This window comes from Duncaniella sp. B8 (assembly GCF_005304985.1).
GTDB lineage: Bacteria > Bacteroidota > Bacteroidia > Bacteroidales > Muribaculaceae > Duncaniella > Duncaniella muris.
In genome coordinates, this window is sequence record NZ_CP040121.1 from 1,845,488 (window position 1) to 2,768,233 (window position 922,746).

At 51.1% G+C, this 922,746-nt stretch carries 733 protein-coding genes, 17 tRNA genes, 7 rRNA genes, 2 other RNA genes, 16 pseudogenes and 1 riboswitch (2 of these 776 only partly in view); of the genes and pseudogenes, 401 read left to right on the top strand and 374 right to left on the bottom strand.

Annotated elements, in window-relative coordinates; translation table 11 throughout:
• The 3 genes in view from FDZ78_RS07940 to FDZ78_RS07950 are tightly spaced (at most 56 nt apart) and all read left to right on the top strand, a layout consistent with a single transcriptional unit that may run on beyond the window.
• A protein-coding gene (locus FDZ78_RS07940; RefSeq protein ID WP_107032371.1) for an L-serine ammonia-lyase crosses the window boundary here: on the top strand, window positions 1–1,016 show its 3' portion. The gene continues 181 nt to the left of window position 1, outside the view; 1,016 of the gene's 1,197 nt are visible here — the last part of the coding sequence; its start codon lies beyond the left edge, outside the window; it ends in the stop codon at window positions 1,014–1,016.
• A 21-nt stretch (window positions 1,017–1,037) separates the two neighbouring features.
• Window positions 1,038–2,624 (top strand): L-aspartate oxidase, encoded by a 1,587-nt coding sequence (gene nadB, locus FDZ78_RS07945; RefSeq protein WP_107032370.1) that lies wholly within the window; start codon window positions 1,038–1,040, stop codon window positions 2,622–2,624.
• A 56-nt stretch (window positions 2,625–2,680) separates the two neighbouring features.
• Complete coding sequence (locus FDZ78_RS07950) at window positions 2,681–3,352, top strand: DUF4294 domain-containing protein (protein WP_107032369.1); 672 nt, start codon at window positions 2,681–2,683, stop codon at window positions 3,350–3,352.
• 200 nt (window positions 3,353–3,552) lie between these two features.
• Here the strand turns inward: FDZ78_RS07950 and mgtE are convergent, their stop codons facing one another.
• Window positions 3,553–4,917, bottom strand: a complete 1,365-nt coding sequence (gene mgtE, locus FDZ78_RS07955; RefSeq protein WP_123398129.1) for a magnesium transporter — start codon at window positions 4,915–4,917, stop codon at window positions 3,553–3,555.
• An 81-nt stretch (window positions 4,918–4,998) separates the two neighbouring features.
• Window positions 4,999–5,829, bottom strand: a complete 831-nt coding sequence (gene rsmA, locus FDZ78_RS07960; RefSeq protein WP_136408372.1) for a 16S rRNA (adenine(1518)-N(6)/adenine(1519)-N(6))-dimethyltransferase RsmA — start codon at window positions 5,827–5,829, stop codon at window positions 4,999–5,001.
• A gap of 132 nt (window positions 5,830–5,961) precedes the next feature.
• On the opposite strand from rsmA, the gene FDZ78_RS14905 reads away from it, so the two are divergent.
• Both FDZ78_RS14905 and FDZ78_RS07965 read left to right on the top strand, forming a co-directional pair.
• Window positions 5,962–6,084, top strand: coding sequence for a hypothetical protein (locus FDZ78_RS14905; protein ID WP_255201554.1), 123 nt, complete (start codon window positions 5,962–5,964; stop codon window positions 6,082–6,084).
• 315 nt (window positions 6,085–6,399) lie between these two features.
• On the top strand, window positions 6,400–6,585 hold the full coding sequence (locus tag FDZ78_RS07965) for a hypothetical protein (protein ID WP_136408373.1): 186 nt from the start codon (window positions 6,400–6,402) through the stop codon (window positions 6,583–6,585).
• A 608-nt stretch (window positions 6,586–7,193) separates the two neighbouring features.
• On the opposite strand, the gene argC is transcribed toward FDZ78_RS07965, so the two are convergent.
• Entirely contained in the window at window positions 7,194–8,165 is a 972-nt protein-coding gene (argC, locus tag FDZ78_RS07970) for an N-acetyl-gamma-glutamyl-phosphate reductase (RefSeq protein ID WP_123398131.1), read from the bottom strand.
• 63 nt (window positions 8,166–8,228) lie between these two features.
• A complete protein-coding gene (gltX, locus tag FDZ78_RS07975; protein ID WP_123398132.1) occupies window positions 8,229–9,764 on the bottom strand; it encodes a glutamate--tRNA ligase in 1,536 nt (511 codons plus the stop codon).
• Window positions 9,765–9,939: 175 nt separating this feature from the next.
• Here gltX and dcm point away from each other — a divergent pair, with 175 nt between their 5' ends.
• From dcm to FDZ78_RS08035, 12 genes are all read left to right on the top strand, one after another.
• Window positions 9,940–11,217 (top strand): DNA (cytosine-5-)-methyltransferase, encoded by a 1,278-nt coding sequence (gene dcm / locus FDZ78_RS07980; protein ID WP_107032364.1) that lies wholly within the window; start codon window positions 9,940–9,942, stop codon window positions 11,215–11,217.
• On the top strand, window positions 11,201–12,391 hold the full coding sequence (locus FDZ78_RS07985; protein WP_107032363.1) for a type II restriction endonuclease: 1,191 nt from the start codon (window positions 11,201–11,203) through the stop codon (window positions 12,389–12,391). Before dcm ends, FDZ78_RS07985 begins: the two co-directional genes overlap by 17 nt.
• Before the next feature lie 342 nt (window positions 12,392–12,733).
• On the top strand, window positions 12,734–13,372 hold the full coding sequence (locus FDZ78_RS07990; RefSeq protein WP_123398134.1) for a redox-sensing transcriptional repressor Rex: 639 nt from the start codon (window positions 12,734–12,736) through the stop codon (window positions 13,370–13,372).
• A gap of 35 nt (window positions 13,373–13,407) precedes the next feature.
• Window positions 13,408–13,941, top strand: a complete 534-nt coding sequence (locus FDZ78_RS07995; protein ID WP_136408374.1) for a hypothetical protein — start codon at window positions 13,408–13,410, stop codon at window positions 13,939–13,941.
• A 70-nt stretch (window positions 13,942–14,011) separates the two neighbouring features.
• Window positions 14,012–15,664 carry a glycoside hydrolase family 43 protein gene (locus tag FDZ78_RS08000; RefSeq protein ID WP_136408375.1) on the top strand — a complete coding sequence of 551 codons (1,653 nt, stop codon included), beginning with the start codon at window positions 14,012–14,014 and terminating at the stop codon, window positions 15,662–15,664.
• Window positions 15,665–15,718: 54 nt separating this feature from the next.
• Window positions 15,719–17,080, top strand: a complete 1,362-nt coding sequence (locus tag FDZ78_RS08005) for a DarT ssDNA thymidine ADP-ribosyltransferase family protein (protein ID WP_136408376.1) — start codon at window positions 15,719–15,721, stop codon at window positions 17,078–17,080.
• Between the two features lie 3 nt (window positions 17,081–17,083).
• Complete coding sequence (locus FDZ78_RS08010; RefSeq protein WP_136408377.1) at window positions 17,084–17,701, top strand: DUF4433 domain-containing protein; 618 nt, start codon at window positions 17,084–17,086, stop codon at window positions 17,699–17,701.
• Window positions 17,701–18,768 carry a macro domain-containing protein gene (locus FDZ78_RS08015; RefSeq protein ID WP_107032357.1) on the top strand — a complete coding sequence of 356 codons (1,068 nt, stop codon included), beginning with the start codon at window positions 17,701–17,703 and terminating at the stop codon, window positions 18,766–18,768. The genes FDZ78_RS08010 and FDZ78_RS08015 overlap by 1 nt, the downstream gene beginning before the upstream one ends.
• A gap of 238 nt (window positions 18,769–19,006) precedes the next feature.
• Complete coding sequence (locus FDZ78_RS08020; RefSeq protein WP_107032356.1) at window positions 19,007–20,929, top strand: DUF349 domain-containing protein; 1,923 nt, start codon at window positions 19,007–19,009, stop codon at window positions 20,927–20,929.
• A 163-nt stretch (window positions 20,930–21,092) separates the two neighbouring features.
• On the top strand, window positions 21,093–22,502 hold the full coding sequence (locus FDZ78_RS08025; protein WP_107032355.1) for an undecaprenyl-phosphate glucose phosphotransferase: 1,410 nt from the start codon (window positions 21,093–21,095) through the stop codon (window positions 22,500–22,502).
• A 48-nt stretch (window positions 22,503–22,550) separates the two neighbouring features.
• On the top strand, window positions 22,551–24,695 hold the full coding sequence (gene recQ, locus FDZ78_RS08030; RefSeq protein WP_168182002.1) for a DNA helicase RecQ: 2,145 nt from the start codon (window positions 22,551–22,553) through the stop codon (window positions 24,693–24,695).
• A gap of 26 nt (window positions 24,696–24,721) precedes the next feature.
• Complete coding sequence (locus FDZ78_RS08035; RefSeq protein WP_240740365.1) at window positions 24,722–25,288, top strand: NUDIX hydrolase; 567 nt, start codon at window positions 24,722–24,724, stop codon at window positions 25,286–25,288.
• A 153-nt stretch (window positions 25,289–25,441) separates the two neighbouring features.
• Here FDZ78_RS08035 and hflX read toward each other — a convergent pair whose 3' ends face one another.
• Both hflX and FDZ78_RS08045 read right to left on the bottom strand, forming a co-directional pair.
• The gene (gene hflX / locus FDZ78_RS08040) at window positions 25,442–26,674 is read right to left on the bottom strand and encodes a GTPase HflX (RefSeq protein WP_136408378.1); all 1,233 of its coding nucleotides are present in this window, start codon (window positions 26,672–26,674) and stop codon (window positions 25,442–25,444) included.
• 132 nt (window positions 26,675–26,806) lie between these two features.
• A complete protein-coding gene (locus FDZ78_RS08045; protein ID WP_240597733.1) occupies window positions 26,807–27,880 on the bottom strand; it encodes an undecaprenyl/decaprenyl-phosphate alpha-N-acetylglucosaminyl 1-phosphate transferase in 1,074 nt (357 codons plus the stop codon).
• A 377-nt stretch (window positions 27,881–28,257) separates the two neighbouring features.
• Here FDZ78_RS08045 and FDZ78_RS08050 point away from each other — a divergent pair, with 377 nt between their 5' ends.
• On the top strand, window positions 28,258–29,187 hold the full coding sequence (locus tag FDZ78_RS08050) for a hypothetical protein (RefSeq protein ID WP_136408379.1): 930 nt from the start codon (window positions 28,258–28,260) through the stop codon (window positions 29,185–29,187).
• Between the two features lie 257 nt (window positions 29,188–29,444).
• On the opposite strand, the gene FDZ78_RS08055 is transcribed toward FDZ78_RS08050, so the two are convergent.
• The gene (locus tag FDZ78_RS08055; RefSeq protein WP_136408380.1) at window positions 29,445–30,926 is read right to left on the bottom strand and encodes a cell wall metabolism sensor histidine kinase WalK; all 1,482 of its coding nucleotides are present in this window, start codon (window positions 30,924–30,926) and stop codon (window positions 29,445–29,447) included.
• Between the two features lie 44 nt (window positions 30,927–30,970).
• Window positions 30,971–31,696: a response regulator transcription factor gene (locus FDZ78_RS08060; protein ID WP_123398142.1), complete on the bottom strand. Its 726-nt coding sequence runs from the start codon at window positions 31,694–31,696 to the stop codon at window positions 30,971–30,973.
• Between the two features lie 436 nt (window positions 31,697–32,132).
• Between FDZ78_RS08060 and FDZ78_RS14625 the strand changes: the two genes are divergently transcribed.
• A complete protein-coding gene (locus FDZ78_RS14625) occupies window positions 32,133–32,309 on the top strand; it encodes a hypothetical protein (RefSeq protein ID WP_160630155.1) in 177 nt (58 codons plus the stop codon).
• Between the two features lie 64 nt (window positions 32,310–32,373).
• Here the strand turns inward: FDZ78_RS14625 and FDZ78_RS08065 are convergent.
• From FDZ78_RS08065 to FDZ78_RS08080, 4 genes are all read right to left on the bottom strand, one after another.
• Window positions 32,374–32,447: transfer RNA gene (locus FDZ78_RS08065), tRNA-Arg, on the bottom strand.
• A 253-nt stretch (window positions 32,448–32,700) separates the two neighbouring features.
• On the bottom strand, window positions 32,701–33,216 hold the full coding sequence (locus tag FDZ78_RS08070; RefSeq protein ID WP_107032348.1) for a hypothetical protein: 516 nt from the start codon (window positions 33,214–33,216) through the stop codon (window positions 32,701–32,703).
• Window positions 33,217–33,283: 67 nt separating this feature from the next.
• Window positions 33,284–36,655: a type IX secretion system sortase PorU gene (gene porU / locus FDZ78_RS08075; protein ID WP_136408381.1), complete on the bottom strand. Its 3,372-nt coding sequence runs from the start codon at window positions 36,653–36,655 to the stop codon at window positions 33,284–33,286.
• A gap of 59 nt (window positions 36,656–36,714) precedes the next feature.
• Window positions 36,715–37,455, bottom strand: coding sequence for a glycoside hydrolase family 25 protein (locus tag FDZ78_RS08080; protein WP_107032346.1), 741 nt, complete (start codon window positions 37,453–37,455; stop codon window positions 36,715–36,717).
• 143 nt (window positions 37,456–37,598) lie between these two features.
• On the opposite strand from FDZ78_RS08080, the gene FDZ78_RS08085 reads away from it, so the two are divergent.
• Window positions 37,599–38,966 (top strand): glycoside hydrolase family 28 protein, encoded by a 1,368-nt coding sequence (locus FDZ78_RS08085; RefSeq protein WP_136408382.1) that lies wholly within the window; start codon window positions 37,599–37,601, stop codon window positions 38,964–38,966.
• Between the two features lie 279 nt (window positions 38,967–39,245).
• On the opposite strand, the gene FDZ78_RS08090 is transcribed toward FDZ78_RS08085, so the two are convergent.
• From FDZ78_RS08090 to FDZ78_RS08105, 4 genes are all read right to left on the bottom strand, one after another.
• The gene (locus tag FDZ78_RS08090) at window positions 39,246–40,379 is read right to left on the bottom strand and encodes a glycoside hydrolase family 88 protein (protein ID WP_107032344.1); all 1,134 of its coding nucleotides are present in this window, start codon (window positions 40,377–40,379) and stop codon (window positions 39,246–39,248) included.
• Window positions 40,380–40,407: 28 nt separating this feature from the next.
• A complete protein-coding gene (locus FDZ78_RS08095) occupies window positions 40,408–43,212 on the bottom strand; it encodes a glycosyl hydrolase (protein WP_240740366.1) in 2,805 nt (934 codons plus the stop codon).
• A gap of 19 nt (window positions 43,213–43,231) precedes the next feature.
• Complete coding sequence (locus tag FDZ78_RS08100) at window positions 43,232–46,408, bottom strand: DUF4450 domain-containing protein (RefSeq protein WP_136408383.1); 3,177 nt, start codon at window positions 46,406–46,408, stop codon at window positions 43,232–43,234.
• Between the two features lie 126 nt (window positions 46,409–46,534).
• Window positions 46,535–48,640, bottom strand: a complete 2,106-nt coding sequence (locus tag FDZ78_RS08105) for a hypothetical protein (protein ID WP_136408384.1) — start codon at window positions 48,638–48,640, stop codon at window positions 46,535–46,537.
• Between the two features lie 176 nt (window positions 48,641–48,816).
• Between FDZ78_RS08105 and FDZ78_RS08110 the strand changes: the two genes are divergently transcribed.
• Together FDZ78_RS08110 and FDZ78_RS08115 are read left to right on the top strand one after the other, a co-directional pair.
• A complete protein-coding gene (locus tag FDZ78_RS08110; protein WP_107037111.1) occupies window positions 48,817–49,188 on the top strand; it encodes a transposase family protein in 372 nt (123 codons plus the stop codon).
• On the top strand, window positions 49,163–50,128 hold the full coding sequence (locus FDZ78_RS08115; RefSeq protein WP_237613087.1) for a transposase: 966 nt from the start codon (window positions 49,163–49,165) through the stop codon (window positions 50,126–50,128). The genes FDZ78_RS08110 and FDZ78_RS08115 overlap by 26 nt, the downstream gene beginning before the upstream one ends.
• 132 nt (window positions 50,129–50,260) lie before the next feature.
• On the opposite strand, the gene FDZ78_RS08120 is transcribed toward FDZ78_RS08115, so the two are convergent.
• The 7 genes and pseudogenes from FDZ78_RS08120 to FDZ78_RS08150 all read right to left on the bottom strand — a co-directional run bounded on the left by FDZ78_RS08120 (window position 50,261) and on the right by FDZ78_RS08150 (window position 59,858).
• Window positions 50,261–50,611, bottom strand: a complete 351-nt coding sequence (locus FDZ78_RS08120) for a DUF86 domain-containing protein (RefSeq protein WP_136408385.1) — start codon at window positions 50,609–50,611, stop codon at window positions 50,261–50,263.
• A complete protein-coding gene (locus FDZ78_RS08125; protein WP_136408386.1) occupies window positions 50,592–50,903 on the bottom strand; it encodes a nucleotidyltransferase family protein in 312 nt (103 codons plus the stop codon). The genes FDZ78_RS08120 and FDZ78_RS08125 overlap by 20 nt, the downstream gene beginning before the upstream one ends.
• 273 nt (window positions 50,904–51,176) lie before the next feature.
• Window positions 51,177–52,631 (bottom strand): BACON domain-containing protein, encoded by a 1,455-nt coding sequence (locus FDZ78_RS08130; RefSeq protein WP_136408387.1) that lies wholly within the window; start codon window positions 52,629–52,631, stop codon window positions 51,177–51,179.
• Between the two features lie 12 nt (window positions 52,632–52,643).
• A complete protein-coding gene (locus FDZ78_RS08135; protein ID WP_136408388.1) occupies window positions 52,644–53,933 on the bottom strand; it encodes a DUF4302 domain-containing protein in 1,290 nt (429 codons plus the stop codon).
• Window positions 53,934–53,954: 21 nt separating this feature from the next.
• On the bottom strand, window positions 53,955–54,845 hold the full coding sequence (locus FDZ78_RS08140; RefSeq protein ID WP_205746913.1) for a putative zinc-binding metallopeptidase: 891 nt from the start codon (window positions 54,843–54,845) through the stop codon (window positions 53,955–53,957).
• 60 nt (window positions 54,846–54,905) lie between these two features.
• Window positions 54,906–56,498, bottom strand: coding sequence for a RagB/SusD family nutrient uptake outer membrane protein (locus FDZ78_RS08145; RefSeq protein WP_123398149.1), 1,593 nt, complete (start codon window positions 56,496–56,498; stop codon window positions 54,906–54,908).
• Window positions 56,499–56,520: 22 nt separating this feature from the next.
• Window positions 56,521–59,858, bottom strand: a pseudogene (locus FDZ78_RS08150) (SusC/RagA family TonB-linked outer membrane protein).
• Between the two features lie 615 nt (window positions 59,859–60,473).
• Between FDZ78_RS08150 and FDZ78_RS08155 the strand changes: the two are divergent.
• From FDZ78_RS08155 to FDZ78_RS08170, 4 genes are all read left to right on the top strand, one after another.
• The gene (locus FDZ78_RS08155; protein ID WP_136408390.1) at window positions 60,474–60,920 is read left to right on the top strand and encodes a hypothetical protein; all 447 of its coding nucleotides are present in this window, start codon (window positions 60,474–60,476) and stop codon (window positions 60,918–60,920) included.
• A gap of 12 nt (window positions 60,921–60,932) precedes the next feature.
• Entirely contained in the window at window positions 60,933–61,412 is a 480-nt protein-coding gene (locus FDZ78_RS08160; RefSeq protein WP_124075823.1) for a helix-turn-helix domain-containing protein, read from the top strand.
• A complete protein-coding gene (locus FDZ78_RS08165; protein ID WP_123398153.1) occupies window positions 61,412–61,828 on the top strand; it encodes a hypothetical protein in 417 nt (138 codons plus the stop codon). The genes FDZ78_RS08160 and FDZ78_RS08165 overlap by 1 nt, the downstream gene beginning before the upstream one ends.
• Window positions 61,829–61,919: 91 nt before the next feature.
• Window positions 61,920–62,768, top strand: a complete 849-nt coding sequence (locus FDZ78_RS08170) for a rhamnogalacturonan acetylesterase (protein WP_107032333.1) — start codon at window positions 61,920–61,922, stop codon at window positions 62,766–62,768.
• Between the two features lie 141 nt (window positions 62,769–62,909).
• Here the strand turns inward: FDZ78_RS08170 and FDZ78_RS08175 are convergent, their stop codons facing one another.
• The 7 genes from FDZ78_RS08175 to FDZ78_RS08205 form a co-directional block, all read right to left on the bottom strand.
• The gene (locus tag FDZ78_RS08175) at window positions 62,910–63,785 is read right to left on the bottom strand and encodes a nucleoside phosphorylase (protein WP_107032332.1); all 876 of its coding nucleotides are present in this window, start codon (window positions 63,783–63,785) and stop codon (window positions 62,910–62,912) included.
• Window positions 63,786–63,870: 85 nt separating this feature from the next.
• Window positions 63,871–64,974 carry a DNA-processing protein DprA gene (dprA, locus tag FDZ78_RS08180; RefSeq protein WP_136408391.1) on the bottom strand — a complete coding sequence of 368 codons (1,104 nt, stop codon included), beginning with the start codon at window positions 64,972–64,974 and terminating at the stop codon, window positions 63,871–63,873.
• Window positions 64,975–65,037: 63 nt separating this feature from the next.
• Complete coding sequence (locus FDZ78_RS08185; RefSeq protein ID WP_107032330.1) at window positions 65,038–65,436, bottom strand: thioesterase family protein; 399 nt, start codon at window positions 65,434–65,436, stop codon at window positions 65,038–65,040.
• Window positions 65,437–65,463: 27 nt separating this feature from the next.
• The gene (locus FDZ78_RS08190) at window positions 65,464–67,131 is read right to left on the bottom strand and encodes an AMP-binding protein (protein ID WP_136408392.1); all 1,668 of its coding nucleotides are present in this window, start codon (window positions 67,129–67,131) and stop codon (window positions 65,464–65,466) included.
• Window positions 67,132–67,443: 312 nt separating this feature from the next.
• On the bottom strand, window positions 67,444–69,069 hold the full coding sequence (locus FDZ78_RS08195; RefSeq protein WP_136408393.1) for a lipopolysaccharide assembly protein LapB: 1,626 nt from the start codon (window positions 69,067–69,069) through the stop codon (window positions 67,444–67,446).
• 168 nt (window positions 69,070–69,237) lie between these two features.
• Window positions 69,238–70,212, bottom strand: a complete 975-nt coding sequence (locus FDZ78_RS08200) for a PstS family phosphate ABC transporter substrate-binding protein (RefSeq protein ID WP_123398157.1) — start codon at window positions 70,210–70,212, stop codon at window positions 69,238–69,240.
• A gap of 17 nt (window positions 70,213–70,229) precedes the next feature.
• Window positions 70,230–70,478 carry a hypothetical protein gene (locus FDZ78_RS08205; RefSeq protein WP_123398158.1) on the bottom strand — a complete coding sequence of 83 codons (249 nt, stop codon included), beginning with the start codon at window positions 70,476–70,478 and terminating at the stop codon, window positions 70,230–70,232.
• Window positions 70,479–70,770: 292 nt separating this feature from the next.
• On the opposite strand from FDZ78_RS08205, the gene FDZ78_RS08210 reads away from it, so the two are divergent.
• A complete protein-coding gene (locus FDZ78_RS08210; RefSeq protein ID WP_123398159.1) occupies window positions 70,771–72,072 on the top strand; it encodes a replication-associated recombination protein A in 1,302 nt (433 codons plus the stop codon).
• A 40-nt stretch (window positions 72,073–72,112) separates the two neighbouring features.
• On the opposite strand, the gene FDZ78_RS08215 is transcribed toward FDZ78_RS08210, so the two are convergent.
• Genes FDZ78_RS08215 through FDZ78_RS08225 form a run of 3 tightly spaced genes read right to left on the bottom strand, consistent with a single transcriptional unit; the run spans window position 72,113 to window position 77,893 of the window.
• A complete protein-coding gene (locus tag FDZ78_RS08215) occupies window positions 72,113–73,504 on the bottom strand; it encodes a TolC family protein (RefSeq protein WP_136408394.1) in 1,392 nt (463 codons plus the stop codon).
• Complete coding sequence (locus FDZ78_RS08220) at window positions 73,501–76,608, bottom strand: efflux RND transporter permease subunit (protein WP_136408395.1); 3,108 nt, start codon at window positions 76,606–76,608, stop codon at window positions 73,501–73,503. The genes FDZ78_RS08215 and FDZ78_RS08220 overlap by 4 nt, the downstream gene beginning before the upstream one ends.
• Window positions 76,609–76,612: 4 nt before the next feature.
• Window positions 76,613–77,893 carry an efflux RND transporter periplasmic adaptor subunit gene (locus tag FDZ78_RS08225; protein ID WP_123398161.1) on the bottom strand — a complete coding sequence of 427 codons (1,281 nt, stop codon included), beginning with the start codon at window positions 77,891–77,893 and terminating at the stop codon, window positions 76,613–76,615.
• A 591-nt stretch (window positions 77,894–78,484) separates the two neighbouring features.
• Between FDZ78_RS08225 and serC the strand changes: the two genes are divergently transcribed.
• The 11 genes from serC to FDZ78_RS08280 all read left to right on the top strand — a co-directional run bounded on the left by serC (window position 78,485) and on the right by FDZ78_RS08280 (window position 91,617).
• A complete protein-coding gene (serC, locus tag FDZ78_RS08230; protein ID WP_136408396.1) occupies window positions 78,485–79,555 on the top strand; it encodes a 3-phosphoserine/phosphohydroxythreonine transaminase in 1,071 nt (356 codons plus the stop codon).
• Window positions 79,556–79,573: 18 nt separating this feature from the next.
• Window positions 79,574–80,494, top strand: a complete 921-nt coding sequence (locus FDZ78_RS08235; RefSeq protein WP_136408397.1) for an NAD(P)-dependent oxidoreductase — start codon at window positions 79,574–79,576, stop codon at window positions 80,492–80,494.
• A 728-nt stretch (window positions 80,495–81,222) separates the two neighbouring features.
• A 16S ribosomal RNA gene (locus tag FDZ78_RS08240) occupies window positions 81,223–82,755 on the top strand.
• A gap of 163 nt (window positions 82,756–82,918) precedes the next feature.
• A tRNA-Ile gene (locus FDZ78_RS08245) sits at window positions 82,919–82,992 on the top strand.
• A 188-nt stretch (window positions 82,993–83,180) separates the two neighbouring features.
• A 23S ribosomal RNA gene (locus FDZ78_RS08250) occupies window positions 83,181–86,090 on the top strand.
• Between the two features lie 163 nt (window positions 86,091–86,253).
• Window positions 86,254–86,362 (top strand): 5S ribosomal RNA (gene rrf / locus FDZ78_RS08255).
• The 16S, 23S and 5S rRNA genes sit together here with 1 tRNA gene alongside, the layout of an rRNA operon.
• Before the next feature lie 396 nt (window positions 86,363–86,758).
• Entirely contained in the window at window positions 86,759–87,790 is a 1,032-nt protein-coding gene (lpxD, locus tag FDZ78_RS08260; protein ID WP_107033165.1) for a UDP-3-O-(3-hydroxymyristoyl)glucosamine N-acyltransferase, read from the top strand.
• Between the two features lie 8 nt (window positions 87,791–87,798).
• Window positions 87,799–89,181, top strand: a complete 1,383-nt coding sequence (locus tag FDZ78_RS08265; protein ID WP_107033166.1) for a bifunctional UDP-3-O-[3-hydroxymyristoyl] N-acetylglucosamine deacetylase/3-hydroxyacyl-ACP dehydratase — start codon at window positions 87,799–87,801, stop codon at window positions 89,179–89,181.
• 44 nt (window positions 89,182–89,225) lie between these two features.
• Window positions 89,226–90,002: an acyl-ACP--UDP-N-acetylglucosamine O-acyltransferase gene (gene lpxA, locus FDZ78_RS08270; protein ID WP_107033167.1), complete on the top strand. Its 777-nt coding sequence runs from the start codon at window positions 89,226–89,228 to the stop codon at window positions 90,000–90,002.
• Window positions 90,003–90,082: 80 nt separating this feature from the next.
• Window positions 90,083–91,060 carry an endonuclease gene (locus FDZ78_RS08275; protein ID WP_136408398.1) on the top strand — a complete coding sequence of 326 codons (978 nt, stop codon included), beginning with the start codon at window positions 90,083–90,085 and terminating at the stop codon, window positions 91,058–91,060.
• A complete protein-coding gene (locus FDZ78_RS08280) occupies window positions 91,057–91,617 on the top strand; it encodes a hypothetical protein (protein WP_133166560.1) in 561 nt (186 codons plus the stop codon). The genes FDZ78_RS08275 and FDZ78_RS08280 overlap by 4 nt, the downstream gene beginning before the upstream one ends.
• A 70-nt stretch (window positions 91,618–91,687) precedes the next feature.
• On the opposite strand, the gene smpB is transcribed toward FDZ78_RS08280, so the two are convergent.
• The 6 genes from smpB to FDZ78_RS08310 form a co-directional block, all read right to left on the bottom strand.
• Entirely contained in the window at window positions 91,688–92,140 is a 453-nt protein-coding gene (gene smpB, locus FDZ78_RS08285; protein WP_107033170.1) for an SsrA-binding protein SmpB, read from the bottom strand.
• 6 nt (window positions 92,141–92,146) lie between these two features.
• On the bottom strand, window positions 92,147–92,692 hold the full coding sequence (locus tag FDZ78_RS08290; RefSeq protein ID WP_124075928.1) for a hypothetical protein: 546 nt from the start codon (window positions 92,690–92,692) through the stop codon (window positions 92,147–92,149).
• Window positions 92,693–93,633: 941 nt separating this feature from the next.
• A complete protein-coding gene (locus FDZ78_RS08295; protein ID WP_107033172.1) occupies window positions 93,634–94,320 on the bottom strand; it encodes a hypothetical protein in 687 nt (228 codons plus the stop codon).
• A gap of 10 nt (window positions 94,321–94,330) precedes the next feature.
• On the bottom strand, window positions 94,331–94,630 hold the full coding sequence (locus FDZ78_RS08300) for a hypothetical protein (RefSeq protein WP_107033173.1): 300 nt from the start codon (window positions 94,628–94,630) through the stop codon (window positions 94,331–94,333).
• On the bottom strand, window positions 94,627–96,792 hold the full coding sequence (locus FDZ78_RS08305) for a hypothetical protein (protein ID WP_124075927.1): 2,166 nt from the start codon (window positions 96,790–96,792) through the stop codon (window positions 94,627–94,629). The genes FDZ78_RS08300 and FDZ78_RS08305 overlap by 4 nt, the downstream gene beginning before the upstream one ends.
• 486 nt (window positions 96,793–97,278) lie before the next feature.
• A complete protein-coding gene (locus FDZ78_RS08310; protein ID WP_124075926.1) occupies window positions 97,279–98,589 on the bottom strand; it encodes a hypothetical protein in 1,311 nt (436 codons plus the stop codon).
• Window positions 98,590–98,757: 168 nt separating this feature from the next.
• Between FDZ78_RS08310 and FDZ78_RS08315 the strand changes: the two genes are divergently transcribed.
• From FDZ78_RS08315 to FDZ78_RS08325, 3 genes are read left to right on the top strand one after another with little or no spacing between them, the layout of a single operon-like run.
• On the top strand, window positions 98,758–99,264 hold the full coding sequence (locus FDZ78_RS08315; RefSeq protein WP_107033176.1) for an RNA polymerase sigma factor: 507 nt from the start codon (window positions 98,758–98,760) through the stop codon (window positions 99,262–99,264).
• A complete protein-coding gene (locus tag FDZ78_RS08320) occupies window positions 99,261–99,797 on the top strand; it encodes a hypothetical protein (protein WP_107033177.1) in 537 nt (178 codons plus the stop codon). Before FDZ78_RS08315 ends, FDZ78_RS08320 begins: the two co-directional genes overlap by 4 nt.
• Before the next feature lie 59 nt (window positions 99,798–99,856).
• On the top strand, window positions 99,857–100,450 hold the full coding sequence (locus tag FDZ78_RS08325) for a DUF5024 domain-containing protein (protein WP_123398827.1): 594 nt from the start codon (window positions 99,857–99,859) through the stop codon (window positions 100,448–100,450).
• A 101-nt stretch (window positions 100,451–100,551) separates the two neighbouring features.
• Here FDZ78_RS08325 and FDZ78_RS08330 read toward each other — a convergent pair whose 3' ends face one another.
• Window positions 100,552–101,538, bottom strand: a complete 987-nt coding sequence (locus FDZ78_RS08330; RefSeq protein WP_107033179.1) for an ROK family protein — start codon at window positions 101,536–101,538, stop codon at window positions 100,552–100,554.
• A 126-nt stretch (window positions 101,539–101,664) separates the two neighbouring features.
• Between FDZ78_RS08330 and ruvB the strand changes: the two genes are divergently transcribed.
• The 8 genes from ruvB (at window position 101,665) to ffs (ending at window position 110,772) form a co-directional block, all read left to right on the top strand.
• A complete protein-coding gene (gene ruvB / locus FDZ78_RS08335) occupies window positions 101,665–102,681 on the top strand; it encodes a Holliday junction branch migration DNA helicase RuvB (protein ID WP_107033180.1) in 1,017 nt (338 codons plus the stop codon).
• Between the two features lie 88 nt (window positions 102,682–102,769).
• Window positions 102,770–104,260 carry a lipopolysaccharide biosynthesis protein gene (locus FDZ78_RS08340; protein ID WP_172480111.1) on the top strand — a complete coding sequence of 497 codons (1,491 nt, stop codon included), beginning with the start codon at window positions 102,770–102,772 and terminating at the stop codon, window positions 104,258–104,260.
• A gap of 265 nt (window positions 104,261–104,525) precedes the next feature.
• Complete coding sequence (locus FDZ78_RS08345) at window positions 104,526–104,948, top strand: SoxR reducing system RseC family protein (RefSeq protein WP_123398824.1); 423 nt, start codon at window positions 104,526–104,528, stop codon at window positions 104,946–104,948.
• A 47-nt stretch (window positions 104,949–104,995) separates the two neighbouring features.
• Window positions 104,996–105,868, top strand: a complete 873-nt coding sequence (locus FDZ78_RS08350) for an RnfABCDGE type electron transport complex subunit B (protein ID WP_123398823.1) — start codon at window positions 104,996–104,998, stop codon at window positions 105,866–105,868.
• A gap of 4 nt (window positions 105,869–105,872) precedes the next feature.
• The gene (rsxC, locus tag FDZ78_RS08355) at window positions 105,873–107,219 is read left to right on the top strand and encodes an electron transport complex subunit RsxC (RefSeq protein WP_123398822.1); all 1,347 of its coding nucleotides are present in this window, start codon (window positions 105,873–105,875) and stop codon (window positions 107,217–107,219) included.
• A 191-nt stretch (window positions 107,220–107,410) separates the two neighbouring features.
• Complete coding sequence (locus FDZ78_RS08360; RefSeq protein WP_137426195.1) at window positions 107,411–108,607, top strand: pyridoxal phosphate-dependent aminotransferase; 1,197 nt, start codon at window positions 107,411–107,413, stop codon at window positions 108,605–108,607.
• A gap of 71 nt (window positions 108,608–108,678) precedes the next feature.
• Window positions 108,679–109,974, top strand: coding sequence for a tyrosine--tRNA ligase (gene tyrS / locus FDZ78_RS08365; RefSeq protein ID WP_107033186.1), 1,296 nt, complete (start codon window positions 108,679–108,681; stop codon window positions 109,972–109,974).
• Window positions 109,975–110,672: 698 nt separating this feature from the next.
• An RNA gene (gene ffs / locus FDZ78_RS08370) (signal recognition particle sRNA small type) lies at window positions 110,673–110,772 on the top strand.
• Window positions 110,773–110,786: 14 nt separating this feature from the next.
• Here the strand turns inward: ffs and FDZ78_RS08375 are convergent.
• A complete protein-coding gene (locus tag FDZ78_RS08375) occupies window positions 110,787–111,866 on the bottom strand; it encodes a porin (protein WP_123398820.1) in 1,080 nt (359 codons plus the stop codon).
• A gap of 95 nt (window positions 111,867–111,961) precedes the next feature.
• The gene (locus FDZ78_RS08380; RefSeq protein ID WP_136408399.1) at window positions 111,962–112,552 is read right to left on the bottom strand and encodes an RNA polymerase sigma factor; all 591 of its coding nucleotides are present in this window, start codon (window positions 112,550–112,552) and stop codon (window positions 111,962–111,964) included.
• 289 nt (window positions 112,553–112,841) lie between these two features.
• On the opposite strand from FDZ78_RS08380, the gene FDZ78_RS08385 reads away from it, so the two are divergent.
• Entirely contained in the window at window positions 112,842–113,873 is a 1,032-nt protein-coding gene (locus tag FDZ78_RS08385; protein WP_123398818.1) for a hypothetical protein, read from the top strand.
• A 275-nt stretch (window positions 113,874–114,148) separates the two neighbouring features.
• On the opposite strand, the gene FDZ78_RS08390 is transcribed toward FDZ78_RS08385, so the two are convergent.
• The 4 genes from FDZ78_RS08390 to FDZ78_RS08405 are packed head-to-tail and all read right to left on the bottom strand — an operon-like array spanning window position 114,149 to window position 119,235.
• Window positions 114,149–116,326: a M3 family metallopeptidase gene (locus tag FDZ78_RS08390; protein WP_240740367.1), complete on the bottom strand. Its 2,178-nt coding sequence runs from the start codon at window positions 116,324–116,326 to the stop codon at window positions 114,149–114,151.
• 35 nt (window positions 116,327–116,361) lie between these two features.
• Window positions 116,362–117,576 carry an endonuclease/exonuclease/phosphatase family protein gene (locus FDZ78_RS08395; protein WP_123398816.1) on the bottom strand — a complete coding sequence of 405 codons (1,215 nt, stop codon included), beginning with the start codon at window positions 117,574–117,576 and terminating at the stop codon, window positions 116,362–116,364.
• Entirely contained in the window at window positions 117,573–118,514 is a 942-nt protein-coding gene (locus FDZ78_RS08400; RefSeq protein WP_107032384.1) for a rhomboid family intramembrane serine protease, read from the bottom strand. The genes FDZ78_RS08395 and FDZ78_RS08400 overlap by 4 nt, the downstream gene beginning before the upstream one ends.
• Window positions 118,501–119,235, bottom strand: coding sequence for a rhomboid family intramembrane serine protease (locus tag FDZ78_RS08405; protein ID WP_107032439.1), 735 nt, complete (start codon window positions 119,233–119,235; stop codon window positions 118,501–118,503). The genes FDZ78_RS08400 and FDZ78_RS08405 overlap by 14 nt, the downstream gene beginning before the upstream one ends.
• Before the next feature lie 319 nt (window positions 119,236–119,554).
• On the opposite strand from FDZ78_RS08405, the gene FDZ78_RS08410 reads away from it, so the two are divergent.
• The 3 genes from FDZ78_RS08410 (at window position 119,555) to FDZ78_RS08420 (ending at window position 125,236) form a co-directional block, all read left to right on the top strand.
• Window positions 119,555–120,637 (top strand): efflux RND transporter periplasmic adaptor subunit, encoded by a 1,083-nt coding sequence (locus FDZ78_RS08410; RefSeq protein ID WP_123398815.1) that lies wholly within the window; start codon window positions 119,555–119,557, stop codon window positions 120,635–120,637.
• A 41-nt stretch (window positions 120,638–120,678) separates the two neighbouring features.
• On the top strand, window positions 120,679–123,840 hold the full coding sequence (locus FDZ78_RS08415) for an efflux RND transporter permease subunit (RefSeq protein WP_240740368.1): 3,162 nt from the start codon (window positions 120,679–120,681) through the stop codon (window positions 123,838–123,840).
• Between the two features lie 76 nt (window positions 123,841–123,916).
• The gene (locus tag FDZ78_RS08420) at window positions 123,917–125,236 is read left to right on the top strand and encodes a TolC family protein (protein WP_136408402.1); all 1,320 of its coding nucleotides are present in this window, start codon (window positions 123,917–123,919) and stop codon (window positions 125,234–125,236) included.
• Between the two features lie 71 nt (window positions 125,237–125,307).
• Here FDZ78_RS08420 and FDZ78_RS08425 read toward each other — a convergent pair whose 3' ends face one another.
• Complete coding sequence (locus FDZ78_RS08425; protein ID WP_240740261.1) at window positions 125,308–126,273, bottom strand: transposase; 966 nt, start codon at window positions 126,271–126,273, stop codon at window positions 125,308–125,310.
• Window positions 126,248–126,619 (bottom strand): transposase family protein, encoded by a 372-nt coding sequence (locus tag FDZ78_RS08430; RefSeq protein WP_107037111.1) that lies wholly within the window; start codon window positions 126,617–126,619, stop codon window positions 126,248–126,250. Before FDZ78_RS08430 ends, FDZ78_RS08425 begins: the two co-directional genes overlap by 26 nt.
• Window positions 126,620–126,771: 152 nt before the next feature.
• Here FDZ78_RS08430 and FDZ78_RS08435 point away from each other — a divergent pair.
• Window positions 126,772–126,843, top strand: a tRNA-Met gene (locus tag FDZ78_RS08435).
• Window positions 126,844–126,996: 153 nt separating this feature from the next.
• Here the strand turns inward: FDZ78_RS08435 and FDZ78_RS08440 are convergent.
• The 4 genes from FDZ78_RS08440 to FDZ78_RS08455 form a co-directional block, all read right to left on the bottom strand.
• On the bottom strand, window positions 126,997–127,407 hold the full coding sequence (locus FDZ78_RS08440; RefSeq protein ID WP_107032387.1) for a hypothetical protein: 411 nt from the start codon (window positions 127,405–127,407) through the stop codon (window positions 126,997–126,999).
• A gap of 205 nt (window positions 127,408–127,612) precedes the next feature.
• Window positions 127,613–127,810 (bottom strand): type II toxin-antitoxin system HicA family toxin, encoded by a 198-nt coding sequence (locus tag FDZ78_RS08445; protein WP_107032388.1) that lies wholly within the window; start codon window positions 127,808–127,810, stop codon window positions 127,613–127,615.
• A gap of 109 nt (window positions 127,811–127,919) precedes the next feature.
• Window positions 127,920–129,377, bottom strand: a complete 1,458-nt coding sequence (locus FDZ78_RS08450; RefSeq protein ID WP_136408403.1) for a cell wall metabolism sensor histidine kinase WalK — start codon at window positions 129,375–129,377, stop codon at window positions 127,920–127,922.
• A complete protein-coding gene (locus tag FDZ78_RS08455; protein WP_136408404.1) occupies window positions 129,355–130,041 on the bottom strand; it encodes a response regulator transcription factor in 687 nt (228 codons plus the stop codon). Before FDZ78_RS08455 ends, FDZ78_RS08450 begins: the two co-directional genes overlap by 23 nt.
• Window positions 130,042–130,313: 272 nt before the next feature.
• On the opposite strand from FDZ78_RS08455, the gene FDZ78_RS08460 reads away from it, so the two are divergent.
• Entirely contained in the window at window positions 130,314–131,414 is a 1,101-nt protein-coding gene (locus tag FDZ78_RS08460) for an ROK family protein (protein ID WP_136408405.1), read from the top strand.
• Between the two features lie 450 nt (window positions 131,415–131,864).
• Here FDZ78_RS08460 and pyk read toward each other — a convergent pair whose 3' ends face one another.
• The 9 genes from pyk to guaA all read right to left on the bottom strand — a co-directional run bounded on the left by pyk (window position 131,865) and on the right by guaA (window position 144,214).
• Complete coding sequence (pyk, locus tag FDZ78_RS08465; protein ID WP_136408406.1) at window positions 131,865–133,316, bottom strand: pyruvate kinase; 1,452 nt, start codon at window positions 133,314–133,316, stop codon at window positions 131,865–131,867.
• Between the two features lie 550 nt (window positions 133,317–133,866).
• Entirely contained in the window at window positions 133,867–134,283 is a 417-nt protein-coding gene (locus tag FDZ78_RS08470) for a DUF3127 domain-containing protein (RefSeq protein ID WP_136408407.1), read from the bottom strand.
• Between the two features lie 201 nt (window positions 134,284–134,484).
• Window positions 134,485–136,020, bottom strand: coding sequence for a DNA methyltransferase (locus FDZ78_RS08475; protein ID WP_205746914.1), 1,536 nt, complete (start codon window positions 136,018–136,020; stop codon window positions 134,485–134,487).
• On the bottom strand, window positions 136,002–136,958 hold the full coding sequence (locus tag FDZ78_RS08480; protein WP_136408409.1) for an AvaI/BsoBI family type II restriction endonuclease: 957 nt from the start codon (window positions 136,956–136,958) through the stop codon (window positions 136,002–136,004). The genes FDZ78_RS08475 and FDZ78_RS08480 overlap by 19 nt, the downstream gene beginning before the upstream one ends.
• A gap of 131 nt (window positions 136,959–137,089) precedes the next feature.
• Window positions 137,090–137,644, bottom strand: a complete 555-nt coding sequence (locus FDZ78_RS08485; RefSeq protein ID WP_107032395.1) for an HdeD family acid-resistance protein — start codon at window positions 137,642–137,644, stop codon at window positions 137,090–137,092.
• Between the two features lie 170 nt (window positions 137,645–137,814).
• The gene (locus tag FDZ78_RS08490) at window positions 137,815–138,750 is read right to left on the bottom strand and encodes a transporter substrate-binding domain-containing protein (protein ID WP_107032396.1); all 936 of its coding nucleotides are present in this window, start codon (window positions 138,748–138,750) and stop codon (window positions 137,815–137,817) included.
• 75 nt (window positions 138,751–138,825) lie between these two features.
• A complete protein-coding gene (locus tag FDZ78_RS08495) occupies window positions 138,826–140,802 on the bottom strand; it encodes a putative porin (RefSeq protein WP_136408410.1) in 1,977 nt (658 codons plus the stop codon).
• Between the two features lie 274 nt (window positions 140,803–141,076).
• Window positions 141,077–142,414 (bottom strand): YncE family protein, encoded by a 1,338-nt coding sequence (locus tag FDZ78_RS08500; protein WP_124075630.1) that lies wholly within the window; start codon window positions 142,412–142,414, stop codon window positions 141,077–141,079.
• A 276-nt stretch (window positions 142,415–142,690) separates the two neighbouring features.
• Window positions 142,691–144,214, bottom strand: a complete 1,524-nt coding sequence (gene guaA, locus FDZ78_RS08505; protein WP_136408411.1) for a glutamine-hydrolyzing GMP synthase — start codon at window positions 144,212–144,214, stop codon at window positions 142,691–142,693.
• 210 nt (window positions 144,215–144,424) lie between these two features.
• Between guaA and FDZ78_RS08510 the strand changes: the two genes are divergently transcribed.
• The 4 genes from FDZ78_RS08510 to FDZ78_RS08525 all read left to right on the top strand — a co-directional run bounded on the left by FDZ78_RS08510 (window position 144,425) and on the right by FDZ78_RS08525 (window position 146,795).
• Window positions 144,425–144,904 (top strand): HAD family hydrolase, encoded by a 480-nt coding sequence (locus FDZ78_RS08510; protein ID WP_107032400.1) that lies wholly within the window; start codon window positions 144,425–144,427, stop codon window positions 144,902–144,904.
• A 41-nt stretch (window positions 144,905–144,945) separates the two neighbouring features.
• On the top strand, window positions 144,946–145,632 hold the full coding sequence (locus FDZ78_RS08515) for a queuosine precursor transporter (RefSeq protein ID WP_136408412.1): 687 nt from the start codon (window positions 144,946–144,948) through the stop codon (window positions 145,630–145,632).
• Complete coding sequence (locus FDZ78_RS08520) at window positions 145,622–146,338, top strand: YjjG family noncanonical pyrimidine nucleotidase (protein ID WP_168182007.1); 717 nt, start codon at window positions 145,622–145,624, stop codon at window positions 146,336–146,338. Before FDZ78_RS08515 ends, FDZ78_RS08520 begins: the two co-directional genes overlap by 11 nt.
• Window positions 146,339–146,513: 175 nt before the next feature.
• Window positions 146,514–146,795 (top strand): HU family DNA-binding protein, encoded by a 282-nt coding sequence (locus FDZ78_RS08525; RefSeq protein ID WP_107032403.1) that lies wholly within the window; start codon window positions 146,514–146,516, stop codon window positions 146,793–146,795.
• A 29-nt stretch (window positions 146,796–146,824) separates the two neighbouring features.
• Here FDZ78_RS08525 and FDZ78_RS14630 read toward each other — a convergent pair whose 3' ends face one another.
• Window positions 146,825–147,031 (bottom strand): hypothetical protein, encoded by a 207-nt coding sequence (locus FDZ78_RS14630; protein ID WP_162496193.1) that lies wholly within the window; start codon window positions 147,029–147,031, stop codon window positions 146,825–146,827.
• A 26-nt stretch (window positions 147,032–147,057) separates the two neighbouring features.
• Between FDZ78_RS14630 and FDZ78_RS08530 the strand changes: the two genes are divergently transcribed.
• From FDZ78_RS08530 to FDZ78_RS08585, 12 genes are all read left to right on the top strand, one after another.
• Window positions 147,058–148,680 carry an Rne/Rng family ribonuclease gene (locus FDZ78_RS08530; protein WP_107032404.1) on the top strand — a complete coding sequence of 541 codons (1,623 nt, stop codon included), beginning with the start codon at window positions 147,058–147,060 and terminating at the stop codon, window positions 148,678–148,680.
• Window positions 148,681–148,988: 308 nt separating this feature from the next.
• Entirely contained in the window at window positions 148,989–149,408 is a 420-nt protein-coding gene (gene mce / locus FDZ78_RS08535; protein ID WP_107032405.1) for a methylmalonyl-CoA epimerase, read from the top strand.
• A gap of 83 nt (window positions 149,409–149,491) precedes the next feature.
• A complete protein-coding gene (locus FDZ78_RS08540; RefSeq protein ID WP_107032406.1) occupies window positions 149,492–151,045 on the top strand; it encodes an acyl-CoA carboxylase subunit beta in 1,554 nt (517 codons plus the stop codon).
• A 51-nt stretch (window positions 151,046–151,096) separates the two neighbouring features.
• On the top strand, window positions 151,097–152,023 hold the full coding sequence (locus FDZ78_RS08545; protein ID WP_107032407.1) for an OadG family transporter subunit: 927 nt from the start codon (window positions 151,097–151,099) through the stop codon (window positions 152,021–152,023).
• Window positions 152,024–152,072: 49 nt separating this feature from the next.
• A complete protein-coding gene (locus FDZ78_RS08550; RefSeq protein ID WP_107032408.1) occupies window positions 152,073–152,507 on the top strand; it encodes a biotin/lipoyl-containing protein in 435 nt (144 codons plus the stop codon).
• Window positions 152,508–152,569: 62 nt separating this feature from the next.
• Window positions 152,570–153,724: a sodium ion-translocating decarboxylase subunit beta gene (locus FDZ78_RS08555; protein ID WP_136408414.1), complete on the top strand. Its 1,155-nt coding sequence runs from the start codon at window positions 152,570–152,572 to the stop codon at window positions 153,722–153,724.
• Between the two features lie 519 nt (window positions 153,725–154,243).
• Window positions 154,244–154,594: a hypothetical protein gene (locus tag FDZ78_RS08560; RefSeq protein WP_123398805.1), complete on the top strand. Its 351-nt coding sequence runs from the start codon at window positions 154,244–154,246 to the stop codon at window positions 154,592–154,594.
• A gap of 31 nt (window positions 154,595–154,625) precedes the next feature.
• On the top strand, window positions 154,626–155,402 hold the full coding sequence (locus tag FDZ78_RS08565) for a ThiF family adenylyltransferase (RefSeq protein WP_123398804.1): 777 nt from the start codon (window positions 154,626–154,628) through the stop codon (window positions 155,400–155,402).
• Between the two features lie 208 nt (window positions 155,403–155,610).
• Window positions 155,611–156,900 carry a sodium:proton antiporter NhaD gene (nhaD, locus tag FDZ78_RS08570; RefSeq protein WP_123398803.1) on the top strand — a complete coding sequence of 430 codons (1,290 nt, stop codon included), beginning with the start codon at window positions 155,611–155,613 and terminating at the stop codon, window positions 156,898–156,900.
• Between the two features lie 170 nt (window positions 156,901–157,070).
• The gene (rpsU, locus tag FDZ78_RS08575; protein WP_107032413.1) at window positions 157,071–157,262 is read left to right on the top strand and encodes a 30S ribosomal protein S21; all 192 of its coding nucleotides are present in this window, start codon (window positions 157,071–157,073) and stop codon (window positions 157,260–157,262) included.
• A 234-nt stretch (window positions 157,263–157,496) separates the two neighbouring features.
• On the top strand, window positions 157,497–159,530 hold the full coding sequence (locus FDZ78_RS08580; protein WP_136408415.1) for a hypothetical protein: 2,034 nt from the start codon (window positions 157,497–157,499) through the stop codon (window positions 159,528–159,530).
• Window positions 159,531–159,570: 40 nt separating this feature from the next.
• The gene (locus tag FDZ78_RS08585; RefSeq protein WP_136408416.1) at window positions 159,571–160,074 is read left to right on the top strand and encodes a metallophosphoesterase; all 504 of its coding nucleotides are present in this window, start codon (window positions 159,571–159,573) and stop codon (window positions 160,072–160,074) included.
• Window positions 160,075–160,277: 203 nt separating this feature from the next.
• Here FDZ78_RS08585 and FDZ78_RS08590 read toward each other — a convergent pair whose 3' ends face one another.
• Window positions 160,278–160,979 carry an OmpA family protein gene (locus FDZ78_RS08590; protein ID WP_107032416.1) on the bottom strand — a complete coding sequence of 234 codons (702 nt, stop codon included), beginning with the start codon at window positions 160,977–160,979 and terminating at the stop codon, window positions 160,278–160,280.
• A gap of 358 nt (window positions 160,980–161,337) precedes the next feature.
• Here FDZ78_RS08590 and FDZ78_RS08595 point away from each other — a divergent pair, with 358 nt between their 5' ends.
• The 5 genes from FDZ78_RS08595 (at window position 161,338) to rplS (ending at window position 166,764) form a co-directional block, all read left to right on the top strand.
• The gene (locus FDZ78_RS08595; protein WP_168182010.1) at window positions 161,338–162,264 is read left to right on the top strand and encodes a DMT family transporter; all 927 of its coding nucleotides are present in this window, start codon (window positions 161,338–161,340) and stop codon (window positions 162,262–162,264) included.
• Between the two features lie 64 nt (window positions 162,265–162,328).
• Window positions 162,329–165,601 carry a S41 family peptidase gene (locus FDZ78_RS08600; RefSeq protein WP_136408417.1) on the top strand — a complete coding sequence of 1,091 codons (3,273 nt, stop codon included), beginning with the start codon at window positions 162,329–162,331 and terminating at the stop codon, window positions 165,599–165,601.
• A 232-nt stretch (window positions 165,602–165,833) separates the two neighbouring features.
• Window positions 165,834–166,049: a DUF3791 domain-containing protein gene (locus FDZ78_RS08605; RefSeq protein ID WP_107032418.1), complete on the top strand. Its 216-nt coding sequence runs from the start codon at window positions 165,834–165,836 to the stop codon at window positions 166,047–166,049.
• 15 nt (window positions 166,050–166,064) lie between these two features.
• Window positions 166,065–166,298 carry a DUF3791 domain-containing protein gene (locus FDZ78_RS08610; protein WP_168182012.1) on the top strand — a complete coding sequence of 78 codons (234 nt, stop codon included), beginning with the start codon at window positions 166,065–166,067 and terminating at the stop codon, window positions 166,296–166,298.
• A 106-nt stretch (window positions 166,299–166,404) separates the two neighbouring features.
• The gene (gene rplS, locus FDZ78_RS08615) at window positions 166,405–166,764 is read left to right on the top strand and encodes a 50S ribosomal protein L19 (protein ID WP_107032421.1); all 360 of its coding nucleotides are present in this window, start codon (window positions 166,405–166,407) and stop codon (window positions 166,762–166,764) included.
• A gap of 118 nt (window positions 166,765–166,882) precedes the next feature.
• Here rplS and FDZ78_RS14635 read toward each other — a convergent pair whose 3' ends face one another.
• On the bottom strand, window positions 166,883–167,029 hold the full coding sequence (locus tag FDZ78_RS14635) for a hypothetical protein (protein ID WP_160630765.1): 147 nt from the start codon (window positions 167,027–167,029) through the stop codon (window positions 166,883–166,885).
• 293 nt (window positions 167,030–167,322) lie between these two features.
• On the opposite strand from FDZ78_RS14635, the gene FDZ78_RS08620 reads away from it, so the two are divergent.
• The gene (locus FDZ78_RS08620) at window positions 167,323–168,756 is read left to right on the top strand and encodes a hypothetical protein (RefSeq protein ID WP_136408418.1); all 1,434 of its coding nucleotides are present in this window, start codon (window positions 167,323–167,325) and stop codon (window positions 168,754–168,756) included.
• Window positions 168,757–169,947: 1,191 nt separating this feature from the next.
• Here the strand turns inward: FDZ78_RS08620 and tnpA are convergent.
• The 6 genes and pseudogenes from tnpA to FDZ78_RS08650 form a co-directional block, all read right to left on the bottom strand.
• Window positions 169,948–170,394: an IS200/IS605 family transposase gene (gene tnpA / locus FDZ78_RS08625; protein ID WP_136408419.1), complete on the bottom strand. Its 447-nt coding sequence runs from the start codon at window positions 170,392–170,394 to the stop codon at window positions 169,948–169,950.
• A gap of 612 nt (window positions 170,395–171,006) precedes the next feature.
• Window positions 171,007–172,068 (bottom strand): 3-isopropylmalate dehydrogenase, encoded by a 1,062-nt coding sequence (leuB, locus tag FDZ78_RS08630; protein ID WP_136408420.1) that lies wholly within the window; start codon window positions 172,066–172,068, stop codon window positions 171,007–171,009.
• A 29-nt stretch (window positions 172,069–172,097) separates the two neighbouring features.
• Window positions 172,098–173,617: pseudogene (locus FDZ78_RS08635) on the bottom strand (alpha-isopropylmalate synthase regulatory domain-containing protein).
• A 19-nt stretch (window positions 173,618–173,636) separates the two neighbouring features.
• Window positions 173,637–174,224, bottom strand: a complete 588-nt coding sequence (gene leuD / locus FDZ78_RS08640) for a 3-isopropylmalate dehydratase small subunit (RefSeq protein ID WP_136408421.1) — start codon at window positions 174,222–174,224, stop codon at window positions 173,637–173,639.
• Between the two features lie 59 nt (window positions 174,225–174,283).
• The gene (leuC, locus tag FDZ78_RS08645; protein WP_136408422.1) at window positions 174,284–175,681 is read right to left on the bottom strand and encodes a 3-isopropylmalate dehydratase large subunit; all 1,398 of its coding nucleotides are present in this window, start codon (window positions 175,679–175,681) and stop codon (window positions 174,284–174,286) included.
• 86 nt (window positions 175,682–175,767) lie between these two features.
• A complete protein-coding gene (locus FDZ78_RS08650) occupies window positions 175,768–177,264 on the bottom strand; it encodes a 2-isopropylmalate synthase (RefSeq protein WP_123398665.1) in 1,497 nt (498 codons plus the stop codon).
• A gap of 304 nt (window positions 177,265–177,568) precedes the next feature.
• Here FDZ78_RS08650 and FDZ78_RS08655 point away from each other — a divergent pair, with 304 nt between their 5' ends.
• Window positions 177,569–180,151, top strand: a complete 2,583-nt coding sequence (locus FDZ78_RS08655; protein WP_136408423.1) for an outer membrane beta-barrel protein — start codon at window positions 177,569–177,571, stop codon at window positions 180,149–180,151.
• On the opposite strand, the gene FDZ78_RS08660 is transcribed toward FDZ78_RS08655, so the two are convergent.
• The 7 genes from FDZ78_RS08660 to thrS form a co-directional block, all read right to left on the bottom strand.
• Window positions 180,152–180,421 carry a hypothetical protein gene (locus FDZ78_RS08660; RefSeq protein WP_107032428.1) on the bottom strand — a complete coding sequence of 90 codons (270 nt, stop codon included), beginning with the start codon at window positions 180,419–180,421 and terminating at the stop codon, window positions 180,152–180,154. It abuts the gene before it with no gap.
• A complete protein-coding gene (locus tag FDZ78_RS08665) occupies window positions 180,421–181,470 on the bottom strand; it encodes a glycosyltransferase family 2 protein (RefSeq protein ID WP_123398663.1) in 1,050 nt (349 codons plus the stop codon). The genes FDZ78_RS08660 and FDZ78_RS08665 overlap by 1 nt, the downstream gene beginning before the upstream one ends.
• A 164-nt stretch (window positions 181,471–181,634) precedes the next feature.
• On the bottom strand, window positions 181,635–182,780 hold the full coding sequence (locus FDZ78_RS08670) for a glycosyltransferase (protein ID WP_123398662.1): 1,146 nt from the start codon (window positions 182,778–182,780) through the stop codon (window positions 181,635–181,637).
• Between the two features lie 141 nt (window positions 182,781–182,921).
• A complete protein-coding gene (gene rplT / locus FDZ78_RS08675; protein WP_107032431.1) occupies window positions 182,922–183,272 on the bottom strand; it encodes a 50S ribosomal protein L20 in 351 nt (116 codons plus the stop codon).
• 123 nt (window positions 183,273–183,395) lie between these two features.
• Window positions 183,396–183,593, bottom strand: coding sequence for a 50S ribosomal protein L35 (gene rpmI / locus FDZ78_RS08680; protein ID WP_107032432.1), 198 nt, complete (start codon window positions 183,591–183,593; stop codon window positions 183,396–183,398).
• A gap of 88 nt (window positions 183,594–183,681) precedes the next feature.
• The gene (gene infC, locus FDZ78_RS08685; protein ID WP_369699868.1) at window positions 183,682–184,173 is read right to left on the bottom strand and encodes a translation initiation factor IF-3; all 492 of its coding nucleotides are present in this window, start codon (window positions 184,171–184,173) and stop codon (window positions 183,682–183,684) included.
• A gap of 116 nt (window positions 184,174–184,289) precedes the next feature.
• Complete coding sequence (thrS, locus tag FDZ78_RS08690; RefSeq protein WP_107032434.1) at window positions 184,290–186,236, bottom strand: threonine--tRNA ligase; 1,947 nt, start codon at window positions 186,234–186,236, stop codon at window positions 184,290–184,292.
• A 103-nt stretch (window positions 186,237–186,339) separates the two neighbouring features.
• Here thrS and dnaG point away from each other — a divergent pair, with 103 nt between their 5' ends.
• From dnaG to FDZ78_RS08735, 9 genes are all read left to right on the top strand, one after another.
• On the top strand, window positions 186,340–188,544 hold the full coding sequence (gene dnaG / locus FDZ78_RS08695) for a DNA primase (protein WP_136408424.1): 2,205 nt from the start codon (window positions 186,340–186,342) through the stop codon (window positions 188,542–188,544).
• Between the two features lie 574 nt (window positions 188,545–189,118).
• The gene (locus tag FDZ78_RS08700) at window positions 189,119–190,651 is read left to right on the top strand and encodes a DUF6242 domain-containing protein (protein ID WP_136408425.1); all 1,533 of its coding nucleotides are present in this window, start codon (window positions 189,119–189,121) and stop codon (window positions 190,649–190,651) included.
• Window positions 190,652–190,663: 12 nt separating this feature from the next.
• Window positions 190,664–191,362 carry a DUF6089 family protein gene (locus tag FDZ78_RS08705; protein WP_107032437.1) on the top strand — a complete coding sequence of 233 codons (699 nt, stop codon included), beginning with the start codon at window positions 190,664–190,666 and terminating at the stop codon, window positions 191,360–191,362.
• A gap of 84 nt (window positions 191,363–191,446) precedes the next feature.
• Window positions 191,447–192,184 (top strand): isoprenyl transferase, encoded by a 738-nt coding sequence (locus tag FDZ78_RS08710; RefSeq protein WP_123398658.1) that lies wholly within the window; start codon window positions 191,447–191,449, stop codon window positions 192,182–192,184.
• Between the two features lie 48 nt (window positions 192,185–192,232).
• Window positions 192,233–194,848 carry an outer membrane protein assembly factor gene (locus tag FDZ78_RS08715; protein WP_123398657.1) on the top strand — a complete coding sequence of 872 codons (2,616 nt, stop codon included), beginning with the start codon at window positions 192,233–192,235 and terminating at the stop codon, window positions 194,846–194,848.
• Between the two features lie 134 nt (window positions 194,849–194,982).
• Complete coding sequence (locus FDZ78_RS08720; protein WP_107031855.1) at window positions 194,983–195,498, top strand: OmpH family outer membrane protein; 516 nt, start codon at window positions 194,983–194,985, stop codon at window positions 195,496–195,498.
• Between the two features lie 120 nt (window positions 195,499–195,618).
• Window positions 195,619–196,113, top strand: coding sequence for an OmpH family outer membrane protein (locus FDZ78_RS08725; RefSeq protein WP_107031854.1), 495 nt, complete (start codon window positions 195,619–195,621; stop codon window positions 196,111–196,113).
• 120 nt (window positions 196,114–196,233) lie between these two features.
• Window positions 196,234–198,147, top strand: a complete 1,914-nt coding sequence (locus FDZ78_RS08730) for an LptF/LptG family permease (protein WP_123398656.1) — start codon at window positions 196,234–196,236, stop codon at window positions 198,145–198,147.
• A gap of 75 nt (window positions 198,148–198,222) precedes the next feature.
• Window positions 198,223–199,458 carry a bifunctional 3,4-dihydroxy-2-butanone-4-phosphate synthase/GTP cyclohydrolase II gene (locus FDZ78_RS08735; protein ID WP_107031852.1) on the top strand — a complete coding sequence of 412 codons (1,236 nt, stop codon included), beginning with the start codon at window positions 198,223–198,225 and terminating at the stop codon, window positions 199,456–199,458.
• On the opposite strand, the gene FDZ78_RS08740 is transcribed toward FDZ78_RS08735, so the two are convergent.
• Both FDZ78_RS08740 and FDZ78_RS08745 read right to left on the bottom strand, forming a co-directional pair.
• Entirely contained in the window at window positions 199,422–200,132 is a 711-nt protein-coding gene (locus FDZ78_RS08740; protein WP_107031851.1) for a metal ABC transporter ATP-binding protein, read from the bottom strand. The genes FDZ78_RS08735 and FDZ78_RS08740 overlap by 37 nt on opposite strands.
• 49 nt (window positions 200,133–200,181) lie before the next feature.
• Entirely contained in the window at window positions 200,182–201,069 is an 888-nt protein-coding gene (locus tag FDZ78_RS08745; RefSeq protein ID WP_123398655.1) for a metal ABC transporter solute-binding protein, Zn/Mn family, read from the bottom strand.
• Window positions 201,070–201,325: 256 nt separating this feature from the next.
• Between FDZ78_RS08745 and FDZ78_RS08750 the strand changes: the two genes are divergently transcribed.
• The 5 genes from FDZ78_RS08750 to FDZ78_RS08770 all read left to right on the top strand — a co-directional run bounded on the left by FDZ78_RS08750 (window position 201,326) and on the right by FDZ78_RS08770 (window position 206,438).
• Window positions 201,326–202,870, top strand: coding sequence for a glycine--tRNA ligase (locus FDZ78_RS08750; RefSeq protein ID WP_107031849.1), 1,545 nt, complete (start codon window positions 201,326–201,328; stop codon window positions 202,868–202,870).
• Between the two features lie 77 nt (window positions 202,871–202,947).
• On the top strand, window positions 202,948–203,532 hold the full coding sequence (locus FDZ78_RS08755; protein ID WP_172480274.1) for a LemA family protein: 585 nt from the start codon (window positions 202,948–202,950) through the stop codon (window positions 203,530–203,532).
• Window positions 203,533–203,580: 48 nt separating this feature from the next.
• Window positions 203,581–204,135, top strand: a complete 555-nt coding sequence (locus FDZ78_RS08760; protein ID WP_107031848.1) for an FKBP-type peptidyl-prolyl cis-trans isomerase — start codon at window positions 203,581–203,583, stop codon at window positions 204,133–204,135.
• A 37-nt stretch (window positions 204,136–204,172) separates the two neighbouring features.
• The gene (tgt, locus tag FDZ78_RS08765) at window positions 204,173–205,303 is read left to right on the top strand and encodes a tRNA guanosine(34) transglycosylase Tgt (RefSeq protein WP_107031847.1); all 1,131 of its coding nucleotides are present in this window, start codon (window positions 204,173–204,175) and stop codon (window positions 205,301–205,303) included.
• Window positions 205,304–205,367: 64 nt separating this feature from the next.
• On the top strand, window positions 205,368–206,438 hold the full coding sequence (locus FDZ78_RS08770) for an LptF/LptG family permease (protein WP_369699867.1): 1,071 nt from the start codon (window positions 205,368–205,370) through the stop codon (window positions 206,436–206,438).
• 136 nt (window positions 206,439–206,574) lie between these two features.
• Here the strand turns inward: FDZ78_RS08770 and FDZ78_RS08775 are convergent, their stop codons facing one another.
• From FDZ78_RS08775 to sppA, 6 genes are all read right to left on the bottom strand, one after another.
• The gene (locus tag FDZ78_RS08775; RefSeq protein ID WP_124075639.1) at window positions 206,575–207,615 is read right to left on the bottom strand and encodes a hypothetical protein; all 1,041 of its coding nucleotides are present in this window, start codon (window positions 207,613–207,615) and stop codon (window positions 206,575–206,577) included.
• A gap of 101 nt (window positions 207,616–207,716) precedes the next feature.
• Window positions 207,717–208,940 (bottom strand): IS4 family transposase, encoded by a 1,224-nt coding sequence (locus tag FDZ78_RS08780; RefSeq protein ID WP_068960910.1) that lies wholly within the window; start codon window positions 208,938–208,940, stop codon window positions 207,717–207,719.
• Window positions 208,941–209,186: 246 nt separating this feature from the next.
• The gene (gene thiL / locus FDZ78_RS08785) at window positions 209,187–210,242 is read right to left on the bottom strand and encodes a thiamine-phosphate kinase (RefSeq protein WP_123398653.1); all 1,056 of its coding nucleotides are present in this window, start codon (window positions 210,240–210,242) and stop codon (window positions 209,187–209,189) included.
• 21 nt (window positions 210,243–210,263) lie between these two features.
• Complete coding sequence (locus FDZ78_RS08790) at window positions 210,264–211,076, bottom strand: purine-nucleoside phosphorylase (RefSeq protein WP_107031843.1); 813 nt, start codon at window positions 211,074–211,076, stop codon at window positions 210,264–210,266.
• A gap of 76 nt (window positions 211,077–211,152) precedes the next feature.
• Window positions 211,153–212,250, bottom strand: coding sequence for a tetraacyldisaccharide 4'-kinase (gene lpxK, locus FDZ78_RS08795; RefSeq protein ID WP_107031842.1), 1,098 nt, complete (start codon window positions 212,248–212,250; stop codon window positions 211,153–211,155).
• A 26-nt stretch (window positions 212,251–212,276) separates the two neighbouring features.
• Window positions 212,277–214,064: a signal peptide peptidase SppA gene (gene sppA, locus FDZ78_RS08800; protein WP_136408426.1), complete on the bottom strand. Its 1,788-nt coding sequence runs from the start codon at window positions 214,062–214,064 to the stop codon at window positions 212,277–212,279.
• A gap of 420 nt (window positions 214,065–214,484) precedes the next feature.
• On the opposite strand from sppA, the gene FDZ78_RS08805 reads away from it, so the two are divergent.
• The 15 genes from FDZ78_RS08805 (at window position 214,485) to FDZ78_RS08875 (ending at window position 240,237) form a co-directional block, all read left to right on the top strand.
• Window positions 214,485–215,360: an AraC family transcriptional regulator gene (locus tag FDZ78_RS08805; protein WP_107031839.1), complete on the top strand. Its 876-nt coding sequence runs from the start codon at window positions 214,485–214,487 to the stop codon at window positions 215,358–215,360.
• A 65-nt stretch (window positions 215,361–215,425) separates the two neighbouring features.
• A complete protein-coding gene (locus FDZ78_RS08810; RefSeq protein WP_107031838.1) occupies window positions 215,426–216,442 on the top strand; it encodes a glycoside hydrolase family 5 protein in 1,017 nt (338 codons plus the stop codon).
• Between the two features lie 48 nt (window positions 216,443–216,490).
• A complete protein-coding gene (locus tag FDZ78_RS08815) occupies window positions 216,491–217,972 on the top strand; it encodes a sialate O-acetylesterase (RefSeq protein ID WP_136408427.1) in 1,482 nt (493 codons plus the stop codon).
• Window positions 217,973–218,086: 114 nt separating this feature from the next.
• Window positions 218,087–219,415 (top strand): beta-mannosidase, encoded by a 1,329-nt coding sequence (locus FDZ78_RS08820; protein ID WP_136408428.1) that lies wholly within the window; start codon window positions 218,087–218,089, stop codon window positions 219,413–219,415.
• 290 nt (window positions 219,416–219,705) lie between these two features.
• Window positions 219,706–222,882, top strand: coding sequence for a TonB-dependent receptor (locus tag FDZ78_RS08825; protein ID WP_240597679.1), 3,177 nt, complete (start codon window positions 219,706–219,708; stop codon window positions 222,880–222,882).
• Between the two features lie 18 nt (window positions 222,883–222,900).
• Entirely contained in the window at window positions 222,901–224,634 is a 1,734-nt protein-coding gene (locus FDZ78_RS08830; RefSeq protein ID WP_136408429.1) for a RagB/SusD family nutrient uptake outer membrane protein, read from the top strand.
• A 25-nt stretch (window positions 224,635–224,659) separates the two neighbouring features.
• The gene (locus FDZ78_RS08835) at window positions 224,660–225,964 is read left to right on the top strand and encodes a glycan-binding surface protein (RefSeq protein WP_136408430.1); all 1,305 of its coding nucleotides are present in this window, start codon (window positions 224,660–224,662) and stop codon (window positions 225,962–225,964) included.
• 27 nt (window positions 225,965–225,991) lie between these two features.
• Window positions 225,992–228,301 (top strand): hypothetical protein, encoded by a 2,310-nt coding sequence (locus FDZ78_RS08840; RefSeq protein ID WP_136408431.1) that lies wholly within the window; start codon window positions 225,992–225,994, stop codon window positions 228,299–228,301.
• Between the two features lie 77 nt (window positions 228,302–228,378).
• A complete protein-coding gene (locus FDZ78_RS08845; protein ID WP_136408432.1) occupies window positions 228,379–230,103 on the top strand; it encodes a glycosyl hydrolase in 1,725 nt (574 codons plus the stop codon).
• Window positions 230,104–230,315: 212 nt separating this feature from the next.
• The gene (locus FDZ78_RS08850; protein WP_136408433.1) at window positions 230,316–232,754 is read left to right on the top strand and encodes a GH36-type glycosyl hydrolase domain-containing protein; all 2,439 of its coding nucleotides are present in this window, start codon (window positions 230,316–230,318) and stop codon (window positions 232,752–232,754) included.
• A gap of 43 nt (window positions 232,755–232,797) precedes the next feature.
• Window positions 232,798–233,895: a glycoside hydrolase family 26 protein gene (locus tag FDZ78_RS08855; RefSeq protein WP_123398646.1), complete on the top strand. Its 1,098-nt coding sequence runs from the start codon at window positions 232,798–232,800 to the stop codon at window positions 233,893–233,895.
• An 84-nt stretch (window positions 233,896–233,979) separates the two neighbouring features.
• Entirely contained in the window at window positions 233,980–235,149 is a 1,170-nt protein-coding gene (locus FDZ78_RS08860) for a glycosidase (protein WP_123611119.1), read from the top strand.
• 34 nt (window positions 235,150–235,183) lie between these two features.
• Window positions 235,184–236,767 (top strand): MFS transporter, encoded by a 1,584-nt coding sequence (locus FDZ78_RS08865; RefSeq protein WP_370291848.1) that lies wholly within the window; start codon window positions 235,184–235,186, stop codon window positions 236,765–236,767.
• A 79-nt stretch (window positions 236,768–236,846) separates the two neighbouring features.
• A complete protein-coding gene (locus FDZ78_RS08870; protein ID WP_136408434.1) occupies window positions 236,847–238,079 on the top strand; it encodes an AGE family epimerase/isomerase in 1,233 nt (410 codons plus the stop codon).
• 304 nt (window positions 238,080–238,383) lie between these two features.
• Entirely contained in the window at window positions 238,384–240,237 is a 1,854-nt protein-coding gene (locus FDZ78_RS08875) for a U32 family peptidase (RefSeq protein ID WP_136408435.1), read from the top strand.
• A 6-nt stretch (window positions 240,238–240,243) separates the two neighbouring features.
• On the opposite strand, the gene FDZ78_RS08880 is transcribed toward FDZ78_RS08875, so the two are convergent.
• The 5 genes and pseudogenes from FDZ78_RS08880 to FDZ78_RS08900 form a co-directional block, all read right to left on the bottom strand.
• Window positions 240,244–240,618 (bottom strand): DMT family protein, encoded by a 375-nt coding sequence (locus tag FDZ78_RS08880; protein WP_123398642.1) that lies wholly within the window; start codon window positions 240,616–240,618, stop codon window positions 240,244–240,246.
• Window positions 240,619–240,634: 16 nt separating this feature from the next.
• Entirely contained in the window at window positions 240,635–242,167 is a 1,533-nt protein-coding gene (locus FDZ78_RS08885; RefSeq protein WP_136408436.1) for a bifunctional UDP-sugar hydrolase/5'-nucleotidase, read from the bottom strand.
• Between the two features lie 186 nt (window positions 242,168–242,353).
• On the bottom strand, window positions 242,354–242,833 hold the full coding sequence (locus FDZ78_RS14640; RefSeq protein ID WP_168182013.1) for a hypothetical protein: 480 nt from the start codon (window positions 242,831–242,833) through the stop codon (window positions 242,354–242,356).
• Window positions 242,834–243,856: 1,023 nt separating this feature from the next.
• Window positions 243,857–243,952: pseudogene (locus tag FDZ78_RS08895) on the bottom strand (7-carboxy-7-deazaguanine synthase); the annotation flags it as partial.
• 103 nt (window positions 243,953–244,055) lie between these two features.
• Window positions 244,056–245,279: an IS4 family transposase gene (locus FDZ78_RS08900; protein ID WP_124076696.1), complete on the bottom strand. Its 1,224-nt coding sequence runs from the start codon at window positions 245,277–245,279 to the stop codon at window positions 244,056–244,058.
• 557 nt (window positions 245,280–245,836) lie between these two features.
• Between FDZ78_RS08900 and FDZ78_RS08905 the strand changes: the two genes are divergently transcribed.
• From FDZ78_RS08905 to FDZ78_RS08915, 3 genes are read left to right on the top strand one after another with little or no spacing between them, the layout of a single operon-like run.
• On the top strand, window positions 245,837–246,844 hold the full coding sequence (locus FDZ78_RS08905) for a radical SAM protein (protein ID WP_136408438.1): 1,008 nt from the start codon (window positions 245,837–245,839) through the stop codon (window positions 246,842–246,844).
• A gap of 2 nt (window positions 246,845–246,846) precedes the next feature.
• Complete coding sequence (locus FDZ78_RS08910; RefSeq protein ID WP_124076117.1) at window positions 246,847–247,794, top strand: hypothetical protein; 948 nt, start codon at window positions 246,847–246,849, stop codon at window positions 247,792–247,794.
• A 4-nt stretch (window positions 247,795–247,798) separates the two neighbouring features.
• Window positions 247,799–248,206, top strand: coding sequence for a PH domain-containing protein (locus FDZ78_RS08915; protein ID WP_168182016.1), 408 nt, complete (start codon window positions 247,799–247,801; stop codon window positions 248,204–248,206).
• Window positions 248,207–248,212: 6 nt separating this feature from the next.
• Here the strand turns inward: FDZ78_RS08915 and FDZ78_RS08920 are convergent, their stop codons facing one another.
• The 5 genes from FDZ78_RS08920 to FDZ78_RS08940 are packed head-to-tail and all read right to left on the bottom strand — an operon-like array spanning window position 248,213 to window position 252,805.
• Window positions 248,213–248,794 (bottom strand): radical SAM protein, encoded by a 582-nt coding sequence (locus FDZ78_RS08920; protein ID WP_136408440.1) that lies wholly within the window; start codon window positions 248,792–248,794, stop codon window positions 248,213–248,215.
• Window positions 248,795–248,836: 42 nt separating this feature from the next.
• Window positions 248,837–249,172, bottom strand: a complete 336-nt coding sequence (locus tag FDZ78_RS08925; protein ID WP_136408441.1) for a 6-carboxytetrahydropterin synthase — start codon at window positions 249,170–249,172, stop codon at window positions 248,837–248,839.
• A gap of 48 nt (window positions 249,173–249,220) precedes the next feature.
• Window positions 249,221–250,660, bottom strand: coding sequence for a CCA tRNA nucleotidyltransferase (locus tag FDZ78_RS08930; protein WP_136408442.1), 1,440 nt, complete (start codon window positions 250,658–250,660; stop codon window positions 249,221–249,223).
• Window positions 250,661–250,719: 59 nt separating this feature from the next.
• The gene (locus tag FDZ78_RS08935) at window positions 250,720–251,910 is read right to left on the bottom strand and encodes a Xaa-Pro peptidase family protein (RefSeq protein WP_124076119.1); all 1,191 of its coding nucleotides are present in this window, start codon (window positions 251,908–251,910) and stop codon (window positions 250,720–250,722) included.
• 7 nt (window positions 251,911–251,917) lie between these two features.
• Window positions 251,918–252,805 carry an META domain-containing protein gene (locus FDZ78_RS08940; RefSeq protein ID WP_160631765.1) on the bottom strand — a complete coding sequence of 296 codons (888 nt, stop codon included), beginning with the start codon at window positions 252,803–252,805 and terminating at the stop codon, window positions 251,918–251,920.
• A 432-nt stretch (window positions 252,806–253,237) separates the two neighbouring features.
• Between FDZ78_RS08940 and FDZ78_RS08945 the strand changes: the two genes are divergently transcribed.
• The 3 genes from FDZ78_RS08945 (at window position 253,238) to FDZ78_RS08955 (ending at window position 256,047) form a co-directional block, all read left to right on the top strand.
• Window positions 253,238–253,699 carry a dCMP deaminase family protein gene (locus FDZ78_RS08945; protein ID WP_123400389.1) on the top strand — a complete coding sequence of 154 codons (462 nt, stop codon included), beginning with the start codon at window positions 253,238–253,240 and terminating at the stop codon, window positions 253,697–253,699.
• Window positions 253,700–253,840: 141 nt separating this feature from the next.
• The gene (locus FDZ78_RS08950; RefSeq protein ID WP_123400387.1) at window positions 253,841–255,466 is read left to right on the top strand and encodes a S41 family peptidase; all 1,626 of its coding nucleotides are present in this window, start codon (window positions 253,841–253,843) and stop codon (window positions 255,464–255,466) included.
• Between the two features lie 23 nt (window positions 255,467–255,489).
• On the top strand, window positions 255,490–256,047 hold the full coding sequence (locus FDZ78_RS08955; protein WP_123400385.1) for a 5-formyltetrahydrofolate cyclo-ligase: 558 nt from the start codon (window positions 255,490–255,492) through the stop codon (window positions 256,045–256,047).
• 271 nt (window positions 256,048–256,318) lie between these two features.
• Here FDZ78_RS08955 and FDZ78_RS08960 read toward each other — a convergent pair whose 3' ends face one another.
• Together FDZ78_RS08960 and FDZ78_RS08965 are read right to left on the bottom strand one after the other, a co-directional pair.
• Window positions 256,319–257,164, bottom strand: coding sequence for an ATPase (locus FDZ78_RS08960; RefSeq protein ID WP_123400383.1), 846 nt, complete (start codon window positions 257,162–257,164; stop codon window positions 256,319–256,321).
• A 75-nt stretch (window positions 257,165–257,239) separates the two neighbouring features.
• Window positions 257,240–258,559 (bottom strand): exo-beta-N-acetylmuramidase NamZ domain-containing protein, encoded by a 1,320-nt coding sequence (locus FDZ78_RS08965; protein WP_123400391.1) that lies wholly within the window; start codon window positions 258,557–258,559, stop codon window positions 257,240–257,242.
• A gap of 209 nt (window positions 258,560–258,768) precedes the next feature.
• Between FDZ78_RS08965 and FDZ78_RS08970 the strand changes: the two genes are divergently transcribed.
• The 5 genes from FDZ78_RS08970 (at window position 258,769) to FDZ78_RS08995 (ending at window position 264,149) form a co-directional block, all read left to right on the top strand.
• A complete protein-coding gene (locus tag FDZ78_RS08970; protein WP_107031812.1) occupies window positions 258,769–259,797 on the top strand; it encodes a sensor histidine kinase in 1,029 nt (342 codons plus the stop codon).
• Window positions 259,794–260,498, top strand: coding sequence for a LytTR family DNA-binding domain-containing protein (locus tag FDZ78_RS08975; protein WP_123400381.1), 705 nt, complete (start codon window positions 259,794–259,796; stop codon window positions 260,496–260,498). Before FDZ78_RS08970 ends, FDZ78_RS08975 begins: the two co-directional genes overlap by 4 nt.
• Window positions 260,499–261,671: 1,173 nt before the next feature.
• Complete coding sequence (locus tag FDZ78_RS08985; protein ID WP_136408443.1) at window positions 261,672–262,763, top strand: hypothetical protein; 1,092 nt, start codon at window positions 261,672–261,674, stop codon at window positions 262,761–262,763.
• A gap of 55 nt (window positions 262,764–262,818) precedes the next feature.
• Entirely contained in the window at window positions 262,819–263,238 is a 420-nt protein-coding gene (locus FDZ78_RS08990) for a hypothetical protein (protein ID WP_136408444.1), read from the top strand.
• A gap of 8 nt (window positions 263,239–263,246) precedes the next feature.
• A complete protein-coding gene (locus FDZ78_RS08995; RefSeq protein ID WP_137426196.1) occupies window positions 263,247–264,149 on the top strand; it encodes a hypothetical protein in 903 nt (300 codons plus the stop codon).
• 525 nt (window positions 264,150–264,674) lie between these two features.
• On the opposite strand, the gene FDZ78_RS09000 is transcribed toward FDZ78_RS08995, so the two are convergent.
• From FDZ78_RS09000 to FDZ78_RS09015, 4 genes and pseudogenes are all read right to left on the bottom strand, one after another.
• Complete coding sequence (locus tag FDZ78_RS09000) at window positions 264,675–265,628, bottom strand: tRNA-dihydrouridine synthase family protein (protein ID WP_168182018.1); 954 nt, start codon at window positions 265,626–265,628, stop codon at window positions 264,675–264,677.
• 35 nt (window positions 265,629–265,663) lie between these two features.
• Window positions 265,664–266,416: pseudogene (locus FDZ78_RS09005) on the bottom strand (alpha/beta hydrolase); the annotation flags it as partial.
• 103 nt (window positions 266,417–266,519) lie between these two features.
• Window positions 266,520–268,946 carry a glycoside hydrolase family 2 TIM barrel-domain containing protein gene (locus FDZ78_RS09010; RefSeq protein WP_136408447.1) on the bottom strand — a complete coding sequence of 809 codons (2,427 nt, stop codon included), beginning with the start codon at window positions 268,944–268,946 and terminating at the stop codon, window positions 266,520–266,522.
• A gap of 151 nt (window positions 268,947–269,097) precedes the next feature.
• Window positions 269,098–269,406, bottom strand: coding sequence for a pyridoxamine 5'-phosphate oxidase family protein (locus tag FDZ78_RS09015; RefSeq protein WP_168182021.1), 309 nt, complete (start codon window positions 269,404–269,406; stop codon window positions 269,098–269,100).
• 345 nt (window positions 269,407–269,751) lie between these two features.
• On the opposite strand from FDZ78_RS09015, the gene FDZ78_RS14645 reads away from it, so the two are divergent.
• The 3 genes from FDZ78_RS14645 to FDZ78_RS09025 all read left to right on the top strand — a co-directional run bounded on the left by FDZ78_RS14645 (window position 269,752) and on the right by FDZ78_RS09025 (window position 270,388).
• Complete coding sequence (locus tag FDZ78_RS14645) at window positions 269,752–269,898, top strand: hypothetical protein (RefSeq protein WP_160632170.1); 147 nt, start codon at window positions 269,752–269,754, stop codon at window positions 269,896–269,898.
• Window positions 269,858–270,139, top strand: coding sequence for a DMT family transporter (locus FDZ78_RS09020; protein WP_136408449.1), 282 nt, complete (start codon window positions 269,858–269,860; stop codon window positions 270,137–270,139). The genes FDZ78_RS14645 and FDZ78_RS09020 overlap by 41 nt, the downstream gene beginning before the upstream one ends.
• Before the next feature lie 175 nt (window positions 270,140–270,314).
• A tRNA-Met gene (locus tag FDZ78_RS09025) sits at window positions 270,315–270,388 on the top strand.
• Between the two features lie 112 nt (window positions 270,389–270,500).
• On the opposite strand, the gene FDZ78_RS14965 is transcribed toward FDZ78_RS09025, so the two are convergent.
• The 6 genes from FDZ78_RS14965 to FDZ78_RS09045 form a co-directional block, all read right to left on the bottom strand.
• On the bottom strand, window positions 270,501–270,845 hold the full coding sequence (locus FDZ78_RS14965) for a transposase (protein ID WP_370291899.1): 345 nt from the start codon (window positions 270,843–270,845) through the stop codon (window positions 270,501–270,503).
• A gap of 6 nt (window positions 270,846–270,851) precedes the next feature.
• Window positions 270,852–271,157, bottom strand: coding sequence for a transposase (locus FDZ78_RS14970; protein WP_124076737.1), 306 nt, complete (start codon window positions 271,155–271,157; stop codon window positions 270,852–270,854).
• Window positions 271,158–271,160: 3 nt separating this feature from the next.
• A complete protein-coding gene (locus FDZ78_RS14845) occupies window positions 271,161–271,355 on the bottom strand; it encodes a hypothetical protein (protein ID WP_240740370.1) in 195 nt (64 codons plus the stop codon).
• Between the two features lie 117 nt (window positions 271,356–271,472).
• Entirely contained in the window at window positions 271,473–272,696 is a 1,224-nt protein-coding gene (locus FDZ78_RS09035) for an IS4 family transposase (protein ID WP_068960910.1), read from the bottom strand.
• A 252-nt stretch (window positions 272,697–272,948) separates the two neighbouring features.
• Window positions 272,949–273,299: a transposase family protein gene (locus tag FDZ78_RS09040; RefSeq protein WP_107032970.1), complete on the bottom strand. Its 351-nt coding sequence runs from the start codon at window positions 273,297–273,299 to the stop codon at window positions 272,949–272,951.
• Between the two features lie 154 nt (window positions 273,300–273,453).
• A tRNA-Asp gene (locus tag FDZ78_RS09045) sits at window positions 273,454–273,527 on the bottom strand.
• 310 nt (window positions 273,528–273,837) lie between these two features.
• On the opposite strand from FDZ78_RS09045, the gene FDZ78_RS09050 reads away from it, so the two are divergent.
• The gene (locus FDZ78_RS09050; RefSeq protein WP_240740280.1) at window positions 273,838–275,067 is read left to right on the top strand and encodes an ISAs1 family transposase; all 1,230 of its coding nucleotides are present in this window, start codon (window positions 273,838–273,840) and stop codon (window positions 275,065–275,067) included.
• Between the two features lie 175 nt (window positions 275,068–275,242).
• On the opposite strand, the gene FDZ78_RS09055 is transcribed toward FDZ78_RS09050, so the two are convergent.
• The 10 genes from FDZ78_RS09055 to FDZ78_RS09100 all read right to left on the bottom strand — a co-directional run bounded on the left by FDZ78_RS09055 (window position 275,243) and on the right by FDZ78_RS09100 (window position 290,332).
• Window positions 275,243–275,980, bottom strand: a complete 738-nt coding sequence (locus FDZ78_RS09055; protein ID WP_124076006.1) for a DNA alkylation repair protein — start codon at window positions 275,978–275,980, stop codon at window positions 275,243–275,245.
• Window positions 275,981–276,149: 169 nt separating this feature from the next.
• Window positions 276,150–277,052, bottom strand: a complete 903-nt coding sequence (locus FDZ78_RS09060; RefSeq protein WP_124076007.1) for a PHB depolymerase family esterase — start codon at window positions 277,050–277,052, stop codon at window positions 276,150–276,152.
• Entirely contained in the window at window positions 277,049–277,831 is a 783-nt protein-coding gene (locus FDZ78_RS09065) for a glycerophosphodiester phosphodiesterase family protein (protein WP_124076008.1), read from the bottom strand. Before FDZ78_RS09065 ends, FDZ78_RS09060 begins: the two co-directional genes overlap by 4 nt.
• 8 nt (window positions 277,832–277,839) lie before the next feature.
• On the bottom strand, window positions 277,840–280,092 hold the full coding sequence (locus FDZ78_RS09070) for a glycoside hydrolase family 31 protein (RefSeq protein WP_240740371.1): 2,253 nt from the start codon (window positions 280,090–280,092) through the stop codon (window positions 277,840–277,842).
• A gap of 18 nt (window positions 280,093–280,110) precedes the next feature.
• Complete coding sequence (locus tag FDZ78_RS09075) at window positions 280,111–281,649, bottom strand: calcineurin-like phosphoesterase family protein (RefSeq protein WP_137426197.1); 1,539 nt, start codon at window positions 281,647–281,649, stop codon at window positions 280,111–280,113.
• A 66-nt stretch (window positions 281,650–281,715) separates the two neighbouring features.
• Complete coding sequence (locus FDZ78_RS09080) at window positions 281,716–283,368, bottom strand: RagB/SusD family nutrient uptake outer membrane protein (RefSeq protein WP_124076010.1); 1,653 nt, start codon at window positions 283,366–283,368, stop codon at window positions 281,716–281,718.
• A 28-nt stretch (window positions 283,369–283,396) separates the two neighbouring features.
• Window positions 283,397–286,363, bottom strand: a complete 2,967-nt coding sequence (locus FDZ78_RS09085) for a SusC/RagA family TonB-linked outer membrane protein (protein WP_136408450.1) — start codon at window positions 286,361–286,363, stop codon at window positions 283,397–283,399.
• 15 nt (window positions 286,364–286,378) lie between these two features.
• On the bottom strand, window positions 286,379–287,980 hold the full coding sequence (locus FDZ78_RS09090; protein WP_124076011.1) for a BACON domain-containing protein: 1,602 nt from the start codon (window positions 287,978–287,980) through the stop codon (window positions 286,379–286,381).
• 32 nt (window positions 287,981–288,012) lie between these two features.
• Window positions 288,013–288,990, bottom strand: a complete 978-nt coding sequence (locus tag FDZ78_RS09095) for a BACON domain-containing protein (protein ID WP_124076012.1) — start codon at window positions 288,988–288,990, stop codon at window positions 288,013–288,015.
• Window positions 288,991–289,531: 541 nt separating this feature from the next.
• Window positions 289,532–290,332: a DeoR/GlpR family DNA-binding transcription regulator gene (locus FDZ78_RS09100; RefSeq protein WP_107031794.1), complete on the bottom strand. Its 801-nt coding sequence runs from the start codon at window positions 290,330–290,332 to the stop codon at window positions 289,532–289,534.
• Between the two features lie 288 nt (window positions 290,333–290,620).
• Between FDZ78_RS09100 and glpA the strand changes: the two genes are divergently transcribed.
• From glpA to FDZ78_RS09130, 6 genes are read left to right on the top strand one after another with little or no spacing between them, the layout of a single operon-like run.
• Window positions 290,621–292,291, top strand: coding sequence for an anaerobic glycerol-3-phosphate dehydrogenase subunit A (gene glpA, locus FDZ78_RS09105; protein WP_240740372.1), 1,671 nt, complete (start codon window positions 290,621–290,623; stop codon window positions 292,289–292,291).
• 12 nt (window positions 292,292–292,303) lie between these two features.
• Entirely contained in the window at window positions 292,304–293,575 is a 1,272-nt protein-coding gene (glpB, locus tag FDZ78_RS09110; protein WP_136408451.1) for a glycerol-3-phosphate dehydrogenase subunit GlpB, read from the top strand.
• Window positions 293,576–293,595: 20 nt separating this feature from the next.
• On the top strand, window positions 293,596–294,843 hold the full coding sequence (gene glpC / locus FDZ78_RS09115) for an anaerobic glycerol-3-phosphate dehydrogenase subunit GlpC (protein WP_124076014.1): 1,248 nt from the start codon (window positions 293,596–293,598) through the stop codon (window positions 294,841–294,843).
• A 29-nt stretch (window positions 294,844–294,872) separates the two neighbouring features.
• Window positions 294,873–296,408 carry an MFS transporter gene (locus FDZ78_RS09120; protein WP_240740373.1) on the top strand — a complete coding sequence of 512 codons (1,536 nt, stop codon included), beginning with the start codon at window positions 294,873–294,875 and terminating at the stop codon, window positions 296,406–296,408.
• Window positions 296,395–297,285, top strand: coding sequence for an HAD-IIA family hydrolase (locus FDZ78_RS09125; RefSeq protein WP_240740374.1), 891 nt, complete (start codon window positions 296,395–296,397; stop codon window positions 297,283–297,285). The genes FDZ78_RS09120 and FDZ78_RS09125 overlap by 14 nt, the downstream gene beginning before the upstream one ends.
• 39 nt (window positions 297,286–297,324) lie before the next feature.
• The gene (locus FDZ78_RS09130; RefSeq protein WP_123399489.1) at window positions 297,325–299,538 is read left to right on the top strand and encodes an alpha-galactosidase; all 2,214 of its coding nucleotides are present in this window, start codon (window positions 297,325–297,327) and stop codon (window positions 299,536–299,538) included.
• Between the two features lie 306 nt (window positions 299,539–299,844).
• On the opposite strand, the gene FDZ78_RS09135 is transcribed toward FDZ78_RS09130, so the two are convergent.
• Window positions 299,845–300,348 carry an RNA polymerase sigma factor gene (locus FDZ78_RS09135; protein WP_107031790.1) on the bottom strand — a complete coding sequence of 168 codons (504 nt, stop codon included), beginning with the start codon at window positions 300,346–300,348 and terminating at the stop codon, window positions 299,845–299,847.
• A gap of 414 nt (window positions 300,349–300,762) precedes the next feature.
• On the opposite strand from FDZ78_RS09135, the gene FDZ78_RS09140 reads away from it, so the two are divergent.
• Entirely contained in the window at window positions 300,763–301,014 is a 252-nt protein-coding gene (locus FDZ78_RS09140; protein WP_123399491.1) for a GlsB/YeaQ/YmgE family stress response membrane protein, read from the top strand.
• A 105-nt stretch (window positions 301,015–301,119) separates the two neighbouring features.
• On the opposite strand, the gene FDZ78_RS09145 is transcribed toward FDZ78_RS09140, so the two are convergent.
• The gene (locus FDZ78_RS09145; RefSeq protein WP_123399492.1) at window positions 301,120–304,245 is read right to left on the bottom strand and encodes a glycoside hydrolase family 2 TIM barrel-domain containing protein; all 3,126 of its coding nucleotides are present in this window, start codon (window positions 304,243–304,245) and stop codon (window positions 301,120–301,122) included.
• 215 nt (window positions 304,246–304,460) lie between these two features.
• Window positions 304,461–305,411: a LysR family transcriptional regulator gene (locus FDZ78_RS09150; RefSeq protein ID WP_123399502.1), complete on the bottom strand. Its 951-nt coding sequence runs from the start codon at window positions 305,409–305,411 to the stop codon at window positions 304,461–304,463.
• An 87-nt stretch (window positions 305,412–305,498) separates the two neighbouring features.
• Here FDZ78_RS09150 and FDZ78_RS09155 point away from each other — a divergent pair, with 87 nt between their 5' ends.
• Together FDZ78_RS09155 and FDZ78_RS09160 are read left to right on the top strand one after the other, a co-directional pair.
• Entirely contained in the window at window positions 305,499–306,227 is a 729-nt protein-coding gene (locus FDZ78_RS09155; RefSeq protein WP_107031787.1) for a 4Fe-4S binding protein, read from the top strand.
• On the top strand, window positions 306,193–306,378 hold the full coding sequence (locus tag FDZ78_RS09160) for a DUF362 domain-containing protein (protein WP_123399493.1): 186 nt from the start codon (window positions 306,193–306,195) through the stop codon (window positions 306,376–306,378). The genes FDZ78_RS09155 and FDZ78_RS09160 overlap by 35 nt, the downstream gene beginning before the upstream one ends.
• A gap of 403 nt (window positions 306,379–306,781) precedes the next feature.
• Here the strand turns inward: FDZ78_RS09160 and FDZ78_RS09165 are convergent, their stop codons facing one another.
• Complete coding sequence (locus tag FDZ78_RS09165; protein WP_123399494.1) at window positions 306,782–307,993, bottom strand: ATP-binding protein; 1,212 nt, start codon at window positions 307,991–307,993, stop codon at window positions 306,782–306,784.
• A gap of 76 nt (window positions 307,994–308,069) precedes the next feature.
• Between FDZ78_RS09165 and FDZ78_RS09170 the strand changes: the two genes are divergently transcribed.
• From FDZ78_RS09170 to FDZ78_RS09180, 3 genes are all read left to right on the top strand, one after another.
• The gene (locus tag FDZ78_RS09170) at window positions 308,070–308,441 is read left to right on the top strand and encodes a transposase family protein (protein ID WP_136408452.1); all 372 of its coding nucleotides are present in this window, start codon (window positions 308,070–308,072) and stop codon (window positions 308,439–308,441) included.
• The gene (locus FDZ78_RS09175) at window positions 308,416–309,381 is read left to right on the top strand and encodes a transposase (RefSeq protein WP_237613087.1); all 966 of its coding nucleotides are present in this window, start codon (window positions 308,416–308,418) and stop codon (window positions 309,379–309,381) included. Before FDZ78_RS09170 ends, FDZ78_RS09175 begins: the two co-directional genes overlap by 26 nt.
• A gap of 544 nt (window positions 309,382–309,925) precedes the next feature.
• Complete coding sequence (locus FDZ78_RS09180) at window positions 309,926–311,155, top strand: ISAs1 family transposase (RefSeq protein WP_240740280.1); 1,230 nt, start codon at window positions 309,926–309,928, stop codon at window positions 311,153–311,155.
• Window positions 311,156–311,285: 130 nt separating this feature from the next.
• On the opposite strand, the gene FDZ78_RS09185 is transcribed toward FDZ78_RS09180, so the two are convergent.
• The 3 genes from FDZ78_RS09185 to istA (FDZ78_RS09195) form a co-directional block, all read right to left on the bottom strand.
• Window positions 311,286–312,257, bottom strand: coding sequence for an HTH domain-containing protein (locus FDZ78_RS09185; RefSeq protein ID WP_124076716.1), 972 nt, complete (start codon window positions 312,255–312,257; stop codon window positions 311,286–311,288).
• A 172-nt stretch (window positions 312,258–312,429) separates the two neighbouring features.
• Complete coding sequence (gene istB, locus FDZ78_RS09190; RefSeq protein WP_136408453.1) at window positions 312,430–313,215, bottom strand: IS21-like element helper ATPase IstB; 786 nt, start codon at window positions 313,213–313,215, stop codon at window positions 312,430–312,432.
• Entirely contained in the window at window positions 313,199–314,770 is a 1,572-nt protein-coding gene (gene istA, locus FDZ78_RS09195; RefSeq protein WP_255575987.1) for an IS21 family transposase, read from the bottom strand. Before istA (FDZ78_RS09195) ends, istB (FDZ78_RS09190) begins: the two co-directional genes overlap by 17 nt.
• Before the next feature lie 455 nt (window positions 314,771–315,225).
• On the opposite strand from istA (FDZ78_RS09195), the gene FDZ78_RS09200 reads away from it, so the two are divergent.
• From FDZ78_RS09200 to FDZ78_RS09220, 5 genes are all read left to right on the top strand, one after another.
• Complete coding sequence (locus tag FDZ78_RS09200) at window positions 315,226–316,245, top strand: DNA-binding protein (protein WP_124075992.1); 1,020 nt, start codon at window positions 315,226–315,228, stop codon at window positions 316,243–316,245.
• The gene (locus FDZ78_RS09205; protein WP_124076005.1) at window positions 316,238–316,684 is read left to right on the top strand and encodes a Fic family protein; all 447 of its coding nucleotides are present in this window, start codon (window positions 316,238–316,240) and stop codon (window positions 316,682–316,684) included. Before FDZ78_RS09200 ends, FDZ78_RS09205 begins: the two co-directional genes overlap by 8 nt.
• Before the next feature lie 35 nt (window positions 316,685–316,719).
• Window positions 316,720–317,319, top strand: a complete 600-nt coding sequence (locus FDZ78_RS09210; protein ID WP_136408454.1) for a TIR domain-containing protein — start codon at window positions 316,720–316,722, stop codon at window positions 317,317–317,319.
• A gap of 1 nt (window position 317,320) precedes the next feature.
• A complete protein-coding gene (locus FDZ78_RS09215) occupies window positions 317,321–318,538 on the top strand; it encodes a TRAFs-binding domain-containing protein (protein ID WP_136408455.1) in 1,218 nt (405 codons plus the stop codon).
• A 109-nt stretch (window positions 318,539–318,647) separates the two neighbouring features.
• The gene (locus tag FDZ78_RS09220; RefSeq protein ID WP_124075997.1) at window positions 318,648–319,820 is read left to right on the top strand and encodes a hypothetical protein; all 1,173 of its coding nucleotides are present in this window, start codon (window positions 318,648–318,650) and stop codon (window positions 319,818–319,820) included.
• A 112-nt stretch (window positions 319,821–319,932) separates the two neighbouring features.
• On the opposite strand, the gene FDZ78_RS14850 is transcribed toward FDZ78_RS09220, so the two are convergent.
• From FDZ78_RS14850 to FDZ78_RS09235, 4 genes are all read right to left on the bottom strand, one after another.
• The gene (locus tag FDZ78_RS14850) at window positions 319,933–320,124 is read right to left on the bottom strand and encodes a hypothetical protein (RefSeq protein WP_255575940.1); all 192 of its coding nucleotides are present in this window, start codon (window positions 320,122–320,124) and stop codon (window positions 319,933–319,935) included.
• 254 nt (window positions 320,125–320,378) lie between these two features.
• Window positions 320,379–321,434: a CFI-box-CTERM domain-containing protein gene (locus tag FDZ78_RS09225; RefSeq protein WP_124075998.1), complete on the bottom strand. Its 1,056-nt coding sequence runs from the start codon at window positions 321,432–321,434 to the stop codon at window positions 320,379–320,381.
• A gap of 11 nt (window positions 321,435–321,445) precedes the next feature.
• Window positions 321,446–321,790 (bottom strand): hypothetical protein, encoded by a 345-nt coding sequence (locus tag FDZ78_RS09230; protein ID WP_124075999.1) that lies wholly within the window; start codon window positions 321,788–321,790, stop codon window positions 321,446–321,448.
• Between the two features lies 1 nt (window position 321,791).
• Window positions 321,792–322,898 (bottom strand): SPFH domain-containing protein, encoded by a 1,107-nt coding sequence (locus tag FDZ78_RS09235; RefSeq protein WP_124076000.1) that lies wholly within the window; start codon window positions 322,896–322,898, stop codon window positions 321,792–321,794.
• Window positions 322,899–323,293: 395 nt separating this feature from the next.
• On the opposite strand from FDZ78_RS09235, the gene FDZ78_RS09245 reads away from it, so the two are divergent.
• The 31 genes and pseudogenes from FDZ78_RS09245 (at window position 323,294) to FDZ78_RS09405 (ending at window position 356,757) form a co-directional block, all read left to right on the top strand.
• Window positions 323,294–324,577 carry a site-specific integrase gene (locus FDZ78_RS09245; RefSeq protein WP_124076001.1) on the top strand — a complete coding sequence of 428 codons (1,284 nt, stop codon included), beginning with the start codon at window positions 323,294–323,296 and terminating at the stop codon, window positions 324,575–324,577.
• Between the two features lie 65 nt (window positions 324,578–324,642).
• Complete coding sequence (locus FDZ78_RS09250; RefSeq protein WP_124076002.1) at window positions 324,643–325,932, top strand: YhcG family protein; 1,290 nt, start codon at window positions 324,643–324,645, stop codon at window positions 325,930–325,932.
• Between the two features lie 11 nt (window positions 325,933–325,943).
• Entirely contained in the window at window positions 325,944–326,969 is a 1,026-nt protein-coding gene (locus FDZ78_RS09255; RefSeq protein WP_124076003.1) for a hypothetical protein, read from the top strand.
• Between the two features lie 223 nt (window positions 326,970–327,192).
• Window positions 327,193–327,501 carry a DUF3853 family protein gene (locus tag FDZ78_RS09260; protein WP_124076004.1) on the top strand — a complete coding sequence of 103 codons (309 nt, stop codon included), beginning with the start codon at window positions 327,193–327,195 and terminating at the stop codon, window positions 327,499–327,501.
• A gap of 14 nt (window positions 327,502–327,515) precedes the next feature.
• Window positions 327,516–328,592 carry an AAA family ATPase gene (locus FDZ78_RS09265; RefSeq protein WP_123615854.1) on the top strand — a complete coding sequence of 359 codons (1,077 nt, stop codon included), beginning with the start codon at window positions 327,516–327,518 and terminating at the stop codon, window positions 328,590–328,592.
• Between the two features lie 212 nt (window positions 328,593–328,804).
• Window positions 328,805–329,317, top strand: a pseudogene (locus FDZ78_RS09270) (DNA primase); the annotation flags it as partial.
• Window positions 329,318–329,419: 102 nt separating this feature from the next.
• On the top strand, window positions 329,420–330,628 hold the full coding sequence (locus FDZ78_RS09275) for a tyrosine-type recombinase/integrase (RefSeq protein WP_123400575.1): 1,209 nt from the start codon (window positions 329,420–329,422) through the stop codon (window positions 330,626–330,628).
• Window positions 330,621–331,595, top strand: coding sequence for a tyrosine-type recombinase/integrase (locus FDZ78_RS09280; protein ID WP_068960000.1), 975 nt, complete (start codon window positions 330,621–330,623; stop codon window positions 331,593–331,595). The genes FDZ78_RS09275 and FDZ78_RS09280 overlap by 8 nt, the downstream gene beginning before the upstream one ends.
• Window positions 331,579–332,625: a tyrosine-type recombinase/integrase gene (locus tag FDZ78_RS09285; RefSeq protein ID WP_068960001.1), complete on the top strand. Its 1,047-nt coding sequence runs from the start codon at window positions 331,579–331,581 to the stop codon at window positions 332,623–332,625. Before FDZ78_RS09280 ends, FDZ78_RS09285 begins: the two co-directional genes overlap by 17 nt.
• A 111-nt stretch (window positions 332,626–332,736) precedes the next feature.
• Window positions 332,737–333,204: pseudogene (locus tag FDZ78_RS09290) on the top strand (toprim domain-containing protein); the annotation flags it as partial.
• A 210-nt stretch (window positions 333,205–333,414) separates the two neighbouring features.
• A pseudogene (locus FDZ78_RS09295) lies at window positions 333,415–333,936 on the top strand (mobilization protein); the annotation flags it as partial.
• Window positions 333,937–334,049: 113 nt separating this feature from the next.
• Complete coding sequence (locus FDZ78_RS09300) at window positions 334,050–335,273, top strand: IS4 family transposase (RefSeq protein ID WP_068960910.1); 1,224 nt, start codon at window positions 334,050–334,052, stop codon at window positions 335,271–335,273.
• Window positions 335,274–335,360: 87 nt separating this feature from the next.
• Window positions 335,361–335,726: pseudogene (locus FDZ78_RS09305) on the top strand (mobilization protein); the annotation flags it as partial.
• Window positions 335,727–335,923: 197 nt separating this feature from the next.
• On the top strand, window positions 335,924–336,907 hold the full coding sequence (locus FDZ78_RS09310) for an IS30 family transposase (RefSeq protein ID WP_136408456.1): 984 nt from the start codon (window positions 335,924–335,926) through the stop codon (window positions 336,905–336,907).
• 5 nt (window positions 336,908–336,912) lie between these two features.
• Window positions 336,913–337,452: pseudogene (locus FDZ78_RS09315) on the top strand (mobilization protein); the annotation flags it as partial.
• A 414-nt stretch (window positions 337,453–337,866) separates the two neighbouring features.
• Window positions 337,867–339,006, top strand: a complete 1,140-nt coding sequence (locus FDZ78_RS09330) for a DNA alkylation repair protein (protein WP_065538229.1) — start codon at window positions 337,867–337,869, stop codon at window positions 339,004–339,006.
• Window positions 339,007–339,508: 502 nt separating this feature from the next.
• Entirely contained in the window at window positions 339,509–340,468 is a 960-nt protein-coding gene (locus FDZ78_RS09335) for a DUF6043 family protein (RefSeq protein WP_124076267.1), read from the top strand.
• A gap of 181 nt (window positions 340,469–340,649) precedes the next feature.
• Window positions 340,650–340,964, top strand: a complete 315-nt coding sequence (locus tag FDZ78_RS09340; RefSeq protein ID WP_024988675.1) for a helix-turn-helix domain-containing protein — start codon at window positions 340,650–340,652, stop codon at window positions 340,962–340,964.
• A 5-nt stretch (window positions 340,965–340,969) separates the two neighbouring features.
• The gene (locus tag FDZ78_RS09345; protein WP_124076265.1) at window positions 340,970–342,382 is read left to right on the top strand and encodes a DUF3987 domain-containing protein; all 1,413 of its coding nucleotides are present in this window, start codon (window positions 340,970–340,972) and stop codon (window positions 342,380–342,382) included.
• Between the two features lie 560 nt (window positions 342,383–342,942).
• A complete protein-coding gene (locus tag FDZ78_RS09350; RefSeq protein ID WP_107035600.1) occupies window positions 342,943–343,323 on the top strand; it encodes a hypothetical protein in 381 nt (126 codons plus the stop codon).
• The gene (locus FDZ78_RS09355) at window positions 343,320–345,077 is read left to right on the top strand and encodes a relaxase/mobilization nuclease domain-containing protein (RefSeq protein WP_124076263.1); all 1,758 of its coding nucleotides are present in this window, start codon (window positions 343,320–343,322) and stop codon (window positions 345,075–345,077) included. The genes FDZ78_RS09350 and FDZ78_RS09355 overlap by 4 nt, the downstream gene beginning before the upstream one ends.
• A gap of 72 nt (window positions 345,078–345,149) precedes the next feature.
• A 5S ribosomal RNA gene (gene rrf, locus FDZ78_RS09360) occupies window positions 345,150–345,257 on the top strand.
• A 1,023-nt stretch (window positions 345,258–346,280) separates the two neighbouring features.
• Window positions 346,281–347,744 (top strand): phage integrase SAM-like domain-containing protein, encoded by a 1,464-nt coding sequence (locus FDZ78_RS09365; RefSeq protein WP_124076261.1) that lies wholly within the window; start codon window positions 346,281–346,283, stop codon window positions 347,742–347,744.
• 274 nt (window positions 347,745–348,018) lie between these two features.
• On the top strand, window positions 348,019–349,002 hold the full coding sequence (locus FDZ78_RS09370; protein ID WP_124076259.1) for an IS30 family transposase: 984 nt from the start codon (window positions 348,019–348,021) through the stop codon (window positions 349,000–349,002).
• Window positions 349,003–349,137: 135 nt separating this feature from the next.
• Window positions 349,138–349,689, top strand: a complete 552-nt coding sequence (locus FDZ78_RS09375; protein ID WP_124076257.1) for a Panacea domain-containing protein — start codon at window positions 349,138–349,140, stop codon at window positions 349,687–349,689.
• The gene (locus FDZ78_RS09380) at window positions 349,686–350,138 is read left to right on the top strand and encodes a hypothetical protein (RefSeq protein ID WP_124076255.1); all 453 of its coding nucleotides are present in this window, start codon (window positions 349,686–349,688) and stop codon (window positions 350,136–350,138) included. The genes FDZ78_RS09375 and FDZ78_RS09380 overlap by 4 nt, the downstream gene beginning before the upstream one ends.
• A 1,788-nt stretch (window positions 350,139–351,926) precedes the next feature.
• A complete protein-coding gene (locus tag FDZ78_RS09385; protein WP_136408457.1) occupies window positions 351,927–352,256 on the top strand; it encodes an AlpA family transcriptional regulator in 330 nt (109 codons plus the stop codon).
• A 4-nt stretch (window positions 352,257–352,260) separates the two neighbouring features.
• Window positions 352,261–353,478 carry a primase-helicase family protein gene (locus tag FDZ78_RS09390; protein ID WP_240597878.1) on the top strand — a complete coding sequence of 406 codons (1,218 nt, stop codon included), beginning with the start codon at window positions 352,261–352,263 and terminating at the stop codon, window positions 353,476–353,478.
• Between the two features lie 410 nt (window positions 353,479–353,888).
• Window positions 353,889–354,830 (top strand): DUF3408 domain-containing protein, encoded by a 942-nt coding sequence (locus FDZ78_RS09395; protein WP_136408458.1) that lies wholly within the window; start codon window positions 353,889–353,891, stop codon window positions 354,828–354,830.
• Between the two features lie 282 nt (window positions 354,831–355,112).
• Entirely contained in the window at window positions 355,113–356,372 is a 1,260-nt protein-coding gene (locus FDZ78_RS09400; RefSeq protein ID WP_136408459.1) for a site-specific integrase, read from the top strand.
• A gap of 10 nt (window positions 356,373–356,382) precedes the next feature.
• A complete protein-coding gene (locus FDZ78_RS09405; protein WP_136408460.1) occupies window positions 356,383–356,757 on the top strand; it encodes a hypothetical protein in 375 nt (124 codons plus the stop codon).
• Window positions 356,758–357,502: 745 nt separating this feature from the next.
• Here FDZ78_RS09405 and FDZ78_RS09410 read toward each other — a convergent pair.
• Together FDZ78_RS09410 and FDZ78_RS09415 are read right to left on the bottom strand one after the other, a co-directional pair.
• Window positions 357,503–358,345, bottom strand: a complete 843-nt coding sequence (locus FDZ78_RS09410; RefSeq protein ID WP_160631798.1) for a phosphatase PAP2 family protein — start codon at window positions 358,343–358,345, stop codon at window positions 357,503–357,505.
• A gap of 384 nt (window positions 358,346–358,729) precedes the next feature.
• On the bottom strand, window positions 358,730–359,953 hold the full coding sequence (locus tag FDZ78_RS09415; protein ID WP_136408462.1) for an IS4 family transposase: 1,224 nt from the start codon (window positions 359,951–359,953) through the stop codon (window positions 358,730–358,732).
• Window positions 359,954–360,514: 561 nt separating this feature from the next.
• On the opposite strand from FDZ78_RS09415, the gene FDZ78_RS09420 reads away from it, so the two are divergent.
• Both FDZ78_RS09420 and FDZ78_RS09425 read left to right on the top strand, forming a co-directional pair.
• The gene (locus FDZ78_RS09420; protein WP_124076404.1) at window positions 360,515–360,898 is read left to right on the top strand and encodes a hypothetical protein; all 384 of its coding nucleotides are present in this window, start codon (window positions 360,515–360,517) and stop codon (window positions 360,896–360,898) included.
• Window positions 360,899–360,904: 6 nt separating this feature from the next.
• Window positions 360,905–362,290 carry a relaxase/mobilization nuclease domain-containing protein gene (locus FDZ78_RS09425; RefSeq protein ID WP_124076402.1) on the top strand — a complete coding sequence of 462 codons (1,386 nt, stop codon included), beginning with the start codon at window positions 360,905–360,907 and terminating at the stop codon, window positions 362,288–362,290.
• A gap of 46 nt (window positions 362,291–362,336) precedes the next feature.
• Here FDZ78_RS09425 and FDZ78_RS09430 read toward each other — a convergent pair whose 3' ends face one another.
• The 4 genes from FDZ78_RS09430 to FDZ78_RS09445 form a co-directional block, all read right to left on the bottom strand.
• The gene (locus FDZ78_RS09430; RefSeq protein WP_124076400.1) at window positions 362,337–363,023 is read right to left on the bottom strand and encodes an SDR family oxidoreductase; all 687 of its coding nucleotides are present in this window, start codon (window positions 363,021–363,023) and stop codon (window positions 362,337–362,339) included.
• A gap of 4 nt (window positions 363,024–363,027) precedes the next feature.
• Window positions 363,028–365,124: a TonB-dependent receptor gene (locus tag FDZ78_RS09435; protein ID WP_136408463.1), complete on the bottom strand. Its 2,097-nt coding sequence runs from the start codon at window positions 365,122–365,124 to the stop codon at window positions 363,028–363,030.
• A gap of 66 nt (window positions 365,125–365,190) precedes the next feature.
• Complete coding sequence (locus FDZ78_RS09440; RefSeq protein WP_124076113.1) at window positions 365,191–365,769, bottom strand: Crp/Fnr family transcriptional regulator; 579 nt, start codon at window positions 365,767–365,769, stop codon at window positions 365,191–365,193.
• 612 nt (window positions 365,770–366,381) lie between these two features.
• Window positions 366,382–366,454: transfer RNA gene (locus FDZ78_RS09445), tRNA-Phe, on the bottom strand.
• Between the two features lie 658 nt (window positions 366,455–367,112).
• Here FDZ78_RS09445 and FDZ78_RS09450 point away from each other — a divergent pair.
• The 3 genes from FDZ78_RS09450 to FDZ78_RS09460 all read left to right on the top strand — a co-directional run bounded on the left by FDZ78_RS09450 (window position 367,113) and on the right by FDZ78_RS09460 (window position 370,626).
• A complete protein-coding gene (locus FDZ78_RS09450) occupies window positions 367,113–367,964 on the top strand; it encodes a DUF3737 family protein (protein WP_107032316.1) in 852 nt (283 codons plus the stop codon).
• A 77-nt stretch (window positions 367,965–368,041) separates the two neighbouring features.
• Window positions 368,042–369,217: a MalY/PatB family protein gene (locus FDZ78_RS09455; protein WP_136408464.1), complete on the top strand. Its 1,176-nt coding sequence runs from the start codon at window positions 368,042–368,044 to the stop codon at window positions 369,215–369,217.
• An 8-nt stretch (window positions 369,218–369,225) separates the two neighbouring features.
• Window positions 369,226–370,626 (top strand): MATE family efflux transporter, encoded by a 1,401-nt coding sequence (locus FDZ78_RS09460; RefSeq protein WP_240740376.1) that lies wholly within the window; start codon window positions 369,226–369,228, stop codon window positions 370,624–370,626.
• Window positions 370,627–370,770: 144 nt separating this feature from the next.
• Here the strand turns inward: FDZ78_RS09460 and ilvC are convergent, their stop codons facing one another.
• The 8 genes from ilvC to FDZ78_RS09500 all read right to left on the bottom strand — a co-directional run bounded on the left by ilvC (window position 370,771) and on the right by FDZ78_RS09500 (window position 377,641).
• Window positions 370,771–371,814 (bottom strand): ketol-acid reductoisomerase, encoded by a 1,044-nt coding sequence (ilvC, locus tag FDZ78_RS09465; RefSeq protein WP_107032259.1) that lies wholly within the window; start codon window positions 371,812–371,814, stop codon window positions 370,771–370,773.
• A 76-nt stretch (window positions 371,815–371,890) separates the two neighbouring features.
• Window positions 371,891–372,637, bottom strand: coding sequence for an acyl-[acyl-carrier-protein] thioesterase (locus FDZ78_RS09470; protein WP_123399506.1), 747 nt, complete (start codon window positions 372,635–372,637; stop codon window positions 371,891–371,893).
• 94 nt (window positions 372,638–372,731) lie between these two features.
• Window positions 372,732–373,295: an acetolactate synthase small subunit gene (gene ilvN, locus FDZ78_RS09475; protein WP_107032261.1), complete on the bottom strand. Its 564-nt coding sequence runs from the start codon at window positions 373,293–373,295 to the stop codon at window positions 372,732–372,734.
• Between the two features lie 45 nt (window positions 373,296–373,340).
• On the bottom strand, window positions 373,341–375,065 hold the full coding sequence (gene ilvB / locus FDZ78_RS09480; protein WP_123399508.1) for a biosynthetic-type acetolactate synthase large subunit: 1,725 nt from the start codon (window positions 375,063–375,065) through the stop codon (window positions 373,341–373,343).
• Window positions 375,066–375,140: 75 nt separating this feature from the next.
• Window positions 375,141–376,973: a dihydroxy-acid dehydratase gene (gene ilvD / locus FDZ78_RS09485; RefSeq protein WP_136408465.1), complete on the bottom strand. Its 1,833-nt coding sequence runs from the start codon at window positions 376,971–376,973 to the stop codon at window positions 375,141–375,143.
• A gap of 188 nt (window positions 376,974–377,161) precedes the next feature.
• A tRNA-Glu gene (locus FDZ78_RS09490) sits at window positions 377,162–377,233 on the bottom strand.
• A gap of 50 nt (window positions 377,234–377,283) precedes the next feature.
• Window positions 377,284–377,538: a 30S ribosomal protein S20 gene (gene rpsT / locus FDZ78_RS09495; protein ID WP_107032264.1), complete on the bottom strand. Its 255-nt coding sequence runs from the start codon at window positions 377,536–377,538 to the stop codon at window positions 377,284–377,286.
• A gap of 31 nt (window positions 377,539–377,569) precedes the next feature.
• Window positions 377,570–377,641 (bottom strand) — tRNA-Glu (locus FDZ78_RS09500).
• A 190-nt stretch (window positions 377,642–377,831) separates the two neighbouring features.
• Between FDZ78_RS09500 and FDZ78_RS09505 the strand changes: the two genes are divergently transcribed.
• Complete coding sequence (locus FDZ78_RS09505) at window positions 377,832–378,551, top strand: DNA repair protein RecO (protein WP_136408466.1); 720 nt, start codon at window positions 377,832–377,834, stop codon at window positions 378,549–378,551.
• 225 nt (window positions 378,552–378,776) lie between these two features.
• On the opposite strand, the gene FDZ78_RS14650 is transcribed toward FDZ78_RS09505, so the two are convergent.
• Complete coding sequence (locus FDZ78_RS14650) at window positions 378,777–378,926, bottom strand: hypothetical protein (protein ID WP_168182023.1); 150 nt, start codon at window positions 378,924–378,926, stop codon at window positions 378,777–378,779.
• Between the two features lie 186 nt (window positions 378,927–379,112).
• Here FDZ78_RS14650 and FDZ78_RS09510 point away from each other — a divergent pair.
• The 6 genes from FDZ78_RS09510 (at window position 379,113) to FDZ78_RS09535 (ending at window position 383,923) form a co-directional block, all read left to right on the top strand.
• Window positions 379,113–379,185: transfer RNA gene (locus FDZ78_RS09510), tRNA-Pro, on the top strand.
• A gap of 159 nt (window positions 379,186–379,344) precedes the next feature.
• Window positions 379,345–379,950, top strand: coding sequence for a DUF177 domain-containing protein (locus tag FDZ78_RS09515; protein WP_123611126.1), 606 nt, complete (start codon window positions 379,345–379,347; stop codon window positions 379,948–379,950).
• 71 nt (window positions 379,951–380,021) lie between these two features.
• Window positions 380,022–380,207 (top strand): 50S ribosomal protein L32, encoded by a 186-nt coding sequence (gene rpmF / locus FDZ78_RS09520; RefSeq protein WP_107032267.1) that lies wholly within the window; start codon window positions 380,022–380,024, stop codon window positions 380,205–380,207.
• Window positions 380,208–380,336: 129 nt separating this feature from the next.
• On the top strand, window positions 380,337–381,320 hold the full coding sequence (locus FDZ78_RS09525; RefSeq protein ID WP_136408467.1) for a beta-ketoacyl-ACP synthase III: 984 nt from the start codon (window positions 380,337–380,339) through the stop codon (window positions 381,318–381,320).
• Window positions 381,321–381,439: 119 nt separating this feature from the next.
• The gene (gene era, locus FDZ78_RS09530; RefSeq protein WP_136408468.1) at window positions 381,440–382,324 is read left to right on the top strand and encodes a GTPase Era; all 885 of its coding nucleotides are present in this window, start codon (window positions 381,440–381,442) and stop codon (window positions 382,322–382,324) included.
• A gap of 315 nt (window positions 382,325–382,639) precedes the next feature.
• Window positions 382,640–383,923, top strand: a complete 1,284-nt coding sequence (locus FDZ78_RS09535) for a serine dehydratase subunit alpha family protein (protein WP_136408469.1) — start codon at window positions 382,640–382,642, stop codon at window positions 383,921–383,923.
• Window positions 383,924–384,102: 179 nt separating this feature from the next.
• Here the strand turns inward: FDZ78_RS09535 and glgP are convergent, their stop codons facing one another.
• The 3 genes from glgP to FDZ78_RS09550 form a co-directional block, all read right to left on the bottom strand.
• Window positions 384,103–386,661: an alpha-glucan family phosphorylase gene (gene glgP, locus FDZ78_RS09540; RefSeq protein ID WP_136408470.1), complete on the bottom strand. Its 2,559-nt coding sequence runs from the start codon at window positions 386,659–386,661 to the stop codon at window positions 384,103–384,105.
• 37 nt (window positions 386,662–386,698) lie between these two features.
• Window positions 386,699–388,426 carry a glycosyltransferase gene (locus FDZ78_RS09545; RefSeq protein WP_123399516.1) on the bottom strand — a complete coding sequence of 576 codons (1,728 nt, stop codon included), beginning with the start codon at window positions 388,424–388,426 and terminating at the stop codon, window positions 386,699–386,701.
• A gap of 319 nt (window positions 388,427–388,745) precedes the next feature.
• Window positions 388,746–389,591, bottom strand: a complete 846-nt coding sequence (locus tag FDZ78_RS09550; RefSeq protein ID WP_240740377.1) for an alpha/beta hydrolase — start codon at window positions 389,589–389,591, stop codon at window positions 388,746–388,748.
• A gap of 453 nt (window positions 389,592–390,044) precedes the next feature.
• On the opposite strand from FDZ78_RS09550, the gene FDZ78_RS09555 reads away from it, so the two are divergent.
• On the top strand, window positions 390,045–391,484 hold the full coding sequence (locus FDZ78_RS09555) for a glycoside hydrolase family 28 protein (RefSeq protein ID WP_136408471.1): 1,440 nt from the start codon (window positions 390,045–390,047) through the stop codon (window positions 391,482–391,484).
• A 408-nt stretch (window positions 391,485–391,892) separates the two neighbouring features.
• Here the strand turns inward: FDZ78_RS09555 and FDZ78_RS09560 are convergent.
• The 8 genes and pseudogenes from FDZ78_RS09560 to FDZ78_RS09590 form a co-directional block, all read right to left on the bottom strand.
• Window positions 391,893–392,207: pseudogene (locus tag FDZ78_RS09560) on the bottom strand (alpha-L-arabinofuranosidase); the annotation flags it as partial.
• A gap of 215 nt (window positions 392,208–392,422) precedes the next feature.
• A complete protein-coding gene (locus FDZ78_RS09565; protein WP_124075558.1) occupies window positions 392,423–393,691 on the bottom strand; it encodes a SusE domain-containing protein in 1,269 nt (422 codons plus the stop codon).
• Window positions 393,692–393,712: 21 nt separating this feature from the next.
• Window positions 393,713–395,257 carry a RagB/SusD family nutrient uptake outer membrane protein gene (locus FDZ78_RS09570; RefSeq protein WP_107032275.1) on the bottom strand — a complete coding sequence of 515 codons (1,545 nt, stop codon included), beginning with the start codon at window positions 395,255–395,257 and terminating at the stop codon, window positions 393,713–393,715.
• 32 nt (window positions 395,258–395,289) lie between these two features.
• Window positions 395,290–398,187: pseudogene (locus FDZ78_RS09575) on the bottom strand (SusC/RagA family TonB-linked outer membrane protein); the annotation flags it as partial.
• A gap of 12 nt (window positions 398,188–398,199) precedes the next feature.
• Window positions 398,200–398,343, bottom strand: coding sequence for a carboxypeptidase-like regulatory domain-containing protein (locus FDZ78_RS14855; RefSeq protein WP_240740379.1), 144 nt, complete (start codon window positions 398,341–398,343; stop codon window positions 398,200–398,202).
• Window positions 398,344–398,795: 452 nt separating this feature from the next.
• A complete protein-coding gene (locus FDZ78_RS09580) occupies window positions 398,796–399,530 on the bottom strand; it encodes a YgjP-like metallopeptidase domain-containing protein (RefSeq protein WP_123399874.1) in 735 nt (244 codons plus the stop codon).
• A gap of 49 nt (window positions 399,531–399,579) precedes the next feature.
• Window positions 399,580–400,467, bottom strand: coding sequence for an NAD kinase (locus tag FDZ78_RS09585; protein ID WP_107032278.1), 888 nt, complete (start codon window positions 400,465–400,467; stop codon window positions 399,580–399,582).
• Between the two features lie 36 nt (window positions 400,468–400,503).
• On the bottom strand, window positions 400,504–400,893 hold the full coding sequence (locus FDZ78_RS09590) for a hypothetical protein (RefSeq protein WP_107032279.1): 390 nt from the start codon (window positions 400,891–400,893) through the stop codon (window positions 400,504–400,506).
• A gap of 132 nt (window positions 400,894–401,025) precedes the next feature.
• Between FDZ78_RS09590 and FDZ78_RS09595 the strand changes: the two genes are divergently transcribed.
• From FDZ78_RS09595 to FDZ78_RS09610, 4 genes are all read left to right on the top strand, one after another.
• Window positions 401,026–401,742: a pyridoxine 5'-phosphate synthase gene (locus FDZ78_RS09595; protein ID WP_123399876.1), complete on the top strand. Its 717-nt coding sequence runs from the start codon at window positions 401,026–401,028 to the stop codon at window positions 401,740–401,742.
• A gap of 113 nt (window positions 401,743–401,855) precedes the next feature.
• Complete coding sequence (locus FDZ78_RS09600; protein WP_240740394.1) at window positions 401,856–402,521, top strand: MotA/TolQ/ExbB proton channel family protein; 666 nt, start codon at window positions 401,856–401,858, stop codon at window positions 402,519–402,521.
• A 15-nt stretch (window positions 402,522–402,536) separates the two neighbouring features.
• Complete coding sequence (locus FDZ78_RS09605; protein WP_107032282.1) at window positions 402,537–402,989, top strand: biopolymer transporter ExbD; 453 nt, start codon at window positions 402,537–402,539, stop codon at window positions 402,987–402,989.
• Between the two features lie 52 nt (window positions 402,990–403,041).
• Window positions 403,042–403,857 carry a hypothetical protein gene (locus FDZ78_RS09610; RefSeq protein WP_123399880.1) on the top strand — a complete coding sequence of 272 codons (816 nt, stop codon included), beginning with the start codon at window positions 403,042–403,044 and terminating at the stop codon, window positions 403,855–403,857.
• A gap of 155 nt (window positions 403,858–404,012) precedes the next feature.
• Here FDZ78_RS09610 and FDZ78_RS09615 read toward each other — a convergent pair whose 3' ends face one another.
• From FDZ78_RS09615 to FDZ78_RS09625, 3 genes are read right to left on the bottom strand one after another with little or no spacing between them, the layout of a single operon-like run.
• Window positions 404,013–404,591, bottom strand: a complete 579-nt coding sequence (locus FDZ78_RS09615) for an RsmD family RNA methyltransferase (protein WP_136408473.1) — start codon at window positions 404,589–404,591, stop codon at window positions 404,013–404,015.
• A complete protein-coding gene (locus FDZ78_RS09620; RefSeq protein ID WP_107032285.1) occupies window positions 404,582–405,409 on the bottom strand; it encodes a DUF3822 family protein in 828 nt (275 codons plus the stop codon). Before FDZ78_RS09620 ends, FDZ78_RS09615 begins: the two co-directional genes overlap by 10 nt.
• 36 nt (window positions 405,410–405,445) lie before the next feature.
• Window positions 405,446–405,829 carry a DUF805 domain-containing protein gene (locus FDZ78_RS09625; RefSeq protein WP_107032286.1) on the bottom strand — a complete coding sequence of 128 codons (384 nt, stop codon included), beginning with the start codon at window positions 405,827–405,829 and terminating at the stop codon, window positions 405,446–405,448.
• A 209-nt stretch (window positions 405,830–406,038) separates the two neighbouring features.
• Between FDZ78_RS09625 and FDZ78_RS09630 the strand changes: the two genes are divergently transcribed.
• From FDZ78_RS09630 to FDZ78_RS09660, 7 genes are read left to right on the top strand one after another with little or no spacing between them, the layout of a single operon-like run.
• Complete coding sequence (locus FDZ78_RS09630; protein ID WP_107032287.1) at window positions 406,039–406,491, top strand: DUF4494 domain-containing protein; 453 nt, start codon at window positions 406,039–406,041, stop codon at window positions 406,489–406,491.
• Window positions 406,492–406,535: 44 nt separating this feature from the next.
• Complete coding sequence (locus FDZ78_RS09635) at window positions 406,536–407,210, top strand: YggS family pyridoxal phosphate-dependent enzyme (RefSeq protein ID WP_124075559.1); 675 nt, start codon at window positions 406,536–406,538, stop codon at window positions 407,208–407,210.
• Between the two features lie 47 nt (window positions 407,211–407,257).
• Window positions 407,258–408,421, top strand: a complete 1,164-nt coding sequence (neuC, locus tag FDZ78_RS09640; protein ID WP_240740380.1) for a UDP-N-acetylglucosamine 2-epimerase — start codon at window positions 407,258–407,260, stop codon at window positions 408,419–408,421.
• Window positions 408,411–409,106 (top strand): cytidylyltransferase domain-containing protein, encoded by a 696-nt coding sequence (locus FDZ78_RS09645; protein WP_123399886.1) that lies wholly within the window; start codon window positions 408,411–408,413, stop codon window positions 409,104–409,106. Before neuC ends, FDZ78_RS09645 begins: the two co-directional genes overlap by 11 nt.
• Before the next feature lie 5 nt (window positions 409,107–409,111).
• Window positions 409,112–410,161 (top strand): sugar phosphate nucleotidyltransferase, encoded by a 1,050-nt coding sequence (locus tag FDZ78_RS09650; RefSeq protein ID WP_124075560.1) that lies wholly within the window; start codon window positions 409,112–409,114, stop codon window positions 410,159–410,161.
• Between the two features lie 49 nt (window positions 410,162–410,210).
• Entirely contained in the window at window positions 410,211–411,398 is a 1,188-nt protein-coding gene (obgE, locus tag FDZ78_RS09655) for a GTPase ObgE (RefSeq protein WP_136408474.1), read from the top strand.
• 24 nt (window positions 411,399–411,422) lie between these two features.
• A complete protein-coding gene (locus tag FDZ78_RS09660; RefSeq protein WP_160631580.1) occupies window positions 411,423–411,791 on the top strand; it encodes a YraN family protein in 369 nt (122 codons plus the stop codon).
• A 279-nt stretch (window positions 411,792–412,070) separates the two neighbouring features.
• On the opposite strand, the gene hutI is transcribed toward FDZ78_RS09660, so the two are convergent.
• The 6 genes from hutI to FDZ78_RS09690 all read right to left on the bottom strand — a co-directional run bounded on the left by hutI (window position 412,071) and on the right by FDZ78_RS09690 (window position 421,377).
• Window positions 412,071–413,309 (bottom strand): imidazolonepropionase, encoded by a 1,239-nt coding sequence (gene hutI / locus FDZ78_RS09665; RefSeq protein WP_124075562.1) that lies wholly within the window; start codon window positions 413,307–413,309, stop codon window positions 412,071–412,073.
• 8 nt (window positions 413,310–413,317) lie between these two features.
• On the bottom strand, window positions 413,318–414,799 hold the full coding sequence (gene hutH, locus FDZ78_RS09670) for a histidine ammonia-lyase (protein WP_124075563.1): 1,482 nt from the start codon (window positions 414,797–414,799) through the stop codon (window positions 413,318–413,320).
• A 33-nt stretch (window positions 414,800–414,832) separates the two neighbouring features.
• On the bottom strand, window positions 414,833–416,851 hold the full coding sequence (locus FDZ78_RS09675) for a urocanate hydratase (RefSeq protein ID WP_136408475.1): 2,019 nt from the start codon (window positions 416,849–416,851) through the stop codon (window positions 414,833–414,835).
• 49 nt (window positions 416,852–416,900) lie between these two features.
• On the bottom strand, window positions 416,901–418,607 hold the full coding sequence (ftcD, locus tag FDZ78_RS09680; protein ID WP_205746916.1) for a glutamate formimidoyltransferase: 1,707 nt from the start codon (window positions 418,605–418,607) through the stop codon (window positions 416,901–416,903).
• Between the two features lie 141 nt (window positions 418,608–418,748).
• A complete protein-coding gene (locus FDZ78_RS09685) occupies window positions 418,749–419,237 on the bottom strand; it encodes an Lrp/AsnC family transcriptional regulator (protein WP_107032298.1) in 489 nt (162 codons plus the stop codon).
• Between the two features lie 520 nt (window positions 419,238–419,757).
• Complete coding sequence (locus tag FDZ78_RS09690) at window positions 419,758–421,377, bottom strand: tetratricopeptide repeat protein (RefSeq protein WP_124075564.1); 1,620 nt, start codon at window positions 421,375–421,377, stop codon at window positions 419,758–419,760.
• Between the two features lie 633 nt (window positions 421,378–422,010).
• Between FDZ78_RS09690 and FDZ78_RS09695 the strand changes: the two genes are divergently transcribed.
• From FDZ78_RS09695 to FDZ78_RS09745, 11 genes are all read left to right on the top strand, one after another.
• Window positions 422,011–422,277, top strand: coding sequence for a hypothetical protein (locus FDZ78_RS09695; protein ID WP_124075565.1), 267 nt, complete (start codon window positions 422,011–422,013; stop codon window positions 422,275–422,277).
• 303 nt (window positions 422,278–422,580) lie between these two features.
• Entirely contained in the window at window positions 422,581–423,033 is a 453-nt protein-coding gene (locus tag FDZ78_RS09700; protein ID WP_107032299.1) for a GatB/YqeY domain-containing protein, read from the top strand.
• A gap of 33 nt (window positions 423,034–423,066) precedes the next feature.
• Window positions 423,067–424,338 carry a serine--tRNA ligase gene (gene serS, locus FDZ78_RS09705; protein ID WP_123399358.1) on the top strand — a complete coding sequence of 424 codons (1,272 nt, stop codon included), beginning with the start codon at window positions 423,067–423,069 and terminating at the stop codon, window positions 424,336–424,338.
• A gap of 128 nt (window positions 424,339–424,466) precedes the next feature.
• A complete protein-coding gene (gene rbfA / locus FDZ78_RS09710; RefSeq protein ID WP_107032301.1) occupies window positions 424,467–424,802 on the top strand; it encodes a 30S ribosome-binding factor RbfA in 336 nt (111 codons plus the stop codon).
• A gap of 22 nt (window positions 424,803–424,824) precedes the next feature.
• Window positions 424,825–426,054 carry an ABC transporter permease gene (locus FDZ78_RS09715; protein ID WP_123399360.1) on the top strand — a complete coding sequence of 410 codons (1,230 nt, stop codon included), beginning with the start codon at window positions 424,825–424,827 and terminating at the stop codon, window positions 426,052–426,054.
• A 55-nt stretch (window positions 426,055–426,109) separates the two neighbouring features.
• Window positions 426,110–427,201: a mannose-1-phosphate guanylyltransferase gene (locus tag FDZ78_RS09720; RefSeq protein ID WP_123399362.1), complete on the top strand. Its 1,092-nt coding sequence runs from the start codon at window positions 426,110–426,112 to the stop codon at window positions 427,199–427,201.
• A gap of 68 nt (window positions 427,202–427,269) precedes the next feature.
• Window positions 427,270–429,531 carry a bifunctional (p)ppGpp synthetase/guanosine-3',5'-bis(diphosphate) 3'-pyrophosphohydrolase gene (locus FDZ78_RS09725; protein WP_107032304.1) on the top strand — a complete coding sequence of 754 codons (2,262 nt, stop codon included), beginning with the start codon at window positions 427,270–427,272 and terminating at the stop codon, window positions 429,529–429,531.
• Between the two features lie 151 nt (window positions 429,532–429,682).
• The gene (carA, locus tag FDZ78_RS09730) at window positions 429,683–430,753 is read left to right on the top strand and encodes a glutamine-hydrolyzing carbamoyl-phosphate synthase small subunit (RefSeq protein WP_123399363.1); all 1,071 of its coding nucleotides are present in this window, start codon (window positions 429,683–429,685) and stop codon (window positions 430,751–430,753) included.
• 24 nt (window positions 430,754–430,777) lie between these two features.
• Window positions 430,778–434,002, top strand: a complete 3,225-nt coding sequence (gene carB / locus FDZ78_RS09735; protein ID WP_107032306.1) for a carbamoyl-phosphate synthase (glutamine-hydrolyzing) large subunit — start codon at window positions 430,778–430,780, stop codon at window positions 434,000–434,002.
• 177 nt (window positions 434,003–434,179) lie between these two features.
• Window positions 434,180–435,475, top strand: coding sequence for a phosphopyruvate hydratase (gene eno / locus FDZ78_RS09740; protein ID WP_123399365.1), 1,296 nt, complete (start codon window positions 434,180–434,182; stop codon window positions 435,473–435,475).
• A 214-nt stretch (window positions 435,476–435,689) separates the two neighbouring features.
• Window positions 435,690–436,913: an IS4 family transposase gene (locus tag FDZ78_RS09745; RefSeq protein WP_124076696.1), complete on the top strand. Its 1,224-nt coding sequence runs from the start codon at window positions 435,690–435,692 to the stop codon at window positions 436,911–436,913.
• Between the two features lie 308 nt (window positions 436,914–437,221).
• On the opposite strand, the gene bcp is transcribed toward FDZ78_RS09745, so the two are convergent.
• The gene (gene bcp, locus FDZ78_RS09750; RefSeq protein WP_136409171.1) at window positions 437,222–437,692 is read right to left on the bottom strand and encodes a thioredoxin-dependent thiol peroxidase; all 471 of its coding nucleotides are present in this window, start codon (window positions 437,690–437,692) and stop codon (window positions 437,222–437,224) included.
• 321 nt (window positions 437,693–438,013) lie between these two features.
• On the opposite strand from bcp, the gene FDZ78_RS09755 reads away from it, so the two are divergent.
• Entirely contained in the window at window positions 438,014–438,931 is a 918-nt protein-coding gene (locus tag FDZ78_RS09755; protein ID WP_136408477.1) for a glycosyltransferase family A protein, read from the top strand.
• Between the two features lie 21 nt (window positions 438,932–438,952).
• On the opposite strand, the gene FDZ78_RS09760 is transcribed toward FDZ78_RS09755, so the two are convergent.
• The 8 genes from FDZ78_RS09760 to FDZ78_RS09795 form a co-directional block, all read right to left on the bottom strand.
• Window positions 438,953–440,173 carry an aminotransferase class V-fold PLP-dependent enzyme gene (locus tag FDZ78_RS09760; protein WP_123399371.1) on the bottom strand — a complete coding sequence of 407 codons (1,221 nt, stop codon included), beginning with the start codon at window positions 440,171–440,173 and terminating at the stop codon, window positions 438,953–438,955.
• A gap of 77 nt (window positions 440,174–440,250) precedes the next feature.
• Window positions 440,251–441,600, bottom strand: a complete 1,350-nt coding sequence (sufD, locus tag FDZ78_RS09765) for a Fe-S cluster assembly protein SufD (RefSeq protein ID WP_123399373.1) — start codon at window positions 441,598–441,600, stop codon at window positions 440,251–440,253.
• Window positions 441,597–442,361 (bottom strand): Fe-S cluster assembly ATPase SufC, encoded by a 765-nt coding sequence (gene sufC, locus FDZ78_RS09770; protein WP_123399375.1) that lies wholly within the window; start codon window positions 442,359–442,361, stop codon window positions 441,597–441,599. The genes sufD and sufC overlap by 4 nt, the downstream gene beginning before the upstream one ends.
• A 497-nt stretch (window positions 442,362–442,858) precedes the next feature.
• Window positions 442,859–443,824 (bottom strand): transposase, encoded by a 966-nt coding sequence (locus FDZ78_RS09775; protein WP_240740261.1) that lies wholly within the window; start codon window positions 443,822–443,824, stop codon window positions 442,859–442,861.
• Window positions 443,799–444,170 (bottom strand): transposase family protein, encoded by a 372-nt coding sequence (locus FDZ78_RS09780; protein ID WP_107037111.1) that lies wholly within the window; start codon window positions 444,168–444,170, stop codon window positions 443,799–443,801. The genes FDZ78_RS09775 and FDZ78_RS09780 overlap by 26 nt, the downstream gene beginning before the upstream one ends.
• A gap of 308 nt (window positions 444,171–444,478) precedes the next feature.
• Complete coding sequence (locus FDZ78_RS09785) at window positions 444,479–445,750, bottom strand: outer membrane beta-barrel protein (protein ID WP_136408478.1); 1,272 nt, start codon at window positions 445,748–445,750, stop codon at window positions 444,479–444,481.
• Complete coding sequence (locus FDZ78_RS09790; protein ID WP_240740381.1) at window positions 445,747–446,304, bottom strand: RNA polymerase sigma factor; 558 nt, start codon at window positions 446,302–446,304, stop codon at window positions 445,747–445,749. Before FDZ78_RS09790 ends, FDZ78_RS09785 begins: the two co-directional genes overlap by 4 nt.
• A gap of 97 nt (window positions 446,305–446,401) precedes the next feature.
• Window positions 446,402–447,142, bottom strand: coding sequence for a NigD-like protein (locus tag FDZ78_RS09795; RefSeq protein ID WP_136408479.1), 741 nt, complete (start codon window positions 447,140–447,142; stop codon window positions 446,402–446,404).
• 302 nt (window positions 447,143–447,444) lie between these two features.
• Here FDZ78_RS09795 and gluQRS point away from each other — a divergent pair, with 302 nt between their 5' ends.
• Window positions 447,445–448,578, top strand: a complete 1,134-nt coding sequence (gluQRS, locus tag FDZ78_RS09800) for a tRNA glutamyl-Q(34) synthetase GluQRS (protein WP_136408480.1) — start codon at window positions 447,445–447,447, stop codon at window positions 448,576–448,578.
• Window positions 448,579–449,202: 624 nt separating this feature from the next.
• On the opposite strand, the gene recG is transcribed toward gluQRS, so the two are convergent.
• The 3 genes from recG to pnp all read right to left on the bottom strand — a co-directional run bounded on the left by recG (window position 449,203) and on the right by pnp (window position 454,460).
• Window positions 449,203–451,296 carry an ATP-dependent DNA helicase RecG gene (gene recG, locus FDZ78_RS09805; RefSeq protein WP_136408481.1) on the bottom strand — a complete coding sequence of 698 codons (2,094 nt, stop codon included), beginning with the start codon at window positions 451,294–451,296 and terminating at the stop codon, window positions 449,203–449,205.
• Window positions 451,297–451,318: 22 nt separating this feature from the next.
• On the bottom strand, window positions 451,319–452,038 hold the full coding sequence (locus FDZ78_RS09810) for a 2-C-methyl-D-erythritol 4-phosphate cytidylyltransferase (RefSeq protein WP_136408482.1): 720 nt from the start codon (window positions 452,036–452,038) through the stop codon (window positions 451,319–451,321).
• Between the two features lie 154 nt (window positions 452,039–452,192).
• Window positions 452,193–454,460, bottom strand: a complete 2,268-nt coding sequence (pnp, locus tag FDZ78_RS09815) for a polyribonucleotide nucleotidyltransferase (RefSeq protein ID WP_136408483.1) — start codon at window positions 454,458–454,460, stop codon at window positions 452,193–452,195.
• A 126-nt stretch (window positions 454,461–454,586) separates the two neighbouring features.
• Here pnp and FDZ78_RS14655 point away from each other — a divergent pair, with 126 nt between their 5' ends.
• The 5 genes from FDZ78_RS14655 to upp all read left to right on the top strand — a co-directional run bounded on the left by FDZ78_RS14655 (window position 454,587) and on the right by upp (window position 458,159).
• The gene (locus tag FDZ78_RS14655; RefSeq protein ID WP_168182025.1) at window positions 454,587–454,742 is read left to right on the top strand and encodes a hypothetical protein; all 156 of its coding nucleotides are present in this window, start codon (window positions 454,587–454,589) and stop codon (window positions 454,740–454,742) included.
• Between the two features lie 44 nt (window positions 454,743–454,786).
• Window positions 454,787–455,275, top strand: coding sequence for a Cys-tRNA(Pro) deacylase (gene ybaK, locus FDZ78_RS09820; protein WP_107032716.1), 489 nt, complete (start codon window positions 454,787–454,789; stop codon window positions 455,273–455,275).
• Window positions 455,276–455,359: 84 nt separating this feature from the next.
• The gene (gene aroC / locus FDZ78_RS09825; RefSeq protein WP_107032717.1) at window positions 455,360–456,436 is read left to right on the top strand and encodes a chorismate synthase; all 1,077 of its coding nucleotides are present in this window, start codon (window positions 455,360–455,362) and stop codon (window positions 456,434–456,436) included.
• The gene (locus FDZ78_RS09830; RefSeq protein ID WP_136408484.1) at window positions 456,433–457,329 is read left to right on the top strand and encodes a TIGR01212 family radical SAM protein; all 897 of its coding nucleotides are present in this window, start codon (window positions 456,433–456,435) and stop codon (window positions 457,327–457,329) included. Before aroC ends, FDZ78_RS09830 begins: the two co-directional genes overlap by 4 nt.
• 176 nt (window positions 457,330–457,505) lie before the next feature.
• Window positions 457,506–458,159, top strand: coding sequence for a uracil phosphoribosyltransferase (upp, locus tag FDZ78_RS09835; protein WP_107032719.1), 654 nt, complete (start codon window positions 457,506–457,508; stop codon window positions 458,157–458,159).
• Window positions 458,160–458,351: 192 nt separating this feature from the next.
• Here the strand turns inward: upp and metK are convergent, their stop codons facing one another.
• The 9 genes from metK to FDZ78_RS09880 all read right to left on the bottom strand — a co-directional run bounded on the left by metK (window position 458,352) and on the right by FDZ78_RS09880 (window position 470,453).
• Window positions 458,352–459,680 carry a methionine adenosyltransferase gene (gene metK / locus FDZ78_RS09840; RefSeq protein WP_136408485.1) on the bottom strand — a complete coding sequence of 443 codons (1,329 nt, stop codon included), beginning with the start codon at window positions 459,678–459,680 and terminating at the stop codon, window positions 458,352–458,354.
• 409 nt (window positions 459,681–460,089) lie between these two features.
• Window positions 460,090–462,558, bottom strand: a complete 2,469-nt coding sequence (locus FDZ78_RS09845; RefSeq protein ID WP_137426198.1) for a polysaccharide biosynthesis tyrosine autokinase — start codon at window positions 462,556–462,558, stop codon at window positions 460,090–460,092.
• A gap of 167 nt (window positions 462,559–462,725) precedes the next feature.
• Complete coding sequence (locus FDZ78_RS09850) at window positions 462,726–463,532, bottom strand: polysaccharide biosynthesis/export family protein (RefSeq protein ID WP_136408487.1); 807 nt, start codon at window positions 463,530–463,532, stop codon at window positions 462,726–462,728.
• A gap of 261 nt (window positions 463,533–463,793) precedes the next feature.
• Complete coding sequence (locus FDZ78_RS09855) at window positions 463,794–464,285, bottom strand: hypothetical protein (protein WP_107032723.1); 492 nt, start codon at window positions 464,283–464,285, stop codon at window positions 463,794–463,796.
• Window positions 464,286–464,368: 83 nt separating this feature from the next.
• Window positions 464,369–466,957 carry an ATP-dependent chaperone ClpB gene (clpB, locus tag FDZ78_RS09860; RefSeq protein ID WP_123399320.1) on the bottom strand — a complete coding sequence of 863 codons (2,589 nt, stop codon included), beginning with the start codon at window positions 466,955–466,957 and terminating at the stop codon, window positions 464,369–464,371.
• 220 nt (window positions 466,958–467,177) lie between these two features.
• On the bottom strand, window positions 467,178–468,035 hold the full coding sequence (locus FDZ78_RS09865) for an energy transducer TonB (RefSeq protein WP_124075568.1): 858 nt from the start codon (window positions 468,033–468,035) through the stop codon (window positions 467,178–467,180).
• Window positions 468,036–468,085: 50 nt separating this feature from the next.
• Window positions 468,086–468,832 carry a biopolymer transporter ExbD gene (locus FDZ78_RS09870; protein WP_123399324.1) on the bottom strand — a complete coding sequence of 249 codons (747 nt, stop codon included), beginning with the start codon at window positions 468,830–468,832 and terminating at the stop codon, window positions 468,086–468,088.
• Between the two features lie 5 nt (window positions 468,833–468,837).
• On the bottom strand, window positions 468,838–469,554 hold the full coding sequence (locus tag FDZ78_RS09875) for a biopolymer transporter ExbD (RefSeq protein ID WP_107032727.1): 717 nt from the start codon (window positions 469,552–469,554) through the stop codon (window positions 468,838–468,840).
• 74 nt (window positions 469,555–469,628) lie between these two features.
• Window positions 469,629–470,453, bottom strand: coding sequence for a MotA/TolQ/ExbB proton channel family protein (locus FDZ78_RS09880; protein WP_107032728.1), 825 nt, complete (start codon window positions 470,451–470,453; stop codon window positions 469,629–469,631).
• A 360-nt stretch (window positions 470,454–470,813) separates the two neighbouring features.
• Here FDZ78_RS09880 and FDZ78_RS09885 point away from each other — a divergent pair, with 360 nt between their 5' ends.
• The 6 genes from FDZ78_RS09885 to nqrF are packed head-to-tail and all read left to right on the top strand — an operon-like array spanning window position 470,814 to window position 476,784.
• Complete coding sequence (locus FDZ78_RS09885; RefSeq protein ID WP_136408488.1) at window positions 470,814–472,157, top strand: Na(+)-translocating NADH-quinone reductase subunit A; 1,344 nt, start codon at window positions 470,814–470,816, stop codon at window positions 472,155–472,157.
• Between the two features lie 29 nt (window positions 472,158–472,186).
• A complete protein-coding gene (locus FDZ78_RS09890; RefSeq protein ID WP_123399328.1) occupies window positions 472,187–473,395 on the top strand; it encodes an NADH:ubiquinone reductase (Na(+)-transporting) subunit B in 1,209 nt (402 codons plus the stop codon).
• Window positions 473,396–473,440: 45 nt separating this feature from the next.
• The gene (gene nqrC, locus FDZ78_RS09895; protein ID WP_107032731.1) at window positions 473,441–474,157 is read left to right on the top strand and encodes an NADH:ubiquinone reductase (Na(+)-transporting) subunit C; all 717 of its coding nucleotides are present in this window, start codon (window positions 473,441–473,443) and stop codon (window positions 474,155–474,157) included.
• Window positions 474,158–474,189: 32 nt separating this feature from the next.
• Window positions 474,190–474,816, top strand: a complete 627-nt coding sequence (locus FDZ78_RS09900; RefSeq protein ID WP_107032732.1) for an NADH:ubiquinone reductase (Na(+)-transporting) subunit D — start codon at window positions 474,190–474,192, stop codon at window positions 474,814–474,816.
• Window positions 474,817–474,865: 49 nt separating this feature from the next.
• The gene (gene nqrE / locus FDZ78_RS09905) at window positions 474,866–475,483 is read left to right on the top strand and encodes an NADH:ubiquinone reductase (Na(+)-transporting) subunit E (protein ID WP_107032733.1); all 618 of its coding nucleotides are present in this window, start codon (window positions 474,866–474,868) and stop codon (window positions 475,481–475,483) included.
• A gap of 35 nt (window positions 475,484–475,518) precedes the next feature.
• Window positions 475,519–476,784, top strand: coding sequence for an NADH:ubiquinone reductase (Na(+)-transporting) subunit F (gene nqrF, locus FDZ78_RS09910; protein ID WP_107032734.1), 1,266 nt, complete (start codon window positions 475,519–475,521; stop codon window positions 476,782–476,784).
• A 119-nt stretch (window positions 476,785–476,903) separates the two neighbouring features.
• On the opposite strand, the gene FDZ78_RS09915 is transcribed toward nqrF, so the two are convergent.
• On the bottom strand, window positions 476,904–477,488 hold the full coding sequence (locus tag FDZ78_RS09915; RefSeq protein ID WP_136408489.1) for a nitroreductase family protein: 585 nt from the start codon (window positions 477,486–477,488) through the stop codon (window positions 476,904–476,906).
• Window positions 477,489–477,556: 68 nt separating this feature from the next.
• Here FDZ78_RS09915 and FDZ78_RS09920 point away from each other — a divergent pair, with 68 nt between their 5' ends.
• Window positions 477,557–478,837, top strand: a complete 1,281-nt coding sequence (locus tag FDZ78_RS09920; protein ID WP_107032736.1) for an O-acetylhomoserine aminocarboxypropyltransferase/cysteine synthase family protein — start codon at window positions 477,557–477,559, stop codon at window positions 478,835–478,837.
• A 106-nt stretch (window positions 478,838–478,943) separates the two neighbouring features.
• On the opposite strand, the gene FDZ78_RS09925 is transcribed toward FDZ78_RS09920, so the two are convergent.
• From FDZ78_RS09925 to FDZ78_RS09960, 8 genes are all read right to left on the bottom strand, one after another.
• On the bottom strand, window positions 478,944–480,374 hold the full coding sequence (locus FDZ78_RS09925) for a sialate O-acetylesterase (protein WP_136408490.1): 1,431 nt from the start codon (window positions 480,372–480,374) through the stop codon (window positions 478,944–478,946).
• A 5-nt stretch (window positions 480,375–480,379) separates the two neighbouring features.
• A complete protein-coding gene (locus FDZ78_RS09930; RefSeq protein WP_124075570.1) occupies window positions 480,380–481,963 on the bottom strand; it encodes a glycoside hydrolase family 43 protein in 1,584 nt (527 codons plus the stop codon).
• Between the two features lie 219 nt (window positions 481,964–482,182).
• A complete protein-coding gene (locus tag FDZ78_RS09935) occupies window positions 482,183–484,564 on the bottom strand; it encodes a TIM-barrel domain-containing protein (RefSeq protein WP_136408491.1) in 2,382 nt (793 codons plus the stop codon).
• A 204-nt stretch (window positions 484,565–484,768) separates the two neighbouring features.
• Window positions 484,769–486,367, bottom strand: coding sequence for a xylulokinase (locus FDZ78_RS09940; RefSeq protein ID WP_107032740.1), 1,599 nt, complete (start codon window positions 486,365–486,367; stop codon window positions 484,769–484,771).
• Window position 486,368: 1 nt separating this feature from the next.
• Window positions 486,369–487,898 (bottom strand): L-arabinose isomerase, encoded by a 1,530-nt coding sequence (gene araA / locus FDZ78_RS09945; protein ID WP_124075572.1) that lies wholly within the window; start codon window positions 487,896–487,898, stop codon window positions 486,369–486,371.
• A 68-nt stretch (window positions 487,899–487,966) separates the two neighbouring features.
• The gene (locus FDZ78_RS09950; protein WP_123399346.1) at window positions 487,967–488,662 is read right to left on the bottom strand and encodes an L-ribulose-5-phosphate 4-epimerase; all 696 of its coding nucleotides are present in this window, start codon (window positions 488,660–488,662) and stop codon (window positions 487,967–487,969) included.
• Between the two features lie 62 nt (window positions 488,663–488,724).
• Window positions 488,725–490,413: a sodium:solute symporter gene (locus FDZ78_RS09955; protein ID WP_124075573.1), complete on the bottom strand. Its 1,689-nt coding sequence runs from the start codon at window positions 490,411–490,413 to the stop codon at window positions 488,725–488,727.
• Window positions 490,414–490,522: 109 nt separating this feature from the next.
• A complete protein-coding gene (locus tag FDZ78_RS09960) occupies window positions 490,523–491,680 on the bottom strand; it encodes an aldose epimerase family protein (protein ID WP_107032744.1) in 1,158 nt (385 codons plus the stop codon).
• Window positions 491,681–492,033: 353 nt separating this feature from the next.
• On the opposite strand from FDZ78_RS09960, the pseudogene FDZ78_RS09965 reads away from it, so the two are divergent.
• Both FDZ78_RS09965 and FDZ78_RS09970 read left to right on the top strand, forming a co-directional pair.
• A pseudogene (locus tag FDZ78_RS09965) lies at window positions 492,034–492,297 on the top strand (ABC transporter permease); the annotation flags it as partial.
• Between the two features lie 195 nt (window positions 492,298–492,492).
• Window positions 492,493–493,323, top strand: a complete 831-nt coding sequence (locus FDZ78_RS09970; protein ID WP_123400410.1) for a 4Fe-4S binding protein — start codon at window positions 492,493–492,495, stop codon at window positions 493,321–493,323.
• Window positions 493,324–493,354: 31 nt separating this feature from the next.
• On the opposite strand, the gene FDZ78_RS09975 is transcribed toward FDZ78_RS09970, so the two are convergent.
• Together FDZ78_RS09975 and FDZ78_RS09980 are read right to left on the bottom strand one after the other, a co-directional pair.
• On the bottom strand, window positions 493,355–494,716 hold the full coding sequence (locus FDZ78_RS09975) for an MATE family efflux transporter (protein ID WP_124075574.1): 1,362 nt from the start codon (window positions 494,714–494,716) through the stop codon (window positions 493,355–493,357).
• A gap of 173 nt (window positions 494,717–494,889) precedes the next feature.
• Window positions 494,890–495,467, bottom strand: a pseudogene (locus FDZ78_RS09980) (sugar O-acetyltransferase).
• Here FDZ78_RS09980 and FDZ78_RS14975 point away from each other — a divergent pair.
• From FDZ78_RS14975 to FDZ78_RS10020, 8 genes and pseudogenes are all read left to right on the top strand, one after another.
• Window positions 495,454–495,594, top strand: a pseudogene (locus tag FDZ78_RS14975) (phage integrase SAM-like domain-containing protein); the annotation flags it as partial. The pseudogenes FDZ78_RS09980 and FDZ78_RS14975 sit on opposite strands and share 14 nt — an antisense overlap.
• Before the next feature lie 155 nt (window positions 495,595–495,749).
• Window positions 495,750–499,382: an ATP-binding protein gene (locus FDZ78_RS09990; RefSeq protein ID WP_168182027.1), complete on the top strand. Its 3,633-nt coding sequence runs from the start codon at window positions 495,750–495,752 to the stop codon at window positions 499,380–499,382.
• Window positions 499,383–499,435: 53 nt separating this feature from the next.
• Complete coding sequence (locus tag FDZ78_RS09995) at window positions 499,436–499,666, top strand: AraC family transcriptional regulator (RefSeq protein ID WP_136408493.1); 231 nt, start codon at window positions 499,436–499,438, stop codon at window positions 499,664–499,666.
• A gap of 166 nt (window positions 499,667–499,832) precedes the next feature.
• Window positions 499,833–500,678 carry a family 16 glycosylhydrolase gene (locus FDZ78_RS10000; RefSeq protein ID WP_124075577.1) on the top strand — a complete coding sequence of 282 codons (846 nt, stop codon included), beginning with the start codon at window positions 499,833–499,835 and terminating at the stop codon, window positions 500,676–500,678.
• Between the two features lie 78 nt (window positions 500,679–500,756).
• On the top strand, window positions 500,757–503,879 hold the full coding sequence (locus tag FDZ78_RS10005; RefSeq protein ID WP_240740395.1) for a SusC/RagA family TonB-linked outer membrane protein: 3,123 nt from the start codon (window positions 500,757–500,759) through the stop codon (window positions 503,877–503,879).
• Between the two features lie 14 nt (window positions 503,880–503,893).
• Window positions 503,894–505,561, top strand: coding sequence for a SusD/RagB family nutrient-binding outer membrane lipoprotein (locus FDZ78_RS10010; protein ID WP_136408496.1), 1,668 nt, complete (start codon window positions 503,894–503,896; stop codon window positions 505,559–505,561).
• A gap of 20 nt (window positions 505,562–505,581) precedes the next feature.
• Window positions 505,582–506,838, top strand: a complete 1,257-nt coding sequence (locus FDZ78_RS10015; protein WP_123400445.1) for a hypothetical protein — start codon at window positions 505,582–505,584, stop codon at window positions 506,836–506,838.
• Between the two features lies 1 nt (window position 506,839).
• On the top strand, window positions 506,840–509,161 hold the full coding sequence (locus tag FDZ78_RS10020) for a glycoside hydrolase family 3 N-terminal domain-containing protein (RefSeq protein ID WP_240743513.1): 2,322 nt from the start codon (window positions 506,840–506,842) through the stop codon (window positions 509,159–509,161).
• 160 nt (window positions 509,162–509,321) lie between these two features.
• Here FDZ78_RS10020 and FDZ78_RS10025 read toward each other — a convergent pair whose 3' ends face one another.
• The gene (locus tag FDZ78_RS10025; RefSeq protein WP_068960910.1) at window positions 509,322–510,545 is read right to left on the bottom strand and encodes an IS4 family transposase; all 1,224 of its coding nucleotides are present in this window, start codon (window positions 510,543–510,545) and stop codon (window positions 509,322–509,324) included.
• A gap of 204 nt (window positions 510,546–510,749) precedes the next feature.
• Between FDZ78_RS10025 and FDZ78_RS10030 the strand changes: the two genes are divergently transcribed.
• Window positions 510,750–511,121, top strand: coding sequence for a transposase family protein (locus FDZ78_RS10030; protein ID WP_107037111.1), 372 nt, complete (start codon window positions 510,750–510,752; stop codon window positions 511,119–511,121).
• Window positions 511,096–512,061 carry a transposase gene (locus FDZ78_RS10035; protein WP_240740261.1) on the top strand — a complete coding sequence of 322 codons (966 nt, stop codon included), beginning with the start codon at window positions 511,096–511,098 and terminating at the stop codon, window positions 512,059–512,061. The genes FDZ78_RS10030 and FDZ78_RS10035 overlap by 26 nt, the downstream gene beginning before the upstream one ends.
• 508 nt (window positions 512,062–512,569) lie before the next feature.
• Here FDZ78_RS10035 and FDZ78_RS10040 read toward each other — a convergent pair.
• Together FDZ78_RS10040 and FDZ78_RS10045 are read right to left on the bottom strand one after the other, a co-directional pair.
• Window positions 512,570–513,538, bottom strand: a complete 969-nt coding sequence (locus FDZ78_RS10040) for a nucleotidyl transferase AbiEii/AbiGii toxin family protein (RefSeq protein ID WP_124076424.1) — start codon at window positions 513,536–513,538, stop codon at window positions 512,570–512,572.
• Complete coding sequence (locus FDZ78_RS10045; RefSeq protein ID WP_124076427.1) at window positions 513,535–514,266, bottom strand: DUF6088 family protein; 732 nt, start codon at window positions 514,264–514,266, stop codon at window positions 513,535–513,537. Before FDZ78_RS10045 ends, FDZ78_RS10040 begins: the two co-directional genes overlap by 4 nt.
• Before the next feature lie 607 nt (window positions 514,267–514,873).
• On the opposite strand from FDZ78_RS10045, the gene FDZ78_RS10050 reads away from it, so the two are divergent.
• The 4 genes from FDZ78_RS10050 to FDZ78_RS10065 all read left to right on the top strand — a co-directional run bounded on the left by FDZ78_RS10050 (window position 514,874) and on the right by FDZ78_RS10065 (window position 517,437).
• Window positions 514,874–515,086: a hypothetical protein gene (locus FDZ78_RS10050; protein ID WP_124076429.1), complete on the top strand. Its 213-nt coding sequence runs from the start codon at window positions 514,874–514,876 to the stop codon at window positions 515,084–515,086.
• 378 nt (window positions 515,087–515,464) lie between these two features.
• Window positions 515,465–515,677 carry a hypothetical protein gene (locus FDZ78_RS10055; protein WP_124076431.1) on the top strand — a complete coding sequence of 71 codons (213 nt, stop codon included), beginning with the start codon at window positions 515,465–515,467 and terminating at the stop codon, window positions 515,675–515,677.
• A gap of 11 nt (window positions 515,678–515,688) precedes the next feature.
• Window positions 515,689–516,135, top strand: coding sequence for a PcfK-like family protein (locus tag FDZ78_RS10060; protein ID WP_124076434.1), 447 nt, complete (start codon window positions 515,689–515,691; stop codon window positions 516,133–516,135).
• A gap of 12 nt (window positions 516,136–516,147) precedes the next feature.
• Entirely contained in the window at window positions 516,148–517,437 is a 1,290-nt protein-coding gene (locus tag FDZ78_RS10065) for a PcfJ domain-containing protein (RefSeq protein ID WP_124076435.1), read from the top strand.
• Window positions 517,438–517,562: 125 nt separating this feature from the next.
• Here the strand turns inward: FDZ78_RS10065 and FDZ78_RS10070 are convergent, their stop codons facing one another.
• From FDZ78_RS10070 to FDZ78_RS10100, 7 genes are all read right to left on the bottom strand, one after another.
• On the bottom strand, window positions 517,563–518,207 hold the full coding sequence (locus FDZ78_RS10070; protein ID WP_124076437.1) for a DJ-1 family glyoxalase III: 645 nt from the start codon (window positions 518,205–518,207) through the stop codon (window positions 517,563–517,565).
• Between the two features lie 266 nt (window positions 518,208–518,473).
• On the bottom strand, window positions 518,474–519,259 hold the full coding sequence (gene istB / locus FDZ78_RS10075) for an IS21-like element helper ATPase IstB (RefSeq protein WP_136408497.1): 786 nt from the start codon (window positions 519,257–519,259) through the stop codon (window positions 518,474–518,476).
• Window positions 519,243–520,814, bottom strand: coding sequence for an IS21 family transposase (gene istA, locus FDZ78_RS10080; protein WP_255575988.1), 1,572 nt, complete (start codon window positions 520,812–520,814; stop codon window positions 519,243–519,245). The genes istB (FDZ78_RS10075) and istA (FDZ78_RS10080) overlap by 17 nt, the downstream gene beginning before the upstream one ends.
• Before the next feature lie 827 nt (window positions 520,815–521,641).
• Window positions 521,642–522,040, bottom strand: a transfer-messenger RNA (tmRNA) gene (ssrA, locus tag FDZ78_RS10085).
• A gap of 123 nt (window positions 522,041–522,163) precedes the next feature.
• Window positions 522,164–523,255 carry an alpha/beta hydrolase gene (locus tag FDZ78_RS10090; protein WP_160631020.1) on the bottom strand — a complete coding sequence of 364 codons (1,092 nt, stop codon included), beginning with the start codon at window positions 523,253–523,255 and terminating at the stop codon, window positions 522,164–522,166.
• Between the two features lie 113 nt (window positions 523,256–523,368).
• Entirely contained in the window at window positions 523,369–524,076 is a 708-nt protein-coding gene (locus FDZ78_RS10095) for a response regulator transcription factor (protein ID WP_123400548.1), read from the bottom strand.
• 6 nt (window positions 524,077–524,082) lie between these two features.
• Window positions 524,083–525,579, bottom strand: coding sequence for a sensor histidine kinase KdpD (locus FDZ78_RS10100; RefSeq protein ID WP_107033006.1), 1,497 nt, complete (start codon window positions 525,577–525,579; stop codon window positions 524,083–524,085).
• Window positions 525,580–525,950: 371 nt separating this feature from the next.
• On the opposite strand from FDZ78_RS10100, the gene ahpC reads away from it, so the two are divergent.
• A complete protein-coding gene (ahpC, locus tag FDZ78_RS10105) occupies window positions 525,951–526,517 on the top strand; it encodes an alkyl hydroperoxide reductase subunit C (protein ID WP_107033007.1) in 567 nt (188 codons plus the stop codon).
• 199 nt (window positions 526,518–526,716) lie between these two features.
• Here the strand turns inward: ahpC and FDZ78_RS10110 are convergent, their stop codons facing one another.
• The 6 genes from FDZ78_RS10110 to prfA form a co-directional block, all read right to left on the bottom strand.
• Complete coding sequence (locus FDZ78_RS10110; protein WP_124075983.1) at window positions 526,717–528,174, bottom strand: hypothetical protein; 1,458 nt, start codon at window positions 528,172–528,174, stop codon at window positions 526,717–526,719.
• Window positions 528,175–528,260: 86 nt separating this feature from the next.
• A complete protein-coding gene (locus FDZ78_RS10115; protein ID WP_107033009.1) occupies window positions 528,261–528,821 on the bottom strand; it encodes a hypothetical protein in 561 nt (186 codons plus the stop codon).
• Window positions 528,822–529,071: 250 nt separating this feature from the next.
• Window positions 529,072–530,982, bottom strand: coding sequence for a YgiQ family radical SAM protein (locus FDZ78_RS10120; protein ID WP_369809736.1), 1,911 nt, complete (start codon window positions 530,980–530,982; stop codon window positions 529,072–529,074).
• Window positions 530,983–530,996: 14 nt separating this feature from the next.
• Window positions 530,997–533,093, bottom strand: a complete 2,097-nt coding sequence (uvrB, locus tag FDZ78_RS10125; protein WP_124075981.1) for an excinuclease ABC subunit UvrB — start codon at window positions 533,091–533,093, stop codon at window positions 530,997–530,999.
• A gap of 80 nt (window positions 533,094–533,173) precedes the next feature.
• Window positions 533,174–534,004 carry an orotidine-5'-phosphate decarboxylase gene (gene pyrF / locus FDZ78_RS10130; RefSeq protein ID WP_124075980.1) on the bottom strand — a complete coding sequence of 277 codons (831 nt, stop codon included), beginning with the start codon at window positions 534,002–534,004 and terminating at the stop codon, window positions 533,174–533,176.
• 27 nt (window positions 534,005–534,031) lie between these two features.
• Window positions 534,032–535,141, bottom strand: a complete 1,110-nt coding sequence (prfA, locus tag FDZ78_RS10135) for a peptide chain release factor 1 (protein WP_124075979.1) — start codon at window positions 535,139–535,141, stop codon at window positions 534,032–534,034.
• A gap of 245 nt (window positions 535,142–535,386) precedes the next feature.
• Between prfA and thrA the strand changes: the two genes are divergently transcribed.
• The 13 genes and pseudogenes from thrA (at window position 535,387) to FDZ78_RS10195 (ending at window position 555,687) form a co-directional block, all read left to right on the top strand.
• A complete protein-coding gene (gene thrA, locus FDZ78_RS10140) occupies window positions 535,387–537,819 on the top strand; it encodes a bifunctional aspartate kinase/homoserine dehydrogenase I (protein ID WP_124075978.1) in 2,433 nt (810 codons plus the stop codon).
• Window positions 537,820–537,836: 17 nt separating this feature from the next.
• Window positions 537,837–539,093, top strand: a complete 1,257-nt coding sequence (locus tag FDZ78_RS10145; RefSeq protein WP_124075977.1) for a cofactor-independent phosphoglycerate mutase — start codon at window positions 537,837–537,839, stop codon at window positions 539,091–539,093.
• Between the two features lie 6 nt (window positions 539,094–539,099).
• Window positions 539,100–540,404: a threonine synthase gene (gene thrC / locus FDZ78_RS10150; protein WP_124075976.1), complete on the top strand. Its 1,305-nt coding sequence runs from the start codon at window positions 539,100–539,102 to the stop codon at window positions 540,402–540,404.
• Window positions 540,405–540,492: 88 nt separating this feature from the next.
• Window positions 540,493–541,080: a GYF domain-containing protein gene (locus FDZ78_RS10155; RefSeq protein ID WP_107033017.1), complete on the top strand. Its 588-nt coding sequence runs from the start codon at window positions 540,493–540,495 to the stop codon at window positions 541,078–541,080.
• A 249-nt stretch (window positions 541,081–541,329) separates the two neighbouring features.
• Window positions 541,330–543,192 (top strand): methylmalonyl-CoA mutase small subunit, encoded by a 1,863-nt coding sequence (mutA, locus tag FDZ78_RS10160; RefSeq protein WP_123399609.1) that lies wholly within the window; start codon window positions 541,330–541,332, stop codon window positions 543,190–543,192.
• A gap of 27 nt (window positions 543,193–543,219) precedes the next feature.
• Window positions 543,220–545,355, top strand: coding sequence for a methylmalonyl-CoA mutase (gene scpA, locus FDZ78_RS10165; RefSeq protein WP_123399607.1), 2,136 nt, complete (start codon window positions 543,220–543,222; stop codon window positions 545,353–545,355).
• 183 nt (window positions 545,356–545,538) lie between these two features.
• A complete protein-coding gene (locus FDZ78_RS10170; protein ID WP_123399605.1) occupies window positions 545,539–546,711 on the top strand; it encodes an iron-containing alcohol dehydrogenase in 1,173 nt (390 codons plus the stop codon).
• 205 nt (window positions 546,712–546,916) lie between these two features.
• Window positions 546,917–549,265 carry a hypothetical protein gene (locus FDZ78_RS10175; RefSeq protein WP_123611169.1) on the top strand — a complete coding sequence of 783 codons (2,349 nt, stop codon included), beginning with the start codon at window positions 546,917–546,919 and terminating at the stop codon, window positions 549,263–549,265.
• Window positions 549,266–549,473: 208 nt separating this feature from the next.
• Window positions 549,474–550,328 (top strand): annotated as a pseudogene (locus tag FDZ78_RS14860) (polysaccharide lyase family 1 protein); the annotation flags it as partial.
• A gap of 744 nt (window positions 550,329–551,072) precedes the next feature.
• Window positions 551,073–552,338 (top strand): M64 family metallopeptidase, encoded by a 1,266-nt coding sequence (locus FDZ78_RS10180; protein ID WP_240740397.1) that lies wholly within the window; start codon window positions 551,073–551,075, stop codon window positions 552,336–552,338.
• 189 nt (window positions 552,339–552,527) lie between these two features.
• On the top strand, window positions 552,528–552,782 hold the full coding sequence (locus FDZ78_RS10185) for a type B 50S ribosomal protein L31 (protein ID WP_107033022.1): 255 nt from the start codon (window positions 552,528–552,530) through the stop codon (window positions 552,780–552,782).
• 350 nt (window positions 552,783–553,132) lie between these two features.
• Window positions 553,133–554,974 carry a LysM peptidoglycan-binding domain-containing protein gene (locus FDZ78_RS10190; RefSeq protein ID WP_136408499.1) on the top strand — a complete coding sequence of 614 codons (1,842 nt, stop codon included), beginning with the start codon at window positions 553,133–553,135 and terminating at the stop codon, window positions 554,972–554,974.
• Window positions 554,974–555,687: a porin family protein gene (locus tag FDZ78_RS10195; RefSeq protein ID WP_240597811.1), complete on the top strand. Its 714-nt coding sequence runs from the start codon at window positions 554,974–554,976 to the stop codon at window positions 555,685–555,687. The genes FDZ78_RS10190 and FDZ78_RS10195 overlap by 1 nt, the downstream gene beginning before the upstream one ends.
• Before the next feature lie 95 nt (window positions 555,688–555,782).
• Here FDZ78_RS10195 and FDZ78_RS10200 read toward each other — a convergent pair whose 3' ends face one another.
• A complete protein-coding gene (locus FDZ78_RS10200) occupies window positions 555,783–556,628 on the bottom strand; it encodes an SDR family oxidoreductase (protein WP_124075974.1) in 846 nt (281 codons plus the stop codon).
• 425 nt (window positions 556,629–557,053) lie between these two features.
• Between FDZ78_RS10200 and FDZ78_RS10205 the strand changes: the two are divergent.
• Window positions 557,054–557,776: pseudogene (locus FDZ78_RS10205) on the top strand (DUF4372 domain-containing protein); the annotation flags it as partial.
• Window positions 557,777–557,789: 13 nt separating this feature from the next.
• On the opposite strand, the gene FDZ78_RS10210 reads toward FDZ78_RS10205, so the two are convergent.
• Window positions 557,790–558,773: an IS30 family transposase gene (locus tag FDZ78_RS10210; RefSeq protein WP_136408456.1), complete on the bottom strand. Its 984-nt coding sequence runs from the start codon at window positions 558,771–558,773 to the stop codon at window positions 557,790–557,792.
• Between the two features lie 184 nt (window positions 558,774–558,957).
• Between FDZ78_RS10210 and FDZ78_RS10215 the strand changes: the two genes are divergently transcribed.
• On the top strand, window positions 558,958–559,479 hold the full coding sequence (locus tag FDZ78_RS10215) for a transposase (RefSeq protein ID WP_370291879.1): 522 nt from the start codon (window positions 558,958–558,960) through the stop codon (window positions 559,477–559,479).
• Window positions 559,480–559,657: 178 nt separating this feature from the next.
• Here FDZ78_RS10215 and FDZ78_RS10220 read toward each other — a convergent pair whose 3' ends face one another.
• The 6 genes from FDZ78_RS10220 to rplM all read right to left on the bottom strand — a co-directional run bounded on the left by FDZ78_RS10220 (window position 559,658) and on the right by rplM (window position 564,680).
• Entirely contained in the window at window positions 559,658–560,404 is a 747-nt protein-coding gene (locus tag FDZ78_RS10220) for a LytTR family DNA-binding domain-containing protein (RefSeq protein ID WP_136408500.1), read from the bottom strand.
• A gap of 33 nt (window positions 560,405–560,437) precedes the next feature.
• Window positions 560,438–561,526: a sensor histidine kinase gene (locus FDZ78_RS10225; RefSeq protein WP_107033027.1), complete on the bottom strand. Its 1,089-nt coding sequence runs from the start codon at window positions 561,524–561,526 to the stop codon at window positions 560,438–560,440.
• Window positions 561,527–561,825: 299 nt separating this feature from the next.
• A complete protein-coding gene (tsf, locus tag FDZ78_RS10230; protein ID WP_107033028.1) occupies window positions 561,826–562,818 on the bottom strand; it encodes a translation elongation factor Ts in 993 nt (330 codons plus the stop codon).
• Between the two features lie 43 nt (window positions 562,819–562,861).
• Entirely contained in the window at window positions 562,862–563,692 is an 831-nt protein-coding gene (gene rpsB / locus FDZ78_RS10235; RefSeq protein WP_107033029.1) for a 30S ribosomal protein S2, read from the bottom strand.
• 114 nt (window positions 563,693–563,806) lie between these two features.
• Entirely contained in the window at window positions 563,807–564,193 is a 387-nt protein-coding gene (gene rpsI, locus FDZ78_RS10240) for a 30S ribosomal protein S9 (RefSeq protein ID WP_107033030.1), read from the bottom strand.
• A gap of 7 nt (window positions 564,194–564,200) precedes the next feature.
• Window positions 564,201–564,680 carry a 50S ribosomal protein L13 gene (gene rplM / locus FDZ78_RS10245; protein WP_107033031.1) on the bottom strand — a complete coding sequence of 160 codons (480 nt, stop codon included), beginning with the start codon at window positions 564,678–564,680 and terminating at the stop codon, window positions 564,201–564,203.
• Window positions 564,681–565,048: 368 nt separating this feature from the next.
• On the opposite strand from rplM, the gene FDZ78_RS10250 reads away from it, so the two are divergent.
• Window positions 565,049–565,984, top strand: coding sequence for a YitT family protein (locus tag FDZ78_RS10250; RefSeq protein WP_107033032.1), 936 nt, complete (start codon window positions 565,049–565,051; stop codon window positions 565,982–565,984).
• A 234-nt stretch (window positions 565,985–566,218) separates the two neighbouring features.
• Here the strand turns inward: FDZ78_RS10250 and FDZ78_RS10255 are convergent, their stop codons facing one another.
• Entirely contained in the window at window positions 566,219–567,406 is a 1,188-nt protein-coding gene (locus FDZ78_RS10255; RefSeq protein ID WP_107033033.1) for an aminotransferase class I/II-fold pyridoxal phosphate-dependent enzyme, read from the bottom strand.
• Between the two features lie 241 nt (window positions 567,407–567,647).
• Here FDZ78_RS10255 and FDZ78_RS10260 point away from each other — a divergent pair, with 241 nt between their 5' ends.
• Window positions 567,648–568,496 carry a lysophospholipid acyltransferase family protein gene (locus FDZ78_RS10260; RefSeq protein WP_107033034.1) on the top strand — a complete coding sequence of 283 codons (849 nt, stop codon included), beginning with the start codon at window positions 567,648–567,650 and terminating at the stop codon, window positions 568,494–568,496.
• A gap of 49 nt (window positions 568,497–568,545) precedes the next feature.
• Complete coding sequence (locus FDZ78_RS10265) at window positions 568,546–569,811, top strand: sigma-54-dependent Fis family transcriptional regulator (protein WP_107033035.1); 1,266 nt, start codon at window positions 568,546–568,548, stop codon at window positions 569,809–569,811.
• A gap of 89 nt (window positions 569,812–569,900) precedes the next feature.
• Here the strand turns inward: FDZ78_RS10265 and FDZ78_RS10270 are convergent, their stop codons facing one another.
• Entirely contained in the window at window positions 569,901–570,779 is an 879-nt protein-coding gene (locus FDZ78_RS10270) for an N-acetylmuramoyl-L-alanine amidase-like domain-containing protein (RefSeq protein WP_124076283.1), read from the bottom strand.
• 654 nt (window positions 570,780–571,433) lie between these two features.
• Here FDZ78_RS10270 and FDZ78_RS10275 point away from each other — a divergent pair.
• From FDZ78_RS10275 to cysK, 10 genes are all read left to right on the top strand, one after another.
• A 16S ribosomal RNA gene (locus FDZ78_RS10275) occupies window positions 571,434–572,966 on the top strand.
• Between the two features lie 159 nt (window positions 572,967–573,125).
• Window positions 573,126–573,199: transfer RNA gene (locus FDZ78_RS10280), tRNA-Ala, on the top strand.
• A 187-nt stretch (window positions 573,200–573,386) separates the two neighbouring features.
• Window positions 573,387–576,296, top strand: a 23S ribosomal RNA gene (locus tag FDZ78_RS10285).
• A gap of 163 nt (window positions 576,297–576,459) precedes the next feature.
• Window positions 576,460–576,568: ribosomal RNA gene (gene rrf, locus FDZ78_RS10290) — 5S ribosomal RNA — on the top strand.
• 242 nt (window positions 576,569–576,810) lie between these two features.
• Window positions 576,811–578,154, top strand: coding sequence for an adenylosuccinate lyase (purB, locus tag FDZ78_RS10295; protein WP_136408501.1), 1,344 nt, complete (start codon window positions 576,811–576,813; stop codon window positions 578,152–578,154).
• 42 nt (window positions 578,155–578,196) lie between these two features.
• On the top strand, window positions 578,197–578,385 hold the full coding sequence (locus tag FDZ78_RS10300) for a hypothetical protein (protein WP_107032016.1): 189 nt from the start codon (window positions 578,197–578,199) through the stop codon (window positions 578,383–578,385).
• Window positions 578,360–580,297, top strand: coding sequence for a 1-deoxy-D-xylulose-5-phosphate synthase (dxs, locus tag FDZ78_RS10305; protein ID WP_136408502.1), 1,938 nt, complete (start codon window positions 578,360–578,362; stop codon window positions 580,295–580,297). Before FDZ78_RS10300 ends, dxs begins: the two co-directional genes overlap by 26 nt.
• Window positions 580,294–581,628 carry a Trk system potassium transporter TrkA gene (gene trkA, locus FDZ78_RS10310; RefSeq protein ID WP_136408503.1) on the top strand — a complete coding sequence of 445 codons (1,335 nt, stop codon included), beginning with the start codon at window positions 580,294–580,296 and terminating at the stop codon, window positions 581,626–581,628. Before dxs ends, trkA begins: the two co-directional genes overlap by 4 nt.
• A gap of 7 nt (window positions 581,629–581,635) precedes the next feature.
• Entirely contained in the window at window positions 581,636–583,117 is a 1,482-nt protein-coding gene (locus FDZ78_RS10315; RefSeq protein ID WP_136408504.1) for a TrkH family potassium uptake protein, read from the top strand.
• 102 nt (window positions 583,118–583,219) lie between these two features.
• On the top strand, window positions 583,220–584,167 hold the full coding sequence (cysK, locus tag FDZ78_RS10320) for a cysteine synthase A (RefSeq protein ID WP_136408505.1): 948 nt from the start codon (window positions 583,220–583,222) through the stop codon (window positions 584,165–584,167).
• A 110-nt stretch (window positions 584,168–584,277) separates the two neighbouring features.
• Here cysK and FDZ78_RS10325 read toward each other — a convergent pair whose 3' ends face one another.
• Together FDZ78_RS10325 and FDZ78_RS14665 are read right to left on the bottom strand one after the other, a co-directional pair.
• Window positions 584,278–584,892: an OmpH family outer membrane protein gene (locus FDZ78_RS10325; RefSeq protein ID WP_160630581.1), complete on the bottom strand. Its 615-nt coding sequence runs from the start codon at window positions 584,890–584,892 to the stop codon at window positions 584,278–584,280.
• A 40-nt stretch (window positions 584,893–584,932) separates the two neighbouring features.
• Window positions 584,933–585,124, bottom strand: a complete 192-nt coding sequence (locus FDZ78_RS14665) for a hypothetical protein (RefSeq protein WP_160630580.1) — start codon at window positions 585,122–585,124, stop codon at window positions 584,933–584,935.
• Window positions 585,125–585,248: 124 nt separating this feature from the next.
• Between FDZ78_RS14665 and FDZ78_RS10330 the strand changes: the two genes are divergently transcribed.
• Window positions 585,249–586,709, top strand: a complete 1,461-nt coding sequence (locus FDZ78_RS10330) for an aminoacyl-histidine dipeptidase (protein WP_136408507.1) — start codon at window positions 585,249–585,251, stop codon at window positions 586,707–586,709.
• A gap of 283 nt (window positions 586,710–586,992) precedes the next feature.
• Window positions 586,993–587,715, top strand: coding sequence for an N-acetylmuramidase family protein (locus FDZ78_RS10335; protein ID WP_123398306.1), 723 nt, complete (start codon window positions 586,993–586,995; stop codon window positions 587,713–587,715).
• A 249-nt stretch (window positions 587,716–587,964) separates the two neighbouring features.
• Here the strand turns inward: FDZ78_RS10335 and FDZ78_RS10340 are convergent, their stop codons facing one another.
• The 3 genes from FDZ78_RS10340 to FDZ78_RS10350 form a co-directional block, all read right to left on the bottom strand.
• Window positions 587,965–588,720 carry a succinate dehydrogenase/fumarate reductase iron-sulfur subunit gene (locus tag FDZ78_RS10340; RefSeq protein WP_123398307.1) on the bottom strand — a complete coding sequence of 252 codons (756 nt, stop codon included), beginning with the start codon at window positions 588,718–588,720 and terminating at the stop codon, window positions 587,965–587,967.
• Window positions 588,721–588,750: 30 nt separating this feature from the next.
• Window positions 588,751–590,730, bottom strand: coding sequence for a fumarate reductase/succinate dehydrogenase flavoprotein subunit (locus tag FDZ78_RS10345; protein WP_107032022.1), 1,980 nt, complete (start codon window positions 590,728–590,730; stop codon window positions 588,751–588,753).
• An 80-nt stretch (window positions 590,731–590,810) separates the two neighbouring features.
• Window positions 590,811–591,485 (bottom strand): succinate dehydrogenase cytochrome b subunit, encoded by a 675-nt coding sequence (locus tag FDZ78_RS10350; protein ID WP_107032006.1) that lies wholly within the window; start codon window positions 591,483–591,485, stop codon window positions 590,811–590,813.
• Between the two features lie 327 nt (window positions 591,486–591,812).
• Between FDZ78_RS10350 and FDZ78_RS10355 the strand changes: the two genes are divergently transcribed.
• The 5 genes from FDZ78_RS10355 (at window position 591,813) to FDZ78_RS10375 (ending at window position 596,793) form a co-directional block, all read left to right on the top strand.
• Window positions 591,813–592,541 (top strand): lysophospholipid acyltransferase family protein, encoded by a 729-nt coding sequence (locus tag FDZ78_RS10355; protein ID WP_123398357.1) that lies wholly within the window; start codon window positions 591,813–591,815, stop codon window positions 592,539–592,541.
• A gap of 246 nt (window positions 592,542–592,787) precedes the next feature.
• Window positions 592,788–593,063 (top strand): co-chaperone GroES, encoded by a 276-nt coding sequence (locus tag FDZ78_RS10360; RefSeq protein ID WP_107032004.1) that lies wholly within the window; start codon window positions 592,788–592,790, stop codon window positions 593,061–593,063.
• A 35-nt stretch (window positions 593,064–593,098) separates the two neighbouring features.
• Window positions 593,099–594,736, top strand: coding sequence for a chaperonin GroEL (gene groL / locus FDZ78_RS10365; protein ID WP_107032003.1), 1,638 nt, complete (start codon window positions 593,099–593,101; stop codon window positions 594,734–594,736).
• Window positions 594,737–594,882: 146 nt separating this feature from the next.
• Window positions 594,883–595,995 carry a TlpA disulfide reductase family protein gene (locus FDZ78_RS10370; RefSeq protein WP_136408508.1) on the top strand — a complete coding sequence of 371 codons (1,113 nt, stop codon included), beginning with the start codon at window positions 594,883–594,885 and terminating at the stop codon, window positions 595,993–595,995.
• A 30-nt stretch (window positions 595,996–596,025) separates the two neighbouring features.
• Complete coding sequence (locus FDZ78_RS10375; protein WP_136408509.1) at window positions 596,026–596,793, top strand: TIGR02757 family protein; 768 nt, start codon at window positions 596,026–596,028, stop codon at window positions 596,791–596,793.
• Between the two features lie 134 nt (window positions 596,794–596,927).
• Here FDZ78_RS10375 and FDZ78_RS10380 read toward each other — a convergent pair whose 3' ends face one another.
• The 8 genes from FDZ78_RS10380 to ispE all read right to left on the bottom strand — a co-directional run bounded on the left by FDZ78_RS10380 (window position 596,928) and on the right by ispE (window position 608,487).
• Window positions 596,928–597,917 (bottom strand): acyltransferase family protein, encoded by a 990-nt coding sequence (locus tag FDZ78_RS10380; protein WP_107032000.1) that lies wholly within the window; start codon window positions 597,915–597,917, stop codon window positions 596,928–596,930.
• A gap of 185 nt (window positions 597,918–598,102) precedes the next feature.
• Complete coding sequence (locus FDZ78_RS10385) at window positions 598,103–600,781, bottom strand: 4-alpha-glucanotransferase (RefSeq protein WP_136408510.1); 2,679 nt, start codon at window positions 600,779–600,781, stop codon at window positions 598,103–598,105.
• A 250-nt stretch (window positions 600,782–601,031) separates the two neighbouring features.
• Window positions 601,032–603,875, bottom strand: a complete 2,844-nt coding sequence (locus FDZ78_RS10390) for a pitrilysin family protein (RefSeq protein WP_124075770.1) — start codon at window positions 603,873–603,875, stop codon at window positions 601,032–601,034.
• Window positions 603,876–603,979: 104 nt separating this feature from the next.
• Entirely contained in the window at window positions 603,980–604,756 is a 777-nt protein-coding gene (locus tag FDZ78_RS10395; protein WP_124075769.1) for a hypothetical protein, read from the bottom strand.
• On the bottom strand, window positions 604,753–605,535 hold the full coding sequence (gene mazG, locus FDZ78_RS10400) for a nucleoside triphosphate pyrophosphohydrolase (RefSeq protein WP_124075768.1): 783 nt from the start codon (window positions 605,533–605,535) through the stop codon (window positions 604,753–604,755). Before mazG ends, FDZ78_RS10395 begins: the two co-directional genes overlap by 4 nt.
• A gap of 134 nt (window positions 605,536–605,669) precedes the next feature.
• Window positions 605,670–606,830 (bottom strand): molecular chaperone DnaJ, encoded by a 1,161-nt coding sequence (gene dnaJ, locus FDZ78_RS10405; RefSeq protein WP_107031995.1) that lies wholly within the window; start codon window positions 606,828–606,830, stop codon window positions 605,670–605,672.
• A gap of 15 nt (window positions 606,831–606,845) precedes the next feature.
• Complete coding sequence (locus FDZ78_RS10410; protein WP_160630577.1) at window positions 606,846–607,472, bottom strand: nucleotide exchange factor GrpE; 627 nt, start codon at window positions 607,470–607,472, stop codon at window positions 606,846–606,848.
• A gap of 193 nt (window positions 607,473–607,665) precedes the next feature.
• Window positions 607,666–608,487, bottom strand: a complete 822-nt coding sequence (ispE, locus tag FDZ78_RS10415; RefSeq protein ID WP_124075767.1) for a 4-(cytidine 5'-diphospho)-2-C-methyl-D-erythritol kinase — start codon at window positions 608,485–608,487, stop codon at window positions 607,666–607,668.
• Between the two features lie 223 nt (window positions 608,488–608,710).
• Here ispE and dnaB point away from each other — a divergent pair, with 223 nt between their 5' ends.
• Window positions 608,711–610,282, top strand: a complete 1,572-nt coding sequence (dnaB, locus tag FDZ78_RS10420) for a replicative DNA helicase (protein ID WP_107031992.1) — start codon at window positions 608,711–608,713, stop codon at window positions 610,280–610,282.
• 163 nt (window positions 610,283–610,445) lie between these two features.
• A complete protein-coding gene (locus FDZ78_RS10425) occupies window positions 610,446–611,501 on the top strand; it encodes a leucine-rich repeat domain-containing protein (RefSeq protein WP_107031991.1) in 1,056 nt (351 codons plus the stop codon).
• 149 nt (window positions 611,502–611,650) lie between these two features.
• Here FDZ78_RS10425 and FDZ78_RS10430 read toward each other — a convergent pair whose 3' ends face one another.
• The 7 genes from FDZ78_RS10430 to FDZ78_RS10460 form a co-directional block, all read right to left on the bottom strand.
• The gene (locus FDZ78_RS10430; protein WP_123398313.1) at window positions 611,651–612,007 is read right to left on the bottom strand and encodes a GntR family transcriptional regulator; all 357 of its coding nucleotides are present in this window, start codon (window positions 612,005–612,007) and stop codon (window positions 611,651–611,653) included.
• Between the two features lie 8 nt (window positions 612,008–612,015).
• A complete protein-coding gene (locus FDZ78_RS10435; protein ID WP_107031989.1) occupies window positions 612,016–612,813 on the bottom strand; it encodes a hypothetical protein in 798 nt (265 codons plus the stop codon).
• A gap of 5 nt (window positions 612,814–612,818) precedes the next feature.
• A complete protein-coding gene (locus FDZ78_RS10440; protein ID WP_124075766.1) occupies window positions 612,819–613,664 on the bottom strand; it encodes an ABC transporter ATP-binding protein in 846 nt (281 codons plus the stop codon).
• 54 nt (window positions 613,665–613,718) lie between these two features.
• Window positions 613,719–614,945 (bottom strand): transposase, encoded by a 1,227-nt coding sequence (locus FDZ78_RS10445; protein WP_136408189.1) that lies wholly within the window; start codon window positions 614,943–614,945, stop codon window positions 613,719–613,721.
• A gap of 153 nt (window positions 614,946–615,098) precedes the next feature.
• The gene (locus FDZ78_RS10450; RefSeq protein ID WP_240740261.1) at window positions 615,099–616,064 is read right to left on the bottom strand and encodes a transposase; all 966 of its coding nucleotides are present in this window, start codon (window positions 616,062–616,064) and stop codon (window positions 615,099–615,101) included.
• Window positions 616,039–616,410 carry a transposase family protein gene (locus tag FDZ78_RS10455; RefSeq protein ID WP_107037111.1) on the bottom strand — a complete coding sequence of 124 codons (372 nt, stop codon included), beginning with the start codon at window positions 616,408–616,410 and terminating at the stop codon, window positions 616,039–616,041. The genes FDZ78_RS10450 and FDZ78_RS10455 overlap by 26 nt, the downstream gene beginning before the upstream one ends.
• A 111-nt stretch (window positions 616,411–616,521) precedes the next feature.
• Window positions 616,522–617,403, bottom strand: coding sequence for a TraB/GumN family protein (locus FDZ78_RS10460; RefSeq protein WP_168182031.1), 882 nt, complete (start codon window positions 617,401–617,403; stop codon window positions 616,522–616,524).
• A 228-nt stretch (window positions 617,404–617,631) separates the two neighbouring features.
• Between FDZ78_RS10460 and FDZ78_RS10465 the strand changes: the two genes are divergently transcribed.
• Complete coding sequence (locus FDZ78_RS10465) at window positions 617,632–618,291, top strand: YitT family protein (RefSeq protein WP_369699870.1); 660 nt, start codon at window positions 617,632–617,634, stop codon at window positions 618,289–618,291.
• A gap of 43 nt (window positions 618,292–618,334) precedes the next feature.
• Window positions 618,335–618,928 (top strand): Maf family nucleotide pyrophosphatase, encoded by a 594-nt coding sequence (locus FDZ78_RS10470; protein WP_136408512.1) that lies wholly within the window; start codon window positions 618,335–618,337, stop codon window positions 618,926–618,928.
• A 39-nt stretch (window positions 618,929–618,967) separates the two neighbouring features.
• On the opposite strand, the gene FDZ78_RS10475 is transcribed toward FDZ78_RS10470, so the two are convergent.
• Window positions 618,968–620,053: a hypothetical protein gene (locus FDZ78_RS10475; RefSeq protein ID WP_137426199.1), complete on the bottom strand. Its 1,086-nt coding sequence runs from the start codon at window positions 620,051–620,053 to the stop codon at window positions 618,968–618,970.
• A gap of 92 nt (window positions 620,054–620,145) precedes the next feature.
• On the opposite strand from FDZ78_RS10475, the gene FDZ78_RS10480 reads away from it, so the two are divergent.
• Window positions 620,146–621,102: a DMT family transporter gene (locus FDZ78_RS10480; RefSeq protein WP_136408515.1), complete on the top strand. Its 957-nt coding sequence runs from the start codon at window positions 620,146–620,148 to the stop codon at window positions 621,100–621,102.
• 12 nt (window positions 621,103–621,114) lie between these two features.
• Here the strand turns inward: FDZ78_RS10480 and FDZ78_RS10485 are convergent, their stop codons facing one another.
• Window positions 621,115–622,311: an aminopeptidase C gene (locus FDZ78_RS10485; RefSeq protein WP_136408516.1), complete on the bottom strand. Its 1,197-nt coding sequence runs from the start codon at window positions 622,309–622,311 to the stop codon at window positions 621,115–621,117.
• A 158-nt stretch (window positions 622,312–622,469) separates the two neighbouring features.
• Between FDZ78_RS10485 and FDZ78_RS10490 the strand changes: the two genes are divergently transcribed.
• A complete protein-coding gene (locus FDZ78_RS10490; RefSeq protein WP_136408517.1) occupies window positions 622,470–623,087 on the top strand; it encodes an outer membrane beta-barrel protein in 618 nt (205 codons plus the stop codon).
• A gap of 182 nt (window positions 623,088–623,269) precedes the next feature.
• Here the strand turns inward: FDZ78_RS10490 and FDZ78_RS10495 are convergent, their stop codons facing one another.
• The 14 genes from FDZ78_RS10495 to FDZ78_RS10560 all read right to left on the bottom strand — a co-directional run bounded on the left by FDZ78_RS10495 (window position 623,270) and on the right by FDZ78_RS10560 (window position 640,905).
• Window positions 623,270–625,264 (bottom strand): TonB-dependent receptor, encoded by a 1,995-nt coding sequence (locus tag FDZ78_RS10495; RefSeq protein WP_370291902.1) that lies wholly within the window; start codon window positions 625,262–625,264, stop codon window positions 623,270–623,272.
• 65 nt (window positions 625,265–625,329) lie between these two features.
• Complete coding sequence (locus FDZ78_RS10500) at window positions 625,330–626,394, bottom strand: glutaminyl-peptide cyclotransferase (protein ID WP_240740398.1); 1,065 nt, start codon at window positions 626,392–626,394, stop codon at window positions 625,330–625,332.
• 301 nt (window positions 626,395–626,695) lie between these two features.
• Window positions 626,696–628,468, bottom strand: a complete 1,773-nt coding sequence (locus FDZ78_RS10505; protein ID WP_240740384.1) for a PKD-like domain-containing protein — start codon at window positions 628,466–628,468, stop codon at window positions 626,696–626,698.
• Window positions 628,469–628,483: 15 nt separating this feature from the next.
• A complete protein-coding gene (locus tag FDZ78_RS10510; protein WP_136408520.1) occupies window positions 628,484–629,617 on the bottom strand; it encodes a DUF4465 domain-containing protein in 1,134 nt (377 codons plus the stop codon).
• Between the two features lie 222 nt (window positions 629,618–629,839).
• A riboswitch (cobalamin riboswitch) is annotated at window positions 629,840–630,088 on the bottom strand.
• A gap of 94 nt (window positions 630,089–630,182) precedes the next feature.
• Window positions 630,183–632,618 (bottom strand): transglycosylase domain-containing protein, encoded by a 2,436-nt coding sequence (locus FDZ78_RS10515; protein ID WP_123611100.1) that lies wholly within the window; start codon window positions 632,616–632,618, stop codon window positions 630,183–630,185.
• Between the two features lie 325 nt (window positions 632,619–632,943).
• Window positions 632,944–633,258, bottom strand: a complete 315-nt coding sequence (locus FDZ78_RS10520; RefSeq protein WP_107031976.1) for a helix-turn-helix domain-containing protein — start codon at window positions 633,256–633,258, stop codon at window positions 632,944–632,946.
• Window positions 633,255–633,620, bottom strand: coding sequence for a type II toxin-antitoxin system RelE/ParE family toxin (locus FDZ78_RS10525; RefSeq protein WP_124075763.1), 366 nt, complete (start codon window positions 633,618–633,620; stop codon window positions 633,255–633,257). Before FDZ78_RS10525 ends, FDZ78_RS10520 begins: the two co-directional genes overlap by 4 nt.
• Window positions 633,621–633,726: 106 nt before the next feature.
• Entirely contained in the window at window positions 633,727–634,314 is a 588-nt protein-coding gene (locus FDZ78_RS10530) for a DUF4230 domain-containing protein (protein WP_136408521.1), read from the bottom strand.
• A 68-nt stretch (window positions 634,315–634,382) separates the two neighbouring features.
• The gene (locus FDZ78_RS10535) at window positions 634,383–635,012 is read right to left on the bottom strand and encodes a DUF4230 domain-containing protein (protein ID WP_124075761.1); all 630 of its coding nucleotides are present in this window, start codon (window positions 635,010–635,012) and stop codon (window positions 634,383–634,385) included.
• Window positions 635,013–635,119: 107 nt separating this feature from the next.
• Entirely contained in the window at window positions 635,120–636,259 is a 1,140-nt protein-coding gene (gene galK, locus FDZ78_RS10540; RefSeq protein WP_124075760.1) for a galactokinase, read from the bottom strand.
• A gap of 41 nt (window positions 636,260–636,300) precedes the next feature.
• On the bottom strand, window positions 636,301–637,206 hold the full coding sequence (locus FDZ78_RS10545; protein WP_124075759.1) for a sugar phosphate nucleotidyltransferase: 906 nt from the start codon (window positions 637,204–637,206) through the stop codon (window positions 636,301–636,303).
• Between the two features lie 3 nt (window positions 637,207–637,209).
• Window positions 637,210–638,340, bottom strand: a complete 1,131-nt coding sequence (locus FDZ78_RS10550; RefSeq protein ID WP_240743514.1) for an aldose epimerase family protein — start codon at window positions 638,338–638,340, stop codon at window positions 637,210–637,212.
• A 149-nt stretch (window positions 638,341–638,489) separates the two neighbouring features.
• Complete coding sequence (locus FDZ78_RS10555) at window positions 638,490–639,671, bottom strand: MalY/PatB family protein (RefSeq protein ID WP_123398330.1); 1,182 nt, start codon at window positions 639,669–639,671, stop codon at window positions 638,490–638,492.
• Window positions 639,672–639,726: 55 nt separating this feature from the next.
• Window positions 639,727–640,905 carry a PLP-dependent aspartate aminotransferase family protein gene (locus FDZ78_RS10560; RefSeq protein ID WP_124075758.1) on the bottom strand — a complete coding sequence of 393 codons (1,179 nt, stop codon included), beginning with the start codon at window positions 640,903–640,905 and terminating at the stop codon, window positions 639,727–639,729.
• 222 nt (window positions 640,906–641,127) lie between these two features.
• On the opposite strand from FDZ78_RS10560, the gene FDZ78_RS10565 reads away from it, so the two are divergent.
• Window positions 641,128–642,750, top strand: coding sequence for an ABC-F family ATP-binding cassette domain-containing protein (locus tag FDZ78_RS10565; protein ID WP_136408522.1), 1,623 nt, complete (start codon window positions 641,128–641,130; stop codon window positions 642,748–642,750).
• Window positions 642,751–642,968: 218 nt separating this feature from the next.
• Here FDZ78_RS10565 and alaS read toward each other — a convergent pair whose 3' ends face one another.
• On the bottom strand, window positions 642,969–645,590 hold the full coding sequence (gene alaS, locus FDZ78_RS10570; protein ID WP_123398332.1) for an alanine--tRNA ligase: 2,622 nt from the start codon (window positions 645,588–645,590) through the stop codon (window positions 642,969–642,971).
• Window positions 645,591–645,767: 177 nt separating this feature from the next.
• Here alaS and FDZ78_RS10575 point away from each other — a divergent pair, with 177 nt between their 5' ends.
• Entirely contained in the window at window positions 645,768–646,355 is a 588-nt protein-coding gene (locus FDZ78_RS10575) for a hypothetical protein (protein WP_136408523.1), read from the top strand.
• A gap of 71 nt (window positions 646,356–646,426) precedes the next feature.
• Window positions 646,427–646,777: a PAS sensor protein gene (locus FDZ78_RS10580; protein ID WP_205743428.1), complete on the top strand. Its 351-nt coding sequence runs from the start codon at window positions 646,427–646,429 to the stop codon at window positions 646,775–646,777.
• Window positions 646,778–646,783: 6 nt separating this feature from the next.
• Here FDZ78_RS10580 and FDZ78_RS10585 read toward each other — a convergent pair whose 3' ends face one another.
• The gene (locus tag FDZ78_RS10585) at window positions 646,784–647,476 is read right to left on the bottom strand and encodes an SIMPL domain-containing protein (protein ID WP_107031966.1); all 693 of its coding nucleotides are present in this window, start codon (window positions 647,474–647,476) and stop codon (window positions 646,784–646,786) included.
• Window positions 647,477–647,679: 203 nt separating this feature from the next.
• Between FDZ78_RS10585 and mutS the strand changes: the two genes are divergently transcribed.
• Window positions 647,680–650,298, top strand: coding sequence for a DNA mismatch repair protein MutS (gene mutS / locus FDZ78_RS10590; RefSeq protein ID WP_136408524.1), 2,619 nt, complete (start codon window positions 647,680–647,682; stop codon window positions 650,296–650,298).
• Window positions 650,299–650,479: 181 nt separating this feature from the next.
• Here the strand turns inward: mutS and FDZ78_RS10595 are convergent, their stop codons facing one another.
• The 20 genes from FDZ78_RS10595 to FDZ78_RS10690 all read right to left on the bottom strand — a co-directional run bounded on the left by FDZ78_RS10595 (window position 650,480) and on the right by FDZ78_RS10690 (window position 678,373).
• A complete protein-coding gene (locus tag FDZ78_RS10595) occupies window positions 650,480–653,200 on the bottom strand; it encodes a two-component regulator propeller domain-containing protein (RefSeq protein WP_136408525.1) in 2,721 nt (906 codons plus the stop codon).
• A 137-nt stretch (window positions 653,201–653,337) separates the two neighbouring features.
• Window positions 653,338–657,243: a pectinesterase family protein gene (locus FDZ78_RS10600; protein ID WP_136408526.1), complete on the bottom strand. Its 3,906-nt coding sequence runs from the start codon at window positions 657,241–657,243 to the stop codon at window positions 653,338–653,340.
• Between the two features lie 32 nt (window positions 657,244–657,275).
• Window positions 657,276–659,183: a GDSL-type esterase/lipase family protein gene (locus FDZ78_RS10605; RefSeq protein ID WP_107031963.1), complete on the bottom strand. Its 1,908-nt coding sequence runs from the start codon at window positions 659,181–659,183 to the stop codon at window positions 657,276–657,278.
• Between the two features lie 224 nt (window positions 659,184–659,407).
• The gene (locus FDZ78_RS10610) at window positions 659,408–662,260 is read right to left on the bottom strand and encodes a TonB-dependent receptor (RefSeq protein WP_136408527.1); all 2,853 of its coding nucleotides are present in this window, start codon (window positions 662,258–662,260) and stop codon (window positions 659,408–659,410) included.
• A gap of 281 nt (window positions 662,261–662,541) precedes the next feature.
• Window positions 662,542–662,982, bottom strand: a complete 441-nt coding sequence (rplI, locus tag FDZ78_RS10615; RefSeq protein ID WP_123398339.1) for a 50S ribosomal protein L9 — start codon at window positions 662,980–662,982, stop codon at window positions 662,542–662,544.
• A 21-nt stretch (window positions 662,983–663,003) separates the two neighbouring features.
• The gene (rpsR, locus tag FDZ78_RS10620; protein WP_172480316.1) at window positions 663,004–663,273 is read right to left on the bottom strand and encodes a 30S ribosomal protein S18; all 270 of its coding nucleotides are present in this window, start codon (window positions 663,271–663,273) and stop codon (window positions 663,004–663,006) included.
• Entirely contained in the window at window positions 663,274–663,639 is a 366-nt protein-coding gene (gene rpsF / locus FDZ78_RS10625; RefSeq protein ID WP_107031959.1) for a 30S ribosomal protein S6, read from the bottom strand.
• 245 nt (window positions 663,640–663,884) lie between these two features.
• Entirely contained in the window at window positions 663,885–665,042 is a 1,158-nt protein-coding gene (locus FDZ78_RS10630; RefSeq protein ID WP_123398340.1) for a hypothetical protein, read from the bottom strand.
• Between the two features lie 27 nt (window positions 665,043–665,069).
• On the bottom strand, window positions 665,070–665,741 hold the full coding sequence (locus FDZ78_RS10635) for an SH3 domain-containing protein (protein ID WP_123398341.1): 672 nt from the start codon (window positions 665,739–665,741) through the stop codon (window positions 665,070–665,072).
• A gap of 211 nt (window positions 665,742–665,952) precedes the next feature.
• Window positions 665,953–666,345 carry a hypothetical protein gene (locus FDZ78_RS10640; RefSeq protein ID WP_123398342.1) on the bottom strand — a complete coding sequence of 131 codons (393 nt, stop codon included), beginning with the start codon at window positions 666,343–666,345 and terminating at the stop codon, window positions 665,953–665,955.
• 58 nt (window positions 666,346–666,403) lie between these two features.
• Window positions 666,404–667,042, bottom strand: coding sequence for a response regulator transcription factor (locus FDZ78_RS10645; RefSeq protein WP_107031955.1), 639 nt, complete (start codon window positions 667,040–667,042; stop codon window positions 666,404–666,406).
• A gap of 96 nt (window positions 667,043–667,138) precedes the next feature.
• Window positions 667,139–668,932: a tetratricopeptide repeat protein gene (locus tag FDZ78_RS10650; RefSeq protein WP_137426200.1), complete on the bottom strand. Its 1,794-nt coding sequence runs from the start codon at window positions 668,930–668,932 to the stop codon at window positions 667,139–667,141.
• Between the two features lie 2 nt (window positions 668,933–668,934).
• Complete coding sequence (locus tag FDZ78_RS10655; protein WP_136408530.1) at window positions 668,935–671,346, bottom strand: carboxypeptidase-like regulatory domain-containing protein; 2,412 nt, start codon at window positions 671,344–671,346, stop codon at window positions 668,935–668,937.
• 75 nt (window positions 671,347–671,421) lie between these two features.
• A complete protein-coding gene (locus tag FDZ78_RS10660) occupies window positions 671,422–671,736 on the bottom strand; it encodes a hypothetical protein (RefSeq protein WP_136408531.1) in 315 nt (104 codons plus the stop codon).
• Between the two features lie 43 nt (window positions 671,737–671,779).
• On the bottom strand, window positions 671,780–672,571 hold the full coding sequence (locus FDZ78_RS10665) for a DUF4296 domain-containing protein (protein WP_124075791.1): 792 nt from the start codon (window positions 672,569–672,571) through the stop codon (window positions 671,780–671,782).
• A gap of 47 nt (window positions 672,572–672,618) precedes the next feature.
• On the bottom strand, window positions 672,619–673,254 hold the full coding sequence (locus FDZ78_RS10670) for a lipoprotein signal peptidase (RefSeq protein ID WP_123398347.1): 636 nt from the start codon (window positions 673,252–673,254) through the stop codon (window positions 672,619–672,621).
• 42 nt (window positions 673,255–673,296) lie between these two features.
• The gene (locus tag FDZ78_RS10675; protein ID WP_107031949.1) at window positions 673,297–673,680 is read right to left on the bottom strand and encodes a TraR/DksA family transcriptional regulator; all 384 of its coding nucleotides are present in this window, start codon (window positions 673,678–673,680) and stop codon (window positions 673,297–673,299) included.
• A 55-nt stretch (window positions 673,681–673,735) separates the two neighbouring features.
• Window positions 673,736–677,182 (bottom strand): isoleucine--tRNA ligase, encoded by a 3,447-nt coding sequence (ileS, locus tag FDZ78_RS10680; RefSeq protein ID WP_136408532.1) that lies wholly within the window; start codon window positions 677,180–677,182, stop codon window positions 673,736–673,738.
• Between the two features lie 110 nt (window positions 677,183–677,292).
• Window positions 677,293–677,907, bottom strand: coding sequence for a nitroreductase family protein (locus tag FDZ78_RS10685; RefSeq protein ID WP_124075789.1), 615 nt, complete (start codon window positions 677,905–677,907; stop codon window positions 677,293–677,295).
• Between the two features lie 28 nt (window positions 677,908–677,935).
• On the bottom strand, window positions 677,936–678,373 hold the full coding sequence (locus tag FDZ78_RS10690; protein WP_124075788.1) for a TIGR04076 family protein: 438 nt from the start codon (window positions 678,371–678,373) through the stop codon (window positions 677,936–677,938).
• A 255-nt stretch (window positions 678,374–678,628) separates the two neighbouring features.
• On the opposite strand from FDZ78_RS10690, the gene FDZ78_RS10695 reads away from it, so the two are divergent.
• From FDZ78_RS10695 to FDZ78_RS10720, 6 genes are all read left to right on the top strand, one after another.
• The gene (locus FDZ78_RS10695) at window positions 678,629–679,612 is read left to right on the top strand and encodes an IS30 family transposase (RefSeq protein WP_136408456.1); all 984 of its coding nucleotides are present in this window, start codon (window positions 678,629–678,631) and stop codon (window positions 679,610–679,612) included.
• A 109-nt stretch (window positions 679,613–679,721) separates the two neighbouring features.
• Window positions 679,722–679,794: transfer RNA gene (locus FDZ78_RS10700), tRNA-Gly, on the top strand.
• Window positions 679,795–679,930: 136 nt separating this feature from the next.
• Window positions 679,931–681,079 (top strand): glycosyltransferase, encoded by a 1,149-nt coding sequence (locus tag FDZ78_RS10705; protein ID WP_124075787.1) that lies wholly within the window; start codon window positions 679,931–679,933, stop codon window positions 681,077–681,079.
• 14 nt (window positions 681,080–681,093) lie between these two features.
• Window positions 681,094–682,650: a lipopolysaccharide biosynthesis protein gene (locus FDZ78_RS10710; protein ID WP_124075786.1), complete on the top strand. Its 1,557-nt coding sequence runs from the start codon at window positions 681,094–681,096 to the stop codon at window positions 682,648–682,650.
• Between the two features lie 53 nt (window positions 682,651–682,703).
• A complete protein-coding gene (locus FDZ78_RS10715) occupies window positions 682,704–683,474 on the top strand; it encodes an acyltransferase (RefSeq protein WP_124075785.1) in 771 nt (256 codons plus the stop codon).
• Between the two features lie 4 nt (window positions 683,475–683,478).
• Window positions 683,479–684,492 carry a glycosyltransferase family 2 protein gene (locus FDZ78_RS10720; protein WP_168182035.1) on the top strand — a complete coding sequence of 338 codons (1,014 nt, stop codon included), beginning with the start codon at window positions 683,479–683,481 and terminating at the stop codon, window positions 684,490–684,492.
• A 29-nt stretch (window positions 684,493–684,521) separates the two neighbouring features.
• On the opposite strand, the gene FDZ78_RS10725 is transcribed toward FDZ78_RS10720, so the two are convergent.
• On the bottom strand, window positions 684,522–684,950 hold the full coding sequence (locus FDZ78_RS10725) for an MmcQ/YjbR family DNA-binding protein (RefSeq protein ID WP_240597792.1): 429 nt from the start codon (window positions 684,948–684,950) through the stop codon (window positions 684,522–684,524).
• A gap of 65 nt (window positions 684,951–685,015) precedes the next feature.
• On the opposite strand from FDZ78_RS10725, the gene FDZ78_RS10730 reads away from it, so the two are divergent.
• Window positions 685,016–686,371, top strand: a complete 1,356-nt coding sequence (locus tag FDZ78_RS10730) for a sodium-dependent transporter (protein WP_124075783.1) — start codon at window positions 685,016–685,018, stop codon at window positions 686,369–686,371.
• 182 nt (window positions 686,372–686,553) lie between these two features.
• Window positions 686,554–688,602, top strand: coding sequence for an alpha amylase C-terminal domain-containing protein (locus tag FDZ78_RS10735; protein WP_107032908.1), 2,049 nt, complete (start codon window positions 686,554–686,556; stop codon window positions 688,600–688,602).
• 123 nt (window positions 688,603–688,725) lie between these two features.
• Here FDZ78_RS10735 and FDZ78_RS10740 read toward each other — a convergent pair whose 3' ends face one another.
• Window positions 688,726–690,297, bottom strand: a complete 1,572-nt coding sequence (locus tag FDZ78_RS10740) for a glycoside hydrolase family 28 protein (protein ID WP_124075782.1) — start codon at window positions 690,295–690,297, stop codon at window positions 688,726–688,728.
• 302 nt (window positions 690,298–690,599) lie between these two features.
• Here FDZ78_RS10740 and FDZ78_RS10745 point away from each other — a divergent pair, with 302 nt between their 5' ends.
• The 4 genes from FDZ78_RS10745 to FDZ78_RS10760 all read left to right on the top strand — a co-directional run bounded on the left by FDZ78_RS10745 (window position 690,600) and on the right by FDZ78_RS10760 (window position 697,375).
• Window positions 690,600–693,224, top strand: coding sequence for a UvrD-helicase domain-containing protein (locus tag FDZ78_RS10745; protein ID WP_124075781.1), 2,625 nt, complete (start codon window positions 690,600–690,602; stop codon window positions 693,222–693,224).
• Between the two features lie 131 nt (window positions 693,225–693,355).
• Window positions 693,356–694,570 (top strand): AAA family ATPase, encoded by a 1,215-nt coding sequence (locus FDZ78_RS10750; RefSeq protein ID WP_136408534.1) that lies wholly within the window; start codon window positions 693,356–693,358, stop codon window positions 694,568–694,570.
• Window positions 694,570–695,727 carry a YhcH/YjgK/YiaL family protein gene (locus tag FDZ78_RS10755; protein ID WP_136408535.1) on the top strand — a complete coding sequence of 386 codons (1,158 nt, stop codon included), beginning with the start codon at window positions 694,570–694,572 and terminating at the stop codon, window positions 695,725–695,727. The genes FDZ78_RS10750 and FDZ78_RS10755 overlap by 1 nt, the downstream gene beginning before the upstream one ends.
• Window positions 695,728–695,779: 52 nt before the next feature.
• Window positions 695,780–697,375, top strand: coding sequence for a glycosyltransferase family 39 protein (locus FDZ78_RS10760; protein WP_124075780.1), 1,596 nt, complete (start codon window positions 695,780–695,782; stop codon window positions 697,373–697,375).
• A gap of 49 nt (window positions 697,376–697,424) precedes the next feature.
• Here FDZ78_RS10760 and FDZ78_RS10765 read toward each other — a convergent pair whose 3' ends face one another.
• The 3 genes from FDZ78_RS10765 to gap all read right to left on the bottom strand — a co-directional run bounded on the left by FDZ78_RS10765 (window position 697,425) and on the right by gap (window position 701,509).
• Window positions 697,425–698,810 carry a DEAD/DEAH box helicase gene (locus tag FDZ78_RS10765; protein ID WP_124075779.1) on the bottom strand — a complete coding sequence of 462 codons (1,386 nt, stop codon included), beginning with the start codon at window positions 698,808–698,810 and terminating at the stop codon, window positions 697,425–697,427.
• A 153-nt stretch (window positions 698,811–698,963) separates the two neighbouring features.
• Window positions 698,964–700,229, bottom strand: a complete 1,266-nt coding sequence (locus FDZ78_RS10770; protein WP_136408536.1) for a hypothetical protein — start codon at window positions 700,227–700,229, stop codon at window positions 698,964–698,966.
• Window positions 700,230–700,498: 269 nt separating this feature from the next.
• Window positions 700,499–701,509, bottom strand: coding sequence for a type I glyceraldehyde-3-phosphate dehydrogenase (gene gap / locus FDZ78_RS10775; RefSeq protein ID WP_107032914.1), 1,011 nt, complete (start codon window positions 701,507–701,509; stop codon window positions 700,499–700,501).
• Between the two features lie 343 nt (window positions 701,510–701,852).
• Between gap and mscL the strand changes: the two genes are divergently transcribed.
• The gene (gene mscL / locus FDZ78_RS10780; protein ID WP_107032915.1) at window positions 701,853–702,278 is read left to right on the top strand and encodes a large-conductance mechanosensitive channel protein MscL; all 426 of its coding nucleotides are present in this window, start codon (window positions 701,853–701,855) and stop codon (window positions 702,276–702,278) included.
• A 125-nt stretch (window positions 702,279–702,403) separates the two neighbouring features.
• On the opposite strand, the gene FDZ78_RS10785 is transcribed toward mscL, so the two are convergent.
• Window positions 702,404–703,204, bottom strand: a complete 801-nt coding sequence (locus tag FDZ78_RS10785; protein ID WP_124075777.1) for a M48 family metallopeptidase — start codon at window positions 703,202–703,204, stop codon at window positions 702,404–702,406.
• Window positions 703,205–703,400: 196 nt separating this feature from the next.
• Here FDZ78_RS10785 and FDZ78_RS10790 point away from each other — a divergent pair, with 196 nt between their 5' ends.
• Window positions 703,401–703,967: a hypothetical protein gene (locus FDZ78_RS10790; RefSeq protein ID WP_124075776.1), complete on the top strand. Its 567-nt coding sequence runs from the start codon at window positions 703,401–703,403 to the stop codon at window positions 703,965–703,967.
• Between the two features lie 50 nt (window positions 703,968–704,017).
• Here FDZ78_RS10790 and FDZ78_RS10795 read toward each other — a convergent pair whose 3' ends face one another.
• From FDZ78_RS10795 to FDZ78_RS10835, 9 genes are all read right to left on the bottom strand, one after another.
• Window positions 704,018–705,550, bottom strand: a complete 1,533-nt coding sequence (locus tag FDZ78_RS10795; RefSeq protein WP_123399448.1) for a DUF5060 domain-containing protein — start codon at window positions 705,548–705,550, stop codon at window positions 704,018–704,020.
• A gap of 17 nt (window positions 705,551–705,567) precedes the next feature.
• On the bottom strand, window positions 705,568–707,664 hold the full coding sequence (locus FDZ78_RS10800) for a glycoside hydrolase 43 family protein (protein WP_123399466.1): 2,097 nt from the start codon (window positions 707,662–707,664) through the stop codon (window positions 705,568–705,570).
• Between the two features lie 23 nt (window positions 707,665–707,687).
• Complete coding sequence (locus tag FDZ78_RS10805) at window positions 707,688–709,118, bottom strand: glycoside hydrolase family 43 protein (protein WP_136408537.1); 1,431 nt, start codon at window positions 709,116–709,118, stop codon at window positions 707,688–707,690.
• 120 nt (window positions 709,119–709,238) lie between these two features.
• Entirely contained in the window at window positions 709,239–710,771 is a 1,533-nt protein-coding gene (locus tag FDZ78_RS10810; RefSeq protein ID WP_137426201.1) for a cellulase family glycosylhydrolase, read from the bottom strand.
• Between the two features lie 39 nt (window positions 710,772–710,810).
• Window positions 710,811–712,322, bottom strand: a complete 1,512-nt coding sequence (locus FDZ78_RS10815; RefSeq protein WP_136408538.1) for a glycan-binding surface protein — start codon at window positions 712,320–712,322, stop codon at window positions 710,811–710,813.
• Between the two features lie 35 nt (window positions 712,323–712,357).
• Complete coding sequence (locus FDZ78_RS10820; RefSeq protein WP_136408539.1) at window positions 712,358–713,941, bottom strand: RagB/SusD family nutrient uptake outer membrane protein; 1,584 nt, start codon at window positions 713,939–713,941, stop codon at window positions 712,358–712,360.
• Window positions 713,942–713,952: 11 nt separating this feature from the next.
• Window positions 713,953–717,108 carry a TonB-dependent receptor gene (locus FDZ78_RS10825; protein ID WP_136408540.1) on the bottom strand — a complete coding sequence of 1,052 codons (3,156 nt, stop codon included), beginning with the start codon at window positions 717,106–717,108 and terminating at the stop codon, window positions 713,953–713,955.
• Window positions 717,109–717,214: 106 nt separating this feature from the next.
• On the bottom strand, window positions 717,215–718,714 hold the full coding sequence (locus FDZ78_RS10830) for a glycoside hydrolase family 43 protein (RefSeq protein WP_123399460.1): 1,500 nt from the start codon (window positions 718,712–718,714) through the stop codon (window positions 717,215–717,217).
• A gap of 113 nt (window positions 718,715–718,827) precedes the next feature.
• Window positions 718,828–722,643, bottom strand: a complete 3,816-nt coding sequence (locus tag FDZ78_RS10835) for a hybrid sensor histidine kinase/response regulator transcription factor (RefSeq protein ID WP_137426202.1) — start codon at window positions 722,641–722,643, stop codon at window positions 718,828–718,830.
• 30 nt (window positions 722,644–722,673) lie between these two features.
• On the opposite strand from FDZ78_RS10835, the gene FDZ78_RS10840 reads away from it, so the two are divergent.
• Together FDZ78_RS10840 and FDZ78_RS10845 are read left to right on the top strand one after the other, a co-directional pair.
• On the top strand, window positions 722,674–723,045 hold the full coding sequence (locus tag FDZ78_RS10840; protein ID WP_107037111.1) for a transposase family protein: 372 nt from the start codon (window positions 722,674–722,676) through the stop codon (window positions 723,043–723,045).
• Entirely contained in the window at window positions 723,020–723,985 is a 966-nt protein-coding gene (locus FDZ78_RS10845) for a transposase (protein ID WP_240740261.1), read from the top strand. Before FDZ78_RS10840 ends, FDZ78_RS10845 begins: the two co-directional genes overlap by 26 nt.
• A 13-nt stretch (window positions 723,986–723,998) precedes the next feature.
• On the opposite strand, the gene FDZ78_RS10850 is transcribed toward FDZ78_RS10845, so the two are convergent.
• From FDZ78_RS10850 to FDZ78_RS10920, 14 genes are all read right to left on the bottom strand, one after another.
• Window positions 723,999–724,253 (bottom strand): two-component regulator propeller domain-containing protein, encoded by a 255-nt coding sequence (locus FDZ78_RS10850; protein ID WP_168190010.1) that lies wholly within the window; start codon window positions 724,251–724,253, stop codon window positions 723,999–724,001.
• 497 nt (window positions 724,254–724,750) lie between these two features.
• Window positions 724,751–725,179: an RNA polymerase sigma factor gene (locus tag FDZ78_RS10860; RefSeq protein WP_136408542.1), complete on the bottom strand. Its 429-nt coding sequence runs from the start codon at window positions 725,177–725,179 to the stop codon at window positions 724,751–724,753.
• A gap of 329 nt (window positions 725,180–725,508) precedes the next feature.
• Window positions 725,509–726,645: a dTDP-glucose 4,6-dehydratase gene (locus FDZ78_RS10865; RefSeq protein ID WP_136408543.1), complete on the bottom strand. Its 1,137-nt coding sequence runs from the start codon at window positions 726,643–726,645 to the stop codon at window positions 725,509–725,511.
• Window position 726,646: 1 nt separating this feature from the next.
• Entirely contained in the window at window positions 726,647–727,159 is a 513-nt protein-coding gene (locus FDZ78_RS10870) for a hypothetical protein (RefSeq protein ID WP_161553598.1), read from the bottom strand.
• Window positions 727,160–727,356: 197 nt separating this feature from the next.
• Entirely contained in the window at window positions 727,357–728,217 is an 861-nt protein-coding gene (gene rfbD, locus FDZ78_RS10875) for a dTDP-4-dehydrorhamnose reductase (RefSeq protein ID WP_136408544.1), read from the bottom strand.
• Window positions 728,218–728,244: 27 nt separating this feature from the next.
• Window positions 728,245–728,823: a dTDP-4-dehydrorhamnose 3,5-epimerase gene (gene rfbC, locus FDZ78_RS10880; protein ID WP_136408545.1), complete on the bottom strand. Its 579-nt coding sequence runs from the start codon at window positions 728,821–728,823 to the stop codon at window positions 728,245–728,247.
• 16 nt (window positions 728,824–728,839) lie between these two features.
• Entirely contained in the window at window positions 728,840–729,745 is a 906-nt protein-coding gene (rfbA, locus tag FDZ78_RS10885) for a glucose-1-phosphate thymidylyltransferase RfbA (RefSeq protein ID WP_107032932.1), read from the bottom strand.
• A gap of 265 nt (window positions 729,746–730,010) precedes the next feature.
• Window positions 730,011–731,759, bottom strand: a complete 1,749-nt coding sequence (locus tag FDZ78_RS10890) for a RagB/SusD family nutrient uptake outer membrane protein (RefSeq protein ID WP_124075517.1) — start codon at window positions 731,757–731,759, stop codon at window positions 730,011–730,013.
• 4 nt (window positions 731,760–731,763) lie between these two features.
• Complete coding sequence (locus FDZ78_RS10895; RefSeq protein WP_136408546.1) at window positions 731,764–734,910, bottom strand: TonB-dependent receptor; 3,147 nt, start codon at window positions 734,908–734,910, stop codon at window positions 731,764–731,766.
• A gap of 200 nt (window positions 734,911–735,110) precedes the next feature.
• Window positions 735,111–735,194, bottom strand: a tRNA-Leu gene (locus FDZ78_RS10900).
• Between the two features lie 41 nt (window positions 735,195–735,235).
• Window positions 735,236–735,308 (bottom strand) — tRNA-Gly (locus tag FDZ78_RS10905).
• A 77-nt stretch (window positions 735,309–735,385) separates the two neighbouring features.
• Window positions 735,386–735,469: transfer RNA gene (locus FDZ78_RS10910), tRNA-Leu, on the bottom strand.
• 34 nt (window positions 735,470–735,503) lie between these two features.
• A tRNA-Gly gene (locus tag FDZ78_RS10915) sits at window positions 735,504–735,579 on the bottom strand.
• Between the two features lie 44 nt (window positions 735,580–735,623).
• A tRNA-Gly gene (locus FDZ78_RS10920) sits at window positions 735,624–735,696 on the bottom strand.
• Between the two features lie 226 nt (window positions 735,697–735,922).
• Here FDZ78_RS10920 and gpmA point away from each other — a divergent pair.
• Window positions 735,923–736,612 (top strand): 2,3-diphosphoglycerate-dependent phosphoglycerate mutase, encoded by a 690-nt coding sequence (gpmA, locus tag FDZ78_RS10925; protein WP_136408547.1) that lies wholly within the window; start codon window positions 735,923–735,925, stop codon window positions 736,610–736,612.
• A 58-nt stretch (window positions 736,613–736,670) separates the two neighbouring features.
• On the opposite strand, the gene FDZ78_RS10930 is transcribed toward gpmA, so the two are convergent.
• Window positions 736,671–736,744 (bottom strand) — tRNA-His (locus tag FDZ78_RS10930).
• Between the two features lie 422 nt (window positions 736,745–737,166).
• Here FDZ78_RS10930 and FDZ78_RS10935 point away from each other — a divergent pair.
• The 3 genes from FDZ78_RS10935 to FDZ78_RS14910 all read left to right on the top strand — a co-directional run bounded on the left by FDZ78_RS10935 (window position 737,167) and on the right by FDZ78_RS14910 (window position 738,690).
• Window positions 737,167–738,060: an IS1595 family transposase gene (locus FDZ78_RS10935; protein WP_136408548.1), complete on the top strand. Its 894-nt coding sequence runs from the start codon at window positions 737,167–737,169 to the stop codon at window positions 738,058–738,060.
• 14 nt (window positions 738,061–738,074) lie between these two features.
• Window positions 738,075–738,449 carry a hypothetical protein gene (locus tag FDZ78_RS10940; RefSeq protein WP_136408549.1) on the top strand — a complete coding sequence of 125 codons (375 nt, stop codon included), beginning with the start codon at window positions 738,075–738,077 and terminating at the stop codon, window positions 738,447–738,449.
• Window positions 738,450–738,567: 118 nt separating this feature from the next.
• Complete coding sequence (locus FDZ78_RS14910; protein WP_255575943.1) at window positions 738,568–738,690, top strand: hypothetical protein; 123 nt, start codon at window positions 738,568–738,570, stop codon at window positions 738,688–738,690.
• 125 nt (window positions 738,691–738,815) lie between these two features.
• Here FDZ78_RS14910 and FDZ78_RS10950 read toward each other — a convergent pair whose 3' ends face one another.
• Entirely contained in the window at window positions 738,816–739,367 is a 552-nt protein-coding gene (locus FDZ78_RS10950; protein WP_136408551.1) for a hypothetical protein, read from the bottom strand.
• A 30-nt stretch (window positions 739,368–739,397) separates the two neighbouring features.
• Between FDZ78_RS10950 and FDZ78_RS10955 the strand changes: the two genes are divergently transcribed.
• The 6 genes from FDZ78_RS10955 to FDZ78_RS10980 all read left to right on the top strand — a co-directional run bounded on the left by FDZ78_RS10955 (window position 739,398) and on the right by FDZ78_RS10980 (window position 747,733).
• Window positions 739,398–739,769 carry a transposase family protein gene (locus FDZ78_RS10955; protein ID WP_107037111.1) on the top strand — a complete coding sequence of 124 codons (372 nt, stop codon included), beginning with the start codon at window positions 739,398–739,400 and terminating at the stop codon, window positions 739,767–739,769.
• Window positions 739,744–740,709 (top strand): transposase, encoded by a 966-nt coding sequence (locus FDZ78_RS10960; RefSeq protein ID WP_240740261.1) that lies wholly within the window; start codon window positions 739,744–739,746, stop codon window positions 740,707–740,709. Before FDZ78_RS10955 ends, FDZ78_RS10960 begins: the two co-directional genes overlap by 26 nt.
• Window positions 740,710–741,331: 622 nt before the next feature.
• On the top strand, window positions 741,332–741,889 hold the full coding sequence (locus FDZ78_RS10965; protein ID WP_136408552.1) for a hypothetical protein: 558 nt from the start codon (window positions 741,332–741,334) through the stop codon (window positions 741,887–741,889).
• Between the two features lie 74 nt (window positions 741,890–741,963).
• Window positions 741,964–743,751 carry a translation elongation factor 4 gene (gene lepA / locus FDZ78_RS10970; protein WP_123400186.1) on the top strand — a complete coding sequence of 596 codons (1,788 nt, stop codon included), beginning with the start codon at window positions 741,964–741,966 and terminating at the stop codon, window positions 743,749–743,751.
• 289 nt (window positions 743,752–744,040) lie between these two features.
• A complete protein-coding gene (locus FDZ78_RS10975) occupies window positions 744,041–745,822 on the top strand; it encodes a hypothetical protein (RefSeq protein ID WP_136408553.1) in 1,782 nt (593 codons plus the stop codon).
• A 315-nt stretch (window positions 745,823–746,137) separates the two neighbouring features.
• Complete coding sequence (locus FDZ78_RS10980) at window positions 746,138–747,733, top strand: hypothetical protein (RefSeq protein ID WP_124075520.1); 1,596 nt, start codon at window positions 746,138–746,140, stop codon at window positions 747,731–747,733.
• Window positions 747,734–747,842: 109 nt separating this feature from the next.
• Here the strand turns inward: FDZ78_RS10980 and FDZ78_RS10985 are convergent, their stop codons facing one another.
• A complete protein-coding gene (locus FDZ78_RS10985) occupies window positions 747,843–750,455 on the bottom strand; it encodes an ATP-dependent Clp protease ATP-binding subunit (RefSeq protein WP_136409176.1) in 2,613 nt (870 codons plus the stop codon).
• Window positions 750,456–750,705: 250 nt separating this feature from the next.
• Here FDZ78_RS10985 and gyrA point away from each other — a divergent pair, with 250 nt between their 5' ends.
• The 6 genes from gyrA (at window position 750,706) to pgk (ending at window position 759,385) form a co-directional block, all read left to right on the top strand.
• Window positions 750,706–753,330, top strand: coding sequence for a DNA gyrase subunit A (gyrA, locus tag FDZ78_RS10990; RefSeq protein ID WP_107033346.1), 2,625 nt, complete (start codon window positions 750,706–750,708; stop codon window positions 753,328–753,330).
• A gap of 30 nt (window positions 753,331–753,360) precedes the next feature.
• Window positions 753,361–754,587: a lipopolysaccharide assembly protein LapB gene (locus tag FDZ78_RS10995; RefSeq protein ID WP_124075521.1), complete on the top strand. Its 1,227-nt coding sequence runs from the start codon at window positions 753,361–753,363 to the stop codon at window positions 754,585–754,587.
• A 129-nt stretch (window positions 754,588–754,716) separates the two neighbouring features.
• The gene (locus FDZ78_RS11000; protein WP_123398677.1) at window positions 754,717–755,262 is read left to right on the top strand and encodes a DUF1599 domain-containing protein; all 546 of its coding nucleotides are present in this window, start codon (window positions 754,717–754,719) and stop codon (window positions 755,260–755,262) included.
• Complete coding sequence (locus FDZ78_RS11005) at window positions 755,219–756,574, top strand: BT_3928 family protein (protein WP_123398678.1); 1,356 nt, start codon at window positions 755,219–755,221, stop codon at window positions 756,572–756,574. Before FDZ78_RS11000 ends, FDZ78_RS11005 begins: the two co-directional genes overlap by 44 nt.
• 73 nt (window positions 756,575–756,647) lie before the next feature.
• Window positions 756,648–758,018 carry a Na+/H+ antiporter NhaA gene (nhaA, locus tag FDZ78_RS11010; RefSeq protein WP_123611057.1) on the top strand — a complete coding sequence of 457 codons (1,371 nt, stop codon included), beginning with the start codon at window positions 756,648–756,650 and terminating at the stop codon, window positions 758,016–758,018.
• A gap of 113 nt (window positions 758,019–758,131) precedes the next feature.
• Window positions 758,132–759,385, top strand: a complete 1,254-nt coding sequence (pgk, locus tag FDZ78_RS11015; RefSeq protein ID WP_107031501.1) for a phosphoglycerate kinase — start codon at window positions 758,132–758,134, stop codon at window positions 759,383–759,385.
• A gap of 89 nt (window positions 759,386–759,474) precedes the next feature.
• Here pgk and FDZ78_RS11020 read toward each other — a convergent pair whose 3' ends face one another.
• Window positions 759,475–759,888 (bottom strand): secondary thiamine-phosphate synthase enzyme YjbQ, encoded by a 414-nt coding sequence (locus tag FDZ78_RS11020; protein WP_107031502.1) that lies wholly within the window; start codon window positions 759,886–759,888, stop codon window positions 759,475–759,477.
• 145 nt (window positions 759,889–760,033) lie between these two features.
• Here FDZ78_RS11020 and FDZ78_RS11025 point away from each other — a divergent pair, with 145 nt between their 5' ends.
• From FDZ78_RS11025 to FDZ78_RS11040, 4 genes are read left to right on the top strand one after another with little or no spacing between them, the layout of a single operon-like run.
• Window positions 760,034–760,237 (top strand): hypothetical protein, encoded by a 204-nt coding sequence (locus FDZ78_RS11025; RefSeq protein ID WP_107031503.1) that lies wholly within the window; start codon window positions 760,034–760,036, stop codon window positions 760,235–760,237.
• Window positions 760,221–761,048, top strand: a complete 828-nt coding sequence (locus FDZ78_RS11030; protein WP_240597638.1) for a threonine/serine exporter ThrE family protein — start codon at window positions 760,221–760,223, stop codon at window positions 761,046–761,048. Before FDZ78_RS11025 ends, FDZ78_RS11030 begins: the two co-directional genes overlap by 17 nt.
• Before the next feature lie 46 nt (window positions 761,049–761,094).
• On the top strand, window positions 761,095–761,577 hold the full coding sequence (locus FDZ78_RS11035; RefSeq protein WP_107031504.1) for a threonine/serine exporter family protein: 483 nt from the start codon (window positions 761,095–761,097) through the stop codon (window positions 761,575–761,577).
• A 58-nt stretch (window positions 761,578–761,635) separates the two neighbouring features.
• Window positions 761,636–762,538: a LysR substrate-binding domain-containing protein gene (locus tag FDZ78_RS11040; protein ID WP_136408554.1), complete on the top strand. Its 903-nt coding sequence runs from the start codon at window positions 761,636–761,638 to the stop codon at window positions 762,536–762,538.
• A 42-nt stretch (window positions 762,539–762,580) separates the two neighbouring features.
• Here the strand turns inward: FDZ78_RS11040 and FDZ78_RS11045 are convergent, their stop codons facing one another.
• Complete coding sequence (locus FDZ78_RS11045; RefSeq protein ID WP_123611056.1) at window positions 762,581–765,037, bottom strand: S9 family peptidase; 2,457 nt, start codon at window positions 765,035–765,037, stop codon at window positions 762,581–762,583.
• An 87-nt stretch (window positions 765,038–765,124) separates the two neighbouring features.
• Between FDZ78_RS11045 and crcB the strand changes: the two genes are divergently transcribed.
• Window positions 765,125–765,502, top strand: coding sequence for a fluoride efflux transporter CrcB (crcB, locus tag FDZ78_RS11050; protein WP_107031599.1), 378 nt, complete (start codon window positions 765,125–765,127; stop codon window positions 765,500–765,502).
• 55 nt (window positions 765,503–765,557) lie between these two features.
• Here crcB and FDZ78_RS11055 read toward each other — a convergent pair whose 3' ends face one another.
• The 6 genes from FDZ78_RS11055 to menB all read right to left on the bottom strand — a co-directional run bounded on the left by FDZ78_RS11055 (window position 765,558) and on the right by menB (window position 772,159).
• Entirely contained in the window at window positions 765,558–766,961 is a 1,404-nt protein-coding gene (locus tag FDZ78_RS11055; protein WP_123611055.1) for a nodulation protein NfeD, read from the bottom strand.
• Between the two features lie 16 nt (window positions 766,962–766,977).
• Complete coding sequence (locus FDZ78_RS11060) at window positions 766,978–768,060, bottom strand: lysylphosphatidylglycerol synthase transmembrane domain-containing protein (protein WP_123611054.1); 1,083 nt, start codon at window positions 768,058–768,060, stop codon at window positions 766,978–766,980.
• Window positions 768,035–769,222, bottom strand: coding sequence for a glycosyltransferase (locus tag FDZ78_RS11065; RefSeq protein ID WP_137426204.1), 1,188 nt, complete (start codon window positions 769,220–769,222; stop codon window positions 768,035–768,037). The genes FDZ78_RS11060 and FDZ78_RS11065 overlap by 26 nt, the downstream gene beginning before the upstream one ends.
• A 99-nt stretch (window positions 769,223–769,321) precedes the next feature.
• Complete coding sequence (locus FDZ78_RS11070; protein WP_136408558.1) at window positions 769,322–770,284, bottom strand: AMP-binding protein; 963 nt, start codon at window positions 770,282–770,284, stop codon at window positions 769,322–769,324.
• Window positions 770,269–771,255 carry an o-succinylbenzoate synthase gene (locus FDZ78_RS11075; RefSeq protein WP_240743515.1) on the bottom strand — a complete coding sequence of 329 codons (987 nt, stop codon included), beginning with the start codon at window positions 771,253–771,255 and terminating at the stop codon, window positions 770,269–770,271. The genes FDZ78_RS11070 and FDZ78_RS11075 overlap by 16 nt, the downstream gene beginning before the upstream one ends.
• A gap of 82 nt (window positions 771,256–771,337) precedes the next feature.
• On the bottom strand, window positions 771,338–772,159 hold the full coding sequence (gene menB, locus FDZ78_RS11080; protein ID WP_136408560.1) for a 1,4-dihydroxy-2-naphthoyl-CoA synthase: 822 nt from the start codon (window positions 772,157–772,159) through the stop codon (window positions 771,338–771,340).
• Between the two features lie 100 nt (window positions 772,160–772,259).
• On the opposite strand from menB, the gene serB reads away from it, so the two are divergent.
• From serB to FDZ78_RS11095, 3 genes are all read left to right on the top strand, one after another.
• Complete coding sequence (gene serB / locus FDZ78_RS11085; protein WP_123398686.1) at window positions 772,260–773,489, top strand: phosphoserine phosphatase SerB; 1,230 nt, start codon at window positions 772,260–772,262, stop codon at window positions 773,487–773,489.
• A gap of 171 nt (window positions 773,490–773,660) precedes the next feature.
• A complete protein-coding gene (locus FDZ78_RS11090; RefSeq protein WP_136408561.1) occupies window positions 773,661–775,724 on the top strand; it encodes a TonB-dependent siderophore receptor in 2,064 nt (687 codons plus the stop codon).
• Between the two features lie 5 nt (window positions 775,725–775,729).
• A complete protein-coding gene (locus tag FDZ78_RS11095; protein WP_168182043.1) occupies window positions 775,730–776,536 on the top strand; it encodes a DUF4249 family protein in 807 nt (268 codons plus the stop codon).
• 94 nt (window positions 776,537–776,630) lie between these two features.
• On the opposite strand, the gene FDZ78_RS11100 is transcribed toward FDZ78_RS11095, so the two are convergent.
• The 7 genes from FDZ78_RS11100 to FDZ78_RS11130 all read right to left on the bottom strand — a co-directional run bounded on the left by FDZ78_RS11100 (window position 776,631) and on the right by FDZ78_RS11130 (window position 788,237).
• Window positions 776,631–782,312, bottom strand: coding sequence for an alpha-2-macroglobulin family protein (locus tag FDZ78_RS11100; RefSeq protein WP_168182045.1), 5,682 nt, complete (start codon window positions 782,310–782,312; stop codon window positions 776,631–776,633).
• Between the two features lie 121 nt (window positions 782,313–782,433).
• Window positions 782,434–782,904, bottom strand: coding sequence for a hypothetical protein (locus FDZ78_RS11105; RefSeq protein WP_107031517.1), 471 nt, complete (start codon window positions 782,902–782,904; stop codon window positions 782,434–782,436).
• A gap of 35 nt (window positions 782,905–782,939) precedes the next feature.
• Entirely contained in the window at window positions 782,940–783,407 is a 468-nt protein-coding gene (locus FDZ78_RS11110; RefSeq protein WP_107031518.1) for a hypothetical protein, read from the bottom strand.
• A gap of 71 nt (window positions 783,408–783,478) precedes the next feature.
• Window positions 783,479–784,039 carry an RNA polymerase sigma factor gene (locus FDZ78_RS11115; RefSeq protein WP_136408564.1) on the bottom strand — a complete coding sequence of 187 codons (561 nt, stop codon included), beginning with the start codon at window positions 784,037–784,039 and terminating at the stop codon, window positions 783,479–783,481.
• A 216-nt stretch (window positions 784,040–784,255) separates the two neighbouring features.
• Window positions 784,256–784,492, bottom strand: a complete 237-nt coding sequence (locus FDZ78_RS11120) for a hypothetical protein (RefSeq protein ID WP_107031520.1) — start codon at window positions 784,490–784,492, stop codon at window positions 784,256–784,258.
• Between the two features lie 41 nt (window positions 784,493–784,533).
• Window positions 784,534–785,049 carry an outer membrane beta-barrel protein gene (locus FDZ78_RS11125; RefSeq protein WP_136408565.1) on the bottom strand — a complete coding sequence of 172 codons (516 nt, stop codon included), beginning with the start codon at window positions 785,047–785,049 and terminating at the stop codon, window positions 784,534–784,536.
• Between the two features lie 176 nt (window positions 785,050–785,225).
• Entirely contained in the window at window positions 785,226–788,237 is a 3,012-nt protein-coding gene (locus FDZ78_RS11130) for a putative LPS assembly protein LptD (protein WP_136408566.1), read from the bottom strand.
• A gap of 349 nt (window positions 788,238–788,586) precedes the next feature.
• On the opposite strand from FDZ78_RS11130, the gene FDZ78_RS11135 reads away from it, so the two are divergent.
• Genes FDZ78_RS11135 through FDZ78_RS11145 form a run of 3 tightly spaced genes read left to right on the top strand, consistent with a single transcriptional unit; the run spans window position 788,587 to window position 791,463 of the window.
• Complete coding sequence (locus tag FDZ78_RS11135; RefSeq protein WP_107031523.1) at window positions 788,587–789,057, top strand: Lrp/AsnC family transcriptional regulator; 471 nt, start codon at window positions 788,587–788,589, stop codon at window positions 789,055–789,057.
• A 52-nt stretch (window positions 789,058–789,109) separates the two neighbouring features.
• Window positions 789,110–790,438 (top strand): tRNA (N(6)-L-threonylcarbamoyladenosine(37)-C(2))-methylthiotransferase MtaB, encoded by a 1,329-nt coding sequence (mtaB, locus tag FDZ78_RS11140; RefSeq protein WP_136408567.1) that lies wholly within the window; start codon window positions 789,110–789,112, stop codon window positions 790,436–790,438.
• Window positions 790,435–791,463 (top strand): glycosyltransferase family 2 protein, encoded by a 1,029-nt coding sequence (locus FDZ78_RS11145; RefSeq protein ID WP_240740263.1) that lies wholly within the window; start codon window positions 790,435–790,437, stop codon window positions 791,461–791,463. The genes mtaB and FDZ78_RS11145 overlap by 4 nt, the downstream gene beginning before the upstream one ends.
• Here FDZ78_RS11145 and surE read toward each other — a convergent pair.
• Window positions 791,452–792,225 carry a 5'/3'-nucleotidase SurE gene (gene surE, locus FDZ78_RS11150; RefSeq protein ID WP_136408568.1) on the bottom strand — a complete coding sequence of 258 codons (774 nt, stop codon included), beginning with the start codon at window positions 792,223–792,225 and terminating at the stop codon, window positions 791,452–791,454. The genes FDZ78_RS11145 and surE overlap by 12 nt on opposite strands.
• A gap of 141 nt (window positions 792,226–792,366) precedes the next feature.
• Here surE and FDZ78_RS11155 point away from each other — a divergent pair, with 141 nt between their 5' ends.
• Window positions 792,367–792,801 (top strand): DUF4293 family protein, encoded by a 435-nt coding sequence (locus FDZ78_RS11155; protein ID WP_107031526.1) that lies wholly within the window; start codon window positions 792,367–792,369, stop codon window positions 792,799–792,801.
• Between the two features lie 296 nt (window positions 792,802–793,097).
• The gene (locus FDZ78_RS11160; protein ID WP_133166496.1) at window positions 793,098–794,669 is read left to right on the top strand and encodes a DUF6377 domain-containing protein; all 1,572 of its coding nucleotides are present in this window, start codon (window positions 793,098–793,100) and stop codon (window positions 794,667–794,669) included.
• A gap of 1,196 nt (window positions 794,670–795,865) precedes the next feature.
• Here FDZ78_RS11160 and FDZ78_RS11165 read toward each other — a convergent pair.
• Window positions 795,866–797,284, bottom strand: coding sequence for a calycin-like domain-containing protein (locus tag FDZ78_RS11165; protein WP_136408569.1), 1,419 nt, complete (start codon window positions 797,282–797,284; stop codon window positions 795,866–795,868).
• 441 nt (window positions 797,285–797,725) lie between these two features.
• On the opposite strand from FDZ78_RS11165, the gene FDZ78_RS11170 reads away from it, so the two are divergent.
• Both FDZ78_RS11170 and FDZ78_RS11175 read left to right on the top strand, forming a co-directional pair.
• Window positions 797,726–798,877 (top strand): PCMD domain-containing protein, encoded by a 1,152-nt coding sequence (locus FDZ78_RS11170; RefSeq protein WP_136408570.1) that lies wholly within the window; start codon window positions 797,726–797,728, stop codon window positions 798,875–798,877.
• 28 nt (window positions 798,878–798,905) lie between these two features.
• Window positions 798,906–799,682 carry a porin family protein gene (locus FDZ78_RS11175; protein WP_370291905.1) on the top strand — a complete coding sequence of 259 codons (777 nt, stop codon included), beginning with the start codon at window positions 798,906–798,908 and terminating at the stop codon, window positions 799,680–799,682.
• A gap of 139 nt (window positions 799,683–799,821) precedes the next feature.
• On the opposite strand, the gene FDZ78_RS11180 is transcribed toward FDZ78_RS11175, so the two are convergent.
• On the bottom strand, window positions 799,822–802,824 hold the full coding sequence (locus FDZ78_RS11180) for a PEP/pyruvate-binding domain-containing protein (protein WP_107031531.1): 3,003 nt from the start codon (window positions 802,822–802,824) through the stop codon (window positions 799,822–799,824).
• 277 nt (window positions 802,825–803,101) lie between these two features.
• On the opposite strand from FDZ78_RS11180, the gene dapF reads away from it, so the two are divergent.
• The 5 genes from dapF (at window position 803,102) to FDZ78_RS11205 (ending at window position 810,684) form a co-directional block, all read left to right on the top strand.
• Window positions 803,102–803,974 (top strand): diaminopimelate epimerase, encoded by an 873-nt coding sequence (gene dapF / locus FDZ78_RS11185; RefSeq protein ID WP_240597640.1) that lies wholly within the window; start codon window positions 803,102–803,104, stop codon window positions 803,972–803,974.
• A gap of 140 nt (window positions 803,975–804,114) precedes the next feature.
• On the top strand, window positions 804,115–805,350 hold the full coding sequence (locus FDZ78_RS11190) for an LL-diaminopimelate aminotransferase (protein WP_123398700.1): 1,236 nt from the start codon (window positions 804,115–804,117) through the stop codon (window positions 805,348–805,350).
• A gap of 38 nt (window positions 805,351–805,388) precedes the next feature.
• A complete protein-coding gene (locus tag FDZ78_RS11195; protein ID WP_123398701.1) occupies window positions 805,389–807,578 on the top strand; it encodes a glutamine synthetase III in 2,190 nt (729 codons plus the stop codon).
• A 150-nt stretch (window positions 807,579–807,728) separates the two neighbouring features.
• Window positions 807,729–809,618 carry an amidophosphoribosyltransferase gene (locus tag FDZ78_RS11200; RefSeq protein WP_124075530.1) on the top strand — a complete coding sequence of 630 codons (1,890 nt, stop codon included), beginning with the start codon at window positions 807,729–807,731 and terminating at the stop codon, window positions 809,616–809,618.
• Window positions 809,619–809,670: 52 nt separating this feature from the next.
• Complete coding sequence (locus FDZ78_RS11205; RefSeq protein WP_136408571.1) at window positions 809,671–810,684, top strand: hypothetical protein; 1,014 nt, start codon at window positions 809,671–809,673, stop codon at window positions 810,682–810,684.
• Window positions 810,685–810,710: 26 nt separating this feature from the next.
• Here the strand turns inward: FDZ78_RS11205 and FDZ78_RS11210 are convergent, their stop codons facing one another.
• On the bottom strand, window positions 810,711–811,586 hold the full coding sequence (locus tag FDZ78_RS11210) for a DMT family transporter (RefSeq protein ID WP_107031536.1): 876 nt from the start codon (window positions 811,584–811,586) through the stop codon (window positions 810,711–810,713).
• A gap of 126 nt (window positions 811,587–811,712) precedes the next feature.
• Here FDZ78_RS11210 and dnaN point away from each other — a divergent pair, with 126 nt between their 5' ends.
• The 6 genes from dnaN (at window position 811,713) to rlmB (ending at window position 818,320) form a co-directional block, all read left to right on the top strand.
• Window positions 811,713–812,846 (top strand): DNA polymerase III subunit beta, encoded by a 1,134-nt coding sequence (gene dnaN / locus FDZ78_RS11215; protein WP_107031537.1) that lies wholly within the window; start codon window positions 811,713–811,715, stop codon window positions 812,844–812,846.
• Window positions 812,847–812,861: 15 nt separating this feature from the next.
• Entirely contained in the window at window positions 812,862–813,623 is a 762-nt protein-coding gene (locus FDZ78_RS11220; RefSeq protein ID WP_123398704.1) for a 3'-5' exonuclease, read from the top strand.
• On the top strand, window positions 813,620–814,843 hold the full coding sequence (gene coaBC / locus FDZ78_RS11225) for a bifunctional phosphopantothenoylcysteine decarboxylase/phosphopantothenate--cysteine ligase CoaBC (RefSeq protein WP_123398705.1): 1,224 nt from the start codon (window positions 813,620–813,622) through the stop codon (window positions 814,841–814,843). The genes FDZ78_RS11220 and coaBC overlap by 4 nt, the downstream gene beginning before the upstream one ends.
• A gap of 20 nt (window positions 814,844–814,863) precedes the next feature.
• A complete protein-coding gene (locus tag FDZ78_RS11230) occupies window positions 814,864–815,769 on the top strand; it encodes a DUF4835 family protein (protein ID WP_136408572.1) in 906 nt (301 codons plus the stop codon).
• Between the two features lie 88 nt (window positions 815,770–815,857).
• Window positions 815,858–817,519 carry a DNA repair protein RecN gene (recN, locus tag FDZ78_RS11235; protein ID WP_168182048.1) on the top strand — a complete coding sequence of 554 codons (1,662 nt, stop codon included), beginning with the start codon at window positions 815,858–815,860 and terminating at the stop codon, window positions 817,517–817,519.
• Between the two features lie 45 nt (window positions 817,520–817,564).
• Window positions 817,565–818,320, top strand: coding sequence for a 23S rRNA (guanosine(2251)-2'-O)-methyltransferase RlmB (rlmB, locus tag FDZ78_RS11240; RefSeq protein WP_136408574.1), 756 nt, complete (start codon window positions 817,565–817,567; stop codon window positions 818,318–818,320).
• A 60-nt stretch (window positions 818,321–818,380) separates the two neighbouring features.
• Here rlmB and FDZ78_RS11245 read toward each other — a convergent pair whose 3' ends face one another.
• On the bottom strand, window positions 818,381–819,547 hold the full coding sequence (locus FDZ78_RS11245; protein ID WP_136408575.1) for a class I SAM-dependent methyltransferase: 1,167 nt from the start codon (window positions 819,545–819,547) through the stop codon (window positions 818,381–818,383).
• Window positions 819,544–820,242 carry a tRNA (adenosine(37)-N6)-threonylcarbamoyltransferase complex dimerization subunit type 1 TsaB gene (gene tsaB, locus FDZ78_RS11250; RefSeq protein ID WP_107031543.1) on the bottom strand — a complete coding sequence of 233 codons (699 nt, stop codon included), beginning with the start codon at window positions 820,240–820,242 and terminating at the stop codon, window positions 819,544–819,546. Before tsaB ends, FDZ78_RS11245 begins: the two co-directional genes overlap by 4 nt.
• A gap of 133 nt (window positions 820,243–820,375) precedes the next feature.
• Here tsaB and FDZ78_RS11255 point away from each other — a divergent pair, with 133 nt between their 5' ends.
• Genes FDZ78_RS11255 through FDZ78_RS11275 form a run of 5 tightly spaced genes read left to right on the top strand, consistent with a single transcriptional unit; the run spans window position 820,376 to window position 823,532 of the window.
• Window positions 820,376–821,251, top strand: a complete 876-nt coding sequence (locus tag FDZ78_RS11255; RefSeq protein WP_136408576.1) for a YicC/YloC family endoribonuclease — start codon at window positions 820,376–820,378, stop codon at window positions 821,249–821,251.
• A gap of 29 nt (window positions 821,252–821,280) precedes the next feature.
• The gene (gene gmk / locus FDZ78_RS11260) at window positions 821,281–821,865 is read left to right on the top strand and encodes a guanylate kinase (protein ID WP_124075535.1); all 585 of its coding nucleotides are present in this window, start codon (window positions 821,281–821,283) and stop codon (window positions 821,863–821,865) included.
• A gap of 31 nt (window positions 821,866–821,896) precedes the next feature.
• A complete protein-coding gene (nadD, locus tag FDZ78_RS11265) occupies window positions 821,897–822,478 on the top strand; it encodes a nicotinate (nicotinamide) nucleotide adenylyltransferase (RefSeq protein ID WP_123398708.1) in 582 nt (193 codons plus the stop codon).
• Complete coding sequence (locus FDZ78_RS11270; RefSeq protein WP_124075537.1) at window positions 822,462–822,995, top strand: DUF5063 domain-containing protein; 534 nt, start codon at window positions 822,462–822,464, stop codon at window positions 822,993–822,995. Before nadD ends, FDZ78_RS11270 begins: the two co-directional genes overlap by 17 nt.
• A 60-nt stretch (window positions 822,996–823,055) precedes the next feature.
• A complete protein-coding gene (locus tag FDZ78_RS11275) occupies window positions 823,056–823,532 on the top strand; it encodes an RpiB/LacA/LacB family sugar-phosphate isomerase (RefSeq protein ID WP_107031548.1) in 477 nt (158 codons plus the stop codon).
• 128 nt (window positions 823,533–823,660) lie between these two features.
• Here the strand turns inward: FDZ78_RS11275 and rho are convergent, their stop codons facing one another.
• Window positions 823,661–825,838, bottom strand: a complete 2,178-nt coding sequence (rho, locus tag FDZ78_RS11280; RefSeq protein WP_136408577.1) for a transcription termination factor Rho — start codon at window positions 825,836–825,838, stop codon at window positions 823,661–823,663.
• A 581-nt stretch (window positions 825,839–826,419) separates the two neighbouring features.
• On the opposite strand from rho, the gene FDZ78_RS11285 reads away from it, so the two are divergent.
• The 12 genes from FDZ78_RS11285 to FDZ78_RS11340 all read left to right on the top strand — a co-directional run bounded on the left by FDZ78_RS11285 (window position 826,420) and on the right by FDZ78_RS11340 (window position 838,779).
• Window positions 826,420–826,788 (top strand): CidA/LrgA family protein, encoded by a 369-nt coding sequence (locus FDZ78_RS11285; RefSeq protein WP_107031550.1) that lies wholly within the window; start codon window positions 826,420–826,422, stop codon window positions 826,786–826,788.
• Window positions 826,769–827,467, top strand: coding sequence for an LrgB family protein (locus tag FDZ78_RS11290; RefSeq protein ID WP_107031551.1), 699 nt, complete (start codon window positions 826,769–826,771; stop codon window positions 827,465–827,467). The genes FDZ78_RS11285 and FDZ78_RS11290 overlap by 20 nt, the downstream gene beginning before the upstream one ends.
• Window positions 827,468–827,688: 221 nt before the next feature.
• A complete protein-coding gene (locus FDZ78_RS11295) occupies window positions 827,689–829,128 on the top strand; it encodes a transcription antitermination factor NusB (RefSeq protein WP_124075538.1) in 1,440 nt (479 codons plus the stop codon).
• A 50-nt stretch (window positions 829,129–829,178) separates the two neighbouring features.
• Entirely contained in the window at window positions 829,179–829,499 is a 321-nt protein-coding gene (gene yajC, locus FDZ78_RS11300) for a preprotein translocase subunit YajC (RefSeq protein WP_107031553.1), read from the top strand.
• 49 nt (window positions 829,500–829,548) lie between these two features.
• On the top strand, window positions 829,549–830,520 hold the full coding sequence (locus FDZ78_RS11305; protein ID WP_107031554.1) for a hypothetical protein: 972 nt from the start codon (window positions 829,549–829,551) through the stop codon (window positions 830,518–830,520).
• Window positions 830,521–830,533: 13 nt separating this feature from the next.
• Window positions 830,534–831,118, top strand: a complete 585-nt coding sequence (gene coaE, locus FDZ78_RS11310) for a dephospho-CoA kinase (RefSeq protein ID WP_124075539.1) — start codon at window positions 830,534–830,536, stop codon at window positions 831,116–831,118.
• Between the two features lie 217 nt (window positions 831,119–831,335).
• The gene (locus FDZ78_RS11315) at window positions 831,336–832,139 is read left to right on the top strand and encodes a polysaccharide biosynthesis/export family protein (RefSeq protein WP_123399731.1); all 804 of its coding nucleotides are present in this window, start codon (window positions 831,336–831,338) and stop codon (window positions 832,137–832,139) included.
• A 19-nt stretch (window positions 832,140–832,158) separates the two neighbouring features.
• Window positions 832,159–834,480, top strand: coding sequence for a tyrosine-protein kinase family protein (locus FDZ78_RS11320; RefSeq protein ID WP_124075540.1), 2,322 nt, complete (start codon window positions 832,159–832,161; stop codon window positions 834,478–834,480).
• An 18-nt stretch (window positions 834,481–834,498) separates the two neighbouring features.
• Window positions 834,499–835,707, top strand: coding sequence for a hypothetical protein (locus tag FDZ78_RS11325; RefSeq protein ID WP_136408578.1), 1,209 nt, complete (start codon window positions 834,499–834,501; stop codon window positions 835,705–835,707).
• Window positions 835,661–836,620 carry a glycosyltransferase family 2 protein gene (locus FDZ78_RS11330; protein ID WP_107031559.1) on the top strand — a complete coding sequence of 320 codons (960 nt, stop codon included), beginning with the start codon at window positions 835,661–835,663 and terminating at the stop codon, window positions 836,618–836,620. The genes FDZ78_RS11325 and FDZ78_RS11330 overlap by 47 nt, the downstream gene beginning before the upstream one ends.
• Window positions 836,621–836,627: 7 nt before the next feature.
• The gene (locus FDZ78_RS11335; RefSeq protein WP_124075541.1) at window positions 836,628–837,575 is read left to right on the top strand and encodes a glycosyltransferase family 2 protein; all 948 of its coding nucleotides are present in this window, start codon (window positions 836,628–836,630) and stop codon (window positions 837,573–837,575) included.
• A gap of 46 nt (window positions 837,576–837,621) precedes the next feature.
• Entirely contained in the window at window positions 837,622–838,779 is a 1,158-nt protein-coding gene (locus FDZ78_RS11340; RefSeq protein WP_136408579.1) for a glycosyltransferase family 1 protein, read from the top strand.
• Between the two features lie 58 nt (window positions 838,780–838,837).
• On the opposite strand, the gene FDZ78_RS11345 is transcribed toward FDZ78_RS11340, so the two are convergent.
• Window positions 838,838–840,769, bottom strand: coding sequence for a peptidylprolyl isomerase (locus FDZ78_RS11345; protein WP_124075542.1), 1,932 nt, complete (start codon window positions 840,767–840,769; stop codon window positions 838,838–838,840).
• A gap of 181 nt (window positions 840,770–840,950) precedes the next feature.
• A complete protein-coding gene (gene guaB, locus FDZ78_RS11350; protein ID WP_107031563.1) occupies window positions 840,951–842,429 on the bottom strand; it encodes an IMP dehydrogenase in 1,479 nt (492 codons plus the stop codon).
• A 228-nt stretch (window positions 842,430–842,657) separates the two neighbouring features.
• On the opposite strand from guaB, the gene FDZ78_RS11355 reads away from it, so the two are divergent.
• The 3 genes from FDZ78_RS11355 to FDZ78_RS11365 are packed head-to-tail and all read left to right on the top strand — an operon-like array spanning window position 842,658 to window position 845,853.
• On the top strand, window positions 842,658–843,437 hold the full coding sequence (locus FDZ78_RS11355) for a pyrroline-5-carboxylate reductase (protein ID WP_124075543.1): 780 nt from the start codon (window positions 842,658–842,660) through the stop codon (window positions 843,435–843,437).
• 22 nt (window positions 843,438–843,459) lie between these two features.
• Complete coding sequence (proB, locus tag FDZ78_RS11360) at window positions 843,460–844,551, top strand: glutamate 5-kinase (protein WP_107031565.1); 1,092 nt, start codon at window positions 843,460–843,462, stop codon at window positions 844,549–844,551.
• A gap of 48 nt (window positions 844,552–844,599) precedes the next feature.
• Window positions 844,600–845,853 carry a glutamate-5-semialdehyde dehydrogenase gene (locus FDZ78_RS11365; RefSeq protein WP_123399744.1) on the top strand — a complete coding sequence of 418 codons (1,254 nt, stop codon included), beginning with the start codon at window positions 844,600–844,602 and terminating at the stop codon, window positions 845,851–845,853.
• A 141-nt stretch (window positions 845,854–845,994) separates the two neighbouring features.
• Here FDZ78_RS11365 and glmM read toward each other — a convergent pair whose 3' ends face one another.
• From glmM to FDZ78_RS11395, 6 genes are all read right to left on the bottom strand, one after another.
• Window positions 845,995–847,380, bottom strand: coding sequence for a phosphoglucosamine mutase (glmM, locus tag FDZ78_RS11370; RefSeq protein WP_107031567.1), 1,386 nt, complete (start codon window positions 847,378–847,380; stop codon window positions 845,995–845,997).
• An 8-nt stretch (window positions 847,381–847,388) separates the two neighbouring features.
• Window positions 847,389–848,072, bottom strand: coding sequence for a DUF4827 family protein (locus FDZ78_RS11375; RefSeq protein ID WP_107031568.1), 684 nt, complete (start codon window positions 848,070–848,072; stop codon window positions 847,389–847,391).
• Window positions 848,069–849,118 carry a bifunctional oligoribonuclease/PAP phosphatase NrnA gene (locus tag FDZ78_RS11380; RefSeq protein ID WP_123399746.1) on the bottom strand — a complete coding sequence of 350 codons (1,050 nt, stop codon included), beginning with the start codon at window positions 849,116–849,118 and terminating at the stop codon, window positions 848,069–848,071. Before FDZ78_RS11380 ends, FDZ78_RS11375 begins: the two co-directional genes overlap by 4 nt.
• A 61-nt stretch (window positions 849,119–849,179) precedes the next feature.
• A complete protein-coding gene (locus tag FDZ78_RS11385) occupies window positions 849,180–851,342 on the bottom strand; it encodes a HAMP domain-containing sensor histidine kinase (protein ID WP_136408580.1) in 2,163 nt (720 codons plus the stop codon).
• A gap of 57 nt (window positions 851,343–851,399) precedes the next feature.
• On the bottom strand, window positions 851,400–852,074 hold the full coding sequence (locus FDZ78_RS11390; RefSeq protein ID WP_107031571.1) for an HAD family hydrolase: 675 nt from the start codon (window positions 852,072–852,074) through the stop codon (window positions 851,400–851,402).
• 66 nt (window positions 852,075–852,140) lie between these two features.
• Window positions 852,141–854,483 carry a BamA/TamA family outer membrane protein gene (locus FDZ78_RS11395; protein ID WP_240740266.1) on the bottom strand — a complete coding sequence of 781 codons (2,343 nt, stop codon included), beginning with the start codon at window positions 854,481–854,483 and terminating at the stop codon, window positions 852,141–852,143.
• A gap of 368 nt (window positions 854,484–854,851) precedes the next feature.
• Between FDZ78_RS11395 and FDZ78_RS11400 the strand changes: the two genes are divergently transcribed.
• From FDZ78_RS11400 to FDZ78_RS11450, 11 genes are all read left to right on the top strand, one after another.
• Window positions 854,852–856,645: a hypothetical protein gene (locus FDZ78_RS11400; RefSeq protein ID WP_124075544.1), complete on the top strand. Its 1,794-nt coding sequence runs from the start codon at window positions 854,852–854,854 to the stop codon at window positions 856,643–856,645.
• Window positions 856,646–856,677: 32 nt separating this feature from the next.
• On the top strand, window positions 856,678–858,045 hold the full coding sequence (locus FDZ78_RS11405; protein WP_137426205.1) for a DUF5723 family protein: 1,368 nt from the start codon (window positions 856,678–856,680) through the stop codon (window positions 858,043–858,045).
• 208 nt (window positions 858,046–858,253) lie between these two features.
• Window positions 858,254–859,165: a hypothetical protein gene (locus FDZ78_RS11410; RefSeq protein ID WP_124075547.1), complete on the top strand. Its 912-nt coding sequence runs from the start codon at window positions 858,254–858,256 to the stop codon at window positions 859,163–859,165.
• Between the two features lie 8 nt (window positions 859,166–859,173).
• Window positions 859,174–859,890 carry an MgtC/SapB family protein gene (locus tag FDZ78_RS11415; protein WP_123398085.1) on the top strand — a complete coding sequence of 239 codons (717 nt, stop codon included), beginning with the start codon at window positions 859,174–859,176 and terminating at the stop codon, window positions 859,888–859,890.
• Window positions 859,891–859,922: 32 nt separating this feature from the next.
• Window positions 859,923–862,184 (top strand): cation:proton antiporter, encoded by a 2,262-nt coding sequence (locus tag FDZ78_RS11420; RefSeq protein ID WP_123611050.1) that lies wholly within the window; start codon window positions 859,923–859,925, stop codon window positions 862,182–862,184.
• A gap of 150 nt (window positions 862,185–862,334) precedes the next feature.
• Window positions 862,335–862,532 (top strand): YtxH domain-containing protein, encoded by a 198-nt coding sequence (locus FDZ78_RS11425; RefSeq protein ID WP_107031578.1) that lies wholly within the window; start codon window positions 862,335–862,337, stop codon window positions 862,530–862,532.
• Between the two features lie 46 nt (window positions 862,533–862,578).
• Complete coding sequence (locus FDZ78_RS11430) at window positions 862,579–862,776, top strand: YtxH domain-containing protein (protein ID WP_107031579.1); 198 nt, start codon at window positions 862,579–862,581, stop codon at window positions 862,774–862,776.
• A 152-nt stretch (window positions 862,777–862,928) separates the two neighbouring features.
• Complete coding sequence (locus tag FDZ78_RS11435; RefSeq protein WP_107031580.1) at window positions 862,929–863,273, top strand: hypothetical protein; 345 nt, start codon at window positions 862,929–862,931, stop codon at window positions 863,271–863,273.
• Window positions 863,274–863,283: 10 nt separating this feature from the next.
• A complete protein-coding gene (locus FDZ78_RS11440; RefSeq protein WP_136408582.1) occupies window positions 863,284–863,562 on the top strand; it encodes a hypothetical protein in 279 nt (92 codons plus the stop codon).
• Between the two features lie 45 nt (window positions 863,563–863,607).
• Window positions 863,608–864,453: a 50S ribosomal protein L11 methyltransferase gene (prmA, locus tag FDZ78_RS11445; protein ID WP_107031582.1), complete on the top strand. Its 846-nt coding sequence runs from the start codon at window positions 863,608–863,610 to the stop codon at window positions 864,451–864,453.
• Window positions 864,454–864,686: 233 nt separating this feature from the next.
• Window positions 864,687–866,387, top strand: a complete 1,701-nt coding sequence (locus tag FDZ78_RS11450; RefSeq protein ID WP_136408583.1) for a SulP family inorganic anion transporter — start codon at window positions 864,687–864,689, stop codon at window positions 866,385–866,387.
• A 116-nt stretch (window positions 866,388–866,503) separates the two neighbouring features.
• On the opposite strand, the gene hisA is transcribed toward FDZ78_RS11450, so the two are convergent.
• From hisA to hisG, 6 genes are all read right to left on the bottom strand, one after another.
• On the bottom strand, window positions 866,504–867,226 hold the full coding sequence (gene hisA, locus FDZ78_RS11455; protein WP_136408584.1) for a 1-(5-phosphoribosyl)-5-[(5-phosphoribosylamino)methylideneamino]imidazole-4-carboxamide isomerase: 723 nt from the start codon (window positions 867,224–867,226) through the stop codon (window positions 866,504–866,506).
• A 76-nt stretch (window positions 867,227–867,302) separates the two neighbouring features.
• Entirely contained in the window at window positions 867,303–867,890 is a 588-nt protein-coding gene (hisH, locus tag FDZ78_RS11460; RefSeq protein WP_136408585.1) for an imidazole glycerol phosphate synthase subunit HisH, read from the bottom strand.
• Window positions 867,887–868,990 (bottom strand): bifunctional histidinol-phosphatase/imidazoleglycerol-phosphate dehydratase HisB, encoded by a 1,104-nt coding sequence (gene hisB / locus FDZ78_RS11465; protein ID WP_124075549.1) that lies wholly within the window; start codon window positions 868,988–868,990, stop codon window positions 867,887–867,889. Before hisB ends, hisH begins: the two co-directional genes overlap by 4 nt.
• Window positions 868,991–869,033: 43 nt before the next feature.
• On the bottom strand, window positions 869,034–870,065 hold the full coding sequence (gene hisC / locus FDZ78_RS11470) for a histidinol-phosphate transaminase (RefSeq protein ID WP_124075550.1): 1,032 nt from the start codon (window positions 870,063–870,065) through the stop codon (window positions 869,034–869,036).
• Window positions 870,066–870,079: 14 nt separating this feature from the next.
• Entirely contained in the window at window positions 870,080–871,360 is a 1,281-nt protein-coding gene (hisD, locus tag FDZ78_RS11475; RefSeq protein WP_123398077.1) for a histidinol dehydrogenase, read from the bottom strand.
• Between the two features lie 24 nt (window positions 871,361–871,384).
• On the bottom strand, window positions 871,385–872,236 hold the full coding sequence (gene hisG / locus FDZ78_RS11480) for an ATP phosphoribosyltransferase (RefSeq protein ID WP_107031589.1): 852 nt from the start codon (window positions 872,234–872,236) through the stop codon (window positions 871,385–871,387).
• 245 nt (window positions 872,237–872,481) lie between these two features.
• On the opposite strand from hisG, the gene FDZ78_RS11485 reads away from it, so the two are divergent.
• From FDZ78_RS11485 to FDZ78_RS11495, 3 genes are read left to right on the top strand one after another with little or no spacing between them, the layout of a single operon-like run.
• Window positions 872,482–873,237: a glycosyltransferase gene (locus FDZ78_RS11485; protein WP_240743516.1), complete on the top strand. Its 756-nt coding sequence runs from the start codon at window positions 872,482–872,484 to the stop codon at window positions 873,235–873,237.
• A gap of 15 nt (window positions 873,238–873,252) precedes the next feature.
• Window positions 873,253–874,182, top strand: coding sequence for a Stealth CR1 domain-containing protein (locus FDZ78_RS11490; RefSeq protein ID WP_107031603.1), 930 nt, complete (start codon window positions 873,253–873,255; stop codon window positions 874,180–874,182).
• 1 nt (window position 874,183) lies between these two features.
• Window positions 874,184–875,137, top strand: a complete 954-nt coding sequence (locus FDZ78_RS11495) for a stealth family protein (RefSeq protein WP_160630604.1) — start codon at window positions 874,184–874,186, stop codon at window positions 875,135–875,137.
• Between the two features lie 74 nt (window positions 875,138–875,211).
• On the opposite strand, the gene FDZ78_RS11500 is transcribed toward FDZ78_RS11495, so the two are convergent.
• From FDZ78_RS11500 to FDZ78_RS11510, 3 genes are all read right to left on the bottom strand, one after another.
• Entirely contained in the window at window positions 875,212–876,087 is an 876-nt protein-coding gene (locus FDZ78_RS11500) for a glycosyltransferase family 92 protein (protein WP_107031592.1), read from the bottom strand.
• 85 nt (window positions 876,088–876,172) lie between these two features.
• Window positions 876,173–877,165, bottom strand: coding sequence for a stealth family protein (locus tag FDZ78_RS11505; protein WP_136408586.1), 993 nt, complete (start codon window positions 877,163–877,165; stop codon window positions 876,173–876,175).
• 14 nt (window positions 877,166–877,179) lie between these two features.
• Window positions 877,180–878,076, bottom strand: coding sequence for a lysophospholipid acyltransferase family protein (locus FDZ78_RS11510; RefSeq protein ID WP_123398072.1), 897 nt, complete (start codon window positions 878,074–878,076; stop codon window positions 877,180–877,182).
• A 472-nt stretch (window positions 878,077–878,548) separates the two neighbouring features.
• On the opposite strand from FDZ78_RS11510, the gene FDZ78_RS11515 reads away from it, so the two are divergent.
• The 3 genes from FDZ78_RS11515 to FDZ78_RS11525 all read left to right on the top strand — a co-directional run bounded on the left by FDZ78_RS11515 (window position 878,549) and on the right by FDZ78_RS11525 (window position 880,692).
• Window positions 878,549–879,031 carry a rhomboid family intramembrane serine protease gene (locus FDZ78_RS11515; RefSeq protein ID WP_240740268.1) on the top strand — a complete coding sequence of 161 codons (483 nt, stop codon included), beginning with the start codon at window positions 878,549–878,551 and terminating at the stop codon, window positions 879,029–879,031.
• A gap of 42 nt (window positions 879,032–879,073) precedes the next feature.
• Entirely contained in the window at window positions 879,074–879,700 is a 627-nt protein-coding gene (locus FDZ78_RS11520; protein ID WP_107031594.1) for an L-threonylcarbamoyladenylate synthase, read from the top strand.
• 113 nt (window positions 879,701–879,813) lie between these two features.
• A complete protein-coding gene (locus FDZ78_RS11525; RefSeq protein WP_123398071.1) occupies window positions 879,814–880,692 on the top strand; it encodes a hypothetical protein in 879 nt (292 codons plus the stop codon).
• 129 nt (window positions 880,693–880,821) lie between these two features.
• On the opposite strand, the gene FDZ78_RS11530 is transcribed toward FDZ78_RS11525, so the two are convergent.
• The 5 genes from FDZ78_RS11530 to FDZ78_RS11550 all read right to left on the bottom strand — a co-directional run bounded on the left by FDZ78_RS11530 (window position 880,822) and on the right by FDZ78_RS11550 (window position 883,734).
• Window positions 880,822–881,376, bottom strand: a complete 555-nt coding sequence (locus FDZ78_RS11530) for a hypothetical protein (protein ID WP_123398070.1) — start codon at window positions 881,374–881,376, stop codon at window positions 880,822–880,824.
• Window positions 881,377–881,556: 180 nt separating this feature from the next.
• Window positions 881,557–882,366, bottom strand: coding sequence for an inositol monophosphatase family protein (locus tag FDZ78_RS11535; protein WP_107031597.1), 810 nt, complete (start codon window positions 882,364–882,366; stop codon window positions 881,557–881,559).
• A 221-nt stretch (window positions 882,367–882,587) separates the two neighbouring features.
• A complete protein-coding gene (locus FDZ78_RS11540) occupies window positions 882,588–882,935 on the bottom strand; it encodes a hypothetical protein (RefSeq protein ID WP_136408587.1) in 348 nt (115 codons plus the stop codon).
• Between the two features lie 110 nt (window positions 882,936–883,045).
• Window positions 883,046–883,252 (bottom strand): hypothetical protein, encoded by a 207-nt coding sequence (locus FDZ78_RS11545; protein ID WP_136408588.1) that lies wholly within the window; start codon window positions 883,250–883,252, stop codon window positions 883,046–883,048.
• Window positions 883,249–883,734: a helix-turn-helix transcriptional regulator gene (locus tag FDZ78_RS11550; RefSeq protein WP_137426206.1), complete on the bottom strand. Its 486-nt coding sequence runs from the start codon at window positions 883,732–883,734 to the stop codon at window positions 883,249–883,251. The genes FDZ78_RS11545 and FDZ78_RS11550 overlap by 4 nt, the downstream gene beginning before the upstream one ends.
• A gap of 398 nt (window positions 883,735–884,132) precedes the next feature.
• On the opposite strand from FDZ78_RS11550, the gene FDZ78_RS11555 reads away from it, so the two are divergent.
• The 23 genes from FDZ78_RS11555 to FDZ78_RS11665 all read left to right on the top strand — a co-directional run bounded on the left by FDZ78_RS11555 (window position 884,133) and on the right by FDZ78_RS11665 (window position 900,398).
• A complete protein-coding gene (locus FDZ78_RS11555; RefSeq protein ID WP_136408590.1) occupies window positions 884,133–884,369 on the top strand; it encodes a hypothetical protein in 237 nt (78 codons plus the stop codon).
• 11 nt (window positions 884,370–884,380) lie between these two features.
• Window positions 884,381–884,644, top strand: a complete 264-nt coding sequence (locus FDZ78_RS11560; protein WP_136408591.1) for a hypothetical protein — start codon at window positions 884,381–884,383, stop codon at window positions 884,642–884,644.
• A gap of 5 nt (window positions 884,645–884,649) precedes the next feature.
• Window positions 884,650–884,931: a hypothetical protein gene (locus tag FDZ78_RS11565; RefSeq protein ID WP_123398063.1), complete on the top strand. Its 282-nt coding sequence runs from the start codon at window positions 884,650–884,652 to the stop codon at window positions 884,929–884,931.
• Between the two features lie 10 nt (window positions 884,932–884,941).
• The gene (locus tag FDZ78_RS11570; RefSeq protein WP_123398062.1) at window positions 884,942–885,190 is read left to right on the top strand and encodes a hypothetical protein; all 249 of its coding nucleotides are present in this window, start codon (window positions 884,942–884,944) and stop codon (window positions 885,188–885,190) included.
• A 175-nt stretch (window positions 885,191–885,365) separates the two neighbouring features.
• Window positions 885,366–886,325, top strand: a complete 960-nt coding sequence (locus tag FDZ78_RS11575) for a recombinase RecT (RefSeq protein ID WP_240740269.1) — start codon at window positions 885,366–885,368, stop codon at window positions 886,323–886,325.
• 129 nt (window positions 886,326–886,454) lie between these two features.
• Complete coding sequence (locus tag FDZ78_RS11580) at window positions 886,455–887,660, top strand: hypothetical protein (RefSeq protein WP_123611049.1); 1,206 nt, start codon at window positions 886,455–886,457, stop codon at window positions 887,658–887,660.
• 2 nt (window positions 887,661–887,662) lie between these two features.
• The gene (locus tag FDZ78_RS11585) at window positions 887,663–888,325 is read left to right on the top strand and encodes a PD-(D/E)XK nuclease-like domain-containing protein (RefSeq protein ID WP_123611048.1); all 663 of its coding nucleotides are present in this window, start codon (window positions 887,663–887,665) and stop codon (window positions 888,323–888,325) included.
• Complete coding sequence (locus FDZ78_RS11590) at window positions 888,322–889,218, top strand: phosphoadenosine phosphosulfate reductase family protein (RefSeq protein ID WP_136408592.1); 897 nt, start codon at window positions 888,322–888,324, stop codon at window positions 889,216–889,218. Before FDZ78_RS11585 ends, FDZ78_RS11590 begins: the two co-directional genes overlap by 4 nt.
• Before the next feature lie 7 nt (window positions 889,219–889,225).
• Window positions 889,226–890,629 (top strand): DEAD/DEAH box helicase, encoded by a 1,404-nt coding sequence (locus FDZ78_RS11595; protein ID WP_136408593.1) that lies wholly within the window; start codon window positions 889,226–889,228, stop codon window positions 890,627–890,629.
• Entirely contained in the window at window positions 890,622–890,810 is a 189-nt protein-coding gene (locus tag FDZ78_RS14740) for a hypothetical protein (RefSeq protein WP_136408594.1), read from the top strand. The genes FDZ78_RS11595 and FDZ78_RS14740 overlap by 8 nt, the downstream gene beginning before the upstream one ends.
• Window positions 890,797–891,078 (top strand): HU family DNA-binding protein, encoded by a 282-nt coding sequence (locus tag FDZ78_RS11605; RefSeq protein ID WP_136408595.1) that lies wholly within the window; start codon window positions 890,797–890,799, stop codon window positions 891,076–891,078. Before FDZ78_RS14740 ends, FDZ78_RS11605 begins: the two co-directional genes overlap by 14 nt.
• The gene (locus tag FDZ78_RS11610; RefSeq protein WP_136408596.1) at window positions 891,071–891,985 is read left to right on the top strand and encodes an RNA polymerase subunit sigma; all 915 of its coding nucleotides are present in this window, start codon (window positions 891,071–891,073) and stop codon (window positions 891,983–891,985) included. Before FDZ78_RS11605 ends, FDZ78_RS11610 begins: the two co-directional genes overlap by 8 nt.
• Complete coding sequence (locus FDZ78_RS11615) at window positions 891,966–892,343, top strand: DUF1064 domain-containing protein (protein ID WP_338127975.1); 378 nt, start codon at window positions 891,966–891,968, stop codon at window positions 892,341–892,343. The genes FDZ78_RS11610 and FDZ78_RS11615 overlap by 20 nt, the downstream gene beginning before the upstream one ends.
• An 11-nt stretch (window positions 892,344–892,354) precedes the next feature.
• Window positions 892,355–893,161 (top strand): DUF4373 domain-containing protein, encoded by an 807-nt coding sequence (locus tag FDZ78_RS11620; protein WP_136408597.1) that lies wholly within the window; start codon window positions 892,355–892,357, stop codon window positions 893,159–893,161.
• 2 nt (window positions 893,162–893,163) lie between these two features.
• On the top strand, window positions 893,164–894,057 hold the full coding sequence (locus FDZ78_RS11625; protein ID WP_240740270.1) for a hypothetical protein: 894 nt from the start codon (window positions 893,164–893,166) through the stop codon (window positions 894,055–894,057).
• 14 nt (window positions 894,058–894,071) lie between these two features.
• Complete coding sequence (locus FDZ78_RS11630) at window positions 894,072–894,329, top strand: hypothetical protein (RefSeq protein ID WP_136408598.1); 258 nt, start codon at window positions 894,072–894,074, stop codon at window positions 894,327–894,329.
• A gap of 13 nt (window positions 894,330–894,342) precedes the next feature.
• A complete protein-coding gene (locus FDZ78_RS11635) occupies window positions 894,343–894,690 on the top strand; it encodes a hypothetical protein (RefSeq protein WP_136408599.1) in 348 nt (115 codons plus the stop codon).
• 7 nt (window positions 894,691–894,697) lie between these two features.
• Window positions 894,698–894,940, top strand: coding sequence for a hypothetical protein (locus FDZ78_RS11640; RefSeq protein ID WP_136408600.1), 243 nt, complete (start codon window positions 894,698–894,700; stop codon window positions 894,938–894,940).
• A gap of 4 nt (window positions 894,941–894,944) precedes the next feature.
• Entirely contained in the window at window positions 894,945–895,493 is a 549-nt protein-coding gene (locus tag FDZ78_RS11645) for an SAM-dependent methyltransferase (protein WP_240740271.1), read from the top strand.
• A 2-nt stretch (window positions 895,494–895,495) separates the two neighbouring features.
• On the top strand, window positions 895,496–897,091 hold the full coding sequence (locus tag FDZ78_RS11650) for a DNA cytosine methyltransferase (RefSeq protein ID WP_136408601.1): 1,596 nt from the start codon (window positions 895,496–895,498) through the stop codon (window positions 897,089–897,091).
• Window positions 897,092–897,097: 6 nt separating this feature from the next.
• Complete coding sequence (locus FDZ78_RS11655; protein WP_136408602.1) at window positions 897,098–897,298, top strand: hypothetical protein; 201 nt, start codon at window positions 897,098–897,100, stop codon at window positions 897,296–897,298.
• A gap of 38 nt (window positions 897,299–897,336) precedes the next feature.
• Complete coding sequence (locus FDZ78_RS11660; RefSeq protein WP_136408603.1) at window positions 897,337–897,705, top strand: hypothetical protein; 369 nt, start codon at window positions 897,337–897,339, stop codon at window positions 897,703–897,705.
• On the top strand, window positions 897,702–900,398 hold the full coding sequence (locus FDZ78_RS11665) for a hypothetical protein (RefSeq protein ID WP_136408604.1): 2,697 nt from the start codon (window positions 897,702–897,704) through the stop codon (window positions 900,396–900,398). Before FDZ78_RS11660 ends, FDZ78_RS11665 begins: the two co-directional genes overlap by 4 nt.
• 116 nt (window positions 900,399–900,514) lie before the next feature.
• On the opposite strand, the gene FDZ78_RS11670 is transcribed toward FDZ78_RS11665, so the two are convergent.
• From FDZ78_RS11670 to FDZ78_RS11750, 18 genes are all read right to left on the bottom strand, one after another.
• Window positions 900,515–901,072, bottom strand: coding sequence for a hypothetical protein (locus tag FDZ78_RS11670; RefSeq protein WP_123398044.1), 558 nt, complete (start codon window positions 901,070–901,072; stop codon window positions 900,515–900,517).
• A gap of 3 nt (window positions 901,073–901,075) precedes the next feature.
• Entirely contained in the window at window positions 901,076–901,588 is a 513-nt protein-coding gene (locus FDZ78_RS11675; RefSeq protein WP_136408605.1) for a hypothetical protein, read from the bottom strand.
• A 21-nt stretch (window positions 901,589–901,609) separates the two neighbouring features.
• A complete protein-coding gene (locus tag FDZ78_RS11680; protein ID WP_136408606.1) occupies window positions 901,610–902,152 on the bottom strand; it encodes a hypothetical protein in 543 nt (180 codons plus the stop codon).
• Between the two features lies 1 nt (window position 902,153).
• Window positions 902,154–902,744, bottom strand: a complete 591-nt coding sequence (locus tag FDZ78_RS11685; RefSeq protein WP_136408607.1) for a DUF6808 domain-containing protein — start codon at window positions 902,742–902,744, stop codon at window positions 902,154–902,156.
• Window positions 902,745–902,756: 12 nt separating this feature from the next.
• Window positions 902,757–903,002 carry a hypothetical protein gene (locus tag FDZ78_RS11690; protein ID WP_123398040.1) on the bottom strand — a complete coding sequence of 82 codons (246 nt, stop codon included), beginning with the start codon at window positions 903,000–903,002 and terminating at the stop codon, window positions 902,757–902,759.
• On the bottom strand, window positions 902,999–903,598 hold the full coding sequence (locus FDZ78_RS11695) for an N-acetylmuramoyl-L-alanine amidase (protein WP_123398039.1): 600 nt from the start codon (window positions 903,596–903,598) through the stop codon (window positions 902,999–903,001). Before FDZ78_RS11695 ends, FDZ78_RS11690 begins: the two co-directional genes overlap by 4 nt.
• A 12-nt stretch (window positions 903,599–903,610) precedes the next feature.
• Window positions 903,611–904,060 (bottom strand): phage holin family protein, encoded by a 450-nt coding sequence (locus FDZ78_RS11700; protein WP_123398038.1) that lies wholly within the window; start codon window positions 904,058–904,060, stop codon window positions 903,611–903,613.
• Between the two features lie 19 nt (window positions 904,061–904,079).
• On the bottom strand, window positions 904,080–904,400 hold the full coding sequence (locus FDZ78_RS11705; RefSeq protein WP_104404452.1) for a hypothetical protein: 321 nt from the start codon (window positions 904,398–904,400) through the stop codon (window positions 904,080–904,082).
• A 144-nt stretch (window positions 904,401–904,544) separates the two neighbouring features.
• Window positions 904,545–905,018 (bottom strand): hypothetical protein, encoded by a 474-nt coding sequence (locus FDZ78_RS11710; protein WP_123398036.1) that lies wholly within the window; start codon window positions 905,016–905,018, stop codon window positions 904,545–904,547.
• Window positions 905,019–905,067: 49 nt separating this feature from the next.
• Window positions 905,068–906,507, bottom strand: a complete 1,440-nt coding sequence (locus tag FDZ78_RS11715; RefSeq protein ID WP_104404451.1) for an RNA-directed DNA polymerase — start codon at window positions 906,505–906,507, stop codon at window positions 905,068–905,070.
• Window positions 906,508–906,841: 334 nt separating this feature from the next.
• Window positions 906,842–907,144 carry a helix-turn-helix transcriptional regulator gene (locus FDZ78_RS11720; protein ID WP_104404450.1) on the bottom strand — a complete coding sequence of 101 codons (303 nt, stop codon included), beginning with the start codon at window positions 907,142–907,144 and terminating at the stop codon, window positions 906,842–906,844.
• A complete protein-coding gene (locus tag FDZ78_RS11725; RefSeq protein WP_123398033.1) occupies window positions 907,128–907,463 on the bottom strand; it encodes a type II toxin-antitoxin system RelE/ParE family toxin in 336 nt (111 codons plus the stop codon). Before FDZ78_RS11725 ends, FDZ78_RS11720 begins: the two co-directional genes overlap by 17 nt.
• Window positions 907,464–907,617: 154 nt before the next feature.
• On the bottom strand, window positions 907,618–915,960 hold the full coding sequence (locus FDZ78_RS11730) for a hypothetical protein (protein ID WP_137426207.1): 8,343 nt from the start codon (window positions 915,958–915,960) through the stop codon (window positions 907,618–907,620).
• Window positions 915,957–916,592, bottom strand: a complete 636-nt coding sequence (locus FDZ78_RS11735; protein ID WP_123398031.1) for a hypothetical protein — start codon at window positions 916,590–916,592, stop codon at window positions 915,957–915,959. Before FDZ78_RS11735 ends, FDZ78_RS11730 begins: the two co-directional genes overlap by 4 nt.
• A 13-nt stretch (window positions 916,593–916,605) precedes the next feature.
• Window positions 916,606–917,259 (bottom strand): hypothetical protein, encoded by a 654-nt coding sequence (locus tag FDZ78_RS11740; RefSeq protein WP_136408609.1) that lies wholly within the window; start codon window positions 917,257–917,259, stop codon window positions 916,606–916,608.
• A 97-nt stretch (window positions 917,260–917,356) separates the two neighbouring features.
• Window positions 917,357–918,889: a hypothetical protein gene (locus tag FDZ78_RS11745; RefSeq protein ID WP_136408610.1), complete on the bottom strand. Its 1,533-nt coding sequence runs from the start codon at window positions 918,887–918,889 to the stop codon at window positions 917,357–917,359.
• Window positions 918,890–918,916: 27 nt separating this feature from the next.
• Window positions 918,917–919,075 carry a hypothetical protein gene (locus FDZ78_RS14670; protein ID WP_168182050.1) on the bottom strand — a complete coding sequence of 53 codons (159 nt, stop codon included), beginning with the start codon at window positions 919,073–919,075 and terminating at the stop codon, window positions 918,917–918,919.
• A complete protein-coding gene (locus FDZ78_RS11750; protein WP_123398028.1) occupies window positions 919,075–919,815 on the bottom strand; it encodes a hypothetical protein in 741 nt (246 codons plus the stop codon). The genes FDZ78_RS14670 and FDZ78_RS11750 overlap by 1 nt, the downstream gene beginning before the upstream one ends.
• A 132-nt stretch (window positions 919,816–919,947) precedes the next feature.
• Between FDZ78_RS11750 and FDZ78_RS11755 the strand changes: the two genes are divergently transcribed.
• Both FDZ78_RS11755 and FDZ78_RS11760 read left to right on the top strand, forming a co-directional pair.
• Window positions 919,948–920,379 (top strand): hypothetical protein, encoded by a 432-nt coding sequence (locus FDZ78_RS11755; RefSeq protein WP_123398027.1) that lies wholly within the window; start codon window positions 919,948–919,950, stop codon window positions 920,377–920,379.
• The gene (locus FDZ78_RS11760) at window positions 920,354–922,477 is read left to right on the top strand and encodes a terminase (protein WP_136408611.1); all 2,124 of its coding nucleotides are present in this window, start codon (window positions 920,354–920,356) and stop codon (window positions 922,475–922,477) included. Before FDZ78_RS11755 ends, FDZ78_RS11760 begins: the two co-directional genes overlap by 26 nt.
• 1 nt (window position 922,478) lies before the next feature.
• On the opposite strand, the gene FDZ78_RS11765 is transcribed toward FDZ78_RS11760, so the two are convergent.
• Window positions 922,479–922,746 carry the final stretch of a hypothetical protein gene (locus FDZ78_RS11765; protein WP_123398025.1) on the bottom strand. 1,718 nt of this gene lie beyond the right edge of the window, so the window shows 268 of its 1,986 coding nt (coding positions 1,719–1,986); the start codon falls outside the window, past its right edge; the stop codon is at window positions 922,479–922,481.

Below are 922,746 nucleotides of genomic sequence, written 5' to 3' on the forward strand. Positions count from 1 at the left end.
TCGGAGAGCTTCAGAAGACAGCTCCGACCACAATCCTGTGGGAACCCTCGGTGTTCCTTCCCTTCCACCCCAACGGCATGACTTTCGTGGCCCTCGGCGCTGACGGCAGCGAACTGGGCCGCGACACGGTCTACTCGATCGGCGGCGGCGACATTGTCCACGAGGGCGAGGAGCGTCCCGACGCAAAGACCGTCTATCCCCTGAGCCGTATCTCCGACATCCTGGACTGGGCCGACAAGTCGGGCAAGAGCTTCTGGGAATACGTCGACGAATATGAAGACAGCGACGTCTGGGACTATCTGCGTGAGGTCTGGCAGGTGATGAAAGAGGCCGTAGAGCGCGGCATCGACGCCGAAGGGGTGCTCCCCGGAGGCCTCGGAGTGCGCCGCAAGGCCGTCAGCTACTATCTCCACGCCTCAGGCCACAACGACAGCCTGCGCAGCCGCGGCCTGGTTTACGCCTATGCCCTCGCCGTCAGCGAGGAAAACGCATCGGGCGGCAAGATCGTCACCGCACCCACCTGCGGGTCATGCGGAGTGCTCCCGGCTGTCCTCTATCATCTCTCGACCTCGAAAGGCTTCAGCGACAAGCGCATACTCCGCGCCCTTGCCACCGCCGGACTATTCGGGAGCGTGGTCAAGTGCAACGCCTCTGTCTCAGGAGCCGAAGTGGGCTGTCAGGGCGAAGTCGGAGTGGCCTGCGCTATGGCCGCCGCAGCCGCCAGCCAGCTCTTCGGCGGAACCCCCGCCCAGATCGAATATTCGGCCGAGATGGGACTCGAACACCACCTCGGACTCACCTGCGATCCGGTGTGCGGGCTGGTGCAGATACCCTGCATCGAGCGCAACGCCTATGCCGCCGCCCGCGCGCTCGACAGCAACCTCTACGCATCCTTCTCCGACGGCCGCCACTCGGTCAGCTTCGACCGCATTGTCGAGGTGATGAAGCAGACGGGCCATGACCTGCCGTCGATCTACAAAGAGACCGCCCAAGGGGGCCTGGCCGCTATAAAATAGTCTTAAAAAAATTCAGATGGCATGACACGCAAATATGATTTTCTTGTGATCGGCTCAGGCATAGCCGGCATGAGTTTTGCCCTTAAGGTCGCTTCAAAGGGCAAAGTGGCCCTGATATGCAAGACCACTCTCGATGAAGCCAACACGGCCCTCGCCCAGGGCGGAGTGGCTTCGGTCACCAACCTCGAAGTAGACGATTTCGAGAAACACATCAACGACACAATGATAGCCGGCGACTGGCTCAGCGATCCTGAAGCTGTCAGAAAGGTTGTCACCGAGGCTCCCGGACAGATACGTGAGCTTATCAACTGGGGCGTTGACTTCGACAAGAAGGAAGACGGCAGCTTCGACCTCCACCGCGAAGGCGGCCACTCGGAGTTCCGCATCCTCCACCATGCCGACAACACCGGATTCGAGATCCAGGAATCGCTCATCAAGGCTGTCAGGTCGAACCCCGACATCGACATCTTCGAACATCATTTTGCCATCGAGATCATCACCCAGCACCATCTGGGCAAGATAGTGACCCGCCGCACACCTGACATAACATGCTACGGAGCCTACGTGCTCGACACGCAGACAGGCGAGGTCGACACCTTCCTCTCGCGCATCACCCTCATAGCCACCGGCGGTGTAGGTGCCGTCTATCAGACCACCACAAATCCGCTCGTGGCCACCGGCGACGGCATCGCTATGGTCTACCGCGCCAAAGGCACCGTCAAGGACATGGAATTCATCCAGTTCCACCCCACGGCCCTCTATCATCCCGGCGACCGCCCGAACTTCCTGATCACCGAGGCCATGAGAGGCTACGGCGCAGTGCTCCGCAACCTCAAGGGCGAGGAGTTCATGCACAAGTATGACCCCCGCCTCTCGCTCGCCCCGCGCGACATTGTGGCCCGCGCCATCGACTCGGAGATGAAGCTCACCGGCGATGACCACGTGTATCTCGACGTGACCCACAAAGACCCCGAAGAGACCCGCCGCCACTTCCCCAACATCTATGCCAAATGCCTCTCGCTCGGCATCGACATCACCAAAGACTACATACCCGTGGCTCCCGCCGCCCACTATCTCTGCGGAGGCATCAAGGTCGACTCCAACGCCGAGTCGTCGATCAGGCGCCTCTACGCCGTGGGCGAGTGCTCCTGCACAGGCCTGCACGGCGGCAACCGCCTAGCATCCAACTCGCTGATCGAGGCTGTGGTCTATGCCGATGCAGCTGCCAGACACGCCATTGCCAACGCCTCGCACTACGAGTGGCGCACCGATGTGCCCTCCTGGAACGACGAAGGCACACGCCACCCCGAAGAGATGGTGCTCATCACCCAGAGCATCAAGGAAGTAAACCAGATCATGGGCACCTACGTGGGCATAGTCCGCTCCAACCTGCGCCTCGACCGCGCCTGGAACCGCCTCGACATTCTCTATGAGGAGACCGAGAAGCTCTTCAAGCAGTCAAAAGCCTCGCGTGAGATCTGCGAGCTGCGTAATATAATTAATGTTGGCTACCTGATCATGCGCCAGGCCAAGGAGCGCAAGGAGTCACGCGGCCTGCACTACACGGTTGACTATCCGCCCGTGCCACGCGGACAGCACGGAGAGTGATCCCCCCTCTGACATTTCCGACCGCCTGGCTGTTATAAGTTGTTATAATAGGTATAATGATCCTGATCCGAAAGATAATATTCCTCCTCATACTGACGGCTGTGACGGTGGCCGCGCCTTCGGTGGCGCAGGCCGCCGGCGCCGCTCAGGCGCTGCCTGACGGCCCTGAGACCGATGTCGAGGTGGGCGACGGCAGGGTCAAGCCGATCCGCGGCTATTACTTTTTCGACGGCGAGGACGGCGAGCAGACCCTGATGCTGGTGCTCGCCGATGTCACCGTGTTTCCTCCCCTCAAGTTCAAAAACAAGAAGGAGGAGGAGTTCTACTGGAAAACCGTGCGCGATGTCAAAAAGACGCTCCCCTATGCCAAACTCATCTGCGAGACGCTGATCGAGACCTATGAATACATCGAGACATTCCCCACCCAGAAGGAGCGCGAGGAGCATCTGAAACGCATGGAAGGGGAGGTGTTCAAGCAGTATAAGCCTGCCTTGAAGAAGTTTACCAAGTCGCAGGCCCAGATGCTTGTCAAGCTCATAAACCGCGAGACCAACCAGTCGAGCTACAATATTCTGAAAGCATTCCTCGGCAGTTTTCGCGCCGGATTCTGGCAGACCTTCGGCCGTCTCTTCGGCGTGAATCTCAAGACGGATTATAACCCCGACAAGGACCGCAAGGATGCCATAGTGGAGCGCGTGGCCACAATGGTCGAACTCGGCCAGCTCTAACCCGCAGCCCGTGGCCTGTCCGGAGCACACCTGGCGGACATGTTGAGGTCCCGGTCCGTTCGGGTTTGTAAATCGGTGTCCTTGACCGGACACCACATTTGCGTGAATATCTTTACCCCCCGACACCTGCGCGCTGTGCGCTACGGTGTCGGGGGCTACTATTAAATCGGTGTCCTGTCGGACACCCGCCCGTGGGGTGATCAGTGGGCGAAGAAGACGATGAGCCAGGTGGAGATTGACATGTAGATGAGCATGCCGATGATGTCGTTGGTGATGGAGATAAAGGGGCCCGTGGCTATGGCGGGGTCGATTTTCAGTTTCTCAAGCGTGAGGGGCACGAAGGTGCCGAAGACCGAGGCGAACATCACCACACAGAATATCGAGATTGACACGGCGAAGGTGGTGACCTCATGGCCGGCTCCGAGGGTGAAGAAATTGTAGAGGAATACCAGCAGGGCTATGATGCTGCCGTTGAGCAGTCCGACGCCGAGTTCCTTGAGCAGCTGGCGCGAGGATTTCTTGATGTCGAGCGAACCGTTGGCGAGGCCCTGCACCACGATTGCCGATGACTGGGTGCCGACGTTTCCACCCGTTCCGCCGATCAGGGGGATGAAGAGGGCCAGGGCCGGATCGACCACGAATCCACCTTCGAAACGTCCGAGAATCACTGAATTACACAGTCCTCCCACCATGCCGATGAGGAGCCAGGGCAGGCGTGCTTTGGTCTGGGCGAAGAGTTTGTCGTCGCTCTCTACGTCGCCTGACAGACCCGATGCCAGCTGGTAGTCACGTTCGCTTGAGTCACGCACCTTGTCCATGACGTCGTCGACGGTTATGCGTCCAAGCAGACGGCCTATGGAGTCGATGACCGGCATGGCCACAAGGTCATATTTTTCGAAATCGAGGGCCACATCGTCAATCGGCGTGTCGGCCTTCACGGCCACCGGATCGGTCTCCATCACGTGGCGTATTTTCGACACCGAGGGGTGGGTGATGAGTTTTTTCAGCGGGAGGGTGCCGCGCAGACGGTCTTCGTTGTCAACCACATAGACGTAGTAGACCTCGTCCATGTCCTCGGCCTGCATACGCATCTGTTTGATGCATTCGGGCATGCTCCAGTTTTCGTTGACCACTATCATTTCGGTGCCCATGAGGCCGCCGGCAGTGTCTTCGTCATATTTCAGAAGGTCGATGATATCGCCGGCCTGCTCGACGTCGTCGATGTGGCTGAGGATCTTCTCGCGGTCATCCTCGTCGAGCTCCTGGATGATGTCAACGGCATCGTCGGTGTCAAGGTGTTCGATCTGCTTGGCGATGTCGGCCACGTCCATCTTAGAGAGGAGCTTGGCGCGGTCATCCTCGTCGAGTTCCATGAGCACATCGGCCTGCATCTCTTCGTCAAGAAGTTTGAAAAGATATTCGGCTTCTTCGAGGTCGAGATCCTGATAGAGTTCGGCAATGTCGGCCGGGTGGAGATCGGCGAGTTCCTCGCGGGCCGCGGTGTCGGCGCGGTCATGGATTATTTTGCGGAGATGTTCGAGATATTCGGGGGTGAATTCTTTCATGGTGCGAGGCTTTTGGAGTGGTGCTTGTGGGGTAAGACTTCCGTTGGTTTGCTCATTCGGGGCGCCATGTCAGAGGGTCATTCAGTCCTGACGGGCGCATGAGGCGATGAGCCGTGTGAGCTCTATGAACTGCTTGACAGTGAGCTGTTCGGGGCGCATGGAGAGCAGCGGGTCGTCAGGCAACGGCACTCCGGCCGGGAAGAGTCCGCGCAGGGAGTTGCGTAGGGTTTTGCGCCGCTGGCCGAAGGAGGTCTTCACCACGGTTTTGAACAGACGGTCGTCACAGCCGAGGTCGGTCACGCCGTTGCGGGTCATTCTGATGACTCCGCTTTTGACTTTCGGGGGCGGGTTGAACACGTTCTCGCTCACCGTGAAGAGGTATTCCACGTCATACCAGGCCTGTAGCAGTACGCTCAGGATGCCTCTGGCCTTTGTGCCCGGAGCGGCAGCGAAGCGTTCGGCCACTTCGCGCTGGAGCATTCCGGAGCAGCAGACCACCTGGTCGCGGTAGTCGAGCACATGAAAGAAGATCTGTGATGAGATGTTATATGGGTAATTTCCGATCACGCAGAATTTCTGTCCGTCGGGATAGGTCTGCGCCAGATCGAGCCTCAGAAAATCGGCATCGAGGATGCGCCCCGACAGTTCGGGGTAGTTGTAGCGGAGATATTCTATGCTCTCGCCGTCGATTTCGGCCACTTTTACGTCGTGGCCGCCGGCAATGAGATATTTGGTTAGCACGCCCATTCCGGGGCCTACCTCCATCACGGGCAGTCCCTTGAAGTCATCGAGGGTCGAAGCAATGCGGGCGGCAATGCTTTCATCGGTCAGAAAGTGCTGACCGAGAGCTTTTTTCGGGCGCACCGGTGAGCCTGATCCGGCTCCGCCGCGGTTTTTTCTGTTTACTGCCATAGTTTTTCTGCGATACGTGATTTCCAACTGCAAAGATAAGCCTTTTTCGGCGATATTTGCGATATTCAACATCAATTTGCTTATTTTAAGCGGCCGTGAGGCAACCATAGGCGGTGGTGTGTGGTTTTATAGATGAACGTGAATTCAACATCACGCTTCATCAAGGTAGCCTCCCGCCACAGGCCTCAGGCTATAAGCGAAGAGCAGAGCTCGAACCTCAATTCGGCTCTCTCTGCCCCGATTGAAGGTTTCTAAACCGTAGAAACCTTAGAGAGGCGGCACCAAAAGCCCGCCTCCCGACTTTTTATTACCCAGCCCGGCAGTGGAACCAGCGTCCCGCCGGGCTTTTTCGTGCGCCCGCCGGCGGGCCGTCAGGGGCCCGCTTTGCGGACACCCGCCGATCGCGGGGCCATCCGGGGCGGTAAATCGGTGTCCTCGACCGGACACCACATTGGCATGAATGTCTTTTTCCCCCCGACACCTACGCGCTTTGCGCTGCGGTGTCGGGGGCTACGTGTAAACCGGTGTCCTGGCGGACACCCGCTGTCCGCGGTCCGTCCGAAATCCGTCATGTGGACACCCGCTGTCCGCGGTCCGTCCGAAATCCGTCATGCGGACATCCGCCACCCGTGGCCCGTCCGAAATCCGTCATGCGGACATCCGCCACTCGTGGCCCGTCCGGAAGGCGTCATGGCTGACACCCGCTGTCCGGCCGGCCTGGCGTCCGGAGGACGCAGATTTACTCGTAGCCCGTGACACCGCAGCGCAAGGCGCGCAGGTGTCACGGGTTAGCTATTACCCCGGTAAAGGTGTCCGGTCGAGGACACCGATTTACGGCTCCGGACGGCCTGTCTCCGCATTATCGCACTCTTTCGGGAGCCGGGTGTTGTATCTTTGCAGAAGTTCTTTCCGATATGGATTTCAATAACCTTTTAACCTTTCAACCACGTTTTGAAGCTATGAAAACCACTGTTACCGAAAATAATACCAAGGTAAAAAGACAGAAGCGTCAGGCCGAGCCCAAACGGCCTGTGTCACAGAAGTTTTATGACGACATCAGCAATCGCGTCGGCATAGCCACGTCATATCTCTGTGACCACAGAACCCAATATCTTATGATCATGCACATTATCGACGGCTATATGGCCGGCGGCCCGGCTCCGGTCAGGTCAGACGGCATTGACGCGCTGATGACTTTTGCTCTTTTGCGGCCTGAGATTGACAAGGCTATGGCGCGCTCACGCCGTGCACGCGAGTCTGCTGCGCGCCGGCGTGAAGCAAAAGCGGCCGCCCGGACGAGGCAGCCGCTTGATGGTGATGATGTGTCTCAGCAGGCAGAGGTGCCCGTGACAGACGGTGACAGATCAGTAGCCGGTGGCCTTCATGGTGAGACCGGTGGTTTCCTGGAGTCCGAAGAGCAGGTTCATGGTGTGGACCGCGTTGCCGGCGCCTCCCTTGAGGAGGTTGTCGATCACGGCTGTGATGAGCAGCTTGCCTCCGATCTTGTCGAGGTGGATGATGCACTTGTTGGTGTTGACCACGTCTTTCAGGTCAGGAATCTTGGAGGTGATGAACGTGAAGTTGTGGTCGGCGAAGTATTCGCTGTAGATCCTGATGATCTCGGTGAGCTCCAGCGGGCAGTCGAGATAGCTGACTGCCATTATGCCGCGCGAGAATGAACCGCGCATCGGCAGCATGTGGATCTGTGAGTCGAAGCTCTGCTGCATGGCTCTGAGCACCTGAAGTATCTCAGGCATCTGCGGATGGGCAAAGGGGCGGTAGACCACCATGTTGTCGTTGCGCCAGGCATAGTGGGTTGTGGGCCGGCGTTCGGCTCCTTCGCTTGTGGCTCCGGTGACGATGGTGGTGTGGATGTCGGAGTTGAGCAGCAGGTTTTTGGCCAGGGGTATCAGCGAGAGTTCCACGGCCATTGCGAGGCAGCCGGGATTGGCCACATGCTTGGCTCCGCGCACCATCGGCTTGCGGTTCAGTTCTGAAAGACCGTAGACAAAGTCATGCGAGCCGTCCTCGATGCGGTGGTCGCGGGCGAGGTCTATGATCTTGAGGTCTTCCGGTATGGTGTGGGTTTCGATGAACTCACGGGTTTTGCCTGCGGGGCGGCAGCAGAAGAGGACGTCGATGTTTTTCAGGTCGATCGTGTTTGAGAAGCTCATGTCGATCTCGCCGTGAAGTCCCTGGTGGACGTCGACAATGCGCTGTCCGGCCACGGTGCGGGAGTGGACCCACTTCAGTTCGACGTCGGGGTGGTTGAGGAGAATTCTGACCAACTCTCCGGCGGCATAACCGGAACCGCCGATGATTCCTACGCGTATCATGGTTCTGTTTCGATAGATTCTGTGTGAGAGATACTGTGTGTGTGAGGATTGATGTCCGGTTGACTATGCTTCGGGGAGGCTGATGGTCTCGATGCCGCGGGTGATGCGTCTGACGGTCTCTTCGAGGCCCAGCAGTTCGGTGATGTCGAAGATGTGGGGCCCCTTGCATTCGCCCACCAGGGTCAGGCGGAAGGCGTTCATGACGTTGCCGAGATGATAGCCCTTGGCTGCCACCCATTCGAGCACCGGGGGCTCGGCTGCGGCAGAGCTGAAGTCGGGGAGGGCGCGGAGCTGTTCGATGAGTTCGGCGAGCAGCTGCGGTGTTTCAGGCTTCCAGCGCTTCTTGATGTCTTTTTCCGCATAGGTCTCAGGGGCCTTGAAGAAAAATTTCGACTGGTCCCAGAGCTCGGCCACGAAGTTGACACGGCCCTTGACGAGGCTGATGACGCGGGTTATGTAGTCGTCGCCGAAATCGTCGGGGTTCACGCCGTTGGCTTCCAGCACAGGGCGGAAGAGGCGGGTCAGTTCGGCATCGGGAGTGGCCTGGATGTATTCGTGGTTGAACCAGCGGCCCTTGTCGAAGGCAAACTTGGCGCCTGAGCGGGAGCAGTGGTCGAAAGAGAATTTGCTGATAAGTTCGTCCATCGACATGATCTCGGTGTCATCGCCGGGGTTCCAGCCGAGCAGGGCGAGGAAGTTGATGACAGCCTCAGGCAGATAGCCCGACTCGCGGTAGCCCGACGAGATAGCTCCGGTCTTTGGATCGTGCCATTCGAGGGGGAAGACAGGGAAGCCGAGGCGGTCGCCGTCGCGCTTCGAGAGTTTGCCTTTGCCGTCGGGCTTGAGCAGCAGGGGCAGGTGCACGAAGTCGGGGCGCGTGTCGGCCCAGCCGAATGCCTCGTAGAGAAGCACGTGGAGGGGTGCCGAGGGGAGCCATTCCTCACCGCGGATCACGTGGGAGACTTCCATCAGGTGGTCGTCGACAATGTTGGCCAGGTGATAGGTGGGCAGATCGTCGGCGCTCTTGTAGAGCACTTTGTCATCGAGGATCGAAGAATTGATGGTCACCTTTCCGCGGAGCAGGTCGTTGACCTCCACGTCGCGGCCCGGCTCGATTAGGAAGCGGACCACGTAGGGAGTGCCGCCGTCGATCAGGCTTTTCACCTCCTCGGCGGGAAGAGAGAGCGAGTTGCGCATTCCCAGACGGGTCGAGGCGTCATACTGGAAATTGGGGGTTGCGGCACGGGCCGCTTCGAGTTCCTCAGGGGTATCGAAGGCAATGTAGGCCTTGCCGTTGTCGAGGAGCTGCTTCACATACTTGCGGTAGATGTCGCGGCGCTCGCTCTGCTTGTAGGGCCCGAAGTTGCCGCCTTCGCGCACACCTTCGTCAATCTTGATGCCGAGCCAGGCAAGCGATTCGTTGATATAGTCTTCGGCGCCGGGCACAAAACGGTTCGAATCAGTGTCCTCGATGCGGAGAATCATGTCGCCGCCGTGACGGCGTGCAAAAAGATAATTGTAAAGGGCGGTGCGAACGCCGCCGATATGAAGAGGCCCTGTGGGGGAGGGGGCGAATCTCACTCTAACTTTGCGGTCCATATTTGACTGTGGTTTATTTGAGTGGCAAATTTAGTAAAAAACTATGTAAAAAGCGAATTAAAAATGTCAACGAAAGGACTTATAACTACAAGGCTTTTTACGATTTCAATAATTCGGAATTGTAAAGACGAAATAATTTATCTAATTTTGTGAACTATAAGTATTGAATCATCCAATGAGAAAAAATATAGAAAATCTGTTTAAATTTAAATTCCCGGACTTTCCATGCAATAATGAAAAGCTGTCTTGTAACTACTCTAATGAGGACAAGTTAGCAATAATAAGTCATTATGTTCATAGGTTGGATGATACTGTAGATATGGATATTGCGGCTTATTCTGAAAGATGTCTTGATTTATATTACAGACATGCAGATTCAGAACAGAAAGAGGCTGACAATTGTGTGGCTGAACCACAATTGTCTTATGGTCTTTTTAAAGAGTTCTTAGATATACCGTTCCCGGCGCCACGAAATACAGAGTTTACATTTATAGACTTGTTTGCCGGTATGGGAGGTTTCAGATTGGCTATGCAGGCGCACGGAGGGAAATGTGTCTTTTCTTCCGAATGGAATAAATTTGCTCAAAGAACATATTTTGCGAATTTTGGTGAAGTTCCTTTTGGTGATATAACAAAGGAATATGTCAAGGGTTATATTCCTGAAAAATTCGATGTCCTGTGTGCTGGATTTCCATGTCAGCCTTTTTCAATAGCCGGAGTTTCTAAAAAGAATAGTCTTGGACGTGAGACAGGATTCAAGGATAAGGCCCAAGGTACGTTGTTTTTTGATGTGGCTGAAATTATATCACGTCATAGACCAAAGGCTTTTTTTCTTGAAAATGTGAAGAATCTGGTGTCGCATGACAAGGGTAATACCTTTGCGGTTATCAAAGGTACTCTTGAAGAACTGAATTATACTCTCCATTATCTTGTAATGGATGGGCAGGATTATGTTCCGCAACACAGAGAGCGAATAATTATGGTAGGTTTTGATAAATCCGTTTTTCATGGGCAGGAAGACTTTCAATTCCCCCCTGTGGGTAGAGGAGATCACTCTATGACGGAAATATTGGAATCGGCAGTGGATGATAAGTATGTTCTGAGCGATAAGCTTTGGTCATATTTGAAAAATTATGCAGACAAGCATAAAGCAAAGGGCAATGGATTTGGTTTCGGCCTGGTTGATATCAAAGGTATTTCCAGAACTTTGAGTGCCCGTTACTATAAAGACGGCTCGGAAATACTGATTCCTCGTGGAGAGGGGATGAATCCTCGGAGGCTTACTCCTCGTGAATGTGCCAGACTGATGGGTTATCCGGATGAGTATAGACTTGATCAGGTTTCTGATGTCCAAGCGTATAGGCAATGCGGTAATTCGGTCGTTGTTCCGTTGATAACCGCAGTCGCTGAACAAATAATTAAAGTATTGAAGAAAAATGAACAATCTGCTTGAGTCTGCTATAAATGCAATACAGCGTTCGGAGAAGGCATGGTGCCGTTATATAACAGCGAATGATACAGGTCAGACCGGTGGACATCAATCGGGTTTCTATGTGCCGAAATGTGCTGCTCCGTTATTGTTCGATGAATTAGGACGTAAAGGCGAGAACAAAGAAAAGACTGTCAGCATCCTGTGGCAAGATGATTTTTATACTACAAGCCGTATGAAATATTACGGTCAGAGGACAAGAAATGAATACCGTATCACCCGATTCGGGCGCGATTTTCCGTTCCTGAATGACGAATATATAGGGTCATTGCTTATTTTGAGCAAAATGACAGATTCTGATTATGTAGCTTATGTGTTATCCTCAGATGATGATATAGATGGGTTCTATGCTTACTTTAATCTTAGCCCGAATGAAACTAATCAGCTGATAACCGCTGGAGGCACTGATCCGGATAAGAAATTGGAGATGTTTTTTCAGGAACATGTGCGTGAATTGGATGATTTTCCGACAACCTTACAGATGTCTTCGCTGGCTCAATTGAACTTTAATAAGGCTCATTCGATCAGTAAATCCGATTTTATAAAGTCGCCTGATTCATTGCTCCTTTCTTGGCTCGATGCAGAATATAGACTTTTTAGACTTATAGAAGAAAAAATATATTCCGGCAAACTCAAAAACGCATTTGAATCTGTCGATGAATTTGTCAGGATCGCCAATGAAGTATTGAACCGGAGGAAATCCAGAGCGGGAAAATCTCTTGAACATCATTTGTCAGAGTTATTCTCAAAGAACGATCTTGTATTTGAAGAACAGGCTCTGACAGAAGGTAAGAAACGTCCGGATTTTTTATTTCCAAACAGTTCCTGTTATCATAATTTTGAATTTCCTGCCAAAGATCTTGTTGTTCTGGGGGCAAAAACGACATGCAAAGATCGGTGGCGACAGGTTCTCTCGGAAGCGGATAGGGTTGAGGAAAAATATTTGTTTACCTTGCAGCAGGGAATATCCCTTTCGCAGTTGAAAGAAATGTCTGATGCGAAATTGACACTGATTGTGCCTAAGCCGTATATACAAAGCTTCCCAAAAGCATATCAGAACCAATTGAAGGATCTTTCGGAATTTATAGGCATAGTGAAAAGAAGGCAGGATAATATACCGAAACATTATCTGATATAATGTATAGCTGATAAGTAACTATGAAAAATTAATTTATACTATATGCGGGATTTATTCAGAGACGGAATTGAGGACTGAAGAGGGAGTTTATAGACATAAACGACCGATGAAGAACTTGATTCTGACCGGAATAAATCTGCAGAGAGTATAAAAGATCATACATGGGAAATACTAATGTACATTATATCGTTTAATTTTGAAGAGTTACTTATAAAATGCCGTTTGTCAAGTCGAAAGTATTATTTTGATAATAGGTGGAAATGTTGTACTTTTGCGACTGATGGGTCTCCCAAGTGTCAATCTTCATACTAACAACCACGCTAAAACACCCCTCTTAAAGTCATGGAAAACAACGAACCATATGTTCCGGAACCGGCCATCTCGCGCCTGCCCTGGTATCTGGCCTGCGTGTCGCGCCTGAGGGCCCAGGGGGTGGAGTATGTCTCGACCACTGCTATCTCGCAGGAACTCAACGTGGAGTCGTCGCAGATTGCCAAAGACCTTTCATATCTCAGCATCAAGGGCAAGACCCGCATCGGCTATGAGGTCAAGGAGCTGGAGAGGGGGCTCTATGACTTCCTCGGTTTCAGACGCGAGCACAAGGCGGTGATGATGGGAGTGGGCAGTCTCGGCTCGGCTCTGATAGCCGACTCCGGTCTGTCGCGCTACGGTCTTGATATTGTGGCGGGTTTCGATGTGAACCCCGACGTTGTCGGGCGGTCGCTCAACGGCAAGCCTATCTATCCGCTGTCGGAACTGAGCCGACGTGTGGGCGAGTTGGGCGCTGAGATCGCCGTGATCGCCGTGCCGGTGGAGAGCTGTGCGGAGGTGGCCGAGCTGTGTGTGGCCGCCGGCATAAAGGCTCTCTGGAATTTCACCCCGTTCCGCATACGCACGGCGCCTGACGTGGTGGTGCAGAACACTTCGATCTATGCGCATCTGGCCGTGATGTACAACCGTATGCCCCGGCACAAAGACTGATAAATTCCCCCAAAAGCTTACTTCGACTACAGAACATGAAGATAATCCGTGTCATAGCTCTCGATCCGGTGCTCCGGCTTGAATTCCACCCAGACTCCGCGCTGGTGCTCCAGGGGCGTCCGCTGTTCATGCCTGAGGAGGGCGAGGGATGGCAGGCGCAGATCTGCCTGGCGGTCAAGATAAGCCGTCTCGGCAAGAATATTTCAGAAAAGTTCGCTCCGCGCTATTATGACGGCATCAGTTTCGCGATGCGCCTGACGCTGCCGTCGGCTCCTGAACTGGCCTCGGTCATAGCCGGAATGGACTCCGGAATTGTCCACGGACAGTGGATCGCTGCCGCCAAAGCTTCGGCTCCGATGGCTGTCACTGCCGGAGGTGTCGAGATCAGACTCGCCCCGCAGGCTGCGGCTATAGACAGAGCCATCAGCATGATAAGCCGTTACACGACTCTAAAGATCGGCGATCTGATTCTGTTCCCTGCGGCTGACACGATGGTGCCGCTGGAAGCGCCGGGCAGGTTCGGCTTCACGGTTGACGGTGTTGAGATTCTCAGCCAGAAGCTTGTCTGAATTCAACCTCTTAGCCTCTTTTCATTAGCTTTTTCTCCTTCCCCCCCCACACACAAAACCTGATACTCTCATGAAAGCATTTTTCCTGAAAACAGCAGTGGTATTGTTAGCCGGCGCGGCTGTGGCTGCGTGTGACGGCGACCGGGAGGCCCCGGTGGCCGTGTTCAGCGATTTTTCATACAGTGTGACTCTGCCCGACGGCGATGAGGTGGCCTCTCCCGACTGGGCGCCGCTGCTGCCGGGATGCTATCCTGATCCGTCGGTGGTCAGGGTTGGCGATGACTATTATATGGTCAACTCGTCGTTCGCGTTCTATCCCGGAGTGCCTCTGTGGCACAGCACCGATCTGCGCAACTGGGAGCGTCTGGGCTATGTGCTCAATCGCCGCGAGCAGCTCGATCTGCCTGACAGCCTGAGGATTTCGGGCGGAATCTACGCGCCTGACATTTCATATAATCCCCACAACGGAACTTTCTATATGATCACCACCCTTGTGGACAACGGGGGCAATTTCTATGTCACCACCACAGATCCGAAAAAAGGCGAGTGGAGCGACCCGGTGTGGCTTCCGGAGGTGGGAGGCATAGATCCGAGCTTCCTGTTTGACCGTGACGGCAAGGCCTATATAGTCAACAATGACGCACCCGAAGGCGAGGCGCTCTATGAGGGCCACCGCGCCATCCATATCCATGATTTTGACTGGCAGACGGGCAAGGTCACAGGCGAGTCGCAGGTGATTGTCAACGGAGGAGTCAATATTGACGAGAAGCCCGTGTGGATCGAGGGGCCGCATCTTTATAATGTGGACGGAAAATATTTTCTGATGTGTGCCGAGGGTGGCACCGGCCCCGACCACCGCGAGGTGATCTTCGAGTCTGACAGTCCGAAAGGTCCCTTCAGGCCCTGCCGCATAAATCCGATACTGACGCAGAAAGATCTCGATCCGTCAAGACCCGACGCGGTGACCTGCGCGGGCCATGCCGATCTTGTGGAAGACAAGAACGGAAAGTGGTGGGCCGTGTTTCTCGGAGTGCGCCCGTATGGCGCTGACGGCCATGACATAATGGGCCGCGAGACTTTCATCCATCCGGTCAACTGGAAGAAGGGGCAGCCCGTGATCACAGAGCCGGGCGAGGTGCTTGCAGGGCGTAGGCAGAAGGAATTCGAGTCGACGCTGTGGGCTGACGGAACCTTGTCGCCCGTGGCCTTCTTCATCCGCAATCCGCAGAGCGCGTTCTATGGCATCAACGAGGACGGAAGCCTCAGTCTGGTGGCATCGGAAGTGGCGCTCAGAGACAAGAAATCGCCGTCGGCCATCGGAATGTGGGCCACGGAGAGCGCCTTTGACCTAAGTGTGAGCCTTGATGAATTTACTCCCGAAACCTCGGCCGACATAGCCGGACTGCTGCTTTTTCAGGATGACGAATGCAATATAGTGTTCGGCAAGACCATGAACAGTTACGGAGATGTGGTGGTCCGCGTGATAGGCCGCAGCAAGGGCGGTGTCTGCAAGGAAGCGGAGGCCATTCTCTCCGACCCCGCGGCATCTCTGCGCCTGAAGATCAAGGCTGACGGCAAGGGAGTCTATTCTTTTGCCTATGCCGAGGGCGAGGCTGATTTCACTCCGATGGATCTTGAACTCCCGGCCTCGATGCTCAGCACCCGCACCGCAGGCAATTTCACCGGCACCATGATCGGTGTCTATGCCTCCTCAGCAGAGTGACAGCCGGAGTGCGGACCGTCAGCTTAAACATCCAGGCAGAAAATAAAAAATATTATGGCAATACCGCATAAGCATAAAGGCAGATATATTTTCCATTTTACGGATATTCGCAATCTTGATTCGATAATCAAGAACGGATTGTTATGCACCAATCTGAAGAATGAGAAAGAAATCAAGCATAAGAATATTGCCAATCAACGCATTCAGGAGCGCAGAGCGCGGATGGATGTGCCTGTGGGGCCTGGTGGTAAGGTACATGACTATGTGCCGTTCTACTTTTCATCGATCAATCCGATGCTGCTTTCAAAACTGATTCAGAAGAATGTCGACCAGCCAGGTATAATCTATTTCTGCGTCAGTATAGACAGGCTTGAAAAAGAAGACGCTGTTTTTACGGATGCTTCGGCAAACACTGCCGAGGCTCCGGAGTTTTTCGATGACACCTCTGATCTTGACGAACTTGACTGGAAAATAATAGACAGTAAGAGTTGGAAACAAGATTCGGAAGAGGATAAACATAAGAAGATGGCGGAGGCGCTCATTGCTTCAAGAGTCGATATCAGTGAGATCAGCCACATAGTCGTTTATAATGAGCATGTGAAAAAGTATGTGCAGAAGATTTTTGATGATAATGGCGTAAAGGCACCAAAGATCCTTTTTGACGGATATTTTCCATTGGAAAGATATAAATTCTATTACACGAAATTTTTTTTCGGAGACCGAAAGAACGAGACTCTTGTAACCGGGCCTGAGTTCCTCAAAAACAGTTACGAAACTACGCTGAAAAAGATAAAGAAAAAAAGGTCCGGAGGGCGGGGTATGTATCGGTTCGAGACGATTTCCGATCTGATTGTCGCGATTGAAGAGGATTTTTCGGTTTTACCTGAACTAAAGGGCATAATCGGCCTTTATCAGGATTATTCTCCGCATGATGATTTTTTGGAAGATCATACGAAAAAAGTTGTCAGAGCAATGAAGTCTACGGGGTATTATAAAAAGGCTTCCGAGACAAAGAAATCATTGCTTGTGCTTGCTGCTTATCTGCATGACATAGGGAAAGGTCCGAAGAAAAGATGGGACAATGGGAAAATGCTCCGGCCTTATACCGATCATCCGGCCGATGCCGCGGAGATGCTGGTGCGGATTCTGTCAGAGGAAGTCAGGAATCTGACTGATGAGGATGTCCGGGAAATCTGTATGCTTGTGATTTACCATGATATCATAGGCGATTGTCTTGGGAAAGGCCGTGATAAGGAACAGCTCGCCGGTATAGTGACCGGTGAGGATGACTTTGAAATGCTTTGTGCCATCGCGCTTGCCGACACATCGGCGATCGGTGATTTATGGGCCACACAGATCGAATTGAACAAAGCGGCTCTGAAGGCAGAAGTCATGGACCTTAAACGACTCTCGTAAATTATGGGAAAGATATTGAAATACGCTTTTCGCATCACTCATATTGACAATATTCCTCATATTCTGAAGTTTGGGCTTTTACTGGCTGATTCTTCAATGTGTGATGAAAATTTTGTCAGTATCGGAGATCCGCAGGTGATAAATATTCGAAAAATGCTGATGGTCGGAGGGAAGAATCTCCGTGATTATGTCCCGTTTTATTTAGGTCCCCGCACTCCGATGCTCTATGTTATCCAGCACGGTTATAATGGAGTCCGGAGGCAGGATCCTGCCGGAATTGTCTATTGTGTATTGCGTCTTGCAGACCTTATCAGAGACAAGGTGGATTGTTTTTTTACTGATGGTCATGCTCTGAGTGCTCTTACAAAGATTTATGAGAAAGACCGTCTGCCGGAGATCTGCCAGATAATAAATTATGACGACGTGTATGTTTCCCAATGGAACAATGACTCGGATATTGATCTGAAGCGTAGAAAGGAAGCGGAATTGCTGATAAAGGGAGATGTTCCGCCTGACTATATCAGAGGCTATATCGTTTATAATGATGATGCCAAAGAGAAACTGAAGTCATTTGGAATTGCGGAAGAACTGATTGTCGTGGCCCCTAATTATTATTTTTGATGATACATTACGTAAAAGGAAATCTGTTGGAAAGTGAGGCTGATGCCTTGGTCAATACTGTCAATACTGTCGGAGTGATGGGAAAAGGCATTGCTTTGCAGTTTCGGGAAGCGTTTCCGGAAAACTACCGCATCTACCGTAAGGTCTGTCAGAACAAGGAACTTCATGTCGGCGAGATGCTTGTGACAGAGGAGGGAACCTTGATGCAGGGCGTTAAGACGATCGTAAATTTTCCGACAAAAACTCATTGGCGTTATCCATCGGAGTACTCTTATATAGATCTGGGACTCAAAGCTCTTCGCCGGGAAATAGAGGTCCGTGGGATACGTTCGATTGCAATTCCGCCGTTAGGTTCACACAACGGCGGTCTGGACTGGCTTCAAGTAAAGCAGATGATAGAAAGATCACTGGCTGATGTCAATTGTGAAATCTATCTCTATGAGCCGACAGAGGCGATTATTGAAAGGATGAAGTCAGAGCGCGTGAAACTCACTCCGGCCAGAGCTATGCTGCTGATGATGATTGCCGACATGAACAGATACGGCGAATTCGCTTCTGTTTTTGCTGTTGAGAAGCTGGTTTATTTTATGCAGCGTTTCGGGGGTAAGAGCTTTTTCAGAATTGATTTCAAACCCTATATATACGGGCCTTACTCAGGCGGGAAAGTGGCTCATGTACTGTATCACATGAATGGAAGTTATGTGAAAGGGATGGGCGGGATGCAGAGCCGTCCGTTCGATTATATCTGGCTGACTGATGATGCGGAGAAAGAGGCCTCCAGATTCATTGAAGATTATAAAGATGACAGTCTGAAGAATATATGTCAAAGGACAATGGCGTTTTTGCGCAGCTATTATTCAAACTATTCTTTGGAACTGTTGTCAACGGTTGATTACATCTTGCAGAATATACCGGCTCTTAAAGACTGGAAAACCGATGATGAGGATATGGTTGTCGGTCTTATCGGTCAGGAGATCTGCCGCTGGAGTTCCAGAAAAGAATCATTGTTTAATCAGGAATTTCAGAAAAAGGCTTTCTGTTATCTGAAAGAGTCGGAACTGAAATGATCCGGACCGTGGAAACGGATTTGCGGGGTGCGGGGGATAAAAAATCAAGTTTTTTTGGAAAAAAGTTACGATTTTAGAAAATAATCAGTAAATTAGCACACTCAACTGATCAGAAGCTCCTGCGGGGGTTTGAATCAGCACATTAAATCTTTGTACCAATCCCTCTCGCGTGGGTGTCCGGGCGGCTGTGGCCGCAGACCGGAAGCCAGCGAGCTTACTCACATTAATCCAACCCGTTATGGAACTGCGTGACACTTCGATGTCCGGCGAGACATTGAACCAGCCCCTGAATGACGGCGCCGCCACTCCGGCAGCCGAATCCGTGAACATTTCCGAGTCAGTAACAGCCGAATGCCCTGCGACCGCCCAGGAGGCCGCTCCGGCCGAGGAATGCTCTGTGGCCGAAGTTGCCGCAGCCGAGGCCGAGGCCCCGGTGTCAGCAGAGGTTCCGGCAGCCGAACCGGTCACTAAAGAGGGTCTTGTTGAGGCCCTCAGACTTCTTTCGGAAAAGGAGGCCTCAGAGATTGCGGCAGATGAGGTGTCGCGCCTTAAGCAGCAGTTCTATGCCATACGCAACGAGGAGCAGCGCCGCCAGCGCGAGGCTTTTGTTGAGGCCGGCAATCAGGCGGAGGCATTTGAGCCTCAGGCTGATCCGGCTGAGGAGGGCTTCAAGGCTCTGCTTGCGACTGTCAAGGAGAAAAAGGCCGAGCAGCGTGCGGCCGTAGAGGCTCTCCAGCAGGAGAACTACAACCGCAAGAAGGCTATCGTTGACAAGATCACCGAAATGGGTGCCGATGTTGACAATGCCAACCGGTTTTTCCAGCAGGTGCGCGATCTGCAGACAGAGTTCAAGGAGATAGGCGAGGTGCCGGCTCCGCTTTCGGGCGATCTCTGGAAGAGCTATCAGGACGCTGTGGAAAAATATTATGACCAGCTTAAGATCAACAAGGAGCTGCGTGACTATGATTTCAAGAAAAATCTTGGCGAGAAAGAGGCTCTGGTGGCCGAGGCTGAGAAACTTTGCGGCGAGGAGGATGTGATAGCGGCTTTCCGCCGCCTGCAGACGCTCCACGACCAGTGGCGCAACATCGGTCCTGTGCCCAAGGATGTGCGCGAGGAGATCTGGGGCCGCTTCAAGGATCTTTCGGCCGACATCAACAAGCGCTATCAGGCGTTTTTTGAAGAGCGCAAGGCCCGCGAGCGTGAAAACGAGGAGGCCAAGGAGGCTATCTGCCAGAGAGTGGAGGCTTTCGAGTTTGACAAGCTGTCAACTTTCGCAGCCTGGGACGAGATGACCAAAAAGATCATCGAGGCTCAGGAAGATTGGAAGAAGATCGGTTTCGCATCGCGGAAGTCAAACAATCAGCTCTTTGCCCGTTTCCGCGAGAGTTGCGACAAGTTCTTTGCCGCCAAGGCTGAGTTTTTCCGCACCATGAAGGATTCGCTGTCAAAGAATCTCGAACGCAAGATTGCTCTGTGTGAGCGCGCCGAGGCTCTGAAAGACAGCACCGAATGGCGCAAGGCCGCCGATGAGTTCGTGGCCATGCAGAAGGAGTGGAAGACTATCGGCGCTGTGGCCAAGAAGCACTCCGACCAGGTGTGGCACCGCTTCCTTGCAGCCTGTGACTATTTCTTCGAACAGAAAAAGAAAAATACTTCAGGCACACGCCGCACCGAGCGCGCGAACCTCGAACAGAAGAATGAGATCATCGAGAAGCTCAAGGCTGTCAATCCCGACGAGCTCGGCCGCGAGGAGGCTGTCAAGGTTGTCAAAGACCTTCAGGCCGAATGGCAGAGCGTGGGTCATGTGCCTTTCAGCGAGAAAGACGCTGTCTATGAGGCTTACCGTGCGGTGGTAAATGAGCTTTATCAGAAGCTCGACCTTTCGCAGCGCGGATCGCGCATGACTTCGTTCGAGAATTCGATCAAGGAGATCGGCAATGACGAAAACCGTCTTTACCGCGAGCGTGAGCGTCTGATGAGGGCTTATGAGCAGCGCAAGGGCGAGTTGCAGACGTATGAGAACAATATGGGCTTCCTCACAGCCAAGTCGAAAAACGCCGGAACGATGCTCCGCGAGATGGAGCGCCGTGTGCAGCGCCTGAAAGATGATCTGGCTGACCTTGAACAGAAGATCAAGGTCATTGACAGTAAACTGTAATAACCACATACCCCTTTTGCAGGGACGCTTTTCGCAATGCCGAGGTGCCGGAGGCCGAATCTGCCGCCGCCGGTGTCGAGGCCTCTGTGGGGGGCGTCCCTGCGGGGCAAATATCATGAGACCACACTCCGAGGGCCTGCCGCCGGCGAGGCCTTGTTAAAGAATGACTGGACCGGAACCGAAAATCAACAGGCCGACAGGCCGCTACAACCGTTACTATCGAAAGATACTCATAGCCGTGGACTTCGTTATACTCAACGCGGTCTTTTTCGGCGTGACGATGATGAATCCTGACGTGGAGGTGCTTCACGGGCGTCTCGTCTGGCTGCTTCTGAATCTGGCCTATGTGCCTGTGGCGCGCTATCAGGGGCGCATCCACAAGATCAGGGCGCTGCAGATGGACCGCCTGCTGCTGCTGACGCTCCGCGGGGCGCTCTGCCAGGCTCTGCTGTTTATCTTTCTGCTCTATCTGATGGGTCAGGAGCCGTTGCCGCTGATGACTTTCGTGGAGCTCTACGGGCTGTTCACGCCGCTGCTGATGCTGTGGTGGGGCAGCGCGCATTATCTGCTCAAGACATACCGCAGGAGCGGGCGGAGTTTCAGCCGCATAGTGATTGTGGGATGCCGTCCGACTGCCGAGAGGCTTCTGACGGAGATGCGCCTCGATCCGGGTTTCGGCTATCTATGCCAGGGATTTTTCGATATATACTGTCCGCCAGATTTCCGCTATAAGAATCTGTATGCGGGAAATTTAGCTGATCTGGAGGAGTTTGTGATCCGTGAGGCTACTGATGAGATTTTCTATACGCTTTCGGGCGAGAACAGTGAGGCGGTGCAGCTGGTTTCGGGTCTGTGCGAGAAGCTGATGATCAAGTTTCATTATGTGCCGCAGATCTCGCCTTATCTGACCCGCCGTTTCCGCCTTGACGCCATAGGGCAGATGCCTGTGCTTGAGGTGCGCCACAATCCGCTTGAGCGCGGGGTGAACCGGGTGATGAAGCGGACTTTCGATATTGTTTTCTCCGGGCTTTTCCTGCTGTTCTCGCCTTTGATTTTCATTCCGGTGGCCGTTGCGGTGAAGCTGAGTTCGCCGGGTCCTGTGTTTTTCAAGCAGGTGCGCACGGGCTACCGAGGGCGTGATTTTCTGTGCTGGAAGTTCCGCACGATGCATGTCAATAATGACGCGGATACGGTGCAGGCTACCAGAAATGATCCGCGTAAGACGCGCCTTGGGGAGTTTCTGAGGCGCACGAGCATTGATGAGCTTCCGCAGTTTATCAATGTGTTCAAGGGTGATATGTCGATTGTCGGTCCGCGTCCGCATATGCTGAAGCATACGGAGGATTACCGCCGTCTGATAGATCAGTATATGGTGCGTCATCTGATCAAGCCTGGGATCACCGGCTGGGCGCAGGTGCGCGGTTTCCGCGGTCAGACCGAGGAGCTGTGGCAGATGGAGAAGAGGGTGGAGAATGATATCTGGTATATAGAGCACTGGACTTTTATGCTTGACATGAAGATAATTGTGCGCACTGTGATCAATGCTCTGCGCGGCGAGGACGGTGCGTTCTGACAAGACTGATACACACATATACATACAGAAGGATTTTACAGAGTTCCAATGGATAACAGAGAGGAGATCAGGGAGAGGGCCGAGGCTCTGCTGAGAAGATTTTACGGTTACAGCAGTTTCCGTCCGCTGCAGCTTGACATTATCAGTTCGGCTGTGGAGGGGCGCGACAGTGTGGTGCTTATGCCTACGGGCGGCGGTAAGTCGATCTGCTATCAGATTCCGGCTCTGATGTCGGAGGGTGGTATCACGATTGTTGTGTCGCCGCTGATCGCGCTGATGAAGGATCAGGTGACGGCTCTGAGATCAAACGGGATTCCGGCTGCGGCTGTCAATTCGATGCAGACCGATGAGGAGAACCGCCACATTCTGGAGCAGCTTTTCAGCGGGCGCATCAAGATCGTCTATATTTCGCCTGAGCGTCTGCTGATGGAGATCGACCGCTGGTCGAGGGATCTGCCTGTGAGTCTGATCGCTATCGATGAGGCTCACTGCATTTCGCAGTGGGGCCATGATTTCCGTCCGGACTATACGCGGCTGTCGCGGATCAAGGAGCTTTTTCCGCATGTGCCTGTGATGGCGCTGACTGCGACTGCTGACCGCCTGACGCGCGACGATATCGCCACGCAGCTTGCGCTGAGGAATCCGCAGCTGTTCTTAGGGTCGTTTGACAGGCCGAATATTTCGCTGCGCGTGAGGAACAATCCGGGGAAGAAGGAGCGGATTCGCTATATCTCGACTCTCATAGAGCGTTACCGCCATGACGCGGGTATTGTCTATTGCATCAGCCGTAAGGCGGCGGAGTCGATGAACGATGATCTGCGGGCTCTGGGCTACCGTTCGGTGGTCTATCATGCGGGTCTGCCTGTGGCGGAGCGCAATCTGGCTCAGGAGAAGTTTATCAACGGCGATGTGCAGGTGGTGTGTGCCACGGTGGCTTTCGGTATGGGTATCGACAAGAGTAATATCCGCTGGGTGGTTCACAACAATATGCCGCGCAACATTGAGAGCTATTATCAGGAGATCGGGCGTGCGGGCCGCGACGGGGTGAAGGCTGAGGCTGTGATGTTTTATTCCTATTCGGACATAATCACGCTGCAGTCGTTCGTCGACGAGAGCGGGCAGCAGAGCATCAATGCGGAGAAGCTTAAGCGGATGCGTGAGTTTGCGGAGGCTTCGCTGTGCCGGCGCAGGATTCTGCTGAGCTATTTCAACGAGACGATGGATCATGACTGCGGCAATTGCGATGTGTGTCTGAATCCGCCGGAGCGGATGGACGGGACTGTTATTGCCCAGAAGGCTATGAGCGCTATTATCCGGACTGAGGGTCAGGCTGGTTTTTCGATGCTGATCGATATTCTCCGCGGGGCTGCGCGTCAGGATCTGATGCAGCGGGGTTTTCATCTGATCAAGACTTACGGTGCGGGGCGCGATCTGTCATATGCGGAGTGGAACTGTTATCTTTCGCAGCTGATCCAGTTAGGGCTGGTGGATATCGCTTATAATGAGAGCAATCATCTGAAGGTGACGCAATATGGCGCTGAGGTGCTGCGGGAGCGGCGCGAGGTGACTCTTGCGCGGTATAAGGAGCCTGAACGGCGCAAGGGCGGCCGCAGGCGTGTGGCTGTGGAGGAGGAGTTTACGGAGCTGAAGCCTGCGGAGCGTCTGCTTGCGGAGCTGAAGGAGGTTAGGCAGAAGCTGGCGCGGAAGGAGCAGGTGCCGCCTTATATTGTGCTGTCAGACAAGGTGCTGCTTGAGCTGGTGCGTGTGGAGCCTACGGATATGGAGGCTTTCTCGAAGGTGGAGGGTGTAGGCGAGAAGAAAACAATCCGCTATTGGAAGCCGTTTGTAACTGCGATAAGGAAGTTCAAGGGTGTTGCGGAGCCGCTTGGCACTGGGCTTTCGCATGAGGAGACTCTGCTGCTGCTGAATGCGGGCTATGATGTGGGTGAGATCGCGGCGACGAAGGGGATCAAGGAGCGGACGGTCTATGGTCATATCGCGGGGCTGATCCGTGATGACAAGCTGTCGGATTTTTCGTCGGTGATCACCCGCGAGCAGTATCTGCGTGTGATGGCTGTGGCTAAGGAGAGTCCGGAGGAGATGTATACGATTCTTGCTGACGAGATGCCTCCTGGGCTTCCGGGTGTGGCTCTGGCGATCAGCGATTATCTGCTGAGGCAGAAGGATAAGTGATTTATAAATATATAATATATACGATTATGGATTGTAAGAGTAATGATGATTCAATGAAGTGGGAGGTGCTTGAGAGTGAGTATCTCCACCGCCGGCCGTGGCTTACGGTGAGACGCGATAAGGTGCGTCTGCCTGACGGGACTGTGCATCCGGAGTATTATGTGCTTGAGTATCCTACGTGGGTTAATGTGATTGCGCTGACTCCTGAGGGTAAGTTTGTGATGGTGAAGCAGTATCGCCACGGTCTTGGGATTGTGGCTACGGAGCTTTGCGCGGGTGTGGCTGAGGAGGGTGAGGTGCCTCTGGAGGCTGCTCGGCGTGAGCTTCTGGAGGAGACGGGTTTCGGTGGCGGTGAGTGGGAGCTGCTGTCGGTGCTTTGTGCGAATCCGGGGAGCCAGAATAATCTGAGCTATAGTTTTGTGGCCCGTGGTGTGGTGCGGGTTGCGGAGCAGCATCTGGATGAGACGGAGGATGTTAGGGTTGAGATTCTCGATGAGGAGCAGGTGTGGGATATGCTTGTGAATGATGATCTTAAGCAGGCGCTTATGGCGGCGCCGCTCTGGAGGTTTTTTGCGCTTAAGGGGTGGGGATGATATAGGGGCCGTGCGGGTTGGTAAATCGGTGTCCTTTGTCGGACACCATTTTTAGGGAAATTTTTTACCCCCGACACCTTTGCGCTGCGCGCTTCGGTGTCGGGGGCTATGAGTAAACCGATGTCCTGACGGACATCACCGGGGCGTTGTCGGTCAGGTTTCGGGGTATTGGTCTTCGTCGTCGTATTTCTGGAAGAGGAAGTCGTTGTAGGGGAAGCGGGTGAGGTGTATTTCTTTTGCGCGCTGGTAGAGCATGTTTTTGAGTTCGTCGATGTTGGCTCCGGTGCGTGCTGAGATGAAGACGCAGTCGTGGGGCAGACGTGACATCCACATGCGTTTGAGCTCGTCGAGTGAGATGTTTTCGCGTGTCTGCGGTGTGAGGTCGTTTTCGTCTTTGGGTGTGTAGGTGAATGCGTCGATTTTGTTGAATACCATTATCATGGGTTTGTCGGCTCCGTTGCAGACTTCGCGGAGTGTTTTGTCGACAACTTCGATCTGTTCTTCGAAGTTTGGGTGTGAGATGTCTACTACGTGGACGAGGAGGTCGGCTTCGCGGACTTCGTCGAGGGTTGATTTGAATGAGTCGACCAGGTGTGTGGGGAGTTTGCGGATGAATCCTACGGTGTCTGTGAGGAGGAAGGGGAGGTTGTCGATGATTACTTTGCGTACGGTTGTGTCAAGTGTGGCGAAGAGTTTGTTTTCGGCAAATACGTCGCTTTTGCTGAGGAGGTTCATGAGGGTTGATTTGCCGGCGTTGGTGTAGCCTACGAGTGCTACGCGTGTTAGTTTTCCTCGGTTTTTGCGCTGTATGGCTTTCTGTTTGTCGATGTTGCGGAGTTCTTCTTTGAGGAGTGAGATTTTGGTGAGGATGATGCGTCGGTCGGTTTCGATCTGTGTTTCGCCGGGTCCGCGCATACCGATGCCGCCTCGCTGGCGTTCGAGGTGGGTCCACATTCGGGTGAGGCGTGGGAGGAGGTATTGGTATTGTGCGAGTTCTACCTGGGTTTTGGCGTTGGCTGTGCGGGCGCGTTTTGCGAAGATGTCGAGGATGAGGCTTGTGCGGTCGAGGATTTTTACTTTGAGTTCGCGCTCGATGTTGAGGACTTGTTTTGATGAGAGGTCGTCGTCGAAGATGGCCATGCTGATGTCGTTGTCTTCGATGAATGCGCGGATTTCTTCGAGTTTGCCTTTTCCTACGAATGTCCGTGGGTTGGGGTATGGGAGGCGCTGCATGAATGTGTGGACTGTCTCGGCTCCTGCGGTGTCGGCGAGGAAGGCGAGTTCGTCGAGGTATTCGCGCGATTTTGCTTCGTTCTGCTGTTCGGTGATGAGGCCTACCAGCACTGCGCGTTCGTTGATCTGCTCATTGAGTATGTTGTCGATCATGAGATTCGGGGTGTTATGTGTCTTTGTGGAACTGATGATTCCACAAAGATAACAATTTTGCTCTGAAAAAGGGTAATGGCGCGGGCTGGAATAATGTGGCGGCGGGGTGCGGGTGGTGTCTGTGGGGCCGGTTCAGGCGGTGACGTTGCGTTTTTTGATGAGTCTGGAGAGATAGATGTTCGAGAGTCCCCAGAGGAGTATGTCGAGGATGATGATGATGTTTATGTTGACGCTGAGGAGGCTTGACAGCGTTACGTTAATGACGGTGAACATGAGCGATACGCTTACGATGGTTATCATTGCTGCACGGGGTTTCATTCCGGCGGCAAGGATTTTGTGGTGGATGTGGTTTTTGTCGGGGAGGAAAGGGCTGTGGTGCTGGCGGATGCGCAGCATATAGACGCGGATTACGTCGAAGCAGGGTACGATCAGGGGTGAGAAGGCGAGGATGGGTGTGCTGATGGATATTTTGGCTGAGTCGGGGTGGATGAAGAGGATGGTGCCGAGGACGGCGAGGATCAGTCCGATGGTGAGCGATCCGGTGTCGCCCATGAATATTTTTTTGTGTTTGTTTGCGTCGCCGAATACGTTGTAATAGTAGAAGGGTACGAGGACTCCGAGTGTGGCGAAGCTGATGACTGAGAGTGCGTAGTCGCCGAGGAGGTAGAATGAGAATCCGTAGATGACGCATGCTATTGAGCTGAGGCCTGATGCGAGGCCGTCGATGCCGTCGATGAGGTTGATGGCGTTGATTAGGAAGACGATTACGATGAGGGTGAAGGGGTAGCCGAACCAGGGTGATACGCTTTCGATTCCGAGGACTCCGGCGAGGTCTGAGAACCAGACTCCGCTGCTTATCAGGAAGGCTGCGCAGATGATCTGGACTACGAATTTTGCGCGGTATTTGATGCCGATGAGGTCGTCGGCCATTCCGACGAGGTAGAGGAGTTCGAGTGCGATGAAGGTTGAGATGAAGGGGAGTACTGAGTCGGCGAAGGCTTGGGAGATGTTGTCAAATCCGAGCTGGATGTTTGTGACAAGGGCTACTGCGATGGAGGTGAAGATTACGGGCACAAAGGCGATGCCGCCGAGGCGGGGGACGAGTCCTTTGTGGATCTTGCGTTCGTTGACTTCGTCAAAGAGATTGCGGCGGAAGGCAATCAGGAGTATCTGCGGTATAAGAAAACCTGCAAGGAGTACGCACAAAATGAATATGCACAACAAGTTAATTGGCCAATATCCCATAATTCCGGAGCTTGATAAAGAGTATTAAAAGATAAAAGAATGTAGACGATTGAAAAAAGTGAATTTATTTCTATGAATCAGCAATATTTATGACGGGCAACGAGTCTGGTTTCTGGAGGAAATAGAGATGTATGCCTATTCAAACGCAAATTTACATTATTTTTATTTATTTACAAAATAAATGTTCGGTTGTCTGTCGGGCCGGGAGGGGTAGTTTGCTGATATGTGGTGTGTTGGTGGCTGTGATTATGTCCGGGCTGCGAGTGACGGGGCTGAAAATTTGTGGTTTTTTGTGTTTTTGTGTATTTTTGTGGCGACCAACACACACACATCTGCTTATGACCAGCTTTTTTGGAAAATTGAAAGGGCTGCTGCTTTCTTATCCCGACAAAGAGTATATTGACTGGCAGATGTCGGGTCTGAAGCAGTCAGTCAAAGAAAATCATATTGCGCCTCTTCTGATTCAGAATCTTCTTTACCGTTCTGATCCTGGGGTTACTTCGGAGCGTTGCTGCGGAGAGGAGCTTGTCGTGTCGCTTTCGACTTTCGGGCAGCGTATCCACGGTGTGGCTCTTACGGTGGAGTCTATTATGGAGCAGACGGTGAGGCCTAACCGTATTGTGCTCTATCTTGGGCATGAGTTCGAGGGGCCGGGCCGGATTCCGGGTTCGCTGAGGTTGCTTGAGCGGAGGGGGCTTGAAATCAGGTTTGTGCGTGATATCGGGCCTTATACGAAGCTGCTGCCTGCGTTGCGTGATTTTCCGGGGGCTACGGTGATTACGGTGGATGATGATATTCTGTATGATTTCGATTTTGTTTCGACTCTTGTGAACGGGCATCTTGTTTGTCCGGGTGCGGTTGTGGCTCCGCGTTGCCGTGTGATGGAGGTTGCTGCTGATGGTGGTCTGAGGCTGCCGTTTGTGGACTGGGGGCTGGCTGAGAATGGGTGTGAGCCTTCGATGTGGCTTCAGCCTGAGGGTGTGAGGGGTGTGCTTTATCCGCCTGAGTCGCTTGACGGGCGGGTGTTTGATGAGGAGGTTTTTATGGCGCTTTGCCCTACTACGGATGATTTCTGGTTTAAGGCTATGAGTCTGCTGCGGGGTACTCCGGTGATGAAGTGTTATGGCGGTGGCAATAGGGCGAGTCTTGTGAATTCGCGGTCTGATGTGAGCCGTACGCTTCATGAGGTCAATAGCGGGTCTGACGGTTATGACTGTCAGTGGAGGGCGCTTTTCAAGTATTTTGATCTTGGGCGGTTTCTTGGGTGATTGTCGGTCTGTCTTTCCGGTGTGTGCGGGGTTTTTCTGTGTGTGGGCCTTGCGTGATGGTAAATCGGTGTCCTCGCCGGACACCATTTTTAGGGAAATGTTTTATCCCCCCCGACACCTTTGCGCTGCGCGCTTTGGTGTCGGGGCTATGAGTAAACCGATGTCCTGGCGGACATCAGCCGTGCGGGATGTTGGCGGACATCACTGGGGCGGGTGTATGCGGGGGTCTTTCAGTATGAATGCCGTGCGGGGCGGGGTTAGTTTTCTTCGGTCCATTTGGGGAGGGTGAAGATGAATTCGAGGCCTCCGGTGGAGCGGTTGTGGACTGAGATTGTGCCTCCGAGGGAGATTATGGTGCTTTTGACGATGGGGAGGCCGAGACCTGTTCCGCCCATTTTGCGGGAGCGTCCGGTGTCGACCCGGTAGAAGCGTTCGAAGAGGTGGGGGATGTGTTCGGAGCTGACTCCGTTGCCGTTGTCGTAGAAGGAGAATACGTAGAAGCGTTTGTTTTCGGATATCATGCGGAGTCCTATCTCTGTGCCTCCGGAGTGGAGTGCGGCGTTGCGTATGAGTCCGCATATCATGCCTTGAATGAGGTTGTAGTTTCCGGAGACGTTGCATTCGAAGGGTATGTCGAAGGAGAATTCGAGGTTTCCGGAGAGGTTGTTGGCCGGGAGGTCGCTTTCGATCTGGTAGACGAGGTCGTGCATGTCGATTTTTTCGACGGCTATCATGTCGGCTCCGTTTTCGAGGCGTGTCATTGTTGAAACGTCGTTGAGCAGGTCGGTGAGGCGCTCGACGTTCATGAGCATTCTGTCGAGGAAGCGGTTGCGGGTTGCGGTGTCCATTTCGGGGTCGGCTATGATTGATTCGAGGTAGCCTCGGATGATGCCGACCGGGGTTTTGATTTCGTGGTTGATGTTGTTGGTGAGCTGGCGTGTGATTTTGACTTTTTCCTCTATGGCGTTGATGGCTATCTTGCGTTCTTTTTTGATGAGTTCCATTGCTTTGAGGCGTTCGCGGTAGAGCTTGATGATTTCGCGTGAGATTTCGCCGAGTTCGTTGCGGGGAAATTTGTCTTCGCCTGAGAAGCGTCCGCCGGTCGTGGCGCGGTAGGCGAAGTCTTTGAGCAAGACTACGTTGCGCGAGAGGATGCTGGTGAAGTAGTAGGTTACGAGGAGGGTGGTCAGTAGGCAGCCGATTATGACGAGCCATACTGTGGTGTCGACGTCGATTGCGTCATGGACGTTGTCGCTGTATGGCATGGCTGTGCGGACGGTTACGCGCCCGTCTGAGCTTTTTGTCTTTGAGAAGAGATAGCAGTTTCCGTCTTCGTCGCTTCCGACGGTGCGTCCGGCTATGATTTTGCGTTCGCTTCCTTCGGTTGGGCTGTTGTCGAGCCCGTAGCCCCTGAGAGTCAGGCCGTCGTTGTCGATGGGGATGGGTGTTCCGAGAGAGTATTGGAGCTGCCCGTCGAAGTAGACGCTGACTCTGACGCCTTCAAAGACTGATCCTTTGAATAATTTCTGGATGAAGTTGAGGAAGGTGCGGAGGTTTACGTCTTCATCGTAGGCGTTGAGGATGCGGTTGTCGATCATTTCCAGTTCGGAGCCGAATATCTGTGCGCGGTAGTCGGCCTCGCGTTTGTATTGGTAGTATATTATGAGGCCGAATACTATGCAGAGTATGGTTGCGAGCGGCAGAAATAGTCGCCATTGATAACTGAGCTGGTGTTTCATAACAACTGTGAGGCCGGGGGGTGGGTATTGTTGTGAAACGCTCTTTAGTCTTTTTCTTTAAAGCCGTAGCCGAATCCGAGTCTGGTTTCGATGTTGTTGCCGTAGCGGCCGATTTTTTTTCTAAGACGTGTGATGTTTGTGTCGATGGTTCGGTTTGTGACTACGACGTCGTCGGCCCAGACGTGGCGTATGATTTCTTCGCGTGAGTAGATGCGGTTGCGGTGGGTGAGGAAGAAGGCGAGGATCTCAAGTTCGGTTTTTGTAAGGGCTATTTTTTCGCCGTCGAGGCTGCAGATTTTGTCGTTGGGGTCGATGCGCAGGCCCTGGTAGGCGATCTGCGGTTCGAGCGCGCTGTCGCCGGCTATGGTGGCGGCTGCGGCTTCGCGTGCGCGGCGTGCTATCTGGGTGCGGCGGAGGACGGCGTTGACTCTAGCTGTCATTTCGCTGATCTTGAAGGGCTTGGTGATGTAGTCGTCGGCTCCGATGTTGAGGCCCATGACGGTGTCGTCTTCTCCGTTGAGGGCTGAGCAGAAGATGATTGGGGTTTCTTCTGTTGCCGATGAGTTGCGCAGGCGTTTGGCGAAGTCGAATCCGCTCAGCCGCTCCATCATGATGTCGACAATGAAGAGATCGTAGGGCGTGAGGTCCATTTCGAGCGCTTCTTCGGCGCTGAATGCCATGTCGACATGATAGCCTTCTTTCTCAAGGTTATATTTCAGGATTTCGCAGATTGATTCTTCGTCGTCGATTACTAAAAGGCGTGTACTCATTGTCTATGGTCAGGGTCTATGGCGGTTAGTGTAATATATGTATGCGGATGCGGGGCTTGAGGAGGGGGTGGGCCCGCTTTTTAAGATGCTAAGGTACGACATTTTCGGGGAGTGTGGTGTTAATAAGTGTTAAATACAGAGGGTGTGTGAACTTTCCTCCGGCACGGCGGTTATAAAGACATAGTTACTATATTTGCACTGTGTTTTCATGGTATTAGATTTAAGGTTAAAGAGCAAAGAGGCTGTCGTGATGACAGCCTTTTGTTTTTTTGGGGGTGTTACGGTGCCGAGGATGAAAGACATTCAGACAAATTTGCTGCTTAACAAAATCTAAATAGGGTTAAATGCGGAAACTATCGGCGGGGCGGGGGCGTTTTGATTCTGTCAGAAGACGGAGTTTTACTATAGATAATAATAATTAAACACACACCTGACTATGGAATTTCTTAAACATGACCATCCGGAAGAACGTGCGAAATGTCGCCGTCGCCACATCGTCCATTGTATTATTCATGCGACTCTGCAGGTTGCCACTCTTGCTGTGGCTGCCGCAGCTCTCTGTGAGATCGAGAAGTTGCGTGAATCGGTCGGCCATCTGAAGCGTGCCAGGTAGGCCGGGCCGAGAAGATGAAAAAAGCAGCTCCGATACCTGACCCGGTACCGGAGCTGCTTTTTAGTGACTCCTACAGGATTCAAACCTGTAACCTTCTGATCCGTAGTCAGATGCTCTATTCAGTTGAGCTAAGGAGCCGTTTTGTGAGTGCAAAATTAGGCCTTTTATTTTAAACCACCAAATTTTTTCGGAAAAAATATTGAAAAAGTTTTCAACATAGTTATTAACATAGTTGTCAACAAGTTTTGAACACAGCTGTGAATAATGTTGAAAACCTGAGGGGGAGGATATAAAGCAATCGGGCTATCCGTCTGATATACCGTTGGTTGTCGGCGTGGTGACGGATGGCCCGATGTTAATAACTGATGTTGATAAGTCAGTGGGGCGGGTGTTATTTGCCCATGAGTTCCTTGACTTTGTCGGCGCCGGCCTGGGCGGCGTCGGCGGTTTTTTCTTTGGCGCTTTCAACTGCGGAGGCTGCTTTTTCCTTGGTCTGTTCGGCTGCGTCGCTGATGGCTTCTTTAGCTGAGCTGACTTTGTCGCTTACGGCTTTTGAGGTGGAGTCGGCGAGTTCTTTGGCTGATTCTTTGGTTGCTTCGAATGTGGAGTCTGCTTTGGCCTTGAGGTCAAGAGCTGTGAGGCCCAGCACTGCTGATGGATCTTTGGCCTTTACAGCTGGGGTCACATCGCTGAGGAAGGTTTCGGCGGCTGAGTCTTTGCCGTCTTTGATGAGTTTGTCGGCATAGTCTTTGGCCTGCTGGACGTAGATCTTGAGGCTGTCAGGATCGGTGCAGTTCTCGATTTTTGCCTTCAGGGCTTCACCCTTGTCCTGGGCTTTCTTTTCGGCACTGCAGCTGACCATCATGACTGTGGCTACGAGTGCGGCTGATAGAAATAGCTTTTTCATAATCTGGTAAAGTATGAGTTTTACCTTGTTATAAAACCTGAGAGGGGTAAAATGTTCATCGGTCGGATCAGAGCGGGGCTACGGCGATGCGTTTGGTCATTGTGGATGACTGTCCGCCGGTGGTGACGGTGGTCTTGTAGAGGTAGATGCCGCGGGTTACTTTCGATCCGGCGCGGTCGGTGAGGTTCCAGGTGACGGGGGCTGAGGCATACATGTCGGCTCGGCCTGTGGTCTGGGAGTCCCAGAGGAGTTTGCCGTTGAGGTCGTAGACCTCGATGCGGACTGTGAGTGTGGCATCTGGGCGGTTGTGGGTCACGTAGAAGTTTGCCTGGGTGAGGGCTGGGTTGGCGTCGGAGTAGATGTCGAAGATCCTGGGGGCAAGGTCGGGGTTTACAAAGAAGTCGATCGAGGCTGAGGCTGAGTTTCCGGCTGTGTCCCAGATGCGGAGGGTGGCGGTGTGGTTTCCGGCGCTGAGTTCGGGGAGGCGGTAGAAGATGGAGCCTGTGGGAGAGCCGTCGATGTCAGGGGTGTAGCCGTTTGAAATGTCGGTGAGGTTCAGGTCGTTGTCGATGCGTAGGCTCATCTGATGGCCTATGCCGAGGTTTGACATGTTGAGGGCTACGTCGTCTCTGACGCGGGCTATCAGTACGGGGTTGGCGCCTACGACGTCAGACGGGCGGAAGCTTTCGTGGTCGAGGTAGAGCGATTCGATTACGGGGGGCACGTTGTCGGTCTCGGCGTCGTAGTCAAATCCGTAGACGTAGAGGTTGCGGCTCACTCCGGTGGCCTCGGTGCCGTCATCGGCGGCGGCAAATAGTGTCATGGTGGCGGGGCGGTAGTTTTCGGCTACTTCGGAGGGCATGGGTATGGTTATCTCGAAGAGTCCGTCGGTGACTGAGGTGCGGCCTGAGAAGAGGCGTTCGCCTTTTTCGTCGAATGTGACTGATTCGCCGTCATCGCCGCGTCCTTCGGTGGTCTGGCTGTGTTCGGCATCGAAGAGTGTCAGTGATAGCCAGCCGTTGAAGCTGTCGATGCGTTTGCCGGAGGGGTCGCAGATCTCACCTTTGACCACGGGGCGGCCGAGGGCTTTGAGCTCAGGTCGGGATTCGTCGCTGACCTCCGTGCCGTCGACCGAGAGGAGGCGCACGGTGTTGACGGGGGTGGCGAGCCTCAGGGCCGGGTCGCCGAAGAAGACGTAGCGGCGGATGTTTTCATCGACTGTCATGTTTTTGGCCTGACGTACCACTTCTCCCATAGGTATGAAGCGCCCGTCGGAGTCGCGGGTGAGGGCTACTTTGCCGAAGTTGTCGGAGAGTACGCCGTTGCGGGCTATGTAGACGGGGCGCACGGCGCAGAGGCCGCCGATGATGCCGCCGTTGTCAGTGAGCAGCAGTGATTCCATGCCGCAGGTGGCCGATCCGTCAAATTGGGCGAAGGTGCAGGTGGCGGCGTAGAAGAAGGGTGGCTGGCGGAGGTAGAGGCTGTTGAGGTTGGCGGTGGTGAATATGCCGTCGCCTGAGAGGGAGTTGATTGATCCGTGGCCTATGTATGACCATAGTATCACGCCGTCGTCGAGCAGCGAGAAGATGCGGTCAGAGGCTTCTTTGGAGGTGCCGTCGGTGAGCCGGTAGGCGTCGATGAATACTTTGTTGAATGTGAAGCCGCTGCCTGATTCGGTGGATAGCATCCGGGCTTCCATTGTTTTGGTCTGGGTCATGTGGTCGCCGCCGTTGCCATCGTCGGCAAACATCATGATGCGGTTGCGCCATTCGCTTTGGGCGGGTGACGTGACGTATTTTTCAAGCCGCCGCACAAATATTTCGGCCGATTGGGCAGATCGGGCGGGTATGCGGCCCACGGCTATGCTGTTTGTGGCGTTGACAAGGCTTAGACCTGAGTTGTCTTCGAGGAAGGTGAGAATGTCGTCGGAGCAGAAAGAGTTGCTTTCGTTGACGCAGTGTTCCGACTGCCAGATGGGGAGGGTGAGAGCCGGGCTTGATGACATGGCTGGCGTGAGGCGGCGGTGGTCATGGGTGGCGCCGCCCATGAGCAGGACGTATCTGAGAGTAGTGGCGGAGGGAGTGGCTTTTCCGCGGTCGTAGAACATTTTGAGCATGCGGCGCATGGCGTTGACGTCGGCGCAGCCTGAACCGAACTCGTTGAAGACCTGTTCGTCAGTGACTATGAGTACTTTCATGTTGTCAGGAGCGGCGGTGTGGATGGCGGCTATGCGGTTGCTCTGGCCGAGGAGCTGGGGGGGAGAGATTATGATCATGTCAGGCGTCTCGGCGGCATGGATATCCTGGTTGTCGAGATGGCGGACGAGGCGCGGCTGGGGCAAAGAGGAGGTGGAGGTCCAGGCGCAGTAGGTGCGCAGGCCGTTGTAGTCGTTGGTCCAGCCGGAGGTTTTGCCGTCGGCTGTAGCGCGCATGGCTATGGGGCGGCGAGGGTCTGTGACGTCCCAGATGCGTGTCTCGGCCGAGGTGCCTTCGAGGCGGAGCGAGCGGCTGTCAGAGGTGAACACGAGATGGCCTGAGGCTGGGAGGGCCAGGCGGCGGGTGTAGGTGAGGTTGATTTTGTCGAGGTTGGCTATGCGCAGGGCGCCGCTGATGCTGATGCCGATGCCTAAGGAAAGGGAGGTGCCGTTGATGGTGAAGCGTTTGCGCACGCGGCATGTGTCGCCCCAGTTGTCGTTGCTTACGCCTGAGACCTTGTCGCCGGCGGCTTTCGGGAGGGTCTGGCCGTTGGCGGTGAAGGTAAGGTTGATGGGGGTGCTGACAGATTTTCCGTAGAACTCGCATTGCATCCAGATGTCGGTGTTCTCTACTCGGCCCGGAAGCTGGAAGCTGAAGGTGCGCGATGGGGTGAAGCGGAAGTCTTCGCCTAAGAGCTGGTGGCCGCTTTCGGCGGGTGTTGTGCGGTCGAGTTCGTGGTAGAGGCGTTCGGTGAAGGTTGTGGCGGCGTCAGGCTGCGGGGCTGAGCCTTCGGTGGGGATTGAGGGGTCGTCCTGCGGGCGTGAGTCGCTCAGGAAGTAGTAGCCGAGGGTGGAGTAGGGGTTGAGGGAGTGGGTGAAGATGTCGTCGCGCTCGCGGGTCCATGTGACGGGGCCTTCGGCGTAGAACACTATGCCGGCTGAGGTGAGTTCGCTGCGCACGAGCGGGAGGTCATCAATGTAGTTGTCGATGCTGAGGAGGTCGGGGATGCGTTGGCCGCCGTAGCCGTAGACGCGCACGTTTTCAGGGTTGGTGAAGCCTAAGGTGCGCAGTGTTGATGTGGTTATGAGGTGCGGACCAGAGGTCTCGACGCTCATCTTGACCCAGCGGCCCGACGAGAGGACGGACGATGTCGTGTAGGTGTCGGTGCTGAATCCGAGAATCCGGGCCGGAAAGGCACAGAGGAATGTGATGGCGGTAAGTATGCTGAGTAACCGGAGTTTCATCTGCGGGGTTATCTGATTGGTCTATGGGATATCTTTATATAAACGTGGCTGTTAGCCTATTATTGTGTGTCGGCTGCTGCCGATGTCATGCATCCGGAGGCAAACACAGCCCAGTCGGTGCGCGAGCCTTTGAAGGCGTTGATGTCGACCGGGGCGTTGATTCCGTTGATCCAGCCGTTGTGTGTTCCCTGCCAGAGGTGCCATTTCATGTCTTTTGGTTCGTCGACGAGCGAGCAGATCCATAGCGGGTAGCCTTCGAGACGGCCTTTGATGAAGCGGGCGAAGCCGTTTTTGTTGGTGTAGATCATCACGCGGTAGCCGTGGCTTTCAAGATGATCTATCATCTCGGATAGGCGGTTGAGCACCATCGCTGTTGGCTGGCTGTTTGGGTTGGCCCACTCTTCGAGGTCGATGACGAGGGGGAGGTCGAGCTGGCGTCCGCGCACGGAGTTGAGGAAATTGAGCCCTTGCATGTAGCCCGGAGTGTCGAAGCGGAAGAAGTGATATGCGCCTGTTTTCAGCCCTGCTTCGCGGGCAAGCCTGATGTTGTCAATGAATTTCTTGTCTTTGAAAGTGCCTCCTTCGGTGGCTTTTATGATTGCGAAGTCTATGCCTTCGGCTGCCACCTTGCGGAAGTCGATATCGCCGTTGTGGGCGCTGATGTCGATCCCGATGACCTCGAAGCGGTCACGGTCGGGATAGATTTTGGTCGATCTCCTGCCGTAGCCGCAGCCTGTCAGCAGGACTGCGCCAAGGAGCAGCAAGGCGACGAGCGGCGAAAGTAATACTGATTTCTTCATGGCGGCGGATTTGTCAGCAGATACAAATATAGCGCTTTTTTCGTGAAAATACCGAAAACAATCTCTAAATTTGCACTTTCAGAAAGCCGGAGGGTGAAAATCGGCTCTCCTGTCACACCCTCTTATATAGTTTTAACCGGACCATGAAATTGACCAAGAGATCATTTGTAGTTTTTGCAGTAGCGGCAGCCGGATGCCTTATGAGCCGGGCCGCAGTATACAATATAGTGGATTACGGTGCTGTGAGTGACACCACCCGTCTGAGCACTCAGGCCATCCAGCGAGCCATAGACAGTTGCACGGAGGCAGGTGGCGGAACGGTGCTTGTGCCGGCCGGATCGTTTAAGACCGGAAGCATTTTTCTGCGTGACAATGTGACGCTCAATCTTGAAAACGGCGCCACGCTCTATGGCAGTACCGACATAAAGGATTACACACCGGTGACCACCGGCTATGTCTCGCTTCGCACCGTCACTCCGACAATCCAGCTGATCTATGCCGACGGGGTGTCACACGTGGCTGTCACCGGCCAGGGCACCATCGACGGCCGCGGAAGCGCTTTCCCGAAACTGTCGTGGAACGACGAGGGAATCACACGCCCCCATCTGCTGCGTTTCATCTGCTGCTCTGATGTGAGCGTTGAGGGGGTAACACTCAGAAACTCAGGCTGCTGGATGCAGCACTATCTGGCCTGCGACAGGGTGAGGATCGACGGCATCACGGTGTTCAACCGCAACAATTACAACAATGACGCTCTTGACCTCGACGGTTGCCACAATGTGACCGTCAGCAACATGATAGCCGACTCAGACGATGACGGGATCACTCTCAAAAGCACCTCGCCGCGCCTCTGTGAAGACATCACGATCAGCAACTGTGTGATTTCAAGCCACTGCAACGCCATAAAACTCGGCACCGAGACCAATGGCGGTTTCCGCAACATCATAGTCCGGGGCATCACGGTGAAACCGTCGGCCGACCAGTCATCGCAGTTCTTCGGCTTTCCCGGCGGTCACGGCCATTCGGCCATCTCGCTTGAGATTGTAGACGGCGGCACGATGAGCAATGTGGATATAGCCGACATAACCATCCGCGGCACCGAGTCGCCGATCTTCATACGTCTGGCCGACCGCCGCCGTCCCTATTCCAAGGATGTGCCTGTTGAAAATGTAGGTTCGATCAGCGGAGTGCGTCTCCACGACATTCTGATCGACGAGGCCGGTCCCGGCGGAAGCTCGATTACCGGAGTGGAGGGCCATCCGGTCAGAGACATTGAGCTGCGCAACATCACCATACGCCACAAGGGAGGCCAGAAGGCAGTAGCGGCTCCGACTGACGAAAAAATAGCGGAATATCCGGAGTCGACCATGTGGGGCATCCTTCCGGCCCAGGGCTTCTGGCTCAACCACACGCGCGGAGTGATCTTTGACAACGTACGCATCGAAGCCATCACCCCCGATGCCCGCCCGCTCTTCGTCGCCACAGACTCCGAAGGCTTCGTAACCAAGTAGCGAAAGCCGGGGTGATTACCTTCGGTTACGTCAATGGCGTACCTTCGCAGGACTATCTCCATTCGGTTTCCGTAAACTTCATCCATTATCCGGATCTCGGCTGGATTGTCAGCAGTCTTGAAAAATAAGATGACGTTAAGAGGGTGTCTCTGACGTTCTCTGAACGCGATAAAACAACCGCTCCATCCGCAGTGCCGAAGGTGCACAGCGCGGATGGAGCGGTTGTTTTATCGGGAGGGTAGTGAAACACCACTCGCTATGGATGCAATAAGCGGGGGCTTATTTGAGTTTGTAGACTTCGGTTCCGGCCAGAAGGAAGCAGCCGGTCCCGTAGTCGTCGAAGTCGGGCTTGGAATCATAGGCCACGGGCTGACCGTCTTTTGGCTCTTTGCCGGTGCCCTGCACATAGCCGAGGTAGCCGTTGGGGTGAACGGCTTCATTGACCATCGCATTCCAGGCCTTGGTGATGACGGGGAGATATTTGGCGCGATCGAGAATGCCGTTGTTGACACCCCATGCCATGCCGTAGACAAAGAGAGCGGTTCCGGTCAGCTCCTTGCCGCCGAAGTTGCTTTCGTCATGGAGGCTCACGTTCCAGAATCCGTCTTTGCGCTGACATTTCACGGCTGCCTCACACATGGCCTTGAGGTCGGCGATGTAGGCTGCACGGTGGGGATCGTCGGCAGGAATCTCGTCAAGCACACGCACGAGAGCGGCCACAACCCAGCCGTTGCCACGTGACCAGTAGCAGTTCTTGCCGTTGGGTTCCTTGTAGGGGGGCACGAAGTCTTTGTCGCGCCACCAGAGACCTTCTTTTTCGTTGAAAAGACCGCCGGCGAGAGTGTTGCGGCTCCAGCAGTACATGTCCCAGGCTTTTTCGTTGTAGCGCTGGTCGCCGGTCAGTTTGCTCATCTTGGCCAGTACGGGCATACCCATCTGGATAGCGTCGATCCAGGTCCAGTCGTCTACCTGGGGAGTGTTGACGAGCATGTTCATGCAGGCTTTGGTCTTGGTGAGCATACGGGGTTCGGGGGTCAGATTATAGAGGTCGATGTAGGTCTGTGCGGCGCAGTAGTTGTCGGCGTTGCGGGTGGTGGTGTCGTCGCGGCGCATGCCCCAGTCGAAACCGTCGGCCCAATTGTAGGCGTAGTCGTAGTAACGGTTGTCGGGGTAGATCGAATGGAGAGCCATCAGGCCTTCGAAGTAGACGGCGCGGGTCCAGATGTTGGCCTCGTAGACTTTCTTGCGCGAGTAGTAGGGGATTCCGAGCAACGGATCGGGATGTTTTTTGAGATAGTGGTCGTTGACCTTTATGAGGGTCTTGAGGGTCTGTTCGCGGGGAGGAAGCTGTTCGGCCGCCATGCAGGGGAGTCCGAGCAGGATTGCAAGTGCGATGATGATGGATTTCTTCATGGAATTGCAGTGATTGGATTGTTATTGTTTAATTGTTGATTTTTACGGGTATGAGACTCACTGTGGAGTTGAGTCCGGCGGGGACTTCCTCCCAGTCGCCGAACGAGAATGTCTTGGCATTGGTCACCGAGGCGATGTTGGCATCTTTGAAGATGCGCCACTTGATACCGCGGCGCTCGAAGTCGGCTATGCGGTTGGCCTGGTTGTTGGTCACGCGGACTTCGAGGCGGTTCAGCCCAGGCTTGAGCAGACGGCCCACGCTGAGGGTGAAGGGGGCTGACCAGACTTTGCCTGCGTCCTGGCCGTTGACGGTGACTTCGGCGCTGTGGCGCACGTCGCCGAGGTCGAGTATCCAGTCAGAGGCTTCAGCCGGATTGTCGAGGCTGAACTCTACGCTGTAGACAGCGGTGCCGAAGTTTACTTTGGCTTCCTCTGTGGGCAGATCGGTCCATGCGGTGAGGGTGTCAGTGGCGAAGGTGCCGCTGATGGCCGGCTGGCTGTTTTCAAAGACTATGCTCCAGCCGCGGTCGATATTGACTGGCTTGCCGGCAGGCTCGATGTAGCCCCAGGGAGCCATTTCGGGCTTCACGGCGAAGGTTTTCAGCATTATCGACTGACCGGGACGTAGCTGCAGGCGCAGGCTTGTGGTGCCCGGCTCCGACTCATAGGTCTGAGCCAGTCCCGACTCTCCGGTGAGCGGGTCAAAGATGCCCACGGCGGCAGCGGGAGTGGCCAGGGTGACTTTTCCGTCGATGGCGTCGCCTTTGAGGTTGGCGAGGAAGTAGTTGAAACCTCCTGCCTCGTTGCGGCGGCGTATCATGGAGATGTTACGGTCGGAGCGGAGGGTTTCGGGGCGCAGTCCGGAGAGTTTCAGTCCGGAGGCTATGTCAGGAGCGGTGATTATGCGGCCCTTGCCTTCGGAGTGGACGCATGGCACGGAGCCTATTTCAGGAGCGGCCTGCAGAAGGGTCCGGAGTGAGTCGAGGCGCTGGTCGTAGCGGCTGAGACCGGGCACATCAGCGGGCAGAGAGCCGGTGACGATGACCGTGGCTCCTTCCTGAGCGAGTGATAGCAGCTTTTTCAGTGTGGCCGGGTGCATGAAGCGCACGGCGGGCACTATGATAGCGCCGTAGGTGGCATCGCCTGTGCCTTTCAGACGCCCGTCTGTGCTGACGGTGAGAGTCTCGGTCAGGGCGTCGGAAATGTAGTCGGGGTCGTAACCGGCGGCCATGATTTCGGTGACGTGCTGCTTGATGTCGGGCATGCGCTGCTGCATCTTGTGGATGTCAAACATCAGATAGGGATTGCCTCCCTGACGGTGCCAGACATCTTCAAGCGGGAAGTAGAGAAGCACGTCATTGTCGGGAGTTCCGGCTGAAAGGAAAGCCTGGCAGCGGGCTATGTAAGCGAACAGTGCGTCGGCATCGCGCCAGATGCTGTTGGTCGGCGACATGTTGATCGAGGCGTAGAACATCCATCCGGGGAAGGCAGCGCCTTTGGGCGAATAGGGGGCGCCGTGGAAATAGACGTGGTTCACGCCTGAACAGAACATCTGGTCGAGTTCGGGCTTGCAGCGGGCCAGAGTGGTGCGGAAATGTTCGGTGAGCCAGGTGAGAGTCTCGGCCGAAGTGAGTTTCTTGCCGGTGACATGGGCTGCCGAGGATGCGAATTTCAGCACGGCGGGGTCGGAATCGCTCGGACGCGAGGGGCCGTCCTGCACCAGACCGGGTATAGAGAAGTCGGTCTGTCCGAAGGATTCGCATTCAGGGATGTCGACCGCGGCGTAGAGGTCGATGATATTGGCCGGTGATCCGTGACTCTGGTTGCGCACCTGCGCGCCGTGGCGGTGGGAGCGGGCCATCCACACGTCGGTGAAGTTCTCGCGGAGCATTCGGGCGAGGGTGGCGCGGTAGTCGCGCACCACTCGGCTGCGGAGGCTGTCGTGGTTCTCCTGGTCGAGGAATTCGGGCAGGTAGAGTTCGAGCTTGTAGCCGTGGTCGCGTTCGAATTCCTCGAAGATGTTGTCGGCCCAGTCGGAGCCGTAGACTTCATAGGAGTCGTTGAAGAAGCTGTCGGGGTATGGAATGCCTGATGAGGCAAACGCGCGGTCGAAGCGGTCGAGATAGCTGTTGACCGCGATGCTGTCATAGTGGTTCACCACCAGGCCTTCGCCTCCGGGTGCGGCGCGTTTCACTTTCTGGAAAGTGCGTCCACTGAAAATGGCATAGACTTTCCAGTCGCTTTTGGCCTTGGGGGCTTTCCAGTCGAGCAGGGAGTCACGGCGCAGGTGCGAGGTGATGTCGATTCGGCGGTCGCCGTTGACTGCTATGATGCGCTGGAGGGTGGCCACTCCCTGCTGCTTTCGGTCAGAGGGACGGACGGTTATTTTGAGCTTCTTGCCTGGGCTTACGGTCCAGCTTTCGGCCACACGCTTGCGCGCGCTTTGGGCGGCGGTGACTTCCGGGCCTCCGAAGGGCCAGCCGGTGCCGTTGTTCATGTCGATCTGCAGGCCGAGGCGCTTGCCTTCGGCTATGGTATGGCCGAGCATGTTCATCCACTTCGGCGACAGATAGGATATATCATTGGCTTCGTTGCCTTTGACTCCGTAGATAGGGGTGATCTCGACTCCTCCGAGTCCCTGGCGGGCAAACTCTTCGAGGTTGTAGGTGAGACCTTCGGGGTCAACAGCGCTTCCGAGCCACCACCAGCGCACGAAGGGGCGGTTTTCGGTGGTGACCGGATACCAGTCGGTCACTTCTGCGGCGCTCAGGCATCCGGTGCCTGCGCCGAGCAGAAGGCCGAGGGTCAGGAGGGTTTTATTTTTCAGATTCATGTGCGGTCTGTTTAGAGAATCAGGGGCGCTGGAGGGTTATGCCCATAAGGCCGATGACTACGTCGCCTGAGAGGGTTTCGATTTCCAGTGATTCGAGCTTGCGCTTCGGATCGGCGGGGATGTCAAGCACCACGGCGGCGCCGCCGGGGATTGTGCCTACGATGTCGCCGTCGGCTCCGGTGCTTTCAAGCTCCTGGCGTTTGCCAACCTCGCGGGCGAGATCGCGGGCCACGTGGCCGGTCTGCAGATGCATGCGGTAGAGCGGCTTGGTGCCGGGAGCGAGGGCGAAAGCGTGGTTGTCGTTATAGAAATCCTGTTCGATCGGGGCCCAGTTGTGGGGATTTACCAGAGGGGTGACGCTCTCGCTGCCGTCTTTGTAGCGGATGCGGATCTTGCCGTTCTCGATGCCTGACTGCATGTGGTTTGTCGAGCCGGCCATGACGAGATAGAGATGTGAGGCTTTGCCGCTGAGTTTCACGGAGGCGCGGTCGGGATAGTTGTCCCAGAGAGAGGTGTAGATCACGTTTGAGCCTTTGGCTGGTAGGGCGAAGGGGATGCCGAGTTCGGTGACGAGGCGTCCTTTCTCCCGGTCCAGGCGGCTGCGGAGTCCGGAGTCGTCGATCTCGGCGGTGAGTTTCGGGTGACACCATTCGCCGATGCCCTGCGCGGGGATCTGGAGGGTGGTCACCTGCGGACGTGGCGAGAGGTAGCGGTTGCGGAAGATGTCAGTGACGGAGGCGTTGTAGGCCTTGCGCAGGTCTACTGTCTCGCAGCGGGCGGGGTTGATATCGTCGAATCCGGGTGCGGCTACGGCGGTGAATGGCCTGTGGGCTGAGATTTCGGCGGTCCACCATTTCAGCACGCCGTCAGCCATCTCGGTGAATTTCACCGGGCCTTCCTCGCGCACGCGGCCGGTAGGGATGGCGGTCAGCTCGCCGGCGGTCTCGATGACCACTTCAAGCTGCGGTTCATTGCCGGCGTTGATGCGCAGACGCGGGGTGCCTATCGAGCTGTCGACATTTTCCCAGGCTACGGTGCGGCCGTTGACTTTGACTGAGCGCACGCCGTGGACCGGCACTGTGAGCAGCACCTGAGGCGCGAGGCGGTAGCGGTTGTCGATGGTGTAGACCAGGCGGTCGCCGTCGCGGCGGAAGCTGTAGGCTATGTCGGGGAGATTTATCGAGGCTGAGTTCCAGTCGGAGGGGAAACCGGGAATGATCTCCACACGGGGAGTGGCGGCTGTCATGTCAGGGCGGATGCCGAAGAGGCCTTCGGTGAGGGCGCGGCTCCAGACTCCGATGGGGTCGGCGAAGTCGCGGTAAGACTCGCCGCGCACGGCGTCATAGTGGCTGATCTGGCCGAAGTTGAGGGGCGATGCGCCGAGATACATGTTGTCCATCACCACGGCTTTCATCAGCCGGCAGGCTTCCTCGCTGCGTCCGGCCTGCCAGTAGGCGAGGGCGGTGTGCATTACTTCGGCGATGGCCACGTTGTTGATGCTCCAGGAGTAGGGTTTCCAGTTGGTGGTGGAGATGGTGTAGATGTTGTCGACTCCGCTGTCTGAGAGCACGGGGATGTGGGGGATTACGCTGTCGACATAGCAGGTGGCGGCGTAGGCCTGGAAGGGGTCGGCGATCTCGGAGTCGATGGCATGGTAGATGGTCCAGACTGCTGCCGAGGGGTGGAGACGCTGTTTGCCTCCGGCATCCTTGAATTCGGCCCAGTGGCCGCGTTCGGGCATCCAGAGGGTGGCGTCGATGGCTTTGCCGATGGCTTCGGCTTCATCGAGATAGGGGGTCGGGTCTTCGCCGATGATCTGTGACACGCGGGCGGCCATGAGGTTGGCGAAGCGGTTGTAGGCCGAGGAGTGGGTGACGGCGCCGCCACTGTAGTAGAGAGCGTCACTGGCCCAGATGCAGCAGTAGGCGTCATAGAGGTGGTCGCCGTCAGGGTCGAAGTTGAGTTTTTCCCAGGCGAGATGGCGTTTGATCACCGGGAAGAAGCGGCGCATGGCTGCGGTGTCGCCAGTGTGGCGGAAGTGGCGCATGAGGGCATCGATGTAGACGAGATTCATGTCGTAGTGCGACATTTCGCCTTTCTTTCCCGGTCGGCGGCAGATGTAGCCGTTGCTGTACATGGGTGTTCCCCAGCGTTTTTCAGCCCGCGCGAGGTTGAGGGTGCTGTCCTGGCAGGGATGCTGGAGTGTGGCGGGGATGTCGGTAACCTGATTGTCGGCATAGGTGGCGAAATGGGTGAGGGCGCGGTCGTGGCGGCCTATGGCGTTGCCTACGTAGGCACCGCGCCATCCGAGGTGGGGCGTGCGCCATCCAATCGAGCCGTGGAGCCATGCCTGTCCGCTCCAGATGCCGTCAGCGGCCACTGACATGGCGCTGCCTATGGGGTTGAGCCAGGGATCTGGGGTTGAGATGGAGACTGCCGATGCGAGAGCGGCTCTTTCGCTCTCGGCCTGCTTCATCATGGCGGGGATGGAGAAGCCGGCCGGGATGACCGACGAGGGGAGCAGGGCTATGTATTTGCTCTCTCCGGGGGCGAGTACTATCTCGCCTTCGGAGACCGGGAGCTCGCTGATGCGTGAGTCGGCGGCGGGGATGAGCAGCGAGAGCTGTGCGCGCTGCTTGTTGCCGTATTCCACTCTGACGGTGTCGCCGGTGACGGTGAAGATGTTGCCCTTGCAGTATTCGGGTTTGAGGTCGAAGCATGTGGGGTCGTCGACACCGAGGTCGCCCTCGCGGAAGAATTTCTTGTCGGCCACGCCTCCGAAGCGCACGGGCACTGTGACGGCTGAGGCGGTTGTGTTGGTCAGGCGCCAGAGGGCCATGTCGGTGCTGCGCATTACCTGCGCCTCAACCTCGATGCCGCCCTGGGAGTAGTCCATGCGGCCGGGGGTGTAGCGCGCGGTGCAAGGGCCCTGCGGGAGTGTCAGACGGAGGTTGCCGCCCATGCGGGGCAGGTAGATGCCGAATTCTGGCATGTCGCTGCACTCCATGCGGAAACCTGAGTGTGCGCCGTAGAGGGCTCGGTTGAATTTGGTCTGTCCGTCGGTGCAGACAGCCGAGATTCCATCGGGGCGGTAGTGGGTCTTGCGGATCTGTGTATTAGATGCCGCGCCTGCCCTGAGAGGGGCAAGCGTGGCTGTTAGGGCCATGCACAGCATGGCGGCTTTTGTGAACTTCATTTACAAAAGTGATGGTTTTGAAGGGTGCCGTCAGAGAGGCACCCTCCGATTGTGGATTCAGTATAATTCCGGGTTGAAATGCGAAGTCAGGACCGGCGGCTTCAAGCGCCGTGGTCCGGCTTCGGATCAGGGGAGGGGCTTGATGCCTTCCCAGCGCACGTCCCAGGTGCCGTCTTTCGGGAAGCCGGGATTTTCGGTCTCGCAGCCGTCCCAGCCGGCACACATGAGGGCCACTGCGGTGAGCAGGCCGCCGTTGCCGGGCAGATAGCAGCGCAGACGGTTGTCCTGATAGTTGTGGCCGTTGGGGAGATAGGTGTTGGTGCGCTTATCCATGAGCAGGGCGTTGACTGCCTTTTCGGGATGGCCGAGGCGCACGGCGTTCATTGCGGTGGTGGGGTAGTCCCATCCCCAGGTCTTGTCCCAGTTCCAGTTGTCATAAACCCAGTCAAAGGTGTTGTCCATGATGTCGGCTTTCACCAGGGGTGAGTTGGGGAGGATGCCTACGGCGGCGAGCACGGCCATGTGGTCGGAGGTCAGACGGATGTCGCTGTAGGTCTCAGGAGCTGTCTCGGCGGCGAGATAGAGGCTGTCTTTTGCGGCGAGGGGCGAGAGCGATGCTATGATTTCGTCCCATTTCTCCACGCGGGGCTCACCCTTGCGCTCGCGCCACTGCTGGGCGGTGTTGAGGGCGAAGTGCCAGTAGGCCAGTTCGAAGGGGGGATTGACGGTTTCGGCTGCGCGGAGGGTTTCCTGTGCGGGGATGATGCCGCGGAGTATGTAGCGGCCGGTCGAATCCTGTTCGGCGAAGTCGGCCATGAATTCGGCTGTGCCCTGGATGAGGGGATAGTAGCGGTTGACCATCGCGCTGTCGGGGTTGGCGCGGTAGAGGAGTTCGGCCAGATAGATCAGGTGGGGCTGCTGCCAGATGAGGAAAGATCCCACCTTCGAGGGGGCTTCCATGCCTGAGGGATCGGTCATCTTCATCCAGCGGAGACCTTTGAAGCCTTGGCGCTCGGCTATCTCGCGGGCTACTCCCTTGGAGCTTTCATACCAGGGGAGGGTGCGGTTGAGCAGGTCTTCGTGGCCGTAGAGGGCAAACTGTGCCTGGTGCCACCAGATCATTTCCATGTGGAATTTTCCGAACCATGAGTTGTAGGTGAGGCCGGTTTCCTGGGGAGGGGTGGAGCCTGCACACTGGATGGCGAGGAGGTATTGCGAGAGCACCACGCGGCGTTCGAGTTCCTTGGCGCGCGGGTCGGTGCAGTGGCTGAAGTCAACCACTCCGCCCTTGGTCCAGAAGTCTTTCCAGTAGGTCGAGGATGCATCGCGGGTCTGGGCTACGGTTGGGGCTGCGTCCTGCGGCACGTCGGGGAGGAAGGTGGCGGTAACGGTCCACTCGTTGTCGGCCGGGGTGAGCGTGAGCTGGTTGCGGCCGTCCTGACGGAGTGAAGCGTTGCCGCTCCAGGCGAGGTCTATATAATAGGTGGTGGAGTCGAGGCTGTGGCGCAGGAGGGCGCTGTTGGCGTCGGCGCGGACAATGTCTGTGGTGTGGAGCGAGTCGGCGGTCCAGTTGCAGGCATCGTCACAGTGTCCGCCGGTCGGATAGGGGAGGCGGATTGCCAGGGGCAGATGCTTTTCGTCTTTGATCGAGGCGGCGAGCATGTCTTTTTCGGGGTGGACGTAGGTGCGGACAGCCACGGGAGAGCCGTCGACCTTGAAGTCAGAACGGATTTCGCCGGTCCACATGTCGAGGGTCTGGTCGATGTCGGTGATCCGGTCGGGCTGAAGTCCGGCAAAGCCTATTGCTCCGAGGTGGAGGCGGTGGGGGTTGACGCGATACCAGTTTGCGGCATCGTGGGGGCGTCCGGCTTCCTTGAACTGCACTGCGTAGGGTTCTTTGCGGCCGCGTCCGAAGTCATAGTCCTTGAGGGCTTCTTCGGGACGGAGGTTGTCAGGGTTGGCGAAACTGTGCCATCCCCACTGAGCCTGAGTGCCGAGGGGCACACCCTTACTGTAGAGTTCGGGGAATGTCTGGAGGCCGGTGACGTCGACGGTCACGGCGAATTCTCCGTTGCCCACAGAGAGCGAGGCGAGGGTGTCGATGGCGGTGATGTGGGGGTTGTTTCTTTCCACTAAAGCCTGACGGTCAATGGCTGAGGCAGATCCGCAGGAGTAAAGAGCCGAAAGCGGCAACGTGAGAGCCGCTGCATAGAATAAGTTTTTGAAAGTCATCGGTTCCGATACTGTTATGGTAAATTTTAAGGTATTTGGCACAAAGTTACGAATTTACCCGCAGACTGCAAAATTTGGCTTCAGGGTGGGTTTGGGTGGTTTGGGAGGTTTGGGGACTTTGGGGTCAAGCCGAAAGCACGGTGCATGAATTTTGAGAAAAGTGTTAAATTTGTGGCATGAAAACCGCAGATGCAATATGGATGTGCCTGCCCGAGGGCATGGACGAACTATTTGAAATGGTGCGCTTCGAGCGCACGGAACAGTCCTATGACATATGGCTTGACGAAAAGAAGAAACTGTCTGATGAAGACTATCGTAATCCAAATATCGTAGCGCGAGGCTATACGGATTATGTAACAATACAGGACTATCCGATGCGTGGACGGCCTGTATTTCTTCACATGCGCAAGAACAAGTGGTGGGACAGGCAGACCAACGAAATCTTCAGCTACAATCTCGAACTTCCCAACGAGGAAGGAACACGACTCAGCGCCGAGTTCGTGGCTTTTTTAAAAGACGAAGGTGGAGACGACAGCCCTGTCGATTAAACAGATAGCGCAGATGTACTGCGTCAACGGCAAACATTTTGCCGACTTGTACCGCAATAAGATAAGCGGTTACGCCGACTGGTGCGAACAGGAGCTTGGCTGTGGGTTCTATTTCAACGCCGATAATATCGGCCCTTACATGAGTCTTGATGAGACGTGTCTGAGCAACGGGGAGGTATGGACGTTCCTGACCAACAAGGACGGCCACGGAGGCAAGGGAACACTTGCGGCAGCCATTCCCGGAACAAAGAGTGACGAAATTATATCCATACTCATCGGAGCTATGGAGAAATCAATCAGACGCAGGGTCAAGGAAGTGACCTGCGATCTCTCGCCATCAATGATGCTCATAGCCGCAGAAGTGTTCTATAACGCCCATGTAGTCAACGACCGTTTTCATGTCCAACAGGTCTATAATGAGGCCGTTGACGAAATCCGCATTGACATTCGCCGACAGCTCATCGCAGAGGAAAACAACCGCAACAAGTCCGAACCGCCGGTAACGTACTCCAACGGAGAGACCATGCGCCAGATACTGGCCCGCAGCAAACACACTCTGATGATGTCGCAGAACAAATGGACTGACATACAGCGCCATCGTGTCAACATACTGTTCAAATACTATCCAATGTTGAAGGCTGCATACAGCCTTGCGATGGAGCTGCGCAAGATTTTCAACGCTAAAATCTCACCGACAAAAGCCATGGGGAGGATGAACAAGTGGTATGAAAAGGTAATGGCATTGGGTAACAACAACTTCCGCTCGGTAATCAAAACATTCAAGAACCACGCCCCAACAATCCTGAACTATTTCCGTCGTCGTGCGACCAATGCCTCTGCCGAGGCATTCAACTCTAAAGTCAAAATATTTCGCTCACAAATGCGTGGTGTCCGGGACCGCGACTTCTTCATCTTCCGATTAGTCAAACTCTACGCCTAAAAATTTAACACTTCTAATTGCCCAATTTAACATATGCACCGTGCTTTCGGCTTGAGCCGACTTTGGGAGATTTGGAAGGTTTGGGGTTGGGTCAATTGGGCCAATTGGCCTGATTGGAGGGCCTAAGTATGTTTAGTCAGTAAAGGTTTTTAAAATTTCGGTCAAGCTTGATCTCAGGGGCAGAAGGTCTGTTTCAATAGTGGCGAGTATTCTTTCGGCTTTGATCTGATAATATCCATGCACAAGAACGTGCCTCATGCCGATGACTGCTGACCAAGGAATTTCAGGGTGGCTGCTGCGGGTTGATTCTGTTAGCTTATAGGCTGCCTCTCCGATAATTTCCAGACATTTCACCATTCCATAAAACAGAATCGGATCGGAAGTCAGAGCTTCTTCCGGATAGCGTGACTGTGCGGAGTCAATTTTGTCAATGGCTTCAACCATATGTAGAAGCCGTTCGCGGTCACGGATTTTCTCTCTCATAGATCAGGATTTTGTCGCGGTTGACTGACGGGAGGGCATAGGGCATGAGGGTGTCAAGCTCAACAAGGTCTACTGCCCGGTGGAGCATCTTGGTTAGTGCGGAATACATCTGCCCCATTGTGAAAAGTGTTATATTCTGGCTTTTGTCGAATTCAAGCAGTATGTCGACATCGCTTTTATCAGATTCTTCTCCGCGGGAGAATGATCCGAATAGCCATACACGGCTGACCGGCTGTGTCGAGAAGAAGTCTTTCAGGCGTGGAATCAGTGTTGATGCGGTCTCTTTGGTCATAACTGCAAGAGTTTGGCGGTTTTCGCAAAGTTACGAATTTGCCCGCAGACTGCAAAATTTGGCTTCAGGGTGGGTTTGCGAGATTTGGGAGGTTTGGGAGATTTGGGGTTGGCCTGATTAGCCTGATTAGAAGGCCTCAGGGTTCTCAAGAGAAAAAGTCAGCCCCGCCATAACCGGTCGGTCGGGGCGGGGCTTGGGTCAAGTATGGTTGCTGTTTGTCTGTATTGTTGTCAAATCAACGGACCATTTTTTTGTCCGATAGCTGAGATTGTCTCAGCGGGCAAGCATGGTGTCGGAATTAAGTGTTGTTTCGAGTGCAGGTTTTGCAGAGACTATTCTTGCTGCGGCCGTCTTCTTGAGGGGTGTTGCAGCTGTGGTTTCTTCAGTATTTCCGCCTTCTTCCGAAAGAGTCTGCATTCTCATCAGTATGGGTTCTTCCATTTTCTTAATGTAGCCGGCGCTTGAAGCTGATGATGCAGGCTGAGCCTTAAACGCATGTATCTGCATGGCTGACAGGGCGTAGTCAAATGTTTTTGCATCAACAAATGCAGCTGCTGTGATTCCCATGTCTTGTGATTCAAAGTAGGTGAACGAAGCATTCATGCTCGGTTTGGTATCCCAAGTATAGAATATGGCATCTTCTTCAGGATCATAGAATGTATAGCACATATAAGCGAAATATGAGCTCCATTTGCCAAGATAGGCTCCTCCGGCAAGATTAAGGGTCTTGGTTGCGTCATTCCATTTCAACGGTGCCGACAAATTATATGCACCTACAGTGAAGTCGAGTGTGTAAGTGTTGCCGTTGCGTTTCATTGTGGCCGGGAAATAGTAGTTTTTGCCGTCAGAGGGATCAGTGAATATCCACTGGTATTCGCCTGCAATATCCTTGTCAAAATCATACTGAGAAACGGTCAATGAACCGGCAGCTCCTTCGAGACTGTAGGAGAGTGAGCCTGAGCGCATGTGGCCGGAGTTGTTTTCATCAACTGTGATGGTCACTGTCTCGTTGGCGAAGGTTGCGTGGATCCAAGATGACTCAGTATTGAACTGAACAGTGATGTCAGAGGGGAAGTCATAGGTATAGGTTTTGGCATCGTCATTCTGGCTGATTTCAGTAACCTTTACCAAGGGGAAGATGAGAGGTCCTTGATTGACTGTAATGTCATTGGTGAGATTGCCGACAGAGATTGTGACAATGCCGGTGCGTGCCTGCAGTTTGGTGTTGCGGTCAGCCGCGATTGTCAGGATACCGTCAGTCAGAGAGGCCTTGAGCCATTCAGAGTCAGATGTAACAGACACTGGAAGTGTTGCCTCGGCTTTATAAGATTGAGACCAAGCATCGGAATCAATATCAATTGTGCTGACATCGTCATATTTGAAGATGATGCCTGACTGGATAATCGAGATGTTGTCAGTGGCGTTGCCGCATTTGACTGAGATTGATCCGCTTCGGCCTGAGAAGTCGTTGTTCTGGTCAACGGCGATGTCAATGCGGTTGCCATCAACAGAGGCTGTGATCCATTCATTGTTGGCGGTTACTGTCACCAGGCCTTTCGCTTCGAAGGTGATCGAGCCGGTAGAAGCCGAGGCGGGGAAAGATGTCTCATGGCCTGTGATTGTGATGGCCGATTCGGTTGTGATGTCCGGCGCTTCATAATCGCTGCACGCGGTGAAACCCGCGGCAGCAATTATAGCGAACAATACTGATTTATATATCTTTTTCATCTTTTTCCAGATTTAGTTTTTGATAAATGCTTTGACATTTGAAATGTTGTAGTCGCCATTGATCCGATAAGAAGTAGGTGGAATATAATATTTGTCAGCGGATTCAATGATTACGAAACTATTGTTACATTTGCTTGAATAGGGATCATTGTTGGGCATAATCTCATAATGGGTCGGATTCTGGGGATTTTTGATAAAGAAGAATCCGACTGATGATTTTGCATAGAAACTGGATGATGTACCGCCCATGAATAATATCTGTGAATCAGAAGTAACCGCTACCACCTGTCCGCAAAGTTCCATACAGCCTAAGCTCCTGTTGTAAGTGGCGATAAGGTCGTAGTTACGGTTGAGACCTGAGATCGTGATGATTCCGTTGACTTTATCAGGAACGAGGGTGCAATTTACATTTTTGGCTCCGTTGGCATAGCTGAAAGTGAACGAACCTTTAAACTCATCAAAGAACGCATAAGTTTCAGGAAGAACACCGGATAGAGAAATCGAATTACCGTTAGAATCTTCACCGGTAAATGCGCCTGATTTATTAGAATCGTCAAATGTATAATTTAATTCAGAGATTGTGGCTCCATTTACTGTTACGGGATTTTTGAACCGAATTCCGGTAGAAGTTGACAGATAGTACTCACCAGAGGATTGACTATTGTCACCACCCCAGAAAAATTCCATGTAGTGAGCATTAATGTCATTCTTGCAAGTAATGGCATTTGCGCCTACAGAGCCATTAGCCGATGGTAAAACATTAGTATCATAGATTTTTCCTATGGCATGGACAAAGGCATCAGGGTCTTCATTGAGGCGGCGGAGATACATGGTGTTGCCTGTACGGTTGCCACGAAGGGTGATAAGATCTTCGGTTACATTCATGATCATGAATTCGAAGTCTCCGTCTTTCGCTTGGTATTCACCACTTGATGGAGTGGCGAAGAAGTGCATGAGGGTGTTGTAGGAGTCGAACGAGAGTACAGGGCCGTTGTTGGTATTGAGCTTGTAGAAGCTGGTTTCCTCCATGTCTGGTGAGAGTTCGCAACGGACAGATACTTTTTTGTCATCGAACTTCAGAGCATAGATGATTCCGCCGTATGAAAGGTTGCGGTCAGGATAGTAGTCGAAGATCCATCCGTTGTCAGAGCTTGTGAGTACGGCCTTGGTGTTTTCAAGGACAGCCTGCATACGTTCTGACGATGATTCGTCAAAGAAATCTTCCTGATCTTTCAGGCAGGACTGTAACGCAAGAGTCGAGAATGCAAGCAGAGTTGCTATGAATAATTTATTGAGTCGCATAGTTTGAATCGTTTGGGAAGATTAATAAACAGAGAGATCCTGCAGGTCGACAACTCCTGTCATAACTTCATTCTGACGGCGCTGGATTACGTCGCGGAGTTCGTCAAGGTCGATGCCGAAGTTTGAGAGCATGTATTCGCGTACAATATCGAGTTTCTGCTGGATGAGGCCTGATCCGGTTGCTCCGGCCTGGGTCATCCATTTGTCCCAAGTGGCGCTGTCGTTTGTGATATATACTGACATTACTTCAGCAAAGTCTTCAATGTAAGAGTGCTGCGAGTAATCGGTGATGAATCCGCGCGGGAGCCAGTTGGGGGTCTCATTCCACATGTCAGATACATAACCGGTAGATGTTATGGTCTGGAAATCAGATGGAATAGTCCTTGTCTGATTGAGGATGTGGGTGAACTCATGGTGGATTGTCTTGATGTAATAGTGATTGAGCGTTCCGGCATTTTGCAGGTAGGTCGGCAGATAGTTGAGACCGGTAAGGTAGATTTTCAAACCTCCTTCGGCGGTGCCGAGAATGAATGTGCCGTTGTTCTTGTATTCCCATTCACCGACGGTGTAGAACATCTTGGGGAAGTACTGACGGGTGAAGTCAACGCCGGCTACTTCATTATAGGTCTCAACACAGAGGTGTTTGATGAGATGGGCCATAGTGATGGCATCTTCGTAGCGGGCAGGTACGAGATAGTAGTCAAAGTCACCTTCAATGTCCTCGTAGCGGTATTTGAAGTCAATATTGTAGGGCTTGTTGTAATTGGCTTCAATCCATTTGTCGAAATCGTTCTTTTCGGTATTGCCCAAAGTGATAACAGATTTGCCGGTGTCGGGGTCATCATCGGAGCAGGCAGTGAAGCCTAAAGTTACGGCGGAAAGCAGTAAAAGGCTTAATATTCTGGTTTTCATTATTATGATCTTTTAGTAATGATTAGTTTGTTTGGAACTCTTAAGAGAGTTGATAACGAATCAGCGAGGATTGGCTTCAAGACCAGCGTCACGTACGTCAAGGGGGATCTGGAATGCACGGCGCTTGTCATCTTTGGCAAGGAAGTCGGTCTGAACCGAAGGAAGTCCACCGGCATTGAGAGTGCGTCGGGGAATTTCTATTCCGTAGCGCTTGATGTCGAACCAGCGGAAACCGAAATGGAGGGTCTCAACGCGATGGAATGCAAGCATGCACTGGAGCATGGCTTCCTGGGTCGATCCTTCGGCTCCGATTGAGAATGCAGGGTTGAGGTGCTTTTTGAGGGTGCCCTTGATCGGAGATTCTGCGCTATAGCTGTATTCCAGACTGTTAAAATATTCTGTGATGTCGGTCGGAGTCAGAACCGGACAACCGCTGTAGTAGTTTTGAGCCCAAAGAGTCAGATCGGCAGCAGCCTCGTCATAACGGTTGAGCATGATATAGGCCTCTGCACGGTTGAGAAGAGCTTCGTCAGTGGTAAATACAGGAATTACAGAGTGTACAAAACCGGTCTGAGCAACGATGTCAGTGTATTCAAAGAGACATACAACTTTACGCAGAAGAGCCATATCGCTTGATCCGATATATTTGCCATAAATTCTTTTGAAAGATCCGAATTTGTTTTGCAGGGCAAGAAAAGTTTCAGTCGATGCAATATGGTTGTTATGGTTGATGCGACCGCCGGTATATGAACGACCGAACACCCAGCCTATACGAGATGTAGCAGTGGTCATCATGAGATTGCACTGATGTGTCAGCTTAATGTATTCCAGGGCCTGAGGTTCTCCATAGACTCCATTTCCATCTACGGGTAAGGCTGCCTGTGCATCGTTGTCACGCAAAACAGAACGGGGTGATGATCCGAGGCATTTTGTGGCCCAATCGGCTGCATCCTGCCATTTCTCCACAGCAAGATAGAATTTAGTTGCGAAAGCATAGGCTGCTTTCTGGTTGAAGTGATATTTGGGGACGTCAAGGTGAGAATCGGTCACATATTTGAGCCCTTCTGTGAGGTCAGCTTCGATCTTTTCATAGAAGTCGGCAAGATTGCCTCGTTCATATTCCGGACGGAGTTCGGTTTCAGAATGTTCCATGTAGGGGAGACCGAGTTCCTGGGCTGCATTCTGTGTCCAGGGCATGCAGAAGAGCTGCGCGAGCATGAAGTGGTTGTAGGCGCGGCAGAGAAGAGCTTCCGAATAGAGACCCTGAAGAGAAGTGGTCACGGGGCCTCCAAGGCGTTTGATGCCCTCAAGGGCTTCATTGGCTGATGCGATGCAATTGTAGGAGTCTTCCCAATAGCGAGACAGAGACTCGTTTTGGCCGGTTTCCATTTCATCTTTCCATGCAAAGGCATCTTCGAAAAATCGTTCTGAATATGGACTGTTGGGATCGATGTCATCACAATTGTCTGATGATAATTCGCAGACAAGACTGAATTCATGAGTGGGATAGGCCGACACGAGGAGGCTCTTGATCTTGTCTTCGGTGTCGATGGTGGCGCGGTTGTCGGGCATGGTGTCGAGGTAGTCGTCGCATGATGAGAGGGCTACAGTCGGCAGAGCAAGCGCGAATGCGTATTTTATATATTTGTTCATTTTACTGATTCTTTAGAGTGGATTAGAAACCGAGGTTGACTGTCAGAGTGAACTGCTTGGGGGTCGGGGCAGCCACACCGCCGGTGTTGAAGAACTCAGGGTCCTGACCGTTGAGTTTTTTATCGGCGTAGATAAGGAAGAGGTTGGTTGCCTGGAGCTTCAACATGGCGTTGGAGAGACGCAGCGCGTTTGTCACCTTGGCGGGCACCTGATAGGCCAGCGAGATTTCCTTCATGCGGATGAAGTCGCCCTTGGCGATACGTGCATCCGAGTAGTTGTAGGCGTTGTAGGCGTAGTCCAGGTGAGAATCATTCTTGTTCTGGCGCATTGAGGCGATCACAGGGATGTTGGTGCGGTTTTCGTCGCCGGGCACTGTCCAGCGGTTGTTGAATTCCTTCGGAGTGGCGGTCAGGTCGGTGTATTCGTCAGAGAAGACGGGATCGAGACGGATGACGTTGCCGAAAGAATAGGTGATGTAGACGTTGAGGGTGAAATCCTTGTAACGGAAGATGTTGCCGAACGAACCGAGATCAGTGGGGTCGATGCTGCCGGAATACTTCAGGAATTTGAGCTTTTCGGGGTCTGAGGTCTGGAAGTAGATGCCGGTGGTCGAGATGTTGCCGTCCTGGTCAAGGAAAGTGGGGAGACCTTCTTCGTTAAGTCCCATGAAGGGAATTGAGAAGAGCGAGCGCACGGGGTAGCCTTCCTGGGCGAAACCGCTGCCCGAAACGAGCTGCATCACATTCTTTGTGGTCTTGAGGTCAGTGACCTTGTTTTTGTTGTAAGAATAGATGAAGTTGGTGGTCCAGGAGAAGTCCTTGGTCACGATGTTCTTGGTGGTGAGTGAGAGCTCGACACCGTGAGAGCGCATAGAGGCAACGTTGCCGAACTTCTGGATCTCACCGCCGATGCCCTGGGTGTTGGTGACACCGATGAGGTCGAAGTTGTTGCGGCGATACCAGTCGAATTCTACATTGATGCGGTTGTCGATGAAACCGGTTGAGAGACCGAGGTTGAGCTCGTGTTTCTTTTCATATGTGAGTTCGCTGTTGGCGAGAGATGATACGTAGAGTGAGCTTTCGTTTGCACCTGTAGAGGGGCGCCAGGGATTCTTGGATTTGATTATGGCGTAGGCGTTGCTGACAGAGGGACGGTCGCCGGTCAGAGAGTAAGAAGCCTTGAGAGTGAGGTGGCTCCATGTGGGGTTGAAGTTGTGGAACCATTCTTCTTCATGGGCGTTCCATGATCCTGACACGTTCCAGGTGGGGAGCCAGCGGGAAGAGCGGCTCTTGCCGAGTGAGTTGGTGCCTTCGTAGCGGAGGGTGCCGTTGAGGTTGTATTTTCCCTTATAAGAATAGGTGGCGTTGCCGAAGAAGGCTACCGAGCGTTCGCTGGTGTTGGTCAGGGTGTAGTAGTCGGTGTTTTCTTCCTGGCCGCGTTTGAATACCTGGTAGGCATAGTTGGGGATTTCACCCATGCTGTACTGCATGCCCCAGCCGCGGAACCAGGTTGAGTGGCGGTCAACGGAGTTGGTTTCCATACCGGCGTAGAGGTTGACGATGTGGTTTTCAGCGAATACATCGTTGTAGCGGGCTGCGGCACGCATGTCCCACTTGAACATGCTGCGGTCAGCGCGTTCGTAGATACCGCCGTTGGGGAGGATTGAAACGGGGAATGCGTAGGGATCGTCAGGATTTGTGTAAAGAAGCGGGTTTCTATCGCGGATAGCGGCAGTAGGCATCCAGCGGTATGCCAGGGCCTGGTTGGAGTCATCGAGGATGAAGTGTTCCTGCGAGGTAGAGGTGTTCTGCATGCCGCCGAGGAGCGAGAGCTCTACTTTACGGATGGGCTTGTAGGTGAGCACACCGGTAAGGCGGAAGTCACTAACACCGAGCTTCATGTAGTTGTTCTTGAGCTCGTGGAGAATGTTGAATGGAGCGTATGAACGGGTGTAGAATTCGTTGACATCGAGTGTGCGCGAGGTGTTCATCGAGTATGAGTAGGGGTTGATGTCGAAGTCGCGCTTCACTTCGCCAGACACGGCATCGATCTCGCTGCCGAGTGTGCCGGGAGCTTTCTGCTTACGGTAAGAGGCGTTGGAGATGAGGTTGAAAGAAACCTTATCAGAGATATTGAAGTTGGAGTTGAGGTTGGCAGTGTAGCGCTGTACGTCGCTCTGCTTGTACCATCCCGGATCATACATTACTGATGCCGACACATAGTGCTGGGCCTTCTCAGTACCTGAAGAGAGGCTGATGGAGTGGGTTGACATCACAGAGTTTGAGAAGAGCTGGTCAAACCAGTCGGTGTTGCGGTATTCGGCAGCGCGGAGATAGTTTGCCTTGGCCTCATCGGTGTTTTCAAGACCGAAGCGGCCGGTGGCGGGATCGTACTGGTTGATGAGCTGATACATCTTGCCGTAGACACCGCTTGACGATGCGTTGGCGATTTCAGCATAGTTGAGGTAGCCTTTCTGGGCGAGTTCCTGGTAGACGCTCATCTGGTCCTGCGAGTTCATGATGTTGAAGTCGCGGTAGTTGGGCTTGAGGCGCATGGTGAATTCGCCGGTGTAGTTGATGGAGTTGCGACCGGCTTTACCTTTCTTGGTAGTCACAACGATCACGCCAGCCATAGCGCGCGCACCGTAGATAGAGGTTGCGGAGCCGTCCTTGAGGATGTCGAAGCTTTCAATGTCGTCGGCGTTGAGGCCTGCGATAGCTGAAGAGATGAGGGTTTCGGCGTTACCTGAGGAGAGGTCGTCGGCAGAAACATTCATCACGTCTTCCATGATCACACCGTCGACCACCCAGAGGGGCTTGGAGCTACCGTAGATAGATGTGGCACCGCGGACGCGGATCTTGGGGGCGGTACCGAAAGTACCGGATACGTTCTGGACAGAGACACCTGCAGCGCGGCCTTCGAGGCTTCGGCTGATGTCGGCCATGCCGCTGATGCGTGCATCCTGGGCGTCAATCTTAGTGGCCGCACCGGTGAAGAGGCGTTTGTCCATCTTCTGCATACCGGTCACCACTACTTCCTGGAGCTGCTCGGCGTCAGATTCGAGAGAGATTTTCATTTCGGTGCCTTTGACAATGGGCACCTGTTTTGTTTTCATGCCGATGTAGCTCACCACGAGCGTTTTTGCACCGGCCGGGAGCTTCCCGATTGTGAACTTTCCGTCGATGTCGGTCGAGGTTCCAACTTTGGTGCCCTTGACCATGACGCTTGCGCCCACAACGGGCTCATCGTCATCCGCAGAGATGACAATGCCCGTAACCCCCCTATACCAGAGGTTTGCGCGTTTGTCAGCCCGAATCCAACAAGGATCATGACTAACAGCATTAATAGACTTTTCCTCATAATAAGACAGATATAAATGATAATGATAGATTATATGGGGTAGTGATAGATTGTGCAGGATTTGCAGATGTTCGCGATTAGAACACTTTTTAACTAATCGCCTTGATTTAGCCTTGGAGTTGCAAAAATATGAAATTGAAATTTAATAAACAAATTTTATGTCAATTTTTGTTTTGTAAATGGAAAAAGTAAGAAAAAAATGGCTCAAAAGCATCGAAAAAGTGATCGATAAAATGACAAATTGTTAAAATATGGAGTCTGAATTAGCCTAAATATAGTTAAAATCAGCCCTCGTTGACAGCCCGCAGGACCCCTGCAAACCCGTCTGTGCACCCATCTGTGAGCCCATGCAGCCCCATTCCCGCATCTGCTCCTCCCTCCAATTTGATAAACCGACACCGAAAGTCCAGCCCGATCAGAAGCACGTGGTTTAGTTTTAACTAAACTTTTAATGACTATTTTTTGTTTTTCAGACGAAAACAGATTATATTTGCAGGTGAAAACAATTGAGCAGCCATGTGTTGATAAGAATATAATAGATTAATGTGTGGCGGCAATATAACCGGACCACAGTCCGGGAATCTATCAATTAAAAAAAATAATTATGACGAATTAATGGACGAATATCATCTGTGTCCTTTGGATGACATAGGCAACCCGAAGTATGAATTTTATTTTCTGTATAAGAACGGCCGCTGTTTCTGTAAGGAATTCATAGATTCGCTACAGCAAAAGAGCGATATTGACGAACTTGCGGAACTTCTTGCCATAATGGGCAAGGTCGATAACAACAATCTGCCGCAGAGCAAATACAGGCATATCACCGGCGGAAAGCGCGACAGGAAGGATGTCTATGAGTTCAAGACCAAACATCTGAGGCTTTATGCCATAAAGAAGGAGCCTGACTATTATCTGGTGGTTGCCGGGTATAAGAAGGGACAGGATAAGGACATAGCAAAAGTGTTCAGGCATTTTAATTATATTCCTGACAGGATTGCAATCAAGGATGAAAGTGATGAAGTTGAAGCCGGAAAAGATTCCGGTAGTGATGATGTTAAGTAATCATTGATTAAAATGAAATTACTGAATAAGAATAAATATGAGTCATCGGCTTACTGGACACAGCTTGTGCAGCTGATGATATTTGATAATATTAAGCGTTATCTTGATGAAAACCATCTGACTCGGACCGAGTTTGCCGCCCGCCTCGGGGTCTCGAAAGGCTATGTGTCGCAGATTCTCAACGGAGATTTCGACCATAAGCTGTCGAAACTTGTGGAGCTTGCGCTCGCATGCGATATGGTGCCGCGGATCGAGCTTATGCCGAAGGCCTATGCCGAGCAGGTGGTAGAGAATACTTATCTGCAGCCGAAAGACTGGACGCAGAGCAGCGTTTATTTCAGGACAATACCTTCTGTAAAGCCCGAAGCCAAGGCCCCGGCTTCGGCTCAAAGTGTGAAAGTGCTGCCCGTGGTCGGCAAATCGTCAGTCAGAATCGGAAGCTGCGACTGGGGTGTTGCCGAAAATCGAAAATCAACAAATAAGATTGCGTGATGGTACGTTTTAATATGTCAAGGATTGCCGTCAGCCAGTTTGCAATCCTTTCGGAGAGCCTGCCGCAGGGCGAAATGAATATGTTGACTGAAATTTCGTTTCAGTATTCTTCGGAGAGCCGGCAGATAGCATGTGAGGCCGGTTTCAGGTTTACGCATGAGGACAATACGATTCTTGTGCTCAAAGTGCTGTGTGAGTTCCGGATCCATGAATCGGATTGGGCCGGTTTTGTCAGGAAAGACGGAGTCGGGATACCGAAATCGGTGCTTGAAATTCTTGCAGTGCACACGGTCGGAACCTCGCGCGGGATTCTGTTCTGCAAGACGGAGGGTACGGCGTTCAATAGCCTGATGATCCCGCCTCTGAATGTGGCCCGTATGATGGAAGATGAGGCCGCGGTGGTTAAAAGCAAGTGACAGGCTGCTTGAATTTTCCTGAAAATAGGCTAACTTTGCGGTGTGTTTTACTGCGGAACCAGAAAATCAATCAAATCATACCTAAATTATCATGAAACTTATTTCATCACTGTTTATCGCATTAGCTCTTCCGGTGCTTGCCTGGGCGCAGGCTCCGTCTGACACTATCACAGTGTTTATGATCGGTGACTCGACAATGGCCAACAAGCCTCTCGACAAGGAAAACCAGGAACGCGGCTGGGGCCAGATGCTGCCTATCTATCTCGAAGGTGCCATCAAGGTCGACAACCACGCCGTAAACGGCCGCAGCTCGAAGAGCTTCATCGATGAAGGCCGCTGGGACAAGGTGCGCGAGAAGATCCGCCCCGGCGACTATGTGATCATCCAGTTCGGCCACAATGACGAGAAGGCCAAGAGCCTCGACCGCTACACTGTGCCCGGCGGAAGCTTCGATGCCAATCTTAAGAAATTTGTGAGCGAGGCCCGCGAGAAGGGTGCCACACCGATTCTTATGAACTCGATAGTGCGCCGCAATTTCCCGGCCAACGGTATTGCCGCTGCTCAGACCGACGACCGCCAGAAGACCTGGAAGAAGGGTCTGGAGAACTATCCCGCCGAGGGCGACACGCTGGTTGACACTCATGGCGACTACCGCATAGCTCCGCGCAATGTGGCCGAGGAGATGGGCGTGGTGTTCATCGACATGAATTCTCTGACCCATGAGCTCGTGCAGGGCCTCGGCCGCGACAATTCACGCTCGCTGTTCATGTGGATGCCCGTGGGCGGCTATGAGTTCGCTCCTGACGGACGTATCGACAACACTCACCTGAATGTGCTCGGCGGTATCATCGTGTCGCGTCTCGCTGTCAACGCCATTGCCGAGAAAGTGCCCGCGCTCAAGCCCTACATCCGTCGCACGGTCTATAACCTCAACAAGTAATCTCCTCCAGGCCGACAGATTCTTATCTGACACTACCGCCACATTATAATATATAAGAGCGCCGTAGGGGCGAAACTTCAAGTTTCCACCTACGGCGCTCTTACATGTTTATCTATGATATATTATAATGTGGCGGTAGTGTCAGATGCGTTCGAGGACGGTGGCCACGAGATCCTGCACGGCTGTCTTGTAGTTTGGGTTGGCATCGTTGTTCATGCGGTTGGCTATGATGGAGCAGACGGTCATTGCTCTGTGGCCCATGAGGCGTCCGAGGCCCTGGAGAGGAGCCGATTCCATTTCATAGTTGGTCACCTTGCGGCCGTTGTGGCGGAATTCCTCTATGCGGCGGTTGAGATCGGGGTTGGCCAGAGGCAGACGGAGCTCGCGACCCTGCGGACCGTAGAATCCGACAGCCGAGATGGTGTTGCCGCGGACCATGTCGTCACGGCCTATCTGGTTGACAAGCTCTTCATCGGCATTGACCACGTAGGGTTTCGCCCAAAGCGGATTCCAGCCCACTGATTCGCAGAAGGCGTGTTCGAAATCGAGATCTGCCACTTCATTGCGTCCGGCATAGTAGTTGAGCACACCGTCAAAACCGATGGCTTTTTCGGCAATAACCGGGGTGCCGAGCTTGAGCTCGGGCTGGAGGGCTCCTGAAGTGCCGATGCGCACCAGTGTCAGACGGCGTTTTTCGTCTTTGACCTCGCGGGTCTTGAAGTCTACGTTGGCGAGGGCGTCGAGTTCATTGATTACAATGTCGATGTTGTCGGGGCCGATGCCGTGTGAGAGGCACATGATGGGCTTGCCGTTGTAAGTGCCGCCTATAGTGTGGAATTCGCGAGAGGAGACTTCAAAGTCTGTGGTGTCAAAGAACGAAGCTACCATATTGACGCGGGCGGGGTCGCCTACGAGAATTACACGGTCGGTCAGCTGTTCTGGACGCAGGTGCAGGTGAAACACTGAGCCGTCGGGGTTGATGATCAGCTCTGAAGGGGCTATGATTTTCTTTTCCATGATAGATGAAGTTGTTTTTAGGTGTGGGGAAAGAGGTGGTTGATGATTATAAGGTATAAACGTTTGCCGGGCAGGAGTGGTTTGGTCAGCGGAGACGGTAGCGTCCGCCGGGTATTGCCAGGATGAGCGATCTGAATTCGAGGTCTATCAGCATGGCCATGAGTCTTGGCGTCGGTATGTCGATGTGGGCCGTCAGATCATTGAGAGTGGCCTCGCCGCGGTCGGTCAGCAGGTCGATGACAGCTTGCTCTTCAGGGGCGAGTTCCTGAAAGAGCGACGGCTGAATGGGCACGGTTTCGGCTGTGGGCCATCGCATCTGCGATGCGAAGTCTGCGGCGGAGCTTACGAGTCCGGCTACATGATCGGCTATAAGGGCGTTGCAGCCTGCCGAATAGCGGTCGGAGGTGCGGCCCGGAAGGGCGAAGACATCGCGGTTGTAGCCGGCGGCAAGCCGGGCTGTCACCAGTGCGCCTCCTTTTGAGGCCGATTCTGCCACCACGAGGGCGTCGGCCAGACCCGCCACAATGCGGTTGCGGGCAAGGAAGTTTCCTTTGTGGATTGAGGCCGACGAGGGGTAGTCGGTCAGCATTCCGCCACCGCTGCGTATCATCTCTACAGCTGTCGGCCTATGTGCCGGAGGATAGACCGTGTTGAGTCCGTGGGCCACTACGGCTATGGTCGGCAGTCCGGCTTTCAGGGCCGCGCGGTGGGCCGCAATGTCTATCCCGTAGGCCAGACCGCTCACAATCACGGGCTTTTCAGCCATGATATCGGAGAGCTCTCTGACGAAGCGCTCGGTGAAATCGCAGCCGTAGGCCGTGGCGTGGCGGGTGCCGACTATCGAGACCACACGTCGGCTGTTGAGGTCGCAGTCGCCTAGCATGTAGAGCATCAGCGGGGCGTCGTCGCACTGGAGAAGGCGATGCGGATAGTCAGGATTGCGGAAATAGATGGCGCGGATGGAGTTTGACTCTACAAAATCAGCTTCGCTACGGGCTTTTTCAAGAGCTTCGTCTCTGACTTTTTGGCTGAAGAGGCGGTTGGCGAACCCCATGACAGCCGATAGCTGCGACTCAGACAGACGGAAGAATGCTTCTTCCGAGCCTGTGCGGTCGAGTATCGCGTCAGCGAGTTCCGGCGAGAGCGAGCGCAGAGACGAGAATGCTATTTGGCTTACAAGAGGTTCCATCGGGTGAGAAATGTGAGTGAGGGGTGAGAGATTCAGGCTTTGCGGAGCGGAGCCGGTGCGATTTTATGCGAGATATTCGCGGAAAGCCTCGGCGAGAAGATCGCCGCGCGAGAGGCGCCCGTTTTCAAGGCAGACAATTGTCACGAGCGCATGGACTACATGGGAGCTGTTGGTTGCGTTGTAGATGTCCTGCGTGAATACAAACCTGGCGCCCTTACGCTCCATGCTCAGGCGCGATATCATAGTCTCGCCAAGGGTGAGCGACGAGAGATATTCGATTTCGATTTTTCTGACCACCGGGTCGAGACCCTGTTCCTGCATGGCGCGGAAGGTCGTGCCTGCGTGTTCGCAGAAATCGTGGCGTGTTATTTCGAGATAGTGCAGATAGTTGGCATTGTTGACTATGCCCTGCGAGTCTACTTCGTAGTCGCGGACTTTTATGATCTGTTCGTAACTCTTCATGATTGGTTCTTTGGGTCGGGCGCCGGTCTACGCGTTATAGAGATAGCGCTTTATGGATCGTTTGGGAGTTTTTTCGAATTCGTTGGCTATCAGCTGTATGCGGTCTATCCTTTCGTATGGGGCCACTATGCGGTTCAGGTCGGTTCTGACCTGCTCCATGAGAGCCGGCAGCTGTTCGTTGTGAACTTTGTCGCGGTCCATAGCCTCATAGTCGGGATAGACGAGGGCCACGAGGTGTTTGCCGCGCTCCACGATAAGGCTTTCCGACACGTAGGGCATGTTGTTTAGCTTGGCCTCGATCTCTTCAGGATAGATGTTCTGCCCGCTGGCTCCGAGGATCATGGTTTTGTAGCGCCCGCGTATGAAGATGATGCCCCGGTCAGAGATTGTGCCCATGTCGCCGGTGTGTAGCCAGCCTTCTGCATCGATCACGGCCTCGGTAGCTTCCGGATTCTTGTAGTAGCCCTTCATCACGTTTTCGCCACGCACGCAGATTTCGCCCGGCTCGGTTTCCGGATTCCGGCTGCCTGCTATTTTGCTCTCCATAGTCGGCAGTGTGCGGCCCGATGATGAGACGATGAAATTGCGCCAGGGGGTATAGCTGATGAGCGGGCCGCATTCGGTCATGCCGTAGCCCACGGTGAAGGGGAATTTTATTTTGTGGAGAAAGGCTTCTACTTCATGGTTGAGAGGGGCGCCGCCTACTATCACTTCCTCGAACTCACCGCCGAGAGCCTCGACAAGGCTGTTGCGGATCTTGCGGTAGACGAGAGTCTTGAGTCCCGGCAGTTTCAGCGCGCGGCGCACCGAGGGCTTCTCGATGATCGGGCGCAGTTTGTTGCGGTAGATCTTTTCGAGAATGAGCGGGACGCAGATGATCAGATTGGGCCTTACCTCTGCAAAGGCTTTGAGCAGAAGTTTGGGAGTGGGAAGTTTGCCCAGAATGGTGATGTGGGTGCCGACGGCAAGAGGGGTCAGCATGTCGAAGGCACATCCGTAGGCATGGGCGAGAGGTAGAAACGACAGGGCTCTCGATCCGCGGTAGTGCAGTCGGGATGCCACCCCGAAGCGGACGTTGCCCCCAAGGTTGCCGAGAGTGAGCATCACGCCTTTGGAGAAGCCTGTGGTTCCTGAGGTGTAGTTGATTTCGGCAAGGGTGCTCTCGTCGATTTCGGGATAATCAACATCGGCCGTGGTGAAGCCGTGTGGATAGCGTCTGCGCATTTTCTGCGGCAGGCGGGCGAGGAATTTCTCTACCGCATGGTTTGTGACCGGGTGTTCGGCGAGCACGGCGCGGCGGTCGAGCGAGAGGACGGCTTTCACGGCAGGAATTTTTTCAAATTCCATTGAGTCGAAGATGCTTTCATTGATGAAAAGCATGACGCTCTCGGAGTGGTTGATGATATGCTGCGCATCCTGGACGTTGAAATCATGCAACACGGGCACAATGACGGCTCCGTAGGTGAGAGTGGCCATGTAGACCACCACCCAGGCAAACGAGTTCTTACCCATGACGGCAATCTTGTCGCCGCGCTTGATGCCTGCCTCTTCATAGAGCAGATGCAGGGCGGCAATGCGCCTTGCCATGTCGGCATAGGTCATTGTCTGGTCAGAACCGAATTCCGTAAGAGCCGGCAGTTCCCAGTTTTTACGGAAACCGGAGGCGTATATCTGTAAAAGATTCTCCTTGTTCATAAATAAGTTGGCTGTGAAAGGGATGTCAATCATATAACGCTGACAGACAATCCTTTGTTTTTCCCATTTTGCGCCCTTTGGATATTCCGGAGTGCGGATGCGGGACAATCTATTCACAAAGTAACTAAAAATCACCCGAATATGCAAATCGTGGCCAAAGCTGAAGCCGGAGTGGAGCCGGCCCTCCGCCGCGTATGCTTCTCAGATGTTCTGCCCGATGTCCGCAGGCAGGAAAAAGGCGCATAGAGCACGCAGGCCCCGCAGGACCGGTGTACGCTATGCGCCTTATGCTTTTTTCGGAGTCAGTCCGGATTACATCTTGTTGAGATATTCGCGGAGAGCTTCGTTTTCGGGGTCGATTTCAAGGAATTTTTCGAAGTAAGCGCGAGCCTGTTCCTTGTCACCAGCCTTGAGGTAGTAGTTGGCGAGATTGTTGTAGGCGCTCTTGTAAGCGTCGCGGTATTTTTCCTTGTTTTCGGGGTTTTCGTCGTAAGCGGCGAGCATCTGCTGATATGTCTCGACCAGGGCGGGAGTGATCTCGGCTCCGTCACGGACCATCATGAGAGTGGCTTTGTTGCGGTAGAGCGGGCCTTTGTTGGCGGCTGACTCGATAGCCATGTCGACATACTTGATACCGTTGTTGGCGGCTTCGATACGTTCGGGAGAGCCTTCGGGAAGCGATACGCCGAGGTTCTTGTAGCGGTTCGAGAGGATGAAGTAGTCGTTGAGAGAGGCGTCGCCTGCGTCAACGAATTTCTGCATGTATTCAGCGGCCTTCTGATAGTCTTCGAGGGCGGTGTACATTGACGAGATGTTGGCGAGGATCTGTTTGTTCTTCTCAGGATTGAGCTCATAGGCCTTGGTGTAGGCGGCTACAGCATCTTCAGGACGCTTGAGTTCGCCGAGGATGTCACCGTAGGTGGTGTAGTCAGTGGCTGTGAACTTGGCATCGGCGTGAGAGAAGAGTTTCTTAGCGGCTTCTTCAGCACCGGTGAAGTCTTTGAGGGCAGCCTTGTTGAGCATAACCATGCGCTGCATGTATTCGTTGTTGGGGTCTTTTGCAAGCACCTGGTTTGCCACGTCGAGAGATTCCTGATACTTCTTACCGAAGTAGAGGAGACCTGAGTAGCGCTGTTCGTCACCCTGGAAGTGATTGGGGTTCTGGATGTATTTGCCATACTGTTCGGCAGCTTTTGTGAACTGGTTGCCGTCATAGTATTTTTCAGCGAGCTCGCTCTGGGCAAGAGCCGAGTTGGGGAGCTTTTCGTTGAGCTCGACGAGCTTGGCGATAGCGAAGTCAGGGTTTACCTTGTTGTAGAGGTTGGCATACTTGACATAGGCTTCGGGGTTGATGTTGCCTGCTTCTTCGTCATAGACCATAGCCTGTTCGTAGCGGCCGGCTGCGGCACCTACGTCAGTGGTCTTGAGCATGTCGCCCTGGAGAACGTAGATCTGAGCTTCCTTGTTTTTGGAAACTTTCATTGCCTTGTCGATCTGCTTGTCGATTTCCTTGGCGTAGAGAGTGGGGTCTACATTAAAATATGCGCGGGCCACGGCTGCCATGAGCGAGGCGTCTTTCTTGTTGGTCTCAAGAGCTTTCTTGAAGAGGTCAGAGGCTTCTGATTTGTTGCCGTTCTTGAGGGCGATTTCGCCGAGACCTACATAGTTGTAGCCATAGTTGGGGTTTGCTTCCTTGCCTTTGTTGAAGTTGGCGGCCGCAGCGGCGGTGTTGCCTTCACGCATGTCAAGTGAGCCGAGATAGAAGTATGACACGGCTTTGTCTGTAGAAGGATCATTGAGTGTTTTCTCAAGGATGGTCTTTGCCTTCTCGAAACGGTCGGCGTTGTAGTAGTCAACGCCATCCTGATAGCCGCCCTGGGCGAATGCCGTGAGGGCAAACCCTCCAAGAACGAGGGAAAAGATAGTACGGAATTTCATTTTCTGGTTTACTATAGATATTTAATTTTTTTTTGATTGATGTTCGTTGTTGTTTACATCCGGTTCCTGCAAACTGGATAATGATTTTTCAGTTTGAAAGACCGTCAGGCGGGTTCGGGGTGTGTGATGTCATTGATAGACTAACGCAGAAGCCACCTTATTATTGTTTTATTCGAGAGCAACCATGCGCGGGCGCACTGTGGCGGGCAGAATGCCGGTCATCTGTATGAGCTTCTGGCCCTGGAATCCGGTGACGAAGCTGAAGAATCGGTGGGTTATGGTGCCGCCGGGGGCTGTGCTGATCATGTAGACCGAGCGGTAGAGCGGGTAGGAGCCGTCGAAAATATAGGCCTGATAGGGCTTGTAGGCTGCCACCACGTCATTTCCGCGTATTTTCAGCACCTTTACTTCGGAGTTGAAATCGAGCTGGGTGGTGTCGCTTTTCTCTACTGCCTGGGCGAGTTCATCGACTGATTTTTCGCGTCCCTGCATGTCGCTCGAAACCCAGCTGACGCCGATGACGCCCATAGCGTTCTTGTTTTCGGCCACGGCTTTGAACACATCGGGGTTTGTCTTCACTGCTGATACATTCGGTCCGAATGCTTTGCCGTTGAGAATCGAGTCGCGCATGAACTTGACGGTTGACGATCCCTGATGGTCGAAGATTACGTCGATCTCGCCGAGCTTGCAGGGTTCTACCTGATCCCAGCGGCTGACCTCGCCTGAAAGGATCTCTGCGATTTCCTTTTTAGATAGGATCTCCACAGGGTTTTCCGGGTTTACGATTATGGCGAGGGCGTCAACGGCGATCTTTTTCTGGTTGACAATTTTTTTATTGCTGCGGAGGAAGCTGACTTCCTTTTCGGTCAGAGGACGGGTTGTGACGGCGCATTTCACACCCTGCATGGCCATGATGGAGTCGATGCAGGCGTTTTCAGGGAGGTAGTAGGCGAGCACATCTTCTTTAGGGTAGATGTATTCGTAGACGTTGATCTCCTGTTCGAGTATGTTTTCGAATGACTCGTCACATGCAACCTTGGCCATAGGGTCAGGCTGCATGGATGCTTTCTTGCCGCATCCGCTGAAAGCGGCGAGAAGACTCAGGGCCGCAAGGGCGGCCATGCATTTGCTTGATTTGATCATAGGCTGACAAACAGTTTTTATTGATCGTCACGTTCGTTGCCGTAGCCTGGGTCTATGCCCTTGAACTGGCGGTAGGCACGCCACAGACCGTAGACGGTGAACAGGGCGCCGCCGACCCAGCGAACCCATTTCCATGTTGGGAAGAGAATGTCGAAATAGCCGCAGAAGAAGAGAACACCTACGCCTACGTAGATGATAATCATTATGATACCGAAGATGTTGCGCATAGCGGCAGGAGTTCCGGTCGGAGTTCGTTGAGCACTCATAGCTTTATAGTTTTAACGTTAATTCATTCGGTGTCCGGCATTCAGAGATGCGGCCGGATATTAAATTAACAATTGTTGTGTGTGAAAGTTCGAGTGACCCGAAGCGGCGTTGCATGGGTGTCGGTGTGGGACGGCTGCAAACTCACGGTGTAAAATTAATGAAAAAATATTAATTCGCATAGGCTGAGAGGGAATTTTAAAACCTTTAACATTATTATAATAGGTGTAGGTGTGTGGCGGATGCGGATAGAGGTTGCGATATATGGCGGATAATTATTAATTTTGCATTATCATGAACCAGCCACTTGCCGAGCGCCTGCGTCCGCGCTCATTAGATGATTATATAGGTCAGCTCCACCTCGTTGGCGAGGGAGGGGTGGTCCGCCGCATGATTGAATCGGGCAAAGTTTCGTCGTTTATTCTTTGGGGACCTCCCGGAGTGGGCAAGACTACGCTTGCGAGAATTATTGCCAACTCTGTCAATGTGCCTTTCTATACGCTGTCGGCCGTCAGTGCCGGTGTCAAGGAGGTGCGTGAGGTGATAGAGCGCTGTAAGGGCGATGCCATGAACATGTTTTCCGGCGGGCGTCCGATTCTGTTCATCGATGAAATCCACCGCTTCAGCAAGGCGCAGCAGGACAGTCTGCTGGGGGCTGTGGAGAGCGGGGTGGTGACTCTGATCGGGGCCACTACGGAAAATCCGTCGTTTGAGGTGATCAGGCCTCTTCTGTCACGCGCGCAGGTCTACACTCTGCGTCCGCTGGAGGAGGCGGATCTGCGTCATCTGCTTGACCGGGCTGTGGCGGGTGACAGTGCCCTGCAGCTCCACGGTGTGAGCATTGAGGAAACTACGGCTCTGTTCCGTTTTGCCGGAGGCGATGCCCGCAAGCTGCTCAATATAATAGATCTGCTCGAACAGTCGACTCCGCAGGGAGAGCCGGTGGTGATCAATGACAAGGTGGTGACTGAAAGGCTCCAGGAAAATCCGTCGGCCTATGACAAGAACGGAGAAATGCACTATGATATCATCTCGGCCTTTATCAAGAGTATCCGCGGTTCTGACCCGGATGCCGCTCTCTACTGGCTCGCCCGCATGATCAGAGGCGGGGAGGACCCGGAGTTCATAGCGCGCCGGCTGCTGATTCTTGCCGCAGAGGATATAAGCCTGGCCAATCCGAACGCGCTTCTGCTGGCCAATGCTACGTTTGAGGCTGTTCATAAGCTCGGTTTTCCCGAAGGGCAGATTCCGCTGGCCGAGTGTACGGTCTATCTGGCGCTGTCGGCCAAGAGTAATTCCACATATACAGGGCTTCACAATGCCATGAAACTCGTAGAGGAGACCGGAGATCTGCCGGTGCCGCTGCATCTGCGCAATGCGCCGACTTCTCTGATGAAGGATATGGGCTACGGACGCGACTACAAGTATGCCCATAACTATCCGGGCAACTTTGTGGTGCAGCAGTTCATGCCTGACGAGCTTGGCCACAGGCCTTTGTGGCAGCCTTGCGACAATCCGGCCGAGATGCGGTCAGCAGCTTTGCAGAATCAGCGCTGGCAACAGGGTGCCGGCGCTGATCAGGAAGTGAAGCAGTGACAGTGTGCTCCGTATCTGGTGTGTGTTTCTTTTCGCGGGTTCAGATAGCGGCTGAGTCATCGGTGGACCATCCGCCTCCGAGTACTTTATAGAGATTTATGAGCGCGAGATATTCATCGCGGATGGCGTTGCTTACGCCTATCTGTGCGTCGAAGTAGCGGCGCTGTGCGTCAAGCACGTCGATATAGTTGAGTGTGCCGCCGCGATATTGCAGATGTGCGAGCTGGACGTATTTGACCGCCGCGTCGCGGAGCTCGACTTTGAGTGTGCGGGCCTGCTGCACGTGGTGGTAGGTGGCCAGTGCGGTGTTGACTTCTGTGAATGCCTGGATTACGGCTTTTTCATAATCGTAGCGTGACTGGTCATAGACGGCTATGGCTGCCTGGTATTTGCGCTTTTTGCGCCCGAAGTCAAAAATGGAGCCGGTGATGGAGCCTACGGTGTAGGTGAATGGCGATTTGAAGAAGTCTGAGAGGCTTTCGTTTTCGAAGCCTGGTGTGAATCCGAGGCGCAGGCGCGGGAAGCGGTCGGCGTAGCTGACGCCGACATCGGCCATAGCCGCTTTCAGTCTTTGCTCTGCGGCGCGCAGGTCAGGACGGCGCTGAAGCAGTGTGGATGGCACTCCGGCAGGAAGTTTTTCGGGGAGAGAGACATTGAGTGCCAGGTCACCGCGCTCGGAGATCTCACGCGGATATTCTCCTAAAAGGAGTGTGAGCGCATTGCGGGCCACGGCTACCTGGCGTTCGAGGTTCGGGACGAGGGAGGCGGCTGTGGAGTATTCCACTTTGGCCTGCTGATAGACGGTTTCGGAGGTTAGACCGCCATCGAAACGTATTTTGGCCTGTTCGAGTGACTGTTTGCGGGTTGCCATTGTCTGGCGCACGATGGAGAGTTCGTTGTCAAGGGCTATGAGCCTGTAATAGGCCATAGCGACATCGGCAATGATGGTCATGCTCATTGCGCGGTAGTCTTCCACCGACGCTTTGAAGCGGGCGGCTCCGGCGCGTTTGGCCTGCGAGAGTGAGCCCCAGAGGTTGATTTCCCAGTTGACGGGCAGTTTCAGGTCATATTCGGGATCTTTGGTGGTGCCGGCTCCGTTGTAGTTGTTTGTTTCATAGCTTGCGCCGGCCATGCCTCCTATTTCGGGGTAGAAGTTGGCTTTGTCGATGCCGTAGAGCTGGCGCATCTGTTCGACGCGGGCTGCGGCTTTGAGCAGGTCGCGGTTGTTGTCAAGCGCGAGGCGCATCAGGCGGGTCAGGGTGGAGTCTGCATAGAATTCCCACCAGGTCAGATCGGCAATGGATGCGGTGTCTGATTCGAGGCCCGGCATGTAGGCCTCCGGCATGTCGACGTCGGCCGGTACGAGGTTTTTGGTCCCTGAGCAGCTTGCCAGGGCGAGGATGGAGAGTATTATAGGGATCAGTCGTTTCATTTTTTGAGGGAGCGTTTGCGGTTTGTGAATTTGTTGATGGCAACAAAGAAGAACGGAACGAAGACAATGCCGACTGTGATGGCCACAAGCATTCCGAAGAATACTCCGGTGCCGATGTCGCGTCTGGCAGCCGAGCCTGGGCCTGAGGCGAACAGGAGCGGGAGCAGGCCGAGCATGAAGGCGAGAGAGGTCATGACGATCGGGCGGAAGCGGAGACGGGCGGCTGTGAGGGCGGCGTGGACTGCATCGACGCCTTTGTCAACTTCCTCTTTAGCGAATTCGACGATGAGGATGGCGTTTTTGGCCACGAGGCCTACGAGCATCACCAGACCGATCTGGAAGTAGATGTTGTTTTCCAGCCCGCAGATCCAGATTCCCAGGTAGGCTCCCACTCCGGCTATCGGGAGGGAGAGGATGACGGCGAGCGGGACAGACCAGCTTTCATACTGGGCGGCCAGGAAGAGGAACACGAAGAGCAGGGCGAGTCCGAGCACAAGGCCTGTGTTGCCGCTTTCGTGGCGTTCCTGATATGAGAGGCCGCTCCATTCCACTCCGATGTTGTCAGGAAGCTTCTCTCTGACTATTTTTTCGAGAGCGTCCATAGCCTCTCCGGTGCTGTAGCCGTGGGCCGCTTCGCCTGAGATGGTGGCGGAGTTGAACATGTTGAAGCGCCCGATGGTGCCTGGGCCGGTGGTGAAGTGCGAGGTTCCGAGCGATGAAATGGGCACCATTGTATTGTCGGCGCTCTTCACGAAGAAGAGATTCATGTTGTCGCGGCGTGAGCGGTAGGGAGCCTCGGCCTGGATATAGACACGGTAGATGCGGTTAAACATGTTGAAGTCGTTGACATATATCGAGCCGGTGAAGGCTTTCATTGTGGAGAAAATGTCGCTGACGGGGATGCCCTGCATCTTGGCGCGGTCACGGTCTACGTCGAAATAGAGCTGCGGGATGTCGGCTTGCATTGATGTGGATAGGTCGGCAATGGCCGGAGACATGGCGGCGTAGTGGCGGAGGGTGTCGACGGCATGTTGCAGGTCGGTGTATGTGGCGTCGCCTCTGGCTTCAAGCACCATCTCGAAACCGCCTGAACTACCCAGACCGGGTATGATCGAGGGTGAGAAGATGTAGACTTTGCTTTCGGGATATTGCGAGAGGCGTTCGTGGATGCGGCTGCGGACTTCGGCTATGTCTGATGACGAGCGTTCGCCCCAGGGCTTAAGGATTACTGTGAGCTGCGAATGGGCCGGGTTGGTGCCTACACGTGGCGATGATCCGGTCACGTTGAGCACATACTGCACGTCGGGGTCTTGCATCAGATAGTCCATAGCTCTTTCAGTTACTTCGCGGCTGCGCTCTATGGTGGAGCCTTCTGGGAGTTCCAGCTCGACGGTGAAGTAGCCCTGGTCTTCCTGCGACATGAAGCTTCGGGGCATAAGTGCATTCATCATGTAGATGAACACGAGCGCGAGGCCGAAGGCGGCATACATGCGTTTGGGGTGGGAGAGCACACGGGTGATGGTGCGGCCATATGATTTGTTGCCACGGTTCAGCCAGATGTTTATAAGGCGGAATATCCTTGCCTTGCGTCGGCGGGTATCTGTGGGCTTGAGCAGTTTGGCGCACATCACGGGCGAAAGGGTGAGCGCCACGATGGTCGAGATGATCACCGAGACGGCGATCGTGATGGTGAACTGGCGGTAGAGCTGGCCTGTGATGCCGGGCAGGAAGCTGACGGGGACGAAGACGGCGCAGAGCACGAGCGACATGGCTATCAGTGCGCCTCCGAGGTTGCTCATGGCTTTGGCCGTGGCCTCATAGGGCGACAGGCGCTCGGTGTTCATGATGCGGTCAACGTTTTCAACTACTACAATCGCGTCGTCGACCACGATGCCGATGGCGAGGATCAGGCCCAGGAGGGTCAGCATGTTGAGCGAGAAGCCGAACATCAGCATCACTCCGAAGGTGCCGACAAGTGAGATCGGGACGGCAATGACCGGAATGAGTGTGGTGCGCCAGTTCTGCAGCGAGAGGAATACCACGAGGATCACCAGCACCAGCGCTTCGAAGAATGTGCGGTAGACATGATGGATGGATTCCTTTATATATGTGGTCATGTCAAACGGAATGTCGTAGCTGATGCCTTCCGGAAAGTTTTTGGATATGATTTCCATTTCTTTCTTTACGGCCTCGGCCACTTCCATTGCGTTGGAGCCGGGGAGCATGTTGATGTTGAGCACGGCGGCGTTTCCGCCGTTGATTCCGCTCTCGGTCGAGTAGCTTGAGGCTTCGAGCGAAACGCGGGCCACGTCTTTGAGTCTGATCAGCGAGCCGTTGGCTCCGGCGCGCAGAACGATGTCTTCAAATTCCGAGACCGACGAGAGGCGTCCGCGGGCTATGATAGGCATTGTGATGTCTATGTCGGTTGCCGGAGCTTGTCCAAGAGCGCCGGCGGCTGATTCGCGGTTCTGGTCTTTCAAGGCGTTCTGGATGTCCTTGACGGTTAGTCCGAGGTCGGCGAGCTTGTCAGGCGCTACCCAGATCTGCATGGCGTAGTAGCGGCTGCCCACGTTGCTGACACTACCTACTCCGGGTATTCGGCGCAGGGGGTCGAGGATGTTGAGGGTGGTGTAGTTGCTGAGGTAGATTTCGTCGAATTTAGGGTCGTCAGACTGGATGGTTATGGTCATCAGTCGGCTTGCGGTCTCTTTGGAGACGGAGATGCCGTTCTGGACCACTTCGGCCGGCAGGCGTGACTCGGCTTTCTTTACGCGGTTCTGTATGTCGACAGCGGCGAGTTCGGGGTCGGTGTCGATGTCAAATGTCACCAGGGCGGTGAAGCCTCCGGAATTGGAGCTTGACGATGACATGTAGATCATGCCCGGAGTTCCGTTGAGTTCCTGCTCGATAGGGGTTGCCACGGCCTGGGTCATAGTCTGGGCGTCGGCGCCGGGATAGGATGCTGTGATTTTCACCACCGGAGGGACTATCTGCGGGTATTGGTCGACAGGGAGCAGGGTGAGGCCGATGGCTCCCACGATGAAAATGACGATCGAGATTACGATCGAGAAGACCGGGTGGTCGAGGAAGAAATTCTTTTTCATCGGCTTACTCCTCCTTTCCTGCTGCTATGGTTTCTGATTTTTTGTCGGTTGTTTCGTTTTTGTCTTTTTCATCCGGCGGAACGGCCACGGGATTTACTTTGGTGTTGTGGGTGAGTTTGTGATAGCCTTCCACCACGATTTTCTCACCCTTGGCCAGGCCGCGTTCCACTATGGTGTTGTTGCCCACTTCCGGACCGGTCTCGATGAAGCGTTTCTCGGCTACACTGTCGGGGCGGACCACATATACATAAGCTCCGCCTTTCTCGATGATGAGGGCCTTGGAGGGGATTTCGATTGCTTCCTCACGCACGTCGAGAAGCACACGCACTTTGGTGAATTCGCCGGGCAGGAGGCTGTGGTCGGGGTTGGGCATCTCGGCGCGGACGGAGAAGGTGCCGGTCTTGGGGTCGACCTGTGGATCGGCGAAGTCAACGAGGCCTTTGTGGGGATATTCCGAACCGTCGGCAAGGGTGATGGTCACGAAAGAGTTCCATTTGCGGGTGGAGTCGGACACTCCGAGATTTACGTTGCGGTCTTTGCTGCGGAGATAGTCGAGCGCGGTCATTGAGAAGTCGACTCTTACTGTGTCGCTCTTTACCACTGTGGCCAGAAGCGATTTGCCTCCTGAAGGGCCGACCCAGGTGCCTATGTCGGCCACACGTTCGGAAATGTAGCCTGAGATGGGTGACGATACACGGGTGTAGCCCAGCGTCAGTTCGGCTTGGGTGAGGTCGGCTTCGCTGACGGTGACTTCGGCGTTGGCGCTTTCATAGGCGGCTGTGGCGTTGTCGAGATCGAGCTGTGAGGCGGCGTTCTGGGCGTAGAGCGGTTTGATTCGCTCATAGTCGCGTTTGGCCTTCTGGGCCTGTGCGCGGGCTTTGTTGAGCTGTGCGCGGGCTTTATTGGCATTGGCCCGGTAGAGACGCGGGTCGATTATGAACAGAGTCTGTCCTTTTTCTATATATGAGCCTTCTTTGAAGAGCATGCTTTCGAGGTAACCTTCCACACGGGCGTGGATCTCGACGAACTGCTGGGCGCGGATGCGGCCTACGTATTCGCCGTAGATATTTACGTTGCCGGTCTTGACGGTCTCAACTTCAACTATGGGTAGAGGTGACGCCTGATGCTTCGGGCGCATGATAAAGTAGAGTCCTGCGGCTACTATGAGGACTATCAGGGCTATGACAAGCCAGGCTTTCTTGCTGTGGGGGCTGTGTCTTTTGGCTGATTTGAATCCGGTGTTTACTTTCGAACCGATTGATTCGCCGATGTGATGGAGATTCATTTTACCTACTCTGTGTTGAATTAAAATTGCACTGGATGAAAACTAAAACAATATATTAACATTCGTGCCTTAAAAAAGTTCGAAGTGTTAAAAGGATGGAGCCCTTGTTTTTTTGTATCGGGCTGATGTTAGTAAAATTAGTCAATCTCCGGCAGACTGCAAACAGAGTGTTAATAAACGGCATGAATATGTTAATGGACGGCATCCGGCGCTGACCGGATAGCAGGCGGAGCGATTTGAAATTCTGTTAAGAGGTTGTTTAAAACCAGGAGTTAAAATCTGAGTGGAGTATGTTTTAGATAAATCGTTGCAAAAGAGGAAGGGGTATGGCAAGCTATACCCCTTAGGCTCAGAACCATATCTACCTCAAAACTTTCGCTCAGATTTTAACTATTGTTATGAAACACCCTCTTAAATCGGGCAGGGAGAGCCAAAAATGGAGTAATTACGGAAAAATTTCTATATTTTCATGCTCTTAATGTTTGGAGGATTGAAAAATTCACTATATTTGCGGGGTCTAAGTCTGTGAGCGCGCAGCATAGACATAACCAATCACGCCAACTTTCATTTAATCCCCCTCTTTTTTCAGTTATGAAGAAGCATAATTTCTCCGCAGGCCCCTCTATTCTGAGTGAATACACTATCAAGAATACTGCCGATGCGATTCTCAACTTTGCCAACACCGGTCTTTCACTCCTTGAAGTGTCACATCGCGGCAAGGAATTCGTCGCTGTGATGGATGAAGCCCAGCAGCTTGTCAAGGAGCTCCTTGATGTTCCTGAAGGCTATCATGTCCTTTATCTCGGCGGTGGTGCCAGCCTGCAGTTCTGTATGGCTCCGTATAACTTACTGCGCTCAAAGGCCGGCTATCTTGACACCGGCACATGGGCTGCCAATGCCATCAAAGAGGCCCGTCTTTTCGGCGAGGTAGAAGTGCTCGCTTCTTCAAAAGAGGCAAATTACACCTATTATCCCAAAGGCTATGAAGTGCCTGAGGATCTGGATTATTTCCATATCACCACAAACAATACCATCTATGGCACCGAACTGCGCACCGATCCTGATGTGAAAGTGCCTCTGATCGCCGATATGTCATCGGATATTTTCTCCCGTCCGGTAGACGTGTCCAAATATGATCTCATCTATGCAGGCGCGCAGAAAAACCTCGGCCCCGCCGGCGCTACTCTCGTGATTGTCAAGGAAGACGCTCTCGGCAAGGTAGACCGTCAGATCCCGACCATGCTTGACTATCGCACCCATATCAAGAAGGGGTCGATGTTCAACACTCCTCCGGTGCTTCCTGTCTTCTCTTCACTCCAGACTCTCCGCTACTACAAAGAGCTCGGCGGCGTGAAGGAAATGGAAAAACGCGACCTCGCAAAGGCTGCGATCCTTTATGATGCCATCGACTCAAGCAAGATGTTTGTAGGCACTGTGACTGATCCGGATTCGCGCTCGATCATGAACGTAACCTTCGTGATGACTCCCGAATACAAGGAACTCGAAAAAGATTTTGTTGACTTCTGTGCCGCCCGTGGCATTGTCGGCATCAAGGGCCACCGCTCAGTCGGCGGATTCCGCGCTTCGCTCTACAATGCTCTTCCCATCGAAAGCGTGCAGGCTCTCGTCGACGCTATGAAAGAATTTGAAAAGGCTCACTGATCCCCCCTGCTTCAGACTATGAAAGTTCTTATCGCAACTGAGAAGCCCTTTGCAGCAGTGGCTGTAGACGGCATGAGAAAAGTTATCGAAGAGGCCGGTGCGGAACTGGTGCTCCTTGAGAAATATACCTCCAAGCAAGAATTGCTTGACGCGGTGGCTACCGCTGAGGCTCTGATTATCCGCAGTGACAAAGTGGATGCCGAGGTGCTTGCAGCCGCTCCCGCGCTTAAAGTTGTGGTCCGTGCAGGTGCAGGGTATGACAATGTCGACCTTGAGGCGGCTACAGCCCGTGGAGTGTGTGTGCAGAACACCCCCGGCCAGAATTCAAATGCCGTGGCTGAACTCGTGTTCGGACTGGCCGTCATGATGAGCCGCAATATGTTCAACGGCACATCAGGCACTGAGCTTAAGGACAAAACTCTCGGTATCCAGGCATTCGGTCAGGTAGGACGCAATGTGGCCCGTATAGCCCGCGGATTCGAGATGAATGTCTCGGCTCTTGATCCGTATTGCCCTGACAATGTTATGGAAGATGCCGGAGTGACCCCAGTCCATTCGGTCGAGGAGCTCTATCGCCTGAATAAGGTAGTCTCGATCCATATTCCCGCTACTGCTGAGACCCGCAAGTCGATCGGCTATGATCTGATTGCGTCAATGCCTAAGGGTGGGCTTCTGATCAACACAGCCCGTAAGGAGGTGATTGACGAGGAAGGCCTTATCCGAGCCCTTGACGAACGCGCCGATCTCAAATATGCAGCCGACGTGGCTCCCGAACGCGCTGCCGAGATCAAGGAGCGCTTTGGCGACCGAGTGTTCTTCACTCCGAAAAAAATGGGAGCGCAGACCTCCGAAGCCAATATTAACGCCGGTATCGCGGCCGCCCGTCAGGTGATCAGTTTCCTGACCACCGGCGAAGAACGTTTCCGCGTGAATAAATAAGCCCCCGATAAATAAAAATTAGAAATTCCCTTGATGCAGTTTGTCATCCGGCCGACTGCATCAAGGGAATTTTTTTTACAGGTCCTCATTTTTTTAGATTGGCTCTTGAACTTTTTTTAAGCTGAGCCGGATTCGCCGTGAGGCATGGCGGACATGACGGGGAGTGACGTTTTGCCCTTATTATATATAAAATAGGTGTAAAACCGCTTGTAGAAGACTGAAATGGCTGAAGTGTTAAAATTCTGTTAAAATACTGTGAAAAATTTGGAGGGAATTGGGGAAATGTCTACCTTTGCACTCGCTTTTGAGAAGCAAGGCCTGCAGCGGCAGACTGATAGAAGATATAACGCTGGGAATGGTAGATCGGTTCGCCGGTCAAATCTTAAGAAAGGTTAAAATCTTCAGAAAAATTTGCGAGATTCAAATAAAGGTTGTACCTTTGCAAAGTTTTCCACTGACCGCCACGGCGATCGAGAAAGCAACGAGAGAACATTGAAATATTTGCAACATAACGAAGTAGTACAAGAGTCAAATCTTCTACACGATAGAAGAAACGATCTCTGTCAATTTCCAAGATCCGGCGTTTAGGCCGATAGTCAGTCAAGGACAGCGGGGAGCGATCCCTGCGATCTCTGAGGTTTCTGTGAAAGCAAAAGAAATAACAGAACAAACGGTCTGTATTTTAGCTTTGCTTTTTTTATAAAGAAGAAAAGAAAAATATATAGACAACAACGAAGAGTTTGATCCTGGCTCAGGATGAACGCTAGCGACAGGCTTAACACATGCAAGTCGAGGGGCAGCGGGGAGGTAGCAATACTTCCGCCGGCGACCGGCGCACGGGTGAGTAACACGTATGGAACCTGCCCGTAGCAGGGGGATAAGCGGAAGAAATTCCGTCTAATACCGCGTAATAACTCCGAGAGGCATCTCATGGAGTTTAAAGGGTAATACCGGCTACGGATGGCCATGCGGCGCATTAGCTAGTTGGCGGGGTAACGGCCCACCAAGGCGACGATGCGTAGGGGTTCTGAGAGGAAGGTCCCCCACACTGGTACTGAGACACGGACCAGACTCCTACGGGAGGCAGCAGTGAGGAATATTGGTCAATGGGCGCGAGCCTGAACCAGCCAAGTCGCGTGAGGGAAGACGGTCCTATGGATTGTAAACCTCTTTTGTCGGGGAGCAAAAGGCGCCACGTGTGGCGTTCCGAGAGTACCCGAAGAAAAAGCATCGGCTAACTCCGTGCCAGCAGCCGCGGTAATACGGAGGATGCGAGCGTTATCCGGATTTATTGGGTTTAAAGGGTGCGCAGGCGGAAGATCAAGTCAGCGGTAAAATTGAGAGGCTCAACCTCTTCGAGCCGTTGAAACTGGTTTTCTTGAGTGAGCGAGAAGTATGCGGAATGCGTGGTGTAGCGGTGAAATGCATAGATATCACGCAGAACTCCGATTGCGAAGGCAGCATACCGGCGCTCAACTGACGCTCATGCACGAAAGTGTGGGTATCGAACAGGATTAGATACCCTGGTAGTCCACACAGTAAACGATGAATACTAATTGTTCGGGGAGAATGATCCCTGAGTGATACAGCGAAAGCGTTAAGTATTCCACCTGGGGAGTACGCCGGCAACGGTGAAACTCAAAGGAATTGACGGGGGCCCGCACAAGCGGAGGAACATGTGGTTTAATTCGATGATACGCGAGGAACCTTACCCGGGCTCAAACGACACAGGAATACTTTTGAAAGGAGGTAGCTCTACGGAGTCTGTGTCGAGGTGCTGCATGGTTGTCGTCAGCTCGTGCCGTGAGGTGTCGGCTTAAGTGCCATAACGAGCGCAACCCCCATCGCCAGTTACCAGCAAGTCAAGTTGGGGACTCTGGCGAGACTGCCGGCGCAAGCTGTGAGGAAGGCGGGGATGACGTCAAATCAGCACGGCCCTTACGTCCGGGGCGACACACGTGTTACAATGGCAGGTACAGAGAGAAGCAATGCGGCGACGCAAAGCGGAACTTGAAAGCCTGTCTCAGTTCGGATTGGAGTCTGCAACTCGACTCCATGAAGCTGGATTCGCTAGTAATCGCGCATCAGCCATGGCGCGGTGAATACGTTCCCGGGCCTTGTACACACCGCCCGTCAAGCCATGGAAGCCGGGAGTGCCTGAAGTGTGCAACCGCAAGGAGCGCCCTAAGGTAAAACTGGTGACTGGGGCTAAGTCGTAACAAGGTAGCCGTACCGGAAGGTGCGGCTGGAACACCTCCTTTCTGGAGCGGAAATCTCAACGACAACGACACAACGGTCAGACGGACCGAAGGAAACGCCGGAGAGCGGAGCAATCCGCCTCTTGATACTGCTTCACAGTTGCAACTATATATTAATCCCCACACAAGCGGATTCCCAGCAGTCCTTCCTTAAGGGATTAAGCACAGTCCCTTAGCTCAGTTGGTTAGAGCGCTACACTGATAATGTAGAGGTCGGCAGTTCAACTCTGCCAGGGACTACTCAAAAAAGAGGACATTGACATATTGGAAGCGAAGAAGATACAATCTTCAAGCAAACACAACGAGTAAATCAAATCAAGCGAAACACGAGGTAAACAAACTTCGCGTTTCTGAAATCAGACAAAAGACTGAACAATTTCAGAGAGCGAGCCGCGTGATGTTCGAACCGATTGAAAACTAAGGTCATAAAGAAAGGAGAGAAGGGCACATGAAGGATGCCTGGGCTCTCGGAGGCGATGAAGGACGTGATAAGCTGCGATAAGCTGCGGGAAGGAGCAAATATCCCTTGATCCGCAGATTTCCGAATGGGGCAACCCACTGCCCGAACAGGCAGTATCTTCCGAATGGAAGAGGCGAACTTGGGGAACTGAAACATCTCAGTACCCAAAGGAAAAGAAAATAACCCAATGATTGCGCCAGTAGTGGCGAGCGAACGCGCAAGAGCCCAAACCGGCGGTGTTCAGGCACTGACCGGGGTTGTAGGACCGTCAGCAAATGGACAGTTTGAAGTTAGCCGAAGCCTCTGGAAAGGGGCGCCGCAGCGGGTGACAGCCCCGTAGGCGAAAACAGACGACTGACAGAGACGGCACCTGAGTAAGCCGGGACACGAGAAATCCTGGCCGAATCCGCGGGGACCATCCCGTAAGGCTAAATACTACCGAGAGACCGATAGCGAACCAGTACCGTGAGGGAAAGGTGAAAAGAACCTCGAACAGAGGAGTGAAACAGACCCTGAAATCATGTGCCTACAAGCGGTCGGAGCTGCTCAGTGCAGTGACGGCGTGCCTTTTGCATAATGAACCTACGAGTTACCGTCGTTGGCGAGGCTAAGTCCACGGATGGACGGAGCCGAAGCGAAAGCGAGTCAGAATATGGCGCGATATAGTCAGCGGCGGTAGACGCGAAACCAAGTGATCTACCCTTGGGCAGGTTGAAGGTGGGGTAACACCCACTGGAGGACCGAACCGGTAAGCGTTGAAAAGCTTTCGGATGACCTGAGGGTAGGAGTGAAAGGCCAATCAAACTTGGAGATAGCTCGTACTCCCCGAAATGCATTTAGGTGCAGCCTCGGGCGCAGTACCGTGGAGGTAGAGCGACTGATAGGATGCGAGGGCTTCACCGCCTATCAAGTCCTGACAAACTCCGAATGCCACGGCACGATCCCCGGGAGTGAGGGCGCGGGTGCTAAGGTCCGCGTCCGAGAGAGGAACAACTCAGACCACCGTCTAAGGCCCCCAAATCCGGGCTAAGTTGAAGACAATAACGAGGTGGGATTGCAAGGACAGCTAGGATGTTGGCTTGGAAGCAGCCATTCATTTAAAGAGTGCGTAACAGCTCACTAGTCGAGTGATCCCGCATGGATAATAATCGGGCATAAGTCCGGTGCCGAAGACGTGGAATTGACGGTTCATCCGTTGATTGGTAGGGGAGCATTCCGGTAGCCGCAGAAGGTCAGGCGCGAGCCTGGCTGGAGGTCCCGGAAAAGCAAATGTAGGTATAAGTAACGACAAAGGGGGCGAGAAACCCCCTCGCCGCAAGACCAAGGGTTTCTGATCAACGCTAATCGGATCAGAGTCAGTCGGGACCTAAGGCACAGCCGCAAGGCGCAGCCGATGGAAGAAACGGTCAACATTCCGTTACTCCCTTCAGGAGTGACGTGGAGACGGAGAAGTGACACTCCCGCGTGCTGACGGAATAGCACGTTAAACCGCGTAGGTATATCTGAGGCAGGCAAATCCGCCTCAGATGCTGAAACGAGACAGTACGGAGAGCCCCCGTGGCAATCCGACAGCGGAGGTAACCAGGCTCCCAAGAAAATCCGCTAAACTTAATCCTGAAGGGACCCGTACCCCAAACCGACACAGGTGGTCGGGTAGAACATACCAAGGCGCTCGAGAGATTCACGGTTAAGGAACTAGGCAAATTGACCCCGTAACTTCGGGATAAGGGGTCCCCTCCTTCACGGGAGGGGCGCAGAGAATAGGTCCAGGCAACTGTTTAACAAAAACACAGGGCTGTGCAAAATTGAAAGATGAAGAATACAGCCTGACACCTGCCCGGTGCCGGAAGGTTAAGAGGAGATGTCATCGCAAGAGAAGCATTGAATTGAAGCCCCGGTAAACGGCGGCCGTAACTATAACGGTCCTAAGGTAGCGAAATTCCTTGTCGGGTAAGTTCCGACCTGCACGAATGGTGTAATGATCCGGACACTGTCTCAACCGTGAGCTCGGTGAAATTGTAGTATCGGTGAAGATGCCGATTACCCGCAACGGGACGAAAAGACCCCGTGAACCTTTACTGCAGCTTAGCACTGTGACCGGGTGTGCGATGTGTAGGATAGTCAGGAGACAGAGAATCGGTGACGCCAGTCATCGTGGAGTCGACGTTGAAATACTGACCTTTGCACATCTGGTTTCTAACGCGCATCGGCGCGGACACTGCTTGGTGGGTAGTTTGACTGGGGTGGTCGCCTCCAAAAGCGTAACGGAGGCTTCTAAAGGTGCGCTCAGGCCGATTGGTAACCGGCCGCAGAGTGTAATGGCACAAGCGCGCTTGACTGAGAGACAGACAAGTCGAACAGGTAGGAAACTAGAGCATAGTGATCCGGTGGTTCCGCATGGAAGGGCCATCGCTCAAAGGATAAAAGGTACTCCGGGGATAACAGGCTGATCCCTCCCAAGAGCTCATATCGACGGAGTGGTTTGGCACCTCGATGTCGGCTCGTCACATCCCGGGGCTGGAGAAGGTCCCAAGGGTTAGGCTGTTCGCCTATTAAAGTGGCACGCGAGCTGGGTTCAGAACGTCGTGAGACAGTTCGGTCTCTATCTGTTGTGGGCGCAGGAGATTTGCGAGGCCCCGACACTAGTACGAGAGGACCGTGTTGGACCGACCTCCGGTTTACCGGTTGTTCCGCCAGGAGCACCGCCGGGTAGCCGCGTCGGGTAAGGATAAGTGCTGAAAGCATCTAAGCACGAAGCCCCCCTCAAGATAAGATCTCCACATAAGGGCCGTTTAAGACGAAGACGTAGATAGGTCGCAGGTGCAGGTGCGGTAACGTACACAGCCGAGCGATACTAATCGCCCAAACCCTTTCTTGGGAGCAATCCCAAACAAACAAAAACAATTTCAGCCGGCAGAACATCAAAGCAACGGCAAACGATAACAAAGCCTCTGGTTCAGTTCAGAGCGTCTGAAATACAAACTCGCGAGATAGCTGAAGAACATCAGCTTCGCTTCCAGTCACCTCTTTTTTAGCGATACTAAGGTGGCCATAGCGTGAGGGCTCCACCTCTTCCCATTCCGAACAGAGAAGTTAAACCTCACCACGTCGATGATACTACGAAAGTGGGAAAGTAGATAACCGCCCCCTCTAAACCGCGGACCGGATCCTGTCACAGCGACAGCTTCCGGCCCGCTTTTTTTATATACCCCCGAAACCACTCTTCCGCAATCGCCATCCGCAATCACTGTCAGCCGTCACCGTCAGCAATCAGACCCTCCCGTCACCGCCACGGCCCCAGGCTGCCACATCGGCAATCTGCCACGCGCTTTTCGCGCAGTCTGCGGGTGTCTGAGATTTCGGTTTTTGTGGGCTTTTTGGTGGTCCGGACATATTCCGGAGGCTCTGGAGAGGCTATAGTAGTGAAGTATAGCGGGTTTTTGTTTGCTGTTACACAAATTTGTTGTACTTTTGCATGAGAATGGCTTAGTGTGTCCATTCTTTTCCAATACATTAAAGCAAAGTAACTATACACAATCTATACGGATGGAACTTACTGCGTCACAACTTGCCACGCTGGTCAACGGAACTGTCGACGGTGATGAAAATGTGAAAGTGAGCACTTTTGCAAGAATTGAAGAGGGGCATCCCGGTGCGCTCTCTTTTCTGGCAAATCCCAAATATACTCATTTCGTTTATTCTACTGATTCATCGGTTGTGCTTGTCAGGAAAGACTTCGTGGCAGAGCATCCGGTGAAGGCTACCCTCATACGTGTTGAAGATCCTTATGCCACTGTGGCCCGTCTGCTTGAGATGGTGACAGAGATGTCAAAGGTGGAGAAGGTCGGTGTCGAGTCTCCGGTGTTCATTGCCGAGGGTGTCGAAGTGCCGGCTGACGCTTATGTCGGTGCTTTTGCTTACATAGGCAGTGGAGTCAAGCTCGGAGCCGGGGTCAAGATATATCCGCAGGCTTATGTCGGCGACGGCTGTGAGATCGGCGACGGCTCTGTGCTTTATGCCGGAGCCAAGGTCTATCACGGCTGCCGGATAGGCAAGAACTGTATAATCCATGCCGGTGCGGTGATCGGTGCTGACGGTTTCGGCTTCGCCCCTGTGGAAGGCGGATATGAAAAGATTCCCCAGACAGGTAATGTGGAGATCGAGGATGACGTGGAGATCGGCGCCAATACTACGATAGACCGTGCGATGATGGGAGCAACCCGGATCGGACGCGGTGTCAAGCTCGACAATCTTATCCAGATCGCTCACAATTGCGCGGTAGGTCCTCATACTGTCATGGCGGCTCAGGTGGGCATAGCAGGTTCGGCGAAAGTCGGCGCGCAGTGCATGATCGGCGGCCAGGTGGGGCTGGTGGGCCACATCTCGATTGCCGACGGAACGCAGATAGGTGCGCAGAGCGGTGTCAACCGTGCCACCAAGCCCGGCGACCGCATCATGGGCGCTCCGGCCGTAGAGATGGGTGAATATGCCCGCAGTCTTGTGTATGTCAAGAAGCTCGGTTCGCTTTACGAGCGTGTCAAAGAGCTTGAAAAGCAAATCAAAGAAGTAAAAAACTAAAAAAATATATGAATCAGATTACGTTGAAAGGTGAGTTCACACTCACCGGCAAAGGTCTGCATACAGGGCTTGAGATCACAGCCCGTTTCCTTCCGGCGCCTGAAAATCACGGCTATAAGTTCAAGCGCGTCGATCTTGAGGGCGAGCCGGTGATTGACGCTCTTGCAGAAAATGTAGTTGCCACAAACCGCGGCACAGTTATCGCCAAAGGCGAAGCTCGTGTGTCGACCATCGAACATGCGATGGCTGCGCTCTATGCCGCCGGAGTGGACAACGTGCTTATTGAGGTCAATGCTCCTGAACTCCCGATTCTCGACGGCAGCGCGCGTTTTTATTGCGAGGAGATAGCCCGTGTGGGCCTCGCCGAGCAGAATGCCGACAAGGATTTCTACTACATCAAGTCGAAGCTCGAAGTCCGTGACGACACAACCGGATCATCGATTCTTGTGCTCCCCGACGATGAATTTTCGGTTGACGTGAAGATTGACTTTGACTCCGTTGTGCTGAACAACCAGTTCGCATCTTTGGAGCATGTAGAGAACTTCCCTGAAGAAATCGCCGCAAGCCGCACATTTGTGTTCGTGCGCGAGATCGAGCCTCTTGTCAAGGGCAATCTCATCAAGGGCGGTGACCTTGACAACGCGATTGTCATCTACGACAGCCCGATGGAACAGGCCGAGCTCGACCGTCTGGCCGATCTCATGAACGTGCCCCACAAGGATGTCAGCATGTTCGGCTACATCAACAATATACCTCTGACTTCCGAAAACGAACCCGCGCGCCACAAGCTGCTTGACCTTATCGGAGATCTCGCGCTCATCGGCCGTCCGCTGAAGGGCCGTGTGATTGCCACCCGTCCCGGTCATTCGATCAACACCACCTTCGCCAAGCGCATCCGCCGCGAGATCAAACACCAGGAAGTGCAGGCTCCGGTCTACAATCCGGACAAGGAACCGCTGATGGACAACAATCGTATCCGTGAGCTCATACCCCACCGCTATCCCTTCCTCCTGGTCGACAAGATCATAGAGAAAGGCACCAACTATATTGTCGGTGTCAAGAACATCACAGCCAACGAGCCGTTCTTCCAGGGTCACTTCCCGCAGGAACCCGTGCTTCCCGGAGTGCTTCAGGTCGAGGCTATGGCGCAGACCGGCGGCATCCTGGTGCTCAGCGGTCTCGACGAGCCCGAACGCTATTCGACATACTTCATGAAGATCGACAATGTGAAGTTTCGCCAGAAAGTAGTTCCAGGCGACACTCTGGTCTTCCATGTGTCGTTCATGACCGAACTGCGTCGCGGTTGCGCCATGATGAAGGGCTATGCCTTTGTCGGCGAGAAGATAGTCACCGAATGCGAGTTCATGGCTCAGATCATCAAGAATAAATAACAAGAAGTTTAAGTAAACACAGAGTTTCTCTCTATAAAGTAACTATGAAACAACCTTTGGCATATGTCCATCCGGCAGCGAAGATCCATCCGAGTGTAGTGATAGATCCGTTTGTCACTATTGATCAGAATGTCGAGATCGGTGAAGGTACTCGTATCGGTTCGAACGTTACCATCATGGAAGGCGCACGCATCGGCAAGAATTGTACAATTTATCCCGGCGCGGTTATCTCCGGTCCTCCACAGGACCTGAAGTTCCGCGGCGAGGAATCGGTAGCCATTATCGGTGACAACACCACTATCCGTGAGTGTGTGACCATCCACCGCGGCACAGCCTCCAAGGGCAAGACCGTGGTAGGCAGCAACTGCCTGATCATGGCCTACTGCCATGTGGCCCACGACTGTGTGATCGGTGACAACGTAATCATGTCGAATGCCGTACAGTGTGCCGGCGAGGTTGTGATCGATGATTTCGCAGTGATCGGCGGTGGCGCTCTTATCCACCAGTTCTGCCACATCGGTCCGCATGTGATGCTCCAGGGCGGCGCGCTTGTCAACAAGGATATTCCTCCTTATGTAAAGGCCGGCCGCGAACCCATCGCATATGCAGGTGTGAACTCAATCGGTCTTCGCCGTCGCGGCTTCTCCAACGAGACCATCCGCGACATCCAGGAGACCTACCGCTACCTCTACCTGTCGGGCCTGAACAACTCCGACGCTGTTGAGCGCATCGAGGCCGAACTGCCTGCCACCAAGGAACGCGATGAGATCATTCTCTTCGTGCGCAACTCAAAGCGTGGCATCATCCGCGGTTACGTATAAGAAAATCAGGGTGTGCTGCTGAAACTGGAAGGTCTGCTTCAGCAGCACACATTCTTTTTTAATCTAACACTCTCCCTCCTATGAGACTCCTTGTCTCGCTACTACTCATCACAGGCACTTCGGTTCCGTTTCAGACGGATGCCGGGGTGCCTTTTAACGGTCTTGGGGGCGAAGCCCTTATGCGAGGCATCTCTCGCGCTTGCCGCCCGGTGACTCTTGCCACCTTCAAGTCGCTTGATGGCTGTGTGGACGATCCTTTCAACGGTGCTCAGGTCATGATCTTGGACGGAAAGCTGCCCGACGGATATCAGTGGGGCAATCTCGTCTCTGCCCGATGGTGGAGAATGGTGCCGGATCTCTATGGCGATACCGTCAGCCGAGATCTCTACAATCTGCTGCCGCTCGGCAGCGATGTGGTGGAATGGCGCGCTGACAGACCGGTGGGAGAAGTGGTCACACCGTCATATTCCAACGCCCTCTGGAGCGCCGGCCTTGGACTGCTCGGAGGAGAGGAATTCGAGTGCTATTGGCCCCCGGAGGCTCTGAGAGGACGGCTGGCAAGAACTTATTTCTACATGTCGACGCTCTATCATGCCGATCTCTGGGCTCCGGAAGCCTATCTCATGATGAGCTCGGAGACCTGGCCGGGACTGAGCGGCTATGCGGCCGGAATGCTTGTGGACTGGCACAGATCATGGCCTGCCGGAGCTGATGAAATACGGCTTAACGAACTTGGAGAGCGTCTGCAGGGCAACCGCAATCCATTTGTTGATTATCCGGAACTTGCCGAGTATCTTTGGGGTGCGCACAAGGGCGAGAATTTTGAAATAGAAGGTGAGCCAAAGGCTCTCAAAGGCACTTACCGTCTGAGCGAAGAGCGGATAGATCTCTACTCTCCCTATATTCCCTCAGATGCAGTCTGGACTGTTGACGGACTCTCTGTAGACGGTGCCTGGGTGATGGCTTCCGGGCTTGGCCTTGGGATGCACCGCCTGGACTACAGTTCGGCTTCAAGCGGAGAACGCGGACGTCTGACCATTAATATTGTTGAAGGATGAAAGCGCATGGCAGAATTGAATCGGTATTCCTTCTTTGGGCGGGCCGTAGTGTCTGCCGAAGGCTACTGCCGGGCGTCGAAACGTCTTTTCGGAGCCTGTGCTGCCTGCTCGTGGCCATAGTCTTGCTGACAGCCTGCGACAAAGGATCTGACGGAGTTCGGCGCACCGATACTCCGGACCCGCCCGGAAGTGGGGAAGGCCCTGTAGGGCGACCGGATCCAGAACAGGGATGGGATTTTACGGCGGAGACCGCCGACGGCTGTCTGCGCTTCGAGGGCAGTGAGATGCGTCTGCGCATTGACCGTGGCGGAGTGCTGTTCAAGACACTGCCCGACGGACATGGCGCTGTGATTGATCTCGACAGCGGCCGCAGGGTGGAGTATTTTATCGGAGAAGCCGGAAGTGACTCGGTCTGCCGGCAGTCATGGGTGTCGATTGACGGTCAAAAGCTTGAAGGAGCCACCGTCAGGATGAAAAAACAGACCGCCGGGACGGTCTGGTGTCATGTGGATGTGGCCCGTCCGCAGAAGGGCTACATGCTTGTAGGGCTCCGCTAAGCAATGTTGCGGCGCATGGCTGTGACGCGCGCGGTCTGAGGACCGACCCCACAGAAAGCATTTGCGGGCTTTATTTCTGCATTATTCGGGCCATAGTGCGCTTGTCTTCGCGCTCTTTGATAGACTGGCGTTTGTCATATTCCTTCTTGCCGCGGGCTATTCCGATCACGAGCTTGGCAAGTCCGCGATCGTTGATGAAGAGGCGCAGGGGCACGATTGTGAAGCCGCTCTCCTTGCCGCTTTTTTCGATCTTTGCTATCTCCTTGCGGTTGAGCAGCAGTTTGCGGTCGCGGCGGGTGGCATGATTGTTGTAAGTGCCGTAGAAATACTCGGCGATATACATGTTTTTCACCCACACCTCACCGTTGTCCACATAGCAGAAAGTATCGGCCAGCGAGGCTTTGCCCTGTCGGATCGACTTGATCTCTGTGCCGGTCAGCACAAGGCCAGCGGTGAAAGTGTCACCTATGGCATAGTCGAAGGTGGCACGTCGGTTCTTTATGTTAATATCTTTTGAAATCACCTTAGTTTAACCAATTATCAAAGAGAAAAGAAAATAAAAAATATAGGGAGGCATCAGCACTCCGAGTATGGCTATGATCATGAATAAGCCTGTCTTTTCAGCCTTCACACCCATATAGCTTGCCCCTTTCCACTGGATCAGAGCCACATAGAACGGCAGGAAGAAAAGCATCACCGAAGTGATCGGCAATACGTTTATGATCAGCGAGATCAGAGCCACCAGGCCCAGGGTGTAGAGCACGAAAGTGTGGCTGCGGGCCTCGTCATAGCGCTTTTCGAGGGTTGGTTCGGCAAAAAGCGAAAGCGCGAACACACCGAAAAAGTAGCTCACGAAATAGACCAGGAAAGTCACGATCATTCTCATGAACAGAACGAGGAATTCGGCATGATGGTAGACCCCCTGCATGAACACACTGAGTGCCGCTATGGCTATCAGCGGATAGAAACCGCGCGAGGCTATCGACTGCGGATTGTCATCAGCGATAGCAATATCCTCCCAGCCGTTGCCCGGCGAGAGTATCAGTTGAAACAGATATTTGAGATAGCGGCGCATAAAAAATCGTGTTTTTTTGTGACAGACTACAAAATTACACAGAATCGCCGAAAAATCATCTCCTTTAGCCCCTAAAATTGGAAATCATTAATGAGGATGTGGCCGATGTTGTGTGAGGATATGATTGTGATGTGGTAGATGTTGTCTCGCAGGGCTGTTATGGGTCAGACTGCAAAACTCGGTTGAAGTGTTAAAAACTATCCGAGTGTGAAAATGTTTTGAGCCGCGGATTTCGGATGTCGGCACATTCCGGGCCATCCGGGGCGGTAAATCGGTGTCCTCCACCGGACACCACGTTTGTTTGAATATCTTTTTCCCCCCGACACCTGCGCGCTTTGCGCTGCGGTGTCGGGGGCTACTATTAAAACGGTGTCCTGCCGGACACCTGCTAACCACAGCCCCTCCGGAGTCCGTCCTGCCGGACACCCGCGCAGCCCCGTGCCATCCACAGCCCATCCGGAGTCCGCCCTGCCGTCCCCTGCCGTCCCCTGCCATCACCTGCCAGGCTGGAACCTGTCTTGTCTGACTCGCTACTGCCTGCGGATCAGTCCGGGGCACGTAGCGCGTACTGAAACCGGATGGAGATGTCCGTCAGGACATCGGTTTACTCATAGCCCGTGACACCACAGCGCAAAGCGCGCAGGTGTCACGGGTTTGCCATTCCCTCAGCATATGGTGTCCGGTCGAGGACACCGATTTACTGCCCCGGATGGTGTGTCAAAAAAAGATAAAAAGACGAGGTTGCGTCGTTTAGACCTGTTTCACATAAATGTATCCATTTTGTGATGACATAATAATTTGGCTTTGTCGCAAATTTATGATATTTTGCGACAAAGCCATTGTGAAAGTCAAAAGTAATCGATTGGGTATCGATTGATTATGATTGTGCTAAAATGCGAAAGGGATGCATTCCGATTTCGGCTCAGCGTTGTCTCCGAGGGTCAGACAGCGACTTTAAATGTCTTGTCCAATATGCGGACAATGTATATGCCGCCTGCGCCTAAGTCGATTTTGCGCTCCGTTCCTCGGTATATGCATATGCCATAGGAACTGTATATCTCTACAGTCTCATTATCGTCAGCTCCTTCGATATATATTGCCGAATCTTTACCATAGACTTTTATGTTGCTTGGAGTGAGCACGGGGGCGATGCCGGATATTCCGAGCTCGAATGTAGCGGTGATGTTAATGTTTTCTGCCACGGCGGCAATTGAAGCCTTGAACTCTTCAGGCTTAAAGTCGGCGCGGCTACCGTTTACGGTTACTTCCGCAATTCGGAAATTGTCGGCCGGCCGGATTATGATTTCAGCGGCTTCGCCCTCTTCAAATTCGCTTCTGTCTGTCTTCTGTCCGTTGATGGTGGCATTGCCGCGGGAGTTGTCATATTCGACTGATATGGTGAAGCGTTCGCCGGTAGTGGTATTGCTGAAATTTTTCCACACATTGGCTTCGGTATATGCTTTTCTTGATCCGGCCGGTACGAAGAGAGACGCTGTCTTGTATATTTTTGAATCGAAGATATTGTCATTGGTGCATACGGGCGGAGTCACGGCGTGTGAAATGATTTCGGAAAGGGTCTCGCATTTCTCGAATGCCGAAAAGCCGATTTTGGTGATTGTAGCAGGCAATTCGACTGTTTTAAGTGTTCCTCGGACAACTGATATAAGTGTCGCTGTCCTCGAAGCGCACGTAGCGGAGCGATTTGTAATTGTTAAAGGCTGTGTGGCGAATTGCATTGACCGGGTATGTCTTGCCTTCATAGTCGACAGTAGCAGGAATTAAAAGTGAAGTGATGTCACGCGATGTTGCGCCGGTTACCATAGCCTCACCGTTTTTCAAAGTGTAATTGATCCCATCTACAGTGAAGGCCATAGCCTGACCGGCTGTTGACAGCAGCACGGCTGCGGATAGAATCAGTCTGGTAAAAATCTTTTTCATTGGCCGATTCGTTCGAGTTTTGCTGTTATATTGTGTATTGTCGTGTATACTGTGTTCATGGAGCCTTTATTGTCTTGACCGTCGCACGGAGTTTGTGTCTTTCCATCGGAACTGAGCCAGAATTCGGCTCGTTTGGATGTCCAGGAGTAATAATATTTACTATATGCCTGATTTTCGTATGCTTGGCGAAACACATAGTAATAATGATACTGATACCCGATGGATGTATTGATCATGGTGTTGCTGTCGTCTGAGTGGTTATGGGCTTCGTTTATACATAGTGAATACGGATTGTCAGACACATATGCACTTATGCGCAGGCTGGCACGCTCTTCCTTGAATGTAATGGTCGATTCTCCGTCTGTCCGCTCTACATTGTCAATCCATGAATAATACCAGTCGTTGCCCTGTCTTTCCATGCCTTCGATGTTTGTGATCTCAATATCGCCTTCAGCGCCTACGTCGGCTTTGATGATAAATTCTTTTTTGTCGGGCAAGAGTCGTTCATCGGCGGAATTAAGTATTGACAGGCGGTATGTCCGGCTTTCGATTATATCATCTGTTTTAAACAGGTACTCGTTGCCAATGAAGGTTTTGCCGAAAATGCTATAGAAGGGTGCGGCGTAGTATGTCTTTTTGGGCTTGAGACGAGAGAGATATTGTTTTTTATGGATTTTACTTTCATTTTCTTCGGTCGATGTGGGCTTATATCGGCCGACTACTTCGCTGTTTTCGTCAAGGAGGACAAGACCTTCTTCCGCCTGTATGTTTTCGAGGAAAAAGTGCTTTTCGCGGTCATACTCCACGACTTTTTCGGTCTCCGTGGCGCCTTCTCCGACTTTGAAGCCGGAAATGCCGGGGAAGAGATGGATACTATTGTCGTAAAGATCTATTTTGGGGAATGAATATGTGTATTTCCCTAAGTCGCAGCCAAATAGTTTTGCAGCAACGTATATTTCGCTTTCTATCCCTATGTTGTTGCTGACCATCGGATTGATGCGATATAAATCATCTGACGAGAGCGAGGCGCTTGCCGAAAGCGTATATTTCGGAATCAGATTTATCCCTACACCGGTGGTTGCACTGTAGAGCCCCACAATCACTCCGGCTCTGAGTCCGGTGGATATTGAGCCGTCCAGGTCGATTTTTTGAATTCCCCAAGGACTTTCATCGCCGTTGTTTCCATCACCGTTACGGCGCGAGGATCTCCATTGGCCTGACGAATTACTGATTGTGAAGGCTGAACTGAACTCATGAGTCAAGGTCGATTCGAATGTGATAGACCCGGCGGCGGCTGCCTCGAAATATAGATAGAAGGTTACAGGAAAGACAACAGGTACACCTGCCACGAGAGCTTTGAGATTTGTTCTGAGTTGGCCTATGCGGATATCCTTATTAACCTCCGCCTTGCACTCGACTATAGATGAAACATTTAAGCCGAGCGTAGGCTCGATGTCAAAAGTCATTATGGTGCGTCTGCCACGCTCCTTTTGGATTGTCGCACCTATGTATCTGAATCCGTAATATACCTGGCCAAGGAACCTAAGATGGTTCCAGGCTGTGCCGTTGGAGACCGAAAGATCCAAATGCTGCCGTGTGATGAGGTTGCATATGCCGGCTCTGCTTCTGCTACTGCTACACTGATCGTCTGGATCATACTCTTCAAATTCGATCCGATTGCCATCTTGGTCGAAGACCTCTATTTCCGATATTTCGAGAGTGCCGTCGGCGGTTGAAAGGTTGAACTCTTCGGCAAACTGCGACAAGTCGGGCCACGAGCATGTGAGCATGATCGTAGGCGACAGTCTTACAGATCGCACTGTGGCGCCGAATCCGTCAGGGAATATCTCGCATTCGGGTATGACGATGATTGAAGCCTCCTTCGGGATTCTGCCGGCAGGTGTGCTCTGTTTGAGGCTGACATATATGGTGGTTGAATCCGGGCTATAGTCAATTGATTCGATATAGGACGCGAAGTCTTCGCCGAGATTGTGCACCGGGAGCACGTCTGCGCTATCAATGTCTGTTTCAGTGATATCTCCGGGCTTATCTGGTTCAGACGGCTCTTCAGTCGTGTTTTTGTCGCATCCAGCGAGTGCTGTTGTCAGTACAAGGAGAATTAGATACAGAAAATGTCGAGGGAGGGAGCTTGAAATTTTCATATGATCAGATGGCAAGTCATACTCATTCCCTGCAGACCTGAGACTATGTTTTTGATTGGTCCATAAAAATAGAAAAGACGTGGAATGATGTTCGGTTTATCTTAGTGAAGGCATCGCCAAACGCCTGATTCAGAATAAACAGTCCACTCCCACGCCATATCGTATACCGATACCCCTTGTCGGGGAGTGGATATGCGACAAGCAAGGGCGTTTTTGACTGCTTTATCCTCTGAATCTAAAAATTTGGCGAATTTTCACTAAAGGATGAAAGCAAAAACGCTTTTCCGTATGTCTGCGCAGTTTCAGTCGCGCACCGCAAAATTAATGTAAATATTTGAATCTGTCAAACGAAACTTCGTGATCACAGAAAAGTCCTGCTGCAAGGATTTTGCGGCAGGACTTCCAAGTAATTATTACGAAAAATGGCTTAAGAGAATCTTTGAAAGCCGGGGTGGGCTGATGTGTTGGCAGGTTGTATTGCCGGAATCAGAATGAGAACTGGGCGAGGGCTCCTACGCGGTGTCCCCAGCCGTGGGTGCCGTCGAAGTTCATGCGCTCCCCGAAGTTGGCTTCGGCTCCGAAGCTGATGCGGGGTGTGAGATACCAGAACAGATTGACGGCTCCGTAGAGTCCATATTTGTAGTCGCTGCCGGCGGCAGTTCCGTGATGGGGCAGGTAGCGGCCCTGACCGAAGGTGGCTGACATGAAGACCTGAGGAGTGAAGTTGTATTGCAGGCCGGCGAAGTAGCCCCATCCTGGCACGGTGTTGAGCTGTCCGGGTTTTTCGGGGTTGGCCACAAGGTCATATTTGCCAAGGAGAAAGTCGCCGCCGAAGTTTGAATATGAGCGGCCGCCGTTGACTGTGGCATAGACCGTGAGGGGATCCACCGGGCGGAACACGGTGCTGAACTGCAGACCCCAGCCCACTTTCTGGTGGTTGCGCGAATTGATCATGTCGCGGTAGGGTAGGAAACGAGTGATGGCTGAGAGGCGAATGTGTTGTCCGGTGAGCCATTCATACTGCACCATAGCCGCGATGTTGGGCATAAACTGGCTGCGGGCTGCGGTTGAGGTCCCGTCTTCCTGCACGGTCATGTCAGGAGTTTCCACGGAGGCTGCCACATAGATGCCGCTTTTGCGGAAATGATGCATGTAACGGACAAGCACATTTGTTCCGTCCATCTTCATGGTGGGGCCGCTGGCATCTATGGTCGGAGGCACGGCCGCGCCATCGCCGAAAGTGGATGAGGCATAACCGATGGTCCAGTCATTTATGGTGGCATAAGCTTTCTTAAGATGGAAGTCGCGGGTCTGGTAGCCGTTGAAATTGGCTTCTATGTAGAGCTGATAGTCGCCGAGGCGCTTGTTTCGGCCTATGACACGGAAAAACAGGGCGGTGCCGGCCGGACTTGATCCGATACGCTGTCGGTTTAGCTCGTCGCGCTGCGTAGGGATGAAGTAAGGCGAGAAACCGGGAGTGCCGGTGGTACCACCCCAGTCGAAATATCCTCTCATGCGCACCATGCCGCCTATGCCCATAGCCAGCTGTGAGTCGCGGCTCATGAACAGGAAGTAAGGAGCCTGCGGGTCCTGAAAACTGCGGAACTGGTCATAGTAGAAATTTTCTACAAGATTGCGGATCGAGTCGCTTTGCGGAGTCTCGCCCTCGCCGAAGAAAATTGGCTTGTGGTCTTTGACAAGAGCCTCGTGCTGCTCATCGGCCGGTGCGGTAGCCATTGCGCCGAGAGCGCATGCCGCCGAAAGCATGATAGCAGCTGTGCGTGTGATGAAATTCATAAGCTGAAACGGATTTTTGCTTTTTATAACATTCATCACGATTGCAAAGTTCATGCCGGGTTGGGCAAAATAGTGCAGAAATTGAAAAAAATCAAACCGAGATGTAACGTTGACACCAATTTTCCGTCTATATGATAAACGGACCTTTGAAAGGACCCGCAGAGACTGATGGACCGCAGCGAGTTTGAACGGATGGCACCCCGGCTGAGGGAGCGCATTGTCAGCATGGTTGTCGGCATGTCGGCTGAGGCTGACTCCGATATGGCTGACGATGTAGCTCAGGACACTCTTTTGAAACTGTGGATGATGCGGGATAAACTTGACAAGTACAGGAGTATAGACTCTCTGGCCTTTGTGATAGCCCGCAACCGTACGCTCGACCTTCTGCGCAGTTCCTACGGCAGCTCAACTGTCGGGATGGAGCATGTGGGCGACATCTCAGACGGAGTCTCGCCCGAAGAGACAGTGATTGACTCCGAGGAGACGGCGGGCGTGATGGAGATCATTGCATCGCTCCCTTCGGTGCAGCAGGCAGTCATCAGAATGAAGCATATAGAAGGCCTGGAGGTCGGGGAGATTGCCCGGCTCACCGGTTCTACGCCGGGCTCTATCCGGGTAGCCCTTTCAAGAGCCCGTCAGAATATCAGAGATATTTTTATGCAAAGACAGTCATGAAAGAAATAGATCAGAATAATGTCAGCCGCTATGTGGAGCGTTTTCTTGCCGGAGAGACCACCTCTGCGGAAGAGAGGGCGCTGTATGACTATTTCAGTCACGGCCATATTCCGGCTGAACTGGAGAGTTACCGGGAGATGTTTGCCTGGTATGGCTCTCTCAGTCAGGCTCCCGCAGCACCTGAACCCATAAGGCTGCCGAGACTGCGCCGCTGGCAGTGGACAGGAGTGGCCGCCACCGTGGCCCTGTTGCTGGGGCTCGGCTTTGTGTTCAGAATGCAGACCGCAGATCTGCCTGAAGAATACATGGCCTATGAGGGCAGTTACATCATCCGCGATGGCAAGAAGATCACGGACCTTCGTGTTGTCGTCCCTGAAATCCGTCGCAACGACCAGCTCGTCAGCGAGCGTCTGAGCCAGCTCGACCGATCGCTTGAAGAGGCGGAAGATGCTTTTGACAGAGCGCTGATGGAAGATTTTGACATGTCGGACCCTGATGTGGCCGAGGTGGTCAAGGCTTCTCTTAGCTATTGATTACTGCAATTCCTGAAGAGGGGATCATAAGTTACACCATACCTGAAACTCTATCGGATATGAAATTTCTAAGATATATTTTAATGGTCATAGTGATGTTCCCGGCGCTGGGAGCTATGGCCCAGAGCTCGATTGATGCGGCGATAGCCACGCTTCAGAAATCAAAATCTGTGACAAACGAGATTTTCTCGGAGAAACGTGATCCGTCGACCCGCGCGGTCATCCGCTCAAGCCGGATGTTTAACTTCGATGATGACAAGATGGCCGCCAAGATCAGGGACGCCATGAAGAAGGAGCGGTCAAAGGCTGTGGCCTTTCAGATGAAGACCACAAGCGGAGCCGAGGTCTATTCAATCTCTTTCGAAGACAGCAAGCATATGGCTATAAAATATGTGCTCATCAGGCAGCATCGCGGCGGATGGGTGCTGTCGGTCGACAAGGCCCGGCGCTCTTCATCGTCAAAAGACCGCTCTGACAGTGAGATCACTGACACTATCTGGTTTGATTCTATGCCGGCTCCTGGGAACTTTGTCCGCCAGATGACTTTCCGGACCGATGAGCCGGAGGATAGCCTGGTGGTTGACGCAGACGAATGTCATGCGGTAATCATTGTGACCACAGACATGCAGGACCCTGTGAATTCAAGTATTTGAGATTAGATATAGCGAAAGTCAAAGGACACGAAAACGGATTTTCAGCCGTGGTCGTGTCCTTTGATTATTTCCGGGCCGTCATGTCAGGTGACATGCGTGTGTCATGCCTGGGGCACTGCCGGAACCTGGGCCTTGGCTTCCCAGCCGAGGGCGCTTGCGCCAAGCACGGCGGCGTCGGCGTCTTTGAGCTCTGAAAGAAGAATCTGCACCTTGCCTTTGAATGCCGGATACATGTTTTTCTCCATTGACTCGCGCAGCGGACGCAGCAGGAGCTCGCCGGATTTTGCCAGACCTCCGAAGAGGATTATGGCCTGCGGCGATGAGAATACGGTGAATTCGGCAAAAGCCTCGCCGAGAATGTTGCCGGTATATTCGAAGATCTCGTTGGCAAGCTTGTCGCCGGCCACGGCTGCGTCATAGACATCTTTTGAAGTGATGGCTTCGATAGGAATTGTGCGCAGGGCCGAGGGCTCGGTGCGGATTTCAAGGAACTCGCGGGCGGTGCGGGCTACGCCTGAAGCCGAGCAGTAGGCTTCGAGGCAGCCGGTGCGGCCGCAGCCGCAGAGACGGCCGTTGTTGCGCTTCATGATGGTGTGGCCGAGTTCGCCGGCAAAACCGTCATGACCGTAGACGAGCTGACCGTTGATAACTATGCCGCTGCCTACGCCGGTGCCGAGGGTGATCATGATGAAATCCTTCAGACCGCGGGCTGCGCCGTAGGTCATCTCGCCGATTGCAGCGGCGTTGGCATCGTTGGTGATGGCCACGGGTATGCCGAACTTGTCGCTGACCATCTGGGCCAGGGGCAGGGGAGTGGGCCAGGGGATATTGACGAGTTTTTCGATCATGCCGGTGTAGTAGTTGGCGTTGGGTGCGCCTATGCCTATGCCGTGGACTTTGTCAACAGCGTCATTGGCCACAAGCAGCCGGGTCACTTCATTGTAAAGCTCGTCAAGATATGCGTTGACATCGGAATGTTTCAGCGTCTTGATGGAGGAACTGGCGATAACTACGCCACGTGCGTCGACGATGCCGAAAACTGTATTGGTACCGCCTATGTCGATACCCACTACGTAAGGTTTGCTCATTGTGATATAATGTGGGGGATTAAAGGATTAAAGATTTATATTTATAAATTGATTGAAGCACAAAGATAAGACAAATGGCGGATGTTTGGAACAAAATTCATGGAAATTTGCTAATTTTGTCATCTGATGGAAAATGAATTCGACATACATGACCGCGGCAGCGCCGACAAGGAGTATGAAAGAGCCTTGCGTCCGTCATATTTCGACGGCTTCAACGGTCAGGAAAAAGTGGTTGAAAACCTCAAGGTGTTCGTGCAGGCCGCGCGGATGCGGGGAGAGGCGCTTGACCATCTTCTGCTCTTCGGCCCTCCTGGTCTTGGAAAAACAACGCTCGCCGGCATCATTGCCAATGAGCTTGGAGTCAACTTCAAGGTGACTTCCGGGCCGGTGCTTGACAAGCCGGGCGATCTGGCGGGAATACTGACCTCGCTTGAGGAGAACGATGTGCTTTTCATCGACGAGATCCACCGGCTGAGCCGTGTGGTGGAGGAGTATCTCTACTCGGCTATGGAAGATTACCGCATCGACATAATGATTGACAAAGGCCCGGGCGCCCGCTCGGTACAGCTTTCGCTCTCTCCCTTCACCCTCGTTGGCGCCACCACCCGGTCGGGTATGCTGACAGCGCCGATGCGCGCGCGTTTCGGCATAAACTGCCATCTGGAATATTACAGTCATGAGGTGCTCGAACGCATCATACTCCGCTCGGCCGCACTCCTCGGAGTCAGATGCAGTGCCGAGGCGGCCCATGAGATAGCCATGCGCAGCCGCGGCACTCCGCGAATAGCCAATGCGCTCCTGCGGCGTGTGCGTGACTTCGCCCAGGTCAAAGGCAGCGGCGAGATAGATCCGGAGATTGCCCGTTTCGCTCTCGAAGCGCTAAATATTGACCGCTACGGACTCGATGAGATGGACCACAAGCTCCTGCTGACCATGATCCACAAGTTTGAAGGCGGTCCGGTGGGCCTTTCGACCATCGCGACGGCTATCGGCGAGGAGCAGGACACCATTGAGGAGGTCTACGAACCTTTCCTGATAATGGAGGGCTTCCTGCGGCGCACTCCGCGCGGACGCGAAGTGACATCGCTGGCCTATGCCCACCTGCATCTCAACCCGCCCTCGGCTATGGGGACGCTGTTCTGATCCCCTCCTGGAATATAAGAGGTTGTTTTTTAGCAGCCTCTAAAAAATTGTTACAGTCTCAAAAAAATCAAATTACCGCTCTGCAATAATGGCAGGAATCAAGTCACTGGCCAAGGATACGGCCATCTACGGACTGAGCAGCATCATCGGACGTTTTCTCAACTGGTGTCTGGTGCCGCTCTACACCCGCATGTTTCCTTCGGCCGAATACGGCCTTGTCACCTTTATATACTCCATAGTGGCGCTGGCGCTGATCATTCTGACCTACGGAATGGAAACCGGATTTTTCCGCTTTGCCAACCATGAGCGCTACAAGGACCCGATGGAGGTCTACTCAACCTCGCTGATCTCGCTTGCCGTCAGCTCGACGGCTTTCATGGCGCTTGTGCTTGCCGTGCTTGGCCCGGTCAGCGAGGCCATGCACTGCGCAGGAAATGAAACTTACGTTGTCATGATGGCTCTGACAGTGGCCATCGACGCATTCTGCTGCCTGCCGTTCTCATATCTGCGTTTCCGCAAACGCCCCATGCGCTTCGCTCTGCTGCGTCTGGTCAACATCGGACTCAACATCGGACTGAATCTGTTTTTCATACTCATCTGCCCCTGGCTCTGGACCCAGGCTCCCGGCTGGATAGCCTGGTTCTATGATCCTGATTTCGGCATCGGCTACATCTTCCTGGCCAACCTTGTCAGCTCGGCTGTGACCATGCTGTTGCTGCTGCCCGAACTCCGTGGCTTCAGCTGGAAGTTCAATCCGCGCCTATGGCGAGAGATGATAGCCTACTCCGCGCCGCTCCTGGTACTTGGCATTGCCGGCATCATGAACAGTACGCTCTATTCAATCCTCTTCCCGGAACTGTATCCCGATAAGGCCGAGGCCATGTCGCAGCTCGGCATCTATGGGGCCAATATCAAGATTGCCATTGTGATGGTGATGTTTATTCAGGCATTCCGTTTTGCCTACGAGCCATTTATCTTCGCCAAGGCTAAGGACAGAGGCGATGACCGCATGCAGAGCTACCGCGATGCGATGAAATACTTCGTCATCTTCGCTATGGTCATCTTTCTCGGAGTGATGTTCTACCTCGATATTCTGCGCCTGTTCATAGCCGAAAGCTATTTCAGCGGCCTCAAGGTGGTGCCTATAGTCATGATAGCGGAATTCTTCTTCGGGATCTTCTTCAACCTCTCGCTGTGGTATAAGCTCACCGACAAGACGGTCTGGGGCATGTGGTTCTCGCTGCTCGGACTGGCTGTCACTGTGGCGCTAAACGTACTGCTCGTGCCTCGCTTCGGCTATATGGGCTGCGCCTGGGCATCATTTGCCTGCTATGGCACCATGATGCTGGTGAGCTATTTGGCCGGACTTGTCAAATTTCCGATCGGCTACCAGGTTTCGCGCATAGTGTTCTATTTCGTCAGTGCGATAGCGCTGTGGTTTTTCGCCGAACTTATAGCCTTCGGCCACCGGCCCTGGCTCAACATGATCATACGCACCCCACTGCTGCTGGGCTATATTCTGATGGCCATGCGCATCGAGCATATCCGTTTGTCAGATATGCTCCCTCGGCGGCGCTGAAGGATGGCCGGCTCTTTCCGGCTTTTCATTCGTCAGATAGCGTGGCTATGCTTCTTCCTCCCTTGCAACAATTTATCTAAAAGATACACCACTCAGATTTTAACTCTTGTTATGAAACACCCTCTAAACAATTTCTTAGAGGTTGAGTGCCATTTCCATGTCATTTCCGGTCAGCCGGAGCGGGAGATGAAATTTTTGTTTGTCCGAATGGTGAGAAAACGCTAACTTTGCAGACGCATAATATTGCATTTTAACCAAAATCCCGATGAGCAAAGAAGACGTAACACACCGTGGAGTGATCGAATCGGTCGGCCGGAACTCGCTGACCATTCGCACCGAAGAAGCGTGTAAATGTGACGGATGTGCCATCACCGCCCTGTGCAACACCAAAGGTGGCGGCCATGAACTCCTGACCATTGACACTCCGCTTGCTTCGGACTTCAATCCTGGTGAACGGGTGGAGGTTACTGCCAGCTCAGGCTCTACACTGAGGGCCACGTGGTGGGCGCTGATTCTCCCGACGCTGATTTTCGGCGGCTCCGTGGTCGGTCTCCGGCTCGGTTTCCCGGAACTTGGAGGCTGGTCGCTCGCCATAGGTTTCGGCTTTCTGCTGCTCTATGATCTCCTGCTCTACCGCCTCCGCAGGCAATTGGCCCAGAAGATCAGCTGGAAAGTGACCAGGCTATAGTACTGATTAAAATATATCTGTTATACAGGCTCTTATAATTTTTTACCATGAATGTTGTTGTAACTTCCATTATTGTACTTGGGGTTATCGGAATTGTGGGCGCTGCCGTGCTTTACATTGTGGCCAAGCGTTTCCATGTTCAGGAAGATCCCCGTATTGACCAAGTTGAAGCCCTTCTGCCCGGCGCTAACTGTGGCGGTTGCGGACGTAGCGGATGTCGAGACTTCGCGGCCGCATGTGTCGGAGCCGATACGCTCGACGGACTTTCCTGCCCGGCTTCAGGCAGCGCGGTCATGAAACAGATCGGTGAGATTGTCGGACTGGCCGCCGCCGAGACCAAACCCAAAATCGCTGTAATCAAATGTAACGGCACCTGCGACCTGCGTCCGCAGATAGCCCGATTCGAGGGTGCGCCCACCTGCGCCGTGCTTGCCTCGCTCGGCACCGGCGAGTCAGCTTGTCCCAACGGCTGTCTCGGCTGTGGCGACTGTGTTACCGCCTGCCCCTACGGCGCTATGAAGATGAACCTCGAAACCGGTCTGCCGGAGGTGATCGAAGATAAGTGTGTGGGCTGCGGCGCCTGCGTCAAGGCCTGCCCGCGCTCCATAATCGAGCTCCGTTTCAAAGGCCCACGCGGCATGAGGGTCTACGTGGCCTGCTCTAACAAAGAAAAAGGCGCGTTGGCAATGAAAGAATGCAAGGTTGCCTGCATCGGCTGCACGAAGTGTGCCAAAGAGTGCACACACGAGGCCATAACCATCGCCAACAATCTTTCATATATCGACTATGAGAAGTGTAAGCTCTGTCGCAAGTGTGTGGACGTCTGCCCGACCCACGCCATCCATGCCGTGAACTTCCCCGTGAAGAAAGCCGCTCCCACAGCAGAGGTAAAACTGAAAACTGAAGAAACTCCCGCCTGAAACCATGAAACTCCATACGTTTAAAATTGGCGGCATCCATCCCGCCGAAAACAAGATAGCGGCCGGCAAGCCGATTGAAAATATGCCCCTTCCCGCCGAAGTAGTCCTTCCGGTAGCCCAGCACATCGGAGCTCCGGCAAAGCCTGTAGTGAAAAAAGGCGATAAAGTAAAGCGCGGCGACATGGTTGCCGAGGCCGGCGGTTTTGTGTCGGCTCCCGTCCACAGCCCCATTTCAGGCACCGTGGTCAAGATCGACGTCTGCCGCACCCCTCAGGGACTGCCCGTGGAGGCCATCTATATCAAGAGCGATGAGGCCGACCGCGAGGCTGACGCAAAGGCGCTCGAACAGCGCGAGACTCCGGCCCGCAGCGAAGCCGAAATTGCCGCGCTTGACGGCAAAGCCATCATAGACATCATCAAGAATGCCGGCATCGTGGGCCTTGGCGGAGCCACCTTCCCCTGCCACGTGAAACTGTCGCCCCCTCCCGGATCGAAGGCAGAGGTGGTGATCATCAACGCTGCCGAGTGTGAGCCCTGTCTCTCTTGCGACGACATGCTCATGCGCGAGAACCCGCGTGAGATTGTCAAGGGCGTGAGCCTTCTGATGAAAGCCGCAGGCGTAAGCCGCGGAGTCATCGCTATCGAAAACAACAAGCCCGAAGCCATCGAGGCCCTGACCCAGGCGGCTTCTACCGTACCGGGAATCGAAGTGATGCCCATGAAAGTCAAATATCCGCAGGGCGGCGAAAAGCAGCTCATCGAAGCTGTCATCGGGAAGGAAGTGCCCTCCGGCGGTCTGCCTATCGCAACCGGAGCCATAGTCCAAAATGTGGCTACAGCCTATGCCGTTTACCGTGCCGTAGTGCTCAGCGAACCGCTTATGGACCGCGTGCTCACTCTTCATGACGGCAACACAGGACGCAACCTGAGGGTGCCGTTCGGAACTATCCTCGCCACTCTGACCGAAGGCCTGGAGGAACCTGAAAAGATCATCATCGGAGGTCCGATGATGGGTCGTACAGCCTCTACGCTCCAGACTCCGATGATCAAGGGCACCTCAGGCATCCTGCTCGACAAGCGCTATGCCCACCGCCGCCCGGTTGAAAACTGCATTCGCTGCGGCCGCTGCTCCGACGCATGTCCGATGGGACTCGAACCCTTCCTGCTTGCCACTCTCTCTCGTCTCAAGGAGTGGGATGAGGTTGAAGCCAACAAGGTGGCCAACTGCATAGAGTGCGGATCATGCAGCTACGCCTGCCCCGCCTCGCGTCCGGTTGTCGACTTCGTCCGTCTGGGCAAACAGAAAGTCATGGCCGCCATGCGCGCCCGCGCAGCAGCCAAGAAGGCCTGACGCAGTGTCAGCGGCCTCGTATTTCACCCGAAACACCGAGGGCTTCTGGCAATAGTCAATGCCCCTCAGGTATAATGAATGAAAAATGTGCCGGATTTTTTGAATCCGGCACATTTTTTTGCTCGGCTTATTCGGCAAATATCCGTATCTTTGCACAAATATATCAACTTAACCATTAAAACAGATTCGTAATGACCCACATTTCTGACAGAGTGCAGGCGCTCGCACCATCGGCCACACTGGCCATGTCGCAAAAAAGCAACGAGCTCAAGGCTCAGGGTGTCGATGTGATCAATCTTTCAGTCGGCGAACCCGATTTCGAAACCCCGGCCCACATCAAGGATGCCGCAAAACGAGCCATTGACGAGAATTATACATTCTATACCCCTGTGCCGGGCTATATGTCGCTGCGCAAGGCTGTGTCTGAAAAGCTCTCGCGCGAAAACGGTGTCAGCTATGCTCCGGAGCAGATCGTGGTGTCAAACGGTGCCAAGCAGGCCCTCTGCAATGTGATCCTCGCCACCATCAATCCGGCCGACGAGGTTATCATCCCCATGCCCGCATGGGTCAGCTATGTGGAGATGGTGAAACTGGCAGGCGGCACAACTGTCGAAGTTCAGGCCGACATCACCCAGGATTTCAAGATCACCCCCGCCCAGCTCGAAGCAGCCATCACTCCGGCCACTCGCATGATACTCCTCTGCTCGCCCTCGAACCCCACCGGCAGCATCTATTCGCGCGAAGAACTACAGGGCTTGGTTGACGTGCTCGCAAAGCATCCGCAGATTCTTGTGCTGGCCGACGAAATCTATGAACACATCAACTTCACAGGATCTTTCACATCACTGGCATCATTCCCCGAAATCGCTGACCGCACCATCATCATCAACGGTGTCTCCAAAGCTTACGCCATGACCGGCTGGCGTATAGGCTACTGCGCAGCTCCCCAGTGGCTTGCCAAGGCTGTCACCAAACTCCAGGGTCAGTACTCGTCAAACGCATCATCTATCGCGCAGAAAGCCGCCGAGGCTGCCTACACCGGTTCGCAGCAGTGTGTGGCTGAGATGAACAAGGCATTCGAACGTCGCCGCAACCTTGTGGTAGAGCTCGCCTCGCAGATCCCCGGACTGAAAGTCAACTGCCCGCATGGCGCCTTCTATCTCTTCCCCGAAGTCAGCGCATATATCGGCAAGACCACTCCCGAAGGCAACACCATCGGCTCATCGGCCGACTTGGCCATGTATCTCCTTGAAAAAGGCCACGTTGCAACAGTCGACGGCGGCGCTTTCGGCATGGAAGGCTACATCCGTCTGAGCTACGCCACTTCCGACGACAATCTGCGCGAAGCCATGCGCCGCATCGCCGCCACACTCGCCACACTGAAATAATCCATATCCGTTAGAGCTTGTTTTTAAACAGCCTCTTAAATCAAACATACACTAAAACAAACCCATTGTACATGGACTTTATAGAAGAACTCTCATGGCGCGGCATGATCCATCAGATGATGCCCGGCACCGACGAGCAGCTTAAGAAAGAAATGACCACAGCCTACCTCGGCATTGACCCGACGGCTGACTCTCTCCACATCGGCCACCTTGTGGGCGTCATGATGCTCAAACACTTCCAGCGCGCAGGCCACAAGCCCATCGCGCTCGTAGGCGGCGCCACAGGCATGATCGGCGACCCCTCCATGAAGAGCCAGGAGCGCAAGCTTCTCGACGAAGAAACCCTCCGCCACAATCAGGAGGCAATCAAGAACCAGCTTGCCAAATTCCTCGACTTCGACTCCGATGCGCCAAACGCAGCCGAGATGGTCAACAACTATGACTGGATGAAGAATTTCAGTTTCCTTGACTTCATCCGCGACGTAGGCAAGCATATCACCGTCAACTACATGATGGCCAAGGATTCAGTGAAGAAGCGCCTGAGCGGCGAATCACAGCAGGGCATGTCGTTCACCGAATTCTCCTATCAGCTTTGTCAGGGCTATGACTTCCTCCACCTCTACAAGGAGAAAAACTGCCGTCTGCAACTCGGCGGTTCCGACCAGTGGGGCAACATAACCACCGGCACAGAACTTATCCGCCGCACAGCCGGAGGCGAGGCCTACGCACTTACTTGCCCGCTGATCACCAAGGCCGACGGAGGAAAATTCGGCAAGACCGAAAGCGGCAATGTGTGGCTCGATCCGCGCTACACCTCACCCTACAAGTTCTACCAGTTCTGGCTCAACGTTTCTGACGCCGATGCTGAAAAATATATCAAGATATTCACTGAACTGACCCGTGAGGAGGTTGCCGCTCTCGTCGAGGAGCAGGCCCAGAATCCCGGCGCACGTCCGCTGCAGAAGCGTCTGGCCAAGGAAATCACCACAATGGTACACTCGGCAGCTGACTATGAAGCCGCCGTCGAAGCCTCGCAGATTCTCTTCAGCAACCATGCCGGCGAGACCCTCCGCAAGATCGATGAAGCCACTCTGCTTGCAGTGATGGAAGGTGTGCCGCAGTTCGAAGTGCCCCGTTCGGCCATCAGCGAAGGAGTGAAACTTGCCGATCTGCTGACCGAGACAGCCGCCGTCTTCCCCTCGAAGGGCGAGATGCGAAAAATGGTCCAGGGCGGAGGAGTCAGCATCAACAAGGAGAAAATCTCTGATCCCTATGCTCCCGTGACTGCCGACATGCTTCTCAACGACAAATACATCCTCGTGCAGCGCGGCAAGAAGAACTACTTCCTGCTCCACGTGGCAGACTGACAATCCGCCCCTATGAAATGACGTTTTTTTAAGAGGAGTGTTGCATAATCACCTCTAAGCGCCATTCAAGATTATTACTGTCTGCTAAATTATAAAAAGATAAGTCCGGCTTCTTGAAAGAAAAAGAAGTTGGGCTTGCTTTTTATATTATTGCTGTCCGATAAAAGTCTATGCAGGAAATAAAAACCGGTATGATGTAGGGGTCATCGCGACTTTGCATCATACCGTTTAAACAATAGCATTCAATTAAAATAGATTACATGAGCTATCTATAGCTAAGCTTTATTGTCCAAATGTTTTTATCTGTTATTCTCGTATAATTATCTGTATGCAAAATTACAATAACATTATGCGTCTGAACATACCTAAATATGGGTAATTTTCTATTATTTAGGTGTCTGTTCTAATTGAAAACAATTAGTGCGGGCCGATTTCAGGATGTTTCCGGCAGCAGATAGTTGGCGCTGCGTCTTCCTTCTTCGCATCAGCCGGACTGGATGTGGCGTTTTATTCTTGCATCTTTGTCTGGCTTCATTACCGCGCGAATGCGTTGCAGCCTCGCTGATGCTCGGAGAAAGCGCCAGCGAGGCCGTATTTTTGACGTTTTTAGAAAGAATTTTTTGAAGAAATCTGCTCCGCGAGAAAAATATTCAGCCTGGATGCTTGCGGATTCGGGGAAAAGTAGTACCTTTGCAGCCGGGTAAGTCCTACACGACCAGCTCCCTGAGAACTCCGCCAGGTCTTGATCGAAGCAACGGTATCAGGTTGTAGCGGTGCGATGTAGTAAGCTTACCCTTTTTTTTGTGCCCTTTTCAGAACTTTACAACCAGTTCGGCACACACTTTATCTCCGTCGCCTACAGGCACCACGGCATCGTGGTGATAGAAATACTTCTCATAGCTGAGGCGCAGATCGCAGCGCACGAATTTATAAATGTAGCTCAGAGTACCCCCGACTGTCACACGGTTGCGCGCGGCATAGTCAGTGAAAAGTTTCCCTTCGTCATTTCTGTTACCGCTGCTGTAGGCAGTCATTCCGTCGAATCGGGCCTGGACCGAGGCGCGGTTGAATATGCCTGCTTTTACAGGAAAACCGTAGTCGGCAAACACATTGTAGCCGTGAGCAGCCTTGTGGGCCTTGTTGGTGTAGTGCTTGTTGAGATACTCGCCCTCAAGAGTGAGACCGCCGTGGGTCCATGTCACGGAGCCCGTGAGCGAATTGATGCGCACAGAGTCCGGGATAAGAGTCTCGGCACCGGCGGCGATCTTTACCTCGCCGATTGTCCAAAGGGCTTTTCCGGCAAAGGCCATCTCTTTCACCCACACATTATGGTCAGCCATCGAAGTGGGGTTGAACGCTCCGGCTTCAAGGCTGAGGAGCGATGATCCGCTTGTGGGAAAGGTATAGCTCAGCTTGGCTCCGACACCGCGCACGTTGTTCATTATGCCGCCGATAAACGAGTGGTTTGAGAAAAAATATGTGCCCGGTCCGCGGAAACAGTCGGTGCCGAAAGGCAGGCGGAACTGTCCGCCCTGCAGGCGCAGGCGCTTGGTAAAGCTGACACGCCCCCAGGCATCGAGGATCTTCATTTTGCCCTGGTCGCAGAAGTCGGTCTGGATATAATAGTCGATAGGCTGGGCTATCTCTCCGGAAATAGACACGCGGGCATTGCGCACCGCAAAGCGGTTTTCGCCCCCCTTGGTGTCCATCTCCCAGCGGGCGCGGACTGTGCCGTGGATTTTGGGGACAAGATTAACCTTGTCTTTGCTGACTTCGTCAGATTGCGGCTGAGTGCCGGACTGCTGGTTTTCAGCGGCAAGACTTTTCTGAGATGATGCCAGAAAGGCAACGATGGCAAGAGGGAGGCAGAGATGTCTGATGTGTAGTTTCATTAGTCAGTGTGAGGATAGAGTCTGAATGATGCGGGTTTATGAAATTTTTCTTTAGAGAAGTCAGCCTGCACGCGGAATGGGGCCGGCCGCTCCTCTCAGATGGCAAGTGCGATATTGTTTTCGGCAGCGATGCGGCGCATGTTTATGATGGCGTAGCGCATGCGTCCGAGAGCGGTGTTGATGCTGACGGATGTGGCTTCGGCTATTTCCTTAAATGACATGTTGCGGTAGAAGCGCATCACGAGCACCTCGCGCTGCGGATCAGGGAGGGCCATGACAATGCGTCGCAGATCTTCGTCGATCTGGGTGCTCACTATGGCATCCTCGATATTCCCTTCACAGAGGTCGCGGCGGTTGAGCACATCGCTGGTTTCGTCATCGGCCGAGACGGCATTCTCGATTTTTTCCTGGCGGAAGAAGTCGATGATCAGATTGTGGGCTATCCGGGTGAGCCATCCCGAAAATTTGCCGTGCTCGGTATAGCGTCCCTGCTTGATGGTCATGATGGCTTTGACGAATGTCTCCTGGAAGATGTCGTCGGCAATATCCTTGTTTTTTACAATGTGAAAAATGTAGGAATAGACTTTCTGCTGATGGCGTTCAAGCAATACGTCAAAAGCGTTGTTGTTGTCATTGGCATAAGCTGCAACCAGATCACGGTCGGCGAGCTTTGACAGATTTTGCATTGGTTTCTCGTTTGATTGGTTAGAGTAGCAATGTTCTATAGGCGGTAAATTTGATTAAAAAACGTTAAAATAAAGGCGGCATACAATAAACCGGAATTCCTATGGCAAATATATCAAAATTTCATTGACCTCGCAATTGTATTGACATACTTTAACCACTGTTATTCTATGTTTCACACAATAATTCCGATGAATTGGTGTTCTTCTATTTAAGAACTGTCTGAAACAAGGCAAAAACGACGTTAGAATCTGCTATTCCCACCACCACAACCTGAATCTTCACAATATCATGGCTTCTTCCGAACACTGCGGCAAAACAATGGTTGTTCTCAACCAATATAAATCCTATGGCCTGCCAAGTGTGGCAGAGTGGTATGCGGCCAACGGGGGAGAGGTCAGATTGCTTTATATATCAGAGGCTTCGAAGTCCGGTTTTCTTTCAAAGAAAGGTCTGCTGCGTGAATGGACTAAGGCCTTTTTCAAATGGGCTGTGCAGCCGCTGACTTTCAGAAACCGCATTGTCTACTGCACTTCGGCCCAGTTGCCGTTCATGCTCATCTGCCGTCTGGCCGGACTGGCTTTGGGCGACTGCCGCGTCTACTTCCATAATTTTTATCTACATGAACTCGGACGCAAACCGCTGGTGAAACGAATTCTCCGGTTTCTCCTTGCCGACAGCCGTTTTACTATTCTGACCCAGTCAGAGGGGGAGATCGAGTACTACAGAGCCCTTTCGTCAAAAGTTAATCTGAAATTCATACCATTCTGTTCCGATTTCACACCCGTGGCCAAAGAGGATCAACGGACAGCCGGTCTTCCTGATTCATATGTGTTTACCGGAGGATATACGAACCGAGACTATCCTCTGATGTTCAGACTTGCCGGGCGTTTTCCTGACAGACAGTTTGTCTTTGTCGCCTCATCGCTTAACGGCATTGAGTGCCCTCCCTCCCTTGACAATGTAACTCTTCTTTACAATCTCCCGAAAGATCAGTTCGAGTCGATCCTTACGGGTGCCGAGGTTGTTATTGTCCCTCTCAGGGAAGATGTCGGGGCTTCCGGTCAGATGCTTGCCATTTCGGCTGCAAGGAATGCAAAGCCGGTGGTCTATACAGATCTCTCGGTCATCAGTTATTTCTTCTCAGACGGTGCCGGCATTCCTTATCGTCTCGGCGATCTTGACTCTCTGTCCGCCGGGCTGCATGCGTTGTTGTCTGATTCCGGACTGAGAGAGCGCTGTGGACGGAAAGCCCTTGAACGCAGCCGCAATTTTACTATGGATGCCCAGCTGCCGCTGCTGCGTGATGTCATGGGGCTTTGATTATTCATTTGATCATTTCAGAAAAAACAAATCCGGCTGCTCTCACGAGTTACCGGATTTTAACCTATGATTCACTTATTATTTTTTGCTTAAGTCGGATGCATCGTCAGCAGCTCTCCCGGAGCACTGTGGTCCCGGCGGGATTACGTGCCACTTCTGATGCGGGTGCAAAGATATGTCATATTTTTGAAATTAGGGGCTTTCAGACTGAAAAAATCAGTGTCTGAAAGCCCCTGTTAACGTTTTTTACTGAAACGGGCAGTTGTCAGCGGTTGTTATTTGCCGCCGGGAGTCTTGATGTTGCCGCCTTTGGCGCTCTCAGCCTTGGGGGCGAGACCGCGGTTGCGGAGCAGAGCATCTACCGAAGGTTCATGGCCGCGGAAACGCACATAAAGTTCCATCGGATCCTCGCTGCCGCCCTTTTCAAGCACATTTTCTTTGAATGCTTTTGCTGTGGCGGGATCAAAGATACCTTTTTCGCTGAAGAGTTCGAAGCCGTCGGTGTCAAGTACTTCGGCCCAGAGGTAGGTGTAGTAGCCGGAGGCATAGCCGTCGCTGCCGAACACGTGTTTGAAGTAGGGCGAGCGGTAGCGGTAGGCTATCTGCCGGGGCATGTTGAGCTTTTCGGCAACCTGCTTTTCAAAATTGTCCACGTCAATCGTCTCGCCTTCGGCCGGATTGAGCATTCCCCATTCGAGGTCAAGCAGCGATGCGCCGGCAAGTTCGGTGGTGGTGAAGCCCTGGTTATGGGTGGAAGCGGCCTGGAGCTTGTTGATGAGGCTTTCGGGGATCACCTCGCCTGTCTTGTAATGGAAGGCGAATTCCTTGAGCAGTTCGGGTTCCAGAGCCCAGTGTTCGGTGATCTGAGAGGGAAGTTCCACGAAGTCTCGGTCAACGTTTGTGCCTGCCTGGCTGCGGAGTTTGGCGCGGGTGAGCATGCCGTGGAGTCCGTGACCGAATTCGTGGAACATGGTTTCCACTTCATCCACAGTAAGGAGGGCGGGTGTGTCGGCAGTGGGGCGGGTGAAGTTGCCCACGTTGTAGATGATCGGACGGCCAACGGTTCCGTCAGGATCTTCAAACGATCCTTTGAACTCGCTCATCCATGCGCCCTGGCGCTTTGAAGGGCGGGGGAAGTAGTCGGTCATGAAGACTGCCACGTGTTCGCCCTTGAGGTCTTTGACTTCATAGACCTTGACTTCGGGATGATATTTCGGGGCTTCGGGAAGTTCGGTGAATGTCACGCCGTAGAGTCTTTCGGCCAGAGTGAAGATGCCTTTGCGCACATTCTCAAGCGAGAAGTAGGCGCTGACTTCGTTTTCGTCAAGCTCGAATTTTTTCTGACGGAGTTTTTCGGCATAATAATAGTAGTCCCAGGGTGCGATCTCGAATTTGGCGCCTTCGTTGCGCACGTATTCCTGCATTTCGGCTACTTCCTCGCGGGCGCGGGCTGTGGCCGGTTCCCATATTTTCATCAGCAGGCTCTTGGCTGCTTCCGGGGTCTTGGCCATGACGTTGTCAGTCATGTATGACGCATAGTTGTCAAATCCGAGCAGGCGGGCCTTGGCGGCGCGGGTCTTGATGATCTCGCCGATGACAGGGCGGTTGTCATAGGGCGCTTCGGAGGCAAGTTTCATGTAGCCTTCATACATTTTGCGGCGCAGTTCGCGGTCATCGGCATATTTGAGCAGGGGCAGACGGCTGGGGGCGTGGAGCGTGAAGATCCATTTGCCGGCCTTGCCGCGGCTGGCAGCTTCGGTGGCGGCGGTGCCCACGATGCCTGCCGGAAGTCCGGCGAGTTTCGACTCGTCATCCACAAGAAGTTCGAAGCTGTTTGTCGATGCAAGCAGATTGCGGTTGAACTGGAGATAGAGGCGGGTCAGATCGTTGTTGATGTTTTTGAGTTTTTCTTTCTCGTCGGCTGAAAGAAGGGCACCGTTGCGGGTAAAGCTCTTGTAGGAGAGTTCGATGGCGCGTTTCTGCGGACCGTCAAGTCCGAGCTGGTCGCGGCGGTCGTAGAGATATTTGACGCGCTGGAAGAGCTTGTCGTTCATCGAGATCTCATCAGCTGCCGCCGCAGCCATCGGATAGGCTTTTTCAGAGATGGCGGTCATCTGCTCGTTGTTGTCAGTCTCGTCGAGAGAGCCGAACACGAGCATCACGCGCTGGAGCAGGGCGCCGCTCTTTTCCATAGCGAGGATGGTGTTGTCAAAGGTCGGGGTAGCCGGGTTGTTGGCTATTGCCTCGATCTCCTTTTTCTGTTCGGCTATGCCCTGCTCGATTGCGGGGAGATAGTCGTCATAGGTGATCTTGTCGAACGGCGGAATTTCAAACGGGGTGTTGTAAGGAGCCAGAAACGGGTTCTGACGGGTCTGTGCAGTCATATCTGCTGAGGTGCTTAGTGCTGCCGGGAGCAATACGGCTCCGAGGGCGGCTGTTAATAATCGGTTCATGTTTCCGGATGGTATTATATATATTGGTTTATCGGTCAGGGTGCGGATTCAGGCTGAAGCCGGAGGTCCTTGTCGAAGAGGAAGGTGGTCAGCAGCGGGTTGTGGTCGCTTGAGGATATGCCTCCGCGCTCTATGTCAATGGCTTTGAACGGTCCGCGGTAAAGCACATGGTCTATGCGGAAGTAGAAGCGGTCACCGTGATATGTGATGGCCGGCCCGAAGGCGGCGTCGGCATAAGCGTCGTTCATTCCGTCGGCGCTGAGGATGCGGCGCACGGCATAGCAGTCAGGGATGTCATTGAAGTCGCCGGCCACTATGAACGGACCGCCTATCGAGTCGATCACGTTTTTGACTGTGTTGGCCTGGGCGGCCCGGTCTCTGAACGCCACCGCGAGTTTGCTCAGAAGCTGCGATTTCACATCGTTGATCTCACTCCTGAGTTCCTGCTTGCTGTCAGGCACGTTACGGAAAGTCTGTTTGTAGAGGGCCTTGTCGGCATCGGTCAGGCCGATGGATTTCAGGTGGACGTTTATCAGGTGAACTGTCTGCCCTTTTATGTCAAGCCGGAAGCATTCCATCACGTTGTGGTCTTTGGGCGGGATGTGGATTCTGACCGGAGTGACGGGATACTTCGAATATACCGAGAGCTGATTATCGCGGTTGATCACCCGGTAGGGGTAGCGGGCATAGAGCGAGTCGAGCTGGCTCTGCTTCATGTGCCAGTAGTCGCCTGTGGTTACCGCTCCTGATTCCATCATGTTCAGTCTGCCGGGGCAGGTCAGTTCCGGTCCGGCCTCCTGAAGGTTGACAATGTCGGCGTCGGTCGAGAGTATGTAGCTCATAGTGGCGTTTGCCTCCAGCTCCGGGTTTTCGCCACGGAAGTCGCAGTAGTGGAGTATGTTGTATGTCAGCAGGGTGAATGACCGCTCCTTTTCCTGCTCCGAAAGGCTGTGGCCTAAGATGTGGAGTGGCGAGAAGCTGAGTATCGGCTGGATGGAGATGAGCCATCCTCCGGCTATGATCAGAGCGAGCCGCCGGTCGAAGAACAGATCGGCTGTCATCACTATCATCCCCAAGAGGAGCATTGCCGGAAAGGTCATGGCTATCATGGCCATGATCACACGTGTGTCAGGGTTGAAAGTCCCTCCGTAGGCTGCCAGGATGGTGAGCATGGCAACAAACAGATTGATCCCCACGGCTATGGCGAGGACTGTCGATCTGACCGGGCGGTGTGGACGGGGAATTTTCATTTGATCTTACGGCTGACATCGAAAAGGCGCTGACGCTCTTCGGGTGTAAGGGCGGCATAGCCTGATTTTTTTATTTTGTCGAGAATAGAGTCGAGCACTTCGCGGTCTGAGCGGCTGCATGTGGGCTCATGCTGTTTAGCTGTCTTCTGGCCGGAGCCTGCGCCGGCCTGGCGGGTGTTCCGCTCAGGTCTCGCGGAGCGGCTGCGGCTCCAGGCTGCTGAGGTGAGACTGTTCCATAGGTTGGCCATTCGGTCAAAGGCCCGGTTGAACGGAGCCGTGATGTCATGGCCGCGTTTCATGCGCAGGGCATAGAGAGCTCCGACGGCCACCCCGCCGATATGGGCTATCTCTCCCCCGGCATTGTTGCCTGTGACTCCTATGAGCACCAGAAATATGGTGATTATGGCAATCCATTTGATCGACACCGAACCGATAAACAGCAGATTCATTCTGAAATCGGGCATGAGTATGGCTGTGGCGGTGACTATGGCTATCACCGAGGCCGATGAGCCGATGAGCATCCCGTAATGCTGGGCAAACATAGGCAATCCGCAGTAGGCCGCTATAAAGAGCACGGCGCCGCCCAGTCCGCCAAGCAGATAAAGCGCAAGGAGTTGCCGCGGTGTGGCTATCATCATGAAGAGTGTGCCGAACCAGTAGAACCACAGCAGATTGAACACAATGTGCATCAGGTCATACTGCGCGAACATATAGGTAAGCAGCGTCCACGGGCGCGTCAGGAGCACTCCCGGCGAACTTGGCAGCTGCACATAGCCCAGCACGGCGTTGATGAAGTCAGGGTTGCCGGAGAATATGCCTCCGATGGCCGTCAGGCGCAACACCACGAAGACCCCGATGTTGACCCAGATGATCTTCATCAGCATCGTAGAGGTCGAAAACGACCGTCTCAGCTGTCGCAGTGTGTCAGAAACCGCCATGAAAAGTGCCTTTCTTTTTCCAGTAAAGTATTATGAAGAAGCCGAAGATCATGCCTCCGAGATGAGCGAAGTGGGCCACTCCGTCGCTCCTTCCCGCGGCCTCGCTGAGACCGATGAGAATCTCGATCACACCCATGCCTATCACCATCCACTTGGCCTTGATGGGCACCGGAATGAAAAACAGATAGAGCGGAGCGTTCGGGAAGAGCATACCGAAGGCAAGCAGGATGCCATAGATGGCTCCCGATGCGCCGATTGTCACAAACATGTTGAGGTTTCTGGCCAGCCACGCTCTGCCTTCGGCCGTGAACTCGGAGTTGGTCACAAACTCGCGGGCTTCGGCGAAGTCCACGTCAGAAGTCTTGGCGATGAGTCTGACAAAGGTGTCTTCCCAGGTCAGCGCCCAGGTCAGCTCCTGGATCAGGGCCGCACCGACACCGCATGAGATGTAATAAAACAGAAAGCGGGCGCTCCCAAGAGTGCGTTCGAGCGTCATGCCGAACATGAACAGGGAGAACATATTGAAGAAAATATGCGCCAGGCTCCCTGTCGAATGCATGAACATGTATGTGAGCAACTGGGCCGGATTGAAATCCGAAGCCTTGAAATAGTGGAGACCGGCATAGGTCTCCAGGTCCGCGCCGAGATGACGCGGAAGTACGAACATTGCCAGCCAGACAATCAGATTTATGATAATCAGATTCTTTGTAACAGGCGGCATCTGTGAGAAAAATGAGTTTCCTGTCTGCATAGCTGCAAATTTACAAAATATTCCCCGAATATTCACATCACTATGCGGGGAGTAGGGAAATATGCGGAGAGATAGGGGGCGGATTATTTGTAAACAATTGTTTTACGCATAATAGTGTGCCGACCGGCCTGATTAACTGTTTTTAACTAATGTGGCGCTCCCGCAGAAAGGAATATTTACCGGGCGTAAAACAAATGCCGCTGTCAACGTGTTAAAATTGAAATAATTTCATCAATTTTAAGGCAGGCGAGATTCCTGCTGTTTATAAACTTGAATAGCACAAAGGACAATGAATAGACTCCGTTCATCATCAGGCATGGCAAAAGCCGTGGTGTTAGTCTGTGCGGCTCTTCTGACGGGCTGCGGACACTCTGAAAAGGCGCAGGTAGCTCCGCCGGTCAAGGTGACGGTCATGCCTGTGAGCATGACCCGCCCTGACGGCAGACTGTCTTTTTCCGGAACTGTGGAATCAGCGGAAACCTCGATGCTGAGTTTCTCCGTGCCGGGAACCATTACAGATTTCTATGTCGAGGAAGGTCAGCGCGTGGCCAAAGGGCAGGTGCTCGCCAGAGTCAGGAGCGACAGCTATGTGAACGCCGGCAATATCGCCGATGCGGAACTTGCAGAGGCCCGCGACGCATATGCGCGTCTTAAGAAACTTCATGACGCCGATGCTCTTCCTGAGATCAAATGGGTTGAGGTGCAGAACAAGCTGAAGCAGGCTGAGAATGCAGCCGAGATGTCACGGCGCGCCGTCACGGATGCCACTCTTCATGCTCCGGTCAGCGGTGTGGTCAGCCGGAAACTTGCCGGAGTCGGGCAGACGGTCATAGCGGCTGAGCCGGTGCTGGAGCTTGTGACCGTCAGTGATATCCGTATAACCATTTCCGTTCCTGAAAGTGAAATCGGCGCGATTGCCGAAGGCCAGGCCGCCACGGTCGGTTTCAAGAGTCTCGGCATAGACTCGCTCTCCGGCCGCGTGGTGCGTAAATCGGTTGTGGCTGATCCTCTGACACGCGCCTATACGGTCAAAATTGCCATTCCGACGGCTGACGGACGCATCCTGCCGGGCATGGTCGGAGATGTGGCCGTAGCTTCAGTCGCGTCGGCTGATTTGTCGGCCACGGCGGCAGAGGTGCTTCTTCCCTCGCAGTCTGTACTTCTCGACTCTGACAACCGCACGTTTGTCTGGGTGGTTGACGGAGGCAAGGCGGCCCGGCGCTTTGTCAAGGCCGATGCTCTGGCTTCGGGCGGCGTAATAGTGTCGGAAGGCCTTTCGGCCGGCGACAGCGTGATAGTGGCCGGTATGCGGAAAGTTGGAACCGGCTCTCCTGTCAGCGTAGAGATTCAGGGAGCCTACGGGGCCGAATGAGTTTATATTTCCTAATTACAGATACACTCTAAGTTCAGACTATGTCCAGTCAGTCAGATTCTAAAAACACTGTTCCGGCTCCGTTGGCAAAGCCATCGCCGATAGTCGTGGCCGGAATGAAATACAGCAAGGAGATCATTCTGATCACCTGTATTTTCATCGCTTTCGGCATCTATGCACTGAAAGTGATGGATAAAAACGAGTTTCCATCGTTTACAATCCGCGAGGGTGTGGTCGGTGCGGTCTATCCGGGCGCTTCTGTCGAACAGATAGAACAAGAGGTGCTGAAGCCTCTTGAAGACTATGTGTTTTCTTACAATGAGGTCGACAAGACCAAAACCCACTCGCAGATCTCAGGCAATACGGCCATCATCTTCGTAGAGCTTGATGACAATGTGGATGATGCGGACAGCTTCTGGAATGAGTTCAAGATCGGCATGGAGGCCGAGAAACTCAAACTTCCGCCGGGAGTGCTCGGTGTGGAGACTCTCAGTGATTTCGGCGAGACATCGGCGCTGCTGATCACCATGCAGAGCAATGAAAAGACATATCGGGAGCTGAATGACTATATGGATGATCTCAAAGATCGTCTGCGCACCATAGAGAGCGTAGGCACAATGTCGGTCTCCGGCATGCAGACCGAGCAGATTGCGGTCTGTCTCGATCCTGAAAAGCTACAGCACTATGCCATCTCGGAGAAGACCGTAGGAGCTACTCTTCTGGCACAGGGCTTTCAGACCACCGGAGGCTCTCTCCGCAACGGTAGCTATACCCGGCCCGTTTTTGTGGCCCGTCCGGTCAATTCTGTGGCCGATGTCGCCGCTATGGTTGTGTTCTCGGCCCCTGACGGCAGTGTGGTCCGGCTCGGCGATGTGGCCGAGGTCAGAAAGGAATATCCCGATCCTGACAGCTATATCACCAATAATTTCGATAAATGCATACTCTTGAGCGTGAGCATGAAAGACGGTTACAATATCGTAGAGATGGGCAAGGAGGTCGACGCGCAGCTTGAAAAGGCCCGTGCCGACATGCCGGAGTCTGTCACGCTTTTCAAGATAACAGATCAGCCGGTGGTGGTCAACAGTTCGGTCAACTATTTTCTCGTCGAGCTGCTGATAGCCATAATCGCGGTGGTGGTCGTTATCATGATTCTTCTGCCGCTGAAAGTGGCGCTTATCGCTGCGGCGACAATTCCGGTGTCGATCTTTATCTCGCTCGGACTCTTCTATGCCTTTGACATAGAGCTCAACACCGTGACCCTCGCCTGCCTTATAGTGTCGCTGGGCATGATTGTCGACAATTCGGTGGTGATCATTGATGACTATGTCGAGCTGATATCCGAGGGTATGGACCATATGTCGGCCACTCTCCGGTCAGGAACCGAATTTTTCAAAGCCATTTTCTCTGCCACACTCGCCATATCGGTGACTTTCTTCCCCTTCCTTCTGACGGTGACAGGCATGTTCCGTGACTTCCTGACGGATTTCCCCTGGGGCATGACCATAATTCTGTTTGTGTCGCTTCTGATAGCCGAACTTCTCGTGCCATTCATGCAGTTCAGGCTGATCAAGGAGCCGATCTACAAGGAGCAGCAGGAGGCTCTCGCCTCAGGCAAGAAAAAGTTCAGCATTTTCAACTCGATGCAGAAAGGCTATGACCGTCTGATAGGGCTGTGCTTCAGATGGCCTAAAACTACCATCCTTATAGGTGTGATCTGCGTGGCGGCAAGCGCATGGATGTTTGTGGCCACACCTCTGCAGCTCATGCCTATAGCCGAACGCAATCAGTTTGCCGTAGAGATTTTCCTTCCGCAGGGCACCTCCGTGGAGCGCACCACCCAGGTGGCCGACTCGCTTGAGCGAATACTGGCGGCTGATGACAGAGTGGTATCGATAGCCTCTTTCCACGGCTGCTCGTCGCCTCGCTTCCAGGCCACTTACGCTCCGCAGGTCGGAGGCCCGAACTTCGCGCAGTTCATAGTCAACACAAAAAGCAATCAGGCTACCATCGATGTGCTCGACGAGTACACCGGAAAGTATGAAAGCTGGTTTCCCGACGCTTTTGTCCGCTTCAAGCAGCTCAGCTATTCTACAGCCGACTATCCGGTAGAGATCCGTTTCACCGGATCTGACCGCGAGGCTCTGAGCCAGGCCTGCGACTCGCTGTTGCGTGTGGCCCGCCGTGTGCCCGGACTGAGAAACGTGCGATCCTCGCTTGACAATCCTGTGGCCGTCGCCATGGTCACGCCTGACGTGACACGTGCTTCGCGGCTCGGTCTCAACAGTGTGCTCCTTGAAACTACTCTTGCCATGCGTTATAGCTCAGGACTTCCGGTGGCCACGGTCTGGGAAGGCGACTATGGCATACCCGTGGTGCTCAAAACCGGAACTTCTGACCGGTCAACCGCCGAAGATCTTCTCGGCGAGCCTATGCCGGTGATCGGCCTGGGCGATGTGCCTTTGCGCCAGATAGCCGATGTCAGGCCCGAATGGCATCCTGGCATGCTCACACGTTACAGCGGCATCCCATCCGTGTCGCTCATTGCCGAAGTGCAGCGCGGGGTCAACGTGATCGACCGCACGGAAGCTCTGATGGACAGCATAGACCGTTATGAGCTTCCAGCCGGAGTCAGCCTTACACGCGGAGGCGAATGGGACAACACCATGAGCACTCTCCCGCAGATTCTTGGAGGCCTGGCCATCGCTGTGGTCATCATCTTCTTCATCCTCCTGCTGCATTATGCCGCGGCTGACACGGCGCTCCTTCTTCTTGCCTGCCTGCTGCTGTGCATTCCGGGCGCGGCAATCGGACTGCGCATCCAGTCTACGGATCTCTCGCTCACCTGTGTGCTCGGTCTGGTGTCGCTGATGGGCATCCTTGTCAGAAACGCGATAGTGCTTCTCGACTATGCCGAAGAGCTGCGCAATCAGGGCGCGAGTGTCTACGATGCTGTCTTCAATGCTTCCAGCCGACGTATGCGCCCTATCTTCCTGACATCTGCCGCCGCCACTATGGGGGTGCTCCCGATGGTGATGGGCGACAGCGCCCTGTGGAAACCTATGGGGGTGGTGATCTTCTGGGGCACACCTGTCACCATGATATTCATCCTCACCGTGATCCCCGTGGCCTACTGCCTGATGAAAAACCGCGGAAAGGCGGCTGACAAACCTCTCGAAGAGCCTCTTGAAACCCATCTGCTCTAAGAGCTTGCCTAAGAAGCCGCTATTAGCCGGCCTATAAAATACATCTGACAATCTTTCTCAAAATCCATATCAAGCGATGAGACATATCAGATTTGCAATACTACTCGTTTCGCTCGCCGTGGCATCAGGGCTGAAAGCCGCTGAGGCAGACTCGGTCATCACTCTTGACCGCTGTATTGAACTGGCGTTTGCCAATAATATGGCCGTGCGCAATGCCGCCAATGACACCAGGGCGGCCGTAGAGCTTCGCCGCGAAGCGTTCACTAAATATTTTCCGGAGGTATCAGCTACCGGGATGGCTTTCTGGACGCATAATGACATTTTTCAATACAATCTTCTGGACATAATCGAGATCGGATTCATCAACAAGGGCAAGATGGCCGGCGTGCAGGCCATGCAGCCGGTGTTTATGGGCGGACAGATCGTCAACGGCAACAAGCTTGCGGCTGTAGGCGAGGAAGTGGCGAGGCTGCGTCAGCAGCAGACTCTCGACGAGCTGAGGCTGACAACCGAGTCGCTCTACTGGAAACTGGTGACTCTCAAAGCCTCACGCGGAGCTCTTGAAGCCGCAATAGCCACGCTTGACACGCTTGACACCCAGGTGAAGGTGGCTGTGGACGCCGGTGTGGCCATGCGCAACGATCTGCTCAAAGTGCAGCTGAAACGCAACACCTACCGCTCCGAAATGGTCGATCTTGACAATGGCATCAAGCTTGTCAGAATGCTTCTCGGCCAGTATATGGGCAAAGGCGCAGACTGGAATTTCGATGTAGACGACGCTGTGCCTGAGGCTGTGCCTGATTTCCCTGCCGAGCTCTATATGCCCGGTGCTGACGCGCTGCCTCTGACCACCGACTATAAGCTGCTGCAGAAAAACGTCGAGGCCAAAAAACTCGAAAAGCGCATAGAGATAGGCCGGAACCTCCCGCAGGTGGCGCTTGGAGCCGGATGGTTCTATCATGACCTGCTTGAACAGAACCACAACTTCGGTGCGCTGATGGTGGCTGTGAATATTCCTCTCTCCGGATGGTGGGGCGGTTCGCATGCCATCAAACGCAAGTCGCTTGCGCTTGAAAATGCACGCAACGAGCTGACGGATCTCGGTGAAAAACTCGAAATCGGAATGCAGGACAAATGGAACAGCCTCACCGCCGCCCACCGCAAGATGGACATTGCCTGCGAAGGGGTGGGGGAAAGCTCTGAGAATCTGCGGCTCAACCGTCTCTATTATGAGGCCGGAATGTCGACAGTTACTGACGTGCTTGAAGCTGAGGCGAGCCACAAGGAGTCGATTGACAGCTATATAGCGGCTTACGGAGCATTCTGCGTGGCCCGGTCGGCCTATCTGATCGCCACCGGGCGCACCGCCGCCGGCAGTGATTCCGGCGATCTGTGACAGCGGTTTTTTCGGCTCAAGCCGAAAGCACGGTGCATATGTTAAATTGGGCAATTAGAAGTGTTAAATTTTTAGGCGTAGAGTTTGACTAATCGGAAGATGAAGAAGTCGCGGTCCCGGACACCACGCATTTGTGAGCGAAATATTTTGACTTTAGAGTTGAATGCCTCGGCAGAGGCATTGGTCGCACGACGACGGAAATAGTTCAGGATTGTTGGGGCGTGGTTCTTGAATGTTTTGATTACCGAGCGGAAGTTGTTGTTACCCAATGCCATTACCTTTTCATACCACTTGTTCATCCTCCCCATGGCTTTTGTCGGTGAGATTTTAGCGTTGAAAATCTTGCGCAGCTCCATCGCAAGGCTGTATGCAGCCTTCAATATTGGATAGTATTTGAACAGTATGTTGACACGATGGCGCTGTATGTCAGTCCATTTGTTCTGCGACATCATCAGAGTGTGTTTGCTGCGAGCCAGTATCTGGCGCATGGTCTCTCCGTTGGAGTACGTTACCGGCGGTTCGGACTTGTTGCGGTTGTTTTCCTCTGCGATGAGCTGTCGGCGAATGTCAATGCGGATTTCGTCAACGGCCTCATTATAGACCTGTTGGACATGAAAACGGTCGTTGACTACATGGGCGTTATAGAACACTTCTGCGGCTATGAGCATCATTGATGGCGAGAGATCGCAGGTCACTTCCTTGACCCTGCGTCTGATTGATTTCTCCATAGCTCCGATGAGTATGGATATAATTTCGTCACTCTTTGTTCCGGGAATGGCTGCCGCAAGTGTTCCCTTGCCTCCGTGGCCGTCCTTGTTGGTCAGGAACGTCCATACCTCCCCGTTGCTCAGACACGTCTCATCAAGACTCATGTAAGGGCCGATATTATCGGCGTTGAAATAGAACCCACAGCCAAGCTCCTGTTCGCACCAGTCGGCGTAACCGCTTATCTTATTGCGGTACAAGTCGGCAAAATGTTTGCCGTTGACGCAGTACATCTGCGCTATCTGTTTAATCGACAGGGCTGTCGTCTCCACCTTCGTCTTTTAAAAAAGCCACGAACTCGGCGCTGAGTCGTGTTCCTTCCTCGTTGGGAAGTTCGAGATTGTAGCTGAAGATTTCGTTGGTCTGCCTGTCCCACCACTTGTTCTTGCGCATGTGAAGAAATACAGGCCGTCCACGCATCGGATAGTCCTGTATTGTTACATAATCCGTATAGCCTCGCGCTACGATATTTGGATTACGATAGTCTTCATCAGACAGTTTCTTCTTTTCGTCAAGCCATATGTCATAGGACTGTTCCGTGCGCTCGAAGCGCACCATTTCAAATAGTTCGTCCATGCCCTCGGGCAGGCACATCCATATTGCATCTGCGGTTTTCATGCCACAAATTTAACACTTTTCTCAAAATTCATGCACCGTGCTTTCGGCTTGACCCGTTTTTTCTTTGTGTTAACCTTATTTAACTCTGAAATATCGCAAAATATTTGGCAGGATAAATAAAAGTTTCTACCTTTGCACCACGAAAATGACATCGCGGGGTGGAGCAGTGGTAGCTCGTTGGGCTCATAACCCAAAGGTCGCAGGTTCGAGTCCTGCCCCCGCCACTAAGAAGAAAGCCTTGCAACCGGCAGCGGTTGCAAGGCTTTCTCTTGTTCGCCCCCTCGTCTGGGGCGGGGGATAGATCAGAATAATTAAAAGAGGCTGCCTAAACTTGTTAGACAGCCTCTTGTGGTCCAATGACTTTGTTTAGTGTCCAATTAAACAGAGAGCGCGACCAATTCTTTGCCAAGGTGGTTGAGGGCACCTACTATTTTCTCAGCTTGTTTCGGGCGTGGCTTGGAGCGTCCGGCTGCGTAGTGCCAGAGTTGGCGCTGATTTATGCCTGTAATACATTGCAGGGCTGCAAGAGAGAAAATATTCTGATAGTGATTCAGCAGACTCTGCACATCAAATCTGTAACGGATAGCTACATCTTTTTCAGCCAGAATCGGAGGATATTCAGTGCCATCGGCCTGACAGCATTCAACATAAAAATCAATGCTTTCTCGCACATACGGTTCAAAACCGTCGAAATCGCCTTCGTATGCAACGACCCAGCCCGGAATAATGTCGCAAGAGGCACTATATCCTGAGGGGGTCTTCGATGTATTGATAGTCAATGTCTGCATATAAGTAACTCTTCAATATTGAACGATATAATATACATAAGTAGCTCCTAAGGATAATCTTTTAAATTAATTTTTCAGAGTTACTTAATTATAACAATTTATTTTATAAAATAGCGCGGGCATCATGCCCGCGCTATTGTTCCGCACAAAGAGATGGCATTAAAATGAAAGGAAGGGGAAGGGAGTTTTGCTCCCTTTCCCTCAATCAGAACTCTAAGCCTGATTGTTTCTGCACACTGTCAAGTTCTCTGCCGTAGATGTCTGACGACGGTTTTCCATTGAGTGTTACCGTGCCGGGCTTCGTCGGATGTTTTAACTGGCGGTGGCTACCTTTCTGCCTGACGATCATCCAACCGTCGGCAAGCAGCACTTTGAGCACTGCTGAGGTTTTTAATACTCTCATGTCAATGTTCTCTTTAATTGGACACTGCAAAGGTAGTAATTTTACTATTATTCTGCAAGGCGCTTGAATATTTTTTTCAAAAAGATGAAAGCCACCGATATGAAAAGGATCACTCCCGGCGGGGGAGGGGGAGGGTGATGGTGAAGATCAGTCCGCCGGAGGGCCGGTTGGCCACACGGATGGTGCCGCCGTGTTGTAGGACGGCGTTTTTGACAATCGACAGGCCGAGACCGGTTCCGCCCGAAGCCCGCGAACGGCCTTTGTCGATGCGGTAGAATCTCTCGAAGAGGTGGGGCAGATGCGAGGGATCGACTCCGCAGCCGTTGTCGGCCACTGTTATCACAGCCTTTCCGCTGCTGAGCGAGACTGTTTTCAGACTGATGCTGTCACCCCCGCTGTAGGCTATGGCGTTTTCAATCAGATTGTGGAACACTGAGGCGAGCAGATCGGCATTGCCTTCTACGGTCAGCGGTCCGATGATTTCATTGTTGATTCCGATGCCTTTTGCCTCGGCGGCAGGGGTGCAGTCACAGACCACTTCGGCTATGAGCGGCTGCAGATCCACCCGGCTGCGCGAGATCATGCGTCCGCCATCGTCTATGCGCGTAATGATGGCTACGTCGGCAAGGAGGCGCTTGAGTCTTCCGGCGTTGGCCAGGCAGCGTTCGAGGAATTCGCGACGCTTTTCCGGCGCCATGTTCTCATGGGTCAGGAGGGTCTCTATGCAGACGTGGATGGAAGCCACCGGGGTTTTCAGCTCGTGGTTGATATTGTTGGTCAGCTGTTTCTTTATCCGATCCTTTTCTTGCTGCTGGTGCATGGCGGCTGCATGTTCGCGGTCGCGGTCGGCCACGGCCTGCTGCAGGCGGGCATAGAGGCGCACTATGTGGTTTGAGATGTCGCCAAGTTCATCGTGGGGGAAAGGTTCGGTGTCTATGATCTTCTCTCCGCGCTCAGCCTTTGCTGCGAAGCGGTCGAGCCGCAGAATGTTCTGCCCCACGCGGCGTGTGGCCAGGAATCCGAGGAAGCAGAAAAGGAGCGTCAGTCCGCCCATAGCCCAGAGGAAAGTGTGGTCGGCCTCAAGGATGCGGCTGAGAGGCAGGGAGTAGGGCAGTGCGGTGCGCACAATCATTCCGTCGGCGCTGCGTGTGGCCGAGTAGAAGTAGGTCGAGCCGGTGCTTTCGCTGTGGCGGCGCAGTGTGTATCCAGAGCCGTTGCGCATGGCTTCGGTGATTTCCTTGCGGCCGCTGTGGTCTGTGCCGGGGAGATGGTCGAGGGAATTGTCATAGATCACCTTGCCCTGGGAGTCGATGATGCTGACGCGGATGTCGCCGAGCGGGGCAAAGCGGTCAAGGTCGATCTGTTCCACGGTCTTTCCTTCGGCCAGGCCGTCGGAGATGTGGAGGTTGACCAGCTGCAGCTGCGAGTTGAGTTCCGCGGCCTTGAACTCCTTTTCACGACCGTACTGGAAGATGACCATGCTCCCGACGAGCAGCAGCGAGTAGCCCAGTAGCCACACAAAAAGTCGGCGGGCATATGAGAGCCTAATCCATGAATCCGTAGCCATAGCCTGAGCGGGTTTTGATGTGGGAGCCGTAGCGGCCTATCTTCTGGCGGATGCGGGTGATGTTGACGTCGACCACGCGGTCAAGCACCACCACTTCATCGGGCCAGATGTCTTTGATGAGTTCTTCGCGTGAAAAGACGCGGCCTATGTTGCGTAGAAGCCTGAGCAGGATCTCGAATTCTTTCCGAGGGAGTCTGATCTCCTCGCCGTCAACCAGGCAGCGTTTGCATGAGGGGATCACGGTCAGTCCCTCGAATGTCACCTTCTCCTCGGCCTGAGGCTGGGGTGTGGCAGGAGCTGAGCGGCGCAGCACGGTCCGCACTCTGGCTATGACGTTGCGCAGCGAGTAGGGTTTCATTATGTAGTCGTCGGCGCCGGTCTCCAGACCTTCGATCATGTCGTCTTCCGTGTCTTTTGCCGTGCAGAAGATCAGCGGCACAGATGCTGTGGCCGGATTGGCCCTGATGATGCGCGCAAGCTGCAGGCCTGAGATCTCGCCCATCATTATGTCGAGGAGAATCAGGTCATACGAGCCTATGTCAAGGGCAAGCGCTTCTTCGGCGCTTCCGGCGGTGTCTATCTCATAGCCTTCGGCCTCAAGATTGAAGCGCAGGGCCTCGCGCAAGGTCTCTTCGTCATCGACGACCAACAGTCTCTTGCTCATTTGGGATTGTAATTTATGCTTTATGGCATTATAACAACCGGAGGCTGTGAAACGGTCATCTGACAGTGATAGTTCTTTCTGGTTTTGTTTTAGTTCTTCTTTCATGGGTTCCGGATGGATTTCTGATGCAAAGATACACAGAGAAACTGAAGAAAGAGTGCGATAATGCGGGGGAACGTGGCCTTGCCGGGATTTTTTTTGCCAAGAGGCTGTAAAGCTTGCGGTTTTTATTAACTTTGTGGATAACAGACAACACCTAATATATATTATATATGTATATCCATGACAGCAGAACAGTAGTAACCCTTGACGCCGGCGGCACCAATCTGGTGTTCGGAGCTATGAAAGGGTGCGAGTATATCACAGAACCGATCACTTATCCCTCTAATGCCCATGACCTTGACCTCTGTCTCGACACTATGGTGAGCGGTTTTCGCGAGGTGATCGACTCGCTTGACGAGAAGCCGGTTGCCATCAGCTTTGCCTTTCCGGGCCCGGCCGACTATCCCAACGGCATAATCGGTGGTTTTCTGCCGAATTTTCCGTCGTTTCGCGAGGGTGTGGCTCTGGGACCCTTTCTGGAAAATGAATTCGGCATTCCGGTGTTCATCAACAATGATGGCGACCTGTTTGCCTACGGCGAGGCGCTATGCGGAGCTCTGCCTGATATCAACTGCCGCCTTGCGGAAGCCGGAAGCGGCAAGCGCTACCGCAATCTGCTGGGCTATACCTTCGGCACCGGTTTCGGAGTGGGAATGGTGGTCAACGGGCAGCTTAACCGGGGCGATAACTCCTGCGTGGAGACTTTTTGTCTGCCACACAAGACCAAAAATGGTATCATAGTCGAGGAGGGGGTGGCCGTCAGAGCCGTGAAGCGTGTATATGCCGAACTGTCAGGCGATCTCGGCCACAGTTTAGAGCCGAAAGATATCTGCGAGATTGCTGATGGCAAGCGGCCCGGCGATGTGGCGGCGGCCCGCAGGGCTTTTGAGGAATTCGGAGAGACTGCGGGCGATGCGATGGCCATAGCCGCCCAGCTGATCGACGGCATAATAGTGATAGGCGGCGGCATCACGGCAGCCCGTCATCTCATACTGCCTTCGCTGCTGGGAGAGCTGCGCGCGTCTCTGTCGACGATCGGAGGCGACAGTGTGCGCCGTGTGCAGATGGAGGTGTTCAACCTCGACGATCAGGCTGAGTTCGAGGTTTTTGCAAGAGGAAACAGCCGCCGTATCCCTGTCAGAGGCACAGACCGGACGGCTGTCTATGACGATATGAAGCGTATAGGTGTGACATTCTCGCGTCTCGGAGCCTCAAAAGCTATCTCGGCCGGGGCCTATGCCTTTGCTTTGTCGAAGATAGACGGCGAGTGAGCTCCCTCTTTGAGGCATCGTCATCTCCCGTCATGTATTGTATTCATGACGGTAAATCGGTGTCCTCGACCGGACACCATCATTGAAAGATCATCGCTATCCCCCCGACACCTGTGTGCTATCGCACGGTGTCGGGGGCTACGATTAAATCGGTGTCCTGCCGGACACCCGCTATCCCATACCCGGTCGGTGGTTCCGGCGCCATTCTGTAGGCACTTGCCGCCCCATGCCCGGCCGGGGTCCGGTGTCATCCACGGGCCTTGCTGCCATTGGCGGACCTTTCATCGTCGCGGTTAGGCTGGTGGCGTCCGGAGGACGCAGATTTACTCATAGCCCGTGACACCGCAGCGCAGAGCGCAAAGGTGTCACGGGCTACGTGTATTTCTCCGAAAACAGGTGTCCGGTCAAGGACACCGATTTACGGTCGTTCAATGCAGGAGGATGAAGACTTTATGCTTCCTGCCCGGCGGCGCCGTGCTCCATGATGGCCTGTACGGAGTTGATGGCGAGGAAGGTGGCGCCTGTGCCGTTGATTGCGCCGAGGATGGCTATGCGGTCTTCAGGCGTAAGCAGGCCCTGCTCGATGAAGTCATGAAGAGCCACAAGCGGATAGCGCTGCTGCCGGGTATAGTCTTCGTAGTAATATGCCTTGATGCCGTAGGAGATGCTCAGCCAGCGCATGGTGCGGCGGCGGTAGCAGATGGCATAGACGGGACACGCGCCGCGGAACGATGCGATGAACCGGGCTGTGCGTCCGTGGTAGGCATTGGCAATGATGGCTTTTGTGCCGATCTCGCGCTCGGAGACCACGGCCTGGCGGGCCAGGAATGAGGTGACGTGTTCGTCAGCGAGCTGCGGAATATTGTCGCTGGTGATGGTGGCGGTCAGAGAAGCCTCCACATCTTGGGCCACACGGGCCATAGTCGACACGGCTTCGACCGGATAACGGCCGTTGGCAGTTTCGCCTGAGAGCATGAGGCAGTCGGCGCGCTGATAGACGGCGTTGGCTATGTCGCTGACCTCGGCGCGGGTGGGTCGCGGCGAGGTGATCATGGAGTGGAGCATCTGGGTGGCCACGATCACGGGATGGTGTGCGGCTATACATTTGGCTATCATCTCGTGCTGGATCACGGGGATGCGTTCGGCTGCCACTTCGATGCCGAGGTCGCCGCGGGCAATCATGATGCCATAGGAGGCTTCGAGAATGGAGTCGAAGTTGTCGACGCCCTGCTGGTTTTCGATCTTGGAGATGATCTTCATGTCGGAGTCGAGGCGGTCGAGCTCGTCCTGGACGGCTTTGACATCGTCGGCGCTGCGCACAAACGAGTGGGCCACGAAATCGACGCCGAGCTTTGCAGCTGTGGCCAGAGTGGCCTTGTCGCGTTCGGTGAGCGAGGCCAGACGGATGTCGCTGCCGGGAATGTTGACGCTCTTGCGCGAGCCGAGGTTGCCGTCGTTGAGACAGCGGGCGCGTATGATGCCGGTGGCGGCGTCGATGTCGAGAATGAGGAAATCGAGTTCGCCGTCATCGATGAGGAAGTGCATGCCCGGATGCACGTCATTGGCAATGTCGGCATAGTTCAGGCAGATGCGTCCGGCACTTGTCGGTTCCGAGGTGTGACCGCAGAATTCCACTTCCATTCCTTCGCGGAAAGCAATCTTGTCGTTTGGCTCGGTGTTGACTGTTGTGCGTATTTCCGGCCCCTTGGTGTCGATGATGATGCCGATACGGGGTGAGACAGCCCGGCAGTTTTCCACTATCTGTGCCATTCCTTCGGCTCCGAGATGGGCCGAATTCATGCGTACCACGTTCATGCCTGCTTCGAAAAGACTGCGGATAAAATCCACATCGCAGCGGCGGTCGGAAATCGTCGTGATTATTTTAGTGCTCTTTTTTAGCATGTGCCTATTACTTATGATTTATGTGAAATGACTGAATGACAGACCGGTCATCATAACCTCCTTTTTCTCGGCCCGGATGACTCGGCCGCACAGGCCTGACGGTATGAAAATCCTGCCTTGTGCAAATTTTTTGCAAAATTACTCAAATCTATCGGTTAAGCCATGAAACCGTTAAAAATATTTTGCATTCCGAGGCCTGACAAGTCATGTGCGAGTCCTGCCGGTTCCCGGATTCCGTCCGTCCAATACCTTACATGAAAAGATGAGGAATGGGCGTAATTTTATATAATATTAACTAAAAACGCCACTCTTCTCACAAGAGCATGTGAAAAGTCTATTGTATTAAAATACATAATTTTGCAGCAATATCGGCTATGATCTCTTAGAGGGCGTTTCATAACACCTCTCTGACGCCTCTTGTTTCAAGTGTGTTTGATAAAGTTGAAAAAGAGACTGCCGTGTCCGCTCTCCTTTTATAGAGAGTGATGGACGGTAGTCTCCTTCTGATGAGTTATGATTGACGGTATATATCTGTGAGCGATATGTCGGCTTAGAAAGGCAGGTCGTCAGTAGCCGAGGGAGTGAGGTCCGGAGCCGGGGGAGCGGGAACTGCGGCGGGAGCTGTATAGCCCTGAGGCATCTGCTGGGCGGGACCGTAGGCTGCGGGAGCGCCATAGGCTGCAGGAGCGGCTGCTGCGGCAGTGGCATCCTCGGCTTTCCATGCGCGGACTTCTACGAACCAGCGGCCGTTATATTCGCGGCTGTCGATGTCAAAGCTGATTTTCACAAGCTGTCCGACCTGTAGAGGATACTGGTCCACACGGTCACCGAAGAAGTTGAAGAAGACTTTACGGGGGTAGGTTTCCTGTGTCTCAAGCACATATTCGCGTTTCTTCCAGGGGTTTCCTTTTTGAGATGTGCCTCCTACTTCGGGGAGAGCGACGATGATTTTTCCTGTAACTTCCATATTGTGTTTAGAATTTTTCGGGGTGGATTGATGCGGCCGCCCATAGGGGCAGACCGACTACAAAAGTAATCAATTTCCCCCAACCTGCCAAATCCCCGCCTCCTCCATTCCCAAAAACTTTTCAACACACTTTTCAACACACCTCATGGGCAGCCCGTGTCAAAAGGGGAAATGTCGCGGAAGCAAGCGCTCAAAGTGTGCCTATGGTTTTTCCCAAACGGTGATGCTTTTGCGCAGAGCCACACGGCCATACTTTTTCATCTGCTGGCTGCTGTTGCCTTTCTGCTGGCGGAGCACATATATTTTGACCGGACGGAAACCGATCTGCTCGGCTATGGCTGTTGAAATGAAATCTACCGGAATCACTTCTCCTGCATAGCGCACATTGTCATTGACAAAAGCTACTTTCGCACTATGGCGACAGGTGCGAAACAGTTCAAAAAACAGAAATGTCAACTCCGTGAAATATCCTTCGACCATAGGGATTACTCCTTTGTTGTTGATCTCTCCGTTGGCCATTCTCAGTTTCAAGGCTTCTATGACCTCTTTTAAAGGTTCGCATGACTGGAGTATTCCGCATATCCGCTCAAAGTCGGCAGCCCGACCAATGGATGTATAGAAGTCACGCAGATGGCTGACTTTTGATTTGTTTTCGACCGTACATGACAGCAGGTCCTGACGCAGTTGCCTGATTCTGGTGTCAGAAACGCCAAGGTAAGCAAGTTCGAGCGCATATGTGCGGGTATAGTCGTAGCGGTTGCAGTATGGCGGTGATGTGATCACGGCATCAATACTTTCAGAGGCCCTCAGCGGGAGTTTGTATAAAACACTTCCTTCATGGAAATCACAGCTGCATCCTTTGCGGCGTGGCATCGTGTTGCGGATCAACTCAATGTCAGCTATGAACTGGTTGAGTTCGGAGATGATTGCATTTCTGAACGAGGGTATGTCACCTTTGTTGAGCTTTACGACCATAGGGCGCCTGCCGGTTTCCTCGCGTTTCTGTATTGCGCGGATTATTTTGGGCGAGCGGATGTCCCAGCGCAGATATTGACCGTCTTTGGCCGAGTAGCTAATCCGCTCCAGAATGTTTATTGCACACAGCCGGAAGAGGGTTTTGCAGTTGTCTGAAAAGTCTGATGAGGCAATCAGTTCTGTGAAGTAATTCAGTTCGATAGCGTTTTGTTTGGGATAGCCTTCTTCTGTGATGGTGATATATGGAGTTTCCTGACGGTAGTTTCCGGGCAATTCCCGGCTTGCTATAAATTCAATGAGCCGATGAAGCTCGGCTATGTTATAGTCATGGACCGCGCTTTTTGCTTTTATGGCGATGGCTGACATCGGCAGGATGTCATAACCGATGCTGTTGATGTTCTCTGCTGACGCTACCAGAGCGGTGGTGCCGGATCCCATGAAGGGGTCGAGTATCGTGTCGTCAGGCTGGAGTTTGAATTCGCTGATGAGATTTCTGACAAGTTCGGCTGAAAAACCTTCTTTGTATTTCAGCCAACTGTGGATGCTGTCGTTCTTGCTCAGCTGGAAACTGACGCTTTTGCGGTCGAATCGGTCGGTTATATCGGCAAGCGGCCAATATTTTTCTTCCAGACGGAGTCGTTCTGAGTCAGAAGCGAAGCCTTCGGCTGAAAATGACGAGAGTTTCCATCGGTTGTCAGTATCCGTTGCAGTATATTCAGGGAATAGGCTTGAAATCATGTCGGTCAAAGGCTTAGTGTCCATGCGCAGTAAGATGTCAGTTGGCCGTCATCTGTGAGATTTGCGGCAAAACTTAAGGTTGAATCCGAGAGCTGATCCCAGATCTCGGTAGCCATTTTTGCTTCGATGGCGGCTGCTATGAATGATGTGCACACCGGAGCCGGTCTGAATGCAGATCTGATGCGGGAAAGTGCGGAGTTGCCGGTTTTCCAGTGTTCATCGGCTCCGGCCGGGTCTATGCCGCCTTTGAGTTCTCCGAACATCAGGGCTTTTTGTGGATGATTCACAATGCGTCCGGAATCAAAACTTAGGCAGTCGCCATCGAAAAGGCAGATGTCTACATTGTTGTTGACCAATGGTATTTTTGTATTGAAAAACAAGAGGCGGTTCTTGCCGTCGTGGCTCCACTGGATGGCGGCGATTTCAGATGCTGCTGTAAAGTCGGCTTCGTAGCTGCCGCTTGTCCATCCGTTGTTTTTCTTTTGCTGTTTTGACAGCACGTAATATGGGATTTCCCGGATAGCCAGTAATGAAAGCAGTTTCCTGACGAGTTTCATCTGAGCGAGTTCACCGACATAGTTCCTCATGGATCCGCCGAGTGAATCACCTTTGATCAGCAGAAAGCGATATGTAAGTTCTTCTGCAAATTCATTGCCTGCGGGTTCAAGGAAATTCTTTATCAGAGCGCGTATTGCTTCGGTCTTGTCTGCTTCAGTGAAATATTTGAAGGCTTTGTCAGAAAGTCCGGACGCTGTAAGAAGAGCCGGGCGGATGGCATCGATGCCGAGCAGAGCCTGCGGATTTTCTGCTGTCAGGGCATATGCGCGTAGAGTCCTGGCCTGTTCGATGTACGGGCGCCCTTTTTCATTCTTTGCAAGAGCGGCCTCTATGAAGCCGCTGCGGGTCTGGGTGCGGGAGGTGATCAGTTCTTGGGCTGATCTGATGATCAATAGTGGATTCATGGGATTACAAAGATACTTATTTTTTCGTTATGACGCAACCGAGGCCTCCGCTGTGTGGGCGGGGCCTCGGTGATATTGTAGGGTGGAGGAGGGGCTGATTCTGTCAGCGGCATGAGGCGCGCTTCATGCCATCAGCGACGTTCGACGGGTTTCATGTCGTAGGAGAGCATCGCGAGAGTGAAACCCCAGTAGATGAAGGCGAGCGATGTGAGGAAGCTTGTCATTGCCATGTCCTGTACCCAGCCTGCTTCAATGAAGAAGAAGCCGATGAGCATCAGCAGTATGCCGTTGATGAGCTGGAGCCACCAGTAGCGGCGTCCGCTCTGGTTGACTGCGCTGCAAAGGGCGCTGATGCCCCAGAAGATGAAGATGAAGGCAATGAAGTAGGGGAATACTGCTTCGGAGAGTACGATGCTGCGGACCATGAGGAAGCCGATGAACATGTCGATGATGCCTCCGGCAAGCCACCATCCCCAGCCTCTGCCGCGGTCAGGTCCGGAGGAGACGAGGAGCTGGACAATGCCCACAAGGATGAGCAGCCATCCGAAGATCTGGGATGCTACGGCGTAGCCGGCTACGGGCCAGAACCAATAAGCGAAACCGCAGATGACCATTAGGATTCCCGCTGCGAGGATCACCCACCAATAGCGGGTCTGTCCCCAGAATTTTTCAATTAGCGTTTTCATAACGTCTTGTGTTTTTTGTTAATAGTTGAAATTGATTTTGCGATATAGTTTGTGTGTTTGCTTCATAGAAGTGATTGCGCTGAATCGAAAGTGAGGAACAGCGGGATCACTCGCTGTAATGTAATAACGCGCGGCGTTTTGAATTTGTTGAGAAAAAAGTGCTTAAGGACCTATGGCGCGGATGAGGCCGGCATACTGTCGGTCTGCGCGGCTGTGGCGGCGGCTGAGGTCAGATAGCGTTCCACGAGGGTGGAGTATTGTGGTGTGGTCTTGAAGCGGCGTATCTGGGCGTCGAGGGTGTCGGCAAGCGCGGTGTTGTCTTTGTTGACTACCCATGACTGGAACTGGGTGAACGATACTGGTGTGGCCAGGTTGACGTCAGGATAGTCCTCGGCGAGGCGTGTGGCTTTGGCTTCGTTTATGACGGCGCGCGGGATGCGCCCCATTGCGGTCAGCATGAAGAGTTGCTCGGCGCTGTGGATAGAGTCGTGACGCAGGATTATGGTGTCGCCGATCTCATGGCTCAGGTTGCGGAGGCGTTCGGCGATCGGTGTGCCTCCTACTGTCCAGACTTCCTTGCCGGCGAGGTCGAGGCGCGAACGGACGGTGGTGTCGAGGCTTATGAGTACCTGGCGGTCGAGGTAGACGGGTTCGGTGAAGCGGAAGCTGTCGCGCCGCGAGGAGGTAAGCGGATAGTCGGAGATGACCACGTCATAGACGCCGCGTTTCAGCTCGTCGAGTGCCGAGGTGACGGATGATATTGGGTAGAATTTGACATTGTCTCCATAGAGGGTGGCCATCTGTTTCATCATCTCGTAGTTGAAGCCTGCGAGTGAGTCGCCGTAGCGGTAGAGCGACATGGGTGAGTAGTCGATGGCCACGTTGATGGTGTCGCCTTTGGCGCGTGTGTATTCATAGCCGTTGTTTGCTACGGGCGAGGAGCAGCTTTTGACCGAGACGATCACTCCGACGGCTATGAGTATGAGCGAGAGGAGTATGCCTCCGCGGGGGCCGTGGAAGAAGTCTGCGAGGTTGCCGTGGCGTGGGCGGCCGGTGGTTTTATAGTCAGGGTCTGTGGGTGTCATAGGGCCGGTTGTCTGATACATTTATGTATATATAAACAATCGGCCGGCGAAAAAAGGTTGACGGATGAGCCTGTGCTTCGGCTTGTCAGGAGCGGATCAGTTTGAGAAGTCTACTATCACGCCCATCTGGAAGCGGCGCGGGTTGAGCGGATAGTGGGGCATGGAGAAGTAGTTGTTGTCGCCGATGAGGCCTTGGTTGACGTGTGAGAAGAGCACGAAGAAGCGGGCGCGTGAGAGCTTGAGGTTGAGATAGGCTGTCATGAAGGGGTAGTTTCCGCAGTCGATCTCGCGCTGGTTGCAGAAGGCCATTGTGGCGGGCTGGTAGGCGGGGGCCTTGTATTTTGTGTAGTAGTCGCAGTCTACACCGAGCTGGACTTTGAGCACTCTCGCCACTCTGAAGAGCAGATAGAGGTTGGAGTAGACGGCCAGTCTGGGCAGAGGTATGACTGCATCGTTGGTTGATGTCTGATAGATGATGGTATTGTCCCAGTTGAGCGCGCGCCAGCGGAGGTTCTGCTGTGCGCGGATGCTGAACACCTGCACGCTGCCGCTTTCCTGGGTGGGGAGTCCGTCGGCGTTGAAGTAGATGTGGTTCTGGATGTTTTCCACTCCGACGTTGATGTTGGTTCCGGTGTGGGGGATGTCGAGGATGCCGCCGAGGCGGAGGCGCCGGATTTTTCCGAAATCGTTTTTCCAGGCGAAGTGGTTGGAGATGAAGTTGTTCATCAGATATGGCGCCGAGGTGTTGCTGAAAAGGCCATAGGCTTTGACCGATACGGTGTCGCCGAGCAGTCTGAATCGGGTCGATGCGTTGCCATCGATCTTGATTTCGCCTGCTGCGGGACCGATGAGTCCGATGTTGGCGGTGGCCTCGTAGTTGAGCAGATGGCCCTGCTGTTTGGTGAGCTGTGCGCCTACGTAGAGCAGGTTTTCATTGGCCTTGTGGGCGAGGCGCGACTCGAAGGGGTAGGGTGTCAGTGCGGCGGGGCGGTCGTCGCCTGAGATTGCCAGGGTGTCGGGTGTCTGCCAATAATGGCGTATCTCGTGGGTGACGAAGGCGGCGAGACCAGCTTTGGCGTATTTGTTGAAGCCTTCAAGCAGAGAGATGCCTATGGTGTTGCGCAGAGAGTTGTATTTGGTGCGGTCGCAGGTGGCATCGGCGTCAAGATAGTGGTTGGCCCAGTATTCCTTGCCTTCCGAGGAGCTGGTGTTGGTGAAGCGGTGGCGGGAGTCTTTGTAGTCAAGAGTCCAGATGAAGCTCGACACGGGGACGTATTCGCGGGCCACTACGGAGTCGTTTTCGTCGCGGGTCTCTTTCCAGAAGCCCACTTTGTAGCGGTGGTTCATGTAGAACTGCTGTCCGCGCACACGTGAGTGGGCTGCTGACAGATAGGTCGGGATACTTTTGGGGTTGATGGTCGAGACTCCGCCCTGGATTTTGGCCGGATCGGTGATGTAGAGGTCGTCGGTGATGCCGCCGTTTTCCTTGTTGAGGAAGTTGAAGGAGTTGAAGAAGGCCTGCATTTCATAGCGGTCGCCCATGTAGGACCCTGATAGCCCCCAGGAGAAACCTTTGGCGGCCTGATATTCATAACTGCCTTTGGAGTAGGGATAGTGGACGCGGGCACCGATCTGCGCGCGCTTGCTGATATTGCCTGAGAAGAGCATGCGCAGATAGTCCTGGGCTATTTCGCGTCCGCCTCCGGTGTTGTAGCCCAACTGGGTCACGGGGATGCGGGTGTTGAAAAAGCGCATGTTGTCGACGGTCGGAATCCAGAACTGTTTTGCATCGCGGAAAAAGAAGTCGCTCATGGGCTCGCGTTCCATGAAGATCATGTTTTTGCCGACGGAGGCCTGATTGCCTGTGGTGGCGAAGGCAGGGCTGACAGAGGTAGGGACGGCCGTGCGGTAATAGTTGTGCATGAGGGTATCCATCGGGACCCGTTCGCGCAGTCCGAGCGGCTGGATGATGCGCCAGCTGTATGACAGCGAGTCAGACGGTGTGTCATCTTTGCCGAACCCCTGAAGTCCGGCAATGAGTATGGTGAAAATGATGAGGATATGCTTTTTCATAATGTGCCTGCAAAGGTACTTAAAAATCGCGCATAAAAAAAATTATCCGTCATCTCGACGAATAATCTTCTTACCTTAAATCTAATACCATGAAAAACTGATGCAAAGGTATAGACTTTTTGGGATATGTCAAATATTTATGTTTAAAAACATCTTTGTTTTAACTTTATTTTACTATTCGGGTATTGGAATGAGATTTTGTTAACAGGGATTAAGCTTTTGCGGAGATTAAGAGGCCGTTTTTAAACAGCCCCTAAGAACTTTGGAGCGGCGGCTATTTCCGGGTGATGGAAAAAATGTTGACAGCGTTGCCTCCGCGTTTTTTGCGGCCCTGTGAGGTGACGACTATGTATTTTCCGTCGGCTGACCGACCGAGGCCTACTGGGTAGGAGTCGCAGCGGATCGAGGTCTCGAGTTTCATGGTCCGGGCGTTGACTATGTCGATACGGTTGGCGAAGTTGCAGGCAGCATAGACATATCTGCCGTCGGGCGAGACTTCGATGGTGCGCGCGCCGGCACCAACCTTGCATCCTTTCCATCCGTTTGCCTTGATGGCGCGGCGTTTTGCGGCCGAGGCCGAGGCGATGGCGCTGCCGAGGCTGTCGGTGTGAATTTTCCAGACCATGCCGTTGACGTTGCAGGAGGCGAAGAGGTTTTTGCCGTGGAGGGTGAGGTGTCTTACATTATATATATTGTTGATGAAGCCTATGTGTTTCATGGTTTTCAGGTCGACCACGGCTATGGAGCCTGCCATGCAGCCGATGAGCATGTGGCGGTCGCCGGGTAGGAAGACTGTGCCGCGCAGGAGGTAGCCGGAGTTGGAATCGCGGTTCACGGATTCGTTAAGCGGAAAGTCGAGTTTGAGTTTGTTGCCGATAGTGACGGGCGGCAGATGGCTCCAGCGGGCCGGATCGGGCGAGGAGATGTCAATCAGGCCTACGGTGTTGTCGCCCCAGTGGGTGACTGCAAGAAGTCGGCCGGAGTTTGAGACGGAGACCATCTTGGGGAGAGGGCCGGTGTCAAACATGCGGACAATCGAGTCGGTGCGGGTGTCAACCACGGCCATTGCCGAGGGGTCCTGGGCATTGATGTCGAAGGTGCGGCGGTAGTAGGGAATCCAGAGGTATCGGCCGCTGTGGGAGAAGGTCATCTCCACGGGTTTCCCGCTGAAAGATCTGCGGGCGCCGTTGAGATAGTGTTCCCACTTATAGTGAGGCGAAGAGGTCCAGTTGTCGCCCTGTCCGTTTTTGAATGTGTGGCTGATTACTTTCAGCTTGCGCATGCTTCGGGCATCATAGACTATGGTGCGGCAGCCTTCAAGTGAGTTCACATAGAAGCGAGAGCCGTCGGGGTGGAAGGCGGCTGACTTCGGCGAATGGATGTCGGTGTCATAGGTGGAGCGCTGTGAGGCGTTGAACTGCTGCTTTTTGCCGATATTGGTGATGGTGATTGCTCCGTCGCGTGTCGAGGCTTTGTCGCCTATTTCGGAGCGGACCAGGGCTGGTTCGTCGGTCTGCGCTGTGGCCGGAATGAATGTTGCGGCAGTCAGGAGCATGGCTGTAGCCGCGCGCATGATGAGCCGGAGAGGGTGTGTCGGGTGGTGTGATGTCATTTTCCTTTGATGGTTTGTTGAAATGATTGGTCAGGTTGGAATTTGATTTCTATAAGCTGTTTTTAGCAGCCCTTTAAATTGTGTGTCGATGAATCATCGGTGGTTCCGTGTGTCGGATTGCAACGCATGAAAAAATGCGGGCGCTAAGATAATGAAAATTTTGCAGATAGCATCTGTCGGGAATACAAAAAAGCGGTCTGAGCGCACGGGGTGAGGCTCAGACCGCTTGATATGTGTGTGTGGAAGGAAAGGCCTATTCCTTTGCCGGGAAGGCGCTTATTCCCACTCGATTGTGGCCGGCGGTTTGGAGGAGATGTCGTAGCAGACGCGGTTGACGCCGCGGACTTTGTTGATGATGTCGTTGCTGACTTTGGACATGAAGTCGTAGGGGAGGTGGGCCCAGTCGGCGGTCATGGCGTCGGTCGAGGTTACGGCGCGCAGGGCTATGGCACGTTCGTAGGTGCGTTCGTCGCCCATGACTCCTACGCTCTGCACGGGGAGGAGGATGGCTCCTGCCTGCCATACTTTGTCATAGAGATCCCAGTCGCGGAGACCGCGGATGAAGATGTCGTCGGCGTCCTGGAGGATGCGGACTTTCTCAGGGGTGATGTCGCCGAGAATGCGGACGGCGAGGCCGGGGCCGGGGAAGGGGTGACGTTTGATGAGGTGGTCTGGCATGCCGAGCTGACGGCCTACGGCGCGGACTTCGTCTTTGAAGAGCAGACGGAGGGGTTCGCACAGACGGAGGTTCATCTTTTCGGGCAGACCGCCTACGTTGTGGTGGCTCTTGATGGTTGTGCCGGTGATGGAGAGGCTTTCGATGCAGTCGGGGTAGATGGTTCCCTGAGCGAGCCATTTGACGTCTTTGATCTTATGGGCTTCTTCATCAAACACATCGATGAAGCCTTTGCCTATGATCTTGCGCTTGCGTTCGGGTTCGGTGACTCCGGCGAGTTCGCTGAAGAATTTTTCAGAGGCGTCGACGCCGATCACGTTGAGGCCGAGACATTCGTAGTCGTGGAGCACGTCGCGGAATTCGTTTTTGCGCAGCATGCCGTGGTCTACGAAGATGCAGGTGAGGTTCTTGCCGATGGCGCGGTTGAGGAGCACTGCGGCTACCGAGGAGTCGACTCCGCCACTGAGGCCGAGCACCACCTTGTCATCGCCGAGCTGCTCTTTGAGCTGGGCCACTGTAGATTCGATGAATGATTCGGCAGTCCAGTCCTGCTTGCCGCCGCAGATGTCGACCACGAAGTTGCGCAGAAGCTGGGTTCCGTGTTCCGAGTGGTAGACTTCGGGGTGGAACTGCACGCCCCAGGTCTTTTCGCCTTCAACCTGATAGGCGGCTATTGCAACCTTGTCGGTGGAGGCTATGGTGTTGAATGAGTCGGGGATCGCGGTGATGGTGTCGCCGTGGCTCATCCACACCTGTGATCCTGCGGGGATGTTTTTGAACAGAGGGTTGGCGGTGTCGATCTTTGTCAGGTGGGCACGGCCGTATTCGCGTGAAGGAGCGGGTTCCACACTGCCGCCTGAGGTGTAGGCGATGAACTGAGCTCCGTAGCAGATGCCGAGCACCGGCAGGTGTCCGCGCAGGCGCGAGAGTTCGGTGCGGAAGGCTTTTTCATCGTAGACCGAGAAGGGGGAGCCTGAGAGAATCACGCCGATGACCGAGGGGTCGTCGTAGGGGAACTTGTTGTAGGGCAAGATCTCGCAGTATTCGCCGAGCTCGCGCACACGGCGTCCGATGAGCTGTGTGGTCTGCGATCCGAAGTCAAGAATGATTATCTTTTCCTGCATAAAGTGGGAATAAGAGATGGTTGTGGTAATGGATTGATTTCTGAGTGCAAATTTACTCAAAAATCGTGAGATTTTCACCCCGTCGCAATAAAGATGGTGAAATTTTATTAAAGCGCCTCAAAAGTGCTTTAAAATAGGCTCAAATAGTAGTTTAAAGGCGGTTATGTGAGAAAAATTGAGTAATTTTGCGGGCTAATTCAAAATGAGACAATGAACAGAATAAAACTTTTTCTGACCGATGTAGACGGGACGCTGACTGACGGGGGTATGTATTACACCGCCGGGGGTGATGCCATGAAAAAGTTCAACGCGCGCGACGGCATGGGGCTGCTGCTCCTTCAGAAGGCCGGCATAAAGGTGGGGATCATCACCAGCGAGAACACCGGCATTGTCAGAAGCCGTGCCGAAAAGCTCGGTGTGGATTTTCTTGTCCAGGGCCGGCGTGACGGCGGCAAGCTTGAAGCCGCGCTTGAGATCTGTGCCCGGATAGGCATCGGGCTTGACGAGGTGTCATACATAGGCGATGATGTCAATTGCAGCGATCTGCTGCGCGCCGCTGGTGTGGCTGCCTGTCCGGCCGATGCGATGGCTGCCGTCAAGGCTATAGAAGGAATACGGATAATGAATCTTAAAGGAGGAGAGGGCTGTGTGCGGGAGTTTGCCGAAGCGGTCCTTTCCGGGGAATATTGACAGATTGTTTAAAAACAATCTCTAAACCAATACTGAAACAAATGAGCAAAGTAAAAATATCAGTGACTTTCATGCTGCTTGCGGTGACGTTCTGCGTCTGCCTGATAGTCAGCAATCTGATGGAGATAAAGACTGTGGATCTGGGTCCGCTCACCATAACTGCGGGCGTGGTGGTCTTTCCGATCTCCTATATTCTCAATGACTGTATAGTCGAGGTCTATGGCTTCAGCAAGGCGCGTCTTGTCATCTGGCTCGGCTTCGGGATGAATCTTCTTGTCTCGCTGCTGCTGCAGCTCGGCATCTGGCTTCCAGGAGCGCCGTCGTGGCAGGGCCAGGAGGCTATGGAGGTGGTCTTCGGGGCTGTCCCGCGCATCTTCGCGGCCAGTTTCATTGCCTTCCTGTGTGGCTCGATGGTCAATGCTTATGTGATGTCGCGCATGAAGGCTGCCTCTAACGGACGCCGCTTTTCTCTGCGGGCCATCGTGTCGTCGCTGTGGGGCGAGGGGGTTGATTCGGTGATCTTCTTCCCGATGGCTTTCGGCGGCATCCTTGCATGGAATGAAATAGCGATGCTGATCATCACGCAGACCTTCCTGAAGACTTTCTACGAGGTTCTGATCCTGCCGGTGACCATGAGGGTTGTAAAGATGCTGCGCGATCATGAAGGCGGCGATGTGACAGATGATAGCCGGACGTCATACAAATGGTGGAAGATCAATGAAATATGAAGGTGTCAAGTGGGTGTGGTTCGATCTTGACGACACTCTGATTGATTTTCATGCCAATTCGCGGCTGGCCAATGCGATCATCTATCGCGAGGCCGGCCTTGACCGCTATTATGCCACTCCTGAGCAGTGGATCGAGGCATATGAGGGGCACAACCGCCTGCTGTGGGACCGCTACAGCCGAGGGGAGATCACGCAGGGTTTTCTGCGTGTCGACCGTTTCGCCACACCGCTGTCTCCCCGCTGGGCCGGAAGTCGCGAAGATCTTGAAGCCTTCTGCTGGAGGCTCGACAGGGAGTATCTCGACCGGCTTGCCGAGCAGACGGTGATGATTGACGGTGCCGTTGAGCAGCTCTCCCGCCTGCGCGCGCATTATAATATAGGTGTGCTCAGCAACGGGTTCAAGGAAGTGCAGCATCGGAAGCTGGAAAACACCGGACTCGCGCCGCTTGTGGATCTTGTGGTGCTCAGCGATGACGTGGGCTTCAACAAACCTGACCTGCGTATCTTTGCCTATGCCATGAAGCGCGCCGGAGAGATGGATCCGCAGGCCCATCTGATGATCGGCGACAACCTTGCGGCCGATGTAGGCGGGGCTGTCAGGGTGGGCTGGCGTGCAATACACTTCGACCGCACTCAGCCGGGGTTGCGCTGGAGAGGAAGCCATATTGCCATAGCCGATCTGAAGCTGCTTGAGGGGCTTCTGTGAGGCTTTTTCGGCGTTTTTTCGCGCTAAAGTGGTGAGAAAGTGAAATTTAAGCAAAAAATTATAGGAATTATAGTTGATAATCCAAAAAAAGTTCCGATATTTGCACTTGCAAAAAATTGCGCCTTGAAAAAGCGCAACGTCAAAGATATTAACCAATTATAAAATTCATATTGTAATGACTAAAGCTGACATCGTTAACGAGATCTCAAAATCAACCGGAATTGACAAGGCCAACGTGCTCGAAACCATCGAGAAATTCATGGAGACCGTAAAGGAATCTCTCTCTCACGGCGAAAACGTCTATCTTCGCGGCTTCGGTAGCTTCATCACCAAGGTGCGTTCGGAAAAGACTGCCCGTAACATATCAAAGAACACCACTATCATCATCCCCGAACACCGCATCCCCGCTTTCAAGCCCGCCAAGGTGTTTATGGAAGAGGTTAAGGATCTGAAATAATTCTGCCTGCCAGAAAATCCAACTTTTAGTTAAACAAAATAAATACCAACCACATGCCAAGCGGAAAGAAAAGAAAAGGCCACAAGATGGCTACCCACAAGCGTAAAAAACGCCTTCGCAAAAACCGCCACAAGAAGAAATAATTCTTGCGTAGTTGCGTAATGAACACGAAGAACAAACTCTTTTGCCCGGCTCTTGAACAAAGACGCACGCAAAAGGTTTGTTCTTTGCGTCATTTCTCTAATCCGGATAACGCTTATCAATGAAAAGTGAACTGATTGTAGACGTACAGCCCGGTGAGGTTTCGATAGCCTTGCTTGAGGATTCGCGGCTCGTATCCTTGCAGAAGGAGTCGCGCAACATCGCCTACGCTGTCGGAGACATCTATCTTGCCAAAGTCAAGAAACTGATGCCCGGCCTTAACGCCGCCTTCGTCAACGTGGGCTACGAGAAGGACGCTTTTCTTCATTATCTGGATCTCGGTTCTCAATTCTCCACCTACTCGGCCTTTCTGAAGGCCATTCTCGTCGACAAGAAGTCTGACACCACCGTCCCGAAAATCAAGCGCCTGCCCGACATCGACAAACACGGCGCCATCACCGGCGTCCTGGAGCCGGGCCAGGAACTCATGGTTCAGATAGTCAAGGAGCCTATCTCGTCGAAAGGCCCCCGTCTGACCACTGAGATCACTTTCACCGGACGCTACATGGTGCTCATACCATTCGGCGACAAGATCTCCCTTTCGCAGAAAATCAAGACCACGGAAGAAAAACTCCGCCTGCGTCAGCTCATCGAAAGCATCAAGCCGAAAAACTTCGGAGTAATCATCCGCACCTCGGCCGAAGGAAAGAGCGTAAGGGAGCTGCACCACGAGCTCAAAACCCTCCTGCGCTGCTGGGAGGAGACAGTGGCAAAAGCGCAGAAAGCAAGCGCCCCGGCTCTCATTTTTGAAGAGGAAAGCCGCATCGTCGGAATGCTTCGCGACGTATTCAGCCCCACTTTCGAGAGCATTCATGTCAATGACAAGGAAATCTTCAGCCAGATTTCAAAGTATGTCAACCTCATTTCACCGGAGAGCAAAGACATCGTCAAGCTTTATGAGGACGATGTCCCCATCTTCGATCATTTCAGCATCACCCGCCAGATAAAATCGTCGTTCGGAAAGACGGTTTCATTCAAATCAGGCGCCTATGTAATCATCGAACATACCGAGGCACTCCATGTCATTGACGTCAACTCCGGCAACCGCTCGAAAGCCGCGCCTGACCAGGAAAGCAACGCGCTTGAGGTCAACCTGCGGGCCGCCGACGAGATAGCCCGCCAGCTACGCCTGCGCGACATGGGCGGCATCATCGTCATCGACTTCATCGACATGAACAAAGCCGAGCACCGGCAGAAACTCTATGAACACATGCGCGAGGTGATGGCCAATGACCGCGCCCGCCACAACATTCTGCCGCTGAGCAAGTTCGGGCTGATGCAGATCACCCGCCAGAGAGTGCGCCCGGTGCTTGACATAAACACCTCCGAAACCTGCCCGTCGTGTCACGGCAAAGGCGAGGTGCGCCCGTCGCTGCTCTTCACCGATCTGCTGCACGAAAAACTCGACTATCTGGTCAACACGCTTAAGACCAAACACTTTGTGCTCTATGTGCACCCCTTCGTGTCGGCCTATCTGAAGAAAGGTTTCCCGTCGCTCTACCGTCGCTGGCAGCTTGAATTCGGCTTCAACTTCCGGATCGTGCCTGACGAATCGCTCGCCTATCTGCAGTATCGCGTACTTGACCGCGACCGCAACGAAATCGACCTCAAGGAAGAGAAAGACATGGACTCCTCGGCATCGAAATCAAAAGCAAAAACCAAGAACCGAACCCAGGAAGATTAGCATCCAAGCATTTTCCCTGTTCTTACGAACCCTATCAGAAACCTCCCGCCGCAGACTGCAAGGTCTGAGCCGGGAGGTTTTTCGCATCTTCCGGCAGTAGCGGCAGTCAGGGAATGGAGGGTGCTGAGTCCGTGTGTCGGCGTGGTTGGCCTTAAGAACAATTTCGAGGAGATTTTTTGTCGGGATTAAATTTGCTTTACAATTTTTTATGACTAATTTTGCAAGGGCTAAGAACGCCTGTGCGTAATTGGCCCGAAATCAATTTAATCACAACTAATTATAAGCATTAATCTATTATTTTTCATATCATGGATATTTCCCACATCGAGCACGTAGGCATCGCAGTTCCTGATCTGAAGGAAGCCATCGCCTTTTACGAAAACACTCTTGGCCTTAAATGTTTTGCCATTGAAGAAGTTGAAGATCAGAAAGTACGCACCGCCTTCTTCAAGGTAGGCCAGACCAAGATCGAACTTCTTGAAGGAACTTCTCCTGAAAGCGCCATCTCAAAGTTTATCGCCAACAACGGCGGCCGCGGCGGCATCCAGCACATCGCATTCGCCATTGAAGACGGTGTGGCCAACGCTCTGGCAGAAGTCGAAGGCAAAGGCTGCCGTCTGATCGACAAGGCTCCGCGCAAGGGTGCCGAAGGTCTGAACATCGCGTTCCTTCACCCGAAATCAACTTGCGGTACTCTTATCGAACTCTGCGAGGACCCCAACAAGTAACATCCATCTCCCATCCCCGTCAGCAATGACGGAGACAGAAGAAATCTACAACCAAGAACTCCACCCATTTTACTTCGAAACAAATGAGTAACCAGCTTGAAAAAGTAAAAGAGCTTATCGCCCTTCGCGAAGAAGCCCGCTTAGGCGGTGGCGAAAAGGCCATTCAGAAACAGCACGAGAGAGGCAAATACACAGCCCGCGAGCGTATCGCACAGCTTCTCGATGAAGGCTCTTTTGAGGAAATCGACATGTTTGTCCGTCATCGTTGCTACAACTTCGGACAGGAAAAGAAAAGCTATCTCGGCGACGGCGTTGTGACCGGCTACGGCACAATCGACGGCCGACTCGTATATGTATTCGCTCAGGACTTCACCGTGTTCGGCGGATCTCTCAGCGAGACAATGGCCCTCAAGATCTGCAAGATCATGGACATGGCCATGAAGATGGGCGCACCCGTCATAGGTCTCAACGACTCAGGCGGCGCACGTATCCAGGAAGGCATCAACGCCCTCGCAGGCTATGCCGAAATTTTCCAGCGCAACATCCTCGCCTCAGGCGTGATTCCCCAGATCTCCGGCATCCTCGGCCCCTGCGCCGGCGGTGCGGTGTATTCTCCCGCGCTGACTGACTTCACCATCATGACCAAGGGCATCAGCTACATGTTCCTCACCGGCCCGAAGGTGGTCAAGACCGTGACTGGCGAAGACGTGACCCAGGAAGCACTCGGCGGCGCAACCGTGCACTCGCAGAAGAGCGGTGTGGCACACTTCGCAGCCGAAGACGGCGAAGAGACCCTGCGCATCATCCGCAAGCTCTTCAGCTACATCCCCCAGAACAACCTCGAAGAACCGCCGCTGGTTGAATGCAACGACCCCATTGACCGTCTGGAAGACTCTCTGAACGAGATCGTGCCTGACTCGGCCAACCATCCCTATGACATGTATGAGGTCATCAACGCAATCGTCGACAACGGCGAATTCCTTGAAATCCAGCGCGAATACGCAAAAAATATCATCATCGGCTTTGCCCGTTTCAACGGCCAGGCAGTCGGCATAGTTGCCAACCAGCCCAAATATCTCGCCGGTGTGCTTGACAGCAACGCATCTCGCAAGGGTGCCCGCTTTGTCCGCTTCTGCGATGCCTTCAACATTCCTCTGGTGACCCTCGTCGACGTCCCCGGCTTCCTCCCCGGTACCGGTCAGGAATACAACGGCGTGATCCTCCACGGCGCCAAGCTCCTCTATGCCTACGGCGAGGCCACAGTGCCCAAGGTGACAGTCACACTGCGCAAGAGCTACGGCGGCAGCCACATCGTGATGTCATGCAAGCAGCTTCGCGGCGACATGAACTACGCATGGCCCACGGCAGAAATCGCTGTTATGGGTGGCGCAGGCGCTGTTGAAGTGCTCTATGCCAAGGAAGCCAAGGCAGCTGAAGATCCCGCCAAGGTGCTCCGCGAAAAGGAAGACGAATACAACAAGCTCTTCTGCAACCCCTACAACGCTGCCCGCTACGGCTATATCGACGACGTCATCGAACCTCGCAACACCCGCTTCCGCATCATCCGTGCCCTGCAGCAGCTTGCGACCAAGAAGGTTGTCAACCCGGCCAAGAAACACGGCAACATACCTCTCTAAACCGCGAGGGAAGGTCACCCCAAACCGATAAAACAAACATCAGAAAAAGTTATGAAGAAAAGACTTTTAACGCTGTTGCTGGTGACTCTCGCCTGTGTCACGGCAGTGTCGGCCCAAGGTCGCCGCGGTCTGCGCCTCAACGAGGTGATGATCGCCAACGACTCCACAAGTGTGGTGGACGACTTCGGCCGTTACAGTGCCTGGGTCGAGCTTTACAACTCGACTTTCGCACCGCTGGAGATCTCAAGCGTCTTCATCACCAACGACCGCAGCAACAATACTCTCTATCCCGTGCCTTTAGGCGACGTGAATACCGAGATTCCCGCCCGTCAGCATGTGCTGTTCTGGGCCGACGGAGAGCCCAACAAGGGAACTTTCCATCTGAATTTCACCTTCACTCCCGGCGAGGACAACTATCTTGCCATCTATGACGCCAACGGCCTGTCGCTCATCGACGAGATCGTGGTGCCCGGCAACCTGCTCCCCGGACAGTCATATGCCCGCAAGGCTGACGGCGAAGGCGGTATCAACAACCCTGAGGACTGGGAAGTGCGTGACGGCTCTGAAGCCAAGTATATCACGCCTTCAAGCAACAACATCATCAAGAGCACCAACAATAAGGTGGACAGCTTCGCTGAAAACGATCCCCACGGATTTGCGATGGCTGTGATGGCGATGTGCATCGTGTTCTCGGCGCTGCTCGTGCTTTCGATCTGCTTCTACATCATCAGCCGCATCGGAGCCTCTGTGTCGCGCTCGCGCAAGATCAAGGCTCTCAGCTCAGATGACGAAGAACTGGCAGACCACCATCACGAACAGGATTCAGGTGAGGTCATCGCCGCTATCTCGGCAGCTCTCTCCGAGCATCTCGATGCTCATGATCGCGAAAGCACAGTGCTGACCATCAACAAGGTGCGTCGTGCCTATTCGCCCTGGAGCTCGAAGATCTACAATCTGCGCGAACTTCCCCGCAAATAATCGTGTCCACCTCATTAACACTTTCAACCATTGAAACACTATCACGACAATGAAAGAATATAAATATAGAATCAACGGTAACCCATACACCGTCAAAGTCGGCGACATCGACAACAATATCGCCAAGGTGGAGGTCAACGGTGTTCCCTATAAGGTGGAACTCGAAAAGACCGAAAAGCCTGTGACCATCGTAACCGCCCCGCGTCCATCGGCAGCTCCCCGCACAGAGAGCGGCGCCAAGGTGATCGCCAAACCCAAAGCCGCAGCCGCAGGCTACAGCGTCGAGGCTCCTCTGCCCGGTGTGGTAGTTTCGGTCAACGTCAAAGTGGGAGATGTCGTCAAGGCATCTGACACTGTAGTTGTGCTTGAGGCTATGAAAATGGAAAATGCCATCCATGCAGGCCAGGACGGCACAGTTGCCTCGATCGCTGTCTCGGCAGGTGATTCCGTGCTCCAGGGTGCAGCCCTCATTACCCTCGAATAAAAAGAGTGAGTGTAGTCTTACAATCTGATTGAAAACCTCACTTCCAAGTAACAGCATCAATTATGTTTAGCGAATTCTTAACCCAAAACCTTCAGGAGTTCTGGCATCTGACAGGTTTCTACAACGCCACGTGGCAGCATCTGGTGATGCTGGTGGTGGGCTTGTTCTTCATCTGGCTTGCCATTAAGAAGAACTTCGAGCCCATGCTCCTCGTGCCTATAGGTTTCGGTATCCTTATCGGCAATGTGCCCTTCAACACTACCGCCGGTCTGGAAATCGGTATTTATGAAGAAGGCTCCGTGCTCAATATCCTCTACAACGGTGTGAGTGCAGGCTGGTATCCGCCTCTGATCTTCCTCGGCATCGGCGCCATGACCGACTTCTCGGCACTGATCGCCAATCCGAAGCTCATGCTCATCGGCGCTGCCGCGCAGTTCGGTATTTTCGGTGCCTACATGGTGGCTCTTCTTTTAGGCTTTGCTCCTGACCAGGCCGGTGCGCTTGCCATCATCGGCGGTGCCGACGGTCCGACAGCAATCTTCCTTTCGTCGAAACTCGCTCCGAACCTAATGGGCGCCATTGCCGTGTCGGCTTACTCCTATATGGCTCTCGTGCCAGTGATCCAGCCGCCGCTGATGCGCTTGCTGACCACCAAGAACGAGCGTCTGATCAAGATGAAGCCCGCGCGCGCCGTGTCGCAGAACGAAAAGATCATTTTCCCGATCGTGGGTCTGATCCTCACCTGCTTCGTTGTGCCTTCGGGTCTGCCGCTGCTCGGCATGCTCTTCTTCGGCAACCTTCTGCGTGAGTGCGGTGTCACCAACCGTCTGGCCAAGACTGCCAGCAATGCCCTCACCGATATTGTCACCATCCTTCTGGGCATGACAGTCGGCGCATCGACCCAGGCGTCAGAGTTCCTGACTTCGGAAACTATCCGCATCTTCCTTCTTGGCTTCATGGCGTTTATCATCGCCTCGGCCAGCGGTGTGATCTTCGTCAAGCTCTTTAATCTGGTTCTTCCGAAGTCCAAGAAGATCAATCCGCTTATCGGCAACGCCGGCGTTTCGGCCGTTCCGATGTCGGCACGTATTTCAAACAACCTCGGTCTGGAATACGATCCGAGCAACTACCTGCTGATGCACGCTATGGGCCCGAACGTGGCCGGTGTGATCGGTTCGGCTGTGGCAGCCGGTGTGCTTCTCGGATTCCTTGCCTGATGATATCAGGATCTGAATATCCCTTATAAAAACGCAGGGGCATAAATTTTAGCTGAATAAAATGTTATGCCTCTGCGTTTTTCATGATTACTTTCCTGCGATAAGTTATTTGTAATAAGTAACTCTGAAAAATTAATTTATACTATATGCGGAATTTATTCAGAGGCAGAATCGAGGAATGAAGAGGGAGTTTATAGACATAAACGACCGATGAAGAACTTGATTCTGACCGGAATAAAACCGCAGAGAGTATAAAAGATCCTCCATAGGAGATACTAATGTACATTATATCGTTTAATTTTGAAGAGTTACTTAAAAATTGTTCCAGGAATCCGGCCCTGATTGAGAACCATTGTGGCGGCAAGGGTGTTTATAAAATAGAAATTCTCACATCCGTATGCGTTTGATTTCAACTGCAGACCTCTTTTTTCGCCAATGCGGCACAGTGCATAGTGAATCGGCAGGCCTGATTTAAACCGAACAATAAGGTCCGGAACATTTATCCATTCTTTCTGATTTATGGTAACACGAAAACTTATTGATGCTCTCTACCGGAAATATAATCGGCCTCCGGCGTCGACAGACGAGCTTAACTTTTCTCTGCTTTTTGACTATGCGCTGGAAAATCACGGCATAGTCATTGATGAGGATGACCTGTTTATCGGAAGCGTTGATCCGTCATCGCCGTTTGCCAGAATTCCGCTCAGGCACATACACGAGATATTTGAATTTGAAAACCAGATAGCGATCGTGTTGCGCAACTCGATTGTCTTTCTGAGCAAGTCAGACTCTAAAGTGAATGTGCATCTGCGTATGGAAAAACCATCGGTCTGGTCGCGCATCAAAGATTCGTTGCTATATAGAGACTGACCGCCCGGCCGCTATTCTGTAATTACTTGTAATGATAAAGGATTCTTTCAACCGTGTGGCCCTTCTGACAGGGACTGAGGCTTTCGGGACTCTGGCCTCGCGCAGGGTCATAATCTTCGGCGTAGGCGGCGTGGGGAGCTGGACTGCCGAGACTCTGGTGCGCAGCGGTATAGCCCGGCTGACTATTGTCGATGCGGATACAGTGGCCGCCTCTAACATCAACCGTCAGCTGCCGGCCACGTCATCAACGGTAGGCCGTGTGAAAGTCGAGGTGATGAAGCAGCGTCTGCTTGACATCAACCCTGATGCCGAGATTGAAGCCATCCATGATTTTTATAACGCCGAAACCCAGTCGCGCTACGATCTCAGGGACTATGACTATGTCATAGATGCCATTGATTCGCTGGCTGACAAGGCTCTGCTCATTCTGAACGCAACGGCGGCAATGGCCGAGACGGCCAAAAGCTCCCGACCGGTGCACTTCTACTCATCGATGGGAGCGGCTCTCAAGCTTGACCCCTCGCGCATAGCCGTGGCTGAGTTCTGGAAAGTGAAAGGCTGCCCGCTTGCAGCGGCTTTAAGGCGCAAGTTTAAAAAATCGGGTGTTTTTCCGACCCGCAAGTTCCGCTGTGTCTATTCCGACGAACTGGTCGCAAATCATGCTGATGCGGTTATGCTCGCTGACCGGAGCGGGGCCATGACCTACGGAAAAGTGGCAGTCAACGGGGCTTTCATGCACATTACAGCTGTTTTCGGAATCACTCTTGCCTCTCTTGTCATCCGCGATGCCATCGGAAAGACTGTCTGAACGGACTTGAGATGTGCTTGTCAACCAAGCGCTAAGTCTCCTGTGATTAAGGAAATCTTTCATTATTGTAAATTTTGTTTTGATTCTGATAATTCCGACCTTTGCGCCCGAATTGTCAGTACCGACAGGTCACTTGGCCTGCTGTTTTTTGCCTTAAATTCACGTTTTTGAAAAATCAATCATAATCCATGAAATAAAAACTTTAGAAATGGTAACAGCTATTGTCACGTTTTTTATCCTCGGCTATCTGTGCATCGCACTTGAGAGTGTGTTGAAGATCAACAAAGCCGTACCCGCACTGCTTATGTGTGTTATCTGCTGGACTCTCTACGCCTGCGGCGTGGGCGACAGCGCTGACTATTCCGGACGTCTGCTCCATCATCTCGGAGAGACCTGCGAGATTCTCTTCTTCCTTATGGGCGCCATGACCATCGTGGAGATCGTCGATGCCAACGGCGGATTCTACTTCGTTCATGACGCATTGGCCACCAAAAGCAAAAGAGCTCTTCTGTGGCGCATCACAGCCATGACCTTCATCCTCTCGGCCATACTTGACAATCTTACCACCTCGATCGTGATGATCATGGTGCTGCGCAAGCTGATCGAAGACCACAAAGACCGCATGATCTACGGCGGCATCATCATAATCGCGGCCAATGCCGGCGGAGCCTTCTCGCCGATCGGCGACGTTACCACCATTATGCTCTGGATCAAAGGCATGATCTCGACCGGCGGTGTGATCTCTCAGCTCATCATCCCCTCGATTGTCTCGGTTGTCGTCTCGGCTCTCTGCGTCTCGCTCTACCTCAAAGGCGAGGTCGTGGCTCCGAAACAGTCTGAAGCCAATGAAGTCAGGAATTCTCCGGCTGACCGCAAGATCATACTCATCTTCGGTGTGGCCGGCCTGATCTTCGTGCCTATCTTCAGAATGCTCACCGGTCTGCCCCCTTTCATGGGCATACTCCTCGCTCTCGGTGTGCTGTGGCTTGTAAGCGAATGGCGCTCCAACCGTTGCTCTATCCTGGCCGGTGACTCGCATCTGAAAGTGACAACTCTGCTTTCGCGCATTGACCTCGCCACCATACTTTTCTTTCTCGGCATTCTCCTCGCAGTGGCCACCCTCCAGGAAACCGGAGTGCTCACCGCGTTCGGCCAGTGGCTCAATGAAGTCTCCAATGGCAACCACTATCTTGTGACCGGTGTCATCGGCGTGGTCTCAAGCATCGTTGACAACGTGCCCCTCGTGGCCGGCTGCATGGACATGTATGCCATCGCTCCGACCGGCGATTTTGCCTGCGACGGATTGTTCTGGCAGCTGCTTGCCTACTGTGCCGGAGTCGGTGGCTCGATGCTCATCATCGGATCGGCAGCCGGAGTGGTGGTCATGGGCCTCGAAAAAATCAGCTTCGGCTGGTATCTGCGCCGTTTCACCTGGATTGCCTTCGTCGGTTATATCGCAGGTATCGGAGCATATGCCCTCGAAACACTTTTCATGTAATTTTCAGCGGCATTTTCAGCTAAAAAGCTAAAATGTTTTGAAATACGAAAAAGAATTGCTAATTTTGCAACGCAAATCCGTGAGGCGTCCGCCGGGACAGTCTGAAACAGGGCGTTTTTGCGGCCGTCTCACCAATCAATAACTTAAATATCAATAATCAAGAAACCAAAATGATCATCGTACAAGTAAAAGAAGGTGAAAACATCGAAAAGGCACTGAAGAAATTCAAGCGTAAATTTGAAAAGACCGGTATCGTTCGCGAGCTTCGTTCACGTCAGGCTTTCCAGAAGCCCTCTGTGACCAACCGTAAGAAAATGATGAAGGCTGTTTACGTCCAGCAGCTTCGTGCCAACGAAGAATAAGATTTTTCTGATTAGCACTCTACCTTTAGACAATCAACCGAAAGGAGGTCAGGAAAACACCCGAAAATCACCCGAATTTATTTGAAAGAAACATATTCAATGGCGGTGAAGATTGCAGACTGCAACTCTTCATCGCTATTGTTGTGACTTGAAACGTTATATAATATAATACACCTATATTAATATAGGTATTGATATAAGCATTACTCACCTCTGACATTCCGCCTGCTGATTATGTCGCGCATATTTCTACTGTTGGCCTGCCATCTGACACTGCTCCTTGCAGTGTCATGCTCACATGCAGGTGTAGAAAAGAATGCCATATATGACGGCGGCAGTTTCGAACTGTATCCAGACAGCATTGTCCGGGGCCACCGGATCTACACAGCCTCCGGCCTCAGGGCGGCTGAGTCAGGCAGGGCAGGGTGGGGCGATTCGCTTCACAGAACCGTGGCCTACAGTTCGGCCGGACGCATGGCCGATGCACTGTTTGCCGCCGCGCTCGCCGATACTTCGGCATTGACAGTGGCTGATGTCAGGCTGGCAGGGGCCTTTCTGCGGCCAGAGGAGTCAATGGCTGCGCTCAGGGCAGAGGTGGCCGACGGCTGTATCCGCTGCCAGGATTTCCCGAAGATTTCCGACATAGGCTGCTGGGCCATTGCCGCCTGGGAACTGTATTGTGTGACCGGCTCGCGCCAGTGGCTCAAAGAAGCCTATGACATACTGACCGCCTCAATCCGCAAGCAGTGGAAGCAACCCTCCGGAAGAATCGCCCCCCTGGTGTGCGGGCAGGTCGCACGGATTGACAATCCTGCGGACTATTATCCTGACTGGATGACGGCGATGGACCGCTACCAGACACTGGCTCTGGAGGTCAACGTCTCGCAGGCCACGGCCAGTTCTGTAGCGTCGCGTATGGCCGGAGAACTGAATCTCTATGCCGAGCATGAGCATCAGATCCAGTTTGCAGCCTTGCGTTCAGCGATCAATGACCGCCTGTGGATTCCCGACGGGCAGCGCTACGGACAGTATCTCTACGGAGTTTATTATCCGGTGTTGTCAGCCGTGTCTGACAGTCGTGCGAACGCGCTCTGCGTGCTCAACGGCATAGCCACAGCGGAGATGGCCGAGGATCTGGTCAGCGCCATGCCGGTCTATCGTGACGGAGTACCTGATGTCTGTCCGCAGATCAACCCGGCTGCCGGCTCTTGCTCGCCGCTTACCCAGGCTCTTTTCACTCTTGCGGCCGCCAAGGTCCGCAACCCGCAGGCCTTTGTGCTTGGAGTGGCATCGCTTATGAACATGGCTGTTGACGGCAATCTAACTTCCGAGTGGCCGGCAGTGGTCTGCAAAGGCTTTTTCGGTATGGATTTCACTCCTGATGGCATTGACTTCCGACCGATAGTGCCGGTGGCATTCGCAGGAGACAAGACTCTGGGCGGTTTCCGTTATCGCGACGCGGTGTTTGACATCGTTATGCACGGCACGGGCGACCGTATCGCCACCTTTGCCGTCGACTCCGTATCGCTGGAGACCCCACGTCTGCCGGCCTCTCTGGAGGGCCGTCACAGGGTGGACATCACCCTGTCAGGCAACGATCTGCCGGAGTCTGGTGTGAACATCGTCGAGCGCAGAGATCTGCTCCACGTCCCGCAGCTGAGGTGGAGTGATGACGGCAGGACTGTCGAGATAATGGATTTCGACCCTGAGATCCGCTACAGTCTTTTTGTGGATGGAGTAATGACCCAGGTGCTCGGCGCTGAGCGCTATTCGCTCCCTCCGTCTGAGCCTTCAGTCTCCGCGATCATGCCCTCGCTTCCGGGTGGGCTGACCGGATTCTCGCCGCCCGGCCATGTCTATGCTCCGGGTCAGTCGGAAGTCACCGTACTCGCATCGTCAGTCATACCGCGCCGCCCGCCTATGCATCTGATCAGAGACCGCCGGACTGCCGACGGCTATATCGAGCTTGCCGCCCGCCACAACACCCGCATCACCTGCTATGCCAACGTCCCTGCCGCCGGTGACTACTTTCTGACCGTTGGCTACTCCAACGGTTCGCAGCGCGACGCGCTCCGCACTCTCAGCATCAACGGTCGCGATGTGGCCACTCTGGTCTGTCCCTCGTTCCATCATGACGACTGGGTGACCGTCAGACCGTCAAACACCGTGGTGGTCTCCCTGCAGGAAGGCCCCAACAAGATCGCGCTTACCTACATCAGCGGCACCATGCTGCTCAACAGAATAACATTACTGAAAAAGGTCCATTAGCCCGCGCTCCGTGGCTTCAACCGCATAAACAAGATATTTGATGAAAACAATCGGAATCATCTCTGACACCCATTCCTGCTGGGACGACCGCTATGCCGCCCATTTCAAAAACTGCGACGAGATATGGCACTGTGGCGATGTTGGTGACATCGGTGTGATACGCCGCCTCGAAGAGGTGGTGCCCGTGGTCAGGGCCGTGCGCGGCAACATTGACCACGGCGAAGTCTGCCGCAGGTGTCGGGAAGTAGAGTGCTTTCAGATAGAGGGTGTCAATGTCTGGATGACCCATATCGGAGGCTATCCCGGACGCTACGCCCCCGGCGTGAAGCGTCAGCTCATAGAAAACCGCGTCAACCTCATGGTCTGCGGCCATTCCCACATCCTTAAAGTGATGCCCGACGCCGAACTCGGCCTGCTTCACGTCAACCCCGGTGCTGCCGGTTATCACGGATGGCAGAAAGAGCGCACGCTCGTGCGCCTGACCATCGACACCGGTTCGGTTACCGGCCTTGAAGTCATCGAGCTCGGCAAAGTCAAAATCTGATTCCGGTCAGCAATCCGGTGCGGGCCGCCGGAAATGACAGGCCTGCCTGCTCTGATCAGGATGAAAAAAAGCAGAGGAGTCTGTGTCGCGCTGAGGTGACACAGACTCCTCTCTGTTCCGGCATTGACCGCTCCGTTCAGGCGGAGGGAAGCCATATACGGATAATGGAATTGATGATTGCTAATTGTCGAGACGCTTGCGGTTTATTTCAGATTACCGCTGTTGGCCTGGTCGATCATCTCCTTGCTTGCGGTGATGAAGATTTCTACACGGCGGTTCTGCGCGCGTCCTTCGGCAGTAGAGTTTGATGCGATATAGTCCTGCATGGGCAGACCTTCGGCAGAAAGACGGTTGGCCTGCACACCGCTGTTGAGCAGATAGTTGCGCACGGCGTTCGCACGTCCGGTAGCCACACGCTCGTTCACGGCGAGAGTGCCGGTGTCATCGGTGTAGCCGTAGATCTGCACGTTTGTGCCGGGGTTGTTGATGAGCGAAGCGGCAAACTTGCTCAGATCAGTGCGCGCGTTGGCGCTGAGGGTTGTGCCGTTGGTGGGGAAAAGGATTCCGCCGTTAAAAGTCACCTGGATTGCCTGGAGACCGTTTTCGTCAGTTACCTGCTTGATCTCGGCCTGCTTTGCGAGTTCGGCCTCAAGTTCGGCTTGCTGCTTGTCCATCTTCTTTCCGATGAGCACACCTGCGCCTGCGCCTACCGCAGCGCCTATAGCGGTACCGATGGCAGCGCCTTTACCGCCGCCGATGAGAGCTCCGAGGCCTGCTCCGAGAGCTGCACCGCCACCGCCGCCGATGGCTGCGCCCTTGCCCGTATTGGACCATGAAGAACATCCCGTGGAGAGAAGCACGCAGAGTGCCATTGCAGGAATTCCTAATGCTTTTGCGAGTTTCATTGCTTTTAATGTTTTTAAGTTAACGTGTTAAATTCAGACGCAAAAATAGGAAATTCCCTCAACATATCCCAATAAAATCTATAATCGGGACTGTTTTATCACTTTCTTGCGTCTACATTAGATAATACGTCCGGCAGAGCGATAAAGTTTTTTGTCGGGACTGTGTTCTTTGACAAAAAATTCTTAATTTTGTCAGCAGTTATGGTTGACGTAAAATCCTTCCGTCGGCATAACTGACACCGGTCAGCTGACAGCTGCGCGTCTAAAACGAAGGTTAACCTTAAATTTTTCGCCTTGCGCGCTAATATCAGACCTATCACAACACCGGCGCGCGGGTGTCCGATTTTTTGGCTTTCTTATGTCAACGAAGCGTTTTTCAGCCGGAAGCAACCTCATCTATCATGCCGGCGCGGCTGTGGCAGTCATGGGATGGGGTATCTCATTCATTTCAACCAAAGTCCTCATGGACAACGGCCTTTCGCCGATCGAAGTCTACATCTATCGTTTCGCCCTTGCCTATCTGGCCCTGCTGCTCTTCTGCCACAAGCAGATCAGAAGCAACACATGGCGCCATGAATTCATATTCATACTTGCGGGCCTCTTCGGAGGGTCGATCTACTTTATCTCCGAGAACGTCGCCCTGCAGTACACCCTGGTCAGCAACGTCTCGCTAATCACATCTCTCTCTCCGCTTCTCACGGTGTTGCTCATTGGCTTCCTCTACCGCTCGGAACGTCCGGGCAAAGCCACCATTTTCGGATCGGCTATAGCCTTCGTCGGAGTGGGGCTTGTGATTTTCAACAGTAGCTTCGCTCTGAGCATCAACCCCCTCGGCGACCTCCTCGCCCTGCTCGCTGCCCTCTGCTGGGCCGTCTACAGCATCATCATCAAGCAGCTCACACCACTCTACAGCGCACTGTTCATCACCCGCAAGACTTTCTTCTACGGAGTCCTGACAGCCCTTCCCTTCCTGCTCATCGAGCCTCATGTCACCTCTCCCGCCGTGCTCATACAGCCCAAACTGCTGCTCAACATTCTCTTCCTCGCCCTCTTCTGCTCTCTGTTCGCTTATCTGATGTGGGCAGTGATCAACGGCAAGATCGGAGCTGTCAAGGCCTCGAACTATATGTATTTCCAGCCCGTGGTAACCCTCATCTTCTCCTTCCTCATTCTTGGCGAGGAGATCACGCTGATCGGAGTGACCGGCTGCGCCATGATCCTGCTCGGAGTCTGGCTGGCCGACTACCTGCAGAAGCGCGGATCGCGCGCCGCAACGCGCCACTGATCAGCCCCGTGCCTCACTCACAATAATGACAGAAATCAATAACCAATCACGCTATAACTTACTTATGAACAGACGAAACCTCCTCGCCACTCTTCTTGCCGGCGCGGCACTCGGTGCCGGAGCCGTCACCCCGATGTGGCTCCGAGATGTACGCATCTCGCCTGACGGATCGAAAATCGCCTTCACCTACAAAGGTGACATCTTCACAGTCCCTGCCAAGGGCGGAGAAGCCACGCGCCTCACCGCCAATGAAGCCTACGAGGCCATGCCCGTATGGTCGCCCGACGGATCGAAGATCGCCTTCACCAGCGACCGCGAAGGAAATGCCGACATCTACATCATGGACTCCAGAGGCGGCGAAGCCACACGCCTGAGTTTCAACTCTGTGGCTGAAACTCCCTGGGCCTTCACCCCCGACGGCTCAGCCGTGGTCTACTCGGCTTCAATCCAGGACGCTCCCGGATCGCTCCTCTTCCCCTCCTCATGGCAGACCGAGCTCTACAGTGTGCCCGTCAGCGGCGGACGCCCCATGCAGATCCTCTCAACTCCCGCCGAGGCCGTCAGCTATCTCCCTGACGGAAAATCATTCCTCTACATGGACCGCAAGGGACTTGAAGACGAATGGCGCAAGCACCACACCTCGTCAGTCACCCGCGATCTCTGGAAATACGATGCCGCAAGCGGACGCCACACCAACCTCACCGACCGTGCCGGTGAAGACCGCAACCCCGTGGTCAGCCCCGACGGCAAGACCGTATGGTTCCTCAGCGAGCGTGACGGAGGCAGCTTCAACGTCTACTCAGCACCCGTCGACGACCTCTCAAAGGCAAGCCGCCTGACAAACTTCACCACCCATCCCGTCCGCTTCCTCTCGCGCGGAGCCGACGGCACTCTGGCTTTCACCTATGACGGCGAGATCTACACCATGACCCCCGGAGCCAAACCCTCCAAGGTCAGGATCGACATCACGGCCGACCAGTCGGAGCCCCTCCGCATCCGCAACTTCAGCAGCGGTGCATCAGGTGCCGTTCCCTCGCCCGACGGCAAACAGGTGGCCTTCTCTAATCGCGGCGACATCTTCGTGACCTCCGTTGACTATCCCACCACCCGCCAGATCACATCAACCCCCGCCGCTGAAAACTTCATCTCCTGGGGCAGTGACAACCGCACTCTCTACTACACCTCCGACCGCGACGGCCACCTTAATATATATAGCGCCAAGATAGGCCGCGACGAGGACCCCAACTTCCCCAACGCAACCCTCGTTGAAGAGACTGCAATCTTCCCCGCCGGTGACCGCACCGACCGTGCCAACCCCGTGATCTCGCTTGACGGCAAGCAGATGGCCTTCACCATCGACCGCCGCGACATCGCAGTGATGGACCTCGCCTCAAAGAAGGTGCGCAGACTCACCAAGGGCAACATCTGCAACGACCGTGACGGTATGCTCGACTACTCATGGTCACCCGACGGAAAATGGCTCGTGGCCGTGGTCGACATGCACCGCCGCTCACCCTATTTCGACATCGCCATCATCAATGCCGCTGACGGCACAATCACCAACATCACCAACTCGGCCTACATGAACCAGTCGCCCCGCTGGGTGATGGGAGGCGATGCAATCCTCTTCCTCAGCGACCGCTACGGTATGCGCAGCCACGCTTCATGGGGATCGCAGTATGACGTGCTTCTGGCCTTCACAAACCAGGCCGCCTATGACCGCTTCCGCCTCTCGCCCGAAGACTTCCAGCTTCAGAAAGAGCTGAAAGCCTCGCGCGCCAAAGCCGCTGCCAAGCCCGCCGCCAAAGCCGACGGCAAGAAGAAAGCCGACTCAAAGGCCGACAAGGATAAAGCCGCCAAATCAGACAAAGACAAGGATTCAAAGATCATCAACGTCGAGCTCGACGGCATCACAGACCGCATAGTGCGCCTGACCCCATTCTCGGCATCCATGTCTGATGCCTATATCGACGACCAGGGCGAAACCCTCTGGTTCCTCGCCCAGGTTGACAACGGCTACGACCTCTGGAAGAAAGACCTCCGCAAAGGCACCGTGAGCCTCGCCTCCAAGCTCGGCGCACGCCCCACCGGCATGCAACCCGCAGCTGCAGGCAAGACCCTCTTCCTCACCGGCGGCGGAGCCATCCGCAAGATGAGCCTCCCCGGCGGAAAGATTGACGGCGTAAGCTTCTCGGGCACTCAGAAATTCGATGCCGCGGCCGAACGCGAATACATGTATGACTACATGCTCACCGAAGCCGAAAAGCGCTTCTTCGGCACCGACATGAACGGCACCGACTGGAAAGCTATGGGCAAGGCCTACCGCAAGTTCCTCCCCCACATCAGCCACAACGCCGACTTCGCCGAACTCACAAGCGAGATCCTCGGCGAGATCAACGTCTCCCACTCCGGAGGCCGCTACTATCCGCAGGGCGCCCGCGAAGCCACAGCATCGCTCGGCCTGCTCTATGACATGACCTATCCCGGACCCGGCCTCAAGGTGGGCGAAGTGCTCGCAGGCGGCCCATTCGGCCACGCCGACTCCTCGATGAAGCCCGGAGCCGTCATCACCGCCATCAACGGCACCGAGATCGGCTCGAAGACAGACCCCACCGTGATGCTCAACTCTCTGGCAGGCCGCAAGACCCTCGTGGCCTTCACCCTCCCCTCCGGCGAAAAGACCGAGGAAGTGGTGCTCCCCGTCAAAGCCTCGGTGATCAACGGCCTGCTCTATGACCGCTGGGTCAAACGCAACGCCCACCTGGTCGACTCTCTCTCAAACGGCCGTCTCGGCTACGTCCACATCAAGTCAATGAACGATGAAAGCTACCGCACCATCTATGCCGACATCCTCGGCAAATACAATGAGTGTGACGGCATAGTCATCGACACCCGCAACAACGGCGGCGGCCGTCTCCACGAAGACATCGAAGTGCTCTTCAGCGGCAAGAAATACCTCACTCAGGAAATCAAAGGCCAGCCAGTAGGCGAAATGCCCTCGCGCCGCTGGAACAAGCCTTCCATCATGCTCACCTGCGAGGCCAACTACTCCAACGCCCACGGCACCCCCTGGGTCTACCGCCACATGAAACTCGGAAAGGTGGTCGGCATGCCCGTCCCCGGCACCATGAGTTCGGTCAACTGGATCGACATGCAGGACCCCTCGCTCGTGTTCGGCATCCCCGTGATCGGTTTCCGCACCGCCGAAGGCAACTATCTTGAAAACACCCAGCTTGAGCCTGACGTGAAGGTGGCCAATGATCCCGCCCGCATAGTCCGCGGCATCGACGACCAGCTCAAAACCGCCGTCGAGACCCTCCTCAAAGACCTCCGCTGAACCTGACGCAAAACCTCACAATCCAATTAGCCCGATTAGCCCGATTAGCCTAATCGGGCTAATTTTCGTTTCATATTCCATACGAATGCACTCCAATAAAAAGACTCCCGGCTTTTGGATTTATGCGAATTTCATTATATTTGCGTAATAAAACTATTCGGCTAAGTAACTCTGAAAAAGATCATCCATCGGAGCTGCTTATGCACATCTGTTAATTTTGAAGAGTTACTTAATGACATTTGATCAACTGGACTTCACCACATATTGTATAGGCGCACTCTCGGAGAGACTCAAACTCTCACAGCCAACAGTATTCCGAATGCTGAAAGACTCGGATATTCTTGGCAGCTATATTGTGCCCGGCTACGAAGTGCTTCATACATACAGTCCCGAATACATTGCCGACGACCTTGTCAGTCTCATGAAAGAAAGAGGGGTAATACAATGAAAGAATTGTAAACCGATGGATGGACGAAGAATTGTATTGCAAATGAAATATGCCCGCATAATCAGCGGGCTTGCCGCCCGATTGGGGCTGTCGATCGAAAAAGCTATGGAGATATTCTATGGCTCAGCCACATTTCAGCTGATAGAAAAAGGCATTGCCGATCTTCACGCCCGATCGGAAATTTACCTTGTCGATGAACTCATCCTCGAACTCTCGGCCGCAAAAAATCAGTCAAACGCTTGCAGGTAAACAGATTTTCCACTACCTTTGCACCCGAATTCGCAATCTCTGGCAAGGACAAGCAGCCTGCGTATATTGCGAGCAGTGTTAACATTTTTAATATACGTATAGAAAAATGGACTTAATTAAAGTTGCTGAAGAAGCTTTCGCCACAGGCAAGCAGCACCCTGACTTCCAGCCCGGCGACACCATCACCGTCGCTTATCGAATCAAGGAAGGTAACAAGGAACGTATCCAGCAGTATCGCGGTGTCGTTATCCGCATCTCCGGCGACGGCAACAAGCGCCGCTTCACCGTACGCAAAATCTCCGACAACATCGGCGTAGAGCGTATCTTCCCTATCGAATCACCGTTTATCGACTCAATTACCATCAACAAATATGGTAAAGTGCGTCGCGCTAAACTCTACTACCTCCGCTCACTCACCGGCAAAAAGGCCCGTATCAAAGAGCGCCGCGTAGTCAAGAAAGCTTAAAAAAAGTAATACCCGCCCGTCCGGGCGTCCCCCAACTCCATCGCCCGGACACTTCAAAGAACCGCAAGTCGTATCACCGTGAGGCGAGAAAACTTCTGCGGTTCTTTATCTTTTTCCGTCAGAGCGCAGGCATCACAGCCGCAGCCACATCTGTATCACCGAAAATGTCAGCGATAGTCAGCCACAGAAAAAGCAGTATGATCAGAACTACCACTCCGATCACAAGCCACACAGCAGTCCCTGATTTTGATTTTTTCTCACTCATAATATAAATTAGTTAAAACAGAGGTTAGCAAATCTTTCAACCTTTACAACACACGCCCGCCCCCAAAAGTTGCCCCTACGGCAAAAATCGCCAAAAACTCCGAAAGATTGCCCTAAATCAACCCGCTCAGCAAATTTTAACATAATTGTTATATTATATTAAGCGCAGATGCACTAACTTTGCATTATATATCTGCTTAGACTCTCCACCGGAACACGAAATAACATCTCTCATAGATTAATTAATTGTAAATCAATCGCTTATGAAAAAAAACTTTACTCTCACTCGCAATTTTGCTCCTCGGCCTCGGCGCAAATGCTCAAGATGTACTTTCATCCATCGAGTTCAAAAAAAACAGTACAGACTATGACAAGATAGGTAATTATACTGATACCTGGAAATCAACAGATGAAAAATGGGTATTCAAGGGCTTTAATAACAACAAGAACGGCTGGGATTTCATTGCAGGCGGCCGAAAAAATAATGCTTCAGAGCCTTATTTCTACACCGGAGTTTACGCAGCCCCCGTATCGAAGATTGTTATAGGTATAGCAGCCCGTTATAAAGCAAGCGCTATCACTTCAGCAACCTTATATGTTGCAGATACTAACACTTTTGAGAATGCGGTTAAAACTGCGCTCACTCTGCCTACCGGTGCAAATTCAGACTGGACAATCACAATCCCCAATCCGGCAGAAAACAAATATTACAAAGTTGGCCTTGTAATTCCATCTCAAACATCTAACGGTCAGGCTATCTCAATTAATAAGATTACCGTATATAGTAAATCTGATAAGGCTGATGCAGAGTATGCTTTTTCAAAGGCTTCTGTTTGTGCCCCATTAGGATCTTCAATTGATGCACCTGATTTTACTTGTGCAGAAGGTGCTCCTGCCCCTGAATATGTGTCATCGAATACTGACGTGGCAACTGTAAACTCAGCTACTGGCGCCGTGACAATTGTTGGTGTTGGAACTGCTGAAATTTCTGCAAAATCAGAATCAAATGATAAATTCCTTGCAGGATCGGCTTCGTATAAAGTTTATGTAGGACAGCCTGTAAACTCGATTGCTGAAACAATGGCGATCACTGATAAAACAACACTGCTCTATATCAACTATCCCCTGACTGTTGCTTTCAAGAACTTCAACAACACTTTCGCTTGCAATGGCAATGATTTTATCCAGGTCTATGGTAATAATCAGCCTGCCTACACCGCTGGCGATGTGATCCCCGCAGGTTGGATCGGCTGCTATGATCTGTATGGTAAAACTACCCCTGAAATCTTAAATCCTATCGGTATGCCTGAGGCCTCTGAAAATAGCGGCTTCACTCCTGCCAAGGTGTCTGAAATCACAAAAGCTGATGTCAATAAGGTTGTGACAATTGAGAATGTTGTATTTGCAGAAGCTACCCCCTCTACAAAAGACAACTTTACCGGAACTGTTAATGGCTCAGAAGTTTCTATGCGCAACAACTACACTATCGCAGGTGTCGAAGCCGGAACCTATGATGTAACCGGTGTGGTGGCTATCTATAGCGGAAAACCTCAGTTCTATGTAACCGGCTATGAAAAAGCTGTAGATACCGGCATTGCCGACATCGTAGCTGACGAAAACGCCCCCGTGGAATACTTCAACCTCCAGGGCATCCGCGTTGAAAACCCCGAAAACGGTCTTTATATCCGTCGTCAGGGTAACAAAGTCACCAAGGTGATTGTTAAGTAAACAGACTACAAACCGAATCTATAATATCGGACAGCATCCGTCCCTCCGTGGAGAGGGCGGATGCTTTTTTTATTCCCCCCGATGATTGCGGCGGGGATTGGAATAGCGGATGTCCGCCAACGGCACACCGGAGGGGTACGGGACAGCGGGGTGTGCGGAATCTGAATGGGTACGGGACAGCGGGGGCGTGATGGTAAATCGGTGTCCTCGGCCGGACACCAACCGGATGTGTAAATCATGTACCCGTGACACCTGCGCGCTGCGGTGTCACGGGCTACGAGTAAATCAGCGTCCTCCGGACGCCATTAGCTGATGCGTAACGGCGAATGTCCCGGAGGCCATTAGCCGAAGCGTGACAGCGTATGTCCCGGAGGCCATTAGCCGAAGCGTAACGGCATATGTCCCGGAGGCCATTAGCCGAAGCGTGACAGCGTATGTCCCGGACGCCATTAGCCGAAGCGTGACAGCGTATGTTCCGCTGCTTTGATCCGGACGGGTATTGGACAGCGGGTGTCCGCAGGTAGTGTTTCCGGATGGGTACGGGACAGCGGGTGTCCGCCAGGACACCGATTTAATCGTAGCCCCCGACACCGTGCGCAGCACAAGGTGTCGGGGGAATAGATATTAACCAAGAATGAAGGTGTCCGGTCGAGGACACCGATTTACCATCGCGAATTCGGCCCCATCCGGTATGTGAAGACAGCGTATGTTCCGCTGCTTTGATCCGGACGGGTATTGGACAGCGGGTGTCCGCAGGTAGTGTTTCCGGATGGGTACGGGACAGCGGGTGTCCGCCAGGACACCGTTTTACTCGTAGCCCCCGACACCGTGCGCAGCACAAAGTGTCGGGGGGAATAGATATCAACCAAGAATGAAGGTGTCCGGTCGAGGACACCGATTTACCATCGCGAATTCGGCCCCATCCGGTATGTGAAGACAGCGTATGTTCCGCTGCTTTGATCCGGACGGGTATTGGACAGCGGGTGTCCGCAGGTAGTGTTTCCGGATGGGTACGGGACAGCGGGTGTCCGTCAGGACACCGTTTTACTCGTAGCCCCCGACACCGTGCGCAGCACAAGGTGTCGGGGGAATAGATATCAACCAAGAATGAAGGTGTCCGGTCGAGGACACCGATTTACCATCACGAATGCGATCAACAACGGGCGTGGGTTTACCGATGATATTGATAAATCAAAGGGAATCATCAATTCGCTCTGTCGGTATATGGTAATGTTGCAAAATATCTTTATATTCTTCGGCAAACGACCTGCACCCATGATGGTCTTTTTGCGACATTATGTAATTTATCCGGTCTTCACGGCTTTCTGTATCCACCGAAAACGCACCGTATCCCTCCGACCATCTGTCCCAATAAGGGAAATGAGGATTTGTGCGCATGAATTTGCTCGTTTCGGCTTTGACGAGTTTTACATAGTCGGCCACCGATAGTTTCGGAGGAATGTCGCACAGAATGTGAATATGATCCGGCATACCGCCTATGCGCCATATTTTGACACCTCGCTGAGTGGAGAAATCAAAAAGGAATTTATACATTTCGCGTTCGTGGGCGATGGGTATTGACGGGAGGCGTTGGTGTGTGCTGAATATCAGGTGGTAGGTGAGGGAGATGTGGCTCATAATGCCACAAATTTATGGATTAAGATCATAATAACCAAATGTTTTGCCATATAAAGTATAATGGTTCGGGGATTTGAATGGCGGGGTGTGATGGTAAATCGGTGTCCTCGGCCGGACACCAGCCGTTTGTGTAAATCATGTACCCGTGACACCTGCGCGCTGTGCGCTGCGGTGTCACGGGCTACGAGTAAATCAGCGTCCTCCGGACGCCATTAGCTGATGCGTAACGGCGTATGTCCCGGAGGCCATTAGCTGATGCGTAACGGCATATGTCCCGGAGGCCATTAGCCGAAGCGTAACGGCGTATGTCCCGCTGCTTTTATCCGGAATGGGTATTTGGAGGCGGGTGTCCTTTCCGGATGGGTATGGGACAGCGGGTGTCCGTCAGGACACCGTTTTACTCATAGCCCCCGACACCGTGCGCAGCACAAGGTGTCGGGGGAATAGATATTAACCAAGAATGTTGGTGTCCGGTCAAGGACACCGATTTACCATCACGAATTCGGCCCCATCCGGTATGTGTGGATGACGGATTCCCGCCGACGGGATGTGAACCTATGCAGATGATCGGCTGACGGGATGCAAACCCATGCGTTGTATGCCGGGGGATGGTCAGGCCTGGCGGATATAGTCGGCTATCCAGGCACCTACGGCATTGGTGCCGTAGGTGGCGCCGCCGTCAACCTGGATTTCGGGGGTACGGACATTGGCGTCAAGCGATGCATTGACCGCCTTGCGGATCAGCGCTCCCTCTTCCATGAGGTTGAAATACTCGAAAAGCATTGCCACAGAGAGAATCTGGGCCAGAGGGTTGGCGATGTTCATCCCCTTGGCCTGCGGCCATGAGCCGTGGATGGGCTCGAAAACAGGAGTCTTCTCTCCGGTGGAAGCCGAGGGCAGAAGGCCCATTGAACCGGATATGACAGACCCTTCGTCGGTCAGAATGTCGCCGAAGGTGTTTTCGGTCACCATCACATCGAAGAAGGGGGGCTCCTGGATCATGCGCATGGCTGCGTTGTCGACATACATATAGTCAGTGTCTACGTCGGGATACTGCGGTGCGATTTCCTGGGCCACCTTGCGCCAGAGACGCGAAGAGGCGAGCACGTTGGCTTTGTCGACCACGGTCAGATGGCGGCGGCGACGGCGCGCATAGCTGTAGGCCACGTGGAGAATGCGTTCGATCTCCGGGCGGGTGTAGGCATTGGTGTCATAGGCGCGGTCGTTGTCTTCGTATTTCTCGCCGAAATACATTCCGCCGGTGAGCTCGCGGATGCAGATGAAATCGGCACCCTCCACCAGCTCGGCGCGCAGCGGGGATTTGTGGATCAGGCACTGGAAAGTTTCCACGGGGCGGATGTTGGCGAAAAGGCCGAGTTTTTTTCGCATGGCAAGCAGACCCTGTTCGGGGCGCACTTTGGCGTTGGGGTCGTTGTCGAACTTAGGGTCGCCCACAGCCGAGAAGAGCACGGCGTCGGCCCAGAGGCAGGTCTCGAATGTCTCTTCAGGGAAGGGATCGCCCACCTTGTCAATTGCGTCGGCTCCACAGATGGCGTAGCGGTATTCAACCGCGTGGCCGAATTTTTCACACACAGCCGTCATGACGTCCACGCCCTGACGGGAGATTTCCGGGCCGATTCCATCGCCGGGAAGTACTGCTATTTTGAGGTTCATTGTCTGAAGAAGTTTCTGAATGAGTTTTTTTAGTCGGTATTTTTTGTCGGCAGCGTCTCAAGGATGTTGAGCATCTTGACGGTTGCCTGGATTGCGGCCTCGGTCTGGTCGGCGTCGAGTCCGCGGGTCTTGAAGAGGTTGCCCTGGAAATTCCAGGTGATGGTGGTGTGGACCAGAGCGTCGGTCTTGCCGCCGGGGGGATGTTGACCGTATAGTTGGCGAGGGTGGGGAAGGTGCGCCGGAGTTTCTCGTTGTAGATTCGTCTGACGGCGCGCATGAAGGCGTCGAACTGACCGTCGCCCACGGCGCTTTCCTGAAACTCCGCACCGTCTACCACGAGTTTCACTGTGGCCGTAGGGTGCAGGCCCTGCGAGAGGCTGAGCGCGTAGTTGTCGACGCGGACTTTCGAGGGGATGGCCTGGTGTTTGAGCACATCGGCCACTATGAAGGGCAGATCATCCTGGGTTACGATCTCCTTTTTGTCGCCGAGACTGATGATGCGCTCGGTGACCTTCAGAATGTCAGATTCGGACAGTTCAATGCCCAGCGCCTCAAGATTTTTCTTGATATTGGCCTTGCCTGAGGTCTTGCCGAGGGCATACTCGCGTTCGCGGCCGAAGCGTTCGGGCAGAAGGTCGTTGAAGTAGAGCTGGCTCTTGTTGTCGCCGTCGGCGTGGACGCCGGCACACTGGGTGAAGACGCTGTCGCCGATGATCGGCTTGTTCGGTGGCACCATTATTCCGGAGAAGGATTCGACGATGTGGCTGACCTTGTTGATCTTGCTCTCGTCGATGTCAGTTGTGGCTCCGAGCTGGTCATGGATCACGGCCACGGCGCTTGAGAGCGTGGCGTTGCCGGCGCGTTCGCCCAGGCCGTTGATGGTGCAGTGCACCCCTTTGGCACCGCCTTTGACGGCGGCGAAGAGATTGGCCGTGGCCAGGTCATAGTCGTTGTGGGCGTGGAAGTCGAAGTGGAGATCCGGATAGCGCACGGTCATGGTGTGCATGTATGACAGCGTGTCGTAGGGGTTGAGAATGCCCAGTGTGTCAGGGAGCATGAAGCGTCTGACGGGCAGGTCTCTGATGGCGTCCATCAGCGCGAAAACGTAGTCAGGGGAGTGCTTCATGCCGTTTGACCAGTCTTCGAGGTAGATGTTGACGTCGAGTCCGACCTCGCGGGCGCGGGCCACTTCGGCGGCTATCGCCTCGAAGTGCTGTCCGGGAGTCTGCCTGAGTTGCAGGTGGCAGTGTTTTTCCGAGCCTTTGGCCAGGAGGTTGATCACCTTGCCTCCCACGCCGCAGATCCAGCTGACGGAGCGTCCGCCGTCAAGGAATCCGAGCACCTCGATGCGGTCTGTGAAGCCAGTCTCCGCGGCCCATGCGCAGACCTTGCCCACCGCCTCGCGCTCGCCGTCGGAAACTCGCGCCGAGGCTATCTCGATGCGCGGCACATGGAGCTCCTGCAGCAGCAGGCGGGTGATGGCGAGCTTCTCTGATGTGGAGAAGGATACGCCTGAGGTCTGCTCTCCGTCGCGGAGAGTGGTGTCCATTATCTCGATATACATAGGCTCAGCGGGCGGCCTCCCAGGCCTCTATGTCGGCCTTGCGCGAAAGCAGATACTCGATGTCGTCGAGGCCCTCGGCGAGACACTGTTTCTTGTAGGGGTTGATGTCGAAGTTCTCGCTTTTGCCTGTGGCGAGATTGGTGATGGTCTGCGAGGGGAGGTCGACGCGCACCTGGGTCTGCGGGTCTGCGGCTATGGAGTCGAAAAGCTCCGAGAGGAATTCCTCGCTGACCACCACGGGGAGCACGAAGTTGTTGAGCTCGTTGTTTTTGTGGATGTCGGCGAAGAAGCTTGAGACCACAACGCGGAATCCGTAGTCATGGATGGCCCACGCGGCATGTTCGCGGCTCGATCCTGAGCCGAAGTTCTTGCCGGCCACGAGGATGCAGCCTGAGTAGGTGGGGTCGTTAAGCACGAAGTCTTTTATCGGGTTGCCCTCCTTGTCGTAGCGCCAGTCGCGGAAGAGGTTGTCGCCGAAGCCTTCGCGCGAGGTGGCTTTGAGGAAGCGGGCGGGTATGATCTGGTCGGTGTCTATATTCTCCATCGGCAGCGGGACGCAGGTGGAGGTTATGGTGGTGAATTTTTCTTTCATGATGTGCGTTTGGGTGTGGGTGGGGGGAGGGGGAATGGCGGATCTGTTGGGGTGGGGATTTACCGGAGAGTCCGCGGATCGGTCAGCACGCCTGTCACCGCCGAAGCGGCCGCAACGAGCGGTCCGGCGAGTATGGTGCGCGATCCGGGGCCCTGGCGGCCTTCGAAGTTGCGGTTTGAGGTGGAGACAGCGAGTTTGCCTGCCGGCACCTTGTCTTCATTCATAGCCAGACAGGCCGAGCATCCGGGCTGGCGGATCTCGAATCCGGCTTCCTCAAGAATTTTGTCGAGCCCCTCCTCGCGGATCTGCGCGTCGACTTTCCATGATCCGGGCACGAGCCAGGCGGTGATGCCCGGCGCTTTGTGGCGTCCTCTGACAAAGTTGGCGAAGGCGCGGAAGTCTTCGATGCGGCCGTTGGTGCAGCTGCCGAGGAATACGTAGTCCACGGGGGTTCCGGCAAGCACCTGGCCCACTTCGAAGCCCATGTAGTCGAGCGATTTGCGGTAGGAAATTTTTCCTGCTTCGTCTTCGGGATCGGGGGCGGGGATCGGGTCGTTGATGCCGATGCCCATTCCGGGGTTGGTGCCGAAGGTGATGCGCGGCTCGATGTCGGCGGCGTCGAAGTTGATCTCGCGGTCAAAGACGGCGTCGGGGTCGGAGGGGAGGGTGCGCCAGTAGGCTACGGCCTTTTCCCATTCCTCGCCTCCGGGGGCGAACTCGCGGCCCTTTACGTAGGCTATAGTGGTCTCGTCAGGGGCTATCATGCCTCCGCGGGCTCCCATTTCGATAGAGAGGTTGCAGACGGTCATGCGCTCTTCCATAGAGAGACGGCGTATAGTGTCACCGGCATATTCCACGAAATAGCCCGTGGCGCCGCCGGTGGTCATCCGGGCTATGATGTAGAGCGCTATGTCTTTGGCGGTCACACCGGGGCGCAATTCTCCGTTGACGTTGATGCGCATAGTCTTGGGCTTGGGCTGGAGGATGCACTGCGAAGCGAGCACCATCTCCACCTCGCTTGTGCCGATGCCGAAGGCCACGGCTCCGAATGCTCCGTGGGTCGAGGTGTGGCTGTCGCCGCAGACTATGGTGTAGCCCGGCAGGGTGAGGCCGTTTTCCGGACCGATCACGTGGATGATGCCGTTTTTCGGGTGTCCGAGTCCGTAGAGCGTCACGCCGAATTCCTGAGCGTTGCGGGTGAGGGTCTCGACCTGGTTGCGCGACACAGGATCGGCTATCGGTCGGTCCTGGTTGAGGGTGGGGATGTTGTGGTCAGGAGAGCAGTAGGTCTTTTCCGGACGGAACACTTTCAGACCGCGCTTGCGGAGGCCTTCGAAAGCCTGCGGGCTTGTCACCTCGTGGCAGTAATGGCGGTCGATATAGAGTTGAGAGGGTCCGCCTTCGATGTCGTTGACAACGTGTGCGTCCCAGATTTTGTCAAAAAGAGTTTTTCCCATAATGTGGATTCCTGGAGTGTGTGTGGCCGAAGGCTGTCTGGACAATAGCCTCCGGAATGGTGTGGTTGTGTGGGGGGATGATTGTGTTATCTGACGAACTTGTTGATGGCGTCAATGAAGGCCTCTGCGCTGGCTGCCACGATGTCGGTGTTGGCCGAGAAACCGTAGTAGGGCACGCCGTCGTGTTCGACTGTCATGTGGACCTTTCCCACATCGTTGCTGCCCTTGTTGATGGCCTGGATGAGGAATTCCTTGACGAGCATCTTGCGGCGAATGATGATCTTGATGGCGCTGATGGCCGCGTCGACGGGGCCGTTGCCTGAGGCGCAGGCCTCGAATTTCTCGCCGGCTATGTCAAGCCCTACGCTTGCCACCGAGTGGACGCCTACGCCGCTTGTCACCTGGAGGAAGTCGAGCTTGATGCGGTTGAGGGCCTTGCGGTGAGCGCCGGCTATCATGAGCACGTCATCGTCATTGATCTCTTTCTTGCGGTCGGCGAGTTTGAGGAAGGCTTCATAGGCCTTGTCGAGATCAGCTCCTGAGAGTTCGATTCCGAGCACGTGGAGGCGGTGTTTGAGTGCCGCGCGGCCGCTGCGGGCGGTCAGCACGATAGAGTTTTCGTCGATGCCCACGTCTTTGGGGTCGATGATCTCGTAGCTTTCGCGGTTTTTGAGCACACCGTCCTGGTGGATGCCTGAGGAGTGGGCAAAGGCGTTGCGGCCCACAATGGCCTTGTTGGGCTGCACGGGCATGTTCATCAGGCTCGAAACCATGCGGCTGATTCCGGTGATTCTGGTTGCGTTGATGTTGGTGTCGATGCCGAGGTCTTTGTGAGAGCGGAAGGTCATCACCACCTCTTCGAGCGAGGTGTTGCCGGCGCGTTCGCCGATGCCGTTGATGGTCACTTCGGCCTGACGGGCACCGTTGACCACACCGGTTACGGTGTTGGCCGTGGCCATTCCGAGGTCGTTGTGGCAGTGGGTGGCAATGACCACCTTGTCGATGCCCTCCACGTTGTCGATCAGATATTTGATCTTGGCACCGAATTCCGAGGGGAGGCAGTAGCCGGTGGTGTCGGGGATGTTTATGACTGTGGCACCGGCGCGGATAACGGCTTCGACCACGCGGGCGAGATATTCATTGTCGGTGCGTCCGGCGTCTTCGGCGTAAAACTGCACGTCTTCCACGAATTTCTTGGCGAAGGCCACGGCTCCGACAGCGCGTTCGAGAATGTCGTCGCGGGTGGAGTTGAATTTATATTTGATGTGGTAGTCAGAGGTGCCGATACCGGTGTGGATGCGGGGGCGTTTGGCATATTTCAGCGCTTCGGCGGCCACGCGGATGTCGTTTTCGACAGCGCGGGTCAGCGCGCAGATTGTCGGCCATGTGACTGCTTTTGAAATTTCCACTACCGAATTGAAGTCACCGGGACTCGACACCGGGAATCCGGCTTCGATGACGTCGACTCCGAGGGCTTCAAGAGCTTTTGCAACTTCGATTTTCTCAACTGTGTTGAGCTGACATCCGGGCACTTGCTCTCCATCGCGCAGTGTCGTGTCGAAAATAAACAGCCTGTCACTCATAGGGGTCTATAATATAATGTTATGTGTTGTTTTTAATTGGAAACCTGACCTAAAACAATGTTCGTTGATGGGTGTGGACAGATAATTGTCCGCAAAGTTATAAATTATTTATAAAATGGCGCAATAAAATGAAAAAATTAACGAAAATGGCGGTTTTAATGGTATGATTGAAATATTTTGAAGATGATGAACGAAAATTATGCAGATCATCTTTGATATGTGGGGGCAATGGAGTAAATTTGTTGCCGTTCACACCTCTGACATGTTAATCTGCTTAAAAAAATAAGCCAATCCGATTTGCTTTATGAAATTTTTACGGATCATACCGGCCTTAGCTGTGATTCTTTCTTTTGTGTGGCCGGCAGGAGTCTCCGGAGCCGCGCAGAAGGAGGAGCCGGGGTATGTCCGTGAACTGACCGAAGCCGACAGCCTTGCCATAGCCGCTGCCGATTCGATAATGAACAGCATCAGTCTTGACGAGGTTGTGGTGACAGCGCCTCTGAAGGAAATGGAGGTGAGGGGCGATACGACGATCTTCAACGCGGATGCCTACCGTCTGCGTGACGGGGCCTATCTCCAGGAGCTGGTGAGGGTGATCCCAGGAATGGAATATGACAAGGCTTCGGGCCGTCTGACCTATTACGGTACGCTGCTCAACGAGGTGATGGTCAACGGCGAAAAGTTTTTCGGGTCAGACGTCGTGGCCGCTCTCGAAAATCTTTCGGTCGAGCTGATCAGCCAGCTTAAGGTATATGACAAGGCTTCTGACCAGGAGGAGTTTACCGGAGTGAGGACAGGGGGCAAGAATCAAGTGCTTGACATACAAACCAAAAGCGCGTTTGACGGAATGCTGATGGCCGGAGCGTCAGTGGCGCTCGGCAATGAGAACCGCTATGAGGGCCGTCTCCACGGAAATTCCTTCCGGATGGGCGGCGACAATTTCTCATTCAATGCCGATACGGGCAACAGCCATATTCTCAGCGGCCGCCGCGGAAACCGTCAGGATTCAATGCATGGTTCCATCAATAAGACGTTCGGCAAGGGAATAGGGGTCTATCTCATGGGCTCGTATAACCACAGCATTAATGACGATGACCGGACCTCGTACAGAGAGAGCTACATGCTCAGTGGCAACCGCTACAGCTATAATGTGGGCGACGACCGTTGGCGCCGCCACGGTTTCAGTCTGAACGGGACTGTCAACGGCAAGATCAATGACAAGACCTATCTCAGTCTGCAGGGCTCGGTCAACAACAGCGATTCGAGAAGCTCCGCCGGTCAGCGCACGGCGGTTTTCAATACGAATCCGGAGCTGGACATAGGGGCGCCGTTCGATGGACCGGCCTACGATGCCGTGCCAGTGGCCGACAGGGTGAATGACGACCGCTCGTCGTCGGTTTCGAAGAACCGTTCGCGGAACTACAGTGCTTCGCTCAGTATTTCGCGCCATCTCAACAGTGCGGGCAGCACGCTTTCGTTTTCTCTAAGTGCCGGAAGCGGCCGTTCGCGCAACGAAGCATTCAGCCTTTCGGAAATCAGATATTATCAGCTGCTGACCGCTACCGGAGCCGATTCGGTGCTTCTCAGAAATCAGTATAATCATACACCGGGCAACTCGCGGCAGTTCTCGGCCGGATTGTCGTTCAGCCAGACGTTCGGCCAAAAATTTTCACTGAACGCCGGCTACAGTTATGTGATAAACCGTGAGAGCAGCGAGCGTTCCACCTATGATCTCTCTCTTTTCATGGACGCTTTGCCTGACCGGGCTGACACCGTTCTGCCTCCAGGCTATCTGCAGGGCTATGTCGATTCGCTCAGCAATCACAGTTTCAGCCACACCATCGGCCATCAGATCAGCGTTTCGCTGAACTATGGCGATGATCACTGGCGGGTGAACGGGGGGATTAGCGTAACCCCTGAGCGCCGTACTCTCGACCAGAAGACCGGTCTGATAAGCGGCGACACCGTCCGCTCGTCGGTCAGCTTCATGCCTATGCTCAACTTTGGGCTCTATCGCGATAAATTCTCTGTTGATTTTGATTATTCGGGATCTACCGACCAGCCGTCGCTCAGCAGTCTGATGCGCATGACCGACAACAGCAATCCGCTCTATATCACTCACGGGAATCCATCTCTGAAAGCCTCCTACAGGCAGGATTTCCGCCTCTCGGCTCGCCTCCACAAATTTAATCTGGCGGCTGATCTGAGCTATTCGAATGTCTATGACGAACAGACGCAGGCGGTGTTCTATAATCCGGAGACCGGGGTCAGCGAAGTCTGCCCGGTCAATGTCAACGGCAACTGGTCGGCAAGCGCCAATCTGTGGCTGTCACACTCAATAAAGAAATTCCGCCTGCTGTCGCGTATCGGCGGGAGCTACAGCCATCAGGTGGCTCTGCTCAACGAGGGGCAGAGCGTGGCGCCGGAAAAGAGTCTCACCCTGGGGCGTTCGTGCAATTCTCGCATTGACGTGATGTATATGGCTGCCAACACTACGCTGATAGCCGATTTCGGCTGGCGTTTCAGTAATCCGGTCAACCGTCTGCGTGGCAGCCGGAGCTATATGCGCGACTATGATATGGGCCTGAACGGCAACATCCGTTTCCTGAAACGTTTCGATGCCGGAGGCCGGGTGAGATATACCCTGCGCAACAGTTCGATAGCCGCGTCAGGCAACGATGAGCAGACCATCCTTGACCTGAACTGCAGCTGGTCTTTTCTCAAAAATGAGGCAATGAAGCTGGCGTTTGAGTGGAATGATATTCTCAACCGAAAGAAAAGCATCAGCCGCGGCGCCTCGCCCAACGGGGTCTATGAATACCGCTCGCACATCATAGGCTGCTACTTCTTGTTTACCCTCAGCTACGACTTCCGCCATACGCGGTAGTTATTTTGCTTTGTCGAGGAGGCTGATGGCTTTGGTGTAGTCGCGGTAGAAGATCACCAGTCTGACGCCGGTTTTAATCTGCGGGGTGTAGATCTCGACTTCGTTTTCAACCATAGCATGGATGCCGTTGGCTTCAAGATATGCTTTGTCGATGTAGGCTTCGGCTGCGGTGGCGTAGGTCCGAAGTCTGACAAGGTCGTCAGGAGCCGGCGGTTTTGAGTCGCTGAGGAGAGCATTGAGTTTTTCTTTAAGAGAGGTGAGCAGAGACATTATTCGAAAATTAGGGAAATTAATTTTTTAATATAACGACGGAGACGCATACCTTTATATATCGCAGTAACATGGCGGAGAATAAAATTTACATCATTGTCTCTGATAGCATTATAGATATATTCGTTGTTCTCATCGGCAATCAATCTGACATTATGCCATAGCTTGCAGTCGGCAAGCTGTATGGTCATCCAGGCTTTCAGTTCGTCATCGGTTTCTTTAAGATATTCTTTACGTTGAAGTGCGGTACTCAAGAACACATTTTTCAGTTCAATCGCAGTGGTCCTTACGGCGAACTGATTGCAATGTTTCATGGCGATGGCAGTCTTCTGTAATGATTGTTCTTTGAGGTCTTCCCACAGATAGGGATTGAATCTCGATGTGAGACCGCCGGTCCGGTAGTTGTAGCCCGTATAATCTATTATCGAATAGCAGCTGATATGCGGGAACAGATGAAGATTGAACATCAGATCCTCACCCATGCGGAAGCCTGTAGGGGCAACTCCTGATGACTTGATCAGTTTCACCTTATAGAGCTTCGCCCACATCCCGACATCAAGAATGTTGACTCCGAAGAAGGATATGAAATATTTTTCCATGAGTTCCGGCTGCTTTATAACCTGAGGGGTGACAAAGGTCTTCGACTTTCGGCGTATCATACCCATCACCCGATATGATTGCATCTGAACCACGTCAGCTCCGGTTCGAATCATTTCAGTCACTTGGCGTTCAATAGCTTCAGGTTCTATATAGTCATCAGAGTCGACAAATGTGACCATACCTTCAGGATTTGAGCCGAATACATGGGTCAGCCCTGAGAAGCGAGCTTTGTCCACTCCTTCGTTACGGGGTTTGTCGATAAGTAGTATTTTATCCGGAAATTTAAATTTATACTGCTGGCATATTTCTGCCGAATTGTCAGTGGAGCAGTCATTGACCAACACAATCTCTATGTCGGTGTATGTTTGCGATAAGATCGAATCCACGCATTTCCCAAGATAGCCTGAAGCATTATAGACAGGTACTATGACTGATACTTTGCCGTTCATTTTTTTAATTCATTCAGAGGTTGTTTAAAACCAAAAGTTAAAATCTGAGTGGTGTATCTTTTAGATAAATTGTTGCAAATGAGGAAGGAGCATAGCGAGCTATGTGACTGAGATGAAGAGCCATATCCACCTCAAAACTTTCGCTCGGATTTTAACTATTGTTTTTAAACGACCTCTAATTCGTTGAATAATTTGCACCATTGATTGTAGACATCACTCATGCTGAACCGGCTGACCGTTTGCTTGGCGTTCTGACCCATTTTCAAGAGTAGATCCTCGTTTGATATTAATAAATCACAGGCGTTTATAAAGGCATCGGCATCTAAATCCGGGACTATAAAACCGCACTCTTCAGAAATAATGTCATTGAACACTGCGGAATTGTCAAAAACCACCGGGACACAATTGTTTGCCATTGCCTCCAAAAGAACCATCCCGAATCCTTCTGAGTAGGATGGGAGCACAAAAATACTTGCATCTCTGTAATACTTATAAGGATTAGTATTGCCGGTCAGTGTGATATTGGATAGTTTGTAATGTTTAATCTTGCGTTCTAACAGATGACGGTCTATGCCATCGCCGACAATTATCATCTCCCAATCAGGGTGCTTGGTCATAAGGTGTTTCCATAATCGGGGGAGAAATAATACATTTTTTGGTGATTGTGCAATTCTTCCGCACCACATGATGGTTTTTTTCTTCTTTTGTGTTAGGCTGGAGGTTTCATTCAGAAGGTTATCATCAATGGCATTTGGAATTGCTGCCAATCGTCCAATATCTATCTTGTACCTGGATGATATTGCATTTACATAGTTGTCGCATAGAAAAACAAGTTTGTCAATGCCGTTGGTTTCCCTTATATCTGAGTACCGTTTCCTTAGTTTTAAATTTCTCAGAGGAGTATTGATAATGAAAGCTATGTTTAACAAGCTTTGTTTTGGCTTGTAAATATCAATGGATTCAAACAGGGCTCTGACTGTGTGTTTGGCTATAGGATTTATGTGGCAGCATTGGAGTATTTTGATATTTTCTGATATCATTGGATGTGAAAGAAACGACATCCCATATTGGTCAATCAGTATATTAATGCCATTACGAATAAGAAAGTCATTTGCAAATATGGCTTTTTCACTGTTATTTAATTCCGTAGGTATTGTTGCATCAGCTCCATCTCCGAATGAACATAGGTTATATACCCGAATATTATGTGCCCGAAATGCATTTGTGAGATTGTATGTCACTCTTTCGACTCCACCAATTAATGGATTGGGCAGGTTGTGTGTGTAAAAGCAGACTTTGAGATTTTGCATGGTTTGTTTTCGCTGTTTGTAGTGCTGGCAGGATATGAAAAAAATCAGAGACTTCAGGCTTTGTCCGGTTTGGGCGGAGGTGCCGAAGTCTCTGATTTTAATTATGGCTTATGAGATAGCCTTGATGGAGGTTGAGTCTCCTTAGGCGTTCTTCACTTTGTCAACAATAGCTTTGAAAGCAGCGGGATTGTTGAGGGCGAGGTCGGCGAGAACTTTGCGGTTGATCTCGATGCCGGCCTTGTGGATGAGGCCCATGAGCTTTGAGTAAGAAAGATCTTCAAGACGAGCAGCTGCGTTGATACGCTGGATCCAGAGGGCGCGGAAGTTGCGCTTTTTGTCCTTGCGGTCACGGTAAGCGTAGGTGAGACCCTTTTCCCAGGTGTTCTTGGCTACAGTCCACACGTTGCGGCGGCATCCGAAGTAACCACGGGTGAGTTTCAGGATTTTTTTGCGGCGAGCTCTTGAAGCTACATGATTTACTGATCTTGGCATTTTGAAAAATGAGTTGTGAACGTCAGCGGCACATCATTGCACTTAGATTCATTTTTAGGTGGCTGACCGTTCGGTTTAAAAAATTGAATTAGAAATCACGATTTTAAGATAGTGAAAACTTCCTTACTTGAGAGCGAGGAGTGACTTGACGTTTGAAGAGTCGCAGCTGGCCACGAGTGAGAAGTGGGTCAGATTGCGTTTTTGCTTTTTGGTCTTCTTGGTCAAGATGTGGCTCTTGAAAGCGTGTTTTCTCTTGATCTTTCCTGATCCGGTAAGGGCGAACCTCTTTTTGGCACCGGAGTTAGTCTTAATCTTTGGCATTGGTTGTGATTGTTAAATAATGATTTTAATTCGTATGATGACGGTCGGAACCCCTTGCGGGGACCAGGCCGGTCAACGCGGGGTTGGTTTATTTTTTCTTCGGGCTGAGCATGATGATCATGCGCTTGCCTTCGAGCACAGGCATCTGGTCGACTTTGCCATATTCCTCAAGGTCGTTGGCAAAACGGAGCAGCAGTACTTCGCCTTGTTCCTTGAAGAGAATGGAGCGGCCTTTGAAGAACACATAGGCTTTGACCTTTGCGCCTTCCTGGAGGAAGCCGATGGCGTGTTTGAGCTTGAAGTTGTAGTCATGGTCATCGGTCTGGGGTCCGAAACGGATTTCCTTCACAACGACCTTGGTTGCTTTGGCCTTCTGTTCCTTCTGGCGTTTTTTCTGCTGGTAGAGGAACTTCTGGTAGTCAAGCACGCGGCACACCGGCGGTTGGGCGGTGGGAGAGATCTCAATGAGATCGAGCCCAAGCTCATCGGCGATCTTCAGGGCTTCCTGAATGGGGTAGACGCCGTTTTCTACATTGTCGCCGACGAGACGGATCTCGCGGGCGCGGATGTATTCATTGATGGCGTATGGTTCCTCCTTACGAGCGTTGGGGAGGGGACGGCGAGGGCCGTTGTTGGGGCGCGGAGGGCGCGGAGCGAAAGGTTTTTTCTCCATTCAGGGGGTTTAGTGTCTGTTTTTTACTGTTGATTGATCATTTCATTGACTTCGCGAGCCAATTCGGCTGCAAAGGTAGCAATTTTCATCGAACCTTTATCACCTTCGCCCTGTTTTCTTACAGAAATTTCATCATTTTCAGCTTCTTTTTCGCCTACAATGAGCATATAGGGTATTCTTTTGAGCTCGTTGTCGCGGATTTTTTTGCCGATTTTTTCATTTCTGTCGTCAATCTGGGTGCGGATGTCGAGGGCGTTGAGCTGGTCGGCGACCTTGCGGGCGTAGTCGTTGAACTTCTCGGAGATGGGGAGCACTACGGCCTGTTCGGGGGCGAGCCAGAGGGGGAAGCGGCCGGCGGTGTGTTCGAGCAGCACTGCCACGAAGCGTTCCATCGAGCCGAAGGGGGCGCGGTGGATCATCACCGGACGGTGTTTCTGGTTGTCGGAGCCGGTATATTCGAGCTGGAAGCGTTCGGGCAGGTTGTAGTCAACCTGGATGGTGCCGAGCTGCCATTTGCGGCCGAGGGCGTCCTTGACCATGAAGTCGAGTTTCGGGCCGTAGAAGGCTGCTTCGCCGTATTCCTTGCGGGCTTTAAGGCCTTTTTCTTCGCAGGCGTCGATGATGGCCTGTTCGGCGAGGTGCCAGTTTTCGTCGGAGCCGATATATTTTTCCTTGTTGTTGGGGTCGCGGAGCGAGATCTGGGCTTCGAAGTTTTCGAATTTGAGTGCCTTGAAGATGAAGAAGATGATGTCCATCACCTTGAGGAACTCGCCTTTGATCTGGTCAGGGGCGCAGTAGATGTGGGCGTCGTCCTGAGTGAAGCCTCTGACGCGGGTCAGGCCGTGGAGCTCGCCGCTTTGTTCGTAGCGGTAGACGGTGCCGAATTCCGCGAGGCGCAGGGGCAGGTCGCGGTAGCTGCGGGGCAGGGCGCGGAAAATCTCGCAGTGGTGGGGGCAGTTCATCGGTTTGAGCAGGTATTCCTCGCCTTCTTCCGGTGTGTGGATGGGCTGGAAGGAGTCCTTGCCGTATTTTGCGTAGTGGCCTGAGGTGACATAGAGGTTCTTGTTGCCGATATGCGGGGTGATCACCTGCTGGTAGCCGTATTGCTTCTGGATCTTGCGCAGGAACTGTTCGAGGCGGTCGCGCAGGGCGGTTCCTTTGGGGAGCCAGAGTGGCAGGCCGGCGCCTACGTTCTGGGAGAATGCGAAGAGTTCCATCTCTTTGCCGAGTTTGCGGTGGTCGCGTTTCTTGGCTTCTTCGAGGAGCACGAGATATTCGTCGAGCATTTTCTTCTTGGGGAAGGTGATGCCGTAGACTCTGACGAGCTGGTTGCGCTTTTCATCGCCGCGCCAGTAGGCTCCGGCGAGTGAGGTGACTTTCACGGCCTTGATTGGTGCGGTGGTGGCGATGTGCGGACCGCGGCAGAGGTCGGTGAACGATCCCTGGGTGTAGGTGGTGATGTGGCCGTCCTCAAGTTCGCTGATGAGCTCGCATTTGTATTCCTCGCCGCGGTCACCGAAGAGTTTTAGCGCGTCGGCTTTCGATATGTCGGCGCGGACAATCGGGTTTTTCTGCTGGGCGAGTTCGAGCATCCGCTTTTCGATGCGGGGGAAGTCAGCTGATGTTATGGTGTTTTCGCCTGGATCAATGTCGTAGTAGAATCCGTTTTCGATAGCCGGGCCGATGCCGAATTTCACTCCAGGGAACAAATCCTGGAGGGCTTCGGCGAGCAGGTGGGCCGATGAGTGCCAGAAGGCGTGCTTGCCTTCGGGGTCATCCCATTTGAAGAGGCGGATTGAGGCGTCTTCGTTGACAGGGCGGGTGATGTCCCACTCCTTGTCGTTGACAGATGCCGCGAGGATGTCGCGGGCGAGCTGAGGGGAGAGTGACTCGGCAATCTGCAGAGGGGTCACTCCGCTCTCAAACTGCTTTACGCTCCCGTCGGGGAATGTGATGTTGATGTTTGCCATTATTAATTAATGTGGAGGGTTAGGGAGCCATACGGACGACTCCTGTAAATTCAAGTCGCAAAGATAGGAAATATTTCTCAATTTTACTAATTTTGTGCTCGCTATGAGAAAGATTGACAATGCTACAGTGCAGAGGATTCTTGACGCGGCCGACATTGTGGAGGTTGTGAGTGACTTCGTCGCGCTTAAGCGTCGGGGGGCCAACTATGTAGGTCTTTGTCCTTTCCATAACGACCGTTCGCCGTCGTTCTATGTCTCCAAGGCCAAGGGTATGTGTAAGTGTTTCAGCTGCGGCGAGGGCGGCAGTCCGGTGAGCTTCATCATGAAGCTGGAGCAGCTGTCGTTTACCGAGGCTCTGCGCTATCTCGCCAAGAAATACAATATCGAGATCGAGGAGCGCGAGATGACCGACGAGGAGCAACAGGCGGAGACCGATCGCGAGAATATGCTGGCGGTCAATGATTTCGCCATGCGCTATTTCGAGAAGAATCTGAAAGAGACGCAGGAGGGGCGCGATATTGGCCTGTCATATTTCCGCTATCGCGGCATCAGCGACGCTATGGTGGAGCGTTTCCATCTCGGCTATGCCGTGGAGGGGCGCGACGCGCTTTTTGCCACGGCGCTTGAGCGTGGCTACAGCGAGAAATATCTGCTTTCCACCGGCCTGTGTTCGCGCACTGATGACGGCCGTGTGTTTGACCGCTTCCGCGGACGTGTCATCTATCCGATTCTTTCGCTGTCAGGCACGGTGGTCGCTTTCGGAGGCCGTACTCTCAGCAAGGAGAAGAAGATAGCCAAATATGTCAACTCTCCCGAATCTGACATCTACCTCAAGCGCCGAGAGCTCTACGGGCTCTATCAGGCCAAGCAGGCTATAGCCAAGGCTCAGAAGTGCATACTTGTGGAGGGCTATATGGATGTCATCTCCATGCACCAGGCAGGGGTGTGCAATGTGGTGGCTTCTTCGGGTACCGCGCTTACCGTAGAGCAGGTGCGTCTGATAAAACGGTTCACTTCTAACGTCACTCTGATTTATGACAGCGATGCGGCGGGCATAAAGGCCTCGCTGCGAGGCATCGAGCTTCTGCTTCAGGATGGCATGGATATAAAGGTGCTCCTTCTCCCTGAGGGGGATGACCCTGACTCCTTTGCGCAGAGCCACAGCTCAACGGAGGTGGAGGAGTATATCAAGGCTCACGAGACAGACTTTATCAGTTTCATGGCCCGGATTCTGATGGGAGAGGCGGCTGACGATCCGGCCCGGCGCGCACAGGTGATCACGCGGATTGTCAAGACCATAGCTCTGATCCCCGATGAGATTACCCGGCGCGTATATGTGCAGGAGTGCTCGCGTCTGCTTTTCATGGACGAGGATGTGTTGCGGCGTGAGGTCGGCAAGTATTATAATGAATACAGGCTTAAGTCGCGTGAAGACCGCGAGCGCCGGCAGGCATTTGCGGATTATGCCGATGAGCCGGGTCCCGGTCCGGCGTCGGCAGAGGAGCAGACGGCCGCCGGAGTGGCAGGTCAGCAGCCTCAGGCTCAGGTTTCGGCGCAGGGGAAACATGCCAAGTTTCTGCGCACCTATGAGCTGGCTATAGTCCGCCTGGTGGCCAAGTATGGCAACTATGCTTTTGCCGAGGGCATCGACGAGGATGGCAACAATCAGCCTATGACGGTGCTCGAATATATCGAGGCCGATCTTGCTGCCGATGAAATCCGCTTCGAGAACAGTGACATTGCCCATTTTTTGGATATGGCCATTGTGCTTAGCCGGGCCACGTGGAATGAGGATATCGAGCATTGCCGGGTGCAGCTAGAAGAGCGCCGGCGCAGCGAATTCGCTGCGGGAGTTGAAGAGATCAGGCGGAAGGCCACGGATGTGGGGAGCATCTCGGCGATGGAGCGTTCTCTGCAGGAGACTGTCGACGCTGACTATGCCCGCAGGCTCGATGAGTTTGCCGCCACCTATCTCGGTCGGTTGATGTGCTCTTCGCCTGATGATGTGGTGCGTGAGATGGCCTCCGATCTTGTTGTGGAGCGCCATATACTGAGCAAGATGCACACAAAGTATGCCAAAGTCGACACTGAGCAGGATCTGCTGGGCGAGCTTGTGCCGCGCGCTCTCCATGAGCTGAAAGATGCCATTCTGTGGACCCGCCTTCAGGATGTCAGGTCGCTTTTGGCTGCCTGTGGCGGCGATTATGACCGTTCTATCGAGCTGATGAAAGAGATGAAAGAGATCGAGAACTCCCGCTCGGAACTTGCAAAGCTGATAGGCGACCGTGTCATCGTGCCGCGAAAATAGGGTCACGGCGTGGCAAGGCTGCAGATTCGATAAAATATCCGGAGGGTGTTTCATGACGTTTGTCGTGAAGCACCCTCCGGATTAAGGAGTAGAATAAATAAGGAGGATGAGCCTCACGGCCTCTCCCCCTTGTCTAATCTACAATCTTGTAACACACATATATTTATTGAACAGAGAATCCAGTGTCAAAAAAATGATTGCCGGAGTCGTAGAACCTTAAAATATGGCTCCAGATTGTAAATAAATGTGGGTTTACGATTTTTAGTTTAGTAGCTAATATAGTGTAACAAAAAGGATCTGTTTTATTGATGTCGCAAAAATAAAAAACAGAAAGTAAAAATGCAAGCCGCAGGCTAAAAAAAATTCTATGTCAGTGTGTCGATATTTCGGCTTGATCTTCAAAAAATGCTGACAGATAGATTTGTTATGTTTTTTTTACGTTATCCGGACGGTGGTTAACGAAAATGTTGTTAACTTTGCAACTTGTAAAAGTGTCAGGATGAACAATCCGGCTTTTGATTACAAAATGCTAATAATGTGCGTCTTTTTTCGCAGGCGCCGTATGCTCACATTTATGAATAAAAGATTTCCATTATACTCCCTGTTGGCTCTGATGCTGACAGCCATCGTGGCCGGATGTAACAAAGATGACTCCAGCACATTTGTGTCAGAAGGCGATTTCGGCAATTGCTCGGTCACCTCTTTCAGCATCAAGAAGAATGACAAGGTGCTGACCGGACTTGATTCGGTCTTCTTCTCGATAGACCTGGTCGATGCCCGCATCTTCAATGCCGACTCTCTGCCCAAAGGTACTGATGTGAGCAAACTTGTGCTCAATATCGGAACATCTTCGGCCAGTGCCTGCGAGCTGACCTACCGCAAGCTCGGAACTCCGAGAGATACCACCATCAGCTATATCGACAGCCCCGGCGACAGCATCAACTTCTCTGACGGACCGGTGAAACTCTCTGTGACTTCCTATAACGGACAGAACAAGAGAGAATACACCATAGATATCAATGTCCACAAAGTGGAGACCGACACTCTCTTCTGGGCAGAGGGCGCCAAGACCGTGCTGCCTTCGGCAATAAGCCCGTCAGCACAGAAGACCGTGGAATTCGCCGGAAAGGTCTACTGCCTGACAGTCGACGGATCATCGGCAAGTGTGGCTGTGTCGGAAAATCCCTATTATGACAACCGCTGGACTGTCTCGGCCGCTGCGCTTCCGGTGAGCGCCGATATAGAATCATTCACCGCCAGTGACGCGGCGCTCTACATACTTGATGCGACCGGAAACCTCTTCACTTCGACCGATGCTGTGAACTGGCGCCAGACCGGTGAGCGGATGACATACATCTACGGCGGATACACCGACCGCATCCTCGGCGCGCGCAACGATGCCGACGGATGGAAGCACGTGACTTATCCCGCCTCCACAGAAGCCGCAGTTCCTGCCGGATGTCCCGTGAGCGGCACGAGCCAGATGATAACCTACGAGACCAAATGGAGCTCCGAACCGCTTGCCCTCTTCGTGGGCGGACGTGATGCCTCAGGCATGATCACCGGTGCCGCATGGGGCTATGACGGAACTTCATGGGCAAAACTCAGCAACCGTGACATTGACGAGCGCGAGGAAATGACACTCTTCCCCTATTTTACTCCGAGAGTCAACACTTCGACATGGCGCGTGACCGAACGCTCCGCCCTCATCGCTATGGGCGGCCGTTACGAGTCGGCTGAAGGTGAGGTTGTCTCAAAGATGGTCTATGTGTCATATGACCAGGGCATCACTTGGGACGAGGCCGACAGCTATCTTCAGCTACCCGACTATATACCCGCCTTCTCATCGGCCCAGGCTATCGTGGTCAATGACGAGATGTCGGTAGCCACAGCCCGCTCAGCATCCGGCTGGCATAATGCCGGAGGAACCCGCCTCCCGGCCTTTGCCACTCCTGTGCCCTTTGCCGTGAGCCGTGTGTCGGCCCCTGTCACCGAATGGGAATGCCCCTACATCTACCTCTTCGGAGGTGTTGATGCCGATGGCAATCTCCATGACAGCCTTTGGCGCGGTGTGATCCGCCGCTTCACATTCCGCCCCTTATATTAATAATGTGGTGGCATGCGGTCTCTCCTTCTTATTCTGACCCTAATCGCCGGCCTGTCTCTCCCCGGCAGAACAGCAGCTCAGGCGCAAGCGAGCGTCGAGAAATATAAATTTGACATAGGAGCCGGTCTCGGCATGTCGGGCTATCTTGGCGATGCCAATGAAAGCAATCTCTTTGCCAACCCCGGCGTAGGCCTCAACGCCTCGTTCCGTTATCTGATCAACAGCCGCTGGGCGCTGAGAGGACTTCTGACAGCGGCCTCGCTGAGCGGATCGACAGCCGATATGGACAACGTGCTGCCTGAAGGCAAGGTCTATGACTTCAAGTCGTGGATCTACGATCTCGGTGCCCGCGCCGAATTCAACTTCTTCAACTACGGCATAGGAGAATCCTACAAACAGTTGAGCCGCATCTCGCCTTATCTTTCGCTCGGACTCGGAGTGGCCATGTCGCGCAGCGGCGATGACAGTTTTGTGGCCATGACCCTCCCGATGGGATTCGGCGTGAAATTCAAACTGCGTCCGCGGGTCAACCTCGGACTGGAGTTCTGCATGACAAAAGTGTTTGGCGACAATGCCGACAGCCGCGAGCTCAAAGATCTCTACCAGATCAAAAGCTCGTTCATCAAGAACACCGACTGGTATTCGACCCTGATGTTCTCCGTGAGCTATGAATTCGGCGAGCGTTGTGTCACCTGTCACCGCATCGACTGACGGCAGCTCCTGTGTGAAAAACTAATTTTATAAACGATAAATCAGGCTCTGGGCCATGTGTCGCAGAACCACACAATATAAAATATGACAGAAGAAATAGACAAGAGCAGCCTTCCTCGCCACGTAGCCATCATAATGGACGGCAACGGGCGCTGGGCCAAAGCGCGCGGTCTCGACCGAAGCGAAGGCCATGTAGAGGGAGTCAACACGGTGAGACGCATCACCGAAGTTGCCTCTGAACTCGGCATAGGCTATCTCACTCTCTATACATTCTCCACTGAAAACTGGAACCGGCCCAAGGCGGAAGTCGATGCCCTGATGCACCTGATCGTGATTGCCATCGAGCGCGAGACCCCTGATCTGATCAAGAACAACGTGCGTCTTGCCATGATCGGTGACACCTCCCGAATGCCACGCGAGGCCTATGACCGCCTGCAGCAGTGCATCGCCGACACATCGCACTGCACCGGACTGACGCTCACACTCGCCATCAGCTACTCCGCGCGCTGGGAGATCATCCGGGCCTGCCGCCGCTTTGCCGAAGACGTGGCAGTCGGAAAAGCAGCCGCAACCGACATGGACTCAGACCAAGCCTTCGACGCCTATCTCTCGACTGCCGGAATGCCCGACCCCGATCTGCTCATCCGTACCGGGGGCGACCATCGCGTCAGCAACTTCCTGCTGTGGCAGATCGCCTACTCGGAAATATATGTGACCGACACGTTCTGGCCCGACTTCTCACGCGAGGACTTCATCCGGGCCCTGTATGACTTCGGAGGCCGTGAACGCCGTTTCGGCCTGACATCCGAACAAATAAAATAAAGAAACATCCCTCCACCCCACACACATCACAGACGTTGTTTTTTCATCATGCGTTTTAGATTTATCACATTCCTTCTCTTCCTTTCAGCACTGACTGCCAACGTATGCGCCCAGGCGCCTGCGGATACGGTCTATAACCCCGACATCCTTTTCACCGGCCTGCCGAAAACCTACGAGATCGCAGACATCCAGGTCAAGGGTGCCGACAATTATGAAGACTATATCGTCATTGGCTACACCGGGCTCAAAGTCGGAGATCTCATCACCATTCCAAGTGCTGAAATCACCGATGCGTCCAAACGCCTCTGGCGTCAGGGCCTTTTCTCTAAAGTGCAGATCGCGGTCGACAAAGTGATCGGGAACAAGGCTTATCTGACACTCAACCTGCGTCAGCAGCCGAGAATCTCCGAAATCAACTACCACGGGGTGAAAAAAGGTGAGAAGCAGGACCTCGAAGAAGCTCTCCAGCTGATGAAAGGCAACCAGATCACGCAGAACATCGTCAACCGCGCCGAAAGCATCATCAAGAAATACTACTCCAACAAGGGTTTCGGCAACGCGGTAGTGAAGATAAACCTCACCGATGACCTCTCGCACCCCAATGAAGTGATCGTCGACATTAACATCAACAAGAACGACAAAGTCAAAGTCCACAAGATCTATATCGACGGCAACAACGTGCTCTCTGACCGCCAGCTTCAGCGAGTGATGAAGAAGACCAACGAGAAAGGCAAGCTCATCAACCTTTTCCGTCAGAAAAAATTCGTGGAGACAGACTATAAGGACGACCTCAACCGCATCATTCAGAAATACAACGAAAAAGGCTACCGCGACGCCGTCATTCTCTCCGACTCCGTGGTCCCCTATGACGAAAAGACAGTCGACGTATATATCAACCTCGATGAAGGCAAGCGATACTTCGTCAACGATGTGACCTGGGTGGGCAACACCGTCTATCCCACCGAAAATCTTGCGGCGCTCCTCGGCATAGAGAAAGGTGACGTCTACAATCAGACACTCCTGAAAAAGCGCACCACCGATGATGACGACGCCATAGCCAGCGCCTACATGGACAACGGTTATCTCTTCTTTGACATAGTGCCGGTGGAAAAGAACGTGCGCGGCGACTCCATCGACCTCGAAATGCGCATTGTAGAAGGCCCGCAGGCCCGAATCAACAACGTAATCATCAACGGTAACGACCGCCTCTATGAAAAGGTGATCCGCCGTGAGCTCCGTGTCAAGCCAGGCGAACTCTTCAGCAAGAGCGACCTTATGCGTTCGGCTCGTGAAATCGCCCAGACCGGCCACTTCAACCCTGAAAACATGGATATCCGCCCTGAGCCCAATCAGGAAAACGGAACGGTTGACATCCTTTTCAATCTCGAATCGAAATCAAACGACCAGTTTGAATTCTCGATGGGCTGGGGCCAGACAGGTATTATCGGCAAGGTGGCCATCAAGTTCACCAATTTCTCGATCAAGAACCTCTTTTATCCCAACAGCTACAAAGGCCTCGTGCCGCAGGGCGACGGACAGCAGCTCACCATCTCCGCCCAGACCAACGCCCGCTACTACCAGGCCTACAGCATCTCATTCCTCGACCCCTGGTTCGGCGGCAAGCGCCCCAACTCGCTCTCGGTTTCGGCATGGTACAGCCGTCAGACCGGTGTTAACTCCTCGTACTACAACCGCAACTACATGAACAACTACCTCTACAGCTACAGCGGTCTGTACAACACCGGCTACGGTTATGACAATAACTACTCTTACGAAAACGCCTACGACCCCAACAAGTTCCTTCAGATGATCGGCGTCTCCGTAGGCTTTGGCAAGCGTCTTAACTGGCCTGATGACTACTTCACATTCCAGGCTGAACTTGGTTACAGCTGGTATTACCTCAAAAACTGGGAATACCTTTATTATATGCAGAACGGTACGTCAAACGCACTCACCATCGGCCTGACCCTCGCCCGAAACTCGATTGACAATCCGCTCTACACCCGTTCGGGCTCCAACTTCTCTCTCAACCTGCAGCTGACACCTCCCGTCTCGCTCTTCGGCAACAAAAACTGGAAGAAACTCTCTGAAGAGAACACCACAGCTGCAAAGAAAGAACTCTACCGCTGGATCGAATACTGGAAGCTCCGCTTCAAGGCCCGCACCTACACTCCGATCAACGACGTCGAGAGCAAATACACTCTCGTGCTCATGACCAGAGCCGACATCGGTCTGCTCGGCAGCTACAACAAATATCTGAAATCGCCCTTCGAGACATTCTACGTCGGCGGTGACGGCATGTCAGGCTCCTACACCTACGCCCAGGAGACCATCGCGCTCCGCGGCTACGACAACGGTCAGCTCACCCCCTATCAGCTCGGCGGCGGTTATGCCTACACACGCTTCGGCATGGAACTCCACTTCCCCTTCATGCTGCAGCCCACCACCACCATCTATGGTCTGACATTCATCGAAGGCGGCAACGCATGGACATCAGTCAAAAACTTCTCGCCCTTCGAACTCAAGCGAAGCGCCGGAGTCGGTGTCCGCATCTACCTCCCGATGATCGGCATGATGGGTATCGACTGGGCCTACGGTTTCGACAAGGTCTACGGAACCAAGGGCGGATCGCACTTCCACTTCATCCTCGGACAGGAATTCTAAACACATTGAAAAAACAGTCAGGCGGTCTATCCGGCATCGGGTTTTCCGCCTGATTAAAAATTTGTTTAAACTTTTCAACCGCTGGAGTGTCATATATAGTATGAACCCTAACCCCTAAACAGTCAAATCTGCTTATGAAAAAGATATTTCTGACATTGGCACTGGTCCTTGCATGCTTCGCAGGCGCTTCGGCCCAGAAGTTCGCTCTGGTCGACATGGACTACATTCTCTCCAACGTTCCGGCCTACGAGATGGCCAACGAACAGCTCAACCAGATCTCTCAGCGCTGGCAGAAAGAAGTGGAGTCAGTGGCCAGGGAAGCCGAAACTCTCTACAAAAACTACCAGAATGAAATGGTTTTCCTGACCGATGACCAGAAGAAAAAGAAAGAAGAGGCCATCGTGGCCAAGGAAAAACAGGCGGCTGAACTGCGCCAGAAATATTTCGGCCCTGACGGCGAGCTCTACAAGAAGCGCCAGTCGCTCATGAAGCCGATCCAGGACGATGTCTACAACGCCGTCAAGAAAGTCTCCGAAGAGCGTGGCTACCAGTGCATATTCGACCGCGCCTCGGCAGCCGACATAATCTTTGCCTCTCCGCGCATTGATGTCTCCAACGAGGTACTTGAAAAGTTAGGTTATTCCAAATAAAATCCCTATCTTTGCAACGTTTCAGTCGCCCCGGCAGGTTAATTTTATTAAAAATTGCTGAATCCGTCAGGCGCCCATCATCCGAACCGATAAATATAAATTCAACGCACCAATAAAACGATGATTAAAAAATTTTTGCTCGCAATCATGATTGCGCTTCCCATGAGCGTTTTCGCCCAGAAATTCGGCACCGTCAATACCGCAGAGCTCATGGAATCTCTTCCCGAAATGAAGACAGTACAGGAGCAGATGACCGCTGCTTCTAACAAGTATCAGGACGAATTTTCAAAGCTTCAGGAAGAATTCAACAAGAAATATCAGGAATTCAACGCACTTGATGCAAGCACTCCTGAAACCATCAAGGAACGTCGCGTACAGGAAATGCAGGAACTCGACGCCAAGATCCAGAAGTTCCGCGAGACAGCTGACCAGGATCTCCGCCGCCAGCAGCAGCAGCTCATGGCCCCCATCCAGGAAAACGTCATGAAAGCCATCCAGAGCGTAGGCGCCGAAGGCAACTACACCTTCATCTTCGAGAACGGAATGTCGCTCTACACCGGAACCGATGTGACCGACGTCACTCCCCTCGTGAAAGCCCGTCTCGGCATAAAGTAAGCCTCTGTGCAGAAGCTCCTTATTGGATAAACTCATAATCGTCCGCCATGTTCCCCTCACGCAGTATAACCGCAGGGCGCATGGCGGGCGTTAGCCATTAACACCACATCAGTCATTGCTATGTTTCGAATCAAGCGCATGGACATCTTCATCCTGCAGAGCTTCGTGCCTCTGTTCATGATGACGTTCTGCATCTGTCTGTTCATAGTTCTGATGCAATTCCTGTGGCGCTACATTGACGATCTTGTCGGCAAAGGTCTCGGAGTTGATGTCATTGCCGAACTTTTTTTCTACGCGGCGCTCACCATGATCCCGATGGCGCTGCCGCTTGCCATCCTGCTCGCCTCGCTGATGACTTTCGGCAATCTCGGCGAGCAATTTGAGCTTACAGCCATGAAGGCCTCCGGCATATCGCTTCTGCGCACTATGGCCCCGCTCATCGTCCTGATGGTCATGATAGCCACCGGAGCCTTTTTCTTTCAGAACAACGTGCTTCCTGTGGCCCAGACCAAGATGTGGACCCTCCTTTACTCCATGAGGCAGAAATCGCCCGAACTGGAGATACCTGAAGGCGTTTTCTACGATCAGATTCCCGGCTACAACCTTTTTGTCCAGGAGAAAAACCGCGACACCGGTGTGCTCTACGAGATGATGATCTATGACGTCTCGAAAGGCTTTGAAAACTCCTCGATCATTCTGGCCGACTCAGGCAAGATGTCGATCACGCCTGACAAGACCCACCTCTTCCTGCGCCTGTGGAACGGCGAATCGTTTGAAAACATCCGCGATGCCGGTGCCTCAAACATGCGCAATGTCCCCTATCGCCGCGAGTCGTTCAGCCAGAAAGACATCATGCTTAAGTTCGACGCCAATTTCAACCGAATGGACGAGCAGGGCATGCGCAGCCAGTACGTAGGCAAGAACATGACCGAGCTCCAGGCATCTATCGACTCCATGAGCCATCGCGTCGACTCGATCGGCGACATCTACGGCACTGCCCTCCGCGAGTATCCCTACATGGGTCTGCGCCGCTACGACTCCAAGACCGACAACGAGGGCCGCCACTATAAGCTCCGCCGCCCCGACGTGGCGCTCGCCCGGCCCGTGGATGTCGACTCCGTGTTCCGCGGCTCATCTTCAGGCGTACGCATCAACTACCTCTCGCAGGCACTCTCAAAGGCCGAGCGCACTCTGGAGGAATACAAATACAAGAGCCAGACAATGGCCGAAGAACAGAAGCTCATCCGCCGCCATGCCATAGAACTGCAGAAGAAGTTCACCCTCTCGTTTGCCTGCGTGATTTTCTTCTTCATCGGAGCGCCACTCGGTGCCATCATCCGCAAAGGCGGACTGGGCACACCGCTGGTGATCTCGGTGTTTCTCTTCATCTTCTACTACATCATTGACAACATGGGCTACAAATTTGCCCGCGACGGCAAATGGGAAGTCTGGGAAGGCATGTGGCTGAGTGCCGCCGTGCTCCTGCCCCTTGGCATATTCTTCACCTACAAGGCTGTCAATGACTCAGCCGTATTCAACAAAGATGCCTATCTCAACTTCTTCCGCCGCTTCTTCGGAGTCAGCGAGGTGCGCCATGTGGAGATGAAAGAGCTTGTCATGGCTGAAGTCGATCCCAAGGTGGCCGTCGAACGCCTTGCGGCGCTCAAGGACGAGACTGCCGCCTATATCTCTCATAATCCTGAAAAGCAGTCATATGCCGACTACTGGACCCGCGGCTATGACCGTGACAGTCTCCACCGCCTGCGTGACAACATCGAGGTTACTGTGGAATATCTCTCCAACTCGCGTGAGAAGTTAGTGGTGCTCAAACTCATGGACATGCCTATTCTCCGCAGCCTCTGGTTTCAGCAGCCCTCGCGCCGCCCCTGGCTGTCGCGCCTGATGATCGTGCTGTTTCCCGCCGGTGTGCCTGTGTGGCTCTACGGACGCAAGACTCAGACCGACCTGCGCGCGGAGCTTGCCACTGTCAACAAAGTGGCCGATGAACTCATTAAACTTATTGACAAGGATTGACGGAGGTTGCTGAAAACGCTCCCGGAATCCGCCTCCCCCCCTCTGATACAATCATAAATTACCTGAAATAAAATCATGGATAATATAAAGTTAGACCGTATAGAAGACGCGATTGCCGACTTCCGCGAAGGCAAGTTCGTGATAGTTGTCGATGATGAGGATCGCGAGAACGAGGGCGATCTGATAATTGCAGCTGAGAAAGTGACCGCTGATCATGTCAATTTCATGATCACCAACGCCCGCGGAGAACTCTGTTCGCCGCTTTCGCTCTCGCGCTGTCGCGAGCTTGGCCTCAGCCGTCAGGTCGAGGACAACACTTCGATGCTCGGAACACCCTTCACCGTGACGGTTGACTTGCTCCCTGGCTGCACCACCGGAGTCTCGGCTCATGACCGCGCCGCGACAATCCGCGCGCTTGCCGATCCGGCTTCCACTCCTGATATGTTCGGCCGTCCGGGCCACGTCCATCCGCTCTATGCCCAGGATGCCGGAGTGCTCCGACGTTCCGGCCATACGGAAGCCGCCATTGACCTTGCGCGCCTTGCCGGCCTGCAGCCAGCGGCCTCGCTGATAGAGATTCTCAATGAAGACGGTACGATGGCCCGCCTGCCTCAGCTGCGCCGCAAGGCCGACGAGTGGGGACTGAAGCTGGTGTCGATCCGTGATCTCATTGCCTATCGCCTGCAGAAAGAATCGCTGGTGGAGGAGGGTGTGGAGGTCGACATGCCTACAGCCTACGGCCATTTTCGTCTGATACCTTTCCGCCAGAAGAGCAACGGACTGGAGCACATCGCGCTCATTAAGGGCGATGTCAGCGGCTCAGATCCGGTGCTTGTCAGAGTTCACTCCTCATGTGCCACAGGCGACATTTTCGGTTCGATGCGCTGCGACTGCGGAGAGCAGCTCCACAAAGCCATGCAGCTTATCGAAAAAGAAGGCCGCGGAGCCATCGTCTACCTCAATCAGGAAGGCCGCGGCATTGGGCTGATGGAAAAAATCAGAGCCTACAAGCTTCAGGAAGAAGGTCTTGACACCGTAGACGCCAATCTCCATCTCGGCCACAAAGCCGACGAGCGCGACTATGGCGTAGGCGCACAGATTCTCCGCAAGCTCGGCATAGAGAAAATGCGTCTGATCACCAACAACCCTGTCAAGCGTATCGGCCTGGAAGGCTATGGTCTTGAAGTAGTGGAAAATGTGGGCATAGAGATAGCCCCCAACAGATATAACCTGCGCTACATGCTCACCAAGCAGCAGCGCATGGGCCATGCGCTTCACATGGACGATCCGTCATCGTCGTCGCAGTCGTAATGCACCTGATGGTGGCTTGAATGACATTCGGTCAGCCGGTGGTCTATTATCAGATGCCGGTTGGCCATTCCTGCTATTGTCGACATCTCGTGAGAGACGAGCAGCAGGGTAGTGGAGTGTGAGAGTTCGGCCACAAGATCGTAGATATAATGCTCGAAGCGCTTGTCGACATAGCTCAGAGGCTCGTCAAGCACCAATACCCGCGGCCTGGCTATGATGGCCCGGCCTAAAAGCGCGCGCTGGAGCTGTCCGCCTGACAGGTTGCCGATGGTCTGCGACGAATGGTTTTCGAGGCCCATCAGCTTTGTGACCTCGCTGACTCTGCGGCGCATCTCCTCCTTGCCGGGCGATTCGGCTATGAGTCCTGAGGCTATGACCTCCTCCACGCTGATAGGGAAGCGGGAGTCTATCATGTTTTTTTGCGGAAGGTAGCCGATCGAAAGATCATCGACGGCTTTTCCGTGGCGGAAGTAGGTGACGGAGCCGCTTGTGGGCTTGAGAAGGCGCAGCAATATGCGCAGCAGGGTTGTCTTGCCGCCGCCGTTGGGGCCTGTGATGGCTATGAAATCTCCGCGGTGCACATCGAAGTTGATGTCTTCAAGTGCAATCTTGTCATCCCATTTTTTGCAGATATCGCGGAGTGATATGATGATTTCCTTTTCCTTGTTTTCCATGACGGGTGTGAAAATTCTGTGAGAATCATGCAGAAAGACTGGGCGGGTGTCAATCGGCTGTAATGGCGTCTGTTATCGCACACATTTCAGCCTCCCAGTCATAGGAGAGCGGATTGATGCTGACCTTGCGCAGGCCGAGCTGGTCACTGAGCACTTCGGCCTGACGGCTGTCAAGATCTTTCTGGTAGAAGAATATGCTGGCCGAATGGCTGTCAGCGTGGTCAATCGTTTTGCGGAGCATGGTCAGGGAACTTTCCTTGTTCTCGGCGTTTCCTGCAGTGATCTGTTCCAGTCCGTAGTCACGGGCGAAATAGCTGAGCGAGGGGTGCCATACCATGAAATGCTCTCCCGCATGTGATGCGAGACGGCTCTCGAAGTCGCGGTCAAGCGAGTCGAGCCGCTGGGCGAAGCGATCATAGTTGCGACGGTAGTAATCCTCGTTTGAGGGATCTATCTTGACCATCGCGTCGAGCATGTTTCTTACAATTATTTTTGCATTTTTGACAGAAGTCCAGGTGTGTGGGTCGATTTCCTCATGATGCACTCCGCCGTGGCCGTGGCTGTGACTGTGAGTGCCTGTCACCGGGACCACCCCCTCCGAGGTGTTGAATATAGGCAGTTCGGGGTCTTCCTGGCGGATCTTGTCGAGAAGCGCGGCCTCGAAACCGATATTGCCCATGCGCAGAAAGCCGATTGACTTGCGGAGATTCATTATATGGGTCAGCGACGGATCGTAGTTTTCCGGATTGGCGCCGTTGGCTATCAGAGTTCTGATGTCTACCTTGTCGCCGGTGATCTGTTCGAGCATATATTTCTGCGGCTCGATGCTGACGGTGACTATCGGGGTCTCGGCGGGAGCAGCCGAGCAGGCGGTCAGGAGCCATATGAGTCCCCCGATCGCAATGGTCAATATTGATATGTTTATTGTGGTTTTCATGAATCCGGATATGTGTACAGTATATTAAACAATCAGCCCGCATTTTGGTGCAGAGTATAATATTTTTGCAAATATAAGCATTTTTTAGCAGTTAAAGGGCGCCTGTTAAGAATATTTTTCATTTTTGCCGCTTTTGGCGAATATCAGCCCCAAAGCAGCCATTGTCTGCAAGGCATTTTGAACTGAAAATGGGCCTGAGACAGAGAGGAGTCGGAAATTTTTACTATCTTTGCAACTTCTAAAACAATCTCAAAAAATGGCAACACAAGACGAAGTTTTCAAAAAGATAGTAAGCCATGCCAAAGAATATGGCTTCGTGTTTCAGTCAAGCGAAATTTATGACGGTCTCTCGGCGGTCTATGACTACGGCCAGAACGGCGTTGAGCTCAAGAACAACATCAAGCGCTACTGGTGGGATTCGATGACGCTGCTTCATGAGAATATCGTGGGTATCGACTCCGCTATTTTCATGCACCCGACCATCTGGAAAGCTTCGGGCCATGTGGATGCCTTCAATGACCCCCTGATTGACAACCGCGACTCCAAGAAGCGCTACCGCGCCGATGTGCTCATCGAAGAGCAGATCGCCAAGATCGAAGACAAGATCGAAAAGGAAGTGGCCAAAGCCGCCAAACGTTTCGGCGAGTCATTCGACGCAGACATGTTCCGTCAGACCAACGGCCGTGTGCTTGAATATCAGGCCAAGCGCGACGCTCTCCACGAACGTTTTGCAAAGGCTATGAACGACGGCGATCTTGACGAACTCCGCGCAATCATCATCGACGAGGAGATCGTATGCCCCATCTCAGGGACCAAGAACTGGACAGAGGTGCGTCAGTTCAACCTCATGTTCAAAACCGAAATGGGCTCTACTGCTGACGGCGCAATGACCGTTTACCTGCGTCCGGAGACAGCCCAGGGTATCTTTGTCAACTATCTCAACGTGCAGAAGACCGGCCGCATGCGCATCCCCTTCGGTATCGCTCAGATTGGCAAGGCCTTCCGTAACGAGATTGTGGCCCGCCAGTTCATCTTCCGCATGAGAGAGTTCGAACAGATGGAAATGCAGTTTTTCGTGCGCCCCGGCTCGGAAATGGAATGGTTCAAGACCTGGAAAGAATTCCGTCTGCGCTGGCACAAAGCTCTCGGCCTCGGCGATGAAAAATACCGCTACCACGACCACGAAAAGCTGGCCCACTATGCCAACGCCGCCACTGACATCGAATTCCAGATGCCGTTCGGCTTCAAGGAAGTGGAAGGTATCCACTCCCGAACCAACTTCGACCTCTCGCAGCATGAGAAGTTCTCCGGCAAGAAAATCCAGTATTTCGATCCGGAGCTCAATGAAAGCTACACACCCTATGTGATCGAGACCTCTATCGGCGTTGACCGCATGTTTCTCAGCGTGCTCTGCTCAGCCTATGAGGAGCAGGAACTCGAAGGCGGCGACAAGCGAGTGGTGCTCCACCTGCCCGCTCCCCTCGCTCCTGTCAAGTGTGCCGTGATGCCTCTGGTGCGCAAGGACGGTCTGCCTGACAAGGCCCGCGAGATCGTCAACGAACTTAAGTTCGACTTCTCCACGCACTATGAGGAAAAAGACTCGATCGGCAAGCGCTACCGCCGTCAGGATGCCATCGGCACCCCGTTCTGCATCACCGTTGACCACCAGACTCTTGAAGACAACACTGTCACCCTCCGCGAACGTGACTCAATGGAGCAGAAGCGCGTCAGGATTGAAGATCTTCACTCGCTCATCCACTCTCAGGTGTCGCTCAACGCGCTTCTCCGCAAGCTCGCCTGACCAGGAGCTGGCCCAGGCTTGCGAAAACAGATTACACATCCTTTGAAAAAAACAACTCTTTCCCCACTTAATAGATAATGAAAATGAAGTTTCTGAAACATCTGATACTCGCCGTCATGATGATGCCGCTGTTCTCTTCATGCAACTACAACTCGCTTGTAGAGAAAAACCAGCAGGTAGAGCAGTCATGGGCTGAAGTGCAGAACCAGTATCAGCGCCGTTCCGACCTGATTCCCAATCTTGTGGCCACAGTGAAAGGCTATGCCACTCACGAAAGCGAGACCCTTGAGAAGGTGACCCAGGCCCGCGCGGCCGCCACATCGGTCAATATCAATGCCGAGGAACTCAACGAGGAGACTCTCGCCAAGTTTCAGGAGGCACAGAACCAGCTCACAGGCGCGCTGAAATCGCTCCTGGCTGTCAGCGAGGCCTATCCCGATCTGAAAGCTAACGAGAATTTCCGCGATCTGCAGGTGCAGCTTGAAGGCACTGAAAACCGTATAGCGACCGCCCGCGGCCGCTACACCCAGACCGTAGCTGACTACAACACCTCTATAAAGAAGTTTCCCACAAATATCTATGCCGGATGGTTCGGATTCGAACCCCAGCCACAGTTCAAGGCTGACGACGCCGCCCAGCGCGCTCCGGAAGTGAAATTCTAAAGGACCGTTTAGAATAGGTGTTTTATAATAAAAGTCTAAAAAAAATCTATGCGAAAGCTTTTTCAAACCATAGTGTGCGTATTGCTTACAGGCGCAGCCTTTGTGGCCTGCAACGATGACAACACTTGGGAAGACTATTCCGAATGGCGCGAGGCAAACGTGGCGTTCTATGACGAGCAGCGCTTTGCAATGGGGCCTGACGGAAACATATACCAGACGCTGACTCCGGCATGGAACACTTCGGCCAACGTGCTGATCCGTTACCTCAATGACCGCAGCAAGACAGTAGGCAACCTCTCGCCGATGCTGAACTCGACTGTCGACGTGAAATATATAGGACGTCTCTACAATGATGTGCCTTTTGACTCGTCGTATCTTCAGACAGCGTCATACGGCGACAGCCTTTTCCGCACACAGCCCTCAAGCGTGATCCAGGGATGGACCATCGCACTGCTTGACATGCGTGTGGGCGACAGCGCCCGTGTGGTGATCCCCTACAATCTCGGCTACGGTTCGTCAGGTTCGGGTGTCATACCCCCCTATTCAACTCTGGTGTTTGACATGAAGCTGGTCGACATACCTTTCTTTGAGGTGCGTCCCTGATCACCGGCTCTGAATCATTCACAAATCAGAATCAGCAATGGATTTCAAGTTAGAAGCTACCGCTCCCGGCACGGCCGCCCGCGCCGGTCTGATCACTACTGACCACGGCGAGATCCGCACTCCGATTTTCATGCCCGTAGGGACAGTCGGCAGTGTCAAGGCTGTGCATCAGCGCGAACTGCGCGAGGATGTGAAGGCCCAGATCATTCTCGGCAATACATATCATCTCTATCTGCGCCCCGGCATCGAGATTCTCGAAAAGGCCGGCGGTCTGCACAAGTTCAACGGATGGGACCGCCCGATTCTGACCGACAGCGGCGGTTTTCAGGTGTTTTCGCTCTCGGCCAACAGAAAACTGACCGAAGAGGGCGCATGGTTCCGCTCTCACATCGACGGATCGAAGCACCTGTTCACTCCTGAAAAGGTTGTCGACATAGAGCGTTCGATCGGTGCCGACATCATGATGGCGCTTGACGAATGCCCTCCGGGCACAGCCGAGCGCTCATATGCCCGCAAGTCACTTGATCTTACCCACCGCTGGCTTGCCCGCGGATGGAAGCGCTACAAGGAAACTGAAGGCAAGTATGGCTACAGCCAGGCTTATTTCCCGATTGTGCAGGGTGTGACATATCCCGATCTGCGCCGCGAGTCGGCTAAGTTCGTGGCCGATCTCGGAGCCGACGGAAATGCCATTGGTGGTCTTGCCGTAGGCGAGCCGGCCGAGGTGATGTATGAGATGATCGAGGTGGTCAATGACATTCTGCCCGCAGACCGTCCGCGTTATCTGATGGGCGTAGGCACTCCGGCCAATATACTTGAGGCGATTGACCGCGGCGTTGATATGATGGACTGCGTGATGCCTACCCGCAACGGTCGCAACGGCATGCTCTTCACCCGCCACGGCATCATGAACATGCGCAACCGCAAGTGGGCCGATGATTTCTCTCCGCTGCAGGAAGACGGTCCGAGCTATGTCGACACAGCCTACACCAAGGCCTATGTGCGCCATCTCTTCATAGCCGATGAGATTCTCGCCATGCAGATAGCCTCGATCCATAACCTTGCGTTCTATCTTTGGCTCGTTGAAGAAGCCCGCCGCCATATCATGGCCGGTGATTTCAGCAGCTGGAAGCGCGAGATGCTTGAGTGTGTGACCCGCAGGCTTTGACCGTGGCCACACTCTGACAGAGTTTTTTCTCAGCCATGTCTGATTTCTTTGAATATCTGAAGTTTTGAAAATACTTGACTGGTATATAATCCGCAAATTTCTCGGCACTTACGTGTTTGCCATTATGCTCATTCTGGCGATCACGGTGATGTTTGACATCAACGAAAAGCTTGATGCCTTCCTGAAAGCGCCCCTGAAAGCCACGGTGTTTGACTATTTTCTGAACTTCCTGCCTTACTTTGCCAATCAGTTCAGTCCGCTATTCACTTTTATCGCGGTGATTTTCTTCACTTCCAAGCTGGCCGACAATTCCGAGATCATAGCCATGCTGTCGACCGGAATGAGCTATAGGCGTCTGCTGAGACCCTATCTTGTGAGTGCGACTGTCATCGCCGCGGCCACATATATGCTGAGCGCCTATATCATCCCTCCGGCCAATGTCAAGCGAATAGAATATACCAACACCTATGTGAAAAACAAGCGTGTGGATTTCGGTTCGAACATACAGCTGCAGGTGGCCAAAGGCGAGATCGCATACATGCAGTCGTTCAACAATTCACAGAAGACGGGCTACAAGTTCTCGCTCGAATCATTCGAGGACAAGAAGCTTGTTTCGCGTCTGACGGCGCAGACCATCAAGTGGGACACGCTCCACAACTGGACCGTGCGTGACTATATGATCCGCGATTTCGACGGCCAGCGCGAGACGATCCGCCGCGGTTCACGTCTGGATACCATAATTCCAATCGAGCCGCGTGACTTCCTGATATCTAAGAATGACCATGAGACCATGACCTCGCCGGCCTTGCGTGAGTACATCTCGCGCCAGAAGGAGAGGGGAGTGGCCAACATAAAGTCATTCGAGATTGAAAACCACAAGCGCTATGCCATGACGGCGGCTGCGTTTATTCTTACCGTCATCGGCATGTCGCTGTCATCGCGCAAGATCAAGGGGGGCATGGGTGTCAATATCGGCATCGGGCTCGTGTTGAGTTTCAGTTATATCCTGTTCATGACAGTGACCTCGACCTTTGCGATCTCAGGCTACACTTCGCCTATGGTGGCAATGTGGATTCCGAATATACTATATACGATTATCGCTCTTGTATTATATTATAAGGTGTCGCACCAGTAGGAGCCTCGGGGGGCGAGGTTGCTGAAACGCCCCTTGGAATATCGCTCTGAATCCGGTGTCTGAAAAATCAACCGAGGCTCCACGGTGACTGCTGCCGTGGAGCCTCGGTTGATTTTTGGGTGTGTGGGGGGGTGGATCAGAGTCCGTAGGTGAGGGTGGTGAGGTAGCGGAGACGTCCGTTCATTGTATTTGAACCGAAGGAGAGGGTGATGTAACCGTTGTTGCCTCCGAACCATGTGGCTCCGATGGAACCGGGGGTGTTGCTGACCGAGACAGGCATGCCGTAGGTGGCTACAAGTGAATTGTAGACATTGTTGTAGCGGGCAAGGTCGTAGCGTGGAGTTGAATAGTAGAATGACGATGCGTCAAGTCCGTGAGTTCCATAATAGAGGGCTCCATCGGTCCATACGTAGTTCATGGCGCTGACGTTGCGCAGATAGACGATGTCGTTGGTGTATCCGTCGACGTTGTAGCCTGACGAGAGCAGGTAGTCAAGCGAGATGTTGATGGCACTGCCAAATGTAAGGCCGAGAATGCCGCGGATCACAGGGATGCGTCCGGCCGGTCTCCAGCCGCGAGGCGGCATTGGACGGTGGTGTGGACGGGCCATGACAGGGCGGTAGGGGCGATGGGGTGGCGCTACATGGGGTGGCCGTGGCGCGGGATGGTGGCCGATGCCGGGTCGGTGGCCGTTGTTACCGGGACGATGGTTGTTGCCGTTTCCGACGCCGGGACGGTGGCCGTTGTTACCGGGACGATGGTTGTTGCCGTTTCCGATGCCGGGACGGTGGCCGTTGTTACCGGGACGATGGTTGTTGCCGTTTCCGATGCCGGGACGGTGGCCGTTGTTTTCCGGGTGATGGTTGTTGTTGCCGTTTCCGACGTTTGGACGGCCGTTGTTGTCCGGACGGTGGTTGGTGTTGTCCTTGGCCGGGATTATGTTGGGGCGTCGGTTGGAGGGGCGTGAGGAGTTCGGGCGTGTATTGTGAGAGGATGAGTGGCCGCCGCGGTTGTTATTGCTGTTGTTCTTGTGGTTTCCTCGCGGAGAAGATGTGCGCTCGGTACGGTTTCCGCGACCTTCACGGTTTTCACGGCTGCGGCTTTGGGCTTCCATGCATGGAATGGAGAGAATGATGGTCAGCAGTGCGATTGACAGGGTTTGTAAGATTCTTCTCATGACTGTAAAAAAATTATTACTGTCCGCTAAACCATAAAAAGGCGAGTCCAACTTCCTGAACGGCAGAAGTTGGGCTTACTTTTTGTATTTGACAAGCCCCCTCAGCAGTTTTCAGGAACTTCGGGAGGCGATTCCGATGCTTCGGCGAGCATGATTTTCAGGTCTGCATCGGGCTGATTGAGGAACTTTTCGAGATTCAGGTAATACATCAGCACAATTCTGACGATTGTAGCAAGCCCTGAGAAGCTCCAACGTCTTTCGAGTTTGCTTTGAAGTACTGACAGCAGCAGATTTGCGATGAGTGTAACCCATATCTGGATTTTGATGGCGTTGGCGCTCTCGCCATAGAAGTATCTCAAGGGGAAGTTCTGTTTGATCTGCTTGAAAAGAGACTCTATCTGCCATCGGCGGCGGTATATCGCCACGATTGTCTCTGGCGGCATGTCGAAGTCGTTGGTCAGAAGCGATATGAGTTTTGGCTTCCCGTTCTTCTTGATGTCAACGTATGTAATTATTCTGGCGATGTGGTTTATACCGTCTTTACGGAACACCACGACCTGTTCACGGTATTCCATCAGTCCCTGCGGATTCTGATGCATACAGTCTACAAGTACCTCATAACTGAGGTTTTTCTTCATTTTGGTGACATATACAACGCCACGGTCCGTCAGTTCCTCAAATTTGGCATAATTGATATAGGCGCGGTCAAGAGCGACTATCTCGTTGTGGCTGTAATGGCTCGGAGCAAGCATGAAAGAGTCATTGGTGGCCGCCGAAGTGAACTGCACATCGCAGGGAACCCCCTCGTTGGCGTGTATGACAGAGTGTACCTTTATGCCGCCTTTCTTCTTTCCCGTCTTGGGGTGTCGACCAACGCCCTTGAAAATAGCGTTGGAGAACAATGTGATTGTAGTGGAATCGATAATCCTAAGCTGCTTTATCCACTCTTCCGTGCCGTTGCGTCTGCTGTCCGATGAAAGAATGTCTTTGTTGGCTGCATACAGGTCGCGATAGACATCCTCAAAGAACTTCTCTGACCGTCGGGCATTTGCATCCGACAGGGTGCTGCGCTTTGGTACAGTATCAATTCCGACATGGTGCAGTTTGCGAACCTCCGCTGTCATAGATGTCTCTATCTCACGCAATGAGTCGAAGCGCTGGATCACGGCATAGAGCATCGTAAGCAGATGCGTATAGCCGTCAAAGCTCTTTACATACTTCTCTCCGCCGTGTTTTCGGCTGAATTCAACAATTTTTTCACGATTGAGTGATTTTATCAGCTGTCCATATATCGGCTGTCCGAAGAAATTACTACTTTTACTCATGGTTATTCATGGATTGTTTGGCGACACCAAAATAACCATTTAGGGCTGACTCCTGCAATAGGTGTCAGCCCTAATTTTTCAATCGCTCAAAAAAAGTTTAGCGGACAGTAATATAAAAAAATAAATGGTGAGAATGTCGCTATATTGAATTAGAACAATCTCACCATTTAAGGTTTAGGCGGCTTATGATAATAAAAGTTAAAGCCGTGGAGGTTTTCGGAATGTTGACTGTCTGAGGGTGGAGACTTAAGCCTCTTTCTCAGGACTTTCGACCACTGGATCAGTTGCAGCAAGCGGGTTCCATCCCTGGGCACGGAGGGGTATTTCGGTGCCGTCGCGGGTGATCATGGCGCAGCCGAGCGAGGGTTTGGTTATATGGCCTATGAGTTTTACGCCCGGCAGTTTCTCGATCTGGTCATGGCAGTGGAGCGGCACGGTGAACAGAAGTTCATAGTCTTCTCCGCCGTTAAGGGCGGCGGTGACGAGATTCATGCCGAGTTCTTCGGCCATGATGGCAGTCTGATAGTCGATGGGGATGCGGTCTTCGTAGATGCGGCATCCGGCGTCGCTCTGCTTGCAGATGTGGAGCAGTTCGGAACTGAGTCCGTCACTGATGTCCATCATTGCGGTGGGCACGATTCCGGCTTTGGCCAGTTCTTCGATGATGTCGCGCCGAGCTTCGGGTTTGAGTTGTCGCTCTACGAGATACTCCTTGCCTTCGAACTGAGGGATGAAGTCCGGGCGGCCTGCAGAGGCGGTTTTTTCGCGTTCAAGGAGCTGGAGGCCCATGTAGGCGGCTCCGAGATCGCCTGAGACGCAGATCAGGTCTGTGTCTTTGGCTCCGGAGCGGCTGACTATTTTGTCGGCCGGAGCTTCTCCGATACAGGTGATCGAGATGACGAGTCCCTGACGCGAAGAGGTGGTGTCGCCACCTACGAGGTCTACGCCGTAGATCCGGCATGCGAGGCGGATTCCGGCAAAGAGCTCTTCAATGTGCTCTACAGTGAAGCGCTTGGATATGCCGAGTGAAACGGTGATCTGACGCGGTGTGCCGTTCATGGCGTAGACGTCAGAAAAGTTTACGATTGCCGATTTGTAGCCGAGGTGTTTCAGGGGCACATAGGTCAGGTCAAAGTGCACGCCCTCAAGCAGGAGGTCGGTGGTGACCAGTATGTCTGTGTCGTGGTTGCGGATCACGGCGCAGTCGTCGCCCACACCCTTGAGGGTAGACGCATTGACGTTTTCCAGATCCTGGGTCAGGCGGTCGATCAGGCCGAATTCGCCGAGTTGTGAAATCTCCATAATTTCTGTCGGCTGGCTGTGTCAGAAACGGTTGACAAGTTCTTTCATGATCTCAAGGCATTTGGGCTGTGCGATGAGAGCTGCTTGCTGTACTTCTTCGTGAGTCGGCACCTGGGTGACGTCTTTTCCGCCGAGGTCGGTGATTACGGAGAGGCCGAATACTCTCATGCCTGCATGGTTTGCCACGATCACTTCAGGTACGGTCGACATGCCAACGCAGTCGCCGCCGATGATGCGGTAGTATTCATATTCGGCGGGAGTCTCGAAGGTGGGGCCTGTCACTCCGACGTAGACGCCGTGCATGAGGCGGATGTTTTTCTCGGCTGCGATGGTGTCGGCGAGCGAGATGAGTTCCTTGTCATAGGCATTGGTCATGGCCGGGAAGCGGGTGCCGAGTTCGTTGTAGTTTTTGCCTCGGAGGGGATTTTCAGGGAAGAGGTTGATGTGGTCGGTGATGACCATTACGTCGCCGACAACGAATTCCTTGTTCATGCCTCCTGAGGCGTTGCTTACGAATAGGGTGTCGACTCCGAGGGCCTTGAATACGCGCACGGGGAAGGTGACCTGCTTCATGTCATAGCCTTCGTAGTAGTGGAAACGGCCTTGCATGGCGATTACTTTCTTGCCGCCGAGTGTGCCGAAGATGAGGTTGCCGCTGTGGCCTTCGACTGTAGATACGGGGAAGTTGGGGATTTCGGAGTAGGGGATGAACAGTTTGTCGTCCATGTGGTCTACAAGAGCTCCAAGACCTGTGCCGAGTATGATGGCGGTTTTGGGCATATCGGCTACTTTCGAGCGCAGAAAGTCGGCCGTCTGGTTGATTTGTTCTAACATAAGGGGAATGGTATTGATGATTATACTCGATTAACTTTGTTTCTTTTCAGTTGAGTTGCCTGGATGGAAAAAGGGCTCAGGATTTAAACAAACGTGAGTCACGGATGGTTTTTTCTATTCCGGCTGTAAATTCGGTCTCTCCGCGGTCAATGAATTCTACTTTGATGGGTACGTAGAAGATTGACCTTTTGAGGCGGTGGGGGAAATAGGGGTTGTTGAGTATGCGCACGGCATCTTTCTCGGTGGTGACGATGAATTTGTTGTCGGATGGCAGTTCGTCGAAGAGACGGGTGATGTCATCCATGTCAGAGGCCGTGAAATTGTGGTGGTCGGTGAAGCGTTTGAGCTTGACCTTGGCTTTGTGGCGGCGGAGGAAGCGGACAAATGGCTTGGGGTTGGCCACTCCGGTGATGACGAGGATCGCCGTGTCGGCTTTCTGGCAGTCAAGGGCCGGGATGTCAGCGGTCTCTTCAGGGAATATGGGCACGAGATGTCCGTAGTTGTAGCGCGAGAAGTAGAGTTTCTGGAAGGGGAAGAGCTTTAGGTTCTCTTCGAAAAGCCGGTAGTGCATCGGCTTCATGTCGATCGGGCATTTTGTCACTACCACTATGTCGGCCCGGTTGAGAGCGCGGGCCGATTCGCGCAGGCGCCCGTAGGGGAGAATTTTGTCGTTGAATATCGGGCGGTTGTATTCGGTCAGGATGACGGATACCGACGGTTTGACGTAGCGGTGCTGGAAGGCGTCGTCAAGGATAATCATGTTGAGATCGGGGTTGATCTCTCGCATCTGGCGGATGCCTTCTGAGCGTTTTTCGCAGACAGCGACAGTGATGTCCGGGCCGAATTTGCGGTAGATCTGATAGGATTCATCGCCGATGTCCTCAGGGCGTGACTGTGGAGAGGCGAGGACGAAGCCTTTGGTGGCGCGCCGGTAGCCGCGTGAGAGCACACCGATGTTGTATTTCCCCAATAGTGATTCGACTATGTATTCGACGTGGGGAGTCTTTCCGGTGCCTCCCATTGCGAGGTTTCCGACGACTACGATCGGGATGTCAAATTCCTGCTGCTTCAGAACGCCGTAGTCAAACATTTTGTTGCGCACCACCATTCCGATCCCGTAGAGTTTCGAGATCGGATAGAGCAGGAGCATTGATAGAAGTTTGTTGCGGGCCACTGAATAATTGTTTTTTAGAGGTTGTTTCAGAGATTCACTTTTGTGAATTCCATGCGGCACTGGAGCACCGACATGCCTTTGACCTGGCGGATAGCGTCATAGAGTGAGCACATTTCGCCGAGCTCCTGGCGCATGATGGCAGCCTTGATGTCTTCGATTCCGGCTTCAAGGAGCAGGTCATACCATTTGTCTTTGGCCACGGGGTAGGAGTGGACAGTGTATGACTCTACGTTGAGCTGCCTGGCCATTGCCGCCAATGCCGTGTCAAGACCTCCGAGTTCGTCGACCAGGCCGAGTTTCAGGGCTTCGGTTCCGTCCCACACGCGGCCTTCGCCGATTGCCTTTATTGAGTCCTGCGACATGCCGCGGCCTTCGGCGCAACGTGAGGTGAAGAGCTCATATCCTCTGTTGACATAGGCCTGCATGGAGGCTTTCTGCGCTTCGGTCATCGGTTCGAAGATGGTCGGGAAGTTGCTGTTGGCGTTGGTGGTCACGGTTGATACGCCGATGCCGATCTTGTCATTCACGAGCCCGCTTATGTCGGGGATCATTCCGAAGATGCCTATTGATCCGGTTAGTGTGACGGGCTGGGCGAATATGCGGTCGGCTCCGCAGCTGATGTAGTAACCTCCGGAGGCGGCATAGTCAGCCATAGAGACGTAGAAGGGATTGCCGGTCAGCTTCTTGTATTGTTCAAGCGCTTCCCAGATCTGTTCGGATGCGAAGGCGCTTCCTCCGGGCGAGTTCACATACATGATGAGGCCGTCGATGTCGTTATCTTCAGCAAGTTCAAGGATTTCGGGTACCAGCTCCGAGGCTACGATGCCGTTGCCGCTGTTATCGGTAATTTCGCCTGTGGCATAGAGCACGGCAATGTTGGCGCCTTTGCCGCTGCCCACCTTGCCGCTGTCGGCGATTTTGGCATACTGGGCTGTGGTTATGGTTTTTATGTCTTTTATTTTGTCGCATCCGGTGAGGTCGGCGATCTTACGGTCGAATTCGTGGCGGTAGAGGAGTCCGTCGACGATTTTGAGGTCTTTATATGTGGAGGCGTCTTTTGTAAACACAAAATCATCGGCCCATTTGTTGACATCGGCAACGGTGACTCCGCGGGCATCGGCTATGGTGGTGCTGATGTCATTCCAGATGTTTTTGAGGAAGAGTTGCGCCTGTTCGCGGGCGGGTTCGCTCATTTTGTCGAGGAGATAAGGTTCGACGGCGCTTTTGTAGGTGCCGACTTTCACTACCTGCATGTCGACTCCGAGTTTGTCAAGCAGTCTCTTGTAGTAAAGCGATGAAAGGCTGAGGCCGCTGATTTCTACCATTCCGACGGGGTTGATGAAGACACTGTCGGCCACCGATGCCACATAGTAGTCGCCCTGGGCATATGCATCGGCATATGCGTAGATCCATTTCTCAGGGGCATTCTTCTTGAAGTCTTTCAGTGCTTCGATGATGGCGGTAAGCTGAGCGATTCCGGCTGATACGCCGCTGCAGTTCATGACTATGCCTTCAATGCGGTCATCGGAGGCTGCTGCGGAGATGGCACCGGTGATGTCGGCGAGCACCTGGGCGTTTTTTTCAAGTCCTCCACCGCGGATTGCTTCCCGGATGTCGATTTTCGGGGCACGGTCATAGATGGTTCCTGAGAGATCGACGCAGAGCACGGAGTTGTTGCTGACGTTGACTGTGGTGTTGCCGCCTGACGATGCCATAGCGGCTGCTATGACTATGAAAATGCCGATGACAGCAAGGAAGAGGGAGAACCAGATACCTGCAAGCGCACCGAGAAACGAGATGAGGAAATTCTTCATTTTAGTTAGTTGTGATAGATTGATAGCGCTAAAACTCTACAAAAGTACGACATCACGGCGGCAATAACAAATTTTCGGCTATTTAATTAATGTATATATACCTATATTATAGCGATCTGTTGCATTATGGCTGTCTGTGGCGGGCGAGTCCGGAATATGGGGTGAGACCGGCGGAGGGTGCGTTTATGTGCTTGTTTGTGCACGTTTTGCCTCGTAGGTGCTAAAATTATGTTCTCGCATATGAATTATTGATACTTTTTTAACAAATAAGTGTCAAAAATAGTCAAATTGAGCATCTTTGTAACATTTTTATGCAATATAATCAAAATAATGTTTATCTTTGTGATCAAACCTTTAAAAACCTGAATCGGACAAAAGGATTTACCTGCCTTATTGTTATTTCTACATAGAGTCTCGACCATGAACAAGATCATAACCGAAATCACGCCGCTGTCTGAAAAAGATTGCTTCTATCTAATAGACAGATATAAAGACAGATTTACATACCCCATTCACCGCCATGAGGAGTATGAGCTGAACTTTGTTTCAAATTGTGACGGAGCGCGTAGGGTTGTGGGTGATTCCATAGAGAGACTTGGGATGTATGACCTGGTGCTTATCGGCAACGGAATCGAACACGGCTGGGAGCAGCATGAGTGTATGAGTGACAAGATACGTGAGATAACAATACAATTTTCATCGGACCTTTTTGGCTCGTCGTTTCTCGCCAAGACCCAGCTTTCAAGCATCCGCCGGATGCTTGATCTCAGTTCCAACGGCATAGCCTTTACAGTGGAAAGCATCATGAAGGTCTATCATAAACTTGACAATCTGACCAAGATCGAATCAGGTTTTTACCGGATGCTCGAACTGATGTCGATTCTCTATGAACTTGCCGAGGGCGGACATTACCGCAAGCTGTCAAGCTCGTCGTTCGCCTCGCTCAAGCCGACGGGCGACAGCCGTAGGGTGCAGAAAGTGCAGGACCATATCAACAAACATTATAAAGAAGACATACGCCTGAACGACCTGGCAGATCTGGTGGGAATGACTCCCACGGCATTCAGCCGCTTTTTCAAGCTGCGCACCGGGCGCTCGATTTCAGACTATGTGATCGACATCCGTCTGGGCCATGCCTCCCGTCAGCTCGTCGACTCGACCACGTCTGTTGCCGAGATCTGTTATGAGTGCGGTTTCAACAACGTCTCTAACTTCAACCGTATATTCAAAAAGAAGAAAGGCAATTCCCCCAAGGTGTTCCGCGAGATCTATCAGCATCACAAGATGCTTGTCTGAGATCCGGCTCCTTGATATAATGATAAATCAAAGCTCCACAAACCATAAAGAATCACTATTCAAGTATGAAAACATTATTTACTACATTTATTTCCGCAGTAGTGCTCTCCGCTCTGGTGGGTTGCGGAGGCACTGCTGCAAAAAGCGAATCGACAGACAATGACAGCACATCGGCATTTGTCAGCCCCCTCCACGTCAGCGGAACGGCTCTTCTGAACCAGGCAGGCGACACTATGGTGCTCAACGGGCCCTCGCTCGGCTGGCACTGCAACTGGGGCCGATTCTACAATGAAGGGACAGTCCGTGCGCTCAAGGAAAACTGGGGTGCCAACATCACCCGTGCGGCTATCGGCGCACATCCCTCAGGCGACTGTGTCAACGGTTATTCCCTCGATTCTGTAAATGCCGTGAACCTTGCCATGAAAGTGATCGATGCGGCCATTGCAAACGATATGTATATCATCTGCGACTGGCATTCGCACAATAACACACTGGAGGACGCAAAGAAATTCTTCACCGTGATCACAGAAAAGTACGGTGACACCCCTAACATACTGTATGAGATCTGGAACGAGCCGCTCGACATCCCCTGGCAGGAAATCAAGAACTATGCCGAGGAGGTGATTCCCGTGATCCGCAAGAACGCCCCCAATGCGGTGGTGATCGTAGGCACTCCCAAATGGGACCAGGACGTGGACATTGCCGCTGAAGATCCGGTCGATGCTCCGAACCTGCTCTATTCGCTCCACTACTACGCCGGGACCCATAAGGACTGGAACCGCGAGAAGGCTCAGAAGGCTCTTGATGCCGGTCTGCCGCTGATCATTTCGGAATGCGGCTCGATGGACCACACCGGCGATGGCCCGATCGACTATGAATCGTGGCAGCAGTGGATGGATTTCGCCGACCGAAACAATATCTCGGTGCTGATGTGGGACATCGCAGACAAGAACGAAACCTGCTCGATGATCTCGGCTTCGGCCTCTGACAACGGTCTGGAGTGGAAAGAAGAAGATCTCAAAGAGTGGGCAAAGCTCGCCCGCAAGACCGTCGGTGAGCGCAACAGCCGCTATTCAAAATAAGTAAGGAATATATAAAATCAGACAACCGTCAAACCGTCATAAAGCACTATGGGCATTTTGAAAAACCGTCTGGCAAGCGCGATTCTTCTTTCGGCATTTGCCGGCAGCGCGCTCGCAGTAGAGCTCCCCGACATCATCAGTGACAACGCCGTCTTCCAGCAGAACTCGATGGCCAGACTGTGGGGCTGGGCCGATCCGGGCCGTACCGTGACCGTCACTCCTTCATGGAACGGGGGCAAAGCCTACAAGGCCAAGGCCGATGGCAAGACCGGCCGCTGGGAAGTCAGCGTGGCCACCCCGGCGGCATCGTTCACACCGCAAAGCGTAAGTTTCGACGACGGGAAAGCGCCGGCGAAGATCGACAATGTGCTCATCGGCGAAGTCTGGTTCTGCTCCGGCCAGTCGAACATGGAGATGCCCCTGCGCGGATTCTGGTGTCAGCCGGTAGAAGGGGCCGCCCAGGCCATAGCCTACTCAGGCAAATATCCGGGCATAAGAATGGCCACCGTCCCCAAGCGGGGCTCCTATACTCCCGAAGACCGCGTGGAAGGCAAGTGGCAGTTGTCGCGTCCTGAAAACGCACCTGATTTCTCGGCCCTCGCATATTTCTTTGCCACCTCGCTGACCGATATCCTTGATGTGCCCGTCGGCATCATCAGCTGCGCCTACGGCGGCTCTAAGGTGGAGGGCTGGATGCCTAAATGGAAACTTGACGAGTATTCCGACTGGGATGTCGCCAAAGAAAAGACTCAGCCCGACTCAGTGCTTAAGGAATATGAGCGCATCAACGTGATGTACAATGCCATGCTGCACCCCGTGATCGGCTACACGATCAAAGGCTTTCTCTGGAACCAGGGCGAGTCAAACGTAGGCCGCCATAAGGAATATCCCTCTCACCAGCGTGACATGGTCAAGATCTGGCGCGATGAATGGGGCCTCGGAGAGCTGCCATTCTATTTCGTGGAACTTCCGGGCTGGAAATACGGCAACGGCGAGGAAACCGCCGCGGCCCTCTTCCGCGAATGTCAGCACAAAGCCGCCGAGATCACCCCCAACAGCGGCATTGTCTGCACCACAGACCTCATGTATCCCTTCGAACTTGAAGACATCCATGCCCGCCGCAAGCAGGAAATAGGGGAGCGCCTGGCCTTCATGGCCGCAAACCGCACATACGGCATAAAGGGCATACCTTCGACCTATCCCTCGTTCAAAGCTGTCGATCTGCAGGGCGACAAGGCAGTGGTCAGCTTCAACAACGCCGATGCCGGACTAAACCCCAACATGGATCTCCAGGGCTTCGAGGTAGCAGGCGATGACCGCATCTTCTATCCTGCAAAAGCATCGGAAGACTGGAATCTCCACACCGTAACCGTAAGCTCCGACAAGGTCAAAGACATAAAAGCCGTGCGCTACTGCTTCAACAACTTTGCAATCGGAACGCTGAAAGACATGAACGGAATGCCGCTCATCCCCTTCCGTTCCGATGACTGGGACGACGCCCGCCGCGCATGTAACCTTACCGAAAAATAAACCTCTGCAAGAGAACTGTCTCCCCCCTGCAGAAGCGAAAAGATACAAACCGATACAACCTCTAACAATTCCACTGACCCGCAGCCGCTCAGAGGCTGCAAAAATTTAAACCGCATGAAACATTATAGAAGCCTGATGATTTCCGCCCTCCTCTCACTCCTCGGATCTGCATTCTTCTCCTGCTCAGGCGGGACCGGAAACTCATCGGCCTCTGCCGAGGCCGACACCGCATTTGTGACAGTCCGTGACGGACAATTCTACATCGGTGACTCGGCCTACCGCTACGTAGGCACCAACTTCTGGTATGGCGCCATACTTGCCTCGGAAGGACGCGGAGGCAACCGCGAGCGTCTCGCCCGCGAACTCGACAGCCTGCAGCAGCTTGGCGTCAGCAACCTCCGCATCCTTGCCGGCGGCGACGGCCGCGAAGGTCTCGCCTCCCACATAGAACCCGTAATGCAGACAGCGCCCGGAGTCTATAACGACACCCTCCTGCGCGGTCTCGACTACCTCATAGCCGACCTCGAAAAGCGTGGCATGAAAGCCGTCATCTATCTCAACAACGCCTGGGAATGGAGCGGAGGCTTCTCCACCTACCTCGAATGGTCCGGAGCCGGCGAAGCCGTAAACCCCGCCGACGCAGGCTATCCGGCCTACATGGCCTATGCCGCCAACTTCGTGCGCAACGACTCAGCCAAAGCCCTTGCCGCCGCCCACGTGCGCAATATTGTAGGCCGTCAGAACACCGTCACCGGCCGCCCCTACTCGCAGTCACCGGCCATCATGGCCTGGCAGATAGCCAACGAACCGCGCCCCTTCGCCCAGGAAAGCATGCGCCCCTTCGCCGAATGGATCGCCGAGACAGCCGGACTGATCAAAAGCATCGACCCCAACCACCTCGTCTCCATAGGCAGCGAAGGCTCCTGGGGATGCGAAAACTCCATAGACCTTTGGTCGGAAATCCACTCGGACCCCAACGTAGACTATGCCACCATCCATATCTGGCCCTACAACTGGAGCTGGGTGCGCCCCGAAACACTCACTGACAGCGTCGACACAGCCATAGCCAACACCGACGCTTATATCGCCGCCCACCACCACGCCCTCGCAGCCCTCGCCGGCGGCGACCGCTCGAAACTCAAACCCCTCGTGCTTGAAGAATTCGGCTACCCCCGCGACGGCATGGCCATAACCCCCGGATCGCCCGTCACAGGCCGTGACCGCTATTATAAATATGTGTTCAACGAAGTAGCCGACGGCGGCCGCCTCGCAGGCCTCAACTTCTGGGGCTGGGGAGGCACAGCGCGCCCCGCTCATGAAACCTGGCAGCCCGGCGACGACTACACCGGCGACCCCGCCCAGGAAGCCCAGGGCCTCAACTCGGTCTTCGACACCGACTCCACCACCATAGCCATCATCCGTAGCGTCAACGAACGTCTGTAAATCAGCTTATTGTACATAATACACAGAACGGTTTTAACGCAGTTTATGTTAAAATAGTATCATATTTTAACGCAAATATCGATTCTTTGCAAAAAAGTGTTAGTAGGTGATAAAAAAGTGTAAGTCGCATCGCCGACTTTGCACTACATTTGCCATATCGTAGTGAAAAGTAAACCACATATAAACGCATTCATTAACTCTAAAACCAATATCTCTTACCTTAAAATTGCAATATGAAAAGTAAAAATTTTGGCCTTAGAGGTCTGCTGACGGCATTGATGCTATGCATCATGCTCTCCGCCGTCGCCCAGGTCTCAGTTAAAGGTATCGTGCAGGATAAGTCGGGCGAACCGCTTATCGGCGCGACAGTGCAAGAGAAGGGCAACACCGCCAACGGTACCGCCACCGGTATCGACGGCGACTTCGCACTCAAAGTGAAGTCGACAAAGTCCGTTCTCATAGTATCTTACGTGGGAATGAAATCCCAGGAAGTAGCGCTCAACGGGCGCACCGACCTCACCGTCACCCTTGAAGATGACTCAGAACTTCTCGACGAAGTCGTAGTGGTAGGTTACGGTACAATGAAAAAGAGCGACCTCGCCGGCGCGTCAACCTCGCTTGGCGAAAATGCGATCAAAGGCTCTGTCATTACCAATATCGACCAGTCTTTTCAGGGACGTGCTTCCGGTGTATCAGCTGTGACCACATCAGGTGCCCCCGGTTCGTCAAGTTCTATCCGTGTCCGCGGTCAGGCCACCATTAACGCCAACGCAGAGCCACTCTACGTTATTGACGGTGTGATTGTCCAGTCTGCAGGCGGTTCAAGCGGTCATCAGCTGGGTCTTGGAGATGCTCTTGGGAACGGCGATGTCACATCGGTATCTCCTCTTTCCACTATCAACCCCTCAGACATTGTCTCGATGGAAATCCTCAAAGACGCCTCTGCAACCGCCATCTATGGTGCACAGGGCGCCAACGGTGTTGTGCTCATCACCACCAAGCGCGGTAAAGCCGGCGAAGCCAAGTTCACATATGACGGCATGGTCGCATGGCAGCGCCAGAACGAGCGTCTCGACATCATGAATCTGCGTGAATACGCTGAATACTTTAATGATTTTGTCGCTGACGGTCAGGCAAAATCAGACCCTTATCTTTCAGATCCTTCACTGCTCGGAAAAGGTACAAACTGGCAGGATGCAATCTTCCGCACCGCACTCCAGCATCAGCATCAGGTCGGTGTACAGGGAGGTACTGAAAAAGTACAGTATTATATTTCCGGATCATTCATGGATCAGGAAGGAACAATCATCGGCTCTGATTTTTCGCGCTATTCATTCCGTGTAAACCTTGACTCTCAGCTGAAATCATGGCTTAAAGTCGGTTTGTCAGCCAACTATGCCAATACCGATGAAAATCTGAAACTTGCAGATTCTGAAAGCGGTATTGTCAACTATTCGCTTACAACCAATCCGGATATACCTATCTATAATATCGACGGAAGCTATGCGACCATTGTGCGCGAAGGTCAGACCAATCCCAATCCCGTAGCAATCGCGATGCTTGATGAAATCAAACTTGGCCGTCAGAAACTCAACGGCAATTTCTTCTTGGAAATTCAGCCTGTAAAGCAACTCGTGTGGCACTCTGAATTTGGCTATGATATCAACTGGGTAAAAGCACAGACTTACAAACCGGTGATCGACCTCGGTTCCTGGAAGCGCGATGAGAACTCTGCGGCGATGTCGCGTAGTAAATATACTTTCTGGCAGGTAAAGAACTACCTTACATGGAGCGACAAGATCAGTCTGCTCAACTATTCGATAATGCTTGGTCAGGAATGTTGGGAATCCAAATATGAGGATACCCGAATCTCCAATACCCGCCTCCCCAATGACCTTGTACATAATCCATATCTCGGAACCGGAACACAAGCCTTTACAAATGGTTACGGTTCAAGCGCTATGGCTTCATTCTTCACCCGCGAGACTCTTAACTGGGACGGCCGCTATATGCTGACTTATACATATCGTTACGATGGATCTTCAAACTTCGGCCCCAACAACCGTTGGGCCGGATTCCACTCAGTAGCCGGTGCATGGCGTTTCAGCAATGAAAAATTCTTCGCCGGTATATCCGACTGGTTCAACAACGGTAAACTCCGTCTTGGCTGGGGTCAGACCGGTAATGCCGGAAATCAGGGTTATCTGTGGGGTTCTCCTCTCAGCTCACGCATCATGACCGGTCTTGGAGTCAGCTATCGTCCTACTCAGATCGCCAATCCGAATATCAAATGGGAATCTCAGGAACAGTGGAATATCGGTCTTGATCTTTCCTTCCTGAATAATCGCATTGACCTCATTCTCGACCTCTATACCAAGGAATCCAAGGATATGCTCATGCAGCAGCAGCTTCCGACCTATATGGGAACAAACGGAAACGAATCTTCTCAACTTGGAGCACCTTGGGGCAACTACGGCGACATCCGCAATCAGGGTCTTGAAATCACACTTAATACCCGTCCGGTTGAAACCAAGGATTTTTCATGGGGATCGGATTTTGTGATTTCGTTCAACCGGAATAAACTTGTCAAGATCGACGGCAGTGATGCATCGGTCATCATGGGCTATGGCCAGTGGTCTGATGAAGTAGCCCGCTCGGTAGTAGGCAAATCTCTTTACAATTTCTTCGGTTATGTAACCGACGGAGTATATCGCGATCTTGAAGATATTCAGAACTCTCCGAAGCCTGCCGCCTATCCGACAAACGGAGTTTTCAACAGAAATCAGACCGTATGGCCCGGCGACATCAAGTTCAAGGATATCAGCGGTCCTGAGGGCAGGCCCGATGGCATAATTGATGCTTATGACCGTACTGATATTGGCTCTCCCATGCCTAAATTTACTTTCGGCTGGACAAACACATTCAGATATAAGGATTTCGACCTTTCGATTTTCCTCAACGGCTCATATGGCAACAAGGTGATGAACTATATGTCGAAGAATCTTACAAAAATGACTTCTTCGTGGGGAAATCAGCTGGCTGTTGTCAACGACCGGGCCAAGCTCGTGCCCATTGACCCGACCAAGGTTTATCCTGACGGACAGTATTGGTATGATGATATCACCAATGTTCGCGTGGAAAACTACAAGACTAAAATACCGCGTCTTACAACTGGTAATCCTAACGCAAACGACCGCATCTCCGACCGCTATATAGAAGACGGTTCCTATATCAGAATCAAGAACATTACTTTAGGTTATACTTTCCCATCCAGACTGATTCGCAAAATGAGACTCGAAAACCTTAGAGTCTATTGCAATCTGCAGAATCTTCACACCTTTACCAAATATAAAGGTTATGATCCTGAAATCGGTGCAAGCTCGTCATCTGCCAATGTTTATGGACTTGACAATGGTCGTTATCCTTCGCCGACAGTCTATTCATTCGGCTTAAACGTATCATTCTAACTTCTCAGATTCCAAATCATGAAAATATCAAATTTAAAATATTGCATTCCTGTTGCCTTGATGGGACTCGGCTTCTCTTCATGTGAGGATTTCCTTGACCGTCCGAAAGAAGACGGCTATGTTGTAGACCAGTTCTATCAGAGTGATGAAGAATGTGCCCAGGGTGTCAACTATCTTTATTCTATGCCTTGGAACGACATGCTTCAGCAGCTTTATCATATCACGGAAGACCTTGCCGGCAACTGTCACGAAAGCGGTGACAATGCTCCATTCGTTCTCTTCTCTGTTGATGGAAGCCATGCGAAAATCAGATCCTGCTCGGAAGCCCTTTGGCAGACTAATGCGCACTGCAACACCGTCTACGGACTCCTGAAAGGCGCCAACGCTTCCAGCTATGCCAAGGAACGCGCTATGGGTGAGGCTCTGACCCTGAAAGCACTTGCTTATTTCTATATTGTCAGACTTTGGGGCGATGTGCCTTTGGTTCATGACAACGGTTCGGAAATCGGTGCCGGCATCTCGAATACAAAGCCTAAAGTGGACCGTCAGGATATTTACGAATATATTGTGATGACACTTGAAGAGGCTCTTAGACTCCTTGAGGGCAAAAAATATGAACCCGGTCGCATTGACTATTATTCTGCTGAAGGCCTGTTGGCAAAAGTTCTTCTGACCCGTTCAGGCCTTGGTCTGGATGGCAGCCGCAATCAGGATGATCTTGATGCCGCCGCCCGTTATGCAAAAGATGTCATTGACAATTCTGGCCGCAGTCTGCTCTCTAACTATGAGGACAACTTCAAACTTGAATTTAATAAGAATGAGGAAGCCTTGATTACTCTTGCCTGGTATGGTTCGCGCGATCCTTGGACTGCCAACAACTATTTGCAGCAGGAGGTCGGTATGAACGGTTTTGACAGCTACGGACAGTGCTGGGGTGACTGGACAGTTCCTTCTGTCGATCTTCAGGAGGCATTCGGCGTGAGCCCTCTGCGTTCGCCTGAGCAGAACCCCTCTGCCGATACCCGCCGCAAAGCCACTATGATGATGCCTGGTGATGTCTATTCCCAGTTCTGGCGCAATAAAGGTGGTTTTGACTATCTGCGGTTCCTCTATGATGAAGAGTATGCTCCCGGTAAAACATATCAGCTGAACTCCGGAACCGGAGCAAATCAGGTTAAACACCTCTATGGAAACTCGGAGGATCACTATCAGGGCCTCGGCTATTATCCGCAGGAACAGGCCAACGGTCTTGCAACCCATCTGCTCCGTCTTTCGGACATTTATCTCATCTATGCCGAGGCTGTAATAGGCAATAACTCTTCGACTTCCGATGCATCGGCAATTGATGCTTTTTATGCTGTGCGCTCACGCGCCGTCCACGGTGCAATTCGTCCTGCTTCCGTTTCGTTTGATGATGTCTGGAAAGAGCGCCGTCTGGAACTCGCTTTTGAAGGTGACCGTTGGTTTGACTACGTACGTCGCAGCTATTACGATGCCGCAGCTTGCAGCCGTGAGCTTGAAAGCCAGCGCAGATCTACTTATTACGGACTTGATGACCTCTATAAGACATATTATGAAACAGGCCGCTGGGAAGTCACTTCTTCGGTACGCTACGCAGATGAAATGGAACCCAACATTACAGTCGACAAGTCGAAATACACTCTTCCTCTGCCCGAAACCGATATCGTATTCAATCCCTCGCTGATGAAAGATCCGATTCGTGTGGATGTCCGTTCAGAATATTCCTATTAATACCCCCTAACCAGTATATCAAGACATGAAATTAAATAAATATTTATCTTCGATAATCCTGCTGTCTGGAGTCTTGGGCTTCGCCCTCACTTCATGCGAGGATCAGCCTGATAAATTTGAAGCTACGGGTGGAACACCGGTTGTCAAATATGTCCGTATGGCTTCAGTGGAATCGGCTGACTCTCTTATCGAAGCAGCATACATGGAGAGCGTCATCTGTCTTGTCGGTGACAATCTTCGCAGCATCAATGAAATTTATTTCAATGACCAGAAAGCGGTCCTGAACACGAGCTATCTGACAGACCATACCTTTATTGTCGCTATCCCCGGCGGTATTCCTGAGGAAGTGACAAATAAGATCTATATGGTCAACAAGGCCGGAAAGACCACTGAATATGACTTCAAAGTCCTTGTTCCGAAACCGGTAATTACTTCCGTCTCAAATGAGTGGGCAAAACCCGGAGAGGAAATCACAATCTATGGCGACTTCTTCATTGACGATCCTAACGTGCCGTTGTACGCCACTTTCCCCGGCAATGTCAAGGCTGAGGAGGTTTCGAATATTACCAAAAACTCTTTCAACGTCATCGTTCCTGATAATGCTGACCTTGAAGGTTCTATTTCAGTAACATCAATCTATGGAACAGGACAGAGTTCTTTGCACTATCGTGACACTCGTGGCATGCTCTTCGACTGGGACGGTGTCAATGGTCTCGAAATAGGCAACGGTTGGCGTTCGGGCGCAGATGTCCTGCAGACTGGTGCTGTAGATGGAATAGAACCTCTTGACGGCAACTATATCCTTTTCAATAAGGAATCAATGACCAACGCAGATTGGCCTGATGAGGATGCTGTATCGTTCAACTACTGGCCTAATGTGACTGACGGACATCCGGAACTGAGCACAATGCTCGGCGACGATTTTGATCCGACAAACTGGCAGGACTATACTCTTAAGTTTGAAGTCTGCATTCCTTCTTCTAAACCCTGGACCGGTGTCGCTCTGAACTGTATCTTTACTTCTTATGCCGAGGTCAACATGGAGGATAATCCGACCAACTCTTATATCGGCAGTGATGACAACTCGAGAGCTCTCTGGAGCCCCTGGAGCACAACAGGATCTTATGACACCGGTGGCCGTTGGACCACAGTGTCTATCCCGCTCTCAAACTTTGTCTTCACCCGTTATGCGGATACCCCTAAAGTTCCGTTGAGCGCAGAATCATTCTCCGGTCTTACATTTATTGTATATGCCGGCTCGCAGACTTCGGAGCTGACAAGTCAGATCTATATCGCCATTGATAACATCCGCCTTGTTCCGAATAATTAATTCGCTGACTTTAATACACGAATAACAATGAACTTCAAATATAAATTCTCAGCATTGCTAATGGCTGGTGCATTGATGCTGTCAGGTGTCACATTTACATCTTGTGACGATGACAATGACCTCAACACCAACCAATATGTGGGAGGCGTATCTCTTAATGTATTCGGCCCGTGTCCCGTAGCACGTGGAGGCGAACTGCGCTTCCTCGGTTCAGGATTGAAGCAGATTCAGGCAGTCCTGATTCCTGGATCCGGTGAAATAACAGATATAAAGATCATTTCGGACAACGAAATCCGAATTATCGTGCCACAGGATGCAGAACCTGGACTGGTGACTCTTAAGCATGCCAAAGGTTCCATCACTACCAAAACTCCAATCTCTTTCACTGAACCGATATCTATCGAAAGCATCTCTCCGCTTGAAGCAAGGCCGGGTGATGAGATCACCATTGCAGGAGATTACCTCAATCTTATCCACGAAGTGATATTCAGCAAGGATGTTGCCGTAAGTGAAGATGATTTCCTTGCCCAGTCACGTTCCGAAATCAAACTCGTCGTTCCCGCCGAAGCCCAGTCAGGCAAGATCATCCTCAGCGATGCAGCTGAAGAAATGCCTAACTGGATCTACTCTGACGAAGAATTGACAGTTGTCCTCCCGGCCGTTGAAAAAGTCCTTGACCTCACCGACGTCAAGCCCGGCAACACCGTAACCGTAACCGGTACAGACCTCAGCCTCGCAACCCGCATCGTGATGCCTAACGGCGACGACGTTGAGTTCTCCGTCAACGACGAAGGCACCGAACTCACATTCGTCCTCCCCGCCAACGTCTCTGACGGTACCATCCGCATGATCCCCGCATCTGGCGTAGAGGTAGCCGTAGCCACAATCGGTGTCGCAGTGCCTGAGGACGTAGTGGCAGAACCCGCCGCAGACATCTGGGCCGGCGACGTCATCAAACTCAAAGGTCTCAACATGGAGCTGATCACCGACGTGCTCTTCCCCAACGTTGAAGATGCCGTAGCCCCCGAAACACAGTCGGCCACAGAGATCACCCTCGTTGTTCCCGCAGGCGCCCGGTCGGGCAACCTCGTGCTCAACACAGCCTCCGGAGCCACCGTTGAAGTTGAGGTCTCCACCCTCAAGCCTGAGGCCGTAGGCTTCGACCCCGTTCCCGCAGCCCTCGCCGGCACCCTCACCGTCAAGGGACGCAACCTCCAGAACGTAGCCTCGATCACCTTCGCCTCAGCAGCCACTGTAGAAGTGAAGAACCCCACCGCCACTGAATTCTCAGTAATAGTACCCGCCACCCTCGCGGCCGGAGCCAATGACGTGACCCTCACCCTCACCAACGGCGAGACCGTTGAAGTCGGCAGCATAGAACTCTCAGCCCCTGAATGCGCCTATGCGACAGCCCTCCCCGGCGAAGACGTTGAAATCCGCGCAGGCGAGACATTCGTCGTAACCATCGCCAATGCCGACAAACTCACCGGCGTGCAGGTCAACGGCCAGAACGTGCAATACATCCTCAACGGCACATCCCTCATCATCCAGGTGCCCGGATCAGCCGGCAAGAACTCTAACTTTACCCTCCTGTCGTCAAACGGCTCGATCTCATATGACATCGCAGTCATCCCCGCAACTCACGTAGGCATGACAATCTGGTCAGGCATGTGGGAAAACACGGGCTGGGGCGGCAATCAGGATCTCGCCTGGGACGGCTATGACTGGAGCCAGGTGCCCGAAGGCGCAATCCTGACCCTCTACATGACTCCCACCGTAGCCGAAGGCGAATGGTGGTGCGTATCGCTCCGTCACGGCGATGGCTGGGGCAGTCTGCCCGACCCGATCCCCGGCCAGTATGAAAATCCTGAAAACGGAGTCCTCTCAGTAGTCCTTACCAAGGAAGTCCTTGCTGACATCGTTGCCAACGGCGGTCTTATCATCACCGGATCTCAGTTTGTTCTCAACAAGGTAGACATCGAATGGGAAATCTCACTCGAAACCACAATCTGGTCCGGCTCATGGGACTGCGGCGCATGGGGCGGCAACCAGGACCTCGCCTGGGACAACTATGACTGGTCTGCAGTCAAACCCGGTCAGATCCTCCGCTTCTACATGACCCCGACCGTAGCGCCCGGCGAATGGTGGTGCGTCTCAGTCCGTCACGGACAGGGCTGGGGTAACCTCCCGGACGATGTCTACAGCCAGATCGACCAGCCCGAAAACAATCTCCTTGAAGTCACTATGACCCAGGCGATCATTGACGACTTTGTGGCCAACGGCGGTCTCGTCCTCTCAGGTCAGGGCTATATCCTCAACAAAGTAACCATCGAATAATCAACTCCGACTGACAGATCCCCGCCTGCGGGCACCGGCGGTGTCCGCAGGCGGGAATTCCAAAATCAGATACTGAAATGAATAAACTTAAATATTACTTCATCGCTGCGCTCGTCGGAATGTCGCTCTCAGCCTGTAACGACGATGACAACAGCTACAACATGCTTGACGGCCTCGGAATGGTCAACCGCTCGGTGTCGATAGCCGACGGTGTCACAGTCCGCGCCAACACGCTTGACCGGATCACCCTTGACTACAACAACCTTGTAGGAATCAACCTCGACAAGCCTGTCACCCTCAACGGCCAGACCCTCGCACCGGTGGTCAATCCTGAAAACCGAATGCAGGTGATCATCCCCGTGGCCCTGCAGTCATACACAGACTACACCCTCGTGATCCCCGATGGAGCCTTCCACCGCAGCGACGACCCCAAAGTAATGGCCGAAGGAATGACCATCACCTTCAACACCAACACCGGTGTCAACGTCGCAAACCTCGCGCAGTCGCTCATCAACCCCAACGCAACCCCCGAAGCCAAAAAAGTCTACCAGTTACTCCTTGACAACTATGGCAACAAACAGCTCTCAGGAGCTATGGGTGAAGTAGCATGGGGCACTGCCTTCTGCGACCTCATCAAGAACAACTCAGGCAAATTCCCCGCAATCGTCGGCTTCGACTACATCCACCTCGCATCATCGCCCTCCAACTGGATCGACTACGGCGACATCACCCCCGTGCAGACCGTCTGGGATGCCGGCAGTATCCCCGCAGTCTGCTGGCACTGGAACGTCCCGATGGAAGTCTGGGTCGGCCAGTCTGAAATCGGCAACTGGGGCGCGCTTCGACTCGACAAAGCCGAAGTGCCTGACGCTATGACATTCTGGCAGAACGCCGGCGACGGCACCTATATAGTGGTCAAGTTCAAGGACGCAGCCGCCGATGCTCAGGGCTCTCTCAAAGACAGTGACTGGGGCGGACTTATGTCATCGACTGAATACTTCGACCTCACCCCCGATCAGATCGCAGCCGGAGAATACCGCGTGCGCCTCAACAGCGAAGCAGCCGAAAAAGTGCGCAATGGCGGACTCATTGTCTCAGGACAGAACTACACCGTCACCGGAGTCTACTTCGAACTCACCTGCCGCGACACCAAAGAAGTCAAAGGCTTCGACGCCTCCAAAGTCCTCACACCCGGCACCCGCGAAAACACAGTAGCCACCGCCGACGTGGCCAAACTCGCAGGCTATCTCAAACTCCTCCAGGATGCCAACATCCCCGTGCTCTTCCGTCCCTTCCACGAAGCCGCTGGAGCATACCAGTGGACATGGTTCTGGTGGGGCAACTCAGGAGTAGAGGTGACCAAAGAACTCTGGATCTGGCTCCATGACACTCTCACCAATGACTATGGCCTCAACAACCTCATCTGGGTATGGACCGCCAACTATAATTATGGCATGGACCTCGCTGACATCGAGACACTCCAGTCGGAATATCCCGGCGACGCCTATGTCGACATAGTCGGCACTGACATCTACAAAGAAGCAATGTCAGACCAGTCAGCCATCTTCAACCTGATCCAGGAAGCCGTCAACGGCAGTAAGATCATCGCGCTTACCGAAACAGGTAATCTTCTCGACCCCGATTCACAGTTTGAAAACAGCGCCCTCTGGAGCTTCTTCATGGGATGGTATGAGCAGGATGCCAACGGCCCCGGTTTCCTCACATGGAACCTCAACGGCGAGTGGAACACCGTGCTCAACAATCCCCTCGTTCTCAACCAGGGCGATTTTAGCCTGAAATAATCCTCTCGGACTTAATCATAGGAAGAGGGTATCAAAAATGGTACTATACGGCAACATTCCGATACCCTCTTCCTCTTTTTATCCATTTCCCGCGAAACCTTTTTTAGTTACCTTTGCAAGTCTTCAGACTGCATACGTGGTTCTGACAAATTGAACCGCTATTATATCGTTTGATCCTGAAGAGCTGCTTAACTAACTAACCATATAAAGAAATGAAATACGGCTATTTCGACGACATTAACCGCGAATATGTGATCACCGAGCCCAAGACCCCCTGGCCCTGGATAAACTACCTCGGAAACAAAGACTTTTTCTCTCTCATCTCAAACACCGCAGGCGGATATTCCTTCTACAAGGACGCTAAATTCCGTCGTATCACACGTTACCGCTACAACGGTGTCCCGATGGATGCCGGCGGTCGATATTTCTACATCAAAGACGGTGACACCGTCTGGAATCCCGGTTGGAAACCGACCAAAACTCCGCTCGACGCCTACGAGTGTCGCCACGGCATGAACTACACTGTCATCAAAGGCGAGAAAAACGGTCTCGAAGCAAAAGCCCTCTTCTTCGTGCCCCTCGAAACACATGCCGAAATCACAAGGCTCACCCTTACCAACAAAACCGACAGCCCCAAGAGCTTCAAACTCTTTTCATTCATAGAATGGTGTCTGTGGAACGCAGCCACCGACATGGAGAACTTCCAGCGAAACTTCTCCACAGGTGAAGTCGAGATCGACGGCTCCACCATCTATCACAAAACCGAATATAAGGAACGCCGCAACCACTACGCGTTCTACAGCGTCAACACCCCCGTCAACGGCTTCGACACCGACCGCGAGACCTTCATCGGACTTTACAACGGCTTCGACGAGCCTGACGCAGTCATCGAAGGCCGCCCGCGCAACTCCGTGGCCCACGGATGGTCGCCCATAGCATCCCACTATCTTGAAATAACCCTCGCCCCCGGAGAGTCGCGCGACCTCATCTTCATGCTCGGCTACATCGAAAATCCCCAGGACGAGAAATGGGAATCAAAAGGAATCATCAACAAAGCTCCCGCCCGCACCATGATGGCCCGCTTCGACACGACCGAAAAAGTCGACAAAGCCTTCGCCGAACTCCGCACATACTGGGACGAACTTCTCGGCCGCTTCTCAGTCCGTTCGGGCGACGAGCGCCTCGACCGCATGGTCAACATCTGGAACCAATACCAGTGCATGATCACCTTCTGCTTCTCCCGCTCCGCATCATTCTTCGAAAGCGGCATAGGCCGAGGCATGGGCTTCCGCGACTCCAATCAGGACCTCGTGGGCTTCGTCCACCAGATCCCCGCACGTGCCCGAGAGCGCATCATCGACATCGCATCAACCCAGTTCCCCGACGGCGGCTGCTACCACCAGTACCAGCCACTGACCAAGCGCGGCAACAACGACATCGGCGGCGGATTCAACGACGACCCCATGTGGCTCATCTTCGGAACCGTGGCCTACATCAAGGAAACCGGCGACCTTTCCATCCTCTCCGAACCGGTCCCATTCGACAATCAGCCAGGATCAGAAGTCTCGCTGATGGATCACCTTAGAGTATCCTTTGATCACGTCATCAACAACCTCGGCCCCCACGGACTCCCGCTCATCGGCCGCGCCGACTGGAACGACTGTCTCAACCTCAACTGCTTCTCCAATGACCCCAACGAGTCATTCCAGACAACTGAAAACCGATCCGAAGGCTCAAAAGCCGAATCGCTCATGATCGCAGGCCAGTTTGTCATCTACGGCCGCGACTACGAAGAACTCTGCCGCCGCATGGGCCTCGACGCCGAAGCAGACCGCGCACGCACCCATGTCGACGCGATGGTCGAAGCCGTCAAAGCCCACGGATGGGACGGCGAATGGTTCCTCCGCGCCTATGACTACTTCGGACGCAAGGTCGGATCTCATGAAAACAAAGAAGGCAAAATCTTCATCGAATCGCAGGGATGGTGCACAATGGCCGGAATCGGACTTGAGGAAGGCATGCTCGAACAGTCGCTCGACTCAGTGAAGAAATATCTCGACTGCGAACACGGCATCGTGCTCAACAACCCCGCCTTCACCGAATACGTCATGGACTACGGCGAAATCTCCACCTATCCCGCAGGCTACAAGGAAAACGCCGGAATCTTCGCCCACAACAACCCCTGGGTCATCATCGGCGAGACCGTCCTCGGCCGCGGCGACCGCGCCTGGGAATACTATCAGAAAATCTGTCCCGCCTATCTCGAAGACAAGAGCGACCTCCACAAGGTGGAACCCTACGTCTACTGCCAGATGACAGCCGGCAAAGACGCCGCCCGCCCCGGAGAAGCCAAAAACTCATGGCTCACAGGCACAGCCGCCTGGAACTGGTATGCCATCACTCAGTTCATCCTCGGCATACGTCCCGGCTATGACGGACTCGTCGTCGATCCCTGCATCCCCGCCTCCTGGGACGGCTATGAAGTCAGCCGCCGCTTCCGTGGCGCAGGCTATCGCATCTCCGTCACCAACCCCGCCCACGTCAGCCGCGGAGTGAAACAGGTCATAGTCAACGGCACCCCCGTCCGGGGCAACGTGATACCGCTCTGCCCCGAAGGCTCCGACAACAGCGTCCAAGTCATCCTCGGCTGAAACATCACGCCCCCGCTCCCCACAGACAATAGAAACTATCTTTATGAAACACTATCTTCTGCCCCTCGCCGCCGCCTGTCTCCTCACAGCCTGCGGCTCCGGCAAAACAAACTCCGAACAGATGCCCGCTGATTCGCTCACGCCCGTCCAGACGCTCGCAGCCCGCCTCGACTCCGCATCCGCCTCCGGACGCTTCTTCTTCGGCCACCACGACGACACAGCCTACGGCCACCGCTGGGCCTATGCCGCCGACTCCTCCGATGTCAGAAACGTCACCGGCCAGTATCCCGGACTCATGAGCTGGGATCTCGGACTCATCGAACTCGACTCTGCCCGCAACCTCGACGGCGTGCCCTTCGCCTTCATGGCCGAGCAGATCGCAGCACAGCACCGCCGCGGAGGCATCAACGCCATCAGCTGGCACCCCGTCAACCCCTCCTCGCGCGGCAACTCCTGGGATGTCTCCACCGCCCCCCTGCGCCAGTTAGCCTCTGACAAGGCTCTCGCCGACACCCTCGACACCTGGATCAGCCGTGCGGCCCGCTTCATAGCCTCCCTCAAAGACGCCGACGGCAACCCCATTCCGGTAATCTTCCGCCCCTGGCACGAAAACTCCGGCTCATGGTTCTGGTGGGGCAAAGACAGTGCAACTCCTGAGGAATACATCGATTTGTGGAAACGCACCCGCCGGGGCTTCGATGCCGCGGGAGTTGACAACGTTCTCTGGGCCTACTCTCCTGACAAAGACCTCACCCGCGAGGAATACTTCGCCACATATCCCGGCGATGACTACGTCGACATCCTCGGCACCGACATCTACCACTTCGACGGCGAAAAAGGTGTGGAGCAGTACACCGGACGCATCCGCTCGCAGCTCCCCTTCGTGGTCGACGAAGCCCGCAAGCGCGGCAAGATCGCAGCCTTTACCGAAACCGGACTTGAAGGCCTTGAGATAGCCGACTGGTACACCCAAGTGCTTCTTCCGGCCATCGACAGCATCCCCGTGGCCTACGTCTGCGTCTGGCGCAACGCCATCGAGACCGAGAAACCCAACCATTTCTACGTCCCCTACACAGGCCATCCCGCCGAAGCAGACTTCCGGAAATTCCACTCCACACCCCGACCGATATTCGTTGACTGACCCCGGACGCCACTCTCTCCCAGTCCACAGCTCAGTCATACATATAACAAAAACAAAAAACAGTCTCTAAAAGCCTCTAAACAGATGGATCTTTTCAATTATCGTAAAAATCTTGTCCTTGCCCGCTACGAGGAACTCGTCACCCGTCCCAACACCCCGATTCAGGGCAACGGCGTCTACGAGCGCTATGCCAACCCGGTCATCACAGCCGAAATGGTGCCCCCGACATGGAAATACGACTTCAACCCCGCCACCAACCCCTACTTCATGGAGCGCATCGGCTGCAACGCCACTCTCAACTCAGGCGCCATAAAGTGGAACGGCAAATACATCCTCATGGTCCGTGTCGAAGGCAACGACCGCAAATCATTCTTCGCAGTGGCCGAAAGCCCCAACGGCATCGACAACTTCCGCTTCTGGCCTCACCCCGTCACCATGCCTGACACAGAAGATCCTGCCACCAACGTCTATGACATGCGCCTTACCCACCATGAAGACGGCTGGGTCTACGGCCTCTTCTGCGTAGAGCGTCATGATGACTCATGCCCCGGCGATCTCTCGGCAGCCACAGCAGCCTGCGGCATCGCCCGCACCCACGACCTCATCAACTGGGAACGCCTCCCGGATCTGAAATGCAAGTCGCAGCAGCGCAACGTAGTGCTCCACCCTGAATTTGTCAACGGCAAATACGCCCTCTACACCCGCCCGCAGGACGGCTTCATCGACACCGGTAGCGGCGGCGGCATCGGCTGGGCGCTCATCGACGACATCACCAATGCCGAAGTAACCGAAGAGACCATCATTGACCGCCGTTACTACCACACCATCAAGGAAACCAAAAACGGCGAAGGCCCGCACCCCATCAAGACCTCCAAAGGCTGGCTCCATCTTGCCCACGGCGTGCGCGGCTGCGCCTCAGGCCTGCGTTATGTCCTCTACCTCTACATGACCTCGCTTGAAGAGCCCTGGAAGAAAATCGCATCGCCCGGCGGCTACTTCATGGCTCCGGTGGGCGGCGAATATATCGGCGACGTGATGAACGTCCTCTTCACCAACGGCTGGATCGCCGACGAAGACGGCAAAGTATTCATCTACTACGCATCGTCTGACACCCGCATGCACGTTGCCACATCGACCATCGACCGCCTTGTGGACTACTGCCTCAACACCCCTGAAGACGGACTTTCCACCTCGGAATCGGTCCGCACTCTCAACCGCCTGATCGACAGCAATCTTGAGATCCTCGGCGAATAAAACCCACCTGCGAATTGGCCCGATTGACTGACGATTGGGCCAATTCGCATTAAAAGCATTAAAAGGTTGGTTCTTTAACAAGCTCCAAGAAACACAAACTCCAGAAGTCAGCCCCCGCCGGGCCGACGCGAAACCTCTCCACCCCCCACATTTACGTCTTCTTACCTCAAATTCTGATATGGCTCCTTTAAAAGAAAAAATAGGCTACGGCTTCGGTGACATGGCCTCGTCCATGTTCTGGAAAGTCTTCAGCTACTACCTCCCGTTTTTCTATGCCAACGTATTCGGCATAAGTCTTGTAGACACCGGTGTGCTCCTGCTTGTCACCCGCATCTGGGACGCCGTCTCTGACCCCATGATGGGCATCGTCGCCGACCGCACCAAGACCCGCTGGGGCAAATACCGCCCCTACCTGCTGTGGGTGGCCGCCCCCTTCTCAATCTGCGGCATACTCCTGTTCACCACCCCTGACTGGGGCTATGCAGCCAAACTCGTATGGGCCTACGTCACCTACATCCTCATGATGACCGTCTACACCGGCATCAACGTCCCCTATGGAGCCATGCTCGGAGTCATGACCGACGACTCGCAGGAAAAGACCGTCTTCTCATCCTTCCGCATGTTCTTCGCCTACGGAGGCTCCTTCATAGCCCTCTTCGCCTGGGATCCCCTCTGCAAGTTCTTCTCCACCTCGATGGGCATGTCGCTCCAGAGCAGCTGGCAGTTTGCCATGATAGTGATAGCAGCCTGCTGCTTTGTCCTCTTCCTCCTGTGCTTCAACTTCACCCGCGAGCAGCTCACCACCGTCAGCTCGGCCTCACTCGGCAAAGACCTCAAGGCGCTGCTGACCAACAAACCCTGGTGGCTTCTCAACGGAGCCTCGCTCTGCTTCAACCTCTTCAACACCGTGCGCGGTGCCACTGTGGCATTCTTCTTCGCCGACATCATCGGAGGCGAACAGCACATAGCCATCTTCTCACTCTCGCTTCTCTTCTACTCCGGCCTCTTCCTCGGAGTCGGCGAGGTTGCCAACATGGTAGGAGTGGCTCTCGCAGTGCCCGTCACCAACAGATTCGGCAAGAAACCCACCTTCATTCTGGTCGACGCCCTGCTCATCATCTTCAGCGTGATCTTCTTCACCCTCTCGCCTGAGTCAAACGGCGGTCTGCTGATGATGCTCCTGCTCCAGATAGTCATCTCGGTGCTCACAGGCGTGATGGCGCCGCTCGTATGGTCAATGTATGCCGATATCAGCGACTACTCCGAACTGAAAACCCGCTCGGCCTCTACCGGCCTCATCTTCTCCTCGGCCTCTATGGCCCAGAAATTCGGCGGAGCCATCGGCGGCGCGGCAGTCATGTGGCTTCTCAGCGGCTGCGGCTACATCGAACGCACCGATGCCAACCAGGGAATGAGCATAGTCCAGCCCGCAAGCGCCATAGAATGTCTCTGGATGCTCATGACCTTCATCCCTGCCGGAGTTGCCCTCCTCTCCATGCTCATAGTCTGGCTCTATCCGCTCGGCACCAAAGAGATGAAAGATATCGTGGCCCGGCTCAAACTCCAGCGTGAGCAACCTGTTGATGACGATCCCGACCGCTTCGTCGAACCAGTCTGAAACGGCCTATTCTAAGAGGTTATTTTTTTACAACCTCTAAACATCCTCTTATAAAGAACCCCGTATCAACTCTTCAGAAATGAATCAGGAAACTCTAAAAGTCTTCCGTCAGGAACTGCTTGACAACCTGACCTGCAACATACTCCCTTACTGGCTCGACCGGATGACCGATCCGCGCGGAGGCTTCTATGGCCGCCGCGACGGCTCTGACAATCTCGATGCCGACGCTCCCAAGGGCGCCATACTCAATGCCCGCATCCTCTGGTCATTCTCCGCAGCCGCTCTCGCCACCGGAAACCCCGATTATCTCGCGGCGGCCACCCGTGCGCGCAACTACATTGCAGACCGCTTCATTGACCGCGAATTCGGCGGCGCTTTCTGGAGTCTCAACGCCGACGGATCGCCCCTCGACACCAAAAAGCAGTTCTACGCCATCGCCTTCATCATCTACGGTCTCGCGGAATACTATCGCGCCTGCGGTGATGAAGAGTCGCTGCGCCTCGCTACAGAGCTTTTCGACGCCATCGAGACCCATTCGCGCGACCGCGTGAAAAACGGCTATATCGAGGCCACCACCCATGACTGGCAGCCGATAGCCGACATGCGCCTGAGCGACCATGACGCCAACGCCTCCAAGACCATGAACACCCATCTCCACATCCTTGAAGGCTACACCAACCTGCTCCGCGCGCTGAAAGAAAAATGTCCGGCATCGTTGGAGACACGTGTGGCCGATGTAGAGGAAGCCACCGTCAATCTGCTTCAGATCTTCCTTGACCGCATCGAAAATCCCGTCAGCCACCATCTGACTCTCTTCTTTGACGATGACTGGAACATCCAGCCCGGAGCCGAGAGCTACGGACATGACATCGAAGCCTCATGGCTGCTGCTTGAGACAGCCCACGTCATCGGTGACCCGCAGTTGACCGCCAAGACCCTCGACCACACGGCCCATATAGCCCAGGCTGCCCTTCAGGGCCGCTGCGTGGACGGGTCAATGGTCTACGAGCGCCATCCCGCCGGAAACTATGACAACGACAAGCACTGGTGGGTGCAGGCTGAAAACGTCATCGGGCAGCTCTGGCTCGCGCAGTTCCACGGACAGCCCGTGCAGCTCGACCGCGCCCTGCAGTCATGGCGCTACATAGCCGACAATCTTGTGGACCCCGCCGGCGAGTGGCACTGGTCGCGCCGGGCCGACGGTTCAGTCAACACCGCCGATGACAAGGCCGGATTCTGGAAATGTCCCTACCACAATTCACGCATGTGCATCGAAGCCGTCAGATCTCTTGACAGCTTCATAGAGGGATAAGACCCCGTTCCGCTGATGGAAAACTTCATCGGTGGATGATGCCACCCTCCGGCAATAATCACAGCCCTCGCAGCGTTTATTAGAAAGCGCCGCGAGGGTTTTCGCTTTGCTGACAGTCTGACCGTCTGCGTCAGCCGCCACCGTAAAAAACGTGCTCTGCGCCACTCTTCACGAGCCGACGCAGAGCAATCATTATAATCAAAAAGCTAATTCTATTACGTTTTATGTCTTTTTGACTCGACAAAGGCGCTAAGGTTTAATATAAACATTCTGTTTTAACGCTATTTAACACAACGGACTCCATATGGGCAAATCAACTGCAACTCCTCTCGAACTCCTTGCTCCGGCCCGCACGGCCGACACCGCTATTGCCGCCGTCACGGCAGGTGCCGATGCGGTTTACATCGGCGCGTCGAGTCACGGTGCCCGCCGGGCCGCGGCCAATTCCGTGGCCGAGATAGGACGGGCTGCAGAATTCGCCCATAGGTTCGGCGCCCGGATCTATGCCACCGTCAACACGATTGTCTATGACGATGAGATCAGATCAGTCGAAAGGCTTGTCGGTGAGCTCTATCGTGCCGGTGTCGATGCCCTGATAGTCCAGGACATGGCCCTTCTGCGCATGGATCTGCCACCCATCGAGCTTCATGCCAGCACCCAGTGCGACATCCGTGATGTCGCCAAGGCCCGTTTTCTGGCCGATGCTGGCTTCTCACGCCTGGTGCTTGCCCGCGAGCTCTCTCTGAAAGAGATAGCCGAAATTCATGCCGCAGTGCCTCAGACTCCGCTCGAAGCTTTCATCCACGGTGCGCTCTGTGTCAGCTACAGCGGCGACTGCCGTGCAAGTTTCGTCACCACCGGCCGCAGCGCCAACCGCGGAGAGTGTGCCCAGATCTGCCGTCTGCCATTTGACCTTGTCGATGGCTCCGGCCGTCAGCTTGTCAGCGGCCGCCATCTGCTTTCGCTGCGCGATCTGAACCGCTCGTCGGTAATGCCCGAACTGGCCGGGGCCGGAGTCACCTCCTTCAAGATCGAAGGCCGTCTCAAGGACGATGCCTATGTCAAGAATACGGTGGGAGCCTACAGCCGCATTCTCGACCGCCTGGTCAGCGAGAGCGGCGGCCGTTATGTCCGTCAGTCGGCCGGAAGTGTCAGCCTCGGTTTCAGTCCCTCGCTCGAAAAGAGTTTCAACCGCGGATTCACCCCCTATTTCCTCACCGGGCGCGCCCCTGCCAAGGGAATGGCCTCAATGGCAAGCCCTAAGGCCATCGGCCAGAAGATAGGCACAGTCACCGCCTGCAATGCAAAATTCATCACCGCACGCCTCGACGCGCCTCTGGCCAACGGCGACGGTCTCGGATTTTTTACCCCTGCAGGAGCTTTTACCGGCTTCAGGCTAAACCGTGCGGATGGCAACCGTCTTTTCCCGGCCTCGCCCCAGACCATTCCGGCTGGCACTGCGCTCTACCGCAACCGCGACAAGAATTTCGACGATCAGATCACCGCGGCCAAGACGCGCCGGACGCTGGCGGTCGACATGTCGCTCCACCTCCGCCTGCCCGACCGCCTGATGCTTGAGATGACTGACGAGCGCGGAGTCTCGGCCTCGGTAGTGGCCACACTCGACTCACCCTTGCAGACCGCCGTCACCCCGCAGGCCGCCCCGCGCCGCAAGATTCTCGACAAGCTCGGCGCCACCGTCTATCATGCAGGCCGTATAGTAGACCTTGCAGGCGATTATTTCATACCTGCCTCAGCCCTTGCCTCGCTTCGCCGCGACTGCGTGGAGGCTCTGGAGCGCGCCTCACGCATGACCTATTCCTATTCCTACCGGCTCCCTGAGAAGCCTGATGCAGGGCTTCCCCAAGGCTCTGTGCTTACGGTCCATGACAACGTGGCCAACCGCCTTGCCCGCGAGTTCTACAGCGATCACGGAGCATCGGCCATAGGCTCTGCCGTGGAAACCGGCGGAGACAACTCGCAGGCTCCGGTAATGACCACCCGCTATTGCCTGCGGCGCGAGCTCGGAAAGTGTCTTCGCGAACCCTCCGGCAAGGAATGGAAAGGTCCGCTGACCTTGATCAGCGGACCTGTAAGACTCCGGGCCGACTTCGACTGTCAGGCTTGCCGGATGAATCTTTATCACGTAGGAGAGTGAGACTTTTCAGCTGTCCATAAAGACCAGATAGACGGCCGCTATCAGCAGGCAGAATGCCAGAAAGTGATTCCAGTGGAGCGCCTCGCCTTTGAAAAACACTATGGTGAAAATCGAGAACACCACCAGTGAGATAACCTCCTGCATGACCTTCAGCTGAAGCAGCGAGAACTGGCCGCCGTTGCCGGCGAAACCGTAGCGGTTTGCCGGAACCATGAAGAGATATTCAAACAGCGCGATGCCCCATGAGAGCAGGATCACCAGCATCAGCGGGGTCTGCGAGGTTATGACCTTCATTTCCGACAGCTTCAGCTGTCCGTACCAGGCGAAAGTCATGAAAATGTTGCTTATGACAAGCAAGCCCAATGTAAGCCATCCGTTCATTGTCTGAGGGAATTTTTTAGAAACTTGTCATGCGGGCCTTTTTGTCAGGAGCCGACAGCAGTTTGTCGAGTTTCCCGGCCGAGATGTAGTCGATGAGTATTTTATAGAGCACCTCATTGCTCTTGGCGAGAGTCACGCCCTTTTTCAGAGGCTCCATATAGTCATTGCCTGCGGCGAGATAGTCGATCGTGGCAAGGCGGTAGCTGCGTTTCGGGTCAATAGGCTTGCCGTCGATGGTCACGCTGTTGACAGCCTTGGTCGAGGGATCATAGACCGCCTTGACATTGCCGCTCACTCCGTTGCCGTCCTGCGCGGCCATGATGCCGAAGTTGTCTATCAGATCCTGGCCCTTGATCTCGATGACTACTATAGAGTTGTCAAACGGAGCGATGTCAATGATCTCGCCCTGGGTGATGGGGCCGGCGGCAAGTGAGTTGCGGATACCGCCCTTGTTCATGATGGCCAGGTCGACAGGCTTTCCGCAGATTTCCTCTCCGCGGATCTTGACGAAATCGCTCAGCAGATTGAGCATCTCTGTCGACTTGCGTTCGAACTCGAAAGGCGAGTTGCCTATCACCTGCGAGCGCATCGAGTCGACTTTGGCGCGGTAGGGGGCCACGATTGATTCGATCTTCGAGCCAACGCGGCTGTCCAGACGGCTGTCAACGGAGATCAGCTTGGCGCTGACCTCCTTGGTGTCAAGGTTGATGTCGATCTCGCCGAGGTTCACACCGCTTGATCCGGTCTGCAGCACACTGATAGTGTCGCCGGCGGCGTTTGCCACTCTCCAGGCGGGCACTCCGGCGCGCTTGTCGGCCGGGTCAATCACCGTGTGGGAGTGACCGCCGATGATCACGTCGATGTCACGTGAGTTTCTGGCGATGTCAAGGTCGCTGTAGCCGGGCTCGTTGTCATAGCCGATATGGGTCACGGCAATCACCATGTCGGCGCCGTCTTTCTTGAGCCGGGCGGCCTCTTCGTTGGCAGCCTTTACGCCGTCGATGTATTTGACACCGGTGTAGTTCGACTCGGTCACAATTCCCGCCGGATCAAGATTGATGCCGATGAACCCCACGGTCTTGTCGCCGATCTTTTTCATCATCGAGGGTACAAAAAGGCCTTCGAGGGTCGATTCGCTGAAGTCATAGTTGGTGCTGAGGCGCACGGCGTTGAGTTGTTTCCACTCCTTGGCGAGCTGCTCCATGCCTTTGTCAAACTCGTGGTTGCCGAGAATCTGTATGTCATAGCCCATAGCGTTCATGACCTTGCGCTCCACTTCTCCGCCGAAGAGGGTGTAGTAGAGCGAGCCCTGCACTGCATCGCCGGCATCAATCAGCATGACGTTTTCATTAGCGCCGCGCACACTGTCGATCAGCACATCGCGCCGCGACACGCCGCCGAGGTTGTGGCGGTCGGGGTCGATGGCCGAGTGGGTGTCGTTTGTGTGGAGAATCACAAGCCGGTTGGCCGAATCGTCTTTCTTCGTGCAGCTGCTCACGCCGAAGAGGGCCGCTAAGACACACGCTATCAGTAATCTGTTGAGTTTCATATGCTATATTGATATAATATCTAAATTACATTACAAACGGCACTTCGCAAAAGTTTCTCACTCCCGCAAAACGCATCGGCAAAATTAGCAAAAATCCTTGAATACCGGAGGCAAGAGGTTGTTTTTAAACGAGCTCTAAAAATCATCATGGCCGGCGAAAGACTTCGGGGCGCTCCGTAGGGGTGCTTACTGTCGGGCCAGACGGCGGCGCAGCCTGTTTGCCGCACGGCGCACCTCCTGCTCGTAAAGGCGGCGTTCGCGGCGGTTGCGCGGTCTGAACGGCTCCGGTTCTTCGTCCTCGGCATCATCGGAGTCAACATCCTGTTCGGCTGCTGCGGGGGCAGACACTGCCGCAACGGCTGCGGGCTCACGGTGTTTTCGGGCGGCATCGGCCACTCTTTCGGCGGCGCGCTGACGTGCACGGCGTGAACGCTGGAGAGCCTTGTCAATCTCCATGCGCAGCAGGTTGAAAACCAGAATTGTAGCGGCGTCTGAGCCGCCCGGAGGCAGAGTGCCGTCAGCCATATAACGGTCAATGCAGCCCATAGTCGCCTCCGCGGCATCCTCACGGCCTACACTCCTCAGAGAGTCTCTTACGCGGTCTGTGATAGTGGAATAGAAGTTTTTTGATACCGGACAGAGTGGCTTTCGTGTATGTTTTTTCATAGCGCAGTAAATTTTGACTTTTAGTTTACCGCAAAGATAATCACCTCTGTCCCCCGTTTTAGTGCGATAATGCGGGAGAGGGCAAAAAACATAGTCCCCCGTTGCCGTTAACCAGCCTCTCCGAGGCAGAAGTCTCTTTCTCACCAATACCCCAGGCACCGCTCGGCCCTTTGGGCTCTCGCTTACCCTGGGGTTTCGAAAACTCAGTCTCTTCGAGACTTTTATGGAAGCCACCATCTCATCCGAAACTCGCCTTATCGGACACCCGTCGCCTGCGTGGCCGTCCGGACCCCGTCTTGCGGACACGCGCTGACCGTGAGCGGTCCGGGCCCGGTGTTGTCATTCTGAATTGGCGTTGTCTGGTCCTGTCGTTGCCTGCGGGTCCATTCGGAACGGTAAATCGGTGTCCTCGACCGGACACCATATTTGTTTGAATGTCTTTCCTCCCCGACACCTGCGCGCGTTGCGCTTCGGTGTCGGGGGCTACGAGTAAATCGGTGTCCTGGCGGACACCCGCTGCCCGCTGCCCGTCCGTCCCCCGCCTTGCCGCCGTCCTCCGTTGCCTGTGTGACCATCCGGACCCTGTCTTGCCGGGTTTGGCGCTGCCTTTGGATCTGTCCGGGTCACGCTGCGCGTGCTGAGACCGGATGGTGATGTCCGTCAGGACATCGGTTTACTCGTAGCCCGTGACACCGCAGCGCACAGCGCGCAGGTGTCACGGGTTTGCGATCCCCTCCAGCATGTGGTGTCCGGACGAGGACACCGATTTACCGCCCCGGATGGAATGCTAATAATTAAAATATTTTTTAACTTTATGAAATCTTTATAGCTCTTTTCGACCAATTTTAGGCTTTAGTTCAGTCATTATGGAACCCCATAACTCTTTCACAAAATCTAAAAATTGACTCGAAAATATTCTCTAAATCTTAACATAAATCAAAAGTAAACACGACTCTTAAAAGTCGTTGTATCGATCTTGTCAAGGCGATCAATCCTGACGTAACGCTCCGATTATAAAGCTGCCTACTGTATGTCGATCAGCTTGTGGGTCTGTAGCGAGAGCCGCCAGTGGGGATGGGCGAGGATGTAGCTGACGGTCGCGGCCGTGTTCGAGCCGCTAAATATCATTATAAGCTATTACTGTCCGCTAAACCATAAAAGGGTGAGTCCAACTTCTTGAACAGCAGAAGTTGGGCTTACTTTTTGTATTTGACAAGCCCCCTCAGCAGTTTTCGGGATCTTCAGGAGGGGATTCCGAGGCCTCTGCGAGCATGATTTTCAAGTCAGCGTCGGGCTGATTTAGGAACTTTTCGAGATTCAGATAATACATCAGTACAATTCTGACGATTGTAGCCAGTCCAGAAAAGCTCCAACGCCTTTGCAAGGTGCTTTGTAAGACCGAGAGCAACAGATTAGCTATGAGCGTTACCCAAATCTGTATTTTTATGGCATTGGCACTTTCGCCATAGAAGTATCGCAAAGGGAAGTTCTGCTTTATCTGCTTGAAAAGCGACTCAATCTGCCATCGGCGACGGTAGATGGCCACGATTGTCTCCAGAGGCATGTCGAAGTCATTGGTGAGAAGCGATATAAGTTTTGGCTTCTTGCCTTTCTTAATGTCAACGTATGTGATTATTCTTGCAATGTGGTTGATGCCGTCTTTACGGAACACTACGACCTGTTCACGGTACTCCATCAGTCCCTGTGGATTCTGGTGCATACAGTCCACAAGTATTTCATAACTGAGGTTTTTCTTCATTTTGGTTACATATACCACCCCTCGATCCGTCAGTTCCTCGAATTTGGCATAGTTGATATATGCACGGTCAAGTGCTACTATCTCGTTGTGGCTGTAATGGCTCGGTGCAAGCATGAAGGAGTCATTGGTCGCTGCCGAAGTGAACTGCACGTCGCAGTGAACGCCCTCATTGGCATGTATGACCGAGTGTACCTTGATGCCGCCTTTCTTCTTTCCCGTCTTCGGATGACGGCCAACACCCTTGAAAATAGCATTGGAGAACAACGTGATTGTAGTGGAATCGATGATTCTAAGCCGTCTTATCCACTCTTCCGTGCCATTGCGTCGGCTGTCCGAGGAAAGAATGTCTTTATTGGCTGCATACAAGTCGCGGTATACATCTTCAAAGAACTTCTCTGAACGTCTGGCATTTGCATCCGACAAGGTGCTCCGCCTGGGCACAGTGTCAATGCCTACATGATGGAGTTTGCGTACCTCGGCTGTCATAGAAGTCTCTATCTCACGCAATGAATCGAAGCGCTGTATGACAGCATATAGCATCGTAAGCAAATGCGTATAGCCGTCAAAGCTCTTGACATACTTCTCTCCGCCGTGTTTTCGGCTGATTTCAACTATTTTTTCACGATCAAGTGATTTTATCAGCTGACCATATGTCGGCTGTCCGAAGAAATTACTACTTTTACTCATGGTTATTTAAGATAGTTTGGCGACATCAAAATAACCATTTAGGGCTGACTCCTGCAATAGGTGCCAGCCCTAATTTTTCAATCGCTCAAAAAAAGTTTAGCGGACAGTAATAATTATAAGCATGTCTTTTATGTTTGTAGATTGGTATTATTCCCTTGATTGTTAAGGCTATGTCAATTTGATGGTGCCTAAATCGTTGTGACTTTGGTGGATTTCGATGTGGTTGCCATATTTAGAGATATTATTGTCCGCTAAACCATAAATCACGTGACCGTGATTTTATCAACTGACCATATATTGGCTGTCCGAAGAAATTACTACTTTTGGGCATGGTTATTCATGGACTGTTTGGCGATACCCAAATAACCAATTAGAGCTGACTCATGCAAATGGAAATCGACTTTAATCGCTTGTATTAGCAAGAATCAGTCCTAAATTTTTAATTCCTCAAAAAAGTTTAGCGGACAGTAATAATTTAGAGATATAAAGTTTCAAATTATTTGTGAATTATTTGAGTATGTAATATATTTGCAGAAAAATATATCAGTAAAAACACAATGAAAGTAAAAAGTCTCTCTCTGGTTACAACTTATAAATGTACTGCGTCATGTGCAAATTGTTGTTTTGAGTGTAATCCAAATAGGTCTGAAAAAATGCCTTTGAATATTGCAAAAAAATATATTGATGAAGTTATTTCTGTCTTTAATGAGATTGAAGTGGTAGTTCTAACAGGAGGAGAATGTTTTATTGATCTGCCATATTTGATTTCGTTAATAAATTATATTGCGGATAAAGAGTTAATTTGCAGGGTTGTTACAAATGCATTTTGGGCGAAAACTAAAGATGCGGCTATAAGTGTTCTAAAGAGATGTAAGAATGCGGGATTAGCTGAGTTAAATATCAGTACTGGTGATGAGCATCAAATATTTATTCCGTTTGAAAACATAAAAAATGTAATCCATGCAGCAACGGCTTTAGATATATTGACGGTGGTTAATGTCGAGTCGGGTAGTAGACGTAATTTTGGGGTGAATAATATATTGCAAGATGAAGATGTTAAATTAATTTTACATGGAAATAAAAATATTAAACTACATATAGCCCCTGGTTTATGGATGCCTTTTACAGAAGAAAGCCTATCATTATTTCGGAATAAAAAAGAAAATGTACCATATTTTCTTAAAGAAAGATGCCATAATATATTTAATGGGATTACAATATCTCCTGAAGGTAAAATGTTATCTTGTTGTGGATTACCAGTTTTGTATATTCCATACTTTAACTTGGGAGATTTAGAATTTGGTAATTTGTACAACCAGTATATTGCCCAGTTTGATGACTTCTTAAAAATATGGTTGTTTGTATCTGGTCCGTGGAAAATCTTATCTTTTATTGGTGAAAAATTAAATATTGATATCCCTGAGTGTCATGTTATTGCTCATACATGTTTTTATTGTGCATGCATATTTACCAATCCTCTCTATTTAAATGCGGCAAAAAAATATTATGGAGAGGTATATTCAATAGTGATGCTTAAATTTTCCTTTCTTATTAGACAGCTATAAAAATGAAAACGCCGAATAAAAATGTAAAAAGATTAGTAGTGTGGTCGGTCGCAAGTTCTTTAGTAGGAAGTTCTTGTTCAGGATTATATGCTGATCATGATTTAGATCGATTCACGACAGAAGTTAATAATAGAGTAATAGGGAAACAAGCTGCAATAAGTATTCATTTATCGGATGAACAATATGAATCATATGTTTATTATGCGAATATTGTTGATCAAATAATATCAGATCGATCATTTGCAAAAAAAATGATTGAAAATCCATCAAGATATTTGTGTAGTCGCAGTGGAAATAATATTAGTGGTAATATTGATGATATTCTTATATTAGATACTGGTTTACAAAGATTACTTCAGTCATTTGCGGATGATGATATTATGAATGCGATAGATGCAGGTGATGTAAAAGCATACCTATATCAGATGAAAAATAAAGGCTTTTTGTATCAACAAATAGAAGAGAATTATGATGTATTGAACCGAGAAGAAAAAAAATTATTTCTTTTGAGTTTAGGTGTTGAAGATCCCGATGCTATTGTAGATTCTATTGCCGTTGGAGTCTTTGTGGCATTATTCTATTTTGCTGTTGCTGTAATTTCACATGTTGCTGGTATGTATACGGCTTTTGTAGCTGCTAATATGGTTGCGGGATTCACAATTGTTGTAGATATGGCTGCATACACATCTGTTTCTGTCGCAGGATTACATTTAAATTGGGATAAAGAATTTGATATATGGCTTTTATCTTCATCGGATGAAGATGGCGATAAAGTTATAAATCTTAATGAAAATGAATGTCGGGAAGCTATTGATAATGTTATTCAAGTCTATAGTGAAATATTTGCAGATGAAGTTAAGGATATAGACATAGATCGTTTAATTGATACAGTAAGATTAAATGTCAACAAGCAGATTGAATCAGATCTATTGGACTTAAATAATGAATAATTATATGAAATTCAGATCAAAGATTGACCTGTGGGTAGTTGTGGCGCTATTTCTGATCGTGGCGTTGCCGGTCGGGCTTCCGCTTTTCTATGCGTTTTCGTGGATAATGCTTGGGGTTGCCGTCATTACAGGGGCCATTCTTTGGTCTGTGACATTTGGAATAAGTTATGTAGTGACAGATCAAAAACTCCTGATCAGATGTGGCCCGCTCAGATTAGGGCAAGTGGATATAATGAAAATCACCGTGATAGAATCGACCGGCAGCATGTCGGCAGCCCCGGCGGCGTCATCTGACCGGATTGCGGTCTATTACAAAGGGAGCCGTCAGGCTGTGGTGATTTCGCCTGATGACAGGAAGGGATTTATCGATCTTGTCAAGGCGATCAATCCTGACGTAACGCTCCGATTATAAAGCTGCCTACTGTATGTCGATCAGCTTATGGGTCTGTAGCGAGAGCCGCCAGTGGGGATGGGCGAGGATGTAGCTGACGGTTGCAGCCGTGTTCGAACCGCCGTCGTAGCGAGGTGAGCTGCAGGGCTGTAGGAAATAGTGCATGGCCGGAAGCGAGTTGGCTATGGACTCGACATCCTGACCTTCGTAGACCACTTTGAGTTCGTCGATGTTGCGCAGGCGCACGGCTATCTCACCCCCATGGCCCTGCTTCGGCGAACAAGTCACCCAGTCAATCCCTTCGGGCAGAGGATTGGTGCCGTTTGTCTCGATCTGTATGAACCAGCCCTCGTCATGGAGCAGATCGACCAGCATCTGATCGAGTTGCAGCGAGGGTTCGCCTCCGGTGATGATTATGTGGCGTGTGGGATATTGCCCGATTGCCTCTACAATCTGCGCGGGGCTCATCAGAGTGTGTTCCTCGTGGCGGGTGTCGCAGAATCCGCATTTCAGATTGCAGCCGCTCATGCGCAGAAACACCGCGGGAGTGCCCGTGAAGTAGCCCTCGCCCTGAAGCGAATAGAAGATTTCGTTTATCCGGTAGCTCATAGAAATGGAGTAGTGGTAGGGGGAGTGTTGGTGGGGAATGGATTATTCGTCAGTCTCGTAGCTTGCCACGTTGCCCTCGCTTTCCTGCACGTCCACGCGGTAGCAGTGGGGAATCTGCTCGCAGATCCAGCGGGCAATGTTCTCGGCCGTGGGGTTGAAGGGGAGAAGCTCGTTGAAATTGCCGTGGTCGAGATAAGAGGTGATGTGCTTCTTGATGTGGCTGAAATCGGCCACCATCCCGTCGGCGTTGAGCTGGCGCGAACGGCAGTGGACAGTCACAATCCAGTTGTGGCCGTGCAGGCGGCTGCATTTGCTTTCATATGACAGTTCGAGGCGGTGGCAGCCTGCAAGTTCGAATCGCTTGGTGATATAGTACATAAGTAACTCTCTCTGTTTGAAGTAACTCTCTTAAGTAACTCTGAAAAATTATTTCTTGGCGCCGCTGACCGGATAGAGACCCTGCTCGGCGGCAAGACGGAGCATCAGTTCGCGGGCTTCTTCGTGGTCGTTGTGGATCACGCCGTCAAGCACCGCATTTTTGATGGCGCTCTTGATCTGGCCTACCACCGGACCGCCCGAAATGCCGAAGGTCTCCATGATCTCGGTACCGTCGACCGGCGGCTTGAAGTTGCGGATGTGGTCACGCTCGTTGAGGTCTACCATCTTGCGGCGCACAAGCGCGAAATTGTCGAGAATCCGGCGCACTTTCTCCTGGTTTTTGGACGTGATGTCGGCCTCGCAGAGGGTCATCAGATCTTCAATGTCATCGCCCGCGTCGTGGATCAGACGGCGCACAGCCGAATCCGTGACCTCGTCCTCCACCAGTGCTATGGGGCGCATGTGGAGCTCTACGAGTTTGGCCACATATTTCATCTTGGAGTCCTGCGGGAGCCTCATGCGGCGGAAAATGCGCGGCACCATCTTGGCACCGATGAAATTGTGGTTGTGGAAGGTCCAGCCTATTTTTTCGTCCCAGCGCTTGGTGACGGGCTTGGCTATGTCATGCATAAGCGCTCCCCAGCGCAGCCACACGTCGTCGCTCTTCTCGGCCACGTTGTCGAGCACGGCCATAGTGTGGTAGAAATTGTCCTTGTGGCCGCGACCGTTGACCACGTCCACCCCCTTCATGGCCGCCAGTTCTGGGAAGATGATGGCAAGCAGACCTGATTTCAGCAGCAGATCCCAGCCGGTTGACGGGCGGCGGGAGTGCATGATCTTCATCAGCTCGTCGACAATGCGCTCTTTTGAGATGATGCGTATGCGCTCGGCATTGCGGCGTATGGCCTCGAAGGTCTCAGGCAGGATGGTGAAATCGAGCTGAGTGGCGAAGCGGATGGCCCGCATCATGCGCAGAGGATCGTCGCTGAAAGTGACGTCGGGGTCGAGCGGAGTGCGCAGAATACGGCGCTCCATGTCGCCAAGTCCGTCGAAAAGGTCCACGAGCTGCCCGAAGCCGTTGCGGTTGACACACAGAGCCAAAGCGTTGACGGTGAAGTCGCGGCGCGAGAGGTCTTCTTCGAGAGTGCCGTCCTCGACCACCGGCTTGCGCGAGTTGCGGTCATAGCTTTCGCGGCGTGCGCCTACGAATTCGAGTTCCGTGTCGTGGCGCTTGACCTGCGCGGTGCCGAAGTTGCGGAACACGTTGAGGTGAGTGCCCCGGCCGAGGCGCGAGGCCACTATCTCGGCCAGCTCGATGCCGCTTCCCACGGTCACAAAGTCGAAATCCTTTGACGGACGGTCAAGAAACAGATCGCGCACACATCCTCCCACGGCATAGCAGGGGCGGCTGATCGAGTCGGCTGCCTCGCCGATGGAGTGGAAGAGCGGGAGGTCGATTTTTTTTACTATATCTTCTAAAGATTGCATTTTCAGGGGTTGGCTGTGGTGAGTGGGTGGGGAGGGGGAGCTGAGGCAGGCTGTGGCGCTCAGACGTCGAAATAGGAAATCTCCTCAGGGGCCGGGGTCAGGCATTCAATGCCGTCGTCATTGACGGCATAGGTATTCTCGATGCCTACGGCACCTGTGCCCGGAATCACGAATTTCGGTTCGAGGGCTATCACATTGCCTGCGGCGATGATGTCGCGCGAGCGGGGAGCGATCACCGGAAGCTCGTTGATCTCTATGCCGATGCCGTGGCCTATGAAGCCTGCATGCTGGCGGTGGCCCATGAAGTAGGGGTGCAGGCCGCACTCTCTGACCATCTCCTCGGCCTTGGCATAGAGCGCCTTGGCCTCGGCTCCCGGACGCATCATGGCGCAGAGCTCGCGGTGGATGTCGATTGAACACTGATGGGCCTTGAGAGCCAGCGGATCGACATTGCCAAGGGCGAATACACGGGTCATGTCGGTCATGTAGCCGTCAAAATTGCCGTTCATGTCGACCATCACCGTATTGCCCGGCTTGATGGTGTTGCCGTTGGCACCCACCGGCAGCGAGGGGTCCATGCCCTGGCCTCCCATTGCGAAATCGTAGGGCGAGGGGAAGTCGGCATTGTCGCCCACAAGCACGTTGCCCATATAAAGCTCCATCGAGTCTCCACTGATGCGGAACTGGCCGAGGCAACCTTCCAGACGGCTGAGTTTTTCGATCTCCACCTGAAGCTCAAGATCGTTCATGCCCGGCTGATAGAGATGAGGGATGCGGCTGTAGACATGGACATGCTTCACTCCTGAGCGGCGTATCATGTCGATCTCACCGGCAGTCTTCACCGCGCGGGCCTGGCGCATGACCGCAGAGGCGTTTTTAAGCTCGCTCTGCGGAAAGACGCTCTTCAGGCGCATGGCCGTAGAGTAGGGGAGCACATCCAGTTCGAGGCCTATGGCTTCGGGAACGTTCAGCCCCACAGTCTGGCCTATCTCTTCAGGCTTGCGGATATAGACCACACCGTCGCCTTCGAGTTCCACCGGCCGGCGCACAAAATAGATGACCGGACCTTCCAGAGGCAGATAGATGTATCCGGCGTAGACACGTCCGGTCAGATAGTATTTGTTGGCATTGTCAGAAATCAGCATGGCCGGAAGCTGATCGGCAGCCATCCGGACCCTGACCCTGTCAATGCGCATCTGCTGCTCTTCGGGAGTGAGGAGCAGCAGATGGCTGATGTCTATGGGTTTCATTATCGGACTATTCTTCATTGAGCTGGTCGGGAGAGATGCGGATGAGGGTCAGCATCGGCATTCCGTCGGAATCCTTCATGATAGCCTGGTCGGCAGATGCACCTTCAGTGCATGTGGCCACCTCTTCGAGAGCCACGAGGAATGACTGTTCGGTGGCAATGTCAGGGCAGGTCATGCGGGTGGTGGCGAGATCCTTGAACTCTATGCCGTCGCCCTTGTCGAGGTTGATGACCACGGTGCCGTTGAGAATATTGCAGCCGGCATTGCCGTGGATTTTGCATTCGTCAATATCGATCACCACCTTGATGGCTGTCGAGGCAGGAACCGGAGTACCCTTGATGGTAGTCACCTGCCATGCGCCGTTGAGGAACGATAGATTGCGCTTGCGGAGAGTCATGAGAGCCGTGCCTGATTCGGAATTGAGCGAGATGGAGTTGTTGTCGATCACACTGTAGGAAGCCACCTGGTTGATAGCCTGGTTGAAAGCGAATTCATAAGGCGCGTCCGGACAAGCTTTGAGCGAGGTGATAAACTCGCCGTTGGGATTGAGCTTCGTGCCTTTGACAATCCATGAACCGTTGAGGTAATTGCAGCCGTTGAAGCCGATCACCAGAATGGCGGTCTTCGCTTCAGGGATAGCCTTGAAAGTCACTTCGGGATGATTGTCGCCGTTGACCTTCACCTCCTCGCCGTTGATAGTGGTGACAGACCAGCTTCCGAGCAGAGGCTCGATCAGAGTTTCGGCAGATGCCGGTTTCGGCTGTCCGGTTACGGTAGTAGTCTTTACGTTTGCGTTTTCGCTATCCACGGTAGTGCCGTTTTTTTTGAATACATTGCAGCCTGACATAAGCAAAGTTGCTGAAATGGCGGTTGCTAACAGAGAAACAGATTTCATAATCATATATGTTTTTTTGAATTTCGGAAGGACGTTCGGGAACTCCGGCTACAACTTCGGGAGCCCATCGGGTTTTAGAGATTAAACATCCGAAAGCCCGACTTTGTGCGCCCTCCGTGAAGAATTGACAACAGTCAGACGCCACCGCGCCTGATCTAACTACACCACAAAAGTAATCAATTTCCCGCACATAGGCAATCTTTCCCCGCCAACGCCCCCGGCCACCGCGATAATTACATAACCCTTTGCAAAAAAAAAGATCTGTCTGACAAATCCTGGCATCGTTTGCTTTTAAGCGATGATCTGACCGTTTAAAGGATTACGTGGCTATGTTTTGTGCACATTTTTGGGACGGATGTGTTATATTTTGCGATGAAATGTGATTTAATAGAATTATTCTCACTATCTTTGCACTGAATAAATCGACCGATTATGGAACATGACGGCAAGGAACATAACGGCAAGCAGGAGCTGCTCGACAGACGCTATCTGCGCATGGCCCGCATATGGGCCGAGAATTCCTATTGCGAACGGCGGAAAGTCGGGGCGCTGATGGTCAAGGGGCGCACTATTATTTCCGACGGGTTCAACGGAACTCCGGCAGGCTTCGAGAATGTCTGCGAGGACGAGAGCGGTCAGACCAAGACCTATGTGCTCCACGCCGAAGCCAATGCCATCACCAAGGTGGCCCGCTCAAACAACTCTGCCGAGGGTTCGACGCTCTATGTTACCGCTTCTCCCTGTCTGGACTGCGCGAAGCTGATCATCCAGGCCGGAATAAAGAGGGTGGTGTTCAACGAACTCTACCGCATCACCGACGGCATAGATCTGCTGCGCCGTGCAGGGGTGGAATGCTGCCATATATCGGATGCCTGCGAGACTGACGGCGTTTAGAAATTAGCCGCCTGCTCCACGCCGGCCCATACTTAGAGGCCGTTGTTTTTTTGACAACCTCTTATTGCTATTCGTACATTATTACATTGTCTCTGATAAGATAAAAACATCAAAAAGCTAATTTTTTTGTAAAAACCTTCTATGAACAACCGTCTTAAGAAAACATCCGTCTGGATGCCGCTTGCCATTGCAGTGGCTCTCGTGGCCGGAATGTGGATCGGTAAATCTTTTTTCAATAATTCCGCAAGATGGAATTCCAGAAGCAAACTTGACACGATTCTGGAAATAATCGACCGCTCGTATGTCGACGATGTTGACCCCGACAGCCTGCTTGAGGCTTCGTTTGCCGGGCTGCTCTCACATCTCGACCCCCACTCGGTCTATATCCCCGCCGCAGACCTTCAGAACGTCAACGAGGAGCTGAGCGGCTCGTTTTCAGGCATCGGCATATCGTTCAATCTGCTCAACGACAGCATTAATGTGCTTGAGGTGATTTCCGGCGGACCCTCGGAGAAGGCCGGTCTGCTTGCCGGCGACAAGATTGTGAGCATCAACGACACCATTGTGGCCGGACAGAAATGGAGCGATGTCAAGGTGCGCTCTTCGCTGCGCGGGCCTAAGGGAAGTGTGGTGAAGCTCGGCATCAAACGCCACACGTCGAAAAAGATTCTTCCTTTCGAGGTGGTCCGCGGCGACATCCCTGTGACCTCTATCGACGCCGCCTATATGATCGCTCCGAAGACCGGCTATGTCAAGATCAATAAATTCGGGTCGAACACCTACAGCGAATTTCTCACCTCGGTTGTCAACCTTATGGCCGACGGGGCCGAGAAGTTTGTAATAGACCTCCGCGGCAACGGCGGCGGCTTCATGGAGCCCGCCGTGCTGATGGCCAATGAATTCCTGCCTGCCGGCTCGCCGATAGTGAGTATGCGCGGAAAGACCGCTCCCGATGACCGCCCTACGTTCAGCGACGGTTCCGGATCGCTGCTCAACACCGAGCTGGTGGTTCTGATCGACGAGGTCTCGGCAAGCGCGAGCGAGATCTTCGCCGGTGCTATCCAGGACAATGACCGCGGACTGGTGATAGGCCGCCGCTCGTTCGGCAAGGGTCTGGTTCAGAATCAGATCGAACTGCCTGACAGCAGTGCCCTGCGTCTGACCATAGCCCGCTACTACACTCCGTCGGGGCGCTGCATCCAGAAGGCCTACGCTCCGGGAACGGATTATGACCGCGATATCATCAACCGCTACGAACACGGCGAGTTCTACAGCGCCGATTCCATAAAGCTCGACAAGTCGCTTGCCTTCGAGACCATGCACGGACGCACCGTCTATGGCGGCGGGGGCATCATGCCTGACATTTTCGTCCCGAATGACACTGCCGGCATCACGTCGTATTATCTCAACGTAGTCAATGCCGGTCTGATTCAGAAATATACTTTCGACTATACCGACCGAAACCGCGACAGGCTTGAAAAGTCAGGCGATGTGGCTGCTCTTCTGCGCATGCTCCCTGACGATGACACTCTGCTTCAGGACTTTGTCAGCTACTCGCAGAAGGCCGGTGTGGCTCCCCGCTGGTACTACATAAACATTTCCCGTGATCTGCTTGTTAATCAACTGAAAGCCATGATAGTCCGTAATGTGCTTGGCGTAGAGGGCTATTTCAAGGTGTTCAACGAACTTGACCCGACGGTTGTCAGCGGAGTCGAGGCTCTCGCCTCCGGCAAGGCGGCTTTTCCGGTCAAGGAGACAAGATATTAATTGCGAAAGCTTCCACCGGGACTATGAAAAAAGATGACATAAGGCGCAATATAAAGGCCCGCAAGACTCTTCTGAGTGAGGAGGAAAAGCAGGCGGCGGCCGAACAGGTGTTCAGCCTGCTCGAACAGACTGCCGAATTCATGCTGTCAGACAGGATTCTGATGTATCATTCGCTTCCTGACGAATTGTCAACGCGGGCGTTTATCAGAAAGTGGTGCGGACGCAAGCATTTCTATCTTCCGCGAGTCAACGGAGTGAATCTTGAGATTCTTCCCTATGACGAATCGCGCCTGAGCCTCGGTTCGTTCCATATCGAGGAGCCTACGGGGACTGACACTTCTTCGGTCGATGAGATGGAGATGATCGTGGTCCCGGCTGTGGCCTATGACCGCAGCGGCAACCGTGTGGGCCGCGGCAAGGGTTATTACGACCGCCTTCTCGCCGGAAGCCGTGCCCGCAAAGTGGGTGTGGCCTATGATTTTCAGCTCGTTGATGAGATTGAAGCCGATCCGCATGACGTGCAGGTTGACGTGGTCATCACCCAGAACAATCACATTGTTATCAGGAAATACCGCCATTGATTTTCCCTCGGCGATGCCCCCCTTCCATCTGTCCGCCTCCAAGCCCTCCGGCCAAATGACCGAACGGTGAATGGGAGCGGGTGCTGTCGCGTGGATAAAGGGCTGGTAAGGTGTGTTTTATCTTATGGCCGTGTGGCGGGCATGTTTTGCAAACAAGGATGTTTGCAAGCCTCTTCGAGGTATTGGGGGTGGTTACACTGTCTTGGAATAGAGGATGTCACGGTCACGTGGCGGAAGTAAATCAGTGTCCTACGGACGCCTGCGGGTATTTTTATTGGCCGTGGAAGCTGATGAGGGCGTCCATCGGGGCTTGGGTGATGCGGCCTATTGTCAGTCCGCATTCTGCGGCTGCCCGGCGGAGCTGCGGGGCGAAGTGGTGGGCTATGGAGCCGATGAAGTGGACGGGTAGAGCGCGGGCGTTGTCGTAGTCGAGTATGTTCATGCTGAAAAAGCGGGTGAATTCATCTGTGACGAGTCTGCTGATCTCCGGGAGGTCAATATGCTCTTTCAGGAAGGGGGCGAATGAGGCGAGATAGGCGGCCGGGCGCTCTCCTCGGTAGACGTTGCGGATGACTTCGGCTTTGTCTGCTTCCGGGTAGCGGTCGGTGAACAGTGAGATGACGCTCTGTGGCAGGCGGCGTTTGAATATGCCGGTCAGGAGGGCTTTGCCGAGGGAGGCGCCGCTGCCTTCGTCGCCGAGTATGAAGCCCATAGGTGGTGTGTTGGCCGTGATACGGCGGCCGTCATAGAGGCAGGAGTTGGATCCGGTGCCGAGTATGCAGGCTATTCCGGGCTCGGAGCCGCAGAGGGCGCGGGCGGCGGCGAGCATGTCGCTGTCGACGTGGGCTGTCTCTGCTGCAAAGGTCGCTTTCAGCACCGATCCCACTTCATCGCAGCGTTCTCCGATGCATCCGGCACCGTAGAAATATATGGCGCTGCAGCCCGTGGCATCGCCAAGGAGCGCGGGGGCGTCTTCACGTATGATCTCCACGAGGCGGTCGGTGTGACACTGGGCGGCATTGAATCCGCGGGTGCAGAGGCGCAGGCGGCACAGGGAGTCTTTTCCCAGCAGCGCCCATTCTATTTTGGTGCTTCCGGCATCGGCTATGACTGTCATGATCGGTCTATCGGATATAATATGGAGCTACTTGGCGGCTGTTTTTAAACAACCACTTATATAGCTAAGGTGTGATTACTCGTAGAGACGGTAGATTTCGGTGCGGGCGGTGAAGGCTTCCACGTCTTTGTCCCAGTAGTCGGCCATGTCTTTGACCTTGTAATTTTCCTGGAAGAGTTCGCGGACTTTTGGCGATCCGCATACCATGTCAAACATCTTTATGCGGGCCGGTGTGGCTTTCGAGAATGCTTTTTGGCCGGGATACATGGCGGCGAGTTCCTGCATGATGTAGAACTGGATGAGGGTCAGAGGGGCAGCCGCGGCATCGCGGACATAGATTTCCACTCCGTGGAGATTCTCGCCTTTGAAGATGGCGTAGAAGGGCTTGTAGTGGATAGGGCGGAACTCAACGCCGGGTATCTTCAGAGCTGTCAGTCGGTCGGCGAGTTTCTGGGCGTTGATCCATGTAGTGCCGGCGAGTTTGAAGGGGAGGGTGTAGCCCACGCCGATCGATACGTAGTCAAGCTCACCCATGATGCCTGTGGCCGGATAGAGCAGGGCTGTTGTCGGGTCGGGGATATGCGGCGAGGGGAGCACCCAGGGCATTCCGGTGTCGGCGAAGGTCATGGAGCGGTGCCAGCCTTTCATGGGTATGACTGTCAGGTCGGCTTTCATGCCGCTTTTGAGCAGCCCCTCGCCGTTGAGGTAGCGGGCGAGTTCGCCGGGGGTGAGCCCGTAGATGTAGGGGATTGGATATTGGCTGACAAAGGAGAAATTGCCCTGTTCGGCGATGCTTCCTTCCACCTTGTTTCCGCCGAGCGGGTTCGGGCGGTCGAGCACCATGAATTTCTTCCCGTTTTGGGCTGCGGCTTCCATAGCGAGCCCCATAGTGGAGATGAAGGTGTAGCTGCGGGTGCCGATGTCCTGGATGTCATAGACGAGCACATCTACGTTCTGAAGCATCTCAGGGGTTGGCTTTTTGGTTTTACCGTGGAGCGAGTAGACGGGCACTCCGGTTTTCGGATCGGTGTCATTGGCCACGTTGGCTCCGGCCACATGGTCACCTCTGACGCCGTGTTCGGGGGCGAAGAGAGCAGTCAGCCTGACGTTGTGGGCTTCGGCAAGGATGTCGATTGTCGATTTGAGCGAATTGTCAACGCCTGTAGGGTTTGTGATGAGGCCCACTCGCATTCCGTCGAGTTCCTCGAAGCCGTTGCGGCGGAGCACCTCGATGCCTGGCAGCACCGCGGGGCTTTCCGGTTTGTGGCCGGTGACTGCCGGGGAGGTAGCAGCGGCTGTGTCTGAGTCCTGAGAGTCAGCAGTTGCGGAAGAATTGGTATTGCCGCAGCCTATGGCTGCTATGGCGAGCAGAAAAGTTGATAGAAGTCCGGTCATTTTCATAATTATATTATAACGCTTCCACCCGGCATACAGGTTCGGTAAAACCGTGGGAATTCATGCGTGAAGCCTGCAAAAATAAGAAGTTTGGAGGAGATATGCAATAAGAGGTGTTTTTAAACGACCTCTAAAAGGTTTTCCGGACACCCTTTAATTTTCTTTTCGGCCGGCTTTCAGAAGATGGCGAATAGTGTTAAATTTGTGACATGAAATTCTTAAAGAAAAAAGTAGACCGGATCATAGATCTGACTTTCTGTCTGGTATTCATGCCGTTGTTGATTGTGCTGAGCCCGGCTTATTACTGGCTCTCCGACTGGCCGGGGTTTACGTGGCTTCTGATTGCCTGTCTCTACGGCGACTATTTCGCGGTGCGTCTGCTCAACATTCCCAAGCTTTTTGTGGAACGAAAGTACTGGCTTATCGGTGTGATTCTTGTGGTGCTTGTGATAGGCAACTACATACTGACGCAGTACAGGCTTCCGGAGGTGACGTTCAACGCCGAGTCACTGACGGCTCTTTACAATCAGATACGCAACTACAGCAAGGCAATCGGAGTGTGGATGATGTTCTCGCTGGTGATGGGCTATGCGCTGTCCATGTCGTTTATCCAGGAACTTTACCGGCAGCTGATGATCAAGAAGGAGGTGGAGCTGCAGAGGAACACTGCCGAGCTTGCCGTCTATAAGGCCCAGATCAACCCGCATTTCCTTTTCAATACGCTCAACTCGCTCTACAGTATGCTCATCGGCACATCGGAACGCACAGAGACGGCTTTCGTGAAGTTTATCGAACTGGTCAAATATACCTATACCGGGGTAGACCGCGACACTGTGGCGCTGGGCGAGGAGATACGTTATATCCGTAACTATATCGACCTGCAGTCGTTGCGTCTCAACGGCCATACCAAAGTGAAATGGAGCTGCGATGTGGACGACGAGAGCGCGCGCATCCCTCCGATGATCATGATCACGTTTCTTGAAAATGTGTTCAAATACGGAACTTCGACCCACCGCGACTGCCTGATAGACATAAGCCTCACTCTTAAGGAGGGCTTGCTTGAATTCCACACTGAAAATGATATTCTCAAGCGCGTTGAGGAGTTCAGGACCGAGGCTCCGGTGGGTCTGGAGAACTGCCGTGTGCGGCTTGCCTGCCTTTTCCCGGATGCCTGCGAACTGAAGACCGTGGAGAAGGACGGAAAATTTATTGTTGATCTAAAAATCAGACTCTCATGACTAGTCAAAAGCTCAGATGTGTGGCTATCGACGATGAGCCACTGGCCCTGGATATCATCTCCAAATTCTGTGGACGTTTCGGCGGCATAGAGCTGTCGGCCTATTCCGATCCGGCCGAGGGGATCGAGGTCATTAAGAAGGGTGATTTCGATCTGGCGTTTCTCGATGTGGAGATGGAGGGTATCAACGGCCTGGAAATTGCCGCTGCGGTGCCTCCGGAGGCTTGTTTCATATTCACCACGGCCTATCTCGATTATGCTTTCGACGGGTTCAATCTCAACGCCGTAGACTATCTGCACAAGCCTTTTGCCTATGACCGGTTCAAACTTGCGGTGGAGAAGGCTATAAAGAAGCTTGACTATAACGAGCATGTGCAGGCCGACAAGTGTATAGTGGTCAAGCAGGAATACAATAATGTGTCTATTCCGCTGGCTGACATTGCCTATGTCGAGGCTATGGAGGGCTATTCGAAGATTTTCCGCACTGACGGTTCGTGTACGCTCTCGCGCGTGATACTCAAGACAATAGGAGCGATGCTTCCCCAGAAGAAGTTTCTGAGGATTCACCGCTCGTTTATAGTGGCTGTCGACAAGATCCGGAGTTTCAGCCGTCAGAGCGTCACTCTGGCCAGCGGGCAGACCATTCCGGTGGGGCGCCAGTACAGCGCTCTGCTTGCGGAGCGTCTGCAGAATCAGAAGTAGGATGCCTGATCGGATGGGGCGGGCCGGGCTGCCCCTCAGGTCAGAGGAGTCGGCTGTAGTCTTGGTCGGCTACGGGTTCAAGCCAGATGTTTGATGTGTCGCCGCCCGGAATCTCGAATGCGAGGTGGGCGAACCATGAGTCGGCGGCGGCGGTGTCGTCGGCCTAGACTTCTTTTGCGAGGCGGAATGCTGCCCAGACTTTTGGCCATCCGGCGTAGAAGGCTATGTGGCTGATGATTTTTGTGCAAAGTTAGGCTAATCGCGTCTTTTGTATGTTACCAATAGGCAGGACCTTTGTACCATTTTTGTAGATTCCGTCGGCGAGATGATAGGACGATGGTAAATCAGTGTCCTCCGGACACTTTTTGGGGGTGGGTGGTTTTTCCCGTGACACCTGCGCGCTGTGCGCTACGGTGTCACGGGCTACGAGTAAATCTGCGTCCTCCGGACGCGCATTGGTTGATCCGGGTTGATTGGGGGGTCGGGTGTCCGTAGGACACCGATTTAGTCGTAGCCCCCGACACCGTGCGCCAAGCGCAAAGGTGTCGGGGGTAGTGGATGTCAGGCAAGAATGTGGTGTCCGTAAGGACACCGGTTTACGGTTCCGGACGGGATATACGTGGGATGTTTGTGGGTTGTGCATGGGTTATGCGTTGGTTGTGCCGAGGCATTGCCGGGGCTTTTTGGTGCGTTTTTGGATGAAGTTATTGAAATTTCAGAAATTATAATTAATTTTGTGGCCGCAGACCGTATCGCAGAAGCCCGGTCAAGGGTGATGCGGGAGGGTCGGCGTAAAAGATGGCTTGCCATTCGGCTTGCTGAAAACAGCAGGGCTGACGGCTCTGCAATGACATACTGAAAAGCGTTTACTCGACGCTCTTTCTTGGCTTGTTGAAACTTCGCAACTTTCTTCATGGTATAGTCAGGAATGAGACAACAGTAGATGCCTTGTGGATATGTATATTCCACCGAAGCGGGCGCGAGAGTGCAGGCTGTCGGTGTTGTTACACATATTCTGCGTGAGGCTTCTGCGTTGTCCGTTCTACTATACCAGGCAATGCGAAGGCCTCAACAAGCGGAACGGGCAACAAGTACGGCTCTCACGCTTTTTTTTGTTTTATAAACCAATCCTGATAGATACCGGAGAGGGGAGCCTGTGGTGTAATGTTTGTTATGACACGACTCAAATCATTCGTGCAATTGCTGATGGTCTGCATTTTGGCAGTCACTACAGGTTGCAGTGGAGATGGACCGGAATCTGCAACTGACAATCTTGCCGGAAATTGGTATGGCACGCGCTGTTATGTAAACAATGGTGCCGTGAAATATCAGAACATAACTCTTCGCCTGAATTCCGACAAGACAGGTTCAATGGAGTATGAAGGACCGGATTCTTTTTCAGTGGCATATTTTACATGGTCGGCAAGCGGTGGACGTCTTGTGTGCAAAGGTGCGTATGCCAGTACTTCAGGCGATCTATCCGGTGACTATCAGATGGAATGCCGGATAGAAAGCGGCAGGCTGATGCCGACAGGCCAGTTTTCGACGTTCATTCTGACAAAAGATAATTCCGTTATGACCGATGGTGACGGAAATGAGATTGAAAGTCCTGAAACCCAGTTGTACACCCTTCAGAACACATGGGTGTCAACCGATGGGAAAACTGTCATTACGTTCTATCCTGGCGGGGTGTATGATGAATACGTGCTTGACGCGCCGGGGAGCAACTCATACTCTGAATTCAACACGGGGTCTTACTCGTTTGCTCCTCTCAACAAGACACTGACCATCAAGATGACGTTGTGGAATGTCGTGACTCTGAGTGATAAGAGTCTCGTTCTGCAGAGGGGGACTACAAAGATGGAGTTTCGCATGGGGACGCGTTCGGATATGCCGTCAGTTTCAAATCTGAAGTCTAATCTGACATCGGCTTTTGGCTGGACGGACAAAAACGGTAAATATACATTTCGGTTTTTGGCTGACGGAAGCGTGGTATATTTCGAAAATTCGTTCCGGAAATACGGCTCATGGGGTGACATTTCGTTGTGTGCAAGCGGAACTTTTTCTGTATCAGGATCGTACGTGACCTGCAATTTCACTTCTGTTGACTGGGAGTCAGGAACATCAGGAACAGCAAGCTATTTCCCGGATTGGAAATGCGGCAGTCCGGCTACAAAGGTTTACAAGATGGAGATAACGGCTTCTTCCAGCCTGATGGTCACCATGCCTAATTCCACCATTGTATATTTGTCTAAAATCCAATGAAAACGCTGAAGAATTTATCTTTTTTATATTAACCATTTTTTTTAACAAACAAATTATGAAATTTTCAATTAAAAATCAGTTCAAATTTGCAACACTTTTCGTTGTATTGGTATCATGTTTTGCTTTTGCTGCATGCAGTGACAACAAAGACAGTTCAGATGAACCGGGTATTTATGAAGGCAAAACATTTGTGGGCTCCTGGCAGGGATCGGATGGCGATGATACTTTTTTTGTCACACTTTCCGCTGACGGGACCTACACGGATTATCTTGTGGTAGGAGGGCAGAAGGAGTCTAAGGCAAGCGGAAAATATACCGTTACCGGTGATAAACTTTCAGTTCCGTCAAACAGTAACTTTGCGAATGCATGGGGCCAAAGTGTTATAACCATGACTTTCTCAGGCGAAAATAAAATGTCATGGACAAACAGTCTGATGAATAGCTGGGGTGTATCTTTAACCTTCAACCGTAAATAAACAGGATTATGCGAAATTTGCTATTGACTCTGCTTATAGCGACGACTTTTGCTCTGGTTTCATGCTCTGATTCAAAGAATGATGAGCCTGGCGTAGCCGGAGGCTCAGATGAAAAGTTTGTAGGTACCTGGCGTATTGAAACTGTTGATGACAACGGGCGGCCTGTTGTGACTATCGTTGATCTGAATTCAAACAACAGTGCTTCTGTAACGGCCTATACATGCAAAACCAATCCTTGTGTTATGGACTTCAGGGAAACGGATAACGGAACATGGGAATATTCTCCAGATCTTAACTGGTTTAAAATTAGCTATAAAAGCGTATTTGAGGTTGTGGCTTGGGGAATTCATGAAAACGTGACGTTTAATGGCAGCGATCAGTTTTCCGCGAGAAACGTCGGTATAGAAAAGACGTTTGTCTGGAAACGGTCCTCACCTATGGAGGCTAAACGATTCTCAGGACAGTATGGATATTGGAAGGTAAAAAGCTTTTCCGGTATTTTGAGGAGCAGGAGCTTTATAGGTGTTGATCCTGATACTGATGAAGATATATATGGAGAAGACTGGACCTCAAAGGCTGAGTATGGAACAGACCATCTAAATTACCAATATCTTTATCTGTCGCAGACTCCGGTTTCAAATGACAATAAATTTGATTCGTTTATGTCAAACTCCTATAATACAGTATATTTTAATCATGATGAACCGATTTCCGCTCTTTCGGGTGGAGATTTCGGATATGATAACCGATGGGAACCAGGAGCTTCATATGGAGGTTTTGAATGGTTCAAGATAAAATCATCTGATGCAAATGTATTGGTCGTTGATTATCAGAGTGGATGGTATTATAAAGATTTGCTTTATTCGAAAACGGAAGGCACGATCACATATGAACGTGTAACCGTCTATTAATAAAAGTATGAGACGTTATATTCGCATGTGTACAATGAAAGTGCACATGCGATAATTCCCGATTCTTAGGGATAACGGTTTAAAATCAGGGCTGATTCTTGCTTTGGCAGGATCAGTCCTGTTTTTTGTTTGTTATCCAGCCTCTCCGAGGCAGGGGCGGGGGTGGCGGGTGTCCGCAGGACACCGATTTAGTCGTAGCCCCCGACACCGTGCGCAAAGCGCAAAGGTGTCGGGGGTAGTGGATGTCAGGCAAGAATGTGGTGTCCGTCAGGACACCGGTTTACGGTTCCGGACGGGATGTGCACGTCAATTTGTATGCGTTATGATATGACGATGGTAAATCAGTGTCCTTCCGGACACTTTTTTGTGGTGGGTGTTTTTTCCCCGTGACACCTTTGCGCTGTGCGGTGCGGTGTCACGGGCTACGAGTAAATCTGCGTCCTCCGGACGCGCGTTGGTTGATTGGCGGGTCGGATGTGCGTGGGTTGTGTCGAGGCAATTCGGATGCGGGCGGATTGATTCAGGCTATGCCGGGGGGAGGTTTTGGCGGTAGAGGGGGAGGGTTGGGGATTTGAGGAGTTTTTTGATGGTTTTGCGGTCGAAGCTGTCTGCGAAGTAGTCCCAGAGGGGTTTGATTTTCGATAGAATCTGGGTGTCGCCGCTGAGGGTGCGGGTGTAGTGGTCGAGGATGGCTTCGTGGAGGCGGAGCAGGTGGCTGCGGATTTCGGCGAGAGTCCATTCGCTTCCGGAGTTCCATTCGGCTATGAGGGAGGGTCGGCGCAGGAGGCCGCGTCCGAGCATGATGCCTGAGAGCGTGGGGTAGAGCTGACGCAGGTGGTCGATCTGCTGCGGTGTGGTGATCTCGCCGTTGAAGATTATGGGGTGGGGGCAGGCGGCGGCGAGACTTTCGAAGCTGCGGAGATGGAGCTGTCCGCTGTATTGCTGCGAGGCTGTGCGCGGATGGACGGTTAGGTGGCTCAGGGGCATGAGGCTGATGGCCGGCATGAGGCTTTGCCATTCGTCAGGGTCGGTGATGCCGAGGCGCATTTTGACGGAGAATGTGATGTCAGGGAAGTCTGCGGTCATTATGCCGGCTATCTCCCGGAGCAGGTCGGGCTGCCTGAGGAGTCCGGCTCCGCGGCCTTTGCGGACCTGGGGGACGAAGGGGCAGCCGAGGTTGAGGTCCAGATGGCTGTGGCCGGCGCTGCGGACGGCTGATGTCAGGGTGCGGAATTCGGTGGCGTCGCGGAAGATGATCTGGGGGATGAGCCGGTGGTTGGCGTTGAGGGGCGAGGTGATGTCGCGCAGGTCGCGCGGACGGACGCTACCTTTCTCGATGCGCAGAAATGGTGAGAAGTAGGTCAGAGACTCCCCGCCGCCATAGATTTCGGCATGGAAATGGCGGAAGGGAGCCTCTGTGTAGCCCTGAAGCGGTGCGGCCATGAGACGGAAGCCGCCGGTTGGGGGTGTTGCAGGCATTGTGTGAGATCGGGGGGAGACTTGCTTGTGGATCAGAAGCTTTTGAGCCAGGCGCTGAGTTCGTCGAGCACCTGGTCGTGGTAGCTGAAGGAGTCGCGGAAGCCCCATCCGTGGCCGCCGGTGGGGTAGATGTGGATGGCGGCGGGGATGCCGTTGGCCCGGAGGGCGGTGTAGTAGTTGACGGAGTTGGCCGGGGGGACGGCACGGTCGTCGCTGCTGAGGATCAGGAAGGCGCGGGGTGTTTCGGCAGTGACTTGTTTTTCGTTTGAGTATTCTGTTTCAAGAGTTTCATCTGCGTCTTTACCGAGGAGATTGTCATGAGATCCGCGGTGGGTGTAGGCCTTGTCCATTGTGATGACGGGATAGAAGAGAATCTGGAAATCGGGGCGCGATTCGGCCGTGGCGTGGGTGGCTACGGTGGATGCGAGGTGGCCGCCGGCCGATGAGCCCATTATGCCGATCTGCGCGGGGTCGAGGTTCCAGACTCCGGCACTGTCGCGGAGGAGTTTTACTGCGTTGCAGGCGTCGCCGATGGGGAGGCTGCGGTCGCCTTTGGGCATTGTGTAGGCTACGACGGCGTAGGCTATGCCGCGTTCGTTGAAGAATGGTGCCCAGTCATGGCCTTCATGGTTGAGGGCGAGGTGGGAGTAGCCTCCTCCGGGGAGGGCCACTACGGCGCGGCCGGTGGCTTTGGCGGTGTCAGGGAGGTAGACACGCATGTTGGGGGAACTGATTTCGATGACGCGGTTTTCGGCGCTGACGGCTGAGGGGAGTGCGGTGCCGAGCATGATGGCTGAGGCGAGGCCGAGGATATGGGATGAAAGTTTCATGAGCGTGTTAGATATAAACGTGTTAGATATAAATAGGTGTGGGTTGATCTGTTGCCGGTTGTTATTTGCTTGTGAGGCGGATTTTGAGGTCTTTGTATTCAGGCGAGGATGCGGTGAGGGTTACCGGGCCGGGTGTGGCGGTGGAGCGGAGTATCACGGTGGCGGTGCCGTTGTGGAGGCTGCGGGTGTTGCCGGTTGAGAGTTCGTGGCTGCAGAGGTCGCCGTTGATCACTCCGACTATTTCGGCCGGGCCGTCAACGCTGAATGTCAGCGGGGCTGAGGCTTGCGGGTCGCGGTGCTTGTGACTGTCAATGGCTTCGATGCGTACGTGCTGGAGGTCCATGCCGTCGGCTTTCCATGAGGGGTTGTCGGCGGTGGCGGTGAGGCGGGAGGCGCGTCCGCTTGTCTCGATGCGGTGGATGGTTACGGGGCGGCCCTGCCCGTCGCGGTAGGCTATGGCTTCGAGATAGCCGTGGCTGTAGGGGATGTTTTCCCAGACAATGCGGTTGCGGGTTTTGGGGTCGGCTACGGCATTGCGCTTGCGGCCGAGGCTTTTGCCGTTGAGGCGCAGCTCGACTTCATCGGCGTTGGTGAAGGTGTAGAGCGTCAGGCTGCTTCCGGGGGTGCGGTTCCAGTGGTCGGACAGTTTCTGAGTGCCTACCTGGACGTCGTTCCACATGAGCTGCTCGTCACTGTCGATGACTCCGATGTGGACCACCGGTTCTTCCGGCTTGAAAATGCTTCGCAGGAACCAGGCTATGGGTTTTGGCTCGAGCGAGATGTCGAATATGCCCTGGGTCCAGCCCTTGGCGGGCCATCCGGCCGATTCACCGAGATAGTCGATCATGCCCCAGTAGGCCAGACCTACCACGCGGTCGAGGTCCATTTCGTAGAAATTCGGGCCCATGCCGGATGTGTTGGCCTCGCTCTGGTAGAAAATCATTCCTGGAAATCGGCGGCTGTCGCCGGGGAAATACATATATCTGTAATTATAAGAGGCGATGTCGGTGGCCAGGGCCAGAGGGGCGGGGAGGGAGTCGGTGTTGACGTCGCGGTAGCGGGGGTGCATGGCCACGGTCAGGGGTCGGGTGGTGTCGTAGCGCTTTAGAAGGGTTTTCTGCAGGCGGTATGGTGTGACGCCCCAGTCGGCAAAGGGGAGGTTCCAGAGCATCTGGAGCTCGTTGCCGAGACTCCACATGATTACCGAGGGGTGGTTGCGGTCACGTCTGACCCATTCGGGGAGGTCGACGGGCCACTGTTCCATCCATTCCTTGCGGCCTCCGGCGTTCTGGCGCGTCCATTTGTCATAAAGTTCGTCGACCACGAGGATGCCGTAGCGGTCGCAGAGGTCCATGAACTGTTTGCTGTAGGGGTTGTGGGAGCAGCGGATGTGGTTGAACCCGAAGTCCTTGAGCAGTCTGATGCGTTTCTCGATAGCTGCCGGGTAGGCTGCGGCTCCGAGGGCACCGAGCGTGTGGTGGTTGGCGATGCCTTTGAGGAGCAGTTTTTTGCCGTTGAGGCGGAAGCCGAAGTCGGGGGAGTATTCAATGCTGCGGATGCCGAAGGTCTCGGAGATGCGGTCGGCCACTTTCCCGTCAGGGGCGAAGAGGGTGAGGCTTAGGGTGTAGAGGTGAGGCGAGTCGCAGTCCCACAGACGCGGGGAGGCTATGCGCAGGCTGTCGACGCGGTATTCGTTGGTGCGCTGACGGCGGTTGAAGGGGAGGGTCAGGGTGCGTGAGCTGACTGTCTGTCCGTCGGCATCGGTGATCTCTGCGAGCACACGGATTTCCTTGTAGTCCTTGATGGCGTTGGTGAGTTCGGCGTCGATGACCACCGATGCACTGCTGTCGCTGACATCGGGGGTGGTGATGCGGAGGGGATGGCGTGTGAAATGTAGCCTGGGATCTGTGACTATCAGATTGACGTTGCGGTAGAGACCGCCGCCGGTGTACCAGCGGGAGTTTTCGGGTTTGCCGGTGTCGGCTCGCACGGCCACAATGTTGTCGCCGTCGAAGTCGATGAGCGGAGTGATGTCGGCTTCGAATCCGAGATAGCCGTAGTCAGTGCCGCCTACGCGCGATCCGTTGAAGTAGACATCGCCGGTGAGCATTATGCCTTCGAAGTCAAGCAGGACTCTGCGGCCTTTCCATGCGGGGTCGGCCTTGAAGGTCTTGCGATACCATCCGGCGCCCATTTCCTTGAAGGCGCGGGCGCTGAGGCGGCTGCGGGTGTTGGCGGCCGAGTTGGTCATGTCGGCTTTCTCGTCGGCCGCGGGCGCTACCCAGGGCTGTGAGATCTGGAAGTCGTGGGGAAGGCTGACGGGTGTCCACCGGCTGTCGTTGAAAGAGCGGTCGGGCGCTCCGCAGGTGTCACCGGCATGGAATTTCCAGCCGAAATTGAAGTTTTCGACCGTCCGGCCTGAGTCCGCGGCAAATACGGGGGTGGTCAGGGTGAATGCAAGGAGGGCCGAAAGAAGTTTATGTTTCATGGCAAGTTACTGAATGTGATGTTTGTGCAGCCTCATGTGGGGGCCTGGGGTTTCGAGAGCGTAAAGTTACACAAAAAATCACAAACTTACAGCCTCCGGCCATCGGCAATGGAGCCGCGTCCTGAGGAGAGGTGCCCTGCCGGAAGCCACCTCAATCTTTCTGCCGGGTCAGTTCGATTGCTTCCTTGCCGGTGGCTGAGTCAATGTCAATGCGGATTATGCAGACGGTCTTGATGAAGCGGTCTATTTCGGCCGAGGGGTCTATTCCGGGACTGTATTTTTCGGCAAGCAGGCGCAGGGCTGCGATGCGGTCATGGACCGATTCGACGATATGCGCCTGTCCGAAGACTATCACGCTGCGGAAATAGGTGGTGAATTCCTGGGGAATGACATTTTGGGCTAATTTTGCACCGTAGAAAATCAAGAAATCTAAATCAATGAATGCGGCAACTGTAAACACTGTGACCGACAGATCGCGTCTGGCCTATAATCTGCTTAGAGGGTGTTTCATAACAATAGTTAAAATCTGAGCGAAAGATTTGAGATGGATATGGCTTTGAATTGAAGGAGCATAGCGAGCTATGTGACTGAAATGAAGAGCCATAGCCGCTCAAAACTTTCGGAGGCGATTGTATTGTTTTTTTGTAAATAGTATATTCCATTTGTGAAAAATTTTGAGTTACCTGAGCCTTGGTGTCTCTTTTGCTAAATTGTTGAAACTCGTCAGTCGCATAGCTCGCTATGCTTCTTCCTCCCTTGCAACAATTTATCTAAAAGATACACCACTCAGATTTTAACTCTTGTTATGAAACACCCTCTTACCTTTCTTACGGTGACGATATGGGGTCTGACTTTCGTCTCCACCAAGGTGCTGATCACCCACGGGCTGACACCGACATGGATATTTGCCGATGAGTGTCTTCGGTCCGGCTCCGCAGATTCCGTCGGCTGATTCTCTGATGTCGGTGGCCATGAATCTTCTGTTTCTTGGAGTGCTGGCATCATTCCTGTGTTATATATTGTGGACCAGCGAGGTCAAGGTGCTTGGGCCTGAAAAGGCATCGAACTATATTTACTTCAATCCGCTGGTGACCATAATCGCGTCGTCGGTTATATTGGGCGAGCCTATAACGCTGTGGATGCTTGCCGGGGGACTGGCGATCGTTGGCGGTGTGTATCTTACTGCCAGATAGGTGATTTGCGGCTGCCGTAGAGCGTCTTCAGGCGGCAATGAAAGGTGTGGTTGAGAGTGTCCGAAACAGTAAAAATCTGATATTTTGTTAAAAATAGAGCAAAAAAGTTTTGTCATATCAAAAAAACTTTCTACCTTTGTACCCGCAAAAGCGTTGCAACACTATATAAAATCATGGCGAGATAGCTCAGTTGGTTAGAGCGTCGGATTCATAACCCGGAGGTCCCGAGTTCAATTCTCGGTCTCGCTACAGAAAATCGGTCGGAACATCAAGTGATGTTCCGACCGATTTTTGGTTCTGCCGCATGGAGGCCGGAATGTTTTTGGGGTTAGCGGATTTTTCCGGTGGGCGGAAGGGGATGTCAAGAGTATAGTGTGGCCAGTCTGAACATAAAGAACTTTATGTCGCCGACACCCCGGGACTGTGTCCTGAACGCCTTGATTTTTGCATTGAAGGATTCTGCCGAGGCATTTGTGAGCCTTCGCTCGAAATAGTTGATTATTGTGGTGTTGTGGTTCTCGAAAGTCTCCAGGACTTTGTTGAATTCATTGTTCCCGAAGGCCTCCACTTCGTTGTACCATCTGGCGAGATTCAGTCTGGCAACTCCGGCAGAAGTCTTTTCGTTGAATATGTCCACAAGCTTTAGAAACAGTCCGTATGCCTTTTCCAGATCGGGGAATATCCTGAACAATATTCCGGCGCGTATCTTCTGCTACCCGTTCCATTTTGATTTGTGCTTGAGTATGATATGCCGGCTGCGTGCCATTATCTGAGGCATGGTCTCGCCATTCTCCATCCTTTCGGGTTGCCACTGTCCGATCAGTTCGCGTTCTTCTTTTGGGGCTGCATTCTTTCGCCTCCGGCGATGCTCTCTGATTGCCTTGTTCTCGGCATCGAGTACCTCCCAGCGGTGTCGTATCCTCAGCTGGTCAACGGCTTCGGAAATGAGCTGCTGGACATGAAACCGGTCATTGACAAGCGATGCGCCGGGAAACACGTTTCTGACAGTCAGCATCATGGCTCAAGAAAGGTCTGTCGTAACCGTTTTTACCTTAAGGCGCTGCCTCAAAGGAACTTTCCGCAGTATTGCCGACACTGTGTCACTTGACACACCACGGACCATCGCCGCAAGAGCCCCTTTGCCTCCATGCGCGGCCTTGTTGGTCAGTATGGTATAGACATCGCCATTGCTCAGGCAGGTCTCGTCAAGACTCATGTCCGCGCCGAAATTTTCAGGATACAATATTATTACTGTCCGCTAAACCATAAAAAGGCGAGTCCAACTTCCTGAACGGCAGAAGTTGGGCTTACTTTTTGTATTTGACAAGCCCCCTCAGCAGTTTTCAGGAACTTCGGGAGGCGATTCCGATGCTTCGGCGAGCATGATTTTCAGGTCTGCATCGGGCTGATTGAGGAACTTTTCGAGATTCAGGTAATACATCAGCACAATTCTGACGATTGTAGCAAGCCCTGAGAAGCTCCAACGTCTTTCGAGTTTGCTTTGAAGTACTGACAGCAGCAGATTTGCGATGAGTGTAACCCATATCTGGATTTTGATGGCGTTGGCGCTCTCGCCATAGAAGTATCTCAAGGGGAAGTTCTGTTTGATCTGCTTGAAAAGAGACTCTATCTGCCATCGGCGGCGGTATATCGCCACGATTGTCTCTGGCGGCATGTCGAAGTCGTTGGTCAGAAGCGATATGAGTTTTGGCTTCCCGTTCTTCTTGATGTCAACGTATGTAATTATTCTGGCGATGTGGTTTATACCGTCTTTACGGAACACCACGACCTGTTCACGGTATTCCATCAGTCCCTGCGGATTCTGATGCATACAGTCTACAAGTACCTCATAACTGAGGTTTTTCTTCATTTTGGTGACATATACAACGCCACGGTCCGTCAGTTCCTCAAATTTGGCATAATTGATATAGGCGCGGTCAAGAGCGACTATCTCGTTGTGGCTGTAATGGCTCGGAGCAAGCATGAAAGAGTCATTGGTGGCCGCCGAAGTGAACTGCACATCGCAGGGAACCCCCTCGTTGGCGTGTATGACAGAGTGTACCTTTATGCCGCCTTTCTTCTTTCCCGTCTTGGGGTGTCGACCAACGCCCTTGAAAATAGCGTTGGAGAACAATGTGATTGTAGTGGAATCGATAATCCTAAGCTGCTTTATCCACTCTTCCGTGCCGTTGCGTCTGCTGTCCGATGAAAGAATGTCTTTGTTGGCTGCATACAGGTCGCGATAGACATCCTCAAAGAACTTCTCTGACCGTCGGGCATTTGCATCCGACAGGGTGCTGCGCTTTGGTACAGTATCAATTCCGACATGGTGCAGTTTGCGAACCTCCGCTGTCATAGATGTCTCTATCTCACGCAATGAGTCGAAGCGCTGGATCACGGCATAGAGCATCGTAAGCAGATGCGTATAGCCGTCAAAGCTCTTTACATACTTCTCTCCGCCGTGTTTTCGGCTGAATTCAACAATTTTTTCACGATTGAGTGATTTTATCAGCTGTCCATATATCGGCTGTCCGAAGAAATTACTACTTTTACTCATGGTTATTCATGGATTGTTTGGCGACACCAAAATAACCATTTAGGGCTGACTCCTGCAATAGGTGTCAGCCCTAATTTTTCAATCGCTCAAAAAAAGTTTAGCGGACAGTAATAATACAATATGTATTCATCGGCATGGTCAAGCTGGTCCCATGACCGATAGTCGCTGATCACTTCCTTGTATTGCTTGGGCAGTGTCTGTCCGTTCAGACCGTTGCGTTCGGCAAGAGTGGAGATGCTGACGGGAGTGCTCTCAATCTCCCTCTTTTAAAAAAGCGACGAACTCGGCGTTAAGCCTTGTGCCGTCGAATTCGGATACATCCCATTCATAGCTGAATATCTCGCCGGTGGATTTGTCAAGCCACTTGCGCTTCCGCACATGCAGGTATGTGGCACGCCCCCTTATGGGATAATCCTGTATGGTTCGGTAATCACCAAAACCGTAGCAGATTATGTTTTTATTGTACTTGTCTTCGCTAAGTTGTTCATTCTTCTCATCAAGCCAAATGTCGAAACGGCTCTCGCTTTTTTCAAAGCGGTCAATGTCGAAGTTGTCTATCAGGACTTCGGGGAGGATGGATCTGAGTAGTTGGTCTGGTTTCATTTTGCAAAGATAACACTATACTCCGACATCCCCCTTCCGCCCACCGGAAAAATCCGCTGACCCGGATTGGCGCTGATTTTTTGCGGTAGCTACAAAAAAAGAATGAGTAATGATGGCCGAAGCCAAACAATTACTCATTCTCCTCTCTCCTCAGCGGTATGGACGGGACTCGAACCCGCGACCCCCTGCGTGACAGGCAGGTATTCTAACCAGCTGAACTACCACACCAAGTTGAGTCTTGCTTTACGGAGGCTTTCGTTTCGCTCAACATTGTCGTTATTTCCGTTTTGCGAGTGCAAAGTTAAGCGCATTTTTAATTCTGTGCAAATATTTTTGAAAAAAAATGATGAAAAATACACGGCTCTTTCATTTAAGATTTCGTCTCATTCTCGACAAATGTGTTATTTTATAGCGAGAGCAGTACGGGTGGAGAGGCTTTAACCTCTGATTTTCAAGAAAATAAGTGCAATGAAAATTTGGCCAAGTGGCAGATTTTTAGTAACTTTATAGGTGATAATCAAAGAGTTACGCCAAAAAAATGAAGCCACTTGACCAAGTCTGTTCGACTGACGCCTATGCGCCTGATCATACCGCAAAAGTACACAATAAATTTGACACAAGGCGCAGTATCATGGAAGAACTTCGAGCGTTTGCCTCATCCGTGCCGGATTTCCGTAGATTGGACAAAGGCAATTTCCGTCACAGCCTCAACGATATCATCATGCTGATGATACTCGGACGTATGGCCGGATGCATCGGACGAGCCGAGATATTGGAGTTCGGCAGATACAACCTCAACAAATTACACAAAATGGGCCTGTTAAGGAACGGCGTACCATCTGAGGCCACGCTTTGCCGTGTGGAGAACGGCATCAACGATATGGATATGGCCGACAGGATGCAGCAGTTCGCAGACATATTCCTTGAAAGACTTACTTGCGCCAGCCGCATCATTGAAATAATCTGCATTGACGGCAAAGCCGAGCGCGGCACCGTTCAGGAAAACGGGCGAAGCCCGGATATCGTCTCTGCCTATTCGTTCAGCACCGGCATAACAATCGCCACCGAAGCCTGTCAGGAAAAGAGCAACGAGATAAAGGCCATACCGATACTTCTTGATAAAATAGATGTCGCAGGAAAGATTGTCACAGCCGACGCAATGTCTATGCAGAAGGATATTGTCGAGAAAATCAGAAAGAAAGGCGGAGACTTTCTGATAGAACTCAAAGCCAACCAGCCGTCATTGCGATACGGCATTGAGGACAGGCTAGTGGAACACACACCGGTATATTCTTACACCGAAGGTCCCGAACTGGCCCACGGCAGGATAGAGACGAGAACCTACCGCGTATATGACGGACTGGACATTATCGCAGACAAGAAGAAATGGGGCGGAAACATGACCATCATAGAGTATGAATCGTCCACAGTCAAAAAGTCAACAGGAGTACACACCTCAGAAAAACGCCTGTACGTCAGCAGTATGCCTACGCATACTCCGAAGCCAGGAATCTTCGTGCGCAACCATTGGTCAATAGAAAGTATGCACTGGGGGCTGGACTACAATCTTCAGCAGGACAATATAAAACGCAAGTCGACGAGAGCCGCCAGAAACCTCGATACCATACAAAGAATAGTTTACTCGGTGTTCTCAATATGGAAAGGACTTCGCAAGAAACAATCAGATAAGAATAAAGGCATAGCCGAACTGATCAGACATATCTCGATGAGCTTTACCAGACTGATTCGATTTTTAAGTCAAAAGTGAAAAAAATAAGATTTTGATACCAGAATAACTCTTTGATATACAGACATGGAAAAATTACCCGATTCTCAATGAACCGGGTAAGGGAAGATATGCTATTTATTTTAGGTTAAATGAAAGAGCCGTGTGAAAAATAGTGGTTGAGTGATTTTTGTTCTGATATGGATCTAAAATTCGTTTATTTGACGGTGCTTTTTAGGTCGAGATAGTGCTTTCGAAGTGGTGCGGGAAGTTTTTCTATGGCATAGCGCAGCATTGTCCGTGGCATGACGGCGGCATGGCGGTCCAGGAATTGGAGGAGCAATGGTTCGTTTCCGCGTTTGCCCATTTCGCGAAGCATCCATCCGGTTGCCTTGTGGATCAGGTCGTGGGTGTGGGTGAGATAGCGCGTGGCGATCGAGACGGTGGGCAGGGTTATGCCGTTTTTGAGCAGTGTAAATGTGGATACTATGGCTATGCGCTGTTCCCATAGGTTTTCGGAGTGGCTGAGGGTTTCGAGCAGGTCTGTCTGGCCGCTTTGGCAGACGTATTCACCTAGAATTTTTGGGGCCGAGAGGTCGACGAGATCCCAGTTGTTGATTCCGGAGGTGTGTGAGAGATAGAAGTCGATTATCTCACGGCGTGCCGACGGGTCTTTGCGGTTTCGGCGATAGCGCTCAACGAGAACAAGGAGTGCCGACAGACGGTGGTCATGGATGGGGGAGGAGAGCATGGCTTCAACGGCTTCCAGCGGGGCGTCAGACATGAGGCGTGATACTTTCCGGATTGCCGGGACGGTGTTGCCCAGAAAGATGTCACCTTCGCCGTATTGACCGGGGCCGGTTTTGAAGAAGCGTTGCAGGATTTCGCGTTTGCCGGGTGTGATGTCAGAGGCGAGGGCTTCTTTCCAGGTGTCGATAAATTCGGTGATATTCATGGGGATGGGGATAATCAGTTTGTGTTAGCGTCATGCAAAAGTACAAAAGTAGCTCATGAAAATCAAGCTTTTGTTGGAAGAGCCTGATTTTCCGAGCCACTTTCAGAAATTGTTTTTATGAGAGATTATGAGCTGTTCGGTATATATGTATGCTGTGCCCGGAGCAGATTCATCGGCCATCTGGTTTCGGTGGCCCGGTCAGACGGCTGCTGAAGAAGTTCCAGATGATTTCGGCAGTCGGCAAGTCTTTGTCGGCCCAGGAGTGTTTCCCTCCATGAATTTCATAGAGCACCACCTCGCGGCCAGACGGAGCTCCGGAGTGGACAGTGCGGGTGATCAGTCGCTGCGGGTCGCGCATGGAGCAGAGAGAGTCGGTGGTGACTTTCCGGCAGCCGTTATTGCCGGCGATCATGCCGATTGCGTCCGGTACCGCTATGTAGTAGCCCCAGCCTCCGTCATTGGTCAGGTCACCTTCCCAGCGCGAGGTGCGGTCGGCGTTTCCGTGGATCTCAAGGAAATGGACGGGGAGCGACAGTCTGTGGTTCTTGCACAGCCATTCAAAGGCGAGACCGGCTACTGAGGCATAGGCTTTGAAAAGCTCCGGAGCTGTGAAGGCAAGCTGATAGCAGAGGTCGCCGCCGTTTGACATGCCGGCCATGAACACATTGTCGCGGCTGAGCCGGAAGCGAGAGGTGACTTCGTTTATCAGACAGCGGAAAAAGTCGGCTTCGTCCACGCTCATTGACTCCTGCGGCGGATAGCCGACTTTCCAGCCGTCTTTTCCGCGGGAATCCGGAGAGCCGTCCGGGTAGCATACGGCAAATCCGTGGCGTTCGGCTGTGGCGTTCAGATCGTTAAGCCAGCGTCTGGCCGATCCATAGCCGTGGGTGTAGACCACGAGCGGAGCATCCGGGCGCAGGTCTTCAGGAAGATAAATGCTGTAGGTGCGCACGGTGTCGGCATAGGCAAACTCATGCTTTTCCGGCCTGCCGTCACTTGCCGCCGCTGTCGCTGCAAGCCACAGAAGGACGGCGGAAGAGATCAGGCGTGGGAGCAGGCGCATTTTCATCATTTTTGTTTTTTCGCGCGTGATTTCAGCAACGACTGCAGGCGTTCGGGCTCATTGGTGGTAATGAAATCAACACTGTGGTCGATACACCATTTCATGTCGGCTTCGGAGTTTACAGTCCAGACATTGACAAGGAGTCCGAGGTCGTGGCATTCCTTGATCCATTCCGGATGCTTTCTGATGACTTTCATGGCATAGTCGATGCCGGTGCCGCCCATCTGTTTGATCTGGGCGGGCACATAGTCACCGTCGAGATAGTAGACTCCTGTGCCTTTCGGTGCATATCTGATGAAATTTTTGAAGCCGTCGCTTGAGAAGGTTATGTAGTCGACCTTGTCCTGAAGTCCGTATTTTTTTACCAGAGCCAGGATTGCTTTGACGGCAGCTTTTTCGTGTGAGCGGCTGTCGTGGCGCTTCATCTCGCAGACTATGCGTGATGGCAGGTGTGATGCTGTGGCGAGATAGGCTTCGAGAGTCGGGACTTGCTCTCCGTTGGAGAGTTTTTCGGCGAGCACACGTGAAGCCGGCGATGATTCTATGTGAACTCCGTTGATATCCGGATCATGGTTGACCACAAGAACGCTGTCTGCCGTCATCCATACATCGAATTCCGAGGCATAGCAGTTGATTGAGTCGGCTTTGACTATCGAGCGGATTGAATTCTGGGCCGAGCCTTCGGCTTTCCAGTAGCCGCGGTGTGCGATTACTTTCGGAGTGTCAGCCGCCATGCTGCCGGCCGCCACAAGAAGAGCGGCGGCGGCAAGCAGACGTGAGATTTTCATTTTGTACATTATATATTATACTCAATGGTTACGGGTTTGTTTACAGGAGTGGAGGCAACTCTGACCACCGGGCATCCGGCGGCTTCGTCATATTCAACCTTGGCTTTTTTGCCGTTGACCGTCACCTTGGCACCGTCTTTCAGTCCTGGAAGCTGCAGCCTGTAGGAGCGGCGCATGGTCTGGCCGGGATATGAACCTTCGGCGGGTGCCACTGTCACGCAGGCGCGGTTGCCTTTCTGGGTGTAGCGGAGCGCGGTTGTGGAATAGATGCCCTTCTGATAGTCAAGCGATATGCCGTCATCCTCATAGAGGCTGAACACGTTGTCGGCATCTTTGGCCGCGGGGTAGACGCGCATGACGAGCGTTTCGAGCGCGGCTGTGGCCGGACGCGGAGTGTAGGGCTGCATGGGGAGTATCCATCCGCCTCTCACATAGAGCGGGAATTCCTCAAGAGGCTTTTCGATCTGTGCGGTCTGGCCTCCGTCTTTGCGTTCGTGGGTGAAATAGTCATACCAGACTTCGCCTTTGGGGAACCAGACTTTCTGCGCGGCAGTCTTGTCTGCACCGCTGCCGGGTGTCGAGATAGGAGCAGCAAGCAGGATGTCGCCGAAAGTGAACTGCTGGGGCTGGCTGAACGATTCCTTCTGGTCGCCATAGTCGATGAACATCGAGCGGTTGAGCGGCACCATAGTGTTGTGGGTCTGCCAGACGCTCGAATAGATGTAGGGCATCATTTCGGAACGCATGTGGTACATCTTTCTCATAGCTTTTGTCTCGCGGTCGCCACTGATCCAGGGGCGTCGGTCGAGGCGCTTGTCTTTGGTGGAATGGACACGCAGGGCAGCCGACAGAGCGCCGAACTGAGTCCATCTGACAGTCAGTTCCGGGTTCGGGTCACCGCGGAAACCGCCTATGTCATGTGCCCAGTAGTAGCATCCGCCCTGACCGCTGCAAGCAGTGAGTTTAACCTCGAAGGCGAGAAGCTCCCAGTTGGCCTGGGCATCGCCGGAGAACTGGATGGGGTGACGGTGGTCGCCCCATCCGGCCCATCGGCTGTAACCGGCACCACGTTTGCCGTTGCGCTGCGAATCGCGGTAGTAAAGTTCGTTGATCCAGGCGAGGGTTGTGGAGTGATGGCCGCGCACATGCGGGTAGAGATAGTTCTGCTGCCAGTCAAGCCACCAGAAGTCCACGCCCATGTCTTCGCTCGGGCGGTGGGCATAGTCAAAGAATTTGGCCATATAGTTGCTGTCGGCAGTGTTGAACAGAGGCACGGTTCCGTCAGTGACACCGAGAGCCTTGATGAATGCCGGATAGTGTTCCTCGTGGGGGCGCATGCCGTCATGCGGATGGTCGTTGAGCGAGACTGTCACGCCACGGGCATGGCAGGAGTCGATCAGAGCTTTCGGATCGGGAATGAGTTCGCGGTTCCAGGTGTAGCCGTTCCAGTTTAGATGTCCGTTGTGGCCTGTGCCGACGGTTGCGTCGTTGGTGTGCCATCCCATGTCAAACACAATGTTGTCAAGCGGGAAGTCATTTTTGTCATAGCCGCGGATGATGTCGAGGAATTCATCGGAGGTATAGTCCCAGTAGCGGCAATACCAGACACCGTGTATGTATTTGCGGGTCATCGGCACCTTGCCGCTGATAGCGCCAAGGCTTGAGAGGGCGGCCTTGTAATCGTTGCCGTAGACGAAGCAATACTGATCCTGGATGTGCGATTCGGTGTCGCGCGGGCTGATCCATCCGTTGACGAGCAGGTCGGTGCGTTCGTCGTCGATCATATACCATCCGTCCTTGCTCAGGATTCCGTCATTCATCGGAATTTCCTTGGTGACACGGTCAAGAGTCTCCACCGGACCTCCGAGATTGTTTTTGGGGAGGAAGCGATTGGTGAATTTCTTCTCTTTGCCGTCAAGAGTGTAAAACACGTGGAGATTCGAAGTCGAGAAGGGGAAACCGTCATGCTTATACCAGATTCTCAGAGCCGGAGTGGTGATCTCGTAGCAGTTGTCGCCGAGTTCGCGGACAGAGATGTCAGAAGGCGAGAGCATGCTGCTGCGGTCATAGGCAAAGAGGGTGGGAGCGTCAATGAAGCGGGCGTCGGTGGCATATTCCAGGCGCAGGAGCGTCGGGGTGATGATCGAGAGGCGGTTATTGCCGAACACAAGCGGATTGCTTGCGGCAGTGTCGGCAAAGGCCATTAGCCCTGATGAAATCATCAAGGCTAATGAAAGGAATTTTTTTATGGCTTTTCGCATTGTTGGCTGAGGTCAGGGTTAGTTGTTGGTTATGGTCTCGGTGTAGACGTTGCCGAAGCTGTCAGTGGCGCGGAAGCTCACGCTCTGCCAGCCTGGCTGCGGAGTGTAGAGGAACATGTGGTCGTTATTGTTTTCAGGAGCTGATCCGCCGTGGTTTGCGGGGATGACTCCGTCAACAAGACATTTGCGCACATCGGGGTCCCAGCATTTTCCGCCGTTCTGCGAGGGAATTAGTCGGGCGCTCGCCGGCAGAACTGTCCAGGATCCTGCGTCTTCCTTGACTTCGACAGTCCAGTCTTCATGCCAGCAGAAGATGTTGGCAAGGATCTTGTCATAGGGATCTCCTGCATTCTTAGAGGGATTCCATAACACGGCGTCTTCCGGGCGGTAAAGCTTCATCTGGTAGTCGCGGTCACAGCCGTCGCCGATGAAGTATTTGTTGACCAGGGTATTGCCTTTGAAGTCAAGAGCGCCGTAGCCACGTGGCGAGCCATCGTTGCAAAGCGGATACCAGTAGGCTCCCATCACGGCTGCGAAAGTCGTCTCGGTGATGTTTGAGGCTATGGTAGTGGTGTAGTGGTTGTGGCTGTGGCCGGAGAGGATCTGCACTTCCCTGAAGTCCTTGACCAGATCATAGAGAGCCTGGTTGTTGGTGACATGGGTAGAGCTGTTTCGGCGCTTGGTGGGTATGTGGAGGCCGATGATGACGGCTTTGTCCGGATCAACATAGCTGAGATCCTTTTCAAGCCATTCGAGCTGGGCCTCGGTGATGGTGCCCGTGTAGTCGTTACGGCCGTTGACACCACGGTAGAAAACGTCGTCGAGCACTACGAGGTGGCAGTCTCCGATATTAACGGAGTAGTATGTCGGGCCAAGGGCATCGCGGAAATCCTTGTCACTTTCGGTGTCGTTTTTGATTCCTTCGTTGTGATCATGGTTACCTATCACAGAGAAAACCGGCACGGGGATGTTGCGCATCTCTTTCGCATAGGTGTCGAAGTATTCGGGCTTGTTCCAGACTATGTCGCCGAGCGAGATGCCATAGACGTTTGACGGCAGGCTGGAGGCGAATTCGGCCATTCTGGGAATCATTCCCACGAAATCAGTGATGTCTTTTTCGTTGCCGATCTGCGGGTCGGCCATAGTGAAGAGGGTCCATTCTGTTTTCTTTGGGATTGACACCAGACGGAAATCGCGCTGGATGATCGCGGCGTCGGAATAGTCGAGGGTCTTGTAGAACTTCGGGTCGCCGAGCAGGGTGGGGAGCTCGCAGTCGGCAGGCACGGAAATGAACACGTGCTGGCGGCCGGTGGTGTACATCTGGTATTCGCCGTTGGCGTCGGTTGTCATCACATTGATGCCGTCGCTGACAACCACACCCTGGCGGGGCTGTCCGTCAACCGTCACACGGCCCACGAGGTTTTTGCCGAACTGAGTTTTGATGGTAAGGGGATCCGAATCGGCTCCTGGGCGGCGTTCGGCGACAACATCATCGGAGCATGATGCGAGGAGGCTGACTGCCACCATCGCCGAGGCCATATATCTGAAAAGTTTCATAGAGATTGGAAATTAGCAGGTGTTTTTTCTGAAAGAGAGAGGAGAATGAAGGAAATTGCAGTGTGATCAATAACCGGGGTTCTGCTTTAGCAGGGGATTTCCGGCCATAGCCTCAGAGGGCAGCGGGAAACGCTTCTTGGTGTCATCAGTCGGCTTGTGGGCCCACCAGCTTTCGGTGGTGTAGAGTCCGAGGCGGATGAGGTCGGTGCGGCGGCGGCCTTCACCGAGGAATTCAATCTGCCATTCATCGGCCATGCGGTAGACGTCGAGGTTGGTTTCGGTCACGGGATCGGGATCGTTGCCGTTGGCGAAGTTGCGTTTGCGCACCTTGTTGATGAGCTGAGCGGCGCCCTTCTTGTCGCCTGCACGCCATTTGCACTCGGCCAGCATGTAGTAGACCTCGGTGAAGCGCATACAGGGATAGTCGGGGTTCCAGAGAAGATCCTTATCGTCGATGTTCGGGATAGGCATCTTGACCAGACGCACTCCGGATGACTCCGAGCCGTCCATCATGGTGCTGCTGTTGCCGGTGATATTGACGTAGTCCACAAGGACCACAGGCTTTCCGGCCATGTCTTTCTGGCCTATGGCCACTTCGCCGGTGTAGGGGTTCTTCTGCAGCCCTACGCAGAACATGCCTTCATACTCCTTGTTGCCGTGGTAGACGTAGGGTTTCTTGCGCAGGTCGGCATCGTTGTATTTCTCGTAGCTTTTGCCCAGCTTGTAGTCCATGACCGGGCCGCCTTCTTTTTCGCGTGAGGGAGAAAGGATGAATCCGTTGTAGCGCGAAGCCGGGAATGGGCAGTTGAAGTATTTGTCGGCCTGGTGGTTGTAGAAGTAGCGGTAATACCAGTTGAATTCCATCTTTGAGTTCTGTGAGGGCACATACCAGACGGCTTCTGTCGATTTGTCGTTGTCGAAACAGTGGGGGCCGTACCAGGTATTGTCAATGGCGTAGGGACCGTATTCGCCTCTGATCAGGTCTTCGCAGATTGCGGCACAATCGGCATAGCGGTCACCTCCTCCGTAGGCTTCGGCGTTGAAGTATAGTTCGGCGAGCATCATTGCCGCTGCGGCTTTCTTGATATAGCCGTCCTGGGCTTCTCCGAGGCTCGATTTCGGGAGGATGGATGGTATGGCGTTCTTGAAAAGGTCCTCGCAGAATTCAAAAGTCTCCTTGTCGGTAGAGCGGGCGCAGGGAGCGTCGTTGTTGCTGCGGAAAATCGGCAGACCTCCGAAGTAGTCAAGACCGCGCATGTAGTACCATCCGAGGATGGCGTTTAGCTGGTTGATGTGGTCTTTCTTTATTTCGTCAGAGAGGCCGATGGCGTTGTAGTTGACACCAGAGAGGTCTTCTTTGGCTTCGAGAGTACGGGCGATGGCGCTCATGGTTCCGTCCCACACGTTTTTGACATGGCGGTCATCGCCGGTCCAGGTGTGTTCCTGCAGGCGGATGTACTCGCCGTTGTTATAGAAGTCGTTGCCGCGTGTCGGGCAGACCATTTCGTCGGTGGTCAGTTCCTGGAGATACCAGCGTTCGGCGCCGAGATACCATTTCCAGTGGGTGAAGGGGCGGCAGAGAATGGCGTAGGTGTTCTCCGGACAGGTGATGAATGTGTCAGGGGTCACGCTGGAGTAGAATTTCTCGTCAAGGTCGCAGGAGAAGAGAGTGGCGCCTCCGAGCAGTGCCAGAGCTATATGTTTGAAGTTAAATTTCATAGTTCGTCAGTTTTTTATCTACCAATTTTTAGAATGTCAGCTGGAGACCGAATGTCCAGCGGGTGGTCTGCGGGTACATGTTGGTTGCGTTGCGGACATATTCCACGCCGGGATAGAGGCCGTTGATGCTCACTTCGGGGTTGTAGCCTTTGTAGCGTGTCCAGGTGTAGAGATCGCGGGCGGTCACGTAGAAGCGGGCGCGGGTCAGATATTTGTTCCACTTGCCGGTGTTGAGGGTGTAGCCCAGCGACACGGCGTCGATCTTGAGGAAGGAGGCATCGCTCAGGAAGTAGTCAGAGGTGATGCGGGTGTCGTTGATGGCGGCATTGTCGGTGTAGGCTATCTTCAGCACGTTTTCCTGAGAGTTGGTCTGGAGACCGTGGTAGAGGATGATTTCGCTGAACACATCGTAGTCAAGCCATGAGCGCAGATTGATGCCGAGGTCGAAGTTTCGGTAGCGGAAGTTGTTTTCCCATGAGATGATCGCCTTGGGGATCGCATTGCCCACCCAGTGTTTGTTGGCGTCGACGAGGTTGTTGACAGAGCCGTCTTTGGCAGGGACCACATTGTTGTCCTTGTCATAGATGAGCCACTTGCCGTTTTCATCGAGACCGGCATATTTGAAGAGCCAGAACTGACCGATTTTTGAGCCGTTGACGAGCTTCTGCTCATAGCCCATTGACGCGGGCATGGCCGAGGGGAGCATAAACGAGTCGCTGTCGCCGAGGTTCTTGATCTTTGTGGTGTTGTGGGAGATGCGGGCGGTAGAGGTCCATGTGAACTCGCGGCCCTGGAAGGGCACTCCGGTGATTTCGAATTCCCAGCCTGTGTTGGTGAGGCTGCCGATGTTTTTCATCACGGTGGTGTAGACCATCGGGGGGACGGGGGCGGCTACTTCGAAAAGCATGTCGTCCACGCGGCGGTGATACCAGTCGAATTTACCGAAGATGCGGTTGTTGAGCACCGAGTAGTCAAGACCGATGTTGAGCTCCTTCTTTTCTTCCCATTTCAGATCGGGGTTGATGTTTTTGGTTGAGCCGTAGCCGGGCTGCCAGATGCCGTTTGTGGGATACATGTCGTTTGACTTGTAGGTGCGCACTGTGTAGCCGCTTCCGAAGTCGTTGTTACCGGTGACGCCGTAGCCCACACGCAGTTTCAGGTCGTTGATCCAGTCGATTCCCTCCATGAAGTTCTCGCGTGAGATGCGCCATCCTCCGGAGACAGACCAGAAGTTGCCCCATCGGTTGTTTTTGCCGAATTTTGACGAGCCTTCGCGGCGGTAGCTCACGGTTGCCATGTATTTGTCGGCGTAAGAGTAGTTTGCTCGGCCGAAGAACGAGAGCAGGCGCTGGCGAGGATTCTTGTTGGAGGCCATTGATGCCTGGCCGTCGCTGAGGTCTGTGCCTGCGCTCATGTCCCAGGGGCCGATGCCGTCAACGGTGAAGTTGGCGTTTGTCATCTCGAAGCTTTCGGTGCCTTCGTTTTCATAGAAACTGTAGCCGGCCACGGCGTCGACGAAGTGTTCGCCGAATTCGCGCATATAGTTGGCATAGGCTTCAAACGATTTGTTGAGTGACTTGCTGAATTCATGGGTAGCCTTGCCGCGTTTGCTTGAAGTGACGCTTTCGCGGTGTTTCTGGTTGTAGTAGAGGTAATACTGATGCTGGCGCATGTCGAGGCCCATTGTGCCCTGCACGGATAGGCCTTTCATAAGGTTGATCTTGAGGGTTGCGTCGCCGAGGAACCACTGGTCTTTGGCCGAGTAATCTTTATATTCGATGTCTGCTACGGGATTCCAGGAGTTGCCGCCCATGCCTACGCCGTCAACATTGTAGTCAGAGGGGTTTGAGGGGTCCCACAGAGGTATGGTCGGGTTAAGTTCGATGGCTTTCTGGAATGTGTAGGACCCGTTTCGCTTATCGCGGTCGGCCTGGCGGAACTGGGCTTTCATGCTGAGTTCGGCAACGCCGTCCCACATGCGGTAGCGGCCGTTGATGCGGCCGGAATAGTCGGTGCGGCCGTCGCCACGCACTATGCCTTGCTGGTCGGAGTACATGAGCGAGGAGTAGAGCTGGAGGTCTTTGGTGCCGCCGGAGATGGTCAGCACATGGCGCTGGCTGAGGGGATTGTCGCGGGTGAGTTCCTTGTACCAGTCGGTGTCATAGCCGTAGTCCTGGCCGAGGCCGCGTTCGATGTATTCCTGAGAGGAGAGGAGGTCGAGGTGCTTGCGCACGCTTTCGATCGAGAGCTCACACGAGTAGTTGACCTGGGTCTTGCCTTCTTTGGCCTTCTTTGTTGTCACGAGGATCACACCGGCTGCGGCGCGTGTGCCGTAGATGGCTCCGGCTGATGCGTCTTTGAGCACGTCGATTGACTGGATGTCTTCCTGATTTATGGCGCGGAGGTCACCGCCGGGGATACCGTCGATCACTACCAGCGGGCCCTGGCCGGCGTTGACTGAAGCCACGCCGCGGAGCTGATAGCCGTTAGAGGCGTTGGGCGATGCGCTGCCTGTGGTGGTCAGACCTGAGATCTTGCCCTGGAGTGCGGTGGCGATGGTAGCTCCGCCGAGACCCGACATCATGTCGTCGGCGCTGATCGAGGTGATGGCCGAGGTCACGCGCTTTTTCTCCATTGTGCCGTAGCCTACGACGACAACCTCATCAAGCATCTTGTCGTCGGAGTCGAGTACTATATTATAATGTGTCTTTCCGGACTGAACCTTGACATCGGCCGGAAGTTTGCCTACATAGGTCACTTTCATTACCTGGCCGGGCTTGGCGTCGAGCGAGAAGTTGCCGTCGATGTCGGCTGCCGCTGCGAGCTTGGTGCCCTGGACTATGATTGTGGCTCCGGTCAGAGGTTCGCCGTCGGTGTCGGTCACAGTGCCGGTCACCTGCGCGGCCGCGGTCATGAATGCCGCTGAAATCAGACCGAGGAACAAGGTGCAAAACAATCCCTTGAGATTTCTTGCTGTGTTATGTCTGTGTTTCATTGTTGTCTGTCGTTTTTATTTGGTCTCGATTCGGGTTACTTTAAGATCGTCCATGAACCAGCGGTAGTAAGAGGTCTTTCCGTTGTCGGGATAAGTTGCCACTGACTTGAACCCGTTGTTGATGAACGGAGTCGCGCCGATGATGATCCTGGTATTGGCTGTGGCCCCTTTGACGGTCACTTTCATGTCGGTCCATGTCCAGGGGATGGTTTTGTCGGAGTTGTTGAAAGGTTCGAGTTCCTTGCTCTGTGTGGCGCTCACGCCGTCGACGATTTCGCCCTCGCCTTCGATCACAACTGAGACGGTCATCGGGTCGGTGCCGTTTTTGGCTGCGCGGAAAGTGACATCGACGTTGGCATAACGGCCGCCTTCAATGGGAAGGGCTTCTTTGATGGCGATTGCTGTCTGCGCGCCGCCTTTGTTGAATTTCAGATAGCCGTCCATTGCATAGATGACCTTGGCCGAGGCATTGTAGTCGGTGTATTTCCGGTTGAAGAGTGCGAGAACATCGTCAAAACCGTTGGTCTTGAAGTCCCAGGTATAGATATTGCGGGCATCGTTGGGCGCTCCGCCGTTGATGTTGCTTACCTGGTCGGCTCCGCCTTTGACCCAGGAGAAATCATCGTTGTAGTAGACGAAACCTACTGCCTTTGAGTCGGGTTCGGGGCGGTCTGAGAGCTGGAGCACAGGGGCGGTGAGCACAAGACCGTGGGCGGTGGTGATTGTGATGTAGTCTTCACGGGCGGCCTCGGTGTTGACTTCTGCTGTCAGAGTGACTTTGGTTTCTCCCGCATCGCCGCTTGACGGGGTTACGGTCAGCCACTGGGGTTTGGCGGTGAGTGTCCATGATTCAATGCAGCCTACGGTCAGCTCGGTGCTGAGGCCGGCGGCGTCAGAGGCGGCGAAAGTCAGTTTGCTTATGGGTTTGCCGTTTTCGCTGACGGAGAAGACTGTGCCGTCCTGGCGCACTGTGGTGTAGCGGGAAAGAGCACCTGCAGTGACGGTGATCCGGGCTTCGCGTTCGGCTCCGGTCTGATTGAGCGCTGCGGTGAATGAGATTTTTTCCTTACCGGCCTGGCCTGAGGTCTTTGACGGAGTTATCCAGTCGCAGCCGGCAGGCAGTGAGACGGTCCAGTTTGAATTGGTGTCAATGGTGAAGGCAAGAGTCTCGCCTTCGGCGGCATTTCCGAGGGTTGTCACGCTGATTAGTGCGGGCGATACGGCGAGTGTGCCTACCTTCTTGTTCTGGCTTACGGCCAGAAGCTCGGTCTTGTTGCTTCCGGAGAGTTTGATTTCAACGAATCCGGTGCGTGGATCTCCGGTATTCTCATCGGCAGTCACGAAGATCTTGTGGCTTCCGCGTGTGCCTGATTCTCTTGAAAGGTGTATCCACTCGTCTTTCTGGCTCACTTTCCAGCTGCCGCTTGTGTTAAGTGTCAGCGAGGGTTCTTCGCCTTTGTCGGTCAGGCCGTCGTATTCAAGAGTGAATTCGCGGTTGTCGGCTTTGAAATAGGCCGGTATCTTCTCGTCATCATCGTTGCAGCCCGTGAGCGCGAGTCCCAGACCTGACGCGAGGGCGAGTGCCGATGCGAAGATTAAATTTTTATGCAGTTTCATATCTGTTGATTATTCGGTTAATTAAAAGGATGTTATCGTTCGATACGTTCAACCTTGAGGTCGTCCATATACCAGCGGAATGTGCCGCTGTTGTTGATGCCGTCCTTGACATAGGTCTGTTCGCCGATGATGATTTTGGTCTTTGAAGATATGCCCCGGATGTTGACGCTGACATCTGACCAGGTGAGTTTGTCGGCTGACATTGCTACCGGGGTGCTGACAATCCGGGTGCCGGCCTGCGAGCCTCCGTCGATCGAGCCTTCGCCTTCGATGGCTACCACGACTGTGGTTTTGTCGGTGTTGTAGCGGGCGCAACGGAAGCTGACTTTGACGTTTGTCGATTTTTCAGCGGCGATGCCGAGGTTGCGGATTGCTATTGCCGTGATAGTGTTGGTCTTGTCAAATTTGATGTAGCCGTTCATCGTATAGACCGTCTTGGCGTTTGAGTTGAGGTCTTCATAGAGAGACTGGAATGTGGGGAGAGAGCTTGTGAAACCGTTGGCCTCATAATTCCAGGTGTAGATATTGCGGGCATCGCCGATGGTCTGGCTGCCGACATCATCGGTGCCGCCCACACACCAGGCAAAATCGTCATTAAAATATATGTGGCCCACCGGCATGTGGTCGTCACGGTCTTCTTCGAGGTTTTGAACCACGGTGATTGTCTCGCTCAGGTTTGATCCGGAGGTGATGGTTAGCAGACCTTTGCGCACGGCTCCGCTTTCATTCTTTTCGGCGAGAATGCTGACATTGACGGCGCCACGGCCTGTAGGTTTGTCGACCGAAAGCCATTCGGCGTCGCTGGTGACATTGTAGCCTTTGTTGGCGGTGATTGTGAGAGTTGCAGTCGCTCCGGATGAGAGGGTGCCGGTTCTGATCAGCTCCACTCGGTTCTGATCGACCTTCAGACGGGGCACTGCGTCTTCCGCGGTGTCATCAACACCACACGACGAAAATCCGACAAAGCATAGTGCTATCGCCGTGAGCGTTTCAAGGAATGGTTTTTTCATAAGGTTGATTTGGGTTATTTTGTTTTTTGTATTTTATGGTCGGGCATTTTCTCTATGCTGACAATCCGCAGATTTTGTTGTGGCCGGAAAATCCGGCGCAAAAAGGCCGGTTTAGTTTGTCCTGCTTGTCGGAAGTAGATTTTAGGGTTAGATTCAAGTTCGTTTTTGCTGTCGGCTGGAGAGTGCTGGAAGAGGCTTTTTAGTTATTTTGCCTGAGGAACAGTTCACTGGTTTGGTTTTGAATTTTGGTTGAAACGAAAGATTTTAGGTTTCAACTCGCAACAAAAGTATAATATATATGTTAATCTGCAAAATTTTTTTTGCACTTTTTTATCTAAATTTGGCTAAATTGCGTAATGGGTTGCAGAAAAACTTCTGTAAGGGTGTGTAAGTTGTTGTTTTCGGGCTGTGTTTCGGGATGGAATGTTGCCTTTCGTTGCGAAAGCGACGTGTGTTGCTATGGCGCTGATGTGTCAGGTCCGGGGTATGAAGAAGGGAGAGTGTGGAGAATGAGCTGATGGTCCGGCGGGCTGCTTCAGAGTCAGATCTGAGAATCTATGCCCGGCGCGGTGTTTTTGATGTCGATGATTTTCAATTCGATACCGAGATCCTCAATGGCCTGACTGATTGTGGGAGGTATGTTCGAGTCGGTGATAATGGTATCTATATCAGTGATATTGGCTATCTTGCTGAAGCCGCGGCGGCGGAATTTCGACGAGTCGGCCAGAACGATGGTCTTCTGTGCCGTGCGCATCATCACCTTGTTCAGGTCTGCTTCGCGTATATCAGTGGTGGTCAGGCCGAAGTCGAGGTCTATGCCGTCTACTCCAATGAACAGTTTACTGCAGCAGAATTCGCTCAGCGGGGCTTCGGCATGTTTCCCTACCACTGAGAGACTGCTGTGGCGCAGGGTGCCTCCGAGCTGGATCACTTCTATGTTTTCGTTGGTGCCGAGATACTCCGACACTTTCAGAGATGCACTTATCACGGTCAGCCGATGTATCGGCTTGATGCAGCGGGCAAAGGCCAGTACTGTGGAGCCTGAGGCTATTATGATCGAATCGTCCTGAGTGATCATCGATGCGGCTTCGCGGCCAATCAGTTCTTTCTCTTTGCGGGCAAGTTTTTCTTTCTCCAGAATGGAGCGGTTGTTGATATACGGGTTGATCAGTACGGCTTTGCCGTGACTTCTATAGAGCTTGTTCGCACTTTCGAGTTCGGTGAGATCTTTTCGGATCGTAACCGCTGATACGTCCAAGAGTAACGACAGGCTCGAAACCGGTATGGATTCATGGCGGATGAGAGTCTCAAGGATCAGGTTATGGCGTTCTTCTTTTGTCATATATATTAAGGTATAAAGAGATATGTGTTGTGTCAGAGACAAATGTATTAATTATATTTGAAAATTCACATATAATAAGTTAAAAAACTTTCATGAATACGGACCTCTATCCGGAGGTCTGTTAAAAAACAGCTCTATTTTAACATTTGTCATTGCAAAAATATTTTGTTTTTTAATAAAAGATTCTTACTTTTGTTGCGAAATCAAAAATATTATGTTTCGAAAGCAATTCGAAATCTGGCGTAGATTGAATTCTTCTCCTTTAAAACTAATCCGGTTAAACCCCATATGAACATGAACCATTGCAAAGAGCACTATGACATAATAGTGATCGGAGCCGGCGCTACCGGTGCCGGAACAGCCCGCGACTGTGCTATGCGCGGTCTTTCTGTATTGCTGGTAGAACGCTTTGACTTTACAGCCGGCGCTACCGGCCGCAACCACGGGCTGCTTCACAGCGGAGCCCGTTATGCCGTCACCGATCAGGAATCGGCCAGCGAGTGCATAAAGGAGAATATGATTCTGCGGCGTATAGCGCGTCACTGTGTGGAAGAAACCGGAGGCCTGTTTGTCACGCTCCCGGAGGATGATCTGGGCTATCAGAAGAAATTTGTGGAATCATGCCTGCAGGCCGGCATCAACGCCGAGGTCATAGATCCGGCCATAGCCATAGCAATGGAGCCTGCGGTCAACAAAGATATAATAGGTGCGGTCAGAGTGCCTGACGGTGCCATCGACCCATTCCGGCTTACTACGGCCAATGTCATGGACGCGCGTAATCACGGAGCGGATATTCTGACATATCATGAGGTCACGGATCTGCTGATGGAGTCGGGGCATGTCAGCGGAGTGGAGCTGCGCGAACAGCGCACCGGTCAGAAATTCAAGGTCCGCTCCTCGCTTGTGATCAACGCCGGAGGCATATGGGGGCAGCGTATATGCTCGATGGCCGGCATAAAGGTGAACATGTTTCCGGCCAAAGGCGCCCTGCTGATATTCGGCCACAGAGTCAACAACGTGGTCATCAACCGTTGCCGCAAGCCTGCTGATGCGGATATCCTCGTGCCGGGTGACACCATTTCGCTCATCGGCACGACTTCGAGCCGGATTCCGATTGATCAGGTGGACAGAATGGATGTCACCGGTGAAGAGGTAGATGTGCTTCTGCGCGAGGGCATAAAGATTGCCCCCTGTCTGGCCTATACGCGAATTCTCCGCGCCTATGCCGGAGTGAGACCTCTGATAGCGTCTGACGATGATCCGTCGGGCCGCAGCATCAGCCGTGGCATAGTCTGCATGGACCATGCCGTGCGCGACGGAGTCGAAGGCATGATCACTATTTCTGGAGGCAAGCTCATGACCTACCGCCTGATGGCGGAATGGGCCTCCGACATGGCCTGCCGCAAACTTGGAATAGAAGGTCGCTTGTGTCGCACGGCCGAGATCCCACTTCCGGGATCGGAAACTCCGGAGCCGGAGTCCGGAGTCCGAAAGCGCAAATCACATATAATCGAACTGAGCACAGACCAGAAAGCCGCCCAGGGGCGCCACGGCACCATGAGCGCAGAAATCAGCTATAATGCCGATGAGGATGATGTTCTTGTCTGCGAATGCGAGCAGGTGTCAGTAGGGGAGATCAAATATGCCATTAAGAAACTCCATGCCGACAGCCTGATCAATCTCCGCCGCCGCACCCGTATGGGCATGGGCACCTGCCAGGGCGGATTGTGTGCCTGCCGAGCGGCTGCCATACTGAGAGACGAGACCGGAAATCCGCCGGCGGCGCTCGAAGACCTCGCAAGTTTCATCAACGAGCGCTGGAAAGGAATGATGCCGGTGGCATGGGGGCAGACTCTTGTCGAGGCCCAGTTCATGGCCTGGCTATACAGAGGGGTCTGCGGACTTCAGCCTCAAGAAGAAGCCTGCGAGTGTGTGACAAACGAAAATGCCGACCGATAAAAAATAATTCCGATGAAATACGATACCATTATAATAGGAGGAGGTCTCAGCGGCCTCATGGCCGGAGTGAAACTCGCACGGTCAGGCAGCAAAGTCGCAATCATATCTTCCGGGCAGAGTGCTCTGCACTTCTATTCCGGCTCTTTCGGGCTGCTTGGACATGCCGATGGCAAGGAGCTGCTTCATCCGCTTGAGGCTATAGGAACTCTGCCCGCCGGACATCCTTATTCCAAGATTGGAGCGGAGTCGATCCCGGCTCTTGCCGATGATGCCAAACAGATCTTTGCGGATGCCGGGCTGACATTCATCGGCGACTCTTCAAAAAATCATTTCCGCCTTACGCCGCTTGGACTGTGTGAGCCTTCCTGGCTTACGATGGATGACTACGCCACATGCGAGAATCCGTCGGAAACCGGATGGCGCAAGGCAACGATCATAAATTTCAAAGGCTTTCTTGATTTTCTACCCGGCTTTCTTGCCGACGGACTGAAGAAACACAATCTGCCCTGCGATTATGCCGAAATAACGCTTCCGGCCATAGAGCGCCTGCGCAGAAACTCCTCCGAAATGCGCGCTGCGGCTATAGCCAAAGTGCTGAAAGGCCCGGCGCTTGAGATGCTTGCCTCCGAGATCAACCGTGCGGCCGGAAACTCCGATGTGGTATTCATGCCTGCAGTGGTCGGGATTGATTCCGAGCAGCCGGTCAGAGAGTTGCGCTCTATGGTGATACCCAAGTTGCTGTGTGTGCCGGTGTTGCCTATGTCGGTCTGCGGGATGCGCTCGCAGATACGTCTCCGCCGTTATTTCGAACAGCTCGGAGGCACTTATTTCCTTGGCGACAACGTGACCCGCGGTTACATGGAAGGCCCTGCCCTTAAAGAGATAGAAACCGCTAACCTCAGCGGCATGAGCCTGCAGGCCGACAATTTCATTCTCGCTACCGGGAGCTTTTTCAGCCAGGGGCTTGTCGCTGAGCCTGACCGCATCTATGAACCGGTGCTCGGAGCTGATGTCGAGGCTCCGTCAGACCGCAGTCTCTGGTGCGGAAAAAGCATTTTCGACAATCAGCCCTACATGCAGTTCGGGGTGACTACAGACCGTGACTTCCATGTGATGTTCAATGGTGTTCCCGCCGGAAATGTCTATGCAGTGGGTGCCATTCTCGGCGGATCGAACCCCATACGCGAAGGATCGGGTGGTGGGGTGGCCATACTTTCGGCTCTTCAGGTGGCACGAAACATAATTGCAGCCGGCCGGGCAGACAATTCAGAAGCCCAAGCCTAACAGTAAAACCAATTTTCACGATGGAATACCAGATAAAAAATATCAGTCCGAACAATCTCGAACAGTGCATAAAGTGTACGATCTGCACTGTCTACTGCCCGGTGCTCGCCGTAAATCCCGACTATCCGGGGCCGAAGCAGGCCGGGCCTGACGGAGAACGTTACAGACTGAAAAATCCAGAGTTTTATGATGCTGCGTTGAAATATTGTCTCAACTGCAAGCGCTGTGAGGTGGCCTGTCCGTCAAACGTAAAGATCGGTGACATCATCCAGACCGCGCGCATCAGATATGACAAGCGTCAGGTTTCACTGCGTGACCGCATGCTTGCGAGCACCGATTTCATGGGCAAGATGGCGACCTCGATGTCATTCATTGTCAATACGGCTCTCAGGATGCCGCTGACCAAAAGCGTCATGGACTTTACGCTCGGCATCGACCACCACAGAAATTTTCCTACCTACTCTTCAGAGACATTCGAGTCGTGGATGCGCCGCAAGGCTCCTGACCAGTCGAGTTTTCCACGCCGGCTGTCATATTTCCACGGCTGTTTCGTCAACTACAACAATCCGGCGCTCGGCCGCGACTTTGTCAAGCTGATGAATGCCATCGGCTACGGAGTCAGCCTGCTGGAGAAGGAGCGCTGCTGCGGAGTGGCCAAGATCGCCAACAAGATGGTTGACGAAGCCAGGCGCGATGCCCGTCTGAACATCGGGTCGATCCGGAAGGCCGTCAGCCAGGGCCAGCCGGTCATAGCAACCAGTTCGACCTGTGTATTCACCATTCGTGACGAGTATCCTCATCTGCTCGATGTGGACAATGCCGACGTGCGTGACAGCATCCTGCTTGCCACCGCCTTCCTGAACCGTCTTGTGGATGAAGGACGGGTGAAACTTGTGTTCCGGAAAGACTATCGCCGGCGCATCACCTATCACACCCCCTGTCATATGCAGAAACTCGGATGGGCTATTCATTCCGTGTCGCTGCTCAGGAGCATTCCAGGCCTCACTCTTGTGCCGCTTGAATCGTCGTGTTGCGGAATAGCCGGAACCTATGGATTCAAAAAAGAGAACTACGCCTATTCACAGGCCATAGGGCGAGAGCTCTTTGACCGCATCATTGAAGCGGGTGTCGACCTTGTGGCCACCGATTGCGAGACCTGCAAGATGCAGATCGAGATGAGCACCGGGGTTAAGGTGGAAAATCCGGTGACTATCCTCGCCGAAGCCCTTGACGTGGAAGCGACGATGAAAGCCAACGGTGTGAAATGAAAATATAGCCTCTTAATACCAAATCAGATATGTCGACTGAAAACATTTATGCCGGATGGAAACCGGAAGTGGTCAAGCAGTTCAAGTCATGGCAGATGCGCACCATAGTTGTCTCCATGATCGGCTATGCGATCTATTATTTTGTCAGAAAGAATTTCTCGATCGCCATGCCCGGCCTAACGGCGCAATACGGCATCTCAAACACAAGTTTCGGAATTGTGATCGGTGTCGGATCGCTGATCTACGGCCTTTCGCGTTTTGTCAACGGCTTCATTGTCGACCGTTTCAGCGCCCGCGTCATCATGGCCGTCGGCCTGCTGCTTTGTGCCGCCTCCAACTTCATGTTCGGCTTCGGCGTCAACATCAGCTCTTGGATCACAGGCGTGGACAGCGAACCTGATTTCATCAACATGCTGATCATGCTGATGGCAGTGACCATAGTCCTCAACCAGTATTTCCAGGGAGTGGGCTATCCGCCGTGCGCACGTCTGCTCCCGTCATGGATCCACCCCTCGCAACTGGCCACAAAGATGTCTATCTGGAACACCTCTCACTCTATCGGCGCTGCCGCGGCAGTGGTGGTCTGCGGCTATATCATGGGCACTATGGGGCGTGACCTTAGCGGAAATCCTGAGATCATACAGACCATTGCGGCAAACCTCAATCTCGATCCTTCTGACAGCGAGCATATGAAGACCATTCTCAGCTATGCTTCCCACTGGGATGCCTGGAAATGGTGTTTCTGGCTTCCGGCCTGTCTGGCTGTCTGCGGAGCTTTGTGGCTCTATGTCGGCCTTCGTGACGATCCTCGCTCTGTAGGCCTCCCTGAATTGCCCGGCACCCATACCGGAAAGTCAGATGCCAAGGGCGGCAAGACTCCCTCGCGCGGTAAATTCCTCAAAGCTATGGTGTGGACCAACCGGTGGATATGGACTCTCTGCATAGCCAACATCTTTGTCTATGTGATGCGTATGGGCATTCTCGACTGGGGCCCTAAATTCCTGACCGAAGCGCGCAACATGTCAATCGAGGATGCAGCCTGGTCAGTGGGCGCTTTTGAAATCTTCGCTATAATAGGCACCATTTTCGCCGGATGGGCCACAGACCATATTTTTCATGGCAAGGCCCACCGGATGTGTTTTGTGTGCATGGCTTTAGCTGTTGTCTTCATGGGGATCTTCATTATGTTCCCCGGACTGCCGATAATAGTCTCCACGCTATTCCTTGCTATGGCCGGATTCTTTATCTATGGCCCCCAGGCTCTGATAGGCATAGCCTCTGCCAACCATGCTACTAAAGAGGCTTCGGCTACAGCCAACGGCCTGGCCGGAATATTCGGTTATTTCGGATCTTTCGTCTCTGCAATCGGTATCGGCATCGTGGCCGACCGCTGGGGATGGAACATGGTGTTCTATATAATTATCGCCGTAGGCATTCTCGGAGCGCTGACATTCATCTCAATGTGGATGGCTCCCCGCGATGGCTATGCGCGCAGCAACAAATTTTATGAAGAACAGGAGGCTATTGACGGTCTTCACGAAGGAGAAAGCCATGAAAGCAAATGACAGTCTGACCGCCGGATGCGCCAACTGGATCTCACCTCTTGACCGCGAACGCCTTATGGAGGCATGTCGCAAGGTGCGCCATGTGGCCCTTGATATGGACGGTACCATCTATATGGGCGCCACGCTATTTCCGTTCACACTTCCGTTTCTTGAAATGCTCGAAGCCAACGGCATAGGGTATTCGTTTCTGACCAACAATCCGACCCGCAGCATCGCTGACTATCTTGTCAAACTCGAACGGCTCGGAATCAAGACCGGACCGGATAAAATGTACACTACAGCAGTCGCTGCCATTGACTATCTCAAAGCCAATATGTCCGGCGTCAGAAAAATTTTCGCTCTCGGCACCCCCAGCATGCTTGCCGAGTTTGAGGCCGCAGGCTTTGAGATCGCCCCTGTGGAGACCGGCGTGCTGCCTGATGCCCTGGTGGTGGCATTTGACACCACTCTGGAATATCCGCGCCTCTGTCATGCCGCATGGTTAGCTTCGAAGGGAGTCCCATATATAGCCACGAATCCTGACAGAGTCTGTCCGACTGACCAGCCTACTGTGCTCGTGGACTGCGGCTCGCTTTGCAGCGCGATCGAATATGCCACCGGGAGGCTGCCGGATATTGTGATCGGGAAGCCCAACCCCGACATGCTTTCAGGCATACGTCACCGTTACGGCCTTGCCGCCGACGAGATTGCCATGTGTGGCGACCGCATCTACACAGATGTGGCTATGGCCCGTAACGCCGGAGCGCTCGGAGTGCTGGTGCTTTCAGGCGAGACAACACTTGAAACTGCGCTTGCATCCGATCCTATGCCCGACATTACGGCAAAAAGCATTCTCGAATTCGGCGAACTTCTGCTCGAATCCAGAAATAGTCTCTAAGTAACACTTGTAATTAAACAATCTCTTAACATCTGCCATATGAAACACAGAATGATAGGGCGCGTCTCACTCGCTGCTGTCCTGCTTGCAGGACTTCCGTGGAGCGCATATGCCAAAGTGCTGAAACTTGACACTCCGTCGACCTCAATGGTGCTTGATGCCGAAAAAGGGAAAAATCTGAAATTTCTCTATTACGGCGGCCGTATCTCCGACTCTGACGCTGACAATCTCAGGGCGGCCGGAAGCCCCGTGGCCGACGCATATCCCGCCTATGGGCTTGACACTACACGTGAAGCGGCTCTGAGTGCGGTTCATGCCGATGGAAACATGACGCTTGATCTTAAAGTGGAAAGTACGTCGGCCCGCAGGGACGGCGACTCGGAAATCACAACCGTGAAGCTTCGGGATTCCCATTATCCTTTCACTGTCAGTGTCAACTATCGAACATATCCGGCTGAAGATGTCATCGAGACATGGACTGAAATTTCTCATCAGGAGAAAGGCATTGTGACCATCGACCGTTTCGCTTCAGGATGTCTGCCTGTGCGCTATGGCGATGTCTGGCTCTCGCAGCTCTACGGAAGCTGGGGCAATGAAAGCCGGGTTGACTGCTCGCGCCTGACACACGGAATGCGTGTGATCAAAAACCGCGACGGTGTGCGCAACTCCCATACTGCCCACGGCGAGCTGATGCTTTCGCTTGACGGAAAGCCGCGTGAGAATGACGGCCGCGTCATCGGGGCCGCCCTTTGCTACAGCGGAAACTACAAGCTGGTAATTGACACTGACGAGACTGATTATCATCGTTTTTTCGCCGGCATTAATGAGGACAATTCGGAGTATCATCTGAAGAAAGACGAGGTGTTCGTAACCCCGCCGCTGGCCTTTACTTACAGCAACGAGGGCATGAGCGGAGTGAGCCGCCATTTCCACCGCTGGGGCCGTAACCACAGGATTGCCCACGGCAATGAACTCCGCAAGATCTTGCTAAACAGCTGGGAAGGTGTCTATTTCGATGTCGAAGAAACCGGGATGGAAAATATGATGGCTGATATAGCTTCGATGGGCGGCGAACTCTTCGTCATGGACGACGGCTGGTTTGGCGTGAAGCATCCGCGCGACAACGCCACGCAGGGCCTCGGCGACTGGATTGTTGACACCCGCAAGCTGCCCCACGGAATACAGGGGTTGATTGATGCGGCCAAAAGCAAGGGCATAAAGTTCGGCATATGGATAGAGCCTGAGATGACTAACTCCAAAAGCGAACTTTATGAGAAGCATCCTGAATACGTGATCAAGCCCGGCCACCGCGATCACGTCTATGGACGCGGTGGCACCCAGCTTGTGCTTGACCTCTCAAACCCTAAGGTTCAGGATCTGGTGTTTGAGGTAGTCGACACTCTGATGACGAAATATCCTGAAATCGACTATATCAAATGGGACGCCAACATGTCGGTCCGCAGCCACGGTTCGCAATATCTTTCAGCCGATAATCAGAGCCATCTCTACATAGACTATCACAAAGGTCTTGCCAAAGTGCTTGACCGCATCCGCGCCAAGTATCCCGACCTGACCATACAGGCATGTGCAAGCGGTGGCGGTCGTGCAAACTACGGTGTGCTCCCCTGGTTTGACGAATTCTGGGTTAGCGACAACACCGATGCCCTCCAGAGAGTCTACATGCAGTGGGGTGCTTCCTACTTTTTCCCTGCCGTTGCTATGGCTTCGCATATCAGCGCCACTCCTAACCATCAGACTTATCGCTCTATGCCGCTGAAATACCGCATTGACGTGGCTATGAGCGGGCGCCTGGGCATGGAGATACAGCCGCGCGACATGTCGGAGGCTGAAAGGGAGCAGTGTCGCAAGGTGATAGCCGAGTACAAGGAGATACGTCCTGTTGTGCAGCAGGGTGATATCTATCGCCTGCAGTCGCCTTACGAGGGCCTTGGTGTGGCCTCTCTTCTGTATGCCACTCCTGAAAAAGACAAGGCGGTCTATTTCTGGTGGAAGACCGAGGCATTCCGCAATCAGCAGCTTCCGCGCGTGAAGATGGCCGGCCTGGATCCCGACCGGAATTATAAGGTGCGCGAGATAAACCGTATAGACAATAAACCGCTCCGATATGAAGGCAAGGTCTTTTCCGGCCGTTATCTGATGGACAATGGCTTGGAAATGCCGGTAGGCTATAATGTCGACAAGGACAAACGCACCGAATGGGGCTCGAGAGTCCTGCTGCTGACAGCCGAATGACCGGTGTCCCAGAATAGAAAAGTGGATTAGAGTAATAGATATAGAGAAACGGGGTCTTTAACGGCCTCTAAATGACAAGTCCGGCTGCGAAATCGCTTCGCGCCGGACTTTAGTGTGTTCAAATCAATACCTTAAAATTGTTTCCGTATGTGTGTGTTTAAACCAATCTTATTTACCTTTATTTAACCTTGTTTGGAAACAGCTATAGTTGAAACATGAAACTTAATCTCTACAAAATAGTTTTTTATTATGATGACGTCTGGACTTTGAGCCCTGCATTCATCAGGTCAGTCGTCGTCGCGCGCCTTAGCGGTAGTCGGCAAACTGAGTCTGGAGTTTCTTGCGAGCGAAGAAGATACGGCTCTTGATAGTGCCGAGGGGGAGATTCATCTTTTCAGCGATCTCGTTGTATTTGTAGCCGGCTACGTGCATCGAGAAGGGGATGCGGTATTCATCGGGGAAAGCGTTGATCGCATCTGTGATCTCGTTTGCTCCGAAAGATCCTTCGGGGGTTTCGAGGCCTGAATCCTGCGAAAGGTTCAGGTGATAGAGATCTTCAGTCTGGTCGATGACAGTTGCCGAGCGTGCTACGCGACGATAGTTGTTGATAAAAATGTTGCGCATGATGGTGAAAACCCAGCCTTTGAAGTTGGTGTTGTCAACATACTTGCTTTCGTTGTCGAGGGCCTTCAGGGTGGTGTCCTGCAGCAGGTCATAAGCGTTGTCACGGTTGGATGTGAGCATGTACGCAAAGTTGAGAAGGTTGCTCTGAAGGCTCATAAGCTTGTTCTGAAATTCCTGAGTTCCCATAATTGAAGCGTTTTTATTGAGGTAATGGAGAGTTGTTAATTTCGATTGTTTGTCGGTGCTTGTTTTGTTTGACAGTTCAAAATTACTGCCTTGAGACGGAATATTCAGAAATTTAATGTAAAAATATGTTAATTTGATGACAAAGTTGTTACAAATTGGCGTATTTTGTTAGTTTTCAATGATTTATGTGCTAAAAATAAAAATTACAAAAATGTTACAATGTCAGGCGGATTGTAACAATAATCGTGCGCGTGTATATGAAGCGTTTTTCATAGAGGCCACAAATTTAATAAATATATATTATATATAAGGCTTCTGCTTCGGGAAATGAACAGCCTCTCTGTGGTGGGTTGAACCAAAAAGGGGGTGAGCCGTTGGAGAGAATATTGAAAACCTGTTAAAACTATTTCAGCTATGAACTTTTTGTGGTATATAATCATTGGAATTGTGTCCGGTTTCGTCGCCGGCAAGCTTATGAGAGGTGGCGGTTTTGGTGTTATTGTGAATTTGATAGTAGGCATAATCGGCGGTGTGCTTGGCGGTTGGCTTTTCGGACTGCTTGGCATCACGGCCGTAGGGATCATAGGTAATCTGATAACGTCTGTGGTCGGAGCCATCTTCCTTCTGTGGATTGTCGGGCTTCTGAGCCGGGCTGTTGCAAGGTGACTTGAAAATATTTAGGTTAAAATATTTGAATACCACCGTCCCGGTCCGTTTTTTTTGCGGACTGAGACGGTGATATTGTCTGCGGTCTGTTATTTCAGAAGTTGGCTATGGTTGCAGCGGGGCTATGGTGTAGCTGTAGCTATATGACTTGTCTTTCAGTCTGTAAGGCGAGTGCGGTCCGGCTCCCCAGCTGTTGTCTCCGCCGAGTCCGCGTTGGGCGAGGTCTATGTAGAGGAAGACGCGGTCGCGGTGGTGGCGCACGTCTGAATTGTGCATCTGGTGCTTTTTCATTCCTGGATCAAGATCTTCGGGGAGCACATCGAGAGCGCTGACATTGAGCGGCTCATCGCCGTCTATTCTGATTCCGTAGCCTTCTGTATCGGTCAGTGAGGCCCAGCGGACATCAGATTTGTTGCCGGTTTCCTGCGGGCGGATGTAGGGATAGAACTGGTCTGCGACCTTTCCTTCCCAGATGCCGATGAATGAGGCTGTGTTGCGGTCGGAGTAGTTTTCGCCGGGCCCGCGGCCATACCATCTGAAATTGTCCGTCCCGGCATGGAGGTCCAGTCTCATGCCGAAGCGCATCAGCTCAGGGACCTCATTGTCACCGGCTTGCCATGACGAGGTGACTTTGATGCAACCGTCGGGCTCGATGCGATAGGTGACATGATAGTCTGAGCGGACATCAGGAAGGCGGTAGACTGCTCTGACAGTCGGATTGCCATCTTCTGAGGTCATTTCAAACGATTTTAGACTGCGGTTTTTCGCGGCATAGCGCCAGGCATTGGCTTTGTGGGGCATGCTGTTGCCCCAGTCATTGTCAGTCGGGGCACGCCAGAACGAAGGTTCAGGCCCGGCGGCTATAAGCTCGCGCCCATTGACGCTGTAGCCGCTCAGCATTCCGCTGACGGAGTCGAAGCGGACTGTCACGCCGTTTGCACAGCTGACTGTCCAGCGGCCTTTGTCATTGACTGCCTTTGGGGCTGTGAGGTTAGCGGTTATTTTCAGCTGACGGGGATGGGACGGGTTCAGTGCAAACTGTTCGCGGGCTACTTCATGTGCGGCCGGTATGATTTCATCTCCTTTGCGGGTGTAGGCATAGAGGGAGAGGAAGTATTCGTTGCTGTTGTCAGAATCTATTTTTTTGATAGGCAGGCTGAAAGTTTTTGACTGTCCGGCCGGTACATTGGCCGAGATCATGCCGGAGTCTGTCACTACGCCGTTCATCAGCAGTTCCCAGCGGAGATCATAGTCAAGCAGATTGCGTGTGTGAAAGTGGTTTTCGATCGTGATTTTGCCTGATGCGGGGTCGGTGGAGGAGAAACGTATGTCCTGGTAGACTTTTTTGACTTCGGTCAGTCCGGGGTGGGGCGTGCGGTCAGGCTGTACGAGTCCGTTGATGCAGAAATTTTCATCGTGAGTGTGGGTATAGGCACCGAAATCGCCGCCATAGGCCCAGTAGCTGTCGCCGTTCTCGTCTTTGGTGAGAAGGCCCTGATCCACCCAGTCCCAGATGAAACCGCCCTGCATGTGGTCTGACGAGCGGATTATGTCGAAATATTCCTGGAAGTTACCGGTGCTGTTGCCCATTGCATGAGCGTATTCACACATTATGAACGGTCTGCCGGGATTGTTTCGGGCTGCATATTCTTTCATCTGGTAGATGCCTGGATACATGGGGCAGACTATGTCGGTGTTACGGTCTTCACCCGCCTGTTCGAACTGTACGGGGCGCGAACTGTCGCGCTTCTTTATCCAGTCATATGCTGCATGGAAATTCTCGCCGTTGCCGCATTCGTTGCCGAGCGACCAGATGATAACGCTCGGATGGTTTTTGTCGCGCTCCACAAGGGAGATCTCACGGTCGAGAATCGCAGCCTGCCATTCCGGACGTTTAGCCGGATGACAGTCGTCGATCCGGTCCCAGGGAACCGAGCCCATTGCATGGGCCTCGATGTTGGCTTCATCCACGAGATAGATGCCGTAGCGGTCGCAGAGATCATACCACAGCGGCGACTGGGGATAGTGGCTTGTGCGCACGGCGTTGATATTATGGCGCTTCATCGTGCGGATGTCATCCATCATCGTCTCGCGGTCAACCACATGGCCTTGGGTCTGGTGATGCTCATGGAGATTGACTCCGTGGACTTCAAGCGGCTTGCCGTTGACCGTCAGGCGGCTGTCTTTGATCTCGATTTTGCGGAATCCGGTCTTTGCCGATGTTGACTCGATGACACGGCCTGAGCTGTCAGAAAGTGTGAGCACAAGTGTATAGAGATATGGGTCCTCGCAACTCCAAGTTCTGACTTTGCCTATTTTTGCGGTCAGCGCTTCGGTGGTGGTGGCTGATGCTCCGAGATTCAGCCGCCGGGTGTTTTTGTAGACCCGTTTGCCGGCGGCGTCATAAAGCGAGACTTCAAGGCTGGTAGCGGCAGGTGTCTGAGCATAGTTTTTCAACACAGTCTCAAGTTTCAATTCTCCGTTGGTGTAGCTGCGGTCGAGGTCGGCGTTGGCAAAAAAGTCGAAAATGCGCCGGCTGTCTGTAGAATATAGGCAGACATCGCGGTCTATGCCAGACAGGCGCCAGAAGTCCTGGTCTTCGAGATATGATCCGTCGGTCCAGCGATAGACTTCGCAGGCAAGCTCGTTTCGTCCTGGTGTGATATATTCGGTGATGTTGAACTCTGCCGGATTTTTGGTGCTCTGCACATAGCCCGCCTTGTGGCCGTTGATCCACACATACATTCCGGCCGTAGAGCCGCCGAAGTGGAGAAACACCTGGCGACCGTCCCAGCCGGAGGGCAGTTCGAACGAACGGCGGTAGCACCCAACAGGGTTGTCGGAGTGGTCGATGAACGGCGGGTTTTTCGGAAACGGATATGTGACGTTGGTATATATAGGTGTACCGTAACCTTCGGTCTCCCAGTTTGAGGGCACCGGAATGCTGTCCCATCCGGCAGTGCTGAATCCGGGGTCATGGAATCCGACAGGCCGCTTGTCAGGAGTCGGAGAGAATCTGAAAGCCCATTTCCCGTTGAGGCTCATGAAAAAAGGTGATGATTCATAGTTGCCGCCCAGAGCCTTAGCCGGAGAGGCATAGGGGAAGGCGGTCGCACGGGCCGGCTCGCGGCCTGAGGCAAAGATCTGTGGATTTTCCCAGTCATTGGCAGAGGTAAGAGACCATTGCATGGCACAGAGCATGCAGAAGGTGATGATCAGAATGCGTGGCATAAGAGTGATAGGATTGGTGAAGTCACGTATGTGACGATTGTATGTTAAGTTTCTACAAATGTATGAAAATCAAACCGGAATGACAAATTCGATTAATAAACACCCTCTTAATGTTGGAAGTTTCCTGCATCAGCGTAATTATAAACCTATAAAGTTTTGGGCGACATCACTGCCGTTTTAAACAACCTCTTAGTCGATCTCGCACCTGTTGTAATTCAATATAATGTATGGCAATTCTTTGATATTAATGCGATCTTGTTATGCAGATTGCTGTCAATCATTTTGTTAGGAATAATTGACAACATGATTTCAATCAAACTTTTCAACATGCGGTATCTTATAAAATCCTTGCGGATATAGATTGAGACACACCGTCGCGAGACATATTCACCCTCTATCGGTCGTACATTTTCCCGCTGTGCGTCTGTCAGAAATGGAAGGTGCATTTCCGGTATGATTGTGAAGCCTCCGTTTATATCGACAATGCGTATCAGTGTCTCGATGCTTCCAGCCTCATAGATATGACGACCGATACTCCTTGTTTTGCAAAAACTGAATGCGCTCTCGCGCATACATTGTGACTCCTTCATTATCCACATCTTTTCATGCAGCAGATCTGCCGGATTGAATTTAGGCATTTTCAACAGACAATCATTAGCCACATAGACGTGGAACGGCTCGCAATAGAAAGGAATTTCAATAGTTTCCTGAGAGGTATTGCCACTGATTGCGATTCCGATATCAATCTTTCCCAAGCGGAGAGAGTCGATGGTCATATCACCCCTAATCTCGTTGACAGTCAGCCTTACATTTAGATAACGGTCTGTGTATTTTTTGATGAACCACGGCATGAGATAAGGTGCGATGCTGGCCCCGATACCGATTGAAAGCGAACCGGATACTTCGCCTTTCTGCTCCGAGATTGTCTCTGAAATCAACTCGGCCTGACTTAAAATTTTCTCAGCCTGCCTTATCACTGTTTCTCCGATGGCCGTTGGGCGCACACTCTTGTTGCTACGCTCAAAAAGGCGTACTTCGAGTTCATTCTCCAGCTTTAGGAGAAGCGCGCTGAGTGTAGGCTGCGTTACATCAAGTTCCGCAGCGGCTTTTGCGAAATTGCGGTATCGGTCTATCGCTATTATGTATTTCAGCTGTTGAAGAGTCATGATAGATAAATTCAATGCAAAGATAGCTAAAATCTGTTGTTGCTCTATCATAAAGACATTAATTTTGTGCCATATTAAAAAATGATTATGGCACAGAAAAGATTTCACAGATATTTACCGACCAAAGGCTGGTCGCTTTACTGGATACTGTTGGCTTATCTCGCGATAGGTTATTTCTATCCGGCAATAGGATTGTTGGCGTTGGTATGCATGATAGCTCCTGTGGCATTTTCCGTGAGCCGTGGCCGATGGTGGTGTGGCAACGCTTGTCCTAGAGGTAATATGTACGACCGTCTATTGGCGAAATACTCGCCTCATCGCCCTATTCCACCCTTTGTCCGCACATTCGGCTTCCGTCTGTTTATGGTTCTCTTCATATTTACCGTGTTCGGTGTGCAGATGTATTTCGCATGGGGTGATTGGAATGCCATAGGGCGTGTGTTTTGGAATATCATAGCGATAACCACAGTGGTAGGAGTGACCCTCTCGTTCATCTACGCACCACGGACGTGGTGCTCATTCTGCCCTATGGGAACACTTTCATCATGGGTTGCTCCAAAGAAAGCTCCGTATCCTAAGGCGTTCACCAGCGTCTACGTTGACATCTCTTGCCAAATGAAATGCAAAAGTTGCGCAAGGGTATGTCCCATGCAGATTACACCTTACGATAGTCGCGGCTCAGAGACTGGCTATCTTCACGCCGATTGTATCAAATGCGGCAAATGTGTAGCGTCATGCCCACTCAAAATCATGAAAATCAAACCTCAAAACCAAATAACTGATGATAGGAGTCAACCGAAAACTATGTCCGCATGACCATGTGTGTCCATTGATACGTCTTTGCCCGGTGGGTGCCATTGCACAAGGTCCCGACGGCTATCCAGTCATAGACCACGACAAGTGCATTGAATGTGGAAAATGCGTCCGCTCATGTCCAAAGAAGGCAATGGAAAGTAATCAAGAATAAACAGAGGGAGCGATTCGGTATATTTCAGCGGAAAAAGGCACTAAAAAAAGCAGTCAGCAATTAGCTGGCTACTTTTTTTAGTGGTCCAATTGGGATATGTTTTGTGTTATCTATCCTTGGTTGGAAAAGGATAAAAGAAAAACCGCTGAAATGTCTGATTTTCAGCGATTTTCTTAATTTGGTGATTTTTACGAGTGGTCCCACTTCTACTTTGAACTTCAAGGTAACTTATTGTGGGATAGTTTATCCTCGATGTTAAATTTCGAACTTGGCTCGGATGAGGCACCTCTGTACTTCATCATTCTGCAACGCCGTTCTTATCTTCGTTTTTACAAAATTAGTTATTAGTTGCAGCAGTGCCAAATTGGTTATATTAAAAGTTCCTAAAATGAACTGCCATGAGTTATAAGTTATCCGACATCAGGAACTGCCGTAAGGTCATATGTTTTATGCCTTCATAGTTTTGAGGGCGTGACATCGGATTCATGGATATGACATACTTGGGATAGTTGTCCTGTATCTTCATCAGATTTCCAAACTCCCGTTCCATTGTCTTGTCGTCAGCTATGAGATATGCCACCTGTATATAGACCGATGTGCCGCCTTTTTCGGCAACGAAATCGATCTCACCATTGGGAAGTGTTCCGACGCTGATCTTGTATCCGAGATTTTTGAGGTGTAGATAGACGGTGTTTTCTATTACTTTCTCTATGTCGCCGGTACGGTTGGGTCCGGCAAGCATATTGCGCAGCCCCAAGTCCTCAAAGTAGTATTTGTCGTTTGTCTCCAACAGACGCTTTCCATGTATGTCATATCTCGGCACCTTATTGATGATGTAAGCGTTTGAGGCGGCTTTCAGATAATTTATCGCCGACAACGGGGTCAATTCCACTCGCTGTGATTTGAGATATTTAGACAATGACGTGGCTGACACAAGTTGACCTGCGTTGTCGCTGACGTATGACATCAGATTTTCAAATAGTGTCACATTGCGAAGTCCTTCCCGCTGCACCACATCTTTAAGAACAATGGTATTGTAGATGTTCTGGATATATTCCCAGACCATATCCTCATTTTCAAGTCCGAGACGGTACAGGTGAGGAAGACCACCGAAGCCGAGATATTTCAGAAGACTGTCATCTGAATCATCAAGACCGTGAAAGGTCAGGAACTCCCGGAATGAAAGACTCAGGATATGAATCTCAATATATCGACCGCCGAGGTATGTGGATAGCTCTGACGAAAGCATTTTTGCATTACTTCCGGTCACAACAATCTGACATTCCTCATCGGCATTGAGACTACGGAGGACATTCTCAAAACCGTCAATGTCCTGCACCTCGTCAATGAGCAGATAATTATCGGCATCTTCTTTCAGTTTGCCGTCAAGGTATCGCGAGAGATCATCTGCGTTTCTGATGTCGGCATACTTTGTCTTTTCCTTATTGATATATATGATATTGGCATCCGGATTGTCGGCTTCAATCTCCGTGACGAGTTGACGGATTATATAACTCTTGCCAACGCGACGCTGCCCGGTAAGGGCGATTATCATCCCCTTGCCGATAAATCTCTGAATATGCTCAATATACTGTTGCCTTGCTATTATCTTCATGTCGCAAAGATAGCAAATTTTGGGTCAAGCCGAAAGCACGGTGCATGAATTTTGAGAAAAGTGTTAAATTTGTGGCATGAAAATCGCAGATGCAATATGGATGTGCCTGCCCGAGGGCATGGACGAACTATTTGAAATGGTGCGCTTCGAGCGCACGGAACAGTCCTATGACATATGGCTTGACGAAAAGAAGAAACTGTCTGATGAAGACTATCGTAATCCAAATATCGTAGCGCGAGGCTATACGGATTATGTAACAATACAGGACTATCCGATGCGTGGACGGCCTGTATTTCTTCACATGCGCAAGAACAAGTGGTGGGACAGGCAGACCAACGAAATCTTCAGCTACAATCTCGAACTTCCCAACGAGGAAGGAACACGACTCAGCGCCGAGTTCGTGGCTTTTTTAAAAGACGAAGGTGGAGACGACAGCCCTGTCGATTAAACAGATAGCGCAGATGTACTGCGTCAACGGCAAACATTTTGCCGACTTGTACCGCAATAAGATAAGCGGTTACGCCGACTGGTGCGAACAGGAGCTTGGCTGTGGGTTCTATTTCAACGCCGATAATATCGGCCCTTACATGAGTCTTGATGAGACGTGTCTGAGCAACGGGGAGGTATGGACGTTCCTGACCAACAAGGACGGCCACGGAGGCAAGGGAACACTTGCGGCAGCCATTCCCGGAACAAAGAGTGACGAAATTATATCCATACTCATCGGAGCTATGGAGAAATCAATCAGACGCAGGGTCAAGGAAGTGACCTGCGATCTCTCGCCATCAATGATGCTCATAGCCGCAGAAGTGTTCTATAACGCCCATGTAGTCAACGACCGTTTTCATGTCCAACAGGTCTATAATGAGGCCGTTGACGAAATCCGCATTGACATTCGCCGACAGCTCATCGCAGAGGAAAACAACCGCAACAAGTCCGAACCGCCGGTAACGTACTCCAACGGAGAGACCATGCGCCAGATACTGGCCCGCAGCAAACACACTCTGATGATGTCGCAGAACAAATGGACTGACATACAGCGCCATCGTGTCAACATACTGTTCAAATACTATCCAATGTTGAAGGCTGCATACAGCCTTGCGATGGAGCTGCGCAAGATTTTCAACGCTAAAATCTCACCGACAAAAGCCATGGGGAGGATGAACAAGTGGTATGAAAAGGTAATGGCATTGGGTAACAACAACTTCCGCTCGGTAATCAAAACATTCAAGAACCACGCCCCAACAATCCTGAACTATTTCCGTCGTCGTGCGACCAATGCCTCTGCCGAGGCATTCAACTCTAAAGTCAAAATATTTCGCTCACAAATGCGTGGTGTCCGGGACCGCGACTTCTTCATCTTCCGATTAGTCAAACTCTACGCCTAAAAATTTAACACTTCTAATTGCCCAATTTAACATATGCACCGTGCTTTCGGCTTGAGCCGATTTTTGAGGAAGAAGGGCAAAAGAAAAATCGCTGAAATGTCTGATTTTCAGCGATTTTCTTAATTTGATAATTTTTACTTGTGGTCCCACTAGGACAGCGGAGCCACAAATTAAGTATCGTGTTAATCAGACATTTAATCCGAGAGCGTTCAGGGCGCGTTCCCTTTCTCTACTCCTACAGATTTCAATGTTCTTACGCCATGTGGGACATGACTGAGTACAAAATTACTGATTTTTCATCGATTATCCAACAATTCCGGTGTTAAAAATACTTATCAAATTATGACAGTTATCCCTTTTACACGGCTCTTTCATTTAAGATTTCGTCTCATTCTCGACAAATGTGTTATTTTATAGCGAGAGCAGTACGGGTGGAGAGGCTTTAACCTCTGATTTTCAAGAAAATAAGTGCAATGAAAATTTGGCCAAGTGGCAGATTTTTAGTAACTTTATAGGTGATAATCAAAGAGTTACGCCAAAAAAAATGAAGCCACTTGACCAAGTCTGTTCGACTGACGCCTATGCGCCTGATCATACCGCAAAAGTACACAATAAATTTGACACAAGGCGCAGTATCATGGAAGAACTTCGAGCGTTTGCCTCATCCGTGCCGGATTTCCGTAGATTGGACAAAGGCAATTTCCGTCACAGCCTCAACGATATCATCATGCTGATGATACTCGGACGTATGGCCGGATGCATCGGACGAGCCGAGATATTGGAGTTCGGCAGATACAACCTCAACAAATTACACAAAATGGGCCTGTTAAGGAACGGCGTACCATCTGAGGCCACGCTTTGCCGTGTGGAGAACGGCATCAACGATATGGATATGGCCGACAGGATGCAGCAGTTCGCAGACATATTCCTTGAAAGACTTACTTGCGCCAGCCGCATCATTGAAATAATCTGCATTGACGGCAAAGCCGAGCGCGGCACCGTTCAGGAAAACGGGCGAAGCCCGGATATCGTCTCTGCCTATTCGTTCAGCACCGGCATAACAATCGCCACCGAAGCCTGTCAGGAAAAGAGCAACGAGATAAAGGCCATACCGATACTTCTTGATAAAATAGATGTCGCAGGAAAGATTGTCACAGCCGACGCAATGTCTATGCAGAAGGATATTGTCGAGAAAATCAGAAAGAAAGGCGGAGACTTTCTGATAGAACTCAAAGCCAACCAGCCGTCATTGCGATACGGCATTGAGGACAGGCTAGTGGAACACACACCGGTATATTCTTACACCGAAGGTCCCGAACTGGCCCACGGCAGGATAGAGACGAGAACCTACCGCGTATATGACGGACTGGACATTATCGCAGACAAGAAGAAATGGGGCGGAAACATGACCATCATAGAGTATGAATCGTCCACAGTCAAAAAGTCAACAGGAGTACACACCTCAGAAAAACGCCTGTACGTCAGCAGTATGCCTACGCATACTCCGAAGCCAGGAATCTTCGTGCGCAACCATTGGTCAATAGAAAGTATGCACTGGGGGCTGGACTACAATCTTCAGCAGGACAATATAAAACGCAAGTCGACGAGAGCCGCCAGAAACCTCGATACCATACAAAGAATAGTTTACTCGGTGTTCTCAATATGGAAAGGACTTCGCAAGAAACAATCAGATAAGAATAAAGGCATAGCCGAACTGATCAGACATATCTCGATGAGCTTTACCAGACTGATTCGATTTTTAAGTCAAAAGTGAAAAAAATAAGATTTTGATACCAGAATAACTCTTTGATATACAGACATGGAAAAATTACCCGATTCTCAATGAACCGGGTAAGGGAAGATATGCTATTTATTTTAGGTTAAATGAAAGAGCCGTGTCCCTTTTAAGGGAGTTTCCAATGCCCGGTTTTAGGATGTCCTTCCCACGAAATTTTAAGGTCTTTCAAATGCCTCTCAATCGTCTTTTTGGTTACCGAAAGATGCCTTGCCATTTCTTCACGCTTAACATTTGGTCGTTCCTGTATCATTGCAACTATGCAATCATCCAAGTTTTGAGCGACATCTTCACCTCCTTGAGCGACATCATTATCTGTTTGAGCGACATTTTGAGCGACATTCTCTCCTTTTTGAGCGACATTATTATCCGTTTGAGCGACATTTTGAAGGACATCCTGCTTTTCTCCCTTACATTTCTGTATATCACTTACCTCAATAAGCTCATCCGGATTATCATAAAGAAGTTTCATCGCCTCTATGTCGGGCTGGTGTCCCTCAAAACCGAGGGTAAGAATTGTGCGGTCTATGCCGCCTGAGGTAGTCACTTCCAGTTTGGGCGCACAATGATATACACTCTGCCATGTCTTGAATATTCCTTGAAGACCGCTGCCGGCTCGCTCGCCATATTTTACCATCGCAAGCATTTTCATCATTACACCGTTTCGTGGGTCTGATGCGCAGTCCTGTATCGCTTCGGCAAGCGACACACGCATACTGCCGGGATTGGCGAATCTGAAACCGTCGGCTCCTTTCTGTACCACCACACCGCGACGTCCATAGAAATCAGCGTTTGCAAGCATATTTACTGTAGCCTCGCGCACCGTCTTGTGCAATGGGGTGTCCTCATCCAGTTGATTACCTTTGAACATGAAGGGCACTTTCAAATCAGCCTGCAACTTAGGAATGACTCTCAAAAGGAAGTCAAACACGTTGCCGCTCCAGTCTCCGGATTGTGAAGTGATGCGGTCGGTCCAGCGGGCATAGATGCCGTTGGTGCGGTTTTCCTGATAGTCGAGGAAATAGTTGGGGAATACAGCGGTTATCTCATATTCGTACCCAAACATAAGAAGTCCTGCCACAGTGGGATGAAACTTTCCGGTATCCTTATCCTCGCGCACGGCACCGATACGACGCAGGAATGGAAAACCCAGGCTCGGATGACCCCTTAGGCCAAGGTTGAATTAACCCCTGAAAATATTTTGAATTGACCCCTGAAAACGTTCTGGCCGACGGGGTCAATTTTATTTTGTCTTATCTGCTTTTTATAGCTCTGAGCTTACGGACGCTTTCGCCGGTAAGCGTGATTCGATGAGCAGTGTGGACAATGCGATCGAGTATTGCATCTGCCACTGTGGAGTCACCTATTGCTTCGTACCAGTCCAGTTCGGGGAGCTGTGATGTCACGATGATTGATTTGCGACCATGGCGGTCTTCGATGATTTCCGTAAGGTGTGCGCGTTCCTTGGCGTCGAGAGGCACCAGGAAGAGATCGTCGAGGATCAGAAGCTGCGTTTTTTCGAGTTTCTTGAGCTCCGTTTCGATTGTTCCTTTGTTTTTGGCGATTTTCAGGGTCCCCATCAGTTTGGATGCGTTCGCGTACAGTACGCGCATACCGGCCTTGCATGCCTCGTATCCCAATGCTGTTGCCAGATAGCTTTTGCCCGTACCAGAACAGCCTGTGATGAACAGGTTTTCACCTTTACGGATAAAGTCCAGCGATGCGAGACGCTCCATCTGATTACGATCCAGGCCACGCGGAAGGTTATAGTCAATCTGCGCCACCGACGCGTCATCGTATCTGAAGTTTGCGTTTTTCACCAGGCGCTCAATATTGCGTGCGGCCCTGTAGTCCCATTCTCTGGATAACAGCCAGTTCAGAAAGCTGTCAGGTGTCATTGTCTCGGCGAATGTGGCCTGAAGATTTTCGGAAAACGCTGCCGACATGCCGTGTAAGCGCATACGGTGCATCAGATCCAGAGAGATGGAGTTGCGGTCTTTCTCCGCTGTTATTGGCGTGGTTTTATTGTTCGTTTCCATGTTGTTCGTTGTTGTTGGCTGATAGTTTTATGCTTGCGGCAAAATATTCTTTACCGCGTATGTTCCGGTGGGATGGTGTCTGACGGTCATTGCCGTCGGCATCAGCCCCCGGCAAATAATCCGCATCGGCTCCGGACTCAAGTATGTCCACCATGTCGCTGACACTGTAAAGGCGTGCGTCCATTGCCGCGGCGCATCCTGACACAAGCCGTTTCTGTCCATACTTTTTCTCAAGTTTCATGATGCCACGGCAGACTCTGAAGGCAAGTTCCGGATAACGCCTGTCCTCGATGACAGCCCGCAGATAGTGCAATACGATGTTGTCGATCTGTGCCGCACGTGAAAGCAGTTCCGCAATGTCGCTCTCGCAGCTCCCCTTGCGTCCGGGCAGATTGTGTGACGGTTTCGTTGTATATTCATACGGAGTATCGTTGCGGTGATGCGTCGCCACATGGGTAAAGCCATGAAAGATGTCGATCGTGTCAGTGTCGTAGACCAGTTCCACACGTTTGCCTACATATTGCACAGGCACACTGTAGTGATGCTTGTGCAGAGTTACGTAGCTGTTACGCTGTACTGTCGCGACAGCCCGCTGTTTCATCTGATAGCGGTTCGCAGGCAATGGCCGGAGATTGTCCCGCTCCACAGCCTCAAAGAGCTGACGGCGTGATTCCTTTCGACGCGTCAGATTACGCGCGTTGAACTTCTCCAGAGACCTGAGGATTGCTTCGTTAAGCGACTCCAGATTATGGAAAATCTGACCTTCAAGGTCTACGTACACAGACCGATACATCAGTTTTACTGCATTTTCCACCAGGGCCTTGTCCTTTGGATGCCGCACACGGGCAGGCACCACGGCGCAGCCGTAATGCTCGGCAAAGGATTCGAAGTCAGGATTTATGACCGGCTCGTCGCGGCCACTGCGCGTGACGGCAGATTTCAGGTTGTCAGGCACAATCGCACATGGTGCGCCGCCGTAGAAACGTATGGCGTTTTCGCAGGCCTTTATCAGATCTTCCTTCTTCTGCGTCCACACTGCCTCGCAATATGTGTAGTGGCTACATGGAAGTATCGCCACAAACACCTCGACCTTTCGTATCCCGGCTGTTGCCTCATCGACTATTTCCAATCTGTCTCCGGCAAAATCGATATACATCTGGTCGCCGGCGCGGTGCTCCACATGCCCGATGGCATTGGTCTGCAGCATGAACTGCCTGAGTTTCATCCCGAAAGATGCCTTCAGATAGCCATCGGGATGGCCGGTATGATACTCTTCATACAACTTCTTGACCGTCATGCCCTTTCGAGAAAGTCGCGCCGCATAATCGGGCAATAGGGCTTCAAGCCTGACCTGCCGCTCCGACGGTTTACGTTCCCTCGCCCCTGGTATGGCAAATAGTTCCTGTAGCCGCGCATCACTCAGCGACGGCAGCTTCTCAGCGGGTATACCGCTGTCCTGATACATTCTCACATAGCGGCGCACCGTGTTCCGGGATATGTCAAAGGCACTACTGATGCATTTTATGCCCATCCCTGATGCGTGACATAGGAGAATATTCTTTTATCTTGTGTTCATGTTTTCTTTGAATTATATCCCCCGTCGGCCAAAACGGAATTCAAAGATACATATAAAATCCCCTGCTGACATTACGTCGACAGGGGTCATTTTTATTTTGGGCAAAGGGGTCAGTGATATTTTGGCTTCAGGGGTCAATTCAATCTGGTCTAAGGGGTCATCCGAGCCTGGGTTTTCCAACAAGACACAAAAGACCTTTATGGACTATATCAAACTCTCCTCGGACGAAATCGCCGACGAGATTGACGCTATCGCCAACGGCGCAAAATCCGAAGTATTCTGAATATTTTGTGCCCTGACTTATGCTCCGACTTGTGCCCTAATGGTTGATTACGCTCAAGTAGACATTATAAATGGCCATAAATTGGATATTCTTCTAACAATTTCAGTGTGTATATAGCTGGCATTCAGGAATTATTTAGTAATTTTGTAATATGAACGACTTGACAGTATCAAATATCGAGCGGCAGAACGTTTTGAATAACAATTATGCCCTTCAAGCCATCCAAGAGAACTTGGATGTTAATGGTCTGCACTATCGTGGAGAGTTACTCTTTACTACCAAGATGGTTGCTGATTTCTATGAGGTTGATGAACGTACTATTAAACGTTATGTACAAGATCATGGTGATGAACTTCGTGCTAACGGATACTTTTTAAGTCAAGGTAAAGATTTGAAAGATATTAAGATAGAAATTGGTAGTGACATAAATGTCCCTACCAAAACAACTATTCTTTCATTCTTTACTTTCCGCGCATTCCTGAACATAGGAATGCTTCTTACAGAGAGTGAAAAGGCGAAGCAATTACGCACTCGTATGCTTGATATTGTTATTGCTACTATCAACAGTCGTGCTGGAGGAGGTACCAAATACATTAACTGGCGAGATAGAGATTATCTTCCTACGGCAATCAAGAGTGAAAATTATCGCAAGAATTTCACACAAGCTGTGGGAAAGTACGTTGATGGACACCCCAATTATAAGTACGAACAAATAACAGACTTGATATACAAAGCTGTATTCAAGGAGAATGCAAAAGAGTATCGTGAGGTTCTGCGTTTGCAAAACGAGGATAATGTGCGTCATACTCTTTATGCAGAAGTTCTACTTTGTATCTCATCATTTGAGAATGGAGTTGCTCATCAGATAGAGAAACGTTATTCCGAAAATGGCAACAAACAGTTGTCAATAGAGGAAGTCAAGTCGATAATTGATGAATTAGCTGCCGCCCCTATGATGGAGCCTTTCATCAACGATGCCAGAACAAAGATGGCATCCCGTGATGTTGCATTCCGTGACGCATGGCATGGTAATCTCGCGGAGTATCTAAGAGCTGTTACGCCAGACGAGTTCGATAAGTTTATCGGTGATGCTTCAATTAATTTTGACAATATCCTCGAAGTAAACCGCGAAGTCCTTAAACGCCTAAAGCAAGCCGATGATGATGAGTGAGGAATTGAAATACATCAGTTATGATGAGGCTCTGGTGGTTTATGCTAAAACAGTAGCAGCCAGTGGTGGCGGTCTGCAAGGAGTAAAGGACGAAGGCGGTATTCGCAAGGTTCTTGACTTCGTGCAGAATGACTTGTATTATCCGACATTCGTAGAAAAGCTGACATATCTTGTCTTCGGCTTATGCACTGGGCATTATTTCGAAGACTCTAACAAGCGAGTGGCATTGACAATCGGTGTATGGTTTCTCGTGCATAACGGCTACTATTGGCACGCCTACAACTTTATGCAGTGCATGGAGGCAATCATTTACCACGTTGCCGCCGGACGCATTGACAAAGACCTGCTCCAACGCATCATCACCTGTTACATGGCAAACGAGGACTACCCTGAAGACCTCAAACTCGAAATCATCCACGCAATAGATAATAATTCATAAAACATAATAACATATAAAGTAATATGTAAAGTAATATGGGACATAAATGCTACATATCATTTAAAATGGAGGACAAACCCTTCAAGGAAGAAATTCAGAAATGGTGTGATCGAGATAAGGTTGATATGATTGATAAATCCTTAGATACTCCTATCAATTCTGAAAATGAGGATTATATTATGCGTAAAATAAGGGAAGAATACCTGTCTGATTCAACAGTCACTATATTCCTAATAGGAGAACATAGTTTGGAAGATTTAGGATGGGATGAGCAACGTTTTATTAAACGTGAGTTGCAAGCTTCGTTATATAATGGAGAGGGTAATACCAGAAATGGGATATTGGGCGTTGTTTTACCCAATATGTATGATAAAATATTTAAAGGTTCGTACACTTGTTCGACTTGCTCGGGCTGCCACAATTGGGTTGCATTAGAGAATTCAACGGTGATTAAAGAGTTTTGGAAAAACTACTATTTGAATAATCATGGTAAGTGTTCATATAGTGAAGACGATCGCTACTGCGTTTTAGTTAAGTGGTCAGACTTTAAAAAGGATCCTAATATTTATATAGATCAAGCATTTAATAAACGCAGTCATCCGATTGCACAAGAAGTTATTGTAAGACCAAAATGACATGGAAATGAAAGAAAAGAATATATGCTTTGTTATAATGGGATTTGGTAAGAAAAAAGATCCTGATACAAATCGTACAATAGATCTTGATGCTACTTATAAAAAAATAATTCGTCCAGCAGTGGAATCCGCTGGATGCAAGTGCATTCGCGCTGATGAGATCGTAGAATCTGGCATAATAGATAGAAGTATGTATGCTCTATTGTATTATGCTGATATTGTTATTGCTGATATATCTACTTTCAATCCCAATGCTATATATGAATTAGGAGTACGTCATACATTGCGTCCATACTCTACAATAATCATTAAAGAAGATGAAGGTAAGATACCTTTCGATATTGGGCATGATAGGATGATAAGCTACAAGCATTTGGGGAATGAGATTTCAGAGTCTGAATCAAAAAAGTGTATTCCTCAGCTTCGCTCCTTAATAAAAGCTGTGATAGCAGAACCCAAAACAGATAGTCCAATTTATTCCTATCTCCCAAATATAAAACGACCTGAAATTTCTGAAGAAGAGGTATTAGGAATAATTGGGGAATTAAAGGAACATGAAGATTCTATTTTTGCTTTAACAGAGTTAGCAAAGGAAAGCATGGCGGTCGGCGATTTTGTTAAAGCAGAGCGATTATGGGGTAAGCTAAGTACCAAGGCTGAGAATGAGAAGTACTACATCCAGCAACAGGCTTTGTGTCGTTATAAGAGTGGGGCTCCTTCTAAACAACGAGCACTAACAGATGCTCTAACGCTTCTTTCAAAAATAGAGGGTCAAACTGATACTGAAACTCTTGGTATTTTTGGTGCGGTATATAAAAATTTGTGGGAGGAAACAAGTGATATAAGTTATCTTGATTCGGCCCTTCATGCATACAAGAAGGGATGGAGTCTTTATGAAGATTATTATACTGGGGAAAATTATGCGACGTGTAATATTTTAAAGGCAAGTATTACTAAAGAAGATAACATGAAAAACTATCTTCTTATGGAAGCTAAAATTACGTATAACGCAATAATTAAAATTGTTTTGTCCTCTTTGGAGGAACCAGAGCCAGAAGAATTATTGTGGAAATATGCAACATTATCCAATGCGTATTTTGCTTTGGGTAATGAAGAGAAAGCTACATTATATGAGGAAAAATTTATGCAGCAAACGCCTGAGCAATGGCAAATAGACACATTTATGAAGACCAAAGATGTGTTGGCCTCAGTGAATTGATATTTTTGATTCCATATAGGCAATTGCATTAGTTAATACACAAAACTGTAAGAAGGGATTTATATGAACATAGCAATTATATAAATCCCTGATATTATATTGATTACTAATGGGAAAACATCAGAGACGAAAAATAGGAGAGATAAATAGATTTAGAAAACGTTTGAAATTTCCTCTCTCTCGTGTTGCAAGAGTAATGCCCAAAGGGTTTACTGATGCGGAATTCTTAGATTTGTTTAAAACTGCTTATCCTGGATTATGGCTTGAGTTGATGAATTTCTTCAAATCCAATATGGACGAGTATAGAAATAGAATAAACAAAGGGTTGAAGGGAGTTAAACCATTCTATCCAAAAGCTATGGTGTTTTTAGTTGCAAAATCATCATTGGCAAAATCTAGAATAGATAACTTCAACTCGTCCATTGAGCAAGAACACGAAAAAGCAGAAGAACGAGCAAAGATTATTCGTGAAGGAAAAAACAAAGCAAATAAGCTCCAGCAGCTAGAATCGGAGCAAATTCGAAAATTCCAGAAAGTAGCTCCAAAGTATGTAGACAATCTTATAAAATTATATTTTAATCAACGAAAAGAAAATGCTCTTGACATAGATACGCGATATCTAATCATTCTTGAATGTGCAAAGTTTAAATGTAAAAAAACAATAGTTTTTCTACAAAAGATTAATGCGTGTGAAAAGAACAACGAGTTACGAATGCTTGCATATGAATATCTTGTAAGATTTGGTATTAATCCTCGTCTAACTCGCAAGCGTAAGGGAAAGAAAAAACTAACAGCCACTACAGTGCACAAAATAGAAGAGAGTCCCTCTGTCTTACTTCAATTGATTTTTGAAAAACAGCAAATTTTACATAAGAATTTTGATGTGTTTCTATCGCATAGTTATGGCCGCCAATCTGAATTACTCCAGACTAAGGAAATTCTTAATCGACAAGGATTGGTTGTATATGTTGATTGGATAAATGATGCTGAGATGTTACAAAGAGAAAAGCAAAATGATGATACATTTAATGTTCTCTATGAAAGATTAAGACAATCGTCAGCATTATTGTTTATTCAAACTAAATTAAGTGTAACATCTGAGTATTGTATGGATGAGCTGATGTATTTTAAGAAACTTAATCGACCTATGTATTTATATGAAGCTGAGCCGATAGAAAACCAACCTAAAATATTTGAGGGTATGATTAAGGTTGAACTTAAAAATGACAAGTTTCTTACGGAAGACAATAAGGCTATTTTAGCACAGTCCCAGGTCATATGAATAAATTTTATTGAAATAGACAGACCAAATGGAGATCTGATATATCCCTTTCAATAGTATTGCTTTATCAATTAGATAAATTCTGAGGATAGATTCTGTTTCCCCGACTTTTCTAAATCACCCTAATCATTTTAACTATGTTGTATAAATCATCATAACTTGTGACTGCATCGTATTTGACGGTCGAACTTGACAAGGATGCGAAGTGACGACTGGCGCAAGCGATTTTTGATTTCTCTTTCTCGCGCAGATTAACCTCACGCATTGAGCCTTTGGTTTCTGCAATGAAATAAACGTATTTCATATCTCCTTCACGGAAAACGATAGTCTATCAAGATTATAATGCTACGTCAGGGTAGCGTATACCCCAACCTCAAAAGGGCTCAAATGAATGGAAACAGTTTGGCCCAAACGACATCTCGCCTCTTGCGTCCAAACACAACAAGCCCTCCCGGCGGTGTCCGAGAGGGCGATTTAGTTATGCCATTGAATCCGAACGGCAGAGCCCCGAGGCTCCGTTCACGAAAGCGCGGCGGGTTGCCTAAACTCCATTAATAATTAGAATCGGTCGTTGTAGGGAGTAGATTCGACTCCGTTATTTTGGAGATGAGCAACTAGTTTGTCAAGTGGAGCTTGCCACATACGCTTGAACCATTCAGTCCTACCAAACCATTTTACAAGAGTTGGACTGATTGCGTAGTAGGTTCGGATGAACGCACGACCATACCCGGTTTCAGCAAGAGTATAATCGCGGAATCTGCGGAGAGTCCAAACCTCGGGACAGTCATAGGAACCATATACAGCAGTGGCAACATAACATCCACCGGCAGAAGATGTATCGACTTCTCTTGCCTGATAGTCAGGCTTTATTTTTTGAATTTTGCCGATGTACTCCATTATGAGATTTTTATTTGACTCTCTATCGGCTAAGTATTTAACATATTCGCGGTGGAACTCAGTACCCTGCTCCCAAGCGGCAACTGCAAGTTCATTAATTTGTGGGTCATTAGGCCAACAAGTTGTAATGCAATCGCCAAAGGCATACATCATAGTAGCAGTTTCAGCTACGTTATTGATATATTCTTGAGTATATTGATCACGTATTTGGGCATCTATGTCATTGTAATGACTGGTTGCAGCACTATTGAGCATAGCCGCAATACCCAGATAACGACCATAAAGTTCATTAAGGACTGGGATTCTTTCTTCTTCTGAAACGTGTTTATCAACAAGTTCAAAAATAGAAGGGATACTGTTTACCAATGAATTGCCAGCACTCCAGATCTCGGCAATCTTACACTTCATTGCACGATAGTAAACTACATAAAAATTGGCTTCCCAACTCGTCGGGTCTTTTACCAAAATCATATCGTAGTATTTTTCCGCATTTTCAGCGTTCTCCATATCTTTTGCTCGACGAGCAATTTCATAGAGATTTTTCAGTTCCGAAGATGTGTCAATCTTCACAGTACCTTCAACTGCAACGGTGCCCTCGACCATCATTTTCTTGGCTTCCTCGACAGAGTATTTGGTACCACAAGATTGACAGACGAAAACATCATCCTGTTTAAGGAGATTTGTGCTTCCGCACATTTCACAGGTTAATGGTTTCATATATGTTATTGTTATATTGGTTTTTCAGAACGTTTAACTACCGCATATATCAAAAATCTTTCAAATGCCATAAGGCAAAGAATGGCGATGATACCCCAATTATCTTTAAGTTGAGCAGGAGCAAAAAGTCCTATAACAAATTCAATAAGGGTAATTGAGGGGATTACAAATGCCAACGAAGTTGAAAATGCAGATGCAAGCGATTTCTTATTAACTAATTGGGAGAACAAGGCAGCAACGCAGATTATAACCGAGTTTAGCACCATGTTAAATATGGGATAGCAAGACAAAATAAGTCCGGCTATTATGTTTATCGCCAAGAATATGACGAAGAATATTGGAGATGAACGTTTCATATTAAGGCAGAGGTGGAGGTGTTTGTGAATTAACTAAGGATGCTAATGCCGGGATTTGAGCAATCGGCAACCAAGACGGCATTCCTACAGTCCAAGCCAGTGTTGATGCATTAGCAACGCCTTTAGCGATATATGCAGCAATATTTTCAACTGTAAGATTGGAAACTTGTTGTCCGTTGATTGCAAGGTAATACAACGGAGTGGACTGAGGAATTGGTGGAACTTGCGAAGGGTTGGTATTCATATATTGACCGGCAATATTACCAACGGCATTACCAACACCCACACCTGCTCCCAGACCAACACCTAATCCCATCATTTGACCGCCCGCACCCTGGTTGTTGGCAGCTGCTTCAAGGACATTGAAGCTACGTTCCATTTGGTAGACATCGCGCCCGGTAATATTGAGTCGTGCTGCAAGATCTTTGGCATTTTTTAGCTTAATAACACTTTCATCGTTTTGTGGAAACGTGATCGACATTATCGCAAAATCGATGATAGAGACTCCATACTTTCCAAGCAGTTGATTAAGTTGCTCATTTATGGAATCAGACATTGACAGCAGCAAAGTATTTATGTCAAGAATTGAGACTCCATTAATTACTATTTGCTGTGCAAGCAACGTGTTTAAGGCGGATATAATTCTGCCTTTATAAAACTGTTCAATCTGATCTGAACTGAATGAGCCCGTGCTTCCTATCAAAGTTTCAATGAACACTCTGGGATTGGTTACACGAATACCATATTGACCATGAGCGCGAACAGGCGCTATTATGTGATAGCGTGGATCTTCAATTTGAATTGGGTGCGGAGTTCCCCATGGGAGATTGAGCTTGGCAGTTTGATTTACAAACCAGACCTCGGCTTGAAAAGGAGAATCCGAACCGAAAGGAAGATTGATGATTTTATTTAGGATGGGAATATTCTCAGTGTCTAGTTTATAGGTGCCGGCGGTAAACTCATCACAGACCGCACCTCCTTTAACAAAGAAAGCGGTCTGAGCTGGGTGAACCACAAGTTGCGTTCCCATGCGTAAGTCGTCAGATTCGAACTTGTAGCAAAGTTCCCCGTCTGCGGTTTGGTGTTTTACAATGTCTATTATCGCCATATTTGCAAGTATGACATGACCAGAGTCCACTTGATCATTACTAAAACAGAAGCGTGGACTTCTATGCCACGTCTTAAGTGAAGGTCGTAGGAAACCATTAGTGCAGATGTAACAATAGCAGCCCACGCTATACGCGTGAGAACCACTATGCTATCCTTGCACTTATTGAAAAGTTCCTACGTTTTCACCTACAAGATAAGCATAACGCTTCTTATTATCCAAAATGTCTCGGCAGGCTCCAGAACCTACGCTTTCAGAAAATATCATAAAATTGCAAATCACTGATAATCATATATTATCTACAATGAAGAGTAAATCTAAATCTTTCTAAATGCCTTTTGCTATTTCAATTTTTGGGTGTATATTTGGGTGTAGAATTTCAAACGCACCCAATTATGAATATCAAACGTAACATCATTTTTGCATTGGAGAGCCGGAAGAAGAACGGTGTGCCAATCGTAGAGAACGTGCCTATCCGTATGCGTGTCATATACGCAAGCCAACGCATCGAGTTTACAACAGGCTACCGGATTGACGTAGCCAAATGGGATGCCGACAAACAACGGGTAAAGAACGGATGCACCAACAAGCTGAAACAAAGCGCATCCGAAATCAATGCAGACTTGCTGAAATACTATGCCGAAATGCAAAACGTGTTCAAGGAGTTTGAGGTGCAGGAAACCATACCTACCACCCAGCAGCTAAAGGATGCATTCAATCTGCGGATGAAAGACAGCAGTGAAGAACAACAGGAAGAAGTACAGATTAGTTTTGGGGAAGTGTTTGATGAGTTTGTAAAAGAGTGTGGCAACCAGAATAATTGGACGACATCCACCTATGAGAAATTTGCAGCGGTAAGAAATCACCTCAAAGAATTCAAGGAAGATGTAACCTTTGAATACTTCAACGAGTTCGGGCTGAACGAGTATGTTAATTTCTTGCGTGATAAAAAGGACATGAGAAACAGCACTATTGGCAAACAGATGGGGTTTCTCAAATGGTTCCTGCGTTGGAGCTTCAAAAAAGGGCATCATCAGAACATTGCATACGACGCATTCAAGCCCAAATTGAAAACAATCCCTAAAAAGGTAATATTCCTGACATGGGATGAACTGAACAAGCTGAAAGATTATCAAATACCGCATGACAAGCAGTATTTGGAACGTGTCAGGGATGTCTTTCTGTTCTGTTGCTTCACGAGCTTACGATATTCGGATGTCCGTAACTTGAAAAGAAGTGATATTAAGCCCGACCACATTGAAGTCACCACAGTCAAGACTGCGGACAGCCTGATAATCGAACTGAACGACCACAGCAAAGCCATTCTTGAAAAATACAAGGATGTTCATTTCGAGAACCACATGGCATTGCCCGTCATCAGTAATCAGAAGATGAACGATTATCTGAAAGAACTGGGTGAACTGGCGGAAATCAACGAGCCTGTACGGGAAACCTACTACAAGGGAAATGAGCGCATAGATGAAGTCACACCCAAATACGCATTGTTAAGTACCCATGCCGGAAGAAAGACTTTCATCTGTAATGCGTTGGCACTCGGAATTCCGGCGCCGGTGGTTATGAAATGGACTGGACACAGTGATTACAAAGCCATGAAGCCCTACATTGATATAGCGGATGACATCAGAGCAAACGCCATGAACAAGTTTAATCAACTATAAAAGTATCAATTAGTTTCATAGATTACCACCATTGAAGTATATTTGTATTCTGAAAATATCATAAGATGAGCAACAACGGACATAACATAGAAAAGACGAATTTTGATGCATTTATAAATGCTGTCGGTTCGGAAATACAACAGGCGCAAGTACGGCTGATTACCGCTGCCAATGCGCAAATGTTGTTCCATTACTGGAAAATGGGCAACTATATTCTCTATCATCAGCAACTGCACGGATGGGGAAGCAAAACCATCAAACAGTTGGCAAAGGCTATCCGGCTGAATTTCCCTGAAAAGAAAGGCTATTCAGAACGCAACCTTACCTATATGTGTCAGTTTGCAAGAACATATCCATTGAGAGCATTGCAGAATTTCATTGATACGGATGCAAGACTGTCTGTTCCAAACATACAGAATGTAACAAATGAAGTATTAAAACTGAACGACAAGCAATTTGCGCAGGAACTTACTGCGCAAATACAATCCGTTGATTATCAGTCTTTAGAATTTACGCAGGAAACTCCTGCGCAAATTCAGGACGTAGAGAAAACCGTTTCTGCCATTTACAGAATGGGAATTAGGGAGATAGAAAAAATTTTCTTGAACTCCCCTGTCGCCAGAATAAACTGGGCAAGCCAAATGGTTATACTTGATGGCTCGTTACCGTTAGGCATAGGATATTGGTACATGAAACAGTCCGTGGAAATGGGCTGGAGCAGTAATGTTCTTAAAATACAAATTGAGACCAACTTATATAGCAGACAAATCAGCAACAACAAGGTAAACAATTTCACAGCCACGCTTCCTGCACCGCAAAGCGACCTTGCCAATTACCTGTTGAAAGACCCGTACATCTTTGATTTGGCTGGAACGAAGGAAAAGGCGGACGAAAGGGACATAGAAGAACAATTGGTTAAGCACGTCACCCGTTACTTGCTGGAAATGGGCAATGGCTTTGCCTTTGTTGCCCGACAAAAACACTTTCAAATTGGTAACAGCGATTTCTATGCAGACTTGATTCTGTATTCCATCCCCCTGCACGCATACATCGTAGTGGAATTGAAAGCGACCCCATTCAAACCGGAGTATGCGGGGCAACTGAACTTCTACATCAATGTGGTGGATGACAAACTGAGGGGAGAGAATGACAACAAGACTATCGGGTTGTTGCTGTGCAAGGGGAAAGACGAAGTTGTAGCGCAATACGCATTGACAGGCTACGACCAGCCGATAGGCATCAGCGATTACCAACTGAGCAAGGCTATACCTGAAAACTTAAAATCGGCTCTGCCAAGTATAGAAGAAGTGGAGGAAGAACTGACTTCCCTTCTTGATAAAGATAAGAATCCATAAACCAAGCGTATATGGCAGGAGAAATACAGATTATGATTCCCCAATACGGCGAACTCAACCGGATATACAGCGACTTTATAGTCAGCCATACTTTCTCTTTTGACAAGCAGAAATTCATCACGGATTTCTATAAGCAATACAATGACACAAAAGCTTTTGAAGCCGCCATCCTTGAACTGGTGCTTGACAAACAGAAAGAAAAATATACTCTGATTCTCAACAGCCTGAGAACCGAGATAGAGAAAAACATACTCATTTATGAAAAACATCCATTGTTTGATGATGAGATAATTTCTCGTGTGTGCTACAACTTTGCCGACAGATATGACGCTGATATAAAGGCACAATTGGAGGTTACACAAAAATTAAGCAAGCCTTTGAATGAAGCATACAACAGGTATGATTCCATTGGCTACAGGGTACATACGGCAGCAGAAGAAAAGCAAGCCGAAAAGGAGTATGAACGCTGCAAGGCTGAATATGAGAAGGAAAAAGAAGAACTGGACAGGCTTTATGAATTGGAAAGGCAGGCAAGAAAGGAATCTCTCCAATATATTGAGAACTGTTGCGGAGATATTTATAAACTGAGTTTCCATTTTATGGAAATATTGGCAAAATATATTCCCGTAGAAAAAGACAAGCCGGATGAACCGAGCAAGCAAGAGAAACAGCAGGATGCGCCAAAGGAGCAATCCGAATATTTCGATGCAGAATTACTTTCGCTTATTCATAAAGTCTGTGTGGGGGAACAGTTTGAAGATATTGCAACGCAGGACTTCTATGCCAACATGAACCTATCCTCCTGTAAAAAGGAATTAAAAATCAAGGCACGAGAAAAAATACGGGTGTGTTACCTGATATTCCTGATGAGTGAAAGACTGCCCAAACAAGACAGGGATAAATGGAAAAACGAAATGCTGAAACAACTGGATATTGACGAGAACTACTACAAGTCAAAGTACAAGGAACCGGTGTCGGATTTTCCAAGTGACAGTAACCAGAAGTTCGCCAAAGAAATGGACGCAATATTCCGATAATCCGTGATACACCCTGATATTTTACGAAATTACCACTTTTACCACTCAAATTAATTTTTGAGTGGTATTTTTATTATCTGATATTCAGAGAAATAATAAAACATTCCATTTATACCAACCACATCCTTTCCACTCACTCCCCTATCTAATTTTGCATCGTTCGAGAACAGAGATAACAGCCAGTGCGCAGGGCTGATTGTTTAACGGCTAAATAGATTGAACGATGACAAATCTTCAAGAGTTATTATTAAAACCCGTCTGGCAGATGACAGGCGAAGAGTTCATATTCCTGAGCAAGCACGCTTCCGGTCAAACGGAAACGCAACCACGACCCGTTACGGACACAGAAAGAAAATATGTGTACGGAATACTGGGCATAGCCAAACTGTTCGGGTGCAGCCTGCCCACCGCCCACCGCATAAAGAAAAGCGGAAAGATAGACAAAGCCATTACGCAAATAGGGCGCAAGATTATCGTGGATGCGGAACTTGCCCTTGAACTGGCAGGAAAGAAAACCGGAGGACGGAAATAACGGGAGGAATGGCTATGGACTACATGAAAGAGTTTAAGGACATATCGGCAGAAGAAGCCGTAATCCTTTGGCAAGCCTCACGTTTGAGCCTGTCGAAAAGTTATGAGAAAGCACCCGAAATCCTCAAAGTGCATGGTTCTGTCATTGGGACATTGGGCAATTTCAGCGCATCCATCGGCAAAGCCAAAAGTAAAAAGACATTCAATGTTTCGGCTATTGTAGCCGCCGCATTGAAGAATGGCACAGTGTTGCGGTATGTAGCGGAACTCTCCGACGGGAAGCGGAAAGTGCTTTATGTTGATACGGAGCAAAGTCCTTATCATTGCCTGAAAGTCATGAAACGCATTTTACGGATGGCTGACTTGCCTGATGACAGGGATAATGAGAACCTTGAGTTTCTCGCCTTGAGAAAATACACACCTGAACAGCGTATCAGGATTGTCGAACAGGCTATCTATAATACGCCCGACATTGGTCTTGTAATCATAGACGGCATCCGTGACATGGTATATGACATCAACAGCCCCGGCGAATCCACACGCATCATATCCAAACTGATGCAGTGGACGGACGACAGGCAGATACATATCCATACGATACTGCACCAGAACAAAGGGGATGAGAATGCGAGAGGGCATATCGGCACGGAGTTGAACAATAAGGCGGAAACCGTATTGCTGGTGGAAAAAGACAAAAGCAACGGAGATATAAGCAATGTTTCAGCCATGCACATCCGGGCAATGGATTTCGAGCCTTTTGCCTTTCGCATCAACGACAGTGCCTTGCCCGAACTCATAGAGGGTTACAAAACAGAAAGCAGGAAACCGGGAAGACCCGAGGAAGAAAAGTTCGACCCTTACAGGCATATTACCGAGCAGCAGCACCGTATCGCATTGGAAGCCGTTTTCGGGCTGAAAGAGGAATACGGTTACAAGGAACTGGAAGATGCCTTAATCAAAAGCTATACGTCAATAGGTGTAAAGCTGAACCATCAAAAGGCGGTGCCGCTCATCACCATGCTTCGCAACAAACGGATGATAGTGCAGGAGAACGGCAGAAAATACACATTCATGCCCGACTTCCACTATTAGCCCGTTACCTGCAATCGCTTCACTTTATTCTGTGGGTCTATATATTAAGGATAAAGCGAAGTGATGCAAGGAATGGATAAACCGCTTCACTTTATTACCGTACTCTATATATACGACAATTTAGTGAAGTGGTTATACAGACCGTACTTCTTAAAATGGTACGGGCGAAAAGAAAAATAAATCAATTCATTAACTACTCAAACAATTATCTTATGGATATACAGACAGCCAAGCAAATCAGGATAGCGGATTATCTGCACAGTTTGGGATATTCTCCCGTCAAACAACAGGGTATCAACCTATGGTATAAATCACCGCTAAGGGAAGAAACGGAAGCCTCGTTCAAGGTAAATACCGAGCGCAACCAATGGTATGATTTTGCACTCGGCAAAGGCGGCGGCATCATCGAACTGGCTTCACACTTATATGCTACCGACCATATACCTTATATATTGGAACGCATAGCAGAACAGACACCACATATCCGTCCTGATTCTTTCTCTTTTGGCAAGCAGTCATCTTCCGAGCCACGTTTTCAGCAACTGGAGATTGTACCGCTTTCTTCTCCTGCCCTGCTCTCATATTTGCAGGAAAGGGGAATAAATACGGGACTGGCGAAAAGAGAATGCAGAGAAGCTCATTTCACCCATAACAGCAAGCGGTATTTCGCCATCGCCTTTCCTAATGTATCGGGCGGCTATGAGATTCGTTATCCAAACAAGTATAAAATCCAAACTATCATATATAATCAACTGGAATCCAGTGAATATTCTATCATGTTGTTTTGATTTTTATTATATTAATTTCAGTAATCAATATTCATTCATATGAAAGAACAGGATTTAAAATCCAAAGCATCAATTCTGCTTGGACACTTTCATGACAATGGGTACTCAAAGTACACCATTGACCTTTTCCGGCTGGCGATTAATTATGCGTTACGTCTTCGGAGTGTTCATCCCGGCATCTCTTATGAAGACATCTATCGATCCAAAGTAGATGCGGATCCAAATCACCGTCCACTTCACCATTGGCGTAGGCTCTTCGCTACCATCGAACATTTCGATAGAACCGGTATTCTACCGGGCCATGGCAATACACCTCGCGGCGGGGAAAAGAAGTATGACACACTCTCGAAAGAGTTTCAACGCGCAATAGACATCTATCGCCGTGAAGAGCCAAAGTCAGGAAAGAAGGCCACGACAATCAAGCGTGAGGCAAGCCTCGCCACGAACTTCTTCTGTGAGTTGCAGACACAAGGTGTTTTCACATTTAGCGAGGCTTGTGAGAATCACATTCAGACAGCTTTTTCAGGACACTGCTGTGGTTACAGGAAAGTTATCAGAGTGGTGGTCAGGTGCTGTGCTCCATTCTTTGAGGATGGCGTTTGCGAACACTTCATCTCATTGCTTCCCATGACAAGAAGCAAGCGTCGTAACATCGAGTATCTCAAAGCAGAAGAAATTGCCAGTGTAAAGAAAGTTCTGACAGCTCGGGACTCTGATCTGTGCTTGCGGGATAAGGCTATCGGTCTTATTGCCTTATTCACAGGGTTGAGAGGCTGCGACATTCTAGGCCTGAGACTAACTGATATAGACTGGGAGAATGATGTGATACTTGTCAATCAAGAGAAAACCGGTGTCCCACTGAAACTACCTTTACGTCCCATTGTCGGCAATGCAATATACGATTATATCTGCCATGAACGTCCAACCTGCAGCACCGAGGAAATCTTTGTTAGTCAGTATCCTCTGCACTTGCGCTTAGACAACACCTATAATATTGCCGCAAGAATCATGAAAGTCGCAGGCATAAGGCAGAACAAGGGAAGTCGCAAAGGTTTCCACATATTCCGGCATCATGTCGCCACATCTCTCCTGAACGAGGGTGTTCCTCTGCCCGTGGTATCGTCCGTATTGGGCCATTCATCACCTTCCTCGTTGAACCCATATCTGAGCGCGGATTTTCTCCATCTGAAAGAATGCGCTCTCAGCATAGAGCAGTTCCCAGTAAGAAAGGAGGTATTCCATGACTGAATTTGTTTCGGGGATAGCTCCGTTGATAAAGCGGTTTATCGCTTTCAGAGTCGCTTCTGAACACTGGAATGTCACCTCTTATGAAGTCTGCATGCGTCTGTTCGATCGATATTGCCACCACCGATATCCGGGCGAAAGCATTCTGACTCAACAAATGGTTGATGGATGGTGCGCCAAACGGGATACTGAAAGTGGAAAATCGTGCCAGACAAGGGCCTATCCGATAATAGCTTTCGTAAAATATCTCAAATCAAGAGGGTTGACCAACGTAAATCCACCGAAGCTTCCCAAAAAGATGCGTTCGACATACGTCCCTCATGCTTTTTCAGAAGATGAACTACGAAGATTTTTCAATGGATGCGACACTCTGTCCGGCCCTTTGACCAAACAAAACAGAATCCGCAATATATCTATACCGGTATTCTTCAGACTACTATACAGTTCTGGAGTGCGAACTACGGAGGCTCGTCTGCTCAGATGTGAGGATGTCGACCTTGAAACTGGAGTACTCAATATCAGGCTATCTAAGGGATATGACCAGCACTTTGTCGTCCTACACGATAGTATGCTTCAGCTTATGCGGGAATACGACAAGGCGATAGCTGACATATTCCCTGAACGGACTTATTTCTTTCCCGCAAGAAATAACTCTTTTCATGATAATTCATGGGTATCTGACAATTTTCGGAAAATCTGGAAAAATGTAAGTCCATGTCATGCTGTTCCCTACGCGCTGAGACATCATTATGCCACAACCAATATAAACAACTGGATTAACCGCGGCATGGATTTTAACTCAAAGTTGTTATATCTGTCCAAGAGCATGGGGCACAGTGTGATAGAGAGCACTGCCTATTACTACTCCCTCGTGCCCGGACTCTCCGATATTATAGAAGAGAGGACACAAGAATCCTTCGATAACATTGTCCCTGATTTAACCGATGTCAACCATGAAGAAACCGAATAAAGAGGCCGTTGCATTCTCGCGCCATATCAATGACTGGTTGACTGTCTATGTGCCAACCGTCCAATCAAGCAGCGCCCATACAGTGAAGAACCATCATGACGCACTGTCTCTGTTCCTACATTTTATAACTCAGGTAAAAGGTCTTGATGCCAGGACTTTCTCTTTCAAGCTTCTTGAACGTCAGGTCATAGAAGAATGGATACTTTGGCTGAAGAATGACAGAAAAAACTCTTCCGAAACGTGCAACAACCGCCTTGCATCCATCAGGGCATTTATCAAATACCTATCCGAGAAAGATGTCAGCCTGACATATCTGGCCTGCGAGTCTGCTCAAATACCAAGACAGAGGTCAGTCCGTAAGAAAGTCGAGGGATTGAGTAAGAATGCGGTGAAAGCATTGTTGAATGCACCTGATACGAATACTTCAACTGGACGCCGTGATCTCGTGTTTCTCATATTGATGTATGGCACTGCCGCACGAATAGACGAGGTGCTGTCTATGAAGATACAACATCTTCATCTTCATGCCTCCAAGCCATACGCTACGATAATAGGAAAGGGGAATAAGGTCAGAACCCTCTATCTGCTTCCAAAAGTTGTGGCGCATCTTGAAAAATATATAGTGGAGTTCCATCCAACGCAACTAGATCCGGATTCCTATGTATTTTATTCACGGATAAAAGGGACTAGCACCAAGATGACTCAACCTGCTATTGCAAAACGACTTCATAAATATGCGGCAGTAGCTAATGGAGAATGCCCGGAAGTCCCATTGAACCTGCACGCCCATCAAATAAGACATGCGAAAGCCTCTCATTGGCTTGAAGATGGCATGAATATCGTACAGATATCTTTTCTCCTTGGACATGCTGATGTCAAAACTACTATGGTTTATCTTGATATTACAACCGAGCAGGAAGAAAAGGCTCTTGCCACAATTGAGAACGAAAAAGACAGAGAAATACCTAAAAAATGGAAGAAGGCTCCTCAATCTTTTGCTGAACTCTGCGGTCTCCGTGTCATAAAATGAGAAAATAAAATCCAAACCTATATATAGAACTGACTACACAATATAGGTTTTACGGAAGAGGTTTGGATTTTATTCTTGTTTGGATAACGCAACTTATCCAAACGTTTGGATAAACTTCGCAACCGCTATTTCAAGGGCTGTATTGCCCCTAAGGAAATTTCCCACATCAAACAGCCAGAGAAAACAAGGGAAACGTGTTATGTGTTCGAGGGATTCATGGACTACCTCTCCTTTCTGACATTGAGACAGGAGAGCTGCCCGAATTATCCGGAGTTGGACGGACAGGACTACATTGTATTGAACTCCGTATCGAATGTGAGCAAGACCCTCTATCCTTTGGGTAGCTACGAGCGCATCCATTGTTTCTTTGACAATGACTGTGCAGGGATGGAAGCACTCCGGCAAATTCGTATGGAATACGGCAGGGATTTATACATCCGTGACGCTTCGCAGACCTACAGCGAATGCAAGGACTTGAACGAATACCTACAGAAACAGGCTGAAAGAAAAGGGCAAATCCAATCCGTAAAAGAGACGCACACCCAGCCACCGAAAAAGAAGAACGGCTTTCGGTTATAGCCCACTATAACTACACGCTCCGCTTTCGTAGTTGTGGGCTCTCCCGAGGGGATTAGGACTTTGCCCTAATGACCCACTCAGGGCGTTTCACCCCTGAGAACCCCGAGCAAAGAGTGACCCTCTCTTTGCAATCTCCGCTTATGGGTTACCCCTAAGAACCCCGTTACGGAAGCGGACAAAGTAATCTAATGTAAACAAAAAAAAGAAGCTATGGCAACAAAATCAAGCATACACATAAAGCCTTGCAACATCGCATCGAGTGAGGCGCATAACCGAAGGACTGCCGAGTATATACGAAACATCGGGATGTCCAAAATCTATGTTGTGTCCGAACTTTCTGCCGACAACGAACAATGGATAAACCCGAACTTCGGCACTCCCGAACTGCAAACGCACTACGACAATATCAAACGGATGGTCAAGGAAAAGACAGGACGTGCCATGCAGGAAAAAGAGCGGGAACGCAAAGGAAAAAATGGTAAAATAATCAAGGTGGCAGGATGTTCCCCCATTCGTGAGGGTGTACTGCTCATCAGACCGGAAACCACACTGGCTGATGTGCGTGAATTTGGCGAAGAGTGCCAAAGACGCTGGGGCATCACGCCACTCCAAATATTCCTGCATAAGGATGAGGGGCATTGGCTGGGTGGAAAACCTGACACAGAAGACAAGGAGAGTTTCCAAGTGGGTGGAAAATGGTTCAAGCCGAATTATCATGCCCATATTGTTTTTTATTACTGTCCGCTAAACTTTTTTTGAGCGATTGAAAAATTAGGGCTGACACCTATTGCAGGAGTCAGCCCTAAATGGTTATTTTGGTGTCGCCAAACAATCCATGAATAACCATGAGTAAAAGTAGTAATTTCTTCGGACAGCCGATATATGGACAGCTGATAAAATCACTCAATCGTGAAAAAATTGTTGAATTCAGCCGAAAACACGGCGGAGAGAAGTATGTAAAGAGCTTTGACGGCTATACGCATCTGCTTACGATGCTCTATGCCGTGATCCAGCGCTTCGACTCATTGCGTGAGATAGAGACATCTATGACAGCGGAGGTTCGCAAACTGCACCATGTCGGAATTGATACTGTACCAAAGCGCAGCACCCTGTCGGATGCAAATGCCCGACGGTCAGAGAAGTTCTTTGAGGATGTCTATCGCGACCTGTATGCAGCCAACAAAGACATTCTTTCATCGGACAGCAGACGCAACGGCACGGAAGAGTGGATAAAGCAGCTTAGGATTATCGATTCCACTACAATCACATTGTTCTCCAACGCTATTTTCAAGGGCGTTGGTCGACACCCCAAGACGGGAAAGAAGAAAGGCGGCATAAAGGTACACTCTGTCATACACGCCAACGAGGGGGTTCCCTGCGATGTGCAGTTCACTTCGGCGGCCACCAATGACTCTTTCATGCTTGCTCCGAGCCATTACAGCCACAACGAGATAGTCGCTCTTGACCGCGCCTATATCAATTATGCCAAATTTGAGGAACTGACGGACCGTGGCGTTGTATATGTCACCAAAATGAAGAAAAACCTCAGTTATGAGGTACTTGTAGACTGTATGCATCAGAATCCGCAGGGACTGATGGAATACCGTGAACAGGTCGTGGTGTTCCGTAAAGACGGTATAAACCACATCGCCAGAATAATTACATACGTTGACATCAAGAAGAACGGGAAGCCAAAACTCATATCGCTTCTGACCAACGACTTCGACATGCCGCCAGAGACAATCGTGGCGATATACCGCCGCCGATGGCAGATAGAGTCTCTTTTCAAGCAGATCAAACAGAACTTCCCCTTGAGATACTTCTATGGCGAGAGCGCCAACGCCATCAAAATCCAGATATGGGTTACACTCATCGCAAATCTGCTGCTGTCAGTACTTCAAAGCAAACTCGAAAGACGTTGGAGCTTCTCAGGGCTTGCTACAATCGTCAGAATTGTGCTGATGTATTACCTGAATCTCGAAAAGTTCCTCAATCAGCCCGATGCAGACCTGAAAATCATGCTCGCCGAAGCATCGGAATCGCCTCCCGAAGTTCCTGAAAACTGCTGAGGGGGCTTGTCAAATACAAAAAGTAAGCCCAACTTCTGCCGTTCAGGAAGTTGGACTCGCCTTTTTATGGTTTAGCGGACAGTAATAATTGTTTTTGACTGGATGAACCACGATACAGGAAAGAGCCGCAAACTCAATGACGAGGATATGGCAGCAATGCAGACTTTGGCATCAGACATTCTAATGATGGAACGTGGGCAATCAAAAAATGTTACTGGCAAAGAACATCTGGAACGCAATGACTTCATCATTGAAAAACAGAAAGCCGAACTGCAACGCATAGATGCTGCAAAGCGGCATAAAGAACAACAGGTGGAACTTGCCGAACAGGAACTCAAACAGGTAAAATCGGAGATACGCACGGACAAGCTCAAAAGCGTGGCTACCGATGCTGCCACTGTCATAGCAAGCGGAGTGGGTTCTCTTTTCGGCAGCGGGAAAATGAAGAAACTGGTGAAGATTCCAAATCGAAGTGCAAAACTTTGAGCTAGGAATTATTCATTCTCCTCACTCCTTCTGGCGAGGGGATGCCCAAGCGGCGGGGGCGGCCTAAACCGCCCCCAAGAGCGGACAGCAGCAGAACATACTGGCAATACAAAATAAAAAAGGAGACCGAAGTCTCCCTGAGATTAACTAATTTTGTATTGCTAATGTACAGACAATTAACCTCGCAGCAAAGGTCGCAAATTTTCGCCTTACTGCAAAGAAAAACTCCAAGAAAAGAAATCGCCCTCATTGTAGGGTGCAGTCAATCAACACTTTGTCGTGAACTGAAGCGCAATTCCACAACCAAAGGCCACTATCTGTGGGAAAAGGCTCATGCCAAAGCCCTTGAACGCAGAAAGCGCACCACATCCAACAAGAAGCTCGACAGCGTGTTGGTGTGGCGTATAAAACAGATGATTATTGACCACCAATGGTCACCAGAACAAATTCGTGGCGTGTTGGCCAAGGAAGGCGTTTCCGTATCCATACAGACCATTTACAACATTATAAACGCTGATGAAAGCGGAGAACTGCGCCGTCACCGCAGACATCCCGACTTCCGACGACGACCAAAAGGCGAACGCAAACCCACTAAAGCCACCAACATACCAAACCGCACAAGCATACACGACAGACCGGCCGAGGCCGACGGCAAACGCTTTGGCGATTTTGAGATGGATCTTATTGTTGATGCCTACGGGCACGCGATTCTAGTGCTGCTTGAACGCATGACTGGCTTTGTGATGATGGAGAAACTACCTTACGGAAAAAGAGCCAAGCCATTGTCAAAGACTGTCGTGAGAATGCTGTACGCATACCGTAAATATCTTAAAACCATCACTACTGACAACGGCAGCGAGTTCGCGGCACACCTCGACATAACCGCCGGATTACGCATCAAAGGTCTTGATGATGTGACTGTTTACTTTGCCGACAGCTACTGCTCATGGCAGAAAGGAGCGGTCGAAAACATCAACAAACTCATCCGTCAATACATCCCCAAAAAGTCAAATTTCAATGATTTCACTGACCTATACATCAAAAACGTGGCAAAGAAACTGAACTTAAGGCCTCGGAAAAAACTTGGTTTTTCAAACCCGAAAACCGAGTTCTTCAAACAAATCGCTAATTTTGCACTTGCCAGTTGAACCTGCAAATGAAGAAACTGGAGCAATCCAATGACGAATTGCGTCAGGAAATTGCCAAACGGGACAAGGGCATTGATGACTTGAAAGCCCAAATGCAACGTATGCAGGAACAGCACGGCAAGCAGATACGCAATCTTCAAGGAATACACAATCAGGAACTTGAAGCCAAAGACAAGGAAATATCACGGCTGAATACCTTGCTTGAAAAGGCTTTCAAGTGGTTTCCGATGCTCAGGGAGATGTTGAGAATGGAAAAATTGTGTGCTGCCATCGGCTTCACCAAAGAAATGATAGAGAGCCTCCTGACCAAGAAAGAGGCTATCAGGTGCAATGGCAGGATTTATTCCGAAGAACACAGACGGAAGTTTGACATCAAGAATGATATTTTCAAGGTGGAAAAGAATCCAACCGATGATAGCAAACTGATACTGACCATAAACAAGCAGTCGATAGACGAATGGTTCAAAGAACAGTGGAATAAATTACGGCAAAGTTTACGACAGTCAGCGGAAGAGCCAAGAAAAAATAGAGGATTCAAGCTATAATTCCGCTCTATATAATCCAAAACATCAATAAAATAACTAATTTTGCATTCGGATAGGGGCAACTCTTTCCAAGAAATAAGAAAATAAGAAGCGTTATGCTCTCTTGTAAGTCGAGAACGTAGGAAATTCACCAGTGTACTGGGATTGCATAGTGGTTCTCACGCATACAGCATGGGCTGCTACCTCTACATCTGTACACAAGGTTTCCTACGACTTTCGACTTCGAGTGTTGCATCAGTAGTTTGTGCTTCTGCATTTATAAATCGCTCCATCGTGCTATGGAGCATTGTATTATTTTGTAGATGAAGAATATCGAAGCAGATAAAGAACTCATAGCGGCATCGGAATCAAGGATATAAAGGACTATGAAATTGAAATCAACATCGAAAATGGTATAGTAGTAAGATAAAAGTAATGGCAGAATCTTTTAAAAATATGTTTGATAAGCCATTCTTTGGAAGGTTTGTCAACGACTTGTCTCTTGTTCTCCAGAACATGAGTGTAGACAAGTTTGTAACTTTAGTTATGGATGAAGAATGGGAGAACAGAGGTTATAAGCAGCGGATTGCACACATAACTACTGTTCTGCACAAGTTTATGCCAACCGAGTATAAAGAAGCTGTTGCGAAAATCTTTAAATTATTAGACTGTGTAAAAGTTAGACTGCTCGATTTTTCAAAGATAGACGATAAAAATTTCAATTTGCTGACATTAGAATATGGGGTTATTTTGGACCATTATGTGGAGCGATATGGAATAGAGGACTATGAGACATCAGTGAAAGCCATTGAGCGAATTACGCAATTCACGACTTGCGAATTTGTGACCCATGCCTTTATTGTGAAATATCAAGATGAAATGATGAAACAGATGTTGGCTTGGTCAAAACATCCGCACTGGGGGGTAAGGAGGCTTGCATCGGAAGGGTGCAGACCTCGTCTGCCGTGGGCGATGTCATTGCCTAAATTAAAAGAAAATCCAGCTCCCATCATTCCGATTATGGAAAATCTGAAAAACGATCCATCCAGGTTTGTAAGGTTGAGTGTTGCCAATAACCTGAACGATATTTCAAAGGATAATCCACAAATCGTAATTGCTTTGGCTAAAAAATGGAAAGGGCAATCAGAGAATATTGATTGGGTTATCAAGCATGGATGCCGAACATTGCTTAAGCAGGGGAATCACGAGATATTGAACCTGTTTGGACTGAGTTTGAATGACAATATCAGCATAGGTGACTTTAAGATTCTTACAAAAAGAATAAAAATGGGTGATTCTGTTGAATTTTGTTTTAATCTAAACAATTATAATACGGAAAAACGGACAATAAGATTGGAATACGGAATCTATTATCGGAAAATGAATGGAGAGATGACGAGGAAAGTCTATAAAATCAGTGAGAAGGAATACAAAGGAAACTCCATTACGGAAGTCAATAGGAAACATTCGTTTCGCCCCATAACGACAAGAACTTTTTATCCCGGCATTCATCAGATTGCTGTTATATTCAATGGATGTGAATCGGGAAAATGTGAATTTGAACTTGTTGAATGACAGTTTTTAATAGTTGAGATTAATCCGTAAATTCCCCGTTATATCCAAGAAAAAACAAGTGGTTTGCACGTTAAAAGGGAGGTTTTCCACTTACCTTCCCATACTATCAATCTTAAAGAATACAAAAACACCCAATTTTACATTCTTGGGTGTAAAATTGGGTGTTTGCTTTGCAATTTGCTGATTTTCAGCGTTTATTGCGGAGAGACAGGATCTAAATCCTGCCACTTGCAAAATTAATAAAAATTATTGAGGTTGCCAAGTCTTTATGCATCACACATTCAAGTGCGATTGGAAGGCGTGGACAATATGTGCATAAGTTACGTCTATCTCTTACTATTTTTGTCTAATGGAGATGGGATAATGTGGGATTTTGTGGGAAAAGATGAGATTTGTGTCCAAAGAGGGCGATTTAGCAATGGAAATGTGCGAACTTTGTTGTTGCACATTTCGTATAATAGCTTATCGCTATTGTAATTTTGCAGTCTAAACACTTCTGAATATGAATGATAACCGAAATAATTTTGAAACTGAAAGGAGTAAGGAGGATTTGAAGGCGTGGATTGAGAGTCATCCGCATGAGTATGGAGAAGTGGCTATGGAAATGGGTGAGGCTGATCTTTTCAGTGTGTTTCTAATGGCGCAGGCTGCATTTATCTCCTCGCCGGAATTTCAGAAGCGGTTGGAGGATATGGTTGATACCGATAGTGTAGATGTAGGTGAGCTTGTAGAGATTCTGCATCAATCGAGATTTACCGAAAAGATGCTTACTAATCCGAATGGAAACGAGGATTGGGAGAAGTACCGATTACCTTTTGCCGCTTGGCTGAAATATGGACGGTCATCGGAAATGGTTATTGAGAATATTGAGGACGCAATCGCCTTGACCGATAATCAACAAGCCAAATGGCAACTTTCCAAGTTCCTTAAAGATGTGATGAAACGTCTGGTCGGAACTAAACAGCGTTCTCGTGAGGAGTTGAGCGAGTATCTTGATTATCGAAAGAGTTTGGTAAGTGGTAATATCGCTGAATGGGCGTTAAGTGGGATTGATGACACGGAGGAAGATACTCTTTCACCTATCAAGCCAACCCAAACGGAAGAATTTATTGAGGATTTGACAGCTCTTGTTGCGTCTCATGACAAGGATACGGTAACCTATATCGGGAATTGGTTGAAGTATAATGTGCGTGGAATTGATGTGGCGCGTTTATACGTTGCGCTTATTGAGACTGATGAGATCAGGGCGAATCTGACTGTTACGCGCTATATGGATGCTCTGAAGACCTCTTTCCCTAAAGTCAAAATCGTGGGAACGCGACAAGTCCAGAAGGATGTCAATTATCTCCAAAGCTTGTTGCCTCACGGCAAGAGATATGGAAAGGAAGAGCCTGAAAATCGTTTCGCGATTGACAAGATAAAGGTCGAAGTTTTGCTAAAAAATCTTGAAAACATTGACTGAAATAACCTCTTTTCAATTCGTTTGATTCGTTTTATAGTTCGCGAACTTAACGAACCATCAATTCTTTTTAATCCAAGAAATTACGCTATACTTTTGCGTCATCGTTCCATTTCGGAGCGGTGGCGTTTCTGTTTTATGCCGCCAGTAGAAGCGTCGAACAATGTCGGCAATCGAAACAAAAATGCAGGATTTATTAGATATGCTCAATGAGGGTCGGGCCCATGTCAAGGTGGAGATGAACGCCGAAGACCTCAAAGCATTTTCGGAGGACTTGATCCGCCGCGCAAAGGATGAACTCGGCTCGATGGTCGAGGCAGCCAAGAAAGAACGTATGCTCACCAAAGCCGAGGTAAAGGAACTCTTTGGCGTATGCGATGCCACACTCTGGCACTGGGCAAATAAAGGTATCCTCAAACCTGTCAAGACCGGCAACAAGATTATGTACCCGGAATATGAGGTACGCAAAGCCCTCGGACAACGTAACATCAATATCTGAGCATCATGAAAGCGAATGGCTATTACAACCATCCACGCTTTCCGTTGGAAGCCGGATGTGGATTGATCGAGGAGGATAGCATTGCCTTTACCAGCGATTCCGATAAAACTACCGAAACTCCTTCTTTCCCTCTGGAGATATTTCCGAAAGCAATCCGCGACATAATAGAGGCTCTTGAGGAGTATGAGAACTATAATGTCGATTTCTCTTCGGCTTCATTCCTTACAGTATTCGCGGCTGCTATGGGCAATACTTGGTCAGTCCGCTTCATGACAGGATGGGTAAGCCGACCGATAATCTACATGGTGCTTGTCGGCTCGCCGAGCTGTGGCAAGACTCCGCCATTGCAACAGGCGGTCGCACCTCTTCTCAAACTCGACGGAGAGTATGACATGATCTACTGCAAGGAGATGGAAACCTACCGCCGATGGGAACGCATGTCGGCAAAGCAGCGTGAGAAACATTCTCTCCCTGAAGAAATGAAGATGCCTAAGCGAAAATGCCATGTAGTGGTTGACTCCACTGTAGAGGCTCTTATCGGAGCTTTGCGCGACAATCCGCGCGGAGTGCTGATTTACAAGGATGAGATAGACAGCCTCCTCTCCAATTTCAACCGCTACAACAGTTCGGACGAGGGCTACTTTCTCAGTCTGTTCAGCGGTACGCCTTTCAAGTACAGCCGAAAGTCAAACAACGAGCATATCTTCCTCGCCAATCCCTATTGTTCTATTATTGGCACTACACAGCCCAGTCGTCTGGGCGATCAGTTCGGCGGCAAGCGAATGATGAACGGCTTTTCATCTCGATTCCTGAAAGTCTATCCCGAAATTGACAAGATGCCGTCATGGAACGACACCGCCATGCCGGACGGCGTTCTTGAAGAATGGGAACGAATTATCCGAAGGGTGATAACCGTCACTCCTTCAACAGACCAAGAGGGAAAAGCAACCTCAATAGAGCTACTGTTTTCCCAAGAGTCGAAGCTCCGCATAATTCAGTGGAAAGACGAGGTCAATAACAAGGTCTATGCTGAAACGGATTCGGATGCTGTCAGGGCGTTGTGCGGCAAACTGGAAACTTATCTCGTCCGCTTCTGCCTGGTCATACAGATTATGCACTGCATCTGTGGAGAATCGGGCATGGATGAAATTGAACCGAGAACCGCCGAACTCGCCATTAAGCTCACCGAATATTTCAGAAACATGGAGAGCCGGATTGCACCGGAGATTGAACCCGGCATCCTCGACAACCGGTTCACCGAGTTACTCGGAAACCTCAGGGATTCGTTCACCACGGCAGAAGCTGTCCGGGAAGCCCTGCAACTCGGAATCTCGGAATCTTCGGTCAAGAGATTCCTAAGAGACGGAGGCCGAGGATTCGTGAAGAAAAAGTCACACGGTTGCTATCGCAAAATATGACCCATGCGCTGACACTATGAACTTTTGACATTATGACATTTTCGACCGAGGTCGAACTGACTGAGATACCCCGGTTGCTCACGCCTGATTTGGAGTATAAACCTTGCTTTGCAAGATATGCCGCTTGTGTCCACAACGGCTATCCCGCCTCCCCCGAGGTGAGGGTCAATCCCGCTCGAAACTCGCAGTCTTTTATCTAATGATACATTGTCCGTGAACGATGATAGACTGAAAAATGAATGATGAAAAACTGAAAATCTGCGGTTGATATATTATCAAGCAACACATTTATCATGAACCGTGATACTTCGGTTAATCGGTCATCGTCACATTGGATAATCGATACATTGGATAATATGATAATGAGCCATTGGACAATAAGTCATCGGGTAATGGAGCATTGGATAATCAGACAATCGAGACAACCAGATATTATATCATCAAGGTATCAGTTCATCAAATCATCAAGCAATCAGGATTCCAAGTCATATAGTCTTCATTGTATCAGATATTCAATCAACCAATCTATCAAACCATAATATCTTAAAAAGTTAATCTCTATGCCGGATAAAAAATCCATCACTATAAAAATACGTGTCGATGCGCAGACCCACGCAGAAATGCAGTCAAGAGCCGACCGATACACCGACGGTAATCTGAGTGCGTTTGTACGTTGTGCCACACTCAAATATGAAGAGCAGCCGATGGCTGACCGAGACAATCCCCGTATGATTGCTTTGATCAAGTCCGCTATCAAGCTCATCGAAAGAACCGGCACCAACACCAATCAGGTTGCGAAGCACATCAACGAGCAGCAGAAAATGAATCCTTACTCGTTGCGGGCGGCAGATCTTCTTCCCTTCGGTCAGTTTTGCGAGGGTACAGATAAAATCCGACAGATGCTGACATACCTCTATAACATAATAATCACAGGTAAATGATAGTCAAGAAACTCAACGATGTGTCCGGCGGCGGTTTCCCCGGCGCTCGATATAACGAGAAGAAGATTGCCGATGGTGTGGCATCCCTCATGGCGATGGAGAATGTCAGCGAAGCGTTGCGTCACAATGTCGAGACGCTGCACCGCTTCGGCCTTGATGCCTCGGCTGAAGTCGAAAGGTATCTGAAGGAAAACTCTAAGACTTACGGCAACACAAAGACGACTCGTTTCCAGTTCCATGTGTCAGCATCTGTGAAAGGACGCACCATGTCGCCTGAAGAACTCACCGACTTCTCGCGTGAGCTTATGGAGGGCATGGGTTATGCCCGTCAGCCGTATTTTGTTTACGCCCACCACGATACCGGTAATAACCATGTGCATATTCTCTCGACGAGAATGAAGCCTAACGGTTATGCCATTTCTGACCATCAGGACAGGCGCAGGCTTAACGAGTGCGCAAATCGCATACTCTCTCCTGACATCAAGAAAGATATTGACCGAATTCTCGGCTACGACTACGAAACGGAGGGGCAGTTTGCCAATATCGTCAAGACTCATGGTTACAAGATAGAGAAATCGCTCGACGGCTACCGTCTGTTCAAGTGTGGAGGCGACGCCGGGAATATCGCCATCGATGACATCCTCAATCGAATCACCAAAAACAGCCCGAAGCGCAAAGACCGCGCTACGCAGCTTCGCGCTATAATCCGGAAATACAAGGGCGAGATAGCCGAGGGAAAATGTCAAAATGTCGATAATGTCAAAGTGTCAAAAGGTAAGAAGCGAAAGCCAGTAAAAGCAAAACTGAATACCGACATCCGCAAAATACTTGACAACCACGGCAAACCGTTGAGCGAGGAGAACTGCCAGCGCATACAGACTCTCATTGATGTTCTCAAGACAAAGTTTGGTATAGACATCAGTTTCCAGAAGGACAAGGACGGCAGGGTGAGAGGCTACAGTATAATCGACCATGCCGAAAAGATAGCCTTCGACGGCAGCAAGGTGATGAAACTGTCGGAGCTTATTGATTTCGCCATCAAACCACAGAGGAAACCATCGCCGCTTGACGTGTACCGCGACCTGTTCACTGTCGAGGTGGGCAAAGACAGCAGAGGGAACTATATGCTCATCAATGTCAAAGACGGCTCGACGTACCGCAAACCAATCTCTCCGAGACAGTACGCATGGTATAACGGCGTGAAAGACGACGAGCGCGAAGATGTAGGCCTGACAATAGCTGCCACGATATTCTCCGAGGAGATACTGACCGAATATCTCATGCGCTATCCGATACACAACCATCAAGAGAGAATAAAAGGCATGGCCGTTGTCAAACATAGAAACGGCAACTACTGCCTCCGCCTGGCACTGACAGACGGCTATATGCCTTTGATTGAATTAACTCCGGAGGAGGGAGCCAAGTTCCGCTCTCTACATGCCGATGAACAAGCAAGACAAGACTTCCTGATGTCAATAGCCATGCTGCATCTTACTCGAAAGGATGCCGAGGCGGTTAAAGACAGGATAAAACAGAATACCCAATCCAAAGCCGGAGTCCGTATCCTCCCTTCCCGTCCGCAGGACTACTCCCCGGAAATCTCGCAAGTGTTCACATTCAATCTTGCCAACGCACTATCTTCCCTCAATGTCAGTTCCGGCTCATCCGGCTACAAGCGCGAGCACGAAGTCGGCAACCGTTCCCGCTACGATGACATCGACAACCGTCAGTCCGGCACAAGCCTATCAATTTAGATTTTTGCTTATAAGCAACATTTATAGATGTTGGCTAAAAAACATGCTAATTTTTGTAATTTTGTAGTCATAGATGGTATTGATAGAATCATGAATGAACCTCTTACCATTCCGAACAGAGAAGTTAAACATGATTTCGCCGATGGTACTGTGAAAACGGAAGAGTAGGTAATGCCAACGATTCTATCCGAAGGTCAGCCGGAAGTTTGACTAAATTTGTTTAACTACAAGTCGTTTCTTCCTATGATTAACGATTATAAACTTTGGAAGTAGGTGACTGGCTTTGCACGTGAGCTATGCCAGTCACTGAAGGATGTCCTGGACAATGACAAAGTGTAGTGTAGCATTTCGATTGCTTCGGGATTGCTCGACATGGCGTTAGGAACAGGCATCATATTCTCAACGCTAACCTCCATAGGTCTTATGTGCTGGAATGCAATGAGGAGTTACGATGGCTTTGCAAGAGAGCAATGCCATTCGCTGAAGGATGTTTTGGATAATGACAAAGTGTAGTGTGGCATTTCGATTGCTTCGGGATTGCTCGACATGGCGTTAGGAACAGGCATCATATTCTCAACGCTAACCTCCATGGGTCTTATGTGTTGGAATGCAATGAGGAGTTGTGATTGACGGAGCAATCCGTCAAAGTAGAGAAATCGGATTGACGATTGGGTGGGTTGGTGGGAATTTTAAAAAGTAGGTACGTAAAAATATATAGTGACTATCTCAGCGCACCACGCCGATAGGCACTATTATTTTGCGGTAGATTTAATGTAGAGTTTAATAGGGTTTAGAATTAAACGCTACTTTTTAATACTGTTTAATCAAGCCGATTTATCTTGGTTTATAGCGGCTTAGATAGTGACTATTATAGTGACTACACCCTGTGGTGACTAAAAGAAGAATCGCCAACTCTGTGAGAATTAGCGATTTGACTTTTACTTGGGTGGTGCCACCAGAACCTGAGTTTCTGAATGAATACGAATGAATTTGAATGGTTTGTTTAGGCAAAGTGTTGAATAATAGTGCAATATGAACTTTGATGAATTTTGGGGATTTTCAGATTTATTCAAAAAACGTGGTGACCTGCGTGGTGACCCGACTTGACAAATTGCGGTTTGGGTTGTTATATTTGCAGAACCAAAGTGGCTGATTGTGAATAACTGTGAATGCCACCATTCTGAAATTTATAATATCGAAGATATGACAAAATCACCCTCTCCGAAAAAACTGACCCCGTTTCATGTCCGCACCAAGGATTTGAAGAAGGACACCGCGACTCTCTTTATCCGTATCCATACCCGCAAGGTTGATGTGCTGATTTCGACCATGCTTCAGGTTGAGGTTGCCGACTGGCAGAAGGCTACGGCATCGCCCCGCGCATGGCTGGCGCATCAGAAGAAAAATTATCAGCTTCATGCCAAGCTGACACAGATTGAGGGCATAGTCAAGGCTCATCTCGCAAAGGTGAATTTTGACCGCGAGGCTCTCGACATGGATGTGCGCTATATCTCCGAGCCGGAGAAAGTGGATGCTGAACGCCGGGCGATGGAGGAGGCAGCCGAGGCCGAGCGTAAGGCAATAGCCAAACGTGAGGCGGCGAAAGAAAAAGCCCGCAAGAAAGCCGAGGAAAAGAAACGTATCGAGGAGGAGAAGAACCGCCTTATATGGCCGTTCCTCGTTCAGTTTGTCGATGACATCAAGAGCGGGGCTCGCAAGATTGGTAGTGACGACTATGCACCCGGCACCTGCAAGGCATGGAAAAGTTTTATTGGTGTTTATGAAGGCTTCGACCCGTTGCACAAGTTCGGATGGGCTGACATTGACCGTGCTTTTGTGTCACGCTACATCAACTATTTGCAGAAGCATGGCTACATGGCTAAGGTGGTCAACAAGCATCTGACAAACCTGAAGGCTCTTATCAATGCCGCCTTCGTTGACGGCATACACGATAATCAGAGAGCGGCAGCTCTCATTGTCAAGAAGAAGATTGAGGATCGCGACAAGGCTGTCGAGATTTATCTCACCGAGGAGGAATTGCAGGCTCTCTATGAAATGCCGCTGACAGGAAAGAAAGAGCATATCCGCGATGTTTTTCTCATCGGCTGCTATACCTGTCAACGTGTAAGTGATTACAACAACCTCAATGCCGACAACTTTGAGACCACCCGAAAGGGAACGCGCATAATCCGTCTTATCCAGCAGAAGACCAAGACCGAGGTTACCATACCTATTCTCAACGAGAACCTAATCACCATCTGCGAGAAGTACGGTTACAACATTCCGAAAGCCAACGAGCAGGTGCTGAACCGCTACATCAAAGATATTCTCAAAGACCTTTCGGAGCAGTTGCCGTCACTGAAAGAGAAGGTGCCGACCAAGCTCACTATGAAACAGAAGGAGGCGTTGAGAAAAGAGAAGAAGGAACCGGAGACCGACCTCAACGGCAACGTGATTGTGCCGCGCTATGAGTGTGTGACGAGCCACACCGCCCGACGCACGGGCATCACTAATATGTATCTCAGTCACAGGTACACCATTCTCCAGATGATGCACGTCAGCGGCCACAAGACACAAAAGACCTTCATGGACTACATTAAGCTATCTTCCGAGGAGATAGCCGACGAAATCGCCGCCATGTCGAAGAAAGAGAATGACATGTGGTAAACAACAAGCCACTCCAAAAAATCGGCATAAATGTCACTTTTTTGGAGTGGCAATATCCGATGTATGTGGTAAAAATAATGAAGATTCCAAATCGAAGTGCAAAACTTTGAGATGGGCATTAGTCATTCTCCTCTCTCCTTCTGGCGAGGGGATGCCCAAGCGGCGGGGGCGGCCTAAACCGCCCCCAAGAGCGGACAGCAGCAGAACATACTGGCAATACAAAATAAAAAGGGAGACCGAAGTCTCCCTGAGATTAACTAATTTTGTATTGCTTATGTACAGACAATTAACCTCGCAGCAAAGGTCGCAAATTTTCGCCTTACTGCAAAAAAAAACTTCGAGAGAAGAAATTGCCCTCATAGTAGGGTGCAGTCAGTCAACGCTTTGTCGTGAACTGAAGCGCAATTCCACAACCAAAGGCCACTATCTGTGGGAAAAGGCTCATGCCAAAGCCCTTGAACGCAGAAAGCGCACCACATCCAACAAGAAGCTCGACAGCGTGTTGGTGTGGCGTATAAAACAGATGATTATTGACCACCAATGGTCACCAGAACAAATTCGTGGCGTGTTGGCCAAGGAAGGTGTTTCCGTATCCATACAGACCATTTACAACATTATAAACGCTGATGAAAGCGGAGAACTGCGCCGTCACCGCAGACATCCCGACTTCCGACGACGACCAAAAGGCGAACGCAAACCCACTAAAGCCACCAACATACCAAACCGCACAAGCATACACGACAGACCGGCCGAGGCCGACGGCAAACGCTTTGGCGATTTTGAGATGGATCTTATTGTTGATGCCTACGGGCACGCGATTCTAGTGCTGCTTGAACGCATGACTGGCTTTGTGATGATGGAGAAACTACCTTACGGAAAAAGAGCCAAGCCATTGTCAAAGACTGTCGTGAGAATGCTGTACGCATACCGTAAATATCTTAAAACCATCACTACTGACAACGGCAGCGAGTTCGCGGCACACCTCGACATAACCGCCGGATTACGCATCAAAGGTCTTGATGATGTGACTGTTTACTTTGCCGACAGCTACTGCTCATGGCAGAAAGGAGCGGTCGAAAACATCAACAAACTCATCCGTCAATACATCCCCAAAAAGTCAAATTTCAATGATTTCACTGACCTATACATCAAGAATGTCGCAAAGAAACTAAACCTCAGACCACGGAAAAAACTCGGTTTTTCAAACCCGAAAACCGAGTTCTTCAAACAAATCGCTAATTTTGCACTTGCCAGTTGAACCTGCGATGTGGTAAAAATAAGATTTGTAGATTTTTACGCGATTTGGCGGTTTGAAAAATTATTATTATATTTGCAAACTGAAATAAACTGCAATTGCGCATTCTGCGTTAGATAAGCATAAGGACATAAGCCCATGACGAATTACGACAGCAAGAAACTCACAGAGTTAGTTCTGTTTATACTTGGCAAGACTGGTGGCGTTGATTTCTACCATGCTTTCAAGATTCTCTATTTCGCCGAGATGAAGCATCTGGCAAAATGGGGCAGCGGCATTGTGCCTGACGAGTTTTGCGCATTGAAATATGGTCCGGTTCCTACTCAATTATATGATGCGGTCAAGGAACTGAATCACCCGCGTATGATTCTTTCGGAAGAATTATCCGAGGTTATCCAGTTTGCCGGGGAAGATGCTCCGAATGTTCTTCTTCCTAAACGAGAGGCAAATTTGAAGTATCTTTCCAAGTCAGAGATTGAAGCATTGGAACAGTCAATCGAGGAAAACGAATCGTTGACTTTCGGACAGCTCATGAGAAAGTCACATGATGAAGCCTGGGAAGAGGCAAACCGTCGCACCAATGGAACAAATGTTATTTCTCCTGTCTCTATGGCAAGAGTTCTAAATGCCGATGATGCCATGCTTGAATATATTGAAGAGCAAATGCAAATTGAATCAGCTTTGAAATGATGAAAATTTCTGATGCTCTCAATGAGGAAGAGCTTTCACGACTGGCATCTCATACTGTCAAGATTGGAGATGTCTATGAGATGACGATGACTGAGGCAAATGGAATCAAGCCCAAAGCAGGAGACTCTTCAAGAGACAAATATTTCATAGTGCTTGGCTTCGACTCTAATGGTATCGCCTATGGTGGTGTGATAATCAATTCTCAAATAAACAGGAATCTTCCGGCACATCTCAAAATGTACCACATGCCCATAAAACAGTCAAAGTATCCATTTCTCAGGTATGATTCTTTTGTTGATTGCGTCCGGTTGAAGGTTGCCTATCCACAAAAGTTCAATGAGTGGAACTACTTGGGCGAGATTGATGACTATGATGTTGAGTTGATCATCGGTACAGTTAAGGAAAGTCCTGCCGAAAGCGAGGAACGTCTTGCTCAGTTTGGATTGTGAGATAGTTATTACAGCTTTACCTGAAAATACCGAACAGCATCAGATATTTCTTAAATCAAAGATGTTGTAATTCCAAAGAAATAAACTAATTTTGCAAACGATATGACCTTCCACGCTTCCCGTAAGATTAGCGCACCCGGGGAGGTCTTCGAGTTTTATATAAGCCGTGATAGATTAAATGATAGAATAACTGATAGATTAAGATGCCTTAAAAGCGGAGGCTATAATTTGAGCAATGAGCCAATAAATGAGCCATAAAGATTGATACATTGCGACTATTACGACAGTGTAAAATTGTCAAAGATTTGACAAAACCTCATTATAATCCCCCAAAAGCGGGTCGAAAAGTATAGATTTGGGGGATTATAAGCATATTTTAGGAGACAAAGGGGTACTCGAAAGGAAAAAGAAGATACCCAAAACGGAATAACGGGAACCATGCTTGAAATAATTTGGAGAGTACGGCGAGGCAGTATTATCTTTGCAAAGAATTGATAGACAACCATCGGTATACCAGTTGTATATACCGATATACATGTACAACCTTGTGCTATATCCGGCGGAAAATATTTGGAGGGATTGAAAATTCCATTCTATCTTTGCCTCTGAAAAGAAAGTCCGGAGTCAGCGGGGTGTAATGACCGCTCATGCACTACTTTTGGCTATGGATGACTTTTTTCATCGAATCGTGAACTTTTTTGAACAAAGCTTTGTTAGGAAAGTTGCGGTGGCAAATTTCGCGACCATAGCGGAGCGTCAGATTGCTCTGCCGTGACGGTCGCGTCGTTATCCGCCGCAGACATACCCCGCAGCCCAAGAGTGGGCTGACTCTCTATGAGCCGACCCCGAAGGGTCGGACTCCCCACGCACAACACCCGGAGGTGTGTGCCTGAATTTCGCAGCCGGATGCGCAAAGCATTGCGAACAAATCGGTGTGCGGGTACAGACCCGAACCTTACACCGACATCGTTGCCCATGTTCAGGTGTGACACTTGTGGACGCTATCTACACACCTACATCATACACACCCGATAGCCGACAATGTCAGCCGCCGACGGGAGATTGTGCAGATTTGGAAGTCTCGTAAAATTTTGTTATCTTTATGTAACGATTGAAGGCAGCGCAAGCCCGAAGCGACACGTTCAGCTTTATAGACCGGAACAGGAACGATGCTCCCCGACGGATGCCATGCCCGATATTGACACTGTAACGATAATAACGAGGTACCTGATCAGAAGACCGGACTCAGAATCCGGAACCACTATGAAAAGCCTGCTGTTGAATGCGGAACAAACCGCAACGGTTTAACCCGGCAACAACTCGCACTAAGGAAGCGATGCTCAACGGATTAAATGCGCGGAACAATGGCAGAAGAAAAAAGAATGGCACAGCAATAAACTGTCATAGAGCCTATACGAGCTGAATTTTGCGACAGCCACAGCTGTGCCCGTACAGAATCTGTACGTCAAAAACAATCAATTAAAAAGAAGAAAAAATGCGTATGCCTTACCTTATCGCAAAGTAAGACACAACCGCCATTGTATCTGCCCCGTATAAGGAACAGATGCCCTCATGTCGTTGCCTTTTGGCGCGGCGTGGGAAAGGGTGAGCTACGCCCTTTGCCGACCCTGACAGGCCGGCAGCAACAACCGTCGGCTTTAGCGAAACATAGCCGACAGCCCTTTCTATGTCCTTTCGGGGACACGTCACCGCAGCCTCTTTCGTCGCCGGGGCTGTGGGTGATGCAAGTTACTTGGCGATATAACTTTAATTTCATAATCCCCTCAGATGAAATTGAATCTTTTTGACCTTCTTCAGGCGTCGGCACTCGACCCTGACTCCCCCGATATTCTCCTCAACGTCCGCCTCTCTGACCTTCATCAGCTTGTGGTGGACACAATCGAAGCCACCCGCGAGCGTCTGCTCCCCCTCTACATGGAGGCCGAGCAGGACAAATCAATCACCAAGAAAGAGGTTGCCGAGCGGCTCGGCGTCTGCGAGACCACGGTCTATAACATGACCAAAGACGGTAGACTACACCCATTCAAGGTGAACGGAAGCACCCGCTACAGCTTGCGGGAAGTTAACTCTATTATCAACCCCTCTAACGATGACTGAGCCTATGGAAGACGTAACAGTTATACCTCCCGCCGATGACTGCTTTGAGCGCATAGGCACCACCTACTACAAGATTGTCCGCCAGCCCAACGCCGCAGGACAACTCATCGAGCGCAGCATCCCGTGGACAATCGAGGCTATCCGTCAGGACTACGGCAAGGATTTTCTCGCCAACGTCCCCAAATACGACGGTTTCTGCTGTGTCCCTTCCCACTTGGACTATCAGCCTGTTGTGGGCAGTTTCAAGAACAAGTATTCACCACTCAGCCATATCCCTGCCGAGGGAGAATGGTCGTGTATCGAATCGCTCGTGCGCCACATCTTCGGCGATCAGTACGACCTCGGTCTTGACTACCTGCAAATTCTATACACCATGCCGTTGCAGAAGCTCCCGATTCTGCTCTTGGTGTCTGAGGAGCGCAACACAGGCAAATCCACCTTCCTCAATTTTCTCAAACTGCTCTTTGAGGCAAACGTGACCTTCAACACCAACGAGAACTTCCGCAGCCAGTTCAACGACGACTGGAACGGCAAACTCGTCATCGTGGTCGACGAGGTGCTGCTCAACAAGCGCGAGGACTCCGAGCGTCTGAAGAATCTCAGCACCACCTACAACTACAAGATGGAGGCAAAAGGGCGCGACCGCGAGGAGGTGAGCTTCTTCGCCAAGTTCGTACTGTGCTCCAACAACGAGTATCTCCCCGTGGTCATCGACCCCGGCGAGACCCGCTACTGGGTGCGGAAGGTTCCGAGGCTTACCACCGACGACACCACGTTTCTGGAGAAAATCCGCTACGAGATACCGGCCTTTCTCCATGCCCTGACCTATCGGCGGCTGATAACCGCCGAGGAAAGCCGCATGTGGTTCAATCCCGCGCTGCTCGACACCGAGGCATTGCAAAGAATCATCCGCGCCAACCGCAACCGTGTGGAGCTGGAGCTTGCCGAGCTGCTGACCGAGATAATGGACTCGCGCAAAATCGACGAGGTAGACTTCTGCTTCAACGACATCCTGAGCCTATTCGGCTACCGTCAGGTCAAGGCTGACCGTAGCCAGCTCCGAAAGGTGGTGCAGGACTGCTGGAAGCTCAGACCAGCCTCCAACTCGTTCTGCTACACGACCTATACCGTCGGAATGTTCCTCAACGAAGAAACATACGTCGAGACACGCCGATGCGGACGGTACTACACCGTCACCCGGCAGATGTTAGAGAATTTATAATTTTTTCTCGTTGAAATTTGATGAACTGATGAAAATGGAGACAGACTGCTGTTTTTCAGTGCATTTTCTTCTCATCGGTTATTCATCAACACTTCATCAAAGGATGAAAGGCAATGAGAAAAGAAAATGTGTGGCACCGAGAGAAAACGCAATTTCTCTTTTCCATCGCCAAAACATTCTTCTCACCGCCCGAAAAATAGTGATGAAACAATGATGAATATATAATATGCTGATATAGTCATAGATAACTCTCCGATTCATCAGTTTATCAAATTCAGCAATATGCTGCATTCTTGGCTACACTCGGCATAGGTCAAGGGAGCTTGACACTCTGCTCTCGTTTGCACAAGAATTAAACACCTCACCCGGTCGCAGGGACTTTCTCTCGGCGACCACAATTCCAGAATGATATGGCGAAATCAAATCCAGATAGGTTTGCCGAGCCTACGATTATCGGCACAGAGTCCGAGGCGCGTCAATACGTCAATCGGGCGGGTGCGACTCAGACTGCGCCCAAGAGAGAATCAAGAACAACCAAGAAGTTCGATGCTGAGGAATTTCTCCGACAAGAAGAGGAAATTTCCAAAGCAGAGGCTGAACAACTCAGAAGGACTGAGGTTCTCATGAACGAATACTCATTACCGTGGAACATCGATGATGGCAAGCCTCCGTTTCCCAGCATGGAATTAAATCCTTGTGCGGTCAGATGGGAACCTGCAAATCTCGAAGAGTTCATCCGCGAGCATGGCGAGGAGTTCAAGATATTCAAAAATGCCAAGCTGACTAATCAGTCATGCAATCAAAGCTCTGACCAATCAGAGCCTCAGCGAGACAAGGCATCAGAGACTCGAAAGCCGAAAGATATGGTTGAACTGGAACACCAGTGTACCGATACAACGGTTATACCACCGAAAAAAGCAAAGTCATCTTCAAAAAACGAAGCGGAGGAGAGGTCAGAGGTTATGCCGAAAGATACACCGCCAAGCGACTCTGAGAGCGAACACAAGACCGTATCCGAGGATTTGACAACCGGAAAACAGTCTGACATCCCGGTAGAGGAAGAGCAGACCAGCACCGTGGAACAGTCAAAGAAATCGCGCGTCAGTGCCAAAATGGTGGATGCCGATTTCGATGCGTTAAGACACGCCTATCTCCGCATCGTCAGCCTCGGCGAGAAGAAACCGGTGTTTCTTCCTCTCGAACTTCGCGACTCTCTGGAGAAACTCGCACGGGTGAGTGGTGTACCGAATCTCGCACCGTCACATATCGTCATCAACATTCTCAAAGCGTTCTTTGACGATAACCGCGAACTTATCAACCGCAAACTCTCAGGTGAGAAATTAAGAATCTGAAATCTATGTGATTCAGGGTGCGGTGGTATCCATCCACAGGGGTAATGGAGGGGCTAAGCGAGGTTAGTATTTTGCCATATATTCACTGATATTCAAATACATTCATTGCCATTCATTTTCAAATAGTCATATCGCAAAGTATTTCTATGCTTTTGCCTTAATTTGCCCTTATTTTCGCATTTAGTACACAATTAGTACGATTAGATTGTTAATATCTGTTGTGAGCCGTTTTCACGTTTGATTACGCCTCATTACCTTTGCATCAAACAAAGATAATCACCTATGGCTAAAGTAGAAAGCAAGAACAAACAGAACCCGAAACTCGTGCAGTCCGAATTGCAGGACGGTCGGGCAAGCCTTGCGTTGGAGTATTATCTCGGACGCAACGAAACCCCGGTGCTTGATGAAAACGGCAACCATGTCCTCTATACCGAGGGGGCGATGAAAGGAAAACCGAAATATAGAATCAAGCATATCCGCAAACGAGAGGTGCTGAACCTCTATATATGGCTATACCCTCGCAACCAGCAGGAACGCACCCAAAACAAGAATACTCTCGCACTCGCCGAGAAGATACGGTTTGAGCGTGAGCAGGAATTTCTCGAAGACCGTGAGGGATACCGACTGAAAAAGGACGGTGAGAACGACTTTATCAAATACTTCCGCAAACATTGGGAGAACGAGTTGTATTCAAAGCCAGTGAGAACTACCTACAAGACCTCTTACAACCGCTTTATGAGATTCCTTGAGGCTACACCACGCTTCCAACGTTACACATCGTTTCTGCGCATGGAATTGATTACACCCGAAATGGTGACGAGTTTCACAGACTATCTGAAGAAAGTCGCCAAAGGAGAGGGAGCGCATAAGTCATACTATATGTTCCGAACCGTAATTCTCCATGCGATAGAAGAAGGACTGATGAAAAAGAATCCGTGCAAAGGAATCGTAATCCACCGTGACGTGAACACGCTGAAAAAAGAGATACTGACAATGGATGAAATCAAACGCCTTGCCGCCACTCATTACGAGGGTGAGGACACGGCACTGCAACGAGCATTTCTCTTTTGCTGTTTCACCGGCATACGCTGGTGTGACACCGTGAGCCTCACACACGCCAATGTCGATTTCTCGGCAAAGATACTCCGATTCAACCAACAAAAGACCGAGGGGCGTAGCGCACACAGCGGTGTCACAATCCCATTAAGTCCAACGTTGCTGAAACTCATCGGGAATCCTATACAACACACTTCCGAAAAAATATTCAATATCACCTGCTACCGCACAACCGCAATCACACGCTTGCAGAAATGGGTAAAGGCAGCAGGAATCAACAAGACTATCACATGGCATTGCGCCCGCCACAGTTTCGCTGTAAATGTGCTTGGTGCAGGAGCGAACATCAAGACCGTTGCCTCTCTAATGGGACATTCAAGTATCAAGATGACCGAGAAATATCTCCACGTCATTGACCAGCAGAAGCAGGACGCAATCAACAGCCTCGGCGACCTTGACTATGACTGCGAGGCGGTCAGCATGTAGATTTTACACCGTGGCATTTTTGACACTTTGGCACTTTTGGAACTCTCCGACCGACATCGGAGGGTTCTTCTTTTTCGGCGGTCATCATCCTCGGATTTTGGTTTGGTTCAGTATGGGGTGTATATATTGGGCTGATCCAAACCAAGACTATATGGGGCAGCGAAAAGAAAAAACGATGAAATACGCTTGCATTTTCTACATTATCCGCATTTTGGAACTTGAAAATGCAGGAAATGCAGATAGTGTGGCGGTGTCAGTCAACATTTTTCAGGAATTATCCCATTGCACACCTTGCATTCTTGCACACTTTGAAAATGCCAAAGTGTCAAAAATGCCACGGGGTAATATTGAAATAACACAGATACCACACACCCTTATTCCTTGATGAAGCTGACCCTTGATTGTGCAAAAGTGCAAAGAATGCAAGGGGGACAATGAGAAAAATCGGATTTTCGTAATCGGCAAGATACCGTCTGACTACCTCAAAAGGCTCTCTTCCGACGGTCGGATATAATCACTAAATTGCTACAGTCATTGCAGTGGATGTGTTGACTTAAACGAATACTGTCATTACACTGACTATCGTCATTATGACGATGAGAAAAAAAGGAGTGCAAGGATATGTTTCGGGATTCCTTTTTCTCCGAAAAGCCACCGCCGAAACCGCAGTCACTGCCGTGACCGCTCTTTGTTTTTCTCATTGCCATAGGAGGTCGTTTTAGGGTGGAGCGAGTTTATGCTTAGGTATTACCTGTAATCCCAAAACGCTCCACAACCTCATCACCCAGTAATGCCCTCTAACATCAATGATGAAATGACTGAATGACAAAGTGACCAATCATCCGGATGATTAAATGATTCGATGAATTGATGACTGAATGATTAATCATTTAGATGACAAAATGACTGAGTGACTAATCATCTAATCATTCAGTCATTTAATCATTCAGTCATTCCGTAAATCAATATCAAAACCAATGCAAAATACAACCACAACACCGTCGTGGAAATTACACCGACAGGAAATTCCTTAGCTCATTAGGGAATTTTCCGAGCCGCATTGACAAGTCAACGCTGAAAATATCCCGAATGAGCCAAAGGTTAACCTTTGGAAACCGTTGGCATGATTATTAGAAGGTGTATGCCAAGTTAATTGAGAAAGAATGCTCGGCAGGATTATAGACTGGTGATATGACGATGATATCTGAACATGGACTGTCCCATTTAAACCATCTTTGATATAACGGAAGCATCCAATAGCCTATCCTTGCAGATAGGATGCCTACACCTGCTCCCGCAATAACATCGTTTAGCCAATGGCGACCGTTATAAAGGCGCAGGAAAGCAACCCCAACAGCAACGCTATAAGCCCCTATTCCCATACCAAGCCCATATTCTTCTCTCATTAATTCTGCTCCGGTAAACACGGTGGCAGTATGTCCTGAGGGAAACGAATTCCTTGCATTGGAATCCGGTCTTTTTTCTTTGAATGAATATTTACCGATATTTGTAAACGCCGTCATGGTTAAGTAGGCGGTAGCTTCCACCACGACACGCTCTTTAAAACTATGTTTTGATTTGATACCGATTGATCCAAATGTCAGATACGTTATGGCAGGAAGATATTGGACATAATCATCGGCACGGAAGAAATGATTTCCACGCAGATTATCCATTCCATTTTTGATGTTTGTGTCTAACTTTTTGAATGCTCCATTGTATACTCCAAAAGTACCAACAGCTATAAGAACTCCTGGTAAAATTAGTTGTTTAGCATTGAATTTAGAACATTCAGGTTTGTACTGATTGAAAACTAATGTACTGTCAATCGACAAGGTGTTGACAGTCCGCTGTGTATCTTGAAAAATCATATCTGATGATTCTTCAAAATTGGATGTTTGGGCGTACCCAGAGACTTGTGAGGTAAGAAGCCCCAATGTTATCAGACCTCCTACCAATCCATTTTTGTTCATTGGCATATCGTTTGTGCGAATGCCAATGCTCATAAATCAAATTCGACGAATGCAAAAGCATGGGCAATGACTGCCCAGAATGCACCCGTCGGATTGGTGTTATGAACGGCAAGTCACGCCCATGCAATGCACGGACGTTCGCGACTTGTTCCTCATTCATAACACAATGAAATTTCCGACGTTTCATTCTGATTGGAACAAATAGCAAACGCTATTAATTATGTTATCAGAAGCCTCTGCCTCCGTTATTTTCAACTGCAAAGTTACAACTTTTTATGGCTCGTGTCAATAGCTTATTATTACTGTCCGCTAAACCATAAAAAGGCGAGTCCAACTTCCTGAACGGCAGAAGTTGGGCTTACTTTTTGTATTTGACAAGCCCCCTCAGCAGTTTTCAGGAACTTCGGGAGGCGATTCCGATGCTTCGGCGAGCATGATTTTCAGGTCTGCATCGGGCTGATTGAGGAACTTTTCGAGATTCAGGTAATACATCAGCACAATTCTGACGATTGTAGCAAGCCCTGAGAAGCTCCAACGTCTTTCGAGTTTGCTTTGAAGTACTGACAGCAGCAGATTTGCGATGAGTGTAACCCATATCTGGATTTTGATGGCGTTGGCGCTCTCGCCATAGAAGTATCTCAAGGGGAAGTTCTGTTTGATCTGCTTGAAAAGAGACTCTATCTGCCATCGGCGGCGGTATATCGCCACGATTATCTCTGGCGGCATGTCGAAGTCGTTGGTCAGAAGCGATATGAGTTTTGGCTTCCCGTTCTTCTTGATGTCAACGTATGTAATTATTCTGGCGATGTGGTTTATGCCGTCTTTACGGAACACCACGACCTGTTCACGGTATTCCATCAGTCCCTGCGGGTTCTGATGCATACAGTCTACAAGTACCTCATAACTGAGGTTTTTCTTCATTTTGGTGACATATACAACGCCACGGTCCGTCAGTTCCTCGAATTTGGCATAATTGATATAGGCGCGGTCAAGAGCGACTATCTCGTTGTGGCTGTAATGGCTCGGAGCAAGCATGAAAGAGTCATTGGTGGCCGCCGAAGTGAACTGCACATCGCAGGGAACCCCCTCGTTGGCGTGTATGACAGAGTGTACCTTTATGCCGCCTTTCTTCTTTCCCGTCTTGGGGTGTCGACCAACGCCCTTGAAAATAGCGTTGGAGAACAATGTGATTGTAGTGGAATCGATAATCCTAAGCTGCTTTATCCACTCTTCCGTGCCGTTGCGTCTGCTGTCCGATGAAAGAATGTCTTTGTTGGCTGCATACAGGTCGCGATAGACATCCTCAAAGAACTTCTCTGACCGTCGGGCATTTGCATCCGACAGGGTGCTGCGCTTTGGTACAGTATCAATTCCGACATGGTGCAGTTTGCGAACCTCCGCTGTCATAGATGTCTCTATCTCACGCAATGAGTCGAAGCGCTGGATCACGGCATAGAGCATCGTAAGCAGATGCGTATAGCCGTCAAAGCTCTTTACATACTTCTCTCCGCCGTGTTTTCGGCTGAATTCAACAATTTTTTCACGATTGAGTGATTTTATCAGCTGTCCATATATCGGCTGTCCGAAGAAATTACTACTTTTACTCATGGTTATTCATGGATTGTTTGGCGACACCAAAATAACCATTTAGGGCTGACTCCTGCAATAGGTGTCAGCCCTAATTTTTCAATCGCTCAAAAAAAGTTTAGCGGACAGTAATAATAGCTTATGAGAAAATAGGTTTGGTTTAGCCTTAGATATATACATCTATACCGAACCAAACCTATATATGTGCTGGGCAAAAGAGAAATGTCCGTATCAGTTTTTCTTTTCACCAGCCCATATCCCGACACCAACCTTACCACCGAAAGAAGAAAAATAAGGCAAATAAATAAAGTTAACTACCGCAAATTATCTATAAATCGTTTCTATTTGTTTTCAGCCAACTGTCTAAATAGTACAAATTTAGTACAATGGCACATAGTTATAGCATTGATAATCAACACAAATATACCCAAAGCTAAAATTGAGGTTAGATTTTTGTGATACAAAAATCGTCGCAACCATGTTGCTCCCCTCGCCACCCTCCATTACACCGGGTGGAGCGGTACACCGGTGTACCGAATCCGCTTTGCCCCTCCATTTTCAAACCCTCAATCCCCCACGCCAATGAAACCGAAATCCCCGACCCGCAAATCGAATCTCAAGGCAGGACACCGCAACGGCCGTCCCGCCTTGCCGGAAGAAGAACGTCAGTCCTACGTCCGGCACACGCGATACAACGAGGCTGAAAACACCCTCCTGCTTGCCAATGTCAAGCGCACGGGAATGAAAAATGTCAGCGAATATATCCGTTCGGTGACGCTCAATCCCCACATTGTTCCACGCCTCGATGAATCAGAAATGAGAATCGCCCGCAATCTCTCCAGCATGAGCAACAATTTCAACCAGCTCCTGCGTCTCTGCCATCAGCGCGGGCTCGACGCCATGGCCCGCGATGTGCAATACTACCTCAATCGTTTCCGCGAACTCTTCGCAAAATTAAGTTCTTAATTTCCTATGATAGCATATATAATAAGCGGCTCAGGCTTTGGCGGATGTGTCGATTATGTCACCCGCCGCAAGCTCGAAGAAAAGCTCTATAAGGAGCAGTCGAAAGGGCTGAAAGCCGATGAAAGGAAATATGAGAGCAACAAAGGAGAGGATATAATCGACCATCTTTCCAAAGACTGGAAACTCCTGTCTTCCTCCGGCGACATAAGGATATATGAAGGCCGCAAGGCTATGGCTGACGACATCGCCCGACCGTCGCGACAACGTAAGCCTATAAAAGACCCGGTCGGTCATATATCACTCGACTTTCATCCAGACGATGCTCCGAAGATGACGGACAAACTTATGACTGAGGTGGCGCAGGAATATATGAGGCAGATGGGGCTGACCAATACCCCGTACATAGTGGTACGACATTTTGACAAGGCACATCCGCACTGTCATATCGTTTTCAGCAGAGTTGACTATGACGGAAAGATTCTGACGCAGACCACCAACTTCAAGAAGAATGAGCGCGTCTGCAAGGCTCTCAATCTGAAACACCGTCTTACGCAGGGCAAGAGCAAACTTAATACAGATGTTTCAAAACTGAGGGGAAAAGATAAAATCCGTTACCCGCTTGTCCACAATATAGCCGGAGTGTACATCCGTCCGGAGATTCAGGACTGGAACTCGTTTCTCATTGCTCTTAAGCGGCAGGGTATAACGGTCAAGGAAAAGACCGGCCAATCAGGGAAAACGAATCTGTATTACTGCACTGGCAGACATGAATTCTGGTATAAGAAACTCGATCCCTTTTTCAGCCGCGAGAATCTTGAATTGAAATTCAAGGCTCGTCGAGAGAAACAACAAGCGGCAAAGACTCAACCCGGAACCGCACCACAGCCTAAACCGCAACGGCAGTCACAGCCTAAATCAAAGCATCCGGAGCCTATTGTTATCCCGCCATTGCCGGATATAGTATGCGGCGTAAAGATTGACCGACTAAAGCAACAAGCCTATCAGGAAGGCAAGTTCATCAGCATCGGAATCTGTGACCCCGGAGGCGTTGTGCCAATCAACCATTGGATTTGGTACGATTTCGACAAACGAGAACCCGTAATGAGCCGTACATATCCCTACGACCACAAAATTCCGGAAGCCTTCCTGCGACAACTGGCAGCAAAGCAATCCCCCGTATCGTCATCGCCGACTGCCGGAATCCGCCTATCATCGCCTTCTCTCGGTGGAAACATTCCTGAAGAACAAGGTTTCGCTCACGACAGAGGAATGCCGGACGACTTCAAGCACTTCCTTGAAATGCACCCCGGCATGAGCATCGAAGAGGCTTTACACCGTTTCCGTGACGAGCAGAAAGCAAAACTGCGACGAAAAGGGCCAAAACTACACTAATCAAAAAACCACCGAGAGAAAATCACTTCTTTCGGTGGATTTGTGTTTACATCAGATGTTTTAATGCAAAACTTATTATTCGCCATCGGCGAGTGACAATAAGCCTTTTTTGCTTCTTGTCAATTGCCTTGATTATTTTTCGACAGACCTTATCAAGAGGCATTACCCAGAACAGTCCTTCTCCTTTTGCCATACGGGTATCAACCAGTCCGGGACGAATCTCTGTGACAATTATATCCGTTCCTTTGGATTTGTTCTGCAAAGATTTCGTGTAATTTATCTGAAATGCCTTTGATGCGCTATATGATGGGGCAATAGGAGTAGGCTGTAATCCACCAACAGAGGTAATGGTAACAAGATGACCTGATTTCTGCCGTTCAAAGAGCCTGTAAATTGATGCTACGGTATTAGCCCAACCCATTACGTTTACAGAAAGAGTGGATAACTCTGTCTCGACATCCAACTTCGGATTAAGTTCTCCAATTCCTGCGCATATAATAGCCAAATCAATGTGTCGATGTTTGCGAATGATAGATTCCAAAGCGTTATCAAATGAGTCCGTTTGAGAAATATCACACACAACCGGCAGTGTATGTTCAGGACAATTTCGCGCCATATTGTCAAGCAGTTCTTTTCTTCTGCCGACGACGATTACATTATGTCCACTTGAAACATAATGCTCCCAAAGTCTGCGTCCGATGCCGGATGTAGCTCCTATAATTAGAATATTCATATTCCTATTTAATTATCGCGGAGTTCGCGCCTGACTGTTCGCCGACTTCATTGCCGCGCTGCACTTTTTTGCCGTAACCAAAAGTATAAGTCGCAGTTATATTGATACGAAAGTGGGATGATGTACCGATATTTTCTCTATATTCTGTATATAGCGGCGATTCTGTAACTATATCTGCACTGTTCCAACCCTTATTAAAAAAGTTTGCCGCCATTACCCTGACATTCCAGTCGGAATTAGCCCAGCCCACTGTAAGGCTGTGAAAGTTTCTATCTTTGTAAATTTGCGGTGATGAGGTGAACATCTGCTTACCGGATGACTGATAATATGCCTGAAAGTAGAAACTGTTGAGATAATATGTCGCTTGGGCTGTTATAGTGAAGGGATTATACGACTTATTATATATGCCGGTAGATTTGTAGAAAGACTGTTTGGGGCTTGCATAGAGTTGAAGTTTTCCTCCGAGCAGTTTCCAGTTTGCGGCAAGTCCTATTTCCTCTTTGATATAATTGCCACTGTTGTGGTAGTTTCTGATGAGAGCCTGACCGTTATTATATGGCTCATATATTATAATCTGTCGGTCAAAGTATTCCAAAAAATTACTAAAAGCGCTCATGCCGAAAGCGTTTGTCGGCATCCATGTATAGGCAACATTTAGTGTTACATGTCTGCTGTTTTTAAGCAGCGGATTACCGGTTATATACATATATTCATTTTCTTGCAGAATATCTGATGCCTTCTGGTTTATACCCGGGCTATTGGTGGCATATTGGAAATAAGCAGAAAAAGCATTTTTGGAGTTTGGCGAGAAACGAAGGTTGATATGTGTGAACGGATATGTGTCATTATATTTCTCCCCGTTAATGTCACTCCCTTCCCAACAAACTCCGGCATCAGCATAGAGGCTTATCTTTTGGGTCTGAAAATTATAGCATAGCATACCGGCGGCAAACGCATTGTGGAAGCGGTCATAATAGCTGTTTGTCCCGGAATAACGTAGCCGATTGATGTTGTCACCGCCGTTGACTCCAAGCATAGCAGTATGCTTTTGTCCTATGCGCTTTTGCAAATAAGCGTCAACTCTATAGTTGTAAGCGTTCTCACGGGCATTACGGACTATTTCAGGAGAATTTGATGTAGAATACGAAAGATTGTCGTTGCTATGCGTGTAATTGAAACGCGGTGAAATATCTATCGAAAACTGTTTAGGCAATGAGAAAAAGAAAGAGCCTTGATAGGCCAAAGAGTTGTTGCGATTTGGATTGCTCCTGTTGAAAGTATAGTTTTGCTCACTTCCAGGTTGATAGGTAAGATTACCTCGCTGGTCATAAACAGGGATATCTAAATGTGTAAAACCAACTGTATTGCGTATCTGTATTTTCTCCGAGGCGTATGTGGCACGAAAAGTTACAGGATACTGATTCTGCTTGTAATGCGAGTCATCAAGGGTTTCTGTTCGGATTAGCTGATAATCCTTACCGTCAGCATTTTTGAGCGAATAGATTCCTTTTACATTGTTTCCGATATGGTGGTTATTCCAATTGTTGGCTCCAACATAAAGGTCGTAAGTCATTTTCTTGTAAGAGAATTTTGAGAAAATGTTGTTGCGGCTTGAAAAGCCGACAAGGAAGTTTTCGTTTGTTGTCAGCTTTGTGTAACCACCATAAGCATATTCCTGAACAATAATATTAATTACACGCTGAGCACCTCGGAAACGAGGGTCAGTAGGAAATTCAAGATACTCGACTTTTTTCACGTCGGGAGTCCGCAGCCCTTCCATTTCCTCCTTTGATGCTTCGAGGAAATTTATAAAAATAGCCACCTCTCCACCGGCATTGTCAGTAACTGCTTCACTGACGGGATTTATTTGAATTTGAGACATAGCCATCTGACGCAAAAGATCGACTGCATTTTGTGAGGCGTTCTTTTGCTTGCCGGTTGGGATATAGGTTATCGAGGTCGGGGAGGTGCGTTGCATTTGCGCTTCGACAACAACCTCGTCAAGATGCTGTGTTTTGATGCTGTCGGGCGTTTCAGTCTGCGCGATTGCTGCAATCGCAAGAGAGGCGCAAAATATTGATGTGATGATTCGATTTATCATATTAAATCCTATTTGAAGTGCAAATATCGCCAAAATCTCCCGTTTGAAACTGAACAAATGTTCAATTCAGTCATTTTTATCCCCTTTTTCCTGCGATTTTTTTATTCTTAGAAGGTGCTGAGGAGAAATTTGGAGGTATGAAGCTAATTCCTTGAGCTTGATTTTGGAAACGATATCGGGGTATGAAGCTGCGAATTTACAATATCGTTCTGTCGGCGAAAGGACATATAGTTCAAGCAACCGGGTATAACACATTCTGAAAAGGGCATCTGATGCTGTGTAAAGGAAATTTGGCTCTGTTTGACACAACTTTTCCAACGCATATACGAATGGAAGTTGAAGCACTTCAGTCCGCACGGAAGCCACTTGTGATGCTAATGCCGGAATCTTCCTTATGCCATTATTGAAGTCGGTAACAAATTCTCCTGTCATTGCAAGTCCCACTACAGCCTCACTGCCATCAGATTTCAGGCAGGTATATCGACAATAGCCAGATTTTACAAGCGATATATGCCTCTCAGTATCACCCTGATGAAGTAGGTATTCCCCTTTCTCATAAATTACATGCTTACCCTCCCTCTCGCAAAGCTCTATGAGACCGGCGAGATTGACCTGCGACATATAAGAATTGAATATTTCTGCCAATTTATTTCAAAAACGCCGCCGTCAGCTCCAAACGGCTACTATATGATATGAAAAGCGCGAGCCAACTATGCACGTCCAAACTGATGGTCCTGAGAAAACCAATGATGCAGATGTAACAATAGTAGCCCACGCTATGCGCGTGAGAACCACTATGCTATCTCTTGCATCAAAACTAAAAGTTTCTCAGGTTTTCAGTTTGCAAGACGCATAACGCTTCTTATTTTCCAAAATGTCGTGGGCAGACTTACCTCAACCCGACCACAAAGATACGAATTTTTTATGGGAATTTAACGATTTAACGTGGTGACCCAGCAAAATTTTGGCTGAGGTCACCACATTTTTGAGGCCTGAATACGGTTAAAGTCTGTTAAAGTTTGGGCATTCGAGGCTGTGATGTGGGGTTGAATGTGCTTGAATGAATTTGGATGAATTTGAATTGTGCACTGATTATCAGTGTATTATATTGCCGCAAGAAAATATATATGCTTGTCATGACACGCATAACGCGCAATATTACAGCGTATTAGCGTGGGCATGGTGACTTTTGTGGTGACCCGGAAGGGCATATTTGAATAAAAGACCGCTAACTCATTGAGAATTAGCGGTCTTTTGTGGTGCCACCAGGAATCGAACCGGGGACACAAGGATTTTCAGTCCTTTGCTCTACCAACTGAGCTATGGCACCGTTTTTGTTTTGCGTTGCAAAGGTAGGGAGTTTTTTTTATTCCTGCAAATTTTTAATGAGCTTTTTTTGCATTTTTTTAGGCAAATGGGGCGAAATGGGCATTCAAATGGGATAAAATGGGCTTGAAATGGGTAAAAATGACTGAAAATTTGAGCTGAGAGGGTGTCGGATTATGAATTTTAGGTATGGAAGGTATGGTGATTGGCTTCGAGGTGGATGGATATTGGCTGGTATAGATAATAGTTGTATCGGGGATGGATATGGACCGGGTATAGGATAGATAGACCGGGTATAGATGGTAGGTACAAGTATAGATAGGGGCATAGATAATGGATGTATATGTATTAAGGGGGATATGAAAGGGTGTGAGATGGTGTGTGGAGATGGGCGCGGAGGTCGGGGCTGGGCTGATGTGGTAGGTGGGGTGGGATGTTGTGGCTGATGGGTGTGAACGTGGGGGAGGGAAGGTGGGCTGTGGGCGGTGGATTTTATCGGGAATATGGGTTGTGAATTCCGTTTTTAGGGTATGGGGAGTGTGGCGGGGCGGTTGTAATTTTGCAGTGTGGCCGGCGGCGATGTGTGTTGACGAGTGGTGACCGGTCTGTGTTTTCTGACTTTTTAGTAATTTTGCAATGTAAATAAGATGAATAAAGAGATTATGAATGTTATCCGTGATGAGGAATTCGGCGGTGAACGTCCGCTTTTTGCTTCGAAGGGTCTGCGGCTGGAGGGTGTGACTGTCCATGCCGGGGAGTCGGCTTTGAAGTGTTGTTCTGATGTCGTGGCCGAGGGCTGCCGTTTTGAGGGGAAGTATCCTTTCTGGCATGTGGACGGTTTTGAGATCAGTTTGTGTCTGTTCACTCCGGGGGCGCGTGCGGCGTTGTGGTATTCGAGGAATCTTGTGATGACCGATACGCTGGTCGAGGCTCCGAAGATGTTTCGCGAGATGGAGAATCTTTCGCTGACGCGTGTGAAGATTCCGGATGCGCAGGAGACTCTGTGGCATTGCCGCGGGGTGAAGCTGCGTGATGTGGAGGTGGGGAATGCCGATTATCTGTTCATGCATTCCGAGGATATTGATATTGACGGTTATCTGCAGAGGGGGAATTATTCGTTTCAGTATTGCCGGAATGTGGTGATCCGCAATGCGAGGATTGAGTCGAAGGATGCGTTCTGGAATACTGATAATGTGACGGTCTATGATTCGGAGCTTTCCGGTGAGTATCTTGGCTGGCATTCGCGCAATCTGCGTCTGGTGCGTTGCCGGATTTCCGGCACTCAGCCTTTGTGTTATTGCGAGGGGCTTGTGATGGAAGACTGCGAGATGGCGGATGATGCTGATCTGGCGTTTGAGGATTCATCGCTTGAGGCGACGGTGAATTCGTGCATCACGAGTGTGAAGAATCCGCGCACCGGTTCGATAAGGGCTGCGGGGATAGGGGAGACCATTATTGACGGTAATGTGCTTGCTCCTGCCGACTGCCGGATTGTTACTGAGGCCGGTTGCTGATCGGTATGTAAATGGAACTTAGGCGGTGGTGTTTTGTTATTCAGATTATAATATGTATATGATTTGCCGATATGAGTATGGATTTCGATTTTGACAAGGTGGTGCATCGCCGTGGCAGCGGGTGCATGAAATGGGATGAGCGTGACGATGTGTTGCCGCTCTGGGTTGCTGACATGGATTTCCGGACGGCTCCGTGTGTGGTTGAGGCGCTTCGCAGGCGTGTGGACCACGGGGTGTTCGGCTACACTCTGGTCGATGATGATTACTATGGTGCTCTTATCGATTGGTTCAGTTCGCGTCATCTTTATCCGTTCAGGCGTGAGGATGTGATCTATGTGCCGGGTGTGGTTCCTGCCATATCGGCTATCATCAAGGCTCTTGCGCCTGCGGGGTCGGGTGTGATAGTCCAGACTCCGGTCTACAATTGTTTTTTTTCTTCGATCCGCAACAATGGCTGCCGGATTGTGGAGAGTCCTCTGCGTCGGGTCGATCTGCCGGGCGGGGAGTTTACTTATGAGATGGATTTCGAGGGGCTGGAGAGGCTGGCGGCTGATCCCTCAAACGTGCTTATGCTGCTGTGTAATCCTCACAATCCCGCCGGGCGTGTATGGCGCCGGGAGGAGATTGAGCGCGTGGCGGAGATCTGCCGGAGAAACGGTGTGAGAGTGGTCAGCGATGAGATTCACTGTGAGCTGACCATGCCGGGTTACCGTTATGTGCCTTATGGGACGGTTGATCCGTCGGCCGTCGTGTGTCTGTCACCGTCAAAGGCTTTCAATACTGCCGGGCTTCAGATTGCCAACATCATCGTGGCTGATCCCGGAGAGCGTAAGCTGATTGACCGTGCGGTAAATATCAACGAGGTCTGCGATGTCAATCCCTTCGGAGTCGAAGCGCTGAAGGCTGCCTATTCGCCTGAAGGGAGTGAATGGCTCGATGCTCTGAGGGCATATATTTATGAAAATTACTGTCTGTTGCGCGAATATCTCGGACGTCGGCTTCCGCAGTGTGCGGTGGCTCGGCTGGAGGGCACTTATCTGCCGTGGGTCGATATCTCGAAGTTCGGATCTGATGCCGATGAACTTGCCGGCGGCTTGCTTGACAAGGCCGGTGTGTGGGTGAATTCCGGGTCGATGTATGGCGACGGAGCTTATCTGCGCATCAATATTGCCTGTCCTCGCCAGATTCTTGAAGAAGGGCTCGAACGGATATGCGGGTATCTTGAGGGGGCCTGCATGAACAATATAAACTGACCGGCGGCGTGGCAGACATTTCATTGATCAGATCAGGAGCGCCGCTGAGTTTCGGCAGTCAGCTCAGGCTGACACTCCAGTTGTCGTGGCCGGCAATGATGGCCCAGCTGTCGAGCATAATGATGCAGTATATCGATGCGGCGATGGTGGGGCGCCTTGGGGCTGACGATTCAGCGGCCGTGGGGCTTGTCTCCACGAGTCTGTGGCTCTTCTGGGGCATCTGTTCGGCGGTGACTGTTGGTTTTTCCGTGCAGGTGGCCCACCGTATAGGCGCGTCAGACCATGATGGGGCGCGGCGGATACTGCGTCAGTCTATAGTGGCCTGTCTGCTGTTCAGCCTTGCTGTTGTGGCTGTCGGAGCGGCCATAGCGTGGCCTCTGCCCGTCTGGCTTGGAGGGACAGAGGCCGTATGCGGCAAGGCTTCGCTCTATTTTCTTGTTTTTGTACTTGCTCTTCCGCTTCTCACCATGAATTATCTCGGAGGGGCTATGCTCAGGTGTGTCGGGAATATGAAGGTGCCCGGCGGGCTTAACGTGATGATGTGTGTGCTTGACATAATCTTCAACTTTTTCCTGATTTTCCCTACACGTGAAATCGGTCTTGGCTCTGTCAGTCTGACTGTGCCCGGCGCCGGTCTCGGAGTGCTTGGCGCGGCACTTGGCACTGTGTCGGCGGAGATTGTCACAGCGGGGCTGATGATGTGGTTTCTCTGCACACGCGAGAAGACCATCAGGCTCAAGGGGCATCCGGGAAGTTTCAGGCTTACGCGCCAGATCATCGGCAAGGCACTGCGCATATCGGCTCCGATGACGCTTGAACATGCCGTTATCTGCGGAGCGCAGATAGCGGTGACTGTCATAGTGGCTCCGCTTGGCATAATGGCTATAGCGGCCAATGCGTTTGCCGTTACGGCAGAGAGTATATGCTATATGCCCGGCTACGGGATAGGCGATGCCGCCACAACGCTGGTGGGGCAGAGCTATGGCGCGCAGCGCATGGACGTGGCGCGCCGTTTCGGCTATATCACCGTTGGGCTGGGTATGGTGATGATGACGGTGATGGGGGTTATCATGTATGTCTGCGCGCCGTGGGTCATGGAGCTGATGACGCCCGTCGGAGCGATCCAGACGCTTGGCGTAGAGTCGTTGCGCATAGAGGCATTTGCCGAGCCTATGTTTGCGGCGGCGATAGTGAGCTATGGTGTTATGGTCGGGGTTGGTGACACTATAGTGCCGGCCTGCATGAACTTCGGCAGCATCTGGCTTGTGCGTCTGCCATTGGCTGCGCTTTTGGCTCCGACAATGGGGCTTGCGGGGGTATGGACGGCCATGTGCATCGAACTGTGTTTCCGCGGGGCGATCTTTCTCTGGCGTCTGCTTTCAGGTGCGTGGCTTAAGAAGGGGATATGACAGATACGGTTACAGGAGACAGCCTGTCTCAATGATCCGTGGCGGCGACTGCGGTCTGAGGCTGATCGCGGCCGACAGAAAAGCCCCGGTCTGGCGGAAGGCGCGCAGACCGGGGCGATACGATATGGTGACTGATGCGGATGATCAGACGTTTTCGGGACGGAGTGTGCGCACGGTAGCACCGGCACGCCACATTTCGCTTTCGCGGAGAGCCTTGAGTTCTTCTTCAAGTTTCTCGCGGTAGTCGGCCTGGGTGTTGGAGTCGATGGAGCGCTGTGCCTCGCGTCCGGTCTTCACGCTCTCGTAGAGATCGTAGACCACGGGCTTGATGGCATCGTGGAACGGACCCATCCAGTCAAGAGCGCCGCGCTGTGCGGTGGTAGAGCAGTTGGCATACATCCAGTCCATACCCTTTGCTGCGAAGAGGGGCATGAGTGACTGGGTGAGTTCTTCGACGGTTTCGTTGAAGGCTTCAGAGGGAGTGTGGCCGTTTTCACGGAGCACTTCATACTGGGCGAGGAGGAGGCCCTGGATGGCGCCCATGAGTGAGCCGCGTTCGCCGGTGAGGTCGCTGACAGCTTCGCGCTGGAATGTGGTTTCGAAGAGGTAGCCTGAACCGATGCCGATGCCGAGGGCGAGTGTGCGGTCAAGCGCACGGCCAGTGGCGTCCTGGTAGACGGCGAAGCTTGAGTTGGTGCCTTTGCCTTCCTTGAAGAGGATGCGGAGCATTGTGCCTGATCCCTTGGGGGCTACCATGATGACGTCGACGTCAGCGGGAGGAACCACGCCGGTGCGGTCGCTCCAGTTGATGGCGAAGCCGTGGCTGAAATAGAGGGCTTTGCCGGGTGTGAGGTGCTCCTTTATGACAGGCCACTGTGAGATTACGGCTGCGTCGCTGAGAAGGCACATGATGATGGTGCCGCGCTTGCAGGCTTCTTCGATCGAGAAGAGTGTTTCGCCGGGAACCCAGCCGTCGGCCACTGCCTTGTCATAGGTCTTGCCTTCGCGCTGGCCTACTATCACGTTGAAGCCGTTGTCGCGGAGGTCGAGACCCTGGCCGGGGCCCTGGACTCCGTAGCCGATCACGGCGATTGTTTCGTCCTTGAGTACTTCGCGTGCTTTTTCGAGGGGGAATTCTTCGCGGGTGATGACTGTTTCTTCAACGCCGCCGAAATTTAATTTTGCCATAATTGAATAGGTGAATTAGTATATTTTTATGAATTTGTTCCTGAATGAATCTGTGAGGGGGGAGATGAAGGGTCTGTCAGCGCTCGCTGAAATGCAGGCGCGCTATGCAGCAGGGAGTATCGGCCACGGCGATCTGAGCGGTGGCTGTCTCCGGTGACTCCGCATGGGCCATGCGGCTGGCTGTGGCTGTCTCTCCATAGCGGGCTTCATGTTTGAACGCCACTTCGAAGCGGCTTATGCGCATGGAGTCATAGGTCTCAAGCGGCCACAGATCGGTGATAAGGTCGATGTAGCGCCGGGTGGTGACGTGGCGGTTTACATCGATGTCGGAGACGGCGAAACGATAGCTCATCTCGAAGTCTGAGCCAGAGAGCGGCAGGAGTTTTCCGCCGTTGTCAATGCCTGACGGTGCGCCGTCCACCATGTCGAAGCCTTTCCAGATGGGTGTGAGGTCTCCTGGGCGGCGGGTTGACATGTTGACGGCCATCCATGTGGAGTGGGCGCGGATCACGATGCGTCCGGTCTCGGCATCGGTCATTTCGAAATTTCTGTCGGAGAAGAGCCGGTTGACGTTTTCAATCCATGTGGTCATGCGGTATGTGCGGTTGACCGACGGGCTTTCGGCAATGTCGATAGTCAGCCGGCTCAGCACCCAGGATATCCCTTCGCTGATCATACGGTCGAAACCTATGCCGAGCCTGTTGGCATGGGCCGTGGCGGTGTCGATGATCGTGGTGACCAGACGTGACAGCGGCATCTCGCGCTGAGAGTTGACTTCCGCTGCCGTTAAGAAAAATTCTGTGGTATATCTTTTGTCTGCCATATGACTGTTTATGGAGAGAACTTTGGGTGTGTGGTAGGGAGGGGTGACGGAGAGTGCGGCTTTAGAGGTTTAGAGGTTGTCTAAAAACAATCTCTTATTCCTCGGAGGTGTCACACAGGGCCTTGCCTCGCGCTTCCTGCTCTTCGAGATAGCGGGTGAAGTGTTCGGTGGGCGACTTGGTGATGCAGATGCGGCCCGAACGGATGAACTGCAGGATGCCGTATTTGGCAAGCAGCTCGTAGAGGGCCTGGGTCTCGCTCTCGTGGCCGGTTTTTTCGAGTATGGTGTACTCGCGGGTGAGTTCGAGAATGCGGGCGTTGTGCACGCGGATGATGCGCTCGAAATCTTTCTCATCGAGAAGTTTCTGGGTGGGCACCTTGTAGAGGGCCACTTCCTGATAGACGATCTCGTCATCGGTATAGAGGAATGCGCGGAGCACGTCAATGCAGCGTTCAATCTGGCTGATGACTTTCTCCATTGTCTCACGGTCGCTGTTGCAGGTGAAGTTCATCTTGTGGATGCCGTGGACCGAGCTTGCGCTTGACGAAACACTTTCGAGGTTGAGGCCGCGGCGGGTGAAGATGATGGAGATGCGGTTGAGCAGACCCACCTGGTTTTCGGTGAATACGGATATGGTGAACAGTTGTTTCTTTTCCATCCTGTTATAGTGGCTTGCGGTTGAAAGTTGGGCCGACGCGGGTGGTCAGGCCTCGTATTTGTCTGTGGCGTTGATAAGAATGTTGTCAATGGCCGAGCCGGGGGTGACCATCGGGAAGACCATGTCAGTCGGGTCGATATTGACGTTGAGCAGATAGGCTCCGTCGTGGGCGGCCATGCGGGCTATGGCGCTGTCAAGCTCGGCACGGCAGCTGACATTTTCAGCCGGAATGCCGTAGGCGGCGGCGATCGCCACGAAGTCGGGGTTGACCATCGGGGTGGCCGAGAAGCGGTTGTTGTAGAACATGGCCTGCCACTGGCGCACGTTGCCGAGATAGTTGTTGTTGAGAAGTACCATTTTTACCCCTATGCGGTATTCAAGGATGGTTCCGAGTTCCTGCATGGTCATCTGGAAGCCGCCGTCGCCCATGAAGGCGAGCACTTCGCGGGAGGGTTCGGCGAGTTTGGCGCCGATTGCAGCGGGAAGGCAGAAGCCCATTGTGCCGAGGCCGCCGGAGGTGATCATGCTCTTGGGCATGGTGTAGGATGAATAGCGGGCGCTCATCATCTGGTTCTGGCCCACGTCAGTGACCACGATGGCTTTGTTGCCGGTGGCCTCAGACAGTTTTCTGACCACTTCGCCCATGCGCATCGGTGATTCCGGACCAAGGTCTTTCGGATCGGTCTCGCGTTCGATCACTTCGGCCTGTTCCACATTCTCCGGGCGTTCGAAGGTTGTGAGCCATTCCTTGCGGTCGGCTTTATTGATCTGGGGGAGGAGTGCGCGCAGGGCGGTCTTGGCATCGGCGTGGATGGCTATGTGTGCTTTGACGTTTTTATTGAATTCGGCGCTGTCGATGTCGATGTGTATGATCTTGGCCTGTGGTGCATATGATTTGATCACTCCGGTGACGCGGTCGTCGAAGCGCATTCCGACGGCAAGGATCACATCGGCATTGTTGGTAGCGATGTTGGGCCCGATGTTGCCGTGCATTCCGACCATGCCTTTGTTGAGCGGATGTTCTGAAGGTATGGTCGAGAGTCCGAGCAGCGTGGTGGCCACGGGGATGTCGGCTTTCTCGGCGAGAGCAAGCAGATCGGTTTCGGCTTCAGAGAGCATTACGCCGTGACCGGAGAGTATCAGCGGTCTTTCCGAGCGGTTGATGAGTGCTGCGGCCGAGATTATTTCGCCGGGCTGCAGTTCAGGTGCCGGATTGTAGCTGCGGATATAGTTTGTCTTCTTGTAGCTCCAGTCGAGAGTTCCTACCTGGGCGTCGCGTGTGATGTCAAGCACCACGGCTCCAGGGCGGCCGGTGGTGGCGATGTAGAAAGCGCGGGCCATCGCCCAGGGAATTTCTTCCGGGCGTCGGATCTGGTAGGCCCATTTGGTTATAGGCTGAGTGATGCCGATGACGTCGGTTTCCTGAAAGGCATCGGTGCCGAGCGAGGCTACTCCTACCTGGCCGGTAATGACCACTATGGGGGTGCAGTCAATGTTGGCGTCGCCGAGTCCGGTGATGACGTTTGTGGCTGCAGGGCCGGAGGTTACTGTGACGACTCCCACACGGCCTGATGCGCGGGCATAGCCCTGGGCGGCATGGACAGCGCCTTGCTCGTGGCGTGTCAGGATGTGGCGGAGCGAGTCTGTGAAATCATAAAGTTTGTCGTAGAAGGGCATAATCTGGCCGCCCGGATAGCCGAAGATAGTGTCTACTCCTTCGGCAAGCAATGCGCGGCATATTGCCTCGGCTCCTGTGATGCGTTCACTCATACTTATATGGGTCTGAAATTGATAGCGTGTGTTGTGTATGTGGCAGAGAAGAGTGTTATGAGGGGGCTGTGCGGATCAGTCTTCGATGTGGCGCACACCGCCTTTGTCGGCTGATGTCACCATAGAGGCATAGGCGCGGAGCGCAAGCGAGATTTTTCGGTCGCGGTCACGGGCGGTGAATGCTTTGTTGCCGTGGGCTTCCTCTTCCTTGCGGCGGTCAGCGAGCTCGCTGTCGGAGAGGCGTACATTGATGCTGCGGGCCGGGATGTCGATCTCGATTATGTCTCCGTCACGGACGAGTCCGATGTTGCCGCCGTTGGCAGCTTCCGGCGAGATGTGGCCGATCGAGAGGCCGGATGTGCCGCCTGAGAATCGTCCGTCAGTGATGAGCGCGCACTCTTTTCCGAGATGCTTGCTCTTGATATACGAGGTGGGATAGAGCATTTCCTGCATTCCGGGTCCTCCTTTGGGGCCTTCGAAGGTGATGACTACCACATCGCCGCTCTTGACCTGGTCGCGGAGTATGCCGTCGACTGCGGCTTCCTGCGAGGTAAACACTTTGGCGGGGCCGCTGAAACGGAAGATGCTTGGGTCTACGCCGGCGGTCTTTACCACGCAGCCGTCCTGGGCGATGTTGCCTTTGAGCACTGCGAGGCCTCCGTCTTTTACATAGGCATGATCCATGTCGCGGATGCAGCCGTTGGTCCGGTCTGTGTCGAGTTCGCTGTAGTAGCTCATCTGTTTGCCGAGTTCGGTGGTGCGCTTCATGCCGGGGGCGCTTTTCCAGAGTTCATCGGCCTGAGCATCGAAGTTTTTGCCTCCGATAGCGTAGCGGTCCATTGCTTCAGCAAGGGTCATGCCGTCGACACGTTTCACTTCGGGGTCTACGAGTCCGGCATCGGCGAGGATCTTCATGATCGAGAGGATGCCTCCGGCGCGGTTCACGTCCTGGATGTGGTAGTGGGAGTTGGGTGCCACTTTGCAGAGCACCGGGGTCTTGCGCGAGAGCGCGTCGATGTCATCCATCGTGAAGTCGGCGCCTGCTTCATGGGCCACGGCGAGCAGATGGAGCACTGTGTTTGTCGAGCCGCCCATCGCTATGTCGAGGGTCATGGCGTTGAGCATGGCCTGGCGTGTGGCTATATTGCGTGGGAGCACACCGGTGTCACCGTCGCGGTAGTAGGCATATGTGTTGCGCACTATCATCTCGGCCGCTTTCTTGAACAGTTGCAGGCGGTTGATGTGAGTGGCCACTACGGTTCCGTTGCCGGGGAGGGCGAGGCCGATTGCTTCGTTGAGAGAGTTCATGGAGTTGGCGGTGAACATTCCGGAGCATGATCCGCATGTTGGACAGCCTTTGCGCTCAAGTTCGGTCACGGCCTCGTCGCCTACGGTAGAGTCGGCGGCATCGATCATGATGTCGATGAGGTCCACTGCACGACCGTTGACATCGCCTGCTTCCATCGGACCGCCTGACACGAAGATGGCGGGGATGTTGAGGCGCATGGCTGCCATGAGCATTCCGGGGGTCACCTTGTCGCAGTTCGATATGCAGACCATTGCATCGGCCTTGTGGGCGTTGACCATGTATTCGATGGAGTCGGCGATCATGTCGCGCGAGGGGAGGGAATAGAGCATCCCGTCGTGGCCCATAGCGATTCCGTCGTCAATGGCGATGGTGTTGAACTCTGCCGCGAAGCATCCGAGCTTTTCGATTTCCGCTTTGACTGTCTGGCCGATATCGTGGAGATGTGTGTGGCCGGGCACGAACTGTGTGAACGAATTGACTATGGCTATGATCGGTTTGCCGAACTGCTCTTCCTTCATGCCGTTGGCGCGCCAGAGTGCGCGGGCTCCAGCCATTCGGCGTCCTTCTGTGCTTGTCGCGCTATTTAATGGGAAACTCATCGAACCTTGTTGATAATTTATTGAACTTAGCCACAAAAATACGATAATATGTTGTAAAACACAAAAAATGAGTGCTTATTTTCTGTTTAATGTGGCTATTTCCCGATAAAATGCCATTAAAACGGCTCTAAAGGGTATAAAAAAGTAAGATCATCAACGTTTATGTCGATGATCTTACTGAGATCAAGTAGCCCATAGGAGAATCGAACTCCTCTTTCAAGAATGAAAATCTTGCGTCCTAGCCGATAGACGAATGGGCCCTTTCTTAACCAAGATAGCTTGTCAGAATGGTCAAGCCTGCTGTCACCTCTTAGCCGAGCTTGGCGATGTGGTGAGCGAGCTTGCTCTTGAGGTTGGCAGCTTTGTTCTTAGAGATAGACTGCTTTGAAGCAAGGCGGTCGAGCATGGCGCCTACTTTGCGGAATGCTGATTCTGCTTCTGCTTTGTCGGTCAGTTTGCGAAGGCTGCGGACGGCGTTGCGGGCAGTCTTGGCATAGTAACGGTTGCGAAGTCTACGTGATTCGGTCTGACGAATTCTCTTGATTGACGATTTATGATTTGCCATCGGTTAATTTTATTTTCCTGATTAAGTTTAGTAGCCCATAGGAGAATCGAACTCCTCTTTCAAGAATGAAAATCTTGCGTCCTAGCCGATAGACGAATGGGCCTTCCCAAAAGCGATTGCAAAGTTAAGAAGCATTTTCGGAACTTGCAAATATTTTAAGAAATTTTTAGTATTTATTCGCGTTTTTCCTTAATTTTGCATTGAAAATGGCCCGGAAGGGACTTTTTGAGGCCATCCGGAGTGAGCCGGCTGGCTTTTACCACCTTATTAATATATAATATAGAACCGAGGAAGTGAATCTACATTTCATAGCTCTGAAAGCGACAAAACACAGCGACTCCCAGATAATTCTCACGGCTTACAGCCGCGAGCTTGGGCGTGTGGCCTTTGCGTTGCCGGCCGGGACGGGCAAGAGTGCGGCGCGCATGCGGGCGCTGACAATGCCGCTCTCGCTGGTGGAATGTGCGAGTGATCCGCGACCGGGGCGAGAGATTCTTCCGATGCGGCAGGTGGTACAGTCGATTCCCTTGGCCGAGCTGCATTCCGATCCTTTCAAGCAGATGATAGCTATGTTTGTGGCCGAGGTGCTTGCCGCTGTTCTCCAGAGCGGCGGAGCGGATGAAGGAATGTATGAATTCCTTGAGGCTGCTGTCAGGATTCTCGATGGCGCCGACTCGCGCCAGACCGCCAACTTCCATATCTGTTTTCTTTATAATCTCGGTAGGCGGCTCGGCATTGAACCTGATGTCTCGACCTACACGCAGGGCAGTCTGCTTGACATGGAAGACGGCACATGGCGCATGACGGCCCCGCTCCACCGCCGCTATCTCGGAGAGGAAGCTTCGCTCCTGGCCTGGCGTCTTTCGCGGATGACCTTCGCCAATATGCACCGCTTCCGTTTCAACCGCATGGAGCGAAACGCTATTCTTGACGGTATTCTTGAATATTTTTCAATACACTATGTGTCGATGCGTCGTCTGCATTCACTCGATATTCTGCGCTCACTGCTTTGAGTCTCCACTCTTCAAGGGCCTTGCGGTGGGTACGGTGAGTGAGGTAGCGGTTGAGGAGCATCCCGGTGGTTGAAACGAGTACCACGAGTGTCATTATCCCAATCCATAAAATGAGTGAGCGGTCGTCGATCGGAGCCATAGTGGAGGTGTGTTTTAAAGGTTTCAGACATGTTTGTTTTCTTACAACACACTTACCCCTCCGAGTGTTTGACCGTCCCAGGATTCTCATGGCTTTCCGTGGCGCCAGGCGCGTATCACCTGACGCCATCCTGCGGCAGAGCTGTGGATCTCGGCGCCCAGACGTATGACATTGTCAAAGATCATATCGTCTGCGCCGATGAAACCTGAATCTGTGATGGTGTTGGCTGAGGTCATGTCTGAGAGACTCGTGCAGTGGTTTGCAGACTGTTATTAGCCTTTGACGGTATGCAAAATTAGCGAAAAAAATCCGAAGGGACACAAAAATATGCAGTCCGGTGAAAATTTTTTTGGTGGATATTTGGAAAATGCTTACCTTTGTGGTCGCAAAAAGATGCCACGTTACACGCATTTTTAATTGTTCGGGGTGTAGCACAGTTGGCAGCGCGCCACGTTCGGGACGTGGAGGTCGGAAGTTCGAGTCTTCTCACCCCGACAAAATTGCTTCATACAAGGTTGCCGCCCTGCAGAGCAGCAACCTTGTATGGCGTAAAACAACCGCCTGTTGCAGGGAAATGCAAGGTTTTGGAAGTCATTGTTTTGATTTCTGAAACTTTTTGCCTACCTTTGCACAGTTTTTTCAATCAATACAGTCGTGGGAAAATTTTCAGAATTCCGCCTTCCGTTGAAAACCATACCTGAGGGAGTTCAAGAGTTTGAATATCACTTGGGCAAGCAGTTTTTTGTCAACATGGAAAGCGCTGACATACACGATGCCGACCTGCAGGTAAAGCTGACAGTCACCCACAAGCATGACATCTATGATCTTGCTTTCAAAGTGACAGGCACCGTCACCCTGATCTGCGACCGCTGTCTTGACGACCTGATCCAGCCCATCGAGGCCGACTATGAGATAGCCGTCAAGTATGGCGACGACTATTCGGAGACCGATGAACTCCTCATCATCCCCGAAAGCGACAACTGGCTCAACGTGTCGTATATGATCTTCGACACAGCCTCGCTCGCCATACCGGTCAAACACGTGCACCCGCTCGGCAAATGCAACCGCGCCATGAGCGCCCTGCTGCGCAAACACCGGGCAACGAAGATCGACGATGAAGACGCCGAACTCACAGACCAGCTCATGGACGAGATGGACTCGATGGATTCAGCTCCCGATTCGCCTGCCGACGAGCCGCAGCAAACCGACTCACGCTGGGACGCCCTCAAAAAACTGAGCACCGACAGCGCGGAAGACTAAAACAGCAACATAAACAGAAAAACGAGATATTTTCACATTTCATCAGCAAAACAAAAAATAATAAATAAATCATGGCACATCCTAAACGCAAGCAATCAAAGACCCGCACAGCTAAACGCCGTACTCACGACAAGGCTGTAGTTCCCACCCTGGCCCTCTGCCCCAACTGCGGCTCATGGCACCTCTATCACACCGTATGCGGTGAGTGTGGCTACTACCGCGGACGCATCGCCATCGAAAAGACCGCCGCTGTCTAAACGGAAAGGTAACAGAAATCTCGCACGGGATCGCTGACGCGGCCCGTGCGCAGACTTTTGTATCCCTACAGATTCAGACTCCCCAGCCTCGCTCCTCATCCTCAATTCCTATTAAAAAGAAATTTTGTTATGCTTAACGCTCGCATCGCCGGACTCGCGTCCTATGCCCCTGAAGATATCCTCGACAACGAAATGTTGTCGAAGATGGTTGACACCAACGATGAGTGGATCACTACCCGTGTCGGCATAAAGGAACGTCGAATCCTCCGTGAGCCCGGAAAAGGCTCCTCATATCTCGGCATCAAAGCTGTTGAGAAACTCCTCGAATCAACCGGTACAAAGCCTGAAGAAGTAGACCTTCTCATCTGTGCCACCTCAAACCCTGACTATCGTTTCCCCTCCACAGGTTCTATCATAGCTCATCAGCTCGGAATGAAAAACGCATATTCCTATGACCTCCAGGCAGCCTGCGCCGGCTTCCTCGTGGCATTGGAAGACGGCTCTGCCTATATCCGTTCCGGTCTGCGCAAAAAAGTGGTTGTAGTAGCCGCTGAAAAAATGTCGTCAATGACAAACTATCAGGACCGTGCCACCTGCCCCCTCTTCGGTGATGGTGCAGGCGCGATGCTCCTCGAACCCACTGAAGAAAACGTAGGCATTATCGACGGCGTGTTCCACGTCGACGGCGAAGGCCTCGAACACCTCTGGATGCCCGCCGGAGGCTCTGTGCTCCCCGCTTCTCACGAAACAGTCGACGCACAGCAGCACTTCGTCATCCAGGATGGCCGCAACGTCTACAAGAACGCTGTCACCGATATGCTCGACTCTTCTCTTGAAGTGATGGGCCGCAACGATCTGACTGTCGACAACATCGACTGGTTTGTCTCTCACCAGGCCAACCTCCGCATCATCGAGGCCGTAGGCTCGCGTCTCGGCATCGACAATGACAAGGTGCTTGTCAACATCGAGAAATACGGCAACACATCGGCTGCTTCAATCCCCCTCTGCCTTGACGAGCACAAAGACAAACTCAAGAAAGGCGACCGCCTGATTCTCACCGCCTTCGGTGCAGGCTTCACCTGGGGCGCAATGTATATCATCTGGGATCTCTGATCAGGCATCAGCCCGACAGATGAAACTTTTTAATAAAATAGCATCTTTTAAGGTGCTATTTTTGTTTATATTTGCAGCAGGTGATATTGCCTTATACAAACTAAACAACAGAGAAATATATGGAACATAAAGCCGGATTTGTCAATATAGTCGGCAACCCGAATGTAGGAAAGTCAACCCTGATGAACGACCTCGTCGGCGAGCGCATCAGTATCATAACCTCAAAGGCACAGACCACCCGTCACCGCATCATGGGTATCGTCAACACACCTGACTACCAGATAGTATTTTCCGACACCCCCGGAGTGCTTCAGCCGAAATACAAACTGCAGGAAAGCATGCTCAACTTCAGCGAAGGCGCTCTGGTTGACGCTGACGTGCTTGTCTACGTGACCGACGTGGTCGAGGACCCGTCTAAAAACGCCGACTTCCTCGCCAAGGTGGCCAAAGAAAAGATGCCTGTGCTTCTGGTCATCAACAAGATCGACCTTGTGAAAGCCCAGACCGAACTTGAGGAACTCACCCAGCGCTGGCAGCAGATTCTTCCGCAGGCTGAAATCTTCCCCGTCTCGGCGAAGGAACACTTCAACGTCGACAATCTTCTGAAACGTATCGTCGAACTGCTCCCCGTCTCAGCTCCCTACTTCGGAAAAGACGCGCTCACCGATAAACCGGCCCGATTCTTTGTAACCGAGATCATCCGCGAGAAAATCCTCACACTTTATGACAAGGAGATCCCTTACTCGGTGGAAGTCATCGTGGAGAAATTCGAGGAAAAGGAAAACTCAATCCACATCATGGCTGTGATCTACGTAGAACGTGACAGCCAGAAGGGCATCATCATCGGCCATCAGGGAAGCAAGATCAAAAAAGTTGGCATGGAAGCCCGCAAGGACATAGAAAAGTTCTTTGACAAGAGCGTGTTCCTCGAACTCTTTGTGAAAGTCGAACCCAACTGGCGTAACCGCGAGAACAAGCTCCGTTCGTTCGGCTATATGGAATAATCGGCAGCTCCACGTTGGGAGAGTCTATGGCATCTGCCGTACATCCTTTCAGTGGCTGCTTCAGCATTGATTCCGGTGGCGCGAAGTCTGATTTAGGCTTCGCGCCATTGGCGTATAAGGCCCCGCAGGGCGTAAAATTAGCTGTAAATTTACAGATAAGGAAAATATTATGCGCCTGATTGCTTGTAGATGCAGCCCAAATACAGTAACTTTGCTCCTGTTGAACGCAACATTTCGAGGCTGATTGGAATCCTGTTTTATTCCAGGCCGCATTAACCCATTAAATTCTGCTACCTAATTCAAGAAAAACAGTGTATGGTGAACAAGTCTGAAAGAGAGAAAATCATAGCTCTCATCAATCGCGAAGTCGTGCCGGCTATCGGGTGTACCGAGCCGGTAGCAGTGGCTTTGTGTGTGGCCAAGGCCACTGAGATCCTCGGCGCAGTCCCCGCGAAGATCGAAGTGGCCCTGAGTGGCAACATGCTTAAAAATGCAATGGGAGTCGGCATCCCCGGAACAGGAATGATAGGTCTGCCGATAGCTATGGCACTTGGTGCCTTGGTCGGCAAATCATCCTATGGGCTTGAAGTGCTCCGTGATGTCAATGACGAGGCCGTGAAGCGTGGCTGCAAGTTCATTGACGAAGGCCGTATTTCCATCAGCCATGCTGCAGACGCGCCATCGAATCTTCACATAGATGTGGTGGTGCGGGCTGAAAACGGTGACAGCGCACGTGCAGTGATCTCATGCGAGCACACTCACTTCATTCTGCTTCAGCGAAACGGCGAGACAAGCTTTGAAGAAAGCGCTGCCGGCACTGCCGCTGAAACTGCAGAGGATATCGCGCTTGACCTTGCCACAGTCTATGAATTTGCCACAGAGACTCCGCTTGACGAAATCTCCTTCATTCTTGAAGCCAAAAAACTGAACCTGGCAGCCGCGCAGACCGCACTTTCGGGTGACTACGGTCATTCGCTGGGTGCCACAATAAAAAAATCAGGACTGAAATATTACGGCGACACCCCCGTCGCACACATGATCTCATACACCTCCGCGGCTTGCGATGCCCGCATGGGGGGCGCCCCCGTGGCGGTTATGTCTAACTCAGGAAGCGGCAATCAAGGCATTACGGCTACAATGCCCGTGGTGAGCTTCGCCGCTGACATGGAAGCAAGCGAGGAGCAGACCATCCGCGCACTCGTGCTCAGCCATCTCACCAGCATCTACATCAAGCAGAGCCTTGGCCGCCTCTCGGCCCTCTGCGGTTGTGTCGTGGCTTCGACCGGAGCCTCGGCTGCTATAGTCTATCTGATGGGCGGAGGCTATGCCGAAGTCTGTGCGGCAGTCAAGAACATGGTGGCCAACCTCACAGGCATGATCTGCGACGGCGCCAAACCATCATGCGCACTGAAAATCTCATCGGGAGTCTCTACCGCCATGATGTCGGCTATGCTTGCCATGAACGGCAAGTGTGTGACATCCACCGAAGGCATTATCAGCGACGATGTTGATGCCACGATTCATAATCTGACATCAATCGGACGCGAGGCCATGACCGAGACCGACCGTCTGGTGCTGCAGATCATGACTTCAAAATAGAACGCTATATCTATTCTCATACTTATCTGAATGGTCCCTGTTTCAGCGTGGTGTTGAGGCAGGGACACCTTTTTATGCGGCAAGCCAGCGCCAGGAGCTGAAACAGACATAAAGCAAGACATCCGGCCTCCCTGACGGAAGCCGGATGTCTTTCAGATATGAGATGCGGAATCGTCTGATCAGATCCAGCGCACGAATGCGAAGTCCTGACGGTGGGGCAGGAGCGCGTTCGAGGGATACAGACGATATGAATAGCGGAACACACCCGGATCGCGGAGCTTGTCTTCAAGCTGGAAGGTAACGGTGTTTCCTTCCTTGCCCACGACCTTGAAGGGGATAGTGTCGACACGGTGTTCCTGATTGTCATGTACCTTGTCAACAACGAGTTCGAGACCGAGATCATCGGCGAGACCGTTAGCATCGATCTTGACAGTGGTGATAAACTTCTGACCGCTGTGGTTGTTGTTGTTGAGATCTTCGTTGGTGGTGATGTCAAGAACCTGGATTCCATCCCATGCGGCAGCTACTTTTTCTTTCCATGCGGCAAGCTCTTTGGCAAGTTTGTCGCCGTCGGCTGAAAGTTTTTCGAAGCGCTTCGATTCAGGGAGATAGAAGCGGTCGATGTAGTCTTCGATCATGCGCTGCATGGTGTACTGCGGAGCGATGTGACCGATCGAACGCTTGATATACTGAATCCATTCGGGAGAGTAGCCCTTGGAGTTCTTGGCGAAATAGAGAGGTATGATCTCGTTTTCGAGCATCGAGTAGATGGTTGCGGCATCAAGCTTGTCCTGCTGTCCCTGGTCAGTGTAGGTGCGCTTGTCAGTGAGAGCCCAGCCGGCCTTTTCGTCAAGACGGTAGCCTTCATACCACCAGCCGTCGAGCACTGAGAAGTTGAGCACACCGTTCATTTCGGCCTTTTCGCCTGATGTGCCCGATGCTTCGAGCGGACGGGTCGGAGTGTTGAGCCAGATGTCGACACCGGTGACAAGACGCTTCGCAACTACCATGTTGTAGTCTTCAAGGAAGATGATCTTGCCCTGGAACTGCGGCATGCGTGAGATCTCGATGATGCGCTTGATCAGGCCCTGGCCTGCTCCGTCGGCGGGGTGAGCCTTGCCTGAGAAGATGAACTGCACGGGGAACTGCTCGTTGTTGACGATGCGGGCCAGACGGTCGAGGTCAGTGAAGAGAAGGTGAGCGCGCTTGTAGGTGGCAAAGCGGCGGGCGAAGCCGATGATGAGCGCGTTGGGGTTGATCTTTTCAAGGATCTTGATGACAGCCGAGGGATCTCCCTGGTTGGCGAGCCATTTGGCCTTGAAGTCACGCTTCACGAAGTTGATGAACTTGTTTTTCATCGTGGTGCGCATTTCCCAGATCTCTTCGTCTTTGGCCTTGAAGATGCCTTCCCATGCTTTGGGATCGCTCTGGTGATCGAATACCTGCTCGCCGAGCTTTTCGGTGTAGAAAGCCTTCCATTCGCTTGCGGCCCAGGTGGGCATGTGCACACCGTTGGTGACGTAGCCAACATGGCTTTCTTCCCATGAATAGCCTTTCCATACGCCGGCAAACATTTTCTTTGACACCTCGCCGTGGAGCCAGCTTACGCCGTTGGCTTCCTGGCAGGTGTTGAGAGCGAAGACGCTCATTGAGAAGCGGTCCTGGCTGTCGGGGTTCTCGCGGCCCATGTTCATGAGGTCCTGCCAGCTGATGCCCAGACGTGCGGGGAATTCGTTGAGATATTTGTGGGCGAGGCCTTCGTCGAAATAGTCGTGGCCGGCGGGCACCGGAGTGTGTACGGTATAGAGGCTTGACGAGCGGACAAGCTCAAGAGAGGTGTTGAAGTCAAGACCGCTTTCCACGTAGTCAACGAGACGCTGGAGGTTGAGCAGAGCTGCGTGGCCTTCGTTTGCGTGGTAGATAGTGTTGCTGATGCCGAGTTTCTTGAGCGCGAGCACACCGCCGATACCGAGGAGATATTCCTGCTTGATGCGGTTTTCCCAGTCACCGCCATAGAGCTGGTGGGTGATTGAGCGATCATATTCGCTGTTCATGTCGAAGTCGGTGTCAAGCAGATAGAGCTTCATGCGGCCCACGTTCACGCGCCAGATGTGGCTGTAGATGATGCGGCCGGGATAGGGGACCTCGAGGATGAGCGGATGGCCGTTTTCATCGGTCACCTGTTCGATTGGGAGCTGGTTGAAGTTCTGGGGCTCATAGTTGGCTATCTGCTGGCCGTCTACGCTCAGTGACTGGGTGAAATAGCCGTAGCGGTAGAGGAAACCGATTGCGGTCATGTCTACGCAGCTGTCAGAAGCTTCCTTGATATAGTCGCCGGCAAGTACGCCAAGACCGCCGGAGTAGATTTTGAGGCAGTTGCAGAGGCCGTATTCCATAGAGAAGTAGGAAACGGAGGGAATGTCCTTGCGCATCGGTTTGGCCATATAGCTGTTGAACATGGCGAACACGTTCTTGATGCGGTCCATCATGTCAGCATCGTTCATGACTTCTTCCAGACGCTCGGAAGAGAGCTGCTGAAGGAGCATGACGGGATTTTCACCGGTTGCGCGCCACAGGTCGGGATCAAGATCGCGGAAGAGATTCTTGGCCGCGCTGTTCCAGACCCACCAGAGGTTGCGGGAGAGTGTTTCAAGGGGTTTCAATGCCTCAGGAAGTACGGACTTCACAGTGATGTCTCGCCATACGGGGGCATTAGTTTTGCTTACAGGCAGTTTCATATTTTTAGAAAATTGGTTTTTGTTTTTGCCAGGTCTGTCAGTCAGCATCTGAAAGCTTACGACGTGAAGCTTTTTCGATGGCCTGCTGATAGGCTGTGTCGTAATAGCGTATAAATTTCGACCAGGCTGCTTCAGACGCAGTGTTCATTGCGGCCTTGTGGATTTTCTTTGTCTCTTTTTCGCCGGCTTCTGTCAGATATTCAAGAGAGTGGGCTATGTTTTCGACTACGGAGCGATAGTTCGAGTCGCCGCGGCCTATGACATTGACGCCGCATTCGTCGAAATAGTTTTCGAAACTTTCAAGAACCCACTGGCCGAAGCCTGAAAGAGAGGTTGTCACGGTAGGGACTCCGAATGCCACGCTTTCAAGCGGTGTGTAGCCCCAGGGTTCATAATATGAGGGGAACACAGTGGCGTCAGCGCCGGGCAGGAGGTCGTAATAGCTCATGTTGAATATGCCGTCGGTGCCGTTGAGATAGCAGGGGACGTAGATGACTTCGACACGCGGATCGATCTCTGTGAATCCCAGCTGGTGCATGCGGCTGTTGACTGCGTCTGATTCCGGATTGTTGAGCCAGTGGGTGATCACAGGGTCATTAAGCGGGGCTTCATCGTTGGCCAGCGGAGCTTTTTCAAGAGTTGCGAGTCTTTCGGCGAGGTCCGCGCGGGCTTCTTTGGGCCATGCGGGCACCATTACGAATGCTATGATATTGCGGGCAGGCTTGCAGCGCTTCAGTTCGTCGCAGACGTCAAGGAAGAGGTCGAGACCTTTGTTGCGGTATTCGCAACGGCCGCTGGTGATGACTATAAATGAGTTCGGGTCAATCTTTTTGCCGGTAAGGGCCGAAGCTACAGACAGCATTTTGTCGCGGGCAGCTTTGCTGGCAGCCGGCAGTTTAGCGGCAGCCGGCACGAAGTTCTTTTCAAAACCGTTGGGAGTGACCACGTCAGGACGGCGTTCAAGCAACTGCTCGCATTCTCGGGCAGTGATCTCGCTTACGGTAGTGAACGAGTCTGCGGCATGGGCCGCTGCCTTTTCGAGCGAATGTTTGGCCTCCATGTTCAGCTCGCGGGCCATCTGGTCGCCGTTATAGCCGTCAAGATAGTCGTAGAGAGGCTTGTTGTTGCCGCAGATGCTGCGGCCGATGCTTGTGGCGTGGGTTGTGAAAACGGTGCCGACTTTCGGAAGTTTCCAGCGCACATACAGAAGCCCCATGCCGGTGGTCCATTCGTCGAAATGGGCCACTATGCGGGTCTGTTTCTTGCGTCCGCGCTTTCCGACGGGCTGTACCGGCTGGCCGAAGCCTGATTTTATTATAGATTCGATGACTACTCCGGATGCATGGGCGAAAGCGCAGCCTTCGTCATAATCGCCATAGGCATGAAGCGAATCGACGCCGAAGCGCTTCCACATTTCGCCGTAAAATTCGTCTTTTACGGCATACATGCCATCGAATTTTACAAGTACAGCGATCGGTCGTCCGGGAATTTCCCAACGGCCTACTCTTACGCTCACTCCTTCAGGAAGTTTGGCGTTGAGTGCCCAGTCGGAAAGTCCGGTGATTTTGCATTCTGAAAACCAGGGAGAAGGTGTGTCCGTGGTCCATACGTCAGGACCGATGAAGATGGTTTTGTCTTTGAATTGTTTCTGAAGAGTCTTGGCCTTCGTGGACAAGACGGTGTAGATGCCGCCAATCTTGTTGCATACCTCCCAGCTAACTTCGAAGAGGAGATCGACCTGTGGTATGGCAGGTGTTTTGTCCATTCTTAAAAATTACTATGTTGTTTTTCGTTTCAGGCTGCAAAGGTAAGCATTTTTTTCTAAATATCTGCAAGATAGACTAAAAATGGCATAGATTTTGTATTGTGGGCATTGAAAGCACGTTTGAAAGCATGTTCAAGCACATTCAGCTGTACGTTCAGCAAGCTGGTTTTGTAGACTGGTCCTATTGGCTCCCCTGTTCCTAATCTTCAGTCACCATGCTACAGCATGGTGACTGAAGATTAGGAATAGGTTAGCTCAAAAATACATCCACTCCGGCTTCACATTTGTTATTAAACAACCTCTAATACTCACGAGTAGATCACTGCCGGTTCGGGTCAAGACATATCTCGGAGTAAAGCCAATCAGATGCAAGTGAGGCTGCTTGGGCTGTGTTGCCTGTAAAGCTGTGGTCTTCGCCGTCAATGAGCCGGATAGAGGCGTTTTCAAGGTCGTGACGGAATCGCTCTCCATATGTGTATGGCACTATCCGGTCGGCTTTACCGTGTATGATGAACGTAGGGCCGGTGTAGCGGCTTGCAATCTCATAAATGGGTAGTTCGCGGGCGGCTGCAATGTAGTCGCGGCCAAGTTTCAGTCCATTTGGCATTGTTATGTATTCCGGAATATTCCACGGATCATACATGGCTCCCATAGTGTTTCCGCGCAGTGCGTCATCGCGCAATACGGCAGCAGGGGCCATCAGCACAAGTGACCTGATTTCTATGTCGCCAAGTTCTCCGGCGGTCATTGCCGCCACTACTCCGCCTTGAGAGTGTCCGAGCAATGAGATGTTTTTTGCAAAATTCTGAGTCCGGACCCATTTTATCACCGTTTTTGCGTCTTCGATTTCATTTGGCACGGTCATATTCCGGAATTCGCCGTCGCTTTTGCCGTGGCCGTTGAAATCAAATCTGACTACCCCGATGCCTTTTGCCACAAGGTCGGATGAGATGTCATCAAACAATTCTCCGTCCATGCAGCCCATAAAACCATGACAAAGTATGACTATCGGCAATTTTTGGGCTGTCTCTATCTGTGGCAGTTGCAGATGTGTGGCGAGACGCCCTACAGAGCCCTGAATGTAGAAAACGGAATCGGTCTGTGCCGACAGGCCGAGACAACATAAGACTGTGGTTATGATTAATATAATGTGCTTCATCATCATTGTCAGATGTTTTTATTCAGTTGCAGGCGATATTCTTTAGAAGTACCGCGGAAGTGTTTTTGAAGCAGGAGATGCTTCGTGAATTTTTATGACTGAGATCTGTTTTCGGCAAAGATAACAATAATCAGCCATTCTGACAAAGAAGACAAGATTTGCATAGTGAAAACAACTCAATAACAATAACGGTCAGATTATGAACAGATATATCACATCTCTGATAATTGCATTTTCGTCATTGACAGCAATCAATGCCCAGAACATCAATATTACCAATATCCCAAGTTTGACCGGGAGTTTGACAGCAGGATTTTTTTCTAAATTTTTTTCTAAATATCTGCAAGATAGACTAAAAAAGACACAGATTTTGTATTGTGGGCATTTCTGAGTAACTTTGCAGGGAAAATCACATTTCAGTCTGCTAAATTTTTTAATTTACAAATAATGTATATAACCATGAAGAAAACTTTGATGGCGCTGGCATTGGCGCTGGCATTTGTCGGCATGCCTGCAGAAGCGCAGAAAAAGGGCAAGACCCCTGACGAAGCGGCCAAGGCATGGGCCGAACTGTATCCCGAAATAGAGAAATCGATCAAGGCTCCTACTTTCCGTGAGAAAGATTATCCTCTTTTCAAATATGGCAAAAAGTCAAAGACCCAGGGCTATCTCTACACTCAGCTTATCAACAAGGTGATAGACCGCTGTTCGCGTGAAGGCGGTGGCCGAGTGGTGATTCCTGCCGGAACCTGGCTTACAGGCCCTATCACTCTCAAGAGCAATGTCAACCTCCATCTTGAAGAGGGTGCCACTCTGCTGTTCACTTCCGATCTGAAGGAGTATCCTCTGGTGCGCACTCGCTGGGAGGGCATGGACTGCTACAATTATCAGCCTATGATCTATGCCTACGAGCAGGAAAACATTGCTATCACAGGCAAGGGCACAATCGACGGCGGTGCCGAGATCGAGAACTGGTGGCGCATGTGTGGCGCGAAGAGCTACGGCTGGGAAGACGGCAAAGGCATCATCTCGCAGCGCATCGGACGTCCGCTTCTCATGGAGTGGAACGAAAAGGGTGTGCCTGTGGAGGAACGCCGCATGGGCGACGGCTACGGCATGCGTGTGCAGCTCGTCAATCCGGTCAAGTGCAAGAATGTGCTGATCGAGGATGTCACTCTGCTGCGCTCTCCGTTCTGGGTGATCCATCCGCTGCTGTGTGAGAACCTTACGGTGCGTGGCGTGCATATTCAGAATGATGGCCCCAACGGTGACGGCTGTGACCCGGAGTCATGCAAGAACGTGCTGATCGAACGCTGCTATTTCGACACCGGTGATGACTGCATCGCTATCAAGAGCGGACGTAACCGCGACGGCCGTACTGCAAACATTCCGTCAGAAAATATCATTGTGCGCAACTGCAAGATGAAAAACGGCCACGGCGGTGTGGTTGTTGGCAGCGAGATCTCAGGCGGTTTCCGCAACCTTTTTGTGGAAGACTGCGAGATGGATAGCCCTGAACTCGACCGTGTGATCCGCATCAAGACCAACAACTGCCGCGGCGGTGTGATCGAGAACATCTATGTGCGCAACGTGGAAGTGGGCCAGTGCAAGGAAGCCGTGCTGAAGATCAACCTTGTCTACGAGCCGCGCGAGATCTGCCAGCGTGACTTCAACCCGACCGTGCGCAATGTCTTCCTTGACAACGTGAACTGCCGCAAGAGCAAATATGGTGTGCGCATCGACGGTTTCGATGATATCTGCAATGTCTACAATGTAGAGGTCAAGAACTCTGTGTTCGAAGGTGTGACCGACGGAGCTTTCATGCTCAACGGCCAGACTGCCAATGTGCGTTTCTCAAACCTCAAAATCAACAGTGGAGTGCTCAAGCCTCTGAAGTAAACTGTTGACGCATCAATAAGAGGTTGCTTTTTTAACAGCCTCAAAATATAAAACAGCCTCTAAAAATTCCGGACCGGATTTCCAATGATGGAAATCCGGTCCGGTGTCATTTCTGAGTGCCGGGGTTTATCCGGCTATGGGGATGCGGCAGACGGCGAATGTCTTGGCCGGAAGAGTTAAAGTGGCGGTGTTTCCGCTTGCCGGAAGAATGGATTCCACTGGGATAATGCGGTCTGGATTCTCCAGAGTGTTGTCGCAGTCAAGGTCCGGAGTGCCGTCGGAGCGGAGGGGGGCGGAGAGGGTGATGATACGTCCGTCGGCCAGAGAGCGGCCTTTTCTCAGTTTCTGAAAATTCAGGGTGATCTCCTGCGGGCTGTCAGAGGTGTTGGCAATCTTTACAATGTAGCCGCCTTCGTTGGTCAGCCCTGTAGCCTTGTCTTTGTGAGGAGCGGCGGAAAGTCTGACGTAGTGTGGATTGCGGTCAAAGGGTCCGTCGTCAAGCAGGGCGACTGCTCCGAAACTTTCCCAGCCCATAAGGTTCTGAGGAAATTCGAAAGAGCGGTTTTTGACCATTTCGGCGTAGAGGCCGCCGTCAGCGGCATAGTTGATGTCTTCGAAGAAGAGTCCGTACATTGTCGGTTGTATTTCGGCTCCCGGATGGTCGGTGCGGATGATGAATTCTTCGGCTTGTATTGGCAGACCGGATACGATGGCGGTGAGCATTGAGCATACGGTGGTCCCGAATCTGAGTTTCATGGTGCTGGGGAATGATGTTTTGTGGGTTCGTTTCAGGCAAAGATACGAAAAATTCAAAAATATGGCCACCCGGCCTGTTCCCTGAATCGGGAATCAGGCCGGGTGGCGCTGAGATTGAAATAAGGGTGCGTTGTCAGTGGGTGTGGCCGGTGGCCACTTAGGGGCCGTTTTTTAACGTTCTGTTATTCTTCCGGAACGGAGACTGTCATTGTGCCCTCGACCGTGTCAAGGACAAAGGTCAGTTTGCCGCCTTTCCAGTTGAATGTCCAGCAGCCTTCGCCTTCCACATACTGGATGGCAGAGCCGAGAGTCATGCTGACATTGGCGTTTCCGGCAGCTGCTGCATAAGGGGTGGCACCCCAGCCGTTGAGTCCCGGATAGATGCGGAAGTAGACCTCACTTTCAGGGATATCGAAAGTAGCTTTGTAGATGCCTGTGCCACCTCTGTCGACAAGACGCCATGCTTCAAGGGCTTTTTCATTCGTGGCTGACGGTTCGGCCCAGTTGCTGGGGGTTCCGATCAGATAGACATATGTCTCTTTGAGATACTCGCCTTTCTTTGCATAAACCTTAGGGTTCTCTTTGTCTGTAAGGTCGATGGTAAAGGTTACATAGCCACCTTCCCAAGCGGCGTCAGTCATGAAGCATCCCTGGGTATAGGCAACTTCAAGAGAGGTTTCCTCATCGGTAAACTCAATCAGTTCGTTGCCACCGGATGGAGTGCCGAGGCAGACACCATCCCAGCCTGTGAGTTCGGTGTAGAAACGGAAGTACTGTTCGCCGGCAGGAACATTGAGCGAGCCGATATAGATATTTGTGCCTACGCCGGTTTCTTCGATGCTCCATTTTTCATAGGTTGTAGCATTGGCATTGTCCGGTGTAGCCCAATCGGTGTTGGTACCTACAAGATAGCAATAGCCGGGAACCTGCGGGAAGGGATTGTAGGGAGTCACGGAGGGGAGAACCACATTGTTTGACACGCAGTTGCTCGATGCGATCGATGGAATGCGGGCATTCGCGCGTACAGTCACTTTCTGCGGCTGAACGTCAGCATCTTCAAATTCATTGAAAGTATTGATGCCGAGAAGCTGGCAGATGGCGGTTGTCACGTCCTTGTCATCAAGTTCGATTGCAGTCTTGGTGGGCTGCTTGGGGGTGAGTGTGATGTAGTTGGCCTCTGTGCCGGTTTCCTCGTTGGCTTCGATGAATTCGTCGGCGAGGGTGAGGTCTACAGAGTAGGTGGTAACAACTGGGATTCCGTAGTCAGGAGCCACGGCTGTAAGTTCTACAACCTGCCCGGGGGCGAGGACAATGTTGTCGTCTTCTGCCGGAGTTGAAAGGCTGAATACCTTTTCGGCGGGTGCTACGTAGACCGGCTCCTTGTCAGCCTCACAAGAAGTGAGGGAGGCAGCGGCTACTGCAAGTGATGCTAAAATATATAACTTTTTCATTGATAGAATCGTATTATGAGATTAGTAGCCGGGGTTCTGTCCGAGGGTTGAGATGAACTGTGTGGGGATGCAATAGCGGTTGCGGTAGGCCTGGGTGTTGGAGCCGTCGGGAGTGCCGCCTTTCCATGACCATACGTAGTCAGAGCCGGCGAATTTGCCGAAGCGGATGAGGTCGGAACGGCGATGGCCTTCCCAGTAGAGCTCACACATACGTTCCTTAAGGATGTTTTCGGCAGTGAGTGAGCTGACATCACCCAGATTGGCGCGACGGCGAACGCGGTTCATCATTTCAAGACCGTTGCAGCCGGTGGCGTTGTGGAGTTCGCATTCGGCAAGCATGAGATATACGTCGGCCAGACGGAAGAGGGGATAGTCGGTGGGGTTGAACACGGTGTTGCAGTAGGGCTCATCCTGGGCTTCGTTCTTGTAGTCGGTTTCAGGGGTGTAGACATACTTGACGCACATGTAGCCCTGATTCTGGTCGCCGAGGTCTTTGATTTCGGCAGTGTAGTCGCCCTCGTACATCAGACAGCGGTCGTCACCGTCGGCAAATGCCTTGGCGAGTTCTTCGCGCACACGCGGTCCGGCCCATCCTGACACCGACACGCCGAGAGTCTTGAGCAGATCGGAGTCGCCACGGTAGCTGCCTCCTGAGAGGTAGGTGGTGCCGCCGTAGGTTGTGAGGCTGGTTGCATCCTGAGGAATGCCCCATATGATCTCGCCGTTGCCTACATATTTGTCATTAGTGGCACAGAAGAGATATTTGTAAGTAGGAGCGAGATTGTCGATTGTCTTGCGGATCTCGTTGCAGGCGTTGGCGCAGTCCTGCCAGCGGGCTTCGCCGGTGTAGACTTCGGCGTTGAGGTAGAGCTTGGCGAGCAGCATATAGCCGGCCTCGCGCGAGAGGCGTCCGTAGATCTGCTGAGAGGCGGGTACGAGGCTTGGGATGGCATCTTTGAGATCTTCCACCACGGCTTCAAAAAGCTCCTTGCTGTCATAGGTGGGAGGAGTGATGCCTACCTGTGAGTTTTCAGTAGACCAGGGGCCTCTTCCGAAGATGTCGATCATGTGGTAATATGAAAGGGCGCGGATTGTGCGGGCTTCCGCTCCGAGCACTTCGGCAGAGAGGTTGCCTGATTCGGGGAGCAGGCCTGCGTGTTTTTTGAGGTCGCGCAGGAACTGGTTGGAGATGGAGATCTGGTAGTTGAAACGCGAGAAGCATTCATAGAGCCAGTGGTTGTCAGTCGACCATGTAGAGTAAATGAGCTCGCTGAGACCTGCATCGCCCCAGTTCGAGCCGATGAGTGTTTCGTCGGTGCAGAGTTCCTGGAGGTTCCAGAGCTGGCGGGTGTAGACGCCGGCGCCGCCGTCGTCAACGGTGATGCCGCCTTCGAAAACCAGACCTCCGTAGACGCCGGCAAGTTCGTTGTAGAGATCGTCGGCGCTTGTGATCTCGGTTTTTGTTGTGGGGTTTTCCGGTTCTACATCAAGGTCGCCGACGCAGGCTGTGAAAGCAGGCGCAGAGAGGGCGATGGCACCGAAAAGTATATATTTTGAAAATGTCATGATGATTCTTCTTTATATGGGTGATGAACTGTTTAGAATGAAGCCACGATACCAAAAGAGAAGGTCACGGGGTGGGGGTAGACATTGTTGTCGATACCTGAGAAGATTTCCGGGTCAAGGCCTTTGTATTTGGTGATCACGAACGGGTTCTGGCATGCACCGTAGAGACGGAGGCGGAGATTGTTGTTGAGGAGATTGTCCCAGGTGTAGCCGAGAGTGATGTTGTCACAGCGGAGGAACGATGCGTTCTGCACAAAGTAGCTGCTGCAGGCGAGTTCGTTGGTGGTCTTTTCGAACAGATAAGAGGTGTTGTTGAGATTGGCGAGAGGCAGGGTGTTGTTGATCTCTTTCACGGAAGTGGTTGCCTGGGCGTCGTTGTAGACCCAGTTGCCGAGGCTTGAGCGGAGAGTGATGCCGAAGTCCCAGTTCTTGTAGTTGAAGGTGTTTGACCAGTTCATTGTTACTTTTGGGTCTCTGCTGTGGTAGAGGATCTTGTCAGAGGCGTTGATTTCGCCGTCGCCGTTCTGGTCAACGTAGACTCCTTCAAGGGGATTGCCGTCGGCGTCATAGACCTGTTCGTAGACGTAGAAGCTGAACGCGGGGTGGCCTACCTGGTGTTTCTGGATCTTGTTGCCTTTGCCGAGCGAGATGCCTGAATCATCGACCACGGTGTCGGCACCGTCGGCGAGACGGGTGATCTTGTTTTTGTTCCATGCCACGTTGAATGATGATGTCCAGCGGAAATCCTTGGTCACCACGGGGCGGGCTGTGATGTTGAATTCGATACCGGTGTTCTCAAGGTCGCCGAGGTTCATATTGCCGGCGTTGGAGATGTTTGATCCGGCGGGATAGGGCGACTTGGTGAGAAGGTCTTTGGTCTTACGCTTGTAGTAGTCGAGGCTACCGAGGATGCGGTTGTTGAGGAATGCGAAGTCAACGCCTGCGTTCCAGGTGTGGGTCTCTTCCCATTTGATCTCAGTGTTGTAGGCCGAGGGATAGAGAGGATAGGAGCCTGTTTCGGGGTTGCCTGTGATTGAGGGATAGACTGAGCCGCTGCCGGTCCACTGGTTGTAGACGGGGAGATAGGGGAAGTAGTCGTCACCGAGATCCTGCTGGCCGGTCACGCCGTAGCCTGCGCGGAGCTTGAGTTCGTTCATGTAGCCGCGGGCCGGTTCCATGAAGCTTTCTTCAAGAATCTTCCAGCCGAGGGCCACGGAGGGGAAGGTGCCCCAGCGGTGGTCTTTGGAGAAGCGTGAGGTTCCGTCCTGACGCACGGTGGCTGTCACGAGATATTTGTCGAGGAATGTGAAGTTGACACGGCCGAAGAACGAAACGAGCTGATGCGGGTGTATGCTGATTTCGGTCGGGTTGGCCTGGTTGCCGAGGTATTTTTCGTTTTCAGGGTCTACAACCTCATATACGCGGCTGTATTTGCGGTATTTGTTGTGAAACTTCTGCCATGAGTAACCTGCGGTCACGTCGAGGGTCGAGCTGATGTCCTTGAAGTTGTGGTTGTAGTTGAGGTAGAAGTCAAGAAGCAGGTTGGTGCGGGTCTGGAATTCATAGGTGCGTGAAACGCCGCCGTCCTTGATTATGCGTGTTGAGCCGTCTTCACGCACTGAGTAGCCGTCGTTCCAGGCTTTAGGGGTGTTCACAAAGGGGTTGTTGTAGTTTTCACCGTGCTGATAGTCGTAGCCGAGGTTGAGGTTGGCGCGGAGGTCGGTGAGGAAGGGCATCCTGAAGTCGAGCTGGAGGTTGCCGACAGACTGATAGGCCTTGCCTTTTGAGATGGCGCCCTGGTTGTCGGCTATCGGGTTGAGCGGAGCATCGGTGGAGTTGATTGTCTCGCCTGCGTCATCGGGGCCTGCGAGCACACCGCCGTTGACAAATGAGGTCCAGTAGCCGAAGAGGGGAGATCCGTCAGGGTCCTTGATGGGCAGTGTGGGGTTCATGGCTGCTGCCGCACGGAGGGTGTTGGCTCCGTAGGTGTTGGTGATGTATGCGCCTTTGAGGTTGGCGTTGACAGAGAGAAGGTCGTTGAAGAACTTGGGAGTGAGGTTGATTGACGCTGACACGCGGTCCATGTCGGTGTTCTTGACGATACCGTTGTTGTCGGTGTAGGAAACGGCCACACGGTAAGGGAGCCATTTGGCAGTGCCGCCTACGCTGAGGCTGTAGTCAGAAGAGAATGTGGTGCGAGTGAGGGCTTTCTGCCAGTCGGTGTCATAGTCGCGGATCTGTCCGTACTGAGCTGATTCTACTCCGTACTCATCGGCTATGAAGTTGCTGAACTGGCTTGCGCTCATCATGTCGAGATATTTGCGTGTGGTGTTGACATAGCCGTTCATGGTGAAGTTGATCTGCGGCTTGCCTTTTGAGCCGGTCTTGGTGGTGATGATGATGACACCGTTTGAGGCGCGGCTACCGTAGATGGCTGTTGCCGATGCGTCTTTGAGGATGGTCATCGACTCCACGTTTTCAGGCGATACGAGTGCGAGGGGGTTGGATGAACCGGTGATGCCTTTGGTGTCCATAGGCACACCGTCGATTACAATGAGAGGTGCATTTGATGCTGCGAGCGAGGCTCCGCCGCGGATCTGGATGTTGCCGCCTTCGGAGGGGTTGCCTGAAGTGGTGACAACCACACCGGGAGATGCGCCTACCAGAAGGTCTTGGGCTGAAGTGGCGAGGCCGGCTTCGATTTCCGAGGGTTTGATTGTGGCAACCGATCCGGTGGCGTCACTTTTCTTGACAACACCGTAGCCGATAGCTACGACTTCGCCGAGGAGAACTGAGTTGTCAGCTAATGTGATGTTGATTTCAGTGCGTCCGTTGACGGGGACTTCCTGGGTTTCGTAGCCCACGTAAGATACCACGAGGGTGCCGTCTGAGGGGGCGCTGATGGTGAAAAGTCCGTCAAAGTCAGTGGCTGTTCCGAGGGTTTAGCCCTTGACCACTACACTTGCGCCGATCAGAGGCTCTCCCTCTTTGTCAACTACGGAACCTTTGACCGTAATTGTCTGCGCTAAAGCGGGGAAAGCGGCGCAGAGTACCATAAAGGCTACTAACCACGCTTTCCGAGTCATTTGAAAACAAATGTTCTTCATGCACGAATTGTTTTGAAAATTAAGTAATATGATAAATCTCTAAAATTTGTTCTACGGGGTGAGTTCCGGAAGTCAGGAAAGACGCCGTCTCGTTCGCGGTCTGATGCGGGGAGCGATAAAATAAGGGGGGATGGTGATGATTTAAGGCACACTTTTTAGGATTGTAGGTTTCTTTCAATGTGTGTGCACGTCAGATTTCAGTGCCCCGGCGCAGAAAAACGGGGTGCTTTCTAAAAAATTAAAATCAAAATCCTTATTTCAATATCTCTCTACATTTAAATCATTGCATCGGTGGTATTTCCTTTATGCAATGTCCCGGAAAGGGAAGCGAAAACCGACTGTCGGAATTCGGAGACAAATATAAGTAAAAAAATTACCCCCCCCAATTTATTAACCAAAATTAACAGATTTTGTGTTGGCCTTCCTTAATTTCAGCGGTCAACAGGCCAGCTGAACGAGCGCAAACGTCTGAGCAATACGGTTTCACGGCCGTTGCAGTAACTGTCGCAGAGGCGGTGGAAGGCTGGAGTGTGGCCCGGTTCGGTCAGATGGGCGAGTTCGTGGCAGATGATGTAGTTGCGGAGTTCCGGATCAAGAAAGACGCAGAGGTATGACAGGCGGATGCGCCTTTGTGTAGGGAAACAGGTGCCGAGCGTGGATTTGCCGTGGGCTATTTCCCATTTGTCTACTCTCAGTCCGAAGCGCTCGGCCAGCCGACGGGCTTCAGGCAGAAGAATGTGGGGCGCGAGATGCCGTGCGGCTGTGTGCAGGCAGCGTGAGATGGCCTGCTGCAGCTCCGGCTCTTCGGGATTTCTGCCGTCAGGCAGGGTTATGATGAAGCGCAGATCTGATGCCGATGCACCTGCTGCAAGGTTTATGGCGGGGGTTGTCTGTCCGGGATTCCCGCGGGCTATGGTGGCGGTAAAGTTGTGGCAGCCGATTGTCTGTCCTACCGCATAGCGGGGCTTGGGGCGGATCGCTTCAAAGTCTGCCTTGTGCTGCTCGATGGCTCTGACTATCTCATTTTCGGTGGCATAGGCCGGTATGTTGACACGTAGTCTGCCGTTGATCCAGCGTGCTGAGAGCTTGCCTGATCCGGTGCGCTTGATCACTTTGATTTCACCGAGGGTGGGGTGTGATATTCTGAAAGTTGCCAAGTCGGGCATGGTTACTGGGCTTGATGGACAAAATTGGCTTTCGGCCTTTCACTGCATTTCAATCGCGCTTTGAAATGCCCCAGAGGAGTTTGGTGCGCAGGGTGTCAATGAAATTGTGGTCAGGAGTGTGGATGATCTTCGTCACGAATGGCGCTCGGCGCAGACGGAGTTTCACGTCGATCGGCAGGATGAGCGACCGACCGTCGAGGGTGACGCGGTAGGTGTCGGTTCTTGACTCCACCTCTATATCTATAATGTGGCTGTCGGCCACCACAAGCGGGCGCATGGTCAGCGAGTGAGGGGCGATGGGTGAGAGCACCCAGCAGGGGGCGGTGGGCTGTACGATAGGCCCTCCGACTGACAGGTTGTAGGCCGTGGATCCGGTAGGGGTTGAAACTATGAGTCCGTCACCCTGATAAGATGCTACAGGCATGCCGTCGAGGCGGGTGTTGACGGTGATCATCGAGGCTGTGTCCTGGCGCAGGATGGCTATCTCGTTGAGTGCGAACCCCCAGCCTGAGACTCCGGCTTTCATGCCTTCGCCTATGCCTTTGCCTTCAAGCAGAGAGCGTGATTCGACGGTGTACTCGCCGGCGGCGAGTCTGCGGACCATTTCGGGACCTTCGGAAATAGAGTGCTCGGCAAGGAAACCGAGATGGCCGGTGTTGAAACCGAGTATCGGTATTTCTTTGGTGGCCACACGACGGGCGGTGCGCAGAAAAGTGCCGTCGCCTCCGATGCTCAGACAGAAGTCGGCAGAGAAATCGTCATTTTCAAAAACATCGTCGGCTGGAAGCGGGTTGCCGGTTGCCCGCGACATGGCTTCGAAGAAATGGCGGTCGATGCAGATGAAGGCGTTTTCATCTTCGAGAGCTTTCAGCAGAGCGAGGATGTGGGGGATATCTTCGGAGCTTTGGCGGCGTTTGCCGAAAACGGCGACTTTCATAGGCTTGAAATGTGGATGGGGAATGATGGTTGAATGTCAGATCTGGAGATAGCGCATCAGCTCGTCATAGCGGCTGCGCATAAGCGAGTCGTCGTCGGCATAGGCCGAGCCTTCAAGGCCTATGATTTCAAAACCATAGCGTTCGAGCGACCGTGCGGCGGCCTCAGGATCGCGGTGGCTGATGCGGAGCTCGGCCACTATGCGGCTGTCGCTGCGCTCGCTGTCGGCAGTGACGTTGAGATTAAGCAGATGTGCGTCGGCATCCTCGACCGCACGGGCTATTCTTGATGCGCTGTAGTCACCGCGGCGGCAGGTGAGCACCAGAGTGCTGCTCTCTTCCATTTTCGGGAAAAGTCGCTCAAGAGTGGCCTCTGCGCCTGCTGCAAAGGCGAGGTTTTGGACGGATGTGCTGTCTTTTCGGAGCAAAATATTTCTATTTTTTAGTTTTTCTGACTAATTTTGCGGGCAAAATCGGTCGGAATGAGCCACAAAATTACAAATAATCATCTATATAATGAACTGCCCGGACCGACAAAAAGATTACAGAGCTATTAAAAAATGACAAATCTCAGTGTAAATATCAACAAGATCGCCACTTTGCGCAATGCGCGCGGAGAGAATGTGCCCGATCTGCTGAAAGTAGCCGCCGACTGCGAGGCTTTCGGCGCCGACGGTATTACTGTGCATCCGCGCCCTGACGAGCGCCACATACGTCGTGACGATGTCTACCGTCTGCGCCCGCTGGTGAAGACTGAGTTCAATATCGAAGGCTACCCTTCGCCGGAATTCATTGATCTGGTGCTGAAAGTGAAGCCGGAGCAGGTGACTCTGGTGCCTGACGCTCCTGATGCTCTCACGTCAAGCGCCGGATGGAACGTGGGTGCCAATATGGACTTTCTGACTTCCGTGGTCGACCGCCTGCGGGAGGCCGGAATCCGTTCTTCGATCTTCGTAGGCACTGAAACTGATAATATTCAGCTTGCCGCCCGCACCGGCGCTGACCGTGTGGAGCTCTACACCAAGCCTTATGCCGATCTCTATCCGAAAGATCCGGAGGCTGCGGTGGCACCCTTCGTTGAGGCCGCCCAGGCAGCGTTTTCAGCCGGACTCGGAGTCAATGCCGGCCATGATCTGAGCCTTGTCAACCTTGAGTTTTTCCATCGCCACATACCGCGGCTGAGCGAGGTCTCGATAGGCCATGCCCTGATCTGTGACGCTCTCTATCTTGGACTTGAAGAGACAATCCGCCGCTACAAGGACTGTCTGAAAGGCTGACGCGGACTATCACAGTTCTGGCCTGTCCCCACATTTTAAAAGTTAAAATCCCCAAACAATCATCTCCCAATATGTTTCAACAAGAATTCGTAGATACGGTAGCCACTGCTGCCATGAGTTATAATGAAGCGGCACAGGCCCAGGCTGCAGATATGGTACAGGAACTCTCCGTGTGGGATCTGACCATGCGTGGCGGCTGGATCATGATCCCGCTTGCCGTGCTTTCGATTGTGTGTGTCTATATCTTCATCGAGCGTTGTCTCGTGATCAGACGTGCGCAGAAAGAAGACAGCTCGTTCATGGAGCGCATCCGTGAATACATCCATGAGGGAGAGATTGAGAGCGCCCGCCGTCTCTGCCAGAAGACCGACACACCTTATGCACGTCTGATCGGCAAAGGTATCAGCCGCATAGGCCGCCCGATGAACGATGTGCTCGTTACCATAGAGAACACGGGCAATATCGAGATCGCAGCCTTGGAAAAAGGTCTGGCCTGGCTTGCCACAACGGCTGCCGGAGGTCCGATGATCGGCTTCCTCGGAACGGTGATCGGCATGGTCAACGCATTCTATAATCTCGCTTCGGCCGGGAGCAGCGCCAACATCGCTGTGCTCGCCGACGGTATCTACGCCGCTCTCGTGACCACGGTAGCCGGTCTGATAGTGGGTATTATAGCGCTGTTTGCCTACAACTATCTGGTGGCGCGTATCAACAAGGTGATGAATGCCCTTGAGGCCCGCACTATGGAGTTCATGGACCTTCTCAACGAGCCCGCATAAAAAAACTTTAAGCTTATGGCTCTTAAACGTCAAAACACCATGATGGCGGCTTTCTCGATGGCGTCGATGACCGACGTTATCTTCCTGCTGCTCATCTTCTTTATGGTGACTTCCACATTCGTGTTCCCGACCGCTCTTGAGGTCAATCTACCGGAAAGTTCCAAACAGACGGCTCTGAAACCGTCCACTCGCGTCTATATAGACAAGGAGGGAGTCATCTATGCCACGGCCGACCAGTCTGAGCCGGTGGCGATGGATGAGAACACGCTTCTCGGCTTTCTCCAGTCCATGTCAGCCAATGCCGCTGACGGTGGTGACAACTACATAGCGGTCTATGCCGATGAGGAGGTCACCTATGGTGCGCTTGTCAGGGTGCTTGATCTCGGTGCGCAGAACAATCTGAAAATGGTGCTTGCCACCAAGCCCGCCCCTGCATCGGCCCGCCCGTCGGCGCAGCAGGCCAGGTGATCAATATTCCAAATAGTCTCCACACTCAATCCCCCACAATCAATAAACACAGATGTCCACTGACGATTCAGGGCGTTCACGCCGAAATCAGCTGATAGCTCTACTTGCCACGGTGCTGTTTCATGCCGCGGTGGCGGTTGTGTTGCTCACACTCTGTCTCCGCTATTCCGGATCCGAGTCAAACGAGCGCGTGTGGCCTCCGGTTGATTCTTCCGAGGTGCTGTTTGGCGGAGAATATGTGATGGTAGGTGACCGTCAGGAGATGGCTGCCAGCACAAATGAACCCGCCCCGGCTGAAGCAGAGGCTCAGGAAGCTCCTGCCCCGGAGGCAGAGGCGCTTGTCAATTCTGGCGAACCGGCCCAGCCGGCCCCGGTGGTGAGCAGCGAGCGTCCGTCGCCGGCCAAGGTCGAGAAGAAGCCGGCTCCGGAGAAGACCGGTCCGACTAAGGCCGAGATCGAGGCTGCCGAACGGGCCAAGCGTGAGCAGGAAGCCCGTCAGGCTATAGCCAGCAAGGTGCAGTTCGGCCAGAAGAGCACCGGCGGCAATGGATCAGGAAAGGCAGGAAGTGCTGACGGTAATGCAACGGTAGGAGCCGTGAGCGGAAGCCCCGGTTTCAATCTGAAAGGTCGTTCGCTGGCCGACTGGCACACACCTCCGGCCGGACCGCTCGGCACTATAACTGTCCGTGTGACTGTCAACCGTCAGGGCAAGGTGACCTCGGCGTCATATTCGTCAGGTACAGGAGCAGCGGCAGCAAGCCAGTCGACTCGTCAGAGCTGCATAAATGCTGCGAAAATGTCGCAGTTCTCGGTCGATAATGATGCTCCGGTATCACAGACCGGCACCATCACCTATAATTTCAAGTGACGATATTTGCCAATGTGCTGTAAAGGTGGCACACAGGTAGTAGAAATAGAAGCGACACAATTTTCATTTGCCGGATCAAGGCTGAAAACTGTGTCGCTTTTTTACGTTTTGGATGTCTGCTTTGGATAGTAGCTCCGGATTGTGCTGTCAGGAGGCTATTCGGCAGGAGTGTCATCGAAGGTTGCGGCCTCGGACTCTTCCGGGATTTCGAAAATAGAGAAGTTGACAGATCCGTAGGCGCGGTGTTCGGTAAAGTGTGGAAGTGAGGAAAAATCGTACTTTTTGGAGTGCTCTATGATGAAGATACTGCCGGGGTGGAGCAGGTGTGAGCCAAGCACCATTGAAGGAATATCGCCAAAGCCGTCAAGATCGTAGGGGGGATCGGCAAACACGAAGTCAAAGGCCGTCGACGAGTCGCGGATGAAGCGCAGCGCATCGGTGCGCAGAAGATGCAGATTGCGGTCGCCGAGCTCCTGCTTTACTTTTTCGATGAAGCGGGCCTGGGTGGCTGATTTCTCGACCGATGTGACAGAGGCAGCCCCGCGTGATAGCAGTTCGAAGCTGACAGCGCCGGTTCCGGCAAAGAGGTCGAGGCAGCGCAGGCCTTCGATGTCGACCATGTTTTCGATCACGTTGAAAATGTTCTCGCGGGCAAAGTCAGTGGTAGGCCGCGCGGTGATATTGGTCGGGACGTTGAAGCGGCGGCGTCCGTATTTTCCTCGTATTATTCGCATATGGGAGTTACAATAAGATCAAAAGGTGCAATCATGGCGTCTCGGCCCGCCTTGAACATCTGCGGAGGGAATATCACGGGCATGACGCGGGAAATGTAGGTGCGCAGTATCGGGGTGATTGCTTCGCGGACAGTCTGGTCACCGGCAAGCAGCAGCTCGTCGGAGTGCGGGTCGAGACCGAGCCGCTGACGGCAGGCAAGAATATAATAAGCTGCGTTGTCGGGCGTATCGGCCCGGAAAGTGTTGGCCATCAGCAGCCGGTGGCCATCGAGCACAATGACATCGAGTGACTTCTGACGGGCATTCACCACCATCTTCAGATTGTTGCCCTGCGCCCCCTTCGAGGCGAAATAGCGGCTGAGGGCTCCAAGGTGGCTCATGATTCTGATGCGGTGGAATGTGCGGTTGAGAAATCCGCGCAGGTCAGTCTCCAGCCCCATGAGTATGGTCGCGTTTCGGGTTCCGGTTTCATCGGCCTCCATTACGAGGGATGAATTAGGGAAGGCGGCGTTGAAAAGCAGCTGCCGGTCTGATTCGGAACTGCATTCCGACGGAACCACGGTCAGCTCTTCAGTCTCTATGACGCATGTCACCTGCCTGAAGTCGCTCAGAAGTATAGGGTTGTCATAGATGACGCTTTCGATTGCCTGGAGCCTCGAAGACGCATTAGGATCGAGGACAATCCGCCGGTAGATCAGCGAATTGTCCTCGACTATAGAGTAGATTGCCACATGGATCTCATCCCTGCTTATGCGGAGCAGGAGGTTGCATATTTCAGGCTTTTCAATCCGTTGGCTGTCAAAAGATCCGTTTGTCATCAAGTTGATAAAGCAGAGTGTGGAAAGGGGTGTGTATTACTGCTTGACGATGTTGGGAACATCACCCCACTTGTTGGGCACGGGTTCGCTTTCCTTGACGGTGAACACGAGGTAGATGATACCGCCCACCAGAGGAATGAAGTTAATGAGGAGCCACCAGCCCGAACGGCCGATGTCGTGCATGCGTCTTACCGACAGGCCGAGTGCGGGAAGCAGTATGCCGAGATAGACTATTCCGAGAGCGATGGAAGAGAGTGTTTCGCTCCAGCAGAAAATGACGGAGACAGCAATCATCGCGATGAAAATGAAAAGCATGAACCACCAGTATTCAGACCGTGACGCACGACCTTTGAAATTGCAGTAGTTCACAGTGAGTGCGCGCTTTACGGCCTCACCGAAAGGAAGTTGAAGCTGATACATTGTAAGAAGGTATTAATGTTAAGTTTATGTAAATGATATAACCTTGACGGTATAATGCAAAGGTAACAAAAATTCACAAATGAGTCAAATATGGTGAATAAAAATATTCGTGGCGTGAATTCTTTTAGGCCGGAGTGGGAAAGCTCACGGATTTTGACTAATTTTGCATGAATAATGTATAAAGAACAAAATATAAATATCTGACAAAAATGGCAAACTGGTTTGAGACGAAAGTCCGCTACGATAAGACAATGGAAAATGGCTCGATCAAAAAAGTGACTGAAGCCTATATGGTTGATGCTCTCTCGTTCACAGAGGCAGAAGCCCGTATCTCCGAAGAAATCGCTCACTTCACTTCTGATTTTTCGGTGTCGGCTGTAAAGCGCACCAAGATCGCCGAGATTTTCCGTGAAAGAACCGGTGACAAATGGTATCTTGTCAAAGTGGCGTTCATCACGCTTGACGAAAAGACCGCTGTAGAGAAGAAATCTATTTCGCAGATTCTTGTCGCAGCCGACAGCTTCAAGGAGGCCTATGACAACTTCATGGAGGGCATGAAAGGCACAATGGCCGATTTCGAAATCAATACCATCCAGGAGACTCTGATCATGGATGTATATGACGCTGACCTCTCAGGCGACAGCAAGCCTGCCGATGCATAATCCAAGCACAATCATCTTTGAATTCAACCTTTGAAACTTCGCTTATGGCAGGACACGTCACGGAAAATCTTCAAAGACTGCGCGCCACTCTTCCCGACGGAGTGGTCCTTGTGGCCGTCTCAAAATTTCATCCGTCCGAAGCTTTGGCCGAGGCTTACGAGGCCGGCCAGAGGGTGTTCGGCGAGAGCCGTGCGCTTGAGCTTGAAGCAAAGGCGGCTGAATTGCCTGGGGATATAGAGTGGCATTTCATAGGCCATCTTCAGACCAACAAGGTGAAGAAGGTGGTGGCCGCTGCATCGATGATCCACAGCGTGGATTCAGACCGTCTGCTCCGGTCCATCGATGCCGAAGCGCGCAAAGCCGGGCGCTGTCCCGGAGTCCTGCTGCAGCTCCATGTGGCCCGTGAGGAAACAAAATTCGGTTTTACACCTGCCGAACTCCTTGAATTTGTCACTCCCCAGCTTGTTGCTTCGCTTGAAGGAGTTGAATTCAGGGGAGTGATGGGCATGGCCTCCAATGTGGATGACGAAGAGCGCATCCGCGCTGACTTCCGTGAGATCCGCAGGGTTTTCGACAGACTGAAATCTACGGTGTTTGCTTCTTCACCGCGATTTGACACCGTCAGCATGGGCATGAGCCATGACTGGCCGGTGGCAGTGCAGGAGGGGAGCACGATGGTGCGCGTCGGGACTTCGATTTTCGGCGAAAGAGAATATTGAATTCAATAACAGAGAGGGAGAGGAGACATAAGCAGAGCAGTGATACTATGGCAGAAATCAGGAAAATAGCTATTGCGACAGGCACTCGTGCCGACTGGGGGCTTCTCAGCGGGATTGCGCGGGCTCTGGCCGCACGTGCCGACTGTGAGGTCACAATCCTTGCCACCAACATGCACCTTTCCCCGCGCTACGGCAATACGATTTCCGAGATCGTGGCCGACGGCTTTGCCGATCCGGTCAGAGTAGAGATGCCGTTGTCGGCTGATACAGACTGCTCGACAGTCGAAGCTATGGCCGTGTGTATGTCAGGCATGGCCCGTGAACTCTCGCGTCTGCGCCCTGACCTCATAGTCATTCTCGGCGACCGTTTTGAAATGCTCGCCACCGCCACGGCTGCTCTGATGCTGAGAGTGCCGATAGTGCATATTGCCGGCGGCGAAATTTCAGAAGGCGCCATTGACGACAGCATCCGCCATTCGATCACCAAAATGGCATCTCTCCACCTGACGGCCACAGAGCCTTACCGCCGGCGCGTAATAGCGATGGGCGAGGCTCCGGACCGTGTCATCAATACAGGAGCCATCGGCGTCTATAACATTCTTCATGAGCCCCTGCTGACACGCCGGGAACTTGAAGAGTCGATAGACTTCGATCTGACAGACAAGTCTGTTCTGGTCACATATCATCCGGCTACTCTTGACGATGAAGATCCGGCAGTGCGCTGCAAGGCTCTTCTTGATGCTCTTGACCGTTTTGAGGACCACAAGGTGCTGATGACCTATCCGAACAACGATCCGAGAGGCCGCATAATCATTGATCTCATTGAAGCCTATGCCGCCGCGAGGCCCGGCAGGGTCAGAGTAGTGCCCTCGCTCGGCAAGCTGCGCTATCTTTCCGCATTGCGCTGCGTAAGCGCTGTTGCCGGCAACTCATCGAGCGGAATAGTTGAAGTTCCGTCAATGCACATTCCGACTGTGGATATAGGTATGCGTCAGCGCGGCCGGTTGTGCGGTAAGAGCGTGATCCATTGCGGCGACAGCACGCAGGAGATCGCCGACGCTCTTTCATATGCTCTCAGTGACGACGGCCGGCGTCTTGCGCGTGAGGCTGAAAATCCGTATTACTGTCCCGACACTCTTGATGTCATTGTAAAGGCAATCGCCGAGACTCCACTGCAAACCCTTCAGACAAAGAAATTTTATGACCGATAACCAAGCGCTCGTCATCATTCCGGCCCGTGGCGGCAGCAAGGGAATTCCGCGTAAGAACATAAAGGAGTTCTGCGGACGTCCTCTGATCCACTATTCCATTGAGGTGGCCAAGGCCGTCGCGCCTGATACCCATATCATCCTTTCGACTGACGATGACGAGATTCGTCACTGCGCCACTCTTGCCGGCCTGCCGGTCAGCTACCGCCGCCCCGCGGAGCTCGGCGGTGACAAAGTTGGATCGCGTGAGGTGATACTCGATGCGATGGACTGGGCCGACAGCGAGGGGCTTATATATAATAAGGTGGTGCTGCTTCAGCCCACCTCTCCGCTGCGGACTGTCGGTGACGTGGAAGAGTGTCTGAAACTCTATACTCCTGACTGCGATATGGTGGTCAGTGTGGCCGAGGCAGCCTGCAATCCGTATTATGACTGTTTTGAGACACAGCCTGACGGCACACTCCGGGTCTCGAAGGGTGACGGACGGATCACCCGGCGCCAGGATGCCCCGAAAGCATGGCAGTTCAACGGCGCGGTCTATGTGATCAATCCTGAGTCTGTCAGACGGATGGCTCTCGGCGAATTTCCGCGACGCATCCCATATGAGATGCCCCGTTCGAGATCAGTGGATCTTGACACGCCTCTTGACTGGACAATAGCAGAAACAATAATCCGAAACACCCATTGAGAGCCATGCAGATCGACAGACATATAATATCTGAAAATGCCACTCTGTCAGAGGCACTCCGTATGCTCAACGACCTTTCAGGCGGAGTAATGACTCTGATAGCGGTAAATGACGGAAACCGGATGACCGGCACGCTGACCGACGGAGACGTGCGCCGGGCTTTGCTTTCAGGCATCGGACTTGATGCTCCGGTGGCATCTGCCATGTTCCGCAGGTTTCATGCTCTGAAGGAGGACTGTATAGATCCGGCAGAGGTCCGCGCGATCCGCCGTCGGGGCATAAGACTGATTCCGGTGCTTGACAATGAGGGCCGGGTGGTCAGAATGATTGACACATGTCTGACCCGGACTGTGCTTCCGGTGCGCGCTGTGCTGATGGCCGGAGGCAAGGGTGAACGCCTGCGCCCTATGACACTGACAACTCCGAAACCGCTTCTCGAAATCGGAGGCAAGGCAATCATTGACTACAATATAGAAGCTCTGGCCGCAGTCGGTGTGAATGACATCAGCGTGACGGTCAACTATCTCGCCGAACAGCTTGAAGAGCATTTCGCCACTCCGGTTGCCGGTGTCAGTGTGAAATGCGTCAGAGAGACAAAAGCGCTTGGTACCATCGGCTCCGTGGCGCTTGTCGATCTGCCGGAAGAGGGTGAGACGATAGTGATGAACTCAGACCTGCTGACCACAGTGTCATTCGAAGACCTGTATCTCCGGCACACATCCGAACAGGCCGATGTCACGATTGCAGTCGTGTCATACAACGTCACTGTCCCTTATGCTATTCTTGCCACCGAAGGCGAGCGGGTGCTGAGTCTGGAAGAGAAACCTTCATACAGCTATTACGCCAACGCCGGCATATATCTATTCTCCAACCGCCTGCTCAGGCGTCTTGACCGTGAAAGCCGCATGGATGCCCCCGATCTAATCGGGCAGGCCATTGCCGAAGGTCTGAAAGTGACCTATTATCCTATCAACGGCACCTGGATCGACATCGGCTCTCCGGCCGATTTCGCCCACGCCCGCGAGCTGATGGCCCATGTCCGTCAGACTCGTTAAACGATATATCAGAAAGATTGTTAAGTAAATAATAAAATATTCCATCGTCATGGCTGATTCAAACTTCATAGACTATGTAAAAGTCCTCTGCCGATCAGGCAAGGGTGGCGCCGGTTCGCGTCATTTCTACCGAGCAAAATATGTTCCCAAAGGAGGTCCTGACGGGGGTGACGGCGGTCGTGGCGGTCATATAATACTCCGTGGCAACAGCCACATGTGGACCCTGCTGCCCCTCCGCTACCGCCGCCATATATTTGCCGGCAACGGCCAGAGCGGTTCCGGTGGACGCTCGTTTGGCAAGGACGGAGAGGACGTGATTGTCGACGTGCCCTGCGGAACTGTTGTTTTCGATGCCGAAACCGGCGAATTCCTCTGCGAGGTGACATCTGACGGCGAAGAGGTGAAGCTGCTTCGCGGCGGCAGAGGCGGTCTTGGCAACTGGCACTTCAAAAGCGCCACAAACCGCACTCCCCGCTATGCCCAGCCCGGAGAACCGGCTATAGAGAAGAGCATTATCCTTGAACTGAAACTTCTTGCCGATGTAGGTCTTGTCGGTTTCCCGAATGCCGGCAAATCGACCCTGCTGTCATCCATCTCCGCTGCCCGTCCCAAGATTGCCGACTATCCTTTCACCACTATGGAGCCACAGTTGGGCATAGTATCCTATCGTGGCGACAGTTCTTTTGTGATGGCCGATATTCCAGGTATCATCGAAGGTGCGAGCGAGGGCAAGGGCCTTGGACTGCGTTTCCTGCGCCATATAGAGCGCAACGCCGTGCTTCTATTCATGGTGCCCGCTGACGCTGATGACATAAAGGCGCAATACGATATCCTTGTCGGCGAACTCGAACGGTTCAACCCCCAGCTGTCAGACAAGCCACGTGTGCTTGCCGTGTCAAAGAGCGATATGCTTGATGAGGAACTCATGGCTGAGATCGAGGCAACCCTGCCTGAAGGAGTGCCCCACATCTTCATTTCCGCAGTGACAGGCATGGGCCTCACGGAGTTGAAAGATATGCTCTGGCGCGAGATCACTGACGAACGCAACCGCATAGACACGGCACCGATCACTCATAGGCCGCTTGACGGGCATCACCGTGTGCGTGAGGAAGATGAATTCATCTTCGAAAACGTACCTGCTCCGGCTGATGACGAAGAGGAATTCATTGACGACGAGGATTTCGAGGGTGAGGATTACGGCTATGAGATGCTCGACGAAGATGACTATGATGTCTGATCTGTAAAACGTTGACTGAAACCTGTGGCCGGGCATAATGAATTAGGCAGATGGGGTGAGGTGATAGCGCGTGAGCTGCTTCTCACCCAAGGCTATGCCATATGTGGCGAGAACATTCGTATCAGCGGCGTGGAGATTGACTTCATCGCCACGAAAGACGATGTGATCTGCTTTGTCGAGGTGAAGACCCGGTCGACTGACTTTGTGGACCCGGTCGAAGCCATTGACCGGCGTAAGCGCAGCCGCCTTGTCAAAGCCGCTGATTCCTACATGCGCCAGTATGAGATTCCGCTTGAACCGCGTTTTGACATAGTCATCATCATCGGATCGCCGGAGTCATATACAATCGAGCATATACCTGACGCTTTTCTCCCCTCGCTCAACAACCGTTGAACAGGCTTTTTGAAACTTTTTTGTGTGTCTCCGCATTATCGCACTAAACCGGTTTGCAGAGGCACTATTTTTGTGTCAGGTTTTTTCATAGCAAGTATCCAGACACACTCTCAAAAAAGTCTTTATGGCGACAACGGTTTTAAAAGCACTATTTCACTGCATCAGACACAGTAAAAAGACAACGGCATCGGGTTCGGGCGCAATCTGCGGTCCCTGAGTCCGATACCGTTTGAAAATTCAGTAGATTGTATGGATTCAATATCTGTGCGGTCCGCTTTGTCAGGCTTCGACCTCGCGGCCTTTGAGCCACACGCGGCTTATGAGCGGAGTGGCGTAGGCATAGGGGAAGAAGTCGACCGATGACATCGGCTTTGTGAGATAGAAGCTGGCAATCTTGCCGGGGGCAATCGAGCCGTAGTCGCGGCTTTCGTTCATGGCGTAGGCTCCGTTGATGGTAGTGGCGTTTATAGCCTCAGCCGGAGTCATTTTCATTTTGATGCATCCGAGCGACATAACCATGCGCATGTTGCCTGATGGCGATGAGCCGGGATTGTAGTCTGAGGCGAGGGCAACGATGGCTCCGCTGTCAATGGCTTTGCGGGCCGGACCATAGGGCATTCCGAGGAAGAAAGAGGCTCCGGGGAGCATAGTGGCTACGGTCTGACCGGCGGCCAGAATTTCGATTTCCTCTTCTCCGATGCGTTCGAGGTGGTCGACAGACAGAGCCTTGTGGGCCACTCCGACCTGCACTCCGCCTGAGACAGCGAGCTCATTGGCATGGATCTTCGGGCGCAGGCCGTAGCGGGCTCCTGCTTCAAGAATGCGGTCGGTCTCTTCGACAGTGAAGAATCCGGTGTCGCAGAAAACATCTACGAAGTCTGCCAGACCTTCGGCTGCCACGGCGGGAATCATCTCCTTGCAGACAAGATCCACATACTCGCCCTGGCGTCCCGAATAGGCACGTCCTACGGCATGTGCGCCCAGAAACGTCGCCTTTACCTTCAGCGGTGTGCTTTCGGCTATGCGCTTTATGACGCGGAGCATTTTCATCTCGTCGGCGGTGGTCAGGCCGTAGCCGCTTTTGATTTCCACGCATCCGGTGCCCATTGCCATGATCTCGTGCACTCGCGTCATAGCCTGGCGGTAGAGTTCCTTTTCCGGAGTTTCATGAAGCAGATCAGCGGAGTTGAGTATGCCGCCTCCGCGTTTTGCGATCTCCTCGTAGCTCAGACCGTTGATCTTGTCAATAAACTCGCGTTCACGGCTGCCGGCATAGACTATATGGGTGTGGGAGTCGCAGAACGCCGGGAATATATATCCGCCCTTGGCGTCGATACACAGTTCTCCCGGTTCTGCCTCAGGACATGAATCCATTGAGCCGAAAGCGCTGAAGCGGTCTTTTTCGGTGCGGAGCCAGGCGTTTTCGATCAGACCGATAGTGCTCATCTCTTTTCCGCGGAGGAAAAGGGTGTCCCCGCCGTCACTGCCGACGAGGACTCCGATATTGGTGATCAGCATTGTGAGAATCAGGAATTGGTGCGTAGGAATTCAACGGAGGCAGCGATGTAGGGCGACATGACGGTGTCATTGTCAATGAACGGCACGACTTTGCGGTATGCCTTGTGCCAGGCTTCGAGTTCCGGCGATGACTTGAGCGGACGCCGCAGGTCAAGTGCCTGGGCTGCGTTGAAAAGTTCGATGGCAAGCACGCGTTCGGTGTTGTCGACCACACGGCAGAGTTTGGTTGCCGAGTTTCCGCCCATAGAGACGTGGTCTTCCTGCCCCTGCGAGGAGGGGATCGAGTCGCAGCTCGTGGGCCAGCAGTAGCCTTTTGACTGGTTGACAATCGAGGCTGCCGCATACTGCGGAATCATGAATCCGCTGTTGAGGCCGGGGTTGGCCACAAGGAATGGCGGCAGGTTGCGGGCTCCGGAGATCAGACGGTAGATGCGGCGTTCGGAGATGCTGCCGAGCTCGGCTATGGCAAGGGCGAGATAGTCCATCGGCAGGGCTATGGGTTCGCCGTGGAAATTTCCGGCAGAGACTATGATGTCTTCTTCAGGGAAGATAGTGGGATTGTCAGTCGGAGAGTTGATTTCTGTCTCGATCACGTTGCCTGCATAAGCGAGAGCGTCTTTGACTGCTCCGTGGACCTGAGGCATGCAGCGGAATGAATAGGGGTCCTGCACATGCTTTTTGGGCTGGCTGATGAGTTCGCTGCCTTCGAGATGGCTGCGTACGGCACGGGCGGTGGCAAGCTGGCCCGGATGAGGACGCACGGCGTTGACGGAATCGCCGAACGGTTCGATGCGGCCGTCAAATGCATCGAGTGACATTGCGCCGATTTTGTCAGCGAGCGCGCTCAGGCGGCGAGCGCGGAGGATGGCATGGACAGCGTGTGATGACATGAACTGGGTGCCGTTCAGAAGTGCGAGCCCCTCTTTGGACACGAGTCTTACCGGCTGCCATCCTTTTTCGGCAAGTACTTCGGCCGCCGGACGGATCTCACCTTTATATAATACTTCGCCGAGTCCGAGCAGAGGAAGGCACATGTTGGCAAGTGGCGCGAGGTCGCCTGAGGCTCCTAAGGAGCCGAGCTGATAGATGACCGGGAGGATATCGTCATTGAAGAAGTCGACAAGGCGCTGCACTGTTGACAGTTGTACGCCTGAATTGCCGAATGACAGAGACATGATCTTGGTGAGAAGCATGATCTTGACAATCTGCGGGTCGACTTTCTCGCCGCAGCCGCAGGCATGTGACTTTACCAGGTTTTCCTGTAGCTTTGAAAGGTCCTGGCTGTCAATGGATATGTTGCAGAGCGAGCCGAAACCGGTGGTGATGCCGTAGATTGGATGGTCACATTCGCTGATTTTGTCATCGAGATATTGACGGCAGCGGGTTATGCGGCTTACGGCTTCGTCGCTGAGCGCTATTTTCAGTTTGTTTTCGATTATTTCGCCTACGCGCTGGATGGTGAGGCGTTCGGGGCTGATATAATGGATCATGGATGAGTAGTAGATTTGGGTGGGTGGAGATTTTTAGAGTTCACTGAATGCCTGGGCTATGAGGCTGTCATCTGCGATGTTGGGGAGGGTTACTTTCAGCAAGGGGGTGCGTTCCATTTCGCGCTTGATTGCCGAGATAGCACCTTTGTTTCGGGCCCAGCTGCGACGGGCTATGCCGTTGTTGACGTCCCATAGGAGCATTTCGTCAATGTGGCGGCGGGAGTCTTCTGAGCCATCGATCACCATGCCGAATCCTCCGTTGATCACTTCGCCCCAGCCTACACCGCCGCCGTTGTGGATCGAAACCCAGGTGGCTCCGCGGAATGAATCGCCGATGACGTTGTGGACTGCCATGTCGGCTGTGAACTGTGATCCGTCGTAGATATTGGATGTCTCGCGATAAGGAGAGTCGGTGCCTGACACGTCATGATGGTCGCGACCAAGCACTATGGGGGCCGAGATTTCTCCGCGGGCTATCGCGTCATTGAACGCCTGGGCTATCTTGGTGCGGCCTTCAGAGTCGGCGTAGAGAATGCGGGCCTGTGAACCGACCACGAGTCTGTTTGGTCCGGCCTCGCGGATCCAGTGGATGTTGTCGCGGAGCTGGCCTTTGATCTCTTCAGGAGCATCTTTGAGTATCTCTTCGAGTACTTCGGCTGCAATGGCATCGCTCTTGGCGAGGTCTTTGGCTTTGCCTGATGTGCAGACCCAGCGGAATGGTCCGAAGCCATAGTCGAAGAAGCTCGGCCCCATGATGTCCTGGACATATGAGGGGTAGCGGAAGGTGCCGTCGGCTTTCATGATGTCAGCGCCGGCGCGTGATGATTCAAGCAGGAAGGCATTGCCGTAGTCGAAGAAATACATGCCGTTTTCCGTCAGACGGTTGATGGCTGCAACCTGCCTGCGCAATGATTCGCGGACTTTGGATTTGAATTCTTCAGGATTTTCAGCCATCATGGTCTTTGCTTCCTCGAAACTCAGACCTGCCGGGTAGTATCCGCCGGCCCAGGGATTGTGGAGAGAGGTCTGGTCGGAACCGAGGTCAACTCTGACTCCGTCAGCGGCGAGGCGTTCCCAGAGGTCTACCACATTGCCCTGATAGGCGAGCGATACGGCCTCGCGGTTTTTGCGGGCTTCGGCGGTGCGAGTCATGAGATCGTCAAGCGAGGTGTAGACTTCGTCCACCCAGCCCTGGCTGTGGCGGGTCTCTACGGCCTTGGGGTTGACTTCTGCTATGATACTGACAACTCCGGCAATGTTGCCGGCTTTTGGCTGTGCGCCTGACATGCCGCCGAGTCCGGCAGATACGAAAAGCATACCGCCGAGGTCATGCTCGCCTTCTTTGAGACGTTTGCGCCCGGCGTTGAGCACTGTGATGGTGGTGCCGTGGACAATGCCCTGAGGCCCGATGTACATGTAGGAGCCGGCTGTCATCTGGCCGTATTGCGATACGCCCATAGCGTTGAAGCGTTCCCAGTCATCGGGTTTGGAATAGTTGGGGATCACCATGCCGTTTGTGACGATGACGCGCGGAGCGTCGGGGTGGGAGGGGAAAAGACCGAGCGGATGGCCGGAATACATCACCAGTGTCTGCGAGTCGGTCATCTCCGAGAGATATTTCATAGTGAGCAGATACTGTGCCCAGTTCTGGAAAACGGCACCGTTGCCGCCGTAGGTGATCAGTTCGTGGGGATGCTGGGCCACCCGCGGATCGAGATTGTTCTGGATCATCATCATGATCGCGGCGGCCTGACGTGAACGGGCCGGATAATCTTCGATGGGGCGTGCATACATTTCATATGAAGGACGGAAGCGGTACATGTAGATGCGTCCGTAGGTCTCAAGTTCTCCGGCGAATTCGCGAGCCAGTTCGGCATGCAGATGTTCGGGGAAGTAGCGGAGGGCGTTTTTCACGGCCAGCCGCTTTTCAGCCGGCGTGAGTATGTCTTTGCGTCTGGGAGCGTGGTTGACGCTCGTATCATAGGGCTGTGCGGCAGGGAGGCTGTCGGGGATGCCGGCGCCTACGGCAGCACGAAATTCTTCTTTAGTCATGTTGCTGTATGGGGGGTATTGTTCGTGGTATTTTCTTTGCGGAGAGGCATCAGTCGGCCGAGAGCACATCATTGACAAGCTCAAGCACTCTGGCTTCAGCTTCCATTGATTTTGCCGCTATTTCGGCGGCGCGGGCGGTTAGACGGGCAGCTTCCTCGCGGTTTTTGAGCGAAGCGGCATTGATGCGGACATTGAGCTGTGCGCCGAGGACAGCCGAACGTGCGGCCAGTGCGCCTACACCGGCATCGCTGACAGATGCGGGATTGCCTGTGCGGGCCATTGATTCAAGAAGCGGGAATGTCTCGGCTGCGGCTTCCATAGTCGACAGCGGAATGCGGGTGGCATAGAGTGTGGCATCCTCGATTGCGGCTGCGCGGGCTGCTTTTTCCTCATCGGTAGACTTGGGCATCTTGAAGGCATCCATTATGCGGTTGAAAGCCTCTGTGTCTTCATTGACAAGATGCAGAAGCCGCTGCATCAGTTCCTGGCCTTTGTCAGCCTGATCGGAGAATTCTTTCCAGCGGTCGTCCCATCCGGCCTTGTGGCTTGAAAGGTTTGCCACCATAGTGCCGAGAGCAGCGGCGAGCGCACCCATGTAGGCTGAAATGGAGCCTCCGCCGGGAGCGGGAGACTCTGATGCGGTTTCTTCGGCGAAGCCGGTGCATGTCAGATCAGTCAGCTTCTTTCCTTCGCCTTTGGGCGCGATGAGATATTCGATCACCTTTTCTTCAGGACGGAAGGGGCTGAGTTCGTCAAGGCCCATTGACTTGACGGCCATGCGTATGATCTCGCTTTCGGCAATGCCTGTGGAGCGCTGCTGCTTGTGGAGGAAGTAGCGTCCGGCTTCAATGAGAGTGCGTTTCGGGACGAGGCCCACGATTTCAGTGCCTGTCACTCGCAGACCGCGTTCGCCGGCTGCGCGGCAGACTTCGTCAAAGGCTATGTGGAGAGGAGTGGTCGATATGTCGGTGATGTTCATTGACACCTGGGCTATGCCGTATTCGTCAATGAACCATCCGATGGCTTTGGTCGCTTTCAGCGTTCCGGGCTGCATTATCGTGTTTCCGTTTTCGTCTTTCAGCGGTTTGCCGTTTGGCTTGCCGCCTTCGCGGACCGGACGGCCTTTTTCACGGACATCGAATGCGATGGCGTTGGCGCGGCGGGTGGAGGTTGTGTTGAGGTTGAAGTTCACGGCTATGAGAAAGTCGCGGGCGCCGACGGTTGTGGCTCCTGTGCGGGCCGCTTTTTCGTCAAACGGACGGTCGCCGAAATCCGGGCCTTTGCCGGGATGGTTCATCTTTTCAGGGAGTGCTTCATATTCGCCTGCGCGACACACTGCCAGATTGCGGCGTTCGGGAGTGAAGGCTGCGGCCTCATAGCAGTAGGTCGGTATTTCGAGTTCATCGGCTATGCGCTTGGCGAGTTTGCGTGAAAGCTCGGCGCATTCTTCGAGGCTTATGCCGGAAATGGGGATGAGGGGGCAGACATCGGTTGCACCCATGCGCGGATGTGCACCGTGGTGGCTGCGCATGTCGATCAGCTCGGCAGCGCGTCTGACGCCTCTGAATGCGGCTTCGACTACGGCTTCAGGCTCTCCTACGAAAGTGACTACCGTGCGGTTGGTGGCTTCTCCGGGATCTACATCGAGAAGGCTTATGCCTTTGACGCTTTCTATGGCATCGGTAATTGACTTGATGACGGTCTTGTCACGTCCCTCGCTGAAATTGGGGACACATTCGATAATTCGTGTTTCCATGGAAATGGTTAAGTATTTTGGTGGTTTTTAAGGTTGCAAGGAGGAGATGTGCAAATGTAGTGATTTAGTTAGAATATTCCATAGAATAATATCCCAAAATTCGGTGTCCGGACACTATGTTTTATTCTGTGTTTTCCGGAATTATCCGTTGATCAATCCGTTGAGGGGGAGTTCGCGGGTGCTTTTCACTTCATCAAGCACAAAGCAGCTGTTGAGCGAGCCTATGCAGTCGAGGTCACCGAGTATGCGCAGCAGAAAGTCCTGATAGGCATGCATGTTGCGTGTGTAGATTTTCAGCAGGAAATCATAATCACCTGAGATATTGTAGCATTCGGCAATTTCAGGGATGTTTTTGACGGCTTTCATTATGCGCAGTGCGTTTTCCTGGGTGTGCTGTTTCATCTTGAGGTAGCAGAATGCCACGAATCCGCAGTCGATTTTCTCCGCGTCGAGCACTGCTACGTAGCGTTTGATGTATCCGTCACGTTCGAGGCGTTTGACGCGTTCGAAGGTAGGGGTGGGTGAGAGATGTATGGCAGCTGCAAGCTCCTTGTTGGTGAGGCGGCAGTCATGCTGCAGACAGTCAAGTATGTGGAGATCTGTCTTGTCGAGTGATAGTGTCTGGCTCATAGTTGCAGTAATGGAAGTGGAAAAATATTCTGTTTGAAACGTGAAATTGTTGTGCTTGCAGGTATTTTTACCTTGTATCGCTTGCTAAATTAGATATATTTTCTGTATTTTGCAAATATGTTGGGAAAATATTTCAGGTAGCGTAAATTTGCGCAGTTGTTGGCGTTATTCAGCCGTTATGCGGCCATAGAAATTCGCATGATGGCATAGGCGTTCTGCAACACTGAATAGAATAATGAAAACAGAATACTTTACCTTGGCGGGCAGGCATTTGAAAAGTATGAGAATTTTGATGTTTTTTCAAAGGGAACCGCTCATTGCGCATCCTTAATTTAGCATGTTATTTCAATTATTCCAATTTTACACTTAACATATCATTAAGCCTGAATTAATCGACATACTCGCACACATCGGTCGTCAGAGATCGTGAGACTCTCGTCGGTTACGGTCGTGTAAAACAAATGATCGGTTCCCTTTTTTTGCTGTCTCAGCATATTTTCAGACTGCTTCAGGCAGTTGCTTAAAGATAGCTCAGGAACTCCCGTTCGTCAGAGGGATGTGAGCCGGCGATTTTTTGACGCATACGTCGGCGGGTAGTATAAAGAGTGTTGCGGTTTAGATCGAAGAACATCAGTATTACCGGAACTGGTAGTCTCAGGGAAGAGCAAATGAAAATCTGATACTCTTTGTCGGAAAGTCCAGGCATCTGTCTGCGAAAGCGGTTTATGATGCAATTGTTTTCACTGTCAGCCAGATATTCCAGGAAAGTCTGAAAATCCGGATTATTTACGAAATTTTTGATTTCTTGTTCCACATTATGAGCGGTTTTGCTTTTTATGGATTCTTTTTGGTTTGATTCATAGTAAGTCTCGCATAGCAAACGTATTGTGTCAAGATGCTTCCGAGAAATCGAAAACCGTGGCTCATTTCCATCTGATGCTGTTGTCCGGACGTGAACGTCCTCGGATTTAGCACTGTCGTGATTCCGATCGTTTAAGATCGATTCCAGTTCTTCAGCGAGAGCTATGATCTGCTCGTCTTTCTGTTTCTGAATTTTCCGGCTATGGCTCACGAACGCTGCTGCCCCGATGCCGCCGGTGATGATAAGGATTATCAGAATTGTCAGTTTGATCAGATCATTCTGATAGCTGAGTTCCATGACATCAATATCGTTTCTGCTAAATTCGACAGCAGAGCTACAAACTTTCTGACGTGTTATTTCGTCAAGAACCGAATCAGTTTCAGCAAAAGCTTTCTTCAATTGCAGATATGCCTCTTTGGTGTTGCCGGTCTCAAATAGAATCTCAAACGGAATCTCGGCATGTATGCCATATTTTATTTTGGCGGAATCTATAAGCCTGACGGCAGTCTCGTGTCTGCCTGACTGCCACAAGGCATCAATGTATGACCGGTATTGCTGCGGAGTTGCTTTGTTGGGGGATAATTCCATGTATCGGTAGTAACAGTCAGCCGCTTTCGAGAAGTTTTTTAATTTTAAGTGGCTGTCGGCCATCAGACCATGTGCCTGCCGGATAGAAGCCGTGTCTTTTTGGCGGGTAGCATCTGAGAGCACTTCGGTCAATAGTGTCAATGACTCTGCGCAGCGTCCGGCATTGTTAAGTGAGTTTGCCAGTTTTAAAGTCTGGAGTTGAAGACTGACAGTGTCTCCGCTCGTTCTGAATGCCTGACAGGCAAGACTGTCATATGCCGCAGCTTCAGAAAATGCAGACATTTTGTTGTATATTCGGGCTATCTCTGATTGGGCCCGTCCAAGCCATAGATACTGATTCTGAGATTCAGCCAGTTGTCCGGCTTTGATGAGGTCGGTGATTGCATCGGAATATTTGCGCGCGTTTGCGTTGATTATTCCTGAATAGTAGTGACCCAACATCCTTTGAATTGGATTGGATGACTTGTTGGCGTCATAAAAGTCTACCGCAAAGCTTATCAGAGAGTCTGAATTTTCATTAATATGGTTATAGTGTTTTGCTTGAGTAAGATATAGTGCGTATTGAGCCTGCAGATATTCGGATTTTATGTCTGAAGGATTGATCGATAGAAGGATATTCAGCGAGGAATCAGGCTGCTCGTCCATAAGCATACAGGCGCTATCAAGGCTTTTGGCGGTTTCTCTGTCCAAAAGATCTAATTTGAGAAGGGTTGTTGACAATATTGTAAATACTATGATTATAAGCAGTATTTTTTTCATTAAAGAAATGTTTAGATTGTAGAACGCAAAGGTATCCCAAAGGATGAACTGCTACAAATTTATAATATAATACGGAGGATTCCAAATTGTTTCAATTCAGCGACAGGTTCGTTTGTCGATTTTGTATCGGTCTTGAATAGGCTTTCATGATTGTATTGTATCCGTCGTGTTTATTTGGATTGTGTATGGATTTTTTAACTTAATCGTATCTTTATGTTAAATCGTTCGGTTGTTTAGAGACTTACGTAGGCGATAATAGGACATGGTCTGATCTGGTGAACAAAAAACATAAATTGTTCGCGTGTCTAATGGGTTGATAAACAGTGTGTATTCGTTCGATGAACAATGTGAGGTATGTGCTTGCGTGTTACACAAAACGGACCTAATTTTGCCGGTGAAAAGTAAATTCAAACCAAAACTACTATAAAATTTAAAATAATGTTGTCTATGATTGTGCATTACCTTTCATCACCGGCGACAGTCAACAAAATATCGTTCGCATTAGGATGGGTTTTGATTATAACTATGTCTTCCTGGCCCAGCTCACTGGCTATACAGATAACTATGGCGATATTATTCATTCTGTTCGTTATCTCTATGGTTTTGTGTATGGTCACACACGGCAAACTCTTCTTTTTAAACAATGATATCAGTCGGAATAAACTTGTGGATAGTTCGCTGTGGGTGGCGTGGATTTTGGCGTTTGCATTTGCCGGATTTTCGAGCCCGCTGGTTAAGGAGGCGATCTGCAATGCGGCGACTGTGATTCTTGTGGTTGGATTGATTTTCTATCCGTCAGCAGGCAGCACCAAAAATACAGAAGCGGATTGATCCATCCGACAATCCTTCTCATAAGTAACTCTTCAAAATTAAACGATATAATGTACATTAGTATCTCCTATGGAGGATCTTTTATACTCTCTGTGGTTTTATCCCGGTCAGAATCAAGTTCTTCATCGGTCGTTTATGTCTATAAACTCCCTCTAAATTAATTTTTCAGAGTTACTTATAAATTTACCCCCCCTCTTAAAAACGAGACTTCCTTGCCGATTTTGAAAAATGGCAGGGAAGTTGCGTTGTTTAATCAAATTTCTGTGTAACTTTGTAGCTCTAAAAAAGTAATAAGAAAAAGATATGGATTTGTTTGACAAGATCTCAGCCGACATAAAGAGTGCGATGCTTGCCCGCGAAAAGGTGCGTCTGGAGACTCTCCGAGGAATAAAAAAGGAATTTCTTGAAGCCAAGACCGCCAAAGGAGGCGACGGATCGCTCTCAGACGAGCAGGCAACCAAAATTCTGGCAAAGATGGCCAAGCAGCGCCGCGAGACAGCCCAGATATATGACGAACAGAACCGCATCGACCTTCGCGACAACGAACTGGCCGAAGCCGCAGTCATAGAGGAATATCTCCCCAAACAGCTGACTGATGAGGAACTCACAGCCGAACTGAAAAAGATAATCGCCGAAACCGGCGCTGTCTCGGCAAAGGAAATGGGCAAAGTCATGGGCGTGGCCTCGAAAACACTGGCCGGACGCGCCGACGGAAAAGTGATCTCCGCGAAAGTCAGAGAACTCCTCAACAATTGAAAATAAAGTATTTCACCATACATTACAGCAAAAATGCTTACCCTTCAGCAGATCAAAGAGGATCCCGAACGCATTATCGCGCGCCTCGCCGTCAAAGGATTTGACGGAAAACAGGGAGTCAACGATGTTATTGATTTCGATGACGAGCGCCGCTCTCTCCAATATCAGAACGACACTCTGGCAGCCGAACTGAAAAAGTATGCCGATTCGATCGGCCGTCTGATGAAAGAAGGCCGTCGCAACGAGGCTGACGAGGCCAAGAAAAAGGTAGCGGAAATCAAAGCCACACAGAAAGAAGTGGCCGACCGTCTGGCCGTGACCGAGAATGCCATCCGTGACATTCTGCTCGGTATGCCGAATATCCCTTGCGATGCAGTGCCTGAAGGCAAGACCGCAGAGGACAATGTGGTGGAGAAGACCGGTGGCCCGATGCCCGAACTTCCTGCCGATGCGCTCCCGCACTGGGAACTCGCCAAGAAGTACAATATCATCAACTTCGATCTCGGAGTCAAGATCACAGGCCCCGGCTTCCCCGTTTATATCGGCAAGGGCGCGCGTCTGCAGCGAGCTCTCATTCAGTTCTTCCTTGACCGTGCCGGCGATGCCGGATATCTTGAAATCCAGCCGCCCTACGTGGTGAACGAGGCCTCCGGCTACGGAACAGGGCAGCTGCCCGACAAGGAAGGCCAGATGTATTTCATCAACGAAGACAAACTCTACATGATCCCGACCGCCGAGGTGCCGGTGACCAATATCTATCGCGATGTCATCATCCCCGGCGAAGAGCTCCCGAAGAAAAACTGCGCCTACTCGGCATGCTTCCGTCGCGAGGCAGGGTCCTACGGCAAGGATGTCCGCGGTCTCAACCGTCTGCATCAGTTCGACAAGGTAGAGATTGTCCGCATCGAGAAGCCAGAAAACTCTTATGCGGCTCTTGAAGAGATGAAAGACCATGTGCAGGGACTGCTTGAGTCTCTCGGTCTGCCCTGGCACATACTCCGTCTCTGCGGCGGCGACATGAGCTTCACCTCTGCCATCACATTTGACTTTGAAGTCTATTCGGCAGCCCAGGGCCGCTGGCTTGAGGTTTCGTCGGTATCCAATTTCGAGACATATCAGGCAAACCGTCTCAAGTGCCGCTACCGTGGGGAAGACAAGAAAACCCATCTCTGCCATACGCTCAACGGTTCGGCACTCGCCCTTCCGCGCATCATGGCAGCCATCCTTGAAAACAACCAGACACCTCAGGGCATAGTTATCCCCGAATGTCTGCGCAAATACACCGGATTCGATATCATCGACTAAGCCGCCGTCAGGCGCAGTCAATCCTGTCAGATACACTGAATTGACCGCATCTCCCGAAGGATGAGAGGTGCGGTCAATTCAAACATTGAGGCCCGGCAGGTGTTTTAAAGAAATAAAATGAATTTGTTATGGAATCAACACGTCAAGCAAAAATATCACGTCTCCTTCAGAAGGAACTGAGTGAAATCTTCCGTCAGCAGACAGCCAAGACTCACGGCACACTCGTGTCGGTGAGCATAGTGCGTGTCTCGCCGGATCTCAGTGTCGCCAAAGCCTATCTGTCGATTTTTCCATCGGAAAAATCGCAGGAGCTGCTTGAAAGCATACGCGAAAGCGCCAAGACAATCCGTTATGAACTCGCGCAGCGTGTTCGCTTCCAGTTGCGAAAATGTCCGGAACTTTCGTTCTATCTTGACGATTCTCTGGATTATATCGACAACATCGACAAACTTCTGACCAAGTAGACAAACTTCTTACCCAACCCGGATGCCCGCTCTCAGGATTGCCATACGCTATCTTCTGGCCCGCAAAAGCCACACTGCCGTCAACGTCATCTCCTATATCTCGATGGCGGGGATTGCTGTGGCTGCAATGGCGATGATATGCGTGCTCTCCGTATTCAACGGGTTTTCCGATCTTGCATCCGAAAGGCTTTCACTCGTGGATCCTGACATAAGGATCTCGCGGGCTGACGGACGCATGATCTCTGATGCCGATTCGCTTGCCGGAGCTGTCAGACAGACTGCCGGAGTTACCGCAGTGATGCCTGTGCTCCGAGCCCAGGCTCTGGCTGTCTATGGTGATGTGCAGACACCGGTCAATATAGTCGGAGTGCCCGGAGACTATTGCGCAGTGTCAGAGATCGGTTCGCTTGTGATAGACGGCGAGATGGATATGTCAGATGACAGGCTTTTGCCTTGTGCGCTTCTCAGCGTAGGCACAGCCATGCAGCTCGGAGCACGGCCATCGACCGAACATCTGATGTGTCTGACCGTTCCACGGCGCATAGGGCGCATCAATCCGGCCTTTCCGATGGCGGCGTTCTGCACAGACACTCTTCTGGTCAGTGGAGTGTATCAGACAAATCAGGCCGAGCTTGACAATGACATGCTTTTCGTGCCTCTTGCGTCAGCCCGCAGGCTTTTGGACTATTCGGCAGAGGCTTCCTCGCTTGATGTTGGGATTGATCCATCGGCCGATGCCGCGGATGTGGCTGGCAGAGTCGCAGCCGCCCTGGGCCCTGACTACGTTGTGGCTGACCGTCTGCGTCAGCAGTCACATTCGTTCCGTATGATCTCGATTGAAAAGTGGATCACCTTCCTCATGCTTGTGTTTGTGCTTCTGATGGCGTCATTCAATATACTGTCATCACTCTCCATGCTCATCATAGAGAAAGAGGAGAGTCTGCGGATTCTCAGTTCGCTCGGTGCTCCGCTGTCGATGCTGCGCCGGATTTTTCTCTGTCAGGGTGTACTCGTGGCAGTGGCCGGCGGCGCGATAGGCATTCTGACAGGCATGATTCTCTGCCTGCTGCAGCAGCACTTCGGGCTGATAACGCTTGGCGGAGACCATTCACAGATGTCAATAGTAACATATCCCTGCAATCTACGTCTCGGAGATGTGCTTGTCACCTCGGCTGTCGTGCTGGTCATGGGACTTCTTTCTGGTTTTATATCGTCACGCGGAGTCAGGTCCGGCACTCTTCAAATGGCTTAGCGAAAAAAATATATATTATACATTTAAATAAAATAGAATCCCATTCTTCATCACTATGGCAACTCAGAACTCACATCGGTATTGTGTAATAATGTGTGGCGGCGTCGGAAGCCGATTCTGGCCTTATTCCCGTGAGAACTGCCCCAAACAGTTTATAGATTTTCTCGGCACCGGACGTTCGCTCCTTCAGATGTCATATGACCGCATTCTGCCTATCGTCCCGAAAGAAAACATTCTCGTTGTAACAAATGAAAAATATGCGCCGCTGATCCGCGAGCAGCTTCCGGATCTGCTGCCTGAAAATATATTGCTGGAACCTGCGCGCCGCAACACTGCTCCGTGCATCGCCTGGGCTGCTTTCCATATCGCGGCCATTGACCCGGCAGCCTCTATGATCGTGACTCCGAGTGACCATCTGATCACCCGTGAAAATATCTTCGAAGACTGCGTCAGACGCGGATTCGAGTTTGTAGAGAAAAATGACGCTCTTCTGACTCTCGGCATCACACCGGTCCGCCCTGAGACCGGCTACGGTTACATCCAGGTAGGTCAGGAGGCTGAACCAGGCATTCTGAAAGTGAAGACTTTCACAGAGAAACCCAATCTCGAACTGGCTAAAGTCTTCCTTGAGACAGGTGAATTTTTCTGGAATTCCGGCATCTTCCTTTGGCGCGCGTCAACCATAATAGACGCCCTGCGCAAGCATGATTCTGATCTGACAGTCCGTTTCGACCGCGGAGCCTCAGACTTCGGCACCCCCCGTGAGGAAGCCTTCATACGAGAGAATTTCGCATCATTCCCTGCCAACTCGATTGACTATGCGGTTATGGAGAAGGCTGACAATGTATATGTGGAATGTGTCAACTTCGGATGGAACGATCTCGGCACATGGAGCGCCCTTCATGACAACTCGCCCAAGAACGAGCAGAACAACGTGGCTCAGAACTGCAAAGTGCTCGCCTATGACAGCACCGGCAATATTTTCGCAGTCCGTGATTCTGAAAAACTTGTAGTGGCCCACGGTCTTAAAGACTATATCGTGGCCGATGCCGGAGATGTGCTCCTGATCTGCCCGAAGTCAGAAGAACAGCGCATCAAACAGATGGTCAACGATGTGAAAATTGCCTATCTCGACAAATATCTCTGATAGCGGTCTTCATCCAGCCGATCATTTTATCCACAACAAACACTTGCTTAAACTCTCCAGTCTGAACCATGCAGGAATATAATCTCACTCCCGAAGAAGAAGAGCGCTACGTCGAAGCGCAGTTCCGAGATCTTCTTGACGGTTATCTCGCAAGTAACCATCGCAAGAAAGTCGACATAATAGAGCGGGCCTTCCGTTTTGCCAAAGAGGCCCACAAAGGAGTGCGTCGTCGATCAGGCGAGCCTTATATTCTCCACCCGATAGCCGTGGCCAAGATAGCCTCTCAGGAAATCGGTCTGGGCTCCACCTCGATCTGCGCGGCATTGCTGCATGATGTGGTGGAAGACACTGAGTATCGGGTCGAGGATATCGAGCAGCATTTTGGACGTAAGATTGCCCGCATCGTAGAGGGGCTCACCAAGATCTCAGGCGGAATTTTCGGCGACAAAGCTTCGGCCCAGGCCGAAAATTTCCGCAAGCTTCTGCTCACAATGAGCGAGGACATCCGAGTGGTGCTCATAAAGATGGCTGACCGTCTGCACAACATGCGCACCCTCGGCTCAATGGCACCCAACAAGCAATATAAGATTGCCGGGGAGACCTTATATATATATGCGCCGCTTGCCCACCGTCTGGGCCTCTTCGCCATAAAGACCGAACTGGAGGATCTGAGTTTCAAATATGAGCATCCGGCGGAATACGATCGCATCTCCGGACTGATACGCCAGAGCGAGGCCGGACGAGAGATGGTCTATAACGATTTTGCCAGCCCGATTCTGAAACGTCTTGATGCTATGGGGCTCAGTTATGAGGCCAAGGCCCGTCTGAAATCAGTCTACTCGATCTGGCGCAAGATGGACACCAAGCATATTCCCTTCGAGGAAGTCTATGACCTTTACGCCATGCGTATTATATTCGATACGCCTGAGGGAGTGTCGGAGAAAGAGATGTGCTATCGCATCTATGTGGCACTGACAGACCTCTATCGGCCGCACCCGGAGCGCACCCGTGACTGGATCGCCAATCCCAAAGCCAACGGCTATCAGGCTCTTCACGTCACCCTAATGGGGCCTGACGGCAACTGGATCGAAGTGCAGATACGCAGCCGGCGCATGGACGAAATTGCCGAGAAGGGCTTTGCCGCTCACTGGAAATACAAGATCGGCGAGCATGAAGAGGAGAGCGAACTTAATGTCTGGCTCAAAACAATCAAAGACATTCTCGATGATCCGACACCGAGTGCAATAGACTTTCTTGACACTCTTAAACTCAATCTTTTCGCTACCGAGATAGTGGTCTTTACGCCCAAGGGCGAACTGCTGACTCTTCCGGCCGGAGCAACGGTGCTTGACGTCGCCTTCTCGCTTCACTCCGAGCTTGGAATGCACTGCATAGCAGGAAAAGTCAATCACAAACTTGTGCCTCTTTCCCAGAAACTCAACTCCGGCGACCAAGTCGAGGTGCTTACCTCGCAGTCACAGAAGCCCAAAGAGGAGTGGATGAACTTTCTGATGTCGGCGAAGGCCAAGACTCGTCTGCGCAAGGAGCTGAGGAAAGTCCAGCAGCCATATATAGAAAAAGGCAAGGAGATATTTGACGACTTCCTTGTCCAGAATGACATCATTCTGAACAACAGTGTCATGACCAAGATTCTTGGAACCTATCATGTGCAGTCGCGCGAGGAACTATTCCTAAAACTCGGAAACGGAGAGATTTCGATTGACGACTATCTGAACGTCAACACCTCGCGTGGTGCCAGATCGCTTGTGAGCCGTCTGTTCAGGCTCGGTTTCGGCGGTGACAAGAAAGCCGACCGCGCGCGCAAGCTGCTTGCGGCTGCAGATGTCCCAGAAAAAGAATCGGGAAAAGCCAAAATCAACACAAAGGAGACCTATGTGCTTAAATTCAATGAAAAAGAACGTAACTTCTCCTTTGCCGACTGCTGTCGCCCGATACCCGGTGATGAGGTGATGGGCTTTATCAACGATGACGGCGAAGTCGAGGTCCACGCACTGACCTGCCCGCGCGCCCAGGTGCTGAAAGCAAGTTTCGGGCCGCGTATCGTAGCCACCCGCTGGGACAAAGTGGCCGGACACTTCCTCGCAAACATAAGGATAGAAGGCATTGACCGCCACGGAATTCTGCAGGAACTGACCGGCATGATCTCTACCGCGCTCAATATCGACATCAGGCGTCTCAACATCGAAGCGGAAAAAGAAGTGTTCAACTGCGATCTCGGAGTTCTCGTCAGTGACACGCTGGCTGTCGAGGAACTCTGCAAGAGAGTGTTGAAAATACAGGGAGTCCGCAAAGCCGACCGCGTCCGGTGAGAAATCACCATCCTGACAGTGAAAAGAGTTTGTAAAAAGAGCTGAAATTTGCAATAAATCTTCAGCTCCCACTGATAATGTGCTAAAAAAATCGTAACTTTGCAGACGGGTTACAGTGCACCCCGAAGTAACTACATAATTCATCCACCCCATGCGACAGTTTAAGCGCGCCGTCCTGATTCTTGAAGACGGCACAACCTTTGAGGGGAAATCCTTCGGCTATGAGGCTTCGACCTCCGGTGAAGTTGTGTTTAACACCGCTATGACCGGTTATCCGGAGAGTCTGACCGACCCCTCCTACGAAGGACAGATCCTCGTGACCACTTATCCGATTCTCGGTAACTACGGCGTTCCCCCGCGTCGGGAGAGAGACGACGTCAGTGAATATTACGAAAGTGATCATATCCATTGCCGCGCCATTGTGGCCCAGGATTATTCCTATGATCATTCCCACTGGCAGGCCGACCGTTCGTTGGCTCAATGGCTTAAGGAGGAAAAAATTCCCGGTATATACGGCATCGACACCCGTCAGCTGACCAAGCATCTCCGTGAACACGGCTCAATGCTCGGCAAGATTGTGATTGACGGATGTGACGATGTCGATTTTTATGACCCTAACCGTGAAAATCTTGTAGGCAAGGTCAGCTGCCGTGAGGTGGAATATCACGGCGCTGGTGAAAAGACCGTGGTTCTGGTTGACTGCGGTGTCAAGCACAACATCATCCGCTGTCTGACACGCCGAGGAGTGAAAGTGGTCAGAGTGCCCTGGAATTACGATTTTACAACCATTCCTTATGACGGCCTTTTCATCTCCAACGGTCCCGGCAATCCGGATATGGCAGAGGAAACCGTAGGCCTCATCCGCAAGGCTATGGAAATCGGCAAGCCGATCTGCGGCATCTGCATGGGTAACCAGTTGCTCTCAAAAGCCGCAGGCGCTAAAATATATAAACTGAAATACGGCCACCGCAGTCACAACCAGCCGGTGCGCCGCGTCAGCTCGAACCAATGTTTCATCACATCTCAGAACCACGGTTTCGCTGTCGACAACGAAACTCTGCCCGCCGACTGGGAACCGCTCTTCATCAACATGAACGACGGCACCAATGAAGGCATCCGCCACAAGACCAAGCCATTCTTCTCGGCTCAGTTCCACCCGGAAGCAAGTTCAGGACCGAAAGACACAGAGTTTCTGTTTGACGAATTCATCAACCTGCTCTAAGCATCCCCTCATTTATTTTTCATCATGCGTAACGAAAACATCAAGAAAGTATTGCTGCTTGGTAGCGGCGCGTTGAAAATCGGCGAGGCCGGCGAATTCGACTATTCGGGTTCACAGGCTCTCAAGGCCATGAAGGAAGAGGGGATCACCACTGTCCTCATCAATCCGAATATCGCCACCGTCCAGACTTCCGACGGCTTTGCCGACAAGATCTACTTCCTTCCGGTCACCCCTTATTTTGTAGAGAAGGTGATCCGTAAGGAAAAACCTGACGGCATTCTGCTCGCATTCGGCGGTCAGACCGCTCTCAACTGCGGTGTGGAGCTTTACCGCTCAGGCATTCTGGAAAAATATGGTGTGGAAGTGCTCGGCACACCCGTGCAGGCCATCATGGATACGGAAGACCGCGAGCTATTCGTCAAGAAACTTGACGAGATTGAGGTCAAGACCATCAAGAGCGAGGCCGTCAACTCGATCCACGATGCCCGTGTGGCTGCCGAGGCCCTCGGCTATCCTGTGATTGTCCGTGCAGCCTATGCCCTCGGCGGCCTCGGCAGCGGTTTCTGTGACAATGAGGAAGAACTCGTGGCTCTCGTTGAGAAAGCCCTCGCATTCTCTCCGCAGGTCCTTGTGGAAAAGTCGCTCAAAGGCTGGAAGGAAGTGGAATATGAAGTGGTGCGCGACCGTTTTGACAACTGCATCACTGTCTGCAACATGGAAAACTTCGACCCGCTGGGCATCCACACCGGAGAGTCGATCGTTGTGGCACCCTCGCAGACACTTTCAAACGAAGACTATCACTGGCTGCGAAAGCTTGCCATCAAGATCATACGCCATATAGGCATCGTCGGCGAATGTAACGTTCAGTATGCGTTTGACCCGACCTCAATGGACTACCGTGTCATTGAAGTCAACGCGCGTCTGAGCCGTTCGTCGGCTCTCGCATCGAAAGCCACCGGTTATCCGCTGGCATTTGTCGCCGCAAAACTCGGTCTCGGTTACGGACTCTTTGACCTTAAGAACTCTGTCACCAAGGAGACCTCCGCATTTTTCGAACCGGCTCTTGACTATATTGTCTGCAAGATCCCCCGCTGGGACCTCGGCAAGTTCCACGGTGTCCGCCGCGAGATCGGCTCTTCGATGAAGTCAGTAGGCGAGGTTATGGCCATCGGCCGCACCTTCGAGGAAGTCATTCAGAAAGGCCTTCGAATGATCGGGCAGGGTATGCACGGCTTTGTCGGCAACAACCAGCGTGATCTTCCGGAACTCGAACATGCCCTCAAGGAACCGACTGACAAGCGCATCTTCGCCATAGCCCAGGCTCTGTTTAAAGGCTACACCGTGGACCGCATTCACGAACTGACCAAAATCGACAAGTGGTTCCTTTATAAACTTCAGAACATCATCAACACTGCAAGCGAGCTGCGTGAGTTCAATGACCTCGAAGCAATACCCGAAGCACTGCTGCGTCAGGCCAAGGAACAGGGCTTCAGTGACTTCCAGATCGCACGTGAGATCTATCAGGAAAACCTCACAGAGCCTGAGAAAGCGCTCCTTCAGGTGCGTGACCGCCGCAAGCAGCTCGGAATTCTCCCGGTTGTCAAGCAGATCGACACCCTTGCCGCTGAATATCCCGCTCAGACCAACTATCTCTATCTGACCTACAACGGCCGTGAAAACGACGTCCAGTATCTCCACGACCACCGCTCGATAGTAGTGCTCGGTTCCGGAGCCTACCGCATCGGTTCGTCAGTGGAATTTGACTGGTGCTCTGTCAACGCCCTTCTGACTGTCAAGAAAGAAGGCTGGCGCTCGGTGATGATCAACTACAATCCTGAGACAGTCTCCACTGACTATGACATCTGCGACCGTCTCTATTTCGACGAACTGACTTTCGAGCGTGTGATGGACATTCTGGATCTTGAACAGCCCCACGGCACAATTCTTTCCGTAGGCGGCCAGATCCCCAACAACCTCGCAACTCGTCTTGACGCACAGAACATCAACATACTCGGCACCACAGCCCGCAGCATCGACAATGCCGAAGACCGCAACAAGTTCTCGGCCATGCTTGACCGCCTCGGAATCGACCAGCCGCGCTGGCGCGAGCTTACAAGCATGGATGACATCAACGAATTCATTGATGAAGTAGGCTTCCCGGTGCTCGTCCGTCCGAGCTACGTGCTTTCAGGTGCGGCGATGAACGTCTGTCACAATCAGGAACAGCTCACACGCTTCCTGCGCCTGGCAGCCAACGTCTCAAAGCAGCATCCCGTTGTGGTCTCGCAGTTCATCTCATCAGCCAAAGAGATCGAGATGGACGCCGTGGCCCAGAACGGCGAGATCGTGGCCTATGCGATCTCCGAACACATCGAATATGCCGGCGTGCATTCCGGCGACGCAACAATCCAGTTCCCGCCGCAGAAACTCTATGTAGAGACCATGCGCCGCATCCGCAAGATCTCGCGCCAGATAGCCAAGGCTCTTGAGATCTCAGGCCCGTTCAACATTCAGTTCCTTGCAAAGAACAATGATATTAAGGTAATCGAATGTAACCTCCGTGCTTCGCGAAGCTTCCCGTTCGTTTCAAAGGTTCTGAAGATCAACTTCATTGACCTTGCCACCCGCGTGATGCTCGGCCTGCCCGTGGAGAAACCCTCTAAAAACGCATTTGATCTTGACTATGTGGGCATCAAGGCCTCACAGTTCAGCTTCTCGCGTCTGCAGGGAGCCGACCCTGTGCTTGGCGTCGACATGGCCTCTACCGGCGAGGTAGGCTGTATCGGCACCGACTCTGCTGAAGCCCTGATCAAGGCTATGGTCTCAGTGGGCAACCGTATTCCAGCCAAGGCCGTCCTCATGTCTACCGGCACAGCCAAGCAGAAGGCCGATCTTCTCGACGCAGCCCATGAGCTTGCCAACCGCGGCTATACAATTTATGCCACCGGAGGCACCCATGCCTATCTTAATGACAACGGCATACCCGCTATCCGTGTCTACTGGCCGTCACAGCCCGACATGCAGCCCCAGGCCATCGAACTGCTCCATGACCACAAGGTTGACATGGTGGTGAATATTCCGAAGAATTTCTCGACCACAGAGCTTACCAACGGCTACAAGATCCGCCGTGCGGCCATTGACCTTAACATTCCGCTGATGACCAACGCCCGTCTTGCCTCGGCTTATATCGATGCGTTCACCACCCATCCGCTCGACGAAATCGAGATCAAGAGCTGGGACGAATACTGATCAGATGCGCGTTTTAATGAATAAATAGTAAGATAATAAAGTAAAATTTAATCATTGACTTATTGCAAAGCGCATTGATATTTTGTAAATTTGCTGCGCATTTTTACAGGAGACTATCATCAGTTCGCATCCAAAGGCATAAGGTAAAAAAACTCAACTATAATTATTATATAGACTATGAAAATTGAAAAAATTATCGGTCGTGAAGTCCTTGACTCACGTGGCAATCCTACCGTTGAAGTAGACGTAATCCTCGAATCAGGCGCACGTGGCCGCGCTTCTGTTCCCTCCGGTGCATCTACCGGCGTAAACGAAGCTCTTGAGCTCCGTGACGGTGACAAGAACCGCTACCTCGGCAAAGGCGTTCAGAAGGCTGTGGCCAACGTGAACGGTCCTATCGCTGACGCACTCCGCGGCATGAGCGCTCTTGACCAGATCAAGATCGACGAGGCTATGATCGCTCTCGACGGCACTGACACCAAGTCAAATCTCGGCGCAAACGCTATCCTCGGCGTGTCTCTCGCAGTTGCTAAGGCTGCTGCCGATTATCTCGACCTTCCCCTCTACAAATATATCGGTGGCTGCAACAGCTACGTGCTCCCCGTTCCCATGATGAACATCATCAACGGTGGCGCTCACTCTGACGCTCCCATCTGCTTCCAGGAATTCATGATCCGCCCCATCGGCGCATGCTGCTTCAAGGAAGGTATCCGCATGGGCACTGAAGTGTTCCACAGCCTCAAGAAAGTTCTCCATGACCGCGGTCTCTCTACCGCAGTAGGTGACGAAGGTGGTTTCGCTCCCGCCCTCGACGGAACTGAAGACGCTCTCAACGTTATCATCAAGGCTATCGAAACTGCCGGCTATGTTCCCGGCAAGGACGTGACCATCGGTCTCGACGTTGCTTCTTCTGAATTCTACAAGGACGGCGTTTACGACTACACCTGGAAGCAGGGTGCCGACGCTCCCAAATATACTTCAGCACAGCAGGCTGAATACCTCAAGGGCCTCGTTGAGAAATATCCTATCGACTCAATCGAAGACGGTATGGCAGAAGGCGACTGGGAAGGCTGGAAGATCCTCACCGATCTTATCGGCGACCGTTGCCAGCTCGTAGGCGACGACCTCTTCGTTACCAACGTCAAGTATCTCGAAAAGGGTATCGAACTCGGCTGCGCTAACTCTATCCTCGTGAAGGTTAACCAGATCGGTTCACTCACCGAAACCCTCCGCGCCGTAGAACTCGCACAGCGCAACGGCTACACCGCAGTTATCTCTCACCGTTCAGGTGAAACTGAAGATGCCACTATCGCTGACATCGCAGTTGCTACCAACGCCGGACAGATCAAGACCGGTTCTGCAAGCCGTTCTGACCGTATGGCCAAGTACAACCAGCTCCTCCGTATTCAGGAAGAACTCGGCGACGCTGCTCAGTATGGCTACGGCAAGCGCACCAAAATGCCCCAGGCTTAATGGTGTAGCTTGACAGCATACAAATAAAATCAATGCCGGTCTGATTCAGTTCAGGCCGGCATTTTTTTGATTTTATGCTGTCAAAATTTGTTTATTCTGAAATATTACTGTCCGCTAAACTTTTTTTGAGCGATTGAAAAATTAGGGCTGGCACCTATTGCAGGAGTCAGCCCTAAATGGTTATTTTGATGTCGCCAAACTATCTTAAATAACCATGAGTAAAAGTAGTAATTTCTTCGGACAGCCGACATATGGTCAGCTGATAAAATCACTTGATCGTGAAAAAATAGTTGAAATCAGCCGAAAACACGGCGGAGAGAAGTATGTCAAGAGCTTTGACGGCTATACGCATTTGCTTACGATGCTATATGCTGTCATACAGCGCTTCGATTCATTGCGTGAGATAGAGACTTCTATGACAGCCGAGGTACGCAAACTCCATCATGTAGGCATTGACACTGTGCCCAGGCGGAGCACCTTGTCGGATGCAAATGCCAGACGTTCAGAGAAGTTCTTTGAAGATGTATACCGCGACTTGTATGCAGCCAATAAAGACATTCTTTCCTCGGACAGCCGACGCAATGGCACGGAAGAGTGGATAAGACGGCTTAGAATCATCGATTCCACTACAATCACGTTGTTCTCCAATGCTATTTTCAAGGGTGTTGGCCGTCATCCGAAGACGGGAAAGAAGAAAGGCGGCATCAAGGTACACTCGGTCATACATGCCAATGAGGGCGTTCACTGCGACGTGCAGTTCACTTCGGCAGCGACCAATGACTCCTTCATGCTTGCACCGAGCCATTACAGCCACAACGAGATAGTAGCACTTGACCGTGCATATATCAACTATGCCAAATTCGAGGAACTGACGGATCGAGGGGTGGTATATGTAACCAAAATGAAGAAAAACCTCAGTTATGAAATACTTGTGGACTGTATGCACCAGAATCCACAGGGACTGATGGAGTACCGTGAACAGGTCGTAGTGTTCCGTAAAGACGGCATCAACCACATTGCAAGAATAATCACATACGTTGACATTAAGAAAGGCAAGAAGCCAAAACTTATATCGCTTCTCACCAATGACTTCGACATGCCTCTGGAGACAATCGTGGCCATCTACCGTCGCCGATGGCAGATTGAGTCGCTTTTCAAGCAGATAAAGCAGAACTTCCCTTTGCGATACTTCTATGGCGAAAGTGCCAATGCCATAAAAATACAGATTTGGGTAACGCTCATAGCTAATCTGTTGCTCTCGGTCTTACAAAGCACCTTGCAAAGGCGTTGGAGCTTTTCTGGACTGGCTACAATCGTCAGAATTGTACTGATGTATTATCTGAATCTCGAAAAGTTCCTAAATCAGCCCGACGCTGACTTGAAAATCATGCTCGCAGAGGCCTCGGAATCCCCTCCTGAAGATCCCGAAAACTGCTGAGGGGGCTTGTCAAATACAAAAAGTAAGCCCAACTTCTGCTGTTCAAGAAGTTGGACTCACCCTTTTATGGTTTAGCGGACAGTAATAATTCTGAAATATCTACATCGGTCTTCTTCAGGGCATCGCATATTTGAACCACAGTATAGAATTCTTCTTCGTCCATTTGTAAGAAATCCTGAATAATTTCAGACTCGGTGTAATCCGTCTGCTCTCGCTTTCTACAGAGCAAACGGATTCAAAATCAAGAGCAGGGATGATACCGATGAGGCCGGAAGGCCCTATCCGATACTTCATCTGTCGTTATAGCCTCACTGTCCGGCATCTGCCAGGAGCTCCAACAGCTGTTCGCCGGCTTTTTTGGTGTCGACCTTGGTGATGATGTGGGTGATGCGGTGGTCTGTGTCGGTCACGAAAGTTGTTCGGACGGTGCCCATATACTCGCGTCCGGCCATTTTCTTTTTCTGCCATACGCCGAATGACTGGTTTACCTCAGTGGTCGGATCAGAAAGCAGTATGAATGGCAGTGAATACTTGTCGGCAAACTTGGCGTGGCTTGCTACGGAATCCTTGCTGATGCCGATGGTGGTGTAGCCTTTGGTCTCCAGTTCGCTGTTGAAATCTCTGAGCGAACATGCCTCAGCCGTGCAGCCGGGGGTATTGTCTTTCGGGTAAAAATAAATGATCAGAGCTTTACCTTCGAAATCCGAGCTTCTGACTTCATTGCCGGCCTGGTCAAGACCGAGTACTTCGGGAATCTTATCGCCTGTTTCCATATGGATGTTGTTTTCTTGTATGTGTGGATTATCATTAGAGGTTGTTTTTAAACAGCCTCTTGGTGTCAGAGCTGACAAATTTAGTGCAAATTCGTGAAATAGCATCGGATAATATTGTTGAAATTGTGTAAATTTGTGAAATGAATCCTTTTGCCTTATGAGGATCAGCCCGGATTCCGGTTCTGTCCCTATCTTTCGGATAATCCGTATATAAGATGGAATGGCTGTTTCCGCCGGCAGTGGCGAGAGGGAAAGCGCCCGGTTATTGCAAAAATTGCCAGTTTCTTGATTCCTGAAAACTTTTATATCCAAAGAGGACTGTGTGTCATGTCACATATAACAATAGTCATTCCGATCTATAACCGCGCCCATACCATAGTGCGGACCTTGCGCTCGATTGATGCCCAGAATGTGAAGCCAGAAAGAGTCATTGTGGTTGACAATGGCTCGACTGACGATTCTCTTGAGATTGTCTGTGAATGGAGTCGCCGGGAGCATGGCTTTGAGTGTGTGATATGCGAGGAGTCCCGGCTTGGAGCCTGCGCGGCGCGTAACCGCGGGCTGGAGGACGTAGAGACGGAATTCGTGATGTTTTTCGACTCTGATGATGAAATGTCACCATCACATGTGGCTGATTTTAGCAAAGCGATCTCCCGGCATCCAGACATTGATATCTTCGGGCGTACAGCTTCGCTTGTCAATATCGCCGGACAGAGGCATGAGGCTTATTTTACATCCCGCAGCCCTGTTTTCAATCATCTTTTCAGAGGCTGTATGTCGACACAGCGCGTTGTGGTCCGCACATCGCTTGTCCGACGTGTGGGCGGGTGGAATGAAGATCTTTTCGTGTGGAATGATTTTGAACTCGGCGCACGCCTGCTGCTTGCCTCAGATCGTATCTTTCATTTGCCGGGAAAACCCTCGGTAATAGTCCATCAGCAAGCCGATTCGATCACCGGAGTTTCTTTCAGCTCAAAAGCCGGGCAATGGGAAAAAACGCTTGACTGCATGGAACGGTATTTCATTACTTCCGGCCGGTCTGATCTGATTAAATGGCTCGACTGCAGGCGTATGATCCTTGCGGCGCAATATTTCTGTGAAGGCAGGCCTGACCTGGCTGAGATGCTAAAGGCGCAGGTGCTTGACGGAAACCCGTCAGCATGGCGGCTGAGATTGATCTATTGGCACAACCGCCTTTTCCATAGGCTGACATGGTTGTTTGCCAGAGTGCTTTTTGCCTTATAGTTTTTTCTTTCGGTTCGCTCTTTACCGCAGCATTTCGCTGACACGGCTGAGGGCCGCAAGGAAGCGGTCACACTCCTCTATTGTATTGTAGACGGCAAACGATGCACGTACGGTGCCTTCGATGCCGAGAGCCGTCATCAGCGGCTGGGCGCAGTGATGGCCGGTGCGCACTGCTATGCCGAGCTTGTCAAGCAGCATCCCCATGTCGTAGTGGTGCTCGTTGCCTACGAGAAAAGAAATGATAGCACACTTGCCGGGGGCGGTGCCGAAGATCCGTATGCCGGGGATCTCTTCCGTCATGCGGCGGGTGGTATATTCGAGCAGTTCGTGCTCATGCGCGGCAATAGCTTCGATACCTATGCTTTCCATGTAGTCGATAGCCTTGTGAAGCGCGGCAATGCCGATGAAGTCAGGAGTCCCGGCTTCAAACTTGTAGGGCAGTTCTGCAAAAGTGGTCTTCTCGAAGCTTACGCTCTCGATCATCTCGCCGCCGCCCTGATAGGGTGGCATTTTCTCAAGCAGCTCGCGTCTGCCGAAAAGCACTCCGACTCCGGCCGGGCCATACATCTTGTGGGCCGAGAATGCGTAGAAGTCGGCATCAAGATCCTGAACGTCAATTTTCATGTGGGGTGCCGCCTGAGCGCCGTCAATCAGCACCGGAACTCCGTGGCTGTGGGCCTCGGCCACAATCTCTTTTATCGGGTTGACAGTGCCGAGCACGTTTGACGCATGGCAGACACTGACGAAACGGGTGCGCTCGTTGAAGAGCGACCTATAGATATCCATGTCAAGCGATCCGTCAGCCTTGGCGGGGATGACACGGATTTTCAGATCTGTTCTTCTCTGTAGCAACTGCCAGGGCACAATGTTGGAGTGGTGTTCCATCACGGAGAGTATTATCTCATCGCCGTCTTTGAAAAAGGCGCCTCCGTAAGAAGCCGCCACGAGATTGATGGCCTCAGTGGTTCCGCGGGTGAAGATAATCTCTTCGGCAGAAGGTGCGTTGATAAACTCCATGACTTTGCGGCGGGCTGCCTCCTGAAGCTCGGTGGCTTCCATCGAGAGAGTGTGCACTCCGCGGTGAACGTTGGCCTTGGTCTGCGTATAGCCTGACAGAACAGACTTCACCACTTCGTCAGGAGTCTGTGAAGTGGCGGTATTGTCTAAATAGACAAGCGGACGGCCGTAGATCTTGCGGTCGAGAATCGGATAGTCGGCACGTATCTTTTCAATGTCAAGCATAGAGGTTGCAGTTATGGTTGGAGTGTGGGGTGTATTTCGTAAGAGGAAATTGAGTCGGAGCTGTCAGCGGCTGCTGATCAGCATTCTTTCGACCGGCAGCCGGCGCAGTCGCCGAGTGTTCCGGAAAAACGGCGGTCTACAAGATGGAGCAGACGTTCGCGCAGTCCGCTGATATGGACTGTGTCGATGACATCGACCATGAATGCCTGCATGAGCATGGTCCGGGCTTCGCTTTCGGGAATGCCGCGTGAGCGCATGTAGAAAAGCGCATCAGTGTCGAGCTGGCCTGTAGTAGCGCCGTGAGAGCACTTCACATCATCATTGTAGATCTCAAGCTGCGGTTTGCAGTGCATTTTGGCTGTGGTCGATGCCAGAATGTTGCGGTTGCTCTGATAAGCTTCGGTGAATCGGGCTCCTGGGGCAACGAAAATGCTGCCTTCGAATGCGCCTTTTGATTCTTCGTCGAGGACATATTTGAACAGCTGGTTGCTGTGGCAGCGCGGGGCCATGTGGCGGATGTCGGAATCGTTGTCGACGTGCATCTTTCCTGAGCCGATCACCATGCCGGCCAGCATAGTCTCGCAGTGTTCGCCGAGCAGCGAGACCGAAAAGTCGTTTCTGGTGGTGCCGCAGGTGAGGGTAGTGGAGTTGAACGAGAAATGCGATCCGCTTTCCTGACGTACGAAGAGGCGGGAGTAGCGTGATGTCTTTTCTGACGATTCCTCGATGGAACAAACTTCAAGACGCGAACCTTCGCCGAGAATCACTTCCGAAACCTGGGCTGCAAGATATGATTTGTCGCGGTTCTGGGTGTGGTCGCAGACAAGCAGCTGCAGTTCGGCACCTTCTTCCAATACTATGAGTATGCGGCGGAATGCGGCGAGGGGAACCGGCGAAGAGAACACGTTGACCAGCTGCAGAGGCCGTTCGACGCGCACCCCTTTGGGCACGTAGATCATCACTCCGTCCTGGGCGAGGAGGGTGTTGAGTGCAACAGACGGATTCTCTGCCGGAGCCACAGTGTTGTAATATTTCTCTATCAGTGATGGTTTTTCCTCAGCGATGCGTTTGAGAGATCCGAAGATTACTCCCTCCGGCAGCTTTGATTCGAGCTTCGATGTTGGATGAAACGAATCGTTTATGACGAAAGCAAGCAGAGTAGAGAGCGAGGGGACATCGCAGCGAAAACTGGCCGCCACATCGACCGGAATGTTGACACGCGAGATGTTCACGCCATAGTCGGGGGCAAACATCTCTTCTATTGAAGTCTTTTCAAACCCCTCGGTATTCTTGTCGGGGAGGCGTGATGATCTGACTATGTCGAGAGCCTCGCTGCGCGGAGCGTTAAGCGCCGGCGCCGAGTTGCCGCAGATCAGATCTCTGTTTTCTTCAAACAGACTGATGTATTGGGTGAGGGAATTGCTCATATGTCGTTCTCCTCTTTAATCCAGTCGTAGCCCTTTTCTTCAAGTTCGAGAGCCAGTTCAGGACCGCCGGTCTTGACGATGCGCCCTTTATAAAGAATGTGTACGAAATCAGGCTTGATATAGTCGAGCAGACGCTGGTAGTGGGTGATTACGATGGTCGCGTTCTTGTCGGTCTTGAGCTTGTTAACGCCTCCGGCCACGATGCGCAGGGCGTCGATGTCAAGGCCTGAGTCTGTTTCGTCAAGGATTGCCAGACGTGGTTCGAGCACGGCCATCTGGAAGATCTCGTTGCGCTTTTTCTCGCCGCCTGAGAAGCCTTCGTTGACAGAGCGTGAAGCCAGTTTGTTGTCAAGCTCAACTATGGCGCGTTTCTGGCGCATCATCTTCAGGAAGTCACTGGCCGAGAGGGGAGCGTCATTGAGATATTTGCGTTTGGCATTGACTGCCGCGCGCATGAAGTTGACCATTGAGACTCCGGGGATTTCTACCGGATACTGGAAAGACAGAAACAAGCCTTCATGGCTGCGGTCTTCGGGCGAAAGCTCCAGCAGATTGACTCCATGCAGATAAGCCTCGCCTTCGGTGACAGTATAGGCAGGGTTACCTGCCAGCACACCTGACATGGTGCTTTTGCCGGAGCCGTTAGGCCCCATTATGGCATGTACTTCACCTTCGTTTACCGTAAGGTTAAGACCACGTAATATCTCTTTGTCCTCCACCTTGGCGTGGAGATTGCGGACTTCAAGTAGTTTTTTGCTCATCTCAGTAAAAATTGTCAGATGGTTTTCTTGACGGAAATCCGGACTGTCTTTTCAGACAGCAAAAGCCGTCACAATCAGACTGCGAAATTACCAAATTTCTCTCATCTACCCAAACATTTTGAGCGTGACTTTGGTTTGATGCTCTCACTTGTTGCATTGCAGGCTGTTCTAATCGTGACAGATGGTGACGAGATTTTATTGCGAGTATGTGAAAATCCGAATTAAATTTATAAAATAAAGGTTAAATTCGATGATGTAACAAAATTGTGTTGTGATTGTAACAGGATTGTAATATGGCTATCTTAACTTTGTATCGTGAAACAAACAGAGCTTCATTCTCTCACTAAAGCTTGAAGCCTCAAAGATATAAAATCAATACCGAAGCACGAAAATTTACGGTTGCAAAATAGTTTTTTAGTAGACAAAACCAAGAATTTATGGCTCAAGCCGAAAGCACGGTGCATATGTTAAATTGGGCAATTAGAAGTGTTAAATTTTTAGGCGTAGAGTTTGACTAATCGGAAGATGAAGAAGTCGCGGTCCCGGACACCACGCATTTGTGAGCGAAATATTTTGACTTTAGAGTTGAATGCCTCGGCAGAGGCATTGGTCGCACGACGACGGAAATAGTTCAGGATTGTTGGGGCGTGGTTCTTGAATGTTTTGATTACCGAGCGGAAGTTGTTGTTACCCAATGCCATTACCTTTTCATACCACTTGTTCATCCTCCCCATGGCTTTTGTCGGTGAGATTTTAGCGTTGAAAATCTTGCGCAGCTCCATCGCAAGGCTGTATGCAGCCTTCAATATTGGATAGTATTTGAACAGTATGTTGACACGATGGCGCTGTATGTCAGTCCATTTGTTCTGCGACATCATCAGAGTGTGTTTGCTGCGAGCCAGTATCTGGCGCATGGTCTCTCCGTTGGAGTACGTTACCGGCGGTTCGGACTTGTTGCGGTTGTTTTCCTCTGCGATGAGCTGTCGGCGAATGTCAATGCGGATTTCGTCAACGGCCTCATTATAGACCTGTTGGACATGAAAACGGTCGTTGACTACATGGGCGTTATAGAACACTTCTGCGGCTATGAGCATCATTGATGGCGAGAGATCGCAGGTCACTTCCTTGACCCTGCGTCTGATTGATTTCTCCATAGCTCCGATGAGTATGGATATAATTTCGTCACTCTTTGTTCCGGGAATGGCTGCCGCAAGTGTTCCCTTGCCTCCGTGGCCGTCCTTGTTGGTCAGGAACGTCCATACCTCCCCGTTGCTCAGACACGTCTCATCAAGACTCATGTAAGGGCCGATATTATCGGCGTTGAAATAGAACCCACAGCCAAGCTCCTGTTCGCACCAGTCGGCGTAACCGCTTATCTTATTGCGGTACAAGTCGGCAAAATGTTTGCCGTTGACGCAGTACATCTGCGCTATCTGTTTAATCGACAGGGCTGTCGTCTCCACCTTCGTCTTTTAAAAAAGCCACGAACTCGGCGCTGAGTCGTGTTCCTTCCTCGTTGGGAAGTTCGAGATTGTAGCTGAAGATTTCGTTGGTCTGCCTGTCCCACCACTTGTTCTTGCGCATGTGAAGAAATACAGGCCGTCCACGCATCGGATAGTCCTGTATTGTTACATAATCCGTATAGCCTCGCGCTACGATATTTGGATTACGATAGTCTTCATCAGACAGTTTCTTCTTTTCGTCAAGCCATATGTCATAGGACTGTTCCGTGCGCTCGAAGCGCACCATTTCAAATAGTTCGTCCATGCCCTCGGGCAGGCACATCCATATTGCATCTGCGGTTTTCATGCCACAAATTTAACACTTTTCTCAAAATTCATGCACCGTGCTTTCGGCTTGACCCGAATTTATCACATTTTTTACAGAGAGGCTGTCGAGAACGACAGCCTCTTCTGCTTATAAAGGATCAATAAAGGATCAGCTGTAAAGCCAGGTTGAAACGTTAAAAACGATCCGAGTGTGAAATATTTTGGAATAGCGTATTCCGGTTTACCGCCCTGGATGAGCTGTCTCCGCATTATCACACTCTTTCGGGGGAGCTGCCATCCGGCACCCGTCTTCCCGGCTTCTTGAGGATTTGCTTTCGGGAGAGGCTGCTATTTTCCAAGGGTGAGTCTTAGACCGAGATTCAGATTGAAATTCAAAGGACGGTCTTTGTAGATCGAAGAGATGTCGGAGCCGTTGTCGGGATAATAGCTTATGCCGGGCTCTATGAAGATGCCGAGATCAGGAGTTATTGACAGCTGTGCTCCGGCTGCCGCGTTGAGTGACCATTGCAGCCTTTTTTCGTGGATATCGGTGTTTTCTTCAGCTCCAGCCTGGTCGTTGATAAATTTATGGCCGGAGAGTTTGCCGACAACGCATTTTTCGGCAAGTATGCCAGCCGAGGCGTAGAATTCAAGCCGATTCACTGATGCGAGGCGGCACTTCAGATTCAACGGAATGCCAATGTAGTGAAGAGTCTGTTCGCCGGAGAAACTGATGTTTGCCTCTGTAGCGTCCACATCAGAGCGGAGCCTTGAGTATGTCAGGCCGCTTTCCAGACTCAGGCGTGTAGAAATAGGGTAGGCTACGGTCAGCCCGACACGGATCGGCTGGTGGTGCTGCATTTTGGAATTGCGTGTATTCGAACTGCCGGATTCGGGTGCTTGTGATTGCACTACGGGCCCGTCATCAGGATTCTTGGTAGGGTCTGACATAAGACCGCTAAGTGATTTATTGCCGCTGTTGTTTGACGGTCCTGACATTCCGTTACCGATCGAGCCTGAGGTGAATATGCCTACGGAGACCCTTTCCCGAACATTATGGCTGTCTGAGGCAGAGACTGTTGATTCCGCATATTCCGTATTTATCCGGTTGCATGCATTGTCTGCTGACGGCGATGTCTCTGAATTCTCAGCGTTTTCATTGTCTTTCCCGGCCGGATTCTGATTGGCCGGTTCGTCATCAGTCAGCTGTGCGGCGGATGAAGACTGTGATGCTTGACAGACGGCTGCTGTCAGGGCATTGGCCCGGCTGATTCGGTTGCCGATGCTTTGGGGCAAGGTCTGTGCAAGATTCTGCTCTGAATTGACGGGACTGATGAGGGTGTTGTCGGAAACATCTTTTGCGAGTCGGGCCGCGGTCATGTCTACCTTGCTTTCAGGCTTAAAGAAATGCAGGCCTGAGAGCATTATGGCGGTGAGCAGAGTGGCGGCCACAAGCCATGACAGCACAGCGCCGCGTCGGTGACCGTTGCGGTTTATCGGGGTGATCTGCTGACGGTCGGCACGGTGCGTTTCGATCCGTTCCCAGAGTCCTGACGGCTCGTCCAGTTCGAAATCCGTCATCTTGTTGCGTATGTCGTCTAACCAGTTGTCGTTGTTCATGAAGACCGTCTGTTGATGTATTCTCTGATTTTTGATGCGAGCAGTGCTTTGGCTCTGTGGAGTTGCGAGGCCGAAGTGCTTTCCCTGATGCCAAGCATCGAAGCGATTTCCCGATGGCTTTTCCCCTCAATGGCATAGAGGTTGAACACTATCCGGTAGCCGTCGGGCAGCTGGCGTATGAAGTCATGGATTATTGCCGCAGGGATGTCGGCGGTTTCCGGCTGATCATCACCGATGTCGGCATTCTCCTCTGAAATGGGGCTGAAATCAAGGCGCCCGGACCGGCTGATGAATTTCAGCGCCTCATTGACAAGAATCTTTGTCACCCACGCTTTCAGCGAGCCTTCACCTTTGTAGACAAATCTGTCAATCGACCCGAATATTTTAAGAAAACTTTCCTGCAACACATCTTTCGCGTCCTCATCATTCCGGATATAGCGGGAGCATACGGCTGTGAGATGTCTGATATATCTTGAATACATCAGTCTCAAAGCCGCAGGCTCGTTGTTGCCGATGAGCTGCAACAGGTCGTGTTCGTTGTCAGCTGTGTTCAAAACCGCTATATGAAAAAATGTGCGCTAATTGACTGCCGAATTAGCTCTGTGTAAAAATATAACGTGAGGAATGGGCAGATTCTTGCTTTCGGTTCTCTTATCTGAGAACAGAGGCGGAAACAAGGTCTGACAGATCGTCATCGAATATTTTCGGGCGTAGGGCGAGATCGAATTCGGCGGTCTTCATTCCTGAAAACGAATTCCAGCGGAGTTTGATCTTGACAGGCTTATCGCTTGTGGCCGACAGGCTGTTGAGGTTGAACGCGATAAGAGCATCGCCGAAATAGCCTTTGGTGTCGCCTTTGGCATCATGCCGGAGCTCGACTTCAAACGGATCGTCGGGATTTGAACCGGTGAGCAGGTTGAGATGGTGTGGAGTGTGTCCGGGGCCCCAGATTGTGCGGACACGCAGGGTCAGATAGCCGTCTTCAGCCACAGTCACCCAGTCCTTAACTATCTCGATAGGGTCATTCCCATAAGTCTCATCGTTCTTGTCGCCGAGGTCTATGGCGGGCAGCTTGGTACGGATGCTGTCGATGCGGTTGACTGTGACGCCGGTTCCGTCATAAAATGATTTGTCGGGGGTGTAGCAGACAAGTGCGCGGACTTCCTTATTGCCGAAAGGCGACTTATCCATGTTCGATGGAACGAGGGTGGTCTTGTCGTCAAGCACCATTGTAAATCCTCCGTTTGCAGTCGGGCAGACTGTCACGAGGGCTTTGGGGCTCGACGGGCAGATAACGTAGCTGTTGTTGTCATCATCATCAAGACACGACTGCATCATAGGCGCTGAGGCCAGAAGCAGGGCGAGGGGCAGCAGATGTTTTGCTTTCTTCATAATTTATATTGATTGGTTTGTTGGTATTGTCTATATCTATAAATCCGCTTTCTGCTGAATCTTGCATACGCGGAATGATATTTTTCGAAAAAATCACTGAATCTTGTGTATCTTTGTGCTCAAATAGAACTTGCAATGGATATTAAGAGGGTGTTTCATAACAAGAGTTAAAATCTGAGTGGTGTATCTTTTAGATAAATTGTTGCAGGGGAGGAAGAAGCATAGCGAGCTATGCGACTGACGAGCTTCAACAATTTAGCAAAAGATACACCAAGGATCAGGTAACTTAAAAATTTTCACAAATGGAATATACTATTTCCAAAAAGACAATACAATCGCCTCCGAAAGCTTTGAGCGTCTATAGCTCTTCATCTCAGTCACATAGCTCGCTATGCTCCTTCAATTCAGAGCCATATCCATCTCAAATCTTTCGCTCAGATTTTAACTATTGTTATGAAACGCCCTCTAAAGACTCAGATACCGGAATTTCAGCCGCTACGAAGACTCCTGCCGGACGTTTCGCGCCATCGCCTACCGGACGCATGCACCTCGGCAACGTGTTCACGGCTCTGCTTTCATGGCTTTCAGTCAGGAAAGCCGGAGGGCGGTGGATTCTTCGGATAGAAGATCTTGACCCACAGCGCTCCAGAGAAGAATATGCGCGGCAGATTGAAGACGACCTTCTCTGGCTGGGCCTTGAATGGGACGAGGGAGGTCTGGCTGGCAGGGGCGATGCGGCTCCTTACAGGCAGAGCCTCCGCGGAGAAATCTATGAGACTTATCTCAGACGGCTGGAGTCGACCGGCTATACCTATCCATGTGTCTGCACCCGTGCCGATATAATGGCCACCCAGGCTCCACACCAGTCTGACGGGCGTGTGATCTATGGAGGCAGATGCCGTCCGGCCACACTGCCATGTGTTTTGCCTGCTGAAAATGTCACGGCCCGTCATGCTGTCAGACTCTATGTGCCGGAAGATGAAATCTGTTTCTCCGATCGCGTCTATGGCCAGCAGAGAGTTTCTTTGGCTGCCGAATGCGGCGATTTTGTGTTGCGTCGGGCCGATGGGGCCTGGGCCTATCAGCTGGCGGTAGTGGTCGATGACGCGCTGATGGGTGTGACCGAGGTTGTGCGCGGGAATGACCTCTTGCTGTCCGCCGCCCAACAGATTTATCTCTACAGACTGCTCGGATTGCAGTCGCCCTCCTATGCCCACCTTCCGTTGCTCTGCAATCAGGACGGACAGCGCTTGTCGAAGCGCGACAGCTCGCTGAGCATGGATCGGCTGCGCGAGGCTTATAGTCCGGAGCGACTTGTGGGGCACCTTGCGTGGCTTGCCGGATTGCTCCCGCAGCCCCAGGCCTGCCGTCCGGACGATCTTATTGAAGCCTTTGACTGGAATTGCATAAAGCCGCTTTCAGGAATCACAGTCTGACGCCTCAGGCTGTATATGACAAAGGAGGAGTTAAGACAACTGCCTTAACTCCTCCCCTCACGTTTCAACTATTTATTTATGAGAGCCTCAGAACCTGGTTTCACAACCCGATAAAGAGGACGAGGGATGTAAATTTAGATTTTCCTGCTTGTTGTTGCTTCTTTATCTTTACTTACACTATTAAAACAACTGAAACCATGCTTTGAAGTGGTCAGGTGCGCTAAAAGACTTTAAAAAACGTCAAGGGGAGGGCTTAGAGGTTGTTTAAAAACAATAGTTAAAATCTGAGTGGTGTATCTTTTAGATAAATTGTTGCAAATGAGGAAGGAGCATAGCGAGCTATGTGACTGACGAATTTCAACAATTTAGCAAAAGAGACACCAAGGCTCAGGTAACTTAAAAATACTCAAACATGAAATTACTGAAAGAAAAAAGACAATACCCCCGCCTGCGAAAGTTTTGGGCGCCTATGACTCTTCATCTCAGTCACATAGCTCGCTATGCTCCTTCGATTCAGAGCCATATCCACCTCAAAACTTTCGCTCAGATTTTAACTATTGTTTTTAAACAACCTCTTATTTCAGGTGATCTGTTAGAGGGTGTTGTCAGTTTGTACGGCAGTGGTCAGGAAATTCTCGACCAGTCGCGGACGCGGGTTGTAAGATTGGCCAGTTCTACAATAAGGGGGCGGTTTTCCGGGTGGCCGAGTTCGGGGTCTGCGTCAAGAATCTCGCAGGCCGTGTCGCGGGCAAGCTGCACGATTTGCCCGTCCGTAGCAAGATTGGCTATGTGAAGATCAATCGGCATTCCGCTCTGCATGGTACCTTCGATATCGCCGGGACCTCGCATCTGCATGTCGGCTTCGGCTATCGCAAAGCCGTCGGTGGTAGATGTCATGAGTTCAAGACGCTTGCGGGTGTCAGAGGCGATCTTGCGTTTCGACATCAGTATGCAGTAGCTCTGGCCTTCACCACGGCCCACTCGGCCGCGGAGCTGGTGAAGTTGCGAAAGGCCGAAGCGCTCGGCGTTCTCGATGAGCATCGTGGTGGCGTTGGGGACATTGACACCGACTTCGATCACGGTTGTAGCCACAAGTATATGGGCCTCTCCGGATGCGAAAAGCCCCATCTGATACTCTTTTTCCTGCGGTTTCATCTGCCCGTGCACGAAGGCAACCTTATAATCGCGGAAGATGTCGCAGATCGACTCATAGCCCTCTTCAAGCGATTTCAGATCAAGTTTCTCGTTTTCTTTGATGAGCGGATAGACTATATAGATCTGCCGTCCGAGGCGCAGTTGTCGTCCGATGCCCTGATAGGTAGCAAAGCGGTTTTCTTCATAGCGTAGCAGAGTCTGTACAGGCTTTCGGCCTGGAGGCAGTTCGTCGATCACGGAGACATCGAGATCGCCGTAGACGGTCATGGCCAGGGTGCGGGGAATCGGGGTGGCCGTCATCACAAGCACATGGGGTGCGATGACATTTTTGGTCCACAGCCGTGCACGCTGAGCCACACCGAAGCGGTGTTGCTCGTCGATCACAATGAAACCGAGGTTTTTGAACCGCACATTGTCCTCGATCACGGCATGGGTGCCTATGAGTATGTGGAGAGACCCGTCGGTGAGCTGGGAGTGGATCTCCTCGCGCGCTTTCTTGCGGGTAGATCCGGTGAGCAGTTTCACGTTTATGCCCATAGGAGCTACCATTGAGCTGATGGTCTCGAAATGCTGTGTGGCCAGAATTTCGGTCGGTGCCATCAGGCAGGCCTGGGCATCGTTGTCAAGGGCTATGAGCATGCAGAGCAGAGCCACAAGGGTCTTGCCGGAGCCTACATCGCCCTGGAGCAGGCGGTTCATCTGGCGTCCGGTGGCCATGTCGGCGCGGATTTCTTTGATCACACGTTTCTGCGCGCCGGTAAGCGGGAAGGGCAGAAACTTGGAGTAGAAGGTGTTGAAAAAATGTCCGATGCGGGGAAACAGAAAGCCCTTGATGGCCCCGTTGCGGCGCCGGGCGTAGCGCTGAATGTCAAGCTGAAGATAGAAAAGCTCTTCGAATTTCAGACGGAAACGGGCTTGTTCGAGTTGCTGCGGTGTCTGGGGAGAATGGATGGCGGTGAGAGCTTCGTGTAGCCCCATGAGCCGGTGGCGGGTGATGATCTGCGGAGTGAGCGTCTCGGTGACAGTGCGTATCCCTGCCAGAATCTCTGTGGCGGCGTTGGCGAATGTGCGCGATGAGAAACCGCGGTTGCGCAGTTGCTCTGTCAGCGGATAGACACCTCGGAAGCCTCCTTGTGCCGAAGCGTTTTCAGGAGTGTCGACTTCAGGGTGAACCATGCTCCAGCGGCCATTGAAATTGGATGGCTTGCCGAAGAGAATATACTCGGTTGCGGTGTGATAGAGCTGTCTGAGCGATTTTATGCGCTGGAACCATACCACTTCCATCACTCCTGAACCGTCGGAAAAAAGGCCCACAAGGCGCATCTTGGCGCCTTCACCCTGCACATTGAAGCTGACAAAGCGGCCTCTGACCTGAATTGATGGCATGTCTTCACCGGCAAAGTCGATGATGCGGTAGACGGAACGACGGTCTATATAGTGGGTAGGGAAGTGGTACAGAAGATCGTGAAACGTCTTTATGCCGAGATTCTTGTCGAGAAGCTCGGCGCGTTTCGGTCCCATTCCGCGCAGAAATTTTATGTCGGTATGTCTCAGCCTGTCCATGAGTGTCAACAATAGCTTATACTTATAATGTGTCGGACAGCGAAAGATAGAGCTCGACCACAGCCATGTCGCCGGGATTGGTTACTTTGATGTTATGCGGATCGCCGGCCGTTAGCCTCAGATTGCAGAATCCGGCGGCTTCCATTACCGATGCATCGTCAGTGAATTCCGGCCGGAGTTCCTGGCGGTAGGCTTCCGAGAGCTTTGCGGCGGGGAAGATCTGAGGGGTTTGCACCGATCGATAGAGCTTGCGGTCTACGGCTCGGCTTGATCCGTCAGGAGCGGTGATACGTATGGAGTCTGTCACCTGGCAGGCAGGAATCACACCGTCTGCCCCGTTAAGTCCGTCAAGAAGATTCCGGATGAGAGAACTGCTTACCACAGGCCGCGCGGCGTCATGTACACTGATTAATCCGCATGATTCCACGGCGAGTGATTCGATGGCGTTTCTGACGCTGTGGGCGCGGGTCGGGCCGCCGGTCACAATGCTGTGAGGCAGGCTGAAGCCATATTCCCGGCACATTTCCTGCCACTCTACGGTCATGTCACAGCTGAGCACCACTGTCAGTTCCCAGTCTGGAGTGTGGCGGTGGAGGCGTTCGAGGGTGGTCATGAGCAGCGGTCTGCCGTCGAGCAGGCAGAATTGCTTGGGCAGATTGCCTCCGTAGCGCGATCCGCTTCCGGCGGCGACTATAATGTGGACATTCCTTTCGGTTTGTTTGGTTGATGCGGTTACAGCCATGTGGTTCGGGTAAATAAATCCGGCGGATTCCCGTGAAGGGGAACCCGCCGGGGCGTTGATTCAATGGTAATGAATATCGGAGGTTGGTTAACTAAGAGTGTGCAAATTTAATCTATATGATGGATTTAAGATGCTATAATGCACTTTTCAGGTCTTAGTTACGGGGTGCGCCGTGGTTGCCGCCATTGTTTTCGCGGCGTGGGCCACGGTCGCCGTCACGGCGTGGACCGCGATCTCCGTCACGACGGGGACGGTCGCCTTCGCGGCGCAGTCCGCGTTCGCCACGGGGTGCGCGTTCACGCTCTACGTAGCCTTCGGGTTTGGGCTGGAGCGCGCGCATTGACAGGCGGTATTTGCCGGTCTTCTTGTCGATCTCGATGAGTTTCACTTCGAGCTCGTCGCCTTCCTTGAGGCCAGCGGCTTCCATGTTTTCGAGGCGGTCCCATGAGATTTCCGAGATGTGGAGCAGACCGTCGCGGTTGGGCATGAATTCAACGAATGCGCCGAAGTCAAGGATAGAACGCACTTTGCCGTGGTAAACCTTTCCCTCTTCGGGGAGTTCGACGATAGCGTTGATCATATCGAGAGCCTTGTCGATCGAAGCCTTGTTAGAGGCAGCGACTTCGATGTAGCCTCCGTCGGGGATTTCGTCGATGCTTACGGTTGCGCCGCTTGCTTCCTGGATTCCCTGGATGATCTTTCCGCCGGGGCCGATCACTGCACCGATAAGCTCTTTGGGGATGAGCATGGTGACGATGCGGGGCACGTGTGCCTTGTAGTCCTCGCGGGCTGCGGGGATTGTCTCTTCGATCTTGTCGAGGATGTGCAGACGTCCTTCCTTGGCCTGGTTGAGGGCCTTTTCAAGGATTTCGTAGCTCAGGCCGTCGCACTTGATGTCCATCTGGGTGGCGGTGATACCTTCGCGGGTACCGGTCACTTTGAAGTCCATGTCGCCGAGGTGGTCTTCGTCACCGAGAATGTCAGAGAGGACTGCATATTTTGTTCCGTCAGAGATGAGACCCATAGCGATACCGCTGACAGGGCGTTTCATCTTCACACCTGCGTCGAGCAGCGAGAGGGTGCCTGCGCAGACAGTTGCCATTGACGATGATCCGTTTGATTCGAGGATGTCGCTGACAATGCGGCATACATAGGGGAAATCATCGGGGAACATGCGCTTGAGAGCACGGTGGGCGAGATTGCCGTGGCCTACTTCACGACGGCCTACGCCACGCACCGGACGGGCTTCGCCGGTGGAGAAGGGCGGGAAGTTATAGTGGAGGAGGAAGCGTTCGCGGCCCTGGTTGAGAACGTCGTCGAGGATCTTCTCGTCGAGCTTGGTTCCGAGGGTTACTGTGGCGAGCGACTGGGTCTCGCCACGGGTGAACACGGCTGATCCGTGAGGTCCGGGCAGATAGTCTACCTCACACCAGATCGGGCGGATCTCGGTGGTCTTGCGGCCATCGAGACGGATGCCTTCGTCAAGAACGCAGCGGCGCATGGCTTCTTTTTCCACATCGTGGTAGTAGCGCTTGACCATAGCGGTCTTTTCATCGCGTTCTTCTTCGGGGAGTGATTCGAGATATTCTTCGCAGATCTTTTCGAAGCTTTCCTGACGCCAGTGCTTGTCGGCGCAGCCGGCCTTGGCCACTGCATATGCCTTGTCGTAGCACTTGTCATGTACGTCCTTGCGGAGATCTTCGTCATTGGTCTCGTGGCAATATTCGCGTTTTACGGTCGAACCAACTTCCTCGGCAAGTTCCATCTGGGCCTTGCACTGAACCTTGATGGCGTCATGGGCGGCGCGGAGCGCTGCGAGAAGATCTGCTTCTGATACTTCGTTCATTTCGCCTTCCACCATCATGATGTTGTCATAGGTGGCACCGACCATGAGCTCCATGTCGGCTTTCTCAAGCTGTTCGAAAGTGGGGTCGATTACGAATTCGCCGTTTACACGGGCCACTCGGACTTCCGAGATAGGACCGTTGAAGGGTATGTCGCTCACTGCGATGGCTGCCGAAGCGGCGAGGCCGGCAAGAGCGTCGGGCATGTCGACACCGTCGGAAGAATACATTGTAACCTGTACGAAAGTGTCGGCGTGGTAATTGTCAGGGAAAAGTGGGCGGAGCACACGGTCAACCAGACGCGATGTCAGGATCTCGTAGTCGCTTGCGCGGCCTTCACGCTTGAGGAAGCCGCCGGGGAAACGTCCGTTAGAGGAGAATTTTTCTTTATACTCAACTTGGAGGGGCATGAAATCTACGCCCTCTCCGGCCTCTTTGGCCGTTACTACTGTCGCAAGGAGCATAGTGTTGCCCATGCGCAGTTCTACCGCTCCATCGGCCTGCTTTGCAAGTTTGCCGGTCTCCAGGGTGATGGTGCGACCGTCAGGCAGCGCGATGGTTTTTTTGATTGGATTCATAAATTGTTTCTATTTTCAGCTTGATAGTTATATCTTCGTTTTTGCAGCTTATTTGGTTTCAGTTTGCAAAGTTAACAAATATCTTGCAATTAACCTGCTTGATCAGACTGAAATAAGGGCGTGAATATGGGCCAAAACCTCGATTTAGTGTTAAATTTGTCTAATTACCGCTTCTTCCGGTTGAATTTTTCCGAAGCCCCTTTTTTAGGAGCCGTTCGGGGTGATGAAGATTTTTCAGCCGCCGTGGCAGCCCGATTTGGTTTTGATCTTAAAATGGATTAATTTTGTTTTCTTATTGTCGAACACTCTCTAAAACTGAATTTACTGTGGATAAAGTGTCGAAAACAAATGCAGCGCGACTGCTTGACAAGGCTAAGGTTGAATATGAACTGATTCCTTATAAGGTGGATCCTGACAATCTCGCGGCCGAACATGTGGCCGAAGAGCTTGGCGAGGATATAAACTCGGTGTTTAAAACTCTGGTGCTCCACGGTGACCGCTGTGGCTATTTTGTCTGCGTGATTCCCGGAAACATGGAGGTGGATCTGAAGAAGGCCGCGAAAGCCGCCGGGGCTAAGAAGGCGGAGATGATTCCGATGAAAGAACTGTTGCCGCTTACGGGCTATATCCGCGGTGGGTGTTCGCCTGTCGGTATGAAGAAGCCTTTTCCTGTGTTTTTCCATCAGACGGCTCTTGATTTTCAGGCCATCTATGTCTCTGCCGGCCAGCGCGGTCTTCAGCTCAGAATCAGCCCACAGGCACTGATTGATTTCTGCAGGGCCTCGGTGGCTGACGTGGCAGAGAGCAAGGAGTGATAATATATAAATGAATAATAATGTTGCGCAGTCCCTGTGGCTTTCTACGGCGGAATGAGGAGTGCGCCAGGACAATGACAGACTATGAATACAATCGGAAAGATATTTACTTTCACCGGATTCGGTGAAAGTCACGGTGCCGCCATCGGCGGTGTCATCGACGGTATGCCCGCAGGGGTTGAAATAGACCTTGAAAAGGTGCAGCATGAGCTTGACCGCCGCAAACCGGGGCAGTCGGCTGTCACTACAGCCAGGAAAGAGAGCGACACGGTGGAGATTCTTTCCGGGCTGTTCGAGGGACGCACTACCGGCAGTCCGATCGGTTTCATTATCCGCAATGAGAACCAGCATTCGAATGACTATGATCATTTGAAAGACGCGTTCCGCCCGTCGCATGCCGATTTTACATATACAGCCAAATATGGTCTTCGCGATCATCGCGGAGGCGGCCGGTCAAGCGCGCGTGAGACTGCCACAAGGGTTGTGGCCGGAGCTTTTGCGCGGCAGGCTTTGGAGCAGTGGGGCATAACGGTCCGGGCCTATACTTCTCAGGTGGGTCCGCTTGTCCTTGACAAGGATTACGGCGGTATGGATCTGTCTGTAGCTGAAAGCAATCCTGTAAGGTGTCCGGATCCTGAGATGGCTGCCGAGATGGAGGCGCTGATACTGAAGGTGAAAAGCGAAGGTGACACGATAGGCGGTGTGGTCGACTGTGTGGTCAGCGGTGTGCCTGTCGGTATCGGTGATCCTGTGTTCGGGCGTCTTGGCGCGCGTCTTGCCGAGGCTATGATGAGCATAAATGCGACCAAGGGCTTTGAATACGGTATGGGATTCCGTGGCGTAGAGCTTCGGGGCAGTGAAGTGCTTGATCGCTTTGTTGCCGGACCAGACGGCGAGATATCTACTCTTACCAACCATTCGGGAGGCATTCAGGGCGGAATTTCAAACGGCCAGGACATAACTTTCCGTGTGGCTTTCAAACCCGTGGCCACTCTTATGCAGGATGTCTGCACGGTTGACCGTGATGGAAACGAGATCGTGATCAAAGGAAGGGGACGCCATGATCCCTGTGTGGTGCCTCGCGCAGTGCCGGTAGTAGAAGCGATGGCGGCTATTGTTATCCTTGATGCCTGTCTGATGAACCGAGCCTCTCGCCTATGAAGCCTTACAGGGATTTTTCAGATTTTCTGAGAGGGCATTTTGACGGGAAAGTCCAGAAAATCACTGTCAATGCCGGTTTTACCTGTCCGAACCGCGACGGAAGCAAGGGCCGTGGCGGATGCACCTATTGCAACAATCAGTCATTCAATCCCGATTACTGCCGCCCTTCGCTGAGCGTCAGGGAGCAGCTCGAACGCGGCAAGGAGTTTTTTGCCCGGAAGTATCCTCAGATGAAATATCTGGCCTATTTCCAGGCATACACCAATACGCATTCAGATGATATCGACCGGCTGATGGCTCTCTATCGTGAGGCACTTGATGTGGACGGTGTGGCGGGGCTGATCATCGGTACCCGTCCTGACTGTATGCCTCAGGATCTTCTCGACCGTCTTGCCGGGCTTCGGGAATGGGTGATGGTGGAATATGGAGCGGAAAGCGCATGTGACCGCACTCTTGAACTGGTGAACCGTTGTCACACATGGGCCGACACTGTTGATGCTGTCAACCGCACTCACGCAGCAGGACTTCCGTGCGGGCTGCATCTGATCATGGGTCTTCCGGGTGAAGATGAGGCGACGATGCTTGAAACTGTCGACCGCATCAATGAGCTGCCTGTCGACACTGTAAAATTCCATCAGCTTCAACTGGTCAGAGGCACCAGAATGGCTTCAGACGTCGAAGCGGGGCTGTATGACATACCCCGTTTTACGGCAGAGGAGTATATCAGTCTATGCGTCAGGATACTTGACCGGCTGCGCAAGGATATTGCGGTGGAGCGTTTTGTGTCGCAGTCTCCGTCCGACTTGCTTATCTATCCGCGCTGGGGATTGAAAAACTACCAGTTCACAAATCTGCTCCACAACCAGCTTGCCGAAGCGAGGAATATAATATAGCCGGGGGCACCAAATACACCTTGTGTTCTTGTCTGTGACAGGAATTCTCTGTAATTTTGTGTTTATAATATATAGGTGCCTTATAAGTCTTACATTAAAAGATTGTTTCTTGACGACCTCCAAGGAGGCTTTGGGCAATCTCCTGTCAATAAATTAAAAAAGTTAATCAGAATATCATGGAAGTAATCAATTTTGCTGATCAGCCTTCGCTGGTCAGCCAGTATATGAGCGAATTGCGCGATGTCAATGTGCAGAATGATATGTTGCGTTTCCGCCGCAACCTTGAGCGTATAGGCGAGATCATGGCTTTCGAGATTTCGAAGCGTATGCGCTACAAGACAGTCGATGTCACTACACCGCTGGCGGTAGCTCCATGCCAGATTCTCGACGAGCAGGTGGTTCTCGCAACGATTTTCCGTGCGGGAATTCCGTTTCACAAAGGTTTTCTTGATTATTTTGATCATGCTCAGAATGCTTTCGTGTCGGCCTACAGAAAGTATCGCGAGAAGGAAAATTTCGATGTGTTTATTGAATATATCGCTTCTCCGAAGCTCGACGGAAAGACTCTGATAATCGCTGATCCGATGCTTGCCACCGGTGCTTCGATGGAGTTAAGCTATCGCGCTCTGCTCACCAAGGGTGAACCGGCTCATGTGCATGTGGCTTCCATCATTGCCTCGAAAAAGGCTGTCGATTATGTGCGCGAGACTTTCCCGGCTGATAAGACAACTCTGTGGGTAGGTGCGATTGACGATGTGATCAACGAGCATTCCTACATAGTGCCCGGTCTGGGCGATGCAGGCGATCTTGCTTATGGTATAAAGGAATAACAGAGCCAGGGAAGGTTCTCGAATTAAGAGGTTGTTTAAAAACAACCTCTTGATAAGCCTCATGAAAATTTAATAAGCCTCATGGAAAACAAGAGTCTGTGACGTCTGTTTCCCATGAGGCTTAAATGTTATGGCTAATGTAGTCAGTCAGTATTCCGGCGAAGATCCGGCTGAAATACAGATGTCGAATGTTCAATCAATTCCGAAGGCTTTTTTTACGGCCGGAACGGCATCGAGTTTCTCCCATGTGAAGAGTTCGACGGTGCGTGTGAACGGCTTTTCGTATTTTGAGTGGAATGTCTTTGTGACAGTCATCGGCTGGCGTCCCATGTGGCCGTAGCTTGCGGTCTCGCGATAGATAGGGTTGCGCAGTCCGAATCGCTTTTCGATGGCATAGGGGGTCATGTCGAAGCATGGCATCTCTGTCACTATGGCTGCGATCTCGGTGTCGGAGAGTTTTACCTTGGCTGTGCCGTAGGTGTTGATGCAGAGGCTGACAGGCTTGGCTTCGCCGATGGCGTAGGCAACCTGCACGAGGACACGGTCAGCAACTCCTGCGGCCACAAGGTTCTTTGCTATGTGGCGGGCGGCATAGGCTGCCGAGCGGTCTACCTTGGAGGGGTCTTTGCCTGAGAATGCTCCACCGCCGTGTGCTCCGTGGCCTCCGTAGGTATCGACTATGATTTTGCGGCCGGTCAGACCGGTATCTCCGTGGGGACCTCCGATGACGAATTTTCCAGTGGGGTTGACAAGGAGCTTGACATCGTCGCCGATCAGAGCGGCTTCTTCCGGACGGAGCTTGGCCTTGACGCGGGGAATGAGTATGTTGCGGACATCGTCGGTAATTCTCTCCTGCATGGCTCGGTCAGCGGCAGCGCGGGCTGCGTCGGTGTCTTCAATCGGTTGGATGAATTCGTCGTGCTGGGTGGAGATGACTATGGTGTCGACGCGGAGGGGGCGGTTGTTTTCGTCATATTCGACCGTTACCTGGCTTTTTGAGTCGGGGCGCAGATAGGTGTGCTGACGGCCGCGTTTGATGTGAGTCATTTCTTTTTCCTCGCGGCGAATGTCGGCAAGCTCGCGGAGGAGACGGTGGGAGAGGTCGATGGTGAGAGGCATGTAGTCGAGAGTCTCGTTGCAGGCATAGCCGAACATCATGCCCTGGTCACCTGCGCCCTGTGCTTCAAGTTCGCTGCGCTCTACTCCGCGGTTGATGTCGGCGCTCTGTTCGTGAAGGGCTGAGAGCACTCCGCAGGCTTCGCCATCGAATTTGAGGGCGCTGCGGTTGTAGCCGATGTTGCGGATCACATCGCGGGTCACTTCCATGAGGTCTATATAGGCTTCGCTTTTGACTTCGCCTGCTATTACAACCTGGCCGGTGGTGACGAGGGTCTCGCATGCTACTTTTGACTTGGGGTCACGGGCGAGAAACTCGTCGAGTATGGCATCGGAAATCTGGTCTGCGACTTTGTCGGGATGGCCTTCCGAAACTGATTCGGAGGTGAAGAGATAAGTTTTCATATTTTGAAACTGGTAAAAAAATAAAATGTCGAAAACAGCTTTTGTTGCGTGGATAAGACGCGGCTGCTTCAACATTTTCATCCGGTGTAAGTGAATGCCCGGCGGCATTCCGGTGCCGGATTCGTTTATGCTCAAAAGTCAATCCTCTGATTGATGGTGACAGTCTCTTTCAGCGTTCTGCTGCAATGCTTTGGAGGCAGGGGCGTAAATGCGGTTGAAAGAGGTGCAGTTTTAGCATTTTTTGAAGTGGTTGCAAGCAGCCAAATTTGTCCACTTTTTGATTTCGGGTGCAAAGTTAAAAAGAATCCGTCTGACTTGCAAATAAATTTTTGCAAGCCGGACGGATTCCGATATTGCGGTTGATCATTGGGCGGTTATCAATCCGATGTTATCGGCTAAGCCCGTATGATCAGGATTTTTTATCATAGGCCGAGTAATAAGAGGCGCGGTTATAGGGGGCGCCGGATGTCAGAGTGCCGTTAAGGATCACCATGAAATTGTGATAGCGGCGCGAGTCATAGATTCGGTCGATTTCCGGGATCATGCGGCGGTCCAGCAGGCCTGCGCGCAGAATGAAGATGGTGATGTCAGCGAGCGGAGCGATGATCGATGCATCGGCCACGAGTTCGGCCGGCGGACAGTCAAGGAATATATAGTCATACTCCTGACGGTATTTTTCGATCAGCTGTTTCAGCCGGTCGGAGTAGAGCAGTTCCGAGGGGTTGGGGGGAATGGTGCCTACGGGGAGCAGGTAGAGACCCGGACATTCGGTCTGCTGGATGTATTTGTCGCAGTTGTCAGTCGCTCCTGAAATGTAGTCAGTGATGCCTCGTGAGTGGTCCGGGAGGATACGGGAGACGGAGGCGCGACGCAGGTCGAGGTCGATGATCAGTACCTTGCGATTTTTTTCTTTCAGAGCCAGAGCTGCCGCGAGGTTGAGCGAGATGAATGATTTTCCTGAGCCGGGATTGAATGAGGTGACCATTATCACGCGGTTCTGACTGTTGCGTGTCATGAACTCAAGGTTGGCGCGCACCATGCGGAATGATTCGTCGATGATACTGCGGCCGTGATCGCGGACGAGAAGCGAGGGGGCTTCTTCGATCTGTGAGTTTTTGCCGAGAATGTCACGCCAGCGGCGGCGCCAGCGGCGTACGTGCAGGGTGTTGCTGTCAGAAGATTCCGGAATCTCGCCGATCAAAGGAGTGCGGATGCCTTCAAGGTCACCGCGGTTGCGCAGACGGCTGTTCATGCTTTCGTCAATGAACAGAATGAAGCCTGGAATCAGGATGCCGAGCGCGAAGCAGATGAGGAGAATGTTGCGCGAGATTGGTGCGGTTGGGCGGTTGGAGCCCATCGGTGGTGTGATGATGCGGGTGTTGTAGGGCGTGAATGCCAGTGTGAGCTCGTTTTCTTCTCTCTTCTGGAGCAGATAGAGATAGAGGGCTTCCTTGACTTTCTGCTGGCGTTCTACGGACAGGAGATATTTGGCCTGTCCGGGCGATGAGGCTATTTTCCGGCTTGTGGCTCTGTCGCTTCTGATCAGAGAGTTGAGCTGGGTCTGAAGAGCGCGCTCCTGGTTGGTGAGCGATGAGACGAGCGCGCTGCGCATGCTGCGTAGGTTCTTGTCATAGTCCTGGAGCAGAGGGTTGGTATCGCCTGTTGAGTTTGAAAGTTTGTCGCGTTCGAGTTGCAGCTGGTTGAATTCATTGATCTGCGCCTCGATGCCTGGATTTTCAAGTCCGGCGTTTGCGGGGACGAGCTGGCCATTTGTGTCGGGATTCTTGATATAGTCAAGGATGAACTTTGAAATGGCGATCTGAGTGGACACCTGCATCTGCTGTTTGGTGTTCTCATTGGCGTCTTCCATATACATGGCCGAAGCTGCCGCTACGTCGGGCACGAGATGTTCGCCTTTGAAGTCGGCTATGTCGCTGTCGACGTTTCCGAGTTCCTGTTCGATGACGCGCAGACGCTCGGCTATGAACCTGGAGGTCGATTTGGCCATTTTGGCTTTGTCGTCGACCCATTTTTCATTGTAGATGTCTATGAGGGTGTTGAGAAAATCGTCGGCACGCTGGATGCTGACGTCTTTGATCGTGAAGTCAATGACTGTGGAATTGTCATCGGCGAGGTTTTCCGAGAGCCTGGCTTTGTAGGCTTCGATAGCGTCAGAGATGCTGTAGCGGAAGATTTTGATCGTGTTTCCGAATCTTTTGGCGTAAGCGGGACCAGGATTGATTGTGATAGGACCGAATGAGGTGGCCACAGTGTCACCGATATTGACCGTCATTTCGGAAGGGTCACATTCGACTCCGTTGAGCATCATTTTTGAAATGTCGATCTTTCCGTCGTCACGGATGTCGAGTTCCATTGATGCCGATTGTTTTGAGGGGATAGACAGAAAATCGACGGACACAGGGCAGGAGTCGCCATAGAGTGTTATGTTTTTCAGATTATGGCGGTAGATGTAGTCAGTCTGCAGGCCGAGTCTCTGGATCACATCGGCGATTATGGCCGGCGACTGGAAGGCGAGCATCTCGTTGTTGACGTTTGCCGAACTCTGGAAGAGGCCGATGTCGCTGAGTGCGCTTGCCACTCCCTGACTTCCGGATTCGGTGTCTTCGTTGATCATAACGGAGGCTGTCCGGGTGTAGGTTTCGGGAGTGCTCATTATGTAGAGCACTCCAAGACCGAGGAAGATTATAATGGAAATTACGAACCATTTCCATTTGTTCAGGCAGAGAATGAAGAAGTCATGCAGGTTGAAAGAGCTGTCGTCTGTTTCTGGTGCCTGAGGCGATGGAGCCGCTTCCGGCCGGGCGGATGCGGGATTGTATGGATATCCTTCGGGAAACGGGTTGCTGTTCTGAGTCATTTTTTTGACACGTTTTTTAGTAGTAGTGGTCCTTTTATGGAAGAATCTTGAATTGGCGGAGCCTTAGAGGTTGTTTTTTAACAATCTCCTGGTTCTGGCCTTGGCCTTTGGAGAGGATGAATCCGGTTGGAATTTGGCGTGACGGTCTGAAAAAGAGGCCGTCGGCATCACTTGAGTATGATGAGCGAGGTGATTGTTGTGGCCAGAGATGCGAGGGAGATCCAGAATGATGTTGACTGGAAGGTGTTGCCGTTGAGTGTGCTCTGGCGGATTCTGGTTTTGTTGGGATCAATGTAGATTACGTCGTCCTGCTGCACGAAATAGGCCGGGGAGTTGCGCAGTTTCTCTACATCGAGCAGGCTTACGATGTATGTTTCCTGGCGGTCGCCGTAGCTGCGCACGAGTTTGACTTCCTGACGCTTGCCATAGATAGTGAGGTCGCCGGCGAGGCCGAGCGCGTCGAGTATGGTCATGTCATCACGGTCAATGGCGTATGAACCGGGTTTTGCTACTTCGCCCATCACGGTTACGATTCCGTTGGTAAGTTCGACTGTCACCACGGGGTCGCGTACGAGGTCTTTGGAGATAAGCATGCCTTTGATGAGGGCGGCGATTTCAAGGCGTGTCATGCCTTCGACTTTGATTTCGCCAAGGAAAGGAAAGTCAATCGAGCCTTCCGGCGATACGGTGTATGCGCTGAGTCCCTGACTGGTTCCGCGGCTGGATGCCGAGGTGCCGATGTTGCGCGGGACGTAGGGCAGATTGAACATGTCGGTGAGCTGCGCGTCACGTGAGTTCACGACGATTGAAATCTTGTCGGCCGGTTTGATCTTTATTGTCTGGGTGGGGACTGTGTAGATCTGAGCGTCTTTAAGATCTTGAAAATAAGTGATGTCTTTTGGCGTAGAGCATGCGGCCGAGGCCAAGAGAAGAATAATCAGAATTGAGATCTGGTTGAAACGGAGGTGAAGCATAATCAGCTTATGGCTTTGATGCGTGGTGAATTGAATTGTAAACAGGTGTTGAAACTGTAGGGCCGTATTACGGTGCAAAATTAATATTTTTTTTGGTATCAACTGCAACTATCCGGCATAAATGAGAAGACCGGTGTCGGTTGGCTTGTCTGGGGTCTTTATCCGGAGCGTGTAATGGCGGTCACTCCGGCCGTCCTTGTTGAAAGGTCGGGCAGAATGGCCGCCATATCGGATTGATGTCACATAGTGAATCTCATGTGCTTATTTTCCCTGATCAGTGATCTGGGTGTCGGGGGTAAGAGTGCCGCCGCCTTCACCGCCTTGGTCTCCGCCGGGTTCCTGAGTGTCGTTGGGGAGGACGTTGAATTTGAAGCGGGCTACTGCGAATCCGACAGATTTGCCGACCTGGAGCACTGTTGCCTGGACGCCGAGATAGTGTTCGCCTACTTCGAGTTCGGTAGTGTTGATGTTGATGGCGAAAGGCATGATATCAGTACGGCCAACGGGCACACCGTCAAGGAAATATACAACATTGGTGAGCGTAGCTTCTTTGGTGCCTTCTGCCGGGATGGCTTTCAGGGCGTTGATTTCGAGGGTGTTTCCCTGAACTACGCTGACAACTCCGTTTTCCTCGGTGCCTCCTGAATAGTCAATTGCCAGAGATACGTTGGGGAGGTCCTTGTCGTCATCGTCACATGATGTGAAGACGCCGAGTAACGGAAGGACTAAGAGCAGATAAAGAAATTTTTTCATAAGTTGCAGTAAAATAGTTTTGAGTAAAAAATAGGTAGAGTATGATAAATTATTGATAAAGAGCGCCATTGTCGGCGCAAGGATCAGTTCCTGAATACGATGTCAGATCCGTCATGGTCGATTATGATCGGATGTTCGCGGTCTACTTTCTGGGCGAGAATGTCTTTCGATAGCTGGTTGAGCACCAGACGGTGGATCACTCGCTTGACCGGACGGGCTCCGAATTCCGGATCGTAGCCCTCTTCGGCGAGAAATTTCAAGGCCTTCGGGGTGACTTCGAGGGTGATTCCGTTTTTGGCGAGCATCCGCTGGATCGACTTGATCTGCAGGCCTACGATTTCTTCGATTTCCTTCTCGTTGAGCGGCGTGAACATTATGATCTCGTCGATGCGGTTGAGGAATTCCGGACGGATAGTCTGCTTGAGAAGTTCGATCACTTCGCCTTTGGTCTTATCAATGACTTCGCCTCGGTTTTCGGGAGTCATTTTTGCGAAGTTGTCGCGGATGAGAGGCGAGCCCATGTTGGAGGTCATGATGATGATGGTGTTCTTGAAGTTGACCATGCGGCCTTTGTTGTCGGTCAGACGGCCGTCATCAAGTACCTGCAGCAGGATGTTGAACACATCGGGGTGGGCTTTCTCGATTTCGTCGAACAGAACCACGGAGTAGGGCTTGCGCCTTACGGCTTCGGTCAGCTGTCCGCCTTCGTCGTAGCCTACATATCCCGGAGGTGCTCCGACGAGTCGGCTGACGGAGTGTTTCTCCTGATATTCGCTCATGTCGATTCGGGTCATCATGTTTTCATCGTCAAACAGATATTCGGCGAGGGCTTTTGCCAGTTCTGTCTTGCCGACACCGGTGGTGCCGAGGAAGATGAACGAACCGATGGGGCGACGTGGATCGTTGAGGCCTGCGCGTGAGCGGCGTACAGCATCGGCTATGGCTGCGATAGCATCGTTCTGCCCGACAACCCGGTTGTGGAGTTCGGCTTCGAGATGGAGGAGTTTTTCTTTTTCGCTCTGCACCATCTTGTTGACAGGAATTCCTGTCCATCGGGAAACCACATCGGCTATGTCTTCCGAGTCAACCTCTTCTTTAATGAAGGCTTTTTCTCCCTGCATCATTTTCAGCTGTTCCTGAATGGCGGCGTTTTCCTGTTCTTTCTGCTGTACTTTCGAGTAGCGGATTTCTGCCACTTTGGCATAGTCGCCCTCGCGTTCGGCGCGTTCGGCGTCGAAGTTGAGCTGTTCGATGTCTATCTTGTTCTGCTGGATCTTGTTGATCAGGTCTTTCTCGGCCTTCCATTTGGCTGTGAATTCTTTTTCCTGATCGCGCAGATCGGCGAGCGATTTTTCAATTTCCTTGACTTTTTCTTTGTCACCCTCGCGCTTGATGGCCTCGCGCTCAATCTCTTTCTGGGCAATCAGACGGGTGATTTCGTCAAGAGCCTGCGGCACGGAGTCGATCTCAAGACGCAGCTTGGAGGCGGCCTCGTCCACCAGGTCGATGGCTTTGTCGGGAAGGAAGCGGTCGGTTATATAGCGTTCTGACAGGGTTACGGCGGCTATGATCGCTTCGTCGCGGATGCGGACTTTGTGGTGATTTTCGTAGCGTTCCTTCAGGCCGCGGAGGATGGCAATGGCGGCGGCCTCGTCAGGTTCGTTGACCATCACTTTCTGGAAGCGGCGTTCGAGTGCTTTGTCTTTTTCGAAATATTTCTGATATTCGTCAAGAGTCGTGGCTCCGATGGAGCGGAGTTCGCCGCGGGCGAGCGCGGGTTTCAGTATGTTGGCGGCATCCATCGCGCCTTCTCCTTTGCCTGCTCCGACGAGGGTGTGGATCTCGTCAATGAAGAGTATGATCTCGCCGTCGGCTCCGGTGACTTCGTTGACTATGGCTTTGAGTCGCTCTTCGAATTCGCCTTTGTATTTGGCGCCTGCGACGAGGGCTCCCATGTCAAGAGAGTAGATCTGCTTGGTGCGCAGATTTTCCGGAACGTCGCCGCGGACTATGCGCTGGGCAAGGCCTTCGGCTATGGCTGTTTTACCGGTGCCAGGTTCGCCGATGAGCATGGGGTTGTTTTTTGTTCGTCGCGAGAGGATCTGAAGCACACGGCGGATTTCATCGTCGCGGCCTATCACCGGATCGAGCTTGCCTTCACGGGCGCGTTCGTTCAGGTTGATGGCATATTTCGAGAGGGCCTGATAGGTGTCTTCGGCACTTTGGTCAGTAGCTTTTTTGCCTTTGCGGAGTTCTGCGATAGCCGATTCGAGTTCCCGTTGGCTCAATCCGGCGTCCTTGAGAATGGTCGATGCCGGAGAGTTGACTGAGAAGATGGCTAAAAGCAGAGCTTCGAGGGTGACATATTCGTCACCTTGCTTTTTTGCTAAGTCAAGTGCTTTCTGCAGGACGTCGTTTGAACTGCGGCTGAGATAAGGTTCGCCTCCCGACACTTTCGGTTCGGCTGCAATCTTGCTGTCAACTTGTCGCATCAAAGTGGCAGTATTGGCTCCGACTTTGGAAAAGATGAAGTTGATGAGCGATTCGCCTTCAGTCATGACTCCTTTGAGAAGATGCACGGGTTCGATGGCCTGATTACCTGCTCCGCGGGTAATTTCGATAGCCTTCTGAATGGCTTCCTGTGATTTGATAGTGAAATTGTTGAAGTTCATGAGCTATGTTGAAGTAGTGAGTTTTGTCTGTCATGATGGCCCGCAGAGGGGCCTGGGCCTTGGCCGGTGCGTTGTTTGACCGGCTACTATAATAGTTTAACAAAAATCATGCCGATTGGTTGAGTTGTCAGTCAGGATTGAGGCAAAAAACGAGCCGCCGTCTTTACCGCAACAGGTAAAGACGGCGGCTGCCGTTAGTCTGATGAGAATCGAGTCAGGATCAGATACCCTGGAGTTTGAATGTCACGGGGAGGGTGTACCATACGTTCACCGCGTGACCGTTCATCTTGCCGGGGACGAATGCGGGAAGTGACTTCACCACGCGCACAGCTTCCTTGTCAAGATCGGGGTCCTTAGAGCGGAGCACCTTCACTTCACCGACCTTACCGGTCTTGGTGACGACGAACTGTACGACTACGCGTCCCTGAATGTTGTTCTCCTGAGCCATGGCCGGGTAGCGGATGTGCTCGCTCACCCATTTGAGGAGTGCGGCATCGCCACCGGGGAACTGGGGTTTCTGTTCAACCACGGTGAATACCTGGTTGTCATCCACGGGTTCGGGTTTCTTTTCTTCAACGATTACTTCTTCTTTGTGTTCGCGAACCACATTGAGGTCATCGGTACCCTTGTCAAAGTCAGTGGTACCCACGGCAGTGTCAGTGTCCTTGAGTTCGTCCTGAGATTTGATTTCCTCTACTACTTCTTCGTCTTTTGTGATCTGAAGTTCGGTTGCCTTTACGGTGTTGAGGATTTCTTCAGGAAGAGCTTCGGGCTTCTGCTCCTCTACGCGCTGCATTTCTTCTTCTTCGGGCTCATCGTCCTGCTGGTCATCGGCAGTGTAGTCGATCATGGCCTGTTCGATCTGGTCTTCGGGACGTTCTTCAGCTTTCTGAAGCACGGTGTTTGCGAGGAGACCGAGGAGGCCGACCAGGAGGAGCACGATAAGAATAACGAGCATCGCGCGGTTGTGGCGTCCGGCAGAAGCCTTGCGGAGCTCATAGGCTCCGAAGTCTTTGTTCTTGCCTTCGAAAATTATGTCAATCCATTCTTTTGATGAAAGATCTACGTCTTTTGCCATAGTTTCAATAGAAATTTTTCAGGGTTAATTATATATCTGTCATCAAAAGATTACTTCTTCGGGTTCTTCTTGAGGAAGTCAAGAATGAGCGCTGAGTCTACCTGGTTGATGTTGTCAATCTGGTAGCGGGAAATCTGGTTGATCTGCATTTCGTCGAGAGCGCTGATCAGGCTTTCCCATGAAGCTTCAGGAGTGGCCTTGATGATAACCACCGGACGGGTAAGAGTAGAGTCGTTACGGATTTCGCGGGCACGAGCCTGATAGATAGAGTCGTTGACTGCTGAAATCGGAGAGAACTCTTTGGCGCGCCAGCGAGCTTTCTCTTTTTCGATTTTACTCAGAACCTGGAGGTTACGATCGTGGAGGATCTTGCGGATGCCTTGCTGGAGTTTTCCGTCGTTACCGAGGAATTTTTCAGCGTTGAGCTTGTTGTTGTCAATAAGACCGTCGCCGTTAGCGTCAGCGATTTCAGGCATGCCTTCGTAGTAGTAAACCACGTTCATGGGGCGGCCTGCGTCATCTTTCTTGACTTCGCCGTTGGCATTGCGTTCAGTAGTCAGGATGAGGGTGATAGCCTCTGATTCCTTTGCTTTGTTCATCTGCTGTTCCTCAACTTTCTCATTCGAGGGGAGTGAGATGGTGAGGGTCTGAGATTTGATCATTGTGGTACAAAGCATGAAGAATGTAATCAGAAGCATGTTCATGTCCACCATGGGGGTGAAGTCCACGTGGATAGACATCTTTTTCTGGGCGCCTTTTTTCTTCTTGCCGCCGTCTGATTGTTCTATTTGTGCCATAATGATTAGTCTTGCTCAGTTTTTAACGCAGTCTGGATGCTGAAGCGGTTCATCTTGAGGGTCTGCAGGTTGTCGAGCACATCGTGAACAATGTCATAAGAGGTGTCTTTATCGGCCTTGACGGCGATACCTTCACCTTTTTTCATGGCTTTCACGAGGTTTTCGTTGCCTGAGTTGTAGATGGCGCGCATCCATATCTGGAACTCATTGAGGTGTTCCATGTCCTTGTTGTCATTGATAGGAATTCCGACACCTTTCTGAGTCATGTCAGTGATGAATTTGTCCTGATCAGTCTGAGACATTGAAAGGAACTGGGGGAGTACCTGGAAAGGAACACCGAACATATTGATTTTAGAGAATGCTTCGCGCTGTGCCACACTGAGCTGCACCTGATTGCTGGGGTGCTGCTTGTTGTAGAGCGTTACTGCTTCATCAAGAATCGTCTTGCGGAGAGCCTCAGATCCCCATGTGTCTTTGGTTTCGGCGTCAGCGTCACCGGCAATGGAGATGAAGATTTTCCCCTCAGGGCTCACGAGTATCGACGCCAGGTTGGCGGTCGGTACCTTCTGCTCTGATACAGAGGAGGGGGTCAGCACTGTGACCGGCTCCTTCTGAAGGAAGGTAGATGTCAACATGAAGAAAGTAAGCAAGAGCACAGTCACGTCACTCATCGCGGTCATGTCGATGAGGGTGCTTTTTCTCTTCATTTTTACTTTTCCCATATTACGATTATCTAATTGTTATAGGTTAATTTGAATTGGATTAAACCTTGGTTAGTTGAATCTGTAATTAGGGATTAGTGTGTAGCTGTGAATGTCTGCACGATAGAGTAACCGATCTCGTCGATAGCGTAGGTCAGGTTGTCGATCTTGTTGGTGTAGAAGTTGTAAGAGATTACAGCGAATGCACCGGTTGCGATACCGAAGGCGGTGTTGATAAGTGCCTCAGAGATACCGGTTGAAAGTTCGGTTGAGTCAGGAGCACCGGATGCTGCGAGAGCCTGGAATGATTTGATCATACCCATCACAGTACCGAGAAGACCGACGAGAGTACCGAGGGTGGTGAGGGTAGCGACGATCGGGAGGTTCTGCTGAAGAGCGGGCATTTCAAGAGCGGTAGCTTCTTCTACAGTCTTCTGAAGGTTGGCGATCTTCTGTTCTTTGGTGAGGATGGTGTTCTTGTCCATTTCTTCGTAGCTTACGAGAGCTGCGGCAACAACAGCGGCAACTGAACCCTTCTGGTTCTTGCAGAGGTTCTTGGCACCCTGGATGTCATTGGCGGCGAGGCATTTCTTAACGCCGGCAACGAACTTCTGGATAGAGCCTTTGCCCTTTGCAGAAGAGATGGCGATCCAACGTTCAACAGAGAGAACGATTACAGTGAGGAAGAGGGTCTGGAGGATAGGCACGATGAAACCGCCCTTATAGATGGTGCCCCAGAGGTCGATGGGGTGGCCTTCTTCAAAGTGAGATTCGTGACCGAACCAGAAGATGAAAAGACATACTGCTACTACGAAGCAGGCGAGAATAACCAGGAAGGCATTCTTGATTCCGGCTACGTTGCTGCCGGAGTTGTTCTTGGCATTGGCCTTTGCGGGCTGGGTGGGCTTTTGAGCTTCCATAATTTGTAATTACTAAAATTTTAAGTTTATTGGTTTATTGGTTATTAGTTTTGATGATTGAATAGGTTCAGAGATAGTAGAGGCTATATCGGACCTTGGTTATGGCTTCGAATTTAAGGCTCTGTCAATGGTGTTTTGTAAACGATATTGCAAAATTATAAGGAAATTTCGGTGTTTGCAAACGTTTTGCTTCTTTTTTTCAGTGCGGTGCGCTTAAAATGTAAAGGAAAGTTGAGCCGGGATTTCGCTTTTTAATTATTTGTGATTATTTTACTTAAACATGATTAAGAAATATCCAAATCTATTTACTATCTTTGTGCCTTACAATTTCTAATAAAGGTATAATTTATATTTCTAAGGATGAGAAGGACTGTCAGCCTAACTAAAGGCTTAAACCTTAATCTTGAAGGTGGCTTGACCTCTAAGGAGTCCGTCGGAAAGGCCTGTGTGGGCCGTGTGGCCGTAGTGCCTGACGATTTTCCGGGATTTGTGCCTAAACTTGACGTCAAGGAAGGCGATATGGTCAGCATCGGTTCGCCTCTGCTTCACGACAAAAATGATCCGTCGGTCAGACTTGTGGCTCCTGCCGCAGGTGTGGTCGAGGCTGTCGTGCGTGGAGCGCGCCGTAAGATCGAACGAGTGGTAATTGCCGTGGATGCGGCAGAGTGTCAGGCCGAGACCTGCAAGCCTTTTGCAGGCGCCGATGCCGCTACCGTGCGCCGGGCTCTTGCCAAAAGCGGCCTGTGGGCCATGATGCGTCAGCGCCCGTTTGATGTTGTGCCTCATTCGGCAGTGAAGCCGAGGGCGATAATGGTGACCGCAATGGACACTGCTCCGCTGGCTCTTTCGCTTGAAGAGTCGGTCAAAGGAAAGACGGCCGAGCTGAAGGCCGGTATTGACGTGCTGCGGACTCTCTGCAGCGGCCCTATATATATAGGTGTGGAAAAAGGATCTTCGCTGCCTGATTCCGATGGGGTGGAGATGGTGGAATTTCCGCGTCTGCATCCGGCCGGAAATGCCGGAGTCCAGATTGCCAACATTGATCCGGTCAACAAGGGCGAGGTCGTGCTGACTCTCGACATCGTGACGCTTGTCCGGATCGGGTCGCTTGCATTGACCGGCAAGCCTGACTGGACTGTAGAAGTGGCTGTGACCGGAAGCGAGGTTGAGCATCCGCAGGTGGTGACAGCAGTTGCCGGCGCAGAGATGACTGCTCTTGTCGGTGGCAATGTCAAGGATGACGGACGGCATCACCGTGTGATTTCCGGAAATGTGCTGACCGGTGTGCCGGTAGGCGAGGACGGTTTCCTGCGTTATCCCTACCGTCAGGTTACGGTTATTCCCGAAGGTGATGATGCCGACGAGTTCATGGGCTGGGCTTCGATGAGCCCGTCGAAGATGAGTGTAAGCCCGTCGTTCATCGGCCGTTTCCTCAGGCGTAAATTTTCGCCCGACGCACGTCTCAACGGCGGACGCCGCGCCATGATCATGTCAGGAGAATATGACAAGGTATTCCCTATGGATATCCTTCCGGAATATCTGGTCAAAGCTATTCTCGCGAAAGATATTGACCGCATGGAGGCTCTGGGCATCTATGAGGTGGCTCCGGAAGATTTCGCTCTTGCCGAATATGTCGATCCGTCGAAGCTGGAACTTCAGAAAATTGTCCGCGAGGGTCTTGACTATCTCCGAAACGAAGTCTGACGATTGTTTTTAGATTCAACATTTCAACAATGAAAGCGCTAAGAAATTATCTTAACAGGATCAAACCGAATTTCGAGCCTGATGGAAAGCTGCATGCTTTCCGCAGTGTGTTCGACGGGTTTGAGACCTTTCTTTACACCCCGAACTCTACATCCACATCGGGAGTCAATATCCATGACAGCCTTGACTCCAAGCGAGTGATGATCATAGTGGTGCTCGCACTGATGCCCTGCCTGCTTTTCGGCATGTATAACACCGGCTATCAGAACTGGCTGGCAGCCGGCGCGGCATCGTTTCCGTTCTGGCAGATCATGGCCTATGGATTCCTTGCAGTGCTCCCGCGCATTGTGGTGGCCTACGCAGTAGGTCTCGGCATTGAATTCGTGGTTGCCCAATGGCGTCGCGAGGAGATCCAGGAAGGCTTCCTTGTAACCGGCATCCTTATCCCGCTGATATGCCCGATAGAGACTCCGCTGTGGATGCTTGCCGTGGCCACGGCCTTCTCGGTTATCTTTGTCAAGGAGGTGTTTGGCGGCACAGGCTATAATATATTCAATGTGGCCCTCGTGACCCGCGCCGTCCTCTTCTTCGGCTATCCGGCCCAGATGAGCGGCGACAAAGTGTTCGTGTCGACCAACTCTATCTGCGGTCTTGGCTATGACCTGCCAGATGCTTTTTCTGGAGCCACTCCTCTGGGACAGATCGCCTCGTTCAGCGGCGGCGACCTTGAGCTGCTCAACCTTCAGGGCAATGTGATCAGCACCTGGGATGCTTTTCTCGGTCTGATCCCCGGATCATTCGGCGAGACATCCACGCTGGCCATTCTTATCGGAGCTGTCATATTGCTTGCCACCGGCATCGCCTCCTGGCGTATCATGCTGAGCGTGGTGGCCGGCGGGTTGCTGATGGGATGGATTGCAAACGTATTCGCCACCCCGACTTATCCGGCTTCGTTCCTTTCGCCTGCCGACCAGCTTCTGTTCGGCGGTTTCGCCTTTGCGGCTGTCTTCATGGCCACAGATCCGGTGACCGCGGCCAGAACAAATGCCGGCAAGTATTTCTACGGACTCCTTGTGGGCGTGATGGCCATAATCATCCGTACCTACAACAACGGTTATCCCGAAGGCGCCATGTTGGCAGTGCTTCTTGCCAATGCTCTTGCGCCTCTGATTGACCATTGTGTGGTTCAGCTCAATGTGGCCCGTCGCATGCGCCGTCTGCGCCAGAGCGCCGAATGAGGCTCTGAAATTTTGCATTAACGTTCACTTCATCCATTAACAGCAATGAACAAGCAAAGCAATACATACACCATTATATATATAATAGTACTTGTCATCGTCGTCGGGACGGCACTGGCGGCCACAGCGCTCGCACTGCGCCCGCGTCAGCAGGAGAATGTCAACGCCGATAAAATGGCGCAGATTCTTGCGGCAGCCATGATCACGCCTGAAAAAGACAGGATTGTGGCCGACTTTGACCGTTATATCACATCGCAGTTTGTGGTCAACGAGCGCGGCGAGACTCTTGACAATGTCAAGGCTTTCGATGTTGATGTGGCCACGCAGGCAAAACTTGCCCCTGACCGCAGAGAACTCCCGGTCTATGTCTGCACCGTCTCCGAAGGAGTACAGAAATACATTCTTCCGGTCTACGGCGCCGGCCTCTGGGGCCCGATCTGGGGTTATGTGGCCTTCGATTCCGACGGCTCAACAATCTATGGCGCCTATTTTGCCCATCAGGGAGAGACTCCGGGACTTGGAGCTGAAATCGAGAAACCGGCTTTCAGCAGCCAGTTCGCAGGCAAACAGGTGTTCAAAGACGGCCGTTTCCGCCCTATCGCCGTAGTCAAGGCCGGCCAGGCTCCGCTTGACGGTGAAGACTATGTCGACGGAATTTCCGGTGGCACGATCACTTCAAAAGGAGTCGGATCAATGCTCGACAACTGTCTGACCCCCTATAAGAAATTTCTTCAGAACCTTTCGCAGCAGACAGTCAGATGAGATCTGCCGCGATGAAAAAACTTCTATAAGTCATGGCTGACAAAATCAAAGCAAAAGAGGTGCTTTTCAACCCTCTGTCAAAAAATAATCCCGTGGTGGTGCAGATCCTCGGTATCTGCTCTGTCCTTGCGGTCACTGCCAAACTTGAACCGTCAATCGTCATGGGAGTGTCGGTGATCGCCGTTCTGGCATTCGCCAACGTCATCATCTCGCTTCTTCGCAACACCATTCCGACAAACATCCGTATCATCGTGCAGCTCGTAGTGGTTGCCGGACTCGTGGTCATAGTCGATCAGGTGTTGAAAGCCTACGCCTATGATGCCTCCAAACAACTCTCGGTATTCATCGGACTCATCATCACCAACTGTATCCTTATGGGGCGTCTCGAAGCCTTCGCGATGGCCAACAAGCCCTGGCCTTCGTTTCTCGACGGTGTCGGCAACGGCATCGGCTATGCCGTCATCCTCGTCATAGTAGGTTTCTTCCGCGAACTCTTGGGCAGCGGAACTCTTCTGGGCTATCAGGTGATACCGCAGAGCTTCTACAATGCCGGATATGTCAACAACGGTCTGATGATCCTTCCCCCGATGGCTCTGATCCTCGTAGCCTGCATCATCTGGGTGCAGCGTTCCTACAACAAGGATCTCCAGGAGGATTGATCTCCGAGTGTTCGCTAAAAATAGTGTTTACAGTTTAAAACTATCAGAGTTGGAAAATTTAAATATCTTCATACGGTCGATATTCATCGACAATATGATTTTCGCCTATTTCCTCGGCATGTGTTCATTCATTGCCGTTTCGAAGAACGTAAAGACGGCTTTCGGACTTGGCGTGGCCGTGACTTTCATGCTTGTGGTCACTCTGCCGGTCAACTATCTTCTGCAGACCTATGTGCTTAGTGCCGGAGCGCTCTCATGGCTCGGTCCGGAATATGCCGACGTGGATCTAAGCTTCCTTTCGCTCATAATGTTCATCGCCGTCATAGCCTCGATGACACAGCTTGTCGAAATGACGGTAGAGAAATACAGCCCCGCGCTTTACTCGTCGCTCGGCATCTTCCTACCCCTTATCGCAGTGAACTGTGCCATTCTCGGCGGCTCGCTCTTCATGCAGCAGCGTGATTTCCCCTCGGTCTGGACCGCAGTCTGTGCAGGTGGCGGCTGGGGGCTCGGCTGGCTGCTGGCTATCACTGCCATCGCTGCCATACGCGAGCGTCTTGCCACATACTCTAACATTCCGAAACCACTGCGCGGAGTTGGCATCACTTTCATCCTCACCGCACTGATGGGCATAGCCTTCATGAGCTTCCTCGGAATCAAGATCTGATTTACTAACCCTTGTTATTACTGAATTTCACAGATATGCTGACAATACTCTCAGGCGTTTGCATCTTTCTGATCATCACACTTTTTCTTGTGATGATTCTGCTGCTCGCCAAGAAATATCTTGTCCATTCGGGCAAAGTAAAGATCACGATTAACAATGATACCGTTGTGGAAGCCGACTCAGGCAAAGCTCTGCTCTCAACACTCGCTGACGAAAACATCTTCCTCCCCTCGGCCTGTGGCGGAAAAGGAAGTTGCGGACAGTGCAAATGTCAGGTCTTTTCAGGTGGCGGTGACATACTTCCTACTGAAAAGGTGCACTTCTCACGCAAACAGCAGCAGGACCATTGGCGCCTCGGTTGCCAGGTAAAGGTGAAGGAAGATTGCTCTATCGGCATTCCGGCCTCTGCGCTTGACGTCAAGGAATGGGAATGCGAGGTGATCTCAAACCGCAATGTGGCCACCTTCATCAAGGAGTTCATTGTGGCTCTTCCTGAAGGCGCCCACATGGATTTCATCCCCGGTTCATATGCCCAGATAAAGATTCCTACCTTCGATATGGACTATGACAAAGACATTGACAAGGATTCGATCGGTGCCGAATATCTTCCCGCATGGGAAAAATTCGGACTTTTCGGACTGAAATGCCGCAACACGGAGACAACTGTCCGCGCCTATTCGATGGCCAACTATCCGGAAGAAGGCGACCGCATCATGCTGACAGTCCGCATCGCCACTCCACCTTTCAAGCCGAAACCCCAGGTGGGATTCCAGGATGTGATGCCGGGTATCGCTTCGAGCTACATCTTTACCCTCAAGCCCGGTGACAAGGTGCGCATGAGCGGTCCTTACGGCGATTTCCACCCGATTGTCGATTCAAAGGCCGAGATGATGTGGATAGGCGGCGGCGCAGGTATGGCCCCGCTTCGCGCACAGATCATGTGGCTCACCAAGACGCTCCAGACCCGCGACCGCGTGATGAACTATTTCTACGGAGCCCGTGCGCTCAACGAGGTGTTCTATCTCGACGATTTCATGCAGCTTGAAAAGGACTTCCCCAACTTCAAGTTCCATCTCGCTCTTGACCGCCCAGATCCGGCAGCTGATGCCGCAGGAGTGAAATACACCGCCGGATTTGTTCATCAGGTGATCTATGAGACATATCTCAAGGACCATCCAGATCCGGAAGATATCGAATACTATATGTGTGGCCCCGGCCCGATGAGCGCCGCCGTCAACAAGATGCTCGATGATCTTGGCGTTGATCCCGAATCTGTCCACTATGACAACTTCGGAGGCTGACCGCTGAAGATCTCAGGCACTGAAAATACAAGGCCATCGGCAGTATCCATGTCAGGATTCAGCCGATGGCCTTGCATTTTGTGGCGGTCTTGTGAGACGGCGCTGCCGCAGGGTTTGTTTCAGCTGATGATAAGTTCTTCCAAAGGCCGTTTGGGCACGATGTGGACATCTGCGTCATCACGGAAGTAGCGGATGTCTGCCTGGCTTGTACCGTCAGTGGATATGATTTCGACTTTTTCAGCCGGATAGCCTAAAGCAAGCACATATAAAGGCTTGTATCGTTCAGGTATCGCGAGCGATCGTACCACCTCGGCTGCATTGAACGCTTTTATTATGCAACCGTTGATTCCGAGGGCAGAGGCTCCGAGTGTCAGGGCTTCAAGATGAAGCCCGTCGTCACACAGGCAGTTGCCTGCCAGTTCCGTGTCGAGGCATTGCACAAGATAGGCCGTCGGGCGTTCCTCCTCTGACGGACCGGCCCAGTCAGTCAGATAGCCGGCCCATTTCAGAGCCGGAAACAGACACTCCTCAGGTGTGCTGACAAGGCGATAGCGCAGAGGCTGCATGTTGCGGGCCGATGCGCAGTAGCGGGTCAGTTCGACCAATTGCTTCAGAATTTCTGCGCCGACAGACTTTGAACCGTCGAAACGGCGCACGGAGCGGTTGCTTTTCAGAAGATCTCTGAGATTGTCAAAAGTTATCATGGACAAAAGCCGGTTACGGAGTTGCTAAAATTTTATTACCTTTGCAAAAATACTTAATAATAACAATAATGTCAAATAAACTTAACAGCGGTACTATTTGTGTGCAGGGCGGTTGGAAGCCTGAAAACGGGCAGCCCCGTGTCTTGCCGATCATTCAGAGCACAACCTTCAAATATTCAAGTTCCGAACAGATGGCCAGGCTTTTCGACCTTGAGGAAAGCGGTTATTTCTATACACGTCTTGCCAACCCCACAAATGATGCCGTAGCGGCTAAGATTGCGGAACTTGAGGGCGGTGTGGCTGCGATACTGACATCTTCAGGCCAGGCCGCAAACTTCTATGCCGTGTTCAACATCTGTCAGAGCGGCGATCATTTCGTCTGCTCATCGGCAATATATGGAGGCACATTCAACCTTTTTGCCGTGACAATGAAGAAAATGGGCATTGACTGCACTTTCATCAGCCCGAATTCTACGGAAGAGGAAATCGCTGCGGCTTTCCGGCCCAACACAAAGCTGCTTTTCGGCGAGACTATCTCCAATCCGAGCAATGATGTGCTTGACATTGAGAAATTTGCCAAAGTGGCCCATGCCAACGGTGTGCCGCTGATTGTCGACAATACATTCGCCACGCCCATCAACTGCCGCCCGTTTGAGTGGGGCGCGGACATCGTGACACATTCCACTTCTAAATATATGGACGGCCATGCCACAAGCGTAGGCGGAGCCATAGTGGACAGCGGTAACTTTGACTGGGATGCCTATGCCGATAAATTTCCGGGCCTGACCACTCCTGACGAATCATATCACGGACTCACATACACCAAGGCTTTCGGGAAGGGTGCGTTTATCACCAAGGCAACAGCTCAGCTGATGCGTGACCTCGGATCAATTCCTTCGCCCCACAATTCGTTTCTGCTCAACATCGGTCTTGAAACCCTGCATCTTCGTGTGCCCCGTCATTGCGAGAACGCACAGAAGGTGGCCGAATGGCTTGAAAAGCACCCGAAAGTCAGCTGGGTGAACTATGCCGGACTGCCGGGCAACAAGTATTATGAACTCGCCCGGAAGCAGATGCCGCAGGGCACTTGCGGTGTGATCTCGTTCGGACTTAAGGGTTCGCGCGAAGATGCGATAGAGTTCATGGACAAACTCCGGTTTATCGCTATAGTGACCCATGTGGCTGATGCCAGGACCTGTGTCCTGCATCCTGCAAGCCATACCCACCGCCAGCTGACCGACGAGCAGCTGAGAGAAGCCGGCGTAGCTCCGGATCTCGTGCGACTGTCGGTAGGCATCGAGGATATCGACGACATTCTTAATGATCTCGATCAGGCGCTCGCAGACTAACAGGATATAGCAAAGGCCGTAACACATACAAGCTTCATAAAGCGTGTGTTACGGCCTTGTTTTTTAGGATCTGTCCGGCAGATGCAGGAGGGTGGGGCGGCGGAGCTTACTCCCAGTCATCGGTCCGGAACGGAATCAGGGGCAGATAGTTGCCGGCATGTAGATTGCCCGGCATGAAATCGCGCCAGCCGTAGCGGACAGCCACCGGTTGCGGCACCTCTTTGCTTGAAACCACCATTTCGTTTGTCTGCCAGTGGAGCCACACGGAATCGGCCGGGTGGAAGACTTTGTCAGCACCTGCAACCTCAAAGCCCTGTATGTCATAGTTGCGGCAGATGCCGTCACAAGGAGAGTCTATAGCAACCCATGCGGCTCCGTCTTTGAATTTGTGGCTTTTATAGCGTGGACTTTCTACCGGGAACTGCTTTTTGCCGTAAGTCTTGTTAAGCACAAGGTCACAAAGACGCTTGCCTACAGCCGCTTTGTCGGCCGGATGGATGTTGAAACGTTCATAAGGCTTTACGAGATCGTTCGTGCAGATGATTCCGCTGTTCGGAATCCGCTCCACGGCTTTCCGCTGAGCCTCGCGCAGCAGAGGCGCTTTGCCTTGCTCAGAAGGGTCGCCGTATTCATACGGTGCGATCTCAACACTGTAAAACGGAATGTCACCGATGGCTATCCGGTCTCTCCAGTGTTTCACCATAGCCTCAAGCCGTTCGGCATAGGTCTGCCAGGTGGATACGTTGGAGCAACCCTGATACCACAGGATACCTTTATAGGTGTAGTTGCTGATGGGTACAAACATAGCGTTATACATCAGCATCGGGCGCAGGTAGTGGACCATCGGTTCGATGTCTTTCGGATCAAGCGACACATCCTTGTATGTCTCAAGCAGCTCTCTGGGAGTCCAGCTTTCAACTTTGGCACCGCCATAAGCCGCACTGACAATGCCCACAGGCACACCAAGCACATCGCTCATGCGCTTGGCCAGATGCCATGCGAGGGCGCTGAACTCAGCAGCGGTTTCAGGTGTGGGAATAGCCCATGAAGCATTGACAGTGTCAACCGGAGTATAGCTCTGTGTCAGGGGCACGGTGAAAAATCTGACTTTGTCGGCCTGCCGGCGTGAAGACGCAATCTCATCATATCCGCCTTCGGTGCAGCAGCCGGGAAATCCTTTCAGCGGCATCTGCATGTTGGACTGTCCGGAAGCCAGCCAGACTTCACCGACGAGCACGTTGCCGACCGTTATCGGCTCGCCGTCAGAAATCGTGATGGTGTGCTTGTCGAAACTGCCGCCGGGGGTGTCAATGGCCAGGCACCACTGGCCGGTGCGGTCAGTGGTGGTTGAGTAGGGCTTGTTGTTCCATGACGGAGTCACGGTCACAGTCGATCCCGGATCGGCGCTGCCGAATATGCGTGCGCTGGCATTCTGCTGAAGCACCATGTTGTCACTGATCATAGCCGAAGGCCTGACCTTTGCCGAGGCTCCTCCTGCAGTCAGCGCAAGAGCGAGGGCTATTAAAAAAGTTCTCATTTATTCTATTCTGATTTAGGAATGTAGTCGAAATAGTCAAAAATTCCGTCTCCGTGATTATCAGGCGAGACGGCATATAGCCCGATGAATGTGCCGGTGAATCCTCCGGCGGTTTCGGTTGAGAGATAGCGGGTGTTCATCTTCCCGAGCTCCTGAAAGCTCTTGCCTTCGTCAGTTGATGCGGAGAAACTGTAGACAGTCGGGCTTGCGGTAACTCGCAGTATCGCCTTTTTGCAGTCATGCGGGAGTGAGAGTTCCTTTTCGATATGGGTCAGTTCGTTAAGCCGGTATCTGAGCGCGACCGTTTTGCTCCCGTCGGTTTTCTGAGTGACGAACATGTCATAGTGCGACGGCTCGGAGGCGAATACCGTCAGGCCGGCTTCGCTCCCGGCCGATGGATTCTCAAGGCTGACAGCTGTAGTTGCCGTGAAATTGATATGCTCCTGACGGCGTAACAGCATTGTCGGTGATTCGGTCGTGCTATCCGGTCCGGCGGAGGTGCCTTTGAGTTTCAGACTGCCTTTGCCATAGCTGTAGTTGCCGGTCACCGGATTTCTGAGCCACACCCATTCGTGGCCGAGAGTCTTGCTGTCGAAATTGTCGCGCTGCTTTTTGGGAGGGAGCGGTCTGAGCGGCAATGTCGGCACATCCATGTCAAGGCTGATGATTCCGTTGCCGTTGACCACAGGCCAGGCGTTTTCGTCCCATCGTACCGGAGCAAGATAAGTCTCGCGTCCGAGAAGATGGTGCGCGCCGTTCTGCTGGCGGAATCCGAGACATACCAGCCACCATGATCCGTCAGGAGCCTGGACGAAATCGGCATGTCCGGTTCCCTGGATGGGGTTGGCCTGTCCAGCCCGGTTGAAATGAGTGAGTATCGGATTTGCCGGATTGGCTGTGTAAGGCCCGGCTATGTCACGGCTGCGGGCTATGGTCACACTGTGGCCCGGTTCAGTGCCTCCTTCGGCTATCAACAGATAATACCAGCCGTCTTTTTTGTAAATGTGCGGTGCTTCGGGATATCGACCGCCTGTTCCGTCCCATATGTGCCGGCTTTCACTCAGTTGCTCTCCGCTGAGCGGGTTGATCTCACACAGCCATATGCCGTTGTCAGGATTGCTGACCATGTAGCATCGGCCGTCCTCGAAATATAGCGATGGATCAATGCCTCCCTGCCTGAGCCACACCGGATCACTCCAGCCTTTTGCCGGATCGGTGGTGTGCACGAGAAAATTTCCTTTGTCCGAGACATTGGTGGTGATCATATAGAACCGTCCGTTGTCATATCTGATAGTCGGGGCATAGATACCGCCCCAGACAGAGGCGCCTTTGAGATTCAGCTGACTTTCGCGGTCAAGCACATGGCCTGTCTGCTGCCAGTTGACAAGGTCTTTGCTGTGATAGAGGGGCACTCCCGGAAAATAGCAGAATGACGAGTTCACAAGATAAAAATCATCACCGACTGCCACTACTGAAGGGTCGGGATGAAAACCCGGTATCACCGGATTGCGATAGCCATCGGCCCTGGAGCCGAACGGCAGCAGAAGAGAAGCCGACAGTGTCAGCGAGAAGAGTATGCACTGTTTCATGTCTATGATAGGTTATTGACTTTTGGTACATTAGCGGCATAATGCCGATGCAATCGCGAAGTTACGAAAAAAAAGTGATTTTATCGCATCTCGGAGGCATTGAGTTTTGGGCACACGTCAGCACGAGAAGATTGCATGATGTAATCCGTAAAAAAAAGGCCCATGAACTGTGGCGCTTGGCCATTGGTCATGGACTTTTTTTGTGGGGGGGGAGACTGTTTAGCGGATATGTATTGCCAGAGGTTTGTCAACGTTCCATTTGATTTTGAATGTCAGCATGGATTCGCTGCGGTCAAATTTCCATGCTCCGCGTTTCAGCTTGTGTCCGTCAACGCTGACTGATGAAGGGTCGCCGTCAACAAGGTGAATCCGGAATGTCAGATCTTTGACTTTCGGCGCTCCCGGATATGTGCCTTGAGACGAGATGTCAAGATTTATCCCTTCAATGGAGGCTTCGCCGGTGAAATTTATGAGAGAATAAGCACCTTCATCGAGTGAGCCGGGCGATTTGCGGTCATCTTCAAACAGAGTGTATTCCGATTTGCCGAGATACGGATAGTAGTTTATCGTATAACGGTCGGTTCGGTAGTCTTCAGTCGACTGCATGCCATAGTCGGCCTGCGGGATGATGGCACCTGCGCGGACAAAGAGTGGGAGCACTTCAAGTGGCGCGGGATAGGTGACGGTATCTCCGCCGTTGTAAAGTCTGCCTGGATTGTTGTAGTCGACCCAGAGGCCATCGGGGAAGACAATGCTGCGCCGGGTTGCGCCCTGGGTCATGACCGGAGCCACGAGGATGTCGCATCCCCAGAGATATTCATCTGTGATGTCATCGAATCTGTCAGATCCGGAACTATAGAAATTGAGCGGGCGCACAAGGGGCAGACCCTGCGAGGCATTTTCGTAGGCCAGAGTGTAGTTGTATGGCAGCCATCTGTAGCGTTCCTTGATCAGGGGCAGGATTATGTGCTGTTGGTCCGGATAATTGTAAGGTTCTGCCGTAGCCTGGGCATGAGTGCGGAGGATGGGAGAGAAGGTGCCGAGCTGGAGCCACCGCACATACAGTTCGGGATCATAGGGTGCATCCGGGTCGATTGCAAAACCGCCCACATCGTGGCTCATGTAGCCCAGGCCGCTGAGCCCGGAGTTGAGCATGATGGTGATCTGCGGCTGCAGTCCGCCCCAGGAGCGGGATACATCAGTTGACCAGGGGTAGACGCTGTAGCGCTGCAGGCCTGTAGTGCCTCCGCGCATCATGGTCATGAGCCTGCGGTCTGGAAACTCCGAGGCAAACAGGTCAGATATGACTGATGACCAGTCGTTGCCGTAGAGATTATGGTATTCACGGGCGCTGAGTCCGTTGGCGTGTATGCCGGTTTCAGGGTGCACTTCGGGTTCGCCGAGATCGCCCCACCAGCCTCCGACACCTTCAAGGGTAAGAGCCTTGTAGCGCTCGCTCAGCCACGACCTGGTGTCAGGATTAGAGACATCAAACATGCCGCCTTCGCCGACCCAGATTTTGACTTCCTGCGGGCCTCCGGTCGAATCCTTGACCAGGAGGCCTTTCGATGCAAGCTCATTGTAGTTTTCAAGACCGCGTCCGTTGCGGAGAATGTAGGGCTGGGATATGATGACCGTGTTTACACCGTGCTCTTTGAGATCGGAAAGCATTTTCTTATGGTCGGGCCACTGCTGCTGATCCCAGGCCAGACGCCCCATGTCTTCCTCTTTGCCGTACCAGTAGAGGTCGAGCACGATTCCGTCAAGCGGATAACCGGCCCGTTTGAGAGTGTCAACCACACCGAGAGTCTCCTGCTGGGTGTGATAGCCGTATTTTGAAGTTATGTATCCGAGGGCCCAGAACGGGGGCAGTTTCTGCCGGCCGGTAAGCGCTGACAGTTCTCGTGTCACTGAAGCGAGTGATCCGGCGCCGTTGATGAAATAATATGAAATTGGTGACCGTGATTCGCTTGTGTAGACAATCGGATTGGACATGATCATGCTGGCGGCTGCAAAGTCATCGAATACAACTGCATAGCCGTTTGACGAGAGAAACAGCGGCATTGTGATGTTCATCTGACGGATGCGTTCTTCGCCTGCGGTGTAGCCGTAGTTCTGTTTGTTGTACATCACAAGAGTGTCACCCGCAAGGTTGAAACTGTAGCCGCGTTCGCCTGCGCCGTAGAATGAACCTTCGCCTACGGTCGACAGTTCGAGCCGCCTCTGTCCGCCGGCGAGTGTGCGCAGACCGTTGTCACTGACTGATCGTTTCGGGCCGGCGCTGATGTCAACAGAGCCGGTCAGGCTGTCTACCCGGACAACTATTCCGCCGCCGGTTGTCATCACGCAGATGCCCGGAGCCGTGCTTGATGATACAGTCCCGCATTGGCCGTTCAATACCGAAGTGGCGGTTTCCGGCAAAGTTTCTCCGGCATTCCAGTTACTTACTTTGATGATGTTGTCGCTTACGGCGCTTACTCTGACGTGCTGTCCGCCGGGTGTCTGAACGCTGATTTCTTTGGACTGTGCGATGGCGCAGTGTGGAATCACGCCGGCAAGCACAAGCGTGGCAATGGCCGTGATCTGACCTTTGAATTGCATATACTGATGTGTTTTAGACTGATGATAAAATTTTACGCATCACAAATTTACAACAAATCATCAGAAAAAATCAAATGCTGATTCTTAAATTTTCTTTCTCGGAATGGTTTCCGTGTTTTTGGTGAAAAAGCAGAAGGACGGACAGCTGTTGAAAGCTTTCCGTCCTTCTTATGGGATAGTTTTGACAGTTCTTGTGGAGCCGGATTATCGTTTGGCTTCGCAGGCCGCATGTTCAATGGCCAGACCTTGTCTGTATGTTTCGATGTAGCGGTTGAAGCCTTCGACATCGGCCGGATCAGGGGCGATTTCAGAGCCCGCATCACCGAGAAACACCCGGTCGTTGAGGAAGCCTGCAAGCGACAGCCCTTTGTCATTGTTGACAAGATACGATGCAAGAAGCGCTATGCCCCATGCGCCGCCTTCGCCGGCAGTCTCCATTACGGAGATCGGAGAATTGAGTGCCGCTGCGAGTATTCTCTGGCCTACGCCTTTGGTCTTGAACAGACCGCCGTGGCCGGTGATACGGTCTACTTCTACTTTCTCTTCGTTAAAAAGGATGTCATTTCCGATTTTAAGCACAGCCACGGATGCGTAGAGGTTTGCGCGCATGAAATTGGCGAGGTTGAATCTGTCGGCGGCTGAACGGACGAAAAGCGGGCGTCCTTCGGTCAGGCCGGTCACAGGTTCGCCGGAATAGTAGTTGTAGGAAAGCAGTCCGCCGCAGTCGGGGTCTCCGCTAAGGGCATTCTCATAGAGTTTGCCGAACACCTCGTTCATGTCAACGGGCACTCCGAGCAGTTGCTGGTATTCTTTGAAAAGGCTGACCCAGGCATTTAGATCGGATGTGCAGTTGTTGCAGTGGACCATCGCGACGAGGCTTCCGTCAGGTGTGGTCACCATGTCGATCATCTCATAGGGCTTGGAGAGATCTTTCTCAAGAACGATCATTGAGAATGACGAGGTTCCGGCAGACACGTTGCCGGTGCGCTGCAACACGGCGTTGGTTGCTACCATGCCGGTTCCCGCATCGCCTTCCGGCGGGCAGAATGGTGCGCCCGGCTGCAGATGGCCCGACACGTCAAGCCTTCTGGCGCCTTCAGGCGTGAGCTTTCCGGCATCCTGTCCGGCCGAAAGCACTTCAGGAAGTATATCGGTCAGAGTCCAGGGGTAGGCCTTGTCTTTGATGAGCGAGTCGAATTTGCCGACCATTTCAGCCGAATAGTTTCCGGTGGAGGGATCTATGGGTATCATGCCTGAGGCATCGCCTACGCCAAGCACTTTCCTGCCGGTCAGTTTCCAGTGGATATAGCCTGCGAGAGTGGTCAGATAGTCGATGTCTTTCACATGTTCCTCTCCGTTGAGTATAGCCTGATATAGGTGAGAGATGCTCCATCTGAGAGGGATGTTGTAGACAAAGAGTTCCGACAGCCGGGCTGCGGCAGGTCCGGTGTTGGTGTTGCGCCAGGTCCGGAAGGGCACGAGTATTTCGCCGTCGGCTCCGAATGGCATATAGCCGTGCATCATGGCGCTGACGCCGATTGCTGCAAGATGTTCGATCTCTATATCGAAATCTTTGCGCACATTTGCGCGCAGGTCGGCATAGGCGTCCTGCAGGCCATACCAGATAGCTTCTGTGCTGTAGGTCCAAAGCCCGTCGGCGAGCTGGTTTTCCCATTCATGACAGCCTTGGGCTATCGGCTTGTTCTCTCCGTCGATCAGTACGGCTTTGATTCGGGTGGATCCCAGTTCGATTCCGAGGATCGCCTTGCCCTGTTCGATTGTTGTTTTCGGATCAAGTTGCATTTTATCTGTTGAGCATGTAATAGACATCGTTGATGCGCATCTCACGCTTGAAATTCTCGATGGTTGTGTCCTTGTCGATGTGAAGCATTTCGATGCCGGCCATTTCGGCATAGTCTGCCCAGTATTCGGGAGTGACACCGTAGGCGAAACATGAGTGGTGGGTGCCTCCGGCGAGAATCCATGCTGCGGCTCCTGTGGCGAAGTCGGGCATCGGTTTCCAGAGAGCCGATGCTACGGGCAGTTTGGGAAGAGGTTTTGATTTCAGACATTCGACATCGTTGACAATCAGGCGGAAGCGGTTGCCCATGTCAATGACAGTGGCTGTGACGCCGGGCCCCGGCTTTGAGGTGAATACCAGACGTGCGGTCAGAGCCTTGCGGATGCCGATGCCGAGGAAATGCACTTCAAGACGAGGCTTACGCTCTGCTATGAGAGGGCAGATTTCAAGCATATGTGCCTGGAGTATAGAGCTTTCATTGCCATCGAAGTTGAGAGTGTAGTCTTCAAGGAAGGAGCACCCGCCGGGTAGACCCTGGTTCATAACCCACAGGGTGCGGTAGAGGGCTGCTGATTTCCAGTCGCCTTCGGCTCCGAAGCCGTAGCCTTCAGCCATCAGTCGCTGTGATGCGAGGCCGGGTATCTGGTCAAAGCCTTCGAAGTGCGGATCATTTATGTCATCAGTGCCGAGATCGTCAAAGTTGGTAGTGAATGCCTTGGCTCCTTTGTCCTGGAGGCAGGCACGGATTGCGAGTTCGGCGCGGGCGGCATTCCAGACCGATTTGTGTTCAGGAGTTGTGGCGTCAGCGATTTTCGGGTCAAAATCATAGGTGGCGAGGTAGGTATCGAAGAGGGCCTTGGTTTCCTCTTCGGTGACTTTCTTGTGATATTCCATCAGTTCGCTGACGGGACAGTAGTCCACGTGGTAACCCAACTGCATTTCGGCGGCAACCTTGTCACCGTCAGTGACAGCCACGTTGTTCATCTGGTCGCCGAAGCGGATGACTCTCATGTCCTGTGCGTCGGCCCATGCCGCGGCCACTCGTGACCAGACGGCTATGCGTTCCTGGATGGCCTTGTCTTTCCAATAGCCTACAACTACTTTGCGGCGGATGTTCAGACGGGCGCAGATGTGGCCGAATTCGCGGTCGCCGTGGGCGCTCTGGTTGAGGTTCATGAAGTCCATGTCCATAGTCTCCCAGGGGATTTCGGCATTGTACTGTGTGTGGAAATGGAGCAGCGGCTTGCGGAGTTGCTGCAGGCCGTGAATCCACATTTTGGCCGGTGAGAATGTGTGCATCCAGGTGATCACACCGACGCAGCGTGAGTCGTTGTTAGCCGCTTTTATAATCTCTTCCACTTCGCGTGAAGAGTTGGCTGTGCCTTTATAGACCACTTTCATCGGTATCACGCCGGAGGCGTTGAGACCATCGACCATTTCTTTTGAGTGTGCGTCGACTTTTACTACTGCGTCGCCGCCGTATAAGAGCTGTGCTCCGGTGATCCACCAGAGTTCGTTGTTTTCAAATGCCATATCAGTTTGTTTTTTTCTGTCTGTGTTATCTGTATTATTTGAATTGCAAGAATTCGTCTTGCAGTTTTTCAATCCTGTTTGCCCTGTCCGTAATATGCACCGGGGCCGTGCTTGCGGTTGTAGTGCTTCTCGATGAGGAGCGGATTCATGGTCAGCGCCGGATTGATGGTGCGGGCTATGAATGCCATTTTGGCGACCTGTTCGAGCACAACTGCGTTATGGACTGCATCGGCCGGATCTTTGCCCCAGGTAAAAGGTCCGTGGTTTTTTACCAGAACTGCCGGTGTGGCCGTCGGGTCGATGTCGGCGAAGCGTCTGACGATGACGTTGCCGGTTTCCAGTTCATAGTCACCTCTGACTTCTTCGGCTGTCATGTCGGCCGTGCAGGGGATGTCTTTGTGGAAATAGTCGGCATGAGTGGTGCCTATGTTGGGTATGTCAAGGCCGGCCTGTGACCAGGCGGTGGCATAGGTGGAGTGAGTGTGGACAACTCCGCCGATAGCCGGAAAAGCCCGGTAGAGAGCGAGATGGGTGGGGGTATCAGAAGATGGGCGCAGCTTGCCTTCTACGATATTTCCTTCAAGGTCAACCACTACCATATCGTCAGCGGTCATTTTGTCATAGTCGAGCCCGCTCGGCTTGATTGCGACGAGCCCTTTTTCACGGTCTATGCCTGAGACATTGCCCCAGGTGTAGATGACGAGTCCTTGCTTTACCAGTTCGAGATTGGCGTGAAAGACTTTTTCTTTAAGTTCCTGTAACATTTATGAGACGAGTATAGTTTAATATAAACAATCATTCGGCTGGTCAGGTTCAGTCCGCCAGATTACCAGAAGTAATAATAGAAAGCGGCTGTGATGCCGAGAATGATGACGGTGTGGATTACATCCCAGTGGTTCCAGCTTGCGCGGGTTGCGGCCCGCTGTTCCGGAGTTGAGGTGCCGAACACAAGTCCGCGTATCTTTTCCTGGTCAGGCGCTTTGGTTAAGAGGCTGACAATTATCACAACCAGGAGGCAGAACACCAGCATCCATCCGCAGAAGAAGAGCCAGTTGGTGTCGTAGAACAGGTATTGGAAGAGGTTGCTGTCGCTGCCGGGCACTACGGTCGCATTGCTGTAATAGACTTTGGCTCCGAGTCGGGTCAGGCCGATGACGAGACCGGCGATAAGTCCCCACATGCCGCCTTGGGCTGACGCGCGTTTCCAGCAGATGCCCATGAGGAATGCTGCTGCGATGCCGGGGGCGAGCACTGACTGCACGTCCTGAAGATAGAGATATAGCACATCGCCTACGGAGCGCATGACCGGTATCCAGAGAATGCCGAGAGCCACGATGACAACTGTGGCGGCCTGGCCGATGCGCACGAGTTTTTTCGGGTCGGTTTTCGGACGGAAGCGCTGATAGAAGTCGATGGTGAACAGAGCGGCTGAGGAGTTGAAGAGAGATGCGAGTGATGACATAAGCGCAGCGAGAATGCCGCATACAATCAGGCCTTTCACACCGGCCGGAAGGAGTTTTGCCACAAGGGTGGGGAAGGCGGCGTCAGAGTTTGGAAGTCCGTTTTCAGTCAGCGGAAGGAAGTCGCCGAGATTCTGATGGAGTGCGAAGGCGATCATGCCGGGAATGAGAAAGAGGAAGACCGGGAGCAGTTTGAGGTAGGCACCGAAGATTGTGCCTCGGCGGGCTTCACGCTCGTTTTTGCCTGAGAGCACGCGCTGCACTATGAACTGGTCGGTACACCAGTACCAGAAACCGATAACCGCTGAGCCGATAAGGGCGCCGAGCCAGGGATATTGCGGATCGCGGTTGTCGCGTATGAGGTTAGTCATGGTGTCACCGTATTGGTTGACTTCCACCGAGGAACAGATTTCCATCATCTTGTCCCATCCGCCGAGTTCCTTAAGGCCGAGCACGAGGATGATCATTGATCCGAGCAGCAGGATCGGAGTCTGGAGCACGGAGGTGTAGAGCACAGATTTCATGCCCCCGAAGATGGTGTAGAGGGCAGTGATCACGACAAGGCCGATGGCAGCGATCCAGAAAAAGTCTATGCCCCATAGAGTGTCGATGCCGAACACTTGCTGGAATACGAGTCCGCCGGCATAAACCGTCACTGCGACTTTAGTCAGCACGTAGCTGATCAGAGAGATCAGCGAGAGAATGGTTCGGGAGGCCGAGTTGTAGCGGCGTTCAAGAAATTCAGGCATCGTTATGACCATAGAGCGGGAATAGAACGGCACGAAGACCCATCCGAGCAGAAGGATCATCCAGCCCTGGATTTCCCAATGGGCCATTGCCATGCCGCTTGATGCTCCTGATCCGGCCAGGCCTATAAGATGTTCCGATCCGATGTTAGAGGCGAAAATCGAAGCGCCGATGGCAATCCAGGTTGCGTCTTTGCCGCCAAGGAAGTAGTCTTCGGCATTGTTTTGTTTCTGCCGCATCACCCATACGATGATGCCGATGAGCGCTACGAAGAATATAGCGATGACAATCCAGTCTAATAGAGCCATGATTTAATTGATGATTTTTTAGTGTCAGATTCTGAGTTATAAGAGATTGTTTTTAAACAACATTTAAATATAGTAATGGTATAAATATAGTAATAGTATATGTGTAAAATTACTTTTCAATTCCGAAACGGAACACGCAATGGCTGCTGTACGTCTCGCCGGGTCTGAGAATCACTGACGGCCATTGAGGTTTGTTCGGGCTGTCGGGGTAGTGCTGTGATTCAAGGCATATGGCAGCCCTTTTGTTGTAGACTTTGCCGTTTTTGCCTTTGACGGAGCCGTCAAGAAAGTTGCCGGAGTAGACTTGAATACCCGGTTCGTCGGTGAACACATCAAGTCTGATACCTGTTGAAGGGGCGTAGAGGCTGGCGGCGATAATGCTGTCGTTGCCGTTTGTGGTCAGTACCCAGTTATGGTCATAGCCCATACCGTTTGAGATCTGTTCGAAGTCTGTTTCATCAATTTTTTCGCCGATGGCACGCGGGGTGGTGAAATCCATCGGAGTGTCTTTGACAGAAGCTATCTCGCCGGTGGTCATGAATGTTGAGTCGACAGGAGTGTAGTCCGCAGCGTTGATGTAGAGCAGATGGTCTGTGATCGCTTTGTCAGGGTCTCCGCTGAGGTTGAAATAGGAGTGGTTGGTCATGTTGATGACAGTCGGGCGGTCGGTGACAGCGCTGTAGGCTATGTCAAGTGCATTGTCAGGGGTGAGAGTGTAGCAGACTGTCGCTTTCACGTTACCTGGAAAATTGTTGTCACCGTCAGGAGAGTCCATTTCGAGCACGAGAGTGCTGTCATTTGCTGCAATGACGTCATATACCTGATATTGCCATCCTGCTGGACCGCCATGCAGGCAGTGGCCGAAGTTGTTCTGAGGCAGTCTGATGCTGTCGCCGTCAATCACCATTCTTCCCTGATTGATGCGGTTGGCGTAGCGGCCTATCGCAGCTCCGAAGTCAGTCTGATTGTTTTCCGGGAGATATGAGGCGATGCTGTCGAATCCCAGCACGACATCTGTCGGGGTTCCGTCTCTGTCAGGCACAGTCAGCGAGACGATGCGTCCTCCGAAATTGGTGATGCAGACTTCCATGCCGGAATTATTTTTCAGGGTATAAAGTCCGGTAGTCTTGCCGTTGACGGTGGTCACGAAGTTGTCAGGGTCAAGTCCGGATTCTGTAAGATCCGATGTTTTTTTGTTTTCTCCACATGATGTCAGAGTCAAGGCTGCACCGGCAACGATGAATGCTGTGAGATATGTAAATTTCATAAGGTTTGGTTTTAGTTTGTAAAATTAGATTTTTTGCAATAACTTTCAAGCGATCGGTTATATGTTTTGCAGCATATTCACGGCGCAATTTTATAAGGTATGTTAAAACGTTCACGGCATGGCAAAAATACGAAAATGGCAGCAGTCCGATGTGTCATTATGGCTCATATTTATGCACAATATGTTTCGGCCACAATGCCACCGCATTGCTCCCCTACTGCGCGAACACATCTGCATGACGCTTGAGCGCCCCGGCGTTAACAAATATTGGTGAACAGGGTCTTAGCCGTGTGGATGTCCGATAAGAGCCGGTTCGTGGATTTTTTTTGCCTGTTGGTTTAATATTTGACGGAGTTGGAGCCCGTGGCATCGACATCCTCTCGCAGTTCCTGATCGAGGCCGTCATCATAAGCGTGACCGGCGGTGTCATAGGCATATTGGTCGGAGTGCTTGCCTCCTGGCTTGTCACGGTCATAGCCCACTGGCCGGTGTATATTCAGATGTATTCGGTCGGACTTTCTTTTGCCGTGTGTACGATCACCGGGGTCTTCTTCGGCTGGTATCCGGCAAAGAAGGCGTCGAATCTCGACCCGATAGAGGCAATACGTTATGAATAATCCATATTGCTCATACTTTCAACAAACACATAATATATAACAAAGAAGATTAGTTTATGAGCAGAAAAGATGTTAAGTGTTTAACAATGCGTCCGCTAAGATGTGAATCCTGGCGGACGTTTTTTCATTGGAAATGTGTATATTTGCAGTCTCGACCCTATCGGTTGCCGGTATCACATAATATTGCTTCTTGAAATGGAATTACACAATATCGTTTTTTCGCCTACAGAAACATCTCTGAAAATAGCCCGTTCGGTTGCGGACGGCATCAGCGGAACGGCTGCGGCAGGCAGTATTCTCCACAATCTTACTCTTGGGCTTCAGCCTGGCAGCATCAGCCTAAGGCGGTCTGATCTGGCCGTAATCGCAGCACCTGTCTATGGCGGCAGGATGGCTCCGATGGCAAAGGAAAGAATGAAACACATTGTTGCAGATTCAACTCCGTGTGTGCTGATCGCAGTTTATGGCAACCGGGCTTTTGAGAACGCGCTTTCAGATATGGCTGAATTTGTTTCCGGTCTTGGCTTTGTGCCGGTTGCGGCCGGAGCCTTTGTCGGGGAGCATTCCTATTCGCGCCCTGACACCCCGATTGCTGTCGGACGTCCGGACCGGGCAGATCTTGATGAAGCATTCGGATTCGGCAAGGCTGTTGGCGAGACTTTGAAAAGCGGAGGTCTGAGGCCGGTGGATGTGGCGGTGCTGCATGACGAACCGTTGCCGGAAGAGTCTTTGGCTAATTTCAGGGCGTTTGTGAAAGTTTACTCCGAAGGACAGAAAGTGAATCCTGTCAGGCTTGTTCCGCTTATAGATCCGATGCTTTGCAGCGGGTGTGGGAAATGTGTCTCTGTATGTCCGGCTGATGCAGTCAGTGATGACTGCCGTTCGTCAGATCCGGCAAAGTGCATAAAATGCTGTGCCTGTGTCAAGGGTTGCCCGTCTGGAGCGCGAAGTCTTTCGTCGCCGTTTGCGCCGGTGCTTTCAGCAAACTTCAGCAGGCGCAAATCCCCGCAGTGGACAGTCGGATAATAGAATAAATTCTTTTGTTTTCCTGTGATTTCTATGAATGAGCTCCAGGCCGGAGTCTGTTGTACAGATAATACGCGGAAATGCACAGGCTTGTCATGATCTCTGAAACAGAAAGAGCCATCCATATGCCATTTATGCCCAATAGCTTCGGAACAAGAATAAAGGACGGAACAAGGAATATGACACCTCTCAGCAGAGCAAAAATTATTGCCGGAAGAGCTTTTTCGATACTTTGGAAGTAGCCTATTGCCGTCAGATTGAATATGAAGAAGACAAATGCAGTAGAATAGACCGGAAATCCGGCGATCGCTATCAAGGCCGCTTCGGAATGGGTGTCAAGAAAGAGGCCGACCATAAGTTCCGGCAGCAGACTGAAAGAAGCGGTGACTGCCCCGCCGCATATCAGGGCGGTGATGATGGCAAGTTTTTCAGTAGATACCACTCTTGAACGCTCTCCGAGTCCGTAGTTATAGCTGATGATCGGTTGTGCTGACTGTGCGATGGCATTACCGATCATGAATGCGAACGGACAGTAGTAGCAGGCAATGCTGAAGGCTCCGACGCCGTCATTGCCTATATAGCGCATGAATCCCAGATTGCCCATCAGCATCAGAACGCCCATAGTAGCTTCGCCAAGTAGTGCTGAAATACCGATCTTGCACTGGTAACCTATGTTGCGGAGAGTCAGCCGCAGGCTGGTCAGGCTGATTTTCAATTTAGCCGGTCTGAGATCGGATGCGAGAAACACAAGATAGACAAGTACCATGACGCCGCCTGTCATGCAGCTGAGAAATGTGGCGAGTGCCGCACCGCGGACTCCCATGTCAAGCGGAAAGATAAACAGATAGTCGAGGATCACATTCAGCAGGCCGGGCAGGACGTTGCACCACATGGCATATTTCGGCGAACCGTCAAGTCTGACAATAAAAAGGCCTATCGCACACCAGATCTGAAACACACACGTGGCAAATATCCAGGGCATATAGTCCAGGACAAGCGGCATAAGCGATTCGGAGCTACCTAAAAGCAGCGCGGTGTGACGGGGAGATGACAGAGTGGCGATAAGAAACAGCCCTGCGAGGACGGTTGCGACAAGGAGGGCCTGGGTGATGTTCAGTCTTGCGGCTTTGATGTTGCCAGCGGCAAGATGGAGTGAGGAAACAACAGACGCTCCTACGCCAAGCATCAGTCCGATGCCCATCATCACCATTGTCGGCGAAATGCAGATGTTGACGGCAGCCAGTGCGTCGCTCCCACATCCGCGTCCTACGAATATACCGTCCGTTGCGGTCACCGCACAAAGTGCGAGCATTCCAAGCAGCGTAGGCACAAGATAGATTCTGAAGAGGGTGGGGATATGTACATTCCCTAGATCAATGGCATCACGTTTCATAAGATAGAAAAAAGGGGTTATGACTAATGTGAACATAAAAATTGCTGAATAAGAATCGAGGTTTTACCCGGTCATCTTATCCAGCATTATCATAATGCCCTCCGATGAGGATTACAAAACGCATCTTCAGATCAGCAATGCAAAGGTACGAATTTTTTGTCAGAACATGATGCTTAAGGTTGCTGTTCGTCTATTTTCCTGATGACGCGGCATGGATTACCTACGGCTACAGAACCGGCCGTGATGTCTTTTGTCACTACACTTCCGGCTCCGATCACGCAGTTGTCACCTATGGCACTCTCGGCAGTACCGTGACAGATGCTCCGATCCATACGTTGTTGCCGACGGTTATCGGCCGGGCATATTCCAGACCTTTGTTTCTTTCAACCGGGTCAATCGGATGACCGGCGGTGTGGAATCCGCAGTTCGTGGCTATAAAGACATTGTCGCCGAATGTCACCTTGGCTCCGTCAAGGATGACGAGGTTGAAATTGGCGTAGAAGTTTTTGCCTACACTTATGTTGTAGCCATAGTCGCAGAAGAAGGGCTGTTCGATCAGGATTGAGTCTTCCACATGGCCGAGAATGCGGCGCAACAGGCGCTCGCGGCCTATGGTGTCTTTTGGACGCAGGTCATTATAGTCACGGCAAAGTTCCTTGCATTCGAGACGCTCGGCAATGAGCGACGGATCATAATTGGCATCATATATCATGCCGGCAAGCATTTTTTCTTTTTCTAAGTTGTCGGACATTCCGTTTACGGCTATCGACCGTTCCTTCATAGACAAGTATGACATCTACCTGCGTACACAGCGCCGACTCGCCACCTCCGCCGTGGACTTTCATACCACACGGCTGAAGATGATAGTGTCGGAGGCAACGCGTCTGTTTTTGCTATTATGCTATTATTAAAGTTTTTGAGTTGTAAATCCTCTAATGTCGAGAAATTTAGCTAACTTTGCAGTATTATGGGTGATTATACGCCAACTTCGCTAAAGAGCACTAAGAACGGGCTGTTTATTACAGTGGTTGTCATGGTTTTTCTGTTTCTTGCACAGAAAGGCTATGGAAGTCAGCATGTAATTTCAGAAGTTCTGCGTATTGACAACTCGACGGGGCTCAGTAGTCAGAAGGTGTATTCGCTTGCTGAAGATGCGTCAGGAGCTATCTGGATAAGTACCAAGTCGGGGGTTGACAGGTATAATGGTAGGATTCTTAAGAATTACTCTCTTGAAGGCGATTCGTTCTATGGCGATAGAGCTGGTCGTATAATTCAGCTGTATCTCAATGAGGGCGATTTGTATGCCTACGAAAGTACAGGCAAAATTCACAAATATACGCCCGTATATGATTCGTTTATTTTGACGAGCAATCTTTCCGACCTAAGTCATAGCGATGTTGTGCTCAACAAAATGCTGGTGAGCAGTGACAACAGTATATTGTATGCAACCAATGACGGCCTGTTTAAATACGTGTCAGATAAGGATTATCGCCCCATACTGCCCGGCGCGGCTGTCAACGACATCATTATTGCAAAAGGTTATTTGTTTGCAGCAACATCTTCGGGACTTAAAATCATGCGTGACGACCATGCGGTCAAAGATGTTGGTCTGCTGAAAGATACCAAAATACAGAGCCTGTATTTCGATGAGGAAAACGATGCCCTATATATCGGAGCTTTCAACAAGGGCTTATATAAACTTGATTTGTCGGATTTCAGTGTTGCCCAAATCCATGCTACAAACAGCCTGTTGCATAAGCCGATACGTTCTATTGTCAAACTTAGCCCGGAAAGGCTTGCCATAGGTATTGACGGCAGCGGTGTCCTGGCTTATAATGTAAAGGCCAACTCTCTGGCCACGTTTGTCAACACGGAACTCGCCCCGGAGTTTTCATTTACCGGCAACGGCATATATGCACTGTTGAATGACGGCCAAGGCAATCTGTGGATTGGCAGTTATACCGGAGGGGTGACAATGGTGAGTCTGTCGCAGTCGCCCATACAGATAATTACACATATAAAAGACAATCCCAACTCTCTTGTCAACAACAATGTGAATTATATCATAGAGTCGTCAGACGGAAATATATGGTATGCAACTGACCGCGGAATAAGCATTTACAATCCCCGTACCGGAATCTGGAAAAATTCATTATCCGGAATAGTCGTTGTGTCGCTGTGTGAGGACGGCAACGGAAATGTACTGGCCGGTTGTTATGGCGACGGCGTATACCGTATGGATTTGTCGGGAAACATAAAGGGGCACTGGACACAAAGCGATGGAGCCTTGTCATCGAACTATATCTTCGCAATACAGACTGATTGTCATGGCAAGATATGGGTCGGCTCTCCTCACGGCTGCCTCGTAGCCCTTAATAGCGACGGCTCGTTATATCATAGGTTTGAGATAGACGGCGTTATGTCAATCAGTGTCGTTGACGAGAAGCGTATAGGTGTCGCTACCGGCAACGGATTTTATATCATCGATGCCGACACGAACAGCTATAACTGGTACGCCAATTTTCAAGAGCAGTCAGAGCACGACGTAAGTGCATATATAATCCCGATGATGTTCACAAAAGGTACCACAGTATGGCTTGGAACCGAAGGTGGTGGTCTTAACCTGTATGATTATAAGAACAGGAAAATCATACGCGAGATAAAAATGTCAGACGGATTGCCCTCAAATGATATATACGGTCTTGTGCATGATGACAAGGGACGCCTTTGGGCAAGTACAGGCAACGGCCTCGCAATCATAGGCGATTCAACAGTTTCCAGTCTTAACTTTATCAACGGAATTGCCAGAGAATATAACAAGTCCTCGATTTTAAGGACATCTAACGGTGATTTGATTTTCGGCAGTACGGCAGGCGCAGTCAGGCTGTCGCCCGACAAAATCAGTGTAGCTGAATACTCCGCACCATTGAGAATATCCCGATTCACTATTGACGGCATCAGCGAAGAGGAGTCTGCCAAGATTATACCGGAGCTTTTTGAGATGCTGCAAAACCGGAATATAGTGCTCAGTGCCAGTCATAACTCGTTTGATGTTGATTTTGAGGCAATAAACATAGACTATCGCAATGACATCGCTTATCAGCATATCCTTGAAGGGTATGACCACGATTGGAGCGAAATGACCATGGACGGTAACGCCCGCTTCCGGAATGTGCCTCCGGGCAATTATACCCTAAAAATAAAAGCGTTGCGTAAAAGCGACGGACGAGTCATAGATGAAACCTCTATTGACATCACTGTCGAAGAACCGTGGTGGAATACAATATGGGCCAGAATATGCTATCTGGCTATAATAGCCTTTATTATATATTTTATAATTAGGTATAAATGGTATCAATTGCGAAAAGAGCATGACGAAGACAAAATCAGATTTTTCATCAATACAGCCCACGACATCCGCACTCCATTGTCATTGGTCATGTCGCCCATTGAAGAGCTGAAGACACAGGACGGCCTTTCCGAAAAGGCTAAATATCTGCTCGATGTGGCGGGCGCAAATATACGAAAGCTTAATGCTGTCACCGCTCAGCTGCTCGATTTTGAAAAGATTGATTCGAGAAAAGCAAAGGTCAACATCGAGCCGATCAATCTTAATTATCTATTGTCGGAGGAATTGAGTTGTTTCAATAATGTTGGTGAAAAGCGCGGCATCACGCTTCACCTGCAAGTTCCCGATGAGCAGGTAGTGGTTTCAGCTGACAGACATCTGCTTGAACTCATGCTTGATAACCTCATGTCGAATGCCTGCAAATATACCAATCAAGGTGGCAAAGTGGAGGTGTCACTAACCGCAAACAAGTCAAAGGCTGTCATCAGGATTACCGACAATGGTATAGGCATACCTGAGAAAGAGCAGAAAAACATATTCACAAATGTCTATAGAGCCGAGAATGCGAGAGCGTCACAAGAAACAGGCAACGGTTTCGGTCTGCTTCAGGTCAAGCGTATAGTGGAAATGCTCAACGGCAACATAGGCTTTACATCTAAAGAGAATGCAGGAACCACTTTTACAATCTCATTCAAGCGTATCTATGACGAGCCTGTCATTCACTGGAATCCGAATAATCTGAATGAGGCCTTGAATGAAATACGCATACCTTCTCCCGTAGTATCCGCTGTTTCTGAGAGTAAGGATGAGACATTGTTGATTGTCGAGGACAACGATGATCTTAGGAATTATCTGACGGCAACATTCTCGGTTGAATATAATGTCGTGTCAACTATTTCGGCTGAGGATGCCCTAAGATTCCTTGAGAATCACTATCCGGATATTATCATCTCAGACGTAATGATGCCCGGAATACAGGGTGACGAGCTGTGCAGCATGATAAAGAACAACCCTGACACCGCCGACATTCCGGTCATTTTACTTACTGCGAAAACCACTCATGACGCGATTGTGAACGGCATTGAAAAAGGAGCCGATGACTATATCGCCAAGCCGTTCAGCCTTGACATCCTCAAAAGCAAGGTCAGAGGTATGCTCCACAACCGCAAGCGTATCCGTGAATATCTTATGAGGCTTGCATTGATGAGAGCCGAGGGTGACGTAGTCGAAGTGAAGACAATCCCACAAATCGTCGAGGAACCGACACTGACCGAAGGCAATCGGACAAGGCATTTGTTGATAAGGCTGTTGATATAATTATCGCAAATATATCAAACACCGAGTTTGACATTGAATATCTATGCCGAGAGATGGCAATGAGCCGAACACTGTTCTTCGGTCGTCTGAAGTCATTGACAGGGAAAGCTCCTCAGGAATTTATAAGAATCCTGAAACTTGAACGAGCCGCTGAGTTACTTAAGCAAAAGACACCTGTAACAGAAGTGGCTGTGATGACAGGTTTTGCTAATTCTAAGTATTTCAGCACTATCTTTAAAAAACACTTCGGGGTGTCTCCAAGTAAATTTTGTGAACAGAATTGAACGAGGTTTAAGGTGTTTATGTCTGATTTTCTGAATAATAGCATAATATATCAGAAAACAAACCTCAAAATGTCAGTAATCAAACCTTGATAATAACGAACGGTGGTAATTTTGCAAAACCCATATAAGGTCTATGTGGGAGTAAATATACCAACCAATCAATATCATGGTCTTTTTCAATATCAAACATTTGTTTATCTCTGCGTTCGCAGTAGCGACTTTAATAGGGTGTGGCGACTCGGAAGATGAACCGACACCGGCACCGCCAGTAGTTGAACCTGTCGATGATGTGGTGTTCTTTGACGATTTTGATTCATTCAATTCCGCTTACTGGTCAAAAGAGACACACGAAGCCGGATGGACAAATCAAGAGTTACAATCCTATAGTACCAGTCAGGTCAAAGTCGGCAAGGACGAAGGTAAGACTGTACTAATTCTTACAGCCAAGCGCACCGGCAACAAGGTGGTGTCCGGTCGCGTGAACACCAAGAACAAGAAGTATTTCAAGTATGGAAAGGTTGAGGCAAGTATAAAACTGCCTGAGACCGCAAATGGTCTGTGGCCCGCATTTTGGATGATGGGCAACAATAAGCAGGAGTGGCCTGCCTGTGGTGAAATAGATATAATGGAGATGGGAGATGCCCAAGGTATCGCCAACGGGACAAGTACCACGCGAGTAAATACCGCGCTCCATTATGGCCCTGATGTTGCCGGACATGAACAGCAATATTTCGCCGGAGATGCCGGTTCAAATTTGCAAGACGGCAAATATCACACATATACGCTTACTTGGAATGAAAATAAGATTGATGTTTCTGTAGATGATGTCAAATTTCATAGTTTTGACATTACTGGTAATCCATATTTTCAAAATGACTTTTATATTCTGTTTAACCTTGCTGTTGGCGGATCATTCACCGGTATCTATGACATCGAAGGCATTACAGCCTTAAAAGATGGTCAGACGGCATCGATGTATATAGACTGGATTAAAGTAACTAAAATAAACTAATCAATACACATGAAACAGAGAACTTTAACAACCAAGCTCCTGTACGGTTTCCTGCTTGTCGGTGCGGTATCCTTTGCTATGCCGCTTCAGTCGTATGCAGAACCCAGCGCAGCTGCGGCAACGCCATCTCAGAAGATAAAGGTGACTGGTGTCGTTGAAGATGCTGAAGGCCCAGTTATCGGTGCCTCAGTAATTGAGAAAGGAACCAGCAATGGAACAGTTACCGACCTTGACGGTAACTTTACGCTGATGGTATCACCGAATGCAACACTTAAAATCAGCTATGTCGGCAGTGACCCTGTTGAGGTCAAGGCTACAGAGGCGCCAATGAAAATCACGCTGGAGCAGAGTTCGCAAATGCTCAGCGAAGTGGTGGTCACTGCTCTTGGAATCAAGCGCGACCGAAAGGCACTCGGTTACGGTCTTGACGAAGTAAAAGGTGATGCCTTTGAAAAAGCCAAAGAAACTAACGTCATCAACTCTATGGCAGGTCGTGTGGCCGGTCTCGTTGTAAGCCAGACCGCAGGTGGTCCTTCCGGATCAACCCGCGTAATTCTGCGTGGTAGTACTGAAATGACCGGTAATAACCAGCCATTATATGTTGTCGATGGTGTACCTCTTGACAATACAAACTTCGGCAGCGCAGGAACATCAGGCGGATACGACCTTGGTGACGGCATCTCAAGCATCAATCCAGATGATATAGAAAGTATGTCGGTACTTAAAGGTCCGGCCGCTTCCGCTCTCTACGGTAGCCGTGCCAGCCACGGTGTAATTCTCATCATCACCAAGAAAGCCGGTAAAGAAAAATATTCGATAGAGTATAATGGAACACTGACATTTGACAAACAGCTCTCTAAATGGGATAACGTACAGCAGATCTATGGTATGGGCAGCAACGGCACATACAGTATCGACGCAGTTTCAAATACCAATAAGAGCTGGGGACCGAAAGCAGACGGAAGCAACGTCCTTCGCTACTTTGACGGCGTGGAGCGTCCATATCTTATAATACCTGACAATACCTCCGGATTCTTCAGAACCGGTCTTACCGCAAACAACACGGTTACAGTCTCATCCAATTCAGGCAATACAGGCATTCGTTTCACACTGACCGATATGCGCAACAAGGATATTGTCCCCAAGACTCACATGAGCCGTGACATTTTCAATCTGCGTGCCAATACATCTATGGGGAAGGTTGACCTCGACTTTACCGTAAACTATACCCACGAAAATGTAAAGAATCGTCCTGCTCTTGGCGACAGTAAGTCTAACGTCGGCAAGAACCTAATGACCCTTGCAACCACCTACGACCAGCGTTGGTTGCGCACATATCAGGATGCTAACGGAGAGTATTCCAACTGGAACGGTATGGACCCCTATAATGTAAACCCCTATTGGGACGTCTACAAGAATTCCAATGATTCAAAGAAGGACCTGTTTCGTTTACACGCATCTGCTATTTATAATGTAACATCACACCTCAAAATCAAAGGAACAGCGGGAGCTGAACTCAACTGGTTTAATTTCAATGATTTCAAGGCTCCGACAACTCCTGGCTATGAGTCAGGTTACTTACAGCAGAGCCAGTTCAAAAACCAGATGTATAACTTTGAACTCATAGCGACCTATAACAACCGCTGGGGTGACTTTGACTTCACAGGAACTGCCGGTGGAAACATCTATAAGGTCGATAACCGTACAAATATAACCACAGCCCAAGAAATGCAGATTAGGGATGTGGTTGCCCTTATGAGCTTCAACGAAACAAGCCTTCAGGAAAACAGCTACCGCAAGCAGATTAACTCGCTGTTCGCGGCTGTCAATCTCGGATGGAAAAACCTGTTATATCTTGACGCTACTATCCGTGGTGATAAATCGTCGACTCTGCCGACTGGAAATAACACCTATATTTACCCCTCGGTGTCGGGTAGCTTTGTGTTCTCTGAACTGATCAAGCGTGGTGACATTCTGCCATACGGTAAAGTTCGCCTGTCATTCGCACAGGTTGGTAGTGATACAGATCCCTATCAGTTAGGACTGGTATATACAAAATCAAAATTCACATATCCCGGTTACACCATCGGCTTTATTGACAATACCACTATCCCCAATAAGAACCTCAAACCTACCCGGACCAACTCATTTGAAGTGGGTTTTGAAACAAAGTTCCTCAACAACCGTATCGGTCTTGACTTCACATATTACAATCAGATAAGTAAAGACCAGATTATGGGCATGGCAAGTAGCTGGGCCACAGGATACCCCTATCGTCTTATCAATGCCGGTGAAATCCAAAACCAAGGTATCGAAATCGCACTTAACACACGTCCCATTATCATAGGCGATTTCTCTTGGGATTTGGGTATCAACTTCTCTAAGAACAACAATAAAGTGCGTAAGCTTGTAGACGGCATGGATATGTTTGAACTTGAAAAGGCTTCATGGCTTGATGTCCAGGTCGCTGCAAAGGTTGGTGAGAACTTCGGTTCTATCGTAGGCCCCGATTTCCAGAGAAACGAAAACGGAGATATTCTTATTGACCCAGCAACCGGTTTGCCGATGTACGACAAGAGCAATCACGTTCTTGGAAATGCATCTTGGGACTGGACAGGTGGTCTGAGCACAACATTCCATTACAAGAATTTCGGGCTTACCGCACTTTTTGATGTAAAGGTTGGAGCTGATCTGTATTCTATGTCGGCACGTGCTGCTCACGAATCAGGCAAAAGCCTTGCAACACTGGCCGGACGAGAAGAATGGTATAAGTCGGAAGAAGAGCGTCAGGCAGCAGGTATTGCAAAAGGTGCCTCGACATGGACTCCAACCGGAGGTTTTGTCGCACCCGGTGTGATTGACAACGGCGACGGCACTTATCGTCCCAATGACATAAAGGTCAACCCCGAAGACTATTGGATGAGTGTTTGCCGCAATGCCCCTTCGATGTTCATCTATGACAACTCTTACATAAAGTGTCGTGAAATTACACTTACCTATCAATTCCCGAAGAAATGGCTCGGTAAGGTAGTGCAGGATATGTCTATTTCATTTGTGACACGAAACCCGTTCATCGTATGGAAGAACATTCCCGACATCGATCCTGATTCTAACTACAACAACACAACCGGTATGGGACTTGAATATGGTTCGCTGCCTTCACGCAAGAGCTATGGTTTCAACCTGTATGTTAAATTCTAAACGTAAGATTACCAATGAAACTACATAAGATATTCACTCCTGTTTTAGCGGCTCTTGCGCTCATTGCAGGTTCATGTAGCGACAGCTACATGGAGGATCTGAACACAGACCCTTCAAAAGCCGACGGCATTGACCCCAATGCCCAGCTGACCACAGCCCAGCTCCAGACTTACGGCGATCTGGGTATGGTGGAAATCTACCGCAACTACCATTATGCTTTCTCTCAGATGCTGATGGGTTGCTGGAACACGACCAACTATGGCGGCCGCCACACAATCGACAATAACGAAATGTGCCGCATCTGGACTTCGCTATATCCCAACGCAATAAAGAACCTTACTGACGGCATTCATAACAGTGAGAAAGAAGGTCTGACAAACGTAAATGCCGCTCTGCGCATCTATCGCGTCTATATGATGTCCCTTATTACCGATGTGTATGGCGATGCGCCTTTCAGCGAAGCAGGTCTTGGGTATATTGCCGAGAAATTCAACCCTCGATACGACACTCAGGAAGAAATCTACGCAGCTTTCTTCAATGAACTCACCGATGCCTGCGGCGCTCTGTCATTGTCAGGCGATAAGATTACAGGCGATGTAATCTACAACGGAGATGTCAACAAGTGGAAAAAACTTGCCAACAGTCTGCGCCTCCGATTTGCCATGCGTATATCCGATGTCGACCCTGACAAGGCTAAACAGGAATTTGAAGAGGCACTGATGGCTGACGGCGGCGTCTTTACAAGTGCTTCTGATGACGCTCTCATTAAGTATATGGAAGTATCGTTCAGCTTTGGTCAGGATACATATTCCGACTATCGTGGCAATGCCCTTTCCAAACTACTGTTCGGTAATGACCCGGCAAACAACCCGAGCTATCTATGTTCTACATTTTTCAACCAGATGTATAACAGCGGCGACCCTCGCACATTTATCTTTGCCCGATTCTACTATGACGGTCTGATGAGCCTTACAAGCCCCGATAACCGCATTGACCTTACTGAGGAAATTCTTTCAAAAGGTATTCCGATGAATCCGAGAGATCCGGGTGCTTACTCATGGGAACCGTGGCCGGCAGGCTATGACAGCGATATCATGAAAGAGATTGCTGAGAACAATCCTTCAGTCGAAGTAAGTATGACGCGCGAAACCGAGCCCAAGCTTGCCAACAACTTCCTTAAGAGTGATAATCCGGGCGTCGTTATGACCTACGCCGAGGTAAACTTCCTTATGGCTGAGGCCGCCCTTAAAGAAGGCTGGGCAGTCGCCGGCAGTGCTGACGGCTACTACAAAACTGGTGTACGTGCGTCAATGGACTTCCTTACTGACAACTACGGCTGCCGTAAGATTACTGATGAGGAATTCTCTACTTTCATTGCCAACAACGGTATCGGTTACACCAACGAGCAGCGTAAGGCAGCAATTAATACTCAGGCATGGATTCTGCACTTCACCAATCCCTCCGAGGCATGGGCAAACGTGCGCCGTTCAGGTTATCCCCGACTTAAATCTCCGGCTGAATACGGTTTCGGCCAGTTCCTCACCGGAGGACAGGAAATCCCCGTTCGCCTTTGCTATCCGGTTCTTGAATCATCGTATAATAAGACCGGCTATGATGAAGCTTTGGACCGTATGGGCGGAAGCAATAGCTGGTACATACCCATGTGGTGGGACGTTGACTAATAACATAAAAAGAAACTACAATGAATTTCATATATAAGACAATTTTGACTTTGCTGCCGGTAAGCGTCATGCTTGCATCATGCAGCAGCGACGATCCGTTCTCTGTAGCAGGTCCGGATGACGAGCCCCATATTCTGGCACCGACTTTCCCTGACCGAAATAATGGTCAGCTGCCCGTAGTAGCCAACATCAGCCGCGATGCAAATTTCGCCATGGAACTTACCGTGACACCGGCCGACTATGTTGATGTGACATGGTATATCGACGGAGAGCAGACTGCAACCGGAAAGGCTATTGATATGCCTCTCCCCGCAGGTACATACGAGATGAAGGTTGTTGTCACAACCACTCAGGGTAAATCAACTTCACGCGAAGGCATCATCAATGTCAATCCGCTGGATAGTGATCCCTGGGCTTCGGAAGTCTCATTTGAACGCATTGTCGCTCCCGGACAGAACGCGGTACTTTATGGCCGCAATCTCAGCTCGGTGAAATCAATCACTCTCGGTGATTCTGAACCGATTCCTGTTGTCTATTCTACCGAAGACGGCAATGATGTACTCACCTATACCGTTCCAGCAAATGTCGTCAATGGTACTTGCAGACTGGAACTCATTGATGCCGAGGGTATGAACTACGGCGCAAATAAAGTGACTGTGAGCTCTTCCGCTCTCATTACTTCAGGTACAGACCGTATTACTTCTGGCGCTACAACAACGCTTACAGGTATCAATCTCGACAGAGTGGCTTCTCTTGAAATCGGAGGAACCAAGATTTCTGATTTTACCGAAAAAACTTCAACTGCAATCAGCTTCTCTGCCCCGGCTCTCGAAGATGGAGAGTATCCGATGTCGGGCGTTATGAATGATGGTGCCGAAGTTCAGTTCTACAAGAACGGTCAGGTTGAGACCGCCACAACAGTGGTTCTGTCATCTCAGCAGACCTTGTGGTCAGGACACCACTATGTTTCGTGGGATCTTCCCGATGACAGCCCCAACAAGACCTTCAACCTTATCGGCATGGATGTTTTTGCGGGTATCAAACCGGGTGCTGTAATGTCAATTCATTATTCGATAGAACCTACCGCCGAATACCATCAGCTTCGCACAACTACCGTATGGTGGAACGACCTTCCCGGCACAGGAACGATTGAATTCTCAACTGACGGTGTCGCAGAAATCACGCTGACAAAAGAGGCTCTTGACATGATTCAGGAGCAGTCCGGATTCATCTGCGTCGGTCATGGTTACTATGTAGATCTCGTAACACTTCGCTGATATGTTGAAACATCTAATGACATTTTTAACCGTCACTTCAGCAGCCTGTTCTTTACAGGCTGCCGGAGCGGCGATTCCCTCTGACCCTGATCTTGAGGCGGCAGTGGAACGCACATTGTCTAAAATGAGCCTTGACGAGAAAATCGGCCAGATGACCGAGCTTTCCATTGATGTGCTTGGCGACTGGAAAGACGGTGAGTTCTTCCTCGACCCTCAGAAGCTTCACGAGGCTATTGCCGTGTATAAGGTCGGCTCTGTGTTGAACGCCCCCGGCGGACCGACAGCACAGACTCCTGCAAAATGGGAAAAGTTGATTGGTCAGATACAGGAAGTGTCAATGAAAGAAATCGGCATACCTTGTATCTATGGTCTTGACCAGAATCATGGTACAACCTATACTCTCGGTGGAGTGCTTTTCCCTCAGAACATCAACGTAGGTGCGTCGTTTAACCCGACGTTGGCTCGCAGAGCTGCTGAAATTACGGCATACGAGACTCGCGCCGCCAACTGCCCGTGGACATACTCGCCCACTGTCGACCTTACCCGCGACCCTCGCTGGAGCCGTGTATGGGAAAACTACGGAGAGGATCCGCTGGTCAACGCCATCATGGGCGCTCAGCAGGTCAAGGGCTTTCAGGGCGACAACCCGAATAAGATAGGCCGACATAATATAGCCACCTCGGTAAAGCATTATCTCGGCTACGGCGCTCCGCGAACAGGCAAAGACCGCACCCCGGCATATATTTCTCCGTCTGATCTCCGTGAGAAGTTTTTTGAGCCTTATCGTGCCTGCATCGAGGCAGGGGCATTGACTGTAATGGTCAATAGCGGCTCAATCAACGGTCGCCCTGTTCACGCCAATAACGAGCTGCTCACAAAGTGGCTCAAGGAGGACCTTAACTGGGACGGAATGATTGTGACTGACTGGGCAGACATCAACAACCTCTATACCCGCGAATATGTGGCTCACGACAAAAAGGAGGCTATTGAAATGGCTATCAATGCCGGAATCGATATGTCAATGGAGCCATACGACCTCAATTTCTGCACTCTGCTTAAAGAACTCGTAAATGAAGGTCGCGTATCTCAGGAGCGTATTGACGACGCAGCACGTCGTGTCCTGCGCTTGAAATATCGTCTCGGACTGTTTGACACTCCCAATACATATCCCAAAGACTATGCCGACTTCGCCTGCGACCGTCACGAGCAAGTCGCTCTTCAGGCCGCGGAAGAATCGGAGATACTGCTCAAAAACAACGGCGGCATTCTTCCGTTGAAGAAAGGTACAAAGATTCTGCTGACAGGTCCTAATGCCAACTCGATGCGCTGTCTCAATGGCGGCTGGAGCTATTCATGGCAGGGACATCTGACTGACCGTTTCGCCTCGAAATACAACACCATCTACAAGGCATTGGTCAATAAGTTTGGCAAGAAGAATATAGTTCTTGAACAGGGTGTCACTTATCCTGCCGAAGGTGCCTATCACGAGGAAAATGAGCCGGAAATTGAAAAAGCTGTGGCAGCTGCGTCGGGTGTTGATGTCATAGTCGCCTGTATCGGTGAAAACTCCTATTGTGAGACACCGGGAAACTTGTCGGACCTCGCTGTCTCTGAAAACCAGCGCAATCTCGTCAAAGCTCTTGCTGCGACAGGCAAACCGGTTGTATTGATTCTCAACGGTGGTCGTCCGCGTATCATCAGTGATATTGAGCCATTGGCAGATGCGATAGTCAACATTCTGCTTCCCGGTAACTTCGGTGGTGACGCACTTGCCAACATTCTTGCCGGCGACACCAACCCGAGTGGCAAAATGCCCTACACCTATCCACGCCATCAGGCAGAACTCACCACCTACGATTATCGAGTGAGCGAGGAAATGGATAAGATGGAAGGTGCTTATGACTACGATGCGGTGGTATCGGTGCAGTGGCCTTTTGGCTATGGTCTCAGTTACACGACTTTCAAATATGACAATCTCCGCTGCTCACATTCTGAATTCGGTGTCAACGATAATCTCATTTTCACAATCGACGTCACCAATACAGGTAATTGCACCGGTAAGGAAGTCGTTATGCTTTTCAGCCGAGATATAGTAGCATCTCTGACTCCTGACAATCGCCGACTGCGCGCGTTTGAAAAAGTAGAACTCAAACCCGGTGAGACCAAAACAGTAACCCTGCCCATCAAGGCCAGCGACCTCGCCTTCGTGGACTACGACGGCAAGTGGGTCCTGGAGAAGGGAAAGTTCCGTATGCAAGCCGGCACCAGCGTAATGGACATCGCTTGCAACCATACATATAAGTGGACAACCCCCAACAAGTAAAATATTTCCTAAGGTAAAGAAGATTTGAATAGGTATGATATAGGCTTGCAGTGATGGCAGGCCTATATTTTTTTATTACTGTCCGCTAAACCATAAAAAGGCGAGTCCAACTTCCTGAACGGCAGAAGTTGGGCTTACTTTTTGTATTTGACAAGCCCCCTCAGCAGTTTTCAGGAACTTCGGGAGGCGATTCCGATGCTTCGGCGAGCATGATTTTCAGGTCTGCATCGGGCTGATTGAGGAACTTTTCGAGATTCAGGTAATACATCAGCACAATTCTGACGATTGTAGCAAGCCCTGAGAAGCTCCAACGTCTTTCGAGTTTGCTTTGAAGTACTGACAGCAGCAGATTTGCGATGAGTGTAACCCATATCTGGATTTTGATGGCGTTGGCGCTCTCGCCATAGAAGTATCTCAAGGGGAAGTTCTGTTTGATCTGCTTGAAAAGAGACTCTATCTGCCATCGGCGGCGGTATATCGCCACGATTGTCTCTGGCGGCATGTCGAAGTCGTTGGTCAGAAGCGATATGAGTTTTGGCTTCCCGTTCTTCTTGATGTCAACGTATGTAATTATTCTGGCGATGTGGTTTATACCGTCTTTACGGAACACCACGACCTGTTCACGGTATTCCATCAGTCCCTGCGGATTCTGATGCATACAGTCTACAAGTACCTCATAACTGAGGTTTTTCTTCATTTTGGTGACATATACAACGCCACGGTCCGTCAGTTCCTCAAATTTGGCATAATTGATATAGGCGCGGTCAAGAGCGACTATCTCGTTGTGGCTGTAATGGCTCGGAGCAAGCATGAAAGAGTCATTGGTGGCCGCCGAAGTGAACTGCACATCGCAGGGAACCCCCTCGTTGGCGTGTATGACAGAGTGTACCTTTATGCCGCCTTTCTTCTTTCCCGTCTTGGGGTGTCGACCAACGCCCTTGAAAATAGCGTTGGAGAACAATGTGATTGTAGTGGAATCGATAATCCTAAGCTGCTTTATCCACTCTTCCGTGCCGTTGCGTCTGCTGTCCGATGAAAGAATGTCTTTGTTGGCTGCATACAGGTCGCGATAGACATCCTCAAAGAACTTCTCTGACCGTCGGGCATTTGCATCCGACAGGGTGCTGCGCTTTGGTACAGTATCAATTCCGACATGGTGCAGTTTGCGAACCTCCGCTGTCATAGATGTCTCTATCTCACGCAATGAGTCGAAGCGCTGGATCACGGCATAGAGCATCGTAAGCAGATGCGTATAGCCGTCAAAGCTCTTTACATACTTCTCTCCGCCGTGTTTTCGGCTGAATTCAACAATTTTTTCACGATTGAGTGATTTTATCAGCTGTCCATATATCGGCTGTCCGAAGAAATTACTACTTTTACTCATGGTTATTCATGGATTGTTTGGCGACACCAAAATAACCATTTAGGGCTGACTCCTGCAATAGGTGTCAGCCCTAATTTTTCAATCGCTCAAAAAAAGTTTAGCGGACAGTAATAATATTTTTTAATATTAACGTGAGTTCTATGAAAATAGGGTCAAGCCGAAAGCACGGTGCATGAATTTTGAGAAAAGTGTTAAATTTGTGGCATGAAAACCGCAGATGCAATATGGATGTGCCTGCCCGAGGGCATGGACGAACTATTTGAAATGGTGCGCTTCGAGCGCACGGAACAGTCCTATGACATATGGCTTGACGAAAAGAAGAAACTGTCTGATGAAGACTATCGTAATCCAAATATCGTAGCGCGAGGCTATACGGATTATGTAACAATACAGGACTATCCGATGCGTGGACGGCCTGTATTTCTTCACATGCGCAAGAACAAGTGGTGGGACAGGCAGACCAACGAAATCTTCAGCTACAATCTCGAACTTCCCAACGAGGAAGGAACACGACTCAGCGCCGAGTTCGTGGCTTTTTTAAAAGACGAAGGTGGAGACGACAGCCCTGTCGATTAAACAGATAGCGCAGATGTACTGCGTCAACGGCAAACATTTTGCCGACTTGTACCGCAATAAGATAAGCGGTTACGCCGACTGGTGCGAACAGGAGCTTGGCTGTGGGTTCTATTTCAACGCCGATAATATCGGCCCTTACATGAGTCTTGATGAGACGTGTCTGAGCAACGGGGAGGTATGGACGTTCCTGACCAACAAGGACGGCCACGGAGGCAAGGGAACACTTGCGGCAGCCATTCCCGGAACAAAGAGTGACGAAATTATATCCATACTCATCGGAGCTATGGAGAAATCAATCAGACGCAGGGTCAAGGAAGTGACCTGCGATCTCTCGCCATCAATGATGCTCATAGCCGCAGAAGTGTTCTATAACGCCCATGTAGTCAACGACCGTTTTCATGTCCAACAGGTCTATAATGAGGCCGTTGACGAAATCCGCATTGACATTCGCCGACAGCTCATCGCAGAGGAAAACAACCGCAACAAGTCCGAACCGCCGGTAACGTACTCCAACGGAGAGACCATGCGCCAGATACTGGCTCGCAGCAAACACACTCTGATGATGTCGCAGAACAAATGGACTGACATACAGCGCCATCGTGTCAACATACTGTTCAAATACTATCCAATATTGAAGGCTGCATACAGCCTTGCGATGGAGCTGCGCAAGATTTTCAACGCTAAAATCTCACCGACAAAAGCCATGGGGAGGATGAACAAGTGGTATGAAAAGGTAATGGCATTGGGTAACAACAACTTCCGCTCGGTAATCAAAACATTCAAGAACCACGCCCCAACAATCCTGAACTATTTCCGTCGTCGTGCGACCAATGCCTCTGCCGAGGCATTCAACTCTAAAGTCAAAATATTTCGCTCACAAATGCGTGGTGTCCGGGACCGCGACTTCTTCATCTTCCGATTAGTCAAACTCTACGCCTAAAAATTTAACACTTCTAATTGCCCAATTTAACATATGCACCGTGCTTTCGGCTTGAGCCTGAAAATAATCAAAAGAGGCACTATTTAGGCACTAAAAAGATTGTTGAAATCTTAGTGCCTGGTTAGTGCCTAAACTCTGTCCGGGGATGTCCTTTTTGCGTCTTTTTTCGGTCCTGAATCGAAAGGATTAGATAAAAGAAACCCCGGAACTACTTGATAGTCCGAGGTTTGTCTCGTTAAGTCCGAATTAGTTCGGTAGTACATAGTGGAGCTGGAGGAACTTGAACCTTTCACTCCAAATGCAGTTATTTCAATCAGTTACATTCGCTCATTTTTCTTGTGTAACGAGTATGTAACGAATCATTTTATTCATTTTTCCGACGGCTCTCTCGCCGTGGCCGCAAGGCTGGATTGCGAATGCAAATATACTAAAATCCAGGCGTCTTCGCAAGTCCAAGGGTTCGATTTAGAGATTTTTAAGCCTGTCAGGATGACATTCATCACGGCCTTTATCGAACGGCGTCGATGACAACTTTGATGAGTCCTTTCATCGAATCTGCAATTTCATCTGGTCCGGGGATTGTCCGGTATGACAAAACCGACAGTTCAGATTGATATACGGAGGCAATCTTGCTCCATGTCGAATCAAAGTCAGCAATGAGAGGCGAAGACAGGATGGGAGCGTCGCGCCATTTCGGAGGACGGTCAAATTCTCTCTTGTCATGTTCGATAAGTTCCACGAGATTCTGTTTCAAATCTCCTGCAACGTAATCGCTACATTCTTCATCACCGAGGAGAAAATGCAGATCGTAGAAATGTCGTATCTTAGAGATTAGGCCTGCGGTAGGGTCTTCTTCAAGGGAGAATCTCAAAAGTGATACCACTTTTTCACAGAGAGTACGCCGTTTGTCAAGCACATTCAACTCGAATGGCATCATGTCAAGGTCGGCAATCATATCGTTCAGACCTCGGCGCTCCATCATTTCGGTTATAAAAGGTTTGATTTCCCTTCTCTCGTATGGATATGGATTACCGTAGGTGTTGATTTCTACAATCACCTGATTGCTCATTACATTGGACATCCCTCTATTGATGCCATCTAAAACTGACCTGTAAAGATGATATGTCTTACGGAAGCGATTGTTCTTGACCGTATCAGGCTTCTCAACTTCCTCCATGCCTGCGGTGGATTCATGTCCTATCCTTGCCACGAGCTTTTTCTGTTGGTTCTGGCTCAGGCCTTCGCCCAATATGGCGAAGTCGACATCTGATGAAAACCGTGCAATCAAGCCGTATGCTTTTGAAAGCGAAGTCCCGCCTTTCCAAACCGTCTTTTCCGCCGCAGGATTTCTCGACAGATTCTGCAATATTCGGCATATCCAGTAATCCTTCTCGACAAATTCGGGATATATTTCAAGGTCTTGCGCTGTCAATTCTATTGCCTCTCGAAATGACCGCTTGTTTTCATGAAGTTTCATTCAATATTCCATTTTTCTTTGTTGAGTAATTCAGTGGCATTTCCCAGCCCTATTTTATATTTCGTTCCGGGATTAAGCGCGGTACGAAGAACCATGGTGTGACTGCCATATCCCAAATCATCAAGAATTGCTCCGAGAATGGCTTTTACACGGGGTTGGTATTTATCCGATAATCTGATGATTCTCTTAATTTCATTCTCCTGCAATTGTCCGATAGATGATTTCAGCGCCGTTATGGAACGGACAATCTCGGTATCCGGAATTTTCTTTATAAACCTAATCGTGTCAAGAATCTGTAAAAGATAGATATTGTCTTTGGTAATCGCATTGGGCTGATACACGAAGCGAATCGAGTATATGCCTCTTTTTGTGGCATTATGCCTCTTATTTGTGCCTAACATTATCACACTCGCCACCTGTGTAGTCAACGCCATATCATTCCAGATGGAATATCCGGTCAGATAACCAATAGGTCTGCCGTCTTTATCATAAATGAGGTCTTTGACAATCTCTTGCAAATTCGGCTTCAACGTTCCAAAAACAGACTTTTTAGGTTTGTAGAACCGGCCTTTTGAAAGTTTCTGAATCAGCCCTTTGCCGACCATGCGCGACAATTTGACCCGGATGTTTTCCCACCATTCGGCAGGAAGTCCGAGGTCTTCGATGGAGAAAACAGTCCCATCGCCAATTAGATTGACCCTATTCTCTATCTGTTGAGCTACTGTCATGCTCTATCGTTTTAGATTTCAACTGTAAAGGTAATAAAAATGTTCGGTTTTCTGCGCATAAAACCGAACATTTTTTAGTGGAGAGATATTTCATGGTAATGGTGCAATAGATATCAAGCGGACCGTTTAGGTTGGGCGGACTGCCGTGTCTGCGGCGTGATGCCGTCGTAAGGTGACGGTGGACGAGCCATTGACACCTTCCTACCGCATACGCCCATGGACAACGGCGGAAATATCATTCGCGATTGAACCGAAATCTCAAGTGGCGACCAAGATGCAGGTGACCATCGGAACAATCCGGTGCGTGGTGCGAAGTATTCTGATTCACAGGTTCTATCTGGCGCCAGACAGTCGATATTGTAGACAGATTTTGTTCGGTTTTTACACGCAAAGACCGAACATTTTTCAAGTCACAAGACCAGCATTATACCGTCGGAGGGAATCTGTTGGCGTATATGATTTATTTTAGTTCCCATTAGGTGCGGTTTTTCATTGCAAACTAAGCACTAAAATGAATTTTTTCTAAATCAACATTATTTAATGTGGGGCGCGGCAAGAGAGGGAGCGGTCTTCAGGGTTGGTGGCGTGATGCCGTCAAAAGGTGACGGTGGACGAGCCACTGACACCCATTGACCGCATCGCGCCTATTGGCACCGGCGGAACACCGATAACCGGCAACGCCTCTGAGGTAAGCATCGAGGACGCTGCTTTTACCTCTGAGACTCTCTGCCGTTCATCCGTGTTCTTATCGCCGTTGCTGTATAAGGATTTTACGACCGCTCCCTCCTTTGCCGCTTTGACACTGCGACACTCGGCATAGACTGCGGAGAACAGTCTTCTTTCGTCGGCCGTCCTTCACAGACTATGCTGGTCGTGTCGCTCATTTCCATTTCTATTAGGATTATTATTGAGAAATTACTTTCAATAAGATTTCCGAGAGATTATGTAGCTGTATGTTTTCACCGTGCCGGAGTCGTGGCTCCTGTTATTGTCTAATCAACAACGATTTTTACTTGCTTGCCAGTGGGAAACGTGCGGTGCCGGGGATATTCTGATGCTTTTTGACGGAAAAATCTCCAGACCTGCGGCTTGTATTTTTCCGACAAAGGGCGAACATCCCCTCTGTTCACCACACGCCTGGTAGGTGTCAAGCAAGCGAAAACCGATGGTGATATACAAATAAAAAAAAGTCGCAACGATGAAAACAAACAGCCACATAAAAGGTCAAAACGAAGCTCAAAGCCTCAGGTTCAACCAAATAAAAAGGGTTGCAAAGGTGGTGGCAATCATCATCGGAGCAATAATCGGAACTCTGGTGTGGGCGATAGTCAGACCTGTAATCCGAGGAGCGAGCTGGGTAATATCCCTTATAACCGCAATACTGATAATCTATTGGATATTAACTTTCTAAAATATACGACTATGAAATCATCTGAGAATTTTATCGAGGCTATCCGTCAGTATCTTGACAGCCGTGCAGCGAGCGACACCCTTTTCGCTATCCGCTATGCCTCGCCGTCTAAATCCGTAGCCGAGTGCTGTCAGTATATACTCAACGAAGTCAAGCGTCAAGGCGTGTCGGTTCTGACCAACGATGAGGTGTATTCGCTTGCCTGTCATTACTTTGACGGCGATGTCAGCGCAGAGGAAATCGGCAAACCCATCAACTGCAAGGTGGTAATCTCCAAAGACCAACTTACCGAGGAAGACAAAGCCGAACTCAAGGAGCAGGCTATGGAGCAATACCGAAAGGAACAACTCCGAGAAATCAGACGGCAGTCGGCACCAAAGGCTCAACCCAAAGCGACCGCCACCACTCCCAAAGCCGGAGAGGAAATCAATGTTCAACCCAGTCTTTTCGACCTCTAAAATCCCAGTAAGATGAAACCCCGCAATCTCAAAGAAAAACATATAGTGGAACTGAACGGGCGTCTTCGCCCGCTCACCACGTCCCAAATGAATTGGGCACTCAACTCAACAATCAACCATTACGGCTATCGGTTGAAATCCGGAATGTGTACCTATATGAAATGCGGTCACGAGTGGATGGAGACAAGAAACGGCATGTGCCTATGCCCCGAATGTAGCACTCGCATAGAAATCAAGGACACCAAAGAACGTGTTATCCGTGACAAGTCCTATTTCAATGTAATCACCACTATGGAAGACTATCAGGTAGTGAGAATGTTCCTTATGATAGTGGAAATGCGCAAGGGAATGAAGGCTAACCCCGCCTATCTTGAAATCGGCAGTTATTGGATTGACCCGAAGGGCAAGACTACTGTTGTAGGACTTCAGCGCACCCTCGGTCATTATATAGACTATTTCTCCTTCGGTTCTCCATTGGAGATAAGGCGTGATAACGAAGCCTTCCAACGTATATCCGATGAATGGGTTTACCCTCGCATCAAGGTAACTGACACAATCAAACGTAATGGGTTCAAGGGAAGTTGCCACCATATCCACCCCGTGACTTTGTTCCAAGAGTTACTGACCAACCCAAAAGCCGAGACTCTGATGAAAGCCAACGACATTGAGTTGCTCCGATACCTTTGCGCAAGACCAGCCTATAAGTCTGATATTGACAAGTATTGGAACACCATCAAGATAGCCAAGCGCAACGGATACGAGTTCAAGGACGTTAGAATGTGGTTTGACTACATCAAGATGTTGGAGCGTATGGGCAAAGACCTAAATTCCCCCTCGATGATAGCACCCCAAGACCTCAAAACCGCCCATGATGAATATGTGGAAAAGGTCAACCGCCAGAGGGTAAAGGAGCAAAAGGAAGCCAACCGCAAGAAAGCGGAAGCTGACCAAGTCAAGTTTGAGGAACTGAAAGGAAGATACATAGGTTTGTCTATGACTGACGGCACAATCAGACTCCACACACTTGACAGCGTTGCCGAATACTACGATGAAGGTACAAAGCAACACATCTGTGTAGGTGCATCCGGCTACTACCTCAAAGAAGATACGCTTGTGTTCACCGCCACAATGGGAGGCAGAACAATCGCCACAGTAGAAATCTCGCTCAAAGACTTCTCAATCATCCAATGCAGGGCATTTGCCAACGGAGTCTGCGAATATACAGAGCAGATAGCCGGTATCATCAACGACAACAAGGAGATGATTGCAGAAAGAACTGAAAGTCGACGAGTTTCCGCTTAAGATAACAATGACGAATCAAAAAGAGCATAGCCAATGCCATATCAACGATGAAGGTGGCGGAGCAAAGACCTCCGTCACCTTCATTTTGCCAAAAATTTCGGCCGCCAAAAGGCGGCATTGAGGCTTTAGCTATTGCATCCGCAGGTACAATTATCATCGCATTCGCAATTGGCTATCACCATACCTTCTCGGAGTGCCTTCTCCGTATCCGCACCCTTTGTCTTGCGAACAATGGCAAGTGCAAACTCAAGAGTTGTTCCGGGGCCCTTCGATGTTATGAGGTGATCACCTATTACTACCGACTCATCGGAGTATATTCCTCCGTTCTTTTCAAAGTCCTCTTTGAGAAACGGATAACCCGTAGCATTTACTCTGTTGATGATACCGAGCGGACCAAGCACCAGAGCCGGAGCGGCGCAGATAGCGGCGATGTTGCCTCCTTTCTCCCAATGGGCTTTCACAAGTTCGCTCAGCTTTTCGTCAAGGTTTACCGCATCCTCCGATTTGTCTGCACCGGGGAATATGAGCCAGTCTATCCGGTCGGGGGACAAATCGGAAACACTCATGTCTGCAACGATAAGGTTGCCTGTGGCTCCTTTTACAAGTCTGTTCTCTGTCATAGAGACGGTGAATACCTCCATCCCGGCACGTCGCATGACATCGACGGGTGCCAGAGCCTCGATTTCATCGAAGCCTGTTCCAAGCATCACGAACACAGCCTTGCCTGAAGGTTGAGCCGATGCTGGAATGCTGATACTGATTTCAGTCATAATTTGTGGGTTTATTATGTTTGTGTTAACTTTGCAAAGGATAACTACTACCCTTTGGATAGCGCAAAGTTATATATCAAAATATTGCCATGCAAGAGGTTACTTCCAAAGTAGCCACTTACTTCAAACTCACTTTTAGTCAATATCAGACAGATGGAAAACCCAGGCTCGGATGACCCCTTAGACCAAGGTTGAATTGACCCCTGAAAATATTTTGAATTGACCCCTGAAAACGTTCTGGCCGACGGGGTCAATTTTATTTTGTCTTATCGGCTTTTTATAGCTTTAAGCTTACGGACGCTTTCGCCGGTAAGCGTGATTCGATGAGCAGTGTGGACAATGCGATCGAGTATTGCATCTGCCACTGTGGAGTCACCGATTGCTTCGTACCAGTCCAGTTCGGGGAGCTGTGATGTCACGATGATTGATTTGCGACCATGGCGGTCTTCGATGATTTCCGTAAGGTGTGCGCGTTCCTTGGCGTCGAGAGGCACCAGGAAGAGATCGTCGAGGATCAGAAGCTGCGTTTTTTCGAGTTTCTTGAGCTCCGTTTCGATTGTTCCTTTGTTTTTGGCGATTTTCAGGGTCCCCATCAGTTTGGATGCGTTCGCGTACAGTACGCGCATACCGGCCTTGCATGCCTCGTATCCCAGTGCTGTTGCCAGATAGCTTTTGCCCGTACCAGAACAGCCTGTGATGAACAGGTTTTCACCTTTACGGATAAAGTCCAGCGATGCGAGACGCTCCATCTGATTACGATCCAGGCCACGCGGAAGGTTATAGTCAATCTGCGCCACCGACGCGTCGTCGTATCTGAAGTTTGCGTTTTTCACCAGGCGCTCAATATTGCGTGCGGCCCTGTAGTCCCATTCTGTGGATAACAGCCAGTTCAGAAAGCTGTCAGGTGTCATTGTCTCGGCGAATGTGGCCTGAAGACTTTCGGAAAACGCTGCCGACATGCCGTGTAAGCGCATACGGTGCATCAGATCCAGAGAGATGGAGTTGCGGTCTTTCTCCGCTGTTATTGGCGTGGTTTTATTGTTCGTTTCCATGTTGTTCGTTGTTGTTGGCTGATAGTTTTATGCTCGCGGCAAAATATTCTTTACCGCGTATGTTCCGGTGGGATGGTGTCTGACGGTCATTGCCGTCGGCATCAGCCCCCGGCAAATAATCCGCATCGGCTCCGGACTCAAGTATGTCCACCATGTCGCTGACACTGTAAAGGCGTGCGTCCATTGCCGCGGCGCATCCTGACACAAGCCGTTCCTGTCCATACTTTTTCTCAAGTTTCATGATGCCACGGCAGACTCTGAAGGCAAGTTCCGGATAACGCCTGTCCTCGATGACAGCCCGCAGATAGTGCAATACGATGTTGTCGATCTGTGCCGCGCGTGAAAGCAGTTCCGCAATGTCGCTCTCGCAGCTCCCCTTGCGTCCGGGCAGATTGTGTGACGGTTTCGTTGTATATTCATACGGAGTATCGTTGCGGTGATGCGTCGCCACATGGGTAAAGCCATGAAAGATGTCGATCGTGTCAGTGTCGTAGACCAGTTCCACACGTTTGCCTACATATTGCACAGGCACACTATAGTGATGCTTGTGCAGAGTTACGTAGCTGTTACGCTGTACTGTCGCGACAGCCCGCTGTTTCATCTGATAGCGGTTCGCAGGCAATGGCCGGAGATTGTCCCGCTCCACAGCCTCAAAGAGCTGACGGCGTGATTCCTTTCGACGCGTCAGATTACGCGCGTTGAACTTCTCCAGAGACCTGAGGATTGCTTCGTTAAGCGACTCCAGATTATGAAAAATCTGACCTTCAAGGTCTACGTACACGGACCGATACATCAGTTTTACTGCATTTTCCACCAGGGCCTTGTCCTTTGGATGCCGCACACGGGCAGGCACCACGGCGCAGCCGTAATGCTCGGCAAAGGATTCGAAGTCAGGATTTATGACCGGCTCGTCGCGGCCACTGCGCGTGACTGCAGATTTCAGGTTGTCAGGCACAATCGCACATGGTGCGCCGCCGTAGAAACGGATGGCGTTTTCGCAGGCCTTTATCAGATCTTCCTTCTTCTGCGTCCACACTGCCTCGCAATATGTGTAGTGGCTACATGGAAGTATCGCCACAAACACCTCGACCTTTCGTATCCCGGCTGTTGCCTCATCGACTATTTCCAATCTGTCTCCGGCAAAATCGATATACATCTGGTCTCCGGCGCGGTGCTCCACATGCCCGATGGCATTGGTCTGCAGCATGAACTGCCTGAGTTTCATCCCGAAAGATGCCTTCAGATAGCCATCGGGATGGCCGGTATGATACTCTTCATACAACTTCTTGACCGTCATGCCCTTTCGAGAAAGTCGCGCCGCATAATCGGGCAATAGGGCTTCAAGCCTGACCTGCCGCTCCGACGGTTTACGTTCCCTCGCCCCTGGTATGGCAAATAGTTCCTGTAGCCGCGCATCACTCAGCGACGGCAGCTTCTCAGCGGGTATACCGCTGTCCTGATACATTCTCACATAGCGGCGCACCGTGTTCCGGGATATGTCAAAGGCACTACTGATGCATTTTATGCCCATCCCTGATGCGTGACATAGGAGAATATTCTTTTATCTTGTGTTCATGTTTTCTTTGAATTATATCCCCCTTCGGCCAAAACGGAATTCAAAGATACATATAAAATCCCCTGCTGACATTACGTCGACAGGGGTCATTTTTATATTGGGCAAAAGGGTCAGTGATATTTTGGCTTAAGGGGTCAATTCAACCTGGTCTAAGGGGTCATCTGAGCCTGGGTTTTCCATTTAGTCGTTCATATTCCCCGTCCACAGTGATTTTTATTATTATGGCACATTTGCCATCCTTATTCACTTGGTTTCGACGAATCAAGAACAAAACTTTGAAAGTGCTCTTTTTCATCTTACGTTGGATTTAGTGTCATCATTTCCGTTTTTTAGGCGGTGGATGCAATGATAACGAGTGAAACATTAAGATGGATTGGACACTTTTGAGAACAATAAGCGACAAATCAGCGACTTAGGTTGATTTTAACATTGAGGACATTTTCAAGACACTATATAATTCCATACTTTCAAAAGAATTAAATCGGAATATCGGAAATAGTGTCGGACACCCGTTTTAACACCCACAATCCAATGGGTTAAAATGTCGCCTGTTTTCCGACTTTCTTCCGAGTTATGTCTTTGTAAGTATATGGCATTAAGATTATTAGATGCGTTTTAGGCACTATTTAGGCACTAAAAAGATTTTTGAAATCTTAGTGCCTGGTTAGTGCCTAAACTCTGTCCGGGGATGTCCTTTTTGCGTCTTTTTTCGGTCCTGAATCGAAAGGATTAGATAAAAGAAAACCCCGGAACTACTTGATAGTCCGAGGTTTGTCTCGTTAAGTCCGAATTAGTTCGGTAGTACATAGTGGAGCTGGAGGGACTTGAACCCTCGTCCAAACGTGGAACTAATGAGCTTTCTACATGCTTAGTTTCTTCTTGGTTTTCGAGTTGAAACAGGCAAGAAACGACCAATCTCAGCCTTATCCTCTAAGTGTCTCGGCGAGTCGCGAGGCTTTCATCGCCATATTTCCGATTTATCTGCACCACCGGGTCGATCCGTCTCGGAAAAAGGACAATCGGGTGATGTCTCGTTTCGGCAACTGTTGCCGAAATAAAGCTAATCTACTGTGCTTCGATTAGGCAGCGAGAGCGTAGTTGTTTTCGCCATTTGAAATTTTGATGTCCCTGATTAAAGAGCGTAGCCATCATTGCTCTGCATGCTTACACACCACTTCTACACGCTGTCAAAACCGGTCAGCCCCGTTTCGTGGTTGTATGTGTGATCAGAATTCCAGATTGAAAATCCATGTCTTCTGATACTCTAATTTGCAAATTTATGTTGTTTTGCGGTAAAATGCAAGACCGGAGATTGTATTTAATCTTAATTAACTGTTTTGGTCTGGCTGATTCTGTGAGTCAGGAAGCGGGGAGGCGGGCGGAAGTGTGCGGTCGAGCCAGTTGAAAATATAGCGATATAGTGGCTCGCGTATTTGCGGTGCCGACAGCACGAGGTCATGCAGCCCTCCGATGACTTTGACACATGTGACGTCCGGTCCAAGTTCGCGCCCGAATTTCTTGATGTCGCTGACGTCAAGCACTCCGTCGGCGCGGTTGTGGGCCGGTATCCATTCCGAACCGCTGACGCTTTCCGAGGAGTAGAGCAGGAGGATTGGGATGCGGATGTCGGCATGTCCGTCGCGGAGCGCATGTTGTGCTTCCGTGATGGCGCGTACCCATCCGGCGGTGACGGGAGGCGACTGAATCAGTTTCCAGTCGGTGTTGTAGGTCCATTCTCCGTGATGTTCTTTGAGGAGGCTTTCGGCATAGGCTGTTGACGTGCCCTGTGAGATGGGGAAGTCGGGAAACAGTCTGCCGAGCATCCCGACGGCAGGGATGAGCCGTTCTTTCCATCCCTGGTTCCAGTCGAGGAAGGGGCTGTTCAGGATGAGCGCTTTGATGATTTCAGGGTGGCGGCGGCTTTCGAAATAGGCGGTGGTCAGGCCTCCGGTGGAATGGCCCATGAGTATGACTTCGCTGATGCCGTTGTGCTGCATTTCGACGAGTGCGGAGTCTATGTCGGGGAAATAGCTGGCCATGTCGCGTACGTCAAACGGTTTCTGTCCGGCGGTCAGCGAGCGTCCGTAGCGGCGCAGGTCCACGGCATAGAAGTCGTAGCCGTGGCCGACAAAACGGTTACCCATTTCCTGCTGAAAGAAGTAGTCGTTGAAGCCGTGGACATACAGCACTCCGCGGCGCACGTCAGAAGCCGTCGCGGCCGAGTCTCTGTGACAGACTTTGCGTATGATGGTTGAGATCACGGGGCCGGTGTAGTCTGATCCCTGGTCTACATGGCGCATCTCATAACCGTTGCCAAGCAAGTCTGGCTTCCATTTCTCAGATGTCTGTGCGTGGCTGCCTGCGCTGAAAATTGCAAGAGTCAGCAGTAGCAGCGTTGAAAATATTGTGCATTTTTTCATCGTTGTCATGGTCCGGGAGGTTGAAAATTCACCGGACCGGCGCCGTCATAGACTGCTGGCATCGGTCCGGTGATATCAGTGGTATCGAATCCGTTTTTCGGACGAGAATCGGATCAGTTTGAGGTTTCGAGTTCCGGGGCGATGAGCTTGTAGCCTTTGCCGTGGATGTTGATGATCTCGATCGAGGGATCGTCTTTGAGGTGCTTGCGCAGCTTGGTGATGTAGACGTCCATAGAGCGGGCGTTGAAATAGTTGTCATCGATCCAGATGGTCTTGAGTGCGAAGTTGCGTTCAAGGATTTCGTTGACATGTGCGCAGAGGAGGCTGAGGAGTTCCGACTCTTTGGTGGTGAGCTTGGTCACTTTGTCGTCGATCAGCAGCACCTGTTTCTGGGTGTCGAAAGTGAATTTGCCGATCTTGTACATTGTGATCTCCTTGCCCTTCTTGCCTTTGACGCGGCGCAGGATGGCTTCGATGCGGAAGACGAGCTCTTCCATCGAGAACGGTTTGGTGATATAGTCGTCGGCTCCGATCTTGAAGCCTTCGAGGATATCTTCCTTGATTGATTTTGCGGTCAGGAAGATGATGGGGACTTCAGAGTTTACGGTACGTATTTCCTGAGCGAGTGCGAAACCGTCTTTCTTGGGCATCATCACGTCAAGGACGCAAAGGTCATATTTACCTTTGAGGAATGCTTTGTAGCCGCTTTCCCCGTCGGCGAAGAGATCGGCGTTGAAGCCTTTGGCCTGCAGATACTCGCGGAGCAGCATGCCGAGGTTCTCGTCGTCTTCGCAAAGTAGTATGCGCAAACGTTCTTCCATAGTTCTTTAATTTTTAGTTATTGGTAATGTTATTGTAAATTTTGTTCCTACATTGAGTTCGCTCTCCACGCTGATTTCGCCGCCGAGCTCGCCGACCATCTTCTTGACATAGGCGAGGCCGAGGCCGAAGCCTTTGACGTCGTGGCGGTTGCCGGTGGAGACGCGATAAAATTTCTCGAAGATCTTTTTGAGGTCTTCGCGTTTCATGCCTATGCCGTTGTCGCGGATGGTGACTGCTATGCGCTCGTCGCCATGCTGGCTTACATTGCGGGTGCTGACGGTGAGTCGCAGCGGTTCTTCCTCGCGGCGATATTTGACGGCATTGTCGAGAAGGTTGAAAATCACGTTTGTGAAGTGCATTTCATCGACATTGACGGTCGACTCTTCGGCATCGAGCACGGCTTCGATCTTGCCGCCGTATTTCTCGACCTTGAGTTTGAAAGTGCTCGTGATGTTGGCTATAAGCACGTTGGCATCGACGTTCTGAAGGCGCAGGGTGGCTTTCTGGCGCTCGAACATCGACATCTGCAACACTTTCTCTACCTGGAACCTCAGGCGCTTGGTCTCGTCGTTGATCACGGTGGAGATATGGCTGAGCATGGCCGGCGATTTCAGCACGGCTCCGTCGTTGAGCATCTGTGCGGCGAGTGAGATGGTCGAGATCGGAGTCTTGAACTCGTGGGTCATGTTGTTGATGAAGTCGTTTTTCATTTCTGTCAGTTTCTTCTGGCGGAATGCAAGGATGATTGTGCAGAGGAAGGTGACAAGCAGAATGAATGTGAAGATGAACGATGGGATCATGAAGCGGATCGACCCGAAGATGTAGTCGCTCTTGGTCGGGAAATAGACTTTGAGGTAATACATTTTGTTTTTCGGATCGTTGGGGAAGAGGGTCTGAATGAACATCGAGTTCTCGTCACCCGGTGTCGGATGGTAGTTGGCCGAACGGTAGACGATTCCGCCGACGCGGTTGACCACGGCGAATTCAAACGGCAATGTCAGTCCGTTGTTGTCAAGTTCGGATCTAAGATATGATCTGACATCCGCCGAGTCGGCGCGCTCGCTGATAGGGCGGTTGCTCGACCGGGTGATGATGTTGAATATCACCTCGTCAAGCAGTCCTTTCTGATAGAGATATTTTCCGCGCATTATCTCGCGCATAGAGGCGGTGGTGTTGCGCTGGTCTATGTTTCCTTTGAGGGTGAGATCATAGTTGATGCCTTCGGGTGTGGTGAAGTTGTAGTTGATGCCCACCGATCCGTCAGCATTGGTGCGTGGATAGAACTGCGTCTCCATCGTGGCGAGGTCTTCTTCAAGGAAATGTTTGGTCTCGTCTTGTTCGAGGCGGGTGCTGACGGCATAGAGAGAGCGCTTGACCCCCTCGGCAAACTGGTCGTCACGCATTTTCTTCATGTTGTTCATGTACATGATCTGTACATAAAGCAGCCCGATGAAGGTCAGCGCCATTATGATGGTCAGAAACCATATAGTCGATTTTTTCATTCCTTGGTACTCTCTATTATATTAAGGTGGGCCTTGACGGTCACCTCGGTTTTAGTGGATACGCTTACAATGTTAACAACCGTAATGTATAATTGTTGTAAAAATTTTCAAATAAGACAAAAGTCAATTAACATTTTGCGTCAAAATTAACATAAAAATGTGAATTCCGCAATAGATATTCTTGGATTAATCGTGGAATTTATGATTTTTTTAGTCTGAAACAGACGTGGTTATTGAATGCCGGTGAACATTCGGCCTGCCGTGGCGTTATAAGATAGGTGTCTTTAGGAGGCTTGTATTGCCGATTCCATGAAGTCACCGCCAGACTTGAATCTACTCTAAAACAAACCGAATATATCTACTAAAAAACTATGCAGACAATCATCAATCAGCAAATACCCGAATTTTCAGTCGATGCATTTGTCAACGGCGATTTCAAAACCATAACATCAGAGGATCTGAAGGGCAAATGGGCCATTCTGTTCTTCTATCCGGCCGATTTTACATTTGTGTGTCCTACCGAACTTGTCGACATGGCTGAGTCCTACGATAAATTCAAGGAACTCGGTGCCGAAGTCTACAGTGTCAGTACCGACAGTAAGTTTACTCATAAGGCCTGGCATGATTCAAGCGATTCGATCAAGAAGGTCAAGTTCCCGATGCTTTCCGACAAGACCGGAGTGCTCAGCGAGTATTTCGGCGTGATGAATCCTGCCGATTTCATGGCCTACCGAGGCACATTCGTGATCAATCCCGAAGGTAAGATCAAGATTGCGGAGATCCAGGACAACGGCATAGGACGTAATGCCGAGGAACTTCTACGCAAGCTCGAAGCTGCGCAGTTTGTGGCCGAACATGGCGATCAGGTCTGTCCTGCCCGCTGGCGTCCGGGTCAGCAGACCCTCAAGCCCGGCATTGATCTCGTCGGCAAGATCTGAGCCGGATATCATTAAAAGGTTTTTAACGACCTCTAAAAATGAAAGGGCCACGCTGCTGTCATCGTCTTTTATGGGCGGTGTCAGTTGCGTGGCTCTTCCGTTTTGTCCGGAGTGTGAGTCTTCGGATGTGTGTGTTCAGTCGCTGTTGATGGAAAGACGTGAGGTTTAAGATGTTGAGTATGAGAATTTGATTGAATATTTATGACGTGGCATTGAGCTTTTGCAGGAATTCATCGCGGTCTATAATTGCCTCTGATGAGCTGATTCGTGTTATCAGTCGTGTCCGTTTGGTGTAAAACGATTTCAGCTTTATTCCAGTGAACATGCACACCGCTCGCGGAGAGAAGCCCGCATAGATCAGGACTATGAACCGGATGTCATCTTCTTTGAGCAGGGTGGCGCATTGACTGCGCAGGCGGCTGGCTATGGAGTCCATACACTCGTCGACCGAGGCCTCGATCTGACGTAGCTTGAGGGGCGTTTTAAGCCGTTCTATCTCTTTTTCGACCTCCTTTATGATGAAGGCGCGGGTCTTTTCCGAATCGCCTTTTTCGAAAAATTCGTTGCAGAGGAAATTGATGGTCTGCCAGCGCTCACGGAAGAGGTTTTCTATGCGCGTGGTAAGGACGGATGACGATGCATGTCCGCGTGCTATCTCGTTGCTCAGATTGGCGAGCGATTCCATATGCGCTTCGATTTCGGCATTTTTCACTTTCATGCGCAGGCGGTAGTAAGCATAGCCCGCGGCCACAATGACGATAAACAGCAGTGTGACACAGATGAGTATTGTCCGCAGGCTTGAAGCCCGCGAGTGTTGTTCGGTGGCGCGGTCTGACTGGAAATCGCGTTGGGCACCTACAACGGTCTCGGACGCTGTGGGCTGTCGGCCATAGAGCCGTTGTTCGCAAAGGCTGTCGGTGTAGCTTTTCCAAAGTTCCGGCTCTCCGGCATTTCTGTAACATTCGGCTGTGGCCCAGTCGATCAGCTTGTATTCCGATTCGGTTCTCGCTATCGCGCGAGCACTGTCGAGATAGAGGCCGTAGTCTGCCGGCTCTGTCTCGATCTCGGCGGCTATTTCGGGCATGGCGTGGCGATAGCGTTCGGCCTTGGCTTTCATAGTGCTTTTGCTGATGGCGAGATAGGCATAGTCTGCAGCTGTCGGAGTGAAGAAACGGCGGTATTGTTTCAGTTTGCGGCTGTCGAATTCCCGGAGACCGTCGAGCCTTGCAGTGATGCGCATTGATGCCCGCAGGCAGTTGGCTGTCAGAGCCGAATCGCTGCCGGCTATTGACCGGATGCTGTCCAGCAGAAACATTCCGAGGCGCAGGCTGTCGTTGTTGGCGTGGGCTATTGCCACATCCAACAGGGCATAGCGGTGTGCCCTGACGCTGTCGGCCTGTAGATAGTGGTCTGCTGCGTTGAGCCGATGCTCCACCACTTCATGTCCGCCGTAAGTCGCGGCTATTATGTCGGCAAGCAGGTCTTCGGCCTGCCCGCAAAGATAGTGGTCTCCATCTTCGCGGGCAAGTTCCAGAAGCTGCATCGCAGGCGTGACCGCCGCGCTGTATTCCCCTGCCCGATAGAGCGAGTCGGCAGACTCTATAAGTTCCTGCTTTTCACCACCAAGCCTATGAGAACATCCGACAAGGATGACCATTGTTAATAGACTCAGTAGTTTATGGAATAGCAACATAAATATGGGAAATGCAAATTGATATGTGTGCCAAATGGAGTTTATTTAGTCTATTTACGATCTCTGAGAGCAGGTGCATCGGGACGTTCGGAATGATTTTTATTCAGATATTTGTAATATTCATGTGTCCCGTTGCGTGCACTTTCAAATGCTTCTTCCATTAGACTATGATTGATTCTATAAATGGATGATTCAGTTCTTAATGCTATAATGCTGTCAGTGTGATTATTGGTCTGCTGAAAGGAGTCTAATGTCCTATCGTAGCATTCTGCCGAGATGCCGAGATGCAGGGCCTCTGCTTTGCTTAATTTTAGGATAAGATGTTCGTTTTCAACATAGCAATGTTTTAAAATGAGCATTCTTTCTTTCATTTGTGCACGGCCTTCGGGGGTTGATGCTAATTCGTGAAGCCTCTTTTGGTTGATTTCTGCAATTTGAGCGCGGCGTTTTTCCCAGTTTCTTTCAAATTCATCGGCTATGCGCGCTCTGTCGTTCGCTTCGATTGATTCCCGGATTTCGTTGGCCTGATCGTTTTCTTCCGATTGTGTGCAGGATGCCATTCCCGCCGAGAGCAGCAGGGAGAGGATGAGGTGGGTGAGTGTCGCTTTCATGTGATAATGTTTTTGGAGAGGTTAGACATGTGGCGGAATTCGGTCTGCAGCCTCGATCCCGACAATGCAAAGATACGACACGAATTGTGGTTTATGCAAATTTCGAGGGGGTCTGAATATTCTTCAGCCTGTTTTGTCGGGTGTTGAAAATCAGTGCGTTAGTCTGCGTTTTGTCGACGCGATTTTCTTCACCTCTCCGAAAGGGCTTTTTTCGCCCCGGAATCGGGAAGGAAAAAGCAGTCGGTCGGGCCTAATTTCTTTTTGATTTCTGATAGGGATAGGTGGCCTGGCGAGGGAATAGGCGCTGGAGCAGATCGGGACGCCGCAGGCGCTGAAGAGAGCGGATGAGGTCTGGCCGGTAGGCGCGGTCATACCAGAAGAAATATTTTCGCTGTGCCTGCTTTTGCTCAGGGCTGACGGCTGTGAATACTCTTTCGCCTGTGTAAGGATGATAGCCGGTATAGTAGATCTCGGTCGAGAGGGTCATCGGGGTAGGGGTGAAGTCCTGAATCTGTTCGAGATGCAGATTGAGTTCTTTGGTCTCGGCGGCAAGCTCGGCCATGTCGACTTCGCGGCATCCGGGATGGGAGGATATGAAGTAGGGGATCAGCTGCTGTCGGAGCCCGTGGCGCGAGTTTACGCGGTCAAAGAAGCGGCTGAATTCATGATAGAGCTGGAAAGAGGGCTTGCGCATAAGGTTGAGCACAGTGTCGGAGGTGTGTTCCGGCGCCACTTTCAGACGTCCGGAGACGTGGCGGGTGATCAGCTCTTCATTATATGTGCGGTTTGTCTCGTCTATGCGGCGGTCGCCAGTGTGGTGCATGGAAAGATCATAGCGCACGCCGCTGCCGATGAATGATTTCTTTATGCCCGGCAAGCTGTCTATGGCATGGTAGAGGTCGAGCAGCGGCCCGTGGTCGGTGTTGAGGTTCGGGCAGACTTTGGGGTGCAGACACGAGGGCTTCAGACACTTGGCGCAGATGCTTTTGTCTTTGCCACCGAGGCCATACATGTTGGCGCTCGGACCGCCGATGTCGCTCAGATAGCCTTTGAAGTCGGGCATACGGGTGACTTCGCGGGCTTCGCGGAGCACAGACTCCTTGCTTCGTGAGGCTATGAACTTGCCCTGATGGGCTGAGATGGTGCAGAACGAACATCCGCCGAAACATCCGCGGTGGATGTTGACCGAATGGCGTATCATCTCATAGGCCGGAATGCGCTTGTCCTTGTAGCGCGGGTGGGGCAGGCGGGTGTAGGGGAGATCAAACGATGCGTCGATCTCTCCGGTGGTCATTGGCGGATACATCGGGTTGACTTTCACCCAGAAGCCGCCGTCGTGGCGCTGCCAGAGCACACGTCCGTTCATCGAATTGCTCTGCTGCTCGATGTGGCGGAAGTTTTCGGCCTGCAGGCGCTTGTCGCGCAGGCAGTCGGCAAAGGAGTGGAGTATTATGTCATCATCGCCTGCCCGGAAATCGGCATCGGGGATGCGGACCACTGTCTGCGGCAGATCGCGGAGCGAGTCCACGCTCTCTCCGGCTTCCAGACGGCGGGCTATCTCTATGACTGACTTTTCGCCCATGCCATAGTTTATGAGATCGGCCTTGCAGTCGGCGAGCAGCGACGGGCGCAGGCGGTCTTCCCAGTAGTCATAGTGTGAAAGCCGGCGCATCGACGCCTCGATGCCTCCGGCTATTATGGGGGTGTCGGGGAAGAGGTCGCGGAGGATTGCCGAGTAGACTATGGTCGGATAGTCGGGGCGGGCACCGTGGCGTCCGCCGGGAGTATATGCGTCGTCGCTGCGTCTGCGGCGGGCGGCGGTGTAGTGGTTGACCATCGAATCCATTGCTCCGGCCGATACACCGAAGAATAGACGCGGAGCGCCGAATTTACGGAAATCGCGCAGATCGTCCTGCCAGTTGGGCTGGGGGACAAGCGCCACATTGTAGCCGGCGGCCTGGAGCGTGCGCCCTATGACTGCGGCCCCGAAAGAAGGGTGGTCTACGTAGGCATCGCCTGAGAAGATGACCACATCGACGTGGTCCCAGCCGAGAGCCTTCATTTCCTTGACCGAGGTGGGCAGATAGCGGTCGGCGGAGGGATATATCATTCGCTGCTGTGAAGCAGCTGCGGTTTTTATGTTTTTTTTCTGTTCGTTCATTTTGATTCTTCCTTCTACGGTTCAGCTGACATTTTTGCAAGGCGCTCCTCCATAGCGAGGACCTCGTCGCGCAGGCGGGCGGCATCGATGAAGTCCATGCGTCTGGCAGCCTCGACCATTTCGAGACGCTTGGTGGTGATGAGCTTCTGCAGCGCATCGGCGTTGAGGTAGGGGATTACCGGATCGGCAGCGAGATTGACCTTTGTGCTGTATTCCTCGGCATAGGGTATGGATTTTGCCCGTCCGGTCTTTGATGTGCTTTCCCGGCGTGACGGCTGCTTGCCGCGGCTGCTGTCAGCTGTTTCGTCGGCATCGGCTTCAAGGCCGATGATCGAGTTGCGGGCTTTGATGATGGCCTGCGGGGTTATGCCGTGCTCTTCATTGTAGGCAAGCTGCATTGCGCGGCGGCGCGACGTCTCGTCGATGGTCTGCTGCATGGAGTCGGTAATCTTGTCGGCATACATTATGACAGTGCCGTTGAGGTTTCGGGCCGCACGTCCGACAGTCTGCGTCAGAGATCTGTGGCTGCGCAGGAAGCCTTCCTTGTCGGCATCGAGTATGGCCACAAGCGATACTTCCGGCAGGTCGAGGCCTTCGCGGAGGAGGTTCACGCCGACAAGCACATCGAATTCGCCGGCCCGCAGCCCGTCGAGAATCCTGATGCGGTCAAGGGTGTCGACATCGCTGTGGATGTAGGCTGTCTTTATGCGGATCTTTGTCAGATAGTCGTTCAGCTCCTCGGCCATGCGCTTGGTCAGGGTGGTGACCAACACGCGTTCGTCACGCTCGATGCGCAGATTTATCTCATGGAGAAGGTCGTCGATCTGGTTGAGTGACGGGCGCACTTCTATCACGGGGTCGAGCAGACCGGTGGGGCGGATGATCTGTTCCACTACCACGCCTTCGCATTTCTCCAGCTCATAGTCGGCCGGCGTTGCGCTGACGTAGAGCACCTGAGGAGTCAGGCGTTCGAATTCCTCGAATTTCAGCGGACGGTTGTCAAGCGCCGCAGGCAGACGGAAGCCATATTCCACAAGATTCATCTTGCGCGAGAGGTCGCCGCCATACATGGCGCGGCATTGCGGCAGAGTGACGTGGCTCTCGTCAATGATGGTCAGAAAGTCCTGGGGGAAATAGTCGAGGAGACAGAAGGGACGCATGCCCGGCTGACGGCCGTCGAAGTAGCGGCTGTAGTTTTCGATTCCTGAACAGTGGCCCACTTCGCGCAGCATCTCGACGTCGTAGGTGACACGTTCCATCAGACGTTTGGCTTCAAGTTCCTTGGCCTCGCGCATGAAGTAGTTGTATTGCTCGCCGAGGTCAAGTTCGATCTGACCTATTGCCGAGCCCATGCGTTCGGGCGATGTGACAAAGAGATTGGCGGGGTAGATCTGGAATATGTCGTGAGTGCCGAGCGAGACATTGTCAGACGGGTGGAGGGTCTTGATCGACTCGATCTCATCGCCCCAGAAGGTGACGCGCACAATAATTTCTTCATAAGCGAGCCGAATGTCAACGGTGTCGCCTTTGACACGGAATGTGCCACGCGACAGTTCCAGCTCGTTGCGCGAGTAGAGCGAATTGACGAGCGACCGCAGGAATTTGTTGCGTGTGATTTTCTGTCCGACTTTCACAGTCACCACATTGCTGTCGAAGTCTTCGGGGTTGCCCATGCCGTAGAGGCATGACACTGAAGAGACCACAACCACGTCCTTGCGCCCTGACAGGAGTGCCGAGACGGTCGACAGTCGCAGTTTTTCGATCTCGTCGTTGATCATGAGATCTTTTTCTATGTATTTGTCGACAGTGGGTATATAGGCCTCCGGCTGATAGTAATCGTAGTAGGAGACAAAATACTGCACCGAGTTGTTCGGGAAGAATCCTTTGAACTCGCTGTAAAGCTGTGCGGCGAGAGTCTTGTTGTGGCTGAGGATGAGGGTCGGCTTTCCAACCTGCTCGATGACGTTGGCCATCGTGAATGTTTTGCCTGAGCCTGTGACACCGAGAAGCGTCTGGGCTTTCTCACCCGCCCTGATGCCTGCCACGAGCTGTTCGATTGCTTGCGGCTGGTCGCCCGTGGGCTGATATTGTGATGTAAGCTGGAAATCCATGATAAAGGGAATTTTTCGTAACTTACAAAATTACGAAAAATTCCCTTTATATGCAATAAGCTGCCTGTTTTCGGCCCGGATCAGATTACTCCGTAGGTCGAGAGCAGGATTGTCATGTGGTCGCGGAGCTTGCGGGCTTCGGCGGCGGCGGCATCAGCGAAATCTGTGCCTGAAGAGGCATAGATGATGCCGCGCGAAGAGTTGACGAGCAGTCCGCATTCGGGTGTCATGCCCCATTTTGCCACTTCTTCAAGGCTGCCGCCCTGGGCGCCTACGCCGGGAACGAGCAGGAAGCTCTGGGGTGCTACACGGCGCACTTCGGCAAACATTGCGCCCTGAGTTGCACCGACCACGAACATGAGATTCTCAGTGGTACCCCATTTCTGGGCGGTCTCCAGAACGTGTTCGAAGAGGCGTGTGCCTGTCATGTCGGTCAGGAACTGGAAGTCGCGGCTGCCGGGGTTGGAGGTCAGGGCAAGGAGGATCACCCACTTGCCTTCGTAGTCCATGAATGGCTTCACGCTGTCAAATCCCATGTAGGGAGCCACCGTGATGGCATCTACACCCATGTTCTCGAAAAATGCGCGGGCATAGAGCGAGGAGGTGTTGCCGATGTCACCGCGCTTGGCGTCGGCGATGATGAAGTGGTCCGGATAATTGGTGCGCAGGTAGTTGACGGTGCGTTCCAGGGTCTGCCAGCCTTCTGTGCCACGGCTTTCATAGAAAGCGGTATTGGGCTTGTAGGCTACGCAGTAGGGGGCGGTAGCGTCAATAATGGCCTTGTTGAAGGCGAACATCGGGTCTTCCTCCGTCAGAAGATGCTCCGGGATTTTCTTGATGTCAGTGTCGAGTCCAACGCAGAGAAAGGTGCCCTTCTTGCGGATTTGTTCGATGATTTGCTGTCTGTTCATATTTTTGATAGCTTGTTTTGTTTGCGGTTAGAGTTCGGCAGCCTTGAGTTTTTCGGCGTTTTCGGCTATGGTCAGCTGGTCGATCACATCCTGGATCTCCCCGTCCATGAAAGCCTGCAGGTTATAGATGGTGTAGTTGATACGGTGGTCGGTGATGCGTCCCTGCGGGTAGTTGTAGGTGCGGATTTTGGCCGATCGGTCGCCGGTCGAGACGAGGGTTTTGCGCCGTGAGGCTATGTCGTCAATGTATTTCTGGTGCTCTTTGTCGTAGATGAATGTGCGCAGGCGGCTGAGTGCGCGCTCCTTGTTCTTGGGCTGGTCGCGGGTTTCGGTACATTCGATCAGAATCTCTTCGCTCTCGCCGGTATTTGGGTTGCGCCACATGTAGCGCAGGCGCACACCTGATTCGACCTTGTTGACGTTCTGTCCGCCTGCTCCGCCCGAACGGAAGGTGTCCCATTTGATCTCGCCCTCGTTGATTTCCACATCGAAGGCCTCTGCTTCGGGTAGCACAGCTACAGTGGCGGCCGATGTGTGGACACGTCCCTGGGTCTCGGTTGCCGGAACTCGCTGCACACGGTGCACACCGCTCTCGTATTTCAGTGTGCCGTAAACGTTGTCGCCTGTGACTGCAACCACAATCTCCTTGAATCCTCCGGCAGCCCCTTCGCTGAAACTGGTGACAGCCACATTCCAGCCTTTTGACTCGCAGTATTTGACATACATCTTGTAAAGATCACCGGCAAAGATGGCGGCTTCGTCGCCTCCGGTGCCGCCGCGGATTTCGAGAATGGCATTCTTGCCGTCCTCCGGATCGGCCGGAATCAGCAGCAGTTTTATTTCTTCCTCAATGGCCGGTATGGCCTCGGTGGCTTCGTCAAGCTCCTCTTTGGCCATGTCGCGGAGCTCAGGGTCATTTTCAGACGCAAGCACCTCGCGGGCTTCGTCGATGTTGCCTAAAAGCGCGCGGTAACGGCGTGTCACAGCCGTGAGTTTTTCAAGATCCTTATACTCTTTGGTCAGGCGGACATAGCGTTTCATGTCCTGGATCACAGCGGGGTCTGTGATCAGAGTTCCCACTTCCTCGAAGCGGGCCTCGATGCCGTCCAGCCGGGTCAAAAGGGAATTTTCAGCCATATATCAAATGCTTTTGACTGCAAAGGTACGAAAAAATGCCGAAAAGCCCGCAGCGAAACAAATCGTGAAACAAATCGATACGATCTATTTTATTTTATTGCAAAACTGTGGTGGAGAATTGGAAATTTGATTATCTTTGTCATTTGAATAAAAACTAATCCTAATTTTGAGCAAAGCCGATGGCTGACGATCCGTTTGTCTGGATGTGGTCACCGGCGGAAACCATTCAACCACACATTATTATAATGAAAGTATTAAAATTCGGCGGGACATCCGTAGGTTCCGCGAACAGTATTCTTAATCTGAAGAATATTGTTGAAAGTCAGGATTTCCCGGTTGTTGTAGTAGTGAGCGCCCTTGGAGGTGTCACAGATCTTCTCATCAAGACGGCAAGAACAGCGTCAGAAGGCAATGAGGCCTATAAGGATATGTTTCAGGCCATAGTCCGCCGTCATCATGACATGATCAATGATGTGATAACAGACGGACGGGAGGATCTTCTTCTGGAAACAGATGCGTTGCTTGCAGAGCTTTCATCGATATATCATGGGGTGTATCTCATCCGTGATCTCAGCCCCAAGACTCAGGCTACCATAGTCAGCTATGGCGAGCGGCTGAGCAGCCGTATTGTGGCACGCCTGATCACAGACGCAGAGCTGCACGATTCACGGACTTTTATAAAGACAGAGCGCAAGCATGGCCGTTCGCTGCTTGACAGTGAGCTGACACGCAGACTTGTGGTTGAGGAATTCGGACCGAAAACGCTTTGCGGGAAAATACACATAGTGCCGGGTTTCATCAGTTCGGATCGCGATTCAGGCGAAGTGACAAATCTCGGTCGAGGCGGCAGTGATTACACGGCTTCGATCATAGCGGCGGCGCTTGGTGCGGAAGCTCTTGAGATATGGACCGACGTTGACGGATTCATGACCGCAGACCCGCGTGTCATTCCGACGGCCTACACAATCAACGCGCTCAGCTATGTCGAGGCTATGGAACTTTGCAACTTCGGCGCGAAGGTGATCTATCCGCCTACCATATATCCGGTTTGTGTCAACAATATTCCCATCTATGTAAAGAACACGTTCAATCCGCTGCTTCCGGGCACCGTTATCCGCAATGAGATAGAGGATGACCGCAAGCCGATCAAGGGTATATCAAGCATCAGCGGCACCTCGCTCATAACCGTGACAGGTCTGTCGATGGTCGGTGTGATCGGTGTGAACCGCCGCATCTTCACAGCTCTGGCCGACAATGGCATCTCAGTCTTCATGGTCAGCCAGGCTTCATCTGAAAACTCGACTTCGATCGGTGTGCGTGACGAGGATGCCGCTGCCGCCGTAGAGGTTCTTGATAATGAGTTTGCCAAGGAGATCGAAGAGGGGGCCATGTTCCCTATGCACGTTGAAAGCGGTCTGGCTACAGTGGCGATTGTGGGTGAGAACATGAAGCATACTCCAGGTATAGCCGGCAAGCTGTTCGGCACTCTGGGTCGCAGCGGCATCAGCGTAATTGCCTGCGCACAGGGCGCCAGCGAGACAAACATCTCGTTTGTGGTTCATGGAGACTATCTGCGCAAGTCGCTCAACGTGATTCATGACTCATTCTTCCTGAGTGAATACAAGGAACTCAACCTCTTTATATGCGGTGTCGGCACTGTAGGCGGTATGCTGATAGAGCAGATCCGCAGCCAGCAGGAAAAACTTATGCAGACCCACCGTCTGAAACTCAATGTGGTCGGAATCGCCTCAAGTCATAAGGCTGTGTTCAGCCGCGCAGGCATTGATCTGGCAACCTATAGAGAACAGCTTGACGCAAGTCCCGAAAGTTCGTCCGAACGTCTGCGCGACGGAGTTGTGGGTATGAATATCTTCAACAGCGTCTTCGTAGACTGCACCGCAAGCAAGGAGGTGGCCGAACTTTATCAGACATTCCTTGACAACAACATCTCGGTTGTCGCGGCCAACAAGGTTGCGGCATCGAGCAGTTATGAGACTTACCGCAGGCTGAAATCCACAGCTCTTCAGCGCGGTGTGAAATATCTTTTCGAAACGAACGTTGGAGCGGGTTTGCCTATTATCGGTACCATCAACGACCTCGTTTCGTCAGGCGACCGCATTCTGAAAATCGAGGCAGTGCTGAGCGGAACACTCAACTTTATCTTCAATGCCATTTCAGATAAGGTTTCTTTCTCCGAAACAGTGCGTCTGGCCAAAGAACTCGGCTACAGCGAGCCTGATCCGCGTATAGATCTCAGCGGTCAGGACGTGGTGCGCAAGCTGGTGATCCTTACCCGTGAAGCCGGCTACAAGGCTGAGCAGGACGAAGTGGAAAAGCACCTTTTTGTGCCTGACGAGATGTTCATTGGATCGCTTGAAGACTTCTGGAAGAAACTGCCTGAGCTTGATGCCGATTTCGAGGCGCGCCGTCAGGTGCTCGCGGCTGAAGGCAAGCGCTGGAGGTTTGTGGCGAAGATGGAAAACGGAGAGATGAGCGTAGGCCTGCAAGCCGTTGACAGCAGACATCCGTTCTACGGTCTTGAAGGTTCCAACAATATAGTTCTGCTCACCACCGAGCGCTATCATGAATATCCGATGCTCATCCAGGGTTACGGAGCCGGAGCCGAGGTGACAGCGGCAGGCGTGTTTGCCAACATAATGTCAACCGCCAACAACTGATTTCTCATCCTCTCCCTATGAAGCATCTTATCATACTCGGTGACGGGATGTCAGACCATCCCATCGCCCGGTTTGGTGGAAAAACACCTCTCCAACAGGCTTCGACTCCCAATCTTGACCGTCTGGCCCATGAAGGCCGTTGTGGACGGCTTGTGACCATTCCTGACGGCTTTGCTCCAGGCAGCGAAGTGGCGAACACCGCCATCCTCGGCTACGATCTTAATGAAGTCTATGAAGGGCGCGGGCCTCTCGAAGCCGCGAGCATAGGCTATGAAATGGAACCCGGTGACATGGCTATGCGGTGCAATATCGTCAGTCTCGGCCGGGGCGGAGAAATCTGCGCTCATCATGGCGGACATCTGACCACCGAAGAGGGCGCGGAACTCATATGCTATCTTGACCGGCATCTCGGCAGTGAGCGGGTGAAGTTTATCCCCGGCATACAGTATCGTCATCTCCTTATTATAAAAGGTGGCAACAAGAATATCGAATGTGCGCCTCCGCATGATCATCCGGGAGAACAGTGGCGCGAACTGCTGGTCAGTCCGGTGGCAGAAAGCGGTGAAACCAATGTTGAGAACAGCCGCATGACCGCTGAGGAGACTGCCGCTCTTCTCAACGATCTGATACTGCGGTCGCAGGAACTTCTTGCAGACCATCCGCTCAATCAGCGCCACCGCGAGCAGGGCCGTCTGGAAGCCAATTCCATATGGCCCTGGAGTCCGGGCTACAGGCCGAATATGCTGACTCTTCAGCAGATGTATCCTCAGATCCGGACAGGAGCTGTCATCACGGCGGTCGACCTCATCCGTGGCATCGGGCATTATGCCGGACTCAGGAGCATAGTGGTCGAGGGAGCCACAGGCCTTGCCGACACCAATTATGAAGGGAAGACCGCAGCTGCCCTTGAGGCCCTGCGCAGCGATGATTTTGTGTTTCTTCACCTCGAAGCAACCGATGAAGCAGGCCATGACGGCGATGTGGATCTTAAAGTGAAAGCTATAGAATATCTTGACAGCCGGGTTGTCGGCCCGATCATGCAGGGACTTGCATCATGGAATGAGCAGGTCTGCATAGCCTTGCTCCCGGACCATGCGACGCCCGTCGAAAAACGCATTCACATGGCAGAGCCTGTGCCGTTTGTAATCCATACGCCCGGAGCCGAGCCTGACAGCGTCGACCGTTACGATGAAGAAAGCTGCGCGTCAGGCTGCTATGGCCTTTTGCGGCTCAGTGAATTTATGGACCGATTCATGAACCCAGAAAATCAATAATTGCAAATGAAATATTATAGTACTAACCGGGCTACGCCCGTAGTGGATCTGGAAGAAGCAGTGGTCAAGGGACTGGCCGCAGACCGCGGACTTTTCATGCCTGAGACCATCAGACCCCTTCCAAAAGAATTTTTTGACACGATTGACCGGCTCTCGTTTCATGAGATAGCCTGCCGTGTGGCCGAAGCGTTTTTCGGTGAAGACATTCCTAAGGAGGACCTCGACCGTATTGTCTGTGACACCCTGGCTTTTGACTGCCCGGTAGCCGAAGTGGAGGACCGCATCTACAGTCTCGAACTTTTCCACGGCCCCACACTCGCATTCAAAGATGTCGGCGCCCGTTTCATGGCGCGTCTGCTCAGATATTTCATAGGCAAGCGCGGAGCCGAACGCACGGTCAACGTGCTTGTGGCCACAAGCGGTGACACCGGATCGGCCGTGGCCAACGGCTTTCTCGGCGTAGACGGCATCCATGTCTATGTGCTTTACCCCAAAGGGAAAGTCAGCCCGATTCAGGAATGCCAGTTTACAACCCTCGGCCGCAATGTCACGGCAGTCGAGGTCGACGGTGTGTTTGACGACTGCCAGCGTCTTGTCAAAAGCGCCTTCATGGACAGCGAACTTTGTGAGAAGATGACACTGACCTCAGCCAACTCGATCAATGTGGCCCGATTCCTGCCGCAGGCATTCTATTATTTCAATGCCTACGCCCGTATGAAGGCTCTCGGAAAGGCATCGGAGCTCGTGATCAGTGTGCCGAGCGGCAATTTCGGCAATATAACCGCCGGACTTTTCGCTCACCGGATGGGGCTTCCGGTCAAACGCTTCATTGCCGCAAACAATTCCAACGATATATTCTATAACTATCTGCTCACTGGCACATACTCGCCGAAGGCAAGTGTGCAGACCATTGCAAACGCGATGGACGTAGGCGATCCGAGCAACTTTGCCCGCATCCTGGATCTGTATGACAACTCTCATGAGCGGATTTCATCGCTGATCAGCGGATTCGCATATCCTGACAGCCGTATCCGCCTGACCATGCACGACTGCTATGCCGCTACCGGCTATCTGCTTGATCCGCATGGAGCCTGCGGCTATCAGGCGCTGAAAGACGGCCTGCAGCCCGGCGAGACAGGCATATTCCTCGAAACAGCCCATCCGGCCAAATTCAAGGAAACTGTAGACGCGGCCGTCGAAGCTCCCGTAGCCATTCCTGACCGCCTTGCCGCATTCATGAACGGCGAGAAGCAGTCAGTGGACATGAACGCCGACTTCTCTGACTTCAAGGACTTTCTGATGCGACAATGAAGGTATGTTTGGCAGATATGCTATAAAACCTTAAATTTGCATTTGATAGTAAAACAGAAAACAAACCACAATAACAATATCAATCATTATGGCAACCTGGTACGTTTATCAGAATAATGTCCAGACAGGCCCTGTGAGCGAAGATCAGCTTTCAGGCATGGGACTTACGCCGGCCACTCTGGTATGGCGCGAAGGTATGGAGCAATGGCAGCCGGCCGGGCAGGTGCCCGAACTGTCATTCCTGTTTGAAGCTCCTGCAGGTGAAGGATCATCCTTCACAACCACGCCCCCTCCCTCGCCCGGAGCAGAGGCTTATGCCGGAACCAGACAGTATCAGAACGCACCCGGCGGAGCGCAATATCAGGGCGCGCAAGGCGGTCAGCAATATCAGAATGCCCCCGGCGCAGCCTATCCACCCGCAGGTGCTTACATACCCGCCTCCGGCAAGGACAAGACCACAGCCGGAATCCTGGCCATACTCCTTGGTTTCTTCGGTGCGCAGTATTTCTATCTCGGCAAAATCGGAGCCGCGATACTGACTATCGTGCTCTCATTCGTCACCTGTGGTATCTGGAATCTGCTGACATTCGCACAGGGCATTGTCATGCTCACAATGTCTCAGGAACAGTTTGACCGGAAATACGTCTATACCAACAGCACCTTCCCCTTGTTCTGAAAGAGGCCTGCGGTCCACTCTTCGGGCTGCAGACATGTTTAAAAACATAAAATTGTCAAAAACAGACATATGTCATTGCAAATAGCGCCTCCACGGGCGCTGTTTCTGCTTATTTTTCTTTCTATTTTTTTGCTTTTAGGAAGTTTCCAATTATCTTTGCACGAAGATTGTTAACCTCTCAGGTTGCTTTCTAAGAGGTTGTTTAAAAACAACCTCTAAACCCTGAACAGTATATTTAATACCATAATCATGGCAGAAAAGAAAGAAAAATTGTTTGAACAGTTTCCTCCCGTGAGCACCGCAGAGTGGAAAGCCAAGGTGGAAGCTGACCTTAAGGGCGCACCGTTTGACAAGAAACTCGTGTGGCGCACCAACGAAGGCTTCAATGTTCAGCCGATGTATCGTCTGGAGGACATCGAAGATCTCAAGACCACCAATTCGCTTCCCGGTGAATTTCCCTATGTGCGAGGAACACGCACTGACAATGACTGGCTCACCCGCCAGGAAATCATCGCCGAGACTCCCGCCGAAGCAAATGAAAAAGCACTTGATGTCCTGACCAAAGGTGTCACTTCACTCGGTTTCCATGTTGACGAACCGACTGCCGAAACACTTCAGATCCTTCTCAAAGGCATAGATCTCGGCAAGGTAGAGGTAAACTTCACCTGCTGCATCAAAAAGGCTCTTCCTCTGGCAAAGGCACTTGTCGAATATATCAAAGCCAACGGCTGTGCCGAAACATTCAAAGGCTCGATTGATTTCAATCCTTTCCGCAAACCCCTGCGCAAGGGTGTGGCATTCGAGGCTTCGGTTCTCGCTTCAATGTCATGCGAACTGCTTGACGCAGTCAGGGAAGTAGCCGGTCTCCGTGTACTCTCTGTTGACAGCGACATGCTTTCCAATGCCGGAGCTTACATTTTCCAGGAACTCGGCTATGCTCTTTCATGGGGCGCGCAGTGGCTGACACTCCTGACCGAGGCAGGCCGCAGCGCCGATGAAGTGGCGGCCCGCATCAAGTTCAACATGGGCATCTCGTCGAACTTCTTCATGGAACTCGCGAAGTTCCGCGCTGCCCGTATGCTCTGGGCCCAGATTGTCAAGCAGTATGGCGCGTCAGACGAAGCCGCAAAGATGATGGCCCACGCCTCTACCTCACGCTTCAATCAGACTCTTTACGATGCACACGTCAACCTGCTCCGTTCTCAGACCGAGGCCATGTCAGCAGCTCTTGCCGGTGTTGACTCCATCACATCGCTTCCCTTCGATCTTCCCTATAAGACACCCGATGAATTCTCTGAACGAATTGCCCGCAACCAGCAGTTCCTTCTGAAAGAAGAAAGCCATCTTGACAAGGTGATCGACCCTGCCGGCGGCAGCTACTATGTGGAGACCCTCACTGTCTCAATCGCGAAAGAAGCCTGGAAACTCTTCCTTGAAGTAGAAGACAAGGGCGGCTTCCTTGCCTGCTGCAACAATGACGAGGTTCAGAAAGTGATCCGTGAAAGCGCCGAAAAGCGTCACACCGACGTGGCCCGCCGCAAAGAGATACTTCTCGGAACCAACCAGTATCCCAATATCAACGAAATGGCTGCCGACAAGATCGTGGATCTCAAAGGCTCGCTTGCCTGCGCCTGTGGCGGTCAGGGCGACGGATGCGAAACTCCCGCCGGACTCCCCACCAAGCGCGCCGCAAGTGACTTTGAATCACTCCGTCTTGCCACAGAAGCCGCTTCAAACCGTCCGAAAGTGTTCATGCTGACCATCGGAAATCTTGCCATGCGTCTTGCCCGCGCGCAGTTCTCCACCAACTTCTTCGGCTGTGCAGGCTATGAGATCATTGACAACCTTGGCTTTGACACTGTAGAACAGGGCGTTGACGCAGCTCTTGAAAAGGGTGCCGACATCGTGGTGCTCTGCTCAAGCGACGACGAATATGCCGAATTCGCACCCGCTGCATTCAAATATCTCGACGGACGCGCTGAATTCGTAGTTGCCGGCGCACCTGCCTGCACCGACGATCTCAAGGCAATCGGAATCAACGACTTCGTTCATGTGCGTTGCAATGTGCTCGACACACTCCGCGCTTTCAATGACAAACTCCTCAAGAAGTAATACGTCAACCCCCATCAACATTCAGACATGAAACCCAATTTCAAAGAAATAGACATCGTTAACGACGCTTTCGGCGATCTCCGTGTCCCCGAAACTCAGGGGGAAGACTGGATCACCCCGGAACTTATCCCCGTCAAGCCCATCTATACCAAGCAGGATCTTGAAGGACTCGAGCACCTCAACTACGTGTCAGGTATTCCTCCCTTCCTCCGTGGCCCGTACAGCGCCATGTATCCTCTGCGCCCCTGGACCATCCGCCAGTATGCAGGCTTCTCCACCGCAGCTGAGTCAAACGCCTTCTACCGCCGCAACCTTGCAGCCGGTCAGAAGGGTCTGTCAGTGGCCTTTGACCTTGCCACACACCGCGGCTATGACGCAGACCACGAACGTGTGGTAGGTGACGTGGGCAAAGCCGGCGTTTCGATCTGCTCGCTTGAAGACATGAAAGTCCTTTTCGAGGGAATTCCCTTGAACAAGATGTCAGTCTCCATGACAATGAACGGAGCCGTTCTCCCCGTGCTCGCATTCTATATCAACGCAGGTCTCGAACAGGGAGCCAAACTCGAAGAAATGGCCGGTACCATCCAGAACGACATCCTAAAGGAATTCATGGTGCGCAACACCTATATATATCCGCCGGAATTCTCGATGCGAATCATCGCCGACATCTTCGAATACACTTCGCAGAACATGCCCAAGTTCAACTCGATCTCCATCTCCGGCTACCACATGCAGGAAGCCGGTGCGACATGCGACATCGAGCTTGCCTACACTCTTGCCGACGGTCTCGAATATCTCCGTGCCGGTATCAATGCAGGCATCGACATCGACGCCTTCGCTCCGCGTCTGTCATTCTTCTGGGCTATCGGCATGAACTACTTCATGGAAGTGGCCAAGATGCGCGCAGCCCGTCTTCTCTGGGCCAAGATCGTCAAGCAGTTCAATCCGAAGAACCCCAAATCGCTTGCCCTGCGCACCCACTCCCAGACCTCAGGCTGGTCGCTTACCGAGCAGGACCCCTTCAACAACGTGGGCCGTACATGTATCGAGGCAATGGGTGCCGCTCTCGGCCACACCCAGTCGCTCCATACCAACGCGCTTGACGAAGCCATCGCCCTCCCGACCGACTTCTCCGCTCGTATCGCCCGCAACACCCAGATCTACATCCAGGAAGAGACTATGGTCACCAAGCAGGTCGATCCCTGGGGCGGCAGCTACTATGTGGAAGCCCTCACAAACGAGATCGCACACCGTGCCTGGGAACACATCCAGGAAATCGAGAAACTCGGCGGTATGGCCAAGGCCATCGAATCAGGTCTGCCCAAAATGCGTATCGAAGAAGCTTCGGCCCGCACTCAGGCCCGTATCGACTCAGGCCGTCAGACAATCGTTGGTATCAACAAATACCGTCTCGACCACGAAGATCCCATCGACATCCTTGAAATCGACAACACCGAAGTGCGCAAAGACCAGGTGGCCCGTCTCGTCGACCTCAAGGCTCATCGCGACGAAGAGGCAGTCAAGAAATCCCTCGCCGCCATCACCGAGTGTGTCCGCACCAAGGAAGGCAACCTCCTCGACCTTGCTGTCAAGGCTGCCGGTCTGCGCGCCACACTGGGCGAAATCTCCGATGCCTGCGAAGACGTCGTAGGCCGTTACAAAGCAGTAATCAGAACCATTTCAGGCGTGTACTCATCAGAAACCAAGGCTGATCCTGACTTCGTGAAGGCTCAGCAGATGTGCGAAGAATTCGCCAAGCGCGAAGGTCGTCAACCCCGTATCATGATCGCCAAGATGGGCCAGGACGGTCACGACCGCGGTGCCAAGGTGGTAGCCACCGGCTATGCCGACTGCGGTTTTGACGTTGACATGGGCCCGCTGTTCCAGACTCCCGCCGAAGCAGCCCGCCAGGCGGTCGAGAACGACGTCCACATTCTCGGTGTCTCTTCACTTGCAGCAGGTCACAAGACCCTGATTCCGCAGGTGATCGAGGAACTCAAGAAACTCGGCCGCGAGGACATCATGGTGACTGCCGGCGGTGTTATTCCCGCTCAGGACTATGATTTCCTTTACAAGGCAGGTGTCGCCGCAATCTTCGGCCCCGGTACCCGCATTCCGGTTTCGGCAATCAAGATGCTTGAGCTTCTTGAAGGAGAAGAATAATAGAATTTCCCTGATGTTTTCCCTGATTGCTTGAATCACATGGGGAAAAATATCGGCAGGGGGACGCATTTCAGAGCGCCCGCGCAGACGGCCGATTACCGGTCACCTGCTATGGAGGCGCTTTGAAAAGCGTTCCTCTGTCGCGTTTATTGTTTTTAGACAACCTCTAATAATGTATGCCCAATGGATAATTTCACTTTTTGCACCCCTACGCGCTATCTGTTTGGCCGAGGGGTTGAGAATGAAGTGGGACGCCTTTGCAAAAACGCGGAGTGGAAAAACGTCATGATCGTCTATGGCGGCGGCTCTGCGGTGAAGAGCGGACTGCTTGACCGCGTTACTGCATCGCTCGACGCTGAAGGCATTTCTCATATCTCCCTTGGAGGCGTGAAGCCCAATCCGACTGACGATCTGGTCTATGAAGGCATAGACCGTTGTCGCCGGAGTGGGGCAGATGCCTTGCTCGCTGTAGGCGGAGGCTCTGTGATCGACACTGCCAAGGCTATAGCCTGCGGAGTGCCTTATGACGGAGACTTCTGGGACTTCTTTGCCGGAAAAGCCGTAGTCGGACCGGCCTTGCCTCTCGGAGTGGTGCTCACCATTCCCGCCGCAGGCAGCGAGGGGAGCGGAAACTCAGTGATAACCCGTCTTGACGGACTGTTGAAACTCTCGCTCAGGACCGATACAGCTTTGCGGCCGAAATTCGCCTGCCTGAATCCGGAACTGACATTCACTCTTCCGCCCTATCAGACGGCAAGTGGCATCGCCGACATGATGGTCCACATCATGGAGCGTTATTTCTCCCCTACGGAAGATGTAGAGGTGACCGACCGCCTGGCCGAAGGGCTGCTGAAAGCCATAATAGCGGAAGCCCCCAAAGTGATGGCCTGTCCTGACGATTACCAGGCCCGCGCCAACATAATGTGGAGCGGCACTCTCGCCCACAACGGCATCTGCGGATGCGGACGGCGTGAAGACTGGGCCTCTCATTTCATGGAGCATGAGCTGAGCGCCATCTACGGAGTGACTCACGGAGCCGGACTCGCTGTAATAGTGCCTGCATGGCTCGAATATGTGTCACGCATCAAGCCTGCCAAAGTGGCGCAGTTCGGCCGCAGGGTCTTTGACGTGAACGAGCATGACGACACCGCTGCGGCCACCGAGGCAGTCTGCTGCCTGCGCGGATTCTTCAGCTCTATCGGTCTGCCAGTCACCATGAAAGCTCTCGGCATTGAAGCGCCTGATTTTGACCTGTTCGTCAGCAAGCTTCATGAAAACAAAGGCCCGCAGATAGGTGGCTATATCACTCTTGGCAAAGAAGACACCGAGGCTATCTACCGTCTCGCCGCGGAATGAGAGGTCTTTCAATATCCTCCAGACGCATCTGAAAGCAATTCTTAATAAACATCAAAACTGCGGATTTTGATGCGAAAAATGCGGGAAATGGTAGATTTTATTTGATAATGGCCGAAAAATCATCTATCTTTGCATACTGAGAAAGAATGCCTTAAATTAAAACTCTATACCTTATACAACAAATTTACCCCCTTATCTACACAACATGAAAAGATTTGCAATATTCACCTTGGTGGCATTGCTCTGCTCTATGTTCGGATTTGCCGAGACCATAGATCGTCTTGAAGCATTTCCGGGAGCCGAGGGCTATGGCCGCTACACGTCAGGTGGTCGCGGTGGAAAAGTGCTTAAAGTAACAAAACTAACCGATGACGGATCTGAAGGCACATTGCGTTGGGCCTGCAATCAGGCAGGTGCAAGAACAATCGTTTTTGAAGTGTCAGGAAACATTCATCTTGAAAGCGCTCTTGATCTGAAAAACGGAAATGTGACCATCGCAGGCCAGACCGCTCCCGGTGACGGCATCTGCATTACCGACTATCCGTTTTCAATCAAGGCCAATAATGTGATCATCCGTTATATCCGTTTCCGTCTTGGTAACAAAAACGTGACCAAAGATGGTGCAGACGGCTGGGATGGACTTGGAGCCCTTGATCAGCGCGACATCATCATTGACCATTGCTCGGTGAGCTGGAGTATTGATGAATGTCTTTCGTTCAGCGGTACTCATAACACAACAGTCCAGTGGTGTATCGTATCTCAGAGCCTTGTCAATTCAGGCCACAGCAAAGGCAATCACGGATATGGTGGCAACTGGGGTGGCGAATATGGTTCATATCACCACAATCTTCTTGCTCACCACACATCGCGTGCTCCGCGCCTTGGCCCGCGTCCCACCACTCAGCTCAATGAGGTGATGGACATGCGTAACAATGTCATGTTCAACTATTCTGGCGAAAGTTGCTACGGCGGTGAGGGCATGAATGTCAACATTGTCAATAATTACTATAAGCCCGGACCTGGAAATAAGTATGTCAATGGCAGCAACAATAAGAGATTCCGCATTGCCGGAATCGGAATCCGCACTGTGGATTATGTGCTTGACAAAGACAAGATCGCAGCGTCTTATAACAGTCTGATGGGTACCTCTATCAATAAAGGCAATGTAGAAGGCTATTTCAGCAAAGGCAGACCCGGAGTTCAGATTGCAGGACGGTCATATGACATAGCGGATGACAATACTATCAATATAGATGGCAAGATTCTTACTATCACCTGGAATGCCTATAAGCCCGCATTGCACAAGATCGGCACATATTATGTCGATGGAAACAATAACTCGAATTTCGGGCAGGTGGAAGGTGATAACTGGGGTTTTGGCATATATAACCAGATCACCTGGAGCGAATGGGACGGACTTGCTTCGGTAAGCTCTTCTCAGAATAATATCAAAAATGATATGAAGCTTGACCGCCCGATTGAATATGTCTATACCACCACCCATAGTGCTCAAGATGCCTATGCTAAAGTGCTTGATCATGCGGGAGCTTCTCTGAAACGTGACGCTCTTGATAAAATGATCATCGAAGAGGCTCGAAATAATAAAGCAGCTTCTACAGGATCAGGCCTTGACGCAGGTTTTATCAACACTCCTGATGATATAGTATATCCTGCCGGAACCGCACTGGAAGAAAATGGCAAACTTCCGATACTTGCTAATGTGGCTGCGCCTGTAGATACAGACGGCGATGGCATGCCTGACAAGTGGGAGCAGGAAAATGGCCTTGATCCCAATGATCCTTCTGACGGAGCCAAAGCCACGGCATCAGGATTTACTAATCTTGAGATCTATCTGAATTCTTTGGTTGAACATATCACCGCCTCTCAGAACGAGGCCGGCAAGATGCTCAACGGCGATCTGACTTTCGCTGACGATGCTGTCGAGCTCCCGAAATACGAGGCGCCTGTTGTAGAGACTTTCGAATATGAAATCTCAAAATCTACCAGCCATATGATGAGAGACGATCCCCAGCCTTTCCTTTTCAGTGATGGAATCTCAGTCTCTTGTACAGATGCCAGCCGAAAATATTCAAACGGCTCATCTGCAACAGCTGACTATGTGAAGTTTGGCTCAGGAAGCAACAGAACCTGGACAATAAAGCTTCCGGAAGGAAAGGTTGCGACTGAGCTGACCTTTATCGGCTGGGCCAACAATGACAATAATCAGTCATATGTGGCTTCAGTTAATAATGATAAATTTGCTGCTGACGATTATGTTTTTCCGATCAGAAATATCAATGATGCGGCAAAGCACACAATCAATGTCACAGAACCTTCAAATGAAGTCAAAGTCATTTTCGGTGGCTCGGAAGTCGTTATTCAGATAATGATCAAGGCTAAGAAAGCAGACCAGTCAGGTATCGAGGACATCGTCATTGATCCCGCCAAGCCTCAGGGCAACGGTAAGATTTACAATATCATGGGTGTCGAAATCAAGGAGCCGCTGCTCCCCGGAATCTATATCCGTGACGGAAAGAAGTTCATTGTGAAATAATAAGGGGTTGACAATCCCTTGAACATGAAATATTAACTCTCTCGGCAGGGACGCTTTAAAAGGCGTTCCTGCCGAGAATTTTATGAAAGTATATATGATGAAACGGATTCATTTACTGGCAGCCGCCATACTGTTGGCTTCAAGTGGCTATGCCTTGCCTCCTGACGGATTCCCGCGTTCGATGCAGCCTGACCGTCAGCGTAAGGTGATGCAAAAAGAAACGGTGCCCTCCGTATGGATCAGACCTTCGGTAGCCGCTTTTCCAGGTGCAGAGGGTTTTGGCATGTGGACCACCGGCGGCCGTGGGGGGCGGGTGTATCATGTCACGACTCTTGATGACAATGACCGGCCCGGTTCATTCCGCTATGCCTGCAATCAGGCCGGTCCGCGGACAATCGTTTTTGATGTCGACGGCACTATTTTCCTGAAATCGCCCCTGCGGCTTGAAAACCCTGATGTGACGATAGCCGGACAGACTGCTCCCGGTGATGGTGTCTGCATTGCCGACTATCCGTTTCTCATCCAGGCCGACAATGTGATAGTCCGTTTCATGCGTTTTCGTCTCGGCGACCGTGAAGTGGCCCATCACGAAGGTGACGGACTCGGCGGCAGCGGTCATCGCAATGTGATGGTTGACCATTGCTCTGTGAGCTGGAGCATAGACGAGTGCATCTCGGTCTACGGTATGACCGACTTTACCGTGCAGTGGTGCATCGCATCCCACAGTCTTCATAGCAGCGGCCATCAGAAAGGAGCCCACGGCTACGGCGGAAACTGGGGTGGCAGCGGCGCGAGCTATCATCACAACCTTGTGGCAAACCATACGTCGCGCACACCGCGTCTCGGACCGAGCCCGCATACCCAGACTGACGAGCGCATGGATCTGCGTAACAACGTGATCTATAACTACGGTTCAAACGGGTGTTATGGAGGCGAGGGCATGACAGTGAACATAGTCAACAATTATTTCAAACCCGGCAAGACCACAAACACCATGCCTGAGCGCATAGCCGGTCCCGGAATCCGCACCGTGCAGTATTGTCTCAACGGCAGCGGTCTTGCTGAAGACTATAACCGTCTGTTCGGCACAAGCCTGAGCCGCGATGATGTCAAAGGCTTGCGTGATGGCAAGGGGCGCAAGGGTGTGAACCGCGTGAGTGTCGGCGGCCGCGTTTTTGAGATTGACATGGCCGACAACAGTATCGAAGTCGACGGACATAAACTGAAAATCGGTTGGAACGTATGGCGCCCGATGCTTCACAAATGGGGCCGCTTTTATGTGAGCGGCAACGAGAACCACGACATTGCGGCAGTCGGAGCCGACAACTGGGGCGTAGGTGTCAGACGCCAGATAAAACCTGCCGGCTGCGATGGTTATTGGGATAAATCCATAGCAGATGAAATCCGTCTCAATGAGCCTATGGACTTTGAGACGGTGACTACCCATACGGCGCGTGATGCCTATGAACGGGTGCTCGACTGCGCCGGAGCTTCGCTTCGCCGTGATGCCTATGACAGTCTTGTCATCAGTGACGTGCGTGAGGGCAATGCGTCATTCGGGAAAAACGGCATCATTGACACTCAGGATGAGGTTGTCTATGCCGACGGATCGCGCGGCTGGCCTGCCCTGAACAGCGGTGTGGCTCCGGCTGACACTGACGGCGATGGAATTCCCGATGACTGGGAGAGGGCCAACGGTCTTGATCCGGATAATGCTTCTGACGGCAGTCTCATTGGTAAGTCAGGCTACAGTAATATTGAACTCTATATGAATTCTCTGGTTGCCGAAGTAATGGAGGCCGGACTGATGGGAGGAGCACAAAGCGCCCAGATCCGCGAGACATCTTCTTCTGATTTCGGACGTAGGTTTGAAGACCGCACTCTGCGTGTCGACTATCTCTTCACTGCCACTCCGGCCGGTGACAGGGGTGTTTCTCTTGCCGGTCAGTCAGGTATCGACGGATGGGCCGGCCGACGCCATAGAATGTCGGAACTGCCGTTGCTCGGAAACGGCACGGTCACAATGGTCTCGGAGGCAGACGGTGACACGCTCTACCGCACATCCTTCTCATCTCTTTATCATGAATGGCTTACCACCGCAGAGGCTTCAGAAGTGGCCAAGGCTTTCGAGCACACGGTGCTTCTGCCTTATCCGGTCTCACCTGCCCGCATAAGCATCGAGCTGCTTGACAACCGCCATAAGCCTATTGCCTCGATGACCCACAGGCTTGATCCGAAAGATATTCTGATTACAAGGAAAGGCCACGGCTGGGTGGCGGAGCACCGCTATATCCACCGTGGGGGTGATCCGAAGAACGCCATAGATGTGGCTATTCTTGCAGAGGGCTATACAAGAGCGGAGATGGACAGTTTCTATCGTCATGCCCGTACGGCTGTGGATGCCATACTTTCCTACGAACCGTTCAAGTCACAGGCCGACAAGTTCAATTTTGTCGCCGTGGCCACTCCTTCGGCTGACTCAGGAGTCAGTGTGCCCCGTCTGGGCGAATGGAAGTCGACAGCATTCTCTTCGCATTTCAGCACATTCTATTCAGACCGCTATCTGACGAGCCTGCATGTCAGGGATATTCATGACTCTTTGGCCGGAATACCCTATGAACATATCATAATTCTGGCAAACACTCCGGAGTATGGCGGCGGAGGCATATATAACAGCTATACGCTGACCACATCGCGACATGCGAATTTCCGGCCTGTGGTTGTTCATGAATTCGGCCATAGTTTCGGCGGTCTGGCCGATGAATATTTCTACGAGACCGAGGCCAATGACGAGGCCTATCCCGCAGATGTGGAGCCTTGGGAACCGAACATCACCACACTTGTGGATTTTGAAAGCAAGTGGAAAGATCTGATTCCCAAAGGAACGCCGCAGCCCACACCGGTATCGGAAGCGTCGAAATGGCCGGTAGGACTTTATGAAGGAGGGGGGTACTCTTTTCATGGAGTATATCGTCCGGCCGATGACTGCCGCATGCGCACCAACACAGCTCCGGACTTCTGTCCGGCCTGCCGCAGAGCCATGAGCCGCCTGATCGATTTCTACACAGAATAGCAGCCGCCCGATTGAGTCTACAATCCGCAATTGCCTGCAAATTCTTGCACAATAATAATTTCTCGGTTCATAATGGCAGAAAAGTTTTGATAAATAAATTAAAATTCTTACCTTTGCACCGCCATTACGAATCTACGCGTCCTACCAGCGCAACGATAACTTCTGACAACAAAAAAATCACGAAATAAAATGAAAGCAGATCTCCATCCTTCCAACTACCGCGAAGTAGTATTCAAGGACATGTCGAACGATGAAATCTTCATCACTCGTTCCACTGTAGCCTCAAAGGAAACAATCGAAGTTGACGGCGTGACCTATCCCTTGGTTAAGCTTGAAATCACCAGCTCGTCACACCCCTTCTTCACCGGTAAGCAGAAGCTTGTCGATACCGCCGGTCGCGTGGACAAGTTCATGAGCCGTTACGGCAACCGCAAGAAGAAATAATTCATTCTTCACGGATTCAAAGAATCAACCGGCGTCCTGCAGCATTTGTCTGCAGGACGCCGGCTTCTTTATATATATGTGATGTTTTTGAACCGGTCTTGCGTAGCCATCCGGGGCGGTAAATCGGTGTCCGGTCGAGGACACCGATTTACCGCTCCGAATAGGGTGCCTTCGCTTTATCGCTCTCTTTCGGGAGGGCGGGGGTGTATCTTTGCAGAAGTTCTTTCCGATGTGGATCTTAACCCCCCATTTTTTTATTGACTCCAAAAAATTCCGTATAATCGGTGTTAAAAGTAAAGATACATCAAAGAATTTGATGTATCTTTGTGGAAGTTTTTAGCCATAAGCACATGAAATTTCGTAGACTGACCATATCTGCCCTCTGTTCTCTTGCATTGGCTGCAGGCATTACGGCTGACGCCGCAGTGAAAGATCTGCCTGTCAAAGAGATAAACGGACGTTCATATCATTATTATACCGTAGAGAACAAGGAGACCATTTATTCTCTCTGCCATAAGTTCGGCATCAGCAAAGACGAGCTTGTGAAGTTTAACCCCTCAGTGGCCGACGGACTGAAGTCCGGCTCGATGCTGTTCTTCCCGGTTGAAGAGAGCGAGGTGCTGACTCCTGACAATGCCAACCGTCACGGAGTGCGTATGCTGAGCCATACCGTGGCAAAAGGGGAGACTATCTATGGAATCGCTAAAAAATACGGAATAAGCACAGATGCGCTGATCGAGCAGAACCCCATTGTCCGCGAAGGGCTGAAGGCTGGTCAGACTCTTCATCTGACAGCGCCGGTTATCGGCGAAGATAATTCAGCGGCCAGTGCAGTGGCTGTCGGATCAGCCTCGCAAGGCACTACTGTTATTCGCACAGCACCTGAAGGCTATATAGTAAAGAAGAAAGAGACGTTTTATTCTATAGCCAATGCCCACGGGATCACCGTGGAGCAGCTTGAAGCCGCCAATCCGGGTATTACGGTCCTGAAAGAAGGTCAGGTGCTGAGCATTCCGGCCCCGCAGGGAGCAGTAGCGGCAGAGCAGCAGGCATCTCCTTCCGGCCTTATTCCGGTCGGAACTGACGGCACCGTATCCGTTGATGACCTTGCCCGTGCATCCGGTGTCACTCCGGAGGCAAAAGAGGAGCTTTCTGTAGCTGTGGTCTTGCCGTTTATGCTCAAGGAAGAAACACCGTCAAAGAGCGCGCAGCGCTACACTGAATTCTATAAAGGATTTCTGATTGCCGTAGACAGTATGCGCCACAATGGAGTCCCGGTCAAAGTAACTGCCTATGACACTGAAGGGTCTACAGCGAAAGTCCGTCAGCTGACTTCTGACAGCACCTTGAAAGCTCATCGCATGATAATAGCCCCCGATTCGTCAGACCAGCTGGCTATACTCGGTGAATTCGGGCGTGATAACGGCATAAAAGTGCTCAACGCTTTTATAGTCCGCGATGAATGCTATCAGACTAATCCTGCCGTGATGCAGGGAAACATACCTTCGCAGCAAATGATTGACAAAGCCGCCGAAGCAATTGCCGGACGGCTGGCATATTCAACCCCCGTCTTTGTATCTCTGGCAGACGGCGCGAATGCAGACAAATCTGATTTTATCTCGGCGCTCAAATCGCGTATTGAGTCAAAAGGAATTGAGTGGAAGACCATTACAGCCGAGGCGAAACTGACTCCGGCTGATCTTAAAAGCCTGAAGTCTGACGGGAACTATACGTTTATACCACTGTCGGCCCGTCAGAGTGATCTCAACCGCATAATGCCCGCTGTCATAGAGTGGCGCGACGAGGCCGGACTCCCGATGGTCAAGCTTGTCGGCTATCCGGAGTGGGTGACATTCCGCGGCGAGACTCTGCAGAACATGCACAATCTCAACACCACGGTGTATTCGCGTTTCTTTGTCGATGATGACAATGTGCGCACACGTCGCATGGAAGACCGTTTCAAAGGCTGGTATGGAGCCGGAATGGAAAATGCCATACCGCGTCAGGGACTGCTCGGTTTCGATACAGGCATGTTTGTGCTGGATTATCTCAAGAACCCGGTGGCACGCTATGACGGTGTGCAGAACGGCTATTCGTTCACAACCCCGGAAGGAGCCGAGGGACAGTGCAACAATGTGCTCTATCTGATCAACTTCCGCACCGGCGGTTTAATTGAAAAAATCAATCTCTGATGGCAGGTAAGGTATTTCGTATGATTGCCGGACGGGTGCTTGTTGCGCTGGCACTTCTGCTGCCTGTCAGTGTGATGGCCCAGAGAGAATACTCGCCCAACTTTTCGATAGGAGGAAAGGCCGGAGCGACATTGTCGCGCATGTCATTCAGCCCTGAGGTGCATCAGAAGTTCACCCAGGGGCTCACTATGGGGCTTGCCTGCCGCTACACGGAGGAGAAGATCTTCGGTCTGATCGGAGAAATCAACGTGACGCAGCGTGGATGGGCCGAGGATTTTGCCAAGGACGAGGCGCCGGAGTTCAGTTATTCACGCACTCTGACCTATGTCTCTATTCCGGTGATGACACATATCTATTTCGGGTCACAGAAATTTCGCGGTTTTTTCAATCTCGGACCGGAGGTGGGATTTTTGCTCGGCAGTTCGATCGATGCAAATTTCGATTATGACAACTATAAAAATATACCTAATTTCCCGCAAGGCTCTCGAACTAATGAGCAGTTGGCAATGGCTGTAGACCGCAAGTTTGACTACGGTATTGTCGGTGGGGCCGGTATGGAGATTGTGATAAAGCGCCGACACTCCATAATGCTCGAAGGCCGCTACTATTTTGGCCTGGGAAATATCTTCAAGGATTCAAAGCGTGACTTCTTTGCTGCCTCACGTAACAACTCGATCGAGATTTCACTGAAATATATGATTCGTGTGAAATAAGCGACTTCCGGACACAATATATACCACACGACATCCCCCGCACATTCAACCGTGATCTGATTCCGGCGATGTGCGGGGGATGTGGTTATGATGCCTTATGCGGTTACGCTTTTGTCTATCGGATCTTTGACTTCGGCCGGCGGTTCCGGCTGGCTGAGCGACTTTTCGACGGATGCGTCTGTTTTCTCCTGGGCAGGAGTGGCGGGAGCGGAGACATTGACCGGAATGCGCTCCCAGATGCGGTCGGGGAGGAGACTCCAGAGTCTGACTGCAAGATTCCATCTCCAGTCCACGATACACAGCCTACGGCGCTTTATTATAGCGCGGACAATGCTTGCAACTGCATGGTCAAGGCTCATTGTCATCGGGTAGACTCTGTCAGGGTTAAGCAACGGGGTGCGTATCCATCCTGGGCGGATGTCAGTGAATGAAATGTCGAGATTCTGCATCCCGGCGAGCTGGTCGAGAGCGGTCAGATAAGCCTGCTGATATTTTTTGGATGAAGAATAGGATGCGAGCTGTCCGATTCCTTTGGTGCCGGCCACGGATGTCACGGCTGCGATGCGCCCGCGGCCTCCGTGTTCACGGAAATATCTGAAGGCAGTGTCGATCATGCGGGTGAAGCCGACCACGTTAGTCTGTGCGGTGGCCACATCATGGTCTGTCACAAGAGTCTCGTTTTCATATCCGATGCCTGCCACATGAAGATATATGTCCATTCCGCCGAGCCTTCCGATGAGATCACGGAGGTGGGAGGGAGATGCAGCGTCGTCAATGTTGATCCGCGCATAGCGGATGCGGTCAGGAAAGTCTGACTGAAGTTTGCGCATGACTTTCTCATTGCGCCCTGCGGCTCCTACGAGCCAGCCGGCTTTCGCGAAGATTTCTGCCACACGGAGTCCGATTCCGGATGTGGCGCCCATGATTACGATTATCTTCATTTTTTTCTGATTTGCTCAAAAGCGGATAATAGTTTGACAAGTGACTTGTCTGTTTAACACTTGGAGTCATCAGATGGTTTAAAAGCGGTCAGGGCCTGACGTTTGAGTGTGGTTTTAGTTAACTTAGGTTAAAAGATCGGGTGGAGTGTAACTTTGGACATGGTACTTTCGTCTTATAAACAGCACAACGAGAAATCGCGATGGTTTGAATCGCGAGAAGTAAAAGATAGTACGAATGCAATATTAGTTAAAGCTTCTATTTTGTAATTAGTCCGTCTTTATTAGCTTTGGACGGAGAAGGTATAAAGCAATTATTACTGTCCGCTAAACTTTTTTTGAGCGATTGAAAAATTAGGGCTGACACCTATTGCAGGAGTCAGCCCTAAATGGTTATTTTGGTGTCGCCAAACAATCCATGAATAACCATGAGTAAAAGTAGTAATTTCTTCGGACAGCCGATATATGGACAGCTGATAAAATCACTCAATCGTGAAAAAATTGTTGAATTCAGCCGAAAACACGGCGGAGAGAAGTATGTAAAGAGCTTTGACGGCTATACGCATCTGCTTACGATGCTCTATGCCGTGATCCAGCGCTTCGACTCATTGCGTGAGATAGAGACATCTATGACAGCGGAGGTTCGCAAACTGCACCATGTCGGAATTGATACTGTACCAAAGCGCAGCACCCTGTCGGATGCAAATGCCCGACGGTCAGAGAAGTTCTTTGAGGATGTCTATCGCGACCTGTATGCAGCCAACAAAGACATTCTTTCATCGGACAGCAGACGCAACGGCACGGAAGAGTGGATAAAGCAGCTTAGGATTATCGATTCCACTACAATCACATTGTTCTCCAACGCTATTTTCAAGGGCGTTGGTCGACACCCCAAGACGGGAAAGAAGAAAGGCGGCATAAAGGTACACTCTGTCATACACGCCAACGAGGGGGTTCCCTGCGATGTGCAGTTCACTTCGGCGGCCACCAATGACTCTTTCATGCTTGCTCCGAGCCATTACAGCCACAACGAGATAGTCGCTCTTGACCGCGCCTATATCAATTATGCCAAATTTGAGGAACTGACGGACCGTGGCGTTGTATATGTCACCAAAATGAAGAAAAACCTCAGTTATGAGGTACTTGTAGACTGTATGTGCAGGTTCAACTGGCAAGTGCAAAATTAGCGATTTGTTTGAAGAACTCGGTTTTCGGGTTTGAAAAACCAAGTTTTTTCCGAGGCCTTAAGTTCAGTTTCTTTGCCACGTTTTTGATGTATAGGTCAGTGAAATCATTGAAATTTGACTTTTTGGGGATGTATTGACGGATGAGTTTGTTGATGTTTTCGACCGCTCCTTTCTGCCATGAGCAGTAGCTGTCGGCAAAGTAAACAGTCACATCATCAAGACCTTTGATGCGTAATCCGGCGGTTATGTCGAGGTGTGCCGCGAACTCGCTGCCGTTGTCAGTAGTGATGGTTTTAAGATATTTACGGTATGCGTACAGCATTCTCACGACAGTCTTTGACAATGGCTTGGCTCTTTTTCCGTAAGGTAGTTTCTCCATCATCACAAAGCCAGTCATGCGTTCAAGCAGCACTAGAATCGCGTGCCCGTAGGCATCAACAATAAGATCCATCTCAAAATCGCCAAAGCGTTTGCCGTCGGCCTCGGCCGGTCTGTCGTGTATGCTTGTGCGGTTTGGTATGTTGGTGGCTTTAGTGGGTTTGCGTTCGCCTTTTGGTCGTCGTCGGAAGTCGGGATGTCTGCGGTGACGGCGCAGTTCTCCGCTTTCATCAGCGTTTATAATGTTGTAAATGGTCTGTATGGATACGGAAACGCCTTCCTTGGCCAACACGCCACGAATTTGTTCTGGTGACCATTGGTGGTCAATAATCATCTGTTTTATACGCCACACCAACACGCTGTCGAGCTTCTTGTTGGATGTGGTGCGCTTTCTGCGTTCAAGGGCTTTGGCATGAGCCTTTTCCCACAGATAGTGGCCTTTGGTTGTGGAATTGCGCTTCAGTTCACGACAAAGTGTTGATTGACTGCACCCTACAATGAGGGCGATTTCTTTTCTTGGAGTTTTTCTTTGCAGTAAGGCGAAAATTTGCGACCTTTGCTGCGAGGTTAATTGTCTGTACATTAGCAATACAAAATTAGTTAATCTCAGGGAGACTTCGGTCTCCTTTTTTATTTTGTATTGCCAGTATGTTCTGCTGCTGTCCGCTCTTGGGGGCGGTTTAGGCCGCCCCCGCCGCTTGGGCATCCCCTCGCCAGAAGGAGTGAGGAGAATGAATAATTCCTAGCTCAAAGTTTTGCACTTCGATTTGGAATCTTCACTTGTAGACTGTATGCATCAGAATCCGCAGGGACTGATGGAATACCGTGAACAGGTCGTGGTGTTCCGTAAAGACGGTATAAACCACATCGCCAGAATAATTACATACGTTGACATCAAGAAGAACGGGAAGCCAAAACTCATATCGCTTCTGACCAACGACTTCGACATGCCGCCAGAGACAATCGTGGCGATATACCGCCGCCGATGGCAGATAGAGTCTCTTTTCAAGCAGATCAAACAGAACTTCCCCTTGAGATACTTCTATGGCGAGAGCGCCAACGCCATCAAAATCCAGATATGGGTTACACTCATCGCAAATCTGCTGCTGTCAGTACTTCAAAGCAAACTCGAAAGACGTTGGAGCTTCTCAGGGCTTGCTACAATCGTCAGAATTGTGCTGATGTATTACCTGAATCTCGAAAAGTTCCTCAATCAGCCCGATGCAGACCTGAAAATCATGCTCGCCGAAGCATCGGAATCGCCTCCCGAAGTTCCTGAAAACTGCTGAGGGGGCTTGTCAAATACAAAAAGTAAGCCCAACTTCTGCCGTTCAGGAAGTTGGACTCGCCTTTTTATGGTTTAGCGGACAGTAATATAAAGCAATGCAGGGTTGGTCGAGATGACCGGCCCTGCATTGTTTATGGCTGCTTCTGCTCTGCGCCGTAAAGTAGGGGGGAAGGGCGGTTTCAGCCCAAAGTGCGCCTGGATATGAATTCTGCGAAAGTGTCTTTGTAGCTTTCGGATACCGGGATCTGTGTGCGCCCGAAAATGATGCGGTTGCGCTCAATTACTTTGATTCTGGATAGATTTACAATGTATGACCGGTGGACACGCATGAATAAGTCGGAAGGCAGCGTCTGTTCGAGCGCTTTCATACTCAGGAGTGTCATTATGGATTTCTCTGATCCTTCGACGTAGATTTTGACGTAGTCTTTCAAGCCTTCGATATAGAGGATGTCGGCGATGCGGACCTGCACCAGCTTGTATTCGCTTTTGACGATTATATATTCTCCTGCCTTTTCCGGTGAAGAGACCTGCGATTGCAGTTTTGAGGAATCGGACTGGTGTTTCATCTCGTACCAGGCAAGGGCGCGCCTTGCGGCTGCAAGAAATTCCTCGTAGCTGACCGGTTTGAGCAGATAGTCGAGTGCGTTGACCCGGAAACCTTCAACCGCGTAGTCTGAATATGCCGTAGTAAATATGATGCGGGTGTCGGCAGGGATGATCCGGGCAAATTCGATGCCGTTCAGCTGGGGCATCTGTATGTCGAGAAATACGATGTCGATATCGTTGTTGAGAATGGTGTAGATAGCGTCGCGAGGCGATGAAAATTCGCCAGCGATTTCAAGAAACGGTGTCTTTTCGATATATGAACGGATGAGGCCTGATGCCAGGGGCTCGTCGTCGATCACGCAACAGCGAAGGGTCTGCATAGGTCGGTGGTTTATTGAGATGGGAGACTGATTTTATTTGAGAGTTGACGGTATGCTCAGCCAGACCTGATAGAGGCCGTCGGCAGTAGTGACTTTCAGCTCGGCTGCCTGGCCGTAGATCAGGTGTAGCCGACGGCGAAGATTGACCATGCCGATTCCTCCTGACGGGGTGGATGTGTTGTGCTCACGGTTTTTGTCTGATGGGATGTGTCCGTTGGATGTATGGCATTCTATGCGGTTGCCGTCAGCGCGGATGTGGATGGTCAGAGGTATTTCGGGTGTATGGATGCCGTGTTTGAATACGTTCTCAATGAGTGTGATGAACAGCAGGGGGGCAACTCGCATGTCCTGTCTGCCATTACTGTCGATGTCAAGCCTGACATCGAGTTTGATAGCGGAGTTAAGTCTGAGCCGCATGAGGCTGATATAGTTCGTGATAAAGTCAAATTCCTGCTTTATTGAGACTGAGGTGGGATTGTCATAAAGCACGAAACGCAGCAGCCTGCTCAGTTTGTGGACTGCTTCCTGGGCCTTTTCCGGGGAGATGGCTATGAGTGCGTAGATTGAGTTGAGTGTGTTGAATAGAAAGTGGGGGTTGAGCTGGCTTTTCAGGTTTTTCAGTTCCTCTTCATGCTGTGCGCTGATCAGGTCTCTCTGTTTGCGGTCAAGCATAAGCCATTTGTCGCCGAGACGCAGAGCGGTTGCGAGTCCGATGACGAGGATCACCATAACCAGGTCGCGCGACATGATGCTGACCCATTTTGCTATGTAGATTCCTTCTGACAGATGAAGATGTTTGGTCTTCGGTGCTTTTCCTCCGAGAAATTCACGGAAGCGCCACACCAGATAGATGAGGATCATGGCTACAATTATAAGCAGTAGGTTTGATGCCACGAACCTGACAACCCGATGAGGCTTGTCAAGCGACTTTTCAATGATCCAGTAATAATTTATGTAGAAAACAGCGATATACACAAGGGCTTTGGCATAGACCCATAGTCGCAATGGATGGGCCGGAGAGGAGAGTGAGGTCAGCACCTCCGGAAGTATGAACAGTATGGTTATGCAGAGCAGGTGAGTCAGGAATGTGGTGATGCGCTGCCGGGTAAGAATTTCACTCATAGATCACAAAAATAATTATTTTTGACCAAAGTGGCAAAATTATTGGACGTCACAGGATTTTCAATCGACAAAAGTATCGTGAAAGCATCGTGATGACAAACCGGGTCATGAAGTCGCAGAGAGATGTGGTGATAAGGTGATTTAGAGTAACTGTTCAGCGAATCGAACACCCCTCTTATTGTGGAGCGGGGTCTGAGTGAATCGTATAAGCTGCCCCGGAAATGATGAACGGGTGCCGACATTCGGTCAGCACCCGTTCACGGAGTATTGCGTTGTTATGACTTTCTTGGCCGGGAGGATTAGTCCTGGTTGAGGTTTACGCGCTTGAACGCAACAGCGACAAGGCCTTTGCGGGTCTGTTCGAGGAACTGACCTACAGAAAGCTTGCTGTCCTGAACATATTCCTGTTCCATGAGGCAGCTTTCTTTGAAGAACTTGTTGAGACGACCGTTGGCGATGTTCTGGATCATGGCCTCAGGGAGGTTGGCAGCTTTTGCTTCAGCTGTTTCTTTCATGATCTGACGAGCCTTGGTTGCATCTTCTTCAGTGATCCAGCCCTTGGTGATGTTGGATTCGATGTGGTCTTCAGAGTCGAAGTGGTTGGGGTTGAGACCAGCTTTCTTGAGAGCGGCTTCAACGGCCTTCTTGATCTGTTCCTGCTTGGTCTTTTCAACGGCGACGGCGATTTCCTGGTCGATAGTGGCCTGGGGAACGTCTTCGCGGCTGCAGGCAACGGGGTTCATAGATGCGATCTGCATGCAGATTTCGCGGCCTACCTGGGCGTCAACGTCGGGGAGGTTGAAGCCTACGATAGCGGCGAGCTTGTTGTTGAAGTGGTTGTAAGCTGCGGTAGTGGGAGCTTCAACTACTTCATAAGCGCCGATTTCGGTCTTTTCGCCGGTTTTGCCTGACTCTTCGGTCACGAGGTCGGCGACAGTGATGCCGTCAACGGTGATGGCCTTGAGTTCGTCGACAGTCTTGCAGCGGTTTTCAACTGCGATGTCGAGGAGTTTTTTGGCGAGAGAAACGAAGCCTTCGTTCTTGGCAACGAAGTCAGTCTCGCAGTTGAGGGCGAGGATAGCAGCGAAGTTTCCTTCGTTCTTTGAGAGAACGCATCCTTCTGCGGCGTTGCGGTCTTCACGCTTTGCTGCTACAGCCTGACCTTTCTTGCGGAGGATCTCAACGGCTGCTTCGATGTCGCCGTCAGTTTCGGCGAGGGCCTTTTTGCAGTCCATCAAACCGGCGCTTGTGAGGTGGCGCAGTTTGGTGATTTCTGCCATTGTAACTGCCATAGTATAGTGGGAGTTTAGAATGTTTGTGAAAAGAGTGGATTGATTATTCGGCTGCTTCGGCAACTTCGGCAACTTCAGTTTCAGCTACTTCAGCTTCGCCTTCGCCCTTGCGGCTCACGCGGCGACGTTCGCGGCGGGGAGCTGCGTCAGAGTTTTCAGCAGATGCTTTTTCGTCAGCCTTCTCTACTTTGCGTTCCTCAAGACCTTCGCTGATTGATTCGCATACGGTTGAGAGGATGAGGTCGATAGACTTTGATGCGTCATCGTTTGCGGGGATAACGAAGTCTACGTTTGAAGGATCGGAGTTGGTGTCGACGATAGCGAAAACGGGAATACCGAGACGGTTTGCTTCGGCAACGGCGATGTGCTCCTTGCAAACGTCAACTACGAACAGAGCCGAGGGAAGACGGTTGAGGTCAGCGATTGAGCCAAGGTTCTTTTCGAGTTTGGCGCGCTGACGGGTGATCTGGAGTTTTTCGCGCTTCGAGAGGTTGTCGAAAGTGCCGTCTTTTGTCATCTTGTCGATGGCGGTCATTTTCTTCACGGCCTTGCGGATGGTCGGGAAGTTGGTGAGCATACCGCCGGGCCAGCGTTCGATGACGTAGGGCATGTTGACGCTCTGAGCCTTGTCGGCGATGATTTCCTTGGCCTGCTTTTTGGTAGCTACGAAGAGGATCTTCTTGCCGCCCTTGGCGATGTTGCGGAGAGCTGCAGCAGCTTCTTCAAGTTTGGCCTGGGTCTTATAGAGGTCTATGATGTGGATACCGTTGCGCTCCATGAAGATGTAGGGCGCCATTGCAGGATTCCATTTTCTTTTCATGTGGCCAAAATGGCAACCTGCTTCGAGGAGTTGGTCAAAATTGGGTGTTGACATGATTTGTTGTTGGGTTGTTTACGTTCTTTTGACAAATTACAACCGGAGAGTAGGGAACGTGTCCATCTCAGCGGTTTAGATACTAAACACTTGAGGAGAGTCTGAAATTGAATATTAACGCTTGGAGAACTGGAAGCGCTTGCGGGCTTTGGGACGACCGGGCTTCTTGCGTTCAACAACGCGCGGGTCGCGGGTCATGAAGCCTTCTACGCGGAGTGTGTGCTTGTCTTCGGGGTTGATCTTGACGAGAGCGCGGGCAATAGCGAGACGGAGTGCTTCAGCCTGGCCTTTGTAACCGCCGCCGTTGAGGTTGACCTTGATGTCATACTTTTCAACAACGTCAAGTGTTGACAGAGGCTGTTTGACGATGTACTGAAGGATGGAAGAGGGGAAGTACACATCGAGGGCGCGTTTGTTGATGGTGATTTGACCGTTTCCTTCTTTAACGATCACGCGAGCTACGGCTGCTTTACGGCGGCCAACTGCATTAACTGATTCCATTCTTCAATTATTTAATTTTGTTGATGTCGATAACTACGGGATTCTGTGCTTCGTGGGGGTGGTTGGGACCATTGTAAACGTGCATGTTTTCAATGATGGCACGGCCCATGCGGTTTTTGGGGAGCATACCTTTCATCACTTTGGTGAAGAGGGGATGGTAGCCGGGTTTGATGTGCTTGTTCAGAGACTTCTTCATCATGATTTCGGGAGTAGCCGTGCGCTGTCCGCCGGGATAGCCGGTGTATGAGAGGTATTCACGGTCAGTCCATTTCTTGCCGGTGAGGCGAACCTTGTCGGCGTTGATGATGATGACGTTGTCGCCACACTCGATGTTGGGAGAGTAGCTGGGTTTGTTTTTGCCACGGAGAATGAGGGCAACTTTTGCACAAAGACGGCCGAGCACTTGGTCGGTAGCGTCAACAACGACCCAGTTGCGTTCAACGTTTGCTGCGTTGGGGGTAAGGGTCTTATAACTTAAAGTATCCACGTTAAATGTTTAATTAATAGATAGTTACTTTTTGACTGCATCAGGGCTTCGCTTGGCCAAAAGCTTGGTCCTGAAACTGTCTGGTTTATTAATTGGACATAATCGGTGTGCAAAGGTAGTGATTTTGTGTGGATTGACAATCGGGGTTTATGTTTTTTTAACAAACGCTTTATTCTACAGATGACTGATTCTATATTGTGGGGTGTGCCCGACGGGCGATGATAATATAGCGTAAATCGGGTTGATTTTATTTCATATTATTATAATGTGGTATTCCGCCGGTCTGTCCGGTGGAAAATTTGCCTGCAAAATGGTTTGGAGGGAATTATAATTTAAGTTAAATTTGCGCTGTTATAATTCTATTGACAATGACTTTTTCAAAAACGAAACTCTGGATGTCGAGCCGTGATTATATCATGATCACGCTTGCCGCTTTGATTTATGGTTTTGGCTTCTCGGCTTTTATTCTTCCGGAGAAGGTTGTGATAGGTGGTGTCACCGGTCTTGGTACGATTGTCTATTTTCTTACCGGGAATCCTTATCTGATCGGTATCACACAGTATGCCATAAACATAGTGCTGCTTGTGATTGCCTGGAAGGTTGTCGGCCGAGCCTTTGTCTATAAGACTCTTTACGGTGCTACTGCGATTTCGCTGGTGGTCACTCTTATGCCTCCGCTATTCTCGGGCGCATTGGTGCCGGGCCAGCCGTTTATGAATGTGTGTATCGGTTCGGTTCTGTCAGGCATAGCCCTTGGTATTGTTTTCACTCATAACGGCAGTACGGGTGGAACGGATATCGTTGCGGCTATTGTGGCGAAAAAGACTAATGTGACTGTGGGCCGTACTATGCTTTATGTCGATTTTGCGATCATTTCTTCAAGCTATCTGTTTTTCCATGATATAACAAGGGTGGTCTACGGCTTTATTGTGCTGTTTATTCTGACCTACATGCTGGATCTGATTATAAACTCAAACCGTCAGGCGGTTCAGTTTATCATTGTTTCCAAGCACTGGGAGCGGATTGCAAATGCTATAAACAAGTATCCGCGACGCGGTGTGACTGTGCTTGACGGCATGGGCTGGTATTCAAAGCAGCCGGTCAAACTCTTGCTGGTGGTGTGCCGCAAAATGGAGGCTGTGACAGTGTTTCGTGTGGTCAAGGATCTTGATCCGAATGCTTTCATTACCCAGGCTAATGTAAACGGTGCTTACGGCGAGGGGTTTGATCAGCTGAAATTTCGGCCTGATCATGAGCTGAGCCGTAAGCTTGAGGCTGACAAGAGCTGCGGGACGCCGGAATAGATAGCAAAGCATTACTGCCGCGGTATTGGCTATTTGCGGTAGTAGTAACAAATGTTGGTATAACTTTATCTTGGTCTGATTATATTTGTTTATGGATATTTGGATTGTCTATGATTCACTTATTTTTTTGAGTATTTTCTGACCGGTGATGGTATGACGGTATAAAACCACAGCGGCGTAATCTCGGTTGATGATTACGCCGCTGTGGTTTTATGTGTTGCGCTTATCGCTTTTTTACGGAAGCAGGTTGTATTTGCGGAATATTTTTGTTATTGTTTCGAGTGCGCGGTCCACCTGCTCCATTGTGTGTGTGGCCATCAGTGAGAAGCGGATGAGTGTGTCGGTGGGGGCTACGGCAGGCGAAACTACCGGATTGACGAAGATTCCTTCTTCAAGAAGATCGCGTGTGATGGCGAATGTCTTGAAGTCATCGCGGATGAAGAGCGGAATGATGGGAGTCGATGTGTTGCCGATCTCGAATCCCATGTTGCGGAATCCGTCAAGCGCATGGTTTGTGAGTTTCCAGAGGTTTTCCTGGCGTTCGGGCTCGGCTTTCATTATCTCCAGAGCTTTGAGGGCTGCGGCGGTAGATGCCGGGGTGATGCTGGCGGTGAAGATGTAGGAGCGTGAATGGTGGCGCAGGAAGTTGGTGATCTCCTTGTTTGTGGCTATGAAGCCGCCGAGTGATGCGAATGACTTGGAGAATGTGCCCATGATGAGATCTACGTCATCGGCCACTCCGTAGTGGTGGCATACTCCTCGGCCGCCTTCGCCGAACACGCCGATGCCGTGGGCTTCGTCCATCATGACGCTGGCGTTGTATTTCTTCGCAAGTTTTACGATTTCGCGCACATTTGCCACATCGCCTTCCATTGAGAAGACGCTGTCGCTGACGATGAGTTTGACCTTGTCGGGGTCACATCGCTGGAGCTGCTTTTCGAGCGACTCCATGTCGTTGTGCTTGTATTTGAACTGCTGGCTGAATGACAGGCGGCGTCCTTCTATGATCGAGGCATGGTCCTGTTCGTCCCACAGGATGTAGTCTTCGCGTCCGGTAAGGGCTGAGACTACTCCGAGGTTTACTTCGAATCCGGTTGAGTAGACCATTACGTCTTCTTTGCCTATATATTCAGCAAGAGCTGCTTCGAGCTGCTTGTGGAGATCCAGGGTTCCGTTTAGAAACGGAGATCCGGCGCACCCCGTGCCGTATTTGCGGGTGGCTTCGATGGCTGCTTCTTTGATGCGGGGGTCATTGACGAGACCGGTGTAGCAGTTTGATCCGAACATCAATACTTTCTTGCCGTCAATGATTACCTCAGGATCCTGTTCGCTCGAAATGGCGCGGAAGTAGGGGTAAACCCCGGCGGCTTTTGCTTCCTGAGGAGCTGTGTATCTGGATAGTTTTTGTTGTAGTAAGTTCATAAAATAGTAAGAAAACGCTTATGCCGCGATTGTGAATATTTTCTTGGTCTTTTTGCAGTGTGCAAAGGTAGAAAAATTTTCACACTTTTATACAATTGGCGATTGCTTTTGGGTGTTAATTTTGCTAAACGAGGCTTCTCGATGGCTATTTTTCTTGTGTTTTTGGTGCTTATAGGTAACAATGTGTCGGGTTTTACCTATATTTTTCTTAATTTTGCACTTGCTCTAAACTTGAACTATAATGGAACAAACTCAAAATAAGGAAATCAAACGCACGGTTCTTGATTATGATGACATTGTCGGTATGGCTCCTTTTCTGAAGGGGAAGAGGCGTCTGGTCGGCTGGTTGATGAAGCTGCTCTCTGTCGATAAGGTCAACTGGATTCACAGTCATAACTTCGACACTCCGGGGCCGCAGTTCTGCCGCGGTCTGCTTGAAGATCTCAATATAAAGCTGCGTATCGACAATGAAAAGGTGCTCGATAATCTGCCTGAAGGAGCATTCATAACCATAAGCAACCATCCGTTCGGCGCGCTTGACGGAATCACGCTTATTGATATAATCGGTCGTCGCCGCCCGAAATTCAAGGTAATGGTGAATATGATCCTGAATTATATCGTGGCGATGCGTCCCAATTTTATTGCGGTCGACCAGACGGCGAGCGATGATCCGGCCAAGAAGGCAGTGTCGATGAAGGGTATAAAAGAGGCGATAATGCAGGTGCGCAGGGGGGAGCCGATCGGGTTCTTTCCGGCGGGAGCTGTTGGCAATTATAACAAGCATCTTAAGTTTGAGGATCGCGAGTGGCGCGAGTCGATCATCCGTCTTATCCAGCAGCTGAAGGTGCCGGTGATTCCGATTTTCTTTCATGGCTACAATAGCTGGTGGTTCCGTTTCCTTGGTATAGTCTCATGGCAGATCCGCACTCTGAGATTGCCGGCCGAGGTGTTCCGCAGGAAAAACAGCACGATCCATATCTCGGTCGGAGATCCGATTACACCCGAAGAAATCGAAGCTCATTCAGGTTCGATAAAGGAGCTTGGGGATTTCTTGCGTGAGAAAACCTATTGCCTGCAGTCAATCAAATGATGACTGGCTTTGCCTCTGATTGTGTCGTCTAATTTTTGAAGAGTTACTTATGCAGATTAATCTTCAGGAACTGCCTGATGAGATAGTTCAGGCCAAACAGCGCTATGGGATTGTCGGCAATGCGCCCGGCCTTTTGGCTGCGGTGTCGCGGGCCATCCAGGTTGCGCCGATTGATCTTTCGGTTCTTGTGACCGGCGAGAGCGGTACCGGCAAGGAGTTTTTTCCGAAGATAATTCACGGTTTCTCGCCACGGAAACATAACAAATACATAGCTGTCAACTGCGGGGCCATTCCGGAGGGTACGATTGATTCGGAACTTTTCGGTCATGAGAAAGGCTCGTTTACCGGTGCGGTATCTTCGCGAAAAGGATATTTCGAGGAGGCCGATGGCGGCACTATATTTCTCGACGAAGTGGCGGAGTTGCCTCTCACCACTCAGGCGCGACTGCTGAGAGTGCTTGAGAGCGGCGAGTTTCTGAAAGTGGGTTCTTCTACAGTTCAGAAGTCAAACGTGCGCATTGTGGCGGCTACTAATGTTGACATGGCAAAAGCCGTAGCTGATGGTCGCTTCAGAGAGGATCTGTATTATCGATTGTCAACGGTGTCTATTCACATCCCTCCGCTTCGCGACCGTGGGGCGGATATCGCACTTCTGGCGCGTAAGTTTGCTTCGGATTTTTCTGAACGCTATGCGATGCCGGCGGTGGCGCTTGACGAAAGCGCGCGCGGGGTACTGATGAGATATCGCTGGCCCGGCAATGTAAGGCAGCTGAAAAATGTGGTCGAACAGATTGCTTTATTTGAGTCAGGTCGTGAAGTCGGAGCTGACGATGTGATGTCGTTCCTTCCAGCCGGAAGCCTCAATTATGTCCCTGTGGCCTCTTCTGTTGATCCGCATCATGATTATGCTTCTGAACGCGAAGCTCTTTTCGGGATGATATTGCGTCTTCAGCAGCAGATCGAGGCTCTTAATTCGCGGATTGAGGCTCTGGATAATGGCGGATCTGCTTCTCGTGGCACATCATATCAGTCTATCGAAGAGGTTGAACCATCTGAGAGCCTGGTAAGGTCGATAGTGAAGTTTCAGCCCTTTGCCTCGCCATTGAACCGTGACGTTATAGTTGCAGACTCTGTTCCGTCTTTCCGCTCCGGTGGGATGGGAGATGTTGTGCCTGCTACTCTTGAAGAAACCGAGCGTGACACAATCCGTCGGGCTCTTGAACGTAATGGCGGAAAGCGCAAAGACGCTGCCAGAGAACTGAAAATATCCGAGCGTACTCTCTATCGCAAAATCAAGGAGTATGGCATTGAATAGAGATTTGGATGGTATTTGGAAAAAAGCAGGGCCGAAATTTCACTGATGAAATTTCGGCCCTGCTTTTTATATTTATATTATGGTGTTGATTACTGTGTCTGCAGACGCAGTACCCGGATGCCTGTCAGTTGGTGGGCTTTGCGCATGTATTCTGTCAGCGGGAGCTTATCGATGACAACTTTGTCTTCTTTTGATGATGCGTGTAGCAGATGTGGGCCGTCTTTTTCTATTACGAGTATCCCGACATGGCTCACGTCAAGACCGTTTGTCTTTGTGGTGAGTGCCACTATGTCACCTCCTTTGAGTGCGTTGATGATTGGTTTGCTTGAGAGGCGGGCCGATTTGATGTAGGGGAATCGGTGAGATCTGTAGCCAACCTCCATGTTCTTGATTCCTTCAAATGTGGCGGAGTCGCTGAGAGCCGGGTATTTTGAACGGTTGCGCGACATAAAGTCGAGGGTCTTGATCTGAACGTCTGATTGAGGTATTCTGTCGGTTACATCTTTTATATAGCCACGGTGTGTATTTGTTATCACCCAGTCACTGATATAGTGTAGGCGCGAGGCATATCCGTCGGCGTATCCGTTACGATAGCGGATTGTTTCAAGCATGTCCAGAAAGTCAATCCATGAGCAGCGGTGGTTTTCTACCGTTAGCGCCAAGGCTACTACCGTTTCCACGAAAGTGGTACAATCCATTTCTTCCAGATTTACCGTGAGCGCTTCAGGTGATCCTTCGAGTGTTCCGGATTTATATGGAGTGCCTATAAATTCGCGACCGATGAATTCGACTAACTGATTCGGATTGCTGGCGCATAGATCGGTGGCTTTGACTAGGATTCTGGTTATGGTTGTGGTGTCGGTCGCTTCGTTGTGCCATCTCACTTCGCGTGGGTCTGATGCGAGAACATTGGCGGGCAATATAATAAGTAATAATATAAATATAATATAGGTGTAGGCTTTGTTCATGGTTGCGCTTGGCTTTCTTGGTTCTTTTATTGTATTGTTGAGTTGAATGCGGAATTGTGTAGCCCAAAATTACTCAAAAGTTCCGTCTTAGCCAAATTGAGATGTCGTTTTGGAGCGTATTTGTTAAAATAGGGTGGGATAAAACCTCAAAATCGCGCTTAAGTGTTAAAATTCTGTTAAAACACCGTGAAATATTTGGAAGGAATTGGGGAAATGTCTACCTTTGCACTCGCTTTTGAGAAGCAAGGCCTGCAGCGGCAGACTGATAGAAGATATAACGCTGGAAATGGTAGATCGGTTTGCCGGTCAAATCTTAAGAAAGGTTAAAATCTTCAGAAAAGTTTGCGAGATTCAAATAAAGGTTGTACCTTTGCAAAGTTTTCCACTGGCCACCACGGCGATCGAGAAAGCAATGAGAGAACATTGAAAGATTTACAATAGACATGGAAGTAGTACAAGGGTCATTTTTAGGAAATGCACTCTGTCAATTTCAAAGTTAGATCGCAATAGATTGAACGGACATCCACTGACGGACCGGGCAGACATTCGGTTTTTGACGGTTGTTTCTGTGAAAGCAAAAGAAATAACAGAACAAACGGCCTGTATTTTAGCTTTGCTTTTTTTAATAAAGAAGAAAAGAAAAATATATAGACAACAACGAAGAGTTTGATCCTGGCTCAGGATGAACGCTAGCGACAGGCTTAACACATGCAAGTCGAGGGGCAGCGGGGAGGTAGCAATACTTCCGCCGGCGACCGGCGCACGGGTGAGTAACACGTATGGAACCTGCCCGTAGCAGGGGGATAAGCGGAAGAAATTCCGTCTAATACCGCGTAATAACTCCGAGAGGCATCTCATGGAGTTTAAAGGGTAACACCGGCTACGGATGGCCATGCGGCGCATTAGCTAGTTGGCGGGGTAACGGCCCACCAAGGCGACGATGCGTAGGGGTTCTGAGAGGAAGGTCCCCCACACTGGTACTGAGACACGGACCAGACTCCTACGGGAGGCAGCAGTGAGGAATATTGGTCAATGGGCGCGAGCCTGAACCAGCCAAGTCGCGTGAGGGAAGACGGTCCTATGGATTGTAAACCTCTTTTGTCGGGGAGCAAAAGACGCCACGCGTGGCGTTCCGAGAGTACCCGAAGAAAAAGCATCGGCTAACTCCGTGCCAGCAGCCGCGGTAATACGGAGGATGCGAGCGTTATCCGGATTTATTGGGTTTAAAGGGTGCGCAGGCGGAAGATCAAGTCAGCGGTAAAATTGAGAGGCTCAACCTCTTCGAGCCGTTGAAACTGGTTTTCTTGAGTGAGCGAGAAGTATGCGGAATGCGTGGTGTAGCGGTGAAATGCATAGATATCACGCAGAACTCCGATTGCGAAGGCAGCATACCGGCGCTCAACTGACGCTCATGCACGAAAGTGTGGGTATCGAACAGGATTAGATACCCTGGTAGTCCACACAGTAAACGATGAATACTAATTGTTCGGGGAGAATGATCCCTGAGTGATACAGCGAAAGCGTTAAGTATTCCACCTGGGGAGTACGCCGGCAACGGTGAAACTCAAAGGAATTGACGGGGGCCCGCACAAGCGGAGGAACATGTGGTTTAATTCGATGATACGCGAGGAACCTTACCCGGGCTCAAACGACACAGGAATACTTTTGAAAGGAGGTAGCTCTACGGAGCCTGTGTCGAGGTGCTGCATGGTTGTCGTCAGCTCGTGCCGTGAGGTGTCGGCTTAAGTGCCATAACGAGCGCAACCCCCATCGCCAGTTACCAGCAAGTCAAGTTGGGGACTCTGGCGAGACTGCCGGCGCAAGCTGTGAGGAAGGCGGGGATGACGTCAAATCAGCACGGCCCTTACGTCCGGGGCGACACACGTGTTACAATGGCAGGTACAGAGAGAAGCAATGCGGCGACGCAAAGCGGAACTTGAAAGCCTGTCTCAGTTCGGATTGGAGTCTGCAACTCGACTCCATGAAGCTGGATTCGCTAGTAATCGCGCATCAGCCATGGCGCGGTGAATACGTTCCCGGGCCTTGTACACACCGCCCGTCAAGCCATGGAAGCCGGGAGTGCCTGAAGTGTGCAACCGCAAGGAGCGCCCTAAGGTAAAACTGGTGACTGGGGCTAAGTCGTAACAAGGTAGCCGTACCGGAAGGTGCGGCTGGAACACCTCCTTTCTGGAGCGGAAACAACGCCAAGCGTCAGTTTCCCGAAACTCCCGGACCGGAGATGTCCGCAGCGACTGACTTATGAAAAGAGTGACAAGCCGGAAGATGCTCCGGTACTGCTTTCAGCGTTCTATTGACCTTATAACCGGAATTTTTTTCCGGCTAAAAGGGGGATTAGCTCAGCTGGCTAGAGCACCTGCTTTGCAAGCAGGGGGTCAACGGTTCGAATCCGTTATTCTCCACTCAAAAAAGAGGACATTGACATATTGGAAGCGAAGAAGATACAATCTTCAAGCAAACACAACGAGTAAATCAAATCAAGCGAAACACGAGGTAACAAACTTCGCGTTTCTGAAATCAGACAAAAGACTGAACAATTTCAGAGAGCGAGCCGCGTGATGTTCGAACCGATTGAAAACTAAGGTCATAAAGAAAGGAGAGAAGGGCACATGAAGGATGCCTGGGCTCTCGGAGGCGACGAAGGACGTGATAAGCTGCGATAAGCTGCGGGTAGGAGCAAATATCCCTTGATCCGCAGATTTCCGAATGGGGCAACCCACTGCCCGAACAGGCAGTATCTTCCGAATGGAAGAAGCGAACTTGGGGAACTGAAACATCTCAGTACCCAAAGGAAAAGAAAATAACCCAATGATTGCGCCAGTAGTGGCGAGCGAACGCGCAAGAGCCCAAACCGGCGGTGTTCAGGCACTGACCGGGGTTGTAGGACCGTCAGCAAATGGACAGTTTGAAGTTAGCCGAAGCCTCTGGAAAGGGGCGCCGCAGCGGGTGACAGCCCCGTAGGCGAAAACAGACGACTGACAGAGACGGCACCTGAGTAAGCCGGGACACGAGAAATCCTGGCCGAATCCGCGGGGACCATCCCGTAAGGCTAAATACTACCGAGAGACCGATAGCGAACCAGTACCGTGAGGGAAAGGTGAAAAGAACCTCGAACAGAGGAGTGAAACAGACCCTGAAATCATGTGCCTACAAGCGGTCGGAGCTGCTTCGTGCAGTGACGGCGTGCCTTTTGCATAATGAACCTACGAGTTACCGTCGTTGGCGAGGCTAAGTCCACGGATGGACGGAGCCGAAGCGAAAGCGAGTCAGAATATGGCGCAATCTAGTCAGCGGCGGTAGACGCGAAACCAAGTGATCTACCCTTGGGCAGGTTGAAGGTGGGGTAACACCCACTGGAGGACCGAACCGGTAAGCGTTGAAAAGCTTTCGGATGACCTGAGGGTAGGAGTGAAAGGCCAATCAAACTTGGAGATAGCTCGTACTCCCCGAAATGCATTTAGGTGCAGCCTCGGGCGCAGTACCGTGGAGGTAGAGCGACTGATAGGATGCGAGGGCTTCACCGCCTATCAAGTCCTGACAAACTCCGAATGCCACGGCACGATCCCCGGGAGTGAGGGCGCGGGTGCTAAGGTCCGCGTCCGAGAGAGGAACAACTCAGACCACCGTCTAAGGCCCCCAAATCCGGGCTAAGTTGAAGACAATAACGAGGTGGGATTGCAAGGACAGCTAGGATGTTGGCTTGGAAGCAGCCATTCATTTAAAGAGTGCGTAACAGCTCACTAGTCGAGTGATCCCGCATGGATAATAATCGGGCATAAGTCCGGTGCCGAAGACGTGGAATTGACGGTTCATCCGTCGATTGGTAGGGGAGCATTCCGGTAGCCGCAGAAGGTCAGGCGCGAGCCTGGCTGGAGGTCCCGGAAAAGCAAATGTAGGTATAAGTAACGACAAAGGGGGCGAGAAACCCCCTCGCCGCAAGACCAAGGGTTTCTGATCAACGCTAATCGGATCAGAGTCAGTCGGGACCTAAGGCACAGCCGCAAGGCGCAGCCGATGGAAGAAACGGTCAACATTCCGTTACTCCCTTCAGGAGTGACGTGGAGACGGAGAAGTGACACTCCCGCGTGCTGACGGAATAGCACGTTAAACCGCGTAGGTATATCTGAGGCAGGCAAATCCGCCTCAGATGCTGAAACGGGACAGTACGGAGAGCCCCCGTGGCAATCCGACAGCGGAGGTAATCAGGCTCCCAAGAAAATCCGCTAAACTTAATCCTGAAGGGACCCGTACCCCAAACCGACACAGGTGGTCGGGTAGAACATACCAAGGCGCTCGAGAGATTCACGGTTAAGGAACTAGGCAAATTGACCCCGTAACTTCGGGATAAGGGGTCCCCTCCTTCACGGGAGGGGCGCAGAGAATAGGTCCAGGCAACTGTTTAACAAAAACACAGGGCTGTGCGAAATTGAAAGATGAAGAATACAGCCTGACACCTGCCCGGTGCCGGAAGGTTAAGAGGAGATGTCATCGCAAGAGAAGCATTGAATTGAAGCCCCGGTAAACGGCGGCCGTAACTATAACGGTCCTAAGGTAGCGAAATTCCTTGTCGGGTAAGTTCCGACCTGCACGAATGGTGTAATGATCCGGACACTGTCTCAACCGTGAGCTCGGTGAAATTGTAGTATCGGTGAAGATGCCGATTACCCGCAACGGGACGAAAAGACCCCGTGAACCTTTACTGCAGCTTAGCACTGTGACCGGGTGTGCGATGTGTAGGATAGTCAGGAGACAGAGAATCGGTGACGCCAGTCATCGTGGAGTCGACGTTGAAATACTGACCTTTGCACATCTGGTTTCTAACGCGCATCGGCGCGGACACTGCTTGGTGGGTAGTTTGACTGGGGTGGTCGCCTCCAAAAGCGTAACGGAGGCTTCTAAAGGTGCGCTCAGGCCGATTGGTAACCGGCCGCAGAGTGTAATGGCACAAGCGCGCTTGACTGAGAGACAGACAAGTCGAACAGGTAGGAAACTAGAGCATAGTGATCCGGTGGTTCCGCATGGAAGGGCCATCGCTCAAAGGATAAAAGGTACTCCGGGGATAACAGGCTGATCCCTCCCAAGAGCTCATATCGACGGAGTGGTTTGGCACCTCGATGTCGGCTCGTCACATCCCGGGGCTGGAGAAGGTCCCAAGGGTTAGGCTGTTCGCCTATTAAAGTGGCACGCGAGCTGGGTTCAGAACGTCGTGAGACAGTTCGGTCTCTATCTGTTGTGGGCGCAGGAGATTTGCGAGGCCCCGACACTAGTACGAGAGGACCGTGTTGGACCGACCTCCGGTTTACCGGTTGTTCCGCCAGGAGCACCGCCGGGTAGCCGCGTCGGGTAAGGATAAGTGCTGAAAGCATCTAAGCACGAAGCCCCCCTCAAGATAAGATCTCCACATAAGGGCCGTTTAAGACGAAGACGTAGATAGGTCGCAGGTGCAGGTGCGGTAACGTACACAGCCGAGCGATACTAATCGCCCAAACCCTTTCTTGGGAGCAATCCCAAACAAACAAAAACAATTTCAGCCGGCAGAACATCAAAGCAACGGCAAACGATAACAAAGCCTCTGGTTCAGTTCAGAGCGTCTGAAATACAAACTCGCGAGATAGCTGAAGAACATCAGCTTCGCTTCCAGTCACCTCTTTTTTAACGATACTAAGGTGGCCATAGCGTGAGGGCTCCACCTCTTCCCATTCCGAACAGAGAAGTTAAACCTCACCACGTCGATGATACTACGAAAGTGGGAAAGTAGATAACCGCCCCCTCTAAACCGCGGACCGGATCCTGTCACAGAAACAGCTTCCGGCCCGCTTTTTTTATATCCATTCTTCTGCAATTACTCTGCTTCGGAAAGACTCTTATCTGCTCCAAGGTGCTTATCTGCTCCAAGGCTCCGGCATTTGTCGGGCCTGATGATTTTGTAGGGGCTGAATCTCGGTTATATGTCGCTTTTTTTGTAATTTTGCAGCAAATACGTTTTAACTGACAATCATAGTTATTAAAAATCATGAAACTTACTGAACTGACAGCTATTTCGCCGGTTGACGGTCGCTATCGCGGAAAATGTGAGCGCCTGGACGAATATTTTTCTGAATATGCGCTTATCCGCTATAGGGTTAAAGTAGAAATCGAGTATTTCATAGCTCTGTGTGAACTGCCGTTGCCTGCGCTGGCTTCAGTGCCCGCTGATGTCTTCGGTAAGTTACGTGCCATCTATGAACAGTTTTCGGTTGAAGACGCTCTTCGCATCAAGGAGATCGAAAGTGTTACAAACCATGATGTGAAGGCGGTTGAATATTTCCTCAAAGAAAAATTTGATGTGCTCGGACTTGAAAAGACCAAGGAGTATATACATTTTGGCCTCACCTCGCAGGACATCAACAATACTTCGGTGCCCATGTCAATCGCTGATGCGCTCAAAGGAGTATATCGCCCGCGCATCGTAGAACTTATCGAGCATCTTGAAGAAAGAGCCGATGAGTGGTATGAAATACCCATGCTTGCCAAGACTCACGGACAGCCGGCATCGCCTACACGCCTGGGCAAGGAAATCAAAGTGTTCAGCTATCGTCTGCGCCGTCAGCTTGAAGCGCTCGATTCGGTGGCTATCTCCGGGAAATTCGGTGGAGCTACAGGCAATTTCAACGCGCATCTTTGTGCCTTCCCTGAGATTGACTGGAGGGCTTTCGGCGCTAAATTCCTGAGCGAAAAACTTGGTATCGAACGTGAGGAATATACCACGCAGATTTCCAATTATGACAATCTTGCGGCTGTGTTCGACGCTCTGGCCCGCATCAACAATATAATCCTTGATCTCGACCGTGACATGTGGATGTACATTTCAATGGAATACTTCAAGCAGAAGATCAAGGAAGGAGAAGTAGGCTCTTCGGCCATGCCTCACAAAGTAAATCCGATCGACTTTGAAAACTCAGAAGGCAATATCGGCATTGCGAATGCCGTATTCGGCCATCTTGCAACCAAACTTCCGGTTTCACGTCTGCAACGTGATCTTACCGACTCGACTGTACTGCGCAACATCGGTGTGCCTCTGGCCCATACTCTGATTGCAGTAGCGTCAACAATGAAAGGTCTCGGCAAACTGCTCCTTAACCGGGCAGCCATTGACGCCGACCTTGACAATACCTGGAGCGTTGTGGCCGAAGCCATCCAGACTGTGCTCCGCCGTGAAGGCTATCCGAAGCCTTATGAAACACTGAAGGCGCTAACCCGTACCAACAGCGCTGTGACAGCCGAAAGCATTGCCGCGTTTATCGACACTCTTGAGGTTTCGCCTGAAGTGAAGGACGAGCTTAAGAAACTCTCGCCGCACAGCTACACAGGGTATTGATTTCCCCCGACAAGCACAGTGTGGTAAAAAAAAAAATTTATAATGGATACCTCGACTAAAATACGCTTTGGCTTTATTGCCGTTCTGTGGCTGGCTCTGTGTTATCTGGTGATAGCTTCACAGCCGTTCACTCTTTGGGTGGCGTTTATAGTCATCTGTTCAGGCATAGTGGTCTGGGTTCCTCTTTATAAAAAGTATGTCAAGAATGGAAAACGAAACAGTAAAGGCTGACTATCCGCTGTTGTCAGGCATAGATTCGCCGGCCGACTTGCGCAGGTTGCCCGTTGACGAGCTGCCGAAAGTCTGTGCCGAGCTGCGTTCGTTTCTGATCAACTCGCTTGCGTCTCATCCCGGACATTTCGCATCGAGCATGGGAGCGGTAGAGTTGACCGTAGCCTTGCATTATGTGTTCAACACTCCTTATGACAGGATTGTGTGGGATGTCGGGCATCAGGCTTACGGCCATAAACTGCTGACCGGACGTCGTGACCGCTTTGAGACAAACCGAACTCTTGGCGGCCTGAGCGGTTTCCCTAATCCGAAAGAAAGCGAATATGACACCTTCACGGCCGGCCATGCCTCCAACTCTATTTCAGCTGCATTGGGTATGGCTGTGGCCAGTTCGCTCCGGAAAGATGTGCCTCCGCGCCATGTGGTGGCCGTCATCGGCGATGCCTCGATCAGCGGAGGGCTTGCATTCGAAGGGCTTAACAATGCAGCTAATTCGAATTCGAATCTGCTGATCATTCTTAATGACAACGACATGTCGATTGACAGACCTGTCGGTTCGCTCAACACCTATCTGGCTCATCTGACAGCTTCGAAGGCATATAACAATCTGCGTTACCGCTTTTCGCGTTTCCTGCGCCGCCATAAGCTTGTGACTGACTCAGGCAAAGGAATGATCATGCGTTTCAACAATAGTCTGAAGTCACTCCTGACAAAGCAGCAGAATATTTTCGAAGGCCTGAACATAAGGTATTTCGGTCCGTTTGACGGTCATGATCTCCAGACGGTGGTCAGTGTGCTTGAAGATATAAAAGATCTTCCGGGTCCGCGCATACTTCATCTCCGTACAATAAAGGGCAAAGGCTATGAACCGGCAGAAAAAGATCCGTCGACATGGCATGCACCGGGACGTTTTGACGTCGGAACCGGAGAGATACTGAAAGACGGAGCAGGGCGTCCGCCGAAATATCAGCAGGTGTTCGGCGACACGCTTGTGGAGCTGGCCCGGTCCAATGACAGGATTGTAGGCGTGACCGCGGCAATGCTGTCAGGAACTTCTATGAACAGGCTTCAGCAGGTTTTTCCGGAAAGAACCTTTGATGTAGGCATTTCCGAAGGTCATGCCGTGACATTTGCCGGAGGTCTTGCCAAGGAGGGTATGAAGCCCTATGTGGCTATCTATTCCTCTTTCATGCAGAGAGCCTTTGACCACATCATACATGACGTGGCGATAGAGGGACTCCCTGTGGTCTTCTGTCTTGACCGGGCAGGTCTGGTCGGAGAGGACGGTGCCACGCATCACGGAGTTTTTGACCTTAGTTACCTGCGGGCTATCCCCGGCATGACCATAGCTTCGCCGCGCAATCTTGACTATCTGCGCCACCTGATGCTTACCGCTCAGGATTTTGACGGGCCGATTGCAATCCGCTATCCGCGCGGAAGGGCTGAGGAGTCAGTCAAAGAGCCTATGCGGACTTTGCCGATCGGTAAAGGAGAGAAACTGCGGGACGGAAATGACATTGCGGTTCTCAGCACCGGCCCTATAGCATCTGAAGTCACTGAAGCGATCAAGAGAGCCGAGAAGGAACTGGATATCAGAGTGGCTCACTATGATATGATTTTCGTGAAACCACTTGATGCCGAAATTGTAAGTGAAATCGCAGAAAAGGGGTGTCCGGTGATCACAGTTGAAGACGGCATTTCAGAAGGCGGTCTGGGCAGTGCAGTGACAGAGATGCTGTCAGATCTTGGTTCGGCCCAGCATATCAGACGTCTCGGCGTCCCTGACAGATTCATATCACAGGGCACACCGGCTCAGCTTCACCATTTGTGTGGCTTTGACGCAGACGGGATCTTCCAGGCGATAAAGGAATCGTATATCAAAACTCAAACCGACAGCACTCCTACTGAATGAAAATAGTGATAGCAGGCTCTGGAGAGGTTGGCACCCATCTGGCTAAACTTCTTTCGAACGAGGAGCAGGATATAACTGTGGTTGACAGCGACGGCGAAAAACTCGCAATGCTCGATGCCAATTACAATCTTCTGACTTTCAGAGGATCGCCTACCTCATTCACAACGCTGAAACAGGCCGGGGTAGAGGGTTGCGATCTGTTTATCGCAGTGACTCCTTTCGAGACCCGCAACATCGTGGCCTGTGCCATAGCCAAGAGCCTTGGTGCCGAAAAGACAGTGGCCCGAATCGACAACTACGAATTCAAAGATCCGGTCAACCGGGAATTCTTCAGCCACATCGGTGCTGATGACATGATCTATCCTGAATATCTCGCAGCGATGGAAATCATTCAGGCATTGCGCCACAATTGGGTGCGCCATTGGTTTGAGCTTCATAACGGCGAGTTGATTCTCGTCGGGGTGAAACTGCGTGACAATGCGCCGTTGGTAGGAATGCAGCTCAAGGATCTCGGTGTGATGGACCATAATTTCCATGTGGCTGCCATAAAGCGAGATCATGAGACTATTATTCCAGGCGGTTTTGACAAGTTGCAGTGCAATGACATTGTATATTTCATGACCCGTCGTGATCATGTTGACTCGCTTGTGGACCTCTGCGGCAAAAAGCAGCGCAAGATACGCGATGTGCTCATAATGGGAGGCAGCCGCATTGCCATACGCCTGTGTGCGATGGCTAGCGATGAATTCAATTTCAAGATCATGGACATAGACCGAGACAGATGTCTCAGACTGTCTGAACGTTGTCCTGACGCTCATATCATCAATGCCGATGCCCGTGATACCGATGCCCTGCTTGAAGCCGGAATTTCCGACATGGATGCCTTCATTGCTTTGGCTGACAGCAGCGAGACCAATATTCTCACATGTCTTTCGGCAAAAGAGTTGGGTGTGGTGAAGACCATAGCCGAAGTTGAGAACCTGCAGTTCATCTCTGAAGCCGAGGGACTCAATATCGGAACCATAATAAATAAGAAACTGCTGGCATCGTCGAGAATTTTCCAGATGCTTCTCGACCGCGACACTTCGACCTCAAAATGTCTGGCACTCGCTGATGCGGAAGTCGCGGAAATCGTGGCCCGCGAAGGCTCGAAAATAACCCGCGGCCAGGTGAAGGACCTCCGCCTGTCGCGCGACATGACCATAGCCGGTCTTATCCGAGACGGTAAAGGACAGCTTGTGTCCGGTAATACTGTCATAGCTCCCGGCGACAGAGTGGTCGTGTTCACTCTAAACGGTCTGCTGCATAAAGTTGAAAAATTATTTAAGTAAGTCGTAAATGAGATTCAAAGACTCTGCATCGACGATCAATTTCAGGGTGCTTCTCCGTATCATCGGACTGCTTCTGATCATAGAAGGAGCATTTTTGTCAGTTCCCCTGGTTACTTCTCTGATATATCAGGAAAGAGACTGGATAAATTTCCTTTTTACTATGGGGCTTACGCTGACAGCAGGCTCTCTGATGACATTTTGCATCCGTCCGCGGAGTCAGCGCATGGCAAAACGCGAGGGCTTTCTGCTTACAGCCCTTGTGTGGGTCTTCTTCTCGATTTTCGGCATGATTCCTTTCATGCTTATGGAAAAAGACCCTCTTTCTGTTTCAGATGCTTTTTTTGAGGCAATGTCGGGATTCACCACCACCGGAGCCACTGTCATAAGCTCGATCAGCCATCTGAGCCACGGGGTTGTAATCTGGCGTAGTCTGATGCAGTGGATCGGAGGCATGGGTATCATACTTTTCACCCTTGCCGTGGTCCCGATGCTGAATCACTCAGGCGGAATGCAGATGTTCAACGCAGAGGTGACAGGGATCACACATGACAAACTGCGTCCGCGTATATCGCAGACAGCCAAAGGTCTGTGGCTTATCTATATAGTACTTACAGCAGTGCTGTTTGTCCTGCTCATCATAGGGCCGATGAATGTATTCGAAGCGCTGTGTCATTCGTTCAGCACCATGTCGACCGGAGGATTTTCTACAGCTGATGACAGCATCGAAGCATGGGATTCGGTATATATACAGATCGTGATGACTGTTTTTATGTTTCTGGGCGGTACGAGTTTTGTGTTGCTCTATCGTGCGGCTCACGGCGAATTCAAACCTATCTGGCGCAACGATGTTTTCAGGACTTACGTGGGCATAATCATAGGTTGCTATCTGCTTTTTGTAATCGCGATAATCAAAAACGGTCAGGTACATTCAGTCAAGTCGGTGACACTCGATCCGCTTTTCCAGATAATCTCGACCATAACCTCTACCGGCTATGAGATATCGGCATTCTCGTCATGGGGCACTTTTGTGCTTTCGCTTGCTTTCGCGCTGATGTTTTTCGGATCATGTGCAGGCTCGACCAGCGGCGGCGCCAAGATTGACCGTCTGATCTATCTGCTCAAAAACTGCCGCAACGAGATTGTGCGCTCTATCCACCCCAACAATATTCTCACCGTAAGAGTCAATGACCGTGTGATCCCTCACGAAACAGTGTCAAAAGTAATCGCATTCCTTTGTCTTTATGTAATGATAATAATGGTAGGCGGCATACTGCTGACAGCAATGGGGCTGCCGCTTGTCGATTCGTTTTTCTCAGCGTTCTCCTGCATAAGCAATACCGGACTCGGTGCCGGTGTCACCGGATATGGCGGATCGTATTCCGTTGTGCCTGATCTTGGCAAATGGTTGCTGGCACTGATCATGATGATAGGCCGTCTGGAACTGTTCACGGTACTGATTCTGTTTACACCTACCTTCTGGAAGAAGTGAGTCTGTGAACAATTACCATTAATATGGTATTGACAGGAAATAAGTCTGATTGTAATTTTGCATTATCAGACGTTGATAGATTTCCAACAAAATTCATATAGTATGTCAAAGATTTATAAAAACCTCACAGAGCTTATAGGCTCCACTCCGCTCATGGAAGTGAACAACATTGTCGCTTCTGAGAATCTAAAAGCGCGTATCCTTGTGAAGATCGAGTCGTTCAATCCGGGTGGTAGTGTCAAAGACCGCATCGCACTGGCCATGATTGAAGATGCCGAACGTAAAGGGATTCTGACTCCGGAGACACTGATCATAGAACCGACAAGCGGCAATACCGGCATCGGCCTTGCCTGGGTGGCATCGGTGAAAGGCTACAGACTCATACTGACAATGCCTGAAACCATGAGCATAGAGCGCCGGAATCTGCTCAAGGCGCTTGGAGCCGAAATTGTGCTTACTCCGGGAAGCGAGGGAATGAAAGGTGCCATAAGAAAGGCCGGTGAACTGAAGGAACAGAATCCGGGAGCGATCATACTCCAGCAATTTGAGAATCCCGCCAATCCGGAGGCTCACCGGAGTAGCACAGCCTTGGAAATACTGAGAGACACAGATGGCGAGGTGGATATATTTGTGGCTGGAGTTGGAACCGGAGGCACTCTCAGCGGCACTTCTGAAGTGCTGAAAGAACATAATCCGGCTATAAAAACCGTGGCCGTGGAACCGGCAAGCTCTCCGGTGCTCTCAGGCGGTAAGGCCGGTGCGCACAAAATCCAGGGCATAGGAGCGGGGTTTGTCCCCGGAAACTACAATGAATCGGTTGTTGATGAAGTCATTGCCATCCCTGACAATGAAGCCATAAAAGCATCCAGACTGCTTGCTGAGAAAGAAGGTCTGCTGGTTGGCATTTCATCAGGAGCCGCACTTGCGGGTGCTATACGTGAGGCCCGTAAGAAAGAAAACGAAGGCAAGACCATAGTGGCGATACTTCCGGATACCGGCGAACGCTATCTGTCAACAGTCCTCTATGCGTTTGACGAGTATCCACTATGATGAGAAATCAAGGTCAGAAACCTTATGCTGTAAGAAAGGGCTGCTTCCCGATTATATTTCATGGGGAAACAACCCTTTCTCTGTATTGTTTGATTTGGCTTACAGATGTCTTATTTTGCGTCGCCTACTTTATTGTAGCGGGCGTTGAGGCCTTCGATAATCTCGCTTGTGATATCAAGAGCCGGGTTGAAGTAAACGCCTGCGGCTTTGAAGAGGATTGCATCGTAGCCTTTAGATGCGTTATAGATCTTGATATAGTTTTCGATCGAGTCGTTGAGCTGGAGCTGCTGCTGTGCGAGCTCGTTTTCGGTATTGCGACTGAGATTTGCAAGATAGTTTTCTGCGTCAGACTGCATTTTCTGAAGTTTCTGCATGTCGGCATTGTAACTTGCTTCGGTCAGATAGCCGTTGCTACGGCCCTTCTGCTCGATAGCAGCTGCGAATTTCTGAATTTCAGTTGTCTTTGACTGGCGGGCACCTTCAATTTTAGAGACGGCACGCATGGATGCTTCCTGAAAATCCTTTGCCAGATTGTAGTGCGTCATCAGCGAATCTGAGTCGATGTAGCGGATGTTGATGCTCGGAGAGCTATCGCTATCGGCTGCTGCTGTCGGGGTGTTGGCATCGGCGGCGGCTTCGGTTGATGATGTGCCGTTGCAGGAAGTGGTGCTGAGGGCCATGAAACTTAGAAGCAGCGATGAAGCTGATATTGCTAACTTGTTCATGTGAAGAAAATAGGTGTATATGTACTGTATATAAATGATATTAACGTTTTTGCTTACGGTCAGCGCCGCCGTGGGCGCACCCGATACCTCTTCGGCGCAGTTCAGGAAGATCGTGAGCATGACCTGAGGGGAAACGTCCGCCTTTGACAAACAGCACTTTGATCCCCAGTGCAACTATCGCGATTCCGATGAGAACAACAGCTAAGATGACTGTGATGAACAAGGTTTTCATTGTCAATTTGGACTTTTACGATGCAAAAGTAGCAATTTGCGCGATATTTTTGCGCGTATATCAATTTTATTTTATAATTTAGTGCGGTAAATCCATAAAATTTAACACTAATTAATTACCCGATATGGAAATCAAAGATCTTCAGCCGCGCGAGGTGTTCGCGATTTTTGACGAGATCACCAAGATCCCCCGTCCTTCAAAGAAGGAAGAGAAAATCCGCCAGTATCTGCTGGATTTCGCGAAAGCCCACAATCTTGAAGTGAAAACCGACAAGGTTGGCAACGTAGTCATCACCAAGCCGGCTACTCCCGGCCATGAAAATGCTCCTACAGTCATCATGCAGGGCCACATGGATATGGTTTGCGAGTCAAATGACAAGAATTTCGATTTTGCCAACAGCCCGATCCCCGTGGTGATCGACGGCGACTGGGTGCGCACAAAGGGCACAACTCTCGGTGCTGACAACGGTATCGGTATGGCCGCAGCTCTCGCCGCTCTGATCGACGACAGCTATGAGCATGGTCCGCTCGAAGCTCTCTTTACGGTCGATGAAGAGACCGGTATGACCGGTGCCAACAATCTCGGTGAGGATATGATTTCAGGCACTATGCTTCTCAATCTCGACTCAGAGGATGATGCCGAGATCTTTGTGGGATGTGCCGGAGGTGTTGATACCCAGGCTTTCTTCACTTACAACCGCTCGTTCGCTCCGACTGATTTCATGTATTTCAAGATAAATGTCGAAGGCCTCAACGGCGGCCATTCAGGCGGTGACATTCATCTTGGCCGCGCCAACGCCAACAAGCTCCTTGCCCGCTTCCTTTTCATGCTTTCAGGCAAGCATGAGGTTGTGGTTTCTGAAATTGATGGCGGCAATCTGCGCAACGCCATTCCGCGTGCCGCACATGCAGTGATCGGTGTCCACACTTCACGTAAGGAAGAAGTGCGTACCATGCTCAACCACTATATCGCTGATCTGGAAAACGAGTATCAGGGCGTGGAACCCGGTCTCAAGATTACAATGGAAAGTGTCGACACCCCCGAATTCACCATTGACCAGCAGACATCGCTCAATCTTATCCGCGCGGTCTATGGCGCTCCCCACGGAGTGGTTTCCATGAGCCGTGAACTCGAAGGCCTTGTCGAAACCTCGACCAACCTCGCATCAGTGAAGATGGCTCCTGACAATACAATCGTGGTGACCACCAGTCAGCGCAGCTCTGTAGAGTCACGCAAATGGGACATCGCCCGTCAGGTTGAGGCAGTCTTCCTGCTCGCAGGCGCACGTGTAGAACATGGCGACGGCTATCCCGGATGGCAGCCCAATCTCGAATCGCCGATCATGAAGATTTCACGCGACGCCTATAAGGAGCTTTATGGAGTTGAACCTGCCATCAAGGCCATTCATGCCGGTCTGGAATGCGGTCTGTTCCTCACCAAGTATCCTTACCTCGACATGGTTTCATTCGGCCCGACACTGCGCGATGTGCATTCTCCTTCCGAGAGCATGTACATTCCGGCTGTAGAACGTTTCTGGGGTCAGCTCAAGCGGACCCTTGAAAAGGTAGGCGAACTCAAGAAGTAATACGGGCTGCATTTCTGATGACAGCAGTCAGACGTTACTTATAATATAAGGTGGCATCTCCTCCGCCTGCTCCAGGCGGAGGAGGCCACTATTCTTTCTCCTTACGGAGCGCCGTGAAGGCGTGGTTTTCTATGAATGACTCAGAGGTTGTTTTAAAAAACCTCTAAACTTTTACGCTTCTGAAGCGTCTATAATATCAGTGTGTCTTTCATTCCTTTCTGACACGCTTTAGCTAAGGGCCGCGCCGGAGGGTGCTGCCGATGTTTCATCAATTCATTTTTTCATGTCACGACGATTAATTCTCTTTTCGCTCTCCATTCTCCTCTCGTCGCTTCTATTTTCAATGACCGACAACAGTTCGCAGCATCAAGCCGCTGACTCTCTGACGGCCGTTACACAGGGATGCGATCTGATGATGCTCCCTACCGACACTATTCTGACACTGACCGAAGCCGATTTCGAAGAAGTGGCCGCGGAGCTCGGAGTCGAGGTAGCAGCCATCAAGGCTGTGGTCGAGATCGAAGCCGGGCGCACACACGAAGGCTTTGCTTCTCCAGGCAAACCGCTGATCAATTTTGATCTCTCAATGTTTCGCCGTTTCGCCACAAGGCGCGGTGTGAATCTTTCGAAATACAGCAAATCACATTCTGTTGTGTTCGCGTCGTCACGCGGATCGCAGTCTCGTGCCCACAAGAGGCTGGAGGCCGCCAAATCGATCAATCATAATGCCGCTGTGGAAGGTACTTTCTGGGGTATGTTTCAGATTGGCGGTTTCAATTGGAAAAAATGCGGGGCCGAAAGCCTTGATGACTTTGTCTGCCGCATGTCACGGTCAGAGCGTGACCAGCTTGACATGTTTGCCAGTTTCATCAGTACAACCGGACTTGTGAAACACTTGAAGACCAAAAACTGGGCTGCATTTGCCCGCGGCTACAATGGCCCCGGATATGCCAAACGCGCCTATCACACCCGTATGGCCCAAGCCTACAGCCGTCACAGCAAATAAGATGGACTATTGTCAGAAAAGTGCTTCTGGCACACACGCATTCATTCTCTAACCCGTTTTTTTCTGACAATGCAGCATGAAATCAGCCGGATGCAGTGCGTCCGGCTGATTTTCGCAGTGATCATGCGTGGAGTGTGTGCCCTGACATAGCGCTTACGGCTGAAAGAGATGCGCCCTTGGATCTGTGAAAAGACCCAAGGGCGCATCAGATGGTGTTTCTTATGCCGTCAGTGCGGTGAGACCGGGCGATCAGTCAGCACACTTGGCTTTGATGAATTCGCGGTTGAGGCGGGCGATGTTGCTCAGAGGAACGTTCTTGGGACATTCGGCTGCGCAGGCACCGGTGTTGGTACAGTTGCCGAATCCGAGTTCGTCCATCTTGTTGACCATTGCGCGCGCGCGGCGGGCACGTTCAACCTGACCCTGGGGCAGGAGTGCGAACTGGCTTACCTTTGCGCTGACGAAGAGCATGGCCGAGCCGTTCTTGCAGGCAGCCACGCAGGCGCCGCAGCCGATGCAGGTAGCGGAGTCCATAGCGATGTCAGCCACTTCCTTAGAGATGGGGAGGCTGTTGGCGTCAGGAGCTCCGCCGCAGTTGAACGAAACGTAGCCGCCGGCCTGCTGGATCTGGTCGAATGCGTTGCGGTTGACCATGAGGTCACGCACAACGGGGAATGCGGCCGAGCGCCAGGGTTCGATGGTGATGGTGTCCTCGTTGTTAAATTTGCGCATGTGGAGCTGGCAGGTGGTGATTCCCTGAACGGGGCCGTGGGGGTGTCCGTTGATGTAGAGAGAACACATGCCGCAGATACCTTCGCGACAGTCGCTGTCAAAAACTACGGGCTCTTCGTTGCGGTCGATGAGCTGCTGGTTGAGCATGTCGAGCATTTCAAGGAAAGAGCTTCCGGTTGAGACGTTCTCCACGCGGTAGGTCTGGAATGAACCCGGCTCTTTGGGACCACGCTGACGCCAAATCTTGAGGTTTACATTTATAGTATGTTCCATTTTACTTACAATGTTTTGGTGTGGGGAGGATTATGATTTGTAGTTACGGGTCTGAACCTTGATCTCGGTGTAGTTGAGGGGTTCTTTGAGAAGCACGGGCTTTTCGTTGTCGCCGGTGTATTTCCAGCAGCTGACATACATATAGTCCTTGTCGTTACGAGCGGCTTCGCCGTCGGCGAGCTGATATTCCTCGCGGAAGTGAGCGCCGCATGATTCGTTGCGGTTGAGGGCGTCGATAGCCATCATCTTGGCAATTACAAGGAAGTCCTCCAGGCGGAGAGCCTTTTCGAGTTCGGTGTTGAGATCATCGGCACGGCCTACGATGCGCAGGTCAGAGTAGAATTCCTTGCGAACTTCTTCGATCTCGTCAAGAGCTTTGACGAGGCTCTGGAGTGTGCGGCCCATACCTACGAGATCCCACATCACATGGCCCAGTCGCTTGTGGATCTGGTCGGGTGACTTGGTACCCTTGATGGCCATGAGTTTGTCGATGCGGGTGCGGACTGCCTTTTCTGCTTCGTCAAATTCCTTGGCATCGGTAGTGAAGTGGGGCACCTTGATTTGATCGCTCAGATAGTTCTGCATAGTGTAGGGGAGCACGAAGTAGCCGTCGGCAAGGCCCTGCATGAGGGCTGATGCGCCGAGACGGTTTGCGCCGTGGTCAGAGAAGTTACATTCGCCGATTGCGAAGAGACCCTTGACGGAAGTCTGCAGTTCATAGTCTACCCAGATACCGCCCATTGTGTAGTGGCTTGCGGGGAAGATCATCATCGGGGTTTCGTAGGGATTGTCATCAGAGATCATCTGATACATGTCGAAGAGGTTTCCGTAGCGGTCGCGGACCACGTCTTCGCCCAGACGGTTGATGGCATACTTGAAGTCGAGATATACGGCGTTGCCTGTACCTACACCGAAGCCGGCGTCGCAGCGTTCCTTGGCGGCACGGCTGGCGATGTCACGGGGGCAGAGGTTACCGAATGCCGGATAGCGGCGTTCGAGATAGAAGTCGCGGTCTTCGTCGGGGATATCGGTGGGCTTTTTCTTGCCGGCGCGGATGGCTTCGGCGTCTTCTTTCTTTTTGGGAACCCAGATGCGGCCGTCGTTACGGAGCGATTCGCTCATGAGGGTCAGTTTAGACTGATCTTCGCCGTGGACGGGGATACAGGTGGGGTGGATCTGGGTGAAGGCGAGGTTGGCGAGGTAGGCACCCTTCTTGAAAGCCTGGACAGCGGCCGAGCCGTTGCAGCCCATAGCGTTTGTTGAGAGGAAGAATGCACGGCCGTAGCCGCCGGTGGCGAGTACTACTGCGTGGGCTGCGTAGCGTTCGATCTCGCCGGTGACGAGGTTGCGGACGATGATACCGCGGGCGCGGCCGTCGATGATAACCACGTCAAGCATTTCGCGGCGGTTGAACGACTTCACTGTGCCTTTCTTGATCTGGCGGTTGAGTGAGGCGTAGGCACCGAGAAGGAGCTGCTGGCCGGTCTGGCCTTTGGCGTAGAATGTACGTGAAACCTGTGCGCCGCCAAACGAGCGGTTGGCGAGCAGACCTCCGTATTCGCGGGCGAAAGGAACGCCCTGTGCCACACACTGGTCGATGATGTTGTTTGACACTTCGGCAAGACGGTAGACGTTGGCTTCGCGTGAACGGAAGTCGCCGCCCTTGATAGTGTCATAGAAGAGGCGATAGATGGAGTCGCCGTCGTTCTGATAGTCTTTTGCTGCATTGATACCGCCCTGGGCTGCGATGGAGTGGGCGCGGCGGGGTGAGTCCTGGATGCAGAAGTTGAGCACGTTGAAACCGAGTTCGCCGAGGGTCGAGGCGGCAGAGGCGCCTGCCAGACCGGTGCCGACCACGATCACGTCGAGGTTGCGCTTGTTGGCGGGGTTGACGAGTTTCTGATGTGCCTTATAGTTTGTCCATTTCTGGGCGAGGGGCCCTTCGGGGATCTTGGAGTCGATCTGATATTCAGGTAAGGCTGAGGATTCGATGTCGGCGTAATCCTTCATGATGGGGGTAGAGTCAATCATGCCCTCAAGGTTTTTGATGTCTGCCATATCTGTGTTGTGATATTATTTACGGAATAAGATTAAAAACATCCGTTGCTGGCACGGATTGTGAACACGATTGCCTGGATGATGAAGAGGATGACAACGATCGAGGTCCACCAGCAGCCGATTGTCTTGAGGCGGGGGAGCCAGGTGTCATTGTCCCAGCCGCAGCTCTGGAACATTGACCAGAAGCCGTGGTTCATGTGGAACCAGAGAGCGATGAAGCCGATGATGTAGATGATCGGAGTCCAGATGCAGCTGAATGCCACATTGATGAAGTACATGCCGTTCTGAGGATCGGGTTCATGGATGCCCATGATTTCGGCGAGCTGCATTTTTGCCCAGAACTGGATGAGATGGACAACGAGGAATGCGAGGATCACGATACCGAGCACGAGCATGTTCTGCGATGCCCATTCAACCTGAGCGGGTTTGCGAACCACGTCGTAGCGGTCGTTGCCACGGGCCTTGCGGTTCTGAAGGGTCAGCCATACGGCATAACAGATGTGAATGATGAAGAGCACGGCGAGACCCATTGAGGCAACCAGTGCATACCAGTTGGCGCCAAGGAATGCGCAGACTGCGTTATAACCGTCGGGCCAGAAGATAGCCACACCGTTCATCAGACAGTGAAACGTGACAAATAGGACAAGGCATAAGCCCGTGAGAGCCATCACGAACTTCCTCCCTATAGATGAGCAAGTTAACCACATAGTAGTTTAAAAATGGATTAAAGTTATTTAAATGAATTAAGAAATTGATGCTATTGAACTGTTTTATAGCGCAAAGTTACGTCAAAACATCGGGCTTTACAAGAATTAAAGAAAAATTTCTTTAACCGGATGTAAGAAAGATTAACATTTTTCGAACCGTCATGTGATAATGAATCATTTTTTAAGACACCCTCTTAATATACAAGGTGTAGACCTTAGGGATGCATAAAGCTGACAGTGGACCCAGGTCTGGTAATATATTTGCACATTTTTTGAAAATATAGGGAATAATGTGTATTTTTGCTGTGTCTTAAGCACACAAATTCCATGATGATCATTTATCGCATTTATCAGATTCTGATAATGATTCCTTTGCTTGCGGTGGCCACTGTCATTGCAGCCGTGATCACGGTGACCGGTTCGGCGCTTGGTTTCGGGCGCTGGTGGGGCTACTATCCTCAGGTCCTATGGGCCAGACTTTTCTGCTGGCTTTCCTTTGTCAGAGTTACTGTCAGAGGACGGGAGAATATCGACCCGAAAGTAAGCTACGTTTTCGTGGCAAACCATCAGGGAGCATATGACATTTTTACCGTCTACGGTTATCTCGGCCATAATTTCCGCTGGATGATGAAGCAGAGTCTGCGCAAAATTCCCTTTGTAGGCTGGGCATGCGCCTGGTCGCAGCAGATCTTTGTCGACAATTCCTCGGCATCAGCCACACGCCGCACCATGCAGCAGGCCGAACGCCAGTTGAGCGGAGGCATGTCACTTGTGGTCTTTCCCGAAGGCGCGCGCTCATGGACCGGCGAGATGGCCCGTTTCAAGAAAGGAGCTTTCCGCCTGGCCATCGAGTTCAATCTACCGGTGGTGCCATTGACAATCGACGGCGCCTTTGATGTGCTGCCGCGTTTCAAGAAAATGCCGGTGCCCGGCCATATCTGCCTGACGATCCACAAACCCATTCATCCTTCTGCCGACGGCCATGACCAGGTCCGTCTGATGGAAGAGTCTTACCGTGAAATAGAAAGCGGTCTGCGCAAAGGCGGCAAAGGCTGAACCAATCTGTGGGCTGAAACGTTTTAAATGTCGGTGGGTGAGTGAGCCGGCCGGCATTAATTTTGCCCTTTTGCAAGGCGCGGAATTGACAAATTGTCAGTCGCAACTGACACAGATGAAGACTGGCACGGTTTATGCTCCATCTGATAGACGTGAAAGCAGTCTTATATACCTTAAATATATATAAAGAGTGCGCATAAAGACAGAAACAATAATAATTAACCAAATAACTAATATTAGGAACTTATGAATATCAAACCATTAGCTGACAGAGTGCTCATCACCCCCACTCCTGCAGAAGAAGTCACCGCCGCAGGCATCATCATTCCTGACACCGCCAAGGAAAAGCCTCTCCGCGGCACCGTGGTTGCTACCGGCAACGGCACTAAGGACGAAGAAATGGTTGTAAAGGCCGGCGATGAAGTCCTTTTCGGAAAATATGCAGGTTCTGAGGTGGAACTCGAAGGTACCAAATATCTCATCATGCGTCAGAGCGACATTCTGGCTGTTCTTGAGAAATAATCATCAATTCTGAAACGCATAAAAAACGCATAAAAATGGCTAAAGAAATAAAATTCGACATAAAGGCTCGCGAAGAGCTTAAGAAAGGCGTTGACGCTCTGGCCGACGCAGTGAAAGTGACCCTCGGACCGAAAGGCCGTAACGTGATCATCGAAAAGAAATTCGGTGCTCCCCACATTACAAAGGACGGAGTCAGTGTGGCACGCGAAGTTGAACTCGAAGATCCCTTCCAGAACATGGGCGCACAGCTCGTCAAGGAGGTGGCTTCAAAGACCGGCGACGATGCCGGCGACGGCACTACAACCGCTACAGTGCTTGCCCAGGCAATCATCAACGTTGGTCTCAAGAATGTGGCTGCCGGTGCTAACCCGATGGACATCAAACGCGGTATTGATCGTGCGGTAGCCGTGGTGGTTGAAGGCATCAAGGCCCAGAGCCAGGAAGTAGGCGATGACTTCAAGAAGATTGAAGACGTGGCCCGTATCTCTGCCAACAACGACGAAGCCATCGGCCATCTCATCGCCGAGGCTATGAAGAAAGTCAAGAAAGAAGGTGTCATCACCGTTGATGAAGCCAAAGGAACTGAAACCACCGTTGACATTGTGGAAGGTATGCAGTTTGACCGCGGCTACATTTCTCCCTACTTCGTGACCAACACCGAGAAGATGGAGTGTGTGATGGAAAGCCCCTACATCCTTATCTATGACAAGAAAATCTCCAACATCAAGGATATCCTTCCCGTGCTTGAAGCTACCGCCCAGTCTGGCCGCGGTCTGCTGATCATCTCCGAAGATGTAGATCAGGAAGCTCTTGCAACCCTCGTAGTGAACCGTCTGCGCGGATCTCTGAAAGTGTGCGCTGTCAAGGCTCCCGGCTTCGGTGACCGCCGTAAGGAAATGCTTGAGGACATCGCAGTGCTCACCGGCGGCGTTGTCATCTCTGAAGAAAAAGGCATGCAGCTTGCCACCGCCACCATCGACCAGCTCGGCCGTGCCGAAAAGATCACTGTCAACAAGGAGAACACCACTATTGTCAACGGTGCCGGCAACAAGGAAGCTATCGCAGGCCGTGTGGCTCAGATCAAGGCCCAGATCGAGCAGACCACAAGCGATTATGACCGCGAAAAACTCCAGGAACGTCTCGCCAAGCTCGCAGGCGGTGTTGCCGTTCTCCATATAGGCGCTCCCAGCGAAGTAGAGATGAAGGAGAAGAAAGACCGCGTTGACGATGCTCTTTCTGCAACCCGTGCGGCTATCGCCGAAGGCATTGTCCCCGGTGGCGGTGTGGCCTACATCCGTTGCGTGAAGTCTCTTGAAAACCTCAAGGGTGCCAATGACGATGAGACCACCGGTATCAACATCGTGCTTCGCGCCATCGAAGAACCCCTCCGCCAGATCGTGGCCAATGCCGGTGAAGAAGGCGCAGTAGTGGTTCAGAAGGTCAAGGACGGCGAAGGTGACTATGGCTACAATGCCCGTACCGATACTTACGAGAATCTTCTCGCAGCCGGTGTCATCGACCCTGCCAAGGTAACCCGTGTGGCCCTTGAAAACGCTGCATCGATCGCCGGAATGTTCCTCACCACCTCATGCGTGATCGCTGACAAGAAGGAAGACAATCCCGCACCCGCAATGCCCGCACCCGGTATGGGCGGCATGGGCGGCATGATGTAAAAATCAGCATCCCCTCTGACAATATAAGAAAACAGTATATTGCAAGCCTTTTCAGCAGTCGTCCGGCTCTTTTTCCCGGACGGCTGCTTTGGCTGTTTGGGGGATTATTCGTACTTTTGCCGGAAAGATTATATCCAATCAGAATTATGAACAAAACTATCACATCAATGCTCGCAGCCGCTATGCTGGCCGTGAGCGCGTGTTCGCTGAACGCACAGCCTAATTTCACACTGACACTCCCTGTGCCGGCAGACAATAATAACAGCATGGCCTACCTGATCAACTGGGACAGTAGCCAGAAGATTGATTCAGTACTCGTCACTGACGGAGTAGTGAAATTTGCAGGAAATGTCGATGCGCCTTTCATTGGCACCGTAAGTGTCAACGGCGGCCGTGGCCCTGTTGTCATCATCGAACCTGGCGACATTGTTCTTTCAGAGTCAATGCAGGCATCAGGAACACCTCTCAATGACAAACTTGAAAGCTACATGAAGCGCCGCAACGAGATCGTGCAGGAATTCCGCACGCTTGACCAGAACGATTCTATCCAGATGGAAAAGGCCAAAGTTCTGGAGAAGGAATACAACCAGATCTCTCAGAAAGCCTATGTCGAGAATGCAGGAAACCCCGTGGGGCTCTTCTGGTTTCTTCAGGATGCCTATGAGATGGACCTCGCCGGTATAGACGCGGCAATCGCAAAAGATCCGGCACTTGGAGCGTCAAAGCGCCTCGAATCGCTGCGCACATCTCTCCAGGCAAAAGCCGAAACTTCGGAAGGAAAGCACTATAAGGACTTCACCGTGAGCTATAACGGCAAGGAAGAAAAGCTCAGTGACTACGTGAAACCCGGCCGTTTCACGCTGGTTGACTTCTGGGCAAGCTGGTGCGGTCCGTGCATCCGCCAGACCAAGGTCATCAAGGAACTCTACGCCAAGTATAAAGACAAAGGTCTTGATGTTGTGGGCGTGGCCGTATGGGATGAGTCTGACAATACATTCAAGGCCATCAAGCAGCACGATCTCCAGTGGCCCTGCATTGTCAACGCACAGACAGTTCCAACCGATCTCTATGGCATTTCCGGTATCCCCTGCATCATCCTGATCAATCCGGAAGGCATCATCGTTTCGCGCGACAAGATGAGCCAGGAGCTTATCGACGCCGTTGACAGCGCTATGGCAGGTTTCGAGCCTCAGGCCGCAGCCGCTGTGTCAGCCGATAAGGATACAGCTGCAGTCAAAGCAACCGACGTTATATTCTGATACTCGGTTAATTTTGAATAGTTACTTATTATGACAGACAGAGATCTTAAGGATCTACTTGATACAGAGGCGGCGAGAATCAACTCGCCGTCTTTTATTGGTGATGATCCTGTACAGTTCCCGCGCAGGTTTTCAGACCTGCGTGACATAGAGATTGCCTCCTTGCTCACATCGGGCATCGCCTGGGGCAACCGCAAGATGATATGCCGCGACTGCGACAAATTGCTGGCCATGATGGACAACAGCCCATACCGGTTCATGATTGACAAGGCCTATGAATCGCTGCCTGACGAAGTCAATGTCCACCGCACATTTTTCATTCGCCATCTCAAGCACTATCTGCGTGGTCTGCGCGAAATTTATTCCCGACACGGCACTTTGCAGGACTTTGCGCGTCATGAGCATGTGGCCTCTTCCGAAACTCCTGCCTGGGCGCTTGTCGCGGGCATAAACCGAGAACTTGCCGCGGCCGAACCCGGAAAATCTGATCTTGCCTCGCGCTGTCTGCCGCAGAATCTGACCACATCTGCGCTGAAGCGTGTCAACATGGCCCTGCGCTGGCTTGTCAGAAATGACGGCATAGTCGACCTCGGAGTCTGGGATGTGATTGAACCCTCGCAGCTCTACATCCCGCTTGACGTCCATGTCGGAGACATCTCGCGCGAACTTGGTCTGCTGACACGCAAGGCCAATGACCGCAAGGCTGTCAATGAAGTCACAGCCCACCTGCGCCGGTTCAACCCCTCTGACCCTACCGTCTATGACTTCGCCCTCTTCGGCATCGGTATGAAACTCTAATGTGTCGGTCTTAAACAATATCTAAGGATAGATCACTCGGCAATAGATACAGCCGGTTGCTTCTCAGCAGCCGGTTTTTGCAATTTATAAGGTCTATTTTGCCGACAGGAGACCGGAAAGATTAGATTTGTTTCTTATTTCCATAATTCATTTTTCCCTATGAGTTGCGGGCAAAGCTTATTTAGAATTTGTATTACAGGCCAAAGTGTAGAGGTAGTGAGTATGAGAATTATTATTCCGCCCGAAACTCCAGGTTGTCCAAATAAATTTGTGTAACAAATCAGATATATGGTCAGGATAATTTCATGCATTCCAAGAACGATGTATGAATTAACTCCGTAAAAATGCAAGAATCTCAAAAATGGGAGTTTATAGGAATACTTTAGAAGATAGATCATTAATAATATGAAAGCAAAAATTTCGGCATAAGAAACTAAGGCTCCAAGGAAGTGGTTCAGGTTATATGCCGATTTGATAAACCAGCAGAGTATGAATACAGTCAGCCCGCAAAGTCCAAGTTGTCGCGATGTCTTTATACCGTGCTCCACATCAATCAGTGATAAGATATGCCGTCCGGTCAGGTATCCCATTGAATAAAATATGAAATACGGCATACAGCGGCTGATCATAAATGGTGCTTTTACATCGTAGAAATAGAAGACTCCGAATAGAGATATTAATAGTGCTGAAATTCCGATTGCAACTCGTTTTAGGTTGGCTTTAACGAGAAAGTATATTAAAAACTGTTGGTTGATCAGAGCGCATATGAACCATAATGGCGGATTGACAGGAAACGACTCTGTAGATTTATAGAGCCTGAAAATACCCCAAAAGCATGAAAAATCGAAACTTGACAACGGATTATGTATGCTCCATTGCAATATAAGATAGATGTAATATACCACATAAAAGAATGCGAACGGAATTAGAAGAGTGTTGATTTTCTTTTTTATAAATTCCAGTAAAGGATATGGCTTGAAAAAAATGCCTGACAAAAAGAAAAACATAGGCATTGTGGGTGGATAATCAACGAATTCTGGATGAGAGGTATGATACCACACTACCCATAAAATAGTAAGTCCTTTGAGATAATCTATATAGTCAATTCGTTTTTTCTGTGCCATGATGGTTTAGAGTCAAGTATTTTCAGTTCAGGAAATTAAGAGGTTGTTTTTACCTCTGAGATATATGATTGGTCTGCGTTAGATAAAACGTGTGTTACACCATAAAAATTGCCCGCAGACCGAATTGTTATTCCGTCTGCGGGCAATATCAGAGGCTATTATTAAGTTTAATCTTGGGCGTGTTATTACCGGCCTGATGATATGATTTCTTCGCGGATGCGGTTGTTGAACTCTTTCTGAGAGTTGAGGTCTTCGAGCGTGAGGTGCATGCGGTAACGCCAGTAGTGGCGCGGGTTGGCGGGAATGTTGATCAGTTCGTCGCGCGGGTCCTGACGGCGCAGCACTCCGTCAATCGACAGCCAGTCCTGAAGCGGGAGTATGCAGAGCATCGAGGGTGACTGCAGATGGAGTCTGATGATGCGCTCGCAGATCCACGGCTCGGCATAGACCGGCGCTTCTCCCGGCTCGCCGAGCACTTCGTTGTAGAACCTCTGTGTGGTGGCACGGTCGGCCTCCCACCAGCGGCGTATGCCGTCCATGTCATGGGTCGAGGTGGTGCACACCGAGCGGTAGGGATAAGTCCAAGTGTTGCCGAAGGCTGCATTCGGATCTTTCGGCATGCGCTGGATCTCAAGCACAAGTATCTGCAGGTTGTTCATCACGGCAGGCACACATGCCGGAATCATTCCGAGATCTTCGGCGCAGACGAGCATGTCTGTCGCATCAGTGAGCGGCGGAAGCTTCCACATGGCCTTGCCATACCAGAAGTCATTGTTGCGGCGGTAGAAGAAATCGTTGTAGAGACGGTCGAAACACCAGCGCTCGTAATCGGTCAGCGCACGGTAGGCATAGGTGAACTGGGCCGAGATTCTCGGATGGTATTTGCCTTTTTCATATGGATCCTCGATGAAAAGGACCTCGTCGATCAGGCCTAAGAGCCCGTTGCACATGCGGTCGTTGCGTTTGTTCTTCTCCTGTCCGGCGAAGTAGTCTACCACCCTGCGCTGAGTGCTGACCTCGTCACGCAGGCGGTAGCGGCCATATCCGTCGTCGAGGAGGAAGCGCTCTCGCACCTCCGATGCAGTCTCGCCGAAGAAATCGCCGAGCATATAGTCCATGATGTGGGGGCGGGTCTGGCGCTCTTCGTCAAGCCAGAAGTCATAGCTGTTGCGAAGCTCGTCGGGGCTGAAGGGTAGTGCGCGGTTGAACACACCGAGCAGACCGTGGACGGCATCCATCGGGATCTGCCATATGCGAAAGAATCCGAGCACATGGTCTATGCGGTAGGCGTCAAAGTATTCAGCCATTTTGCGGAAACGCGATTTCCACCAGGCGAAACCGTCTTTCGACATTTCCTCCCAGTTGTAGGTCGGGAGACCCCAGTTCTGGCCGAGCACAGAGAAGTCATCCGGAGGCGCACCGGCCTGGCAGTCGAGATTGAACAGGCGGGGTGAGATCCAGGCGTCGGCACTTGTGCGCGAGATTCCGATAGGAATGTCGCCTTTGATGGCCACGCCTCGTTCCGAAGCATAGTCGCTGACCTCACGCATCTGTTTGTCGAGAAAGTACTGTATGTAGCAGACATAGTCGATGTCATCCTGATGGTCGGCAATGAAGCCTTTGACCTTTTCAGGATCATAGACTGCAAAGTCGCCCCAGCGGCTCATGTCTGGGGTGTGGTTGAGATCGCGGAGCACACACCATGCGGCATAGGGCATCAACCAGTCGGCATTTTTGGCGAAGAACGCCTTGTAGGCTTCCGATCCGAGGACCTCTTTTCCGTCCTGAGCGAAAAGCTCGCGGGTGAATTCGTTTTTGCCGTTGTTGACACGCTCGTAGTCAACCTGAGGCAGGCGGTTGAGTTCGCGGCCCAGATTGTCGAAGTAGCGCTGGCGCTCCTCGTTTTTCAGCCGGCCCATAGCCTGCAGGCGCAGGAACATGGGGTGCAGAGCGAAGGTCGAGTTCGCATTGTAGGGATATGAATCGGTCCAGCTTCCGGTCATGGTGGTGTCATTGATAGGAAGAAGCTGCACGAAATTCTGCCGGGTCTGTGCGGCCCAGTCGATCATCATTTTCAGGTCAAGGAAATCACCGACACCGAAGTCATCTTCGCTGCGGAGCGAGAATACCGGAATAGCCACGCCCGCTCCACGCCAGGGGGCCAGAGGGTTGACCAGTCGCTGTCCGGCATCAACTATTGACTCGTCGGGGCGCTGGAGTCTGAGATCTATATGGCGGTTGTCACGGGCTTCCCATGCGACAACATCGCCGGTCGATTTTTTAAGTATAATGAATTTATAGTCTGTTCCGGGCTGGATTTCAGCGGCCGGAATGTTGACTTTCCATGTCGGATAGTCGGCATCACTCATGCGCAGTGCCTTTGATGTATCCCAGGCTCCCATTGCGGCGGCTTCTCCGGCTACTGCCACAACCTCGTCAGGGGCTATCATTGGAGCGTCGACGCTGAGGGTCAACATGCCTGCCGCCGGCATCACGGCAGCAGAACGGTTGCCGCGGTAGCAGATGCAGTCGGTGAACGCGCTGCTGTAGTAAGGTTTGTCCCAGGGCTGGTCCTGCCAACGGTCGTAGACAGTGAACATGTGGGTGTCTGCGGCATGGACAAAGCGCCGGGGCTTTCCCCATTCCTTTTTGACAGTCCCGTTGTCATGACGCACTATGTAGCCGTAGCTGAATTCTTTTACAGTGTCGGGAATTTCTACATGCACGGTCCAGGTTTCAGCCCCGACAAGTTTCATCGGCACTGCGCGGCTGAGATCGTCCTCGCCAAGTGCAAGCGGACAACCGGTGAGATAGAGAGATTCACCCCACTCGGTGCGGTAATTCACGTTAAAGGTCAATTTCATGAGTAAGTATGATATATGGATATGTATATTCTATTTATTATAATTGATTTTTTCGGCAGTTAAGTTCGGAATTGATGAGTTGAGATTGTCCATAAAAGTACGGATGATGCAAAAATACGAAAAATCCGTATAAATGCAAAAGGCGCGTTGCAATCCGGTTGATTGCCGCGCGCCTTTTGGAAATTTCCGGGTGAACCGATGTGTCTGTTATGACTGCCGGTACACCATTGTGTGATGACCGTGGTGACGGTTATTTAGCAGGATCGAGAATGAGGACCCTGTAGTTGCCCTGTGCGTTGAGGACCTTCATGAAGTCCATCACATCCTGAGGTGTGATCGAGCTTACAGTGTCAACATTGCCGTTGAAGGTGTCCACGCCGTTTGAAAGCGTTCCGACGATGGCCGAGAGCCACGGCCCGTTCAGCTCTTTGTTGGCGGTAAATGCCTTCACCATATATTCTTTGGCAGGGTTGAGCTCGGCTGCAGTGACATTCGATTCCATTTCCTTGAACTGGCCTTTGATGAACGAGAGGACTTCTTCTTTCATTTCAGGCTTCATCGGGAACTGAGACACGATGCTTGCGGGGTTCAGGCCGGAGCGTTCGAGTGAGCCTGAGGCACTGATCGAATATACGGCTCCCATCTCTTCGCGTACGGTCTTGATCAGACGGTTGGTCAGAATCTGGCCTGCGATTGATGCAAGCATGGCGTTTTTTGGGGTATATTCCATGTCGCCGCTCTCGATAATGGCAACCTGGGTCTGGGGTGTCGACATTTCGGCTGTGAAAGAGTCGGTCTTGTCACCGCCCTTCATGAAGAGGGCAGGATTGTATTTCTCGACCTTCTTCACGGCAGTCTTCGGATCGCCGGGCAGAGATGCGATATATTTCTCGACGAGAGGCTTGAGGGTTTCGGGGTTGACGTTGCCGACAAACACAAATGTCCAGTCAGCAGCATTGGCTGTCATTGCATGGGCTATTTCGATTGTCTGCTCGCGCGAAGCTTTGTTGATGACCTCAGAGTTGAGCATCTGTGCGCGGGGAGAGTCGTAAAGGGTGGCGAGGATGTTTTTCTGGAAGATGTATTCCGGGCTCTTTTCCTGATTTGCAAGGAAGCCGCTGTAGGCGGTCTGCAGGGCTGCAAACTCGTCGGCAGTGAATTCGATATCCTTGAAGTTCATGTAGAGCAGCTCCATAAGGGTCTCGATGTCTCTGGGAGTTGTGGAGCCTGAGAAGCTGCGGCTGTAGTTGCCGAATCCGCAGTTGAGCGCCACCTGCTTGCCGGCTGTGTATTTCGACAGGTCGGTGTTTGTGTAGCTGCCGAGGCCGCGGGCCGGAAGAGCTGTCGACATGAAGAGGATCGAGTTGGTGTAGTCGTTGGAGAAATCCGAATAGCCTCCTTTGGCATAGGCCGAGAAGATGATTTCGTCTTCTTTGAACTTGGTCGGCTTGACAATTACTTTGGCGCCGTTTGAAAGAGTCCAGTCAATGGTTCCGAACTGCGGGTTTTCAGTTGCAGCTACAACTGTTCCGGCAACCGGCGCTGCGGGGATCAGAGGCTCGGAGTTGACTTCATCCACAAAAGCATCGATGGTTTCGGCATCGACTGCAGCGAGGGCTTCGGCGATCATCTCCTTGGTGGGAACTGTGATACCTTCAGCTTCAGGCATGAGCATCATGACGGCACGGTTGTCGGGGGTCACAGCCTCGGCCATCTTCCGGTTGATGAGATCAAGGGGTACATTGTTGGCTATTCCCTGTGTGAGTGCCCACTCGGTCTCGATCGATGGCAACGGTTCTTTGTCAGTGAAGTTCTTGACATATTCGCTTACAAACGAGCCGGTCTGACGGGTGGCGCGGTTGTTGTATATGCGCTCGAATGACGAAAGATATTCGCTGCGTGCGCGGTCATATTCGCTCTGGGTGAAACCGCCGCGCTGTGCGCGCAGAAGCTCGCGATAGAGAGCCTGGAGGGGTAGGATGATGTCATTGTTCTTTGAAGCTACAGATCCGCTCATGGCATCTTTCACTTTCGAAGAAAGGAAGTAACCGCCGAAATCAATTCCGGCTCCGGCAAATGGAGAGTCCGGTCTGGATGAGATTTCGTTAAGACGGTTGTTGATCATTGACGATATCATGGCCTGGATATAGCTGTTGACGAAATAGGCAGGGGTGTTTTTCAGTTCAGCAGGTATCGGATCGAATATGAACATCATCTGGGCTACAAGATTTTTCTGTTCAGGATCGCTGCCGATTCCGTAGAGTGTGCCTTTGTGGTCGGGCACGGGAGCATAGATGCGCTCTGCGGCATTTTCTGGCATCTCGATCGAGGAAAACATCTCTTTGATCTTGCCTTCGATGCGGTCAACATCGATGTCACCCACCACGATCACGGCCTGCTGATCGGGACGATACCATTTTTCATAATAGTCGCGCAGATCCTGATAGGGGAAGTTGTCAACGATCTCCATCTTGCCGATAGGCAGACGGTGGCCGTATTTTGAGTCTGGGTAGAGGTCAGGCAGGATCTTTTCGAGGATTCGCATCTGACCCTGCATTGAGCGGCGCCACTCTTCATGGATCACACCGCGTTCCTTGTCTATTTCCTCAGGAGCGAGTGTGAGGTCATTGGCCCAGTCATGCAATATGAGAAGGCAGGAGTCCTGGACGCTTTCGCGGGCCACCGGGACATTGCTGATGTTGTAGACAGTCTCGTCTACACCTGTATAGGCGTTGAGGTTGGCGCCGAATTTCACACCGATTGATTCGAGCCAGTCGCGGAGCAGATTGCCGGGGAAATTTGTGGTGCCGTTGAAACACATGTGTTCGAGGAAGTGGGCGAGACCGCTCTGGCTGTCTTCCTCAAGAATAGATCCGACGTTCTGGGCGATGTAGAAATCTGCCTGTCCCTTGGGGTATTCGTTGTGACGGATGTAGTAAGTCAGGCCGTTAGGCAGTTTGCCGATACGCACTGCAGTGTCTACGGGCAGAGGCTGGAGCATCGGATTCTGATCCTGCGCTCTGATTATTCCGGGAAGAGCCATGAAGACCATGACGAGTGCTGCCGACAATAATCTGAATGTAGCTTTGATCATGATTGGTGGTTTGGTGAAATGAATTGAGTATGTTTTTGTTATTTCAGTTATATTACGCAAATATAGGGCAATAGTAACAGAATAGATCCAGTTTTTGTCGCGTTTTAAACAAAATTAACTATCTGCTCCGCTGTCAGGGTCTTGAATTTGCGCTGGTGGTCGGCCAGAACGGCCTGGGCTTCTATACGCAGATAGGGGACGGGGATGATGTAGGCCATAGGGCATTCAGGATGGAACACTCCGAGCTTCATGTCATTGATGCTGATTCCGTAGCGCTCTTCGAGTATGAATCTGTAGATGCTCAGCTGAAGGGCATAGTGCATGTAGGAGCAGTCGTCGAGATGTCTCACCGGGTGGAGGCCTTTGGCTCCGAAACGGCTTGTGCGCTCGGTCTGCCCGTCAGGACGGACAAGCTTTTTTGACCGTTTCCAGTCATATATATTAAAGGTGCCGTCGGGGCGTCGCTCCAGAAAGTCGAGAGTGCCGGCCACACCGTAGTCCTCCATATATATGCGCCATTCTGTGCGGTAAGGGTAGAGACGCTCGGCCGCTGCGAAATGGCGGAACATGGCATATGCGTCGCCGTCATCGCCGTAATCATCGCCGAGATAATAGCGCTCGATACGGTCGTGCATTATAGTGCCGAGCTCGCGCGAACGGCGGGCGTTTTCCTCCCACCGTGCTTTCAGCTCCTCGGCTGTCAGCCCCATTGCGGGAGCCTTGCGCGCCGCCCAGTAGTCGGCATCGAATTTCGGGAAGCAGCTATCCACGATGGTTGTCACGGATGTCAGTGTCAGGTCACCTACGGTATAGGTGTGGGTCCCGGCATCGAAGCTGAGAAACGGATCGCGCTGATGGGCGTTCAGTTCGTTATAGTTCATAGACTTTTGGCTTCCTCCCAGATCGCATCCATTTCTGCCAGTGTCATTTCCTTAAGAGTCTTGCCGGCTTCATGCGCTTTTTTCTCAAGATAATTGAAGCGTTTGATGAATTTCCTGTTGGTTTTTTCGAGCGCGTTTTCGGGATTGATCTTGTAGAGCCTGGCGGCGTTGATGATGCTGAAGATCAGATCGCCCATCTCCTCTTCGCGGTGAGCGGCATCCATCGAGCCTACGGCCTCTTCGAATTCGCTAAGTTCTTCGCGCACCTTTTCCCAGACCTGCGCCGGTTTTTCCCAGTCGAAACCAACGTTGGCGGCTTTTTCCTGAATGCGGTCTGCCTTTATCATTGCCGGAAGGGCGGCGGGGACTCCGGAAAGCACGGTCTTGTTGCCGCCTTTTTCTTTCAGTTTGAGTTCTTCCCAGTTCTGGAGCACCTCGTCGGTAGAGTTGACGGAAGTGTCGCCAAACACGTGCGGATGGCGGTAGATCAGTTTCGAGTTGAGCGCATCGCAGACGTCTGCGATGTCAAAGGCGCCTTTCTCCTCGCCGATTTTGGCATAGAAAAGCACATGGAGAAGCACATCGCCGAGCTCCTTGCGAATATTGGCGTTGTCTTCGTTTATAAGAGCGTCGCAAAGTTCATAGACTTCCTCTATGGTGTTCGGTCGCAGTGATTCGTTGGTCTGTTTGGCATCCCAGGGACATTTCACACGCAGAATGTCAAGCGTGTCGATCACCCGTCCCAGAGCCTCGATTTTTTCCTCGTGGGTATGTGACATGATATTTGGTTTTTATGACTGCAAAGATACTCAATCAATCTCAAATATCGTGGGTGTGGATGCAAAATTCCCCATGCCGGGATTGCAAATTTGTTGTCGGCACGGGGAATTTATATAGCAGAGCCCTGCGTTTGTTATTCGAATATGTGGCGGAGTTTGCTGAAGATGCGGTCTTTGGTCGACTGGCTGGGTGTCATGTTGGGTTTGCCCTGCAGCGACTCGATGGCTTTCTTCTCTTCATCGGTGAGGTTTTCGGGGATGTAGACCATGACGTTGATAAGCTCGTCGCCTGTTCCGTAGCCGTCGGTCGAGGGGAGTCCTTTTCCGCGCAGGCGCAGAACCTTGCCCGGCTGTGTGCCGGCCGGAATTTTCAGGCGGGCACGGCCAGTGATGGTCGGCACTTCGACTGATCCGCCGAGAGCGGCTGTCGGGATGTCGAGCATAAGGTTATAGATGACGTCGTTGCCGTCACGGATGAGTTCGGGGCTCTTGATTTCTTCGATGACCACAAGGAGGTCGCCGTTTACTCCGCCGTGGATGGCGGCGTTGCCCTGGCCCTTGACGGTCAGAGTCTGTCCGTCAGCCACACCTGCCGGAATGGTGAAGGTCACAGTGCGGTCTTCGCGGACCACGCCTTCGCCGTGGCAGAAACTGCATTTTTCATTGATGATCTTGCCTTCACCCTTACACTGCGGACATTCTACGGCTGACTGTGAGATGCCGAACAGGGTCTGCTGCTGGCGCAGTACGGTGCCCGAACCGCCGCAGGTGGGACATGTGGAGAATGCGGTGCCGTCTTTGGCTCCGGTGCCGTCACAGTGGGTGTCTTTGACAAGAGTAGGAATCTTGAGCGTCTTGGTGACTCCGGTCGCTATTTCGGCGAGAGTCATCTTGACCTTTATGCGCAGGTCGGAACCGCGGCGCTGGCGGCGGGCCCGGCCTCCGGCGGTCTCGAAACCGCCCATGTTGCCGAATCCACCTCCGAAGATGTCGCCGAACTGCGAGAAGATGTCTTCCATCGAGAATCCTCCGGCATGGAAACCTCCTCCTCCGCCTGGGAAGCCCTGCGGACCCATATTGTGGCCGAACTGGTCATATTTGGCGCGTTTTTCGGGATTGGAGAGCACATCATAGGCCTCGGCAGCTTCCTTGAACTTCTCCTCGGCTTCCTTGTCGCCGGGATTCTTGTCAGGGTGATACTGGATGGCCTTTTTGCGATAGGCGCTCTTTATGGTCTTTTCGTCAGCGTTTTTGTCAACGCCGAGCACTTCGTAATAGTCTCTTTTGTTAGCCATAAGTGGAGAAGCTGCTTACTGGCCCACAGCCACTTTGGCATGGCGGAGCACTTTGTCGTTGATTGTATATCCTTTGGTCGGAGTGTCGATTACGATACCTTTCTGCGATTCGTCGGCCACGGGTACCATAGCTATCGCCTCATGGAGTTCGGCGTCAAATGGCCGGCCGTTGCTTTCAATGGGTTTCACGCCGTTGGAAGCGAGGAATTTGACGAGTTTCTGATAGATCAGCTCCATGCCTTCGCGGATCGAAGACGGATCTTCGAGTTTCGCGCTTGCCTCAAGTCCGCGTTCGAAGTCGTCGACGATTGGGAGCAGTCCTTTGAGCACGCTCTCTGATGCGTTGCGGATGATATCTGATTTTTCCTTGCCCGTGCGTTTGCGGAAATTGTCAAACTCAGCCATGAGGAAGAGATATTCTTTCTTCTCTTTCTCCACCTGGGCCTCGGCGTCTTTCAGCTGTTGTGTCAGGGCATCGATATCGGAAAGCTGCTTGTCGATGATGGCGTTTTCTTCGTCTTCGACAGAATTCTGCTCGTCAAAAGCTTCCTGGACATCGTCAAGAACGGCTGCGTTTCCGTCCATAGTCTCGTCCTTGCGGGGAGTGGCGTTGTCCTGATGGTTATTTTGCTTGTGGCTCATAATATTTATGTCGTTTTTTTGATTTATCGTAGGATTATTCTCTTGTATCATGCAAAAAGGTTGCCAAAATGTCTGTCAGGCAGATATTTTTCCGACAAAACGTGCTTTTGGCCATGCCCCTTTCTGATTTTACAACAAACCGGAGCGCATAACGTTCAATAGTCCAACAAAAAGCGGATGCCTGACGGCGGTATCAGAGTTTTGAACTGAACACAGCCGAACCGGCGAAAGTCTCTGTCAGACAGTCTGCCAAAATGTCATTGTCGAAGAGGCCGTAGACCGATGAGCCTGAACCTGACAAGGAGGTGTAGACGGCTCCGAGTCCTTCCATTTTTTCCTTGATCTCGCTGACTGAAGGGTAGGCGGGAAATACCGACGGTTCGAAGTCGTTTTTAAGCCGTCCGCGCCATTCGCTTATGGGGCGGGAGATGATCCCGGCTATGGGTGTCTGTGGTATGGACGGAGTGATGTGGCGGTAGGCTTCGGCTGTCGGCACACTTGTCGGAGGTTTGACAATGACTATGGTGAGGCCGCTTAGGCTGACTTCGGCCGGAGTGAATTCCGTACCTATCCCGGTGCACAGCATCGGACGGTTATAGATGAAGAAGGGGCAGTCGGCTCCGAGTCCGGCGGCTATTTCAGCAAGCCGGCTGTCGGAAAGTCCGAGAGCGAAAAGCTCGTTGAGCCCGCGGAGCGTAAATGCCGCATCGGCCGATCCGCCTCCAAGTCCGGCTCCGTCGGGTATGATCTTGCGCAGAAAAATGTCGACCGGCGGCAGTTCCACAGTCTCGGCGAGAGCCCTGTAGGCTTTCATCACAAGATTTTTTTCAGGCGGACAATCCACCCGGCGTCCGCTGACAGTCAGAGTGGTTTCGCTTCCCTTGGCCGGAACTATCTCAAGAACATCGCACCAGGGGACAGGGATCATCACGGTCTCAATGTCATGATAGCCGTCAGGCCGACGGCGCAGAATGTCAAGGCCGAGATTGATTTTTGCATTGGGAAACAAGATCATACGGAGGAAATGTGCTTCGTGAAAGAATAATCGGTATAAATTTCAGGCAAAGGTAGCGCTTTTTTCTGACATGTGTAATCAGAACCATATCCACCTCAAAACTTTCGCTCAGATTTTAACTATTGTTTTTAAACAAGCTCTGAGTGGCGGAAAGATGAAACTTTTTCGTACCTTTGTATGAAAAATCGTCTTAACAAAGCCACAACATCACTATATCACAGCCATGCCACAGGACAACACATCAGGCTCTCAGCGAAGAACATCGAAACCGCAACATGTCTCAGTCTTTGACCACGGAGGCCGCATCCCTCCGCGCGACAACGATCTTGAAGAGGCGGTGCTCGGCGCGCTTATGCTTGAAAAGGATGCCTACACGGTTGTCTGTGACATTCTGAAACCAGAATCGTTCTACGATCCGTCAAATCAGAAGATCTATGCCGCCATTCAGAGTCTCGGTGCCGCGCAGCAGAGCATCGACATGCTCACCGTCACCGAAAAGCTGCGTCTGATGGGCGAACTGGAGGCTGCCGGCGGTCCGCTGCGCATCTCCGAACTGACTTCGAGAGTGGCTTCAGGAGCTCACGTAGAGTTCCATGCCCGCATCGTGGCTCAGAAATATCTCGCGCGCGAACTTATTAAATTCGCATCGCAGATCGAGGCGCAGGCTTTTGACGAGAGCTACGATGTGGACGACCTTCTCCAGGAAGCCGAAGGCAAGCTCTTTGAAATCTCGCAGCGTAATGTCAAGAAAGACGTCACACAGATCGATCCTGTGATCAACTCGGCCATCGAGCAGATCCAGACGGCCGCCAACCGTGCCTCCGGTCTTTCAGGTCTTGAGACGGGCTATCATGAACTTGACAAACTGACTTCAGGCTGGCAGCGAAGCGACCTTATCATCATTGCGGCCCGTCCTGCGATGGGCAAGACCGCATTCGTGCTCTCGATGGCCAAGAACATGGCTGTCAACTATAATATCCCCGTGGCCATCTTTTCGCTTGAAATGTCTAACCTCCAGCTCGTCAACCGTCTGATCCAGAACACCTGCGAGATTGAAGGCGAGAAGATCAAAAGCGGTCAGCTGACGCAGATGGAGTGGGATCAGCTCATGTCAAGAGTCAAGAACCTCTACAGTGCACCTTTATATATAGACGACACGGCCTCGCTTTCGATATTCGAACTGCGCACCAAGGCGCGCCGACTTGTCAGAGAGCACAACGTCTCGTTCATAATCATCGACTACCTCCAGCTCATGAATGCCTCAGGCATGAAATTCGGTTCGCGAGAGCAGGAGGTCTCCATGATCTCGCGCTCGCTCAAACAGCTTGCCAAGGAACTCAACATCCCCATCGTGGCCCTCTCGCAGCTTAACCGAAGTGTAGAATCGCGTGGCGCCGACAGCAAGGATGGAAAACGTCCGCAGCTGAGCGACCTTCGTGAATCAGGTGCGATCGAACAGGATGCCGACATTGTCTGCTTCATCCACCGTCCGGAATATTACCTGCGTTCAGGGGTCGATGCCGCCGGCAATGACATCCGCGGCCTGGCCGAATTCATCGTGGCAAAGCACCGTAGCGGCCGTGTGGACGATGTGAAGATGCGATTCAAATCGCGCTATGCCCGTTTCGAGAACTGGGACAGCGAGCCGGAGATGACAAGCGGCTCCAAAGTGTCGCGCCTCAATGCCGGCGATGATGATTTTGGCGGCGGAGGCTTCGGACAGCCGGCAAGCCCGTTCAGCGGCGGCTCGGCCGACATCCTCGGTGCGCCCGGCGACGACGTAGCTCCCTTCTGATGCGATATGACTGGATTTCATGCGTTAATGAATATTCTGGAGAACAGGCTATAAAAAAATATGGCCTCTGAGCCTATTGAGGAAACGATTTTTAACGGTCATAAAACTTTTCATAAACACGGTTTGTTAGATAGATAAAATTAACAAAACCAACTATTGTTTTATGAAAAAAGCGTTATTAATCATTGCAATCATGCTGGGTAGCGTGGCTGCATTTGCTCAGAGTCTTGACAAGAATGAAGCTAAACAGCTTAAGGCTTTTCTTTCTGAGCCCGCAAAAGAGGGAACCAATGCATCGGCCCTTAAAGTTTCCGACATCAATGCCATCGCCTCGATTGAAGGTGTGACAGTCGAAAACGGACATGTAACCGCCATCGAATGGAAAGACAAAAAATTGGCTGGCACCCTCAACCTCGCCAATTTCAAAGCTCTTGCCAAAGTCGATGTCTCACGTAACGAACTCACAACACTCAGCGTCGCCAACTGTCCGGCACTGTCTGATCTCAACGCAAGCCGCAACAAGCTCACTCAGGTTGACTTCTCAGGTTGTAAGAATCTCGTGCAGGTAGCTGTCTACAAGAACCGTCTTACTGAAATTGACCTTTCTGACACTCCGCTTCTTCAGAATCTCAATGTGTCAAGCAACCTCTTTGTGGAACTCAGCCTTGCCAACAGTTTCAACCTCAAGACCCTCAACTGTCAGGGTTGCCATCTGGAAGCTCTGAATGTGTCAGGCTGTACAGCTCTCAAGAACCTCTATTGCGGTTACAACAAGCTTACAACCCTTCAGCTCACAGGTGTGGAGAATCTTCAGAACCTCAATGTGGATGACAACGAAATCGCTAATCTGATCATCTCCGGGCTGCCTTCGCTTGCCACTCTCATCTGCTCTGACAACAACATGACTTCTCTCGGAGTCCGTGACTGCAGCGCTCTTCTCGACCTCGTCTGCTCCTACAATGATCTGACCACACTCTCTGTTGAAAACTGCGCCAACCTCCAGTATGTCGACTGTTCTTACAATGATCTCACCACTCTGGATCTCGCAAACCAGACCTTCCTCCAGCGTCTGATCTGTAACAACAACCAGCTCAACACTCTTGATGTTTCGTTCGACCAGGCTCTTACCTACATCAACTGTCGCTACAATACTATCATTGACTTCCGCACCATCGGTTGCAACAGTCTCCGAATGGTTGCCTGCCAGTGGAACTATTGATCAGCCACTGCCGAATGAATATCAGCCGTTGTCTCTGACCGTCTGAATAAGCAGACCCAATAACGCAAACTCACACATATAGCCTGCCGGAAACCTTCTCGATGGTTTCCGGCAGGCTTGCGTCTGTCCGGCATGGCTTTTCGGCAGCTCTATGAACGGCTGTTGTATTTGCTGACCACTTCGTCAATGGAAATGCCGAGCAGTTCCATCTCCCTGAAGAGGCCGGTGAGAGTCGAGTCGAAAAACTCGCGGCGACGTGCCTGGTTGACTTGCTCCAGTGCATCGGCGGTCAGATAGAAGCCCATGCCGCGGCGCGAGACTATGATCCCTTCCGCCTGAAGATATTCATAAGCCTTCAGCACTGTGTGGCTGTTGACTGACAGTTGCACTGAAAGTTCCCTGACTGACGGCACCCGTTCGCCGGCCGTCCAGGCTCCTGTCAGGATCTGGCCGAAGCTGAAGTCTATGATCTGTCGGTAAATTGGTTTGTCAGATGTAAAATCCATGAAAGATATCAGTTTTTGGCCTGACGTGTGGCGAGCAGGCGGTATATTCTGTATGTCATGAAAAGTCCGTAGATAAGCATGGCACCCCACATTACTATCATATAAGGCATCATTTCTTCAACTATTATGGCTGAAAGTTCTGTCGGATCGGTATCGATGCTCATTTTGGCCACGGCAATCACGCCTCCGGTCACTCCGGCCATAATCAGGATAAAGAATATCATGCCTAAAACGCTGCTCATTGATTTGACAACGCGGTGGAGGGTGCTGCGGAGCACTACATACAGACCGGTGATGATGAGGGCGAATGCCTGGATGCATCCGGCTATGACCTGAGATATTTTTAGCTGGCATTCGTTCTCGTCGCCTAAGTTAGTACCTGAGTCTGAAAGATAGGCAGAGACAACTTTTGTCAGATCCCAGTCCTTGTTGATCATCGAGAAGATCAGGTTTAGTCCGTACCAGATGCTTTCGATCACGGCGGGAGTCACCACGAGCACTAAGAGCAGATAGAACACAAGTTTTTCAGATGTCTTGACCGGCAGGAGCGTCATGATAGTGTCATCACGCCGGGCAAACATGATAGGGCTGAAATAGAAGGCGGCTGCCACGAGCAGGCTTGTCAGCGAATATGTGGCCATCACATTGCCTCCGGAGTGGTTGACGAGTTCTACCAGCAGGACGCACAGAAGCGAAACTGCCGCCGAACCGGAGAGGTAATAGATTATGGATTTCTTATACAGCAGGCCGATGCTCAGGCAGCGGCGCCATGAGAATTTGTCGTTGAGAGTGGCTATTGTGTCCATTGCTGCTATGATTCAGATGTTTGTGAATTGATTTGATTCAGGATGGCATCGCGTGCGCCTGACATAAGGGCCGAGTAGAGAAGCGCGTAATTCAGATCGCTGTCTTCGTTGCCACGGTTGGCGGTGACGGAGAGAAACACTCCTGGCCCCTGCTCGGTGAACAGTGCGTCGGCCGGCGGGATAGGGGTGGCCACGCAGGAGATCTTCTCGGCTATCTCCCATGTGGGACGTGCCAGAAGCAATCGTCCGCGCGATAGCATGATCAGTCCGTCATACAGTTCCCGAAGGTCCGAGACGGTGTGGGTGGAGACGATGACGGTTTGGTCCGGGCCGGTGCATCGTGCAAGCATATTGCGCAGTGTCTTCTTTGAGTCGATGTCAAGACCGTTGGCCGGTTCATCGAGGAGCAGCACGTCTACCCCTAACGCAAGCACATAGGCAAGCAGTGACTTGTGGCGCAGACCGAGTGAGAGCTGATTGAAATTCTCATGGCCGGTCAGTCGGAAATCATGAAGGTTTTCCTCGAATGTCTCCTGAGAGAAGGTAGGGTAGAAGCGGCTGTGCATTCCGGCGAATCCTCTGATCGTGGTGGCTGGAATTTCCATCGCGTCCGGGAGCATGAACACTTTTTTCAGAGTCGATGGACAACGCCGGCTCATGTCGCAGCCGTCAGCCTCTACGCTTCCTGCCGACGGGAAGAGCAGGCCGGCTATCAGCCGCAGGATTGTCGTTTTTCCGGCACCGTTCTCGCCGAGAAGCAGATGGATGCCCGGTGCGATTGATGCCGTCGCATCGCTGATGGCTGTGAACCCGTGGCGATATGAGTAGGTCAGATGGTCAATGGTGATCATGGCTGTATATATAATAACAATGATTCGGTAAAATTTGAGGTTGTTCAGCCTTGGCTAAGCCGCTAACTGAGCCAACCGATGATTTATTTTCTGAATTATTTTGAGATGCGGAGATTTTCCGCAAGTCGAAATAATTGTTGAGGCGAGATAAGATTCAAACATAAGCCGTTTGAACTGCGCTAACGAAAGACCCGGATAATCTTTCCTTATGACCTCTTTGCAGACATTGAGGGCAGTGAAGGAAAGATTGAACGCAAAGTCAAGCCGATCCCTGTCCCGGGTCTGCTGAGACTGGAGTCCTGTGAACTGTTTGGCATCGCGTATGCCGAACTCAATCTGGAAGCGGGTGCGGTAGAAACCGATGATCTTTTCAGGCCTCATGTCGGTGTCGGTGGAGAAGTACAGGAGAGGCTCTCCGTTTTCAACCGGACAGACCACGATACGGATGTCGCGTTTCAATGCCCTCGAGTGTACGACCGCCGTGTGACATCGGGTTTTGTTTCCTTTGGAATCCTCATATATGAATGAAGTGAACACGGACATATCAAGGCTGGAGAAATCCACTTTCTCTCCATACTTTTTCTTTCTGCCGCGTCTTCGCGGGGCGGAGGAATCCGGCATGGCCAGATACCTCAGATATGAGTTGGCACGTAATCTCCCGACAAACCGGAAGCCCATGCCAACCACTTCATTCACAAATTCATATTTGGAGAAAAAGGCATCGGCAACCAGAATATCCGTCAGTGAGAGCAGCTCTGTCGCCTTTGACCTGACAAGTGCCACATACCAGTCAAGCATTGACATTTGTTTCTCAGATTCAAGAGTCCTGAAGTTCGGTGACTGAACAGCACCGAGCATCACACATGTATGTTTACTCAGGCTTATTGCCCCGATCGCCATTATCTCCAGACCGCGTTTGACACGTTGTGCCACCCCTGACCAGAAACGGCCTATGCCATACGTCAGGCTGCCGGATTTGGAGATAAACGACGGATCGATTGCCACTGCCATGTCATCGGACGGTCCAAAACAATCCTGTGCCATACCTATGTTGACTTTCATCCAGTCTACGGGTGTCTTGAAATTGGAGGCAAAGGTCTTGGCTGTACGACCGCCATAGCGCGACAGCCGGGTAAAATTGACTTTGCCCGGAATCAACGCCACAGTGCGTATTGTTAAAATCAGCCAGTTGAGGAACCTTTTGCTCATCTTGGTTGTAGTATTTTCAAATACCGACTTACACCGAAAGGTGAAGTCTTTGAGAATCGTCAATACGTTCATACGCTAAGATTTTTATAATGAACGCTTTGGCGATTCATTTGTATTTGACAATTCGTTATATTAACTTAAGTTTCAACTACTTCTGTAATTTTTACGGCTCAAGCCGAAAGCACGGTGCATATGTTAAATTGGGCAATTAGAAGTGTTAAATTTTTAGGCGTAGAGTTTGACTAATCGGAAGATGAAGAAGTCGCGGTCCCGGACACCACGCATTTGTGAGCGAAATATTTTGACTTTAGAGTTGAATGCCTCGGCAGAGGCATTGGTCGCACGACGACGGAAATAGTTCAGGATTGTTGGGGCGTGGTTCTTGAATGTTTTGATTACCGAGCGGAAGTTGTTGTTACCCAATGCCATTACCTTTTCATACCACTTGTTCATCCTCCCCATGGCTTTTGTCGGTGAGATTTTAGCGTTGAAAATCTTGCGCAGCTCCATCGCAAGGCTGTATGCAGCCTTCAATATTGGATAGTATTTGAACAGTATGTTGACACGATGGCGCTGTATGTCAGTCCATTTGTTCTGCGACATCATCAGAGTGTGTTTGCTGCGAGCCAGTATCTGGCGCATGGTCTCTCCGTTGGAGTACGTTACCGGCGGTTCGGACTTGTTGCGGTTGTTTTCCTCTGCGATGAGCTGTCGGCGAATGTCAATGCGGATTTCGTCAACGGCCTCATTATAGACCTGTTGGACATGAAAACGGTCGTTGACTACATGGGCGTTATAGAACACTTCTGCGGCTATGAGCATCATTGATGGCGAGAGATCGCAGGTCACTTCCTTGACCCTGCGTCTGATTGATTTCTCCATAGCTCCGATGAGTATGGATATAATTTCGTCACTCTTTGTTCCGGGAATGGCTGCCGCAAGTGTTCCCTTGCCTCCGTGGCCGTCCTTGTTGGTCAGGAACGTCCATACCTCCCCGTTGCTCAGACACGTCTCATCAAGACTCATGTAAGGGCCGATATTATCGGCGTTGAAATAGAACCCACAGCCAAGCTCCTGTTCGCACCAGTCGGCGTAACCGCTTATCTTATTGCGGTACAAGTCGGCAAAATGTTTGCCGTTGACGCAGTACATCTGCGCTATCTGTTTAATCGACAGGGCTGTCGTCTCCACCTTCGTCTTTTAAAAAAGCCACGAACTCGGCGCTGAGTCGTGTTCCTTCCTCGTTGGGAAGTTCGAGATTGTAGCTGAAGATTTCGTTGGTCTGCCTGTCCCACCACTTGTTCTTGCGCATGTGAAGAAATACAGGCCGTCCACGCATCGGATAGTCCTGTATTGTTACATAATCCGTATAGCCTCGCGCTACGATATTTGGATTACGATAGTCTTCATCAGACAGTTTCTTCTTTTCGTCAAGCCATATGTCATAGGACTGTTCCGTGCGCTCGAAGCGCACCATTTCAAATAGTTCGTCCATGCCCTCGGGCAGGCACATCCATATTGCATCTGCGGTTTTCATGCCACAAATTTAACACTTTTCTCAAAATTCATGCACCGTGCTTTCGGCTTGACCCATTTTTACCGAATCATTGTAATAAGGTATATATTAATATAGGTGTAATTCCAGAAATCATTTGACAGCTTCCACCGAATAGCCCTCTTTGCGCAGAAGACTGATGAGACCTTTCTCGCCGGGCAGATGTCCGGCGCCGACGGCGATCAATACGGAAGCACTTGGCAGCAGTCCGGCCATGATGCGCGCCCAGTTTGCGTTGCGCCTGTTGATCATGCGTTCGCTCCATTCATCAGATGAGCCGCTGGCCGGATCTTCCATGAGTTCGAGCATCTGGTTGAGGTCACCTGCAAGATAGGCCTTTGCAAGTTTTTTTGCCATCTCGGCTGCATGACTGTCGTTGCGCACCATCTCCATCAGGCTCTCGGCCTGTTCAATGATTGACGATCCGAAAAGAGCGTTACACTGGTCCTCGATGGTCTCGAATCCGCCGATTTCTTTTCCGAGTGCGGCTCCGCGTTTCTGGATCTCGCCGTCGATCTGCTGCTGAGGGTTGAAGTTAGGAAACACAGTCTGATTCTGAATCAGGGCTATAAGAGTGCAGAGCATGGCCGGTTTGAGCTGGGCAAACTGCTTGGCGGAGGCCATCGCCCCCATGTAGTGTCTGAGCATCACGTCAAGGGAGTCGGTCTGGGCGGGAGTGAGCACTGAAGTCAGCAGACTGTCCTGTGGAGCCATAGCATAGCCCATCATGATCTGCTGCGACTGGGGCGACATGGATTCTGACATTATCATTTCGCCATAGATTTTATCGGCCGATGCGATGGCTTCGTTGAGCCCTGCCACACTGTCGATGACTGAAACGGGAGCCACGTGGTGTGTGCCGAAAAGATATGACGGTTTTTCAAGTCCGTTGCCTGAAATTTTCCATAAAAGCTGTGCGTTGCCACAGACGGCGGCTGAAATAATGAGAAGTAGAGATAAGATTGTCTTTTTCATTTTACAGATGTGATTTTTGTTGGAGATGTTGGTGCCTGTTGTGCTTGAGTCAGAAATGTGATGTTGTTGTTTAGTGTTGTACATTACTAACACACTGCAAAGGTAGGGACATTTTTCTTTCATCCAAAATTTTTCGAAAAAAATTTGTAATTTTGCAAAAAATATGGCTCCGGCCATCAGATTCAGATCAACGCGGTAAGAACGGAGAGAACAATAAAAAATATAATTATGAGAAATTGGATCATCAGGTATGCGGTATTTATCATAGGCCTGTATTTTCTGACACTGGGTGTGGTATTGATAATTCGTTCATCGCTGGGGACATCTCCCATTTCAAGCTTTTCCTATGTCCTGAGCCTCAACACTCCGCTTACTCTCGGAATGGCCACTTTCATTCTCAACATGCTGCTCATAGCCGGACAGTTCTGGTTTCTCCGTGGCATCGGAACACGCCGTGACTATATGGAGATCATGATGCAGATCCCCTTCTCTCTGCTTTTCTCAGCCTTTCTTGATATCAACATGTATCTTTTCCGTGACATGACTCCTGAGTCATATGCCGGCGCACTTGCTTTTCTCGCCGCGGGCTGTCTCATCCAGGCCTTCGGTGTGGAGCTGGAGATAAAACCCAATGTAGTGGCCATGAGCGGTGAAGGTTTCGTGAAATACGCCGCCCGCCGTTTCGGCAAAGACTTTGGCCGCGTTAAAGTCATGGTCGATGTCGGCCTGGTGCTTATTGCCGTTGTGACCTCGCTTGCCATGACTCATTCCATCATCGGTGTGCGCGAGGGCACTCTCGTTGCAGCCCTGGGTGTCGGTCTGCTTGTAAGTTTCATCAACACTCGTCTGATAAGCCACATTCCCGTCCACCGCATACTTAGACGGTGAGAATCATCCATCATACTATCTCCTACATATTCCGAACGAAAAAATGTTTCATCCTCTTGACAATCTGAGCGGCTATGAAGTGATCCTCGCCAGCGGATCTCCCCGCCGCAGGGAGCTTCTGGAAATGCTCGACGTTAATTTCCGTGTCGACACATCCCATCCGGTCGACGAGATCGTCCCTGACGGCACTCCCGCTGAAGAAGTTCCGGTTTATCTATCGCGTCTTAAAGCCTCGGCCTATCCCTTGGCTCCCGGCGAAAAGAAAGTGGTCATTACGGCCGACACTGTGGTCATCCTTGATGGCAAGGTGCTTGGAAAGCCTGAGGATGAGGCTGACGCCTGCCGGATGATAACTCTTATGCAGGGGCGTGAACAGAAAGTGGTCACAGGTGTGACCGTGCGCACTCCTGACCTTTGCCAGACATTTTCTGCCGAGTCAGTCGTGGACTTCGCACCTCTGGCAGCCGATGAGATAGCCTACTATGTGGCGAAATACAAGCCTTTCGACAAAGCCGGAGCCTATGGCATCCAGGAATGGATCGGCGCCGCCGGAATCAAGGGCATTTCAGGCAGTTTCTACAATGTGATGGGCCTCCCTGTGCAGCGTCTCTACTCTGTGCTGAAAGTCATTGTTTAGGTAATCTGTAACGACCTACTGAATGTAGTCAGTCATTGCTCATTGAGCCGGCTCCCCGATCTCGGTCAGAGTCAGAGCGAAACCGTCTGACGGAGGCAGTAGAATGGTAGAGCCTTCGAGGTCAGCTTCATCAGCCCTGTGCCGCCACGCAAGCAGAGCCGGAGTCTGCAGCGACAGCTTTTCTCCAATTTTCATTGCGGCCACCCCCATTGTCATGCGCAGATTCATTTCCACGCAGGGCATCAGTTTCATCTCCCCATTCTCGCGATAGACCATCATGTCAATGCCGAGCCATCCCTCATAGCTGCCGCCTGCAAGTCGGCTCAGTATCTCCTCTTCGCGACTGATGGTATCAGCCAGCATCTCTGCAGGCAGGTATCCGCAGATAATTTCGTGGAGGCGGCTCTGCGGAGCCACAATGTTTCCGCTGTACATGCCTCTTGATTCAGCCTTGAATACAGACCATCCCTTGAAACACACCCGACCGCCTTCTGCATGGAAAAGCGCCGCGAAATCAAGCTCTTTGTCAAGCCCGCGCTCCACCATCACGCTCCCCTGACGGTTTATTATACCTGCAGCCCGCTTGTAGAGCGCCTTTTCGTCAAGCGAACGTGCGCAGAACACACCACGCCCGCTCCCTGACCACGGCGACTTGATGAAACATCCGGGCGAAAGCCTCTCTGCCTCGACCACAGCCTCTGGATCTGTAGCCTCTGTCGGAACCGGACAGTCTCCCCCAAGCCCTTCTATGATTTCTATTGTCATGCGCCGGTGGCTGAGCAGGCGCAGCCTGCCTATCATCTCGTCTGACGGCAGTGTTTCCGGCCTGACCCCTGCCACGGTGAACTGCCGTTTGGCATCGGCGCTCCACCCCCAGGGAGCGGGAGTGGCTTTCACAGGCTGCCCGGTAAAAATATTGCCGTGAAGGCCGAACCTCTCTTTCAGCTGTCCGGCATCAGCCGCCAGTCCTTCCGGGGCGATGACCAGATCATCCTCCCCGGCCCACCACAGAGGCAGCAGAGCACCCGCCCGGTGGATGGCGGCTGCGTGGGGCGGGGGAGTATAGTTGCGGCATCCCAGTCCGAGTGCGAGATCGTTTTCAGGATTGAAAAGATGGAGTTTCACAGATGGCGTTTTAGATGATTTGACAATTTTTAGCAGTGCAAATTTACTCAATATTGTTGTTAAAATGAAAGACCTTATAAAAACACACCTCTATGGCCAATACTCCGATCGATCCCGACCTGCGCCCGCGTTCTGCCGGTGAACTGATAAAAGGCAACCTGCTGATCATGTTGTCAACAATATTTTTCGGTGTCAACATCCCTGTTGCCAAGCTTCTGATACCCGAATGGATGTCATCGGTCGATCTTACCCTTTTCAGGCTTGGAGGGGGCTGCATACTGATGTGGCTCGCCTCGTTGTTTGTGAAGACCGAGCGCATCTCGCGTCATGACTACCTGCGCATATTCCTCGGCGGCGCCCTCGGCCTGTTCTGCTTCATGTATCTATTCAACATGTCGCTGCGCTACGGCGACCCGATCGACATTTCAATCATCATGACCTTCCCGCCGGTGTTCGTCATACTGATCGGAATCCTGTTTCAGCACCGCAGGGCTACTCTGCTTGAAATCGGCGGCGTCATCGTGGCCTTTGCCGGAGCCGTAATAGTCATAGCCTCGAATCATGGCAACGGGCATGGCTCCGACAGACTGCTCGGCGATCTTCTCGCTTTCGCCTCAACTCTCTGCTATGCTTTCTATCTCGTAATCCTCGAACGCCCCATGCAGACCTATCGTCCGGTCTCCATGCTCCGCTGGGTTTTCCTGATGTCATGTATTCCGGCTTTGTTCCTGCTTCCGTCATTGCCCCATGCCGCAATATTCTATTCCTCCTCATGGTTGCCCTGGGTCTGCATCACTTTCGTGCTGCTCTGCCCCACATTCCTGTCCTACTTCCTGATCAATCCCGCCGAGAAGCTCATTGGCAGTGAGCTGGTCTCGATGTATCAGTATTTCCTCCCGGTCGTGGCTACAATCGCCTCGGTGATAATGAAAGTGGCCACAATCCGTTGGTTCCAGATTGTGGCCATGTTGCTTATAATCGCCGGAATGGTGATGACTGAACTTGCTAAACGCCGTCAGCGCCTCCGCTCAGGCTCCTGCAAGCCGTAAGATTTCAAAAAATCAGATTTTCATCTTCTTGGCGATGCTCTTTGGAATAGCCTCGCGGTTCACGAGAATGTCAAGAGTCTTTGCAAGGAAGTAAGGTTCTGACACGTAGAAGAAACCGTCATAAACGTGGTTGGTATCCCAGGAGTTCTTCACCTTGTAGTATTTGTTGCCTTCCTGGTCAACGGCCTTTCCCACTATCACCATGCCGTGGTCATCGGTAGTCTCCTGCTTGTCAAACATTTCCTGACGGAGTTCCTGGGTCACTGTGATTTCCTCGCGCGGACCGGAGATCTTGTTGCTTTCCTTCTCCCGGTCTCTGTCGCTGAGTTTCACCCAGCGGGCGAGTTCGGTGCCGTTCATGTCTTTCTCGGTCTTCTTTTTGGGGATCACAGCGTAGCCGTCGGTCCAGTTGAAGCCGGGTTCGCTGACGTCAGCGGCCCAAGCTACGGAGTAGCCGTTGTCAAGAGCGTTGTCAACTATGGCCTTCATCTCTTCCATAGGCACATTGTGATATTTCTCCCAGAGCCAGTTGTCGGCCACTTCGATAGCGAATGACTGATAGAACGGATGGTGGGTGAAAGAGGTCACGGGGATATAGTCGGCGGCGTTGATGCCGAGTGACTGAGCGAAGCTCTGCGGAGTGTAGGTCTTGCCTTCATACTCGAATGTTTCGGGCAGTTCGCCGAAATATGCGTCGAGCGCACCCTTGAATGCCTTTTTCCATACAGGCGACTTGGTTTTGGCGCTGTTCACGGAATTGACCATCGAGGTGAGCACCGAGCTGAGTTCGGCGTGCTCGTGCTTCTCGGTGCCGTATTGCAGACCGGTGTATGCTTCTTCAGGCACAAGACCGTAATTGACCATCACATAAGGCACATCGAGAGTGCTGCCGCCCTGGGCGAAGTTGATGGTGCCGTTCATGCGGATATACTTGTCAGCCTTGTCATTGTAGCAGTGGCGCACAATGAACATCTCGCTGAGATCCACTTCCTTGCCTGTCTTGCGGAGGATTTCGTCCTCAAGGAAAGAGATTCCGGAGAAACTCCAGCAGGTTCCTGACTTGTTCTGGTCTTTGACCGGAGTGGTCTTGACTAACTTCACATCGGTGAATTTGAAGCCGCCGACGGTGTCGTTTTTCGCCTTGCTTTCATCTGCGAAAGCACCGAAAGCGAGCGAGAGAGCTACTGTGCCTAAAATGTATTTTTTCATGTGTATCCGGTAGTTGGTATTACTGAATTACGTTGTTGGGATGTGATGAATGATTGATGCAAAGTTATGATAAAATTATGTCATATCAAGAAATTTAAAGAAAAAGTTGTAACTTTGCGTTCGTGTTTTACAAAAAAGTCAATTTACTTATAAAGTTTATGAACAGGACACCCCTTAGATTCATCATATTTTTTCTGGCTCTTCTCGGAGCGTTCGGTGCATCGGCCCAGTTCCGCTGGGGTCCTACCGTCGGAGTCAATTTCAACAGTTTCAAGTTCAAGCAGAAAATCCTGACCGTTGATCAGGGCTTTGGAGAATCTGCCGGTATCAACGGCGAAATGATGTTTCCGGGCATCGGCTTCGGCATTGACCTCGGCCTGCGCTATGAACAGTTGGGAGCCTCGCTCAATATGGGCGATTTTCCTATGTGGGAAGACTCTTATGGCAAGGAACGCATCTATATCCACAACATCCAGATCCCCTTCCATCTGAAATTCAAATACACCCGCTTTCAGGGATTCGAGGACTATCTGGCTCCTTTCGTCTTTGGCGGACCGACCTTTGACATCCAGGTGGCATACGGCAAATGTGACGCCATGAAATTCTCCGGCGGAGACCTCGGTCTGACAGCCGGTGTCGGAGCCGAAATCCTGAAAAACTGGCAGCTCTCAGCCTCCTACACATGGGGCATGACTTATGCGCTGAAGGCAAAAGTCCTAACAGACTACAGCGCCAAAAATCGCACCTGGGACATACGCGTCACCTACTTCTTCTGATCTCCGACCGGTAAAGCATACTGCTTTTCTCCCATAAAAGTTCTTAAAATATTTCGCACCCTGACGAATGTCGCGACATTCGTCAGGGTGCGTTGCATTTTGGTAATTTCAATCAGAGGTGCTGAGAATCTGGCTGACAGACAGCTATGCCTCGGACTGGCCGGATAACATAGCCGGCCGGATCACTTTTTCTTTCCGAACTTCGGCGTTATGCCGATGAAAAATTCGAAGTTGATGCCGGGCATAGGGCGCGAAAGCACCGAAAGATAGTCTTCGTTGAAAAGATTGTTGACTGCAAGTTTCAGCGACAGATCGATAGGCTTGAACGACAGCCCTTTTTCGAGAGAGATATTGCTCATGAAATACTCAGGAAGATGTCCGGTGAGGGTATAGTCGTTGCTCGACATGGTGAACCGCTCGGAATACCAGCACCATTTATAAAGAAATCCCCACGAACGCCATGACAGCCGCCCCGTCAGCGATGCCGAATGCTTCGGCACGTATGGCAGCTGCTTGCCAACCGACTGGTCGGCAGGTGACATCTTTTCTCCCTCATTGATCGACGGGGTCCACGAATATGACCCGTTCAGATCGAGAAACCATCCCTTGAACGGCTGAACGCCGAGATTGCCGGTGACCTCAACGCCATAGGCATGCACCTCCTTGACATTGCGGGGTGAGAAAAATCCCTTGGTGGTCGGCAGCCATATTATCCAATCGTCGATACGAGAGTCAAACCAGGTGACACTTCCGCTCAGGCTGTAGACTTCCTTCTTGCCTATCTCGAAGCTTGCGCCAAGATCATAGGTGAAACCGTGCTCATTGCGCAGGTCAGGATTGCCACCCGGCAGGAAATAGAGGTCGTTGAGTGTCGGGACGCGGTAGTTGCGTGAAATGGAGGCCTTGAGAGTGACGTTGCCTTCAGGCAGCACAACCCCGTCAATGAAAAATGCCGGAATCAGAGGCGACCAGTCGGTGCCGAACATCTCTTCGCGCACCACCACTGACATGCCGAGCCGGTCAATGGGCTGCCATTTGGCTGAGGCTGATCCCGAAAGCTCTATGCGCCCTTTGTCATAGCCTACTATCGCCTTGTCGCCGTCCTGGAGTATTATGTTTCTGTCCTGGCTGCGCACAAAGTGCTGGTGAGCCGAGAGATTGGCGGTGAAAAACCATTTGCGGCTCGGAGTGTATTCACCCTCCGCCTGCCCGTAGATGGTGTTGATCTTGCTGCGTGAGCGGGTCATCGAGGCCCAGTTGCCCTCGGAGACTTCCCGCCGGTAGTCATAGGCCATCCATGTGTGGATATAGCCCCCTTTCAGGCCGGCTTTCCATTTGGAGCGGGTGTGGTCCCATGACAGCACACTGCGGAATGTCTGTTCCCGCTGGCGGTTTTCAAAGTCTGCCTCGTTGCCGTAGTCGGTGGTCAGCATCGGCAGTTCGCGGTTCGAGTCGATATACCACGCATTCAGCCCCAGACGGTCGCCTTTGAGCGTATTGTAGTAGATCTCCTGCAGAATGTGGGTGTCTCTGAACGCTCCGCTGCGGTTGCGCTCCTTAGGGTGATACTGGCCTATTATGTTGTGGTCATCGTCATAGATATTGACCTTTTTGTCGTGGTTGATATATTTGTAGTCGTTTGGCGACGAGGAGTGGACGGCGCGGGTCGACACGTGCCATTTGTCGCTTCCGTAGGTCAGACGGGCGAATTCATCGAAGGTGCTGAACGAACCGATGCCCTGGACATACTGCACGTTGAAGCCCTCAGGTGTGTCAGGCTCGGTGGCCAGTTTCACCAGTCCGCCCAGACCGCCGCCGGTTTCGTTGACCGACGATGTGCCGTGGAGCAGCGATGCCTGGTCTATGAAATAGGAGGGTATGGTCGAGAAGTCGGTCATGCCGAGCATCGGATTGTTGATGCGCATACCGTTCCATGTCACCTGTGTATGGCTCGGAGAGGTGCCTCTGAACGCCACCGTCGAAAGGGTGGCGCGGCCGTAGCTTTTGACGAATATTGAGGAGTTGAACGCAAGAATGTCGGCCATCGAAAGGGCTATGTTCTCTTTGAGCATGGCGCTGTCGAATGTGGTCTTGGTCACGCCGATCTCTTTCATAGGACGTTTGGCTCTGACCACCACCTCGCCGAGCTTATAGGAACGCTGCGCGAAACCGGGCATGATTCCGGCGAGCAGCAGAAACAATATCAGAATTTTTTTCATAGATGCAATCCGGTAAGTAACTGTCATTTCCAGCAGAAGGCACCCGGTGTTATGCCTACATAGAATTCATCGATAAGCTCACCCTGCGGACTGTAGCGGTAGATCATTCCTTGTTGCTGATAGTCTATTGCATCCGCCACATAGACTTCGCCGTTGAAGGGATTGACTGTAAGTCCGTAGTATTTTGTGTCGCGGTATTCCAGAAACGGTCTCACCGGCAGACGGTCTGCGGTGACATCCATCCTCCAGATGTCATTGTTGATCCAGTAGAGCGTATCGCCGGTGCCGTTGAGCTGCACCTCCGAAGGCCAGTCGCCGAATTTGAACTTGAACTGCTTCTCGATGGTGAAAGTCGCGGCGTCGATGCGGTAGAGCGACGGTGCCTCATGGCCGTAGGGGCTGCCTTCATAGCCGCCGTCAGTCACGGTCCACATCTTGTCATATCTGTCAAGCACCAGTGATGTAGGCTGGATGCCTACGGTCAGCTGGTCGACCACCTGATCAGTTTCGGTGTCGATCTTTATGATGCGGTTCTGGTAGCTCCAGCAGTTGCAGTACACATATTTGCCGTACTGCACCATCTGTTCGGTCGATCCGCTTTCCATAGTCATGTCAGGCACCGTGATATAGCCGGTGATTTCATATGTCTTCGGGTTGACGATGAAGATACGGTTGTCCCACAGCTGTGTGACATAGGCCTTCTCATCGCTCAGAAAGTGGATATAGCGCGGTGATGTCAGATTCTCTATGCGCCCGATCTCCTTGAATGTGTTGAGGTCTATGGCGAAGATGACGTGAGAGTTGTTGACCACTATCCACCCCTTGTTGTCATAGATGCTCATCGACTGGGCCACATCGCCGAGTTTCATGCCGTTGGCTCTGAAAAACACCTCGTTCTGCACAGTGTTTGTGGCCGGATCGTAGTAGCTCAGAGTGGCGTTGCCGTACTGGAAATTCCCTTCGTTGGTTATGAAAAGGCCCGATCCGGTGACATCGAAGTCTTCCGTTTCGCCGTAGTCCCACTCCATACACCCGCCCAGGGTCAGAGAGGAGAGGATCAGAATGAATATTGAGAATGGTTTCAGCATTGATTTCACTGCTTCTTGATCTTTATTTGTCATGCGTGCGTTTAAGCGCCGCAAAATTACTTCTTTTATGCGAGAACGCCAACTGCCTGCGGTGCGGATGATCGGAGGTCCCGCCGGGCTGACGGATGATGCAAGGGAATCTTTTTTGTCTGGTTGGTTTCAGGCCAGAGTATCCTGAAAGCCTCAGACGGCGGGAACACTGTCATTCCCTTGCGTCCGTCAGCCCGGCAGGGCCTGCCGGTCGGCAGAAAAAAGAGTAAAGTTTGGAGTTATGGTCTAATGGTTCAGGCTTCTGTCATGCCTACTGAGGCATCAGCGAGAGGTCCTGGAAATTAAACACTTCGGTAGAGACTTCACCGAGCCATCCGGATTTGGAATTGACTCCGGTCTGCACCTTTATGAAGTCGATATACTGGAGATTTATATGCGTCAGGTCCGGATACATCGCGTTTTCGATCAGGAATCCGTTGCGCTGTCCTTCGCCGCCTGAGCCGTTCGGGCCGCCGAGGTCGTCACTGCCTTTGTTGTCGGCATAACCCCAGCCGAATGCGCTGTTGTCCCAGAAACCGGAACTTGGGTCCTGAGAGGTCCGGGCTGCCAGGCAGGTGCCGTGGAGCGTATATGAATCAGCTTCAATCCAGGCCGGATAGTAGTAGTCCTGACGGTGGAAGGCGCTTAGATAGTCCACACAGCCGTCGCCACCGTAGTTGTCGGTCCACTGCACATTCATCTTCGGCCCGGCAGGGCGGTAATAGGTCACTGCATAGTCCTGACGTGTGCCGGCGTTTCCGGTCTCCGATCCGCGCAGTTCATACCATTCATCATCGGGAAGTCCGTTGCCGTTGACATCCTGCATGACATAGATCACACCGGGCTCGTTGGAGCCTCCTGATCCGGTTGTAGCGTTGAAAAACGCATTACCCATGACGGCGAAATCAAACTGCCCGTCTCTCCTGCTGATACTGTGGTCGAAACCGACTATTATATAGCCTCCGAACCCTCCTAGAGAGACAAAGGCTTTCTTGGCAAGTCGCTCCGAGGCCCACGCGTTTGCCTGGGCAAGTGTTGTCTCATTGCCGGTCATTCCTCCGGTTGAAGTCTCGCCTATGAACTGGCCAGGAGCCGGAACCCATTCAAACACCTTGGTGCTCTCGGCCGAACTTCCGGCTGAAGCTCTGCGGCAGCGCTGCGCCTCTGTGGCATCCACGCAGACCACTTTGACCGATGCGCTTGCCGTCTCGTCGACCGTCAGGCTGACAATATATTCGCCCGGCGCATCGGGGGTGAAGGGGAAGGTCCGCGCAGTGCATTCGCTTGCCACTCCGTCAACCGTCCATGAGAATTTCCGGGCCGCAAGATTTTCGATTAGCGGACTCAGAAACACGGGGCGTCCGGCAAACGTGTAGCGTGTGGTTGATGTCTGGAAATATGACGGTGTAGGGAATGATAGGCTGTAAGGCAACTTGTCGGTCACACAGATGCTGATCTCCACCGAATCTTCGCCATCGGCGTTCCACGCTCTGACTGTCAGCTTGTAGTCACCCGTCTCCCCGGCTTGGAAGCGGTAGTCCATATCCGAGCCGACTTCCACACCGTCGAGTGTCCAGCTGATCTTGAAATCCGTTCTGTCACTATTGCTGATCTCCGGGCGGAACACATATTCCGATCCCACGGCGAGCGTCAGAGAGTTGCCTGCAAGAGGAAGTGAAATTATCGGAGCGGCCGGATCGACCACGTCCACTCTCAGGTCTTCGCTGGAACTCCCGGCCTTGTTGCTCACGGTGACGGTCACGTAATATTCGCCCGTCTCGGTCCACTGCCGGGTGAATTCCGCAGTGGTCGCGGCCTCGGTGCCGTCTACAGTCCAGAGATACGAGGCACCCTCGGCATTGCGGTAGGCCGGAGCTATCGTCAGTTCGTCGCCCGCATTCACCGTATAGATTCCGCTCTCGCTGTCAAGGATGATCTGCGGTTTCGCCGCGTTGTCATTCTCGATCACCTCGTCGCGGTTGCAGGAAAAGAGCATAGCCCCCGCCAGAAGTATAGCGGCGGCTGTGCCCGTTCTTTCTATCATTCTGTTCATATTATTTTATTCTTCGAAGCGTACTGCCACGTCGTCATAGGCGAAATAGGCAGGCTGGCTGAAGCCATAGCCGTTGTCCGATGATCCGGTCACGTTGAACTCAACTTTAGCCACTTTGCCTAACTCGGAAAGGTCCCAGCGGGTCCAGTCGCGGACAATGTTGTCAGGCCCGTTACACATATAGAACTTGCTTTCGCCTGCCTTGCTGCCGTCGGCTGCATATCCTGTAGCTACGATCTGCACCCAGTCGTCAGGACCGATCTTGGCGGTGAGGCCGTTGCCGGAGATATAGCAGTTCATGGCATATGTGGAGTTCATTACCCACATATGATCTATGATGCGGGCTTTGCCGTCGGCAAACTCAATGGCCGGGAGTCCCTCGTTCATATTGAACTGCGAGCCGTCAAGATATCCGTAGTGCATGGCGAAGTTGCTTGAACCGTTGTGGCCTCCGGCACCGTAGACTGAGAGCTGGTGTGAGAAATCGCCGTGGCTCAGATCGGTGTCGGCATAATTCGAGATGGCGTGGCCGCCGCTCCAGTAGCAGTACATGCTGAAAGCCGGCGGCATGGAGTGGCGCAGTTCGGTGTTGTTCTGGTCATACCAGCTGTATGGATCGTCCATGCCATAGCCGCCAGAGCCGTAGAGCAGCTCGCCTCCATACTGCTTGCTGTCTATGAGGTCGCTCCAAGTCGAGATTGTCTTGTTGCAGTATGGGAGTGTGAAAGAGTTGAAGTGCGCGTCTGCGTCCTCGAAAGTCAGGAAGCGCAGTTCGTAGGTCGACACCTCGATCGCTGCCTCTGCCTCGATTTCGTCTTCAGACATGGTCGAGATTACGATTTTGCCTTTGCAGGTGACGTCGCGCTCTTCGTCAGAAGGGGCGGTGACGGTCAGAGTGCCGTCAGAGTAGTCAGCCGTCCAGCCGGTCGGAGCCGAGATGGTGATTTGGGCGATGTTGCTGGCATCCACGCTGTAGGTCTTGCTTTCGCCACGGTTGAAATCCTGGACTCCTTCGCAGCCGGTGATGACAAATTCCGGAACCAGGGGTTCGGGTGCGTCTTTGTCGTCAGAGCAGCTGGTCATCGGAAGCATACAGGCCAGTGCGACGATGCACGGCAGGTAGAAAAACTTTGTAGTCATGTTATCATTTATTGGTTAAAAATGCCGAAAAGAAAAATCCGCGTCTTTTCTGCGGTTTTGCGCGCGAAAAGATGCGGATAGGATGATGCAATTGATTACATTGTTTTTCTCTTTCCTGCCTTCGGCTCTGATCATGGTGCCGTGTTCTGACTCCCTGCCTTGTAGCCGCCGATGGTTGCTGAAAGAGTGGATTCCTGTCTGTAAATTCCCGCAGACGCAAAATTCATATGTCAGGAAAATGGCAGGTCTTCTGACTTGTTCCGGCCTGTCTGCGCCTTCTCGTCCTCCCTCGGAGCCTTTCAGCTCTGTCAGGTGTGGGGCAATGGCTTTTGCAGCAGATCTTTCCATCCGGGTTGAATGGAGTGGAACTTACAGCAGCGGGTACTGTTCCGGATTTGCACCGGATTCCCTTTTGTGCTCGTTGTCTGCGTGACTCTTCACGTCCGAGCAACCATTTTCGCCGACAAAGGTAACGAATTTCGTCAACTTTGCAAAATTATTTGACAAAGGGCCGCATTTTCATGCAGCCCTCTGTCAAATATACTCGGATTGTCAGTCGAAGTAATCAGTCAAAGACTCCTTCCATCGAGGTGTCTTCGGCATTGTTGTCGGCATCCACTTCCTCGTCATAATAGCCGTAGAACTCTTTTTCACAGAGATCCACTCCGGCCGGGAAGTCGAAGCGGGCGCTCTGACTGTAGTTCAGGCTCTTGTCGGCATAGACTTTTTTCATGAAGCGGCCATAGATCGGGAGGGCCATAGCGGCACCCTGGCCGTAGGCCATAGTGTTGAAGTGGATGAAGCGTTCCTCGCCGCCGACCCAGGTGCCGGCCACAAGCTGCGGGGTGAAGCCCATGAACCAGCCGTCGGCATTGTAGTTGGTAGTTCCGGTCTTGCCTCCCATTTCGGCGGTCAGTCCGTAGCGTGAGCGCACTCGGTGGGCTGTTCCTTCGTTGACCACATTGAGGAGCATCGAGAGTATGCGGTAATAGGCTTTCTCGCTGATCACTTCAGTGTGGCGCGGAGAGAATTCCGAAATTATATTGCCGTTGTTGTCGGCTATGGCGGTCACAAACATCGGGTCGACTCTCATGCCGTTGTTGGCAAAGGCCGAGTAGGCGGTGACCATTTCCTTGACCGAGACATCGGCCGGACCGAGACAGAGCGACATCACCGGAGGCAGGTCGGCAGTGATACCGAAATTGTGCATTGTTCTGACGAGCGATGGGGGAGAGAGCTGAGAGATCAGGCGTGCCGAAATCCAGTTGTTGGAGTTGGTGAGCGCCCAGCGGAGATTGACCATCTCGCCGACGCGCGCCGATCCGGCGTTTCGCGGAGCCCAGACGCGGCCGCTTTCGTCAGTGATCACCGGCTGGGTGTTGGAAAATTCATCGCAGGGGGTGAAACCTTCTTCCATCGCATAGGTGTAGAGGAAGGGCTTGACGGTAGAACCGATCTGGCGGCGTCCGGTCGACACCATGTCATACTGGAAGTAGCCGAAATCAGGACCTCCCACATATGCTTTGATGTGGCCGTTGAGCGGATCCATTGCCATGAATCCGGTGCGCAGGAACATCTTCTGGTAGAGCACTGAGTCGAGCGGTGTCATCACCGTGTCAACAGAACCGTGATAGGTGAACACCTTCATTTCGCGGGCCGTGTTGAACGCCCGGTCTATCTCCTCGCGCGAGGCGCCGGCCTTTACCATTGTGCGGTAGCGGTCGGTGTTTTTCATAGCGTTGCGGATCAGGTGGTTGCGGCGTATTTCCGACAGCTCGGCGCGGTCAGAGGTGTAAGGCGCTCCGCGTGTCCCGCGCTTTTCGCGGAAGAATGCCGGCTGGAGGTAGCCGCCGAGGTGTTCGGCCACAGCCTCTTCGGCATAAGCCTGCATGCGGGTATCGATTGTGGTGTAGATTTTCAGACCGTCTGTATAGATGTCATATTTCGAGCCGTCAGGCTTGGGATTTTTCTCGATCCAGCCGAAAAGCGGATTGGTTTCCCAGGCAATCGAGTCATCTACGTATTTCTGGGTTTCCCATGATCGGTAGTTCTGCCGTTCGGGCTTGTGGGCGCGCAGCATGCGGCGGAGTTCTTCGCGGAAATAGGGCGCGATTCCGTCTTTGGCATCCACGCGGTTGAAGTCGAGGGTCAGCGGGAGCGCCGACAGAGAGTCAAGCTCGGCTTTGGTGATCTTGCCGGCTTTTTCCATCTGTGCCAGAACCACGTTGCGGCGCTGCCGGGTGCGCTCGTTCTGCCTCACGGGGTTGTAATACGATGGATTTTTCACCATACCTACCAGTGTGGCGGCTTCTTCTATCTTAAGATCCTTAGGGGCCTTGCCGAAGTAGACGTGTGCGGCTGATTTGATGCCCACAGCGTTGTAAAGGAAGTCAAACTGATTGAGATACATCTTGATGATCTCCTCCTTCGAATAGTAGCGTTCGAGTTTGACGGCGATCATCCATTCGATGGGTTTCTGCATGGCGCGCGACAGGAATCCGCTGCTTGACGGCGAGTAGAGCTGCTTGGCAAGCTGCTGGGTCAGAGTCGATCCGCCGCCTGCGTTCTTGTTGCCCATGAGCACGGTTTTGAACAGGACTCGTCCCAGGCCTCGCATGTCGATGCCCGAATGTTCCTCGAAGCGCACGTCTTCAGTCGAGATAAGCGCATTGATTACGTGTGGCGACACCTCGTCGAAGTCGGCATAGACGCGGTTGCCGGTGCCTACGAAATAGCGCCCGATCTCTTTGCCGTCAGCCGAGTAAAGCACCGAGGCAAAGCGGTCAGTCGGATTTTTGAGCTCTTCAACGGGAGGCATATAACCGATCACTCCGTTGTAGACAAGGAAGAGGAAGAAAAAGACTCCGATAACGCCGAGTGCGAAGACAGTCCAAAGCGTGGCTATCAGTCCGCGGTGGCTTTTAGCTTTCTTGCCCTTGCCGGTTTCTGATCCGGTTTCAGCTTTCTTTTTGTGGAGAGTATTCTGGTCAGTCTGTTGCATGGCGATTTTGTAGAGGGGCGGGAAGATCCCGATGACTGGTTGTTGAGTGTATATATTAAGATATGTACGCGCGCGTAAGAGAATCCGGCTCTTGCTTGACTTCGCTGTACTTCAGTCTGCAAAATTAATAATAATTCGGCGAAATGCAAAGCCGCTTTTCAGCCTCTTCAGCCATCACTGCCCGCAGGCCGTCAGATATTTTTACACCGGCAGCATAAAAATCGAGGCTGGCTCCTTGATTCCCGTTCCCTCCGACGTGCTCTAAGTCACAATTTAATATGAGGGGGGGAGCAAAAATCACGCACAGCAAAGTCAAATAATCAAATCAGTTCACAAAAGTTGGTATGAACTGGATACCGAGAACGGCTGCGATGCGGAAGAAGCTCGACAGTTGAATGTCGGCTTTGCCGTTCTCGACGCGGGCGATGTAGCTCTGCTCGCGACCGAGTTTTTCGGCGAGCTGCTTCTGTGTGAGGTTGAGTTCCTTGCGACGTTCACGGAGCATATTACCATAGAACCACGCTAGAGATTCCTCGTTGAATTGCTCGCGCGAGGGAGTGCCGGGTGCGCCATATTTCTCATCAAGCATTGAGTTGGCGGTTGAGAGTTTGGCTAACTTTTCGGGGTTTATCTGTCTCATAATTCCAGGTTGTTTAATATCGAGAGTGCAATCTCGACTTGTTTACGATAGTCTCTGTTGTCTTTCTTTAGAAAGGCATTGAGCAATATTACGCTCTTTGCTTCTATCAAGTTATCGTGGTCGATAGCAAAGAGGACAGTCCGATACTCGTTAGTGCCGACCGACACTCTCATTTCGTAGAGGTCGGTGTTTTCAAGATGCTTTATAAATTTGGTGGGTACGTTATAAATCGTTGAAATTACGTTTGTAACGTAGTCAAATTTAGTTTGCGTCTTGGGCAGTAACGAGCTATAAAACGTCTCAAATTCAGGCGTTTTATATACGATGCGGACATATTGCCCGGTGCGTTCTTCAGAACTCATGGCGCAAAGATAACTAATTAGTAATAATTAGACAAATGAAATGAGCGGAAAGTTCACGGGGAGCGAATTATACTACCGCACCGCAGGCCGTCAGGCTTTCGGCTGTTCAGGGTTTGAAATAGCCGCCCGGAGCAGGGTCTGTGACCTCTACCGGAGATGCCGACATGGCCGAGAGCATCTGAGAGAGTGTGGCGGCGGCATCGGCGCGCGCCTGGCGCACATAGCCTTTGGCGTAGATTTTCCGTCGGAAGTTGTCGATGACCTTGCGCTTGATGTCGTTTTCTTCGGCGGTAGTGAATTTTGTCGAGCCGAGAAGTTTTTCGTTCCAGGTATCTATCACTTCATATGATCCCGGCTGTGTCGATTCGTGGATTTCGACTGTTTCCGGCGGCAGTATGACCACTATGGTGTCGCCCTTCATCCGTGTGGCGGCGCTGTCGAGGTCAAAGGATATGAAGCCGCTGAGAGTGGTGCAGGCAAAAATATGGCGGGTTCCGATGTGGGCTTTTATGGGCACGTCTTCAATAAATTCGACTGTGCATAGCTCCATTGCTGGCTTTATTTCGGTGACAAGGGCCTGCTGTATCTTGTGGGTCGAGGCCTCAGGGGAGTTTTTGAATCGGATGGCGAGAAAAATTACGGTGGCTGTGAGCGCCAGAAGTACGGTCCAGCGCAGTATGCTGAGTAGTTTCATAATATCAGTGTCTGTCAGTCTTTTGATGAGTGGCTAAAAGATTGAACCTAAAATTGTTTCTGAAATATCTAATCTTTGAAACGGATGCTGACATCTATGCCCTGGCTCCGGCCCCATTGGGTGAAGTAGGTCACGGCCTTGGTTTTGGCAAGTTCGGTCAGACGTGAGGTGAACGCCGGGTTCTGTCTGACCTCTTCTTTGAGCAGACGGTTCATTTCTTCTTTCAGCGCTGCGCGTTCGTCTGCATTGATTTCGGAGCGCAGTCCGGTGACTCGATAGTGCTCTTCGCGTATCTCGGCATCGCGGCCTGTGAATTCGATTTCGATGGCCGGAAGTGTGAGCTGCATGCTTTTGCCGTCGGCGCTAAGGCTGATGTCGGCCGGCGTGAGTTTTTCAAGATCAATGTAGGCGCGCAGATATGTGTCATATGAATAGGCGGCTTTGCGTGATCCGGGTTTGATGGCGGCAAGCAGTGCTGAGGCGGTCTGTTTCAGGCCTTGGGCTTCGCTCAGCCGGATGTCATCTATGGAGGCCATCTTTGAGAGAGTCATGCGGCCTACAACGAGTTTCTTTACTGCACGGAGTTCTGAATAGTAGGTGCGGTCCGGATCTGACGGTTTCTCGCGGCAGCTGCTGAGGCTTGTGGCAAGAAGGGCCGACAGGAGCATTAAAGTCAGTGTTATTCGGGCTTTAATCATTTTGCTTGGTACTTCAGTGTGTGTCTGTAATTAAGATCGGGTTGTATAAAGGTCCCGCATCAGTGTGCACACCGGGCACACTGATGCGGGGACCGGTTTGGGGGTGCTTATTCCACGCGGCGGGCACCGTCGGAGATTACTACGTCGTAGATCTTCGGCTGGTGGCCGTAGCGGGCGTTGAATTTTTCAGTGACTGTGGCAATGAAGTTGTCATAGATGCCGTCGGCCACGAGGTTGATGGTGCAGCCTCCGAAGCCGCCTCCCATGATCCGGGAGCCGGTCACTCCACATTCTTTTGCTATATCGTTGAGATAGTCGAGTTCCTCGCATGAAACTTCATAGTCTTTCGAGAGGCCGTGGTGGGTGGCATACATGAGTTTGCCCACGGTCTCGATGTCGCTGCGGTTGAGGGCTTCGCAGACGTCGAGCACTCGCTCCTTTTCTTCGATGACGAATTTTGCGCGCATGTAGTCTTCGGCCGAGATGTCGGCCTTGACAGCATCAAGCATCTCCATGTCGGCGTCGCGGAGGGTGTCGATGCCCAGACGGCGGGCCACGTTCTCGCATGACTGGCGTCGCTTGTTGTAGGGTGAGTCAACGAGCTCATGCTTGACCACTGAGTCGACAAGCACCAGGCGGTAGCCGTCGAGTTTGAAGGGGAAATATTCGAATTCGAGCGAACGGCAGTCGAGGCGGATCAGGCAGTCTTTCTTGCCGAACACCGAAGCGAACTGGTCCATGATGCCGCAGTTGACACCGCAGTAGTTGTGTTCGGTCGACTGGCCGATCTTGGCGAGTTCGAATTTGTCGATAGTGTTGCCGTTGAAGAGGTCGTTGAGTGCGAATGCGAAGCATGATTCAAGTGCTGCTGACGATGAGAGGCCTGCGCCGAGGGGCACGTTTCCCGCAAACACCGCGTCGAAGCCTTTGACCGAACCGCCGCGCTTGATGGTCTCGCGGCATACGCCGAACACGTAGCGGGCCCACTGCTGCGAGGGGGCATCGGCTTCGTTGAGTCCGAACGATGCTGACTCATCGAGGTCTATCGAGTAGAGGTTGACCTTGTCGGTGCCGTTGGGGCGGATGTCGGCCATGATGGCTTTGTCGATGGCTCCGGGGAATACGAAGCCGCCGTTGTAGTCAGTGTGCTCGCCGATGAGGTTGATGCGTCCGGCTGAGGCATAGAGAGAGCCTTCGCCTCCGAAATGCGATGCGAAAGCCTCGCTGACTTTGGTTTTGAGTTCCATGATGGTGTTGAATGTGTATTGGGTTTGTGAGAGATTTTTGATCAGAACATTTTGTCCGGATAGATGCCTTCGGCGTGGAGCTGGGCGAATTTCTCGACCACTCCGGGACGGTCGGCGGCATAGGTTACGCCAAACCAGCGCGAGTCTGTGTCAAGCACTTTGACGGTGGCTTCGCCTGAATGGATGAGAGTGTCGATCACGAGCGGAATGAAGAATTCGGCCTTCGGAGTGTTGAGATCCTTGTCAAGGAAGGTGCGGAATTCGCGCTCGGAGTAGTCGAAATAGTCGGGTGTGAAGCCCCAGAGGTTCATTGACACGGGGGTCATCGGGTCGAGGGTCTGCTCGATGCCGTTTTCGTCAGTGAAGACGATGTCGCCGTTGGGGGCGTAGGAGATGGCGGTGCGTTCTACCACTCCGGTCAGATTGCCGTCAGCGCCTTTGGAGCATACGCCGCGGGCCACGGAGCCGTTTTCTGTCATGGTGTTGCCTACGCGGAAGCCTACCATCGAGTAGTCGCCCTTGCGGTCGCGGGGACGCATGAGGTCTTCGGCCATCACGCGGAAGGCGTCGCGACCGTAGAAGTCATCGGCATTGATCACGGCAAAAGGTTCGCTGATGACCTCGCTGCCCATCATCACGGCGTGGTTTGTACCCCAGGGTTTGGTACGGTCAGCCGGACATACATAGCCTTCGGGAAGCTTGTCTGTTGCCTGGAATACCACTTCGACCGGAATGTGGCCTTCATATTTTGAGAGAATCTTATCGCGGAAATCTTTTTCGAAATCTTTACGGATTACAAAGACAACTTTGCCGAAGCCGGCCTGGATCGCGTCATAGATTGAGTAGTCCATGATGGTCTGGCCCTGGGGGCCGAGCGGATCAAGCTGTTTGAGACCGCCGTAGCGGCTGCCCATGCCGGCAGCAAGTACAAAAAGGGTTGGTTTCATGACTCAGAGAGTTGTGAATTTAAAGATTATTGTTTCGTTATATTTTTCGTTGGGATTGAGGCGTGAAGTGGGGAATTTGGGATGGTTGGGGGCATCAGGGAAGTTCTGACATTCGATGGCCACGCCGTCATAGTCGCTGTAGGCGCCTGATGAGATGCTTTCGGGGCAGCCTGCGAGCCAGTTGCCGGTGTAGACCTGCATGCCGGGCTGAGTGGTGGAGATGCGGAGTTCGCGGCCCGAACGGTCGGAGCGCAACACGGCAGTCTCCTGGAGCCGGCCCTTGGAATATCCGTCACACACCCAGCAGTGGTCATAGCCTTTGCCTACTTTGAGGGGGTGGAAGTCGGCGTTGATGTCGCGCCCTATGGCTTTGAATTCTGTGAAGTCCATCGGAGTGTCCCTGACGGGCGCGAGTTCTCCGGTGGGAATCTGGGTGTCGTCGGTGGGCAGATAGCGGGAGGCCTTGAGCCTGAGCTGATGGTCAAGCACTGAGCCTGCATTCTCACCATCGAGGTTGAAATAGGCGTGGTTGGTGAGATTTATGACTGTCGGCGCGTCAGTCTCGGCCTGGAGCTGGAGGGTGAGTTGATTGTCATCGCTCCAGGTGTAGGTTACTTTGACGTCAAGATTGCCTGGGTAGCCTTCTTCGCCGTCGGCAGCGCGATAGGTGAATTCCACACTGTTGCCGTCGGCGCGGCTTTCCCAGATGCGGTTCATGAAGCCTGTCGGACCGCCGTGGAGGGCGTTGGGGCCGTTGTTGACGGCCAGTGTGTAGTCTTTCCCGTCAAGCGAGAAACAGCCGAGGGCTATGCGGTTGGCGAAACGGCCTGGCACTTTGCCGGCGCAGGGGCCGTCGGCGAGATATGATGCGGGGTCCTTGTAACCGAGCGCCACGTTGGCCAGACGGCCTTCGGCGTCGGGAACATTGATTGCCACAATGCCTGCTCCGAGTGACGACAGTGTCACCGAAGCGCCTGATTTATTCGTAAGAGTGTAGAGTGTGATTTCTCCTGCGGGAGAGTTTGCTTTTGAGATCTGGATATTCATGAAATTGGAATTGATGAAGCCGCTGACGGCATGCCCTGAGGGTTGTTTGTCTGTTTCTTTACGGCGGTCTCCGTCAAGGAGAACCACCTATTTATAGTTATTAAATGCAAATATAGTAAATATTCATCGTCCTGCCAATACCGCAATCCCAAAAAACCGGCCCCGGCTGTTAAAAATAGTTCATCCGGCCTCGGTATGGAGCCGGGCCGGATGAGTTGTGATGTGAAGAGGGGTGTTCAGGCTTTTTCCTTGATTGCGTTGCGTAGACGGTCAAGGGCTTCGCGGATCACGGAGCGGGGTGAGGCTACGTTGAGGCGCATGAAGCCGCGGCCCTCGCGGCCGAACATCTCGCCGTCGTTGAGCGCAAGACGTGCGCGGCGCACAAATAGGTCTGTCAGGCCGTCGTGGTCAAGTCCGAGACTGCGGCAGTCAAGCCATACAAGGAAACTGGCTTGCGGGCGCAGTGGCCTGATCTGAGGCATGTTGGCCTTGCAATAGTCAATGACGAAGTCGATGTTGCCCTCGATGTAGCGTAGCATTTCTTGCCTCCATTCCTCGCCCTGGCTGAAGGCCGCTATGGTGGCTATTGGGGCGAAAAGGGTTGGTTCGTTCAGTTCGTTGGCTGTCAGCCAGCTGAAGAAGCGCTGGCGGATCTGCGGGTCGGGCACTATGGCGTAGGAACTGACGATACCTGCTATATTGAAGGTTTTTGACGGGGCGCCGAATGTGATGCTGCAGGCTGCTGCTTCGGGGCTTACGGATGCAAAAGGAATGTGGCGGTTGTCCCAGAGCGCCATGTCGGAGTGGATTTCGTCGGATATGACGAGTATGCCGCGGCGGTGACAGAACGCGGCGAGGCGGCGGAGGGTCTCGCGGTCCCAGGTGATGCCGGCAGGGTTGTGGGGGTTGGAGAGGATGAGCAGACGGCATTTTTCGTCAGCGACTTTTTCGAGATTGTCGAAGTCCATGCTGTAGCTGCCGTCGGGGTTTTCCTTGAGCGGGTTGAAGACCACTTCGCGGCGGTTGCCTTCGGGCGTGAGGCGGAATGGGTGGTAGACCGGGGGCTGGATGATCACTTTCTCATCTTCCCTGACGAAGACGTTGATCACCATGCCGATGCCTTTCACTATGCCGGGTATGTAGGTGATCCAGTCGCGTTCCACCTCCCAGCCGTGATGGTCGGCGATCCAGCGGATCACGGTGGGCCAGTATTCGGCGGGTTCTACGGTGTAGCCGAAAAGTGAGTGGTCGAGTCTCCGGCGCAGGGCGTCGGTGATGAAGCCGGGGGTCTCGAAATCCATGTCGGCCACCCAGAGCGGCAGGAGGTCGGGGTCGCCGTAGCGCTCTTCAAGTACGTCGAATTTCAGTGCTCCGGTGCCTTTGCGGTCAACCGGGCTGTCAAAATTATATTTTCCCATTGTTGAGTATGTGCGTGAAGTCAGAGGGCGTTTTTTACAACCTTTTTTATTTCGGTTATGACTCCTGCAGGGCCTGGCGGATGTCATCGAAGAGGTCGTCGACATCTTCGAGGCCTATTGAGAGGCGGATTGTTGTGTCGAGAATGTCGATGTCGCGGCGTTGCTCGTCGGTGAACGGTCCGAAGATGGTGCTCGCCGGGTGGATGGCGAGAGAGCGGTTGTCGAAGAGGTTGGTGGCGCGGCGTATGAGACGGAGATTGTTGATGAAGCTGAAGCAGGCGTCGCGGTCGGCGAGGTCGATGGTGAGCATTGCGCCGGCTGTGGGACCGAACTGGCTGCGGGCGAGATCATGATAGGGGTTGTCGGGCAGCCCTACATAGTTGACGCGCCTGATGGCCGTAAGTTCGCGGAGGCGTTCAGCGAGGGCCTGGGTATTGGCCGACTGTATGCGGTAGCGGGCGTCGAGATTTTCCAGTCCGAGAGTCTGCATGTAGGCCGCATGAGGGGTCATGTATGCGCCGAGGTTCAGAAGCATTTCCGAACGCATTCGTTTTTCGAAACCCTCGTAGGTGCCGTAGTCGATCACCAGACCGCCTATTGATGTCGCGCCTCCGGAGAGATATTTGGTGCTTGAGACTATCTCGATGTCGACGCCGAGCGCGTGGGAGTCGAATTCTGTGAACGGTATGGCGGTGGTGTCAGCTATAAGCGGAATGTTGTGGCGATGGGCAATCTCGGCCAGCGCGCGGAGATCAGCCACCTCCATCTGCGGATTGGTGATGATTTCGAGATAGATGCAGCAGGAGTTTTCATCGACAGTCTTCTCCACTTCGGCAAGATCGGTCAGGTCGCAGAGGCGGGCTCCTACACCGAAGCGGCTGAGTGTCGAGGTGATCAGCGCGTAAGTGTTGCCGAACATGTGGCGCGATGTGACGATGTTTTTGCCTGCTCCGGCCACGGCCATCAGCGAGTTGCTGATAGCGGCCATCCCGGAGCTGAATGCAATGACATCTTTGGCTCCGGTGAGATCCTTGATCTTGTTTTCGAAATATATGACGGTCGGATTGGTAACTCTCGAATAGTCCGGGGCCGAACTACGGCCGCAGAAAGCATCGGCCATCACGTTGGCGTTGTCAAACTCATAGGCGGCGGTGTGGTAGATCGGCATGCTCAGAGAATTGTAAGCGTCAGGGCTCTGGAAACGTGTGTGGATTGCTCGTGTCTGTTTTTTCATGACATATGTGTGATGAATTTGTCGCAAAGATAAATATAAAAAATGAAAACCCTGCAAACAAAGTTCACTGCGACAGCCGTTACTTTGACACTTTTTGCCATATCGGCAGACGCTATCGCATATCCGGTGGAAAATCATTAGTTTATGTGGAGAAAAATTCGTAACTTTGCACCCCGAAAAATCAGAATCAATCATTCTCGAAGAGTTTATATAAAAAATTAGATGATAGCTGTTAACAATTTAGGAATCCAATTCGGCAAGCGTGTGCTCTTTCAGGACGTGAATCTCAAGTTCACTCCGGGCAACTGCTATGGTATAATCGGTGCGAACGGAGCCGGCAAATCGACTCTTATGCGCATTCTCAGCGATCAGCTTTCGCCCACTCACGGCACTGTGAGCCAGGGTCCAGGCGAGCGCATGAGCGTCCTTGAACAGGACCACTTCAAGTTTGACGACTGCACGGTGATGGAAACCGTGCTCCGCGGTCACACTGTGCTCTGGGATATCATGCAGGAGAAAGACGCTCTCTATGCCAAGGAAGATTTCTCTGATGCCGACGGCATCCGCGCCTCTGAACTGGAGGAGAAATTCGCCGAACTCGAAGGCTGGAATGCAGAAAGCGACGCTGCGGCCCTCCTTAGCGGTCTCGGCATCAAGGAAGACAAGCACTATACTCTCATGCGCGACATGAGCGGTAACGAGAAAGTCCGCGTGCTTCTCGCCAAGGCTCTTTTCGGAAATCCTGACAACCTGCTGCTTGACGAACCTACCAACGACCTTGATCTTGACACCGTGGCATGGCTCGAAGACTATCTTTCGAAATTCGAAAACACTGTGCTTGTGGTCAGCCACGACCGTCACTTCCTTGACTCCGTCTGCACCCACACTCTCGATATCGACTACAACAAACTCACCCTCTTTGCCGGAAACTACAGCTTCTGGTATGAGTCATCACAGCTCGCCCTGCGCCAGCAGCAGCAAGCCAACAAGAAGGCCGAGGAAAAACGCAAGGAACTTCTTGAATTCATCCAGCGCTTCAGCGCCAACGTGGCCAAGTCGAAGCAGACCACCTCGCGCAAGAAAATGCTCGAAAAACTCAATGTCGAGGAGATCCAGCCCTCATCGCGCCGCTATCCCGGCATCATCTTCACCCCCAACCGTGAGCCCGGCAACAAGATTCTTGAAGTCAAGGGCCTCACAGCATCGGTCGATGGCGAGATCCTTTTCAAGGATGTCAATTTCCAGGTGGAGAAGGGCGACAAGATCGCTTTCCTCAGCCACGACCCGCGTGCGATGACTGCCCTCTTTGAGATCATAACCGGCAACCGCAAGGCTGACGAGGGCACCTATGAATGGGGCCAGACTATCACTACCGCCTATCTGCCGCTCGACAACTCTGCCTTCTTCAACTGCGACCTCAACCTCGTTGACTGGCTTTCGCAGTTCTCCAATGACAGCTCAGAGATCTATCTCAAAGGCTTCCTCGGCAAGATGCTGTTCTCAGGCGAGGAGGTGCTCAAGAAAGCATCAGTGCTTTCCGGTGGAGAGAAGATGCGCTGTATGATAGCCCGCATGATGATGGCCGATGCCAACACTCTCGTACTCGACTCGCCAACCAACCATCTTGACCTTGAGTCGATCCAGGCCTTCAACAATACGCTTCAGGCCTTCAAGGGCAATCTGCTTCTGTCAAGCCATGACCATGAGTTTATCCAGACTGTCTGCAACCGCATCATCGAGCTTACTCCAGGCGGTACGATCGACAAGATGATGGACTATGATGACTATATCACCGACGAGAAGGTGCTCGCCGCCCGCGAAAAGCTCTACCCGCAGAAAGCCTGATCATCTCTTCCGCAGGCCGTCACTGACAAAATAGAAAACCCGCAAGCGTGATCTGAATCCGATACACGTTTGCGGGTCTTTTTTTCTGCCTTCATGCAAGGATATGAATTGTTTCCCGGCAAGTCTGTAGATAGCGGTCAGGCAGTAGAAAAAACGCTTCGGACCGCAGTCGGTCCGAAGCGTTTTTTGTGATTTTTATCTGCTGATGCAGGATGTGCTTATTTGCAGATGGCCTGGTGCATTGCCTGGAATGCCTGGGCTATGCCGTCTTTGTCTTTGCCGCCTGCCTGGGCGAATCCGGGCTGGCCGCCGCCGCCACCCTTGATGGCTTTGGCTGCCTCACGTACAATCGCTGAGGCGTTGAGCCCTTCCTTGACAAGGTCATCGGTGAAAGCCACGGTGAGCAGCGGCTTGCCTCCCATGTCGACTGTGGCTGCGATAAACGCAGTCTTTTCAGGTGACTGCTGGCGCACTCCGAAGGCAATTCCTTTGACCACATCGGGCATACGGACACCGGTGATCGACACGAGTCTGATGTCATTGACGGTCTCGGCTTTGGCAATGGCATCGGCTGTGAGGTTGCGGATGCGTTCCTGGAAATATTCTTCGGCCTGCTTGCGCAGTTCGGCATTTTCCTCGATAGACTTGCGGAGAGCCTGGAGCACGTCAGGGGCATTGTGGAGCAGTTCGCCGACTTCACGCATGTTGTCTGAAAGCTGGTCGATCATGTCTTCGGCCACTTCGCCGGTCACTGCCTCGATACGGCGGATGCCGGCGGCGATGCTCGATTCGGAAATGATGCGGATCATGCCGATATTGCCGGTGTTGGGCACGTGGGTGCCGCCGCAGAGTTCTACTGAGTCACCGTATCTTACCACACGCACTTCTTCGCCGTATTTCTCGCCGAAGAGAGCCATTGCGCCCATTTCAAGAGCTTCGGCTATCGGCATGTGGCGGTGTTCGTCAAGCGCGATGGCCTTGCGCACGTTGGCGTTGGCTATACGCTCTGCCTTGCGGAGTTCTTCAGGAGTGACTTTCTGGAAGTGAGAGAAGTCGAAGCGGAGCATTCCGGGCGACACGTAAGAACCTTTCTGTTCCACGTGTGAGCCGAGCACTTCGCGGAGTGCGGCATGGAGCAGGTGGGTGGCGGTGTGGTTACACTCGGTAGCGCGGCGGTTGGCTTCGTTGATGCGTGCGGTGAATTCGGCTTCCACGTTGGCAGGGAGTTTCTTGCTCAGGTGAACTGCCTGGCCGTTTTCGCGCTTGGTGTCGTAGATCTCGATCTTTTCGTCGGCCGATTCGAGCCATCCGCTGTCGCCTACCTGTCCGCCCATTTCGGCATAGAACGGAGTGGTGGAGAGCACTATCTGATAGAACTCCTTGTTTTTCTGAGTCACCTTGCGGTAGCGGAGTATGCGGGTGGGTGCTGAGGTCACATCGTAGCCCACGAATTCGGTTTCGCCTTCGCTGACGGTCACCCAGTCTGTGGCTTCTACAGCAGCTGCGTTGCGGGCACGGGTCTTCTGGGCTTCCATCTCGACGTCGAATTCCTTTTTGTCGAGAGTCATGCCGTTTTCCTTGAGTATCAGTTCGGTGAGGTCGAGCGGGAAGCCGTAGGTGTCATAAAGCACAAAGGCTTCTTTGCCCGAAATCTCGTTCTTGCCCTGCTTGCGGGCGTTTTTGATGGCCTCGTCGAGAATGGCGATACCCTTGTCGAGAGTGCGGAGGAAAGAGTCTTCCTCTTCTTTGATCACCTTCATGATGAGCTCGCGCTGTGCAGCGATTTCGGGGTAGGCTTCGCCCATCGAGTCGATGAGGGTGTTGACAAGCTTGTACATGAACGCCTGCTTCTGGTCGAGGAAGGTGTAGGCATAGCGGACGGCACGGCGCAGGATCCGTCGGATCACATAGCCGGCCTTGGCGTTGCCGGGAAGCTGGCTGTCGGCGATCGAGAATGCGATTGTGCGGACGTGGTCGGCAATCACGCGCATGGCCACGTCGACCTTGGCGTCTTTGCCGTATTCCTTGCCTGAGAGCTGCGCAATGCGGCTGATCAGCGGAGTGAACACGTCTGTGTCATAGTTTGATTTCTTGCCCTGGAGAGCCATGCAGAGACGTTCGAAGCCCATGCCGGTGTCGATCACCTTGGCCGGGAGCGATTCGAGAGAACCATCGGCCTTGCGGTTGAACTGCATGAACACGAGGTTCCAGATTTCGATCACCAGAGGATTGTCTTTGTTGACAAGCGATGCGCCGTCAGTCTGAGCGCGTTCTTCATCGCTGCGGAGGTCGATGTGGATTTCCGAGCAGGGACCGCAGGGGCCTGTGTCACCCATTTCCCAGAAGTTGTCGTGTTTGTTGCCGTTGATGATGTGAGATGCGGGGAGATGCTTTTCCCAATATCCGGCAGCCTCGTCGTCGCGAGAGAGTCCTTCGTCAGGCGCGCCTTCAAACACAGTGGCATAGAGGCGGGCCGGGTCGAGCTTGAGCACGTCCACGAGATATTCCCAGGCCCAGTCTATGGCTTCCTGTTTGAAATAGTCGCCGAACGACCAGTTGCCGAGCATTTCAAACATTGTATGGTGGTAGGTGTCCATGCCCACTTCCTCAAGGTCATTGTGCTTGCCTGAAACGCGGAGGCATTTCTGCGAGTCGGCCACTCGCTGGTATTTCGCGGCTTTATTGCCCAGAATGATGTCTTTGAACTGGTTCATGCCGGCGTTGGTGAACATCAGGGTGGGGTCATCCTTGATCACCATCGGGGCGGAGGGCACGATGTGATGGCCCTTTGAGCGGAAAAACTCTTTGAAAGATTCGCGTATTTCCTTAGCTGTAAGCATAATTTATGGTGGTTTATTTGATATTTTCAGATATTTTCGGGCCTTCCGGCCAAACAACCCGCAAAGATACGAAATTTTTTGGCTTGTCTCCGCATTATCGCACTAAATACGGGCGGGGCGGGTGTAACTTTGTGCGTAAATTTAACCGTACAAGTGTACAACCTCTTATAATGCGCTATGAAAATACCTGCTTCTGCCACAAAGGGCAAAAAATGTGCGGCCGCCCACCGCCTCCCTGTCTCGCAAAAATTTTATAATGAGATTTCAGCCCGCATCAGATCGTCATTCGCATCTGTAAGCCCGTCAGATGCTCTCGCTGAGTCGGCGATATGCTGCGTGGAGTCATATCTGCGCGAGGGTTTGTTGCCCTCCGGCGCGGTGGTTGAATCCGTGCGGCTGATGTTTGCACTGCTTCGGCCGGAGATAGACAAAGCTATGGCCCGTTCGGCGGCGGCCCGCAGGCGCAGGCGCAAGCCGCAGACTGACGCGACTGTCACTGACGGTGCTGAAAATGAGCCGTCGTCTGAGTCGATATCCGATGCCATTCCTGAGTCTGTCAGGGAAATGGCTGGCTCTGATTATGATCCTGAAAAACTTGCAAATATTTTCAAAGCCCTTTCGCGCCCCTTTGATGAAGACGAGGAGGATAAAGACGATGAGGAGGCCGGAGATGCCGCTCCGGCCGTCATGCTCAACCGCCGCCAGCGTCGCCGTCAGGAGCGCCTTCAGCGTAGGGATGCCCGCAGGTTGGCAAAGAGACGATGAAAAAAACATCGGCAGTGCCGGGCTATATATTCGCGGCAAATCACTACTTTTGCGGTAAAGTAAGAAATGTCATGGAAAATATTGAAAAATCGCTGCCCGACTGGGCTTTTCAGATGAACTGTGCCGTTACCGTGTGTGATGCCGACGGAGTGGTGGTCTATATGAATGAAAAGGCACTCGAAACATTTTCGAAACACGGAGATATGCGTGGCCGCAATCTCATTCCGTGTCATAATGAAAAATCAGTAAGCATGATCCGTCATATGCTTGCCACCGGTGAGTCAAACGCATATACGATTACAAAAAACGGTGTCCGGAAGATGATCTACCAGACACCGTGGCGCGTTGAGGGACGGATTGCCGGACTTGTCGAGATCTCGATGGTGATTCCGGCTGAAATGCCCCATTATGACAGAGGCTGAATCTGATCAGTCCTCAAGATAATAGACAATCGTAGAGACTACGCGGACTTTCTTGATGAAGGGAGTCGAGGAGTCGCTGTCGTCAATCGAGAACTGTCCCTGCGATGCAGTCTTGATTTTTCCCACACGGCTGTCGCTGTCGGCTGCAAACTGGTCGGCTGCCGAGCGAGCGTTTTTGGTGGCCTCGGCTATCATTTCAGGCTTTATGGAGTTCAAGCCTGTGAACTGATAGTTGATATAGGAATTGGAGAATGCTATTCCCTCTTTGAGCAGTTCAGACTGGCGGTTGAGCAGCTCGCGCACCTTTGCCACCTTGGTGGTAGTGACGGTCACCGTGCAGTTGATCGAATAGTTGTAGCTGAACGAGTCGGAGCGGTAGCGGTTCGAGGTGGCGTCATAAGCGTCAGGCGGATTGACTGAAATTTCGTCATCGCTGATACCGTTTGAGGTCAGGAATTTCACGATTTTGGCATTGTTGCTGCTGACCTGGTCATAGATGGTCTGAAGATTGTTGCCTGCCAGTGAATAGGTGATGGGCCAGGTGACGAGATTGGCTTCGACCTCACGTTCGGCGAGTCCGCGCACTGTCACTTCGCGGTCGCGGAAAGCGATGTTGTCAATGCCTGCTTTCAGGCAGAAACCGGAAATCACCATGCCGAGGGCTATGATGCCGGCTGAGATAACAGAAGATGATTTCATAAATGCAGATGAGTTAAATGTTAAGTTGATAATATTGATGTTTGAATTTGTGAGGATGGCAAAATTAGCATTATTTGCCGGATCACGCCAATAAAGAATGGAAAAATTTGTAAATTTGTAGTTCGATTTTCCTCTATACTGATTTCAAAATAAACGGACGCGAGGGTTATAAGAAAAAATCCTTGCGCCTGACAACTGATGATATGGCAAAAAAAATAGCTGAGACCCCGCTGATGAAGCAATACATGGAGATGAAGAAGAAACATCCCGATGCCATTCTGCTTTTCAGGGTCGGTGACTTTTATGAGACTTTTTCCGAAGATGCGATAGCCGCGTCAGAAATTCTCGGCATAACCCTTACGCGAAGGGCCAACGGGTCGGCCCAGTATGTGGAGCTTGCCGGATTTCCGCACCACGCTCTTGACACCTATCTGCCGAAACTCGTCAGGGCCGGCAAGCGGGTGGCCATATGCGAGCAGCTGGAAGATCCGAAGACCACAAAGAAGCTTGTCAAGCGCGGCATCACCGAACTGGTCACCCCCGGAGTATCTATCAACGACACTCTGCTTGACCATCGCGAAAACAACTTCCTCGCGGCTCTCAACTTCGGTAAGCAGACCATCGGGGTGGCCTTTCTCGACATTTCGACCGGCGAATTTCTCGCAGCCGAAGGTTCGGCTGACTATATAGAAAAACTTCTCGGCAATTTCGCTCCGAAAGAAGTGCTCGTGGAGCGCGGCAACAAGAAACTGCTGGCCGACAGCTTCCCGGAACACTATCTTGCCTTCGAGCTCGACGACTGGATTTTTACCGAAGACGCCGCAATGGACCGTCTGCTCAAACAGTTCGAGACAAGTTCGCTCAAGGGCTTCGGAATCAACGCCATGCCATCGGCTGTCGTTGCCGCCGGTGCCATTCTCCACTATCTTGACATCACACAGCACACCCACATATCACACATAACCTCGATAGCCCGCGTGGAAGAGGAAAAAGCCGTCAGGCTCGACCGGTTCACAGTGCGGAATCTCGAACTCGTCCAGTCGATGAGCGATGACGGCAAAAGCCTCCTTGACGTGATTGACCGCACTGTAAGCCCTATGGGGGCGCGACTGCTGCGCCGGTGGGTGCTCTTCCCGCTGAAAGACGCGAGAGAGATAAACCGGCGCCTCGATATCGTGGAATATTTCTTCCGGGAGCCTTCAGAGCGTGATGATCTTAAAGACGCTCTCGCCCAGATAGGCGATCTGGAACGCCTGATCGGAAAAGTCTCGGCCGGGCGCGTCAATCCCCGCGAACTGATCCAGATGCACCATGCCCTGTCAATGATCGGGCCTATAAAGGAAATCTGTCTTTCTTCCGGACAGCCCGCACTCGAAAGCATAGGCCGTCAGCTCAATCCCTGCGCCGAAATGGCCGCACGGATAGAGCGCGAGATAGCTCCTGATCCGCCTACGGCCATCAATCGTGGGCCGGTGATCCGCGAAGGGGTCGACAGCGAGCTTGACGAACTGCGCGAGATTGCCTACAAAGGCAAGGACTATCTTCTGCAGCTTCAACAGCGTGAAAGTGCGCTGACCGGAATCCCCTCGCTCAAGGTGGCATATAACAACGTGTTCGGCTATTATATCGAGGTCACCAACACTCATAAAGACAAGGTGCCCCCCGAATGGATCCGCAAGCAGACCCTTGTGAACGCCGAGCGCTATATCACAGAAGAACTCAAGGAGTATGAGGAGAAGATTCTTGGCGCACAGGACAAGATAGCTGTCATCGAGCAGCGCATCTACACCTCTCTGGTCCAGGATCTCTGTGAATACATCCCCGCCATTCTTCTCAATGCCCAGATGGTGGCGCAGCTCGACGTGTTCGGCTCGTTTACACGTGTGGCTCTCGAAAACCGTTACAACCGTCCGGTGGTCGACGATTCTCTTGAACTCTCACTTGTCGAGGGCCGCCACCCCGTGATCGAGAAAGAACTGCCTCCCGGCGAGCCTTATATCACCAACTCGGTCTCCCTGTCGAACAACGGCACGCAGGTGATGATGATCACCGGTCCGAACATGTCAGGTAAATCGGCTCTTCTGCGTCAGACGGCACTGAATGTGCTTCTGGCTCAGATCGGCAGTTTCGTGGCAGCTGACAGCGCGCACATAGGCATTGTCGACAAGATTTTCACCCGTGTGGGCGCGAGCGACAATATCTCGCTCGGAGAGTCGACATTCATGGTCGAGATGAACGAGGCGGCCTCTATTCTCAACAACATGAGCCAGCGGTCGCTGATACTCTTCGACGAGCTCGGACGCGGTACTTCGACCTACGACGGCATTTCGATAGCCTGGGCCATCGTGGAGCATATACACGAACACGGTGGCATCCATCCGAAAACTCTCTTCGCCACCCACTATCACGAGTTGAATGAAATGGAAAAAAGTTTTAACCGGGTGGTCAACTATAATGTATCGGTGCGGGAAATCGACGGCAAGGTTGTCTTTCTCCGCAAACTCGCCCGCGGGGGCAGCGAACACAGCTTCGGTATCCATGTGGCAAAACTCGCCGGCATGCCCCAGACCATTGTCAGGAGGGCCGATGAAGTGCTCCGCCATCTTGAAAAAGTCAACCGCGAGAGCGACGAGCAGGTGAGCCGAAACCTCTCGGCCGTAGCCGATGAGGCTGAAGGAATGCAGCTGTCGTTCTTCCAGCTTGACGATCCGGTGCTTGCCCAGCTCCGCGATGAGATCCTCGATCTCGACATCAACAACCTGACCCCTATGGCGGCTCTCAACAAGCTCCATGACATCCGCACCATCCTCACCGGAAAATAAGGAGTAGGAACGGCACCGGCGTTCAGTCACGATGCAAGCGCATCGCTACATTGCTCCCCATACTTAGACCCCGTTCCCCGGCCATAACAAATATTGGGGGAACGGGGCCTTATTCCATGATCTGCGAGTACTGTAATGAAATTAGGTAATCGCCATTGAGACAATTGTATAGGTGCGGCAGTTATTCAGTCCGGTGTTCGCGGCGGTAGGCTGTGGGGGAGGTTTTGCGGGCGGCTTTGAAGCATTTCCCAAAGTAATTCAGGTCGGAAAATCCGCAGTCGAGGGCTATTTCCTTGATCGGGCGGTCGGTTTCGCTCAGCAGGGTGGCCGCGCGGCTGATGCGGCTTTCTTTGAGGAAGTCGGCCGGCGTCACGCCGAGCAGCGATTTCATCTTACGGTTCAGGCTGCTGCGGCTTGTGGCTGTAGCGGCTGCCATGTCGTCAATTCCGGCATCGGGGTTGCCGAGGTTCTGATTGATGAAGTCCATGACGCGGCCCATGAAGGCCTCATCGGCGGGGCTGAGGGTTGCGGTCGACGGCTGTTGCTGTTGCTGCGGGGCGCTGTCAGGCGGAGTGGAGAGCTCGGCTGATTCGGTGTGGCTGTCGACGAGCCTGAGATAGGCGGCGAGCAGTTCTTTCTGCTTGCGTTTCATCCTGCGGATGTAGACTATGGTCCAAGTGACGCTCACTATGATCAGGAGGATGGCGAGGATGTAAAGCACATAGGCCGCGGGCGTTTCCCAAAAGGTCGGAGTGACGATCAGGGTCAGAGTTCGTGTGTTGTCAAGCCAGTTGCCGGAGCTGTCGGAGGAGCGGACATGCAGGCGATATTCTCCCGGATCCATGTCGAGGAAGGTCACCGAGCGGTTTGTGCCGAGGTTGTTCCAGTCGCTGTCGTCCATCGAGAACTGATATTGCAGATCTTCGGTTGAGCCGTAGTCGAGTGCGGCGAAATTGATAGTGATATTGCGTTCGTCAGGCGAGAGGATGATGCTGTCCGTGCGGGCCGAAATCAGGCTGTCGGGGCGGTTTTGGAGGGCTACGGAGGTGAAGATGACCGGAGGCACGGGGCGCAAGGCTGTGTTCGCACGGTCAAGGTTGACCGAGATCGCTCCGTCTTCAAGTCCCAGAAGCCACCTGTTGTCGCCGAGCCGTAGCGGAGCGGCCTCGCTGAAGTGCATGTGGCGGTGCCAGAATGATGCGGGATAGGTGACGGTGCGGCCTGAAAGCGGATCAAGGGTGTAGATCATCTTGTTACTGACCACGAGAATGTCGTCTGCACTGCCTGTCGGGGCAAGCGAGAGGGCAACGTCAACGGGCATACCGGTGCGCGTGTCGAAGTGGACGAAGCGCGCGCTGTCGGAGTCGGCTGAGATTTCGGGCGGGAGCATGTTGACACCGTCACTTTCAGTTGCGATGAAGAGTCGGCCTTTGGCATCGGGGAGTATGTTCATGACGGCGATGTTGCCGAGTGAGGAGTCGTCGCCGGGACGGCTGACATGCAGGCGGAAAGATGTGCGGTCGAAGCGTTTCTCAGCGGGAAGGCCCACGGTGAGAAATCCGCCGGTGGTGGCGGCGGTGATAAGGCTGTCGCCTATGATGGCGAGCCGGCGCACACGGACGGCATTTTGCGGATAGTCGGCAAATTGACCGAGGTGGATGAATTCCGGGGCAACCGATGTAGGATTCAGGACACAGTCGATGCCTTTGCGCATGGTTGCAAGCCACATGCGGCCCTGACGGTCGAAGATGATGTCATAAATATCGTTGGCCGCGGGTGTCAGGCCCGGTTTCGCCGGATCGTGGCGGAAGTTTGTGACAGAATAAGCGTCGGCTGACTGCGGTGTGAGCCTGAACAGGCCGTCGGGTTTGCTGCCGAACCACATGTTGCCCTGCGGGTCGGCCGACATTGAGTAGATCGGAGATCCGAAGCTGACGAAAGAGTCGTGGAGATGTCCGTCACTGCCGAGATACCTGGGCGCGGCGCTGAGATCAGAGTAGACTGCCACGGCTTTGCTGTCGCTGTAAGAAATCCATATACGCCCTTTCGGATCGCGGACGCAGCCGCGGACAATCGAGGGCTCAGGATGCGCGAGATAGGTGTAGGGGAGTTGGCCGAGGGTCAGGCAGAAGGCGCCGTCGTTGCTGCGCAGCCAGATGTTGCCTCTTGAATCAATGGTACAGCAGGTCAGAGAGCCATCAGGAGCATCGATGCGGGCTATCGTGGAGTAGGGGCCTGCGGCAGAGGGGGCAGAGAGGACCGTGCCGTCGCGGGTGATGAGCCAGGCGGTGCCTGTGGAGTCGGCGCGCGAGTAGAGGAGGTCTTCGTTGCGATAGCCGCCGACATTGCCAAGTTGGCGGGTGTCGGGCGAGTGGTATTTCAATTTCGGACGCTCGTCAGTAAAGGCCGCCGATTCGACCGGGTTGGAATCTGACAGCAGGATATATCGGCCGTCGGCGCATTTCAAGACGGTCCGGCCGTCAGTAGCTGTCTGTATCTGACTGACATCGAAGGCCGTGGCGAGTTTCTTTTCAAGCTGTGAATGAATGTCGGTGAAACGGTGGGTGGAGAGGTTGAAATACAGAATTTTGTCGTCGATACGGCACCACAGACCGCCTGTCGATGCGGGTTTGATGTCGCGGAAGCGTTCGGAGTAGGAGCGTGCCTCGTCGTCGATCTGCGGGCGGATGTGTTCGAATTTGTAGCCGTCAAAGCGGTTCAGACCGTTCCATGTGGCAAACCACAGGACTCCGTCACTGTCTTTGGCAATCTGCTTGACCTGACGCTGCGACAGACCGTCGTATTCATCATAGTGTCTGATATGGCAAAACGGAGTCGCGGCAAAGGCGGCAACTACGGCTGTAAGAATCAGAAAAGTGATGAATGACAGGCTGCGTTTCATATCGCAAATATAATGCTTTTAATCGAATCGGCAGTTTGAAAAGCAACAAAAAACAGAGTGCGATTCCATCAACGGGCCGCACTCTGCTATCGCGTATATGAATGTGTGTTTAAAATACTATCGCTGTTCGATAAATTTTAGAAAATAAGCTTCTCAACTTTGATGCTTCCGTCGCTGCAAAGACGGCGGACGATGTTCAGACCTCTCGCGGGAGCGTTCAGACGGCGACCCTGGAGATCGTAGATCTCGATTATCTCGCCTTGGCCGTTTGCGTCAGCTTCAATTTCGCTGATTCCGGTCACAGAACCGTTGATGACGGCTGCTTTGGGGCTGAGACCGCCGAATTCGTTGACAGCCTGGATTGAATAGCCGCTTTCATTGGCACGGCTGACGGCCGGGTCGACTGTCATTGAAGTTTCAGTTGTGAATCCGATGACTTCATCGCCCTTGGTGATGAGATAGCAGATGGCATAGGGCACGGCATCCCATGAGATCACGCCATTGCTCAGGCCGGCTGAGGGAGTAGCGCAGGATTCGGTCTTGATGACTGGTTCCCAGTTGTCGGATCCGGAGAGGACGTTGCGCACGGTGTACTGTGCCGCCTCTTCGTCAGTGAGCGAGTTTTTGGCTTTGCCGTAGACCTTTTCGCCGTTGTCCATGTAGTAGTATGTGTCGCGGCGCTGTGAGAGATCGAGGGGATTGCCGTTGGCGTCAACAGTGTTCCAGTCGGCCCAGATTGCGGGGAGTCCGCCCATAGTTTCATACCATCCGGTGGCGGGGATCGTCACCTCGGCGCGGGTGTTGAGGAAGACGGTCTTGGGGTAGTTGTGCCAGGGACGGCCGAGCCATACGGAGGTTTCCGAGGGCACACCGGGAGCTGTGATTGTACAGTTGTTGAAGACATAGCCCCATTTTACGTCCGTTCCGTGAGAGGGAGCCACGATGTAGCCGCCGCTCTTGCGGTTGATGTAGAGGATGGTATTGTCAATGAAGATGTCACCGCTGTTGTAGATGAAGTCTACAGCACCTTCGATGAATGAATTGCGGACATAAGCGCGGTAAGCTGAGGTTGACGGAGTGATCCAGGTGTCCTGATAGGAGAGCATGGCTACGTTGTTGAAGATGGTGCGGTCGCCGGTGGTGTTGAGGGCGAGAGCCTGAGGACCTTCTTGACGTTCGTGGCCGTAGGAGTTTTCGAGAGTGATGTTTTCGAATAAACAGTCGTTGGAATTCACGACTACGGTGGCACCTACGCTTACATGGAGGGCATTGTCACCGCCGCAAAGCTTGTCGTCGAGGATGACGGTTTTGTCACGGTCCTGGCCGATGATGTGGAGCATGGGCTTGGATGCGGGGATGTCGACGTGTTCGTTGTAGTTACCGTTTTTGACGAAGATGAGCCAGGGTTTCACGCGGTTGGCGGGAGCGGCATCGATGGCATCCTGGACGGTTGCGTAGTCACCGCTGCCGTCTTGGGCTACGATAGCGTCAAAGAGACGTGCTTCGGGCTGTGAGCGCTCCATTGTGGTGAATGTCAGAGTGGTGCCTGCGAAGGCGTTGCCGCTGCGGTCGGTGATGGCTCCGGCGGGAACGGTGAACGTATAGGTGGTGTTGTAGTCAAGACTGTTGTAGTTGTAGACGATGCTCTTGCCGCTGAGGGTAGGAGCGATGGTCTCGCCGTTGAGAGTGGCGTTGCCGGTGCCGGTCAGGACTTTTTCGTTGAAAGTAAGGATGATTGAACCGGTTGCGGAAGCTCCGTCAGCTCCGTCGGCGGGGATGGTGCTTACGAGTATGGGGGGAACATCATCGTTGGCGCTTTCGCGGTCGGCGAGGATGTAGAGTTCGGCGATGCTGAGACCGTCATTGTCGCTGGTGTTGCCGACGAGCGGAGAGGTGCGGTCAGGCATGAAGCGGATCCAGACGCGTTGCTGTCCGGCAGCTTCGGCGGGGAGGTTGAACTCGTTGGAAGTCCAGCCTGATTTGAGGTTGTAGGTGCCGAATGGGTTGAAGTTCTGGCCGTCGGTGCTGTACTGTGCGTTGATGACGGTATAGGAATTGTAGGAGATGCCGAGGGCGGCAGAGAGGACGAGGTTGGTGTAGCCTACGGACGAGAATGACACTTCAAAGTAGTTCTGCTCCGAGAGGTTTTTCCAGATGCGTGCACCCCATTTGCCATTTTCAGCGCCGTTGCCGACACCGCGTGTGAGCCAAGAAGTGGTCTTGCCTTCGGGGTTGCGGAGGCTGAGCAGGCCGGCGTTGTCGCTTTCGGCTTTGTAGTCAGCGGCGCGCTCGCTTGCAGGCTGGTCGAAATAGAAGTCCCATCCGACAATGTAGTCGTCGGCCGAGAACACGGCGGTGAGGTTTTTCTCGCCGTCCATGCGGATTTCACGCGAGGGAGCCGTGGTGTTGTCTTCCCAGTTGTTGAAGGTCAGGATGCGGTTGTTGACAGTGGTGAGCCGGACATCGGTGCCCTCTTCGTAGTAGTGGACGCCATCAACTACGTTGCCTTCCGGGGCGAAAAGCACCTGATTGACATTGGCACCGCCCTCGATTTTGAGGTTGAGGGGGTAGACGTTATTTTGATCGAAATTGGCGGTCAACTCAGTGTTTTCGCTGATTTCAAACGAGTAGGGGTTGGCAGTTGAGACTGTCTTTCCGGAGGCATCGGTCCAAGAGGTGAAGTGATAGCCGAAGTTTTCAGTGACAGAGACCGTGAGGGCGGTTCCGGCATCGAATTCAGCTCCGCCGGGGGTGCAGGAGATGGTTCCGGCTGCGTGGATAGCGGATTTCAGGCTGAGAGTGTAGGAGGGAACTTCTTCGATCGCACCGCTGATTTTGCCTGAGAGTCTGATGTTTTGGAAAGCATATTGTTTGCTTGCATCAAGGTCCTTGATGTAGATTCTGATAAGGACAGGCCCGTCAGTGGCAGGCAATGAACTGAGATCGTATTCGCAGAGCGAGTAGTAGGGCTCGTTTTTGACGAGTGCGGGAGTGATATTGGTGGCGACAAGAGACTCGGAGCCGTCAACCGTCACGCCAACGTCAAATTTGCCGCCGTTGGTGCCTACGCGGCTTGCCTGAAATGATAATTTTCCGGGCTGGAATTTCAGACCCTTTTTGGGACGGATGATGAATGAAAGAGCGTTGGCTTCATCATTTGCCGTGTTTTTGCCGACAACGGGTTCGACCATCGTTGCCGAGATGCCGCCATCGGTACGGACACCCTTGATCAACAGGTTACTGCCGATCGAGAGACTTGCAACCGAGGTTGTGCCGTCAAGCGAGGCAACTGCGTTGAGATCGCTTGCAGGGCCCTTGTCGAAAGGCCATGAGTAATCTATGTCAGAGTCGACTGTGGTGGCGCCGGCTTCCTCGGCGGCGGTCACTGTGAAATAGTCGAGATTCCAGTTGGTTGTGCCTACTGTGGGGAGCAGACGGACGATGACATTGTCTTTGTTGTTGGCTGAGATTGATACGCTTGCTTTGTTATATATGTACCAGGCCGCGCTCGTGTCGTTCGTGCCGCCGTCGAACCATGAATTGCCTCCGTCGACTGACATGATGAGCTTGACGGGAGTTACAACATTGTTGCCCGGAGCCATTGCATAGTCGATGCTGATGCCCTTGTAGCCTTTGGTCGGGAAAGAGAATTCAAAGTAGGCTTTATGCTGCGAGGGATCGGTGTAGTCAGAGCAGTTATTTTCAGCAGAGCTGTTGTCGATGCGGAAAACGTAGTTCTGATAACCTTCGCAGAGCTGCCAGTAGCGGTTTTCGCTGTAAGCCGACATAGAGTAATCGGCTGAATTGCCTACGGCTTCGTCAGGACGCAAGACTGGGACTTGGTCTTTGAACCAGTAGTGGCCGATGGCAGCCCAGGCATTTCCGTTGGGAGTGTAAATTTGCTGAAGGCCTTCGCCTGCGGCTTTGTCATAGCCACCGTCGAAAGTCCAAGAGGCGAGCGTGGTCTGAGCAGAAACGCCCGCGACGGTTCCGGCAGCTATAAGGGCCGCAAGAGCCAATTTCTTTAAATAGTTGGATGACATGGAATAAGGTATAGATTTGGTTATGATGCGTATCAGAGGATCACTTTTTCGGTTTTGACAGAGCCGTCGGAGTAAAGGCTGCGGGCAATGTAGAATCCTGACGAGGGATTACTGACACGGCAGCCCTGAAGAGTGTAGTAGCTCGTCTCGACAATTGTGCGGTCGCCCTCGATTTCAGCTATGCCGGATTCGCCGGAGGCAGTGGCCCAGCCGTGGAAGCGGATGTCGGAAAGGCAGATGGTCTTTCCGGTGGCTGCGGAGTTGTACCAGGGGTAGAAACGCAGACGGAGCGACTTGCCGCCTTCAAGCGAGATGATGGGGCGGACGGTGCCGTCGAGCATAGTGTTGGCGGGCATACTTTTCTTTTCATAGATGAGTTTGGTGTCGGAAAAATCATCTTCGGTAGAATAGTAGACGTGGACACACATTCCGTTGCCGCCGCAGCCACACATGTAGTAGCTGATTTCGTCGATGTTGAGTGTGGTTTCAGGCATGGCTGTGATGCCGAATTCGATGTAGCGGGTAGAGACCTCGTCGATTTCGCCGGCGGGCCAACTGTCGCCCTGAATGACATTGCGCTGAGTCTTGCGCGAGGCCTCGAAGCCGGTGCCTTCGGGCCAGACGGTGTTGGCGTTGGGGTTGGAGTATTTCTGCAAAGTCATGCCTACCCATGATTCCGGTATGACGGTGGCGGGTCCTGAAAGAGTGTAGCTGTCATCTTTTTCAAGGCGCCAGTAGGCGGTGACTTCGGTGCCACCTGAGAGCTGGACGGCAGAGGCGGTGACGGGGATCTCTGTGGACTTGCCTCCGGCGCTGACAATGATTTTCGCATCGTTGTTGTCAGATTCAAGAGTCATGCGGACAGAGAAGCGCCTGATGATGGTGCCGCCTTCGTAACTGACGCTTGCACTTTTGCTCCATTCGGTCAGATCGGTCGAGACTTCGGCATTGCCTTCGGCTGTGACGGTGAGCTGACCGGCTGCGGGAGTGAGGTCAAAGGCTGTCACCATGAGTTCCTTGGTCAGAGTCTGACCTACATAGCCCCGGCCGAGGTCGGCGGCAGAGGGGCTGACGCTGAGGTCGGAGGTGAGACGGATGTGCTCGGACATGACACCGGCTTCACGGCAAAGGCCTGCGAAGCGGCGGGCGATCAGGGCGGCACCTACGGCGCTGAGGTGGGTGGAGCCGTCGCCGTCACTGAGAATCGAATGGCAGTCAGAGTCGCCGTAGCTGAGATAGAGGTCGGCTGTGGCGGTAGTGAGGTCAATGAAGGGAACGTTCATCTCGTTGGCAACCTGCTCCATCTGCCAGACATAGTCCATAGAATTGTCAGATGCAGCTACTTTCTGAGAGGTTAAAACGCCGCTTGAGGTCAGTTTCGAGAAATTGTCACCGAGGTCGTGGCGGCCGTTGCGGCGGATGTCGTTGCCGGAGAAGTACATGCGGCAGATCGGGCCGACAAGGATAGGGATGCAGCCGGCATCGCGCGTCTCGGTGACGTATTTGCGGAGATATTCTTTATATGTGGTCGAGGGGTTGGTGCCACGGTAGTCTGTTGCGGCAGCCTGAGCGTCATCGCCGATGGATTTGTAGTAGGCAATCAGTTCGTCGCCGTCCATGCCCTGCGTCTTTTCATCGTTGTGAGCGAACTGGATGAGGACGTAGTCGCCGGGCGACATCTGAGTCTTGACAGAGGTCCAGAAGGCGGCTTCCTTATAGAAACTTTTGCTTGAAGCGCCGTTTTTGCCGCGGTTGTTTACTTCGATTCCATCGAGGAACTGTTGGAGATACTGACACCACCCTCTGGTGATGGTGGCCGATTCGTCGTAGTTGGCCATAGTGCTGTCACCGATGGTGTGGACCTTTTTCGCAGCATCGGCCGACTGAGATCCTCCAAAGATCAGGGCGGCTGCCGCGAGCAGGGATGCAAAATTTTTCATGGACTTATTGAGTTTGAGATATTGATTTGTGATGCAAAAAATGTGCAATTGTAATAGTGCAAAATTATCTCAAACTGACCTCAAAGGAGGGTAAAAAAGATTCAAAGCAGTGGTGATAAAAGGTAAAATCGTGTCAAAAGCATTGATTTTTAGCTCTTGACACGATTTTACGGTTTGATGTAGCCTGTAAGGCGAAACTTTTCTGCTTTGTCAGGAAAAATTTATCAGTTCCTGCGACCGGGACCGCCGCCGGGTCCTCTGCCGGGCCAACCGCCGTGGCCTCTCATGAAATCGCCTCCGCCTGCGGCCGAAGGTTCGTTGCCTTTGCCGAAGGTGTTGAAGCGGTAGCTCAGAGTCACCATGAAGTAGCGGGTGAGTGAGTTGTAGCGGGTGTCATCGATATAGTTGGCGGTGACGTTGCGGCGGATGTTGTTGCGCTGGTTGAGAAGGTCATAGACTTTCACGGCGAGAGTCAGAGCCTTGTTGCGCAGGAACTGCTGGGAGATGGTGGCGTTCCACATCCATGTGCGTGTGTCGTAGCCGGCGGCATAGCCTGAGGTGGCCGAGTAGTTGATGTCGGACTGCAGGGTGAGTCCCCAGGGAGTGTAGTAGGTGCCGTCGAAGCGTCCGCCGTAGGTGTGTACTGTCTGGTCGGCGTTTTTCTGAACACTATTGAAGGTGGTTTCCATTGAATAGCGCGGGCGCAGTTCGAGTTCGAAATGATCGGGTCGGAAAGTGATGCCCGGACTCTCGTTGATTCTAAAGGAGAGCGAGGCGTTGCGCTGGCCGTTGTTGAAACCTACCGAGCGGTTTGCGTTGACGAAGACGTGGTTTGAGAGGCTCCATTTCTTGTTGCGCAGGGGCATGGAGAACATGTTCATCACGCGGCCGCTCCAGACACCGTTGACGTTGGCATAGGTTGTTTCGCGTGTACCGTCATCCTTGATGAGCGATTTGGAGATTATGGAGTTCTGTGTCATCTGGAAGTCGCCCATGAGCATGATGCTTCGCTGCGATTCGGTGTTGAAATCCTGGAAGCGGATGTTGACGTTGTGGGTGAACGATGGGTCGAGGTTTGGGTTACCCTGGATGATGTTGGTCGGGTTGGAGATGTCGGCCACGGGCTGCAGCTGGGCCATAGAGGGCTGTGATGAGCGTCCGCGGTAGTTGAGCTGGATGGATCGGCGCTTGCTGAATTTGTAGCGGTAGCGCAGGAAGGGGGCGTAGTTCCACACCCAGCGGTCTATGTTTTTGTCGGAGTTGTCGAGGTAGATCGACTTTGACATCTGCGGCACCAGTGAGAGGCCTGCTTCGAGAGTTGAGTTTTTGGTGACTTTCTTGTAGCCGAGACGGATGTTCTGGTTGAAGGAGTTGTTGCGGTAGCGGTTTGAGTAGTCCGGATCGGGTTCGATTGTGGTCAGGGTGCCGTCGGGGTTGAGGGTTACGGGGGGCATGATGTCACCATATTCGTAGTCATCAGGGATGTTGTAGACGAGTTTGTCGGCGTTGTTCCAGCGGTAGTTCATGCGGTAGCTGAAGGTGAGGAAGTTGCCGTTGCTGACGTTGCCGAGCGGTTCGGTCCAGGTGAACTGGCCCATCACCTGGTTGCTCCAGGTGTGGTTGTCGTTGTACTGGTCGAGGAGGTCTGATGTGTCCTGGGAGTTGTCGGCGTCTTCGTCCATGATATATCGGATGAAGTCGTTGACCGATGTGCCGGTCTCGATTACGTTTGAGTATTTGTATTGTCCGGAGATCGAGAACGCGCGTCCGCGGTGGCGCTTGAAGTTGTGGGAGTATATGAGGCGTCCTCCGAATTCATATGAATCGCCGTCGCTGCTGCTGCGGGCATTGTTTTTACTTGCCTGCACCATCGAGGAGTTGAAGTAGTCTGTCAGCTCGTGGTCTTCAGATTTGTTGAAGTTGAGCGAGAAGTTGGGGCGGAATTCGAGGGTGTTGAATGAGTCTGGTTTCCAAAGCACACGGAAGTCACCGCGGAAGTTGTTGCCTCGGTCGCGGACGGATTTGTTGATTTTCGAATATGTGGAGTAGTCTTCGAAAAGATACTGGCGTTCCTGTCTGGTGATGGTCTTTGCATCGGTGTTGCTCCACATGATGTCGCCGCCTACGCGGATGATCTCTTCCTTGCCCACGTTGAAGTTCAGGCCGAGTGCTCGCGATTCGGTGATGCCGTTGTTGCCTCCGAAGCGGCGGAAGCGGCTGCCGTTGCTGTCAGTGAAGCCTATCTGGTTGGTGTTGTTGAAGTTGCCGAGGAGTGTTACCTGGTTTCCGTTCCAGAAACGGTTGAGGTTGAAGGAGCCGGTGTAGCGGTCATCGGTTCCGTAGCCGGCTTCGGCGGTGCCGAACCAACCCTGGTTCATGTCTTGTTTGAATGTGAGGTTGATGACAGTCTCGTCTTCTCCGTCATCGACTCCTGTGAGCCGGGCCATATCGCTTTTTCGGTCAACTACCTGGAGTTTGTCGATGAGGTTGGCGGGAAGGTTTTTGGAAGCTACCTGGGGATCGTCGCTGAAAAATTCCTTTCCGTTGACAAGGAATTTGCTGATGGTTTTTCCGTTGGCTGTGATTGATCCGTCGGTGCCGACCTCTACGCCGGGAAGGCGTTTGAGAAGGTCTTCAACCACGGCGTTTGGCTGTGTGTGGTATGAGTCGGCGTTGTATTCAACGGTGTCTTCCATCACTTTGATGGGGGTCTTTACGGCTACCACGCTGACTTCGCCGAGCATGTGGGAGGATTCTTTGATGCCGAGCACTCCGAGGCGGAGGTTAGAGGCTCCGACGGTGACAGGTTTTTCGAGGTCGGCATATCCGATGTAGCTTACGGTGAGAATATATTTTCCGGCTTTTATGCTTGAGAGTGTGAATTTGCCGTCGATGTCTGTTGTTGTTCCGGCTATGAAAGTGCTGTCTTTTGCAGCAACGAGTTTGATGGCTGCTTCAAGGAGCGGTTCCTGTGTGTCGAGATCTTTCACTATGCCGGTGATGTTTGCGGCTAAGGAGGTGGTGAATGAAATCAGAAGGATGGTGAACAGCAATGTTAAACGGTTGAAACGTGTCATTCTTTTCAGTTCTCTTTTTCAGTTCTGTTGGTTGGTGGATTATTGTTGACTGTCAATTCTGACCGTAAAATTACTCAAAAGTTTAATCGGGCGGAGGCTCTTATCTACCTACAGGGTGCTTTAGACGATGAATCGGGGAAAAAGCCGGAGTTGTTAAAATGTGTTATCTGCCGGTGTCTGCCTGACGGTGATTTTCAGAAGAAATCAGGCGGCCCTATGAACAGCATAGGGTCGCCTGATATTTTTATGCTTTTTCCGTTGAAGGGTTTGCTGAAGGATGATTATTCAGAAACAACTTCGAAGGGCACGTTTACAGTAACATCGCGGTGGAGCTTGATGATAGCTGTGTAGTTGCCGACTTCTTTGACGGGGTCGAGCGAGATGAGCTTGCGGTCCACGTTGTGGCCGAGTTTTTCGAGAGCTTCTGCAATCTGGATGGCGTTTACAGAGCCGAAAATAGTACCGGTAGAAGAGGTCTTGGCACCGATGGTGAGCTTAACGTCCTGAAGAGCGGCTGCGGCGGCTTCGGCTTCAGCCTTGATGCGTGCGAGCTTGTGGGCGCGCTGACGCTGGTTTTCAGCAAGAACTTTAAGAGCTGATTCGGTTGCAATCACTGCTTTGCCGGTCGGGATAAGGTAGTTGCGACCATATCCGTTCTTGACTTCGACTACATCGTCTTTGTAGCCAAGGTTGGCGATGTCTTCTTTGAGAATGATCTTCATAATTCCTGATAGCTTTTAAAGTTATTTCATCAAGTCGGTAACGTAGGGGAGGAGGGCAAGGTGGCGGGCGCGCTTAACGGCCTGAGCCACACGACGCTGGAATTTGAGCGAGGTGCCGGTGATGCGGCGGGGAAGGATTTTGCCCTGTTCGTTGAGGAACTTTTTCAGGAATTCGGGGTCCTTGTAGTCGATGTATTTGATTCCGCTTCTTTTGAAACGGCAATATTTTTTCTTCTTAACGTCTACCGACAGGGGAGTGAGGTAGCGGATTTCAGATGCTTGTGCCATGATTTAGTTCTCCTTTGCTTCTTCAGTGACTGTGGTTGTTTCTTTAGCGCGGTTGCTGCGACGCTTTTCAGCGTATTCAGCTGCATACTTGTCGAGACGGAACACGAGGAAGCGAAGCACGCGTTCGTCGCGGCGGAATGCGGTTTCAAGTTTCTTGACGAGGGTGGGATCGCCGTCGAACTCAACGAGTGAGTAGAAGCCGGTAGATTTCTTCTGGATGGGATAAGCAAGCTTGCGAAGGCCCCAGATTTCTTCGTTTACGATTGATGCGCCGTTGTCGGTGAGCACCTTCTCGAATTTTTCTACCGCTTCCTTCATCTGCTGGTCAGATAAAACGGGAGTTAAAATGAAAACGGTTTCGTAATGCATTTTGGTTGATTAATTATAGTGATTGGTGTTTGTTTCGGTCCGCCGGAAATTCGGCGGGCACACTTTTTCGGCTGCAAAGGTAGTGATTTTCCAGTAACCGGCAAAATTTTTCTGATAAAGTTTGTGCGCAATTGCGTTATAAGATGCAAGATAAGTAACGACTGTCCGGCATGTAGGCTGAACAGTCGTTACATAAGCTACTATCGGTGCGGGTTATTGGTATTCTTCTTTGAGTGAGGCTGTGATTATTTCATTTTGGTGAATTTCAAGCCAGAGAAATCAAAGGTTGTCGGTGACAGGAGTGTGATGACGTTTGGTTCGTTTTTGGGAGCCGGTTTTGGCCGTGCGTCCGGGTCACGAACGCCATTACGGACGGTAACTGTGATTTTGTCAAATACTACGGTTTTCCCGACCACTTTTCCGGAGTAAATGTATTCGAAATGATAACCCTTACAGTTTCCCGGTGCGATATCCTGAGCCATGTTCATTATAACTGTGCCGTTGCCTCCGTCTGTGAATGTGGCACTTGCTACCATCACGCCGGTTTTACCCAGTCCCAATTTAGCCAAAGTAGAGTGTGCCCTCCAAATACTTCCGTCGTTGCTGACAAATGTGTTGAAAGTGTCGTCTTTCTTGTCTTCCGGAATCGTAGTCGTAGCGGGGCGTTTCTCTGAAGCCTGTGGCTTGGCGGTGGCGACAGGTTTCTGAGCCGTTGCCGGAGTATCGTCATCAGGCAGTTCCCGTAGGCGTTTGATAGCGTCGGGCACACCACCGGGGTAGGTGCAGATAGTTATTATTTCTTGCACAAGGCCTCCGTCAGCCGTAAATGTTTCCGTTTTTTCTTTGTCGGGCTTATCGTTATTGCCATTGTCTTTATCTGGCAAAAGGCTTTTGACAAGTGTCAATTTATGGCCGTCGGGGCCTATGAGCCGGTCGAAAGTGGTCAGACCATAGGTCACGAGAGAGCCATCGGGCTGAGGAATGATAATGGCCTCACCTTTTTTCCCTAAGGTGTTTTCCCACTCAACAAGGATGATGCCTTTCTTAAGGCGGGGATTGGTTATCCGAAATTCTTCGGAACTTGAAAACAGCATGTGGTGGCGATATTTGCCGAACCCCGGAGCCGTTGTCCCCTTGAATTCGCGGCTGAGTTTTTTGGCCCGCATGAAATCGCTCGGAAGCAATTTGAATTCAGACCTTTTTGTGGTGAATGTCTGAGTGAAGTCGGGACGTGAATTTATGAAATCCAGTTCCAGATACATCTGATGCTTGCTCATGTCTTCCTTGTCATTCATTTCATAGATGCCTGCCAAAGGGATTGAAGCAGAAGCGCCTGTTGCTGTGACAGTCATGACGGCAATGCACAGTGTGCGGAAGGCTGAGTTCAGAGTTGTTATTTTCATATTGATTTTTTATTTTTATATTTGTTATTACTCCCAGCCGTCTGTGTCAAAGCCGGCTCCGGAGTTGGCTGGGATGAAGAGTTTGCCGTTGACGTAAACTCCGTGACGGTCAGCGATGTCTTCCCATACGATGATTGGCGATTCGAGTTTAGTGCCGTTTTCTTCGCCATATTCCACCTGTTCGTCAAGAAGCAGGTAGCCGTTTCGGGCTACACCTTTATAATAAGTCTGGTAGCCTCTGATGCGGCCGTCGGTGTAAACGGTAGATTCTGACAGAAAGGCTCTGACATCATCTCCGTCGCCAACTTTCCAAAATGACCATCCGAGAGATTGCTCGCAAATGTCGGTTGTTTCGGTGTTGACGAGATAGGCTTCGTCGACTTCCTGTTCGGCGAGTTCGGGTGCGAGGAGGGGGAATTTTGAACGGGAGAAGGCAAGGGTGTCGAGATAGCCTTCGGTGCCTGTGGCGATGTTGCGGACTTTAACCCATCCGTCGGCCGGAAATTCCGTAAAGCGGAAGATTTCGCCCATTGATGCAGGGGCTATTGTTTCTGATTTTGCGTCGGGCGAAGATTTCAGTTCGATTCCCGCCATCTTTACGGCGACATAGGTTTCGGGAACTTCTTTCGAGCATGAGGCTGTGAGCATGGCTGCTCCGACGGCAATAATTAATGTTATTTTGCTGAATACTGATTTCATGGGGTGAAATGAATTGGTTTATGATTCGGAATAGGGGTATTAGATGCTGTTTTTTACAGTTTCTTAGAAAAAATGAGGTGATAATAGGACGTTGTTGTGAAATGCCCTCTAAAGTGATCACCCCCTGATTTGAGTCTAAGATCAGGGGGTGTAGCCTTGTGGCTGTGGAATATATAATGATTAAGTCAGGTTAAAAAAATCAGGTTATTTATTATTGCTTTTTTATCATTTCTTCTTTGACGCGTTTAATAAGCGCTTCATATGCTTCGACCTGAGAGTCGGAAACCACCCGTTTGGTAGCGGTTGCCATAGATTTCGCTGTGCCTGAGAGTCTCATGAACATACGTAATGAGGCGCGATATTCGTCACGCTGCTCTTCGGTGAGCTTGTCCCACTCTTCGGACCCTGATTTGGGTATGTCTGAGTTAAAGCAATAACCTTCCATGAGGTCGAGCATTTCGTCAAAATCCTGGGGTGTAAGGCTTTCGAATTCCTTTGAATCAAGTTCCTGGGCGCGTTCAGGGTCCCAAGAAGGACCACCGCAGGCGGTCAGGATAGTGCATGACAGACAGATTGCTGTGAGATAAGATAGTAATTTTTTCATGTGATGAGTGGTTGATAAGTTTTTATTGATTGTGTTGGGTGTGGCGATGGATTGCAGATCAGATGCGCGATGTGGGGAGCAGCCCGTGGTTGACAGCGTTGAGTACTAATTCAGCGGAGTTGCGTGCGTGGAGTTTGCTGAGGAGGTGGCGGCGGTGGGTCTCGATGGTGTTGGAACTCAGTCCCATTTCTGCGGCAATGTCATCAGTCTTTTTGCCTGAGGCTATGAGACGGAGCACTTCGAGCTCCTTGGGGCTGGGCATTTCATAGGTTTCAATCAGGCGTCGCAGTTGCTCGGCCCGTTTGCAAAAATATGTGTCGCCATCGGCCACACGGCGGATTGCGGTGGCAATTTCGGATGAGAGCACGTCTTTGAACAATATTCCTTCGACTCCGGCATCAAAATAGTCTTTGATGATCCACAGTTCTTCATGGATTGTGTTTACGATAATTTTGATGCCCGGACAGATCTGACGTATTTTGCGAAGAAGCGTTATGCCGGGCGCGTCTGGCAGCTCGACATCGAGCAAGCATAGATCATAGGTGCGGAATGACGTCTGGGAGAGGGCTTCGGCTGCGGTCATGGCTCCATCCACATGACATTCCTCTCCGAGAATGTCCTCAATGAGGTGGCGCATTCCGCGGAGCACAATATCATGGTCATCGACCAAGAGGATTTTCATATCAGATTTTGCCATAGGGGGTGGTGAAAACGTTGTCTAAATATTTCACACCACAAAATTAGGCAAATGCGTTGATATATAAATCACGGAATTCCGTGAGTGCGGTCGATTTTATTTAAAAAATTTGACGGATATGTGGTTGGTTCCGTTTTTTTCGAAGAAGTTCAGTGTGCCCTGAAGAGCTTTCACACGGCGGTTGAGATTTTCAAGGCCGAGTCCGCCGGATGTGACTGCCGAGGGGTCAAAGGGGGCGCCGTTGTCGGTGATGTCAAGAGTGATTTCTCCTTCGGATTCCGCCAGGCTTACCGTTGCGCAGGTGGCTGTGCTGTGATGGCGCAGGTTTCCGGTCCATTCCTGGATGATGCGGTAGAGGTTGATTGATTTTTCCGGGTCGATGTCAATTGCGCCGGCAGAGGGCTGGTAGCTGACGAATCCTTCGCTTTTCTGGGCGTAGGCGGCTATGAGCTGTGTCAGAGAAAGGCCGTTGAAGCGAGGGGGAAGGAGCTCGTGGGATATGGAGCGGACTTCGTTGCGTGTGGTTCGGATCATTTCTGAAAGTTCTCCGGTGTCACAGCGGCCTGCGGCCAGTGTGAGCTCAATGCCGAGAAGATCGTTGCAGACTCCGTCATGGAGTTCATGGGCGAGGCGTCCGCGTTCCTGTTCGATGCCGTCGAGTCTGGCGCGGATGTTTTCGACTTCGATTTTCCGGCGTCGCGCACGTAGATATATTATCAGTAGGAGTGAGGCTATTATCACTCCTGCCGTTATGAGAGCGATGATTGTGTCGCGCCGCGATTTTTCGGCTTGCAGGTTGGCTATGGCGAGTTCTTTTTCGGCGGTATGATAGCGGATGTTCAGGTCGGAGATCTGATCGTTGATGTCGCTCTGGTGGATGCTGTCGGCAATGGCGATGGCTGTCTGGTAGGCTTCATCCATTTTTTCAATGTCGCCCAGTCCTTTGTAGTTGAGGGCTATGCGTTGCCATAGGCGGTCGAGCGGTATGAAGGGGCGTGAGTCCTGCATGGCCAGAATTTTCTTCTGGATGTCAAGGCTTTCTCGATAACGGCCCATGTCTGTGAGTATGACAAAGCTCTGTTCGAGGAAGCCGATGGATTCGACTGAGGCTTCCGGGACTTTGTCGAGCACTGCGTTTCCGCGGTCAATGTAGTATCTGACGGAGTCGGGGTGGCCGAGACGGTTGTGCATGGCGATTATCGGGGCATAGGTCTTAAGCATGTAGCGCGGGATTCCTTTCTTTTCGGCTACTCCGATGATGTAGCGTTGGGTCTGGAGGCCCCGTTCGTGGTGTCCGGCAAGGAAGAGGGCAGAGCCGAGCGATGATGCTGCATATATCTGAGTCTGGATGTCGTCTGTCAGGCGTGCTTTTTCGAGCCCTTTTTCCGCAAATGATACGGCTTCGTCAAGACGGGCCTGGTTTGCAAACAGGACGGCTATTGAGGTGAGTATGCTGGCTTCAAGATCAGGCGAATCGCTCGATTGAAGCATGGCGAGTGCCTGCTTGTAGCAGATCAGGGCCGAGTCTGTCTGCTGGTTGACGCGATAGGTCACACCGAGGTCAGAGAGGGCGTTGACGCAGGCTGTCGTGTCGGCTACTTCTTCGGCTGCTCTGAATGAAGCTTTGAAGTCGGCTATAGCGGCTGCATTGTCGCCGAGGGTGAAGTGGGCATTTCCTCGTATGGCCAGCAGATATGACTTGTGGCTTGATGCTTTGGCGGGCATTTGGGCAAGCGCATTGTTACACAGGATAACGGCGCTGTCAGGGTTGACGTTGACGTAAGAGTCGATGTGCTGAATGGTCTCTTCGTCGATCTGAGCGGCCAAAGGCAAGGGCGCAACGGCTGAAAGGAGTGTCAAAAAAAACAGAAAGGTCTTGGTGCGGTTCATATTCAGAAGTCGATTGTGAGCCGTAGATTTATTTGACGGCGGGTGAGGTAGTTTGGAACGGCATACTGGATGTTGTTGACATCGGTGACCCAATAGTAGGAGGCTACGTTGGAGATGTCAAAGAGGTTGAAGAGGTCGAGCCCGAACCAGACGCTTTTGATGTGGCGTCCGAAGCCTGAGCGTGATTCTCCTTCTTTGAGTTCGGGCAGAAGGGCGTAGGATAGGCCTATGTCGACACGCTTGTAGGCCGGCATACGGAAGTAGCCCTTGTCGCGTGTGGAGCGGGGTGCGGTGGATGGCAGTCCGTCCATGAAGATTCCGCGCAGGGCGAATTTTAGGCGAGGAAATTTCGGGAAATAGTCAGTGAAAAACATGCCGAAGCTGTAGCGGCGGTCAGTAGGGCGTGGCACTTTTACGCCGTGGAGGTTCTCGCTTGTCTTCATCAGCGAGAAGCTGATCCAGGAGTCGCTTCCGGGCACGAACTGTCCGAAGAGTTTCATGTCGATGCCGGCGGCGTAGCCTGAGCTTTCGTTAAGGCCGGAGTAGACGATCTTCAGGTTGTCTATTTCGTAGGGGACGAGGCTGGAGAGGGCTTTGTAGTATATTTCGCCTGAGAGCTTGAAGGGGCGGCTGAGGGCGCGGAAGGTGTAGTCGGTTCCGGCTATGAGGTGGAAGCTCCGCTGCGATTTTATGTCGGAGTTGAGCAGGATGGTGCGGTTGCCTTTGTCATCGATGACCGGCATGCGGTATTCTTTGTAGAACGGTGACTGGTAGTAGAGTCCGGTGGAGAATCGGATGGCCCATGATGGGGCTTTGTCGGGGATGAAGCCGATGTTGAGGCGCGGGCTGAGGAGCAGTTCTCTGTTGAAGCTCCAGTAGCTGAGGCGCAGGCCGGCGTTGACGGTGAGGAAGCCGGCGGAGGTGCTGAGCTTCCATGCGTCCTGGGCGAAGGCCGAGAGGCGTGTGGAGCTGAGGTCGTGGCGGGAGTCGAGGTTGTAGACCATACGGAGTTCCGAGCCTGTGGCGGGGAGTGAGAATCCGGCAGAGTCGCGCAGCTCCCATTCGCGGCTGCGGTCCATGATTTTTTCGTTCTGGAGGCTGATGCCGTAGGTGAGGGTGTGGCGGGGGTTGAGGGCTGACTGTCCTTTCAGGGCGATGGAGAGTACGGAGGCTTTGAGGCGGTTGCGGGCGTGTTCGTGATAGCGTCCTACGCCGAGTTCGCCGCCTACATCGGAGGTGCCGGCCTGGTCAAGCCAGTATTCGCCGGAAATATCATAGGCCACGAGTTCGTCGGTCAGATAGCCTGAGGCGAGAAGCTGGAGGTTGGTGCCGCGGTTCATGCGGTAGTCGAGAGAGAGGGCTCCGAAGTAGGTGTCGAAGCGGTCTTTTTCATGACCGTCGAAGTAGACGGTGAATTTCTTTGCATCGGCTGTCGTTCCGAAGGTGGTGGTGCGGTTCTGAGGTGTGAATTTATATTGGTTGAGACCGATGTTGCCGAGGAAGGATGCTTTGAGTTTTTTGGAGAACTGCCAGGTCAGCGATGTCTGGTAGTCGAAGAATGCCGGGTTGTATTCGCCTTTTGTGTCCATTGATCCAAGCAGCGAGGAGTTACGTTTGTAGCGGATGCCGTGGAGCTGGGAGAATTTTCCTGATGCTTGGCCGACGGTGAGCGAACCGCCCATGAGGCTTGCGCTGAGCGAGCCTTCGAATGACTGGGGCTGGCGGTAGGTGATGTCGAGGACAGATGACATTTTGTCGCCGTATTCGGCTGGGAAGCCTCCGGTCGAGAAGCCTATGGAGCCGACAAGGTCCGGATTGATGATGCTGAGGCCTTCCTGCTGGCCTGAGGTGATGAGCTGCGGGCGGTAGACTTCGATGCCGTTGATGTAGACGGAGTTTTCGTCATATGAGCCGCCGCGGACGGAGTACTGGGCTGACATTTCGTTTGATCCGGTGACGCCGGCCATTGTGGTGATGAGGCTTTCTACGCTGCCTCCCTGCACGTCGGGACTTTTGCGGAGTTCTGTGGCATCGATTTTGCCGACCGATCCGGTCTGCTTTTTGAGTTCGGTGACTTCGACCTGCTGGAGCATTTCGGTGCTCAGCTGGAGGCGCATGTTGAGGGTGACATCGCCTTTGGCGTCGATGAGCGCGCGGGTGGCTTCACGGTAGCCTATGCAGGAGAAGTGGATGTGAATGGTGTCAGCGGCCGGGCACGACAGGGAGTAGTCGCCTTCGAGTCCGGAGGTGGTGCCGATGATGGTTCCGCCTATGCGGACGGTGGCGAATTCAACGGGTTTGCCTTCGCTGTCGGTGATTTTGCCGTGGATTTTGACTTGTCCTTCGGTGAGGAGGGCAAGCAGGGGGGTGAGGAGGAGCAGGAGTATCTTAAAACGGAGTCCGTGGCCGTGCATTATGCGGGATGTGTTGGCTAAAGATGATTGGTTGTCTTATTACATAACGCGGTGGTGCGTGAAAAATTGTGTGTGTCAGAACTCTATGGTGATGACTCCGGCTGTGTCAGTGGCGGTTACGGGTGGAACTGAGGTTGCAAGCAGGGTCAGATAGGCGTCGAATGCTCCCGGAGCTGAGATGTGGTCGGGCGGGGTCAGTGACTCAGGCAGCCTGTAGGCGGCGGGGACTATGACGGCGATGCCGTTGAGGTCGGTGGTGGAGTGGATTTCGCCTTCGAACGGTTTGACAAGCGGGGGCATGCCCGGCTGTGGTTCGGACGTGTAGCGGACTATGGCGTTGCGGGTGATTTTGCCGTTGGCCACGGCTGCGTGGACTCTGACTGATAACATGTGTCTGGAGAGTGATGGTTTAGAGGTTGTTTTAAATAACCTCTTAGCGGATTCTGACTGTGTGCTGGGCCTGACGGGCTTTGACGTTGTCGTTGCGGCCACGGGTGCGGACGAGGGCTATGGAGTCGATATAGGAGATTTCACCCCGGCCTGCGGAGTAGTGGATGGTGCCGTAGAGGTTGGTTGCAGTCTTGGCAGAGTCGAGGACGAGTGTGAGCTGTTTGCGGCCCTCGGAGCCTTGGTTGAGGGTGACGTATTCGGCGGTGCCGTCGTTGTAGGTCACGGCGAGGGTCATGAACAGGGGCGAGTGGGGGTTGAGCGGACGGGCATAGAGGGTGTAGCGATCGCCGCGTTCCCAGTTGCGCTCTGAGTTGTAGGTGAATGAGATGAAGTCAGAGGGGTTGCCGGCGGTGTTGCGGCGCATGAGCGGTCCGCGCCAGATGTTGACAGAGTCTCCGTCAGGAGTGTCGCGCTGGATTCGGCCGGCGGTTTTTGCTCCGGATTTTTCTACTTCGGCTATACGGGCGTTGAGGATCTCAATGGTCTTGTCGTAGACCTTGACATATTCGGGGAGGTTGTTTCCATACCAGTATAGCGAGGTGTCGAGATCGGCGGTCGTGACTCCGTGGATCTCGCAGATGGATTGCATGAGTGCTCTTTTGACCGAGTCGTTGCGATAGGCTGCTCCATTGGCATCGACTACGGCTTCGCCGGTGTGGAGATCGGCCATGATCTCGGCCATTTTGTCGGGCGATATGACATAGCCGGGAGTTTTTCCGCAGGCAACGAGGAGCAGAAGCAGTGTGGAGACGATGATCAGGGGAAGATGGCGCACGTCGGTGTTCAGAGGGGGGTGAAAGGTGGAATGGTAGGTGGTTGATGTCAGTGTCTGTCAGGAAGTTCCGCGAGGGCTTTCGGGCCGAGGATGTAGCGGTGGTAGAAGAGTATGAGCGCTATGATTCCGCAAGAGATGGCGGCATCGGCGATGTTGAATATCGGCTGGAAGAAGAGGAACTCCTGTCCGCCTACGAATGGGATCCAGTCGGGCCAGACGAAGCTGAAGAGCGGGAAGTAGAGCATGTCAACCACCTTGCCGAGGAAGAGAGGGGCGTAGCCTCCGGCTTCGGGGAAGATGGTGGCGACCTGGGGTGGCATAGGGTTGTTGAAGATCAGTCCGTAGAACACGCAGTCGAAGATGTTGCCTGCGGCTCCGGCTGTCACAAAGGCGAGACATATTATGTAGCCAGCGGGGACTGAGCGCAGCGCCCTAATGCGTATGATGTACCAGATCAGGAAGCCTACGGCAACAATGCGGAAGAGTGTCAGGGCGAGTTTGCTTCCCAGCTCCATGCCAAAAGCCATGCCGTTGTTTTCAATGAAATACAAGTGGAACCAGGAGAAGATCTGCAGGTCTTCTCCCAGATAGAAATGAGTCTTGATCCATATTTTGACAGCCTGGTCGATCAGCACGACAAGGATGATGATCATGGAGGCTATTGCGGTACGGCTTTTGAGCATCGGGCTTTAAAGGGGGGGCGTTAATAAAATCAGTTGAGCAGATTACTTTTTCTTCTGCGAGTTTTTGGCTTCAACGCTGCGGGTGGCGTGGGGGACGGCGCGTAGACGTTCCTTTGGTATGAGTTCGCCGGTTTCACAGCATACGCCGTAGGTCTTGTTCTCGATGCGGATCAAGGCGTTCTGGAGGTGCTGTATGAACTTGCGCTGGCGCTGGGCAAGCTGGCCGGCTTCTTCCTTGGAGAGGGTGCTGGCACCCTCTTCGAGGATTTTGAATGTCGGCGATGTGTCGGCAGTGTCGTTTCCGTCAGTGTTGTTGATCAGGCCGCGCAGAGAGTCGTATTCTTTCTGAGCCTTTTCAAGCTTCTGGAGGATCAGCTCCTTGAATTCGAGGAGCTCCTCGTCTGTGTAACGGGTCTTTTCACTCATTGGATCAAGTGTTGCGTAAAATAGTTTTAGGATATAGATTTACGAAGTAAGAATCTTATTTGTCAAGCGAGATGAGCACACGTGCGGTTACGTCGTCCATCGAGAGTTCCTCAATGCCTTCGGCAGAGTCGGCGAGCGGAACGATTTCGAGAGAGGTGGCGAGCACCTGACGCGAAATGTAGTCGGCGAAGTCACGGATGGCATCGTCGGTGTCGGCTCCGGGAGCGAAGACGAGGCGGATGCGGTCTGTGATGTCGTAGTTGCGGGCCTTGCGGATGTTCTGGATGCGGTTGACGATGTCACGGGCTATGCCTTCACGACGGAGTTCGGGAGTCACGGTGACGTCAAGGGCTATAGTGAGGCTGCCTTCGTTTGCCACGAGCCATCCGGGGATGTCTTCGGAGATGATCTCCACGTCGGAAAGCTCTACCTCGGCTGGTGTGCCGTTGAGGTCGAATGACAGATGTCCGTCGCGTTCGAGAGCAGCGATCGATTTGGCGTCGAGGTTCTTGATGATCTCGGCTGCGGCTTTCATGTTTTTGCCGAATTTCGGGCCGAGTTTCTTGAAGTCGGGTTTCACGCTCTTGACAAGGATGCCTTCGTCATTGCCTACGATCTTGAGGTCTTTGACGTTGATTTCGCTTTTGACAAGGTCCATTATGGCTTCGACGGCGGCGCGGCGCTTTTCATCGGCCACGGGCACCATGATGGTGTGGAGCGGCTGACGCACTTTGAGGTTGACTTTGCGGCGCAGTGCGAGGGCCATCGAGGTGATGTCCTGGGCGAGTTTCTGGCGCTCTTCGAGGTCGGGATCGATGAGCGATGGATCGGCCACGGGGTATCGGTCGAGGTGGATGGAGTTTTCAGAGCCTGTGAGGTCGCGGTAGAGGCGGTCGGCGAAGAAGGGGGCGAATGGCGCCATGAGGAGGGTGACGGTGTGCAGACAGGTGTAGAGGGTCTGGTAGGCTGCGAGTTTGTCATCAGTCATGTCGCCGCCCCAGAAGCGCTTGCGGTTGAGACGCACGTACCAGTTGGAGAGGTTGTCGCCGACGAATTCGCCGATGGCGCGGGCCGCACGGGTGGGCTCGTAGTCGTCAAGGGCTTCGGTCACTTCGCGGATGAGGGTGTTGAGCAGGGAGAGTATCCAGCGGTCGATCTCAGGGCGCTTTTCAACGGGCACCTGCGGAGCCGAGGGGTCGAAGCTGTCTACGTTGGCGTAGAGTGCGAAGAAGCTGTATGTGTTGTAGAGGGTCGAGAAGAGCTTGCGTGAAGTCTCCAGGACGCCTTTTTCGTCATATTTGAGGTTGTCCCACGGCGATGAGTTGGAGATCATGTACCAGCGCACGGGGTCCGCGCCATACTGGCCGATCTGGCCGAAGGGGTCGACGGCGTTGCCGAGGCGCTTCGACATCTTGTTGCCGTATTTGTCGAGCACGAGGCCGTTGGAGATCACGGTCTTGTAGGATATGGAGTCGAACACCATGCCTGCGATGGCGTGGAGTGTGAAGAACCATCCGCGTGTCTGGTCGACACCTTCGGCAATGAAGTCGGCGGGATAGACTTCGCGGTTGTCAAAGGCTTCTTTGTTTTCGAACGGATAGTGGATCTGGGCGTAGGGCATGGAGCCTGAGTCGAACCATACGTCAATGAGGTCTTTTTCGCGGCGCATGGCTTTGCCGGAGGGGGAGAGAAGGATGATGTCGTCGACGTAGGGACGGTGGAGGTCGATCTTCTCGTAGTTGTCTTTGGCGTAGTCGCCGGGAACAAAGCCTGCTTTCTTATAGGGATTCTCGGTCATGAGTCCGGCTTCGACAGCATGTTCGATTTCGGTATAGAGCTGTTCTACTGAGCTGATGCAGAGCTCTTCAGCGCCGTCTTCGGTGCGCCAGATGGGGAGCGGAGTGCCCCAGTAGCGGCTGCGCGAGAGGTTCCAGTCCTGGAGGTTTTCGAGCCATTTTCCGAAACGGCCGCTGCCTGTGGAGGCGGGTTTCCACTTGATGCTGTCGTTGAGTTCCATGAGGCGTTCGCGCACGGCGGTTGTTTTGATGAACCATGAATCGAGCGGATAGTAGAGCACCGGTTTGTCGGTTCGCCAGCAGTGGGGATAGTTGTGGGTATGCTTTTCGATCTTGAAGACCTTGTCAGTGGCTTTGAGTTCCATGCAGATCTTCACATCGAGAGTCTCGGTCTCTTCGGTTGCTTCGGGGTTGTAGGCGTTTTTGACGTACTGGCCCTGCCAGGGGGTGTAGGCTTCGATGTCTACCATCTCTTCAACAAATTTCGGGTCGAGGTCTGAAAGGAGGTAGAAACGGCCTGTCAGGTCGACCATCGGCCGGATGTTTCCGTCGCGGTCGATGAGATGGAGCGGGGGAATGGCGTTCTGCTTTGACACACGGAGGTCATCGGCGCCGAATGTGCCCGCGATGTGGACAATGCCGGTACCGTCTTCGGTGGTCACATAGTCACCTGGTATCACGCGGAATGCGCCTTCGCCGGGATTGACCCAGGGGAGGAGCTGTTCGTAGTTGATGCCGACGAGATCGAGGCCTTTAACCTGGGCTGCGACTTCATAGGGGATCAGTTTGTCGCCTTTAGAGTAGCTGTCGAGAGGCAGATCCTTGGCTTTTGCGTTGAAGAGCGATCCCATGAGGGCATCAGCCGCTACCACGGTCACCGGTTTGCCTGAATAGGGGTTGTAGGTGCGTACTATATTATAGGTGATGTCCGGACCGACAGCGAGAGCAGTGTTGGAAGGAAGGGTCCAGGGGGTGGTTGTCCAGGCGAGGAAGTAGGGAGTTCCCCACTTGAAGAGGATGTCGCGGTAGGGCGCGAGCGCGGGAGCGTTGTCATCAACTACGCGGAACTGGGCCACGCAGGTGGTGTCTTTCACGTCGCGGTAGCATCCGGGCTGGTTGAGCTCATGTGAGCTGAGGCCAGTGCCGGCGGCGGGAGAGTAGGGCTGGATGGTGTAGCCTTTGTAGAGATAGCCTTTTTTGTAGAGTTCGCCAAGGAGCCACCACACGCTTTCGATGTAGCGGTTGTCGTAGGTGATATAGGCGTTCGGCATGTCGACCCAATAGCCCATACGGCGGGTGAGGTCTTCCCATTCGCCGGTATATTTCATGACTTCGCGGCGGCATGCGGCATTGTATTCGTCGACAGAGATCTTCTTGCCGATGTCTTCTTTGGTGATTCCGAGATTTTTTTCCACACCGAGTTCCACAGGTAGACCGTGGGTGTCCCATCCGGCTTTGCGTTTCACCTGGAAGCCCTGCATGGTCTTGTAGCGGCAGAAAATGTCTTTTATAGTGCGGGCAAGCACATGGTGTATGCCCGGCTTTCCGTTGGCGGAAGGAGGACCTTCAAAAAATACGAACGAAGGACAACCTTCACGCTCCGACATTGTGCGGGCGAAGACATCTTCAGCGCTCCACTTTTCGAGCACCGAGTCATTGATTTCCGGCAGGTTCAAGCCGCTGTATTCAGGGAATCTTTTTGACATAGGGTTATGTTTTTGCTAAAAAAGCTATCTGTTGTTATATATTTACAGGTGTTTTCAGAAAATTTTTGCAAAAGTACAAATTATTTCCCGAATAACCTAAAGGGATGGTTTTACCATTTGTTATAGTGTATATTGTCGGCTTTGTATTTGTCTTTCGGAGTCTGCTCGCCGTTGGGGTAGCCGAGCATTACGAGGCTGAGAGGTATGATCTCGTCAGGCATTCCGAAGAGTTTTTTGACGAGGGTGACACGTTCGCTGATAGGGTAGCAGCCACACCAGACTGCGCCGAGGCCTACGGCATTGGCGGCAAGAAGGATGTTTTCGGTAGCGGCCGAGCAGTCCTGCACCCAATAGTCTCTGCCTTCGCCTTCAAGAGGATTGGAGAGGTCACCGCATATGATGATCGCTGCCTGGGCCTTGGCTGCGGGTTTCCAGTTGCCCTGGGCGAGAGAGTCGAGTGAGGCACGTTCGGTAACGACAAGGAATTTCCAGGGCTGGCGGTTGCGGGCTGTAGGAGCGGCCATGCCGGCGCGGAGAAGAGTGTCGATCGTAGCTTCTGAAATCGGAGCCTCAGTGTAGTCGCGGACACTTGTGCGGGTCATTATGTTTTCAATGGCAGCATCTTTTGATGATACGGTGCATGAGGCTGATTCGCAATTGGTGGAGTTGCTGCAGGCTGAGAGAACAAGCGCTGCCAGGGCTGTGAAAACAGAGAGTTTTTTCATTTACGGAAGAACGTGAGAGATAAACAGGTTAAAAGTTGTTGTCGTTGTTTATGTCGATCCTGACTATCACAGGGCGTGTGCCGTCAGGACAAGAGATGACCATTGTCTCCTCTTTCAAAGATGGCTCGCATGAGGTCTGACTTATGGTGGTGCAGATTGCGGCCCACAGTCGCGGGCAGAAGTCGGCGGGACAATGGTCGCCGGGACGGAAGCGAAATTCATCGCCGCTGCTGAACGAGCGGCATGGACCCGCGTCAGGATCGTCAAGAAAGATGGCCTGCAGATCCTGATGGCATTCCCGCCGGAGCACCGAGATCAGGCATCCGGGCGAGGGCATGGAAGCAAGAGACGATCCGGAAACGGACTGAGAAAGTCGCGGGCTTGCAGACGCGACAGCCGGTACAGCTCCAAAACCGAGCGCACCGGCGGCAAGTGATGCTATTTTACAGAAATGACGGCGATCCATTCTATCTGCAAAGTTAAATCATTTCCGCGAGAGTAGGGAGCAAACAATTGTGAAAATAATGAAGATTCCAAATCGAAGTGCAAAACTTTGAGCTAGGAATTATTCATTCTCCTCACTCCTTCTGGCGAGGGGATGCCCAAGCGGCGGGGGCGGCCTAAACCGCCCCCAAGAGCGGACAGCAGCAGAACATACTGGCAATACAAAATAAAAAAGGAGACCGAAGTCTCCCTGAGATTAACTAATTTTGTATTGCTAATGTACAGACAATTAACCTCGCAGCAAAGGTCGCAAATTTTCGCCTTACTGCAAAGAAAAACTCCAAGAAAAGAAATCGCCCTCATTGTAGGGTGCAGTCAATCAACACTTTGTCGTGAACTGAAGCGCAATTCCACAACCAAAGGCCACTATCTGTGGGAAAAGGCTCATGCCAAAGCCCTTGAACGCAGAAAGCGCACCACATCCAACAAGAAGCTCGACAGCGTGTTGGTGTGGCGTATAAAACAGATGATTATTGACCACCAATGGTCACCAGAACAAATTCGTGGCGTGTTGGCCAAGGAAGGCGTTTCCGTATCCATACAGACCATTTACAACATTATAAACGCTGATGAAAGCGGAGAACTGCGCCGTCACCGCAGACATCCCGACTTCCGACGACGACCAAAAGGCGAACGCAAACCCACTAAAGCCACCAACATACCAAACCGCACAAGCATACACGACAGACCGGCCGAGGCCGACGGCAAACGCTTTGGCGATTTTGAGATGGATCTTATTGTTGATGCCTACGGGCACGCGATTCTAGTGCTGCTTGAACGCATGACTGGCTTTGTGATGATGGAGAAACTACCTTACGGAAAAAGAGCCAAGCCATTGTCAAAGACTGTCGTGAGAATGCTGTACGCATACCGTAAATATCTTAAAACCATCACTACTGACAACGGCAGCGAGTTCGCGGCACACCTCGACATAACCGCCGGATTACGCATCAAAGGTCTTGATGATGTGACTGTTTACTTTGCCGACAGCTACTGCTCATGGCAGAAAGGAGCGGTCGAAAACATCAACAAACTCATCCGTCAATACATCCCCAAAAAGTCAAATTTCAATGATTTCACTGACCTATACATCAAAAACGTGGCAAAGAAACTGAACTTAAGGCCTCGGAAAAAACTTGGTTTTTCAAACCCGAAAACCGAGTTCTTCAAACAAATCGCTAATTTTGCACTTGCCAGTTGAACCTGCACAATTGTGAAAATAAAAGAAAAGGCACAATAAAAGGGGTGGAATATTTTATTGATTCGGAAAAAACACTTATTTTTGCATCCGTAAAAACGCGATATGCAATGCGGCAGTAGCTCAGTTGGTAGAGCATCAGCTTCCCAAGCTGAGGGTCGCGAGTTCGAGCCTCGTTTGCCGCTCCGATGAAAACAGGCAGTCGGCTTATAGCCAGACTGTCTGTTTTCTCTATTATTTTAGTATGACTAATGAATGAATGTCCGGAAGTTTCACCAGAGTCAGTGAAAAGATCATTTATCCGAGACTGAAAGACCGTGCATGAAAAATAAACTTCTCATAATCCAGTATTCTCTTGCCGGCGGAGGTGCCGAAAAGGTGCTGTGTGACATTCTGAACCGCATAGATTATGACCGGTTTGACGTTACACTGCTGCTGTTTCAGAAATATGGAGTTTATCTTTCTGCAATACCGGAGAGCGTAAGGATAAAGGTGTTTGATCCGGCGCAGATGGCTTTCGGATGGAAACTGCTGTTCAACCGATGGACGGCAAAGCTGGTTCCTTCAGGACTATGGACACGGCTTAAACTGTATAAAGCCTTGGGACTATGCGGGAAATATGACTGTATAGTATCGTTTATGGAGGGCTGGAGTGTGGCTGTCCATTCGAAACTGCGTTCAAGGGCGCGCCGGAATGTCACATGGGTGCATATAGATATGCTTGCCAATCATTATTCCTCTGGATTTTTTAAGAATGAAGCTGCTGAAACGGAGGCCTATGACCGGATGGATGAAATTGTTTTCGTCTCGGAGCAGGCCCGTGAGGCTTTCTTTAAACTTTTTGCCAGGGAATATCCGGCAAGAGTTATATACAACCTGATTGAGAAGGACGATATAATAAGGAAAAGTTCTGAATCATGTCCGGTTGAAAAAAGGCGTAAGTATGTTCTGTGCAATGTGGGACGGCTTGCTCCGCAGAAGCGTCAGGACAGGCTGATTAGGGTTGTTGCCCGGCTGTGGCATGATTACGGACTTGATGTTGAGGCCTGGATTGTAGGAGAAGGAGAACTTGAGGCTGATCTGCGCAGACTGGCAAAGGACCTGAAAGTCGATGATCGGGTTGTCTTCTGCGGTTTTCAGACCAATCCATATCCTCTTATAAAGAATGCCGATATCTTTGTGCTCACATCGGATGCCGAGGGGCTTCCGGTAGTAGTATCCGAGGCTCTCTGTCTTGGAAAACCTATTGTGGCCACGCGGATAACCGGACCGACAGAACTGCTTGCAGAAGATGCCGGTTTGCTGACCTCAATGGATGAAAAGGAGATTGCTCTCAAGATAAAGGCTCTGTTGGATGACTGCGCTCTTCGCAGTCATTATGAGGCAATGGCCCGTCGGCGTTCAGAAATTTTCTGCCCTGACAAGTCGATAGAGCAGATCTATGCTGTCATAAGTGGTGAAAATTCATAGCCGGAAGTTGCAAAATGGCAGTAAAGAGTTTAGGAAATGAACGGTCGGCCCGCAGGCAGATGGCGGTAAATATGCTGTCAGGGGTCTGTGTGTTTACACTCAATCTCTGTGTGTCATTTTTTTTGACACCGTTTATAGTTGAAAAACTTGGTACAGATGCCTATGGCTACATCGGACTTTCGAATAATATAATAGGTTACAGCAGTCTGCTTACAATAGCTGTCAATTCGATGGCCGGACGTTTCATCACGGTTAAGGTTCATGAAGGAGAGTCGGAGGATGCCAATAAGTACATGTCGTCGATTTTCTATATCAATCTGCTGCTTTCGGCGATAATACTTCTGGCTTTGGCTGTGGTGACTGCGTTTTTGCCGGAGCTGATCAATATTCCGGAAGCGCTTGTCGGTGACGTTCAGGCTCTTTTTGCGATGCTTGGAGTCTCGTCTGTGCTTGGACTGATGACCGGGGTTATCTCTGTCGGCGCATTTATCAGAAACCGACTTGATATCACTAATATCAGAAATGTTGTAGGCAGTTTCATCAGGGTTATACTGATGCTTTTGTTATTCGGGCTTTTCGTGCCTCACCTTTGGTATATCGGTCTGACAGTGATAGTGATGGATGTCTATATCATAGGCTCGAATTATTATTTTTACCGTTTGCTGACACCGGAGCTGCATGTCAAGTGGAAATATTTTGATTTCAAGTATGTAAAGGAGGTCACTGCGGCAGGTGCATGGAATCTTATTTCCCGTTTGAGCGAGATGCTGTCAAGAGGATTTGATCTTCTTTTGGCAAATCTGTTCATCAATGCGAATGCGATGGGCATATTGTCGATCACCCAGATTATCCCTATGATGATTCTTGGCTTTTTCAGTATGCTGTCAGGCAATTTCGCTCCGGAGTTCACACGTCTTTATGCTGTTAAAGATTTTAACGGACTGAAAGCAGAACTTCTCCGGGCGGTGAGAGTGACCGGTTTTTTCAGTTGCATACCGTTAAGCCTGCTTTTTGCCTACGGAGATATGTTTTTTAAACTGTGGTTACCGACTGAGGATGCGGTATTATTATACAGATTGTCATGTTTAGGCTCTTTGGGTATGATATTCGCGATACCTCAGGAGCCGTTATGGGCGATATTTACCATTACAAATAAAGTCAAAAAATCTTCAATCAATCTGTTTCTTAATTCGATAGCTATTTTTGCCACAGTGTTGCTGCTTATGTTGCTTTGCACTGACGATATTACTAAATTGCTTGTTTTGGCTTCAGTCAGAACTTTTTATGGCAGTATTAGGGTTACAACGTTTTTGCCGATATACGGCGCTGTCTGCCTGGGGCTAAGCAAATGGTGCTTTTTCCCTGTGATTATAAAAAACGCTATTAACATAGGCGTAGTGACAGCAGCTTCAATCTTGTTCAAAATATTTTTCCTTGATGTTTCATGGATCGGCATTTTGGCAGGATGTGTTTTTACAACTGCTATCGGGATTGGTGTGTCAACGGTTGTATTATTGACGCACAGCGATAGGAAATATTTAGTTACTCGAATAAAAGATAGAATCGGATGAGTTCTGTGTGGTTAAAAATAGGCATAAGGCTTAAAATGTATGCTGCGAGGTATATGAAATGGCGCTCAACCCCATCTCTTAGCCTATGGCGGACGTTGGTTGTGAATTTTTATTTTTTACCTTTCCGGCAGGCAAAAAAGTTGCCGATATATGTTTATGGAGGTTTGAAAATTACAAAATTTATCGGATGTATGGAGATTGTATGTCAGGCAGCAGAAATGAGTCGAGGGATGATCAGGATAAATGCGCCTTCGGAAGCTCCCGGACTTGGGGAGGGGAATACGGAAATAGTTTTGGGGCATGGTAAAATTATTTTTGAGGGACAAGCATTTATTGGACGTGGCTCAAAACTCCTGTTGTGGGGTGGAGGAGTGCTGCGGATTGGCAATAATGCGTTTATAAGTAATGGTGTGATGATCTCATGTTCTGAGTCTATATGTTTAGGCCATAATTTAAGAATGGGACATCAATGCCAGATAATGGATACGAACTTCCATTATACCTATAATACGGATAAACGAAAGGTCAGAAGAAATAATTCGTCAATTGTATTAGGGCATCATTGTTGGATTGGCTCACGGTCATCAATAATGAAAGGTGTCGAGTTGCCGGCATATACTACTGTCGCATCAAATTCATTGGTGAATAGCAATATCACAAGTCAAGAACGGACTCTTATCGGAGGTTTGCCTGCTAAATTGCTCAAAGATAGTTTTTCACGAGTGTTCAATTTCGAACAGGAATGTAAGATCGCAGAGTTCTTTTCAAAGAATCCATCTGCAAAAGAGTATATTCTGACAGAATCTCTTGACCAATATGACTGATCAGATGAAAATATCTATAATTGTTCCGGTTTACAATGTGGAGAGATACATAGAGGAGTGTCTGAAGTCTGTGATGGAACAGAATTTCGGAGGGGCCTTGGATTGCATTGTCGTGGACGATTGCGGAAGTGACAGCTCGATGGCTGTGGTGGAGCGTCTGACAGGTGCATATACCGGGCCGATAGAATTCCGTATTATAAGCCATGATAGAAACCGCGGGCTTTCTGCCGCGCGAAACAGTGGCATACGTGCTGCCTCAGGCGATTATGTCTCGTTTCTTGACAGTGATGACCGTCTGCTCCCCGGTGCGATTGCCGCAATGGCAGTTGTGGCAGAAAAATTTTCAGGTGTTGATATTGTCCAGGGTGACATGTGGCTTAAGAATCCGACCCGTTTCATGGATTTTCTGTGTGTGTCGCCAGTGCTGTTTCCTGAATATAGCGATGACCGGGCGTGGTGCTCGCGGAGTCTGCTGACTGAAATTCCGATGACTGCATGTGGCAAACTGATACGCCGGGAATTCATAACAGGTAATGATCTTTATTTCTGTGAAGGGCTTCTGCATGAGGACGACATGTGGCGCGTCTGTGCGGCGCGTCAGGTCAGGTCTGTGGCATTCTGTTTCACCCCGGTCTATTTCTACCGTAATGACAACGCAGATTCAATCATCCATCGGAAAGACAAGACGCTGAGTTTTGTCAGTCGACTGAAAATCATAGGTAATATGGTGGACGGATTCGGGCAGTCGGACTATAGGGGCGAATGCCGGTATCTTTTTGATGCCTTGCAGTTTGCAGGCAAGGCCCAGGCGTGGGAGTGTATAGGCGACAAGGCTCTTGCGGGAGCGGAACTGAGGCGGCTTGACCGGATGGCCCGCAAATCAAGGCTTCCGGGCTTGTTCAGATTCATGATCCGCTATATGACGCTTCCGGTGCGGATCGGTGACAGCATGTTTGTGCGCCCGTTCTATCTCAGTTTCATCAACCGTTCGTTCAACAAGCTGATGGCGGAGGGGTAGTAGAGCCGGAGACTGGCTGAAACAATGGGTCAGAGATCTTTGCGGGCATTGTGGTCATCGAGAAAGGCTGCGATGTCAGGGTTGGCGTTGAGAAAACGGCGTGAGAATTTGCGGATTACTTCTGAGTAGCTGTGGATGATCAGTGATTTCACCATTTCCTCGCTTAGCGAGCCGGAGAGATCGAGCTGGTTCCAGTATTTTTTGTTCCAGTGCCAGGCAGGCTGGATTTCAGGATAGCGCTCGCGCAGTTCAATTGCATAGACCGGATCACATTTGAGGGTGAAATAGTTGTCGCGGGCAAAACCATAGCAGGCGAAGATCCTGTCGCAGACACGAAACAGCAGATAGTCTTCACCGAAAGCCATGTCTTCGCTTGTGTGGGGCAGTGAAAGGCAGAAAAGTCGGATTGATTCGATGTCGGTCATGGCTGTAATGTCAATGAATGTATAATGGAGCACAAATTTACGAAAATTGCTTATCTTTGCACGTTCTAATATTGCAAATACACAATCAGAATATACATATGACAGAAAAAAGAGCGCAGTTCGCAACGCGTCTCGGTGTGATCGCAACCACCGTCGGTTCGGCTGTGGGACTTGGTAATATATGGCGTTTCCCTTATGAAGCCGGAGTTCATGGCGGAGGAGCATTCCTTCTCATCGATCTGTTTTTTGTTTTTGTGGTCGGGATTCCGGTGGTCTGTGCCGAGTTTATCATCGGACGCCACACGGGGCTGAATGTGCGCGGTGCATTCAAGGCGCTTGCTCCGAAAAGGGCCTGGGGAGTGGTCGGCTACATGGGGCTGCTCTCTTCGTTTCTGATTCTGAGTTTCTATTCGGTTGTGGCCGGATGGACTATGAAATACATAGCTCTGTCACTGTCTGATTTTGACGGGATAAACACTGTCGAGGGGCTGCACGGGCAGTTTGACCGGTTTGCCTCGTCTGACTGGAGTCCGCTTGTGTGCACTCTGCTTTTTCTGCTGGCCAATTATCTGATTCTTGCCCGCGGAGTGCAGAAAGGAATCGAGCGGATGTCAAACATCATGATGCCGTTGCTGTTTGTGATCCTTGCCGTGTTCTGTGTCAACTCGCTGATGATGCCCGGAGCGGCTGACGGTCTGAAATTTCTTTTCAGCCCTGACTTCTCGCAGGTTACCCCCTCAGTTATGATCGAGGCTATGGGGCAGGCATTCTTTTCGCTGAGTCTCGGCCTCGGTTGTCTGATCACATATTCAAGCTATTTCAGAAAGGAGACACCTCTGCTGCGTACTGCGGGTACAATGGCTGCTCTTGACACTCTGGTGGCCATTCTGGCCGGTGTGATAATCTTCCCGGCGGTCTTCACTTTCGGTCTTCAGCCTGAGGCCGGTCCGCGTCTGGTGTTCGAGATCCTGCCGTCTGTGTTCTGCCGGATGCCCGGCACCATGCTCTGGTCCACGCTCTTCTTTGTGCTGCTGTTTGTGGCATCCCTGTCATCGACAATATCAATGAGCGAAATCTGCATATCCTATCTGACAGATGAGCTGGGCATGTCGCGCCGCAAGGCCACCTTTATTAATATAGCGGTCGCAATGGTGCTTGGTTCGCTCTGCGCGCTGTCATTCGGATCGCTTTCCGGGTGGAAGATATTCGGCATGACACTGTTCAATCTTTTTGACTATGTATCGTCCAACATACTCCTGCCGCTCGGCGGTCTGCTGATCTCTCTGTTTGTCGGGTGGGTGCTCGACCGCGCGGTGGTGCGCCGTGAACTCAGCCCTGACGGCACGCGCCGCGGACTGCTCGGAGCGCGGATTGTGGTTTTCTGCCTGCGCTACATCGCGCCCGTCTGCATAGCCACGGTGTTTGTTTTCGGACTTGGAATAGTCAGCCTCTGAGACTTCCTGTTTTCGAGCTTTAGGATTCCCGCAGGATTCTTGGAGTGCCATAGCGTTCTTTTTGCCATACATATGCCTGCGGATTGAAAAATTATTCTTAAGTTTGTGGAAACAAAACTCAGGGATTCAGGTTTAACCCTATGGGCACACACAAATGCCTCCCCTCTAATCATCAGTTACCAATGAAAAAAAAAACTCTCAACATCATCAAGAACGATCCCTGGCTTGAGCCCTATAGCGCCGCGATCATAGGCCGTCATGAAGACGCTCTGCGCAAGGAGCAGGAACTATGTGGTCCTGACGGCAAACTCGACTCATTTGCCAACGCCCACAATTATTTCGGACTACATCGTCAGGCTGACGGCAGCTGGGTGTTCCGCGAATGGGCTCCGAATGCAACCGGGATCACTCTTGTCGGTGACTTTTCCAAGTGGAAACAACTGAAGAAATATGCCCTGAAGCCGAAAGCCAACGGCGTGTGGGAACTCAAACTGAAACCCGATGCAATGAGTCACGGCGATTACTACAAGATGATCGTCAGCTGGGACGGCGGAAGCGGCGAACGCATTCCCGCATATGCCACAAGGGTAGTGCAGGACGAGACAACCCATCTGTTCTCAGCGCAGGTTTGGGCTCCTGAGGCCTATAAGTGGAAGGTGAAGCGCTTCCGCCCCGACACCCGTCCGCTTCTCATCTATGAATGCCATATCGGCATGGCGCAGGAGAAGGAGGGAATAGGCACATATGTGGAATTCCGCGACAAGATACTGCCGCGTATTGCGGCCGACGGTTATAACGCCATCCAGATCATGGCCATCCAGGAGCATCCCTACTATGGGTCTTTCGGCTATCATGTGTCGAGCTTCTATGCACCCTCAAGCCGTTTCGGTACTCCTGAAGAGCTGAAGAGCCTGATAGACCGAGCTCATGAACTCGGCATTGCCGTGATTATGGACATTGTCCACTCTCACGCAGTCAAAAATGAAGTGGAAGGCCTCGGACGCCTTGACGGCAGCTATGACCAGTACTTCTACGGCGATGGCCGACGCGAGCATCCGGCATGGGATTCGCTTTGTTTCGACTATGGCAAAAACGATGTGATCAACTTCCTGCTGTCAAACTGCAAATACTGGCTTCAGGAGTTCCGCTTTGACGGTTTTCGCTTTGACGGGGTTACCTCGATGCTCTATTACAGCCACGGTCTCGGCCAGGCATTCGGAAGCTATGACGACTATTATGACGGCGGCGAGGACACCAATGCCATCACATATCTGACTCTTGCCAACAAGCTGATTCATGAAATAAATCCCCATGCCATAACGATTGCCGAGGAAATGAGCGGTATGCCCGGTCTGGCTGTGCCTGTCAAGGACGGCGGCATAGGGTTTGACTACCGTATGGCTATGGGTATTCCCGATTACTGGATCAAGACTCTCAAGGAGAAGAAGGACGAGGACTGGCATCCGACTTCGATATTCTGGGAACTGACCAACCGCCGTGCCGATGAAAAGACAATCTCTTATGTAGAGAGCCACGACCAGGCTCTTGTCGGAGACAAAACCGTGATTTTCCGCCTGATCGACAAGGAGATGTACTGGCACATGATGAAGGATGACGACAATATGGCAGTGGCCCGCGGCATGGCTCTCCACAAGATGATCCGCCTTGTGACCGCCTCGACCATCAACGGCGGTTACCTTAACTTCATGGGCAATGAGTTCGGCCATCCTGAATGGATAGACTTCCCGCGCGAAGGCAACGGCTGGAGCTACAAGTATGCCCGCCGCCAGTGGGATCTCGTAGACCGCAAGGAACTGAAATATGATCAGCTTAACAATTTCGACAACGCTATGATCCATCTGATCTCCGGAGTCTATAATTTCCAGTCGCTCCCGGTGGTCAAACTCTGGGAGAAGGACGATGACCAGGTGCTTGCCTATATGCGCGGTGATCTTGTGTTTGTCTTCAACTTCAATCCGGTCAAGGCATTCACCGGCTACGGTGTTCTTGCGCCTGCCGGAGAGTATGAGGTGGTGCTGTCGACCGATAGCGCCGATTTCGGTGGCTACGGCAATATTGACGAGAGTGTCCGTCATCTGACTCAGACCGATCCGCTGTTTGCTCCGTCAGGACGTGAATGGCTGCGCCTCTATATGCCTCCTCGCTCGGCTCAGGTGCTCCGCCTTCTCCGTCCGGAACCGAAGAAACCGAAAAGGACACCGAAGAAGTAACTGCTTTCCGGACTGCACCGGCAGTTTCGGGGATAAGATAAGCCGGGCGGCGCTGATCCAGTTGATATCATATGGATCAGCGCCGCCTTGATGTATTGGAGCGTGAATTGTTCAGACGGGGGCTTACTTCACTTTTACGTTTTTGTTCTTGCCGGTGTAGAGAATTTTTTCCTCTGCCGGGGAGGTGAACTTACAGTCGGTCAGAGTGGCGTTGCTGCAGCTGTTGATGGTCATGGCAGCGCCAGAAGCCGAGGTGATGTCTACGTTGTCAAACACAATTCCTGTCGATTCAGACAGCAGACCGCTTTTCTGCGCGGTGAATATCGAGTTGCTGACCTTGATGTTTTCGATAGGCATTTCCGGAAGACCGTTGAACTTGACGGAAATTCCGGAGTTGAACGAGCTGACGCGGGTGATGGTGATGTCGCGGAACTGTGGTGTAGTCTCGTCGACCGGCGGGATGGTTTTTGGAGCGTTTTTCACCCAGTAGTAGAGGTCGAAAAGCAGAGCTTCGCCAACGATGTCGAGCATGTTGATGTTGTCAATGAAGATGTTTTTGACCACACCGCCGCGTCCGCGTGTGCTCTTGAATCGCAGACCGACATCGGTGCCTATAAACTGGCAGTCAGACACGGCCACATTGTTGACTCCGCCTGACATCTCGCTGCCGACCACGAATCCGCCGTGGCCCTGGAATACCCGGCAGTCCTTGACAATGACATTTTCAGTCGGTATGCCGCGGCGGCGTCCGTCTTCGTCCTTGCCGGACTTGATGCAGATGGCATCGTCACCCACATCGAGAGTCGAACGGTAGATGATCACGTTTTTGCATGATTCCACGTCAAGCCCGTCGCCGTTCTGGGCATATTCGGGATTCTTGATGTAGACACCGTCGATTATAAGGTTCTCGCACATCAGCGGGTGGAGGTTCCAGGCAGGAGAATTCTGAAACAATACTCCCTGGAGATAAACGTTCTTGCAGTTGACGAGCTTTACCATCACCGGACGGATGAAACGCTTTATGGCCTCGGCCTCCTCTTTGGTCATGGCTTTGAGTTTGGCTATGCCGTCTTCGCTTTCGCGTATTTTCTCGCCGTCGATATAGTCCTGCGAGGGATACCAAACGTTGTCGTTCACAAGGATTCCGCTAGACTTGATCTTGCGTCGCCACTGCGGAGGTGTCATCTGGTCACGTTTCACCTGACGCCATGCCGCGCCATTGCCGTCGATCACGCCGTCGCCTGTGATGGCGACGTTTTCGAGATCTTCGCCATAGATCGGAGATATTGCCCGATAGGCTTCATAGCCCTCGTAGACGGTATAAATTGCCGGATACAAGTCCGGGTCCGGGGAAAAGAGTATCAGAGCGCCGCCATCGAGGTGCAGGTTGATGTTTGACTTCATGGCTATCGGGCCGGTCATCCATATTCCGGCAGGTACATTCAGAGTACCGCCACCCTTGGCTGCAAGAGCGTCGATAGCATTGGCAAAGGCCTCGGTGTTGAGGGTTTTGCCATCGGCCACTGCGCCGAAATCCGTGAGGCTTACGGTGTTTGCCGGAAACACGGGTTTGTCGATGACGGGCATGTCAAACGGAAGACCGTCATAGAGATGAGCATAACTTGAAGGGGTAGAGGCATTGACGGCAACAGACGCAGCCATATAGAGCCCAAGCAAAACAGAGGTAAGTTTCATGGAAATCAGAGAAGGTGGTTGGTCAAAAGATAGTTGTTCTGAAAAATGATAAAAAGCGCCTCCATCCGGAGACTCTGGCAAAATTACGAAAAAATAGTCGGAAAAGACGCATAAAAGGAGATAAAACACAGATAATGATATATTAAAGAGGCTTATGTATAGTGGCTGTTTTAGAATTTGATTACTTTTGCAGTCTGGAATATGGCAGCTTATATTCAAAATTATACACAAAGGGAGAATAGAAGTATGCGCTTTAGATATTTTAAAAGTCCTGAGAAATAAGCAATTTATTGATTTAAAAGATGTCCTCACCATTATTCATAATAATCGTTATTGCCTCGATTTTACTTGTTGCACGTGTGATTGTGCAAGTGAATTTTAGAAAACGAGATTCGGAACTATCTGAAAAAATCAGTGAGATACTCTCAGATAGAAGCAAAAAATCGGATGATTGTCAGGGCAAAGAATTTCATAGCGATATCAAAGAAAAATGCTCGGTTTCTGATATAAAGGATGTTTTTGAAAATAAGTTTCAAGGCAAGATAGTTTCTGCATCTCAAAAAAGAAATTTTATTGTGGCCTATTCAGATATTTATGATCTGGCGTGTTTATTTGTGAAAAGATCAAATAAATTAAGGATTACTCCGTCTGAAAAAATCGTACAATTTATTTATGATTTTGAATGCATACATTCTCTTGTACAAGAACATAATGAAAAAGTGATAGGGAATCTGCTTAATATATATAAGGACTTTTTTGATACATGTTTGAAATATCCATTAGATAGGCAGCAAAGACGCTCGATTGTTTCGGAGGAGGACAATTGCTTAGTGGTCAGCAGTGCGGGGAGTGGAAAGACATCGTCAATAATTGGGAAAGTTAAATATCTGATAGAAAAAAAGGGAATAGCACCACAAAAGATACTTCTGATAAGTTATACAAATAAGGCGGCATCTGAATTGACGGAGAGGCTGGATATAGCAGGACTCAGAGGCTATACATTTCATAAATTGGCAATTGATCTGATAGGACGGAATACAGGCATAAAACCATCAATCTGTGACAATACGGATGCCTTATTCGTGACAATATACCAAGAGCTTTTGGAAGATGCTGCCTTTAAAAAGAATGTGATTGAATATTTCATAGATTGCCAATCTCAGGAGGCTGACTGGGAACAAAGGAAGAATGAAAAACGAGAACAATTGGCAGAACAAAAGAAGCCACGGATGAAAGCATTATTACCAGATATGGACGGGAAACCGGTCTATGTTAGAAGTGAGCAGGAGCAGAAGATTTGCTTTGTACTTTCCTCTCTTGGGGTTCGGTTTAGATATGAGGAGCCATATGAGTACCTCTTAGCTGATGAATTTCATTCTCAATACACTCCGGATTTTTCCATTTATTATGAGAAAAATGGTAATATCAGACGTATATATCTGGAGCATTATGGAATAGACGAGCATGGGCAAGTGCCAAGATGGTTTGCGGAAGACAAGAATATGACATATGAAGAGGCAAATCAAAAATATAATGACGGGATTACATGGAAGAAAGCGGCCCATGAAAAGTTTGGTACTGAACTTATAACAACATCAAGTGCGGATTTCTATAATTTTGATATAAGAGATAGGCTAAAGAATAGATTGGAAAATGCTGGAGTCCCGATTAGTGAAAAAAGCGATACAGAACTGTATGACGCGGTTATCGCCAAAGGCAGTAAGCAGGAAAAGGCTTTTATCAGATTAGTTGTGACGTTTGTTACATTGATAAAATCGAGTTGCAAGTCAATTGATGAAGTTTTGTGTAAAGCTTACAATGAGCACGATGAGAGAAGTGCATTCATGATAAAGAATATTTTTATGCCGGTCTATAAGCGTTATTGTAATGCTTTAAGTGCAATGAACAAGATCGATTTCACGGATGCGATTCTTCAAGCTACTGAAATTTGCCGTTCTTCAGATATGGTTAGCTATGATTATATTATAGTGGATGAATTTCAGGATATTTCGGTTGACAGATATGAATTTTTGAAAGTGTTACGTGACGGTAATCCACCTGCTAAGCTTTATTGTGTCGGTGATGACTGGCAATCGATATATCGGTTTTCTGGCAGTGATATGACATTGTTTAATCATTTTCAGGATTATTTCGGCGAGACAGAAATAAATAAGATAGAGACTACCTATCGTTTCGGAGAACCGTTAGTGGCTCTGTCTTCGGAATTTATACAGCGCAACGATAATCAAATAAAAAAGGATATTCATTCTTTCAGTGCACAGGCAAGGACGGATTTGTTGTTTTGTCCATATGACCGTGGAAGCTATTGTGATATAATAGCACAGATTATCAACCAGATTCCACCGGATAAGTCAGTATTTCTTTTAGGACGATATTCTTTTGATGACTATTATCTTTCGTTCAGGTATAAGCCTATAAAACGGGGGAATAAATTTTTTTATATTATTGGAAGCCGTGAAGTGGAATTCATGACCGTACATAAATCAAAGGGGCTTGAAGCTGATTATGTGATTTTACTTCAGTGTAATAAAGATACATATGGATTTCCATCGCTTGTCAGTGATAACCCGGTGCTTGGTTATGTTCTGACAGAAAGTGACAGATTCCCGTATGCAGAAGAGCGACGGTTGTTTTATGTAGCGATAACACGGGCTAAGATAAGGACTGCAATTATGTATGACAGGCGCTTCCCCTCAGTTTTTGTAGATGAATTCCTGCACCCGGAGCAGATCTCAGAAGAGAGTTATGTCAAGCATCCCAACGCAAATAAGCGCTGGACACAAAGTGCGGACCGTTTCCTTCTGAAGCTTCATCGAGAGGGAAAAAGTATAAAGTATATTGCTTCAAAAATGGGTAGAAGCCAGACTTCTATAATTATGCGACTCGATAAATTGAGCAAGTCATAAAAACTAAAAAACATCTTTAGCCGTCTGATGCATAGCTGTTGGGAGTTATTTGCAATTGTCGGCTGCAATAACTACTTTTGCATAAGGAAAATCTGTGCCGGATAAATCGGCGCGTCTTCATAAGATACCAAATGGAACATCTGATAATCCGCAATTTCGGTCCTGTGACCGACATAGATATTGTACTTAAGAAGATAAATGTCTTCATAGGTGAACAGGGTGTAGGCAAGAGTACCATTGCCAAACTTCTGTCATGTCTGAGAGATGTGTCGCTCTATGATGTGATTTTGACGAAGCGGGAAAATTGGGAACAGATTATCGAAAGAATTTTTTCAATATATGGAATTCAGGGTTGTTTCAGATCTGATACATATATAGAGTATTTTAACGGAGCTGATATTTCGTTGATCTATGAATCAGGTGCTTTCCGGATGACAAGCAGTGAGCGCAGTGAGGATGAGCTTCGTGATTTTGTAAGCAATGTCATGGACCGGTGTCTGATGGAGACATTTAAAAATCTTGGCATTGAAACATTCGAATTAAGTCAGGAAGAACTGTCAAAGCTGATAGCAAAGCACCGCCGGGTTCTTGCTTCGAATCTGCGCTTGTCGTTCTATTGTCCTGCTGAAAGAGGTATTGTCGGCGCGTTGTCAAACTCGATGGCCAGTCTTTTTATGGCTCAAGTCCCATTACCTGACACGCTGATGGAATATATGAGCTTCTTTGAAAAGGCAAAAAATCATTTTAAATCATATGATCTGCCGTTTCTTCATTCGAAGTATATGCTGGAAGACGGTGAGGATTCGGTGAAATGCGGTGACCGTGTCATCCCGTTGCGCTACGCTTCGTCGGGGATGCTGTCGATAATTCCGCTGCTGATGATCATAGACTATTGTGTTTCCGAAAATTATTTTCAGAGTTTCACGATAGAAGAGCCGGAGTTGAATCTGTTTCCATCTAATCAGCTTGAACTGATCCGCCAGATACTTTCAAAGACTAATTCAGAAAAGTGTAAGGTCGGCACATGGACTCTGACCACCCACAGCCCGTATATACTGTCGATTCTTAATATCTCACTGCTTGCGGGACTTATAGCCGACAAATATCCCGATGCCGCTGATGCTCTGACTGAAAAATTGCCTGCCGACAATTTTGTCAAGCCCGGTGAGATTGCGGTCTATTCGCTGGAGCATACTGCGGAAGGCAAATCTGATTGCAGGGATATCTTAGACCGATCGACAGGGTTGATACAGGCCAATTATCTTGACACGGTGTCAGATCTGCTTTCAGGTGAATTCAACGGTCTTTATAAACTCTATCTGTCTCTTCTGCGTAATTCAAAGTGATGATGGCAGTCCCTCAGGCGATTTCAAATCTGCAACTGCGACGGGCTTTCCGCGGATATGCCGCAGAGTTAATGGACTGTGTGGAGACCCGGTCAGACGCTGTCGTTTATGTTATTGACGATAACGATCGCGGGATTTCATGTTTTGCCGGAGCCGAAGCGGCAGTTTCGGGCTGCTTTATAGGACTGAATCCGGCGAACCATGAGCTGCATCTGCTATCGATTGACAACGGGCTTTTCAAGAGTCCGGAGGGCGGGGTGGCTGACTGTGCGCTTATACATGCAGATCTGTTTGCCTTTGTCGAATTCAAATCGAATGCAGAAGGCAAAACGCAGGACAGCGTGACATATACTTATGAAAAAGCGATTTCGCAACTTGAACACACGCTTGAAATGTTCAATGCGAAGCTGGCAGATATCGGGCTCGATTTCAGGAAGGCGGTTGAAGTGGTGTGTCATATCATAGTTTCTCCGATTTTTCCGCGTCAAAGTGCTATGGAGATGAACTATTGTATGAGATTCGCTATAGACAATGGAGTTGAACTCAGTTTCGACAATCAAAGAATTTTTTCACATACAGATAATCAAAATCATACCGAAAGAACCATGACAAATGAAAATCTTATGACTGCTGCCGAGGCGCAGCAGTGGGTCGAGAGCCGCGAGTGGGCCAACGGATGGTCCGTAAACGCTGACAAGAGCATTGATGCTCTCGAATTCGCCAATCAGTATCACCGCAACAAGGCTCTATGGGACAAGCTTTTCAAGTTTCTTGCCGAGACTGATCCGATGACTCTCGAAGCGGGAAAGAAGATTGTGCTTGAGGAGGGCCGTCTGTGGATCAATGTGCTCGAATATACTCCGAAGTCTGCTGAGGAAACCAAGATCGAGTCTCACCGCAATTTTGTCGACCTGCAGTACACTTATGAGGGCAACGAACTGATGGGTGTGGCCGGAAAAGTGACCCCGATCAATGAGTATGACCCCGTGAAGGACCGCACTAACTATTCTACCGATGAGGAGATTGTCTATTCTCCTGCTCCTGCCGACCGCTTTTTCCTCTATTTCCCGAAAGACATGCACCAGCCGTCGGTGCGTTCGGTTGAAAATCCCGGCATCTCGCGCAAACTCGTGGGCAAGATCGAATATGCCAAATAAGAGGCTGTCTTTTTGCGGTTTCTGAAATTCAGTCATTCTGACTCCAAAAATAATGCAGATCAAGATGACCCGTCAGCGGGTGTTGCTGATTTCTCTATTGTCAGTCATTTGCGGGCTTGTACTGCCCTATGTGGCGCTTGGAGATTATGTCTATTGGACCGATGAAGCTTATCAGGCCCTGTCGGTCAGAAATTATTCTGATGCGCCGATCGGGATGCTTGCGTTTTACATCGGCAATCTGTGGACGCGTCTGGCCGGCGACGGCCTCTATCAGTTGCGGTTGCTGATGGTCATCTGTTATCAGATATCAATAGCGGCGTCTTGTCTTTTCCTGTATAGGAAGACAGGACAGCCGCTTTTATCTTCGCTGCTGTTTCTGATGTTGTGTGTGGCGGCGCGTTTCGTATCGTTGCCTCTCTATGGATGGGATGCGGGTGCCTATCCGTTCATGACGGCATTTGCTATAGGCTTGCTGTGGTATATGGGGCGTCCGGGTTTAAGGCGGATTGCGGCCGTAGGTGCGCTCTCGGCGCTGATGGTGTTGAGCCGGGCGTCTACGCTTGCTGCACTGCCGGCGATTCTGGTGCTGATCATATGGGGCAGCCGAGATGAAAGGAGGCGCTTAGTGACTGTCGTGAAGCAGTCGGCGGTGGGGCTCATTGTCTTTGCGGCTGTTGGATGTGGTGTCATCCTGCTGATGACCGGAGGCGATTTCAGTGTTTATGTCAGAGCGTGGTCACCTGACAATATCATAAACCGCCATTTTGAGACTGGCTATCTGATATGGCGGTTGCAGGAATGCAGCCGAAACGTCTTTGTGGCCTATTATCCTATGGCACTGTGCTTTGCCGGAGCGTGTCTGGTGGGCTTGATGAAGCGCAGCCGGCTTGCCGGTTTCTGGACGGTCTCGGCGGTCTGCGCGTTTCTGTCGTTCAACTTCATGAGGATGTATCTCAAAGATGACATCCATCCTTTCGGGTTGCTACAGAGTTTTTACATACTGGTCTTAGTGTTGCCGTGGCTCTATAATGCCACTCATGACAGCAGGCTGCGGCCGGAAGTGGCGCGTATGACGGTGGTTACAGGCTGTGTCATGCTTGCCACAGTCGGGTCTGACGGTTTTGTAGAGAGGCCTATGGTGCTCACGGGCATTCCGCTGCTGTGTGCGCTGATGGATAAGCGGCTTTACAGTCTGTTGATTTCCTATACTGGGGTCGCCCTGGTGTCAGTGCTGGCCATGACTTTATATATGCAGCGGGAAAATCTTAAGACTTCTACTGCGGATCTTGGCGGATTCGGCCATCTTGCCGGGCTGAGTGCCGATCCGGAGCTTACAGACATATTGACACTGACTGAAATCGCTCCGCGGATCGAGGCGATAGCCGACAAGGGAGGCCAATATGCCGTAGTGGGGACAGAACGCTATATCTATGACTATATCTATAAGGACACAACTTCCTACAACCTGCATCATTTCCACTATCTCGATGGAGAAGATGAGCTGGGAATACTCCTGGAGCTGTGCGTGGCATATGATTACATATTCCTTCTCTCAGGACGAAACAAGAGTTCGGCATCCATGCTCAAGGCTTGCGGTTTCGAGGTGGAGTGTGAAGGATGCGGATTTACGCTGTATCATAGAATGTGACCGACGGAACGACATCACGCGTGAATGTCCTCTGAGAGGCCGTTTTGATTCAGCTTTGGGCCGGCGTGGAGCTGTTTTTGGAACTGTTTGATCCGTTTGCGCCTCCCGAAGTTTTCTTCCGGCTGTGGTTCTGATGGTTCTTGCGGGAGTTGCGTTTGTTGCTGTTGCTAATGCTGTTATTATTACTCTTGTCGTTGTTGCTGTTATTGCCTTTGCGCCCTTTGCCCCCTGAGCGGGATGGTTTGCGGTTGCGGCGGTCTCCACGGCTGCTCTGACGGCGTGAGGGGGTGTATTCCGGTGCTTCGCCAAGTTCGGCTGGCACTGTTTCCTTGCGCACTTCATAGCCAAGGAAATTTTCTATCTGGCCGAATTTCGACTGCTCTTTGGCAGAGACAAGGGTGACGGCTTTTCCGTCGGCATTGGCGCGGGCGGTACGGCCGATACGGTGGACGTAGTCTTCGGCTTCGCGGGGCACGTCGTAGTTGACCACCATTGCGATGTCGTCGATGTCGATGCCTCGCGCTACGATGTCAGTGGCTACAAGCACATCGATTTTGCCGGCTCTGAAGTCAAGCAGCACTTCTTCGCGGACATTCTGATCGAGATCCGAGTGCATCTCTCCGGTTTTTACCTTGCAGCGGCGCAGTTCGCGGGCGAGTTCCTTGACTTTGATTTTCGAGGATGAGAATATGATGACTCGCTGAGAGTGGGCTGTGCGGAAGAGGTGCTTGAGTATGCCTGTCTTCTGGCCTTCATGGCAGACGAATGCCGACTGGTCTATTTTTTCGGTCGGGCGGGAGACAGCTATCTTGACTTCGGCCGGATCGTTGAGTATGGCTTTGGCCAGCTGCTGGATTTTCGGTGGCATTGTTGCGGAAAACATCAGGGTCTGGCGATCTTTTGGCAGATGCTTGACAATCTGCATGATATCATCATAAAACCCCATGTCGAGCATGCGGTCGGCTTCGTCGAGGATGAAATAGGAGACGCGCGAGAGATCTACATAGCCCATCTGCAGGTGGGCGAGGAGGCGTCCGGGAGTCGCTATCACCACATCGGCTCCCATTTTTAGCCCGCGTTGCTGCTGGGCAAATCCGGCTCCGTCGGTTCCGCCGTAGATGGCCACGCTGTTGACAGGGACGTAGTAGGCGAAGCCTTCCATCTGGCGATCGATCTGCTGGGCGAGTTCGCGGGTGGGCGACATCACGATGCAGTTTACATAGTCTTTTGCTTCGGGCATGTCGGCCAGGCGGTCGATGACGGGGAGCAGATAGGCGGCGGTTTTTCCGGTGCCGGTCTGGGCTACGGCTATTAGGTCGCGGCCTTCAAGGATCACGGGGATAGCCTGTTCCTGGATTGGGGTGCACTCGTCGAAACGCATTGCATCGAGTGCGTCAAGTATATCGTAGCTCAGATCAAGCTCGTCAAATTTCATATAAGGGGAGTGATATTATATATTATAATGTGGTAATGATTGCTTCGTGGATACAAAATTACCAAAATTGCTATAAAAAAACAAATCGGTGACCTCGGAGCGAGGTCACCGATCTGCTATTGGTTGAGTCGATTTAAATCGTGACGATAAGGATTAGCGTACAACGATTTTGCTGACCTTAGAACCCTGGCGGCGGATCACGATCTGGCCGGCTACGGGTTCGCTGAGGCGGATGCCCTGGAGGTTGTAGTATTCAACGGGGGCATTTTCGTCAGCAGAGTCGGTAACGATGCTGTCGATGCCTGACTGGTCGTCTGAAACGAAAGGAATGTCTTTTTCAAGTTTGAAGAATTCAGGATACTTTTCTTTTTCGCCCCAAGCAGAAGTTGCGGCATCCCATTTGTAGAAATCGCCACCGATCATGAGGGTGAGGTTGTAAACTTTCTGGTTTGTGCCATTAATTGATTTTGTATCAACAACGAGCTGGCTGTTGAAGCCGGGCCAGAATGTTACATTTTCAAGTTTGCCAAAGTTTGCACCGTCTTTTTTGATGATAACAGAGCCTGTGAAATTCTCAATTGCACATCCGGTGTTGGCATCGCCTTCGCCAAGACCGCTTACAGCAACAGAGTTGAATACGGTGCCGGTCATGTCGGGGTCTTTGTTAGGATCTGCCTGTTCGAACTTGATTACGATGTTTGCTTTGCTGCCAAGGAAGTCAGAGAGTGTGACAGTTTTGTTGACTTTGTCAAATTCGAGGGGAGTTACAATTTCGTCAAATGACTGACCATATGTTGCAGCTCCATTGCCTTTCATTGCGAAGGTTTCGCCTTCAGCGGGATCTTCGCTTGTACCGGGATCTTCAGCTTCTTCGTATCCGAGACCGGCTACATTGCCTGTGCCACCGATTTCGGTCATACAGTATGTCCCGGCACTTAAAGTCCATGAAAATTCCCACATGTTGTTCTTTTCACCATCAGCTCCGCAGTTCTTGCCTGTTTCACCATTAGCATAAGGCATGGTCTCAAAAGAAGAGTTGAATACATTTACCGCAGTTTGCTTGTTGTTGCCGGTGCGCAGATAGCAATAGAGAGTGACCGGTTTTTTTACCTCAACTTTGATTGAGGTGCAATCTGCTTTCTGTACTCCGAAAGGAGATGCTGCATTAGGAGCAGCGTCAGAACGAAGCTGGAACCATCCGGTACCTGCGAGGTTTACATCGCCGAATACGTAAGCTTTACCGGTCTGGCCGCCTTTTGCATCAAATGTTGTTGTAGCGGTGAAGAATTCGTTGTTTGCAATTACTGTGTTTGCCGGCAGAGGATTGCTCTGGTTGGGGTTAGTTTTAATTACTGTGGGAGCAGCATTAGCAACAAAGGTGACTGCAACTGCTGCCAGTGAGAGTAGAGTTTTTTTCATACGCAAAAAAAAGTTTTAATTTGGCCTGGTACAAGGCCGATTGGTTATTAGTAAGGTGAAAAATATTGTCTGTTTTCGAGATTGCAGATCCGAATGTTCAGACTGAATTTGTCCACTGATTTTTTTTCGAAAAATCTTGACAAAGATAGTGATTTTTTTAATTTCGGGTGTCAATATGCATAAAAAAAATCTAAAAAAAAGAAGCAGCCCTTAAAATCAGGACTGCTTCCGTTGGATTTTTATGCTTGTATGAAGCGGATGGCTGATTATTAGCCGTTAACTTTCTTCATGTGAGCGATGAGATCGAGCACCTTGTTAGAGTAGCCGATTTCATTGTCATACCAGCTGACAACCTTAACAAAAGTAGGTGAAAGCATGATACCTGCGTTCTTGTCGAAGATAGAAGTGCGGGGATCGCCGAGGAAGTCGCTTGAAACGACTGCGTCTTCGGTGTAGCCGAGGATGCCTTTGAGTTCGCCTTCAGAAGCTTCCTTCATAGCGGCGCAGATTTCGTCGTAAGTAGCGGGCTTGGCGAGGTTAACGGTGAGGTCAACTACAGATACGTCAAGAGTGGGGACACGCATTGACATACCGGTGAGTTTGCCGTTGAGTTCGGGGATAACTTTACCTACAGCCTTGGCAGCGCCGGTAGAAGAGGGGATGATGTTGCCAGCGGCAGCACGGCCACCACGCCAGTCCTTCATAGAGGGACCGTCGACAGTCTTCTGAGTAGCGGTGGTAGAGTGAACGGTAGTCATGAGGCCTTCAACAACGCCGAACTTGTCATTGAGCACCTTGGTGATAGGAGCGAGACAGTTGGTGGTGCAAGAAGCGTTAGACACGAACTGAGTGCCCTTGACGTAGCTATCCTGGTTAACGCCGCAAACGAACATGGGGGTGTCGTCCTTAGAGGGAGCTGACATAACCACGTATTTTGCGCCGGCTTCGATGTGAGCCTGAGCTTTTTCCTTGGTGAGGAAGAGGCCGGTTGATTCAACAACATATTCAGCACCTACTGCACCCCAGCCGATTTCAGCGGGATTCTTGCAAGCTGTAACGCGGATAGCCTTGCCATTGACAATGAGGAGGCTCTTTTCGAGATCGTAGTCAACAGTGCCGTCGAATTTGCCGTGCATTGTGTCGTACTTGAGCATGTAAGCCATGTAGTCAACGGGGAGAAGGTCGTTGATAGCAACTACTTCGATGTCATCGCGCTTGGTTGAGGCACGGAATACGAACCGGCCGATGCGGCCAAAACCATTAATACCTATTTTTGTCATAATTTTGTATATAAAATTGGGTTGTTATGTTCTTTCTGATCCTATTGAAAATTGTTGAGACGCAATGCAAACCGTTCCAGAGCTGACGGCGGTTTGGGCCGTGCTCCAAAAACGCCACAAAGGTACTATTATTTTTTGAATTTCCGTCAAGTCTCAGCAAAATAAAATTAGCGTTTTTACCTTGTTTTATTTAAAAAAGTAAAATAAGGTGTATGTTTCGTGGTAATACGATGTTTTTTGAGTATTTTTGCGAAAATGGATCACGAGTGGAACAATTGCCGGCCGGTGTTTGTTTCATAGTTTTAGAAAAGTTCACCACAGTTTATAATCAATAACAATTCTAATGTCATTTGTAAAGGAATTCAAGGAATTTGCCATGCGTGGCAATGTCATCGACATGGCAGTCGGTGTGGTAATCGGTGCCGCTTTCGGCAAAATCATCTCCTCGCTGGTCGATGATATCATCATGCCTCTGGTCGGGGTGGCCACCGGTGGCATCAATTTTACCGACTATAAGTTTGTGATCCAGCAGGCAGTCATCGACGGAACCACTCAGGAAGTGCTTAAGCCCGAAGTGACGCTCAACTGGGGCTCGTGGATTCAGACGATAGTCGATTTTTTCATTGTGGCACTGTGTATTTTCATCGCTATCAAGGGCATCAACCAGTTGAAGCGCAAGGAAGAAAAGGCTCCGGCTCCTGATCCTGAACCGACCAAGGAAGAGGTGCTTCTCACCGAGATCCGCGATCTTCTTAAGGAGAAAAACTGATCGCGCCGGATGTCTGCTCCCGGCGAGGGGGCAGATTTTCAGTATGGGTGCAAAAAAAGTCAGAGATGTCTGCGTTGAGGGCGTCTCTGACTTTTTTGTTCAGGATATTTATCTATCCGGCGGGTTTATTTCGATTCTGCGGGGCGGGCTATGCCGTCTTTTGTGCAGCGTTCAGTCATGCGTTTGATGCGCTCTTTGGTTTCGGGGTGTGAGGAGAACATCTTGTTGATATAAGAGGACGATGCGCCTGCTTCAGCTTCCATTTTCTGGAATTTTTCGAAGGCCTGGACCATGCCCCAGGGGTTTTTGCCGTGTGATTTCAGGAATTGATAGCCGTAGTCATCAGCTTCTTTCTCCTGCTTCTGCGAATATTTGGCGTTGATGAGCGATTCGCTGAGCTGGCCGAGCTGAGAGTCGGTGAGGGCAGCAGCCACGCCGCCGGTTGATGCTATGCCGTCTTTGAGAGCGCCGGTCATGAGCTCGGTGCGGAAGGCGTTTTTGGAGTGATGTTTTGCCACGTGGCCGATCTCATGGCCGATGATGCCGAGGAGCTCGTCGTCGCTCATGATGTCCATCAGTGAGGAGAATACTCGCACACTGCCATCGGCGCAAGCGAATGCGTTGACGTCAATCACGCGGTAGACTTTGAAATTCAGGGGAATTCCTTCAACATCGTTGAGTCCGTCAGTGAGTTTCTTGAGACGGATGGTGTAGGGGTCGTCATCAGGGGTGACGGGATTGTTGGCATCCATCCAGTCAACTGATTCCTTGACATAGGCAGCCATCTGGGCATCGGTGAGGGTTGCTGCCTGCACTGCTTTTTTGCCAGCGTTGATAGCTTTGCCGAGGTTGAACTGGGCAGACGCAGGAGCTGCGATGGCCAGACCGAGGGCGATGGCCATTGTTCTGATGAGATTCTTTTTCATAAAATAATGTCTGTAATTTATGATTAGTTTATAAAGTTCGTGCCAAAAATCACATCTGGCTTTGAAGAGAGCCGGATGTGACGCAGGTGCTTTTCAAGTGGCAAAATTATATATTTTTTGGCAAATTTCCGAGATTGGATGTAACTTTGCCTATGAAAATATCCGAATAAGACCAATCATTGTTTCAGATAGCGCTATGACTAAAAGCAAGACCACATTCAAAGATATAAAAAATGCACTGAAATGGATGGGTGCCATCCTGTCGGTGATGCTGTTTTACGGTTTTTCGATGGCTCTCTACGGCCACACGTTAGTTGAGTGGTGGGAACCGCTCGGCATAGCCCTGACGGCAGTTCTGGTCATCTGGTTTCTGCTGCGCGGATTCTGGGGTAAGGTATGGAGAGGTGTCAATCCATATGTGGCTCTATTGGGGCATATGGTCGTGATGACCGGTGTGGTTCTGTTTCTGATCCTCGGTCTGAATTTCTGGTTTGCAGATGACACTACCCTGCACACCGAGGAGGTGACGGTGGAGAAACGACTGCAGGAAAAACACTACCACACCCAGCGCGTGGGGCGCAACCGCTATCGCCGTGGCAATCCATATTATAAATATATATTGCGTGTGCGCTTCGACAACGGGAGGCTGAAAGAGATAGAAGTGCCGCTTAAGCGCTACAACCGGACCAGGACAGGAGGCAAAATGACACTCGACCTTGAAACAGGCCTTTGGGGCTATCCGGTCATCACCACCTGGTTTTAGAGGGCATTATGGCCACTCTGAGAAACCGGGCGGTGAGATCGGAGGCTGGATCAGCGTGGCACGGCTGTCAGCCTTGCCGCCATGTAGGGCAGCTGTGGCAGGGTTATCAGCGAGTGGCCGCTGAAGGTTCCGTCAAGCACAGTGGAGGTCATGCCCCAGGTGTCGATAAGTTCTATTCTGTAGGTTTTGTCTTCCGGCAGTTCAAGCAGGAGCTGGCAGTGGATGTCGCGGCCGAAGTATATGAGATACCAGTCATCGCCGGCGCCGAGAGTCGGATAGTTCTGCCATCCGGTTATGCCTTCTACCGGTGTGAGACGGGCTGAAGGTGCGTCAGCTAGAATCTGTTTCAGATATCTGATGCGGTCGTGGCTTTTGCCCCGGAGCACACCTCCTTTTGACCACCACAGGATTTCGTCTGATCTGTCAGGCCCGACTTCGGGCTGTGTGAGTATCACTTCTCCGTGGCCTACAAAAGCACCTCTTGTGAAGCCTTCCCAGAATTTCTGTACCATTTCTTCGGCTGAGAGGGTGCCCCACACCCAAGGGATGTTGCCTTCGTAGCGGCATTCGTCGTAAATGACCGGCTTGCGATATTGAGAGCGCAGGTTTCCGGCATTGGCCATGTCGGATGACTGGATGCTGACGTGGGTGACGTATGGGTCGTTCTGGTCATAGAGTTTAACGCCGTTGTGGATGCCTCTCAGATGTCCGTAGGGATCGTTCAGAGCAAAGAAGCGGAGATGGTGCTGCCAGTCGGCGGTGTCATAGGCTTCCATGAAGTCATATTCGTTGGCCATGCTCCACCAGACGTTTTTGAATGCGCCGAAGCGGGAGATTACATATTGCATGTAGCGGTCTCTGGTTTCCTTGTCGAGTTTGCTGAAGCCCCAGCGGTCATAGGGATGATAGACAATCAGATCGGCTTCGATGCCGAGGCTGTCAAGCGAGGCGATGCACTGTTCGATGTTTCTGAAATAGGCGGGATTGAGACGGTTGAAATCCCAGTTGCCGGTCTCACCTTCGAAAGGATATAGAATCGGTTCGTTGCGGTTCCAGTCGTAGCTTTTGGGGAATATGCACATTCGGATTTTGTTGAAACAGCTGTTGCGGAGGGTTTCGAGCGTCAGCCGTCTGAGGCTGTCGGGCTGATGTGTCCATGCGTAGCAGGTAGTACCCACGGGAATGTAGGCGGTTCCGTCGGAGTAGGCGAATCCGAGCGAGTCGACTCTGACAGGACCGTGGTTTCCGGGTGATGCCGGAAGGCAATCGAAACTGCCCCGCAGATTCGATTTCGGATTGTTTCCGGAAGTGCGGTAGGTCCACCGGCCGGGCTTGTGGGGCATGAAGCGGATTTTATATGTGTCGTTGCCGTCATAGAATGCGCTGACTTTTACGGTGTCGCAGCCATTGATGAAGGTGCATCGGGAGTCGATGTTGTCAAACGGATGCTGACCGGCTTTCTGCCGGAATGAGAGTTCGAATATTTTCCACTGCTCTACTGCCGGGGCTGCGGAAACTCCGGCTGCCGTAGCCCCTGACAGAATGCAGATGATGGAGATAGCTGTGCTGATTATTCTGTTCATAATTGTTACGGTTTGGATTATAATTCTGAGTCTTCCCACTGGAATACTGTGCCGCCGAGCCGGCTTGCGGAGGTGCCGGGCCAGTCAGCCCCATAGATCTCGCCGGATGCCGGATCGATTCCGACATAGCGGTTTGTTTTCAGAGACAGAAGCATACACTGGCCGTGGAGCATGTCCTGCCACATAAAAAGGCAGTCATCGGTCTCAGTGGCTGACAGGCGGAGGTCTCCGGACAAGCCGAGTCCGGCCACGGTCATGAAGCCATTGCCGTTGACGGCTTCGAGCACAACCTTGCCGTTGCCTCGGTCATGGACTCTGAACCGGGTGTTGACAGAATCAAAGTCTTTGTCTCCCTGCCATGCCGAGAGCACCATTTTGCGCCGGTGGGCCACCAGTCTGTGGCCGTTGGCCAGATTGCTTATGGTTATGGTCTTACCGAATGGAATGTTGCCGCTGCGGTCGGCGAGCGGTTCGTCAACGGTGAAATTGTCGAATTCGGCATAGCCGCCTTTGGAGAGAAGACGGTTGAAGGCGAAGAGGGCATAGCGTGCACCCTGGAAGGTTTTAGTCTGATAGGGGATCACCATTCTGCCGCCAATGTCATTGAAACTTTGTCCGTCGGTGCTGTAGCTGAACTGCGCCCATTCGTGCTCGAAGTCGCCTGTTATTCGCAGGTGCAGTTCCGGCTTTTCAAGAGGCTGCTCGATGGTTGTGTCGGTTCCAAGGTCATAGAAGCTTATGACCGGGCCGTTGTCTTTTACCTCAATGCCTATCCATTCATACGGAATGTTGAGCAGTCCGAGACCTGCCACATCGCCTTTCTTCATTTTGGATGCGTCGAGGGTCACTGTGGCTACGGATACCGGACCTATGCCACGCTGGGTGAGGGTGTTTTTTGCCCAATAGAGATTTTTGGCCGGAAGTGAGTTCAGCCGTAGACGGCCTTTGCGCAGAGACCACTGGCTGTCATCTGGCAGATGGTTCCACTGCCAGACGGGCTGGAGCCGGCCGCTGTCGAAATTGTCGCTGCGGGTGTAGGGTGCGTGTGGTGTCACCGTTGCGCTGACCTGCGGTTTCAGCCAAGTGCGCGGCGTGCGGCCAAGGTTTCCGGGGAGGCCGAAATAAGGCCATCCGTCCACCCATGTCACAGGCGACAGACAGGTGGTGCGGCCGACGGCAAGGAAGTCAAGCATCGAAAATCCCCACCAGTCGCCATTTTCGAGCTGTACTATTCCGCCCTGGTGGAGTGTGGCGCAGCCCATGTTGTCGGCATTCGGTTTGCCGGTTTTCAGGCGCCATTTGCCCGGTTCCGGCATGGCGCCGTCCATAGGGATGTCTGTGGCCCATGTGGAATGTTCAGTGCCCAGGGTTTCACGGCAGCTGATGACGCGGGTTTCGTAGGGTCCTTCGAGGCGGTCGGCGCGCGCACACATCATGCGTCCCATAGGGGAGTAGTCGGCGCTGATTATATAGTATTTTCCATCGATCTTGTAGGCGTGGTGGCCTTCGCCCATAGCGTTTCCGGCGGGGATGATGCAGCGGTCGCTACCATCTACATAGCCGCTGAAATCAGGCTTGATCTCGATGCAGTGGACTTCGTCGTAGCCGTGGATGGCGTATATGCGGCCGTTGTCAAAGAGTACTGACAGATCATGTATCCAGCCTCCGAGGCTGTAGTGTTTCCAAGGTCCTTTCGGATCAGAGGCTGTGTAGACCTGCATACCTATTCCGTTTATATTGGAGAAGATGTAGAAGGTGCCGTCATGATAGCGTATGCAAGGGGCCCAGATTCCCTGTCCGTATGCTTCTTTTCCGTCTTCGAGTCTGAAGCGGGGATCATCGATGCCTATTCGGTCGAAGGCATAACTGCAGAAGTCCCAGTTGACAAGATCTTTTGATTCGAGGACCACGAGTCCTGGATTGCAGTGCATGGTGGTCCCGACAAGATAGAATGTGTCATTGACACGGATTATGTCAGGGTCGGAAAATTCATCGTAGAACAGCGGGTTTGTGAAAGTGCCGTTGCCGTTGTCGGCAGTCCATGATTTCTGTTGACCGAATGAGGTGGTGACAGACAGTAATGCCGATGCTATGAGAAGTTGGATTTTTTTCATTGTTTCTGTGCTGGTGTTATGGATCAGTCGAATTTCCAAAAATCGAAATTGAAAAGTTTGCAGCCTTTCTGGCCGCTGAAGGCGAAGGTGAGATCATGGACGCCGGTGACAGGAGTGGCTAAAGGCACAGTCACGGATTTCCATTCTTCCCAGCCGCCGGTCGGTGGAACTTTGACCGAGGCAATGAGTTGCCCGTCTGTGCCGCCGGAGTAAACGTTGAGTGTTCCTCCCCGGAGTGCGCTTGCTACCGAGACAGTCAGCCGCGAGGGCGATTTTTTGCCGAAATCAACTTCGCGCACCTGAAGATAGTCACCATTGTGTATGTTGGAAACATAGATGCCTGTCTTTGCGTTCGGCTCAGTCTTCAGACCTTCTGACCAGGCTATAGTCTCGGCTTCGACGCGGGAGTAGGGGTTGAGTGTGCCGACCGGGTCCGGGCCTTTGGTCGTGGGAAGGATTATCGGGAGAGAGCCGTCAGGATTGTATTCGAACTGTTCGATCGCCGTCGACCGGTTGAAACCGCTGCCGCCGGGAAGAGTGCCGCAGTGATAGGCGAAATAGTGCCGTCCTTTGAAGTCGGTTATTCCGCAATGGTTGGTGAATGAGCCCATTTCCTGAAGGGGCATGATCTGTCCGGCGTATTTCCACGGTCCCCAGGGGGAGTCGCTTACCGAATACGATATGTGTTCCGGGACTCCGCCTGCGGCATAGGCGAGAATGTAGCTGCCGTTGCGCTTGTAGAACCAGGGCCCTTCTTCGTAGAGGTCTTTGTAATCAGTGAATACAGTGCCTTCGGCAAGTTTCTCCGGTCCGCCGAAGGAATCTTCGGTCTGAATGAATTTGTAGACGCCATCCTTTACTTTTTCAACATGATTTCCGCTGATGGTAAAATTTTTGTCATAGGATATCATATCGGGGTTCAGTTTGCAGCACCACAGGCCGGGGTTTCCCCAGTAGAGCCAGGCGTTTCCGTCAGGTTCGATGAAGACTGTAGGGTCAATGTAGCCGCCCGGATCACTGACAAGGGGCGCTCCTATAGCGTCGGTGAATGGTCCTGTAGGACTGTCGGCTACGGCCACGCCTATAGCCATGTCATGAGTGCTACTGTCCACGCAGCATACATACCAGTAGAATCTACCGTTGCGCTCGATACATTGTGAAGCCCAGGCTCCCCATTCGGCCCAGCTGAAGGTGTCGAGTGACATCGGAGAGCCGTGATCGGTCCAGTTGACCATATCTTTTGAGGAATATACTCTCCACTCATTCATTACGAATTCATCGTGGCGGCCGTCCTCATCATGGCCGGTATGGATATAGAAGGTATCATTGTAGACCATCGGGGCCGGATCGGGAGTGAAATTAGTCTGCACTATCGGACGCTGTGCCCAGGCTGTGGCAGCGATTGTCAGACCTATGGCTGTTGCCGTTATGTGGCGGTGAAATGCTTTATTCATGGCGAATAGTATGAAAAATCCTCTGACCGTGTCAGCCTACGGTTCTGTCGCTGACACGGACAGAGTATACGATTAAAAACGATCTCTTATTATTGCACCTATATATTTATGATGACGTTGTTATATTGATTCAGGGGCGGGAGCTCTTTCATAGATGCTTTCAAGGGTGTATTCGGGGCTATGGTCGGAAACGGCGCGTACCATCGCGGCGACCGAGGCTGCATTGGAATGAACAAAATCTCCGGTCTGACGGTCGAAGATGGCGCCTTGGCCCGCTCCTAAGCCTTTACCTCCGTTATCCCAGAATACGGGTGCCAGTCCACAGTCATGAGCAGCCTTGCAGAAATATTCAAGGTAATAGTCGCGAAATGCGCTTTCGCGTCCGGCGGGACGGTTGGTGCAGGTGAATTCACCGATGTAGACAGGGATGTTTTTGTCTGTGAATCTTTCTTTCAGGCCTTTGAAAATGTTGGCAAGACCTTCTTCATCTACATCGTCTGCGGGATATTTGCCTTCGGATGCAGTGTGGCCCCATTCGGGGAGGTATGTCCAGTTACCGCCTTCGTCATAGAATTCCATGCAGAATTTGCCGGGAGAGTAGCAGTGGACCGAGACGAGCAGACGTCCTGTCGCGGGGTCTTTGGGCAGTTCGAGATGCTCCACAAGTTCCCAGCCTCCGGCATATCCGGGGATTCCGAGATAGCGTGTGGCATTTTTGCCTCCGGTGGCGCGCACGGTGTTCACAAACAGCTGGTTCCATTCGTTGAGGAGTCGGTACTGGTGACCGTTGTCTGTGGTGTTCGCGCCCCAGCCCCAGTCTCCGTCATGGATTTCGTTGAAGCCTTCGAAAATCAGAAAATCACCGGTGTCGACAAACCGTTCTGCAATTTGTGTCCATACTTTGCGGATTTGGTCTTCAACTTCAAGGTTTTTGGCTATGTTTGCGGCTGCGCCTTTGAAATCGAGCCAGAAGCCGTAGCCGCCAGAGCCGTCATGATGGATGTTGACGATTATGTTAAGCCCTGCATTTTCGGCATAGCCTACAATTTCGGCCACTCGTTCGAGACGATCATCGATTTTGTAGTCAGGTGCTGCTCCGATATGCCCGATCCATGTCACCGGCAGGCGCACAGTCTTGATGCCGGCAGCCTTGATCTTGTTGAAGAGTTCCTGAGTCAGCTGATAGTTGCCGTCACAGAGTTCGTCGGCAACACCGTTTTTGTAGGCATCCATCTGGTTGCCGGGATTCCATCCCAGACCCAGCCAGTCAGCTATTTCATGTACGGAAGCCTGAGCAAGGGCCGACTGATTGACGGTCAGAGTCTTGGTTTCGTCACCGGATTTGATTGTCACCTCTGCCGATCTGCTGTCACCGTTGTTTTCATCAACGGTGACATAGAGGCGATAGATTGAAGCGGTCAGGCGTTCGAGCTTGAGGCTGACCCAGTTTTCGCTGCATGAGATCTGCGGAGTGACAGCTGACTTGATGCGGAAGTTGTTAGAGTTGCTTTCTCTCTGAAATGACAGTACATCGTTTTCGAGCACGAAGTGGATGTCTTCTGTGTCATAGACATCTTTGTTGTCGGAACATGAGATGCTGCCGAATGAAAGCAACAGAGATAGAGCGATTGGAATTATATTCAGATGTCTCATATCGTTTTGTAATATCTGTGTTAGTGGCTGTTTTGAGGTTTACTGTCTGACATACAGACGGAAGTTGTCGAAGTAGACTGCCACATCCTGTTCGGCCAGTCCGTTGCAGAGATGGAGATAGACCGATGTCAGTGAGAGTCTGATGTCACCATAGGTGCTGCCTCCGGTGACGAGATTTCTCAGCGGTATGGAACAAGACATCCATCTGCCGGTCTCGCATTTGCCGGTGATGCGGTCGTGGTAGCCGTTGAACGTGTACTGGCCCTTGAAGTCACTTCCGTCACAGAGAATGAACCAGCATTCCATGCCTTCGACTTCAGGATAGTGCATATAGCATTCGTAGCGGAACTCGATGTCTTCGATCGGGGTGCTCTCAGGAATGTCGGGTATCTGTGACTCGCCGAGGTAGAGAGGTCCCCACCATCCGTTGTTGAGCTGTGTGGTTCCTTCGATTCCCCAGAATTTGCCGGAGGTATTGGCCGGTTTATTGTTGGCAGATGTCTGGTCTACCACTTTGTTGCTGTCGGTTCCGCCCCAGAAATAACGTCCGAAGCTGTCGAAGTCGATCAGTACGGTGCTCTTCTGATAGAAGGGTATTGTGTCGCGGCCCTGCTCGGTCACGAGGATCAGGCGTCCGCCTTTTTCAGGCAGAGTGGGCAGCGAGAATGTGAGCTGAGTTTTGTCATCATTGACTGTGATGTCTTTGGCCGGAATAGTGATTTCGTTTTTGCCGATGATGATGGCCACAAGATCATTGAATTCCTTGCCGAAGAGAGTGCATGGCTCGCCCCATACAGGCATGTCAGATGAAATTTCCTCGATTACCGGCGGATTGGGCTTGGCGGAAGTGAATCCGATTACCGATGATCCGGAGTGACATTCGATCACGATGTAGCCTTTTTCGAGAACCGTGGCGGGAAGTTTTGCGGTGATGAGGTCGAAGTCGGGGCCGATTTCATAGTCGGTGATCTCATATTTAGTCACCGGACCTTCCGGTTCGACCGGGTTTCCGTCATCATCAACTTCAAGAGGATTGAAGTCTGTGAGATAGAGGCTTTCCACTTCATAGATGTTTTCTCCTTTAATACGTATCTCCTGTCCAGGCGACAGAGGCTTGTCATCGTCCCAGTCGGCGGTATAGGATATGAGATATGGAGCCGGGGAGTTGATGTGGAACGCATATGTAGCGGTGCCGTGGCTTGTGACAACTCTGATCTCTGATTTCAGTTCAGGGTTGGCACCCACGAGTTTAAGTTCGCCAGGAATCGAGAGTATTATGTGGGTCGGGGTGGCATACGTGGGGTTGAAAGAAATTTTCTGATCGTTGATGTAGATCTCTTTCGCGCCACCGAGATTATGGCCAACGAGGACGATTATATCCCAGGGGTCTGCTTCGGTGAACAGGCTGTCGGCCTTTTCCGGATCAATCGTGCGGACTCCGGTGATCACAGGCTGACCTCCGTCATCTCCGTCTGATTTGCAGGAGACAAAACACAGCATCTGCATCATGCACACGATGGCTACGCAGAAACAGCTTATATAGTTTTTCATTGTTATCATGTTATTTCGTTTGATATACCACTCTCTTAGTCTTTGAAATTATAGCTGACAGGTTCTGCTTTGAGCAGCGGGTTCTGGATCACATCGTTTTCGGGATAAGGCATGAACATCTTGCTTGCTATCACGACTACAGGTGAGGTAGGCTGGATGATGCCTTCGATTATCAGTTCGCCGTCAGAATCTTTTTTGATTTTGTCGGCGCGGGTGCCGCGTTCCTGATTGTTGATCATATTGAGAATCTTTTCAGGTTTCCATTTGAACCAGGTGATGTATTCATACCAGTTGGTGTATTCCATGCTGAATTCAATGCGGCGCTCACGGATAATGTCATCGAATGTAACGGATGTCTTGGGGTCGATCATGGCTCTTTCTCTGACTTTGTTGAAGTATTCGAGGCCGGGACCGCCGGTGAGTTTTTCCTGATTGCCGAGGCAGGCTTCCGCATAGGTTAGATAAGTGTCGGCGAGACGTATTATATAGGTGTTGAGCGGAGAGCTCATGGGACCCACATTGCCGTCATTGTCATCGTCAGGCCCACCGATGGCGCCTTTCTTGGTCTGGGCGTTTTCCTTGTCGTAGTGATAGCCGCCTTTTTCCTTGCAGAGTTCGGGATAGAACGAGTGCTGGGTGAAATATGTGGCGTTGCGGCGGATTGTGTCGGAATGTTCGTACTGGTCGAGCATTTCGAGCGGTGCGAATGGAGAGCCCCATGCGGCTACGCCTCCGGAGATGTCAGAGAATGAGAGGATAGAGTAGAGTGTGTTCTGTGTTCCCCATTCTCCGAGCGGCACCCACTGCATAGCCAGCAGAGATTCCTCATTGTTGTTGAATTTGTATTTGAAGAGATCTGCATATGTGGGGAGCAGTTTCAGCCCGCTTTTGGTGCAGACGTCCTCGCAGAGTTCCTTGCATTTTTCAAGGTCGGCCTCGTCGCGGTTTCCTCCGTTCCATCCGGAACGGCAGAGGTAGACTTTGGCAAGAAGAGCTTTCGCGGCCCAGCAGGTTGCGCGCCCTTTGATCCATGATTCAGGTAGATATTCAGCGGCATATTCAAGGTCACGGATGATGAATTTGAACACGTCTTCTTCCTTGTTGAGAGGCCGCACAGGGTTGTCGACTATCTCCTGATTGTGTTCGAAGAGAATGACCGGTCCCCACAGACGCAGGGCATAGAAATATGCGGCAGCACGCATCAGGCGCGCTTCACCGATGGCGCGATGGATTCCCTCTTCGGTGCAGTCGGCGGTCGCTTTGGTCTCGCAGGCCTCAATGACAGAGTTTGACATCGTCACTACGGCATAGAATGACCTCCAGATGTTTGACAGGTGGCTGTCAAGTGCGGTGACCTGCAAGGTGTTGAACTGCGGAAAGTTCCATGCGTCGAAACATTCATTGGCGAGACTGCTGATGCAGAGTGCGCCTTCTCCGTTATATTCAAACCAGGGTCTGTTATAGAGTACGGATGTCGCTGATTCGAGTGCTTTGTCAGAGACATAGAAAGTTCCGTCTACATAGTTTCCCTGCGGGAGTTTCTCAAGAAAGTCGTCGCTGCATGATGCAACGCATGAAGCGGCGGCGATAGCGATCAATGGAATATATAATTTTTTCATTGGTGTTAAGGTTAAAGTGAGACATTGAGTCCGAAGGTGTAGATCACCTGTGAAGGATAGCGGGCATAGTCGATGCCGCGTGTGAGCACGTTATAGTTGTAGGCTCCGATTTCGGGGTCGAATCCTTTGTAACGGGTGAATGTGAAAGGATTCTGCACGTTGAAATAGAGGCGGAGGTTCTCGATGCTTGCACGCTCTATCAGCTGTTTCGGGAAAGTATAGCCCAATGATATGTTCTTGACGCGCAGATATGAACCGTCTTCAACGAAATAGCTGCTCATGCGGTTGTTGTTGTTCGAATTGTCAAGAGCGATGCGGCAGATACGGGCGTCGGAGTTGATCACATGCATGTTTTCAAACGTATGGCCTCCGTCCGGATCAATGAGCCCTACGTTGGCGAGCCTTGTGGTTTCCATGAGAAGATTGGAGTTTCTCATAGGGTCTGTGTAGACCTGGCGCAGGTAGTTGAACACCTTGTTGCCATGTACTCCTACAAGTGAGAGGTTGAAGTCAAAGTCTTTGTAAGTAAGGGTGGTGTTGAATCCGTAAGTGAATTTTGGCTCAGGATTGCCTATGAACTTACGGTCGCTTTCATTGATTACTCCGTCTTTGTTCACGTCTTCGAATATGTAGTCTCCATACCAGATTTCGTTTTCCTTGATTGTCTTGCCCTCAGGAATTGCCACGAGAATTTTGTTGAAGTTGTCGTCAAGCATGAAGTCGCCGTTCTGGTCTTTGACATAGAAATCGTCAGCTTCCTTGAACATGCCGATTACGTTGTAGCCGTAGAACTGGCCTACGGGCTGTCCGACAACGGTGTTGGTATAGGTGTCGGCGCCGATCTTTCCGGTGATGCTTGATGTCTTGGTGTAGAGTTTGGTAACCTTGTTGCGGTTAAGCGAGAAGGTGAATCCGGTACGCCATGAGAAGTCGCGGGTGCTGATGTTGACGGTGTTCAGAGTCCATTCGAAGCCTTTGTTTTCTATGGCTCCGGCATTGACCCAAGGTGAGGAGATTATGGAGGTCACGTAGTCAGGCAGTGAGGCCTGCATAAGCAGATTGTCTGTCTTTTTAAGATAGGCGTCGATTATGAATTCGAGTCTGTTGTTGAACATGGCCAGATCAAGACCGACGTTGTACGATTTTGTTTCTTCCCATTTGAGTTTGTCGTTGGAGTAGTTTCCGGCATAGAATCCGGCGCCCCAGATAGTGGCGCTTGAAGCCATTGTGGTGCCGTAGGCGTATGCTCCGGCGTTCTGGTTTCCGACTATACCCCATCCTAAACGCAGTTTGAGGTTATTGACCGGTTCTACATTTTTCATGAATTTTTCCTGAGAGATGCGCCATCCGAAGGCTGCTGAGGGGAACCAGCCCCAGCGGTTGGCTTTGCCGAAGTTCGAAGATCCGTCGGCACGCAGTGTGAAGGTCAGCAGGTAGCGGTCTGCAAAATTGTAGTTGGCGCGTCCGAAGTATGACTCCATCGAGCCTGATCCTCTCGAACTGTTGTTTTTGGCTGTCAGCGCATCGCCGGCTACAAGTTCGTGGACTGAGTTGAGGAAGTAGTTTTTTCGGCTTCCGGAGAGATATTCATATTCGTTTTCACTTGACTCATGACCGATCATCACGTTGAACGAGTGGTTGCGGATGTGCTTGTCGTAGGTCAGGAATGTCTTGAAGAAGTAGTTCTTGCCGTTGCTTGCGCTTCGTGAGCTTTCAGAGTCCTGAATGAAAAATCCGTAGTCGTAAGTCGGGCGGTAATAGTAGTGGTTGCTGTAGTTGAAGCCTCCGCCGTATTCCACACGCAGATTCAGACCGTTGATGATCTTGAAGTCGGCAAACAGGTTGCCGTAGAAGTCGGTTCCGCGGTTATAATCTTCGCGGAGGAGAGCATCGGCCACGGGGTTTGCATAGAATGTGCCGAAGTTGTTGTCTTCGGTCTGATAGCCGTATGATCCGTCAGGGTTTCTGACAGGTACGTTGGGGTGCTGGTCAAGTGCGGTGCGGATGATATTGCCGTTGTCAATCGTGTTGGTCTGCTTTGTGCGGCTCAAAGAGGCGCTGACACCGAATGAAAGCCATTTGGTGATGTTGGTGTCGATGTTGATTCGGCCTGACAGACGCTCGAAATCTGATCCGATAGCAATACCGTCCTGACCGAGATAGCCTAAGCCGATGGCATATTTACCCCAATCGTTGCCGCCTGAGACTGTCAGCTGGTGGTTATGCATATGGGCTGTTCTGAAAATTTCGTCCTGCCAGTCTGTGCCTTTGCCGAGAATAGACACATCGGCGAATTCCTCGGTGGCGCCGAAGCCCATCACCTCGGCACGGAGGTTACGGTAGGTGGCGAACTGGCGCAGGTCCATTACATCGAGGCGGTCGGGGATGTTCTGGATTCCGTAATATCCTTCATAGCTGAGTTTTGTTTTTCCTGCTTCACCACGCCGGGTAGTGATCATGATCACGCCGTTGCTTGCGCGTGAACCGTAAATGGCTGTGGCCGATGCGTCTTTCAGCACCTCCATTGACACGATGTCAGAGGGGTTGATGGCTGAAAGAGCATTTGAATTGCCGTCGGCCTGGCCGGAGAGGGGCACACCGTCGATGACGTAGAGAGGTTCGTTGCCGTTGAGCGAGTTTGTGCCTCGGATGCTGACCGAGATACCGCCGCCGGGGGCACCGGAGTTCTGTGTCACCTGCACACCGGCCGCGCGGCCCTGAAGAGCCTGGTCAAGCGATGTGGCCACGGTTTTTTTGATGTCTTCCGCAGAGACTGATACCACAGATCCTGTCAGGTCGCTGCGCTTCATGGTTCCGTAACCGACAACCACTACTTCATCCAGCGTTTTGGAGTCTTCCTTGAGATAGATCTCGACTTTGGATCTGTCACTGATTTTGATGCTTTGGGTTGTGTAGCCGATGTAGGAGAATGTCACAGTCTGTCCTTTTCTGACATTGACGCTGAAAGCGCCATCGGCATCAGTGACAGTGACTGCTCCGGACTGGACTCTTACTGTGGCTCCGATCAGAGGCATATTGTCATCAGCGCCTCTGACCACGCCGGTAAGTTTAAAGTCCTGTGCAAAACTTGGGAAGACAACACATCCCAGCAACACGGCAACTATCAATCGTAACAGGTGCCGTTGTTTTTTCAATGCGACTTGCATAACTTCATGATATTAATGGTAAAATGATAAATGTTTTCAGGTTTAAGAGGTTGTTTTTAACGACTTTTAATATGTATAGAGCGTCTGTGTCTATGGCAATGTGTGATCAGCGGATGAAACGCCATTCGTCGAATTTGAAATCGCCGTCCCGGTAGACGAAGCAGAGGTCCTGGCTCCCTTTGAGCTTTTTGCCGAGCCGGACGCTGACGGTCTGCCATTGGGGATGATCAATGACGAGGCTTCCTACACGCTTGCCTTTGGAGCTTCCGATGTGAATGTCGATAACACCTTTGCCTCTGACTTTGGCTTCGAATCGAGAAGCTCCTTTCCCGAAGTCTGCGCCACGGACTTCAGACTGCTGACCTGAGCCTAATCCGCAGGCAACCATGTTGCCGGCCACGTCAGTGTGTTCGAATTTTATGCCTGAGGTGGCGGCTACGGTCTCGGCCTGCTGCCAGGCGAACGGATCGAGCGGTTTGATCTGTGAGACTCCGGTCTGGGTCATCTGTCCAGTCGGTATCGCGATGCTGTTTTCGTCAACTTCAAGTCGGTCTACGCAGATATTCCGGTAGCCGGTAGTGATGCCTCTGAAGTCAGCAAGGTGATTGGTGTGATAGAAGATGTAATACTCATTGTTGAAACGCAGGAAGTGTGTGTGGTTGTTTGTATATTCCATCCCATAGTCATGAGGATTTTTGAGAATGTCGCCACGGAATTTCCAGCTGTCGCGGTTGAGCGGGTCGGTCGATGTCATATAACCGATCGAACAGATTGAGGGGTGCGAGACTTCTGGATCGTTCCATTCGGTGCGGTCGACCCAGTCGGTACTGTAGGAGTAGACCCATGTGCCGTTTATATAATTCAGCTCACTGGCTTCAAAGAAGTATGGAGCAGGAATTTCGCTGATTTCGCTGTCGAGGCTCAGAAGGTCGCTTCCGAGGCGGACTATGCGGGCGCTTCCCGGCAGGAATGTGGTGGCTTTTGAGCTGCGTCCTCCCCCGAATGACAGCCAGCCTACGCCGTTTTCGTCAATGACCGCACCGGGATCGAAGGGGGCCGGGCAGTCTGTAAGTCCGGGGGTGTTCACATCTATAAGGTCATGACCGAGCGGGTCGGTCCAGGGGCCTACAGGAGAAGTTGCGGTGATGACACCGACACCGCCTCCGCCGTGGGAGTAGTACATATAGAAATGAGTCAGGCCGTCACTTTCGGCGCGTGAGATTATGGACGGAGCCCATGATACGCCTTTTTTGCCGGTCCAGGGGGCAGCCTGCTCTACGTCTATTATTCCGTGGTATGTCCAGTTGACCATGTCGTCTGACGACATCATCACGAGAGAATGGATATGTGCGTAGCTGTTTTTGCCATCGCGACCCACGGAGTCAAGTTCTTGCTGGTCGTTTGTGCCATAGACATACACACGCCCGTTATGAACTACGGCGGTCGGATCGGCTACATGCAGAAAGTCAAGCAGCGGATTGCAGTTTCCGGTGCCGAGTTTCGGCGTCTTCTCAAACTGATGGTCTTCCGCGGCTTCGGCGGCGGAAGATCCGTTTATAAGTAAGGTGATAGCAAAAATACTGGCAAGTTGCTTTTTTGATAACATAAGACTGATTTGTGTTAGAGGCTGATAATGATTAGCTGAAACAAATATAGTTACAGCCCTCGGATAGTCTCAGCCCATTATGTGTTCTGGAATGCGCCGCAATGTATCATGAATCATGTACGGCCCTTCAAAAACTCAGAAGGCAACATTCCGAACTCGTTTTTGAAATTCTGGGCAAAGCGTCGTGGAGAGTTGAAACCGCACATGTAGGCGATTTCGGCAACCTGCATCTGGCTTTGCTCAAGCAGCTGCCGGGCGCGTTTCAATCTGATGGTGCGTATGAATTCAGCCGGGCCTTTGCCTGTGATAGCCATAAGTTTTTTATAGAGATATCCGCGGCTAAGGGCAAGTTCGGAACTCAGTAACTCGACGGAGAAGTCAGAGTCGCTCATATGCTCCTCGACAATGCGAATGGCTTTTTCAACGAGTTTCTCATCAAGTGAGGTTATGGTGATCTCGCTTGGGGAGACATCGAGCTTGTCGCTGAACATCCGGTGGTTGCGTTCGAACAGGTCGATGAATTTCTTTATGCGCAGTTGCAGAAGCTTGAGATTGAACGGTTTGGTCAGATAGTCGTCGGCTCCGAGTTCGAGCCCTTCGAGGCGGTATTCCTCAGCGGTTTTGGCGGTCAGCAGTATGACCGGGATGTGAGACCACCGGATATTGGTCTTGACCTGCCGGCATAGTTCCATTCCGTCCATAACCGGCATCATCACATCGCTAACAATCAGGCTGATGTTTCCTTTGGCCATGATGTCAAGCGCCTCACGTCCGTTGCCTGCTTTGAATATCGTGTAGTCTTTGGATAGAGTGTCGGCTATGAAATCGCGATACTCCTCGTTGTCATCCACAATAAGAATGGTGGCAGGAGAGTCCGCGGCAGATGATTCTTCAGAGGTGTTTTCTGGAGCCGGTGGCTCGGCCGGAGTCCCGGAGGCGCCGGAGTTTTTTTCAAGATCGGATTGAGCGGAGCATCCGTCAACCGGTAGAGTCAGAGTGAATACAGACCCTTTTGGCTGATTGTCGCTGACTGAGATATCGCCTCCGTGCATGCGGGCGTATTCATTCGCTATATGCAGTCCGATTCCGCTTCCGGTTTTATGGTTGCCCTGCTCGCCCTGATAGAAGCGTTCGAAGATATGCTTTTTTGCTTCCGGACTTATGCCTTGGCCGCTGTCGGCGATGCGGATTGTCAGATCTCTGTCTTTCAGAGTGGCTTTCACACTGACGCTGCCTCCGTCAGGGGTATATTTAAACGCGTTAGACAGCAGGTTGTTAAGGATTTTGCCTACTTTCGCGGAGTCAAAGTCCATCATATAGCCTGACGGATCGCATTCGGCGGTAAAATCCATGTTGCGGTTTGCTGCGTAGTCTGTGAAAAGGGCACACTGTTCGCTGATGAAACGCATGATGTCATCTTTACGGCAGTGGAGACCTTCAGCTCCTACATCGAGTTTGCGGAAATCAAGCAGTGTGTTGATAAGGTCGAGAAGTCGTCGGGCGTTTGAAAATATTGTCAGCAGTTTCTTTCTCGTCGGTTCATCTTTCACTTCGTCAAGCAAGACCTGGAGAGGAGCCATGATGAGAGTGAGCGGTGTGCGCAGATCGTGGCTGATATTAGTGAAGAATTTAAGTTTGAGTTCGTTGATCCGTACTATCTGCTGGCTTTCGATGGCCTGCCGCTGGATGGCAAGTTTCTGACGATGTCTTCTTTTGATGAGATTTGCTGTCAGTATTATTCCGCCGATGATAATAGCCATATATATGATGCAGGCCCAGATTGACATATAGAATGGAGGTCTGACGCGGATTTCAAGGATGGCCGGATCTTCCTTCCAGTTGCCGTTCGGGAGACCGGATTTTACTAAAAGTCTGTAATTGCCATAAGGGAGTGATGTAAAAGTCACTTTGTTTTCATCAGTAAAGATCCATCGGGAGTCAATGCCTTCAAGCATGTAGGCATAGCGTACTCCTGATTGGCCGGTCAGGTCACAGACTGTAAATTCGATGGTGATAAGTCTGTCGTCGTAGCTAAGTTCTATCTGCTTTGTTTCCTCCAGCGCATTTTTAAGAATCAGGCGGCCATCGTAGATGGAGTCGATGGCTATGCGTGTGCCTCCGATGTAGAGGCCAGTGAACAGTATGTCAGGTGGCAGACGCCGGTCTTTGAACACTTTTTCCGGATAGAATGATATGCATCCGTCTGAGGTGCCGAACAGAATGGAGTTGCTGTCGGGACGCGTGACGGATTTTGAATTGAAGAATGTGCTTTTGAGACCGTCCTTTTTAGTGTAGTTTCTCATGCTGTAGCTCAGAGTCCTGTCTGCAGCCTCCCGGACAGTGATTATTGAGAGGCCGTTGCTTGTCGAGGCATATATGTGGCCGTCATTGTCTTCCAGGATGGCTCGGATCATGTTGTCGCACAGTCCGCTCTTTTTGTCAAGGTAATACATTGAGTCACGTGAGGTGTCCCAGATCGTGAGGCCTTGGTTATGGCCGATCCACAGGCGTCCTTTGCGGTCTTTGTAGATCTGGGTGACAAATCCTTGTTTCAGGTTTTGGGTATTGCGGCGGTTTGTGAAGTGACCTCTTGCTTTTTTTGTGGCTGTGTCAACCTTATAAAAGCCGTCGAATGATCCGATAAAGACTGTGTCACTCTTGTCTGAGTGGAGACACATGGAGTTGATCTGTTCTCCTTTGGCCGTGAGGAGGGATATGAAGTTATCTGTTTTGCTGTTGATATATTGGGTTCCTTGAAGTGTCGCTATCCATATATTGCCTGATCCGTCGTTCTGAAGAGCCCAGATAATGTCTGATATGAGAGTGCTGTTGGCGGTAGTGAAATGTCTGACGTTGTTTCCGTCTATACAGTAAAGACCGTTGCCGTAGCTGCCGATCCATATGCGGCCGTCGGAATCTTCCTCCAGGCAGATTATTGATCCGCTGAACACTGCCGGAATTCGCTCGATGATCTCGCTTCCTTGGCGCAGGATGAGCAGTCCGTTGCCGTCAGTGCCTATCCACAGATTGTTTCTGCTGTCAGTTAGCAGCGATGCTACATCAAGGCCCCTGCATAGGCTGAAGTTTTCAAACTGCAGCAGGCCGTTGTTATAATATGATATGCCTGATTTGTTATGTCCGAGCCATATTGTCCCTGATTCATCCTGATATAGACAGGATACATTGTCAGACGGCAGTGAGCTGCTTGACAGAAGGTTATGGCGCAGTGCCTGGAATGAGCCGTCTGACTGGTCGAATATGTAGGCTCCGTTGTGGTCTGTTCCGATCCACACATGGCCGTTGCGGTCGTCAAGAATACTTCTGATGCCTTTACTTTGGGTCTCGGTGGCGGGAGTCAGTGAGATTTTGCTCCAGGGGGCTGATTTCTGGCGATAATATATGTCGTTGTCATAGTTGGAAAAAAGCCAGAGGCCCTGTTGATAATCGGCATATATATTGTTGAATGATTTTATTCCGTCAGGAGCTGAAAGAGATTCGATGGCAAGAGTCTGTTTGTCGATTTTCAGGAATCTGCCAGATGGCACCAGTAAATATATGTAGGCCTGGTTATCAGCTATGTTGATTTCGTCGCAGATGAGGTTGAGTCCGGGTTCGATGCTGCGCAATGTGCGCGTTTTCATGTCATAGGCCCAGATTTTCTTGTCAGTGACAACCCATAAGTTAGCTTCGCGGTCGACGTATATCCTGTATTTCTGCTCAACGGTGATTCCATAAGATTCCAGCAATTTGTCGATGTCAGTCGAGAAATCATCTTTCAGGGAGTTGTAGACGGCATAACAGTCAGCGCTTTTCGCCCATATATTCCCGTCGGCATCCTGTTGCAGCGACCAGATGTCATCAACGAACTCGTCCATTTCCCGCTTGGATGCAGCGAGTGAATATTGGGTCAAGCCGAAAGCACGGTGCATGAATTTTGAGAAAAGTGTTAAATTTGTGGCATGAAAACCGCAGATGCAATATGGATGTGCCTGCCCGAGGGCATGGACGAACTATTTGAAATGGTGCGCTTCGAGCGCACGGAACAGTCCTATGACATATGGCTTGACGAAAAGAAGAAACTGTCTGATGAAGACTATCGTAATCCAAATATCGTAGCGCGAGGCTATACGGATTATGTAACAATACAGGACTATCCGATGCGTGGACGGCCTGTATTTCTTCACATGCGCAAGAACAAGTGGTGGGACAGGCAGACCAACGAAATCTTCAGCTACAATCTCGAACTTCCCAACGAGGAAGGAACACGACTCAGCGCCGAGTTCGTGGCTTTTTTAAAAGACGAAGGTGGAGACGACAGCCCTGTCGATTAAACAGATAGCGCAGATGTACTGCGTCAACGGCAAACATTTTGCCGACTTGTACCGCAATAAGATAAGCGGTTACGCCGACTGGTGCGAACAGGAGCTTGGCTGTGGGTTCTATTTCAACGCCGATAATATCGGCCCTTACATGAGTCTTGATGAGACGTGTCTGAGCAACGGGGAGGTATGGACGTTCCTGACCAACAAGGACGGCCACGGAGGCAAGGGAACACTTGCGGCAGCCATTCCCGGAACAAAGAGTGACGAAATTATATCCATACTCATCGGAGCTATGGAGAAATCAATCAGACGCAGGGTCAAGGAAGTGACCTGCGATCTCTCGCCATCAATGATGCTCATAGCCGCAGAAGTGTTCTATAACGCCCATGTAGTCAACGACCGTTTTCATGTCCAACAGGTCTATAATGAGGCCGTTGACGAAATCCGCATTGACATTCGCCGACAGCTCATCGCAGAGGAAAACAACCGCAACAAGTCCGAACCGCCGGTAACGTACTCCAACGGAGAGACCATGCGCCAGATACTGGCTCGCAGCAAACACACTCTGATGATGTCGCAGAACAAATGGACTGACATACAGCGCCATCGTGTCAACATACTGTTCAAATACTATCCAATATTGAAGGCTGCATACAGCCTTGCGATGGAGCTGCGCAAGATTTTCAACGCTAAAATCTCACCGACAAAAGCCATGGGGAGGATGAACAAGTGGTATGAAAAGGTAATGGCATTGGGTAACAACAACTTCCGCTCGGTAATCAAAACATTCAAGAACCACGCCCCAACAATCCTGAACTATTTCCGTCGTCGTGCGACCAATGCCTCTGCCGAGGCATTCAACTCTAAAGTCAAAATATTTCGCTCACAAATGCGTGGTGTCCGGGACCGCGACTTCTTCATCTTCCGATTAGTCAAACTCTACGCCTAAAAATTTAACACTTCTAATTGCCCAATTTAACATATGCACCGTGCTTTCGGCTTGAGCCTGAATATTGCCTGAAGCCATAACCGTCATATCTGTTTAGCCCGGCGGCTGTCCCGACCCAGAGATAACCGTAGTTGTCTTTTAGAATGGTTTTGACATTGCTGTTTGACAGACCGTCTGTAATGTCTAACTTCCGGAATACATAATGACTTTCGGCATTGATATGCCAGACGGCCAATGACAGCAGGATGCATAGCAGAATTCTTTTCATTCGGAGGCTGAAATTTTGCATTTTCACTTTCATACAAAATTATGCAATAATCCATAACTGTCAAAAAAGAATGTCTGTAAAGTCACGTCTCCTGATGTCTCCAATGATGTGTCACCATGTCATCTGCTGCCGGATATCGCTCTATCCTTTAGGCGGCACAAATGTAGGGCAGCGGGGCGTGGTTGACAAAAGAAAATCGCCAGGTCACTGTTTTTTTCAGTGGTCTGGCGATTTGAAACGTTGTCTTACCTGGATTCGAACCAAGACAGGCAGAACCAAAAACTGCAGTGCTACCATTACACCATAAGACAATCCTTTTGCCCAAAGAATCCGTGGTATCAGGGGATACCGATCCTCTAAAGCGATGCAAAGGTAGGCGTTTTTTTGCTATTTCCCAAATCCGGAGGCAATTTTTTGCGTTTTGTGCGGTCGATGCGGCGATCAGAACAGGACATGACGGTGATTTCCGGTCACGCCGGAGGTCTGAAATCTGCGGGTCAGGCGGCTTTCAGCATAGTTGTGAGCAGTAAGGCGATGGTCGGCAGATCAATGTCGTCAGGCATGTTTCTGCGCAGCATTTCAAGCAGTTTCACCTTACGTTTCTTCACGGTTATCTCAGCTACTCCGAGGGTTGCGGCTATTTCTGCGTTCTTAAGTCCGTCTTCGAAACTGAGTTTAAGCAGTTGGCGATAGTCGGGCGGAAGCATTCTGATGGCTGCATAGAGGGTGTCGAGTGTCTCATGCTCAATCAGTGCCCATGTCGCATCGGCTTCATGATCATCTTCGTTTTTTGATTCGGTATAGTTTCTCATGGCCGAAAGTTTGCGCAGGGCCGAGATGGCCTTGTTGCGGATACAGGCAAGGATGTGGGCGCGCCATTGTTCGGCTGTGTCAAACGAATGTCGTTTCTGAGAGAATGTTTGAATTTAAACCAAATTAAACCTTAAGTGGCATAACAAACCCTCAATCAGAGTGTTTGTAGAAGAAAAACGATTAGTATGCATAAAATCAGCTTCTATAAGACCATTGACCCTCGGTCAAAAGTGTCTGATAGAGATTGATTCTATGCATATGAACAATGTTTTTTCTCCTTCAACACTTTGGCTGAGGGTTTGTTATGCCCTATAACATTTTTTTCAATTCTAATTTTAAACAGTTTCTTAAACAAACGCTAAAAATCAGACCGGCTGACGTGGCGGGTGGTAAAGCCTGCCTCAGTCAGCCGGTCTGATATCAGTCAGCGGTAAGATTCGCCTCAGCGGTTAGAGTACATATCCTCGTAGTAGCGCTGGTAGTCGCCTGAGGTTATGTGGTCCATCCATGCTTGGTTGTCGAGATACCAGCGGACAGTTTTTTCGATGCCTTCCTCAAACTGGAGTGAGGGTTCCCAGCCGAGCTCACGCTGGAGCTTGCGTGAGTCGATGGCATAGCGCATGTCGTGGCCGAGACGGTCAGTGACGTAGGTGATGAGGCTGTCGGAGTGGCCTTCGGGGTTGCCGAGCAGACGGTCTACGGTGCGGATGATGACTTTGATCAGGTCGATGTTTTTCCATTCGTTGAAGCCACCGATGTTGTAGGTGTCGGCTATTTTGCCTTTGTGGAAAATCAGGTCGATGGCGCGGGCATGGTCTTCGACAAAGAGCCAGTCGCGGACGTTTTCGCCTTTGCCGTAGACCGGCAGGGGCTTGCGGTGGCGGATGTTGTTGATGAAGAGCGGTATTAGCTTTTCGGGGAACTGGTAGGGCCCATAGTTGTTGGAACAGTTTGTGACAAGCGTCGGCATGCCGTAGGTGTCATGGTAGGCGCGCACAAAGTGGTCGCTCGATGCCTTGGAGGCCGAATAGGGTGAGTGGGGGTTGTATTTGGTTGTCTCAAGAAAGAATTCCCGGCCGTAGGCGTGGTGGTGTTCGGTCGATGAGGCGGTGGTGGTGAAGGGCGATTCGATACCTTGCGGGTCGGTCAGTTCGAGCGCGCCGTAGACTTCGTCGGTGGAGATGTGGTAGAAGAGTTTGCCTTCGTATTTTTCAGGGAGTGATTCCCAGTATTCTTTGGCTGCCTGGAGCAGAGAGAGGGTGCCCATCACGTTTGTGCGCGCGAAGGTGAAGGGATCTTTGATCGAGCGGTCCACGTGGCTTTCGGCGGCGAGGTGGATGATGCCGTCGATATGGTTTTCTGTGATTATGCGGCGCATTTCGTCGAGATCGGCTATATCGGCCTTGACAAAGCTGTAGTTCGGACGGTCTTCGATATCCTTGAGGTTTGCGAGGTTGCCGGCATAGGTGAGTTTGTCGAGATTGACAATACGGTAGTCCGGATATTTGTTGACGAAAAGCCGGACTACGTGCGATCCGATGAATCCGGCTCCGCCGGTGATAAGTATGTTACGCTTCATTTCAATTCCTGATTATATTAATTTCATCATCATCTTTGTCATGATAAATTCCTACGGTTTTAACTATTGTGCTGATTTCAGTTGTAATAAGGGAGTAGGGCTGACAGTCTACCGGCCCATGAATTATAGTATCGGCACCGATTACACAGTTTTCCGGTATAGTTGAATTTTTATATAATTTGCAGTTGTTAGCCACCCATGTATTACTTCCGACAGCGATACTCCCGTAGCCTTTCGAATATCTCTTCTGATCGGTGTATTTCAACTTATGAAAATCGGTGTCGATCATCATGCAGTCCCAGCCTATGAGAATATTATCATTCAATTTGATTGAGTGATAGCATGCTATCTTCAGGCTTGAGGTCGCAATAACTTTTTCTCCGAATTCAAGCACACCGGTCTCGCCTACGGAAATGGCGGATGCATTTCCAACAGATAAATATCCATTGAAAACAATCTTTCCCCTGTTTTCAAGAGTTATTCCTGAGTCAGGATATAAGGAAACATTGTTCACTCCGAATTTGACCAGTCCGAATCTTACAGGACAGTTAAAAATAAACTTGCCGCTGCAATTTCGCAATCTGGCCTTGCGCAATAGAATCGGCAGCCTGGCAGCCTGGCTAAAAGGGAGATGACGGAAATTAAAAATAACTGACGGTATAAGAGCCCGTATTATCCATCTGTTATGCCACAGCTTATCTAATACACCCATTATTTGAGGTTATTGATACAGATTTTCAGTGAGTCGGTCCAATAGGGAATTTCCAAATCGAAGGTTTTCTTGAATTTGGTCTTGTCAAGAACGGAATATGACGGGCGGACCACCGGCGAGGGGAATTCGTCGGAATGACAGGGGCGGATGTCGCAGTCTGTGTTGCCGGCTATCTCGGCAATTATTTTTGTGAAGTCATACCACGAGCAGACCCCTTCGTCGGAGTAGTGGTAGACGCCTTCGTTTCCGTCTATTTTACCGTTGTCGATTATGTCGACGATGGCGTCGGCCAGGTCCTGGGCATAGGTGGGTGTGCCGGCCTGGTCGAAGACAACGTTGAGCTGTGGGCGTGTCGACGTGAGGCCGAGCATGGTCTTGACGAAGTTTTTGCCGTATTCCGAGTAAAGCCAGGCCGTGCGGATGATTATGTGGCGGCATCCGCTTTTGAGGATTGCCTCCTCGCCGTGCAGTTTGGTGCGTCCATAGGCGCCGGTGGGATTTAGCGGTTCGTTCTCGGTGCGCGGTGTGTTGCCGAGATTGCCGCCGAAAACGTAGTCGGTCGAGATGTGGATCAGGGGGATGCCATTGTCGGCGGCGGCTTTTGCGAGATAGCCAACCGCGGTGGCGTTGATCCGCTCGGCAATATCCTCCTGCTCTTCGGCGCGGTCTACGTTGGTGTAGGCCGCACAGTTGACAATGGCCTGGAAATCGTTGCAGCCCACTCCGAGTGCCACGGCTTCGGGGTCGGTTATGTCGAGGTCATAGGCATCTGTGAAAATATATTCGTTCGGAGAGTTTTCTGCCGCTTTTCTGAGGCTTGAGCCAAGTTGGCCGCTGGCGCCTGTTACAAGTATTCGCATGGTGGTTATGAGTCTGTTTTAAATACGTCAGTCCGCAAAATAGAGATCTGTGTGATAGTCAAACGGGGAGTCGAAGTCACTGAGCATCGGGTGACGCATGTCTTTCTCGCTGAGAATGGCCTTGCCGGGCTCGATGAGCCAGTCGATGCCGAGCGATGTATCAAGAATCGATATTCCGCCGTCGGCCTGCGGGGCGTAGTAGTTGTCACATTTATACTGGAAGACGGCGATGTCGGAGAGCACGGCGAAACCGTGGGCGAAACCGCGGGGCACGAAAAACTGACGGTGATTGTCTTCCGACAGCTCGACCGCCACGTGGCGGCCATAGGTCGGGGAGCCTTTGCGGATGTCAACGGCCACGTCAAGCACACGGCCTTTGACGCAGCGCACAAGCTTTGACTGCGTGAACGGCGGAGCCTGAAAATGGAGTCCGCGCATTACTCCGTAGGATGAGCAGCTTTCATTATCCTGCACAAAATCCACAGGGCGCACTTTTTCATCGAATTCTTTCTTTGAATAGCTTTCGAAAAAATATCCTCGTGAGTCGGCGAAGATGCGGGGCTCGATTATCACCACGCCTTCGATATCGGTCTTGATCACTTCCATTTTATGTGAGTGTATGTCAGTCGAGATTTGGGGAATCGGTACGGTCAATCTCGTCAATCACCTTCATCAGATATTGTCCGTACTGGTTTTTCAGCATAGGTTTTGCGATTTCGATCATCCGCTCGCGTGAGATCCATCCCTGGCGGTATGCTATGCCCTCAAGGCAGGCAATCTTCAGCCCCTGGCGCTTCTCAAGCACCTCGACATAGATCGAAGCCTCGGCGAGAGAATCGTGAGTGCCTGTGTCGAGCCAGGCAAAACCGCGGGGAAGAGTCTGCACACGCAGTTCGCCGTCATTCAGAAACTCCTGGTTGACAGTGGTGATCTCCAGCTCTCCGCGGGCTGAGGGTTTGATGCGTGAAGCCACGTCGACAACCTTGTTCGGGTAGAAATAGAGGCCTACCACCGCATAGTTCGACTTCGGATGCTCAGGTTTCTCCTCGATCGACAGGCAGTTGCCATCCTTGTCGAACTCCGCCACTCCATAGCGTTCGGGATCACTTACCCAATAGCCGAACACTGTGGCCTTGTCGCTCTTCTCAGCAGCGGCAACTGACTCCTGGAGCAGCCCGGAGAAGCCTGCGCCGTGGAAAATGTTGTCGCCAAGCACAAGGCAGGCGCAGTCATCACCTATGAAATCCTTGCCGATGATAAAAGCCTGGGCCAATCCGTCGGGCGACGGCTGTTCGGCATACTCGAAGCGGACACCGAAGTCGCTGCCATCGCCGAGCAGACGCTTGAAGCCGGGTAGATCGGCCGGGGTTGATATGATCAGAATGTCTCTTATTCCGGCCAGCATCAGGGTGGAGACCGGATAGTAGATCATGGGTTTGTCATAGATAGGGAGCATCTGTTTGCTGACTCCCTTGGTGATAGGGTAGAGGCGTGTGCCTGAACCTCCGGCCAATACGATTCCTTTCATATGTTTGTGAAGTGGGCTGGTTGCAGGTGGAGCTGTCACAAATTTATTTTCGCGGAGAGGTCTGTGACGATGCAAAATTACGAAATTTTAGATGATTTTTCAAATCCGGCCATCTGTTTTTTTCAATCATTCACCGGCAGGCCTCCCGGACTACAGGCTTGATGGACTCGTTGGGAATAGATAATATAAAGACCACCTGCAATTTCTGCGGATGGTCTGAATCAGAGGGTGTTCAAAAACAACCTCTTAATTTTTTCAGGGTTGCTTACCAGCCCGGATTTTGTGTCAGATTGAGATTGCGTTCCATCTCAACGAGCGGAATGGGCCAAAGTTCATGGCGCGGTTGATATGAACGTGTGTACATCAGATCACCGAAAATATCAGTGGCATCCTTCACCGATTCTTCAAGCAGTCCCCAGCGGCGGAGGTCCCAGTAACGCTGGCCTTCACCGGCGAGTTCGAAGGCGCGTTCTCTCCGGATTCTTTCAGCCATTTCCTCTTTGCTGCCTACGGCAAGCCATGCCGGACCTCTGTCAAGGCCGGGCATACCTACGCGGGCGCGCACTTTGTTGACTTCGACTATGGCCTTGTCTGTAGCTCCGCTTTCATTGTAAGCCTCAGCCAGCATCAGCAGCACATCGCCGAGGCGCAGCAAGGGGAATTCATAGGGTGTGCGGTTGTATTCTCCCCAATAGCCGTCGAGATTGCCTGTCGGTATCCATTTGCGCCAGAAGTATGAATTCCATCCTTCGGAGTTGCGTATGAATGCCATAGCTTCCATCGGAGCACCGCCATTGGAGGGATCGGCAAGCACAAACTGCTTATCCATCGGATTTGATCCGGCATCCGTGCCCAGATAGTGGGAGTATGGGGTGATTACGTTCAGACACAGACGCGGATCGCGCAGACGGTATGCGTCCATGACTTTCGATGTGTCGCAGTCAAGAGTGCTTGTGACCATTGTGCTGGCCTGGTCTATGGCTACTCGCATGTAGCTTTTGCGCAGGTCGGAGCCGCCGTTGTTGAACCCCGGAAACAGATCGTCCCAGTCAAAGGGAGATCCATCGAGATTTTCATACATATCAACGAGTGTGGTCGAGGGTACGATGGCATTGCCTGCAATTAGGCGCATGGTGGATTTGTTGCCGAAATAAGACACTATGTCAAGAGCGTAGCCGGCGGTGTTGCCGTCGATCGACTGGATCGAGAAGATCATTTCGGGACTATGGCTGCCGTTATAGAGGCGAAACAGTTCATTGTAGTCGGGATGAAGCGAATAGCCGTAGTTTTCGGACTTGTTGTAGACAATCTCCTCGAAGTCTGCAATTGCCTTGTCCCACTGGCGGTCGAAGAGGTAGACTTTGCCTCGCAAAGCGTAGGCCGCACCCTTGGTGGCGCGTCCGAGATTCTCGGCATCCCAGCTTACCGGCAGTTTGGCGATGGCTTCGGTCAGATCGTCGATTATATGTTGTCTGATTTCTTCTGCCGAACTGCGCGGGGCGTCAAGGTGGGCAAACTGTTCGTTAATGTCACAGCTTTCGTCATAATATGGCACTCCACCCCAGCAGTTGAGCATTCGGAAATAGGCCATAGCACGGAGAAATTTGGCCTCTCCGGTGACGCGATCGATGGTTGTGGCGCTGATAGGCATTGTGGCCACGTTGCGGATTACTGTGTTGGAGCGGTGGACGAGTTCATAGAGATACTGCCAGTGATTCTGTACTCCTGAGCTGTTTGAGGCGAACGATGTGCCGCGCGAAATATCGGCCCAGGGGCTTGTGCCGTCAGCCAGATCACTGCACATGTCAAATGTGAACTCCAGTCCGAAGCACCATGTGGATTTCATTGCGGCATACATTCCGATGGCTGCCTGCCGGGCATGGTCTTCGGTCTGCCAGAAATTCTGTCCCGACATCTGGTCGCCGGGTGTATAATCAAGGCTTTCGCAGCTGCAGAGCGCGGCTGCTGCGAGGGTGATTCCTGCGAGATATTTCAGCTTAAAATTGTGTGTCATAATGTCAGAATGAAACGTTTAGACCTACCGAATACTGGCGAACCGACGGATAGCCGACTGTGGCGCCGACTTCCGGGTCGAGACCGGGAAAGTCTGTGATTGTAAAGAGGTTGTCTATGCTGGCATAGACCTTGAAGTTTTCAACAAAGAATTTTCTGGTGATCTCCTGAGGGATGGTGTAGCCGAGCTGGATGTTCTTGCATCTCAGATAGGCGGCGTTGTGGACAAAAGCATCGCTGGCAATGTTGTTTCTGCCGTTTGAACTGTTGCGCAGGACCGGATATTTCGAATTGTAGGGATTTTCCGGAGTCCAGGCGTTGTCGGTGATGTCTTTGTTTAGTGACTGTCCCATGACTGTCACGAAGCGGAAGGCCTGGTTGTTGTAATAGACCTGATGGTTGCCAACGCCCTGCAGGAGCATGCTGAAGTCAAAGTTGTTCCATCTGATTCCGAGACTGCCGCCGTAGGTGAGCCGCGGCAGTGTTCCGTGGCCTATCTCCACGCGGTCGGCAGTGTCGAGTTTGCCGTCGCCGTTTGCGTCGCGATAGAGGAAGTCGCCGAGTTCCGGACGCTGGTAGGTGGCGAAATAGTCGGGGTTGCGGTCAACGAGTGACTGCACATAGTCGAGATCGGCCTGATCGCGGACAATGCGGTCGACGGTGATGACATACAGCTGGTTGATCGGCTTGCCCTCCTGGGTCTTGTAGACTCCGCTGATCGACGATACGTCGCCTTGGAATTTTGTGACCTTGTTGGTGACAAATCCCATGTTGAAGCCAAGGTCATAGGACACTTTGCCTATGCGGTCGTTCCAGTGGATGTCAAATTCGAAGCCTTTGTTGTTGACCTCGCCGGCATTCTGGTTGGGGACGGTGCTGGTGCCGTGTTCAAGCGGTGCCGGGAGTGAGATGAGGATTCCTTTGGTGTTCTTGTTGTAGATGTCGACAGATCCGCTCAGACGGCTGTTGAGGAAAGCGTAGTCAATGCCAAGGTTGGTCATATATGTCTTCTCCCAGGTGAGTTCCGGATTGGCGAGCACGGTCTGGGCAAGGCCTCCGGCAATGTTGCCGTTGAGAATGTAGTTGGCGGTGGCAAAGAGAGACTGATACATATAGTAGCTGGTGGTCTCATTGTTGCCGAGCGATCCGTAAGACGCTCTGATTTTCAGCTGGTCGAGCCATGAAGCAGTTCCGTGCATGAAGCCTTCTTCCGAGATGCGCCATGCAGCTGAGACTGAGGGAAAGTAGCCCCAGCGTTTTCCGGGAGCGAATTTCGACGAGCCGTCGGCGCGCAGATTGGCTTCGAGCAGATACTTGTCATCCCAGTTGAGGTTCACGCGGCCGAAGTATGAGCGCATGGCCCATTCGTTGTAGTTTCCGGTGATGCTGCCGTTTGTTGTTCCGGCGTCAATCGCTCCGAGCGAGGGATCTACGAGATCATACTTTATGAAGTAGTCCTGGTCATATTTATTGTACTCCTGGCTCATGCCGGCAAGCACTGATGCTTCAAGGCGGCTGACGTTGAAGCTATAGTTGGCTGTCAGTTCCGAAGAGCGGAAGGTGTTGCGGTAGTTGTAACGGCGGATGTAGGTGCGGACAACGCCTTCGCGTATCAGCACCGGGCCGTCGAATGTGAAGCGGTAGAGGTCGCGGTCAGTCAGATGATGTTCCATGTTGCGCTCCCAGTAATTGTAGGAGAACGAGCCTTTGACTGTCAGACCTTTCAGCGGCTGGAGCATGGCGTAGAGCTTGATTACCGACCGTTTTGTCTTGGTGGGGTAGTCGGTGTCGTAGAACCACTGGCGGCGATAGGGGTTGAAGTTGCTTACGTTTTCTTCCTCCGGATTCTGGATGCCGCCGTAGAGTCCGGTGGCGGGATCGTAGAGCGTCATGCCGGGGACGGTGTTGAAGGCGCCTGATCCGAAGATGACATCGCCTCCGGCAGCCGCGTTTTCAGACGACGGGTTGTTTTCGTCGATATATCCGAAAAGATTGGTGCCTACGGTGAGCCAGGGCTTGATGGTGACATCAAGGTTGGTGCGGAGCTGATAGCGCTTGTAGTCTGTGTAATATATCATGCCGGGGTTGTTGACGTAGCCCAGCGAGATGTTGTATCTGACAGATTTCGATCCTCCCGTGACAGATAGATTGTGGTTCTGTACCACCGAGGGATTTCTGTAGATATGGTCCTGCCAGTCGGTGTTGGGATAGATGGTGGGGTTGCGTCCGGCATCGTTGCGCCATTCGTCGATCTTCCCCTGAGAGAAGCGGGGTGCTTGTCCGTTGACAATGAGACCGGCGTTCTGGATCTCCATGAAATCGGCATAGTCGGTGACGAGGTTGAGGCGTTTTGCCACGGTTTCGAACGATACGTTGCCGCTGTATGTGACTCTCGGAGATTCTTCAGCCCCCTGGCGTGTGGTCACGAGGATGACACCATTGGCGGCTCTTGAGCCGTAGATGGCTGACGATGCCGCGTCTTTGAGCACTGAGATGTTTTCGATGTCCTGAGGATTGATGTCGCTGAGGGCTATTCCGGTCATGCCGTCGACCACAACGAGAGGTGCGGAGTTGTTGAGAGTGCCCTGGCCTCTGACAAGGATCGACTGCGATTCGAATCCGGGGGTATTGCCGCCTGAGTTGCTCACCGAAAGGCCTGAGGCGAGGCCGGCGAGTGCGTTTGTAGCATTGGTGAGAGGACGGTCTTTGAGAGCATCGCTGCCGATTGAAGAGATAGCTCCGGTGAGGTCAACTTTTTTCTGGACCGCATAGCCCACCACCACAACTTCGTCAAGCACAGAGCTGTTTGCTTCCATCTTGATGTCGTAGCGCTCACGTCCGTCGGCAAGGCGGATCTTTACGGTCTTGAATCCGAGATAGGATGCGAGAAGTATTTCGTTGTCATGCACGTCAGGCAGAGTGAAGTTGCCGTCGACATCACTGATGGCTGATTTTTTAGGATTTCTTCTGATTCTGACTGTAACACCTGGGAGTGGTTCGCCGGTCTTATCGGTTATTGTGCCGGTTACAGTATAGGCTGGTGATGTCACAGGTGCTGTGAGCGGTTCTTCCGCTATGATTGTGTTTGTGTTGGCGGACAAAGAAGCACTTCCTGTAAGTATGATGAACAGAACTGATGAAAGATATTTCATTGTAGTTTATTGCAAATTATGACAACAAAGGTAAAATTGCAACAAATACGATAAAAGTATGTGTAAACAGACAGCCGAAATCTGACAATGAAATGCAATGCGGAGGAGTAGGGAGCGAATGGGGCGGGGTGGAGGGCGGGGCTGGATAAAATAAAAAATCCGCAATAATCGTCAGACGATCTGTTGCGGATTTTTCGAGGTGTCCGAGATGAGATTCGAACTCACACAGCCTTACGGCCACTACCCCCTCAAAGTAGCGTGTCTACCAATTCCACCACCCGGACATAGGTGTTTGTCTGTCAAGACATCTGTTGGTTGTCATTAGAGCGAAAAACGGGACTCGAACCCGCGACCCCAACCTTGGCAAGGTTGTGCTCTACCAACTGAGCTATTTTCGCGAGTTTGGTGACTCGACAGACAAGTGGTTTTAAATCAGTAACGGTCGAAAAACGATCCATTACAGATTTAATCGAGGTGTCCGAGATGAGATTCGAACTCACACAGCCTTACGGCCACTACCCCCTCAAAGTAGCGTGTCTACCAATTCCACCACCCGGACATGGTGTCTGTCAAGATTTCTGTTGAAGGTTTGATGGAGCGAAAAACGGGACTCGAACCCGCGACCCCAACCTTGGCAAGGTTGTGCTCTACCAACTGAGCTATTTTCGCAAGTGCGAAAACTCGACAGACAAGTATTTTAAATGTTCTCTTTGAGCGAAAAACGGGACTCGAACCCGCGACCCCAACCTTGGCAAGGTTGTGCTCTACCAACTGAGCTATTTTCGCAAATCTGATGGCTTTAAACGGTGTCATTTCCGTTTTGCGATGCAAAGGTAGGAAGTTATTTTCGGCTGTGCAAATATTCTTAGCTAATTTAATAGTCGTTAACAAAAGTAGCGCTGAGGGGGTTGTGGAATGTGAACTGATGTTAAATATTATTGCTGCGCTTTCAACTATAAGCCGCACGGAGATGTTTCTGCTATAAATGATTATTTTTTAGAAGAAAATAGGTATGAAAAAACTGATACTTCTGCGACACGGGCAGAGCCAATGGAATCTTGAAAACCGCTTTACGGGATGGACCGATGTGGAACTTTCGCCCAAAGGCCGCGTAGAGGCCCGGAGGGCGGGGGAACTGATAGCAGCGTCAGGCCTTGAGCCGCGATATTGTTTCACTTCCTATCTGCGCCGTGCCATCCAGACTCTTGATATAACGCTTGACGCTATGGACAGGCTGTGGCTGCCGGTGGTGAAAGACTGGCACCTTAACGAGCGCCACTATGGTGCATTGCAGGGGCTGAACAAGGCTGACACGGCTGCTAAGTTCGGCGATGAGCAGGTGCACATCTGGCGTCGGAGTTATGATGTGGCGCCTCCGGCTTTGGCTGTGAATGACGAGCGCTATCCGGGGGCTGATCCGCGCTATGCCTCTCTTCCGGAGGAGGACTTGCCGCTGACGGAGTCACTTGAGGATACGGTCAGGCGTGTGGCACCATGCTGGGAAGAGCTGATTGCGCCGGCGCTTGCGGTCTATGGCACTGTCTTTGTGGCGGCCCACGGCAACTCGCTTCGCGCGCTGGTGATGATGCTTTTGAAGAAGACACCTGAGGAGATTGTTGCGGAAGAGATCCCAACCGGAGTGCCACGTGTCATCGGTCTGAGCGATCGCCTGGCGGTGGAGTCTGACCGATATCTTAAATAATATTGCGGGGATTGAAAGAGAAAAGTGGTGATGAATCTTCTGATTCATCACCACTTTGGGTGAACAGTGGGGGTCGAACCCACGACCTTCGGAACCACAATCCGACGCTCTAACCAACTGAGCTATGCTCACCATGTTTTGGTTTTGCGCTGCAAAGGTAGGGCGTTTTTTTGAATCTACCAAATATTTTTCAATAAAATTTGCGCTATTTTTTTGTGGCGAGGTGCGCCGAGGCTGCGATGGGCTGCAAAAAAGGTCCGAGACCGATAGGAAAATGGAGGGAAAACGCAGCGTCATTACATATGTTATTATATAAGGTGGGGGAAATGTGGAAAAAAATCATTAACGCAATTATATACAATACACACCTAAGTTAGTATAAAGGCGTTTAAGTGGAATGTTCCTGCATATGGCCTGCACTTTTCTGTCTAATTAAAGGTCTTTATACTGACTTTTAGACTGATTATTGCAATAAAAATAACCTAAGATTTTGTTACTCAGAAATTTGGATATATCACCGATTTTTACTAACTTTAAGCAAATTTCGGTGAAATATGAGCGAAAAATATAATCTTTTCTACTTCTTTAAACAATTTCCCGATGAAGATGCCTGCCGAAAATATCTTGAGAAACGCAGATGGAATAATTCACCTATTTGTCCGCATTGCTGCAATGCACAAAAGATATACCGCTATAAAAATGGCAAAACATTCAAATGCGCACATTGCCTAAAGCAGTTCAAAGTTACGACAGGCACCATATTCGAGAACTCTAACATATCCTTACAGAAATGGTTTCTCACATTCTACTTAATCGCGTTATCAAAGAAAGGCATTAGCTCCGTTGAGTTGTCAAAAATAATCGGTGTAACGCAAAAGACAGCGTGGTATCTTTTGCACAAGATACGATATATGCTGGAACATCGTAATTCCGACAACCAATTACGCGGTATAGTAGAAGTTGATGAAACTTATGTAGGTGGTAAGAAGAAAGGGAAGCGTGGTAGGGGTTCCGAAAATAAAACTCCTGTATTCGGAGCTGTGCAACGCAGAGGTCGTTTATCCATAATACCGGTGGAAAACACCAAGCGGAAAACATTAGAGCCGATTATTCACAAAAGGATAAAAGGAGGTTCCCATATTATGAGTGACGAATGGCGGGCGTACACAAAACTTGATACGGATTATGAACATAGCATAGTCAAACATAAAATCAAGGAATATGTGCGTGGTAATGTCCATACAAATACTATTGAGGGTGCATGGTCACATTTGAAAAGGTCAATGATGGGAACTTACCATAGACCAAGTAAAAAGCACCTTGATAAGTATTGTGCGGAATATGAGTTCACATATAACACTCGAAAGGAATCGCCATTAGCTAAATTCAATCAAATAATAGATAAAAATTTAATCCGTGTCGGCTATTCGGATATAACCGGCACATAAAATATTTTACATTTATGGAAATAGTTTCAGTGAAACTCGTGATGTTCAAACAAAAAACCATACACGAGGAGGGAGAGTATTGTAGTTACTGTCCAGCATTAGGCGCGTTCCACGTTATGACTTCTTTTGAAAAATTACTTGCCTATATGCAAGACCGACTTGAAAGAGACCTTGCAGGACGTATTCATTACCGCAATCTTAAAAATAGAGGTTGGGAAGTGAGTGAAAATTCGGCAAAACCACCTACCTTTGCAGATGAGGAATTGGTGAAACGTACCGAAGAATCATTTGAAGTCAAAATTAAAGAACCCATTATCGTAGAATTATATGCCGAACTCACACCACCAAGAGACCCATACTCCCACTTGTTTCCACACGAGAATAGTTGAGGACTTTTTAGGAGTACACGATTTCATACCAGCAATTCTCACAGAGTGTACGTTGTTCAAAAAAGGAGAACTCCGTGTAGAAGTTCCCCATTTGAAAATGCTATCCAAAAATAAAGTTATGGATTTACTCGTTGATGCGGAAATGTCATTTAGTGAGTTTGAAGATTACAACAATCATCTGCAAGCAATGAAAGGTTTTGATGAATTGGTAAAAATCTCAGGACGCACATTGAAAAAGTAATTTATTTTTTATTTTTACTGCTTGATGCAAGCAAAATTATCCCTGCCACCGTAGCACATATCCAACCCGCAGTCCCGAAAAACAAAAGGACGATAAACAATATCGCAATAACACAGCCTTTCATCTTATTTGGTTCTGTAAATGGCTATTTCATATTCATTGGCATATCTGCCACTATTCGCTACATCCAAATAAACCTTTCCGTTTTTTGTTGTCTTTCGGTATTGGATAACATTAGTATTGTACACATCTGAAACAATCTTGCCTGTATTAGACCGGATATTTACATTTTTACCCGTACCGACTTTTTCATATCCATAATCCAAAGCCTTCTTGACAAAGTTATCAGCATCTTCACCAAATAGACGGAGTGTCATTTGGGTGATTACCCCTTTTTCATTGGCTTCCATACCTACAAAGCAGGTTCCAAAATCATAGAAAAAAGTTAAGTTTAGGATTTGCGCTGGAGTTACCTCCAATTCCTTTTCGATAGTCGCTATCGTTAAAAAGGAAGCACCTATCCAATTGGTGTAATATTCAGGAGTGAGTAATGCAGCGCGTTTCTCCTCCGCACTTGACGGGACTTGCGCCATTGTTGTTAGAGCCAATACCGCGAAAAATACGGTAAGAACCAACTGCTTGAATTTTATTTGGGTCAAGCCGAAAGCACGGTGCATGAATTTTGAGAAAAGTGTTAAATTTGTGGCATGAAAACCGCAGATGCAATATGGATGTGCCTGCCCGAGGGCATGGACGAACTATTTGAAATGGTGCGCTTCGAGCGCACGGAACAGTCCTATGACATATGGCTTGACGAAAAGAAGAAACTGTCTGATGAAGACTATCGTAATCCAAATATCGTAGCGCGAGGCTATACGGATTATGTAACAATACAGGACTATCCGATGCGTGGACGGCCTGTATTTCTTCACATGCGCAAGAACAAGTGGTGGGACAGGCAGACCAACGAAATCTTCAGCTACAATCTCGAACTTCCCAACGAGGAAGGAACACGACTCAGCGCCGAGTTCGTGGCTTTTTTAAAAGACGAAGGTGGAGACGACAGCCCTGTCGATTAAACAGATAGCGCAGATGTACTGCGTCAACGGCAAACATTTTGCCGACTTGTACCGCAATAAGATAAGCGGTTACGCCGACTGGTGCGAACAGGAGCTTGGCTGTGGGTTCTATTTCAACGCCGATAATATCGGCCCTTACATGAGTCTTGATGAGACGTGTCTGAGCAACGGGGAGGTATGGACGTTCCTGACCAACAAGGACGGCCACGGAGGCAAGGGAACACTTGCGGCAGCCATTCCCGGAACAAAGAGTGACGAAATTATATCCATACTCATCGGAGCTATGGAGAAATCAATCAGACGCAGGGTCAAGGAAGTGACCTGCGATCTCTCGCCATCAATGATGCTCATAGCCGCAGAAGTGTTCTATAACGCCCATGTAGTCAACGACCGTTTTCATGTCCAACAGGTCTATAATGAGGCCGTTGACGAAATCCGCATTGACATTCGCCGACAGCTCATCGCAGAGGAAAACAACCGCAACAAGTCCGAACCGCCGGTAACGTACTCCAACGGAGAGACCATGCGCCAGATACTGGCTCGCAGCAAACACACTCTGATGATGTCGCAGAACAAATGGACTGACATACAGCGCCATCGTGTCAACATACTGTTCAAATACTATCCAATATTGAAGGCTGCATACAGCCTTGCGATGGAGCTGCGCAAGATTTTCAACGCTAAAATCTCACCGACAAAAGCCATGGGGAGGATGAACAAGTGGTATGAAAAGGTAATGGCATTGGGTAACAACAACTTCCGCTCGGTAATCAAAACATTCAAGAACCACGCCCCAACAATCCTGAACTATTTCCGTCGTCGTGCGACCAATGCCTCTGCCGAGGCATTCAACTCTAAAGTCAAAATATTTCGCTCACAAATGCGTGGTGTCCGGGACCGCGACTTCTTCATCTTCCGATTAGTCAAACTCTACGCCTAAAAATTTAACACTTCTAATTGCCCAATTTAACATATGCACCGTGCTTTCGGCTTGAGCCTTTTATTTCCATTTTACATTATTTAGTTAGACAATATTCTGTAAAATGGCAACGATACATACGAAAAACGTAGAACCGAAGCCCAACGTCGTCGTGGCCTACCACAGCCAACTTTCCCATGAGCATGGTTCTACGTTATGCGCGTAGACATACCTCGCCCATTGGGAAAGTTATCAGTAAGCCTTATCTTATATCAAGGTGGTAGTTCGACGACGATTAGGCTATATGTTACAAAAGAACGCAAGCATTCGATTTGTAACACAAAGGTAGTATATTTTTATAAAAATAGCTAAATCTAAGAGTATTTTTCTCTTGTATTTGTTTTTAATTAGTAAATTTGCAGAAAATATATGACTCGAACTATGTGTAAAATCTCTGTAGATACTGTGATTAGAGCAAATAAACGCACTATTCAGCAAAGCCGTAGTAACCAAATTAACTATGGTGAAGTTATTATGCAGACATCGGAGTTAAATATATCTGTTTCAGTTATGGGTGTGATTCACTCCAGAACAATTTCAACTAAACAAATTAGAGAATCCTTTGAAAAAGCTATAAATCTTCATGTCAAGAAACTATAATTACATATATTCTCAACTGGTAGAGGATAAAGCCGACATTATAGGGCATATTGCTTATGCTTTATACAAAGAAGATAAAATAGACTACATTACAAAGTTTAAGCATGAAAATGGGGGTACAGAGCCAACAGAGGAAGACCTTAAACCTTTTAATCTCATAAGTAGTACCCAAAATAGTCTCGACAGATACAAATTCATAGCCTCATGTATCTTGCAGACTTTTCTCTCTAACTCATTAGAAGAGTCTAAAAAGGATGTTGAGGATAATATGAATCAAAATCACCTTGCTTTAATGGATGAAGTCATTAAACCGATAAAACCGGCATCAACATGGAAGTGTTACATACATGGGACACTTCAAAGTGTTCTTGGTGCATTTATATTCATGCTACTTTTATGCAGTTTAATGTTTATTCTGAATTTTTCTGAGAATCAGTATACACTTACGTTTGGAGGTAAAGGCGACGCTAAAATTGAAAAAGTTGTAAATAGCTCTATGCCTAACGATTCTATCTTTCATGAAGAGTCAAAACAAGAGTAATTTTGCACTCTCTATTTAATATCTTTTTTGGTGTAAATAGTATATAATTACGATCATTAAATTTGCAGCCAATTATGAAGAATATCCGCAATTTTTGTATCATAGCCCATATTGACCACGGCAAGAGCACTCTTGCCGACCGTCTGCTTGAATATACCAATACTGTAGCCGCCAAGGACCTGCAGGCACAGGTGCTTGACGACATGGATCTGGAGCGTGAGCGAGGGATCACTATCAAGAGCCACGCCATACAGATGAACTTCCATCTTGATGGCGAGGACTACATCCTGAACCTGATCGACACTCCCGGACACGTTGACTTCTCATATGAAGTCTCGCGTTCGATTGCGGCCTGCGAGGGCGCGCTGCTGATTGTCGATGCCTCACAGGGCATCCAGGCCCAGACCATATCGAATCTCTACATGGCGATTGACAATGATCTGGAGATAATTCCGGTCATCAACAAAGTGGACCTCGACAGTGCGAAACCCGATGAGGTGGAAGATCAGATTGTAGACCTGCTCGGCTGCGATCCATCGGAAGTGATCCGCGCCAGCGGCAAGACCGGTATAGGCGTGCCTGACATTCTGCGTGCCATCGTAGAGAGAGTGCCCGCCCCCCAGGGCGATCCGCAGGCTCCGCTGCAGGCTCTGATTTTCGACTCCGTATTCAATCCCTTCCGCGGTATCATTGCCTATTTCAAGATTGTCAACGGCACGATCCGGAAGAACGATTTCGTGAAATTCGTGGCTACCGGCAAGCAGTATAATGCAGATGAGATCGGGGTGCTCAAACTCGACATGCAGCCCTGCCAGGAACTCTCTGCCGGCAATGTAGGCTATATAATTTCCGGCATCAAGACCTCGCGCGAGGTGAAAGTGGGCGATACGATCACCCATGTCAACACACCCTGCGATGCGGCGATCGACGGTTTCGAGGAGGTGAAGCCTATGGTATTTGCCGGAGTCTACCCGATCGAGACCGAAGATTTTGAAAATCTCCGTTCCTCGCTCGAAAAACTCCAACTCAATGACGCCTCGCTGACATTCCAGCCAGAGTCATCGATGGCTCTCGGTTTCGGCTTCCGTTGCGGCTTCCTCGGACTGCTCCACATGGAGATCATTCAGGAGCGTCTCGGACGTGAGTTTGACATGGATGTGATCACGACCGTGCCCAACGTGTCTTACCGCGTCTTTGACAAGCACGGCAACATGACCGAGGTCCATAACCCTTCCGGTCTTCCGGAGGCAACGCTCATAGACCATATCGAAGAGCCTTATATCAGAGCCTCGATCATTACTGCGGCCGATTATATCGGACCGATCATGACCCTCTGTCTGGCGAAGCGCGGCGAGCTTGTCAAGCAGGAATATATCTCAGGCAACCGCATGGAGCTGATATTCGACATGCCTCTCGGCGAGATCGTGATCGACTTCTATGACAAACTCAAGAGCATCTCGAAGGGCTATGCCTCGTTTGACTATCATCTGCATGACTTCCGCGAGTCGAAACTGATCAAGCTTGACATTCTGCTCAACGGAGAGAGTGTGGACGCTCTGTCAACTCTTACCCATGTGGACAATGCCGTGACCTTCGGGCGCCGCATGTGTGAGAAACTCAAGGAACTGATACCCCGCCAGCAGTTCGACATCGCTATTCAGGCGGCCATCGGTGCCAAGATCATAGCCCGCGAGACTATCAAGGCCGTGCGCAAGGATGTGACGGCCAAGTGTTACGGCGGTGACATCTCGCGTAAGCGCAAACTGCTCGAAAAGCAGAAGAAAGGTAAGAAGCGCATGAAGCAGATCGGTTCGGTGGAAGTGCCGCAGAAAGCATTCCTCGCAGTGCTGAAACTGGACTGACACCTATTATAGTAAGGATATCAAAAAAGCATGGAGAGAGATGCCGTTACGGTGTCTCTCTCTTATTTTCTTCGGGCGTGACATATTGTCAGATTTCCGGGGCGAAAGGAAACATGCGACGAGTAGTTTGTGAGCAAAAATTGATAGAATGCTTAAATTCTGTGTCAAAAAGTTGCAAAAGCCAAAAAAAATTCTCACCTTTACGGCTGAACTTAAAAAATATAACAGATTAAGCGATAGTTTAAAACAACATCTAATAAATCAACCTAAATCTATAACATTCCTGGTCATGAAGAAATTTTTACTTCCGGTTGCAGGGCTTCTTTGTGGAATTGCCGGTGCTCAGGCTGATGTGGTCACCATCAACTGCTATGAGGTTCCCAGCTATTGGAGATTTGCTGACAAAAAGATCTTTGATCCGATAGATCATGAACTGATAATCAATGAAGACGGGACATATACGGTAAAGAAATTTTTAAATTCAGAACTTGATCTCACATTTTCGGTAGACGGCACAAGAAAAGTCTATAACGGAGATGAGGGATACAGGACTCGTTTTCCGAAAGAAGTATGGAACTCGCCTATACTTGATTTCGCTCCTCCAGTCTATACGAGCTCTGTCGAAAATTCTGCAGAAGCTAAATATGAGGTGCTTATACCCGGCACTGAGGACCCGTATATGTATAAGGTGATGCCTGTTGACGGCTATGTGTATTATAGTCTCGGTCAGTATATTCCTGTGCCGAAGAAGGAACTTTCTTTTCCGGTGATAATTTATAGAAATCATTCGGTTGCTGAATTTAAGGGCGAGGATGACAAAGGTAAGCATTATAGAATATGGGTTGCCAACAGATTCCGTATTCCCGTGGGCAATAAGGTTGATGAATACGGAAACGAAAATCCGGCGTATAGCGAAAAAGAACTTTCGGGATGGGCTATCTTTGACATGACTATTCCGAGTGATCCGGTCAATGTTTCATATGTAGATTCGTCGGACAATAAGCTGTTTGAGGATACCAAGAGCGTTATTCTCCACAGAGAAGACCGTTCGACCAGCGTGTATAACTTCCTGAATTCAGGAGTGAAGATCGGCCTGAAGACCACGGGTGATGAAGTGGCTGCCGGCAAGTCATCAGTTGTGTTTACCGAGGGCTTCGACAGTGCGAAAGATCCCGAACAGTATCAGGAGCTTGAAGGAGCCGTCTATAGCCTTGTCACAGCAGGCGGTCAGACTGTTACCGGTCCGGTTATGGTGCGTCCTGCGGGTTGCTATGCCGAGCAGATCGAGGAATATTCATTGAACAAGGCTCACTATAAGGCTTATGTCGACATAAAAGTCGGCGATGTCACCGGTTATACAGTGTTTGAGATGAACGGAACCCCGCTTAAGAAAGGCGCTGTCAACACTCTGACTTTCTATGAAATGAAGAGCTACGACTGGAATAAAATCAGTGAATATGATTCTCACATTGATATAATAGACAATAATAATTTTGTGGCCTATGACTTCCTTAGTTCAGGCTTTAATGTGGCATTCCAGTTGAGCGAGCCAAAAGAGCCGAACAGCGATGACTCTTTTTCCGCTTTCCAGGAGCTTGATCTTGCCGCCGGTTTCGGCAAATGGGACCAGGTGCTTGATGACAAGGACAATCTTGTAGAAAGCAATACGCATAAGATTGTAACTATTCCCGACTATCCGAGAGCGGTTCTTGAGTCCAGACTTGACGACGGCAAAGGCGGATACATGATTTTCAGCCCTAAAATCGAGGTTTATGACCATGCTCCTGATCTGGATCTCTGGGGTATGCCTGATGTCTGTCATTATAAAGACGGTAACGGTGTGCGCAAGGTATATGCAGTCTATTTCCAGGATGAAAACAATGTGAACTACAGAGTAGAGTGGGAGCCTAAGGCTGACCAGTCGGGCATTGCAGATATTATTACCGATTCTGAGAATGCTCCTGCTGAGTGGTTTAATCTTCAGGGTATCCGTGTCAGCGGCGAAAACCTGACCCCCGGCATCTACGTGAAGCGCCAGGGCTCGAAGACTGTCAAGGTGCTCGTGAAGTAATCGGCAGGCAGTTTTTTGAACTGAATGATAAAGAAGCCGGCATTCCCGATTCGGGGGTGCCGGCTTGATTTTGGGCGCTTGATCACGAGGTGTGTCAATCTGTTGGAAAAAGGTCATCAAAAATGACAGATTGATAGCAGATGGCATGTTGAATCGTGTCAGATTGACAGATCGTTAAACAAAACTCTACAAAAATTAAAAAATTTGTAGCAAAAAGTTGCAAAACAAAAAAAAACTTCTCAACTTTACAGCGAAACAGAGATATTGATATCAAATTCACAATAAATCTAATTTTAACCAAACACTTTTTTGCTTATGAAGAAGTTTTTACTCCCGATTGTGGGCTTGTTGCTCGGTAGTGCTGCCGCCCAGGCTGACGATGTATCAGTCAAATATTATAAGATAGGCAGTACTACTGCCACAGAACTTCAGGAGGAGCTGTTTAATCCGACCACAAATGAATTAGTGAAGAATGAAGACGGGTCCTATACTCTGAAAAAATATCAGAATTCAATATATGATCTGAAATTTACCATCAAAGACAATGTGCTGGCTTTCCCGGACATAAAGACACCTGGCCTGTTTGTGCTTAAGGATAAGGATGGTCAGAACTGCCGCTTCAACCTTACTACCATCAAGGAATATAAGGATGCCAATGAAGAGATGAACCAGATTCTTGTTGACGGTCTTCTGTATTCATGTATCAATGGAAAACTTAATGGGGTGAAGCTGAAAAGCGAAACTTTTACTCAGACACAGAGACTGGCTGAGTATGAAGTGAGTATAGTGACTTATTTTCTGTATAAAACACCCAATGGTCCTGATTTGATGGATACAAGACGTGATTATGGCGCTGTTGTTTTTAATATGTCTGTTGTTGAGGACCGTGAAGGCGTAGATGTGGCTTATCAGACAGCATCGGGTGCTGAATTGTTCAAGGATTCTTTCAGCCCGGTTGAAATTGGTAGCGACAATTCGTTTAAACTGAGCTATTTCGCCGGATCTGAAGCTGCTGTTTCATTTAAGGTAGGTAGCGCAGGTGCTGACGGAAAAGCTCCTGTGGTATTCACCGCTGGGGTCAGTTCAGATGATCCGGACTCATATCAGGTCATCGAAGGTGCCACATTCAGCCTTCAGGATGCTTCCGGCCAGACCAAAACCGGGGCTCTTGCCGTGAAAACGGCCGGTAGCTATGCTGTTGTTATCGAAGGCTCCGAAACCATTCAGTCTGCACGCTATAAAGTCTATATCAACACTAAGTTCGGCGATCAGACCGGTTTTGCAGTTATAGAAGCAGAAGGTCCCGCTGTGCCAAAAGGTCGACTCGTGGACATGGACTATGCCGTTTATAGTAATCCTACAAGTGTTTATGAAACAGTGCCGACCTATGTTGATATGATTGATGAAACCACTGTTGTGGTCTACAACTTCGGCAGGTCAGGCTATAATATTCCGTTTACTATCAGCGGAAAGACTGTTGCTGCGAACCCGGCGGAAGGAGGCCCAATAGCAACCGCTGCAATACGCGTGGCTGATGATTATGTCGGCACTGACAAGCCTTCAAACAAGTCTCTGACTGTCAAGCTTCCTGATGGAGAACAGTTCAACACACATGTAAAAAACGTCGACGCTCAGTCTAATCCGAGTATATATTATAATCCGACCTTTACAGATGTCAAATACTATAAAGACCGTGTAGACTTCCACATTACATTCGGCACTACCAAATTCGTAGCCGCAAACTGGAGCATGCCGACATCGGAGTCAGGTATTGCAGATGTTGTCGCTGACGAAAACGCACCTGTTGAATGGTATAGCCTCCAGGGTGTCCGCGTCAATGGCGAGAATCTTGCCCCCGGCATCTACATCAAGCGCCAGGGCTCGAAGGCAGTGAAGGTGCTTGTAAAGTAATCAGGAATCTGCTGAAATAGAAATCGAAACTCTATCAGACATAAGATCGGCGACCTCGCTGGAGGCCCGCCGATCTTTTTGGTTGATATTCTGCAGATCAGGTTTGCTATTATGCCTGCCCGTCTGTCAGACTGTCGGCCCGGGCGGGGGCTGACGGACGGCGTATCTCAGTGTCGAGTTCTTCGGCTCCGGGATGGTAGGAGACGAAGATCTCGTCGCCGGCCGAGATAGAGGCGTCGATGATCAGCTCAGCGAGTTTGTCTTCGAGATACTTCTGAATGGAGCGTTTGAGCGGACGGGCGCCATAGTTGGCGTCGTAGCCCTTTTCGGCAATGAAGTTCTTGGCCTCGTCAGTGATTGTCAGTGTGTAGCCAAGTTCTTTGACACGCTTGTTGAAGCCTGCCAGCTCGATGTCTATGATCTTGAAGATAGCCTCTTTTGACAGAGAATCGAACATGATCACATCGTCGATGCGGTTGAGGAATTCCGGAGCGAAAGCCTTGTTGAGGGCTTTGCGGAGCACACTCTGGCTATAGTCCTTGTCATTTGACGACGGTGAGGCGAAGCCTATGCCGCTGCCGAAGTCTTTGAGCTGGCGCGAACCGATGTTGGAGGTCATGATGATGATAGTGTTCTTGAAGTCGATGCGGCGGCCGAGCGAGTCGGTCAGGCGGCCTTCGTCCATCACCTGGAGCAGGAGGTTGAATACGTCAGGGTGAGCCTTTTCTATCTCGTCAAGCAGGACTATGGAGTAGGGGTGGCGGCGCACTTTTTCAGTGAGCTGTCCGCCCTCCTCATAGCCTACGTATCCGGGAGGCGCTCCGACGAGGCGGGAGACGGTGAACTTCTCCATGTATTCGCTCATGTCGATGCGGATCAGAGTGTCGGCCGAATCAAACATGTATTCCGCGAGTTTCTTGGCCAGGTGGGTCTTGCCTACACCGGTCGGGCCGAGGAAGAGGAAGGTGCCGATCGGCTTGTTGGGGTCTTTCAGACCGATGCGGTTGCGCTGGATGGCTTTGACCACCTTTTCGATAGCCGGATCCTGTCCGATGATGCTGCCTTTGAGAGTGGGAGCCATCTCTTTGAGACGCTTGCCTTCGGCCTGGGCTATGCGCTGGACGGGCACACCGGTCATCATGGCTACCACTTCGGCCACTTTTTCGGCATCGACGGTCTCGCGCATCGCATTGAGTTGTTCCTCCCAGCGGGCTTTCGATTCTTCGAGGGTGGCTTTGAGCTGCTGCTCCTGGTCGCGGTATGAAGCAGCCTTCTCGAAGTTCTGCGACTGGGCGGCGCGGAGTTTCTGTGCGGCCACCTCCTCAATGCGCTGTTCGAGCTGCTCGATTTCCTTGGGCACGGCGATGTTGGTGACGTGCACACGGCTGCCGGCCTCGTCCATCGCATCAATGGCCTTGTCGGGGAAATTTCGGTCGGAGACATAGCGCTCGGTCAGCTGCACGCAGGCATCGAGTGCTTCGGGGGTATAATTGACATTGTGGTGCTCCTCATACTTGTCTTTGATGTTGTCAAGGATAATGCGTGTCTCCTCTGCGGTGGTCGGCTCGACCATCACTTTTTGGAAACGGCGTTCGAGAGCACCGTCATTTTCGATGTTCTTACGGTATTCGTCAAGAGTTGTGGCTCCGATGCACTGGATCTCGCCTCGCGCCAGAGCCGGTTTGAGAAGGTTGGCGGCATCCATTGATCCGGCGGCATTTCCGGCACCTACTATGGTGTGGAGTTCGTCAATGAAGAGGATGATGTCTTTGTTTTTCGAAAGCTCGTCGAGTATGGCCTTGATGCGTTCCTCGAACTGTCCGCGATATTTGGTTCCGGCCACGATCGAGGCCATGTCGAGCGACACAACGCGCTTACCGAAGAGAATGCGCGAGACCTTGCGCTGGACTATGCGCAGGGCCAGGCCTTCGACGATGGCTGATTTTCCTACGCCAGGCTCGCCGATGAGCACCGGATTGTTTTTCTTGCGGCGGCTGAGGATCTGGGCCAGGCGCTCGATTTCGACATCGCGTCCCACCACCGGGTCGAGGCGGTTTTCTTCAGCGGCAAGAGTCATGTCGTTGCCGTATTTGTCGAGCACCGGAGTGTCGTTGCCACGGCGCTGAGCTGTTGGGGTGCCCTGGCGTTTGCCTGAAGCCGACGAACTCTGCTGTCCGCCTTGAGGAGCGGAAGAGCGTGGCGGCATCTCATCGTCCTCGTCTTCTTCGGCGAAGTCGGCGTTGAGCGGAGTGGCAAGATCTGAATCGGTGGCCAGCAGGCGATATATGGCCTCGTAGGTAATGCCGGCGCGGTGGAAAGCGGTCATGAATTCCGAATTCTGAGCATCGGAATTGTGGAAAATTGCCAGCAGCAGGTGGGTGGCGTCAACTTCGTTGCTTTTGAGCATACGGGCTTCGAGCGCACTAAGTTTGATAATGCGTCCGGTCAGATCGCTGAGACTGACATCAGAAATGCCTACGGTGCCCTGATAGTCGGCGTCAGTAGCGGCGTTGAAGAGGGCCTTGTCGAGATTTTCTCTCAGCTCATAGGCAGAGGCGCCCTTGGCTGCACGGTCGATCAGGCGTGCCGGCTCGCCTTCAATATCGGAGAGAAGCGACAGCAGCAGGTGTTCCGGCATGACATAGCGGGTGTTATGGCGGGCGGCCTGTCTGGGAGAGTCGCTTATGATCTCCTTGAAATTCTGTGAATAAACAGTGTCCATCTGAAATTTACCTTTCTTGTTAAGTGATGAAAGAGGGGTAGGGTGTGTCAGTGTCCCGTAATTGTTGAGTCGGATAAATGTCACTGACATGGATTGACACTACAAAAATTGTGCCAAACTTCGCTAACGGTGGTCAGTGATATCATAATAACAATTAAAAAACAATTCTTGATCGGCAAAGATACGATTTTTGTAAAATAATTCGTACCTTTGTGGGGAAAATACTCGGTTTTTAAACACGTTCAAACACATGATTGAAGAAGATCGTATAATTAAAATTAATATAGAAAACGAGATGAAGAACGCCTACATCGACTATTCGATGTCGGTGATCGTGTCGCGTGCGCTCCCTGATGTGCGCGACGGTCTCAAACCTGTGCACCGCCGTGTGCTTTACGGGATGAATGAGATGGGCAACACCTCTGACCGCCCCCACAAGAAGTCGGCCAACTGCGTCGGCGAGGTCATGGGTAAGTACCATCCCCACGGCGACTCCTCTATCTACGGCACCGTGGTGCGTCTCGCGCAGCCCTGGGCCATGCGCAACACACTTGTCGACGGTCATGGAAACTTCGGATCGGTCGACGGTGACGGCGCTGCGGCAATGCGTTATACTGAGGTGCGTCTTGAAAAGCTCGGTGAAGAAATGCTGGCCGACATCGGTAGTGACACCGTGGATTTCCAGCCCAACTATGACAACTCCCGCAAGGAGCCGGTAGTGCTTCCTACCCGCTTTCCGAATCTTCTCGTCAACGGCGCTTCCGGCATCGCTGTCGGTATGGCCACCAACATGCCGACACATAATCTCGGAGAGTCGATCAACGCTTGTGTGGCCTATATCGACAATCCTGACATCGACATCGAAGGTCTGATGCAATACATCCCGGCCCCTGACTTCCCCACAGGAGGTACAATCTATGGCTACAATGGCGTAAAGGAAGCTTATGAGACCGGTCGCGGCCGAATCGTTATCCGCTCTAAAGCCGAGATTGAGGTAGAGGACAATCATGAGAATATAATTGTCACCGAAATACCCTACGGTGTCAATAAGGCCGAACTTATCGCCTATATAGCCACTCTTGTCACTGATAAAAAACTCGACGGTATCGCTGACATCAACGACGAGAGTAATTATAAAGGTATGCGCATAGTCATCAAGCTCAAGAGCGATGCAAATGCAAATGTGGTGCTAAACAAGCTCTATAAGATGACTCAGATGCAGGCCTCGTTCAGCGTCAACAATGTGGCCCTGGTCAACGGTCGCCCCAAGACTCTGAATCTTAAGGATCTGATCTCTGAATTTGTGGCTCACCGCCATGATGTGGTGATACGCCGTACCAGATTCGAACTTAACAAAGCCCAGGAGCGCGCCCATATACTCGAAGGTCTGATCATAGCCTCGCAGAACATTGACGAGGTGATCCGCATTATCCGCGCAGCTTCCGACACCCAGAGCGCCCGTGATGCCTTGCGCGATCGCTTCGGCCTGACAGACCCGCAGACCGCCGCCATCGTCGAAATGCGTCTGCGTCAGCTCACAGGACTCGAACAGGATAAGCTCCGCAATGAATACGAGACTCTCGAACAGGAAATAGCCCGTCTGGAACTGATTCTGTCAGATGACGCTACCTGCCGCGAACTCATAAAGAGCGAACTCATCGAAGTGCGTGACCGCTACAGCGATGCCCGCCGCACTGACATAGACTATACCGCCGGCGATTTCAACGCTGAGGATTTCTATGCCGATGATGACATGATCATCACCATCTCGCATCTCGGTTACATCAAGCGCACACAGCTCAGCGAATTCCGCGCCCAGAACCGCGGAGGTGTCGGCGCAAAGGGCTCTGATACACGCAACGAAGACTTCATCGAGCACATTTATCCTGCCTCGATGCACAATTCAATGCTCTTCTTCACCCAGAAGGGCCGCTGCTATTGGCTCAAGGTCTATGAAATTCCCGAAGGAGCTAAGAATTCAAAAGGCCGCGCTATCCAGAACATGCTCAATATAGACTCTGACGACTGCGTCAAGGCATTTATCTGCACCAAGTCGCTCGGAGATTCGGAATTCGTCAACACCCACAATCTTGTGTTTGCCACCAAGAAGGGCGTCATAAAGAAAACCCGCCTTGAAGCGTACTCACGTCCGCGATCCAAGGGTGTCAACGCCATCATCATCCGCGAGGGCGACGAACTGCTCGCAGTCGAGATGACAGACGGCAACAGCGAGATCCTTCTGGCCAACCGCAACGGTCGCGCTATCCGCTTTCCTGAAAGCAAGGTGCGTGAGATGGGCCGTATGTCGGCCGGAGTCCGCGGCATGACTCTTGACGGTGATGATGACGAGGTTGTAGGCATGATCTGCATGCCGGCTGACACAACCAATGATGTCATGGTACTCAGTGAACGCGGCTATGGCAAGCGCACACCGCTTGACACCACCGTGACCAACGAGGCCGGCGAAAGCGAAAAAGTGCCTGTCTACCGTGTCACCAACCGTGGCGGAAAGGGTGTCAGAACCATGAACATCACTGAAAAGACCGGCGCGCTTGTGGCCATCGAGAGTGTCTGTGACGACAATGACCTCGTGATCATCAACAAGAGCGGCATCACCCTTCGCATCCATGTGGCCGACATTCGTCAGCAGGGCCGTGCGACACAGGGTGTGCGCATCATAAACCTTGACAAGCGCAATGATACGATCGCCTCTGTCTGCTGCGTAGATACCGATCCTGAAGAGGAAGTTGAACAGGTTGAGGCCCAGGACATAGCTCCGGAAATGACCGAAGCTGAACTTCTTGATGCTGATATCGTTGAAGAAGAGGTAGATGACGAATTCGACGAAGAGATCGCCGAAGAAAGCGAAGAATAATCATTAATCCCCTAATATTAACTTTCCATTATGAAAAAAATCTGCGTCTTAACCTTTGGGTTGCTCGCTGCCTCCTCAATGACAGCTCAGGTAGCCGTGGTGAAGGAAGCTGAAAAGGAATTCAAGAATGCCTCTACTTATGCCGCTTATCAGAAAGCGATTAAGGCAATCACTCCCGCCTTTTCAAATCCTGAAACTGAGAAAGAAGCAAACACTTACTGGATTCCCGGAAAAGCCGGTTTTAAACTCTATGACGATCTCTTTGCCAAGAAGACCATCGGCCAGGATGTTAGCCTCGTCGACATGGGCAACGCGCTTCTTGACGGATATAACTATGGTCTCAAGGCCCTTGACTGTGACACTGTTGTCGATGCCAAAGGCAAGGTCAAGACCAAACTCTCAAAAGATATCGTGAGCCAGATCACCGGCCATGCCAATGACTTTCTGAACGCAGGCGCCGCATTCTGGGAATCACGTGAATTCGGCAAAGCATACGAGGCTTTCACCGACTATCTCGCCATCCCTGCAAATCCCCGCTTCGGAAAGAACGCCCCCGCCGCACTCCCCGACTCTACAGCTTCGTCAATCGAATATAACCGCGCTCTTGCCGCATGGCAGGCAGAAATGCTTCCGCAGGCAGCCGAGTCATTTGACCAGCTTCTTACTGTGGGCTATGACGAACCCGCAGCTTATGACTATGCCTATAGTGTGGCATATCAGATGAACGACGAGGAACGCAAGCTCCGCTACTCTCAGATTGCATTTGATAAGTTCGGAACCTCAAATCCCGCCTTCCTCCAGCGTCTGGTCAACAGCTACATTGAACGTAAGGAATATAACAAGGCTACCGACATGCTCAACAATGCGATTGCTTCTGATCCGAACAACGGCACTTACTATCTGTCGCTCGGTGTGCTCAAAGAACAGCAGAATGACACTATCGCAGCCAAGAATGCTTACAAGAAGGCTGTTGAACTTGACAGCGAAAACGCTTACAACAACCTCTACTACGGACGTATGCTTGTGCAGGAATATGACGCTCTTGACCAGGCTGCTGCCAACATGCCGCAGAACGAGTACAACAAGTACAACTATGAGACCATGCGTCCCATCCTTCTTGAAGCCGTAAAATATCTCGAAAAGGCTTATCAGCTCGACAGCGAGCAGACTGATGCTCTCCGCTATCTCAAGAACATCTACTATGTTCTTAATGACGGTGAGAATCTTCTGCGTGTCGAAAATCTTCTGGGACAGTAATATCCCGGAAGCTGACAATTCATAAAAAGTTATGAAACCGAAGCCCGGACCGGAAGGTTTTTAGCGGCCGGTTTCATAACTTTTTTGTTTTCATATAAAAATATCATCATATATACCAAGTAAACACGCATGGCGACATCTACATTGGAACAGTTTGATGCGGTGATTGGAGACTGCCGTAGGATCTATGCCGAAAAATTGGCTGACTACGGTGCTTCGTGGCGCATAATGCGTCCGCGGTCAATCACAGACCAGCTATATATAAAGGCCAAACGCATCCGCACTCTTGAAGAGGGTGAGGCTCTGGTCAACGAGGGCATTCTCGGCGAATTTTATGCCATAGTGAACTATGGTGTCATGGGGCTTATCCAGCTTGAACTCGGATTTGCCGATGAAGCTGACATCAGCCCGGAGCAAGCTGTGGAACTTTATGACAGATATGTCAGAGTGATACGTGATCTCCTTGCCGCCAAAACTCATGACTATGGCGATGCATGGCGCGGAATGAGAGTCAATTCATATACCGACTTCATTCTGACAAAACTCCAGCGCGTCAAGGAAATAGAAGGCAACGGAGGCAAGACGAGTGTCTCGGAAGGAATTGATTCCAACTATATGGATATAATTAATTATGCCGTCTTCGCAATCATCAAACTCACCGAAGAAAAGGATTGACCGTTTCTTCCATCCGGCTCTGGTCTGGATATTCCGTCTGATTGTAGGCGCGACTTTTGTGCTGTCTGGTTTCACCAAAAGCATAGATGTCTGGGGAAGCTATTATAAGATAGCGGAATATCTTGATGTCTGGGGCTGGGACGTGCCGTCGGCTTTGGTCGTGCTTGCCGCCTTCCTGCTTGGCGGGGTGGAATTCGTGTGTGGCTCTCTGTTGCTGTTAGGATGCTACAAGAGGGCCGTGACATGGATCATGCTTCTGATGATGGCATTCATGCTGCCGCTCACGCTCTATATAGCGGTTGCCGATCCGGTTGCCGACTGCGGTTGCTTCGGCGACTTCCTGCTGATTTCAAATAATGCCACTTTCATAAAGAATATTTTCCTGACGCTCTTTCTGCTGTATCTGTTCAGATTCAACAAGCGGGTCGACGGCCTTTTTGTGCCCTATGTCCAGTGGGTGATCGGAGGCCTGTTGTCGTTCTATATCCTGTTCGTGGCGTTTTTCGGTTATAATGTGCAGCCGATGATTGATTTCCGCCGCTTTGAACCTGGCACCGACCTGCTTGCCTCTGCCGACAGTAGTGATGAGGAAAGCGAGGAAGAGGCGGAATATGAGTTCATCTATGAAAAAGACGGCCGGGAGGAAAGTTTCACGCTCGACAATCTGCCGGATTCTACATGGACTTTCGTGGACCGCCGTCTGATCGGAGGTTCAGAGACTGTGACTGACGGATTTGCCGTAATTTCAGACGGCGAAAACATCGCAGCCGATATAATTGATCCTGAGGCTGACCAGTTCATAGTCACTATCCCGGATCTGTCAAAGGTAGACCTGTCATACACCTATCTTCTTAACGAACTCAATGACTATATCAGTAATCGCGGAGGCTCAATGGTGGCTTTGGTCAATGCTGACGAAGAGGGGATAGAGCGCTGGCGTGATGTCTCGATGGCCTCATATGACATATATACCGCAGAGCCTACGCTTATAAAGGAGCTGGCGCGCGGACATGCGGCCATAGTGTTTCTGCATGACGGTGTCGTGGTCTGGAAACGCACTCTCTCGTCTATCAGCTACAAAATAGTGTCAGACACGCAGCTGAGTGAAATTGACAGAGAGCTTGATCCGGACTCCAAAGAGATACTTCACGGCCTGACCATTCTGTTTGCTACTGTGATAGTAATAATAATGGTGTTTGACCGCAGCGGTCGTCTTGTGGCATGGATGCTGAAGCGCCGTAAGAAAAAAGCAGAGAAACTGCAGGCGCAAATCGGACAGCCGGATAGCACGGCAGAGACCGGTAAGGAGTGACGATCTGACAACTATTCGCAAATCAGGATTGTTAACAACTATATACTATATAAGTTAACAATACTGATTTGTTATGTCACACGTTTTCTATGCCGCCCGCCAGGCCCTCCGTCATCACGCTTCCGGCGGAAATGTATTGATCTTTGCCACAGTGCTGGCTCTTGTGGTAGCCAATATACCGGGTCTTAATACATTGTATAATGACTTTTGGAACCAGCCGATGCGATTGCAGATCGGTGATTTCAATGTGTTGTCACACGCCGGACATCCGATGACCGTCCTGCAGTTTATCAACGATGCTCTCATGGCGGTGTTTTTCTTCTCGATCGGTCTTGAGATAAAACGAGAGGTCCTCGTCGGCGAGCTTTCTTCGTTCCGCCAGGCTCTACTGCCTATAATGGGGGCGATAGGGGGCATGATAGTGCCCGTCGGTCTATATCTCGCCCTTGCGGCAGGAAGTGACTATGCAGACGGAGCTGCCATCCCGATGGCTACTGACATTGCGTTCTCGCTGGGAGTGCTTGCGCTTCTTGGATCTCGTGTGCCGGTCTCGTTAAAGATATTTCTGACCACCCTTGCCGTGGTCGATGATATCGGAGGCATAATCGTGATAGCCGCTTTCTATTCGTCGCATATTGATATGGCTTTTATCGGCTATGCGGCTGTCGGGCTGGCCGTGTTGCTCGTCGGAGGCGGATTTTTGAAAATACAGAGCAAATTTTTCTATGTGCTCATAGGCGGGATTGTGTGGTTCCTGTTTCTCAATTCCGGAATTCATCCTACCATAGCCGGAGTGCTCGTAGCATTCTGTGTGCCTTCGGTCCCGGTCTATGCGCCTGAAAAATATATAAAGAAAATCCGTAGCTCCATCCGCAATTTCAACGAAGAGGAAGATGATGTGCTTTCGCGGCGCACAATTCTGAATCATGAGCAGATGGACTGGCTCAAGCAGATAGAGAGTGCATCCGATAAGGTGATATCTCCTCTTCAGGATCTCGAAGACTCGCTGCATCCGGTCATAAACTATCTGATCATACCTCTGTTTGCCTTTGCCAACGCAGGGATCTATCTGCTGGACATGAATCCGATGACGGTTCTGAGTGGAATCAGCCTGGCGATCATTGTCGGTCTTGTCATCGGCAAGTTTGTCGGAATACTCCTGTTTTCCTGGCTTACAGTCAGAATGAAACTTGCTCCAATGCCTGAAGGCTCTGACTGGAAAATGGTGGCCGCGATCTCGATGCTTGGCGGCATAGGTTTTACAGTCTCACTGTTCATAGCCAACCTCTCGTTCGGCGACATGGGCGAGGCCGGTGTGGCATTGCTGAATGATTCAAAAGTAGGCATTGTGGCCGGATCGCTGCTTTCCGGAGTCATAGGCTATGGTCTGCTGTCGCGTTTTCTCCCTCAGGCTCCTGATGCAAGTGCCGAAGATGAGGATTAAAGAAGAGACAGCAAGAAGTATTTTCGAAAATATGTTGTTATTAATGAAATATTTCTGTAATTTTGCACCGTCTCTGAAATGGACGTAAAAACCCTTTAAAATACACATATTCAATGACTATCGACCAGTACAATTTCAACGGCAAAAAGGCCATTGTCCGCGTGGATTTCAACGTTCCCCTGGACGAAAACGGTAAAATCACTGACGATACCCGTATCCGCGGCGCTCTTCCCACTTTGAAAAAAATTCTTGCTGACGGTGGCAGCCTCATCATCATGAGCCACATGGGCAAACCCAAAGGTAAGGTGAACCCCAAAATGTCACTCAGCCAGATCAAAGATACAGTTGGCAAATATCTCGGCACTGAAGTAGAGTTTGCTGAAGACTGCGCCAAGGCAGCTGAAAAGGCCGCCGCTCTGAAGCCCGGTCAGGTGCTCCTGCTTGAAAACCTCCGCTTCCACCCTGAAGAAGAAGGCAAGCCCGTAGGCATTGACAAGGAAGATCCCGCATATGACGCAGCCAAGAAAGAAATGAAGGAACGTCAGAAAGAATTCGCAAAGACTCTTGCATCTTATGCTGACGTATATGTGAACGATGCGTTCGGTACCGCTCACCGTCGTCATGCCTCTACCGCAGTGATCGCCGATTACTTCGACAAGGATTCGAAGATGCTCGGCTATCTGATGGAAAAGGAAGTTACAGCTGTTGACAACATTCTCAAAGACATCAAGCGTCCCTTCACCGCTATCATGGGTGGCTCAAAGGTGTCAACCAAGATCGGCATCATCGAAAACCTCATGGACAAGGTTGACAACCTCATCCTCTGCGGCGGTATGACCTATACTTTCGCAAAGGCTCTCGGCGGAAATGTCGGAAAGTCTATCTGCGAGAATGACAAGCTCGATCTCGCTCTTCAGATCATCGAAAAGGCCAAGCAGAAAGGTGTTAACCTTGTACTCGGAACTGATTGCGTGGCAGCTGACGATTTCAGCAACGATGCCAACACTATGGTTGTTTCATGCAAGGAAATCCCTGCAGAATGGGAAGGCCTTGATGCCGGTCCCGAAACCCGCAAGGCTTTTGCCGATGCTATCAAAGGTGCCAAGACAATCCTTTGGAACGGTCCTGCCGGTGTGTTTGAATTCGACAATTTCACTGCCGGTTCACGTGCCATCGCCGATGCCATTGTAGAGGCTACTGAAAACGGTGCATTCTCTCTCGTAGGCGGCGGTGACTCTGTTGCCTGCGTCAACAAGTTCGGTCTGGCCGACAAGGTAAGCTACGTTTCAACCGGTGGCGGCGCTCTTCTCGAAGCCATCGAAGGCAAGATCCTCCCCGGCATCGCAGCTATCCGCGGCGAAGAATAAAAAAGCTATTGCCGGAGTCTGATCTCCGATAAAATTCACGGCTCCGCTATCATAGGTGATAGCGGGGCCGTTTTTTGTCGGACCGACTTTTATTCGCCGATGATTGTGGCTACGATTTTGCGCGGACCTCCGTAGTCGCGGAATTCACAGAGATATATTCCCTGCCATGTTCCGAGATTCAGGTGATGACGGCTGACTGGCAGTGACAGCGACGGACCGACAAGGATGGATTTGGCATGTGACGGCATATCGTCAGGGCCTTCGTCGGTGTGGAGATAGAATGGGGCGTTTTCCGGCACGAGGCGGTCGAAAATAACATTCAGGTCGTGGCGCACATCCGGATCTGCATTCTCGTTGACAGCGAGTGCGGCAGATGTATGTTTGATAAGAAGATGCAGAAGCCCTTTTTCAGGCAGTTCAGGCAATTGGCGCATTACTTCGCCGGTGACCAGATGGATGCCACGCGGGTAGGCGCGGAGTGTGAATTCGATCTGTTGTATCATAGTAGTGCAAAGTTAAGCAAAAAGCAGAACATTTTTAACAATTGGCTCGTTCTATAATAGCTATCGAATCTTTCATTAGCCGGGTGGAGGAAAAAGATCCGCATGATTGTTTACTTTGCAAAACAATTTAAACATCAGAACAATCATGGTTACGCTTAACATTCCGCTTTTTACCTGGTGCGTGATAGCATTCGCGATGGTAGCACTGATAATCATCAGAGTCTGTTACAAAAACTACTCCCAGATACATCATCAGAGGCATCTGATCGAGTTTGGTAAGGAGAGTGAGGAAATCTTCATCCCCGGTGACAGACTTGAAGGCCAGGAAGTTTATGATGACGAAGATTGAGCAGCCTATGGCGCCTGTGACAGCAGGCATCCGAATGACAAGAGAGGGTGAGACCGTAAAAAAATACTGCCTTTTCCTCTCTGAATATGCCGCATGGCTTTTAGGAGCCGGGGCCACATGCATACGCCTTGAGCGAAATGTCAAACGCATGGCGGAGGCTTTTGATCATGAGGTTGTGATGACGATAATGCCACGCCATATCCACATGACTGTCTGCAACCGTGACCGTTCCGACAGCTATACCTATATAACTGCATTGCGGACATCGATGATAAGTTTCGACATCAACACCCGTCTGAGCGAACTGAGCTGGGCAGTGGCTGACGGCCGGCTTGATTTCAGACAGGCCGAAGCAGAGTTCAACCGCATCGTCAAGACTCGTCCGGCTGACAAACGGCTGGTGCTCTTACTTGCATCATGTGCCAACGCATCGTTTTGCCGCCTTTTCGGAGGCGATCTGCCAGCGATGGCAATCGTTTTTATAGCAACTCTTGCCGGCTACTATCTGAAGCAGGTGCTCTGTGAGCAGAAAGTAGACATGCGTATTGTTTTCATTATGTGTGCTTTCGTTTCGTCTGTGCTCGGAGCTACGGATGCCTTGTTTCATCTCGGCCAGACTCCGGAAATAGCCATCGGAACCAGTGTGCTCTACCTTGTGCCGGGCATTCCGTTTCTGAATTCATTCAGCGATATGCTTGCCGGCCACTATATCTGTTCGTTCAGCCGCTTCATGCATGCAATGATTCTTACCGCTTGCCTTTCGATAGGCCTTTGTGGCGGAATGATGATGATGAACATCGGTATGTTTTGACAGCGCCATTACAGAATGTTGATTTGAAAAAAGCAGTTTATCCGTTATGTTGATCGAATTTTTGCAGGATGCGTTTTTCGCAGCGATAGCAGCTATCGGTTTTGCCGCTATCAGCAATCCCCCGCGCAGGGCCTATCTGTATTGTGCGCTTATTGCCGCCGCCGGCCATTCTACCCGTTTTCTTCTGATGAATGAATCTCTGACAGGAATGCACATTGTGCCGGCCACTTCGATAGCGGCGCTGATTGTCGGGGTGCTCGCGGTTCTGTTTTCACCTTTGGTCCGTACTCCCGCAGAGACCTGTCTGTTTCCTTCGCTCTTGCCGATGATCCCCGGCATATATGCCTATCGGACATTCGGAGGACTTGTGATGTGTCTTTATCAGGGGCATGAACTGGGATTCAACCATTATTTCTATCTGTTTGCAAGTAATGGCCTTACCTGCCTTTTTATACTCCTCGGAATGGTCATCGGTGCGACAATACCGATCTTCCTTTTGAAAAATATATCTTTCCAGGCCACACGATGAACTATACCTGCCACGTTAATATAATACTACTCACGTTTTCATTTTCATTCCCTGAATCATGGAATTGCGCCAGTTGAAATATTTTGTCAAGGTTGCGGAGACGTTGAACTTTTCAGAGGCCTCACGGACATTGTTTATAACCCAGAGCACCTTGTCACAGCAGATCAAACAGCTCGAACAGGAGATCGGGTCACCGCTTTTTCAGCGAGACAGCCATCGGGTGTGTCTGACGGAAGCCGGCAGCGAACTGCTCCCGTATGCCGTCAGAACCCTACAGGCCTCACAACTCTGTCTTGAGCGCATGAATGATCTGCGCGAACTGCTTGCAGGCACTCTCAACATCGGGGTGACATATTCTTTCAGCCCCATACTGACAGAGACGCTGCTTGATTTCATGAAACTTTATCCGGGAGTGAAGCTCAATATTTTTTATAAGCCGATGGCCGAGCTGATGGACATGCTTGTTGAACGTGAAGTTGACTTTGTGCTTGCATTCAAACCGAAGGAGCCTTTGGCCTGTGTCGAATCCCACAGTCTGTTTCAGAATTTTCTTACAGTGGTGGTCAACAGTAGCCATCCCTTGGCATCGAAGCAAAAAGTCACGCTTGCCGAGCTTTCGGAATATGATCTTGCACTGCCGGCCCGCGGCTTGCAGGCGCGAAACTATTTTGATGCAGTGATTGCTCCTAAAGGCATTGATATGCGTGTGCGTATCGAACTCAATGAAGTCAACATTCTGCTGAAACTGATCAGCTGCAGCAGTCTGGCCACTGTACTGGCCGAAGCCACAACACACAATGTGCGCGGAGTCAAGGCTGTGCCGCTTGACATTCCGGCAAACGAGATGACCGGCTGTGTCCACACTCTGCGTGACAGTTACCACAAGCGTTCCATGTGCGAGTTCATTAAAATGCTGAGCGAATCAGCGGCCATTCGTGAACGTGTCAACGCATGGCTCTGATTCGCTCAGATCTTCTTTTTTTGCCGGTCGTGATCCGGCGTTTCAAAGTGACTTCTTAGGATACATGGCTTCCCACCATGACGGATCATCCTGTAGATATTTGGCAAACCATGCAAATATGGTTTCCTGCCACTGTTTGCGCTTGTTGAATTCGGTCACCTGGTGGTTGGCGCCTCTGACTGCCACAAAAGCCGTCTCGCGGCCAAGGCGTTTCAGGGCCGTGTACATCTGGATACTTTCTCCGAATGGCACGTTGGTGTCAGAATCGCCGTGGAGGAACAGCAGGGGAGTGTGGATCTTGTCGGCATTGAAGAGCGGGCTGCGGTCCACGAACAGATCCTTCCGTGTCCAGGGATAACTGTTGGCCATGCAGACTTCGCTATATGAATATCCCCAATAGCCTTCACCCCAATAGCTTGTGTGGTCGCTGATACCTGCGTGAGATATTCCGGCAGCAAATATGTCGGTCTTTGTCTGCAGATATTGGGTCATGAATCCGCCATATGAAGCACCGATACAGCCGATCTTCTTGCTGTCTACCCAGGAATGACTGTCGGTAAAGGCCTTTACGGCTTCGATTATGTCGTCAGCTACACCTTCACCGGCCGTGTTGACATGGTGAGCGGCATATTCCTGCCCGAATCCGGCACTGCCTCGCGGTATGATGACCAGAACCACATAGCCGTGGGCGGCATAGACGTGATGTGGGTAGCGGCTTTCGAATGTGCGGCTGGTCGGACTGCATCCGCCGTAATAATTTACGATCATCGGATATTTTTCGGATGGATCGAAATCGGGCGGAAGGATGTAGCGCACACTGATGCTGTCGCCGCGCGATGTCACAAACGGCCATCCCTTGCACTCTCCGAGGCGCACACCCTCAAGGCGTTTGGCGCTGAGGTCTTCGATCAGATTCTGGCGTCCGTTTTTCAGACTGACAGAATAGAGTCTGTCGGAATTAGACGCTCCCTGACCGGTGTAGACGAGTACCGGAGCTGTGGCTGAAAGGTCGAATGACATTACATATTCCTCAAGTGCTTTCAGATTGTCAATTTGTCCGTTGGTCGGATTGACGCGGTAGAGCGATTTGAGATCGCGGTCTTCAGCCGTGAAATAAATATTTCCGTCAGCCTTGCTCCAGGCGAAACTTTCAACAGACGGGTTGAAGTCGCGGGTCAGGGGGGTGACTTTCTTCGTTGCGACATCCATGACATAGAGCTGGTTGTCATACATGTTCGGGGTCATTCCATCTGGCAGATTCTTGCCGATGGAGCCAAGCCCTTCGGGAGAGGCTGTAAGCGCGACCGTTTTTCCGTCGGGCGAGAGGGATGCGCCACCGATGAATCCTTCATTTTCAAGCAGCGTCATGCAGGCACCTGATTTCAGATCGAGAAGATAGAGAGACACAACCGAGCTCGGACGCTGTTCTACTTTAGTGTCATAAGCCATGAAAAGGAGTTTGCTGCCGTCTGCTGATATTCCGGCCGGAGTGACATTTCGGTAGCCGAATGTCAGCGGGCTGCTGAGTCCGCTTGCCAGATCGAATTTCATCAACGATGCGCGTGAGCGCCATCCAGGCTGACGGTCTTCCGGATTGACGATCTCATAAAGGTCTGCGTTCTTCTCCTTGGGTTCATCCTGATTCTTCAGGTAGACAAAGAAATCAGCTGTAGGCGACAGCATGAATGAATGTGTGGGAATGTCATCTGCAATCACTTGTTCTTCATGGGTCAGAGGATTGAGGGTGATAAACCGGAGCTTTTTATTGACATTGCGTGTGAGATAGAGCTGATCACAGTCTGGCATCCACCGTAGAGTTTCTGTGCTTGACAATAGCACTCGGCCTGACGAGAGTTCGCTGATCTGGGTATTGAACGTATTGTCGCCTCCTTCATGGGTAAAACTGTATGTGGTGAGCAGATATTTTCCGCTTGGAGATAGGCTTGCCGACTTGATTCTTTGCCCTGTCATCACATCTCGGAGAGTGTAGCGGCGTCCTTGTTCCTTATTGATTGTGACTTGTGTTTTGCCGTCGGATTCAATGGAGATTCTGACTGAGTCGGGTTGATTGCCCGGTAGCGTGAGACATTTGACAGTTATGGAGTGTGTTGCCGGAGCCAGAGCGAGTTTTTCGTCTGTGATGAGTTTGCCGTCAAGATAGATCTCCCGATTCTTAAGGCCGCTGACTTTGAGCGATCCGTTGAAATAACGTCCGTTGTCAAGAGTGAAATTCAGGAGATGGAGTGCCGGTGTCCGGCTTGCCGGAAGAACCGGATTTGTGAATTTACTGCCTTTTTCAGCAGCATTCATGGAAATCGGGGTTTTCAGAATGGCCAAAGTGTCAAACTTGGCTGAATTGGCATCGATGCTGTCAAGCATGAACGGAGTGGCCACTTCAAAAGGACCGGAATACTTAAATGACTTGATGTCGATAGTCTCTCCGAAAGAACTAAGAGACAGTGCGGCACCGCATGCCGCGCAAATTACTTTTTTATACATGATAAAAGATTGGAACTCTAAATTGCACAAAGATAATAATAAAAATGTGACAAATCCGTAAATTTGCAGTCGTAAAATCGAATGAAAATGAATCTGACTGATTTTCTGATAGTCTTTCTGGGCAGCGGGCTTGGCGGTGTATGCCGTTATGGGCTAAGCCATGTCATACAGACCAATGCAGGCGCTGCGGCTTTCCCCTGGGGTACTTTCGCGGTCAATATGGCGGGATGCCTGCTGATTGGTCTGATCTATGGCTTTGCTGAAAAGTCTGATCTTTTGAGCCCGGAGTTGCGTTTGCTTGCCACTGTCGGTTTTTGCGGCGGGTTTACCACATTTTCGACTTTTGTAAATGAAAACTATCTTCTGCTTGGTATGTCAGAAGGCATTGTAGCCATAGCCTATGCTCTTGCAAGTCTGGCAGTCGGGCTTGGATGTGTGTATGCCGGCCATTTGCTGGTGCGTTAGACAGATGACCGGCATAACTCTGGCTGTATCAGGCAGTGAATATACTTTCAGTCATCTATAGTTCTGCGACATATATCTGAGCGTTTTCATACTTCCTGACTTTCACCCTTGCTCCGGCATGGATGAATCCTTGGATAGCAACCGCATCGAGCACATCTCCGTTGATCTCTACTTTTCCTGCCGGGCGCATGTCAGTGACAGCCGTGCCGTCAAGGCCGATATATGCAGCCGGAGTCATGTCCACTCCGATATAGCCTTCATCCACCTGCTGAGTCAGCATAAGTTCTGTGTGGCGGCGCACCCACTTGGGACCATAGGACGATGTAAGATACCAGATGGCAAGCACCGCCAGACCGAGGCCGACGAGGAAGATGACCATTGAGCTCCAGATGGCGTCGGCGTTCATATGGGAGAGAGAGAAGGTGTAGTGCTCTATGAGGCCGAGGATAACAGCCGCGCAGACACACGAAATTCCGGCTATGCCTGTGATTCCGAAACCTGGCACCACAAAAACTTCAAGAATTATCAGCATTATGCCCAAAACGAACAGCAGGATTATCCAAGAACTCGCTATGCCGCTTATATATAATGGCAGGAAGTAAAGTATAGCGGCGATTATGGCTGCCGCCGAGGGGAAGCCTACACCGGGCGAGTGGAGTTCCATATAGATCCCGCCTATAATGAGCATGATCAGCACCGCCTGCACTGCAGGATTTGTGAGAAAGCCGATTAAGTTGTCGAGCCATGTAGGGTGATACTCCTTGATGGCATATGAAGCCGGATGATATCCGAGCTGCTGCATTATCTCGTCAACTGATTCTGCTTTGCCGTCGGCATAGTTCCATTTTACGGCCTCGTCAGCCGTGAAGGTCAGCACTCTTGTAGAGTCGATAAGGCCGCCCACACTGACCCGCGGATCGACCATAGCTTCTGCCACGAGCGGATTGCGGCGCCATTCCGACTTTCCGTCCGGGCTAATGGTTTTCCCATGCCGCTCGGCGGTGGCGCGCATCATGGCCCGCATGTATGACTGATATTTGTCAGGCATGGCCATGCCGTCGGTGCCATTAACCACAGTGACGGCTCCCATCGAGGCTCCGCTTCTCATAAACACAGAGTCGCAGGCCAGTGCGACGAGTGCTCCTGCCGAGGCTGCGTTGTTGTCAACGAACGCCACTGTTGGGCGAGGGAAGTTGAGCAGCGCGGTGCGGATTGAGTCGGCGTGGACCACGGATCCGCCGTAAGTGTTGAGGTGCACAATCAGCAATTCGGCATCAAGGCGCGAGGCTTCGTCAAGAGCCTGCCGGGTGTAGCGCCAGGTTGAAGAGCCTATCTCGTCATCAAGGCGGAGCATATAGACACCATGTAATTCATCGGCATTGATTGTGACCGGATATATCAGGGCTATGACGGGGAGGACCCATAGCCATAAGCGGAATTGTAGATGTGATCGGTTCATTGCGGTTTGGTTGTCATTAGAGGTTGTTTCGGGGTGATTTTCTAAAGCTGTCGCGGATCCAGGAGGGGAGTATGCATGCTCCGACAAGCAGATAGATATAGTAGCTTATGATGCGCCAGAACAGAGCGATTATCAGAGCGATGCCGGCGCTGTGGATCAGGTCGCCGTAGTAGGTGGTGAACAGCCATTCGCTGATGCCGGCGCTGCCGGGGGTGGGGCTTATCATCAGGCATATCCACACCACGAACTGGCGGGCGAAAACAATCAGCTGATCGGCATGAGGGGCAAATCCAAGGAAAAGAGCGTTGACAACAAGGTAGCGTGAGGACCATGAGAGAGCTGTGGCGCCGAATGTCTCAAGCCACCATCTAAGGGGGCGTTTGCGGAGATCGCGTCCGGTTGCTTCCATGTTTTGTCCGAGCTGATCTACTTTCGACGCCCATTTCCGGAGCAGTCTGAAGTTGAACAGCCAGTTCAGAAACCTGTGGATGCCGTGGGGTCTTATGATGATTCCGAAAAACAGAATAGAGGTCCAGAGGAATACTATCGCATAGACACCCCAGAACACAGACTGTAGGCCCACGGTAAAACTGCCGTGTCCGAAATCGAAAAGTTCGCTGTAGGGCACAAGCAGCATGATTACCGGTATGGAGAGTACGAAGAAGAATTCGTCAAGGAAGAGGGTGGTCATCATCAGCGTGGTGGCGCGTCCGAATTCTATGCCTTCACGGTTGAGATAGACCATGCCAAGGGCACTTCCGCCGACTGCCGATGGAGTCACGCAGGATGTGAATTCACAGAGCATGTCGACTTTGAGGGCCTTGTGCCACGAGAGCTGATGGTCAGTAAGAGCTCTGAAACGCCATGTCAGACCGAAGTCCCGGCCTATCATGAACAGCCATGCGAGAAGAATGCAGGCTATGACACGGGCGTCAAAATGAATCGAGTCCCACACCTCCGGATTGAATTCTCGGTGAAACAGCCACATTACGACTCCGATACCTATGGCCATAGGTAGGAATATTTTCCATAATAGTCCGAGCACCTGCCTGCGCTCCGATGGAGTGTTGTTTTTATTTTTTGTGACAGTTGTGCTCATATCGGTCGGTTATTTCGGCATAGCGGATTAATACTTCATCCATGACATCGTGCCATGAACGTGCAAGAGTGGCGCGGGCTCCGTATCCGGCTTTTTCTTTCATAATAGGGTCAGATGCGATGGTGCGAATGGCGGCTGCATAAGCTTCGGGAGTGCGTTGGGTCAGAAAGCCGTTTTCTCCGTCTCTGACAAGTTCGGCGGCTGTAGAGCCTTCGAGCAGAAGGGAGGGGGTGGACATAGCTGCCGCCTCTCTGACCACGAGCGGAGCATTGTCATAGAACGAAGGGAAAAGAAATAGATCGGATGCGGCGTAGAAGCGGCGCAGCTCTTCACGGTTGTCAATCACACCGTGGAATGCCACATGGGCTGAAAGACCCAGCTCACGTGTGAGTTCCTGCATGTCGTGAAGGGCATAGCCGGTGCCTATGAAATTCATGTGAAATTTCAGACCAGCAAGACCGGCGAGTGCGCGGACTATGATCTCGATCCCTTTTTCGAGAATGTGTTGTCCCACGAATAGAAGCCCGAATTCATCATCTGCGAGGCCTATATGCCTGCGCGCTTCTTTCCGGTAGGCAGACAGATCTGAAATTCCTTCGCTGAAATCATTGCCGTTCTCCACCACTTTGACATCTCCGGTGTAACCGTACTCTCTGAGAGTCTCTTCAACGGCGCTCTGTGGAATCCAGACTTCAGTGGCGGAGTTGTAGAATTCGAGCAGACGTTTCATCTGGTATCTTACCATCGGACCGGGGAGCGAGCGTTCGAGATCGGTCCGGTATTTGGAGTGGAATGTGGCAACGAGCGGTATGTCATGCTTTCTTGCCGCATAGGCTGCAAGTCTGCCGGACGAAAAAGGACAGTGGGCATGGACGAGTCTGAATGGTGTAGACCGCAGTTTGCGCCAGATGAAAGGGTCGAATCTTGGATAACCGTAGCGATAGGGGTGGCGGTTATAGATGGGGAGCGAGAGATAACGATACATGGTGAAGTCACCTTCGGGACACGAACCGGGAGTCCAGGGGGTGACTACACAGACTTTGTGGCCTGCCGCGGCAAGCCATTGGCAATAGTTTTCGACTGTCAGAGTGACGCCGTCAAGGACAGGAGGGAAGCTGTCATTGAAAAGTCCATAGAGATTGGGGCCTGTTTCCGGAGTCATAAAACGATAGTTGAAAGTGAGTTTCTTCCAGACCGGAAGATGAAAACGGAGTAATTACAAAGATAACACTTATCAACCGATTCAGGATTATTAAGAGGCCTAAAATTTTCTCCGGATGATTTTTTTTGATGAAGTCCGCTGTATGTCCGGATCGAAAATCAGTGCTTTCGGTGCGCGGAGATGCCCGACCTCGGTTTCTATCAGATTTATCAGATTGTCGGCCGGTTCCCGGAGATCGGTGACAAGGACCGCTTCTTCGCCCCAGCGCTCGCTTCGGCGTGATGCTATGTAGAAATTCGTACCGTCAGGAAACAGATGTGCTATCTTTTTTTCAATTTCCTCAGGGCTTATTTTCAGGCCTCCGGAGTTGATGACATTGTCAAAGCGTCCTCTCCAGCGGAATGCCTGCGGACTGTCAAGCTCTACAATATCGTTTGTGACGAGCTGTCCGAATGACATTGTCTCACTGTTTATGACAAGGCATCCTCTTGGATCTGCCGAAAATCTGAAACCGGGGAGAGCCGAGAAGCATTCCGAACCGAGTCGGCGCAGCGCCACATGGCTGCATGTCTCGGTCATGCCGTAAGTGGCAAAAGAGGGTATGCCGGAGTCGATGATGCGCTGTTCGTCTGCAGGGGCAAGCGGTGCTCCTCCTATGATCATGTTGTCGATGCGGTCTGTGAACCCGGATGACAGCACTCCGCAGACTTGCGAAGGCACCACAGGCAACAATGAGATCCGTCGGCCGGTGTTCAGGCTGAGTCCGGACAGCGGACGGTTGGTCGCGTCCTCCACTGTCAGTGTGGCTCCGGATTCCAGTGCGCGGACAATCTGCATTTTTCCTGCTATGTAATCCGGCGAGAGGGGCAGGTGGAGCCATGATCTGGAGTGGAGGCCGAAAAAATTTATAGTAGCTTTGGCCGAGGCCCGCATATCTGTTTTCAGAAGGCGGATTTCTTTAGGCGTGCCGGTAGAGCCTGAAGTGCGGGCAGTGACGTAGGGAGTCGGACTATTCCACTCTTCAATAAATTTTTTTGCTTCAGGTGTCAGAATTGTTTCCATGCCAGTTGAGGAATTTCCCACTTTCCGGCAGGGTTGTAGGATAACCTGTCGCCGCTGACTGACAGCGGTGAGGGAATGTTGTTGTCATACAATTGGCCTGTACCCAGTCCCTGCGGCATGTCTGATCCGAGTGTCGCTGTCCACTGTGCTATGGCATTCAGCCCTATGTCTGATTCGAGGGCTGAAGTGATCCACCATCCGGCACCGATTGTCCCGGCAAGTCTGATCCACTCTTCCGTGCCTCCTATGCCACCGCAGAGGGTGGGTTTCAGTACGATGTATTGCGGGCGGATCGTTTCAAGCATCCGGCGCTTCTCTTCAGAATCGTTAAGGCCGATAAGTTCTTCGTCAAGGGCGATCGGGATGGGGGAGGTGCGGCATAGACGCTGCATTTCCTGCCATTGGCCTGCTCTTACCGGCTGTTCGATGGAATGGATGTCAAATTCGGTAAGCCGCCTGAGTTTTTCATCTGCTTCCTGAGGGGTGAAAGCGCCGTTGGCATCAAGCCGGAGTGTGATTTCAGGAGCTTGCGAACGGATGTAGCGCAGCAGGTCTATCTCTTCATCAAATTCAATTCCGCCGATTTTGACTTTCACACATCCGCAGCGGTCAGCCAGTTTACGGGCTATCCGTTCGCGCATGGTTTCGCGGTCACCCATCCATACGAGGCCGTTGATCGTGATGGGTTCTCGACCTTCGGTCCAGGCAGAGGGGTAAAGGATGCGGTGCCCGTTGTTTCTGAGATCAAGTGCGGCAGTCTCGACGGCAAACCTGATTGACGGCCAGTCGGCAAGCAGGTCCGGATTTTCGAGGTAGGTGTCGATGGCGCGGCAGACTGTGTCAAGCATTTCTTCATAGCCCGGCCGGTCGTCACAGCTCAGACCGCGGAAAAGTCCGGCCTCGCCGATGCCATAAACCGCAGGGTCGGCCTGATCGGATATTTTTATATAATATGTATCCTTCCGGTTCATGCGTTCACGTGAGGTTATGGCAGTGAACCGGAAGAATAATTCATATTTACACCAAGTGGCCTGCATACGTTCCGATTGTGTTTTAGCCCGGAAATTTAGGGAATTTGTCGAAGTCGGGGTCGCGTTTTTCAAGGAATGCGTTTTTACCTTCCTGTGCTTCCTCCATGAGATAGTACATCAGGGTGGCGTCACCTGCGAATTCCATCATGCCGCGCTGGCCGTCAAGTTCGGCATTAAGTGCGCGCTTGATCATGCGGATGGCCATCGGAGAGCGGCTCAGAATAGTTTCACACCATTCCACGGTTTCGTCTTCCAGACGGTCGAAAGGCACGACTTTGTTCACCATACCCATTCGTTCGGCATCCTCGGCGCTGTACTGGCGGCAGAGAAACCAGATTTCGCGCGCTTTTTTCTGACCTACACAGCGGGCCAGATAGCTTGAGCCGAAACCGGCATCGAAACTGCCTACTTTCGGGCCTGTCTGGCCGAAGCGGGCATTGTCAGAGGCTATAGTAAGGTCACAGACCACGTGGAGCACATGGCCGCCGCCGATAGCATAGCCGTTTACCATAGCGATGACGGGCTTGGGAATCGAGCGGATTGCCTTATGGAGGTCAAGGACATTGAGGCGGGGCACTCCCTGCTCGTCGATATATCCGCCTATGCCTTTGACTTTCTGATCGCCGCCAGAGCAAAAAGCCTTGTCACCGGCTCCTGTCAGTATGATCACTCCAATGTCAGACGCTTCACGGCAATAAGCCATAGCTTCAAGCATTTCACGGTTAGTCTGCGGGCGGAATGCGTTGTAGACCTGCGGACGGTTGATGGTTATTTTGGCAATGCGGCCATATTGTTCGAAAAGTATGTCTTCATACTTTTTAATCTTTTTCCATTCTCGTGCCATATATTTGCGATTGTTAAATTACACATGCAAAATTACCAAAAAATCAGAGATAACTTCGTATCTTTGTTATCCAAAATCCAATTATTTCTCATATATAGATATGGAAACGCCTCAGCTTGAACTAATTCTTATCAATATATCCGGTCAGGACCATCCGGGTGTGACATCGGCTCTCTCTGAAATTCTTGCCAGCTACAATGCCGGCATTCTTGATATCGGTCAGGCCGACATACATCATACCCTTTCACTGGGTATTCTGATAAAGACCGATTCGGCAGTGTCAGGCAACATTATGAAAGAATTGCTTTTCAAAGCTACCGAACTTAATGTGAATGTGCGTTTCTCGCCGGTAAGTATTGAAGAATATGAGAACTGGGTCGGTATGCAGGGCAAAGACCGCTGGATAATAACGATTCTCGGCCGGCGGCTGACGGCCCGGCAGATTGCCAACGTGACGGCCGAAATCTCTGAGCAGGGTATGAATATCGACTCCATACAGCGTCTGACCGGACGAATGCCTTTGGGAGAGGAAGAGCAGCCGCTGTCAAAATCGTGTGTTGAATTTTCAGTGCGCGGCATGCCGAGAGATACGGCTGCGATGCAGGCGCGCTTCATGCAGCTTTCACAGGAAGAAGAGTTTGACATTTCGATGCAGGAAGACACTCTTTTCCGCCGTTGCCGCAGACTGATTTGCTTTGACATGGACTCTACTCTTATTGAAACTGAGGTTATTGACGAACTGGCTATCAGAGCCGGTGTCGGCGACCAGGTCAAGGCTATAACCGAACGGGCCATGAGGGGTGAGATTGATTTCTGCGAAAGTTTCCGCGAACGTGTGGCGCTGCTCAAAGGACTTGATGAAAGCGTGATGCAGGAGATAGCTGAGAATCTGCCTATAACCGAAGGACTTGACCGAATGATGCAGGTGCTTAAGCGTGTGGGCTACAAGACAGCCATTCTGTCAGGCGGTTTCACCTATTTCGGAAATTATCTCAAGCAGAAATATGGTTTTGACTATGTCTATGCCAATGAACTTGAAATCGTTGACGGAAAGCTGACCGGGCGCTATCTCGGAGAGATTGTCGACGGACGCAGGAAAGCCGAACTACTTAAACTGATAGCTCAGGTGGAGAATGTGAACATTGCGCAGACTATTGCGGTCGGTGACGGAGCTAACGATCTGCCGATGCTCTCCACCGCAGGACTTGGTATAGCATTCCATGCCAAACCTAAGGTCAAAGCCAATGCCGAACAGTCAATTTCGACCATCGGACTTGACGGAGTTCTTTATTTCCTTGGCTTTAAAGATTCGTTTATTTCAGAGAAGTAAGACTCTTTTTGAAATTGCCAGCTAAATACATGTGAAAAGGTTGTAACGTTACAATCTTTTTTCGTGGTTTATTACTATCTGTTACACTGATTAAACACAGACTCTATGAAGTATTTCAGATACAATAAAATCGGGCCAGTCAATTGCGAGAGTTCACCTACGTAAAAATTTATGATAGAGAAAATAGTAGTTTTAGGTTTGGTCCTGGTCTGTGCAACGGTGACAGTTTCGGCTGAGGAGCCAAGTGACAGCATAATGGGTACGGAACTTAATGAGGTTGTTGTCACCGGCAACTCCGCCCGCCAGCGAATCAGTAACCCAAGGCTTGGAGCTGAACGGCTTGAATTGTCAAAGATGATACAGGTTCCGGCCTTTGGCGGCGAAGCCGATATCATAAAGTCGATCACACTGCTTCCCGGTGTCCGCAGCGAGGGTGAAGGCGGTGGCGGATTTGAGGTCAGGGGCGGTAACGCCTATCAGAACCTTGTTCTGGTCGATGGCATATCGTTATATAATCCCAGCCATGTGATGGGGATCTTCTCGACTTTCAACGACAATGCTCTCGGAAGCGCTACCCTCTACAAAGGCGCTATCCCGGCCATGTATGGAGATGCGACATCTTCGGTACTTGAAACTACTCTCGCTGCCGGGGATATGGAAAATTATCACGGGTCAGCCTCAATCGGAATACTTGCCGCCAAGATCAAGGCCGAAGGCCCGATTGTGAAAGATAAACTTTCGTTTGCCGTGGCCGCACGACGTTCTTACGTGGATGCATTTCTGAAAATAGTTCCCCAATACCGCAGCACAGTGATGAATTTCTATGATGTGTCGGCCAAGTTGCGCTATTGTCCTTCGCCAAGTCATCTGATCGACGGCTCGTTCTTTATCAGCCACGACAATATGGCGGTTGCCGACCTTATGGGATTATACTGGGGCAATCTCGGAGGATCGGTCAACTGGGTGGCCCGTGCCAATGACCGGCTTACGTTCACTACAACTGCGGCATTGACTCATTTCAGTCCTGAAATGTCAATGGACATGATGGATGTCAATGAAGCCATGTGGACCTACATACATAATTACTCCCTCAACGAGAGGCTGCGCTGGCAAATATCCGAATGGCACGGACTGGAGTTCGGATTGCGGTCAGAACTTCTTAAGGTAAAGTCGGCGGAATGGATGCTTAACGCTTCGCGCGAGCGTGAAATCAGGTCACTTTGGGAAAACTCTGCCTGGGCGGAATATTCCGGATCGTTTGCCGAAAAGCTTGATGTCACCGCCGGCCTGCGCCTCAATGTGGCATCAGTGTTGTCTCAGAATCGCTTTCATGAATTCCAAAGCGCCTATGACATCCCTAATCAGTTTGACGGCAAAACCTACATAGAGGTCGAGCCTCGGATCAATCTGAAATATAATCTCACGCATCTGCATAACGTAAAGGCAGGATTCGGCATATCAACCCAGAATCTTCACGCTATCCGCGCCAACGCCACATCTTTCCCATTTGACCGCTACGCTCTTACTTCGGCAATCGTAAAGCCTGAACGTTCGCTGCAATACGGGATAGGCTACAGCGGCATGACTGGGAACGGCGCGTTTGACTGGTCGGCCGAAGGATATTACCGAAGCATGGATAATGTCTACGACTTCAAGGATGGCCGCAGTACATTCTCTGACATCGCAATCGAAAGTATTATATTTGGAGGATGTGGCCGGAGCTACGGTGCGGAGTTCATGTTTCGCAAGAATACAGGACGTCTCACAGGCTGGCTGTCTTACACGATTTCGCACACAGAAACCAAGATTCCAGGCATCAATGACGGCCAGTGGTATAATGCTACCAATGACCGCCGCCATGATTTTACCGTCACGGCCATATATAAACTGTCTGACAGCTGGAATCTTTCCGGCTCATGGATTTTTATGTCCGGCCAGCCGTTGACGGCTCCTGATGTGAAGTATGAAATCAGCGGCGAGACGTGTTACTACTATTCCAGGAGAAACGCTTATATGACACCTCCTACCCATCGCCTCGATCTTTCCGCCAAATATATCCACACCGGGAAGAAACTTACATATGAATGGGCATTCGGAATCTACAACGCCTATTGCCGCTACAATCCGTTTTTGGTCTACTTCGAGGATGATGCGTCCAAACCATCCGGAACACGTGCAGTGCTGCATGCAATGTATGGTCTTGTTCCATCAGTATCATATACTCTTAAATTCTGATGATTATGAAACTATATAGCATTCCGGCAATGATGTGCATGCTGCTTCTGCTCGCATCGTGCGAAAAGGAACTTGATTTCAAGTATCACGATATAGAACCGTTGACCGTTATTGAGGCGGAGCTTACTCCTGACGGGGCGAAGGTAGCCATCACCAGTACGACTCCTATGGATGAGCCTATGGACCGTACACATCTCACGGATGCAGTGGTGACACTGACCGATCTGACAGACGGGTCTGTATATGGTCTCCATACGGATTCGGAGGGTTTCTACACAGACCTGACACCAGGCGTTGCGGACCATGACTATCGCTTGACAGTGGAAAGAGCCGGTTGTCGTTATGAGGCTATCGCCACTATGTATCCGCCGACCGAGATAGAAAGTCTTGAATTCAACTGGATCAAAATGCCCTACGATCAGGTGGCTGTCTTTCAGGGACGGTTCTACGATGATGAAGCCACGGAAGGGGACTGCTACTGGATAAAACTTTATCGCAATGAAAAGATTTATCAGTGGGGCGAGATGGATGACCGCAGTGCAGCAGACGGCATAAACACTTTTATCACTATGACCACCCGCAAGGACACGGATGAAGAGGATGATGATACGGTGCTTTTTGATGGTGATGTACTTACCTGCACTGTTTTGCCGGTTTCACGCGCCATGCACGATTATCTCGAAGCGTTACAGAATGACAGCAATTGCCCTGCTATGTTCAGCGGTGACAAATGTCTCGGATACTTTGTGGCTACTTCTCCTGTATCAGCTTCCATCGTATTTCGCCCTGATGAAATTCCCGAATACAAATGAACCGCACGTCAAAAGCATTTTCTGACTTCTGAGGTGCGGTTCGGGATAGAATCTGTTTCCGGTATTGCCGTGGTGGAGACGGATTTCGGATGTTTTATCGGGCCGGTGTCACAGTGAGCTGAGAGCCGGCTGAATGGGCCGATAGCTGCGGGGCATATTGGCTCTGGACTGTGGCCAGGCCGCTGGCAAACTGTCCGGCATTGTTTACCCACATGTCGTAGCTCAGCACATAGGTGCCTTTGGGCAGATGGTCAATGAAGATTCTCGTTGAAGAGTCGCGGTTCTCGCGGTAGAAGTAGATGCCTTCTGCAAAGATCGGCTCCGGTAACTGCTCAACCGGTTCGAAGCAGGCCGGACGCTCATCGATTATGGTGACGTAATCCATGTCGCGGTCTACTTTAAGTGTGAGTGTCACACTGATCCGCTGTCCTACTCTCAGGGTGTCAGCGAAAGATGTGTTGTTTTCGCCGGCATTGCCTTTGAGCACAAGATTCTTTTCTACAGAAAGCGCCTGGCAGGAGGCCGCCTTGACAGATGTCATGGAGTCAGTATAGAGATAGAAGACCGAGCCCCATGCCGGGGAGTTGCCGCTGCGGCTCACTTTCAGATCAGATGGCTTTCCTGCTTTCAGTGACAGTTGCGCACGGAATGAGCCTGTCAGACGTTCGATGTCAGACGGTTCAACTGTCTTGCCTCCGACCGAGACTTTGGTGCGGCCGGCCGGGGTGATCCAGTTGCGCGACGTAGAGAGGACAGATGCTATCACTGAGGATGTAGTGACGGATGTGCCCCAGTCTTTCGCTTCTTTCTGGAGTATCAGCCACTGGCGGATCAGGTCTATTTCCTTGCATGACGGATCAATCGCTGCATACGCATCGAGAATCAGGGCTGTAGTGCCGGTTTTGCCCATTGACCAGATGGTCATGTTGTCGAGCGACGGCCACCACATCCCTTTTTCAGGCGATGACTCCGCATATTCGCTCAGAGAGGCAAGTACGTTTCGGGCGACGGACTGATAGGAGTTCCGGTTGAGGATCATTGCATAGACAGCTTTGTCGAAGACGGATGAAGTCTTCCAGCCTGACAATATGCGCTGCACTGTCTGGCCGACAATCTTTGAATCAGCCGCCGGTGCGCCTGAAAGATTGCGGTAGAATCCGCGCATATAGACATATGAGGTGTAATCTCCGTCAGGATGCTTGTTGTAATCACGTCTTGTTTCCTTGTCCATCCATTTCAGCGCTGAAATGATCATGGAATTAAGTTCGCGTGAATCCGGTAGGAATCCGAGCTCAAGCAGATGGCCAAAGAGCAGGAGTGCATTTTCGGTTGCCCAGGCAGATGCTTCCTTGCCTGACGAATACCAAGCCCATCCGCCTCCGTTGCGCTGGAGCTTACGGAGGGTAGCGATGTTGGCAGCGATTGTCTGTCTGACTGTTTTTCCGTCGAACAGCAGTGCCAGCCGGCTCATTCGCTCGGTGTCGTTCTTGGCATCTGTCATCCAGGGAGTGGCTGCGAGCAGAATCTGCTTCAGATCTTCGTTGCGCTGGAGCATTGATGTCAGCATGCCCTCTGATTTATTGCTTGAGTTCCATTCTTTGAGTGCTGCGGCAAGATCCGGATTGTCTCGCAGGAGACCTGAGGCTATGGCTGCGGAGAAAATGGAGGCTGCGGCTTCATTGGCGGTCGAGGCTTCAAGTTCGAGCAGACCGGGGAGAGCTGTGACCACATACCATGTCGGATTGTCGCAGTATTGCAGCGTAATCCGGACGTTGTCGGGTGTGACGGGGAGGGTCATGGTGAATTTTCCCTGATCCGGTGCTATATAGAACGGATAGGTGTCAATGACCGGGGTTACAGCCGGGAGGATGGGCAACAGGGTCTGCTCGCCGTCAGCAAAGCGGTCAGATGCTGATTTGATGCGATAACCGACAAGGGGCATGTCAGACGGTGCGATGAATTCTATGCCGACAGTGGTTGCGCTGCCGGGATTTATCGAATCCGGACGGCTATAGGAGACAAGTGTGCTGCCGTCTGCCGGATCGAACAGCTCGACTGTGGTGCTGACCGACAGTCTTTCATCACTGCCGTTCATGACTGAGGCTTCGATAATGACCTTGTCGCCGACTCGCAGGAAGCGCGGAAGGTTGGGCTGGACCATAACCGGTTTGGAGGCTGTGACTTCAGACATGAAAGTCGTTGAAAGCAACGAGTCGGTGAATGCTACGGCCCGAAGTCCCCAGGTTGTATTGGCGTTTGGAACGGTAAATGTCAGTGACAGACGTCCGTCAGCGGCGGTTTCAAGCATCGGTTTGAAGAAGGCGAGCGGGACTTCCCGGTCTCTGAATGTGAAAGGTGCCTCTCCTGCTGATTTTTGCTCAGCTCCAGACCCGCTTTCGGCAACGCGTTCGTCATCATAGGCTGTGTTGTCAGCCATTTTTGCTGCGGCCATATAATTTGTGGCTGATGTCACGGCGGCTCCGCAGTCCATAGCTGCTTCTTCTACAACAACCTCTTCGGAGTGTTCTCTGACTATATTTAATTCATCAACGGCTTTAATGCTACGGGAGCCATAGAGACTTGCGCCGCGGATGCGGATGCCGCTTGTGAATGCGAATCTGTTGAATACAGGGAGCCCATAGGTGTCAAAGGATGGTGCTGTGATTCTGTTTTCGGTCAAAAGTTTGCCTGGGCGGTAGTAGACTCTTTGATATTCTTTGGCGTTAAGATCCGGCTGAGACCACCTGAATGAATAGCCTCCGCCCCAGGATGTAGACGGTGTGAAATCCCAGTCTGTTTTTGCAAGTGCGTCAAGCGCGGTGTTATACATGTCCATAATGACAGCTGACTGTCGGCCTTGGCCTGACCGGTCGGTGACACGGAATGTCCAGGTCTCTTCCGAGCCGGGGATGGTGCGGTCGCGGAAAGATTCTGCAACGAAGTGTATGGCCTTGGCTCTGACATCGCGTCTGAGAGTAAGAGAGGCCGATTCATTCCGGTAGTTGCCGGTGAGGGCTATCCTTATAGTTGCCGATTCAAGTCTGTCGGGCAGATGCAGTTTCAGTCGGTTCATTCCGGCATTGGCTTTTACCCATGACTGTGATAGTATGGAGTCAGGAGTGTGGAGCGTGACAAGCAGGTTGGTCGGGCAGTTGACGGCATATAGCCATTCGCCTTCACCTGAAGTCTCCGAGGCTTTCACATCTGCTGACGGATACCATAGCAGCTTGGAAGGTGTGGGCGTTTCTTTGTCTGAGGGACGGTAGAGAACAGCGTCTTGTGAAACCGGAGCAGCCAAAGTTGAATCAGCTATGGAGAATTCCAGTCTGTAGCTGCCTGATTTTACTCCGGTGAGATCTATGACGGGCTTGCCGGGCATGATGGAGCCATTGAATACTTTTGCATTATCACGTATGACTGTGAAGTCAACCGGCATCTTTACGATAGAGTCTCGATAGTCCGTGACTTCTACTTTTATGGCTGTGGTCGGAGCTGAGATGTCAATATCGGCAGGCACAGATGCCCTGATGGCATAACGCATCCCGGTTGAAAATACTGTTGTGGCAATCTGGCTTTCACCTGTATTTGACATGGCTGATACCTCGGCGTTGAACAGGCCGCCGGGAATCGGGCTGAGTGCGAGTGTGGATTTCGGAATCACGATGTCGAATTCGCCTGATCCATCAGAACTTGCTTCCAACGTCTGGAATGCGACAGGTGCAGAGCGATTCCACCACCGCAGCGGCTGCATGGCGGCAAGGGTCACAGAAATTTTTGCGTCTGCGAGCGGGAAGCCGGCGTAGGTCTGAATGCGTCCGCGGAGGCTGACGTCACCGGCAGCCGGATAGTCTTTTTCTACAGGATCAAGTATGATTTTGAATGTAGGAAGCTTGTAGTCGCTCACCATGAAGCGGACCGGGTCATTGTTATTGTCTATTGAAATGCAGAAATTTCCGCTCAAAATTTCTTTAGGCAGAGTGAACTGTCCGTTCACGCGCCCGTAAGAATCGGAGGTTATTTTCGCAGTGTCAATGCCTTGGTATTTTGAATCGCGGAGAATTGCTGTAACCTCTTTATTGATTAGGGGCCTATGCTCTTGACCTTTATATTCATAGCATATAGCCATCCATTCCACACTATCGCCGGGGTGATAGAGCGGAAGAGAGGGGTAGCCTGACGATGTCTGTCGCCATTCGGGAGAATTGCGGCGATTGTTGTCGTTATAGATCCAGAGTGGCAGTGCAAAGCGGTCACCGTCTTTAGACATCACAGCATAGCCGTTTTGCGGGAAACTGGCAGAGCCGTCAGCTGCGGTGGTGCCGATCAGACGGGGAGTTCCTGTTTTGCGTGATGATTCCGGTATGACTGATATTTTCGCCCCCTCTACTGGAGCTCCGTCTGAAGCACGAAGTGCCCAGACTTCGGTCTTGTCAAAGAATGAAGCGGCTATGGAGTAATCGGAAATGTGGATTTTATGATACCAGTTACGGCTTTTCTGCGGAGCTCCGTCAATAGTCGCGATAGCCACATACTGACCGGGACTGCTGAACCTGTAACCGATAGTCAGTTCTTCATTAAACGGAATAGCGGCAGAGGCCGATGCGCTGAACGGAATTACAGCCAATGGTTTCAGTGATGGAAGACCAATGCAATTATAACTTTGTTCGGCGATGGGAGAGGACGATACATTATATATATATAGCTTGCCTGACTTGACGTTTGAAACGGAAAGTCTGAACGTAACTTCCGAATCAGGCGCTGAGACAGTAGGGTAGGAGAGTTCTATCCCTTGCATTTCGATCTCTGAAAGGGTGTTCTTGAGATTGTTGTTGCGGCGGAATGCCGGAAATGCTTTAAGATTGTGGCGAATAGCTTCAGCCAGCCATTTTTTTATTTCTGAGTCATTGCAGCTGACTGCGAGAAGAATGTCTCCGGAATATTCAGACGTGCTGTATTCTTCATATAGAGATCTGAGCAGTTCTGACTTGCGCTCTGTCGGCGAAGACGACAGATTGTCTCCGCTCCATACGTGTGAAGTGATGAAGTCCAGACGGTTGATATCAGTAATGATGAATGGAGCTGAGACCGAGTCATGGAATCTTAGCAGAGATGCATATATGTCAAGGATTCTGCTTGCTGTCGGGTCGAAGCGGTTGAATGGCACTTTGAGATATAGGTCATGACGTGTGAGCAGTCCCCATGAAAGGATATTGCTCATGCGTCCGGTCTCGTTCAGCAGTCCTATGGCCTTGTTGGCTATGAAGTCAAAGATGGAAGGATAGTAGATCTGAGTCTCATTGCGGGCGCTGAGATTCTTTCCGAGTGACAGGGCAGTGGCATAGGTTTTGATCGGAGTGGCTTTAAGCTCTGACTCCGGAAGAAGGGCAGTGTCGATTAGCGAGTTGATTTTCATCCGGAACTGTTCACCGCTCCATTCCTGATAATTTTCGGGCAACGGAGTCAGCGGAAGATCGCGGCTGTCATATTTCCAGCGGGCCGCTGAATAGGTCGAGGCGTAGATGTCGGCTTCGAGCATGATAAGCATCGAGCGTAACACCGGATCGGATGCCAGGGCTGCGACGGAATCAATTTTGCTGATGGCATTGGCGCTCCTAAGGGCGTCAATCCGTGATTCAGCGAGATAATAGTCAATGAGCGCCCGCACAGTTGCCGGGCCATCATGCTTTTCCAAAGCAGACGAAAGATCTTTTTCAGCTTGCCGACTGACAGTTTTGGGATAGGCAAAATCCGGTCTGGTGGCTGTCTGTGCATTCATGTCTATCGGTTTGCAGAGAGAAAGGAATGCGAAAACAGACAGCAGAAAGAATATTCTACTGGCATACATAAATAAAAGGAATAGAGAAGTGGGGGGTGAAAAAGAGGTTTAGTAAAAGGGTTTATCTTTTTTGTTGGCGGCGATGCTGGCGCATCAGCTGGCGGGTGAAATCACGTTCGGCATCCTTGAGCTTAAAGAGTTGTTGTGGCGTAAGGATGGATTTGAAATCCTTGAAGTATTTCATCTCGATCTCATTTTCGCGGCCTTTAAGTTCATAGGCTGCTTCAGCAGCTTTTTCATATTCCAGATCTGTAGCTTTGTCTCCTTTGCGCATAGTCTGCTGGTAGAGTTGTCCGGCTTCCTCCTGAACTTTTCTGACTTCATCTTCCATTGAATTGTAAAGAGGCAGAAAAGACGTTTTCTGTTCATCATTAAGCGCGAGCTTTTTGATGAGGAAATCGTTCTTGTATTGCTGAATTTCTTTCATCCATGTCACCCGTTCACGCTCTGACGGGCGCTGAGCCTGGATTGACAGTGGTGAAACTGTAGCGGCGGCTATAGAGAAGACAATGGAAAAGATGATCTGTTTCATGAAGGTGCGGTGGTTTGATAAAGACGAGATATGGGTCAGATGTCAGAAATGGGGAATTCCGGATTTTCCGGAATCACGGTCGAGTCGGTGAATTCATCTGTCAGTTCTTCTTCACAGACAGATGGATCAAATCCGGTTTCATAGAGATCCTGCATCAGCTGATATTCGCTGATATCTCCCTCGTTTATAAAATATTCGTTGATAAAGTGATCGTTGTTCAAAGCAGCAGTCATGACAGGATTGTTGTCAATTGAGAGCCCGGAAGAGTCGGTGCGCATCAGGTCAAACATTTTCATCATGCACCATACACCCATGAACATTGCGGCAAGATACAGATATGGTCTCACCCGCTGCCATGCAGTGTGTGGCATGACCTTAGGCTGAGGCTTTTCCCATTCCATTTCAGGAAGCGAAGCGGCCATGCGTGCGGCAAAATCATCGAAATAACCGTCTGGCACGGTCATTCCGTCGTTTCGAGCTGCCTTTGTCAATATATCTTTCATCGTGTCTCTTGTTTTTTGAAGCTTAAAATTGATTACAATTTTATGATTAGACTCTCCGGGCAGAATTTAGTTTAATCAGAGTCTGCAAAAAATTGTTCGATTTTTTTTACAGCGAGATGATATGATGCCTTCAAGGCTCCGACAGATGTTCCCATGATTTCTGACATCTGTTCGTATTTCATGTCATCATAGTAGCGCATGTTGAAAACAAGGCGCTGCTTTTCAGGGAGTGTGGCTATGGCGTTGCGGAGTTTTAGCGCAAGCTCGTTGCCGTCAATGTTAGTGTCTGCCTGGATGAGAGCTATGAGTTGAGATTCATCGTCATCGAGTGAGATCCCTCGTCTTTTTTTCTCACGCTCAAGATAGGAGATGCTTTCGTTTACTGCGATTTTATACAGCCATGTTGAAAGTTTGGCATCTCCACGAAAATTTTCTATGTTCTGCCAGGCTTTTAAGAATGTGTTCTGGAGGATATCATCGGCATCGTCATGAAGCTGGACAGTGCGACGGATCAGGCGATAAAGCGGCTCGGAATACAGACGGATGAGGTCATTGAACGCCGCGCGGCATGTCGAGGGGTCTCTCAGACGTGCCACGAGAGTCGAGTCGTCAGGCTTAAGATCTTTTTCCATCTGTAAAGTGATGATGTTATTTTTACAAAAATAGGAATAAATTGTTAATCAGTTCGCAAAAATAGTCATAATTGATGTTAATCTTAGATCTTAGATTGCCATTGTCTCCCGTTGCGGCAATACAGTGTAAGCAGATAGTCCCAGCCGAAATTTTAATTTTCAGGGCCGGGGCTGTCTGATTATAGAACCATAATATATATGTAATGGTCTCTGATATTATTGACGGGCATATGACCGTATGGTCGGGCTTTCGATGTCTACTCCGTAGTCCTGGGCGCGTTGGAGTATGGCACGGGCCAGTTTCGGTTTTAGATCTTCGGGGCAATATCGGAAGTAGGCTTCGGCAGCACGTACATGGGCTGCGTCAGGCATAGGATATTCCCGGCGTTCAGGAAGACCGAACACGGAATCCGGCATATCTTTGCGCTCTTCGTAGGAAATCTTATCACTCATGACTGTTATTCATTAGCGGGTTAAGCGCCATAGATTTCAGCTTACAGGTTGAAGCGGACACCAACCTGAAGCAGACCTTGCGCTCCAAAACCAAGTTCGCCGAAAATGCTGGTGACACGGGTAAGATTTACATCAGCTCCGAGTGGAGAGGCCTGGAATGCGAAGTAGGCTTTGTTTTTAGACCAGTCGTCACCGGCCATGTGGGTGATGTCAACACCGATGCCGAGATGTCCGTAAAGTGTTGCTACCCGGTTTCTCCAATAGTCGTAGCGGCCGTTGAGCATGATCACGTGGTAATAGGCATTCGCATCATCTGAGTGCTTGTAGCTCGCCGATGAGAAAGTGTATGAGATACCAAGGTGTGTTTTGGGCATTACTTTGAAGTTGACAGCTGTGGTCAGTGCTCCCCATGCGCTGTTGACTGATCCTCCGTCGTGCATGTCAGTGGCGTCCATCTGAGTGTAGCCGCCGTAACCGATCTGGAGTTGTGCTTTCTGGGCGTGTGCTCCGAAGGCCATCCCTAAAACAGCACACATGATAAGTAGAATTTTTTTCATCTCTTGGTGTTATTAAGTAGTGATAAATAATAGTTTCCGGTGATCGTATCCGGTAATTTGCGATTGGATGCAAATGCGGATTCGGTTTAATAACACTAAATGGAGATGAAAAGTTTATTGCAATGCCATATATTCATTGTCAGGATATCAATATCCGGGGCCAATGTAATGAGGTATCAATACCATTGCACGCCGTTGGAGTATGATGAGCGTTTGTCATACTTGAGGTCTTGCAGGAGCGAGGATTTGACTGATATGTGGAAATTGTAGCTCTTGTATGGTCCTACCGGCACGAAGCTTGCGCGCATGGTGAAGCAGTGCATGTCACGCGAGATGTTGCAGTTCATGTAGGCGAGTTTACGGGTGTCGAAGTTGTAGCTGGCCGAAAAACCGAAATTCCAGTTGGCCGTTGGTCTGATATTGCCTGAAAAAGAAAGGTTTTGAGTTATCTTGCCTTTGTATTCCAGTTTTTTGTAGTCGAATTCTCCATAGCCGTAATTGACGGAGTAGTTGAATGTGAGATTCCAGGGCACACTCCATTTCATGTAGCCGTCATCGTCAAATTCCATGCCGGAATTTTTCTTGCTGCTTTTTCGGGTGGGGCTTTCGTAGTCAGATGTTGTTTCGGCAAATTCCTGATCCATGCTTTGGGCTTTGCCGTTGTCTTTTTTGTCTTTTTTATCCTTGTCTTTGCCGAACAGCTTTTTGAAAGTGTCGTTGTTGAAGGTGTAGCTGAACGAAGTGCCTGTGCTTGAAAGCTTGCCCCAGCCTTTGCCTTGAGATATGCGGAGCTTGTTGACACGCACGGGGTTGCCGGCTGAGTTGAGCGCATAGGTATAGACATCCCAGGTTGCCGAGAGGTTAAGGTTGAAGTTCTTGACCAGACGGAGCATTATTGAGGTGTTGAGATTTGACCAGCGCATTGAGTCGGCGGCAAAATTGTAGCTTTGTGACAGCGAAAGGTTTTCGATCAATGAAATTTTCTTCTCCCCGATCGAGTCTTTGTCTGACTTGACTTTCATTTCCAGATTGTTGGCAAGCGAGATGCTTATGGCGCCTGTTTTGCCTTGGCCGGGGACTCCGAACAGTGAGTTCGGGAAGTAGGAGTAGGTGCGTGTCTGCATCTCTCCTTTGGCGTCAGGATACTGGTAGGATCCGTAATAGCCGAAAAATTTCGATGCAAAGTCCGGTGATCCGGTAAAAGAGATTGTGGGGGTGAGCACGTGGCGGATCATCTTGACCTTGTCGCCCAGAAATGGCAGCGGCTGGAAGAAGCCGTAGATTTTGGTGTCAAGCGATACTGCGGCACTGAAGTCCCAGACGTTATAGAAATTATAGGTGGTGTCAAGGACCTCGGCGGAGGCATTCGGATCCCACTGCCGGCGGACTTTGGTTGAATACATTCGGTCGGTCAGGTTGATCGACGGGGTGAGGTTGAGGTATTTGAACAGGTTAAAGGTGGCGCTGATGGGGATGCTGTGACGCATGCCGTTGCGCCAATCCTTGATGAGGCTTTTCTTGAAAAATTCATCCTGCTTTGCAGTCAGGGAGTTGTTGAACTGACCTGAATAGGAGAGTTTGATTTTTTCATACCATTTCTCTTCACCCACAGCGCGTTTACGCTTGAAGGGATAGAGCTGAGACATGGTTATGGTGAAGTTGGGAAAAGAGACGGCAAGATTTGAGTCCTGGGAGCGCTGGGAGATGTTGGCTGTTGTCGAGACGGACCATTTTGAGTTGGGAAAACGGTAGGTCATGTTGATCGTACTGCTCTTTGTGTTTTCGGTGAAAGCGTTTGAGTAGTATGAGTTCAGGTCGTTTCGCGTATAGCCGCTGGTGGTGAAGTTCACGCTTGCCGAGAGACTCATGTTGGGGTTGGCTTTTGAGTCCTGGCTGTGGTTCCAGAGCACCTGGAAGTTGGTCGACTTAGTATAGTCGGGCATTCCTTTGTCGCCGGTGATGGTCTTGAGATACGAGATGTTGAATCCTCCGGAATATTTGTATCGTTTGACATAGCGCGATTCAGCGCGCAGGCCCCAGGAGCCGAGGGTGTAGATCTCGCCGGTGAGGGCAAGGTCAATGTTGTCGCTGAGTGCGAGGTAGTAACCGCCGTTACTGAGATAGTAGCCGCGGTTGTAGTCATCGCCAAAGGTGGGGAATATGATACCGGATGAATATTTTTCAGAGAATGGAAAGTATCCGAAAGGCACAGCTAACGGGAGTGGCAGTCCGGCAAGCACCATATAGGCCGGTCCGCTGACCACGTCTTTGCCTGGCCGGACTTTGGCTTTTGTCAGCTGAAGATAGAAGTGGGGGTCATCGTGGTTGTCGCAGGTGGTGTAGCGGCCGTTCTGTACATAGAAAGTGTTTTCGTCTATTTTCTTTGTCTGTCCGCCTGTCAGATAGCCTTCGCCCTGTTGGGTGATTACATCGGTGATGTAGCCGTATTCCGTCTTGAAGTTGTAGTGCATTGTTTTTGCCTCATAAGATGTCCCGTTGTCTTCGAATACGGGAGTGCCGAAGAGGTCGCCGACGGAGTCTACGCCGCCCATTGCATAGACGGTGTTGTTGTCGAGATTCATCTCGATCTGTTCGGCATCAAGTTTGATGTTGCCATAGCTGACTTTGCTGTCGCCATACATGAATGCGGTGTTGCGCCCGATGAGCACCATTGAGTCTTGGGCCGAAAAGTCGACAGCATTGTCAAGGTCTACCTTTGTGCGCACGATGTTCGATCCCTTTTCCGGCGGAGTGATGCGACGGCGGCTCAGCTGTGACCGGCGGGTGCTGTCAGGGGTATAGGTGTGGCGTGTTATCTGGCCGGCAAGGCTGTCAGCGGCTATGCCGGCAGAGTCAGTGCTGAGGATAGCCGAATCCGCTGATGCGATTTGCTCAGGCGCAGGCGCTGACCGGCGGTTAGCTGTGGCATCAAAGGGGGTGGCTGGTTTCTGGTATATGATTTCGTCGGAATCCAATGTCTCGGTTGTGTCAGGACTGAGGCTGTCAGCGGCGGATATTGGCAGAGGTTCAATTTCTGTAGGCTGGGCCTGTGGCGAAGGAATGGATTCCGGTTGCATGACATCAACACCCCCGGCAATTGAACCGGGGTTTACGGAGCGCGAGAATGCACCTACGGAGAGGGCACACAGCAGCACTATTGTGATGATATATAGTTGAGAATATCTCAAAACTGCACCTTAATAGTAAGATAGACGTAGTTCCTTTGGGAAAATGGAAGATCTCGGAATGGAGGTGAAATCTCAGGACCTGTCAGGAAAATCTCTGCAAAGATATAACATTATCCGAAAATAGACAAAGAGCATATGGGATATACAGCATTAATTATTGTAAAAACAGTCATTCGCGCGGTGTTTAGAGTTTGGATTTCAGGCGTGAAGATTGAAATTTATAATTAAAACCCAAGATTTGTATTAATAATTGTGATTTTTTGGCTAATTTTGCATTGTAAAACGGGCTGTGGCCCGATTGATACAAATGCATTTTTAATAAACCATTATAGAGCAAATTTTAAAACTAATGGCAAGACAACATTTTGACATGCTGGATTTCAAGATTCTCAAAATGCTTTCCAGCAATGCTCGCAAGCCGTTTCTTGAGATAGCACGTGAGACTAATGTATCAGGCGCAGCCATACATCAGCGCATACAGAAACTGACTTCGTCCGGCATCATAAAGGGCTTTGAGACAATAATCGACCCCGCATCTGTCGGTTACGAGACTTGTGCATATATAGGCTTTATCCTGCAGGACTCTTCAAAATTCAATGAGGTTGTCCAGTTGCTTAAGGATATACCTGAAGTGGTCGACTGTCACTTCACTACAGGCAGCTATGATATTTTCGCCAAGATCTTCGCCCGCAACAACGAGCATCTTCTTGAAGTGATACATCAGATCAGCCTTGGCGCCGTTGGACGCACCGAAACTCTTATCTCATTTAAAGAGGTGCTCAAGCGTCCGATTCCTATCCAGGCCGAAAACTTCGACTGAAAAAGGAGCCCTGATTAAACAACTTCTAATTTATTCTTCAAAGAGACATACCTTGATTGATAAGGAGACTTTTGGAAATCAGACTGCACTGTTTCATACTTTTGGATGCAAACTGAATTTCGCCGAGACTTCCACGGTGGCGCGCATCTTTGCCTCCCGTGGGATTCAGCGTGTCCATGATGGTGACAGGCCTGATTTTATAGTGGTCAATTCATGCAGTGTCACCGAGATCGCCGACAAGAAATGCCGTCAGGCGATACGGTCGTTCGCACGCCGCTATCCTGAGGCTAAGATCGTGGTGACCGGGTGCTATGCCCAGCTCAAGCCGGGCGAGGTCGCGTCGCTTCCCGGTGTGGCTGTTGTGGCCGGTACGGATCGCAAACTCGAACTGGCTGATTATCTCGACCGGGTCACCGGCGCTTCTTCGGCTGAAGAGGCCGCCACATTTGTCACGCCGACAAAAGAGATACGCTCTTTCAGTCCTTCATGCTCGCGTGGCGACCGCACACGTTATTTTCTGAAGGTGCAGGACGGTTGTGACTACTGGTGTTCCTACTGTACCATCCCTATGGCCCGTGGGCGCAGCCGCTCAGGATCGATTGAGGAGATAGTCGCCCAGGCCCGCGATGTGGCAGCCGAGGGTGGCAAGGAAATTGTCATCACCGGTGTTAATATCGGCGACTTCGGGCGTGGCTCCGGTGAGACTTTCTTTGATCTGTGCAAGGCTCTTGATGAAGTCGAAGGAATAGAGCGCTATCGCATTTCCTCGATCGAACCGAATCTGCTTACTGATGAACTGATTGACTTCGTGAGCCGATCAAAGCGCTTCATGCCTCATTTTCATATCCCATTGCAAAACGGCAGCGACGAGGTGTTGCGCCTGATGCGCCGACGCTACGACACGGCGCTTTTCCGCAGCAAGATCGAGCATATACGCCGGGTGATGCCTGATGCGTTTATAGGTGTCGACTTGATTGTGGGCGCGCGCGGAGAGACCGAGGAGCTCTTTGAGGAGTCGAAGGCTTTTGTAGAGTCGCTTGATATCTCTCGCCTGCATGTGTTCACCTACAGCGAGCGTCCCGGCACACGGGCGCTGGAAATAGCCCATGCCGTCAGTCAGGAAGAGAAGCACCGGCGCACTCGTCTGATGCTCGCCGTCTCTGAAAAGAAACTGAAGAATTTCACATCGCGTTTCGTCGGGACAACGCGTCCACTTCTGATAGAGCATCCGCGCCATGACGGCTCGATGGCCGGATTTACTGATAATTATCTGCGTGTCAACATTGCTCCGGCTCCGGAATTGTCAAACACTGTGGCTCCAGTGACGATTCTCGCCATGAACCCTGAAGGAGAAGAGTCGGAAGGGGAGGTTGTAAAATGACTGAAATGACGGTTGCGGCTGAATCAGTCCCGGCCCGTGTGGCCGTTATAATTCTCAACTGGAACGGCGAGAAATTTCTGCGCGCCTATCTTCCGTCGGTGGTGCGCCACACTCCGTCTGCCATAGCGGATGTCTTCGTGGCCGACAACGGATCGACCGATGGCTCCGTTGACTTGCTCAAGCGTGATTTCCCGAATGTTCGCACCATTCTCTTCAGCGAGAACCACGGTTTTGCCGAAGGTTATAATCTCGCCATAAAGGAATTGGCGCCACATTATAAATATAGTGTGCTTCTGAACTCTGATGTCGAGGTCAAGGATGACTGGCTTACACCTATGTTCAACTTCATGGAGTCGCATCCGGAGGCGGGAGCTGTTCAGCCGAAAATTCTGTCACTGACAGAGCCTGAAAAATTTGAATATGCCGGGGCCGCCGGCGGTTTTCTTGACCGCAACGGTTATCCATATTGCCGCGGACGCATATTCGGAACTGTCGAGACCGACTGCGGGCAGTATGACAGCCCTATTCAGGTCGATTGGGCAAGCGGTGCCGCGCTGATGGTTGACAACAGTCTTTATCTTTCGGTAGGAGGGCTTGACAAGGCGTTCTTTGCCCATATGGAAGAGATTGATCTCTGCTGGCGTATGAGGCTTGCCGGCCGACAATTGTGGGCGGTTCCGTCAGGGGCTGTCTATCATCTGGGAGGCGGGAGTCTGCCGGCTTCTAATCCGCGCAAAACCTATCTGAATTTCCGCAACAATCTGCTGATGCTCCGCAAGAACCTTCCGCGCAGCGGGCGCACGCGCCGTCTGGTGTGGCGCCGCCTGCTTGATACTCTGGCATGGGCCAAGTTCATGGCATGTCTTGATTTCGGCAATGCGCGGGCTGTGGTCAGGGCCCATCGTGATTTCTCACGTATGCAGGCAGTTTATGATACGGATCCACGTGTCGATCTGCTGTCCGGCCGTCCGAACATCCTTCTTGAATATTATCTGCTTCGTCACGACCGCTTTTCAGATTTCTGAAAAGATATCCCTTACACGGATTATCATATCTGTGGCTGTCTGATCAGGGCGGATCGGGACAATCGTGCCATACCGCTGTTTCAGCCAGTATTCATCTGTCTCCAGATTGTCAGGCTCGTCATTGTGGAACTTGCCCGTCAGCCAGTAGAACGGAGTGCCGTGGGGAGTGGCGTAGGTGGCATATTCCTCAGTCCACCGTCCTTTGGCCGCGCGCACAACTTTGATGCCTTTCGGAGTGCAGCGGGTGGGGAAGTTCACGTTCAGGCAAATCCCCTCAGGCAGTCCTTCGGCAAGCACTTTGGCGGTTATCTCTTTAATGAAAGGTGTCAGTGGATCGAAATCGGCTCCGGGCGAATGGTCAAGCAGCGAATAGCCTATCGAGGGTATTCCAAGCAGACAACCTTCCATTGCGGCTCCCATTGTTCCGGAATATATATTGTTGACAGCGGCGTTTGATCCGTGGTTGATACCGGAAAGAATCAGATCGGGCCTGCGGTCAAGCACAGCAAACATGGCGAGCTTCACGCAGTCAACCGGTGTGCCGTTGGCGCTCATCATGCGGGCGCCTTCAAGCGGCTGATGTTCGTTGATGAAGAGAGGCGTGTTTACGCTGATAGCTGATGACTTGCCTGACTGCGCGCTGTCAGGGGCCACGACCACAACATCGCCTAATGTCACCGCTATGCGTGTGAGATGGGCTATTCCGCGTGACCCGATTCCGTCATCATTGGTTATGAGTATAAGGGGGCGTTCTGCTTTCATGAATCAGTGATTTTTGGACAAAATTACAGAAAAATGCCAACTAATCATGCGCTCAATTGTTAAAATTTTAGTACTTTTGACCTCCCGAAGGTCATGGTGGCCTTTGTTGAATGAAATCATCAATTCAAAAAAATAAACGTTATGCAGATACAACGCATCCAGACCGTCTATATCTTCCTCGCGCTTGTAGCGATGATGATATTTGTGATTGTGCCCTATGGGGAAGTAGATTATCTTTCCGGTCAGCCGGTTGTCACTGAGAAACTCTACACCATGTATGAGTATGGGCTTCTGATACCGGCAGCCGCAGCCGTAATACTGCTTATTGTAGACATATTTCTTTTCCGCAATCTGCCGCTGCAGCGGACGGTGCTTACCATCAGCCTGCTTCTGACTCTATGCTGCATCGCAGTGGTCTGCTTCATACTCTTCAAGCAGGCGGGAGCCGAGGAAATGGATGCCCATTTCTCAGTCTGGGATATTCTTCTTCCTGTAGCCGTCATATTCGAGATTCTCGGTCTCGGCGGAATATCAAAAGATGTCAAACTGCTCAATTCCTACAACCGTCTTCGTTGATTGGCGCTATAATGCTCTTGTAGAGAAGAGTATTCAGTCTTTGGGGACCGCATAGACAATTCGTCTCCGCAAAGAAGCGGAGGCGAATTTTTTTGTCGTAGAAATTTGTATCTGGAAAAATTAAATACTATCTTTGCCGAAGAATCAATTGATATTAATCGGTATTTTCTAACCCTTTAGCCTTATTTGGCAATCCTTTTATCTCCGTAATTCAAACTGACTGACGGCTTGCATCTTGGCCGCTCTGAATGTTGATTCTGTCTGTAAAATTGCAACACATTTCTATTGTTTGTTTAATGAGAAAATTGTTTGTATGCTACGTCTTGCTACTGCTGGCTCCGGTGATGGCCGCGAGTAGTGCCGGGTCGCTCCCATCTACAGAAGAGGGGCTGCTTGATCTGCTTGACCGTGAGTTGATAAGACGTGACGGCTATATAAGAAAGCGCATCGCTTCGGCCGATTCGCTTAATAAACTGATCGCCTCACAATCGGAGAGAAGAACGGAACTTTATCTGGACCTTGGCACTATGGTGGCTCCTATCAACTGCGACTCGGCGATTTCGGTTTTCAACCGTGGTCTTGAAGTGGCCCGTAATGTCGGCGATTCGGTCAGCGCGCAGCGTTTTTTGATTCTCAGCGCTTCTGAATTGCGCAAATTCGGCGCTACCCCTGATGCTCTTAATGCTCTTAAAAATGTCAATGAAAACGGCATTTTCCCGGAAAACCGTTTGCTCTATTATGAAACCGCCCGTGATCTTAATCTTTACATAGCTGAAATACTTGAAAGCAGCGAGGTTGCCAGATCTTATCTTAAAGAAGGCATGAATTTTGCCGAAAAGCAGCTTGAGCTATTGCCGCCAGACACTCCGTCAGCACAGATTGCCCAGTCTATCATATATTATGCCAAAGGTCAGCGTCCGCTGTCAGCAGGTTCTCTTCACAACCTTGCCACAGACCTTGATATGTCAGATCCGGATTTCTCATTGGCTATGACGATGCTTGGCGGTCAGTATTACTATCTCGGTTCATTACATGAAGCTGTACGCTACTGGTCGCTTGCGGCTATCTCCGAGGTGCGTAACGGCGATCTCAAAGGTTCGGCGATGGCTCGCCTCGGACGTGCGCTATATGATCTCGGTGATCTTGAAAGGGCCTACAAATATCTGTCTATATCGCTCGAAAATTCTGTCAGGGCAGGTGATATGTCAAACACTGTGTTCGTCTCTGAGTCCATGATACCGGTATCTCAGGCTTTGAGTTCGCTCTCTCACAGGCGTATGCTGATGATGTTCGGGCTGATCGTGACGCTTTCGGTGGTTATATTGCTTTTAGGTAACTTCTATCGGCACAGAAAACGGCGAGTAAAAGAGCTTGAGCAGGTCAAGCGCCAGCTTGCTAACGCCAATATGATAAAGGAAGCCTATATATCGGAGTTTATCAATCTCTGTTCGAGCTATATGGGTAGTCTTGAGGACTTCACCCGCATGTGCCGGCGCAAGATTACTGCCGGTCAGACTGACGACCTTCTGAAATATATGAAAGAAGGCCGGTTCATGGACGAACAGCGTGAAAAGTTTGATGAGATTTTCGATGAGACCTTCCTTGCCATCTATCCCGACTTTATCACAGGTCTCAATCATCTGTTGCTCCCCGATAAACAGATAGTGCTGAGTTCGCCTAATGTGCTATCTACGGAACTGCGTGTGTTGGCCTTCATGCGCTTGGGGGTCGATGACACCGCAAGAATAGCGCACTTTCTCGGTGTGTCAACAAACACCATATATACCTATCGCAATAAATTCAGGAATATGGCCGTCGAGCGAGAGACTTTTGACTCTGATGTTATGCAGATCGGGGTCATGAAGTAGGCCTGAAAAATGGGGAGTTCTGGCTCTTTGCCGTTTAGATCGAATTTAGATTTATCAATCAATGCTTTATATTTAAAGCATTGATTGATAAATTATTATTGCTTATATTCTGTTTTGATAATTTAGATTTTGCACCGATACTATTGACTGCGGGTGAAAAACGCCCTATCTTTGCGTTATACTTATGACAACCGGGTGATTCCGGTTAAGAATATTGGATTATAGATTATATCAATAGAGATCATACTTACGAATGAAGAAAATGATTTAGGTAATAAAAGATTTGTTTTACGTTAGGTTTTTAGAATTATTTTACACTACGTTAGATTCTGTAGAGAGAGCGGTCTTCGTGAAGAAGACAGCTCTTTTTTTGTGCCCTTGCCTGATGCCTTCGGCCGTATCCGGGATGGTAAATCGGTGTCCTCAGCCGGACACCATATTGGGGGGATGTCTTTTATCCCCCCGACACCTACGCGCTGTGCGCTGCGGTGTCGGGGGCTACGAGTAAATCGGTGTCCTGCGGACACCCGCTGCCCGCTTGGCTGTTCGTGGCGGAAAATCGGTGCCCTCATCCGGATACTCGCTGCCTGCGTTGCCGTCCGGGATGGTGTTGGATGCCTGCTGCCCGTGGGGCTGTTCGTGGTGGGTTCTGTCGGATACCGGCTGTTACGGCGGTGCTGAATGGGCGTCCGGAGGACGCTGATTTACTCGTAGCCCGTGACACCGTAACGCACGTGAAGGTGTCACGGGCTATTGCGTTTCCCGCAGCATGGTGTCCGGTTGAGGACACCGATTTACCATCACGCCACGTGAGGCATTGACCGGATACTTGCCGTCTGTGTTTTGTGCAAAGGTGATGTTTTGTTATATCCGGGCGTTTAAATGTTATTTTGCAGTTTAGATCAGAATATTTGTTAGTGGGATATAAATGACTTATAGTCAGATTTGTTTGGATAATTCGATTAAGATCGAATTTTGATTATTACATAGCGGTATATAGGAGGGACGCATGATGCGCTATCTTTGCAATGTGTAAAATTTAATCAGTTTATGGATTGCAGGAAATGGTTTCTGCGACATAAAATATTCCAATAGATATAGAGTCAATCGACAGACAGAAAAACAAGAAAGCCGCTTCGTGATGAAGCGGCTTTCTGCTTGATATGAAATGGGGAATCTGTAGAATCACATCCAATTTACTTCACGAGCACCTTGCTGACCTGGCTGCCCTGACGGCGAACATAGATGCCTGGGGTCAGATTGTCAGCATTCACGCGCACACCCTGGAGGTTGTAGAATTCAACGGGAGCGTTTGAATTGTCAACAGTGATATCGGTGATGCCGCTGGTTACGGGATTTGTTGTGAATGTCACGTAGATCGGGGTTCCTTCTTCGTTGAGCGGAGAGTTAGTCCAGATAACATCAATAGTCATGTCTGCAACATCTCCGGTGATTGTGCCTTTGATTGTTACATCTGCTAAGATCATGTCACTCATCAGTTTCAGATCTTTTGTTACGCCTGAAAAAGTCTTGACGCCATCTTTCTCGGTTACGGTAACATTTTCTACAACAATATCGCCTAACTGCATTGCGCCATCGCCATCGCCGAGCGCGAAGTTGGGAAGTTTGAAGGTACAAGTATTTTCGCCGGTGGGGATAATTTCGATTGTCGCAGCAGAGTTTTTGGCTAATGTGCCCTCAGGGTCATCAGGATTCAGGTCTTTGCAGTAAATGTTGATATACCCTTCGTGTGTTTCCGGTTTGGTCGGGTAAACGAGTTTTACATCATCAACAATCAGAGATGTGCCTTGTTTAACTGCAGTTGCACCTCCGAAATAATTGCCTGCTGCAAGGACAACATTTATCATTTCAGGGGTAGCATCGGACTTATAGTCAAATTTAGCAGAGAATTTTTTCCATCCGTTATTATCTTCACTTATGGTTGTGGTCTCGTCTTCAATTTCAACATTTATCACAGCGATAAGCTCTGCGTCATCAGAGGGTGTAACCGCTCCACCAAGAGAACTGGACATATCTAAGCCGAGCACACAGCGGTCACGGTCAACCATGTTGGCGGTTTTAGGACTGCCAAAAGATACAATATTCCCAGGTACAGCTTTTTGTGTCCAGTGGCCTTTCCAAAGGTAGGCTACGACTGTGGCTTTTTCGCCGTCTGTGCCAGTATGTTTGTACATGAATTCCAGGCTTTCCGGACGACCTGAGAATTCGATGCCGCCAAATGATCCACCATCATTTTTGTTTCCCATTACAGATGTAGACCAAGTTTTGCCTAATGTTATATATCCCGGTACGGTTTGGGTGGACAGAAGTGAATTAGGGCTGTTTTTCAATTCAACAGCAGTAGCGCTATTATAGCCTTCTGTTTTAAAACCGACTTCAGTTTTGCCAAAACCACTGACTCCGATAACTTGCGAAATGCACCATCCGGAAGGAGTTGAGCCTATATCTTTAGAATTCCCATTGCTTGTCCAAGGAATGCAGTTAACCCACTCTTCTTCGAACCCGCTGTTAGGCAGTTGCTGCTGGGCTGTGGCGTTGAGCCCCATAGCTCCCATCAGCAGGGCGCTATACATTGATTTGTAAAGAAATTTCATAATTTAAGTTTATGTAAATGATTGGTTAGTTACCGTTATTGTAATCACAACAATGTCTGCGGTTCCTTTTTGTGTGTATAAGGAAACTCGTGGTGATTTATAATATTTGGTTTGACCGATTCAGATAGACATAGCCAATGTCTATAAAATCGCAAAATTTCGGGGCAAAGTTACGGATAATTTGCGGTTTTTAAGCAAACAGAAGCTAAAAAATGTTGCTGGAATTTATCTAATTGTTGCAGATTGAGCATAATAGAGCAATTTTTGCGCCGATGTGGAGAATCGCTGATTTATTTGGCGGTCGGAAAAACAGATCAAAAATCGCCCGAATTTGCGGTGAGATTACAGCGTAGATGAAAAAAATGCCGGCGAAACCATCGGATTTCTGTCGATTTGCGTAATTTTGTAACTTGAAAGCAAATATAGTAATTGAATCACAATATGAAAATTTTTCGCCTGATGCAGGTGATGACAGTGTTCTTTTCCACAGTGTGGCTGTCATCATGTATCGAGAACGAACCGCTCAATGCCGAGTGTGACATTGTGTCAGCTTCCCTGCCGGAAGAACTGCTTGTGCGCCCGGCTGAGATTGTAGACCGCAAGGATGTACATTCGGTCACCTTTATAGTAAAGAATTTTGTAGATGTGACGGCGCTTGCGCCTGAATTTGAGATCACTCCGGGTGCGACGATCGACCCTGCGAGCGGCACGATGCGCGACTTCTCCGATCCGCAGGAGTATACAGTCACATCCGAAGACGGCCAGTGGTCAAAGACTTATACGGTCATTGCCAAGCATGACGATCCGATAGCGCTGAAATACAGTTTCGAGAATGCGCGCGTGGTTCCGGCCAACTCCCAGGGTGGTATGTGTGATGAATTTGTGGAACTTTCTCCGACTGATCCCAATGTGCCGAATATGGTGTGGGCGAGCGGAAATCAAGGCTTCGGACTGACCAACGGCAAGAAAGGGCCGGAGACATATCCGACATTTCAGGCTGACAACGGTGTGGTTGGCCGTTGTGCCGGACTGGTGACCCGCTCTACAGGAACGTTTGGCGCTATGGTGGGTATGCCTCTGGCTGCAGGCAATCTGTTTATAGGTAAGTTCGATATGACCAATGCTGTCAACAAGCCCTTGGAAGCAACCCAGTTCGGTACCTCGTTCTATTATGTGCCTATCGGCCTGCGTGGCTACTATCGCTATGCTCCGGGGGAAAAATTCATGAAGCTTGTTGACCGTAAGCTTGTGGAAGTTCCCGGCCGCATTGATGAATGTGACATCTATGCAGTGTTCTACGAACGCACTGCCGATATGGAGTATCTTGATGGCAACAATGTGCTGTCTGACGACAATCCCAACATCATAGCCGTGGCACGTCTTGATGAAGATCAGCGCAAGGGGGCTGCTGACTGGACTCATTTTGATGTAGAATTCAAATATCGTCCTGACAAGAGTCTTGATCCTGAAAAACTTGAAAACGGGGTCTATGCACTGGCTGTGGTGATGACATCGAGCATCGAGGGTGCGAAATTCTCAGGAGCTATAGGCAGCGCTCTGTTTGTAGATGAGCTTGAAGTAGTCTGCCTCTAATCTATAAAATGAAAATAGAACAATGAATATCAAACGTTATATAATAGGTGCCTTGGCGATGGCTTTCGGCTTTGTTGGCGCTACGGCTCAGGTTGACCGTTCGCTGGCAGTCATCAAGGCGATGCTCCACGGGTTTGAATATGAGGTCTATGCCGGAACAAACATCGGGGGAGCTTCTCCTCTGCCTCTCCCTGCCGAAATCCGTGAAATTAATTCATACAGTCCGGAACTTAATCTGCAAATAGGTGCCACTGTTACAAAGTGGATGGATGTGCAGAAGAAGTGGGGTCTCTCTCTGGGTGTGCGTCTTGAAACCAAAGGTATGGAAACCAAGGCTGCGGTGAAGAACTATGGTATGGCCATCATTCAGGACGGCGCTACTGTCAGCGGCCGCTGGACCGGCATGGTGCAGACCCGCTATCACTCGCAGCAGTTAGTGTTTCCGCTGACAGCCGTATTCAAGGCCCACAAGCGCCTTAAGGTTCACGCCGGGCCATATGTGGCCTTTGCGTTCAGCAATGATTTTGACGGATATGTCTATGACGGCTATCTCCGTGAAGGCGATCCGACCGGCCCGAAGATCTCGTTTGAGGGCGACTCGCGTGCCAACTATGATTTCGGTGACAATCTGCGCCATTTCCAGTGGGGTATGCAGGGCGGCGTGACATGGACTGCCTATAAGCATCTGCTTGTCAATGCCAATCTCGCCTGGGGTTGCAATGACATTTTCGAATCGTCGTTCAAGACGGTGACATTCAATCTCTATCCGATATATCTCAATGTAGGTTTCGGTTATCTCTTCTGATAGCCGAAACTTCGAGGTTTTAAGCAACCTCTTAAACTGACTATAACAGACAGCGCCTGCAAGGCTGCGATACAGATTTTTTTCTGTCCGCGCATCTTGCAGGCGCTGTCTGTTCGGGTTTATGCGGAAGCCTGGCGGCTCAGGGCTTTAGGACTACGCCGGTACCTTTCAGTCCGTTGACGCCGATGGCGAGCGGGGTGTCGAAGGTGACTATGCGTATGAAGTCGCTTTCGTAGACCGCAGGCTGAGAGTTGAGAAAGTCAACGTCGTAGAGCGCGGTGACCGGTTCGCCTTCCTTGCGCCGGGCATTGGTGTCTATAGTGAAATAAGCCACGCCGAAAGAAGTGAGGTTCTGGAAGAAGTGTGTGCCCTGGCTGGGCTCTATGCGGTAGCTCGGCAGTGATGACTCCACTATCAGGCGGGCTGCCGAGATTGCCGGCCATTTCACCGGAATGCCGAGCGAAGTGTCTGACGAGCCCCATCGGCCGGGCCCGATGAGCACGTAGCGCTCTTCGCGGTTGAGGAAGTCGCGGTTTATCTTCTCGATCTCGCGGGCAATGAGCGAGTTGTTGGATGACGAAAACTTCTCCGGGCGGACATAGACCACCGTCTTCACGCCTTCGATGTTGCCATGACCGAGAGCTGTGCCTGACTTCAGCAGAAGTCTTTCATCAGGAGTGGCCATAAGGGCTTCGTCAACGGTTTCCTTGCGGTCGACTATCGGGCGGATCTGGAGCCAGTAGAGGCGGCCCTTGTTTTTGGCTCCCGGACCGATCATCTTAGAGTCGGGCCCGATGATGCCCGCGAACTCTATCTCGACCGGACGTTGCATTTCTTTCTGTCCGGTGGTGAGCATGAAGTCTACGGCTTCGGCAAGCGGGTAGACCTTGTGCTTGAGCACATTGTTGAAGGTCACAACCTTGCGGCCTTCTCCTGAGTCGGAGTCGCGGATCACGTTGTCGCGGAAGTCGAAAGTCGACACCATGTATCTTAGAGCCCCCTTTTCGGCGAGGTCCTGAACGCGGACTTTGGCCACGTTGTAGCCGTCGTCGACAATGAGGTTGCTGTCAGACTGGGCCGATTTCATGTCGAGGGCATACATGCGTGTCTGTGTGTCGCGCAGGGCGAGGGAGAGTTCGGAGGTCTGGAGCACGTTGTCGGGGTGGCGCGGGGAGAAGCGCAGAGAGAGACCGCCGTCAACGATGTATTTCCCCAGGCCGACGGCAATTTCGGCCACTCCGTCTTCGGGCTTTTCATCGTTGAGAGGGTAGTAGTTGAGAGAGCGGCCCACGCCGGAGAATGACGGGAAGTAGTAGCCGTCGACCTCTTTGCCGACCACTTCCTGAAGGATCACGGCCATCTTTTCCTGGTCGATGATGTTGGAGGTGGCTGTCATGTAAGCCTTGGAGTCGGCGTAGAACACCGAGGCATAGACACCCTTGATGGCGTCGGTGACCATTTTGAGCATACGCTGCGGGTCGGAGCTTTTGGGCACCATGTAGGTGGAGTAGATTCCGGCGAAGGGCTGGTAGTGGGAGTCTTCGAGAAGGCTGGAACTTCGGACCGCTATCGGGGTGTCGACCACCTCGAAGAGTGCGAGAAGATCGTCTTTGATTCTGCGCGGAAGCTTGCCTTCGAGGAAGTGGCGGAGGATTTCTTCGTCAGGCGCATCGCTGAGGGCTATGGGGTAGAGGCGGTTCGACTCCATGAACTCATCGAAAATGTCGGTGCAGAGCACAACGGTGCGCGGAATGGTTATTGATATGCCGTCGAAATTGTCGCAGATCGGATTTTTTTTGATGATCGAGTCGATAAAGGCCAGGCCACGGCCTTTTCCTCCGAGCGAACCCTGGCCGATGCGGGCGAAGTTGGAGTAGTGGTCGAAGCGGTCTTTCTGGAAGATGGCCACGACTCCGCGGTTTTTCATCTTGCGATATTTTACAATCAGGTCGAAGAACAGCTGGCGCACCTGCGGGGCATCTTTCAGGTCGCGGAAGCGGTGGTGTTTGATCACCTCTGCAATCGGGAACATGGCGCGCGAGTAGAGCCAGCGCGAGATGTCGTTGAACGAGGCATGCCAATAGAGGGCCTCGGCGGGGATGTTGAAGATGTTTTTCTGCAGGTCTTTCAGCGATTTGATGCGGAAGATCTCTTCGCCAGTTTCGGGATTGCGGATCACGAAGTCGCCGAAGCCGAAGTTGTTGATGATGGCCTTGCCGAGGTCTACGGGAAATTTTTTTGAGTTCTTGTCGATGAACGTGCCGCCGAGCTCGATTACGTCATGGGCGTTTTCGTTTTCGGAACTTTCGATGATCATCGGCAGGTAGGGGTCGCGTGAGCGTAGCTCTTTGGCAAGGCGTATTCCGGCTTTCGGGTCTTTTTTTCCCTCGCGCATGAAAGAGACGTCGCTGATCACTCCGAGTATATGGTTGCTGTAACGCTCGTAGAGAGTGATGGCTTCCTCGTAGTCACGGGCGAGCATCACTTTTGGGCGTCCGCGCATACGCAGCATCTGTTCGTGTTCGTTCAGAGCCTCGGTGGAGAATTCGCGTGACTGTTTGAGGATGAATTTATAGACGATGGGGAGAACCGACGAGTAGAATCTGACGGAGTCTTCCACCAGGAGTATCATCTGCACGCCCACACCGTTGATGTCGGCATCGGCGTTCATCTTGTCTTCGAGCAGTTTTATGATGGCCAGGAGCAGATCGACATTGCCGAGCCATGAAAAGACATAGTCAATGCCTGAGAAATCTTCGTTGGCCAGACGGCGTGACACCTCTTTGGAGAACGGTGTCAGCACGATTATCGGCATGTCGGGGTAGGCCTCGCGTATGCGTCGCGCTCCGGAGAAAGTCTCACTGACATCGTTGCCGGGCATCATGATCACAAGATCGAAACTTTTGACCTTCATGATCTCCATTGCTTCAGTGGAGTTGAGTGCGCGCGTGACTCGCGGGGGAGAGGAAAGGTTGAGGGCTGTGTATTCAAAATAGAGCTGTTCTTCGACGCGTCCGTCTTCTTCCATCATGAAAGCATCGTAGGCCGAAGCAATCAGGAGCACGTTGAAAATGCGCTTCTGCATCAGATTCTGAAAGGCGGTGTCTTTAAAATAGAGCTGGCTCAGAGCGTCGTCGGTCATCGTCGGTATAAATAAGGGAGGTTATGTGTAGTATATAATATATAATGTAATATATAATAAGGTGGTGTATCCATTCGCAAAGATAGTAAAAAATGGCGACCTGCATCATGTATTGTGTAAGAAAGTGAAAAATAAGACAAGTAATGGCCTAAAAGGAGCTATTTAAAATAAAAATATGGTTTTAGCATAAAAAATGTGTGAAAAAAGCTTGCGTTTGTAGCAAAATGCTTACCTTTGCATTGATTTCTCAATTTAACTTGGGATAGTAGTTTGAATTATGACCTCACGCTCAAAGAAAGACAGAGAGTTGATAAGCTTCACTAAGATGCATGGCATCGGCAACGACTACATCTACATCAACTGCATGGAGTCGGTGCCTGATCGGCTCCCCGAACTTGCCGAGGAAATGAGTGATCGCCATTTCGGTGTAGGTGGAGATGGAATAGTTTTGATCTGCCCCTCTGACAAAGCCGACTTCAGAATGAGGATGTTTAACAACGACGGATCGGAGGCCCGCATGTGTGGGAATGCCTCCCGTTGCATCGCCAAGTACGTCCACGATCACAAACTCACAGATAAAACCTGCATAAGCCTTGAAACCCTTTCCGGGATCAAGGTTTTGTCGCTTAATATGAGCCCCTCCGGAGAGGTTGAGAGTGTGACCGTCGATATGGGGGAGCCGGAACTCAATGCCGGGCTTGTGCCGGTGAGAAGCACTACCGAAAAGATGGTCGAGGAGCCTGTAGCCACTTCGTGTGGCGAGGTCAGAGTGACGGCTGTCTCTATGGGCAACCCCCACGGAGTCGTTTTTGTAGACCGTATTGAAGATGTCCCCTTTGAAACTCTTGGCCCTGAGCTTGAGAAGCATTCCATGTGGCCTGACCGCGCAAATATAGAATTCCTGCAGATAATCTCTCCGTCAGAGGCCCGTATGCGGGTGTGGGAGAGAGGTACAGGCGAGACTCTTGCCTGCGGAACCGGGGCATGTGCCTCGGCAGTGGCTGCGGCTCTTACCGGACGCTGTGGCCGTGAAGTTACAATTCACCTGCGTGGCGGCGATCTGCACATCAGGTGGGCAAACAACGGACATGTCATGATGACCGGCGGTGCCACTGAAGTATTCGAAGGAAATTATTACCGACAACGTTGACAAAAAGCTGACTGTACGCTGTGACGTGAACGTGTTTCCGCGGATGCAGTGGATATCAGGAGAAGAACCGAAAATCTTTTCCGGGTACTTTCGTTTTTTTGATGAAAAATTATAGGTAGATACAATATAAAGTAAAACAGATGTTTAGAATCAACGATAATTTCACCAAACTTCCTGCGTCATATCTTTTCAGTGAGGTGGCCCGCAGGGTAAATGCTTATTCCGAAAGCCATCCCGGCGCAGACATAATACGCATGGGCATCGGTGATGTGACCCGTCCGCTGTGTCAGGCAGCTGTCGAGGCGCTCCATAAAGCGGTGGACGATGAGGCGGCAGGCGAAACTTTTCACGGATATGGTCCTGAGCAGGGCTATTCGTTTCTTGCCGAAAAAATCGCACGTTATGATTATCGCGAACGAGGCATAGAAATAGACACCGATGAGATCTTTGTCAGTGACGGAGCCAAAAGCGACACCGGAAATATTGGCGATATCCTCTCGACGGCCAATCGTGTGGCTGTAACCGATCCTGTCTATCCTGTTTATGTTGATACGAACGTAATGGGAGGCCGCGCCGGGGATCTTGGAGCCGACGGCCGCTGGACTGAGATCGAATATCTGCCCTGTACGGCTGAAAACGGTTTTGTGCCCGCCCTCCCGGTCAACAATCCCGATGTGATATATCTCTGCTATCCGAACAATCCTACCGGAACCACTCTGACCCGCCGCCAGCTGAAAGCGTGGGTTGATTATTGCCGTGAACATGGCGCTCTGCTGCTGTTCGACGCAGCCTATGAGGCTTTCATTCGCGAAGAAGATGTGGCGCATTCAATATATGAAATAGAAGGAGCCAGAGAGGTGGCCATCGAATTCCGCAGTTTTTCCAAGACCGCGGGCTTTACCGGCATCCGTCTCGGTTACACCGTGGTGCCGAAAGAGCTCATGGGGCTGGATGAGAAAGGAAACAAGATCGCGCTTAACGGTCTCTGGCGTCGCCGTCAGACCACCAAATTCAACGGTGCAAGTTACCTTACCCAGCGCGCGGCCGAAGCTCTCTATACAGAAAAGGGTCAGCGTCAGGTCAAAGAAACCATTGACTACTATCTCGAAAATGCCCGCATGCTCCGCGAAGGGCTCGCAGAGGCCGGCTATGAGGCGGTAGGAGGAATCAATTCGCCATATATATGGCTCAAAACGCCCGGAACAATGACTTCATGGGAGTTTTTTGATTACCTGCTCGACCGTTACCACATTGTCGGGACTCCCGGCAGCGGATTCGGACCTTCAGGCGAGGGCTATTTCAGGCTGACCGCTTTCAACACTCACGAAAATACACGCCGGTGCATCGAACGCCTCGGCGCGACCGATAGAAAATAAAGATCACGATTTATAAATACTTAACACAACGTGCAACTATGTCAAGTTTAAGATTCAAGGTAGTTGAAGAAGCTTCAAACCGCAAAGCAGTTGAGGTTGACATTCCCAAGGAACGTCCGCAGGAATACTATGCCAGCAAAGTGTTCAACCGCGCAAAAATGTATGAGTATCTTCCTCTGGATACCTACAAGGCGCTGATCAATGCGATTGACAACAAAGAGCCTATCTCACTGGAAGTGGCCGACAGTGTGGCCGAAGGCATGAAGCGCTGGGCGACTGACAACGGTGTGCGCCACTACACACACTGGTTTCAGCCGCTGACAGAGACCACAGCCGAAAAGCATGACGGATTTATCGAGCATGACGGCAAGGGCGGAATCGTAGAGGAATTCTCAGGCAAACTGCTTGTGCAGCAGGAACCTGATGCCTCAAGTTTTCCCAACGGCGGAATCCGTAACACATTCGAGGCCCGCGGTTATTCCGCATGGGACATCTCCTCGCCTGTGTTCATCCTTGACAACACACTCTGTATCCCGACAATTTTTATCTCATACACCGGAGAGTCGCTTGACTATAAGACCCCGCTTCTGCGCGCGCTTTCAGCTGTCGACAAAGCCGGTACAGGCGTGGCCCGCTATTTTGATCCCAACGTACAGCATGTGATCTCGAACCTCGGATGGGAACAGGAGTATTTCCTCGTTGACGAGGCTCTCTATGCCGCCCGTCCCGACCTCGTGATGACCGGCCGCACACTGATGGGCCATGAATCGGCAAAGAATCAGCAGCTTGAAGACCATTATTTCGGAGCTATACCTTCGCGTGTGCAGGCATTCATGCTTGATCTTGAAATCGAAGCTCACAAGCTCGGAATTCCGGCCAAGACCCGCCACAATGAAGTTGCGCCTAACCAGTTTGAGCTTGCTCCCATTTTCGAAGAAACAAACCTGGCCAATGACCACAATATGCTGATCATGTCGGTGATGGCCGAAGTGGCCCGCCGCCATAATTTCCGCATCCTGCTTCACGAAAAGCCGTTTGCCGGAATCAACGGATCAGGCAAACATAACAACTGGAGTCTCGGAACCGATACCGGCACACTGCTTTTCGCTCCCGGAAAGACTCCGATGGAGAACCTCCAGTTCATAACATTCGTGGCTAATGTCATGGCAGCCGTGCACCGTCACAACGCTCTGCTCAAGGCATCTATCATGTCGGCCACAAACTGCCACCGTCTCGGAGCCAATGAAGCGCCACCTGCAATCATCTCGATTTTCACCGGCAGCCAGCTTGCAGAGATACTCAGCAAGATCAAGAATTCAGACAAAGACGAACTGATCGCACTTGCCGGTAAAGAGAAACTTGACCTCGGTGTGGCTCAGATTCCGGAACTTATGATTGACAATACCGACCGCAACCGCACATCACCATTCGCGTTTACCGGAAACCGTTTCGAGTTCCGTGCCGTAGGGTCAAGCGCCAACTGTGCGTCTGCCATGATCGCCCTGAATGCAGCGGTGGCCGAACAGCTTGCCGATTTCAAGCAGAAGGTTGACTCGCGTCTTGCGGCAGGCGAAGGTCTGCAGCATGCGCTCCTTGCCGAGATCAAGGCACTTCTTCTGTATTCCGAAGCCATCCATTTCGATGGCAACGGCTATTCAGACGAATGGAAAGAAGAGGCAGCCCGTCGCGGACTTGACTGCGAGACCAATCCGGCTCTTATCTTCGATGCCTACCTGCGTCCGTCGTCAATCGAAATGTTCCGCAAGACCGGCGTCATGAACCACGTCGAACTTGAGGCTCGCAATGAAGTGAAGTGGGAAATGTACACCAAGAAGATCCAGATTGAAGCCCGTGTGCTCGGAGATCTTGCCATCAACCACATCATACCTGTGGCCACACGCTATCTCTCGATTCTGCTTGACAATATGGTCAAGATCCGCACACTCTTCCCCGGAAACAAGGGCGAGGAACTGTCTTCGCAGGATGCGGCTACTGTAGAGAAGATCATGCACCACTGCTCGATAATCAAAGAAGAGGTTGCAAAGATGGTCAATGCCCGCAAGGATGCCAATCGTATTTCTGAAGAGCGTGAGAAAGCTTTGGCCTACTCGCTTCACGTGTCTCCCTCGCTTGAAGTTATCCGATACCACATCGACAAACTCGAACTTATGGTCGATAATGAAATGTGGCCTCTGCCTAAATACCGCGAACTTCTGTTTATCCGTTGATAAGGTGAGACAAGTATAGAATTACACATTATATCCCTGCGAAATAAAGCTTCTGACACAGCCCTTTCGCAGGGGTATTTCTGTTTGAAATGTGATGTCAAATCATTATCTTTGCAACTTATAAAAATCAATCATATCTCGTCCGGCAAAATGGAGATTCTCAAACATGAGTGTGGCATAGCGATGGTGCGCCTGCTCAAACCATTGGAATATTATAAAGAAAAGTATGGCACCTACGCCTACGGTCTGAACAAGCTCTATCTTCTTATGGAGAAACAGCACAACCGCGGGCAGGAGGGTGCGGGCATCGGGGTTGTCAAGATGCACGCATATCCCGGCAATGAATATGTTTTCCGTGAGAGAGCCCTCGGTAAGGATGCCATTCAGGAGATATTCGAAACTGTCAAGACCAAGATTTCCGCAGTAGGTCTTTCGGGGCATGATCCGGAGTGGGTGGACAGCTACGCTCCTTTTATCGGAGAGATCTACATGGGACATCTGCGGTATTCGACCACAGGCAAAAGCGGTCTTTCGTATTGTCATCCCTTTCTGCGCAGAAACAACTGGCGCTCGCGCAATCTGCTGATGTGCGGAAACTTCAATATGACCAATGTCGATTCCATTTTCAATGGAGTGGTGGCCTGCGGTCAGCATCCGAGAATCTACAGCGACACTGTGGTGCTTCTCGAACAGCTCGGCGATGCGCTTGACAAGGAAAATCACCGGATCTACCGTCAGTATCGCGATTCTCTGTCAGGCCAGAAACTCAGCGTTACCATCGAGGACAATCTTGATATGACCCGCGTTCTGGCTCCTACAGCCCCGCAGTGGGATGGGGGATTCGTTATCTGTGGTGCCACCGGCTCAGGAGATATGTTCGTGTTGCGTGACCGCCACGGCATTCGTCCGGCATTCTACTATCGCGATGACGAAGTGGTGGTAGTGGCATCTGAACGCCCTGTTATCCAGACGGTGTTTGATGTGCCGCGCCGTGCGGTGAGCGAACTGACTCCCGGAAGCGCTATTATTGTCAGCAAAGCCGGGCAGGTTTCGGTGACGGATGTGCTTGGCGAGGCAGAGAACCAGCGTTGCTCGTTTGAGCGCATCTACTTCTCGCGAGGCAGTGACGCAGACATCTATCGTGAGCGCAAGCAGCTTGGCCGAAATGTGGTGCCTGCCATAATGGAAAGCATAGACAATGATCTGGCCCATTCGGTATTCTCGTTTATCCCAAACACGGCTGAAGTTGCTTTCCTCGGTATGGTCGATCAGCTTGACAAGGAGCTGAACATCATTAAAGAGAGGGAGATTCTTGCTGCGCAGGCCGACGGCACTCTTGATCCGAAGCGCCTGAGTGAGATCATGGAGCGAAACCTGCGAGTGGAGAAGGTGGCTATCAAGGATATAAAGCTCCGTACTTTCATTGCCGAAGGCGAAGCCCGTAATGATCTTGCCGCACATGTCTATGATGTGACATATGGAATAGTCGAGAACGGCGTAGACAATCTGGTGGTTATTGATGACAGTATTGTCAGAGGCACAACCCTCAAACAGTCTATTCTTAAGATGCTTGACAGGCTGCATCCACGCAAGATTGTGGTTGTGTCATCCTCGCCACAGGTCCGCTATCCTGACTACTATGGTATCGATATGTCACGTATGGGCGAATTTATCGCATTCCGTGCCGCTGTAGAGCTGCTCAAAGACCGGGGGATGGAAAACGTGCTCCATGAGACCTATGAAAAATGCCGGCAGCAGGAAAAACTTCTGGATATAGAGATGCGCAACTGTGTGAAAGACATCTATGCACCTTTCACTCAGGAAGAGATCTCGCGCAAGATCGTAGAGATGCTGACTGCCGACGGTTCGATAAACGCCGAGGTGGATATTATCTATCAGACGCTCAAAGGACAGCGGGAGGCAATACCGACATGTCCTGGCGACTGGTATTTCTCAGGCGATTATCCCACTCCCGGCGGTGTGCGTCTTGTCAACCGTGCATATGTCAATTTCTATGAAGGCAATGCTGACAAGCGCTGATCTTCAATATCATTCATAGGTCAGGCTCCCTGACATAACACATTAGAATATAATGGCTACTCCAATCTCTCTCCTCAGGGGAGTCATGTTTGCAACTCTGGTATCAATAACCCTCATGCACCCGGCTGTCATTTGCGGACGGCCGGGTGCCGAGAGGGTGTATGCCGACACTCCTTTTCTACTGACGGATTCCTCCAGCCGGATGCTGCTTCCGCCGGAAGCAGATACATATCTGATTGATGTGCGTGGAGCGATGGCCGGAATAGGCGAGAGGGTAGGGATGGCCCCGAACTATTGGGGGATGAAGGTGATTTTCCCGAATGACACAATCGGATTGATGTTGCGTCACGGCAATACTTCCTTCGGGGATATCTTTGATAAGCGTCAGAGCATTTTGACTCTGACAATTGGCGGTGAGGTGGTCTGGAGTGAGGATATAGGCGCGTTTGACAATGCTTCAGGCTGCTATAATACGCTGCAGTTGTCTGTTGACCGCGGACAGCGACGGCTGGAACTGCGTGGCGGAGGCAAGAAGATGACAGATATATTCCTGACTGATCTTGACATGACGGGATCTCCGGAGTGTGTAAGCATATGGAGCAAAGGACAGCTGACAGTGTCATCATATTCGGTAGAGACGACTTTCAGCCCTTCCGGAAGTCTGGCCACCGGCTGGGACAGCAAGGCGCTTGAAGAATATCTGAAGGCTTCGGCTGACCCGCTTGAAGGCTATTGGCAATATCTTGACAGGGAAAATAATCCTCAATATGCCCGCTTGGGTGGACGCTATCTGCTTGCAGTCGTCAGAAATGAATCTGGCGAGGCATATGACATAATCTACGTAGGGGGAGCCGAGACATATGCTTCCGAATGGCAGCCCATGATGCGAAAGGGGTGTCTCAGGCCTACAATTTTTCTGGATCACTATGATCTTGAGTGGATCGACTCTACATTCGAGCCGATAACGAGAGATGTTCATGCGCAGGTGACCGACGATGCGATACTCTCGCTCTCGTTTCCGCTGCTTAAAACCACAGTGAGATTTTCAAAAATGCGGTTGAAATAGCGACAGACCCAGACTTTCAAAACGCTCTAAAGGCTTCCTATTACAAGGAAGGTCAGACCTACAAGCAGGAGGGTGAGGTCGATAATCTTAAGTCTGATGTTCTTTTCATGGAGTGCTATAACACCATAGAAGAATGACACTATCACACTTCCGCGGCGAATCATGGAGACAACAGCAATCATCGACCCATCAAGCGACAAGCTATAGAAATAAGCTATATCGGCCACGGTCAGAAAGAGGGAGATCAAAGGGATGGTCCATCGCCATTGCAGTCTGGTGACGCTGCCTTTGCCTCGCAGTATCAGTCCGATTGTGATGCCCATGATCACCATCTGATAGAGCGAATACCAGGCCTGCACTTCCAGCGGTTCATAGCGGGTGAGAAGATATTTGTCGTAGAGAGCGCTTACAGCCCCCATGACGGTGGCTCCGATCGCCATCCATACCCATTTGTCTGACTTCATCGAAATCCCCTCTTTACCACCCACGCGGCTTATGAAATAGAGCGAACAGAATCCCAGGATTACACCGGCCCATTGCCAGGCATTGAGTCTCTCGCCGAAAAGCAGCAGTGCGCCTACAAGCACCATCACCGGACGAGAGGCGTTGACAGGACCCGCTATTGTCAGTGGCAGGTGTTTGATACTTGCATATCCGAGAAGCCATGAACTCAGTACGATTCCTGATTTTATCAATATGGCGCCATGTCCGGCCAGAGTGTTGCCGAGTCCGTAATTGCCATGACTGACACCGATGATTATCACCGGAAGCATGAAAAGCGAGCCGAACAGGGTGTTGAGAAAAAGAACGCCGAGCACGTTGTTGCCGTCAACTGACAGCTTCTTCATAATATCATAAAAGCCGAGACATACGGCCGATACCATTGCAAGGATTACCCACATGATAGACAGTGTTAGTTGAACGCTATTTCAAAAATTCGTGCAAAGTTACGAATTTAATTTTTTGCCGGTTGCTAATTGCGAAATTTTGTGCTAACTTTGTGGGATAAAAACTCAAACAAAAACGATATGAAATTTACCGTTCCAAGTAAGACACTTCATAATTTCGCTTCATCGGTAAGCAAGGTGATCAATGCGAAAAATGCGTTGACTATTCTTAATAACTTCCTCTTTTCGATAGAAGGCAGTGTGCTGACAATCACCGCATGTGACGGTGAAAACATGCTTTGCGGACGAATTCCTATCATGGATGTCGAAGGAGAGGGCGAGTTCTGTATTGACGCGCGCCGCATTGTGGAACTCCTCCGTGTGATGCCTGAACAGGAACTCAATTTCGTTATTGACGAAGACACTCTTGCTGTAGAGATGTCTCATCCGAACGGATCTTATAAATTCATGGGACTCAAAGGCTCTGAATATCCGCATTTCGACCGCAGCAAGCAGTCGGAAAACCTTCTGGTGTTCAAGGCTCCGGGTTCGGCTCTTCTCAGAGGTCTGGAATACACCTCTTTTGCGGCCGGTACAGATATGCTTCGTCCGCAGATGATGGGTGTGTATTGGGACATCAAGCCTGATAAACTCGTTTTTGTCGCTACTGATACTCACAAGCTTGTGCGTTTCGAAGACTGCAGCCTTTCACCTGAGATCGAGGGCTCATTCATCCTGCCCAACAAGTCGACCAACGTGTTCCGCAGCGTTTTCACCCGTGATGAGGAAGTCACAGTGAAACTCGACCAGCAGACCGGTGTTACGTTTGAAACAGACACTTTCACCTTTGAAAGCCGTCTGGTCAAAGGCCGCTATCCCGATTATACAAGAGTTATTCCTGAAAACAATCCTTTCACACTCACAGTCAACCGCCACTCGTTCACCACTGCCGTGCGCCGGGTGAGCCTTTTTGTGGATGAAGGTCATGGCCTGATCAAGTTCAACGTCACCCCAGAACGTGTAACCATCAAGGCGTCTGACAACGAGTACAACACATCAGGCGTGGAAACTCTGTCGGCTGATTTCACCGGCAGCAATATGGTTATCGGTTTCAGCTCTTCATATCTGTCGGAACTCGCAGGAGTGCTTTGGACAGAAGATATCATTTTCAAACTTGCCGATCCCTCAAAACCGGCAGTGATTCTTCCGACTGAAGACAAAGCAGACACTCGTCTGACCATGCTCCTCATGCCGATGAATGTAACAGACTTTTAAAAGTATCTTGAGATCATGCAGCTTAATCTGAAAAAGCCCATAGTATTTTTTGATCTTGAGACCACCGGAGTGGATATTCTCCATGACCGTATAGTCGAAATTTCGCTGATAAAGATAATGCCTGACGGACAGGAGATCGAGAAGACACGCAGAGTCAATCCTGAAATGCCTATTCCGGCCGAAGCCACAGCTGTCCATCATATCACAGACGAGGATGTGGCCGGAGAACCGACATTTAGGCAGATTGCGCGGTCACTGGCCAATGAATTGACCGGGTGTGACATAGCCGGTTTCAATTCAAACCGTTTCGATGTCCCGATGCTTGATCAGGAATTCCAGCGTTCAGGGGTCAAATTCGACTTCTCGAAAGCCCGTTTTATCGACGTGCAGACAATTTTTCATAAGAAAGAACAGCGCACGCTTGTGGCTGCCTATAAATTCTATTGCGGCAAGGATCTTGACGGCGCGCATTCAGCCAATGCCGACACCCGCGCTACTTATGAAGTGCTTAAGGCGCAACTTGACCGTTATGACGATCTGCCGAATGACATGGAAGAACTCAGCAAGTATTCCAGAGTCAACCGCAATGTTGATTTCATGGGCCGCATCATTCTCGATGATAAAGACCGCGAACTGGTGAACTTCGGCAAATACAAAGGCCAGCCCGTTACGGACGTGTTGCGCAAGGACCCTTCGTATTATGACTGGATCATGAAAGGTGACTTTGCACAGAATACAAAAGATTGTTTCACCCGCATTAAACTCGCAATGAAATGAGTGCGCTTGCAGGCAAGCATATCATCCTTGGTATTTGCGGGGGGATCGCAGCTTACAAATCTGTCTCTTTGCTCCGCCTCTTTGTCAAGGCCGGAGCAGAGGTGCAGGTGGTGATCACTCCGGCCGGAAAACAGTTTATCACTCCCGTGACACTGTCTTCGCTGAGCCAGAAGCCGGTTGTCAGCGAATTTTTCACCGCCAATACCGGAGAATGGCATTCGCATGTGGATCTCGGACTCTGGGCCGACTGCATGGTGATCGCTCCGGCCACAGCTTCGACTATAGGCAAGATGGCCCACGGCATTGCTGACAATATGCTTGTGACGACCTATCTTTCAGCCAAGTCCAAAGTGTTTGTCGCTCCGGCAATGGACTTCGATATGATGGCCCATCCCTCTACCACGGCAAACATAGATCTCCTGCGCAGTTACGGCAATATAATCATAGAACCTGAGAGCGGAGAGCTTGCCAGCGGACTGGTAGGCAAGGGCCGCATGGAAGAACCTGAAAACATTTTCAGAACTGTCGAAGCCTATTTTGCCGCAGAAGGAGATTTTAAAGGTAAAAAGGTACTTGTGACGGCCGGCCCGACATATGAGCGCATTGACCCGGTCAGGTTTATAGGCAATTTTTCATCCGGCAAAATGGGCTATGCCATTGCTGAGGAATTTGCCTCGCGTGGTGCAGAAGTCACACTTGTGAGCGGGCCTGTCTCACTCTCGGTGAAAAGCCCTGCAATCAGGCTTGTAAAAGTGGAATCGGCCCGTCAGATGCTGCAAGCCTGTGAAGAAGTGTTTCCACAGAGCGATATATCTGTTATGTGTGCTGCTGTGGCTGATTATGCCCCGGCCGATGTCGCGGACAGGAAAATAAAGCGTGAGCGCGATGAAGTACCGGTCATAAATCTGGTAAAGAATCCGGACATCGCCAAAACGCTTGGCTCTGAAAAGCGCTATGGTCAGATTCTCGTTGGCTTTGCCTTGGAGACTGACCATGAATTTGAAAACGCTGTCGGTAAGATGCAAGCCAAGAATCTTGATATGATCGTGCTTAATTCATTGCGTGACACCGGTGCCGGTTTCGGAACAGATACAAATAAAGTGACTGTGATGACTGCCGACGGTGGACGCACTGAATTCGGACTTAAATCGAAGCAGGCTGTCGCTGCCGATGTGGTTGATTCGATAGCCGGGCTTCTTCAGAAACAGACAGTTTCCTAATTTTACGATCACAGATGTTGATGAGAACTCTTGTTTCTATCCTTTTTGCAATTCTGCTTTCTGCCTCTGCTGTGGGACAGGAACTCAATTGTCGTGTTGAAATCAACACTTCTCAGCTTGAGGGAACAAACAAGGGCGTTTTTGAAACCTTGCAGAATGCGGTCAATGAGTATGTTGACACCAATCAGTGGACTAATGCCCAGTTTTCGCCTAACGAGAAAATTGAGTGCACCCTGTTTTTCACGATCACGAAATATGATGAATCGTCAGGAGCAATGGAAGGTTCGCTTCAGGTGCAGTCTATCAGACCGGTCTACAATTCGTCATACACAACAACTCTGATCAACTTCAAGGACAACAAGATTGAATTTTCATATCAGGAAAACGAACCTCTGATCCATTCCGAAACCAGCATGGAGAGCCAGCTGACACAGATCCTGAATTTCTATATCTATCTGATTCTCGCTGTGGATTTTGATTCGTTTTCTCCGCGTGGAGGCGATCAGTTCTTTGAACGTCTTGAAGCGATTGTACATCAGGGCCAGTCATCGGGCGAAAGCGGATGGAAAGCGTTTGAAGATACTAAGAACAGAGCAGCCGTGCTTGCGGCTTTCACTGATCCGTCAATGCGCAAGATGCGCGATCTGTATTACAGCTACCATCTGCAGGGGCTTGACCAGATGTCGGTCAGTCCGGATAAAGGGCGTAAGACCATTGACGAGTCATTGGACATACTGACTGAAATCTATAAGGTAGCGCCAATGTCCGTCGGGCTTTCGATGTTCAAGGATGCCAAACTTGACGAACTTGTAAATATATATTCAAAGGGCACTGCAGAAGAGCGTCAGCATGCCTATGACGTGCTTTCGGCGATATTTCCCACTGAGCAGCAGCGTCTCGAAAAAATCAGACGTGGCGATCAGTGATAACCTCCGTGCTAAGATTATATACATATTATATACGGTATAAAGCCTACTCTCTCACTGAAACTCTCACTCATAAAATATTCAAGATTTGTTAGAATCACTCCACATATCGAACTATGCGTTGATTGACCTGATTGACATTGATTTCCATCCCGGATTCAATGTTATCACCGGCGAAACCGGAGCCGGCAAGTCAATCATTCTTGGTGCTCTCTCACTCCTGCTTGGCGCGAGGGCTGATACCCGTGTGGTGACAGACCCTGAGACCAAAAGCGTTATTGAAGCAGTGTTTTCAGTCAAAGACTATCCCTTGCTTAAGGAATTCTGTCTGCAGGAAGACATCGAGTGGGATGATGACCGCTGCATTCTGCGGCGTGAGATTTCTCCCGCAGGGCGTTCGCGCGCTTTTGTAAATGACTCCCCGGTTCCTCTTGCGAAGCTGAGAGAGGTCAGTCTCCATTTGATCGACATACATTCCCAGCATCAGAATCAGCTGCTTTCAACCCCCGCTTTTCAGCTTGACGTGATTGACACTCTTGCCGGTAATTTCAGTCGGCTTAAGGCATATCAGGTAAGGTTCAATGCCTTGCGTGAGGCAATCAAGCGACTGAAAACCGCGCGGGCGAGAATAGAACGTTCGCGTGAGGACGAAGAGTTTACCCGCTATCAGCTTGAACAGATCGAAGAACTCGGATTGCAGCGTGGCGAACAGGCCGAACTTGAACGTGAGCGCGATGTGATGACAAATCTTGCATCCATAAAGGAGGCCTTGGCCAAAGCTACGGGTGCGCTCGACGGAGATAATGGCGGAGCTTTGCGTCTGGTGGATAAGGCAATCGAGGCATGTAATGAACTTGGAGACCTGCTTGATGCCTCAGATGCAATTCCGGAACGTCTGGAGTCTGCGAAAATAGAACTGGCAGACATAGCCTCGACTTTCTGTGTGCTTGACGAAAGCCTTGGAGCGGATCCGGCTGCATTGGCCTCGATTGAAGAGCGGCTGGGGGCCATCTACTCTCTCTGCCACAAGCATCATGTGGCTGATGCCGATGGCCTGATTGATCTGCGTGATTCTCTGAGAGAGAAACTCAGGGCTCTTGACAGTTCTGACGAGACTCTCGAAGAACTTGAACGTGACGCGCGCAGGGCAAAGGCGCTTGCCAGAGAGGCCGCTCAGGAAATATCCAATGCCAGAAAGGAAGAGGCCGAGCGTTTTGGCCGGCGGCTGACAGAAATAGCAATGCCTTTGGGTATGAAAAATCTGCGTTGTGAAATCAGCGTGACTCCGGCAGATATGACCGCTACCGGATGTGACAATGTCGAATTCATGGTGGCATTCAACAAGAATCAACCTCTGATGCCGGTTGGAGCCACTGCATCCGGCGGTGAAATTTCCCGGCTGATGCTTTCAATAAAGTCGATCATCGCTTCGCGTATGCAGTTGCCAAGCATTATATTTGATGAAATTGACACTGGAGTGTCAGGTGATGTTGCTAACCGTATGGGGCAGATGATGAAGGATATTTCAGAAAATATTCAGGTCACTACGATTACGCACCTTCCTCAGGTGGCATCAAAAGGCGCACATCAGTATCGGGTCTATAAAGAGGATGACGAGCAGTCGACCCACACCCGCATATCGCTTCTGAGCGATGAAGAGCGAGTACGATCGATAGCTGCTATGCTTGGAGGAGCAGACATTGATGAAACGGCCATTGCGGCGGCAAGAAGCCTGCTGGCCCAGAGATAATAAAAAGGAATAAGTTACAAATATAATAGAAAATAGAATAAAGACGTGGACCGCAACGATTATATCTATGGCCTCAGGGCTGTTATGGAGGCTATCGAAGCCGGCAAAGAAATTGACAAAATCTTTATAGCTAAAGATCTGCAGGGAGACCTTGCGTCGGAGCTGATTGCGTTGGCTCGTGCCAACAGAGTTGTGATGCAGCGTGTGCCCGTGGAACGCATCAACCGTATCACCCGTAAGAATCATCAGGGCGTGTTGGCAATGATGTCGGCTGTGACATATCATAGGCTTGATCATCTTGTGCCTGAATTGTATGAGGCCGGAATATTGCCGTTTATCGTGTTGCTTGACGGTATAACAGATGTCAGAAATTTCGGAGCTATAGCCCGTACATGTGAATGTGCCGGGGTTGATGCTATTGTTATTCCGGAACATGGCAGTGTGTCGGTGGGTGGAGATGCGATAAAGACATCAACGGGAGCCTTGCATCATATTCCGGTGTGTCGTGTCTCTTCGATCGCGTGGGCTGCTAAGTTTTTGCGTGAGAACGGATATAATGTTGTTGCCGTGACAGAGAAATCTGATATTAACTATACGGAAGGGAAGTATTCCGATCCGGTGGCCATCGTAATGGGGGCTGAGGATGTTGGCATCTCTCCGGAGGCCATGAAGCAGTGCGAGACACGCGTAGGTATTCCGATGTTTGGAAACATCGGATCGCTTAATGTTTCGGTGGCAGCCGGGGTAATGATCTACGAGGTGGTACGCCAGCGCCTGGAAGCCAACCTTGAAATTATCTGATACTGAACGATTCCTTAAAGCAAAAAAATGCAGGGGCCGAAGTTTTCCCGAACTTCGGCCCTAATTTTTTTGCCCGCAGGGCAGACCCATCGACGTGATGACCAGAAGTTTTTGGCCGTCAGGGCCTGTCGTGCCGAATGCCATGCAGTTTCCACCTTCCCTTATTTTCAGTTTTGCAGCAAGCTGTGGTGCGCTCAGAGGAAAATTCCTGACCGCTACATTTATATGTGGGTAATTGGCGGAGAAACGTTTCATTGTCTTTTTGTCGAATGGCAGTACCTCAAGTATGCTGAAATATTCACCGGGAAAGGATGTCGGCAGTGACTGAGTGGTAAATAGATTAGTGTTAGGGTGCAGCCTGTCCACATCGTAACGTGCTGACAGCAGTTTCATGCCGCCTCCTTTCATCACGGCGGGATATGGTTCAAGCAAAAAACCTCCTTTTTCTGGCAGAGCGTAGGCCGGTACTGCCTGAAGTTCCTCTTCAGGAGTAAACCGGAACGGCTCCTGGCCGACTGTCAGGCAGGATGTTGACAATCTTGACGGCTGATTCTCAGCGTAGCCTTCGTGATTGTCAATCACAAGCACAAGTTCCTTGCATTCCTTTACGGTGCCTATGGTCATGATGTCGCAGCTGACACCTGATTCTTCGATAGTCTTTTTGATGTCAAGCATCGGAGAAGCCTTGACGATCAGCCTCCGGCAGCGTGACAGGAGCAGAGGCATGATGGGGATTATGTCTGGCTGGCAGTCTTTAAGGGCAAAGTGTCGTCCGGCATTGTCTCGACGGGCAGGATCGATGAAAATAATGTCGAAACATCGGTTGTTATCCTTCAGCCAGCTGATGCTGTCACCTTCAATAAGGGATAGATTCTGGATACCGAGTGCCTGGATGTTGGCTTTGCCGGTCGTGTAGGTGTCATGGTTATATTCCAGCGCTGTCACATGTGCGGCCTTTGATGCGAAGTGGAATGCGTCTATTCCAAGACCGAATGTCATGTCAAGCACATTGCTTCCGGCTGCTATCAGATCAGTGTGGAGTCGGGCGATGGCATCGGAGGTAGCCATTTCGGCCACTGCGAGAGACGGAAAGCTGAAATTTTCGCATCGAAGGGTCTCAGGAAGCTTTGACGCCGTTTTGCTGCGGCATTCAAGCTGCAGGATATGGTGCATCATGGTGGGATCTCCATGATGTTTTAGCCGTAGTCTGTTGAAGTCCTCTTTCACTCCAATACGTTTTTCCGGGGTGTCGAAGCCTGAAAGTCTTTGATGTAGTTGGGGACACTGTAGGCGATGTCTATGAATTCCTTGCGGGAGTAAGCGCGTTCGGCAAGAGCTATCATGTCTATAGCCAGCGGATGGATGTCAGGGATGAAAGTTACATTAGGTGCTGAGATCACTTCGCGGGCCTTGTCGCTGCCGTTGCCGAACATAAGTATGCGCGGATAGCGGGTTATGAGATCCTGGTAGCTGTCAGGGTCAAGGATAAGGGCTTGCTGTTCCATTACCGGTTCGAGGGCGAAGTTGAAAGCGGCGGTATAGACTTCCATGCGTCGGGCATCGACCATCGGGACGAAAATTTCATCGCCTTCAAGTTCCTGTGTGAACATTACGTTGCAGGCCATGATTCTTAACGTGTCTATTCCGATCAGGGGAATGCCAAGTGCGTAGGCAAGCCCTTTGGCTTCAGACAGACCGATGCGCAATCCGGTGTAGCTTCCCGGACCTAAAGAAACAGCGACAGCTTCAAGCCGTAGGTCCTTTTCGCGGGCAAAATCGAGGCAATATTTGATATAGTCGCTGAGAAGGGCGGCATGATTTCTGCCACCGCCTTCTTCCTGATGGGCAAGGACCATTCCTTCGGCGGTAAGAGCCACCGAACAGTGGTCGACAGAGGTTTCGATGTTTAGGATTACGGCCATTGTGATGCAGTAAGTTATGGATTGCAGACCCGGAGAAAAGGCCTGATAGTGAAAATTTAAAACAAAGTTACTTGTTTCTCCCGATAAATTACTAATTTTGTGAGAAAATATTGCTCTAATAAAACCTCATATCATGTTATACTCAATGACGGGATTCGGAAAAGCTGTGGCCGAGCTTCCCGGAAAGAAAATCACGGTTGAACTTAAGTCACTTAACAGCAAGCAGATTGATATAGCAGCCAGAGTGCCGTCTTCTTTGTGGGCTGAAGAACTTGCAATGCGCAACCTGATTGCGGCGTCATTGGAACGTGGTAAAGTCGATCTTACGATATACGTTGAAAATGTCGCATCTGAGGCCACTGTGCGTCTGAATGTATCCGCTCTCAGAGCCTATAAGGCAGATGTGGAGCAAGCTGCGGCTGAACTTGGCATACCATCGCCTGCCGATTGGTACACGGTGCTGATGCGTTTTCCTGATGTCATAAAAAGTGAGACTCCGGCCCAGGCTGACGATAATGAAGTGGAGGCTGTGATGACAGCCCTTTCAAAAGCCATAGAAGCTCTGATGGCTTACCGCCGGACTGAGGGCGAAAAGCTGGAAACGTTTTTTGCGGAACGCATAGACCGTATAAGCGAATTGCTCGCTCAGGTGCCGCAGTATGAGACTGAACGTGTGGAGCGCATACGCACACGCATGGAGGAGGGCTTGGCCAAGATTCATAATGTTGATTATGACCGCAGCCGTCTGGAGCAGGAACTTTTCTTCTATATTGAGAAGCTTGATGTCAACGAGGAAAAGCAGCGCCTGACCCAGCATCTGAATTATTTCACAGAAACCCTTGCGACAGCAGGAGGCCAGGGTAAGAAACTCGGATTCATTGCTCAGGAAATGGGGCGAGAGATCAATACTCTCGGATCAAAAAGCAATCATGCACAGATGCAGCGTCTGGTAGTGCAGATGAAAGATGTGCTGGAGCAGATAAAGGAACAGGTGCTTAATGTGATGTAAAAAAAATCTGGCTAAACCGATTTTTACAGATGAAAGGTAAGATTATCATAATTTCAGCCCCTTCCGGAACCGGCAAGTCGACTATCATCAACGCTCTGCTTGATCGAGGTGAGATTGACATGAAGTTTTCAATCTCGGCTACAAACCGTCAGCCTCGCGGAGAGGAAGTGCATGGAGTCAATTATTATTTCCTTTCCGATGATGAATTCCGCAGCGCTATAGCCCAGGATGCTTTTGTAGAATATGAAGAGGTATATCCCGGCCGTTTCTATGGCACTCTCAAAAGCGAGGTGGAAAGAATAACAGCCGAGGGGCATAATGTCATACTTGATATTGATGTCAAGGGCGGACTCAATGTCAAGAAACTTTACGGAGAAGATGCTCTCAGCATATTCATACAGCCACCGGGGCTTGAGGTGTTGCGTCAGCGACTGACCTCACGAGCGACTGACAGTGCCGAAGCTATCGAGCAGCGTCTTGCCAAGGCTGAATATGAGCTTTCGTTTGCTCCGGAATTTGACCGGGTCGTGGTCAATGACTCTTTGGACCGTGCGGTTGCGGAAGTTGATACAGTGATTAAAAATTTTCTTTCAGTTTGTGTGGAAGAGTGTTGAGATTCACCATCTTACAGATAAGGAGAAATAAATGACCATAGGTGTATTAGGCGGCTCGTTTAATCCGGTGCATATCGGACATATGATGCTTGCCAGCTATATCCAGCAGTTTACAGATCTTGATGAAGTGTGGCTCTCGCTTTCACCTCTGAATCCACTGAAGGCCGGATCAGATGAGCTGATACCGGATCTGATACGGCTGAAAATGCTTGAGCTGGCCATTGGAAATACCTCAGGACTGAATATCTGCGACTATGAACTGTCGATGCCGCGGCCGTCATACACAATAAATACGTTGCGCTACCTTGCGAAGCGTTATCCGCGTCATAACTTCAAGCTGATCATAGGCAGTGACAATTGGAAAATCTTTGACCAATGGAAAGACCATGAGGCAATAATATCGGAATTCGGAGTAATTGTATATCCGCGTCCGGGTTATCCGGTTGGAACGATATATGACGATGGTGTGGATGTGGTCAACGCTCCGATGGCAGATATCTCCAGCACGTTCATCCGTAAGGCGCTGGCGCGCGGATGGAACATGAACTATTTTTTGCCTCAGGGCGTATATGATTATATAATTAAAAATAATCTTTATGGAACTGGCTCCTAATTCACTCGCTTTTATAGCGTTGTGCAATGAATATTGCTGTGCGGTTGAAAACTGCCGAGAATCGGATCCGTCTGATTTTGTATCGTCGATGCTTCGGTTGCTTCCGAGAATCTATATTGTCGCTTCGGATCTCAGGCCGGCACCTCTGATGGAGGATGTAGACCCCTATATTGAAAGTTATCTTGAAGAAGACTATTATGAATCTCTCAGACGGGAGATGGAGAATATGTTAGGCCCTGATGATGTCTACCTTGAAGTGTTCGAGGAAGATATGAAGTATTCCGATACTCCGATCGGAATGAGTGTGGCCGAAGGCCTGAGCGATATATTTCAGGTGCTTTACAATTTCATCGCTATGGTGAAAGATGCGCCGGAGGAGGTTGTCAACGTGGCTCTGCATGCTGTGAAGGCGGATTTCCAGGCTTACTGGAGCCAGCGTTTATGCAATCTGCTCAGACCGCTCAACCACATCCACTATTCATCAGACGCAGAAGATGATGATGAAACTGATGACTGAATCCGGCTTGACGGCGATATTTTAATATTGAATAAGAAAAACAATATATTTTTACAGATTATGTCAATTCTGAAGGAAAATTGTCCTGTAGGGTTCTGTAGCGATCATGCGGGCTATGAAATGAAAATGGTGCTTGAAGGCTATTTTGATTCAATGGGTATCGAATATAAGGATTTCGGCACCAATTCAACTGAAAGTTGTGATTATGCTGACTTTGCGCATCCGTGTGCAGCGGCTGTCGAAAACGGAGAATGTTATCCGGGTATAGCACTATGCGGTTCCGGCAATGGCATCGGCATGACTCTTAACAAACATCAGGGCATACGTGCCGCTCTCTGCTGGAATGTGGAGCTTGCCGAACTGGCACGCCGTCATAACAATGCCAATGTGCTTGTGCTTCCCGCACGTTTTATTGATAACGTTACCGCAATAAATATTGTCGAGACTTTCCTCAACACTCCCTTTGATGGCGGACGTCATGAACGTCGCATCGAAAAAATCCCCGTATCGGGATGCGGATGCAAGCCGGGGGAATAAGATCATCAAACAGTTGTTCGCAGGATGTTTCTGTGACAAAAAAATAAAAAGATGCGGCCGGAGGGGGCTGCATCTTTTTATTTTTTGCGCTGTAATGTTTTTTAGCGCGATGATTTGCAGTGGGAAAATCAGTCACCCATCGTGCGGAGGAGTTCGTCATTGTCGGAAGTGCGTTCCATGCGGTCCTTGATGAATTCCATAGCTTCGATTGAGTTGCGATCGCTGAGGAAGCGGCGTAGAATCCACATGCGGTTAAGGGTTTCATTGCGCAGGAGCAGGTCGTCGCGACGGGTTGAGGATGCCATGATGTCGACTGCCGGGAAGATGCGCTTGTTGGAGAGCTTGCGGTCAAGCTGGAGTTCCATATTGCCGGTTCCCTTGAATTCCTCGAAGATCACCTCGTCCATTTTTGAACTGGTTTCTGTGAGAGCTGTTGCGATAATGGTGAGCGAGCCTCCGTTTTCGATGTTTCGTGCTGCGCCGAAGAAGCGTTTGGGTTTCTGGAGGGCATTTGCATCGACACCGCCGGAGAGGATTTTGCCTGAGGCCGGTGCGCAGGTGTTGTAGGCGCGGGCCAGACGGGTGATGGAGTCGAGCAGGATTACCACATCATGACCACATTCAACCATTCGTTTTGCTTTTTCAAGTACAATGGAGGCGATTTTGACATGTCGCTCTGCCGGTTCATCGAATGTAGATGCGATTACTTCCGCATTGACGCTGCGGCTCATGTCGGTTACTTCTTCCGGGCGTTCGTCAATAAGGAGAATCATGATGTAGGTTTCGGGGTGATTCTCGGCAATTGCGTTGGCGATGTCTTTCAGAAGTATGGTCTTACCTGTCTTCGGAGGTGCTACTATCAGACCTCGCTGTCCTTTTCCAATGGGGGAGAACATGTCGACCACACGTGTGGAAATGTTGCTTGAACGGCCTGAGGTCAGGTCGAATTTTTCGTTAGGGAAAAGCGGGGTGAGGTGCTCGAATGCCACGCGGTCGCGGATGTATTCGACAGAACGTCCGTTGACGCTTTTCACAGAGCTGAGCGGGAAGTATTTGTCGCCTTCGCGCGGGGCTCGTAACGTGGCATCGACAACATCGCCTGAGCGAAGGGCATATTGTTTGATCTGTTCTTTAGTGACGAGTACATCGTCAGGAGAAGCAAGGTAATTATAATCGCTTGATCGGAGAAACCCGTGTCCTTCGGGCATGATTTCAAGCACTCCGGTTGTTTCGATTATTCCGTCAAAGTTATAGGCCTGTTGTTGCTGGCGCTGTTCGAACTGCTGGTTTTTGTTGTGGTTCTTTTTGTTCTTTTTGCTTTGGGGCTGCTGTTTTTCCATGCCCGGTTCGCCGAGGACTATAGGAGCCTGTGGCATCTGGGGCTGTGGCTGCTGCGGCTGAACAGGCTGCTGTTCTTTTTCCTGCTGCGAACGGGGTGCGAACGTGCGTCCGCCAGAACGGGGAAAGAAAGAGCCGAAAGAACTGTCTTTAGGGCGAAAATCGCGTTTAGGCTGTGGCTGCTGGTTGTCGACGTTGGAAATGGCGGTCTGTTCGTTGGTTTGGCCTGGGCGGATAAATACGCCGTGGCGTGGGCGTTCATCCTGGGCAGATTCCTGGTTTGAAAAAGCCGGTGCCGGCAGCTGTTTGGGCATGGGCCCAGTGATGCCTGCGGTTTCAGCATTGCTTCCTTCGGTTTTGTTTTCTTCTTTTGGGGATGAAACCTCAGCGTTGTTTTCATGCGGTGCGGAGTTTTCTGAATCAACGGTTGCTGGGGTGTTGTCCTGTTCAGGCTGCGGATTGCGCGGCGGGCGACCGCGACGACGTTTTGGCTGTTGTTCGCCTTGTGTCTGTTGGCCTTCGGCAATTGTTGCTGGGGTGTTGTCTGTGGCCGGAGGTGTCGGTTCAGCAGCTTCAACAGCTGTTTCAGCGGCAGGTGCGGATTCCATCTGGCTGTCAGCGGCTGCTGCCGCACGCGGTTTGCGGCCACGTTTCTTCTGCTGCTGAGGCTGTTCGGTGGCCTGAGGCGCGTCTTGTTCAGAGGTTTCCGGTGCCGGTTCTTCTTTCTTTTTTCGTGTCTGTTTCTGCTGATTCTCGTCTTTTACGTCTTTGGATTCTTTTTTGCCGCGACGGTTTTTTTGAGGGGTGTTAGCGGTCGAGCTGGCTGCGACATCACGCGCCTGCTTGTCAAGAATCTCGTAGACGAGATTTTCTTTATCGTCAAGGTTGATTTTCTTTATGCCGTTGGTTTGTGCGACTTCCCGCAGTTGCGAGTCGTCCATGGCTTCGAGTTCGGAGTAATTATACATATATAATAATATATAATGTTAGTTGGAAAGCAAGTGCGTCACCACACTTGGTTTGCCTTAAAGTATTATTTTAAATGCAAAAAATGATTGTCTTGGGGGAGTTGGATCAAGATTCCGTATATCCGCAGTAATCACATTGAATAAAATGGAGTTTAAAACGGAAAAATGAATAGAAGAAGTTGATTTTGTGACTCTCTTGTTTTTGGCAGCTTCCCATTTCAGAGATTCCGTGAAAACGGATCATAGGTGGATACATTGTGGCCAATGTGAGATGGTGGAATAGCGGTGCCGGAGATTGGTGGCTGACCTGTGAGGTTTCAAAGCCAATGCAAAGATACAATCATTTTTATGATTTAACAAATTAAATTCAAAAAATGTTTTGTGCTTCGATTTGGAATCTTCGGGAATTTTCATTCAGAATATCATCGGTAAACATAGAAAAGGTTTTGAAGTGAACTTTAACTTTTTGCATTGATGAATTTTCAGAGAGTTGAGTTGCTGCTGTCAGATTAGTTCGTAACTTTGCACCCTCGAAGTGGAGTGCGTCTGACAAGCACTCTCAATAACACATATTTGAGATTATGATACTACAATGTGCTGTGCTATTCTCGTTTTTAGCATTAGGAGAATTGGTTGTGTGGCTTACGGGCATACCGATTCCGTCAAGCATTATCGGCATGCTGTTGCTTACAGCGGCACTGAAGATGAAAATCGTTCGCGTTTTCTGGGTTGATAAGGTGGCAGACTTTCTGTTGAAGAATCTTGGTTTCTTCTTTGTCCCCGCCGGCGTAGGCCTGATGAATTGTCTTGGGCTGCTGAGCGATCAGTGGCTTCCGATAGTCGGGTCATGTGTGATAAGTACATTTTTGGTAATTGCGGTGACCGGCTGGGTTCATCAGTATGTGCGCCGCGCAGCATCTTCACATCGTCATGAACTTTATAGAGAATAAATTTTTCCTGATAGCACTGACTTTTGTAGTCTATCTTGCATCGCAGCTTCTGCAGAAGCGTACCGGCATATCATTTCTCAATCCGATTTTGCTGACAATAATTGTGCTGATCTGCATACTTCTCGGCTGTGGGGTCGATTATGAGTCATATGCCGAAGGCGGACAGTATATAGAATTCTGGCTTAAGCCTGCGGTGGTGGCTCTCGGTGTGCCTCTTTACAGACAGCTTGAGTCTATCCGCAAGCAGTTATTGCCTATTTTGGCTGCAGAACTGGCCGGATGTGTTATCGGCACTGTCTCGGTGGTTGTTGTTGCCAAACTTCTGGGCGCGACTTCAGACGTGGTCATTTCTCTTGCGCCGAAATCAGTCACTACTCCCATTGCGATGGAAATTGCATCGACTCTTGGCGGTATTCCGGCTCTGACTGCCGCAGTGGTGGTGTGTACAGGAATCTTCGGCGGGATCGCGGGTTTTAAAATGATGAAACTCTCACATGTGAAGAGTCCGATTGCCCAGGGGCTGTCGATGGGAACTGCGGCACATGCTGTCGGGACTTCCGTGGCAATGGAAAGCGGCTATCGATATGGCGCTTTTTCATCGCTTGGGCTGACCCTCAACGGGCTGTTCACAGCTCTGCTTACCCCTTTTATACTTTCGGCTCTCGGTTATACTCTCTGAAAACTGTGGTTAGGCTGTAGTTATAGTGTGCAGAGTGTATAATATAAATGTACAATATATTAAGGTGGTGAAGCCTGATGGTGGCCCCGGTTGTGTCCGGATTGATAAAGTGGCAGATAAAAATCATAAAAAACAGTCTGTATAGGCAGGTTGATTTAAGAAAAATTTGTAAATTTGCAGCGTTAAAAACATTAACGACGAAAAAATAGGTCTTTAAAAGTATGATAAATCGAGTTTTGATCCGAATCAAAGTGGTCCAGCTGCTCTACTCTTATCTGTTGTCACAGAGTGAATTCAAAATAGAGCCTCAGGTTGAAAATCCTTCACGCGACAAGAAATATGGTCATGAACTTTACCTCGATTTATTGTTGATGATTCTTGAATTGTCGGGTTTCGATGTTTCAGGTGGTCGTCGCCAGTCGCCGTTACGGGGTATTGCCTTGAACAAGCATATTGAACGCAATGCCTTGGGCCGTTCATTGAACAGCATAGATGAGATCCGCACACTGATTCTCCGTGACCGTTCCGGAGTGGCTCTGTTTGATTCCGTTATTCCGTCAATTTACGATGCTATTCCGTCACTGCCTGCCTACAAGAGCTATATCCGCTTGAAAAAGGCTGAGCTGAAGGATGATGTGGCTCTGTGGGTGTCAATTATCAACAATCTGATAGCTGACAATCCTGAGTTCATCACAGCCGCCCGTAAGAATCCTGATTTCACAGTGGCCGGCTTTAATCGTGGTATCAGCTCGTTGCTCCACACATTGAACGAGTATAACGACAACCGTTCTCTGTTCAACCATGCCCGCCATGCGCTTGACTATTCGCTTGACAAGGCATATGAGCTTTATCACAATCTGCTTCTGCTTTCGGTTGAGATCACACGTATGCAGGACCAGCGGTTGGATGCTGCCAAGCATAAGTATCTGCCAACGGATGAGGATCTTCATCCGAACATGCGCTTTGTTGACAATAAGTTCATCAAGGCTCTCTGTGAAAATGAAGATTTCAATGCCTACATGGATGAGCACAAGCTTTCGTGGGATGCGGATTCCATCATGGTCAGAGGTCTTCTTGACAAAATAATGGAGAGTGATCTCTACAAGGAATATATGGCGCGCCGCGAGGAAAGCACCTATGAAGAAGATTGTGATTTCTGGCGTCAGGTCTATAAAAATATTATCCTTCCGGGTGATGACCTTGCCGAGGTCCTTGAGTCGAAGTCTGTGTATTGGAACGATGACCTCCATGTTGTCGGTACGTTTGTACTGAAAACAATCCGCAAATTCGGTCAAAGCAAGACTGAAGGTGCTGACATCAGGCTCCTTCCGCAGTTCAAGGATGATGAAGACAGCCGCTTCGGTGCATGTCTGTTTGAAATCGCTGTTAAGAACTGTCAGGAGTATCGCGAACTGATTGATTCATTCGTGAATGAACATAGATGGGACTCAGAGCGTCTTGCATTTATGGACATCGTTGTCATGGTGACAGCCATCACCGAGCTTCTGAATTTCCCGGCTATTCCGATCGCAGTTACACTCAATGAGTATATAGAGATCGCAAATGCCTACAGCACACCGCGCAGCGGCGCGTTTATCAACGGTATTCTCTACTCAGTGATAAATCATCTCAAGTCAGAGGGCAAGCTCATCAAGGCCTGAATCCTCCCGGCTCAATAAAAATGAATTCATAATTATAAAACAAAAGATTTATGCTTAACACAATTCTCCTCCAGTCAATGAACAGCAGCTGGGCAAATATTCTTATGATCGTGGCGCTCATCGCAGTGTTCTATTTCATGATGATCCGCCCCCAGCAGAAGCGTCAGAATGAAATCAAGAAATTCCGCGAAGGTCTCAAAGTCGGCGATGCTGTAGTTACAGCCGGCGGTATTTACGGTAAGGTGAAAGGAATCGATGACACTACTTTCACAATCGAGATCGCACGTGATGTACGCATCACCGTTGACAAAGGATCGGTATATCCTTCAGCTCAGCAGGCTGCAAATGACGCTGCTGAAAAGGGTAAGTAAAGACGATCGGTAGATTGGCATCCTAACTACTACGTCAACGGCTCAGGCCATGAACGAAAAGGCAAAAAAACTAAACGAAAAAGTGACCGCGGCTCTGCATTCGAGCCGCGGCCAAAATGTTTTGCTCTATCTGCTGTTTGTGGCTGTGGCTTTTGTGTTCTGGGTGTTTCTGTCGCTTGACGCAGAGGTGCAGCGTGATTTCGATGTGCCGGTAGAGATTCAGGAAGTGCCTGACAGTGTCACGATGATAGGGCTGGCTCCAGCTTCGATCGGAGTCAGTGTCAAAGGCAAGGATTCGCAACTGCTCCGTTTTTTCTGGGGCAAGATGTCGCCTGTCAAATTCAAATGGGAAGAAAATATCGAAGGATATTCGTTTGTGCTCGGTCGTCCGAAACTTGAAGCTAAACTGCGGGACTATTTCGGCAATGCCGTGCAGGTACTTTCATGCCGTCCTGATTCATTACGCCTGCCGTTTACTACCCAGTCGGGCGTCAGAGTCAAACTGAATGTTCAGGCTGATGTCCATCCGAATCTTCAGTATATAATTTCAGGTCCGGTTTATGCAGATGTGGACTCTGTGACTCTTTATTCAGTGGAAGATTTGCCACATACGCTCAAATTTGTGTCGACAGAGCCTATCGTCAAGTCTGATCTGCGTGACACGATGCGCTATGAAGTCCGTGTCAAGCCCATAGCCGGAGTCAGAATTATTCCGGATGTTGTTACAGTGACAGTGCCGGTCGAACCGCTGATTTCCAAGAAGCGCAAAATCTCCATTGAGGTGACCAACCGTCCGGATGACAGGAATCTGATCACATTCCCGTCAAAAATAGAGATCAGTTATCTTGTGCCGATGAGTGCTTATAATGACGACTATCCGGTCAAAGCTTATGTGGACTATCGACAGGCGCGTTCCAGTGTCAAAAAACTGCCGGTTACTCTTTCGGCTCTTCCAAGTGTGTATCACAATCTCAGTTTCGCTCCTGACAGTGTGGAATATATTATCGAGAGTGTGAAGTAAAAATCATAAACGAATGCTGACAGCGATAACAGGCGGAATAGGGAGCGGGAAAAGCATCGTGAGCAAAATTCTTGCCGCGATGGGCTATCCGGTGTATGACTGTGACAGCCGGGCAAAGTTGCTGATGGATCAAGATGATCAGATAAAAAAGGTTCTATGCAGCGAAATCCATGCAGATTGCGTCAGAACCGACGGCAGTATAAACCGAGAACGGCTGAGTGAGATTGTATTCGGAGATGCCGGAGCCCTTTGCAGGCTAAATGCGATTGTGCATGTTGCCGTGAGGTTGGATCTGAAAAGGTGGTGCGGGGCAAACATCGGCTCAGGGCGGCTGTTTGTGGAAACTGCAATCCTGTATCAGAGCGGACTTGATGTAATGGTTGATGATGTGTGGAGTGTCGATGCGCCGGCAGAATTGCGCATAGAACGTGTGATGGCCCGCAATTCGTTCAGCCGACAGCAGGTTGAGGCAAGAATCGCATCGCAGGATTCGTATGTTCCTACCATATTACATCCGAGGGTGTTTTCAATAATTAACGATGGATGCATCCCGCTGTTGCCTCAGATTGAAAATTTGCTCGGCCAGGAGATGTGCTGAGTCTCGTTTGTTTTTTCTCATTTTTTCCGTTTTTTCTCGTTTTTTTGCCGGGCGGTTAATTTGGCTCTGTGTGAAACAATATTTCATGTCATGGGGCGTTATTCATAAAGGCCATGTCTGCTTGCTGCAGAGCAGGGTCAATATATTCACATTGTGTAAATACGCTGTGTGAGAACATTCACAGTTAGTTTTAGGTAACCTTAGAATCAAAAATATAATGAAGGCTCAGTTCGCAATTATCGGCATAGCCATGCTCCTTGCTGCCACATCGTGCAGAACATCAAAAGATTCGTTGAATTATTTTGAAGATACACGGGCAACCAATGATATAGAGTTTAATCTTCAGGATTGTAAAATAAAACTTGAACCGCATGACGAGCTTTTCATTTCGGTTACGTCACTCATGCCAGAGGCTACGGCGCAATATAATCTTCCTCTGGCAAATCCGGCAAAATTAGGATCTCTTCAGGAATCAAGCCAGATGCGTCAGCAGACATATGTTGTAGATTCCAACGGAGATATCAGATTTCCGATGCTTGGCCAGATTCATGTTGAAGGCATGACTACCGAGCAGCTTGCCGGATATCTTACTGAGGAAATATCGAAAGAGGTAAAGGACCCGATAGTAAAAGTGGAACTGGTAAATTTCAAAGTCAGCGTTCTTGGTGAAGTCAGGATGCCCGGCACGATAACAATTCCGGGAGAGAGAGTCTCGATTCTTGATGCCCTTGGCCAGGCTCAGGATATGACAGAATATGGTGATCGATCAAACGTATTGGTCATACGCGAGGAAAACGGCAAGGCCACATATCACTATATCAATCTGAACAAAAGCGATGTGATGACATCTCCGTATTATTTCCTCCGGCAGAATGATGTTGTGGTAGTCTCTCCGAATAAGGTGCGCCAGGACAATTCGAAATACAACAACAACAATGCGTATAAGCTTCAGGTGACATCTACTATTGTCAGTGCCTGCTCTGTTATTGCGTCTTTGGTTATAGCTCTTACAGTTAAATAAGATATTGATTTTTAGAATTATGGATTTGACCAACGATAATATAACTGAAAAATTAGATTTTCGTTATTATATCCGGTTGTGCCGCCGTTATTGGTACTGGTTTGTGATCTCGGTAGTGCTCTGTGGCGGAATCGGCGTCTTCTATGCTCTGTCTACAGTGCCTGTTTATCAGGTCGTGGCCAATATTCTTATTTCGGATGAAGACAGCAGCCGCCCGTCCAATGCCATGAGTGAGCTTGCCAGCCAGTTTTCTGCAGGAAACATGATGGGAGGAACCAACTCTGTGGACGATGAAATCAATGTGGTCCGCTCTCACTCCAATCTGCGCCAGACAGTAAAGGATCTTGGATTGAATACCGGTTATACAGTAACGAGATTCCGCGTTTTTGATCGTGATGTTGCTGACAAGACTCCGGTTGTCATGACCTGTGATCCGGCTATAGCCGACACACTTGGCTGTTATATCGGTTTCAAGGTTGTAGTCAATAAGGAGCATAAGGTCAGTATAAAAGCCAAAGCTAATGACAAGACTGTAATAGCAGATGTAAAGGATAAGCCTTTCCCGGTCACGCTGTCTACGCCCTATGGCGATTTCGTTTTTGACAAGACCAAGTATCTGAAAAAAGGGAAAGGGGTCAAAATGACGGTCGGTTTCAGTAGCTATGACGCTTCGGCTGAGGGACTTGCCGAAAGTGTATCAATATATATACCGAGCAAAAGGGCGAATATAATATCGTTTGCTGTCCATAGCCCACATTCGCAGTATGCACAGCGGATTCTGAATACTATAATTGATAACTACAACATTTCCGGTATAAATGAAAAGCGTAAAAAGGATCAGAAAACAGCCGATTTTGTTGCAGAACGTCTCGCTTCGATAAGTAAAGACCTGAATCTTTCGGAAGAGGATATCGAGCACTATAAGCGAAGCAATAAGCTGACTGATGTAGGTGCGGATGCAAGCAAATGGATGTCTCGTTCAACCACTCTGGAGTCACAGATAATGAATGCCGAGACTGAGCTCCATCTTCTTGAGATGACACGTGATTTCATTAACGAACCGGGAAATGAATGGCAGCTTATACCGGCTCTTAATGTGAATGCGGCTGTACCGGTAGATGCTTATAACGGGCTGCTTCTTCAGAGAATGCAGTTGCAGAACACGGCACGTGGCGAAAATGCGATTCTGAAAAAATTGGATGAACAGATCTCCGCATTGAGAGATAATCTGAAAAAATCACTTCATAAGGCCTATGAGAATGCCTCAGTGAGACTGCATGATCTTCGGGTACAGGCTGGAGAATCAAAAGCACAGCTGAGCAAATTTCCTGAATATGAACGTCAGTTCGGGAATATAAAACGCCAGCAGGCAATAAAAGAGGAATTGTATCTTTACCTTTTGAAAAAGCAGGAAGAAACCAGCATCGCATTGGCTAATTCAATGCCGAGAGCCAAGATTGTAGATGAGGCTTACGCGCTGTCTGAGCCGGTCAATCTGTCGAAAAAGAAACTCGTTGCGATCGCTCTGTCCATAGGGCTGATAATTCCGGTAGTTCTCATCTTCTTGTTTGACAAGTTGAAAAATAAGTTTGATACCATCGGCGAACTTGAGCGCCTCACTCCGGTTCCTGTCCTGGGTGAAGTATGCAAGAAGACAGATGCCGGTTCTCCGCTGGTTGTGAAATCAGTTGGTGGAAGCACATCTGTGGCGGAACTGTTCAGACTTATCAGATCGAACCTTCAGTTTATACTTGGCAATACCGGCTCTAAGGTAGTATTGCTGACATCTACCATTTCAGGTGAGGGCAAGTCGTTCATCTCCATAAATCTTGCGTCCTCGTTTGCGGTGCTTGGCAAGAAAGTGCTGCTGATGGGTCTTGATATCCGCAATCCGAAGCTGGCAGAATATCTTGAACTGTCTTTGACAGACGGATTCACATCATATATCGCCAATGAAAATATCACATTGGATTCGATAATACAGCATGATGTGCTGGAAAAAAATCTCGACATAATTGTTGCCGGCCCGATTCCTCCGAATCCGTCTGAACTTTTGCAGTCTGAAAGGGTTGATGACCTGTTTGCCAGACTCCGGACAGTCTATGATTACATCATCATAGACTCCGCTCCGGTCGGAATGGTAAGCGACACATTCTCACTGGTGCGTGTAGCCGATGCGACTGTCTATGTCACCCGCGCTAACTATACCACGACCAAGGAGATCGGCTTCCTTAACAAACTTTATGCAGGAAAACGTCTGCCGAAACTGTCGGTTGTGCTTAATGGCACTAAGACAGCTGCCGGTTATGGCTACGGCTATGGCGAGAAATCCGGCAAATAAATCAATCAAGTGTCGGGAATGAAAAAGGCTCTGTTTGTCCTGACTCTGTTTTCAAGCATCGGATTTTTTAATCCGATGCAGATTTTTTCGCCCCAGTTGACGAAGCTGATGTTCTATCTGTGTATCTGCATGTGTGCTTTGCTGGCTGTGACTGACGGCCGCTCACTCCGGGGTATTGATTATCCGAGGAAGAGCTATTGGCTGTTTATGCTGATGATTGCGGTTTCAACTGTTTCGGCGACAGCTTTTCACCCGCAGTCTTATTCGGTTACACTCATGTCGACTTTGCCGTATTTTTTAGGATATTTCTTTTTCTGGATAATGTTGAAGCTGGCTTTGCCGGAAAGATTTATTCTGAAATGGATGTTTATCGGTTGTCTGCTGGCCGTGCCGGTATATTTCATAAATCTTTTCAGTTTCCCTAATGTGATTTTCGGGGAGGAATTTAACCTTGATACTTCAAGAGGCATGCTGCGTGTCCCGGTGTTTTTCTTGGAGATAATGGCCTTTTTTCTGTTCTATGGTATCAATCAGCTACTGCTTGGCCGCGGGCGCAAGAATTTATGGATAATGATCTGTGGAGTTTGTACACTGATGATTTTCATGTCTGTGGTCCGTCAGGTTATTTTGTATTCAATGGTGCTCTGCATTCTGTTCCTGCTGAAAAGATCATCCTGGACAAAAAAACTTATGGTTGTTGCGGCCGGTATTATTGTTGTTGTATATGTCCTGCCGATGATTCCGGCTTATAATACAATGCTGGAACTTTCAGGTGATCAGCTTGAGGAGAATGAAGAAAAAGAGAATGTCAGAATTGGAGCCTGGCGTTATTATACGTTTGAAAATCAGACAAACGGGCTTACTCCGATTATCGGTAATGGCTCTCCGTCATTTGGCAATAGTGTCTGGGGAAATGTATTTGATGACGCGATCGAGGACAATGGATATTTATATGCCGATGTGGCTTGGGCCGGTATCATTTATCTTTTCGGATGGACAGGATTTGCCGCTTTGCTGATACTGATACTCAAAGCTGTGTTTAAACGAAAAACTCCTGAGCGGGAGTACCTTACTTACTGGTTCGTTTTTATCTTCCTTTGTGGCATCGGATCAGGCGTGTTTATCTATTATAATTCGATCATCAGTATAATGATCGGCCTTTATTTAGTTTTTGGGACGAATGAAAAAAACAGCGATAATAATCCTCAACTACAACAACCCGTCTGATACCATTGCCTGCATAAAGAGCGTGGAGCGGTATAATACAGCTCCTGTAAAGTATGTCATAGTAGACAACGGATCAACAGACGGCGTTTCTGTCCCTGAAATAGACGCATTCCTGTCAGGCGCTTTTGCCGGAGGGTATAAGTGTGTACAGGAGACCGATGCAGTGTCCGGCATTCTTCCGTATGTTACATTTCTGACAAGTCTGTCGAATGACGGTTACGCGCGAGGCAATAACAAGGGAATAGCATTGACCGCAGATGATGACGAAATTGACCGTCTGATGATCCTGAATAATGATATTCTTTTTATCGAGGATATAATACCTGCGTTGAAGGAGGCTCAGGACAATCTTCCGGCCTGTGCGATCATAAGTCCGTTACTTATGAACGGCAAAGGTTCCGGCATCGACTGGAATTGTGCCCGAAAAGATACAACCATTGGTTCATGGGTTAAAAATAATTTCCTGGCTCCGTATTACTGGTTGTGCAAAAAGAGTGTCTACGAAATTTATCGGGAGTCACTTTTGCTTTATAAGAAGGAAGAGCCTTATCCTGAATTCATGCCGATCGAACTTCCGTCTGGATCCTGTATGCTTGTAAAGAAAGACGTCTTTGCAGCGATAGGTAATTTTGATCCGGCGACATTCCTTTATTATGAGGAAAATATACTTTACCGGAAACTATTGAAACTTAAGCTTGGTAACTATATAGCCACCGGCTTGCGCTGTGTCCATCTGGGTGCTGCTACAATGGCTAAATCGCCGTCAAAAATTGTAGCCCAGGCAGCAAAGGCGAGCCGCTCATACTATGTAAGGACTTATCTCGATTCTCCGTGGTGGCAGCGGGCCTTGTTGAGTGTGAGTGATGCCTGGCTTCAAGGGTTCGTCTTTTTTAAAAGTATAGTAAAAAAATGATTGCATAATGAAATTGTCTGTAATCACCCCCGTCTATAATAGAGCCGATTGTGTTCTCCGGTGTCTGGAGAGCGTCGCTTTACAGATTGGCTGTGGAAGAAATATCGAACATGTGGTTGTTGATGACGGCTCAAAAGACAATACCGCAGAGTTGATCAGGACTTTCGCTGATGGCAAACCACATGTGAAGACCGTGTTTTTTGATCAGAACCGAGGCACAAATGCGGCCCGTAACGCAGCGGTCAGTCAAGCGACGGGTGATTATTGTGTGATACTCGACAGTGACGATTATTTTACACCGGATGCCTGCGATGTCATACTGAATGCGATAGAATCGTTTCATGATGCACGGTATTTTATGTTCACGCGCGATGATCGCACAGAGGAGTTCGACAGCCGCTATGGACAGGGTGCTATTGTTAGATACGGCTATAGCGATGTGCTTAATGGTGAAGTGGCAGGAGACTACATACATGTCATTCCTCGAAATTTACTTGAAAAATATCCGTTTGACGAGGGACTGAAGATATATGAATCACTTATCATCCAGCAGATTTATCGAGAGGTAGGGGAGATGGTATTCATGAACAAGACCATTGTGATAGCAGAGAGAAATCGCTCCGACAGTGTCACATGGAACTCGTTGCGGACAAATGAAAAGGCTATCTCCAGAAAACTTCAGGCGGTTATGATGGAACTGAAATTATTTGGCGATGACTATCTTGGCATAGGCAATCGGAAATATGTCGACAGCCTATATTTTAATATTGTGGACAATGCCGTTTTGATGAACGATTACCGATTGGCAAAAAAATATATTCCGTCACTGGCCGGTTGGCGTAAATTCCTGATGCGCGTGATAGTCATAGGCCGTCTGGGGACGATATACGGTAGATGTCTCAATAGATATCTGAATTTTAAATATCGCTCATATGGCATCGAGGTGAAAAAATGACCGTTGAAAAACGTGAACTGTAAAATATCTATTGACCGTGAAAACTATGGATAAAGGAAAATCAGTGCTTTATAATCTGGCCGCAACTCAACCTATGAGTGGCACAATGCGTCATGGCGGCGGCATATATGGTGAGATCGTATTGCGGAAGATTATAGAACTCAGACGGAATGTGACGGTTGCATATGATTCGCGGTGTTGGCTCAATCCGGAAATGATAGCCCTTTGTGAAAACAATTCTGTTGAGCTTGTCGATATATCTCAATGCGGTTTTCAGTCTGTGATTGACAGCCGTCGGATTGATATTTTTTATTCGCCACAGCCTTTGGATGAATTGTATAGGCTGGAAAACTGCGAACTGGTTGTGACCATCCATGATCTTCGCTCTATAGAATTGACATTGGACCGAAAAATGTTCTGGCGATATAAGATGCAGCTCTCCATGCAGTTGAAAAATTTGCTTGAGATATTGTCACCATCATTTATTCGCCGTCATCGTTATCGTAAAAACGAAAATTTCATACGCAAGCCTAATTTGCGTTTTGCGGTTGTCTCTAATCACTCATTAGGATCTGTAAATCTGTTTTTCCCTGAATCGGTCGAGAAGGATATTCCGGTGTTCTATTCTCCGTCAACATCGCTTGATTTAGTAGACAGCCGTAAAGAAGCTCCCGATTTTTATCTCCTTGTAAGTGCCAACCGATGGGAAAAAAATTGTCTTAGAGCCATTATGGCTTTGGATCAGCTTTTTTCAGAAGGGCGCCTGCCTGGAAAGCGTGTGGTCATTACCGGCGTCAAATCTGCTGATTACTTTAGATATAAAATCAAAAATGCGGGATTCTTTGATTTTAGAGGCTATGTCAGTGATGAAGAGTTGAACCAGCTCTATCACGATGCCTACTGTTTCATTTATCCTTCGCTGAATGAAGGATTCGGCTATCCGCCGTTGGAAGCCATGCGCTATGGAGTTCCCGTCCTGGCATCTCCATTTTCATCAATAAGCGAGGTTTGTGGTGATGCGGTGTTGTATTTCAATCCTTTCAGCCTTGATGAAATCAAAATCCGCATTATCCAGCTTGAAAATAAGGTGCTTTATGAACGCCAAAGGGCAAAAAGCCTGGAACGATATGATTTTATCACCGCATGTCAGAAAGAGGATCTGGAGAAATTTGTGAGATTCATATATAATGGCCCTCTTATATAGGTGTTATACATTCAAGCCTGTTTTGTGCTTGTTTAACAGCAATAAAAAAGCGTTGGGATCAATTTCCCAACGCTTTTAATGCTTTCTTGTTAAGCTTCACCTTGTATTTCTTTCTCAGAGCCTTGATCCATTCGCTTTCGAGTAGCTGCTGATAGTCTGAGGCTACAGTTCCACGGACATCATTAGCCTCTTCGGGAGTGTCGATTACGCGGCCGGCATATCCGAACCAGGCAGTCCATCTGCCGGGTGCTTCCGGTCGTTCGCCGTTGAAAGCCACATTATCGACGATCGCATTTTCGCCCTTTCCGGTGACAACTTTTTCAATCTTGATGTTCCTGCCGTAGTTGGCGCGCATGACAGATACAAGTGAGTCATTTTCTACCTGATTTGCGGCAAGATATTTCTGAGCTTCGCCGGCAATGGAGTCATTTGTTGCAAAGATGACATAGCCTTTGTAGTGAGGTTTGTCCCATGTGTATTTCGCACGGTTGGCTGAGAAAAATTTCTGAAGACCTTCGGTGTCGGAAGCTGAGCGCTCCCATACATTACGGTTGCTGATTTCAAACAGCAATATGCCATCGCGATACTCATTTGTGAGGTTGCGGTATTCACTGTTGTTTTCCGCAAGGTTCTTTCGTGTTTCCTCTACAACTGTCTCGTTGATCTTGTTTTCAAGGCCTGAGTTTAATACTGTGAATGCGTCATTTGCTCCTTCCAGTACGTTTGAGGGGATGTAGTTTATGACATCTCCAATGCTTATGACGCGTTTTCCAACAGTGGCGATCAATGAGTTGTCAGCCTGAAGTGATCTCAGTTGCTCGGCAGGTGAGTCGCCAGTCATTCTGGATCTTGCCTGCATGAGGCCTGTAGAGTCAATCTTGACTCCCAGTTCGGCTTTCAGCTGTGCCATCCGTTCGGTTTCAGGCATCACTGAGCGCATGTCACGGCTGATTGCTGCCTTTATGCGTTCTGATTCTTCGGCCAGAGAGCCGATGCCGCGATGGGCTAAAGTCTGCACGATGTGATAGCCATATGCGGTTTTGAATGGAGCGGATATGCCTCCGTCTTTAAGACCGAACGCTGCGTCTTCAAACTCTTTTACCATTTCGCCGGGACCAAACCATCCGAGTCGGCCGCCATTGGCTGCCGATCCGGGGTCTTCGCTCTCAGCACGAGCGATCGCATCAAAATCACCTCCGCTGGCCAGCAGATTGTAAATCGAATCAATCTGTGCTTTTTTTGCAGTTCCTTCTTCCTCCGAGAGGCCATTGGTCAGTTTAAGGATATGGCGTGCCTCGACTTTTCCCGGATTGGGGCGTTCATCTTCAACGCGGATGATATGGAATCCGAAAGGAGCATCTTCTATCACAGGCGATATTTCACCTACCGGAGTTTCCCAGGCGGTTTTTTCAAATGGATAAGGATAGCTGTTGACATTGATGTAGCCCATTGATCCATTGTTTACACGGGCAGAGCGATCTGATGAATATCTGACAGCCATTTCTCCGAAATCAGCCGAACCGTTTACGATCGCTGTGCGGATGCTGTCGATTTTCATCCTGTTTGCCTCTTTCTCATCGTAAGTCGAGCCAAGGGGGAGCATGATGTGGCTGACTTTACGAGATGTGGCCATACGGGCATAAGCTTCTTCGATAAGACGTTTTTCAACAATAGAGTCACGAAGATACGGACGCGACAACTCCGCGCAATAACCGTTGAATTCTTTGGTGAAAGCATCGGTCTGATGCAGGCCCGCGGCTTCTGCATCGGCAACCTTAAGCTTGTAGACGATAAACATTTCAATGTATTCGTCAATGCTCTGAGGGGCCAGTTGCTGGAGATTATTCTTATGGTACAGATATTCGAATTCGCTTTGCCGGACATCTTTCCCGTTAATCGTCATGAGCACGGGATCTGCGTTTTTGCTCGCTGAGGCCGACAGTATCGCAGCACAAGCCAGAGCTGAAATTATGAATGGCTTTTTTTTCATTGCGTTTGATTATAGGTCAGATACTATGTAGTATGCACCGGTTATATTGTATAGTACTTTTAAGTAACGGATATCAGGCGTGATTATTGCATATCCGGAGGTTGGCCTGGCCTAAAAAAACTCCGGCAAAAGGATCTATAAACCTAATGCCGGAGTGCTGTTTTTGCAAGGATGATGTCGTTTATCTTGCCGATGCGCTATAGTTGGGGGCTTCGGATGTTATAGCCACATCGTGGGGATGGCTTTCTGCCACACCTGCATTTGTGATGCGGGTGAATTTGGCTTCGTGGAGGCGTTCGATGTCAGGCGCTCCGCAATAACCCATACCTGCACGCAGACCTCCGAGCATCTGATAGACAACTTCGTAGAGCAGGCCTTTGTATGGCACACGTGCTGCAATGCCTTCCGGCACGAGCTTCTTTGCATCTGTTTCGTTTGCTTGGAAGTAACGGTCTTTCGAGCCCTTTTCCATAGCTTCGAGCGAGCCCATGCCGCGATATGATTTGTATTTACGTCCGTTGTAGATGATGGTGTCGCCAGGCGATTCCTCAACGCCGGCAAGCATTCCGCCAAGCATTACGCTATAGGCGCCTGCGGCCAATGCTTTTACAATATCGCCTGAGTAGCGGATGCCGCCGTCGGCGATCAGGGGAACGCCTGTGCCCTTGAGAGCTTTCGCTACATCATAAACAGCGCTGAGCTGAGGCACACCTACACCGGCTATTACGCGGGTGGTGCAGATAGAGCCCGGACCGATGCCTACTTTCACGCCATCGGCGCCATTCTCTACAAGATATTTGGCGGCATCGCCTGTTGCGATATTGCCTACAACTACATCAATATGCGGATATTTCTCTTTGACAGCTTTAAGTACTCCTACTACTCCGCGGCTGTGGCCGTGGGCTGTGTCAATGACGATAGCATCTACTCCGGCCTCAACAAGAGCATCAACACGGTCCATAGAGTCACCGGTCACGCCTACACCTGCGGCAACGCGCAGACGGCCGAGTTTGTCTTTGCAGGCATTGGGCTTGTCTTTGGCTTTGGTAATGTCTTTATAGGTAACAAGACCGACAAGGCGGTTGTCTGAGTCGACCACCGGGAGTTTTTCGATCTTATGCTGCTGAAGTATGCGGGCAGCTTCTTCAAGGTTGGTTGACTGGTTGGTCACAACCAAATCGTCTTTAGTCATGACCTCGTCTATCGGGCGAAGAGGATTCTGCTCGAAGCGGAGGTCGCGGTTGGTGACAATGCCGACAAGTTTGCGGTCTTCATCGACAACAGGAATTCCGCCGATATGATACTCTTTCATCATGTTGAGGGCATCAGCGACAGTGCTGCCGCGACGAATGGTGACAGGGTCGTAGATCATGCCGTTTTCAGCACGTTTGACAGCGTGGACCTGACGGGCCTGCTCGGCGATCGACATATTCTTGTGGATAACACCGATGCCGCCTTCACGTGCTATGGCAATAGCCAAGGCTGCCTCGGTGACGGTGTCCATAGCGGCCGACACAAGGGGTACGTTCAGCGTAATGTTGCGGGAAAATCGGGTGGAAAGGTTCACTTCGCGCGGAAGCACTTCCGAATAAGCCGGAATAAGGAGGACATCATCGAATGTCAGTCCGTCCATTTTTACTCGATCAGCAATAAATGACATATAACGATTAAAATTTATTGCGTGCAAAGTTAATCAAAATTTTCCATTCAACTGATAATGTCCGGCCAAAAATATTTGTGCTTTCACCAATATTATTTACTTTTGCATTATGGATGTGCCGGTCAGTGGCATGTCTTGATTGTCGAGATACGACCTCGTCGGATCTGCTCCAGAGTCCTTAACGTTAAGAGTGTTATTAAACAACGACCTCTAAAAATACATTTCAATATGAAAATCGCTGTAATTGGTGCCGGTGCAATGGGTGGAGCTGTAGCTTCAGGTCTATGTGCCGCCGGGTGTGATTATAAAATTACGGTATCAAACCCTTCGCCTGGTCCTTTGAAGCCGTTAAAGGAAATGGGCATTGCGGTTACGTCAGACAACACAGTTGCTGTGCGCGATGCGGATATTGTGATCCTTGCGGTAAAGCCGTGGATAATTGAGTCGGTCATCGCAGAAATCAGACCTGTTCTCGATTATAACCGTCAGGCTGTGGCTGCGATTGTGGCAGGTGTGCCAGGGGCGCAATTGTGTGAATGGTTTTTGAAAGATTCCGAATTGCCTCAACTTATGATTGTCATGCCGAATACTGCAATGGAAGTTGGATCGTCAATGACCTTTATAGTTCCGGTTAATGCCGGTGAAGCATCGGTAAGCGCAGTGGAAGGCATATTCAATAGTCTTGGCACTTCAATGGTGATTGACGAGGCTCATCTGCCTGCGGCGACAGCTTTGGCTTCATGCGGCATCGCTTATGCCATGCGCTATGTCAGAGCGTCTGTTGAAGGCGGGGTAGAACTCGGTTTTAAAGCTTCACAGGCGCAGCAGATTGTCCTTGAGACACTCAAGGGGGCGGTGGCCTTGCTCCAGCGCCCCGGTTCACATCCGGAGAGTGAGATTGACAAAGTCACCACTCCCGGTGGACTGACAATCCGCGGACTGAATGAAATGGAACATGCCGGATTCACATCCTCTGTGGTCAGAGGGCTGAAAGCCTGCGTGAAGTGAAAAAAGAAAAGCATCAGATTCAATGAATAACGATATTGCAGATTCGCGCCGGATTGTGGTCAAGGTTGGAAGCAACGTGCTGACCCGCTCAGACGGCAAACCGAATGTCACAAACCTCTCGTCGCTCGTTGACCAGATCGCGGCCTTGCGTGGTCTCGGCCATGAGGTCATACTTGTTTCGAGTGGAGCAGTGGCCTGTGGCCGCGGGGTTTTGAAACCGCAGCGACAACTCGATGCTGTGGCCCAGCGTCAGCTTTATTCCTCGATAGGGCAGATACGTTTGATAAATCTTTACAACAGCCTTTTTTCGGAATATGGCTATGTGGTGGGGCAGGTGCTCACGCAGAAGGAAAATTTCGGCTCGCGTGAGTCATATCTCAATCAGCGCGCATGTATGCAGACAATGTTGGAAAACGGAGTCATACCGATTGTTAATGAAAATGACACGGCTTCTCTGACAGAACTGATGTTTACAGACAATGACGAACTTTCGGGGCTGATTGCGGCGATGATGGGTGCTGACGTGTTGATAATTTTATCTAATGTTGATGGCATTTATGACGGCTCACCTTCAGATCCTGCATCCAGACTAATTGAAAAGGTTGCGGCCGGAACAGATCTAAGTTCCTGTGTCGTATCCTCTAAAAGTGGTTTTGGCCGTGGCGGCATGGGGACAAAGTGTGGCATAGCCCGTAAACTTTCCGAAGAGGGTGTCACGGTTTATATAGCACGTGGAGACAGAGCGGATGTGCTTGTGGATCTGATCTGCCGTCCGCAGACTGTTCCCCACACCGAGTTTGAAGCTTGCCCGCAGACCGTCAGCAATATCAAGCGCTGGATAGCCCATAGCGGAAGTTTTGCCAAAGGTGTTATCCGGGTTGACGACAAGGCTGCCTCAATTCTTCGGAGCGACAAGGCTGTCAGCCTGCTTCCTGTCGGAGCTGTGTCGGCTGACGGTGACTGGGAGGAGGGCGACATTGTGACCTTGCTGACTGAAGCTGGTGAAACAATAGGCTATGGACGTGCCGCCGTTTCAGGTGCCGATGCAAAGAAAATGGCAGGCCGCCGTGGTGGCAGACCGCTTGTGCATTATGACTATCTTTTTATTGAATGAGCGGACTGATATCCGGATTCCGTCTCATAGTTTACATAATAGGTGCTTATGACAGAAGATTATAATGAAATATTCCGCCGGGTGAAAGATGCATCGCGGACAATTCCGTCACTGACTGACCGGGAACGGTCTGAAATCCTATGCAAGATTGCAGGTGAGATCGAAGAGTGTCAGGAACTGCTTCTTGCCGCCAATCAGAAAGACCTTGACCGTATGGACAGAACAAATCCTCTCTATGACCGCCTGCAGCTTAGTCCTGAAAGACTCGGTTCCATAGCGTCAGATATGCGGAATGTTGCGTCACTCTCATCTCCGCTTGGCGAGGAGATCGAGAGACGTACCCTACCGAACGGGTTGCTGATACGGCGTGTGCGTGTGCCGTTCGGAGTGATAGGCGTGATCTATGAAGCCAGGCCAAATGTCACATTTGACGTGTTCTCTCTGTGTTTTAAAAGTGGGAATGCCTGTGTGCTTAAAGGGGGGCGTGATGCAGAAAATTCAAATGAAGCAATAGTCTCACTGATCCGTCGGGTGCTTTCTGGCAATAACATTTCCCCCGATATTATCTCGCTTCTTCCTTCTACTCATGATGCTACCGGCGCGTTGCTGAATGCTGTCGGCTATGTGGATGTCTGTATTCCACGCGGAGGCCGCCGGCTTATAGATTTTGTCCGTGACAACGCGCGTGTGCCTGTGATTGAGACCGGAGCAGGGGTGGTCAGTGCGTATTTTGATAAATCCGGTGACCTGAAAATGGGATGTGATATAATAGCCAACGCCAAGACGCGCCGTGTGAGCGTGTGCAATGCGCTTGACACTTTGATTATCCACCGCGATCGTCTTTCAGATCTTCCGGTTTTGTGTGAGCGCCTTGCATTGAAGAATGTGCATATATATGCCGATGCCGAATCAATGTCTGTTTTGCGCGGATCCTATCCCGAATCCTTGCTGTCTCCGGCCGGCTGTGATACTTATGCGACCGAGTGGATGGATTATAAAATGGGTGTGAAAACTGTTGCTGATCTCAATGAGGCGATCAGGCATATTGCCGTCTATGGGTCCGGGCATAGTGAATGTATAATAACGGATGACGGCTCTGTGGCCGACAGATTTCAGCAGGAGGTCGATGCAGCATGTGTCTACGTCAATGCCCCGACCAGTTTTACTGACGGCGCGCAGTTCGGGCTTGGGGCTGAAATCGGCATCAGTACCCAGAAACTCGGACCGCGCGGACCTATGGGATTGCGGGAAATCACAACTTATCGTTATATGATCAACGGTAACGGTCAAGTGCGCCCCTGAGGGAGTAAAGAGGGCGTTGAAATGTGCAATTCCCTAAAATGCGGTTATTTCCGGCAGATCTGAAATAAACAGACGGCTGCGTTCCCAAATCGGAATACGCAGCTGTCTGTACTATCAGTTATTTATCGAAATTTTGCTTTGTCAGATCATTGAAGCGATTACATCTTTGATCTTCTGTGCAAGAGCGTCTGCCTCAGCCATTGTGGCAGCTTCACTATAGATGCGGATGATAGGTTCGGTATTGGACTTGCGAAGGTGAACCCACGAATCCTCAAAGTCGATCTTCACGCCGTCAATATCAGTGATCTGCTCGCCTGCGAATTTTTCCTTGACAGCTGCAAGGATTGCATCGACGTTGATTTCCGGAGTGAGTTCCATTTTGTTTTTGGCGATCTCATAAGCCGGGTAAGTCTTCTTAAGTTCGCTCACCTTCTTGCCGCTTTTGGCAAGGAGGGTAAGGAAGAGGGCTACGCCTACCAATGCGTCACGGCCATAGTGTGCTGCGGGATAGATGACACCGCCGTTGCCTTCGCCGCCGATGACAGCGCCTGTCTCTTTCATCTTTGTAGTTACATTGACCTCTCCGACTGCCGCTGCGGAATATTCACATCCGTGACGGTGTGTGACATCGCGTAATGCTCTTGAAGAACTGAGATTGGAGACTGTTGAACCCGGTGTGTGGGCGAGCACATAGTCAGCTATCGAGACAAGAGTATATTCTTCGACAAACATTTCTCCGTTCTCCATGACAATTGCAAGACGGTCCACGTCAGGATCGACAACGAAACCTACGTCAGCCACACCTTTGGCCATCAGTCCTGAGATCTCAGTCAGATTCTGAGGTATGGGTTCCGGTGTGTGGGCAAATTTGCCGTTGGGCTCACAGTTGAGTTCAACAATGTTTTTCACTCCGAGTGCGCGGAGTAGCTGGGGGATAACCACACCACCTACGGAGTTGACAGCGTCAACAGCCACTGTAAAGTTAGCTTTGCGGATAGCCTCCACATCAACAAGATCAAGTGCAAGCACCTGCTCTATATGGCGAAGATTATATGTATTGTTGGTGTATTCATGGCCGAGGTCATCGACTTCCGCGAAGGTGTAGGCTTCTTCTTCAGCTATGCGGAGCACCTCTTTGCCTTGCGCGTCATTCAGAAATTCTCCGTTTTCATTGAGAAGTTTCAGCGCGTTCCACTGTTTGGGATTGTGGCTTGCGGTAAGAATTATTCCGCCGCAGGCTTTTTCTGCGACAACCGCGATTTCAGTTGTCGGGGTGGAGGCCGGACCGATGTTGATCACATCGAAACCCATTGCGGTCAGAGTGCCGACAACTATGTCATTGACCATTTTGCCACTGAGGCGGGCGTCGCGGCCGACTACGATAGTGCGGTTTGTGCGGCTTGTGTTTGCTGCGATGAATGTTGCGTAAGCGGCGGTGAATTTTACAATGTCAAGTGGAGAGAGGCCGGTGCCGGGAGCTCCTCCGATTGTACCGCGGATTCCTGAAATGCTCTTGATGAGTGACATGAGTGCTATTAGATCATTGATTTATAATAAGTGATAGTGTAGAGGTAAGGGACAACGTATGACATATCGGTTTCCGGACCGGCTTGCGATTTGATTACGATGTTCACCTTTGAGTTGTAGCCAAGGAAATAGAGCGGGCGCTGGATGCCTGTTCCGTATTGGGTTGACTCGCTCACACTTGTATTTTCGAAAAGGAAAAATGTCGACTGGGAATTCATTGAGTCCGCATTGCCGGAGCCGATTAGAGTGTTGTCAGCTCCGACCACATAGTAGAACAGATTGTATCTGGTAAAGCGGAAGTAGACGCGGTCGTTTTTCTTTGGTTTTTCATCGGTACCGACAGAAATGACCTGCATGTAGACGTTTGAGTCATCGTCGATCCGATAATAAGGAGCGTCTTTTGACGGATCTTTTTCAAGAGAAGCCATTATCTCTACGATGGCCTGTTCGTAAGCGGCTTCGTCAGCTGCTGTCTGGCCTGATTCCTCATACATTTTTTCTGCGATGTCACGGCGGGAAATGAAAACTGAATCAGAAGGAACGTAATTGACCACGTGGTGGCGTACCAGAAAGTCGTTGACTACATAATTTTCATCAGCGAGAAGTTCTGCATAACTTTTTGAATCATCGCAGGAACTTGTCAGAAATGCAAGTGCGATAATGGCGAATATGGGGAAAATTAACTTTTTCATTGAAGATATTTGTCGTAAGTTGGAATAATTTCAAGTAGTTTCTGAAGTGCCTTGTCAAGAGGTCCGTTAAATTCGCCTCCGGCGGCATTTGTGTGCCCTCCGCCTCCGAAATGCTCTTCGCAGATGCGGCTGACTGAAAACTCTCCTTTGCTGCGCATTGAAACTTTCACGCAGTTTTTTGCATCTTCGCGCAGAAACACGGAGTAGGTGACCTCAGGCATTGAAAGCGGGATATTTACAAGTCCTTCGGTATCTCCTTTTGAATAGCCGAATTCTTTCAACTCATCCTCGCTGAGCATGATTACAGCGGCCCGGTGTGGCTGGAGAATCTGCATGCGGTATTGTGCAAACCCCATGATCCTGATCCTTGATTCGGATGATGTGTTCATCACAAGTTTATAGAGATTGTCTTTGTCAATCCCTTTGCGCATCAGGTCATGGATGATGAGATATAGATCGGGATCATTTGAATTGTAGGAGAAATTGCCGGTATCGGTCATCATGCCGGTATAGATGCAAGCGGCCGAGTTTCTGGTGAGATGACGTGTCCAGCCTGCTTGCCACATGAAGATATAAAGCAGGGCTGAAGTCGAAGATATTTCAGGGCGTGAAATTACTATCTCACCTTCTATCCGGGGATCAAGATGGTGGTCGATCACAACCTTTTTTGCCGGAGATTTGCTTATGGCATCAGACAATCGGTCGACCCGTGTAATGTCATTGAAGTCAAGACAGAATATGAGGTCGGCATCGGCAATCAGGTCATGGACGCGGTCTCCGTTGCGGGTAGCGGCAACTATTTCGCGTACGCCGGGCAGGAATTGCAGGCTTCGCGGAGCGCAGTCAGCTGTGACTACAGTTGCGTTTTTCCCAAGGGCCTTTAGGATGAACCAAAGTGCGCATGATGAGCCTAAGGCATCTCCATCAGGGCTTACGTGACAGGTGATGACAATGTTGCGAGAGGCCAATACGAATTGTTTGACCCGGTCGACAACCGCCGGATCAAGTTCTGTGAAAAAACGTGAATGTCTCTTGAATTCTGCCATAATGGTTGCAAAATTACAAAAAAATGACGGATTTTCAGTCTTGCGAAACGCTAAATATCATTTATTGTATTTTCAAGATTTTATTTTTTGGTAAAATCAGCAGGAAGCGGGCGCCTTTGGTGTAAGTTGTGTCCAGAATGACATCACCTCCAAGTATTCTTGCAAGCAAGCGCGAGATGGTCAGGCCAAGCCCTGCTCCTTGTGTCTCCTTGTCGAGTTTTACGAAGCGTTCGAAGATCAAATCTTTCTTATCGGCCTTTATGCCTATTCCGGTATCCGTTACGCTGAATGTCACTGTCTCTTTCTCGCTGTCAACGCTGTAAGCGAGCGTGATGCTTCCTTTCGGAGTGAATTTTGCAGCGTTAGTGAGCAGGTTCAGTAATATCTGGTGGACGCGTTGAGGGTCGGTAAACAGACATATGTAAGGCGAAGCTGTGTCAAACATGAGGGCTACGTCCGGACTGAGGCGGTGGCGCACGCCGTCAAGCACCATCGTACAGAGCGGACGCAGTTCGACCGGGCGGTTATGGACTGGTACGGACTCGCTGTCTATTTCAGAGATATGTAGCACATCATTTATGATTGTTGACAATAGTTCGCTGTTGAGTTCCACCAGTGAAGAGAAGCGTTCAAGATATTTCTTGTTTGAGGCATCAGAGCAATCTGTGATTAATTTGCAGTATTCATTGATGGCTTTGAGCGGAGCTTTGACTTCATAACTCATGTTTTTGATGAAGTCGGTTTTCATATAATTGGCTTTCTTGGCTTCATCACGGGCTTTGAGCAGATCTGATTTTGACTTTTCAAGATGGCTGCTTTCTGCTCTCAGTGCGCGGTTGCTCTTGTCAAGTGTGCGGGCGAGTTTCCGATTGTTGCGATAGAGTCTGAAAAGAATCACTACGGAGATCAGCAATATGAATATTGCGACAGCTGCAATCGCAACTATCATATACATGCTTTCAGCTTCGGCATTCTGTTTTTCAAGTTGGAGTTTGTCATAACTGTTGCGCATTTCGTATGAGTCATAAATGACCTGTAGCTCTTTATATTTCTCGTCGAGGCGTTCGCTCAGATATGATTCGAGCTTCTTGTTGTAGCGGCGCGAGGCTTCAAGCAGTGTCTCTTTATCATTGACGGCTTCGGCGCACTCGATTTCATTTCGCAGGAGCTGCATGAGTCTATAAGAACTGTTAGTCACATAGGGTGTATTGATGCAGTGCTTTATGTGTTCCAAGGCTTGCGCATAGTTCTTGATCGCCATGTTGTAGAAAATCTGTGGGCCGGGGTAATTTCTGTTTGTTTCTGCAACCTCCGGATTTTTAGCCACAAGCTGCATGGCGAGCTTATAGTACTTTTCTAATTCGGGCTGACTCAGTTTTGTGTGGTTTGACAGTATCCGCTGATAGATGACATAGCGAGAAGAGTCATAGTTGCGGAAATACCGCCCGCGGTCTTTATATTGTTTTTCCAATTGGCGGATTGCCTCCAGTGTCTTTCTGTCACATTGATATGCTTTTTCAAACTGGTTGGCCTGACTGTAGATAAGTGCGGCATGTACGTAATAGGCGTTATGAAGAGATATCGCTGATGCCGGCAACTGCTGGATCAGGGTGTCAAGCTTATCGACATAGCGGGTCAGCATGGCGTCGGAACCGGTGCGCGAGAGCATGGTGCAGATGGAGTGTAGCAATACAGCCTGATCGTATATATCTGTAGGTTGGTTAAGTGTATGCGTATTGATCAACTCCTGAAGCAATTCACGCCGTTTGGCTTCTGACGCGTGATTGGCCCGATGTATGTTTCGGGCAAAGCGCAGGAAAGTGCGGGTCTCTTTCAACTCGTCAGATGATGCGCGGTAGGGGCTGTCAACAGTCGGAGTGGGACCGTCATGATAGCTGAGGGTTTTGTTATATAGCTCCATCAGCATGGAGTCGTTAGCCAAATAGCGGTTGGCGAGTTGGCGGAGTATGTTGAGAGCGGCGCTGCTGTTGCCTGCACGGTTGGCGACATCGAATAGTTCCAGACCAAGCAGATTGCCATTGGCTCGTGGAAGCACGTCATATAGATTTTCCATGATCCAGAGAGAGTCTGCCGGGGTTTCGGCCTTAGACAGGCAAATGTAGAGAGAGTCGGCTATTTGTTTCTGAGTCTCCTCGGTGGTCGCGGTGCTGCGGACGGACAGAAGAAGAAACAGGCATGCAAGAAATATGTATTTTGTGCTCATGACGGTAGGAATGGTCGAGTGGTGGCGGTTTGTCGATTTTGATAGCTGCCGTGCCTGTCAGCTGTCAAGTCCCAGACCTGGGCGCTTGACAACGGTAATTATTTCATCCGGAGTGTTGACGATGTTGTCGGCGTGGTGGTCGCGCAGTTCTTTCACAGACCGGAATCCCCAGCTTACTCCGCATGAATCCACGCAGGCCCTGCGTGCGGTCTCCATATCGACTCCGGAATCACCCACGTATAATACTTTCGACTTTCGGGTCGGACATTTGGCCAGGATCTCAAAAACAATCGAAGGATCTGGCTTTGTCGGCACGCCTTCTTTCTGGCCTTCTACAGCACACCAGTTGATATCAGGGAAATAGTGACGGATCAGAGACACGACTGCTGCCTGGTATTTGTTTGATGCAACGGCTAATTTAAGCCCCATTGATTCGAGTTCTTTAAGCAGTTCAGGGATGCCGGGATAGGGTTTGGTCAGATCGGTTTTGTGCTCGTTGTAATATTCAGTGAATTTCTCAAGGACCTTGGCCACGGTTTCCGGTGTCTTGTCGTCTTCCGGCAGTGAGCGCTCAATCAGGCGCGTGATTCCGTTGCCGACAAATTTTGTGTATGAACTGAGATTGTGTTCTGGGTAGCCGAAAGATCTGAGCGCATAATTGGTTGCGGCACCAAGATCGGATATGGTGTCAAGCAGAGTTCCGTCGAGATCGAAAATGACGAGCTGTTTCATGCTGTTTGGTGATATGTTGATATTGACCGGGATTATCCGGTTTGTAATTGTCTGTTGAATGAGATGTCAGAATGGATAGCCTACGGCAAAATGGAATGTGGCGTCACGGTGCCAGTTCGGGTGGACTATGGGCCATCGTTCCTGGCCGGTTGCGGGGTTGTGGGCTTTCATGCCGAGGTCAAGACGCAAGAGGAAGTAAGTGAAGTCGAAGCGCAGGCCTAAGCCATAAGCGGCAGCGATCTGTTTCCAGAATGTGTCGAGATGGAACATGCCTCCCGGCTGGTTTTCGTAGTTGCGTATTGTCCATATGTTTCCGGCATCTACAAAGACTCCACCTTCAATTACCCAGAAAAGTTTGGAACGGTATTCGAGACTCAGATCAAGGCGGATGTCACCACACTGGTTGATGAAGTCAGTCACTGAATTGCGTGAGTCATAACTTCCGGGACCGAGTGTGCGGACTCCCCATCCTCTGACGCCGTTGGCTCCTCCTGCATAGAAGCGTTTTTCGAATGGTAGGACTGTCGAATTGCCGTAAGGCACACCAATGCCGGCTCCGGCGTGGAATGCGAGTGAGTGGCGCTGGTTGAAGTTGCGGGTGATAGCATAGTCCACCTCTCCTTTTACATATTGGGAATAGTTTATGCCGAACACATTGTAGGAACCGTTGTCTTTCCTTGCGTTTGAGAGTGATGAGATGGCATAAAGGAGGTTGCCGGCGGTTTCTACAGAAGCACGGAGGGTGTAGACTCTCGGCTGGAGAGTGTATTTTCGCAGCAGAGACGACGGTATCCTCTTGTTGGTGTAATAATAGCGGTATGCCATGCTCATGATGAAATGGTCCTCATAGCTGTAGCGCAGCAGTGGATTGTCAGGAGCTATCTGGTCAAGAAAGTCAAGAGTGCTTTCAGGCAGATAGACGTAATTGATGTCTATCAGGTCGAAATTGTGGCGTCGCGTGTTGTTGCGGTTTACCCATTTGTATTTCCATGCTGCGCCGGCTATTATTCGGGTGTATTCCGGCCGTTCCTGATAATTGAATGAGAGGGCGAACTCTGTGTCGACATTGAGTTTGTGTTTGACGCTCTGAGAGGCGAAGGGGAATTCAAATTTCGGGAAGGTAATGCCGATTTCTCCTGCATATTCTGTGTAACGGTCGTTGATCAGGCCGTTGAACTTGCCTGAAAGGCTTTCGTAATTCATGCGCAGGCGGGCTGTCAGAAGCTGAGACCCCTTGGCGAGATTGCGGTGCTGGTATGTGGCTCCAAGCCCGAAGCCGAAATCACCTTCCGAGTTTGTGCCTTCGACGTCGAATGTGACTGACTGTTTTTTGCTTCGTGCAAGCAGGATGTAGGCATCCAGTTCATGCCGCCCGTTTTCGCTCCCGGTCGGAACTAATTCGATGTTTATTGATTTCAGTATGCCTAGCCTGGCGAGGGCTTCGTATGTACGGTCTACATCCGAGGCCCGGTAGAGGCTGCCGGGAGTTATAAAGCATTTTTGCTGTAGGATTCCCGGTTTCAGATAATGGTCTTTGCCGTAGATGACAGTGATGTCTTTATAGACAACAGTGTCACCTGCGATATCTGATGATGAGTTGTAGCCGGAATTGCTTGTAACGAAATATACCTTGTTTATATAATATATATTGTGATTTGTCGTGCTGTCGGCTGGCTGTGGTTTGTTGGCTGAGTTTCTGGGAGCCCGGACTGTAAGGGTGAGATCTACATCCTTATTGAATTCAGATGTATCGGCATAGAAAGTGATATATTCCTTGTTGAAGGAATAATATCCGTGCTCGCGGAGTCTTTGGGTGATAAGTGCGCGTTCGGAATCAAGATTGTCGCGGTCAAAGCGATCGCCAGGATGGATTGAGAACTGGGCGGAGTCGGCAAGAATCAGTTTTCTGACTGCTGAATCGGGAATTTCATGGCGAATAATCGCAATGCGTCTGGGCTCACCGGTGTTAATTTTATAGGCGACCTTGATTTTCTTTTCAGCCGGCATCATCATGGTGTCAGCAGTTACTTCTGCTTCAAGATAGCCACGGTTCACAAGAGCGAGCCTGAGTTGCCTTACAGATGCGTCGGTAAGCGATTGAGAATATATGACCGGAGCCTGCCCCATGCGACGCACCCAGCGGTTATACCATTTTGTCGAGTCTTTGCCTGACAGGTTATAGGTGCCTAACTGGAGTTTCCAGAAGCCTAACACCTCATGGTTCGGCGACTGTTTCAAATAGTTTATCAGATCATGGCTACTTACGGATTTATCGCCGGAAATCTCAATGCTGACATCGTCGAGCATGTATTTGCCGCGTGGCACATGACGGGTCGCACTGCAACTCCACAAGGTAATGAGAGCACACAGCGAGACAATGGTCATCAGGATTTGCGATTTTCTACGCATATTAGTGTACAAAATTACATTTCCCTGCTCAAATAACCAAGCCGAAGGCTTAAAATCGCAGTCAGCGCAGGCTGCTTAACCCGCCGGGAGCGATAAAAACATACAGTTTAATATTTAATTGCGAAAAATATTGTTGGGTATTGTGAAAATTTGTATTTTTGCACCACTTTTCCGATAATTCACACACAATATAATATCCGGCAAAGTCCAAGTGACTGATTTAACTGATTTTTTTGTTGACTTTACTCCGATTGCAGAGTGGATTCTTTATCTGATATTATTGCATCGGCCTGATAACCGGTTAAACACAAGGTTTTGCATGGATGTCATATATGGATTTAAATGACACCAATCATTATTTTAGACATATGTACAAATCCCTTTCACGACTGTCATTGACTGCCGTTGCCGTGGCATCTATGCCATTGACCGCATGTATTGATGACAATTACGACCTCTCGGACATTGACACAACCGCCGAGATCAAGGTGAACAATCTTGTTGTTCCTGTCAATCTTGACGAGATAACTCTGTCAAATGTGTTTGATCTTGATGACGAAAGTGTGGTCAAGGAAGTCGACGGCATATATGCAGTGCTTGTCGATGGAGAATTCAAATCTGAAGACCTCAAGGTCAATCCTGTCTCGCTTGCCCGTCCGTTCATCCCTGACGCATCAACCACAATTTCTCTTGTCAACGGAAATACCGACATCGTTATCCCTCCGCTGGGCATCGGGGAGCAGAGTTTTACTTATAGTATAGAAGGCTTCAATACATCGTTTACCTATACGTCAGCAACTGTCGACAAAAGCATCCGTTCGTTGTCAAAGATCGCTGTCGACTGGACCATTGATATCACCCTTAGTGTGCTTAATAGTGGAAAAGCATTCAAATCAGTGGCATTCCGCAATCTATATCTGAAACTTCCTGTCGGTCTTCATACGCCGGACTACGTTTCAGATAACGGAATCATATATCTGTCTGACATCAACCTCAGTTCAGGTGTCATGAGCCATAAGGTAACCATCCGGGTGGATGAAATTGACTTTGCAAAACTTGCTGGTCAGGGTCTCTATTCTTTTGTCCCGGATACTTCCGGTAAGAATCCCGGAACTCTCACCATCCGCGGAAGCATCGGGGTTGAGGACGGATATGTGGTTGCCGTGACAAACAATAACATATCTTCAGTCCCGACTCAGACCACTCTGACTCTTTCTTCTGTCGGATCTGACATAACAGTGAATGCTGTTGACGGTGAGATCTGTTATAGCATCAGCGATTTCAACGTCGATCCCGTAGCGCTCAATGATCTGCCTGATCTTCTGCGTCAGGACGAGACCAATATCACTATGGCCAACCCTCAGCTCTATCTTTCGATCAACAACCCCCTTGCAGGCTACAGCCTAGATGCAAGCAGCGGCCTTACCCTTACCGCATGTCGTGAAGACGGTAGCCGCAAGCCTTATTCTCTTGATGCAGGCGAGTTGATCAATATAGGCCATAATGCGGGCATTGCCGGACCTTACAAATTCTGTCTTGCACCTGATCCCTCGGCCGCAGGTTCGTTCGAAGGTTTTGCCAATGCTGTTCCGGTGCGCTATCAAGGGCTTGGCAATGTGCTCAGCGGCAACGGTCTTCCTTCAACTATCGAAGTGTCGTTTGATGATCCAAAAGTGGGCCCTGGCAAGGTTTCCAACTTTGCTGTTCCCCAGACACTTCAGAAGCTTGAGGGTGTTTATAAGTTCTATGCGCCGCTAAATCTTGGCGTAAATTCAAAAATCGTTTATGACGAAGTGACTGACGGCTGGAGTGACGAGACTCTTGACAAGGTTACAATTGAGAAACTCAAGTTAGGTGCCACAGTGTCAAACTCTCTGCCATTCGATATTGTTCTGTCCGGATATCCGGTTGATGAGCAGGGAAATCAGTGTAAGGATCTCGCCACTGGCAAACCTGTGGGCCTCGGCAGTATTACAGTGAGAGCCGGCGAGACATCCTCCATAGAACTCGAAAGCACAGGAACGATAACTGGCCTTGACGGTGTCCGCTATTTCGCTACAGCCGTAGTGACAAAAGACGGTGTCACTCTCCGTCCGGATGACACTATAAAGCTGACAGGCATCAAAGCAACTGTTTCAGGCTTCTATATTGACGAACTTTAACCTCAACCATACCCTTAAAAACATAGTAAGAAATGAAATCCAATATAAAAAATCTGGCCGGATGGGGGATGGCTGCGGTTATAGCCCTGTTTCCCGCAGGCCTTTATGCCCAGAATCTTCAGTCGGGATATTTTGATGACAATTACCTCTATCGTTTCCAGTCAAACCCGGCGTTCGGCAATGAGGGTCACGGTTTTGTGGCTATGCCCGGAATCGGCAACCTTAATGTAGCCACTAACGGAACAATCGGTATCAACCACATACTCTATAACGTCAACGGTCAGACCACCACTTTCCTTAACCCGGAAGTGAGCGCCTCGAAAGTGCTTGACGGGCTCAAAGACAAGAGCCGCCTTGGTGTAAGTCTGCGTGAGACTGTAATTGCGTTCGGATTCAGCGGCCTCGGTGGCTACAACACAGTGAGCGTGAATGCCCGTGCCGATGTAGGCGTGGCTCTGCCGAAAGATATATTCCGTCTGGCAAAACAAGGTGTCGAAAACTCCACCTATGATCTTTCAGATCTCAATGTGCGCGGAGCCGGATGGGCTGAAATCGCACTCGGTCACTCTCGTCAGATCAATGAGAAACTCCGCGTAGGAGCTACTCTCAAGCTTCTTGTGGGCGTCGGCTCTGTAGAGACCAATATCAATTCTGCCAAACTTCAGCTGCGCGAGGATACCTGGGTGGCCAATGTAGATGCCGAACTGCAGGGAAGCCTCAAGAACCTGAAGTATAAGACAAAATACAATGAAGATACTCACCGCGATTATGTCAACGGCGTTGAGGTCGAGGATTTCTCGCCTGTCAGCGGCTATGGCGCGGCTGTTGATCTCGGTGCCGTATATCGTCTCAACGACGACTGGGAATTCTCCGCTTCGCTTCTTGACCTCGGTTTCATCTCATGGAACAACAACCATGTGGCCTCGACCAATGGCAATCAGCAGGTAGTCACAGACGAATACACATTCAACGTCGACAACAATGACACATGGGACGAATTCAAGGACAATCTCTCCATGCTCTATCAGCTCGAAGACCTTGGCGACACCGGCAGCCGCACGTCAGGCATCGGTGCTACGATGAATATCGGCGCCCAGTACACTCTTCCGGTCTACCGTCGTGCAAAGTTTGGATTTCTGAACACAACCCGTGTCAACGGTCCGTTCACCTGGACTGACTTCCGTCTGTCAGCAAACGTAGAGCCGGTAAAATGTCTTTCAGCAGGTGTCAATTTCGGTGTTGGTACTTTCGGCGCGTCATTCGGCTGGATAGTCAACCTGAAAGTTCCAGGCTTTAATCTGTTTGTCGCTTCTGACCGCACTCCCTGCAAACTTGCAAAGCAGGGTGTTCCCCTCAATTCAAACGCTAACGTTAATTTGGGCATGAATATTCCGTTCTAACAGGCTGATCACAGACTCATATTGTCCCCGGCATGTGTGGCTTTGGCTGCATATGCCGGGGATTTCGTTTTGGCAGACTGTCTGGCGGCCACCATTTTAGATGCGGGTTGGAATTTGGATTTGTTTTTTTAGCAAGGGTTTAGTAATTTTGCAAAATTTCAAAGGAGAACCTCTTAAAAACAAGTATAAAAATTTTATAGACAGCAATATGAAAGGTAAGATGTCGCCGATGATCATTCTGATCATAGTCCTGGCAATTCTTTTGCTTATCGCCGTAGGGTTTGGAGTCACACAGGTGGCTTCTCTCAAATCAGAAGTGAATGAAGCCCGTCTTCAGAATGAAGAACTGCAGCTTCAGAACGAGCAGCTTCAGCTCTCCAGTGAGTTTGATATGCTTAATGCCGAGTTTCAGCAGTATGAAGACCAGGCCCAGCGTCTGGCCAACGATACCATTCTTGCTAAATATACCGCAGCCAAAGCCAAGGTTGAAGAGCTCATGAAAGAGCTTAAGAGCGAGAAAGTAAAGTCTCAGGCCCGTATCAATGAACTTCAGAACGAAATCTCAACACTCAAGGGGCTTCTCCGTCACTACATAGCTCAGATTGACTCACTGAATAAGGAAAACGCCGGTCTGCGCGCTGAAAATCAGGAGATCAAGGATCAGAACCAGCGCCTGTCATCGCAGGTGCAGGAGGTCACTCGCAACAATGAGACTCTCAGCGAGCGTATGACACTCGCCGAAAAACTCAATGTCACGGGTGTGACTCTTACGGCACTTAAGAAAAACGGCAAAGTTGAGAAAAACGTGACCAAGGCCAAGCAGCTGATGGTGACATTTACTATACCCCAGAACAACTCCACTCCTGTAGGGGAGAAAGTTATCTATCTGCGCATCGTGAATCCGGAAGGTCAGTTGCTCGGTGGTGCCGGTTCGTTCTCGTTCGAAGGCAAATCAGTGCCGTGCAGTGCACGCAAGAGCATCGAATATGCCGGCGATGAGATTGCCGGAATCAAAATTTACTGGGATGTGAACACAACTCTGACCCCCGGAGACTATACCGTGGAACTGTTCACTGACGGCTATCGTCTCAGCTCACGCCACTTCACATTGAAAAAATAATAGGGGAGATGGAGCATTTCTGGCAATCGATAGACAATGTAGAATTGACCCCTCTGACAGCGATTCTTCGCATAGTGGCCAGTCTGCTGCTTGGCAGCCTGATCGGGATCGAGCGTAAGCGCAAAGGGCAGATGGCCGGGGTGCGCACATTCTCGCTCATCTCGATGGGAGCCTGTATTGCCATGATGCTTTCAATTTACGTCTGCCAGGAAACGGTCGGACTGCTGCGTGGCGATCCGAGCCGTATCGCGGCTCAGGTTTTGTCAGGTATCGGTTTCCTTGGCGCCGGCACAATAATCCAGATGAAAGGCTCGGTCCGCGGTCTGACCACCGCCGCCGGCATATGGATTATCGCCACGATAGGCATGGCTGTAGGGTGTGGCCTTTACCTGATCGCATTCGTGGCTACGCTGCTGGTGCTTTTCGTGCTGACGATTCTCGAACAGATCGAACATCGGGTCAACGTTGGGAATGAAGCGCGAACAATCCGGCTGAAAGTCAAAGGAATCGTGAAATCAATAGAGCCGTATCGCGATGTGCTTGCACGTTACAATATCCATCTCTCACGTGTGTATGTGGAATATGACTACGAAGCATCCACAACGCGGCTTAATCTGCTGATCCTTATCCGTGAGCACTCTGATTTTATCGAGGTCTTCTCGGCTCTCCATGACCTGCGCCCCACAATCTCCATATCTCTGTCAAATCAGGCTGATCTGAGCTGACACCAGTCAATACGACAATTCGCCTCTTACGCATGTTACTGAATCTTATTCTTGCCAATGCCACACAGGTGACTGAGGCTTTCAATGTAGAGGGCCTGATCCGCGATCTGGCCTTTCTGCTTATACTCGGTGCTGTAACCACCCTTCTGTTCAAGTGGCTTAAACAGCCGGTGGTTCTCGGTTATATAGTAGCGGGATTTCTTGCCAGCCCGAATTTTGAATATCTGCCGTCTGTAACCACAGAGGATAATATCGAATTCTGGGCCCAGTTGGGCATTGTGGTGCTGCTTTTCTCGCTCGGTCTGGAATTCAGTTTCAAAAAGCTTGTGAATGCCGGAGGGTCGGCTGTGGTGACGGCTCTGTTTATTGTCTGCGGCATGATGGGCGCGGGCTTTGCCGTAGGGCATATGCTCGGTTTTTCTCATATTAACAGTCTGTTTCTTGGAGGCATGCTGTCAATGTCTTCCACCACTATTATAATAAAGGCGTTCACAGACCTGAATCTGCGTCACCGCAAATTTGCCTCGCTGGTATTTGCCGTGCTTATTGTGGAAGATCTTTTTGCCGTGCTGATGATGGTGGTGCTCTCGTCAATAGCTATTAACAGCAGCGTAGAGGGCGGAGAAATGCTCTACAGCGTCAGCAAACTTGCATTCTTCCTGATCATCTGGTTTGTTGTCGGAGTCTTCGCGTTGCCGTCTTTGCTCAATTCCCAGCGCCGATTTCTGAATTCCGAAACCTTGTTGATCATATCAATGGGGTTGTGTCTTGGCATGGCTGTATTCTCGGTTGCCTGCGGTTTTTCCCTGGCACTCGGAGCTTTTGTGATGGGGTCGATTCTCGCCGGCACAAGTTTTGCCGAGCGCATCGAACGTGTCACCATTCCGGTCAAAGACCTTTTCGGCTCGATATTCTTTATTTCAGTGGGCATGATGGTTGATCCGGCTATCATCGCACATTATTGGCTTCCGATCCTGATTCTGTCGGCTGTGGTTATCTGCGGTATGATCTTTTTCGGTACAACCGGCATGTTGCTGACCGGTCAGTCATTGCGGGTGGCCATTGAATCCGGATTTTCGCTTACTCAGATCGGTGAGTTCGCCTTCATCATCGCATCTCTCGGCATGTCGCTTGGAGTCCTTGATGCGCAGATCTATCCTATTGTAGTAGCCGTTTCGGTGGTCACAACCTTTACCACTCCTTATTTTATCCGTATGGCCGATCCGACCGCCAATTTTGTGGAAGCGCATCTGCCAAGACGCCTGCACTTCCTCATTAACCGCTACACAGAGGAGGCTACAACTTCAGCCAGTGCCACCCGTCAGCTCTGGCATTCACTTTTCAAACGTTATCTCTGGCGCGTGGTCCTGTATTCGATAGTGCTCATAGCCATGTCGCTGATTTCGCTTGATTATATAGTGCCTACATTCACCGGACTCTTCCCGAACTGGGGGCGCCTGTTTGCTACCGTGGTTTCACTGCTTCTCATGGCTCCCTTCTTGCTGGCCATGACCTATCCGGCATCAAAGAAGACCGAGCGCGAGCGCCTGATCGCGGCCAATGCCCGGTATGACGTGCCTTTGATCGTCATGACCATAGTGCGTCTGCTTATAGCCATGACAATTCTCGTTTATCTTCTCAGCTCGATCTACTCGATGAAGGTGGGATGGACCATAGGGGTAGGGCTGTTCTTCATACTCGTTTTATCGTTTTCCAAATCAGCCCATAAGCGCATGGTCCGCATCGAATCGCGTTTCATCGACAATCTCAACGAGCGTGAGCTGCGGCGTAGCGGAGCCAAAAACCGCCTGGTGCCCAATATGCACCTTGCCTATATGACAGTCGGCTATAAATGTCCATTTGTCGGCGAACAGTTGAAAAACTCTGGGTTGCGCAGCCGTTTCGGCGTTTCGGTAGCCTCGATTCAGCGAGGTGGTGATCTGATAATGGTTCCCGGTGCTGAGGAACGGGTTTTCCCCGGTGACGTGCTTGGCGTGATAGGTACGGATGACGAGATTCAGAAACTGCTGCCGGTTGTGGAGGCTGCTGACGATGAAGCTCCTGAAGTCTCGGCAGATGACATCCGGCTGACAGGAGTCCGCCTGAAAGCCTCTTCGCCCCTGATAGGAAAGACGATAGTCAGTTCGAATTTCCGAAACGTCTGGGAGTCACTGCTTGTGTCAGTCCAGCGTGACGGCGATTACCTTCAGCCAGATCCATCAATCGTTTTTTCGGAGGGTGACACGATCTGGGCTGTAGGCTCTGTAAAGCGTCTTGCCGATATTGAGGGCTGATAATTTGCAAACTCGGTGGAAACATTGTAACTTAGAGGCGTAAAAATGATTGCAGACATGAAAATTATCAGACCCACCGGTGAACCATCCGGCCTGACGGTTGTTTAAAAATTGTAAATCGAAACATAACCCCTCAAATAGATAAAAGAAATGAAAGCATTAAACATTGTTCTCGCAGTTATCGGCGGCGCTGTTGCCGGCGCTACAGTTGGTCTTCTCCTTGCTCCTGAAAAGGGCGAAAAGACTCGTCGCAACATAGTGAAGTATCTTGAAAGCAAAGGCATCAAGCTTCAGAAGAGCAAACTCGAAGAACTGGCTGACGAAATCGCTGAAGAGATCGAAAAGTAAATCAATAATATTCAGTACAAAACTCTGTTAACACCCTAATAGTATTATGTCAAATCTGTCATTGCTCTATGCTTTTATCGGAGGCGCTATCGTCGGTGCCGGAGCCGCTGTGCTTTTTGCTCCTGAAAAGGGTGAGGATATCCGTGCGCGTATCGCCGATCTTCTCCGCAAAAAAGGTATCATTTGCTCTGATAATGAGATTGATGCTCTTGTCGAACAGCTCACCACTGAGATTGACGACTGATCCGTCTATCGAATTTTCATTGCCGCTGCATCATGGCAGCATAAACGCGTAGCTTTGTCGCCCCGCTGACTTCCGCTGAGACTGTGGGGCGACCAAGTGTCGCGAGTTCATCACTCTCTTACACTGTGCGTTATTTCGCACATTTATCATCTATGCCCGACAAACAACAGAATCAGTTCAGTGTGCTGTGGGCTGAATTGCGCTCCGCACTGAAGTTAAACATAGACTATGCCAGACTGACGGCAGCCGAAAAGCTTACCATGCTTCTTACAATGCTGTCATTCTCCTTGTTGGCATTTGTCCTCATTTCTCTGATCATGTTTTTTCTATCACTCGCAGTGGTGCGTTGTATCGCTACCGGGGTAGGCATGATCTGGGCTTATTTTATAATGTGTGGCTTCTATGTGCTTCTGCTTGCTGTGGCTCTCGCATTCAGAAAGCAGCTGATCATAAATCCGATTGCCCGTTTCGTTTCACGTCTTTTCTTCAATCCCTGACATCACAGTTATGAGTACAGCAAAGGAACTCCCTCACGAAAAAGCCGAATGGAAGGGCTATACACTTGATGAACTTCGCTATATGCGGGCCTATACTGCCGCCCGTATCGAAATCAGCCGTGACCGGCTGAAACGCAACTTCACCGGACTGAAAAAAGTCAATCCGGTGAAATCAGGGGGCATGCTTGGTAAGGTTCTTGGCACTCTCAGCTATCTTGACATAGCTCTTGTTACTTTCCGCCTCGGAAGCAAGGCATTCAAGGTAATGCGTTGGTTCAAACGAAAATAAACTATCATAATATAAACAAACAGAATAAACAAAGAACACTCTGAAGTGAACGATTACATAGAACTGCGTCTCGATGCAACCCCGTGTGACGAGACCCGTACCGATATTCTTGCCGCCCTGCTTGCCCAAGCAGGGTTTGAAAGTTTTGTGCCGGATGAAACCGGACTGACCGCATATATAAAGGCCGAACTTTTTGACCACAGAGAAATTGATTCCCTTTTGGCTGATTTCCCTATGGAGACCGCGTTTACAGTCAGCCGGAAACTTGTAGAGGGGCAGGACTGGAATAAGGAATGGGAGAAAAACTACTTTCAGCCGATCGTGATTGATGACCAGTGTGTCATCCACAGCTCTTTCCACAAAGACATTCCCGAATGCCGCTATGATATTGTCATAGACCCCAAGATGGCTTTCGGAACCGGCCACCATGCCACTACTTCGCTTGTCATCCGCCAGTTGCTTGCCATGAACCTCCAGGGGCTCAATGTGGTTGACATGGGCACAGGCACCGGAATTCTTGCCATCCTCGCAACCATGCGAGGCGCCCGCCGGGTAGATGCGGTGGAGATTGATGAATTCGCCTTTACAAACGCGGTGGAGAACATGCGTCTGAATTCCACTGAAACCGTTGAACTCCATCTCGGAGATGTTGCAGAACTTGCAAAGGTAAGGAATGTGAACCTGTTCATTGCCAATATCAACCGCAACATCATCACCGCAGACATTGCAGCCTATGCGGCCACTCTTGCCTCCGGAGCTACAATGCTGCTGAGCGGATTCTATGAAGAGGATATTCCCGTTATCATGTCAGCCGCCGAACCCCTCGGTCTTACCTATAAATCACACACTACCCTCAACCGCTGGTGCTGCCTGAAACTTTGCACAGCTTGAGCCAATCATTGCTAAATTATAAGTCTCGCCAATTATTGAGGCTATTAGGAGGAAATATTTTGTCTATTTTAGTGAATTTTGGCGGAAATTAAGTAATTTTGCACCCTCAAACGGGGGGACATTGGGGACCGTTGCCTTTATGCTTTCTTCCGATTGAATTGTTTCCAATAGAGAAAATCGGCACTGAGATGTGTCGGCATAACAGTATATATAGTAACTAAGGAAGTTTTCTAATGAATTTTGCAGCTTCTCTTGATTTCAAGCCGAAATTGGTTTCGACTCTGAAAAATTATTCCTTTGACAAGTTTAAAAACGACCTTGTGGCCGGTATAGTGGTAGGCATTGTGGCTCTCCCGCTTGCAATCGCCTTCGGTATAGCCAGTGGCGTCAGCCCCACAGTCGGTCTCATCACAGCCATAATAGGTGGCTTCATTGTTTCGGCAGCCGGCGGCTGCACGGTGCAGATCGGTGGCCCTACAGGTGCGTTCATCGTGATAGTCTACAATATCATTGCCAATTTCGGTCTTGAAGGACTGGCGGTGGCCACGTTGATGGCCGGACTCATCCTTGTGGCTCTCGGCATATTCCGCCTCGGAACAGTCATCAAGTTCATTCCTTATCCGATTGTGGTGGGCTTTACGGCAGGTATCGCGCTGACAATCTTCTCCACACAGATCAACGACTTCTTCGGACTTGGATTGAAAAACGTGCCGAGCGAGTTCATCCCGAAGTGGGGCATGTATCTTTCAAATTTCGGCAATGTCGACTGGATCACTCTCGGAGTAGGCCTTGCGGCTCTGGCAATCATCATTGTCACTCCCAAAATTTCTCGTCGTCTGCCAGGCGCACTGATAGCCATTATACTTGTGACACTGGTGGTGTCACTTGTGCCCGGTCTTCATGTCGAGACTATCGGCGATCGTTTCGGCTCACTATCCACTGACATACCAGAACCTCACGGATTTGAACTGAGCATGGCCACGATCAACCGCCTGCTCCCCTCGGCATTCACAATCGCGATTCTCGGAGCTATCGAATCACTGCTGTCAGCAACCGTGGCTGACGGTGTGACAGGAACACGCACCAACAGCAACACCGAACTTATCGGCCAGGGCATGGCCAACATCATCGTGCCTTTCTTCGGTGGCATCCCCGTCACCGGAGCGATTGCCCGCACAATGACCAACATCACCAACGGCGGACGCACCCCCGTAGCCGGTGTCGTTCATGCCATTGTCCTCTTCCTGATCTTCCTCTTCCTTATGCCTCTGATCAACCTGATCCCGATGGCCTGCCTTGCTGCAGTCCTGATTGTTGTCAGCTACAACATGAGCGGCTGGCGCACAATCCGTGCCATCTTCCACAATCCGAAGAGCGACATCTCAGTGCTTGTCCTTACCTTCCTTCTGACCGTCATCTTCGATCTGACCATCGCAATTGAGATGGGACTCCTTCTTGCTGTAATCCTCTTCCTGCGCCGTGTGATGGAAAACACTGAGATCAAAGTTTACTCCGAGCAGCTTGACATTGCCGAAGGTTCTGAAACCACACATCACGAGATGCTCAACGTCAACCCCGGTGTAGAGGTCTATGAAATCGATGGCCCGTTCTTCTTCGGTGTCGCCACAAAGTTTGATGAGCTGATGCGCACCACCATCGGCGAGAAGCCCAAAGTCCGCATCATCCGTATGCGCAAAGTGCCGTTTATCGATTCTACGGGCATCCATAATCTTGAAGTGCTCATCAAGTCATCGCATGACGAGAATATCCAGGTGGTTCTTTCCGGCGTGCGTGAGAATGTGCGCGCAGCGCTTGTCAACGCCGGTGTCAATACGCTCCTCGGCGATGACCATATCTGCGACCATATCACAAAGGCTGTTGAAATGGCCAATAGGCTGGCTCCTGCCTCAGCTACGGCTGCAGCCACAGTCTGATAAGAGCCTCTGAATAACGAAAAAGCCTGACACTCGCGTCATGTCCGCGGGCTGTCAGGCTTTTTTGTCACCGGTCGCTGTCAGCCGGCAGTGTGTTAAGAAGCTTTTGGTGTGTGTTATCTGGCGTATCTCTGTAATTCTTTGAGTGCCAAGTGGCCTTCATAGATAGCTTTGCCTGTAATGACTCGCCGCAGGCCGAGTGCGTCAAGGCGCTCGATGTCACGGATTGAGCTGATGCCGCCGGAGACGGTGAACACAACATCCGGAAACGCTTCCTGAAGACGTGTGTACATACCGAAAGCCGGACCTTCAAGCATTCCGTCTTTTGATATGTCGGTGCAGATGGCCTGGGAAAGACTTGACGGGATAAAACGGGCAAGCAGATCGTCAATCGTATCGGCTGTTTCCTCCAGCCATCCGCTGACGGCAACTTTGCCGTTGCGCACATCGGCTCCGAGTATCAGCTTCTCGCCGCCATAGGTCTGTAGCCATTCAGTCATCAGTTGAGGTTCGCGGGCTGCTATGCTGCCGATGATCGCATAGGTTGCTCCTGCGTTGAACACATCTTTCAGCGCCTGTCCGGTTTTTATGCCTCCTCCCCATTCAGCCGTCACTCCGTTGATGCGGGCAATCTGTTCGAGGGTGTGGAGATTACGCGGAGAACTTGCCTTGGCACCGTCAAGGTCAACGACGTGTATGCGTGTCAGCCCGTGGTCGGCAAAACGTTTCGCCATGTCTTCAGGCGAGAGATTATAGTCGGTGCAACGGTCATAGTCGCCTTGAGAGAGCCTGACGCACTTTCCGTCGATCAGGTCAATGGCAGGGATTACTTCGATCATCGTTTTTTTATCTGTTGGTGTATCTGGGGGATAGACTTGGCAGTGAACCGTATATGTTTTTTGTGGCATGCATGGCCTACAGTTTCAGGAAATTGGCGAGAATCCGCTCGCCGACATCACCGCTTTTTTCGGGATGGAACTGAGTACCGTAGAAATTTTCATATTTGAGCGCCGCGCTGAAAAGAGTGGTGCCATAGCGGGTGGTCGCGATGGTGTCAGGACAGAGATTGGCATAATATGAATGCACATAGTAGACATAGCTTCCCCGGCCGATATCTTTGAGCAGTTTCGATTCCAGATTGTTGATTCGGTTCCAGCCTACATGGGGCACCTTAAGACCTTCTTCTTCAGGGAAACGGCGGATATGGGCATCGAAGATCCCCAGGCAGTCAACATCTCCTTCCTCCGAGTGGCGGCACATAACCTGCATGCCTACGCAGATGCCGAGCACCGGATGGCGTAGATTGCGGATCACTTCACAAAGTCCGCGTTCCCGCAGACGTCCCATAGCCTCGGCATCGTTTCCGACCCCCGGCAGGAGAACCCGCGAGGCACTGCGTATCTCTTCCGGATCCGAGGTCAGTTTCCACTCGGCTCCGAGGCGGCTGAGGGCATTTTCTACCGAACGCAGATTGCCCATTTCGTAATCTATTATGGCTATCATATGATTCCTTTGCTTGATGGCAGGTTATAGCTGAACACGTCACGTCTGACGGCCATGCGTAGCGCACGGGCGAAGGCTTTGAACACACCTTCGATCAGGTGGTGGTTGTTTTCGCCGCGCGCGCTGATGTGGAGATTGCAGCGCATGGCGGAGCAGAGCGATTTGAAGAAGTGGCTGTACATCTCTGTAGGGGTGTCGCCTACATATTCGCGAGTGAACTCCACGTCCCATACAAAATCAGCCCTGCCTCCGAAGTCGATCAGTACAAGTGCTTTGCACTCGTCCATCGGCAGCACGAATCCATAGCGGTCAATGCCGGTTTTCGATCCGAGAGCCTTGTCTATCGCCTGGCCGAGCACAATGGCGATATCTTCCATCGAGTGATGTTCGTCTACTTCAAGATCGCCGTCACATTTCAGATCGATCGAAATTCCGGCATGGTGCGGGATCTGCCAGAGCATATGGTCGAAGAATTTCAAGCCGCTGTCTATCGCCGAGGGCAGATGCCCGTCAAGGTCGAGCGCCAGGCTGATGCGTGTTTCGGACGTGTTTCGTATTATTGAAACCATGCGGTCTGCCGAGAGAATATGGCGGGCAATCTCATCCCAGCTGTCGCTGACGAGTTCGCATCCGTCGATGTTTTCGGTGTTGCCGGCGTGGCCTATGAGTATGCCGCGTGCACCTAAATTGCGCGCGAGTTCGATGTCGGTCATCCTGTCGCCGATAACGAAACTTGTTGCCAGGTCATAGTCACCGCCGAGATAGGCGGTGAGCATTCCGGTGCGCGGTTTGCGGGTCGGAGCGTTATCAGCCGGAAACGAACGGTCTATCAGTATATCGTCAAACCTCACGCCTTCTCCTTCAAGAGTGGAGAGCATGCGGTTGTGGGCCGGCCAGAAGGTCTTTTCCGGGAATGAGGCTGTTCCGAGGCCGTCCTGATTCGAAACCATGACCAGTTCATAGCCGCGGTTCATCAGTGAGCGGAGCCCGGAGATTGCGCCGGGTACGAATTCGAGCTTCTCAAGCGAGTCGATCTGCTCGTCGGCCGGCTCTTTTATAATTGTGCCGTCGCGGTCAATGAAAATAGCTTTCTTTGCCATAGCTGAGTTGGTTTTGCATGAGTATAAAGTCGGTTCGTGGATATCAGAATTTTTCAAGAAGAGCCACCACGCGGGCATTTTCTTCGGGTGTGCCTACGGTGAAACGCAGGCAGTTGCCGCAGCCTGTTACCTTGTTGCGGTTTCTTACGATTACTCCGTGTTCTGTCAGATAGCTGTACATCGCATCGGCATCATCGACTTTGACGAGCAGGAAGTTGGCATCCGAAGGATAGACTTTTCTGACTTTAGGAAGGGCGGCCAGAGTCTTGGCGAGATAATCGCGTTGCTGTCTGATTTCCTCCACCTGGGGGCTGATGTCAGTTTCGGCGATGCGTCTGATCAGTCCGGCCTGTGTCGGACCGTTGACATTGTAGGGATACTTCACCCTGCCATACAGTTCGGCTATTTCAGGCACGGCAAATGCCATGCCCATACGCAGCGAGGCCATGCCCCAGGCTTTCGAGAATGTCTGCATCACTATCAGATTGTGATGTGTGGCTATATCTGCAAGAAGCGACGGCTCAGCCGAGAAGTCTATGTAGGCTTCATCAACCACCACCATGCCGTTGAAACTGTCGGCCAGACGAAGAATGTCGGCACGGCTGAATGAATTTCCGGTCGGGTTGTTGGGCGAACAGATCCACATCAGTCTGCTGTTTTCATCTGCGGCCGCGAGGAGCGCCTCTACCGGCAGAGAAAAGTCCTCGTTCAGTGCCACGCTGCGCAGTTCTACATCATTGATATAGGCGCTTACGGCGTAGACCCCGTAGCTCGGAGCTATTGCAATGGCATTGTCAATTCCGGGGCGGCAGAAGATGCGATAGGTGAGGTCGATGGCCTCGTCACTGCCTGCGCCACCTATAAATATATTATCGGCCGCTATGCCTTTCAACGCGGAAATCGCTTTTTTCAGCTCCTTCTGATGGGGATCGGGGTAGCGGTTGAGTCCTGAGGGGTAGGGGCTTTCATTGGCGTCGAGCCACACGGAGATGTCGCCACCTTTGAATTCATCACGGGCGGTCGAGTATGGCTCCAGAGAGAGTATGTTGGGGCGTACAAAGCTCAGAGGATTCATTGCGGTAAAGGTGTTTAGGTGTCGGATTGGGTGCGTACGCTGACAGCAAGCGCATGAGCGTCAAGCCCTTCGGCTTCGGCCATTGCGGTGATAGCAGGCGCGAGCAGTCCGAGGCCTTCGCGCGTGAGTTCCTGGTAGGTGATCTTGCGCATGAAACTGTCGAGGTTCACGCCGCTGTAGGCCCGCGCCCAGGCAGAGGTGGGAAGTGTGTGGTTTGTGCCTGACGCATAGTCTCCTGCGCTTTCCGGAGAGTAATTGCCTATGAACACACTGCCTGCCGCGCGTATCTCCTGGGCCACTGTCCAGGGTGATTTTATGGAGATGATCAGGTGTTCCGGCGCATAGGCATTGACAAAATCGATCATGTCATCGCGCCCGTCCATTACAATCAGACGGCTGTGGGAGAGCGATCCGGCCACAGAGTCCTCGCGGCTGAGTTTTTTTGACAGGCGGCTGATTTCAGCCTGCGTCTCTGACGCGATGCGCTCGGAGGTGCAGACGAGTATCGCCTGGCTGTCAGGCCCGTGTTCAGCTTGCGAGAGGAGGTCTGCGGCGATGAATGTCGGGTTGGCACTGTCATCGGCCATTACTAGAACCTCGCTCGGACCTGCGGGCATGTCAATAGCCACAGTTGCTGAAAGCTGCTGCTTGGCTTTGGTGACATAGCGGTTGCCCGGCCCGAAGATCTTGTCGACTTTCGGAATGCTTTCGGTGCCGAGAGCCATTGCTGCGATGGCCTGCGCGCCGCCTATTCTGTAGATCCTGTCTATGCCGCAGACAGCGGCTGCATAGAGTATCTCAGGTGCTATCGGACGGTTGCCGCTCTGCGGTGTGCAGAGTATTATCTCTTTGCATCCGGCTATCCGGGCAGGGCAGGCGAGCATGAGCACTGTGGAGAAGAGCGGGGCACGACCGCCTGGTATGTAAAGCCCTACGCGGTCAATGGCCACAGGCTTCTGCACGCAGCGGACGCCGGGCATTGTCATTACATCGACATCGGCCGGGCGCTGGGCCGAGTGAAAGCGTGTTATGTTTTCCTTGGCCAGGCTGATGGCGGCTTTGACTCCATCGCTGACCTTGGCGCATCCTTCGGCTATTTCAGCTTCCGAGACTTCGAAACAGCTGATTTCAGTGTGGTCGAAGCGCAGGGCCATATTGCGCAGAGCTTCGTCTCCACGCAGTCTGACGTCAGCGATGATTCCGCTGACGGCTTTGTCGACCGCCGGATCATCAGGAATGTTGCGCTCGGTAAGCCGCGGCCACTCGGCGCGCGGCGGATTTATATAGGTATCCATTGTTGTGTCTGATTAAGTGCCCTCTTATTTGACAATGTTTTCAAGCACGAGCACGAGTATGTCTTCGGCTCCGATGCCTTTCAGCTGCTCGATTTTTTCCCAAAGCTGCGATTCGGGGATCACAGCATGGAGCGAAAGCCATTCCGGATCAGCCAGATGCAGGATTGTAGGGCTTTTCATTCCGGGAAGAATCTTCAGGGCTTCGTCAAGCGATGATTTCGGCAGGTTCATGAGCACATATTTCATGCCACGGCTTTCGATTATAGAGCGGAAGCGGAAACAGAGCTTGTCAAGTTCCTCCTGCTTTTCGGCCGGAAGATCCGGTGTGGCTATCAGTACAGATTGAGATTCGAGCACAGACTCCACTTCCACGAGGCCGTTCTGTATAAGAGTGCCTCCGGAAGAAACAATGTCAAAGATTGCATCGGCCATGCCGATTGCCGGAGCTATCTCCACCGAACCGGTTATGGTGTGGATCTCGGCGCTGATCTCTTTTTCTTTAAGAAAGCGCGAGAGTATGGCGGGATAAGATGTGGCTATACGGCGTCCGTTGAACCATTCGAGCCCTTTGTAATCGGCCTCGCGTGGCACTGCGAGACTCAGACGGCAACCGCCGAATCCGAGCGGTATTATCCGATGGACATCCACGCCTTTTTCTTCCACTTCGTTGAGCCCGACAATTCCGAGATCGGCTGTGCCCATTGCGACAGCCTGTGGAATATCATCGTCACGGAGTAGCAAAAGATCTACTGGGAAGCCCTTGGCATGGGCGATGAGGGAGCGGCTCCCTACTGACGCCGAGATTCCCGCATCGGCAAGCAAAGCCATTGTTTTTTCGTTGAGGCGACCTTTGGCCTGAATGGCAATTCGTAACATATATTGTAATAATTCTTAGAAATTGATGCGCAAAGATACGGTTTTTATTCTAAAATGCAATCAAAGAGGTCGCTTTTACTCATGAAATCTTTCAAGTCGGAGAAATCCGCCGGCTGGCAACTTTCAGAAAGTTTGCATAGCTCGGAATAAGTTGTTACCTTTGTGAAGTACTCCTCGCGCTTTGATTAAAGAATACCATAAGAATGATAAACACAAACGGAGACAATGAAAAGACACGTGTAATCGTGTCATTGACATCTTTTCCTGCTGCGATACGATTTGTATTGCCGACCGTGAAATCAATTCTTGCAGGGTCTGTGCTTCCTGACAAAATTGTGCTTTATCTGACATATTCCCAGTTTGAAAATTGCGGAATTCCGCAAGATCTGCTTGACCTTGCCGATAAGAATCCGATTTTTGAAATCAGGGACTATGCCAGTGAAATAAGGTCGTATCGCAAACTGATTCCGGCGCTTAAGGATTTTCCGGAGGATGTCATTGTGACAATAGATGATGATACAGACTATCATCCAGACATGCTCGATAGCCTGCTCCGTCTTCATAAACGTTTTCCTGGCCATATTCTGGCTCACAGAGCAAAACGGATAGTGCCTGACAAACCATATCGAAAATGGCCAAAACTCAGGTGGTATCATTTTATCGGTAGTAAAATCAAAATCAGCCCGAATATAATTCAGACAGGAGTCGGAGGTGTGCTCTATCCGCCTCATTCGCTCAAAGCCGATATGCTTGACGAAAAAATGTTCACTACATTGGCTCCGACCACTGATGATATATGGTTCTGGGCGGCGGCGGTAGCTAATGGGCGAACAGTAATACCTGTGCCTTTCGGCCCTCACAATAAGCCTAAAGGACTTGGTAAGCCTCGCGAACTTGCTCTGAAGACAGTAAACTTTAAGTCCGGAACTGATCGTAACGACATCGCATTCAAAACTATTATACAAAGATATCCGGAAGTTAATAATCAACTTGAGAAATAAACGAAAAAGCAAGATATGGAAATAGATCTGGTTTATCTGTGGGTCAATGGTAATGATCCGCAGTGGCAGGCCAAACGCCAATCTGTAACAGGGGATATAGGTCATACTTCGGTAAACTGCAGAGGACGCTATATGGATAATGGAGAATTAAAATACAGTCTGCGTTCTATAGGGCTATATGCCCCTTGGGTCCGTAAGATTTTTATAGTCACGGATAATCAGGTGCCGGAATGGCTTGATACAGCTCATCCGAAAATTCAGATAGTAGATCATTCAGAAATTCTGCCTGAAGAAAGCCGTCCTTGTTTCAATTCTGTCATAATTGAAAATTTCCTTTATAAAATTCCCGGCTTGTCAGAATATTTTCTATATGGGAATGATGATATGCTCATCAATCGTCCCGTCACTCCAGAGACGTTTTTTGCAGCAGACGGTTTCCCGATTGTACGTATGAACCGTCGTCTATTCAGAAAAAGCTATGTGTGGTTTCGGCAGAAAATATTAAAAAAGAAATTGAGTGGATATAATCGTCAGATTGCCAATGCTGCCAATCTTGTAAACAGTAAATTGGGAATCTATTTTGGAGATAGGACTCATCACAATATCGATTCTTACCGCAAGAGCGATTATGAGCATGTCTATAATATGTTTAAGAATGTGATCAAGCCTACACTGGTTCATCATATACGGGATAATGAAGATATTAACCGTCACATATATTCTTATGTTCCACTGGCGGAAAAGCGTGCTCATGCTCAGTATGTAAATAAGAAGACATCGTTCCGTCTCCAGATCCATGAAGTTGAGCAATATCAGAAACTGGAAGAATATAATCCGATATTTTTCTGCATGAATGATTCTCAGTTTGCAACGGACGAGGATAGAAGGCGCTCAAGTGAATATCTGGAAAGACGTTTTCCGAATAAGTCGGAATTTGAAAAATAGTATGAAGTCAATGAAAGCTATGGAAGTGGATCTGGTTTATCTGTGGGTCAACGGCAATGATCCGCAGTGGCGCGCAAAGCGTAATGCGACAATAGGGCGGACCGAAGACGGTTCGGCTGTAAATTGCGAGGGGCGCTATGCCGACAATGATGAACTTAAGTTCAGTCTGCGGGCTGTGGAGATGTATGCTCCCTGGATCCGAAGGATTTTCATTGTGACAGACAATCAGGTGCCACGGTGGCTTGATGTCAGCAATCCGAAGATCAGGATTGTTGACCACACGGAAATCATACCGGCTGAATATCTTCCGACTTTCAATTCGCCTGTGATCGAACATTTCCTTTACCGGATTCCGGGGCTTGGAGAGCATTTTCTGTATGCCAATGATGACATGTTTATAAACAGGCCTGTCACTCCTGCCGATTTTTTCGGATCTGACGGTCTCCCGATACTCAGACTTAACCGCAGACCGTTCAGGAGATTGACCTTATTCTTGAAGAGCAAGCTGCTTAAACGCAAAATAAGCAACTATAACCTTACCATTCAGAATTCGGCCAGAATGGTAGAAAGACGTTACGGAGTCTATTATGGCGGAAAGACACATCACAATATAGATGCTTACAATAAGAGTTTCTGCCGCCATGTGTTTGAAGATGTGTTCAAGGATGAGATCGAACCGACGCTGACTAATCATGTTCGCAGTGACAACGATGTCCAGCGCAACATTTATTCCTATGCGGCTATAGCCGAGAAGCAGGGCCATCTGCAATATGTGTCGCAGAAAACATCGTTCAGATTTCATATTGACAATCATTCGCACTATGAGAAGCTTGAGAAATACAATCCGCTGCTTTTCTGCATGAACGACTCGCAGTATGCCGATCAGAATGACCGCGAGCGCGTTACAGAGTATCTCAAGAGCCGTTTTCCAAAAAAATCAGGGTTCGAGAAATAACCACGGTTGCAAGTTATAACAATCCGGCTCGCACACTGACAGCAGAATCTGTATGTGTGCGGGCCGGTCGGTGTTTATTCGGCTATGTCGTTTAGGTCATAGTTGTAAAAATAGTCCATCGGTATGGTGCGTTGCGTTCCGCTTGCCCGTCCGCGGTTCTGCTTTTCAATAAATTCTTCTTTTGATCTTACGGCGTAGTGGTTTACGCGGATCACGTCTTGCTGCGGTTCGCGTTCGCGGAAATTTCGCGTGATAGGATCGCCGTGCGAATCCGCAGCTATTCCGTCGATGCGCGCCGCTTCGTGGCATCCGGTCATGACGAACACTCGCCGCGGATCAACAATGCTTTTCACGTGGCGGTTGAGTCTGTGGCCGGGGAGTGAGTGGTGTCTGAACCGCTGCATTACCGGATCAGGCGATTTCTTTTCCGCGCCACCGCTGCCATAGATCAGCCAGTTGATCTCGACGGCAGGCGAGTCTTCGAAACGCTTGAGAAATTCCGGAATGGAACTGTCGGCTATCGGAACTATGAATTCGTCAAGGTCAATGAATGCGAGCCAGCGGGTGTCGAAGCGGTGACGGTCCATGCAGTCGTCATAGGCTGCTATCTGACGGCGATAGCCGGGATAGTAACAGTATTCCACCACACCGGACTCAATGTAGGGCCGGAGCACTTCGCGGGTGCAGTCGGTGCTTTCGTTGTCATAGATGTAGAACTTCTCCACGCCTTGGCTGATATGCCAGTCAAGCCATTCTTTGAAATACGGGCCTTCGTCTTTGGCTATGGCACAGACTGCAAGCCGACAGTCTGGCTTACGGTGGTCGCGTTTCAGACGGAATTTCAGTTTCAAGGCCTTGATGACACCGTAGCGCAGTATTCCGCGCCAGCGGTTCCTTGCCATTTTGCGGGGAATCAGCCCCGCGATTATTTCTGCAGCTACCTTGTTCATGCCGGGTGATTTTTTTGAAAGGTGGTTAGAATAACGTCTGGCATCAGTGTTTTTCGAAAAAGGCTATCTTGGCTTTGGCGTCTGTCTAAAGCTCAAAGCTCGACTTTTCGGGGAGAATGCTTTCAAAAGCATCGCGCACTTCTGCCATGATCTGGTTGTAGTTGCGGATATGAATGTTGTCATTGAGGCAGATGAGCGAATAAGACTGTTCGCGGATGGCTTTTATGGCTTTCTTCGATTTGATCATCAGCGGAAACATTTTGGTGTCGCTGTAGGTGTTGTAAGGCTCGAAGTTGCCTTTGCATATCTGCCATGTGCGGAAAAGTTCGGGAGTGTAGTCATCAGACGCGCGGAAACGGTTGACGGATGTGGCCGTGAGTTCCTTTCCTGCGGCCTGCCAGACTTCCTCGAAAGTGCTTTTGAGGTAGGGCTGGGCGTTGTGGGGGGTCCTGAGGGTGATGAACTTGTCGTAATATCTAAGCAGATAGTTCCAGCGGGCTCGCGATCCGTAGCTTTTGTCAAACCATTTGTCATGGAAGCGGGCCATGACTTCAGGCTTGCTGAAGTTGGCGTTGATGATACGGATGTTGTTTTTGATGCGGCGATACCACTGAGACCAGGAGGGGTTGTACTGGAACGCGGCGATGTCGCATGGCAGTCCGTTGCGGAAGAAGCGTTCGGGGGTAATGCTGTTGATGATATAGAAATCGTCGTTGAAGTAGACAAAGTGGTCGGCGAGGCCGGGGATTTTGTGGATGTAGCGTTCGATCACCACCGAGTTGTAGGTCGGCAGGAACTGCTGCGGTATGTAGTCCTTGTGGCTGACGAGATTGATTTTCGGGTTTTCCGCATCGAGCCAGTCGGGCTTCTGCCCGCTTGTTATGAAATGTATTTTCCGCACCCAGGGGGCGAATTTCTCCACGCCGCGGAACCAGTATTTCAGGAAGCCGTAGTCGCGGAAGCGGGCATCGGTGACGCTGTTTTTCTCCGTCACGGTTTTCCCGGAGTATTTTGCAAATTCCTTCTGCCATTCGGGGTCATCCATGTTGACCCATGTTATTACAAAATCTATTTCCATAGTTTCCGGGGGTGTTATAGGGTGTTGGCGTTTGTGGGTTCTGACAGCTCGGCGTGTTTGAATCGGTTGTGGGTCCACAAATAGAGTTCGGGGGTTTCGCGGATGGCTTGTTCGAGCATTTCGTAATAGATTTGTGTCAGCCCGAAGTCGTGGACAGATTTCGGATTGTCGTGCATGTGGATGAATTCAGCTTCATAATATCCACGGCCTACTTTCCGGATGCGCACGAACCAAGGGTCGAAGCCGTAGTGTTTCGTGATCTTCTCTGTGCCGGTAAGGACCGGAGTCTTGTGATGGAGAAACTGAAGGAAGTGGCGCACCTCGCGCTTTTTGGGCGACTGGTCTGCGATGAATCCGATGATGCTTGTCTGATGGCGTGCCGATAGTTCGGTGATGTAGCGGGCGGTTTTGTACATGTCTACGTTGACGGCGCCGTGGGAGCCTCGGTGTTCGAGCATGATCCGGTCCATTGCCTTGTTGCGCAGCTTGTGATAGATCTGGGCGGCGATTGCGCTCTTTTCAAGGTGGAGCGGCATCGAGGAGACCCACTCCCAGTTGCCGTAATGGCCGAGGTAGAGTGCTACTGATGTGCTCTGACGCAGCACGGTGTTGACGGCTTCGACATTGGTGAAGCGCATGCGCCGCCCCATCTCTTCAGGTGACATGGCTGACATTTTGAAACTTTCGGCTATATTGTCGGCGAAGTAGCGGTAGAATTTTTTTTCGATGCCGAGTATTTCGTTGCTATTTTTCTCAGGAAATGATTCAGTGAGGTTTTTGCGGACAATCTTCCGACGGTAGCGGATGACGTAGTATAAAAGCAGATACATCACACCTGACAATGCATAGAGTACGCTGAATGGCAGACGTGACATAATTCTGAAGAAAAAGCGAAGCAAATGATAGCTCATCCGGAGAAGGCGCTTATAGGGTTTGGTGGTTGACAGTTGGCATATAGCAGCCCGGCAGAGTGTGTCAGGCTGTACATTTTACAATTAAGGACAAAATTATCTAATTTTTCCAAGATTGGCAAATCAATGGTTAAAATATTTAAATCAGAGCCTTGCAGTGATGTTTTGTGATGACGATGCAGGTCGATATTTCGTTTTTTTTAGTAACTTTGTCGAATTGGAAGCTGATTGTCCGGCTTTCATTGCCGGAGGGTGCCAATCAACCCTCGATGTTTCTGATATTATCACATTCCAAGACCTTCTTTTGATACACTCTTCACGGATTATTATGGAATACTCTTTGTTAGATCCAGCTATGTGGAAAGAATTTGAGCAGTCGATATTGTTTGCCATAAACGGAGCGCATAGTCCCGTCTTTAACCATATTATGTGGTTTGTAAGCGGGAAAGCGACCTGGATACCGTTTTACGTTATGTTGACGGCATTTATCGGCTATCGTTTCGGCTGGCGGAAGATGGTGCTTGTGCTGTTGAGCATCGGGGCCATCATAGCCCTTGCCGACCAGACGTGCGCCACACTGATACGCCCTGCCTTTGAACGTCTGCGTCCTTCGCATCCCGACAATCCAGACAGCGCTTTCATTCAGCTTGTCAACGGATATCGCGGAGGCAGATACGGGTTTCCGTCATGTCATGCGGCCAATACCGTGGCTTTGGCTGTGTTCATGATTCTGCTGACAAGGCTGAAATGGATGACAGCGCTGATGATCACATGGTCAGCGGCTGTATGCTATTCAAGAATGTATCTTGGTGTCCATTATCCGTCTGATATTCTTGTGGGTGGCGCTGTCGGGGCTATCTATGCGGTGTTGGTCTACAGGTGTTATTTCATCATCACAAACCGCAGGGATTTATCATCAATCATCTGGCCTCGACTGCGCCCGGCAGCCGATTAGCGATATTTTTGTATATCATAAAAAACATTGACAGATATAGATATGAGGACTTTACGAATGTATCCCAGTAGCATCAACGAGCGATATCTCGATGAGGTGGCAGACTGCCTGCGGGCTGGTGGAATTATCATCTATCCGACAGATACGCTCTATGCCGTGGGCTGCGATGCCCTTAACAACGGTGCGATTGAACGGCTCTGCAGGATCAAAGGTGTGAATCCTCAGAAACAGACTCTGTCAGTGGTTTGCGACGGCATTTCTATGGCCAGCGAGTATGCCCGTATCGACAACGAGGCTTTCAGAATTCTGCGCAGGAACCTGCCGGGTGCGTTTACGTTCATACTGCCTGCGGCGACTTCTCTGCCTAAAGTTTTCAAAGGGAGAAAAGAGGTGGGAATCCGTGTGCCTGACAATCAGATAGCTATGGCGATAGCGGCCCGGCTCGGACATCCGATACTTTCATCGTCGCTGAAGGTCGATGACGAAGTGCCTGAATTTGATGCCCAGGAATTGGCCTTGGCTTTCGAGGGGCAGGCAGAGCTGCTGATTGATGACGGCGGAGACGGTGAGAGCCTCTCAGGCGGCATGCCCTTGCCGTCTACGGTGGTCGATCTGACTGACAGTCGCTCACCTGAGATTATCCGTGAGGGTAAGGGAGAACTGCAATAGCAATTTGAGTTTAACTGTTTTTTGAATTTTGAGTTTTTCACGTGCAACTTAAGCGAATTACCCCCGATGAATATGCTGCACTTTTTAAGTCGGTATCACATACATTCAATTCTGTGGAGTTCAGTCAGCTGAACCGTAGCAAATGTGACGATGTGCACTATCTTGCCTTTGCAGATGACAAGGGGAAGATCCGTCTGGGGATCATACTTGGAGAGCGTGGCGGACTATTGCGTTCTCCGTTTTCCGCTCCGTTCGGCGGGATGGAGGAGCGTGGGCCACAGCGCCTGTCATACTATCTTGACGCAGCTGTGGAGCTTAAGGCATATGGACGGGCATGTGGAAAGCCGGTGGCGGTCACTTTGCCTCCGGCCTGTTATGACGGCGACTGTTCCCGTTTCAGCCGTCAGGCTCTCTGCCTGCTGTCGGGCGGCGGGCGGCAGCTTTATGCCGATTTCAATTATCATTATTCGCTCAGTGATTTTTCATTGTTCGATGAGCGTCTGTGGGCCAGCGCGCGGCGCAATCTCTCGGCATCCGTTCGCCGTGGGCTTGAATTCGAGTGTTGCGTTGATCCGACTGATGCCGAGATCGAGGAGATCTACAGCATTATCCGCGTGAATCACGAAAGTCACGGCTATCCTGTGCATATGACTCTGGATGACATTGTGGCGACATCGAAGATCATCAGTATGGATTTCTTTATCGTCAGGAAAGAGGGTAAGGGCATAGCCTCGGCGATTATCTATCATACTTCGCCGGAAACGGTTCAGCTGATCTATTGGGGCGATCTGCCGGAAGGACGTGATTTCCGACCCATGAACTTCCTGTCATACAATATAATCAGGCACTATGCCGAAAGCATCCCGACAAGTGGTGTGCGCTTCTTTGATCTGGGACCGGCTTCATCTGACGGCATTCCAGCCGTAGGACTGTGTGATTTTAAAGAAAGCATCGGCTGCCGGCTGACTCCAAAGATTACCATAGAGATATAAGCTGGCTTCTGAACAGAAAGTATTTATAAATAACATCCGGCAGTCCTGTATGTAAGCAGGCTGCCGGATGTTGTTACACTTATAGATTCTGTAGGAGTTTTTTAAGTAGGAGAGGTGAGAGGTGACGGATTATTCGTCGAATGTCATTTCGTCAAACCCGGCTGCGTCAAATTCGTCTTCATTGAATTCGGTAGACCCGTAGAATTCATCGTCAAGATCTGTCGAGGCTGCGGCCTGAGCGGCTTTTGCGTCAATCTTTGCGTCGAAGTCATCGAGGTCGATAAACTGCGAGGGCGCCTCACCCATAGAGATGGTGCACAGCGGGTCTTTAAGACTCTTTCCGGGGATAGATTTTTTCATTTCAATGAAGAAAGAACGGTCAGTCATGTAGTCAAACACCCACACCATTCTCTGGCCGTCGTCTTCGATAAAGTCGCTGAGCGGGGTATCTTCCATCAGATATACGTCTTCGGAAGAGTCGGAGCCCATGTCTTCAAGGCATATTTCCTGGTTGCGTTCCCATCCGTCATCGCAGAGAAAGAACGAACTGAACTGGCCTTTGTCATAGCCGACAGAGTCACAGATCGCATTGCGGAGGTCGAGGAATGTCGCGTCTGCATCAATTTGGATTTCGCGTTTGAAGTTGTCTGCTTCGTCAGACACAATGCGGAAATTGAATATCATATTGCGGAAGGTATTTTTTTTTATTTTTTTCAGTTTGAGTTACGGGCCGTGAGTGGCAGTCTGAGCTTCTATGCTGCGAAAGTAGTAACTTTTTTTTAAACCGAAAAAAAGTTTGGCGAAAAAAATCTGCGCAGTTTTATTTTGCCGGCTTTTCAGGTGTGTTGGCAGGCGGTTGATGAGTCAGCGCCTGCAGCCGGACGCTGTTGTTGGCCGAGGATTGAGCCGTGACAGAAGCTGGTCATGGATAGCCTGAGGACCGCAGACGAGTGAAATATTGCGGTCTTCGCGGAAACGTGTGCACTTCCCTCCGGCTTCTTCAAGGATCAGTGTAGCGGCATTGACATCCCATTCATGCAGGTTCAGCTCCCAGTATCCGTTAAGAAAGCCGGCGGCTACATAACAGATATCGGACGCTGCCGATCCGAGGCGGCGTATATCTCTGACAAGAGGCATTATGACGGCAAGATTGTCGAGGTTGTTGTCAGGATTTGTATCCTTGTCAACTGGAAAGCCGGTCGAGATCACACAGCGTGAAAGGTGTGATTCGGGAGAGGTGTGGATCGGAATGTCATTTAGGAAAGCACCCTGACCTCTGATTGCATGGAAGAGCTCGCCGGTTGCGGGCAGATATACAACGCCGATTTCAGTCTGTCCGTTATGTTCCACACCGATACTTATAGCCCAGAATGGAATCCCGGCGAAGAAATTGGTGGTTCCGTCAATCGGATCAATCACCCAGCGATAGCCGGCAGAACCGTCAGTTTCGCCTGATTCTTCCGAAAGTATGGCGTGGTCAGGGTATCTGGTCTGGATATAGCTTTTGATGACAGTTTCAGATTGCTTGTCGGCAATGGTGACAATATCGCTGTCGTTTAGCTTGTTGTGCATGCCGATTTCGTGGCTGCAGCGGAAATATTCCATTGCTGTTTCCCCGGCTTTGCGGGCACATTCGATAACATCGGCAAGGGTGGGTCTTGTAGCAGTTTTCATAGTTAAGTAACAATTTAGGGGAGGGCATTTCCGTAGAGATGGCAATCCAAACATATTATTCCATGTTCAAAATAATAGGCGGTAGACTCTGAATGTCAAGAGCCTACCGCCTAATTATCTGGTTATTAGGTTGCTTGCTCAATCTTCGATGGCTGCCTGCGCCGCCAATAGAATTAAGTGATATTGACCCACTTGTCGAGTATGTTGAATTTTTGTTAGATTTAGAATTTACGTCCCATGCGTTTTAAGTCCGTGCAAGCGTCTACAAGGAAGTAGTAAATACCTACGGCGTGCTCGTTAGCGAATGACATTGCCCACTCGCTAAACTTTTGCTCTATCCCGGTCTTGGGGTCGGTGTAATCAGTTTCCCACAGGTCGGCGAGGTCTGCATTTACCTCATTGGGGGTGTTGCCGAGTGCGTCTACCACCTCGGCAGGGTATTCTTCAATCAAACCCTTGCTCCAATCTCCAAACTCGGAGCCGGGATTGAGTAGCAGATACTCAAATGCGGCGTCTTTGAGTTCGTCCATGAGTGGCTCTGTTTCGTTATATGGGTATTCTCTGTTCATATCTTTGCTTGAATTATGCCCAAATTTGGGCGTTAGGAGCGCGTACAATCACTTTCTCCTCTATCGGTGGAGTTTATCATCTGAGCCAACAAAAGCGGCCTATTGGGCCGTTACAGCCCGTATTTGTATTTATCACGTCTATCCAACACTTTGCGCATAGTTTCAAGAGTTTTATGAAGAGCTTCTTCTTGTTCCCATGTTTCGGGAATGAGTTTCTCTCTGAATGCCTCATTTAACGCAACAATACATAGCATCAACTCTCTTTCGTTTTCTTCGTATTGTTCGATTTGAATTCTTAAATCATTTAGTTCACTCATTTGCCACGCTCAATAAGTAAGTCAATCATCTTGTCTTTCGTTCTGGACAGCTCCGCAGTGATTTCTTCATTTTTGACACGAAGTTCCTCAATTTCTTTCTTCATTGATTTACGCTCAGCCTCCCATGCTTTCTTTTCACCTTGCAGGTCTTGAATTTGTTGCTGCAAATTCTTGATTCTCTCTTTAAGAACAGCATCGCCAATTAGCACCTCAGAATCCTCTGCATAAATACCATCAGGAGAAAAGAAGTTGCCTTTTGTAGTTGCCGGTACCATCATGCTACCGATACCCGATTTCACCCATTCAACTGAGAGGTTATGTGCGTGACAAATTTTCCCAATGGTCTTATCGGTAATCTTTTGCTTCCCTTCCAACATCTTTCCGAAGTTGGAGGGGTCTATGTTTGCTTTGCTTGCAAAGGCATTTTGCGTGGCATTAAGCACTGCTATCGCCTCTTTCAAGCGTTCTACCATATCATTCATACCTTGGTATTACTGTTAATAATTATTAAAATTTCACACTTTGTTTGGTAGTACCGTGGTAATACCATATATTTGCAGTGTAATTCTAATGTCGTAGCGTTGTAACTCGCTTAGATTAAGAAGCAAAGATAACAAATTCTACTCAAAAAATACCAAGTAAGATGACAGAAAATTGCTACCTCGTGAAAAAGGTGTCTATCACAGATACTCTGCGAAACATCCCAGTAGGGAAACCTGTACTCTTTGATTGTCGGGAAGCCGGTCCTATGGCTTCAGCTAAAGCGGCTGTAAGTCGATTAAATGGTTCGGCAAACAAAGAGGTATATTCCATTTCAAGCAAAGACAACGGAGCGACTTACGAAATCCTACGTTCAGAATAACTAAAAAAGACATCAATCATGAAAAAAGTAACTATCACTCTCGCACTCGTGGCCGCGCTTCTCACCGGCTGCAAATCTAACAAGGTCGCTCTTGAACAGCTCCGCGCCGATGTGTCGTGGTCGGCTTTCTGTGCCGCTCGTGGCTACGACATCAACGACAACACTTATCCTGTCATCAATGAGTATCTCGATACTTGGTGTGGTTCGGTTGATGAAGAGGCCGCTCTCATCGAAGCAGGAGTAGAACCCTATTAAATCTCACAGCCATGAATAAGACAATTTCAATACTCCGTATCTTGATAATCTTTGCGCTCTGCGGTTTCGCATTCCTGTTTCTCTTCGGCGAAGAGCAGGACGAAAACCTGCTGACATGGACTCTCCGCTTCATCTGCGACAAGGCTCTCGCCATCGGCGCATGCTTTGTTATCGCCCGGCTCTACAAACGTTGGAGTAAGATTGACCCTTGGTTTATCGCATACGACAAAATGTGTGACGAGGTGATGGACAAACCTAACCCATCTCAACTCTAATATCAATGCCTCCAACAGTACACATACAATTCTCTGACAGGCTCGTCAGCTATGAAACATTCATGACCGACCTTACAGCACGGTTGGCACGAGTGATTAAGAGCGATGCAGCCGACCCGGAGTATATCTCCCAACGCACGGCCTATTCAATCTTCGGACGCAAGAATGTTGACCGTTGGAGGCGCACAGGAAAGGTAAAGCCCTCCAAACGTCCGGGCAAGGTTGAATACTGCATGGCAGACCTACGCCTCCTTCAGAGAACAGAACAGGATTACCTCAACCAATAAGACAGATACAATGGATTACGCAATATACAAGACCAATGACGGCAAGAATCCTCGTGTTATTTACCGCTTCACGCAGGAGGCTTGCAATCACAGGGCGAAACTCGCCGCGAAAGCGAAACTCAATGAAATGTGGCTACGCGTTACCGACAGGCTTGACTATTTCCAGAATGCCGAAGGAAATGACAACGAGTTTTCCTATGACCACCCCACAAGCATAAATACATCAGAGCGGATACGCTTTTACATAGCAAAGCTCTGACGGCTCAGCCTCTCGGTGTGTCGGTCGCACTACAGATTTTGGTTCTGTCGGAGGGGGTTCGATTCCCTCAGAGGCTACAAGTAGCGGTAGTTGCTACATGATTGATAACCTCGGAGGCTGCGCTGTCAGCCTAAGCCAAAGTGCAGCCTCCATTTTTCAATCAAGCAATCCGCAAATGTTTAACAATTTAACTCCATCAATCATGGGCAACCTACAACTGACGGTTGAGGAAATCAACCAACTCAAGCCGCTCGAAATAGTCGAGCATCCTGTCGTGCGTGAGCGCTTCATATTTATCTACGACAAACTTTGGGGCAACGGTGAAGCCGCTTATGAGCGTGAAAGTATCTACTTCAACAAGGCTCTCCGCGACAACGACAAGGGCAAACTGCAACGCGCCACACCGTTCAGCATCTTCACGGCATTCATTGACCTTGCCGTGTGTGGCCTCTCACTTGAACCCGGCACACGCGCACTCGCATACCTCATGGGGCGTAACGTCAATGTCGGCACCAAAGAAAGACCTCAATGGGAGGGTCGCTGCGTCCTCACCGTGTCGGCCTACGGCGAACTTGTGATGCGTACTCGTGACGGTCAAATACGTCATGCCGACAATCCTGTACTCGTCTACGACAATGACGAATTTTCATTCAAGGACATTGACGGTCGCAAATCTGTGTCTTACACCTGTAACCTACCTCACACCGGCCACAACATCATTGCTTGCTACCTGCGTATCACTCGCGCCGATAGTTCTATCGACTACTCAGTGATGTACCCCGAAGATTGGTGCCGCCTCGCCGGTTACTCGCAGAAGCAGAACCGAGGTGTCGCCAACGAACTCTACGGCATGGACGCTAACGGTGTTGTCCACATCGACCCCGGCTTCCTCATGGCCAAGTGTATCAAACACGCTTTCAAGTCTTACCCGAAAGTGCGCATCGGTCGCGGCACCGAACTACAATCACAACAGGTAGACGAACCGGCTCAGCTTTCCGATGAGGAAATCTACGGAGTAGACCCCGACACCGGCGAAGTCCTCGACAATGCTCCCGAACCTGCGCCTCAGCCATTCGGTAACAACGAGCCTCCACAGGGCGTAACTGTAAACACTGATGATGAGGAAGGCTTCTGAAAGCAACATCAAGCCTTGCAGTGGGTGTCCGCTTGTGCGTAACACTCTCAACGGACACTATTGCACTCGGCTTGGTATCATCACCGAATACGCTAAAACAAAACCGTGTAACCCATAAATATATCAATCATGGCAGATAACACCCAAGCATTAACAATCTTCGAGCAGAAAAACGTGCAGACCCTTGCCGAACTCGCTCCACAGTCGTACCGCGAGAACCAATTATCTCATACCCGGTGCCTTGAAGTAGGCAGCGCCCTGTTGCTCCGGGTAAAAAAGGAGGGCATGACAGACGCTCTCGATATAGAGATAGCCAAGTTCATCGAAAAAGCAAAGCTGACCGTCAAGAAGATGAACGGCAAGCGCACTCCTGTTACGCAGCTCTTTGACCAAATCCGTAAGGTCTACACCTCAATGGAGAATGATGTAGACCCCACCAAAGCAGACTCAATCCCCAATCAACTGCAAGCCCACCGCAATGCCTATGCCAAGAAAAAGCATGAGGAGGAGGATCGCCGCCGCCGCGAAGATGCCGCTCGACAGGCAAAGGAGAATGCCAAAATTCGCTATCGCGCTGATGTCAATGACGACTATGTAAGCCAGTTCAACGCTCTTGTCAATAAGAGCATCAACGAGCTTACCGACATGGATAAGCAGATAAGCCTCGACAATTACGAGATTGTCTACGATGGCATCAAGAATTTCAGTTGCGAACTTCCTGCAACATGGTGTCAGACGGTAATAAGCGGCGCACATCGTCCTGTCGAACTTACCCCGGACGAATGCCGCGCTATACAAGCCAACGTGATGGCCGGCCTCGTCAATCGCTTCAAGGAGCAATTCCCTTTTGAGGTGCAAAGCATACGCGATGATATTCTCGACCGTATGCCCTCAAAGAAAAAGGAGCTTGAGCGCATCGCCAAATCGTCAGCCGAGGAAGCCGCCCGCATCAAGGCCGAAATGGAGGCTAAGGAACGCGCTGAGGCCGCTCGTAAGGAAAAGGAACGCGCTGAGCGAGAGAAACAGGAAGCCGCTGAAAAGCAGCTTGCCGCAAAGAAACAGGAAATGGACGGTCTTTTCGGCGCACAGGTCGCTACACCTGTGGCATATCAGCCTAAGACACAGGTTAAGAAAAAGGTGGTTATCAATTCTGCCGAGGACATCATGAAGATTGTTGCTTTTTGGTGGTCACAAGAGGGCTGCACAAAGACCTTAGAAGAACTCTGCAAGGAGTTTAAGAAGCAAATCACCTTTGCCAATACCGCCGCAAACTCCAAAGACAACGCTATGTTCATCGCTGATGTCCAATACGAGGACGAGGTTAAAGCCAAGTAACCATGAGCCAAAACCCGGACGCATATTACAGCCGTACAGAGGTCAGCAACTCTGACCTCACGGCTCTAAAGAACCTCTTACACCCAGTGCCTATGCCGCCGGGTGTAAAGGAGGCCGCGTTTCGCTTCGGCAATCTCGTGGACGCGATAATCACCGAGCCGGAGCGAGTGAACTACTACCAACTGACGGTAGATGATGAGCAATACACCGATGATGAGTTTCGCCATGCAAAGGAAATGTATCGCTCCCTGCGTATGACTGCTCGGCATGACCCCTTTCTCGCAAAGGTGTTGGCTGAAGCCGAAACACAGCGCTACATGGTCAATCAAGCACAGCCGTTTGAGTATGGTGGCTTCCCTTTCACGCTCGATACGCGCTGTAAGTGGGATTGGTGGCTTGACCTCTACAAATTTGGTGGCGACCTCAAAACCTGTTCAGCCGCAACCCAAAAAGAATTTGATGATGCCGTTGATTTCTTCGATTGGGACAGGAGCCGCGCATGGTACATGGACATCGCACATTCCGACTGCGATTTCATCTATGCCATCAGCAAAAAGAACTGCAACGTATTTACCACACGCATACGCAGGGACGACCCGGTGTATCTCCGTGGCAGAGATAAGTATCTTGAATTAGCATTTCAATATTGGTGCCTCGCATTATGAATAAAGTAAAAGTTATAGTTCAGTTCTCTGGAGGAAAGGACTCACAAGCCTGTCTAATAAAAGCTTGTGAAGACTTCGGGGCTAATAACGTCACGGCTGTTTTCTGTGATACCAGGTGGGAGCATGAGCAAACATATTCTCATGTAAAGGAGGTAGCATCTAAACTTGGTGTCGACCTTATAATACTCAAAAATGAGTCTGTTGATGGTATGTACGGATTGTGCAAACGAATGAAATGGTTTCCCGATTCGCAAAATCGCATGTGTACTGTGCAATTAAAAATATGGCCAATGATAGACTGGATTCTTGAACAAAATAAGCATCTTGTCATAATTCAAGGTATCCGTGCAAAAGAAAGCGCAGAACGAGCAAAATTTAATGTTGAGTGCTCGTATTTCAGTGAATATTTTGATGACACCCACAAAAAACGCTTGTATAGGAAGCGAGATGTAAAAGAGTGGTGCAAAACTCACGATGCATCAGTTTTACGCCCTATCTTTCATTGGACTGCTCAACAAGTTATCGACTACATTCTGTCTCATGGTCAACGCCCGAATCCCTTATACGAACGCGGAGCGTCAAGGGTTGGCTGTTTCCCTTGCATTTTTGCGAGACTGAGCGAAATAAAAATAGTTGCACGCGATGAACGATACAAACAACGTGTGATAGACCTTGAAAATGAAGTGAACCTATCACGCGATAAAGGTAAAGAGGCATCATTCTTCTGCAAAGGGAAAATCCCAGCAAGGTTCTGCATTCAGAATAGTAATGGAGCACCAACATTCGCAGAGATTTCTGATTATGTACTTCGGAATGAAAACCAACCGACACTATGGGACGATACTGAGCCAATAATGTCTTGTGTGTCCTTGTATCATGGACTGTGTGAATAATAACAATATGAAAGAGTTAAAACATAACCTCCGAGTAGAGCCATACGAGTACCAACGTGAGGGTATTCTGTTCGGCCTCGAACGTCACCGCCTGTTAATTGGTGACGAGCCGGGGCTTGGTAAGACGTTGCAGTCTATCGGCATTGTCGATACTGCCTCAGCTTACCCCTGTTTGGTAATCTGCCCCTCCTCGCTGAAAATAAATTGGCAGCGTGAGTTTGAGAAGTTCACCGACAAAAAGGCTCTTGTGCTTGACAATGCCACTCGCACATCGTGGCCGTATCTCCTCGGCATGGGTATGTTCCATGTTGCTATTGTCAATTATGAGAGTCTGAAAAAGTTCTTTGTGTGGGACATCAAGGGCGGCAAGACATTCACGCTCAAAGATGTTGTATTCAACCGCGACATCAACATCTTCAAGTCCGTTATCATGGACGAGTCGCACCGGCTCAAAGACCCCACGGCACAGCAAACAATGTTCACTCGTGGCATTGTCGAGGGTAAGGAGTGGCGCATATTGCTCTCCGGCACCCCGGTTGTCAATCACGCGCAAGACCTCGTTGCACAACTCGCCATCATGGGGCGACTGCTCTCTGACTTCGGTAGCCGTGGCAAATTCCTTGCCGACTACGGAGAGAATGAAAATCTATCCGAGTTGTCCGACAAACTGTATGATACCTGTATGATACGGCGAGAGAAAGCAAAGGTGCTGACGCAGCTCCCCGACAAAACGCGAACCGACCTCTACGTTGAAATATCCAACCGCGATGAATACGACCTCGCTGCCGCCGACCTCGCCGCCTATCTGCGCGAATACACCAAGTGTACCGACCGCGACATCCGGCGCAAAATGCGCATGGAGGCTCTGGTAAAGTTCATGACCCTGCGCTCCCTCGCTTCCAAAGGTAAGGTAAAACAGGCAACAGACTTTATACGCAATTTCCTTGCCAATGGCAAGCCTTTGATTGTGTTCTGCTCACTCAAAGAGATTGTCAAGGCTTTGCAAAAGCAATTCCCCGATGCCGTCCGTGTCACCGGCGATGATAGCCTTGCCGAGAAACAGGCTGCTGTCGATGCGTTTCAGTCCGGCGAAGCTCAGTTGATAATCTGCTCCATCAAAGCTGCCGGTGTCGGTCTGACACTCACAGCGTCCTCTAATGTGGCCTTTGTGGAATTTCCGTGGACGTATGCCGATTGCTGTCAGTGCGAAGACCGCGCCCACCGCATCAGCCAAAAGAATAACGTGAACTGCTATTACCTCATCGGGCGCAGTACCATTGACCCGGTTCTCTACAATATCATTCATAAAAAGCGGAGCATCGCCAATCAGATAATGGCATCCGATGATGATATACCGACCGACAAGATGTATTTCGATGAACTTGTAAAATCTTTCCTCGACTATGGTTGAAATCAGCAATTCAGATATTGAGCGCATAATGTCCTGCCTCGATATTGCCATAGAGCATTACAAGTCATTGAACGGTCTGCGCAACAGCACCCACGCTTGGGCAATAGGCCAACTTAAAGATAAAATAAATCGAAAACTTAAAAAACAACATTCAAAATCGACTAATCATGACAAAGAATGACATCGCAGTTGAACTCTGTAAGCGTATCCCTGACCTGCCGAAATCTACGGCTCTCCATGTCGTAGACGGTGTGACCGACATTCTCGCTGACGCTTTCGACCGTGGCGAAAACGTCTATCTCCGTGGCTTCGGTACGATGGAAGTCAAAACCACAAAGAAGAAAAAGGCGCGTAACATCAACGCTGGTACTACGGTTGTAGTTCCGGCACAGCGCATTGTGAAATTCAAACTCAGTAATCAACTCAAAAATCGCATGAACAATGATTGACTCAAGAAAAACGGAAATCCGCTATATAACGGATGACCCCAAAAAGATGCTCGGTAAATGGGTCGCTCGTCGCGCCCTAAAAACGTGGACCGAGGACTTCGTAGATGAGAGTAGCGGCAAAGTTGTATCCATAGAACGGAACGAAATTCTGCTTGAACGTGGCACCTATATCAGCCAAGACGTTCTCTGTACAATCAATTTCATGATACAAGAGGGTTCTCTTAAAGAAGTAGAGGTTTCTAATCAGAACCGGCAGGGTATGTTACTTGAGAACCGTTCACTGTTACCATTCAAAGCTGTGGCTAAGATTGACGGAAAACGCAAGTCATTCCTTCTATATGCTAATTCTATTGCCAATGCATTGGTGATTATGGTGGACTTCATAGAGCTAAACTATAAAGGCGGTTTTGAAATTTCGGATATCAAAGAAATGGATTATTGTGTGGTTATTATAGACCGCCTTAAATCCGCTGAAGCTCGTAGATACGAAATTGATGCTGCATATCTGAAAGGTGATATTTCAATGGAAGATTTTGTTGAGGCAACCTGCGACAATATTTCTAAAGGAAATCCCGATGATGAGCAGCAGGACGATGATAAAAAGGAAACAAAGAAATTCTATCAGATTGGTGCTCATGTTATCCTCCATGATGACAAAGAAGGCGACATAGAAGAAGACCACACATTCATCGTTCAGACAGTTTCCGCTGTCCGTGCTAATATGCTTATCGAAAAATGGCTTCGCGACAAGCAGGAGGAGCGTTTCATGGAGTCCTTGAAACACCCAGAACGGACTTTTGTTAAGTATAAGATAAACTCATTTATTGAAGAGTCAAAGATAATCCCTATCGGCTGTTTTATCCCTGTTGACTTTTCAAAAGTTTACAATGACAGCTATGACGATTGACGAATTTAAGGCATTGCGCGTTGCACCGGCCACAAAAAAACGCAACAAGTATGGTGCAAAGAAGTCCGGCGGCTACGACTCCAAAAAGGAACATAGCAGAGCCAACGAACTGAAGCTGATGCAACGCGCCGGCCTTATCTCTAATCTCCGTGAGCAAGTAAAGTATGTGCTTATCCCTGCGCAACGCGACACCGCCGGCAACCTCTTGGAAAGGGAGTGTTCCTACTATGCCGATTTTGTCTACAACACAGACGGCAAGACCGTTGTCGAGGACACAAAGGGAGTCCGCACAAAAGAGTATAAAATCAAACGAAAATTGATGCTCTATGTCCACGGAATATCAATCGTAGAAATTTAATCAATACGGCTATGGCACGAATAGCAAAATCGGGGCTTGAGTATTTCCCCTTTGATATAGACTTCTTTCAAGACATACGCATTCGCAAGTTAATCAAGCGTCAAGGTGGTAAAGCTGTCACAGTATATGCTCTCCTGCTCTGTCTTATCTACAAGAATGGGTACTTCATGCAGTGGGACGATGAGTTGCCTTTCATTGGCTCGGAAATGTCGGGCTTTGAGGAGGCTTATGTATTGGAGGTTATTAAAACCTGCCTGACGTTGGGGTTATTCGATAAAAATATGTATGACACGGAACAGGTCTTAACATCTAAGGGTATTCAAGTGCGCTATTGCAATATTCAGCGCCTCAACAAACGTATGAGCCGGATTGATAAATACTCTTTGTTGGACGAGCCTCAGCAAAGGACTACAGCAAGCAAACCTAAAACGAAACAGCCAAAAGCGGCGAAGCCGGTCACACCACAGGCACCTGCGCAGGTTACACCCGTGCCTCCGGCTCCGACCAAAACCAATAATACGGAGTGGCTTCATGAGTTTTTTGCCAATGGGCAGAGTGAAAACTTACAAATGCTTTGCAAGAACTTCGGATTAGGTTATGGCGAGATAGGTATATTGCGCTCATTGGCAGAGGCTGTCGTAGCTGAATGGGAGCTGTCAAAAACTCAACATAGAGATTACAGCGATTGGTCGCGTCACCTTATATCGGCCATGAGGATTAAAAACCGCGACACAGCATCAAATACAAATAACCAACCCTCAACACCTGCTCCGACTGATTACACATTTGGCGGTGGGTTTGGAGGCCAAGACGTTTGATTATGTTACAGAAGATTGGAGATAGTTTGCCGGATTGGATAACGCAACAAAACGCATATCGTCAAGAACGAGAGGAGCGTGAGTTGCAAGCCAAGATGGAGCAAGACCACGCCCGCCGCATGGCCGCTGAGCCTAAAACCGAGGAGGAGCGCCAACGCGCCGAACTCGCACGGATTGGTGTGTCGGCTGTTGATAACGTGATTAGACGTGTCATGAATGATGTGCGAAAAGCAGAACAGAAACGGCAGCTTCTTGAAATCCCGGAGGTGTATAAAGCCCACTCTCGTCTGCTTTTGCAGATAGCAAACAAGGTTCTTGCTTACCAACATCGTGAGTTTGTGATTGATGATAACAACCGTGACGTACTGCGCTTTCTCCTGCTGTATTTCAACAATTGTCCTTTGGCTGAGGAGGTCTTTCCGGGTCGTGGGTACAAGTTGCACAAACACATTATGCTTCACGGCAATGTCGGCACCGGCAAAACCCTGTTGATGGAGATATTCTCTGAATACCTGCGCTACACCGAAAACCCGAACTTCTTCCACAACCTGTCGGTCACGCAAATGATAAACTACTATACTTTGCACAACAACCTCGACCGATACACATTCAATGAGGAGGAAAACAAGGGCTTCCAATGTAAGCCGGTTAATATCTGCCTCAACGACATCGGGGTTCAGACTACCACCTTTTACGGCATGGATACAAAGGTGCTGACCGATGAATTTCTCCATGCACGAAATGAAATTTGGTCGCAGTTCCACCTCAAGGCACACGTCACTACCAATCTTTCTATTGAGCAGCTCAAAGAAAAGTATAAGGACGGCTTCGGGCGACTGATTGACCGCTTCAAAACATACAACGTAATACCCATCGGTGGCAAAAGCCGAAGATAAAATAATAGTAAAATATGAATGACGAAACTCTGAACACCGCTATCGACATCAAAAAGCAGATAGCGTATGTAGAAAAAATCTTAGCAAATATTGAGAGAGGCAAATTTGTCGAAATCATGTTTGCCAATGCCGGATGTTGCTGCGCATCCTCATGCTGTGAACTACTCACTGACGAGGAAGTAGACAGGTATAGAAAGGATATTGCAGAAGCTGTCCGCATCAAGGCACAGGCTCGGCTCGAAGCTCTCCAAACTGAATACAACAACCTCTAAAATAATATCAACAATGACAGCAATTATAACTATCGCCATCATATTGGCACTCTTTCTCGGTGTGGCTATTGTAATAGCCATGCGCAAACACTATGCCGCAGAACGTCTGCGCTTAAAGGTCAAGAGCCTCAACGCAAAAATACAGGGCTATCGTGGCTCAGCTAACGATTGCTTTGCACTATACAGCGTTAAGCGCATCGACAATGTAGAATGTAAGTATCATGGCTATTGGGCTGTGTGTCGCTCCTCTATCTGCGAGGGTGGCCTTTATCAAACCTGCATCAAGGTGTTCACTGATGAAGATGATGACTTCAATAAACGTGAGGCCGAGGAGCTGAGTGAAATGCTTAACTCAAAATAAATACGGCATGGACAGCAAAATGACTCCCGAATACAAGGTTATCAGTGAACAGGTTGAGAAAATTATAAAAGGGTCTAATCTTCCCGAAGTGCAGAAATATTCGCTGTTGGCCGGTTGCATGACTAAGGTCGCCCATGAATATAACGGTACTAATTTCGAGGCTATAAAAGTAAAGCTCGCTCTCGTTAGCAAGACTATGTTGAACGCGGTGGAGAAAGCAGAACAAATCTTCGGTAAATTCAAAAAATAACATTATGCAAAAGAAAAAATGTGAAATGAGTGTGCATAAACCAATCCTTGACGCTTGCTGTGGTGGCAAGATGTTCTACTTCGACAAGAACGACCCTCATGTTCTGTTCCAAGACATTCGCGAGGTTAAAACAACCCTTTGCGATGGACGGAAGTTTGAAGTCAAACCCGATGTGCAAGCCGACTTCACGAGTATGCCATATCCCGACAATCATTTCAGAATGGTAGTATTTGACCCTCCGCATCTATTACGGAATGTCGGTAAGTCCAAAATGGCAGATATGTACGGAAGCCTCAATGAGAAAGCTCAGCCAACAGGTTATCAGCATATCAAGTATGGCGCACTTTATTCTGATTGGCGAGATATGTTAAGAAGAGGCTTTGCAGAATGTTTCCGAGTGCTTATGCCCGGAGGTTTCCTAATCTTCAAATGGAATGAAACCGATATTAGGGTGTCCGAAGTTTTGAAACTTACCGACCAAAAGCCAATCTTCGGGCATATATCCGGCAAACGAGCAAACACCCATTGGATTTGCTTTATGAAAGGGATATAACGATGAAGCAACTATTATACATCGACCTATTCTGCGGTGCCGGCGGTACATCTACAGGTGTCAATAGCGCACGACTGCATGATGAGCCGTGTGCAGATGTAATCGCTTGTGTCAATCATGATGCAAAGGCGATAGCCTCTCATGCATCAAATCACCCGGAGGCTCTTCACTTCACGGAGGACATAAGAACACTTGAACTTTCCCCGTTGGTTGAGCATCTGAAAAGATGCAGAGAACAGAACCCCGATGCGCTGATAGTCCTTTGGGCATCGCTCGAATGCACGAATTTCAGCAAGGCAAAGGGTGGTCAGCCACGTGATGCGGACAGCCGGACACTCGCAGAACATCTTTTCCGCTATATTGAAGCGATAGAGCCGGACTACATTCAGATTGAGAACGTGGAAGAGTTTATGAGCTGGGGCGACATGGACGAGAACGGAAAGCCTATCTCAATGGATAAGGGGAAGAGTTATACCCGTTGGGTACGCAATGTAAAGCGTTACGGGTACAAGTTCGACCACCGTATTTTGAACGCTGCCGACTATGGGGCATACACAAGCCGCAAACGCTTTTTTGGCATCTTCGCAAAGAACGGATTGCCTATTGTGTTCCCTGCTCCTACGCACTGCAAGGATGGCTCAACTACGCTATTCGGGAACTTGAAGAAGTGGAAGCCCGTAAAGGAGGTGCTGGACTTCGAGGACGAGGGAAATACCATTTTCCGTGAGAAGCCTCTTTCGGAAAAGACTTTGGAGCGAATTTACGCAGGTCTGATTAAGTTTGTCGCTGGGGGCAAGGATGCTTTCCTTGTCAAATACAACTCAATGAGTCGGACGGGAAAATACAACGCACCTGGTATTGATGAGCCTTGCCCAACGGTAGCGACACAAAACAGGCTCGGAGTTGCACAGGTGTCTTTTCTGTCAAAACAATACAGCGGACATCCCGAAAGCAAGAACAGCTCCGTAAACGAGCCAGCAGGAACGATAACGACAATAGACCACCATGCGTTTATATCGGCATACTACGGAAATGGGCATAACCATTCTGTTGAAAGCCCCTCTCCTACGGTAACAACGAAAGACCGCCTTGCGCTTATTCAGTCGGAGCAGTTCATTGATATGCAGTACGGGAACGGTACGGCAGCTTCCGTTGAAGTTCCGGCAAACACGCTAACTACTAATCCGAAATTCAACCTTGTAACAGTGAAACGGCACTACCTGATGAACCCTCAATACAATAATGTCGGTGGCTCGGTTGAAAAGCCATGTTTCACCCTAATAGCAAGAATGGATAAAATGCCGCCTTATCTTGTCACAGCGGAAAAGGGCGAGGTGTTTATTGAGGTCTATTCAACCGATAGCCCAATGACAGCTAAAATCAAGGAATTTATGGCTCTCTACGGCATTGTTGACATCAAGATGCGTATGCTGAAAATTCCCGAACTGAAAAAGATTATGGGCTTTCCCGAAGACTATGTGCTGGTCGGGACACAAGCAGACCAAAAGAAATTCATCGGCAATGCCGTTGAGGTTACAATCGCACGTGCATGGTGTGAGGCTCTATGCAGAGAAATAGAAAAACATCTTAAAAAGTAGCATAATATGGACAAACGAGTATTCTTTGAAAAGGTAGCCCTCATGCGTGAGGCTCAAAAAGACTTTTTCCGAACACGGTCAAATGACGCTCTGCGCAAATCTAAGGCTCTTGAAGCCGAGATTGACCACGAGATTGAGCGTGTGCGCGATATGGGTTACACTCAACAGAAACCCAAAGAGCGAAATCTATTCTCTCCCACAACTTAAAGTGGGCGTACCAATCATTAAAACTAATTTTGCCAATTATGAAAAGTATATTGCCCAACTCACGCAAGCACGACATATCATTCCATGCCTCCGGCAAGATTGATATATCAGCACACATCGCCCGGAAGCTGTCACTCGCTCCCGGCGATGTTATAGACATCGTGCAGGAGTATGGCGAAATGTATCTATATGTCAAACTCCGCTCCGGCAACTATGTCGGCCGGCACGATGGACGAGTGTGGGCAACTGCTAACGGTAAGGGAACTTTCCGCACCTGCTCAAAAGCTTTGGCTACTGCTATGCTTGTGGCCGCAGGTGTTAATGGCAGACTGCGCTGTCCTTGCGGAACGGAGATTGAACGCGACAACACCAAGTACATAACAATCATATACCGTTGCTCATTATGATTAAAGATATTAAATACAACGGCTACACGGCTCAACCGTCCGACTACGAATGTTCGGACGGTCAGCTTACTACTTCGCTCAATCTCATCAGCGAGGACAGCCAATTGAAGCCACTTCTGCAACCGATACCAACATCTATTGGCCTGTCTGCTTCTCAAAAGGCTGTCTACATTCACGGAACATCGGCATACAAGCACTATATCCTTTTGGAAGGAAAAACGGTTAGTTGGCTCGACAACTCAACCTATGGAGATACGGCCTCAACACCAACTGTCCTACGCTCTTTCTCCGGGGTTGATATTTATCAGTTCAGTTCTATTGGTAATACCTTGCTCATTCTCTGTTCTGACGGTATGCACTATTTCCTTTGGAAAGGTGACACGTCCGGCTATTTGTATCTCGGCACTTCCATGCCCGAATGTTCACTTTCGTTTGGTTTGCAAGGTGAAATGAAACGAACAGACGAGTTTACCATAAACTACAGCATACACAAGAACAATATCTATTCTGAGTTTGACGATACTCAGAAAACCAATATCACCAATCAAGTCTTAGCCAAGATAAACAAATTCATTGCTGAGGAGTCTACACAGAAAGGCAAATTCATATATCCTTTCTTCGTAAGATATGCGTATCGCCTGTATGACGGTTCTCTGACCCGGCATTCAGCACCTATCCTTATGATATGTAGCTCCGAGAATACACCTCGTGTATTTTGGTTCAATCTTCATGGAAAAGACGACACATATACAAGTGCTGTTCTTCGTGTCGTTGCTCCTGTGCATACTCTCGACTACGCACTTAAATCCGACTTAAACTCGCTTAAAAATTGGAGCGACATTATTAAGTCGGTGGATATATTCATTTCCAAACCTATCTATACATACGACCAAAACGGACAATGCGAAAAATTTATCAATGGCGGTGAGGATTTATCGAGCTTCAGCGTCTGCAAGCATACGAACCAAGCGGCAAGTACATCTACATATCCACTCCGTTACCAACTCAACAATTTTGGAAAACTCTATGCATTTACTTTTACCCCTAATAACCTTTCTTTGCGACCCGGAGGCGTGTTGGTGACTCCCAAGCGTAGTGCAGACGCAGTTAAGGAAGATATACGCAGTTGTTCGCAATTCTATTTCCTGCATAGCATACGTGTTGAGGAACTTAAAACAGAACGTACCATTATACCGGTTAAGGAGGACTATCTACAATCGCTTGTAACTCGTGAGGTAATGACTGACGATTACGACAGCCACGATAAAATAATACCGCATCAAGCGTTTGCCTACAACTCTCGCCTTAATCTCTCAGGTGTAAAAAAGCAGTTGTTTCAAGGTTTCGATGGTTTTTCTTTATTCAATTATTCGGACGGATATGTTGCTCATTGGTCCGATGCGCCACCAACAACTATTGATAGAACTGTCGGTGTATTGGTGGCCGTCTACATCAAGCAAGACGGCAAGGACATCATTGTATATGGCACCTCCGGCTCTTGTGGGCATGAGGCTCCGTTACTGTTCTTTTATTATCCGAATGTCAATGCGTATAAGGCGGTGATTATCCGTACAGATTATTTCGATATGGCGCACCTTGTTGTCCCGTTGGAGCCTCACGGCTTTCTCAATGGCTCGTTCTACTTCGGAGGTTGGGACGAACCTGCCGGAGTTTCACAAGGTAGACCGCCGCAATCATCAATTGCAGACCGCACTATTGAAGTGTTCAATAAGGTCTATACGTCCGAGGTGAATAATCCGTATATCTTCCCGTTGCTCGGCATAAACACCGTGGGCACCGGGCGCATTATGGCAATATCGACAGCGGCCAAAGCTCTCTCTGAGGGTCAGTTCGGACAATTCCCACTATACGCCTTTACCGATGAAGGCGTTTGGGCTTTGGAAGTATCATCTACCGGCTCATATTCCGCTCGACAGCCTATTACGCGCGATGTTATTCTTGAAAATACTGAGCCTCTACAAATGGATAGTGCGGTTCTCTTTGCAACCGACCGAGGCATTATGCTTATATCCGGCTCACAGACTCAATGTATAACCGATGTAATCAATGCGGAGGAACCGTTCAACGTCCTGCAACTTCCCGGCATGGATAAATTACACTCCATGCTTGGCCATGATGCAGACACTTGTCTGCCGACTGCTCCCTTCTTGGATTTTATTTCCGAATGTGGTATGCTCTATGACTATGTGCATCAACGTGTGATTGTCTATAATCCCAATTACACTTACGCATACGTCTACTCTCTAAAATCGAAGGAATGGGGCATGATGTATTCCACTATTGAGGCCGGTATAAATTCTTATCCGGAGGCATTGGCAGTAGACCATAATGGGGCGCTGTTGAATTTCTCGGCCATGCAAGGAGTGGAAACAAAAGGTTTGCTCGTTACCCGTCCGCTCAAACTCGAAACACCCGACATTCTCAAAACAATGGACACAGTAATTCAGCGAGGACACTTTCAGAAAGGCAATGTGCAAGCCGTCCTCTATGGCTCTCGCGACCTCTACAATTGGCACTTGGTATGGTCGAGCAAAGACCATTTCTTGCGCGGCTTCCGTGGCACACCTTACAAGTATTTCCGTATCGCGTGTGTCACTTCGCTGTCAGCAACAGAGAGCCTGTTCGGAGCCTCGCTGCAGTTTACTCCACGTCAGACCAATCAACCAAGATAACATAGGTTTTATTTTAGGTAGAAAAGATTGTTATTAACAAGAGAGCCGGGGCGCGTGATGCGTCTCGGCTCTCGTCCTTGTCGGGATAGTTCCGGGTTGCCCCGGCAAGTAATACGTTAGAATGGGTGCGAGGGTCGCCTCAGCACTCCTGTACGGCTGTTCTTGATGCTGTTGACTTCCTCCTGCGCCTCCAACGCTTTTTCAAGCCAGTTACGCGCAGCTTCGGGGTGCGTGATGCTCAACCAATCATATATCACACGAGCTACCATAAACTCATGGATTAGTTTGTTGAGCAGGTGCAGGGTGGTTCGTGACATCGTGGCCGGCACTTTCATGACGATTTCGTAATCTTCGGGTGTCCACATTCGGTCACAGATAACTTCGTCGTCAATCGGCTCCTGCTTTGTGTAGGGATAAAGCATTTCAACGGCTGCGGCATGAACGACCCCTAAAATGCGGTTCACCCTATCGACATTGCCCTCCTCACCGATTTCAACGAGGGTGTGCTGTGCGTGTTGGTTTTCCTCGCCCCACACATGCCCCTCGATATAGGCATAATTCTTTATGTCGTAAAGCAACTGCGCACGATGAAACACCAACGTCACATTCTTTGTGACCTTGCTGTCCCCAGCATCTGAATTATAGCAGTCCTCGCTGCAACCGATATGATACATGGCTTAATCGTTATAAGTGGGACGTGTTGGCCTTTCGCGCTTGTACAGGGCTTGCTTGGCTCGGTCGAGTGCATCGGTGGCAAGGTTGGAGTAGTTCTGCGCGTCATTCGGGGAGGTGATTACAAACCACTCCGAAAGAGTGCGGTCTACAATATACTCGTGGAGCATACCGCCAAGGCTGTCACATGCCGAGTTGTTGAAATTTGAGGGGAGCAAGAAAACAAGCTGTAGCTTTCCTCCGTCCTCGACCGTCTTGTTTATGCGGTTATTGGAGGTAGAACCGTCCTCATGCAAATACTCTCCGAGTTCCACTTTCAGATGGGAGAAAGCATTGCTGATGGCACGGAGTATCTGATAAGCGTGTTCATCGTCCTCACTCGCTTGCATATACGCAGTGGCACGGTAGTCCTTGCCTTCTGCGTTTCGCGCTTGGCCTGTAAGATGCGACTTATTCATCACGTCAAACTTGATTTCTTTCGACTCAAGCGTTACTGTAATGGTCTTTTTCTGTTCCATTGTGATGTATTATTTATTAGTTTAATCATCGTAGGTGGGACGTGTCGGCTTTTTCTTATACACGGCCTTGCGGTGAATATCGTCAAGGAGGGTGCTTGCTTTGTCAGCATAATCACCGGCTTCTCCTTTGTTTGTGTAGACGTACCACTTGGCTACTATGCTCTGCACGAAATAACTGAACAGGCTGAGTCGCATACTCGGCAACAGAGCCTCGTCAAAGGATTTAGACACATCAAGCCTCAATTCGTAATGCTGCCTTTGCAAAATGGGAGGAAGTGCGGCAGAATTGGGGGCTATGGGGTCTACAGGGAGAACAGGGTCTACAGGTGGTGTGACGATAGCATCACGCACCATTCCCTCAAAAGTGACAAGGCCGATAAGCTCTTGGCAGATGTCCGCTCGGCTCTCCTCCCAAAATCTTTCAAGGTGGTTCTCGTCCTCATCAACAGTAGATATGCGGTGCAGTGCGTTTTCGTCATTGTCCATCTTGCCGCCTGTGTAGGCGGTGGTGACTGCAATCTCCTGCATCACATCTTCCTTATTGATTGATAGTGTTATCTCCATGTCAAAAACTGATTATTGAATAAGTTACTCCGACACCTATATACGGCTGAAAGCCCTTTGCCCCATAGCCATAACCGGCTGTTATTCCTATGTGCCAACGCTTGGGAGGCTTCCATTCTCGCTTGGTGATAATTGTTGTTGGTGCAAATACTCTGATGCTGTCGAGCCGTGGGTCTACCGGGCCGCTCACCCATGCTTCATAAGTGCTGTCGGCATAGTGTCGTTGTGTTATCGGAAGTTCCACGATTGCGCTGTCTTGGCTACATCGGGGTTCGCCTCCGGCGCCGGCGCCATAAACGGTAGAGTGAATTATGCTGTCCTCACAAATACTGTCCTTGTCGCCACGTTGTCGAGGTTCGCCTCCTACACCTCCACCGAGGAAACGATATGTCGGTAGAGTATAACGGTGTGTGCCTAACGCCAACTCTGACTGCGGCATCGGTGCGTAGTACGGAATGGTGTCCACGGTCGTTTCCTTTGTTTCCGTCACGGTGCCGGGCGGCTTCTCCGTGCGGTCTTTGCCGATGATGAACCCGGCAAGGAATGCTGTCAGTCCTGCAAGTGCTAACAGGATATAGTGTTTCGTTTTCATGACTTGTTGATGTTAGAGTTTGAGGCCGTCTGCTGTGGGTTCAATGGTAGAACCTGTAGAGGGGTCTTTACTTGACGGATAAGGGTTGTCACAGTTCAGACGTTTCAAATCCATGCCGAGCCACATTACACCCTCTTGGAGTTTGGTAATGGCAAGGCTGCGCTCACGAGAGGCAGGCAGTTCCTTAACTCTTTGGACAATCTCGTCAATGTCTTTACGCAGTTGTTTATTAGCAACTATTTCCGTTTCTCTGTTCATGATTTGATAGTGTTGATGTACTGAATGATTGAATTGACGTGCAGAGTTACTATCGCCTGTTTGCCCTCCTCGGAAAGCAGAAACTTCACCTCCTCCTCATTGTCTTGGAAAAGGTTCTCGGTCAGAACCGCCGGACAAATGGTGTCGCGTGTCATTGCGAGGGATTGAACCCAATATTTTTCGGGCGGCACACAACGGTTGCCCATAAGCCCCATGTCGGTGGCATTCTCCGTGAAGATTTGGGCAAGTCGTTTGGAGTTTGAAGATGCGTTCTTGCTGACCATGACGGAAAAGCCGGAAGCGGAATGCCATTGGCCGTCTGCCCCTGCCGCATTATTGTGTATTGACACAAGCACTACGTTCTTGGTGCCGAGTTTTTGCGCCCAACCATTGGCCTTGCGCACACGTTCTTTCAGAGGTGTATCGGTTTTCTCCGGCACAAGAAGTATAGTATCAATGCCGCGAAGCGTCAATTCCCTGCTTACGCGCTGAGCAATCTCGCGGCAATAGACGTATTCTTTCAGACGATTGTCGGGACTATGCTTGCCGCCGGTGATGGGCGGGTCGCCATGTCCGTTGTCGAGTAATACTTTCATATTCTATGTGAGTTAATGATGCGCTGAGTCGTTATTACTTGCGCTCAATAGGTCAAATATCCTCTGAGCGTCTTTTTTGTCTACTGCCGCGATGATGTCATTGAGTATTTTAGGCACATCACTCATGTGACTCTTTCGCCGGTTCGCGTGTTCAAACATACTCTTCGCTTCAACGACAATAAGCCCGGCACCGAACAGCACGGCCACAAAGGGCATGATGTAGAACGAAAAGAATATACCGAGGCAGTCCACGAGAAAGCCAATCATGATAAATCGCCAATACTCACTCATCTTGGCAATGGTAACTCTCAACTTGTGGGAGTGTACGCGCTGATGCGTCTTTTTCGCCGTGTGTACTCCGTCCCAAAGGTCGAGCATAATAGCTGCTATCACCAATATGCACACGGCAAGGAACACCCCAACGAACAGGTAGAGTTTGTTAAGTGGTACGATTGTTTCCATGTCTGTGTTGTGTTATGGTTTATTCGATGAGGTTGCTGGCGATGTCATGCCATGTGTAGTAGTTGGCAAGGAAAACAAAGACGGCACCCACAAGGCAACCGACAATATCCCATGCCAAATCCCACACGCAGAAATGATTTCCTTTCTGCTTGCTGTCTTTTACCTCTTTGTAGATGCCGAAAGCGAAAGCCACGGCAAAGGCAATGACGGCGGCAATGATTGCCGAGGGAAAATGAATGAACGACACAAGCACACCGATAAAGGCGGCGATTACGAACTCACAGAAGACGTGGAGCTTCTTGTCGCTCCCGGTCTTGTCATTGCAAATTTTCTTTGTCATGATAATTAACATTTGGTTTATACTATGCAAAGGTAGGCCGTAGTCGGTTCTCGCTCTCGTTATCTTTTGAGTTAGACAAAAAGAGAGCCACGGCTGCGCAGTCCGTGGCTCCTAATCGCATTATATGAAATCCTAACTTAGCGTTCAAAATCCAAACGTGGCTGGGGTAAGGTCGTCTTTTTCATTACAACCTGCGGCCAGTGTGTTATTAACGTGTTGTGCGGCGAGTTTACTGAATGCCGCAAACTCCTCCTCGCTGACAAAGGTGTAATAGATAGGCTTGCCGTTGGAGTCCTCGTTTATCTTTACCGTGCGAGGATATGCTTCTGAGGTGAGCCTCTCCATCATCATAAAGTTGCGTTGGTTTTCGTCAGACAACCATACGCGCATACCATTCCATATAAAACCGTTTATAATAGTTTCTTTGGTATGCTCGTTGATAGCTTCAACCAACACAGCCTCCACCTCCTCCCATGTAGGTTTATGGTCAAAGGTATAGCGATACTCATAAGTACCTCCATGCTCATCGGAGTATAGTCCGTAAAAGAGCGTAAAAGTTCTGCGGCCTACTTTTTGTAAGCCGTCCTGCCTTACCGGTGTGCCGTAAATCTTATTCATATGGCAAAGGTAACGCTGTATTCCGCGATTGTATCTTTATCTTTTGGGCTTATGTAAATTTTGGCAACGTCTTTCCGTCATAGTAGTCCATGACAATAGTTGTTTCAAAAGGAAATCCGTCCTCGATGTCACTTATTTGGTCGAGGATATTCTGCATCTCCTTGCTTGCCGTGAAAAACTTGTTGAACGTACCGTCCGCAATATTGCGGAAACTTACAAGGTAGCGACCATCGCCGTGTGCAGTTGTGAGGTCTGCCTCGTAATCGTGTATCTCAATCGGTGTATTCGCTATGCTACGAATTGGAACAACCTTGCCCGGAAAACGCTTTTTGCCGTCCTCCGGCTTGTAGGCTATGCCTAACTCTCCGAATTTTCTCATGTAATTATGTGTTAATTTGAAATATAAATGCTTGCAGTCGGCATGACAGGCCATGCCTTTGAATGAGCCGATAATTTCCTGTCTCCTCTTTCGGGATTTTACCTCTGACAAATGTCGGGCAACTTTCTTCTTAGTTCGCTTTCTCAGTAATGCGTGTGTGCCATAAAAGACAAAACCGAGGTAATCAATACCCTCGCTTATCGGTCTTACTGCCTCTGTGTTTTTAACGGTCAAATCTCTCTTATTAATTTCCTCATGGTATATATCTCGCAATTTCCATACAGGCCTTTTCAGACTTCCCCACATTGCGGAGTCGTCCATATACCTCTCATAAAGATACCTAACCTCTCCATTTGGTGCAATATATTTCGGAACATGGCAACACATAACATGGTCTACCGGCGACAAATAGAGATTGGCAAAGCATTGACTTGAGCGTAATCCTTTTGATAGTCCTTTCGGCAGTAAGGTGATGAAGTTGTCGAGGAAGCCTAATACAACAGGGTCTGAAATATATAGCCTTATTTCGGCTTTCATGCGCTCTTGGTCTATGTTGTCATAGTAGCCCTTTATGTCATTCTGACAGTAGAATTGCATCAACTCCGGCACTGCATTGTAATCCTCGACCATGCGATGAAATAGCCAATGCATACCTCGGCCTTGAATGCTTGCCGCCGTGTTCTGTATGAGCGTGGGGTTTACATATCTCTCCACCACTACCATTATCACATGGCACCCTATGCGATGATATACCCTCGGAGCTTGCACGACCCTTACTTTCGGGCCATCGGAAACAGTCATTTCTCGAATGTTCTCCGGGAGTATTCTAAATGTACCGTCCTGCAACTCTCTTTTCAGACGTACGAGTAGCTGACGTTTGTCGCGTTCTCCTTTGGCCGGGTCAAGTTTTGAATAGTATTTTTCGCGCTGTTGAGCGGTTTCCAAATGACTTATGACATAATCAAAACCGTCTGATAAATTTTCATCGGAGATTATCTCATTTAATAAACTGTCGATTGGGAAACCTGCGCTCTTCAAGGCCACAGGAAGATTGGCGCATTCCTGCGGTATCAAATCATAATTGATGTTATGGGCAGTTACTGCTTCCATTGTGAAATGCTTGGAGCCTTCCGGTCCCGTGGAGGTCGCCTAAGCGACACTCCACTTTGTAAGGTTATTGTCATTTTTCGGCTTTCCAAACTTGCCGTGTGAGGCCTATTTGCTGTTGCCGAGGCTCATACCCTTCGCGGAATGCGGTGACAATCTCGTTGTCTTGCAGGGTCACACGATTTAACCTTAGTAAGTTCAGACGAGCGCCGTAGTTCGTGTTCGAGTTCGAGCAAGCGTTATTCGCGTTCGCATAAGCGAGGCCGCTGTTCGCATTCGAATTGTTGCCCGACCGCAAAACAACGCGGCTGTGAGGGTAGTCCGCCTTTATTTCATTTTACATAAGTGGTCGCGCAATCTCCACTTTGAGTCCAAGCGCGTCCATGATACGGAAGAAAAGTCCAACTCCGGGTTCAATCGCACCTTTCTCAATACGTGAAATATAGGTTTTGTCTGTGCCTACTTTCTTGGCAAGGTCACTCTGAGTCATTCGCTCCTGTTTCCTTGCATCAAGAATAATCTGACCAACACAATAAGCGTAAGCCTCACGATGGAAAGCATCACGTTCGGGTGTACCGACCTTTCCGTATTTCTCATCAAGTATGGCATCGAAGCTGCCAATGTTACTTTTTGTCTGCATAATACTCCTTTTTTAGTTTCAAAGCCATGTTGATTTCCGACTCCGGTGCTTTTTGTGTTTTTTTCTGATAGCCATTCAGAAGCATCACTATGTTGCCTTCATCGAAAATGAAAAATGCCCGGTAAATATTGCCGTTATGCGATGCACGGATTTCATACACGCCATCACGGATGAACTTCACGAACCTTTCATTAACACGCTCTTGTATTTTGAGCATTCCAAGAACATAATCAATTTTCTTCTGCGCCCCTGCTTCAAGAGCACGGTAGAAAGAAATGAAATAGTCCTTATAAAACAATATCTTCCGTTCTGATTTCATAACGCAAAGTTACAACAAAAAGTTGATATATCAATCAACTTTGCCGAATTATTTTTCAATCACGACTCGCTTACGCGAGATTGAAAGGTACAGCAGCCGGGGCTATGCCCCAGCTCTGCACCAAACGAAAAGGACGAGCGGCGAGAAGTCGCTGTTACGAGAGTACGATTAGTCGCCCTCGGAAGGCCAGACGAGCGCCGAAGCTCGTGTTCGAGTACGAGCAAGCGTTATTCGCGCTCGCATAAGCGAGGCCGCCGTTCGCATTCGAATGGTGGCCCGACCGCAAAACAACGCGGCTGCGAGAATGGGTGTACCAATAACCTGCGCAGAACGAAACAATATATTGGCTTGTGTCGCCGATGGTGCGCGAGGGTAGCACATCACATTTTGCTCCGTGTACGAGGCGTACAACACAGTTACCGCCGCCGGAGGTGAGGCATTGTACGGTGCGTTCCTTACCTGTAATCGGGTTGAAGATATGCGCGACACCGTCAATCGGGAATGATGCAACCTCAACGCCTTTGTTCTTGAAAAACTCTTTGAAAGAAGTCACATTGAGCGCGATGTTGTCCATCCATTCCGAGTCGCAACCAACATAGCCTTTAATACCGAGTATTGAGTTCCACACATTACCGCTACTCTGTGTGTCGGCCATTCCTATGCTATCGGCTTGGTTGAGGAGTCCGTCATGCTGTCCTCGACCGACAATGCTCTGTTCATCACTATGACCATTCAATGCCCACCACAAGATTGAAGTTTCCTTGTGCTGCTCATAATCTTGGAGCTGATAGCCTTTACCTCTGAGCCGTGCAAGGTTTTGGAAATCTTTCATGCAGTAGTTGATTGTACCTGTAGGTAGCTCTATAGCGTTGCCCTCATCATCATAAAGCCAGTTTGGATTTATGGTCGATGTGCCGGTGCCTCTGCGTGAACGGCCACTGCTGATACTTCGGGGTAGGCCGAGGCCGTCAATGGTAATCGGGTATGTACCGAACACCGAACCGTCCTCAATTTCCTCGTTGAGAGCTTTCGGAGATTTAATCTCTGTCCATTCCGGCTCAATGGCTTCAATACTTTCGCTATCCACCGTGTGAACCTCGCTCTCATCAAGTTCTTTGAATGTGGTAAAGTAGAACCACTTCGCGCCTTGTGGCACTTTCTCAAAGATGTAACTGCCAATTGTGAAGTCGAAGTTGGTATTACTTACTGCCATTTGGAACACTCCGACAACATTGCCGTCTGCATCAGTGAATACACAGCCCATTGTCTGATTGTTCATGCCTGGCCAACGCACCTGCTTCATGCCCTCAACATCTACGCGGTATACATTGACATTTGAGCCTTGCCCAAGGAGGTCTGCCACATTCATGCCAACAGTGGTGTCTGCATCGACATACACACCTTGACTTTCTGAATACAAGAGGTCGCCGAGGCGGTGTATGTTTCTGACGTTAGCCGTTGATAGCGGCTCGTTGTCACAACTTGACCACACATAGTATTTGTCTTGGTTCTTGTAGTCGTTTACACCCTTGTACCATCCATGTCCGAGTAAGTGCATGATGTCGTAACCGGCACCGGCCACGTCTGCAAGGTCAATCTCGCTGCCGTCAAGCATGAAATTGAAGTTGGCACGGCTGAGGCGGCGCAGTTCAAGACGCTGTGCTTTGGCATTGTAGTCTGCTCGGCAAGCCCAGGAGTTTTCAAAGATACGCAACGGGTGGCCCGACCGCCTATAGGCGGCAGAGTACAACGCACCAGTCATGTTGTCGAGGTTGCCCCATTTTTCACCTGGAGCATCCACTAAGTCAGAGCATCTTATAATTGAGAATTGCGAGTTGTAGAGGTCAAGCGCAGGGAAGTAGGCTTTAAGGCTGTTAAGACCTGCCACTCCGTCCACATCGTTATCTTCTATCAACTCTGCCAATATCCAACGACCTGTGAGGCCGGAGCATTGTTTGCCGATACCTTCAACGGTTTTGTCGGCGGCAATGTCGTTGCCGTTCTCATCGAGGCCGAAAGCATTGGTCGCTTTCAACGAGCGCAGAATTTCAACACTTGCGGTGATGTTCACATCGCGTAGGCCGATACTCTTGATATGTCCTGCTTCGGCTACGATGTTCTTAATCATAGCCATTGCATCAATCTTCGGGCAACCGCTAATCATGAGCTTGGTTACATTGCTCAGTCCTGCAATCGTCAGCCCTCCCGGATAAGAGAGATTAGGAAGATTGACAAGAGAGATTTCGGTCATGGTATCTGGCAGTTCCAACACGCTAACGGGCGATGTCTCAGCAACGGAGCAGTTTTGCAGAGGTGTTCCTGTTGCTCTGATTATCTCTAATCGAGGACAGGTGCTTGCATCAATGCTTGCTACGGTTGTGTTGCGCACATCAAGCTCTCGCAGGAACGGCAGAGAGCCGAGGGGCATTGAGCTGATAGGTACGGCGGAGCCGATTGAAACGTCTTGTCGGTTCTCGCTACCGATTACAATCTTCTCGGCGAGAGTCATTACTTGGAAGTTGAAGCTGCTGTCAAGGCTTATCTCACTAAGGTCTATCTCTGCAATTCGGTCGGCTTGGTAGATGTATAACAGAGCATACTCCGTGTGACTGAACTTGGTAAAGTAATGTTCCTGTCCTGCTTCGAGGAACACAACCTCGTCAAGTTGTCCGCTTGCATCGTGGCCGACACCAAAGTAGCCGGTCTTTGCGGCCACTATGCGGATACGTGCATTGCTGCTTGCGCACGATGTACGACCGCTCAATACTCCGCTGAAGAATTGGCCTGTTTGATAGTAGCCGTCACGGATGCGCCAACGCTGTTCAATGAACTGCGGCAGAGCTGTAAGCCCCAAACCTTGCAGAGCATAGAAGTATATATCATCGCTTTTGACAACGCTTTCAATATACTTGCGTTCTCCGTCATAGGAAGATATGAGCTTCTTCCAAAATTTCAGACGCTTCTCTACAAAGAAATACTGCGCACCCTCCGGAGAGAACGGTATCATGTCTACACCGTCCACGTTGGTCTTTGCTGAGCGCATTGCGGCCGCAACTGTTTCGAGTGAAAGTTGCTGATTTCCGCTGTGTGTCGCATCAAGATAGACGGTAGGCACAATTGCCACGTTGTTGAACAGGATTGAACCGTAACCGGCATACGGATTGACGTAGTTGTCGTCCGTCATACGGTTGGGGTCTGCTTCCGGGTCTACGGTGCAACCACCGTCATTGTCCTTACCGTTGCAGGTGTCGCAGTCATAGACCTTGTTGAGATACATTCTAACCGCGTGTTCGGCAGAATAGACACCATTGGTAACGCTCTGACCGTCCTCCAAGAACCACATTGGTTGCATATTCTTGGCGCGTTGGTCGGTAGCGGCAAGGTAGTCGGTAAACAGCGTGTAGGCATAGAGGCTCTGAGGTGATGCGTACTGCCACAGGTCGTTTTTCCAATTATTTACCTTTGTCGTGTTCTCGACAATCTGCCAACGGTTTTCTTTGCCATCAACAGCGGCAATCATGTCGCAGTCATGGCAGAACCTCAGCATACGGAATAGTTCGTAAGGTACTTTTCTACCATACGCAAGGTCAATCTGCAATTGGTCGTCATCGACCATGCATTCAAAGTATTGTGTCCACTTCGGGAATGTATCCGCCGAAACGTCACCGCTATTAACGAGCTTCTGAACCCAAGAGGATTTATCGGCCTCCATTTTCATCATGTCGTCAATACCCGACACACCTTTCCACCAACAGAAACCTTGATAGGACAGCAGCTCAAAGCCGACTACCGGGTTCAACACATCGCCGGTAACAACCCATTTGCCGCCGACCTGCTTCATGGAGCCGGTGCTACGTTGCCATGCTGTACCGTTGTGGCGCATAAACGCATAGTCACGTCCGCAGTATTGGCTGAGCAGGTAGACAGCATCGGTGTCTAATCCCTCAGTCGTCTTAAAACGCGCTTCAATCTGCGAGAGCGTTTCATCACGGCGACCAAAGAACTCTATGAAGTCGCCATAGTTAAGACAGCCCTTGTTATAGCCAGGGGTGTCTTTGAAACCGAGTGCAAGCTGTTCGCCTTTGTCCTCTTTCCAATTGCCCTTTGCGTGGAACCACGCATCGGTAAGCTGTTCATTGGTGGAGCGGAAAGCGGCAATTGGGTGGTTCTTGGTGGAGTGGTCCATCTTGCAACCCTCAATGTGCAGGTCGCCTTTGGTGAACGTACCGTCATAGGATCTTTGTGCAGGTGTCTGATAGGCGCTGCCCATAGCCTTGAACGTGTTGTTCATCATGTCGCACACACCACAGTCATTGGCATTGCTACTGTCGGAGTAATCTACCTTGACGGTAATAATCTGTACCGGGATTGCATCGGGACGCACAAGCACAAAGTTCTTTGCGGCAAGGGCAATGGCTTTGCGCCCAAGTTCTGTGTTCTCGTTGGGGGTAAGAAGCGTGATGACAATCTTGTCGGCCTTATTCACCGGCTTGTTGAGATAGAAGCGGTCATTCTTGATAGGTCGTTTAGCTGATGTCGTTCCCTGTCTGCGCCATTGAACATTTGTAGCCTTGAAGTTCAGCTCCGGGTATTCGGGGTTGAAGTAGAAAAGCGTACAGGTGAATTTTGTGGAGGTGTTGGTATCTCCGTCAAACTCATCAAACACTTTCTGCGGCGCAACTACAACATAGTACGGCATACCCTTAGCTTTTAGTTTGTCGAGGCTCGGACGGTTGATTGTGTCAAGAACATCTTCGCTCTCAAACTCGGCTATCATCGCATTTACATCGGTCAGTTTGGCAAGGTAGTTATTGAATGCTTGCGACCACTCATAGTAGCTCTCGTATGCCATGACGTAGTAGAGATAAAAGTCACCCTCTCTACCGTCAAGCATGATGGGGGTATTCTGAGAGATTGCATTTTGTCCGGGGATATAACCCAAACAAGCGACCTCCTCACCATTGAGATACATCTTGATTGTGGAATACTTTTCGCTTCCTCGTTGGATTGCCCTGCTTGCAGGTTCAACGACCACGGCCATTGTGATTTTCTCCTTACTGCGGAACTTGCGCTCTTGCCGCTGATGCTTCACACCTTTGGCGCAGTATATGCCGGCCACGTTGCCTTTCACATAGAAGCCGGTGCCGGTGGCAGGGTCATAGGAGTGCATGAGCAATGCGTCCTTGTCCTTGATGTTGTCAGTAGCAAAGGAGAATTGGATTGCATTACCCGCGCTTTCGTTGGTCTGCTTGGAGTAGAGATAGTAAGGGATTGTAGCCCTCATGTTCTCCGCGATACGGAAAGCGTTTTGACCGAGATAGGAAACGAAGCCATTTGTGCGCCAATTTGCGCCGGTGACGGCCATTGTCACACCCTTGTCGGTAATCGTCTTGTCCACGTCCGCATTTGTGCGCAGGGCAAAGTCATAGCCGAATGCGGCACCGCTCTTAATCTGCACATCAATTGCGCTTCCGTCTACCGTGACAACTATCGGATGGCTCTTGTCTGTGTGAACTTTGCCGTTGGCCTCAGTCCATCTGCCTTCAGCAATAAACTCGATGTTATCGCCGTTGGTATATCCCTGTATCTGATACTTCACGGAATAGGTTGAGGACGAAGCGGCATTGAACGTCTGAATTGTTTCGCCATTGGCCTTTACTGACACCTGCGTGTTTCCGCTTACACTTGCCGCTGTGTATGCGGCCACTTGTAGATTTGCGGTGTCATAGAGCGCAACAGTACCGTTCAATTCATCGTCAAAGGTCTTTGCATCGTAGTGGATAGAAACAATCGGCTCGGTTGTCTTTGAGCTATCCACACACATGATAGACGTGTAGACGTAGTTGCCGGTTACTTTTGCTTGAGGTGCGTAGCCATGAATACGGAGCAGATAAGAGCCATGTTGCATTTTCTCACCACCGCCAAGAACATTGCTCGGATTGATGCTGATGTCCTGCGAGAATGTTTTCTGAATGTTCGCACGGCCAAGTTCGCGCCATTCTCCATCCCAAAGGATTTCAATGATAGCGTCAATACCACCACCTGTTCCACCGAGTGTATTGCGAGGGAATATGTAGAAGCTGTTAAGAGTTGTCATACCTGCACCTACCGACACACGACATTCATGCAGGGCTTTGGAGATTTCAACAGTCACGTCTACGCAGTTCACACTAACGTCTACGCGGCGCACATTGCCCTCTTGGTCTTTTACAGCCACAACAAAGCTGCGCTGTCCGGCTCCGTCAAACCAATCAGTAAAATCAACCGAGAACTTAAAATCTTGGAGAGTGGCCGAACTACGTTCGTTGGTGAGGATTTCTGTTTTAAGCAATACGCCTGTGTTGGCATCGCTCACAGAAATTTCGGTGATGTTATTGACAACTTCTTCCTCGCCCATGCGCGTTACGCTTCGGGCGGCGAAGCGGCCTACAATCTTGCCTCCGGCGGCTCCGTAGATTGTCTGACTCTCAAATCTGACGGCGAACGAGGTTGCATCAGTGCTTCCACCTCCACCGCCGAGAGGAACTGTAAGAGGACTGCCGATTGGCTTGCGTTTGGCATTGACCGGCTGATAGGTCTTGGAATTGCCGTCCTCGCTGAAACTTTCCTCGAAGTCTACGATTATACGCTCGTATGCGCCGCCGGTGCTGAATGCGTCCGTGCCTCCCTCAGTTGGAACATCGTTGGCAACAAGGTCGGTGCCTCCACCGCCGAAGTCTTTCCATGCCTCGGCATTGTCGGCACTCGCTTTGTCAAGAAGCTGCTTGGCTTCCCAAACATGTTCACCTGCATTGATGCAGTATGTGATTACAAGGCCGTCCTTGAAGTAGTCGATACCTTTGCTCTCACACAGCTTACGCAAGGCGGCGACCGCACTCAGTAGAGAATACTCGCTACTGCCGGTCTGCTCTTTGCAGAGTTCGTTAATATTGAGGATTGTTTCTTCTCCTGCGCTCTGTCCAGCTACGTCAAGCCAATTGTCGAGGTTGGCATAACTGTCTGCATCATCGCTGAGGCCGATGTATTGGAATGTGCGCCAACCTTTGGCACTTGCCGCAAAGGTGATTTGCACACCAATGCTTACGGCATCTTTCGCGATTGCATATTCGATTGCACTCTGCTTGGTGTCGTATGTCGGAGGATTGGAGGGAAGTTCATCGCCGTTGGCAAGTCGGGCGGCAGTTACGTTGTAGCAGTTGCCGACAGACGAACCGTTGCCGAATGCTTTCCAATTATCATCTGCACCAATGCCGTTGTCTGGGTCATTGCCCACAAATTGCATAGCTTTCCAACCAACTTCACTATCAAGATATGTAACAACGCTACCGGGTTTAATTACTTCTGTAACGTTATCAAGGTATGTTGCGACATCGGAGAATGTCATACTGCCGGTTGTTTCAAACAGCTCGTTGATATTGACAAATGTGGTAATTGAAAATGCCTTTTTCAGCCGCTCGATATTTCCCGCGTTTAGTTTGCCTTTATCCCCGGGATAAGCCGTTGAGGAGGTTTCACCAAGAGCAAGGTCAGTTCCGGTAACTACCATTTTGCTACCGCTCCAACGATATGACTTGTTGTTGGTCTTGTCTACATACAACTTGTCGCTTGCAGGTATCCTGCCGTTTAACGAAATTTCGCCGAAAGAGTCTGCATTATACCAATTGCTGTAATAATTGACTGTAATGTCTAATCTGTGAGGTTTTGCTATAAAGCAGCCTGTAACGCTGTTAAACATCACATCTACCTCTCCCGTAATTGACTGAGTTTCGGGTGTCGCAACAATAGTCACAAAACCGTCAAATTCTTTGACATCATCCATCGCACCAGGTATGAAGCGAGTTGGAATGAGGCCATTGTCGCCAATGGGGGCTATGCCTCCTGGTAGACCTTTGCTGTCAGTAATGGATTTGATTGCGGCTGCGTTCTTGGATATGGAGGAGTCATGTACATCAACACGACCTTTTAGTGTCGCGATATTGCCTGTGTTGGTGTTTATACCATTGCCGAGTGTTGTCTGCTGTGTCTTTATACCGCTGATTTCAGTGTCGTGTGCATCAACTCGCTTTTCAAGACTTTCGTGCTGACCGCGCAAAGTAGACAAATCCTCTCGGAGATTATCAACCTGTTCATTGTCCACAACAATCTCATAAAGTTTGTTGATAGGCTCACACACCCAATCACCACCACTGCCGACATACATTCTGAACAGAGCCTTGCCCTGCTGAACGGTCAGTTCGAGGTCTGCAATGTCTTTGTCCGATGCGGAAACACCGGCAAACCAACCGTCATGCGGTTGCGGGTAAGCTTCGCGCAGGGCAGCAACGGACGCAAACAATCCTTTGTTCACACCCTTGATGTTCTTTGCTTCAAGCCAACCCTCAACTATTAGGTCGTGGCCTATACGGGCATTGCCCTGAATGTTGGCATCGCCTCCGGCCGATACATTGCGCCCAACCGCAACATCACCGTCTATTTGTTTTGTTGGAATTGAACTCATTGTAGTGCTGTTTTAGAAATTTCGGAGAGCGCCGATGATTTCTCGGACTCGCCTAATGTGAGTAATACTAATGACGCGGCAGCATAAACCACGGCTGTGTAACAGCGTTCACAGATGTCTATACCCTCATCGCGGTCTATTTTCGGATAAGGGAGATACTGCGCTCGGCGCACATACGCTCTTTCGCTTTTGCAGGAGTAGAACTCCAACGCGCGGCCTTCGGGTCGTATCGTGATTACGCAGACCGGCTTTTGTGCTGTGCCTCGCAATGCTTTTATGCGCTGACGTTGCAATGCATATTCGGGGTCTGTGGTGCTTATTGCCGTGAATACAGCTTTCTCCCAATCGCTCATTTCAAAGACGATAAGGCGCATGAAGTCATGCGGCAACAGAACCCAACCGCTTTCGAGGTCGCCCCAATATATGGCATCGCCGAAATTGTGACCCTGTTCCAAAAGGTATGTCGGTGCGTTTGTATGCACTCTAACAACAGCTTCCAAAATCTTGCTTCTCACAATATCGTCAAGCGCAAGAGTGTCTATGTCGTCAGTCTGCAACAACTGCTCACTCGTCATATTTTGGTCGAGGCATACGCGCACATCGCGCATTACATCGTGAATGTTATATACCATAGCGTCATGTAGTTTATTCTTCTACGCTTTCGCTCTCGGTGCTTTCGCCGCCGTTAAGGGTGTCGAACTTTGCGCCAACGAACTTAACACCATGCTCTGATGCGGCTTTCTGCGCGGCATCGTAGGAGCGGACTTTGTAGGAAGAAATGTTGAATTGCTCTTGCAGGTATGCCTGTGCGTCTTGGAGGCAGCTTGCTTCAACGATTGTGAGGCCGTCTGCCGCCTCATCGTTTGCGACTTCTTCGGCTGACGCTGTTGCTTCCTCGGCAGATTGTTCTGCTTCGGGGACAGGAGCCGGTGCAGGGCTTTCGGCCTCCTCGACTTTGGCCTCAACCTCGGCAGGTGCAGGCGCAGGAGCTTCGGGAGTCGGAGCGACTGTTTGGGGTTTAGGTGCCGGTGCTTGGGGCTTCGGCTTTGCGGCTTTTGTTGGCTTCGCAACATCGGGCAACGCGGTTCTGCGCAAAAGAATGATGCGACCTTCCTTGAAATAGGTGCTTTGCTCAATCACTTTCTGAATGAAAGGATTGGCCGTGGTGTACTCGGCAGGAGTAACACCATACGAAGTAAGCGCTCCGCCGGTGAAATGTACCCTTACAGTAGCGGCTCCGGCTTTAATCTGTGCGACCCAATCAACAAGTCGGGGTGCGCCATAAGTGATTTTTTCCATTGTCTTATATGGGGTTTGAGATTTGTTGAATGAAAAAAGTGGCGGTAAGGCGTTGGCCGCCCTCCGCCACTTTTCCTGTTTAATTTGATGATACGGGTTAGTCTGCGATGATTTCACCTGTGAACTCTACCCAACCGCCTGTTTCACCCTTGTACTGCCACATCTGACCGTTCTGTGCGGCGGCATTGATGCCGGGGCAGTCCTGTGTGAGCAGATATACGCGGCCTTCAACGAGGTCGGCACCGACAGGAGCTTCTTTGCTCTCCCAAATGGTGTAGGTGGTGGCACCGGCATTTGCCTTTTCGCCCTCACCGTCAATCCAAATGTGACAAGCGCCTTTGAGTGCGAGGCCGTCCCACACAACGATACCCTTGCGAGTAGCTTCTTCGCCCTCCACACGGTCGTTGAACTCGTGCTGCTGCGAGTAGATGTAGTGGACGAGGCGGTCTTCGCCTATGAGGGCGCCGGAGTTGGAATAGCCGAGAGTGTCAAGAGTAGGCTCACGCTTGATGTCGATGTCGCCGAACACGGTGTGAATGCTTGTGACAGTCCAACCGATAGGGTTCGTCTTGGTGACAATCTGAATTTCCTTGTGCTTGCTGAAGTCGATGCACTGCAATTCTTCAAGGAGGTTCTTACCTGCAAGGAGCAGGGCGGTCTTGGGAACATCTTCGCCGGTGAAATACATCTTGGCAAGGGCAATGAGCTTCTCGTAAGTCCATGTACCTGCGTGCTGCAGTTCGCGCTTGAACTGCCAACGGATACCCTCGGTGAAGTAAACCATCTGTTCGCCGAGCTTGGGCACCTTGACAGGGAGCTTGCCTTTGATACCCGTCCACAGGGTGCGGTTGCCGGCACGCTTGAAATTAAGGATTGCCTGTTCTGCGATGAGGCTCTGCGTGAACGGAATGTGCTTCTTCTGTGCCTCGAAGTAGTCGGAAACAACTTGGTTCATGCCACGCTTCTGAAGATATACAATAGAGGGGCGAGGCACGATGAGGTCGGGGTCTACTTCTTTCTGCGTTTCATACATCGCATTGGCGAGAAGTTTCACCTTTGAACCGGCAGGAATGGCAGGAGTTGTGCAGAAAGCATCGGTCTCGTTTGTTTTCGGACCATTGACTGCACGAACTACGGGGTTGTCGGTGGTTGTGTCACGGCCTGTAACAAAGAGCATGAGGCTCTTGCCGGGGGTAACGGTCTTGCCATCGGGAGCATAGCCGTCCACATCGGGGACGAGAAGTGTGTGATAGTCGCGCGGAATGTTTTGGTCGCTTGCCGCAAGGGGAAGTACGAACTGAGCCTTTGAACTTGCTGCGACTGCGGTGTCCGTTGTGAGGGAGCTGCGCTGTTCGTCAATCATGAAGTGTTCAACTTCGGGGCTGTTGACCTTGACTTTCTTTGCTTTGAGCATAAGCGACATGAGTGCCGTGTCCTCGCTTTGGAAGCGGAACAGTTGGTCGTCAATGTCTGTTTCTACGAGATTGCCTGGTGCTATGCCGCCTGTTGCGCCCGCTACAGTGCTGACGGTAGTGGCTTGACCCGGTGCTTGGGACTGCACCCCGGCTGTGCCGGGAGAGGTGGGAACTGCCGCTCCCGAACCTACAGTTACGTTTTCGATTTCTGCCATAGCGTTATAAAATTAAATGTAAATTGTCTATTTATCGGTTGATACTATGTTACCCGGCTTGATGCCGCCTGTTGCTGATGCAAGATTGCTGACGGTTGTCGCGCATCCCGGAAGCTGCGTTTTCAGTCCTGCACTACCTTTGGTGGGTTGCAGAGGCTTTTCGACAAATTTGATATGTTCACCCATTATCGCGCTCCGTCTGCAATGTCAAAGATTGAACCTTTATCACGAGAGGGCGCAGGTGCATTGTTGGCTCCGCCCAAAGTCGGAGTGCCGTCACCGCGCTTAGGCTTGCGAAGCTTTGCCTCAGCTTTGGCATTCTTGCCTCTGATTTCGCCCTCCTCACTTGCGGCGGCGATGTCTGCATCGTGATTGATAGCTTTGAGAGCCATGTCGATTGTTTCGGGTTTGATGATACCGATTACAGCGTCATTCGTAACCTCCTTAATCCAATCGGCGGCAGCGTCTATCTGCTCATCGGTAAGACCGAGTTCCTGCTGTTTCTGCTCAAGCATAGCAAGGGTGGCTTTCATATTCTTTTCCCACTCCTCTTCAAGTCCTTTCTGCTTGGCCATGCGGTCGATGTATTCTTTGTTGCTTGCAGAATACTCGTCCATCTTTGCAGGGTCATCGAGCATTTCCTTTACACCGTCAATGCCGATACGGTTAATGAGTGACGTCCACGGGTCTTTGCCCTGCGCCATGTCCGTAATGAACTGAGCGCTGTGGGGGTCATTCGCAAGCATATCAGTCAGCTTGCGTTCGCGCTCCTCGTAGCCCGATAACTTGTTGTCATATTCGTCATAATCGTCACTGATTTGGCCGAATAAGGCTTCATCATCGGCATACTCTCTGTCGGGGTATTTCTTTTTCAGTCGTTCGCCAAATTGGTCACGTCTGCTCTTAACTTGCTTTTCCTCAGCCATAGTTTCAAATTGATGTTACATGGGTGTTTAATCTATGGCAAAGTTAAGGGTGTTAAATGGGTCGGCATCGTTATCTTTTGAGTTGCTATGTTGTATCTTTGTATTGAGTTTAATACCTTAAAGTGCAGCGCAATGAAGTCCTTCGGAAGTGTTTTGGCCTTTACTCGCGAACGCAATGCAGCGTTGCTAAAGGCATATCGAGAGCAGGTAGATGCAGCGAGTTTTGTTCGGTTGAACGAAATCGGCGAGAAGATTGTTAATTCTCCTTCTCCCCGGTTTTGGGTATCAGAGGAACGTGCGGCTGCGGTGGTGTCTGCTATTATGCGAGGGAAGCCGGTGTTGGAAACGATGCGCCCGACAAAACGAGAAATGTTTGAGGAGATACACCGCAGGGTAATGGCTCTAAAAGAACAGCACCCCGATTGGCACCTGTGTCAGTTGGTCTTTAATGTTGTCAATTCTCCCGCACCCAAATTCTATATGGAGGTTTCATCAGCACTTGAAAGGTTATTCAAAATCCGCAACGGCTGGTACGACAATGGAAAAGGAAATTACAGTTTCTAACATAGTCGCTGAGAATGACAAGCGCCGCGATGAGATGTTTTCGCGGTTCAATCCTATCACCGGCGAGGGTTCTGTCGGTAAACGTGTCTTTGTGCATATACAGGACTTTCCCATGCAGTCACAATGGTTACCTGCTTCAATGGCAGAAAATACACTTGTCAAGGCACTGATAAAGAACAATGGTATAGACGGCCTCCTGCGCAATGATATGGGAGTTGATGAGCCGACTCAAGAGGACAGGGAGGCCGTTATCAATACTTTTGTTAGACTCCGCTCATTGCATGATTTTCCATTTTGGGCTGCGACTTTCGTCTACATCAAAAACAAGGAGGTCGGTCAGCCCGACTGTCTTTTCCGTTTGTCATACCCTCAACGTAGGTTCGTTGAGATGCTTGAACGTATGAGGCTTGCAGAAAAGCCAATACGAATAATTCTGCTCAAAGCACGACAATGGGGAGGCTCTACAACATCACAGCTTTATATGGCATGGTTGCAACTCATTCATCGCACCGGCCTCAACTCTCTAATCATATCCAACTATAACAAAGGTTCTGAAACAATCAAGGGTATGTTCAAGAAGATGATTGAGGCTTACCCTGTGTCGATGCTCCATGAGGCAGGAGATACATACTCCGAGAACGAGGAAAAACTTGTCGGTGTAGGTCGCTCCGGCCTTACTCAGCTTGTGCCACAACGTAACGCAACAATTTCAATAGGCTCTGCCGAGTCGCCGGACTCATGTCGTGGTGGTGACTATGCTCTTGTGCATCTTTCGGAGGTCGGTTTGTGGAAAGCGACTGACGGCAAAAAGCCGGAGGATATTGTGCGCTCTGCCTGTTCGGGTGTCCTGTATCGACCTTATACGATGATTGTATATGAAAGCACGGCCAACGGTGTAGGTAATTTCTTCCATAACGAGTATGTTGCAGCCAAAGACCCGGAAATTAAATCTCAGTTTGAGCCTCTGTTTATTTCGTGGTTTGACATCGAGCTGTACCAACTTCCATTTGAGAATAAGGAGGAGTTATATAAGTTTGCTACATGGTTGTACGACAATAGGCTGAACGGCTCTGCGCCCTCAGACCGCGAGGAGTGTGGCAAGTATCTTTGGTGGTTGTGGGAGATTGGTGCTACATTGGAGGGCATTCATTGGTATGTTGAGGAACGAGCAAAGTATCACGACCACGGTTCAATGGCTTCCGAATATCCGTCTGATGATGTAGAGGCATTTGTAAACTCCGGCTCTGCTGTATTCGACAAGTATTGTGTGGAGGCTCTGCGGCCGACTACAAAGAAGCCTCCTCGCTATGTGGGCGACATATATGCGCACGGCGATGAGGGCGAGGACGCTCTGCGCGATTTGCGGTTCAAGGCCGATGCACAGGGTATGTTGTGGGTTTGGAATTTGCCCGACCCTGTTAATCCTAATGACCCGGAGGAGGTGACAAACCGCTACCTTACTGTCGTGGACGTTGGCGGTCGCTCCAATAAGGCCGACTGGTCTGTGATTGTGGTATTCGACCGTCTGTTGATGATGGACGGTGGCAAACCGTCTGTTGTCGCTCAATGGTACGGCCACATTGATATGGACTTGTTGGCATGGAAAGCTGCTCAGATAGCTGCGTTCTACGACAACTCCCTGCTCGTCATTGAAAGTAATACGCTCGAAACACACGATAAGGAGCGCAACGTGGACGGCGACCAATCCACGGCTATACTCAATCAGATAAAAGACATCTATCCAAACCTGTATGCTCGCAAGCAATCAGAGGACGCGATTGTTCAAGGCTTGCCTGTTCGTTATGGCTTCCACACTAATGTTGCCACTAAGCCGATGATTATCTCAACGCTTGTAAAGGTTATACGTGAGGGTCTTTATATTGAGCGTGACAAGCGTTGTATTGACGAGTTTTTGAACTATGAGAAGAAGCCTAACGGTTCTTTCGGAGCAAAGGCCGGTACTCATGACGACTTGCTTATGACACGAGCAATAGGCCTGCACATCTGTTTCTATGAAATGGAACTGCCGCAAGTCGTAACTCGCGGCAGCAACAATCTGAAATATGTTCCTAAAGTTGTATCGGCGGCTTCATTCTAACCTATGCGGTTTGCGCTTGTGGCTGACCTCCGCGCATGGCACCTTGCAGTTGGTTTACGGCATTCATATTTGCGCCCTGCTGTGCCTGTGCTATAAGTTGAGGTGATACACCCTCCGGCACCTGTCCGGCTTCCAACTGCTCTTTCTGCGATTGGATAGACTGCAACAACTCGTCTGCGAATGGGAAATTTCCGGCTTGTAGAAGTTGCTCCAACGAGATTGCTTGCTGTTGCCACAACTGCATAAGGAAGTCGTTTGCCATAGCGCGA

Coding starts and splice junctions, on each gene's coding strand:
- tgt (WP_107031847.1), top strand. CDS start 204,173: ATGGATTTCAAGTTAGAAGCTACCGCTCCCGGCACGGCCGCCCGCGCC.
- leuD (WP_136408421.1), bottom strand. CDS start 174,224: ATGAAAGAAAAATTCACCACCATAACCTCCACCTGCGTCCCGCTGCCG.
- FDZ78_RS09915 (WP_136408489.1), bottom strand. CDS start 477,488: ATGATAACTTTTGACAATCTCAGAGATCTTCTGAAAAGCAACCGCTCC.
- FDZ78_RS10645 (WP_107031955.1), bottom strand. CDS start 667,042: ATGGCAAAATCTGATATGAAAATCCTCTTGGTCGATGACCATGATATT.
- FDZ78_RS11145 (WP_240740263.1), top strand. CDS start 790,435: ATGACTGAAATGACGGTTGCGGCTGAATCAGTCCCGGCCCGTGTGGCC.
- FDZ78_RS14910 (WP_255575943.1), top strand. CDS start 738,568: ATGGATTTACTCGTTGATGCGGAAATGTCATTTAGTGAGTTTGAAGAT.
- FDZ78_RS11515 (WP_240740268.1), top strand. CDS start 878,549: ATGTTGACGGCATTTATCGGCTATCGTTTCGGCTGGCGGAAGATGGTG.
- FDZ78_RS10000 (WP_124075577.1), top strand. CDS start 499,833: ATGGTCTTTTTCAATATCAAACATTTGTTTATCTCTGCGTTCGCAGTA.
- FDZ78_RS11340 (WP_136408579.1), top strand. CDS start 837,622: ATGGATAAAGGAAAATCAGTGCTTTATAATCTGGCCGCAACTCAACCT.
- era (WP_136408468.1), top strand. CDS start 381,440: ATGGAACATAAAGCCGGATTTGTCAATATAGTCGGCAACCCGAATGTA.
- FDZ78_RS10545 (WP_124075759.1), bottom strand. CDS start 637,206: ATGAAACCAACCCTTTTTGTACTTGCTGCCGGCATGGGCAGCCGCTAC.
- FDZ78_RS11115 (WP_136408564.1), bottom strand. CDS start 784,039: ATGGAAAAAGATCTTAAGCCTGACGACTCGACTCTCGTGGCACGTCTG.
- cysK (WP_136408505.1), top strand. CDS start 583,220: ATGTCAAAGATTTATAAAAACCTCACAGAGCTTATAGGCTCCACTCCG.
- FDZ78_RS09700 (WP_107032299.1), top strand. CDS start 422,581: ATGGATTTGTTTGACAAGATCTCAGCCGACATAAAGAGTGCGATGCTT.
- FDZ78_RS07990 (WP_123398134.1), top strand. CDS start 12,734: ATGGAAAACAACGAACCATATGTTCCGGAACCGGCCATCTCGCGCCTG.
- FDZ78_RS11230 (WP_136408572.1), top strand. CDS start 814,864: ATGAGAACTCTTGTTTCTATCCTTTTTGCAATTCTGCTTTCTGCCTCT.
- clpB (WP_123399320.1), bottom strand. CDS start 466,957: ATGAACTTCAACAATTTCACTATCAAATCACAGGAAGCCATTCAGAAG.
- FDZ78_RS11395 (WP_240740266.1), bottom strand. CDS start 854,483: ATGCGTAGAAAATCGCAAATCCTGATGACCATTGTCTCGCTGTGTGCT.
- FDZ78_RS08545 (WP_107032407.1), top strand. CDS start 151,097: ATGAAGAAAAGACTTTTAACGCTGTTGCTGGTGACTCTCGCCTGTGTC.
- FDZ78_RS11625 (WP_240740270.1), top strand. CDS start 893,164: ATGTTACAGAAGATTGGAGATAGTTTGCCGGATTGGATAACGCAACAA.
- FDZ78_RS11290 (WP_107031551.1), top strand. CDS start 826,769: ATGAACTTTATAGAGAATAAATTTTTCCTGATAGCACTGACTTTTGTA.
- nadB (WP_107032370.1), top strand. CDS start 1,038: ATGACACGCAAATATGATTTTCTTGTGATCGGCTCAGGCATAGCCGGC.
- FDZ78_RS11205 (WP_136408571.1), top strand. CDS start 809,671: ATGGCTACTCCAATCTCTCTCCTCAGGGGAGTCATGTTTGCAACTCTG.
- FDZ78_RS09555 (WP_136408471.1), top strand. CDS start 390,045: ATGAAGAAAACTTTGATGGCGCTGGCATTGGCGCTGGCATTTGTCGGC.
- ileS (WP_136408532.1), bottom strand. CDS start 677,182: ATGTCAAAAAGATTCCCTGAATACAGCGGCTTGAACCTGCCGGAAATC.
- FDZ78_RS14650 (WP_168182023.1), bottom strand. CDS start 378,926: ATGACCTCAGCCAACACCATCACAGATTCAGGTTTCATCGGCGCAGAC.
- nhaD (WP_123398803.1), top strand. CDS start 155,611: ATGGTAACAGCTATTGTCACGTTTTTTATCCTCGGCTATCTGTGCATC.
- FDZ78_RS09865 (WP_124075568.1), bottom strand. CDS start 468,035: ATGGCAAAAGACGTAGATCTTTCATCAAAAGAATGGATTGACATAATT.
- FDZ78_RS10315 (WP_136408504.1), top strand. CDS start 581,636: ATGAGATTCAAAGACTCTGCATCGACGATCAATTTCAGGGTGCTTCTC.
- FDZ78_RS10470 (WP_136408512.1), top strand. CDS start 618,335: ATGTTTCATCCTCTTGACAATCTGAGCGGCTATGAAGTGATCCTCGCC.
- FDZ78_RS08410 (WP_123398815.1), top strand. CDS start 119,555: ATGAATAGACTCCGTTCATCATCAGGCATGGCAAAAGCCGTGGTGTTA.
- FDZ78_RS09920 (WP_107032736.1), top strand. CDS start 477,557: ATGTCAAATAAACTTAACAGCGGTACTATTTGTGTGCAGGGCGGTTGG.
- nqrF (WP_107032734.1), top strand. CDS start 475,519: ATGCTGACAATACTCTCAGGCGTTTGCATCTTTCTGATCATCACACTT.
- FDZ78_RS08745 (WP_123398655.1), bottom strand. CDS start 201,069: ATGAAAACCACAATAAACATATCAATATTGACCATTGCGATCGGGGGA.
- FDZ78_RS10270 (WP_124076283.1), bottom strand. CDS start 570,779: ATGAACAAAGCCTACACCTATATTATATTTATATTATTACTTATTATA.
- FDZ78_RS09435 (WP_136408463.1), bottom strand. CDS start 365,124: ATGATAAATCGAATCATCACATCAATATTTTGCGCCTCTCTTGCGATT.
- FDZ78_RS09075 (WP_137426197.1), bottom strand. CDS start 281,649: ATGAAACTTTTCAGATATATGGCCTCGGCGATGGTGGCAGTCAGCCTC.
- FDZ78_RS11315 (WP_123399731.1), top strand. CDS start 831,336: ATGAAGGCTCAGTTCGCAATTATCGGCATAGCCATGCTCCTTGCTGCC.
- hisH (WP_136408585.1), bottom strand. CDS start 867,890: ATGATAGCCATAATAGATTACGAAATGGGCAATCTGCGTTCGGTAGAA.
- FDZ78_RS11510 (WP_123398072.1), bottom strand. CDS start 878,076: ATGAGCTATCATTTGCTTCGCTTTTTCTTCAGAATTATGTCACGTCTG.
- FDZ78_RS14670 (WP_168182050.1), bottom strand. CDS start 919,075: ATGGGTGAACATATCAAATTTGTCGAAAAGCCTCTGCAACCCACCAAA.
- FDZ78_RS10565 (WP_136408522.1), top strand. CDS start 641,128: ATGATAGCTGTTAACAATTTAGGAATCCAATTCGGCAAGCGTGTGCTC.
- FDZ78_RS08530 (WP_107032404.1), top strand. CDS start 147,058: ATGAAAAGTGAACTGATTGTAGACGTACAGCCCGGTGAGGTTTCGATA.
- FDZ78_RS08325 (WP_123398827.1), top strand. CDS start 99,857: ATGAAATTTCTAAGATATATTTTAATGGTCATAGTGATGTTCCCGGCG.
- FDZ78_RS11575 (WP_240740269.1), top strand. CDS start 885,366: ATGTTTAACAATTTAACTCCATCAATCATGGGCAACCTACAACTGACG.
- FDZ78_RS11690 (WP_123398040.1), bottom strand. CDS start 903,002: ATGAACAGAGAAACGGAAATAGTTGCTAATAAACAACTGCGTAAAGAC.
- FDZ78_RS10750 (WP_136408534.1), top strand. CDS start 693,356: ATGGAACATCTGATAATCCGCAATTTCGGTCCTGTGACCGACATAGAT.
- FDZ78_RS09960 (WP_107032744.1), bottom strand. CDS start 491,680: ATGAAATTTACATATCTCACAGCATTCATCGTTGCCGGTGCAGCCTTG.
- FDZ78_RS09810 (WP_136408482.1), bottom strand. CDS start 452,038: ATGGCTGTAACCGCATCAACCAAACAAACCGAAAGGAATGTCCACATT.
- rbfA (WP_107032301.1), top strand. CDS start 424,467: ATGGAATCAACACGTCAAGCAAAAATATCACGTCTCCTTCAGAAGGAA.
- FDZ78_RS08405 (WP_107032439.1), bottom strand. CDS start 119,235: ATGCCGCCTGTTACAAAGAATCTGATTATCATAAATCTGATTGTCTGG.
- yajC (WP_107031553.1), top strand. CDS start 829,179: ATGCTTAACACAATTCTCCTCCAGTCAATGAACAGCAGCTGGGCAAAT.
- FDZ78_RS09095 (WP_124076012.1), bottom strand. CDS start 288,990: ATGAAAAAACCATTCCTTGAAACGCTCACGGCGATAGCACTATGCTTT.
- FDZ78_RS11450 (WP_136408583.1), top strand. CDS start 864,687: ATGAATTTTGCAGCTTCTCTTGATTTCAAGCCGAAATTGGTTTCGACT.
- FDZ78_RS09200 (WP_124075992.1), top strand. CDS start 315,226: ATGAACGACTTGACAGTATCAAATATCGAGCGGCAGAACGTTTTGAAT.
- FDZ78_RS11375 (WP_107031568.1), bottom strand. CDS start 848,072: ATGAAAAAGTTAATTTTCCCCATATTCGCCATTATCGCACTTGCATTT.
- FDZ78_RS10560 (WP_124075758.1), bottom strand. CDS start 640,905: ATGAAAAAACAGACACGAGCAATCCACACACGTTTCCAGAGCCCTGAC.
- FDZ78_RS09430 (WP_124076400.1), bottom strand. CDS start 363,023: ATGAATATTCTAATTATAGGAGCTACATCCGGCATCGGACGCAGACTT.
- FDZ78_RS08900 (WP_124076696.1), bottom strand. CDS start 245,279: ATGAGTAAAAGTAGTAATTTCTTCGGACAGCCGACATATGGTCAGCTG.
- FDZ78_RS09350 (WP_107035600.1), top strand. CDS start 342,943: ATGCCGGATAAAAAATCCATCACTATAAAAATACGTGTCGATGCGCAG.
- FDZ78_RS11400 (WP_124075544.1), top strand. CDS start 854,852: ATGTACAAATCCCTTTCACGACTGTCATTGACTGCCGTTGCCGTGGCA.
- rplT (WP_107032431.1), bottom strand. CDS start 183,272: ATGCCAAGATCAGTAAATCATGTAGCTTCAAGAGCTCGCCGCAAAAAA.
- FDZ78_RS09615 (WP_136408473.1), bottom strand. CDS start 404,591: ATGCGAATAATACGAGGAAAATACGGACGCCGCCGCTTCAACGTCCCG.
- FDZ78_RS08670 (WP_123398662.1), bottom strand. CDS start 182,780: ATGCAAAATCTCAAAGTCTGCTTTTACACACACAACCTGCCCAATCCA.
- FDZ78_RS11255 (WP_136408576.1), top strand. CDS start 820,376: ATGTTATACTCAATGACGGGATTCGGAAAAGCTGTGGCCGAGCTTCCC.
- FDZ78_RS10045 (WP_124076427.1), bottom strand. CDS start 514,266: ATGACAGTAGCTCAACAGATAGAGAATAGGGTCAATCTAATTGGCGAT.
- FDZ78_RS11730 (WP_137426207.1), bottom strand. CDS start 915,960: ATGAGTTCAATTCCAACAAAACAAATAGACGGTGATGTTGCGGTTGGG.
- FDZ78_RS09595 (WP_123399876.1), top strand. CDS start 401,026: ATGACAAATCTCAGTGTAAATATCAACAAGATCGCCACTTTGCGCAAT.
- dnaG (WP_136408424.1), top strand. CDS start 186,340: ATGAGAAAGATTGACAATGCTACAGTGCAGAGGATTCTTGACGCGGCC.
- FDZ78_RS08910 (WP_124076117.1), top strand. CDS start 246,847: ATGAAAACGCCGAATAAAAATGTAAAAAGATTAGTAGTGTGGTCGGTC.
- FDZ78_RS11710 (WP_123398036.1), bottom strand. CDS start 905,018: ATGAATAAGATTTACGGCACACCGGTAAGGCAGGACGGCTTACAAAAA.
- FDZ78_RS10390 (WP_124075770.1), bottom strand. CDS start 603,875: ATGATCAAAGCTACATTCAGATTATTGTCGGCAGCACTCGTCATGGTC.
- menB (WP_136408560.1), bottom strand. CDS start 772,159: ATGGCACGAGAATGGAAAAAGATTAAAAAGTATGAAGACATACTTTTC.
- FDZ78_RS10600 (WP_136408526.1), bottom strand. CDS start 657,243: ATGTCATCCAACTATTTAAAGAAATTGGCTCTTGCGGCCCTTATAGCT.
- FDZ78_RS11440 (WP_136408582.1), top strand. CDS start 863,284: ATGAGTACAGCAAAGGAACTCCCTCACGAAAAAGCCGAATGGAAGGGC.
- FDZ78_RS11530 (WP_123398070.1), bottom strand. CDS start 881,376: ATGATATTCAATTTCCGCATTGTGTCTGACGAAGCAGACAACTTCAAA.
- FDZ78_RS10755 (WP_136408535.1), top strand. CDS start 694,570: ATGATGGCAGTCCCTCAGGCGATTTCAAATCTGCAACTGCGACGGGCT.
- FDZ78_RS11665 (WP_136408604.1), top strand. CDS start 897,702: ATGATTAAAGATATTAAATACAACGGCTACACGGCTCAACCGTCCGAC.
- FDZ78_RS09285 (WP_068960001.1), top strand. CDS start 331,579: ATGAAGAAACCGAATAAAGAGGCCGTTGCATTCTCGCGCCATATCAAT.
- FDZ78_RS09065 (WP_124076008.1), bottom strand. CDS start 277,831: ATGAAAATCTCACGTCTGCTTGCCGCCGCCGCTCTTCTTGTGGCGGCC.
- FDZ78_RS08340 (WP_172480111.1), top strand. CDS start 102,770: ATGGCAGGAATCAAGTCACTGGCCAAGGATACGGCCATCTACGGACTG.
- FDZ78_RS09755 (WP_136408477.1), top strand. CDS start 438,014: ATGTCACATATAACAATAGTCATTCCGATCTATAACCGCGCCCATACC.
- FDZ78_RS08085 (WP_136408382.1), top strand. CDS start 37,599: ATGAAATTGACCAAGAGATCATTTGTAGTTTTTGCAGTAGCGGCAGCC.
- dnaJ (WP_107031995.1), bottom strand. CDS start 606,830: ATGGCTAACAAAAGAGACTATTACGAAGTGCTCGGCGTTGACAAAAAC.
- FDZ78_RS08005 (WP_136408376.1), top strand. CDS start 15,719: ATGGCAATACCGCATAAGCATAAAGGCAGATATATTTTCCATTTTACG.
- FDZ78_RS10340 (WP_123398307.1), bottom strand. CDS start 588,720: ATGGAACATACTATAAATGTAAACCTCAAGATTTGGCGTCAGCGTGGT.
- mazG (WP_124075768.1), bottom strand. CDS start 605,535: ATGTCACATACCCACGAGGAAAAAATCGAGGCTCTGGGACGGGTGATC.
- FDZ78_RS08495 (WP_136408410.1), bottom strand. CDS start 140,802: ATGAAAAAGCATATCCTCATCATTTTCACCATACTCATTGCCGGACTT.
- FDZ78_RS08755 (WP_172480274.1), top strand. CDS start 202,948: ATGAAAATGAAGTTTCTGAAACATCTGATACTCGCCGTCATGATGATG.
- FDZ78_RS10090 (WP_160631020.1), bottom strand. CDS start 523,255: ATGAAAAAATGCACAATATTTTCAACGCTGCTACTGCTGACTCTTGCA.
- rfbD (WP_136408544.1), bottom strand. CDS start 728,217: ATGCGAATACTTGTAACAGGCGCCAGCGGCCAACTTGGCTCAAGCCTC.
- FDZ78_RS11740 (WP_136408609.1), bottom strand. CDS start 917,259: ATGGAAAAAATCACTTATGGCGCACCCCGACTTGTTGATTGGGTCGCA.
- FDZ78_RS11125 (WP_136408565.1), bottom strand. CDS start 785,049: ATGAAAAAAATTCTACTTATCATGTGTGCTGTTTTAGGGATGGCCTTC.
- FDZ78_RS09955 (WP_124075573.1), bottom strand. CDS start 490,413: ATGGCTCTATTAGACTGGATTGTCATCGCTATATTCTTCGTAGCGCTC.
- FDZ78_RS10840 (WP_107037111.1), top strand. CDS start 722,674: ATGAAAACCGCAGATGCAATATGGATGTGCCTGCCCGAGGGCATGGAC.
- FDZ78_RS10180 (WP_240740397.1), top strand. CDS start 551,073: ATGGGAGGAGCACAAAGCGCCCAGATCCGCGAGACATCTTCTTCTGAT.
- FDZ78_RS08845 (WP_136408432.1), top strand. CDS start 228,379: ATGAATAAACTTAAATATTACTTCATCGCTGCGCTCGTCGGAATGTCG.
- FDZ78_RS11655 (WP_136408602.1), top strand. CDS start 897,098: ATGGACAAACGAGTATTCTTTGAAAAGGTAGCCCTCATGCGTGAGGCT.
- FDZ78_RS10770 (WP_136408536.1), bottom strand. CDS start 700,229: ATGAAAAAAACTCTACTCTCACTGGCAGCAGTTGCAGTCACCTTTGTT.
- FDZ78_RS09890 (WP_123399328.1), top strand. CDS start 472,187: ATGAAAGCGCTAAGAAATTATCTTAACAGGATCAAACCGAATTTCGAG.
- FDZ78_RS11380 (WP_123399746.1), bottom strand. CDS start 849,118: ATGGCAGAATTCAAGAGACATTCACGTTTTTTCACAGAACTTGATCCG.
- FDZ78_RS09845 (WP_137426198.1), bottom strand. CDS start 462,558: ATGACTCAGAACAGCAACCCGTTTCCCGAAGGATATCCATACAATCCC.
- FDZ78_RS11660 (WP_136408603.1), top strand. CDS start 897,337: ATGAAAAGTATATTGCCCAACTCACGCAAGCACGACATATCATTCCAT.
- FDZ78_RS14625 (WP_160630155.1), top strand. CDS start 32,133: ATGGAATTTCTTAAACATGACCATCCGGAAGAACGTGCGAAATGTCGC.
- FDZ78_RS09780 (WP_107037111.1), bottom strand. CDS start 444,170: ATGAAAACCGCAGATGCAATATGGATGTGCCTGCCCGAGGGCATGGAC.
- argC (WP_123398131.1), bottom strand. CDS start 8,165: ATGATACGCGTAGGAATCATCGGCGGTTCCGGTTATGCCGCCGGAGAG.
- FDZ78_RS11305 (WP_107031554.1), top strand. CDS start 829,549: ATGAACGAAAAGGCAAAAAAACTAAACGAAAAAGTGACCGCGGCTCTG.
- glmM (WP_107031567.1), bottom strand. CDS start 847,380: ATGTCACTCATCAAGAGCATTTCAGGAATCCGCGGTACAATCGGAGGA.
- FDZ78_RS10380 (WP_107032000.1), bottom strand. CDS start 597,917: ATGGCACAGAAAAAACGAATTGACTATATAGATTATCTCAAAGGACTT.
- FDZ78_RS09000 (WP_168182018.1), bottom strand. CDS start 265,628: ATGCCTGCAACACCCCCAACCGGCGGCTTCCGTCTCATGGCCGCACCG.
- FDZ78_RS09415 (WP_136408462.1), bottom strand. CDS start 359,953: ATGAGTAAAAGTAGTAATTTCTTCGGACAGCCGATATATGGACAGCTG.
- FDZ78_RS08235 (WP_136408397.1), top strand. CDS start 79,574: ATGAAAGTTCTTATCGCAACTGAGAAGCCCTTTGCAGCAGTGGCTGTA.
- FDZ78_RS08830 (WP_136408429.1), top strand. CDS start 222,901: ATGAAAATATCAAATTTAAAATATTGCATTCCTGTTGCCTTGATGGGA.
- FDZ78_RS09230 (WP_124075999.1), bottom strand. CDS start 321,790: ATGAAACGTTCATCTCCAATATTCTTCGTCATATTCTTGGCGATAAAC.
- rpsF (WP_107031959.1), bottom strand. CDS start 663,639: ATGCATTACGAAACCGTTTTCATTTTAACTCCCGTTTTATCTGACCAG.
- FDZ78_RS11420 (WP_123611050.1), top strand. CDS start 859,923: ATGTTACTGAATCTTATTCTTGCCAATGCCACACAGGTGACTGAGGCT.
- FDZ78_RS10155 (WP_107033017.1), top strand. CDS start 540,493: ATGGCAACCTGGTACGTTTATCAGAATAATGTCCAGACAGGCCCTGTG.
- tnpA (WP_136408419.1), bottom strand. CDS start 170,394: ATGAGCCACATCTCCCTCACCTACCACCTGATATTCAGCACACACCAA.
- FDZ78_RS08940 (WP_160631765.1), bottom strand. CDS start 252,805: ATGAAATCTGTTTCTCTGTTAGCAACCGCCATTTCAGCAACTTTGCTT.
- FDZ78_RS10350 (WP_107032006.1), bottom strand. CDS start 591,485: ATGTGGTTAACTTGCTCATCTATAGGGAGGAAGTTCGTGATGGCTCTC.
- hisA (WP_136408584.1), bottom strand. CDS start 867,226: ATGATCGAAGTAATCCCTGCCATTGACCTGATCGACGGAAAGTGCGTC.
- lpxA (WP_107033167.1), top strand. CDS start 89,226: ATGAAACAACCTTTGGCATATGTCCATCCGGCAGCGAAGATCCATCCG.
- FDZ78_RS08375 (WP_123398820.1), bottom strand. CDS start 111,866: ATGAAACTACACATCAGACATCTCTGCCTCCCTCTTGCCATCGTTGCC.
- FDZ78_RS07950 (WP_107032369.1), top strand. CDS start 2,681: ATGATCCTGATCCGAAAGATAATATTCCTCCTCATACTGACGGCTGTG.
- FDZ78_RS11685 (WP_136408607.1), bottom strand. CDS start 902,744: ATGAAAACGAAACACTATATCCTGTTAGCACTTGCAGGACTGACAGCA.
- hutI (WP_124075562.1), bottom strand. CDS start 413,309: ATGCTGATCACCAATATCGGAGTCCTCGTCGGCAGTGACGGCGGGGAC.
- FDZ78_RS09365 (WP_124076261.1), top strand. CDS start 346,281: ATGACAAAATCACCCTCTCCGAAAAAACTGACCCCGTTTCATGTCCGC.
- FDZ78_RS10850 (WP_168190010.1), bottom strand. CDS start 724,253: ATGAAAAGAATTCTGCTATGCATCCTGCTGTCATTGGCCGTCTGGCAT.
- FDZ78_RS10575 (WP_136408523.1), top strand. CDS start 645,768: ATGAAAATACCTGCTTCTGCCACAAAGGGCAAAAAATGTGCGGCCGCC.
- aroC (WP_107032717.1), top strand. CDS start 455,360: ATGAATACAATCGGAAAGATATTTACTTTCACCGGATTCGGTGAAAGT.
- FDZ78_RS10950 (WP_136408551.1), bottom strand. CDS start 739,367: ATGCACCGTGCTTTCGGCTTGACCCAAATAAAATTCAAGCAGTTGGTT.
- FDZ78_RS11565 (WP_123398063.1), top strand. CDS start 884,650: ATGCCTCCAACAGTACACATACAATTCTCTGACAGGCTCGTCAGCTAT.
- FDZ78_RS08510 (WP_107032400.1), top strand. CDS start 144,425: ATGAACAGAATAAAACTTTTTCTGACCGATGTAGACGGGACGCTGACT.
- FDZ78_RS09275 (WP_123400575.1), top strand. CDS start 329,420: ATGAAAGAACAGGATTTAAAATCCAAAGCATCAATTCTGCTTGGACAC.
- FDZ78_RS10980 (WP_124075520.1), top strand. CDS start 746,138: ATGAAGAAGTTTTTACTCCCGATTGTGGGCTTGTTGCTCGGTAGTGCT.
- FDZ78_RS09250 (WP_124076002.1), top strand. CDS start 324,643: ATGAGCAACAACGGACATAACATAGAAAAGACGAATTTTGATGCATTT.
- FDZ78_RS08070 (WP_107032348.1), bottom strand. CDS start 33,216: ATGAAAAAGCTATTTCTATCAGCCGCACTCGTAGCCACAGTCATGATG.
- FDZ78_RS08860 (WP_123611119.1), top strand. CDS start 233,980: ATGGATCTTTTCAATTATCGTAAAAATCTTGTCCTTGCCCGCTACGAG.
- FDZ78_RS11415 (WP_123398085.1), top strand. CDS start 859,174: ATGGAGCATTTCTGGCAATCGATAGACAATGTAGAATTGACCCCTCTG.
- FDZ78_RS08440 (WP_107032387.1), bottom strand. CDS start 127,407: ATGCAGACATTGACTATCAATACATCGAAGACCCCCTCAGGATATAGT.
- FDZ78_RS11535 (WP_107031597.1), bottom strand. CDS start 882,366: ATGAAAACTGCTACAAGACCCACCCTTGCCGATGTTATCGAATGTGCC.
- FDZ78_RS10785 (WP_124075777.1), bottom strand. CDS start 703,204: ATGAAAAAGAATCTCATCAGAACAATGGCCATCGCCCTCGGTCTGGCC.
- FDZ78_RS11735 (WP_123398031.1), bottom strand. CDS start 916,592: ATGGTATATAACATTCACGATGTAATGCGCGATGTGCGCGTATGCCTC.
- FDZ78_RS11180 (WP_107031531.1), bottom strand. CDS start 802,824: ATGACCGACGACGCTCTGAGCCAGCTCTATTTTAAAGACACCGCCTTT.
- FDZ78_RS11560 (WP_136408591.1), top strand. CDS start 884,381: ATGAATAAGACAATTTCAATACTCCGTATCTTGATAATCTTTGCGCTC.
- pnp (WP_136408483.1), bottom strand. CDS start 454,460: ATGAATCCAATCAAAAAAACCATCGCGCTGCCTGACGGTCGCACCATC.
- FDZ78_RS09395 (WP_136408458.1), top strand. CDS start 353,889: ATGGCGAAATCAAATCCAGATAGGTTTGCCGAGCCTACGATTATCGGC.
- glpC (WP_124076014.1), top strand. CDS start 293,596: ATGGAATACCAGATAAAAAATATCAGTCCGAACAATCTCGAACAGTGC.
- FDZ78_RS10175 (WP_123611169.1), top strand. CDS start 546,917: ATGAAAAGATTTGCAATATTCACCTTGGTGGCATTGCTCTGCTCTATG.
- FDZ78_RS08395 (WP_123398816.1), bottom strand. CDS start 117,576: ATGAAAATTCCCCGTCCACACCGCCCGGTCAGATCGACAGTCCTCGCC.
- FDZ78_RS10300 (WP_107032016.1), top strand. CDS start 578,197: ATGGATACCTCGACTAAAATACGCTTTGGCTTTATTGCCGTTCTGTGG.
- FDZ78_RS08610 (WP_168182012.1), top strand. CDS start 166,065: ATGGATGGACGAAGAATTGTATTGCAAATGAAATATGCCCGCATAATC.
- FDZ78_RS11060 (WP_123611054.1), bottom strand. CDS start 768,060: ATGAGCACAACTGTCACAAAAAATAAAAACAACACTCCATCGGAGCGC.
- FDZ78_RS09055 (WP_124076006.1), bottom strand. CDS start 275,980: ATGAATATCACCGAATTTATCGACACCTGGAAAGAAGCCCTCGCCTCT.
- FDZ78_RS08060 (WP_123398142.1), bottom strand. CDS start 31,696: ATGAGTACACGCCTTTTAGTAATCGACGACGAAGAATCAATCTGCGAA.
- FDZ78_RS09695 (WP_124075565.1), top strand. CDS start 422,011: ATGGCGATATTATTCATTCTGTTCGTTATCTCTATGGTTTTGTGTATG.
- FDZ78_RS10660 (WP_136408531.1), bottom strand. CDS start 671,736: ATGTTATCAGTCAGAGTCCACGCAGCCGTGGCCAACGGCAAAATCACC.
- FDZ78_RS09625 (WP_107032286.1), bottom strand. CDS start 405,829: ATGTATCAGCTTCAACTTCCTTTCGGTGAGGCCGTAAAGCGCGCACTC.
- FDZ78_RS10745 (WP_124075781.1), top strand. CDS start 690,600: ATGTCCTCACCATTATTCATAATAATCGTTATTGCCTCGATTTTACTT.
- FDZ78_RS08925 (WP_136408441.1), bottom strand. CDS start 249,172: ATGTACTATATCACCAAGCGATTCGAACTTGCAGGCTGCCACCGCCTC.
- FDZ78_RS09170 (WP_136408452.1), top strand. CDS start 308,070: ATGAAAATCGCAGATGCAATATGGATGTGCCTGCCCGAGGGCATGGAC.
- FDZ78_RS09140 (WP_123399491.1), top strand. CDS start 300,763: ATGAACTTTTTGTGGTATATAATCATTGGAATTGTGTCCGGTTTCGTC.
- FDZ78_RS10835 (WP_137426202.1), bottom strand. CDS start 722,643: ATGCACCGTGCTTTCGGCTTGACCCAATATTCACTCGCTGCATCCAAG.
- FDZ78_RS11500 (WP_107031592.1), bottom strand. CDS start 876,087: ATGAACAAGGTAGCTGCAGAAATAATCGCGGGGCTGATTCCCCGCAAA.
- FDZ78_RS09130 (WP_123399489.1), top strand. CDS start 297,325: ATGAAACACAGAATGATAGGGCGCGTCTCACTCGCTGCTGTCCTGCTT.
- FDZ78_RS11365 (WP_123399744.1), top strand. CDS start 844,600: ATGACAGAAGATTATAATGAAATATTCCGCCGGGTGAAAGATGCATCG.
- FDZ78_RS14665 (WP_160630580.1), bottom strand. CDS start 585,124: ATGAAAACCTTGTTCATCACAGTCATCTTAGCTGTTGTTCTCATCGGA.
- FDZ78_RS08555 (WP_136408414.1), top strand. CDS start 152,570: ATGTTTAGCGAATTCTTAACCCAAAACCTTCAGGAGTTCTGGCATCTG.
- FDZ78_RS11410 (WP_124075547.1), top strand. CDS start 858,254: ATGAAAGGTAAGATGTCGCCGATGATCATTCTGATCATAGTCCTGGCA.
- sppA (WP_136408426.1), bottom strand. CDS start 214,064: ATGAAGAATTTCCTCATCTCGTTTCTCGGTGCGCTTGCAGGTATCTGG.
- FDZ78_RS10200 (WP_124075974.1), bottom strand. CDS start 556,628: ATGAAGATAATCGTAATCATGGGCGCCACATCCGGAATCGGACTCCGT.
- FDZ78_RS11620 (WP_136408597.1), top strand. CDS start 892,355: ATGGCACGAATAGCAAAATCGGGGCTTGAGTATTTCCCCTTTGATATA.
- FDZ78_RS09425 (WP_124076402.1), top strand. CDS start 360,905: ATGATAGCATATATAATAAGCGGCTCAGGCTTTGGCGGATGTGTCGAT.
- FDZ78_RS11170 (WP_136408570.1), top strand. CDS start 797,726: ATGAAAATTTTTCGCCTGATGCAGGTGATGACAGTGTTCTTTTCCACA.
- FDZ78_RS10060 (WP_124076434.1), top strand. CDS start 515,689: ATGAAATCATCTGAGAATTTTATCGAGGCTATCCGTCAGTATCTTGAC.
- FDZ78_RS08780 (WP_068960910.1), bottom strand. CDS start 208,940: ATGAGTAAAAGTAGTAATTTCTTCGGACAGCCGATATATGGACAGCTG.
- FDZ78_RS11695 (WP_123398039.1), bottom strand. CDS start 903,598: ATGAAAGTATTACTCGACAACGGACATGGCGACCCGCCCATCACCGGC.
- FDZ78_RS08035 (WP_240740365.1), top strand. CDS start 24,722: ATGGATTGTAAGAGTAATGATGATTCAATGAAGTGGGAGGTGCTTGAG.
- FDZ78_RS10580 (WP_205743428.1), top strand. CDS start 646,427: ATGGAAAATATTGAAAAATCGCTGCCCGACTGGGCTTTTCAGATGAAC.
- FDZ78_RS08960 (WP_123400383.1), bottom strand. CDS start 257,164: ATGACAGTCATAGCCGATGCCGGAAGCACCAAAATAGAATGGGCGCTG.
- FDZ78_RS08385 (WP_123398818.1), top strand. CDS start 112,842: ATGGCTTCTTCCGAACACTGCGGCAAAACAATGGTTGTTCTCAACCAA.
- FDZ78_RS10655 (WP_136408530.1), bottom strand. CDS start 671,346: ATGCACGGCCACGGACTCCGTTTTAAGATACTCCTGCTCCTCCTCACC.
- FDZ78_RS11100 (WP_168182045.1), bottom strand. CDS start 782,312: ATGAATGCACAGACAGCCACCAGACCGGATTTTGCCTATCCCAAAACT.
- FDZ78_RS10385 (WP_136408510.1), bottom strand. CDS start 600,781: ATGAAATTGACCTTTAACGTGAATTACCGCACCGAGTGGGGTGAATCT.
- FDZ78_RS07965 (WP_136408373.1), top strand. CDS start 6,400: ATGTGGACACCCGCTGTCCGCGGTCCGTCCGAAATCCGTCATGCGGAC.
- FDZ78_RS11070 (WP_136408558.1), bottom strand. CDS start 770,284: ATGGAAACAATTCTGACACCTGAAGCAAAAAAATTTATTGAAGAGTGG.
- FDZ78_RS10500 (WP_240740398.1), bottom strand. CDS start 626,394: ATGCTGAAACCATTCTCAATATTCATTCTGATCCTCTCCTCTCTGACC.
- FDZ78_RS08730 (WP_123398656.1), top strand. CDS start 196,234: ATGTTTCGAATCAAGCGCATGGACATCTTCATCCTGCAGAGCTTCGTG.
- gmk (WP_124075535.1), top strand. CDS start 821,281: ATGAAAGGTAAGATTATCATAATTTCAGCCCCTTCCGGAACCGGCAAG.
- rsmA (WP_136408372.1), bottom strand. CDS start 5,829: ATGGCAGTAAACAGAAAAAACCGCGGCGGAGCCGGATCAGGCTCACCG.
- FDZ78_RS10335 (WP_123398306.1), top strand. CDS start 586,993: ATGTCACGACGATTAATTCTCTTTTCGCTCTCCATTCTCCTCTCGTCG.
- ilvN (WP_107032261.1), bottom strand. CDS start 373,295: ATGGAAAAGAAACAACTGTTCACCATATCCGTATTCACCGAAAACCAG.
- FDZ78_RS11075 (WP_240743515.1), bottom strand. CDS start 771,255: ATGAACCGGAAGGATACATATTATATAAAAATATCCGATCAGGCCGAC.
- FDZ78_RS09635 (WP_124075559.1), top strand. CDS start 406,536: ATGGCAGGACACGTCACGGAAAATCTTCAAAGACTGCGCGCCACTCTT.
- FDZ78_RS11425 (WP_107031578.1), top strand. CDS start 862,335: ATGAAAGCATTAAACATTGTTCTCGCAGTTATCGGCGGCGCTGTTGCC.
- FDZ78_RS08275 (WP_136408398.1), top strand. CDS start 90,083: ATGAGACTCCTTGTCTCGCTACTACTCATCACAGGCACTTCGGTTCCG.
- FDZ78_RS09545 (WP_123399516.1), bottom strand. CDS start 388,426: ATGGACAAAACACCTGCCATACCACAGGTCGATCTCCTCTTCGAAGTT.
- FDZ78_RS09265 (WP_123615854.1), top strand. CDS start 327,516: ATGGACTACATGAAAGAGTTTAAGGACATATCGGCAGAAGAAGCCGTA.
- FDZ78_RS11135 (WP_107031523.1), top strand. CDS start 788,587: ATGGCAAGACAACATTTTGACATGCTGGATTTCAAGATTCTCAAAATG.
- FDZ78_RS10265 (WP_107033035.1), top strand. CDS start 568,546: ATGCAGATTAATCTTCAGGAACTGCCTGATGAGATAGTTCAGGCCAAA.
- neuC (WP_240740380.1), top strand. CDS start 407,258: ATGGCAGAAATCAGGAAAATAGCTATTGCGACAGGCACTCGTGCCGAC.
- FDZ78_RS11055 (WP_123611055.1), bottom strand. CDS start 766,961: ATGAACCGATCACATCTACAATTCCGCTTATGGCTATGGGTCCTCCCC.
- FDZ78_RS11090 (WP_136408561.1), top strand. CDS start 773,661: ATGATAGAGAAAATAGTAGTTTTAGGTTTGGTCCTGGTCTGTGCAACG.
- FDZ78_RS09885 (WP_136408488.1), top strand. CDS start 470,814: ATGAGAAGGACTGTCAGCCTAACTAAAGGCTTAAACCTTAATCTTGAA.
- porU (WP_136408381.1), bottom strand. CDS start 36,655: ATGAAACTCCGGTTACTCAGCATACTTACCGCCATCACATTCCTCTGT.
- FDZ78_RS09455 (WP_136408464.1), top strand. CDS start 368,042: ATGGATTTCGATTTTGACAAGGTGGTGCATCGCCGTGGCAGCGGGTGC.
- FDZ78_RS09470 (WP_123399506.1), bottom strand. CDS start 372,637: ATGGCAGACAAAAGATATACCACAGAATTTTTCTTAACGGCAGCGGAA.
- obgE (WP_136408474.1), top strand. CDS start 410,211: ATGGCTGATTCAAACTTCATAGACTATGTAAAAGTCCTCTGCCGATCA.
- FDZ78_RS08985 (WP_136408443.1), top strand. CDS start 261,672: ATGACACGACTCAAATCATTCGTGCAATTGCTGATGGTCTGCATTTTG.
- FDZ78_RS10120 (WP_369809736.1), bottom strand. CDS start 530,982: ATGAACGAACAGAAAAAAAACATAAAAACCGCAGCTGCTTCACAGCAG.
- FDZ78_RS11545 (WP_136408588.1), bottom strand. CDS start 883,252: ATGAGTGAACTAAATGATTTAAGAATTCAAATCGAACAATACGAAGAA.
- purB (WP_136408501.1), top strand. CDS start 576,811: ATGAAACTTACTGAACTGACAGCTATTTCGCCGGTTGACGGTCGCTAT.
- FDZ78_RS10185 (WP_107033022.1), top strand. CDS start 552,528: ATGAAAGCAGATCTCCATCCTTCCAACTACCGCGAAGTAGTATTCAAG.
- FDZ78_RS09950 (WP_123399346.1), bottom strand. CDS start 488,662: ATGTTACAGGAACTTAAAGAAAAAGTCTTTCACGCCAATCTCGAACTG.
- FDZ78_RS11045 (WP_123611056.1), bottom strand. CDS start 765,037: ATGTATAAAAAAGTAATTTGCGCGGCATGCGGTGCCGCACTGTCTCTT.
- FDZ78_RS09375 (WP_124076257.1), top strand. CDS start 349,138: ATGACGAATTACGACAGCAAGAAACTCACAGAGTTAGTTCTGTTTATA.
- surE (WP_136408568.1), bottom strand. CDS start 792,225: ATGAAAGCAGAACGCCCCCTTATACTCATAACCAATGATGACGGAATC.
- nqrC (WP_107032731.1), top strand. CDS start 473,441: ATGAACAAGCAAAGCAATACATACACCATTATATATATAATAGTACTT.
- glpA (WP_240740372.1), top strand. CDS start 290,621: ATGAACATGAACCATTGCAAAGAGCACTATGACATAATAGTGATCGGA.
- FDZ78_RS08520 (WP_168182007.1), top strand. CDS start 145,622: ATGAAATATGAAGGTGTCAAGTGGGTGTGGTTCGATCTTGACGACACT.
- FDZ78_RS10890 (WP_124075517.1), bottom strand. CDS start 731,759: ATGACACACAATTTTAAGCTGAAATATCTCGCAGGAATCACCCTCGCA.
- FDZ78_RS09570 (WP_107032275.1), bottom strand. CDS start 395,257: ATGACATTTTCAAAATATATACTTTTCGGTGCCATCGCCCTCTCTGCG.
- FDZ78_RS10030 (WP_107037111.1), top strand. CDS start 510,750: ATGAAAACCGCAGATGCAATATGGATGTGCCTGCCCGAGGGCATGGAC.
- FDZ78_RS10515 (WP_123611100.1), bottom strand. CDS start 632,618: ATGCAACAGACTGACCAGAATACTCTCCACAAAAAGAAAGCTGAAACC.
- FDZ78_RS10360 (WP_107032004.1), top strand. CDS start 592,788: ATGAATATCAAACCATTAGCTGACAGAGTGCTCATCACCCCCACTCCT.
- FDZ78_RS09135 (WP_107031790.1), bottom strand. CDS start 300,348: ATGGGAACTCAGGAATTTCAGAACAAGCTTATGAGCCTTCAGAGCAAC.
- FDZ78_RS10025 (WP_068960910.1), bottom strand. CDS start 510,545: ATGAGTAAAAGTAGTAATTTCTTCGGACAGCCGATATATGGACAGCTG.
- FDZ78_RS09310 (WP_136408456.1), top strand. CDS start 335,924: ATGTACAGACAATTAACCTCGCAGCAAAGGTCGCAAATTTTCGCCTTA.
- rpmF (WP_107032267.1), top strand. CDS start 380,022: ATGGCACATCCTAAACGCAAGCAATCAAAGACCCGCACAGCTAAACGC.
- mce (WP_107032405.1), top strand. CDS start 148,989: ATGGATATTTCCCACATCGAGCACGTAGGCATCGCAGTTCCTGATCTG.
- FDZ78_RS08225 (WP_123398161.1), bottom strand. CDS start 77,893: ATGAATCTCCATCACATCGGCGAATCAATCGGTTCGAAAGTAAACACC.
- FDZ78_RS08050 (WP_136408379.1), top strand. CDS start 28,258: ATGACCAGCTTTTTTGGAAAATTGAAAGGGCTGCTGCTTTCTTATCCC.
- gpmA (WP_136408547.1), top strand. CDS start 735,923: ATGAAAAAACTGATACTTCTGCGACACGGGCAGAGCCAATGGAATCTT.
- thrS (WP_107032434.1), bottom strand. CDS start 186,236: ATGGCAAACATCAACATCACATTCCCCGACGGGAGCGTAAAGCAGTTT.
- FDZ78_RS10065 (WP_124076435.1), top strand. CDS start 516,148: ATGAAACCCCGCAATCTCAAAGAAAAACATATAGTGGAACTGAACGGG.
- FDZ78_RS11585 (WP_123611048.1), top strand. CDS start 887,663: ATGAGCCAAAACCCGGACGCATATTACAGCCGTACAGAGGTCAGCAAC.
- upp (WP_107032719.1), top strand. CDS start 457,506: ATGGAAGTAATCAATTTTGCTGATCAGCCTTCGCTGGTCAGCCAGTAT.
- FDZ78_RS08290 (WP_124075928.1), bottom strand. CDS start 92,692: ATGCGCCGCTATCTCAAATATCTGTTTCAACTGATACTCTCGCCGGGC.
- FDZ78_RS08460 (WP_136408405.1), top strand. CDS start 130,314: ATGTATATCCATGACAGCAGAACAGTAGTAACCCTTGACGCCGGCGGC.
- FDZ78_RS11720 (WP_104404450.1), bottom strand. CDS start 907,144: ATGCAGACAAAAAGTAACATTGGCAGCTTCGATGCCATACTTGATGAG.
- serC (WP_136408396.1), top strand. CDS start 78,485: ATGAAGAAGCATAATTTCTCCGCAGGCCCCTCTATTCTGAGTGAATAC.
- FDZ78_RS10325 (WP_160630581.1), bottom strand. CDS start 584,892: ATGAACAAGTTAGCAATATCAGCTTCATCGCTGCTTCTAAGTTTCATG.
- FDZ78_RS10975 (WP_136408553.1), top strand. CDS start 744,041: ATGAAGAAATTTTTACTTCCGGTTGCAGGGCTTCTTTGTGGAATTGCC.
- FDZ78_RS11000 (WP_123398677.1), top strand. CDS start 754,717: ATGGCGACATCTACATTGGAACAGTTTGATGCGGTGATTGGAGACTGC.
- FDZ78_RS10225 (WP_107033027.1), bottom strand. CDS start 561,526: ATGAGTGAAATTCTTACCCGGCAGCGCATCACCACATTCCTGACTCAC.
- FDZ78_RS11325 (WP_136408578.1), top strand. CDS start 834,499: ATGAAAAAGGCTCTGTTTGTCCTGACTCTGTTTTCAAGCATCGGATTT.
- FDZ78_RS08160 (WP_124075823.1), top strand. CDS start 60,933: ATGAAATTACTGAATAAGAATAAATATGAGTCATCGGCTTACTGGACA.
- FDZ78_RS10940 (WP_136408549.1), top strand. CDS start 738,075: ATGGAAATAGTTTCAGTGAAACTCGTGATGTTCAAACAAAAAACCATA.
- FDZ78_RS08185 (WP_107032330.1), bottom strand. CDS start 65,436: ATGAAGAGTTACGAACAGATCATAAAAGTCCGCGACTACGAAGTAGAC.
- FDZ78_RS08665 (WP_123398663.1), bottom strand. CDS start 181,470: ATGAACGGCAAAGTATCAGTCATAGTACCTGTCTATAATGCTTCAGGC.
- FDZ78_RS10790 (WP_124075776.1), top strand. CDS start 703,401: ATGACTAAAAGCAAGACCACATTCAAAGATATAAAAAATGCACTGAAA.
- FDZ78_RS09795 (WP_136408479.1), bottom strand. CDS start 447,142: ATGAAGAAAGCAAAACATCTGCTGCCCCTCGCCCTGCTTCTGGCCTCA.
- guaA (WP_136408411.1), bottom strand. CDS start 144,214: ATGCAGGAAAAGATAATCATTCTTGACTTCGGATCGCAGACCACACAG.
- FDZ78_RS08125 (WP_136408386.1), bottom strand. CDS start 50,903: ATGACCAAAGAGACCGCATCAACACTGATTCCACGCCTGAAAGACTTC.
- FDZ78_RS08595 (WP_168182010.1), top strand. CDS start 161,338: ATGTCAACGAAGCGTTTTTCAGCCGGAAGCAACCTCATCTATCATGCC.
- FDZ78_RS11610 (WP_136408596.1), top strand. CDS start 891,071: ATGATTGACTCAAGAAAAACGGAAATCCGCTATATAACGGATGACCCC.
- FDZ78_RS09280 (WP_068960000.1), top strand. CDS start 330,621: ATGACTGAATTTGTTTCGGGGATAGCTCCGTTGATAAAGCGGTTTATC.
- FDZ78_RS08550 (WP_107032408.1), top strand. CDS start 152,073: ATGAAAGAATATAAATATAGAATCAACGGTAACCCATACACCGTCAAA.
- FDZ78_RS10985 (WP_136409176.1), bottom strand. CDS start 750,455: ATGGACACTGTTTATTCACAGAATTTCAAGGAGATCATAAGCGACTCT.
- FDZ78_RS09165 (WP_123399494.1), bottom strand. CDS start 307,993: ATGAAGATAATAGCAAGGCAACAGTATATTGAGCATATTCAGAGATTT.
- FDZ78_RS08010 (WP_136408377.1), top strand. CDS start 17,084: ATGGGAAAGATATTGAAATACGCTTTTCGCATCACTCATATTGACAAT.
- FDZ78_RS08820 (WP_136408428.1), top strand. CDS start 218,087: ATGAAACATTATAGAAGCCTGATGATTTCCGCCCTCCTCTCACTCCTC.
- ispE (WP_124075767.1), bottom strand. CDS start 608,487: ATGATCTTGTTTCCCAATGCAAAAATCAATCTCGGCCTTGACATTCTG.
- FDZ78_RS11385 (WP_136408580.1), bottom strand. CDS start 851,342: ATGAGCACAAAATACATATTTCTTGCATGCCTGTTTCTTCTTCTGTCC.
- FDZ78_RS11675 (WP_136408605.1), bottom strand. CDS start 901,588: ATGGAACAGAAAAAGACCATTACAGTAACGCTTGAGTCGAAAGAAATC.
- tsf (WP_107033028.1), bottom strand. CDS start 562,818: ATGGCAGTTACAATGGCAGAAATCACCAAACTGCGCCACCTCACAAGC.
- rfbA (WP_107032932.1), bottom strand. CDS start 729,745: ATGAAAGGAATCGTATTGGCCGGAGGTTCAGGCACACGCCTCTACCCT.
- FDZ78_RS08950 (WP_123400387.1), top strand. CDS start 253,841: ATGAACAACCGTCTTAAGAAAACATCCGTCTGGATGCCGCTTGCCATT.
- FDZ78_RS10005 (WP_240740395.1), top strand. CDS start 500,757: ATGCCGCTTCAGTCGTATGCAGAACCCAGCGCAGCTGCGGCAACGCCA.
- FDZ78_RS10190 (WP_136408499.1), top strand. CDS start 553,133: ATGAAATTTCGTAGACTGACCATATCTGCCCTCTGTTCTCTTGCATTG.
- FDZ78_RS08400 (WP_107032384.1), bottom strand. CDS start 118,514: ATGGCGGTTTCTGACACACTGCGACAGCTGAGACGGTCGTTTTCGACC.
- FDZ78_RS11195 (WP_123398701.1), top strand. CDS start 805,389: ATGTCAAGTTTAAGATTCAAGGTAGTTGAAGAAGCTTCAAACCGCAAA.
- FDZ78_RS08360 (WP_137426195.1), top strand. CDS start 107,411: ATGACCCACATTTCTGACAGAGTGCAGGCGCTCGCACCATCGGCCACA.
- FDZ78_RS10465 (WP_369699870.1), top strand. CDS start 617,632: ATGAGAAATTGGATCATCAGGTATGCGGTATTTATCATAGGCCTGTAT.
- hisB (WP_124075549.1), bottom strand. CDS start 868,990: ATGGCAAAGAAAGCTATTTTCATTGACCGCGACGGCACAATTATAAAA.
- FDZ78_RS10435 (WP_107031989.1), bottom strand. CDS start 612,813: ATGGACACAATAGCCACTCTCAACGACAAATTCTCATGGCGCCGCTGC.
- FDZ78_RS09050 (WP_240740280.1), top strand. CDS start 273,838: ATGAAGCCACTTGACCAAGTCTGTTCGACTGACGCCTATGCGCCTGAT.
- FDZ78_RS11635 (WP_136408599.1), top strand. CDS start 894,343: ATGACAGCAATTATAACTATCGCCATCATATTGGCACTCTTTCTCGGT.
- FDZ78_RS09355 (WP_124076263.1), top strand. CDS start 343,320: ATGATAGTCAAGAAACTCAACGATGTGTCCGGCGGCGGTTTCCCCGGC.
- FDZ78_RS11700 (WP_123398038.1), bottom strand. CDS start 904,060: ATGGAAACAATCGTACCACTTAACAAACTCTACCTGTTCGTTGGGGTG.
- FDZ78_RS11160 (WP_133166496.1), top strand. CDS start 793,098: ATGAGAAAATTGTTTGTATGCTACGTCTTGCTACTGCTGGCTCCGGTG.
- FDZ78_RS09300 (WP_068960910.1), top strand. CDS start 334,050: ATGAGTAAAAGTAGTAATTTCTTCGGACAGCCGATATATGGACAGCTG.
- FDZ78_RS11605 (WP_136408595.1), top strand. CDS start 890,797: ATGACAAAGAATGACATCGCAGTTGAACTCTGTAAGCGTATCCCTGAC.
- FDZ78_RS10195 (WP_240597811.1), top strand. CDS start 554,974: ATGGCAGGTAAGGTATTTCGTATGATTGCCGGACGGGTGCTTGTTGCG.
- dnaB (WP_107031992.1), top strand. CDS start 608,711: ATGCCACAGGACAACACATCAGGCTCTCAGCGAAGAACATCGAAACCG.
- FDZ78_RS09160 (WP_123399493.1), top strand. CDS start 306,193: ATGATAGGAGTCAACCGAAAACTATGTCCGCATGACCATGTGTGTCCA.
- FDZ78_RS10935 (WP_136408548.1), top strand. CDS start 737,167: ATGAGCGAAAAATATAATCTTTTCTACTTCTTTAAACAATTTCCCGAT.
- FDZ78_RS08705 (WP_107032437.1), top strand. CDS start 190,664: ATGCGGTCTCTCCTTCTTATTCTGACCCTAATCGCCGGCCTGTCTCTC.
- FDZ78_RS14640 (WP_168182013.1), bottom strand. CDS start 242,833: ATGAAAAAACATACACGAAAGCCACTCTGTCCGGTATCAAAAAACTTC.
- FDZ78_RS11035 (WP_107031504.1), top strand. CDS start 761,095: ATGTTGATCGAATTTTTGCAGGATGCGTTTTTCGCAGCGATAGCAGCT.
- FDZ78_RS08090 (WP_107032344.1), bottom strand. CDS start 40,379: ATGAAGAAATCCATCATCATCGCACTTGCAATCCTGCTCGGACTCCCC.
- carB (WP_107032306.1), top strand. CDS start 430,778: ATGCGTAACGAAAACATCAAGAAAGTATTGCTGCTTGGTAGCGGCGCG.
- FDZ78_RS09205 (WP_124076005.1), top strand. CDS start 316,238: ATGAGTGAGGAATTGAAATACATCAGTTATGATGAGGCTCTGGTGGTT.
- mscL (WP_107032915.1), top strand. CDS start 701,853: ATGTCATTTGTAAAGGAATTCAAGGAATTTGCCATGCGTGGCAATGTC.
- FDZ78_RS09935 (WP_136408491.1), bottom strand. CDS start 484,564: ATGCAATTCAAAGGTCAGATCACGGCCATTGCCACGCTTGTGCTTGCC.
- FDZ78_RS09060 (WP_124076007.1), bottom strand. CDS start 277,052: ATGATGAAAATGCGCCTGCTCCCACGCCTGATCTCTTCCGCCGTCCTT.
- recG (WP_136408481.1), bottom strand. CDS start 451,296: ATGGACAGGCTGAGACATACCGACATAAAATTTCTGCGCGGAATGGGA.
- FDZ78_RS09870 (WP_123399324.1), bottom strand. CDS start 468,832: ATGGCACAAATAGAACAATCAGACGGCGGCAAGAAGAAAAAAGGCGCC.
- FDZ78_RS11540 (WP_136408587.1), bottom strand. CDS start 882,935: ATGAACAGAGAATACCCATATAACGAAACAGAGCCACTCATGGACGAA.
- FDZ78_RS10670 (WP_123398347.1), bottom strand. CDS start 673,254: ATGCTCAAAAGCCGTACCGCAATAGCCTCCATGATCATCATCCTTGTC.
- FDZ78_RS08540 (WP_107032406.1), top strand. CDS start 149,492: ATGAGTAACCAGCTTGAAAAAGTAAAAGAGCTTATCGCCCTTCGCGAA.
- FDZ78_RS09080 (WP_124076010.1), bottom strand. CDS start 283,368: ATGAAATTTAACTTCAAACATATAGCTCTGGCACTGCTCGGAGGCGCC.
- FDZ78_RS09150 (WP_123399502.1), bottom strand. CDS start 305,411: ATGACTCTTCAACAGCTGAAATACATAATAGCGATAGACCGATACCGC.
- FDZ78_RS08995 (WP_137426196.1), top strand. CDS start 263,247: ATGCGAAATTTGCTATTGACTCTGCTTATAGCGACGACTTTTGCTCTG.
- FDZ78_RS10445 (WP_136408189.1), bottom strand. CDS start 614,945: ATGAACGTATTGACGATTCTCAAAGACTTCACCTTTCGGTGTAAGTCG.
- FDZ78_RS11680 (WP_136408606.1), bottom strand. CDS start 902,152: ATGGAGATAACACTATCAATCAATAAGGAAGATGTGATGCAGGAGATT.
- FDZ78_RS09715 (WP_123399360.1), top strand. CDS start 424,825: ATGCCCGCTCTCAGGATTGCCATACGCTATCTTCTGGCCCGCAAAAGC.
- carA (WP_123399363.1), top strand. CDS start 429,683: ATGCGACAGTTTAAGCGCGCCGTCCTGATTCTTGAAGACGGCACAACC.
- FDZ78_RS09125 (WP_240740374.1), top strand. CDS start 296,395: ATGAAAGCAAATGACAGTCTGACCGCCGGATGCGCCAACTGGATCTCA.
- FDZ78_RS11330 (WP_107031559.1), top strand. CDS start 835,661: ATGAAAAAAACAGCGATAATAATCCTCAACTACAACAACCCGTCTGAT.
- FDZ78_RS11025 (WP_107031503.1), top strand. CDS start 760,034: ATGGTTACGCTTAACATTCCGCTTTTTACCTGGTGCGTGATAGCATTC.
- FDZ78_RS10585 (WP_107031966.1), bottom strand. CDS start 647,476: ATGAAATCATCTTCTGTTATCTCAGCCGGCATCATAGCCCTCGGCATG.
- FDZ78_RS10355 (WP_123398357.1), top strand. CDS start 591,813: ATGATGATCATTTATCGCATTTATCAGATTCTGATAATGATTCCTTTG.
- ilvB (WP_123399508.1), bottom strand. CDS start 375,065: ATGAGTGAACGCATCACAGGAGCCGAGGCAATATGCCGCGCATTGCTT.
- FDZ78_RS10740 (WP_124075782.1), bottom strand. CDS start 690,297: ATGAAACTTACCTCTGTTTTGCTTGGGCTCTATATGGCTGCGTCTGTT.
- FDZ78_RS10895 (WP_136408546.1), bottom strand. CDS start 734,910: ATGAAATATCTTTCATCAGTTCTGTTCATCATACTTACAGGAAGTGCT.
- FDZ78_RS08715 (WP_123398657.1), top strand. CDS start 192,233: ATGCGTTTTAGATTTATCACATTCCTTCTCTTCCTTTCAGCACTGACT.
- dprA (WP_136408391.1), bottom strand. CDS start 64,974: ATGGAACCTCTTGTAAGCCAAATAGCATTCTCGTCTCTGCGCTCGCTC.
- FDZ78_RS11555 (WP_136408590.1), top strand. CDS start 884,133: ATGAAAAAAGTAACTATCACTCTCGCACTCGTGGCCGCGCTTCTCACC.
- FDZ78_RS08945 (WP_123400389.1), top strand. CDS start 253,238: ATGGAACATGACGGCAAGGAACATAACGGCAAGCAGGAGCTGCTCGAC.
- FDZ78_RS09100 (WP_107031794.1), bottom strand. CDS start 290,332: ATGACAAAAGAAGAACGCCATAACCTGATCCTTGAGACTCTCATCCGC.
- FDZ78_RS08110 (WP_107037111.1), top strand. CDS start 48,817: ATGAAAACCGCAGATGCAATATGGATGTGCCTGCCCGAGGGCATGGAC.
- lepA (WP_123400186.1), top strand. CDS start 741,964: ATGAAGAATATCCGCAATTTTTGTATCATAGCCCATATTGACCACGGC.
- FDZ78_RS10805 (WP_136408537.1), bottom strand. CDS start 709,118: ATGAATAAAGCATTTCACCGCCACATAACGGCAACAGCCATAGGTCTG.
- FDZ78_RS08380 (WP_136408399.1), bottom strand. CDS start 112,552: ATGCAAAATCTGTCAAAGCTCGCCGACCGTGATCTGGTTGCAGCTTAT.
- FDZ78_RS09225 (WP_124075998.1), bottom strand. CDS start 321,434: ATGAAACCATTAACCTGTGAAATGTGCGGAAGCACAAATCTCCTTAAA.
- dnaN (WP_107031537.1), top strand. CDS start 811,713: ATGAAATTTACCGTTCCAAGTAAGACACTTCATAATTTCGCTTCATCG.
- FDZ78_RS08515 (WP_136408412.1), top strand. CDS start 144,946: ATGAGCAAAGTAAAAATATCAGTGACTTTCATGCTGCTTGCGGTGACG.
- FDZ78_RS10455 (WP_107037111.1), bottom strand. CDS start 616,410: ATGAAAACCGCAGATGCAATATGGATGTGCCTGCCCGAGGGCATGGAC.
- FDZ78_RS08600 (WP_136408417.1), top strand. CDS start 162,329: ATGAACAGACGAAACCTCCTCGCCACTCTTCTTGCCGGCGCGGCACTC.
- FDZ78_RS10795 (WP_123399448.1), bottom strand. CDS start 705,550: ATGAACAGAATAATCAGCACAGCTATCTCCATCATCTGCATTCTGTCA.
- hflX (WP_136408378.1), bottom strand. CDS start 26,674: ATGATCGACAACATACTCAATGAGCAGATCAACGAACGCGCAGTGCTG.
- FDZ78_RS10490 (WP_136408517.1), top strand. CDS start 622,470: ATGAACAGGACACCCCTTAGATTCATCATATTTTTTCTGGCTCTTCTC.
- FDZ78_RS09220 (WP_124075997.1), top strand. CDS start 318,648: ATGGGAAAACATCAGAGACGAAAAATAGGAGAGATAAATAGATTTAGA.
- FDZ78_RS08445 (WP_107032388.1), bottom strand. CDS start 127,810: ATGAGAGTATTAAAAACCTCAGCAGTGCTCAAAGTGCTGCTTGCCGAC.
- pyk (WP_136408406.1), bottom strand. CDS start 133,316: ATGCTAAAAAAGAGCACTAAAATAATCACGACGATTTCCGACCGCCGC.
- gyrA (WP_107033346.1), top strand. CDS start 750,706: ATGATTGAAGAAGATCGTATAATTAAAATTAATATAGAAAACGAGATG.
- tsaB (WP_107031543.1), bottom strand. CDS start 820,242: ATGGCCGTAATCCTAAACATCGAAACCTCTGTCGACCACTGTTCGGTG.
- FDZ78_RS11430 (WP_107031579.1), top strand. CDS start 862,579: ATGTCAAATCTGTCATTGCTCTATGCTTTTATCGGAGGCGCTATCGTC.
- galK (WP_124075760.1), bottom strand. CDS start 636,259: ATGGAACTCAAAACCAAAGTCAGCGAGGCTTTCGCATCGCATTTCGGA.
- FDZ78_RS10255 (WP_107033033.1), bottom strand. CDS start 567,406: ATGAACTTACTACAACAAAAACTATCCAGATACACAGCTCCTCAGGAA.
- FDZ78_RS10705 (WP_124075787.1), top strand. CDS start 679,931: ATGAAAAATAAACTTCTCATAATCCAGTATTCTCTTGCCGGCGGAGGT.
- FDZ78_RS09650 (WP_124075560.1), top strand. CDS start 409,112: ATGCAGATCGACAGACATATAATATCTGAAAATGCCACTCTGTCAGAG.
- FDZ78_RS10535 (WP_124075761.1), bottom strand. CDS start 635,012: ATGATTAAAGCCCGAATAACACTGACTTTAATGCTCCTGTCGGCCCTT.
- FDZ78_RS08120 (WP_136408385.1), bottom strand. CDS start 50,611: ATGAGAGAGAAAATCCGTGACCGCGAACGGCTTCTACATATGGTTGAA.
- FDZ78_RS08475 (WP_205746914.1), bottom strand. CDS start 136,020: ATGGACACTAAGCCTTTGACCGACATGATTTCAAGCCTATTCCCTGAA.
- FDZ78_RS09345 (WP_124076265.1), top strand. CDS start 340,970: ATGAAAGCGAATGGCTATTACAACCATCCACGCTTTCCGTTGGAAGCC.
- FDZ78_RS09745 (WP_124076696.1), top strand. CDS start 435,690: ATGAGTAAAAGTAGTAATTTCTTCGGACAGCCGACATATGGTCAGCTG.
- FDZ78_RS08455 (WP_136408404.1), bottom strand. CDS start 130,041: ATGAGCAAGAGACTGTTGGTCGTCGATGACGAAGAGACCTTGCGCGAG.
- FDZ78_RS08305 (WP_124075927.1), bottom strand. CDS start 96,792: ATGAAAATTTCAAGCTCCCTCCCTCGACATTTTCTGTATCTAATTCTC.
- FDZ78_RS10530 (WP_136408521.1), bottom strand. CDS start 634,314: ATGAAACTACTCAGCATACTGCGCTGGACCGTACTTCTGGCGCTCACA.
- FDZ78_RS10635 (WP_123398341.1), bottom strand. CDS start 665,741: ATGAAATCAGTATTCAGCAAAATAACATTAATTATTGCCGTCGGAGCA.
- FDZ78_RS11670 (WP_123398044.1), bottom strand. CDS start 901,072: ATGTATCATATCGGTTGCAGCGAGGACTGCTATAATTCAGATGCTGGG.
- FDZ78_RS08195 (WP_136408393.1), bottom strand. CDS start 69,069: ATGAAATTCCGTACTATCTTTTCCCTCGTTCTTGGAGGGTTTGCCCTC.
- metK (WP_136408485.1), bottom strand. CDS start 459,680: ATGAAAACTTATCTCTTCACCTCCGAATCAGTTTCGGAAGGCCATCCC.
- eno (WP_123399365.1), top strand. CDS start 434,180: ATGAAAATTGAAAAAATTATCGGTCGTGAAGTCCTTGACTCACGTGGC.
- rsxC (WP_123398822.1), top strand. CDS start 105,873: ATGAAACTCCATACGTTTAAAATTGGCGGCATCCATCCCGCCGAAAAC.
- FDZ78_RS08215 (WP_136408394.1), bottom strand. CDS start 73,504: ATGAAACGACTGATCCCTATAATACTCTCCATCCTCGCCCTGGCAAGC.
- FDZ78_RS10715 (WP_124075785.1), top strand. CDS start 682,704: ATGAAATGGCGCTCAACCCCATCTCTTAGCCTATGGCGGACGTTGGTT.
- glgP (WP_136408470.1), bottom strand. CDS start 386,661: ATGAAACTGCCTGTAAGCAAAACTAATGCCCCCGTATGGCGAGACATC.
- ilvC (WP_107032259.1), bottom strand. CDS start 371,814: ATGGCAAAATTAAATTTCGGCGGCGTTGAAGAAACAGTCATCACCCGC.
- FDZ78_RS08470 (WP_136408407.1), bottom strand. CDS start 134,283: ATGGAAGTTACAGGAAAAATCATCGTCGCTCTCCCCGAAGTAGGAGGC.
- FDZ78_RS09990 (WP_168182027.1), top strand. CDS start 495,750: ATGGTTTTTCTGTTTCTTGCACAGAAAGGCTATGGAAGTCAGCATGTA.
- FDZ78_RS11105 (WP_107031517.1), bottom strand. CDS start 782,904: ATGAAACAGATCATCTTTTCCATTGTCTTCTCTATAGCCGCCGCTACA.
- thiL (WP_123398653.1), bottom strand. CDS start 210,242: ATGGAGATTTCACAACTCGGCGAATTCGGCCTGATCGACCGCCTGACC.
- FDZ78_RS08835 (WP_136408430.1), top strand. CDS start 224,660: ATGAAATTAAATAAATATTTATCTTCGATAATCCTGCTGTCTGGAGTC.
- FDZ78_RS09850 (WP_136408487.1), bottom strand. CDS start 463,532: ATGCTTCACCTCCGTTTCAACCAGATCTCAATTCTGATTATTCTTCTC.
- FDZ78_RS09760 (WP_123399371.1), bottom strand. CDS start 440,173: ATGCTTGACATTGAAAAGATACGTGCCGACTATCCGATTCTCGACCGC.
- FDZ78_RS10020 (WP_240743513.1), top strand. CDS start 506,840: ATGTTGAAACATCTAATGACATTTTTAACCGTCACTTCAGCAGCCTGT.
- FDZ78_RS09385 (WP_136408457.1), top strand. CDS start 351,927: ATGAAATTGAATCTTTTTGACCTTCTTCAGGCGTCGGCACTCGACCCT.
- FDZ78_RS11755 (WP_123398027.1), top strand. CDS start 919,948: ATGAAGTCCTTCGGAAGTGTTTTGGCCTTTACTCGCGAACGCAATGCA.
- FDZ78_RS09330 (WP_065538229.1), top strand. CDS start 337,867: ATGGCAGAATCTTTTAAAAATATGTTTGATAAGCCATTCTTTGGAAGG.
- FDZ78_RS08975 (WP_123400381.1), top strand. CDS start 259,794: ATGACTAGTCAAAAGCTCAGATGTGTGGCTATCGACGATGAGCCACTG.
- FDZ78_RS10810 (WP_137426201.1), bottom strand. CDS start 710,771: ATGAGACATCTGAATATAATTCCAATCGCTCTATCTCTGTTGCTTTCA.
- FDZ78_RS08020 (WP_107032356.1), top strand. CDS start 19,007: ATGGAACTGCGTGACACTTCGATGTCCGGCGAGACATTGAACCAGCCC.
- rplI (WP_123398339.1), bottom strand. CDS start 662,982: ATGAAGATCATTCTCAAAGAAGACATCGCCAACCTTGGCTACAAAGAC.
- FDZ78_RS08725 (WP_107031854.1), top strand. CDS start 195,619: ATGATTAAAAAATTTTTGCTCGCAATCATGATTGCGCTTCCCATGAGC.
- FDZ78_RS11390 (WP_107031571.1), bottom strand. CDS start 852,074: ATGAAACAGCTCGTCATTTTCGATCTCGACGGAACTCTGCTTGACACC.
- leuC (WP_136408422.1), bottom strand. CDS start 175,681: ATGGGAAAAACTCTTTTTGACAAAATCTGGGACGCACACGTTGTCAAC.
- FDZ78_RS08810 (WP_107031838.1), top strand. CDS start 215,426: ATGAAAACATTATTTACTACATTTATTTCCGCAGTAGTGCTCTCCGCT.
- FDZ78_RS08655 (WP_136408423.1), top strand. CDS start 177,569: ATGAAATTTTTACGGATCATACCGGCCTTAGCTGTGATTCTTTCTTTT.
- rpmI (WP_107032432.1), bottom strand. CDS start 183,593: ATGCCAAAGATTAAGACTAACTCCGGTGCCAAAAAGAGGTTCGCCCTT.
- FDZ78_RS11165 (WP_136408569.1), bottom strand. CDS start 797,284: ATGAAATTTCTTTACAAATCAATGTATAGCGCCCTGCTGATGGGAGCT.
- FDZ78_RS10210 (WP_136408456.1), bottom strand. CDS start 558,773: ATGTACAGACAATTAACCTCGCAGCAAAGGTCGCAAATTTTCGCCTTA.
- FDZ78_RS08265 (WP_107033166.1), top strand. CDS start 87,799: ATGAATCAGATTACGTTGAAAGGTGAGTTCACACTCACCGGCAAAGGT.
- hisC (WP_124075550.1), bottom strand. CDS start 870,065: ATGAATCCTCTGAGCTTTGTACGCCCCAACATACTCTCTCTGGAGCCA.
- FDZ78_RS08880 (WP_123398642.1), bottom strand. CDS start 240,618: ATGAACGGATGGCTTACATTGGGCTTGCTTGTCATAAGCAACATTTTC.
- FDZ78_RS08740 (WP_107031851.1), bottom strand. CDS start 200,132: ATGGAAAACAAGGAAAAGGAAATCATCATATCACTCCGCGATATCTGC.
- rpsB (WP_107033029.1), bottom strand. CDS start 563,692: ATGTCAACACCCAATTTTGACCAACTCCTCGAAGCAGGTTGCCATTTT.
- FDZ78_RS11040 (WP_136408554.1), top strand. CDS start 761,636: ATGGAATTGCGCCAGTTGAAATATTTTGTCAAGGTTGCGGAGACGTTG.
- FDZ78_RS14645 (WP_160632170.1), top strand. CDS start 269,752: ATGAAACACCCTCTTACCTTTCTTACGGTGACGATATGGGGTCTGACT.
- FDZ78_RS08935 (WP_124076119.1), bottom strand. CDS start 251,910: ATGAAACCCATAGACATCAGCCATCTGCTGCTCCTCACTCCCGAAGAG.
- FDZ78_RS09085 (WP_136408450.1), bottom strand. CDS start 286,363: ATGAAACACAGACATAACACAGCAAGAAATCTCAAGGGATTGTTTTGC.
- FDZ78_RS11505 (WP_136408586.1), bottom strand. CDS start 877,165: ATGGAAATAGATTTTGTAATAACATGGGTCAACATGGATGACCCCGAA.
- FDZ78_RS11155 (WP_107031526.1), top strand. CDS start 792,367: ATGCAGATACAACGCATCCAGACCGTCTATATCTTCCTCGCGCTTGTA.
- FDZ78_RS11095 (WP_168182043.1), top strand. CDS start 775,730: ATGAAACTATATAGCATTCCGGCAATGATGTGCATGCTGCTTCTGCTC.
- FDZ78_RS10605 (WP_107031963.1), bottom strand. CDS start 659,183: ATGAAAAATTTTGCATCCCTGCTCGCGGCAGCCGCCCTGATCTTTGGA.
- FDZ78_RS09645 (WP_123399886.1), top strand. CDS start 408,411: ATGACCGATAACCAAGCGCTCGTCATCATTCCGGCCCGTGGCGGCAGC.
- FDZ78_RS08875 (WP_136408435.1), top strand. CDS start 238,384: ATGGGCAAATCAACTGCAACTCCTCTCGAACTCCTTGCTCCGGCCCGC.
- FDZ78_RS08420 (WP_136408402.1), top strand. CDS start 123,917: ATGAGACATATCAGATTTGCAATACTACTCGTTTCGCTCGCCGTGGCA.
- FDZ78_RS08480 (WP_136408409.1), bottom strand. CDS start 136,958: ATGAATCCACTATTGATCATCAGATCAGCCCAAGAACTGATCACCTCC.
- FDZ78_RS08315 (WP_107033176.1), top strand. CDS start 98,758: ATGGACCGCAGCGAGTTTGAACGGATGGCACCCCGGCTGAGGGAGCGC.
- FDZ78_RS14740 (WP_136408594.1), top strand. CDS start 890,622: ATGGTTGAAATCAGCAATTCAGATATTGAGCGCATAATGTCCTGCCTC.
- FDZ78_RS14655 (WP_168182025.1), top strand. CDS start 454,587: ATGGGCCAAAACCTCGATTTAGTGTTAAATTTGTCTAATTACCGCTTC.
- FDZ78_RS10610 (WP_136408527.1), bottom strand. CDS start 662,260: ATGACACGTTTCAACCGTTTAACATTGCTGTTCACCATCCTTCTGATT.
- scpA (WP_123399607.1), top strand. CDS start 543,220: ATGAAACCCAATTTCAAAGAAATAGACATCGTTAACGACGCTTTCGGC.
- FDZ78_RS10425 (WP_107031991.1), top strand. CDS start 610,446: ATGAAAAAAGCGTTATTAATCATTGCAATCATGCTGGGTAGCGTGGCT.
- FDZ78_RS08175 (WP_107032332.1), bottom strand. CDS start 63,785: ATGGAAAAGAAAATCATAGCCCCTTCAGAGCTGATCATCAACCCCGAC.
- FDZ78_RS09535 (WP_136408469.1), top strand. CDS start 382,640: ATGGTGAACAAGTCTGAAAGAGAGAAAATCATAGCTCTCATCAATCGC.
- FDZ78_RS08525 (WP_107032403.1), top strand. CDS start 146,514: ATGACTAAAGCTGACATCGTTAACGAGATCTCAAAATCAACCGGAATT.
- FDZ78_RS08430 (WP_107037111.1), bottom strand. CDS start 126,619: ATGAAAACCGCAGATGCAATATGGATGTGCCTGCCCGAGGGCATGGAC.
- tyrS (WP_107033186.1), top strand. CDS start 108,679: ATGGACTTTATAGAAGAACTCTCATGGCGCGGCATGATCCATCAGATG.
- FDZ78_RS09145 (WP_123399492.1), bottom strand. CDS start 304,245: ATGCCACGCATTCTGATCATCACCTTCTGCATGCTCTGTGCCATGCAA.
- FDZ78_RS11020 (WP_107031502.1), bottom strand. CDS start 759,888: ATGATACAACAGATCGAATTCACACTCCGCGCCTACCCGCGTGGCATC.
- proB (WP_107031565.1), top strand. CDS start 843,460: ATGAATAACGATATTGCAGATTCGCGCCGGATTGTGGTCAAGGTTGGA.
- FDZ78_RS10965 (WP_136408552.1), top strand. CDS start 741,332: ATGTCAAGAAACTATAATTACATATATTCTCAACTGGTAGAGGATAAA.
- FDZ78_RS09335 (WP_124076267.1), top strand. CDS start 339,509: ATGAATGATAACCGAAATAATTTTGAAACTGAAAGGAGTAAGGAGGAT.
- FDZ78_RS08965 (WP_123400391.1), bottom strand. CDS start 258,559: ATGACCGGACTTCTATCAACTTTTCTGCTCGCCATAGCAGCCATAGGC.
- FDZ78_RS10115 (WP_107033009.1), bottom strand. CDS start 528,821: ATGAAAGCGACACTCACCCACCTCATCCTCTCCCTGCTGCTCTCGGCG.
- FDZ78_RS09930 (WP_124075570.1), bottom strand. CDS start 481,963: ATGAAACAGTGCATACTCTTCTCGCTGACACTGTCGGCTTCTCTTCTG.
- sufC (WP_123399375.1), bottom strand. CDS start 442,361: ATGAGCAAAAAACTACTTGAAGTCCGCAATCTCCACGCCAAGGTGGAG.
- leuB (WP_136408420.1), bottom strand. CDS start 172,068: ATGAACCTCAAAATAGCAGTACTTCCCGGCGATGGAATCGGCCCGGAA.
- FDZ78_RS11435 (WP_107031580.1), top strand. CDS start 862,929: ATGCCCGACAAACAACAGAATCAGTTCAGTGTGCTGTGGGCTGAATTG.
- FDZ78_RS09380 (WP_124076255.1), top strand. CDS start 349,686: ATGATGAAAATTTCTGATGCTCTCAATGAGGAAGAGCTTTCACGACTG.
- FDZ78_RS08320 (WP_107033177.1), top strand. CDS start 99,261: ATGAAAGAAATAGATCAGAATAATGTCAGCCGCTATGTGGAGCGTTTT.
- FDZ78_RS10765 (WP_124075779.1), bottom strand. CDS start 698,810: ATGAAATTTGACGAGCTTGATCTGAGCTACGATATACTTGACGCACTC.
- FDZ78_RS09725 (WP_107032304.1), top strand. CDS start 427,270: ATGCAGGAATATAATCTCACTCCCGAAGAAGAAGAGCGCTACGTCGAA.
- dapF (WP_240597640.1), top strand. CDS start 803,102: ATGACCTCACGCTCAAAGAAAGACAGAGAGTTGATAAGCTTCACTAAG.
- serB (WP_123398686.1), top strand. CDS start 772,260: ATGGAAACGCCTCAGCTTGAACTAATTCTTATCAATATATCCGGTCAG.
- FDZ78_RS09370 (WP_124076259.1), top strand. CDS start 348,019: ATGTACAGACAATTAACCTCGCAGCAAAGGTCGCAAATTTTCGCCTTA.
- FDZ78_RS11200 (WP_124075530.1), top strand. CDS start 807,729: ATGGAGATTCTCAAACATGAGTGTGGCATAGCGATGGTGCGCCTGCTC.
- FDZ78_RS10430 (WP_123398313.1), bottom strand. CDS start 612,007: ATGGATTTTACATCTGACAAACCAATTTACCGACAGATCATAGACTTC.
- FDZ78_RS11745 (WP_136408610.1), bottom strand. CDS start 918,889: ATGGCAGAAATCGAAAACGTAACTGTAGGTTCGGGAGCGGCAGTTCCC.
- crcB (WP_107031599.1), top strand. CDS start 765,125: ATGAATCTGACTGATTTTCTGATAGTCTTTCTGGGCAGCGGGCTTGGC.
- FDZ78_RS08710 (WP_123398658.1), top strand. CDS start 191,447: ATGACAGAAGAAATAGACAAGAGCAGCCTTCCTCGCCACGTAGCCATC.
- FDZ78_RS08775 (WP_124075639.1), bottom strand. CDS start 207,615: ATGAGAAGAATCTTACAAACCCTGTCAATCGCACTGCTGACCATCATT.
- FDZ78_RS08870 (WP_136408434.1), top strand. CDS start 236,847: ATGAATCAGGAAACTCTAAAAGTCTTCCGTCAGGAACTGCTTGACAAC.
- FDZ78_RS09235 (WP_124076000.1), bottom strand. CDS start 322,898: ATGGCGATAATAGACATTGTAAAACACCAAACCGCAGACGGGGAACTT.
- FDZ78_RS08205 (WP_123398158.1), bottom strand. CDS start 70,478: ATGAGTGCTCAACGAACTCCGACCGGAACTCCTGCCGCTATGCGCAAC.
- FDZ78_RS10410 (WP_160630577.1), bottom strand. CDS start 607,472: ATGAGCCACAAGCAAAATAACCATCAGGACAACGCCACTCCCCGCAAG.
- FDZ78_RS10145 (WP_124075977.1), top strand. CDS start 537,837: ATGAAGCATCTTATCATACTCGGTGACGGGATGTCAGACCATCCCATC.
- FDZ78_RS10555 (WP_123398330.1), bottom strand. CDS start 639,671: ATGGGAAAATATAATTTTGACAGCCCGGTTGACCGCAAAGGCACCGGA.
- ahpC (WP_107033007.1), top strand. CDS start 525,951: ATGCAGACAATCATCAATCAGCAAATACCCGAATTTTCAGTCGATGCA.
- FDZ78_RS11190 (WP_123398700.1), top strand. CDS start 804,115: ATGTTTAGAATCAACGATAATTTCACCAAACTTCCTGCGTCATATCTT.
- groL (WP_107032003.1), top strand. CDS start 593,099: ATGGCTAAAGAAATAAAATTCGACATAAAGGCTCGCGAAGAGCTTAAG.
- FDZ78_RS10735 (WP_107032908.1), top strand. CDS start 686,554: ATGAAAAAAAAAACTCTCAACATCATCAAGAACGATCCCTGGCTTGAG.
- FDZ78_RS08850 (WP_136408433.1), top strand. CDS start 230,316: ATGAAATACGGCTATTTCGACGACATTAACCGCGAATATGTGATCACC.
- FDZ78_RS09340 (WP_024988675.1), top strand. CDS start 340,650: ATGCAGGATTTATTAGATATGCTCAATGAGGGTCGGGCCCATGTCAAG.
- FDZ78_RS11580 (WP_123611049.1), top strand. CDS start 886,455: ATGGCAGATAACACCCAAGCATTAACAATCTTCGAGCAGAAAAACGTG.
- FDZ78_RS10820 (WP_136408539.1), bottom strand. CDS start 713,941: ATGAAAAAATTATATATTCCATTGATCGCTATCGCCGCCGCTTCATGC.
- FDZ78_RS08815 (WP_136408427.1), top strand. CDS start 216,491: ATGGGCATTTTGAAAAACCGTCTGGCAAGCGCGATTCTTCTTTCGGCA.
- FDZ78_RS09630 (WP_107032287.1), top strand. CDS start 406,039: ATGGCAAACTGGTTTGAGACGAAAGTCCGCTACGATAAGACAATGGAA.
- FDZ78_RS10815 (WP_136408538.1), bottom strand. CDS start 712,322: ATGAAAAACTATATAAGCTGTTTCTGCGTAGCCATCGTGTGCATGATG.
- FDZ78_RS10095 (WP_123400548.1), bottom strand. CDS start 524,076: ATGGAAGAACGTTTGCGCATACTACTTTGCGAAGACGACGAGAACCTC.
- FDZ78_RS08025 (WP_107032355.1), top strand. CDS start 21,093: ATGACTGGACCGGAACCGAAAATCAACAGGCCGACAGGCCGCTACAAC.
- FDZ78_RS08210 (WP_123398159.1), top strand. CDS start 70,771: ATGAACCAGCCACTTGCCGAGCGCCTGCGTCCGCGCTCATTAGATGAT.
- FDZ78_RS08055 (WP_136408380.1), bottom strand. CDS start 30,926: ATGAAACACCAGCTCAGTTATCAATGGCGACTATTTCTGCCGCTCGCA.
- FDZ78_RS11030 (WP_240597638.1), top strand. CDS start 760,221: ATGATGACGAAGATTGAGCAGCCTATGGCGCCTGTGACAGCAGGCATC.
- FDZ78_RS14905 (WP_255201554.1), top strand. CDS start 5,962: ATGAACGTGAATTCAACATCACGCTTCATCAAGGTAGCCTCCCGCCAC.
- serS (WP_123399358.1), top strand. CDS start 423,067: ATGCTTACCCTTCAGCAGATCAAAGAGGATCCCGAACGCATTATCGCG.
- FDZ78_RS10070 (WP_124076437.1), bottom strand. CDS start 518,207: ATGACTGAAATCAGTATCAGCATTCCAGCATCGGCTCAACCTTCAGGC.
- dxs (WP_136408502.1), top strand. CDS start 578,360: ATGGAAAACGAAACAGTAAAGGCTGACTATCCGCTGTTGTCAGGCATA.
- FDZ78_RS09070 (WP_240740371.1), bottom strand. CDS start 280,092: ATGCGAAAAGCCATAAAAAAATTCCTTTCATTAGCCTTGATGATTTCA.
- rplS (WP_107032421.1), top strand. CDS start 166,405: ATGGACTTAATTAAAGTTGCTGAAGAAGCTTTCGCCACAGGCAAGCAG.
- FDZ78_RS11335 (WP_124075541.1), top strand. CDS start 836,628: ATGAAATTGTCTGTAATCACCCCCGTCTATAATAGAGCCGATTGTGTT.
- FDZ78_RS10710 (WP_124075786.1), top strand. CDS start 681,094: ATGGCAGTAAAGAGTTTAGGAAATGAACGGTCGGCCCGCAGGCAGATG.
- FDZ78_RS10760 (WP_124075780.1), top strand. CDS start 695,780: ATGCAGATCAAGATGACCCGTCAGCGGGTGTTGCTGATTTCTCTATTG.
- FDZ78_RS10520 (WP_107031976.1), bottom strand. CDS start 633,258: ATGAGACAGATAAACCCCGAAAAGTTAGCCAAACTCTCAACCGCCAAC.
- FDZ78_RS09245 (WP_124076001.1), top strand. CDS start 323,294: ATGAATATCAAACGTAACATCATTTTTGCATTGGAGAGCCGGAAGAAG.
- FDZ78_RS11760 (WP_136408611.1), top strand. CDS start 920,354: ATGGAAAAGGAAATTACAGTTTCTAACATAGTCGCTGAGAATGACAAG.
- coaBC (WP_123398705.1), top strand. CDS start 813,620: ATGAGTGCGCTTGCAGGCAAGCATATCATCCTTGGTATTTGCGGGGGG.
- FDZ78_RS10505 (WP_240740384.1), bottom strand. CDS start 628,468: ATGATAGAAAGAACGGGCACAGCCGCCGCTATACTTCTGGCGGGGGCT.
- FDZ78_RS08650 (WP_123398665.1), bottom strand. CDS start 177,264: ATGAGTGACAGGCTGTTTATTTTCGACACGACACTGCGCGATGGAGAG.
- FDZ78_RS11590 (WP_136408592.1), top strand. CDS start 888,322: ATGAATAAAGTAAAAGTTATAGTTCAGTTCTCTGGAGGAAAGGACTCA.
- FDZ78_RS08905 (WP_136408438.1), top strand. CDS start 245,837: ATGAAAGTAAAAAGTCTCTCTCTGGTTACAACTTATAAATGTACTGCG.
- FDZ78_RS11490 (WP_107031603.1), top strand. CDS start 873,253: ATGGAAATAGATCTGGTTTATCTGTGGGTCAATGGTAATGATCCGCAG.
- FDZ78_RS09585 (WP_107032278.1), bottom strand. CDS start 400,467: ATGAAAGTCGCCGTTTTCGGCAAACGCCGCCAAAGCTCCGAAGATATC.
- ftcD (WP_205746916.1), bottom strand. CDS start 418,607: ATGGAAACACGAATTATCGAATGTGTCCCCAATTTCAGCGAGGGACGT.
- FDZ78_RS08350 (WP_123398823.1), top strand. CDS start 104,996: ATGAATGTTGTTGTAACTTCCATTATTGTACTTGGGGTTATCGGAATT.
- FDZ78_RS08130 (WP_136408387.1), bottom strand. CDS start 52,631: ATGAAAAAGATATATAAATCAGTATTGTTCGCTATAATTGCTGCCGCG.
- FDZ78_RS09675 (WP_136408475.1), bottom strand. CDS start 416,851: ATGACTAAAGAAGAATTTCGTGCTGCCGTAGGCGCCGGCATCCCCGAC.
- FDZ78_RS11595 (WP_136408593.1), top strand. CDS start 889,226: ATGAAAGAGTTAAAACATAACCTCCGAGTAGAGCCATACGAGTACCAA.
- mutS (WP_136408524.1), top strand. CDS start 647,680: ATGGCAAAAAAAATAGCTGAGACCCCGCTGATGAAGCAATACATGGAG.
- FDZ78_RS09620 (WP_107032285.1), bottom strand. CDS start 405,409: ATGACAAACGGATCTTTTGACAGCCAACGGATTGAAAAGCCTGAAATA.
- FDZ78_RS09215 (WP_136408455.1), top strand. CDS start 317,321: ATGGAAATGAAAGAAAAGAATATATGCTTTGTTATAATGGGATTTGGT.
- FDZ78_RS14970 (WP_124076737.1), bottom strand. CDS start 271,157: ATGATGCTGACTGTCAGAAACGTGTTTCCCGGCGCATCGCTTGTCAAT.
- trkA (WP_136408503.1), top strand. CDS start 580,294: ATGAAAATAGTGATAGCAGGCTCTGGAGAGGTTGGCACCCATCTGGCT.
- gap (WP_107032914.1), bottom strand. CDS start 701,509: ATGACAAAAATAGGTATTAATGGTTTTGGCCGCATCGGCCGGTTCGTA.
- FDZ78_RS10480 (WP_136408515.1), top strand. CDS start 620,146: ATGGCCAATACTCCGATCGATCCCGACCTGCGCCCGCGTTCTGCCGGT.
- FDZ78_RS10995 (WP_124075521.1), top strand. CDS start 753,361: ATGAAAAAAATCTGCGTCTTAACCTTTGGGTTGCTCGCTGCCTCCTCA.
- FDZ78_RS08100 (WP_136408383.1), bottom strand. CDS start 46,408: ATGAAGTTCACAAAAGCCGCCATGCTGTGCATGGCCCTAACAGCCACG.
- FDZ78_RS10220 (WP_136408500.1), bottom strand. CDS start 560,404: ATGCAGACCCTTCGCTGTTGCGTGATCGACGACGAGCCCCTGGCATCA.
- FDZ78_RS08760 (WP_107031848.1), top strand. CDS start 203,581: ATGCGAAAGCTTTTTCAAACCATAGTGTGCGTATTGCTTACAGGCGCA.
- FDZ78_RS08955 (WP_123400385.1), top strand. CDS start 255,490: ATGAAAAAAGATGACATAAGGCGCAATATAAAGGCCCGCAAGACTCTT.
- nadD (WP_123398708.1), top strand. CDS start 821,897: ATGACCATAGGTGTATTAGGCGGCTCGTTTAATCCGGTGCATATCGGA.
- FDZ78_RS09040 (WP_107032970.1), bottom strand. CDS start 273,299: ATGAAACCAGACCAACTACTCAGATCCATCCTCCCCGAAGTCCTGATA.
- FDZ78_RS08310 (WP_124075926.1), bottom strand. CDS start 98,589: ATGAATTTCATCACACGCACAGCTGCTATCATGCTTTCGGCGGCATGC.
- FDZ78_RS08155 (WP_136408390.1), top strand. CDS start 60,474: ATGGACGAATATCATCTGTGTCCTTTGGATGACATAGGCAACCCGAAG.
- FDZ78_RS08660 (WP_107032428.1), bottom strand. CDS start 180,421: ATGTCTCTGCTCACCTCTCTTAAAGAAAAACTCAATGCTCTCCTCAGC.
- FDZ78_RS08585 (WP_136408416.1), top strand. CDS start 159,571: ATGAAAACAATCGGAATCATCTCTGACACCCATTCCTGCTGGGACGAC.
- FDZ78_RS09400 (WP_136408459.1), top strand. CDS start 355,113: ATGGCTAAAGTAGAAAGCAAGAACAAACAGAACCCGAAACTCGTGCAG.
- FDZ78_RS11495 (WP_160630604.1), top strand. CDS start 874,184: ATGAAGTCAATGAAAGCTATGGAAGTGGATCTGGTTTATCTGTGGGTC.
- FDZ78_RS14850 (WP_255575940.1), bottom strand. CDS start 320,124: ATGAAATACGTTTATTTCATTGCAGAAACCAAAGGCTCAATGCGTGAG.
- FDZ78_RS08790 (WP_107031843.1), bottom strand. CDS start 211,076: ATGTTAGAACAAATCAACCAGACGGCCGACTTTCTGCGCTCGAAAGTA.
- FDZ78_RS09855 (WP_107032723.1), bottom strand. CDS start 464,285: ATGAAAAAATTTCTTTATCTGCTCTTAGTCCTTCCGTTACTCGGCGTC.
- FDZ78_RS09410 (WP_160631798.1), bottom strand. CDS start 358,345: ATGAACAAAAATGGATTGGTAGGAGGTCTGATAACATTGGGGCTTCTT.
- FDZ78_RS10010 (WP_136408496.1), top strand. CDS start 503,894: ATGAAACTACATAAGATATTCACTCCTGTTTTAGCGGCTCTTGCGCTC.
- FDZ78_RS10525 (WP_124075763.1), bottom strand. CDS start 633,620: ATGAGTTCTGAAGAACGCACCGGGCAATATGTCCGCATCGTATATAAA.
- mutA (WP_123399609.1), top strand. CDS start 541,330: ATGGCAGAAAAGAAAGAAAAATTGTTTGAACAGTTTCCTCCCGTGAGC.
- FDZ78_RS09785 (WP_136408478.1), bottom strand. CDS start 445,750: ATGAACAACGACAACTGGTTAGACGACATACGCAACAAGATGACGGAT.
- FDZ78_RS08500 (WP_124075630.1), bottom strand. CDS start 142,414: ATGACATCACACCACCCGACACACCCTCTCCGGCTCATCATGCGCGCG.
- FDZ78_RS14855 (WP_240740379.1), bottom strand. CDS start 398,343: ATGACTCGGAAAGCGTGGTTAGTAGCCTTTATGGTACTCTGCGCCGCT.
- FDZ78_RS10825 (WP_136408540.1), bottom strand. CDS start 717,108: ATGCAAGTCGCATTGAAAAAACAACGGCACCTGTTACGATTGATAGTT.
- hutH (WP_124075563.1), bottom strand. CDS start 414,799: ATGATCCATTATATCAGCCCCGAACGCCTCACCATCCAGCGCGTAGGC.
- FDZ78_RS10170 (WP_123399605.1), top strand. CDS start 545,539: ATGGATAATTTCACTTTTTGCACCCCTACGCGCTATCTGTTTGGCCGA.
- FDZ78_RS11630 (WP_136408598.1), top strand. CDS start 894,072: ATGAATGACGAAACTCTGAACACCGCTATCGACATCAAAAAGCAGATA.
- FDZ78_RS11750 (WP_123398028.1), bottom strand. CDS start 919,815: ATGGCTGAGGAAAAGCAAGTTAAGAGCAGACGTGACCAATTTGGCGAA.
- FDZ78_RS11355 (WP_124075543.1), top strand. CDS start 842,658: ATGAAAATCGCTGTAATTGGTGCCGGTGCAATGGGTGGAGCTGTAGCT.
- FDZ78_RS08165 (WP_123398153.1), top strand. CDS start 61,412: ATGGTACGTTTTAATATGTCAAGGATTGCCGTCAGCCAGTTTGCAATC.
- FDZ78_RS08330 (WP_107033179.1), bottom strand. CDS start 101,538: ATGAGCAAACCTTACGTAGTGGGTATCGACATAGGCGGTACCAATACA.
- araA (WP_124075572.1), bottom strand. CDS start 487,898: ATGGCATTTGAAAACAACGAACTCTGGTGGATCACCGGAGCACAGCTC.
- FDZ78_RS08805 (WP_107031839.1), top strand. CDS start 214,485: ATGAACAAGATCATAACCGAAATCACGCCGCTGTCTGAAAAAGATTGC.
- istB (WP_136408497.1), bottom strand. CDS start 519,259: ATGGAAACGAACAATAAAACCACGCCAATAACAGCGGAGAAAGACCGC.
- rfbC (WP_136408545.1), bottom strand. CDS start 728,823: ATGGAAGTGATCAAGACCGATATCGAAGGCGTGGTGATAATCGAGCCC.
- FDZ78_RS08390 (WP_240740367.1), bottom strand. CDS start 116,326: ATGAACCGATTATTAACAGCCGCCCTCGGAGCCGTATTGCTCCCGGCA.
- FDZ78_RS08345 (WP_123398824.1), top strand. CDS start 104,526: ATGAGCAAAGAAGACGTAACACACCGTGGAGTGATCGAATCGGTCGGC.
- FDZ78_RS09580 (WP_123399874.1), bottom strand. CDS start 399,530: ATGCCCGACTTGGCAACTTTCAGAATATCACACCCCACCCTCGGTGAA.
- thrA (WP_124075978.1), top strand. CDS start 535,387: ATGAAAGTATTAAAATTCGGCGGGACATCCGTAGGTTCCGCGAACAGT.
- ilvD (WP_136408465.1), bottom strand. CDS start 376,973: ATGAGTTTCCCATTAAATAGCGCGACAAGCACAGAAGGACGCCGAATG.
- FDZ78_RS09975 (WP_124075574.1), bottom strand. CDS start 494,716: ATGAAACGTGATGCCATTGATCTAGGGAATGTACATATCCCCACCCTC.
- FDZ78_RS09940 (WP_107032740.1), bottom strand. CDS start 486,367: ATGCAACTTGATCCGAAAACAACAATCGAACAGGGCAAGGCGATCCTC.
- FDZ78_RS09685 (WP_107032298.1), bottom strand. CDS start 419,237: ATGAGCCAGACACTATCACTCGACAAGACAGATCTCCACATACTTGAC.
- FDZ78_RS11570 (WP_123398062.1), top strand. CDS start 884,942: ATGGATTACGCAATATACAAGACCAATGACGGCAAGAATCCTCGTGTT.
- FDZ78_RS09260 (WP_124076004.1), top strand. CDS start 327,193: ATGACAAATCTTCAAGAGTTATTATTAAAACCCGTCTGGCAGATGACA.
- FDZ78_RS09020 (WP_136408449.1), top strand. CDS start 269,858: ATGAGTGTCTTCGGTCCGGCTCCGCAGATTCCGTCGGCTGATTCTCTG.
- istB (WP_136408453.1), bottom strand. CDS start 313,215: ATGGAAACGAACAATAAAACCACGCCAATAACAGCGGAGAAAGACCGC.
- FDZ78_RS09090 (WP_124076011.1), bottom strand. CDS start 287,980: ATGAAACTGCATAAAAATTTAATCTTCGCATCGGCACTCGCCCTCGCG.
- FDZ78_RS08735 (WP_107031852.1), top strand. CDS start 198,223: ATGGATAATATAAAGTTAGACCGTATAGAAGACGCGATTGCCGACTTC.
- FDZ78_RS08590 (WP_107032416.1), bottom strand. CDS start 160,979: ATGAAACTCGCAAAAGCATTAGGAATTCCTGCAATGGCACTCTGCGTG.
- FDZ78_RS11520 (WP_107031594.1), top strand. CDS start 879,074: ATGAGGACTTTACGAATGTATCCCAGTAGCATCAACGAGCGATATCTC.
- FDZ78_RS08605 (WP_107032418.1), top strand. CDS start 165,834: ATGACATTTGATCAACTGGACTTCACCACATATTGTATAGGCGCACTC.
- FDZ78_RS10375 (WP_136408509.1), top strand. CDS start 596,026: ATGACAGACAGAGATCTTAAGGATCTACTTGATACAGAGGCGGCGAGA.
- FDZ78_RS11405 (WP_137426205.1), top strand. CDS start 856,678: ATGAAATCCAATATAAAAAATCTGGCCGGATGGGGGATGGCTGCGGTT.
- FDZ78_RS10485 (WP_136408516.1), bottom strand. CDS start 622,311: ATGAAAAAATACATTTTAGGCACAGTAGCTCTCTCGCTCGCTTTCGGT.
- FDZ78_RS09180 (WP_240740280.1), top strand. CDS start 309,926: ATGAAGCCACTTGACCAAGTCTGTTCGACTGACGCCTATGCGCCTGAT.
- FDZ78_RS10595 (WP_136408525.1), bottom strand. CDS start 653,200: ATGAAACGCAGCCTGTCATTCATCACTTTTCTGATTCTTACAGCCGTA.
- FDZ78_RS09995 (WP_136408493.1), top strand. CDS start 499,436: ATGGCAATGAGCCGAACACTGTTCTTCGGTCGTCTGAAGTCATTGACA.
- sufD (WP_123399373.1), bottom strand. CDS start 441,600: ATGAGCAATTCCCTCACCCAATACATCAGTCTGTTTGAAGAAAACAGA.
- FDZ78_RS09925 (WP_136408490.1), bottom strand. CDS start 480,374: ATGAGAACTTTTTTAATAGCCCTCGCTCTTGCGCTGACTGCAGGAGGA.
- FDZ78_RS08700 (WP_136408425.1), top strand. CDS start 189,119: ATGAATAAAAGATTTCCATTATACTCCCTGTTGGCTCTGATGCTGACA.
- FDZ78_RS10100 (WP_107033006.1), bottom strand. CDS start 525,579: ATGAAAAAATCGACTATATGGTTTCTGACCATCATAATGGCGCTGACC.
- FDZ78_RS09970 (WP_123400410.1), top strand. CDS start 492,493: ATGGAATTACACAATATCGTTTTTTCGCCTACAGAAACATCTCTGAAA.
- FDZ78_RS11270 (WP_124075537.1), top strand. CDS start 822,462: ATGGAACTGGCTCCTAATTCACTCGCTTTTATAGCGTTGTGCAATGAA.
- prfA (WP_124075979.1), bottom strand. CDS start 535,141: ATGGCTGAAAATTCCCTTTTGACCCGGCTGGACGGCATCGAGGCCCGC.
- FDZ78_RS10250 (WP_107033032.1), top strand. CDS start 565,049: ATGACTTTTTCAAAAACGAAACTCTGGATGTCGAGCCGTGATTATATC.
- FDZ78_RS10110 (WP_124075983.1), bottom strand. CDS start 528,174: ATGGTCATCCTTGTCGGATGTTCTCATAGGCTTGGTGGTGAAAAGCAG.
- FDZ78_RS08220 (WP_136408395.1), bottom strand. CDS start 76,608: ATGAAAAAGAATTTCTTCCTCGACCACCCGGTCTTCTCGATCGTAATC.
- gltX (WP_123398132.1), bottom strand. CDS start 9,764: ATGGACCGCAAAGTTAGAGTGAGATTCGCCCCCTCCCCCACAGGGCCT.
- FDZ78_RS08095 (WP_240740366.1), bottom strand. CDS start 43,212: ATGAATCTGAAAAATAAAACCCTCCTGACCCTCGGCCTTCTGCTCGGC.
- FDZ78_RS08105 (WP_136408384.1), bottom strand. CDS start 48,640: ATGACTTTCAAAAACTTATTCTATGCAGCGGCTCTCACGTTGCCGCTT.
- FDZ78_RS11110 (WP_107031518.1), bottom strand. CDS start 783,407: ATGAAAGATATATTGACAAAGGCAGCTCGAAACGACGGAATGACCGTG.
- thrC (WP_124075976.1), top strand. CDS start 539,100: ATGAAATATTATAGTACTAACCGGGCTACGCCCGTAGTGGATCTGGAA.
- FDZ78_RS11295 (WP_124075538.1), top strand. CDS start 827,689: ATGATAAATCGAGTTTTGATCCGAATCAAAGTGGTCCAGCTGCTCTAC.
- FDZ78_RS08920 (WP_136408440.1), bottom strand. CDS start 248,794: ATGAGCTACCGGATAAACGAAATCTTCTATTCGCTTCAGGGCGAGGGC.
- dcm (WP_107032364.1), top strand. CDS start 9,940: ATGAGAAAAAATATAGAAAATCTGTTTAAATTTAAATTCCCGGACTTT.
- FDZ78_RS14845 (WP_240740370.1), bottom strand. CDS start 271,355: ATGAGTCTTGACGAGACCTGCCTGAGCAATGGCGATGTCTATACCATA.
- FDZ78_RS09010 (WP_136408447.1), bottom strand. CDS start 268,946: ATGAAACATAAACTTCTTTCGGCCCTCCTTGCATTCACCCTGACCACC.
- FDZ78_RS10650 (WP_137426200.1), bottom strand. CDS start 668,932: ATGAACCGCACCAAGACCTTTCTGTTTTTTTTGACACTCCTTTCAGCC.
- FDZ78_RS09450 (WP_107032316.1), top strand. CDS start 367,113: ATGAATGTTATCCGTGATGAGGAATTCGGCGGTGAACGTCCGCTTTTT.
- FDZ78_RS08080 (WP_107032346.1), bottom strand. CDS start 37,455: ATGAAGAAATCAGTATTACTTTCGCCGCTCGTCGCCTTGCTGCTCCTT.
- pgk (WP_107031501.1), top strand. CDS start 758,132: ATGACTATCGACCAGTACAATTTCAACGGCAAAAAGGCCATTGTCCGC.
- FDZ78_RS08000 (WP_136408375.1), top strand. CDS start 14,012: ATGAAAGCATTTTTCCTGAAAACAGCAGTGGTATTGTTAGCCGGCGCG.
- FDZ78_RS11320 (WP_124075540.1), top strand. CDS start 832,159: ATGGATTTGACCAACGATAATATAACTGAAAAATTAGATTTTCGTTAT.
- FDZ78_RS10695 (WP_136408456.1), top strand. CDS start 678,629: ATGTACAGACAATTAACCTCGCAGCAAAGGTCGCAAATTTTCGCCTTA.
- FDZ78_RS08140 (WP_205746913.1), bottom strand. CDS start 54,845: ATGAAAACCAGAATATTAAGCCTTTTACTGCTTTCCGCCGTAACTTTA.
- FDZ78_RS11220 (WP_123398704.1), top strand. CDS start 812,862: ATGCAGCTTAATCTGAAAAAGCCCATAGTATTTTTTGATCTTGAGACC.
- FDZ78_RS09600 (WP_240740394.1), top strand. CDS start 401,856: ATGAGTTATAATGAAGCGGCACAGGCCCAGGCTGCAGATATGGTACAG.
- FDZ78_RS10690 (WP_124075788.1), bottom strand. CDS start 678,373: ATGGATCGCCGTCATTTCTGTAAAATAGCATCACTTGCCGCCGGTGCG.
- FDZ78_RS10330 (WP_136408507.1), top strand. CDS start 585,249: ATGGAAATCAAAGATCTTCAGCCGCGCGAGGTGTTCGCGATTTTTGAC.
- FDZ78_RS09610 (WP_123399880.1), top strand. CDS start 403,042: ATGTCCACTGACGATTCAGGGCGTTCACGCCGAAATCAGCTGATAGCT.
- FDZ78_RS10675 (WP_107031949.1), bottom strand. CDS start 673,680: ATGAGTGAAAAGACCCGTTACACAGACGAGGAGCTCCTCGAATTCAAG.
- FDZ78_RS08415 (WP_240740368.1), top strand. CDS start 120,679: ATGTCCAGTCAGTCAGATTCTAAAAACACTGTTCCGGCTCCGTTGGCA.
- rho (WP_136408577.1), bottom strand. CDS start 825,838: ATGTATAATTACTCCGAACTCGAAGCCATGGACGACTCGCAACTGCGG.
- FDZ78_RS08565 (WP_123398804.1), top strand. CDS start 154,626: ATGATAAAGGATTCTTTCAACCGTGTGGCCCTTCTGACAGGGACTGAG.
- FDZ78_RS14635 (WP_160630765.1), bottom strand. CDS start 167,029: ATGAGTGAGAAAAAATCAAAATCAGGGACTGCTGTGTGGCTTGTGATC.
- FDZ78_RS10865 (WP_136408543.1), bottom strand. CDS start 726,645: ATGAAGCGTAACATACTTATCACCGGCGGAGCCGGATTCATCGGATCG.
- hisG (WP_107031589.1), bottom strand. CDS start 872,236: ATGTTACGAATTGCCATTCAGGCCAAAGGTCGCCTCAACGAAAAAACA.
- FDZ78_RS11275 (WP_107031548.1), top strand. CDS start 823,056: ATGTCAATTCTGAAGGAAAATTGTCCTGTAGGGTTCTGTAGCGATCAT.
- FDZ78_RS07985 (WP_107032363.1), top strand. CDS start 11,201: ATGAACAATCTGCTTGAGTCTGCTATAAATGCAATACAGCGTTCGGAG.
- FDZ78_RS11345 (WP_124075542.1), bottom strand. CDS start 840,769: ATGAAAAAAAAGCCATTCATAATTTCAGCTCTGGCTTGTGCTGCGATA.
- FDZ78_RS10730 (WP_124075783.1), top strand. CDS start 685,016: ATGACAGAAAAAAGAGCGCAGTTCGCAACGCGTCTCGGTGTGATCGCA.
- FDZ78_RS09035 (WP_068960910.1), bottom strand. CDS start 272,696: ATGAGTAAAAGTAGTAATTTCTTCGGACAGCCGATATATGGACAGCTG.
- FDZ78_RS11285 (WP_107031550.1), top strand. CDS start 826,420: ATGATACTACAATGTGCTGTGCTATTCTCGTTTTTAGCATTAGGAGAA.
- FDZ78_RS08915 (WP_168182016.1), top strand. CDS start 247,799: ATGAAATTCAGATCAAAGATTGACCTGTGGGTAGTTGTGGCGCTATTT.
- FDZ78_RS10685 (WP_124075789.1), bottom strand. CDS start 677,907: ATGAAAAAACTCTCTGTTTTCACAGCCCTGGCAGCGCTTGTTCTCTCA.
- FDZ78_RS09390 (WP_240597878.1), top strand. CDS start 352,261: ATGGAAGACGTAACAGTTATACCTCCCGCCGATGACTGCTTTGAGCGC.
- FDZ78_RS10720 (WP_168182035.1), top strand. CDS start 683,479: ATGAAAATATCTATAATTGTTCCGGTTTACAATGTGGAGAGATACATA.
- FDZ78_RS08930 (WP_136408442.1), bottom strand. CDS start 250,660: ATGCAATCTTTAGAAGATATAGTAAAAAAAATCGACCTCCCGCTCTTC.
- FDZ78_RS08840 (WP_136408431.1), top strand. CDS start 225,992: ATGAACTTCAAATATAAATTCTCAGCATTGCTAATGGCTGGTGCATTG.
- FDZ78_RS08970 (WP_107031812.1), top strand. CDS start 258,769: ATGAAATTCTTAAAGAAAAAAGTAGACCGGATCATAGATCTGACTTTC.
- alaS (WP_123398332.1), bottom strand. CDS start 645,590: ATGCTTACAGCTAAGGAAATACGCGAATCTTTCAAAGAGTTTTTCCGC.
- FDZ78_RS08450 (WP_136408403.1), bottom strand. CDS start 129,377: ATGGCTACGGATTCATGGATTAGGCTCTCATATGCCCGCCGACTTTTT.
- FDZ78_RS08280 (WP_133166560.1), top strand. CDS start 91,057: ATGAAAGCGCATGGCAGAATTGAATCGGTATTCCTTCTTTGGGCGGGC.
- recQ (WP_168182002.1), top strand. CDS start 22,551: ATGGATAACAGAGAGGAGATCAGGGAGAGGGCCGAGGCTCTGCTGAGA.
- FDZ78_RS09210 (WP_136408454.1), top strand. CDS start 316,720: ATGGGACATAAATGCTACATATCATTTAAAATGGAGGACAAACCCTTC.
- FDZ78_RS11725 (WP_123398033.1), bottom strand. CDS start 907,463: ATGAAATCAGAACGGAAGATATTGTTTTATAAGGACTATTTCATTTCT.
- FDZ78_RS08855 (WP_123398646.1), top strand. CDS start 232,798: ATGAAACACTATCTTCTGCCCCTCGCCGCCGCCTGTCTCCTCACAGCC.
- FDZ78_RS09565 (WP_124075558.1), bottom strand. CDS start 393,691: ATGAAAAAGTTATATATTTTAGCATCACTTGCAGTAGCCGCTGCCTCC.
- FDZ78_RS09420 (WP_124076404.1), top strand. CDS start 360,515: ATGAAACCGAAATCCCCGACCCGCAAATCGAATCTCAAGGCAGGACAC.
- lpxD (WP_107033165.1), top strand. CDS start 86,759: ATGGAACTTACTGCGTCACAACTTGCCACGCTGGTCAACGGAACTGTC.
- FDZ78_RS10955 (WP_107037111.1), top strand. CDS start 739,398: ATGAAAACCGCAGATGCAATATGGATGTGCCTGCCCGAGGGCATGGAC.
- FDZ78_RS08825 (WP_240597679.1), top strand. CDS start 219,706: ATGCTCTCCGCCGTCGCCCAGGTCTCAGTTAAAGGTATCGTGCAGGAT.
- FDZ78_RS10260 (WP_107033034.1), top strand. CDS start 567,648: ATGGAACAAACTCAAAATAAGGAAATCAAACGCACGGTTCTTGATTAT.
- FDZ78_RS10510 (WP_136408520.1), bottom strand. CDS start 629,617: ATGACTACAAAGTTTTTCTACCTGCCGTGCATCGTCGCACTGGCCTGT.
- FDZ78_RS11640 (WP_136408600.1), top strand. CDS start 894,698: ATGGACAGCAAAATGACTCCCGAATACAAGGTTATCAGTGAACAGGTT.
- glpB (WP_136408451.1), top strand. CDS start 292,304: ATGAAATACGATACCATTATAATAGGAGGAGGTCTCAGCGGCCTCATG.
- FDZ78_RS14630 (WP_162496193.1), bottom strand. CDS start 147,031: ATGACGCAAAGAACAAACCTTTTGCGTGCGTCTTTGTTCAAGAGCCGG.
- FDZ78_RS09720 (WP_123399362.1), top strand. CDS start 426,110: ATGGCAACTCAGAACTCACATCGGTATTGTGTAATAATGTGTGGCGGC.
- FDZ78_RS10460 (WP_168182031.1), bottom strand. CDS start 617,403: ATGAAAAAGACAATCTTATCTCTACTTCTCATTATTTCAGCCGCCGTC.
- FDZ78_RS09605 (WP_107032282.1), top strand. CDS start 402,537: ATGGCTCTTAAACGTCAAAACACCATGATGGCGGCTTTCTCGATGGCG.
- FDZ78_RS11715 (WP_104404451.1), bottom strand. CDS start 906,507: ATGGAAGCAGTAACTGCCCATAACATCAATTATGATTTGATACCGCAG.
- FDZ78_RS07995 (WP_136408374.1), top strand. CDS start 13,408: ATGAAGATAATCCGTGTCATAGCTCTCGATCCGGTGCTCCGGCTTGAA.
- FDZ78_RS09255 (WP_124076003.1), top strand. CDS start 325,944: ATGGCAGGAGAAATACAGATTATGATTCCCCAATACGGCGAACTCAAC.
- FDZ78_RS08300 (WP_107033173.1), bottom strand. CDS start 94,630: ATGAAAAAGATTTTTACCAGACTGATTCTATCCGCAGCCGTGCTGCTG.
- rpsT (WP_107032264.1), bottom strand. CDS start 377,538: ATGGCAAATCATAAATCGTCAATCAAGAGAATTCGTCAGACCGAATCA.
- FDZ78_RS09120 (WP_240740373.1), top strand. CDS start 294,873: ATGTCGACTGAAAACATTTATGCCGGATGGAAACCGGAAGTGGTCAAG.
- FDZ78_RS09155 (WP_107031787.1), top strand. CDS start 305,499: ATGGCACAGAAAAGATTTCACAGATATTTACCGACCAAAGGCTGGTCG.
- FDZ78_RS11210 (WP_107031536.1), bottom strand. CDS start 811,586: ATGTGGGTAATCCTTGCAATGGTATCGGCCGTATGTCTCGGCTTTTAT.
- rpsU (WP_107032413.1), top strand. CDS start 157,071: ATGATCATCGTACAAGTAAAAGAAGGTGAAAACATCGAAAAGGCACTG.
- FDZ78_RS08015 (WP_107032357.1), top strand. CDS start 17,701: ATGATACATTACGTAAAAGGAAATCTGTTGGAAAGTGAGGCTGATGCC.
- rpsI (WP_107033030.1), bottom strand. CDS start 564,193: ATGGAATCAGTTAATGCAGTTGGCCGCCGTAAAGCAGCCGTAGCTCGC.
- guaB (WP_107031563.1), bottom strand. CDS start 842,429: ATGTCATTTATTGCTGATCGAGTAAAAATGGACGGACTGACATTCGAT.
- FDZ78_RS10395 (WP_124075769.1), bottom strand. CDS start 604,756: ATGAACTATAACGAACTGAACGCCCATCAGCGCGATCCGTTTCTCAGC.
- FDZ78_RS10495 (WP_370291902.1), bottom strand. CDS start 625,264: ATGCCCGGTTTCGCGCAGCGTTCCTATAAGCTCGGCGAGGTGGTGGTC.
- pyrF (WP_124075980.1), bottom strand. CDS start 534,004: ATGAACAGACAGCAAATCATCGAACAAATCCGCAAGAAGGGCACCTTT.
- ruvB (WP_107033180.1), top strand. CDS start 101,665: ATGGAAAATGAATTCGACATACATGACCGCGGCAGCGCCGACAAGGAG.
- FDZ78_RS11005 (WP_123398678.1), top strand. CDS start 755,219: ATGCCGTCTTCGCAATCATCAAACTCACCGAAGAAAAGGATTGACCGT.
- FDZ78_RS11615 (WP_338127975.1), top strand. CDS start 891,966: ATGACAGCTATGACGATTGACGAATTTAAGGCATTGCGCGTTGCACCG.
- FDZ78_RS09550 (WP_240740377.1), bottom strand. CDS start 389,591: ATGATGATGAAGCACATTATATTAATCATAACCACAGTCTTATGTTGT.
- FDZ78_RS10345 (WP_107032022.1), bottom strand. CDS start 590,730: ATGAAGGATTACGCCGACATCGAATCCTCAGCCTTACCTGAATATCAG.
- FDZ78_RS09900 (WP_107032732.1), top strand. CDS start 474,190: ATGGCTGACAAAATCAAAGCAAAAGAGGTGCTTTTCAACCCTCTGTCA.
- FDZ78_RS11065 (WP_137426204.1), bottom strand. CDS start 769,222: ATGACTCCGGAAACAGGCCCCAATCTCTATGGACTTTTCAATGACAGC.
- FDZ78_RS08200 (WP_123398157.1), bottom strand. CDS start 70,212: ATGATCAAATCAAGCAAATGCATGGCCGCCCTTGCGGCCCTGAGTCTT.
- FDZ78_RS08145 (WP_123398149.1), bottom strand. CDS start 56,498: ATGAACAAATATATAAAATACGCATTCGCGCTTGCTCTGCCGACTGTA.
- FDZ78_RS10015 (WP_123400445.1), top strand. CDS start 505,582: ATGAATTTCATATATAAGACAATTTTGACTTTGCTGCCGGTAAGCGTC.
- uvrB (WP_124075981.1), bottom strand. CDS start 533,093: ATGGATTTCCAGCTTACATCACAATATCAGCCCACGGGCGACCAGCCG.
- nhaA (WP_123611057.1), top strand. CDS start 756,648: ATGTCACACGTTTTCTATGCCGCCCGCCAGGCCCTCCGTCATCACGCT.
- FDZ78_RS08490 (WP_107032396.1), bottom strand. CDS start 138,750: ATGTATCAGACAACCGGCCCTATGACACCCACAGACCCTGACTATAAA.
- FDZ78_RS09875 (WP_107032727.1), bottom strand. CDS start 469,554: ATGGGAAAAGTAAAAATGAAGAGAAAAAGCACCCTCATCGACATGACC.
- FDZ78_RS09880 (WP_107032728.1), bottom strand. CDS start 470,453: ATGGAAGCTCAAAAGCCCACCCAGCCCGCAAAGGCCAATGCCAAGAAC.
- FDZ78_RS08990 (WP_136408444.1), top strand. CDS start 262,819: ATGAAATTTTCAATTAAAAATCAGTTCAAATTTGCAACACTTTTCGTT.
- FDZ78_RS08135 (WP_136408388.1), bottom strand. CDS start 53,933: ATGCGACTCAATAAATTATTCATAGCAACTCTGCTTGCATTCTCGACT.
- FDZ78_RS08580 (WP_136408415.1), top strand. CDS start 157,497: ATGTCGCGCATATTTCTACTGTTGGCCTGCCATCTGACACTGCTCCTT.
- FDZ78_RS10040 (WP_124076424.1), bottom strand. CDS start 513,538: ATGAAACTTCATGAAAACAAGCGGTCATTTCGAGAGGCAATAGAATTG.
- FDZ78_RS08190 (WP_136408392.1), bottom strand. CDS start 67,131: ATGAACAAGGAGAATCTTTTACAGATATACGCCTCCGGTTTCCGTAAA.
- FDZ78_RS11120 (WP_107031520.1), bottom strand. CDS start 784,492: ATGAGTGATAAGATTTCCTACGAAGAGCGCAAAGATATGCCGGATTCC.
- FDZ78_RS11705 (WP_104404452.1), bottom strand. CDS start 904,400: ATGACAAAGAAAATTTGCAATGACAAGACCGGGAGCGACAAGAAGCTC.
- FDZ78_RS10640 (WP_123398342.1), bottom strand. CDS start 666,345: ATGAAAAAATTACTATCTTATCTCACAGCAATCTGTCTGTCATGCACT.
- FDZ78_RS10440 (WP_124075766.1), bottom strand. CDS start 613,664: ATGATCACCATTGACCATCTGACCTACTCATATCGCCACGGGTTCACA.
- FDZ78_RS10630 (WP_123398340.1), bottom strand. CDS start 665,042: ATGAAAATAACAACTCTGAACTCAGCCTTCCGCACACTGTGCATTGCC.
- FDZ78_RS08720 (WP_107031855.1), top strand. CDS start 194,983: ATGAAAAAGATATTTCTGACATTGGCACTGGTCCTTGCATGCTTCGCA.
- FDZ78_RS08170 (WP_107032333.1), top strand. CDS start 61,920: ATGAAACTTATTTCATCACTGTTTATCGCATTAGCTCTTCCGGTGCTT.
- FDZ78_RS11650 (WP_136408601.1), top strand. CDS start 895,496: ATGAAGCAACTATTATACATCGACCTATTCTGCGGTGCCGGCGGTACA.
- FDZ78_RS10800 (WP_123399466.1), bottom strand. CDS start 707,664: ATGAAAAAAATCCAACTTCTCATAGCATCGGCATTACTGTCTGTCACC.
- FDZ78_RS09525 (WP_136408467.1), top strand. CDS start 380,337: ATGCTTAACGCTCGCATCGCCGGACTCGCGTCCTATGCCCCTGAAGAT.
- FDZ78_RS08485 (WP_107032395.1), bottom strand. CDS start 137,644: ATGAAAACGCTAATTGAAAAATTCTGGGGACAGACCCGCTATTGGTGG.
- FDZ78_RS10055 (WP_124076431.1), top strand. CDS start 515,465: ATGAAAACAAACAGCCACATAAAAGGTCAAAACGAAGCTCAAAGCCTC.
- FDZ78_RS09830 (WP_136408484.1), top strand. CDS start 456,433: ATGAAGCCTTACAGGGATTTTTCAGATTTTCTGAGAGGGCATTTTGAC.
- FDZ78_RS10370 (WP_136408508.1), top strand. CDS start 594,883: ATGAACAAAACTATCACATCAATGCTCGCAGCCGCTATGCTGGCCGTG.
- FDZ78_RS11550 (WP_137426206.1), bottom strand. CDS start 883,734: ATGAATGATATGGTAGAACGCTTGAAAGAGGCGATAGCAGTGCTTAAT.
- gluQRS (WP_136408480.1), top strand. CDS start 447,445: ATGGAATATACTATTTCCAAAAAGACAATACAATCGCCTCCGAAAGCT.
- hisD (WP_123398077.1), bottom strand. CDS start 871,360: ATGGATACCTATATAAATCCGCCGCGCGCCGAGTGGCCGCGGCTTACC.
- FDZ78_RS08560 (WP_123398805.1), top strand. CDS start 154,244: ATGGTAACACGAAAACTTATTGATGCTCTCTACCGGAAATATAATCGG.
- coaE (WP_124075539.1), top strand. CDS start 830,534: ATGCTGACAGCGATAACAGGCGGAATAGGGAGCGGGAAAAGCATCGTG.
- FDZ78_RS11645 (WP_240740271.1), top strand. CDS start 894,945: ATGCAAAAGAAAAAATGTGAAATGAGTGTGCATAAACCAATCCTTGAC.
- FDZ78_RS10830 (WP_123399460.1), bottom strand. CDS start 718,714: ATGTTATCAAAAAAGCAACTTGCCAGTATTTTTGCTATCACCTTACTT.
- FDZ78_RS08885 (WP_136408436.1), bottom strand. CDS start 242,167: ATGAAACTCAACAGATTACTGATAGCGTGTGTCTTAGCGGCCCTCTTC.
- mgtE (WP_123398129.1), bottom strand. CDS start 4,917: ATGAAAGAATTCACCCCCGAATATCTCGAACATCTCCGCAAAATAATC.
- FDZ78_RS08750 (WP_107031849.1), top strand. CDS start 201,326: ATGGCAACACAAGACGAAGTTTTCAAAAAGATAGTAAGCCATGCCAAA.